The 909,790-nt window shown below is 58.0% G+C and carries 831 protein-coding genes, 7 tRNA genes, 1 other RNA gene, 34 pseudogenes and 1 riboswitch (2 of these 874 only partly in view); of the genes and pseudogenes, 495 read left to right on the top strand and 378 right to left on the bottom strand.

What is annotated here, in order from left to right:
* The 4 genes from AC1MEE_RS17455 to AC1MEE_RS17440 all read left to right on the top strand — a co-directional run.
* Positions 1-955 carry the 3' portion of an ISL3 family transposase gene (locus AC1MEE_RS17455; protein ID WP_480410844.1) on the top strand. Its footprint begins 284 nt before the window's first position, so 955 of the gene's 1,239 nt are visible here — the last part of the coding sequence; its start codon lies off the left edge, out of view; the stop codon is at positions 953-955.
* 229 nt (positions 956-1,184) lie between these two features.
* Positions 1,185-1,619: a MarR family transcriptional regulator gene (locus AC1MEE_RS17450; RefSeq protein ID WP_480410843.1), complete on the top strand. Its 435-nt coding sequence runs from the start codon at positions 1,185-1,187 to the stop codon at positions 1,617-1,619.
* A 152-nt stretch (positions 1,620-1,771) separates the two neighbouring features.
* A complete protein-coding gene (locus tag AC1MEE_RS17445) occupies positions 1,772-3,964 on the top strand; it encodes a FimV/HubP family polar landmark protein (protein WP_480410842.1) in 2,193 nt (730 codons plus the stop codon).
* A 3-nt stretch (positions 3,965-3,967) separates the two neighbouring features.
* Positions 3,968-4,258, top strand: coding sequence for an Rdx family protein (locus AC1MEE_RS17440; RefSeq protein WP_480416260.1), 291 nt, complete (start codon positions 3,968-3,970; stop codon positions 4,256-4,258).
* Between the two features lie 4 nt (positions 4,259-4,262).
* Here AC1MEE_RS17440 and AC1MEE_RS17435 read toward each other — a convergent pair whose 3' ends face one another.
* Positions 4,263-5,153: a DMT family transporter gene (locus AC1MEE_RS17435; protein ID WP_480410841.1), complete on the bottom strand. Its 891-nt coding sequence runs from the start codon at positions 5,151-5,153 to the stop codon at positions 4,263-4,265.
* Between the two features lie 91 nt (positions 5,154-5,244).
* Positions 5,245-6,000 carry an AraC family transcriptional regulator gene (locus AC1MEE_RS17430; RefSeq protein ID WP_480410840.1) on the bottom strand — a complete coding sequence of 252 codons (756 nt, stop codon included), beginning with the start codon at positions 5,998-6,000 and terminating at the stop codon, positions 5,245-5,247.
* Between the two features lie 152 nt (positions 6,001-6,152).
* On the opposite strand from AC1MEE_RS17430, the gene AC1MEE_RS17425 reads away from it, so the two are divergent.
* Positions 6,153-7,007: a UDP-2,3-diacylglucosamine diphosphatase gene (locus tag AC1MEE_RS17425; RefSeq protein WP_480410839.1), complete on the top strand. Its 855-nt coding sequence runs from the start codon at positions 6,153-6,155 to the stop codon at positions 7,005-7,007.
* Here AC1MEE_RS17425 and AC1MEE_RS17420 read toward each other — a convergent pair.
* Positions 6,992-7,585 carry an HD domain-containing protein gene (locus tag AC1MEE_RS17420; protein ID WP_480410838.1) on the bottom strand — a complete coding sequence of 198 codons (594 nt, stop codon included), beginning with the start codon at positions 7,583-7,585 and terminating at the stop codon, positions 6,992-6,994. The genes AC1MEE_RS17425 and AC1MEE_RS17420 overlap by 16 nt on opposite strands.
* Before the next feature lie 132 nt (positions 7,586-7,717).
* On the bottom strand, positions 7,718-8,029 hold the full coding sequence (locus AC1MEE_RS17415) for an Mpo1-like protein (protein WP_480410837.1): 312 nt from the start codon (positions 8,027-8,029) through the stop codon (positions 7,718-7,720).
* 152 nt (positions 8,030-8,181) lie between these two features.
* Between AC1MEE_RS17415 and AC1MEE_RS17410 the strand changes: the two genes are divergently transcribed.
* Positions 8,182-9,183, top strand: a complete 1,002-nt coding sequence (locus AC1MEE_RS17410; protein ID WP_480410836.1) for an AraC family transcriptional regulator — start codon at positions 8,182-8,184, stop codon at positions 9,181-9,183.
* Positions 9,184-9,259: 76 nt separating this feature from the next.
* Complete coding sequence (locus tag AC1MEE_RS17405; protein ID WP_480410835.1) at positions 9,260-9,820, top strand: nitroreductase family protein; 561 nt, start codon at positions 9,260-9,262, stop codon at positions 9,818-9,820.
* 223 nt (positions 9,821-10,043) lie between these two features.
* Here AC1MEE_RS17405 and AC1MEE_RS17400 read toward each other — a convergent pair whose 3' ends face one another.
* The 6 genes from AC1MEE_RS17400 to AC1MEE_RS17375 all read right to left on the bottom strand — a co-directional run bounded on the left by AC1MEE_RS17400 (position 10,044) and on the right by AC1MEE_RS17375 (position 14,236).
* Positions 10,044-11,381: a sensor histidine kinase gene (locus tag AC1MEE_RS17400; protein ID WP_480410834.1), complete on the bottom strand. Its 1,338-nt coding sequence runs from the start codon at positions 11,379-11,381 to the stop codon at positions 10,044-10,046.
* A 69-nt stretch (positions 11,382-11,450) separates the two neighbouring features.
* Positions 11,451-11,888 carry an LTXXQ domain protein gene (locus tag AC1MEE_RS17395; RefSeq protein WP_480410833.1) on the bottom strand — a complete coding sequence of 146 codons (438 nt, stop codon included), beginning with the start codon at positions 11,886-11,888 and terminating at the stop codon, positions 11,451-11,453.
* Between the two features lie 229 nt (positions 11,889-12,117).
* Entirely contained in the window at positions 12,118-12,795 is a 678-nt protein-coding gene (locus tag AC1MEE_RS17390) for a response regulator transcription factor (RefSeq protein WP_480410832.1), read from the bottom strand.
* Between the two features lie 7 nt (positions 12,796-12,802).
* Positions 12,803-13,213 carry an SH3 domain-containing protein gene (locus AC1MEE_RS17385; RefSeq protein WP_480410831.1) on the bottom strand — a complete coding sequence of 137 codons (411 nt, stop codon included), beginning with the start codon at positions 13,211-13,213 and terminating at the stop codon, positions 12,803-12,805.
* A 124-nt stretch (positions 13,214-13,337) separates the two neighbouring features.
* Positions 13,338-13,637 carry a YciI family protein gene (locus tag AC1MEE_RS17380; protein ID WP_480410830.1) on the bottom strand — a complete coding sequence of 100 codons (300 nt, stop codon included), beginning with the start codon at positions 13,635-13,637 and terminating at the stop codon, positions 13,338-13,340.
* Between the two features lie 2 nt (positions 13,638-13,639).
* Positions 13,640-14,236, bottom strand: coding sequence for a septation protein A (locus AC1MEE_RS17375; protein WP_480410829.1), 597 nt, complete (start codon positions 14,234-14,236; stop codon positions 13,640-13,642).
* Between the two features lie 67 nt (positions 14,237-14,303).
* On the opposite strand from AC1MEE_RS17375, the gene AC1MEE_RS17370 reads away from it, so the two are divergent.
* The 8 genes and pseudogenes from AC1MEE_RS17370 (at position 14,304) to AC1MEE_RS17335 (ending at position 22,300) form a co-directional block, all read left to right on the top strand.
* A complete protein-coding gene (locus AC1MEE_RS17370) occupies positions 14,304-15,164 on the top strand; it encodes a PHP domain-containing protein (RefSeq protein ID WP_480410828.1) in 861 nt (286 codons plus the stop codon).
* A gap of 13 nt (positions 15,165-15,177) precedes the next feature.
* A complete protein-coding gene (locus AC1MEE_RS17365) occupies positions 15,178-15,807 on the top strand; it encodes an L-threonylcarbamoyladenylate synthase (RefSeq protein ID WP_480410827.1) in 630 nt (209 codons plus the stop codon).
* Positions 15,808-15,927: 120 nt separating this feature from the next.
* Complete coding sequence (locus AC1MEE_RS17360) at positions 15,928-16,626, top strand: segregation and condensation protein A (protein WP_480416259.1); 699 nt, start codon at positions 15,928-15,930, stop codon at positions 16,624-16,626.
* A 68-nt stretch (positions 16,627-16,694) separates the two neighbouring features.
* Positions 16,695-17,468 carry an SMC-Scp complex subunit ScpB gene (scpB, locus tag AC1MEE_RS17355; RefSeq protein ID WP_480410826.1) on the top strand — a complete coding sequence of 258 codons (774 nt, stop codon included), beginning with the start codon at positions 16,695-16,697 and terminating at the stop codon, positions 17,466-17,468.
* 329 nt (positions 17,469-17,797) lie between these two features.
* Positions 17,798-18,842: pseudogene (gene rluB, locus AC1MEE_RS17350) on the top strand (23S rRNA pseudouridine(2605) synthase RluB); the annotation flags it as partial.
* 86 nt (positions 18,843-18,928) lie between these two features.
* Positions 18,929-19,213: pseudogene (locus AC1MEE_RS17345) on the top strand (23S rRNA pseudouridine(2605) synthase RluB); the annotation flags it as partial.
* A 325-nt stretch (positions 19,214-19,538) separates the two neighbouring features.
* Positions 19,539-20,621, top strand: coding sequence for a 4-hydroxyphenylpyruvate dioxygenase (gene hppD / locus AC1MEE_RS17340; RefSeq protein ID WP_480410825.1), 1,083 nt, complete (start codon positions 19,539-19,541; stop codon positions 20,619-20,621).
* A gap of 257 nt (positions 20,622-20,878) precedes the next feature.
* Positions 20,879-22,300: an amino acid permease gene (locus tag AC1MEE_RS17335; protein ID WP_480410824.1), complete on the top strand. Its 1,422-nt coding sequence runs from the start codon at positions 20,879-20,881 to the stop codon at positions 22,298-22,300.
* Between the two features lie 100 nt (positions 22,301-22,400).
* Here AC1MEE_RS17335 and AC1MEE_RS17330 read toward each other — a convergent pair whose 3' ends face one another.
* Both AC1MEE_RS17330 and AC1MEE_RS17325 read right to left on the bottom strand, forming a co-directional pair.
* Positions 22,401-22,802, bottom strand: coding sequence for a type II toxin-antitoxin system MqsA family antitoxin (locus tag AC1MEE_RS17330; protein ID WP_480410823.1), 402 nt, complete (start codon positions 22,800-22,802; stop codon positions 22,401-22,403).
* 2 nt (positions 22,803-22,804) lie between these two features.
* The gene (locus AC1MEE_RS17325) at positions 22,805-23,101 is read right to left on the bottom strand and encodes a type II toxin-antitoxin system MqsR family toxin (protein ID WP_480410822.1); all 297 of its coding nucleotides are present in this window, start codon (positions 23,099-23,101) and stop codon (positions 22,805-22,807) included.
* A 178-nt stretch (positions 23,102-23,279) separates the two neighbouring features.
* Here AC1MEE_RS17325 and arfB point away from each other — a divergent pair, with 178 nt between their 5' ends.
* Positions 23,280-23,693: an alternative ribosome rescue aminoacyl-tRNA hydrolase ArfB gene (gene arfB, locus AC1MEE_RS17320; protein ID WP_480410821.1), complete on the top strand. Its 414-nt coding sequence runs from the start codon at positions 23,280-23,282 to the stop codon at positions 23,691-23,693.
* 38 nt (positions 23,694-23,731) lie between these two features.
* On the opposite strand, the gene AC1MEE_RS17315 is transcribed toward arfB, so the two are convergent.
* From AC1MEE_RS17315 to phhA, 7 genes are all read right to left on the bottom strand, one after another.
* On the bottom strand, positions 23,732-24,940 hold the full coding sequence (locus AC1MEE_RS17315; RefSeq protein ID WP_480410820.1) for an MFS transporter: 1,209 nt from the start codon (positions 24,938-24,940) through the stop codon (positions 23,732-23,734).
* A 182-nt stretch (positions 24,941-25,122) separates the two neighbouring features.
* Positions 25,123-25,542 (bottom strand): profilin, encoded by a 420-nt coding sequence (locus AC1MEE_RS17310; RefSeq protein ID WP_480410819.1) that lies wholly within the window; start codon positions 25,540-25,542, stop codon positions 25,123-25,125.
* Positions 25,543-25,768: 226 nt separating this feature from the next.
* Entirely contained in the window at positions 25,769-25,948 is a 180-nt protein-coding gene (locus tag AC1MEE_RS17305) for a hypothetical protein (RefSeq protein WP_480410818.1), read from the bottom strand.
* 131 nt (positions 25,949-26,079) lie between these two features.
* On the bottom strand, positions 26,080-26,226 hold the full coding sequence (locus AC1MEE_RS17300) for a hypothetical protein (RefSeq protein ID WP_480410817.1): 147 nt from the start codon (positions 26,224-26,226) through the stop codon (positions 26,080-26,082).
* 214 nt (positions 26,227-26,440) lie between these two features.
* Positions 26,441-27,631, bottom strand: coding sequence for an amino acid aminotransferase (locus tag AC1MEE_RS17295; RefSeq protein ID WP_480410816.1), 1,191 nt, complete (start codon positions 27,629-27,631; stop codon positions 26,441-26,443).
* Positions 27,631-27,987 carry a 4a-hydroxytetrahydrobiopterin dehydratase gene (locus AC1MEE_RS17290; protein ID WP_480410815.1) on the bottom strand — a complete coding sequence of 119 codons (357 nt, stop codon included), beginning with the start codon at positions 27,985-27,987 and terminating at the stop codon, positions 27,631-27,633. Before AC1MEE_RS17290 ends, AC1MEE_RS17295 begins: the two co-directional genes overlap by 1 nt.
* A 14-nt stretch (positions 27,988-28,001) precedes the next feature.
* A complete protein-coding gene (phhA, locus tag AC1MEE_RS17285; RefSeq protein ID WP_480410814.1) occupies positions 28,002-28,793 on the bottom strand; it encodes a phenylalanine 4-monooxygenase in 792 nt (263 codons plus the stop codon).
* Positions 28,794-29,058: 265 nt separating this feature from the next.
* On the opposite strand from phhA, the gene AC1MEE_RS17280 reads away from it, so the two are divergent.
* Entirely contained in the window at positions 29,059-30,666 is a 1,608-nt protein-coding gene (locus tag AC1MEE_RS17280) for a sigma-54-dependent transcriptional regulator (RefSeq protein WP_480410813.1), read from the top strand.
* A gap of 234 nt (positions 30,667-30,900) precedes the next feature.
* Here AC1MEE_RS17280 and AC1MEE_RS17275 read toward each other — a convergent pair whose 3' ends face one another.
* The gene (locus AC1MEE_RS17275) at positions 30,901-31,167 is read right to left on the bottom strand and encodes a DUF2790 domain-containing protein (protein WP_480410812.1); all 267 of its coding nucleotides are present in this window, start codon (positions 31,165-31,167) and stop codon (positions 30,901-30,903) included.
* Positions 31,168-31,573: 406 nt separating this feature from the next.
* Here AC1MEE_RS17275 and acs point away from each other — a divergent pair, with 406 nt between their 5' ends.
* From acs to astE, 13 genes are all read left to right on the top strand, one after another.
* Complete coding sequence (acs, locus tag AC1MEE_RS17270; protein ID WP_480410811.1) at positions 31,574-33,529, top strand: acetate--CoA ligase; 1,956 nt, start codon at positions 31,574-31,576, stop codon at positions 33,527-33,529.
* 686 nt (positions 33,530-34,215) lie between these two features.
* Complete coding sequence (locus AC1MEE_RS17265) at positions 34,216-34,992, top strand: ABC transporter substrate-binding protein (RefSeq protein ID WP_480410810.1); 777 nt, start codon at positions 34,216-34,218, stop codon at positions 34,990-34,992.
* 95 nt (positions 34,993-35,087) lie between these two features.
* Positions 35,088-35,777, top strand: coding sequence for an ABC transporter permease (locus AC1MEE_RS17260; protein ID WP_480410809.1), 690 nt, complete (start codon positions 35,088-35,090; stop codon positions 35,775-35,777).
* Entirely contained in the window at positions 35,774-36,472 is a 699-nt protein-coding gene (locus tag AC1MEE_RS17255) for an ABC transporter permease (RefSeq protein WP_480410808.1), read from the top strand. The genes AC1MEE_RS17260 and AC1MEE_RS17255 overlap by 4 nt, the downstream gene beginning before the upstream one ends.
* Positions 36,473-36,523: 51 nt before the next feature.
* Entirely contained in the window at positions 36,524-37,288 is a 765-nt protein-coding gene (locus AC1MEE_RS17250) for an ABC transporter ATP-binding protein (RefSeq protein WP_480416258.1), read from the top strand.
* A 140-nt stretch (positions 37,289-37,428) separates the two neighbouring features.
* Complete coding sequence (gene argR, locus AC1MEE_RS17245) at positions 37,429-38,409, top strand: transcriptional regulator ArgR (RefSeq protein ID WP_480410807.1); 981 nt, start codon at positions 37,429-37,431, stop codon at positions 38,407-38,409.
* 363 nt (positions 38,410-38,772) lie between these two features.
* On the top strand, positions 38,773-39,993 hold the full coding sequence (locus AC1MEE_RS17240; protein ID WP_480410806.1) for an aspartate aminotransferase family protein: 1,221 nt from the start codon (positions 38,773-38,775) through the stop codon (positions 39,991-39,993).
* 154 nt (positions 39,994-40,147) lie between these two features.
* Positions 40,148-41,164, top strand: coding sequence for an arginine/ornithine succinyltransferase subunit alpha (aruF, locus tag AC1MEE_RS17235; RefSeq protein ID WP_480410805.1), 1,017 nt, complete (start codon positions 40,148-40,150; stop codon positions 41,162-41,164).
* Positions 41,165-41,244: 80 nt separating this feature from the next.
* Entirely contained in the window at positions 41,245-42,270 is a 1,026-nt protein-coding gene (gene astA / locus AC1MEE_RS17230) for an arginine N-succinyltransferase (RefSeq protein WP_480410804.1), read from the top strand.
* Complete coding sequence (gene astD / locus AC1MEE_RS17225) at positions 42,267-43,736, top strand: succinylglutamate-semialdehyde dehydrogenase (RefSeq protein WP_480410803.1); 1,470 nt, start codon at positions 42,267-42,269, stop codon at positions 43,734-43,736. Before astA ends, astD begins: the two co-directional genes overlap by 4 nt.
* A gap of 57 nt (positions 43,737-43,793) precedes the next feature.
* Positions 43,794-45,140 (top strand): N-succinylarginine dihydrolase, encoded by a 1,347-nt coding sequence (astB, locus tag AC1MEE_RS17220; protein ID WP_480410802.1) that lies wholly within the window; start codon positions 43,794-43,796, stop codon positions 45,138-45,140.
* A 90-nt stretch (positions 45,141-45,230) separates the two neighbouring features.
* Positions 45,231-45,521, top strand: coding sequence for a topoisomerase II (locus tag AC1MEE_RS17215; RefSeq protein WP_480410801.1), 291 nt, complete (start codon positions 45,231-45,233; stop codon positions 45,519-45,521).
* A 52-nt stretch (positions 45,522-45,573) separates the two neighbouring features.
* Positions 45,574-46,584 (top strand): succinylglutamate desuccinylase, encoded by a 1,011-nt coding sequence (gene astE / locus AC1MEE_RS17210; RefSeq protein ID WP_480410800.1) that lies wholly within the window; start codon positions 45,574-45,576, stop codon positions 46,582-46,584.
* 131 nt (positions 46,585-46,715) lie between these two features.
* On the opposite strand, the gene AC1MEE_RS17205 is transcribed toward astE, so the two are convergent.
* Positions 46,716-47,228 carry a 6,7-dimethyl-8-ribityllumazine synthase gene (locus tag AC1MEE_RS17205; protein ID WP_480410799.1) on the bottom strand — a complete coding sequence of 171 codons (513 nt, stop codon included), beginning with the start codon at positions 47,226-47,228 and terminating at the stop codon, positions 46,716-46,718.
* A gap of 130 nt (positions 47,229-47,358) precedes the next feature.
* Positions 47,359-47,527: riboswitch (FMN riboswitch) on the bottom strand.
* Between the two features lie 216 nt (positions 47,528-47,743).
* On the opposite strand from AC1MEE_RS17205, the gene ltaE reads away from it, so the two are divergent.
* The 7 genes from ltaE (at position 47,744) to AC1MEE_RS17170 (ending at position 53,702) form a co-directional block, all read left to right on the top strand.
* Positions 47,744-48,748 carry a low-specificity L-threonine aldolase gene (gene ltaE / locus AC1MEE_RS17200; protein ID WP_480410798.1) on the top strand — a complete coding sequence of 335 codons (1,005 nt, stop codon included), beginning with the start codon at positions 47,744-47,746 and terminating at the stop codon, positions 48,746-48,748.
* Between the two features lie 147 nt (positions 48,749-48,895).
* A complete protein-coding gene (alaS, locus tag AC1MEE_RS17195) occupies positions 48,896-51,514 on the top strand; it encodes an alanine--tRNA ligase (RefSeq protein ID WP_480410797.1) in 2,619 nt (872 codons plus the stop codon).
* A gap of 95 nt (positions 51,515-51,609) precedes the next feature.
* Positions 51,610-52,845, top strand: coding sequence for an aspartate kinase (locus AC1MEE_RS17190; protein ID WP_480410796.1), 1,236 nt, complete (start codon positions 51,610-51,612; stop codon positions 52,843-52,845).
* A gap of 183 nt (positions 52,846-53,028) precedes the next feature.
* On the top strand, positions 53,029-53,217 hold the full coding sequence (gene csrA, locus AC1MEE_RS17185; protein ID WP_020290522.1) for a carbon storage regulator CsrA: 189 nt from the start codon (positions 53,029-53,031) through the stop codon (positions 53,215-53,217).
* 60 nt (positions 53,218-53,277) lie between these two features.
* A tRNA-Ser gene (locus AC1MEE_RS17180) sits at positions 53,278-53,368 on the top strand.
* A 107-nt stretch (positions 53,369-53,475) separates the two neighbouring features.
* A tRNA-Arg gene (locus AC1MEE_RS17175) sits at positions 53,476-53,552 on the top strand.
* Positions 53,553-53,625: 73 nt separating this feature from the next.
* Positions 53,626-53,702, top strand: a tRNA-Arg gene (locus AC1MEE_RS17170).
* A gap of 92 nt (positions 53,703-53,794) precedes the next feature.
* On the opposite strand, the gene AC1MEE_RS17165 is transcribed toward AC1MEE_RS17170, so the two are convergent.
* Positions 53,795-54,313, bottom strand: coding sequence for a cell envelope protein SmpA (locus AC1MEE_RS17165; RefSeq protein WP_480410795.1), 519 nt, complete (start codon positions 54,311-54,313; stop codon positions 53,795-53,797).
* Between the two features lie 310 nt (positions 54,314-54,623).
* Between AC1MEE_RS17165 and mgtE the strand changes: the two genes are divergently transcribed.
* Positions 54,624-56,066 (top strand): magnesium transporter, encoded by a 1,443-nt coding sequence (gene mgtE / locus AC1MEE_RS17160; RefSeq protein ID WP_480410794.1) that lies wholly within the window; start codon positions 54,624-54,626, stop codon positions 56,064-56,066.
* Positions 56,067-56,203: 137 nt separating this feature from the next.
* Here the strand turns inward: mgtE and AC1MEE_RS17155 are convergent, their stop codons facing one another.
* The 3 genes from AC1MEE_RS17155 to AC1MEE_RS17145 all read right to left on the bottom strand — a co-directional run bounded on the left by AC1MEE_RS17155 (position 56,204) and on the right by AC1MEE_RS17145 (position 57,370).
* On the bottom strand, positions 56,204-56,533 hold the full coding sequence (locus AC1MEE_RS17155; RefSeq protein ID WP_480410793.1) for an Arc family DNA-binding protein: 330 nt from the start codon (positions 56,531-56,533) through the stop codon (positions 56,204-56,206).
* 363 nt (positions 56,534-56,896) lie between these two features.
* Positions 56,897-57,082, bottom strand: a complete 186-nt coding sequence (locus AC1MEE_RS17150) for a PA3371 family protein (RefSeq protein WP_480410792.1) — start codon at positions 57,080-57,082, stop codon at positions 56,897-56,899.
* Positions 57,083-57,127: 45 nt separating this feature from the next.
* Positions 57,128-57,370, bottom strand: a complete 243-nt coding sequence (locus AC1MEE_RS17145; protein WP_480410791.1) for a hypothetical protein — start codon at positions 57,368-57,370, stop codon at positions 57,128-57,130.
* Between the two features lie 324 nt (positions 57,371-57,694).
* Between AC1MEE_RS17145 and AC1MEE_RS17140 the strand changes: the two genes are divergently transcribed.
* Positions 57,695-57,771: transfer RNA gene (locus tag AC1MEE_RS17140), tRNA-Arg, on the top strand.
* 245 nt (positions 57,772-58,016) lie between these two features.
* On the opposite strand, the gene AC1MEE_RS17135 is transcribed toward AC1MEE_RS17140, so the two are convergent.
* On the bottom strand, positions 58,017-58,481 hold the full coding sequence (locus tag AC1MEE_RS17135) for a hypothetical protein (protein ID WP_480410790.1): 465 nt from the start codon (positions 58,479-58,481) through the stop codon (positions 58,017-58,019).
* A gap of 563 nt (positions 58,482-59,044) precedes the next feature.
* Between AC1MEE_RS17135 and AC1MEE_RS17130 the strand changes: the two genes are divergently transcribed.
* The 7 genes from AC1MEE_RS17130 to AC1MEE_RS17100 all read left to right on the top strand — a co-directional run bounded on the left by AC1MEE_RS17130 (position 59,045) and on the right by AC1MEE_RS17100 (position 66,837).
* Positions 59,045-60,064, top strand: coding sequence for a branched-chain amino acid aminotransferase (locus AC1MEE_RS17130; protein WP_480410789.1), 1,020 nt, complete (start codon positions 59,045-59,047; stop codon positions 60,062-60,064).
* Positions 60,065-60,601: 537 nt separating this feature from the next.
* Positions 60,602-61,366 (top strand): zinc ABC transporter ATP-binding protein AztA, encoded by a 765-nt coding sequence (gene aztA, locus AC1MEE_RS17125; RefSeq protein ID WP_480410788.1) that lies wholly within the window; start codon positions 60,602-60,604, stop codon positions 61,364-61,366.
* On the top strand, positions 61,363-62,232 hold the full coding sequence (locus AC1MEE_RS17120; protein WP_480410787.1) for a metal ABC transporter permease: 870 nt from the start codon (positions 61,363-61,365) through the stop codon (positions 62,230-62,232). Before aztA ends, AC1MEE_RS17120 begins: the two co-directional genes overlap by 4 nt.
* An 18-nt stretch (positions 62,233-62,250) precedes the next feature.
* Positions 62,251-63,162, top strand: a complete 912-nt coding sequence (locus tag AC1MEE_RS17115; RefSeq protein WP_480410786.1) for a metal ABC transporter substrate-binding protein — start codon at positions 62,251-62,253, stop codon at positions 63,160-63,162.
* A 358-nt stretch (positions 63,163-63,520) separates the two neighbouring features.
* Complete coding sequence (locus AC1MEE_RS17110) at positions 63,521-64,384, top strand: hypothetical protein (protein ID WP_480410785.1); 864 nt, start codon at positions 63,521-63,523, stop codon at positions 64,382-64,384.
* Complete coding sequence (locus tag AC1MEE_RS17105; protein WP_480410784.1) at positions 64,384-65,106, top strand: TylF/MycF/NovP-related O-methyltransferase; 723 nt, start codon at positions 64,384-64,386, stop codon at positions 65,104-65,106. The genes AC1MEE_RS17110 and AC1MEE_RS17105 overlap by 1 nt, the downstream gene beginning before the upstream one ends.
* Before the next feature lie 396 nt (positions 65,107-65,502).
* Positions 65,503-66,837 carry an MFS transporter gene (locus AC1MEE_RS17100; RefSeq protein ID WP_480410783.1) on the top strand — a complete coding sequence of 445 codons (1,335 nt, stop codon included), beginning with the start codon at positions 65,503-65,505 and terminating at the stop codon, positions 66,835-66,837.
* Positions 66,838-66,890: 53 nt separating this feature from the next.
* Here AC1MEE_RS17100 and AC1MEE_RS17095 read toward each other — a convergent pair whose 3' ends face one another.
* The 4 genes from AC1MEE_RS17095 to flgA all read right to left on the bottom strand — a co-directional run bounded on the left by AC1MEE_RS17095 (position 66,891) and on the right by flgA (position 69,474).
* Positions 66,891-67,640 carry a flagellar brake protein gene (locus tag AC1MEE_RS17095; protein WP_480410782.1) on the bottom strand — a complete coding sequence of 250 codons (750 nt, stop codon included), beginning with the start codon at positions 67,638-67,640 and terminating at the stop codon, positions 66,891-66,893.
* A gap of 83 nt (positions 67,641-67,723) precedes the next feature.
* Positions 67,724-68,191 carry a flagella synthesis protein FlgN gene (locus AC1MEE_RS17090; RefSeq protein ID WP_480410781.1) on the bottom strand — a complete coding sequence of 156 codons (468 nt, stop codon included), beginning with the start codon at positions 68,189-68,191 and terminating at the stop codon, positions 67,724-67,726.
* A 49-nt stretch (positions 68,192-68,240) separates the two neighbouring features.
* A complete protein-coding gene (gene flgM / locus AC1MEE_RS17085) occupies positions 68,241-68,564 on the bottom strand; it encodes a flagellar biosynthesis anti-sigma factor FlgM (RefSeq protein ID WP_480410780.1) in 324 nt (107 codons plus the stop codon).
* Positions 68,565-68,712: 148 nt separating this feature from the next.
* Positions 68,713-69,474: a flagellar basal body P-ring formation chaperone FlgA gene (flgA, locus tag AC1MEE_RS17080; protein ID WP_480416257.1), complete on the bottom strand. Its 762-nt coding sequence runs from the start codon at positions 69,472-69,474 to the stop codon at positions 68,713-68,715.
* Positions 69,475-69,554: 80 nt separating this feature from the next.
* Between flgA and AC1MEE_RS17075 the strand changes: the two genes are divergently transcribed.
* From AC1MEE_RS17075 to AC1MEE_RS16920, 32 genes and pseudogenes are all read left to right on the top strand, one after another.
* A complete protein-coding gene (locus AC1MEE_RS17075) occupies positions 69,555-70,481 on the top strand; it encodes a chemotaxis protein CheV (protein WP_480410779.1) in 927 nt (308 codons plus the stop codon).
* 54 nt (positions 70,482-70,535) lie between these two features.
* The gene (cheR, locus tag AC1MEE_RS17070) at positions 70,536-71,363 is read left to right on the top strand and encodes a protein-glutamate O-methyltransferase CheR (RefSeq protein ID WP_480410778.1); all 828 of its coding nucleotides are present in this window, start codon (positions 70,536-70,538) and stop codon (positions 71,361-71,363) included.
* Positions 71,364-71,607: 244 nt separating this feature from the next.
* Positions 71,608-72,015, top strand: a complete 408-nt coding sequence (gene flgB, locus AC1MEE_RS17065) for a flagellar basal body rod protein FlgB (protein ID WP_480410777.1) — start codon at positions 71,608-71,610, stop codon at positions 72,013-72,015.
* Between the two features lie 3 nt (positions 72,016-72,018).
* Positions 72,019-72,462: a flagellar basal body rod protein FlgC gene (gene flgC, locus AC1MEE_RS17060; RefSeq protein WP_480410776.1), complete on the top strand. Its 444-nt coding sequence runs from the start codon at positions 72,019-72,021 to the stop codon at positions 72,460-72,462.
* A 15-nt stretch (positions 72,463-72,477) separates the two neighbouring features.
* Positions 72,478-73,176: a flagellar hook assembly protein FlgD gene (locus tag AC1MEE_RS17055; RefSeq protein ID WP_480410775.1), complete on the top strand. Its 699-nt coding sequence runs from the start codon at positions 72,478-72,480 to the stop codon at positions 73,174-73,176.
* Between the two features lie 28 nt (positions 73,177-73,204).
* Positions 73,205-74,524: a flagellar hook protein FlgE gene (flgE, locus tag AC1MEE_RS17050; RefSeq protein ID WP_480410774.1), complete on the top strand. Its 1,320-nt coding sequence runs from the start codon at positions 73,205-73,207 to the stop codon at positions 74,522-74,524.
* Positions 74,525-74,803: 279 nt separating this feature from the next.
* Positions 74,804-76,615, top strand: a pseudogene (locus tag AC1MEE_RS17045) (flagellar hook protein FlgE).
* Between the two features lie 803 nt (positions 76,616-77,418).
* Positions 77,419-78,156, top strand: a complete 738-nt coding sequence (locus AC1MEE_RS17040; RefSeq protein WP_480410773.1) for a flagellar basal body rod protein FlgF — start codon at positions 77,419-77,421, stop codon at positions 78,154-78,156.
* A 46-nt stretch (positions 78,157-78,202) separates the two neighbouring features.
* Positions 78,203-78,991 (top strand): flagellar basal-body rod protein FlgG, encoded by a 789-nt coding sequence (gene flgG, locus AC1MEE_RS17035; RefSeq protein WP_480410772.1) that lies wholly within the window; start codon positions 78,203-78,205, stop codon positions 78,989-78,991.
* Between the two features lie 84 nt (positions 78,992-79,075).
* A complete protein-coding gene (gene flgH, locus AC1MEE_RS17030; protein WP_480410771.1) occupies positions 79,076-79,801 on the top strand; it encodes a flagellar basal body L-ring protein FlgH in 726 nt (241 codons plus the stop codon).
* A gap of 13 nt (positions 79,802-79,814) precedes the next feature.
* Positions 79,815-80,924 (top strand): flagellar basal body P-ring protein FlgI, encoded by a 1,110-nt coding sequence (locus AC1MEE_RS17025; protein ID WP_480410770.1) that lies wholly within the window; start codon positions 79,815-79,817, stop codon positions 80,922-80,924.
* A 10-nt stretch (positions 80,925-80,934) separates the two neighbouring features.
* Positions 80,935-82,275: a flagellar assembly peptidoglycan hydrolase FlgJ gene (gene flgJ, locus AC1MEE_RS17020; protein ID WP_480410769.1), complete on the top strand. Its 1,341-nt coding sequence runs from the start codon at positions 80,935-80,937 to the stop codon at positions 82,273-82,275.
* Positions 82,276-82,285: 10 nt separating this feature from the next.
* Entirely contained in the window at positions 82,286-84,331 is a 2,046-nt protein-coding gene (flgK, locus tag AC1MEE_RS17015; protein WP_480410768.1) for a flagellar hook-associated protein FlgK, read from the top strand.
* Positions 84,332-84,344: 13 nt separating this feature from the next.
* Positions 84,345-85,925: a flagellar hook-associated protein 3 gene (locus AC1MEE_RS17010; protein ID WP_480410767.1), complete on the top strand. Its 1,581-nt coding sequence runs from the start codon at positions 84,345-84,347 to the stop codon at positions 85,923-85,925.
* 131 nt (positions 85,926-86,056) lie between these two features.
* Positions 86,057-89,653, top strand: coding sequence for a glycosyltransferase (locus AC1MEE_RS17005; protein WP_480410766.1), 3,597 nt, complete (start codon positions 86,057-86,059; stop codon positions 89,651-89,653).
* Between the two features lie 329 nt (positions 89,654-89,982).
* Positions 89,983-90,756, top strand: a complete 774-nt coding sequence (rfbF, locus tag AC1MEE_RS17000) for a glucose-1-phosphate cytidylyltransferase (protein ID WP_480410765.1) — start codon at positions 89,983-89,985, stop codon at positions 90,754-90,756.
* Positions 90,738-91,820 (top strand): CDP-glucose 4,6-dehydratase, encoded by a 1,083-nt coding sequence (gene rfbG / locus AC1MEE_RS16995; protein WP_480410764.1) that lies wholly within the window; start codon positions 90,738-90,740, stop codon positions 91,818-91,820. The genes rfbF and rfbG overlap by 19 nt, the downstream gene beginning before the upstream one ends.
* Positions 91,817-92,377 (top strand): dTDP-4-dehydrorhamnose 3,5-epimerase family protein, encoded by a 561-nt coding sequence (locus AC1MEE_RS16990; protein ID WP_480410763.1) that lies wholly within the window; start codon positions 91,817-91,819, stop codon positions 92,375-92,377. The genes rfbG and AC1MEE_RS16990 overlap by 4 nt, the downstream gene beginning before the upstream one ends.
* On the top strand, positions 92,374-93,600 hold the full coding sequence (locus AC1MEE_RS16985) for a methyltransferase domain-containing protein (RefSeq protein ID WP_480410762.1): 1,227 nt from the start codon (positions 92,374-92,376) through the stop codon (positions 93,598-93,600). The genes AC1MEE_RS16990 and AC1MEE_RS16985 overlap by 4 nt, the downstream gene beginning before the upstream one ends.
* A gap of 5 nt (positions 93,601-93,605) precedes the next feature.
* Positions 93,606-94,481 (top strand): NAD-dependent epimerase/dehydratase family protein, encoded by an 876-nt coding sequence (locus AC1MEE_RS16980; RefSeq protein WP_480416256.1) that lies wholly within the window; start codon positions 93,606-93,608, stop codon positions 94,479-94,481.
* On the top strand, positions 94,471-95,541 hold the full coding sequence (locus AC1MEE_RS16975) for a class I SAM-dependent methyltransferase (protein ID WP_480410761.1): 1,071 nt from the start codon (positions 94,471-94,473) through the stop codon (positions 95,539-95,541). The genes AC1MEE_RS16980 and AC1MEE_RS16975 overlap by 11 nt, the downstream gene beginning before the upstream one ends.
* Positions 95,542-95,561: 20 nt before the next feature.
* Positions 95,562-96,296, top strand: coding sequence for a cephalosporin hydroxylase family protein (locus tag AC1MEE_RS16970; RefSeq protein ID WP_480410760.1), 735 nt, complete (start codon positions 95,562-95,564; stop codon positions 96,294-96,296).
* Between the two features lie 56 nt (positions 96,297-96,352).
* A complete protein-coding gene (locus AC1MEE_RS16965; RefSeq protein ID WP_480410759.1) occupies positions 96,353-99,283 on the top strand; it encodes a glycosyltransferase family 2 protein in 2,931 nt (976 codons plus the stop codon).
* 28 nt (positions 99,284-99,311) lie between these two features.
* Entirely contained in the window at positions 99,312-100,361 is a 1,050-nt protein-coding gene (gene pseB / locus AC1MEE_RS16960) for a UDP-N-acetylglucosamine 4,6-dehydratase (inverting) (RefSeq protein WP_480410758.1), read from the top strand.
* On the top strand, positions 100,358-101,515 hold the full coding sequence (gene pseC / locus AC1MEE_RS16955) for a UDP-4-amino-4,6-dideoxy-N-acetyl-beta-L-altrosamine transaminase (protein WP_480410757.1): 1,158 nt from the start codon (positions 100,358-100,360) through the stop codon (positions 101,513-101,515). Before pseB ends, pseC begins: the two co-directional genes overlap by 4 nt.
* Before the next feature lie 34 nt (positions 101,516-101,549).
* Entirely contained in the window at positions 101,550-102,170 is a 621-nt protein-coding gene (locus AC1MEE_RS16950; protein WP_480410756.1) for a pseudaminic acid biosynthesis-associated methylase, read from the top strand.
* Positions 102,167-102,877 carry a pseudaminic acid cytidylyltransferase gene (gene pseF / locus AC1MEE_RS16945; protein ID WP_480410755.1) on the top strand — a complete coding sequence of 237 codons (711 nt, stop codon included), beginning with the start codon at positions 102,167-102,169 and terminating at the stop codon, positions 102,875-102,877. The genes AC1MEE_RS16950 and pseF overlap by 4 nt, the downstream gene beginning before the upstream one ends.
* Positions 102,874-104,379, top strand: a complete 1,506-nt coding sequence (gene pseG, locus AC1MEE_RS16940; RefSeq protein ID WP_480410754.1) for a UDP-2,4-diacetamido-2,4,6-trideoxy-beta-L-altropyranose hydrolase — start codon at positions 102,874-102,876, stop codon at positions 104,377-104,379. The genes pseF and pseG overlap by 4 nt, the downstream gene beginning before the upstream one ends.
* Positions 104,372-105,424: a pseudaminic acid synthase gene (gene pseI, locus AC1MEE_RS16935; protein ID WP_480410753.1), complete on the top strand. Its 1,053-nt coding sequence runs from the start codon at positions 104,372-104,374 to the stop codon at positions 105,422-105,424. The genes pseG and pseI overlap by 8 nt, the downstream gene beginning before the upstream one ends.
* A 464-nt stretch (positions 105,425-105,888) precedes the next feature.
* Complete coding sequence (locus AC1MEE_RS16930) at positions 105,889-106,815, top strand: ketoacyl-ACP synthase III (RefSeq protein ID WP_480410752.1); 927 nt, start codon at positions 105,889-105,891, stop codon at positions 106,813-106,815.
* Positions 106,816-106,896: 81 nt separating this feature from the next.
* The gene (locus tag AC1MEE_RS16925) at positions 106,897-108,189 is read left to right on the top strand and encodes a motility associated factor glycosyltransferase family protein (protein ID WP_480410751.1); all 1,293 of its coding nucleotides are present in this window, start codon (positions 106,897-106,899) and stop codon (positions 108,187-108,189) included.
* On the top strand, positions 108,186-108,449 hold the full coding sequence (locus AC1MEE_RS16920) for a hypothetical protein (protein WP_480410750.1): 264 nt from the start codon (positions 108,186-108,188) through the stop codon (positions 108,447-108,449). Before AC1MEE_RS16925 ends, AC1MEE_RS16920 begins: the two co-directional genes overlap by 4 nt.
* Before the next feature lie 213 nt (positions 108,450-108,662).
* Here the strand turns inward: AC1MEE_RS16920 and AC1MEE_RS16915 are convergent, their stop codons facing one another.
* Positions 108,663-109,094, bottom strand: coding sequence for a hypothetical protein (locus AC1MEE_RS16915; RefSeq protein WP_480410749.1), 432 nt, complete (start codon positions 109,092-109,094; stop codon positions 108,663-108,665).
* Positions 109,095-109,743: 649 nt separating this feature from the next.
* Between AC1MEE_RS16915 and AC1MEE_RS16910 the strand changes: the two genes are divergently transcribed.
* The 27 genes from AC1MEE_RS16910 (at position 109,744) to flhB (ending at position 135,149) form a co-directional block, all read left to right on the top strand.
* On the top strand, positions 109,744-110,898 hold the full coding sequence (locus tag AC1MEE_RS16910) for a flagellin N-terminal helical domain-containing protein (protein ID WP_480410748.1): 1,155 nt from the start codon (positions 109,744-109,746) through the stop codon (positions 110,896-110,898).
* Between the two features lie 276 nt (positions 110,899-111,174).
* Positions 111,175-112,026 carry a flagellin domain-containing protein gene (locus AC1MEE_RS16905; RefSeq protein ID WP_480416255.1) on the top strand — a complete coding sequence of 284 codons (852 nt, stop codon included), beginning with the start codon at positions 111,175-111,177 and terminating at the stop codon, positions 112,024-112,026.
* A gap of 72 nt (positions 112,027-112,098) precedes the next feature.
* Complete coding sequence (locus AC1MEE_RS16900) at positions 112,099-112,461, top strand: flagellar protein FlaG (RefSeq protein ID WP_480416254.1); 363 nt, start codon at positions 112,099-112,101, stop codon at positions 112,459-112,461.
* Positions 112,462-112,542: 81 nt separating this feature from the next.
* Positions 112,543-113,958 carry a flagellar filament capping protein FliD gene (gene fliD / locus AC1MEE_RS16895; protein ID WP_480410747.1) on the top strand — a complete coding sequence of 472 codons (1,416 nt, stop codon included), beginning with the start codon at positions 112,543-112,545 and terminating at the stop codon, positions 113,956-113,958.
* Between the two features lie 130 nt (positions 113,959-114,088).
* Positions 114,089-114,469: a flagellar export chaperone FliS gene (gene fliS, locus AC1MEE_RS16890; protein WP_480410746.1), complete on the top strand. Its 381-nt coding sequence runs from the start codon at positions 114,089-114,091 to the stop codon at positions 114,467-114,469.
* Positions 114,470-114,495: 26 nt separating this feature from the next.
* Entirely contained in the window at positions 114,496-114,792 is a 297-nt protein-coding gene (gene fliT / locus AC1MEE_RS16885) for a flagellar protein FliT (protein WP_480410745.1), read from the top strand.
* A gap of 167 nt (positions 114,793-114,959) precedes the next feature.
* Positions 114,960-116,435 (top strand): sigma-54 dependent transcriptional regulator, encoded by a 1,476-nt coding sequence (locus AC1MEE_RS16880; protein ID WP_480410744.1) that lies wholly within the window; start codon positions 114,960-114,962, stop codon positions 116,433-116,435.
* A gap of 121 nt (positions 116,436-116,556) precedes the next feature.
* Complete coding sequence (locus AC1MEE_RS16875; RefSeq protein ID WP_480416253.1) at positions 116,557-117,771, top strand: sensor histidine kinase; 1,215 nt, start codon at positions 116,557-116,559, stop codon at positions 117,769-117,771.
* Positions 117,771-119,201 carry a sigma-54-dependent transcriptional regulator gene (locus AC1MEE_RS16870; RefSeq protein ID WP_480410743.1) on the top strand — a complete coding sequence of 477 codons (1,431 nt, stop codon included), beginning with the start codon at positions 117,771-117,773 and terminating at the stop codon, positions 119,199-119,201. The genes AC1MEE_RS16875 and AC1MEE_RS16870 overlap by 1 nt, the downstream gene beginning before the upstream one ends.
* Positions 119,202-119,448: 247 nt before the next feature.
* Positions 119,449-119,775: a flagellar hook-basal body complex protein FliE gene (gene fliE, locus AC1MEE_RS16865; RefSeq protein ID WP_480410742.1), complete on the top strand. Its 327-nt coding sequence runs from the start codon at positions 119,449-119,451 to the stop codon at positions 119,773-119,775.
* A 14-nt stretch (positions 119,776-119,789) separates the two neighbouring features.
* Positions 119,790-121,574, top strand: a complete 1,785-nt coding sequence (fliF, locus tag AC1MEE_RS16860) for a flagellar basal-body MS-ring/collar protein FliF (RefSeq protein ID WP_480410741.1) — start codon at positions 119,790-119,792, stop codon at positions 121,572-121,574.
* Positions 121,567-122,586 carry a flagellar motor switch protein FliG gene (fliG, locus tag AC1MEE_RS16855; protein WP_480410740.1) on the top strand — a complete coding sequence of 340 codons (1,020 nt, stop codon included), beginning with the start codon at positions 121,567-121,569 and terminating at the stop codon, positions 122,584-122,586. Before fliF ends, fliG begins: the two co-directional genes overlap by 8 nt.
* 10 nt (positions 122,587-122,596) lie before the next feature.
* Positions 122,597-123,421 carry a flagellar assembly protein FliH gene (gene fliH / locus AC1MEE_RS16850; protein ID WP_480410739.1) on the top strand — a complete coding sequence of 275 codons (825 nt, stop codon included), beginning with the start codon at positions 122,597-122,599 and terminating at the stop codon, positions 123,419-123,421.
* On the top strand, positions 123,411-124,769 hold the full coding sequence (fliI, locus tag AC1MEE_RS16845; RefSeq protein ID WP_480416252.1) for a flagellar protein export ATPase FliI: 1,359 nt from the start codon (positions 123,411-123,413) through the stop codon (positions 124,767-124,769). The genes fliH and fliI overlap by 11 nt, the downstream gene beginning before the upstream one ends.
* 6 nt (positions 124,770-124,775) lie before the next feature.
* The gene (gene fliJ, locus AC1MEE_RS16840; RefSeq protein WP_480410738.1) at positions 124,776-125,225 is read left to right on the top strand and encodes a flagellar export protein FliJ; all 450 of its coding nucleotides are present in this window, start codon (positions 124,776-124,778) and stop codon (positions 125,223-125,225) included.
* A 252-nt stretch (positions 125,226-125,477) separates the two neighbouring features.
* Complete coding sequence (locus AC1MEE_RS16835; protein ID WP_480410737.1) at positions 125,478-125,783, top strand: STAS domain-containing protein; 306 nt, start codon at positions 125,478-125,480, stop codon at positions 125,781-125,783.
* 12 nt (positions 125,784-125,795) lie between these two features.
* On the top strand, positions 125,796-127,493 hold the full coding sequence (locus AC1MEE_RS16830; RefSeq protein ID WP_480410736.1) for a SpoIIE family protein phosphatase: 1,698 nt from the start codon (positions 125,796-125,798) through the stop codon (positions 127,491-127,493).
* Between the two features lie 81 nt (positions 127,494-127,574).
* Positions 127,575-127,883, top strand: coding sequence for an Hpt domain-containing protein (locus AC1MEE_RS16825; protein WP_480416251.1), 309 nt, complete (start codon positions 127,575-127,577; stop codon positions 127,881-127,883).
* Positions 127,884-127,954: 71 nt separating this feature from the next.
* On the top strand, positions 127,955-129,376 hold the full coding sequence (locus AC1MEE_RS16820) for a flagellar hook-length control protein FliK (protein ID WP_480410735.1): 1,422 nt from the start codon (positions 127,955-127,957) through the stop codon (positions 129,374-129,376).
* Between the two features lie 332 nt (positions 129,377-129,708).
* The gene (gene fliL / locus AC1MEE_RS16815; RefSeq protein ID WP_480410734.1) at positions 129,709-130,206 is read left to right on the top strand and encodes a flagellar basal body-associated protein FliL; all 498 of its coding nucleotides are present in this window, start codon (positions 129,709-129,711) and stop codon (positions 130,204-130,206) included.
* A gap of 9 nt (positions 130,207-130,215) precedes the next feature.
* On the top strand, positions 130,216-131,184 hold the full coding sequence (gene fliM / locus AC1MEE_RS16810; protein WP_480410733.1) for a flagellar motor switch protein FliM: 969 nt from the start codon (positions 130,216-130,218) through the stop codon (positions 131,182-131,184).
* A 63-nt stretch (positions 131,185-131,247) separates the two neighbouring features.
* Entirely contained in the window at positions 131,248-131,715 is a 468-nt protein-coding gene (gene fliN / locus AC1MEE_RS16805) for a flagellar motor switch protein FliN (protein WP_480410732.1), read from the top strand.
* Positions 131,716-132,174 carry a flagellar biosynthetic protein FliO gene (gene fliO / locus AC1MEE_RS16800; protein ID WP_480410731.1) on the top strand — a complete coding sequence of 153 codons (459 nt, stop codon included), beginning with the start codon at positions 131,716-131,718 and terminating at the stop codon, positions 132,172-132,174. It abuts the gene before it with no gap.
* Positions 132,174-132,932: a flagellar type III secretion system pore protein FliP gene (fliP, locus tag AC1MEE_RS16795; RefSeq protein ID WP_480410730.1), complete on the top strand. Its 759-nt coding sequence runs from the start codon at positions 132,174-132,176 to the stop codon at positions 132,930-132,932. Before fliO ends, fliP begins: the two co-directional genes overlap by 1 nt.
* A 19-nt stretch (positions 132,933-132,951) precedes the next feature.
* Entirely contained in the window at positions 132,952-133,221 is a 270-nt protein-coding gene (gene fliQ / locus AC1MEE_RS16790) for a flagellar biosynthesis protein FliQ (protein WP_480410729.1), read from the top strand.
* A 4-nt stretch (positions 133,222-133,225) separates the two neighbouring features.
* A complete protein-coding gene (fliR, locus tag AC1MEE_RS16785) occupies positions 133,226-134,011 on the top strand; it encodes a flagellar biosynthetic protein FliR (RefSeq protein WP_480410728.1) in 786 nt (261 codons plus the stop codon).
* Between the two features lies 1 nt (position 134,012).
* Positions 134,013-135,149 (top strand): flagellar biosynthesis protein FlhB, encoded by a 1,137-nt coding sequence (gene flhB / locus AC1MEE_RS16780; RefSeq protein WP_480410727.1) that lies wholly within the window; start codon positions 134,013-134,015, stop codon positions 135,147-135,149.
* Positions 135,150-135,795: 646 nt separating this feature from the next.
* On the opposite strand, the gene AC1MEE_RS16775 is transcribed toward flhB, so the two are convergent.
* From AC1MEE_RS16775 to AC1MEE_RS16760, 4 genes are read right to left on the bottom strand one after another with little or no spacing between them, the layout of a single operon-like run.
* A complete protein-coding gene (locus AC1MEE_RS16775; RefSeq protein ID WP_480410726.1) occupies positions 135,796-136,806 on the bottom strand; it encodes a DUF6708 domain-containing protein in 1,011 nt (336 codons plus the stop codon).
* Positions 136,806-137,324, bottom strand: coding sequence for a hypothetical protein (locus tag AC1MEE_RS16770; RefSeq protein WP_480410725.1), 519 nt, complete (start codon positions 137,322-137,324; stop codon positions 136,806-136,808). Before AC1MEE_RS16770 ends, AC1MEE_RS16775 begins: the two co-directional genes overlap by 1 nt.
* A complete protein-coding gene (locus tag AC1MEE_RS16765) occupies positions 137,303-139,378 on the bottom strand; it encodes a T6SS effector BTH_I2691 family protein (protein WP_480410724.1) in 2,076 nt (691 codons plus the stop codon). Before AC1MEE_RS16765 ends, AC1MEE_RS16770 begins: the two co-directional genes overlap by 22 nt.
* 5 nt (positions 139,379-139,383) lie before the next feature.
* The gene (locus AC1MEE_RS16760; protein ID WP_480410723.1) at positions 139,384-140,286 is read right to left on the bottom strand and encodes a DUF4123 domain-containing protein; all 903 of its coding nucleotides are present in this window, start codon (positions 140,284-140,286) and stop codon (positions 139,384-139,386) included.
* A 356-nt stretch (positions 140,287-140,642) separates the two neighbouring features.
* Here AC1MEE_RS16760 and flhA point away from each other — a divergent pair, with 356 nt between their 5' ends.
* The 14 genes from flhA (at position 140,643) to AC1MEE_RS16690 (ending at position 155,047) form a co-directional block, all read left to right on the top strand.
* Positions 140,643-142,772: a flagellar biosynthesis protein FlhA gene (flhA, locus tag AC1MEE_RS16755; protein ID WP_480410722.1), complete on the top strand. Its 2,130-nt coding sequence runs from the start codon at positions 140,643-140,645 to the stop codon at positions 142,770-142,772.
* Between the two features lie 11 nt (positions 142,773-142,783).
* The gene (gene flhF, locus AC1MEE_RS16750; RefSeq protein WP_480410721.1) at positions 142,784-144,106 is read left to right on the top strand and encodes a flagellar biosynthesis GTPase FlhF; all 1,323 of its coding nucleotides are present in this window, start codon (positions 142,784-142,786) and stop codon (positions 144,104-144,106) included.
* A gap of 112 nt (positions 144,107-144,218) precedes the next feature.
* Positions 144,219-145,052: a flagellar synthesis regulator FleN gene (gene fleN, locus AC1MEE_RS16745; RefSeq protein ID WP_480410720.1), complete on the top strand. Its 834-nt coding sequence runs from the start codon at positions 144,219-144,221 to the stop codon at positions 145,050-145,052.
* Positions 145,049-145,789, top strand: a complete 741-nt coding sequence (gene fliA, locus AC1MEE_RS16740; protein WP_480410719.1) for an RNA polymerase sigma factor FliA — start codon at positions 145,049-145,051, stop codon at positions 145,787-145,789. Before fleN ends, fliA begins: the two co-directional genes overlap by 4 nt.
* A 262-nt stretch (positions 145,790-146,051) precedes the next feature.
* Entirely contained in the window at positions 146,052-146,426 is a 375-nt protein-coding gene (locus AC1MEE_RS16735; protein WP_480410718.1) for a chemotaxis response regulator CheY, read from the top strand.
* A gap of 19 nt (positions 146,427-146,445) precedes the next feature.
* Positions 146,446-147,234, top strand: coding sequence for a protein phosphatase CheZ (locus AC1MEE_RS16730; protein WP_480410717.1), 789 nt, complete (start codon positions 146,446-146,448; stop codon positions 147,232-147,234).
* A 33-nt stretch (positions 147,235-147,267) separates the two neighbouring features.
* The gene (locus AC1MEE_RS16725; RefSeq protein WP_480410716.1) at positions 147,268-149,493 is read left to right on the top strand and encodes a chemotaxis protein CheA; all 2,226 of its coding nucleotides are present in this window, start codon (positions 147,268-147,270) and stop codon (positions 149,491-149,493) included.
* Positions 149,494-149,544: 51 nt separating this feature from the next.
* A complete protein-coding gene (locus tag AC1MEE_RS16720; RefSeq protein ID WP_480410715.1) occupies positions 149,545-150,687 on the top strand; it encodes a protein-glutamate methylesterase/protein-glutamine glutaminase in 1,143 nt (380 codons plus the stop codon).
* The gene (locus AC1MEE_RS16715; RefSeq protein ID WP_480410714.1) at positions 150,687-151,427 is read left to right on the top strand and encodes a flagellar motor protein; all 741 of its coding nucleotides are present in this window, start codon (positions 150,687-150,689) and stop codon (positions 151,425-151,427) included. The genes AC1MEE_RS16720 and AC1MEE_RS16715 overlap by 1 nt, the downstream gene beginning before the upstream one ends.
* A gap of 10 nt (positions 151,428-151,437) precedes the next feature.
* Positions 151,438-152,325 (top strand): flagellar motor protein MotD, encoded by an 888-nt coding sequence (gene motD, locus AC1MEE_RS16710; RefSeq protein WP_480410713.1) that lies wholly within the window; start codon positions 151,438-151,440, stop codon positions 152,323-152,325.
* 45 nt (positions 152,326-152,370) lie between these two features.
* Positions 152,371-153,159, top strand: coding sequence for a ParA family protein (locus AC1MEE_RS16705; protein WP_480410712.1), 789 nt, complete (start codon positions 152,371-152,373; stop codon positions 153,157-153,159).
* Positions 153,160-153,258: 99 nt separating this feature from the next.
* Positions 153,259-154,107: a CheW domain-containing protein gene (locus AC1MEE_RS16700; protein ID WP_480410711.1), complete on the top strand. Its 849-nt coding sequence runs from the start codon at positions 153,259-153,261 to the stop codon at positions 154,105-154,107.
* 55 nt (positions 154,108-154,162) lie between these two features.
* On the top strand, positions 154,163-154,642 hold the full coding sequence (locus AC1MEE_RS16695; protein WP_480410710.1) for a chemotaxis protein CheW: 480 nt from the start codon (positions 154,163-154,165) through the stop codon (positions 154,640-154,642).
* Positions 154,643-155,047, top strand: coding sequence for a DUF2802 domain-containing protein (locus AC1MEE_RS16690; protein WP_480410709.1), 405 nt, complete (start codon positions 154,643-154,645; stop codon positions 155,045-155,047).
* Positions 155,048-156,128: 1,081 nt separating this feature from the next.
* Here AC1MEE_RS16690 and AC1MEE_RS16685 read toward each other — a convergent pair.
* Both AC1MEE_RS16685 and fliK read right to left on the bottom strand, forming a co-directional pair.
* On the bottom strand, positions 156,129-156,452 hold the full coding sequence (locus AC1MEE_RS16685) for an EscU/YscU/HrcU family type III secretion system export apparatus switch protein (RefSeq protein ID WP_480410708.1): 324 nt from the start codon (positions 156,450-156,452) through the stop codon (positions 156,129-156,131).
* On the bottom strand, positions 156,452-158,029 hold the full coding sequence (gene fliK, locus AC1MEE_RS16680; RefSeq protein WP_480410707.1) for a flagellar hook-length control protein FliK: 1,578 nt from the start codon (positions 158,027-158,029) through the stop codon (positions 156,452-156,454). The genes AC1MEE_RS16685 and fliK overlap by 1 nt, the downstream gene beginning before the upstream one ends.
* 199 nt (positions 158,030-158,228) lie before the next feature.
* Between fliK and ccmA the strand changes: the two genes are divergently transcribed.
* From ccmA to AC1MEE_RS16620, 12 genes are all read left to right on the top strand, one after another.
* Entirely contained in the window at positions 158,229-158,864 is a 636-nt protein-coding gene (ccmA, locus tag AC1MEE_RS16675; protein WP_480410706.1) for a cytochrome c biogenesis heme-transporting ATPase CcmA, read from the top strand.
* The gene (gene ccmB, locus AC1MEE_RS16670) at positions 158,861-159,532 is read left to right on the top strand and encodes a heme exporter protein CcmB (protein WP_480410705.1); all 672 of its coding nucleotides are present in this window, start codon (positions 158,861-158,863) and stop codon (positions 159,530-159,532) included. The genes ccmA and ccmB overlap by 4 nt, the downstream gene beginning before the upstream one ends.
* A 77-nt stretch (positions 159,533-159,609) precedes the next feature.
* Positions 159,610-160,395: a heme ABC transporter permease gene (locus AC1MEE_RS16665; RefSeq protein WP_480416250.1), complete on the top strand. Its 786-nt coding sequence runs from the start codon at positions 159,610-159,612 to the stop codon at positions 160,393-160,395.
* Positions 160,392-160,568: a heme exporter protein CcmD gene (ccmD, locus tag AC1MEE_RS16660; RefSeq protein WP_480410704.1), complete on the top strand. Its 177-nt coding sequence runs from the start codon at positions 160,392-160,394 to the stop codon at positions 160,566-160,568. The genes AC1MEE_RS16665 and ccmD overlap by 4 nt, the downstream gene beginning before the upstream one ends.
* Complete coding sequence (ccmE, locus tag AC1MEE_RS16655; protein ID WP_480410703.1) at positions 160,565-161,032, top strand: cytochrome c maturation protein CcmE; 468 nt, start codon at positions 160,565-160,567, stop codon at positions 161,030-161,032. The genes ccmD and ccmE overlap by 4 nt, the downstream gene beginning before the upstream one ends.
* Positions 161,033-161,036: 4 nt before the next feature.
* A complete protein-coding gene (locus AC1MEE_RS16650) occupies positions 161,037-163,010 on the top strand; it encodes a heme lyase CcmF/NrfE family subunit (RefSeq protein WP_480410702.1) in 1,974 nt (657 codons plus the stop codon).
* Entirely contained in the window at positions 163,007-163,543 is a 537-nt protein-coding gene (locus tag AC1MEE_RS16645) for a DsbE family thiol:disulfide interchange protein (protein ID WP_480410701.1), read from the top strand. Before AC1MEE_RS16650 ends, AC1MEE_RS16645 begins: the two co-directional genes overlap by 4 nt.
* A complete protein-coding gene (locus AC1MEE_RS16640) occupies positions 163,540-164,010 on the top strand; it encodes a cytochrome c-type biogenesis protein (RefSeq protein WP_480410700.1) in 471 nt (156 codons plus the stop codon). Before AC1MEE_RS16645 ends, AC1MEE_RS16640 begins: the two co-directional genes overlap by 4 nt.
* Complete coding sequence (gene ccmI / locus AC1MEE_RS16635; RefSeq protein ID WP_480410699.1) at positions 164,007-165,236, top strand: c-type cytochrome biogenesis protein CcmI; 1,230 nt, start codon at positions 164,007-164,009, stop codon at positions 165,234-165,236. Before AC1MEE_RS16640 ends, ccmI begins: the two co-directional genes overlap by 4 nt.
* 10 nt (positions 165,237-165,246) lie before the next feature.
* A complete protein-coding gene (locus AC1MEE_RS16630; protein ID WP_480410698.1) occupies positions 165,247-165,654 on the top strand; it encodes a hypothetical protein in 408 nt (135 codons plus the stop codon).
* Positions 165,655-165,874: 220 nt separating this feature from the next.
* Positions 165,875-166,423, top strand: coding sequence for a hypothetical protein (locus AC1MEE_RS16625; RefSeq protein WP_480410697.1), 549 nt, complete (start codon positions 165,875-165,877; stop codon positions 166,421-166,423).
* A gap of 4 nt (positions 166,424-166,427) precedes the next feature.
* Positions 166,428-166,748 carry a hypothetical protein gene (locus tag AC1MEE_RS16620; RefSeq protein WP_480410696.1) on the top strand — a complete coding sequence of 107 codons (321 nt, stop codon included), beginning with the start codon at positions 166,428-166,430 and terminating at the stop codon, positions 166,746-166,748.
* Positions 166,749-166,809: 61 nt separating this feature from the next.
* On the opposite strand, the gene AC1MEE_RS16615 is transcribed toward AC1MEE_RS16620, so the two are convergent.
* The 6 genes from AC1MEE_RS16615 to gcl all read right to left on the bottom strand — a co-directional run bounded on the left by AC1MEE_RS16615 (position 166,810) and on the right by gcl (position 173,436).
* The gene (locus tag AC1MEE_RS16615) at positions 166,810-167,808 is read right to left on the bottom strand and encodes a sulfate ABC transporter substrate-binding protein (protein WP_480410695.1); all 999 of its coding nucleotides are present in this window, start codon (positions 167,806-167,808) and stop codon (positions 166,810-166,812) included.
* A gap of 93 nt (positions 167,809-167,901) precedes the next feature.
* A complete protein-coding gene (locus AC1MEE_RS16610; protein ID WP_480410694.1) occupies positions 167,902-168,735 on the bottom strand; it encodes an ion transporter in 834 nt (277 codons plus the stop codon).
* 46 nt (positions 168,736-168,781) lie between these two features.
* Positions 168,782-169,648 carry an urea transporter gene (locus tag AC1MEE_RS16605; RefSeq protein WP_480410693.1) on the bottom strand — a complete coding sequence of 289 codons (867 nt, stop codon included), beginning with the start codon at positions 169,646-169,648 and terminating at the stop codon, positions 168,782-168,784.
* A 192-nt stretch (positions 169,649-169,840) separates the two neighbouring features.
* Positions 169,841-170,731 (bottom strand): 2-hydroxy-3-oxopropionate reductase, encoded by an 891-nt coding sequence (locus tag AC1MEE_RS16600; RefSeq protein WP_480410692.1) that lies wholly within the window; start codon positions 170,729-170,731, stop codon positions 169,841-169,843.
* A gap of 119 nt (positions 170,732-170,850) precedes the next feature.
* Entirely contained in the window at positions 170,851-171,633 is a 783-nt protein-coding gene (gene hyi, locus AC1MEE_RS16595; protein ID WP_480410691.1) for a hydroxypyruvate isomerase, read from the bottom strand.
* A 27-nt stretch (positions 171,634-171,660) separates the two neighbouring features.
* On the bottom strand, positions 171,661-173,436 hold the full coding sequence (gene gcl, locus AC1MEE_RS16590; protein WP_480410690.1) for a glyoxylate carboligase: 1,776 nt from the start codon (positions 173,434-173,436) through the stop codon (positions 171,661-171,663).
* Between the two features lie 239 nt (positions 173,437-173,675).
* Between gcl and AC1MEE_RS16585 the strand changes: the two genes are divergently transcribed.
* Entirely contained in the window at positions 173,676-174,116 is a 441-nt protein-coding gene (locus AC1MEE_RS16585; protein WP_480410689.1) for a GlcG/HbpS family heme-binding protein, read from the top strand.
* 133 nt (positions 174,117-174,249) lie between these two features.
* Here the strand turns inward: AC1MEE_RS16585 and AC1MEE_RS16580 are convergent, their stop codons facing one another.
* On the bottom strand, positions 174,250-174,858 hold the full coding sequence (locus AC1MEE_RS16580) for a TetR/AcrR family transcriptional regulator (protein ID WP_480410688.1): 609 nt from the start codon (positions 174,856-174,858) through the stop codon (positions 174,250-174,252).
* Positions 174,859-175,124: 266 nt separating this feature from the next.
* Here AC1MEE_RS16580 and AC1MEE_RS16575 point away from each other — a divergent pair, with 266 nt between their 5' ends.
* Complete coding sequence (locus AC1MEE_RS16575; protein WP_480410687.1) at positions 175,125-175,712, top strand: MdtA/MuxA family multidrug efflux RND transporter periplasmic adaptor subunit; 588 nt, start codon at positions 175,125-175,127, stop codon at positions 175,710-175,712.
* Here the strand turns inward: AC1MEE_RS16575 and AC1MEE_RS16570 are convergent.
* A pseudogene (locus tag AC1MEE_RS16570) lies at positions 175,664-176,095 on the bottom strand (efflux RND transporter permease subunit); the annotation flags it as partial. The gene AC1MEE_RS16575 and the pseudogene AC1MEE_RS16570 overlap by 49 nt on opposite strands.
* Here AC1MEE_RS16570 and AC1MEE_RS16565 point away from each other — a divergent pair.
* Positions 176,095-176,310 carry a hypothetical protein gene (locus AC1MEE_RS16565; RefSeq protein WP_480416390.1) on the top strand — a complete coding sequence of 72 codons (216 nt, stop codon included), beginning with the start codon at positions 176,095-176,097 and terminating at the stop codon, positions 176,308-176,310. The pseudogene AC1MEE_RS16570 and the gene AC1MEE_RS16565 overlap by 1 nt on opposite strands.
* Before the next feature lie 393 nt (positions 176,311-176,703).
* Here the strand turns inward: AC1MEE_RS16565 and AC1MEE_RS16560 are convergent, their stop codons facing one another.
* From AC1MEE_RS16560 to AC1MEE_RS16535, 6 genes are all read right to left on the bottom strand, one after another.
* Positions 176,704-177,213: a hypothetical protein gene (locus AC1MEE_RS16560; RefSeq protein WP_480410686.1), complete on the bottom strand. Its 510-nt coding sequence runs from the start codon at positions 177,211-177,213 to the stop codon at positions 176,704-176,706.
* A 78-nt stretch (positions 177,214-177,291) separates the two neighbouring features.
* Positions 177,292-177,930 (bottom strand): helix-turn-helix domain-containing protein, encoded by a 639-nt coding sequence (locus AC1MEE_RS16555; protein ID WP_480410685.1) that lies wholly within the window; start codon positions 177,928-177,930, stop codon positions 177,292-177,294.
* Positions 177,931-177,934: 4 nt separating this feature from the next.
* Positions 177,935-178,096 (bottom strand): hypothetical protein, encoded by a 162-nt coding sequence (locus tag AC1MEE_RS16550; RefSeq protein ID WP_480410684.1) that lies wholly within the window; start codon positions 178,094-178,096, stop codon positions 177,935-177,937.
* 163 nt (positions 178,097-178,259) lie between these two features.
* On the bottom strand, positions 178,260-179,030 hold the full coding sequence (locus AC1MEE_RS16545) for an ABC transporter substrate-binding protein (protein ID WP_480416249.1): 771 nt from the start codon (positions 179,028-179,030) through the stop codon (positions 178,260-178,262).
* A gap of 62 nt (positions 179,031-179,092) precedes the next feature.
* Positions 179,093-179,947: a PfkB family carbohydrate kinase gene (locus tag AC1MEE_RS16540; protein ID WP_480410683.1), complete on the bottom strand. Its 855-nt coding sequence runs from the start codon at positions 179,945-179,947 to the stop codon at positions 179,093-179,095.
* Positions 179,948-179,949: 2 nt separating this feature from the next.
* The gene (locus tag AC1MEE_RS16535; RefSeq protein WP_480410682.1) at positions 179,950-180,963 is read right to left on the bottom strand and encodes an SIS domain-containing protein; all 1,014 of its coding nucleotides are present in this window, start codon (positions 180,961-180,963) and stop codon (positions 179,950-179,952) included.
* A 258-nt stretch (positions 180,964-181,221) separates the two neighbouring features.
* Here AC1MEE_RS16535 and AC1MEE_RS16530 point away from each other — a divergent pair, with 258 nt between their 5' ends.
* Entirely contained in the window at positions 181,222-182,022 is an 801-nt protein-coding gene (locus AC1MEE_RS16530) for a GntR family transcriptional regulator (RefSeq protein WP_480410681.1), read from the top strand.
* A gap of 33 nt (positions 182,023-182,055) precedes the next feature.
* Here the strand turns inward: AC1MEE_RS16530 and AC1MEE_RS16525 are convergent, their stop codons facing one another.
* Entirely contained in the window at positions 182,056-183,462 is a 1,407-nt protein-coding gene (locus AC1MEE_RS16525) for an aminotransferase-like domain-containing protein (RefSeq protein ID WP_480410680.1), read from the bottom strand.
* 124 nt (positions 183,463-183,586) lie between these two features.
* Between AC1MEE_RS16525 and AC1MEE_RS16520 the strand changes: the two genes are divergently transcribed.
* The 6 genes from AC1MEE_RS16520 to AC1MEE_RS16495 all read left to right on the top strand — a co-directional run bounded on the left by AC1MEE_RS16520 (position 183,587) and on the right by AC1MEE_RS16495 (position 190,241).
* The gene (locus tag AC1MEE_RS16520; RefSeq protein ID WP_480410679.1) at positions 183,587-184,297 is read left to right on the top strand and encodes a hypothetical protein; all 711 of its coding nucleotides are present in this window, start codon (positions 183,587-183,589) and stop codon (positions 184,295-184,297) included.
* 414 nt (positions 184,298-184,711) lie between these two features.
* Positions 184,712-185,635, top strand: a complete 924-nt coding sequence (locus AC1MEE_RS16515; protein ID WP_480410678.1) for a KamA family radical SAM protein — start codon at positions 184,712-184,714, stop codon at positions 185,633-185,635.
* Positions 185,636-185,665: 30 nt separating this feature from the next.
* Positions 185,666-186,622: a C-terminal binding protein gene (locus tag AC1MEE_RS16510; protein WP_480410677.1), complete on the top strand. Its 957-nt coding sequence runs from the start codon at positions 185,666-185,668 to the stop codon at positions 186,620-186,622.
* A gap of 74 nt (positions 186,623-186,696) precedes the next feature.
* A complete protein-coding gene (locus AC1MEE_RS16505; RefSeq protein ID WP_480410676.1) occupies positions 186,697-187,794 on the top strand; it encodes an aminotransferase class I/II-fold pyridoxal phosphate-dependent enzyme in 1,098 nt (365 codons plus the stop codon).
* 2 nt (positions 187,795-187,796) lie between these two features.
* Positions 187,797-189,035, top strand: coding sequence for an ATP-grasp domain-containing protein (locus AC1MEE_RS16500; protein WP_480410675.1), 1,239 nt, complete (start codon positions 187,797-187,799; stop codon positions 189,033-189,035).
* 30 nt (positions 189,036-189,065) lie between these two features.
* A complete protein-coding gene (locus tag AC1MEE_RS16495; protein ID WP_480410674.1) occupies positions 189,066-190,241 on the top strand; it encodes an MFS transporter in 1,176 nt (391 codons plus the stop codon).
* Here the strand turns inward: AC1MEE_RS16495 and AC1MEE_RS16490 are convergent.
* From AC1MEE_RS16490 to AC1MEE_RS16480, 3 genes are all read right to left on the bottom strand, one after another.
* A complete protein-coding gene (locus AC1MEE_RS16490; protein WP_480410673.1) occupies positions 190,228-191,601 on the bottom strand; it encodes an LLM class flavin-dependent oxidoreductase in 1,374 nt (457 codons plus the stop codon). The two genes, AC1MEE_RS16495 and AC1MEE_RS16490, sit on opposite strands and share 14 nt — an antisense overlap.
* A gap of 65 nt (positions 191,602-191,666) precedes the next feature.
* On the bottom strand, positions 191,667-192,506 hold the full coding sequence (locus AC1MEE_RS16485) for an amino acid ABC transporter permease (RefSeq protein WP_480410672.1): 840 nt from the start codon (positions 192,504-192,506) through the stop codon (positions 191,667-191,669).
* Complete coding sequence (locus AC1MEE_RS16480) at positions 192,503-193,324, bottom strand: transporter substrate-binding domain-containing protein (protein ID WP_480410671.1); 822 nt, start codon at positions 193,322-193,324, stop codon at positions 192,503-192,505. Before AC1MEE_RS16480 ends, AC1MEE_RS16485 begins: the two co-directional genes overlap by 4 nt.
* 314 nt (positions 193,325-193,638) lie before the next feature.
* Here AC1MEE_RS16480 and AC1MEE_RS16475 point away from each other — a divergent pair, with 314 nt between their 5' ends.
* From AC1MEE_RS16475 to AC1MEE_RS16455, 5 genes are read left to right on the top strand one after another with little or no spacing between them, the layout of a single operon-like run.
* Entirely contained in the window at positions 193,639-195,216 is a 1,578-nt protein-coding gene (locus AC1MEE_RS16475) for an ABC transporter substrate-binding protein (protein WP_480416248.1), read from the top strand.
* Between the two features lie 20 nt (positions 195,217-195,236).
* Entirely contained in the window at positions 195,237-196,247 is a 1,011-nt protein-coding gene (locus AC1MEE_RS16470; protein ID WP_480416247.1) for an ABC transporter permease, read from the top strand.
* The gene (locus tag AC1MEE_RS16465) at positions 196,244-197,098 is read left to right on the top strand and encodes an ABC transporter permease (protein WP_480410670.1); all 855 of its coding nucleotides are present in this window, start codon (positions 196,244-196,246) and stop codon (positions 197,096-197,098) included. Before AC1MEE_RS16470 ends, AC1MEE_RS16465 begins: the two co-directional genes overlap by 4 nt.
* Positions 197,088-197,936, top strand: coding sequence for an ABC transporter ATP-binding protein (locus AC1MEE_RS16460; RefSeq protein WP_480410669.1), 849 nt, complete (start codon positions 197,088-197,090; stop codon positions 197,934-197,936). Before AC1MEE_RS16465 ends, AC1MEE_RS16460 begins: the two co-directional genes overlap by 11 nt.
* The gene (locus AC1MEE_RS16455; RefSeq protein ID WP_480410668.1) at positions 197,933-198,706 is read left to right on the top strand and encodes an ABC transporter ATP-binding protein; all 774 of its coding nucleotides are present in this window, start codon (positions 197,933-197,935) and stop codon (positions 198,704-198,706) included. The genes AC1MEE_RS16460 and AC1MEE_RS16455 overlap by 4 nt, the downstream gene beginning before the upstream one ends.
* Before the next feature lie 73 nt (positions 198,707-198,779).
* Here AC1MEE_RS16455 and AC1MEE_RS16450 read toward each other — a convergent pair whose 3' ends face one another.
* Positions 198,780-199,556 carry an SDR family NAD(P)-dependent oxidoreductase gene (locus AC1MEE_RS16450; RefSeq protein WP_480410667.1) on the bottom strand — a complete coding sequence of 259 codons (777 nt, stop codon included), beginning with the start codon at positions 199,554-199,556 and terminating at the stop codon, positions 198,780-198,782.
* Positions 199,557-199,727: 171 nt separating this feature from the next.
* Here AC1MEE_RS16450 and AC1MEE_RS16445 point away from each other — a divergent pair, with 171 nt between their 5' ends.
* On the top strand, positions 199,728-200,249 hold the full coding sequence (locus tag AC1MEE_RS16445) for a winged helix-turn-helix transcriptional regulator (RefSeq protein WP_480410666.1): 522 nt from the start codon (positions 199,728-199,730) through the stop codon (positions 200,247-200,249).
* Positions 200,250-200,357: 108 nt separating this feature from the next.
* Here the strand turns inward: AC1MEE_RS16445 and AC1MEE_RS16440 are convergent, their stop codons facing one another.
* From AC1MEE_RS16440 to puuE, 7 genes are all read right to left on the bottom strand, one after another.
* The gene (locus tag AC1MEE_RS16440) at positions 200,358-201,161 is read right to left on the bottom strand and encodes an outer membrane protein OmpK (RefSeq protein WP_480410665.1); all 804 of its coding nucleotides are present in this window, start codon (positions 201,159-201,161) and stop codon (positions 200,358-200,360) included.
* 237 nt (positions 201,162-201,398) lie between these two features.
* Positions 201,399-202,754, bottom strand: coding sequence for a nucleobase:cation symporter-2 family protein (locus AC1MEE_RS16435; RefSeq protein ID WP_480410664.1), 1,356 nt, complete (start codon positions 202,752-202,754; stop codon positions 201,399-201,401).
* Between the two features lie 183 nt (positions 202,755-202,937).
* On the bottom strand, positions 202,938-204,245 hold the full coding sequence (locus tag AC1MEE_RS16430; protein ID WP_480410663.1) for a urate hydroxylase PuuD: 1,308 nt from the start codon (positions 204,243-204,245) through the stop codon (positions 202,938-202,940).
* Positions 204,246-204,292: 47 nt separating this feature from the next.
* Entirely contained in the window at positions 204,293-204,793 is a 501-nt protein-coding gene (locus AC1MEE_RS16425; RefSeq protein WP_480410662.1) for an ureidoglycolate lyase, read from the bottom strand.
* 136 nt (positions 204,794-204,929) lie between these two features.
* Positions 204,930-205,925 carry an allantoicase gene (gene alc / locus AC1MEE_RS16420; protein ID WP_480410661.1) on the bottom strand — a complete coding sequence of 332 codons (996 nt, stop codon included), beginning with the start codon at positions 205,923-205,925 and terminating at the stop codon, positions 204,930-204,932.
* 44 nt (positions 205,926-205,969) lie between these two features.
* On the bottom strand, positions 205,970-206,485 hold the full coding sequence (uraD, locus tag AC1MEE_RS16415) for a 2-oxo-4-hydroxy-4-carboxy-5-ureidoimidazoline decarboxylase (RefSeq protein WP_480410660.1): 516 nt from the start codon (positions 206,483-206,485) through the stop codon (positions 205,970-205,972).
* Positions 206,482-207,414 (bottom strand): allantoinase PuuE, encoded by a 933-nt coding sequence (puuE, locus tag AC1MEE_RS16410; RefSeq protein ID WP_480410659.1) that lies wholly within the window; start codon positions 207,412-207,414, stop codon positions 206,482-206,484. Before puuE ends, uraD begins: the two co-directional genes overlap by 4 nt.
* A gap of 384 nt (positions 207,415-207,798) precedes the next feature.
* Between puuE and uraH the strand changes: the two genes are divergently transcribed.
* Positions 207,799-208,152, top strand: coding sequence for a hydroxyisourate hydrolase (uraH, locus tag AC1MEE_RS16405; RefSeq protein ID WP_480410658.1), 354 nt, complete (start codon positions 207,799-207,801; stop codon positions 208,150-208,152).
* A gap of 613 nt (positions 208,153-208,765) precedes the next feature.
* Complete coding sequence (gene ltrA / locus AC1MEE_RS16400; protein WP_480410657.1) at positions 208,766-210,049, top strand: group II intron reverse transcriptase/maturase; 1,284 nt, start codon at positions 208,766-208,768, stop codon at positions 210,047-210,049.
* A 167-nt stretch (positions 210,050-210,216) separates the two neighbouring features.
* On the opposite strand, the gene AC1MEE_RS16395 is transcribed toward ltrA, so the two are convergent.
* On the bottom strand, positions 210,217-210,843 hold the full coding sequence (locus tag AC1MEE_RS16395; RefSeq protein WP_480410656.1) for a LysE family translocator: 627 nt from the start codon (positions 210,841-210,843) through the stop codon (positions 210,217-210,219).
* 69 nt (positions 210,844-210,912) lie between these two features.
* Positions 210,913-212,259, bottom strand: coding sequence for an NCS2 family permease (locus AC1MEE_RS16390; RefSeq protein WP_480410655.1), 1,347 nt, complete (start codon positions 212,257-212,259; stop codon positions 210,913-210,915).
* A 274-nt stretch (positions 212,260-212,533) separates the two neighbouring features.
* Between AC1MEE_RS16390 and AC1MEE_RS16385 the strand changes: the two genes are divergently transcribed.
* Positions 212,534-213,295, top strand: a complete 762-nt coding sequence (locus AC1MEE_RS16385; protein ID WP_480410654.1) for a GntR family transcriptional regulator — start codon at positions 212,534-212,536, stop codon at positions 213,293-213,295.
* Between the two features lie 180 nt (positions 213,296-213,475).
* Here the strand turns inward: AC1MEE_RS16385 and guaD are convergent, their stop codons facing one another.
* Genes guaD through xdhA form a run of 4 tightly spaced genes read right to left on the bottom strand, consistent with a single transcriptional unit; the run spans position 213,476 to position 219,517 of the window.
* Positions 213,476-214,789 (bottom strand): guanine deaminase, encoded by a 1,314-nt coding sequence (gene guaD / locus AC1MEE_RS16380; RefSeq protein ID WP_480410653.1) that lies wholly within the window; start codon positions 214,787-214,789, stop codon positions 213,476-213,478.
* Positions 214,790-214,796: 7 nt separating this feature from the next.
* A complete protein-coding gene (gene xdhC, locus AC1MEE_RS16375; protein ID WP_480410652.1) occupies positions 214,797-215,636 on the bottom strand; it encodes a xanthine dehydrogenase accessory protein XdhC in 840 nt (279 codons plus the stop codon).
* Between the two features lie 13 nt (positions 215,637-215,649).
* Positions 215,650-218,070 carry a xanthine dehydrogenase molybdopterin binding subunit gene (gene xdhB / locus AC1MEE_RS16370; protein WP_480410651.1) on the bottom strand — a complete coding sequence of 807 codons (2,421 nt, stop codon included), beginning with the start codon at positions 218,068-218,070 and terminating at the stop codon, positions 215,650-215,652.
* On the bottom strand, positions 218,063-219,517 hold the full coding sequence (gene xdhA, locus AC1MEE_RS16365; RefSeq protein WP_480410650.1) for a xanthine dehydrogenase small subunit: 1,455 nt from the start codon (positions 219,515-219,517) through the stop codon (positions 218,063-218,065). Before xdhA ends, xdhB begins: the two co-directional genes overlap by 8 nt.
* Before the next feature lie 266 nt (positions 219,518-219,783).
* Between xdhA and AC1MEE_RS16360 the strand changes: the two genes are divergently transcribed.
* The 5 genes from AC1MEE_RS16360 to AC1MEE_RS16340 all read left to right on the top strand — a co-directional run bounded on the left by AC1MEE_RS16360 (position 219,784) and on the right by AC1MEE_RS16340 (position 228,874).
* Positions 219,784-220,443: a GntR family transcriptional regulator gene (locus tag AC1MEE_RS16360; RefSeq protein WP_480410649.1), complete on the top strand. Its 660-nt coding sequence runs from the start codon at positions 219,784-219,786 to the stop codon at positions 220,441-220,443.
* A 4-nt stretch (positions 220,444-220,447) separates the two neighbouring features.
* Positions 220,448-223,936 (top strand): chromosome segregation protein SMC, encoded by a 3,489-nt coding sequence (gene smc / locus AC1MEE_RS16355; protein ID WP_480410648.1) that lies wholly within the window; start codon positions 220,448-220,450, stop codon positions 223,934-223,936.
* A 239-nt stretch (positions 223,937-224,175) separates the two neighbouring features.
* A complete protein-coding gene (gene zipA, locus AC1MEE_RS16350) occupies positions 224,176-225,030 on the top strand; it encodes a cell division protein ZipA (RefSeq protein WP_480410647.1) in 855 nt (284 codons plus the stop codon).
* A gap of 157 nt (positions 225,031-225,187) precedes the next feature.
* Complete coding sequence (ligA, locus tag AC1MEE_RS16345) at positions 225,188-227,548, top strand: NAD-dependent DNA ligase LigA (protein ID WP_480410646.1); 2,361 nt, start codon at positions 225,188-225,190, stop codon at positions 227,546-227,548.
* Between the two features lie 159 nt (positions 227,549-227,707).
* Positions 227,708-228,874 carry a zinc-binding metallopeptidase family protein gene (locus tag AC1MEE_RS16340; RefSeq protein ID WP_480410645.1) on the top strand — a complete coding sequence of 389 codons (1,167 nt, stop codon included), beginning with the start codon at positions 227,708-227,710 and terminating at the stop codon, positions 228,872-228,874.
* A gap of 7 nt (positions 228,875-228,881) precedes the next feature.
* Here the strand turns inward: AC1MEE_RS16340 and AC1MEE_RS16335 are convergent, their stop codons facing one another.
* Positions 228,882-229,373, bottom strand: coding sequence for a GNAT family N-acetyltransferase (locus AC1MEE_RS16335; protein ID WP_480410644.1), 492 nt, complete (start codon positions 229,371-229,373; stop codon positions 228,882-228,884).
* A gap of 295 nt (positions 229,374-229,668) precedes the next feature.
* Complete coding sequence (locus tag AC1MEE_RS16330; protein ID WP_480410643.1) at positions 229,669-229,944, bottom strand: hypothetical protein; 276 nt, start codon at positions 229,942-229,944, stop codon at positions 229,669-229,671.
* Between the two features lie 490 nt (positions 229,945-230,434).
* Between AC1MEE_RS16330 and ffs the strand changes: the two genes are divergently transcribed.
* Positions 230,435-230,531: signal recognition particle sRNA small type (gene ffs / locus AC1MEE_RS16325), an RNA gene on the top strand.
* 271 nt (positions 230,532-230,802) lie between these two features.
* On the opposite strand, the gene AC1MEE_RS16320 is transcribed toward ffs, so the two are convergent.
* From AC1MEE_RS16320 to AC1MEE_RS16280, 9 genes are all read right to left on the bottom strand, one after another.
* Positions 230,803-231,858 (bottom strand): HoxN/HupN/NixA family nickel/cobalt transporter, encoded by a 1,056-nt coding sequence (locus tag AC1MEE_RS16320; RefSeq protein WP_480410642.1) that lies wholly within the window; start codon positions 231,856-231,858, stop codon positions 230,803-230,805.
* A 178-nt stretch (positions 231,859-232,036) separates the two neighbouring features.
* Positions 232,037-232,540, bottom strand: a complete 504-nt coding sequence (locus AC1MEE_RS16315) for a TlpA disulfide reductase family protein (protein ID WP_480410641.1) — start codon at positions 232,538-232,540, stop codon at positions 232,037-232,039.
* A gap of 106 nt (positions 232,541-232,646) precedes the next feature.
* Positions 232,647-233,021 carry a copper homeostasis periplasmic binding protein CopC gene (gene copC / locus AC1MEE_RS16310; RefSeq protein ID WP_480410640.1) on the bottom strand — a complete coding sequence of 125 codons (375 nt, stop codon included), beginning with the start codon at positions 233,019-233,021 and terminating at the stop codon, positions 232,647-232,649.
* Positions 233,022-233,190: 169 nt separating this feature from the next.
* Positions 233,191-234,201 carry a TonB-dependent receptor gene (locus tag AC1MEE_RS16305; protein WP_480410639.1) on the bottom strand — a complete coding sequence of 337 codons (1,011 nt, stop codon included), beginning with the start codon at positions 234,199-234,201 and terminating at the stop codon, positions 233,191-233,193.
* An 84-nt stretch (positions 234,202-234,285) separates the two neighbouring features.
* On the bottom strand, positions 234,286-234,654 hold the full coding sequence (locus tag AC1MEE_RS16300; RefSeq protein ID WP_480410638.1) for a DUF2946 family protein: 369 nt from the start codon (positions 234,652-234,654) through the stop codon (positions 234,286-234,288).
* 131 nt (positions 234,655-234,785) lie between these two features.
* Positions 234,786-235,919, bottom strand: coding sequence for a J domain-containing protein (locus AC1MEE_RS16295; RefSeq protein ID WP_480410637.1), 1,134 nt, complete (start codon positions 235,917-235,919; stop codon positions 234,786-234,788).
* A gap of 111 nt (positions 235,920-236,030) precedes the next feature.
* Positions 236,031-236,567 carry a hypothetical protein gene (locus tag AC1MEE_RS16290; protein WP_480410636.1) on the bottom strand — a complete coding sequence of 179 codons (537 nt, stop codon included), beginning with the start codon at positions 236,565-236,567 and terminating at the stop codon, positions 236,031-236,033.
* 112 nt (positions 236,568-236,679) lie between these two features.
* Complete coding sequence (locus AC1MEE_RS16285) at positions 236,680-237,621, bottom strand: LysR family transcriptional regulator (RefSeq protein WP_480410635.1); 942 nt, start codon at positions 237,619-237,621, stop codon at positions 236,680-236,682.
* A 150-nt stretch (positions 237,622-237,771) separates the two neighbouring features.
* Complete coding sequence (locus AC1MEE_RS16280; RefSeq protein ID WP_480410634.1) at positions 237,772-238,692, bottom strand: NmrA family NAD(P)-binding protein; 921 nt, start codon at positions 238,690-238,692, stop codon at positions 237,772-237,774.
* Between the two features lie 104 nt (positions 238,693-238,796).
* On the opposite strand from AC1MEE_RS16280, the gene AC1MEE_RS16275 reads away from it, so the two are divergent.
* Complete coding sequence (locus AC1MEE_RS16275) at positions 238,797-239,462, top strand: TetR/AcrR family transcriptional regulator (RefSeq protein WP_480410633.1); 666 nt, start codon at positions 238,797-238,799, stop codon at positions 239,460-239,462.
* Positions 239,463-239,581: 119 nt separating this feature from the next.
* On the opposite strand, the gene AC1MEE_RS16270 is transcribed toward AC1MEE_RS16275, so the two are convergent.
* Together AC1MEE_RS16270 and AC1MEE_RS16265 are read right to left on the bottom strand one after the other, a co-directional pair.
* Complete coding sequence (locus AC1MEE_RS16270) at positions 239,582-240,706, bottom strand: response regulator (protein ID WP_480410632.1); 1,125 nt, start codon at positions 240,704-240,706, stop codon at positions 239,582-239,584.
* 288 nt (positions 240,707-240,994) lie between these two features.
* Positions 240,995-241,882: a LysR family transcriptional regulator gene (locus AC1MEE_RS16265; protein ID WP_480410631.1), complete on the bottom strand. Its 888-nt coding sequence runs from the start codon at positions 241,880-241,882 to the stop codon at positions 240,995-240,997.
* Positions 241,883-242,115: 233 nt separating this feature from the next.
* On the opposite strand from AC1MEE_RS16265, the gene AC1MEE_RS16260 reads away from it, so the two are divergent.
* Positions 242,116-242,907, top strand: a complete 792-nt coding sequence (locus AC1MEE_RS16260) for an SDR family NAD(P)-dependent oxidoreductase (protein WP_480410630.1) — start codon at positions 242,116-242,118, stop codon at positions 242,905-242,907.
* 20 nt (positions 242,908-242,927) lie between these two features.
* Here AC1MEE_RS16260 and AC1MEE_RS16255 read toward each other — a convergent pair whose 3' ends face one another.
* The 3 genes from AC1MEE_RS16255 to AC1MEE_RS16245 form a co-directional block, all read right to left on the bottom strand.
* The gene (locus AC1MEE_RS16255; RefSeq protein WP_480410629.1) at positions 242,928-243,110 is read right to left on the bottom strand and encodes a helix-turn-helix domain-containing protein; all 183 of its coding nucleotides are present in this window, start codon (positions 243,108-243,110) and stop codon (positions 242,928-242,930) included.
* A 424-nt stretch (positions 243,111-243,534) separates the two neighbouring features.
* Entirely contained in the window at positions 243,535-244,047 is a 513-nt protein-coding gene (locus AC1MEE_RS16250; protein WP_480410628.1) for an N-acetylmuramoyl-L-alanine amidase, read from the bottom strand.
* Between the two features lie 136 nt (positions 244,048-244,183).
* The gene (locus AC1MEE_RS16245) at positions 244,184-245,083 is read right to left on the bottom strand and encodes a DUF2167 domain-containing protein (RefSeq protein WP_480410627.1); all 900 of its coding nucleotides are present in this window, start codon (positions 245,081-245,083) and stop codon (positions 244,184-244,186) included.
* A gap of 248 nt (positions 245,084-245,331) precedes the next feature.
* Between AC1MEE_RS16245 and AC1MEE_RS16240 the strand changes: the two genes are divergently transcribed.
* A complete protein-coding gene (locus tag AC1MEE_RS16240; RefSeq protein ID WP_480410626.1) occupies positions 245,332-245,796 on the top strand; it encodes an aminoacyl-tRNA deacylase in 465 nt (154 codons plus the stop codon).
* 60 nt (positions 245,797-245,856) lie between these two features.
* A complete protein-coding gene (locus AC1MEE_RS16235) occupies positions 245,857-246,096 on the top strand; it encodes a DUF2789 domain-containing protein (RefSeq protein ID WP_480410625.1) in 240 nt (79 codons plus the stop codon).
* A 31-nt stretch (positions 246,097-246,127) separates the two neighbouring features.
* Here AC1MEE_RS16235 and AC1MEE_RS16230 read toward each other — a convergent pair whose 3' ends face one another.
* Positions 246,128-247,822 (bottom strand): acid phosphatase, encoded by a 1,695-nt coding sequence (locus tag AC1MEE_RS16230; RefSeq protein WP_480410624.1) that lies wholly within the window; start codon positions 247,820-247,822, stop codon positions 246,128-246,130.
* A gap of 194 nt (positions 247,823-248,016) precedes the next feature.
* Positions 248,017-248,790 carry a substrate-binding periplasmic protein gene (locus tag AC1MEE_RS16225; protein WP_480410623.1) on the bottom strand — a complete coding sequence of 258 codons (774 nt, stop codon included), beginning with the start codon at positions 248,788-248,790 and terminating at the stop codon, positions 248,017-248,019.
* Positions 248,791-248,953: 163 nt separating this feature from the next.
* Here AC1MEE_RS16225 and dnaX point away from each other — a divergent pair, with 163 nt between their 5' ends.
* From dnaX to recR, 3 genes are all read left to right on the top strand, one after another.
* Positions 248,954-251,104, top strand: coding sequence for a DNA polymerase III subunit gamma/tau (gene dnaX / locus AC1MEE_RS16220; protein WP_480410622.1), 2,151 nt, complete (start codon positions 248,954-248,956; stop codon positions 251,102-251,104).
* A 66-nt stretch (positions 251,105-251,170) separates the two neighbouring features.
* Entirely contained in the window at positions 251,171-251,497 is a 327-nt protein-coding gene (locus AC1MEE_RS16215; RefSeq protein ID WP_297832022.1) for a YbaB/EbfC family nucleoid-associated protein, read from the top strand.
* 163 nt (positions 251,498-251,660) lie between these two features.
* Complete coding sequence (gene recR, locus AC1MEE_RS16210) at positions 251,661-252,263, top strand: recombination mediator RecR (protein ID WP_480410621.1); 603 nt, start codon at positions 251,661-251,663, stop codon at positions 252,261-252,263.
* A 245-nt stretch (positions 252,264-252,508) separates the two neighbouring features.
* On the opposite strand, the gene AC1MEE_RS16205 is transcribed toward recR, so the two are convergent.
* Both AC1MEE_RS16205 and fnr read right to left on the bottom strand, forming a co-directional pair.
* Positions 252,509-253,057 (bottom strand): adenine phosphoribosyltransferase, encoded by a 549-nt coding sequence (locus AC1MEE_RS16205; protein WP_480410620.1) that lies wholly within the window; start codon positions 253,055-253,057, stop codon positions 252,509-252,511.
* Positions 253,058-253,122: 65 nt separating this feature from the next.
* Complete coding sequence (gene fnr, locus AC1MEE_RS16200) at positions 253,123-253,857, bottom strand: fumarate/nitrate reduction transcriptional regulator Fnr (RefSeq protein WP_480410619.1); 735 nt, start codon at positions 253,855-253,857, stop codon at positions 253,123-253,125.
* Positions 253,858-253,905: 48 nt separating this feature from the next.
* On the opposite strand from fnr, the gene AC1MEE_RS16195 reads away from it, so the two are divergent.
* Complete coding sequence (locus AC1MEE_RS16195; RefSeq protein WP_480410618.1) at positions 253,906-254,478, top strand: hypothetical protein; 573 nt, start codon at positions 253,906-253,908, stop codon at positions 254,476-254,478.
* Between the two features lie 43 nt (positions 254,479-254,521).
* On the opposite strand, the gene hemN is transcribed toward AC1MEE_RS16195, so the two are convergent.
* The 14 genes from hemN to ccoN (AC1MEE_RS16125) form a co-directional block, all read right to left on the bottom strand.
* Positions 254,522-255,904, bottom strand: coding sequence for an oxygen-independent coproporphyrinogen III oxidase (gene hemN, locus AC1MEE_RS16190; protein ID WP_480410617.1), 1,383 nt, complete (start codon positions 255,902-255,904; stop codon positions 254,522-254,524).
* Positions 255,905-256,046: 142 nt separating this feature from the next.
* On the bottom strand, positions 256,047-256,730 hold the full coding sequence (locus AC1MEE_RS16185) for a sulfite exporter TauE/SafE family protein (protein WP_480410616.1): 684 nt from the start codon (positions 256,728-256,730) through the stop codon (positions 256,047-256,049).
* On the bottom strand, positions 256,723-256,953 hold the full coding sequence (gene ccoS, locus AC1MEE_RS16180; RefSeq protein ID WP_480410615.1) for a cbb3-type cytochrome oxidase assembly protein CcoS: 231 nt from the start codon (positions 256,951-256,953) through the stop codon (positions 256,723-256,725). Before ccoS ends, AC1MEE_RS16185 begins: the two co-directional genes overlap by 8 nt.
* 25 nt (positions 256,954-256,978) lie before the next feature.
* Positions 256,979-259,429, bottom strand: a complete 2,451-nt coding sequence (locus tag AC1MEE_RS16175) for a heavy metal translocating P-type ATPase (RefSeq protein ID WP_480410614.1) — start codon at positions 259,427-259,429, stop codon at positions 256,979-256,981.
* A 229-nt stretch (positions 259,430-259,658) separates the two neighbouring features.
* On the bottom strand, positions 259,659-260,198 hold the full coding sequence (locus AC1MEE_RS16170; protein WP_480410613.1) for a FixH family protein: 540 nt from the start codon (positions 260,196-260,198) through the stop codon (positions 259,659-259,661).
* Between the two features lie 12 nt (positions 260,199-260,210).
* The gene (gene ccoG / locus AC1MEE_RS16165; protein WP_480410612.1) at positions 260,211-261,626 is read right to left on the bottom strand and encodes a cytochrome c oxidase accessory protein CcoG; all 1,416 of its coding nucleotides are present in this window, start codon (positions 261,624-261,626) and stop codon (positions 260,211-260,213) included.
* 442 nt (positions 261,627-262,068) lie between these two features.
* On the bottom strand, positions 262,069-263,040 hold the full coding sequence (gene ccoP / locus AC1MEE_RS16160) for a cytochrome-c oxidase, cbb3-type subunit III (protein WP_480410611.1): 972 nt from the start codon (positions 263,038-263,040) through the stop codon (positions 262,069-262,071).
* Positions 263,037-263,228, bottom strand: coding sequence for a cbb3-type cytochrome oxidase subunit 3 (locus tag AC1MEE_RS16155; RefSeq protein ID WP_480410610.1), 192 nt, complete (start codon positions 263,226-263,228; stop codon positions 263,037-263,039). Before AC1MEE_RS16155 ends, ccoP (AC1MEE_RS16160) begins: the two co-directional genes overlap by 4 nt.
* Before the next feature lie 5 nt (positions 263,229-263,233).
* Complete coding sequence (gene ccoO / locus AC1MEE_RS16150) at positions 263,234-263,842, bottom strand: cytochrome-c oxidase, cbb3-type subunit II (protein ID WP_480410609.1); 609 nt, start codon at positions 263,840-263,842, stop codon at positions 263,234-263,236.
* Positions 263,842-265,284, bottom strand: coding sequence for a cytochrome-c oxidase, cbb3-type subunit I (ccoN, locus tag AC1MEE_RS16145; protein ID WP_480410608.1), 1,443 nt, complete (start codon positions 265,282-265,284; stop codon positions 263,842-263,844). Before ccoN (AC1MEE_RS16145) ends, ccoO (AC1MEE_RS16150) begins: the two co-directional genes overlap by 1 nt.
* A 538-nt stretch (positions 265,285-265,822) precedes the next feature.
* Positions 265,823-266,773, bottom strand: a complete 951-nt coding sequence (gene ccoP, locus AC1MEE_RS16140; RefSeq protein WP_480410607.1) for a cytochrome-c oxidase, cbb3-type subunit III — start codon at positions 266,771-266,773, stop codon at positions 265,823-265,825.
* A complete protein-coding gene (locus tag AC1MEE_RS16135; RefSeq protein WP_480410606.1) occupies positions 266,770-266,973 on the bottom strand; it encodes a cbb3-type cytochrome oxidase subunit 3 in 204 nt (67 codons plus the stop codon). Before AC1MEE_RS16135 ends, ccoP (AC1MEE_RS16140) begins: the two co-directional genes overlap by 4 nt.
* A 3-nt stretch (positions 266,974-266,976) precedes the next feature.
* The gene (gene ccoO, locus AC1MEE_RS16130) at positions 266,977-267,585 is read right to left on the bottom strand and encodes a cytochrome-c oxidase, cbb3-type subunit II (protein WP_480410605.1); all 609 of its coding nucleotides are present in this window, start codon (positions 267,583-267,585) and stop codon (positions 266,977-266,979) included.
* Positions 267,586-267,595: 10 nt separating this feature from the next.
* Positions 267,596-269,020 carry a cytochrome-c oxidase, cbb3-type subunit I gene (gene ccoN, locus AC1MEE_RS16125; protein WP_480410604.1) on the bottom strand — a complete coding sequence of 475 codons (1,425 nt, stop codon included), beginning with the start codon at positions 269,018-269,020 and terminating at the stop codon, positions 267,596-267,598.
* 87 nt (positions 269,021-269,107) lie between these two features.
* On the opposite strand from ccoN (AC1MEE_RS16125), the gene AC1MEE_RS16120 reads away from it, so the two are divergent.
* Positions 269,108-269,794: an alpha/beta family hydrolase gene (locus AC1MEE_RS16120; protein WP_480410603.1), complete on the top strand. Its 687-nt coding sequence runs from the start codon at positions 269,108-269,110 to the stop codon at positions 269,792-269,794.
* Positions 269,795-269,871: 77 nt separating this feature from the next.
* Here the strand turns inward: AC1MEE_RS16120 and AC1MEE_RS16115 are convergent, their stop codons facing one another.
* The gene (locus tag AC1MEE_RS16115; RefSeq protein WP_480410602.1) at positions 269,872-272,871 is read right to left on the bottom strand and encodes a hypothetical protein; all 3,000 of its coding nucleotides are present in this window, start codon (positions 272,869-272,871) and stop codon (positions 269,872-269,874) included.
* 63 nt (positions 272,872-272,934) lie between these two features.
* The gene (locus tag AC1MEE_RS16110; RefSeq protein WP_480410601.1) at positions 272,935-274,800 is read right to left on the bottom strand and encodes a hypothetical protein; all 1,866 of its coding nucleotides are present in this window, start codon (positions 274,798-274,800) and stop codon (positions 272,935-272,937) included.
* 1,111 nt (positions 274,801-275,911) lie between these two features.
* On the opposite strand from AC1MEE_RS16110, the gene AC1MEE_RS16105 reads away from it, so the two are divergent.
* Positions 275,912-277,612: an autotransporter outer membrane beta-barrel domain-containing protein gene (locus tag AC1MEE_RS16105; protein WP_480410600.1), complete on the top strand. Its 1,701-nt coding sequence runs from the start codon at positions 275,912-275,914 to the stop codon at positions 277,610-277,612.
* An 85-nt stretch (positions 277,613-277,697) separates the two neighbouring features.
* Here the strand turns inward: AC1MEE_RS16105 and AC1MEE_RS16100 are convergent, their stop codons facing one another.
* The 7 genes from AC1MEE_RS16100 to acnA form a co-directional block, all read right to left on the bottom strand.
* On the bottom strand, positions 277,698-278,342 hold the full coding sequence (locus tag AC1MEE_RS16100) for a hypothetical protein (protein ID WP_480410599.1): 645 nt from the start codon (positions 278,340-278,342) through the stop codon (positions 277,698-277,700).
* Positions 278,343-278,773: 431 nt separating this feature from the next.
* The gene (locus AC1MEE_RS16095; RefSeq protein ID WP_480410598.1) at positions 278,774-279,439 is read right to left on the bottom strand and encodes a hypothetical protein; all 666 of its coding nucleotides are present in this window, start codon (positions 279,437-279,439) and stop codon (positions 278,774-278,776) included.
* Positions 279,440-279,729: 290 nt separating this feature from the next.
* Positions 279,730-281,295, bottom strand: a complete 1,566-nt coding sequence (locus AC1MEE_RS16090; RefSeq protein WP_480410597.1) for a methyl-accepting chemotaxis protein — start codon at positions 281,293-281,295, stop codon at positions 279,730-279,732.
* 227 nt (positions 281,296-281,522) lie between these two features.
* Complete coding sequence (locus AC1MEE_RS16085; RefSeq protein WP_480410596.1) at positions 281,523-282,761, bottom strand: ISL3 family transposase; 1,239 nt, start codon at positions 282,759-282,761, stop codon at positions 281,523-281,525.
* A gap of 74 nt (positions 282,762-282,835) precedes the next feature.
* The gene (locus tag AC1MEE_RS16080; RefSeq protein ID WP_480410595.1) at positions 282,836-283,666 is read right to left on the bottom strand and encodes an ISL3 family transposase; all 831 of its coding nucleotides are present in this window, start codon (positions 283,664-283,666) and stop codon (positions 282,836-282,838) included.
* Positions 283,667-283,673: 7 nt separating this feature from the next.
* Positions 283,674-284,015 (bottom strand): transposase family protein, encoded by a 342-nt coding sequence (locus AC1MEE_RS16075; protein ID WP_480410594.1) that lies wholly within the window; start codon positions 284,013-284,015, stop codon positions 283,674-283,676.
* Between the two features lie 455 nt (positions 284,016-284,470).
* Complete coding sequence (acnA, locus tag AC1MEE_RS16070) at positions 284,471-287,212, bottom strand: aconitate hydratase AcnA (RefSeq protein ID WP_480410593.1); 2,742 nt, start codon at positions 287,210-287,212, stop codon at positions 284,471-284,473.
* Positions 287,213-287,434: 222 nt separating this feature from the next.
* Between acnA and rlmM the strand changes: the two genes are divergently transcribed.
* Both rlmM and tusA read left to right on the top strand, forming a co-directional pair.
* Complete coding sequence (gene rlmM / locus AC1MEE_RS16065) at positions 287,435-288,499, top strand: 23S rRNA (cytidine(2498)-2'-O)-methyltransferase RlmM (protein WP_480410592.1); 1,065 nt, start codon at positions 287,435-287,437, stop codon at positions 288,497-288,499.
* A 165-nt stretch (positions 288,500-288,664) separates the two neighbouring features.
* Complete coding sequence (gene tusA / locus AC1MEE_RS16060; protein WP_480410591.1) at positions 288,665-288,919, top strand: sulfurtransferase TusA; 255 nt, start codon at positions 288,665-288,667, stop codon at positions 288,917-288,919.
* Positions 288,920-289,315: 396 nt separating this feature from the next.
* Here tusA and AC1MEE_RS16055 read toward each other — a convergent pair whose 3' ends face one another.
* Entirely contained in the window at positions 289,316-290,716 is a 1,401-nt protein-coding gene (locus AC1MEE_RS16055) for an MATE family efflux transporter (protein ID WP_480410590.1), read from the bottom strand.
* A 155-nt stretch (positions 290,717-290,871) separates the two neighbouring features.
* Here AC1MEE_RS16055 and pdxB point away from each other — a divergent pair, with 155 nt between their 5' ends.
* The gene (gene pdxB / locus AC1MEE_RS16050; protein WP_480410589.1) at positions 290,872-292,014 is read left to right on the top strand and encodes a 4-phosphoerythronate dehydrogenase PdxB; all 1,143 of its coding nucleotides are present in this window, start codon (positions 290,872-290,874) and stop codon (positions 292,012-292,014) included.
* Positions 292,015-292,325: 311 nt separating this feature from the next.
* Here pdxB and AC1MEE_RS16045 read toward each other — a convergent pair whose 3' ends face one another.
* Entirely contained in the window at positions 292,326-292,502 is a 177-nt protein-coding gene (locus AC1MEE_RS16045) for a PA1571 family protein (protein ID WP_480410588.1), read from the bottom strand.
* 294 nt (positions 292,503-292,796) lie between these two features.
* On the opposite strand from AC1MEE_RS16045, the gene AC1MEE_RS16040 reads away from it, so the two are divergent.
* Positions 292,797-294,575, top strand: coding sequence for an ABC transporter transmembrane domain-containing protein (locus AC1MEE_RS16040; RefSeq protein WP_480410587.1), 1,779 nt, complete (start codon positions 292,797-292,799; stop codon positions 294,573-294,575).
* A gap of 91 nt (positions 294,576-294,666) precedes the next feature.
* On the opposite strand, the gene ppnP is transcribed toward AC1MEE_RS16040, so the two are convergent.
* Together ppnP and AC1MEE_RS16030 are read right to left on the bottom strand one after the other, a co-directional pair.
* Positions 294,667-294,948, bottom strand: coding sequence for a pyrimidine/purine nucleoside phosphorylase (gene ppnP, locus AC1MEE_RS16035; protein WP_480410586.1), 282 nt, complete (start codon positions 294,946-294,948; stop codon positions 294,667-294,669).
* Between the two features lie 84 nt (positions 294,949-295,032).
* Entirely contained in the window at positions 295,033-295,575 is a 543-nt protein-coding gene (locus tag AC1MEE_RS16030) for a 3'-5' exonuclease (RefSeq protein ID WP_480410585.1), read from the bottom strand.
* 181 nt (positions 295,576-295,756) lie between these two features.
* Between AC1MEE_RS16030 and AC1MEE_RS16025 the strand changes: the two genes are divergently transcribed.
* Positions 295,757-296,380, top strand: a complete 624-nt coding sequence (locus AC1MEE_RS16025; RefSeq protein WP_480410584.1) for a TetR/AcrR family transcriptional regulator — start codon at positions 295,757-295,759, stop codon at positions 296,378-296,380.
* 101 nt (positions 296,381-296,481) lie between these two features.
* Positions 296,482-297,315 carry a substrate-binding periplasmic protein gene (locus AC1MEE_RS16020; protein WP_480410583.1) on the top strand — a complete coding sequence of 278 codons (834 nt, stop codon included), beginning with the start codon at positions 296,482-296,484 and terminating at the stop codon, positions 297,313-297,315.
* 13 nt (positions 297,316-297,328) lie between these two features.
* On the opposite strand, the gene AC1MEE_RS16015 is transcribed toward AC1MEE_RS16020, so the two are convergent.
* Positions 297,329-297,496 carry a DUF2897 family protein gene (locus tag AC1MEE_RS16015; protein WP_480410582.1) on the bottom strand — a complete coding sequence of 56 codons (168 nt, stop codon included), beginning with the start codon at positions 297,494-297,496 and terminating at the stop codon, positions 297,329-297,331.
* Positions 297,497-297,746: 250 nt separating this feature from the next.
* Entirely contained in the window at positions 297,747-299,111 is a 1,365-nt protein-coding gene (gene eat / locus AC1MEE_RS16010) for an ethanolamine permease (protein ID WP_480410581.1), read from the bottom strand.
* 277 nt (positions 299,112-299,388) lie between these two features.
* Between eat and pyrF the strand changes: the two genes are divergently transcribed.
* Entirely contained in the window at positions 299,389-300,087 is a 699-nt protein-coding gene (gene pyrF, locus AC1MEE_RS16005) for an orotidine-5'-phosphate decarboxylase (protein WP_480410580.1), read from the top strand.
* Positions 300,088-300,210: 123 nt separating this feature from the next.
* Here the strand turns inward: pyrF and AC1MEE_RS16000 are convergent, their stop codons facing one another.
* Entirely contained in the window at positions 300,211-301,215 is a 1,005-nt protein-coding gene (locus AC1MEE_RS16000; protein ID WP_480410579.1) for an NADP-dependent oxidoreductase, read from the bottom strand.
* A gap of 226 nt (positions 301,216-301,441) precedes the next feature.
* Between AC1MEE_RS16000 and AC1MEE_RS15995 the strand changes: the two genes are divergently transcribed.
* The 16 genes from AC1MEE_RS15995 (at position 301,442) to AC1MEE_RS15920 (ending at position 317,701) form a co-directional block, all read left to right on the top strand.
* Complete coding sequence (locus tag AC1MEE_RS15995; protein WP_480410578.1) at positions 301,442-302,203, top strand: SDR family oxidoreductase; 762 nt, start codon at positions 301,442-301,444, stop codon at positions 302,201-302,203.
* 181 nt (positions 302,204-302,384) lie between these two features.
* Complete coding sequence (locus AC1MEE_RS15990) at positions 302,385-303,314, top strand: LysR family transcriptional regulator (protein ID WP_480410577.1); 930 nt, start codon at positions 302,385-302,387, stop codon at positions 303,312-303,314.
* Between the two features lie 318 nt (positions 303,315-303,632).
* A complete protein-coding gene (locus AC1MEE_RS15985; RefSeq protein ID WP_480410576.1) occupies positions 303,633-304,982 on the top strand; it encodes an outer membrane beta-barrel protein in 1,350 nt (449 codons plus the stop codon).
* Positions 304,983-305,157: 175 nt separating this feature from the next.
* On the top strand, positions 305,158-306,468 hold the full coding sequence (locus AC1MEE_RS15980) for an ABC transporter substrate-binding protein (protein WP_480410575.1): 1,311 nt from the start codon (positions 305,158-305,160) through the stop codon (positions 306,466-306,468).
* A 174-nt stretch (positions 306,469-306,642) separates the two neighbouring features.
* Positions 306,643-307,368, top strand: coding sequence for an ABC transporter ATP-binding protein (locus AC1MEE_RS15975; protein WP_480410574.1), 726 nt, complete (start codon positions 306,643-306,645; stop codon positions 307,366-307,368).
* 35 nt (positions 307,369-307,403) lie between these two features.
* Positions 307,404-308,096, top strand: a complete 693-nt coding sequence (locus AC1MEE_RS15970) for an ABC transporter ATP-binding protein (protein WP_480416246.1) — start codon at positions 307,404-307,406, stop codon at positions 308,094-308,096.
* 2 nt (positions 308,097-308,098) lie between these two features.
* Positions 308,099-308,974 carry a branched-chain amino acid ABC transporter permease gene (locus tag AC1MEE_RS15965; RefSeq protein WP_480410573.1) on the top strand — a complete coding sequence of 292 codons (876 nt, stop codon included), beginning with the start codon at positions 308,099-308,101 and terminating at the stop codon, positions 308,972-308,974.
* The gene (locus AC1MEE_RS15960; protein WP_480410572.1) at positions 308,974-309,996 is read left to right on the top strand and encodes a branched-chain amino acid ABC transporter permease; all 1,023 of its coding nucleotides are present in this window, start codon (positions 308,974-308,976) and stop codon (positions 309,994-309,996) included. Before AC1MEE_RS15965 ends, AC1MEE_RS15960 begins: the two co-directional genes overlap by 1 nt.
* Positions 309,997-310,230: 234 nt before the next feature.
* Positions 310,231-310,725 (top strand): cupin domain-containing protein, encoded by a 495-nt coding sequence (locus tag AC1MEE_RS15955; RefSeq protein ID WP_480410571.1) that lies wholly within the window; start codon positions 310,231-310,233, stop codon positions 310,723-310,725.
* 51 nt (positions 310,726-310,776) lie between these two features.
* Positions 310,777-311,796, top strand: coding sequence for a hydroxyquinol 1,2-dioxygenase (locus AC1MEE_RS15950; protein WP_480410570.1), 1,020 nt, complete (start codon positions 310,777-310,779; stop codon positions 311,794-311,796).
* A gap of 90 nt (positions 311,797-311,886) precedes the next feature.
* Positions 311,887-313,350, top strand: a complete 1,464-nt coding sequence (locus AC1MEE_RS15945) for an aldehyde dehydrogenase family protein (RefSeq protein WP_480410569.1) — start codon at positions 311,887-311,889, stop codon at positions 313,348-313,350.
* An 8-nt stretch (positions 313,351-313,358) separates the two neighbouring features.
* On the top strand, positions 313,359-314,426 hold the full coding sequence (locus AC1MEE_RS15940) for a maleylacetate reductase (protein WP_480410568.1): 1,068 nt from the start codon (positions 313,359-313,361) through the stop codon (positions 314,424-314,426).
* A gap of 76 nt (positions 314,427-314,502) precedes the next feature.
* The gene (locus AC1MEE_RS15935) at positions 314,503-315,375 is read left to right on the top strand and encodes an intradiol ring-cleavage dioxygenase (protein WP_480410567.1); all 873 of its coding nucleotides are present in this window, start codon (positions 314,503-314,505) and stop codon (positions 315,373-315,375) included.
* Between the two features lie 3 nt (positions 315,376-315,378).
* Entirely contained in the window at positions 315,379-315,690 is a 312-nt protein-coding gene (locus AC1MEE_RS15930) for a YciI family protein (protein ID WP_480410566.1), read from the top strand.
* Between the two features lie 2 nt (positions 315,691-315,692).
* Complete coding sequence (locus tag AC1MEE_RS15925; RefSeq protein WP_480416245.1) at positions 315,693-316,040, top strand: Rieske (2Fe-2S) protein; 348 nt, start codon at positions 315,693-315,695, stop codon at positions 316,038-316,040.
* A gap of 185 nt (positions 316,041-316,225) precedes the next feature.
* Positions 316,226-317,701, top strand: a complete 1,476-nt coding sequence (locus AC1MEE_RS15920; protein ID WP_480410565.1) for a mechanosensitive ion channel domain-containing protein — start codon at positions 316,226-316,228, stop codon at positions 317,699-317,701.
* A 43-nt stretch (positions 317,702-317,744) separates the two neighbouring features.
* On the opposite strand, the gene AC1MEE_RS15915 is transcribed toward AC1MEE_RS15920, so the two are convergent.
* The 8 genes from AC1MEE_RS15915 to AC1MEE_RS15880 form a co-directional block, all read right to left on the bottom strand.
* Complete coding sequence (locus tag AC1MEE_RS15915) at positions 317,745-318,959, bottom strand: pyridoxal-phosphate-dependent aminotransferase family protein (RefSeq protein WP_480410564.1); 1,215 nt, start codon at positions 318,957-318,959, stop codon at positions 317,745-317,747.
* Between the two features lie 39 nt (positions 318,960-318,998).
* Positions 318,999-320,318 (bottom strand): aspartate aminotransferase family protein, encoded by a 1,320-nt coding sequence (locus AC1MEE_RS15910; RefSeq protein ID WP_480410563.1) that lies wholly within the window; start codon positions 320,316-320,318, stop codon positions 318,999-319,001.
* Positions 320,319-320,378: 60 nt separating this feature from the next.
* Positions 320,379-321,572: a benzoate/H(+) symporter BenE family transporter gene (locus AC1MEE_RS15905; RefSeq protein ID WP_480410562.1), complete on the bottom strand. Its 1,194-nt coding sequence runs from the start codon at positions 321,570-321,572 to the stop codon at positions 320,379-320,381.
* 40 nt (positions 321,573-321,612) lie between these two features.
* Positions 321,613-322,773 carry an ATP-grasp domain-containing protein gene (locus AC1MEE_RS15900; protein WP_480410561.1) on the bottom strand — a complete coding sequence of 387 codons (1,161 nt, stop codon included), beginning with the start codon at positions 322,771-322,773 and terminating at the stop codon, positions 321,613-321,615.
* Between the two features lie 49 nt (positions 322,774-322,822).
* Positions 322,823-322,960 carry a hypothetical protein gene (locus tag AC1MEE_RS15895; protein WP_480410560.1) on the bottom strand — a complete coding sequence of 46 codons (138 nt, stop codon included), beginning with the start codon at positions 322,958-322,960 and terminating at the stop codon, positions 322,823-322,825.
* Positions 322,961-323,005: 45 nt separating this feature from the next.
* Positions 323,006-324,088 carry a GDSL-type esterase/lipase family protein gene (locus AC1MEE_RS15890; RefSeq protein WP_480410559.1) on the bottom strand — a complete coding sequence of 361 codons (1,083 nt, stop codon included), beginning with the start codon at positions 324,086-324,088 and terminating at the stop codon, positions 323,006-323,008.
* Between the two features lie 378 nt (positions 324,089-324,466).
* On the bottom strand, positions 324,467-326,308 hold the full coding sequence (locus AC1MEE_RS15885; protein WP_480410558.1) for a carbamoyltransferase family protein: 1,842 nt from the start codon (positions 326,306-326,308) through the stop codon (positions 324,467-324,469).
* 39 nt (positions 326,309-326,347) lie between these two features.
* Positions 326,348-328,630: an iron-containing redox enzyme family protein gene (locus AC1MEE_RS15880; protein WP_480410557.1), complete on the bottom strand. Its 2,283-nt coding sequence runs from the start codon at positions 328,628-328,630 to the stop codon at positions 326,348-326,350.
* Between the two features lie 188 nt (positions 328,631-328,818).
* On the opposite strand from AC1MEE_RS15880, the gene AC1MEE_RS15875 reads away from it, so the two are divergent.
* From AC1MEE_RS15875 to AC1MEE_RS15860, 4 genes and pseudogenes are all read left to right on the top strand, one after another.
* Positions 328,819-330,276, top strand: a complete 1,458-nt coding sequence (locus AC1MEE_RS15875) for an aminotransferase-like domain-containing protein (RefSeq protein ID WP_480410556.1) — start codon at positions 328,819-328,821, stop codon at positions 330,274-330,276.
* An 81-nt stretch (positions 330,277-330,357) separates the two neighbouring features.
* A complete protein-coding gene (locus tag AC1MEE_RS15870) occupies positions 330,358-331,320 on the top strand; it encodes a S66 peptidase family protein (RefSeq protein WP_480410555.1) in 963 nt (320 codons plus the stop codon).
* A gap of 190 nt (positions 331,321-331,510) precedes the next feature.
* A pseudogene (locus AC1MEE_RS15865) lies at positions 331,511-332,620 on the top strand (HAMP domain-containing protein); the annotation flags it as partial.
* Complete coding sequence (locus AC1MEE_RS15860) at positions 332,600-333,481, top strand: methyl-accepting chemotaxis protein (RefSeq protein ID WP_480416244.1); 882 nt, start codon at positions 332,600-332,602, stop codon at positions 333,479-333,481. The pseudogene AC1MEE_RS15865 and the gene AC1MEE_RS15860, both read left to right, overlap by 21 nt.
* Positions 333,482-333,820: 339 nt before the next feature.
* Here AC1MEE_RS15860 and AC1MEE_RS15855 read toward each other — a convergent pair whose 3' ends face one another.
* Together AC1MEE_RS15855 and AC1MEE_RS15850 are read right to left on the bottom strand one after the other, a co-directional pair.
* Complete coding sequence (locus AC1MEE_RS15855) at positions 333,821-335,014, bottom strand: benzoate/H(+) symporter BenE family transporter (protein ID WP_480410554.1); 1,194 nt, start codon at positions 335,012-335,014, stop codon at positions 333,821-333,823.
* Positions 335,015-335,142: 128 nt separating this feature from the next.
* Positions 335,143-335,619: a MarR family winged helix-turn-helix transcriptional regulator gene (locus AC1MEE_RS15850; RefSeq protein WP_480410553.1), complete on the bottom strand. Its 477-nt coding sequence runs from the start codon at positions 335,617-335,619 to the stop codon at positions 335,143-335,145.
* An 82-nt stretch (positions 335,620-335,701) separates the two neighbouring features.
* Here AC1MEE_RS15850 and AC1MEE_RS15845 point away from each other — a divergent pair, with 82 nt between their 5' ends.
* The 3 genes from AC1MEE_RS15845 to AC1MEE_RS15835 all read left to right on the top strand — a co-directional run bounded on the left by AC1MEE_RS15845 (position 335,702) and on the right by AC1MEE_RS15835 (position 338,103).
* Entirely contained in the window at positions 335,702-336,868 is a 1,167-nt protein-coding gene (locus AC1MEE_RS15845) for an aminotransferase-like domain-containing protein (protein WP_480410552.1), read from the top strand.
* 77 nt (positions 336,869-336,945) lie between these two features.
* A complete protein-coding gene (locus tag AC1MEE_RS15840; RefSeq protein ID WP_480410551.1) occupies positions 336,946-337,548 on the top strand; it encodes a glutathione S-transferase family protein in 603 nt (200 codons plus the stop codon).
* A gap of 165 nt (positions 337,549-337,713) precedes the next feature.
* Positions 337,714-338,103 (top strand): lysozyme inhibitor LprI family protein, encoded by a 390-nt coding sequence (locus AC1MEE_RS15835; RefSeq protein ID WP_480410550.1) that lies wholly within the window; start codon positions 337,714-337,716, stop codon positions 338,101-338,103.
* A 215-nt stretch (positions 338,104-338,318) separates the two neighbouring features.
* Here the strand turns inward: AC1MEE_RS15835 and AC1MEE_RS15830 are convergent, their stop codons facing one another.
* The 5 genes from AC1MEE_RS15830 to AC1MEE_RS15810 form a co-directional block, all read right to left on the bottom strand.
* Positions 338,319-338,690, bottom strand: coding sequence for a glutathione S-transferase N-terminal domain-containing protein (locus AC1MEE_RS15830; RefSeq protein WP_480410549.1), 372 nt, complete (start codon positions 338,688-338,690; stop codon positions 338,319-338,321).
* A gap of 85 nt (positions 338,691-338,775) precedes the next feature.
* Positions 338,776-339,321 carry a GTP cyclohydrolase I FolE gene (folE, locus tag AC1MEE_RS15825; RefSeq protein ID WP_480410548.1) on the bottom strand — a complete coding sequence of 182 codons (546 nt, stop codon included), beginning with the start codon at positions 339,319-339,321 and terminating at the stop codon, positions 338,776-338,778.
* A gap of 437 nt (positions 339,322-339,758) precedes the next feature.
* Positions 339,759-340,316 carry a Smr/MutS family protein gene (locus tag AC1MEE_RS15820; protein ID WP_480410547.1) on the bottom strand — a complete coding sequence of 186 codons (558 nt, stop codon included), beginning with the start codon at positions 340,314-340,316 and terminating at the stop codon, positions 339,759-339,761.
* A 117-nt stretch (positions 340,317-340,433) separates the two neighbouring features.
* On the bottom strand, positions 340,434-340,754 hold the full coding sequence (locus tag AC1MEE_RS15815; RefSeq protein ID WP_480410546.1) for a hypothetical protein: 321 nt from the start codon (positions 340,752-340,754) through the stop codon (positions 340,434-340,436).
* A gap of 213 nt (positions 340,755-340,967) precedes the next feature.
* Positions 340,968-341,558 (bottom strand): cysteine hydrolase family protein, encoded by a 591-nt coding sequence (locus tag AC1MEE_RS15810; RefSeq protein WP_480410545.1) that lies wholly within the window; start codon positions 341,556-341,558, stop codon positions 340,968-340,970.
* 268 nt (positions 341,559-341,826) lie between these two features.
* Here AC1MEE_RS15810 and prmB point away from each other — a divergent pair, with 268 nt between their 5' ends.
* Positions 341,827-342,735 carry a 50S ribosomal protein L3 N(5)-glutamine methyltransferase gene (gene prmB / locus AC1MEE_RS15805; RefSeq protein ID WP_480410544.1) on the top strand — a complete coding sequence of 303 codons (909 nt, stop codon included), beginning with the start codon at positions 341,827-341,829 and terminating at the stop codon, positions 342,733-342,735.
* Positions 342,736-343,008: 273 nt separating this feature from the next.
* On the opposite strand, the gene AC1MEE_RS15800 is transcribed toward prmB, so the two are convergent.
* Complete coding sequence (locus AC1MEE_RS15800; protein ID WP_480410543.1) at positions 343,009-343,818, bottom strand: hypothetical protein; 810 nt, start codon at positions 343,816-343,818, stop codon at positions 343,009-343,011.
* A 124-nt stretch (positions 343,819-343,942) separates the two neighbouring features.
* Positions 343,943-344,938 carry an alpha/beta hydrolase gene (locus AC1MEE_RS15795; RefSeq protein WP_480410542.1) on the bottom strand — a complete coding sequence of 332 codons (996 nt, stop codon included), beginning with the start codon at positions 344,936-344,938 and terminating at the stop codon, positions 343,943-343,945.
* Positions 344,939-345,121: 183 nt separating this feature from the next.
* On the opposite strand from AC1MEE_RS15795, the gene aroC reads away from it, so the two are divergent.
* The 7 genes from aroC to AC1MEE_RS15760 all read left to right on the top strand — a co-directional run bounded on the left by aroC (position 345,122) and on the right by AC1MEE_RS15760 (position 351,935).
* Positions 345,122-346,213, top strand: coding sequence for a chorismate synthase (aroC, locus tag AC1MEE_RS15790; RefSeq protein ID WP_480410541.1), 1,092 nt, complete (start codon positions 345,122-345,124; stop codon positions 346,211-346,213).
* Positions 346,214-346,250: 37 nt separating this feature from the next.
* A complete protein-coding gene (locus AC1MEE_RS15785; RefSeq protein ID WP_480410540.1) occupies positions 346,251-347,399 on the top strand; it encodes an MFS transporter in 1,149 nt (382 codons plus the stop codon).
* Positions 347,396-348,010, top strand: coding sequence for a methylthioribulose 1-phosphate dehydratase (locus tag AC1MEE_RS15780; protein ID WP_480410539.1), 615 nt, complete (start codon positions 347,396-347,398; stop codon positions 348,008-348,010). The genes AC1MEE_RS15785 and AC1MEE_RS15780 overlap by 4 nt, the downstream gene beginning before the upstream one ends.
* A 12-nt stretch (positions 348,011-348,022) precedes the next feature.
* Complete coding sequence (locus tag AC1MEE_RS15775; protein WP_480410538.1) at positions 348,023-348,568, top strand: 1,2-dihydroxy-3-keto-5-methylthiopentene dioxygenase; 546 nt, start codon at positions 348,023-348,025, stop codon at positions 348,566-348,568.
* An 18-nt stretch (positions 348,569-348,586) separates the two neighbouring features.
* Entirely contained in the window at positions 348,587-349,270 is a 684-nt protein-coding gene (gene mtnC / locus AC1MEE_RS15770; RefSeq protein WP_480410537.1) for an acireductone synthase, read from the top strand.
* A 289-nt stretch (positions 349,271-349,559) separates the two neighbouring features.
* Positions 349,560-350,282 (top strand): helix-turn-helix transcriptional regulator, encoded by a 723-nt coding sequence (locus AC1MEE_RS15765; protein ID WP_480410536.1) that lies wholly within the window; start codon positions 349,560-349,562, stop codon positions 350,280-350,282.
* Between the two features lie 228 nt (positions 350,283-350,510).
* On the top strand, positions 350,511-351,935 hold the full coding sequence (locus tag AC1MEE_RS15760) for an IS1182 family transposase (protein WP_480410535.1): 1,425 nt from the start codon (positions 350,511-350,513) through the stop codon (positions 351,933-351,935).
* A gap of 178 nt (positions 351,936-352,113) precedes the next feature.
* Here the strand turns inward: AC1MEE_RS15760 and AC1MEE_RS15755 are convergent.
* Positions 352,114-352,755, bottom strand: a pseudogene (locus AC1MEE_RS15755) (response regulator transcription factor); the annotation flags it as partial.
* Positions 352,756-353,541: 786 nt separating this feature from the next.
* Here AC1MEE_RS15755 and AC1MEE_RS15750 point away from each other — a divergent pair.
* From AC1MEE_RS15750 to AC1MEE_RS15730, 5 genes are all read left to right on the top strand, one after another.
* Entirely contained in the window at positions 353,542-354,468 is a 927-nt protein-coding gene (locus tag AC1MEE_RS15750) for a FecR family protein (RefSeq protein WP_480410534.1), read from the top strand.
* A complete protein-coding gene (locus tag AC1MEE_RS15745) occupies positions 354,465-356,771 on the top strand; it encodes a CHASE2 domain-containing protein (RefSeq protein ID WP_480410533.1) in 2,307 nt (768 codons plus the stop codon). The genes AC1MEE_RS15750 and AC1MEE_RS15745 overlap by 4 nt, the downstream gene beginning before the upstream one ends.
* A 209-nt stretch (positions 356,772-356,980) precedes the next feature.
* Entirely contained in the window at positions 356,981-357,631 is a 651-nt protein-coding gene (locus AC1MEE_RS15740) for a hypothetical protein (protein WP_480410532.1), read from the top strand.
* A gap of 604 nt (positions 357,632-358,235) precedes the next feature.
* Positions 358,236-359,978, top strand: a complete 1,743-nt coding sequence (locus AC1MEE_RS15735) for an ABC transporter permease (protein ID WP_480410531.1) — start codon at positions 358,236-358,238, stop codon at positions 359,976-359,978.
* A 13-nt stretch (positions 359,979-359,991) separates the two neighbouring features.
* Complete coding sequence (locus tag AC1MEE_RS15730; protein WP_480410530.1) at positions 359,992-361,314, top strand: ABC transporter ATP-binding protein; 1,323 nt, start codon at positions 359,992-359,994, stop codon at positions 361,312-361,314.
* A 101-nt stretch (positions 361,315-361,415) separates the two neighbouring features.
* Here AC1MEE_RS15730 and AC1MEE_RS15725 read toward each other — a convergent pair whose 3' ends face one another.
* Together AC1MEE_RS15725 and AC1MEE_RS15720 are read right to left on the bottom strand one after the other, a co-directional pair.
* Complete coding sequence (locus tag AC1MEE_RS15725) at positions 361,416-362,348, bottom strand: CgnE/CgnB domain-containing protein (protein WP_480410529.1); 933 nt, start codon at positions 362,346-362,348, stop codon at positions 361,416-361,418.
* Positions 362,349-362,756: 408 nt separating this feature from the next.
* Entirely contained in the window at positions 362,757-363,035 is a 279-nt protein-coding gene (locus AC1MEE_RS15720) for a DUF3509 domain-containing protein (RefSeq protein ID WP_480410528.1), read from the bottom strand.
* Positions 363,036-363,398: 363 nt separating this feature from the next.
* Between AC1MEE_RS15720 and AC1MEE_RS15715 the strand changes: the two genes are divergently transcribed.
* The 12 genes from AC1MEE_RS15715 (at position 363,399) to AC1MEE_RS15660 (ending at position 375,212) form a co-directional block, all read left to right on the top strand.
* Positions 363,399-365,231, top strand: a complete 1,833-nt coding sequence (locus AC1MEE_RS15715; protein ID WP_480410527.1) for a long-chain-acyl-CoA synthetase — start codon at positions 363,399-363,401, stop codon at positions 365,229-365,231.
* Between the two features lie 171 nt (positions 365,232-365,402).
* Positions 365,403-365,939: an ankyrin repeat domain-containing protein gene (locus AC1MEE_RS15710; protein WP_480410526.1), complete on the top strand. Its 537-nt coding sequence runs from the start codon at positions 365,403-365,405 to the stop codon at positions 365,937-365,939.
* A 141-nt stretch (positions 365,940-366,080) separates the two neighbouring features.
* The gene (locus tag AC1MEE_RS15705) at positions 366,081-366,611 is read left to right on the top strand and encodes a hypothetical protein (RefSeq protein WP_480410525.1); all 531 of its coding nucleotides are present in this window, start codon (positions 366,081-366,083) and stop codon (positions 366,609-366,611) included.
* A gap of 121 nt (positions 366,612-366,732) precedes the next feature.
* Positions 366,733-366,924: a PLDc N-terminal domain-containing protein gene (locus AC1MEE_RS15700; protein ID WP_480410524.1), complete on the top strand. Its 192-nt coding sequence runs from the start codon at positions 366,733-366,735 to the stop codon at positions 366,922-366,924.
* Between the two features lie 132 nt (positions 366,925-367,056).
* Positions 367,057-367,917: a polyamine aminopropyltransferase gene (speE, locus tag AC1MEE_RS15695; protein ID WP_480410523.1), complete on the top strand. Its 861-nt coding sequence runs from the start codon at positions 367,057-367,059 to the stop codon at positions 367,915-367,917.
* Positions 367,918-368,068: 151 nt separating this feature from the next.
* Positions 368,069-368,320, top strand: coding sequence for a helix-turn-helix domain-containing protein (locus tag AC1MEE_RS15690; protein ID WP_480410522.1), 252 nt, complete (start codon positions 368,069-368,071; stop codon positions 368,318-368,320).
* Positions 368,321-368,614: 294 nt separating this feature from the next.
* Entirely contained in the window at positions 368,615-370,696 is a 2,082-nt protein-coding gene (locus AC1MEE_RS15685) for an LTA synthase family protein (RefSeq protein ID WP_480410521.1), read from the top strand.
* Positions 370,697-370,840: 144 nt separating this feature from the next.
* Positions 370,841-371,077 carry a hypothetical protein gene (locus AC1MEE_RS15680; RefSeq protein WP_480410520.1) on the top strand — a complete coding sequence of 79 codons (237 nt, stop codon included), beginning with the start codon at positions 370,841-370,843 and terminating at the stop codon, positions 371,075-371,077.
* 251 nt (positions 371,078-371,328) lie between these two features.
* Complete coding sequence (locus tag AC1MEE_RS15675) at positions 371,329-371,670, top strand: ribonuclease E inhibitor RraB (protein WP_480410519.1); 342 nt, start codon at positions 371,329-371,331, stop codon at positions 371,668-371,670.
* A 354-nt stretch (positions 371,671-372,024) separates the two neighbouring features.
* Complete coding sequence (locus tag AC1MEE_RS15670; RefSeq protein ID WP_480410518.1) at positions 372,025-373,434, top strand: circularly permuted type 2 ATP-grasp protein; 1,410 nt, start codon at positions 372,025-372,027, stop codon at positions 373,432-373,434.
* 12 nt (positions 373,435-373,446) lie between these two features.
* A complete protein-coding gene (locus AC1MEE_RS15665) occupies positions 373,447-374,406 on the top strand; it encodes an alpha-E domain-containing protein (protein ID WP_480410517.1) in 960 nt (319 codons plus the stop codon).
* Positions 374,403-375,212 (top strand): transglutaminase family protein, encoded by an 810-nt coding sequence (locus AC1MEE_RS15660; protein WP_480410516.1) that lies wholly within the window; start codon positions 374,403-374,405, stop codon positions 375,210-375,212. The genes AC1MEE_RS15665 and AC1MEE_RS15660 overlap by 4 nt, the downstream gene beginning before the upstream one ends.
* Before the next feature lie 112 nt (positions 375,213-375,324).
* On the opposite strand, the gene AC1MEE_RS15655 is transcribed toward AC1MEE_RS15660, so the two are convergent.
* Positions 375,325-376,152, bottom strand: coding sequence for a c-type cytochrome (locus AC1MEE_RS15655; protein WP_480416243.1), 828 nt, complete (start codon positions 376,150-376,152; stop codon positions 375,325-375,327).
* 637 nt (positions 376,153-376,789) lie between these two features.
* On the opposite strand from AC1MEE_RS15655, the gene AC1MEE_RS15650 reads away from it, so the two are divergent.
* The 3 genes from AC1MEE_RS15650 (at position 376,790) to AC1MEE_RS15640 (ending at position 381,017) form a co-directional block, all read left to right on the top strand.
* On the top strand, positions 376,790-377,995 hold the full coding sequence (locus AC1MEE_RS15650) for an acetyl-CoA C-acetyltransferase (RefSeq protein WP_480410515.1): 1,206 nt from the start codon (positions 376,790-376,792) through the stop codon (positions 377,993-377,995).
* 43 nt (positions 377,996-378,038) lie between these two features.
* Positions 378,039-380,183, top strand: a complete 2,145-nt coding sequence (locus tag AC1MEE_RS15645) for a 3-hydroxyacyl-CoA dehydrogenase NAD-binding domain-containing protein (protein WP_480416242.1) — start codon at positions 378,039-378,041, stop codon at positions 380,181-380,183.
* Between the two features lie 105 nt (positions 380,184-380,288).
* Positions 380,289-381,017, top strand: a complete 729-nt coding sequence (locus AC1MEE_RS15640) for an amidotransferase (protein WP_480410514.1) — start codon at positions 380,289-380,291, stop codon at positions 381,015-381,017.
* A gap of 58 nt (positions 381,018-381,075) precedes the next feature.
* On the opposite strand, the gene AC1MEE_RS15635 is transcribed toward AC1MEE_RS15640, so the two are convergent.
* The 4 genes from AC1MEE_RS15635 to AC1MEE_RS15620 form a co-directional block, all read right to left on the bottom strand.
* Entirely contained in the window at positions 381,076-382,047 is a 972-nt protein-coding gene (locus tag AC1MEE_RS15635) for a magnesium and cobalt transport protein CorA (protein ID WP_480410513.1), read from the bottom strand.
* Positions 382,048-382,194: 147 nt separating this feature from the next.
* The gene (locus AC1MEE_RS15630; RefSeq protein ID WP_480410512.1) at positions 382,195-382,917 is read right to left on the bottom strand and encodes a 1-acylglycerol-3-phosphate O-acyltransferase; all 723 of its coding nucleotides are present in this window, start codon (positions 382,915-382,917) and stop codon (positions 382,195-382,197) included.
* 189 nt (positions 382,918-383,106) lie between these two features.
* Positions 383,107-383,796, bottom strand: a complete 690-nt coding sequence (locus tag AC1MEE_RS15625; RefSeq protein ID WP_480410511.1) for a crotonase/enoyl-CoA hydratase family protein — start codon at positions 383,794-383,796, stop codon at positions 383,107-383,109.
* Between the two features lie 202 nt (positions 383,797-383,998).
* Entirely contained in the window at positions 383,999-384,292 is a 294-nt protein-coding gene (locus AC1MEE_RS15620) for a DUF6388 family protein (RefSeq protein ID WP_480410510.1), read from the bottom strand.
* Positions 384,293-386,100: 1,808 nt separating this feature from the next.
* Here AC1MEE_RS15620 and AC1MEE_RS15615 point away from each other — a divergent pair.
* Together AC1MEE_RS15615 and AC1MEE_RS15610 are read left to right on the top strand one after the other, a co-directional pair.
* Positions 386,101-386,351, top strand: a pseudogene (locus AC1MEE_RS15615) (type II toxin-antitoxin system HicA family toxin).
* The gene (locus tag AC1MEE_RS15610; RefSeq protein ID WP_480410509.1) at positions 386,351-386,692 is read left to right on the top strand and encodes a type II toxin-antitoxin system HicB family antitoxin; all 342 of its coding nucleotides are present in this window, start codon (positions 386,351-386,353) and stop codon (positions 386,690-386,692) included. The pseudogene AC1MEE_RS15615 and the gene AC1MEE_RS15610 overlap by 1 nt, the downstream one beginning before the upstream one ends.
* Positions 386,693-386,914: 222 nt before the next feature.
* Here the strand turns inward: AC1MEE_RS15610 and AC1MEE_RS15605 are convergent, their stop codons facing one another.
* Positions 386,915-387,154: a hypothetical protein gene (locus AC1MEE_RS15605; protein ID WP_480410508.1), complete on the bottom strand. Its 240-nt coding sequence runs from the start codon at positions 387,152-387,154 to the stop codon at positions 386,915-386,917.
* Positions 387,155-387,437: 283 nt separating this feature from the next.
* The gene (locus tag AC1MEE_RS15600) at positions 387,438-387,644 is read right to left on the bottom strand and encodes a hypothetical protein (RefSeq protein WP_480410507.1); all 207 of its coding nucleotides are present in this window, start codon (positions 387,642-387,644) and stop codon (positions 387,438-387,440) included.
* A gap of 874 nt (positions 387,645-388,518) precedes the next feature.
* Between AC1MEE_RS15600 and AC1MEE_RS15595 the strand changes: the two genes are divergently transcribed.
* On the top strand, positions 388,519-389,925 hold the full coding sequence (locus tag AC1MEE_RS15595) for a glycerophosphodiester phosphodiesterase family protein (protein WP_480410506.1): 1,407 nt from the start codon (positions 388,519-388,521) through the stop codon (positions 389,923-389,925).
* A gap of 227 nt (positions 389,926-390,152) precedes the next feature.
* On the opposite strand, the gene AC1MEE_RS15590 is transcribed toward AC1MEE_RS15595, so the two are convergent.
* The 4 genes from AC1MEE_RS15590 to AC1MEE_RS15575 form a co-directional block, all read right to left on the bottom strand.
* A complete protein-coding gene (locus AC1MEE_RS15590) occupies positions 390,153-390,335 on the bottom strand; it encodes a hypothetical protein (RefSeq protein WP_480410505.1) in 183 nt (60 codons plus the stop codon).
* Positions 390,336-390,420: 85 nt separating this feature from the next.
* Entirely contained in the window at positions 390,421-391,089 is a 669-nt protein-coding gene (locus tag AC1MEE_RS15585) for an inovirus Gp2 family protein (RefSeq protein ID WP_480410504.1), read from the bottom strand.
* Positions 391,090-391,425: 336 nt separating this feature from the next.
* Positions 391,426-391,515, bottom strand: a tRNA-Ser gene (locus AC1MEE_RS15580).
* 200 nt (positions 391,516-391,715) lie between these two features.
* Entirely contained in the window at positions 391,716-392,465 is a 750-nt protein-coding gene (locus tag AC1MEE_RS15575) for a 3-oxoacyl-ACP reductase family protein (protein ID WP_480410503.1), read from the bottom strand.
* A gap of 117 nt (positions 392,466-392,582) precedes the next feature.
* On the opposite strand from AC1MEE_RS15575, the gene AC1MEE_RS15570 reads away from it, so the two are divergent.
* Positions 392,583-393,506, top strand: coding sequence for a LysR family transcriptional regulator (locus AC1MEE_RS15570; protein WP_480410502.1), 924 nt, complete (start codon positions 392,583-392,585; stop codon positions 393,504-393,506).
* A 19-nt stretch (positions 393,507-393,525) separates the two neighbouring features.
* On the top strand, positions 393,526-394,086 hold the full coding sequence (locus AC1MEE_RS15565) for a cysteine hydrolase family protein (protein WP_480410501.1): 561 nt from the start codon (positions 393,526-393,528) through the stop codon (positions 394,084-394,086).
* On the opposite strand, the gene AC1MEE_RS15560 is transcribed toward AC1MEE_RS15565, so the two are convergent.
* Both AC1MEE_RS15560 and AC1MEE_RS15555 read right to left on the bottom strand, forming a co-directional pair.
* Entirely contained in the window at positions 394,076-394,804 is a 729-nt protein-coding gene (locus AC1MEE_RS15560) for a methyl-accepting chemotaxis protein (protein ID WP_480416241.1), read from the bottom strand. The genes AC1MEE_RS15565 and AC1MEE_RS15560 overlap by 11 nt on opposite strands.
* A 126-nt stretch (positions 394,805-394,930) precedes the next feature.
* Positions 394,931-395,872 (bottom strand): annotated as a pseudogene (locus AC1MEE_RS15555) (HAMP domain-containing protein); the annotation flags it as partial.
* 519 nt (positions 395,873-396,391) lie between these two features.
* Here AC1MEE_RS15555 and zapE point away from each other — a divergent pair.
* On the top strand, positions 396,392-397,516 hold the full coding sequence (gene zapE, locus AC1MEE_RS15550) for a cell division protein ZapE (protein WP_480410500.1): 1,125 nt from the start codon (positions 396,392-396,394) through the stop codon (positions 397,514-397,516).
* 279 nt (positions 397,517-397,795) lie between these two features.
* Positions 397,796-399,076 carry an OprD family porin gene (locus tag AC1MEE_RS15545; protein ID WP_480410499.1) on the top strand — a complete coding sequence of 427 codons (1,281 nt, stop codon included), beginning with the start codon at positions 397,796-397,798 and terminating at the stop codon, positions 399,074-399,076.
* A 40-nt stretch (positions 399,077-399,116) separates the two neighbouring features.
* Here the strand turns inward: AC1MEE_RS15545 and rarD are convergent, their stop codons facing one another.
* Entirely contained in the window at positions 399,117-400,001 is an 885-nt protein-coding gene (gene rarD, locus AC1MEE_RS15540; RefSeq protein ID WP_480410498.1) for an EamA family transporter RarD, read from the bottom strand.
* 421 nt (positions 400,002-400,422) lie between these two features.
* Here rarD and AC1MEE_RS15535 point away from each other — a divergent pair, with 421 nt between their 5' ends.
* Positions 400,423-401,574 (top strand): MFS transporter, encoded by a 1,152-nt coding sequence (locus AC1MEE_RS15535; protein ID WP_480410497.1) that lies wholly within the window; start codon positions 400,423-400,425, stop codon positions 401,572-401,574.
* An 11-nt stretch (positions 401,575-401,585) separates the two neighbouring features.
* On the opposite strand, the gene AC1MEE_RS15530 is transcribed toward AC1MEE_RS15535, so the two are convergent.
* A complete protein-coding gene (locus AC1MEE_RS15530; protein WP_480416240.1) occupies positions 401,586-402,419 on the bottom strand; it encodes a PhzF family phenazine biosynthesis protein in 834 nt (277 codons plus the stop codon).
* Between the two features lie 203 nt (positions 402,420-402,622).
* Positions 402,623-404,056, bottom strand: a complete 1,434-nt coding sequence (gene pdxR, locus AC1MEE_RS15525) for a MocR-like pyridoxine biosynthesis transcription factor PdxR (RefSeq protein WP_480410496.1) — start codon at positions 404,054-404,056, stop codon at positions 402,623-402,625.
* Between the two features lie 424 nt (positions 404,057-404,480).
* Here pdxR and AC1MEE_RS15520 point away from each other — a divergent pair, with 424 nt between their 5' ends.
* The gene (locus AC1MEE_RS15520) at positions 404,481-404,555 is read left to right on the top strand and encodes a hypothetical protein (protein ID WP_480416239.1); all 75 of its coding nucleotides are present in this window, start codon (positions 404,481-404,483) and stop codon (positions 404,553-404,555) included.
* A 125-nt stretch (positions 404,556-404,680) separates the two neighbouring features.
* Here the strand turns inward: AC1MEE_RS15520 and AC1MEE_RS15515 are convergent, their stop codons facing one another.
* Complete coding sequence (locus AC1MEE_RS15515) at positions 404,681-405,460, bottom strand: DUF899 domain-containing protein (protein ID WP_480410495.1); 780 nt, start codon at positions 405,458-405,460, stop codon at positions 404,681-404,683.
* A 155-nt stretch (positions 405,461-405,615) separates the two neighbouring features.
* Positions 405,616-406,578, bottom strand: a complete 963-nt coding sequence (locus AC1MEE_RS15510) for an alpha/beta hydrolase (protein WP_480410494.1) — start codon at positions 406,576-406,578, stop codon at positions 405,616-405,618.
* 152 nt (positions 406,579-406,730) lie between these two features.
* Here AC1MEE_RS15510 and AC1MEE_RS15505 point away from each other — a divergent pair, with 152 nt between their 5' ends.
* Together AC1MEE_RS15505 and AC1MEE_RS15500 are read left to right on the top strand one after the other, a co-directional pair.
* Complete coding sequence (locus AC1MEE_RS15505; protein WP_480410493.1) at positions 406,731-407,564, top strand: AraC family transcriptional regulator; 834 nt, start codon at positions 406,731-406,733, stop codon at positions 407,562-407,564.
* A gap of 97 nt (positions 407,565-407,661) precedes the next feature.
* Positions 407,662-408,051, top strand: coding sequence for a cupin domain-containing protein (locus tag AC1MEE_RS15500; protein ID WP_480410492.1), 390 nt, complete (start codon positions 407,662-407,664; stop codon positions 408,049-408,051).
* A 207-nt stretch (positions 408,052-408,258) separates the two neighbouring features.
* On the opposite strand, the gene msrA is transcribed toward AC1MEE_RS15500, so the two are convergent.
* Genes msrA through msrB form a run of 3 tightly spaced genes read right to left on the bottom strand, consistent with a single transcriptional unit; the run spans position 408,259 to position 411,349 of the window.
* Entirely contained in the window at positions 408,259-408,975 is a 717-nt protein-coding gene (msrA, locus tag AC1MEE_RS15495) for a peptide-methionine (S)-S-oxide reductase MsrA (protein ID WP_480410491.1), read from the bottom strand.
* 39 nt (positions 408,976-409,014) lie between these two features.
* On the bottom strand, positions 409,015-410,817 hold the full coding sequence (locus AC1MEE_RS15490; RefSeq protein ID WP_480410490.1) for a cytochrome c biogenesis protein DipZ: 1,803 nt from the start codon (positions 410,815-410,817) through the stop codon (positions 409,015-409,017).
* A gap of 16 nt (positions 410,818-410,833) precedes the next feature.
* Positions 410,834-411,349 (bottom strand): peptide-methionine (R)-S-oxide reductase MsrB, encoded by a 516-nt coding sequence (msrB, locus tag AC1MEE_RS15485; RefSeq protein ID WP_480410489.1) that lies wholly within the window; start codon positions 411,347-411,349, stop codon positions 410,834-410,836.
* 170 nt (positions 411,350-411,519) lie between these two features.
* Here msrB and AC1MEE_RS15480 point away from each other — a divergent pair, with 170 nt between their 5' ends.
* Together AC1MEE_RS15480 and AC1MEE_RS15475 are read left to right on the top strand one after the other, a co-directional pair.
* Positions 411,520-412,239, top strand: coding sequence for a response regulator transcription factor (locus AC1MEE_RS15480; protein WP_480410488.1), 720 nt, complete (start codon positions 411,520-411,522; stop codon positions 412,237-412,239).
* On the top strand, positions 412,240-413,709 hold the full coding sequence (locus AC1MEE_RS15475; protein WP_480410487.1) for a sensor histidine kinase: 1,470 nt from the start codon (positions 412,240-412,242) through the stop codon (positions 413,707-413,709).
* 99 nt (positions 413,710-413,808) lie between these two features.
* On the opposite strand, the gene AC1MEE_RS15470 is transcribed toward AC1MEE_RS15475, so the two are convergent.
* On the bottom strand, positions 413,809-414,714 hold the full coding sequence (locus AC1MEE_RS15470; RefSeq protein WP_480410486.1) for a LysR family transcriptional regulator: 906 nt from the start codon (positions 414,712-414,714) through the stop codon (positions 413,809-413,811).
* Between the two features lie 127 nt (positions 414,715-414,841).
* Here AC1MEE_RS15470 and AC1MEE_RS15465 point away from each other — a divergent pair, with 127 nt between their 5' ends.
* The 8 genes from AC1MEE_RS15465 (at position 414,842) to dctM (ending at position 423,687) form a co-directional block, all read left to right on the top strand.
* Entirely contained in the window at positions 414,842-415,669 is an 828-nt protein-coding gene (locus tag AC1MEE_RS15465; protein WP_480410485.1) for an HTD2 family dehydratase, read from the top strand.
* An 85-nt stretch (positions 415,670-415,754) separates the two neighbouring features.
* On the top strand, positions 415,755-416,918 hold the full coding sequence (locus AC1MEE_RS15460) for an acyl-CoA dehydrogenase family protein (RefSeq protein WP_480410484.1): 1,164 nt from the start codon (positions 415,755-415,757) through the stop codon (positions 416,916-416,918).
* 10 nt (positions 416,919-416,928) lie between these two features.
* On the top strand, positions 416,929-418,278 hold the full coding sequence (locus tag AC1MEE_RS15455) for an MmgE/PrpD family protein (protein ID WP_480410483.1): 1,350 nt from the start codon (positions 416,929-416,931) through the stop codon (positions 418,276-418,278).
* Between the two features lie 125 nt (positions 418,279-418,403).
* Positions 418,404-419,606 carry a CaiB/BaiF CoA transferase family protein gene (locus AC1MEE_RS15450; protein WP_480410482.1) on the top strand — a complete coding sequence of 401 codons (1,203 nt, stop codon included), beginning with the start codon at positions 418,404-418,406 and terminating at the stop codon, positions 419,604-419,606.
* 151 nt (positions 419,607-419,757) lie between these two features.
* Complete coding sequence (locus tag AC1MEE_RS15445) at positions 419,758-420,576, top strand: HpcH/HpaI aldolase/citrate lyase family protein (protein WP_480410481.1); 819 nt, start codon at positions 419,758-419,760, stop codon at positions 420,574-420,576.
* Between the two features lie 132 nt (positions 420,577-420,708).
* Complete coding sequence (locus AC1MEE_RS15440) at positions 420,709-421,698, top strand: TRAP transporter substrate-binding protein (RefSeq protein ID WP_480410480.1); 990 nt, start codon at positions 420,709-420,711, stop codon at positions 421,696-421,698.
* Positions 421,699-421,771: 73 nt separating this feature from the next.
* The gene (locus AC1MEE_RS15435) at positions 421,772-422,404 is read left to right on the top strand and encodes a TRAP transporter small permease (RefSeq protein WP_480410479.1); all 633 of its coding nucleotides are present in this window, start codon (positions 421,772-421,774) and stop codon (positions 422,402-422,404) included.
* Entirely contained in the window at positions 422,404-423,687 is a 1,284-nt protein-coding gene (gene dctM, locus AC1MEE_RS15430) for a C4-dicarboxylate TRAP transporter large permease protein DctM (RefSeq protein ID WP_480410478.1), read from the top strand. Before AC1MEE_RS15435 ends, dctM begins: the two co-directional genes overlap by 1 nt.
* Before the next feature lie 188 nt (positions 423,688-423,875).
* Here dctM and AC1MEE_RS15425 read toward each other — a convergent pair whose 3' ends face one another.
* Complete coding sequence (locus AC1MEE_RS15425) at positions 423,876-424,820, bottom strand: hypothetical protein (protein ID WP_480410477.1); 945 nt, start codon at positions 424,818-424,820, stop codon at positions 423,876-423,878.
* A 395-nt stretch (positions 424,821-425,215) separates the two neighbouring features.
* Between AC1MEE_RS15425 and AC1MEE_RS15420 the strand changes: the two genes are divergently transcribed.
* Together AC1MEE_RS15420 and AC1MEE_RS15415 are read left to right on the top strand one after the other, a co-directional pair.
* Positions 425,216-425,707 carry an N-acetyltransferase family protein gene (locus tag AC1MEE_RS15420; RefSeq protein ID WP_480410476.1) on the top strand — a complete coding sequence of 164 codons (492 nt, stop codon included), beginning with the start codon at positions 425,216-425,218 and terminating at the stop codon, positions 425,705-425,707.
* A gap of 337 nt (positions 425,708-426,044) precedes the next feature.
* Positions 426,045-426,317: a DUF1652 domain-containing protein gene (locus tag AC1MEE_RS15415; RefSeq protein WP_480410475.1), complete on the top strand. Its 273-nt coding sequence runs from the start codon at positions 426,045-426,047 to the stop codon at positions 426,315-426,317.
* Positions 426,318-426,717: 400 nt separating this feature from the next.
* Here AC1MEE_RS15415 and AC1MEE_RS15410 read toward each other — a convergent pair whose 3' ends face one another.
* Positions 426,718-427,629: a LysR substrate-binding domain-containing protein gene (locus tag AC1MEE_RS15410; protein WP_480410474.1), complete on the bottom strand. Its 912-nt coding sequence runs from the start codon at positions 427,627-427,629 to the stop codon at positions 426,718-426,720.
* Positions 427,630-427,763: 134 nt separating this feature from the next.
* Here AC1MEE_RS15410 and AC1MEE_RS15405 point away from each other — a divergent pair, with 134 nt between their 5' ends.
* The 4 genes from AC1MEE_RS15405 to AC1MEE_RS15390 all read left to right on the top strand — a co-directional run bounded on the left by AC1MEE_RS15405 (position 427,764) and on the right by AC1MEE_RS15390 (position 433,039).
* A complete protein-coding gene (locus AC1MEE_RS15405) occupies positions 427,764-429,281 on the top strand; it encodes an HAL/PAL/TAL family ammonia-lyase (protein WP_480410473.1) in 1,518 nt (505 codons plus the stop codon).
* Between the two features lie 723 nt (positions 429,282-430,004).
* The gene (locus AC1MEE_RS15400; protein WP_480410472.1) at positions 430,005-431,432 is read left to right on the top strand and encodes a pyridine nucleotide-disulfide oxidoreductase; all 1,428 of its coding nucleotides are present in this window, start codon (positions 430,005-430,007) and stop codon (positions 431,430-431,432) included.
* 222 nt (positions 431,433-431,654) lie between these two features.
* Positions 431,655-432,590, top strand: a complete 936-nt coding sequence (locus AC1MEE_RS15395; RefSeq protein ID WP_480410471.1) for a ketopantoate reductase family protein — start codon at positions 431,655-431,657, stop codon at positions 432,588-432,590.
* A gap of 206 nt (positions 432,591-432,796) precedes the next feature.
* Entirely contained in the window at positions 432,797-433,039 is a 243-nt protein-coding gene (locus AC1MEE_RS15390; protein ID WP_480410470.1) for a DUF465 domain-containing protein, read from the top strand.
* Here the strand turns inward: AC1MEE_RS15390 and AC1MEE_RS15385 are convergent.
* On the bottom strand, positions 433,036-434,049 hold the full coding sequence (locus AC1MEE_RS15385) for a hypothetical protein (protein WP_480410469.1): 1,014 nt from the start codon (positions 434,047-434,049) through the stop codon (positions 433,036-433,038). The two genes, AC1MEE_RS15390 and AC1MEE_RS15385, sit on opposite strands and share 4 nt — an antisense overlap.
* Positions 434,050-434,160: 111 nt before the next feature.
* Between AC1MEE_RS15385 and AC1MEE_RS15380 the strand changes: the two genes are divergently transcribed.
* Positions 434,161-435,066, top strand: a complete 906-nt coding sequence (locus tag AC1MEE_RS15380; protein WP_480410468.1) for a LysR family transcriptional regulator — start codon at positions 434,161-434,163, stop codon at positions 435,064-435,066.
* 143 nt (positions 435,067-435,209) lie between these two features.
* Here the strand turns inward: AC1MEE_RS15380 and csrA (AC1MEE_RS15375) are convergent, their stop codons facing one another.
* The 3 genes from csrA (AC1MEE_RS15375) to AC1MEE_RS15365 all read right to left on the bottom strand — a co-directional run bounded on the left by csrA (AC1MEE_RS15375) (position 435,210) and on the right by AC1MEE_RS15365 (position 437,707).
* Entirely contained in the window at positions 435,210-435,398 is a 189-nt protein-coding gene (gene csrA / locus AC1MEE_RS15375; protein WP_274131873.1) for a carbon storage regulator CsrA, read from the bottom strand.
* Positions 435,399-435,757: 359 nt separating this feature from the next.
* On the bottom strand, positions 435,758-437,110 hold the full coding sequence (locus tag AC1MEE_RS15370) for a GntP family permease (RefSeq protein WP_480410467.1): 1,353 nt from the start codon (positions 437,108-437,110) through the stop codon (positions 435,758-435,760).
* Between the two features lie 105 nt (positions 437,111-437,215).
* A complete protein-coding gene (locus AC1MEE_RS15365) occupies positions 437,216-437,707 on the bottom strand; it encodes a gluconokinase (protein WP_480416238.1) in 492 nt (163 codons plus the stop codon).
* 269 nt (positions 437,708-437,976) lie between these two features.
* Between AC1MEE_RS15365 and gntR the strand changes: the two genes are divergently transcribed.
* Positions 437,977-438,993, top strand: coding sequence for an HTH-type transcriptional regulator GntR (gene gntR, locus AC1MEE_RS15360; RefSeq protein ID WP_480410466.1), 1,017 nt, complete (start codon positions 437,977-437,979; stop codon positions 438,991-438,993).
* A 177-nt stretch (positions 438,994-439,170) separates the two neighbouring features.
* On the opposite strand, the gene AC1MEE_RS15355 is transcribed toward gntR, so the two are convergent.
* The 5 genes from AC1MEE_RS15355 to glcD all read right to left on the bottom strand — a co-directional run bounded on the left by AC1MEE_RS15355 (position 439,171) and on the right by glcD (position 445,755).
* Positions 439,171-441,348 carry a malate synthase G gene (locus AC1MEE_RS15355; RefSeq protein ID WP_480410465.1) on the bottom strand — a complete coding sequence of 726 codons (2,178 nt, stop codon included), beginning with the start codon at positions 441,346-441,348 and terminating at the stop codon, positions 439,171-439,173.
* 191 nt (positions 441,349-441,539) lie between these two features.
* Positions 441,540-441,941, bottom strand: coding sequence for a heme-binding protein (locus tag AC1MEE_RS15350; protein ID WP_480410464.1), 402 nt, complete (start codon positions 441,939-441,941; stop codon positions 441,540-441,542).
* Positions 441,942-441,971: 30 nt separating this feature from the next.
* Entirely contained in the window at positions 441,972-443,189 is a 1,218-nt protein-coding gene (gene glcF / locus AC1MEE_RS15345; protein ID WP_480410463.1) for a glycolate oxidase subunit GlcF, read from the bottom strand.
* Between the two features lie 2 nt (positions 443,190-443,191).
* Positions 443,192-444,256, bottom strand: coding sequence for a glycolate oxidase subunit GlcE (gene glcE, locus AC1MEE_RS15340; protein ID WP_480410462.1), 1,065 nt, complete (start codon positions 444,254-444,256; stop codon positions 443,192-443,194).
* The gene (glcD, locus tag AC1MEE_RS15335; RefSeq protein WP_480410461.1) at positions 444,256-445,755 is read right to left on the bottom strand and encodes a glycolate oxidase subunit GlcD; all 1,500 of its coding nucleotides are present in this window, start codon (positions 445,753-445,755) and stop codon (positions 444,256-444,258) included. The genes glcE and glcD overlap by 1 nt, the downstream gene beginning before the upstream one ends.
* Before the next feature lie 233 nt (positions 445,756-445,988).
* On the opposite strand from glcD, the gene glcC reads away from it, so the two are divergent.
* The 4 genes from glcC to hppD (AC1MEE_RS15315) all read left to right on the top strand — a co-directional run bounded on the left by glcC (position 445,989) and on the right by hppD (AC1MEE_RS15315) (position 450,741).
* Entirely contained in the window at positions 445,989-446,759 is a 771-nt protein-coding gene (gene glcC, locus AC1MEE_RS15330; protein ID WP_480410460.1) for a transcriptional regulator GlcC, read from the top strand.
* A 590-nt stretch (positions 446,760-447,349) separates the two neighbouring features.
* Entirely contained in the window at positions 447,350-448,684 is a 1,335-nt protein-coding gene (locus AC1MEE_RS15325; RefSeq protein WP_480410459.1) for an IS110 family RNA-guided transposase, read from the top strand.
* Positions 448,685-448,886: 202 nt separating this feature from the next.
* Positions 448,887-449,519, top strand: a complete 633-nt coding sequence (maiA, locus tag AC1MEE_RS15320) for a maleylacetoacetate isomerase (RefSeq protein WP_480410458.1) — start codon at positions 448,887-448,889, stop codon at positions 449,517-449,519.
* A 145-nt stretch (positions 449,520-449,664) separates the two neighbouring features.
* Positions 449,665-450,741: a 4-hydroxyphenylpyruvate dioxygenase gene (hppD, locus tag AC1MEE_RS15315; protein ID WP_480410457.1), complete on the top strand. Its 1,077-nt coding sequence runs from the start codon at positions 449,665-449,667 to the stop codon at positions 450,739-450,741.
* Positions 450,742-450,831: 90 nt separating this feature from the next.
* Here hppD (AC1MEE_RS15315) and AC1MEE_RS15310 read toward each other — a convergent pair whose 3' ends face one another.
* Positions 450,832-451,629 carry an IclR family transcriptional regulator gene (locus AC1MEE_RS15310; protein WP_480410456.1) on the bottom strand — a complete coding sequence of 266 codons (798 nt, stop codon included), beginning with the start codon at positions 451,627-451,629 and terminating at the stop codon, positions 450,832-450,834.
* Between the two features lie 122 nt (positions 451,630-451,751).
* Here AC1MEE_RS15310 and hmgA point away from each other — a divergent pair, with 122 nt between their 5' ends.
* Both hmgA and fahA read left to right on the top strand, forming a co-directional pair.
* Positions 451,752-453,059: a homogentisate 1,2-dioxygenase gene (hmgA, locus tag AC1MEE_RS15305; RefSeq protein WP_480410455.1), complete on the top strand. Its 1,308-nt coding sequence runs from the start codon at positions 451,752-451,754 to the stop codon at positions 453,057-453,059.
* Complete coding sequence (fahA, locus tag AC1MEE_RS15300) at positions 453,056-454,357, top strand: fumarylacetoacetase (RefSeq protein ID WP_480410454.1); 1,302 nt, start codon at positions 453,056-453,058, stop codon at positions 454,355-454,357. The genes hmgA and fahA overlap by 4 nt, the downstream gene beginning before the upstream one ends.
* A gap of 148 nt (positions 454,358-454,505) precedes the next feature.
* On the opposite strand, the gene AC1MEE_RS15295 is transcribed toward fahA, so the two are convergent.
* Positions 454,506-455,972 carry an N-acyl-D-amino-acid deacylase family protein gene (locus AC1MEE_RS15295; RefSeq protein ID WP_480410453.1) on the bottom strand — a complete coding sequence of 489 codons (1,467 nt, stop codon included), beginning with the start codon at positions 455,970-455,972 and terminating at the stop codon, positions 454,506-454,508.
* Positions 455,973-456,129: 157 nt separating this feature from the next.
* On the opposite strand from AC1MEE_RS15295, the gene AC1MEE_RS15290 reads away from it, so the two are divergent.
* Entirely contained in the window at positions 456,130-456,933 is an 804-nt protein-coding gene (locus AC1MEE_RS15290) for an AraC family ligand binding domain-containing protein (protein ID WP_480410452.1), read from the top strand.
* Here AC1MEE_RS15290 and AC1MEE_RS15285 read toward each other — a convergent pair whose 3' ends face one another.
* The 5 genes from AC1MEE_RS15285 to AC1MEE_RS15265 all read right to left on the bottom strand — a co-directional run bounded on the left by AC1MEE_RS15285 (position 456,934) and on the right by AC1MEE_RS15265 (position 461,969).
* Positions 456,934-457,992: a threonine aldolase family protein gene (locus AC1MEE_RS15285; RefSeq protein ID WP_480410451.1), complete on the bottom strand. Its 1,059-nt coding sequence runs from the start codon at positions 457,990-457,992 to the stop codon at positions 456,934-456,936. It lies immediately after the preceding gene.
* A 125-nt stretch (positions 457,993-458,117) separates the two neighbouring features.
* Positions 458,118-459,140: a sensor histidine kinase gene (locus AC1MEE_RS15280; protein ID WP_480410450.1), complete on the bottom strand. Its 1,023-nt coding sequence runs from the start codon at positions 459,138-459,140 to the stop codon at positions 458,118-458,120.
* A gap of 9 nt (positions 459,141-459,149) precedes the next feature.
* Positions 459,150-460,634, bottom strand: a complete 1,485-nt coding sequence (locus AC1MEE_RS15275; RefSeq protein ID WP_480410449.1) for an ATPase domain-containing protein — start codon at positions 460,632-460,634, stop codon at positions 459,150-459,152.
* On the bottom strand, positions 460,631-461,065 hold the full coding sequence (locus AC1MEE_RS15270) for a hypothetical protein (protein WP_480410448.1): 435 nt from the start codon (positions 461,063-461,065) through the stop codon (positions 460,631-460,633). Before AC1MEE_RS15270 ends, AC1MEE_RS15275 begins: the two co-directional genes overlap by 4 nt.
* A gap of 145 nt (positions 461,066-461,210) precedes the next feature.
* Positions 461,211-461,969 (bottom strand): SDR family NAD(P)-dependent oxidoreductase, encoded by a 759-nt coding sequence (locus AC1MEE_RS15265; protein ID WP_480416112.1) that lies wholly within the window; start codon positions 461,967-461,969, stop codon positions 461,211-461,213.
* Between the two features lie 122 nt (positions 461,970-462,091).
* On the opposite strand from AC1MEE_RS15265, the gene AC1MEE_RS15260 reads away from it, so the two are divergent.
* A complete protein-coding gene (locus AC1MEE_RS15260) occupies positions 462,092-462,994 on the top strand; it encodes a LysR family transcriptional regulator (protein ID WP_480416111.1) in 903 nt (300 codons plus the stop codon).
* A gap of 127 nt (positions 462,995-463,121) precedes the next feature.
* On the opposite strand, the gene AC1MEE_RS15255 is transcribed toward AC1MEE_RS15260, so the two are convergent.
* A complete protein-coding gene (locus AC1MEE_RS15255; RefSeq protein WP_480416110.1) occupies positions 463,122-463,736 on the bottom strand; it encodes a TetR/AcrR family transcriptional regulator in 615 nt (204 codons plus the stop codon).
* 179 nt (positions 463,737-463,915) lie between these two features.
* On the opposite strand from AC1MEE_RS15255, the gene AC1MEE_RS15250 reads away from it, so the two are divergent.
* Complete coding sequence (locus AC1MEE_RS15250) at positions 463,916-465,001, top strand: MBL fold metallo-hydrolase (RefSeq protein WP_480416109.1); 1,086 nt, start codon at positions 463,916-463,918, stop codon at positions 464,999-465,001.
* Positions 465,002-465,239: 238 nt separating this feature from the next.
* On the opposite strand, the gene AC1MEE_RS15245 is transcribed toward AC1MEE_RS15250, so the two are convergent.
* From AC1MEE_RS15245 to AC1MEE_RS15220, 6 genes are all read right to left on the bottom strand, one after another.
* Complete coding sequence (locus AC1MEE_RS15245; RefSeq protein WP_480416108.1) at positions 465,240-466,787, bottom strand: UxaA family hydrolase; 1,548 nt, start codon at positions 466,785-466,787, stop codon at positions 465,240-465,242.
* 65 nt (positions 466,788-466,852) lie between these two features.
* A complete protein-coding gene (locus AC1MEE_RS15240; RefSeq protein ID WP_480416107.1) occupies positions 466,853-467,935 on the bottom strand; it encodes a mannonate dehydratase in 1,083 nt (360 codons plus the stop codon).
* Between the two features lie 28 nt (positions 467,936-467,963).
* Positions 467,964-469,379: an MFS transporter gene (locus AC1MEE_RS15235; RefSeq protein ID WP_480416106.1), complete on the bottom strand. Its 1,416-nt coding sequence runs from the start codon at positions 469,377-469,379 to the stop codon at positions 467,964-467,966.
* Between the two features lie 89 nt (positions 469,380-469,468).
* Entirely contained in the window at positions 469,469-469,792 is a 324-nt protein-coding gene (locus AC1MEE_RS15230) for a Dabb family protein (protein ID WP_480416105.1), read from the bottom strand.
* 12 nt (positions 469,793-469,804) lie between these two features.
* Entirely contained in the window at positions 469,805-471,211 is a 1,407-nt protein-coding gene (locus AC1MEE_RS15225) for an aldehyde dehydrogenase (NADP(+)) (RefSeq protein WP_480416104.1), read from the bottom strand.
* On the bottom strand, positions 471,208-472,506 hold the full coding sequence (locus tag AC1MEE_RS15220) for an RraA family protein (RefSeq protein ID WP_480416103.1): 1,299 nt from the start codon (positions 472,504-472,506) through the stop codon (positions 471,208-471,210). Before AC1MEE_RS15220 ends, AC1MEE_RS15225 begins: the two co-directional genes overlap by 4 nt.
* 189 nt (positions 472,507-472,695) lie before the next feature.
* Here AC1MEE_RS15220 and AC1MEE_RS15215 point away from each other — a divergent pair, with 189 nt between their 5' ends.
* The 3 genes from AC1MEE_RS15215 to AC1MEE_RS15205 all read left to right on the top strand — a co-directional run bounded on the left by AC1MEE_RS15215 (position 472,696) and on the right by AC1MEE_RS15205 (position 476,394).
* The gene (locus AC1MEE_RS15215) at positions 472,696-474,333 is read left to right on the top strand and encodes an IclR family transcriptional regulator domain-containing protein (RefSeq protein WP_480416102.1); all 1,638 of its coding nucleotides are present in this window, start codon (positions 472,696-472,698) and stop codon (positions 474,331-474,333) included.
* Between the two features lie 116 nt (positions 474,334-474,449).
* On the top strand, positions 474,450-475,382 hold the full coding sequence (locus tag AC1MEE_RS15210; protein ID WP_480416101.1) for a DMT family transporter: 933 nt from the start codon (positions 474,450-474,452) through the stop codon (positions 475,380-475,382).
* A gap of 76 nt (positions 475,383-475,458) precedes the next feature.
* Complete coding sequence (locus AC1MEE_RS15205) at positions 475,459-476,394, top strand: LysR family transcriptional regulator (protein ID WP_480416100.1); 936 nt, start codon at positions 475,459-475,461, stop codon at positions 476,392-476,394.
* Between the two features lie 31 nt (positions 476,395-476,425).
* Here AC1MEE_RS15205 and AC1MEE_RS15200 read toward each other — a convergent pair whose 3' ends face one another.
* Positions 476,426-476,908, bottom strand: coding sequence for a GFA family protein (locus tag AC1MEE_RS15200; protein ID WP_480416099.1), 483 nt, complete (start codon positions 476,906-476,908; stop codon positions 476,426-476,428).
* A gap of 91 nt (positions 476,909-476,999) precedes the next feature.
* Between AC1MEE_RS15200 and AC1MEE_RS15195 the strand changes: the two are divergent.
* From AC1MEE_RS15195 to AC1MEE_RS15180, 4 genes and pseudogenes are all read left to right on the top strand, one after another.
* A pseudogene (locus tag AC1MEE_RS15195) lies at positions 477,000-477,908 on the top strand (MCP four helix bundle domain-containing protein); the annotation flags it as partial.
* A complete protein-coding gene (locus tag AC1MEE_RS15190) occupies positions 477,900-478,763 on the top strand; it encodes a methyl-accepting chemotaxis protein (RefSeq protein ID WP_480416237.1) in 864 nt (287 codons plus the stop codon). The pseudogene AC1MEE_RS15195 and the gene AC1MEE_RS15190, both read left to right, overlap by 9 nt.
* 223 nt (positions 478,764-478,986) lie before the next feature.
* Positions 478,987-480,231 (top strand): D-mannose isomerase, encoded by a 1,245-nt coding sequence (locus AC1MEE_RS15185; protein ID WP_480416098.1) that lies wholly within the window; start codon positions 478,987-478,989, stop codon positions 480,229-480,231.
* A gap of 9 nt (positions 480,232-480,240) precedes the next feature.
* Positions 480,241-480,855, top strand: coding sequence for an LbetaH domain-containing protein (locus AC1MEE_RS15180; protein WP_480416097.1), 615 nt, complete (start codon positions 480,241-480,243; stop codon positions 480,853-480,855).
* 255 nt (positions 480,856-481,110) lie between these two features.
* On the opposite strand, the gene AC1MEE_RS15175 is transcribed toward AC1MEE_RS15180, so the two are convergent.
* Positions 481,111-482,211: an AbrB family transcriptional regulator gene (locus tag AC1MEE_RS15175; protein ID WP_480416096.1), complete on the bottom strand. Its 1,101-nt coding sequence runs from the start codon at positions 482,209-482,211 to the stop codon at positions 481,111-481,113.
* A 126-nt stretch (positions 482,212-482,337) separates the two neighbouring features.
* Here AC1MEE_RS15175 and AC1MEE_RS15170 point away from each other — a divergent pair, with 126 nt between their 5' ends.
* The 3 genes from AC1MEE_RS15170 (at position 482,338) to AC1MEE_RS15160 (ending at position 484,804) form a co-directional block, all read left to right on the top strand.
* Positions 482,338-483,240 carry a LysR substrate-binding domain-containing protein gene (locus tag AC1MEE_RS15170; RefSeq protein ID WP_480416095.1) on the top strand — a complete coding sequence of 301 codons (903 nt, stop codon included), beginning with the start codon at positions 482,338-482,340 and terminating at the stop codon, positions 483,238-483,240.
* A 109-nt stretch (positions 483,241-483,349) separates the two neighbouring features.
* Complete coding sequence (locus AC1MEE_RS15165; protein ID WP_480416094.1) at positions 483,350-483,592, top strand: hypothetical protein; 243 nt, start codon at positions 483,350-483,352, stop codon at positions 483,590-483,592.
* 186 nt (positions 483,593-483,778) lie between these two features.
* Positions 483,779-484,804, top strand: coding sequence for an IS110 family RNA-guided transposase (locus AC1MEE_RS15160; RefSeq protein WP_480412500.1), 1,026 nt, complete (start codon positions 483,779-483,781; stop codon positions 484,802-484,804).
* Positions 484,805-485,217: 413 nt separating this feature from the next.
* Here the strand turns inward: AC1MEE_RS15160 and AC1MEE_RS15155 are convergent, their stop codons facing one another.
* On the bottom strand, positions 485,218-485,733 hold the full coding sequence (locus tag AC1MEE_RS15155) for a nucleoside 2-deoxyribosyltransferase (RefSeq protein ID WP_480416093.1): 516 nt from the start codon (positions 485,731-485,733) through the stop codon (positions 485,218-485,220).
* Positions 485,734-485,845: 112 nt separating this feature from the next.
* Between AC1MEE_RS15155 and AC1MEE_RS15150 the strand changes: the two genes are divergently transcribed.
* Complete coding sequence (locus AC1MEE_RS15150) at positions 485,846-487,483, top strand: VRR-NUC domain-containing protein (RefSeq protein WP_480416092.1); 1,638 nt, start codon at positions 485,846-485,848, stop codon at positions 487,481-487,483.
* A gap of 192 nt (positions 487,484-487,675) precedes the next feature.
* Here AC1MEE_RS15150 and AC1MEE_RS15145 read toward each other — a convergent pair whose 3' ends face one another.
* The 6 genes from AC1MEE_RS15145 to AC1MEE_RS15120 all read right to left on the bottom strand — a co-directional run bounded on the left by AC1MEE_RS15145 (position 487,676) and on the right by AC1MEE_RS15120 (position 493,927).
* Positions 487,676-488,092 carry a cupin domain-containing protein gene (locus AC1MEE_RS15145; RefSeq protein WP_480416091.1) on the bottom strand — a complete coding sequence of 139 codons (417 nt, stop codon included), beginning with the start codon at positions 488,090-488,092 and terminating at the stop codon, positions 487,676-487,678.
* 163 nt (positions 488,093-488,255) lie between these two features.
* A complete protein-coding gene (gene lipA / locus AC1MEE_RS15140; RefSeq protein ID WP_480416090.1) occupies positions 488,256-489,296 on the bottom strand; it encodes a lipoyl synthase in 1,041 nt (346 codons plus the stop codon).
* Between the two features lie 20 nt (positions 489,297-489,316).
* Positions 489,317-490,573, bottom strand: a complete 1,257-nt coding sequence (gene glyA / locus AC1MEE_RS15135) for a serine hydroxymethyltransferase (RefSeq protein ID WP_480416089.1) — start codon at positions 490,571-490,573, stop codon at positions 489,317-489,319.
* Positions 490,574-490,648: 75 nt separating this feature from the next.
* Positions 490,649-491,032 (bottom strand): glycine cleavage system protein GcvH, encoded by a 384-nt coding sequence (gene gcvH, locus AC1MEE_RS15130; protein WP_480416088.1) that lies wholly within the window; start codon positions 491,030-491,032, stop codon positions 490,649-490,651.
* Between the two features lie 315 nt (positions 491,033-491,347).
* Positions 491,348-492,883 (bottom strand): sigma-54-dependent transcriptional regulator, encoded by a 1,536-nt coding sequence (locus tag AC1MEE_RS15125; protein ID WP_480416087.1) that lies wholly within the window; start codon positions 492,881-492,883, stop codon positions 491,348-491,350.
* Between the two features lie 129 nt (positions 492,884-493,012).
* Positions 493,013-493,927, bottom strand: coding sequence for a LysR family transcriptional regulator (locus AC1MEE_RS15120; RefSeq protein ID WP_480416086.1), 915 nt, complete (start codon positions 493,925-493,927; stop codon positions 493,013-493,015).
* 168 nt (positions 493,928-494,095) lie between these two features.
* Here AC1MEE_RS15120 and speB point away from each other — a divergent pair, with 168 nt between their 5' ends.
* The 7 genes from speB to AC1MEE_RS15085 all read left to right on the top strand — a co-directional run bounded on the left by speB (position 494,096) and on the right by AC1MEE_RS15085 (position 504,728).
* Positions 494,096-495,073 (top strand): agmatinase, encoded by a 978-nt coding sequence (speB, locus tag AC1MEE_RS15115; protein ID WP_480416085.1) that lies wholly within the window; start codon positions 494,096-494,098, stop codon positions 495,071-495,073.
* A gap of 95 nt (positions 495,074-495,168) precedes the next feature.
* Entirely contained in the window at positions 495,169-496,677 is a 1,509-nt protein-coding gene (locus AC1MEE_RS15110; RefSeq protein ID WP_480416084.1) for an aldehyde dehydrogenase family protein, read from the top strand.
* Positions 496,678-496,729: 52 nt separating this feature from the next.
* Positions 496,730-498,298 carry a purine-cytosine permease family protein gene (locus AC1MEE_RS15105; protein ID WP_480416083.1) on the top strand — a complete coding sequence of 523 codons (1,569 nt, stop codon included), beginning with the start codon at positions 496,730-496,732 and terminating at the stop codon, positions 498,296-498,298.
* A gap of 2 nt (positions 498,299-498,300) precedes the next feature.
* Positions 498,301-499,989 carry a choline dehydrogenase gene (betA, locus tag AC1MEE_RS15100; RefSeq protein ID WP_480416082.1) on the top strand — a complete coding sequence of 563 codons (1,689 nt, stop codon included), beginning with the start codon at positions 498,301-498,303 and terminating at the stop codon, positions 499,987-499,989.
* Positions 499,990-500,247: 258 nt separating this feature from the next.
* Positions 500,248-501,873: a methyl-accepting chemotaxis protein gene (locus AC1MEE_RS15095; RefSeq protein ID WP_480416236.1), complete on the top strand. Its 1,626-nt coding sequence runs from the start codon at positions 500,248-500,250 to the stop codon at positions 501,871-501,873.
* A 303-nt stretch (positions 501,874-502,176) separates the two neighbouring features.
* Positions 502,177-503,415: an ISL3 family transposase gene (locus AC1MEE_RS15090; RefSeq protein WP_480413562.1), complete on the top strand. Its 1,239-nt coding sequence runs from the start codon at positions 502,177-502,179 to the stop codon at positions 503,413-503,415.
* Between the two features lie 74 nt (positions 503,416-503,489).
* On the top strand, positions 503,490-504,728 hold the full coding sequence (locus AC1MEE_RS15085) for an ISL3 family transposase (RefSeq protein WP_480416081.1): 1,239 nt from the start codon (positions 503,490-503,492) through the stop codon (positions 504,726-504,728).
* 71 nt (positions 504,729-504,799) lie between these two features.
* On the opposite strand, the gene AC1MEE_RS15080 is transcribed toward AC1MEE_RS15085, so the two are convergent.
* On the bottom strand, positions 504,800-505,978 hold the full coding sequence (locus AC1MEE_RS15080) for a fumarylacetoacetate hydrolase family protein (RefSeq protein ID WP_480416080.1): 1,179 nt from the start codon (positions 505,976-505,978) through the stop codon (positions 504,800-504,802).
* Positions 505,979-506,098: 120 nt separating this feature from the next.
* Between AC1MEE_RS15080 and AC1MEE_RS15075 the strand changes: the two genes are divergently transcribed.
* The 5 genes from AC1MEE_RS15075 (at position 506,099) to AC1MEE_RS15055 (ending at position 513,093) form a co-directional block, all read left to right on the top strand.
* Positions 506,099-507,055: a LysR family transcriptional regulator gene (locus tag AC1MEE_RS15075; protein ID WP_480416078.1), complete on the top strand. Its 957-nt coding sequence runs from the start codon at positions 506,099-506,101 to the stop codon at positions 507,053-507,055.
* Between the two features lie 139 nt (positions 507,056-507,194).
* Positions 507,195-508,748, top strand: coding sequence for a UxaA family hydrolase (locus AC1MEE_RS15070; protein WP_480416077.1), 1,554 nt, complete (start codon positions 507,195-507,197; stop codon positions 508,746-508,748).
* 83 nt (positions 508,749-508,831) lie between these two features.
* On the top strand, positions 508,832-510,415 hold the full coding sequence (locus AC1MEE_RS15065) for an aldehyde dehydrogenase (NADP(+)) (protein WP_480416076.1): 1,584 nt from the start codon (positions 508,832-508,834) through the stop codon (positions 510,413-510,415).
* A 299-nt stretch (positions 510,416-510,714) separates the two neighbouring features.
* Positions 510,715-511,794 (top strand): Ldh family oxidoreductase, encoded by a 1,080-nt coding sequence (locus AC1MEE_RS15060; protein WP_480416075.1) that lies wholly within the window; start codon positions 510,715-510,717, stop codon positions 511,792-511,794.
* 15 nt (positions 511,795-511,809) lie between these two features.
* Positions 511,810-513,093, top strand: coding sequence for an MFS transporter (locus tag AC1MEE_RS15055; protein WP_480416074.1), 1,284 nt, complete (start codon positions 511,810-511,812; stop codon positions 513,091-513,093).
* A 3-nt stretch (positions 513,094-513,096) separates the two neighbouring features.
* On the opposite strand, the gene AC1MEE_RS15050 is transcribed toward AC1MEE_RS15055, so the two are convergent.
* From AC1MEE_RS15050 to AC1MEE_RS15040, 3 genes and pseudogenes are all read right to left on the bottom strand, one after another.
* Positions 513,097-514,428, bottom strand: coding sequence for an MFS transporter (locus AC1MEE_RS15050; RefSeq protein ID WP_480416235.1), 1,332 nt, complete (start codon positions 514,426-514,428; stop codon positions 513,097-513,099).
* Between the two features lie 242 nt (positions 514,429-514,670).
* Positions 514,671-515,375, bottom strand: a complete 705-nt coding sequence (locus AC1MEE_RS15045) for a methyl-accepting chemotaxis protein (RefSeq protein ID WP_480416234.1) — start codon at positions 515,373-515,375, stop codon at positions 514,671-514,673.
* A gap of 198 nt (positions 515,376-515,573) precedes the next feature.
* A pseudogene (locus AC1MEE_RS15040) lies at positions 515,574-516,458 on the bottom strand (methyl-accepting chemotaxis protein); the annotation flags it as partial.
* Positions 516,459-516,929: 471 nt separating this feature from the next.
* Here AC1MEE_RS15040 and AC1MEE_RS15035 point away from each other — a divergent pair.
* A complete protein-coding gene (locus tag AC1MEE_RS15035) occupies positions 516,930-517,229 on the top strand; it encodes a DUF4124 domain-containing protein (RefSeq protein WP_480416073.1) in 300 nt (99 codons plus the stop codon).
* Positions 517,230-517,250: 21 nt separating this feature from the next.
* Here the strand turns inward: AC1MEE_RS15035 and AC1MEE_RS15030 are convergent, their stop codons facing one another.
* The gene (locus AC1MEE_RS15030) at positions 517,251-518,156 is read right to left on the bottom strand and encodes a LysR substrate-binding domain-containing protein (RefSeq protein WP_480416072.1); all 906 of its coding nucleotides are present in this window, start codon (positions 518,154-518,156) and stop codon (positions 517,251-517,253) included.
* A 93-nt stretch (positions 518,157-518,249) separates the two neighbouring features.
* Here AC1MEE_RS15030 and AC1MEE_RS15025 point away from each other — a divergent pair, with 93 nt between their 5' ends.
* Entirely contained in the window at positions 518,250-519,167 is a 918-nt protein-coding gene (locus tag AC1MEE_RS15025) for an EamA family transporter (RefSeq protein WP_480416071.1), read from the top strand.
* Positions 519,168-519,344: 177 nt separating this feature from the next.
* Complete coding sequence (locus AC1MEE_RS15020) at positions 519,345-520,043, top strand: glutathione S-transferase N-terminal domain-containing protein (protein WP_480416070.1); 699 nt, start codon at positions 519,345-519,347, stop codon at positions 520,041-520,043.
* Positions 520,044-520,103: 60 nt separating this feature from the next.
* Here the strand turns inward: AC1MEE_RS15020 and AC1MEE_RS15015 are convergent.
* The 3 genes and pseudogenes from AC1MEE_RS15015 to AC1MEE_RS15005 form a co-directional block, all read right to left on the bottom strand.
* Positions 520,104-520,536, bottom strand: a pseudogene (locus AC1MEE_RS15015) (OprD family outer membrane porin); the annotation flags it as partial.
* Between the two features lie 19 nt (positions 520,537-520,555).
* Positions 520,556-521,173: a LysE family translocator gene (locus tag AC1MEE_RS15010; RefSeq protein WP_480416069.1), complete on the bottom strand. Its 618-nt coding sequence runs from the start codon at positions 521,171-521,173 to the stop codon at positions 520,556-520,558.
* 165 nt (positions 521,174-521,338) lie between these two features.
* Positions 521,339-522,688 carry a sodium:solute symporter family protein gene (locus AC1MEE_RS15005; protein WP_480416068.1) on the bottom strand — a complete coding sequence of 450 codons (1,350 nt, stop codon included), beginning with the start codon at positions 522,686-522,688 and terminating at the stop codon, positions 521,339-521,341.
* A gap of 47 nt (positions 522,689-522,735) precedes the next feature.
* Here AC1MEE_RS15005 and AC1MEE_RS15000 point away from each other — a divergent pair, with 47 nt between their 5' ends.
* Positions 522,736-523,974 carry an ISL3 family transposase gene (locus tag AC1MEE_RS15000; protein WP_480416067.1) on the top strand — a complete coding sequence of 413 codons (1,239 nt, stop codon included), beginning with the start codon at positions 522,736-522,738 and terminating at the stop codon, positions 523,972-523,974.
* A 335-nt stretch (positions 523,975-524,309) separates the two neighbouring features.
* On the opposite strand, the gene AC1MEE_RS14995 is transcribed toward AC1MEE_RS15000, so the two are convergent.
* A complete protein-coding gene (locus tag AC1MEE_RS14995; protein ID WP_480416066.1) occupies positions 524,310-524,648 on the bottom strand; it encodes a winged helix-turn-helix transcriptional regulator in 339 nt (112 codons plus the stop codon).
* Positions 524,649-524,746: 98 nt separating this feature from the next.
* Here AC1MEE_RS14995 and AC1MEE_RS14990 point away from each other — a divergent pair, with 98 nt between their 5' ends.
* The 3 genes from AC1MEE_RS14990 to AC1MEE_RS14980 all read left to right on the top strand — a co-directional run bounded on the left by AC1MEE_RS14990 (position 524,747) and on the right by AC1MEE_RS14980 (position 526,957).
* Positions 524,747-525,076 (top strand): nuclear transport factor 2 family protein, encoded by a 330-nt coding sequence (locus AC1MEE_RS14990; RefSeq protein WP_480416065.1) that lies wholly within the window; start codon positions 524,747-524,749, stop codon positions 525,074-525,076.
* Positions 525,073-525,852, top strand: coding sequence for an SDR family oxidoreductase (locus AC1MEE_RS14985; protein WP_480416064.1), 780 nt, complete (start codon positions 525,073-525,075; stop codon positions 525,850-525,852). Before AC1MEE_RS14990 ends, AC1MEE_RS14985 begins: the two co-directional genes overlap by 4 nt.
* Positions 525,853-526,027: 175 nt before the next feature.
* Positions 526,028-526,957 carry a LysR family transcriptional regulator gene (locus AC1MEE_RS14980; RefSeq protein ID WP_480416063.1) on the top strand — a complete coding sequence of 310 codons (930 nt, stop codon included), beginning with the start codon at positions 526,028-526,030 and terminating at the stop codon, positions 526,955-526,957.
* Between the two features lie 12 nt (positions 526,958-526,969).
* On the opposite strand, the gene AC1MEE_RS14975 is transcribed toward AC1MEE_RS14980, so the two are convergent.
* Together AC1MEE_RS14975 and tcuC are read right to left on the bottom strand one after the other, a co-directional pair.
* Entirely contained in the window at positions 526,970-527,764 is a 795-nt protein-coding gene (locus tag AC1MEE_RS14975) for a substrate-binding domain-containing protein (RefSeq protein ID WP_480416062.1), read from the bottom strand.
* Positions 527,765-527,798: 34 nt separating this feature from the next.
* Entirely contained in the window at positions 527,799-529,097 is a 1,299-nt protein-coding gene (tcuC, locus tag AC1MEE_RS14970) for a tricarballylate/proton symporter TcuC (RefSeq protein WP_480416061.1), read from the bottom strand.
* 309 nt (positions 529,098-529,406) lie between these two features.
* On the opposite strand from tcuC, the gene AC1MEE_RS14965 reads away from it, so the two are divergent.
* The 4 genes from AC1MEE_RS14965 to AC1MEE_RS14950 are packed head-to-tail and all read left to right on the top strand — an operon-like array spanning position 529,407 to position 532,909.
* Positions 529,407-530,018, top strand: a complete 612-nt coding sequence (locus AC1MEE_RS14965) for a paraquat-inducible protein A (protein WP_480416060.1) — start codon at positions 529,407-529,409, stop codon at positions 530,016-530,018.
* Positions 530,015-530,629: a paraquat-inducible protein A gene (locus AC1MEE_RS14960; RefSeq protein WP_480416059.1), complete on the top strand. Its 615-nt coding sequence runs from the start codon at positions 530,015-530,017 to the stop codon at positions 530,627-530,629. Before AC1MEE_RS14965 ends, AC1MEE_RS14960 begins: the two co-directional genes overlap by 4 nt.
* Positions 530,622-532,295: a PqiB family protein gene (locus AC1MEE_RS14955; RefSeq protein WP_480416058.1), complete on the top strand. Its 1,674-nt coding sequence runs from the start codon at positions 530,622-530,624 to the stop codon at positions 532,293-532,295. The genes AC1MEE_RS14960 and AC1MEE_RS14955 overlap by 8 nt, the downstream gene beginning before the upstream one ends.
* A gap of 5 nt (positions 532,296-532,300) precedes the next feature.
* Positions 532,301-532,909 carry a PqiC family protein gene (locus tag AC1MEE_RS14950; protein ID WP_480416057.1) on the top strand — a complete coding sequence of 203 codons (609 nt, stop codon included), beginning with the start codon at positions 532,301-532,303 and terminating at the stop codon, positions 532,907-532,909.
* 290 nt (positions 532,910-533,199) lie between these two features.
* On the opposite strand, the gene AC1MEE_RS14945 is transcribed toward AC1MEE_RS14950, so the two are convergent.
* From AC1MEE_RS14945 to pbpG, 4 genes are all read right to left on the bottom strand, one after another.
* Entirely contained in the window at positions 533,200-533,838 is a 639-nt protein-coding gene (locus tag AC1MEE_RS14945; RefSeq protein WP_480416056.1) for a DUF5666 domain-containing protein, read from the bottom strand.
* A gap of 110 nt (positions 533,839-533,948) precedes the next feature.
* Positions 533,949-534,371 (bottom strand): DUF3010 family protein, encoded by a 423-nt coding sequence (locus tag AC1MEE_RS14940; RefSeq protein ID WP_480416233.1) that lies wholly within the window; start codon positions 534,369-534,371, stop codon positions 533,949-533,951.
* Between the two features lie 57 nt (positions 534,372-534,428).
* The gene (locus AC1MEE_RS14935; RefSeq protein ID WP_480416055.1) at positions 534,429-534,887 is read right to left on the bottom strand and encodes a DUF2214 family protein; all 459 of its coding nucleotides are present in this window, start codon (positions 534,885-534,887) and stop codon (positions 534,429-534,431) included.
* 289 nt (positions 534,888-535,176) lie between these two features.
* On the bottom strand, positions 535,177-536,118 hold the full coding sequence (gene pbpG / locus AC1MEE_RS14930; protein WP_480416054.1) for a D-alanyl-D-alanine endopeptidase: 942 nt from the start codon (positions 536,116-536,118) through the stop codon (positions 535,177-535,179).
* 253 nt (positions 536,119-536,371) lie between these two features.
* Here pbpG and AC1MEE_RS14925 point away from each other — a divergent pair, with 253 nt between their 5' ends.
* The gene (locus AC1MEE_RS14925; protein ID WP_480416053.1) at positions 536,372-536,932 is read left to right on the top strand and encodes a hypothetical protein; all 561 of its coding nucleotides are present in this window, start codon (positions 536,372-536,374) and stop codon (positions 536,930-536,932) included.
* 129 nt (positions 536,933-537,061) lie between these two features.
* On the opposite strand, the gene AC1MEE_RS14920 is transcribed toward AC1MEE_RS14925, so the two are convergent.
* From AC1MEE_RS14920 to AC1MEE_RS14905, 4 genes are all read right to left on the bottom strand, one after another.
* On the bottom strand, positions 537,062-537,244 hold the full coding sequence (locus AC1MEE_RS14920; RefSeq protein ID WP_480416052.1) for a hypothetical protein: 183 nt from the start codon (positions 537,242-537,244) through the stop codon (positions 537,062-537,064).
* A gap of 131 nt (positions 537,245-537,375) precedes the next feature.
* Positions 537,376-537,570 (bottom strand): hypothetical protein, encoded by a 195-nt coding sequence (locus AC1MEE_RS14915; RefSeq protein ID WP_480416051.1) that lies wholly within the window; start codon positions 537,568-537,570, stop codon positions 537,376-537,378.
* A 176-nt stretch (positions 537,571-537,746) separates the two neighbouring features.
* Positions 537,747-538,109: a hypothetical protein gene (locus tag AC1MEE_RS14910; RefSeq protein ID WP_480416050.1), complete on the bottom strand. Its 363-nt coding sequence runs from the start codon at positions 538,107-538,109 to the stop codon at positions 537,747-537,749.
* Between the two features lie 196 nt (positions 538,110-538,305).
* Positions 538,306-538,959 (bottom strand): YceH family protein, encoded by a 654-nt coding sequence (locus AC1MEE_RS14905; protein WP_480416049.1) that lies wholly within the window; start codon positions 538,957-538,959, stop codon positions 538,306-538,308.
* Positions 538,960-539,077: 118 nt separating this feature from the next.
* Here AC1MEE_RS14905 and AC1MEE_RS14900 point away from each other — a divergent pair, with 118 nt between their 5' ends.
* Together AC1MEE_RS14900 and AC1MEE_RS14895 are read left to right on the top strand one after the other, a co-directional pair.
* Positions 539,078-539,587 (top strand): DUF1993 domain-containing protein, encoded by a 510-nt coding sequence (locus AC1MEE_RS14900; RefSeq protein WP_480416048.1) that lies wholly within the window; start codon positions 539,078-539,080, stop codon positions 539,585-539,587.
* An 83-nt stretch (positions 539,588-539,670) separates the two neighbouring features.
* Complete coding sequence (locus tag AC1MEE_RS14895; RefSeq protein WP_480416047.1) at positions 539,671-540,825, top strand: MFS transporter; 1,155 nt, start codon at positions 539,671-539,673, stop codon at positions 540,823-540,825.
* Here AC1MEE_RS14895 and nhaR read toward each other — a convergent pair.
* Complete coding sequence (nhaR, locus tag AC1MEE_RS14890) at positions 540,822-541,724, bottom strand: transcriptional activator NhaR (protein WP_480416046.1); 903 nt, start codon at positions 541,722-541,724, stop codon at positions 540,822-540,824. The two genes, AC1MEE_RS14895 and nhaR, sit on opposite strands and share 4 nt — an antisense overlap.
* 143 nt (positions 541,725-541,867) lie before the next feature.
* On the opposite strand from nhaR, the gene AC1MEE_RS14885 reads away from it, so the two are divergent.
* Positions 541,868-542,611, top strand: a complete 744-nt coding sequence (locus AC1MEE_RS14885; protein WP_480416045.1) for a TerC family protein — start codon at positions 541,868-541,870, stop codon at positions 542,609-542,611.
* Between the two features lie 89 nt (positions 542,612-542,700).
* Here the strand turns inward: AC1MEE_RS14885 and AC1MEE_RS14880 are convergent, their stop codons facing one another.
* Positions 542,701-542,871, bottom strand: a complete 171-nt coding sequence (locus AC1MEE_RS14880) for a hypothetical protein (RefSeq protein WP_480416044.1) — start codon at positions 542,869-542,871, stop codon at positions 542,701-542,703.
* Between the two features lie 220 nt (positions 542,872-543,091).
* Here AC1MEE_RS14880 and AC1MEE_RS14875 point away from each other — a divergent pair, with 220 nt between their 5' ends.
* The gene (locus AC1MEE_RS14875; RefSeq protein ID WP_480416043.1) at positions 543,092-543,781 is read left to right on the top strand and encodes a peptidase C39 family protein; all 690 of its coding nucleotides are present in this window, start codon (positions 543,092-543,094) and stop codon (positions 543,779-543,781) included.
* Between the two features lie 56 nt (positions 543,782-543,837).
* Here AC1MEE_RS14875 and AC1MEE_RS14870 read toward each other — a convergent pair whose 3' ends face one another.
* Positions 543,838-545,121 carry an NAD(P)/FAD-dependent oxidoreductase gene (locus AC1MEE_RS14870; protein WP_480416042.1) on the bottom strand — a complete coding sequence of 428 codons (1,284 nt, stop codon included), beginning with the start codon at positions 545,119-545,121 and terminating at the stop codon, positions 543,838-543,840.
* Positions 545,122-545,305: 184 nt separating this feature from the next.
* Here AC1MEE_RS14870 and AC1MEE_RS14865 point away from each other — a divergent pair.
* Positions 545,306-545,382 (top strand) — tRNA-Val (locus AC1MEE_RS14865).
* Between the two features lie 427 nt (positions 545,383-545,809).
* Here the strand turns inward: AC1MEE_RS14865 and AC1MEE_RS14860 are convergent.
* Together AC1MEE_RS14860 and AC1MEE_RS14855 are read right to left on the bottom strand one after the other, a co-directional pair.
* On the bottom strand, positions 545,810-545,971 hold the full coding sequence (locus AC1MEE_RS14860) for a hypothetical protein (protein WP_480416041.1): 162 nt from the start codon (positions 545,969-545,971) through the stop codon (positions 545,810-545,812).
* Between the two features lie 30 nt (positions 545,972-546,001).
* Positions 546,002-546,210: pseudogene (locus AC1MEE_RS14855) on the bottom strand (alpha/beta fold hydrolase); the annotation flags it as partial.
* 163 nt (positions 546,211-546,373) lie between these two features.
* On the opposite strand from AC1MEE_RS14855, the pseudogene AC1MEE_RS14850 reads away from it, so the two are divergent.
* The 4 genes and pseudogenes from AC1MEE_RS14850 to AC1MEE_RS14835 form a co-directional block, all read left to right on the top strand.
* Positions 546,374-546,931, top strand: a pseudogene (locus tag AC1MEE_RS14850) (IS4 family transposase); the annotation flags it as partial.
* A 102-nt stretch (positions 546,932-547,033) separates the two neighbouring features.
* Positions 547,034-547,273 carry a hypothetical protein gene (locus AC1MEE_RS14845; RefSeq protein ID WP_480416040.1) on the top strand — a complete coding sequence of 80 codons (240 nt, stop codon included), beginning with the start codon at positions 547,034-547,036 and terminating at the stop codon, positions 547,271-547,273.
* Positions 547,274-548,169: 896 nt separating this feature from the next.
* Positions 548,170-548,409 (top strand): hypothetical protein, encoded by a 240-nt coding sequence (locus tag AC1MEE_RS14840; protein WP_480416039.1) that lies wholly within the window; start codon positions 548,170-548,172, stop codon positions 548,407-548,409.
* Positions 548,410-548,567: 158 nt separating this feature from the next.
* Positions 548,568-548,792, top strand: a complete 225-nt coding sequence (locus AC1MEE_RS14835; RefSeq protein ID WP_480416038.1) for a hypothetical protein — start codon at positions 548,568-548,570, stop codon at positions 548,790-548,792.
* Positions 548,793-548,887: 95 nt separating this feature from the next.
* Here the strand turns inward: AC1MEE_RS14835 and AC1MEE_RS14830 are convergent, their stop codons facing one another.
* Positions 548,888-549,277 carry a DUF4011 domain-containing protein gene (locus AC1MEE_RS14830; protein WP_480416037.1) on the bottom strand — a complete coding sequence of 130 codons (390 nt, stop codon included), beginning with the start codon at positions 549,275-549,277 and terminating at the stop codon, positions 548,888-548,890.
* 208 nt (positions 549,278-549,485) lie between these two features.
* Between AC1MEE_RS14830 and AC1MEE_RS14825 the strand changes: the two genes are divergently transcribed.
* The gene (locus tag AC1MEE_RS14825; RefSeq protein WP_480416036.1) at positions 549,486-549,698 is read left to right on the top strand and encodes a hypothetical protein; all 213 of its coding nucleotides are present in this window, start codon (positions 549,486-549,488) and stop codon (positions 549,696-549,698) included.
* Positions 549,699-549,913: 215 nt separating this feature from the next.
* Here AC1MEE_RS14825 and AC1MEE_RS14820 read toward each other — a convergent pair.
* The 3 genes and pseudogenes from AC1MEE_RS14820 to AC1MEE_RS14810 form a co-directional block, all read right to left on the bottom strand.
* Positions 549,914-550,117 (bottom strand): annotated as a pseudogene (locus AC1MEE_RS14820) (transposase); the annotation flags it as partial.
* Between the two features lie 29 nt (positions 550,118-550,146).
* The gene (locus AC1MEE_RS14815; protein ID WP_480416035.1) at positions 550,147-551,040 is read right to left on the bottom strand and encodes a transporter substrate-binding domain-containing protein; all 894 of its coding nucleotides are present in this window, start codon (positions 551,038-551,040) and stop codon (positions 550,147-550,149) included.
* Positions 551,041-551,115: 75 nt separating this feature from the next.
* On the bottom strand, positions 551,116-551,904 hold the full coding sequence (locus tag AC1MEE_RS14810; RefSeq protein WP_480416034.1) for a HalD/BesD family halogenase: 789 nt from the start codon (positions 551,902-551,904) through the stop codon (positions 551,116-551,118).
* Positions 551,905-552,010: 106 nt separating this feature from the next.
* Between AC1MEE_RS14810 and AC1MEE_RS14805 the strand changes: the two genes are divergently transcribed.
* Positions 552,011-552,907 (top strand): LysR substrate-binding domain-containing protein, encoded by an 897-nt coding sequence (locus AC1MEE_RS14805; protein WP_480416033.1) that lies wholly within the window; start codon positions 552,011-552,013, stop codon positions 552,905-552,907.
* Between the two features lie 699 nt (positions 552,908-553,606).
* Here AC1MEE_RS14805 and AC1MEE_RS14800 read toward each other — a convergent pair.
* The gene (locus AC1MEE_RS14800) at positions 553,607-553,963 is read right to left on the bottom strand and encodes a hypothetical protein (protein ID WP_480416032.1); all 357 of its coding nucleotides are present in this window, start codon (positions 553,961-553,963) and stop codon (positions 553,607-553,609) included.
* A gap of 223 nt (positions 553,964-554,186) precedes the next feature.
* On the opposite strand from AC1MEE_RS14800, the gene AC1MEE_RS14795 reads away from it, so the two are divergent.
* Positions 554,187-554,423 carry a hypothetical protein gene (locus AC1MEE_RS14795; RefSeq protein ID WP_480416031.1) on the top strand — a complete coding sequence of 79 codons (237 nt, stop codon included), beginning with the start codon at positions 554,187-554,189 and terminating at the stop codon, positions 554,421-554,423.
* 224 nt (positions 554,424-554,647) lie between these two features.
* On the top strand, positions 554,648-554,947 hold the full coding sequence (locus AC1MEE_RS14790; RefSeq protein WP_480416232.1) for a hypothetical protein: 300 nt from the start codon (positions 554,648-554,650) through the stop codon (positions 554,945-554,947).
* Between the two features lie 48 nt (positions 554,948-554,995).
* Here AC1MEE_RS14790 and AC1MEE_RS14785 read toward each other — a convergent pair whose 3' ends face one another.
* The 11 genes and pseudogenes from AC1MEE_RS14785 to AC1MEE_RS14735 all read right to left on the bottom strand — a co-directional run bounded on the left by AC1MEE_RS14785 (position 554,996) and on the right by AC1MEE_RS14735 (position 568,478).
* Positions 554,996-555,781 carry an ABC transporter ATP-binding protein gene (locus AC1MEE_RS14785; protein ID WP_480416030.1) on the bottom strand — a complete coding sequence of 262 codons (786 nt, stop codon included), beginning with the start codon at positions 555,779-555,781 and terminating at the stop codon, positions 554,996-554,998.
* Positions 555,775-556,836, bottom strand: coding sequence for a FecCD family ABC transporter permease (locus AC1MEE_RS14780; protein ID WP_480416029.1), 1,062 nt, complete (start codon positions 556,834-556,836; stop codon positions 555,775-555,777). The genes AC1MEE_RS14785 and AC1MEE_RS14780 overlap by 7 nt, the downstream gene beginning before the upstream one ends.
* Positions 556,833-558,023: an ABC transporter substrate-binding protein gene (locus tag AC1MEE_RS14775; protein WP_480416028.1), complete on the bottom strand. Its 1,191-nt coding sequence runs from the start codon at positions 558,021-558,023 to the stop codon at positions 556,833-556,835. Before AC1MEE_RS14775 ends, AC1MEE_RS14780 begins: the two co-directional genes overlap by 4 nt.
* Before the next feature lie 65 nt (positions 558,024-558,088).
* Positions 558,089-560,521, bottom strand: a complete 2,433-nt coding sequence (locus AC1MEE_RS14770; protein WP_480416027.1) for a TonB-dependent siderophore receptor — start codon at positions 560,519-560,521, stop codon at positions 558,089-558,091.
* Between the two features lie 92 nt (positions 560,522-560,613).
* Positions 560,614-561,021, bottom strand: a pseudogene (locus AC1MEE_RS14765) (DUF4880 domain-containing protein); the annotation flags it as partial.
* Positions 561,021-561,536 (bottom strand): sigma-70 family RNA polymerase sigma factor, encoded by a 516-nt coding sequence (locus AC1MEE_RS14760; RefSeq protein ID WP_480416026.1) that lies wholly within the window; start codon positions 561,534-561,536, stop codon positions 561,021-561,023. The pseudogene AC1MEE_RS14765 and the gene AC1MEE_RS14760, both read right to left, overlap by 1 nt.
* 95 nt (positions 561,537-561,631) lie before the next feature.
* A complete protein-coding gene (locus tag AC1MEE_RS14755; protein ID WP_480416025.1) occupies positions 561,632-562,876 on the bottom strand; it encodes an MFS transporter in 1,245 nt (414 codons plus the stop codon).
* A 15-nt stretch (positions 562,877-562,891) separates the two neighbouring features.
* Positions 562,892-564,742: an IucA/IucC family protein gene (locus AC1MEE_RS14750; protein ID WP_480416024.1), complete on the bottom strand. Its 1,851-nt coding sequence runs from the start codon at positions 564,740-564,742 to the stop codon at positions 562,892-562,894.
* A 47-nt stretch (positions 564,743-564,789) separates the two neighbouring features.
* Positions 564,790-565,938, bottom strand: a complete 1,149-nt coding sequence (locus tag AC1MEE_RS14745; protein WP_480416023.1) for an NAD/NADP octopine/nopaline dehydrogenase family protein — start codon at positions 565,936-565,938, stop codon at positions 564,790-564,792.
* Between the two features lie 29 nt (positions 565,939-565,967).
* On the bottom strand, positions 565,968-567,011 hold the full coding sequence (locus tag AC1MEE_RS14740) for a PLP-dependent cysteine synthase family protein (protein WP_480416022.1): 1,044 nt from the start codon (positions 567,009-567,011) through the stop codon (positions 565,968-565,970).
* 15 nt (positions 567,012-567,026) lie between these two features.
* Entirely contained in the window at positions 567,027-568,478 is a 1,452-nt protein-coding gene (locus AC1MEE_RS14735) for a Y4yA family PLP-dependent enzyme (RefSeq protein ID WP_480416021.1), read from the bottom strand.
* Between the two features lie 522 nt (positions 568,479-569,000).
* On the opposite strand from AC1MEE_RS14735, the gene AC1MEE_RS14730 reads away from it, so the two are divergent.
* Both AC1MEE_RS14730 and AC1MEE_RS14725 read left to right on the top strand, forming a co-directional pair.
* A complete protein-coding gene (locus AC1MEE_RS14730; RefSeq protein ID WP_480416020.1) occupies positions 569,001-569,390 on the top strand; it encodes a hypothetical protein in 390 nt (129 codons plus the stop codon).
* 83 nt (positions 569,391-569,473) lie between these two features.
* Positions 569,474-569,689, top strand: coding sequence for a hypothetical protein (locus AC1MEE_RS14725; RefSeq protein ID WP_480416019.1), 216 nt, complete (start codon positions 569,474-569,476; stop codon positions 569,687-569,689).
* Between the two features lie 441 nt (positions 569,690-570,130).
* Here AC1MEE_RS14725 and AC1MEE_RS14720 read toward each other — a convergent pair whose 3' ends face one another.
* The 4 genes from AC1MEE_RS14720 to AC1MEE_RS14705 are packed head-to-tail and all read right to left on the bottom strand — an operon-like array spanning position 570,131 to position 573,187.
* Positions 570,131-570,895, bottom strand: a complete 765-nt coding sequence (locus AC1MEE_RS14720; protein ID WP_480416018.1) for an ABC transporter ATP-binding protein — start codon at positions 570,893-570,895, stop codon at positions 570,131-570,133.
* A gap of 16 nt (positions 570,896-570,911) precedes the next feature.
* The gene (locus tag AC1MEE_RS14715; protein WP_480416017.1) at positions 570,912-571,622 is read right to left on the bottom strand and encodes an ABC transporter permease; all 711 of its coding nucleotides are present in this window, start codon (positions 571,620-571,622) and stop codon (positions 570,912-570,914) included.
* A complete protein-coding gene (locus AC1MEE_RS14710; protein ID WP_480416016.1) occupies positions 571,619-572,347 on the bottom strand; it encodes an ABC transporter permease in 729 nt (242 codons plus the stop codon). The genes AC1MEE_RS14715 and AC1MEE_RS14710 overlap by 4 nt, the downstream gene beginning before the upstream one ends.
* A gap of 57 nt (positions 572,348-572,404) precedes the next feature.
* Complete coding sequence (locus AC1MEE_RS14705; protein ID WP_480416015.1) at positions 572,405-573,187, bottom strand: transporter substrate-binding domain-containing protein; 783 nt, start codon at positions 573,185-573,187, stop codon at positions 572,405-572,407.
* A 698-nt stretch (positions 573,188-573,885) separates the two neighbouring features.
* Between AC1MEE_RS14705 and AC1MEE_RS14700 the strand changes: the two genes are divergently transcribed.
* On the top strand, positions 573,886-574,020 hold the full coding sequence (locus tag AC1MEE_RS14700; protein WP_480416014.1) for a hypothetical protein: 135 nt from the start codon (positions 573,886-573,888) through the stop codon (positions 574,018-574,020).
* Positions 574,021-574,141: 121 nt separating this feature from the next.
* Here the strand turns inward: AC1MEE_RS14700 and AC1MEE_RS14695 are convergent, their stop codons facing one another.
* Positions 574,142-574,816, bottom strand: coding sequence for a TIGR02466 family protein (locus AC1MEE_RS14695; RefSeq protein WP_480416013.1), 675 nt, complete (start codon positions 574,814-574,816; stop codon positions 574,142-574,144).
* Positions 574,817-574,958: 142 nt separating this feature from the next.
* Positions 574,959-575,342 carry a hypothetical protein gene (locus AC1MEE_RS14690; RefSeq protein WP_480416012.1) on the bottom strand — a complete coding sequence of 128 codons (384 nt, stop codon included), beginning with the start codon at positions 575,340-575,342 and terminating at the stop codon, positions 574,959-574,961.
* Between the two features lie 284 nt (positions 575,343-575,626).
* On the opposite strand from AC1MEE_RS14690, the gene AC1MEE_RS14685 reads away from it, so the two are divergent.
* The 8 genes from AC1MEE_RS14685 to map all read left to right on the top strand — a co-directional run bounded on the left by AC1MEE_RS14685 (position 575,627) and on the right by map (position 580,281).
* Positions 575,627-575,929 (top strand): hypothetical protein, encoded by a 303-nt coding sequence (locus AC1MEE_RS14685; RefSeq protein ID WP_480416011.1) that lies wholly within the window; start codon positions 575,627-575,629, stop codon positions 575,927-575,929.
* A 149-nt stretch (positions 575,930-576,078) separates the two neighbouring features.
* Positions 576,079-576,261, top strand: a complete 183-nt coding sequence (locus tag AC1MEE_RS14680) for a hypothetical protein (protein ID WP_480416010.1) — start codon at positions 576,079-576,081, stop codon at positions 576,259-576,261.
* 166 nt (positions 576,262-576,427) lie between these two features.
* A complete protein-coding gene (locus tag AC1MEE_RS14675) occupies positions 576,428-577,156 on the top strand; it encodes a metallophosphoesterase (protein WP_480416009.1) in 729 nt (242 codons plus the stop codon).
* Positions 577,157-577,221: 65 nt separating this feature from the next.
* A complete protein-coding gene (locus AC1MEE_RS14670; protein WP_480416008.1) occupies positions 577,222-577,464 on the top strand; it encodes a hypothetical protein in 243 nt (80 codons plus the stop codon).
* A gap of 100 nt (positions 577,465-577,564) precedes the next feature.
* Complete coding sequence (locus AC1MEE_RS14665; protein WP_480416007.1) at positions 577,565-578,158, top strand: hypothetical protein; 594 nt, start codon at positions 577,565-577,567, stop codon at positions 578,156-578,158.
* A 620-nt stretch (positions 578,159-578,778) separates the two neighbouring features.
* Entirely contained in the window at positions 578,779-579,108 is a 330-nt protein-coding gene (locus AC1MEE_RS14660) for a helix-turn-helix domain-containing protein (RefSeq protein WP_480416006.1), read from the top strand.
* A gap of 130 nt (positions 579,109-579,238) precedes the next feature.
* Positions 579,239-579,493, top strand: a complete 255-nt coding sequence (locus AC1MEE_RS14655; protein WP_480416005.1) for a ParD-like family protein — start codon at positions 579,239-579,241, stop codon at positions 579,491-579,493.
* Positions 579,490-580,281, top strand: coding sequence for a type I methionyl aminopeptidase (map, locus tag AC1MEE_RS14650; RefSeq protein ID WP_480416004.1), 792 nt, complete (start codon positions 579,490-579,492; stop codon positions 580,279-580,281). The genes AC1MEE_RS14655 and map overlap by 4 nt, the downstream gene beginning before the upstream one ends.
* A 166-nt stretch (positions 580,282-580,447) precedes the next feature.
* Here the strand turns inward: map and AC1MEE_RS14645 are convergent, their stop codons facing one another.
* Positions 580,448-580,675 (bottom strand): DUF6555 family protein, encoded by a 228-nt coding sequence (locus tag AC1MEE_RS14645; protein ID WP_480416231.1) that lies wholly within the window; start codon positions 580,673-580,675, stop codon positions 580,448-580,450.
* Between the two features lie 238 nt (positions 580,676-580,913).
* On the opposite strand from AC1MEE_RS14645, the gene AC1MEE_RS14640 reads away from it, so the two are divergent.
* The gene (locus AC1MEE_RS14640) at positions 580,914-581,102 is read left to right on the top strand and encodes a hypothetical protein (RefSeq protein WP_480416003.1); all 189 of its coding nucleotides are present in this window, start codon (positions 580,914-580,916) and stop codon (positions 581,100-581,102) included.
* A 74-nt stretch (positions 581,103-581,176) separates the two neighbouring features.
* Here AC1MEE_RS14640 and AC1MEE_RS14635 read toward each other — a convergent pair whose 3' ends face one another.
* From AC1MEE_RS14635 to AC1MEE_RS14625, 3 genes are all read right to left on the bottom strand, one after another.
* Positions 581,177-581,866: an endonuclease gene (locus tag AC1MEE_RS14635; protein WP_480416002.1), complete on the bottom strand. Its 690-nt coding sequence runs from the start codon at positions 581,864-581,866 to the stop codon at positions 581,177-581,179.
* Between the two features lie 4 nt (positions 581,867-581,870).
* Positions 581,871-582,146: a DUF1654 domain-containing protein gene (locus tag AC1MEE_RS14630; RefSeq protein WP_480416001.1), complete on the bottom strand. Its 276-nt coding sequence runs from the start codon at positions 582,144-582,146 to the stop codon at positions 581,871-581,873.
* A gap of 91 nt (positions 582,147-582,237) precedes the next feature.
* Positions 582,238-583,326, bottom strand: a complete 1,089-nt coding sequence (locus AC1MEE_RS14625; RefSeq protein ID WP_480416000.1) for an asparaginase — start codon at positions 583,324-583,326, stop codon at positions 582,238-582,240.
* A gap of 437 nt (positions 583,327-583,763) precedes the next feature.
* On the opposite strand from AC1MEE_RS14625, the gene AC1MEE_RS14620 reads away from it, so the two are divergent.
* The 7 genes from AC1MEE_RS14620 (at position 583,764) to AC1MEE_RS14590 (ending at position 590,761) form a co-directional block, all read left to right on the top strand.
* Positions 583,764-584,723: a substrate-binding domain-containing protein gene (locus tag AC1MEE_RS14620; protein ID WP_480415999.1), complete on the top strand. Its 960-nt coding sequence runs from the start codon at positions 583,764-583,766 to the stop codon at positions 584,721-584,723.
* Positions 584,724-584,774: 51 nt separating this feature from the next.
* A complete protein-coding gene (locus AC1MEE_RS14615; protein WP_480415998.1) occupies positions 584,775-586,328 on the top strand; it encodes a sugar ABC transporter ATP-binding protein in 1,554 nt (517 codons plus the stop codon).
* Positions 586,325-587,332: an ABC transporter permease gene (locus tag AC1MEE_RS14610; protein ID WP_480415997.1), complete on the top strand. Its 1,008-nt coding sequence runs from the start codon at positions 586,325-586,327 to the stop codon at positions 587,330-587,332. Before AC1MEE_RS14615 ends, AC1MEE_RS14610 begins: the two co-directional genes overlap by 4 nt.
* Position 587,333: 1 nt before the next feature.
* The gene (locus AC1MEE_RS14605) at positions 587,334-588,356 is read left to right on the top strand and encodes a LacI family DNA-binding transcriptional regulator (protein WP_480415996.1); all 1,023 of its coding nucleotides are present in this window, start codon (positions 587,334-587,336) and stop codon (positions 588,354-588,356) included.
* Between the two features lie 38 nt (positions 588,357-588,394).
* Positions 588,395-589,315: a ribokinase gene (gene rbsK, locus AC1MEE_RS14600; protein WP_480415995.1), complete on the top strand. Its 921-nt coding sequence runs from the start codon at positions 588,395-588,397 to the stop codon at positions 589,313-589,315.
* Positions 589,312-589,716: a D-ribose pyranase gene (gene rbsD / locus AC1MEE_RS14595; protein ID WP_480415994.1), complete on the top strand. Its 405-nt coding sequence runs from the start codon at positions 589,312-589,314 to the stop codon at positions 589,714-589,716. The genes rbsK and rbsD overlap by 4 nt, the downstream gene beginning before the upstream one ends.
* A 61-nt stretch (positions 589,717-589,777) precedes the next feature.
* Complete coding sequence (locus tag AC1MEE_RS14590; protein ID WP_480415993.1) at positions 589,778-590,761, top strand: nucleoside hydrolase; 984 nt, start codon at positions 589,778-589,780, stop codon at positions 590,759-590,761.
* A gap of 13 nt (positions 590,762-590,774) precedes the next feature.
* Here the strand turns inward: AC1MEE_RS14590 and AC1MEE_RS14585 are convergent, their stop codons facing one another.
* Positions 590,775-590,981: a hypothetical protein gene (locus AC1MEE_RS14585; RefSeq protein ID WP_480415992.1), complete on the bottom strand. Its 207-nt coding sequence runs from the start codon at positions 590,979-590,981 to the stop codon at positions 590,775-590,777.
* Between the two features lie 169 nt (positions 590,982-591,150).
* On the opposite strand from AC1MEE_RS14585, the gene AC1MEE_RS14580 reads away from it, so the two are divergent.
* Both AC1MEE_RS14580 and AC1MEE_RS14575 read left to right on the top strand, forming a co-directional pair.
* Positions 591,151-591,456 carry a hypothetical protein gene (locus tag AC1MEE_RS14580; protein ID WP_480415991.1) on the top strand — a complete coding sequence of 102 codons (306 nt, stop codon included), beginning with the start codon at positions 591,151-591,153 and terminating at the stop codon, positions 591,454-591,456.
* 151 nt (positions 591,457-591,607) lie between these two features.
* A complete protein-coding gene (locus AC1MEE_RS14575; RefSeq protein ID WP_480415990.1) occupies positions 591,608-591,919 on the top strand; it encodes an I78 family peptidase inhibitor in 312 nt (103 codons plus the stop codon).
* A 72-nt stretch (positions 591,920-591,991) separates the two neighbouring features.
* On the opposite strand, the gene AC1MEE_RS14570 is transcribed toward AC1MEE_RS14575, so the two are convergent.
* Together AC1MEE_RS14570 and AC1MEE_RS14565 are read right to left on the bottom strand one after the other, a co-directional pair.
* Complete coding sequence (locus AC1MEE_RS14570; RefSeq protein WP_007905882.1) at positions 591,992-592,204, bottom strand: cold-shock protein; 213 nt, start codon at positions 592,202-592,204, stop codon at positions 591,992-591,994.
* Between the two features lie 282 nt (positions 592,205-592,486).
* On the bottom strand, positions 592,487-592,792 hold the full coding sequence (locus AC1MEE_RS14565; protein ID WP_480415989.1) for a hypothetical protein: 306 nt from the start codon (positions 592,790-592,792) through the stop codon (positions 592,487-592,489).
* A 365-nt stretch (positions 592,793-593,157) separates the two neighbouring features.
* Here AC1MEE_RS14565 and thrS point away from each other — a divergent pair, with 365 nt between their 5' ends.
* From thrS to AC1MEE_RS14500, 13 genes are all read left to right on the top strand, one after another.
* Entirely contained in the window at positions 593,158-595,080 is a 1,923-nt protein-coding gene (gene thrS, locus AC1MEE_RS14560) for a threonine--tRNA ligase (RefSeq protein ID WP_480415988.1), read from the top strand.
* Positions 595,080-595,631: a translation initiation factor IF-3 gene (gene infC / locus AC1MEE_RS14555; protein ID WP_169843736.1), complete on the top strand. Its 552-nt coding sequence runs from the start codon at positions 595,080-595,082 to the stop codon at positions 595,629-595,631. The genes thrS and infC overlap by 1 nt, the downstream gene beginning before the upstream one ends.
* A gap of 60 nt (positions 595,632-595,691) precedes the next feature.
* Entirely contained in the window at positions 595,692-595,886 is a 195-nt protein-coding gene (gene rpmI / locus AC1MEE_RS14550) for a 50S ribosomal protein L35 (protein ID WP_008145659.1), read from the top strand.
* A 28-nt stretch (positions 595,887-595,914) separates the two neighbouring features.
* A complete protein-coding gene (gene rplT, locus AC1MEE_RS14545) occupies positions 595,915-596,271 on the top strand; it encodes a 50S ribosomal protein L20 (RefSeq protein ID WP_007905879.1) in 357 nt (118 codons plus the stop codon).
* 109 nt (positions 596,272-596,380) lie between these two features.
* Complete coding sequence (gene pheS / locus AC1MEE_RS14540) at positions 596,381-597,397, top strand: phenylalanine--tRNA ligase subunit alpha (protein ID WP_480415987.1); 1,017 nt, start codon at positions 596,381-596,383, stop codon at positions 597,395-597,397.
* A 35-nt stretch (positions 597,398-597,432) separates the two neighbouring features.
* Entirely contained in the window at positions 597,433-599,811 is a 2,379-nt protein-coding gene (gene pheT / locus AC1MEE_RS14535) for a phenylalanine--tRNA ligase subunit beta (protein WP_480415986.1), read from the top strand.
* A gap of 3 nt (positions 599,812-599,814) precedes the next feature.
* Positions 599,815-600,117 carry an integration host factor subunit alpha gene (ihfA, locus tag AC1MEE_RS14530; RefSeq protein ID WP_002553164.1) on the top strand — a complete coding sequence of 101 codons (303 nt, stop codon included), beginning with the start codon at positions 599,815-599,817 and terminating at the stop codon, positions 600,115-600,117.
* Positions 600,098-600,454 carry a MerR family transcriptional regulator gene (locus AC1MEE_RS14525; protein ID WP_480415985.1) on the top strand — a complete coding sequence of 119 codons (357 nt, stop codon included), beginning with the start codon at positions 600,098-600,100 and terminating at the stop codon, positions 600,452-600,454. Before ihfA ends, AC1MEE_RS14525 begins: the two co-directional genes overlap by 20 nt.
* 91 nt (positions 600,455-600,545) lie before the next feature.
* Positions 600,546-600,622 (top strand) — tRNA-Pro (locus AC1MEE_RS14520).
* A 713-nt stretch (positions 600,623-601,335) separates the two neighbouring features.
* On the top strand, positions 601,336-603,414 hold the full coding sequence (locus AC1MEE_RS14515) for a class I SAM-dependent DNA methyltransferase (protein ID WP_480415984.1): 2,079 nt from the start codon (positions 601,336-601,338) through the stop codon (positions 603,412-603,414).
* Positions 603,411-604,724 (top strand): restriction endonuclease subunit S, encoded by a 1,314-nt coding sequence (locus tag AC1MEE_RS14510; protein WP_480415983.1) that lies wholly within the window; start codon positions 603,411-603,413, stop codon positions 604,722-604,724. The genes AC1MEE_RS14515 and AC1MEE_RS14510 overlap by 4 nt, the downstream gene beginning before the upstream one ends.
* Entirely contained in the window at positions 604,717-607,758 is a 3,042-nt protein-coding gene (locus tag AC1MEE_RS14505; RefSeq protein ID WP_480415982.1) for a DEAD/DEAH box helicase family protein, read from the top strand. The genes AC1MEE_RS14510 and AC1MEE_RS14505 overlap by 8 nt, the downstream gene beginning before the upstream one ends.
* Positions 607,759-608,046: 288 nt before the next feature.
* Positions 608,047-608,412 carry a hypothetical protein gene (locus AC1MEE_RS14500; protein ID WP_480415981.1) on the top strand — a complete coding sequence of 122 codons (366 nt, stop codon included), beginning with the start codon at positions 608,047-608,049 and terminating at the stop codon, positions 608,410-608,412.
* A 675-nt stretch (positions 608,413-609,087) separates the two neighbouring features.
* Here the strand turns inward: AC1MEE_RS14500 and tnpC (AC1MEE_RS14495) are convergent.
* The 3 genes from tnpC (AC1MEE_RS14495) to AC1MEE_RS14485 all read right to left on the bottom strand — a co-directional run bounded on the left by tnpC (AC1MEE_RS14495) (position 609,088) and on the right by AC1MEE_RS14485 (position 612,232).
* The gene (gene tnpC, locus AC1MEE_RS14495; RefSeq protein WP_480415980.1) at positions 609,088-610,644 is read right to left on the bottom strand and encodes an IS66 family transposase; all 1,557 of its coding nucleotides are present in this window, start codon (positions 610,642-610,644) and stop codon (positions 609,088-609,090) included.
* Positions 610,645-610,661: 17 nt separating this feature from the next.
* Complete coding sequence (gene tnpB / locus AC1MEE_RS14490; protein ID WP_240050551.1) at positions 610,662-611,021, bottom strand: IS66 family insertion sequence element accessory protein TnpB; 360 nt, start codon at positions 611,019-611,021, stop codon at positions 610,662-610,664.
* A gap of 80 nt (positions 611,022-611,101) precedes the next feature.
* The gene (locus AC1MEE_RS14485) at positions 611,102-612,232 is read right to left on the bottom strand and encodes an SIR2 family protein (RefSeq protein ID WP_480415979.1); all 1,131 of its coding nucleotides are present in this window, start codon (positions 612,230-612,232) and stop codon (positions 611,102-611,104) included.
* A gap of 445 nt (positions 612,233-612,677) precedes the next feature.
* Between AC1MEE_RS14485 and AC1MEE_RS14480 the strand changes: the two genes are divergently transcribed.
* Positions 612,678-613,289 (top strand): recombinase family protein, encoded by a 612-nt coding sequence (locus AC1MEE_RS14480; protein ID WP_480415978.1) that lies wholly within the window; start codon positions 612,678-612,680, stop codon positions 613,287-613,289.
* Between the two features lie 2 nt (positions 613,290-613,291).
* On the opposite strand, the gene AC1MEE_RS14475 is transcribed toward AC1MEE_RS14480, so the two are convergent.
* Entirely contained in the window at positions 613,292-613,897 is a 606-nt protein-coding gene (locus AC1MEE_RS14475; RefSeq protein WP_480415977.1) for a hypothetical protein, read from the bottom strand.
* Positions 613,898-614,246: 349 nt separating this feature from the next.
* On the opposite strand from AC1MEE_RS14475, the gene AC1MEE_RS14470 reads away from it, so the two are divergent.
* Positions 614,247-614,939: a hypothetical protein gene (locus AC1MEE_RS14470; RefSeq protein ID WP_480415976.1), complete on the top strand. Its 693-nt coding sequence runs from the start codon at positions 614,247-614,249 to the stop codon at positions 614,937-614,939.
* Positions 614,940-614,983: 44 nt separating this feature from the next.
* Positions 614,984-615,763, top strand: a complete 780-nt coding sequence (locus AC1MEE_RS14465; RefSeq protein WP_480415975.1) for a uracil-DNA glycosylase family protein — start codon at positions 614,984-614,986, stop codon at positions 615,761-615,763.
* Positions 615,764-616,231: 468 nt separating this feature from the next.
* Here the strand turns inward: AC1MEE_RS14465 and AC1MEE_RS14460 are convergent, their stop codons facing one another.
* Positions 616,232-616,333: a hypothetical protein gene (locus AC1MEE_RS14460; protein ID WP_480416230.1), complete on the bottom strand. Its 102-nt coding sequence runs from the start codon at positions 616,331-616,333 to the stop codon at positions 616,232-616,234.
* Positions 616,334-616,487: 154 nt separating this feature from the next.
* Here AC1MEE_RS14460 and AC1MEE_RS14455 point away from each other — a divergent pair, with 154 nt between their 5' ends.
* Positions 616,488-616,934 (top strand): hypothetical protein, encoded by a 447-nt coding sequence (locus AC1MEE_RS14455; RefSeq protein WP_480415974.1) that lies wholly within the window; start codon positions 616,488-616,490, stop codon positions 616,932-616,934.
* Here AC1MEE_RS14455 and tnpC (AC1MEE_RS14450) read toward each other — a convergent pair whose 3' ends face one another.
* The 3 genes from tnpC (AC1MEE_RS14450) to tnpA (AC1MEE_RS14440) form a co-directional block, all read right to left on the bottom strand.
* Entirely contained in the window at positions 616,935-618,461 is a 1,527-nt protein-coding gene (tnpC, locus tag AC1MEE_RS14450) for an IS66 family transposase (RefSeq protein ID WP_480411501.1), read from the bottom strand.
* A gap of 61 nt (positions 618,462-618,522) precedes the next feature.
* Positions 618,523-618,858 (bottom strand): IS66 family insertion sequence element accessory protein TnpB, encoded by a 336-nt coding sequence (gene tnpB, locus AC1MEE_RS14445; RefSeq protein ID WP_480411502.1) that lies wholly within the window; start codon positions 618,856-618,858, stop codon positions 618,523-618,525.
* On the bottom strand, positions 618,855-619,172 hold the full coding sequence (tnpA, locus tag AC1MEE_RS14440) for an IS66-like element accessory protein TnpA (RefSeq protein ID WP_480411503.1): 318 nt from the start codon (positions 619,170-619,172) through the stop codon (positions 618,855-618,857). The genes tnpB (AC1MEE_RS14445) and tnpA (AC1MEE_RS14440) overlap by 4 nt, the downstream gene beginning before the upstream one ends.
* Before the next feature lie 197 nt (positions 619,173-619,369).
* On the opposite strand from tnpA (AC1MEE_RS14440), the gene AC1MEE_RS14435 reads away from it, so the two are divergent.
* A complete protein-coding gene (locus tag AC1MEE_RS14435; RefSeq protein ID WP_480415973.1) occupies positions 619,370-619,534 on the top strand; it encodes a hypothetical protein in 165 nt (54 codons plus the stop codon).
* 434 nt (positions 619,535-619,968) lie between these two features.
* Here AC1MEE_RS14435 and AC1MEE_RS14430 read toward each other — a convergent pair whose 3' ends face one another.
* The 5 genes from AC1MEE_RS14430 to AC1MEE_RS14410 form a co-directional block, all read right to left on the bottom strand.
* Positions 619,969-620,382, bottom strand: coding sequence for a hypothetical protein (locus AC1MEE_RS14430; RefSeq protein WP_480415972.1), 414 nt, complete (start codon positions 620,380-620,382; stop codon positions 619,969-619,971).
* A gap of 267 nt (positions 620,383-620,649) precedes the next feature.
* Positions 620,650-621,021, bottom strand: coding sequence for a hypothetical protein (locus AC1MEE_RS14425; protein WP_480415971.1), 372 nt, complete (start codon positions 621,019-621,021; stop codon positions 620,650-620,652).
* Between the two features lie 119 nt (positions 621,022-621,140).
* Positions 621,141-623,123 (bottom strand): hypothetical protein, encoded by a 1,983-nt coding sequence (locus AC1MEE_RS14420; protein WP_480415970.1) that lies wholly within the window; start codon positions 623,121-623,123, stop codon positions 621,141-621,143.
* A complete protein-coding gene (locus AC1MEE_RS14415) occupies positions 623,123-623,455 on the bottom strand; it encodes a hypothetical protein (RefSeq protein ID WP_480415969.1) in 333 nt (110 codons plus the stop codon). The genes AC1MEE_RS14420 and AC1MEE_RS14415 overlap by 1 nt, the downstream gene beginning before the upstream one ends.
* Before the next feature lie 102 nt (positions 623,456-623,557).
* Complete coding sequence (locus AC1MEE_RS14410; RefSeq protein ID WP_480415968.1) at positions 623,558-624,502, bottom strand: phage integrase N-terminal domain-containing protein; 945 nt, start codon at positions 624,500-624,502, stop codon at positions 623,558-623,560.
* A gap of 1,899 nt (positions 624,503-626,401) precedes the next feature.
* Between AC1MEE_RS14410 and AC1MEE_RS14405 the strand changes: the two are divergent.
* Together AC1MEE_RS14405 and AC1MEE_RS14400 are read left to right on the top strand one after the other, a co-directional pair.
* Positions 626,402-627,979: pseudogene (locus AC1MEE_RS14405) on the top strand (AAA family ATPase).
* Positions 627,976-629,268 (top strand): McrC family protein, encoded by a 1,293-nt coding sequence (locus tag AC1MEE_RS14400; RefSeq protein ID WP_480415967.1) that lies wholly within the window; start codon positions 627,976-627,978, stop codon positions 629,266-629,268. Before AC1MEE_RS14405 ends, AC1MEE_RS14400 begins: the two are co-directional and overlap by 4 nt.
* A 73-nt stretch (positions 629,269-629,341) precedes the next feature.
* Here the strand turns inward: AC1MEE_RS14400 and AC1MEE_RS14395 are convergent, their stop codons facing one another.
* Entirely contained in the window at positions 629,342-630,409 is a 1,068-nt protein-coding gene (locus AC1MEE_RS14395; protein WP_480415966.1) for a helix-turn-helix transcriptional regulator, read from the bottom strand.
* Between the two features lie 98 nt (positions 630,410-630,507).
* Between AC1MEE_RS14395 and AC1MEE_RS14390 the strand changes: the two genes are divergently transcribed.
* Both AC1MEE_RS14390 and AC1MEE_RS14385 read left to right on the top strand, forming a co-directional pair.
* Positions 630,508-631,368, top strand: coding sequence for a hypothetical protein (locus AC1MEE_RS14390; protein ID WP_480415965.1), 861 nt, complete (start codon positions 630,508-630,510; stop codon positions 631,366-631,368).
* 83 nt (positions 631,369-631,451) lie between these two features.
* Complete coding sequence (locus AC1MEE_RS14385) at positions 631,452-631,865, top strand: hypothetical protein (RefSeq protein ID WP_480415964.1); 414 nt, start codon at positions 631,452-631,454, stop codon at positions 631,863-631,865.
* Positions 631,866-632,043: 178 nt separating this feature from the next.
* On the opposite strand, the gene AC1MEE_RS14380 is transcribed toward AC1MEE_RS14385, so the two are convergent.
* From AC1MEE_RS14380 to AC1MEE_RS14350, 7 genes are all read right to left on the bottom strand, one after another.
* Positions 632,044-632,970 (bottom strand): replication initiation protein, encoded by a 927-nt coding sequence (locus AC1MEE_RS14380; protein WP_480415963.1) that lies wholly within the window; start codon positions 632,968-632,970, stop codon positions 632,044-632,046.
* Between the two features lie 10 nt (positions 632,971-632,980).
* Positions 632,981-633,181, bottom strand: coding sequence for an AlpA family phage regulatory protein (locus AC1MEE_RS14375; RefSeq protein WP_480415962.1), 201 nt, complete (start codon positions 633,179-633,181; stop codon positions 632,981-632,983).
* Positions 633,182-633,308: 127 nt separating this feature from the next.
* Entirely contained in the window at positions 633,309-634,142 is an 834-nt protein-coding gene (locus AC1MEE_RS14370; protein ID WP_480415961.1) for a hypothetical protein, read from the bottom strand.
* Between the two features lie 47 nt (positions 634,143-634,189).
* Positions 634,190-635,566, bottom strand: coding sequence for a tyrosine-type recombinase/integrase (locus tag AC1MEE_RS14365; protein WP_480415960.1), 1,377 nt, complete (start codon positions 635,564-635,566; stop codon positions 634,190-634,192).
* A gap of 695 nt (positions 635,567-636,261) precedes the next feature.
* The gene (locus AC1MEE_RS14360; protein WP_480415959.1) at positions 636,262-637,536 is read right to left on the bottom strand and encodes an MFS transporter; all 1,275 of its coding nucleotides are present in this window, start codon (positions 637,534-637,536) and stop codon (positions 636,262-636,264) included.
* 54 nt (positions 637,537-637,590) lie between these two features.
* Positions 637,591-638,745: an acyl-CoA dehydrogenase family protein gene (locus AC1MEE_RS14355; RefSeq protein WP_133076208.1), complete on the bottom strand. Its 1,155-nt coding sequence runs from the start codon at positions 638,743-638,745 to the stop codon at positions 637,591-637,593.
* A gap of 60 nt (positions 638,746-638,805) precedes the next feature.
* A complete protein-coding gene (locus AC1MEE_RS14350) occupies positions 638,806-639,672 on the bottom strand; it encodes an IclR family transcriptional regulator (RefSeq protein ID WP_480415958.1) in 867 nt (288 codons plus the stop codon).
* 237 nt (positions 639,673-639,909) lie between these two features.
* On the opposite strand from AC1MEE_RS14350, the gene AC1MEE_RS14345 reads away from it, so the two are divergent.
* Genes AC1MEE_RS14345 through AC1MEE_RS14320 form a run of 6 tightly spaced genes read left to right on the top strand, consistent with a single transcriptional unit; the run spans position 639,910 to position 646,459 of the window.
* The gene (locus AC1MEE_RS14345; RefSeq protein WP_480415957.1) at positions 639,910-640,695 is read left to right on the top strand and encodes an enoyl-CoA hydratase; all 786 of its coding nucleotides are present in this window, start codon (positions 639,910-639,912) and stop codon (positions 640,693-640,695) included.
* Between the two features lie 3 nt (positions 640,696-640,698).
* On the top strand, positions 640,699-642,228 hold the full coding sequence (locus tag AC1MEE_RS14340) for a 3-hydroxyacyl-CoA dehydrogenase (RefSeq protein WP_480415956.1): 1,530 nt from the start codon (positions 640,699-640,701) through the stop codon (positions 642,226-642,228).
* 24 nt (positions 642,229-642,252) lie between these two features.
* Positions 642,253-643,455, top strand: a complete 1,203-nt coding sequence (locus AC1MEE_RS14335) for a 3-oxoadipyl-CoA thiolase (RefSeq protein ID WP_480415955.1) — start codon at positions 642,253-642,255, stop codon at positions 643,453-643,455.
* A gap of 24 nt (positions 643,456-643,479) precedes the next feature.
* The gene (locus AC1MEE_RS14330) at positions 643,480-644,718 is read left to right on the top strand and encodes a CaiB/BaiF CoA transferase family protein (RefSeq protein WP_480415954.1); all 1,239 of its coding nucleotides are present in this window, start codon (positions 643,480-643,482) and stop codon (positions 644,716-644,718) included.
* Positions 644,719-644,777: 59 nt separating this feature from the next.
* The gene (locus tag AC1MEE_RS14325; protein WP_480415953.1) at positions 644,778-645,527 is read left to right on the top strand and encodes an electron transfer flavoprotein subunit beta/FixA family protein; all 750 of its coding nucleotides are present in this window, start codon (positions 644,778-644,780) and stop codon (positions 645,525-645,527) included.
* A 2-nt stretch (positions 645,528-645,529) separates the two neighbouring features.
* Entirely contained in the window at positions 645,530-646,459 is a 930-nt protein-coding gene (locus AC1MEE_RS14320) for an electron transfer flavoprotein subunit alpha/FixB family protein (RefSeq protein ID WP_480415952.1), read from the top strand.
* 38 nt (positions 646,460-646,497) lie between these two features.
* Here the strand turns inward: AC1MEE_RS14320 and AC1MEE_RS14315 are convergent, their stop codons facing one another.
* Positions 646,498-648,366, bottom strand: a complete 1,869-nt coding sequence (locus AC1MEE_RS14315; RefSeq protein WP_480415951.1) for a sigma-54-dependent Fis family transcriptional regulator — start codon at positions 648,364-648,366, stop codon at positions 646,498-646,500.
* Between the two features lie 313 nt (positions 648,367-648,679).
* On the opposite strand from AC1MEE_RS14315, the gene AC1MEE_RS14310 reads away from it, so the two are divergent.
* The 6 genes from AC1MEE_RS14310 to AC1MEE_RS14285 all read left to right on the top strand — a co-directional run bounded on the left by AC1MEE_RS14310 (position 648,680) and on the right by AC1MEE_RS14285 (position 656,248).
* Positions 648,680-649,480 carry an SDR family NAD(P)-dependent oxidoreductase gene (locus tag AC1MEE_RS14310; RefSeq protein WP_201062458.1) on the top strand — a complete coding sequence of 267 codons (801 nt, stop codon included), beginning with the start codon at positions 648,680-648,682 and terminating at the stop codon, positions 649,478-649,480.
* Between the two features lie 141 nt (positions 649,481-649,621).
* Positions 649,622-651,301 carry a flavin-containing monooxygenase gene (locus AC1MEE_RS14305; RefSeq protein WP_480415950.1) on the top strand — a complete coding sequence of 560 codons (1,680 nt, stop codon included), beginning with the start codon at positions 649,622-649,624 and terminating at the stop codon, positions 651,299-651,301.
* Entirely contained in the window at positions 651,298-652,746 is a 1,449-nt protein-coding gene (gabD, locus tag AC1MEE_RS14300) for an NADP-dependent succinate-semialdehyde dehydrogenase (protein WP_480415949.1), read from the top strand. Before AC1MEE_RS14305 ends, gabD begins: the two co-directional genes overlap by 4 nt.
* Positions 652,747-652,862: 116 nt before the next feature.
* Entirely contained in the window at positions 652,863-654,194 is a 1,332-nt protein-coding gene (locus AC1MEE_RS14295; protein WP_480415948.1) for a carbohydrate porin, read from the top strand.
* A 71-nt stretch (positions 654,195-654,265) separates the two neighbouring features.
* On the top strand, positions 654,266-655,048 hold the full coding sequence (locus AC1MEE_RS14290) for a (S)-acetoin forming diacetyl reductase (protein WP_134101500.1): 783 nt from the start codon (positions 654,266-654,268) through the stop codon (positions 655,046-655,048).
* A gap of 75 nt (positions 655,049-655,123) precedes the next feature.
* Entirely contained in the window at positions 655,124-656,248 is a 1,125-nt protein-coding gene (locus AC1MEE_RS14285) for a glycerol dehydrogenase (RefSeq protein ID WP_201021282.1), read from the top strand.
* 118 nt (positions 656,249-656,366) lie between these two features.
* Here AC1MEE_RS14285 and gfa read toward each other — a convergent pair whose 3' ends face one another.
* The 8 genes and pseudogenes from gfa to AC1MEE_RS14245 form a co-directional block, all read right to left on the bottom strand.
* Positions 656,367-656,945 carry an S-(hydroxymethyl)glutathione synthase gene (gene gfa, locus AC1MEE_RS14280; RefSeq protein ID WP_480415947.1) on the bottom strand — a complete coding sequence of 193 codons (579 nt, stop codon included), beginning with the start codon at positions 656,943-656,945 and terminating at the stop codon, positions 656,367-656,369.
* Between the two features lie 65 nt (positions 656,946-657,010).
* Positions 657,011-658,121: pseudogene (locus AC1MEE_RS14275) on the bottom strand (S-(hydroxymethyl)glutathione dehydrogenase/class III alcohol dehydrogenase).
* A 72-nt stretch (positions 658,122-658,193) separates the two neighbouring features.
* Positions 658,194-658,469 carry a formaldehyde-responsive transcriptional repressor FrmR gene (gene frmR / locus AC1MEE_RS14270; protein ID WP_323570261.1) on the bottom strand — a complete coding sequence of 92 codons (276 nt, stop codon included), beginning with the start codon at positions 658,467-658,469 and terminating at the stop codon, positions 658,194-658,196.
* A gap of 186 nt (positions 658,470-658,655) precedes the next feature.
* Positions 658,656-659,024 carry an ArsR/SmtB family transcription factor gene (locus AC1MEE_RS14265; RefSeq protein WP_323570260.1) on the bottom strand — a complete coding sequence of 123 codons (369 nt, stop codon included), beginning with the start codon at positions 659,022-659,024 and terminating at the stop codon, positions 658,656-658,658.
* 86 nt (positions 659,025-659,110) lie between these two features.
* Positions 659,111-660,094 carry an LLM class flavin-dependent oxidoreductase gene (locus AC1MEE_RS14260; RefSeq protein ID WP_322267983.1) on the bottom strand — a complete coding sequence of 328 codons (984 nt, stop codon included), beginning with the start codon at positions 660,092-660,094 and terminating at the stop codon, positions 659,111-659,113.
* 44 nt (positions 660,095-660,138) lie between these two features.
* Positions 660,139-660,945, bottom strand: a complete 807-nt coding sequence (locus tag AC1MEE_RS14255) for a sugar phosphate isomerase/epimerase family protein (RefSeq protein ID WP_322267984.1) — start codon at positions 660,943-660,945, stop codon at positions 660,139-660,141.
* A gap of 15 nt (positions 660,946-660,960) precedes the next feature.
* Positions 660,961-661,761, bottom strand: a complete 801-nt coding sequence (locus AC1MEE_RS14250; RefSeq protein ID WP_480415946.1) for a sugar phosphate isomerase/epimerase family protein — start codon at positions 661,759-661,761, stop codon at positions 660,961-660,963.
* Entirely contained in the window at positions 661,758-662,774 is a 1,017-nt protein-coding gene (locus AC1MEE_RS14245) for an LLM class oxidoreductase (RefSeq protein WP_480415945.1), read from the bottom strand. Before AC1MEE_RS14245 ends, AC1MEE_RS14250 begins: the two co-directional genes overlap by 4 nt.
* Positions 662,775-662,932: 158 nt before the next feature.
* Between AC1MEE_RS14245 and AC1MEE_RS14240 the strand changes: the two genes are divergently transcribed.
* The gene (locus tag AC1MEE_RS14240) at positions 662,933-663,814 is read left to right on the top strand and encodes a LysR family transcriptional regulator (protein ID WP_277588297.1); all 882 of its coding nucleotides are present in this window, start codon (positions 662,933-662,935) and stop codon (positions 663,812-663,814) included.
* Positions 663,815-663,895: 81 nt separating this feature from the next.
* Here AC1MEE_RS14240 and AC1MEE_RS14235 read toward each other — a convergent pair whose 3' ends face one another.
* The 4 genes and pseudogenes from AC1MEE_RS14235 to AC1MEE_RS14220 all read right to left on the bottom strand — a co-directional run bounded on the left by AC1MEE_RS14235 (position 663,896) and on the right by AC1MEE_RS14220 (position 666,472).
* The gene (locus AC1MEE_RS14235; RefSeq protein WP_480415944.1) at positions 663,896-664,297 is read right to left on the bottom strand and encodes a DoxX family protein; all 402 of its coding nucleotides are present in this window, start codon (positions 664,295-664,297) and stop codon (positions 663,896-663,898) included.
* Between the two features lie 17 nt (positions 664,298-664,314).
* Positions 664,315-664,986 carry an alpha/beta hydrolase gene (locus tag AC1MEE_RS14230; RefSeq protein WP_480415943.1) on the bottom strand — a complete coding sequence of 224 codons (672 nt, stop codon included), beginning with the start codon at positions 664,984-664,986 and terminating at the stop codon, positions 664,315-664,317.
* A pseudogene (locus AC1MEE_RS14225) lies at positions 664,979-665,822 on the bottom strand (DODA-type extradiol aromatic ring-opening family dioxygenase). Before AC1MEE_RS14225 ends, AC1MEE_RS14230 begins: the two are co-directional and overlap by 8 nt.
* Before the next feature lie 20 nt (positions 665,823-665,842).
* Positions 665,843-666,472, bottom strand: a complete 630-nt coding sequence (locus tag AC1MEE_RS14220) for an NADPH-dependent F420 reductase (protein ID WP_480415942.1) — start codon at positions 666,470-666,472, stop codon at positions 665,843-665,845.
* 109 nt (positions 666,473-666,581) lie between these two features.
* Here AC1MEE_RS14220 and AC1MEE_RS14215 point away from each other — a divergent pair, with 109 nt between their 5' ends.
* Positions 666,582-667,481 (top strand): LysR family transcriptional regulator, encoded by a 900-nt coding sequence (locus tag AC1MEE_RS14215; protein WP_480415941.1) that lies wholly within the window; start codon positions 666,582-666,584, stop codon positions 667,479-667,481.
* Positions 667,482-667,508: 27 nt separating this feature from the next.
* Here AC1MEE_RS14215 and AC1MEE_RS14210 read toward each other — a convergent pair whose 3' ends face one another.
* The 5 genes from AC1MEE_RS14210 to AC1MEE_RS14190 form a co-directional block, all read right to left on the bottom strand.
* On the bottom strand, positions 667,509-668,462 hold the full coding sequence (locus tag AC1MEE_RS14210) for an alpha/beta fold hydrolase (RefSeq protein WP_480415940.1): 954 nt from the start codon (positions 668,460-668,462) through the stop codon (positions 667,509-667,511).
* Positions 668,463-668,540: 78 nt separating this feature from the next.
* Positions 668,541-669,908, bottom strand: coding sequence for an MFS transporter (locus AC1MEE_RS14205; RefSeq protein ID WP_480415939.1), 1,368 nt, complete (start codon positions 669,906-669,908; stop codon positions 668,541-668,543).
* 91 nt (positions 669,909-669,999) lie between these two features.
* The gene (locus AC1MEE_RS14200) at positions 670,000-670,614 is read right to left on the bottom strand and encodes a nitroreductase family protein (protein ID WP_480415938.1); all 615 of its coding nucleotides are present in this window, start codon (positions 670,612-670,614) and stop codon (positions 670,000-670,002) included.
* Between the two features lie 72 nt (positions 670,615-670,686).
* Positions 670,687-671,040: a putative quinol monooxygenase gene (locus tag AC1MEE_RS14195; RefSeq protein ID WP_322267997.1), complete on the bottom strand. Its 354-nt coding sequence runs from the start codon at positions 671,038-671,040 to the stop codon at positions 670,687-670,689.
* Between the two features lie 85 nt (positions 671,041-671,125).
* Positions 671,126-671,323 carry a tautomerase family protein gene (locus tag AC1MEE_RS14190; protein ID WP_480415937.1) on the bottom strand — a complete coding sequence of 66 codons (198 nt, stop codon included), beginning with the start codon at positions 671,321-671,323 and terminating at the stop codon, positions 671,126-671,128.
* Between the two features lie 151 nt (positions 671,324-671,474).
* On the opposite strand from AC1MEE_RS14190, the gene AC1MEE_RS14185 reads away from it, so the two are divergent.
* A complete protein-coding gene (locus AC1MEE_RS14185) occupies positions 671,475-672,377 on the top strand; it encodes a LysR family transcriptional regulator (RefSeq protein WP_480415936.1) in 903 nt (300 codons plus the stop codon).
* Positions 672,378-672,442: 65 nt separating this feature from the next.
* Here AC1MEE_RS14185 and AC1MEE_RS14180 read toward each other — a convergent pair whose 3' ends face one another.
* Positions 672,443-673,342 (bottom strand): LysR family transcriptional regulator, encoded by a 900-nt coding sequence (locus AC1MEE_RS14180; protein WP_414924994.1) that lies wholly within the window; start codon positions 673,340-673,342, stop codon positions 672,443-672,445.
* A gap of 147 nt (positions 673,343-673,489) precedes the next feature.
* Here AC1MEE_RS14180 and salA point away from each other — a divergent pair, with 147 nt between their 5' ends.
* The 5 genes from salA to AC1MEE_RS14155 all read left to right on the top strand — a co-directional run bounded on the left by salA (position 673,490) and on the right by AC1MEE_RS14155 (position 679,501).
* Complete coding sequence (gene salA / locus AC1MEE_RS14175) at positions 673,490-674,773, top strand: salicylate 1-monooxygenase (RefSeq protein WP_480415935.1); 1,284 nt, start codon at positions 673,490-673,492, stop codon at positions 674,771-674,773.
* 72 nt (positions 674,774-674,845) lie between these two features.
* Positions 674,846-675,784, top strand: a complete 939-nt coding sequence (gene catA, locus AC1MEE_RS14170) for a catechol 1,2-dioxygenase (RefSeq protein WP_480415934.1) — start codon at positions 674,846-674,848, stop codon at positions 675,782-675,784.
* Between the two features lie 45 nt (positions 675,785-675,829).
* Positions 675,830-676,978: an NAD(P)-dependent alcohol dehydrogenase gene (locus AC1MEE_RS14165; protein ID WP_480415933.1), complete on the top strand. Its 1,149-nt coding sequence runs from the start codon at positions 675,830-675,832 to the stop codon at positions 676,976-676,978.
* A gap of 28 nt (positions 676,979-677,006) precedes the next feature.
* Positions 677,007-678,458, top strand: coding sequence for an aldehyde dehydrogenase (locus AC1MEE_RS14160; protein WP_480415932.1), 1,452 nt, complete (start codon positions 677,007-677,009; stop codon positions 678,456-678,458).
* A 119-nt stretch (positions 678,459-678,577) separates the two neighbouring features.
* Entirely contained in the window at positions 678,578-679,501 is a 924-nt protein-coding gene (locus AC1MEE_RS14155) for a SphA family protein (protein ID WP_480415931.1), read from the top strand.
* A 334-nt stretch (positions 679,502-679,835) separates the two neighbouring features.
* Here the strand turns inward: AC1MEE_RS14155 and AC1MEE_RS14150 are convergent, their stop codons facing one another.
* From AC1MEE_RS14150 to AC1MEE_RS14125, 6 genes are all read right to left on the bottom strand, one after another.
* On the bottom strand, positions 679,836-681,356 hold the full coding sequence (locus AC1MEE_RS14150) for an MFS transporter (protein ID WP_480415930.1): 1,521 nt from the start codon (positions 681,354-681,356) through the stop codon (positions 679,836-679,838).
* Between the two features lie 11 nt (positions 681,357-681,367).
* Complete coding sequence (locus tag AC1MEE_RS14145; protein WP_480415929.1) at positions 681,368-682,558, bottom strand: EmrA/EmrK family multidrug efflux transporter periplasmic adaptor subunit; 1,191 nt, start codon at positions 682,556-682,558, stop codon at positions 681,368-681,370.
* On the bottom strand, positions 682,555-684,063 hold the full coding sequence (locus AC1MEE_RS14140) for an efflux transporter outer membrane subunit (RefSeq protein WP_480415928.1): 1,509 nt from the start codon (positions 684,061-684,063) through the stop codon (positions 682,555-682,557). The genes AC1MEE_RS14145 and AC1MEE_RS14140 overlap by 4 nt, the downstream gene beginning before the upstream one ends.
* 124 nt (positions 684,064-684,187) lie before the next feature.
* Positions 684,188-684,808 (bottom strand): TetR/AcrR family transcriptional regulator, encoded by a 621-nt coding sequence (locus tag AC1MEE_RS14135; protein ID WP_219060101.1) that lies wholly within the window; start codon positions 684,806-684,808, stop codon positions 684,188-684,190.
* A 160-nt stretch (positions 684,809-684,968) separates the two neighbouring features.
* Entirely contained in the window at positions 684,969-685,577 is a 609-nt protein-coding gene (locus AC1MEE_RS14130; protein WP_480415927.1) for an alpha-ketoglutarate-dependent dioxygenase AlkB family protein, read from the bottom strand.
* Between the two features lie 169 nt (positions 685,578-685,746).
* Complete coding sequence (locus AC1MEE_RS14125; RefSeq protein ID WP_248691463.1) at positions 685,747-686,082, bottom strand: ArsR/SmtB family transcription factor; 336 nt, start codon at positions 686,080-686,082, stop codon at positions 685,747-685,749.
* A 59-nt stretch (positions 686,083-686,141) separates the two neighbouring features.
* On the opposite strand from AC1MEE_RS14125, the gene AC1MEE_RS14120 reads away from it, so the two are divergent.
* Positions 686,142-687,233, top strand: coding sequence for an NADH:flavin oxidoreductase/NADH oxidase (locus tag AC1MEE_RS14120; RefSeq protein WP_480415926.1), 1,092 nt, complete (start codon positions 686,142-686,144; stop codon positions 687,231-687,233).
* 330 nt (positions 687,234-687,563) lie between these two features.
* Here the strand turns inward: AC1MEE_RS14120 and AC1MEE_RS14115 are convergent, their stop codons facing one another.
* From AC1MEE_RS14115 to galB, 9 genes are all read right to left on the bottom strand, one after another.
* Complete coding sequence (locus AC1MEE_RS14115; RefSeq protein ID WP_480415925.1) at positions 687,564-689,006, bottom strand: tyrosine-type recombinase/integrase; 1,443 nt, start codon at positions 689,004-689,006, stop codon at positions 687,564-687,566.
* 503 nt (positions 689,007-689,509) lie between these two features.
* On the bottom strand, positions 689,510-690,739 hold the full coding sequence (locus AC1MEE_RS14110) for an OprD family porin (RefSeq protein WP_480415924.1): 1,230 nt from the start codon (positions 690,737-690,739) through the stop codon (positions 689,510-689,512).
* A gap of 91 nt (positions 690,740-690,830) precedes the next feature.
* On the bottom strand, positions 690,831-692,144 hold the full coding sequence (locus AC1MEE_RS14105; RefSeq protein WP_480415923.1) for a dicarboxylate/amino acid:cation symporter: 1,314 nt from the start codon (positions 692,142-692,144) through the stop codon (positions 690,831-690,833).
* A 54-nt stretch (positions 692,145-692,198) separates the two neighbouring features.
* Positions 692,199-693,062, bottom strand: coding sequence for an amidohydrolase family protein (locus AC1MEE_RS14100; RefSeq protein ID WP_480415922.1), 864 nt, complete (start codon positions 693,060-693,062; stop codon positions 692,199-692,201).
* A gap of 113 nt (positions 693,063-693,175) precedes the next feature.
* A complete protein-coding gene (locus tag AC1MEE_RS14095) occupies positions 693,176-694,060 on the bottom strand; it encodes a LysR family transcriptional regulator (RefSeq protein WP_480415921.1) in 885 nt (294 codons plus the stop codon).
* 26 nt (positions 694,061-694,086) lie between these two features.
* Positions 694,087-695,010, bottom strand: coding sequence for an NAD(P)-dependent oxidoreductase (locus AC1MEE_RS14090; protein ID WP_480415920.1), 924 nt, complete (start codon positions 695,008-695,010; stop codon positions 694,087-694,089).
* Positions 695,010-696,098: a 4-oxalomesaconate tautomerase gene (locus AC1MEE_RS14085; RefSeq protein WP_480415919.1), complete on the bottom strand. Its 1,089-nt coding sequence runs from the start codon at positions 696,096-696,098 to the stop codon at positions 695,010-695,012. The genes AC1MEE_RS14090 and AC1MEE_RS14085 overlap by 1 nt, the downstream gene beginning before the upstream one ends.
* 5 nt (positions 696,099-696,103) lie before the next feature.
* Complete coding sequence (locus tag AC1MEE_RS14080) at positions 696,104-696,820, bottom strand: 4-carboxy-4-hydroxy-2-oxoadipate aldolase/oxaloacetate decarboxylase (protein WP_480415918.1); 717 nt, start codon at positions 696,818-696,820, stop codon at positions 696,104-696,106.
* A complete protein-coding gene (gene galB, locus AC1MEE_RS14075; protein WP_201181830.1) occupies positions 696,817-697,551 on the bottom strand; it encodes a 4-oxalmesaconate hydratase in 735 nt (244 codons plus the stop codon). Before galB ends, AC1MEE_RS14080 begins: the two co-directional genes overlap by 4 nt.
* 154 nt (positions 697,552-697,705) lie before the next feature.
* Here galB and AC1MEE_RS14070 point away from each other — a divergent pair.
* Positions 697,706-698,909: pseudogene (locus tag AC1MEE_RS14070) on the top strand (LysR family transcriptional regulator).
* A 207-nt stretch (positions 698,910-699,116) separates the two neighbouring features.
* Here AC1MEE_RS14070 and AC1MEE_RS14065 read toward each other — a convergent pair.
* Positions 699,117-699,383: pseudogene (locus AC1MEE_RS14065) on the bottom strand (Arm DNA-binding domain-containing protein); the annotation flags it as partial.
* Between the two features lie 350 nt (positions 699,384-699,733).
* Here AC1MEE_RS14065 and AC1MEE_RS14060 point away from each other — a divergent pair.
* On the top strand, positions 699,734-700,171 hold the full coding sequence (locus AC1MEE_RS14060) for a hypothetical protein (RefSeq protein ID WP_480415917.1): 438 nt from the start codon (positions 699,734-699,736) through the stop codon (positions 700,169-700,171).
* Between the two features lie 90 nt (positions 700,172-700,261).
* Here the strand turns inward: AC1MEE_RS14060 and AC1MEE_RS14055 are convergent.
* A pseudogene (locus AC1MEE_RS14055) lies at positions 700,262-700,480 on the bottom strand (integrase); the annotation flags it as partial.
* A gap of 101 nt (positions 700,481-700,581) precedes the next feature.
* Here AC1MEE_RS14055 and tnpA (AC1MEE_RS14050) point away from each other — a divergent pair.
* The 3 genes from tnpA (AC1MEE_RS14050) to tnpC (AC1MEE_RS14040) all read left to right on the top strand — a co-directional run bounded on the left by tnpA (AC1MEE_RS14050) (position 700,582) and on the right by tnpC (AC1MEE_RS14040) (position 702,819).
* Positions 700,582-700,899, top strand: a complete 318-nt coding sequence (gene tnpA / locus AC1MEE_RS14050) for an IS66-like element accessory protein TnpA (RefSeq protein WP_480411503.1) — start codon at positions 700,582-700,584, stop codon at positions 700,897-700,899.
* On the top strand, positions 700,896-701,231 hold the full coding sequence (tnpB, locus tag AC1MEE_RS14045) for an IS66 family insertion sequence element accessory protein TnpB (RefSeq protein WP_480411502.1): 336 nt from the start codon (positions 700,896-700,898) through the stop codon (positions 701,229-701,231). Before tnpA (AC1MEE_RS14050) ends, tnpB (AC1MEE_RS14045) begins: the two co-directional genes overlap by 4 nt.
* 61 nt (positions 701,232-701,292) lie before the next feature.
* Positions 701,293-702,819: an IS66 family transposase gene (tnpC, locus tag AC1MEE_RS14040; RefSeq protein WP_480411501.1), complete on the top strand. Its 1,527-nt coding sequence runs from the start codon at positions 701,293-701,295 to the stop codon at positions 702,817-702,819.
* A gap of 28 nt (positions 702,820-702,847) precedes the next feature.
* Here the strand turns inward: tnpC (AC1MEE_RS14040) and AC1MEE_RS14035 are convergent.
* Positions 702,848-703,468 (bottom strand): annotated as a pseudogene (locus AC1MEE_RS14035) (site-specific integrase); the annotation flags it as partial.
* A gap of 50 nt (positions 703,469-703,518) precedes the next feature.
* On the opposite strand from AC1MEE_RS14035, the gene AC1MEE_RS14030 reads away from it, so the two are divergent.
* Positions 703,519-704,049 (top strand): gamma carbonic anhydrase family protein, encoded by a 531-nt coding sequence (locus tag AC1MEE_RS14030; RefSeq protein WP_480415916.1) that lies wholly within the window; start codon positions 703,519-703,521, stop codon positions 704,047-704,049.
* Positions 704,050-704,420: 371 nt separating this feature from the next.
* Here the strand turns inward: AC1MEE_RS14030 and AC1MEE_RS14025 are convergent, their stop codons facing one another.
* Together AC1MEE_RS14025 and AC1MEE_RS14020 are read right to left on the bottom strand one after the other, a co-directional pair.
* A complete protein-coding gene (locus AC1MEE_RS14025) occupies positions 704,421-705,419 on the bottom strand; it encodes an NAD(P)H-quinone oxidoreductase (RefSeq protein ID WP_480415915.1) in 999 nt (332 codons plus the stop codon).
* Between the two features lie 57 nt (positions 705,420-705,476).
* A complete protein-coding gene (locus tag AC1MEE_RS14020; protein WP_480415914.1) occupies positions 705,477-706,688 on the bottom strand; it encodes a YbfB/YjiJ family MFS transporter in 1,212 nt (403 codons plus the stop codon).
* 112 nt (positions 706,689-706,800) lie between these two features.
* Here AC1MEE_RS14020 and AC1MEE_RS14015 point away from each other — a divergent pair, with 112 nt between their 5' ends.
* Entirely contained in the window at positions 706,801-707,676 is an 876-nt protein-coding gene (locus tag AC1MEE_RS14015) for a LysR family transcriptional regulator (protein WP_480415913.1), read from the top strand.
* A 285-nt stretch (positions 707,677-707,961) separates the two neighbouring features.
* Here AC1MEE_RS14015 and AC1MEE_RS14010 read toward each other — a convergent pair.
* A pseudogene (locus AC1MEE_RS14010) lies at positions 707,962-708,201 on the bottom strand (carotenoid oxygenase family protein); the annotation flags it as partial.
* 143 nt (positions 708,202-708,344) lie between these two features.
* Positions 708,345-709,094 (bottom strand): annotated as a pseudogene (locus AC1MEE_RS14005) (tyrosine-type recombinase/integrase); the annotation flags it as partial.
* Between AC1MEE_RS14005 and AC1MEE_RS14000 the strand changes: the two are divergent.
* A pseudogene (locus AC1MEE_RS14000) lies at positions 709,082-709,300 on the top strand (hypothetical protein); the annotation flags it as partial. The pseudogenes AC1MEE_RS14005 and AC1MEE_RS14000 overlap by 13 nt on opposite strands.
* Before the next feature lie 388 nt (positions 709,301-709,688).
* Here the strand turns inward: AC1MEE_RS14000 and AC1MEE_RS13995 are convergent.
* On the bottom strand, positions 709,689-710,411 hold the full coding sequence (locus tag AC1MEE_RS13995) for a pirin family protein (protein ID WP_480415912.1): 723 nt from the start codon (positions 710,409-710,411) through the stop codon (positions 709,689-709,691).
* A 221-nt stretch (positions 710,412-710,632) separates the two neighbouring features.
* On the opposite strand from AC1MEE_RS13995, the gene AC1MEE_RS13990 reads away from it, so the two are divergent.
* Entirely contained in the window at positions 710,633-711,583 is a 951-nt protein-coding gene (locus tag AC1MEE_RS13990; protein ID WP_480415911.1) for a GlxA family transcriptional regulator, read from the top strand.
* A gap of 186 nt (positions 711,584-711,769) precedes the next feature.
* On the top strand, positions 711,770-713,266 hold the full coding sequence (locus AC1MEE_RS13985; RefSeq protein WP_480415910.1) for an ATP-binding protein: 1,497 nt from the start codon (positions 711,770-711,772) through the stop codon (positions 713,264-713,266).
* On the opposite strand, the gene AC1MEE_RS13980 is transcribed toward AC1MEE_RS13985, so the two are convergent.
* Positions 713,213-716,011, bottom strand: coding sequence for an ATP-binding protein (locus AC1MEE_RS13980; RefSeq protein ID WP_480415909.1), 2,799 nt, complete (start codon positions 716,009-716,011; stop codon positions 713,213-713,215). The genes AC1MEE_RS13985 and AC1MEE_RS13980 overlap by 54 nt on opposite strands.
* A gap of 331 nt (positions 716,012-716,342) precedes the next feature.
* Between AC1MEE_RS13980 and AC1MEE_RS13975 the strand changes: the two genes are divergently transcribed.
* On the top strand, positions 716,343-716,918 hold the full coding sequence (locus tag AC1MEE_RS13975) for a flavodoxin family protein (protein WP_480415908.1): 576 nt from the start codon (positions 716,343-716,345) through the stop codon (positions 716,916-716,918).
* A gap of 41 nt (positions 716,919-716,959) precedes the next feature.
* Entirely contained in the window at positions 716,960-717,784 is an 825-nt protein-coding gene (locus AC1MEE_RS13970; RefSeq protein WP_480415907.1) for an alpha/beta fold hydrolase, read from the top strand.
* Positions 717,785-717,904: 120 nt separating this feature from the next.
* Here the strand turns inward: AC1MEE_RS13970 and AC1MEE_RS13965 are convergent, their stop codons facing one another.
* Positions 717,905-718,363: a helix-turn-helix domain-containing protein gene (locus AC1MEE_RS13965; RefSeq protein ID WP_480415906.1), complete on the bottom strand. Its 459-nt coding sequence runs from the start codon at positions 718,361-718,363 to the stop codon at positions 717,905-717,907.
* 278 nt (positions 718,364-718,641) lie between these two features.
* Here AC1MEE_RS13965 and AC1MEE_RS13960 point away from each other — a divergent pair, with 278 nt between their 5' ends.
* The 5 genes from AC1MEE_RS13960 to ycaC all read left to right on the top strand — a co-directional run bounded on the left by AC1MEE_RS13960 (position 718,642) and on the right by ycaC (position 724,014).
* Positions 718,642-719,637, top strand: a complete 996-nt coding sequence (locus AC1MEE_RS13960; RefSeq protein ID WP_480415905.1) for an MBL fold metallo-hydrolase — start codon at positions 718,642-718,644, stop codon at positions 719,635-719,637.
* 47 nt (positions 719,638-719,684) lie between these two features.
* Positions 719,685-720,608, top strand: a complete 924-nt coding sequence (locus AC1MEE_RS13955; protein ID WP_480415904.1) for a LysR family transcriptional regulator — start codon at positions 719,685-719,687, stop codon at positions 720,606-720,608.
* Positions 720,609-720,847: 239 nt separating this feature from the next.
* Positions 720,848-721,483, top strand: a complete 636-nt coding sequence (locus AC1MEE_RS13950; protein WP_480415903.1) for an antibiotic biosynthesis monooxygenase — start codon at positions 720,848-720,850, stop codon at positions 721,481-721,483.
* Positions 721,480-723,318 carry an amidohydrolase gene (locus tag AC1MEE_RS13945; RefSeq protein ID WP_480415902.1) on the top strand — a complete coding sequence of 613 codons (1,839 nt, stop codon included), beginning with the start codon at positions 721,480-721,482 and terminating at the stop codon, positions 723,316-723,318. Before AC1MEE_RS13950 ends, AC1MEE_RS13945 begins: the two co-directional genes overlap by 4 nt.
* A gap of 69 nt (positions 723,319-723,387) precedes the next feature.
* Complete coding sequence (gene ycaC / locus AC1MEE_RS13940; protein WP_076030316.1) at positions 723,388-724,014, top strand: isochorismate family cysteine hydrolase YcaC; 627 nt, start codon at positions 723,388-723,390, stop codon at positions 724,012-724,014.
* Positions 724,015-724,079: 65 nt separating this feature from the next.
* On the opposite strand, the gene AC1MEE_RS13935 is transcribed toward ycaC, so the two are convergent.
* Positions 724,080-725,507: a mechanosensitive ion channel domain-containing protein gene (locus tag AC1MEE_RS13935; RefSeq protein ID WP_480415901.1), complete on the bottom strand. Its 1,428-nt coding sequence runs from the start codon at positions 725,505-725,507 to the stop codon at positions 724,080-724,082.
* Positions 725,508-725,578: 71 nt separating this feature from the next.
* A complete protein-coding gene (locus AC1MEE_RS13930; protein ID WP_480415900.1) occupies positions 725,579-726,598 on the bottom strand; it encodes an alpha/beta hydrolase in 1,020 nt (339 codons plus the stop codon).
* A 162-nt stretch (positions 726,599-726,760) separates the two neighbouring features.
* Between AC1MEE_RS13930 and AC1MEE_RS13925 the strand changes: the two genes are divergently transcribed.
* The 7 genes and pseudogenes from AC1MEE_RS13925 to AC1MEE_RS13895 all read left to right on the top strand — a co-directional run.
* Positions 726,761-727,657, top strand: a complete 897-nt coding sequence (locus AC1MEE_RS13925; RefSeq protein WP_480415899.1) for a LysR family transcriptional regulator — start codon at positions 726,761-726,763, stop codon at positions 727,655-727,657.
* Positions 727,658-727,834: 177 nt separating this feature from the next.
* Complete coding sequence (locus AC1MEE_RS13920) at positions 727,835-728,488, top strand: hydrolase (RefSeq protein ID WP_480415898.1); 654 nt, start codon at positions 727,835-727,837, stop codon at positions 728,486-728,488.
* A 62-nt stretch (positions 728,489-728,550) separates the two neighbouring features.
* Positions 728,551-728,979, top strand: a complete 429-nt coding sequence (locus AC1MEE_RS13915) for a DoxX family protein (protein WP_480415897.1) — start codon at positions 728,551-728,553, stop codon at positions 728,977-728,979.
* 7 nt (positions 728,980-728,986) lie between these two features.
* Positions 728,987-730,585: an MFS transporter gene (locus AC1MEE_RS13910; RefSeq protein ID WP_480415896.1), complete on the top strand. Its 1,599-nt coding sequence runs from the start codon at positions 728,987-728,989 to the stop codon at positions 730,583-730,585.
* A gap of 312 nt (positions 730,586-730,897) precedes the next feature.
* The gene (locus tag AC1MEE_RS13905; protein ID WP_480415895.1) at positions 730,898-732,010 is read left to right on the top strand and encodes an alkene reductase; all 1,113 of its coding nucleotides are present in this window, start codon (positions 730,898-730,900) and stop codon (positions 732,008-732,010) included.
* A gap of 27 nt (positions 732,011-732,037) precedes the next feature.
* Positions 732,038-733,267 (top strand): MFS transporter, encoded by a 1,230-nt coding sequence (locus tag AC1MEE_RS13900; RefSeq protein WP_480415894.1) that lies wholly within the window; start codon positions 732,038-732,040, stop codon positions 733,265-733,267.
* Positions 733,268-733,380: 113 nt separating this feature from the next.
* Positions 733,381-733,542 (top strand): annotated as a pseudogene (locus tag AC1MEE_RS13895) (helix-turn-helix domain-containing protein); the annotation flags it as partial.
* Positions 733,543-733,667: 125 nt separating this feature from the next.
* Here AC1MEE_RS13895 and AC1MEE_RS13890 read toward each other — a convergent pair.
* Positions 733,668-733,823, bottom strand: a complete 156-nt coding sequence (locus tag AC1MEE_RS13890; protein WP_480415893.1) for a hypothetical protein — start codon at positions 733,821-733,823, stop codon at positions 733,668-733,670.
* A 217-nt stretch (positions 733,824-734,040) separates the two neighbouring features.
* Entirely contained in the window at positions 734,041-734,997 is a 957-nt protein-coding gene (locus AC1MEE_RS13885) for a DUF932 domain-containing protein (protein ID WP_480415892.1), read from the bottom strand.
* A 185-nt stretch (positions 734,998-735,182) separates the two neighbouring features.
* Here AC1MEE_RS13885 and AC1MEE_RS13880 point away from each other — a divergent pair.
* The 4 genes and pseudogenes from AC1MEE_RS13880 to AC1MEE_RS13865 form a co-directional block, all read left to right on the top strand.
* Positions 735,183-735,512: pseudogene (locus AC1MEE_RS13880) on the top strand (transposase); the annotation flags it as partial.
* 502 nt (positions 735,513-736,014) lie between these two features.
* Positions 736,015-736,722, top strand: a complete 708-nt coding sequence (locus tag AC1MEE_RS13875; RefSeq protein ID WP_480415891.1) for a hypothetical protein — start codon at positions 736,015-736,017, stop codon at positions 736,720-736,722.
* A 9-nt stretch (positions 736,723-736,731) separates the two neighbouring features.
* Positions 736,732-737,583 (top strand): alpha/beta hydrolase, encoded by an 852-nt coding sequence (locus AC1MEE_RS13870; protein ID WP_480415890.1) that lies wholly within the window; start codon positions 736,732-736,734, stop codon positions 737,581-737,583.
* 179 nt (positions 737,584-737,762) lie between these two features.
* Positions 737,763-738,491, top strand: a pseudogene (locus AC1MEE_RS13865) (NAD(P)/FAD-dependent oxidoreductase); the annotation flags it as partial.
* Between the two features lie 290 nt (positions 738,492-738,781).
* Here AC1MEE_RS13865 and AC1MEE_RS13860 read toward each other — a convergent pair.
* From AC1MEE_RS13860 to AC1MEE_RS13850, 3 genes are all read right to left on the bottom strand, one after another.
* Positions 738,782-740,059, bottom strand: a complete 1,278-nt coding sequence (locus tag AC1MEE_RS13860; RefSeq protein WP_480415889.1) for an OprD family porin — start codon at positions 740,057-740,059, stop codon at positions 738,782-738,784.
* A 153-nt stretch (positions 740,060-740,212) separates the two neighbouring features.
* A complete protein-coding gene (gene aroQ / locus AC1MEE_RS13855) occupies positions 740,213-740,656 on the bottom strand; it encodes a type II 3-dehydroquinate dehydratase (protein WP_480415888.1) in 444 nt (147 codons plus the stop codon).
* 79 nt (positions 740,657-740,735) lie between these two features.
* Complete coding sequence (locus tag AC1MEE_RS13850; protein ID WP_480415887.1) at positions 740,736-742,070, bottom strand: MFS transporter; 1,335 nt, start codon at positions 742,068-742,070, stop codon at positions 740,736-740,738.
* A 327-nt stretch (positions 742,071-742,397) separates the two neighbouring features.
* Here AC1MEE_RS13850 and AC1MEE_RS13845 point away from each other — a divergent pair, with 327 nt between their 5' ends.
* From AC1MEE_RS13845 to AC1MEE_RS13790, 12 genes are all read left to right on the top strand, one after another.
* On the top strand, positions 742,398-742,850 hold the full coding sequence (locus tag AC1MEE_RS13845) for a carboxymuconolactone decarboxylase family protein (protein ID WP_480415886.1): 453 nt from the start codon (positions 742,398-742,400) through the stop codon (positions 742,848-742,850).
* A gap of 11 nt (positions 742,851-742,861) precedes the next feature.
* Positions 742,862-743,701, top strand: coding sequence for a 2-keto-4-pentenoate hydratase (locus tag AC1MEE_RS13840; protein ID WP_480415885.1), 840 nt, complete (start codon positions 742,862-742,864; stop codon positions 743,699-743,701).
* Positions 743,698-744,465: a 2-keto-4-pentenoate hydratase gene (locus tag AC1MEE_RS13835; protein WP_480415884.1), complete on the top strand. Its 768-nt coding sequence runs from the start codon at positions 743,698-743,700 to the stop codon at positions 744,463-744,465. The genes AC1MEE_RS13840 and AC1MEE_RS13835 overlap by 4 nt, the downstream gene beginning before the upstream one ends.
* 4 nt (positions 744,466-744,469) lie before the next feature.
* Positions 744,470-744,670 carry a 2-hydroxymuconate tautomerase family protein gene (locus AC1MEE_RS13830; RefSeq protein WP_019362586.1) on the top strand — a complete coding sequence of 67 codons (201 nt, stop codon included), beginning with the start codon at positions 744,470-744,472 and terminating at the stop codon, positions 744,668-744,670.
* Between the two features lie 47 nt (positions 744,671-744,717).
* Positions 744,718-745,659 (top strand): acetaldehyde dehydrogenase (acetylating), encoded by a 942-nt coding sequence (locus tag AC1MEE_RS13825; protein ID WP_480415883.1) that lies wholly within the window; start codon positions 744,718-744,720, stop codon positions 745,657-745,659.
* A gap of 3 nt (positions 745,660-745,662) precedes the next feature.
* Positions 745,663-746,676 carry a 4-hydroxy-2-oxovalerate aldolase gene (gene dmpG, locus AC1MEE_RS13820; protein WP_480415882.1) on the top strand — a complete coding sequence of 338 codons (1,014 nt, stop codon included), beginning with the start codon at positions 745,663-745,665 and terminating at the stop codon, positions 746,674-746,676.
* A 31-nt stretch (positions 746,677-746,707) separates the two neighbouring features.
* A complete protein-coding gene (locus AC1MEE_RS13815; protein ID WP_480415881.1) occupies positions 746,708-747,736 on the top strand; it encodes a catechol 2,3-dioxygenase in 1,029 nt (342 codons plus the stop codon).
* A 130-nt stretch (positions 747,737-747,866) separates the two neighbouring features.
* Positions 747,867-748,577: a GntR family transcriptional regulator gene (locus AC1MEE_RS13810; RefSeq protein WP_480415880.1), complete on the top strand. Its 711-nt coding sequence runs from the start codon at positions 747,867-747,869 to the stop codon at positions 748,575-748,577.
* 114 nt (positions 748,578-748,691) lie between these two features.
* Positions 748,692-750,455: a TIM barrel protein gene (locus tag AC1MEE_RS13805; protein WP_480415879.1), complete on the top strand. Its 1,764-nt coding sequence runs from the start codon at positions 748,692-748,694 to the stop codon at positions 750,453-750,455.
* 2 nt (positions 750,456-750,457) lie between these two features.
* On the top strand, positions 750,458-751,342 hold the full coding sequence (locus AC1MEE_RS13800; RefSeq protein ID WP_480415878.1) for a shikimate dehydrogenase: 885 nt from the start codon (positions 750,458-750,460) through the stop codon (positions 751,340-751,342).
* Positions 751,343-751,364: 22 nt separating this feature from the next.
* The gene (locus tag AC1MEE_RS13795; RefSeq protein WP_480415877.1) at positions 751,365-752,756 is read left to right on the top strand and encodes an MFS transporter; all 1,392 of its coding nucleotides are present in this window, start codon (positions 751,365-751,367) and stop codon (positions 752,754-752,756) included.
* Positions 752,757-752,884: 128 nt separating this feature from the next.
* Positions 752,885-754,522: a methyl-accepting chemotaxis protein gene (locus tag AC1MEE_RS13790; RefSeq protein WP_480415876.1), complete on the top strand. Its 1,638-nt coding sequence runs from the start codon at positions 752,885-752,887 to the stop codon at positions 754,520-754,522.
* 208 nt (positions 754,523-754,730) lie between these two features.
* On the opposite strand, the gene AC1MEE_RS13785 is transcribed toward AC1MEE_RS13790, so the two are convergent.
* Both AC1MEE_RS13785 and AC1MEE_RS13780 read right to left on the bottom strand, forming a co-directional pair.
* Entirely contained in the window at positions 754,731-755,762 is a 1,032-nt protein-coding gene (locus AC1MEE_RS13785) for a zinc-dependent alcohol dehydrogenase (RefSeq protein ID WP_480415875.1), read from the bottom strand.
* Positions 755,763-755,833: 71 nt separating this feature from the next.
* Positions 755,834-756,865 carry an ABC transporter substrate-binding protein gene (locus AC1MEE_RS13780; protein ID WP_480415874.1) on the bottom strand — a complete coding sequence of 344 codons (1,032 nt, stop codon included), beginning with the start codon at positions 756,863-756,865 and terminating at the stop codon, positions 755,834-755,836.
* 324 nt (positions 756,866-757,189) lie between these two features.
* Between AC1MEE_RS13780 and AC1MEE_RS13775 the strand changes: the two genes are divergently transcribed.
* The 11 genes and pseudogenes from AC1MEE_RS13775 (at position 757,190) to AC1MEE_RS13725 (ending at position 769,600) form a co-directional block, all read left to right on the top strand.
* Positions 757,190-758,527, top strand: coding sequence for an NAD(P)/FAD-dependent oxidoreductase (locus tag AC1MEE_RS13775; RefSeq protein ID WP_480415873.1), 1,338 nt, complete (start codon positions 757,190-757,192; stop codon positions 758,525-758,527).
* 29 nt (positions 758,528-758,556) lie between these two features.
* Positions 758,557-759,989: pseudogene (locus AC1MEE_RS13770) on the top strand (gamma-aminobutyraldehyde dehydrogenase).
* A 118-nt stretch (positions 759,990-760,107) separates the two neighbouring features.
* The gene (locus AC1MEE_RS13765; protein ID WP_480415872.1) at positions 760,108-761,139 is read left to right on the top strand and encodes an ABC transporter substrate-binding protein; all 1,032 of its coding nucleotides are present in this window, start codon (positions 760,108-760,110) and stop codon (positions 761,137-761,139) included.
* Positions 761,140-761,238: 99 nt separating this feature from the next.
* The gene (locus tag AC1MEE_RS13760) at positions 761,239-762,321 is read left to right on the top strand and encodes an ABC transporter ATP-binding protein (RefSeq protein WP_480415871.1); all 1,083 of its coding nucleotides are present in this window, start codon (positions 761,239-761,241) and stop codon (positions 762,319-762,321) included.
* Positions 762,318-763,205 (top strand): ABC transporter permease, encoded by an 888-nt coding sequence (locus AC1MEE_RS13755; protein WP_480415870.1) that lies wholly within the window; start codon positions 762,318-762,320, stop codon positions 763,203-763,205. The genes AC1MEE_RS13760 and AC1MEE_RS13755 overlap by 4 nt, the downstream gene beginning before the upstream one ends.
* Before the next feature lie 4 nt (positions 763,206-763,209).
* Positions 763,210-764,028: an ABC transporter permease gene (locus AC1MEE_RS13750; protein WP_480415869.1), complete on the top strand. Its 819-nt coding sequence runs from the start codon at positions 763,210-763,212 to the stop codon at positions 764,026-764,028.
* Complete coding sequence (locus AC1MEE_RS13745) at positions 764,025-765,503, top strand: 2Fe-2S iron-sulfur cluster-binding protein (protein WP_480415868.1); 1,479 nt, start codon at positions 764,025-764,027, stop codon at positions 765,501-765,503. Before AC1MEE_RS13750 ends, AC1MEE_RS13745 begins: the two co-directional genes overlap by 4 nt.
* Positions 765,500-766,669 (top strand): NAD(P)/FAD-dependent oxidoreductase, encoded by a 1,170-nt coding sequence (locus tag AC1MEE_RS13740; protein ID WP_480415867.1) that lies wholly within the window; start codon positions 765,500-765,502, stop codon positions 766,667-766,669. The genes AC1MEE_RS13745 and AC1MEE_RS13740 overlap by 4 nt, the downstream gene beginning before the upstream one ends.
* An 87-nt stretch (positions 766,670-766,756) precedes the next feature.
* On the top strand, positions 766,757-767,551 hold the full coding sequence (locus AC1MEE_RS13735; RefSeq protein ID WP_480415866.1) for an IclR family transcriptional regulator: 795 nt from the start codon (positions 766,757-766,759) through the stop codon (positions 767,549-767,551).
* A 153-nt stretch (positions 767,552-767,704) separates the two neighbouring features.
* The gene (locus tag AC1MEE_RS13730; protein WP_480415865.1) at positions 767,705-768,064 is read left to right on the top strand and encodes a RidA family protein; all 360 of its coding nucleotides are present in this window, start codon (positions 767,705-767,707) and stop codon (positions 768,062-768,064) included.
* Positions 768,065-768,109: 45 nt separating this feature from the next.
* On the top strand, positions 768,110-769,600 hold the full coding sequence (locus tag AC1MEE_RS13725; RefSeq protein WP_480415864.1) for a CoA-acylating methylmalonate-semialdehyde dehydrogenase: 1,491 nt from the start codon (positions 768,110-768,112) through the stop codon (positions 769,598-769,600).
* Positions 769,601-769,916: 316 nt separating this feature from the next.
* On the opposite strand, the pseudogene AC1MEE_RS13720 reads toward AC1MEE_RS13725, so the two are convergent.
* Positions 769,917-770,141: pseudogene (locus AC1MEE_RS13720) on the bottom strand (IS5/IS1182 family transposase); the annotation flags it as partial.
* Positions 770,142-770,713: 572 nt separating this feature from the next.
* Here AC1MEE_RS13720 and AC1MEE_RS13715 point away from each other — a divergent pair.
* The 4 genes and pseudogenes from AC1MEE_RS13715 to AC1MEE_RS13700 form a co-directional block, all read left to right on the top strand.
* Positions 770,714-771,847 (top strand): methyl-accepting chemotaxis protein, encoded by a 1,134-nt coding sequence (locus tag AC1MEE_RS13715; protein ID WP_480415863.1) that lies wholly within the window; start codon positions 770,714-770,716, stop codon positions 771,845-771,847.
* Between the two features lie 5 nt (positions 771,848-771,852).
* Complete coding sequence (locus tag AC1MEE_RS13710) at positions 771,853-772,707, top strand: nitrate- and nitrite sensing domain-containing protein (RefSeq protein ID WP_480415862.1); 855 nt, start codon at positions 771,853-771,855, stop codon at positions 772,705-772,707.
* Between the two features lie 10 nt (positions 772,708-772,717).
* Complete coding sequence (locus tag AC1MEE_RS13705) at positions 772,718-773,995, top strand: EAL domain-containing protein (RefSeq protein WP_480415861.1); 1,278 nt, start codon at positions 772,718-772,720, stop codon at positions 773,993-773,995.
* Positions 773,996-774,113: 118 nt separating this feature from the next.
* A pseudogene (locus tag AC1MEE_RS13700) lies at positions 774,114-774,560 on the top strand (plasmid pRiA4b ORF-3 family protein); the annotation flags it as partial.
* A gap of 361 nt (positions 774,561-774,921) precedes the next feature.
* Here the strand turns inward: AC1MEE_RS13700 and AC1MEE_RS13695 are convergent.
* From AC1MEE_RS13695 to AC1MEE_RS13670, 6 genes are all read right to left on the bottom strand, one after another.
* Positions 774,922-775,335 (bottom strand): VOC family protein, encoded by a 414-nt coding sequence (locus AC1MEE_RS13695; protein WP_480415860.1) that lies wholly within the window; start codon positions 775,333-775,335, stop codon positions 774,922-774,924.
* 168 nt (positions 775,336-775,503) lie between these two features.
* A complete protein-coding gene (locus tag AC1MEE_RS13690; protein ID WP_480415859.1) occupies positions 775,504-775,944 on the bottom strand; it encodes a CBS domain-containing protein in 441 nt (146 codons plus the stop codon).
* Between the two features lie 46 nt (positions 775,945-775,990).
* The gene (nirD, locus tag AC1MEE_RS13685; protein ID WP_480415858.1) at positions 775,991-776,386 is read right to left on the bottom strand and encodes a nitrite reductase small subunit NirD; all 396 of its coding nucleotides are present in this window, start codon (positions 776,384-776,386) and stop codon (positions 775,991-775,993) included.
* On the bottom strand, positions 776,386-778,944 hold the full coding sequence (nirB, locus tag AC1MEE_RS13680) for a nitrite reductase large subunit NirB (RefSeq protein ID WP_480415857.1): 2,559 nt from the start codon (positions 778,942-778,944) through the stop codon (positions 776,386-776,388). The genes nirD and nirB overlap by 1 nt, the downstream gene beginning before the upstream one ends.
* 587 nt (positions 778,945-779,531) lie before the next feature.
* Positions 779,532-780,236 (bottom strand): hypothetical protein, encoded by a 705-nt coding sequence (locus AC1MEE_RS13675; RefSeq protein WP_480415856.1) that lies wholly within the window; start codon positions 780,234-780,236, stop codon positions 779,532-779,534.
* 263 nt (positions 780,237-780,499) lie between these two features.
* Positions 780,500-781,033: an iron transporter gene (locus AC1MEE_RS13670; protein ID WP_480415855.1), complete on the bottom strand. Its 534-nt coding sequence runs from the start codon at positions 781,031-781,033 to the stop codon at positions 780,500-780,502.
* Between the two features lie 584 nt (positions 781,034-781,617).
* Here AC1MEE_RS13670 and AC1MEE_RS13665 point away from each other — a divergent pair.
* From AC1MEE_RS13665 to AC1MEE_RS13655, 3 genes are all read left to right on the top strand, one after another.
* Positions 781,618-781,833, top strand: a complete 216-nt coding sequence (locus tag AC1MEE_RS13665; RefSeq protein ID WP_480415854.1) for a DUF3079 domain-containing protein — start codon at positions 781,618-781,620, stop codon at positions 781,831-781,833.
* A 250-nt stretch (positions 781,834-782,083) separates the two neighbouring features.
* The gene (locus AC1MEE_RS13660; protein WP_480415853.1) at positions 782,084-785,671 is read left to right on the top strand and encodes a response regulator; all 3,588 of its coding nucleotides are present in this window, start codon (positions 782,084-782,086) and stop codon (positions 785,669-785,671) included.
* On the top strand, positions 785,631-785,813 hold the full coding sequence (locus AC1MEE_RS13655; protein ID WP_480415852.1) for a glyoxalase superfamily: 183 nt from the start codon (positions 785,631-785,633) through the stop codon (positions 785,811-785,813). The genes AC1MEE_RS13660 and AC1MEE_RS13655 overlap by 41 nt, the downstream gene beginning before the upstream one ends.
* A 330-nt stretch (positions 785,814-786,143) precedes the next feature.
* Here the strand turns inward: AC1MEE_RS13655 and AC1MEE_RS13650 are convergent, their stop codons facing one another.
* The 5 genes from AC1MEE_RS13650 to AC1MEE_RS13630 form a co-directional block, all read right to left on the bottom strand.
* Positions 786,144-786,923, bottom strand: a complete 780-nt coding sequence (locus AC1MEE_RS13650; protein ID WP_480415851.1) for an enoyl-CoA hydratase — start codon at positions 786,921-786,923, stop codon at positions 786,144-786,146.
* Positions 786,924-786,947: 24 nt separating this feature from the next.
* The gene (locus AC1MEE_RS13645; protein WP_480415850.1) at positions 786,948-788,186 is read right to left on the bottom strand and encodes a cytochrome P450; all 1,239 of its coding nucleotides are present in this window, start codon (positions 788,184-788,186) and stop codon (positions 786,948-786,950) included.
* Positions 788,187-788,271: 85 nt separating this feature from the next.
* Entirely contained in the window at positions 788,272-789,012 is a 741-nt protein-coding gene (locus tag AC1MEE_RS13640) for an SDR family oxidoreductase (protein ID WP_480415849.1), read from the bottom strand.
* Between the two features lie 37 nt (positions 789,013-789,049).
* A complete protein-coding gene (locus AC1MEE_RS13635) occupies positions 789,050-789,373 on the bottom strand; it encodes a 2Fe-2S iron-sulfur cluster-binding protein (protein WP_480415848.1) in 324 nt (107 codons plus the stop codon).
* Between the two features lie 56 nt (positions 789,374-789,429).
* The gene (locus AC1MEE_RS13630) at positions 789,430-790,680 is read right to left on the bottom strand and encodes an NAD(P)/FAD-dependent oxidoreductase (RefSeq protein WP_480415847.1); all 1,251 of its coding nucleotides are present in this window, start codon (positions 790,678-790,680) and stop codon (positions 789,430-789,432) included.
* A 285-nt stretch (positions 790,681-790,965) separates the two neighbouring features.
* Here AC1MEE_RS13630 and AC1MEE_RS13625 point away from each other — a divergent pair, with 285 nt between their 5' ends.
* From AC1MEE_RS13625 to AC1MEE_RS13600, 6 genes are all read left to right on the top strand, one after another.
* A complete protein-coding gene (locus AC1MEE_RS13625; RefSeq protein ID WP_480415846.1) occupies positions 790,966-791,415 on the top strand; it encodes an NUDIX domain-containing protein in 450 nt (149 codons plus the stop codon).
* Between the two features lie 63 nt (positions 791,416-791,478).
* Positions 791,479-792,597 (top strand): NDMA-dependent alcohol dehydrogenase, encoded by a 1,119-nt coding sequence (locus tag AC1MEE_RS13620; RefSeq protein ID WP_480415845.1) that lies wholly within the window; start codon positions 791,479-791,481, stop codon positions 792,595-792,597.
* Positions 792,598-792,666: 69 nt separating this feature from the next.
* Positions 792,667-793,068 carry a nuclear transport factor 2 family protein gene (locus AC1MEE_RS13615; protein ID WP_480415844.1) on the top strand — a complete coding sequence of 134 codons (402 nt, stop codon included), beginning with the start codon at positions 792,667-792,669 and terminating at the stop codon, positions 793,066-793,068.
* Between the two features lie 58 nt (positions 793,069-793,126).
* Entirely contained in the window at positions 793,127-793,876 is a 750-nt protein-coding gene (locus AC1MEE_RS13610; protein WP_480415843.1) for an SDR family NAD(P)-dependent oxidoreductase, read from the top strand.
* A gap of 73 nt (positions 793,877-793,949) precedes the next feature.
* Complete coding sequence (locus AC1MEE_RS13605) at positions 793,950-794,813, top strand: enoyl-CoA hydratase/isomerase family protein (protein WP_480415842.1); 864 nt, start codon at positions 793,950-793,952, stop codon at positions 794,811-794,813.
* A gap of 135 nt (positions 794,814-794,948) precedes the next feature.
* Positions 794,949-795,596, top strand: coding sequence for a TetR/AcrR family transcriptional regulator (locus AC1MEE_RS13600; protein WP_480415841.1), 648 nt, complete (start codon positions 794,949-794,951; stop codon positions 795,594-795,596).
* A 54-nt stretch (positions 795,597-795,650) separates the two neighbouring features.
* On the opposite strand, the gene AC1MEE_RS13595 is transcribed toward AC1MEE_RS13600, so the two are convergent.
* The 3 genes from AC1MEE_RS13595 to AC1MEE_RS13585 all read right to left on the bottom strand — a co-directional run bounded on the left by AC1MEE_RS13595 (position 795,651) and on the right by AC1MEE_RS13585 (position 798,246).
* Positions 795,651-796,433 carry an enoyl-CoA hydratase/isomerase family protein gene (locus tag AC1MEE_RS13595; RefSeq protein WP_480415840.1) on the bottom strand — a complete coding sequence of 261 codons (783 nt, stop codon included), beginning with the start codon at positions 796,431-796,433 and terminating at the stop codon, positions 795,651-795,653.
* Positions 796,434-796,468: 35 nt separating this feature from the next.
* On the bottom strand, positions 796,469-797,020 hold the full coding sequence (locus tag AC1MEE_RS13590; RefSeq protein WP_480415839.1) for a flavin reductase family protein: 552 nt from the start codon (positions 797,018-797,020) through the stop codon (positions 796,469-796,471).
* 71 nt (positions 797,021-797,091) lie between these two features.
* Positions 797,092-798,246 (bottom strand): LLM class flavin-dependent oxidoreductase, encoded by a 1,155-nt coding sequence (locus AC1MEE_RS13585; RefSeq protein WP_480415838.1) that lies wholly within the window; start codon positions 798,244-798,246, stop codon positions 797,092-797,094.
* Positions 798,247-798,428: 182 nt separating this feature from the next.
* Between AC1MEE_RS13585 and AC1MEE_RS13580 the strand changes: the two genes are divergently transcribed.
* The 9 genes from AC1MEE_RS13580 (at position 798,429) to AC1MEE_RS13540 (ending at position 810,877) form a co-directional block, all read left to right on the top strand.
* Entirely contained in the window at positions 798,429-798,911 is a 483-nt protein-coding gene (locus tag AC1MEE_RS13580) for a nuclear transport factor 2 family protein (RefSeq protein WP_480415837.1), read from the top strand.
* 23 nt (positions 798,912-798,934) lie between these two features.
* Positions 798,935-799,705: an enoyl-CoA hydratase-related protein gene (locus AC1MEE_RS13575; protein ID WP_480415836.1), complete on the top strand. Its 771-nt coding sequence runs from the start codon at positions 798,935-798,937 to the stop codon at positions 799,703-799,705.
* Positions 799,706-799,708: 3 nt separating this feature from the next.
* Positions 799,709-800,557, top strand: coding sequence for a 3-hydroxybutyryl-CoA dehydrogenase (locus tag AC1MEE_RS13570; RefSeq protein WP_480415835.1), 849 nt, complete (start codon positions 799,709-799,711; stop codon positions 800,555-800,557).
* A gap of 127 nt (positions 800,558-800,684) precedes the next feature.
* Positions 800,685-802,331: a class I adenylate-forming enzyme family protein gene (locus AC1MEE_RS13565; RefSeq protein WP_480415834.1), complete on the top strand. Its 1,647-nt coding sequence runs from the start codon at positions 800,685-800,687 to the stop codon at positions 802,329-802,331.
* 293 nt (positions 802,332-802,624) lie between these two features.
* Positions 802,625-803,731, top strand: a complete 1,107-nt coding sequence (locus tag AC1MEE_RS13560) for an LLM class flavin-dependent oxidoreductase (RefSeq protein ID WP_480415833.1) — start codon at positions 802,625-802,627, stop codon at positions 803,729-803,731.
* A gap of 367 nt (positions 803,732-804,098) precedes the next feature.
* A complete protein-coding gene (locus AC1MEE_RS13555) occupies positions 804,099-805,799 on the top strand; it encodes a DUF1302 domain-containing protein (protein ID WP_480415832.1) in 1,701 nt (566 codons plus the stop codon).
* A 20-nt stretch (positions 805,800-805,819) separates the two neighbouring features.
* Complete coding sequence (locus AC1MEE_RS13550) at positions 805,820-807,229, top strand: DUF1329 domain-containing protein (protein WP_480415831.1); 1,410 nt, start codon at positions 805,820-805,822, stop codon at positions 807,227-807,229.
* 60 nt (positions 807,230-807,289) lie between these two features.
* Positions 807,290-808,381, top strand: a complete 1,092-nt coding sequence (locus AC1MEE_RS13545; protein ID WP_480415830.1) for a WD40/YVTN/BNR-like repeat-containing protein — start codon at positions 807,290-807,292, stop codon at positions 808,379-808,381.
* Positions 808,382-808,444: 63 nt separating this feature from the next.
* Complete coding sequence (locus tag AC1MEE_RS13540) at positions 808,445-810,877, top strand: efflux RND transporter permease subunit (protein WP_480415829.1); 2,433 nt, start codon at positions 808,445-808,447, stop codon at positions 810,875-810,877.
* Positions 810,878-810,969: 92 nt separating this feature from the next.
* On the opposite strand, the gene AC1MEE_RS13535 is transcribed toward AC1MEE_RS13540, so the two are convergent.
* Entirely contained in the window at positions 810,970-811,593 is a 624-nt protein-coding gene (locus AC1MEE_RS13535) for a 2-phosphosulfolactate phosphatase (RefSeq protein ID WP_480415828.1), read from the bottom strand.
* A 70-nt stretch (positions 811,594-811,663) separates the two neighbouring features.
* The gene (gene ribBA, locus AC1MEE_RS13530) at positions 811,664-812,803 is read right to left on the bottom strand and encodes a bifunctional 3,4-dihydroxy-2-butanone-4-phosphate synthase/GTP cyclohydrolase II (RefSeq protein WP_480416229.1); all 1,140 of its coding nucleotides are present in this window, start codon (positions 812,801-812,803) and stop codon (positions 811,664-811,666) included.
* A 518-nt stretch (positions 812,804-813,321) separates the two neighbouring features.
* Here ribBA and AC1MEE_RS13525 point away from each other — a divergent pair.
* Both AC1MEE_RS13525 and AC1MEE_RS13520 read left to right on the top strand, forming a co-directional pair.
* The gene (locus AC1MEE_RS13525) at positions 813,322-817,245 is read left to right on the top strand and encodes a response regulator (protein WP_480415827.1); all 3,924 of its coding nucleotides are present in this window, start codon (positions 813,322-813,324) and stop codon (positions 817,243-817,245) included.
* Positions 817,246-817,247: 2 nt separating this feature from the next.
* Positions 817,248-818,189 carry a diguanylate cyclase gene (locus AC1MEE_RS13520; RefSeq protein ID WP_480415826.1) on the top strand — a complete coding sequence of 314 codons (942 nt, stop codon included), beginning with the start codon at positions 817,248-817,250 and terminating at the stop codon, positions 818,187-818,189.
* Positions 818,190-818,328: 139 nt separating this feature from the next.
* Here the strand turns inward: AC1MEE_RS13520 and AC1MEE_RS13515 are convergent, their stop codons facing one another.
* Positions 818,329-819,099, bottom strand: coding sequence for a DeoR/GlpR family DNA-binding transcription regulator (locus AC1MEE_RS13515; RefSeq protein ID WP_480415825.1), 771 nt, complete (start codon positions 819,097-819,099; stop codon positions 818,329-818,331).
* A 260-nt stretch (positions 819,100-819,359) separates the two neighbouring features.
* Between AC1MEE_RS13515 and AC1MEE_RS13510 the strand changes: the two genes are divergently transcribed.
* The 4 genes and pseudogenes from AC1MEE_RS13510 to AC1MEE_RS13495 all read left to right on the top strand — a co-directional run bounded on the left by AC1MEE_RS13510 (position 819,360) and on the right by AC1MEE_RS13495 (position 824,335).
* Entirely contained in the window at positions 819,360-820,640 is a 1,281-nt protein-coding gene (locus AC1MEE_RS13510; protein ID WP_480415824.1) for a haloacid dehalogenase-like hydrolase, read from the top strand.
* A gap of 484 nt (positions 820,641-821,124) precedes the next feature.
* Entirely contained in the window at positions 821,125-821,658 is a 534-nt protein-coding gene (locus AC1MEE_RS13505) for a DUF3087 domain-containing protein (protein WP_480416228.1), read from the top strand.
* A gap of 685 nt (positions 821,659-822,343) precedes the next feature.
* Positions 822,344-823,480 (top strand): annotated as a pseudogene (locus AC1MEE_RS13500) (methyl-accepting chemotaxis protein); the annotation flags it as partial.
* Positions 823,463-824,335 carry a methyl-accepting chemotaxis protein gene (locus tag AC1MEE_RS13495; RefSeq protein ID WP_480416227.1) on the top strand — a complete coding sequence of 291 codons (873 nt, stop codon included), beginning with the start codon at positions 823,463-823,465 and terminating at the stop codon, positions 824,333-824,335. The pseudogene AC1MEE_RS13500 and the gene AC1MEE_RS13495, both read left to right, overlap by 18 nt.
* A gap of 244 nt (positions 824,336-824,579) precedes the next feature.
* Here the strand turns inward: AC1MEE_RS13495 and AC1MEE_RS13490 are convergent, their stop codons facing one another.
* On the bottom strand, positions 824,580-825,896 hold the full coding sequence (locus AC1MEE_RS13490) for an ATP-binding protein (protein WP_480415823.1): 1,317 nt from the start codon (positions 825,894-825,896) through the stop codon (positions 824,580-824,582).
* Positions 825,893-826,633, bottom strand: coding sequence for a response regulator (locus tag AC1MEE_RS13485; protein WP_480415822.1), 741 nt, complete (start codon positions 826,631-826,633; stop codon positions 825,893-825,895). Before AC1MEE_RS13485 ends, AC1MEE_RS13490 begins: the two co-directional genes overlap by 4 nt.
* 363 nt (positions 826,634-826,996) lie before the next feature.
* Between AC1MEE_RS13485 and AC1MEE_RS13480 the strand changes: the two genes are divergently transcribed.
* Entirely contained in the window at positions 826,997-828,241 is a 1,245-nt protein-coding gene (locus AC1MEE_RS13480; RefSeq protein ID WP_480415821.1) for a cytochrome c biogenesis protein DipZ, read from the top strand.
* A gap of 35 nt (positions 828,242-828,276) precedes the next feature.
* Entirely contained in the window at positions 828,277-829,329 is a 1,053-nt protein-coding gene (locus tag AC1MEE_RS13475) for an alpha/beta fold hydrolase (protein WP_480415820.1), read from the top strand.
* A gap of 74 nt (positions 829,330-829,403) precedes the next feature.
* Here AC1MEE_RS13475 and AC1MEE_RS13470 read toward each other — a convergent pair whose 3' ends face one another.
* The 3 genes from AC1MEE_RS13470 to potA are packed head-to-tail and all read right to left on the bottom strand — an operon-like array spanning position 829,404 to position 832,338.
* Positions 829,404-830,288 (bottom strand): ABC transporter permease subunit, encoded by an 885-nt coding sequence (locus tag AC1MEE_RS13470; RefSeq protein WP_480415819.1) that lies wholly within the window; start codon positions 830,286-830,288, stop codon positions 829,404-829,406.
* Complete coding sequence (locus tag AC1MEE_RS13465) at positions 830,285-831,166, bottom strand: ABC transporter permease subunit (protein ID WP_480416226.1); 882 nt, start codon at positions 831,164-831,166, stop codon at positions 830,285-830,287. Before AC1MEE_RS13465 ends, AC1MEE_RS13470 begins: the two co-directional genes overlap by 4 nt.
* Before the next feature lie 29 nt (positions 831,167-831,195).
* Complete coding sequence (gene potA, locus AC1MEE_RS13460; protein WP_480415818.1) at positions 831,196-832,338, bottom strand: polyamine ABC transporter ATP-binding protein; 1,143 nt, start codon at positions 832,336-832,338, stop codon at positions 831,196-831,198.
* Between the two features lie 625 nt (positions 832,339-832,963).
* On the opposite strand from potA, the gene AC1MEE_RS13455 reads away from it, so the two are divergent.
* From AC1MEE_RS13455 to AC1MEE_RS13440, 4 genes are all read left to right on the top strand, one after another.
* Positions 832,964-834,340 (top strand): glutamine synthetase family protein, encoded by a 1,377-nt coding sequence (locus tag AC1MEE_RS13455; protein WP_480415817.1) that lies wholly within the window; start codon positions 832,964-832,966, stop codon positions 834,338-834,340.
* A gap of 35 nt (positions 834,341-834,375) precedes the next feature.
* Entirely contained in the window at positions 834,376-835,866 is a 1,491-nt protein-coding gene (locus AC1MEE_RS13450) for an aldehyde dehydrogenase (RefSeq protein WP_480415816.1), read from the top strand.
* A 57-nt stretch (positions 835,867-835,923) separates the two neighbouring features.
* Positions 835,924-837,204, top strand: coding sequence for an NAD(P)/FAD-dependent oxidoreductase (locus AC1MEE_RS13445; RefSeq protein ID WP_480415815.1), 1,281 nt, complete (start codon positions 835,924-835,926; stop codon positions 837,202-837,204).
* Between the two features lie 198 nt (positions 837,205-837,402).
* Positions 837,403-837,951 (top strand): cupin domain-containing protein, encoded by a 549-nt coding sequence (locus AC1MEE_RS13440; RefSeq protein WP_480415814.1) that lies wholly within the window; start codon positions 837,403-837,405, stop codon positions 837,949-837,951.
* A 158-nt stretch (positions 837,952-838,109) separates the two neighbouring features.
* Here AC1MEE_RS13440 and AC1MEE_RS13435 read toward each other — a convergent pair whose 3' ends face one another.
* Together AC1MEE_RS13435 and AC1MEE_RS13430 are read right to left on the bottom strand one after the other, a co-directional pair.
* Positions 838,110-838,925 carry a gamma-glutamyl-gamma-aminobutyrate hydrolase family protein gene (locus tag AC1MEE_RS13435; protein ID WP_480415813.1) on the bottom strand — a complete coding sequence of 272 codons (816 nt, stop codon included), beginning with the start codon at positions 838,923-838,925 and terminating at the stop codon, positions 838,110-838,112.
* A 291-nt stretch (positions 838,926-839,216) separates the two neighbouring features.
* Positions 839,217-839,585: a VOC family protein gene (locus tag AC1MEE_RS13430; RefSeq protein ID WP_480415812.1), complete on the bottom strand. Its 369-nt coding sequence runs from the start codon at positions 839,583-839,585 to the stop codon at positions 839,217-839,219.
* Positions 839,586-839,975: 390 nt separating this feature from the next.
* Between AC1MEE_RS13430 and AC1MEE_RS13425 the strand changes: the two genes are divergently transcribed.
* The 5 genes and pseudogenes from AC1MEE_RS13425 to AC1MEE_RS13405 all read left to right on the top strand — a co-directional run bounded on the left by AC1MEE_RS13425 (position 839,976) and on the right by AC1MEE_RS13405 (position 845,793).
* Complete coding sequence (locus tag AC1MEE_RS13425) at positions 839,976-840,914, top strand: LysR family transcriptional regulator (protein ID WP_480415811.1); 939 nt, start codon at positions 839,976-839,978, stop codon at positions 840,912-840,914.
* Between the two features lie 302 nt (positions 840,915-841,216).
* Entirely contained in the window at positions 841,217-842,527 is a 1,311-nt protein-coding gene (locus AC1MEE_RS13420) for an MFS transporter (protein WP_480415810.1), read from the top strand.
* Between the two features lie 97 nt (positions 842,528-842,624).
* Positions 842,625-843,614, top strand: coding sequence for a M14 family metallopeptidase (locus AC1MEE_RS13415; protein WP_480415809.1), 990 nt, complete (start codon positions 842,625-842,627; stop codon positions 843,612-843,614).
* Position 843,615: 1 nt separating this feature from the next.
* Positions 843,616-843,735: pseudogene (locus AC1MEE_RS13410) on the top strand (OprD family outer membrane porin); the annotation flags it as partial.
* Positions 843,736-843,906: 171 nt separating this feature from the next.
* A complete protein-coding gene (locus tag AC1MEE_RS13405) occupies positions 843,907-845,793 on the top strand; it encodes a methyl-accepting chemotaxis protein (protein WP_480415808.1) in 1,887 nt (628 codons plus the stop codon).
* 176 nt (positions 845,794-845,969) lie between these two features.
* Here the strand turns inward: AC1MEE_RS13405 and AC1MEE_RS13400 are convergent, their stop codons facing one another.
* From AC1MEE_RS13400 to AC1MEE_RS13365, 8 genes are all read right to left on the bottom strand, one after another.
* Positions 845,970-846,542, bottom strand: a complete 573-nt coding sequence (locus tag AC1MEE_RS13400) for a YceI family protein (RefSeq protein ID WP_480415807.1) — start codon at positions 846,540-846,542, stop codon at positions 845,970-845,972.
* 12 nt (positions 846,543-846,554) lie between these two features.
* The gene (locus AC1MEE_RS13395; protein WP_480415806.1) at positions 846,555-847,094 is read right to left on the bottom strand and encodes a cytochrome b; all 540 of its coding nucleotides are present in this window, start codon (positions 847,092-847,094) and stop codon (positions 846,555-846,557) included.
* Positions 847,095-847,227: 133 nt separating this feature from the next.
* The gene (locus AC1MEE_RS13390) at positions 847,228-848,769 is read right to left on the bottom strand and encodes an FAD-dependent oxidoreductase (protein ID WP_480415805.1); all 1,542 of its coding nucleotides are present in this window, start codon (positions 848,767-848,769) and stop codon (positions 847,228-847,230) included.
* Between the two features lie 89 nt (positions 848,770-848,858).
* Positions 848,859-849,293, bottom strand: a complete 435-nt coding sequence (locus tag AC1MEE_RS13385) for a DUF1810 domain-containing protein (protein WP_480415804.1) — start codon at positions 849,291-849,293, stop codon at positions 848,859-848,861.
* Positions 849,294-849,328: 35 nt separating this feature from the next.
* Entirely contained in the window at positions 849,329-850,150 is an 822-nt protein-coding gene (locus AC1MEE_RS13380) for an aldo/keto reductase (protein WP_480415803.1), read from the bottom strand.
* Positions 850,151-850,479: 329 nt separating this feature from the next.
* Positions 850,480-851,130 (bottom strand): TetR/AcrR family transcriptional regulator, encoded by a 651-nt coding sequence (locus AC1MEE_RS13375; RefSeq protein ID WP_480415802.1) that lies wholly within the window; start codon positions 851,128-851,130, stop codon positions 850,480-850,482.
* Positions 851,131-851,139: 9 nt separating this feature from the next.
* Complete coding sequence (locus AC1MEE_RS13370; protein ID WP_480415801.1) at positions 851,140-851,991, bottom strand: 3-hydroxybutyryl-CoA dehydrogenase; 852 nt, start codon at positions 851,989-851,991, stop codon at positions 851,140-851,142.
* Positions 851,992-852,001: 10 nt separating this feature from the next.
* Positions 852,002-853,183 carry an acetyl-CoA C-acyltransferase family protein gene (locus tag AC1MEE_RS13365; RefSeq protein WP_480415800.1) on the bottom strand — a complete coding sequence of 394 codons (1,182 nt, stop codon included), beginning with the start codon at positions 853,181-853,183 and terminating at the stop codon, positions 852,002-852,004.
* A gap of 167 nt (positions 853,184-853,350) precedes the next feature.
* Between AC1MEE_RS13365 and AC1MEE_RS13360 the strand changes: the two genes are divergently transcribed.
* Positions 853,351-854,379: an AraC family transcriptional regulator gene (locus tag AC1MEE_RS13360; protein ID WP_480415799.1), complete on the top strand. Its 1,029-nt coding sequence runs from the start codon at positions 853,351-853,353 to the stop codon at positions 854,377-854,379.
* Positions 854,380-854,381: 2 nt separating this feature from the next.
* On the opposite strand, the gene AC1MEE_RS13355 is transcribed toward AC1MEE_RS13360, so the two are convergent.
* A complete protein-coding gene (locus AC1MEE_RS13355; RefSeq protein ID WP_480415798.1) occupies positions 854,382-855,206 on the bottom strand; it encodes a DNA-binding transcriptional regulator in 825 nt (274 codons plus the stop codon).
* Positions 855,207-855,546: 340 nt separating this feature from the next.
* Between AC1MEE_RS13355 and AC1MEE_RS13350 the strand changes: the two genes are divergently transcribed.
* From AC1MEE_RS13350 to AC1MEE_RS13315, 8 genes are all read left to right on the top strand, one after another.
* The gene (locus tag AC1MEE_RS13350; RefSeq protein ID WP_480415797.1) at positions 855,547-857,226 is read left to right on the top strand and encodes a bifunctional 3-(3-hydroxy-phenyl)propionate/3-hydroxycinnamic acid hydroxylase; all 1,680 of its coding nucleotides are present in this window, start codon (positions 855,547-855,549) and stop codon (positions 857,224-857,226) included.
* A 1-nt stretch (position 857,227) separates the two neighbouring features.
* Positions 857,228-858,172 carry a 3-carboxyethylcatechol 2,3-dioxygenase gene (gene mhpB / locus AC1MEE_RS13345; protein WP_480415796.1) on the top strand — a complete coding sequence of 315 codons (945 nt, stop codon included), beginning with the start codon at positions 857,228-857,230 and terminating at the stop codon, positions 858,170-858,172.
* Positions 858,173-858,255: 83 nt separating this feature from the next.
* The gene (locus AC1MEE_RS13340) at positions 858,256-859,125 is read left to right on the top strand and encodes an alpha/beta fold hydrolase (protein ID WP_480415795.1); all 870 of its coding nucleotides are present in this window, start codon (positions 858,256-858,258) and stop codon (positions 859,123-859,125) included.
* A gap of 87 nt (positions 859,126-859,212) precedes the next feature.
* Positions 859,213-860,007, top strand: a complete 795-nt coding sequence (gene mhpD / locus AC1MEE_RS13335; protein WP_480415794.1) for a 2-keto-4-pentenoate hydratase — start codon at positions 859,213-859,215, stop codon at positions 860,005-860,007.
* Between the two features lie 32 nt (positions 860,008-860,039).
* A complete protein-coding gene (locus AC1MEE_RS13330) occupies positions 860,040-860,975 on the top strand; it encodes an acetaldehyde dehydrogenase (acetylating) (protein ID WP_480415793.1) in 936 nt (311 codons plus the stop codon).
* Positions 860,976-860,986: 11 nt separating this feature from the next.
* Complete coding sequence (dmpG, locus tag AC1MEE_RS13325) at positions 860,987-862,006, top strand: 4-hydroxy-2-oxovalerate aldolase (protein ID WP_480415792.1); 1,020 nt, start codon at positions 860,987-860,989, stop codon at positions 862,004-862,006.
* Between the two features lie 156 nt (positions 862,007-862,162).
* Positions 862,163-863,389 (top strand): 3-(3-hydroxy-phenyl)propionate transporter MhpT, encoded by a 1,227-nt coding sequence (gene mhpT / locus AC1MEE_RS13320; protein ID WP_480415791.1) that lies wholly within the window; start codon positions 862,163-862,165, stop codon positions 863,387-863,389.
* Between the two features lie 161 nt (positions 863,390-863,550).
* Complete coding sequence (locus AC1MEE_RS13315) at positions 863,551-864,465, top strand: SphA family protein (protein ID WP_480415790.1); 915 nt, start codon at positions 863,551-863,553, stop codon at positions 864,463-864,465.
* A 199-nt stretch (positions 864,466-864,664) separates the two neighbouring features.
* Here the strand turns inward: AC1MEE_RS13315 and AC1MEE_RS13310 are convergent.
* Positions 864,665-864,790, bottom strand: a pseudogene (locus AC1MEE_RS13310) (SDR family NAD(P)-dependent oxidoreductase); the annotation flags it as partial.
* Between the two features lie 45 nt (positions 864,791-864,835).
* Between AC1MEE_RS13310 and AC1MEE_RS13305 the strand changes: the two are divergent.
* Positions 864,836-864,976, top strand: coding sequence for a hypothetical protein (locus AC1MEE_RS13305; RefSeq protein WP_480416398.1), 141 nt, complete (start codon positions 864,836-864,838; stop codon positions 864,974-864,976).
* A gap of 10 nt (positions 864,977-864,986) precedes the next feature.
* Here AC1MEE_RS13305 and hpaI read toward each other — a convergent pair whose 3' ends face one another.
* The 7 genes from hpaI to AC1MEE_RS13270 form a co-directional block, all read right to left on the bottom strand.
* The gene (gene hpaI / locus AC1MEE_RS13300) at positions 864,987-865,805 is read right to left on the bottom strand and encodes a 4-hydroxy-2-oxoheptanedioate aldolase (RefSeq protein ID WP_480415789.1); all 819 of its coding nucleotides are present in this window, start codon (positions 865,803-865,805) and stop codon (positions 864,987-864,989) included.
* Between the two features lie 13 nt (positions 865,806-865,818).
* Positions 865,819-866,622, bottom strand: a complete 804-nt coding sequence (hpaH, locus tag AC1MEE_RS13295) for a 2-oxo-hept-4-ene-1,7-dioate hydratase (protein WP_480415788.1) — start codon at positions 866,620-866,622, stop codon at positions 865,819-865,821.
* A 50-nt stretch (positions 866,623-866,672) separates the two neighbouring features.
* On the bottom strand, positions 866,673-867,065 hold the full coding sequence (locus AC1MEE_RS13290) for a tautomerase family protein (RefSeq protein WP_480415787.1): 393 nt from the start codon (positions 867,063-867,065) through the stop codon (positions 866,673-866,675).
* Between the two features lie 89 nt (positions 867,066-867,154).
* Positions 867,155-868,012, bottom strand: a complete 858-nt coding sequence (hpaD, locus tag AC1MEE_RS13285) for a 3,4-dihydroxyphenylacetate 2,3-dioxygenase (RefSeq protein WP_480415786.1) — start codon at positions 868,010-868,012, stop codon at positions 867,155-867,157.
* A 68-nt stretch (positions 868,013-868,080) separates the two neighbouring features.
* Positions 868,081-869,541: a 5-carboxymethyl-2-hydroxymuconate semialdehyde dehydrogenase gene (gene hpaE, locus AC1MEE_RS13280; protein ID WP_480415785.1), complete on the bottom strand. Its 1,461-nt coding sequence runs from the start codon at positions 869,539-869,541 to the stop codon at positions 868,081-868,083.
* Positions 869,542-870,342, bottom strand: a complete 801-nt coding sequence (locus AC1MEE_RS13275; protein WP_480415784.1) for a fumarylacetoacetate hydrolase family protein — start codon at positions 870,340-870,342, stop codon at positions 869,542-869,544.
* Positions 870,343-870,354: 12 nt separating this feature from the next.
* The gene (locus AC1MEE_RS13270; protein WP_480415783.1) at positions 870,355-871,014 is read right to left on the bottom strand and encodes a fumarylacetoacetate hydrolase family protein; all 660 of its coding nucleotides are present in this window, start codon (positions 871,012-871,014) and stop codon (positions 870,355-870,357) included.
* A 189-nt stretch (positions 871,015-871,203) separates the two neighbouring features.
* Between AC1MEE_RS13270 and AC1MEE_RS13265 the strand changes: the two genes are divergently transcribed.
* Together AC1MEE_RS13265 and hpaR are read left to right on the top strand one after the other, a co-directional pair.
* Positions 871,204-871,704 (top strand): helix-turn-helix domain-containing protein, encoded by a 501-nt coding sequence (locus AC1MEE_RS13265; protein WP_480415782.1) that lies wholly within the window; start codon positions 871,204-871,206, stop codon positions 871,702-871,704.
* Positions 871,705-871,808: 104 nt separating this feature from the next.
* On the top strand, positions 871,809-872,231 hold the full coding sequence (gene hpaR / locus AC1MEE_RS13260; RefSeq protein WP_480415781.1) for a homoprotocatechuate degradation operon regulator HpaR: 423 nt from the start codon (positions 871,809-871,811) through the stop codon (positions 872,229-872,231).
* Positions 872,232-872,874: 643 nt separating this feature from the next.
* Here the strand turns inward: hpaR and AC1MEE_RS13255 are convergent.
* Positions 872,875-873,174, bottom strand: coding sequence for a hypothetical protein (locus AC1MEE_RS13255; RefSeq protein ID WP_480416397.1), 300 nt, complete (start codon positions 873,172-873,174; stop codon positions 872,875-872,877).
* Positions 873,175-873,386: 212 nt separating this feature from the next.
* The gene (locus AC1MEE_RS13250) at positions 873,387-874,067 is read right to left on the bottom strand and encodes a glutathione S-transferase family protein (protein ID WP_480415780.1); all 681 of its coding nucleotides are present in this window, start codon (positions 874,065-874,067) and stop codon (positions 873,387-873,389) included.
* A gap of 344 nt (positions 874,068-874,411) precedes the next feature.
* Here AC1MEE_RS13250 and AC1MEE_RS13245 point away from each other — a divergent pair, with 344 nt between their 5' ends.
* Positions 874,412-874,762, top strand: a complete 351-nt coding sequence (locus AC1MEE_RS13245; protein ID WP_480415779.1) for a BON domain-containing protein — start codon at positions 874,412-874,414, stop codon at positions 874,760-874,762.
* Between the two features lie 156 nt (positions 874,763-874,918).
* Here AC1MEE_RS13245 and AC1MEE_RS13240 read toward each other — a convergent pair whose 3' ends face one another.
* From AC1MEE_RS13240 to AC1MEE_RS13230, 3 genes are all read right to left on the bottom strand, one after another.
* Positions 874,919-875,572 carry a peroxiredoxin gene (locus AC1MEE_RS13240; RefSeq protein WP_480415778.1) on the bottom strand — a complete coding sequence of 218 codons (654 nt, stop codon included), beginning with the start codon at positions 875,570-875,572 and terminating at the stop codon, positions 874,919-874,921.
* A 410-nt stretch (positions 875,573-875,982) separates the two neighbouring features.
* Complete coding sequence (gene mqo / locus AC1MEE_RS13235; RefSeq protein WP_480415777.1) at positions 875,983-877,632, bottom strand: malate dehydrogenase (quinone); 1,650 nt, start codon at positions 877,630-877,632, stop codon at positions 875,983-875,985.
* 351 nt (positions 877,633-877,983) lie between these two features.
* Positions 877,984-878,886 (bottom strand): LysR family transcriptional regulator, encoded by a 903-nt coding sequence (locus tag AC1MEE_RS13230; RefSeq protein ID WP_480415776.1) that lies wholly within the window; start codon positions 878,884-878,886, stop codon positions 877,984-877,986.
* A 244-nt stretch (positions 878,887-879,130) separates the two neighbouring features.
* On the opposite strand from AC1MEE_RS13230, the gene AC1MEE_RS13225 reads away from it, so the two are divergent.
* The gene (locus AC1MEE_RS13225; protein ID WP_480415775.1) at positions 879,131-879,928 is read left to right on the top strand and encodes a pirin family protein; all 798 of its coding nucleotides are present in this window, start codon (positions 879,131-879,133) and stop codon (positions 879,926-879,928) included.
* Positions 879,929-879,937: 9 nt separating this feature from the next.
* Here the strand turns inward: AC1MEE_RS13225 and thpR are convergent, their stop codons facing one another.
* The 4 genes from thpR to AC1MEE_RS13205 all read right to left on the bottom strand — a co-directional run bounded on the left by thpR (position 879,938) and on the right by AC1MEE_RS13205 (position 883,626).
* Positions 879,938-880,483 carry an RNA 2',3'-cyclic phosphodiesterase gene (thpR, locus tag AC1MEE_RS13220; RefSeq protein WP_480415774.1) on the bottom strand — a complete coding sequence of 182 codons (546 nt, stop codon included), beginning with the start codon at positions 880,481-880,483 and terminating at the stop codon, positions 879,938-879,940.
* A gap of 311 nt (positions 880,484-880,794) precedes the next feature.
* On the bottom strand, positions 880,795-881,280 hold the full coding sequence (locus tag AC1MEE_RS13215; RefSeq protein WP_480415773.1) for an adenosine-specific kinase: 486 nt from the start codon (positions 881,278-881,280) through the stop codon (positions 880,795-880,797).
* 573 nt (positions 881,281-881,853) lie between these two features.
* Positions 881,854-882,813 (bottom strand): quinone oxidoreductase family protein, encoded by a 960-nt coding sequence (locus tag AC1MEE_RS13210; RefSeq protein WP_480415772.1) that lies wholly within the window; start codon positions 882,811-882,813, stop codon positions 881,854-881,856.
* A gap of 69 nt (positions 882,814-882,882) precedes the next feature.
* Positions 882,883-883,626, bottom strand: coding sequence for a TetR/AcrR family transcriptional regulator (locus AC1MEE_RS13205; protein WP_480415771.1), 744 nt, complete (start codon positions 883,624-883,626; stop codon positions 882,883-882,885).
* Between the two features lie 415 nt (positions 883,627-884,041).
* On the opposite strand from AC1MEE_RS13205, the gene AC1MEE_RS13200 reads away from it, so the two are divergent.
* The 8 genes from AC1MEE_RS13200 (at position 884,042) to AC1MEE_RS13165 (ending at position 893,248) form a co-directional block, all read left to right on the top strand.
* Positions 884,042-885,268 (top strand): acyl-CoA dehydrogenase family protein, encoded by a 1,227-nt coding sequence (locus AC1MEE_RS13200; RefSeq protein WP_480415770.1) that lies wholly within the window; start codon positions 884,042-884,044, stop codon positions 885,266-885,268.
* Positions 885,269-885,296: 28 nt separating this feature from the next.
* Positions 885,297-885,803 (top strand): flavin reductase family protein, encoded by a 507-nt coding sequence (locus AC1MEE_RS13195; protein WP_480415769.1) that lies wholly within the window; start codon positions 885,297-885,299, stop codon positions 885,801-885,803.
* 108 nt (positions 885,804-885,911) lie between these two features.
* Positions 885,912-888,575, top strand: coding sequence for an alpha-ketoglutarate dehydrogenase (gene mdeB, locus AC1MEE_RS13190; protein WP_480415768.1), 2,664 nt, complete (start codon positions 885,912-885,914; stop codon positions 888,573-888,575).
* A 23-nt stretch (positions 888,576-888,598) separates the two neighbouring features.
* A complete protein-coding gene (locus AC1MEE_RS13185) occupies positions 888,599-889,891 on the top strand; it encodes a 2-oxo acid dehydrogenase subunit E2 (protein ID WP_480415767.1) in 1,293 nt (430 codons plus the stop codon).
* A gap of 30 nt (positions 889,892-889,921) precedes the next feature.
* The gene (locus AC1MEE_RS13180) at positions 889,922-890,518 is read left to right on the top strand and encodes a VOC family protein (RefSeq protein WP_480415766.1); all 597 of its coding nucleotides are present in this window, start codon (positions 889,922-889,924) and stop codon (positions 890,516-890,518) included.
* A 5-nt stretch (positions 890,519-890,523) separates the two neighbouring features.
* On the top strand, positions 890,524-891,384 hold the full coding sequence (locus AC1MEE_RS13175) for a fumarylacetoacetate hydrolase family protein (protein ID WP_480415765.1): 861 nt from the start codon (positions 890,524-890,526) through the stop codon (positions 891,382-891,384).
* Positions 891,385-891,453: 69 nt separating this feature from the next.
* Entirely contained in the window at positions 891,454-891,831 is a 378-nt protein-coding gene (locus tag AC1MEE_RS13170) for a nuclear transport factor 2 family protein (RefSeq protein ID WP_480415764.1), read from the top strand.
* Positions 891,832-891,895: 64 nt separating this feature from the next.
* Positions 891,896-893,248, top strand: a complete 1,353-nt coding sequence (locus tag AC1MEE_RS13165) for an outer membrane beta-barrel protein (RefSeq protein ID WP_480415763.1) — start codon at positions 891,896-891,898, stop codon at positions 893,246-893,248.
* A gap of 197 nt (positions 893,249-893,445) precedes the next feature.
* Here the strand turns inward: AC1MEE_RS13165 and AC1MEE_RS13160 are convergent, their stop codons facing one another.
* Positions 893,446-893,937, bottom strand: a complete 492-nt coding sequence (locus tag AC1MEE_RS13160; RefSeq protein WP_480415762.1) for a GNAT family N-acetyltransferase — start codon at positions 893,935-893,937, stop codon at positions 893,446-893,448.
* A gap of 800 nt (positions 893,938-894,737) precedes the next feature.
* On the opposite strand from AC1MEE_RS13160, the gene AC1MEE_RS13155 reads away from it, so the two are divergent.
* The 3 genes from AC1MEE_RS13155 (at position 894,738) to AC1MEE_RS13145 (ending at position 897,897) form a co-directional block, all read left to right on the top strand.
* Positions 894,738-896,114, top strand: a complete 1,377-nt coding sequence (locus tag AC1MEE_RS13155; RefSeq protein ID WP_480415761.1) for a cytochrome ubiquinol oxidase subunit I — start codon at positions 894,738-894,740, stop codon at positions 896,112-896,114.
* Between the two features lie 12 nt (positions 896,115-896,126).
* Positions 896,127-897,128 (top strand): cytochrome d ubiquinol oxidase subunit II, encoded by a 1,002-nt coding sequence (gene cydB / locus AC1MEE_RS13150; RefSeq protein ID WP_480415760.1) that lies wholly within the window; start codon positions 896,127-896,129, stop codon positions 897,126-897,128.
* Between the two features lie 439 nt (positions 897,129-897,567).
* Complete coding sequence (locus AC1MEE_RS13145; RefSeq protein ID WP_480415759.1) at positions 897,568-897,897, top strand: hypothetical protein; 330 nt, start codon at positions 897,568-897,570, stop codon at positions 897,895-897,897.
* Between the two features lie 63 nt (positions 897,898-897,960).
* Here the strand turns inward: AC1MEE_RS13145 and AC1MEE_RS13140 are convergent, their stop codons facing one another.
* A complete protein-coding gene (locus AC1MEE_RS13140) occupies positions 897,961-898,914 on the bottom strand; it encodes a PDR/VanB family oxidoreductase (protein WP_480415758.1) in 954 nt (317 codons plus the stop codon).
* Positions 898,911-899,960 carry an aromatic ring-hydroxylating dioxygenase subunit alpha gene (locus AC1MEE_RS13135; protein ID WP_480415757.1) on the bottom strand — a complete coding sequence of 350 codons (1,050 nt, stop codon included), beginning with the start codon at positions 899,958-899,960 and terminating at the stop codon, positions 898,911-898,913. Before AC1MEE_RS13135 ends, AC1MEE_RS13140 begins: the two co-directional genes overlap by 4 nt.
* Positions 899,961-900,235: 275 nt before the next feature.
* On the opposite strand from AC1MEE_RS13135, the gene AC1MEE_RS13130 reads away from it, so the two are divergent.
* Positions 900,236-901,684, top strand: coding sequence for an aldehyde dehydrogenase (locus tag AC1MEE_RS13130; RefSeq protein WP_480415756.1), 1,449 nt, complete (start codon positions 900,236-900,238; stop codon positions 901,682-901,684).
* A gap of 60 nt (positions 901,685-901,744) precedes the next feature.
* Here AC1MEE_RS13130 and AC1MEE_RS13125 read toward each other — a convergent pair whose 3' ends face one another.
* On the bottom strand, positions 901,745-902,854 hold the full coding sequence (locus tag AC1MEE_RS13125; protein WP_480415755.1) for a Rieske 2Fe-2S domain-containing protein: 1,110 nt from the start codon (positions 902,852-902,854) through the stop codon (positions 901,745-901,747).
* A 28-nt stretch (positions 902,855-902,882) separates the two neighbouring features.
* Positions 902,883-903,851: a PDR/VanB family oxidoreductase gene (locus AC1MEE_RS13120; RefSeq protein ID WP_480415754.1), complete on the bottom strand. Its 969-nt coding sequence runs from the start codon at positions 903,849-903,851 to the stop codon at positions 902,883-902,885.
* Between the two features lie 281 nt (positions 903,852-904,132).
* Between AC1MEE_RS13120 and AC1MEE_RS13115 the strand changes: the two genes are divergently transcribed.
* From AC1MEE_RS13115 to AC1MEE_RS13095, 5 genes are all read left to right on the top strand, one after another.
* Positions 904,133-905,602 (top strand): aldehyde dehydrogenase, encoded by a 1,470-nt coding sequence (locus tag AC1MEE_RS13115; RefSeq protein WP_480415753.1) that lies wholly within the window; start codon positions 904,133-904,135, stop codon positions 905,600-905,602.
* A 101-nt stretch (positions 905,603-905,703) separates the two neighbouring features.
* Complete coding sequence (locus AC1MEE_RS13110; RefSeq protein ID WP_480415752.1) at positions 905,704-907,230, top strand: FAD-binding oxidoreductase; 1,527 nt, start codon at positions 905,704-905,706, stop codon at positions 907,228-907,230.
* Entirely contained in the window at positions 907,227-907,538 is a 312-nt protein-coding gene (locus AC1MEE_RS13105; protein ID WP_480415751.1) for a c-type cytochrome, read from the top strand. Before AC1MEE_RS13110 ends, AC1MEE_RS13105 begins: the two co-directional genes overlap by 4 nt.
* On the top strand, positions 907,535-908,026 hold the full coding sequence (locus AC1MEE_RS13100) for a hypothetical protein (protein ID WP_480415750.1): 492 nt from the start codon (positions 907,535-907,537) through the stop codon (positions 908,024-908,026). The genes AC1MEE_RS13105 and AC1MEE_RS13100 overlap by 4 nt, the downstream gene beginning before the upstream one ends.
* A gap of 14 nt (positions 908,027-908,040) precedes the next feature.
* Positions 908,041-909,790: the 5' portion of a methyl-accepting chemotaxis protein gene (locus AC1MEE_RS13095; protein ID WP_480415749.1), read on the top strand. It continues 209 nt past the right edge of the window; 1,750 of the gene's 1,959 nt are visible here — the first part of the coding sequence; the start codon lies at positions 908,041-908,043; its stop codon lies beyond the right edge, outside the window.

Below are 909,790 nucleotides of genomic sequence, written 5' to 3'. Positions count from 1 at the left end.
GGCAGACGCTGGTTCAGATTTCACCTTGATGTTTGAAGCATTGGTGATCAACTGGATCCAGGAAGCCAGTATTCAGGCGGTCTCGCGTCAACTCCAGACGAGCTGGGGCAGCATTGACCGGATCATGGCTCGCGCCGTCAGACGCGGATTGGCGCGTCGAAAACCGTTATCACCGACCCAGATATGCGTGGACGAGACTTCGTTTCAAAAGCGTCGCGAGTACGTCACCGTGGTGACCGACCCCGCAACGGGTCAGGTCTTGCATGTGGAAGACGGCAACCTCACCCAGAGCCTGGAAGCGTTTTATACGAAGCTCAATAGTGACCAGAAGCAAGCAATTACAGGCGTTTCGATGGACATGTGGCCCGCCTTCATCAGCGCGACCCAACGTCATATTCCTGATGCCATGCACAAAATAGCGTTCGACAAGTTTCATGTGGCCAAGCTGTTGAGTGAGGCGCTGGACAGGGTGCGTCATATGGAGAACCGCGAGTTGCTAAAGGCAGGCTCCACGGTGCTCAAGAACACGAAATACGTCTGGCTTAAGCGGGCCGAAAACATGACCGAGCGGCAACAGGCAACCTTCGAGTCGTTGCGAGAGGGTTCGTTGCGTACAGCCAAAGCTTGGGCGATCAAGGATCTGGCCATGCAGTTGTGGCGAGGTAAGGATCGGGATGAGGTCGAACAACAGTGGAACCACTGGCTGGAATGGGCCTTGAACAGTGGGCTGCCACCGATGTGGAAAGTCGCCAAAACGATCAAGCGACGACTGTGGGGCATCGTCAACGCCATCGTGTTGAACCTGCATAACGGCCATGCAGAAAGCATGAACGCACGCATTCAACGGCTCAAGCAACGCTCTTGCGGGTTTCGAAATCGGGAGCGTTTTCGCAATGCCATTTACTTTCATTTTGGTGGTTTGGATTTATACCCGGAACGTCTCCAAAACTCATAACACCCACTTGATCCGGTGAAGCCCCTTGTTTGATGAGAGCAGGCTTGCCTGCGAATGGCTTGACGCGGTCTATCTGACAGACCGCGTGTACTTCTTCGCAGCGGGACTGCAAGCCTGCTCCCACAAAATGCCCCCTGCGACGATTCGCTACAGGGCGACGCTTGCCTCCGTGCAGGCGTCATGGTTAGCTGGCTAATAATTAGTACAAGCCTTTAATCATGAGTTTCCTATGCCTTTAACTGATCAACACCGCTTCGGTATGCAACTGGCGCACATGTCCCGTGGCTGGCGAGCCGAACTGGACCGGCGCCTGGCTGACCTGGGCCTGTCGCAGGCGCGCTGGCTGGTATTGCTGCACCTGGCCCGCTTCGATGAGCCGCCGACCCAGCGTGAGTTGGCGCAGAGTGTCGGCGTAGAAGGGCCGACACTCGCGCGGTTGCTCGATAGCCTGGAAACACAGGGTCTGGTTCGGCGTCAGGCGGTGGTCGAGGATCGGCGGGCGAAAAAAATTCTGTTGAGTGCTACGGCGCGTCCGCTGATCGACAAGATCGAGACGATCGCCACGGCCTTGCGTCATGAACTGTTCGTCGGCATCGATGAAGAAGAGCTGCGAGTCTGCATGCGGGTTCACGCTCGGATTCTGGCGAACCTGGAAAAATCCTGAGGTACGACGGTCAGCAACGCAGGCGATTTATATAAGCTTGAGCATTGTTGAAAGCAGGCGAGCAACATGCTTGATTTGCACCCATACTGCGCTATCTGTGAGTCGATGTTGAATGTGCTGAGAAGCCTGCTGTGGTTTTCATAAGGATTTTCATGCTGAAGAGTTCTCAGGCCGTGCTAGAGCGCGCCGGTCGCCCCTTGGGGCAGATCGTTCGTCGGTGGTGTGTGGCTGCGGCCGCGACTTCGTTGTTTTATTCGGCGCTGGCCCCGGCATTGGGGCTGGGCGATATCACCCTGCATTCGGCATTGGATCAACCGTTCAATGCCGATATCGAGCTGGTGGATACCGCCGGCCTGAGCGCGGATGACATTCGGCTGAGCCTTGCCTCGCCGGAAGCCTTTAGCCGTGCCGGCATCGACCGCCTGTTTTTTTTCAATGACCTGCGCTTCACCACTGCCATCCATGGCAACAGTGGTGTGGTGCACGTGGTGTCGAGAAAGCCGGTCACTGAGCCTTATCTGAATTTTCTGGTGCGATTGGCTCGCCCTAATGGCGATCTGATGCATGCGTATACGGTGTTGATCGATCCACCGGATTCGGCGATAGGCGCAGCCGCGACGCGTTCCAGATGGGTTGAGCCTGCCGCTCAGCACATCGCTGAATCACAGATGCCGGTCGCGCCGCCGCAAGCGGTGCAGGGTAATCACTACACGGTTGTCAGCGGCGATAACCTGGGCTCGATTGCCAGGCGTCTGCAAGGGCCGGGCAGTAAAACCTCCGCCAGTGAACTGACCCGAGGCATTCAGGCGCTCAATCCCCAGGCTTTTTCCAGCGGTAGCAGCACTCGGTTGAAAGTCGGACAGAGCCTGTTGCTGCCCGACACCGCGGTACTGCCTCGTTCCACGCCAGCTCCTGCGACGGCTGCTGTCCCTCAAGCCACACAGCCGACCTCCAAGGCGGCTGCAATTCCAACTGCAACTACGGTTGCGGCATCACTGAGCGACGAGCAGCAAAACGCCGAGAAACTGGCCGCCAGCGCTATTGAAAATCAGCAGTTGGTCAAAACCGTGGACGATCTGAAAGGGCAGCTGCAAGGCCTTAAGGATCAGGTCTCGGGTAAGGACAAACAAGTCATTGCGCTGCAAACCGCGCTGGCTGAGCTCAAATCATCCACTGGCAAAACCGTTGCACCGGTCGCGCCTGCACCTGTCGTTGTCCCTGCGCTGGCGACTGCGCCGATAACCGGGGCGGAAGAGGAGGATTCGTTCGGCTTCATGACCCTGTTGTTGGGGGCGCTGCTGGTGCTGCTGTTGTTGTTGGCACTGGCTTATTCGGTGCGGCGCAATCGGCTGAAAAACGCGCTGTCAGTGCAGGCTGTCCACGACACGCCAGCGCCCAGAGCCCCGATGGCCAGGGCGGAACCTGGGTTTGAAACCCCGGCGGTTGTGGTTGCCCCCATAGCGGCTGTCGTCGCGGCTTCGCCATCAAATGGGCAGCGTCTTGCCGGTGCCGCCACCGATGCGCTGGATGGTGCAAGCATGTATATCGCCTACGGCCGGTTCGCCGAGGCGCTGGGTATTTTGCGCGCCGCGCTGGAAAAGCAGCCGCAACGTACCGATCTGCGCCTGAGAATTCTCGAATTGCTGGCCGAGCAGGGTGATGCCGACGGTTTTGACCGCGAGGAGCAGGCATTGCTCGATCAAGGCGTGAGTGCGGATGAGTTGCAGGAAATACGCGCCCGTTATCCGCAATTGCTGACGAAGCCGGCGCCAGCACCAACGCGGATGCCATTAGCAGAGTCGGAACCTGAATCTGAATCTCAGCTAGAGCCAACACCTGAGCTGTCTGACGCCCGATTCGATGAGTCGCCTGCGGTGAGCCCACAACCCGCCGACGAGTTCCAGTTGAACCTGGATGACTTGTCGATGGACGCGGATTGGGATCTGGTCGACCCTTTCGAAACCACGCCGGCCAAGCGTAGCAAAGAACAGCCGAAACAACCGCCGACAATGGACCCGGACTTCGCGTCCAACCTGACGGAGTTTCCGGAAGTCTTCGAAATGCCTGATGAGCAGTTCCTCAGCGACTTCGCCGAGCCCGAACCGATGGTTCAATCCGGCAGCGACACCCTGGATGACGCATTTCTCGATGGCTTCATGGATGATTCGGCAGACTTCGATGTGCTCGACCTGACCGATGAGCCATTGGGCAAAATCAACCAGGCTCAGGTGCTGATTGATGAAGGCGAGCTGGATAACGCGCGTGAGCTGCTGCTGGAAGTCATGAAGGAAGCCGATGAAGGCCACCAGCGGACGGCCAGGGATTTGTTGGCGGGGATCAGTTAAATGCTGCCTGTTACCAAACCTGAAATTGTCATCACCTACTGCACGCAATGTCAGTGGCTATTGCGCGCAGCCTGGCTCGCTCAAGAGTTGCTCAGTACGTTTTCCGACGATCTGGGCAAGGTTTCCCTGGAGCCGGCCACCGGCGGGGCGTTTCGCATCACCTGCGATGGCGTGCAGATCTGGGAGCGTAAGGCCGATGGCGGTTTCCCGGAAGCCAAGGTACTCAAGCAACGGGTGCGTGACCAGATCGACCCGCAGCGCGACCTTGGGCATAACGATCGCCCGACGGCGTAAGCATTCAGTGCGCTGAAGCGGCGGAGGTTTTTGGCTTGACCGTTTTAGCGCCCAGTCGGCTCGAGACTACGATAGCGACGACGATCAACGCACCGCCCAGCAACATGCGCATCGTGGGTTGTTCGGCGAACAGCAACCAGGCGAAGGTAATGCCGTACACCGGCTCAAGGGCAAACACCACCGCAGCGGTGCGTGCCTTGATCACCGCCAGGCTGGCGACGAACAGGCTATGCGCCACGCCAGTACAGAACACCCCGAGCAGGCCGATCCACAGCCAATCAATGGTCGCCACGCTGCCCAACGCCGGCGCTGCCGCTGGCAACAGGCACGCTGCGACCACCACGTTCTGACACAGCGCCGCTTGCACGGCCGGTATTCGCCCGGAGCTGGCACGATTGGTCAGTGACAACAGCGAGAACAGCAAGCCGGACAATACCGCCCACAGCAGGCCGCTGGTGGCCTGGCTGGCGAGGTCGAAGTCCGGGGTGACCAACACCAGCCCGACGCTGACCAGCAGCACCAGGATGATTTCATTGCTGCGAATCCGCTCGCGGAAGATCAGCCCTTCGAGGATCACGGTAAAGGCAGGGAAGCTGGCAAAACCCAGGGTCGCTACGGCCACGCCGGCGACTTTCACGGCGATGAAAAAACTCACCCAGTGCCCGGCCAGCAGCAACCCCCCCAGAATCAGTCGGCGCCAATCACTGCCGCGCAGCGATTGCCAGGCGGTGTTGCTGGCGAAACGGGCGAAAAAGGCCAGGGCGATCACTGCAAAGGCCGCACGGCCAAACACGATGATCGACGGCGAGGCGGCGGCCAGTTTACCGAACACTCCGGTCAGGCCGAACATCAGTGCACCAATATGCAGAGCGCCAAGGGCGGAGCGGTGGTTCATTGCAGTCCTTATCAGTCAGGCTTTTACAGCGCGGGAAAAGTCAGCGAAGTGTAGAGCGCCTGTCTGACCGCTGTCTGTCGCGGTTCTTGCGTTATTTGTCGCCAGACTCGCGGCGCAGCGTGCGGGGTGTTGCGCCGAATGAACGCAACATCGCTGCGCTGAACGCGCTTTGCGAGCTATAACCGACACGGCTGGCGACTTCGCCGATGGCCAGCGAGGTTTCGCGCAGCAGGCTCAGGGCCAGTTGCAGGCGTCGATCACGGATGTAATCCATCGGCGTTTGCCCGCACTCGGCGAGGAACCGCGCATGCAGGCGGGCTGTGGATAACCCGGTCAGATGCGCCAGGTCAGCCACTTGTAGCGGATAAGCCGCATATCGGTCGATATGCGCGTCCAGCGCCGCCATCGGTAGACGCCGCATGACCGGGGCTGGAGTCGTGGTATTGAGACTGGCCAGCAGCAGGATCGCGCCTTGTTGAGCGATCAACGGGTCGCTGACCGGGCTGGCGGCCAGCCAGCTCACCAGTTGGCTCTGGGGTGTATTGAGCTGCAGCCGGCCCGGATTGTCGAGCAAACGTCGACTGGCATCAGCATGAGCGCCAAGAGTTTGCCCGAGCCAGTCCTGGTCCGGTACATCGAGCACCAGACAATCGCTGCCCAGCAGACTGCCGCAGGCGTGATGGGCCCCGCTGGGGATCACCACCAGATGCTGTCGCGACACTTGGCTGCCACGCCCATCCACCTCGAAATCCAATTGTCCGGACAGGCCAAACACCAATTGCGGGTGGTCGTGACAGTGGGATATCAGGTCGTGGCTGTAATGGCGCAGGGAGAGAATCGAACTCATCGCAGCCTCCTTAAACGTTTGGAGCAGTCTACACCGACGCCGCCTGTGGGTTTGTGTGACCTTTCATGTCTTGTCACCAAATCGCCACACCGATGTCATGCTCGATTAACCAGACCCGGGCAAGCTCGTCAAAACCCTGCCGGAGGTTGTCCATGAGCAGTGCTCAGCTCGCTAAACCCAGCCGCAAACAACGCGTGCGAACGCTGTGGATTTCTGATGTACATCTGGGGACGCGTGATTGCCAGGCCGAACATCTGTCGAGTTTCCTCAAGCAGTATCACGTCGATAAGGTGTATCTGGTTGGCGACATCATCGATGGCTGGAAACTGCGCAGTGGCATGTACTGGCCCCAGGCGCACACCAATGTGATCCGTCGCCTGCTGACCATGAGCAAGCGCGGCACCGAAGTGATCTATATCACCGGCAACCACGATGAGTTCCTGCGGCGGTACTCGAAGCTGATCCTGGGCAATATCCATCTGGTGGACGAGGCCGAACACGTCACCGCCGACGGTCGGCGTCTGCTGGTGGTGCATGGCGATCAGTTCGATGTGATTACTCGCTATCACCGTTGGCTGGCCTTTCTTGGCGATTCGGCCTACGAGTTCACCTTGACCCTCAATCGTTGGCTGAACCATTGGCGTGCGCGCTATGGCTACGGCTATTGGTCACTGTCTGCGTACCTCAAGCACAAGGTTAAAACAGCGGTCAGTTTCATCAGCGACTTTGAAGAGGCTATTGCTCACGAATGCGTGAAACGTGGCTTTGACGGGGTGGTCTGCGGGCATATCCACCACGCCGAAATTCGCAAGGTTGGCGAGGTGGAATACCTCAATTGCGGCGATTGGGTCGAATCCTGTACCGCACTGATCGAGCATTGGGATGGCTCGATCGAACTGTTCCGGCTGGCCGATGCTCATCTACGCGAGGCGCAGCGCCAGGTTGAGAAAGAACAGGTCGGGGTCAGCGAACCTGTCCTTGGCGCGAGCCATCAAGCCATCGAATAATTCTGCTCGATGGCGTCTTTATAAATGGAGCTTTTCGGGTGGGCGAAAATCCGCTCCAGCATGGGCTCGAAGAAGCTCAGCGGCAGGGTGTTGTAGGCCGGATCGAACGCGGCGGCATCGTACTTGGCGCAGAACTCGATGGTCTGCAGATACTGCGGATGCTCCTGGAATTGCTCACGCAGCAGCCGGTCCATACCCAGGTGATGGAAGAAGTAGTAGCCCTGAAAGATTCCGTGTTTCTCCACCATCCACAGGTTTTCCGCGCTGACGAAAGGCTTGAGGATGGCCGCCGCGATATCCGCGTGGTTATACGAACCCAAGGTGTCGCCGATGTCGTGGAGCAGGGCGCAGACGATATATTCCTCGTCGCGACCGTCGTGATAGGCACGCGTGGCGGTTTGCAGGGAGTGGGTCAGGCGATCTACGGGAAAGCCGCCGAAGTCACCGTCGAGCAGTCGCAGATGGGTCAGAATCCGTCCCGGCAACTGCTTGGCATAGGCGCTGAAGTCTTGGGCAATGAGCGCCCAGTCTTCCTGAGTACCATCTTTCATATGGGTGAAACGGGCTTGGCTGTTCATACACGGTCCTGTCTTTATTGTTTAGATTGTTTAGGGACCGGTCCAGTCTATGCCTTACAGGATTTGGGGCAGTGGCCGTAAAAGACGGCTTACTGACCCAGCGCGCCGTGCGTCGTCTAGAACGGAGATTTTCTAAAAGGGTACCTTGCCTACCAACATGTCGCGGTACATGACGAAATCGCCCAACAGGCTATAAAACGGATGCTTGAACGTGGCGGGGCGATTCTTCTCGAAAAAGAAGTGCCCGACCCAGGCAAAGCCGTACCCGGCGACGGGAACGGCCCATAGCAGCGGCCAATGGGCGCCGCCCACCGCTAAAGCCGCTATAAAGATCACCAGGCTGGTGCCGATGAAATGTAAGCGGCGACAGGTGCTGTTGCTGTGCTCCAGCAAGTAATAGGGGTAAAAGTCAGCGAAGCGCGTGAATGACTTGATGTTGTTCACATTTGGCACCCTTGGTTTTTTATTCCATGAATCCGGTTTCTATGAACTCAGTCTAAAGCGCCCTGCAAATACAGCCAGTGACATTAAGCGCCAGGATAGTATTCTTGGGCCAGTAGCGGCTGGACGCGGCTTATCCTGATTAAGAAAACGCCATGAGCGAAAGAACGACTTCTGCAAGTTGGGCGATGGGGATCGTCAAGTCATTGGAAATGGACGGCCTGGACTGCCGCTCGTTATTCAAGGAGCTGGGGCTTGATTATGCCGATCTGGACAATCCCGATGCGCGCTTCCCACAGGATTGCATGACGCGTCTGTGGCAGCGTGCGGTGGAGATTTCGGGCAATCCCGCGATTGGTTTGAACATGGCCAAGGTCGTGCGCCCGGCGTCTTTCAATGTTGCAGGTTATGCGCTGATGTCCAGCCAGACCCTCAAGGAAGGCTTCATGCGGCTGGTGCGTTATCAGCGGATCATCGCCGAAAGCGCCGACTTGAGTTTTCGTCTGTTGCCTGAAGGCTACGCGCTGATCCTGACTGTGCATGGCGATCATCTGCCACCGACCCGGCAAAGCGCCGAAGCTTCACTGGCTTCGGCTCTGACCTTCTGTGGCTGGTTGACCGGCAGGCCCTTGCAGCCGCGGCAGGTGTTGATCCAGGGCGACCAGCCCAGGGATCTGGAACCCTACAAGAAAGCCTTTCATGCACCGATGACGTTCAACGCGCCGTATGACGCGTTGGTGTTCGAGCGGGCTGATATGGAGGCACCGCTGCCGACTGCCAATGAAGCCATGGCGCAGTTGCACGATCGTTTTGCCGGGGAATACCTGGCGCGCTTCTCGGGAAGCCGCGTGACCCATCAGGCACGTCAGGTGTTGTGCCGGTTACTGCCTCAGGGCGAACCCAAGCGTGAGATGGTCGCGCAAACCCTGCACCTGTCCCAGCGCACCTTGCAGCGACGTTTGCAGGATGAGGGCACCAGTTTCCAGACACTGCTCGACGACACCCGCCGTGAGCTGGCCGAGCAATACCTGGCGCAGCCGCAGATGACCTTGCTGGAAATTGCCTATCTGCTGGGGTTTGCCGACCCCAGCAACTTCTTCCGCGCCTTCCGCCGCTGGTTCGATGAAACGCCGGGGGAATACCGCGCGCGGATGTAATTAAATGGTCGGCGCTCTCGTTATTGATGGCGAACACATCCTAGAATGGCCGACCATTTTTAGAGGAGACAGCCCGATGGAGGCGCTCGACGCTTTGCTCAACCGGGTATCGGTACCACGGTTGATCGACCCTGCACCCAACGCGGCGCAACGGGAAATACTGTTCGGTGCAGCCCTGCGTGCGCCCGATCATGGTCAGTTGCGGCCATTCCGGTTCCTGACTGTCGAAGGCGCGGCCCGCGAGGGGATGGGTGAGTTGCTGGTGCAGGCGCTGCAATTCAGCGACACCGAGGCGACACCGCAAATGTTGGACAAGGCGCGTCTGGGGCCGATGCGCGCACCCTTGGTCGTGGTGGTGATCGCCAAATTGCAGGACCATTTCAAAGTGCCGAAGCAAGAGCAGCGGATCGCCGCCGGTTGCGCCGCCCACGCGATATTGATCGCGGCGTTTGCACAGGGTGTCGGTGCCGTTTGGCGCACGGGTGAGTTGTCGTACTCGGCCCATGTCGCCAAAGGTCTGGGGCTGGCAGCGAACGAAGAGGTCGTCGCTTTCCTCTACCTGGGCACCCCGCAACACGAGCCGCGCACTGCGCCTAAGCTGAACACGGCTGATTTTGTCAGTGAGTGGCAGGGCTGAGTTGGCATAAAAATCTGTAGGAGATCCCGCCCCGTCTTCAATGTCGCGCTGTCGCGCAGCAAACTCGGTCGACTGTAGGAGCTGACTTGTCTGCGATAAGGGCCGGAGGACCTTCATGCGGTGAATTCAGCCATTTTGCGACTGCTTCGCAGCCGATCGCAGACAAGTCAGCTCCTACAGTAGATCTGACTGTGGGAGCCAATTCATTCGCGAAGAGGTCAATTCAAACGCTGGGGATTATCGGCTCCAACGGCAAATCCATACTGGCGACGAAGCCACCCTCTGGATGATTTCCCAGGGTCAGGTTGCCGCCGTGGCGTTCCGCGGCGCGTTTGGCGATCGCCAGGCCCAGGCCGTAGCCCGGTGTAGTCTGGCCGGGCGCGCGGTAGAAGGGCTCGCCTAACTGCGGCAGATGTTCGGGTGCCACGCCGGGGCCATGGTCACGCACCCGGATGAGCAATCGATCACCCTCGCGTTGTGCCTGAAAGTCGATGGTTTGCCCGGCCGGATTGAAGCGCAGGGCATTGCGCAGCAGATTGTCCAGCGCCCGCTCGAGCATGTCTGGCCAGCCTTGCAGGTCGATATCGTCGTGTACCTCGACCCGTACCTGCTGTTCGGCGGCGCCGAGCTGAGCGTCAGCTTGTAAATGATGCAGCATCGCGTTCAGATCCACGGGCTCGGCGCTGCCAAAATCCGCGTCCAGGCGGGCCAGCACGAGAATCTCGCTGATCAACGCTTCCAGCCGGTCACATTCGCGGGCCAGGCGCGGCCACAGCTTTTCGCGTTCAGCGGGTTCGGCTCGTTCGGCCAACGCCAACGCGATACGCAGCCGCGCCAGCGGTGAACGCAGTTCGTGGGACACATCGCGCAGTAGCTGACGCTGGCTGCCAATCAGGCTTTGCAGGCGCGCACCCATGCGGTTGAAATCAGTGGCCAGCACGCCGAACTCGTCACGCCGGTTGGATAGCTGCGCCAGACTGTTCTGTTGATAAGTGGTTTGCCCCAGGTCATGCACGGCACCGCGCAAGCGGCTGAGCGGGCGGGTGATGGACAGCGTCACCAGCAGACTGAATAACGTCAGCACCACCAAGGCAATGCCAAGGGCACTGAGGGGCCAAATCAGACTTTCCCGATGCCAGGCATTCAGCTCCGGGTGTGGAATTCGGTAGATCAGCAAATAGGTTTCGCCCGATTTCGGGCTGGTGTACTCGGTGGTCAGACGACGCCATGGTAATTGGCTTGGGTCGTTGTGTTGGCGCGCTTCAAGCGCCGCCGCGCGGGGCGGAAAGGTGCCGCGCACCAAGGGCTCGCCGCTTTCGTTGAGCACCTGGACGTCAATGTGATAGCGCCGTTTGCGCTGTTGCAGGTATTCCTGTGAGGCGTCTTCACCCTTATCTTCGTAGAGTTCGGTCCAGTCCTGCGCCAGATTGGCCAGGCCTGGATGGCGGCTGAGGATCCAGGCGTCCTGATTGAGCATATGTCCGAGCAAAATCGACAGGCCCGCGACCAGGGCGATGGCTAACCAGAAACTGGCCAGAACTCGCCAGAACAATGAACGCACGTGAATACCTCAAACGATAAAAGCCCGACACACATCAGCGTGTCGGGCGGGTAAGGGGCAGGCTCGCCGTTATTGGGCCGGCTGAGCAGGTTGAGCTGGCTGGTCCTTTTGGGCTTTCCAGGTCTGGAACTCGGCATGCTCGGCGCGACGTTTGGCCTCTTTTTCCTGTATCACGTCGAACTGCTTTTGCTGATCGGGTTTGAGCAGGGCGCGAACGTCGCTCTGAGCTTTCAGGTGTTTGGCTTCGAGCTCGTCCTTCAGGTTTTTCTGGGCCGCTGGCGGCAGCATTTGCAGATAGCGCTGAACGATTTCCTCACGGCTACGCTTTTGCTCAAACATCAGTTTGCCGATCTGTTGACGTTGCTCTTTGGTCAGGTTCAGCTGGCTATATGGGCTATGGTGATGCATCTCAGAACCCCCGTGACCCATGCCTTCTTCTGGTGGCATGGCCATCGCGACGGTAGGCAGCGCAGCAGCGAGCATCAGGGCGATTAAAGTCTTACGCATGGTGTATCTCCTTATCTCGAATCCGGTTCGTTACCGGTTGAGACTAGTGTACGGAGATAAAGGTCAATAGCGGTCAGGTGACAGTAAAGCTTGAGTAAAGAGGCAGAACACTTGTAGGCGCTGCCGCAGGCTGCGATCGCCCCGGGGGCGCGTCCGACGGGACCGGTTTGAAGGCCTACCGGCCTCATCGCAGCCTGCGGCAGCTCCTACAGTCGATCCATGCGCCCACTCAAACACTGTAGTAATAACCGCGACTGCGCAGGGCGACGATCCGCGGACGACCGTCTGGGTGAGGGCCGATTTTCTTGCGCAGGTTGCTGACGTGCATGTCCAGGCTGCGGTCGTAGAGCGTCAATTTGCGACCCAAGGCCAGTTGCGCCAGCTCTTGTTTGTCCAGCGGTTCGCCGGGTTGGCGCAGCAGGGCTTCGAGCAGGCGGCTTTCGGAGACGGTCAAGGTGAACTCATGCTCGTCGACAATCACCACGCCGCGCACCGGGCTGAAGCATAAATCGCCCAGTTCGAGCTGGCTGGACACCGCCGTTGGATGGCTGCGACGCAGGACCGCCCGCAGCCGAGCGGTCAATTCCCGAGGGTCGCAGGGTTTGGCCAGGTAATCGTCGGCGCCCAGTTCCAGGCCGAGAATCCGGTCCAGGGGTTCGCCGCGTGCCGACAGCATCAACACCGGCAGATCAGGGTGATCGGTGCGCAGCTGCTTGAGCAGCTCCAGGCCGCTGCCATCAGGCAGCATTACATCCAGCACCACGGCGGCGGGAGGCGATTGCGCCAATGCGCGCCGGGCGCTGCTGCCATCGTGGCAAGACTGCACCTGAAAGCCTTCCTGGCTCAGCCAACTGCTCAGAAGCTCGCAGAGCTCCTCATCATCATCAATTAATAACAGTTCGCTCATGACTCACTCAATTTAGCCACTGCCGACGTTGTCGACGCCAGCTACTGGCAAAGATACCGCAGAGAAGGGCAATCATCGCAACGCCACCGCCCACGACGAACCATTGTTGCTGCTCCGTCAACATGCGCTGAGGCGAGATAGACTGCGCTTCTTTGAGTTGCAACTTGAGGCGTTGGTTCTCTTGACGCAAGCGACTCAGTTGCGCGCTCTCGCGTTCGGTGTCGCCTCCCTGCACTTGTTTACTCAGCTCTTCGCGTTGGCGCTCGCTTTCTTTGAGGCGCTGTTGCAATTCGGTGATCTGGCTACTGGCACTCAGCGATAACGGCGTAGAGCTACCAGAGCCTGATGACTCTTCGGCCTGGGCGCTGAGCCCAATGGTCAATACAGCCAACAGCAGACACAACGGACCTGAACGCATCTGAACTCCTATATTTTTATTGAGTATTCAGCATGTTGTCGGCAGGTTGACGAGAATAGTGAGCACGCGAAGAGGGCAAGCTGCCAGTGCCGCGGTGATTGACCGCGGCGCCTGCACAAGCCGGTTACGGCAGAACTTGTTTGAACGGCTTGACCAGCACGTTGGCGTACACGCCAGCTTCGATGTACGGATCGGCATCGGCCCAGGCCTGGGCTGCGCCCAAGGACTCGAACTCGGCCACGATCAGGCTGCCAGTGAAACCCGCCGCGCCTGGGTCATTGCTGTCGATGGCGGGGTTCGGCCCTGCCAGCACGATCCGGCCTTGATCCTTGAGTACGACCAGGCGCTCAAGATGTGCAGGCCGCGCAGCCAGGCGTTTTTCCAGCGAATTGGCGACGTCTGTAGCAATGATTGCGTAGAGCATGGTCAGTCCTTGGGTTTGGGAGTGGATGTTTCAGCGTCGTGCAGGTGGCGGGCAAGGAATATCCCTTGGCCGACCAGAAACAGCAGGGTCATGCCCAGGCTGCCGAAGACTTTGAAGTCCACCCAGTAATCCTGATAAGTGAAGGCCACATACAGATTGGCCGCTCCGCAGAACAGGAAAAAGATGATCCAGGCGATGTTCAGTCGGGTCCAGATCGCCTGTGGCAAGGACAATGCGTGGCCCATGATGCGTTGGATCAACGGGCGATCACCGATGAAGTGACTGCCGGCGAAAGCCAGGGCGAACACCCAGTTGACCACCGGCGCCTTCCATTTAAGGACGGCTTCGCTATGGAAGGCCAGGGTCAGGCTGCCGAACACCAGGCAGGCGATCAGGGTCAGCAATTGGCTTTTTTCCAGTTTGCGCTGGGTAATGAACAAAATGCCGTAAACCACCACTGAACTTAGGATCAACATCGCGGTGGCGCTGAAAATTCCGCCTACCATGAAGCTGTGACCCAGAATGTCGACGGCACGAGGTTCGATCTTGTAAACGATGAAAAACAGGAGCAGCGGGATGAAGTCGATGAATTGTTTCACAATGGCAGCCAGAAGCAGGATGTGACGGGCATAATAACAAACATCAATGACAGCGAAAGCGCCACCTATGAATGTTGACTTGCACTGCCACAGCACCGCTTCCGATGGCGCCCTCGCGCCTGCGGTCCTCGTTGCGCGTGCTCATGAAAACGGTGTGAGGGTCCTCGCCCTGACCGATCACGATACCCTCGAAGGCCTCGAAGAGGCCCGTACGGCGGCGCTTGCGCTGGATATGCAACTGGTCAATGGGGTGGAATTATCCTGCACCTGGGGTGGGGCAACCATCCACGTTCTGGGCTACGGTTTCGACGTAAAAGCCCCTGCATTGGTCGATGCCATCGAACGATTGCACCATGGGCGCTGGTTGCGCGCCGAAGAAATAAGTCGAAAATTGGCGATCAAAGGTATGCCGGGTGCTCTGGAAGGTGCCCGCGCGGTCCAGCAAGAGCTGGGTGACAGCGGTAATGCTCCGGCGCGACCGCACTTCGCTGACTTCATGGTGCGTGCAGGTTTTGTCAAAGATCGCGCCGAGGCATTCCGTAAATGGCTGGGTGCTGGCAAGCTTGGCGACGTCAAACAGCATTGGCCAACCCTGGAAGAAACTGTCGCGACCTTACGCGAAGCCGGGGCCTGGGTCAGTCTGGCGCACCCTTGGCACTATGATTTCACCCGCAGTAAACGTCGTAAGCTGATCGCCGACTATATTCAAGCCGGCGGCCACGCTATCGAGGTGGTCAATGGTCTGCAACCTGCCGAGCAGGTGGGCAGCCTGGCTATCCTGGCTCGCGAGTTCGGTCTGCTGGTAACTGCCGGCAGTGACTTTCATGCCCCTGGCGCCTGGTCCGAGATTGGCGTTTATCGCCCGTTACCGGAGGATCTTCCGCCGCTTTGGTGTCGATTCAAACATGATCAGCCTACTGCCGTCTGAACAGGAAGATACAGTGAGTCAATTTTTCCAGGTCCACCCGGAAAACCCGCAGGCGCGCCTGATTAAACAGGCGGCGGAGATCATCAGGGCCGGTGGTCTGGTGGTGTATCCCACGGATTCGTCCTACGCCCTGGGCTGCCAGATCGGCGATAAGAACGCTATCGAGCGTATCCGCCGCTTGCGCCAGCTGGATGACAAGCACAACTTCACCCTGATGTGTTGCGACCTGTCGCAGCTGGGGACCTATGCCAAGGTCGACACCGGTGCGTTCCGTGCGCTCAAGACCTACACGCCGGGGCCTTACACCTTTATTCTCAATGCGACGCGTGAAGTGCCGCGGCTGATCCTGCACCCCAAGCGCCGGACCATCGGCCTGCGGGTGCCCAGCCACCCCATCGCTCAGGCGTTGCTTGAGGAACTCGGCGAGCCGCTGATGAGCGTGAGCCTGATCATGCCAGGCGAAACCATACCCATGAGCGACCCATACGAAATGCGTCAGGTGCTGGAGCATCAGGTCGATCTGATCATCGACGGCGGCATCGGCGGCATCGCGGCCTCCACCGTGATCAATCTGGCCGATGGCGAGGCGCAAGTGATACGGGTAGGTTGCGGCGATCCGCGACCGTTCGGCGTCGAAGCCTAGATGACCATGGTAGAGACGGTCGACAGCCAGGCGGACGCTCAGCAGGAGTTGCCATTCGCCATGGTCTATGGCCAGGCGGTCATGCAGATGCCGCTGGATTTGTACATCCCGCCGGATGCGCTGGAAGTCTTCCTCGAAGCGTTCGAAGGTCCTCTGGACTTGCTGCTGTACCTGATTCGCAAACAGAACATCAACATCCTCGACATTCCAGTGGCGGAAATCACCCGTCAGTACATGGGCTACGTCGAGCTGATGAAAACCGTGCGTCTGGAACTGGCGGCTGAGTATCTGGTGATGGCGGCCATGCTCGCCGAGATCAAATCGCGGATGCTGCTGCCGCGTTCGGCGGAGATCGAACAGGAAGAAGACGATCCGCGCGCCGAGTTGATCCGGCGTCTGCAAGAATACGAACGCTTCAAGGCCGCGGCCGAAGGCATCGATGGACTGAGTCGGGTCGGGCGCGATGTGGTTGTGCCCAGACTGGACGCCCCCGAAGCACGGGCGCGTCGGCTGCTGCCGGATGTCAGTCTCGAAGAGCTGTTGATGTCCATGGCTGAAGTCTTGCATCGGGGCGATATGTTCGAAAGCCATCAGGTCAGTCGTGAAGCGCTGTCGACCCGTGAGCGCATGAGCGATGTGCTTGAACGCCTCAAGGGCGGTGGCTTCGTGCCGTTCTCAGAGCTGTTTACGGCAGAAGAAGGGCGCCTCGGCGTGGTGGTGACATTTATGGCGATTCTGGAGCTGGTCAAGGAATCCTTGGTCGAACTGGTGCAGAACGAGCCCTTTGCGGCGATTCATGTCCGGGCGAGAGCCGAATAAAAGACGCGCACGATTGAAACGCCGCGAGCCTGATAAAGCGCCCCGAGCCAAATAAAGAGTCAAAAAAAATGAATTTGAACGAGCCGCGCGAGCTGGCACCCCTGCTCGAAGCCTTCCTGTTGGCTTCGGGTAAACCGCAATCGCTGGAACGCCTGTTCGAATTGTTCGAGGAGGGCGAACGTCCCGAGCCACCTGTGTTCAAGAAAGCCCTGCAATTGCTGGGCAAGTCTTGCGAAGGTCGCGCCTTCGAACTCAAGGAAGTCGCCTCCGGGTATCGCTTGCAGATCCGCGAACGGTTTGCGCCGTGGGTCGGGCGGTTGTGGGAAGAACGGCCGCAGCGTTATTCCCGGGCGATGCTGGAAACCATGGCGTTGATCGCCTATCGCCAGCCGATCACTCGGGGCGAGATCGAGGATGTGCGCGGCGTGGCGGTCAACAGCCATATCGTCAAAACCCTGTTGGAGCGCGAGTGGATCAGAGTCGTCGGTTACCGTGACGTGCCCGGCAAACCGGCGATGTTCGCCACCACCAAGGCGTTTCTCGATCACTTCAACCTGAAGAACCTCGACGACCTGCCTCCATTGGCGGATCTGCGTGAACTGGAGCCGGAACCGATTCTCGATTTCGATGACGCCCCCGTACCCGCCAGCTTGCAAGCCCTGGCCGACGCCAGCCTCGACCCGGACGCCGAACCGGAGCCACCGCGGGATGAAACCAGCTTCCGTAGTTTGCTGGTCGAGCTGGATTCGATGGAGTTGGGTCTGAAGACTGACTTTGATGATTTGTTGCGGCAGGAAGATGTGGATGAGCCTGAGGAAGATAAGGGCACTGATCCCCTGTAGGAGCTGCCGAAGGCTGCGATTGGCTGCGAAGCAGCCGTGTTTTTGAGGTCGCTGAAAATCGTGCCGATTTTATCGCAGCCTTCGGCAGCTCCTACAGGGATTGCATACACCAGGGCCATCCCCCATGAGTTGCCCAAAGCCCACTGCATCAGCGTCTGCACGTTCGATAAGGCCGACAAACGCAGCCACCGGTCGGCGGAAAAAGAAGTGAGGCGCTGCTTTTGCACTAGTCTCTGATGCGCAGCAAGCGCCTTGAGCGTATCATTCGCGACCTTTTGGCGATTCATCCTCGCCATCAGCTTTAAATCGACACACCGGGAGGTGCCCAGATGAGTGAACAAGACAAGCAAGACAGCCAGGAAGTTGGCCCAGCAGGCGAAAAACTGCAAAAGGTTCTGGCGCGCATTGGCGTAGGTTCTCGCCGTGACGTAGAAGCCTGGATCAGCCAAGGCCGGATCAAGGTCAATGGCAAAGACGCGACCCTCGGTCAACGCGTCGATCTGCACGATGCCATCAGCGTCGATGGTCGTGTGATCAAGCGCGAAGAAGCGGCCGAAACGGTCCGCCGCGTCATCATGTACAACAAACCGGACGGTGAAATCTGCACCCGTGACGACCCTGAAGGTCGCCCGACGGTGTTCGATCGCCTGCCGCGCCCCAAAGAAGGCCGTTGGGTCAACATCGGTCGTCTGGACATCAACACCACCGGCCTGCTGATGTTCACCACTGATGGTGAGCTGGCCAACCGCCTGATGCACCCGTCTTTCGAGATGGACCGTGAATACGCGGTCCGTGTGCGTGGCGAAGTCGATGACGACATGCTGCTGCGCCTCAAGAACGGCGTGCTTCTGGAAGATGGTCCGGCCCGTTTCACCGACATCCAGCAAGCGCCGGGCGGTGAAGGCTTCAACCACTGGTATCACTGCGTGGTGATGGAAGGCCGTAACCGCGAAGTGCGTCGTCTGTGGGAATCCCAGGGTCTGGTGGTCAGCCGTCTGAAGCGCGTGCGTTACGGTCCGGTGTTCCTCAACTCCGACCTGCCGATGGGCCGCTGGCGCGAAATGAGCCAGTACGAAGTCGACGTCCTCAGCGCCGAAGTCGGCCTGACGCCTGTCGCTCAGCCGCAGATGAATGCCAAGACCAAAGACAAACTCGAACGCTTGCAGCGTCAATCGTCCCGCCCACTGGGCAAGGGCGAGCGCGTGCGTACGTTGCGTCCGGCCAATCCGGCTCCGGCGGGCGAGCGTGCGAACCGTCAACCGCAAGTGACCGGCAGCGAGCGTGATCGTCCGCGCTCGGAAGGCAATCGCGATCAGCGTCCTGCAGCACCGCGTTCGGATTCGTCGAGCCGTGGTCCGCGTCCTGCTACCGGGCGTTCCGGCGCTGCTGGCGAGACCAACCGTCCGTTGCGTGGTCGTAGCGAAGGTGCCGATCGTCCAGCGCGCAAGCCGCGTGAAGACGGCGACAGCGCTCCGCGTACCCCGCGCAGTGATTCTGCCGAGCGGTCTCCGCGTGCACCGCGTGGTGATTCTCCACGCACGCCGCGCCCTGCTGCCGGTCGTTCCGACAGCCGTGGCACGCCAGTGGCCGAGCGTCCAAGTGATGTGAGCAAGCGTCCGAACAAGCCTAAGCAGCAGCGTCCGGGCATTGTTCTGGTGGATAACGACAAGCCTTCGGGCAAGCGTAATGGTCCACCGGCAGGCTCTGGCCAGCGTCCTGGCTTTGGTCGTCGCAAGCCGCAGTAATCGTCCGGCTTTCAGCTAGCGGACACTAAAAAAGCGCCAACCGAGAGGTTGGCGCTTTTTTTATGGGCGGCAGAAAACGACTTCAGCCGTTGACTCACCCTCGACACCACCGACTTGCGATGGAAACTTTATGATCCGCCTCGTAAATAAAACGTTACATATTCGACGCGGAAAACCTCGGGAATAGAGCTGCGTGCAGGAGTGTAAGGAAAAGCTGCCGGGTGCGTCGTGTCGGACGAGGTTTTGCCCGAAGCAGCAGCTTGTTCCGCCCGACCGGGAAGGGTGTGATGCACCCAATCGCTGTACCCATAACAAAGGAGGCGCAATGAACGCCGTGATAAAAATAGAGCAGCACAACCCGATTGGAACTGATGGTTTCGAGTTCGTTGAATACACCGCGCCGACAGCCGAGGGTATTCAGCAACTGCGCGAATTGTTCGTCGCCATGGGGTTTACCGAAACCGCCAAGCACCGCAGCAAAGAAGTCTTTCTGTTCCAGCAGAACGACATCAATTTCGTCCTCAATGGCAGCCCTGTCGGCCATGTGCACGAGTTCGGTCTCAAGCACGGGCCAAGCGCCTGTGCCATGGCGTTTAGGGTCAAAAATGCCAGTCAGGCCGCCGCCTACGTCGAGTCCCAGGGCGCGAAACTGGTGGGCAGCCACGCCAACTTCGGTGAGCTGAATATCCCCTGCGTCGAGGGTATCGGCGGCTCGTTGCTGTATCTGGTCGATCGCTATGGCGACAAGAGTATCTACGACGTGGACTTCGAGTTCATCGAAGGTCGTTCGGCCACCGACAACGCCGTCGGCTTGCGTTTTATCGATCACCTGACGCACAACGTTCAGCGCGGCCAGATGGATGTCTGGTCGGGTTTCTATGAGCGTATCGCCAACTTCCGCGAAATCCGGTACTTCGATATCGAAGGCAAACTCACCGGGCTGGTGTCCAGGGCCATGACCGCCCCTTGTGGCAAGATTCGGATTCCGATCAATGAATCGGCCGACGATAAATCGCAGATCGAAGAATTCATCCGTGAATACCATGGCGAAGGCATCCAGCATATTGCCCTGGCCAGCGACGACATCTACGCCACCGTGCGCCAGTTACGGGCCAACGGCGTGGACTTCTTGTCGACGCCCGATACCTATTACGCCAAGGTCGATCAACGGGTTGCCGGCCATGGTGAGCCCACCGCAGTCCTGCAAGAGCTGAAGATTCTGATCGACGGATCGCCGACCGAAGACGGCATTCTGCTGCAGATTTTCACTCACACAGTGATTGGTCCGATTTTCTTCGAAATCATCCAGCGCAAAGGTAATCAAGGTTTCGGTGAGGGCAATTTCAAAGCCTTATTCGAATCCATCGAGGAAGACCAGATCAAGCGTGGCGTGCTGTCAGCCGATTGATTGACCGACGCAGCTGACCGAACGCACAGGTTTGCAGCGAGCCCGGTCGGGCTCACAGGTGTACAATGCGCGGCGTTTTAACTGTGGCTCAACTGCGTACCCGCGCATTCCTGCGGTATCGCGCCTTGCCTGGTTCTACCGGTGCACAGGTGGGGACCCAACAAACTCAGGGCCATACGCCTTGTTAAGCTCCGTTGCGTCACGAGCGCAACGGGTTCGATTTCGTCACAGATAAGAATAACCAGGTGACCTTTCCTATGAGTGGACAAAACTCGCATTCGGGCGAGCTGAAACGCGGCCTGAAAAATCGTCATATCCAGCTGATCGCGCTGGGTGGCGCCATTGGCACAGGCTTGTTCCTGGGTTCGGCAGGCGTGCTTAAATCTGCTGGCCCGTCGATGATTCTCGGCTACGCCATTTGCGGTTTCATCGCCTTCATGATCATGCGCCAGCTCGGCGAAATGATCGTCGAAGAGCCGGTGGCCGGTTCCTTCAGCCACTTCGCTCACAAATACTGGGGCGGCTTTGCGGGCTTCCTTTCCGGTTGGAACTGCTGGGTGCTGTACATCCTGGTGGGGATGTCGGAGCTGACGGCCGTCGGCAAATACGTGCACTACTGGTGGCCGGAGATCCCGACCTGGGCATCGGCAGCCGTGTTCTTCGTGATGATCAATGCGATCAACCTGGCCAACGTCAAAGTGTTCGGTGAGGCGGAATTCTGGTTCGCGATTATCAAGGTGGTGGCGATTGTCGGCATGATCGCCCTGGGTAGCTACCTGCTGGTCAGCGGCCATGGCGGCCCGCAAGCGGCGGTCAGCAACCTGTGGGAACACGGTGGCTTCTTCCCCAATGGCGTCAAAGGTCTGGTGATGGCATTGGCGATCATCATGTTTTCCTTCGGCGGTCTGGAAATGCTCGGTTTCACTGCGGCCGAAGCCGACCAGCCAAAAACCGTGATCCCCAAGGCGATCAATCAGGTGATCTACCGGATCCTGATTTTCTACATCGGCGCTTTGGTGGTGCTGTTGTCGTTGACCCCATGGGACAGCCTGCTCACCAGCCTTAATGCGTCCGGCGATGCCTACAGCGGCAGCCCTTTCGTGCAAGTGTTCTCAATGCTGGGCAGCAACACCGCGGCGCACATCCTCAACTTCGTGGTCCTGACCGCAGCGTTGTCGGTGTACAACAGCGGCACCTACTGCAACAGCCGCATGCTGGTCGGCATGGCCGAGCAGGGCGATGCACCCAAATCGCTGGCGCAGGTTGATAAACGTGGTGTGCCGGTTCGGGCGATCGCGGTCTCGGCACTGGTGACCTTCGTTGCTGTGGTGCTCAACTACCTGGTTCCGCAAAATGCGCTGGAACTGCTGATGTCGCTGGTCGTGGCCACGCTGGTGATCAACTGGGCGATGATCAGTTACTCGCACCTGAAATTCCGTCAGCACATGCTACGTACGAAGCAGACGCCACTGTTCAAGGCGCTGTGGTATCCGTACGGCAACTATCTGTGCCTGGCCTTTGTGGTGTTTATCCTTGGCATCATGTTGCTGATTCCGGGCATTCAGGTGTCGGTCTACGCGATTCCGGTCTGGTTGCTGGTGATGTGGGTCTTCTACAACGTGAAAAACAAACGCAGCGCTGCCGCCAACCTGGGGCAGGCGAGTTCGGTCTTGAAATAAAGGCTGTGGCGTGACGAAAAACCCGGCCCTCACCAAGGCCGGGTTTTTTGTGCGGCAAGCAAAACCCGGTTGGGGGGATGTATCAACCGGGTAAAAGCGCTTATGCCATCCTGACTTCGCTCAACAACTCGGGGTGACGATCAAGCACCTTGAGCAGCTTCACCAGCGCCAATGGCGGCTTGGTCTTGCCATTCTCGTACCGCGAGAACGCATTGACGCCACCGCCGAAAATCTCCGCCGCCTCACGCTGGTCGAGCGCGAGTTTTTTACGGACCGTGGTGATAAAGCCCGGATCGACAATGGAGGCGTTTATCTGCTTGTTGAACGCCAGCATCGCCGTGCTGACTCGGGTCGATTCGACGACATCAAGAACGGTCTCGCCGCAGGCCGGGCAATAGTCGCCGGTGACGGACGGAATCACTGTCGATTCATTTTTGTAGGTGTATGGCATATCGCGGGTGTCATGCACCAGTTCAGCCGCTGCACACGATGGACATTTCATGTTCATAACTCCTTGAAGGACACGATGAGTACATCATCAATGACCGTGAGTTTTAGGTAGACCTCTCCGGCAACGCTGGTGTGCCGGTACACGTCCTGCCAAATCTTATGGTCGGCGTGCGTGGTCATGCTCTTGTAGAAGTCTGCCGGGGCCAGTGCCATGACAACGCCGACAATGCCTTCAAAGTCGAAGCCGAGCGCCGCTCCGCCAGCCAGCGCTGATCCGGTTGACCGTACCTTGCCGGCTTCGATCAAGGCTTTGACAAGGGGTAGCTTGCAGTGAGGTGTTTTTTTCTCCATGGATCGAAACTAACCTACTTGGTTTATTTTGGCAAGTTGGTTAATGGGCTGTTGGGCGATTTGAGCCCGTGGAACAGGCAAAGAAAAGCCGGACAAATAAGGCCGGGTTTTTTGTGCGGCAAGCAAAGGCGAGCCTCAGCGGTTATCCTGAGCGCCTTCGATTGTGTGTAGTGCTTTTATGCTGGTGATTTCCAATAATGTGCATCTGCCCGATGCCGAGATCGAGTTGACCGCCATCCGCGCCCAGGGTGCCGGAGGGCAGAACGTCAACAAGGTCTCGAGTGCGGTGCACCTGCGCTTCGACATCAATGCCTCGTCTTTGCCGCCGTTCTACAAGGAGCGTTTGCTGGCGCTGCGTGACAGCCGTATTACCAGCGACGGCGTGATCGTGATCAAGGCCCAGCAATATCGCACTCAGGAACAGAACCGTGCCGATGCGCTGGAACGCCTGAGCGAACTGATCATCAACGCGGCCAAGGTCGAAAAGAAACGACGCCCGACCAAGCCGACCCTGGGCTCGAAGAAGCGTCGCCTGGAAAGCAAAAGCCAGCGCGGCAGCATCAAGGCCGGGCGCGGGAAGGTGGATTTCTAGTCAGACTGTGGGAGCAGGCTTGCCTGCGAACAGCGATGTCATGTCCTCTGTGCGTGCATATGCCTGGCCTGTCGGTACAGATAAACGCTGAGCACCAACCCTGTCATGGCCGCCAGGGCGGCGAACAGGAAGATCGAGGCAAAGCCGAAGCCGGCAGCAATCGCGCCAGCGACCGGCCCGGTGATGCCAAGGGACAGGTCGATGAACAGCGAATACGCGCCCACTGCTGCTCCACGATTGGAGGCTGGCACCAGATTCACCGCCTCGACACCCAGCGCCGGGAACACCAGCGAGAAGCCGAAACCGGTGAGCGCGGCCCCCGCCAGAGCCAAGGCCGGGGTGGGTGCGAGCCATAACAGCAGCAAGCCCAGGCTTTCCACCGACAGGCAGGCAATCGCCACCCGAAAGCCGCCCAGACGGTTGATCAAGTTGCCGAACAGCAAGCGTGCACCGATAAAACAGGCGCCGAACAGGCTCAGGCACAGCACCGCGTTCGACCAGCTGTGGCTGGCGTAATACAGGGTGATGAAGGTGGCGATGGTGCCAAAACCAATCGAGCCCAGTGCCAGTCCCGTACCGTGCGGCAGCACTCGGCCCAGCACGTGCAGAAAAGGCAGGCGCTCGCCATGGACAATCGGCGCGGCCTGCTTGGGCCAGGCCAGCGCCAGACCCAGGCCGGCCAGCAATATGATGCTTACCCCCATGCTCCATAAACCGAACTGATGCACCAGCAACACGCCCAGCGGTGCGCCAATCGCCAGTGCGCCATAACTGGCGATGCCGTTCCAGGAAATGACTTTGGCGGTGTTTTGCGCGCCGACCCGGCCGATCCCCCAGCCAATCGAGCCGGACCCCACCAGACTTTCCGCGCTGCCCAACACCAGTCGACCGACGAACAGGCAAATCAGGCTAAGCATCGGCAGGCTTTGCAGCCAGGCCGAAATCAGCATGAACACGCCACTGAGTCCGCAACCGGCCAAACCGTACAACACGGCTTTTTTACTGCCGCGGTTATCGATAATGCGGCTCGAATAAGGACGGCTGAGCAGGGTGGCCAGGTATTGCACACTGATCACCAGGCCGGCGGCTACGGCGCCAAATCCCAGGTCGCTGTGCACGTAGCCAGGCAAGACGGCCAGCGGAATGCCGATGTTCAGGTAACCGATAAAGGTGAACAGGACGATAGAAACGACCTGCAGCGTGACCGTCATAGGTCGTTGCAAGTCGTCGCGCTGGGTGTCTGGCATGGGTAAAAGTCCACGGTTGCGGCAGGATTGGGTGATGCGCAAGGTGTTTTGCAAGAGACGTTTCAGCTTGAGGCGCGCTCAAGGCTGCCTATGATAGCGGCGGTTGAAGCAATGCTGTGGGGCGTGATGAAAAAACTCTGCAATAAACGCTCTATGACGTGCTGCTACTGAAAAGTGAGGCGTTATTTTCTGTCGTTCCGGTCAGCTAAGGAGTTGCTCCTTACGGGCGTTGCCGTTGTGCGCTCGATCAACTGAGCAACTTTGATCGCGGCGACTGCCGAATGGATCTTTTCGTCATGGATGGCGATGATCAGCGCCTCGTGGGTGAGGGCCATCAAACAGCCCTTGCGCCCACACTGGCCGTAGATAAAGGTCGAATAACAGCGCTGCACCCGATATTGCTCATCGGCGATGCCGAGGCTGATTTGCGGGCCGGTCTTGATTTGTCTGAAGTGGGTGATGATGCACAACGCCTGTTCGCGGGTGATGGCGAACTCAGGGGTTGCAGCCAGCACTTGGCCATTGAGGTCATGGATCGAGGCTTGTCTGAGGCCTTCGGCCAACAGAGCGTTTCTCAGGTAAGAATCCCATTTATCGAACATTATTCAGCCCTCGCGCAGAGGACGGCTGAACGCTCGACACGGCCGTAGGAGTTGGGGGCAGTCCCTGCCATGGTGAACCCTTGCGAGCATCCCTCTCGGTAAATACAGAGAATAATTCGTCCGGGAAAACAGGCGATGTCATCTGTCGGAATTCATATTCCTGGCTTTTTTTCAGGGGCAATCGAGGGGTGGTTCAAGGGTAAAGCGGACGCGGCTCGGGACAGGTTCAGTCTTTGGCGGGGGCGATCAGTTGGGTGGTGACAAGAGCTGCCAGCGCGTTTTCCTGAGTGCCGAAGCGCTTGAGCAATGCAGCCTGTTTTTCCGGGCTGAGGCGGATCCAGATGTCGATCATTTTCTCAGTGGTGTCCATAACGACGCTGGCTTGGGTGTCGGTGAGGTCGGTCATGGCAGTTTCACTTGTTTTGTTCAGGTGCGCGCTGCAATGCGCAGCCGGGGAGGGGGCGTTGAGTGGGCATAACAGACCGTATGGAAACAGGCGCAGAACACTGGTTTGGCATACGGCCTGAATAGTTGCCGTCAGTCTTGGCGTTTGGCGCTACGTCTGTCTTCGGGCTTGCTGGTGCTGGCCTTCAACTCGGCTTGTTGGCCGCGCTCTTGTTGGGCCGTGGTGGTCTGCTCTGGTTCATGCAGGCTTGGGTAGGGGAAGTTTGGGATTTCATGCATCGTCGTCGCTCCTCGCAAGATCTGATTGAAGGTTGCTGGAAAGATCAGTGCTTTAAAAAAGCTTGGGCAGGATACAGCACTGGAAATGGCAAACAGACTTTTTATAACGTCCATTGGTCATTTAGCGACAACCTGCTATGGGTGGAAAACCCTGATAGCAGAAAGCTATCGCGCCCATTAAGGGCGCGATGCTCGAAGCAGTAAGCGATCAGTTTCAGCAAACGGCGGCGATGGCCTGAGCCAGCAGGTCGAGGCGCGAGGCGTCGATACCGGCGATGTTGGCGCGGCCAGCGCTGACCAGATACACGCTGTGTTCGTGGCGCAGCCGCGCAACTTGATCATCGTTCAAGCCGGTGTAGGAGAACATGCCGCGCTGCACGCCGATATGGGCGAAACGCTGACCCAGACCCAGCGGTGTCAACGCCTCGACCAAGCCGGCGCGCAGTTGCGCAATGCGCCCGCGCATCTCTTCCACTTCGTCGACCCACAGGCTTTTCAGCTCGGGATCACCGAGGATCTCGGCAACGATGGCTGCACCATGATCAGGTGGATTCGACCACAGGTTGCGCGCGGTCGCGGAGAGTTGGCTGCGCACGTCCAGTAGTTTCTCGGCAGTGCTGGCGCACACCAGCAGGGCGCCAGTGCGTTCGCGGTAGAGGCCGAAGTTCTTCGAGCAGGAGCTGGTGATCAGCAGCTCGGGCAATGCATCTGCGAACAGCCGCACTGCCCAGGCGTCCTGTTCCAGGCCGTCGCCAAAACCCTGATACGCGAAATCGATCAATGGCAGCAGATTGCGGCTGCGCACCACGTCCAACACATGCCGCCAATCATCCTTGGACAAGTCGAAGCCGGTGGGGTTATGGCAGCAGGCATGCAACAGCACGACGTCGCCATGGGGCACCTGATTCAAGGTGGCGAGCATGGCGTCGACATTCAGGCGGTTATCGCTACCCACATAAGGGTAGTGACTGACCTTGAGCCCGGCTGCGGCAAAGATGGTTTCATGGATCGGCCAGGTCGGGTCGCTCAGCCAGATGCCGCGCCCAGGCAGGCAGTCAGCAATAAAGTCAGCACACAAACGCAAGGCGCCAGTGCCGCCCGGGGCCTGGGTCGCGCCGACGCGCTGGCTTGCCAGCAACGGCGAATCCTTGCCCAGCACCAGCTCGCTGATCAGCGCGCCGAAGCGAGACTGGCCATGACCGCCGATGTAGGTTTTGGTGGTCTGCTTGTCCACCAGGCGCTGCTCGGCCAGCTTGACCGAGCGCAGGATCGGCGTCAGGCCCAAGGCGTCTTTATAGACGCCCACGCCGAGGTCGAATTTGTTCGGGTTCGGATCAACCGCGTAAGCCTCGATCAACCCGAGAATCGGGTCGCCAGGCACTCGCTGGATGTCGTTGAAATGCATTACTTGCGGCCCTCGGCGCCTTTGGCCACTTCGTCAGTTCGCGCGGCCATAATGAAGTCGTTGCGGTGCAGCCCTTTGATCGAGTGGCTCCACCAGGTCACGGTCACTTTGCCCCATTCGGTGAGCAAGCCAGGGTGATGGCCCTCGGCTTCGGCAATTTCGCCGACAGCGTTGGTGAACGCAAGCGCGAACTTGAAATTCTTGAACAGGAAGACTTTTTCCAGCTGCATCGCGCTGTCGCGTACTTCGATGTTCCAGTCCGGGATCTGCTTGATCAGAACAGGCAATTCTTCATCGCTGACGTGTGGGGCGTCGGCGCGGCAGGCTTCGCAATGGGCTTGGTTAAGAGTGCTCATAAAAGGGTTCCTGATCAGGCAGCTTTGGTTTTCGGTGGGAATTTGGGTGCATGCAGGCCCAGCTGCATACCTTGCTGGACCATGCCCATGATGTCTTCGTGGGCCAGGTCGAATAGCCGTTTCAGGTCCGGCAGGACAAAATACAGCGGTTGCAGAATGTCGATCCGATACGGCGTGCGCATCGCATCCAGCGGGTCGAACGCCTGATGTTCAGGGGCGGACGACAGGCTGTAAACCGTTTCTTTGGGAGAAGAGAGGATGCCGCCGCCGTAGATCCGACGGCCCTGTGGCGTGTCCACCAGGCCGAACTCGATGGTCATCCAATACAGGCGTGCCAGGTAGACCCGCTGTTCCTTGGTCGCGCTCAGGCCGAGCTTGCCGTAGGTGTGGGTGAATTCGGCAAACCACGGGTTGGTCAGCAACGGGCAATGGCCGAAGATCTCGTGAAAGATGTCTGGCTCTTGCAGGTAATCAAGCTCTTCTTCGCTGCGAATAAAGGTCGCTACCGGGAACTGTTTGTTCGCCAGCAATTCGAAAAAGGTCTGGAAGGGAATCAGTGCCGGGACGCGGGCGACTTGCCAGCCAGTGGCCGCCGCGAGCACTTTGTTGACCTCGCCCAGTTGCGGGATGCGGTCATGGGGCAGACCCAACTGCTCGATGCCATCGAGGTATTCCTGACAGGCACGGCCTTCGATCACCTTCAATTGGCGGGTGATCAGAGTATTCCACACCGCATGCTCGGCAGGCGGGTAGTCGATAAAGCCGTTCGCGTCGGGCTCGCGAGCCACGTATTGCGTATGCGACATGCTGCTCTCCTGTGGGATTCGTTGTTTTTATCTAGAGCGGTTATGGCTCTAGAAATAACTCAAACGATCGGTCTCGACAGCAGGTGGAATAGACTGTTTCCTACAGAATAGCTCGTATTTCGTAACGATAACTTTACGAAATGCCGGCAGCGCCGTAATTCTTGAGCCGGGATGATGGGATTTGTTCGCTGGCTGTCACATAATCGTGACGATTAACTGAGGCACACCACAAAAAAACAGCCCGGCAAATAGGATCGAACCGTTCATGCGCATCAAAGTGCACTGCCAAAACCGCATCGGCATCCTTCGCGACATTCTTAATCTGTTGGTCGAATACGGCATCAACGTGGCGCGCGGTGAAGTGGGGGGCGAGCATGGCAACGCGATTTATCTGCATTGCCCGAACCTGATCAATCTGCAGTTTCAGACCATGCGTCCCAAGTTCGAGGCGATTGCCGGGGTGTTTGGGGTCAAGCGGGTAGGGCTGATGCCTAGCGAGCGGCGGCACATGGAGCTCAACGCGCTACTCGGGGCGCTGGAGTTTCCGGTGCTGTCCATCGATATGGGCGGTTCCATCGTCGCGGCCAACCGCGCGGCCGCGCAGCTGCTGGGCGTGCGTGTCGATGAAGTGCCAGGGATTCCGCTGTCGCGTTACGCCGAAGATTTCGACTTGCCGGAGTTGGTCCGCGCCAACAAATCGCGGATCAACGGGCTGCGGGTCAAGGTCAAGGGTGATGTGTTTCTCGCCGATATCGCGCCGTTGCAATCCGAACACGATGACAGCGAAGCCATGGCAGGCGCTGTATTGACCTTGCATCGGGCAGACCGGGTTGGCGAGCGTATCTACCATGTGCGTAAACAGGAATTGCGCGGCTTCGACAGCATCTTCCAGAGCTCGAAAGTCATGGCCGCCGTGGTTCGTGAAGCCCGACGCATGGCGCCGCTGGACGCGCCCTTGCTGATCGAAGGTGAGACCGGCACCGGCAAAGAGCTGCTGGCGCGCGCCTGCCACCTGGCCAGCCCGCGTGGGCAATCGCCGTTGATGGCGCTCAACTGCGCCGGGCTGCCGGAATCCATGGCTGAAACCGAGTTATTCGGCTACGGTCCTGGTGCGTTCGAAGGCGCGAGGGCCGAGGGCAAGCTTGGGTTGCTTGAACTGACCGCAGGCGGCACGTTGTTTCTCGATGGCGTGGGCGAGATGAGCCCGCGCTTGCAGGTGAAATTGCTGCGCTTTCTCCAGGACGGTTGTTTCCGTCGGGTCGGCAGCGACGAAGAGGTTTACCTGGATGTGCGGGTGATCTGTGCCACTCAGGTCGATTTGTCCGAACTGTGCGCCAAGGGCGAATTCCGTCAGGACCTTTACCATCGGCTCAACGTGCTGTCGCTGCATATCCCGCCACTGCGCGAATGCCTGGACGGCTTGCCGCCGCTGGTGGATCACTTCCTCGACCAGGCCAGTCGCCAGATTGGCTGCCCTTTACCGAAACTGGCCCCCGCCGCCATGGAGCGTCTGAGCCACTACCACTGGCCCGGCAACGTGCGGCAACTGGAGAACGTGCTGTTCCAGGCGGTTTCCTTGTGCGAGGGCGGTATCGTCAAAGCCGAACATATTCGCCTGCCTGATTACGGCGTGCGCCAACCGCTGGGCGACTTTTCATTGGAGGGCGGGCTGGATGAGATTGTCGGGCGATTCGAAAAGGCGGTGCTGGAGCAGCTTTATTCGCAGCACCCGAGCAGTCGCCAATTAGGTAAGCGGTTGGGGGTTTCGCATACAACGATTGCGAACAAATTGCGCGATTATCAGGTGGGCAAAAATGAGAAAGATCAGAACGCTTTGTCGCCCGCCGAGTCCATTTCGAGGGGGATGCTTTAAAGGTTGTTAACAGAAAAAATGTTAAACGGCACGTCTCGAAAAAAACGGGTCGATAGTGGAATTGGTTAAAGAATGAATGCGTATAAGAACATGCGCTGAAAGAGGGGGTTGTTCTATTAAGAACAAGGGCTGAGGTGTTCGATTGAATAATCAAGCGTCTATAGCGAAATTCAAAAAAGTTACGCCTCGCTGGAGGGCTCCACGAGGCGTTGGCTTGCTTCGGAGACGGCCTGATCAGCCATCGATGCAACCGTTACCCAAAACGCGATACTCAAGCACATGCTCTTTTCCTTTGGAGTCTTCGTAAGTCATGCGCGCAGGCACCACTTCACACACGTTGGGAATGGTGCTCATCGAAATGACTTTGGCGATATCCAGGTGCATCGAGTAAGTGTATTGCTCTACCGGTAGGTTGGCGTTTGTTACCGCTTCAGGTGTTTCAGCAGCTATGGCCGAGGCGCAAAAACCACTCATGGCCAATATCAAGAGTGCAGCTTTCATGACTCACTTCCTTATTGCAGTCGTGAGGGGAAACCTGGCTCTTGTGAAGCCAGGTGTGTCACGAAGTTTACAAGTGGATTAACAGGCCTTTGTGGGGGCGATTACGTGTTAATCATTTGCCGGTTGGCGAGGTTGATTCTAGGCCGCTTTAGCGGTTTTATATATGAACAGAACGGATAAACACTATTGATGAAACCTGCAACAATCGCAGGGAACAAAAGGGTGTCGTGAGTGCCCTGAGCGGTGTTCATCGCCGCGAGTCTCGGAACCTGCTGTCAGGGAGCGGTTGAAGGCGTATGGTATTGGGTCCCCTTTGACCCGGTAAGACCATCGTCGAATTGTCTGAACGGGGTGGGACCTATACAACTGGACCATAAAACAACAACTGTCCACCGAGGTAACAAAGATGAGTGCGGCTTCCGTATATCCCGTTCGTCCTGAGGTTGCGGCCACAACGCTGACCGATGAGGCGACCTACAAAGCCATGTATCAGCAGTCGGTGGTCAACCCCGATGGTTTCTGGCGCGAGCAAGCCCAGCGTCTGGATTGGATCAAGCCCTTCACCGTGGTCAAGCAGACCTCCTTCGACGATCACCATGTCGATATCAAATGGTTCGCTGACGGCACGTTGAACGTTTCCTACAACTGCCTGGACCGTCATCTGGCCGAGCGCGGTGATCAGATCGCAATTATTTGGGAGGGGGACGATCCTTCCGAGCATCGCAACATCACCTACCGCGAGCTGCATGCAGAAGTCTGCAAGTTCGCCAACGCCCTGCGTGGCCAGGATGTGCACCGCGGTGATGTGGTCACTATCTACATGCCGATGATCCCCGAAGCTGTGGTCGCCATGTTGGCTTGTACCCGGATCGGCGCGATTCATTCGGTGGTGTTCGGTGGCTTCTCTCCCGAAGCGCTGGCCGGGCGGATCATCGATTGCAAATCGAAAATCATCATCACCGCCGACGAAGGTCTGCGTGGTGGCAAGCGCACAGCGTTGAAGGCTAACGTCGACCTTGCGCTGACCAACCCGGAAACCGCCAGCGTGCAGAAGATCATTGTCTGCAAGCGCACGGGCGGCGATATCGCCTGGCACCAGCATCGCGACATCTGGTACGAAGACCTGATGAAGGTCGCGTCCAGCCATTGCGCACCGAAAGAAATGGGCGCCGAAGAAGCGCTGTTCATTCTTTACACCTCCGGCTCTACCGGCAAGCCGAAGGGCGTGCAGCACACCACGGGCGGCTATCTGGTTTACGCCGCTATGACTCACGAGCGCGTGTTCGACTACCGTCCGGGCGAAGTCTACTGGTGCACCGCGGACGTGGGCTGGGTGACCGGTCACAGTTACATCGTCTATGGTCCGCTGGCCAACGGCGCTACCACCTTGTTGTTCGAAGGGGTGCCTAACTATCCGGACATTACCCGCTTGTCGAAGATCATCGACAAGCACAAGGTCAATATCCTCTACACCGCACCGACCGCGATTCGCGCCATGATGGCCGAAGGCACGAAAGCTGTAGAGGGTGCAGACGGTTCGAGCCTGCGTCTGCTGGGTTCGGTCGGCGAGCCGATCAATCCGGAAGCCTGGAACTGGTACTACAAAACGGTTGGCAAAGAGCGCTGCCCGATTGTCGATACCTGGTGGCAAACCGAAACCGGTGGTGTGCTGATCAGCCCATTGCCGGGCGCGACCGCTCTCAAACCCGGTTCGGCGACACGTCCTTTCTTCGGCGTGGTGCCAGCACTTGTGGATAACCTGGGCAACCTGATCGAAGGCGCTGCTGAAGGCAATCTGGTGATTCTCGATTCCTGGCCGGGTCAGGCTCGCACGCTGTTCGGCGACCACGACCGTTTCGTCGACACCTATTTCAAGACCTTCCGTGGCATGTACTTCACGGGCGACGGCGCGCGCCGTGACGAAGATGGCTACTACTGGATCACCGGGCGTGTGGATGACGTGCTTAACGTTTCCGGGCACCGCATGGGCACCGCTGAAATCGAAAGCGCCATGGTCGCCCACCCGAAAGTCGCTGAAGCGGCTGTGGTCGGCGTCCCTCATGACCTCAAGGGCCAGGGCATTTATGTCTACGTTACCCTCAACGGTGGCGAAGAGCCGAGCGAAGCACTGCGTCTGGAATTGAGGAACTGGGTGCGCAAGGAAATCGGCCCGATCGCCTCGCCGGATGTTATCCAGTGGGCGCCGGGGCTGCCGAAAACCCGTTCGGGCAAAATCATGCGTCGTATCCTGCGCAAGATCGCCACCGGCGAATACGGTGCCTTGGGTGATATCTCAACCCTGGCCGATCCGGGAGTGGTGCAACACCTGATCGATACCCACAAGACCATGAACGCCGCCTGACCCCAGGCTGACACACGCCCCGCCCGGTGCATGCCGAGCGGGGCGTTTTTGTATGTGATGTCGTGTGATGTGGATCTACCTTAAACCTGTGGGCAGGCTTGCAACTACGCGTCCCGCTGCGAAAGCGGCGTACCAGACACACCGCGTCAGGCCATTCGCAGGCAAGCCTGCTCCCACAGAGGGTTGGTCAGAATGAGATATATATCGGCTTCGCCGTGAGAACCTTCCCTTTGTTACCGAGGCCCGGTCTGGTAACCAAATGTGTAACCGCCTGCTTTTCTTTCGGGGCCATGAGGAACGTTTTCTCTTGGTTTGGTACTTTTTTTCAACGTCTAAAAACATGCCGACACGCCAGGCTTGCCGGAATAGAGGCCTTTGCCAATAATGGGCCCGTTATTTGCTTTATGGATAGGTTTTATGTCTTTTGGCTCTGCATAGTCTGCAAGGGCTGTCAATATTTCCGGTCAGCTTTCTCGGTGCTTCTGTAACTAGTTGTCGCATTGAAGAAATATCGACTTCGGGCCTCTCGTTAAAATGCCGACCACTCGCTAAAGACTTCTCGTGTGGCTTTTTTGTGTGAAAGGTCCGACACGACCAGCCTGGCGTCGCTACCCTTGTTTACCCTTCGCATATTGGGCCGTTGCTCACTCTGCCATTTGTCGGCCTATACCGATGGAGTCCTAATAATGAAGAAACTCATGCTTCTCGGCGCCCTGGCGCTGTCCGTGTTGGCGCAGCCGACGTTTGCCGATGAAAAGCCAATGAAAATTGGTATCGAGGCTGCTTACCCTCCATTCGCCTCCAAAGCACCGGACGGCAGCATCGTTGGTTTCGACTACGACATCGGCAATGCGCTGTGTGATGAAATGAAGGTCAAGTGCACATGGGTCGAGCAGGAGTTCGATGGTCTGATCCCAGCACTGAAAGTACGCAAGATCGACGCCATCCTGTCTTCGATGTCCATCACGGACGATCGCAAGAAGTCAGTTGATTTCAGCAACAAGTACTACAACACCCCCGCACGTCTGGTCATGAAAGACGGTACGGTCGTCAGCGCCAGTCTTGCTGAGCTCAAAGGCAAGAAGATCGGTGTGCAACGCGGTTCGATCCACGACCGTTTCGCTCAAGAAGTACTGAAGCCGCTGGGCGCTGAAATCAAACCTTATGGCTCGCAGAACGAGATTTACCTGGACGTCGCCGCTGGTCGTCTCGATGGCACCCTGGCTGACGCGACCCTGTTGCAGGACGGTTTCCTCAACACCGACGCGGGCAAAGGGTATGCCTTCGCAGGCCCGGCGTTCACCGATGCCAAATACTTCGGCGACGGCATTGGTATCGCTGTACGCAAAGGCGATAGCGCAGATCTGGACAAGATCAATGCTGCCATCGTTGCCATTCGTGCCAACGGCAAGTACAAGCAGATCCAGGACAAATACTTCAACTTCGATATCTACGGCGAGTAAATACGCCGCGTAACGCCCGCAATGGCGCAAGCAGCAGTGTCTCTGGACTGTCTGATTTGCGCCATTTTTCATTCTCACGCTTGAGGACCTGAATCATGTTGAAAGGCTACGGGGCTGTCATCCTCGATGGCGCATGGCTGACGCTACAGCTCGCCTTGTTGTCCATGGCCCTGGCTATCGTCCTCGGGTTGATTGGTGTGGCATTGCGTATGTCGTCAGTGCGTTGGCTGGCCTGGCTGGGCGATCTGTATTCCACGGTGATTCGCGGGATTCCCGATCTGGTGTTGATCCTGCTGATTTTCTACGGCGGTCAGGACCTGCTCAATCGGGTCGCACCGGTAGTCGGCTACGACGACTACATTGATTTGAATCCGCTGCTGGCGGGTATCGGCACACTGGGTTTCATCTTCGGTGCGTACCTGTCGGAAACCTTTCGCGGGGCGTTCATGGCCATCCCCAAAGGCCAGGCTGAAGCCGGCATGGCGTACGGGATGAGCAGTTTCAAAGTGTTCTTCCGGATTTTGGTGCCGCAGATGATTCGCCTGGCGATCCCCGGGTTTACCAATAACTGGCTGGTATTGACCAAGGCCACCGCGTTGATTTCCGTGGTCGGTCTGCAAGACATGATGTTTAAGGCCAAGCAGGCGGCAGATGCCACCCGCGAGCCATTCACTTTCTTCCTTGCAGTGGCTGCGATGTATCTGGTTATCACCAGCGTGTCGTTGCTCGCTCTGCGTCACCTTGATAAGCGCTACTCCGTAGGCGTAAGGGCGGCTGATCTATGATCTTCGACTACAACGTCATTTGGGCAAGCTTGCCGCTGTACGCGGGTGGTCTGCTGATCACCCTCAAGCTGTTGGCCATCTCGCTGCTGTTCGGTCTGCTCGCCGCCTTGCCGTTGGGCTTGATGCGCGTGTCGCAGAACTCTTGGGTCAATATGCCTGCCTGGCTGTACACCTACGTGATCCGGGGCACACCGATGCTGGTGCAGCTGTTTTTGATCTACTACGGACTGGCCCAGTTCCAGGCGGTGCGCGAGAGCTTCCTTTGGCCATGGCTGTCCAGCGCGACGTTCTGCGCCTGCCTGGCGTTCGCCATCAACACCAGCGCCTACACCGCCGAAATCATTGCCGGTAGCCTCAAGGCGACACCGGCGGGCGAGATCGAAGCGGCCAAGGCCATGGGCATGTCCCGGGCGAAAATGTACCGGCGGATTCTGCTGCCATCGGCCTTGCGCCGGGCGCTGCCGCAATACAGTAACGAAGTGATCATGATGCTGCAGACCACCAGTCTGGCGTCCATCGTGACCTTGATCGATATCACCGGCGCAGCGCGTACGGTCAACGCCCAGTTTTATCTGCCGTTCGAGGCGTATATCACCGCTGGCGTGTTCTATCTGTGCCTGACCTTCATTCTGGTGCGACTGTTCAAGATGGCCGAACTCCGCTGGCTGGGCTACCTCGCCCCGCGCAAGGCTTGAGTCATGAACCGCACCGATCATTTGACTGACTGCTTTGTGAGAACCGAAAGCATGAACAAACTGGAAGTCCAAGACCTGCATAAACGCTATGGCAGTCATGAAGTGCTCAAGGGCGTGTCCCTGACGGCCAAGGCTGGGGATGTGATCAGCATCATCGGCTCTAGCGGCTCAGGCAAAAGCACCTTTTTGCGCTGCATCAACCTACTCGAACAGCCCCACGCAGGCAAAATCCTGCTGAACAACGAAGAGCTGAAGCTGGTGGCAAACAAGGACGGCGGGCTGAAGGCCGCCGACCCGAAACAGCTGCAGCGCATGCGTTCGCGCCTGTCCATGGTGTTCCAGCACTTCAATCTCTGGTCGCACATGACGGCCATGGAAAACATCATCGAAGCGCCAATCCATGTGCTCGGTATGTCGAAAAAAGATGCGCTGGAAAAGGCCGAGCATTACCTGGCCAAAGTCGGCGTGTCGCACCGCAAGGACGCCTATCCTGGGCACATGTCCGGCGGCGAGCAGCAGCGTGTCGCGATTGCCCGCGCGTTGGCGATGGAGCCGGAGGTCATGCTATTCGATGAGCCGACTTCGGCGCTTGACCCGGAACTGGTCGGCGATGTACTCAAGGTGATGCAGGCGCTGGCACAGGAAGGGCGGACCATGGTGGTGGTCACTCACGAAATGGGCTTTGCTCGTGAAGTGTCGAACCAATTGATCTTCTTGCACAAGGGCATGGTCGAAGAGCGCGGCGATCCTCGTGAAGTGTTGGTCAACCCGCAGTCGGAACGCCTTCAGCAGTTCTTGTCCGGCAGCTTGAAGTAATCGAAGCGTTTTTGACGATGCCTTTCGCACCAAAACAGGTCATGCTCCGCGTCGCTTGATGCATGACCTGGTTTCACCTGATACAGATCGAGCACACTGATGCTCGACCCACAACCGCGATACGTTTCGGACTGCACGCTATGACTGCCCATCGAATTGGTTTCCTTATTTGGCCCAGCACCAAAGCCTTGACTCTGGCGCTGGCCGAGGAAGCCTTGCGTGTTGCACAGCGCGTCCATCCAGAAGTGGTTTACGAATTGCTGTTCTTGCACGCCGAAGCGCCAGCTGAAGGCGCCTGGCAGTTGCCCGGCGAACCCTGGGTCGGGCGGCTGGAAGGTTGCCAAAAGCTGTTCCTGGTGGCTGATGAGCCGCCCGCGCAAATGGCCTCGTCGCTAAGCAGTGCGCTCAAGCAGTTGGTGCGCGCCGGTTGTGTGATCGGTGGTTTGTCCGCGGGGGTTTATCCACTGGCCCAGCTCGGCCTGCTCGACGGTTATCGCGCGGCCGTGCACTGGCGTTGGCAGGATGATTTTGCCGAGCGTTTTCCGAAAGTGATCGCCACCAGTCATCTGTTTGATTGGGATCGTGATCGTCTGACCGCGTGCGGCGGCCTGTCGGTACTTGATCTGTTGTTGGCGTTGCTGGCCCGTGATCATGGCGCCGAGCTGGCTGGTGCGGTGTCGGAAGAGCTGGTGGTGGAGCGAATTCGCGAGGGCGGCGAGCGCCAGCGCATTCCGTTGCAAAACCGTTTGGGCTCCAGCCATCCGAAGCTGACTCAAGCTGTACTGCTGATGGAAGCGAACATCGAAGAACCGCTGACCACCGACGAAATTGCCCAGCATGTCTGCGTGTCGCGTCGGCAACTGGAGCGGATTTTCAAGCAATACCTGAATCGAGTGCCAAGCCAGTATTACCTGGAACTGCGCCTGAACAAGGCCCGGCAAATGCTGATGCAGACCAGTAAATCGATCATTCAGATCGGCTTGTCCTGCGGATTTTCATCGGGGCCGCATTTCTCCAGTGCCTACCGCAACTTCTTCGGCGCCACGCCGCGCGAAGACCGCAACCAGCGCCGCAGCAGCAGCCCGTTCGAATTGTCGTCAGTGCCTTCCGAGCGCGGCTGAAGCCGTCATAAAGGCCCCCCCCAGATCCAAATCAACTGTAGGAGCGGGCTTGCAACTACGCGTCCCGCCGATGGCGGCGTGTCTGACACACCGCATCAAGCTGATCGCAGGCAAGCCAGCTCCTATGAATTGAGGTTCGCCGCAGAGTTTGCGCCAGGCGAAAGCTGCCTGTCAGGCACGCCGATAAAAAGTTTAAACTGCTCTTTTCCGACGCTATATGTCGCATTGCCGAAAACCGCGGAAAAACACGGTTTGGCGCTGTAACAAGTTGTCGCTTGGCGGCAAGGCTGGACCGAAATCAGTCCTTACAATCCTCCCATCGCTGGCCAGTTTCAGGCAGGCGTTCCTCTTCAGGAGACTCCGATGTCCGTTGAGCATGCTCAGGTGCAACGCACCGATTTCGACCAGGTAATGGTCCCTAACTACGCCCCTGCAGGTTTTATCCCTGTACGTGGTGCGGGTTCCCGAGTCTGGGATCAATCGGGTCGCGAACTGGTCGACTTTGCCGGCGGGATTGCCGTGAATGTGCTTGGCCACGCCCACCCGGCACTGGTCGGCGCCTTGACCGAGCAAGCCAATAAGCTGTGGCACGTATCCAACGTCTTCACTAACGAGCCGGCCCTGCGTCTGGCGAGGAAGTTGGTCGACGCTACCTTCGCTGACCGTGCGTTCTTCTGTAACTCTGGCGCCGAAGCCAACGAAGCCGCTTTCAAGCTGGCGCGTCGGGTGTCCCATGACCTGTATGGCCCGGAAAAATACGAGATCATCGCCGCGATCAACAGCTTCCACGGTCGCACGCTGTTCACTGTGAACGTAGGCGGCCAGTCCAAGTATTCCGATGGATTCGGTCCGAAAATCACCGGCATCACTCACGTACCGTACAACGATCTGGACGCGCTGAAAGCGGCGATTTCCGACAAGACCTGCGCCGTGGTGCTGGAGCCGGTTCAAGGCGAGAGCGGCGTCATCCCTGCCGAGCTGGCTTACTTGCAAGGCGCTCGCCAACTGTGCGACGAGCACAAGGCACTGTTGGTCTTCGACGAAGTGCAGACCGGCATGGGCCGTACCGGCGAACTGTTTGCCTATATGCATTACGGCGTGATCCCGGACATCCTCACCAGCGCCAAGAGCCTGGGCGGCGGTTTCCCGATCGCAGCAATGATGACCACCGACGCGCTGGCCAAGCACTTGACCGTCGGCACCCACGGCACCACTTACGGCGGTAACCCGCTGGCCTGTGCGGTGGCTGAAGCGGTGATCGATATCGTCAATACCCCGGAAACATTGGCTGGCGTGAAGGCCAGGCACGACCTGTTCAAGACGCGTCTGGAAAAAATCGGTGAGCAATACGGCATATTCACCCAGGTGCGTGGCCTGGGTCTGCTGATCGGTTGCGTACTCAGCGATGCCTGGAAGGGCAAGGCCAAAGACATCTTCAACGCCGCTGAAAAAGAAGGCGTGATGATCCTGCAGGCCGGTCCTGACGTGGTGCGTTTCGCGCCGAGTCTGGTCGTGACCGAGGCTGATATCGAAGAAGGGCTGAACCGTTTCGAACGCGCCATCGCCAAGTTGACTCAGGCTTGATGAGCCTCTGAAACCTAGAGCTGTATCCCTCGGCGTTGGCCATGAAGGCCGGCGCCGGGCTTTTTTCTTGTACTGGGTGGGCTGTAGGCCACGTGGTGCTTTTTTTTTCTGTGTCGGCCGATGCCGGCCTGTATTTTTGGTAAGGAGTGACACCATGCTGGTGATGCGCCCCGCGCAAATGGCTGATCTGGGCGAGGTACAGCGTCTGGCTGCGGATAGCCCGATTGGTGTCACTTCACTGCCGGATGATGTTGGCCGTTTGACTGACAAGATCGCGGCTTCGGAAGCGTCGTTCGCGGCCGAAGTCAGTTTCAACGGCGAAGAGAGCTATTTCTTTGTCCTCGAAGACAGCGAAAGCGGACGTCTGGTCGGCTGTTCCGGAATTGTCGCTTCGGCGGGTTATTCCGAACCCTTCTACAGCTTCCGTAATGAGACCTTCGTTCACGCCTCGCGCGAACTGAAGATCCATAACAAGATTCATGTGCTGTCCCAGTGTCACGACTTGACCGGCAACAGCTTGCTGACCAGCTTCTATGTGGTGCCAGAGCTGGTGGGCACCCACTGGTCGGAACTCAACTCTCGCGGACGCCTGCTGTTCGTTGCCAGCCACCCGGAGCGTTTTGCCGATTCGGTGGTGACGGAAATCGTCGGCTACAGCGATGAGAATGGCGACTCGCCGTTCTGGGATGCCATCGGGCGTAACTTCTTCGACCTGAACTACGCCGAGGCCGAGCGTCTGTGCGGCCTGAAAAGCCGGACCTTCCTCGCTGAACTGATGCCGCATTACCCGATCTACGTGCCGTTGCTGCCCGACGCCGCGCAAGAGGCCATGGGCCAGGTTCATCCGCGTGCGCAGATCACCTTCGACATCCTGATGCGCGAAGGCTTCGAGACCGATCACTACATCGATATTTTCGACGGCGGTCCGACCCTGCATGCGCGGGTGTCCGGGATTCGTTCGATTGCCCAAAGCCGAGTGGCGCCCGTGAAAATGGGTGACATGGGCAAGGGCGGGCGTCTGTATCTGGTCGCCAATGGTCAGTTGCAGGATTACCGCGCCGTCATGCTGGAGCTCGACTGGGTGCCGGGCAAACCGGTCAACCTGAGTCTGGAAGCAGCCGAAGCTCTGGGCGTCGGCGAAGGTGCCAGCGTACGCGTTGTGGCGGTTTAACAGACTCGACCGTTTAGTGTCTGGTTTGCAGGTTTAGCGAGATTCGCGGGCTCCCGAGGGAGTCCGGTTGAGGAGATAGCATGATCGTTCGTCCCGTACGCAGCAGCGACTTACCGAAGCTGATCGAGCTGGCGCGCACCACAGGCCCCGGCCTGACGACGCTGCCGGCCAATGAAGAGCGCCTGGCGCATCGGGTCGGTTGGGCCGAGAAGACCTTTCGTGGCGAAGCCGAGCGCGCCGATGCGGACTATCTGTTCGTTCTCGAAGATGACGACGGTCAGGTGGTGGGGATTTCTGCCATCGCCGGCGCCGTAGGTCTGCGTGAGCCCTGGTACAACTACCGGGTCGGCCTGACGGTCAGCGCCTCTCAGGAGCTGAATATCTATCGTGAGATCCCGACGCTGTTTCTGGCCAACGACCTGACCGGCAATTCGGAGCTGTGCTCACTGTTCTTGCGCAGCGACAGTCGCACCGGTCTTAACGGTCGGTTGCTGGCCAAGGCGCGGATGCTGTTCATTGCCGAGTTCCCGAAACTGTTCGGCAACAAGATCATCGCCGAGATGCGCGGCATGTCCGATGCAGCGGGGCGTTCACCGTTCTGGGAAAGCCTGGGGCGGCACTTCTTCAAAATGGAATTCAGCCAGGCCGATTACCTGACCGGTGTCGGCAACAAGGCGTTCATCGCCGAACTGATGCCCAAGTTCCCGCTGTACAGCTGCTTCCTTTCCGAAGATGCGCGCAACATCATCGGTCGCGTACACACCGACACCGAGCCTGCGCTGGCGATGCTCAAAAGCGAAGGTTTCAGCTATCAGGGTTACGTCGACATCTTCGACGCCGGTCCGGCCGTGGAATGTGAAACCTCGAAAATCCGCGCCGTGCGCGACAGTCAGGCATTGGTTCTGGCAATCGGTACGCCGGGCGATGACGCTACACCGTTCCTGATCCACAACCGCAAGCGCGAAGATTGCCGCATCACCGCCGCACCTGCGCGGCTGGCTGCCGGCACGCTGGTAGTGGACCCCATGACCGCAAAACGTCTGCAACTGAGCGCAGGTGATCAAGTGCGCGCGGTACCTTTATCCGCCGCGAGGGAGGCTGTTTGATGAGCACACTTTATATTGCAGGTGCCTGGCAAGCCGGGCAGGGCGAAGCTCTGGAATCGTTGAATCCGGTCACCCAGCGCGTGCTGTGGACGGGCAAGGGCGCGTCTGCCGCGCAAGTCGAGACCGCCGTGCAAGCGGCGCGTCAGGCATTTCCGGCCTGGGCCAAGCGCTCGCTGGATGATCGCATTGCAGTGCTCGAAGCGTTCGCCGCGAGCCTGAAAAGCCATGCGGACGAACTGTCCCGTTGCATCGGTGAAGAAACCGGCAAGCCGGTCTGGGAGTCGGCCACCGAAGTCACCAGCATGATCAACAAAGTGGCCATTTCGGTGCAAAGCTACCGCGAACGTACCGGCGAGAAGAGCGGCCCACTGGGCGACGCCACCGCTGTGCTGCGCCACAAGCCCCATGGCGTGGTCGCGGTATTTGGCCCCTACAACTTTCCTGGGCATTTGCCGAACGGGCATATCGTCCCGGCACTGCTGGCGGGCAACGCCGTTTTGTTCAAGCCTAGCGAGCTGACGCCGAAAGTCGCCGAGCTGACGGTCAAGTGCTGGATCGAAGCCGGGCTGCCAGCCGGTGTGCTGAACCTGTTGCAAGGTGCTCGCGAAACCGGCATTGCGTTGGCGGCCAATCCTGGGATCGACGGTTTGTTTTTCACCGGCTCCAGCCGCACCGGCAACTTGCTGCATCAACAGTTCTCCGGGCGCCCGGACAAGATCCTTGCGCTGGAAATGGGTGGCAACAACCCGCTGATTGTCGATCAGGTCGAAGATGTCGACGCGGCGGTCTACACCGTAATTCAGTCGGCATTCATCTCCGCCGGGCAGCGTTGCACCTGCGCTCGTCGTTTGCTGGTGCCTGAAGGCGCGTGGGGCGATGCGTTGCTCGCACGTCTGGTGGCAGTCACCGCGACTATCGAGGTCGGCGCGTTCGATCAGCAACCAGCACCGTTCATGGGCTCGGTGATTTCCCTGGGCGCTGCGCGTGCATTGCTCGATGCTCAGGAGCATCTGCTGGCCAATGGCGCCGTGGCGTTGCTGGAAATGACCCAGCCGCAGGCACAGGCGGCCTTGCTGACGCCGGGAATTCTGGATGTCAGCGACGTTGCTGATCGGCCGGATGAAGAGCTATTCGGGCCGCTGCTGCAAGTGATCCGCTATGCTGATTTTGACGCAGCCATCGCTGAAGCCAACGCCACTCAATATGGTCTGGCGGCCGGTTTGCTCTCGGATTCCGAAGAGCGTTATCAGCAGTTCTGGCTGGAAAGCCGTGCCGGTATCGTCAACTGGAACAAACAATTGACCGGTGCCGCCAGCAGCGCGCCGTTTGGTGGCGTGGGTGCTTCGGGCAACCATCGCGCCAGTGCGTATTACGCAGCTGATTACTGCGCCTACCCGGTGGCCTCACTGGAAGCGCCGCGGATCAGTCTGCCGGCTACTTTGACCCCGGGTGTAAAGCTTTCCTGAGCTCCTACAGAAATCCAGGAACCCACGCCATAACAACAGATCCACGGAGCCTCGCCGATGAAATCATATGAAGTCAATTTTGACGGTTTAGTGGGGCCGACCCATAACTACGGCGGTCTGTCTTACGGCAACGTCGCGTCCCAGAGCAACAGTCAGCAGTCTTCCAACCCACGGGAAGCTGCGCTGCAAGGCCTGGCGAAGATGAAATCGCTGATGGAAATGGGCTTCACCCAAGGCGTGCTGGCCCCGCAAGAGCGCCCGGACGTGGCTGCACTGCGTTCTCTGGGTTTCAGTGGCACCGACGCGCAAGTGATCGAGCAAGCCGCGAAAGACGCCATGCCGTTGTTGGTCGCCAGTTGCTCGGCATCGAGTATGTGGGTAGCCAACGCTGCCACGGTCAGCCCGAGCGCCGATACTGCGGATGGCCGCGTGCATTTCACCGCCGCCAACCTCAACTGCAAATACCACCGCAGCATCGAACACCCGACGACCAGTCGCGTGTTGGGTGCGATGTTCGCCAACCAACAGCACTTTGCCCATCACGCGGCGTTGCCGGCGGTGGCGCAGTTTGGTGATGAAGGCGCGGCCAACCACACCCGTTTCTGCCACGACTACGGTCAAGCGGGCGTTGAGTTTTTCGTGTTCGGGCGCAGTGCGTTCGACACGCGTTACCCGGCGCCGCAGAAGTATCCGGCCCGGCAAACCCTCGAAGCTTCGCAGGCCGTTGCCCGCCTGCACGGTCTGAGCGACGACGGTGTGGTCTTTGCCCAGCAAAACCCGGCGGTGATCGATCAAGGGGTGTTCCACAACGACGTGATCGCGGTGGGTAACGGCGAGCTGCTGTTCTATCACGAGGATGCGTTCCTCAATACCGAACACATGCTGGCCGAGTTGCACGACAAGCTGGGCCGCCGTGGCGGACGTTTCCGTGCGATCTGCGTGCCGCGCGCCGAAGTCGCGGTCGAAGACGCCGTGCGTTCCTACCTGTTCAACAGCCAGTTGTTGTCTCGTGCCGATGGTTCGATGCTGCTCATCGTGCCAGAAGAGTGCCGCAGCAACGAGCGCGTCTGGCAGTATTTGCAGCGCCTGATCGCCGACGATGGCCCGGTCGCTGAAGTGAAAGTTTTCGATCTCAAGCAAAGCATGCAGAACGGCGGCGGCCCGGCGTGCCTGCGGTTACGGGTCGCGCTCAATGAAACTGAGCTGGCGGCGGTCAATCAAGGGGTTATCATGACGGCGCCCTTGTACGACACGCTGACCCAATGGGTCGACAAGCACTATCGCGATCGCATGAGCGAAAACGATCTGGCCGATCCAAAATTATTGCTTGAATGCCGTACGGCACTGGATGAACTGACGCAAATCCTTAAACTGGGCTCGGTTTATCCTTTCCAAATCAATTGAAAGTCAGCGCCCTGAAATTCGTCGATGCAGTGGGTAACCCGGCACTCGACATCAGGGCGCGAGATTTTACTCTCTATAGAGCACCCGATTATGAGCGACACCCTGCAGTTGATCCTTGAAGACACCGACGGCACTCAGCTGGAAACCTCTTGCACTCGCGTTGCCGTGATGTGGCAAGGCAAGGAATTGTGGATTCAGCACGATGGCCGTGGCCAGTTGCTGATCGGCGTCGATGTCGAAGAGGGTGACGCCGAATACGCTAATCTGTTGTTACGTCCATTGGCGACCAACCTGGTCAGCCTGCAGCTGGAAATGGAGCTGGCAGAGGTCGGTGACGATGACGAACACGTTCACGGTCCTGACTGCAACCACGATCACTAAGTCCGATCATGGTGCCATTGCTATTTAGCTCGTTCAATTAGGTGCATGACTTATGCTCGCTCTAGGCAAGCTGCTTGAACTGACCCTGGCTGGTCGCGAACCAGCGGAAAAGACTCAACTGACTGTCGAAGGCGTGCGTATGCGCTGGCTGAGCGAAGGGGCGCTTGAAGTCCGTCCGCCTGAAGCGCGCGACAACGGCATGGACCTGCTGTTGTCTGCCGGCATCCACGGCAACGAAACGGCCCCTATCGAGTTGTTGGATCGGTTGATCCACGACATTGCGCGCGGTGATTTGAAGCCGCGTGCACGTATTCTGTTTTTGTTCGGCAACCCTGAGGCCATGCGCCGCGGGGAGCGTTATATCGAGCAGGATGTGAACCGGCTGTTCAACGGCCGTCATGAGCAGACCAGCGGCTTCGAGGCTTTGCGAGCTTGCGAACTGGAGCGTCTGGCGGACAGTTTCTTCAGTCTGCCGGATCGTTATCGGTTGCACTACGACCTGCATACGGCGATCCGTGGCTCGAAGATCGAGCAATTCGCGTTGTACCCCTGGAAGGAAGGTCGCCAGCATTCACGCCGTGAACTGGCGCGCTTGCGTGCGGCGGGCATGGAGGCGGTGCTGCTGCAGAACAAGTCCTCGATTGTCTTCAGCTCGTACACCTACGACAAACTGGGTGCTGAAGCTTTCACCCTGGAGCTGGGCAAGGCGCGGCCGTTCGGGCAGAACCAGGAGGTCAATCTGGAGCTGCTCGAACAGCGCCTCAAGCAAATGATCGAAGGCACCGAGCCACCGCTTGAAGATCAGCCGCTCGATGGTTTGCAGTTATTCAGCGTGGCCCGGGAAATCATCAAGCACAGCGACGCGTTCAAATTGAACCTGCCCGCTGATATCGAGAATTTTTCGGAACTGGACCAGGGCTTTCTGCTGGCCAATGACCTGGCCGATACCCGCTGGATTGTCGAAGAGCAGGGTGCGCGCATTATCTTCCCGAACCCCAAGGTCAAGAATGGCCTGCGCGCCGGTATTCTGATCGTGCCGACCACGGGCGACGAGCTGGCCTGATGTAACGGCCTGAGAGGGGACTGATTTATTTTTCGCGCTCTTTGAAAAATCAATCTGTCCCCGGCCTTGATCAAAAACGGGGACAGATTAATTTTCGATGAAGCGCTGAAAATAAATCAGTCCCCTGGGGATTAAACCGCTACCCGCTGCGGCAGTTCGTTGCGGCGCAGACTGCGGATTTTATTCAGGGTATCCGCGCAGGTTTTCGCCGCTTCCGCGCCTTTGTGCACGAAATGATCGAAGAAGAACTTCTGGTGTTCATCACCCGCGTGGAAGTTATGCGGTGTGAGGACCACGGAAAATACCGGGATTTCCGTTTCCATTTGCACTTGCATCAACGCGCTGATCACCGACTGGGCGACGAACTCATGACGATAAAGACCGCCGTCGACCACCAGGCCGGCTGCGACTACGCCTGCGTAACGACCGGTCTTGGCCAACAGTTTGGCGTGCAGAGGGATTTCAAAAGCACCGCCGACTTCGAAGAAATCGATATCGCTTTCTGCGTAGCCATGGTTGGCCATTTCAGCGACAAAACCTTTACGGCTCTGATCGACGATATCCTTGTGCCAGCAGGCCTGGATAAACGCGATGCGCTCGTTGGGGTGGCTTTTGCTTTTGCTATCGATTGCAGTGGGTTGCATCAGTTCTGACTCCTGTTTATGAAAAAAACAGGGCGTTTTGGATCGAATGGGATGCCAGGGTGCGTCGAGATCACGGCCTGAACGCAACAATGTTCACGGCGATGCGCACGATACGGTCCTGTGGTGCCAATCCCGTTCTCTCTTCATCCGGACTATGACCGTCGGCCCCGGAATCACACCGGGTCTGCTGACCTTGTCAGTGCCAAAACCGAAGCTTCAGCACCACAAGCGCTCGCGGGCTAAACGCATTGCGCGTCATTACCGCCGGTGGGGAATCGCACCCCGCCCTGAGAACGTTGCCGACAGCATTTTCTGCCGGCGCGGAGTTTTTATCATAGTTTTCTCGAATATGCATGGGGACTTTCGTACGGTTGTCCTGACTTTTTCTTATATCGAAGCGCCCGGTTCATGGTTCGGCTGCCTTGAATAAAGCGCTCAACGGCCTCAGTAATGGGCTATTGCAGGACCGTTCCTGCGCTTACTATCGACGTTCAGACTTTTCAGGGAGTTTTACCGTGACGGTTATTGATCTGCGCAGCGACACCGTGACCCAGCCCACGGCAGGGATGCTCCACGCCATGTCCCGCGCGCCATTGGGCGATGATGTGTATGGCGAAGATCCGACGGTGAACCGTCTTGAGGCTTACCTGGCCGAGCGCCTGGGGTTTGCCGCAGGGCTGTTCGTGCCCACTGGCACCATGAGCAACCTGTTGGGGTTGATGGCCCATTGCGCACGCGGCGATGAATATATCGTCGGTCAACAGGCGCACACCTATAAATATGAAGGCGGCGGGGCCGCGGTACTGGGTTCGATCCAGCCACAACCGCTGGAAGTCCAGGCAGATGGTTCGCTGGACTTGAATCAGGTGTTGGCCGCGATCAAACCGGATGACTTTCACTTCGCCCGCACCCGTTTGCTGGCGCTGGAAAACACCATGCAGGGCAAGGTTCTACCTCAGGCGTACCTGGCGGCCGCGCGAAAGCTGTGCGATGAACAGGGACTGGCACTGCATCTGGACGGTGCACGCTTGTACAACGCGGCGGTGAAGCTGGGTGTCGATGCCAAAGACATTACGCAGTACTTTGATTCGGTCTCCGTGTGCCTGTCCAAAGGCTTGGGCGCACCGATCGGTTCAGTGTTGTGCGGCACTGCCGAGTTGATCGGAAAGGCCCGACGTTTGCGCAAAATGGTCGGCGGCGGCATGCGTCAGGCCGGTATTCTCGCCGCTGCCGGGCTGTATGCACTGGAGCATCAAGTCGAGCGACTGGCCGACGATCACGCCAACGCGCAATGTCTGGCCGAAAGCTTGCGCGGGCTGGGTTATCAGGTCGAACCGGTACAGACCAACATGGTGTATGTGCAGGTCGACGAACGGGCCGAAGCACTGAAAAACTTCTGCGCCGAGCGCGGGATCAAGCTCAGCGCTGCCGCCCGCCTGCGGATGGTGACGCATTTGGATGTTTCCCGGGCCCAGATCGAACAGGTCGTGGCGGCTTTTGCCGAATTTGCCCGTCACTGAGAGGTGCCGACAGTCCAAATGCTGGTTTGCAACGTACAAACACACTGTACCGAGAACGCAACGCCTATATAATGCGGCCCTTTGCCGTCGCTACGTCCTTTTGACGTTTTGCACTTGCCTCTGGCCGCCGTCTCCGTGGAAGAACCTATGAAAAGCGCAGAAATCCGTGAAGCCTTCCTTCGCTTCTTCGAAGAGCAAGGTCACACCCGTGTCGCCTCCAGCTCTTTGATTCCGGGCAATGACCCCACCCTGCTGTTTACCAACGCGGGCATGAACCAGTTCAAGGATTGCTTCCTGGGCCAGGAAAAGCGCGCCTACACCCGTGCCGTCAGTAGCCAGAAATGTGTGCGTGCCGGTGGTAAACACAACGACCTGGAAAACGTCGGTTACACCGCGCGTCACCACACTTTCTTCGAAATGCTGGGTAACTTCAGTTTCGGTGATTATTTCAAGCGCGATGCCATCACCTACGCCTGGACCTTCCTGACCTCGGTGTTGAAGCTGCCCGAGGAAAAACTCTGGGTTACGGTCTACGCCAGCGATGACGAAGCCTACGATATCTGGACCAAGGAAATCGGCGTACCGGCCGAGCGTATGGTTCGTATTGGCGACAACAAAGGCGCGCCGTACGCTTCCGACAACTTCTGGACCATGGGCGATACCGGCCCGTGCGGCCCGTGCACCGAGATTTTCTACGATCACGGCGCCGACATCTGGGGCGGCCCACCGGGTTCGCCGGAAGAAGACGGCGATCGTTACATCGAAATCTGGAACAACGTGTTCATGCAGTTCAACCGCACCGCCGATGGCGTGCTGCACCCGCTGCCTGCCCCGTCGGTGGATACCGGCATGGGCCTGGAGCGGGTCAGTGCCGTGCTGCAGCACGTGCATTCGAACTACGAGATCGACCTGTTCCAGAGCCTTCTGGCCGCTTCGGCCAAGGCCATTGGTTGCAGCAACGACGCGCAGCCTTCGCTCAAAGTCGTGGCTGACCACATTCGTTCCTGTGGTTTCCTGATTGCCGACGGCGTACTGCCGTCCAACGAAGGTCGCGGTTATGTACTGCGCCGGATCATTCGTCGCGCCTGCCGCCACGGTAACAAGCTGGGCGCCACGGGCAGCTTCTTCTATCAGATCGTTGCCGCACTGGTTGCGGAAATGGGCAGTGCCTTCCCGGAACTGACTCAACAGCAAGCGCACATTGAGCGCGTGCTGAAGGCCGAAGAAGAGCAATTTGCCAAGACCCTGGAGCAGGGCCTGAAAATCCTCGAGCAGGATCTGGCTGAACTCAAAGGCAGCGTGGTGCCTGGTGACGTGGTGTTCAAGCTGTATGACACCTACGGTTTCCCGATGGACCTGACCGGTGACATCGCCCGCGAACGTAACCTGACCCTCGACGAGGAAGGTTTTGAGCGCGAGATGAATGCCCAGCGTGTGCGTGCCCGTTCGGCCAGTTCGTTCGGCATGGACTACAACAGCCTGGTCAAGGTTGATGTCGCCACGAATTTCATCGGTTACACCGCCTCTCGCGGTGCCGCCAAAGTGGTTGGTCTTTATAAGGACGGCCAGGCGGTCGAGCAGTTGAACGAAGGCGACGAGGGCGTCGTGATCCTTGATCAGACGCCGTTCTATGCCGAGTCCGGTGGTCAGATCGGCGATTGTGGCTATCTGAGTGCGGGGGTTGTGCGTTTCGACGTGCGTGACACTACCAAAACCGGCGGTGCGTTCCTGCACCATGGTGTGCAGGCGTCAGGCAGCCTTAAAGTCGGTGCCGAGCTCAATGCAGAGGTCGATGCCGAGGTTCGCCACGCCACGTCCCTGAACCACTCGGCGACGCACTTGCTGCACGCCGCGTTGCGTCAGGTGCTCGGTGAGCACGTGCAGCAGAAAGGTTCGTTGGTCGACAGTCAGCGCCTGCGCTTTGACTTCAGCCACTTCGAAGCGATCAAACCAGAACAGTTGAAAGCCCTGGAAGACATCGTCAACCGCGAAGTGCGCAAGAACACCCCGGTCGAAACCGAAGAAACCGATATCGAGACCGCCAAGCAGAAAGGCGCCATGGCGCTGTTCGGCGAGAAATACGGCGACAGCGTGCGCGTACTGAGCATGGGCGGCGATTTCTCCGTCGAGTTGTGCGGTGGCATTCATGCCAACCGCACAGGCGACATCGCCTTGCTGAAAATCATCAGTGAAGGTGGCATTGCCTCAGGCGTGCGGCGTATCGAGGCAGTCACTGGCGCTGCGGCGTTGGCCTACCTCAACGCGGCCGAAGAACAACTCAAGGAAGCGGCGGCGCTGGTCAAAGGCAATCGCGACAACGTACTGGACAAGCTCTTTGCTGTTCTGGAGCGTAACCGTCAGTTGGAAAAGCAACTCGAACAATTGCAGGCCAAGGCAGCGAGTGCCGCAGGTGACGATTTGTCCTCTGCCGCGCTGGATGTCAAAGGGGTCAACGTCCTTGCCGTGCGTCTGGATGGTCAGGATGGCAAAGCCCTGTTGGCGCTGGTTGATCAGTTGAAGAACAAGCTCGGCCGCGCAGTGATCCTGCTCGGCAGTGTCCATGAAGATAAGGTCGTACTGGTTGCAGGCGTAACCAAGGACCTGACTGGCCAACTCAAAGCCGGTGATTTGATGAAGCAAGCGGCCGCCGCTGTTGGAGGTAAAGGTGGTGGTCGTCCTGATATGGCTCAGGGTGGTGGTGTGGATGCCGGTGCACTGGATGCAGCGCTGGCGTTGGCCGTGCCTTTTGTCGAGCAGGGTATCTAGTCGACCTCCAGGCCTGCCGTCTGACGGCAGGCTTTGGCGCTTTGCAGGGTTTGAATGTTTAATGGGCGCCCTTCACGGGCTGAGGCGGCTTTGAGATGGCTTTGATCGTACAGAAATTTGGAGGCACCTCCGTGGGCTCTGTCGAGCGCATCGAGCAGGTAGCCGACAAGGTTAAGAAATTCCACGATGCCGGCACCGACCTGGTGGTTGTGCTGTCGGCCATGAGTGGCGAGACCAACCGCCTGATCGCATTGGCCAAGCAGATCAACGATCAGCCGGTTCCTCGCGAGCTGGATGTGATCGTGTCCACGGGCGAGCAGGTGACCATCGCCTTGTTGGCCATGGCCTTGATCAAGCGTGGCGTGCCAGCGGTGTCCTACACTGGTAATCAGGTGCGCATCCTGACCGACAGCGCGCACAACAAGGCGCGTATTCTACAGATCGACGATCAGAAGATTCGTGCCGATCTGAAGGCGGGCAGGGTAGTCGTCGTCGCCGGTTTCCAGGGCGTCGACGAACACGGCAATATCACCACCCTCGGTCGTGGTGGCTCGGACACGACCGGCGTAGCCCTGGCGGCTGCGTTGAAAGCTGACGAGTGCCAGATCTATACCGACGTCGATGGCGTCTACACCACTGACCCGCGTGTGGTGTCGCAAGCTCAACGCCTGGACAAGATCACCTTTGAAGAGATGCTGGAAATGGCCAGCCTCGGTTCCAAGGTGCTGCAAATCCGTGCTGTCGAGTTCGCCGGCAAGTACAACGTCCCGCTGCGCGTATTGCACAGCTTCCAGGAGGGTCCGGGCACCCTCATTACCATTGATGAAGAGGAATCCATGGAACAGCCGATCATTTCCGGCATCGCCTTCAACCGCGACGAAGCCAAGCTGACCATCCGTGGTGTGCCAGACAACCCCGGCGTGGCCTTCAAGATCCTGGGCCCGATCAGTGCCGCGAACATCGAAGTGGACATGATCGTGCAGAACGTTGCGCACGATGACACCACCGATTTCACGTTCACCGTGCATCGCAACGACTACCAGGCGGCCTTGCTGGTGCTGGAAAACACCGCGCGCGAAATTGGCGCTCGGGAAGTCGTCGGCGATACCAAGATTGCTAAGGTGTCGATCGTGGGTGTGGGCATGCGCTCTCATGCCGGTGTTGCCAGCCGCATGTTCGAATCGCTGGCCAAGGAAAGCATCAATATCCAGATGATCTCGACCTCTGAAATCAAGGTTTCAGTGGTCATCGAAGAGAAGTATCTGGAGCTGGCGGTGCGTGCTCTGCACACTGCTTTCGAATTGGACGCACCGGCCCGACAGGGCGAGTAATGCGTTGCCCGAAAGGCGCGGATGATCCGCGCCTTTTGTTTTTTTGATCGGTGTAGGAAGGCTGTTCTTTTCTTTACACTAGTCAATACTCAGGTGTAGGACTTTGGCTCGTCTTGCTGTAGGCCTATGCCCTTTTAGTTTTGCAGACTGTTGTCCCTGAATGTAATGCGTGAGGAGAAAGGTATGCTGATTCTGACTCGTCGGTGCGCAGAAAGCCTAATCATTGGTGATGGCGAAATCACCGTGACCGTGCTCGGCGTTAAAGGTAATCAAGTACGAATTGGTGTCAACGCCCCGAAGGAGGTCGCTGTTCACCGTGAAGAGATTTACCTGCGTATCAAGAAAGAGAAGGACCAAGAACCAAGCCATTAATTTTTATTGAAATTTTGGTTTGCAAACGGGGAAAGAGCTGGTTATTATACGCCCCGTCGCGGAGAGGTGGCCGAGTGGCCGAAGGCGCTCCCCTGCTAAGGGAGTACACCTCAAAAGGGTGTCGGGGGTTCGAATCCCCCCTTCTCCGCCATTATTTATGTAGTGCGTTGAAATCTGGCTTGAGCGGTAAGTGTTTGAAATTACTAGCAAAAGCGCTTTACAAAATGATTTAACGATCTATAATGCGCGGCAACAAATGCACTCGTAGCTCAGCTGGATAGAGTACTCGGCTACGAACCGAGCGGTCACAGGTTCGAATCCTGTCGAGTGCACCATTTCAAAGGTTGTTTGCAGTAATGTAAGCGGCTTGTTTCAACCAGCGGTGGTCTGGTTTATCAAACGCCAATTGCACTCGTAGCTCAGCTGGATAGAGTACTCGGCTACGAACCGAGCGGTCACAGGTTCGAATCCTGTCGAGTGCACCAAACACCAAAAAGCCCGCATCTAATGCGGGCTTTTTGCTTTGTGGCCTGCCCCCACAGGGAATCTGCATATTGGCTCTTTTTATGTGCCTGCCTCAATCCTGGCGTTTGCCCTTTACGCATCCGTTCTCGTCGAAAACAACCTGACTGCTGCGGCCTTTCTTTTCGCTGTAGTGATAACGGGTTTCTCCATTTCTGGTAGTGATCTTGTCCGGCTTGCCCAGTGAGCTTTCCACGTCCCGCAGATTCATGCCGGCCCGGGTTTGCTGATTGATGATTGCCCGGCGGCGTTGCTCGCTACTCACTTGATTGCCGCAACTATCGTCACGCTGGCCGACGACGACCAGCTCTTTGCTCGTTCGGCGATTGTCCGGTGGTGCTGCGGTCTCTCTTCTGAATGGAGCCGCTTGGGGCAGTAGGTTGATCGCACTGCTGCTGCCAGGTGGGGCGTTATAAGCCCTTTGCAATTGCATGCTGTGATCGCTTAGACAGCCCAGGGACGTGAAGGTGATGTTGCCTTGGGCGTCCTCGCAGCGCTGTACGGTCGCTGTGATCGCTGAAACAGGAAAGCAGAACAGGGTGATCAATAAAGTCGTTCGGGCAGTGGCGGGCATTTGGCGTCCTCCATAAAGGGCTGTCTTGAAGCCTAGCCGGTGCCCTTTTTGTAAGGTTCGTGTTTTCTTCGCAGGATGTTACGTCGTAGCGCTATCGATTTGGGTGTGTGCTGCAAGCGCTTGCTCTTGTCGGGATTTTGTAGCGTGCAGTGGTCTGGGGCGGTGTATCATTGCGCCCGTCAGCCCCGCCGGGGCTTGTGGAAAACCTCCATGGACTTACCCAGTAGTAACTCGGAATCTTGTTTTCCCCATCACGGATTGACTGATTGATCTCCCTGGCGTGCTCCGCTGCTGGGGGTGGAGTTCGCCTATGACCGAAATAGAAGTAAAAAAAACGCAAGAAAGCCTGCAGGACCGTCTCGCTCAAGTCGTTGAGCTGCTGCATCGTCAGCGTCTGGTCGAAGACCTGACACATCGTCAGGAAGGTCACCATCATGACCGCGTAGAAAATCTCGTTCACCGGCAGAATCTCGTCGAGTTGCAGCGCAAGCTCGATGACCTGCACTCCGCCGACGTCGCCCATATCCTTGAAGCCTTGCCCCTCGCAGAGCGTCTGACGGTCTGGCAGTTGGTCAAGGTCGAGCGCGACGGCGACATTCTTCTCGAAGTGTCTGACTCTGTCCGTGAAACACTGATCGCCGACATGGATGATCAGGAGCTCCTGGCCGCCGCCAAGGAGATGGACGCCGACGAGTTGGCGGACCTTGCCCCTGAGCTGCCACGTGACGTCGTCCACGAGCTGATGGAGGCTCTCGACAGCCAACAGCGTGAGCGCGTGCGGTCCGCGTTGTCGTACGACGAAGAGCAGGTTGGGGCGCTGATGGACTTCGAGATGGTGACTATCCGTGAGGATGTCAGTCTTGAGGTGGTATTGCGTTACTTGCGCCGGCTCAAAGAGTTGCCAGGGCATACCGATAAACTATTCGTGGTCGATTACGACGGTGTGCTCAAGGGCGTGCTGCCGATCAAGCGTCTGCTGGTCAATGATCCCGATAAGCGAGTAGCGGCGGTCATGGCCAGTGATCCGGTGAGTTTTCACCCGGATGAAGATGGCTACGAGGCCGCTCAGGCGTTCGAGCGATATGACCTTATTTCCGCGCCAGTGGTGGACAGGAACGGCAAGCTGATCGGCCGTCTGACCATCGATGAAATGGTCGACCTGATTCGTGAAGAAAGCGAAAACGAAGTCCTCAACATGGCGGGTCTGCGCGAAGAAGAAGACATCTTCGCCTCCGTCTGGAAATCCTTGCGTAACCGTTGGGCCTGGCTTGCAATCAATTTGATCACCGCGTTTATCGCCTCGCGGGTCATTGGCTTGTTCGAAGGTTCGATTGAGAAGCTGGTAGCGCTGGCAGCCTTGATGCCGATCGTTGCCGGGATCGGCGGCAACTCCGGCAACCAGACCATCACCATGATCGTCCGGGCCATGGCGCTGGACCAGGTCAGTACCGGCAACACATCGCGCCTGATGCGCAAAGAACTGGCCGTTTCGCTGATCAATGGCGTGGTCTGGGGTGGAGTGATTGGTGTGGTGGCCTACATGCTTTATGGCAGTTGGTCGCTGGGCGTGGTCATGACCGCCGCCATGACGCTAAACCTGCTGCTTGCGGCGTTGATGGGCGTGTTGATCCCGATGACGCTGACGCGTCTGGGGCGGGATCCGGCCATGGGCGCCAGCGTGATGATCACCGCCGTGACGGACAGCGGCGGGTTCTTCATCTTCCTGGGACTGGCCACAGTATTCCTGCTTTGAATACGCCTGGATAAAAAAACCGCCTCAAGGGGCGGTTTTTTTAGCTTGAAAAAAGAGTGGTCTTACAGAAATCCGCTACTAAAGCCACGAACAAAAAAAGCCAGCTAAATACTGGCCTGAATAGGTTGGCCTTGCTGTCAGGACTCGTCGTCCGCAGCGTGCTCGGTATCGTGAGCAATCAGCGAAACAAGCGCATTTTGCTGGCGATGAGAGAGTTGACGGAAGCGTTGCAATAATTCGCGTTCGTGCATGGACAGCTCCGGGCTGTCAAGGCGCAGGCTTGGTTCGTCGCCCAAGGCACCCTCTTGAATCAGGCTCTGTTCAAGGCGAGCGATGATCTCGGAATTCATGCTGCGGTGATGATTCTTGGCTACCTCATAGACACGATTGCGCATGCCATCAGGAAGTCGTACGACAAACTTGTCAGCCGTGCGGCTGGAATAAGTAGCCTGTTTCATAGGGCTCATATATTTAACCGGTTAGTTCAGGGGAGCGGTTCTAGCAAGTGGCCGCCAGCATGTCATGCTATGACAGTCATTTTGGCCAAATGTTCAACCTGAATTGTTTAAGAGGCCAGTATCATGCCTCACATTAGCCGGTTCCTTGGCGTCAATTCTGTGACAAATATTGAACCTGGTAAAGGCGATTTGCCAGCAGCAATTATCAGAATTGTGGGCTTTTTTGCAAATTATTCCTATCTCCATCTATCCGAATGTCGCTTTAACGTCGGTCGGGGAGTCAGGCAATGCATAGCAGGCCTGTCTTGAGCGTAGAGTGGTTTGATCGATTTGCTAGCGAGGATTGATAAATGAAGCCGGAGGAGGGTCAGGTTAGCGAAGCACCGGGTCAAATTTGATTTTGCGGCCAACGACCAGCGCCACAACGAACAGGGTGACAAACAACCCTGTGGCGACTTTCAGCGATGAACTCGTGGCGTTTGCGTTCAGAGGAAGCAACATATCGATGACGATTGCCATCAACGCCAGAACCAGAAATGACAGTGCGGATTTTGACATGGCTGTTCTCGTTCTCGTAATAATCAGGTCGGGGGAAATCGAGGGTTAAAACACCCAACGTTCGGAACGATCAATCGGCAATGGCTTGGCTTCGTCGGTGTCCTTGGCGAGTATGGCTTCGTTGAACCGCGGATTAGCCATGATCACGAGTTGCGGAGCCTGACGCAGCAAATGCCGGGGTTGCGCCTGAGCATTGACCTGTTCAGTTTCATTGCCGCCACCCTGAAAGTGAAACGTCACCAGCGCGACCAGAGCTGCGGCATTGAGTAAAGAAAGGGCAATGTTCATATCGAGTACCTGCGCATGGAACTTTTTTGTAGGAGGTTTCTGTACAAGCAGATACTGCACGCCCTATGCCAAGCGAAAATATAGAAAAAAACCATATAAATCAATAGGTTATATCGTTTTGTACAGAGAGTGATCTTGCACTTTGCAATGATGGCCTTTTGGAGTAGTGCAAATTGCACGATGGCAGGTGAGTCAGCCACTCAAAATTGCCTCGCAGGCGCGGTACTACGGCTTAAAAAGCAACGGACGACATGACAAACCCATGCCTTGCCGTTAACATGCTCGCCGTCCTCGCTGACACCTTCTCTGTGTGTCGGCACATGTGTCTCAGTAGCTCAATTGGATAGAGCATCCCCCTCCTAAGGGGAAGGTTGGCAGTTCGAACCTGCCCTGGGACACCAACATAATCAAGCGGTTAGCGTATTTCTGTCTGGCCGTATTGGCCGAGTCTGAGATTAAGTCCCCACGTCTCCAAGTGTTCAAGCGTTGAATACCCTTATAAGGGTTCTCCAGGCAGTCCTCGTGTAGGCAATACATGACTGAGCCATACCATTCGCATAAGGCGTTATGCCCGGTATGTCCCGCGATTAACGCGGGACATAATGTCGGGGACGCTGGATGACGCCCTTGAAATCACCTGCGTTACTTAGCGTACCGGGCCGGGTGGTGTAGCCGGGACCATGTGCCAAGGTTCCGAGCATGAGCGCACGTTAGGGTAGTAGCCCTTGGACGAAGGACAGTAGTACCAATTTGGCGCTGACTGAGCGCTGGGTGGAGGTGCCGCCGCCGTCGGCGCGGGCATCGGCTGCGGGGACGGGGCGTAAGGGTAGCCATAAGCAGGGTAGTAATAAGCAGGGGCAGGGTAGTAGTAGGCCGGATAAGCAGGGTAGTAGTACGGACTGCTAATTACCGCAGCGGTATAGCCCAGGCCTAAACCAAGACCCAGGCCCCACCAGGCGCCACCACCATGCCAACCTCCGCCGCCATGCCAGCCACCACCTCCATGCCATCCTCCGCCTCCGTGTGAGTCGGCGACGGCCGGTAATGAAAGACCCGTGCCGATCAGAAGCGCACCAACAAGAACGCAACGTTTTATCGAGTCAATGTTCATGATATCCACCCGCTATGTTCAATACGGCTTACTGTTCATCTGTCCGGTTCTGGTTCTCTCCCGGCTGGGGTCTGGACATGTGCATGCCGCTCAGTCGCCGTCGTGACCGAGAATTCTGTGGTAGATCCCCTTTAAGAATAGATCGAATAGGGTCTTTTGGTGGCTGCCCCTCCCAACGGTGGTATTGGCATCAGGTATGGTTCTTTGTCAGCAGCACGCTCAGCCCCAGGCTGTGTGAAAACTACTGCGCTCGGCAATACTGCGTTAAAAACAGGCTCGGAATGCTCATTTACAACCCGTAGACTCCGCTTCCTCGCCTGTTTTTGCCTTGTCTTGCCTTCGCTCGCTACGTTTTCACACAGCCTGGCCCGGATCCCGCTGCAGGGATCAATAATCAGCATCCCGTCGGCCTGACGGCCCTATTTCCCTGGCAAGAGGTGAAAATCAGGAAGTGGGTGGTCGTCCAGGCTGCGATTTAGGGCTCGAATAAAGTATTGTTGCTTCCATCAGAACGATACGAAAAGCCTGGAGTGTTCAGGCGGTCTTTAAAGGTAGAGGACGTCATGGGTTACGAAAGCATAAATTGGGACAAGCTGGGTTTCGATTACATCAAGACAGACCTGCGTTATCTGTCCCACTGGCGTGACGGCGCCTGGCAGGAAGGCACGCTGACTGAGGACAACGTCCTGCACATCAGCGAAGGCTCGACAGCGCTTCACTACGGGCAGCAGTGCTTCGAAGGGCTGAAGGCGTATCGCTGCAAGGATGGCTCGATCAACCTGTTCCGCCCTGACCAGAATGCAATGCGCATGCAACGCAGTTGCGCCCGGTTGCTGATGCCACCTGTCCCGGTCGACGATTTCATTGAAGCCTGCAAAAAAGTCGTGCGTGCCAACGAGCGTTTCATTCCGCCTTATGGCACCGGCGGCGCGCTGTACCTGCGTCCATTCATCATCGGGGTTGGCGATAACATTGGGGTGCGCACCGCACCTGAGTTCATTTTCTCGATTTTCTGCATGCCGGTTGGCGCCTATTTCAAAGGTGGCTTGAAGCCGAACAACTTCGTGATTTCCAGCTACGACCGTGCCGCGCCCAACGGTACCGGTGCCGCCAAGGTAGGTGGTAACTATGCAGCCAGCCTGATGCCGGGTTCGGAAGCCAAGAAGCGGAACTTCGCCGACTGCATCTACCTGGATCCGCAAACCCATTCGAAGATTGAAGAGGTGGGCTCTGCCAACTTCTTCGCCATCACTCACAACAATGAGTTCGTGACGCCGAAGTCGCCTTCAGTGTTGCCGGGTATCACGCGTCTGTCGTTGATCGAGCTGGCGCAGTCCCGCTTGAACCTCAAGGTCATCGAAGGCGATGTGTTTATCGACCGTCTGAGTGATTTCAAGGAAGCGGGCGCCTGTGGCACCGCCGCTGTGATCACGCCAATTGGCGGTATCGAATACAACGATCAGCTCCATGTGTTCTACAGCGAGAAAGAAGTAGGGCCGATTACCCAGAAGCTCTACAACGAACTCACTGGCGTGCAATCGGGCGATATCGAAGCGCCCGATGGCTGGATCGTGAAGGTCTGATCTCAAGTCCCCCACCCTCAAGGGATTTGCCGGTTCCGTGTGCAGTTACTCTGCGGAGTGACTGCAGACGCGTCTCCATGTCGGATGGCATGCGCTAGGCTCCGTACGAAAAGTGCCTGCGGGCTTCGCGCGTGATGCTGCGTTAAAAACAGGCTCGTGCGCGAGTCCGATCGGAATGCTCATTTACAACACGTAGACTCGAGTGCGAGCCCAGTCCTCTTCCTCGCCTGTTTTTGCCTTGCCTGACCTTCGCTCGGCGACTTCTCGTACAGAGCCTGGTTTTGATTTCCTGATTCTTTGATTGAGCAAACGGTCGCTGGAGCGCGCTTCGTCGTGTCCTGGAAAAGATGTGGACCCCGAATTGAAAAGTTATGTAATACTATAACAAATCGTTTCAGGTTCTCGTCCTGTGAAAGCTCCCCGCACACCCACTATCGTCAGTTCAGTGCTGGCCCAATCTGCCTGGAAACGGGTTCTTCTGGCTTTGGCGATGCTAGGGCTGTTGTGGCTGGCCATCGTATGGGCGGTGGCCATTCCATGAGTGCAGCCATCGCCCTGGATAATCTCACCGTCGCTTACGAGCGTCGCCCCGCGGTCCACCACATCAGTGGTCGCTTCGAGGCGGGCAGCCTGACGGCTATCGTCGGTCCTAACGGTGCCGGCAAGTCGACCTTGATCAAAACCATTGCCGGCACCATGAAGCCTGCTGCTGGTCGGGTGGATCTCGGCAAGCTGGCGACACGGACGCTGGGTTATTTGCCCCAGGCTGCCGAGATCGACCGCAGTTTTCCGTTAAGTGTCGCTGACACCGTGGCGATGGGCGCCTGGCGCAGCATCGGTGCCTTTCGTGGACTGAGTCGCGATCAGGCCAAACGCACTCACGATGCTCTGTCGGCTGTCGGCCTCGACGGTTTCGAAGGGCGCAGCATTGGTTCGCTGTCGTCGGGGCAGTTTCAGCGCGTGCTGTTCGCCCGTCTCTTGCTGCAGGACGCGGCGGTGATTCTGCTGGACGAACCTTTCACCGCCATCGATGCCCGCACTACCCGGGATCTGCTGGCATTGGTGCGGGTCTGGCACGGGCAAGGCCGCACAGTGATCGCTGTACTGCACGATCTCGAGCAGGTCCGCCAGCACTTCCCGCAAACACTGTTGATGGCTCGCGAGACGATTGCCTGGGGCGAAACCGCTGAGGTGTTGAGCGTCGAAAACCTGCGCCGGGCGCGGAATATGGCCGAGTTCTGGAGTGCCGACGCCGAGTTGTGCGCTGCCAATGGCGACGATATGAATGGGAACAAGTCATGATCCTCTACGACACCATCATCCAGCCCTTCGTCGAGTTCGGCTTCATGCGCCGGGCCTTGGTGGCGTGCCTGGCCTTGGGCATCGGTTCCGGGCCGGTGGGCGTGTTATTGATGCTGCGGCGCATGAGTCTGGTCGGCGACGCCATGAGTCACGCCGTGCTGCCGGGGGCGGCGGTCGGGTTTCTATTCGCCGGTCTGTCGCTGCCGGCAATGGGGTTTGGTGGCCTGATCGCGGGTCTGGCGGTGGCGTTGCTTTCGGGACTGGTCAGCCGACTCACGGCGCTGCGAGAAGACGCGAGCTTTGCCAGCTTTTATCTGACTTCCCTGGCGGCTGGCGTACTGATCGTGTCATTGCACGGTTCAAACGTAGACCTGCTGCATGTGCTGTTTGGCACCATTCTCGCCATCGATGCCAGCGCTATTTACATGGTGGGCGGGATCGCCTCGTTCACCCTGATCTTGCTGGCGCTGATTTATCGACCGCTGGTGTTGGAGTGTTTCGATCCTGGTTTCCTTCGGGCGGTAGGCGGACGCGGCTCGCTGTATCACGTGCTGTTTCTGTTGCTGGTGGTGCTTAACCTGGTCGCGGGTTTCCAGGCTCTGGGCACTTTAATGGCCGTCGGCATGATGATGCTCCCGGCCACGGCAGCACGCTTCTGGGCGACCTCCCTCAGCGCACTGATGCTGATTTCGACGCTGGTGGCCACGCTTTCCGGCCTGATCGGCCTGATCGTTTCCTATCACTTGGGGGTCGCTTCCGGTCCAGCCATCGTCCTGACCGCCAGCGCTTTCTATGGCTTTTCGTTGTTATTCGGACGCACTGGAATTCTCCGTCGACTGTTTCCCAAACCCCACCTGGCCCACTGAAGGCCAACAAGGAAAGTCATGAAACGAACAATGCTATTGGGCACCATGGCGGCTTTCGCGCTGTGCGCGTTTACCACTCTGGCTCAGGCCAAGCCACTGGAAGCCGTGGCCTCGTTCACCGTCATCGCCGACATGGTCCATACCGTGGGCGGCGACCGTGTTCACGTGACCTCGCTGATCGGCCCCAATGGCGACCCCCACGTCTACGAGCCGACGCCGGCCGACGCCCAGGCCTTGAAAAAGGCTGACGTGACGTTCGTCAGTGGTCTGCATCTGGAAGGTTGGCTGGATCGTTTGATCAAGGCCTCCGGTTATCGCGGCGAACCGGTGGTCCTGTCCAATGGCATCAAGGCCCGAAGCATGGAAGAGGATGGCAAACGCATCACCGATCCCCATGCCTGGAACAGCGCCGCCAACGGCGTGATCTACGTGCGCAATATCATCACTGCGTTGAAAAAAGCCGACCCGGAGGGTGCGAGTGTTTATCAGGCCAATGGCGAACGCTATATCGCCCAATTGCAAGCACTCGACAGCTATGCCCGCGCGCAAGTCCAGGCGATCCCCGCTGCGCAGCGTAAAGTCCTCACCTCCCATGATGCATTCGGTTATTTCGGCGATGACTACGGCGTAACCTTTCTGTCACCTTTGGGGTTATCCACCGAATCAGAAGCATCGGCCGCTGATGTATCCACATTGATTCGTCAAATCAAGAATGAACACGTCAGCGCCTACTTCTTCGAAAACTCCGGCGACCCGCGCCTGGTCAAGCAAATCGCCGCCGCCAGCGGTGCGCAACCGGGTGGCGAGTTGTACGTCGAAGCGCTGTCCCCAGCCGATGGCCCGGCTGCGACTTATGCACAGATGTTTCGCTACAACGTCGACAAACTGACGGCGGCGATGCAGGGGAAAGTGCCTGTGGCTGATAAGTAACTCAGGTCCACACGCCCCTGTAGGAGCTGCCGAAGGCTGCGATAAGGCCGGAACGGCCTTCATGAACATCAACCGCGCGACCGGTCCCCGGTCGATCGCAGCCTTCGGCAGCTCCTACAAGGAATTCATTCGCGAATGAATCTCCCACAGGCATATGGGAGCCGTATTTCCCGAGTCAGGTAAAAATCCGCGCCCTCATCAACGATGTGGGTAGAGTCTCGACCCTGCCTTCGTCGGACGAACGTCCTGCAAGCATCAGGAGACGTTTATATTGTCGGCGCTCTGGCGTCGGCGCCCTTCAGTTTGGCTTTTGGCTGCCGACAATTAAACCAGTCAAAGTATTCAAGGGGGGGGAATCGTGGATTTGTATATCAACCAGCTTCAGAAGAAGAATGACTTCAGAAGTGCGATCTATTCAGGCGATATTTTCCTGAACACTGATTTGAATGCCCCCAAGGACCTCTGTGCATTCGCCAAGGAAAGCATCACCGCAGCCTTCGACGGTGAAACCAATCACCAGGCGCTGCATACGATGATGCCGGTGACAGAGTTCGTCGAGCGGGTGACGCGGCTAAAGGGCCAGTTCACCAACTGCCTGCCGGTCAAACAGATGATTCGCGATTTTGTGCTGGAGATCGGCGCCAATCCCGATGAGTTTCTCTTCGATGTGCCACGGATCCGGGTCGTCCCAAACTACAACTACCTGCATGCTGGCGTCAGCTATGCCTACAAGCCACATCGCGATACCTGGTATGGGAGCGTGGATTGTCAGATCAACACCTGGATGCCGGTTTATACGATCCAGCCAGATCAAACGATGATGATCAACCCAGGCTACTTTTCGACTCCGGTGAAAAACTCCTCGGCGGACTGGAGCCTGGACAATTGGATCAATGTGCAGCGTTCGATGGCCAAAGAGAACGTGACCGAAGAAGTGCGCGTTCACCCGGTTCCTCTTGAAGACATTTCGACGGCTTCTGAAATCCGGATTGCCGGCAATGCGGGCGAGATTCTGACATTTTCAGGCGCGCACCTGCATGGCACGGTGGCCAATTTCACCGAGCAAACCCGTTTCAGTATTGATTTCCGGCTGGTGCATATCGCTGATCTGCTGAGCAAGCGCGGCGCTGTCAATGTCGACAGCGGTGTTGCGGATGCCGAAGCCGGGTATAAAGATTTTTTCCATGTCAGCGACTTTTCGCATTTCCAGGGAGCCAAATAATGACCAAGCGCCGCCTTACCGACGCCGAGATCCAGTACAACGAAACGCGTGCCAGCGTCCTCGGGCGCGTTGACTCCACCTATGTCGCTGACGCGCCGTTCGTGTTTGCCAATCGGATTACAGTGACTGCGGCCTTGTCGCGTATCGAACTGTTCAAGATGGTTCAGGATATTCCTGGCGCCATCATTGAATGCGGCGTGTACAAGGGTAACTCCCTGATGTTGTACATGCAGTTGTCGATGATTCTTGAACCGTATGCGATCAATCGTTCGATCATTGGCTTCGATACGTTCTCCGGTTTTACCAGCATTGATGCTAAAGAAGATCCAACCGATATCAATGAGAACATGTTCTCGGACACTGACGAGACATTGATTCAGGACATGATCGATGCCAACGACTTGGTGCGTCCGGTGAATCGCATCCCGCGTTGCGAGATCGTCAAAGGCGATATCCTCGAAACCGTGCCGGCCTTCGTCAAGACTCGGCCGGATCTGGTGGTGGCGATGCTGATTCTGGATACCGACCTGTATTCGTCGACCAAAGTCGCGCTGGAAACCTTTTTACCTTACATGCCTAAAGGCGCAATCGTGGTGTTGGACGAAGTCGCTTACCGCAACTTCCCTGGCGAAACCGCTGCTCTGCGCGACGTGCTGGACCTGAACAAGGTCGAGCTCAAGCGCCTCCCGTTCGATTCAAGCGTGGGTTATTTCCGCGTTTGATTTAGTGCCTCAGACTGTCAAAAAACCCACTGTTGATCGGTGGGTTTTTTCGTTATGGGCACTACGATTTGTAAAGGTGGAAGGGTGTCCACACGCAGCGCTTGAAATGTCGAACGGGTGATGCGTATTTTGTACGGGGCGCGGGGTCCAGCCTCTCGACGCGTGTTCAGCATCTGGCAATTGCCGTGAGCCTTGCAGCGGGTCTTTATGGTAAAGAGTTTATCGAAGGCTACATCGCTTCGAAGGTCATGGAGCTGACCCGCTTTTTTGATGACTTTTTTTGATGAGATTACCCCCTGAGAGAGGCGCGTGTTGGCTGCTCAGGCTTAAATTGTTGTGTTGGAGCGGCCCGTCCGGGTAGCTCCATTTCTTTTATGCGGAATGCCTGGAACGTCGATGCGCCAAATCTGGAAGTCTTTTCGAGCGCTTTATTTCGCTTCGCTGATGATGCTCATCGGCTCGGGTCTGTTAAGTACCTACCTCGGTTTACGTCTGGCGGCCGATCATGTCGACAGCCTGTGGGTCGGCGCGCTGATGGCGGCCAACTACTTCGGTCTGGTACTGGGCGGAAAGATCGGCCACCGTCTGATTGGCCGGGTCGGGCACATTCGTGCCTACGCCACCTGCGCAGGTATTGTTGGTGCAGCGGTGCTGGGGCACGGGTTGATCGATTGGCTGCCGGCGTGGCTGTTCCTGCGGATGATCGTGGGCCTGGGCATGATGTGTCAGTACATGGTGATCGAAAGCTGGCTCAACGAGCAGGCACAGGCCAAGCAGCGCGGCGTGGTGTTCAGCGGTTACATGATCGCGTCTTACCTGGGGCTGGTGCTGGGTCAGTTGATTCTGGTGATCCACCCGTCGCTGGGGCTTGAGCTGCTGATGCTGGTCGCGCTGTGCTTCGCGCTGTGTCTGGTGCCGGTGGCGATGACCCGCAGTATTCACCCGGCGCCCATGCATCCGGCACCACTGGAACCCCGGTTTTTCCTCAAGCGCGTGCCGCAATCGCTCAGTACGGTATTGGCAGCAGGGCTGATTATCGGTTCGTTCTATGGCCTGGCGCCGCTTTATGCCTCCCAGCAGGGCCTGCCCACCGAGGAGGTGGGTTTGTTCATGGGTAGCTGCATTCTCGCCGGGTTGTTGGTGCAGTGGCCGTTGGGGCGCTTGTCGGATCGCTATGATCGGGCCGTCTTGATTCGTGGTTTTGCCGTGGCGCTGGCCTTGATCTCCTTTCCCTTGGCGATCATGCCGCAGGTGCCGCTGGAAGTGTTGTTCGCGGTCGGCTTCTTCGCATCCTTGATGCAATTCTGTCTTTATCCCTTGGCGGTGGCCTTTTCCAACGACCACGTTGAAGGCGAGCGTCGCGTGTCGCTGACCGCCATGCTGCTGATGACCTATGGCATTGGCGCCAGCATCGGCCCGCTCGCAGCGGGCGTGTTGATGAAGATGTTTGGCAGCAACATGCTCTACGCTTTTGTCTGTTCAGCAGCAGTGATTTTGGCCCTGCGAATCCGGCCTAAGGCTGTGACCAATCTGCACCAGGTCGAGGATGCGCCGCTGCACCACGTTGCCATGCCAGACAGCATGTCCAGTTCGCCGTTGGTGGTCGCGCTGGATCCGCGTGTGGATGAGCAGGTGGTCCATGATCAGATGCAGGCGACGGTCGAACCTGAAGTGCAGGGCGAGCCAGACCTGGAAGTCGCTGCGGATGAGAAGGCTGACAAGACTGTTTGAGGAAGGTGGTGTCAGGTGGGCGGTGTGTAGGGCACACCGCCTTTAAGCGATGATCAGAAGTCGTCGTCTTTATCGAATCGCCGCGCTTCACGCTGCAATTGGTACACGAAGCGCTCGACTTGGCGCTGCACCAGCCCGCTCATGTTATGAAAGCGGATACCGGCGAAGGTGGTGTTGATCCTTTCTTCGAAATGCAGATAACGCAGCTCGACCGGCGCGGTCATGTTGCCAAAAGGCAGGGCTGCGATAAAGCGCTCATAGACCTGACCCAATTGCAGCCGCTCGGAAATGTCGCCTTCAAATCGCAATTTGCAACCTGTGGCGGAAATATCCAGCAACTTGCCGTTCAGGGGAGCTTTGAGTTTTTCGCCGCCGATTTCAACACTGACCAGTTGAGCCAGTTTCAGCGCAGCGCGGAAGGCGTTGCGGCGCTGGTGATACACCACTTCCGTAGGCATGGCGCCACGGTAGCAACGGTGACCTTCGGCGTCCTCGATGGTCAGCGTCTCTTCGCATTCCCAGGCGATTCGCACACCGTCATGAAAACCTTCGACGCGAAACGCTTCGCCGCTGGCCAGGAAGCGTTCGCCATCGCGAGGGATCATCTCATCAAGGGCAATTCTGTTGCTGTCGCGATCGACTTCGATCAGATAGCTCTGAAAACGCTGACTGCGCTCATGAAAGGTAATGATCAGAGGGTCATGGCTGTCGAGCAATAGCCGCAGATTGGCGGCAATTTCCAAGGGCGTGGTGAGTACTTTCGGGGGTTGCGGAGCATCTTCCGCGCTTAAGGCATTGAACACGGTTCATCCATCTCCAGGCAAAATACGACAGCACTCAATCTCCGGCATTTTGCCAGCATGTTTGACGCCTTGATACAGGAAATTTACGCCTGGCTCAGTGGGCGTGGCTTGGTAAACCTGGAAGTCGATCCACGATTGTCATACAGCGTCGGCGCATCGCCGCCGGTAAGAATTTTCATCTGATTGGCCGTGGTCGCCTGCTGGAGCTGAATCGAAAGACCATTGAGTTCGTTGGTCGCCCGGCATGCGGTCATCACGGCGGTCAATGCGTCGCCCTGACTGAGCAGCGCTTCACCGATCGACGAATGGCGTGCCAGTTCTTCGAGGCCCTGGCGATCCTGGCTCAAATTGAGGCTGGCAAGAATCTGACTGCGTTTGCGACCGCGCTGCTCAAGCATGATCACCAGCGATTGTTTTTGCGCCAGGATACCCTCGAGCAAGAACATGTCGCGGCCGTGCAAGGCGAGGGATTCGGCTTGCAGTAGCTCCAGCAGCTGTTGTGCCGGGGCGATATCATCGGTGATCAGTTGCAACAGAGTAGTGTCGTGCATGGCTGGCTCTGGGTTTTAGGCGTCCAAAAGCCCGGGCGCAAGCCTACGGCTAGCGCTGGGCTTCGAAATTAAGCAGTTTGCTGGCGACGCGGTTGCTGTCGACTTTATAGCTACCGTCGGCAACGGCCTGCTTCAACTCGGCCACACGGGCATTATTGACAACTGGCTGGTTGCGCACATTGTCGCTGATCGTTTGCAGCCGCTGAGCCTCGTCACTGAGGTGCACTGTATCTCCATTGGATTGGCTGACCGCTTCGGTCGCAGGCTTTGCGCTGGAGGAGGTCGCGGCGCTGCCGGTCTCCTTGATGGCGCTGGTGCGCGAACCGGTCGAGACGGATGTAGAACTGCTTAACCGACTAAAGTCGATAACCATGATTGAAAACCTCTAGGTGTTTGGACGCTTGCCATGTTTTCGGCCAAACACAAAAAAACTTTAGGCGCTTTAATTGAAGTGAAGAAAAAGCCGCCGCAGGCACCTGCCAGTTGCCAGTCTAGGAAACTCTGCGCCATCACGCCAGCGATCACAAGGCTACTTCAACTTGCCCCGGTGCTGTGACGCGAGCTTTGATCACCCGTTGCGAGTTCAGGTTCCGTACTCTGATCTGCTCGCTCAAACCTCCGTCGGACAGCGCTTCGCCGGGCATACGGACCTGCAGTGTACCGCTCTTGGCGGTGATCACGACCTGGTCGCCCTTGCGTACCACTTCTGCCTGCTCCATCTGCAATGGGGAAATGATCTGGCCGTTGATCATTTGTCGGGTCACTTTTTGTCCGACGGCCTCGTCGATCGACGTCAGGTAGCCCTGGGGCATCTGGCTGATGTCGCGCTCGCTGAGGGCAATATCGTCTTCGCCGATGATGCTCGCGTATTTGAGGGGGCGTTTGACAATCACGACCTGGCGAAATAAATGTACCTGGGCGGGCACGTACACCGTCCAGGGTAACGACCCTTCGCAACGAACCTTGACGGTTACGCGGCCGATGGGCTGGGCGGGGCTCTCAAGGCTGGCTGTCAATTCCTTGTCGCATTGTGTCAATGTCATCCGCGGATCAAGCGGGTTGACCTGAATCTGGTAGCGGCCTTCGGTTTGGGTTGTGGTCAGATAGTCTTCTACCGAGAATTCAAGAAACCCCTGGGTCACGCCGATAAGTTGATCAGGCAAGCTTAAAAGCTGGGCCTGTGCGGGTTGGCAGCAACTGAAAAGCCACAAGGCGGCTACCGCGCAGTGTAAGCTGCCGGAAATAGATGCCATGCGTCGGGAAAATGTCGTTTTTGCGTTCATAACCGTTAAAAAGCAAGCCCCGTGCCGCTTCGTGATTTGAGTGAGCATCGGTTCGAAGCTTTTGATTTAGGAGTCATGGCATGGCTGGTGTAATGGATTCGGTGAACCAGCGCACTCAACTGGTAGGGCAGAATCGCCTCGAGTTGTTGTTGTTTCGTCTCAACGGCCGACAACTCTATGGGATCAACGTGTTCAAGGTCAGGGAGGTGCTGCAGTGCCCCAAACTGACCGTGATGCCCAAGTCCAGCCCGGTGGTGCGCGGCGTTGCAAATATTCGTGGGGCGACCATTCCGATCATCGATCTGGCGATGGCCACCGGCGCGCAGGCGCTGCAAGGCGTGAATGACACCTTTGTAATCATCACCGAGTACAACACCAAGATTCAGGGTTTCCTGGTGCATTCGGTGGAGCGCATCGTCAACATGAACTGGGAGGAGATCCATCCGCCACCCAAGGGGACCGGGCGCGATCACTATCTGACGGCAGTGACTCGAGTCGACAATCAACTGGTCGAAATCATCGACGTCGAGAAAATTCTCGCGGAAGTGGCGCCAACCTCGGAGAGCATTTCGGTCGGCGTCGTCGATGTCGAAACTCAGGCCAAAGCGGTGTCACTGCGGGTACTGACGGTCGACGATTCGTCGGTTGCACGCAAGCAGGTATCGCGCTGTCTGCAGACGATCGGGGTCGAAGTGGTGGCCTTGAATGACGGTCGTCAGGCCCTGGACTACTTGCGGCGCATGGTCGAAGAGGGCAAGAAGCCCGAAGAAGAGTTTCTGATGATGATTTCGGACATCGAAATGCCCGAGATGGATGGGTATACCTTGACTGCCGAAATCCGCAGCGACCCGCGCATGCAAAAGTTACATATCATCCTGCATACTTCGTTGTCGGGAGTATTCAATCAGGCGATGGTCAAGAAAGTCGGCGCAGATGATTTTCTCGCCAAGTTTCGACCTGATGACCTGGCATCCCGGGTAGTTGACCGGATCAACGCAGCAGAATAATCGCCGGAGGGCGTTGCCCTCTGGCGGTACACACGATTTAAAGAGGCGGTTTCTTTGTCGACAGGTAATTTGGATTTCGAACAGTTCCGGGTCTTCCTGGAAAAAGCCTGTGGCATTTTGCTCGGTGAGAATAAGCAGTACCTGGTTTCCAGCCGTCTCAACAAGCTTATGGATCAGCAAGGCATCAAGACCCTGGGCGAGCTGATCCAGCGCATCCAGGCGCAGCCACGCAGTGGTTTGCGTGAGCAGGTGGTGGATGCGATGACCACCAACGAAACCCTGTGGTTTCGCGATACCTATCCGTTTGAAGTGCTCAAGAACAAGGTGTTGCCTGAGCAGATCAAGGCAAGCCCGGGTCAGCGTCTGCGGATCTGGTCGGCTGCCTGCTCGTCAGGGCAGGAACCCTATTCGCTGTCGATGTCGATCGATGAGTTCGAGCGGGTCAACATCGGTCAGCTCAAAAGCGGCGCGCAAATCGTTGCCACGGATCTGTCCGGGACCATGCTCACCAACTGCAAGTCTGGCGAGTACGACAGCCTGGCGATCGGTCGTGGTCTTTCGCCTGAGCGCTTGCAACGGTTTTTCGACGTTAAAGCGCCGGGTCGCTGGGCAATCAAGGCACCGATCAAGAGTCGTGTCGAGTTTCGTTCGTTCAACCTGCTCGACAGCTACGCCAGCCTGGGCAAGTTCGACATCGTGTTCTGTCGCAACGTGCTGATCTATTTCTCGGCGGAAGTGAAGAAAGACATTCTGCTGCGTATCCACAGCACGCTGAAGCCGGGTGGCTATCTGTTCCTGGGCGCTTCCGAAGCGCTCAATGGTTTGCCTGACCATTATCAAATGGTTCAGTGCAGTCCGGGGATCATCTATCAGGCGAAGTAAGTTCCACTGCGCGCTAAAAATGCCTCTGTCGAAAGACAGGGGCATTTTTGTTTGACTGATGTGACACCACCGGCAATTCCTATTGCCGCTTTACTGGCGTACAGCGGAAATCCATTGCCGCTATTTTGGCTTGCCGCCCGGCAAACCTCGCCAGAACCCTTGATTTATGGGCCTGGCGAAGCTGGCACGTTGATTGCTATGTCTCAGATACGAAAATCAGGTCAGCCGCTAAAGGTTTCCCGACATGAGCATCAGCTTCGATAAAGCGCTAGGCATTCATGAGCAAGCCCTCGGCTTTCGCGCTCAGCGTGCTGAAGTGCTGGCCAACAACATTGCCAACGCCGACACACCGAACTACAAGGCGCGAGATCTCGATTTCTCTGCCGTGCTTGCCGCGCAAAGCGATAAAACCAAGAACGGTACCTTCGCCCTCAACACGACCAACAGCCGGCATATCGAAGCCGAGGGTCTGGGTGGCACTGACGGGACGCTGCTGTACCGCACGCCGAGCCAGCCATCACTGGACCAGAACACCGTCGATGCGCAGGTCGAGCAGTCCAACTATGCGCAGAACGCCGTGGGCTTCCAGGCCAGCTTTACCCTTCTCAACAACAAATTCAAAGGGCTGGTGTCAGCCCTGCGTGGAGAGTAATCCATGTCTCTTTCCAGTGTTTTCAACATTGCCGGTACCGGCATGAGTGCTCAGACCACTCGCTTGAACACCGTGGCCAGTAACATCGCCAACGCCGAGACCGTCTCGTCGAGCATGGACCAGACCTATCGCGCTCGTCACCCGGTGTTTGCCACCGTACTCCAGGGGCAGGGCAGCGGCGACAGCGGTTCGCTGTTCGGTAGCCAGGACGAAGCGGGCCAGGGTGTTCAGGTCGCCGGTATCGTCCAGGATCAGGGCAACCTTGAAGCGCGCTACGAGCCCAATCATCCGTCGGCTGACAAGAATGGTTACGTCTACTACCCCAACGTCAACGTTGTACAAGAGATGGCCGACATGATCTCTGCCAGTCGCTCGTTTCAGACCAACGCGGACATAATGAACACCGCTAAAACCATGATGCAGAAGGTCCTGACCCTCGGTCAGTGATAAGAGGCGCAGTCGATGACAACCACCAACAACGTCTCCAACACCACCTCGACGGTTCTGAGCCAGCTCTCGCAGCAGGCGGCGTCAGCCAGCACCAATCCAACGGGTACCTCTGCGCTGGGCAAGGATGCATTCCTGCAACTCCTCGTCACGCAGATGAAGAACCAGGATCCCCTGAATCCGCAGGACAATACGCAATTCGTGTCCCAGCTGGCTCAGTTCAGCAGCCTCGAAAGCATGCAGAACCTGAGCACCACGGTCGATACGATTGCCAGCACGTTCCAGTCGTCCCAGGCCTTGCAGGCTTCTTCTCTGGTCGGGCGGTCAGTCATTGTCGCCAGCGGTTCGGCCGTGGTCGATACCACCAAAGGCCTGACCGGTTCCGTGGTCGTGCCAGCCTCGAACACATCGACCACAGTCAAGATCAACGACTCGAACGGGAACCTGGTCGACACCCTCAATCTGGGCGGACAGTCGGCGGGCACTACCAGCTTTACCTGGAACGGCAAGGACAGTAGCGGCAATGTGGCTACCGCCGGCAGCTACAGCTTTGTCGCAACCGGTACCGTCAACGGTACGGGCACTGCACTGACCACCTACCTGCCGGCCACCGTCAACAGTGTGACGATGGGTGTCAGTGGTGCGGAAATGACACTCAACCTGGCAGGCGGTACCACTGTCGGGTTATCCAAAGTACAAACGATCGGATTATAGAGCCGACTAGACGGCAAAGGAGCGGAAGATGTCATTCAATATCGGCCTTAGCGGGCTCTATGCGGCCAACAAAAGTCTCGACGTTACCGGCAACAACATTGCCAACGTTGCGACCACGGGTTTCAAATCCTCCCGTACCGAATTCCAGGACCAGTACTCGGCGTCGATTCGCGGTACGTCCGGGGCGACAAACGTCGGCAGCGGTGTGACGGTTGCCAACGTGTCCCAGCAGTTCACCCAGGGCACGCTGACCACCGGCACCGGTCGCAGCCTCGATTTGGCGATCAACGGCAACGGCTTCTTCTCGGTCAGTAACAACGGCGAAAAACTCTACACCCGTGCCGGTGTGTTCCATACCGATAGTTCAGGCAACGTTATCGATGACAGTGGTAACAACCTGCAAGGTTATAGTGTCAATGCGGCCGGTACGGTCGTCACCGGTGTTCTGACCAACCTGAAAATCGACTCGTCGAACCAGCCGCCGAACCCGACTGGCTTGATCACCATTGCGTCCAACCTGAACTCCACGGCGACCGTTCCGACCGTTACTCCGTTCGATCCGGCCAACGTGAACAGCTACACCACCACCCAAAGCACGCCGATCTATGACAGCCAGGGCAACTCGCACACCATGAGTCAGTACTTCGCCAAGACGGGTACTAACGCCTGGACGATGTACACCCTGGTCGATGGTCGTAATGTATCCAGCCCGGCGACGTCGCCGGTGGTGGCTGACTCAACGAACCTGACCTTCAATTCCGATGGTTCGCTGAACACTGCGGCGCTAGCCACGAGCGGCAACGTGGCGGTTAACGCTGACGGTACCTTTACCCTGAACAACTGGGTACCGGCTGCGCAAGTCGGTACGACCGGCGTCTGGGCGAGCAACGGTGCCTCGGCCAAGGTCGGCGGTATCAAGCTGGACATGCTCGCGACCACCCAGACCAACTCGGTGTCAGGTGTGATCACCCAGAAGCAGGACGGTTTTGCGACCGGTCAGATGGCCAGCATGTCGGTGGATGCTACCGGCAACTTGTTCGCCACCTACACCAATGGCACGTCCAAGACCATCGGCCAGGTGGCTCTGACCAACTTTGCCAACGTGCAGGGATTGATTCCGATTGGTGGTACTAACTGGCAAGAGTCCTACGCATCAGGTGTGCCGGTTACTGGCGTTCCTGAGTCGGGCACCCTGGGCTCCATCACGGGCAATGCTCTGGAAAACTCCAACGTCGACCTGACCGGTGAGCTGGTCAACCTGATCAAGGCGCAGAGTAATTACCAGGCGAATGCGAAAACCATTTCGACTCAAAGTACTATTATGACGACCCTGATTCAGATGGTCTGATAAGCGTGTATTGAACAAGCCTTGAATGAAGCCCCTTTTCGAAGGGGCTTTTTATTAGCTGCGTTTTAGTCTTTATCAAAACCGTGTTGAAAGTTTGGTCATTAAGTTCTAGCCGATTCCTACAATGTATATAGAAAATTCCTACTTTCGTTAATGCGAGAATCAATAACGCAGAAAACAGTCGATATCGGCATCCGAGAGATGCCTTGTCGCACTGTTTGACTGCGAAAAATGAAATGCATTAACGAGAGCGCCGTTCAAGACGGCACAGGAGTTTTTATGTCATTCAGTATTTCCCTGGGTGGGCTGCATGCCGCCCATAAAAGACTTGAGATCGCCGGCAACAATATCGCCAATGTCGGTACTCATGGGTTCAAATCATCTCGCGCGGAATTCGCAGCCCTTTATTCGGGCGCGATGCTCGGTAATAACCGTAATGCCGTCGGTGACGGTGTGCGTCTGGCCAATGTCTCGCAGAACTTCAATCAGGGCGAAGTCAACCCCAACTCCGAGCGGGATCTGGACTTGCGGATACAGGGCAAAGGTTTCTTCGTGGTAAGTGATAACGGTGCCCTCAGCTATACCCGCGCTGGCGCGTTCATAAAAGACAAGAACGATTATATTGTCGACAACGAAGGTAATCGATTGCAGGGTTATGGCGTCAATGGCAAAGGTAACGTCATCAATGGCGTGCGCACGGATCTAAAAATCGACACGAGCAATATGCTGCCCAAAGCCACATCCGAAATCATTGAAACGATTAACCTGGACTCTTCCCAAGCCGCGCTTTCAACGCTTCCGGTTTTTAATCCGGCTGACCCCGGTACCTATACGAAAGTGATCAGTAGAACCATTAAAGATGGCGGGGCTGAGGCTGTCGCGGAGGTCAAAGGCAAAGACTTTAACGGCAATGAGACGATACGGGTCCAGGCCCGGCCTGCCATTCCGCCTGCGGAACATGAACTCAAGCAATATTTCGTTAAAGTCGACGCCCACCAATGAGCGATGTACACGCTGATCGATGGCCGTCATCCGACAGATCACACCACTACAACACCGTTAAAGGCAATGATCACGCAAAAGCCCGACGGTGGCTTTTCATTGGCCGGCGACGGCGAACATATCAAAGTAACATCGGATAAAGAATTTACGCTGAATGGCTGGAAGCCCACCCGGCAAGTCAATGGTCTCTGGGCGGCCAGCCCGGCAGCCAATAACGGGCCGATTGTGCTTTCTTTATATGAGGGGCCAGCCAATGGAGTAGACGAGAGCGACGCGGTCATGGGTCGACGGCTCCCGATCTTCAACTCCTCCGATGTCACAACCTTCAATAGGTCGTTCTCTATCCCGGTATACGACAGCCTGGGTAACCAGCACGAGTTGAATCAATACTTCGTCAAGGACGACACTAACAGCTGGAAGATGCATGTTCTGATCAATGGCCGAAACCCGACGGACCCTGAAAAGACTGATCCAGCTTCCGCGAGCCTAACGTTTGATGCCTATGGCGCTGTGCAGTCAATGGCTGGCAGTGACGGGCTGCTGGTGGCAAACAGAACGCTGACCCTGAAAAACTGGGTACCTGCCAAGGTCATTGATGCGGGCAAGAACAGCGAAAAGTGGATGTCCAACGGTGCTCGGGGCGGTTCAGCCGGTATTGCCATTGACTTGAACAAACTCAGTCAACATAACGCAGTGACTGCTCGAACCGCGGCACAGCAGGACGGGCATACAGCAGGGGAGCTCAATGCTATTTCTATCGACATGAATGGCATCCTGAGGGCGGGGTTCAGTAATGGACTGAACAAAAATATCGGCCAGGTCATGCTCGCCAGCTTTGCCAATGAACAAGGGTTGAAGCCGGGGAGTAATACCCATTGGAAAGAAACGAGTGCCTCGGGCATCGCCAACATGGATGCGCCCAAAGTCGGGACATTGGGCAGCATTGTCTCGGGCTCACTTGAAGGCTCCAATGTGAAGTTGACCGATCAACTTGTGGAGTTAATCCAGGCGCAGACGGCCTATCAGGCCAGCTCTAAAGCCCTGTCCACAGAAGCGACGTTGATGCAGACGTTGATACAGGCGACGTAAGCCGCCGCGCCCACTTTGGGAACTCTAGTGTCTGGACTTGCGCCTTCGCGGACAAGTCCGCTCTTATCAAGCAGCCTGTAAATCGCTGAAAAATAAAATATAAATTTTAAGTCAGGCACCGATCGACTGTAGGAGCTGACTTGTCTGCGAAGGCCATTCAACGCGGTGGGTCTGGCAGATCGCGCCGTATGTTCTTCGCAGACAAGTCAGCTCCTACGCCCTCCGGGCAGAATCGGGACCGTGTTTGCTGCGCGACAGCGCGGCGTCGAAGACGGGGCGGGATCTCCTACGATTCCGGGGGTTTAACCTGGGCGGCCTCGATACTGGCAACCAGCGTCTCTGTAGGGGCCGTCAATCAGCTTGAATGCCCATTTAGGGTTGACATGCTGCAGGCAGACGACCCGTGTCGCGCCTTGCCATGTGTACCAAGGGGCCTGGGAGGCCAGAGCCTGGGTTGGAATGATGATCAGGCCGGCAACAAGCGAAATAAGAAAGCGGGTTCGAAAGGTCATATAAACCTCATTACGTAGTGCGTCGATGTTATCGCGCTCTGTCTTTTTGTCTCTGATATTTATGGCCTCGCCGGCAAACGAAGTTTTTTTGGCGGCAAGGTCTGCGCCGTTTGGCCAAATGCGGCAGTCCGCCGCCGCCTTCCCTCGGTCTGTGTTCTTGGGTGGCCGGCTTTTCCCTGTTAATGCTGGCGAATCAAGGCTTTGTATCAGTCTTGATAAGTTGGTTCGAATATTGCTTCAGCGTGTTTAGAACAGCTACAGGCGGCAAACGTCTGTCAGAGGAGGAAGACTGTGGACAAGTTGCTTTACGTGGCCATGAGCGGTGCGTCTGAGAACGCTATAGCGCAGAAGGCCCATGCCAACAACCTGGCGAACGTCTCTACCAACGGTTTCCAGCGTGACCTCGAACAGGCGCGCTCGATGCCGGTATACGGTGATGTCATGCCTTCGCGTGCCTACGCCATGAGCGAGCGTCCAGGAACTGACTTCTCTGGTGGCGCGATGATCGATACCGGCCGGGATCTGGACGTTGCCGTGAAGGGCGATGGCTGGATCGCGGTGCAGACTGCCAACGGTGGCGAAGCTTATGCGCGTACCGCCAGCATGAATATCGATGCCCTCGGTGTGTTGCGCACTGGCAATGGTTTGCCGGTCATGGGCAATGGTGGGCCGATTGCCGTGCCGCCGCAGCAACAAATCGAGATCGGTGCCGACGGTACCATCAGCGTTCGCTCGATGGGCGAAGGCCCGCAGGTCGTCGCGCAGATCGATCGGATCAAATTGGTCAAGCCGGACTTGAAGAACATGGAGAAGGGCGCTGATGGCCTGATCCACACCAAGGACGGCAAGCCTGCCGCCGCTGATGGCAGCGTACAGGTCGAGTCGGGGTTTCTGCAGGCGAGCAACGTCAGTGCCGTCGAGGAAATGACCTCGGTTCTGACACTGTCCCGTCAATTCGAATTGCACATCAAGATGATGAAAACCGCCGAAGACGACGATGTGTCCATGGCGCGAGTCTTGCAGAGCTAACCATTGATAGCTTGCGCCGATAATCGGGCGCTCGAGGAGAGAAAGAATGCTTCCGGCACTATATGTCAGCAAGACCGGTCTCGCCGCTCAGGACACCAACCTGACGACCATTTCCAACAACCTGGCGAACGTATCGACCACCGGTTTCAAGCGTGATCGCGCCGAGTTTCAAGATTTGCTCTATCAAATCAAGCGTCAACCAGGCGCCCAATCGACCCAGAACAGCGAGCTGCCATCCGGTCTGCAATTGGGTACCGGTGTGCGCATTGTCGGCACCCAGAAAAACTTCACTGCAGGCAGCTTGCAAACCACTGATCAGCCGCTCGATCTGGCAATCAACGGTCGCGGTTTTTTCCAGATCCGACAGCCCGATGGCACGGTGGCTTACAGTCGTGACGGTACGTTCCACCTGGACACCAACGGCCAGATCGTGACCGCCAACGGCTATGCCCTGGATCCGGCGATTGTCGTGCCGGCGCAAGCTCAGACCTTCACGGTCGGCCAGGACGGTACGGTGTCGGTGACCCTGGCAGGCGCCAACGCCACTTCGCAAATTATCGGCAACCTGCAGACCGCCGACTTCATCAACCCGGCCGGTCTGCAGGCTGTGGGCAGTAACCTGTTCCTGGAAACCGCTTCGAGCGGCGCGCCGCAGGTTGGCACGCCGGGGCTGAACGGCTTCGGCACCACACAGCAGAACACCCTGGAAGGCTCCAACGTGAGCACTGTCGAGGAAATGGTCAACATGATCACTACTCAGCGCGCCTACGAGATGAACTCCAAAGTGATTTCGACTGCTGACCAGATGCTGCAGTACGTTACGCAAAATCTGTAAGACCCTGACGGGCCTGTTTGGCCTGTCGATAGACCTGATCAATTTGATGACAAGCTCCTGCTGCACCGCGAGGTTTTAAGTGTCATGAAACGGCTTTCTGTTCTGCGGCTTTCCCTGCTGATCGCTCCGTTGATAGCCCAGTTTTGCGCAATCGCATTACTGGCTGGCTGTGTTGCGCCTTCGGCCAAGCCCAATGACCCTTATTACGCGCCGGTGTTGCCGCGAACGCCGTTGCCCTCCGCAGCGAACAACGGTTCGATCTATCAGGCCGGGTTTGAGCAGAACCTTTACGACGACCGCAAGGCTTATCGGGTTGGCGACATCATCACCATCACGCTTTCCGAGAGAACCGACGCGAGCAAGGCGGCCAGTAACGGGATCACCAAAAACAGTAGCAATAGCATCGGCCTGACCTCGTTTTTCGGTGGCGGCCTGACCACCAGCAATCCGGCGGGTGGCGGTAATCTGAGTTTGAACGCCGGCTACAACGGCGCGCGCACCACCAAGGGTGACGGCAAGGCGGCACAAAGCAACAGCCTGACCGGTTCGGTGACCGTGACGGTGGCTGAAGTGCTGCCCAACGGCATCCTCGCGGTTCGCGGCGAGAAGTGGATGACCCTCAACACCGGTGATGAACTGGTGCGTATCGCCGGCCTGATCCGTGCCGATGACATCGCCACTGACAACACCGTGTCGTCCACTCGGGTTGCCGATGCACGCATTACGTATTCAGGGACCGGTTCGTTCGCCGATTCCAGTCAGCCGGGGTGGTTCGATCGTTTCTTCCTCAGCCCGTTGTTCCCTTTCTGATAGCGGGATAGACATGATCAAGTTCAAGCAACTGATGGCGGCGGTACTGCTGTTGTCCACGGCGCTCGGTGTGCATGCCGAGCGGTTGAAGGACATCGCCAGTATTTCTGGCGTACGGACTAACCAATTGATCGGTTACGGTCTGGTGGTCGGTCTCAACGGGACGGGCGACCAGACCACTCAGACCCCGTTCACGCTGCAGACCTTCAACAACATGCTGGCCCAGTTCGGCATCAAGGTGCCGGCGGGCACGGGCACCGCACAGTTGAAGAACGTCGCGGCGGTGGCGGTGTATACCGATCTGCCTGCGTTCTCCAAGCCGGGGCAGATGGTCGACGTCACCGTGTCGTCCATCGGTAACTCGAAAAGCCTGCGCGGTGGCAGCCTGTTGATGACACCTCTGAAAGGTGTCGACGGCAACGTTTACGCCATTGCTCAAGGCAACCTGGTGGTCGGTGGTTTCGACGCCGAGGGTCGTGACGGCTCGAAGATCACCGTCAACGTTCCGTCGTCCGGGCGCATCCCGGGGGGGGCTTCGGTCGAGCGTTCAGTGCCGAGCGGTTTCAATCAGGGCAACAGCCTGACCCTCAATCTCAACCGCTCCGATTTCACCACTGCCAAGCGTGTGGTCGACAAGATCAACGACATGCTTGGCCCTGGCGTGGCCCAAGCCCTGGACGGCGGGTCGGTACGGGTGACTGCGCCGCTGGATCCGAGTCAGCGGGTCGACTACCTGTCGATTCTCGAGAACCTGGAAATCGATCCGGGTCAGGCGGCCGCCAAAGTCATCATCAACTCGCGCACCGGCACTATCGTGATCGGCCAGAACGTCAAGGTATCGCCAGCCGCCGTGACCCACGGCAGTCTGACCGTGACCATTACCGAAGACCCGATCGTCAGCCAGCCAGGCCCGTTGTCCAACGGCACGACGAAGGTCGTGCCGCGCTCGAAAATCAACGCGGCGCAGGAACTGCACCCGATGTTCAAGTTCGGTCCCGGCACCACGCTGGATGAGATCGTGCGGGCGGTCAATCAGGTGGGCGCTGCGCCCAGTGACTTGATGGCGATTCTCGAAGCGTTGAAGCAGGCCGGCGCGCTGCAAGCCGACCTGATCGTGATCTGAGGACCTGAGCATGGACATGCCCAAGAGCGGAGTTTCCTCGGCTAGCGATTCGGGGGCCTATACCGACCTCAGTCGTCTGAATGCCCTGAAAACGGGGAACAGGGACAGCGATGCCAACCTGAAGAAGGTTGCCCAGGAATTCGAGTCATTGTTCGTCAGTCAGATGCTCAAGTCGGCGCGTTCGGCCAACGAAGTGCTGGCCAAGGACAACCCGATGAACACCTCGGAGACGCGGCAGTATCAGGAAATGTACGACCAGCAACTGGCGGTGACGATGTCCAGGCAGGGTGGTGGTATCGGCCTGCAGGACGTGTTGATGCGACAGTTGTCGAAAATCAAGGGCAACCAGGCGCCTGCGTCCACCACCGGTAACCTGACGGCGGCGTCGACCAGCAAGAACACGGACCTGAAGCGCTCGGGCCTGACGAGCCCGGATTCCAAAGTCGCGGATATGAAAAACACAGGCCTGGCGACCCAAATCGCACAGCGGCCGCTGTGGGCGACGCGTTCGGTTGCTGCGGATCACAGGTTGGCTGCCGCCTCTGGCGCTGGCGGCGTACGCAATGACGTGGCAATGCTCAACCAGCGCCGGCTCTCGCTGCCAAGCAGGCTCGCCGACCGACTGCTCGCCGGCATCGTCCCGGCCACCGCAACCACGCTCAGTCAGGCGGCGAGCGAGAGTGGCGCGAACAACCGTATCACTGTGCCGGGTAATGCCGGTGCTCACAGCGGCGCCACGTTCGCCGGTAATGGCGACTGGACCCAGGCGCCGAATCTTTCCACCTCGAGTGGCTCGACCAGGGTCCAGGGCCGCGGCATGGCTCAGATACCGCTCTCGCCGGGCAACAAAACCTTCAGCAGTGCCGACGATTTCGTCGCGACCATGTTGCCGCTGGCCAAGGATGCCGCCGCGCGCATTGGCGTCGACCCGACCGTGCTGGTGGCTCAGGCGGCCCTGGAAACAGGTTGGGGCAAATCGATCATGCGCCAGCAGGACGGCAGCAACAGTCACAACCTGTTCGGCATCAAGGCTCAGGGTGACTGGCAGGGGCCTGAGGCGCGAGCGATCACTAGCGAATTTCGTGATGGGCAGATGGTCAAGGAGACGGCGAACTTCCGCTCTTACCCTTCCTATTCCGATAGCTTTCATGATTTGGTCACCGTGCTGCAGAACAACAATCGCTATCAAGGTGTGTTGAAGTCGGCCGATAACCCTGAACAGTTTGTGAAAGAGCTGCAGAAGGCCGGTTACGCGACGGACCCGGACTACGCCAGCAAGATTTCGCAAATCGCCAAGCAGATGAAGAGTTACCAGAACTACGCCGCAGTGGGCTCTTCCACGACTTTATAAGGCTTGAACAATGTCACTGATTTCAATTGGGCTTTCGGGGCTGACTGCGAGTTCTGCAGCGCTTAACACCATCGGTAACAACATGGCAAACGTTGATACCGCGGGTTATTCGCGTCAGCAGGTCATGACCACCGCATCGGCGCAGCAGAGCATCGGGGTCGGCTACGTCGGTACCGGTACGACCCTGTCTGACGTGCGACGGATTTATAACAGTTACCTCGACAGCCAATTGCAAAGCAGCACCGCGCTCGATTCCGATACGACGGCCTTCCTGGGCCAGGCCACTTCCACCGATACCCTGCTGTCCGGCAGCACTAGCGGCGTTTCGAGCACGTTGGCAAGCTTTTTCAGCCAGTTGCAGTCGGTCTCGACGACGGCGACGAATTCTAGTACGCGGTCGCAGTTTCTGACGACAGCGAATGGGCTGAGTAGCCGGTTCAATTCGATCTCCTCGCAATTGAGCGACCAAAACACCACCATCAATACCCGACTGAGCAGCCTGTCCAGTCAGGTCAATACGTTGACTTCCTCGATTGCGCAGTTGAACCAGCAGATCACTCAGGCGTCGGCGGGTGGCACGACCCCGAACACCATGCTCGATTCGCGTAACGAAGCGGTGCGCCAACTCAACACGTTGGTCGGTGCCAAGGTGGTGAATAACAACGGCAGTTACGATGTGTACCTCGGTACCGGCCAGCCGCTGGTCAGTGGCACCACCGCCAATACCCTGTCCGCAGGTCCGAGCTCCAGCGACCCTTCGCAGTACAGCTTGCAAGTGAAATATGGGTCGGGCAGCTCGGACGTGACTTCGGTCGTGACCGGCGGGACCATCGGCGGTCTGTTGCGCTTTCGCAGCGACGTGCTGACACCGGCCACCAACGAGTTGGGGCGTGTTGCTCTGGTTGTCTCTGATCAGGTCAACAGCCAGTTGAATCAAGGCATCGACAGCAACGGCCAGTTCGGCAGCAACCTGTTCAACAGTATTAACAGTCCGGCGCAGCTCAGCCAGCGCAGCATTGCCTCGTCGGGCAACAGCGCAGGTTCCGGCAACCTCGATGTGACCATCGCCGATACCAGCAAGCTGACCACCAACGATTATCAGGTCACCTTCAGCAGCGCGACAGCCTACGATGTAAAACGGCTGCCCGATGGTACGGACATGGGGGCCTATGACCTCAGCACCACACCCGCTCCGGTCATCGACGGTTTTTCTCTGGCGCTCAATGGCGGCGGGCTCAGTGCCGGCGACAGTTTCAAGGTCACCCCGACCCGCAATGCGGCGGCGGGTATCGCGACCGTGATGACCGACTCCAACACCATTGCGGCTGCCGCTCCACTGACTGGGGCCGCCGGTTCGAGCAATAGCGGTTCAGGCTCGATCACTCAGCCGGTGCTGACTAGCCAGCTGAATATTTACAACGCGGCCACCAGCGCGGACCTGCGCACCGGCCTGCAGAATTCTACCCCGGTCAAGTTGGTCTTCGGTGCCGTTACGGCGGGCACTCAGGGCTACACAATGTACGACGCCAAGGGTACCTCGATTGGCACGGGCACCATCGTTCCCGGGCAGAGCAACACGCTGAACCTGTCGGTGCCGATGGTCGATGCCAGCGGCAACCCAATCAACGATGCCTCCGGCACGCAAGAGACCTACAGCTTCCAGATGGGGGTTTCCGGCACTCCGAGCCAGAACGACAGCTTCAGCGTTTCATTGACGGGCGCAGGGTCCGCCGACAACCGCAATGCTCTGGCCACGCTGGCGCTACAGACCAAGCAGACGGTGGCTGTGTCGGCCGGCAATAGTGGCGTGAGCATGACCGATGCCTACGGCAAACTAGTGGAGACGGTGGGGGCCCAGGCCAGTCAGGCCAAGAGCGACAGCACCGCAACCACGGCAATCCTGACGCAAGCCAAAAGCGCCCGTGATGCCGTGTCCGGTGTCAACCTCGATGAGGAAACGGCGAACCTGGTCAAGTATCAGCAGTACTACACAGCCTCTTCGCAGATCATCAAGGCTGCGCAGGAAATGTTCACCACTCTGCTCAACTCTCTTTAAGGAGTCGTAAATCATGCGAATTTCTACTTCTCAGTATTACGAAGCCAGTGCCGCGAACTACCAACGTGTCTACAGCAATGTGGTCACGACCGGCCAAGAGGTCAGCAGTGGGGTTCGGGTCAATACCGCAGCCGATGATCCGGTTGGTGCGGCACGCCTGCTTCAGCTTGGGCAACAAAGCTCGATGCTAGGTCAGTACGCGTCCAACATCAGCACGCTGAAAACCACGCTGACGCAATCCGAGACGGCGATGAACAGCATTCAAACCGCATTGACGACTGCCAAGGAGTTGGTGATCCAGGGAAGCAACGGCACCTATACCAATCTCGACCGCCAAGCCAATGCCGCTCAACTGACCCAGATCCAGGGCCAGGTGTTGTCGCTGATGAACAGCCAGGACGCCAACGGTCAATACATTTTCTCCGGTTCGAAGACTTCGACGCCGCCGTACTCGCAGAACGCTGACGGCACCTACAGCTACAACGGTGACCAGAGTTCGATCAGTCTGCCCATCGGCAATTCGCTGTCGGTCGCGAGCAATACCACGGGCTGGGCTGCTTTCGAACAAGCGACCAATACCACGCGGACCTCCAGCACCATGACCTCGCCCGCGGTAGACGATGGGCGGGTGAGCCTGTCCGGCGGCCAGGTGTCGAACAGCGCGACATTCAACAGTACATTCGCCAGCGGTCAGCCGTATACGGTGAGTTTCCTCAGCAGCACGCAGTTCAAGATCACCGATGGTGCGGGCACCGATGTGACGTCTGAGACCAGTCAGAACGGCACCTTCAGCTCGGCCAATGCCGCGTCTCAGAGCATCGCCTTCCGTGGTGTTTCGGTTGGTTTGAATATCAACCTGAGCACAGCCGATCGCACGTCGACAGCCACTGCGGATGCCGCTGTCGCCGGCCACAGTTTCCAACTAAGCGCCACGCCGGATACCTTCTCTACCTCGCGCAGTCCAGGCAACCCGTCGGCGACAGTGATCACCGCTGCTACCGAGAGCAACGCCGCCGCTTATGCCAGCAGCTTTCCACCGGGCGGGGCGGTCCTCAAATTCAGCAGCGCCACCGCGTTTGACCTCTATGCTGCACCGGTCACGGCCAGCAGCCAGCCGGTTTCCAGTGGTGCCCTGGTGGGTTCTACCGCGACTGCGGCCGGGGTCTCTTTCACCCTGAGTGGCGCGCCAGCGACAGGTGACCAGTTCTCGGTTCAGGCCAACACCCACCAGACGCAGAACGTTTTGAATACATTGGCTGCTGCTGCGGCGGCGTTGAATGCGCCAGCCGATGGCAACCCGGTTGCCTTGCAAAAGCTGAACGCCGCGATGGATTCGGCGCTGGGCAATCTGAACAGTGCCTCCGATCAGGTCAGCAGTGCTACCAGTAATTCAGGTGCGCGTGGGGCGATCGTGGACACTCAAAGCGCCAGCAATGACACCCAGGTGGCGGCCAACACCACGGCCCAGGGTGCGATTCGCGACGCCGACCCGGTAGCGTCCTACACCAACCTGACCTTGCAGCAGACCATGTTGCAGGCCGCCCAACTGGCGTTCAGCAAAATCTCCCAACTGGGTCTGTTCAACAAGCTCTAAGCGTCCTCGGTCGGGTGGTTGACCGACCGCTGTAACCGCCGAGTCCAGGTCGAAGCCCAAGCCGTCTTTTTTCAGCGGTTCAGGGCGCTCACTCGCCAGAGGGAGCGCCCGCCGCTCGAGAGTTCCCCGCCGTGAATCCAGTCCCTCTCGTCAGTATCGTCATCCCCGCATTCACCCCGCGCTTTTTTAACCGGGCATTGGCTGGCGCCTTGAGCCAAAGCTACAGCAACCTGGAAATCATTGTCTGCGACGACAGCCGCAGTGATGAGATCAAGGATATCGTCGAGTCATTCGCGGGACGCAGTACTACCCCCTTGCGCTACGTCCGAAATCCGCAGCATTTGGGTTTTGTCGGTAATCTGCAGGCGTGCCTGGACCTGGCAGAAGGCGAGTACATCAAGTTTCTCTGTGATGACGATCAGCTGTTTCCAGCATGTATTACGAAACAGGCGCAAGTGTTGACCGAGCATTCAGATGTCAACCTGGTGACCGGCCAACGGATGTTCTGGGACGCCGACGATTGTCAACTGCCGCCCCGCCTGGAGAACAGCGCGCTGTCGCCCGTGAGTGGGGTGTTCAAAGGCGATGATCTACTGGCGATTTTCGAGAACTTTCCGGTCAATTTCCTCGGCGGACTCAGCAGTGCCCTGTTCCGGCGCGGGGATGTGCAGGCGTTGTTGCCTGCGTTGACCCAGCCAGGGCATTGCTTCGTCGCAACGCTGGATTTCGCCTTGTACATCTGCTTGTTGCGGCGCGGCAATATGGTGGTGTTGAACAATGTGCTGAGTGTCGAGCGCTTGCATCTCGAGCGATTGAGTCGCCAGCAGCCGATGATCGACGCGGCAGTGACGGAAAAACAATGGCTGGTGCAGATGCTCAAGGCCCGCACGGGCGAGTCCGCACCGGCACCCGGTTGGGTTCGCTATTTGCCGTTGACGCAAGCGGACGAGTCGCCGCGAATCTGGTCTGAGCTGCCCCTGAGTCGAACCCTGGGGACCAAGCAGTCCACCCAGAAATGGCGAGTTGGCATCGAGAGTGAGAACTTCTCCGAGCTTTACGTCGAATGGCTGGCTTGCCGCACACTTTCCGAGCCCCAGCGCAAATTGCTGCCGGACACGCTTGCCGGTTGGTCGCGGCAGCCGAAAATTGTTCCGGTCATTATTGATGAACAGGCCAGCAGTGCCGGCTTGCAGGTCACCCTGCAGAGTCTCGCGGGGCAGCTCTATGCGCCTGAGTTGGTGCTGGTATTGTCCTGCGCCTGCACAGAGGCCGCACTGGATGAGCGTGTCTTCAGCCTGCCGCTACAGGAGGACTGGCAACAGCAGCTCAATGAGGTGTTGGCGCAACTCGAAGGGGTGGAGTGGTTCTATTTGTTGCGTGCTGGAGATCGTCTGGTCGAGCCGGCGTTGCTGGTGCTGGCCGAGCGCATCGTCAGCTCTGCGAATGCGCTGTGCATCTACAGCGACGAAGGCGGCTTGTGTGAAGGTGAGTCGGCGGAGCCGGCCTTCAAGCCGGACTTCAACCTGGACCTCATGCGCAGCTACCCCTACGTAGGACGATCACTGGCGTTTCAGCGTGAGCGCTTCCTCGAGTCGGGCGGTTTCAATTCGCGCTATGGCGAACTCGCACCTCACGATGTGCTTTGGCGTCTTGTGGAGAGTGAGGGTACTCAGGTCGTCGAGCATGTCGCCGAAATTCTGCTGGAGTCACAGTTTGCGCTGTCCAAGTGGCTGTCTCTGCCTGATGTGATCGAGCAAAATCCCCTTGTGCTGGAGGCGCATCTGCAGCGCATGGGCATTGCCCACGAGATTCGCTGCGGCAGTTTTGCATTGCTCAATCGTATCGATTATGTGCATGGGGATCGCCCGCTGGTGTCGATCATCATCGCCAGCAAGGATCAGTTGGCGGCCCTGCAACGCTGCGTCGAGAGTGTGTTGGAGAAAACCGCTTACAGCGACTATGAGCTGTTGCTGGTCGACAATGGCAGTGAGGATGCCGACACCCTTGGCTGGCTGGCCGGCATGGCGCAGTTGGGCAGCGACAAATTGCGGGTGCTGGAATATCCGCAGCAGGGCAATGTCGCCGCGATGCGCAACTTCGCAGCGCAGCAGGCGCGCGGAGAATACCTGCTGATGCTCAATCCTTGTACCGTGATCACCAACGCTGACTGGCTGGATGAACTGCTCAACCATGGACAGCGTCCAGAAGTCGGTGTGGTGGGCGCCAAACTGTTCAATCCCAATGGCCAGGTGGTGCATGCAGGTCTGATTCTCGGGCTGCAAGGCCCGGCCGGTGTACCGTTTTCCGGGGAGAGCCTGTACGCCGCGGGCTATATGCATCGGCTGCAGGTGGCCCACGATTTGAGTGCGGTCGGTGGCGATTGCCTGATGGTGCGCAAGCAGGTTTTCGACGATGTGGGAGGCCTGGACGAGTTGGACTTCGCGCAAACCCTCAATGAAGTGGACCTGTGCCTGCGTGTCCAGCAACGCGGGCATCTGGTGGTGTGGACACCTCATGCCCAGCTTGCGCTAGGGAAGCAGCCTGCAGTGAATCAGGACGTCGCTCAGCAGGAGCTTCGGGCCAAGGAACAGGAAACCTTTTACCAGCGTTGGTTGCCGATCATTGCCCGTGATCCGGCCTATAACCCGAACCTGGCACTGAATACCCTGGGTGGCTCCAGTTTCAGTCTGGAATCAGGTTTGCGCACCGGCTGGAGTCCTTTTTCCCATAGCCCGTTACCAAACGTTCTGGCGGTGCCCATCAACGCCTCGGCCGTTGGACATTATCGCGTGACGCAGCCGCTGATCGAGCTGGAAGCGGCGGGCAGGGTGGTCGGGCAGATTTGTTATAACCTGCCGACGATCATTGAGCTCGAGCGCCAGTCTCCCGATGTCATTATTTTGCAGGGGCGTTATAACGAAGGGCCGATCAATGAGATTGTCGGCTTGAAAAACTACTCCAATGCCCGGCGAATTTTCGAGCTGGATGACTATGTCATCAGCGCTCCGATAAAAAATGCGCACACTCGCAATAAGCCGCAAAACTCGGAGATGGAGCGTCAGGTCCGGCGCGGTATCAGCCTGTGTGATCGGGTAGTGGTTTCGACCCAACCCCTGGCTGATGCGTTGTCGAGCATGCATCACGATATTCGTGTGGTGCCGAACATGCTCGCCCCCCATATGTGGAACGGTCTGCGGAGTCAGCGTCGGGCTTCGGGCAAGCCACGGGTGGGTTGGGGCGGCGGTACCAGTCACACTGGGGATCTGGCAATCATTGTCGACGTCGTCCGCGAGTTGGCCAACGAAGTTGAATGGGTGTTTTTCGGCATGTGTCCGGAGGAGTTGCGGCCTTATCTGCACGAGTTCCATGGTGTGATCGACCTCGATATCTACCCGGCCAAGTTGGCCAGCCTGAATCTGGACCTCGCCCTGGCGCCTCTGGAATTCCATATCTTCAACGACTGCAAAAGTAACCTGCGCTTGCTCGAGTACGGCGCTTGCGGCTACCCCGTGATATGTACCGACACTGCTGCCTATCGGGGTTACCTGCCGTGCACTCGGGTCATCAGCAACACGACTGACGAATGGCTACAGGCCATTCGCATGCACCTGGCCGACCCGGAGGCCAGCTACCGCATGGGCGATGACCTGCGCGAAGCGGTGTTGCGCGACTTCATGTTGCAAGGGGATAACTTGCAGTATTGGGAAAATGGCTGGTTGGCGGATTGATGTGAAGGGACTGATTTATTTTCAGCGTTTCATCGAAAATTAATCTGTCCCTGCGTTCAGACCGGGGACAGATTGATTTTTCAAAAAGCGCGAAAAATAAATCAGTCCCCTATGAATACAAATCCTCTATAGGGGCTCAGCTTCCGTAATACCAGCTCGGGCAATCCGAGCTGGCGCGCTTCCTGCAAGTTCCCTGTATATCGCCATAAATCGCGCATTTCCGGCGCGGCTCCAGTGGGTATGAGCCCGATTTCCAGCGATTTATCCAGACGGCCTGCCAAGTTCGACAACGGCTTGGCGCAGCCCTGTGAAGAACAAGAGGGAACAGGATGAAAGCAGTAATTTTGGCGGGTGGTCTGGGCACGCGAATCAGTGAAGAGTCGCACCTCAAGCCCAAGCCGATGATCGAGATTGGCGGCAAGCCAATTCTTTGGCACATCATGAAGCAATACTCGGCACACGGGATTCATGACTTCGTGATTTGCCTCGGCTACAAGGGCTACGCGATCAAGGATTTCTTCGCCAATTACTTCCTGCATACCTCTGACGTCACCTTCGACATGCGCAACAACCGCATGGACGTTCACCAGAATTACAGCGAGCCCTGGCGCGTAACCCTGATCGACACCGGTGAGGACACCATGACCGGTGGCCGCCTGCGTCGCGCGAGCCGTTACGTGGAAGATGAACAAGCGTTCTGCTTCACCTACGGCGACGGTGTCTCCGACCTGAATATTGGCGCGCTGGTGGACTTCCACCTCGGGCACGGCAAGTTGGCCACGGTCACGGCTGTACAACCACCAGGCCGGTACGGTGCGCTGGAGCGCGACGGCGACATGGTCCGCGGCTTCACCGAAAAACCGCGTGGCGACGGTGGCTGGATCAATGGCGGTTTCTTTGTGCTGTCACCCAAGGTCCTGCCGTACATTCAGGATGACGGTGTTTCATGGGAGTCCGAGCCTTTGGGACGCCTGGCTCACGACGAGCAGTTGGCGGCCTATCAGCACGATGGTTTCTGGCACCCGATGGACACCCTGCGCGACAAGAACCATCTGGAAGAACTGTGGCAGAGCGGGGAGGCCCCATGGAAGCAGTGGGACTAAGCCCGGCGTTCTGGCGCGGCAAGCGGGTCCTGCTGACCGGCCATACCGGCTTCAAGGGCAGTTGGCTGGCACTCTGGCTCAAGAGCCTCGGCGCAAACGTCACTGGCTTTGCCCTGGAGCCTTCCACTGAGCCGAGCCTGTTTGAACTGGCTCGTGTCGGCGATGGCATCAACGATCAACGCGGTGATCTGCGAGACCTTGGCGCGTTGCTTGAAGTATTGGCCGACGTTGAACCGGAAATCGTTCTGCACCTGGCCGCTCAACCGCTGGTGCGCGAAGGTTATCGTGATCCGCTGGGCACTTACTCCAGCAACGTCATGGGCACCCTCAATCTGCTCGAAGCGATTCGTCAGGTGGGTTGCGTGCGGGCCTGCGTGTTGGTCACCACCGACAAGGTTTACGCCAATCAGGAATGGTTGTGGCCGTACCGCGAAAACGAACCGTTGGGCGGCCATGACCCCTATAGCAGCAGCAAGGCGTGTTGCGAGTTGCTGGCGCAATCCTATGCCGCGTCGTTCTTTGCTGCCGATCGCTACGACGAGCACGGCCTGGCCCTGGCCACGGCGCGGGCCGGCAATGTCCTCGGTGGCGGTGACTTCGCCCCCGAGCGATTGATTCCCGATGTCCTCAACGCCTGGTCGGCCGAGGAACCGGTGACCTTGCGTTATCCACAGGCCGTGCGGCCTTGGCAGCATGCGCTGGAACCCTTGGCGGGCTATCTGCAACTGGCTGCAGCTTTGTACGAGAAAGGTCCTGATTTTGCCGGCGCCTGGAACTTCGGTCCCGGCGAAGGCGACATGTGCAGCGTCGGCGAAGTGGTGGCGCTGCTTGCCAAACGCTGGCCGCAAGCGCCGGGGTTGCGCGTCGAACCGAGCGATCTGCATGAAGCCGGCTTGTTGCGTCTGGACAGCAGTCGCGCCCGCCAGTTGTTGGCGTGGCAGCCGCGCTGGTCGTTGCAGCAGTGCCTGGAGCACACCCTTGATTGGCACCTGGCCTGGAAGAATGGCGAGGACATGCGTGCCGTGACCCTGGACCAGTTGGCGCTATACCGAGGTCAATTGTGAGCGATTTCCTATTGAATCCGTTGCCGCTGGCCGGGCTGTTCAGCGTGCAGCACAAACGCCACCGAGACCCGCGCGGACACTTTTCCCGGCTGTTCTGTGAGGGCAGCCTGGATGCGTCCGGTCAGCCGTTCCACATCCGCCAGATCAACCATTCCTGCACCCGCGAGCGCGCCAGTGTGCGTGGCCTGCATTACCAGACGGCCCAGGCACCGGAAGCCAAGCTGATCAGTTGCCTGCGCGGTGAAGTCTGGGATGTCGCGGTGGACCTGCGCCCGGATTCGGCGACCTTCCTGTGCTGGCACGCCGAGTACCTGCGCGAAGGCGATGGTCGCAGTGTGTTGATTCCGGCGGGCTTCGCCCATGGTTTCCAGGCACTGACCGAAGATGCCGAATTGCTTTATCTGCACAGCGCCGACTACGCCCCGGATCATGAGGCCGGCTTGTTGGTGCATGACCCGCGACTGGCGATTGCCTGGCCGTTGCCTGTCAAAAATCTGTCGGCACGGGATAGCGCTCATCCCTTGCTCGATCATCAGTTCGCTGGAGTGCGTCTATGAACTGCCGAGGTTGCGGCACCCCACTGGCTTTGCCGTTGATTGACCTGGGCACGGCACCGCCTTCCAATGCGTACTTGCGTGCCGAGCAGTTGGAGCAGGCCGAGCAATGGGTGCCGCTCAAAGTGCTGGTCTGCCAGGAGTGCTGGTTGGTCCAGACCGAGGACTACACCCGTGCCGACAGCCTGTTCGACGCCGACTACGCATACTTCAGTTCCTATTCCAGCACCTGGCTGGCCCATGCCGAGCGTTATGTCGAGGAGATGGTCGAGCGCTTCGGTCTGACCGAAGATAGCCGAGTGGTGGAAATCGCCGCCAACGACGGCTACATGCTGCAATACGTGGCCAAACGTGGCATCGCCTGCCTCGGTGTCGAGCCGACTCGTAGCACGGCCCAGGCTGCGCGTGAGAAAGGTCTGGACATCCGCGAGTTGTTCTTTGGTCGCGATACTGCCTTGCAACTGCTTGAAGAAGGCTGGGCGGCGGATCTGATGACGGCCAACAATGTGTTGGCGCATGTGCCGGACATTAACGATTTTCTTGGCGGTTTTGCCGCGCTGTTGAAGCCGACCGGGGTGGCGACCTTCGAGTTTCCGCACCTGCTGACGCTGATGGCCGAGCATCAGTTCGACACCCTTTACCACGAGCATTATTCCTACCTGTCGCTGACAGCGGTGCAGCGTTTGTGCAAACGCAATGGCCTGGAAATCTTCGACGTCAGCGAACTGCCGACCCATGGTGGTTCGCTACGAGTCTTTGTCCGGCGCGCCGACGGCGTAGGTCGTGTGCGGCAACCGGCTGTGCAGTATCTGCTGGATATCGAGTTGGCCGCCGGGATGGAAACCCCAGCGTTTTATTCCACCCTGGCCCCGGCGGCTGAACAGATCAAACACGAACTGCTGCGCTTTCTATTGCAAGCCAAAGCCAACGGCAAGCGCGTGGTCGGTTACGGCGCCGCGGCCAAAGGCAACACGTTGCTCAACTATGCCGGGGTCAAACCTGACCTGCTGGCCTGGGTCGCGGATGCTAACCCGCACAAGCAAGGCAAGTTCCTGCCTGGTAGTCGCATTCCCGTGGTTTCTCCCGATCGCATCGCGAAAGAAACACCGGATTACGTATTGGTATTGCCATGGAATCTGCTGCACGAAGTCAGCCAGCAGCAAGCACAGGTTCGCGAATGGGGTGGGCGCTTTGTCATCGCCGTACCTGAGTTGACCATCCTGTGAAGGGGTTGCAGGTGCTGGTCACCGGTGCGACAGGCTTTGTCGGTCGTCATCTGGTCAGCGCGTTGCTGGAGCGGGGCTGTCGGGTCCGCGCCGTGGCACGCAATGCCGACGTGGCTCAATGCATGCCGTGGATCAATGCGGTGGAGTTTGTTTGCGCCGATATTCACGCTGCCGACCTGGATGTTGTCGCGTTGACCGAGGGCATCGATGCCTTGGCGCACCTGGCCTGGCCGGGCTTGCCAAACTATCAGGCGCTGTTTCATTTCGAGCGCAACCTGTTTGCCGATTACGCGTTTATCAAGCGAGTGGTCAAGGCGGGTGTGCCTCAGGTGCTGGTCACCGGCACCTGCTTCGAGTACGGCCTGCAAAGCGGTCCGCTCAGTGAAGAGACTGCGCCGCAGCCGAGCAATCCTTACGGGTTGGCGAAAAATACCCTGCGTCTGTTCCTGGAAAGCTTGCAGCGTGAGCAACCATTCACCCTGCAGTGGGCACGCTTGTTTTACCTGCATGGCGCCGGGCAAAACCCCAACAGTTTGTTGGCCAGTCTGGATCGGGCCATCGAAGCGGGTGACAGGTCTTTCAATATGTCGGCGGGCGAACAGCTGCGTGACTATCTGGCCATCGATGTAGCCGCCGGTTATCTCGCGGCGTTGCTGCACCGACGCGATTTTTCCGGGGTGGTCAATTGTTGCAGCGGTCAGCCGATATCGGTAAGAGCGTTGGTCGAGCAGCGACTGCGCGAGCGTGGTGCTCCGATCACATTGAATCTTGGCCATTACGGCTATTCGGTCCATGAACCGATGGCGTTCTGGGGCGTAGCCGATCGACTGCAGCAACTTTTGAGTGTAGAGCCGGGTGAGGGAACTGAGCATGGTGCATGAGTTATATCGGGTCACCGATCTGCCGGTGTTGCAGAATCGCACCTTTGCCGATGCGGCCGCCGCCCGAGCGTCATCCAGCGCTGACATCGTGCTGGTGCAGGACACGGTCAGTGGGTTGATCTTCAATCAGGCGTTCGATGCCGATAAGTTGAGCTACGACAGCGACTATCAAAACGAACAGGCGCACTCGGCCGAGTTCCAGAAGCATCTGGGCGACGTCGAACGCATCATCGCCCGCCACTTCAAGGGCCAGCAACTGATCGAAGTCGGTTGCGGCAAAGGTTACTTTCTCGAACTGTTGAGCAGCCTCGGTTACGCCATCACCGGTATTGACCCGGCTTACGAAGGCGACAACACCGAGGTGATCAAGGCGCCATTCACCCGTGGCCTGGGTCTGGCAGCCGACGCCGTGGTGCTGCGCCATGTGCTGGAACACATTGCTGATCCCGTCGCCTTTCTGGCTGAGATCGCCGAAGCCAATCAGGGTGGGCAGATCTACATCGAGGTGCCGTGTTTCGACTGGATCGTCGATCACCGCGCCTGGTTCGATGTGTTCTATGAGCACGTCAACTATTTCCGTCTTGAAGACCTGCGTCGGTTGTTCGGCACGGTGCATGAGGCCGGGCATTTGTTTGGCGGCCAATACCTGTACATCGTTGCCGACCTTGGCAGCTTGCAACTGACGTCCGCCGACCCCGTGCCACGGCTTGAGATGCCCGCGGATTTCACCCGCAGCATCGAGCGCGCGGTGCAGATTATTCAAGCCACTCCCGAGCAGGGTTCGGCGATCTGGGGCGCGTCTTCCAAAGGGGTGATCTATTCGTTGTTCCTACAACGCGCGGGGGTAGCGGTCGATCAGGTGGTGGATATCAACCCGGCCAAGCAGGGTCGTTATCTGCCCGTGAGCGGTGTGCGTGTGTCCTCGCCACAAGAGGTGCAGGACGCTTTGCCCGAAGGCGCCAATCTGTTTGTGATGAATTCGAATTATCTGGAAGAAATCAAGCGAATGACCGATGGGCGCTACGTCTATCACGCGGTCGACAGCGCTTCGTTCAAATGACTTTTTATTGAGACTGGAAAATGACCAAGACAGTGATGCAAGTGTTCGACGCTGAGTGCCAGGCTGAAATCACCGCCCAGGGCCAGGACGAAAAACTCAAGGGCCTGGCCCGCGACTTTTTCAATGAGTCGGCCAAGCACAAGTACAGCTACCACTTCTCCTGGATGGGCCGGCCGATCATTCAGCTGCCTCAGGACATGATGGCGATGCAGGAAATCATCTGGCAGGTCAAACCCGATTTGGTGATCGAGTGCGGCATCGCCCACGGTGGTTCGATCATTTACTACGCCTCGCTGCTGGAACTGCAAGGCCACGGCGAAGTACTGGGTATCGACCGCGACATTCGTGCGCACAACCGCGAAGCGATCGAAAGCCATCCGATGAGCAAGCGCATCAGCATGATCGAAGGCTCCAGCGTCGATCTGTCGGTGGTCGAGCAGGTGCGTGCTGCTGCGGCGGGCAAGAAAGTCATTCTGGTTCTCGACTCCAACCACACCCACGACCACGTGCTCGAAGAGCTGCGCCTGTATGCACCGTTGGTGTCGGTCGACAGCTACTGCGTGGTGATGGACACCGTGGTCGAGGACATGCCGCCAGAGTTCTTCCCCGAGCGTCCATGGGGCCCGGGCGACAACCCGAAAACTGCGGTCTGGGCGTACCTGGAAGAGAGCAACAGTTTCGAGATCGATTACCAGATGCAGAACAAGCTGCTGGTCACGGTCGCGCCGGATGGTTACTTGCGTCGGGTTCGTTAAGCAGCAACTTCATCGTTGAGTTTTCTTGGGCGATTCGCCGGTTGTGGGGAAAGGTTATGCAAGGCAAGTACGGTTCTGAACACGCGTTACCCCTGAATGAACTATTGACTGTGGTGCTGATTACCCACAACCGGCCGGCTTTTCTGCGCAGAGCGGTGCAGTTCTACAGCACGTTGCCTTGCACGCTTCTGGTACTGGACTCGTCGACTCAACCTATCGAGGGCGTGGACGGTTTTTACCCGTCGGTCGACTATCGGCACCTTCCACAGCTCGGCTACTGGGGGCTTCAGACCAAACTGGCCTATGGCGTGGAGCACGTGACCACACCTTATATGGTGTTCGCCGCCGACGACGACTTCATCGTGCATGAAGCGCTGGCCGAGTCGGTCGGGTTCCTGGAAGCGAACCAGGACTATGGACTGTGTCATGGCTACTGCCTGATGTACCTGACCATGGCCAATAGCGTGAGCTACTACCGACGCGACAAGAAAGTCTGTGAAGACTACTCGTCCGAGCGCGCCCAGGACCGTGTGCTTGATTACATGCACCAGTACATCCCGCCTTTCTACGCCGTTCACCGCACTGCGCTGTTGCGCGACTGGTATGCCGTCATGCCGGAAGACACCCTCTTCCAGTGGCAGGAAATTGGTCATGTGTACTACATGCTGGCCCGCGCCAAGGCGCGGATTCTGCCGATTCCGTATGTGGTACGAGAGATCAACTACATCGCCTCGGAACACAAAACCGAGGTGTACCACTCCCTGACCTTTAGCGATGCCAAATCGGTGGCTGAGCGGGAAGCGTTTGCCGGGTTTTTGGCATCGCTGCCGACCGGCATCACCGGTCTCGACCAGGATCAGACCAAGCAGTTCGTGCTGGAGAGTTTCCAGGCGATGATCGACAGTCTGCAAACAGGTCGGGCGTTGTGTGCCGAGCTGATTTTCGAGTCCGCCTGGAACACGACGCTCATGCAGGCGCAACGTCGGTTCGGGCCTAGGCAATACGTCGAAATGCCGTTCTACAATCAGGCATTCTTCGATCAGCTGAGTCACTTCGAGTTTTTGCTCCACGCCATGCCGGCAGGTCGTGTTCAGCTCGACGGGCTGGAAGGCGCGTGGACTCGGCAGGAAGCCCTTCTGTGTCCGCGCAACAACGATACCGCCGAGAGTGTTGTCGACCGTTTGTGGCAGGCGTACGACTGCAATATGTTCAACCGGGTGGTGGTCGGACGTTTGGCACAACAGCTGGAAGACCTGGGTGAACACGACGAAGCCGAGAAGATGTTCGCCTGGGACCAGCGCCTGAATGCGCTGCCCACGCCGAACAATGGTCAAACATTCGAGGCCATGCTGTCCGGTCGTTTGCTCAAATGGCTGGAGGCGCGCGGTCCGAAGGCTGAAGAGCTTGAGACGATTGCCCGGCATCTTGAGGCCCATGAGGATGGACCGCAGTTTGGTCTTCTGGTGCTGGATCTGGACGATGATCTGGACAAGTTGCAGATCACCCTCGACAGTCTGCTTGAAGGGCACTGCAAGGCATTCAAGATCGTGGTGTTTACCACTGGCGAGCCACCAGCGGCGACCTTGGCGAGTAACACTCTGCACTTCGTCAAAGTCACCCAAAGCAACTATATCGACAAGCTGAATCAGATCGTGCGTCAGTCGACCTGCGACTGGATGCTGCTGGCTGAGGCGGGGGACCAGTTCACCGCCAGCGGCTTGTTGCGCGCCAGCCTGGAGTTGTTGGCGGCTCCCGAATGCCGCGCCGTGACGACGGATGAGATCCAGCGTCAGGCCAATGGCGCCCTGGTCGATGTTTTCCGTCCGGGCTTCAACCTCGACCTGTTGCAAAGCCTGCCGACGTTGATGGCACGGCATTGGTTGATCCGTCGCGATGTGCTCGTCGACGCGGGTGGTTACTCCGCTGACTTCAGCAAGGCACTTGAATTCGATTTGCTGCTGCGGGTTATCGAGCAGGGCGGTATGGCCTGGCTGGCTCATCTGGATGAGCCGTTGCTGATCTGCCAGGCGCCGGTGCTGGCGGAAAATCCCCATGAGCGTCTGGCATTGATCCGACACCTTGCGACCCGTGGTTACAAGGCGCAAATCAATTCGGCGGCGCCGGGTACCTGGCAGATCGATTATCGCCATACCGAGCGCCCGCTGGTGTCGATCATTGTGCCGAGTCAGGACAACCTGCCATTGCTGGAGCGTTGCCTGGACAGCGTCCTGCAAAGAACACGCTACCTGCGCTACGAAGTGTTGGTCATCGACAATCAGAGTCAGTCGTCCGCGGTCGCGGCCTGGCTGGACGACAGGGAACACAAGGCCGGTAAAGTACGGGTGCTGAGGTCCGGGCAGCGCCTCAGCTCTTCCGCGCTGTACAACGCGGCCTGTCAGCAAGCGCAGGGTGAATACCTGATCCTGCTGGCGGCCGACAGTGAAATCGTCAACCCGAACTGGATCGAGAGCCTGCTCAACCAGGCACAGCGTCCGGAAGTCGGGGTAGTTGGGCCCAAATTGGTCAAGCGCGATGGCAGCATCACTCAGGCCGGCCTGATTCTTGGCTTGAATGAGGGGGTTGGCTCGGCCTTTGTCGGTGAGCCCGCAGAGACGAAAGGCTACCTTCAGCGTTTGGCGGTGGAGCAAAACTATTCGGCAGTCTCCGCTGCGTGCCTGATGGTCCGCAAGGTGCTGTTTGACACGGTCGGTGGGCTCGACGAAGGCGCTTTCGCCGAGGCGTATAGCGATGTCGATCTGTGTCTGAAAGTGGCCGGTGCCGGCTACCTGACGGTCTGGACGCCGCAGGTGCAGGTCATTCATCCGGGCAGCCTGCCTGAGTCGTTGCCAGCCCTTGAGGCGTTGCGCGACAAGTGGAGCGGGCCGTTCCAGCACGATCTGGCTTACAACAAGAACCTCGCTTTGACCGGCAAGGGCTTTACCCTCGGCAGCCCGTCCAGTGTGAACTGGGCGCAGTTGCTCGCTTAAACCTGACGCAGGTCAAAGGACTCACGGCATGTTCAACGGCAAATCGATTTTCATCTCAGGCGGCACCGGTTCGTTCGGTCGCAACTTTATCCGCCGTTTGCTGGAGCAGTACCAGCCCAAACGGGTGGTGGTGTTTTCCCGCGATGAGCTCAAGCAGTACGAGATGCAGCAGACCTTCAACGCGCCGTGCATGCGCTACTTCCTTGGCGACGTACGCGATGCCGAGCGCTTGCGTGTGGCCATGCGCGGGATCGATTACGTGGTGCATGCCGCTGCCTTGAAGCAGGTGCCAGCGGCGGAATACAACCCGACGGAATTCATCCGTACCAACGTCAACGGCGCGGAAAACATCATTGCCGCCGCCATCGACAACGGGGTGAAGAAGGTCATTGCCTTGTCCACCGACAAGGCCGCCAGCCCGATCAATTTGTACGGTGCGACCAAGCTGCTGTCGGACAAGCTGTTCGTTGCCGCGAACAACATCGCCGGTGACCAGCAGACGCGTTTCTCCGTGGTGCGCTATGGCAACGTCGCTGGCTCGCGGGGCTCGGTGGTGCCGTTCTTCAGCAAGCTGATCAGCGAAGGCGCGCGGGAGTTGCCGATTACCGACGCACGTATGACGCGCTTCTGGATCACCCTCGATCACGGTGTGCAGTTCGTGCTCGACAGTTTTGCGCGCATGCACGGCGGTGAAGTGTTCGTGCCGAAAATTCCTTCGGTGCGGATTGTCGATCTGGCCAAGGGTATGGCCAGGGATCTGCCGCATAAACATGTCGGCATTCGTCCGGGTGAAAAACTCCACGAATTGATGGTGCCGCTGGACGATGCGCGGATGACCATCGAATTCAAGGACCACTACACCATTCAGCCGTCGATCCGTTTTACCAGCGTTGACCTCGATTTTTCGGTCGATGGGCTGGGCGAGCGGGGCGAAGCGGTGGACGAAGCCTTCGAGTACCGCTCCGACAACAACCCCGCGTTTTTGAGCGTGAGCCAGATCGCTGACCTACATGAAGAACAGCGTGAAGAGCAGCATAAAGAGCAGCATAAAGAGCAGCGCGCCGAGCTGTCGACATGATCCCCTACGGTCGGCAGAGCGTGAACCAGGCGGATATCGATGCGGTGGTGGAGGTGCTCAAGTCGCGGATGCTGACTCAAGGGCCCACCATCGAACGCTTCGAAGCCGCCATGGCCGAACGCTGTCAGGCCGGTTTTGCCGTCGCGGTGTGCAACGCCACGGCGGCTTTGCACATTGCCTGCCTGGCGGCTGACCTGGGACCGGGTGACCGGTTGTGGACCAGCCCGAATACCTTTGTCGCGTCCGCCAACTGCGGGCGCTACTGCGGCGCCGAAGTGGACTTCGTCGACATTGACCCGCTGACCTGGAACCTCGACGCCGGGTTGCTGGCGCAAAAACTCGAAGCGGCCGAACGCGTTGGGCAACTGCCTAAAGTGGTGGTGGCAGTGGCATTCTCTGGTCAGAGCTGTGACATGGAAGCCATCGCCGGGCTCGCCGAGCGTTACGGATTTACCTTGATCGAAGACGCGGCTCACGCTGTCGGCGCGTCCTATGACGGGCGTCCGGTGGGGTGTGGCCAATACGCGGCGATGACGGTGTTCAGCTTTCATCCGGTCAAGATCATTACCTCGGCCGAAGGCGGCATGGTCCTGACCAACCGCCCTGAGTTGGCGGCGCGTTTGCGCCGCTTGCGCAGCCATGGCATTACCAACGACCCGGAGCAGATGACCGAACCCAGTCATGGCCCTTGGTATTACCAGCAGCAGGCGTTGGGCTTCAATTACCGGATGACCGACCTGCAAGCCGCATTGGGCCTGTCGCAGATGACCAGGCTCGATGAGTTCATCGCCCGTCGGCGCGAACTCGCGGCCCGTTATGACCGACTGCTGGCAGACCTGCCGCTGACCTTGCCGACTGCCCAGCCAGGTGCCGAGTCGGCCTTGCATCTGTACGTCATTCGTTTGCAGCTGACGAAGATTGCCAGAAGCCACCGCGAGGTGTTCGAAGGGTTGCGTGACGCCGGACTGGGGGTGAATCTGCACTACATTCCGGTCCACCTGCAGCCCTATTACCAGCAGCAGGGTTTTGCTGTTGGCGACTTCCCTCAGGCAGAAGCCTATTACGGCGAAGCGTTCAGCTTGCCGTTGTACCCGGACCTGACTGAAGAACAACAGGATTATGTGATCGCGCAATTGCGACGACTGGTTGCCTGAGCGATCGCTTACTAACCGCTGACGAGAGTGATAGATGCGTGAATTGAGCGAGCAGGAAACGTTCTGGAGCGGTGAGTTTGGCGACCAGTACGTAGCCCGCAATCAGGGCAGTGAATTGATTGCCACTAACCTGGCTCTGTTCGGCAAGGCGTTGGCGCGCACTGGGCGGATCGATAGCCTGCTGGAGCTTGGCACCAATACCGGCAACAACTTGCGTGCTTTGCATCAGCTGTTGCCAGGCTGTGCCTTGTACGGCGTCGAAATCAATGCCAAGGCCCATGGCGAGGCACAAGCCCTGGGTATCGCCAAGGTCTGGCACGGCTCGTTGTTCGATTACCCGAGCGAGCAGACGTTCCAACTGACCTTGAGCAAAGGGGTACTGATTCATCTGGCACCTGAGTTGTTGCCAGCCGCCTATGCTCAGCTCTATGAATTAAGCCAGCGCTATATCCTGATTTGCGAGTACTACAACCCGGTGCCGGTTGAGGTGTCCTATCGTGGCAACAGCGGCAAGTTGTTCAAGCGCGATTTTGCCGGGGAAATGCTTGAGCGTTTTAGCGATCTGGAGTTGCTTGATTACGGCTTCTGCTATCACCGTGACCGGCAGTTTCCCGCTGACGATATCAACTGGTTTCTGTTGGAAAAGCGTCCTTGAAGGCTATCGCGATCATTCCGGCGCGGGGTGGCAGCAAACGTATCCCGCGCAAGAACCTCAAGCTGTTCAACGGCGAGCCAATGATCGTCGGTACGATTCGTACGGCGCTGAAGTCGGGTGTGTTCGATCAGGTACTGGTCAGTACCGATGATGATGAGATTGCTGCGGTCGCTCGGGCCCACGGCGCGCAGGTCCCCTTTATGCGCCCGGCGGCATTGGCGGATGACTTCACCGGCACGGCGGCGGTCATCGAACATGCCCTGCGCGCCGTGCAGGCAAGTGGGCAGCATTACGACTTCGCCTGTTGCCTCTATGCGACGGCGCCTTTGCTGCAAGTGCGCTATTTGCGTGAAGGGTTGCAGGTCCTTGAGCAACATCCCGCCAAGTCGTTCGCCTTTTCAGTGTGCGGCTTTGCCTTCCCCGTACAGCGCGCCTTGACCCTCGACGGCCAGGGCGCATTGACGCCGCTGTATCCGCAATTCCGCGAAACCCGCTCTCAGGACTTGCCCGCTGCCTATCAGGATGCCGGGCAGTTTTACTGGGGACGAAGTGACGCGTGGCTGCGGGGTGATGTGCTGTTCTCCGAGCGGAGCTTGCCGGTGATCCTGCCCCGGCATCTGGTACAGGATATCGACACCGAGGAGGACTGGATTCGTGCCGGGTTTCTCTATGCGGCCCTGAAAGCCGCAGGGGAGTTGGAGTCGTGAGAGTCCTGATTCGCGCCGATGCCTCTTTGGCGATAGGCAGCGGCCATATAGCCCGATGCCTGACCCTGGCCAAGGTGTTGCGCGATGGCGGGGCCGACGTGGTCTTTGCCTGCCACTTATTGCCGGGACATTTGCTGGCCAGCCTCGAGGCTCAGGGGTGGCGGACTTACCGGTTACCTGCCACCTATGGTGAGGAAAAAGCAGTTCAGGACATCGAAGCCGCCTTGCCCTGGCAGGTGGACATCGCCGCTCTGCAGGTGCTGTTGACGGCAGAGGAGGCGTTCGACTGGATCATCGTCGATCACTATGGCCTCGACCACCACTGGCAGACCGCCGCTCGGCAATGGGCACCACGGATCGCCGCGATCGACGATCTGGCCAACCGTCGCCACGCCGTCGATCTGTTGCTCGACCAGAATTTGAGTGGCACCCCAAGCGCCTACGCACCCTGGGTCGAACCGGAGTGCCAGACCTTGCTCGGTCCACGCTTCGCCCTGATTCGCGATGAGTTCAAGCGCGACCCAGTGCCCATTCAGGCGCAGGCGCGTCGGGTGCTGGTGAATTTCGGCGGCTTCGATGCCGCTGGTGAAACGTATAAAGCCATGTTGGCGCTGGCCGGGTTCGAGGGGTTGGAGGTCGATTTCATTGCTGGCACCGGCAATCCTGAGTGGGAACGGATGCAGGCGATGGTAGTCAGTCGTCCCACCTGGCGGTTGCAAACCCACACTGACCAATTCGCCCGCTTGATGGCTCAAGCGGACCTGTTCGTCGGTGCCGGCGGTGGCACCAGTTGGGAGCGTGCCGCGTTGGGGCTGCCGACCCTCTGCATCGCGGTTGCGGCGAATCAACAGGCCAACGCCGAACACCTGGCAGCGGCTGGCGCGCACCTGTATCTGGGCCCCCGCGAGACGGTTTCTGTCGCGTCGTTGCGCCAAGCCATCAGCGTGTTGCTGGCGAACCAAGGGCTGCGCCAGAGCTTCGCCGAGCGCTCTCGTCAGTTGGTCGACGGCCAAGGCGCCCGGCGCGTGGCGGTGGCATTGGCAGGGGCGGCTCTGCAACTGCGCAAGGCGACGATGGCCGATGCACGCCTGCTGTTCGAGGGGCGCAACGCTGCGGCGGTCCGGCGCTGGTCCGTGCAGCCGGAAGCAATCGATTGGGCCAGCCACCTGACCTGGTTGGCTGCCACATTGGCCAACGCGCAGCGCCTGCTGTTGATTGCCGAAGCGGTCGACGGGCCGATCGGTGTGCTGCGCTATGACCGGGTGGAAACGCGGGCCGAGGTTTCGATCTACCTGTTCGAAGGACGCTTCGGTCTGGGCTGGGGCAAGGCGCTGCTGGCCAGGGGCGAGAGCCTCGTCCGGGATTACTGGCCAACGCTACGACTGATCGATGCTCAGGTACTGCCGGCAAACCAGGCGTCGATCAACCTGTTTCGAGAGGCGGGATACGTTCAAGCCGACTGCCGGTTCGAACGCGCACTAAAGGATCATGCGAATGACTAGTTTCAAGATTGGCGACCGCTCGATTGGTGCGGGTTCACCGCCTTTTATCATTGCCGAGATGAGCGGTAACCATAACCAGTCCCTGGACGTCGCCTTGCAGATCGTCGAGGCGGCTGCGCGGGCTGGCGCTCATGCGCTCAAGCTGCAGACCTATACCGCGGACACCATGACCCTGAACCTGGATCACGGGGCGTTCTTCATCAAGGACCCGAAAAGTCTGTGGGCGGGCTCTTCGCTGTACGCGCTCTACGAAAAAGCCCATACCCCATGGGAGTGGCACGCACCAATCTTCGAACGCGCCAGAGAGTTGGGCATGCTGGCGTTCTCAACGCCCTTCGATGAGAGCTCGGTGGATTTTCTCGAAAGCCTGAATGTGCCGGCCTACAAAATCGCCAGCTTCGAAAACACCGATTTGCCGTTGATTCGTCGGGTGGCTGCCACCGGAAAACCGCTGATCATTTCCACCGGCATGGCCAGCGTCGCAGAGCTGGATGAAACTGTGCGCGCGGCTCGGGCTGCCGGCTGCAAGGACCTGGTGCTGCTAAAGTGCACCAGCACCTACCCGGCCTCGCCGGAAAACAGTCATCTGCGAACCATTCCCCATCTGCGCGAGATGTTCGGCTGTGAAGTCGGTTTGTCCGATCATTCCATGGGCGTGGGTGTTTCAGTGGCAGCGGTGGTGCTTGGCGCCAGTGTCGTGGAGAAGCATTTCACCCTGGATCGGGCCGCTGGAGGGGTGGATGCAAGTTTCTCGCTGGAGCCTTCCGAACTGGCCAGTCTGGTGGTCGAGACCGAGCGCGCCTGGCAAGCCCTTGGTCAGGTTCACTACGGCCCTACCGAAGCCGAGCAGAAGTCGTTGGTCTATCGCCGTTCGTTGTACGTCGTGCGCGACATGGCGGCTGGCGAGGCATTCAGCGCCGAGAACGTCCGCGCCATCCGCCCCGGTCTGGGCCTCGCGCCCAAACACATCGATGCACTTTTGGGCCGCAAAGCCCGCCAGGCACTGACGCGGGGTACTGCGCTGGATTGGGCGTTGGTCGAGTAGCATCAGACACATCGCATCGGCCCCCCCGCCAACAAGTTGGCTCCACAGAGAGTATGCGATCCTTTGTGGGAGCGAATTCATTCGCGAAGGCAGTGGCGACACCGAGGTGTTTTGGCCAAACCACGTCCGCTTTCGCGCGAACCCATTGGCTCTCGCACGGTCTGATTACGTCGGTGTTAGATACAAGGTCGCTACGTGAGTGCGGGTTTTGCTGGCTCGTTCAGGAAGGTGACGGGCAAAACACGCGACAAAAGCGTATAAAACTTAGTGACCTGTGAGTCATAACGCGCATCTTCACTGTATCGTATTGAGCGGGAATGATGGCGCCAAGCCTCTAATAGGCCTTGTGATAGCCTCTGACATCTCCCGCTGTCGCCCTGTATGGCGACGGAAAATTCCTGTTTGTCGGCGCCCCTCGATCCAGCGAGCGGTGATATTCAGCTGTCTATTATTGGGAAGCCATGATGATTGGCATCAAAAGCATAGCGAGTTACGTGCCCGCAGCCGGCGTAGACAATTACGCGCAGGGTGTCAAATTCGGCAAGGATGACGAGTTCATTCTTGGCAAGATCGGTTCTGCTTTTCTGCCGCGTAAAGATGATGGCCAAGAAACTTCCGATTTGTGCGTCGAGGCCGTCAATGCCTTGTTTGCAAAGAATCCTCACCTCACGCGCGAGTCCATCGACGCGCTGATCGTCGTCACACAGAACGGCGACGACGACGGGCTGCCCCACACCGCCGCCATCGTGCAGGACAAGCTCGGCCTGTCGACTCACGTGGCCGCGTTCGACATTTCCCTCGGTTGCTCGGGCTACGTCTATGGCATCTATGCGCTCAAGGGCTTCATGGAAGCCACAGGGCTGAAGAATGGCCTGTTGGTGACCGCCGACCCATACTCGAAAATCGTCGACCCCGAAGATCGCAACACCACCATGCTGTTCGGCGATGCCGCAACCGCCACGTGGATGGGTGAAGACGCGACCTGGCAGTTGGGCAAGGCCAAGTTCGGCACCGACGGTTCCGGTGCGCCGCATTTGAAGGTCAACGACGGCGTGTTCTACATGAATGGCCGTCAGGTCTTCAACTTCGCTCTGATCAAAGTACCTGCACACCTGCACGAGTTGCTGGATGAGTCCGGCTTGCAGTCGGCCGATATCGACGCCTTCTGCATCCACCAGGGCAGCGCGGCGATTGTCGACGCGGTCGCCCGGCGTTTCGAAGGCGAGCCGGAGAAGTTCCTCAAGGACATGCTGGAAACCGGTAACACCGTGTCTTCAAGCATCCCCTTGCTGCTGGAAAAGCACGTGATGGACACCACCTGGAAACGGGTGGCCCTGAGCGGTTTTGGCGTCGGCTTGTCCTGGGGCTCGGCGATCCTCCACCGACCGTGATTGTATAAAGCATCCAAAATAGCGCTTCAGGTGAGTTAACCTTGAGCGCTATTTTTTTGCGTACGTTTTGAGCGAGGCAGCATGAGCGAAAGCTTTCAGCGAAATGCCGAGGTGCTACAGAGCCGCTGGCCGGAGTTGCTCTCACGGTTGCTGGCTGAAGACAGCGAATCAGTGCAGGCCGAACTGGTGGAAGGGCTGGGCTCGACCCTGAGTGTCGCCGGCATTCAGCTGACCAGTCGCCATGACCGCACCGCCGAAGCGCGCCTGCAAGCGGCCAGTCTGCCACCTGAAAGCCCGACTCTGCATGTCTACGGCACCGGTCTGGGCGATTTGCAGCAGGTGTTGCTGGAAAGCCCCGTGCTTCAGCGTTTACAGGTACACATCCTCAATGGCGGGTTGTTTGCGTTAGTCCTCAAACTGCTCGATCAAACGCCCTGGCTCAGCGATCCACGGGTCGAACTGCGCTATGCCGCCGACTACCGGGACATCCAGTTGCCGTTCTTTGCACTGCCGTCCGAGCTGGAGCTGGCGGATGAGTTGAATGCCAGGATCCGTGATCGACTGGTCAGTGAAGTGCACCTGAACTTCAACAATCGCGAATTCGATACGCAGTCCCCGGAGATTGTCCAGCGCTTGCAGGACAGTCTTGAGCTGGTGCGCAGTGATCGCGATGTCGCCGAGCTGTTCGGCTCGCAGGCAGGCCAGGACATCTACGTAATCGGTACCGGGCCGAGTCTGGAACAGCACTTCGACAAACTGCTGGCCATTCGCGCGCAGGCACAGCGGCCGCTGTTCATCAGTGTCGACACCGCCTACCGGCCTTTGACTGAACACGGCATCAAGCCGGACCTGGTGGTGAGTATCGATCAGCGGATCACCGCCCGGCACTTGCCGCCGTTGGACTCCGACAATATCCCCTTGGTGTATATGCCGCTGAGTGACCCGCAGGTGCTACTGGCCTGGAAGGGCGTGCGCTACGGCGGGTACTCAGCCAGCCCGATCTATGCCGCGCTGCGCCAGCAGATCGCCAGAGGGCAGCTGTACGTCGGCGGCAGTGTGATTCATCCGGCGGTGGATTTGGCAGTGAAGATGGGCGCGGCGCGGATCACCTTGTTCGGTGCCGACTTTGCCTTTCCGATGAACAAGACCCACGCCAGTTGGAAGGATGGCGATCTAGGGCCTGGCGTTAACCTTGCCCGACACTGGGTGCTCGATGGTCATGGGCAGCGGGTCAAGACCCAGCTCAACTTCCGTCGCTACCTGAGCGAACTGGAGCGTTACATTGCCAGGCATCCGCAGGTGCGTTTTTTCAACAGCAGCCGGGCAGGCGCAATCATCGCCGGTACGGCGTTTAACCCGGATTTCAGCCAATGAGCAGCGCAATCGAACTGACGCAAGCCGCACGCCATTGCGCCGGTCTGTTCCGACTGGGACGCGACGTCGAAGGGGCCTTGGACATGGTTGAACTGTTCACCGCTCTCATGCCGCTGTTTGCCGAAGGACCCGCAGCGAAACAGCAGCAGTGGCTATTGTTGTTGCAGGCCATGCTGAGCTGTCAGGAAGCGCGGGACGGGTTGGGATTGGCGGATTATCTGGAGTATGAGTTGGTGGAGTTGTTGGGGAGCGAGGCCTAGTTCGAGCAAATTCAGGGTGCCTGGCCTGGGCTCTGTGGGAGCGAATTCATTCGCGAATAGGCCATCAGCGACATGCATCAACGCCTGATACAACCCGTCGCGGGAAAGATCTGGACATCCTCGTCTTCAACGCCGCTCTGCAAGCGAGAGAGCTCCAAATCAGGAGCTCTATTCTGGTCAGATATTTCATCTCGCTTTAGTCGTCAATAATAATCAGCCGCCGCCCATATGGAGGGTCAATTTGTAATTGTAGGGAGCGGAATATTTTTCTATGACTTGCATCGCTGCGCAATAAGCATTTACCGGCCCCGTGCTAGTGGCGGATTTTGTCCACTCTCCTGCCGTTTGATACGATCTTGGTTTGACTGTATGTGACCCTTGGAATCTGCATGTTTTTCCCGAAGCAGTGCGATAGGTAACATCTATTTCACTGCCATTGTCGCCGTTAAAGTTGACGGTAAAGTCCCTTGCTTCTCCGGGGCGAAGCGTGCTTGGGAATTCATAAGTTCCGGTAAAAAAGGTGAAGGGTTCAGCAGAAAAGTTTTGAATTTGTATAGTTACGACGGTAGCGCTGGCCGCATTCGCATAAGCTGCTAGCGATACTATTGCTAAGGTAGGAAGTGCTTTCTTGATAGTCCATTTCATGATGGTCACCAAATTTTTAGCTTTAGATATGATCCAAGGCGAAGTTGTTTTGATGGTTCTATTTTCGATGTTGTCTGCTCTAGATCATTGCCGTTCTCCAGATAAATAAAGTTTGCGGGAGCGGTAACAGTAGGGGGCCGAATTCCTGAGCACAACTATCCGGTCGGGTAGTTGACAAGATTTAAGCTTGGCAGGCTTGGATCGTTTTGGACGAGGTGAGGAGGGGCTCGCAGCTTTGATAAGCCATAAATCTCATGGAGGAACTGCCGAAGGCTGCGATTCATTGAGCCCGCGATGCAGGTCGGGCAAGCCTCGCCCTATCACAGCCTTCAGCAGCTCCTATATGCAGTCGTATTGGTCTTTGCTGTCAGCTGTCAGGTTCATTGAGTTGTGTCCTGGATGTTTGAGAAGTGGTTGGATTTTTTTACCTTTTTTTAAAAAAAATTCCGAAAAAAATAATTCTTTTAATAATCACCGCTTACAATCGAAATACCCTACAAGTGTCGGGTATTAATATCCCGATATCCCTGTTGGGCACGTTAAAGCCACTTCTAATCTCTCCGATAAACATTGTGTAGGTTTTCAAGGTGTGCGGGATTGTCGCCTGTTTTTGAAAGCCAGCAGTTTTTATTTTGCGAGGAATTTCATTATGGCTTTAACCGTAAATACCAACGTCGCTTCGCTGTCGGTTCAGAATAATTTGAATCGTGCTTCCGAGTCTGTGAGTACTACTATGTCGCGTTTGTCCTCGGGCTTGAGGATTAACAGTGCCAAGGACGATGCTGCCGGTATGCAGATTGCGAGTCGTCTGACTACGCAAATCAAGGGGATGACAGTGGCAGCCAGAAATGCCAATGACGGAATATCCATTATTCAAACGGCCGAAGGTGCTTTAAAAGAGTCTGCTAGTATCTTGCAGCGTATGCGCGAAATTGCCGTTCAGGCGAAAAGCAGCAGTAACAGCCAAGATGACCGTGACGCACTCAACTCTGAATTTCAGGAATTGACTGACGAACTGACCCGTAAAGCTCAAAGCACAACCTTTGGTACGGGCCTCAAGTTGCTGGATGGTAGTGCGGGTATTCTGACATTTCACGTAGGTGCGAATACGGGGCCGGCGGAGCAAATCGATGTGTCGCTTTCGGGGGATTTCACTGCGAACTCATTGTTCAAAGCGACGAAGGCAGTTCCTGCGGTAGCGGCGGATGCTACAACCACTGGCTTGCAGGAAACCAAGGTCGGCGAGTACTCCCGCCTCACGATTGACGGCACCGGTAAGCGGAATATTTTGGTACTGGCGGACACCAAGCAAGAAGCGAAGGTGATGAAGGACGCTGATGCGAAATTGAAAGTGGCTCAGGCGGCTCTTAAAAATGTCGATAAAAACGATGGTGTCGCCGTTACGGCCGCAGCAGATGCAGTCGCAAAGGCTCGATCCGACTTTGACACCGCAACTGCCGCCTACAGCACCAAAATCGACGCCAACGCCGCTACCAAAGCCCTGAACGATACCGCGATGGGTGACAACATCGGGGCATCGATGGACGCCATCGACAAAGCATTGCAAACCATCAACTCTGCCGTCGCCGATCTGGGCGCCAAGCAAAACCGGTTGGCGAGCACGGTTTCCAATCTGAGAAATACCATCCAGAACGCAATCGCCTCCCGCGGCCAAATCCAGGACGTTGATTACGCCGCTGAAACCTCCGAGCTCACCAAAAACCAAACCCTGCAACAAGCCTCAACAGCCATCCTGGCCCAAGCCAACCAACTACCAGCTGCCATCCTCAAGCTGCTGCAATAAAGAAGACGCCCTCGGGCGAATGTCGAAACCTGACGTCCCGACAAAGGACGTCATTCCTCAAAAGGTTGGAAATGAAGGTGTTAACCAGACGTTACAGGTGAAGCGAGATGCTCTGCAGCCCCCGACATCTGTAGGGATGTCAGAGTAGTGGCAATTTTTTTATAAAAAGCCCTCAAGCTCCTTGCACTCTCGACGATAACCATTACGAAGGTTCTCTAGGCCATACCCGGCGGTTGCCAGGGCCGGAAGCCGCAGTACCCAACCAGTGAGGAATTCATCATGTTAGGCGTAAACACAAATATTGCATCCCTGGCCGTTCAGGCAAACCTGAACAGAGCGTCTGATGCTCTGACCACATCGATGACTCGTCTTTCTTCCGGCCTGAAAATCAACAGCGCTAAAGACGACGCCGCTGGCCTGCAGATCGCTACTCGCGAAAGCAGCCAGATCCGTGGACAGACCGTGGCCGTGAAAAACGCCAACGACGGTATCTCGATGGCGCAGACCGCTGAAGGCGCGCTGCAAGAATCGACCAACATTCTGCAACGTATGCGTGAACTGGCTGTTCAGGCACGTAACGGCACCAACGGCACCGCTGACCAGACTGCAACCAACTCTGAATTCAGCCAGATGTCCGACGAACTGACCCGTATCTCGGCTGCGACCAACTTGAACGGCAAGGTCCTGCTGGACGGTTCTGCGGGCATCATGACCCTGCAAGTGGGTTCCAACACCGGTACTGCTAACCAAATCGACTTGACGCTGAGCGGCAAGTTCGACGCCGTCAGCCTCTCGGTAGACAGCGGTACCGTTGCACTGACCGGCGCCACCAGCGCTGCCGCAGCTTCCGCAATCGATAACGCAATCACTGCAATCGACGCGGCTCTGGCAGCCATCGGCAGCACTCGTGCAAACCTGGGTGCGTCGCAAAACCGTCTGTCCAGCACCATAAGCAACCTGCAAAACGTTACCCAGAACGCCACTGCGGCAATGGGTCGCATTCAAGATACCGACTTCGCTGCTGAAACGGCTAACATGACCAAACAGCAAACTCTGCAACAAGCTTCCACCGCTGTTCTGGCTCAAGCTAACCAACTGCCTTCCGCTGTACTGAAGCTGATTCAGTAATTTCGGAATGAGTTTTAGCGGGGGAGTGCGTTTATCGTGCTCTCTCGCTTTTTTAGTTTAGAGGTGATGGACATGGATATGAGCGTCAAGCTGAACTTGTCTTACCCAGCTCCGGCACCGGTAAGCACTGCTGCTGATAAAACGGCTGCGGCGCCTCAGGTTCAAAGCACTGCGCCGACGACCGGAAGTAAGGACACGGACAAGGATGCGGATTCGAGCAAGCTGAAAGCCGCCGTGCAAGATATCGAGAAGTTCGTCCAATCGGTCAAGCGCAACCTGGCGTTCTCGATTGATGAGGCGTCCGGCAAGGTGGTGGTAAAAGTGATCGCCAGCGAAACAGGTGAGGTGATCCGGCAGATCCCATCGGAAGAAGCGCTGAAGCTGGCGGACAGCTTGAGCACTGCAGGCAGTGTGTTGTTCAACGCAAAAGCCTGAAGCTGGCATGGATTGTGTTGTTGAGTTCTTTTGGCAGCATTGTGGGTCAAAAGACTGTCGTAAAACTGAAAGGAGATGCACATGGCAAGTCCAATAAGCACGAGTACGGGGCTCGGCTCGGGCCTTGATATCGGTGCGATCGTCAGCGCGCTGGTCGGCTCTGACACGGCGGCCGAAAAGTCCCAAATCAGCAAACAGAACACCGCTGTCGCGACCAAGCTTTCTGGCGTTAGTCAATTGCAAAGCGCGATGGCGACCTACCAGGCGGCCCTGACCACTCTGGGCAGTACCACCAGTCCGGCGTTTGCGGGCTTCGCTGCAACCTCGTCCACCCCGGCGACCTTGACCACGACCTCTGATAACACGGCGGTTCCTGGTACCTACAGCATTGTCGTGCAAAACCTGGCCACTTCGTCCAAGGTCGCCAGTGCTTCGTTTGCTGGCGGTGCGAGCAGTGCCATTCCGACTGGTACTTTGACCATCAGTCAAAATGGCACTGCGTACCCTGTTTCTATCCCGAGCGGCTCGACGTTGCAGACGGTGCGTGATGCGATCAACACCTCGCTGAGCGGCAACGGCATCACGGCCAACATTGTCACTGACAGCAACGGCTCCCGCCTGGTGTTGGGGTCGACCACCACGGGTGCTGGTTCGGACATCAGCGCCAGTGGTATTGCGGGTCTGGCAATCAGCGGCAGCACCCTGATGGATGGAACAGCGGGCAGTGCTGGTTATATCGGCGCTCAGGCCCAAAATGCCAATTTCACGGTCGATGGCCTGGCGATAAGTAGCAAGACCAATACCGTCAATCCTATCGGCGGAATAAGCATGACGCTGTTGGCGGGCGCCAACGCCACCTCGACGGTAACGGTCGCGCAAAATACCAGCGGTCTGCAAACGTCGTTGCAAACGTTCGTAACGGCCTTCAACTCGTTGATGAAGACGATGAACACCCTGACCGCGCCAGGTACCCAGGACCCGACTACCAAAAATATAAGCGGGGGCGGCGCGATGTCCGGTGATTCACTGCCGCGTACGTTGATCTCATCCTTGCGTGCACAATTGGTGACCCCGGGTCCTGGCAGCCAGTTGTCGGTGTTGTCACAGTTGGGCATCCAGACGGCGCAGGTGGACGGGACGCTTAGTTTCGACAGCACCAAGTTCACCGCGGCGATGGCCAAACCGGCGTTGGGCAGTCAGGTGCAGACTCTGTTTTCCGGCACCAATAGTACCAATGGTTTGTTGGCGCGCATGGGTGCGGTCCTCACGCCTTACACTCAGACCGGTGGGATTCTCGCCGCGCGCACCTCCAATTTGACCAAGCAGCAAAGTGATCTTACCAATCAGCAGGCTGCTCTGGATCTGCGGACCACCAACCTGACGGCGCAGCTGACAGCCAAGTACAACGCCATGGACCTGGTGGTCGGCCAGTTGAAGGCGACCTCCACCAGTATCACAGCCTTCTTCACCTCGTTGTCCGCGTCGAAGACCGGCTAATCACCGAGTCAGCGCCAAAAGCCCGGCTGCGTTTCACTGCATGCCGGGTTTTTGGCTTTTTAGCTAAAGCTTTTTGACTCTGCGTCGATACCTTGGTTATACGAACTCTTGAGTTGTGATGAGGTAGAACATGAACCCGATGTTAGCTCTACGGCAGTATCAGAAGGTTGGAGCGCAGGCTCAGACGTCTGAAGCCAGCCCCCATCGTCTGGTGCAGATGCTGATGGAAGGCGGCCTGGATCGCATCGCCCAGGCCAAAGGTGCCATGGAGCGCAAGGACATCCCCAGTAAGGGCATTTTGATCGGCAAGGCTATCGAGATTGTGGGTGGCCTGCGCGAAGGTCTGGATATGCAAAACCCGGCCCACCCTCTGGGCGATCTGGACAATCTCTACGTCTATATGATGAAACGCCTGGCTGAGGCCAACATCAAAAGCGATCCGAAAATTCTCGACGAAGTCAGCGGCTTGTTGAGCACGGTCAAAGAAGGCTGGGATGCCATTGCTGTTTAATAGCCCGCAGGTTTGAGGAATTCATCATGAGTCTTGTGCTGCAGCGTATCGAACAAACCCGTGAAGCTCTGGTAGGTGCATTGGCCGAGCGTGACTGGGAGGCTATCAGCCAGCTGGATCTGGCTTGTCGCGCCTGTGTCGACGACGTTATCAGCGAGACTCCCCTCGACGAAACGGCAGTTCGCAGTAATCTGGAGGAGTTGTTGGGGGTCTACCGCCAGCTACTTGATGTTGCGATGGGCGAGCGTCAGGCGATAGTCGATGAGATGACGCAGATCCAGCATGCCAAAAACGCAGCAAAGGTTTACCATCTGTTCGGTTAAAAACGTGGTTGATCGAAAAGTAGTGCGCCATAAATTTGACTGTGTACGGTTTTTTGACTTAACTAGTGTTGTTTACTATTTTCTGGCGTCTAAAAAGTCGTATTGGCCATAGACGCCAAGCTTGCCCCATTCATGGGCATTGAGTTGACTAGGGAAGTTGCTATTGCATGTGGCGTGAAATCAAGATTCTGCTGATCGATGACGATAGCCAGCGCCGCCGGGATATGGCGGTCATTCTGAATTTTCTTGGCGAAGAAAATTTGTCCTGCTCGAGCCTGGACTGGCAGCAGGTGGTCGCTCCATTGGGGTCTACCCGTGAAGTGCTTTGTGTGCTGGTTGGCACCGTGAGCGCTCCGGGCAGTGTCCAAGGACTGCTTAAGACCATCGCTGCATGGGATGAGTTCCTTCCGGTCATGTTAATGGGCGATTTTTCTTCCGTTGACCTGCCGGATGACCTGCGCCGGCGTGTGCTGTCTTCCCTGGAAATGCCGCCGAGCTACAGCAAATTGCTCGACTCCCTGCACCGTGCCCAGGTCTATCGTGAAATGTACGATCAGGCCCGCGAGCGTGGTCGTCATCGTGAGCCGAACCTGTTTCGCAGTCTGGTGGGTACCAGTCGGGCGATTCAGCATGTCCGGCAAATGATGCAGCAGGTCGCCGACACCGATGCCAGCGTGCTGATCCTCGGTGAGTCCGGTACCGGCAAGGAGGTGGTTGCGCGCAATCTGCACTACCACTCCAAGCGTCGGGACGCGCCGTTCGTGCCCGTCAACTGCGGCGCAATACCCGCCGAGTTGCTGGAAAGCGAATTGTTCGGTCATGAAAAGGGCGCGTTCACCGGGGCGATCACCAGCCGTGCCGGGCGCTTCGAACTGGCCAACGGTGGCACGCTGTTCCTCGACGAAATCGGCGACATGCCGTTGCCCATGCAGGTCAAGCTGTTGCGCGTACTGCAGGAGCGAACCTTCGAGCGCGTCGGCAGCAACAAGACCCAGAGTGTCGACGTGCGGATCATCGCTGCGACGCACAAGAATCTCGAGAGCATGATCGAGGTTGGCACGTTCCGTGAAGACCTGTACTACCGCCTGAACGTATTCCCGATCGAAATGGCCCCGCTGCGCGAGCGTGTGGAAGACATTCCGCTGTTGATGAACGAATTGATTTCGCGCATGGAGCATGAGAAGCGTGGCTCGATCCGCTTCAATTCGGCGGCCATCATGTCGCTTTGCCGCCACGGCTGGCCGGGCAACGTCCGCGAACTGGCCAACCTGGTCGAGCGCATGGCGATCATGCATCCCTATGGGGTGATCGGCGTCGTCGAGTTGCCGAAGAAATTCCGCTACGTCGATGACGAAGATGAGCAACTGGTCGACAGCTTGCGCAGCGATCTGGAAGAGCGCGTGGCCATCAACGGTCACACCACCAGCTTCGGCTCCGGCGCCCTGTTGCCACCTGAAGGTCTCGACCTCAAGGACTATCTGGGCGGGCTCGAACAGGGCTTGATCCAGCAGGCTTTGGACGATGCCAATGGTATCGTGGCTCGCGCCGCCGAACGGCTGCGCATCCGTCGTACCACGCTGGTGGAAAAAATGCGTAAGTACGGCATGAGCCGTCGTGATGGCGATGAGCAGGCGGAGGATTGACGCCTGTTTTTTTGCCAGATAACTAAACCCCTGAAAATTCAGGGGTTTTTTTTAGGCACGGGTATTGCTATGTCTCTTGCTACATACCGTTTAATGACGGTTCGCCATGCGAGAGATCACTATGCCCCAGGCTGCCCAGATGTCTTCTGCCCTTCCTGTCGAAGCGCAGCTGTCCCTCGAGCAAGAGAGTCGGGCAGGGCTTGAGCAGGCGTTCGCGCTGTTCAATCAGATGTCGAACCAGTTGAGCGACTCCTACAGCTTGCTCGAAGCGCGGGTGACAGAGCTCAAGGGTGAGTTGGCTGTTGTCAGCGCCCAGCGTATGCAAGAGCTGGCTGAAAAAGAGCTTCTGGCTAATCGCCTGCAAAACCTGTTGGCCCTGTTGCCCGGCGGCGTCATTGTCATCGATGGCCACGGCGTGGTGCGTGAGGCCAACCCGGCGGCGTGCGATCTGTTGGGAGAGCCGTTGCTGGGCATGCTGTGGCGGCATGTGATCAGTCGTTGTTTCGCTCCGCGCGAAGATGATGGTCACGAGGTCTCCCTTAAAGATGGGCGGCGCCTGTCGATCGCCACCCGCTCGCTGGATGCCGAACCCGGTCAATTGGTACTGCTCACCGACTTGACCGAAACCCGCCATTTACAGGATCAACTGGCCCGTCACGAGCGCTTGTCTTCCCTGGGGCGAATGGTCGCTTCCCTGGCGCATCAGATTCGTACCCCGCTGTCTGCTGCGTTGATTTACGCCAGCCATTTGACCGAGCAGGAACTGCCGGTGGCGACACAGCAGCGTTTCGCCGGACGCTTGAAAGAGCGTTTGCACGAGCTGGAACATCAAGTGCGCGACATGCTGGTGTTTGCCCGCGGCGAGTTGCCGTTGACCGATCGCCTTGCGCCAGACCTATTGTTCCAGGCGTTGCAGGCGGCGGCGCAAACCCATGTGCAGGAAATACCGGTGCGTTGGCAGTGCGACAGTCACGACGGCGAGTTGTTGTGCAATCGCGACACGCTGGTCGGTGCGCTGCTCAATCTGGTTGAAAACGCCGTGCAAGCCAGTGCGGGTAAAGCGCGCCTGAAAATCCATCTCTACAGCCGCGGTAACGACCTTCGCTTGTGCATCAGCGATAACGGCAGTGGGATCGACGCTGCGGCGTTGGCGAGAATCGGCGAGCCCTTTTTTACCACCAGGGCCACCGGCACCGGGTTGGGGCTGGCGGTGGTCAATGCCGTGACGCGCGCGCACCAGGGGCGGTTGCAGTTTCGTTCCCGTCCCGGTCGCGGTACCTGCGCGATCGTCACCTTGCCATTGATTCCAGCCGCCAGTCGCGCAGGTATGAACTGATGGCGATCAAGGTTTTGCTGGTCGAGGATGACCCATCGTTGCGTGAGGCGCTGGGTGAAACCTTGTTATTGGCCGGTCACGACTACCGTGCCGTCGGCTCTGCCGAAGAGGCGCTTGAGGCTGCGGCCGAAGAGCCTTTCAGTCTGGTGATCAGTGACGTCAACATGCCGGGCATGGACGGCCATCAATTATTGAGTGTACTGCGCAGCCGTCATGCGCACTTGCCGGTGCTGCTGATGACCGCGCACGGGGCGGTGGAGCGCGCGGTGGATGCGATGCGTCAGGGTGCGGCGGATTATCTGGTCAAACCTTTCGAGCCCAAGGCGCTGATGGCGCTGGTGGCGCGACACGCGCTGGGTCGTCTCGGGCCTGCCGACAGTGAAGGGCCAGTGGCTTTCGAGCCGGCCAGTGCCCAATTGCTGGACCTGGCCAGTCGAGTTGCCCGAAGCGATTCGACCGTGCTGATTTCCGGTGAGTCGGGCACGGGCAAAGAGGTGCTCGCACGTTTCATTCACCAGCAGTCGACTCGGGCCAGCAAGCCGTTTATTGCCATCAATTGCGCGGCGATCCCGGACAACATGCTCGAAGCGACATTGTTCGGCCATGAAAAAGGTTCTTTCACCGGCGCTATCGCGGCGCAGGCGGGCAAGTTCGAGCAGGCGGATGGCGGCACCATTCTGCTCGATGAAATTTCGGAAATGCCTTTAGGTCTGCAAGCCAAATTGCTGCGGGTGCTTCAGGAAAGGGAGGTAGAGCGCGTCGGTGCGCGCAAACCCATCGCCCTGGATATCCGTGTGCTGGCGACCACCAACCGCGATCTGGCCGGTGAAGTGGCGGCAGGGCGTTTTCGCGAAGACCTTTATTACCGTATTTCGGTGTTCCCGCTGGCTTGGCGGCCGTTACGCGAGCGTACTGCCGATATTCTGCCGTTGGCCGAGCGATTGCTGTCCAAACACGTCAATAAAATGAAGCACGCTGCCGTTCATTTGTCGGCGGATGCACAGGCCTGTTTGGTGGGTTATCCATGGCCGGGCAATGTGCGCGAGCTGGATAACGCGATTCAGCGGGCATTGATCCTGCAGCAGGGTGGCGTGATTCAGGCGCAGGATTTCTGTCTGGCGGGCCCGGTGGCGGCCTCGCCATTGCCAGCGCTCGGCGTGCCGACGCAGCCGCGGATCGTCGTGCCCGTTCGGGCTTCTTCGGTGGAAGTTGCCGTGCCTGAGACCCAGGCCAGTGAATCCGCCGGGGCCTTGGGCGACGATCTGCGGCGCCGCGAATTCCAGATGATTATCGACACCCTGCGTGCCGAGCGCGGTCGCCGTAAAGAAGCGGCAGAGCGCTTGGGTATCAGCCCCAGAACCCTGCGTTACAAACTGGCGCAGATGCGCGACGCGGGGATGGATGTCGAGGCGTACCTGTTCGCAACGTAAATTGATGCGATGCCCCTTTGTAGGAGCGCGCTTGCCCGCGATAAGGGCCGAAGGACCTTCCGACGATGGTGGATTCACCATTTTTGCCAGCGCTTCGCACTCGATCGCAGCCTTCGGCAGCTCCTACAGGTCATCATTGCCTGAAAGAAGGCTAAGTGCCACTACTTTGCTGGCACTCTTGTTGCTACGACATCCGTAACCGCTTAACGAGCGTCAAAAAACTGCGGCCCCTAGTGAGAGAGATGTCATGAGCCAAGGTGTTGAATTTAATCGCTTGATATTGGACATGCGCTCCATGCAAATGGACGCCATGGCCAAGCCCAAGGCTATCGGCACCCCGGAAGTTGGCACCAGCAGCTTTTCCGACATGCTGGGTCAGGCGGTCAACAAGGTCAACGATACCCAGCAGGCTTCCAATCAGTTGTCGAACGCGTTCGAAATCGGCAAAAGCGGCGTTGATCTCACCGACGTGATGATTTCCTCGCAGAAAGCCAGCGTTTCGTTCCAGGCCTTGACCCAGGTTCGCAATAAACTGGTTCAGGCTTATCAAGACATCATGCAGATGCCGGTTTAAGGACGATTTGAGTCATGGCTGAAGCAGTCGCCGATAACTTGCCGGCCAAGGCGGGTGCCGCCCCAGGCAAACCGCCGTTGTTCGGTTTGTCCTTTCTGGAAAACCTCTCCGAGATGACCATGCTGCGTCAGGTTGGCCTCATGGTCGGTCTGGCGGCGAGCGTGGCGATTGGTTTTGCCGTGGTGCTCTGGTCCCAGCAGCCCGATTACAAGCCGCTGTACGGCAGCCTTGCGGGTATGGACACCAAGCAGGTCATGGAAACGCTGGCGTCAGCGGACATCCCTTATACCGTCGAGCCAAGCTCCGGTGCCTTGCTGGTCAAGTCCGAGGATTTGCAGCGCGCCCGGATCAAATTGGCGGGCGCGGGTGTGGCGCCAAGCGACGGCAATGTCGGCTTCGAAATTCTCGACAAGGACCAGGGTCTGGGGACTAGCCAGTTCATGGAGGCCACGCGCTATCGTCGCGGCCTGGAAGGTGAACTGGCGCGGACCATCTCCAGCCTCAACAACGTCAAGGGTGCGCGGGTGCATCTGGCGATTCCGAAAAGTTCGGTGTTCGTGCGTGATGAACGCAAGCCAAGCGCTTCGGTACTGATCGAGTTGTATGCTGGCCGTTCATTGGAGCCGGGTCAGGTTCTGGCGATCATCAACCTGGTCGCCACCGCCGTTCCCGAACTGAGCAAGTCGCAGATTACCGTGGTCGATCAGAAGGGCGCTCTGCTGTCCGACCAGCATGAAAATTCCGAATTGACCATGGCCGGCAAGCAGTTCGATTACAGCCGACGCATGGAAGGCATGCTGACCCAGCGTGTGCAGAACATCTTGCAACCGATCCTGGGTAATGATCGCTACAAGGCTGAAGTGTCGGCCGATGTGGATTTCAGCGCCGTTGAATCGACTGCCGAAAGCTTCAACCCTGATCAGCCTGCGCTACGCAGCGAACAGTCGGTCAACGAACAGCGTTCGTCCGGTTCTGGCCCGTCGGGCGTTCCAGGCGCGTTGAGCAATCAACCACCAGGGCCGGCCACCGCGCCGCAGCAACCCGCTCAGGCCGGTGCCGCCTCAGGCTCCGTGCAGCCGGGTCAACCGCTGCTTGATGCCAACGGTCAGCAGATCATGGATTCGGCGACCGGTCAGCCGATGCTGGCACCTTATCCGGCGGACAAGCGCCAACAGTCGACCAAGAATTTCGAGCTGGATCGTTCCATCAGTCACACCAAGCAGCAGCAAGGTCGTGTGACCCGGTTGTCTGTGGCCGTGGTCGTGGATGATAAGGCCAAAGTCGATGCCAAGACGGGCGAGACCACTCGCTCGCCATGGAATGCCGATGAACTGGCGCGCTTCACTCGTCTGGTGCAGGACGCCGTCGGTTTCGACGCCAGCCGTGGCGACAGCGTCAGCGTGGTCAACGTGCCATTCGCTGCCGATCGCGGTGAAGTGATCCCTGAGATCCCGTTCTATTCCCAGCCATGGTTCTGGGACATCGTCAAACAAGCACTGGGAGTGTTGTTCATTCTGGTGCTGGTCTTCGGTGTTCTGCGGCCGGTACTGAACAACATCACCAGCGGCAAGAGCCGGCAGCTGGCCGGTATCGATGGCGATGTCGAACTCGGCGGCATGGGCGGTCTGGATGGCGAACTGGCCAACGATCGCGTCAGCCTTGGCGGTCCGCAAAGCATTCTGCTGCCAAGCCCGACCGAGGGTTATGACGCACAGTTGAACGCAATCAAGAGTCTGGTGGCTGAAGACCCGGGTCGTGTGGCCCAGGTCGTAAAAGAGTGGATCAACGCAGATGAGTGATAATCGGGCTCTTGCCGCCAAAATGACCAAGGTCGATAAGGCCGCCATTCTCCTGCTCTCCCTCGGTGAAACCGATGCGGCACAGGTGCTTCGACACATGGGCCCCAAAGAGGTCCAGCGGGTGGGTGTTGCCATGGCGCAGATGCGCAATGTGCACCGTGAGGAAGTCGAGCGGGTGATGAGCGAGTTCGTCGAGATCGTCGGCGACCAGACCAGTCTCGGCGTCGGCTCCGATGGGTACATTCGCAAAATGCTCACGCAGGCATTGGGCGAAGACAAAGCCAACGGCCTCATCGACCGGATTCTGCTGGGGGGTAACACCAGCGGTCTGGACAGCCTGAAATGGATGGAACCGCGTGCAGTCGCTGATGTGATCCGCTATGAGCACCCACAGATCCAGGCGATCGTGGTGGCTTATCTGGACCCTGACCAGGCCGGTGAGGTGCTGGGGCATTTCGATCACAAGGTACGTCTGGACATCATTCTGCGTGTCTCTTCGCTCAACACCGTGCAGCCGGCGGCGTTGAAAGAGTTGAACCAGATTCTGGAAAAGCAGTTCTCCGGCAACTCCAATACGTCGCGCACCACCCTGGGTGGTATCAAGCGCGCAGCCGATATCATGAACTTCCTCGACAGCTCCATCGAAGGCCAGTTGATGGATTCGATCCGCGAAGTCGACGAAGACCTGTCCGGTCAGATCGAAGACCTGATGTTCGTCTTCAACAACCTGTCCGATGTCGACGACCGTGGCATCCAGGCGTTGCTGCGCGAAGTGTCTTCCGACGTGCTGGTGTTGGCGCTCAAGGGCTCCGACGAAGCGATCAAGGAAAAGATCTTCAAGAACATGTCCAAGCGTGCTGCCGAGTTGTTGCGCGACGATCTCGAGGCCAAAGGCCCGGTGCGCGTCAGCGATGTGGAAACCGCGCAGAAAGAAATCCTCACTATTGCTCGCCGTATGGCCGAAGCCGGAGAAATCGTTCTCGGTGGCAAGGGCGGCGAAGAGATGATCTGAGGATCCATACATGTTTAGCTCCAACAAAGAGCCGCCCAGCGAGCTGATCCGCGCCAAGGATGTCGGCGGCTTCGATGTCTGGTCGTTGCCCAGTTTCGACCCGCATCACGACGAACCGCCAGAACCGGAGCCGGAGCCAGTAGAAGAACCGGCCGAGATGGAAGAAGTGCCGTTGGACGAAGTCCAGCCGCTGACCCTCGAAGAGCTGGAGAGCATTCGTCAGGAAGCCTACAACGAAGGGTTTGCCACTGGCGAGAGAGAGGGCTTCCACAGTACTCAGCTCAAAGTCCGGCAAGAGGCTGAAGTGGCCTTGAACGCCAGGCTCGCCAACCTCGAACAATTGATGAGTCATCTGTTCGAGCCTATCGCCGAGCAAGACACGCAGATTGAAAAGTCATTGATCGAACTGGTCGGGCATATCACCCGGCAAGTCATCCAGCGTGACCTGATCACCGACTCCAGCCTCATCGGCCGTGTATTGCGTGACGCGTTGAAGTTGCTGCCGATGGGCGCGCAGAACGTGCGCATCTTCATCAATCCTCAGGATTTTGCCCAGGTCAAAGCCTTGCGCGAACGCCATGAGGAAACCTGGCGCATTGTTGAGGACGATGCCTTGCAGGCCGGTGGCTGCCGAGTCGAAACCGAACACAGTCGGATCGACGCGACCATCGAAACCCGTATCTCCCAAGCGCTGGCGAAAATGTTCGATCAGTTGCACGAGCAGGCTCTGCATCCTGCCCCTGCGGATTTGAGCCTTGATCTTGGTGCTGAGGCTGTTGAAAAAGCGACTGCTGAAAAAGCGACTGTTGAAAAAGCGCTCCCCGATGCGCCTTGACCGGACCAGCTTCGGCAAGCGCCTGGGCTCTTACGCCGAAGCCATCGAGCTTGCCGGGCAACCGGTGGTGGAAGGGCGCCTGTTGCGTATGGTCGGTTTGACCCTGGAAGCCGAAGGCCTGCGTGCGGCGATGGGCAGCCGCTGCGTAGTGATCAACGATGACAGCCACCATCCGGTGCAGGTCGAAGCTGAAGTCATGGGCTTCTCCGGCTCCAGGGTATTTCTGATGCCGGTGGGCAGCGTTGCCGGTATCGCGCCGGGCGCGCGGGTCGTGCCGTTGGCCGATACCGGTCGTTTGCCGATGGGCATGAGCATGCTGGGTCGAGTGCTTGACGGTGCCGGGCGCGCGCTCGATGGCAAAGGCGGAATGAAGGCCGAAGACTGGGTGCCCATGGATGGCCCGACCATCAACCCGCTCAAACGCAACCCCATCAGCCAGCCGCTGGACGTGGGCATTCGCAGCATCAATGGATTATTGACGGTTGGCCGTGGCCAGCGTCTGGGCCTGTTCGCCGGTACCGGCGTGGGCAAGAGCGTGTTGCTGGGGATGATGACGCGCTTCACCGAAGCCGACATCATTGTGGTCGGCCTGATCGGCGAGCGGGGGCGGGAGGTCAAGGAATTCATCGAGCATATCCTCGGTGAAGAGGGTCTCAAGCGCTCGGTGGTGGTCGCCTCGCCAGCCGATGACGCGCCCTTGATGCGTCTGCGGGCCGCCATGTATTGCACGCGCATCGCCGAATACTTCCGCGACAAGGGCAAGAATGTCCTGTTGCTGATGGACTCGTTGACTCGATTCGCTCAGGCCCAGCGGGAAATCGCTCTGGCCATCGGCGAGCCACCCGCCACCAAAGGCTATCCGCCGTCGGTCTTTGCCAAGCTGCCCAAACTGGTGGAGCGCGCCGGCAATGCCGAGGCCGGTGGCGGCTCGATTACCGCGTTCTACACCGTGTTATCCGAAGGCGACGATCAACAGGACCCGATTGCCGATGCGGCGCGGGGTGTGCTCGATGGGCATATCGTATTGTCCCGCCGTCTGGCCGAGGAGGGGCATTACCCGGCCATCGACATCGAGGCCTCCATCAGCCGGGTCATGCCTTCGGTGGTCAGTCCCGAACACATGGGCCAGGCGCAGCATTTCAAGCAGCTGTGGTCGCGCTACCAGCAGAGCCGCGATCTGATCAGCGTCGGCGCCTATGTGGCCGGTGGCGATCGGGAAACCGACATGGCGATCTCCTTGCAGCCCACGCTGGTGCGCTACTTGCGCCAAGGGCTCAATGACAACGAAAGCCTGCAAGAGAGCGGTGCGCGCCTGGCTGCGGTGTTCAACCCGATAGCGAGCGGCTGATAAGCCATGGCCCAGAATCGTGCGGCGCGCTTGACGCCAGTGGTAGACATGGCGGAAAGCGCCGAGCGTGCAGCGGCTCAGCGCCTTGGCCACTTCCAGGGGCAGGTCAGGCTGGCTGAAAGCAAACTCGGCGAACTCGAACGTTTTCGCCATGATTACCAGCAGCAGTGGATCGAAAAGGGCGGGCGCGGGGTATCCGGGCAGTGGCTGATGAACTATCAGAGCTTCCTCAATCAACTGGAAACCGCCGTTTCCCAGCAGCGGCAGAGCCTGGTTTGGCATAAGGAAAACCTCAACAAGGCCCAGGGTGTCTGGCAGCAGTGTTACGCGCGGGTCGAAGGCTTGCGCAAGCTGGTGCAGCGTTACATCGATGAGGCGCGGCAGCTGGAAGACAAGCGCGAACAGAAACTGCTGGATGAACTTTCCCAGCGCTTGCCGCGACATGATTATTTTTGAGGTAGCTGAACCTGTAGGAGCGCGCTTGCCCGCGATGGACCGCGAAGCGGTCCCGAAAATGCTGAATACCGTTCTATTGCCAGGTTCGAGTTCGCTGATTTTGCGACTGCTGCGCAGCCGATCGCGGGCAAGCGCGCTCCTACAGTGGAATGGCGTTCGGTAATGTCCGACCAAAGCCGGGTTTGCTGCTGAGCCCGTAGAGTGCTAAACCTTGTTGCATTGTGCTTGTGGCTAACCCAAGGAACTTCAAACATGACCGTAAATGCCGAGCTCTCCCATGACGGGCAAGAACTGACCATCTTCATCAAGGGGCGCTTTGATTTCGCGGCACATCAAGATTTTCGCGATGCCTATGAGAGCGCTGACGGCACTCCCCAACGCTTCGTCGTCGATCTCAAAGGCACGAGTTATCTGGACAGCTCCGCGCTAGGTATGTTGCTGTTGCTGCGCGATCATGCTGGCGGTGAAAATGCGAAGATCCGACTGATCAACTGCAATACCGACGTCCACACCATCCTGACCATCTCCAATTTCTCGAAACTGTTCCGGATCGGCTGACCGGTGCCGGCCATGCCTGAAAGCCTGTGTGTGCTTATTGCCGACGATAACGCCAGCGATCGCCTGTTGCTCACCACTATCGTCCGACGTCAGGGCCATACAGTGCTCAGTGCCAGTAATGGTCTGGAGGCGGTGGCTCTCTTCGAAAAAGAGCGTCCGCAACTGGTGCTGATGGACGCCCTGATGCCGGTCATGGACGGTTTTGAAGCGGCGCGCCGGATCAAGCAGATAGCTGGCGAAGCGCTGGTGCCCATCATTTTCCTGACCTCGCTGAGCGAAAACGAAGCGCTGGTTCGTTGTCTGGACGCCGGTGGCGACGACTTTATCGCCAAGCCGTACAACCAGGTGATCCTGGCGGCAAAGATCAAGGCCATGGATCGCTTGCGGCGGTTGCAGGAAACCGTCTTGCAGCAACGTGATCAGATCGCGCAGCACCACGGCTACCTGCTCAACGAGCAGCGGGTGGCTAAAGCAGTGTTCGATCAGGTTGCCCATTCCGGTTGCCTGAGCGCGCCGAACATCCGTTACCTGCAATCGCCCTACGCTTTGTTCAACGGTGATCTGTTGTTGGCGGCTTACACGCCTGCCGGCAACATGCATATTCTGTTGGGCGATTTTACCGGTCACGGCTTGCCGGCTGCAGTGGGCGCCATGCCCCTGGCTGAGGTGTTCTATGGCATGACCGCCAAGGGCTACGCTCTGGCCGAAATCCTGCGGGAAATGAACGCCAAGCTCAAACGCATTTTGCCGGTGGACATGTTCTGCTGTGCGACGCTGATGTGTGTCAATTTCAATGTGCGGCAAGTGGAAGTGTGGAACGGTGGCTTGCCTGACGGCTATCTGCATCATGTCGCTACGGGTGAGCGTACGCCGCTGGTGTCGCGGCATTTGCCGTTGGGTGTACTGGACCCGAGCCGTTTCGATGACAAGACCGAAGTGCATCCCCTGGCCTTGGGTGACCGGATCTTCCTGCTGTCGGACGGTGTGCTCGACACTAGTGACAATGAGGATCAGTTGTTCGGCGTCGCGCGATTGCACGCTGTATTTGCTGCCAATCGTCAGCCCGACGCGCTGATCGATGAGATCCAGCGCGCCTTGAACGACTTCCGCGGTCAGGCCCGGGATGATGTGAGCATGGTCGAGGTCAGTCTGGTCGAACCGTCCCTGCTGGGCTCGCCGACGGTGACTTACTCGGACAGTGGCGAATCCAGCCCGCTGGACTGGTCGGTGAGTTTCGAGTTCCGCGCCGCAACGCTAAAGCGCTTCAATCCACTGCCGTATCTGTTGCAACTGCTGTTGGAAGTTCATGGTTTGCGCAGTCAGGGCGGGGCGCTCTACAGCGTGCTCGCCGAGTTGTATAGCAACGCCCTGGAGCATGGTGTTCTGGGTCTCGACTCACGGCTCAAGCGCGATGCTCTGGGTTTTGCCCAGTATTACCGGGAGCGCAGTGCTCGCCTGGCAGGCCTTGAAGACGGTTATGTGCGCCTGCATTTGCAGATTGTGCCGCGCGGCAAGGGCGGTCATTTGACGATACGCGTCGAAGACAGTGGTGCCGGGTTTGACGTCGACCGTGCTCTGGCGCTGCCGACGGCGGCCAATGAACTATCGGGTCGCGGCCTCAGTCTGATACGCGAATTGAGCCAGCATTGCCATTGGTCGCAGGGCGGGCGTACAGCGTGCGTGGAATTTTCCTGGGGGGCTCTGGCATAATCCCGAGATTCTTGATCAAGGAGCGAACAAGTGTCAGTGATTCATCTGGACTACGGCGTGTTGAGTGCCCTGCGGGAAGTAATGGAGGATGAATATCCCACCTTGCTCGATACGTTCCTGAAAGACTCTGAGCAACGTTTGGCGCAACTGCACCATGCGCTCGCTACGCAGGTCCTCGACCTGCAAGAGTTAGGCATGGCTGCTCACAGCTTCAAGGGCAGCAGTGGCAACATGGGAGCCATTCGTCTGGCTGATCTGTGTCGGCAGCTCGAAGAGCGCGCTCAGCGCAATGAGTTCGCTGGTATTGATGAGTTGCTCTGGAAGATTGACGTTGAGTTCGCAACGGTCCACCGTTTATTCAGCGCCGAACGTCAGCGTTTCAACGGATAGGGCTCAGGCATGCAGAAGCTGGCCCGTCCTTTGCTACAGGTCTTTGTAATTGTGCCCGTACGGAGACTGACATGCCCCTTGCCCCCACCCCTCTTCTTCAGGCTACTTCCGTAGCCAAGACCCAGTCAGCGGTCGCCAGCAATCCGGCGAAACCTGCGGAGACCGGCAAGGACAACGCTCCCAGCTTCGCTCGTGTGTATTCCAGACAGGCTGAATCCAAGCCTGCGGTGAGCCATGACAAGCGCGCAAAAACGGTTAACGACAAATCCGTGGCCGTCAGTGGCAAGCCTGCTGCGGACAACAAAGCTGCCGCCTCCAAGCCAGCGGTTGCCGATAGCGGCAAATCCTTGCCTGCCGACACGGTCAGCAAAAAAAGTGATGATGCCGATGGTAATGCTGCCGATGATGCTGCAACGGACGGCAAGGCGACCGATCCGACAGTCAGCGCCGCTGCGCCTGTCGATCCGACCCTCGACCCGGCGGCGTTGCAGGCATTGGCTCCGCAGCAGACTCCCGAACCTCCGGCACCTGTCGCTGCTGCTCCTGTGCCGCCCGTCGATGTACCGGTGGCCGTGGCTGCCGCAGTGGCCCCGCAACAACCGGTGGCCCCTGCGACTGACACGGCTTTCGATCCTGCGTCTGACCCGCTGGCAGGCTTGTCCGCGGTGCAGGTGGCACTGGAGCAAAACGCCAAGGGCTCAGCGCCTGGCTCTGCGTCACAGGCATCGTCACAGACGTCGGCATCCGCATCGGGTGACTCGAAAGCGTCAACGGCTCAGTCTGATGTCGATCCCTTGCTGACGGTCGTCAATAACCTGACAGTGCCTGTCGATCAGCCGCCGACTGACAATGCAAGCGCCGGTGGTGGCGACAAAGCCTTCAAGGGCCTTATCGAAGAGGGTTTGAAGGACACCAAAAGCGTGGCCGCCGATACCCGAATCGATGATTTCGCCAATCGCCTCGCGGCAATGAGCGAGGCGGTACAGCCCAAAGCGGCAGCAGTCACGACGGCCTCGCCGTTGACCCAGCCACTGGCCATGCACCAGAGCGGATGGAGCGAAGGGGTGGTGGATCGGGTCATGTATTTATCCAGTCAGAACCTGAAATCGGCGGACATCCAGTTGGAGCCGGTCGAATTGGGTCGTCTGGATATTCGCGTCAACATGGCGGCTGATCAGCAGACACAGGTCACTTTCATGAGCGCCCATCCCGGTGTGCGTGAAGCGCTGGAAGGGCAGATGTCCAAGTTGCGCGACTCGTTCACTCAGCAGGGCCTGGGTCAGGTCGATGTCAGCGTGTCCGACCAGTCCCGAGGCTGGCAGGGGCAAGGGCAGAATCAGCAACAGGCTAATCAGGGTCAGCGAAGTGGCGGCGCGACGGGGGGTGGTTCAGGTCAGGTCGATGGCCTTGACGACGGGTCCATCCGTGAAGTGGCACAGGTCAGCCAGCCAATGACAGTCATCGGCTCCAGCCAGGTCGATTATTACGCCTGATAGTGAGCACTCCCTGTAGGAGCTGACTTGTCTGCGATCCAGTGCGAAGCGCTGGCAAAAATGGTGAATTCACCACCGCAGGAAGGTCCTTCGGCCCTTATCGCAGACAAGTCAGCTCCTACAGACCGAGTTTGCTGCGCGACAGCGTGGCGTCGAAGATTGGGGCGGGATCTCCTGTAGGGGATTCGTGTTTTGCCATGCGGCACAGAATTCCCCAGTTGATTGGCATTTGGCCTCACCCCTTCCTGAAAATTTTCTTACCTATCTGGCATAACACTTGCTCTGCCTCTGTCACTCATTGATGAACCCCCGAATAGTGACGGATTATTGGCATGGCGACGAGTGATGCAGTGAAAGACCCCGCCGGGAAAGGCAAACTCAAGCTCATTCTTTTGGTGGTTTTGGTGCTGTTGCTGGCGATCGGTCTGTCGGTCGGTGCCACCTGGTTCTTCTTGCACAAATCTCAAAACAAGCCTGAGGAAGCGGCTCAGACGACCAGCAACGTCAAGGCTCCAGCCATTTTCGAGCCGATGGCACCGGCGTTCGTTGTCAACTTCAACCAGAACGGTCGTCAGCGTTATATGCAGGTCAGCATTACTTTGCTGGCGCGTAACCAGGGTGATCTGGATGCATTGAAAGTCCATATGCCGGTTATTCGCAACAACCTGGTAATGCTCTTCTCCGGACAGACGTTCGACTCTCTGGCGACTCCGATCGGTCAAGAAATGCTGCGTCAGAAGGCTACCGCCAGCGTGCAGGAAGTCGCGCAGAAAGAGGTCGGTAAAGTGGTGGTCGAACAGTTGCTCTTCACTAATTTCGTATTGCAGTAGGACCACGACATGGCCGTGCAAGACCTGCTGTCCCAGGATGAGATCGATGCGCTGTTGCATGGCGTCGATGATGGTCTGGTCCAGACCGAAAGCGCTGCCGAACCCGGCAGTGTCAAAAGTTATGACCTGACCAGTCAGGATCGCATCGTCCGTGGACGGATGCCGACCCTGGAAATGATCAACGAACGTTTCGCCCGTTATACCCGCATCAGCATGTTCAACATGCTGCGCCGTTCCGCAGATGTGGCGGTGGGCGGTGTACAGGTCATGAAGTTCGGTGAGTACGTGCACTCGCTGTACGTACCGACCAGCCTCAATCTGGTCAAGATCAAGCCGTTGCGCGGCACTGCGTTGTTCATTCTGGACGCCAAGCTGGTGTTCAAGCTGGTGGACAACTTTTTCGGTGGCGACGGGCGACACGCCAAGATCGAAGGTCGTGAGTTCACGCCGACCGAATTGCGCGTCGTACGTATGGTGCTCGAGCAAGCGTTTATCGACTTGAAAGAAGCCTGGCAGGCGATCATGGAAGTGAACTTCGAGTACATCAACTCCGAAGTGAACCCGGCCATGGCCAACATCGTCGGCCCCAGCGAAGCGATTGTGGTCTCGACCTTCCATATCGAACTTGATGGCGGCGGCGGCGATCTGCACGTGACCATGCCTTACTCGATGATCGAGCCGGTGCGCGAAATGCTTGATGCCGGCTTCCAGTCCGACCTGGATGATCAGGACGAACGCTGGAGCAAGGCCCTGCGCGAAGACCTGCTGGACGTCTCCGTGCCACTGACTGCTGTCGTCGCCCGCCGTCAATTGCGTCTGCGCGACATCCTGCACATGCAGCCCGGTGATGTTATTCCCGTGGACTTGCCTGAAGAGCTGATCATGCGTGCCAATGGCGTGCCTTCGTTCAAGGTCAAGCTCGGCTCGCACAAGGGGCATCTGGCTCTGCAAGTCGTCGAACCGATCGAACGTCGCTGACCTCAACCGTCAGCTTGAAAAAAATTGCTGTGTTAACGAATCAATGCCCGCCGAGGACAACCGATGGCCAATGAAAACGAAATTACTTCTGCCGAAGATCAGGCATTGGCCGATGAATGGGCAGCGGCGCTGGGTGAATCCGGCGATGCCAGCCAGGACGACATCGATGCCTTGCTCGCAGCCGATACCGGTCATTCGTCAGCGTCCAATCGCTTGCCGATGGAAGAGTTCGGCAGCGTGCCGAAGAACAACTCGCCTGTAACCCTGGACGGTCCGAACCTGGACGTGATTCTGGATATTCCCGTATCAATCTCCATGGAAGTGGGCAGCACCGATATCAACATTCGTAACCTGTTGCAGCTCAACCAGGGCTCGGTGATCGAACTCGACCGATTGGCCGGTGAGCCACTGGACGTGTTGGTCAACGGCACTCTGATCGCTCACGGTGAAGTGGTGGTGGTCAACGAGAAGTTCGGCATCCGCCTGACCGACGTGATCAGCCCTAGCGAACGCATCAAGAAGTTGCGCTGAGTGAACAAGCTTCTCGGTGTGATCCTCACTTTGCCGCTAGCTGTGACGGCGTTGGGCGTGATGGCTGCGGAGCCTGCCGTACAGGCTGCCGCGCCGCCAGTCAGCAGTGCACTGGGCAGTGGGGTGGGTGGCCAACTGACGCAGTTGGTCCTCGGTCTGTTGCTGGTGATTGGCCTGATCTTCGCGTTGGCCTGGTTGTTGCGCCGGGTCCAGAGTGCAGGTCCGCGTAATGGTCAGCTCATCGAGTTGCTGGGTTCCCGCGCACTGGGTCCGCGTGATCGGCTGGTGCTGGTGCAGGTCGGCAATGAGCAGATTCTGCTCGGGATCACGCCGGGGCGGATCACGCCCTTGCATGTACTCAAAGAGCCGCTGCAGGTGCCGGCCACCGAGCAGGCTACGCCGGAGTTTGCCCAGCGCCTGATGGAGCTGTTGGGCAAGGACCATAAGGATAAGAAGTGATGGGCGCGTTGCGCATAGTGTTGACGCTGCTGCTGGTGCTGGCAGCGCCTGTGGCGTTCGCTGCCGATCCGCTGTCGATTCCGGCGATCACCTTGTCCAGCGGTGCCAACGGTCAGCAGGAGTATTCGGTCAGCCTGCAGATTCTGCTGATCATGACGGCGCTGAGTTTTATCCCGGCGTTCGTCATGCTGATGACCAGCTTTACCCGGATCATCATCGTCTTCTCGATTCTGCGTCAGGCCCTTGGCTTGCAGCAGACGCCTTCGAACCAGATTCTCACCGGCATGGCGCTGTTCCTGACCATGTTCATCATGGCGCCGGTGTTCGACCGGGTGAATCAGGATGCGTTGCAGCCTTACCTGAGTGAAAAACTCACCGCGCAGGACGCAGTGCTCAAGGCCGAAGTGCCGATCAAGGATTTCATGCTGGCGCAGACTCGCCAGAGCGATCTGGATCTGTTCATGCGCCTGTCCAAGCGCACCGATATCGCCGGCCCGGATCAGGCGCCATTGACCATTCTGGTCCCGGCGTTCGTGACCTCGGAGCTTAAAACCGCGTTTCAGATTGGCTTCATGATCTTCATCCCGTTCCTGATCATCGACCTAGTGGTGGCCAGTGTGCTGATGGCCATGGGTATGATGATGCTGTCGCCGCTGATTATTTCCCTGCCGTTCAAGATCATGCTGTTCGTGCTGGTGGATGGTTGGGCCTTGATCATCGGCACACTGGCCAGCAGTTTCGGTGGGGTATCACCATGATTGACGGAGCGCGCGCGCAATGACGCCAGAAGTTGCCGTTGACCTGTTTCGCGAAGCGTTATGGCTGACCACGATGATGGTCGCCGTGCTGGTGGTGCCGAGCCTGATCGTGGGGTTGCTGGTGGCCATGTTTCAGGCTGCGACCCAGATCAACGAACAGACCTTGGGCTTTCTGCCGCGCCTGCTGGTGATGTTGATCACCCTGATTGTCGCCGGGCCGTGGCTGGTTCGAGTGTTCATGGAGTACATCACGTCGCTGTACAGCAGCATTCCGCAGTTGATCGGTTAGCGTCATGCCCTCCGTGCTAGCCCTGACTGACGCGCAGATCGGGACCTGGGTAGCGAGTTTCATGCTGCCGCTGTTCCGGGTTGCGGCGGTGCTGATGACCATGCCGATCTTCGGCACGACGCTGGTGCCGGCGCGTGTGCGCCTGTATTTCTCGCTGGCGATCACGGTGGTGATTGCGCCCAGCCTGCCGCCGATGCCGGAAGTCCACGCGCTGGATCTGAGCGCACTGTTACTGATCGCCGAGCAAATTGTCATCGGTGCCATGCTCGGCTTATCCCTGCAATTGTTTTTTCAGTCCTTCGTCATCGCCGGGCAGATTATCTCGACGCAGATGGGTATGGGCTTCGCCTCGATGGTCGATCCCACCAATGGCGTCTCGGTGGCGGTGATCGGGCAGTTTTTCACCATGTTGGTGACCTTGCTGTTCCTGGGTATGAACGGCCATCTGGTGGTGTTCGAAGTGCTGGTGGAAAGCTTTACCACGCTACCGGTCGGCAGTGGCCTGAACCTGACGCACGTATGGGAGCTGGTCGGTCGTATGGGCTGGGTGCTAGGTGCTGGCTTGTTGCTGGTGTTACCGGCTATCACGGCGTTGCTGGTGGTCAACATTGCCTTTGGTGTCATGACCCGCGCGGCACCGCAGTTGAACATGTTTTCTATCGGCTTTCCGCTGACGCTGGTGCTGGGCATGGTCATTTTGTGGCTCACCATGGGCGATATTCTCAATCAGTACCAGCCGCTGGCCGTGCAGGCCTTGGAGCTGTTACGCGGTCTGGTAAAGGCGACCTGATATGGCCGAGAACGAGAATGGTCAGGACAAAACAGAAGACCCCACGGACAAACGGGTCAGGGACTCCCGGGAAAAGGGCGAGACGGCCCGCTCCAAAGAACTCAATACCCTGGTCGTGACGATGGCGGGCGCTGGCGGCTTGCTGATATTTGGCGGCCAGTTGGCGCAAATGATGCTCGACCTGATGCGCGTCAACTTCACGCTCTCGCGGGAAGTGATCATGGATGATCATTACATGGGCCTGTATTTCCTCAACGCAGGCAAGGCAGCGCTGATAGCGATTCAGCCGATGTTGATCACCATGGTATTGGCAGCCGTCATCGGTCCTATCTCGCTGGGGGGGTGGATATTCTCCGCCAGTAGCATGGCGCCCAAGTTCAGTCGGATGAACCCGACGGGGGGGCTCAAACGCATGTTTTCCACGCATGCGCTGGTTGAGCTGCTCAAGGCCCTGGCCAAGTTTTCCATCATTCTGCTGGTGGCGTTGGTGGTGCTGTCCAAGGACAAGGGGGCTCTGGTCGCCATCGCCCACGAACCGTTGGAGCTGGCTATCCTTCACAGCGTGCAGGTGGTGGGCTGGAGTGCGTGGTGGATGGCCTGCGGACTGATCATCATTGCTGCGGTGGATGTGCCGTTCCAGCTATGGGAAGCCCATAAAAAGCTGTTGATGACCAAGCAGGAAGTGCGTGACGAGCACAAGGACAACGACGGACGTCCCGAGGTCAAACAGCGGATTCGCCAGTTGCAGCGCGAGATGTCCCAGCGACGTATGTTGTCGTCGATTCCCAAAGCTGACGTGATCATCACCAACCCGACGCACTTCGCCGTCGCGCTCAAATACGATCCCGAGCAGGGTGGGGCGCCGATGTTGGTGGCCAAGGGGACTGACTTCCTGGCGCTGAAAATTCGCGAAATCGCCGCTGAACACAAAATTCTCCTGTTGGAGTCGCCAGCCTTGGCGCGTTCGATCTATTACTCCACCGAGCTGGATCAGGAAATTCCCGCCGGGCTGTACCTGGCAGTGGCTCAGGTGCTGGCGTACGTCTATCAGATCCGCCAGCACCGCGCAGGCAGGGGCAAGCGCCCGGATCCGCTGGGCGACCTGCCGATCCCGAACGACTTGCGGCGCGATTCGTAGAGGCTCGGTCTTACAGAGAACGCACGATCCCTGTAGGAAATGCCCCGTCTTCGACGCCGCGCTGTCGAGCAGCAAACACGGTGCTGGCTTCACCCCGAATCTGTGGGAGCAGGCTTGCCTGCGAAGAGGCCAGTCGTGCAAAAAGGGGCGTTTTGACTTGCGAAATATTGTGGCTGATCCAAGGCTTTCGCAGGCAAGCCTGCTCCCACAGTGGGTAATCGTTGACCCTGCGCCGTGCACAAACTCTGGGGGAGCGGGCTTGTCCGCGAAGGATGCGACGCGGTGTACCTGACGCACCGCCTTCGCGAACACGTTCGGCCCCGCTGATCAATAATTATCCCCCCGGGGACTCTGTTCATCCTGTTCGGCTTCGTCGTCTTTCAAGCCTTCACCGACTCCAGACTCGTAAAAACAACCGGCGTACTTATCGTGCTGCATGGCGTGGGAAGCCTGTGTCAGGTGAGGGGTTTGGGCTTTATCAGCATTTGAACTACGGGGCTTCGGTGATTTGGGTTACAGGGCTGGCATGAGTGCTTGGCATCGAAACAAGGTCTGAAAGGTACGAGCAAGCTTTCCTTTTCTATCCCAGGCCCACCGCCGAGAGGGGGATCACGGCGGCGGCAGGTTCGGGGTGTTCGCGCGCGCCTTAGCGCTGTTCTTCTTCAAGCCGACCCGCCTGCTCGATGGCACGGGGAAACCTCGGCTCGTAGCACAGCAGCAGAGAGATCCAGTGACCGGTGGCATGGATCAGGATCACTGGTAGCAACATCAGGTTGATCAGCACGAACACCCACAGGGCGGGGTTGTGTAGAAAGCTGCTGTCCAGCCGCCAGGCGGCCTTGAGCGAGTGCCAGGGCCAGGGGAATTTGCTGATCAGCCGGGCAGGCCGTGGCGCGGCTTCGGGACCTACTTCCATATAGCGCCGGATGTATTCCCAGAAGGCCAACAGTTCACTGGCGTTGCGGGTGGGTTTGCCGACGAAGATCAGCTCTACATCTTCGGTGGGACGACCTTGCAAGTCCGTCCCACCTGCCTTGTCCCAGCCAAGGATGACGAAACCGCCAGTACCGTCCAGCTCGCTCATGCCCTTGTCGATGACGATCTGGATCTTGTCCCAGTCCATGATCAAGGTGCCGCCGATATGCCGGGGACGCAGCAGGTAGACTTTTCGCGTGATGCGGTTGAAGCGGATGATCAGACGACGGGCGGTGAAGGCTTCCAGACGGAGGTGGGGGAAGACATGTTTGAAGTAAAGCCACAGCGATAGGGTTGAAACAGGAGGTACTACTAGAAAATAGAAGTAGGCATCCCATGGCAATGGATTGGTTTCGGTTCTGACCTCAATGAAAAACGTATTTATAAAATCAAAAACCATGAATAAAAACATGAAAGTAAGTAGCGCTCCTCCGCTACCCGCAATCAACGTGATCAGTCCGCGCTTTTCATCATTGGGTGTGCGCAAGTCAATGTAGGTTGCGTTGTGCCGATAGAGCGAGTGGTTGTCGCTCACCCTTGAAGACACCGATTCTTTTACGCTGCTTGGGTTGTCCAGAATCTCCTGACCCGGTTTGCGTTGTCGGTTGCGTGCCCGCTCCGCTCTTTCTTCGTAGCTGGATTGACCCTTGCCCCAGTGCATGCCCCATTCGAAGAGATACATCAGAAGGTCCCCTCGATGGCCTTGCGCAGGTTCTTCAGCTCTTGTTCTTCAGATTCGGGGGTACCGGTCTCCCGGTTTTTCCGAAAGGTGCTGTGCTCCAGATACTGTTGCAGCGCGTTGGGCAGCAATAACTCCAGGGCCACGGTCAGCACAAAAATCGACACGTTGATGCGGATGCACCAGCGCAACATAAAGGCCATGCGCAGGGACAATGCTGTGGATACGGAAAGTGCTGGTTCCAATAGTTTGATCAGGATGACATTGCTGGCGTGTTTCTTGATCAAGTATTCAAGGAAAGGACCAGCAACGGCCAAGCCGATGGCTGCGGAGAAATATGCCGATCCGACTTGGGCAGAAGCGCGGAGGGAATAGATCGCAGCAAGCGAGCGTTTATCGGTCTTGACCGCTTCGACCGCATCCTTAACATCCAACACCGCCCCCACCAGCGCCACCCCACCGGCCAGCACCCCCGCACTCAACCGCAACCCACTCCCCATCACCCGCCCGGCTTGTTGCACGGCCTGAGTCTTATTGCTCTCGGCCCGGCTGACCGCCACCGTACCCAGTTCCAGGACTGCCGCGATGACGGCGACCAGGGCGGCGCCGAGTTCGAGTTTTTCGCGCCCGCCTTGTCGGCTTTTTCGTACTTGACCTTGAGGTTCCACAGTTGCAGCAAGCCCAGGGTGGCGCCGAGGCGGAGTTCCAGCCGGTGAGCGTTGGCCCCCGGGCCGATCCCGACGGTGAAGCTCTTGGCGACAGACGCGTCGATCTTGGCTTTGACGCCGCGGCTCAGGGGGATGCCGCCACGAGACTCCAGATGAAACTGCTGGCCCATCTTGCCCAGGCGCGCCTTGAACAGCCACGCCAGCAGGTTGTTGATCGGTGCGTCGACCAGCGGGACCTTGTCGCTTTGCAGCAGGCGGCTGCCGAAGGTGTTGATCAGCATGGCCGCGCCGCTGAGGTGGAAGACCGTGGGCGGCGCGTCGAAGTGGGTCTCGGTGACCAGTGCATGGCTTTTGTCGAAGATGTCGGTCAGGCCCTGGGTCAGGCCCAGCAGGGCTTCGCGGCTGAGGGTGGGCAGCCGGTTGTGTTGGGCCAGCAACGCGTCGACCTCCTTCTGCGTTTCGCTTTGGTTCTGCGTCAGGCCTCGCCAGAACAGGTTGCTCAGGTCGACGTTGTCGGCCGCGCTCCAGGTGGCGAGCAGCGTGTCTCCGGCCTGGGTGGCGTTCATGCCGCTCACGGCGCCGCCGAGCTGCGCTTCGAACAGCAAGCCGTTGGCGCTGTCGCGGCGGTCGTAGTGGGCGAAGGCGTCGAGCAGGGCCGGGCTTTTGAGCCAGAGCAGGTGGTCGGCGGCGCGGGCGTCCTTGAGTGCATCGGCGTGGGCCACGACCGCCTGGTATTTGTCGAGGAAGGCCTGGCGTCGGGATTCGTCGAGGTATTTGCCGTATTTACCGTCCCAGCTGTGCTGGTGGGCCTGTTCGATGGCGAGTTGTTCCTGGCGTTGCTGGTCGGCGGGGTTGCGGTAGCTGCGATAGTTGCCGGCTGAGGCGCTGACCATATGGGCATTGTGGGCCGCATATTCGGGATCGGTGTAGCGCACGCCGACGCTGTTGTTGTGGGCGATGTAGTGCTGCTGTGTCTGCTCGGCCAGGGTGGTCTTGAGGTTGTCGATGGCGAAGGCGATGGTGTGTTTGCGCTGGTTGTCGACCCCTTCGCTGTCTATTTGCTGCATGAAATCGACGAGCACGGTGGCGCTTTGGTTGCGCCAGGCATTGAGTTCCTGGGTGATGCCAATCGGATCGTCGAGCACCACGGCAAAACCCTGCGCGTGGCTCTGGCTGAGGGCCAGACGGCGGGTGCTGCCGGCCAGTGCGTCGTAACCCCTGGGCGCCGCAAAGAGCTGCTCGGCGAGTACCGCGTCCAGTTCGGGGTCGGTCCGGGCGATGGCTTCGGCGATGACGCTGTCGAACCGCTCGGGGTCAATGACGTGTTCGCTGTGGGTGCAGGCTTGCAGCAGTCGGCGGATGTCCAGGCGTCGCAGGGTGTTGCGCAGCCGGCTGTCGCTGCGGATTTTCTCCAGCATGCGCGGGGTCAGCTGGTCGGGGGTGAACAGCAGACGGGCTTCGCTGACGTCTTCGGGGTCGGTGATCTCGATCACCCGCTCGCCGAAGCCGAGGCGTGCGCGGTAACTCGCGGCGAAGTCCGGGTCCAGCGGCGGCGCGAGCGGTTTGCACAGACCGCTGTCATAGGTGCGGTAGGCCCCTTCGCAGCGCCACTCATCCTCCAAGCGTTGCGTCCACAGGTACAGATAGCCTTCGCGCAAGGTGCGCACGGCGTAGCGCGCGTCGCTCAGGGGCAGGTGGGCGTCTTGCAGGCGCAGGCCGAGGTTGTCGGACCAGTCCGGCGCCAACTGACTCGCGGCCTCCGGGTTGGTGCTGCCGATCACGCCGTAGCGCAACGGCAGGATGGCGACAGCGCGCTTGCAGGTGACGCAGGCGCCTGTGCCCTCGTTGTTGCGGATCTGGTTGGCGATGCGATCGTACAGCTCGAAGGGGTTGGATGAGGTCGTCATGGGGTTCAACTCCGGGTGGGCGTGTGGGGCTGAGGGGCGCCGAGATAGAGCCGGGTCAGTCGCCCCCGACCTGAGGCGGCTTGTTGCACGGCGGCCTGCCATCGCCGGTCATTGGCCAGGCGAGCCAGCGAATGTTGCAGGCCCAGCAACACGTAGGCGGACAGGTCGTGATGATCGGTCAGACCGCTGGCACGCGCGGTCTTGAGCAGTGCCTCGACCTGAGCCAGGCGTACGCCATGGCAGTCGTTGTTGAACAAGGAGGGGGTTTGCTGGCTCAGGCTCTGCACCAGTTGCTGGGGCAAGGGATCATTGCCCAGCGCTCGTTCAAGGGGTTCGTGCAGGATCAGCGGCGGGGCCGTACGGGGCGGGCGGTCAAGCGCAAGGCCGGGCAGACGGTGCCATTGTTCCTGCGCGGTCGTGGCCCTGGGGCACCACCAGGAAACCACCGGCGCGAAGAACCACTGACGCCATGCCTCTGCGGCCTGACGATGGAGGATCGGCATCACCCGAGGGTCGTAGTAACGCAACAGGTAGCGCTCACCCGCGAGGCCGGTGGCAAAAGTGGCCTGGGCGAAATGCTGTGCTAACGCGGCGGGGGGCAAGGTACTGGTGATCCAGGCGCTGATGATCGAGCTGTCGTAAGAGTGGAAGCGGCTGAGCAGCGAGTCATGCCCCCTGAAATCTGCCGTGAGGGCCGCCAGCAGCATGGCCCCCAGGGGTTGCAGGACGGCAAAGGCCGGGTCTAGCAACAGCGGATGCAACCGGTCACTGAATTGGCTCGTCAGCTCGGTACGGGTCTGCGCAGGCAGGGCGGCCATGTCGATCAGGGCCATCAAGTGGCGTGGCGCGTGGCCACGGGGTGGGTGCAGGTCTTCGGACAGGGTCTGGACCATTGAGCTGGAGATCATGGGTTCACCTAAGTGAAAGGGAGCCCCTACCGTATGCAAATATCAAATCGCCGGTAAATCAGATGAATCTCTGAGTTGTGTCGGATTATTCTCTGCGTCCCTCCAGTCGATAGTGAGCGCCGCCGAATTCGCTTCCTGTCTTCGGCGTCAGAAGCTTGATTTAGCGTGCAGGTAAGGCGTTGGTGGATCGTTCTTAATTAATCAATGCGGCGCGCGAAGACAGGGTGGAATCTCCTGCGCCGAGTATTTTCTGCTTGTTTGCAACGACTGCATCAGAGTTGGAAAGCTTCTTGCAATGCCCTCGCTACGTCACTTATGGCGTCAAAAGTTTGATTTAGCGTGCAGGTAAAGAATCGGTGGACCGCTCTCAATTAATCAACGCGGCGCGCAGCAATCTGGTTGGCCTGGGTCGTGGCCATTTGGGTGTGCCGTTGCTGCTGTTGGTCATGCTGGCAATGATGATGTTGCCAATGCCGCCGTTCCTGCTGGACGTGTTCTTCACGTTCAATATTGCGCTGTCGATCGTTGTCCTGCTGGTCTGTGTGTACGCCCTGCGGCCGCTGGATTTTTCGGTATTCCCGACCATTTTGCTGGTCGCCACGTTGCTGCGCCTGGCGCTGAACGTCGCGTCCACGCGAGTGGTCATGCTCCACGGTCAAGACGGCCACGCCTCTGCCGGTAAGGTGATTCAGGCCTTCGGTGAGGTGGTGATCGGCGGTAACTACGTGGTCGGTATCGTGGTCTTCGCGATTTTGATGATCATCAACTTCGTCGTAGTGACCAAAGGTGCCGGGCGGATTTCCGAGGTGAGCGCGCGGTTCACCCTCGACGCGATGCCCGGTAAACAGATGGCCATCGACGCCGACCTCAACGCCGGTTTGATCGATCAGCCTCAGGCCAAGCATCGTCGTCTGGAAGTGGCCCAGGAGGCCGAGTTCTACGGTTCGATGGACGGTGCCAGCAAATTCGTGCGCGGTGACGCCATCGCCGGTCTGTTGATTCTGTTCATCAACCTGATTGGCGGCATGGCCGTCGGTATCTTCCAGCACGGCATGTCCTTCGCCGATGCCGGCAAGGTTTACGCGCTGTTGACCATCGGTGACGGTTTGGTGGCGCAATTGCCATCACTGCTGTTGTCCACCGCTGCGGCAATCATGGTGACCCGTGCTTCCGGTTCGGAAGAAATGGGCAAGCTGATCAACCGGCAGATGTTCACCTCGCCCAAGGCGCTGGCAGTGGCAGCGGGCTTGATGGTGGTCATGGGCCTGGTGCCGGGCATGCCGCACATCTCCTTTATCAGCCTGGGGGCTATGGCCGCCGGTTTTGCTTATCTGGTCTGGAAGAAGCAGAACATGGTCAAGGTGCATGCGTTGCAAGAGGTCCAGCGCCAGCAGGAGTTGTTGCCTTCGCCATCGCGTGCGCAAGACTCAAAGGAATTGGGTTGGGATGACGTCACACCGATCGACATGATCGGTCTGGAAGTGGGTTACCGCCTGATCCCGCTGGTGGACCGCAATCAGGGTGGTCAATTGCTGGCGCGGATCAAGGGGGTGCGCAAGAAGCTCTCTCAGGAACTGGGCTTTTTGATGCCGACCGTGCATATCCGCGACAACCTCGATCTGGCGCCCAGCGCTTATCGCCTGACGTTGATGGGTGTCACGCTTGCCGAGGCCGAGATTTATCCGGATCGCGAGCTGGCGATCAACCCAGGGCAAGTCTTCGGTACGCTCAATGGCATCACTGCCAAGGACCCGGCGTTTGGTCTGGAGGCAGTGTGGATCGAAGTCAGCCAGCGTAGCCAGGCACAGTCCCTCGGTTACACGGTGGTGGACGCCAGCACGGTGGTCGCGACCCACCTCAACCAGATCCTGCACAAACACTCCCATGAGCTGATCGGTCATGAAGAAGTGCAGCAACTGATGCAGTTGCTGGCCAAAGGCTCGCCAAAACTGGCCGAAGAGCTGGTGCCCGGCATCCTGTCACTCTCGGCACTGCTCAAAGTATTGCAGGCATTGCTGGCCGAACAGGTTCCGGTCAGGGATATCCGCAGCATCGCCGAGGCGATCGCCAACGCGGCACCTCGGAGTCAAGATACCGCCGCGTTGGTCGCTGCGGTGCGGATCGGATTGTGCCGCGCTATTGTCCAAAGCATTGTGGGGGTTGAGTCGGAGCTGCCTGTTATCACTCTTGAGCCAAGGTTGGAACAGATATTGCTCAATAGTCTTCAGAAGGCGGGTCAGGGACAGGAAGAGGGCGTTCTTCTTGAGCCAAGCATGGCTGAAAAGCTCCAGCGTTCGTTGATTGATGCTGCCCAGCGCCAGGAAATGCAGGGTCAGCCAGTGATTTTGTTGGTCGCAGGACCGGTTCGCGCCATGCTGTCACGATTTGGACGGTTGGCTGTACCGAACATGCATGTTCTGGCGTATCAGGAAATTCCCGACACCAAACAGGTCACGATCGTCGCGACTGTCGGGCCCAACGGCTGAGGTAGTGAGTCATGCAAGTTAAGCGTTTTTTCGCCGCCGACATGCGTCAAGCCATGAAACTGGTTCGTGATGAGTTGGGCGCCGATGCAGCCATCATTGGTAACCGGCGGATTGCCGGCGGCGTAGAGCTGACTGCTGCTCTGGATTACAAGCTTTCCGCGCTGGCGCCGCGGGTGCCGAACATCGAACTCGAAGACGAGCTGCGCAAGACGCAATCGCGCATTGTCTCTGCACAGGCCGAACTCGGCACCCGTGGCGACAGCGACTCATCGATCAATCGCCAATTGTTCTCTGGCATGCCGCTGAGCGCTGCCGATACGCACATCGAGCCGACGTTCGATGAGCCGCCACGACCTGTCGCTCCGGCCCCTGCCGTTGAGCCAGTCGCCGGGCAGCGCGCTTACGAGTCCATGCGTTTCGAATTGAACGGCCTGCGCGAACTGCTCGAAGTGCAGCTCGGCTCTCTGGCCTGGAATCAACTGCAAGGTAGCCGTCCGCAGCAGGCCAACCTGTGGCGCCGCTTGCAACGCATCGGCCTGTCGGGTCCGCTGTCGCGGGACCTGCTGGCGATGATCACCGATATTGAAGAGCCCCGTCAGGCGTGGCGTATGTTGTTGGCCCACCTGGCGCGGATGATCGCGACCCCCGACGTCGAGCCTCTGGAAGAGGGTGGCGTGATCGCCATGGTCGGCCCGGCTGGCATGGGCAAAACCACGACCCTGGCAAAACTGGCGGCGCGGTATGTATTGAAATATGGTCCGCAAAACATCGCGCTGGTGAGCATGGACAGCTATCGGATCGGCGCCCAGGAACAGCTTAGAACGCTGGGTCGCATCCTCAATGTGTCCGTCACCCACGTTGATCCGGGTCAGTCATTGGCGCAGGCGCTGGAGCCGTTGCTGCGCAAGCGAGTGGTCTTGATCGACACCGCCGGCCTGCAAGCCAGCGATCCGGCATTGCGTATGCAGTTGGAAAGCCTTGCCGGTCGCGGAATCAAGGCGCGTAATTATCTGGTGTTGGCAACTACCAGCCAGAAACAGGTTCTAACCGCTGCATACCACAGCTACAAACGCTGCGGTCTGGCGGGCTGCATTCTCACCAAGCTGGATGAAACCGCCAGCCTGGGCGAGGTATTGAGCCTGGCAATCAGTCATGAGTTACCGGTGGCTTACCTCACGGATGGGCCGCGAATACCGGACGATTTGCATTTGCCGCGTCGGCACCAATTGGTGAGTCGTGCGGTCAGTGTGCAAATGCAGGAAGAGCCAAGCGAGGAAGCTATGGCGGATATGTTCGCGGATCTTTATCACAGCCCGAACAAGCGGGTTGGGTAAGGCATGACATTGGAATGTACCTACATACAGGGTCTGCCGAGCATTGTTCATTCAACGTACGCGCAGCCAGTAATGTGGCCTCGGTCTAAGCAAGACAAGGTAAAGAACTAACATGGGCAGCATGCATCCCGTACAGGTTATCGCGGTGACTGGCGGCAAAGGTGGCGTCGGTAAGACTAACGTGTCAGTGAATTTGTCACTGGCTCTGGCTGAGCTCGGCCGGCGGGTCATGCTGCTGGATGCCGACCTGGGTCTGGCAAATGTCGATGTCTTACTCGGCCTGACCCCCAAACGCACCCTCGCCGATGTGATTGAAGGACGTTGTGAGCTGCGCGACGTGCTGCTTCAGGGGCCGGGCGGGATTCGTATCGTACCGGCCGCCTCTGGCACCCAGAGCATGGTCCATCTGACACCTGCGCAACATTCCGGGCTGATCCAGGCCTTCAGCGACATTGGTGACAACCTCGATGTGCTGGTGATCGACACGGCTGCCGGTATTGGCGACTCGGTCGTCAGCTTCGTGCGCGCCGCCCAGGAAGTGTTGTTGGTGGTGTGCGATGAACCGACCTCGATCACTGACGCCTACGCGCTGATCAAACTGCTCAACCGCGATTACGGCATGAACCGCTTCCGGGTGCTTGCCAACATGGCGCAAAGCCCGCAGGAAGGCCGCAATCTGTTCGCCAAGTTGACCAAGGTCACGGATCGCTTCCTGGATGTCGCCTTACAATACGTCGGCGCCGTGCCTTACGACGAATGCGTGCGCAAGGCTGTACAGAAGCAGCGCGCCGTGTACGAAGCGTTCCCGCGCTCCAAATGCGCCCTGGCCTTCAAGGCCATCGCGCAGAAAGTCGACACCTGGCCGTTGCCGGCCAACCCGCGTGGGCATCTGGAGTTTTTCGTCGAGCGGCTCGTACATCAGACGAGTGCGGGACCGGTGCTATGACAGCCAGCGGCTATCGCATGTACAGCAAGGCGTCCAAGGACTCCCAGTACGAGCTGATCGAGCGCTATGCGCCGCTGGTCAAACGCATCGCCTATCACCTGCTGGCGCGTTTGCCGGCCAGTGTACAGGTCGAGGATCTGATTCAGGCGGGCATGATTGGTCTGCTCGAAGTCTCGACCAAATACGACGCCACCAAAGGCGCGAGTTTCGAGACCTACGCCGGGATCCGCATTCGTGGCGCCATGCTCGATGAAGTGCGCAAGGGCGATTGGGCCCCGCGTTCGGTGCATCGAAATACGCGCATGGTCAGTGACGCAATTCGGGCAATTGAAGCTAAAACCGGTCGTGACGCTAAAGATCACGAGGTTGCGGCCGAACTCCAATTGAGTCTCGATGATTATTACGGGATTTTGAACGATACCTTGGGCAGTCGGTTGTTCAGTTTCGACGATCTGTTGCAGGACGGCGAACATGAGGGACTGCATGAGGATGGCGCAAGCGCTCAGCTTGAGCCATCGCGCGACCTGGAGGATGAACGCTTCCAGGCAGCGCTAGCGGATGCGATTGCCAATTTGCCAGAGCGTGAGCGACTGGTCTTGGCGCTGTACTACGACGAGGAGCTGAACCTCAAGGAAATTGGTGAGGTGTTGGGGGTCAGCGAATCACGGGTCAGCCAGTTACACAGCCAGTGCGCAGCTCGTTTGCGAGGGCGTTTGGGGGAATGGCGAGCGCGTTGACAGGCAGTGCGCGACCCTTGGTGGTTTCGCGCTGACTGTAAGCCGGCTGTGCAAAGCGTTGCGTGCGAAGAAGATAAGACTAGGCAGGAGCCGGTCAGTCAAGGTCCTTCAGGGCCTGCTGTGCCAGTTTCCCGACCTGTTGATTTACCAAGCCCGTCGTCGTTTTCGTGCAGCCGTTGTGTGCTGTGCCGGTTTTGATTGAACAGCGTATTCAGGTGCTGAGTGCGTTAAAGACTGCTTGGAGGTCGAATTGGACAAGAACATGAAAATCCTCATCGTTGATGACTTCTCAACGATGCGGCGGATCATAAAAAACCTGTTGCGTGATCTGGGGTTCACCAACACGGCTGAAGCGGATGACGGGACGACCGCGCTGCCGATGCTGCAAAGCGGTAGCTTCGACTTTCTGGTGACTGACTGGAACATGCCTGGCATGTCCGGCATCGATCTGTTGCGCCACGTGCGTGCCGATGATCGCCTCAAGCACCTGCCAGTGTTGATGGTAACGGCTGAAGCCAAGCGTGATCAGATCATCGAAGCCGCTCAGGCCGGTGTGAACGGTTATGTGGTCAAGCCCTTCACGGCCCAAGTGCTGAAAGAAAAGATCGAAAAGATCTTCGAGCGCGTCAATAGCTGATGTTCGCCGCGAGGGCTCTATGGAGCAGACAGAATCATCAATGGGAGACTTCGAGTCGACCCTGAAGCAACACGCACACGAGTTGGTCAAAAGCCTTGAAAATGGCCGGTTTGGCGACGCTGTGCAAATGATCCACGAGCTGAACCAGACCCGCGACCGTGGCCTGTATCAGGAAGTCGGCAAACTGACTCGCGAACTGCACAGTGCGATCGTCAATTTTCAAATTGACCCGAACATGCCGCAAGCCAAGGAAGTCTCGCAGATCACCGATGCCACCGAGCGCCTGTCTTATGTGGTCAGGCTGACCGAGAACGCGGCCAATCGGACCATGGATCTGGTGGAGCAAAGCACGCCTTTGATGGGTGGGCTCAGCACCGATGCTGCTGCCTTGAGTGCCGATTGGGCGCGCTTCATGCGTCGCGAAATCGGTGCCGAAGAGTTTCGTGAGCTGGCTCGGCGTGTCGAAGGTTTCCTGTCGCGCAGCGAAAAGGAAACCCGGGAAGTGTCCGGCCATCTCAACGATATTCTGCTGGCTCAGGATTACCAGGACCTTACCGGTCAGGTGATCAAGCGCGTGACCCAACTGGTCACGGAAGTGGAAAGCAACCTGCTCAAACTGGTGCTGATGGCCAGCCAGGTCGATCGCTTTGCCGGGATCGAACATGACCATCAATCGATCCGAACAGAAAAAGATCAAGAAAAACATCTGTCTCAGGGTGAAGGTCCGCAGATTCATGCCGATAAGCGTGAAGACGTCGTATCCGGTCAGGATGATGTTGACGATCTGCTATCCAGCCTGGGCTTCTAGGTCGGTTGACGGTTAATTTTAGGGAGCACCCCAATGAGCTTCGGCGCCGATGAAGAAATCCTTCAGGATTTCCTGGTAGAGGCCGGCGAGATTCTCGAGCAATTGTCCGAGCAGCTGGTCGAGCTGGAAAGCCGACCTGATGATGCGGACTTGCTCAATGCAATTTTTCGCGGTTTTCACACTGTAAAAGGGGGCGCCGGCTTCCTCCAGCTCCATGAGCTGGTGGAGTGCTGTCACATCGCCGAGAACGTCTTCGACATCCTGCGCAAGGGTGAGCGTCGCGTCGACTCGGAATTGATGGACGTGGTCCTGGAAGCATTGGATGCGGTCAACGGCATGTTCTCTGAAGTGCGTGAGCGCACCGACGTGACCCCGGCCACGCCAGAGCTGCTTGCAGCATTGGCGCGTCTGGCCGAGCCGGCGTCTGCTGTTGAGATCGCTGCGGCTGCGCCGGTCAGCGTTGAGCCGGAGCCGGTGTCCGAAGACATTACCGATAACGAATTCGAACAATTGCTGGACTCGCTCAACGCGGTCAAGGCGCAGGCTGCGGCCTCCGCGGTAACGCCAGCCTCGGCTGCGCCGGTTTCGGCGTATGCCGGAGGCCCTGACACCGGTGACGAGATCAGCGATGCCGAGTTCGAATCGCTGCTCGATCAACTGCACGGCAAAGGCCAGTTCGCCGTTGAGGCAGCACCTGCTGCGCCGGTCGCGGCCGCCGCAGCTCCTGCCAGCAATGAAATTACCGACGATGAATTCGAAGCACTGCTCGATCAGTTGCACGGCAAAGGCACGTTCGCCGCTGAGACTGTCGCGCCAGTAGCCGCTGTCGCTGCTGTGCCGCAAGGTGCTGCGGTTGCCGCGAATGGCGATCACATCTCCGACAACGAATTTGAAGCGCTGCTCGACGAGCTGCACGGCAAAGGCAAGTTCGAGCCCGAAGCTATTGCAGCTGTTGCAGCACCTGCACCCGTGGCCGCCAAGGCTGCTGTGGTGAAAGCGCCTGAACCGGCGCGGGCTGCTGCAGCCCCGGCCCCGGCTCCGGCCAGAGCGCCAGCACCGGATAAACCGGATAAACCAGCGGCGTCGGAAGCTGAAACCACCGTACGGGTCGATACCGCACGCCTCGACGAAATCATGAACATGGTCGGCGAGTTGGTGTTGGTGCGTAACCGCCTGGTCCGCCTGGGCCTCAACAGCGGCGATGAAGCCATGTCCAAGGCGGTGTCGAACCTTGACGTGGTGACAGCTGATCTGCAGACCGCGGTGATGAAAACCCGCATGCAGCCGATCAAGAAAGTCTTCGGCCGCTTCCCGCGTCTGGTCCGCGACCTTGCGCGTCAGTTGAAGAAAGAGATCAATCTGGAACTGGTCGGCGAAGAAACCGACCTGGACAAGAACCTGGTCGAGGCGCTGGCCGATCCGCTGGTCCACTTGGTGCGCAACGCGGTGGACCACGGGATCGAATCCCCGGAAGAACGCGAAGCGTCAGGCAAGTCCCGTGGCGGTCGAGTGATTCTTTCGGCGGAACAGGAAGGTGACCACATCCTGCTGTCGATTTCCGATGACGGCAAAGGCATGGACCCTAACGTCCTGCGTGCCATCGCCGTGAAACGAGGCGTGATGGACAAGGATGCCGCCGACCGCCTGAGCGACACCGACTGCTACAACCTGATCTTCGCCCCAGGGTTCTCGACCAAAACCGAGATCTCCGATGTGTCCGGGCGTGGCGTGGGCATGGACGTGGTGAAAACCAAGATTGCCCAGCTCAACGGTTCGATCAACATCCACTCGACCAAGGGCCTGGGCTCGAAAATCATCATCAAGGTGCCGTTGACCCTGGCGATCATGCCGACCCTGATGGTGATGCTCGGCAATCAGGCGTTTGCCTTCCCGCTGGTCAACGTCAACGAGATCTTCCACCTTGACCTGTCGCGGACCAACGTCGTCGATGGCCAGGAAGTGGTCATCGTGCGCGACAAGGCCTTGCCACTGTTCTATCTCAAGCGTTGGCTGGTCGCATCGGCTGCTCACGAGGAACAGCGTGAGGGTCATGTGGTGATCCTGTCGGTCGGCACCCAGCGCATCGGCTTCGTTGTCGATCAACTGGTGGGTCAGGAAGAAGTGGTCATCAAGCCGCTGGGCAAAATGCTGCAGGGAACGCCGGGTATGTCGGGCGCCACCATTACCGGTGACGGTCGGATTGCCTTGATTCTCGATGTACCGAGCATGCTCAAGCGTTACGCCGCGCGGCGTATTTGATTCCGGTGCTGCGGGTCGCGCCAAGCGTCCGCAGCGCCTATTGGAGTGTTTATGGTAGTTAAGGTCCTGGTGGTGGACGATTCAGGTTTCTTCCGCCGCCGCGTCTCTGAAATTCTTTCTGCGGACCCGAATATCCAGGTAGTCGGCACGGCGACTAACGGCAAGGAAGCCATAGAACAAGCGCTGGCGCTCAAGCCTGACGTGATTACCATGGACTATGAGATGCCGATGATGGACGGCATCACGGCGGTGCGGCACATCATGCAGCGCATCCCGACACCGGTCCTGATGTTCTCCTCACTGACCCATGAAGGCGCCCGTGTCACGCTGGACGCGCTGGATGCCGGTGCAGTCGATTTCCTGCCGAAAAACTTCGAAGATATCTCGCGTAACCCGGAGAAGGTCAAGCAACTGCTGTGCGAAAAGATCCACACCATCTCGCGCAGCAATCGTCGTTTCAGCGGCTATACCGCTTCGGCGCCGCAAGTCGCGGCGCCGTCTGTAACCAGCGCTGCGCCGTCTGCCACCAGCACCTTCAGTACCGGATCGACGATTCCCCGCAGCCTGCCGGTCCGTCCGGCGTCCGCGCCTGTACCGGCGGCCTCGACCTACTCACCGGCACCCAAGCGCAAAGCCTATAAGCTGGTGGCGATTGGTACGTCAACCGGTGGCCCGGTGGCGCTGCAGCGAGTGCTGACGCAGCTGCCGGCCAACTTTCCGGCGCCTATCGTGCTGATCCAGCACATGCCGGCGGCGTTCACCAAGGCGTTTGCCGAGCGTCTGGACAAGCTGTGCCAGATCAGCGTCAAAGAAGCCGAAGACGGTGATATTTTGCGTCCGGGTCTGGCATTGCTGGCCCCTGGCGGTAAACAAATGATGATCGACGGTCGCGGCGCGGTGAAAATCCTGCCCGGCGACGAGCGTCTGAATTACAAGCCTTGCGTGGACATCACCTTCGGTTCGGCGGCCAAGTCCTACGGCGACAAGGTTTTGGCGGTGGTGCTCACCGGCATGGGCGCCGATGGTCGCGAAGGCGCGCGTCTGCTCAAGCAGGGCGGCAGCCATATCTGGGCGCAGGACGAGGCGAGCTGTGTGATTTACGGCATGCCCATGGCGATCGTCAAAGCCAACCTCGCTGATGCGGTATACGGCCTGGACGAGATCGGCAAGCATTTGGTCGAGGCCTGTCTCTGATGGATGTACTGAGCCTGATCGGGATCATCCTGGCTTTTGTCGCCATCATTGGCGGCAACTTCCTGGAAGGCGGACACCTGACTGCGCTGCTCAACGGTCCGGCGGCGTTGATCGTATTGGGCGGCACCCTGGCGGCTTCGCTGTTGCAGGCACCGATGAGTGCCTTCATGCGCGCCATGCAGATCGTGGGATGGATTCTGTTCCCGCCGCGCATCGATCTGGCTGGCGGCATCGACCGCGTCGTCAACTGGAGCCTGACCGCGCGCAAGGAAGGCTTGCTCGGGCTTGAATCGATAGCGGACGCGGAGAGCGATAGCTACTCCCGAAAAGGCTTGCAACTGTTGGTCGACGGCGCTGAGCCCGAGGCCATTCGGAGCATTCTGGAAGTGGATTTCATCACCCAGGAAACCCGCGACATCCAGGCCGCCAAGGTGTTCGAAAGCATGGGCGGCTACGCGCCGACCATCGGCATTATCGGTGCGGTCATGGGCCTGATCCATGTGATGGGCAACCTGGCAGACCCGAGCCAGTTGGGTAACGGGATTGCCGTGGCATTCGTCGCCACCATCTACGGTGTGGCGTCGGCCAACCTGATACTGCTGCCGATCGCCAACAAGCTCAAAGCCGTTGCCATGCGTCAGTCGCGTTACCGCGAGATGCTGCTCGAAGGCATTTTGTCCATCGCAGAAGGCGAGAACCCGCGCTCGATCGAATTGAAGCTGCAAGGCTTTATGGAGTGATGCACTAGCCATGGCCCGTCGTCGCCCGCCCGAAGAGCATGAAAATCACGAACGTTGGCTGGTGTCCTACGCCGACTTCATCACCTTGCTGTTCGCTTTTTTTGTGGTGATGTATTCGATTTCATCGCTCAACGAGGGCAAGTACAAGGTGCTCTCGCAGGCCTTGATCGGTGCTTTCAACGAGCCTGACCGCAGCCTCAGGCCGATCCCTATCGGTGACGAAAAGCCGCTGACGGTCAAGCCAGCCGAGCCGTTGATCAAGGACAGCGAGCAGGTCGACGCAGGTCTCGCACAGAACTCGGTCAATCCTTTGCAGGCGATTGCCGATGACGTGCGCGATGCCTTTGGCGATTTGATCAAATCCAATCAATTGACGGTCCGTGGCAACGAACTGTGGATTGAAATCGAACTCAACTCCAGCCTGTTGTTCGGCAGCGGCGACGCCATGCCCAGCGACATCGCATTCAACATCATCGAGAAGGTCGCGAAGATTCTGCATCCCTTCGACAACCCGGTGCATGTCGAAGGCTTCACCGATGACCAGCCGATCCGCACGGCGCAGTACCCAACCAATTGGGAATTGTCCTCGGCACGGGCTGCGAGCATCGTGCGCATGCTGGCTATCGACGGAATCAACCCGGCACGCATGGCGTCGGTCGGCTACGGCGAGTTCCAGCCGGTCGCCTCCAACACGACTGCCGAGGGCCGTGCCCACAACCGTCGCGTGGTGCTGGTGATTTCACGCAATCTGGAAGTGCGCCGCAGCATCACGGGCGCGGGCAGTGCCAATGTAAAACCCGATGCCGCGTTGAGGCGTGCTGGCACACAAACTGCACCGACCCATGTTACACAGCCGGTACGCGGGAACGCCGTCAATTCTCCGTCACCTGCCTTATAGTCAATTCTCGGTTAGGCCAACGCCTTGCCGGGAGGAAAAAGCACAATGAGAGTCTGGGCAGTAGCCAACCAAAAAGGTGGTGTCGGTAAGACCACTTCTTCCATCGCTCTAGCCGGTCTGCTGGCAGAGGCGGGCAAGCGCGTGGTCGTTGTCGACCTCGACCCCCACGGCTCCATGACCAGCTACTTCGGGCACAACCCCGACACGCTTGAGCACAGCTGCTACGACCTGTTCCTGCACAAGGGCGTGGTGCCTGAAGGCCTGCCGGGTCAGTTGCTGTTGCCCACCAGTGATGAGCATATTTCCCTGCTGCCATCGAGCACGGCGCTGGCGGTGCTGGAGCGTCAATCGCCGGGACAAAGCGGCCTGGGCCTGGTGATTGCCAAAAGCCTGGCGCAGCTCTGGCAGGACTTCGATTACGCGATCATCGACAGTCCGCCGTTGCTCGGCGTGTTGATGGTCAATGCCTTGGCGGCCAGCCAGCAGTTGGTGATCCCGGTGCAAACCGAATTCCTCGCGGTCAAGGGCCTGGAACGTATGGTCAGTACGCTGGCGATGATCAATCGTTCACGAAAAGTGGCGCTGCCGTACACCATCGTCCCGACCTTGTTCGACCGCCGCACGCAGGCGTCCATGGGCACCTTGAAGGTATTGCGCGACAGCTACCCGGACAACATCTGGAAGGCTTATGTGCCGGTGGATACGCGTCTGCGCGATGCCAGCAGGGTAGGGTTGACGCCTTCGCAGTTCGACAACAAAAGCCGGGGTGTGCTGGCCTATCGAGCGTTGCTCAAAGACCTGCTTTCCCAGCAACTCGTTGCACAGGTCGCTTGAGGTGTTTGCGCATGACTCGCCGACAGGTTCAAGTCGGGCGCCAGTGCAGCCGATAACCAGTGAAGGCTATTTCTACGGATCTCATGTATGGGCACCTTTATGAGCCGCCCTGTCGATATCGCAACACGGCCACAATTGGCGCTGCAGTCTTATCTGGATGCCTTGCTTCAGGACGCCACTGAAGAGCTGGACATCAACTCCAGCCTGGACGAATTCCAGGCCGCGGTGCTTGAAGAGCAGGCGCGTGATGCTGTGGTTCGCGTGGCGCTGGCTTCGTTGCCGGTTGTCGCGCCTGAACCGGTGGTGGTGCCGGTTGCCGTGATCGCTGAAGTGGTTGTGCCGGTACCTGTCGCGCTGGCACCCACAGTGGTTGAAGCGCAACCGGTTGCAACGCCGACCATGGCGCTGGTCGAACCGGTGGTGGACGTGCACCTTCCGGGCAACCGCGGTACGCCACCGCCGTTGTCCACGGATGGCAGACCGGCGTGGGCCGCCGAGCCGTTCGAGTGCCTGCTGTTCGATGTCGCGGGGCTGACGCTGGCCGTACCGCTGGTTTGCCTGGGGTCGATCTATTCATTGGCCGGGCATGAATTGACACCGCTGTTCGGTCAGCCGGACTGGTTTCTCGGCATTTTGCCCAGCCAGGGCGGCAACCTGAAGGTGCTCGATACTGCGCGCTGGGTCATGCCGGACCGCTACCGCGACGATTTCCGTCAGGGCCTGCAATACGTGATCTCGGTTCAGGGCTATGAGTGGGGGCTGGCTGTGCATCACGTCAGCCGCTCGTTGCGCCTGGACCCGAACGAAATCAAATGGCGCACCCAGCGCGGCCAGCGTCCCTGGCTCGCGGGCACAGTGATCGAACACATGTGCGCGCTGCTGGATGTTTCCGAATTGGCCGAGCTGATAGCCAGTGGCGCGGTCAAGCAGATGGGCATCATCAAATAATCATAGGGCGGCATCCAGTGCCGTCTGTACAGCACACACTTGAGGGGTTAGGGGTATGAATAAGTCGTCTGCACAAGGTTCCGAAGATCCTATCCTGCAGTGGGTTACCTTCCGCCTGGACAACGAGTCTTACGGCATCAACGTGATGCAGGTTCAGGAAGTGCTGCGCTACACAGAAATCGCGCCAGTGCCGGGTGCGCCGAGCTACGTGCTGGGCATCATCAACCTGCGCGGTAACGTCGTGACCGTGATCGACACCCGCCAGCGCTTTGGCCTGGCCCCGGTTGAAGTCAGCGACAACACGCGAGTCGTGATCATCGAAGCCGACAAGCAAGTGGTCGGGATTCTGGTCGATAGCGTGGCTGAAGTGGTTTACCTGCGTCAGTCGGAAGTCGAAACCGCGCCGAACGTGGGCAATGACGAATCGGCCAAGTTCATCCAGGGCGTGTGCAATAAGAACGGTGAATTGCTGATCCTCGTCGAGCTGGACAAGATGATGTCCGAAGAAGAGTGGTCCGAGCTGGAGAATATCTGATTGATCGTTGAGGCTGCTGTCGTTTTTTTGGGCATTCTTTGGGTGCTGTCGCTGGCGTTGTTCCTGTCATACAGCAAGCGCCAGCGGCTGTTGGTTGCGCAGCAGGCCGAAGGCAATGCGCTGCGCGATCAACGGCTCAAGGAGCTGGCCAAACGTCTGGACGACTACCAGAGCGGCACCATTCGCATGGGCGAAGACCTGCACGAACTGCGCGCGGTGGTCGGGCCTTTGCCTGACAAACTGACTCAGCTCGAACAGCGCGACCCTACCAGCCTGTCCTTCGCCCAGGCTGCCCGCTTGGTCGGCATGGGCGCCACTGCCGATGAACTGACCCAATCCTGCGGCCTGACCCAGGCAGAAGCTCAGTTGATGAGCAAAATGCATGAGTCGCCACGGCGGGGGTAAGCCTCTGGAACTGGCGTGTATATCCGGCATTTGTGTGTACCGGGATTATGGTTCCGCTCTTACAGCGGGTCACTTTTGGCAAAACGCCCCAAAAGTAACCAAAAACGCTTGCCCCTTCATACGGCGCGTCGCCTAGGCTCCGCGTACCCTCACTCCGGTCCTGTTCCGGGGGCCCGCCACGACCCGCCATCCATGGCGGGAGTCGTGGCTGGCTCGGCGTCCTGCCTCGCCACCCCCGGAACAGGACCTGCGTTCGGCCTGCTGTCACGGGGCCTGTCCCAGCCTGTGACATTGGATCTTGTCAGATAGATTTTAGAGGTGGGTGCGAGAGAGATTGTGTTGGATTCTTCGCAGGCAAGCCTGCTTCCATCAAACAACGCATAACCAATTGAAATAAAAAGATTATTTTGTAGGAGCGCGCTTGCCCGCGATGGACCGCGAAGCGGTCCCGAAAATATGGAGCACAGTTCTATTGCCAGAATCGAGTTCGCCGATTTTGCGACTGCTCCGCAGCCGATCGCGGGCAAGCGCGCTCCTACAATTGACCGTGTTTGCTGCGCGACAGCGCGGCGTCGAAGACGGGGCGGGCCCTCCCACAGGATTTGTGATTGACGCAAAATCTTGGACTTCCCTCGATCTGTGAGAGCAGGCTTGCCTGCGAAGACTGAATGTCAGGTGCAACAGTTTTTCCAGTCGATAGCCATTCTCAAAGCCCTGTTTTTTTGCTTTTGCCATTGTCTTGCTTTTTACATCAGCACTGCCCAAAACCCAATCTCACAGGCCAGGACCAGGCCCCGTTTTCAGAAGGCTGAACGCAGGCGCTGTTCCGGGGGAGGCGAGGCATGGACGCCGAGCCAGCCACGACTCCCGCCATGGATGGCGGGTCGTGGCGGCCCCCGGAACGGTGCCGGAGTGAAGGCACCCGGAGCCTAGGCGACGGGCCGTATGAAGGGGCAAAGCGTTTTGGTTACTTTTTGGCGTTTGAAAAAGTGACCCGCTGTAAGAGCGGAACCGTAATTCCAGCACACACAAATGCCGGATATACACCCAATCCAAGAGTACAAAGCGGAGTTACTGCCACTCAGGCCGTCGGCGTTATATCCCGCTCCACCGGCTCTGCATCCGGATCCCTTCCCTCGGGAAATTTCCCCTTCAGGTGCCAGGCAAACGCGATGATTTCTGCGATGGTGCGGTACAGCGCCTCGGGAATACTGTCGCCCAGTTCCATGCGCGCCAGCAATTTGACCAGCTCGGCATTCTCGTAGATCGGTACTTCGTATTCCCGAGCAATGGCCAGAATCGCTTCAGCCAGTTGGTCGTCGCCTTTGGCAGTGAGCGTGGGGGCCTGTTGGCCGTCGTAGGTAAGGGCGATGGCCTGGCGCGGGGTGTGTTCGGGATGGGTCATCAGGCGGTCTCGTCGATCCAGCGTTGTTCGAGGGCCGTGCGCTGGCCTTGTGGTGGGGTGCCCCGGTGGCAGGCCAGTTCGTTGACGGTAATGCCCGAAGCAATCAATCGTTCGCGCAGGTGCCCCAATTCGTTGGCGATCAGGCTGGCGCTTTCCGGCCGTTCAGCCCACAGCTGGCCGGACAAGGCGCCGCGAATCAATTGCGCCTGAACCTGCAACGGCCCCAGCGGCTCCAGATTGAATGCCAGTTCAACCCGCCACAGTTTTTCCTTCGCCGGTTTGACCAGGTCGTCGTCCTTTCCGGCGTCGTCGTCCTTGTTCGGCGTGTCTTCGCGCTGCACTTTGACCTGCAAGGGCACGATGTCCTGCAGGTTGCGCATGGGGATTTCCAGCTGCCAGGTGGTCAACTGAGTGCCGTCAGCAGCCGTGCGCGTCTGTTCCAGCCCCGAGAGTTGATGGCTTTGCAGGCGTGAGACGGCGGCGGCGGCAAGTTTCAGCAGCGTCTCCAGGTCCTCGGCGTTTTCCGCATTCAGGTTGCGCGACATCAGCGGGAAGCTGCTGGGTTGCGTCTTGGCGCTCACCAGGCCCAGGGTGCCCAAGGCGCTGCGGATGACACTGGGCATCATCCGGGCCATGGTATTGGCGGCAGCCGCAGCGTTGTAAGTACTGTCGGGCAGGCCAGGGAGGATTTGTGCGATCAGCCGCAGCAAGTTGGCTTTCATGTCCGGGGCGGCGACGGGGTTCTGACCGCTTAACAGCTTGGCTTCAAGGAACGGCCCGCTGCTGTTCAGTGCCAGTGCCAGCGCCTTGGGATCGGCCATTTGCCGGATGTCCGGCAGGTCGTCCAGCAACGTATCAATGCTGGCGCGCAGGGCCGGCGGCAGGCTGTCGTCTTGCTGAACGTTTTGCAGCACCTTGATCAGCCCCTCCAGCGAGCCCTGGCGGCTCTGTTGAGTGTTGAGTTGCTGGGTCACCACCAGTTGGTCGAGCCGGTTGCTCAGTTGCACGAAGCTCAACGACTGGGAGCCTTGCACCTGCGCACTCAGCAGGCTACCCACGGTCAACGGTTGTGGGCTATCAACGGTCAGGCTAGTGCCGGCGAGCAGGGTGTTGAGCAGCGTGATCACGCTGCGATACAGCGTCGGCTGGCCCGCGGCTTGGGCGAGCGGCAGGCTGGTCTGCACCGTGCCCTGCAGCAACGTGCCCACCGGCAATTGTTTGGTGTCGATGCTCAGCAGGCTGGCGACCGCGTTGCTCAAGGCTTGCTGCACGGTAATGGCCAGGCTGCCCGGCGTTGGCTGGCTGACGAGCAGGTTGGTGCCCACAGGCAACGACTGCTGGCTACTGGTCTGCACCAAGGGTTGTTGACCGTTACCCAGGTTCAGTCGCAGCAGCAACTGAAACGCCTGGTCCGTCGGTTTCTGTTCGACGACCTGAGCCGTAGCGATACCGCCCGCAGGGATCAGGTCTTGGGCCGGTTGCAGCAGTTTGAGGATATCGTTTGGGGTCACGCCCGCCTTGACCAACACAGCGGCGGCGGAGGAGAGCGGAGCAAGGCTGCTGATGTCGCCTGTCATGGGGGTTACAACCTGTCGAAATTGCCCTCTTGGTATCAGGACATGACATGTATAATGCCGCCCCGTCTTCGATGGCACGCATAAAAGTATCTGCGACCCACCGTTTCAGGCCGGATGTTCATTCAATCGTCGTCAGTATAACGGCCGCTGTTTAACCGACTTGAACCGCTCCGCTCTTGATCAAAAGAAAAGGTCAGCCATGCCCAGCCCTGTTCTAGAAGCCGTGGCGCTTGCTTGCGAGCGTGACTGGCGGATGCTCTTCGAGAATCTCGAACTGCGTCTGGCCGCCGGCGACATGCTGCAAATCAGCGGCCCGAACGGGAGCGGCAAGACCAGCCTGCTGCGCTTGCTGGCCGGGCTGATGCAGCCGACCGCGGGTCAGGTGCGGCTCAACGGTCACCCCCTGGCGGAGCAACGGACCGAGCTGGTACGCAATCTGTTGTGGATCGGGCATGCTGCGGGTATCAAGGATCTGTTGAGCGCTGAAGAAAACCTGGCCTGGCTCTGTGCCTTGCACCGTCCCGCCGAGCGCGACAAGATCCGGCAGGCGCTGGAATCGGTGGGCTTGCGTGGTTTTGAAGACGTGCCGTGTCACACCTTGTCGGCCGGGCAGCAGCGACGGGTAGCGCTGGCGCGTCTGTATCTCGAAGGTCCGCCTTTGTGGATTCTCGATGAACCGTTCACGGCCCTCGACAAACAAGGAGTGGCCCAGCTCGAAGAGCACTTGGCCGTACATTGCGAGCAGGGCGGGATGGTCGTGTTGACTACCCACCACACACTGACCCGCATTCCTGCCGGTTATCGGGATCTTGATCTGGGGCATTGGGTTGTATGAGTCATGTCTTTACCCTGTTGGTTGCCCGTGAAGCGCGTTTGTTGTTTCGCCGTCCGGCAGAATTGATCAACCCGCTGGTGTTTTTTTCGATCGTGATTGCTTTGTTTCCGCTGGCCGTCGGCCCGGAGACTCAATTGTTGCAAACCTTGTCGCCGGGATTAGTCTGGGTGGCGGCGTTATTGTCAGTCCTGCTCTCGCTTGACGGGCTGTTTCGCAGTGATTTTGAAGACGGCTCACTGGAGCAGTGGGTCCTTTCGCCGCACCCCCTGGCCCTTCTTGTTCTGGCCAAGGTGCTGGCACACTGGGCGTTTTCCGGACTGGCTCTGGTGCTGTTGGCGCCGTTGCTGGCGCTGATGCTGGGTTTGCCCGGTAACTGCCTGCCGGTGCTGCTGATCTCGCTGCTGCTGGGCACGCCGATCCTGAGCCTGCTCGGCGCGGTAGGCGCGGCCCTGACGGTGGGTTTGAAGCGCGGCGGATTGTTGTTGGCGTTGTTGATTCTGCCGTTGTACATCCCGGTATTGATCCTCGGCAGTGGCGCGTTGCAAGCGGCCCTGCAAGGCATGCCGGCAACCGGTTACCTGCTCTGGCTTGGCAGCCTGACCGCCCTGGCGGTAACCCTGACACCTTTTGCAATAGCGGCTGGCCTGAAGATCAGCGTCGGCGAATAATTGAGGTTCCGATACGCCAGTGTGTAAAGGCTGCGATCGGCAAAAACCCAGGATGCACCGTGATGAAAGGCAACGTGATGAAAGGCAGCATCAGTTGGACCTGGTTCCACAAACTGGGCTCACCTAAATGGTTTTATGGTATCAGCGGGCGCATGCTGCCCTGGCTGAGCATCGCCGCCGTGCTGCTGATCGCCATCGGCCTGGTCTGGGGCCTGGCCTTCGCGCCGCCGGACTATCAACAGGGCAACAGCTTTCGCATCATCTATATCCACGTCCCGGCGGCCATGCTCGCCCAGTCCTGCTACATCATGCTGGCAGTGGCCGGTGTGGTCGGGCTGGTCTGGAAGATGAAGGTTGCCGACATCGCGCTGCAATGCGCCGCGCCCATTGGCGCCTGGATGACCGCCGTAGCGCTGGTCACTGGCGCGATCTGGGGTAAACCGACCTGGGGCTCGTGGTGGGTCTGGGATGCGCGACTAACGTCGATGCTGATCCTGCTGTTCCTGTACTTCGGTCTTATTGCGCTCGGCAACGCTATCAGCAATCGTGAGAGTGCCGCCAAGGCCTGCGCGGTACTGGCCATTGTCGGGGTGATCAATATCCCGATCATCAAGTATTCGGTGGAGTGGTGGAACACCCTGCACCAGGGCGCGACCTTCAGCCTCACCGAGAAACCGGCGATGCCTGCCGAAATGTGGCTGCCGTTGCTGTTCATGGTGCTGGGTTTCTACTGTTTCTTTGGCGCGGTGCTGTTGCTGCGCATGCGCCTTGAAGTGCTCAAACGCGAAGCGCGCAGCAGTTGGGTCAAGGACGAGGTCCTGAAAAGCCTGGGCCTGGTGCCCGTGAAAGGAGCCGTGTTGTGAATTTTGCCTCCTTCAGTGAATTTCTGGCCATGGGTCACCATGGCTTATATGTCTGGTCGGCCTATGGCATCTGCCTGTCGGTCCTGGCCCTCAACGTGGCGGTGCCGGTGCTGGCGCGTCGGCGTTACCTGCAACAAGAGGCGCGACGTTTGCGCTGGGAGAGTCAGAAGTGAATCCGCTGCGTAAAAAGCGTCTGTTGATCATCGTGGGGATTCTGGCGGGAGTCGGTGTTGCCGTGGCTCTGGCCTTGAGCGCCTTGCAGCAGAACATCAACCTGTTCTACACCCCGAGCCAGATCGCTAATGGCGAAGCGCCGCATGACACCCGCATTCGCGCCGGTGGCATGGTCGAGAAGGGCTCGCTGCAACGCTCCAACGATTCGCTGGACGTCAAATTTATCGTCACCGATTTCAACAAGTCGGTCACCATCACCTATCGCGGGATTCTCCCGGACCTGTTCCGGGAAGGGCAGGGCATCGTCGCGCTGGGCAAGCTCAATGCCGATGGCGTGGTCGTCGCCGATGAAGTGCTGGCCAAGCACGACGAGAAATACATGCCGCCGGAAGTCACCAAAGCGCTGAAAGACAGCGGCCAGTTGGCACCGATGCAGTCCTCCACACCATCGAAGCAGGGGTGAAACCATGATTCCCGAACTCGGCCATCTGGCCATGATTCTGGCGCTGTGCTTTGCCATCGTCCAGGCCAGCGTGCCGTTGATCGGTGCCTGGCGTGGCGATCGCCTGTGGATGAGCCTGGCCCAGCCGGCCGCCTGGGGGCAATTTGCCTTCCTCGTGTTCGCCTTTGGCAGCCTGACCTACTCGTTCATGACCGATGATTTCTCGGTCGGTTACGTGGCCAACAACTCCAACAGCTCCTTGCCCTGGTACTTCAAGTTCAGTGCGGTGTGGGGCGCTCACGAAGGCTCGTTGTTGCTGTGGGCACTGATTCTCGGTGGCTGGACCTTCGCCGTGTCGATCTTCTCCCGACAATTGCCGCAAGTGATGCTGGCGCGTGTACTGGCCGTGATGGGCATGATCAGCGTTGGCTTCCTGCTGTTCCTGACCCTTACGTCCAACCCGTTTTCGCGCATCCTGCCGCAGATCCCGGCCGATGGTCACGACCTTAATCCCTTGCTGCAGGACATCGGCCTGATCGTGCATCCGCCGATGCTGTACATGGGCTATGTCGGTTTCTCGGTGGCCTTCGCCTTTGCCATTGCGGCCTTGCTCGGCGGACGTCTGGACGCCGCCTGGGCGCGCTGGTCGCGGCCATGGACCATCGTCGCCTGGGCTTTCCTCGGCATCGGCATCACCCTCGGCTCCTGGTGGGCTTACTACGAACTCGGCTGGGGCGGCTGGTGGTTCTGGGACCCGGTGGAAAACGCCTCCTTCATGCCATGGCTGGTCGGCACCGCGCTGATTCACTCCCTGGCAGTCACCGAAAAACGTGGCGTGTTCAAAAGCTGGACCGTGTTGCTGGCGATTGCCGCATTCTCGCTGAGCTTGCTGGGCACCTTCCTGGTTCGTTCCGGCGTGCTGACGTCAGTGCATGCGTTTGCGTCCGACCCGGCCCGTGGCGTGTTCATCCTGATCTTCCTGCTGCTGGTGGTCGGTGGCTCGCTGACGTTGTTCGCGTTCCGCGCGCCGGTGGTGAAAAGCCACGTTGGCTTCGCCTTGTGGTCGCGTGAAACCCTGTTGCTGGGCAATAACCTGGTGCTGGTGGTCGCCGCGTCGATGATTCTGTTGGGCACCCTGTATCCGTTAGTGGTCGATGCGCTGAGCGGCGCGAAAATGTCGGTCGGCCCGCCTTACTTCAATGCGTTGTTCGTGCCATTGATGGCGCTGCTGATGATCGTGATGGCGGTCGGTGTGCTGGTGCGCTGGAAAGACACGCCGGTCAAATGGCTGGTGAGCATGCTGGCGCCGGTGTTGGTCGGCAGTGCGCTGTTGGCAGTGGTTGCCGGCTTCGTCCTCGGCGATTTCCAATGGGCGGTGCTGGCGACCTTCATGCTCGCGGCCTGGGTGCTCCTGGCTGGCGTACGCGACCTGTTGGACAAGACCCGCCACAAAGGTCTGGTCAAAGGCGCTCGCGGCTTGACCCGCAGCTACTGGGGCATGCAAATCGCGCACATCGGCATCGCCATCTGCGCTTTGGGTGTGGTCCTGTCCAGCCAGAACAGCGCTGAGCGTGACCTGCGCATGGCGCCGGGCGAATCCATGGAACTGGGCGGCTATATGTTCGTCTTTGACGGTGCCAAGCACTTCCAGGGCCCGAACTTCACCTCCGATAAAGGCACCATCCGTGTGCTGGTAGACGGCAAGGAGGTCACCGTTCTGCACCCGGAAAAACGTCTGTACACCGTGCAGCAGTCGATGATGACTGAAGCCGGTATCGACGCCGGTTTCAGCCGCGATCTGTACGTTGCGCTCGGCGAACCGCTGGGTGATGGCGCCTGGGCGGTACGGGTTCACGTCAAGCCGTTCGTGCGCTGGATCTGGTTTGGCGGTTTGTTCACCGGCCTGGGCGGATTGTTGGCAGCAATGGACAGACGTTACCGGGTCAAGGTCAAAAGCAAAGTACGTGATGCATTGGGCCTGTCGGGAGCCGCGGTATGAAGCGTTGGATTCTGTTAGTACCGCTGGTGTTGTTTCTGGGCGTGGCGGCGTTTCTCTACCGTGGTCTGTACCTTGACCCGGCCGAGCTGCCGTCAGCGATGATCGGCAAACAGTTTCCGGCGTTTTCCCTGCCGGATGTGCAAGGCGGCAAGGTCATCACCCAGGCCGATCTGCTGGGCAAACCGGCATTGGTCAACGTCTGGGGCACCTGGTGCATTTCCTGCCGCGTAGAACATCCGGTGCTAAACAAGCTGGCTCAGCAAGGCGTGGTGATCTACGGCATCAACTACAAGGACGTGAACGCCGACGCGCTGAAATGGCTGAAGGAGTTCCACAACCCTTATCAGATGACCATCAACGATGAGGCCGGCAACCTCGGTCTGAACCTGGGGGTGTACGGCGCGCCGGAAACCTTCCTGATCGACGGCAAAGGCGTGATTCGTTACAAGCACGTGGGTGTGATCGACGAGACCGTCTGGCGTGAACAACTGGCGGGCTTGTATCAAGGACTGGTCGACGAGGCCAAGCCATGAAGCGTTGGTTAGCCGCGGCTGTATTGAGCCTTGGCCTGGCCGGCGTGGCTCAGGCGGCCATTGATTCCTACGAGTTTCGGGATGAAGCCGAGCGCGCGCGTTACGCCGAATTGACCAAGGAACTGCGCTGCCCAAAATGCCAGAACCAGGACATCGCCGACTCCAATGCACCGATTGCCGCCGACCTGCGCAAAGAGATCTACCGCATGCTCGGCGAAGGCCAGAGTAATCAACAGATCATCGACTTCATGGTCGATCGCTACGGCGAATTCGTGCGCTACAAACCGGCACTCAATTCGCGCACCTGGCTGCTCTGGTTCGGCCCGGCAGGCTTGCTGATCGGTGGCGTGCTGGTGATGGGTGTGATTGTGTCGCGTCGGCGCGGCAAGCGTACCGAGGATGCGGACGTTCTTTCCGACGAGGAGCGTCAGCGCCTCGCCCAACTGTTGGATAAAAACCACGAATGATTGATTTCTGGCTAGCTGCCGGCCTGCTGTTGCTGGTGGCCCTGAGTTTCTTGTTGATCCCTGTTCTGCGTGGCCGTCGCGCCCAAAGCGAAGAGGATCGTACCGCGCTCAATGTTGCCCTGTATCAGGAGCGTCTGGCCGAACTGCAAGGCCAGCTGGAGGAGGGCGTACTCTCTTCGGCGCAGATGGACGCCGGCCGTGCCGAAGCTGCTCGTGAACTGCTGGCTGACACTGAGGGCGCCGACACCCTGCGTACTTCGCGTCTGGGCAAGCCGTTGCCATTGCTGGCGGCGCTGTTGGTGCCGGTGTTGGGTCTGGCGCTGTACCTGCATTATGGCGCCAGCGACAAAGTCGAACTGAGCCGCGAATTCGCTCAGGCACCGAAATCCCTGGATGAAATGTCCAGCCGCCTGGAGCGTGCGGTAAAAGCCCAGCCGGACTCGGCGGAAGGTCTGTACTTCCTCGCCCGCACCTACATGGCTCAAGACCGCCCGGCCGATGCGGCGAGGATGTTCGAACGCTCCGTGGTCTTGGCTGGACGTCAGCCGGAACTACTTGGGCAGTGGGCGCAGGCGCTGTATTTCGCGGGCGACAAGAAGTTTACACCGCAGGTTCAGGCGTTGACCGATGAAGCCCTCAAGGCCGACCCGAACGAAGTCACCAGCCTGGGTCTGTTGGGGATCGCGGCCTTCGAAAGCGAGCGTTATCAACAGGCTATGGATTACTGGAAACGCTTGTTGGCGGTACTGCCTCCCGAAGACCCTTCCCGCTCCGCACTCGAAGGTGGTATCGCCCGTGCTGGCGAGAAGCTGGTAGCGGGCGGTGGCAAGGTGACTGAGGCGCCAGTGGCTGCTGCCAGGCCGCCTGCGGTTGAGAACAAGGTGGCGGCTTTGCTCAAGGTCCGTGTCGATCTGGCTGATTCGCTCAAAGCCAGTGTCAAACCGGGCGACAGCGTGTTCATCTTTGCCCGCGCCACCTCAGGTCCGCCGATGCCGTTGGCGGTCAAACGCCTGACTGTGGCCGACCTGCCGGCTGAAGTCGAACTGGCCGATGCCGACGCAATGATGCCGCAACTGAAACTGTCGAACTTTCCTGAAGTCCAATTGGTTGCGCGCATCTCCCGTGCCGGCCAGCCGACTGCCGGCGAATGGGTAGGCCGCAGCCAGCCGCTGGCCAGCAGCACTACGGCGCAGCAGGCACTGACCATCGACAGTCCGGATCACTAGAGAGCACGCTATGAGTATCGTCGCACGCATCACCTTGTTGAGTCTGGTCCTGGGCTTGAGTGCGTGTGCGGTCCAGCACCCCACGGGACCGCAAAGCAGCGAGCCGATTCCGACGTTGCCCAACAAACCGCAACACGCAACGCCACACGCCGCGCCGCAGACCTCTCCACAACGTCCGGCGCCAGCAACCGGACCGCAAACCTCCGCCCACTTCGCCCCGCCGCCGGGTGGCAACTGCCACTGGGATTCAAAACTTGGCGTGTATGCACTGGACGACGAACCCAACACCTTCTACCGCCAGCGCACCTACTACCGCTGGAACAACGGCTGGAGCTGGTCGACAGCACGCAGCGGGCCTTGGCAAGAGACCGACGCCACCGGTGTACCACCGGGGTTGAGCCGGCATTTTGGCAACTGAGTAAACGAAAAAACGGCGACCCTGGGTTCGCCGTTTTTTATTACCTAAATTTCAGTCTTTTCCTACATTTTTTTTCTGTACTTATAAGCAAGCCTATAGGAAATTATTGCTGATTAATTTTCGGTATGAATATATGTCCAGGCGTCTTGTATGTTGGCAGCGAGCGGGTCTGCAGCTGGAGAGAACAGTGAGATGTTGGATTGTAATGGGGCTTCTGCTAGTGACTGCAACTCATGCTTTTGCTGAGTCCTGCGATTATACATGGCCGCCTACGGTTGACTTGCCCTATCAGGAGGGTGCCTACACACCTGTCTATTTTTCAAGGTATCAATTTAATCTGCCCAGCAAACCTGATGTATTGTTGAGTGGAGACGGATTTATCGCAAGTTATCCGAATCGAGATTATATAGGTCAGCAGTATGTAGAGCCGCAACCATGGGTCGATCAACTCAACAAGTTTACGTCTCGGCCAGTCAGTGTGGTGGAGTTTTATCGTTTGATATATGGCGTCTCGTCTACTGGGAATCTAAATGTGGATGAGCTGAAAGAAATACAGTTCCAACGTTCACTGCTGAAACTGGATTGCAATGCGAACGTTACAGTGTACCGAGTGGGGGGGGCCGTTGACGTCGTTTTTCAGGCCATGCAGCCAAGGACTAGCTTCCATAAGATTTTGATTTTAAGTGACGAGGGCGTTGAACTTATTACATTGCGGCTCCCCATGGAAGAAGTTATGCACGTGATTGCCAGTATCAAGAGAAGGAGGTAATTAAATGATGGACCTTCAGGATGAAGACGCGCTTCGCGATATATTGATAAGTTGGTACGGTCCTCAGGCGCAGCGTTGGCCGATGAGCGAGTCAATGTTGGATATCGTGATGAAAATTATTGATGAAATACATAATTGTACTGCTACGATGCATTTTGTACCTCACCCAGTCGGGCCGGGGAGTGCAATATCTCAATTGACTAAGTCATACGTCAAAAAGTTCCTGGCAGACGCAAGAGATAATTCGAAGGTTTATCTTATCTGTGCTGGATCAACCATTCTTGATTATAAAACCGTCGTGCATATGGCTGCGGAGGGGTTGTGACTGCGTAAGTAAATGAAAAACGGCGATCCGAAGGTCGCCGTTGTTGTTTGCACGAACTGGCTTATTTCACCTGATAAATCTGATCAAAAACCCCACCGTCACTGAAGTGGGTTTTTTGCACAGTGCGCCAGTCGCCGAAAGTTTTCTCTACCGAGAGGAAGTCGACTTTCGGGAAGCGGTCGGTGTATTTGGCCAATATGGCCGGGTCACGCGGGCGCAGGTAGTTGGCGGCTGCGATTTCCTGACCTTCCGGGGACCACAGGTATTTCAGGTATTCCTCGGCGAGGGCCCGGCTGCCTTTCTTGTCGACCACTTTATCCACCACGCTCACCGGCGGCTCGGCTTCGGCCGACACACTCGGGTAGATCACTTCGAACTGATCGCGGCCAAACTCGCGGGCGATCATTTCGGCTTCGTTTTCGAAGGTCACCAGCACGTCGCCCATCTGGTTGGTCATGAAGGTGGTCGTGGCGGCACGGCCACCCGTGTCTAGCAAAGGAACATGGCTGAACAGTTCACCGACGAATTTTTTCGCCGCGGCTTCATCGCCGCCGTTCTTCAGCGTATAGCCCCAGGCTGAGAGGTAGGTGTAGCGGCCGTTGCCCGAGGTTTTCGGGTTGGGGACGATCACTTCGACGCCAGGCTTGACCAGGTCCGGCCAGTCTTTCAGCGCTTTTGGATTGCCTTTGCGCACGATGAAAACGGTGGCCGAGGTGAATGGCGCGCTGTTGTCCGGCAAACGGGTGACCCAGTTATCGGGCACCAGCTTGCCGTTATCGGCCAGGGCGTTGATGTCGGTGGCCATGTTCATGGTGATCACGTCAGCGGGCAGGCCATCGATCACTGAGCGGGCTTGTTTGCTCGAACCGCCGAAGGACATCTGCAGGGTGAGGTTTTCACTGTGCTCGGCTTGCCAGTGTTTCTGGAAAGCCACGTTGTAGTCTTTGTAGAAATCGCGCATCACGTCGTAGGAAACGTTGAGCAAGGTCGGGGCGGCATGGGCCGCGCTGCCGAAAGCCAGGCCCAAGGCCAGAAGTGAGGCGCCAAAGAGTTTGTTCACTGCGCATTCCCTGTTCGAGTGGTGTAAGGCTGCTATTTGCCGGCGACTATAGCCGGATGCCTATAGTCATTTAAATACTTAAAAGGGATTTGCTTATGCCTTGTCTTCGAATTTGGGAAACAAGGCATTACCGCAGCGCGAGCAGAAAGACGCGTCGGTTTCATGGTCGTTTTTCGTGCACACCGGGCACTCGTGCTCCAGTTGCCCGCTGCGCATGGCGTTGGCCAACTCAGCGGTGAAGATGCCGGTGGGCACGGCGATGATCGAGTAACCGGTAATCATCACCAGCGCCGAGAGGATCTGCCCCAGCGCGGTCTTGGGCACAATGTCGCCGTAACCCACGGTGGTCAGGGTGACGATCGCCCAGTAGATCCCTTTGGGGATGCTGGTGAAGCCGTGTTCCGGCCCTTCGATCACATACATCAGCGTGCCGAACACAATCACCAGGGTCGAGACAGTGGCGAGGAAGACGATGATCTTCTGCTTGCTACCCTGCAACGCCGAGAGCAGGTAGTTGGCTTGCTTTAGGTAAGGGCTGAGCTTGAGCACCCGGAAGATCCGCAGCATCCGAATGATACGAATGATCAGCAGGTACTGAGCATCGGCGTAATACAGCGCGAGGACGCCGGGCACGATTGCCAGCAGGTCGACCAGACCGTAAAAGCTGAAGGCGTAGCGTAGGGGCCTGGGTGAGCAGTACAGACGCAGGGCGTATTCGACGGCAAACACCAGGGTGAAACCCCATTCGATATACGCCAGCATGTCGACATAGTTACTGTGAATGCTTTCGATGCTGTCGATGATGACTACAAACAGGCTGCTCAAAATGATCAGCAGTAAAATTGTGTCGAAGCGCCGGCCCGCTACCGTATCGGTCTGGAAAATGATGATGCGTAGCTGTTCCCGCCAGCTTGTGTTGCTGTCCATGGGCGATTTCCGAATTGAAGATCCGGAGAGCCTAGAAGTTTTCCGGTCACCAGCGCAACCGGTGATCGAGCGCGGACTGGCGCAGCAGGCGGGCACTGGCGTGAACCAGCCAGCAGGCGAGGATAAAAGGCGCGGTTAAAGTGGGTAGGCCCAGCTCGGCAAAACCCGGTTGCAAGACAATGGCCAGCGCAATGGCGAGCAACGGAAGCCAGGGTTTGTTGTGCTGTTGGCTGAACGCCAGACCGGCCAGTGCCGGGTTATAACCGGCCAGCCCGAACAGCGCGGTGGCGGGTTCATGCTGCAGCAGAGCCATCGCGATCCCGCCGGAGCAACCCAGCATGGCCCAACAGACGGCTCGGCAATTGGCGATGAGCAGACCGGCACCGATCATCATCCCGGCCAAGGGGTTATCGAGAAAAAACACTTGGCCCAAACCCTGGGGCAGGGCGTTCAGCAATGTGTTGCCAGCGATGTCAGGGACCGCAGTGTGAGGCTTGGCGAAGATGAGCAACAGCCAGCTGAATAGTACGAAGGGCGCGGTGTAGGCTTTCAGGCAATGGGCCTGACGGGTGCGTTCCAGCCAACCGTGCATCAGCATCGCGCTCAAGCCACCGCTGGCGATGATCAACAACGGCAGCATCGGTGACCAGGGAAACTGACGGCACAGCAGCAAGCCCAGCAGCACGCCGTTGTAGCTGTAAAGCCCGGCCTGGCGATCGGTCTTGTCGTAACCGCGTCGCTGGGCGGTGAGCAAACCCGCCAGCGCGCCCAGTAGTGCGCCGCCGAGCAGGGAAGGTGCGCTCAGCAGAATCGCCAGCAGGCACAACAATCCGCAGAGTGGGTGGCGTTGCAACAGGACTTGGCTGAAGCCGTTGAGCATGGCTTCGGCCCAGTCGGGGCAATTGGGGTGCATGGTGGGTCTCTAGTGCAGCGGAAGGCCGATTCGCAGGCAAGCCTGTTCCCACAGTGGATCTGTGTCTGGCACAGAACTGTAGGAGCTGCCGAAGGCTGCGATTGGCCAGAGAGATCGCAGCCTTCGGCAGCTCCTACAGGTGTTCTATGTATCGCCCACCTACCTGTGAGCAGGCTTGCCTGCGAAGCTTTTTTACTTATCGCGAATCGAGAAATTCGCCATGTGTTCAAGGCCCTTGATCAGCGCCGAGTGGTCCCAATTGCTGCCGCCGATGGCCGCACAGGTGCTGAACACTTGTTGGGCGTTGGCGGTGTTGGGCAGGTTGATACCCAGTTCGCGCGCGCCATTGAGGGCCAGGTTGAGGTCCTTTTGGTGCAGGCTGATGCGGAAGCCTGGATCGAAGGTGCCCTTGATCATGCGATCGCCATGCACTTCCAGAATCTTCGACGACGCAAAGCCACCCATCAGCGCTTCACGGACCTTGGCTGGATCGGCACCGTTCTTCGCGGCGAACAGCAATGCCTCGGCCACGGCCTGAATGTTCAGGGCCACGATGATCTGGTTCGCGACCTTGGCGGTCTGGCCATCGCCATTGCCGCCGACCAGCGTGATGTTCTTGCCCATGCTCTGGAACAGCGGCAGTGCGCGCTGGAACGTCGCTTCTTCACCACCGACCATGATGCTCAAACTCGCGGCCTTGGCCCCAACTTCACCACCGGAAACCGGTGCATCCAGGTATTGCGCACCTGTGGCGTTGACCTTGGCGGCGAAACCCTTGGTGGCGGTCGGCGAGATCGAACTCATGTCGATCACCACCTTGTTCGGGCCCAGGCCTGCGGCAACACCGTCGGCGCGGAACAGCACGTCGTCGACCTGCGGGGTATCGGGCACCATGACGATGATGAATTCTACTTCCTGAGCCACTTCTTTCGGGTTGGCCAGCGCAATTGCGCCCGCAGCGATCAACTCAGGCGGGGCCGGGTCGTGGTGTGCGGAAAGGAACAGACTGTGACCGGCTTTTTGCAGGTTCTGCGCCATTGGCAGGCCCATGATGCCAGTGCCGATAAATCCGATTTTTGCCATGAAGAAAATCCTCTTGTTGTCAGGTATTTCTGTAGGAGCGCGCTTGCCCGCGATAGCGGTATACCTGACACACCGCGTCAAACTGATCGCGGGCAAGCGCGCTCCTACAAGGTTTTGTGTCAAATCACGTTATGGGTTTTCAGCCAGCCAAGACCCGCTTCGGTAGTGGTCAGCGGCTTGTATTCACAGCCGACCCAGCCCTGATAGCCGATGCGGTCCAGGTGTTCGAACAAAAAGCGGTAGTTGATCTCGCCAGTGCCCGGTTCGTTACGCCCAGGGTTGTCGGCCAACTGGATGTGGTTGATCACCGGCAGGTTGCTGGCCATGGTCCGGGCCAGATCGCCTTCCATGATTTGCATGTGATAGATGTCGTATTGCAGGAACAGGTTGCTGCTGGCGACTTTGTCGCGGATCGCCAGGGCCTGAGCGGTGGTGTTCAGGTAGAAGCCGGGGATGTCGCGGGTGTTGATCATTTCCATGACCAGCTTGATACCCGCGGCTTGCAGCTTGTCGGCGGCGTATTTGAGGTTGTCGACAAACGTCGCTTCCACGGTGGCGTCATCGACGCCTTGCGGACGAATCCCCGCCAGGCAGTTGATCTGGGTATTGCCCAGTACCTGTGCGTAAGCGATGGCTAGATTGACCCCGGCGCGGAACTCCTCGACTCGATCAGGGTGGCAAGCCAGACCGCGCTCACCTTTGCCCCAATCGCCGGCCGGCAGGTTGAACAACACCTGAGTCAGGCGATGGGCATCGAGCTGCGCCTTGATCTCGGCGGAGCTGAACTCATAAGGGAACAGGTACTCGACACCGCTGAAACCTGCATCGGCGGCTGCCTTGAAGCGGGCAAGAAAGTCCTGCTCGGTAAACAGCATGGACAGGTTGGCTGCGAAACGCGGCATGGTGGTCTCCGGTAAAAATAGTGGCGGTCAGTCCAACAACGAAATGGCGGTGGGTGCGTCGTCGCCGACCAGGGCCAGGTCTTCGAATTCGTTGATCGCATTGATCTCGGTGCCCATGGAAATATTGGTCACGCGCTCGAGAATGATCTCGACGATCACCGGCACCTTGAACTCTTCGAGCATTTTTTCGGCCTGACGCAGGGCGTCCTGAATCTTGCCCGGCTCGAACACCCGCAGCGCTTTGCATCCCAGACCCTCGGCCACCGCTACATGGTCAACGCCATAGCCTTTGAGCTCTGGCGCGTTGATGTTTTCAAAGGCCAGTTGCACGCAGTAATCCATCTCGAAGCCACGCTGGGACTGACGAATCAGCCCCAGGTACGAGTTGTTCACCACCACATGGATGTACGGCAGATTGAACTGCGCGCCGACCGCCAGCTCTTCGATCATGAACTGGAAATCGTAATCGCCGGACAGGGCCACGACCTTGCGCGTCGGATCAGCTTTGACCACACCCAGCGCAGCCGGGATGGTCCAGCCCAAGGGGCCCGCCTGACCGCAGTTGATCCAGTGCCGCGGTTTGTACACATGCAGGAACTGTGCGCCGGCAATCTGCGACAGACCGATGGTGCTGACGTAGCAAGTGTCCTTACCGAACACCTGATTCATCTCCTCGTACACCCGTTGCGGCTTGACCGGCACGTTGTCGAAGTGGGTCTTGCGTTGCAGGGTGCGCTTGCGTTCCTGGCAGTCTGCAAGCCAGGCGCTGCGGTCTTTGAGTTTGCCGGCGGCTTTCCATTCGCGGGCGACCTCAAGGAACATTTTCAGCGCTAAACCAGCATCGGAAACGATGCCCAGATCCGGGTTGAATACGCGGCCGATCTGGGTCGGTTCGATGTCCACATGAATGAAGCGTCGACCTTCGGTGTAGACCTCAACCGAACCGGTGTGGCGGTTGGCCCAGCGGTTGCCGACGCCCAGTACCACATCGGACTTGAGCATTGTCGCGTTGCCATAGCGGTGGGACGTTTGCAGGCCGACCATGCCAACCATCAACGGGTGATCATCGGCAATGCAGCCCCAGCCCATCAGGGTCGGGATGACCGGGATACCGGTCAGTTCGGCGAACTCCACCAACAGCTCGCTGGCATCGGCGTTGATTACGCCACCGCCGCACACCAGCAATGGGCGTTCAGCCTGATCGAGCAGGGCCAGGGCCTTCTCGATCTGCACCCGGTTGGCCGCCGGTTTGTTGACCGGCAACGGTTGGTAGGCTTCGATATCGAATTCGATTTCAGCCATCTGCACATCGAACGGCAGGTCGATCAGCACCGGGCCGGGGCGGCCGGAGCGCATTTCGTAGAAGGCTTTCTGGAAGGCGTAGGGCACCTGACCCGGTTCGAGCACGGTGGTCGCCCATTTGGTCACGGGCTTGACGATGCTGGTGATGTCCACCGCCTGGAAGTCTTCTTTGTGCATCCGCGCCCGTGGTGCCTGGCCGGTGATGCAGAGAATCGGGATCGAGTCGGCCGAGGCGCTGTAGAGGCCGGTGACCATGTCCGTGCCGGCCGGGCCGGAGGTGCCGATGCACACGCCAATGTTGCCGGCTTTGGTGCGGGTGTAGCCCTCGGCCATGTGCGAGGCGCCTTCGACGTGACGGGCGAGGACGTGATCAATGCCACCGATTTTATTCAGGGCGGCGTAGAGCGGGTTGATCGCTGCACCCGGAATGCCAAACGCGGTTTCGACACCTTCGCGGCGCATCACCAGAACGGCGGCTTCGATTGCTCTCATTTTGCTCATGGTTTTGTGCCTCTTTGTTTTTGTAATTGTATACAAGTTGCTTTCGGCGAAGTGTATTCACGGTAAGGTGGATCGGTCAATCCATTTTTTTGGCGGATTTTTCTTGGCTTGAATCGCTCGTAAGCAGGAGGAATGTGGTGCTTTGGTGGTGATGATCGAATTTATTGTATACAAAAATATTTTGTATTGTGTTCTATTGTTCCTCGTTCGATATTCTCCATCACCTCAGGACGGCACACATGAACGCTTTAACCTTGAAGGTCGCAGTCAATCTGGTTAACCGGGCCATGGCGGCAGGGCGGGAGATTTCCGCTGCACCGCTGACCATTGCGGTACTCGATAGCGGCGGTCACTTGATTACGTTGCAACGCGAGGACGGCGCCAGCCTGCTGCGCCCACAGATTGCCATCGGCAAGGCCTGGGGCGCGGTGGCACTGGGCAAGGGCTCGCGCTTATTGGCGCTGGATGCTCAGACACGACCGAGCTTCATTGCCTCGCTCAATGGTCTGGGGCAGGGCGCATTGGTCCCGGTGCCGGGTGGCGTGTTGATTCGCGATAAACAGGGGGCCGTGATCGGCGCCATCGGCATCAGCGGTGATACCTCGGACATCGACGAGCAATGCGCGATCAGTGCGATAGAGGCATTGGGGTTGGCGGCGGATGCGGGGGTGAGTGCTTGATAGATATCTGAGGGGCACAAAGACCAACTGTAGGAGCTGCCGAAGGCTGCGATCGCCTGCGGAGCGGGCGCTGTGATCCCCCGGGCCTATCGCAGCCTTCGGCAGCTCCTACAGGGTGTGTATGTCGCTGGTGTCACTGATCCAGCTCACACCCTTTGAGCACCAGCCGGATGATGGTCTGCGCGGCGGCTTCGTAGTCGCTGTCGTCGAGTTTGGCTTTGCCAGTGACCGTGGAGATCTGCCAGTCGAAGTCGGCGTAGGTCTGGGTCGCGGCCCAGATGGTGAACATCAAGTGATGCGGGTCGAGCGGTGCGATTTTCCCGTTGTCGATCCAGCCCTGGATACAGTCGATGTTGTGCCGGGCCTGTTCGTTGAGCTGCTCGACCTGCTCGGCGGTCAGGTGCGGTGCGCCGTGCATGATCTCGCTGGCGAACACTTTCGAGGCGAAGGGCAAGTCGCGGGAGATGCGGATTTTCGAGCGAATGTAGCCACTCAGCACGTCAGCCGGCACGCCGTCGCGATTGAAGGGTGTCGACGCCTGCAGGATCGGCTCGATGATGCTTTCGAGCACCTCGCGGTAGAGGTTTTCCTTGGACTTGAAGTAGTAGTAGACGTTGGGTTTGGGCAGCCCGGCCTTGGCGGCGATATCGCTGGTTTTGCTGGCTGCGAAACCCTTGTCGGCAAACTCTTCACTGGCTGCGCGCAGGATCAGTTCTTTGTTGCGCTCGCGGATACTGCTCATAAACCAGAGAATTCCTTGCCTGTGCTGGCGGTTGCGCATGGTAGCACCGGCCTTGCGACAGGCTCAAGAATGCCCGGTAGTACCCTTGGCGCTTGATGCCGGCCAGCCGAGCTGAACAAACACGCCGATGAACCGGTGTCTGACGGTAGCACTGCTAAAGTTCTAGTCAGTATTTCGGCCATTGGCCATTTCCGATGTTCACGCAGCCTGACGTTCGCCCACCGTTGCGGGATGTCGATGTTGACCTGTTGTGAGTGAAAGCATTGATGGAAAACAGACGAAGGAAATTCGGTCTGGTAGTCGGTGTTTTATTGTTTTTGCTATTGGCTATCGCGCTGTTTTTCTACCTGTTCGCCGCCAGGCCCAAACCAAAACCTCCCGTCGCGGGCGAGCCGGTGGCTGCGGTGGCGGTCAAGTTGCAGGACGTACCGGTGTACATCGATGCCTTGGGTACGGTGACGCCGACTCGCAGCGTCACGGTGATCACGCAGGTCAACGGGATTCTCGCCTCAGTCGAGTTCAAGGAAGGCCAGCGCGTCAACAAAGGCCAGGTCATCGCCCGCATCGATGACCGCGCACTCAAGGCCCAACTGGCACAAGCCAAGGGCGTCCTGGCCCACGATCAGGCGGTGCTGACCAATGCTCAGCATGATCTGGCGCGTTTTCGCCAACTGGTCAAGATCGGCTCCACCAGCCAACAGACGCTGGATACTCAGGCTTCTCTGGTGCAGCAACAACAGGGCACCGTCGCCGCGGATTTGGGTAGCGTGCAAAACCTCGAGGTTCAGCTCAGCTATTGCACCATCAGGCTGATGATCAGAATCGGCGCATCCGCCGGGTTGACCTTGCGATAGGTCGGATTACCCGCCAGGTCGCTTGGCAGGTTGGTCCGTGCCGCGTTGATGGCCGCCTGAACATCGCGAGCCGCGCCGTCGATATTGCGATCCAGCTCGAATTGCAGGGTGATCCGGGTCGAGCCCAGGGTGCTGACCGAGGTCATCTGCGTGACCCCGGCGATCTGTCCGAACTGGCGTTCCAGCGGCGTCGCCACTGAGGTGGCCACGGTGTTTGGGTCGGCACCGGGCAACGAGGCGCGGACACTAATGGACGGGAAGTCCACCTCAGGTAAAGGCGCCACCGGCAGCAACAGGAACGCCAGCGTGCCAAACAGCGCCAACCCTACCGCCAGCAGCGTGGTGGCGATGGGACGCTGGATAAACGGCGCGCTGAGGTTCATTGCCGCTCGTCCGTCGCAACAGGACGCCTACTGAAGCGCTGTTCCAATTGATGCATGGCGAGAAAGATCACCGGCGTGGAAAACAACGTCAGCAACTGGCTCAGCAACAGACCGCCGATGATACCCAAGGGTTGCTCAGCCAGGGCAGCGTGGCGCTGGTGCAAAGCCTGGGCGGTGGTTGGCAGGTGGATGAGAAGTCTTTGTCGGATCGCTGAAGGTCCTGCCGGTCGCCCGCGCGCCCCGTCTCGACGCCGCGCTGTCGCGCAGCAAACTCGGTCTTGATTCTGCCCGGAGGGCGGAGCTGACTTTGCTTACATGCTGTTTGGGGCTACCTCGTCGTTGGGGAGTGCTGTCTACCATCAGCCATTTAGAACGTTTATGTATTTCAGTTATTTATATAGACCCGTTCCGCATATCTATAGCGCCCTATAAGTGGCGATGTCATCCAGAAAATATTGGATAGCGTAATTTATGGCGTTATCACAGAAATAGGTTCTGTGTTGACTCCTGTGTGGCGTGGTTTAGCGCTCGCCAGCACTGCTCGACTGACATCTTGTCGGTCCATGTCATCTGGATAGAATCGGCCCATGAGTTTTAAACATCCCTTTCTATTTCGGAGCTTTGACCATGATGAACGCTATGCAGATGCCAATGAACACCGCCATGCCGATGATGCCAATGATGGGCATGCCGATGATGATGGCGACCATGACCTGCGACATGCAGAGCGACAGCATGATGTGCACCATGATGCCCGCTGCCGGCATGGACATGGCGATGTTCAAGAACAGCGCTGAAATGATGTCGATGATGATGACCTGCGGCATGCCGATGATGATGCATTGCAGCAACATGTCGATGATGTGCATGTCGGAAGCTGGCATGGAAATGATGCCGACCATGAACATGATGATGCCGATGGGCATGCCCATGCCGGTCATGAAGTGCGTGATGGAGTGCACCGTTGAAGCCGATTGCATGAAGTGCACACTCATGCCGATGCCGGGGATGAGCATGGACATGATGAAAAACTGCTGTGCCTTGCTGATGAAAATGATGAACGAGTGCAGCATGCCGATGATGATGAGCTGCAATGGCATGCCGGTTATGTGCTGCACCTGCTGATACATCAGTAGCGGTATCAAACACAAAAGCCCGACAGATATCCCTGCCGGGCTTTTGTATTTTGCGTTCTATCAATCCAGCCGTTCGGGATAGATCGTCACCAGAAAGGCGATGGCCTCGCGGTCGGCGGGGTTACGGTAGCGGTGCGGCTGGTCGGCGTAGAACAGAATTGAATCCCCTGTCGACAGCAGGTAGCGCTCATCGTTGACGCTGATCTCCAGTACGCCTTGAGACACCACCAGATTTTCTTGTACCCCCGGCCCGTGACCGTCCGATGCCTCTTCACCCAAGGCGCTCAGGCGGATCTCATAAAACTCTACCTGGCGGGTCCTGTCGTAAGGGAACAGCGCACGACTGACGAACACACCGCTGGCGCTGACCAGACGTTTACTCTGTTGCGCCGGAAGCAGTTCGACACCTTCGCAAGCGCGGTCTTCCAAAAAAGCCGCGACTGAAACCTTCAAGCCCTTGGCAATCTTGCACAGTACTTTGATCGACGGCACGCTGCGGCCGGACTCAATTTGCGCGAGCATGGCGCGACTTACACCGCAGAGCCGCGCCAAGGCGTCCAGAGACAAGTACCGCTTGCTGCGCAACCGTTGCAGGTTTTGAGCGACTTGCTGACCGATCAGATCATCGTCGAACGTTCCGCTATCGTTCGTTTGTGCCGATGACACTTCCTTGTTTATCACGGTATGCAAAGCGCTCATGACCTCAAGCCTGCCGGGTATCACTGGACTTGACCGCCTGCACACTTTGAGCTGCGGCATAGCTGGCTCTGACGGCGTACATCGTCCACATCAGCTCTGCCAAGCGGCGCGCCTGACGGCGTTTACGGTAGCTGGTGAAGTCGATGACGTTATCAGATGGGCTCATGGGGCTGCTCTCAGAAGGGTGAATAGCTAACTGAGGCCCACAGTACTGCGTGGCGACTTAGATCTATAAATACTTAATTTTTATTTGTTAATGCTATTTAGTAATTAACGGGTTCGACGCCTAACGCAACCGTTGATAGGCCAATAAATGATGCGACGGTGATTTATTTAGGCGAGATATCGAAGTCGAAATATTTTTTGGCGATGCGTTCATACGTGCCGTTTTGGTGAATTCGCTGCAGCGCCTGGTTGATCTCGCCAGCCAAGGCGGTATCGCTTTTGCGTAAGCCGACCCCCGTACCGGGGCCGAATATTTCAGGTGATTTGACGACGCTCCCTGCATAACCAAAACCTTTTCCGATCGGCTTTTTGAGCAGACCTTCGGAGATGGCTATCGCATCGTCGAACGCGGCGTCCAACCGACCATTGATCAAGTCCGAATAGGTCAAGTCACTGCTTTGATAAGGCACGATCTCCACACCTTTCGAGCCCCACATCCGCTTGGCGTAGACTTCGAACACACTGCCTTGCTGCACACCGATGCGCTTGCCGCGCAAGGATTCGGCGGTGGGTTGCAAGACACTCCCTTCAAGTGCCACCAGGCGCGCCGGTGTGTCGTACAAGGTGTCGGAAAAGGCTATTACCGTTTTGCGCTCTTCAGTGATCGACAGGGCAGAAAGAATCCCGTCGAACTTCTTGCCTTCAAGCGCGGAGACCATGCCATCGAAGGCGTTTTCCACCCACACGCAATGACGCTTCAACTCGCTGCAGAGGCTTTCACCCAATTCAATGTCGAAACCCGTCAGCGAGCCATCCGCTCGCTTGGACTCGAAGGGTGGATAGGTGGGGTCAACGCCAAAGCGCAGATCCTCACTGGCTCCCCACGTCACAAGTGGAACAGCCACCAGCAGCAAACCGACCAGACATTTTTTCATCGACAGGGTATCCACGACAGGTTGATAGAACAGCCCCGGGCTTTTGCCAAAGGCACCACGCATCAGCCTTGAGTTTTCAAGGCCAGTTTCAATTGACGAGAACGTGCAGCGTCTACTGCTTGACCATGGCCAAAACCACCCTCCCAGGCACACACCCGGGCAGCAAATTCGACACCGTGCAGCAGACAATTCGCAAGGCTGTGCCCGGCTTGCCACTCCAGCAGGAACGCAGCGATGAAGCCATCGCCGGCGCCCATGCTGTCGACGAAGGTGCAGGGCATGCTCGGCTGCTGATGGACGCCATCAGCAGCGAATGCCAGCGCTCCCTGAGCGCCGCGAGTGATCACCACGATCGCGGGCCCCATGTCGCGCATCGATGCCGCAAGCGCATAGGCCTCATTTGAGTCCAGATTGGCGGCAGAGAAGAACGCGATATCGACATGCTTGATCAGGGCGGCCCAATCGAACTCGGTCCAGTTGTCGGAGAAGTCGAAGGACAGATAACCGCTGGACTGGCGAATCTGCGCCAGTTGGTCTTCGAGACCGCTGTAGAGACTGCTGTGCGCCAATGGGTAGTTCGCGATATGCGCCAGATCATCGGCATCCAGGCGCAGTTGGCGACAAACACCAGGATCGCTGCCGAGAAATACTCGCTCGCCGTCGAGACTGTCGACACACGCCCAACCATTGGCACCCGGCAGCGTTCGGCAGCGCGATGACTCAACCTCCTCCTGTTGCAGGCAATCGAGCAAGCGTTGGCCGTAACGGTCATCACCGACGCAGCCCAGGTAAGCGCTGCGAGCGCCCAAGCGGGAAGCGAAGACCGCAACATTGAGGGCATTCCCGCCCGGATATTCAACGTTCCGGTCCAGGTACACATCGATGGTGTTGTCCCCAATCGCGATCATGCCGGCCATGCTCAATACTCCGTTTTCCACATGTAACGGCGAGTCGTCAGCGGCTGCTGATGCCAGACGGCCAGATGCGCGGCGATGCGTTCAGCGGCAATACCGACGATGTAGGGGGCGACAAGAGGGCGGATTTCCGGGTCGATACCGACCATGGGAAAATCTTTGGAGTCGTAGACCATGACCCGTTCGGTATACCGCTGGCAGAAACTCACGACCCGTTCCATCTGGGCTCTGCTCGGGTCTTCTCCGACCAGCAGAAGCAGCGGGGTGGTGGCATCGATGGCCTCGAATGGACCATGGAAAAACTCGGCGGCCTCCACCGGCAGGCAATGCAGCCATTGGCTTTCCATGACCACACAGACGCCGAACACATAAGCTGTGGTGAACATCGGGCCCGACGCCAGGAAGTACATGACGCGGTCATCTTTGTAGAGCCGGGCTTCTTCGGTGGCGCGCTGGTTATTGTTGATCGCCGCATCGGCCAGTGCCTGCGGCAAGGCTTTGAGCGAGCGCGTGAGCTTGTCGAGAAGCGGCCAGTCTTCACGCTCGGCCAGAATCCCGCCGATCAGCGCCTGAAGGATCATGAAGCAGCCGAAGTACGCCTCATCTGTGCGCCCCAGCAGAAAACAGTGTTGAACGGCCTGCGCCAACGGCAGTTCGGCGGTCTGGGTAACCCCCACGGTGAGGCATGGTTTGTCTTGCAGAAAACGTGCGGCGGCGATGGTTTCCTGGGTCGTTCCGGACTTGGAGGCGAGGATGACCAAGGTGCGCTCATCCAGACGCGGCGGATCGATATCCATGAAATCGGCGGGGAAGTAGCGGCGAACTTCCAGTGAGTGGCTGTAACGCTCCAGCCAGTATTGCAGGCCGAGCATGATGCGGTTGGGTGCTCCGCAGCTGACGAAATAGATGCGGTCAATCCGCGTCGCCAACTGCCGGCCAAACTGCTGGGCATCGTCCACGGTTTGAACTGATTGTTTCAAGGAGGAGATGAAGCCTTCCCGGTTGAACTCGATCGCCATGTTGACTCCTTCAGGTCTTGTTGCGGCGGTGCATGTTGCGCTTGTTTACCACCAGTTAGACCAAAATCTATACCATGAAAAATACCATTACAAGGGTTTTGTCCCGTGGTCTAATACGGTTAATAAGCGGTTTCGAGGGGTTTTCTGAGCCAGGTGCGCTTGATAGTTCTCAAGTCAGCGGATTTTCTTCAGTTTTTCTTGTTTATTAGCGCAATAAATCCCAACGGATCGCCGAAAAAATAAACCAGGATGTAGACCATGAAAACTGTCAATCCAAAACCGTCTGAGGCGGCATACCCAACGCCTCAACGCAAGCAGGTCGCCTGGCAGGCCGTACAAACGCTGCTTGAGATGTTGGAGCGTCCTGAGTTCGGACCGACTGAACGTATCCCGGCAGAAAGGGATCTGGCTGAGCATCTGGGCATTAGCCGAATGACCTTGCGCAAGGCACTTCAAACGCTGATCGGGCGGGGGATTCTGGAGCGCAGGGGGAATCGAGGGACGTTCGTGACCGCCCCGGGGGTCGAGAGACCCCTCAATACCGTGGCGCGCAAAGGCATCGCTGAAGTGATCGAGCAGGCAGGCTCCCGGCCGGGCAGCAAGTTGTTGTATTTCGAGCAAACCCAAGCCAGTGGCCGAGTCGCCAAATTATTGAAGATAAGTGAAGGCGATGCATTGTTGACGATTCGCCGTCTGCGCACGGTCGATCAAAAGCCGTTTTGTATCGAGACCAGTTATATCCCGGCCGCGCGTGCTCCTGACCTGGTGGCGGGGGATCTGATCGAGGGTGCATCGCTCTATGCATTGCTGCTGACGCGGTATCAGATCGAAATCGAAAGCGACGAGGGCACGTTGAGCATTGCCAGCATCAACGATCAGGAGGCGCGCTTGCTGGAAGTCGAACCAGGCACCTCAGCGCTGGTTTACCGGGGCGTGATCTACGATACGCAAGGTCAGCCCCTGGAATACCTCGTGTCGATCAACCACCCTCAGCGTGTCGTGTTCAAGTTGGAAAACAGCCGAGTTGACGCCTTCAATTCAAGTGAGTCTCACGCCTGATCAATTGAACCTGAACGACGCTCCATAGGCTGATTAGACTTGTTCGGGAAGTTGAAAAAGCGACTGTGCTTGTTCAATATCGAGGTGTGCAACATTGATGCGCAACCACGGACTAGACTGGCCGTCGGCACTGAAGAGAGTGCTAGGCGCAAGCAGAATATCGCGCTGAAAGGCGGCTTTGATAAATGCATCTAGACTATTGAGCCGAGGGTGACGAATCCAGACAAACATGCCCTCTTTTACTGGATGGAATAGTTCCCAGCCCCATCTCAGGAAACTGGCTTGAGCGACTGCTTGGGCAGTCTGTAAGTTTCGCCGCACTGCCTGCAGGTGCCTGTCATAACTGCCCTCAACTAGAATAGCGCTCAGGAAACGTTCGCAGAAGCTGGGCAATGATACGCTGGTCAGAAGTTTGAGGTCAGCCAGTTCGGCAATCAGCGTTGGTTGCGCGGCAATGTAGCCGACCCTCAGGTTGGCTGACAGGGTCTTGGAAAAACTGCCTACATAAACCACTTTACGCAAACCATCCAGCGTGACTAGACGATTGTCCTGTTCGGAGCAGAAGTCACCATAGACATCATCTTCAATAATCACAACGTCATGTTCGTACGCCAGTTGCAGCAGTTTGAAGGCATTGTGCGGACTCAGGGAGGTCCCCGTAGGATTGTGCAGTCGCGAGTTTATAAAGAACGCCTTGACCTTGCGAGTATCTAGCACCGAGGCAAGGATCTCGATGTCCGGTCCGTCGCAGCGACGGGGGATACCAGTCACCCTGGCGCCTCGCAAGCGCAGCAATTGCACCAGGTTGCTGTTGCAGGGATCATCGATCAGCACTTCATCGCCCGGCTCTATGAGCTGTCGAATGACTAAATCCAAGGCCTGCGTGGCGCCTAGGGTCGTTAGTAAGTGGTCGGTGTCAAGTGCCACGCCGAGCTTGGGCGAAAGGTGCTCTACCAGGTTATGCCGTAGCGGCAGATAGCCGGCAGGGTCACCATACTCGACCAGCGAACTGTGAGCGAAATTAGCGGTACGCCGAATCACCCGTGCCAGCGCCTGTGTGTCACGCCAGTCTGCTGGGAGCCAGCCGCAGCCCAGTTTCATGCACTGGTCATTGCCGTGGAACATCTGCCAGAAAGCCTTGAGCCCATGGGGGTCGTGGGTGCGTATCTGCGGTTGTCGGTCGCTGGGTAACTGTGCGCCGGCCCGGGCCATGACGAAGTAGCCGCGTCCTGGTTGGGCACTGATCAAACCGTTGGCGCCAAGGCGCTCGTAAGCGCTGACCACGGTATGGAAACTGAGTCCCTGAATCGCCGCCATCCGGCGTATCGATGCAAGCCTCTGACCAGACTTGAGCTGACCATGCTCTATCGCGCGCTTGATTGCCGCGACCAACTGCTCCGTTGCAGGCAGCTGCTGACTATCATCTAGGGTGAATTCCATGTCATTCCCGGGCAACTGTTAGAAAAACTGTATGACAGTTAGTCGTAACAGCTAGCCACTGTTTTTGCAAACTATTGGATCCAGCCGTAGCGTGCTTTCCATTCACCACGCCGGAATGATACGGATGCTGGACACTGCAAACTCAGAGCTTTTGATGGACTATTACGCCTCTTACTCAAGTCAGTGGGTCGAGCTGGGAGCCTGTGTAACAGCGGCACAAACACACGGACAATGCCTGTGGGTCGGCAGTTACCTGAGCCTTGTGCATTCGCTGCGCACTCCCCCGACTGTCATTGTTGACCTCGATGCCGGTGTCCTTTCTCACGTCCTCCAAGATTTCAAGGGCATTTTCGCGGTACAGGGCGATATCCGCAGCTTACCGTTTAAAAATTGCTTCGAGCGGGTATTGGTGCCCGGTTGCGTTAGTGCCTACCTGCTTGATGATGTCGACATCGAGCGTACGGCAGCGTCCATCGCCAGCGTCCTCGACAGGCGTTGTGCCGCCACGTTATGGCTGGACGCCTACGACAGCGAACGCATCCTTGAGACTGATTATTTTAATGGCGAACGCGAGGTGATGCTGCTTGGTCAACCTTGGAGGTTGAGCGCCCGAAGCACACGGGTGAGGGTGCAACCATTCCTCTTCGACGTGCACTTGTGCTTTACCCCCCGCCATGCAACTGGCACGTCGGTCAGGCTTAAGTTCCGTCAACGGGCGTTTCGCATATCCGAGCTGCAGGACATCTTCCAGGCCCGAGGTTTCGAGTGCCGTAGCCACGAAACTCATTTCGCCACGGGCCGACATGGTCTGAGATTTTCTCTGAAAGCGACATAAACGCTTTGTCCCACAATGCTCAACTGTTAGATCGCAGCGTCTAACAGTTATTTGGTTTGCACCTGTCCTGTTAGGTAATTGGCAAGGTGATTCGTTTTATGATCCTGCATGCACTTTGGTTTCTAAAATTACCACGCGCCGATTATCGGCTTACTCCTCGGAATTGACGGAATGGGAATGGTCTTATGTATGGTCGGAACATTGTAACTGATGCACATTTGCTGGAAAGCGATTGGAAGTGGCAGCAGAAGAATCTCATCAACTCCATCGATGAACTTCTTCTTTTTTTTCCGGGGCTGTCGGGTACAGCACAATATTTCAATATTCTAAATAATATCACCACTCGCAAGTTGGGTCTGACCCCCTATCTGGCCAGTCTGATAAAGACCAACGAACAACAATGCCCGGTTTCCAATGATCCTATGGCTGCAAGTGGCGCCGGTATGGTCGACCAACGAGAAAAGCCAGTTCGAATACGATGGTGAATCTGAAAACTGGGAGCTGCCCCATGAGATGGTGACGGATATTTGCCAACACAAGTATGATAACCGGGTGATTATCAGGACCGCCAATGTCTGCCATGCTTATTGTCAATTCTGTTATGAGGCGTTACGAACACTGGAACAGGACACGCAGAAAAAAGCCTTCAAGAAAAGTGAATGGCAACAGACGATCGAATATATCGCAGTCCGTCCTGAGGTCGAGGAAGTGATCCTTAGCGGTGGCGAACCCTTCATGCTTTCGGACGAACGCATCGACACGCTACTATCTTCCCTGCGAGCGGCGCGCCCCGACATTATCATTCGCATTCATACTCGCGCACTGACGTTCAACCCATTCCGAATTACCGAAGACCTCGTCAATATATTACGGAAGTGGAAGGTTAATGCCGTTGGGATTCATATCAGCCACCAGCAGGAAATCAGCGCGGACTTTCTTGACGCAGTACTGAAGTTGCAAGCTGCCGTGCCGCTACTATTTGCAAACATCCCTCTTCTGGCGGGGATCAACGATAGCTACGGTGAAATGAAGGCGTTGTGCCTGAAAATGTATTCGATCGGTGTGCTACCGCATTACCTGTATCAATTCATGCCGTTCTCACCCGGCAGCGAGCAATATCGTGCGCACATCAGTACTGGTATTGCAATTATTTCACACATGAAACGTCGCATTTCGAATATGGCTGTTCCAGAGTTCGTGCTGCCTCATCGCACAGGTAAATACACCGTACCCCTGGATATTCAAAAGTCCCCGGCACAACTGCAAGTGGATCTCTCCGGCGTCGAGTCAATGTCCTTCATTAACTGGCAAGGCGAGTCCTGCGTTTTCCCTCAGTAACAACCCTTCACTGGCATCAAGGTTTTTACGATGAAAATTATTATCTTGGACTCACGAAAAAACTCCTATGTCAGCACGCCTGACATTGAACTGGCCTGCCTTGCCGAATACGCACAAGTCCAACTTTATCATGTCGATTGTGTGGAACAGTTACCCATAGAGGCCCTCGATTGCGACGGCATCATCTCTTGGCATCTGGTACCACTGGGCAAAGAGTCACTGGAGCGTTTTACTCAGTGCAAGGCAATCGTTCGGTCGGCTGTCGGTTTTGACAACATCGACCTGGAATTTGCCCGCAGCCGCGACATTCATGTCGCGAACGTACCGGATTATGGCACTGAGGAAGTGGCAGACCATACCTTGGCGCTTTCATTGGCATTGGTGCGAAAGCTTAAAGGCTCCGACCGCATTGTCCGCCATGGCAGTTGGGATTGGCGCGAAGTCGGCGCCATCCCGAGGATGAGCGACATGCAAATTGGCATCATCGGCATGGGGCGAATCGGTTCTGCCGCTGCTCTGCGATTCAAAGCGTTCGGTTGCCGGGTGGGTTTCTACGACCCTGTTCGGGCCAGTGGTTGGGAAAAGGCTGTTGGTGTCGAACGCTTTGAAACACTCAACGAACTGCTGGCGTTTGGCGAGCTGATTTCCATCCATGCTCCGCTCAACGCCGATACTCGCCACATGATCAGCCATGACAGCTTCAGCAGGATGCGGGGCAAGTTTTTGGTCAATACCGCGCGAGGCGCGATCATCGACTCAGATGCACTGGTGAACGCAATGGAACAGGGCACCCTACGCGGCCTGGGACTGGACGTGTATGAAGACGAAGCCCGCCTTCCCTCCTCACTGCTGATGGGCGAGGAAGTGATCTGGACCCCTCATGTTGCCTTTTACTCGGACAGTGCCCTCAGCGAACTCAGAACCAAGGCCGCCCAGTGCATGCTCCGGATCCTGCAAAGTGGCTGGCACAGAAACGTCGTCAATTGACCAATAGGCATGCACTTTCGGGCGCCTGGTCGCACGACCTAGCGTCCGACTTGTAGCCCCTGAAGAGAAGCGCCATGCTCACGCCCGCCAAACAATTCATCGACCACCGCTTCGAAAACCCGTTTCCCGGAATGCCTGCTCTTGAGCGAACGCTCGGCTATCCGATTCAAAGCCGTCTCAGCGGTAACGAGGCCTTGGAACTGTACCCAGCCCAATGGGTTCGTACCTATGGCGAGGACTTCCTGACCCTATGCAGGCAATATCAGGATCCTTCGGCCCACTCATTACGCATCGCACTTGCTCAACGACACGGTCTGGACCTGCAAGACCTGCTAGTGGACGCAGGGGCCGATAGCCTTATCTGCTTGGTTCTCAGAACTTTTACCAACCTAGGCGACAAAGTACTGAGCGCTTCGGGTACTTACCCAACCTTCGAGTACTTTTCCAGGTCATTGGGCCTGGATATCTCCCACGTGCCCTACGCCGGTGAGGGTGCCGACATCAAGGTCGATCTTGAGGGCCTGCTGGCTGCTGCTTCAATCCTGAAACCAAAGGTCCTATATCTGGCCAACCCGGACAATCCTACCGGCAGTTTCCACGACTTGGTGACTGTGCGGGATTTTGCCCGAGCCCTGCCTGACGAAACACTGTTGCTGCTGGACGAGGCCTATCTGGAATATGCCGTTCATGAAAGTGCCCCCGGTCTTTTGCCAAACACAGTCAGAGTCCGCAGCTTTTCCAAGGCCTACGGCTTGGCGGGCTTGCGCATCGGTTATGCCATGGCGCCGCAGACGCTGCTCGCGTACGCCCAACAGGCGCGTATTCATTACGCGGTCTCGTCCATCGCGCAAATGCTGGCCGAACAAGCCCTTGCTGACCACGACCACGCTGCGACGTTGCGACGCGAAACCCTGAAATTGCGTCGGCTCTTCTATCAGGTCGCCGAGAAAAATGACGTCGTGTTTATCCCATCCTCGACCAATTTCGTTTCACTACCGTTCGATGATCCGCAGGCCATCGTCAACTTGCACAAGGATCTGCTTGCGCTTGGAGCCTGCGTCAGCAAACCCGCGCCGCTGGATGGCCGTCACCTGTTGCGAGTGACCTTACATCCAGATGTATTCAAACCAGAAATCGCTTCTTTGATCTTCGCCTCTGGAAGACGGACTTGATAATGAAAAAACTACTGATCATCGGCATTGGCAGCGTTCCGCTCAAATACTTGGTCCAGGCGCTCGGGCAATTTGGCTACAGCCCCTTGTTGCTGGGACGCAGGAACTCATTCTCGGAACAAATACAGAGCTGCCTCCAAGACCTGGAGTTTCATGAGTTGGATACCTCATCCGCCCAGTCTGTCATCGCGTTTGTGCATCAGCATCCAGAGGATTTTGGGGAGATCTTCGCCATCACCAGCCTGTTCGACGAAATGTTTCCGTTGATCGAAACGGTTGCCCAGCACTTCGGTTGGCTCTCCCCTGGATCGGTAGTGGCCTCGCTGAGCGACAAGAAAACCGTACTGTCATTGGTCCCGGAATTCAGCCCGCCGAGTCTGTGCTTCACTGCCGATCAATTGGCCGCCATGGATGTCGATGCATTGAGTCAATTGGGTGACCGGCTCGTGATCAAGCCTGTGCTGTCTTCCGGGGGGCTGGGCCTCAAGCACTTGAGTTGGCACAAGGACCTTGCAGGTTGCCTCGCGGAACATATCGAGCGGAGCGGCTTTGCTGCTGCCACCGAATGGGTGTTGCAGCAGGAACTGACTGGCCGCCTGCTGAGTTTCGAGGGCTATGTCGAGGCCGGCATCGTGCGTCGTCTTGGGGTTTCGAGCCGTTCGAGAATCGGCTTCACCGAAGTCGCCAATAAATACCCGGCAGGCGACGACCTTGATCGAACCGTCACAGAAAGGGGCTGGGATTGCATCGAGTCACTGGTGCACCGCTCCAGCTACAAATATGGCTATTACCATTGCGAATTTATTCAAACCCCCGCCGGCGTTTATCTGGTGGATGCCAATGTTGGCCGTATAGGCGGTGCAACCATCGTGGAGCAGATCGCCTTGGCCCATGACATCAACATCACAGACTTGCTGGCCCACGTCCTGTTGATGCCCTTGCTTAAGAACCTCACCCCTATCGAAATTTTTACCAGTGTACGGTTGGTGCCCCACAAGACCTTGGGCATTTGGTATGGCATCCCGGTGTCGGGCAGGCTCGAGCACTTGCAGTTAGGGCCTATCCGGGGTCGCCATACACAGTTCGCCGCGAACGGGACGGAGGTGCCATGCATCGGCGAGTCGGACTATGCGTGGGTAGGCATGCTCAGCGGTCATGAGGACGAGGTGCTGTCCGATATCCATAGCATCACGCTACTGACCGACAAAGGCACGTTCGAACCGGCCTTCTCCCTGGACTGATCGAGAACCCACTCTGCTCAGGATTTCACGATGATCATCTACATCATAAGATTTTTCAGTTGGGGTGCCTGGAGCATCTTGTTTTCATTCTTCGCGGTATGGATGGCGTCATCAGCCAACTTCAGCGCTGCCGATATCAGCCTTATCGCAGGCACCTTGGCGCTGACTAACCGGGCAGGTTCACTGTTGTTCACGCACTGGATAGCGATCATCAACTTCAAGAAACTGATGATCGCCATGCAGTTGCTTATCGCGACGGCGATCGTGGCGCTGCAGTGCCTGTATCGACTAGAGATCCATGACCTGATTCCATGGATGGCGAGTGTGGCACTTTTCGGAGTCGCTAATTCAGTGTCTACCCTGGCGCAATTGACCTTTATTGCCAGCGGTAACACCCGTGCCAGCCAAGTGTCGGCCTTCTCCAAGGAAAACGTTGCACTAAACCTGAGTGCGGGGATCACCCCCTATGCCTCCGCCTTGGTGCTGACGCACTTCCCCCAATGGTACCTGTCATTTTCCCTGCTCTATTGCCTACCCACCATGGTGCTGTGCCTGCTTATCGAACCGGCGTCCCATCCAGCCGCAGCCAGACAGGTTGTGACCACCGCTGACACCGCCGCTTCGGACACATACAGCCGACTGTCTTTCCTTGCCATCAACTTTCTGTCGTTCTTTGCCTTTAGCCAGTTTTATAACGTCTTTCCCTTCTATGCCGAAACTGCCATGGGGGCGGAGAATATCGGGCTGCTCTTCGCCTCTAGCAGCCTGTTAATCGTTCTACTGCAGCTTCCCCTTACCAAACTCTGCACACGGCTCAGGCGCCAGGAACTAATTATTGGTGCAAACGTCTTCATGGCGGTAGGGGTGTATGCCCTGTTCCATGCCACCAACAACCTGAGCGCAATGGTCGCTGCTGTCTTGTTCCTGACTCTAGCTGAAATGATATTCGGACCAATTTACCAGTCCATGTCGATTAAGATTTTCCCAGGCAATCCAGCTTTTGCAATGGCCATACTGACTTTCACGTGGGCTTTGGCAGAAACCATTGCCACGGTCGTCGGCTTGTTTCTTGTTGGTCGAGGACATGCATGGGCAGTGTTCGCTATAGCTGCGGTGACTGGCCTGGTAGCTTCTGCAATCACCCTTGGTAGACGACCCGCGAAGTCCAAAAATCTCCTTCGACAGCTTCTTTTCAAAACGCCCTGAACGACGCCCCATAGGCTGATTCAGGCAACTGGTCGGCACCGTCGGAGCGAAGGCGTGACCTGAACGTGCCGCTTTGCGGTTCGGTACGGTAGAGGCCTCTTTTCTGCAACGCTGGAACGATCAGTTCGACAAAATCATTGAGCGTTCCGGGGCTGATCAGCGGGTTAAGCATGTAGCCGCTGGTGCCGGAAATTTTTGCGTGCTCTTCAATCTTCTCGGCGACCTGCTCCGGGGTGCCGACCAGGATCAGGTCACTGCCTCGGGTGACCTTGGCAAATCGCTGCTTCACGTCCCCTGCGGTCAACGGCTTGCCACTGCCATCGGGCTTCATTACGTAAGAGGTCAGTCCCTCGGTGTGGGTCGAAAGCGCCTCGCTGTCAGCGTAACGGCTGATATCGATCCCCGTGTCACCGGCGTAACTGACCAGCTGTGCTTGCAGGTGATAGTTGCTTTGCAGTTCTTCGTATTTTTTCTGCGCTTCGATGGCGGTAGGCGCGGTGACGATGCGCAAGACGGTCAGAGACTTCACATCCTCGCGCTGACGACCCCGCGCCAGGGCCTGGCCCCAAATGTCCTCAAGACCCTCGCGAATCTCATGCGGGTTCGACTTGGCGATGAAAATCAGCTCGGCGTGCTTGGCCGCGAATTGCCGACCTCGGGCTGACCAACCGGCCTGAATCAACAGCGGTGTTCGTTGCGGCGAAGGTGAGCTCAGGTGCGGGCCGGCAACGCGATAGTGCTGACCGGCATGATTGATCGGCCTGACCCGATCACCTCGGGCATACCGTTGCCGAGCCTTGTCGCCGACCACCGCATCGTCAGCCCAGCTGCCTTCCCACAGCTTGTAGACCACATCGAGAAACTCTTCGGCGCGCTCATAACGATCATCATGCTTGATCATTTCCTCAAGCCCGAAGTTGCGCGCTGCGCTGGACAAATACGAGGTCACGATATTCCAGCCCACCCGTCCATTGGTGAGGTGGTCGAGGGTGCTGAAGCGACGGGCATGGGTGAACGGATGCTCGTAGGTCGTGGTCACAGTGACGCCGAATGCCAGACGCTCAGTCATGGCCGCCAATGCCGGAATAATCATCAGCGGATCATTCGCAGGGGCTTCGACTGCCCATTTCAGGGCCGCCGCTTCGGAGCCGCCATAGACATCGTAGAAACCCAGAACGTCGCCGAAAAACAGCATGTCGAGGTTCGCTTGATCGGCGGTGCGGGCCAGGTCCGACCAATAATTCAGTGTGTTGATTCCCAGTCGTTTATCAGAAGGGTGAGTCCACAGGCTCGGCGCACCGCCGCAGCCGACGCTGGCTTGCTCATAGAGGGCGAACAACAGGGGTTTTGGATCGGACATCGTGGTTCCTGCTTGAAGTGATTAGACACGTGATTTCGAGGCGTCAGCCATGGACATAAAGTCGCTTAGCGTTGGTTCTTGAAGGCTTTGCCATAGTGCCGTTCCAGTCGCGCCTGGATCAGTTCCAGGCCGATGGAGAGCAACCAGTAAATGACGGCGGCCGTGGTCAACATCTCGATGTAACGGTAGGACGATCGCCCGTAGGATTGCGCCAGGAACATCACTTCCCAGACGCCCATCACAGACACCAGCGATGAGTCCTTGAGCATCGAGATGAACTGGCTGGTGGTCGGCGGGATGATCGTGCGCATGGCTTGCGGCAGGATGATGTGCCAGAAGGTGGCGGCCGGTCTGAGGCCCAGCGCGGCAGCCGCTTCACGCTGGCCAGGTGCGACGCCGATGATCCCGGCGCGAAAAATCTCGCTCAGGTAGGCACCGTAGTTCAGTGACAGGGCGATGATGCCGGCACTGATCGCACCGGGCACCACCCCGAGTTGTGGCAGCCCCAGGTAGATCAACAAGATCTGGATCAACAGTGGGGTGCCACGGAAAAACGAGGCGTAGAAACTGGCGATACCAAAGGCGACCGCGCTCTTGGACAAGCGCGCCAGCGCTGTGATGAAGCCCAGCGCCAGCGACAGCCAGATCGAGCAAAAGCACAGAAACAACGTCAGTGCCGCGCCTTGAAGAAAACCATCGGGCCCCAGGTGCAAGCCAACCAGGTTTTGCCATTTGTCCTGGACGATCGAGAACTTCAGATCGAAGCTCATGAAGAACGCCGCGCACAGGCCGAGCATCACCGCCCAGGTCAGATACAGACGGGTGCGGAAGCCGAACAGACGGTCCCGAAGTGATTCAGGCGTTGCGGCTTCTGCGCGGCGTGGAGGTTGTTGGAAAGCACTCATTTGCTGATGTCAGCGCCGATCCATTTCCGCGAAATCTTGCCCAGTGTCCCGTCGGTCTTGAGCTGGGCAAGCACCTGAGTGACCTTGGCATCCCACTCGGGATCGCCTTTTTCAGTCGCCACGACGTTGGGCTCAGCGTACAGCGCCTCACCGGCAATCTTGAATCTCGGATCCTGTGCAATACGTTCGCGAGCGGTAATCAGGTTGGTCACCATCGCATTCAGGCGCACGCCGCTGCCCAAGGCAAGATCCTGAAAGGCCACGGTCTCGTTGTCGTAAGGCGCGACCTGCACCTGATCAAAGGGGTAGCTCAGGGGTTTGTTTTCCGCGCCTTCAATGACCAGATCCTTGTTCAGGTAACTTTCGTAGGTAGAGGCACTGATCACCCCGACTTTTTTGCCTGACAGATCTTTGCCAGACGTGATGCTGTTGTCCTTGGCGTTGACCACGATTACCGCCGGCGACTCGTAGTACTCAACCGGGAAATTGAACACCTGCGCGCGGGCCTGACTTGGGGTCATCGAGCAGACGCAAATGTCATAGCGACCACTCCAATGGCCTGCGGCGATCACATCCCAGGACGGCGTTTCCAGGTGCAGCTTCACCCCAAGACGGTCAGCGACGGCCTTTGCGACGTCAACGTCGAAACCATCCAGTTGATTCTGTGCATTGAGGAACGAGAACGGAGGGTAGTTTTCCATCAACACCCCCACCAGCTCACCCTTTTTGTTGACGCGGTCCAGAGTGGGCCCGGCCAGGGCGGCAGAGCAGGCGGTTAGCAGGGCGAGGCCAAGCGGCAAGAGGGCAGTTTTTTTCAATCGAATCACCAGTGGGTAGAGAGGGTTTTATAGGGGACTGAGTATATTCAAACGCAATATAAAACTTATTGGTAATTCTTTTTATGAATAACAAAAGCTTGAATCGCTATATGATTCGGACTGCACGCGTAGCTGTTTGCCTGGCAACAGACGATGAACACCTATGACTAATCTCAGCCGTGCTCCCAGGTTTCCCTCCGAGTTGCGGTCGGAAAAAAAGCTCTAAGGTAATGACTAAAAATTATTTTTTTAATTCCTAAATGGAATATATCGTCGGCTTCCAGGAACGGTGACTCTACCTTGAGGGCTTCATGATGCGGCGTCTTACGACTTTGGCAATGGCTATGGCAATCAGCGGTTCGGCATGGGCGCTGACTCCGCCGGATACGCTGGTGGTGGCGCGTTCGATTGACGATATCGTCAGTCTCGATCCCGCCGAGAGTTTCGAAATTACCGCGACCAACACCTTGGTCAACGTATACCAGCGTTTGCTTGAGCCTGATCGACACGAGCCGTCCAGGCTGGTCCCGGCATTGGCGACGGGGTGGCAGGCCGGTAGCGACGACAAAAGCCTGACGTTCGAGTTACGCGCCGGGGCCACTTTTGCCTCGGGTGACCCGGTGCGTCCAGAGGACGTGATCTATTCGTTGAACCGCGTCGTCAAGCTGAACAAAACCCCTGCATTCATCCTCGGTGAGCTGGGCTGGACGGCGGAAAATATCGATGGTTTGCTGACCAAGGTGGATGAGCATCACGTCCGAATCGCCTGGCCAGCAGCGGTGGGTAGCGTCTTCGCCTTGAGTATCCTGTCGGCCACGCCCGTCGGTTTCATTGTCGATGCCGTGGAAGTCGAAAAACACACCCAGGGCGGCGACCTCGGCAATGGCTGGTTGAAAAATCACTCGGCCGGCACCGGGGCTTATGCCTTGCGCACCTATACACCGCATGAGGCCGTGGTGCTGCAGGCCAATCCACATGCCGCCACAGCGCCGAAGTTGAAGACCGTGGTGATCAAGAACGTCACCGACCCGGCGACTCGCCGGTTGCTGGTGGTGCAGGGTGACGCGGACCTCGCGTTTGATTTGGGTGCCGATCAGTTCAGTGCCCTGGAGCAGCAAAAGGGTCTGAAGGTCCAGCGTTTCCCTTCGTCGATGATCTACTACCTGGGTATCAACAGTGGCAACACGCAGGTGCCCGCCTTGAAGAACCCGGCGTTCTGGGAGGCCGCACGCTGGCTGGTGGATTATCAGAGCATTTCCAAAGATCTGCTCAAGGGCCAGTACAGCGTTCACCAGGCGTTCCTGCCCACGGGACTGGCCGGCTCACTGAGCAATACACCGTTCAAGCTGGATGTGGACAAAGCCAAGGCCATCCTGAAAAAAGCCGGTATTGCCGAAGGAACGAAGGTCGAGCTGAGTGTGTTCAACCAACCGCCTTACACCGATATCGCCCAGGCACTGCAAGCCAGTTTCGCCAAAGCCGGCATCGACATCGCGGTACGTCCGCTGGTGGAAAGCGAACTGTGGGCGAAAATGCGCAGCCGTGACTATCAACTGATCTTTACCTATTGGGGCACCGATTACCTGGACCCTAACTCCAATGCCAGCACCTTCACTTACAACGTCCCTAATGGGCCGAAAACCCTGGCCTGGCGTACCCAGTGGGACATCCCGCAGCTGAGCGAAGAGACCCGCGCCGCAGCGGCTGAACGTGATCCGCAGAAACGCAGCATCTTGTATGGCCAGTTGCAGCAGGCGGTGCAAAAGAGCTCGCCGTTCGTCGTGGCCTTGCAAGGGCAGAATCAGGTCGCCGTGCGCGATGGGGTTCAGGGCGTGCTGCAGAACATCGCCGTTTCGCTGCCGTATTTCGATCTGGTGAGCAAGGCTAAGTGAGGGTAGGCGCCTCACGCCGGGTGCAGGTAGCGGGCACGGGATTGTTGACCTTGTTGGTCACGCTGATCGGCCTGCTGTTCTTTACCTTTATGTTGACCACGCTGTCGCCGGTCGATCCGGCGTTACGGATTGCCGGGGATCGTGCCAGCGAGTCGTCGCTGGCTCAGGTACGCACCGAACTGGGGCTCGACCAGCCTTGGCCGGTGCGTTTCGGCCGCTACCTTAACGGCTTGGCACAAGGTGATTTGGGCATTTCCAATACCTCCAGCCAGCCGGTGCTTGAAGATCTGCAGCGTGCGTTGCCGGCCACTCTGGAACTCGCCACCCTGGCGATTTTGCTGGGGGCCGGTCTCGGCTTGTCCTTGGGCCTGCTCGCCGCTTGGCGACCGGGTGGCTGGGTGGATGCCTTGGTACGGTTGTTCTCGCTGATCGGTTATTCGGTGCCGGTGTTCTGGCTCGGCCTGCTGATGTTGTTGCTGTTCTACGCGAAATTGCAGTGGGCGGGTGGGCCGGGGCGCCTGGACGATTCGTTGCTATACAGCATCGAGCTGCCCAGCGGCTGGATGCTGTGGGACACCTGGCGCTCCGGCGAGGTGGGTGCTTTGGCCAATGCCTTCGCGCACTTGGTGTTGCCGGTGCTGGTGCTGGCGTTTTATGCCATGGCCGGGATCTGCCGACTCACCCGTTCCGCCTTGCTCGGCGAGATGGGCAAAGAGTATGTGGTCACCGCGCTGGCCAAAGGTGCCGGGCGCGGTCGTGTGCTTTTGCGGCACGTCTTGCCGAACGTCGCGGGCACGCTAGTGGTTGTGGTTGCCCTGGCTTATGCCAGCTTGCTGGAAGGTTCGATTCTCACCGAAACCGTCTTCGCCTGGCCGGGCATCGGCCGTTATCTGACCACCGCTTTATTTGCCGGCGATGTCCCGGCGATCCTCGGTAGCACCTTGCTGATCGGACTTTGTTTCGTGGTGATCAATGGTGTCGCCGATGTGCTCGCCGGCATCATCGACCCGCGTACCCGGGAGTTGTTATGAGCCTTTCTGTGACCTTCGACAGTGTGTCCGCGCGACGACTGTGGCGTCGCTCGCCGGCATTGACCCTGGGCGTATCATTGATCGCGCTGTTGGTGCTGGTGGCGGTGTTCGCACCCTGGTTGAGCGGTTTCAATCCGAATCTACAAAACATTCCTCAGCGCCTGTTGCCACCGTCGGCCAGTCATTGGCTGGGCACCGACGGTTTTGGCCGAGACCTGTTCACACGGCTGCTCTTTGGGGCGCGCCCGACCTTGCTGTTGGTGTTGCTGGTATTGCTGCTGACCTTGCCCATCGGTGTGTTGGTCGGTGTCACCGCTGGCTTCTATGGCGGTTGGCCCGAGCGGATCCTGATGCGTTTGACCGATGTGGTCATGGCGTTCCCGCAATTGGTGTTGGCGCTGGCGTTCGTCGCCATCCTCGGCCCCGGTCTGCTCAACGGCGCGCTGGCGCTTTCCCTCACCGCGTGGCCGGCGTATGCCCGTCAGGCGCGGGCCGAGACCAGTGTGCTGCGTGACAGCGACTACCTCGCCGCCGCTCATCTGCAAGGTATACGCGGCGCGCGGCTGCTACTCGGCCATGTGTTGCCGCTGTGCCTGCCGTCAGTGATTGTGCGGGTGGCGTTGAATCTGGGCGGCATCATTCTGGCCGCTGCCGGGCTCGGTTTCCTCGGGCTTGGCGTGCAGCCGCCAACGGCCGAATGGGGCTCGATGGTCGCCGATGGCAGCCGTGTCATCTTCGATCAATGGTGGGTCGCCGCTGCACCGGGTATCGCTATTCTGCTGGCGAGCCTGTCCTTCAATCTGCTGGGCGACGGCCTGCGCGATGTTCTGGATCCCCGCCATGGCGCTTGATGATTCCCTGCTTGATGTACGCGGCCTGCGGGTGCGGTTTCCGGGGCGAGACGCTGAACCGATCGAGGTGGTCAAGGGTATCGACTTCCGTGTCGGTACCGAAAAGGTTGCCTTGGTCGGTGAGTCCGGCTCAGGCAAGTCACTGACCGCGCGAGCGTTGCTCGGTCTTATTCCGCACCCTGGTCAGGTCACAGCCGAGCATCTGCGCCTGGGGGGCAACGAGCTGCTCGGGCTGAGCGCCAGGCAGTGGCAGGCCCTGCGCGGTACGCGGCTGTCGCTGGTGCTGCAAGATCCTAAATATTCCCTCAATCCGGTGCTCAAGGTCGGCACCCAGGTCGAGGAGGTGCTGGTATTGCACACACGGCTGGGGCGTCGCGAGCGCCGCGAGAAGGTGTTGGACATGCTCGAAGCGGTGGGTTTGCCTGACCCGACGGCACTCTTTGACCGCTACCCCCACGAACTGTCCGGCGGCATGGGCCAACGCGTGATGCTGGCGGCGATGCTGATCAACGACCCTCGCTTGTTAATCGCCGACGAACCCACCTCGGCGCTGGACAGCGAACTGCGGGAGCAGATGCTCGAACTGATCATGGGGCTGGTGGAACAGCGGGGCATGGGTCTGTTGCTGATCAGCCATGACTTGCCCTTGGTGGCGAAGTACTGCGACCGGGTGCTGGTGATGTACCGCGGGCAGATTATCGATCAATGTCGCGCAGCCGAACTGGCTGCTGCCAGCCATCCCTACACGCGCACCTTGTGGAGTTGCCGGCCCTCGGCGCTGAGTTATGGCCACGCGTTGCCGACCCTGAACCGAAGCGTGCTTGAGGAGCGGCCATGAGCCTGGTGGACATCAGCACCTTGACGGTGAACTTCAAGCACGGTTTGAGTCATTTCACCGCGCTGCAGGTGGAAGACCTGCATATCGAGGCCGGCGAATGCTTTGGCTTGATTGGCGGCTCCGGTTCCGGCAAGTCGACTTTGTTGCGGGTACTCGCAGGACTGCACCGCGATTGGCAGGGCGGGATACAGTTGCTCGGCCGGTCACTTAAGGCGCAACACGCTTTCACTGGCAGCTTGCGGCGGGATGTACAGATGGTCTTCCAGGATCCTTACGCCTCGTTGCACCCTTTGCACCGAATCCGTCGTAGCCTGCGCGAGCCTCGGCAGATCAATCGCCTGCCTTTCGATGAGGCCAGTCTGGTGGCGTCATTGGAGCAAGTGGGACTGCCCGGCGAGGTCCTGGAGCGTTACCCGCATCAATTGTCCGGTGGCCAGCGCCAGCGTGTCGCCATCGTCCGCGCGTTGCAATTGCAACCCAGGTTGCTGTTGCTCGACGAACCCACCTCGGCGCTGGACATGACTGTCCAGGCGGAAATCCTCAACCTTCTCCAGGCGCTGCGCCGAGATACCGGCATGACCATGATCCTGGTCAGTCACGACATCAACACCGTCGCGCACCTCTGCGACAGGGCCTTGCTGATCAAGCGGGGATGTATTGAGCAACGCCTTGATCGCGCCGCGTTGATTGAACGGGCGGGTGCCTCGGCTGAGGCTTTCGGGCAAGTATGGCGGGCGGTGAGGGGGACGGCTGATAGACAAAAGGCCTGAATTTCAGGCCTTTTCTCCGTCGTTCGCTCCCACCGATCGAGGGCAGTCATTGACCCTGCGCCGTGCAGCGATCTCAGCCCTTACGGAAAATCGGCGCCCCAAAGGGTGCCCCGGTCGTGCCGCCATCCACGACGATTTCCGCCGCGGTAATGCCTGAAGACAAGTCCGACGCAAAGAACAACACCGCATTGGCCAGTTCTTCGGCCTCGGCGATCCGGCCCAGCGGCGCACGCGGGGCGAACACGGCTTCGGCGGCATCGATGGTCGCGCCTTCGCGGGCGCCGCGGGTCCAGATCGGTGTGCGGGTTGCGCCAGGGATCACGGTGTTCACCCGAATGTTACGCGGTGCCAGCTCCGAAGCCATGACCTTCGCCATCCCGGTGATACCGGCTTTGGTGGCCGAATACGCGGACGACCCCGGCGAACCCAACTCACGCATGACCGAACCATTGAGCACGATGGAGCTGCCGTCTTTGAGCAGCGGCAGTACCCCTTGCACGGTGAAGAACACCGAGGTCAGGTTGGTGCGCAGAATCAGTTCGAACGCTTGCAGGGTGGTACCGCCCAACGGTGTCGGACCTGATACGCCGGCATTGGCGAACACGATATCCAGGCTGCCGAACGCGTCACTCAATTGCTTGACCATCGCCTCGATGTCGGCCACTTCATTCAAATCAGCCTTGATCGCCAGCACATCGTCGCCCAACTCGGCGACTGCTGCATCCAGTTTGACCTGGTCCCGGCCAGTGATCGCAACGCGTGCACCATGGGCCAATAACACGCGCGCGGTAGCCAGGCCTATGCCACTGTTGCCGCCGGTGATCAGTGCGGTTTTGTCTTTCAGGTTCATGATGCATTCCTCTCAATCGGGGTGACTCAATCGGCATTGTGTTTGTAACTTCAAAATATGAAGCCTATCGTGCTCTTGGTCAAGGCGACTTCAAAAAAAGAAGCTTTTGGTGCTATAAATGCGCCGGACAGTCACAAAGTGTGGCTCAGCTTTTTCAGGCAGGAGATTTTTATGAGTTGGGACGACGTCTGCGACAGCGTGTGCCCTATAGCGCGAGCGCTTTCGGTCGTGGGTGATCGCTGGACGCTGCTGATCCTGCGCGAACTGTCCATGGGGTCGCGGCGCTTTGACGAGATGCAGGCGCAGACCGGCATGTCCTCGCACCTGCTTTCCACCCGGCTCAAGCGTCTGGAAAAAGACCAGGTGGTCGAACGCCGCCTCTACAGCGAACGGCCGCCTCGGTATGAGTATTACGTCACGCCCAAGGGCAAGGAACTCGATCCGCTGCTGCTAATGCTGCGGTCTTGGGGCATGAAATGGGGAGGGTACGAGGTGAATGGGGAGCCGGCGGTCAAACTCGTCTACCGGCCCACGGGCGAGATTGCCGATGCTGCCTGGCGCCCGCCGGTCAGCGACAAGCCCATTACCCTGGATGATTTCGATGGCACCTTGGGCGCTGCTTTCCGGGCGGAGCGCGAGGCCAACCGTGCCGCTTTCCATGCAGCGAAAAAGCCGGCCAAGGAAGAACACTAACCCCTGTAGGAGCCGGCTTGCCCGCGATAGCGGTATAGCTGACACACCGCGTCAAGCTGATCGCAGACAAGTCAGCTCCTACATGGGTTGCCGGATATAGGCGTTGAATCAGAACATCACTTTGACCAACAAGCTGGCGGTGTTCTGGTCGGTATCGAAACCGGTGGTGCTTTCGATGCCGTATTTGTTTTTCCAGTAGTCGTATTCGACACCCACGTAGAGCTGCTTCTCACCCATGTTCATCGCTTTGCCCAGGTCGTATTTGATCTGCGGGTTGAAGTGGAGGTTGGCATGGTAGGTGCCTTGCGCGTTTTTAGCGTTGTCCACTACCCAGTCCATGTAGCCGTCGATCAGGATGTCCGAGCCGCGCACGGGGATGGTGTAAGACCAGACCGGCGTGATCTGCCAGACGTTATTACCCGGGCGACTGCCGTCGGGATGGCGCTGGTAGAAGTTCAGCTGGAAGTAGTCGAAACCGGGGATCGCCAGGTCGAAGCCCGGACCGATCAGGTAAGACTCGACATCGCCCTTGCCGAACTCATAGGTCAACGCCAGCAGCACATCTTTGACCGGGCCGAACTCGAACTTGCGATCAAGGATTTTGCCCATCGAGAGGCGGGGGCTGAACTCCCCGTAAACGCCGTATTTACCATTTTGCGGGTCGCCCTTGCCGCTGTAGTAGGTGTTGTCGACAAACAGGAAGTTGTCACCGTACTTCCAGCCATCGGCGTGCTCGAAGGTAATGGTCTGTTGTATTTGCGGGTTGACGGTGTAGTTCTGGCCATAGAGATACGTCAGGCTGTTGCTCTGCCATTGCACAAGGTCGCCGGCCATGGTTGGGCCGGCTGCCAGCAGACTGCTAGCGGCTATCAGGCTGCCAGCGGCTAACAGGCTAGAAAAAGTACGGGTCATGCGGGTTGCTCCCAGGGTTGAATTGCTTTGTTTTTTTGGAGGATGGGCGCTCTGTCATGGCGCCTTTTGGGTAAATTTTTGGCATGGCGAAGCCGTCGACCGATGGACAGACAACTGTCTATTCGGTCAGGCGGATCTGGCGAGTGGAGTGACCCCTGATTCGAGCGGCGGCGGAGGTTACTGACTCGCGCCGCGCTGTTTCAGTGCCGTGGGGCTTGCAAGGTGAAGTGCAGCTGATCAGTGCAGATGCGCGGCCCTGGTCATGGCCTCGCGCTCGGCACCCCCCAATACGTTGAACAACAGGTTCAACAGCAGCGCACTGAGCGTGGCCAGGGCAATCCCGCTATGGGTGATCGGCCCCATCCATTGCGGCAAATGGGCGAAGAACTCCGGACGCACCACCGGGATCAATCCCATGCCGATGCTGACCGCCACCAGCAGCTGATTGCGCCGGTCACCGATGTCGGCTTCTTGCAGGATCTTGATCCCGGTCGCGGCGACCATGCCGAACATGGCGATGGCCGCGCCGCCGAGGACTGCGGGCGGGATCGATGCGACCAGAAAGGCCGCTTTGGGCAGCAGGCTCAAGCTGATCAGGAAGCCCCCGGCGACCACCGTGACGTAACGGCAGCGCACGCCGGTCATCTGTACCAGACCGATGTTCTGCGCGAAGGAGGAGTGGGTGAAGGTGTTGAGGAACCCGGCGAGGAATGACGCGGCCGCATCGCACAACAGACCGCGTCGCAGCATGCCCGGCGTGACTTCGCGGTCAGTGATCTTGCCCAGGGCGAGGAACATGCCGGTGGACTCGACGAAGATGATCACCACCACCAGACACATGGACAGGATCGGCGCGAGTTGAAACTGCGGCATGCCGAAGTGCAGCGGCGTGACCACTCTGACCCACGGCGCCTGAGCCAGGCCGCTGAGATCGACCATGCCGATCAGGCCCGAGAGCACGTACCCCAGGCCCATGCCGATCAGCACTGAGATGTTGACCCAGAAACCGCGCATGAAGCGGTTGATCAGCAGGATGGTTGCCAGCACCAGCGCCGCCACCGCGAGATAGATCGGGTCACCGAAACTGACCGCTTTGCTGCCGCCGCCGGCCCAGTTCACCGCGACCGGGAACAACGACAAACCGATGGAGGTGATCACTGTGCCGGTCACCAGAGGCGGGAAGAAGCGCACGATTTTCGACATGAACGGCGCGATCAGCATGCCGAAGAATCCGGCGGCGATGGTCGCGCCGAAAATCCCGGTCATACCGACGCCAGGCATGCCGGCCATCGCCACCATGCTGCCAACCGCGGCGAAGCTGGCGCCCATCATGATCGGCATACGGATGCCCAAGGGGCCGATGCCCAGCGATTGCACGACAGTGGCAATGCCGGCGACCAGCAGGTCGGCGTTGATCAAAAAGGCGATTTCTTCACGGGACAATCCAGCGGCCTGACCGATGATCAGGGGTACCGCAACGGCACCACCGTACATCAGCAAGACGTGTTGCAGGCCCACCAGAATCATTTGCAGCAGTGGCAGGGGCTGTCGTGGCGGCGCAGCAGGGATGCGCGCTTGAGTTGACTCGGACATGCAACACCTCGGATTTTGTTTTTATTTTTGGGTTGGAGCAATGCAGCTAAAACCTGGCGCCGATCCCCTGTAGGAGCTGCCGAAGGCTGCGATAAGGTCCGAAGGACCTTCATCAATTAAGATCCTGTGACCGCTTCGCAGTCGATCGCAGCCTTCGGCAGCTCCTACAGGGAATGTGTTTCTTCAGTTGGTCTGCGCCCCCTTGTCGATCCAGGCGCCGATCAGGTCACGTTCCTGTTGGGTCATCTGGGTGATGTTGCCCAGCGGCATAATCTGCGACGCCACGGCCTGGGCCTGGATGCGCGGTGCCAGTTGCTGGATCTGTTGCGGGGTATCGAACATCACACCGGCAGGCGCGACGCTGAACAATGGGCTGGTCGGTTTGGCCGAGTGACACACGGCACAACGTTCCTGGATCACGCTGTGAACCTTGCTGAAATCGGGTCCGCCGGCCTGGGCAACAGCGGGCGCTGCTGGAGCGGTGGCAGGCGCCGTTTCCGTCGCTGCAGGCAGCGCCTTGTGACCACCCAATGCCGTTTCTGGAAGCGGCTGGTATTCGATTTTTGCCGGGCCGGCAACGTCAGGCGCTTTCGATACTTGTGTGGGGCCAGTGACGTAGGCCAGGCAGATCATGCCCAGTGCGGCGACGGGCAGGGTCCAGGCGAACTTGTTGCTGCTGTGGCGCGTGTTGAAGTAGTGACGAACCAACACCGCCAGCACCGCGATCCCGGCCAGGATCAGCCAGTTGTACTGGCTGCCATAGGTGCTCGGGAAGTGGTTGCTGATCATGATGAACAACACTGGCAGGGTGAAGTAGTTGTTGTGCCGTGAACGCAGCAAGCCTTTGGCGGGCAGGCTCGGGTCTGGCGTGCGGTTTGCAGCGATGGCTGCGACCAGTGCACGTTGCGCCGGCATGATGATGCGGAACACGTTACCGACCATGATCGTGCCGATGATGGCGCCGACATGCAGGTACGCGCCGCGACCGCTGAACACTTTGCTGAAACCGAACGCGGCGGCAATCAGCAACACGAACAGAATCAGGCCAAGCAGGGCAGGGCGTTTGCCCAGTGGCGAGTCGCACAGCAGGTCATAGATGAACCAGCCAGCGATCAGCGAACCGATACCTATGGCCACGCCTTCTGCGCCGGTGAGGCCGCTGCCGGGGGCGATCAGGTACAGCGTCGGGTTGGAGTAGAACACCACGCACAGCAGCGCGATCCCGGACATCCAAGTGAAGTACGCCTCCCATTTGAACCAGTGTAGGTTGTCCGGCATGGTCGGCGGTGCGAGTTTGTATTTTTCCAGGTGGTAGATACCGCCACCATGGATTGCCCATAAATCGCCCGCCAGCCCGTCACGCGGGTTGACCCGGTTGAGGTTGTTTTCCAGCCAGACGAAATAGAACGAAGCCCCGATCCAGGCCACGCCCGTAATCATATGAACCCAGCGCACGCTCAGGTTCAGCCATTCCATCAGATGTGCTTCCACAGTCTTTACCTCTCACCTGTCACCACTTGCGGGTGTTCAGGCCTCTCTTATTGGTGGGCGAGGATCAGCTTCTGATCCTCCTCGAAAAAATGCTCGTCGCAGTTATTGCCAGTTCCACTGCGATCAACCACCAGGAAGTCATCCCGCTTTTCGATCGTCAGCACCGGATGGTGCCAAACGCCGCGATGGTAATTAACGCCCTGCCTGCCATTGGAAATGAAGGCACGGGCCAACTCTGATTCAGGTACATCGCCAAGTGGCGCGACCACGATCAGAAAAGGGTTGCCGAGCAGCGGTATGAAGGCCTGGCTGCCCAACGGATGTCGTTCCAGCATGCGCAAGGTCAACGGCATCGGCAGCGCTTCGGCGCGAAAGATGCTGATGATCGCTTTGTCATCCGGCGTGGCGGTTTCAACCTCGGCCAGACGATGGAAGCGCATGGTCGAGCCGTTGTTGATCATGAAGTGGTCGCTGCCATCGGTTTCGATCACGTCACCGAAGGGGGCGAAGGCTTCTTTGGTCAGGGGCTCGATCACTAGTGTGCGCATGGTGGTTCTTCTGTTCTCAAATTCAATGATGACCTGTAGGAGCTGCCGAAGGCTGCGATCGAGCGCGAAGCGGTCGCAAAATCTGAAGGCCGTTCCGGCCTTATCGCAGCCTGCGGCAGCTCCTACAGGAATTGCATTACTTCGCGACCTTACCCAACACCCGCAACCGACTCACGCCACCATCCGGGAACACATTCAAACGGATGTGGGTGATCGGGCCGAGGGCTTTGATCTGCTCGGCGAAGCTGTGTTCGGCGTGCATTTCCAGTTTCTGCGCCGGCAGCAGTTCGCGCCAGAACAAGCTCTGGGTTTCGATCTGGCTGTCAGTGCCGCCTTTGACGAACGCGCCCTGAATCGAGCAAGTGTCCGGGTAGTTGCCCTTGAAGTGCAGGGTGTCGACGATGACTTTTTCGATCTCGCCGGCATGGCCCAACGCGACGATCACCCAGTCATTGCCCGGTGTCCGCCGACGCGCGGTTTCCCAGCCGTCGCCCATGTTGACGCCACGGCCCGGGTTGAGGATGTTGCTCATGCGCCCGAAGTGTTCGTCGGAACAGGCCAGTGCCCGACCGCCATTCAGTGCGGCAGCGAGGTCGATCTGCTCGTTGTCGCCCACTGCCGACCAGTCGCGGAACGGCACGCCATACACCCGCAGACGCGCGACGCCGCCGTCCGGGTAGATGTTGAAGCGCAGGTGGCTGAACGCCTGACCGTTGCTGATCTCGTGGAAGTGGTGGCTGTTGCCTTGCAACTCGACGGCCGACAGCACTTCAGTCCACGGGGTGTTTTCGTCCGGCTCGCCCGACGTCAGGAAGCAGGCTTCCAGCGAGGCCGATGGCGGAAAGTTGCCGGTGAAGAATGAGGTGTCGATGTCCACGCCCTTGATCGAGCCGGGCACACCCAGGCGAATCACTGCGCTGTCGTAACCTTCGAAGCGCTTGCGACGTGATTCCCAACCGTCCATCCACTTGCCGTTGTCATCGAACACGCCTTCCTTCCACACCGCAGGGGTAGGCTGGAACAGGCGGTTGGCGTCGGCGAACCAATCATCGGTGACCGAGATGATTTTGGTGCCCAGACGGGCGTCGGCCAGGTTGACGAACTTCTCGAACGGTGCGGCGTAAGCTTTCATTGATCTTGTCTGCCTTATCAAAAATTGGCGTGGGAGATGGACGATTAGAGAGTCTGTAACCGGAACATCGCGATCTTGTTGATCTCGGCCAGTGCGCAGTCGAACTCGGTGTCCACCGGGTTGTGAATACGTGTTTCGAAGGCGGCGAGGATCTGATGCCGGTCGCTGCCTTTCACCGCCATGATGAAGGGGAATGCGAACTTGGCTTTATAAGCGTCGTTCAGCTCGGTGAAGCGCTGGAACTCTTCGGCCGTGCATTGGTGGATACCGGCGCCTGCTTGCTCGTTAGTGCTGGCTTCGGTCAGTTGGCCTTGCACGGCGGCTTTGCCGGCAAGGTCCGGGTGGGCGTTGATCAAGGCCAGTTGCCGGGCATGATCAGCGCTCAACAGAATGTCGCTCATGCGCGCATGCAGGGTCTCGATCCGGTCCAGATCGGCAGCCGTGCCGAGGTCGTAGGCTATTTCGGCGACCCATGGCGAGTGCTCGTAGATGTCGGCGAAGGCTGCAACGAAAGCTTCTCGGCTCAGGCATGAGGGCGTCAGTGTCTGAAAGCGGCTCATTTCGTGTTCCCCGCTTTCTGCTCAGGATGTTCGGCGTGCCAGTGGCGGGCGATATCGACACGACGGCTGAACCAGACCTGCTCATGACCTTTGGCGTATTCGATAAAACGCTTGAGCGCCGCCAGCCGCGCCGGACGACCGATCAACCGGCAGTGCAGGCCGATGGAGAGCATTTTCGGCGCCTCGGCACCTTCGGCGTACAGCACGTCGAACGCATCTTTGAGGTACTGGAAAAACTGCTCGCCGTTGTTGAAGCCCTGCACCTGGGTGAAGCGCATGTCGTTGGTGTCCAGGGTATACGGGATCACCAGATGTGGCTTGCCGGTGGGGTTGTTCGGTTCCCAGTAGGGCAGGTCGTCGTCGTAGGTGTCCGAGTCATACAGAAAGCCGCCTTCCTCCATTACCAACCGTCGGGTGTTCGGCCCGGTGCGACCGGTGTACCAGCCCAGCGGACGTTCGCCGCTGATCTCGGTGAGGATGCGAATGGCCTCGAGCATGTGTTCGCGCTCTTGGGCTTCATCCATGTACTGGTAGTCGATCCAGCGATAACCGTGGCTGCAGATCTCATGACCGGCATCGACCATGGCGCGGATCAGCTCGGGGTTACGCTGGGCGGCCATGGCCACGGCGAAGACCGTCAGCGGAATATCGAATTGCTTGAACAGCTTGAGCACGCGCCACACGCCGGCGCGGCTGCCGTATTCGTAAAGCGATTCCATGCTCATGTTGCGCTCGCCCTGCAGCGGCTGGGCAGAGACCATTTCTGACAGGAAGGCTTCGGATTCTTTATCGCCGTGCAGAATGTTGCGCTCGCCGCCTTCTTCGTAATTGAGTACGAAAGACAAAGCGATGCGGGCATTTCCCGGCCAATGGGGGTGGGGCGGATTGCTGCCGTAACCGATCAGGTCGCGTGGATAGTCAGCACTCACTACGGTCTTCCTTCTGTGCTTGTTGTCAGTGGCAGTGGTGGCCGGGTCGATCCAGGCTGGCGCCACTGCGATGGATCGATTGTATACAACTTTGCAATCACTTTGTAAGCCTGTTTTTTCGCCTTTTTCAGGATATTGCTCCTGCAAGAAACTTGCCCGAGTGATCAGCTTATAACCGTAAGAAGGCTTTATCACCTGATTGATAGACGAAATGGCTGCTTTGACTGAGCCACTACCGTGCTGCCCTGAAAAGCGATTTTTATTGTGTACAATTTTTTTGAAAAGTGTCTTAATCGCTTATCGCCGCGCTCCTTCGCTGCACTGAAAGGGGGCGGCCTGACCTTTCAACTGGCTTTTTCAACTTGCGCGAGGCGCTGACGAGCAATGGGACGATTGACGACGCATGTATTGGACGCCGCACATGGCTGCCCTGGCAGTGGAATCAGGATCGAGCTGTACCGGGTCGAAGGCGAACGCCTGGAGCGGGTCGCCAGCGCGGTGACCAACAGCGACGGCCGCTGCGAGGCACCCTTGCTACAGGGTGATGATTACCGGTCGGGTGTCTATCAATTGCAATTCCATGCCGGTGACTACTACCGCGCACGGGGTGTGGAACTGCCGCAACAGGCGTTCCTCGACGTGGTAGTGCTGCGTTTTGGCATCGATGCCGGGCAGGATCATTACCATGTGCCGCTGTTGATTTCGCCGTACAGCTACTCGACGTATCGCGGTAGTTAAATCGATTGCCGACGCAGATCTACTGTGGGAGCGAATTCATTCGCGAAAGCGGTGTGTCAGGCACTGATGATGTTGGATGTGCCGACGTCTTCGCGAATGAATTCGCTCCCAGTGTGCCCGTCATGGGCCAAAACCAGCCATCTGAAAGCGATGGCCAGAGTAAGTGACGACAACTGTAGTGAAACGCAAGGTGGACGCCGTGAGGCCAAGCTGAAAGAAGCGCGTAGCAAAGGCACGACCGTAGGAACACGAACAGGCAGCGAGGCTGGATGCGGGCGATTAGTGTGCTGGGAACCACGAAATCCGACTGTCACCGAAAGACGCATCCAGTAGAGCCTGGCGGCACGGGCCGATGGTTTTGGCACCTTACCCGGGGAGATCTCAGGCACGTAAGTGAATGAGAAGTCAGCAGAGGCCGTAGTAGCGAAGATGGGCGGTAATGCGCTCGGAGCAAAGGGCCGAAGGACAAACAACACCCATGATGGACTTCTGTACATTGAGCCAGAGCTCTTTGAAACTGAACCCTGAAAAAAAATGCTGCGGCATCAAAGGGTTGGCCGGACATGAATGCCCGGGTGGATCCCGGAGAACTAATGAAAGGAAAGAGCGAGTGATGTGTCAGACGGAACAGGAAACTGGAGACGTGTTGAGCGAAATCAGCGTGGAGCAGGTTGTCGAGGCTGACAACATGCGCCGTGCGTTCAAGAAAGTCCGGGCCAACAAAGGTGCGCCCGGGGTTGACGGTATTAGCACTGAAGACCTCGAAGCGCACTTGGTCAAGCATTGGCCGGGCATCAAGGAAAAGCTTCTGGCCGGGAGCTACCAGCCCGGTCCGATCAGGGGTAAAACGATCGGCAAACCCCAAGGCGGAGAACGGCTGCTGGGGATTCCCAACACGCAGGATCGAGTGATCCAGCAAGCGGTAAGCCAGCAACTGACGAAGCTTTGGGACGGTGGTTTCAGTGAGCACAGCTACGGGTTTAGGCCCGGGCGCAGCAACCTTGACGCGATCAGGGCGGCGAAAGACTTCGTGCTCAGCGGCAAGACCTGGGTTGTCGATGTGGACATTGAAGCGTTCTTTGACGAGGTCAATCACGACCGACTCATGACGCGCATCACCCGCGACATCCGGGACAAGCGGCTGAACAAGTATCTGGCGTCGAACCTGCGCGCGGACATGGTCCTGAACGGCCAGCGGCACAAACGCACGGCGGGCGTACCGCAAGGTGGTCCGCTGAGTCCGCTGCTGGCCAATCTGTATCTGGACCCGCTGGACAAGGAGCTGGAAACTCGAGGGCTGAGCTTCTGTCGCTATGCAGACGACCTGATGATCTTTGTCGAAAGCGAGCGCAGCGCAGAGCGAATACTGGAAAGCATCGTGGCGTGGATCGAGAAACACCTGAAGCTGAAGGTCAATGCCAGCAAGAGCGGCACGGGTCGTCCTTGGGAACGCGATTTTCTGGGTTATCTGATCGACGAGGAAGGCAACAATCACCTGTCGGGCAGGACGGTCAAGCGATACCGCAAACGCGTTCGTGAATGTTGGTCAGCCAGACAGGGACTCACCTCCCGGGAACTGGTTGAGCAATGGAGAGGTTATCTTCTTGGCTGGTTTGGTTATTTCCGGCTGGCCACGGAGCGAAACTTCACGCAGCTCTCACAATGGACGCGGCGCCACATGCGCAAGTGCTTTTGGCAGCGGTGGCATAACCGCAAGGGTCGTATGGCCCAACTGCTGAAGATGGGCATCTCGAAACGAGGGCTTGCGCGAGTGAGTTTTCACGACGGAGCTTGGAAAGCGGCGGCACATCCGGCCATGCACCAAGCCTTGAACAACAAACGCTTGAAGCAATATGGCCTGATCACCGCGCAGGATCTCGCCTCAGCGCAATGCTGAGCAGTCCAACCGCCGGATGCGGAAAACCGCACGTCCGGTGGTGTGGGAGGGGTAACGGGCTAGTCCCGTTACCTCGACCCGATCAGGATTGCGGTCTATCTGACAGACCGCCCCGAACCCTCCCGCTTTCCTCCTCCTTGCCCGCCCCACACTGCGGGCTTTTTTCGTTAGCGGCTCAGCAATGACGCCGCGCCTGCCGCACCGAACAACCCGGCACTGACCCGATTGAACCAGCTCTGGCCCTTGCCGCTGCGCAGGTAGCGGGCGGCGCCATGGGCACTGAGGCCGTAGGTCACTTTGCACAGCAGGTCGAGCAAGGTCCAAGTGGCGATCATGATCAGCAACTGGCTAAGGAATGGTTGTTGGGCGTTGAGAAACTGCGGCAGGAAAGCGGCGAAAAACAGGATGTCCTTCGGGTTGCTCGCGCCCAATGCAAAAGCCCGCCAGAACAGTGCGCTGAAGCGTGGCTGACGGGCGGCAACGGGTACTTCGGCTGCGATGGCCGGTTGCCGGGATTGCTGCCAGCTTTGCCAGGCGAGATAAAACAGGTACAGCGCGCCGACGATCTTCAGTGCGCTGAACACCTGTTCCGAGGCCAGCAACAAGGCGCCAAGGCCCAATGCCGACGCACTGAGCAAACACACCGAAGCGACCACGCCGCCAAGGAACGCCGGATAAGAACGCAATAGGCCGACATTCAAACTGTTGCTGATCATCAGCAGGGACAAAGGCCCCGGTATCACAATCACCACCAACGCCGCGCCGCTGAACAGCAGCCAGGTTTCCAATGTCATTGATTTTCTCCTTCATAGGAAACGCCCCAATAAAGGGGCGCAGTTTGTTTTGTTTTTGTTGGAGCAGGCTTACAGGAAGATAAACTTGGCGATGAAAATCACGCACAACGCATACACGCTGACCGAGATTTCCTTGTACTTGCCGGTACCCGCCTTGAGCACCACGTAGGTGATGAAGCCCAGGGCAATCCCATCGGCGACCGAGAAGGTCAGCGGCATCATGATCGCGGTGATGATCGCCGGAATGCTGTCGGTAGCTTCATCCCAGTTGATATGGGCCATGCCGCCCATCATCAGCATCGCCACGTAAATCAGCGCACCTGCCGTGGCATAAGCGGGGATCATGCCAGCCAGCGGGGCGAAAAACATCGCCGCGATAAACAGCACGCCCACCGTTACCGCCGTCAGCCCGGTACGACCGCCCGCAGCGACACCTGCGGCACTTTCTACGTAGCTGGTCACCGGAGGCACGCCGAGCATCGCGCCGAACACGCTGGACGCGCTGTCGGCCTTCAAGGCTTTGGAGAGGTTTTCAATCTTGCCATCGGCCTTCACCAGGCCGGCGCGCTGGGCGACGCCCATCAAGGTGCCGGCGGTGTCGAACATGTGCACGAACAGGAAGGCCAGCACCACGCTGATCATGCTGACGTTGAACACGCCCTTGATGTCCATCGCCATCCAGGTCGGTGCCAGGCTTGGCGGGGTGGAGAAGATGCCGTTGTATTGCACCAGGCCCAGACCCCAACCGGCCAGGGTCACGGTGATGATGCTGATCAGAATCGCGCCGAACACCTTGTGATAGCTGAGCACGGCAATCATCAGGAAGCAGACGGCGGCCAGCAATGGGCCGGGTTCGCGCAACGAGCCGAGCTTGATCAGAGTGGACGGGCTGGCGACCACGATGCCTGCTGTCTTGAGGCCGATGATCCCGAGGAACAATCCCACCCCGGCGCCCATGGCAAAACGCAGGCTGACCGGGATGCTGTTGAGCAGCCATTCACGGATGCGTGACAGGGTCAGCACCATGAAAATCAGCCCGGAAATGAACACCGCGCCCAGCGCGGTCTGCCAGCTGTAGCCCATGGTGCCGACCACGGTGTAGGTGAAGAAGGCGTTCAGGCCCATGCCCGGCGCCAGACCCACCGGCCAGTTGGCGTACAGCCCCATCAACAGGCAACCGAGTGCGGCGGCGATGCAGGTGGCGACGAAGGCCGCACCGTGATCGATGCCGGCGTCGGCCATGATGTTCGGGTTGACGAAAATGATGTACGCCATGGTGATGAACGTAGTCAGTCCGGCCAGTACTTCTGTTTTCACGGTCGTGCGGTGCAGGCTGAGCTTGAACACGCGTTCGAGCAGGCCTATTCGCGGCGGTGTGAGATCCAGCAACGTTGCTTCGGATTTGCGACTTTCCACAGCGGGTACTCCTCAAGACTTTTATTGTTTTTTCCCGCGCCAGTGTTGGCGCAGTGAGGCGGTGCGAGGAAATGTCTTTTCTGACCATTAAGTCAGGAACTCGCACGCAACGGATTATGCTTTTGTATACAAAAAAAGCAAATAATGTTTTTTAATTTGTTTTGTAAATAAGCGTAATTGTGTGCATAACGCCGCAGTCAAGGTTCCACCTATTCACAACCCATGCACTGTGTACAATGTGTCAGTACTTTTCTGTGACATCCCACGAGCGCCCATGAACGAACAGTTGCCCCTCAAGAAACAGCCGCGAACCGTCAAGGCCGGCCGCATCGGAACGCAGGACGATATTGTCTACGCGCATATTTTCGAGGCGATTCTCGAACAGCGTCTGGCGCCCGGTACCAAACTGAGCGAGGAAGCCCTGGGGGAAATTTTCGGGGTCAGTCGCACGATCATTCGCCGAGCCTTGTCACGCCTGGCCCATGAAGGGGTCGTGCTGCTGCGGCCCAACCGTGGCGCGGTGGTTGCCAGCCCAAGTGTCGAGGAAGCCCGTCAGGTGTTCTTTGCGCGACGCATGGTGGAGAAAGCCATTACCGAACTGGCGGTCGAACACGCCACGCCTGAGCAGCTCGCCGAGCTGCGCCAAATGGTCAGCGACGAGCGCGACAGTTTTTCTCATGGGGATCGGGGGGCCGGGATTCGCTTGTCGGGCGAGTTTCACCTCAAGCTGGCGGTGGCCGCGAAGAACGCGCCGCTGATCAGCTTCCAGCGCAGCCTGGTGTCGCAGACTTCATTGATCATCGCCCAGTACGAAAGCGGCAATCGCTCGCACTGTTCCTACGATGAGCACACCCAGCTGATCGACGCCATCGAAGCCCGTGACGCCGAGCTGGCGGTGAGCCTGATGATGCACCACATGGACCACATCGACAGCAAACTCAACCTCGACGAAGACAGCGCGTCGGATGACTTGCACGCGGTGTTCTCGCACCTGCTGCACACCAAGAAAAAGCCGGGGCGCAGTCCGGCGGTTTGAACCGTAGACACAAAATTCCTGTAGGAGCGCGCTTGCCCGCGATGGACCGCGAAGCGGTCCCAAATCAGCAAACTCGGTTCCGTCAGTAAAACTGTGCTCAGCCTTTGTGGGACTGCTGCGCAGTCCATCGCGGGCAAGCGCGCTCCTACATTTGACCGAGGTTGCTGCGTGCCGGCCTTATCACCCGCGCCGATGCACCAACTGCCCCGCCGAATACGTCTCCAGCACGGTCCGGTCATCCCCTAGCGTGGTCAATACGAACAACGTCTCTTCGATGTCTTTGGCCTGTTTCAGGCGATAGGCGAGGAGCGGGGTGGCGTTGTAGTCGAGGACCAGGAAGTCCGCCTCGTTGCCGGGGTGCAGGCTGCCGATTTTTTCTTCCAGACGCAATGCCCGCGCGCCACCCAATGTCGCCAGGTACAGCGACTTGAACGGACTCAGCTTCGCCCCCTGCAACTGCATCACTTTGTACGCTTCGTTCAGCGTGTGCAGGATCGAAAAACTGGTGCCAGCCCCGACGTCGGTGCCCAAACCGATATTGAGTTTGTGTTTCTCGGCCATCGGCAGATTGAACAGCCCGCTGCCCAGAAACAGGTTCGACGTCGGGCAGAACGCCACAGCTGAACCGGTCTCTGCCAATCGCGCACATTCGGCGTCGCACAGGTGCACACCATGGGCGAAGACCGAGCGCTCGCCGAGCAACTTGAAGTGATCGTAAACGTCGAGGTAATTGCTGCGATCCGGGAACAGTTCCTTGACCCATTCGACTTCTTTCAGGTTCTCGCTGATGTGGGTCTGCATATACACATCGGGGTACTCGCTCAGCAATTGCCCGGCCAATGTCAGCTGTTCCGGGGTACTGGTCGGGGCGAAGCGTGGCGTCACCGCATAGTGCAGGCGACCCTTGCCATGCCAGCGTTCGATCAGCGCCTTGCTGTCGACATAACTGGATTCAGCGGTGTCGGTCAGGTAATCCGGCGCGTGGCGATCCATCATCACCTTGCCGGCGATCATGCGCAGGTCGAGCTTCTCGGCCGCGGCGAAAAACGCCTCCACCGATTCCTTGTGCACGCTGCCAAATACCAGCGCCGTGGTGGTGCCGTTACGCAGCAATTCCTTGAGGAAAATGTCCGCGACTTCAGCCGAATGGGCCGGATCGGCAAACTGCTTTTCGCAGGGGAACACGTAGGTGTTCAGCCAATCCAGCAACTGCTCGCCGTAGGAGCCCACCATGCCGGTCTGCGGCAAATGGATATGGGTGTCGATGAAACCGGGAGTGATCAGCGCGTCAGGGTATTCGGTCACCTCGACATCGCTGCCGAGCTTGCCCAGCAAGTCGGCAGCATGGCCGAGCGCCGTGATTTTGCCGTCTTCGACCACCAGCAAACCGTCCGGGAAATACTCGTACGAGGCTTCGATCACCACTTCAGCAGGATCGGCGATGCTGTGCAGGATGGCGGCGCGGTAGGCTTTCTTGTTACTGGAAAACGTCATAAAAATCTCATTGTGCTTGGCTGCGGCGCGAGACCGGCAGCAGTTGGGCGATAGGTTCAGCGTTACTGCTGTGCTGGCCGAAGTTGGCGTTGTAGGTGGCGATCACTTCGGCGGCGATGGACACAGCGATCTCGATGGGCAATTTGCCTTTGACTTCGGCCAGGCCCATGGGGCAGCGCATGCGTTGCACCAGCGCGGCGTCGAAGCCGCGTTCACGCAGGCGATGCTCGAATTTGACCCGTTTGGTCTTCGAGCCGATCAAGCCGAAGTAGGTGAACTCGTTGCGTTTGAGAATCGCCGCCGTCAGCTCCAGGTCCAACTGATGGTTGTGGGTCATGACGATGCAATAACTGCCCTTGGGTAATTCCTCGACTTCATCGACTGGTTCTTCGTTGACGATCCGCGTGACGCCGTCGGGGATCAGCGCGGGGAATTCCTGTTCGCGCGAATCGATCCAGCGCACCCGGCAGGGCAGGCTGGCGAGCAGCGGCACCAGTGCGCGGCCGACATGGCCCGCACCGAACACCGCAATCTGCGCCTGAGGCTGGCCCATGGGTTCGAACAACAGCACGTTAACGCCGCCGCAGCACTGGCCGAGGCTGGCACCCAGGGTGAAGCGCTCCAGACGTGTGTCCTGACTGCCGCTGGCGAGCATTTCGCGAGCGATTTCCATGGCTTTGTATTCCAGATGTCCGCCACCGACGGTGTCGAAGATACGCTCGGCACAGACCACCATCTTCGAACCGGCATTGCGCGGCGTCGAACCGCGCTCGTCGATGATGGTCACCAGCACGCAGGGTTCGCCTCGGTTTTGCAGCTCGGCGAGAGCGCTGATCCAGTTGTTCATGTGCGATCCTCCGCTAAACCACTGTGGGAGCAGGCTTGCCTGCGAACGATTCGGCGTCGAGCCCGACCGCAGCAGTCGCACTGTTCAACTTACGCATCTGCTCACAGCCCCACAGCACCCGTTCCGGAGTCGCAGGCGCATCGATCTTCGGCTGATGTTTGTAATCACCGACACTGGCCACCGCGTCCTTGATCGCGCACCAGGCAGCGATGCCGAGCATGAACGGCGGTTCGCCCACGGCCTTGGAATGGAACACCGTGTCTTCCGGGTTCTTGCGGTTCTCCACCAGCTTGACCCGCAGGTCCAGCGGCATGTCGCAGACCGCCGGGATCTTGTAGCTGGCCGGGCCGTTGGTCATCAATTTGCCTTTGGCGTTCCACACCAGCTCTTCCATGGTCAACCAGCCCATGCCCTGAATGAAGCCGCCTTCGACCTGGCCCATATCGATGGCCGGGTTCAGCGAGGCACCGACGTCATGCAGGATGTCGGTGCGCAGCATCTTGTATTCGCCGGTCAGGGTATCGACGATCACTTCGACGCAGGCCGCGCCGTAAGCGAAGTAGTAGAAGGGGTGGCCGCGCGCCTGGCTGCGGTCGTAGTAGATCTTCGGTGTCTTGTAATAGCCGGTACTCGACAGCGACACCTGACCGACCCACGCCTGTTGCGCCAGGGATTCGAACGACAGGACCAACTCGCCCACCCGCACATGGCCGTTGCGGAACTGCACCTGGTCTTCGCTGACCTTGTAGTGTTTGGCGGCGAACTCCACCAAACGCTGCTTGAGGATTTCAGCAGCATTCTGTGCCGCCTTGCCGTTCAGGTCGGCACCGCTGGAAGCTGCGGTCGGCGACGTGTTCGGCACTTTGTCGGTATTGGTCGCGGTGATCTGGATCCGGTCGATATCGACCTGGAACACCTCGGCCACCACCTGCGCGACCTTGATGTTCAGGCCCTGGCCCATCTCGGTGCCGCCATGGTTCAGGTGGATGCTGCCATCGGTGTAGATATGAATCAGCGCACCGGCCTGATTGAGGAAGCTGGCGGTGAAGGAAATGCCGAACTTCACCGGGGTCAGCGCCAGGCCTTTTTTCAGCACCGGACTGTGGGCGTTGTAGGCGCGAATCGATTTACGCCGTTCGGCGTATTGGCTGCTTTCTTCCAGTTCGGCAGTCATTTCCTCGAGCATGTTGTGCTCGACGGTCTGGTAGTAGTGGGTGACGTTGCGCTCGGTCTTGCCGTAGTAGTTGACCTTGCGCACGTCCAGCGGATCTTTGCCGAGGTAGCGGGCGATGTTGTCCATCACTTCTTCGATGGCGACCATGCCTTGCGGGCCGCCGAAGCCGCGATAGGCGGTGTTCGAGGCGGTGTTGGTCTTGCAGCGATGGCCATTGATGGTGGCATCGCCGAGGTAGTACGAGTTGTCGGCATGGAACATCGCTCGGTCGACGATGGAGTTGGACAAGTCCGGCGAGCAGCCGCAGTTACCGGCCAGCTCCAGCTGAATCCCGTGCAGACGGCCGGTGTTATCGAAGCCGACGTCGTACTCGATATAGAAGGGATGGCGCTTGCCGGTCATCAGCATGTCTTCGACCCGTGGCAGACGCATCTTGGTCGGCTGTCCGGTCAGGTGCGCCACCACCGCGCACAGGCACGCAGGGCTGGCCGCCTGGGTTTCCTTGCCGCCAAAACCGCCGCCCATCCGGCGCATGTCGACCACGATCTTGTTCATCGATACGCCGAGCACTTCGGCCACCAGCTTTTGCACTTCGGTGGGGTTCTGCGTCGAGCAGTAAACAATCATGCCGCCGTCTTCGGTGGGCATCACCGACGAAATCTGGGTTTCCAGATAAAAGTGTTCCTGCCCGCCGATGTGCAAATTGCCTTGCAGACGATGTTCGGCACTGGCCAACGCACCGACGGAATCACCGCGTTTGTGGGTGTGGCTGTCGAGCACAAAGTGCTTGTTGCGGAAGGCTTCGACGACATCCAATACCGGTTCCAGATCCTCGTATTCGATGATCGCGGCCATCGCTGCCTGGCGCGCGGTTTCCAGATCCCGTGCGGCGACAGCGACCACGGGTTGGCCAACAAATTCGACCTTGTCGATGGCCAACAATGGGTCGCCAGGCATCAGCGGGCCAATGTCCTTGAGACCGGGAATATCTTCATGGGTGATCGCGATACGCACGCCCTCGAAGGCGTAGCACGGTGCGGTGTCGACACTGATGATCCGCGCGTGGGCGCGGTCGGACAGGCGTGCATACACATGCAGCTGATTAGGGAATTCCAGGCGGTCATCGATATACACCGCTTCGCCGGACACATGCTTGTCGGCGCTGTCGTGTTTGACGCTGCGACCTACACCCGTGGTCAGATCCTGCTGAAACAGCACGGTCATCTCGGCTTGGGTTTTTTCGGGAGCATGATTAGACATAAGAGGTCACCCGCGTTTCGATGTGTGGCGTTTGCAGCTCGATGAAGTATTTACGCAGCAGGTTCTGTGCGCTGAGTAGGCGGTATTCCTTACTTGCGCGGAAGTCCGACAGCGGGGTGAAGTCGTCAGCCAGCGCAGCGCAGGCGCGCTCCATCGTGGCCGAGGTCCAGGGGGCACCGATTAGCGCTTGTTCGCAGGCAGCAGCCCGTTTCGGGATCGCCGCCATGCCGCCAAAGGCGACACGCGCTTCGACGATGGCGCCGTTTTCGACCTGCAGCCGGAACGCTGCACACACCGCAGAAATATCGTCATCCAGGCGTTTCGACACTTTGTAGGCGCGGAACACCTGCCGGGCGTTGGCCCGAGGCACGATGATTTTCTCGATGAATTCGCTTTCCTGGCGGGCCGTCACCCGGTAATCGATGAAGTAATCCTCAAGCGCCAGGGTGCGGCGAGTCTCGCCTTTGCGCAGCACGATCTGCGCGCCGAGGGCGATCAGCAGGGGCGGCGAGTCACCGATGGGCGAGGCGTTGCCGATATTGCCACCGAGGGTGCCCTGATTACGGATCTGCAACGAGGCGAAACGCTGCAACAGTTCGCCGAAGTCCGGGTATTCAGCGGTCAATGCCGCGTAGCAATCGGTCAGCGAGGTCGCGGCGCCGATTTCCAGACGGTCGTCGAAGACCTCGACGCGTTTCATTTCAGCGACATTGCCGACGTAGATCATCACCGGCAGCGGGCGATGGAACTGGGTGACTTCCAACGCCAGATCGGTACCGCCCGCCAGCAAGCGCGCTTGCGGATACGCGTCATACAGTTCAGCCAGATCGCTTACGGTCAGCGGCACCAGGCAGCGTTTGTCGCCGCTGTTGAGTTCGCCGGTTTCTTTCGGGGCGATGGCGCGCAAGCGCGTGATGGTTTCGGCCTGACGTTGATCGAATTGATCCGGCTGGCGTTGAGTGCAGGCTTGTTCGGCGGCGGCAAGGATCGGGCGATAGCCGGTGCAGCGGCACAGGTTGCCGGCCAGCGCTTCGTGGGCTTGATGGGCATTCGCTTCGCTGCTGTTCTTCTGCAAGGCGAACAGCGACATGACGAAGCCGGGGGTGCAGAAGCCGCATTGCGAACCGTGACACTCGACCATGGCCTTTTGCACGCTGTGCAGTTGGCCCTGGTGCTTGAGGTCTTCGACACTGATCAATTGTTTGCCGTGCAGTGAGGCGACGAAGGTCAGGCAGGAATTGAGGCTGCGATAGCGCAATTGCTCGCGGCCTTCGCTGTCGATGTTCAATTCGCCGACCACCACGGTGCAGGCGCCACAATCGCCGCTGGCACAGCCTTCTTTAGTACCGGGTTTGCCCAGATGCTCGCGTAGATAATTGAGCACGGTCAGATTCGGGTCCAGGGCGTGCTCGGTTCGCAGCTCCTGGTTGAGTAAGAATTGGATCACGGAAGGCCTCTCTGCACGTTATTTTTGTAATCGACTATGAGCTAAATTTATCAGCTCTGACTTTTCGGTCAATAAATATCTGACCTTTAAGTCAGGAAAATTAACTTTTCCCGGTTTTGCCGATTAACGGTGTGCCGGATCAGCAACAAAATCACTGACCATTACTCAAAGAATTGCTTATTTCGTGCCAGATTCCACTCCGATGGCCCCGCGCCGTGCGATACACTGCGCGGCTTGTATGATTTAGCTGAAGTTGAAGGAAAACCATGACGTTCAAGGCGCCGGATAGCCTCGCCGAGCAAATCGCTCACCACCTCGCAGAACGGATCATCCGTGGCGAACTCAAGCCCGGGGAGCGCATTCAAGAGCAAAAAGTCACTACATCACTGAACGTCAGCCGCGGTTCGGTGCGTGAAGCCTTGTTGATTCTTGAACGCCGCCACCTGGTCGTCATCCTGCCGCGCCGTGGTGCCCAGGTCACCGAACTCACCGCGCACAACGTCGAAAGCCTGTGCACGCTGATGAGCGAGCTGTACATCCTGCTCGCCATTTCCGTGGCCAATCGTTGGGAAGCTCAGACTGATCTTGCGCCGTTTGTGCAGATTCAGCAGCGCCTGCTCGTTAGTTACAACGGTCAGGACGTGAAGACCTTCGTTGAAGACAGCTTCAACGTGATGCGTGCCGCTTATCCGTTCGCCAACAACCCGTACCTGCAAGAAACCGTCGAAAACCTGCAACCGTCCATGAGCCGTGCCTATTACCTGGCACTGGACCAACGCAAGGCGGAAATGAGCGAATACCTGACCCTGTTCGAGCAATTGCTCGACGCAGTGAAGGCGCGCGACCCTGTGCAGATTCGTGTCGTACTGAACCGCTACACCGAGCGCAGTTGCCAGTTGGTATTGTCTGCCCTGGCGGCAGGCTAAGCCCATGCGGCTCAAGTGCATCAGGCTGGCCGGGTTCAAGTCGTTCGTCGACCCGACCACCGTCAACTTCCCGAGCAACATGGCGGCGGTCGTGGGCCCTAACGGCTGCGGCAAGTCCAACATCATCGACGCCGTGCGTTGGGTGATGGGCGAAAGCTCGGCGAAGAACCTGCGCGGCGAGTCGATGACCGACGTCATCTTCAACGGCTCCACCAGCCGCAAGCCGGTCAGTCAGGCCAGCATCGAGCTGGTGTTCGACAACTCTGATGGCACCCTGCTCGGCGAATACGCCAGTTACGCGGAAATTTCCATTCGCCGCAAAGTGACCCGCGACAGCCAGACCAGCTATTACCTCAACGGCACCAAATGCCGTCGTCGTGACATCACCGACATCTTCCTCGGCACCGGCCTGGGCCCGCGCAGCTACTCGATCATCGAGCAGGGGATGATCTCCAAGCTGATCGAATCCAAGCCCGAAGACCTGCGCAACTTTATCGAAGAAGCCGCGGGTATCTCCAAGTACAAAGAACGTCGGCGCGAGACCGAAAACCGCATCCGTCGCACCCATGAAAACCTTGCCCGACTGACTGACCTGCGCGACGAACTGGAGCGCCAGCTCGACCGTCTGCATCGTCAGGCTCAGGCCGCCGAGAAGTATCAGGAATACAAAGGCGAAGAGCGTCAGCTCAAGGCGCAACTGTCGGCCCTGCGCTGGCAGGCGTTGAATGAGCAAGTCGGCCAGCGCGAAGCAGTGATCGGCACTCAGGAGGTCGGTTTCGAAGCGCTGGTGGCTGAGCAACGCAACGCCGACGCCGGTATCGAACGCCTGCGCGACGGTCATCACGACCTGTCCGAGCGCTTCAACCTGGTGCAGGGGCGTTTCTACTCCGTGGGCGGCGACATCGCCCGTATCGAGCAAAGCATCCAGCACGGTCAGCAACGTCTGCGCCAGTTGCAGGACGACCTGCGTGAAGCCGAACGTTCGCGGCAGGAAACCGAATCGCATCTGGGTCACGACCGCACCTTGCTCGCGACCCTCGGCGAAGAGCTGGAAATGCTCGGGCCGGAACAGGAAATCACCAGCGCCGCCGCCGAAGAGTCCGCCGCCGCGCTGGAAGACTCTGAAAGCACCATGCACGGCTGGCAGGAAAAATGGGACGCCTTCAACCTGCAATCCGCCGAGCCGCGCCGTCAGTCTGAAGTGCAGCAGTCGCGGATCCAGCAGCTGGAAAGCAGCATGGAGCGTCTGGGCGAACGGCAACGGCGTCTGGGCGAGGAGCGCCAACTGCTCGCCGCCGACCCGGAAGACGCCGCGATCCTGGAACTCAGCGAAGAACTCGCCACCCGCGAAATGACCCTGGAAGAACTGCACGCCAGTGAAGAACAGTTGGTCGAGCGCCTGGAGCAACTGCGCAGCGAGCTGCATCAGGCCAATCAGGCGCAGCAACAGGCCCAGGGCGAGCTGCAACGCTTGAACGGTCGACTGGCCTCGCTGGAAGCCCTGCAACAAGCGGCACTCGATCCCGGCACCGGCACCGCGGAGTGGCTGCGTGAGCAACAACTGGCCGAGCGCCCGCGTCTGGCTGAAGGGCTGCGGGTCGAATCGGGTTGGGAGCTGGCGGTGGAAACCGTCCTCGGCGCCGACCTGCAAGCGGTGCTGGTGGATGACTTCGCCGGGTTGGATCTGGCCGGTTTCGCGCAGGGCGATCTGCGCTTGATCAGCCCGTCGGCCGAGGCCGCGCGCATTCCCGGCAGCTTGCTGGACAAGGTTGAGGCGTCGGTCGATCTGTCGGCCTGGCTGGGTCAGGTCAGGCCGGTAGAGACCCTTGAAGACGCCCTGGCCTTGCGCGGTCAGCTGGGGGCAGGGCAGAGCCTGATCAGCCGCGACGGTTATTGGGTCGGTAGGCACTTTTTACGCGTGCGCCGTGCCAGTGCAGCGGAAAGCGGTGTGCTGGCCCGTGGTCAGGAATTGCAGCGTCTGGGCCTGGAGCGCGACGAGCGCGAAGCCACCCTGGCTGCCCTTGAAGAGCAACTCATCACCCTGCGCGAACAACAACTGCAACAGGAAGACGCCCGCGAGCAACTGCGTCGCCGCTTGCAAGACGAAGCGCGCCAGCAAGGCGAACTCAAGGCCCAGCTGTCTGCCAGCAAAGCCAAGGTCGAGCAACTGACCTTGCGCCGCAAGCGTCTGGACGAAGAGCTGGGTGAGTTGGGCGAGCAGCGTGCCATCGAACACGAACAGCTTGGCGAGTCCCGCCTGCAATTGCAGGACGCGCTGGACAGCATGGCCATCGACACCGAACAACGCGAATTGCTCCTGGCCCAACGCGACAGCCTGCGCGAACGCCTCGACCGGGTGCGCCAGGAAGCCCGTCAGCACAAGGACCATGCGCATCAATTGGCGGTGCGTCTGGGCTCGCTCAAGGCGCAGCACGATTCCACCCGTCAGGCCCTTGAGCGGCTGGAACTGCAGTCCGAGCGCCTCAACGAAAAACGCGAACAGCTGAACCTCAATCTGGAAGAGGGCGAAGCGCCGCTGGAAGAACTGCGTCTCAAGCTCGAAGAATTGCTGGAAAAACGCATGGCGGTCGATGACGAGATGCGTCAGGCCAAGATGGCGCTGGAAGACGCTGACCGCGAATTGCGCGATGTCGAGAAACGCCGGAGCCAGGCCGAGCAGCAATCGCAACTGCTGCGCGGCCAGCTTGAGCAACAACGCATGGAATGGCAGTCGCTCACCGTGCGGCGCAAAACCTTGCAGGACCAGCTACTTGAAGACGGCTACGACCTGCACGGCGTGCTCGCTACGCTGACCAGCGAAGCCAACGAAAAGGACGCTGAAGAAGAGTTGGAGCGCATTGCCGGGCGTATTCAACGCCTCGGCGCGATCAACCTCGCGGCCATCGACGAATATCAGCAGCAATCCGAACGCAAACGCTATCTGGATGCGCAGAATGCCGATCTGGTGGAAGCGCTGGACACCCTGGAAAACGTTATCCGCAAGATCGACAAAGAAACCCGCAATCGTTTCAAAGAGACCTTCGATCAGATAAATAGCGGTTTACAGGCTCTTTTCCCAAAAGTTTTCGGTGGCGGCAGCGCTTATTTGGAACTGACGGGCGAAGATCTACTCGATACAGGGGTGACAATCATGGCGCGTCCACCGGGCAAGAAGAACAGCACCATCCATTTGCTCTCCGGTGGCGAAAAAGCCCTGACGGCTTTGGCACTGGTGTTTGCCATTTTCAAATTGAACCCGGCGCCGTTTTGCATGCTCGACGAAGTTGACGCACCGCTGGATGACGCTAACGTAGGACGCTACGCCCGACTCGTGAAGGAGATGTCGCAGACGGTGCAATTTATCTACATCACCCACAATAAAATTGCCATGGAGATGGCTGACCAATTGATGGGTGTGACCATGCACGAGCCAGGATGCTCGCGACTGGTTGCCGTAGACGTGGAGGAAGCGATGGCGATGGTGGATGCCTAGTGCAGGCCTTGTGCCGCACGGGAAATGGCTTTTTGATGGCTACTGTTGCGCGCTGAGCCCTTTGCGACGGTCAACCCGATGCAACAGACGGTGTAAAGTTAGCTATGGTCGTGCTAGTTTAATGACCACTTTTTCTTTTCGCGTGGGTAAAACGCCTGTCAGAACATAGAGTTGGCGCCACGTTTTAAAGGGGTTTCGGCCCTTATTTTTCAGCATTTTTATTAGAGGCACTGGATTACATGGAAATCGGTCTGCGCGAGTGGCTGATCGTCATCGGCATTATTGTCATTGCCGGTATTCTTTTTGATGGCTGGCGCCGGATGCGCGGCGGCAAAGGAAAATTGAAATTCAGGCTGGACCGAAGTTTCTCAAACGTGCCGGATGACGAGGAGCACACCTCCGCCGAAGTGCTGGGGCCGCCGCGCGTGCTGGATAACCAGAAAGAGCCGCAACTGGACGAGCACGACCTGCCGTCGGTGAACATTGCCCCGCGTGATGCCAAGCGCAAACGCAAGGACGAGCCGCATCAGGGCGATCTTAATCTCAGCCTCGATCTGGACGGGCCAAGCCTGTTCACCGGTCGTGATGACGATTTCCCGGACGAGAACAAGGCAGGTCGACGTTCAGACGATACGGCGCGCCGTACCGAAGATCTGCCACCGGTTGAAGAAGTGCTGGTGATCAGCGTGATCTGCCGTGACGAAAGCGGCTTCAAAGGCCCGGCGTTGTTGCAGAACATTTTGGAAAGCGGTTTGCGTTTCGGCGAGATGGACATTTTCCATCGCCACGAAAGCATGGCAGGCAACGGTGAAGTACTGTTCTCCATGGCCAACGCGGTCAAGCCGGGTGTGTTCGATCTCGATGACATCGACCACTTCAGCACCCGCGCCGTGAGCTTCTTCCTCGGCTTGCCGGGCCCGCGTCATCCGAAACAAGCGTTCGACGTCATGGTGGCTGCAGCTCGCAAACTGGCCCACGAACTCAACGGCGAATTGAAAGATGACCAGCGCAGCGTCATGACCGCGCAAACCATCGAGCACTACCGCCAGCGTATCGTCGAATTCGAACGTCGCGCATTGACCCAGCGCCGCTAAGCGCTTCGCGCATCGCAGCCTTCGGCAGCTCCTACAATGGGGCTGCGATTTTCCTGTAGGAGCTGCCGAAGGCTGCGATGGGCCTGAAAGGCCCCACCAAGCCGAACCAACATTGAGCAGCTTCGGCTGCTCTTTTGCTTTTCGAGAGAACACACGTATGACCGCCGCCGACACCCGCATCCTGGAACTGCGTGCAGAACTGGATCAGCACAACTACCGCTACCACGTCCTCGATGAGCCGAGTATCCCAGACGTCGAGTACGATCGCCTGTTCCACGAACTCAAAGCGCTGGAAGCCGAGAACCCGCATCTGGTGACCCCGGACTCGCCGACTCAGCGGGTCGGTAGCGCAGCGCTGTCGGCGTTCACCCAGGTGCGTCACGAAATCCCCATGCTCAGCCTCGGCAACGCCTTCGAAGAAAACGACATGCGCGAATTCGATCGCCGTGTCGTCGAAGGTCTGGACCTGCCAGTGGGCGACCTGTTCGGCGACGGCGCACAGGTGCAGTACAGCTGCGAACCGAAACTCGATGGCCTGGCGGTCAGCCTGTTGTACCGCGACGGCGCGCTGGTCCGTGGTGCCACCCGTGGCGATGGCACCACCGGCGAAGACATCAGCGTCAACGTGCGTACCGTGCGTAACATCCCGCTCAAGCTCCACGGCAGCGGCTGGCCGCAAGTGCTGGAGGTGCGTGGCGAAGTGTTCATGTCCAAAGCCGGCTTCGAACGGCTCAATGCCAGCCAACTGGAAGTCGGCGGCAAAACCTTCGCCAACCCACGCAACGCGGCGGCCGGCAGCCTGCGTCAGCTGGATTCGAAGATCACCGCCAACCGTCCGCTGGAATTCTGCTGCTATGGCCTGGGCCAGGTCTCGGAAGAGTTCGCCGACACCCATATTGGCAACCTGCAACAGCTCAAGCAGTGGGGCATGCCGGTCAGCCGCGAGCTGAAACTGGCCAACGGCATCGGCGAATGCCTGGAGTACTACCGCGACATTGGCGAGCGGCGCCTGTCGCTGCCTTATGAAATCGACGGCGTGGTGTTCAAGGTCAACAACCTGGCGTCCCAGCGCGAACTGGGTTTTCGCGCCCGCGAACCGCGCTGGGCCATCGCCCACAAATTCCCGGCCATGGAAGAACTCACCGAACTGCTGGACGTGGAATTCCAGGTCGGCCGCACGGGCGCGGTCACTCCGGTCGCGCGTCTGAAGCCGGTCAAGGTCGCAGGCGTCACCGTAGCCAATGCCACCCTGCACAACATGGACGAAGTTGCGCGGCTGGGCTTGATGATCGGCGATACCGTGATCATCCGCCGTGCCGGTGACGTTATTCCACAAGTGGTGCAGGTCGTCAGCGAACGCCGCCCGGAAAATGCCCGCCCGGTGCAGATCCCGGAAAACTGCCCGGTCTGCGGTTCCCACGTCGAGCGCACGCAACTGATCAAGCGCAGCAAGGGCAAGGAAACCATCAGCGAAGGCGCGGTGTACCGCTGCGTCGGACGGCTGGCCTGTGGCGCCCAGCTCAAGCAGGCGATCATCCACTACGTGTCCCGTCGTGCCATGGACATCGAAGGGCTGGGCGACAAGAGCGTCGAGCAGCTGGTGGATGAAGGGCTGGTGGCGTCCCCGGCGGACCTCTACACCCTCAAGTTCGAGCAAATCGTCGACCTTGAAGGGTTTGCCGAGGTCTCCAGCAACAAACTGCTCAAGGCCATCCTCGACAGCAAGCGACCGACCCTGGCGCGCTTTATCTATGCCTTGGGCATTCCCGATGTCGGCGAAGAGACGGCCAAGGTGCTGGCGCGTTCGCTGGCCTCGCTTGAGCGCGTCAAGCAGGCGCTGCCGGAAGTGCTGACGTATTTGCCGGATGTCGGCCTGGAAGTCGCCTACGAGATCCACAGCTTCTTCAAGGATGACCACAACATCACGGTCATCGAACAACTGCTGGAACGCGGTCTGGAATTGCAGGATCAGGGCGATCTGGGCGCGGAGTTCGCCGCCAGCGCCACCCTGGGCGGCATGATCGATAAACTGCACATTCCTGCGGTCGGGCCGGGTGCGGCGCAGAAGCTGGCCGATAAGTTCGGTTCGCTGCAAGGCATCATCGATGCCGACTGGCTGGACATGCGTCAGGCGCTGGCCGAGAAACAGGCCAAAGCCGTGCGTGACTTCTTCGACATCAAGGAACACGCCGAGCGCGCGCTGCAGATCGAAGCGCAGCTGAAAGACTTCGGCATGCATTGGCAGAGCGAGAAAAAAGTCGTCGAAGGCCTGCCACTGGCCGGGCAAACCTGGGTCCTGACCGGCTCGCTGGAACTGATGAGCCGCGACATCGCCAAGGAAAAACTCGAAAGCCTCGGCGCCAAAGTCTCCGGCTCCGTATCAGCGAAAACCCACACCATCGTCGCCGGCCCCGGCGCAGGGTCGAAACTGACCAAAGCCAACGAACTGGGCCTGAAAGTGCTGGATGAAGAAGCGTTTGTGGTGTTTTTGAAGAAGCACAATATTGAAGTGAACTGATTTCGATCTTGTAGGAGCTGCCGAAGGCTGCGATCGAGCGGGAACCGGTCGCCGCTGTCGAATCGAATGAAGGTCGTCCCTGTCGAGCGCGACCCCGGCCTATCGCAGCCTTTGGCAGCTCCTACATTTGTCTTGCAAGCACGCCACAAGGAGATCGTCATGTACCGCTTCTTCGAACAACTCAGCTCCCGCATCGCCGCGCCGTTCGTGGGGGAGGCCAAGCGCAACAGCAAGGTCTGGCAGTGCCACTGCGGACAGTCGATCTTCTTCGCCAACACCCAATGCCTGGCCTGCTCGGCCGCATTGGGCTACCTGCCGCAGCAGGGCGGGCTGGCCGCTCTGGAGCCGGGGCCGCAGGCCGACCTCTGGCGCCTGACCGACAAGCCCGAGGCGGGGCTTTACCGGCGCTGCGCCAACCTCGACACACCCGCCGCCTGCAACTGGCTGTTCCCGGCGCTCAACACCGGCGAGTTCTGCGTTGCGTGCAGCCTTAACCGAACCATCCCCGACCTCTCGATCCCGGAAAACGCCGCCCGCTGGTGCAAGGTCGAAACCGCCAAACGGCGCCTGGTTGCGCAATTGATAGCGCTGGGTTTGCAGGTCATTGCGAAAGACCAGGACGAAGACACCGGCCTGGCCTTCGATTTCGTCGGCATCGACCTGAAAGGCAAGCTGCCCACCACCGGCCACGCCAACGGCCTGATCACCCTCGACATCGCAGAAGCCGACGACGCCCACCGCGAAACCATTCGGGTGCAGATGCACGAACCGTATCGCACCTTGCTCGGGCATTTTCGCCATGAAGTGGGCCACTATTATTGGGATCGCCTGATCGCCAACAGCGACTGGCAGGATGGTTTTCGCGACCTGTTCGGCGACGAGCGCGCCAGTTACGCCGATGCTCTTGAGCACCACTATCAGAACGGCGCCCCGGCCGACTGGCAACAAGGCTTCGTCAGCGCCTACGCCACCATGCACCCGTGGGAAGACTGGGCCGAAACCTGGGCCCACTACCTGCACATGATGGACGCGGTCGACACCGCGCTGGGCTTCGGCATGAGCGCCCGGGACATGGACCTCGACTACCAGCCATTCCCCTTCGAAACCCTCTACGACCCGCAACACCCCGGCGCCCCGGCTTTCCTCTCATTCGTCAATGCCTGGATCGAACTGGCCGGCATGCTCAACGAACTGTCCCGGAGCATGGGCCAACCGGACTTCTACCCCTTCGTCCTGTCACCGGCGGTCATCACCAAATTGCACTTCATCCACCTCGTCATCCAACAGGCTGGCGGCAAGGCAGACGAGGTGTTGCAGGCGCAGTAGGCGAGCCTCACCCCCTCAAATCCAACACCAACCGCCGCTCATAGCCAATCCGCCCACGATACGCTTCACCTGTATCTACCCAGCCCTGAGCAATATAAAGCCCCCGCGCCGCCTGATTATCCGCATCAACCGACAACATCAACTGCGCGATATCAGGCCACACCAAACGCACCATGGCCGGAAGAGCCTGCAAACAGTCTTTCCCCAAACCACGCCCCTGCACCCGATGATCGATCTGCAACGAATGCAACGTCGCGGTATCCTTATCCGCCCACGGAGGCAAAACCAGCCCACGCTTGAGCAGCAAAAAGCCCACCGGCTCACCACCGGCAAGCAAGGCAAATCCTTTGATATCAGGGGTAGGTCTATCCAACAGCGTACTCAGCGCACTGTGGATATCCCCGGAAAACACCTTCTGCGCGGTCAGCACTTCAATGTGCTCCACCTGCTGGCGTTGATCGTCCGTCAGGTCTTCATAACAGACCAATTCAGTTCGCATGATTGAACCCTCCAAGGACGCGTCACGTCACGGCAGGGTACACGTCTGTCTCCAGCTGACCAACATCCCGTGCAGCCTCTATGTCTTGGGACACATACCCCCTGTAGGAGCTGCCGAAGGCTGCGATCGACTGGGAACCGGTCGTCGTGGTTGAGCGCCATGAAGGTCGTCCCGACCTTATCGCAGCCTTCGGCAGCTCCTACAAGTGATCGGCGGTCGGCTCACAATCTTCGGCTAGCTCCAATTTCGGTGGGAGCGAACTTGTTCGCGAAGGCGGCAGACCTGACACGCCGCATCAACCGCCAGGAACGCCTCCCGACTGCACCCGCCGAAACACATGCTTCTCCACCACGCTCAACGCATCACAGCCGTCCACCAACAACAGCCGGGCGACATTGGTCATATGACGAAGATCGCCGTCATCCACCGTCTCGGTGCATTCCAAAAGACAACGCGCCATCCTGATCTTGCGATCAGCACAGGCGAACAGATAATCCAGCGGCGCCTCGGTATCGATGTGCAGCACAGGCTGGTCAGAATTGTTACTGGTTAAAGGCAGAAACCGATCCATGCTTCACCTCCCGCACGCATGAGTGAGGAGAGAAAGACGGGCAGGGGGGTTAGGTGTGATTTTGAACATGTTGAAGCTCCCTAGAATTGATGGAGCTGCCAAATTTCACTTCCACATGAAAGGGTGGCAGCTGTGCGAAGGTGTGGAAGACCGGGGATCTAGGAACCCGGCGCACCCGAAAGTGCCCCGCGCACAGCCACCATAACGTCAATGCACGGACGCAAGAACACGTCGGCATTCGTATATAGAGCTGGTGCATCTAGATTTGTCCCGGGCTTCCACACCCCATCGCTGATGTGCAGCGACGGGCGGGACTATAAACGCCACACAGGAATCCATGCAACCCGGACAACCCCATCCACCCGCCAGCCCCCGCCACACAAGTGCTTGAGCCTCCTCGGATTTTTAATCCAAACCAACGGTTGTAACTTATCGCCAGACCGGTACAATGGCGCCGTTCGCCGTCAGGTGAACGTCGTTATGGTGACCCCATCGGTCCCCCCGCAACGATCAACCGTGAACCCGGTCAGGCCTGGAAGGGAGCAGCCGCAGCGGTGACATTGTGTGCCGGGGTGTGGCTGGTGGGGTTGCCTCCATAACGCAACTCATTGGTCCTCAGTGAGTTTTTCTGAAAAACCCAAAATTGTTTGCTGTGCTGGATTGCCTGTGAAGGTTATGGCGCGGTTTCGTGTGCGTTCGTTTTTGTCCTCTACAAAACTGCGGTGTTTCCGGAAAACATTTTGGAAATGTTCCGTCTTTTTTGCCTCAAGCCCCGCATAAAGTGGCTTGCTTTGGGTCTTGACGTAGGACCGGCTAATGGGGGTCCCTTATTTCTAAGGCATTACTTACTGTTCGAACTCAACGCTTTACTTCCAACGCATCAAACCCTTGTATACGGTAGAACATCACCGAAATGGCCCAACTGGCGATAAAGATACCGATGATGATGTAGCCGAGCATGCCAAAGTTATCGTTGAGCTTGCCGATCACATCCCATACCGGGCCCTGCATGGCCAGCTTGTTCGAGATCAGACCCAGCGCTTCAATACTTCCGATCACCACGGCGACCACAACCGATACCAGAGTGATCGTCATGTTGTAGTAGATCTTGCGAATCGGCTTCATATAAGCCCAGCCGTACGCGCCCAACATCAGATGACCGTCCAGCGTGTCAACCAGCGACATGCCCGCGCTGAAAAGAACCGGGAACACCATGATTGCCCATGGCGACAATCCTTGGGAGGCCTGGCTAGCGGAGATTCCCAACAGAGCTATTTCAGTGGCGGTATCGAACCCCAATCCGAACAGGAAGCCCAAGGGAAACATGTGCCAGCTGCGGGTAATCAAGCGAAACAATGGCCGAAAAATCCTTGCGAGAAAACCACGGTCCGCCAACAGCATGTCAAAGTCGTCCTCGACATAAGCTCCACCCTGCCTGACGTGGCGCCACGCCTTATAAATCGACCTCAAAATAATCAGGTTCATCAGCGCGATGACGAAAAGAAACAAGGCGGAAACCGAGGTACTGATAACGCCCCCCATCGCCCTATAGCCCTCAAAGTTGTCTTCCATCGCTGAGGTGGCAAGGGCGACACCAATGGAGGCGAGCACAACAACGGCAGAGTGGCCGAGGGAGAAGTAAAAACCCAAGGTGACCGGACGTTTCTTTTCCTGCATCAGCTTGCGAGTGACGTTGTCGATAGCGGCAATATGGTCAGCATCTACCGCATGCCTGAGCCCGAAGCCATAGGCCAGCAGAGCGGTGCCGAGCAATATCGGGTGGTCGTGGAAAGCCACTAGCGCCCACACCCAGGCAAGAACGTTAATACCGATCAATACGCCGTAGATACCAAAAAGCCTGGCTCGTACCTGGTTGTTGGAGTCGCTGAAAATCTGAGCGAGACGAAGAATCATCAGACATTACCTTTAGGGAACACGCGCCCCGTTTGGAGTGAGGAAAGCACAAAGCGAGGTCTGACTCCTGGACTCATTCGGCTCAAAGCCTGCGATCCAGATACAGTGGCGCGACCGTGCCGGGATTGAACCGGCTTCTCGCTTTGTAACGTACAGATGCGTTTACCTGAGCAGAGACTCAATGCGCTGTCAGTAATGGCGTCACGAGTTTATCCAGCAAAGGCAGATCGATTTTCGGTTCTCCTACGCTGCCGTCCTTGCGCACCACACCTTGTCTGTCGATGACGTAAGTCATCGGCATGCGCCAGATTCGGCCAAACCCCTTGAAGTCTGCGTCGCGCTGGAACACCGCAGGATAGCTGTAGTGGGCCATGACTTTGTGCACCATAGCGTCGTCTTCTGGCTCATCCATGCTGATCGCAATGATCTTTAGCCCTTCGCTTTTGTGCTGCTGGTAATAGGTTTCCATAGCTGGCATTTCTTCACGACACGGCTCGCACCAAGACGCCCAGAAATTCACGATCACCACCTGACCAGCCTGTTTCTGCAAATCAAACGTCTCTCCATTTAGCGTTTTTGCCGTCAGGTTCGGAGCGTGCTCGCCTACATCAATAGCCCATGCGGGCAGACAAACCAGGCTGCAACAGAACGCGAACAATGGCAGTAGTCTTTTTGCGGACATCAGGTTTTCCTCGGCTTCATTGGCTCAGCACAACAGGCTCAGTCGGTTTCCGATAATCAAAATACAGTGACGAGGCGTCGGGGAATGTCACCGACGCCCGACATCATCAGTCCGTGATCTTGAACGTGTAGCTGCCTTCGCTCTTGTGGGTGTCGACTGAAACGGCATGCCACTCGACTTTGTACGATCCTGGCTTCAATGGCTGTTCTGGGGTAACGATCAACAGTTTCTTGTCGTTCGGATCCGTGTCGATACCTTTGATGGCAACCGGTTTCCCGTCGTCAGTGATGGTCACTTTCGTGAACTTTGCTTCGACGCCTTCGGAGAAGTTCAAACGCAGCTCTTTGGGCCCGGTAACGCTGCTGTCGGCGGCAGGTATTTCGCTTTTCAGGTGAGCATGGGCAAAGGCATTGCTGATCGACGCGAGAGAGGCAATCAGGGCTACAGCAGTCAAGGCTTTCTTGGTGAAATGAGCAGACATCTTCAAGTACCTTCGGCAGTGGGATATGTGGTGTACCAACTCGGCATTTTCGAGACCGTTCACGGCTGTATGCGCCTTGTCTCGAATCAGAAGCTCAGGGTAGTACCGGGAGGGTGTGTTCACCCGTCACCCGGTGAAAGTCGGCGGCGAACCGCCGACAGCCTGCGAACTAGAACGCGTAGCGAGCCCCCATGGTTGCCGTATAGCGCGGAGCAAGCTGCACGCCGTTGACGTTTTGATACACCGGCACCTGCACGAAACTGTACAGCGAGACCTTTTTACCGAGCGGTACCGTCACGCCTGGACTGAGGTAGGCCAGCGTTCCACCGGTACTGATGGTGTCAGCATTGGCGCCTTCATCGCGTTCAACGTGTCGCACGTTCAACTGGATTTGCGGCATGACGTAGGCGTTGCTCATATAACGCAGGCCCACATTCAGATTGACGCCGTCGCCGGGGCGATAGTGATCGCTTGAATTCAGAGCTTTCTGCACCAAGCCCTGGGCGAAGTAATCCCAGTTCTTGTTGAGCGTATCCATGTAATAGACACCGAGGATGCCATCGGTGGTGCCGGAGCCGGGTTGCAGACCGCGATCGATCGCCACCGGGCCTGGGGCGGTAGGGTCGGTGGACTGTGCGGTATCGTCGTGGCTGCCGGTGGGCAGTTTGACGCCAAACAAGACGCCGAAGTTATGTTGTGGCGTAAACCCCTGGTAACGGCCGATGATCTTGACATCGCCCAGGCTGGACGTCCTGGAGCCATACTGACCGCCGCCATCGCCCGGCGTGACGCCGTCCGACGCCGTTCCCAGCGTGCTATGGCTGCGAAAAATATAAGGCACTTGCAGATCCACGCCCCAGCTCGGATTGAAGCTGTAATCCAGACCTAGTGTCAGATAATCATTGCGCGTGTACTTCTCCACTTCCTGCGCATTGCCGTTGTTGGAAATCTGACTGGCAGCGGCGGGGGAAATGGTACTGGTGCCGCTCCGGAGCTGATTCTGATTCAGGTAGTCGTAGCGCAGATCCAGCTTCAGACCGGATGAGCTGCTGATGCCAAGGTTATCCCAGTCGGAACTGAGGGTGCAGCCGCAGCTGGCGCAAGCCAATGCAAGGTGCGGAAACAAAGCCGCGAGCGGCAATACGGTACGCAGGGTACGGCGACGTGATGGCATGACCATGGGGCTGGCATTCCTGGTTTCGGTTGCAACGGATAAAGGCAAACATCCCGAGAAGACTGGGGATGATGAGTCATCGCAAAAAAATCAAGAAAGGGCAGGTGGGCCGCGTGGCTCCGCGACCAGCCAGACTGCACTGGCGTAGGGTTTGTATACCGGTTGCGCAAGGGTTATGTCTGCGCGGCCGGATAGCTGCCACTGGATGATGCTGGGCGGTAAGCCGATGTCTACCGCATGCACGACGCACAGCAGGCAATGACATTCGTGATACTGATCCGGCGCGGCGGGGTTGCCGGTGCCGGGGGGCTGGACGTGTCCGGCCATGTTGCAGTGTTCGCCCATCTCCATCGGCTGCCCATGGGCAGCAGGTAGCGACAGCATCACGCTTGGCAGCAGGGCTGCGAACATGGCCAGGCAAATGGCAAGCTGACGCAATGAGCGGGGCAGGCGGTACATGGATACGGGCAGGCATCGCGAGTTGGCGTTTCGCCGACATGGCAAAAGCGGCCGGATGGTAGCGCTTCAACAGTAAGGCGGCAATACACTGCGCCACACGGAGGGCGCAGTGGGTGTCATCCCCGTTCGCGCTATCGCATAAAGCTTTCCGGCATGTCCATGTCCATGTCCATATCCATATCCATATCCAGCCAGTCGCTAAAGTCCGCTATTTCCTGTTGTTCTTTGAGCCATCTTTTCAAGGTTTTCGTGTCTGAGAGACTCATGAGTTGTTCTTTCATATCCAAGAGATCGTCACGTAGCCCACGGAGCTTTTGTTTGCATTTACGTGCCATGTTGGTGGGCTTGACGTCCTCAAACGGCTCCAGCAGGAACTGTGTATTGAACGATATCTTCAGGTCCTGGATTTCATTCTGTAACTCCTGCAACTGGTTCGCCAATACCCGGTTGTAATGTTTAAGGCGTTCTTCTGGCAGGCTGTTGATGTGGCTTTGGTCGATCTGCTCGACTTCGAGCTGCAGATGCAAAAGAGCGAGCAGGTCGCTGTCGGCATACGCCTGGTTGGCTCGTTGCATCAGTGCCGTTTTACGGTCGCGTTCGGTGATGTCGGTTTCGCGGTCAGGGTGTAGTGCGCTGGCGAGCTTGCGATATATATCGCGTACGGACTGACTGCCTTTTGCGTGCTCCTCTTCCTGGCGGATTTCTTGTGCTGATTTTTTTTGAGGCTTGCGGCTCTGTTTCAATTTTTCAGCGGCATCGACCAGCTTTTCGCGGATTCGTTGAGAGATCTCCTCGGTAGAGTCCAGGTCAACGTCATCGCCGACCTCAACGCCGTATGCTTTCTCCAGCGACGTCCTGAAAAGCTCTTTCTCCTGACGCAGAACGGTGTCGAAATCGCTGCCTGATTGCTTGGCGTAGATAAGCTTCAGAGCCGCGTCCTGCTCGCCCCCCATCAAGGACATCACCAGTTCGCAAATGATCTCTTGTAGGGTCTGGCGGTCTTTTTTGCTGAACTTGATTCGATCGCTGGCATCGTCGAGAAAATGCAGCAGGTCCATATCGTGTTGGCGGCATTCATCCAGTAGCGGTTTGAAATCTGTGCTCCAGAGTTGCTGGTAGGCAGGAAGGGCGGTTTGCCAGGCTTCGAGTAATTGCCGCTGTGTCTCGATTTTTTTGAGCAGGCTGTTGAATTTCTTTTGTCCGGCGCTTGGTGGCGCTTTGTCGGGCTGTGCAGAAATACTCAGCAGGGGAGATTTATTCGCCATGAAGTCCTCTCAGGGAAAAGTAAGGACGCCATATTAACGGAGGCGAATGGTATTTTTATAGGCCGCGGAAGCGATTCGGAACCCCCTTACGTCAGCTCAGTTGCCCCCCCATCATTTGTAGTCTCCTTGAGCCTTCCAGTGGATCGAATCCGACGGCCCGCTGGCATCGAATTCGGCCAGCCCCTGCGCGCCGGCCCGCAACTGCTCTATTCGAGACTTCGAGTGCAGATCGCCGAATGCTTGCAGCGAATCGCCAACTAACGATGGGTATTCATCTTCCAGCGTGGGGTGTGTGGCGAGGTACCAGCGTTGATAGAGCTGTTCTTCCAAAGACAGAGGCCCCAATTCGCTGGCATTGGTGACCGCCCAAAATGCCAGCGACTCGGTGTCGCTGGGGTCGAGTTCGAACAGTGTGTGGTCGATGCCGGCCTGTTTGAACAGGTTGTGCGCCTTGTGCATCATCCGAAAGTACTCGGGAGGCGCGAGGGTGTTGTCTCCTTGGGCCAAGGTGTTCTTGAGAATAGTCGCCGCTGCACCCACGAGGGTGTGCACCGCAACCGGATCGGCACCGGCGAACAGCAAGCGAATGGCAAGGTTCAGTTGCCTGTGCGCAGCCTCAAGTGTTGATACGCGTAGCGGGTCGGTCATGGCGGTAGTGACTTCTCATGGGTAAGCGAGCCGGCCATCGGCGCTTGATCACATCAGTCTAGGCGAGGCCTTGTGTGGCGAAGGTCTTATTCGACTTATGGTGGGTGCGCTGTCAGGTCCGCGGATCGCTCCCGGGTACGTTCCATTGCGCCCGGAACTCCATCAGGAAGTCGACAAAGGCCCTGAGTCGCAAAGGGGTATGGCGTCCGCCAGGGTAGAGCAAGGTAAACGGCCGGGACCTTCCGTTGAAGGCTTCAAGGACTTCGATCAAAGAGCCTTCTGCCAACTCCTTTTCAACGATGAATTTATAGGTTTGAAAGAGGCCTGCGCTGTGCTTGGCCAGCGTTACGCCACCCAGGACATCGTCCGAACAGCTATAGCCTCCTTCGGTAAGAATCTCTTTGTCCTTGGCGTTTTCCTTGAACAACCAAGCGATGTGTCTACCGCTGCTGGGCAGCACGAATTGAATGCACTCATGGTTGTGCAAGTCATCCAGCGTGTGCGGCGTACCCGCGCGCTGCAAGTATTCAGGACTTGCTACCGTGACCAGTTGCGCGTCTTCCAGGTGCCGGGCGATCAACCCGGAGTCGGGCAAGACCCGAACCCTGATCGCCATGTCGTAGCCTTCTTCAATGAAGTCGACGTTACGATTGCTGATGTGTACCTCGACCTTTACCGCCGGGAAACGCGCTCGAAAGGCGGGCAACAACGGCAAAATGCGGTGATGGCCGTAGGTAGTGGGCACGCTGATCCGCAAGGTCCCGGAGGGCGTTTGCTGCTTACCCATCACTTCACGTTGAGCTTCGACCAACTGGGCCAAGGCTTGGCGGCACTGTTCGAAATACGCTCGACCACTTTCCGTCAGTTTGACGCTGCGGGTGGTTCGGGTGAAAAGGCGCACGCCCATGCGCTCCTCCATACGCGACACGGAGCGACTGACGGCTGCGGGCGTTACACCGGCTACCGCTGCCGCTGTGGTGAAGCTTCCTGATTCCGCCGCCAGGCAAAACAACTCGATGCTGCCCAGCAGAATATCGTCGAACTGTCGCTTCATGATTTATTACGCCATGGATAAAATGAAGTGCTGTTGGCTGTATTTATCAAGCAAAGGTAAAGAAATACGATAAGGGGGACTGATTTATTTCTTTTGTAGAAATTAAATCAGTCCCTTTTTCGACAGGTGCTGTTGCGATGGTAAGGATGGTTAGCTACTGGCCGCAGCCAGCAGTGCCTCGGAGTGTCGCTGCGTCCACTCCCGTAGTGTCAGCCCCGGTCGACCCAACAGGTCCTGCACGGTTGACGTCGTAACGGCGGAATAGTCCATCCGGCCATCAAAATTCTGCTGCACCCATTCGAGCGTGCTCTTCGCATAGTTCTCTTCCATTCCGGCGGGGGGCTTGACTGCTCCCGAAGCGAACGCCGCGATCACGTCGCTCGGCGTCATCACGATGGGCGCAATATGGCGCCCTAGGGCATCGGACAGAATGGTGGCCGCTTCTACCCCATTGAGCACTTCGGTCGAGAGGAAGTAATTCTTGCTGGCATGCGCTGCCGGGCCTTCGGCGAGCACCGCTGCGGCAACGGCCGCCAAATCCTCCCCAGCGATCCATCCGACCCGTTTATCGCCGATGGGCCAACGCAATTGACCGTTCGGGAGCCCCAGGTTGGTGAGGATGTTCTGCATGAAGAAATGCGGATGCAGGTGCGACCATGCGACGCCGCTGCCTTCGATATAGCGTTCCACCATCTCGTGCCAGGCAAAGTGTGGATCGGTCGACCGCCCGTTGCCGAAAATCCCTTGATGAACGATGAAGCTCACGCCTGAATCCGCAGCTGCGTCCACGAGCGTTTTGCTCTGATGAAGCATGGCGACCGTGTACCCGGTCAGCAGGAACAGTCGATCGATACCCTGCAGTGCAGCGGGAAAGGTTCGTGGATCGTCCAGATCGAGATAGACCGCCTGCTTGCCTTCGCGTTTCCACGCTTCGACTTGTTCCTTGCTTCGGGCCGCGCGCACGACCTCGATGTCTGCCGTCCTGTTGTCCAGATCCGCCGCGATGGCGCCGCCCGTCAGCCCGGTCGCACCTAGCACCAGCACCCGATACTTTCTATTGCCCTTAACCATTTGGATCACCTTTATGCATACGACAGCGGTCGCTGTCGTTTTATGCGACAGTGATCGCTGTCGTGTAAGATGTCAAGTCAGACAATTTGTGGAAATGAACGACAATGGCGAAAACCTGGCTGGACGACGATCCAAAAGCTGCGCTGATGACCCGCAAACGTGCGGTCATCGTCGAGGCGGCGCGACGGGCTTTCCTCAACACCGGGTATGGCGAAAGTTCGGTCAATCGCATCGCAGCCGATGCGGGTGTGTCGATCAAGACGCTCTATCGTCATTTCGAGAACAAGGACGATCTTTTCACCGCAGTGATGAAAGCGGCGTGCTCCCCCTCGGGGCAGGAGCCGGCCGACCTCGCGCAACAGGATTCCCTTGAAGAGCCGGGCTGGTTCGCCGAGCCTCCGCCTATTGGACTACCCCTCGCGGGGCAGGAATACCTGCAACACGCCCTTTCCGAGGAGCAGCTGGCGCTCTATCGCGTGGTGGCTCGTGATGGTCTTCGTTTTCCTGAGCTCGGGCATAGGTACCAAGAGGAGGTAATCGGGCAGCAAAAGGCCTTGTTCGTTCGCTACCTCGACCGTTGGCTGCCAACCTTGACGTGGAACGTCGACGACAAGGACGGCGCAGCGGCGACTTTCATGGCTCTTCTGCGGGCGGGTGTGTTCGACGATGCCCTGCACGGTTGTCGTCTGCCGGACGAGGAAGAAATCTCTCGCCGGGCTGAGGAGGCCGCCGCCAGGATGTTGATCCTGCTCAAGGCTGGGAGCTTCTAGAGCGTGGTCACGAGTCCACCCTCAACGACGAAATCCAGGTTGGGAACGTGCAGGAGGAAATGGCAAGTCCGGCCAGAACAGATGACGCTTACATTGGGGCGGTCAGGATGCATAGGCTCTCACGCCAAGCCTGCTAATCGTCTAAGTCTTTCCAGATTTGCGGCAGGCTCACCATTGTTGGTCGCTGCGGCAAGTCGCATGACCAACTGTTCGCGTCGTACCCGCACGGCAGGCAATATATAGGCGGCACCGATCACTTCGCGCAACGCCATGGGTAGCCCCAACGTTGCTTTCAAAGAAATCGCAAAAGGCCCCGAGAAATCATGTATGACATGCATTAAGGCCTCATCCTCGATGATGTTTCCTTGGTTCTCCCACCCCTGTACGTGGTAGAGCACGCATAGCTCGCCTATCCGGTGCAGTAGCGCGGCGCTATGTAGCGAGGCAGGCTCCAGGCCGCATTGCCGGGCCAGGGAAACTGCTCTTTTAGATAAACGCTCAGCTTCATCTAAAAGAGTCTGCGCGTAGATCAGTAGCAACGTGTTGGTGAGGTCATAGGCCTGCCGCAGGGCCAAGGTCGTGGCCAGGTTCACACTCGTAGGGCCTCCCAATCTGTTCAGGGCCTCATTCAGGCTGGAACAAGGCGGGCCATTCAAGAGATAGGCTGAGCTGTTTGCTGCCGCAATCAGTTGCAAACAGAGCGCCGGGTCGTGCTGCCAATCACCGGCGAGTTCACGGAAGTCCAGCTGACTCCCCTCATAACCTAGATGGAGTTTTTCTTTTACCTCAGCGAGCAAGGGCAACGTCAGCTCACTCGCTGCCAGGCCATTGAGGTACGTAACCAAATCCTGATTAAGGGTGGTGGCGGTTCGATAGGGCTGCTCAGTGGGGAGGAGCGTCTCCAGGCATTGCACAACGCGCGGTATTTGAAACGGCTTAGAGAAAAACGCAGAGACACCCAATGACCGTACGGCCAGTACGCTTTCACGGTCAGCGCGGCCGGTGATCATCACCAGAGGGATGTTGTGGTCCGTCTTGCGAATGATCTGCAACAAACTCACACCGGAAGCATCGGGTAGATTCCAGTCGGCCACGACTAGCCGATAGGTGTTTTTTTGCCAGGCTTCGAGAGCGCTATATACCTCGCCAAAGCAATCAACCTGAGCCGTCGGGCGGATGCTTAACACGAGTTGTTTCAAAAGATCCGCTATCCACGGATCATCATCCAGAATCATCACTCTCATACGGCAACCTTCACTGGTTGGATGCTCAACTTCGCAACGTAACTACTTGTAAGAGCTGGTGTAAGAACCGGTGTGAGAGCCAGGCCATACAGTACCGACGTAGCATTTCCTTATAGGGAGCAAAGAGAAAGGTGATCGGAGTCGTCCCGATAGAGCCCTATTTGCTGCTGGAAACAGTGTAGCCAAAAAAAATCGAAGCCCAGAAATCAAATCAACCCAATCAACGGCAGGCTCTCGACTCGAAGCCGCGGCAGAACTAGCGGTGGCAACAGGGGCGTCACTCCGCGATCAAAGGTCTGCGAGTCGGGTGCTGATCGCTTCGAGAAAGGTCCTGGTCTTGGTCGGAATATGGCGTCTGGAAGGGAGCAGTGCGTAGATGGGGGCGGGCGCACTGTGCCAGTCGCGCAGGATATGTATCAGGCGGCCAGCGGCAAGATCGGCCGCAACGTCGACCCTGGATTTGAGCATCACGCCGTGGCCGCCGATCGCCCAGTCCCGCACGGCATCGCCGCTATTGGCCTGAAGCCGGGAGCGCGGCTGAAAATCGATGGCCTCGTTTTGCGGACCCTCCAGGTGCCATGGCAGGGAGCGATCGTCGTAGCGCAGACACCAATGACGATCAAGGTCGCGGACGCATTCGGGCTCGCCGTGACGTTCGAGATACGCGGGTGCGGCAAGCAGGATTCGGTGATTGTCAGCAAGCTTGCGCAGGATGGCGCTGCTGTCTCGCGGTTGGCCAATGCGCACCGCGACATCAATCCGCTCATGGGTCAAATCGACAAGCCGGTCGTCGAGTCTGAGTTCGATATCAAGCTTCGGATAGCGCTCGACCAGTTCAGTCACCAGCGGTACCAGGTGAATGCCCCCGAACGAAACGGGCGAGCTGACCCGCAGCAGGCCGAACGGCTCTTCACCGCCTACGCTCATTCGTGACTCCGCAGCGTCCAACTCCTCAAGTATGCGATCGACATGAGCAGCGAGGGCAAGTCCCTCGTCGGTCGCGGACAGTGTGCGCGTGGTCCGATTGATCAGCCGCTGTCCGGCCCGCCGTTCCAGGGCCATGAGCCGCTTGCTGACCACGGCGAGTCCCACGCCTAAATCGCGCGCGGCCGCTGACAGGCTGCCGCACACCAGAATCCGCTGAAAGGTGCGAAGCTCGTTGAGATCGTTCAGCATATTATCAACCCCAATTAGATAATCTATCTACTGACAGCCATATTCTCACGTCAAAGGCAATAGGCAACACTGTCCGCGTCCGATCAGTAAACCTCTGATCGATTACGCCGAGCCTCGTAGTCCTCGCGTGCATCGTTCACCTTGAGTCGAGGTTGGATAACGCACTGACACTCGGCCAAATCACCTGGATTTGACCGGCTCGTCCGCACACATCTACTACAAAGGTCTGCATCATGTTTACCTATTGCAATGCCTTTGCTCTCGTCACTGGAGCGTCCATGGGGCTTGGCGAAGCCTTCGCCGAAGCGCTCGCCGCACGGGGTACCAACCTCGTTCTCGTAGCACGTTCATTCGATGCGTTGAATGCTCTGGCGAAACGACTTAACGATCAGTATGGCGTCCAGGCCATCGTGTTGGCGGCCGATCTGGCCGAGCGCGATGCCGCGACGCGTATCAGCGAAGAGCTTCAGCGGCAGCACATCGAGGTGGACCTGCTTGTCAACAACGCCGGGTTCGGACTCACCGGCGACTTTCTATCGCACCCACTGGCCCGGGAGGAGGACCAGGTCCAGGTGAATATCCAGGCCTTGGTGGGTCTCTCGCACACGCTGGGTGCGGCGATGGTTGCTCGGAGAAAGGGCGGCATTATCAACGTGGCCTCGAATGCGTCCTTTCAGCCCATTCCGTACATGGCAACCTACGCAGCGAGCAAGGCATTCGTGCTGCATTTCACCGAGGCACTGGGCTATGAACTGTCGCCGAGCAATGTCCATGTGATGGCGACCTGTCCCGGGCCCACGACGACCCAATTCTTCGCTGCAACATCGGCCAGCCAGCCATCGATTAAAATGGACACGGCAGAGGTCGTCGTCAGCAGGACACTTGAAGCTTTTGACCGCCAGCAGCGTGTGGTGTATCCGGGGCGGTCCAGAGTGCGCATCACCTCATGGCTGCCCCGTATCATTTCGCGCGGGCTTGCGGTTCGCGCCGCCGCCGCTGCGTCGCGTGGCATGGGTCTTCATTGAGTTGTTTCTTTACTGGCCGTTCACAATTGCGATTCCATCGCCTTTAATTTCGGCAGCGATTCGATCTGCACTTGCCCATATCGTAATTTCAATACACCGGAAGCCGCCATTGCCTTGAGTTCCAGCGCAAGTGTTTGCCGGGTGATACCCAGCATCATGGCCAGGTCATCCTGAGTGACGTTGAGTTGGCATCGCTCGTTCAACGATTGGGTCGCGTCGCCTCCTATCAAACAACCTTTAAAGTATTGGTTTTAAATGATTATTTTCGATAATTCCGAATCAACTGTGGGAGAACCCGCCCTGTCTTCGACGCCGCGCTGTCGCGCAGCAAACACGGTGCTGGGTTCACCCTGAATCCCCGTGGGAGCGAATTCATTCGCGAAGGCGTCGGCACATCCAGCATCGTGGGCGCCTGACAGACCGTATTCGCGAATAAATTCGCTCCCACAGTTGATCCCGGATTCCAAAAAATAATCTTTTAAACCCAATGGTTTACAGGTTGTTTGATGAGAGCAGGCTTGCCTGCGAAGAGGCCCGTCGTGCAAAGAAGAGCGTCATGACTTGCGGAATATTTGAGCCTGATCCAACGCTTTCGCAGCGGGACGCGTAGCTGGCTGAACAGCGCCATCAGTTGTCCCCCAACGAACGCTTTGAAAGCCAATCGGCCACATCGAACGACGGACACGCCTTGATGAATTCGTTGGACGTGATTTTTCCATCGCCGTTGCGGTCCGGTGAAAGATCGCGATGGCCGAGAATTCGGGCGTTCGGGTAGCGTGCCTTGAGCTGACTCAACACCGTTGCAAGCGTCGCGAACTGTTGCGTGCTGAAGTTGTTTTCGGGTTTGCCCTTGGCGTCCACGCCACCGACCATGCACACCCCAATCGAATTGAGGTTATGCCCGGCAACATGGGCGCCGATCTCGGTTTCACGGCGGCCGGTTTCAACATTGCCATTCCTGCGAATGACATAGTGATAGCCGATGGTGTCGAAACCGCGCTGGCGGTGCCATTGGGTGATTTCGCGTGTACCGATGTCGGCCTGGGGGCCGGTGGCGGAACAATGCACCACGATCAGTTCGGTGCGGTCCCGGTCTTTGAGGTGTGGAGAGGAGGTTTCTGTCGATTGTTTTTCGGTCATCGATCTTGCTTCCTTGCAAGGTGTAGGAGCCTTGCAAGAAATACCAGGACGCCTCTCGCGTCAACGTCGTGACCGTTACAGAACATCTTCCCGATGCTCTGCAACGGACGGCAAGTTACCGCTACTTCATCACGTTCTACGACTTGCGGTTGAACAGCTTCCGGAAGAAGCTCGCCACCACCAGCAATCCAACGACGATGAATTTTTTAGCCGCGAGCAACAGCAAACCCAGTTTGGCGAACAGACCGGCCTTACTGGCAATCCCGCCGGCAACCAAAGCAGCAAGCCCGTATTTGGCCAGTTTGTCGGTGCCTGGCTCGTAATCGGCATAGCGGTTGCCGTCGGTGAAGTTAGTGAACTCCAGTACGTTGGGCAGTTCCCTCTGGATGGTCGGCAGGTCGCTCATCGACGCCACGGCATTGAGTTCCAGTACGCCCTGACGACCGAGTACGCGGATGCTGTAGTTGAGGGTGTTTTCTTCCGCGTTGTCGGCTTTCAGTTCCCGCGCCCAGTACATTTTGTGGGTCTGTTCGTCGTAGCGTGGCGGTTCGGCCCAACCCAGCAATTGCAGGCCTGCATAGCCCTGTTTACGGCGCTCTTTATTGTTTTCCGCGTCTTCGTCCTGCATTTGTTTCAGCAGTTCGGTGTAGTCGATTTTGGCCGCATCCTCGTCCGAGATGTGGCCGTCGTCCTTGTAGCTCACAAGCACGCCCCAGCCCCCGCGTGACATGGGGCTGGTCGCTTGCGGAATGATCATGCCCAGGGTCTTGTGGCCTGGAGGATTGCCCCAACCATCGACGATCAAACGCTCGGTATCGCTCGGCGTCAGGTAATAGAAGTCGTCGTTGAGGTTGAGGCTGGCAATGCCGCCGGGCAGGTCGATGTTGCCGTGTTGCGGCTTCAAGGTCGCCAGAAACTGTTCGGCGGTCTGCCGGGGCGTATCGGCATCGCTGGGCGCGGGGGTGGTTGCAGCATCGGCATGAGTGTTTGCGGCACACAGCACGATGGCCGCCAGTAAGAAGCGTAGGCGTTTCATCGTAGTCCCTTACATTTTGAATTAATTTGGCTGGCAGCTTATCCGAAGCGGCCAGGGGATCACTAGTAGTCGCCATGACCGAGCACAAGACCGTGGTTAGGTTATTCTCGACTATCTACGCCGCTGCATAGCTGTAACTGTTACAGCGGCCCGCCCCCTGCCACGCTGTGCGCTGCCTAAACTTCAGTTGAGTATTGGAATTTGAACGCGTTTGCCCTGTTGCTCTGAGCAGGGCGTGGAGGTGCATCATGCGTATGGCAAAAACAGTACAACGTAGCCTTGAGCAGGCGCATTGCGATTACGATATCGTGGCCCACCCGCATTCCTCGACGAGCCTGGAGTCCGCTCGGGTGGCCAGCGTTCCGGCAGAGCGCCTGGCCAAATCGGTGATCCTCGATGACCGGCACGGGCATTACATGATGGCCGTGCTCCCCGCCAATCGGCATCTGGACATGAGTAAAATACCAACCGACGGGAATTGGCAACTCACCCGCGAAAGTGGCTTGCCGCACTTGTTCGGCGACTGTGAGCGGGGCGCCATTCCAGCTTTGGGTGACGCATACGGAATGAAAATGCTCATCGATCCGATGCTGACCCGCCAAAGCGAAGTTTATCTGGAAGCCGGTAATCATCACTATCTGGTCCACATGAGCATGGACCAATACCTGAAGCTGGTGCCGCACGCCGAAGTGCGTGAGGTCAGTCATTCATAAGCGTCAATCACTGCACCAGGTTGTGGCCGCTTGCGCCCAACCTGGGCCAAGGAGTAACCCATGGAATCACCTGTGCATAGCCTGCCGTCTCTGTTCCGACAACTGGGGCTTGCGGCAGACCCGGCCGGCATCGAGGCCTTCATATCCACCCACTCACCGCTCAGGTCAAGCATGCCATTAGCGGACGCCTTTTTCTGGACGCCCGCACAGGCCGCGTTCCTGCGCGAGGAAATTCTCGAAGACGCCGACTGGGCCGAGGTGATCGATCAACTCAGCCTGATGCTGCGAACGAAGCGCTAAACACTGCCGTTCGTTCGTCTCAAGCGTTGCCCTATAAAAACCGCAACGCCTTGGTCAAATCCCCCATCGGCTCCTGCCCTCGGGTCAGCATTTCTTCATCCCGTTCTTTCAACCCATCCAGCTTCTCCAGCCCAAATACCCTCGTAATCAAGCGCAATATCGACGCCGTGTCATACGTGGTGTGGTCAACAGTCCCTTTGCGCGCGAAGGGCGAGACGACCAGTGCCGGGATGCGTGTACCGGGACCCCAGCGGTCGCCTTTGGGCGGGGCGACGTGGTCCCACCAGCCGCCGTTTTCGTCGACGGCGATGACGATGACCATGTTTTCCCATTGCGGACTGTTGCGCAGGACTTTGATGGCGCGGGTGATGTGGCGATCGCCTGAGGCAACGTCGGCGTAACCGGCGTGCATGTTCAAGTTGCCTTGGGGTTTGTAGAACGTGACGGCGGGTAGCTTTCCGGCTTCGGCGTCGGCGAAGAATTTGTTGGTGCTGGACTCATCACCCAAACCACCGTCGCGCAGGCGTTTGCTGCGTTCGGCGGGGTTTTCCGGGCCTAGTTTTTTGAAGTAGTTGAACGGCTGGTGGTGGTATTGAAAATTGGGGATTTTCGGGATGCCGGCGGAGTCTTTGAATTGGTCGATGGTGGCCTGCCACCCGCCGGCGTACCACGCCCAATCGATGTTCTTCTTCGACAGCTTGTCGCCGATGTGGTCGTGGGTCTGCGGCACCAGCACGTTGGGCAGATCCGGTTTCGAATAGTCCGGGCGGGCAGGGTCGCGCAGCCAGGTCGGCCAGTATGGCGGGGCCATGGTGTTGACGGCATAACCGTCAGGCGTCAAGGCGCTGGGGCCGAATTGCGGTGGGCCGGTCATGGCGCTGGCGGGGGATTTTTCCAGGGGCTTGAGCCGCGTATCGTGCGGGTTGTCGCTCTGGAGCGTGGCGATTTGCTGTTTGGCCGGTGAGTTGGCGGCGTCCGGGTAAAACGGCACAGTGGCGGACACCAGATATTGGTGATTGAGGAACGAGCCGCCGAAAGCGCCCTGAAAGAAGTTGTCACACAGCACGAAGTCGGTCGCCACATCCCACAGGCGCAAAGAGTATTGGGTTTGCGGGTAGTGGCCCATGGTCAGGCCGCCCGAATCCGCCCAGGCGACGAAGCTGTCGTTTTTACCGCCGTTGATCTGCATCTGGTTTTGATAAAACACGTGCCACAGATCGCGGGTGACCAGTCCCAGAGGCAGGTCTTCGCCATTGGGGCCTTCGAGGGCGTAAGGCGCGTTGATCAGGTGTTCTTGAAATTGGGTTTCGGCGGGGTAGGTCACGCCGTCCACGGTTTGCGGCCCTGTCTGCAATACACCGCCCCACACCGGAGGCAGGGTTTCCAGCAGGCTGCCGTCGCGGTCGCGCTGTTGATAGTGTTCCGAAGTGAGCGCCGCCAGCGGTTTTTCGACACCGGGGAAGTTGCCGAACAAGTTGTTGAAACTACGGTTTTCGGCGTAGATCACCACCACCGTTTTCACCTTGTCGCGCAGGGCCTGATCCAGCGCGGCACCGGTTAAAGGCTTGTCGTCGGGCGTCGACGGCAGTTCGTCACCGGACACGTAAGCGCTGAGGGTTGCACCCACGCCAAGCGCCGCGATGCCGCCGAGGAAGTGTCGTCTGCCAGCATCGGGAAGATTATCGTCAGCAAGTGGGTGCGATGCGTCGTCTTCTTTGTCACTCATGGCGGTTCCTTGCTTGCGTGGCTGAAGTCGTAACAAATGATTTTGGAGGAGGGTAGCCAGTGAATGTGACGGTAATGCTACAGCTTGGTTGTGAGGTTTTTAAGCGGTGAAAGGGCGGGAGGCCTTGCTCAAAACCACTAGGGTCTGTTGACGTTTGGTGGCGGTCGTCACCAAACGTCAACAGACCCTAGGCATTAGCGGCCCGCAGGCGAACTCTGCCCGCTGGGCAACTGCGCCTCTGCGCCATAGCGCTCAATGATTTGCTCAATCTCCCCCGACATTTTCATGTTCAGCAAGGTGCGCAGAATCTTCTGCACCGGCAGGTTTGGGTCATTGCGCACGACGCAGCCCACCGCTTGTTCTTCGATCACGGAGACGCCGCGCAATTGTTTATCCGGAGGAAGATGGCGGTTGAACCAGCTCAGTGCCCATTGGTTGGTCACCACGTAGTGGTAGCGACCGGCAACCAGCTTTTGCAGGACTTGCTCCTGGCTGCGGGCGTCTTCGCGTTGCAATTGGTGGTTGTCAAACAGGTTTTGCAGGTGCGGGTAGGTATACCCCAACACGGTGCCGATGCTCTGATTATTGAGCTGATCGGCGCGGATCGGGATGGCGTTATCGGCGGTGCTGATCAGTAGATCGCGTTGGGTCATCAGTGGCAGGCTCCAGAGATAGTCGCCGGAGAGGTTGGCCATCCAGGGCTGCGCGGCGTAGCAGCGAACGTCGACTTCACCGCGTTCCAGGGCGGACTGCACGCGCATGCGGGCCAGCACATGGTATTCAGCCGGGCGGCCGACTTGGCGGGCCAGGCTTTGCATAATGTCGAACAGAAAGCCGTCAGTGGGCTTTTCGCCGTCGGTCTGTATCAAGGGCATTGACCAGCTGTCGGCGACCGAAAAGCGCAATGGCGCCTCAGCAGCGAAGCTGGAACAGGTCAGTAGCAACAAAGCGCTCAGTAGCAGCCGCATTCGGTACCTCGCCATGAGCAAGACGATGCCATTCAGGTTGGATCCAATATAAAGATTCATCCATTTGAGGAGCGTAGCCACATTAGAGCAGGACATCGGATGCAATTTTGCCCTTGCTCCGCTAGCATTGGCGGTCTTCCGCTTTCAGTTGCGACGGTTTTCGATGAGTTATCAGGTTCTTGCACGTAAATGGCGTCCGCGCTCGTTCCGCGAAATGGTCGGCCAGACCCATGTGCTCAAGGCTCTGATCAATGCGCTGGACAGTCAACGGCTGCACCATGCCTATTTATTCACGGGCACCCGTGGTGTGGGTAAAACCACGATTGCGCGGATTATTGCCAAGTGCCTGAACTGTGAAACAGGCATCACGTCGACGCCTTGCGGGACCTGTTCGGTCTGCCGCGAGATCGATGAAGGGCGTTTCGTCGACCTGATCGAGATCGACGCCGCGAGCCGGACCAAGGTCGAAGATACCCGCGAGTTGCTCGATAACGTGCAGTACGCACCGAGCCGCGGGCGCTTCAAGGTCTACCTGATCGACGAAGTGCATATGCTGTCCACTCACTCGTTCAACGCTCTGTTGAAGACCCTGGAAGAGCCGCCGCCCTACGTCAAATTCATCCTGGCGACTACTGATCCGCAGAAATTGCCGGCGACCATTCTGTCACGCTGCTTGCAGTTCTCCCTGAAAAACATGACGCCGGAGCGGGTGGTCGAGCATTTGACCCACGTGCTGGGGGTCGAGAATGTGCCGTTCGAAGACGACGCCCTGTGGCTGTTGGGCCGCGCGGCCGATGGTTCGATGCGCGATGCCATGAGCCTGACTGATCAGGCGATTGCGTTCGGCGAAGGCAAGGTCATGGCCGCGGATGTCCGCGCGATGCTGGGCACGCTGGATCACGGTCAGGTGTATGACGTGCTGCACGCGTTGCTCGACGGCGATGCGCGCGGGTTGCTTGAAGCGGTGCGTCATCTGGCCGAGCAAGGGCCGGACTGGAGTGGCGTGCTCTCGGAAATTCTCAATGTGTTGCATCGCGTGGCGATCGCCCAGGCGCTGCCAGAAGGCGTCGATAACGGTCATGGCGACCGGGAGCGCGTTCTGGCGCTGGCCCAGGCGTTGCCTGCCGAAGACGTACAGTTTTACTACCAGATGGGCCTGATCGGCCGCCGCGATTTGCCGCTGGCGCCAGACCCGCGTGGTGGCTTCGAGATGGTCCTGTTGCGAATGCTGGCCTTCCGCCCCGCTGACAGCAGTGATGCACCGAGGCAGTCGCTAAAGCCAGTGGGGATCAATCAAGCCACAATTGATTCCAGACAACCAGTGGCCGGCACGACCTCCATTGCGCCGGTAGTGGCAGCCGCTTCAGTTGCAGCCGTTGCGCCTGTGGAACCCGTTGCTCAAGGTCCGGCGCCGGTTTCAATGCCTGTTGAGCTGCCAGTCGTTCCTGAGCCTGCTCCGGTGCAAGAAGTCGATCTGCCCTGGAACGAACCCAAGGCTGCGCGGCCGACGACCGAGTCTGCGCCCGTTCTTGAGCCAGCCCCTGAGCCGCAGGCCGAAGCCGAGCTGACGACCGAATTTGAATCTGAGCTTGAGCCTGTCGCCGAATCCGTTCCCGAGCCCATGCTCGATACCGTCGCCGAACAGCCTGACCTGACGCCAATGCCGACACCGGCGCCGGCCAGCCCGGTTCCGGATGCGCCCGAGGCCATGCTTGAACCGACTCCAGACGCGATGGCGTTCGTGCCCGCACCTATGGAGCGCGACGACGAACCGCCTGACGACGACGAGTTCTTCGATGTGGATGTGGACATCGATCCCGCGTCTTACAGCTATCTGGATGAACTGGCCCACGACAGTGTGACCGAGACCGTTGCGCCTGAACCGTTGCCGGCCTTGAAGCCTGCGACCGGGCTCGCGTTGGAGTGGCTGGATCTGTTTTTGAAACTGCCGGTGTCGGGCATGACCGGCAGCATCGCCGCCAACTGCACATTGATGGCCGTGGACGGCGATGACTGGCTGTTGCACCTGGACCCGGCCCACAGCGCGCTGTTCAATGCGACGCAGCAACGCCGACTCAACGATGCCCTGAATCAATACCACGGGCGGACCCTGAACCTGAGCATCGAGCTGATCAAGCCCGAGCAGGAAACCCCGGCTCAGGCTGCCTCGCGCCGCCGTGCCGATCGCCAGAGCGAAGCAGAAGCGTCGATCCATGCCGATCCGTTCATCCAACAAATGCTGCAACAGTTTGGCGCGGTGATCCGAGAGGATACGATTGAACCTGTGGATGCCCCGGTGGCTCAGACTCTTTAACTAACGTGCGGGGCGTCTGTGTGGCGCTGCGCAATAAAGACCCATCAACGTTCGAGGTGAATTCCCATGATGAAAGGTGGCATGGCCGGCCTGATGAAGCAGGCACAGCAGATGCAAGAAAAAATGGCCAAGGCGCAGGAAGAACTGGCCAACGCCGAAGTCACTGGCCAATCGGGCGCAGGCCTGGTCAGCGTGGTGATGACTGGTCGTCACGACGTCAAGCGCATCAGCCTGGATGACAGCCTGATGCAGGAAGACAAAGAAGTCCTCGAAGACTTGATCGCCGCAGCGGTGAACGATGCCGTGCGCAAGATCGAGCAGAACAGCCAGGAAAAAATGTCTGGCATGACCGCGGGCATGCAATTGCCACCGGGTATGAAGCTGCCGTTCTAAATCGCGTCAGCGGTACAAAAAGCCAGGCCCGGAGCCTGGCTTTTTGGTCTCTGCAAGAGGTGCTATGCGCCAACTCGCTGATCGTGCCCATGCTCCGCATGAATTGACGCTGACCGGAGGCGCGGGTATAAACCGCGTCTCGTTGTTTTGTCGGACCTTTCTCATGAGCTTCAGCCCCCTGATTCGCCAATTGATCGATGCCTTGCGCATATTGCCCGGCGTTGGTCAAAAAACCGCCCAGCGCATGGCGCTGCAATTGCTTGAGCGCGATCGCAGTGGCGGCTCGCGTCTGGCGCTGGCATTGAGTCAGGCGATGGACGGCGTTGGCCATTGCCGGCTCTGTCGCACCCTCACCGAAGACGACCTGTGCCCGCAATGCTCTGATGTCCGTCGCGACGACACGCTGCTGTGCGTGGTCGAAGGGCCGATGGATGTCTATGCGGTAGAGCAAACCGGCTACCGTGGCCGTTACTTCGTACTCAAGGGGCACCTGTCGCCGCTGGACGGTCTCGGTCCGGAAGCCATCGGCATCCCGCAACTGGTCACGCGTATCGAAGAGCAAGGCACGTTCACCGAAATCATCCTCGCCACCAACCCCACGGTCGAAGGCGAAGCCACCGCGCACTACATCGCCCAGTTGCTCAGCAACAAGGGCCTGATCACCTCCCGCATCGCCCACGGCGTCCCGCTGGGTGGCGAGCTTGAGTTGGTAGACGGCGGCACCCTGGCGCATTCGTTTGCCGGGCGTAAGCCGATTGCGTTGTAGCTGATGGTTCCTCAAGCACCTGTAAGTAATTGATAAATAATATTTTTAATTTCTTATATTTTCGACCAGACGCCGATCTACTGTAGGAGCTGACTTGTCTGCGATCGGTCCGGGGTCGCGTCCGACCGAAGCGCTCGTAAAAGTAGTGAATTCACTATCGCAGGAAGGTCCTTCGTGTCGGACGCGACCCCGGCCTATCGCAGACAAGTCAGCTCCTACACGGGGACCGAGTTTGGATGTCAGCCCTATTTATCCGTCAACGCAAAGCTGGTCAGGCAGAAGGTCGGGATGGACATGTCTTCCAGGCGCTGTGAGCCGCCGAGTTCGGGCAGGTCGATGATCGCCGCGGCTTCGTAGACATGGGCGCCCATGCGGCGCACCAGATTGGCCGCAGCGATCAACGTACCACCGGTGGCAATCAGGTCATCGAACATCACGATGGAGTCGCCGTCACACAGGCTGTCGGCGTGCACTTCCAGCCAGGCTTCGCCGTACTCGGTCTGGTAGGCCTCGGACAGCACGTCCGCCGGCAGCTTGCCTTGCTTGCGGAACAGAATCAGCGGCTTGTTCAGCTCATAAGCGACTATCGAGCCAATCAAAAAGCCGCGCGCGTCCATCGCACCGATATGGTTGAATTCGGCTTCTATATAGCGCTGCACGAAGCTGTCGATCACCAGGCGCAGAGCCTTGGGCGACTGAAACAGGGGCGTGATATCGCGAAAGATAACGCCCGGCTTGGGGAAGTCCACCACCGGCCGAATAAGGGATTTGAAGCTGAATTCGTCGAAAGTCATCAAGAAAATCCTGAGGCATGTTGGCTGGCGCTAGTCTACAGCTCAGCCGCCATGGATCGCACGTTTCAGCCGTCGAGTGAGCCACCGGCCAGGGCGCATAACTGGATCGGATCGAGGATCTGGATTTCCTTGCCTTCGGCTGCGATCAGTTCGCTGGTCTGGAAGCGTGTGAATACCCGCGACACGGTTTCCACCGCAAGGCCCAGATAGTTGCCGATTTCGTTGCGCGACATGCTCAGGCGAAACTGATTGGCCGAGAACCCGCGAGCGCGGAAACGGGCCGACAGGTTGACCAGGAAGGTGGCGATGCGTTCGTCAGCGGTCTTTTTCGAGAGCAACAGCATCATTTGCTGATCGTCGCGAATTTCTCGGCTCATGGCGCGCATCAGTTGCCGACGCAGCTGTGGCAGTTGCACCGACAGGTCATCAAGGCGTTCGAAAGGGATTTCACACACTGACGTGGTTTCCAGCGCTTGAGCGGACACCGGATAGGCTTCGGTGTCCATGCCGGACAGGCCGACCAGCTCGCTCGGCAGGTGGAAACCGGTGAGCTGTTCTTCGCCGCCATCGCTCAGGCTAAAGGTTTTCAGCGCACCGGAGCGCACGGCATAGACCGAACCAAATACGTCGCCCTGTCGAAACAGAAATTCGCCTTTCTTCAGCGGACGGCCGCGTTTGACGATTTCATCGAGCGCATCCATGTCTTCCAGATTCAAAGAAAGTGGCAAGCACAGGGGGGCCAGGCTGCAATCCTTGCAATGGGCCTGGTTAGGGGCGCGCAGTTTGACTGGCTCGGACATGGCTTCAATCCTTGTGGGAAAACACACATAAGTTGTGAGGGTAACTCAGTGCAAGTAGTTCCGGCCAGCGCCGTCGGTGTCAGCGGCCAACGCAGTAAAAAACAGACATTTTCCCTGAATGCCTTCAAGTTCTTCGTGAAATGGTCGATAGCCAGTGATCGCACACCTCACTTCGGAGCGTCGCCCATGTTGTCTGTAAGTCTTAATTCCGCCAACACTACTGGTCTGCAAGCCACCACGTCGGCGACCAAGGCCGCCGCTTCCACTGCTTCCACCGACGCAAGCACTACTGGCACCGCACCGGAAGGCGTAAAGGTCAGTCTGTCCAGCGCTGGCGTGGCGAAGTCTGCCCAAGCTTCTGGCACTAGCAGCTCCGATAGCACCACAACCCTGCAAAAGCAGATCAAAGACCTGCAAAAACAGATCGCCAAGAAACAGGCAGAGTTGCAGCAAGTGATGGCGAGCAAGACCCTGACCGCGGATCAGAAGCGGGCACGGGCGAGCTCTGTCCAGTCGCAACTGGCGCAATTGACCTCCGCGCTGTCTACTGCCAATGCCAGCCTGGCAAAACTCACCAAGACCTCAACCAGCTCGTCGAGCAGCACCACTACCGCGGGCTAAGATCCTGCGTGATGCGTAGCACTGCCCCCGTCAAGCGGGGGCATCAAATTACCCGTGAAAACCGTTGGCGATTGTGCTGGTTCAAGTAGGCATCGAACACCATGCACACCGAGCGCACCAGCAGGCGACCCGCAGGCAGCACCGTTATTCCCGCCTCATCGATTTCGATCAGACCATCCCCGATCATCGCCACCAGCTGCGGCCATACATCCTTGAAATAGCCCCTGAAGTCGATATTGAACGCGTATTCGATACCGGCGAAGTTCAGGCTGAAATGGCAGATCAATTGCTGGATCACCGCCCGGCGCAGGCGATCATCGGCATTGCACAGCAGGCCGCGCTTGGTCGCCAGTTGGTCGCTCGACAGTAGCGTCTGGTAGTCATTCAGGTCATTGCTGTTCTGACTGTACAGGTCGCCAATCTGACTGATGGCTGAGACGCCAAGACCGATCAGGTCGCAGTGACCATGGGTGGTGTAGCCCTGGAAGTTGCGTTGCAGTGTTGATTCTTCCTGAGCGATGGCCAATTCGTCGTCGGGCATGGCGAAGTGGTCCATGCCGATGTAGCGATAGCCGGCACCCGTCAGTTGTTCAATCGTGCGCTGGAGCATCTCCAGCTTTTGCCCGGCTGCTGGCAGGTCCGCACTGTTGATCCGCCGCTGGGGCATGAAGCGCTCCGGCAGGTGGGCATAGTTGAACACGGAAAGCCGATCCGGTTGCAGTGCGATGATCTCGTCGACGGTGTGGGCGAAGGACTCGGGCGTCTGTTTGGGCAGGCCGTAGATCAGATCGATGTTCACTGAGCGAAACTGCAGGGTGCGCGCCGCTTCGACGATGGCGCGGGTTTCTTCCAGGCTTTGCAGGCGATTGACCGCACGCTGGACCTGCGGGTCGAGATCCTGCACGCCGAGGCTGACCCGATTGAAGCCCAGCTCGCGCAGCAGGCCCATGGTCGCCCAGTCGGCTTCGCGCGGGTCGATTTCGATGCCGTAGTCACCGGAATCGTCATCGAGCAGATTGAAATGCTTGCGCAGGTGCGCCATCAGCTGGCGTAACTCGTCATGACTGAGGAACGTCGGGGTGCCGCCGCCAAGGTGCAGCTGTTCGACCTTTTGCCGGGGGTCGAGGTGGCAGGCAATCATCTGGATTTCCTGTTCCAGGCGTTGCAGATAGGGCAGGGCGCGTCCGCGATCCTTGGTGATGACTTTGTTACAGGCGCAGTAATAGCAGACGTTGGCGCAGAACGGCACGTGCACATACAGCGACAGAGGGCGCAGGGCCTTGCGGCTGTCGCGCAGGGCGTGCAGCAGATCGAAGGCCCCGATCCGGGTGTGGAATTGCACCGCAGTGGGGTATGAGGTGTAGCGTGGACCCGCCAGGTCATAACGGCGGATCAGATCGGAATCCCAACGAATGGCGTCGAGCATGCGGGCATCTCCCCGAATTGGACTGGCAAGTCCTTGAGTCTAGGGAGATGTGGCTCAGGCGATGTTGATTTGCATCAAGGGCTCGCGCTCTGGAGGCAAGTCCTTGAGGACGCGTCAGCTTTTTCTGTGCTGTGCGGAGCGCTTAATGGCCCATCAACCAGTGCTGGTGTGGCCCAGGCAGGGTCCAGACTCCGAACAGGATAACCAGCAGACCGCCCGCCATGCGCACGCCGCGTTTGCGCAGCAGGGCAGTGGTGCGTTCGGCAGCCAGCCCGGTGGCGAGCAGCACGGGCCAGGTGCCCAGGCCGAAGGCGAGCATCAGCAGTGCGCTGTCGAGGGCGTTGCCTTGGCTGGCCGACCACAGCAGGGTGCTGTAGACCAGGCCACACGGCAACCAACCCCAGAGCGCGCCCAGCAGCAAGGCGCGTGGCAGGCTGGACACCGGCAGTAAACGGCTGGCGACGGGCTGGATATGCCGCCAGAGGCCGCGTCCGAGGCTTTCGATACGGGTCAGGCCGCTCCACCACCCGGCGAGGTACAGGCCCATGGCGATCAACAGCAAGGCGGCGATCACGCGCATGATCATCGCGCCCGGGCTGTTGGCCACTGCCCAGCCGGCGAGGCCGATCAGCAATCCGGCCGTGGCATAGCTGAGAATTCGCCCCAGGTTGTACGCAAGCAGCAGACGAAAGCGTCGGCTGCGTTGTTCTTTGGGGATCGCCAGGGTCAGTGCGCCCATCAGGCCACCACACATGCCCAGGCAATGACCGCCGCCGAGCAGGCCGAGGATCAGCGCCGACACCAGCAGGGGTGCCAGCTCAAACATGGGGCGGCGCCTGGTCTTTCTTTTCCGCCTGAGGTGCGGATTGGTGGCCGGGGGCTTCTTCCATAGCGGCCAGGTGCTGCGGGTCCTGATCGTCGAACAGGACGCTGTGCGCCGGGCCGTCGAGGTCGTCGTACTGGCCGCTGTCCACCGCCCAGAAGAAGATGTAAATGGCGACAGCGACGATCAGCAGCGCCGCTGGGATCATCACGTATAGAGCCGGCATGGAGCCTCCGAAGCCGGTTGCCGAATCATGTCGGCAGCGGGCGGGTGTGGAGAGGGGTGGTCTGGTCTTGCAAGCCTTTCATGCGCGTCAGGCGCAAGGCATTCAGCACCACCGTCAACGAACTGATGGACATGCCGATCGCCGCCCAGATGGGGGTGATCCAGCCGAGGGCGGCAAACGGCAACATGAGGCCATTGTACAGGCCTGCCCACAGCAGGTTCTCAATGATTACCCGACGGGTGCGCCGCGCCAGGCTGAACGCCTGCACCAACGCTTGCAGGCGGTTGGATAGCAGCACCGCATCGGCGCTGGTCTTGGCCAGATCGGTGGCCGAGCCCATGGCAACACTGATGTCCGCTGCAGCCAGCACCGGCACGTCGTTGACCCCGTCACCGAGCATCAGCACTTTGCGACCTTGTTGATGCAGCGCTTGCAGCACCTGCAATTTGTCGTCCGGGCGCAGACCGCCGTGGGCTTCGTCGATTCCCAGCTCGGCGGCGACGCTGGCCACCATCGGCGAGCTGTCGCCGGACAGTAGCAAGGTCTTCCAGCCGCGTGCCTTGCAGGCTTGCAGCAAGGCGAAGGCATCGGCGCGCAGGCGATCATCGAGGACGAACCACGCCAGTGCGCCTTGGGTGTCACCGAGCAGCAGCCATTGACCGGCTTCATCGGGCATCGGCGGAATGGCGCAGGCGCTGAGTTCGCAGACGAACGCCGGCTGTCCGATGCGCAAGCGCTGTTCGCCTACGACGCCTTCCAGACCCAGGCCAGGGGTGCTGTGCACGTCTTCAGCAGCCACAGGCGCGCGGCCGAATGCTCGGGCAATCGGGTGTTCGGAGCGGTTTTCCAGCGCGGCGGCCAGGCTCAGGCAACTATCGGCATCCAGCCCTCCGAGCGGACGGATGGTGCGCAGGGCCAATCGACCCTCGGTGAGGGTGCCGGTCTTGTCGAAAATGACCGTGTCGATCTGATTCAAGCCTTCCAGCACATGGCCGCGGGTTAACAAAAGACCTAGCTTGTGCAGGGTGCCGGTGGCGGCCGTCAGGGCGGTGGGCGTGGCCAGTGACAAGGCGCAGGGGCAGGTCGCGACCAGCATCGCCAGCACGATCCAGAACGCCCGCGACGGGTCGAGCTGCCACCAGACCAGGCCGATGACTGCAGCGAAGATCAGCGACAACAGCAGGAACCATTGCGCCGCGCGGTCGGCGATCTCTGCCAGACGCGGTTTTTCGGCCTGGGCGCGCTCCAGCAGACGGACGATGGCCGACAGACGGGTGTCGTGGCCCAGAGCCAGAACCTGCACGGTCAACGCACCTTCGACGTTGAGTGTGCCGGCGGTGACTGCATCGCCCGCGCTACGCGGCTGCGGCAGGTATTCGCCGGTCAGCAGTGACTCATCGATGCTGGACTGACCTTCGAGAATTTTGCCATCGGCTGGCAACACCGCGCCGGGATGCACCAGCACCCGGTCGCCCAGGCGCAGCTCGCTGAGCAGGATGCGCTCGCTTTGACCGTCGGCGCTGAGCCTCAAGCAAGACGCGGGCAGCAGGTTGACCAACTGTGCCGTGGCCGCCGCAGTGCGCTCGCGCGCGCGACGCTCCAGATAGCGGCCAGCCAGCAGAAACAGGGCGAACATACCGACTGCATCGAAGTACAGCTCGCCAACACCCGTGATCGCGGTCCAGATCCCGGCGACGTAGGCGCTGCCGATGGCCAGCGACACCGAGACGTCCATGGTCAGGTGGCGCGTGCGCAAATCGCGCATGGCGCCGCGAAAGAACGGTGTGCAGCTGTAAAACACGATAGGCGTGGTGAGAAACAGCGCGACCCAGCGCAGGATGGTGTGCATCTGTGGGCTGAGGTCGATATTGAATTCCGGCCAGGTGGCCATGGTCGCCATCATCGCCTGGAACCACAACAGCCCGGCCACGCCGAGTTGGCGCAAGGCCAGGCGGTTTTCGCTGGCCAGTTGCTCGGCCGCACGGTCGGACTGATAGGGGTGCGCGGCATAACCGATGCTGCGCAGTTCGCTGAGTACCTGGCTCAGCGCCAACTGGCTGTCGGTCCAACGCACGTGCAGGCGGTGGTTGGACAGGTTCAGTCGGGCTTCGGCCACGGCGGGCAAGCTGCGCAGATGACGCTCGATCAACCAGCCGCACGCGGCGCAGCTGATGCCTTCCATGAGCAGGGTTGCTTCAGCCAGTTCGCCTTCATGACGCACGAACGGCGCCTGTACGTCGGCGCGGTCATACAGGGCCAACTCGTCGACCAATTGCACCGGCAGTGCTTGCGGGTTGGCCGAGGCTTCACTGCGATGGCTGTAATAGCTTTCCAGACCACCGGCGACGATGGCCTCTGCCACCGCCTGACACCCCGGGCAGCACAGTTCGCGGGTTTCCCCGAGCACAACGGCGGTGAAGCGATTGCCGGCAGGAACCGGCAGGGCGCAGTGGTAGCAGGGGATTGGTGAGGTCATGGGGTCTTAATTCAGGTGTACGCGTTTCCTGTAGGAGATCCCGCCCCGTTTTCGACGCCGCGCTGTCGCGCAGTAAACTCGGTCGAGTGTAGGAGCTGACTTGTCTGCGATAGGCCGGGGTCGCGTCCGACACGGAGGACCTTCATTCGGTGGTGAGTCCAGCCATTTTGCGACTGCTTCGCAGCCGATCGCAGACAAGTCAGCTCCTACAGGGGGGGGCGGGTGCCAATCAGTTTTTCATGTCTTCCGCGCCTTGCAGCGGCTCGTCGCCCAGTTTCAGGTCTTTGTCGTGGCTGATTTGCTCTTCTTCGAACAGGCGCCAGGTCTGGCCATTCTGCTCGCCGAGCACTTCGACGAAACGCCGGCCTTCGATCTTGTCGGCCAACTGACCGATGTAGCGGCCCGGTTCGGATGCGCTGCGGGTCAGGGCGATCTTGCGATCCTTTTGCGGCTGGGTCGGCGAAATCAGGTTCAGCTCCAGGGTTTCCGGTTGGCTGTCGCCCGTCAGTCGCAGCTCGGTTTCGCCGGTCAGCTCATCCAGATGCACCGTGGCGTGCATTTTCAGGCCCTGCGCCAACAGCTCACGGTCCAGCGAGCGGTTGATGCCTTTGCCGGCCTCGTAATAGTTGTCGTTGACCAGGTTGTCCGGGTTTTTGACGGCGATGGTCACCATCGACAAGGTCAGCGTCACCGAACAGGCGAGGATGCCAATGATGATCCACGGCCAGAGGTGCTTGTACCAAGGGCTGGAGGAAGTTGCTACGGGCATGGCTAACGTCTCTTAACGAATTTGTGGGCCGATGAAGCGGCTCTTGGCTTGAACCTGGGTGCCAACGTTATCGGCATCCTTGAGCGTGAAAGTCACCTCGTTGGTGCTCGATGGCAGTTGCTCTGGCGCGCTCGACAACTCGACCGGCATGGTGAAGATCTCACCCGCCTGCACCTTGAACTCGCGACGACCCTGCAGTTTCAGGTCAGGCAAACCGGAGGCATCGAGGACATAACTGTGATCGACCTGGTCCTTGTTCATGACCTTGAGGCTGTAGACGTTTTCGATCCGTCCCTCGGCGTTTTCACGATACAGCACGCGGTCCTTGCTGACGTCGAAACCCACCAGCGAACGCATGAAGAAGGCGGTGGTCAGTAGCCCCATCATCACCAGCAGCACCAGTGCATAACCGATCAGACGTGGACGCAGTTTGTTGGTCTTCTGCCCCGACAGGTTGTGTTCGGTGGTGTAGCTGATCAATCCGCGTGGGTAATTCATCTTGTCCATGATGGTGTCGCAGGCATCGATGCAGGCCGCGCAACCAATGCATTCGACTTGCAGGCCGTCGCGGATATCGATGCCGGTCGGGCAGACTTGTACGCACATCGTACATTCGATGCAATCACCCAGGCCCAGAGCCTTGTAATCGACGTCCTTTTTCCGCGTGCCGCGTTTTTCGCCGCGACGGGGGTCATAGGAAACGATCAGGGTGTCTTTGTCGAACATCACGCTCTGGAAGCGCGCGTATGGGCACATATAGATGCACACTTGCTCGCGCAGCCAGCCGGCGTTGCCGTACGTGGCAAGGGTAAAGAAACCCGCCCAGAAATACGCCCAGCCCTCGGCTTGTCCGGTGAAGAACTCGATGGTCAGGTCGCGGATCGGGGAGAAGTAGCCGACGAAGGTCAGGCCGGTGACGAATCCGATGATCAGCCACAGGCTGTGCTTGCTCAGTTTGCGCAGGAACTTGTTGGCGGTCATCGGCGCTTTATCGAGCTTGATGCGCTGGTTGCGATCGCCTTCGGTGACCTTCTCGCACCACATGAATATCCAGGTCCAGACGCTTTGCGGGCAGGTGTACCCGCACCAGACGCGCCCGGCGAACACGGTGATGAAGAACAGGCCAAAAGCGCTGACGATCAAAATGCCCGAGAGCAGGATGAAATCCTGCGGCCAGAAGGTCGCGCCGAAGATGTAAAACTTGCGCTCCGGCAGGTTCCACCAGACAGCCTGATGGCCACCCCAGTTCAGCCAGACCGTGCCGAAATACAGCAGAAACAAACCAGCGCCGCCAGCCATCCGCAAGTTGCGAAATATGCCGGTGAAAGCACGGGTGTAGATTTTTTCACGTGACGCGTAGAGATCGACAGTGTTGTTATCGTTTTTAGGGGGCGGGGTGATGTTGTGTACCGGAATCTGATTGCTCATTAGTGCATCCCACGGCAGTGGAAAAATGCCTCAGCCAGTACGTGCCGACTGCGGTCAAAAGAGTGTCATCAAGGCGCCAATGATACGCCTGTCGCTCTAGTCCAAGGGTGCGACCTTTGGTCGCGTTGGGCTCAAGCGAATGTTGGTGTAGTGATCTTGTCGGTGTAGTGATCTGGATCAATTGACTTATGAATTATGGACGGTTTTGGTGGGGGTGGTAACCATCGATGTAGGAGCTGCCGAAGGCTGCGATCACCCCGGGGTCGCGTCCGACTGAAGCGGTCGCTTTCTTGAAATCGCTGAAGGTCCTGCGGACCTTATCGCAGCCTTCGGCAGCTCCTACAGGATCAGGTAGCACAATTGAGGTGGCAGCCCCAAAACCAAAACGGCCCCGCCAATTCTCACTGGCGGGGCCGTTGTGTGTTGCGTTCACGCGTTCCTTTTACTCAGCAGCCTTGTTTCCGTGGGAGAGGCTGTAGACGTAAGCGGCCAGCAGGTGAACCTTGTCGTTGCCTTGCAGCAATTCCTGAGCAGGCATCTGGCCCTGACGGCCGTAACGGATGGTCTGCTGCAGTTGCGCGAAGCTCGAACCGTAGATGAATGCCGCCGGGTGAGTCAGGTTAGGTGCGCCCATTGCAGCGGTACCCTTGCCTTCCGGACCGTGACACGCCACGCAGTTGGCAGCGAAGATTTTCTGGCCGGCAACCGGGTCGGCGTTAGCATCTGCAGGCAGTTTGCGGCCGTCCAGTTGCGTCGTTACGAATGCCGCGACGTCACGTACGCCTTGATCGCCAATCACAGGGCCCCATGCTGGCATGACCGCATGGCGGCCACCCATGATGGTGGTCTTGATGGTTTGTGGCTCGCCGCCCCAACGCCAGTCTTGGTCGGTCAGGTCAGGGAAGCCGTAGGCGCCCTTGGCATCGGAACCGTGGCAGACCGAGCAGTTGGAGGCGAACAGGCGGCCACCCATCTTCAAGGCTTGCGGGTCTTTGGCGACTTCTTCAATCGGCATGGACGCGAATTTGGCGAAGATCGGACCGAATCGGGCGTCCGATTTAGCCATTTCCTTTTCCCATTCGTGAACGCCAGTCCAACCGGTTTGGCCATTGGCGAATTCGGTTTTCTTGTCGTTGTCCAGGTAACCGTAGCCCGGCAGCAGGCCTTTCCAGTTGCCCAGGCCCGGGTACAGCGCCAGATAGCCCAGCGCGAAGATGATGGTGCCCACGAACAGCATGAACCACCATTTTGGCAGTGGGTTGTCGTATTCCTCGATACCGTCGAAGGAATGGCCCACTGTTTCTTCCGTTGATTCGCTACGCTGGCCCTTGCGGGTGGACAGCAGCAGCCAGGTCAGGGTGAAGATGGTACCCAAGCTGAGGACTGTGACGTACAGACTCCAGAAAGTAGTCATTCTTTGTTACTCCTAGAAGCTTGCGCTTGCTCGACGTGCTTGATGGCTTCGGGATCATCCGCGAAGGGCAACAAGGTCGCCTCGTCGAACTCTGCCTTGCGTCTTCCGCTGAATACCCACAGTGCCAGACCGATAAAGGCGACCATCACAACGACAGTGCCCAGGCCTCGAATCATCCCGATATCCATCAATATCACCGTTTGCTTTTGATGATGGTGCCCAGACCCTGAAGGTAGGCAACCAACGCATCCATTTCAGTTTTGCCTTTCACGGCAGCGCTTGCACCGGCGATGTCTTCGTCGGTGTAAGGGACGCCGAGAGTGCGCAAGACTTCCATTTTTTTCGCGGTGTCCTTGCCGTCGAGCTTGTTTTCCACCAAGAACGGGTAGGCCGGCATTTTCGACTCAGGCACTACGTTGCGCGGGTTGTACAAGTGCGCGCGGTGCCAGTCATCGGAGTAACGATTGCCAACGCGGGCCAGGTCAGGACCGGTACGCTTGGAACCCCACAGGAACGGGTGGTCCCAGACGCTTTCACCCGCGACCGAGTAGTGGCCGTAGCGTTCGGTTTCAGCACGGAACGGACGAATCATCTGCGAGTGGCAGCCGACACAGCCGTTGGCGATGAAAACATCGCGGCCTTCGAGTTCCAGCGCCGGGCGTGGCTTCATGCCCTCGACCGGCTTGTTGGTCACGTCCTGGAAGAACAGTGGAACGATCTGGGTCAGGCCGCCGACACTGACGGCGATGACCATGAAGAAGGCCAGCAGGCCGATATTCTTCTCGAGTACTTCGTGTCTCATCAGTGAGCTCCAACTACAGCGATCTGAGCGGCGGCTTCAGCTTGAGCCGGGTCCGAGGCGCGTACGGTGCGGAACACGTTGTAAGCCATGAACAGCATGCCGCTGGCGAAGAACGCACCGCCAATGGCGCGGACGATGTAGCCCGGGTGGCTGGCTTGCAGCGCTTCGACGAAGGAGTAGGTGAGGGTGCCGTCATCGTTGATCGCACGCCACATCAGGCCCTGGGTGATGCCGTTGACCCACATCGAAGCGATGTACAGAACGGTACCGATGGTAGCCAGCCAGAAGTGGGTGTTGATCAGGCCGACACTGTGCATCTGAGGACGACCGAAGATTTTCGGGATCATGTGGTACAGCGCGCCGATCGAGATCATCGCTACCCAGCCAAGAGCGCCGGCGTGTACGTGGCCGATGGTCCAGTCCGTGTAGTGAGACAGCGAGTTGACGGTCTTGATGGCCATCATCGGGCCTTCGAACGTCGACATGCCGTAGAACGCCAGGGACACGACCAGGAAGCGCAGGATCGGGTCGGTACGCAGTTTGTGCCATGCACCCGACAGGGTCATCATGCCGTTGATCATGCCGCCCCAGCTTGGCGCCAGCAGGATGATCGACATCGCCATGCCCAGCGACTGAGCCCAGTCCGGCAATGCGGTGTAGTGCAAGTGGTGCGGGCCGGCCCAGATGTACAGGGTGATCAGTGCCCAGAAGTGCACGATCGACAGGCGATAGGAGTAGATCGGACGCTCGGCCTGCTTCGGCACGAAGTAGTACATCATCCCCAGGAAGCCGGTGGTCAGGAAGAAACCTACCGCGTTGTGGCCGTACCACCACTGGATCATGGCGTCAGTCGCACCGGCGTAGGCCGAGTAGGACTTGAAGAGGGACACAGGCAAGGACGCGTGGTTGACGATATGCAGCATCGCCGTCACGACGATGAAGGCACCGTAGAACCAGTTACCGACATAGATGTGCTTGGTTTTGCGCTTGACGATGGTGCCAAAGAACACCGCACCGTAGGTTATCCAGACGATGGCCAGCAAAATGGCGAGAGGCCATTCCAGTTCGGCGTATTCCTTGGTTGTTGTGTAGCCCAGCGGCAATGTGATGATTGCGCCGACGATCACTGCTTGCCATCCCCAGAAGTGGAAGGCAGCCATCTTGTCGGAGATCAGTCGCGTTTGGCAGGTACGCTGTACGACGTAGTAGGAAGTGGCAAACAACGCACAACCACCAAAGGCGAAAATCACCAGGTTTGTGTGCAATGGGCGTAAGCGTCCAAAAGTCGTCCACGGCAGGCCAAGGTTCAGATCGGGCCATACAAGCTGTGAGGCGATAAAGACACCAAGCCCCATGCCAAGGATCCCCCAGACCACCGTCATGATGGCGAACTGGCGGACTACCTTATAGTTATAAGCAGTCGGACTGATTGCTGTGCTCATTCTAAGGTTCCACGGTTTGGGTGTTTTTTAGGAATAAAAAAGCGGCCGCAAGTATGGAGAAAGCGGGTAGCCATTGCAACGCGATCAACGCCTTGCAACTGCTTCCTGAAGCTGATTCTGCGGCGGTTTCAGCATGGTCAGGGGCAGTTACGCCTTGTGACAAAATGCTGCGGCGGACGAAAAAAGTAAGGCTTTCAGGCAAGTGAAATGTAGCGGGCAAAAGACAGGACTACATGCAAAATCGAAAGGCAGCGGGCGTGAGCCGTTGTAAATGAGCCTTTTGCGCAAATTGTCGAGCACAATTGCCGAACACATCCCTATCCATTTACCTGTGGCCCACTGTCGCCAGTCCACTAAGCGAGGAAGCTTAGTCCCGAATGTCTGGAGTGGGAAGCCGTACCAAGGGCGGGTGCGACACTTGGTCGCGGAAAAGAAGGGAACTGCCGCTCCCGTAGCGGAAGTGGCAGTCAAGCAGCGTTTGAGGAGAATTCAAGGGGTAGCCAAGGGGCAGCCAAGCTGTAGCCATGTTGCTGAATCGTTATTGCACTTTGACGACTTGTCCCTCAGGTTGAGCATTGTCCTGTGACAGGCTGTAAACATACGCGGCCAACAACTGCACCTTGTCATTGCCCAGCAGGTCGGTCTGCGCCGGCATATGGCCCTGGCGACCATAGCGGATGGTTTGCTGCAATTGGGCCAGGCTGCTGCCGTAGATGAAGCCGCTCGGTTGTGTCAGGTCCGGCGCACCCATCGCTTGCGTGCCATGACCTGCTGCGCCGTGACAGGCTATGCACGTGGTGCTGAACACTTGCTGTCCGGCCTCTATATTGGCGCTGTCATCGGCTGGCAGTGGCAGTCCGGCGAGGGAGTGACGCACATACGCGGCGACATTCTTCACTCCGTCCTCCCCGAGAATCGGGCCCCAGGCTGGCATTGCCGCTATACGGCCGCCCATGATGGTGGTCTTGATGGTGTCGGGGCTGCCGCCCCAGCGCCAGATAGTGTCCGTCAAATTGGGGAAGCCATAGGCGCCCCTGGCATCCGAGCCGTGGCAGACTGCGCAGTTGGAGGCGAACAAACGTCCGCCCATTTTCAGCGCCTGCGGATCTTTGGCGACGTCTTCCAGCGGCATGGCGGCGAATTTGGCGAAAATCGGCCCGAACTTGGCATTGGCCTTGTCCATTTCCTTCTGCCATTCATTGACCCCGGTCCAGCCGTTTTCATAACCCGGGAGGATGCCTTTCCAGTTGCCCAGGCCCGGATACAGGATCAGATAGCCGACCGCGAACACCAGGGTCCCGGCAAACAGCATGAACCACCACTGGGGTAGAGGGTTGTCGTACTCCTCGATGCCGTCGAAGCTGTGGCCCATGGTCTGGTCCGTGCTGCCTTTGGTTTCACCCTTGCGAGTGCTGATCAGCAGCCAGGTCAGGCCGATCAGGGTGCCAATGGTCAGTACGCAGATGTAGGTACTCCAAAACGTGGTCATGGTTGGGTGCTCCGCTCGACAGGTTGTTCTACGACACGTTGTTCTTCAGCGGGGCATGGCAGCGGTTCGTCCGCGAACGGCGCCATGCTTGCTTCGGCGAAGTCCGGGTTGCGTCTGCTGCTGAAGACCCAAAAGGCCAGCCCGATAAATGCGATCGCCACCAACAGCGTGCCAAGACCGCGCAAATCTCCGATATCCATGGCTTACCTCTTATTCTTGATCGCGGTGCCGAGTACCTGCAGGTAGGCAATCAGTGCATCCATCTGGGTTTTGCCCTTGACCGATGCAACTGCCCCGGCGATGTCGTCGTCGGTGTAAGGCACGCCGAGGGTGCGCATGGTTCTGAGCTTGATTTCGGTGTGGCTGCTGTCGACCGGCTCCGTCACCAGCCACGGGTAGCCCGGCATCTTCGATTCCGGCACCACGTTGCGCGGGTTGTACAAATGCGCGCGGTGCCAGTCATCCGAGTAACGCGTGCCGACCCGCGCCAGATCCGGTCCGGTGCGCTTGGAACCCCACAGGAACGGGTGATCCCAGACGCTTTCACCCGCAACCGAGTAGTGGCCGTAGCGCTCGGTTTCAGCACGGAACGGACGGATCATCTGCGAGTGACAGCCGACACATCCGTTGGCGATATAGATGTCGCGGCCTTCGAGTTGCAGCGCGGTGTAGGGCTTCATGCCTTCGACCGGTTTGTTGGTCACGTCCTGAAAGAACAGCGGCACGATTTGCGTCAGACCACCGACGCTCACGGCCAGGACCATCAACAGCATCAGTAGGCCGACGTTTTTTTCGATCACTTCATGTTTCATGGCGAACTCCTCAGGCCATCTGCGCAGCGGCGGCGGCTTCGGCAGGCTCGGAGGCCAGCACGGTACGCCAGGTGTTGTAGGCCATCAGCAACATGCCGCTGAAGAAGATCGCGCCGCCTATCAACCGCACGACATAGCCGGGATGGCTGGCCACCAGGGTTTCGACGAACGAGTAAGTCAGCGTGCCGTCCTCGTTGATTGCGCGCCACATCAGGCCCTGGGCAATGCCGTTGACCCACATCGAGGCGATGTACAACACGGTGCCAATCGTCGCCAGCCAAAAGTGCGCGTTGATCAGGCCCATGCTGTGCATCTGCAGACGACCGAAGATTCTCGGGATCATGTGGTACAGCGCGCCGATGGAAATCATCGCCACCCAGCCAAGCGCGCCGGCGTGGACATGGCCGATGGTCCAATCGGTGTAGTGGGAGAGGGCGTTGACGGTCTTGATCGCCATCATCGGACCTTCGAAGGTCGACATGCCGTAGAACGCCAGGGACACCACCAGGAATCGCAGGATCGGATCGCTGCGCAACTTATGCCAGGCCCCCGAGAGGGTCATCATGCCGTTGATCATGCCGCCCCAGCTCGGTGCCAGCAGAATCAGTGACATCACCATGCCCAGCGACTGCGCCCAGTCCGGCAGCGCGGTGTAGTGCAAGTGGTGCGGGCCGGCCCAGATATACAGGGTAATCAGTGCCCAGAAGTGCACGATCGACAGCCGATAGGAATACACCGGACGTTCGGCTTGCTTGGGCACGAAGTAGTACATCATCCCCAGGAACCCCGCCGTGAGGAAAAAGCCCACCGCGTTGTGCCCATACCACCACTGCACCATGGCGTCGGTCGCCCCGGAATACACCGAGTAGGACTTGGTCAGACTGATCGGGATTTCGAGGTTGTTGACGATATGCAGAACCGCCACGGTGAGGATGAAGGCACCGAAGAACCAGTTGCCGACGTAGATATGCTTGGTGGTGCGCTTCTTCAGCGTGCCGAAGAACACCACGGCGTAAGCGACCCAGACAATGGTGATCAGAATGTCGATCGGCCATTCCAGCTCGGCGTATTCCTTGGAACTGGTGTAGCCCAGCGGCAAGGTGATGGCAGCCAACACAATCACCAATTGCCAGGCCCAGAAGGTGAAGGCCGCCAGTCTTGGCGCGAACAACCGGGTCTGGCAGGTGCGCTGCACCGAGTAGTAGGAGGCGGCGAACAGCGCGCAGCCGCCGAAAGCGAAGATCACCGCATTGGTGTGCAGTGGACGCAAACGACCGAACGAGGTCCAGGGTAAGTTGAAGTTGAGTTCAGGCCAAACCAATTGCGCGGCGATGAAAACACCGAGCCCCATTCCGACGATGCCCCACACCACCGTCATAATGGCGAATTGGCGGACCACCTTATAGTTGTAGGCGGTACTGTTTGTTGAGTTCATTTAAGTGTGTTCCCATCTTGCCTGGCCCGGATGAGCTCCGGGTCATAGCGCCGAGTTATAGGCAGACTGATCAAAAGCGAGGCAAGCATGAGCAAAGGGCAAGGGGCCGGTATTGACGGGGATCAATGTGCGCAATTGGCACACACCCACGGCTGGATATGGAATCCGACGCAGAAACGGGGTGAAGGCACTCCGCCGACTCTGATTCTGGCCCATGGCGCGGGCGCCCCCATGGACAGCGACTTCATGAACGACATGGCTGCACGCCTTACCGCACGGGGTGTCAACATCCTGCGCTTCGAATTCCCCTACATGGCCCAACGCCGCATCGACGGCACCAGACGTCCGCCCAATCCGCAAGCTCAACTGCTTGACTGCTGGCGGCAGGTCTACGCCCAGGTGCGACCACAGGTCGCTGGGCGCCTGGCCATCGGCGGAAAATCCATGGGTGGGCGGATGGCCAGTCAGTTAGCCGATGAGTTGGAAGTGGATGCGCTGGTCTGCCTCGGCTATCCGTTCTATGCCATCGGCAAACCGCATAAGGCACGGGTGGCGCATCTGGTTGAGTTGAAGACGCCGACGTTGATCGTGCAGGGGGAATGGGATCCGATGGGGAATCGCCTGACGGTGGACGGTTACACGCTATCTGCGGCGATAGAGGTGTGTTGGCTGGCGTCGGGTAACCATGATTTGAAGCCGCTGAAAGCGTCTGGGTTGACCCATGCGCAGCATCTGGATACTGCGGTGGAAAAGATAATTGAGTTTGTTTCCTGAATGAGGAGCGTCGATATTTGAAAGAAGTAGGACATTACCCTTATGGGTAATGTCCTACCAAACGGGTTTATGAAGTTTTACTTCCGGATGCCCAGGCAGTGGTGATGCATGGTTTTGAGGTTGATGACGTCTCCTCCGTTATGCATGACAAACACGTAGGCATTACCGAATGAGTCGCTGTTGCCGGGTTTGACCTCTCGATTCGTCCAGAAGCTGGAGTTCCAGCCCAATACCGCATCGACAGCAGGGTTTTCACCCGCGTAAGTGTTGTAGACAGTGCGCATGTCCTCAGGGCTTACGGAGTGGGCATTGCTGGCGTTGCAAAAGTTTATGTAGCCTCTGTAGTTCCGAGGCGAGTTATCCAATTGGAAAAACACCCGCGCGCCAGAAGTAACAAGTGTATAGCTGGCTGTCGCCCCCTTCGAATCCGTGACGCTGATGGTCGTGGTGCCATTGCCCGCCATAGTCACCTGGCCGCTGGCTTCCTCAACCACTGCACAAGCCTTGTTGCTGGAACTGTAGGTATAAGGCGGAACACCCCCCGTCGCCACACGGGTATACACCGCATTGGCAGGTGGTGACTTCGGTGGTCGCCCTTCAGCAACCACATAACCCGGCACTGCAAGCGAATGATCGCCGCCAAAATCCAACGGTGGGGTGAGTGCTTGCACGTTGAACCTGTTCGCAGCGGATTCGACAGGCGCAGCGTTCCCACGTGTGACCGCATAAGTGACCGCAGCCGAGCCGCCAGCGCTGCCCACTGCGACTGAATTGGGCACCGTGAAGTCGATAGGCTCGGCGGCGCTGACCACCTGCGGCGCTGTGGTATGCGCCTGTCCGCCCGCCCATTTCACGATAATGCTGTCCTTGCCAGCCATGCCGGTGTAACGCGGGACGGTGACGGTTACGCCGGTTTCGGGGACGGTTTCAGGGACTAAAACGTCGTCGATAACACCCAGGACTAGCGGCTTTTCCAGATTGGATAGACCGGCGGTGACCAGGAGTTCGAGTACGCCTGAACTTTGATCGCCGCCCGTGGCGCGTTTTACGTCATAGGAGATGCTGACCTTATTCCCGACATTCGCAGTGACCAATGCGCTGGCAAAGATCACCGTCAGCTCTTTACCCGCTTGGTCGCCAGCGATGTTTTTCTCTTTGGTATCGCTCCCGCCTGCGCCCTTCCAGAAAACAGAAACGACATCGCTTGCTTTCAAGTTGGCGCTGGCACCGATCACCACTGTTGCGCCATTTGTGGTGTCGGCAGGGTCAAGTGTGCCGTCGGGCTTGGCTTCCTTGACGGTGGGGTCGGGTAGGGGAGTGATCACCGACTCTCCGATCTTGAGCGGCAATTTGTTCGAAGTGAACGTGCGATTTCCCCGTTCGACTTCGTACCAAACATCGACGCTGCCATTGAGGTTAGCGTCGACGTATTGCTTTTTGACTCGGAAGACTACTTCTTTGTCTACGTTGCCGCTGTTGAGCGTGGTGTGTGTGCTGTACACCCCGTCAGGTGCTCGGCCATCCCAGTGCAGCGTCACTTTATCCAGCGGAGCCATACCGGTATAAGGCTGGATGCGAACCACCGCTTCAAGCACGATATCGGCTGGGTCGAGGACACCATCGGCGTTCGCATGATCGACAGCGGGCGCGGGCAACAAGGTTCCGCCGCCAGTGCTCACCGGCACATGCAAAGAAGGTGATTTGAAGAACGCCCGGGCAAAAGTAGTGACCGTGTAATACAGCTCAAGTGAGCCGCCAGCCAGGGCGCTGACTTTATCGTCCGGGATCAAGAACTCCAGCGTTTGCCCAACGTCATCATGGTTGAGATTCTTCACCTCCTCATGAATCACGTTGGCGCCGCCGGCTGTTTTGCCCATCCACACAAGTGTTACGTCGTTGCCGTCTGCCATGAAGTAATAGGCTGGCACCTGCGCAACGACATTGTGCGAGGCTGGGTCGAGCACGCCGTTGTTCTGCTCGGCGGCAGGCAGTTTCGGTGGCGCAAGGACTTGGGCTTCACCCACGATTTTCAGAGGCAGGCTCTTGGAACGTTGCTCTTCACCGGATGCTTTTTTTACGGTGTATTTGAGCCGCGCCCGGCCTTGAGCAATCGGCTCGAATTGCTCGTTGGGAATCAAGAACTCCACAAATCCAATCGATGTGCCTACTGGTTTCGTAGTGACATAGGGTTCCAGCCCCATCCCTTCAGCAGTATTGCGCTCTACGGTGAGGGTGATGTCGTCGGTGGAGTCAATATCCGTGTACGACAGCACCAGTGCCTGAACATCTGCGCCGGCGAGCGTTTCCAGATTCAGCTCCATATTGGCGGCTTGGGGTACGACGGGAGCGGGCAGGGTCGAGTTACCGGCTTCGACTTCGACATAGGTCGGGAGAGACCAACGTGACCAATTGTTGACGACGTCGCGGATCTCATAGCGTACTTCCAGCATATCGGAGTCGCCAGCGGCGTCGATCACTTCTTTAGGCACAGGCAGTACGACCGGGTGGCCAACTTCATCTTGCGTTTTTAATTCGTACCGGATGAATTCACCGTGCCACGAGAGGGTGATCTTGTCGCCGACTTCCATGTTTTTATAAGGATCGATGGTGACGCTGACACCTTCAGGGGAACTGATAATGCCTGGAGGCATGATGGTGGCGTTGGCCAACGCTTCGTTTTCCCACGGCGTTGAAGGGTTGGTGTCCGTTCCGCCTGGGAGTGTCAGTTTGACCCTGATCGTTGCCAGCGACGATTCATTTTGTCCACCACCAATAGGTTCGGTGACTTTATAAAACAGCGTTATCTGTTCGGGATGAATGTATTGTTGATCCAGTGCCAGCACGATGTATGACGGCGTTTCGGGGGGTAAGTCATCTTCTTTAATCGTGTAGCTGACGACACGAATATCATCGCAATACAAATCGATAATATCGCCCACGGCCATGAGGGTATATGGGCCAACTCGGACGGATAATGGGACTTTAGGGTCCAGTGTGTCTGCATAGCCAATACCGCTGGGGTCATGCAGGTTTTGCATGGCGGGTGCGGGAAGAAGTGCCTTAGTGAGATTGTTCATGTTGGATGTCCTGTTTGTTATTGTCTGGATGGCGAGCCTATAAAGACTCGCCTGTTTCATTTATTAACAACCTTCGCCGGGAATGGCCATGCGAATAAGAACGTCGGTGGTTCGAGAGTTAACCGGGCCCTGCGGACCGTCTACTTTGTAATAGGCTTCAGCACGACCCGTACAAATAAGGCGCAACTTATTGTTTGGAACACGGAAGCTATAGCCGTTAACCATTTCGCCCTCATCCAACGTATGGGTTTCTTCAATGCTGGCTCCCGGTACGGGAGTGCTGCCGTTGGCCGCGTTATAGCCATGGAAGACCACTGTGACTCGCGGGTATTTATCGATATTTTCATAAGGGGCAATGAAAATAGGCGTGCCATCCGGGTTCTGAATGGGACCAATGGCGTTGTATTCATTTGCGTTGGTAAATACTGGCCCGGTCAATCCATCCTCGCCACCGGGTAAGTCACCTTCAGATCTGACGGCAACGGACTGCGAAAACGACTTCGAGGTATTGGGATTACCCGCGTGGGTAACGGTGTAGTAAACCTTGATGTCTTCACCCGATCCTTCGTCTTTCATCAAATCATTGGGAATCGTCAGTATCAGGTCTTTATCCAAGTCAACGGATCTGATCGAGAAATCGATCGGTGTGGGTTGAGAACCCCAAAACAAATGAATCTCATCACTGATAACGAACTCATCTTTCCAGCCAATAATGGCCTTGGCCTCAAGCAGGAAGTCATCTTCATCAATGACGTTATCGTCGTTATTTGGATTGCCGCTGGTGCCGCGGATAATAGGTAGATCAAGGCCCTCGTTTTCTGGAGTTTCCGGATCAGGATCCTGTGGCCCCGGCAATTTCAGGTTGACGTTGACGGAAAGCTCCAGTGAACTGCCGATCAACACATTATTGCGTCGTACTTCATAGCGTAGCGCCACTTCACCATCCTCAGACAGTGCAATAGTCGAGTAACGGACGTTGATACTGAAAATCGGATTCTCGGTTTCATCCCCGTCCTTGACCTCCGCCTCGGGCAGCGCAATGGCGCCCCAATACAACGTGATTTTGTCCCCCACCTGCACATCATTGGAGTACTGCGGGATATCCACGGCAACGGAGGCGCGCGCATCGGCATCATCAATGAGCCCGTCATCGGCTTGAGCGCAGATCGGTGCCGGGAAGTCTTCTGGAATGGGCTGCAAGAACAGACGGAAAGTCTTCGTTTGCGACTTGATCGATATGTTGCCAGCACGGTCGGTAACAATGAAGTGAACAGGTTCGGTGACATCGCCGACCTCTTCCAGAAAGGCACGGGTAAAGTCGATCATTACTCGATCCAGGGTCACTTCGGTTTCAACGACTGTATGTTCCGGCCCTGTTTTGGTACCCCAGAATGTCTGGATATGATCGCCCCACGCCATACCGGCATAGCCAGGAACTTCAGCGGTGAGCACATCACCCAGTTCGGTCAGCTCGGCCGAGGTCAGTACGCCGTCGTTAACGACAGACGGGAAAATCATCGCGGCCAAGAGGCTTCCACCGGGAGGTGTTCTATCAACGATAAGAGGGTTGCTGTCCGATTTATTACCTGCGCCACCACTGACGTTGGTGGCCAGATAAGCGACTTTATAGGTGCCATCGTTTAGCAACAGAGCCGCAGGGATGTCGAGGGTCAGTGGAGTGCCTGGTCCATCGTCGGTGCCAATGGTTTTTTCTGTTCCGACAAGCACGTCATTCCAGAGCAATTGGTAGGTATCGCCCGGCAAGGCTTCGTCCCACGCCACCAAAGTGGCAATGATCGGTTGTTCAAGGTCTTCGAGTGTCAGCAATCCATCGATTGGATCGGCCAAGGGCATTACCGGTGCAGCCAGGGCGCGAGGGCCACTTCCTTTACGACGAGTGACCAATGAGCGTTTGCGTGAATTACACATAAGGTGATTCTCCATAATGAAGGCGACATGAACGGTCTATGTGTCTGCCGCCTTTGTAAAAGGCAATAAGAAGCCGGCAACTTTTTTGACTGAAAAAGTTGATGTATTGGCTGCAAATGCCGTGTGTGGGTGCAATGTGGATAGGGCGTTAGCTCTATCTTTTATCGAACTAATCGCAAACGCGATTGGGTGTCAATAGGGTGGTAGATAAATATTTTGTTTGTGGGAAACGTATTACAAGAGTGGCGCCTCGATAGGAATTATTTCGTTTCAAGAAATAATAGGTGTCAGCAATAGAACCTGAAAGGGACGTTGCTGACGCTGATTACTCGACAGAGCATTTGCCCCATCTGCAAACGACCTAATCGTGGTGCAGATGCGGTGTCAAGGGTGGTGGTTAATAAATATTGTTTTTTACATGTCCGCCGTTAGATGGTCCGTGCCATGTAAAGCGTCTGTAGGAAAAGAAGTCATTTTATTGGGAAATTGCCTACGCCACGAAAGGAGCGTGGGGGATAGGACGAGGAAAGCGGTTTTGGAGAATAGCCATTCTGATTTTCAGCATGGAGTATGGATATTGAAAGCTAAGAGTAATACGCCCCGAAATCGCCTCGCTTTAAACGTAATAGGGGTTTCGGTTGGAATATCGTTGAGCGGGGTAGCAAGTGCGGATCTTGTAACGATTATTGGTGGGGTAACGGATGTAAATGAATCGACCGGCCATAATTATGAGGTGAGTGGTAACGCTACGTTAAATATCAATAATGCTGATGTTGGAAGGATCGTCGCACGTGAATCTACGATCAATATTGATGGTGGATCTGTAAGTGCTGGTATATCGGGTGAGACTGGACTCAATCTATCTGCTAGCGTGCTAAAGGCGGATAGAATAATCATCAGTTCGGCGGGTACCGGATTGGCTCTTCAGTCAAGTGGAGTGGGACCGACTATTGCCGGGTCTGCCGCTGAACTCAGCAATAGCAAAATTTTTGGCGTTGGCATCGGAGTGTTGGTTGGTAATTCAAGTACCGCGATGATGAGCAATACCGAAGTTGTAAGTGAGTCTAATGCCAATGGTAAAGGCATTGGGCTTGATATAAGGGAGGCAGATGTGATTGTCACGAACGGCAGTGTTGTCCGCGGCGATAGTGTGGGTGTATCGATCTCATCGACTGGATATATTCCACGGAGCGTTGGTGAGTTTGATGCAAGCACATTCATACTTGATGGCTCTACTGTTGAGAGTGTCAACGGGCCGGCTATTCAGGTCGTTCCTTATTCGAAGTGGGACGACGCCATCGCCAATATCACCGTACAAAACAACTCAACCCTCCTGACCGGTAACGGCAACTTGCTGGAGGTCCAAGGGCATAGCATCGCCAACTTCACCGTCGACCACAGCACCCTCAACGGCAACCTCGTCGCCGATGACACCAGCACGATGAATGTCACGCTGCAGAACGGCGCGCAGCTGACTGGCAACATCGTCAATGGAAACAATCTGACGATCAACTCCGGCGCGCAGTGGCAGATGGTTGGTGATAGCGCGGTCAAGACGCTGAACCTCAACGGCGGCGGGGTGAGCTTTGGTGCGGACGGGTTTCATACGTTGTCGCTGGGGGAGTTGTCCGGTCGCGGTACATTTGCCATGAACATCGATCTGGACGTCGGTGCCGGCGACCTGCTGGAGGTCAACGGGCAGGCCAATGGTGACTTCACGCTGGATATTCAAAACACGGGCGTTGAGACCGTGTCGCCGGATATTCAGCCATTACAGGTGGTGCATACCGAGGGCGGGGATGCGCAGTTCAGTCTGCTGGGTAGCCGGGTGGATTTGGGGGCGTACTCCTATCTGCTGGAACAGCAGGGCAATGACTGGTTCATCGTCGGCGATGGCAAAACCACCAGCCCCTCGACGAACAGTGCGCTGGCCTTGTTCAACGCAGCGCCGAATATCTGGATGAGCGAGCTGTCGACCCTGCGCAGTCGTATGGGCGAAGTGCGTGGTAGCGGTCAGGGCGGGGGCTGGATTCGTGCTTATGGCAATCGCTTCAATGCGACCACGGGGGCGGGAATCGATTACAAGCAGCGGCAAAACGGCTTTTCGTTCGGTGCGGATGCTCCGGTTCCGGTGAGTAACGGTCAGTTGCTGGTCGGTATGCTCGGCGGCTATAGCAAGTCTGATCTGGATTTGAGTCGCGGTACGTCGGGCGACGTTGACAGTTACTACGTTGGTTTGTACAGCACCTGGTTGTCAGAGGAGGGTTACTACCTCGATGGTGTGCTCAAGCTCAACAAGTTCCACAACGAGTCCAAGGTGGCCATGAGCGACGACACCAAGGCCAAGGGAAATTACAAAAATACCGGGGTCGGTGGTTCGGTGGAGTTCGGCAAACACATCAAACTGGCCGATGACTACTTCGTCGAGCCCTTCGCGCAGATGGCCGCCGTGCTGGTTCAGGGCGACCATTACACCCTGGACAACGGGCTGGAGGCGAAGAACGACCGTACTCAGTCAGTACTGGGCAAGGTCGGTACTTCGGTCGGCCGCAATATCGCGCTCAAGGACGGCGGAGTGCTCCAGCCTTACCTGCGTGCGGCAGTTGCTCACGAGTTCGCCCGCAGCAACGAGGTGAGGGTTAACGACACTCGTTTCAATAACGACCTGTTCGGGTCGCGTGCCGAGTTGGGGGCTGGTGTGGCGGTGTCGCTGTCGAAGAACCTGCAGGTTCACGCCGACTTCGATTACATGAAGGGTGATAACGTCGAGCAGCCGTGGGGGGCGAATGTTGGCGTGCGGTTTGCGTTTTGATGGGTTGAAACCAACCGCTTCGCTGTTCTGAAGCCGCACCCTAAAAACCCCCGGTGATCGCTCGCCGGGGGCTTTCCTTATGTCGTCAAAGTGGCGCGCGCCGCTGCTGCTTGCGCCTGATGGATCGTCTCCGCTTACGCTGTTTTTCACTGGAGGTGTAACAGTTAGGTACATTGGCATGTAGGATCGCTGAAGTACCGATCCGTTGACCATTGCGATACACGTCGTAACACACTTTGACGTTGCCTTGCGGAAGATGTGCTTCAGGGGTGTGTACGGCCCATTCTGTCCCGATTATCGGCTGGTTGATATTTTCCTCATTCACGGTTTGGGCTGGATAGACTCTGCTGCCCCAAAGCAGTTTGAATTCATCGCCGAGATTCAACTGGGAAGAGCCAGGTATCAGTACCTTCATGCCGGCGATCACCTGCTCCCGGGTAATCGACGCAGGATCGACCGCTTCTAATGAGGGCGCTTCCAGAGGATCAGAAATCAGGGCCGGGAGCGTGCCCTCGACGAGATTTTCAGCCGGGAAGGGGTGGGCGTACTTAAGCGCCAGCTCCTCGGTTGATGAGTTCTCTTTGGCGCAACCCGGAGGCTCTGCCGGTAACTGGGGGCCAGTGGGTGCGCCGGGTTTGCTTGGACTGTCTCGCCGAGCCGGACGATTACCCTTCGTCGTAAGCTTTTTCGGCTTGAAGGGAGGAGAGCCAGGCGGATGCTGATCATCCATATTCAATACTCCTTACTGTTCGGACGTAAATGTTGATAGTGCTGCAACATCAAATTTATAAGCTGCAATGGTGATTTATGCCTGAAAAATTACATTGCTGTGTGTGACCGGGCGATGGCCCTTGCTGTAAGGTTACACTGTTGTTGCGGGATTTTCGCCATGGATATTGTAGTAAGAAAAATTGATGCGGTTTGTGAGTAGTTGGTTTTAGGTGGAGGCGAGGTTACGTAATAGTATGTGCGTGGGCTTGTCAAGGCTGACTGTTTCGTTGGGTAGGTCGCTAAGGTGTGAGTGTAAGTGTTGTAGGAGTTAACTTACAAATATTGGTTAATTCCTACGAGCATAAAGGAAGGTGCTTATGGCAGGTGAAAAACAAAGCCCCGGCGAGTGAGTCGCCAGGGCTTTGTTAGGTGGGGTTACAAGGAGCTGTCTTATAGTTGCAGTGTTAAGTTCACGCGCTGCGATGGGATCGATGTGTTGCCTGCACGGTCGGTGACCAAGTAACCAATTGTTACTTCATCGCTATCCAGCGTTTGCAGGAATGAGCGCTCGAACTGGATGTGTACGGGTGAGGTCGTCAGGTTCTCCGCTTGTACGGTGAGGGTTGGGCCCTGAGTGTCGTTGCACAGGGTTTGGATGATGTCGCCTGCTTGCATGCCGGCGTAGCCAGGAACCATGCCCGTCAGGGTTTCGCCCAAGGTGACGTTCGGGAACATCATGGGGGCGAGCAGGGTTGCGCCGGGTGGGGTGCGGTCTACGTGGATTGTCGTCATCGCGGAGTCAGTTGGCATGTTACCGGGAAAGGTCGTCGTACGATAACCGACAGTGTAAGCGCCATCCACTTTGAGCTGAGTGGCCACGGAAATTACCAAACTTAGTTCGGTCCCTTCTTCAGGCACTGGATTCGGCAAGCTTTCCAAGTTGCCAACGAGTTGGCCGTTCAGTAGCAATTGATAAGTGTCGCGTTCTTTTGCCCCATACCAGACAGGAAGGTGGATGACGACATCGCTCTCAAGGTCTACGGTTTTAATAAGACCGTCGGCATCTGCGATGGGTACGGTGGGTGCAATCAATCCGAATTGACGTTCATTGTTCATTTTTCGATTTCCTTCTGACATAGGTAAGCCAATTTCATGTGGCGTGGGTCCTAGGTCGTTAATGGTTGATTTTGTCAGGCAGAAGAATCTGATAGCCACTGTTGAGGTGGCTGTCAGGTATTTCCCTACCTTTAAATCAACTAATAGAATCGAGAGAAAACCGTCAACTATCCGAAAGTGACTATCCGTTTGTGTAGGCGGTCGGCGCCTGCTCGAATGTTACAAAACTTATCCAATAAAAAACCCCAACAAACCAAGTCTGTCGGGGTCTCTTTTAAAACTAACACCTGTTACCGATTAAACCGCTCCACCAACGAGTACTGAGTATGCGCAGTGCTGGTCAGTTCTTCGCTCAGCAGCGCCGAGCGGCGGGCTTCGTCGGAGGTTTTATCGGCCAGTTGAGCGATGGTGCTGATGTTGCGGCTGATTTCCTCGGCGACGGCGCTTTGCTCTTCGGTGGCGGCGGCGATTTGGGTGGTCATGTCGGTGATGTTGGCTACCGCTTCGCTGATGCCCACCAGTGCTTTGTCAGCCTCCAGAACCCGGGCGACGCCTTCTTCTGCCTGGCGGTGGCCGGCGTCCATGGTTTGCACGGCGCTGTTGGCGGTTTGTTGCAGTTTGGCGATCAGGCCGTGGATCTGCCCGGTGGATTCAGTGGTGCGTTGCGCCAGTTGGCGAACTTCATCGGCAACCACCGCAAAGCCCCGGCCCATTTCCCCGGCGCGTGCCGCTTCGATGGCGGCATTGAGCGCCAGCAGGTTGGTCTGGTCGGCGATGCCCTTGATCACGTCGACCACGCTACCGATTTCGTTGCTGTCCTTGGCCAGTTGGGTCACGGTCAGGCCGGTTTCGCCAACGGCGGCGGACAGGCGCTGAATTGCTTCGCGGGTTTCGCCGGCGATATCACGACCGCGACGGGTCAATTGGTTGGCTTGTTGGGTGGCATCGGCGGTGCGCTGCACGTGGCTGGCGACTTCCTGAGTGGTGGCGGCCATTTGATTGACGGCGGTGGCCACTTGCTCGGTCTCGACGCGCTGACGCTCAAGCCCGGAGGAGCTGGCGTGGGCGAGGGTGTCGGATTGCCGGGCCTGATCGTTCAGGTGTTCGGCGGTGTCCTGCAAGCGAGTCAGGCAGGTTTTCAGGCGTGCTTCCTGGCTGAGGATCGACATCTCCAGACGCGCTTGCGGCCCGCGGCTGTCGGTGTACATCTGGGCGATCAGTGGGTCCGAGGTGGTTTGCCCGGCCAACTGCAATAGGCGCTTGGTGCCGCGCTGCTGCCAGCTCAAACCGAGCAGCCCCAGTGGCACCGACAGTGCGGCGGCCAGGGCGAAACCCCAGTTGGAGTTCAACCAGGCACCGATCATGAAGCTCAATTGGCTGACCATGATGAACGGCAGCCAATCCTGCAGCACCGGCAACCACTGGTTCCGACGAGGAACCGCTGATTTGCCTTGGTTCACGCGCAGGTACAAGGCTTCCGCGCGACGGATCTGTTCGGTGGTGGGTTTGACCCGCACCGATTCATAGCCCACCACCTGATTCTTCTCGAACATCGGCGTTACATAGGCGTTGACCCAGTAGTGGTCGCCGTTTTTGCAACGATTCTTGACGATCCCCATCCATGGCTGACCCTGCTTGAGGGTGTTCCACATGTGCTCGAAAACCGCTGAGGGCACATCCGGGTGACGGACTGTATTGTGCGGTGCTCGAACCAGTTCCTCCTTGGAGAACCCACAGATCTCGGCGAAGGCCTCGTTGCAATAGGTGATTACACCTTTGGCGTCAGTGGTGGAGATCAACCGCTGATGCGCGGGAAACGTCCGTTCGCGTTGGGTGACAGGCTGGTTATTACGCATGGGCTTTTCGATCCGCAGGAGGCTTTTGCAGGTTATCGGCCGCAAGGTCGATAGGTTGAGCGGGTTTTAAAAATGACTGATGAGTCGATTCATTCGCAGCGGGACGCGTAGTTGCAAGCCTGATCCCACAGATTGCGCTGCTGTCTGATAATTTCTGCGCCTGATTTAGCGTCTCGCCAACAAGTTGGCTTCTGTCAAAAAAGGGGCTTCACCGGATCAAGTGGGTGTTATGAGTTTTGGAGACGTTCCGGGTATAAATCCAAACCACCAAAATGAAAGTAAATGGCATTGCGAAAACGCTCCCGATTTCGAAACCCGCAAGAGCGTTGCTTGAGCCGTTGAATGCGTGCGTTCATGCTTTCTGCATGGCCGTTATGCAGGTTCAACACGATGGCGTTGACGATGCCCCACAGTCGTCGCTTGATCGTTTTGGCGACTTTCCACATCGGTGGCAGCCCACTGTTCAAGGCCCATTCCAGCCAGTGGTTCCACTGTTGTTCGACCTCATCCCGATCCTTACCTCGCCACAACTGCATGGCCAGATCCTTGATCGCCCAAGCTTTGGCTGTACGCAACGAACCCTCTCGCAACGACTCGAAGGTTGCCTGTTGCCGCTCGGTCATGTTTTCGGCCCGCTTAAGCCAGACGTATTTCGTGTTCTTGAGCACCGTGGAGCCTGCCTTTAGCAACTCGCGGTTCTCCATATGACGCACCCTGTCCAGCGCCTCACTCAACAGCTTGGCCACATGAAACTTGTCGAACGCTATTTTGTGCATGGCATCCGGAATATGACGTTGGGTCGCGCTGATGAAGGCGGGCCACATGTCCATCGAAACGCCTGTAATTGCTTGCTTCTGGTCACTATTGAGCTTCGTATAAAACGCTTCCAGGCTCTGGGTGAGGTTGCCGTCTTCCACATGCAAGACCTGACCCGTTGCGGGGTCGGTCACCACGGTGACGTACTCGCGACGCTTTTGAAACGAAGTCTCGTCCACGCATATCTGGGTCGGTGATAACGGTTTTCGACGCGCCAATCCGCGTCTGACGGCGCGAGCCATGATCCGGTCAATGCTGCCCCAGCTCGTCTGGAGTTGACGCGAGACCGCCTGAATACTGGCTTCCTGGATCCAGTTGATCACCAATGCTTCAAACATCAAGGTGAAACCTGAACCAGCGTCTGCCCACGGGACCTCGACAGTCACCACGCCATGCTCGGCGCAATGAACTCTGGGCACCTCAGCCTCTAGAATGGTCACGAACTGACACGTATCAAGATGCCGCCAACGACGTTTGCGTTTGTCATAACGCGAAGCGTGCAGGCCACATTGCGGACAGGTGAACGCAGCAGCATCAGATACTCCAACGCCGACAACGACTTGCCCCAACGCACGGTCAAGGTTAACTGCGACCACTTTCCACGGAGCCTGGAGCCCAAGAATTTGGGCATATAAATCAATATCTCTCATGGGGAGGAGAATAGATTACCCACTCAAAACGGTGAAGCCCCTCAAAAAAGGGGCTTCACCGGATCAAGTGGGTGTTATGAGTTTTGGAGACGTTCCGGGTATAAATCCAAACCACCAAAATGAAAGTAAATGGCATTGCGAAAACGCTCCCGATTTCGAAACCCGCAAGAGCGTTGCTTGAGCCGTTGAATGCGTGCGTTCATGCTTTCTGCATGACCGTTATGCAGGTTCAACACGATGGCGTTGACGATGCCCCACAGTCGTCGCTTGATCGTTTTGGCGACTTTCCACATCGGTGGCAGCCCACTGTTCAAGGCCCATTCCAGCCAGTGGTTCCACTGTTGTTCGACCTCATCCCGATCCTTACCTCGCCACAACTGCATGGCCAGATCCTTGATCGCCCACGCTTTGGCTGTACGCAACGAACCCTCTCGCAACGACTCGAAGGTTGCCTGTTGTCGCTCAGTCATGTTCTCAGCCCGCTTGAGCCAGACGTATTTCGTGTTCTTGAGCACCGTGGAGCCGGCCTTTAGCAACTCGCGGTTCTCCATATGACGCACTCTGTCCAACGCCTCACTCAACAGCTTGGCCACATGGAACTTGTCGAACGCTATTTTGTGCATGGCATCCGGAATATGACGCTGGGTCGCGCTGATAAAGGCGGGCCACATATCCATCGAAACGCCCGTAATAGCTTGCTTCTGGTCGCTATTGAGCTTCGTATAAAACGCTTCCAGGCTCTGGGTGAGATTGCCGTCTTCCACATGCAAGACCTGACCCGTTGCGGGGTCGGTCACCACGGTGACGTACTCGCGACGCTTTTGAAACGAAGTCTCGTCCACACATATCTGGGTCGGTGATAACGGTTTTCGACGCGCCAATCCGCGTCTGACGGCGCGAGCCATGATCCGGTCAATGCTGCCCCAGCTTGTCTGGAAACATCAAGGTGAAACCTGAACCAGCGTCTGCCCACGGGACCTCGACAGTCACCACGCCATGCTCGGCGCAATGAACTCTGGGCACCTCAGCCTCTAGAATGGTCACGAACTGACACGTATCAAGATGCCGCCAACGACGTTTGCGTTTGTCATAACGCGAAGCGTGCAGGCCACATTGCGGACAGGTGAACGCAGCAGCATCAGATACTCCAACGCCGACAACGACTTGCCCCAACGCACGGTCAAGGTTAACTGCGACCACTTTCCACGGTGCCTGGAGCCCAAGAATTTGGGCATATAAATCAATATCTCTCATGGGGAGGAGAATAGATTACCCACTCAAAACGGTGAAGCCCCTCAAAAAACCTGTAAGTGATTGAAATATATGAAGTGAATATTTTTAAATTTGTAGGAGCTGACTTGTCTGCGATCGGCTGCGAAGCAGTCGCAAAATGGCTGGACACGATATCGCTGGAAGGTCCTGCGGCCCTTATCGCAGACAAGTCAGCTCCTACGCCCTCCGGGCAGAATCGAGCCCCAGTTTGCTGCGCGACAGCGCGGCGTCGAAGACGCGGCGGGATCTCCCACAGGATTGCGGTGTGTCAGACATACCTCGCCGCATGGCCTTCGCAGACAAGTCAGCTCCTACGCCCTCCGGGCAGAATCGAGCCCCAGTTTGCTGCGCAACAGCGCGGCGTCGAAGACGGGGCGGGCCCTCCTACCGATAATCGCATTCCACTGAGCCAACGTGTTGGCGAAGGGCCTTTTCAGCTACGACGCAATCAACTGCCGCAGCACGTAGTGCAGAATCCCGCCCGCCTTGAAGTACTCGACTTCATTGAGGGTATCGATCCGGCACAGCACATCAAGGGTCTCCTGGCTGCCGTCTTTACGGGTGATGTTCAGTTTCAGCGTCATTCCCGGCTGCAGTTCGGCGTGGGTGAGGCCGGTGATGTCGATTTTTTCGCTGCCGGTCAGCTTCAGGGTCTTGCGGTTCTGACCACCCTTGAACTGCAGCGGCAACACGCCCATGCCCACCAGATTGGAGCGGTGAATCCGCTCGAAACTTTCGGCGATCACCGCTTTGACCCCCAGCAGGTTGGTGCCCTTGGCGGCCCAGTCACGGCTTGAACCAGTGCCGTATTCCTGACCGGCGATCACCACCAGGGGCGTGCCTTCTTTTTGATAACGCATGGCGGCATCGTAAATCGCCAACTTCGTGCCGCTCGGTACATGAAGGGTGTTACCGCCTTCTTCACCCCCGAGCATTTCGTTGCGGATGCGGATGTTGGCGAAGGTGCCACGCATCATCACCTCATGGTTGCCGCGACGCGAGCCATAGGAGTTGAAGTCCCGTGGCTCTACGCCTTTTTCGCTCAGGTAATGGCCCGCCGGGCTGTCGACCTTGATATTGCCGGCGGGGGAGATGTGGTCGGTGGTCACCGAGTCGCCCAATAACGCCAGGATGTGGGCGCCAGATACATTCTCGACCACAGGCGGAGGGCCGCCTATGCCGTCAAAAAATGGCGGGTGCTTGATGTAGGTGGAGTCGTCCTGCCAGACATAGGTCGCCGCCTGCGGCACTTCAATGGCTTGCCATTGCGCGTCACCGGCGAATACCTCGGCGTACTCTTTATGGAACATGCTGGTGTTGACGCTTTCCACCGACTCGGCGATTTCCTTCTGGCTTGGCCAGATATCGCGCAAGTACACCGGCTTGCCGTCCGCGCCTTCACCCAGCGGTTCGCTGCTGATATCGATGCGCACGGTGCCGGCCAAGGCGTAAGCCACTACCAGCGGCGGCGAGGCCAGCCAGTTGGTCTTGACCAGTGGATGCACGCGGCCTTCGAAGTTGCGGTTGCCGGACAGCACTGACGCGACGGTCAGGTCCGATTGTTGAATGGCTTTTTCAATCGGCGCCTGCAGCGGTCCCGAGTTACCGATACAGGTGGTGCAGCCGTAACCCACCAGATCAAAGCCCAGCGCGTCGAGGTACTGGGTCAGGCCGGCGGCTTTGTAGTAGTCAGTGACCACTTTCGAGCCGGGTGCCAGTGAACTCTTGACCCAGGGTTTGCGTTTCAACCCGCGCTCGACCGCCTTTTTCGCCACCAGCCCGGCGGCCATCATCACGCTAGGGTTGGAGGTGTTGGTGCAGGAGGTGATCGCGGCGATCACCACGGCGCCGTTTTTCAGGCGATAGGTCTGGCCTTCGTACTCGTAGTCCGCTTCGCCGATCAGGTCCGCGTTGCCCACGGCGACACCGCCGCCGCCTTCGCTTTCCAGACGACTTTCTTCCTTGCTGGAGGGTTTGAATTGCTGGCCCAGGAAATCGCTGAATGCCTGAGCGACATTCGGCAGCGAGACGCGATCCTGCGGGCGTTTCGGTCCGGCGAGGCTAGCTTCGACGCTGCTCATGTTCAGTTCCAGGCTGTCGGTGAACACCGGTTCCTGACCGGCCAGGCGCCACAACCCCTGGGCTTTGCAGTAGGCCTCCACCAGTTTCACGGTCTCGGCCGGGCGCCCGGACAGGCGCAGGTAATCCAGGGTTACGTCGTCAACCGGGAAGAAGCCGCAGGTGGCGCCATATTCCGGGGCCATGTTGGCGATGGTGGCGCGGTCCGCCAGTGGCAGGTCCGCCAGTCCGTCGCCATAAAACTCGACGAATTTGCCGACCACGCCTTTTTTGCGCAGCATTTGCGTGACGGTCAGCACCAGATCGGTGGCGGTGATGCCTTCCTTGAGTTTGCCGCTCAGCTTGAAGCCGATCACTTCAGGAATCAGCATCGACACCGGTTGGCCGAGCATCGCGGCTTCCGCCTCGATCCCGCCGACGCCCCAGCCGAGTACGCCCAGGCCGTTGATCATGGTGGTGTGGGAGTCGGTGCCGACCAGGGTGTCTGGGAAGGCGTAGGTGCGACCATCTTCCTCCTTGGTCCAGACCGTGCGCCCCAGGTATTCGAGGTTGACCTGGTGACAGATCCCGGTGCCCGGCGGCACCACGCTGAAGTTGTCGAAGGCGCTCTGGCCCCAGCGCAGAAAGGCATAGCGCTCGCCGTTGCGCTGCATTTCGATGTCGACGTTCTGGCTGAATGCGCTGGCATTACCGGATTTGTCGACCATCACCGAGTGGTCGATCACCAGGTCCACCGGGGACAGTGGGTTGATGCGCTGTGGGTCGCCGCCCGCTTTGGCGACGGCCGCGCGCATGGCGGCCAGATCGACCACCGCAGGCACACCGGTAAAGTCTTGCATCAGCACCCGCGCCGGGCGGTATTGAATTTCGCGGTCCGAGCGTCGCTGGGTGAGCCACGCGGCCATGGCCTTGAGGTCGGTGCCGGTGACGGTCTTGTTGTCTTCCCAGCGCAGCAGGTTCTCCAGCAGCACCTTGAGCGACATTGGCAGCTTGTTCAGGTCGCCCAGTGATTTGGCGGCTTCCGGCAGGCTGAAGTAGTGGTAGGTCTTATTGTCGATTTCTAATGTTTTGAGGCTTTTCAGGCTATCGAGGGAGGGCATGAAATAACTCCTTGGCGAGTCCGCACGGCACGGACCAGGGAATCGAACAGAGTCTTAAACTAGCTCTGATTGGTGAATCTGGCGAATGACATGAGTATTACTGGACCGCCGAGCGGAGCCAGTGGTTCCTGATTCCGTTATCATGCGCCGGTTTTAAGCCTTGGGGCTGACCCCAAGCGCCGCGCAGCGGCTGAATGTCTCGCCGCTGCCCAGGAGAAATGAATGAACACCCTGTTTATGCACTGCCGGCCTGGCTTCGAAGGCGAAGTCTGTTCTGAAATCGCCGAGCACGCAGCTCGTCTGAACGTGGCGGGTTACGCCAAAGCCAAAACCAATGCCGCCTGTGCCGAGTTCGTCTGCACCGAAGAGGATGGCGCCGAGCGCTTGATGCACGGGCAGCGCTTTGCTCAGTTGATTTTCCCTCGGCAATGGGCGCGCGGGGTTTTTCTCGATTTGCCGGAAACTGACCGTATCAGCGTGATCCTGGCTCAGCTCGCAGGTTTCCCGACCTGCGGCAGTCTGTGGCTGGAAGTGGTCGATACCAACGACGGCAAAGAGTTGTCGAACTTCTGTCGCAAATTCGAAGCACCGTTGCGCAAGGCGTTGACCCAGGCCGGCAAGTTGGTGGAGGACGCAAACAAACCGCGTCTGCTGCTGACTTTTAAAAGCGGGCGCGAAGTGTTTCTCGGGCTGGCTGAAGCCGATAATTCGGCCATGTGGCCCATGGGCATTCCCCGCTTGAAGTTCCCCCGCGAGGCGCCAAGCCGTTCGACCTTGAAGCTGGAAGAGGCCTGGCACCACTTCATCCCCCGCGATCAATGGGATGAGCGCTTGTCTGGCGAGATGACCGGGGTCGATCTCGGTGCTGCGCCGGGTGGCTGGACTTACCAGTTGGTCAAACGCGGCATGCTGGTGACCGCCATCGACAACGGTCCCATGGCCGAAAGCTTGATGGACACCGGACTGGTGCAGCACTTGATGGCCGACGGTTTTACCTACAAACCGCGTCAGCCGGTGGACTGGATGGTCTGCGATATCGTCGAAAAGCCCGCACGCAACGCTGCGTTGCTGGAAACCTGGCTGGGCGAAGGGTTGTGTCGCGAGGCGGTGGTCAACCTGAAGTTGCCGATGAAACAGCGTTATGCCGAAGTGCGTCGTCTGTTGCTGCGCATCGAAGAAGGCTTTATCGACCGGGGGATCAAGGTCAGCATCGGCTGCAAGCAGCTGTATCACGATCGCGAAGAAGTGACCTGCCATCTGCGGCGGCTGGATGCCAAGCGGCGTTGAACCCGTAAAACGGTGCTGACTTCTTCGCAGGCAAGCCTGCTCCCACAGGCATTTGGACCTGTGGGAGCAGGCTTGCCTGCGAATGGCGTACGATCAAACTCAAATGCAGGCTTCAACTTATCCACCGCTTTGAGCGACAATGCCCGCCAGTTTTTGGAGTGTCTTATGTCTGAACTCATCGATACCTTGCCTGTTGACGCCATCCTCGACGCCAGCGGCCTTAACTGCCCTGAACCGGTGATGATGTTGCACCAGAAGGTTCGGGACCTGCATGCGGGCGGTTTGCTCAAGGTCATTGCCACGGATCCTTCGACCCGTCGCGATATCCCCAAGTTTTGCGTGTTCCTTGGGCATGAACTGGTCGAACAGCAGGCAGACGGTGGTACTTACCTGTACTGGATTCGCAAAAAGCTCGATTGACCCGGTCTACTAATGTAGGAGCGGGGGGACGCCTAGTTCTTGCCCGCGATCCGTTTGATACGGTGTGTCACACCGCTATCGCAGGCAAGCCAGCTCCTATTAAACAGCCTATAACTCGTTGAAAAACAAAGAATAAAAATTATGCAATTTTCAGCCAAACGCTGATCCCTGTAGGAGCTGACTTGTCTGCGATCGGTCCGGGGTCGCGTCCGACCGAAGCAGTCGCAAAATGGCTGGACACGATATCGCTGGAAGGTCCTTCGTGTCGGACGCGACCCCGGCCTTTCGCAGACAAGTCAGCTCCTACGCCCTCCGGGCAGAATCGAGCCCCAGTTTGCTGCGCGACAGCGCGGCGTCGAAGACGGGGCGGGATCTCCTACAAATATCGGTCGGCCGCTAGGCTTGTGAACTGACCCGAATTCGCCTGCGCGCGCTGCGGGTCAAGCGAATCGAGAGCATCAGTGCCGCGCTGGTCAGGCCGACGATCAGCCCTTGCCACAGCCCGGCGGGTCCGTTGGCGGGGCCGAGCAGGTCGGTCAGACCGAGGGCATAACCGACCGGTAAACCAATGCCCCAGTAGGCGAACAAGGTCAGGATCATCGTCACGCGCGTATCCTGATAACCGCGCAGGGCGCCGGCAGCGGTGACCTGGATCGCATCTGAAAACTGGAACAATGCCGCAAACACGATCAGCGAAGCGGCCATCTTGATCACCGCCGGGTCAGTGGTATAGATAGTCGCGATGTGTTCACGCAGCAGCATCATCAGACTGGCCGAAAAGCACGCATACGCCAAGGCTGTCGCCATCCCGACCCCCGCAGTAAAACGCGCTTCCCGTGGTGCATTGCGCCCCAGTGCCTGACCGACGCGCACGGTCACGGCCATGCCCAGCGAGAAGGGGATCATGAACACCAGCGAGCTGAAATTCAGGGCGATTTGATGTCCGGCCACCACGTTGGAGCCGAGGCTGCCGATCAGCAGGGCAATCACCGCAAAGATGCTCGACTCGGCGAACACGGCAATGCCGATGGGCAGGCCAATATTGATCAGACGCTTGATCACCGCCCATTGCGGCCACTCGAAGTGGCTGAGCACCTCGCTTGCTTTATAAACTGTCGCGCGCCGCACCCAACCGGTCATGCCCAGCAAAATCGCCCACATCACGATGGCGGTGGCCCAACCGCAGCCGACGCCGCCCATGGCCGGCATGCCGAAATGGCCGTAGATGAAGATGTAATTGAGCGGAATATTCAGCGCCAGACCACACAAACCCAGCACCATGCTCGGCCGGGTACGGCCCAGACCGTCGCTGAAGCAGCGCAGCACATAGAACAGCGCCGTGGCCGGCAGGCCGCAGGCAATCCCGCGCAGGTATTGCATGCAGGGCTCGATCAACACCGGGTCGACCTTCATCAGGTGCAGTACGGGTTCGGCGTTCAACAGCAAGGTGGCCGCGATCAGCCCGACAGCCAGTGCCAGCCACAATGCCTGACGCACCAACGTGCCGATTTCCGAGGTCTGTCCGGCGCCATAGCGTTGCGCGACTTTGGGCGTGGTCGCCAGCAGAATCCCGGTCATTAACAGGTAAATCGGCACCCAGATCGAGTTGCCCAGCGCCACGGCTGCCAGGTCCCGTGGGCCGACACTGCCAGCCATCACTGCGTCGACAAAACCCATGGCGGTGTAGGCCAACTGCCCGATCATGATCGGCAGCGCCAACGCCAGCAGGGTGCGCAGTTCGAGGCGCACGCGTGCAGGGCGGGTCAGGGCGGTTGAAAGCGTTGTTGCAAAATTCACAGTAAGTCCAAAAGCGGGCGCAGAAAGCCGACTATTCTACGCTCTTGACACAAGAGTCAGGAATCGAAGTTGTGCAAGTGGTTGATCCCATGCACGATGGCTGGCTCAGTCAGAGGCTTGCGCCTACACTGCCGCCGAGCCCATGGAGCCCCATCATGCGAATTGTTGCTGACGAAAATATACCGCTGCTCGATGCTTTTTTTGCCCATTTCGGTGAAATCCGCCGTCTGCCTGGACGCTCCATCGACCGCGCCGCCGTGGCGGATGCCGATGTGTTGCTGGTGCGCTCGGTGACCCGGGTCGATCGGAAGCTGCTCGACGGCAGCCCGGTGCGTTTCGTCGGGACGTGCACCATTGGTACCGATCACCTGGATCTGGATTACTTTCAGCAGACCGGTATTCAATGGTCCAGCGCCCCCGGCTGCAATGCGCGTGGGGTGGTGGATTACGTGTTGGGCAGCCTGCTGACACTGGCGGAGATCGAAGGGGTTGATCTGGCTCAGCGTACCTATGGCGTGGTCGGCGCTGGTGAGGTCGGTGGGCGGCTGGTCAAGGTGTTGCGCGGGTTGGGCTGGAACGTGCTGGTCTGTGATCCGCCACGGCAGGCGGCGCAAGGCGGTGATTTCGTCAGCCTGGACGTGATTCTGCAACAGTGCGATGTCATCAGCCTGCACACACCGCTGAGCAAGACCGGTGACCAGCCGACCTGGCATCTGTTCGACGACTCGCGCTTGCGGCAGCTAAAACGTGGCAGTTGGTTGATCAACGCCAGCCGCGGCGCAGTGGTGGACAATGCCGCGTTGCATGGCGTGCTGCTGGATCGCGAAGACCTGCAAGCGGTGCTCGACGTGTGGGAAGGCGAGCCGCAAGTGAATGTGCCGCTGGCGGAGTTGTGCGTGATTGCCACACCGCATATTGCCGGCTACAGCCTGGATGGCAGGCAGCGCGGCACGGCGCAAATCTATCAGGCGTTGTGTGCGTATCTCGATCAGCCGCCGCAGATCAGTCTCGCCGACTTGCTGCCCAAGCCCTGGCTGGCTGAAGTCAGTCTCGATGCGCAAACCGATCCGACCTGGGCACTGAACATGCTGTGTCGCGGCGTGTACGACCCGCGTCGGGATGACGCGGATTTCCGTCGCAGTCTGGTCGGCGACACCGCCAGCCAGCGCCTGGCCTTCGATGCTCTGCGCAAGCATTACCCGCCACGTCGTGAGATCGAAGGGTTGGCGGTGCGTATCCAGGGTGAGTCGGCGGCGTTGCGGCAACTGGTCCTCGCATTAGGCGCCGCAGTGATCTGAATACAAGCCTGCTCTCAGCAAACAATGCATAACTAGCTGAAGTAAAGAGATTATTTTGTAGGAGCGGGCTTGCCCGCGATGGACCGCGAAGCGGTCCCAAAAATGCTGGGCACAGTTCTACTGCCAGAATCGAGTTCGCTGATTTTGCGACTGCTCCGCAGCCGATCGCGGGCAAGCCCGCTCCTACACTTGACCCAGGTTGCTGCGCGACAGCGCAGCGTCGAAGGCGCGGCGAGGCCTCCCACGGTTGGTGCTGCGCTTAAAAGAAAAAACCCGGCATCAAGGCCGGGTTCGAAAGATTCTGTGCAGCATCAATCTTGTTTTTCGGGTTTGACCCAGTTTTTATCGCATTCCTGACACGCGCTCTGAACCATCTCTTCAGTGATCAGAGTCTCGCGTCCGTCCTTGTCGAGAATGGCGCCACCGACAGGTAAGGCCGGGGTGGTTCGAACGACCTCTACGTGATTGGTGCTGTTTTGCAAGCTCATGGCCTGGCTCCTCATCAGGTTGTGCGCTTAAAGGTAATCCCGCTTGATGACCGCGCTGTGACATCCCCTCAGCGCCATCCAAACGGCAACCCAAGTCCACCAGAAACGTTGCAAAACCGCCAGCAGAACGTTAGACCAATACTCTCTAACACTCATTCAGTGCGGTCATATCAAAGCTGTCTAAGACTTATAGCCATCGTTCATTTCGCCTGGTGTAACGTTAACGGGCGATTCGGCCGTGTCAGAGGTGTAGGCTCTCTGGCTCAAGTCTTTCCCGGCAGGCAGGTCACCTTCATGGTTTCAGTGTTTTCCAGTCGTCAGCGCCAGGCCGTTCGTCTGGCCTTGCGTTTTATCGCGCCTTATCGCTGGCAGTCGTTAGGTGCTTTGCTGGCCTTGATCATTACCGCAGGTATCACCTTGTCCATGGGGCAGGGCATTCGCTTGATGGTGGACCAGGGGTTCATGACCCAGTCGCCGCAGCTGCTCAACCGCTCGATCGGCTTGTTCCTGATATTGGTGGTCGGACTCGCCATGGGCACCTTTGCGCGGTTTTATCTGGTGTCGTGGATTGGCGAGCGGGTGGTCGCCGATATTCGCAAGCAGGTGTTCAACCATTTGATCAACCTGCATCCGGGCTTTTATGAAAACAACCGCAGCTCGGAAATCCAGTCGCGGCTGACCGCTGACACCACGTTATTGCAGTCGGTGATCGGTTCGTCGTTATCGCTGTTCTTGCGCAACCTGCTGATGGTCATCGGCGGTATTGTCTTGCTGTTTTTCACCAACCCCAAGCTCACCAGCATCGTGGTCGTGGCCTTGCCGTTGGTGGTCGCGCCGATTCTGATTTTCGGTCGTCGGGTGCGCAGCCTGTCGCGCCTTAGCCAGGACCGGATTGCCGATATTGGCAGTTATGTCGCCGAGGCCTTGGGCCAGATCAAAACCGTGCAGGCCTACAACCACCAGCAACAGGACAAACAACGCTTTGCGGTGACCGCCGAAGAGGCGTTCGACACCGCCCGCAAACGTATTTTGCAGCGCTCATGGCTGATCACCCTGGTCATCGTGCTGGTACTCGGTGCCGTGGGGGTGATGCTCTGGGTGGGCGGCATGGACGTGATCGCCGGGCGTATTTCCGCAGGGGAACTGGCGGCATTCGTGTTCTATAGCCTGATCGTCGGCAGCGCCTTCGGCACCCTGAGCGAAGTCATTGGCGAGTTGCAGCGCGCGGCCGGCGCGGCAGAACGGATTGGCGAACTGCTTCAGGCCCCCAGCGAAATCGAGCCTCCGGTCAGTGATTTGCTGCGCCTGCCTGAGCGGGTCAGTGGGCGCCTGACCCTGGAAGACGTGAGTTTTGCGTACCCGTCACGGCCTGAACGTAACGCCATCGACGGTTTTAGCCTGAACATCGAAGCCGGTGAAACCCTGGCGCTGGTCGGGCCTTCCGGTGCGGGCAAGTCGACATTATTCGATCTGCTGCTGCGCTTTTACGACCCGCAGCAGGGGCGCGTTCTGGTGGAAGGGCTGCCGATTACCCAGCTTGATCCGCTGGACCTGCGGCGCTGTTTCGCCATGGTTTCGCAGTCGCCAGCGCTGTTTTTTGGCAGCGTCGAAGAGAACATCCGCTACGGAAATCCCGACGCGACCATCGAGCAAGTCGAGGCTGCGGCACGGATCGCCCATGCCCATGAGTTCATTTTGCAGATGCCTGACGGCTATCAGACCCATCTGGGTGATGGCGGCCTTGGGTTGTCCGGTGGTCAACGTCAGCGTCTGGCAATTGCCCGGGCGTTATTGGTCGATGCGCCGATACTGTTGCTGGATGAGGCGACCAGCGCGCTGGATGCCCAGAGCGAACACCTGATTCAACAGGCCCTGCCGAGCTTGATGAAAGGCCGCACAACGCTGGTGATCGCCCATCGCCTGGCCACGGTGCAGAACGCCGACCGGATTGCCGTGATCGATCAGGGACGTTTGATTGCAGTGGGCACCCATCAACAACTGATCGCCAGCAACCCGCTGTATGCGCGGCTGGCGGCGTTGCAGTTCAATATGCATCAGGGAGAGGTGGTTTAGGGGGGCTTCTTCGCAGGCAAGCCTGCTCCCACAGTGTGGGAGCAGGCTTGCCTGCGAAGACGATGCGGAGCATCACTCGATCAGCAGTGACTCAGCGGTACTCACACAGATAAGCAGTATCCACAGCCACTTTCAGTTGGAACTTGCTGTTGGCCGGTACGTTGAACTGGCTGCCCGTGGCAAAGTTTTCCCAGTCGGTGCTGTCCGGCAGTTTGACGCTCAGGGCGCCGGAGATGACGTGCATGATTTCGCGTTGGCTGGTGCCGAATTCGTATTCGCCCTTTGCCATGACGCCGATAGTGGCCTGACCCTCGGCTTGGCCGAAGGCAATCGATTTGACGGTGCCGTCGAAGTATTCGTTGACTTTAAACATGGGCGATTCCTTGAAAAAAGGGCTGAAAAAGGTCGCTCAGTATGCCGAACGTATAAAAGGCCGTCATCCGCTTTAAAAACTGCGTCACGTCGGCAGTATCAGCGGCAGCAGTCGCGCGGTATTGCGCGCATCCACCAGCGCCCGGTGCTGTTGCCCGTTGAATTGCATGCCCGCCAGTTGCAGGGCGCCGTTCAAACCCAGTGGGCGTTGCAGTTGGCGGGCCTCGATGAAGCGCTGTTTGAGGTTAACGTGGGGCAGGGTACTCAAGGCGCTGGTCAGTTGCTGTTGCTGCCATTCCTGCTCCAGCTGCCGCCGATCATATTCACCCCAACTGGCCCAGCCTGCCAGTCGTGGGAGGTGGTGGCTGAGCCAGCGTTCGAACTGCGGCCAGACGGTGGTCAAGGGCGCGGCGTTGTCGATATTGGCCTGAGTGATATGCGTCAGCTCACGGCAAAAATTGGTCAATAGCGGCCGGCGCAAAGGCCGTACGAATCGTTCGAAGTGATCCAGTTCGCGGCCGTCCTGATTGACCAGGGTTACACCGATCTCGATGATCTCCATCTCGGCCAATGGCCAGCCGCCTTCCTCTGTTGTGGCTTCCAGATCAATCACCAGCCAGTGCGGCATATCAAACTCCGATTAAACAGCGGTAAGGTGAATTGAGGGTAGACACAATCAACCTGATACGTCCAATGGTGCAACCTCCAGCAATACCTATTGCTTTGCGTACCACCCGAGCGCTTGCCTGGTAAACCGCACAGGCATAAATTGCGCGCGCTATCTGCCTATTTCCAAGAGGAATCTCACCGTGGACGAGCAAAAAGCCCTGAGGGTGATGCGCGAGTTGGTGGACGGTGGACACATCACCGATCCTGACAGCGCCCGCGGCAAGCTGTTGCAGGTGGCTGCTCACTTGTTTCGCCACAAAGGCTACGAACGCACCACGGTGCGGGACTTGGCCGGCGCGGTGGGGATTCAGTCCGGGAGTATTTTTCATCACTTCAAAAGCAAGGACGAAATCCTGCGTTCGGTGATGGAGGAAACCATCCGCTACAACACGGCATTGATGTACGCAGCGCTCGTTGACGCCGACAGTGTGCGCGAGCGGGTATTGGCGCTTATTCGCTGTGAGCTGCAATCGATCATGGGTGGCAGCGGCGAGGCCATGGCGGTGCTGGTCTACGAGTGGCGGTCGCTGTCGGCAGAGGGGCAGCTTCAGGTGCTGGCCTTGCGCGATATCTACGAGCAGTTGTGGTTGCAGGTGCTGGGAGAGGCGAAAGAGGCGGGCTACATCAAGGGCGATGTGTTCATCACGCGACGCTTTTTGACGGGCGCCTTATCATGGACCACCACCTGGTTCCGCGACCAAGGCAGCATGACCCCGGACCAATTGGCGGACGAAGCGTTGATGATGGTTTTAAAAGAAATTTGAAACCGGCTAATTAGTACGAATTGACATCGTTTTGACATTGTCTAACGGATCGAAAACGCATAGCTTAGCGGGATCCAGTTATGCAGAGGTGTGCTGTCTTGATGTCTTCGCCTTTACGGACGGCTTCCCGAATTTTGCTGTTGGTTTCCTGCACGTTTTGGGCGTGCCAGGCCAGTGCTGCGCAGGTGGTTCGCGTTGGCGCTGCGCACTTTCCGCCGTACACCATCCGCCCGGAAAAAGGCGAAGACACCGGCTTACTGCCGCAGTTGGTCGAGGCCTTGAATGCCGTGCAAAGCGACTTTCAGTTTTTGCTCGTACCGACCTCCATTCCGCGTCGCTTTCGTGATTTCCAGCAGGGCCGGATCGACATGGCGATCTTCGAAAACCCGGACTGGGGCTGGAAGGACATCCCGCATGTCAACGTCGACATGGGCCTTGAAGACGCCGAAATTTTCGTCGCCCAGCGCGCCGAGGGCCGCACTCAAGCGTATTTCGATGACCTGCAAGGCAAGCGCCTGGCCTTGTTCAGCGGTTATCACTATGAGTTTGCCAACTTCAATGCCGACCCTAAATACCTGGCCGAGCACTACAACGCCACGCTGACCTACTCCCATGACTCCAACCTGCTGATGATATTGCGCGGGCGAGCCGACATTGCCTTGGTCACGCGCTCGTACCTGAGCGATTTCATGGCACGCAACCGTGAGGAGGCCAGTCAGTTGTTGGTGTCCGAGCGCATCGATCAGATTTATCGGCATTTCGCCTTGCTGAGTCCACAGGCGGCCATCACGGGCGAGCAGTTCAGTCAGTTGCTGCAGAAGCTTCGTGATAACGGGCAGATGTTCAAGATCTTCCAGCCGTATCGAATTGCGATCACGCCGATACAGACTCGTCGTGCGGTGGCAGCGGACGGGACGGATCAGGCAGGGTTTTGAGGTCTGCCTTGGTTCAACGATCCTTCGCCTCTTTGGCATCCATTTCTGCGTTGCGCTCATGGACGCGTTTGAGTTGCTCCTCGGTCAAGTCCACCTTTGTCGCGGTATCGCGCAACATCAACAGACCGCCGACGATCGAGCCAATTGCAACGACCAGAATTAACCAGGCATACCAGGGCATGGGGCTCTCCTTGTAGTGATACCACTTCAGACTGTGTGAAAACTACTGCGCTCGGCAATACTGCGTTAAAAACAGGCTCGGAATGCTCATTTACAACCCGTAGACTCCGCTTCCTCGCCTGTTTTTGCCTTGTCTTGCCTTCGCTCGCTACGTTTTCACACAGTCTGATTTAGAGCAATCTGCATTGCCAGTGGTTCAATTCTAGGCGCCCTGTGCCCTGTTTGTTAGCGATATGTTCTTTGTTAATAACTTATGAGCCGGTCAACATTGCATCTGCCGGCGCATCGGCACGCAGCTTCCCGGTGAGCAGGAAGTAGATGAAGCCTACAACCATGAAGCCAAGGAAGATCAAGCCGATCAGCGCGTTGAACCAGGCCATCGCCACCAGGCACACCACTGCCAGAAACAGGGCGATACCGGGCACGATGGGGTAGCCGGGCGCGCGGAAGGTGCGTTCCAGCAGCGGTTCGGTTTTGCGCAGTTTGAACAGGCTGAGCATGCTGATGATGTACATCACGATGGCGCCGAACACCGACATGGTGATCATGGCCGCCGTCAGGGTCATGCCTTGCAGATTGACCAGACTGTCGCTGTAGATCGCCGCGATGCCGATCACACCGCCGGCCAGGATGGCCCGGTGCGGTGTCTGGAAACGCGAAAGCTTGGCCAGGCTTTTTGGCAGGTAACCGGCGCGAGCCAGGGCGAAGAACTGCCGCGAGTAGCCGAGAATGATGCCGTGGAAGCTCGCCACCAGACCGAACAGCCCGATCCACACCAGCATGTGCATCCAGCTGGAGTTAGTGCCGACCACGGCTTTCATCGCCTGTGGCAGCGGATCGTTGATGTTCGACAGTTGCCGCCAGTCGCCCACCCCGCCGGCCATCACCATCACACCGATCGCCAGAACCACCAGGGTCAGAATGCCGCTGACGTAGGCTTTAGGGATGGTGCGTTTCGGGTCTTTGGCTTCTTCAGCAGCCATGGCTGCGCCTTCGATGGCGAGGAAGAACCAGATGGCAAACGGGATGGCGGCGAAGATTCCGGGCACCGAGGCGATGCTGAAGGTTTCGGCGCCGGACCAGCCGTTCAGTGCGAAGTTACTGAAGCTGAAGCCGGGCGCGACCACACCCATGAACACCAGCAACTCGATGACCGCCAGCACGGTCACCACCAGTTCGAAGGTGGCCGCGATGCTGACGCCGAGGATATTCAGGCCCATGAACACGAAATAGGCGGCCACCGCCGCATGCCTCGGATCCAGCTCCGGGAACTGAACGTTGAGGTACGCGCCGATGGCCATGGCAATGGCAGGGGGCGCGAAGACGAACTCGATCAGTGTGGCGATCCCGGCGATCAAGCCGGCCTTTTCACCAAATGCCCGTCGACTATAGGCAAAAGGCCCGCCGGCGTGAGGAATGGCGGTGGTCAGCTCGGTAAAACTGAAGATGAAACAGGTGTACATCGTCGCCACGATCAACGTGGTGATCAGGAAGCCCAGCGTACCCGCCGCGCCCCAGCCGTAACTCCAGCCGAAGTATTCGCCGGAAATCACCAAGCCAACCGCGATACCCCATAAGTGCAGCGTGCCCAATGTGGGCTTGAGTTGCGTATTCATTTGCCTTCTCCCTAAACCCATAAGAACCAACGGACTGGCGATTGCAGCGGTCATGCCAGTGCTGCCGGGGCAGGTCGTAAAGGCCGGAAAGATGTCGTGCAGAGGATGTTTGTCGTTGCTTGGGGCGGATATGCGGGTGGATTTGGTGCGCAGACTGCTCGGGGTGGGTGCAATACGCTACGATCATGTCTGAGATCAATTACCGATCACCGGGTCCCGATATTCGACCGGTTCGGCTACAATGCGCGCCGATTTCGACTTGCCTGAGAGCCTCCCCATGTCCGTCTGCCAGACTCCTATCATCGTCGCCCTGGATTTCCCCACCCGTGAAGCCGCGTTGAAACTGGCCGATCAGTTGGACCCGAAGCTGTGCCGGGTCAAAGTCGGTAAGGAATTGTTCACCAGCTGTGCCGCGGACATCGTCGGAACCTTGCGTGACAAGGGCTTCGAGGTGTTTCTCGATCTGAAATTCCACGACATTCCCAACACCACGGCGATGGCTGTGAAGGCGGCGGCGGAAATGGGCGTGTGGATGGTCAACGTCCATTGCTCCGGTGGCTTGCGCATGATGGCCGCTTGCCGTGAAGTACTCGACCAGCGCAGCGGCCCCAAGCCCTTGCTGATCGGCGTCACTGTACTGACCAGCATGGAACGTGAGGACCTGGCGGGTATCGGCCTGGACATCGAACCGCAGGTACAGGTACTGCGTCTGGCAGCCCTGGCCGAAAAAGCCGGTATGGACGGTTTGGTCTGCTCAGCGCTGGAAGCCCCGGCCCTGAAGGCAGCCCATCCATCCCTGCAACTGGTCACGCCCGGCATCCGCCCGGCAGGCAGCGCCCAGGACGACCAACGTCGCATCCTGACCCCGCGTCAGGCGCTGGAGGCCGGTTCCGATTATCTGGTCATCGGCCGCCCAATCAGCCAGGCCGCCGACCCGGCAAAAGCGCTGGCAGCGGTGGTGGCTGAGTTGGTGTAAATCTTCTTCGCCTGAAAAATTGTTTTCGCCAATGAATTCGCTCCCACAGGGTTTGTGACCCTCCAAAGATCACCAAGCGAATTCATTCGCGAAGGCGTCAGCCCTGACGCCGACGCTGCTGGATCAAACCTTCAACACCAGCTTCCCAAAATTCTCGCCATTGAACAGTTTCATCAGGGTTTCAGGGAAGGTCTCCAGACCCTCGACGACATCTTCCTTGCTTTTGAGTTGGCCTGTGGCCAGCCAGCCGGCCATTTCCTGACCCGCTGCGGCAAATTTCGGGGCGTGGTCCATGACCACGAAACCTTCCATCCGCGCGCGGTTGACCAGCAGCGACATGTAGTTGGCCGGGCCTTTGATCGCGTCCTTGTTGTTGTACTGGCTGATGGCGCCGCAGATGATCACCCTGGCTTTGGGTGCCAACCGGGAAAGAACGGCATCAAGGATATCGCCGCCGACGTTGTCGAAATACACGTCGACGCCTTTCGGACATTCGCGTTTGAGGCCGGCGTGGACGTCTTCACTCTTGTAATCGATGGCGCCGTCGAACCCCAACTCATCGATCAGCAGTTGGCATTTTTCCTTGCCGCCCGCGATACCGACCACGCGGCAGCCCTTGATTTTGGCGATTTGCCCGGCAACGCTGCCTACCGCACCCGCCGCCCCGGAAATCACCACGGTCTCGCCGCTTTTCGGCGCGCCGATATCCAACAGGGCGAAGTAAGCGGTCATGCCGGTCATGCCCAGTGCTGACAGATAGCGCGGCAGCGGCGCCAGCTCAGGATCGATCTTGTAGAAGCCCGTTGGCGTACCCAGGAAATAGTCCTGCACACCCACTGCGCCTTGCACGTAATCGCCCACGGCAAATGTCGGGTCCTGCGAGGCGATCACTTTGCCCACGCCCAAGGCACGCATCACATCACCCAGCTTGACGGGCGCGATGTAGGATTTGCCCTCGTTCATCCAGCCGCGCATGGCCGGGTCCAGTGATAGGTATTGGTTCTTGACCAGGATTTGACCCGCCGCTACTTCGCCGACAGGCACTTGCTGGAAGATGAAGTCATCTCGGCTCGCCGCGCCGGTCGGGCGTTTGGCGAGCAGGAATTGGCGATTGGTCTGGGCGGTCATGGCAGGTACTCATCAATGAGAAGAAGCCTACGTGATAGCCCTTGACCGGCGTTCCGGCAAGTTTTGTCCGTCTGGCGAATGCAGGCTGATCCATCGGAATGATGAACCTCCCACCGGCTTAATCACTCGCACGCATAAGCCCATAACCGGGCCTCTGATAGTGCTGACGCGCGCCCTCGGGCACTGGCTAGACTGCTGCACTATTCAACCGTCAGAGGACAATGACATGAGCATGACTTTTTCCGGCCAGGTGGCGATGGTCACAGGCGCTGCGGCAGGCATCGGTCGCGCGACCGCTCTGGCGTTCGCCAACGAAGGCCTGAAAGTGGTGGTGGCGGACCTCGACAGCGAGGGCGGCGAAGGTACGGTGGAATTGATTCGTGCCGCAGGCGGTGACGCGGTGTTCGTGCGCTGCAATGTCACTAAAGACGCTGAAGTCCAGCACTTGATGCAGCAAGCGATCAGCACCTACGGCCGTCTCGACTATGCCTTCAACAACGCTGGCATCGAGATCGAGAAGGGCCGGTTGCCCGAGGGCAGCGAAGCCGAGTTCGATGCGATCATGGGCGTCAACGTCAAAGGTGTCTGGTTGTGCATGAAGTACCAATTGCCGTTGATGCTGGCGCAGGGTGGCGGTGCCATCGTCAACACCGCATCAGTGGCCGGCCTTGGCGCAGCGCCTAAGATGAGCATCTACAGCGCCTCGAAACATGCGGTGATCGGCCTCACCAAATCCGCCGCTATCGAATATGCGAAAAAGAAAATCCGCGTCAACGCTGTCTGCCCGGCAGTGATCGATACCGACATGTACCGCCGCGCGTATGAGGCCGACCCGAAAAAAGCCGAATTCGTTGCCGTCATGCACCCGGTTGGACGCATCGGCACCGTCAATGAAATCGCCAGCGCCGTGCTTTACCTGTGCAGCGATGGCGCCAGCTTCACCACCGGCCACTCGCTGGCCGTGGACGGCGGCGTAACGGCAATGTGATGCTATTCGCAGGCAAGCCTGCTCCCACAAAAGGCGTGATCCTCTGTGGGAGCAGGCTTGCCTGCGAAGCTTTTGATATTGCCCGCGAAGATAAAACCCTCCCGGACTATGATGGTGGCGAAGCAGGGCTCCAGGCCTGCCTGCTGTCTCCCCATAATAAAAACTGTCCAGAGAACCCGTTATGGATCGCCTGCTGTGTATCGAAGCGTTTGTTCGCGTTGCCGAAACCGGTAACTTTGCGAAGGCGGCTCTTCAGTTAAGTGTCACCCGCTCGGTAATCACCCATCGAATTCAGCAACTGGAGCAGTTCATCAATGCCCCGTTGTTCCATCGAAGCACCCGCCATGTAAGACTTTCGGACGTCGGCGAAACCTATTTCAAAGAATGCGTGGACATGGTCGCCAGTTTCAACTCGTTGACCGAACACATGCGCGAGTTGCGCGCCAAACCGACCGGCAAGTTGCGCATTCAGATGCTGCCGGGGTTCGCCATCGGTCATTTCGGCATTCTGCTGGGGGAATTCAACCGGTTATACCCGGACATCGAGGTCGATATTATCGTCAACGATCGAGTGGTGGATCCGATTGAAGAGGGCTTTGACGTGGCCTTTCAGATGTTCCCGCCGCTGGCCGAAACCCTGATCGAACGCAAACTGTTCAGCGTCCGACGATTGTTCTGCCTGTCCCCCGATTACGCCGCCGAGTTCGGCGTGCCGCAGCATCCGGACGAATTGCTCAACCACAAAATCGCCTTGTATCAGGGTTATCCGTCGCGCAATCGCTGGATTTTCAATAATGGCGGCGAGCAGTTGGAGTTGAGTCTGCCGGGGCAGATTCGATCCAACTCCGTGCATTTACTGCGTGACTACGCGGTGTCTGGTGTGGGGATTGTTTGCCTGCCGACGCTGGTGGCGTCTGACGATTTGCTCGCCGGCAAACTGATTCCGGTCCTCACCGATTTCCCGCTGTCGTCGTTCAACTTCTCGGCGGTGTTCCCGGCCACCCAGCGGCGGGCGTTGAAGGTTCGCAGCCTGATCGACTTCCTCAGCGAACGCATCGGCGAGATTCCCGCGTGGGATGAGCCGTTGCTGGAGCGCGGTTGGGTGGTTTGAGGGGACTGATTTGTTTTTCGCGCTCTTTGAAAAACCAATCTGTCCCCGGCCTCAACACTGGGGACAGATTGATTTTCGATGAAGCGCTGAAAATAAAATCAGTCCCCTGCGCACCCTTTGTTCTGAATTCACAAACACTGTAATCGCCGAGAATGGAATTGTTGGTGCAGGGGCAGGCTTGTAGCCTCCCTTACGCCGAACACGACGATCCAATCAGGATTGCGTGGGGTCCAGGCCAGGACCCGTCAAGTCATACCTTGCTTTCGGACTTTGCCCTTTCGGGGGTGTGGCTCGCAAATAACAATAAGGAAGGCAGGTATGAATCTCCGTGCATGGGCATGTGCAGCAACCCTGTTCGCCCCCATTTTGGGTGGCAACATGTTATTCCCTTCGGTGGCTTCGGCTGCGGATGATCCCCTCGGTTCGTTGGCCCGCAGCGTATTCGGCGACAGCCTGGAGCGCGACCACGGGATCAAGATCTATGGCTGGGCCCAGGCCGGTCTGATCTACAACGACAACAGCAGCCACGACGTCAGCAAACAATCGTTCTTCAACACCGAAGAAGGTTTCAATCTCAATCAATTCGCCCTGGCCGTGGAAAAAGCGCCCAAGAGCAACGTGATTGGACGGGTAGGGCCGTTCCCCGGTCCGATGCCGCAGGAAGCCGATTGGGGCTTCAACGTGACCACGGTGTATGGCAAGGACGCGCGCTTCTTCAAGACCTACGGTTGGGATGAAGACCTCAGCATCAACCGCCACAAGGACCCCGAAGCCAAAGCCTTCACCGTCGCTCAGGCGTACCTGGATTTCTATTTTCCGGTGCTCGGCGGCTCCGACCTGATGATCGGGATTTTCCACACGCCGCTGGAAAACGAGATCGGCTTTGCCTTGCCGTCGCCGGCACCGACCGACTTCTACTCGCACACCTATTCCTTCATGCACGGCCCGGCCAAGCACGCGGGGGTGCTGTATTCCTTCAAGCTGCCGTCGGCGCCGGGGGAAAGCATGCTCGGCTTCGAGCTGGGCCTGGTGCAAGGCTGGAACAACCTGGAAAACCCCAACCACGACCCGCACCTGATCGCCAACGTGCGTTGGCGTTCGGCGGACTTCGGGACCTGGGTCGACTGGGAAAACATCGTCGGCAACGGCGCCGGCGACAGCATCGCCGATTGCGCCTGCGGGACGCCGATTGCTGCCGCCGGGACCAAGCAGGATCACGACAAAGTCTACTCGTCGTACCTGACCATCTCCCATGTGCTCGACCCTAATAATCGGGTGGCGCTGGAGATGAACTACGGCAAGCAGGACAACGGCGCCTTCGCCGCATTCGCCAACAAGACCGATGCGACCTGGTACGGCGCGGACTTCAACCTGTACCACCGGCTCACTGAAAAGTTGATGTGGAACAGCCGCGCCGAGTGGTTCTACACCGATGCGCCGGCCCATGTGTTGATGGCGAACATCGACTCCAGCACCGGGATTCCCGATCCGACCTGGGGCAGTTTCTACGCCGTGACCACCAACCTGGCCTGGTCACCGAAACCCAACGTGCGCCTGCGTCCCGAGTTGCGTTACGACATCCATAGCGGCCCCGGTCGCGATGCCTACGCCGACGGCGAGAAAGACAAACAACTGGTTGCCTCGTTCGACGTCAGTTTCTTTTTCTAAGCGATCAATGCACTTCCCGCTGTAGGTAATCCCCACTGTGGGAGCGAATTCATTCGCGAATGCGGTGGGTCAGGCACTGATGCTGCTGGATGTGCCGGCCCCTTCGCGAATGAATTCGCTCCCACAGGATTGCGGTGTATCAGGCAGGCCGCGCTCATTTTTTGGAGTTACACCCATGACAGATAACAACGACAAAACACTGTTCACCACCGGCTTTTCCCGCCGTGATTTCCTGCGCACCACCGGTGTTGCCGCCGGCGGGGCGATGCTGGCCAGCCTGCCGTTTGCCCCGGCGTTCGGTAAGGAACGGGTGATCAAGCTCGGTTACGTCAGCCCGCAGACCGGGCCCTTGGCGCTGTTCGCGGCCGCTGACAACTACATCATCGAATCGCTGCAAAGCGTGCTCAAACATTCGATCACCATCGGCGGCACGGCGTATCGACTGGAGGTGATCGTCAAGGACAGCCAGTCCAACCCCAACCGTGCAGCGGAGGTGGCGAGCGAGCTGATTCTGTCCGATCAGGTGGACTTGATGCTGGTGTCCTCGACGCCGGAAACCACCAACCCGGTCTCGGACCAATGCGAAATCAACGAGGTGCCGTGTATCTCCACCGTCGCACCGTGGCAGCCGTGGTTCTTCACCCGTGGCGGCAAACCGGATCAAGGTTTCGAGTGGACGTACCATTTCTTCTGGGGCCTGGAAGACGTCATCGGCACTTACACCTCGATGTGGGGCGCGATGCAGACCAACAAAGTGGTCGGCGGTCTGTTTCCCAACGACGGCGACGGCAACGCCTGGGGCGATCCGAAGCTCGGCTTCCCGCCAGTGCTGGCGCAGAAGGGCTTCAAACTGGTCGATCCGGGGCGTTTCCAAAGCCTGACCGATGACTTCTCGGCGCAGATCGCCGCGTTCAAAAAGGCCGAGGCGGAGATCGTCACCGGCGTGGTGATTCCGCCCGACCTGACCACCTTCTGGACCCAAGCCCGGCAGCAAGGCTTCAAGCCCAAAGCAGTGTCGGTGGGCAAGGCGCTGCTGTTCCCGACGGCAGTGGAAGCGCTGGGCAAGGCTGGGCACAACCTGTCGACCGAGATCTGGTGGAGCCCGACGCACCCGTTCAATTCGTCGTTGACCGGCGACAGCGCCGGCCAGTTGGCCAAAGGTTTCACCCAGGCCACCGGCAAGCAATGGACTCAGCCGCTGGGCTTCGTCCACGCGTTGTTCGAGTTGGCGATAGACATCCTCAAACGCACCGAAGAAATCGGCAACTCGCACGCAGTCCGTGATGCGCTGCTGAAAACCAACCTGAACACCGTCGTCGGCCCGATCAACTGGAACCACGGCCCAGTCAAGAACGTCGCCAAGACTCCGCTGGTCAGCGGCCAATGGCGCCTGGGCAACAACGGCAAGTACGACCTGGTGATCACCAGCAACGCCACCGCGCCGCAGATTCCGTTGGGTGGCGAGATGCAGGCCATTACGTATTGATCGCATATCCCTGTAGGAGCTGCCGAAGGCTGCGATAAGGCCGGGACGGCCTTCATGGATATCAATCGCGGCGACCGGTTCCGTCGGACGCGACCCCGGGGTGATCGCAGCCTTCGGCAGCTCCTACAGGGGTTCGGCGTTCCTTTCATGTTTCGCGACTTAAGCAGGTGCACCATGCAACAACCCCTTCTGGTCATGAACGATGTGCACAAAAGCTACGGCTCGGTGAAGGTCACGGACGCCATGAGCCTGACCCTGGAACCGGGTGAGGCCTTGGGCATCATTGGCCCCAACGGCGCGGGCAAAAGCACGCTGTTCAACCTGATCGCCGGCGGCGTGGCGGCGGACAGCGGCAGCATCCATTTCGAAGGCCGCAACGTCACCCGCGAGCCGGTGTTCAAGCGCTGTCAGCAAGGCATCGGCCGCTCCCATCAGATCCCGCACCCGTTCGTGAAAATGACCGTGTTCGAGAACCTGTTGGTCGGTGCGACTTTCGGTGCGCGCTTGCGTGACAAGGAGGCCAACGAATGGTGCGCGCAGACCCTGGAACTGACTGGCTTGATGCGCAAAGCCAACGTCCTCGCCGGCTCGCTGACCTTGCTCGATCGCAAGCGCCTCGAGATGGCTCGTGCCTTATCGACCCAGCCACGCCTGTTACTGCTCGACGAAATTGCTGGCGGCCTGACCGAGCCGGAATGCCTGGCCCTGGTGGAAACCATTCAGGGCATCCACAAGGCGGGCACCGCGATCATCTGGATCGAACACATCGTGCACGCCTTGCTGGCGGTGGTCAGCCGCCTGACGGTGATCAACTTCGGCGCCAAATTGGCTGAAGGCGAGCCGCGCAGCGTGATGGCCGACCCTCGGGTGCAAGCCATTTATATGGGCATCGGGAGCTGAACATGCCAAACGACCACCTGTTATCCATCGACCAATTGTTATCTATCGACAAGCTGTGCGCCGGCTACGGCGATTTTCAGGCGCTGTTCGATATCAGCCTGACCTTATCGAAGGGCGAAACCGTGGCGATCATCGGCTCCAACGGCGCCGGGAAATCGACCTTTTTGCGCTCGCTCGCGGGGTTGATCAAGAACCAGCCGGGCGCTATCACCTTCAAGGGCCAGGCGATTGGCGACCTGGCGGCGAATCAGGTGTTGGAGCGCGGCATCGCCTTGGTCCCCGAAGGCAGAAAGCTGTTTCCGTCGCTGAGCGTCGAGGAAAACCTGCTGATCGGCGCCTACAGCAAACGCCCCGGCCCCTGGAGCCTGGAACGGATCTACCAGCTGTTTCCGGTGCTGGAAAAACTGCGCAAGCGACCGGGCACCGCGCTGTCCGGCGGCCAGCAGCAAATGGTCGCGATAGGCCGCGGGCTGATGGCCAATCCGCAGTTGCTGCTGTGCGATGAAATCAGCCTCGGGCTGGCGCCGACGACGATCAAGGACATCTATGCGGCGTTGCCTTCGATCAAGGCTGACGGCACCACGGTGATTCTCGTCGAGCAAGACATCAACCAGGCCCTGAGTGTCTGCGACCGTTTCTACTGCTTTCAGGAAGGGCGCGTGTCCCTGACCGGTCGGCCAGGCGAAGCGGACAAAGCGCAAATCAAAGCCGCGTACTTCGGAATCTAGTTATGGAATGGGTCAATACTCTGCTGCAAGGCATGTTGCTCGGTGGCCTCTATGCGATGTTCGCGGTGGGGCTGTCGCTGATGTTCGGCATCATGCGCCTGGTCAACATCGCTCACGGCGACTTTATCGTGCTGGCGTCGTACCTGGCACTGATGGTGGTCAATCATCTGGGGTTCAGCCCGCTCGCCAGTCTGTTGCTGGTGGTGCCAGTGATGTTCGCTTTCGGCTACCTGCTGCAACGCCATCTGCTGAACCGAACCTTGGGTCAGGACATCCTGCCGCCGCTGCTGGTGACCTTCGGCCTGTCGATCATTGTGCAAAACGTGCTGCTGGAATTCTTCAGCGCTGACAGCCAAAAACTGTCGCAGGGCGATCTGGAAGTGGCGAGCGTCGGCGCCACTGTTGGCAGCCTCAGCCTGAGCGTCGGCGTCATGCCCTTGATCGTGTTTGGCAGCGCGCTGTTGATCATCGGTGGCCTGCAACTGCTGTTCTACAAGACCTCGTTGGGCCGGGCGTTTCGCGCCACGTCTGACGACCAGCACACCGCACGCCTGATGGGCGTCAACAACGCGCACATCTTTGGTCTGGCGATGGCGTTGGCCATGGCGGTGGTGTCGATTGCCGGGGTGTTTCTGGCGATTCGCACCAGCTTCGACCCCACCGTCGGCCCGGCACGGCTGTTGTACGGTTTCGAGGCGGTGATCATCGGCGGTCTCGGCAGCCTGTGGGGCACGCTGGCGGGCGGGGTGATTCTTGGCATCGCCCAGGCGGTGGGCGCGAAGATTGATCCCGGCTGGCAGATCCTCGCCGGCCACCTTGTGTTTCTGCTGATCCTGGTCGTGCGCCCGCGTGGCCTGTTTCCCCGGAGTGTCGACTGATGAATGCCATGAATAATCCCGCGCCGACCTATCGGGTGCAGCGGACCACTACCAGCAGCCTGATCGGCCTGTCGGTACTGGGTGTTTGCGTATTGCTGCTGATCAGCGCGCCGTTCTGGGCTGACCGCGCTAACTTGCGGCTGGTGGTGGAGTTCGCTTACTACCTGGCGTTGGCGCAGATGTGGAACCTGCTGGCTGGTTACGCGGGCATGGTCTCGGTAGGGCAGCAGGCGTTCGTCGGGTTGGGCGGCTATCTGTTGTTCATGCTGGCGACTAAATTCGGCATTCCGCCGTTGTTCGCAGTCTTGCTCTCGGGCGTGTTGGTGGCGCTGTTGGCGATCCCTGTGGCGTTGATCGTCTTTCGTTTGCGCGGCGCGTATTTCGCGATTGGCACCTGGGTGGTCGCCGAGGTGTTCCGCCTCGGCTTGGCGCAGATGAGCAGTCTGGGCGGTGGCTCGGGGCAGAGCTTGCCAGCGGCGATTGTTCGGCAGATCGGCACGGACCGTGACGAGCGGGAGATGCTGATCTATTTCACCGCGCTGGCGATTGCGATTGCGGCGGTGGCGGTGGTGTTCTTTGTACTGCGTTCGCGGCAGGGATTGGCACTCGCCTCGATTCGCGATTCGGAACCGGCGTCGGGCAGTCTGGGGGTGAACACCTTCCGCACCAAGTTGATGGTCTACGTGCTGGCAGCCGGTTGCACCGGCGTGGTGGGCGCGCTGATCTTCCTGCAGAAACTGCGGATCTCGCCGGATGCGGCGTTCAACCTGCAGGACTGGACGGCGGTGGTGATCTTCATCGTGATCATCGGCGGCATCGGCACCCTGGAAGGACCATTGATTGGCACCCTGATCTACTTCGTGCTGCGCGGCTGCCTCGCCCAATACGGCGCGGTGTACATGATCATCCTCGGCGTGGTCGCGGTAGTGATGATGCTCAAGGCACCTCAGGGTGTGTGGGGATTGATCAGCGAACGCTTGGGCTGGCAGGTGTTCCCGATGCAAAGGCGGTTGGTCCGTTAATGATGAGGGGACTGATTTTATTTTTCGCGCTCTTTGAAAAATCAATCTGTCCCCGGTCCTGAGTCAAGCCGGGGACAGATTGGTTTTCGGTGAAGCGTTGAAAACAAATCAGTCCCCTCGCCAGTCAATGTTCGCGTTTCACAAACACTGTTGTCGCCCGCTCTGTAATTGTTCCGGGGCGCTTCGGGACGTAACTTGAACTCACTGCATCACAACAATAAAACGGTGAAAACCATGAGTAACGCTGCAATCGAAACTGTCTTCGGCTCGCTGGACAACTACAGCAAAGGGTCGGTCGAAATCATCAGCGGCGAAGCCCGCCATTACGCCTTCTCGAATATTTTCGAAGTGGCGGAAAAATCTCTCCCTTACGAAAAAGTCATCGTCGGCCTGAACCTGGGTTACGTCATCGAAACCCTGCGTGCCGAAGGTCAGTCACCTTGGTATACCGCAGCCCACGATGAGTTCGCGATTGTGATGGACGGCGAAGTGCGCGTGGACTTCCTCAAGCTCGACGCGCCATTGAAAGACGGCGAGGGCACTCAGTTGGCCGGTGAAATGCCTGCGGGAAAACCGATGGGTTACGTGCTGCTCAAGCGCGGTCACCAATGCCTGCTGCCAACCGGCAGCGCTTATCGCTTCGAAGCCAGCCGTCCTGGCGTACTGCTGCAGCAGACCATCAAAGGTCCGCTGTCGGTGGAGAAGTGGGCAGACATCTGCCTCAAGTGATCAGCCCCGTCCTTCACAACAGTCCTTCCCAAGAATAAGAGGAATTCTGACATGGCCATGCTTGAAACCGCTGCCGACACCGCATCGTTCGCTGACGAAGACGTGCAAGCCAGCGCCCCCCATGCCGTCACCGGCTACCGCTCATTCAAACTCGGCGCCTTCGAACTGATGCGCGATGAGTATTTCGCCCGTATCACCTGGCCCGCCAAAGGCGACACCCGTTCGCACCTGATTCCGGTCGATGCCTTTCTGCGCGCCATGATGCGCGATGTGGCCTGGGGCTTCTTCTACGGCTGGGTCAACTTCGACCAGGTGATCGGTACCCGCAACTACTACGGCAAGGTCGACCTGTACGCCGGCACCTTCAACGGTGTTCTCAAGGCCGCAGGCGTCAACTACACCGAAAACTTCGAAACACCGCTGATCATGGCGACCTTCAAAGCCATCCTGCGTGATTGGACGAACGCCACCTTTGACCCGTTCGCAGCCCCGGAAGAAACCGGCTCGGCGTTCGGTCGTAAAAATGGCGACAACATCGAGGCCATCGAGCGCTTCCGCATCGCCACCAAGCGCATGCCGGGCCTTAAGGGCGATTCACCCTTGCGTGACGAATTGCCGATCAACCGCCAGTTCGTCGACGTTGTCCAGGATGAGCCAGAGGTTCACGCCGCCGAAGGCTTCGAAGGTGAGTTGCATGCCTTCAGCCTGTTCAAGTACCTGTCGCGCTCCGACGTGACCTGGAACCCCTCGGTGACTTCGGTGTGCAAGGCCAGCCTGTTCTGCCCGACCACTGAAGAGTTCATCCTGCCGGTGTTCCATGGCAACGACCGGGTTGAGTGGTTCTTGCAGCTGTCCGATGAAATCCTCTGGGATGTCGGCGACAAGGACGACGGCAACCCGCGTGCGCGTATCACCATGCGTGCCGGTGACATTTGCGCCATGCCCGCCGATATCCGCCATCAAGGCTACTCGACCAAACGCTCGATGCTGCTGGTCTGGGAAAACGCCACGCCGAACCTGCCACAACGTTATGAAAGCGGTGAGCTCAAGCCTTACCCGATCGAGTTCTAAGACCTGTGTCTTGCCCGGCATTGCTCCGGGCCGTGCTCTCCAGTCAAGTCGTCAGACGCTGTGCCTTTGGCGCGGCGCGAGGAAAATATCATGCAAAATCAGCTTTATATCGATGGCCGCTTCGTGGATGCGGTAGCCGGTGGCACCATCGATGTCGTCTCGCCCCATGACGGCTCGTTGATCACCCGGATCGCCGCGGCAGAAGCGGCTGACATTGACCTGGCTGTCGCCGCAGCCAAACGTGCGTTCCCTGCCTGGGCCGCGCTGGGCGCTGCCGAGCGTGGCCGCTTGTTGCTCAAACTGGCAGACAAGATCGAAGAATGCGGCGAAGAACTGGCGCAACTCGAATCCCTTGACACCGGGCATCCGATCCGTGATTCCCGCGGCCTCGACGTACCTCGCACGGCGGCCTGCTTTCGTTATTTCGGCGGCATGGCCGACAAGATCGAAGGCTCGGTGATCCCCGTCGATGTCGGTTTCCTCAACTACGTACAGCGCAAACCGATTGGTGTGGTCGGGCAGATCGTGCCCTGGAACTTCCCCCTGATGTTCACCAGCTGGAAAATGGGCCCGGCGCTCGCGGCGGGTAACACCGTGGTCCTCAAGCCCTCGGAAATCACGCCGCTGTCGACCCTGCGCATCGTTGAGCTGATGACTGAAGTTGGCTTCCCCGCCGGCGTGGTCAACGTCGTCCCTGGCTATGGTCATACCGCAGGCCAGCGCCTGGCCGAACACCTCGACGTCGGCAAGATCGCTTTCACCGGTTCGACCGCGACCGGTCGGCGGATCGTCGAAGCGTCCCAGGGCAATCTCAAGCGCATTCAGCTGGAACTGGGCGGCAAGGGCGCCAATATTGTTTTCGCCGATGCCAATATCGAGGCCGCCGTTAACGGTGCAGCCTGGGCCATTTTCCACAACCAGGGCCAGGCGTGTATCGCCGGCTCGCGGTTGATTCTGCATAGAGACATCGCAGATGAGTTCCTCGAGCGCTTTATCACGCTGGCCAAATCCATTCGCCTCGGCGATCCGATGGACCCGCAGACCGAAATGGGGCCGCTGACCTCAGCGCTGCACCGCGACCGCGTGCTGGCGTATGTCGATATCTGCCGGGAGCAGGGCGGTAAAGTCCTCACTGGCGGTAAAGCGCCAAGCGACAAGGCGTTGGCCAACGGTTTTTATGTCGAGCCTACGATTGTCGAAGCGTCGCCCGGTGATCGCGTTTCCCAGGAAGAAGTCTTCGGTCCGTTCGTTACTGTGCTGCGCTTCAGCACTGATGAAGAAGCCCTGGCTATCGCCAACGGCAGCCAATACGGACTGGGCAGCGGCCTGTGGACGCAGAACCTGACACGCGCACATAAAATGGCCGATGCCATTCATGCTGGCATGTGCTGGGTCAACTGCTACAAACGCGTCAGTCCTGGCAGCCCGTTCGGCGGCGTCGGTCAGTCGGGCTATGGCCGGGAAATGGGCTTTGAAGCGATCCATGACTACACCGAAGCCCGTTCGGTCTGGCTCAATGTGGACGCCAACATCGCTCCGCACTTCAAGCGCTGAGGTCAGCCATGAACCCTTTTGTTTATCAGAGTCTGCCGACCCGTGTGGTGTTCGGCTGGGGCAAACTGTCAGCGCTGGCTGAAGAGATCGAGCGCCTGGGCGCCCAGCGTGCGTTGATTCTCACCACGCCTGAGCAACAGGCGTTGGGCGAGCAGGTTGCGTCCTTGCTGGGCGAGCGTGCGGCCGGTGTCTACCCCCACGCGGTGATGCATGTTCCGCTGGAAGTGGCTCAGGCCGCCCGCATCGAAGCGGCGCGGCTGAATGCTGATTGCTGTGTGGCTATCGGTGGTGGCTCGACCATCGGTCTGGGCAAGGCAATTGCCATGGATTCGGGCTTGCCGATTGTGGCGATCCCGACTACCTACGCCGGTTCGGAAATGACCCCGATTTATGGGTTGACCGAAAACCGCCTGAAGAAAACTGGACGTGATATTCGGGTGCTGCCCAAAACCGTGATCTACGATCCGCAGTTGACGCTGACCTTGCCGGCGCAGATTTCCGCCTGTTCGGGGATGAACGCCATGGCGCATGCGGTCGAAGCGCTGTATGCCCAGGACGCCAACCCGATCATCGGTTTCATGGCCGAAGACTCGATTCGCTCCCTGGCGCAGGCGCTTCCGGGTGTGGTCAATGATCCCAATGACCCTGAAGCGCGCAGCCAGGCGCTGTACGGCGCGTGGCTGGCGGGTATCTGCCTGGGTTCGGTGGGCATGGCGTTGCACCACAAGCTTTGCCACACCCTGGGCGGCACGTTCAACCTGCCTCATGCCCAGGCCCACGCCATCGTTCTGCCTCACGCGGCGCATTACAACCGCGAGGCCGCCGCAGGCCCTCTGCAACGCGCCGCGCGTGCGTTGGGTGGTCGCGAAGCGGGGGAGGTCGGTGCACTGTTGTATGCGCTGAACCAGAAACTGGGCATCCCGTTGGCATTGGCGGATATTGGCTTGCCTGAACACGGACCGGCCGAAGCGGCGCAAATTGCCTGCTCCAGCCCGTACTACAACCCACGGCCTTTTGAACAAGCGCCGATCGAGGCCCTATTGACCCGCGCCTGGAGAGGCCTGGCGCCAGCCTGACAAGCAGCGCCGGGGCGCCCGTCGCCCCGGCCTCAGACGTTAATCAGCGAGACTCCCCATCATCGGAATAACAACAATGACCGATCAAGACAAAGCCATCGAAGCGCTCATTTCCGAGCAGGCGGTGAACAGTTTCAGCGCCAGCCCCAATCCGCGTTACAAACAGATCATGCAGAGCCTGGTTCGCCACCTGCATGCGTTCGTCAGTGACGTCGAGTTGACGGAGCAGGAGTGGTTTGAAGGTATCCGCTTTCTCACCGACACCGGGCACACCTGCGATGGACTGGTACGCCAGGAATTCATCCTGCTGTCGGACACACTCGGCGTCTCGATGCTGGTCGATGCGATCAATCATCGGCACAGCGCAAGCGCCACTGAAACCACCGTATTCGGGCCGTTTTATATCGACGGTATGCCGGATCGCGGCTACGGCGAAAACATGGCGCTGACCGACGGTGTTCCGGCGCTGGTGCGTGGTCGTGTGCTGGATACCCAAGGCGGCCCACTGGCCGGTGCAGTACTGGATGTTTGGCAAACCGCTGAGAACGGCATGTACTCCGGTCAAGATACCGAGCAACCTTTGGGCAACCTGCGTGGTCGTTATCGCACCGATGCCGACGGCTATTTTGCGATCCGTACGATTGTGCCAGTGTGCTATCCGATCCCCACCGATGGCCCGGTCGGGCGCATGTTAAATGCTGCCAATCGCCATCCCTGGCGCCCGGCGCACCTGCATTTCATGATCGAAGTGCCGGGGTACCGCAAGTTGGTGACGCATCTGTTCAACAGTGATGACCCGTACCTGGATTCCGATGCTGTATTCGGCGTCAAACAATCGCTGCAAGTGACCTACGAAGATCGGCCTGCCCACGATGAGCTGGCCGGGGGCGTGGATATCGAGGTGCCGTTCAAAAGCGCGTATTACGAATTTGTCATGGAAACTGAGTGAAGCATGGGACAGTTTTTTGCGGTTTTCGCGACGGATCACCCTGACTCGCTGGCGTTGCGCCAGCGTTTGCGGCCCACTCATCAGGCTCACTTGCGAGCGTCCGAGGCACATCGGGTGGTGGTCCGGCTCGGCGGCCCGACCCTGGATGATGCAGGCGCTACGATGAATGGCACCTTGCTGGTCATCGAGGCGGCCAGCTTGCTTGAGGTGGAGGCGTTCATGCAGGACGACCCCTACGTTCAAGCGGGTCTGTTTGCCACCCTCGAGATCCGGCCGTGGAACTGGAGCCTCGGCAACCCGGCGCTGCGCGGTTAGTCATGGCCACCATCACCTTATGCCAACTGGACGACATCGCCGACGGCGGCGCCCTGGGCCTGCCCGAACACCGGCAGCTGCATCCTGCCGGGTTGCTCGCAGTGCGTCGGGGGGAGCAAGCCTGGGTCTACGTCAATCGTTGCCCGCACTTTTCCGTGCCCCTGAACTACCAGCCACAAACGTTCTGTACCTATCGCGGTAAGGTGTTGATGTGTGCCCATCACAGCGCGATGTTTCGTTTTGAGGATGGGTATTGCATTGATGGGCCGTGTAAGGGGGCGGGGTTGGAACAGGTCCCGGTGCGGGTTGCCGATGGGTATCTGCTGATGGACGAACCCAATTCCCAGTAGGAGCTGACTTGTCTGCGAAGGCCATTCAACGCGGTGGGTCTGCCAGATCGCGCCGTATGGTCTTCGCAGACAAGTCAGCTCCTACTGGGGACCGTGTTTGCTACACGACAGCGCGGTGCTCCTACAGATGACCCCAATCGGCTAAGCTCGCGTCTTGTAGCTGCCGATGTGTCTGGAGTGTGTCGATGGATTTCCCGTGGTTCGCTTATCCGCTGGCCAGTGCTGCGCTATTTTTGATTGCCGATCTGACTCTTTGGCAGTGGATCGATCCACGGCATTTGCGTTGGAAGATGGTGGTTCGGCTCGGCCTGTTTCTGCTGTTCAGCGTGGCGTTGCTGGATGCTGGCTTGAGTCCGCTGTTTCCCGTGCCGGATAGCTTCCCGGCGCCGCGACACACCTTGGCGACCGTGCTGGCCATTACCTGGTGGCTGTTCGGCGCACGCGCTCTGACCGCGCTGGCGGTGGTGGTGCTGGAGCCGCGCATCGGCGGCAAAGGCCATCTGCTGCAGGACCTGATGGGCGCTGTCATCTTTCTGGTCGCGACGGTCGGCGCTGCGGCCTACATCCTCGATATTCCGGTCAAAGGCCTGCTCGCGACCTCGGGCGCGGTAGCGATCATCCTCGGTCTGGCGGTGCAGAGCACCCTGGGCGATGTGTTTTCCGGGATCGTGCTTAACGCGACCAAACCCTTTCGCGTCGATGACGTGATTCGGGTCGACGACATCGAGGGCAAGGTGATCGAAATTGATTGGCGCTCGACCTATCTGCTCACCTCTGACGGCAGCATGGTGGTGATCCCCAATGCGATGGCGGCCAAGACCCGGATCGTCAATCTCAGCCGCCCTGATCATTTCCATTCCGTCGTCTTGACCGTCGAGCTGCCTGTGCGCTTGCGTCCCAGCCAGGTATTGGACTCGCTGGAGAAAGCCTTGCAGGGCTGCCGCGAACTGTTGTCGAAGCCCAAGGCCGGGGCCGTGGTCAAGAGATCTGGCTTGCGCTCCGTGGAATATGAGATCACCGGCTACGTTAAATCCCGAGACCGCCGCGGCGCTGTGCGCAATCAGCTGCATGACTTGATCTATCGCCAACTGGCGGCATCCGAAACCCGGCGTCAGGATCAGGTCAGACCCGCGACACGGCAGTCGGCAGTGCTTAATACCGTGGGCGCGCTGCACATGCTCAGCGATGACGACCGTGCCGAGCTTGAGCGCCACATGCACTTGAGTCTGTTTCCTCCCGGTGGGGAAATTCTCGCTCAGGGAGTGGTCCCCGATGCGCTGTTTATCATCGAGTCGGGGGTGGTGACGGCGGCTGTCGAGCGGCCGGACGGCTGGCTTGAAATCGGGCGCATGGGGCCGGGCGAACTGATGGGTGAAACCGGGATTGTCGATCAGTCGCCTAGCCTGGCACGTTTCAGTGCGATGACCGATTGCATGGTCTATCGCATCGACCGCAAAGACCTCGAACCCTGGCTCGACGAGCATGGCGAGTTGCGCGGTGCACTGGCGGGGTTGGTACGTTATCGCACCCAGGCGCGGGCGACGATGATGCAGCAAAAACCGGTCGATCTCGCACAGAACGGCTTCCTGCACTGGTTGCGCAAGCGCGTGACCCGGTTACAACCCCGCAGTGAACGCGGGCCGACTGACAAACTCAGCTGAATCGAAAAGCTCAGTTGTCGGCCCGCTCTTAGGTGCCCCGTCTTCAGTTGGCAGCGGCCGACGCCGAATCGCGAGACAAATAGCGTTCCAGCTCGGAGATCCCGGTTGGCAGGTCCAGAACAGCGCCGGCATGACGCATGCTCGACCCCAGGGCGTGCAAGGTCCGGAACAGGTTGTGGACCCGGCTTTGCTCGCCCATCTGACCGATACGCACGATGTTCAGACCGAACGACCCAGAGATTTCGACGCGGTGTACCGAGGACATATGGTGTCTGACCTGGTCGGCGGAAACGCCTTTTGGAACGTTGATCCCGATCACTGAGTTCAGACGCACTTCCTCCGGAACCAGCAGTTCCAGGCCCATGGCTTCCATCCCGGCTTGCAACGCTTTCGAGCACAACTCGTGACGACGGAAGCGGCGGGGCAGGGTTTCTTCGCACACCAGGTGCAGCGCTTCATGCAAGGCCAGAATCCCGGAGACCGGCGCGGTGTAGTGATACGAGCGCTTATTCCAGAACTTGTCCGCCAGCACTGCGTCCAGGCACCAGTGGGCGATGGGCTGTTTACGCGCTTCGATGCGCGCCCATGCGTAATCGGAGAAGGCCAGTAGCGAGACGCCGGGGATCGACGACAAGCCCTTTTGTCCGCCAGTGATGACCGCGTCGACTTGCCACTCATCCATGTCGAACGGCATGGTGCTCAAGGTGCAAACCGCATCGACAATCACTGCGCAGTCGTAGGAGTGCGCCAGTCGGGAAATCGTTTCCAGTTCGCGGTTGTAGACGGTATTCGACGTTTCACCCTGAACAATGGTCAGCGTCCGAAAGTCGCCCTGCTTCAGGTACTGTTCAACCACATTCGGGTCGGCGGCTTGATTGTCCGGGACCTCGAGGATGGTCACTGCACCGCCAACACGGGACGCCATCTCGGCCATGCGCCGACTGAAGTAACCGTTGCAGATCGACAGCACCTTGCTGTCGGGCGTCACCAGGTTGACGATCGCCATTTCCATCGCCGCTGAACCGGGGCCGGCCACACCCAGTACATGTTTGGACGCAGTCTGAAAGACATAGGCGCCCATGTCCTTGACCTGGTCGATGACCTGGTTCATGACATCGCCCAGGTGATTGATGACGATCGAGTTCGCGTAGGCAACTTTGTGCGGCAGGGGCACGGGGCCCGCGCCCATCATCAACAACGGTTCCTGAGGCAAAATCTGATCGAGCGCGATGATAGAAGCCGGGATTTTAATGTTCATGAACGTTCTTTTATTGATCGACGAAAGAGGATGAGCCACTCAACCGAGCGCTTTATTCAGCACTCCTGAGAATATCGTAACCATCTGCTCAATTTCACTTTCTGTCACGATAAAGGGTGGCGCGAATAAAACATGATCGCCGTGCTTGCCGTCAATGGTGCCGCCAAGGGGATAGGTCATCATGCCCGCTTCCATCGCCAATGGCCTGATCCGGGCGGCGATGTTGTGGGTCTGGGGAAGCGGTTGTTTAGTCACGCGATCGGCCACCAACTCCACGCCAACGAACAAACCACGGCCACGGATATCACCGACATTGGGATGCTCGGCGAAGGTTTCGCGCAGCAGGGTCCGCAGTTGCTCACCGCGTCGCTGGACGTTGGCCAGCAGGTTTTCCTCTTCAAGAATGCGCTGTACCGCCAACGCCGTCGCACAGGCGGTGGCGTGAAAGGCGAAGGTTTGCCCGTTTCTGAGCATCCCCGAGCCGGATGCAATGGCCTCGTGAATATGCGCGCCGACCAACATGGCCGAGATCGGCTGATAGCCCGCGGCCAACCCTTTACCTATGGTGAGGATATCCGGCACTACCTGATCTTCTGAGCAGGCGAACAAATGCCCGGTGCGGCCCATGCCGCACATGACTTCGTCGAGGATCAGCAACACGCCGTACTTGTCGCAGACTTTGCGAATGCACTGGAAATAACCCTTCACCGGCGGTACCGCGCCTGACGTCGAGCCGACCACGGTCTCGGCGACAAACGCAGCCACATTGTCCGCGCCCAGTTCGAGAATCTTGGCTTCCAGTTCATCCGCCAGACGCTGCGCGTACTCGGCTTCCGTTTCATTGGCGGCCTGATTGCGATAGGCGTAGCAGGGCGATACATACTGCGGGCTGGCCAGCACCGGGTCGAAGATATCGCGGCGTTGAATATTCCCGGACACGGCCAGTACCCCGAGGGTACTGCCGTGATAGTTCTGGCGCCGGGAGATGACGAAGCGGCGCTCGGGTTTGCCGCTTTCGACGAAATACTGGAAGGCCGTTTTCAAGGCGATTTCCATGATCTCCGAGCCACTGGACAGAAAATAGGCGTGGCTCATCTGCGGCGACCGTGCGATCAGGAAGTCAGCCAGGTCTTCGGCCGCCTGATTCCTGAAAACGCCACCGTACGCGTACGCCAGGGTCGACGCTTGCTGCGTCAGGGCGGCGATGGCGCCTCGATGGTTGTAACCGAGGCTGGAAACGGCAACGCCGCTGCAAGAGTCCAGATAGCGGCGTCCCGTTTCATCAATCACATAAATCCCTTCGCCACCCACGGCCAAGGGCATCTTTACATTCGGCGCACGATAAAAAACATGGGTCATGAAACAGTCCTTTTAAAATGAACGTCGGTGTGGCGAGCGAAGGGCAGCCACGCCTTACTGTCAGTTGGCGATCTTGGCTTCCACGCTTTTCACAGCCCAGGGTTTGTGCAAAACCAGATAGGCCACACCGCCGATCACCAGACTCCAGAACGCCGCGCCCAATCCCAGGAAGCTCAAGCCGGACGCTGCAACCAGAAAGGTGACGACGCTGGCGTCGCGATGACCTTCATGGGTGACCAGACCCACCAGACCGTTGGTGATCGAACCGATCAACGCCAGGCCGGCCAACGCTACGATCAACTCTTTGGGCCAGGCACCCAGCAGCTGTGCCAGGGCGCCGCCGAACAGGCCGACCACGATGTAAATGATCCCCGCCGCGATGCCGGCGACATAACGTTTGCTCGGGTCTTCGTTGGACTCGCTGCCGGTGCAGATGGAAGCGGCTACCACCGACGGGTTGATGGCGTGGGCACCGAACGGGGCAAAAATCAGCGAGATCAAGCCATTCAGCGAAACGATGGGGTTGGCCGAGGGGTTGAATCCCGACGTCTTCAGGACCGCCAGCCCCGGCACATGTTGGCCGGTGAGGGTGACTAGCGCCAACGGGAAGCCCAGGCTCAATACCGAATACCAGGACCACTCGGGCATGATGAACACCGGCTTGGCCAGGCTCAGGGACACGGTATCGAGGTGCGAATCACCAGTGACCAACACGTAGGCCATCCCGACCACCATGGCGATGGCGGTGGAATAGCGTGGGGCAAGACGTTTGGCCACGAAGAAGGCCAGGATCATGCCGAGGACCAGCACCGGGCTGCCATGAATCGAGGCAAAGGCCTCGATGCCGAAGTTGAACAGAATCCCGGCCAGCATCGCGGCGATGATTCCTTTGGGGATACGCCCGATCAACGCGTTGAACGCACCGGACAGCCCCAGGCCCAGGACCAGCAAGCCGGAGATGATATAGGCGCCGACCGCCTGATTGATGCCGACCACCGGCAAGGAAACCACCAGCAGCGCGGCCCCCGGCGTCGACCAGGCGGAAATGATCGGCATTTTCAGGCGGTAGCTCAGCACCAGCCCGGAAATCCCGCTGCCGAATGAAATCGCCCAAATCCACGACGACGTCAGTTCGCTCGAAAGACCGGCCAGATTGGCGGCCTGGAAGACGATCGCTAATGGACCTGCAAAGCCGACAAACACCGCTAGAAAGCCGGCGATGACGGCTGACAGGGAAAAATCCTTCATTCTCATGTTCTTATTCCTTTGCTTGTAAACATTCCTGGACGCGACATCACGCTGCTACCGTTGCCACTTTGAAAAAATCGTCGTATTCCAGATCGATGACGGAACGAAACAGTCGTTCATCCGCGGTTTTGACAAACGCGATGCCAAACAACGGTGAGGTGGTGTGATCCAGCGCTTGGTAATGCAGTAACTCAGACGCCAGAAACGCTTGAAACTTCGCATGGTCCGGCACGGCTTTATTCAAGTCGGTGGTTTGCCCGTTATAACCAACGATGCAGCCGTAATTGTCTGATTTGCTTTTCCAGATAGACGCCCAGTCGGGCCGTTCATTATTGAAATAGACCTGATAGGGATTGATCCCGCCCACGTAATGCATGAGGTCGGCCAGGCCATAACCGCCAAAACGGTAAGGGTTGACCTCAATCGGAATCAGCGCGCCGTTGTGTACCTTGAATTCGGCATGTACCGGAAAGGAGCGAAGGTTCATGCCCAGCGTTTGCAGGTCATTGAAGAACTGCAGAACCCGCTCCGAGAACAGCTCGAAAATCTTCGCGTTGGTGTAATACAGCGTATGGAAGTAACGGTCGTGTGTCGGGTGCGGGTGGTGATACAGCCCGACGATTACCGGCACACCGGTGTTGTCGTAAAACAGGTCGACCGCCAGTTCCGCGCCTTCCAGCGACATGGAGTTTTTAATATTGGTGCCGATGAATTCTTCAACGATGACTTCGTCTTCGGAGAGCATGCCGCCCGGATAGAACTTCGCCCGCTCGGCCAGTTCAGCCTTGATGTCCCGTTGTACGGCGGCCAGATTGCTGTGGGCATCAAGGGTCTTGACCGCCGTTGCGTAATAACCACGCTTTGGTTTGATCACGTATTTTTTGCCGTGAGAGAAATCCAGTGTCAACGTGCCAATGTCGTCGGTTCTGCATTCCTCGAAATAAAACGTCGGGAACAACGCTGAAATCTTCTTGCGAAAGGCGCACTTGTCCTTGAACAAATGAATGGCCTGGGTGATGTCTTTATTCCGGGTGCGCTGTGCGACCAGATTCAGGCCGTCCTCTGACGGCACGTACAAGACATCGTCTTCAGCGAACTCCAGACCGCTGTCGATGACGGTTTCGATCTGGAGGTGTGTGGCGATATCAGCAACGGAATGCAGAAGCGAACTGGCATAACCGTTACTCAGGATGGCGTATTTTTTCATAATGAATGCATCACTGTCAGGAAGAGAAAAGGGCGGAAATCGATAACACTCATCGCAGCGGATAAATGGAGCTGGCTTTCTTTTTCTTCTTGCCGAAAATCCGTTTCAGCAGCAGTGCAAACAGGCTGGCCTGTTTGGCAGGCGGCGGGGTGATCAGGTGTTGATGGGCGCTGTTGTTCCGGTTCATTGGTCTATCCCTTAGTCAATGATGTGAGCTCACGGGGGTGAAAGATCACGCAAGCACTTTTTCAGAAATGATTCGGGCGATTTCGGCGTAGCCTGCGTCGTTGCAATGAACACGATCGACAAACAAATCCTGGTCTTGCAGTGGTGATTCGCGCAGCAGCACATTCATGTCTTGAAAGGGAATGCCATGTTTCGTGCAGCCTTGCTTCACGGCGTGGGCAAAGGGGGCATGGACTTCTGTGGCCAATATTTTTGCGAACAAACGCCAGAAGTTGTTTGGGCAACTGTCGATGGCGTTGAATATTTCCTGCTCGGCGAGGGTCAGCGAAGGTTTGGCCCAGTAGGACAGGGGCTGCAGTACGAACGTGAGCCGGGCGTTGAACGGCTGTAACAACTGCTGCCACAAACGCAGCGCGTTGACGATTTCATCGGCTGCTCGACCTACCCGCTCATGGGTCTGGACGCTGTCATCGGTGATGATTTTGGCTGTCGGGTTTACCTCTTCGTCAGCGTCGGTCAACAGTTCGCGAAGACGATTCAAGGGGCCGGTTTTTTTCGCTTTTGCATCGCTGGAGCGTGCTCGCAAATCATCCGAGTACTTGCTCATGTAGTGATCGTATTCATAGGAGTAGTAATAACGACCATGGTCAGTCGCCATGCTGTCCGGCAGGCCCTCCAGCGTGAGGGTGTTCATGCCGCTGAGTACGACGACGTTGTTGATGCGATGGAGCTTGTCCTGGTGCATCAAAAACAATAAAGCTTCCTGCAATGAGTTGTAGCCACGGCTGCCGAAGTTCAGCCAGGGCTCGCCGGTAATGCTCGAAAGGTACGCAGAGGTGGTGTGCGCATCGGTGGTGGCGCCGGTACCCACCACATTGGAGCCACCGACCAACAGGTTGATCGGGCCATCATTGGGCAGTTCACCAACGCTTGCATTGACGCCATTGCGCGAGCTTTTGCGAAAACCATAGCGGTCGGTGTTGACCACGTCGGAACGGTAGTCCTTCGGATGGAAGAACATGGTGTAGGGCAGCCACCTCAGTTCAGAGATGAACTTGTCGTACTCGGCCATTTGCGGCGTAAGACGATAAACTTCCTGTAGTGCTTCGTCGGCTGTGAGTATTTTCACGTCACTCATCCTCTATTGCTTGTTTTACGCGTTGGCATTGTTATTGGGTGTATTACTGTACTAAGCACGGTACTAAGCGCTGTACTAAGCACTGTACCAAGCGCTGTACCAAGCGCTTTACTGAGCACTTTCACTGAAGCTTTCAGTGACGGTGCGCTGCGACCTTGCAGGTGTTGGCAGCCTATTGAAGTAACTGGCCGACGCTTTCTGGCGTGCCAGGCGGTGGGGGTCTGCCACTGTGCGCAGTAAATATCCAAGGGGCAGGACCACACAAAAAAACAGCACAGTGAACAGGACCCACTCAAGGGGCTTGCTGATGAATCTCATGCGGCGCTCCGGGTATTGATGAAACCTGAGGGTTATGCGTGGCAACTTGAGTTAATCGAGAGCGAACTCCTCGCGCCAATTGGCATCTTTCAACAGCGCGGGCTGGTCGGTTTTACGCAAGGTGTAGGCGCCAAGAATCAGGTAATCCATTTCCGTGCGCATGAAACACAAGTAAGCGTTGTGTGGACTTTCCACGATGGGTTCGCCCCTGACGTTGAACGAGGTGTTCACCAGCACGGGGCAACCGGTCTTTCTATGGAACGCTTCAAGTAACCTGCGAAAGCGGGGATTGGCGTCCTGGCCGACCGTCTGGACGCGAGCCGAGAAGTCCACATGCGTCACGGCGGGGATCGAGGACCGTACGCATTTAAGCAAGTCGATGCCCTCCAGTACCGTTTCCGTGGGGAGCACGGGGGTCCGTTGATCATCCTGCACGCCAACCACGAACAGCATGTAGGGGCTCGGCTTGTCGAGTTTGAACCAGTGCTGGGCATGTTCTTCCAGCACTGCGGGGGCAAACGGGCGGAACGACTCCCGGTTCTTGATCTTGAGGTTCATCGCGCTCTGCATCGTTTCGCTGCGCGCGTCACCCAGGATCGATCGGGCGCCCAGGGAACGGGGGCCGAACTCCATGCGGCCCTGGAACCAGCCGACCACATTGCCTTGCGCCAGCAGATCGGCCACTTCGTCGCTCAGTGCGGTGTCGTCGGTGCGGGTGAACACGGCACCGAGTGTCTTCAATGCTGCTTCGATCTCGGCATCGCTGTACGAAGAGCCCAACAACGTCGAGCACATGTCATCGCCCTTGCGCGGTTGCCTGGAGGCTTGTTTGCGCAGATGCCAACCGGCCAACGCCGCCCCCAGCGCGGCGCCGCTGTCTCCGGCAGCGGGCTGAACCCAGATATCGTCGAAGATCCCTGCCTCCATCAGTTTGCCGTTGGCGACACAGTTGAGTGCCACGCCCCCGGCCAGGCACAGATTCTTCTGCCCGGTTTCACGCCGCAGGCTTTTTCCCAGACGCAACAGTGTTTCTTCGAGCACCTGTTGAATCGACGCCGCCAGATCGAACTCGCGCTGGGTGATCAGGCTTTCCGGCGCCCGTCGCGGCCCTCCGAACAGTTGCTCGAAGCGTTCGTTGATCATGCTGTCGCCTACCGCATAATCGAAATAATCCATGTTTAGCCAGAAGCTGCCGTCAGGCTTTACATCGATCAGATGGTCAACAATGGTCTGGTAGTAGGTGGGGTTGCCATAGGGTGCCAGCCCCATCACCTTGTATTCACCGGAATCGACTTTAAAGCCACAGAACCAGGTAATGGCCGAATACAACAAACCCAGGGAGTGGGGGAAGCGGATATCCCACACGGGCGTTAGCGTGTTGCTGTCTCCGACCCACGCCGAGGTGGTGGCCCATTCGCCCACACCGTCCAGGCACAGCACGGCCGCCTGGGAGAACGGGCTGGGGAAAAAAGCCGAGGCGGCATGGGATTCATGGTGGTCGATGTATTCAATGGGCGGCAGTTGCGCACGTTTCCCGAACAGCCGGCGCAATTCCTGGGTCAGGTTTTTTTTAACCCCTACTTTCCGGGTCAACCAGTCCGGCATATCGCTGACAAACGACTGATAACCGCGCAGGCCAAAGTTCAGATAAGTGGAGGCAATGCGTTGCAACTTCTTGCGGGGATTTTCGTAATAATAAAACGCCTCTACCTCATCGATAGTGATACCGGCCTTGTTCAGGCAGAACATCAGCGCTTGTGCAGGGAAACGTTTGTCTTGCTTGACTCGACTAAAGCGCTCTTCCTGAACAGCGGCAATAATTTTACCGTCGGCCAGCAGGGCAACAGCGCTGTCGTGATAATACGCGGATAAACCCACAATATAGGACGTCATGGACTCTCATCTAACAGTAATGGGTGAGGAAGTAACGGTTCAGTAAGGATACGCAAGGCGTTTGAATCGCTCGCGCCAACGCTTGGGCCGAGGTGACAAAGAGCGGAAGCCGATCCATATGCGCTTCCATCTTTCTGCGATACGAGTGACGTCGCCGCTTTGCACGACCTCATCCATATACTGTTCGATGGCGTCGAGTGCGAGGGCACAGTGGCCCGTCGAGGCGTTATCAATGGTGTTGTGCAGGTCGACAAATAAGGTGCTGAAACCGTAATGGCGTAGTTCGTCGTGTGCTGTTCTGTAAGCGCCTCCCACACCGGAAAGTTCCATGGCCAGATTAAGCCCCAATGTTTCGGGTAAAAAACGACGCGGAAATTGCGACAGGCTTAGCCAGAAGGCCGGGACGTCAAAGGCTTCGTCCGCGAAACCGTCCCATTGGGAAAACTCGCGAGAGCGGAACTCAGGCAGCTCCACACCCATTTGGGCCATGAGTTTTCGATAGATATTGGGGTGATTAAGCTGCGGGTCACCATTGCCCAGCTCATCGGAAAAGATCTTGAACAGCAGCGTTCCCAGGCGGGTCTCGACTAAACCGGCATTGCCCCACTTTTGCAGCCAGGCGCCATCCACCAGAATCATCGGGCACAACTGGACCGCTTCGGCGATTACTTCTTCGCGGGTCTTTTCGACGTTCTCTTCGGGCCCGACATAGGCGCGGGCCTGATTCCGTGCCTTCTCGTCAAACCAGTGCCGCAGTTGCTGGTGTGAATAGTGGGTGAACGCAATGGCTTGATCGCCCTTGTGCAACCCGATGGCGCTGCGGGCCAGCCAGATCTCGGCGAACTCGCTGGCGTCATGGCGTGCATCGGGGTAACGCTCGCTGTTCAGCAGCTTGAAATACAAGGTGCGGGCAGCGATCGGTTCTCTGCGTTGGCGGATGTTTTGTGCCGTGATGCTTTTGTTGGCGGTGACGCCTTCGGGCGAAAAAGACATCGCGGCAGGTTGCGTCGGGGCGCTGATGTCCTGAAGGGGGGCCGAAGTGCCGGCGCTTACTCTATTTGCAGTTGGGGTTGTAGTTGGGTTTGTGGTCGGCAAAGAGGCGATCCAGTTGCGGATAACCGTAATTTCAGAATCGGAAAAAATCCTGAACATCGGGCCGCCAAAGGCAATCAGTTTCGACAACAGCAGACTGGTATCCGGGCTGCCCGGTGTGACCCAGCGCGACTGGGCCAAATGTTCTACGAAGGTATGAGCGTCGCCGACAATCGCTTCATCGAAAGGCTGCTGAGCCAAGGTGAGCCGTGGGTGATAACCGACGGCGTATTGCCCCTTGCGTCTGACCAGCCGCACCATTTCGTTGACCGGGTCCAGGTAACCTTGGGCGATCAATGCACTTAACTCGGTGGACCACTGCAGGTGCAGGCGGGCCGAGGTCATGAAACCGTCGAGTACCCGCGAATAAGCAATGGAAATATCCGCGCGATTTATCAATGAGCTGGACATGCTGGCTTCGTGCAGGTAAGCCACAATCGCCAGACCCGCTTTTTCGATCAGGGCGTTTTGGCTCGAAGCCTGCTCTTTGAAAAACTTTGTTGTTCCACCGCTGGCAGCAATATGCGCTTGAGTGGCGCGAACCGCGAAGGGGAGCCCGGCAGCCACCTCAAACAGCATGGCACCTAATATTTCCGCGTCGAATTGCTGGGCAAACAACGACAGGCTCAGGCGAAACGCCGTCAGGTTGTATGACGAGGCGAGAAGGTCCGGGTGTCGCGAAAACTGTTCAGAGCCGATGCTTGGAAAGCGCAATCCCATGCTCTCGGCCAACTGCCTGAACAGCCGGCTGTGGTTGTGCTCGAGATCGCCATTGCCAACTTGGGTCGCGTGAATGGTGTGCACGATGCCGGCAACTTTTTCGTGGGCATTCGACGGATTGCAGAAGTTTTGCAGGAGTGAACCGATCAACAGCCCCTGTGGCGCGTATTGGGTCAAAATCAATTTGGCGACGGCAGCGTCGTTGATCTCGATGGCCGCCCGACGTTCACTGTCAAAAGCGTCGATCTGGTCCAGCAGACTGGCGACAAAACCCTCGGGCCGGAAAATAAAGAAATCAAAATCGCTGACTTGGTAAAACGAACTCGCTCGCGTTTCACAGTGCTGTTGCAGGGCGTAGTGTTTTGCCTGCTCTATGCTGGTAAAAAAATCATGTTCGATATTTAACAGGCGCCAGCACAGGTCGTGAGACGAGGTTGCCAGGTGGGCATGTTCTGTTCTTCTCGCAGGGCATGATGAAAACTGTTTGGGTTCTGCCAGATGAATGTTCATAGAGTCCGACTGCGCTAGCTGTTTCTCAGGAAGTTCTACATCAGCCCCGACGTTCTCAGCCAAGTCACCATTGCCCTTCTGAGGGAGGCAGCTTGACTATCTATCGACGGGCATCGGCCCACAAGGAACAGCTGTTCGATTTTGTGGTTAACTGTTTCATTGAAATCAGCGAACAGTGAGTGTTGGTCGTGAGGGACTTGAGAATTGATCGCCAGGTGCCGGAGCCGGTGGCACAGCAGATCGTCAATGGCGTTCTTGACTGGATTCGGCAAAGCCGGATTCGACCCGGGACCCGACTGCCTTCTATCCGACAACTAGCGCGTGACAACCAGGTCAGCCACTCAAGAGTGATAGAGGCCTATGACCGTCTGGTGGCGGTCGGCATATTGGAGTCGCGTCCCGGCTCGGGCTTTTTCGTCGCGGAACAGTCAGTGACGGACCCGACGGCGGTGGACAAGGAATGGTTCGACGGCGCGCAAAGCGGCTGGGAGCAGTTCACCGACAAAAGCTCGAGTGAACTCAATCTGGGCTGCGGCTGGATTCCGGAAAGCTGGCGGGAGGCTGAAGACATCGGTTTTGCGATTCGCCAGGTGACCCGCACCGAGATGAACAGCCTGTTCAGCTACAGCACGCCGTTGGGCTTGCCGCTGTTGCGCCAACATATTCAGAAGCGTCTGGAGCTGATTGATATCCACGCCGATCAGGGCCAGATATTGACCACCCAAGGCGCGAGCCATGCCATTGATCTGCTGGTGCGGACCCTGCTCAAACCCGGTGACTCGGTGCTGGTCGAGTCGCCAGGTTATTACAACCTGTTCAACTTGCTAAGGTTCCACGGCGTGAAGATGCTCGCCGTGCCCAGGACCCGCAGCGGCCCGGACATTAATGCCCTCGAGCAGTTGCTGGGCGAGCACAAGCCTGTGTGTCTGTTCATCAACAGCATGTATCACAATCCAACGGGGACCAGCCTGAAGCCGACGGTCGCTCATCGTTTGCTGCAATTGGCAGAGATTCATGATTTCCAGATCGTCGAGGACGACACCTATGCTGACCTGCAAAACGGTCCCAGCACCCGGCTCGCGACGCTGGATTCGCGCAATCGCGTGATCTACATTGCCAGCTTTTCGAAAACCCTCAGTTGTTCGCTGCGGGTGGGTTATATCGTTGCCAGCGCAAAGGTCATTGGCCAACTGGCTGAGGTGAAAATGATCACCAGTATGGGGGCGTCGCGATTTGGCGAAAGTGTGGTCGCTTCGTTGTTGGCCAATGGTGCCTACCGCAAGTTGATTCAACGGTTGCGTGAACGCCTGAGCAAACACATGGCCAGTACCCTGCGTTTATTGGAGCAAGTGGGCTGGGAAGTGTTCGCCGAACCTACGGGTGGCATGTTCATCTGGGCGCGCAGCGGTCGACACAGTTTTGAACAGATGCAGGAAGTGGCGGTCAAGTCAGGTGTGCTGTTATCGCCGGGTTCGGGCTATAACCCTGGTCGGGAGGACAGTGACTGGTTGCGCATCAATGTCGCTTACGCCAGTGACCAGCGTGCTTCTGCGTTTTTCAATGCGCTGGCCCTGAAGCCTCAGGGGGTGAGCCTGGCTCTGCCCGAGGTCATCAACCTGCAACCCAGTGCAGCATCGCGCATCTGAAAGGATTCTTTGTCTCGCGTTGAGCTTAAGTTATTGCAGCGTCTGGCTGAGGTCCAACAACGGAATCTGCATGAGGTAATGATGGATTTTTATCACACTCAAGAACGCAGTGGCTTACCGGCGCTGCATCCGACACTGCACCCCAGGCGGCTACAGGTCGGGGACGCGGTCGCGCTGGTATCGCCTGCCGGCCCGGTGGCCCAGACGCGTGTCGAAGCCGCAGTCAAGGTGCTGACCGATTGGGGCCTGCGACCGCGCGTCTATCCCCATGCGCTGGGTAAATATTCGTTTTACGCGGGCAGCGACGAGCAGCGTACGGCGGACCTGAACGACGCCTTGGCCGATCCCGAGATTCGTGCGGTGATCTGCAACCGCGGTGGCTACGGCGTGCAACGCATCATCGAACACCTGGACTTCGAAGCCGTAAGGCGCGATCCCAAGCTGGTGCTGGGCTTTTCCGACATCACGGCCCTGCATGCGGCGTTGTGGCGTAATGCGCGCCTGGCCAGCATCCATGGCCCGGTGGGCGCGCAACTTGAGCGTGGCGGCCTGACCAACAGCAGCGTGAAGCACACATTGATGAGCACTGAACCGGTGCTGGTCAAGCCCGATCCCGCTGAGGCCACGGTGAGTGTGCGCAGCAAAGGCGTTGCCCAAGGCATTCTGTTGGGCGGCAACTTGAGCATGCTTAGTACCTCCATCGGCACGCCATTCATGCCTGACTTGAGCGGCGCAATTCTGCTGATTGAGGACGTGGCCGAATCGGCGTACCGGGTCGATCGAATGCTCACCCATCTGCGTAATTGCGGGATCCTCCAGGGTCTGGCCGGCGTGGCGGTGGGGCAGTTCAGCGAACCGGCGGGCGCGGTCGGGCAGGTCAGTCTGGTGGACGTGCTTAACGAACGCCTGGGCGATCTCGGGATTCCGTTGCTGGGTGGCTTGTCCATTGGCCATGGCGACCCCAATATCGCGGTGCCGCTGGGCACGCTGGCCACTTTAGATGCGGATGCGGGCACCTTGCTGGTAGCTCCGGCCTGTTGTTGATCTATCGGCCGACAACGTTCAATTCCCAGCCGACATTTAGCATTCTAAAAACGACCTCGGCGTAGCTTTTTGCCATTATTCCGGCGCCAGAGGCTTGTGCTGGATCGGGCCCGTTGCGAATCTGCATGCCTATAGAATGGCTTGATGAATGGCCTGAGCACCTTTGGTATTCGAACGGGGATTGAGCGCAATGATTTGGGCCGTGCAAGGACGTTTCGCCAACCTCGGGATGGCGAAGAAATTAGGGGTGGGCTTCACCCTCGTGTTGCTGCTGACCGTTCTGGTTGCAGCGATTGGCGTCTGGTCGTTGCAGACCATCAGCCTGCGTTTCAACGGCCTCAAGCAAATGTCGACGCTCAATAGCGACCTGCTCAAGGTACGCTTGCAAGAGCAGGACTACGCCCTGCACAGCGACCCGAAAGTGGTCGAGAGCCTGCACGCGGGGGTCGATGCACTGCAGGCCCTGGCTGAACAGCTCAAGGGCCAGTCGGCGGCTAAGCAGGCCATGATGGGTCAGGTGCAGAGCGCGCTCACGGCGTACCGCAAATCCTTCGATCAATTCGTCGAGATCAGCCAGAGCAAGGACCTTGCCCTGGACATGGCCAGTTGGTCGGTGTCCAGCGTGGCCAATAACCTCGACGTACTGCAAGCCGGGCTGGCCGACGACGGCGCCTATGCCCTGAAAGACTCCCAGGGCCAGCAGGGGTCTGAGTTCATCACACAAGCCAATCAGGTCAGCCAGGTATCGCGTCTGATGCTGCAGGCGATGGATGAAGCGCGCATACGTCTGGACCAGAGCCGCAAACAAGGCTCGGGCGAGGCGCCCAAAGAAGGCAAAATCGAACAGGCGGCTCAGGCCCTGGCGTTGGCCGAGCAGCTGAAAAGCACCGTCAAGGATGCCGGTTACCTGACTGTGCTGGGTGAAGTCGGTACCCATATCAGCAACTTCACCGACAAACTCACTGAATACACCGGACTGCTCGCCAGTGAAGCGCAGGTCAATCAGCAGCTCGCCGACAATGCCAGGCAGGTGGTTCAGCGGGTCAACGAGGCCTACGACGCCGACGATCAGGCGATGCAGGCAGAGCTCAAAGCCAACTCGCTGCAAATTATCGGCTCTTCGGTACTGGCGTTATTGGTCGGCCTGATCGCGGCCTGGGTCATCACGCGGCTGATCGTGGCCCCGCTGCGCAGCGTAATCAGTGTTGCGCAACAGATTGCTTCCGGCGATTTGAGCGCCACGGTGGAGGTCACGCGTCGCGATGAAATCGGCCAGTTGATGCTGGCCATGCAGCAGATGGGCGCCGGTCTGAGTAGTATTGTCAGCGGTCTGCAAGCGGGTATCGAGCAGCTTGCGACGTCGGCGCATTCGCTGTCGGCAGTTACCGAACAGACCAATCTGGAGGTCAATAGCCAGCGGGAAGAAACCGAGCAAGTCGCCACGGCCATGAACCAGATGACTGCGACCGTGCATGACGTGGCCCGCAACGCCGAAGAAGCCGCACAGGCCGCGCAGACCGCTGACGACAAGGTAGAGAGTGGTCAGCAGGTGGTCCGGCAGAGCATGCAGCGAATCGAAGCGCTCGCCAGTTCAGCCAGCTCCGCCAGCCAGAGCATCGAGAACCTCAGCGCCGAGATCCAGAACATCGGCAAGGTGCTGGGGGTGATCAAGAGCGTCGCCGAGCAAACCAACTTGTTGGCGCTCAATGCCGCCATTGAGGCAGCGCGTGCCGGTGAGCAGGGACGCGGTTTTGCGGTGGTTGCCGATGAAGTGCGGGCCCTGGCCAAGCGAACTCAGCAATCGACCGAAGAAATCGAACGGCTGGTCGGCCGCCTGCAAAGCGGGGCGCAGTCGTCCGTAACGCAGATTCAGAGCAGCGGCGAACTGGTGAAAATGGCCGTCAGCGATGCGTTGCAGACTGAAAGCGCGCTGGGCAGCATCGCCGCGGCGGTGTCCTTGATCCAGCAGATGAACCAGCAGATTGCCGCTGCCGCCGAACAGCAAAGCTCGGTCGCCGAAGAGATCAACCGCAGCGTTACCAGCATCCGCGCCAGCGCCGATCAATCAGCCCTGGCGATGCAGGGTAACGCGGCGTCGAGTATCGAACTGGCGCAGTTGGGGACTGAACTCAAAGGCATGGTCGGGCATTTCAGGCTCTAAAAGCTTCGCAGGCATGCTCCCACTGGTCGCCCTTGTAGGAGCGCGCTTGCCCGCGACCGGCCGGGGTCGCGTCCGACACGCAGGACCTTCCTGCGATGGTGAATTCACTATTTTTGCTGGCGCTACGCACCAGATCGCGGGCAAGCGCGCTCCTACACAGGCTGTGTGAAAACCCCAACAGAAAACTGAACTGCATGTTCGTACGTCAATTCTGAAATATATCGGCTGTTGGACAGACCTGAATTTCACGTAGGAACGCGATTTTCAGGTCAGTTTTTAATCAGTTAATCGGTCGCGGAGGTTTTCACACAGCCTGCACAGATGACTGTGTGTGCTCTGTCAGTCCCTACGACTATTCAGAATCATCAACGTCAGCACCCCGGCCACAATCCCCCAGAACGCCGAACCAATCGAGAACAGCGTCAAGCCTGACGCGGTGACCATGAAGGTGATCAATGCCGCCTCACGCTCTTTGGGTTGGTTCATGGCCACGGTCAGGCCATTGATGATCGAGCCGAACAGCGCCAGCGCGGCAATCGACAACACCAGTTCCTTGGGCAAGGCTGCAAACAACGCGGCCAGGGTTGCGCCGAAGACGCCAGCGACGCCGTAGAAAATTCCGCACCAGACCGCAGCGGTGTAGCGTTTGTCACGGTCTTCGTGGGCATGCGGGCCGGTGCAGATCGCCGCACTGATCGCAGCCAGGTTGATGCCGTGAGAACCGAATGGCGCCAGCAGCAGTGAAGCAATGCCGGTGGCCGAGATCAGCGGGGAGGCCGGTACGGTGTAGCCATCGGCGCGAAGAACGGCGATGCCGGGCATGTTCTGCGAGGTCATCGCCACCACGAACAGCGGGATGCCAATGCTGATGGTCGCCGCCAGCGAGAACGACGGGGTGGTCCACACAGGCGTCGCCACTTCCAGGGCAAAGCCGCTGAAATCCAGTAGCCCGAGCAAGCCCGAGACCACTGTGCCGACAATCAGGGCTGCCAGAACTGCATAGCGCGGTGACAGGCGTTTGATCAGCAGATAGCTGAAAAACATGCACAGCACCAGGCCGGTGCGATGCTGCGCCGCGACGAAAATTTCGCTGCCGATCTTGAACAGAATCCCCGCCAGCAACGCCGCCGCCAGCGAGGCCGGTATGCGCTTGACCAGCCGCTCGAAACTGCCAGTGACGCCGCACAGGGTGATCAGCACGGCGCAGGTGATGAAGGCGCCAATTGCTTCGCCATACGACACACCGCCAAGGCTGGTGATCAACAGCGCAGCCCCGGGCGTTGACCAGGCGACGGTGATGGGGGTGCGATAACGCAGAGACAGGCCGATGCTGCAAATCGCCATGCCGATGAACAGGGCCCAGATCCATGACGAAATCTGCGCGCTGGTCAAACCGGCAGCTTGCCCTGCCTGAAACATCAGCACCAATGAACTGGTGCAGCCGGTCATCATCGCGATAAAGCCGGCGACCACCGCAGAAGGGGAGGTGTCGGCCAATGGCTTCAAGCGGGGGTGGGTGGTGGCGTCGGTCATGCGAATTTCCTTAACAACATCCGGTCAAGCCCTAAGACTAAACGTAGTCGCTACAGGGTGTTGCAATACAGCGATCCACACAATGAGCCGTACAGTCGTAATCAATAGTGCTCGACGCGTCAGCTGTGTCAGTCGGCTGGTCGTGGCTCGACAGGGGGAGCCGAGCCTGGTTGACGAGTTTTCCCCAGCGCCTGATTCACCGCCAGCCAGCCATTCACGGCCGCTTCGCCGGCTTCGGCGAATACCCGTTGCAGCAGTTTTACCTGTTCATGGCGCAAGGCCTGTTCGAAGGTAATGCCTTCAGCCGTCAGACCCAACAGGCGTTTGCGCTTATCGGCATCAGGCGCGACGCTGTGGACCAGGTTCATTTCCATCAATTGGCGCAACGGCGTATTAAGCGCCTGCTTGCTGACGCCGAGCACGGTGAGCAGCTCTTTCACGCTCAACTCCGGATAACGGGCGATGAAAAATACGATGCGCTGATGCACACGGCTGAGGCCGCGACGCGCGAGCATTTCGTCGGCTTTGGCGGTGAACGCCTGGTAGCCGAAGAAGAAGGCTTCCATCGCCGCCTGCTGAGTGATTTTATTTTTAAGGTCAATCATATTGACGTATCTAGGTTCGGCATCGTAATTTCGGTCAAGCAGTTTGACTTATTTCCATTTATTTCTGCTACGGGTGATCTCCATGGCCTTCTCCGAACGTGTCTCGCGCCTTAAAAGTTCTTTGATTCGTGAAATCCTGGCAGCGGCGCAGCGGCCGGAGGTGATGTCGTTCGCTGGCGGGCTGCCCGCAGAAGCCATGCTGCCGCGCGTCGAATGGGCCGACATGCCGCTGGCCATGGGTCAGTACGGGATGAGCGAAGGTGAGCCGGCCCTGCGTGAAGCGCTGGCCGCTGAAGCTCGCGCCTTGGGCGTACCTTGCGAGGCCAGCCAGGTGCTGATCGTCAGCGGCTCGCAACAAACCCTCGACCTGGCGTCCAAGCTGTATATCGACAAGGGCACCGAGATCCTGCTCGAAGCGCCAACCTATCTGGCTGCACTGCAAATTTTCCAACTGTTCGGTGCCGATTGCGTCACCGTGCCGTTGCAGGCCGATGGCCCTGACCTGATTGCCCTGCGCCAGCGTCTGGAGCAGCACACGCCGGCATTCGCCTATTTGATCCCGACTTTCCAGAACCCGTCGGCTGTACGCTACAGCGAAGCCCATCGTGATGCCGTGGCCGCCTTGCTCGATGAATTCGGCGTGACCCTGATCGAAGACGAACCCTATCGCGAACTGAATTTCGACGGTGGCAGCGCGACGCCTATCGTCAGTCGCTTGAAAAAGGCCAGTTGGATCTATACTGGCACGGTGTCCAAAACCTTGCTGCCGGGGCTGCGCGTGGGTTACCTGATCGCCACGCCGGACCTGTTTCCGCACCTGCTGCGGCTGAAGCAATCGGCAGACCTGCACACTAACCGGGTTGGCCAATGGCAGGCCCTGCAATGGATTGGCACCGAGCATTACCGTCAGCATCTGCTGGAGTTGCGCGATTTTTATCGTCTGCGCCGTGATGCTTTCGAGGCCGCTTTGCAAGAGCACTTCAGTGACCTGGCCGAGTGGAACTGTCCGCAAGGGGGGCTGTTTTTCTGGCTGACCCTCAAGCAGCCGCTGGACACTCGCACCCTGCTTAAGTCGGCGTTGGAGCAGAACGTCGCTTTCATGCCGGGTGAGCCGTTCTTCGCCGATCCGGATGCCAACCCTGGTTATCTGCGACTGAACTTCAGCCACATCGACCCGCTGCGTCTGGGCGAAGGTCTCAAGCGACTGGCCGCTGTGGTTCGCCAGGCACAGATCGCCCAGGCGGCGTGATGCTGGTTTTAAATAATAAGGGCTGAATATTTAGGCATGAATACTCAGGCATGAATACGTAGTGGGGGAGAAGGGTGATGTACAAGGTTTACGGCGACTACAACTCAGGCAACTGCTACAAGATCAAATTGATGCTCAATCTGTTGGGCATCGAGTATCAATGGGTGGCTGTGGATATCCTCGGCGGTGAAACCGAGACCCCCGAGTTTCTGGCGAAGAATCCCAACGGCAAGATCCCGGTGCTGGAGCTTGAAGACGGCACCTTCCTGTGGGAATCCAATGCCATCCTGAACTTCCTGGCCGACGGCAGCCAATACCTGCCCGGCGAACCGCGCCTGCGCACGCAGGTATTGCAGTGGCAGTTCTTCGAACAGTACAGCCACGAGCCTTACATCGCAGTTGCCCGGTTTATCCAGTTCTACCTCGGGATGCCAGAAGAGCGGATGAAGGAATACCGCACCCTGCACAAAGCCGGTTACCGGGCGCTTAAGGTCATGGAGCAACAACTCCAGCGTACGCCGTTCCTGGTGGGGGATACGTGCTCCATCGCCGACATCGCGCTCTACGCCTATACCCATGTCGCCCATCAAGGCGGCTTCGATCTTGAGTCCTACCCTGCGATCCAGCAGTGGCTGGAACGGGTGACGCAGCAGCCGGGGTATGTCGGGATGCTGGACTGATCCAGGGCGCACAAAAAAAACCGGTCTGGCACGAACAGACCGGTTTTTTTATGTCTGGAATTTTCTGTAACGAGATAGGCCTTTGTTGGCGCATAGAGGTTGTTTTAGTCTGCGCGCCCGTTTGGCCTGGGCTGAATGTTATTTCTGGAGGAAGGAGTATCCACCATGCGTTATTTGATGATGGTCTTGATCGCGATGGGCATTGGTTGGGCGGACATGCAAGTCGCCCTGGCTGACGACTGCGACGCTGACCAGACGGCCATGAACGCCTGTGCAGGCGGTGATCTGTCCAAGCTGGATGCTGACCTGAACAAGCAATATCAGACGCAGATGACCTATCTGAAGAACCCCGATCAAAAGCAGGCATTGAAAAATGCGCAGCTCAAGTGGATCGCGTTTCGTGACGCCGATTGTTTGTATCAGGTGGGCAAGCCAGAGGAATCCGGTTCGATCTGGCCGTTGCTGCATGCCCAGTGCCTGGCTTCACTCACCCAGCAGCGGGTGGAGCAGTTGAAAGCCTACGTAGCCTGTCGGGCGGAGGGATGTCCGAACTGAGTCTTCGTAGGCAAACCCCATGTAGGAGCTGACTTGTCTGCGAAAAGGGCCGAAGGACCTTCATACGGTGGTGAATCCAGCCATTTTACGACTGCTTCGCAGCCGATCGCAGACAAGTCAGCTCCTACGCCCTCCGGGCAGAATCGGGCTCCAGTTTGCTGCGCGACAGCGCCGCGTCGAAGACGGGGCGGAATCTCCTACAGGTGATTTATGATTCAGACCGCCGCGAAGCGCTGTTGCAGGTAGTCGATGATGACCTTGGATTCATACATCCATACGGTCTTCCCGGCTTCTTCGATGCGCAGGCAAGGTACTTTGATCTTGCCGCCTTCGCTGAGCAGGGTCTGGCGATCCAGCTCATTGTTTTTCGCATCACGCAAAGCCACGGGAACGTTCAGGCGGCGCAGGGCGCGACGGGTCTTCACGCAGAACGGGCAGGCGTGGAACTGGTACAGCGTCAGGTCTTTGGCCGATCGCTCGACGCCGGCCTGGGCCGCGGGTGCACGCTGTTTCTTGCCCGGACGGGTGATGAAATCGATAAAGAGGACGAGCTGGCCCAGGCCAACCCTTAATGCCTTCATGAACACAATAAAGCCTCGCGGTAGGGGGTAAACGGGCGTGAAATCGTTCAGGCGCAGCAGACAGGCGTCTGGGTCGCGCCTGAACCGCGGATCACTTGATCAGGCTGAGGAATTCACTGCGGGTTGCGGCGTTTTCGCGGAATTCACCGAGCATCACCGACGTGATCATCGACGAGTTCTGCTTCTCGACGCCACGCATCATCATGCACATGTGCTGGGCTTCGATGACCACGGCCACACCCAGTGCACCGGTGACCTGCTGGATCGCTTCGGCGATCTGGCGGCTGAGGTTTTCCTGGATTTGCAGGCGGCGGGCGTACATATCGACGATCCGCGCGACTTTCGACAGGCCGAGCACTTTACCGTTTGGAATGTAGGCGACGTGAGCCTTGCCGATAAATGGCAGCAAATGGTGTTCGCACAACGAGTACAACTCGATGTGCTTGACCAGCACCATCTCGCTATTGTCGGAGCTGAAGAGGGCGCCGTTGGTGACTTCTTCCAGGGATTGTTCATAGCCGCGACAGAGATACTGCATGGCTTTGGCTGCACGCTTTGGCGTGTCGAGCAGGCCTTCCCGGGAGACGTCCTCGCCGAGTTTGCCCAGTATCGCGGTGTAATTCTGTTCCAGTGTCACAGGGCTGTGTTCCGTGTGGGTTTCAATAATGGGGCACATAGTAGCGTACGCGTGCGGGCAGGTGTATGGCTGCGGGCCTACAAACAGATCAGTGACGGCAACGAGAGGGAATTATGTGCAACGAATTCATATCTTTACCCAACCTTTACAGTCGTCGGTTGGCGATACGCACGCATTCGATGTCTGAAGTATCAGGTAACAAATACCTGTCGTGAAGAGAGTGAATCTGATGAGTCGAATAGTAAAAGTGGCGATTGTGGTTGCGATATTGTCGTCCATGTCGGGCTGTTTCTTTGGACCTTGGCATGATGGTGGTCGTTGGCACGATCATCGTTACTTTGACGGCCCTCGGCGCTGAGTGCAGTTGATTCAGTCAGGCTTGGACGCTCGAAGAGCCTGACTGACCCGAAACCATAGAAGGCCGCGACCTGGAGGGACTACTCGTCGCGGCCTTCCATCATTGTCCGTTTGAGGATGACGTAGACCGCGCCGGCGCCACCGTGTTTAGCCAGGCATGAGGTAAAACCCAGTACTTGCGGGTGCTGGCGCAGCCAGGTGTTGACGTGGCTTTTGATCATCGGACGTTTACCATCCAGGCGCACAGCCTTGCCATGAGTTACCCGCACGCAGCGGATTTCCAGCCTGGTCGCTTCGGCCAGGAACTCCCACAGCGTTTCCCGCGCCATCTCGACGCTCATACCGTGCAAATCCAGGCTGCCTTCGAAGCTGATCTGACCCAGCTTGAGCTTGCGCATCTGACCTTCCTGAACCCCGTCACGGGCCCAGCTCAAATCATCTTCCGGGCCGACATCAATCACGAACTGATCTGACAGGCCATCGACCGTCACCGAATCGGTGCGCACGGTTGCGGCCTGGCGCAATTTGGCCAGGTGTTTACGGTCGGTTTTGGGTTTACCGATATCGGCGTGATCGTGCTTGATCGGCTTTACGCCGCGGATCTCGTTCTTGAACAGGGAAAAATCGTCGTCTTGCATGTGAGCCTCCGCGCAGGAGGGCTAGTTTACCCAAGTCACGCCTTGCTCGGCGCGACTAAAACGTTATTGATCTGCCGCGCGGTGGTTTGACGCTGCGGTCCGAAGAGGGAGGCGGGCTCAGTCGTGCTTTTTCATCAGGTGCGGGGCCATGTTCAGTGCGCTGGGTTGACGCATGCGACGACGGCAGCGACGCCACATCCAGACACCGATATATACCAGGAATAATCCGACCACCACGACCAGGCTGGCACCGGCCGGGCTGGCGTTGAGTTCGCCCAGTGCTGGCGGGTGGCCAATCAGACTGGCAATACCGGCCATCACCAGCAAGACGCCGAAGGTGGCTAACAGTGCAGCAAATGCAGCGCCGAAGCGCATCCGCCAGTTGCTTGGGCCTTTTGGGCGCAGGCGACGAGCATCGAAACCACCGGATTTCTTCATTCCGATTTCCTCTCAGGGTATCGGCGCTCTGACCAGTATATGACCGGCTGGTTCCCGCTTTAGGGAATTCAAAGGCAAATGCGAGGGATTAATGGATGGGCGGCTATATGGACGCAGTCATCTGCGGATGGTCAGCCTCGATGTCTTTTGCAGGAACTGCCGGAGCGGTGAGGGTCCACACGGCTGGTCAGCTCCTGATGAATCTGGCTGGACTCAGATCAAATCTTCGGTCAACGCGAGCGTGGCAAAGTTGTCGGCCATGATCGCCATCTCGGTCTGGTGAACCACTTCGGCCCTGATCACGCCGCGCTTGCTGGGCAGGTCGCGGGTCGCGCAGGCGTCTTCCACCAGTGTGCAGCGATAGCCATAGTCTTTGGCCGCGCGCACGGTGGTGCTGATGCTCGAATGGCTCATGAAGCCACACACGATCAGGTCCAGATGGCCGAGGCCTTGCAGCAGGTTATCCAGCCCCGTGCCGTTGAAGGCGTTTGGCAGGCGCTTCTCGATCACAGGCTCTGCGCCCTGAGGCAAGAGTTGCGGGAGGAACTCACCGCGCTCACCTTGCGGATCGAACAGGCCGCCCACGGTGCCAAGATGGCGAATATGAACAATGGGTCGATTCGCCGCACGGGCAGCCTCTACCAGTTTGCCGATATTGGCGACGGCCTCATCGATGCCGGAGAGCGCCAGCGGACCACTGACGTACTCCTTTTGCGCATCGATAATGATCAGGGTGGCATGGCTCAAATTGGCCGGTGCATAACCACGGCCACTGAGTTGAAACATCGTTTTTGGATCGGACATCTGGGGCTCCTTTGTGTGGGGCTATTGCGGCATTGTCCCCCGCCTGAGCGGTTCTGTGAATGGCAATACTTGCAAGCGGCGTGGTTGCTGGTCTGCGAGCGGATCATCGAAGCGCGGCAAGCGGCATTTTGCGGGTAAAACGGCTGCGTCGGGCAAAAAAACGTCAACGCGGCGTGTCAGTTCAATCGCCCCTCAATCTCGGCTTCAACCATCGTTTGTTCGGGCCATGGCTGTTAGAATCGCCCGTCGTTTTTTAAGGAGTCTGCCTGTGATCACTTCCCGCCTGCGCACCCTGCGCGACCACATCCGTTGGGCCGTCAGCCGTTTCCACGGGGAGGATCTGTTTTTCGGCCACGGCGCCGACAATGCCTGGGATGAAGCTCGGCAACTGGTGCTCGGTGCTGTGCATCTGCCCTGGGAAATTGCCGACAGCTACCTGGATTGCCGTCTGGAAGACGACGAGCTGGTCAATTTGCAACGCTTGCTCAAGCGTCGCATCGACGACCGCATTCCGACCGCCTATCTGCTGGGCGAGGCGTGGTTTTGTGGCTTGTCGTTCATCGTTGACGAGCGGGTGCTGATCCCTCGTTCGCCGATTGGCGAGCAGATCGACAAACACTTCGAGCCGTGGCTGGCAGCAGACCCGGCACGGATTCTCGACCTGTGTACGGGCTCCGGTTGTATCGGTATTGCCTGTGCGTTCGAGTTCCCCGACGCTGAAGTGGTACTGGCCGACCTTTCCTTCGAAGCGCTGGAAGTGGCCAACCAGAACATCGAACGCCATGGTCTGGATGAGCGCGTCTATACCGTGCAGGGCGATGGTTTCGACGGTTTGCCGGGGCAGCGATTCGACCTGATCGTGTCCAACCCACCGTATGTCGATGCTGAAGATTTCGCCGACATGCCTGACGAATATCAGCATGAGCCGGAACTGGCGCTGGCCTGCGGCGATGACGGTCTGAATCTGGTGCGGCGCATGCTCAGTCAGGCGGCGGAGCATTTGACCGAGAAGGGGTTGTTGATCGTCGAAGTCGGCAACAGCCAGATTCACGTCGAGGCGCTGTACCCGGAAGTCGACTTCGCCTGGCTGGAGTTCGAGCGTGGCGGCCACGGCGTGTTCATGCTGACGGCCGAGCAGTGCCGCCAGCATCAAGCGTTGTTTGCGTCGCGGGTCTGACCGTCTGATGCACGATCACCTGTAGGAGAACCCGCCCCGTCTTCGACGCTGCGCTGTCGCGCAGCAAACTTGGTCTGTAGGAGCTGACTTGTCTGCGATCCAGTGCGAAGCGCTGGCAAAAATGGTGAATCCACCATCGTCGGAAGGTCCTTCGGCCCTTATTCGCAGACAAGTCAGCTCCTACGCCCTCCGGGCAGAATCGAGACCCAGTTTGCTGCGCGACAGCGCAGCGTCGAAGACGGGCGGCATCTCCTACAGAGGATCTGCGAAGCTTCAGCGGTGGGTAGCAATCCAGATCAATAGCCCGGCCTGGAACACCGCGAAAGCCACCAGGCAGGCGATGGTGAAGCGCAAACCGGTGTCTTCGCGTTTGAACCGGGTGACTTTCTCATCCTGCGCGCGCAATTTGACTTCTTGTTCCAGCAAGTTCTGTTCGGCCTGCTGGAGCATGTTGGCGGCGTCGAGAATCTCCACCTTCTGGACCTTTTCACTGTTCCAGGTGCTGTGCAGTTCGGCGACCCGCACCTCTTTGACGGTGCCCTTCATGTGCTGGGCATCGGCGTAGGCAACGTCGAAACCCTGGCTGCGCAAGAAATGATCGCGACGCAGGCGAGTGTCTTCGTTAAGCGCATCTTTGCTGGCAAGTGCGACCTCGTCGACCTGGTAATTCGCCCACTTTTTCTGCGCCCAGTGAATGCCCTGGGCCATCAGATAACGCCCGATCCCACGATTCCATGGCTCGATCTGCAACCCCGATTCAGGGCCGAACCTGACCTGGTGGGTGCTGTGGTCGACCCATACGTCAAGATGGTTCTGCTCCTTGCGCACCCGTTGCCCAGGCAATTGGATGTCCATGCGCAACAGGCTGTGTTCTTTACTGTGGCGCTCGACGCGACCGAATTGCACGAAGCGCAACGGGCGCGCGCCGGTGGCCCGGTCAGTCTGGAGTGGCGCAAGACGCAGCATTTGAAAATGCTCCGGCTGAACGTCCGCCCAGGGCAAGCTGGCTGGATCCGGTGCAACGGCTTCCGTTTCCGTTTCCGTTTTCGTTTCGGCGTCGGGTGAGGCTTGAATGTCGGTCATGGCGGCAATCCTGTGGCCAGGCATTAGTTAGCACACGGAGCAAACTCGGTGCCAGCATTGCGCTATCGGCCGTTTCTTTCAGGACTGAAGGGTGTTGGCCGGTTTGTGCACCGGCCAATGCCTGTTACGCGGCGGGCAAGGCGTCAATAAAGCGCAGGATGCGGGTTGAAAGCTCACTGGCGAGCGGGAGTTGCGGGTCTTTGTAGGACGCCAACTGGCGCTTGATGTCATTGGGTACGATGCGCATAACGTGGTTCATGCCGTCGATCAGCGCCATTTCTGCGTCAGGTTTGGCCGCGTGGAGCAGCTCGGCGTCGCCGACACCCACCTGAATGTCATGACTGCCTTGAATGATCAGGGCCGGGACTTGCAGTTTGCCAAAGGCGGCGGCCGGGTCCTGACGGAACAGCGAAATCAGATACGGCTGCACGCTTGGACGGAACACCACTGTCAGGGCGGGTGGCACGTTGTCGTCGGTGTGGCCAGCCTTGAGCGACTCGATCAACTGTTCGCTACGCAGAAGCAGGGGTGGCGGCAGACGGTATTGCAGCTGCTCGCGCAAAATCTGATCGACCGGGCGCCCGGTGCCCGCGATGGAAATCACCGCCGCAGCCCCGGCTTGCTTGGCGGCGAGGGAGGCGACCAGCGCGCCTTCGCTGTGCCCCAGCAGAATCAGTTGCCCCAAGCGTGGGTCGGTCTTGAGCTTCTGTCCCCAGGCCGCCGCGTCGGCCACATAGGCTTCGATGCTCAGGTTGCGCTCATCGGGCGTCGCCGCTGTACTCGCGGCCACGCCGCGTTTGTCATAGCGGACGCTGGCGATGTTGTGCTTGGCGAGGATTTTCGCCAGACGCTTCATGCTGTCGTTTCGACCGCCGTCGACGTTGTTGCCATCGCGGTCAGTGGGGCCGGAGCCGGCGATGATCAATACCACGGGCACCGGGACGTCGGACTTGGGCAGCACCAGCGTGCCAAACAGCTCACCGGTTCCGGTGTCCAGACTGATGGGGCGTTGCAACACGACCGTCGGAGGGGCGGCGGCCTGTGGGGCGGCCTGTGCCAGGCCGGTCAGCAGCGGAAGGATCACGATAGCAGCTCGGATTAAGGCGGTGACTCGTAACATCTAGAAGGCCACGTTCAGTAGAAGTGCCGATTGGACGCGTCCATACGCATAAGGTTCGGTAATACGCTTGAAGGATGAACTACTCAGGCAGCCTGCGTATACTGGCGCACTTGCGATTTTGCTTTATAGCTTGATTGATAACTTGACTGATTGTTTTGGCTGATTTTTCGCGGAGCGCCCTGCATGTCCGGCAATACCTACGGCAAGCTGTTCACTGTAACCACTGCTGGCGAAAGCCACGGTCCAGCACTGGTTGCTATCGTTGACGGCTGCCCGCCCGGGCTTGAACTGTCGCTGGAAGACTTGCAGCGCGATCTGGATCGTCGCAAACCCGGCACCAGCCGCCACACCACTCAACGCCAGGAAGCCGATGAAGTCGAGATTCTTTCGGGTGTCTTCGAAGGCAAGACCACCGGTTGCCCCATCGGCCTGCTGATTCGCAATACCGATCAGAAGTCCAAGGATTACTCGGCGATTCAGGACCTGTTCCGTCCGGCCCACGCCGATTACACCTACCACCACAAATACGGCCTGCGCGATTACCGCGGCGGCGGTCGCAGCTCGGCTCGTGAAACGGCCATGCGCGTAGCGGCCGGTGCCATCGCCAAGAAGTACCTGGCCAGCCAGGGCATCCAGATTCGCGGTTACATGAGCCAGTTGGGGCCGATCGAAATCCCGTTCAAGACCTGGGCGTCGGTGGAGCAGAACGCTTTCTTCTGCCCGGACCCGGACAAAGTGCCGGAGCTTGAGGCCTACATGGATCAATTGCGTCGGGATCAGGACTCGGTCGGGGCCAAGATCACCGTGGTGGCCGAAGGCGTCAAGCCGGGGCTGGGCGAGCCGATCTTCGACCGTCTGGATGCCGAACTGGCTCACGCGCTGATGAGCATCAACGCGGTCAAGGGCGTGGAGATCGGTGCCGGTTTCGCCAGCGTCGCCCAGCGTGGCACCGAACATCGCGACGAGATGACGCCGCAGGGTTTCCTGTCGAACAACTCGGGCGGCATTCTGGGCGGGATTTCTTCGGGGCAGCCGATTGTCGCTCATCTGGCGCTCAAGCCGACCTCAAGCATCACGACGTCGGGGCGTTCCATCGACGTCCATGGCAACCCGGTCGAGGTCATTACCAAAGGCCGCCACGATCCGTGCGTCGGCATTCGTGCCACGCCGATTGCCGAGGCGATGATGGCCATCGTGTTGATGGATCATTTTCTGCGCAATCGCGGGCAGAACGCCGATGTGCAGGTGTCGACTCCCGTTCTGGACCAACTGTAATGCCCGATGGCGGTGACGCTGCCACGGCGCTTTAGTCGTGGCTTCGATCCCTTACTGGCGGCTGTCCAGCTTCTATCTGTTCTACTTTGCTTTGCTCGGTTCGACGGCACCGTTTCTGGCGCTGTACTTCGATCACCTGGGGTTTTCCAGCGCGCGCATTGGTGAACTGGTGGCCATCCCCATGTTGATGCGCTGTGTCGCACCCAATATCTGGGGCTGGCTGGGGGACTACACCGGGCGCCGTCTGGCGATCGTGCGTTTTGGGGCGATCTGCACGCTGCTGACCTTTTCCCTGATCCTGTTCAGCAAGAGTTACGCCTGGCTGGCGATGGTCATGGCTTTGCACGCCTTCTTCTGGCATGCCGTGTTGCCACAATTCGAAGTCATTACCCTCGCGCATCTGCAAGGGCAGACCGCCCGCTATAGTCAGGTTCGGCTCTGGGGTTCCATCGGCTTCATCCTCACCGTCGTGGCGCTGGGGCGGCTGTTCGAGTGGTTCAGCCTGGACATATATCCGCAGGCGCTGCTGTTGATCATGGCCGGCATCGTCGCCAGCAGTTGGTGGGTGCCCAATGCGCAACCTGCACCCTCGGTGCAGCCATTGACTGCTGGCGGATTTCTCAAGCAGCTTGCCCGCCCCGGCGTTCTGGCGTTTTATGCCAGCGTTGCGCTGATGCAACTGAGCCACGGCCCTTATTACACCTTCCTGACCCTGCATCTTGAGCATTTGGGCTACAGTCGAAGTGTCATCGGTCTGCTCTGGGCGTTGGGCGTGGTGGCCGAAGTACTGATGTTCCTGTCGATGAGCCGTATTTTGCAGCGGTTTCCCGTGCGCCATGTGCTGCTGGCGAGCTTTTTGTTGGCGGCGTTGCGTTGGTTGTTGTTGGGCAGTTTCGCCGAATATTTTCCCGTATTGATAGTTGCCCAGATCCTGCACGCCGCCACGTTTGGCAGTTTTCACGCGTCTGCCATCCATTTCGTGCAGCGTAGCTTTGGCCCTCGGCAGCAAGGTCAGGGCCAGGCCCTATATGCCGCGCTGGCCGGGACGGGCGGTGCCTTGGGTGCGTTGTATTCCGGTTACAGCTGGAATGTACTGGGACCGAACTGGACGTTCAGTATTGCCAGCCTTGCGGCGTTGGCCGCTGCCGCCATGATTGCTACACGAATGAAAGAGGACAGGGCATGACCCACGAACAACTCGCCCAGGAAATCATCGACGCCGGACGCTTTTTATATGGCCGTGGCTGGTCGCCGGCCACCAGCAGCAATTACTCGACCCGCTTGTCGGCGACCGCGGCATTGTTAACGGTGTCGGGCAAACATAAAGGTCAGTTGGGCCTTGATGATGTGCTGGTCACCGACCTGTCCGGGAACAGCCTGGAACCGGGTAAAAAACCGTCGGCCGAGACCTTGCTGCACACCCAGCTGTACCGCTGCAAACCGCAGGTCGGCGCCGTGCTGCACACCCACTCGGTCAACGCTACGGTGTTGTCACGCCTGACACCGGCCGATCATCTGGTGTTCGAGGGTTACGAGCTGCAGAAAGCGTTTACTGATGTGGTGACCCATGAGTCCCGGGTCGTTGTGCCGATTTTCGACAATGACCAGGACATTGCCCGCCTGGCGGCAAAGGTGCAGCCTTGGCTTGACGCCCATCCCGAATGCCCTGGGTACCTGATTCGCGGTCATGGCCTTTACACCTGGGGCGCGCGAATGAGCGACGCCTTGCGCCAGATCGAAGCGTTCGAATTTTTGTTCGAGTGTGAGCTCAAGACCCGCTCGCTACTGAACCGTTGAGGAATTGCCGCTATGAGCAGCCTGTCCGTTTATCACGTTTCCACCCCTGATTTGCCGAACAAGGTGTTGACCCACCTGGACGACATCGCCTCGACCCTGGCCGAACACGGCGTCGGCTTCGACCGTTGGCAAGCCGCGGCACCAATCACCCCGGGCGCGTCCCAGGAAGAAGTGATCGCTGCCTATCAAGTGCAGATCGATAAGTTGATGACCGAGCGTGGTTACATCACGGTAGATGTGATCAGCCTTGACCGCGACCACCCGCAGAAAGCCGAATTGCGCGCCAAGTTTCTGGATGAACACCAGCATGGCGAAGACGAAGTCCGTTTTTTCGTGGCCGGTCGTGGTTTGTTCACGCTGCACATCGACGATTACGTGTATGCCGTGCTGTGCGAAAAAAATGACCTGATCTCGGTCCCGGCCGGCACTCGTCACTGGTTCGACATGGGCGAAAACCCGCATTTTGTGGCGATCAGGTTGTTCAACAACCCTGAAGGTTGGGTGGCAAAGTTCACCGGCGAAGAAATCGCCAGTTATTTTCCAAGGCTTGAAGACTAAAAAGACGCGGGGGTTTACATGTCCATCACAGCTGTCCTTACCGACATTGAAGGCACCACCAGCGCGGTGAGTTTCGTGTTCGAGGTGTTGTTCCCTTACGCGGCACAGCATCTGCCGGACTTTGTTCGCCAGGAAGCCACGCAACCTGCGGTGGCCTTGCAGCTGCAGGCGGTGCGCCAGGACGCCGCCGAGCCCCATGCTGACATCGATCGAGTGATCGAAATCCTGATCGAGTGGATTGCCGAAGACCGCAAGGCCACGCCGCTCAAGGCCCTGCAAGGTATGGTCTGGGAGCAGGGCTATCGCGCAGGTCAATTGAGGGGACATGTCTACCCGGATGCGGTCGAGGCGCTCAAGCGCTGGCATCTGGAAGGCTATGAGCTGTATGTCTACTCTTCGGGTTCGATTCAAGCCCAACAGCTGATTTTTGGCTGCTCCGTGGCGGGAGATCTATCGCCCTTGTTCAGCGGTTACTTCGATACCACCTCGGGCCCCAAGCGCGAGCCGCAGTCGTATCGCAGCATTACCGCAGCGATAGGTTGTCCGGCAGAGCAGATCCTGTTTCTGTCCGATATCGTCGAAGAGCTCGATGCTGCGCAACAAGCGGGCATGGCTACCTGTGGATTGGTGCGCAACGGCGGCGAGTTGGTTGGGCACGCCAATGTCGCCAGTTTTGCGGTGATTGACCTGTCGGCGTTCTAGAAGCTTTTGCGCTTCACATCTTGAAGGCAGCACCTTGACGGCAGCCACCCTTGATAGACGGGGGTTGCCGTGGGTCATTGCTCACGTATCAAACCTCCAATATGCGAACTGTACGTAGGTTTTGTTTTGTTGTTTTGTAGGAAAAGGCTTGTTAGTAAGTAAGTAATGCCTGTTTATTATTTATTTTATTCGTTAGGCGCTTTTACTGTGCAACTCTTCGTGGGTCGATGATTTATTTATCGAGACAGATTAGAGCGACATATGTCGGGGGTAAAAGGGAGCTATATAGATGGGAAGTGTCGAAACATTGAACGCCGATCTGACCCAGCTTGTTCAACAGATGGTGGTCAGCATCACCGAACGCAACGGCGACAAGGCCATTGAAAATGCGCTGGATTGGCTAAGGTACCAATGCTGTTGTGAGCGGGCCATGTTTTATCAGTACAAGGGCGCGGTATTGCTGACCTGCATTACCTCGAATGTGGACAGTATCTGGAGTGATATCTACCGGCATCGGCGATTGATGATGGACGATCCGGTTGTCCGCAGTTACCGCGAGCAATTGGGTTTTCTGGACTGGGACATTGCTTTCGCGTGTCATCCACCCACACCGACCTACAAAGAGGTGGTCGAGGATTATCACCTGATGCCGGGCGCGTCCTACGGCTACTCCAATGAAAAACGCGCCCATCAAGGGGTGATTACCGTCTGTTCACTCAACTCGATGAGACGTGCGCTCAACGACGAAGACAAGTACCTGTTGAGCAACCTTGTGCCCATCCTGCATATGGCCGGCAAAGGTCGAAAACTTCATGCCAAGGCGCTGACCGAAAAAGAGCTGGAAGTCCTCAAGTGGGCCCGCGCGGGAAAGACGGCATGGGAAATCGGCATCATCCGCAATATTTCGGAAGCGACGGTCAAGTATCACTTTAAAAGTATCTATTCCAAGCTCGGCGTTTCCAATCGAGCGCAGGCGGTGGGTGAGGCGCTTTGCCAAGGCATTATCAAATGACTTGGCGTAGCGGCAGGGTTCCAAAATAAATAGGTTTCACCGCTATTTGAGTACTTCTGAAACGATCAAGTGTATCGGGCTTATACCGCTAAATGTTCGAGGCGATACCCGTAGCCGTAGATCGTCATGAGCTGCCAGCCTCGCTCAGCTGTGCAGACTGTGTGAAAACCTGGCAATTCTTGCAACGGTCTAAGAAAATGCCTTCATCGGAAGATTGGGGGCATTTTTGTGGCATACATCCAAGGCATAGCGCGCGATCAGAGCAGTCTTTTTCCGGTGTCGCTGGAAGAATCCATTCCGGTAGACCACTTGGTCAGAGTCATTGATGCCTATGTCACCCAGCTCAATCTGCGGGAGCTGGGATTCGACAAGGCTGTCCTCAAGGGCAACGGGCGCCCGCCCTATGATCCGGCAGACCTGCTCAAACTTTATCTCTACGGCTATTTCCTCAGCATCCGTTCGTCACGCCGCCTCGAAGCCGAATGCCTGCGCAACATCGAAGTCATGTGGCTGCTCAATCAGCTCGCACCTGACTTCAAAACCATCGCCGATTTCCGCAGAGACAACGGTGCCGCATTCGCCGCCATCTGCCGACTCTTCATTCTTTTTTGCCGTGAAGTGGGGCTAATCGCCGGCAAGCTGGTTGCTATCGACGGCAGCAAATTCAAAGCCGTGGCCTCCAAGCGCCGTCATATGAGCCTCAAGCACCTTAAGCGCGATGAGGAAATACTGAACAAGAAGATTACCCAGTACCTGGCGGAGCTTGATCGGGCGGACAAAGACGACGCCGATCAGCCTGTGGATAAGCAGAAAGTCAAAGCCGCTTTGGCCCGTCTGAGCAACAAACGAGACAACAACCTGACCCGTCAGCAGGTGATGAAGGCGCTGGAAGTCGAGCAGTTCATCAGCACCGAAAGCGAGGCGCGGATGATGCGGGCGCCGCAAGGCATGGCCGTGGCGTACAACGTGCAGACGGCGGTGGATGCCGAGAACGGCTTGATCCTGCACCACGAAGTGACTCAGGACGGCGATGACCGCAAACAGCTTGAACCCATGGCCAAAGCGGCTAAAGAAGTACTGCAACAGTCAGAGCTGACGGTAGTGGCCGATGCCGGATATTCCCACGGCAAACAATTCCAGGCCTGTGAAGACGCGGGTATCACGGCGTATGTGCCGCTGAATCGAACGATCAACACGCGGGGCGGGGACGTAAAATTCTTTGACCGCACCCAGTTTACGTATGAGGCCCTGGACGATCAGTACCGGTGCCCGAATGGCAAGCTACTGACGCTGACGCAACTGAATCGCGGCACGCGTATTTACCACGCACTGCCCAGTGACTGCGCCCACTGCCCGCTGAAAAGTCAGTGCACCAAGACCTCCCGCCGGAAAGTAACGCGGCATGCGCATGAGGCCGCTTTTGAGCGAATGGAGCAGCGCATGCAGGCGCATCCGGAGAAGATGGTTGAACGAAGGTCCATCGTTGAACACCCCTTCGGCAACCTCAAGCAATGGATCATGGGCAATGGACGGTTCTTGCTACGCCAACTGAAAGGCGCGCGAATAGAGATGTCGCTGGCGGTGCTTGCCTATAACTTTAAAAGGGCGATCAATGTGCTGGGTGCGCGTGAAATGATGGCGAAGATGGGCTAAGCAGCCTTTTTTTGCGCCTGACAAACGTCCCAGGACTGGCCATGGAGCGCTCAAAACGCTTTGTCCCGGCGACGTGAAAACGAACAGCGATGATTTCGGGATCAAAGGCCAAAAACCAACGCCCCGACAAGTCGGGGCGTTGGTTTGAAACATGATCGTCAGGTTTTCACACAGCCTGTGTGAGTCCGAGTTTGTTGCGCAGTCGATAGATGTGAGTATCAAGGGGGCGCGATGACTGCACTTCTTCATGGGGCCAAAAACGCTCGTACAGGTATTCGCGAGATAATGGCCGTCCCAGATTGCTGAACAGACAGCGTGCCAGACGGTACTCTCGCTCGGTCAGGCTGATCGGTAAACCGGAACGGGTGACGGTCAGTTCCGAATCATCGAAACAAAGGTCGTTGAAACTCAATAACTCTGAGGCTGTAGCGCGAGTGATGACATGGCGACGCAATACCGCAATGACCCTGGCCTTGAGCTCATTGGCGCGGAAGGGCTTGCTCACGTAGTCGTCGGCACCACAGTTCAAGGCCTGGACGATATCGCTTTCGGTATCACGACTCGTCAGCATGATTGCCGCCGGAGGGACCTCCATGTGCTCGCGGCTCCAACGCAAGAGTGCCAGCCCGCTCATGTCGGGCAGCTGCCAATCAATAATCATCAGATCAAAGGTTTCGCGCTTGAGTTGCCGTAACAAGTCTTCGCCACGCTCAAAAAAATGCAAGGCCCACGGTGGTTCATTTGATCCGGGGATCCCTTGCAGTGCCTGCTCGACCCGGCGTAACTCAGCAGGTTCGTCGTCCAATATCGCAATACGCATGCGTTAGTCCTTTGCCCTCACGGAGGTATAGCGCTTCGCGGCTGACCCAAGAGGCCACATGGTCAGCCCTGACACATTATTTAATATTTGAACAATTGTGGCGATTTTCTATGTAAGCAAGTCGCGCCGAACAGGCTGAATTCAAATAATTATTAGGTGGGCAGGTGGGTAGGTGGGCAGGTAGGGTTGGTCAGCGACTCAATGCGGCAGGGTAACGCTTCGCACATTCAAGGAAAAGAGCCATGGCGATGACCGTGTGAAAAGACAATCTGAACAAATATGACAAATCAGTCAGCGACGTGGGTGCAGCTGGTAAATTTCCACCCGTTGAGAAAGATAGGGGCGCTGGAGCAACACTGACGCAAGGATGTGTCCACCTGCCTGACTCAAGGCGGGAGACGGAGGGGCGAGTTCCTGGCCGTCGTCGGGACATGGTCAGGATGATTTTTTCTCGATAGACAAGGCGGACATATCCTATGAACCGGCTTGGACACAGGGATGTGTCATCCCTTGCCTGGCGGCCATATCTGGAGCCTATAGGTGTGTGACACTAACAGTCCGATCATCCACTCGGTTATGTTGCGCATAGTGCAAGATGCGCACTCGATTGATTAGAGGCGCTGAACGTTGTTCTCCTGACACGTACGACAAGCGAATCCAATGAGTGAACTGCCTCGTTCTTTTTTTGCAAACTTCCTCCGTCCGCAAATTCTGCCAGCGTTTTCTCTTGCTCATTTACAGCCGTCAGGGCGGTACCTGAGTACCCGGCTATTATGGCTTGGTGGTTTGTTTTGTCTGTCTGTTCAGGCGACTCTGGCGGCGCCGGGCAATCAACCCGCGGACTTTATAGATCGCGAGCAGCAGTGTCGGGCGCAACCGCTGCCGGCGATTGTCATGCACCTGACCGGCGAAGCCTGGAAGCTGGACAGTAAAGGTAACCAGACGCCATTGGAGGAGGGTATGACGCTTGACGAGCAGGAAGGCGTGAGGACTTTGCCTGATGCATTCGTCAGTCTGTCACTGGGGGATGGATCCCGGATTGTCCTGCCCTCCAGCTCACAGGTCAGACTGCATCTGGTTGATGACCTGAAAATTCCACAAGTCATCCTTGAGCAAGGGCAGGTCGAGTCATACGTGATCAAGCGCTGGAGCGATCGCGACCGCTTCCAGATTGTTACGCCGGTGGGCGTGCTGGGTGTGCGCGGGACGCACTTTCGCGTGCGCAGTGAAAGTGCGCAGGCATTGGTCGAAGTGCTCAATGGCCAGGTAGCGGTCAACCGTGACCAGGTCGATCACCCTGCGGTCGAGTCTGCCGGGACTCGCGACAGTGATGTTCGTGTCGGCGCCCGGCAAGGCATGCGGGTGCAGAAACAAGGTGAGCTGAAGGCGGTGGAGTTGTTGCCGGCGCCGCTGTTGCTGGGGCAAGGCGGCCAGAAGGGCCCGTCGCCGGTCTGGCAGCTGTTCCTCAAGCCCCTGACCGGCGCCTCACGCTATCGCGCACAGGTCGCCATTGACCGGGACTTCATGGATATCAAACAGGAGCGTTTCTCCAGTACGCCGACGTTCAATTTCAGTGGCCTGAAAGCGGCGTTCTACCATGTGCGCTTATCCGCCTTTGACGCGCAAGGGTTGGAGGGTGAGACCAGCGGATATGACATTTTCTATTATCCGGCGCGCGCCATGGCAAACAGTGCTTCAGTGTCTAACCCATGACTTTTTGGCGGCGTGCCGAAGGTCGTGAGCCGAGTCAGGCACAGCGGCTGTTTCGCGGATTAGTGCGCGAATGGTTGTGGGTGATCCTGACGCTGCTGCCTTTGACTGCTGCCTTGTCGTTCAGCCATGGATTGGCCTTGGACAATCTTCTTTATGATCGCCTGCGTAGCCTGAGCCCGTTGCCTGTTGACCCACGGATTCTCATTGTCACTATCGATGACTTGAGCTTGCAGAGTCTTGGTCGCTGGCCCTGGCCTCGAAACCTGCATGCGCAATTGCTCGACAGGCTGGCTGACGCGGGTGCCAAGGCGGTGCTGTTCGATGTGATTTTCAGCGAGCCGGAGCCTGTGCCCGCCAATGATCAGTTGCTCGCCCAAGCCCTCTGCCGTTCAGGCAATGTGGTGCTGCCGTTGTTGCGCGAAGGGCTGCCACGCTATGGCAAGAGCCTGGTAGAAATAGAACCGGTAGAGCCGTTGCGCAGCTGCGCCAGGGCCATTGGTCACATCAACATGCAAGCCGATACTGACGGCGTTGTGCGCAACATCTATCTGAGCGAAGGGCCTGTGCAACATCTGCGACCACAGCTGGCCTGGCAGGTCTACGCGCTGACCCAGGCGGGCAAGGCGCTGCAAATGCCAGGTAGCCCGGACGCGTTGCAGATGGCCGGTTGGCAACGTGAGCACGCGATCCTCGTGCCTTTTATCGCAGCCGACTCAGGCTTTCCCAGTGTGCCCTACCTCAGTGTATTGCGCGGTGAAGTCCCGCCGGAGTTGTTGCGCGATCGAATTATTTTGATCGGTGCCACGGCCCCTGGCCTGGGTGACCGCTATGTCACATCACTGTCGGTGCAAACCGGTACCACCTCAGGGGTCGAGATTCAGGCGAATATTCTCAATGGCCTGCTGCAACAGCGCAGCATTGTGACGCTTGCTCAATGGCTTTCGACCTGGCTATCCATGGCCGTGGTGACGGTATTGCTGGGTTTACTGCTGCTGCGGGCACGCTACGCCTTGTTGCTGACCCTGGCCTGCGTGACGGTCACCCTACTCGGCACATGGGGGTTATTGCGCGCTGGTTGGTGGTGGCCTCCTGGCGCAAGTCTCGCCGGGCTACTGCTGGCCTATCTGATCTGGAGCTGGCGCCGCTTGAGTGTGGTACTGGCGTATTTCGGCTGGGAGCTGGCGCGCCTGGACAGCGAGCCCAAGGTTTTGCCTGAGCGCCGCAGTGCCATCGTCCCGCGGGGTGATGTCTTGCAGGGGCGGATAGCGGCCTTGGAGCAGGCCGTGAGCCGCACCCGCGACACTCGCCGTTTTATGGCCGACGGCCTTGAATGCCTGCCGATTGCGACGCTGATCAGTGATCCAGGCGGGTGCATTCTGCTGGCCAACAGCAGGGCGCGCGCACTGCTGGGTAGTGAACTGGTCGGTGAAACGCTGCTCGGTTGTCTGACCCGTCTCGGTTACCCCGGCTTGCTTGACGGTGTCCCGACCCAGCTTGCGGCACTTGAGAGCCTTGAATTTCGTGATCACCGCGATCGCAGTCTGCGCCTGGATCTGGCGCCGTTGCTGCCGGTGGAGGGTGAGGTTGCCTTGGGCTGGTTATTCAGCTTCACCGACTTAAGTATCGAGCGCGATGCCGAACAGCAGAGGGCAACCTTGCTGCGCTTTTTATCCCATGATTTGCGCGCACCGCATTCGGCGATTCTGGCGTTGCTCGATCTACAGCGTCATCAGCGTGCAGGCAACACCCAGGTCTTCCAGCAGATAGAGCAGCAGGTGCGCAAGGCCCTGGGGCTGACCGACGCTTTCGTGCTGTTGGCCAGGGCCGAGTCAGAGATGTATCAGTTCCAGCCGTGTCTGTTCGCGATGCTGGTCCTTGACGCCTTCGATCAGGCCATGACCCACGCACAACTGAAAAACATCCATCTGCTGCATGACCTGGATGAAGATGAAAGCATCGTCTCGGCTGACCCGGCGTTGCTGACGCGTGCGTTGTTCAACCTGCTGGAAAACGCCATCAAATACAGCCCGTCAGGGTCGACCGTAAGGGTCCGCGTCAGGGGCGACGAGGACGCGCTGACCTGCCTGATCATCGACCAGGGCAAAGGGATCGCCGCCGACGAATTGCCCGAGTTGTTCAGCCAATATCGCCGCTTCGCTTCGGCCGAACTCAGCGACGGACTCGGCCTTGGCCTGGCGATGGTCAAGGCGGTGGTTGATCGACATCACGGTCGCATCGATTGTGAGAGTGTCGTCGACCAAGGCACGACCTTCGCCCTTCGCATGCCTCTCATGAAGGATTGACGCCTGCGCAACAGCGGGGAAGGGCGGCGCCCTGTGCGGGTCTGGCTTCGCTGGACCACTACAGGTTCACTCGAATCGGAAGGCCCTCTCACTTCAATTCTGAAGAAATATGGCGATTTGCCTTATCGCTGCAAATTCCATGGAAAACTCGCTGTCTAGATCAGGACTGGCGTGTGTTCACGGGCCAAATGAAGAGAAGATTTTCCCCTATGCGTGATCTGGATCAAATTGCAAACAATGCCACCCACCGCACGCTCTTCAGCCTCCCACCGATCCGCAAGAACGCCAACACAATCCCTGGCATTCAGGTCCTGCCGTCATGGCAGGTTGTCACGGGGGACACAGACATCGATATGTTGCTTTGGCTGCATAGCGTGATTGCCACCGGACAACCGGACTCAATCGCAACGGCGAAAAAAGCAGCGAAAAAGATGCGGATACCGGTCGACGTGCTGGAGGAGCGCTCCGGTGAATTTAATTGCGAAGAAACACCGGCTGAGCTGTTTTGCGCCAAGATGCTGCACCGAGTAAAGGGTGGCAGCCGTTCAATCCTCAATTACGACAGACAAGCTGCTGCAAAGCGCTTCAAGGCCAAACCGGGCTTGATGCCTAATACCTTGGCAGACTGCCTGCATGAACTGAATTACTGGAATGAGCTTTACCTGCTGCGCAAGGCCTGCGGGGAATGTGGGGAGAGCCGCCCTGTCGCGACGATCCGCGATTGGTTTGTATTCACAATGATGGCTGAAATCAAGCCGCGCAGCCGAGAGGAAGCGCTGGCGGTCTATCAATACATGATTGATCACGACATGGAAGACCAAAGCGATAGCCAAGCCATCATCAAAAACCTGATCGGGTGATCTTACGTAGCTCGTTCTTGCTGTTCGTCAAGCGCACCGGGGAAAAAATATGTGATCTCCACCCGCGAACGACGGGTCGAATTGGGTCTCCGCACCAAACACTGCGCTGAGCGGTGATCCTTAGCGTTCAAAAAATTACGCGAAATTCATGCCGCTGTAACATTTTGATAAGTATAATCCGCCCCGGAAAAGCTATGCATTTGCGTCTGGTTCGATAGTACCTGCCGCCATACGCTGATGGCGTGATGGCATTACCGCTAGGGTTTCATTCCGCTTTTCCAGCCCGAATTCCAATTTCAACCCCACCAACGGAGACTTCAGCCATGGATCCTGCCCATTCTCGGTGGGTCATGCATTGGGATGCCAAACGGGATGTAGTCGGTGCGCGGTATTATTCAGCAGTCTGCATCTCTGAGTAACTCGGCCGTTTCCCCTGCATTTATCCTGTAGCGTTCGTTTGCGTGGCCTCCCTCCGTCGTTTTACCGCCCCACTAGAGTGTGCTTTGCTTTGACTGCCTGCTGCGCAGTATCGTGCGCTGGCGCTCTAGACGGTGTAGACCCGTGGTCAGGGACCACACTCAGAAAGCTGCTGGAATCACTGAACATGAATAAAGTATTCCGTCATTACATCCCGGCGACGGCAAGACGGCTGCTTCCCAATCGCTGGGATCTGGTAGCCATGCCGTTGGTTATCGGGTTTTTGCTGTTTTTCTCAATTGGCGCAGAGCAGACATGGGCGCCGATTTCAACCTTGCAGACCCAGGCTATTTCGCTCGATCCGGCCAATCTGCCTGAATATGCAGTACGCACCACATTGCGCATGCTCGCGGCGATGGTTGCATCCCTGATATTCACCCTGGTTTACGGTACGTTGGCTGCCAAAAGCCGACGGGCAGAGAAATTGCTGGTGCCGGTTCTGGATATCCTGCAATCGGTGCCCGTTTTGGGATACATCTCGTTTACGGTGACGTTTTTTCTGTTGCTGTTTCCAGGGCGTGTACTGGGTGCGGAATGCGCCGCCATTTTCGCCATCTTCACCGCCCAGGCCTGGAACATGACCTTCAGCTTCTATCAGTCACTGCGTATGCTGCCCCGTGACCTGGAAGAAGTGGCCAGTAACCTTCAGCTTTCCGGCTGGCAAAAATTCTGGAAGCTGGACGTTCCGTTTGCCATGCCAGGGCTGATCTGGAACATGATGATGAGCATGTCCGGGGGCTGGTTCTTTGTGGTTGCCTCTGAAGCCATCACCGTGGGTGACAAGACCATCACCTTGCCAGGCGTGGGCTCCTATCTGGCGCTCGCCATTGAGCAACGCGACCTGCACGCCGTGGGCTACGTTATTCTGGCGATGATCGCGGTCATTCTTATCTATGACCAGTTCCTGTTCCGGCCGTTGGTGGCATGGGCGGATAAATTCCGCATGGAAGACACTGCCTCCCAAGCCCGCGCGCCTGAGTCTTGGGTGCTGAACCTGATCCAGCGGACCAGGGTTATTCAGCGTCTGTTGCGGCCTTTTGCCCGGGCCATTACCCGCATCGGCCATATGCGCCTGAGCTTGCCGCGATCAAAAGCGGTGGCGTTAAAAGAGACCCGCACCGTTTCACGCGTTATCGATTGGGTCTGGGGCGCGTTGATTGCAGGGCTCACCCTTTACATCCTGTACCGCGTAACGCACTACATCGGTAGCGAGGTGACGCTCTCAGAGCTCTGGCATGTGCTCGGTTTGGGTTTAATTACCCTGTTGCGTGTGGTTCTGTTGATTGTGGTCGCGTCAGTGATTTGGGTACCGCTTGGAGTGCTGATTGGTTTGCGTCCGCACCTTGCGGAGAAAATCCAGCCGTTGGCCCAGTTCCTTGCTGCCTTCCCCGCCAATTTGTTGTTTCCGGTGTTTGTCATCGTGATTCTGCGCTATCAGTTGAACCCGGATATCTGGCTGAGCCCGCTGATCGTGCTGGGTACACAGTGGTACATCCTGTTCAACGTAATTGCCGGCGCCAGCGCGTTCCCGAATGACTTCAGGGAGGCTGCTGCCAATTTCCGCATCCGCGGCTGGCAGTGGTGGCGCAAGATAATGCTACCCGGCATCTTCCCGTATTACGTGACAGGGGCGATTACAGCCTCTGGCGGGGCCTGGAATGCCAGTATCGTTTCCGAATTTGTCTCATGGGGACAAGACAAGGTAGTGGCGCACGGTTTGGGTGCCTATATCGCCCAGACCACTGCTGCCGGCGACTTTCCGAAAATCACGCTGGGCGTGGTGGTGATGTCGCTCTTTGTCGTGGCCTTCAATCGCTTGGTGTGGCGGCCGATGTACGCCATTGCTGAAAACAAACTCCGCCTGAATTAATTGGAGTCGATGCATGAATACCTATACCGAACGCACAAGCGTATCACCCGAAATCTACTCACTTAGTAAGGTGAGCCGGGCTTTTGGCAAGGGCAAGGATGAGTTGCAGGTTCTCAGCGATGTTGATCTGTCGCTGCGCGAAGGCGAAATTGTTGGCCTGTTGGGCCGCTCCGGATCGGGCAAGTCGACACTGCTGCGCATCATCGCCGGCCTGATAGAGCCCTCTTCTGGCGAGGTCCGATACAACGGCTCATTGTTGAACGGGCCCGCCGAAGGTGTGGCCATGGTCTTTCAGACCTTTGCGCTGTTTCCTTGGCTGACCGTGCTCGAAAACGTGGAGGCGGGTCTTCAAGCGCTGCAGGTAGAGCCAAAAGCGGCGCGTAAGCGCGCGCTGGCCGCGATCGACCTGATCGGCCTCGATGGATTCGAAAACGCCTATCCGCGTGAATTGTCTGGCGGGATGCGTCAACGCGTGGGCTTTGCCCGAGGCTTGGTGGTCAACCCAACCTTGTTATTGATGGACGAGCCTTTCTCTGCCCTGGATGTCTTGACGGCAGAAACACTGCGATCCGATTTGCTGGATTTGTGGAGTGGAGAGCAGCTACCGATCAAATCCATCTTGATCGTGACTCACAATATCGAAGAAGCGATATTGATGTGCGACCGCGTTCTGGTCTTGTCGTCAAATCCCGGGCGGGTTGTGGCGGAAATCAAGGTGCCATTTGCTCATCCGCGCAACAGGCTGGATCCGACCTTTCGCAAGATGGTTGATGACACTTATGCATTGATGACCAACCGACGCAGTGCTGACGCCAGCACCGGCAAGGCCGAACTGCAGATGGGCAGTCCGCTGCCACAGGTCTCCACCAACCTGATGGCTGGTCTGATCGAGGCGCTGGCGGCCGAGCCCTATCACGGGCATGCCGGCTTGTCGAAAGTCTCGGAGCGACTGTTGCTGGAAGTCGACGATTTGTTCCCGGTGGCGGAGATGCTGGAGCACTTGGGCTTCGCTGAGCTCAAGGGGGCCGATATCACGCTCACCGAGGCGGGCAAGTTGTTCGCCGATTACGGCACTCAGGAACGCAAAGCCATTTTTGCCGAGCGCCTGGTCAGATATGTGCCATTGGCCGCCCGTATCCGCCAGGTGTTGCAGGAGCGGAACGGGCACTGGGCGCCGCGTGTGCGCTTCGAGCAGGAATTGGAAGACTCGCTCACCGAAGCTTTCGTGGAGAAAACCCTGGAGAGCGTGATCAGTTGGGGGCGATACGCTGAAATCTTCTCCTACAACGACCATACCGAGACGTTCAGCCTGGAAGATGTCGAAGGCAGCCAATAGCACTCCCGGCGTCATGGGGTGGCAGTCCAGAGCCGGGCACGATCCTGTGCCGTGCTGATGGCGTGTAGGGGCGAGGAGTCGAGTGAGCTACATCAAATTACTCAACGCAGCGGTGCAGCGACCACGCCCGGCATCAGCATGTCGAGGTGATAGCCGCGACGACCGTCACCTACCGCAACATGCAGGCCCTCGATGCCTTCGTTGAGTTGGGAATTGATGCGGTAATCGATCTTGTCGGCAATGCTGGCGTTGACCCCGAAAGCGCACTCGGTCAAGTGCAGGCCGCGCGGTCCGGTGGCTTCGTTCAGCAGCGCGCAATAGTCGCGGTCGCCCACCTTGAACGATCGGACCTGGCTGTCCTTGATGATCGCCGTGGCGCCGTGAGTCGCGACATCATGGGACAAGCTGGCCAATGACTCGATCAGCCGGGGTGGAATGGATGGATCATGGTAACCACGCGCGGACAGGATGCCGGCGACCTTGAACTCGCCGTTCAGAGTGAAGGATCGCGGTTCGTCAGGGTTCATGTGGGTGTAATGGACTTCCAGCAATTCAGCCAGCGGGAATATATAAGTACCTTCCGACGCCTGGATATCCTCCTCAATCATGGCGTAAGGCGCCACCTCCTCGCGGATGTCCAGGCAGCCCCGGCTGTTCGGTCCGGTGAGCAGCAACTGGTTGTGGTCATCGAGCAATGTCAGCAATTGCTCCTGTTTGCGCATGGCCAGGCGATAGTCGCTGGCGCAGATCAGGTCCAGGGCGTAGATCGCACTTTTCAGCGTCGGGTCGAATGCATGGGCCTGGGTGTAGAGGGCGCGTCCCGATTTGCAGCGGGCTGAGAGGCGCAGCAATGACTCGGTGGCCTCTCTGCTGAGGGTGATGCACACACTGTTGGCCGGCATGCTGCTCAGCTCATTGATCAATAGCGCATCGATTGCCCTGTTGCGGGCATGGGTAACCAGTTCTTTGGAGTCGGTCAGCAAACTGATGTCGCTTGAGCCGAAAAAGCTTTCGAGGTGTTTCAAGTTGTTCATTGGCATGTTCTCGATGTTTAGAACATGCCACCGCATAGAACAGTGGCATGCCTAACCAGGTTAATCGGATATAACACTCACCATTTGGTCAGAGGGTAAAAACCAAAGGTGTGTTGTTGGCTGGGTTTGACTCGATTGAGGGTTGGCTTATTCATCGTGTTCGTTCTCCGTTGATGTTGATCAGACGGTGTGTCTGACGGGAAAACGTTATGACGAACTCGGTCCGAATAAAACTATCCGGTCGGGTAGGTGTGGATAGTCGAGGACGGGTATTAACTGTTGCGGTGGGTATTCAACGGGCTGTCTATTAAAAAGCAGGATGTAAGAAGGCCGTAGATGCTGAGTCAGCGTCTACGGCCTTTTTGATGCTGCTGATGTTTAATACTAAGGGTGCGGTTCGAAATCGACTCAACGCGTGTGGTAGGTTGGCAAATCGAAGCGATGCTGGCTTTGCAGCATGGAGATTGCCGGCAATTCGCTGGCCTGAGCTGCCAGGTCGCGGCGAATGGCGCTGATCACCCAGTCCAGTTGCACCGGCGTGTGCAGTTGGGCGTAGGTCACCGAGCGGCGAATCTGTTTGCCTTCGCTATTGCGCAAACTCAGCAACACACTGCCATCCGGACGGAGTTGAGTCGTGACTTCAAATTCGGAAAATACGGACGAAAATTTTTCTTGGATGAAAGTCATATCTGGCGGCTCCATTGCTCATGGGATAACAAGCGTGGAGTAACTGCTGCAGTGTCTGTGCCAGTACGGATATTTTAATAATTCAAAGTAAAATCAATAACTTATAAGAATTGTATTTTTTTGGTTTCGTGCAAAATGCATGAATTGCCATCGGGCATCCTGCATTTTGCGGGGCGCGAACAGGTTATTTGAGCCGCGCTATTGAGCTCCGCGCCGTGCAGGGGGAGATACAAAACTTTTCAAATCGCTCGTGTACAGCTGTTGAACGGCTGACGTACTTTCCTTGCAGCGGCGGCAAGGACTGCACCGCGACCGTAGCGCCTAAAACAAGAACCAGAATCAAGTGGCCACGAGGGAGCAACCATGAGTCATAGCGACATGATCACCTGGGCCGTGATGGCCCGTAAGCTTCCTTCCATCGCCAGGGCGCTGCCGCGGGTGATCAAAGGAATGAAGCTTTCCAACGTCACCAAGGCTGATCAGCCCTGCGGTCTGGGCTGGACCTTCGAGCAGGCGGTGCTGCGCAACCCGCAGGGCCCGGCACTGCTTTATAAGGACTGCGTGTTCACCTACGAGCAGGTCAACCAGTGGGCCAACCGCATCGCGCATTATCTGATTGCTCAGGGCATCAACAAGGGTGATGTGGTCGGGATCTTCGTCGAGAACCGCCCCGAACTGTTGGTGCATGTGCTGGCCGTGGCAAAAATCGGCGGGGTCTGTGCGATGCTCAATACCTCGCAAACCCAAGGCGTGCTGGTGCACAGCCTGAATCTGGTGAAGCCGGTGGCGATTATCGTCGGCGAGGAGTTGGTCAGCGTTTTCAGCGCCGTGCGTGGCGAGGTTGCCATCGACGCAAGCAAAACGTTCTTTGTCGCCGATCAGGACACCAGCAAAGATGCGGGGCAAGCCCCCGAAGGCTATATCAATCTGGCTCTTTCCAGCGCTGACGGCTCCTCGAAAAACCCGATCACTACGCAGCGCATTCACTTCGATGATGCGTGCTTCTATATCTACACCTCAGGCACCACCGGTTTGCCCAAGGCTGGCGTTTTCAAGCATGGCCGCTGGATGAAAACTTACAGCGGTTTCGGCATGATCGCTCTGGATATGCGCCCTGAGGATGTCGTCTATTGCACCTTGCCGCTGTATCACGGTACGGGCCTGAGCGTGTGCTGGGGCTCGGCGGTGTGCGGTGCGTCGGGCTTTGCGATTCGGCGCAAGTTCAGTGCCAGCCAATTCTGGAGCGATACCCGCAAATTCAAGGCGACCACCGTTGGCTATGTCGGCGAGCTGTGCCGCTATCTGATCGATCAGCCGGTGCAGGGCGACGACGCCGACAATCCGGTGCGCAAGATGATCGGCAACGGTCTGCGTCCGGGTGTCTGGATGGACTTCAAAAAGCGCTTCGCTGTCGACCATGTCTGCGAGTTGTACGCTGCCAGCGACGGCAATATCGGCTTCACCAATGTCCTCAACTTCGACAACACGGTCGGCTTTTCCCTGCAGGCCTGGTCGCTGGTGGCATACGCCCCCGATACCGGCGCGCCGATCCGCAACCCGAATGGTTTCATGCAGAAGGTCGAGAAGGGCGGGCAGGGCCTGTTGCTGGCGAAAATCGATGAAAAAGCGCCACTCGATGGCTACACCGAGCCTGATAAAAATCAGAAAGTGATTCTCTGCGACGTGTTCGAAAAGGGCGATCGGTACTTCAATACCGGGGATTTGCTGCGCGATATCGGCTTTGGTCATGCGCAGTTCGTCGACCGATTGGGCGACACCTATCGCTGGAAGGGCGAAAACGTATCGACCACCGAAGTCGAGAACATCATGCTGCAGCACCCGAAAATCTCGGAAGCGGTGGCGTACGGCGTCGAGATCAGAAACACCAACGGCCGCGCCGGCATGGCAGCGATTACCCCGGCCGAGTCGCTGGCGACCCTGGATTTCAAAGAGTTGCTGCAGTTCGCGAAAAATCAGATGCCCTCATACGCAGTGCCCGTGTTTCTGCGAGTGAAGGTCAAGATGGAGACCACCGGAACCTTCAAATACCAGAAGACCCGGCTCAAGGACGAGGCCTTTGACCCCAGCAAAACCGGGGATGATCCGGTCTATGCTTGGCTGCCGGGTTCAGATACGTATGTGCCGGTCACTCCTGATGTGCTGTTGGATATCCATGCCGGCAAGTTTCGGTATTGAGAGCCTAGATATTAAGAGCTCCGGTATTAAGAGCCCAGCTATTAAGAGCGCCGTTATTGAGTTTTCCTATGGACCACATACCTTGACCCTGGACGGGCTGCTCTGGAAACTGCTGGGCAACCCGTTCATTCCAACTGGCTGTTTTTGCCTGCGGCGCTCAAGGAGTAATACATGTCAGACGATTCCAAACCGACCACCGATGCCAAGCTAATGACTGATGACGAGGCGCTGGAGTTTGCCGAGCAGGTTTTTGATCTCGCGCGTAAAGGCGATGCACAGATGCTCGGCCGTCTGCTGGAAAAAGGCCTGACGCCCAATTTGCGCAACCACAAGGGTGACACCTTGTTGATGCTGGCCAGCTATCACGGCCATCTGGACGCCGTGCAGGTGTTGCTGGACTTCAAGGCTGATCCTGAAATCCGCAACGACAACGGCCAGAGCCCGATTGCCGGCGCGGCGTTCAAGGGCGATCTGCCAGTGGTCAAACTGCTGGTGGAAAAGGGTGCTGAAGTTGAGGGTGCCTCAGCGGACGGGCGTACGGCATTAATGATGGCAGCCATGTTCAACCGTACCGAAATCGTGGATTACCTGCTGTCCAAAGGCGCCAATCCCCACGTCAGGGATGCCAAGGGCGTTACCCCGTTGGCGGCCGCGCAGACCATGGGCGCTGTGGACACCGCCGAGCAACTGAGCAAGCTCAACGGTTGAGCGTTTTCGCCAGTCGTTTTGCCAGGTGGTGGGGCGTTGGTAGCTTGCATCGAAACTCTGCATTGAAAATCTCTGCCAATAGAGCCTCGGTTGATTTCCAGCTATCCTTCGCGCCTCTATTGGCACCTGTCAGGACAACCCATGAAAAACCAACTCATAGAGTTAATCAGCAAAATCAGTTCGGGTTGCATGGGCGAGGAAGAAATCGCACACATCGCCGACGAGGCCGCTCAAGCCTACGCCGATCCGCAGGCGTTTCTCGCGGCCAATCCAGACATCAACTACGACGACAGCTTTCCGATTCCGCTGGGTGAATGGGTGGTGCTCGGCAGCTTGCCAGAGACGGTGTTGTTCCAGGCCGATAGCTACATGGACCTGTTCGCGCAGATCGTCGATTCCTTCGGCAGGGAGGTGGCCTTCAACATCAAACCCAAGCAATTGGCCAAGGTCGAGGCACTGACTGCCCTCAACCGGATTCAGATCCAGCTGAGCAGCATGCATAAGGAAATGGGCGGTTATGTGCTGATGAACCTCAGCCAGCCGCTGGACGACGAACTGCAAGCAGTGCTGGTCTACGGTAATGATCAGGACCGCGTGCTGGAACTGTGTGCCGCCGTGGGCATCGCAGCAGCGCCTTCACTGGAAGCGCTGCGGTTGGCGTTGTATCAGTAGTTATGGATTTGCGCTGCTCCCCCGGAGATAGATCCGGCGCTGAAATAAGATGCTGGCGAAATGGAACCCTCGATGCGCGCAACTATCCTAAGCAGGCAAGCATTCAATCAGGAGCATTACCATGGGTTCTACCTTTAATGGTCTGGTCGGGCTGATCATCCTTGCCCTGGATATCTGGGCAATCATCAATGTGTTGAAAAGCGGCGTCGAAACCGGGATGAAGATCCTCTGGGTATTGCTGATTGTGCTGTTGCCGGTATTGGGCCTCGTCATCTGGGCGATTGCCGGGCCGCGCGGCAACCTGCGAGTCTGAGCGCACGGCTGACCAATAGAGGTTCGACCTGTCATCGTCTGCGACGTAGAATGCGCGACTTTCTTAGGGGCGGCGCTTTTTCTAAAAGCGACGCGCTGTCCGTTGCCACCAGCATTCACCGGGGACTTACCCATGAGCGATTATCAAGAAACGTTGTACGAAGGCTACGGCCAGCGCTTTCGCATGGAAAAACTGCTGCACGAAGTGCGCACCGAGCATCAACATCTGGTGATCTTCGAGAACCCGCGCATGGGCCGCGTCATGGCACTCGACGGCGTGATCCAGACCACCGAAGCCGACGAGTTCATCTACCACGAGATGCTCACTCACGTACCGATCCTCGCCCACGGCAGCGCCAGGCGCGTGCTGATCATCGGCGGCGGCGACGGCGGCATGCTGCGCGAAGTCGCCAAGCATCGCAGCATCGAACACATCACCATGGTCGAGATCGACGGCACCGTGGTCGAGATGTGCAAGCAGTTTTTGCCGGACCACTCCAAAGGTGCCTTCGACGATTCGCGGCTGAATCTGGTGATCGACGACGGCATGCGCTTCGTCTCCACCACCGAAGAAAAATTCGACATCATCATTTCCGACTCCACCGACCCGATCGGTCCGGGCGAAGTGCTGTTCTCCGAAAACTTCTATCAGGCTTGCCGTCGCTGCCTGAACGAAGGCGGCATCCTGGTCACGCAGAACGGTACGCCCTTCATGCAGTTGACCGAAGTGCAGACCACTGCCGGCCGCCTGCGCAGCCTGTTCCCGGACTGGCACTTCTATCAGGCCGCGATCCCGACTTATATCGGCGGTGCCATGACCTTCGCTTGGGGCGCGACCAACACTGCCTACCGCAAACTGCCATTGGAGACCCTGCGTCAGCGCTTCGCCGGCAGCGGTATCGTTACGCGCTACTACAATCCTGAGATCCATATCGGCGCGTTTGCATTGCCGCAGTATGTTTTGCAGGCGGTGAACAAGCCGAGTAACGACTGATTGGTGATCCAAAGGCCACTTTTACCGGTGGCTAATGTTTCGTATGGGTAACATTTAAATCAAAATGTTATCTTTGCGTAACATTGTCTTGCTCGGGCGATTTGTTACGTATACATTCCATGTTTACGGTCATGTCATGCAGGCGTAACAAATGGACGCTCTTTTGTTAATCGAACGGCTCGGTGACCAGATCGAAGCCATGCGCAAAGCCCGAGGAATGACATTGATCGAGTTGGCAGCTCGCGCAGGGGTGACCCGACAAAAGCTGGCAGAAATTGAAAAGGGCAGACCGACTGTATCGATCCTGCTTTATGCCAAGGTGCTCGCCTCGTTGAGTGCTGAACTCAGTGTCATACCTGCGCGCCGCCCCACCTTTGAAGAGCTACATCAGACTTTCCAGTAGGCAAACTCCCGACATAGCGCCTTACATTTCAGGGGCCGTGCGAGACGAAATTTTCACAGCCCATTCCAGAAAATCATGCGCGGTTATTTCGCCCTGTGGTGGCTTCGACCCTTGCTCTAGAGCAGCGGGCCGCCTTGTTTTAGCTACACCGTCATTGACGATTTGGCGCGCATCCTTGGTAAACGCCGCGCGATCATGAAAAAATTGCCCTCCGCGCCGACCTCGCTGTCTCGAACAGTGCAGGGCGCACATGCATTTGAACTTCAACCTGAATCCAACGGATCCTAGAACACCATGGCCCAAACGGACGCCCTGAGTCATCAGCACGCCTCGTCGCGCTCGCTGCAACCCACCGTCAAATCGCATCTGGCTTACACGCTGCTGAGCGGTCTGGTCTTGATGGTGATGTACTCCCTGCTGCGAGTCGCGCTGCTGGTCTATAACCGCGAAATGATTGGCAGCACTCCGGCGTCGACCTTTTTCGAGGCGATGGGCAATGGCCTGCGTTTCGACTTGCGCCTGACGGTCTACCTGATCATTCCTCTGCTGCTGGCGCTGTTCAGCGCCCGAGCCATGGCTGCGCGTGGGTTTTTCCGGTTTTGGTTGACGCTTGTCGCCAGCATCACGCTGTTCCTCGGCCTGATGGAGATGGACTTTTACCGCGAGTTCCATCAACGCTTGAACGGGCTGGTGTTCCAGTACGTCAAGGAGGACCCGAAAACCGTGCTGAGCATGCTCTGGTACGGCTTCCCGGTGGCGCGCTATCTGCTGGCCTGGGCGGCGGTTACCTGGATCCTGAGCCTGCTCTTCAAGGGCGTGGACCGTCTGACCCGGCCGCGTCGCGGATTTGGCACCACCAGCAACCGTTCGGTCGCCCCGTGGTACCTGCGCATCGGCGTGTTTGTGGTCTGTCTGATGATTGCCGTCGTCGCCGCTCGTGGCACCCTGCGTCAGGGCCCGCCGCTGCGTTGGGGGGATGCTTACACCACCGATTCGAACTTCGCCAACCAGTTGGGCCTCAATGGCACTTTATCGCTGATCTCTGCAGCCGAAAACCTGACCTCCGACCAGCGCGCCAACATCTGGAAGGCCACGCTGCCGCAACCTGAGGCGCAACAAATCGTGCGCGACATGTTATTGACCGCCAACGACAAGCTGGTCGATCCCGACACCGCTGCCGTGCGTCGTGACTCCTTCCCGCCTGCGGAAAAAACGCTGCCGATTCGCAACGTGGTTGTGATCCTGATGGAAAGCTTCGCCGGTCATTCGGTGGGGGCCCTGGGCAGCGATGCCAACATCACGCCTTACTTCGACAAGCTGTCCAAAGAAGGTCTGCTGTTCGACCGCTTCTTCTCCAACGGTACTCATACCCACCAGGGTATGTTCGCCACCATGGGCTGTTTCCCTAACTTGCCAGGTTTCGAATACCTGATGCAGACACCGGAAGGCAGTAACAAACTGTCCGGTCTGCCGCAGCTGCTCGACGCCCGCGGCTATGATGATGTCTACGTCTACAACGGCGACTTCGCCTGGGACAACCAGTCAGGTTTCTTCAGCAACCAGGGGATGACCACCTTCATCGGCCGCAATGACTTCGTCAATCCGGTGTTCTCCGACCCGACCTGGGGTGTCTCCGACCAGGACATGTTCGACCGTGGCGCTCAAGAACTGAAAGCCCGCGAAGGCAAAAAGCCGTTCTATGCGCTGCTGCAGACCCTGTCCAACCACACGCCGTATGCGCTGCCGGCAAACTTGCCGGTCGAGCGCGTCACCGGGCACGGTGCGCTGGATGAGCATTTGACCGCCATGCGGTATGCCGACTGGGCGTTGGGGCAGTTCTTCGAGAAGGCGCGTAAAGAACCTTACTTCAAGGAAACCCTGTTCATCGTCGTCGGTGATCATGGCTTCGGCAACGATCAGCAAATCACCGAGATGGACCTTGGGCGCTTTAACGTGCCGATGCTGATGATCGGCCCTGGTATCCAGGAAAAATTCGGTAAGCGCAGCAGTATTGTCGGCACCCAGATCGATATCGTGCCGACCATCATGGGTCGTCTGGGCGGTGAATCGCGTAACCAATGCTGGGGTCGTGACTTGCTGAACCTGCCTGAAGGCGATAAGGGTTTTGGCGTGATCAAGCCATCCGGGGGCGAGCTGACCGTCGCCCTGGTGACCGGTGACCGCATCCTGATCGAGCCCAAGGATATGGAGCCCCGCGTGTACCAATATGAGTTGGGCGCCAAACCCCACGCAGAGCTGATGCCTGATCAACCGGATCTGGCACAACTAAGGCAGAAGCTGGAAAGCTTTCTGCAAACCGCGACCACGAGCCTGATGGATAACACCGCGGGTGTGACCGAGGGCAAGCATCGCTGATCGGGGACAATGCACTGAAAAAAAGGCCTTTATCGGCCTCTTTTTTTTGCGCGCCCGGCAGCGGAAACCTGGTGGAACGAATGGCTGATTTTCAGGGTCCAGATTAAGTAAGCCGCTTTCTTCGGCTTCGCTGAGGAGACATTGATGAAACAGTGGATCATTACTTACCTCGATAAAGACGGTGTGCAGCAACGCCTTGAGTTTGCGAGCGAGCAGCGCCCGAGTAATGAGGACGCAGCGGATCACCTGCGTGAGGTTTTGTATCCTGTCGCCGATAAGCTTGATTTGAACGATCTTGACGGTCGGGCGCCCGAGCCAACCGTAAAATCCCTGAAGGCACTGTACAGCGTGCAAATCATCTCCGTCACCGAGACCCCTTGAATCAGACCTTCGGCTAATACCTGTTCTGCCATTTGGCACAGGCGGTCGATAGGGTTACTCTGCAAATGAGGCCGGTGCAGCATTGCTCTGGCCTCTCCATGTCGATGCCCGGTCTGGCTGCATAGACCTGGCCTTGTCAGCTACATGCTTGACTCCCTGGCGGCAGATTATCTGTCGCCGAGCGGCCACTGTTCGGTGGGTCGCGTTGGGAGTGTTGAAACTCTATCTATCGTTGCATAGGAGGACGTTTCATGAGCACAGCCTATCAAGAGGACATCAGCAGTAACGTACTGCGCCGCATGAAAGAGGGCGGTTTTGATTTCGCGCGTATCCATCCCATCGAGTTTTATGCCGTTTTCCCGGATGAGGAACGGGCGCGGCAGGCTGCAGGGCAGTTCCGTGGAGAGTCCTTGAACGCACAGGTCAGCGCCCGCGACGACGGGGCTTGGGATCTGCTGTTGAGCAAGGTGATGTACGCGACTTATGACGGTATCGATGATTTCGAGCAGGACTTTCAAACGGTGATCACGCCGCTGGACGGTGAGGTCGAGGGTTGGGGTGTCACTCAAGAGGTCAAGCGCTTTCACGCCTGACCTGATAGCACGTTGAACAGCTCCGTTTATTAATCGCCCAGCGTTTTAAACCCCGTGCCGGCTGACCTTGCGTCAGCCGGCTTTAGTTTGTGCGTTCTAAATGTTGCGGGGACTATCAGGCTTGTCGTGAAACAAAATCCACCCTTGAAATCAACTCTGGCTATGCTGGTGATAGATATTGAGTTTGAAGGACGCTTCCCAATGGAGCGTAGGAGATTCAGTTGGGGCGGTTACTGCACAGGAATGGTGCGGGTAGCGTCAAGGATTTACCTAACTTATTGATAGTTAAGCGTTTATGCCGATGGCACGGGCCTTGCGAAGGCCCTTGGTGTCCGTGGTGACAAGGAGTACGGCATGATCCGCACCTTTTATGATGAGATGTACGATGCTGGCGGTCTGGTCCGTCCGCATTATCGGGAGTTCGCTCGTTGGCTGGGCGAAACACCGCCCGAGCTGTTGGCTCAGCGCAGGCGTGAAGCCGATCTTTTGTTTCATCGCGCCGGGATCACTTTCACGTTGTACGGGGACGAGCAGGGCACCGAGCGGCTGATCCCCTTCGATACGATCCCGCGCAGTATCCCGGCCAGCGAATGGCGGGTTGTCGAGCGCGGCTGCATTCAGCGGGTCAAGGCGCTGAACATGTTTCTCGCCGACCTTTATCACGATCAGCGGATTATCAAGGCCGGGATCATCCCTGCCGAACAGGTGCTGGCCAACGAGCAATATCAGTTGGCGATGCAGGGCCTGAATCTGCACCGTGATCTGTATTCGCACGTTTCCGGTGTTGACCTGGTGCGTGACGGTGACGGCACCTACTACGTGCTCGAAGACAATCTGCGCACGCCCAGCGGCGTCAGTTACATGCTCGAAGATCGCAAGATGATGATGCGCCTGTTCCCGGAGTTGTTCGCCGCTCAGCGCATTGCCCCCATCGATCATTACCCGAACATGCTCCTCGATACCCTGAAAAGCTCCAGCCCCATCGACAACCCTAGCGTGGTGGTTCTAACCCCCGGTCGCTTCAACAGTGCCTTTTTCGAACACGCCTTTCTGGCGCGGGAAATGGGTGTCGAACTGGTGGAAGGGGCGGATCTGTTCGTGCGTGACGATCGCGTTTTCATGCGCACCACCGACGGTCCCAAAGCCGTCGATGTGATCTACCGCCGCCTGGACGACGCGTTCCTCGATCCGTTGGCGTTCAACCCCGATTCGATGCTCGGTGTGCCTGGCCTGCTATCGGCCTATCGCTCCGGTAACGTCGTGTTGGCCAATGCCGTCGGGACCGGCGTGGCAGACGACAAATCGATCTACCCCTATGTGACGGACATGATTCGTTTCTATCTGGACGAAGAGCCGATCCTGCAAAACGTACCGACCTGGCAGTGCCGCAAACCGGAAGAGTTGTCCCACGTACTGGCGCATCTGCCGGAGCTGGTGGTCAAGGAAACCCAAGGTTCGGGCGGCTACGGCATGTTGGTCGGCCCGGCCGCTACGGCCGCGGAAATCGAATCGTTTCGCGCCCGACTCAAAGCCAAGCCCCACGCGTACATCGCGCAACCCACTTTATGCCTGTCGACCTGTCCGACGTTTGTCGAGAACGGCATCGCCCCGCGCCATATCGACTTGCGCCCGTTTGTTCTTTCCGGCCGTGAAACCCGGGTAGTACCCGGCGGCCTTACCCGAGTGGCGCTGCGCGAAGGCTCCCTCGTGGTGAACTCGTCCCAGGGCGGTGGAACCAAGGACACCTGGGTGGTTGAGGATTAAGGATGCCTGCCAATGCTAAGTAGAACTGCCTCGGATCTATATTGGATGTCGCGTTATCTGGAGCGAGCGGAAAACCTCGCGCGGATGCTCGACGTCAGTTATTCGCTGTCATTGATGCCCCAGGATGGACGCGGCGACGGCCTGGATGAAATCGCCATGCCGCTGCTGATCACCGGAACCCTGGACGACTATGTCGAGCGTCATGGCGAGCTGCATGCCGAACGTTTGCTGCACTTCTTTGCCCTGGACGCGACCAACCCCGCCAGTATCTATAGCTGCCTGGGTGCAGCGCGGGCCAGTGCCCATGCGGTACGTGGGCGGATCACCGCTGACATGTGGGAAAACATCAACGCCACGTGGCTGGAGATTCGCGGCATCGCCGATCAGGGCGTGAGCCGTTATGGCATAAGCCGGTTCTGCGAGTGGGTCAAGGAGCGTTCGCACCTGTTTCGGGGAGCCACCTACGGCACCATCATGCGCCATGACGCCTTTCGCTTCATTCGTCTTGGGACCTTCATCGAACGCGCCGACAATACGCTGCGCCTGCTCGATGCTCGTTACGAGATGCTTGAATTGCGTGGCAAAGACACCGAAGTGGTCGCCGACACATCGGCGCGCGGCTACTACCAGTGGAGTGCGTTGTTGCGCGCGCTGTCGTCGTTCGAGGCTTACACCGAGTTGTACCGGGATGCGCCGGGTGCGCGCCAGGTCGCCGAATTACTGCTGTTGCGTGCCGACATCCCGCGTTCGTTGCGTGCCTGTCTGGAGGAACTCGATCAGATCCTCGCCAGCCTGCCCGGCGCCAACGGTCGCCCGGCACAACGTCTGGCCGCCGAACTGGACGCACGCCTGCGCTACACCGGCATCGATGAAATCCTCGATGAAGGTCTGCATGAATGGTTGAACGAATTCATACCGTTAGTCGCCCAATTGGGTAACGCTATCCACACTTCATACCTGGAGGCTGCATGAGACTCTCAATTAGCCACGAGACCACTTATCACTATGAAGATCAGGTCCGCGCGAGCATCCAGTATCTGCGTCTGACGCCCCATGACAGCGAACGCCAGCATGTTCTCAGCTGGCAGCTCACCTTGCCGCGCCCGGTACGTGCGCAGGTCGATCCGTTCGGCAATATCCTTCACGTCCTGACCCTCGATGAGCCTCACGAGGCGATCATTATCGGCGCGCGTGGCCAGGTCGAGATCGATGAGAAGACCGAGTCCGAGCATGAAAGTCAGTCAGCATTGCCGTTCTTGCGCTTTACCCGCCTGACCGAAGCCGACGAAGCGATACGTGCTTTCGCGGCGCAACAGTGCCAGGCGCGCAAAAACCGCACGGCGTTGATCGACTTGATGCACGGCCTGAACCAATACATGACCTATACGCCGGGCTCGACGGAAGTCGACACCAGTGCTGCCGAAGCGTTTGCCGGTCGCGCCGGGGTGTGTCAGGACCATACCCATGCGTTCCTGGCCTGTGCCCGTAGCCTGGGTGTGCCAGCGCGTTATGTGTCGGGTTATCTCTACAGCGAAGACAGCGAACACCTGGCCAGTCATGCCTGGGCGGAAGCCTGGATCGATGACGCCTGGTACAGCTTCGATGTGACCAATCAACTGTCCCGGCCTGAGCGTCACCTCAAGCTGGCGGTCGGCCTGGATTACCTCGACGCCTGCCCGGTGCGAGGCATGCGTCGTGGCGGTGGCTGCGAACAGATGCACGCCAAAGTGCTGGTCTCGCCGATGCGGGCTGTGCAGGTTCAGTCGCAGTCGCAGTAGTCCTGAGGGGACTGATTTATTTTCAGCGCTTCACCGAAAATCAATCTGTCCCCGCTGTCGAGTCCAGGGACAGATTGATTTTTCAAAGAGCGCGAAAAATAAATCAGTCCCTTCATTCCGCCGATCTGCGCTGCGCCATATGCTTCAAATACCCAATCACCAACTCCATATCTCCGTCGGACAGCACGGCTGCCGAGAGGGCGGGCATTTTTGCCTGTGGCCATTGGCGCAGGCTTTGCGGATCGCGGATGTAGCGCTTGAGATAATCGCCTGCAAAATACTCGGTGGGGCTGCGGGGCTGATTCAGGTCCGGCCCCAACTGTGAGTCACCGGCACCGTTGAGGCGATGACACGCCAGGCAGCTCTTCTGGAACACCGCAAATCCCTGATTGACTGGATCATCGGCCGCCAGTTTTGGGTCCGGGCGCATGGCCGGGAAGCGTTCTGCAACGGACGCCAATACCTTCACGCTCGCCATTGCGTACGGCCATTCTTCCGGGCCGATATTGCTCGCCTGGGGGTTGGTCCAGACCAGATAAAAAGGCCCAGCGCTGTGATCGCCGTTGCCGAGCATCGGCCATGGATCAGCCGGGTCCTCGACCGCCAACCAGGCTTGCGCTCCCGTACGTTGAAGCAAGGGGGCGGCCGGAATTTCGGCGGCAAAGCCATCCGTTGCCACCGCCTGCACGTGCTGCTCGGCCGTCACGCCATTGAGCAGCGCAGCCATCGGTACCGCGCGATACGTCATGGGGCGCTTATAGGAAACGTCCTCGGCGATTTGAATCTGCTGCGCCTGCGGATGCGCGAGCAATTGCGCGGTGTTCCAGATGTGGACACCGTCGGGCAGTTCGAGCGTCAATTGCGCGGCGGTATGATCCACTGCTCCGGCGCTGACCGTCAGGCAGCAGACCAGAGGTATCCATGCTAACCACTGACGCATAAGACGCATAAGCCTGTCTCCATCAATTCAAGCTGGAAGACTGGCATAGTTGCGCTTCGCTCGATAGCGTATCGAGCGCCTTGCTCTGGCGTGGCGAACACGATCAACCGAACAAACGCGTCATATTCGGCAAAATCAATATAAGGGTAGTGGCGAATACAATAAGTCCCGCCTGACGAATTTTCGAATGCTTGAACATGGCTGATTGCCTTTTGTTGTTATTCCTGAGCGACTAAAGCTCACCGATTTCGTGCGACATCAATCGGGCAGCTGGCAAAGGTGGTGCAACCGAACAGGTGTCCCGGAAAACCCGGCAACTCAGACGCCTTAGCTGTATTTTTTTGGTGTCTGCCTGCTACATAAGTAACCTTAGAGCCCGCGTCACACTTGGTTTAGATCCATTTCGTATGAATTAATTAATAAAAACGCTAAAAAAGGCATGAGGCTCATCGCCACCTTACTAGTACTGCCCTTGCTAGACACGTTGGACGCTTCCGGTTCCGGATTAGTTCATCGGCTACCGTCCGTCTGAGTGAGGCAGTCAAGGCTAATGAGCGCTTCGGTCATTGAATCAGGTGGGGTGACGTCTAAGGTATCGGCATAGGGAATCCACTTTCCATCGCGTTCCGAGGACGTCATGACTGAAGCTTTGATTTTCGATGCGGTGCGCACGCCCCGTGGCAAAGGCAAGCCTGATGGCGCGCTGTACAGCGTCAAACCGGTAAATCTGATGGCCGGGTTGCTGGGCGCTTTGCAGCAGCGCAACCACTTGGACACGCGTCAGGTCGATGACATTGTCCTGGGTTGCGTGACACCCGTGGGCGATCAGGGCGCGGATATCGCCAAAACTGCGGCGCTGGTCGCCGAGTGGGACGTCAGTGTGGCTGGGGTGCAAATCAACCGTTTTTGTGCGTCAGGCCTGGAAGCGGTCAACCTGGGGGCGATGAAAATTCGCTCTGGCTTCGAAGATCTGGTGGTGGTGGGCGGGGTCGAGTCGATGTCACGCGTGCCCATGGGCAGCGACGGTGGCGCCTGGGTGCTGGACCCGCAGACCAACATGCACTGCCATTTCACTCCGCAAGGGATCGGCGCCGACTTGATCGCCACACTGGAGGGCTTCAGCCGCAGCGACGTCGATGCCTATGCCTTGTACTCACAGCAAAAAGCCGCGCGCGCCCGCGCCGATGGTTCGTTCAGCAAATCGCTGGTGCCGGTAAAAGACCAGAACGGCACGCTGCTGCTTGATCACGATGAGTTCATTCGCAGCGACTCGACCCTGGAGGGGTTGGGCAAACTCAGACCCAGTTTCGAAATGATCGGCCAGATGGGTTTCGACGCCACTGCGCTGCGGGTCTACAGCCATGTCGAACGCATCGATCATGTGCACACCCCCGGCAACAGCTCGGGGATCGTCGATGGTGCGGCGGCCATGCTCATTGGTTCGGCGGCCAAGGGGGCGGCGCTGGGCCTGCGCCCACGCGCGCGCATCGTCGCAACGGCGGTCACCAGTACCGATCCGACCATCATGCTCACCGGTCCGGCGCCGGCCACCCGCAAGGCGTTGAGTCGCGCCGGGTTGAAGGTGGAAGACATCGACCTGTTCGAAGTCAACGAAGCGTTCGCCTCGGTGGTGCTCAAGTTCATCAAGGACATGGGCATCAGTGTCGACAAGGTCAACGTCAACGGCGGCTCCATTGCCATGGGTCACCCGTTGGGCGCGACCGGGTGCGCGATCCTCGGCACCTTGCTCGATGAGCTGGAAACTCGCCAATTGCGCTATGGCCTGGCGACGTTATGCGTCGGTGGTGGCATGGGCATTGCCACCATCATTGAACGTTACTGAGCCTGTCTCCCGACTTCACCAGGATCTCTCTATGACCTCCGCCATGACCGACGCCATCCACTATGAAAAGGGCCAGGACCAGATAGTCGTCCTGACCATCGACATGCCCGGCCAGACCGCCAACACCATGAATGCGGTGTACCGCGATGCCATGGTCGACATCGTTACCCGACTGAAAACCGAAAAAGACACGATTGCCGGCGTGATCATCACCTCGGCGAAGAAAACCTTCTTCGCAGGCGGCGATCTCAACGAATTGATCCAGGTCGACAAAGCCCGTGCCCAGTGGTTCTACGAAATGGTGCTGAACCTCAAAGCCCAGCTGCGCGCCCTCGAAACCCTGGGCAAACCGGTGGTGGCCGCCATCAATGGTGCGGCGCTGGGCGGCGGTTGGGAGATTTGCCTGGCGTGCCATCATCGCATCGCGCTTGATAGCAACACTGTGCAAATTGGCTTGCCCGAAGTCACCCTCGGCTTGCTGCCGGGCGGCGGTGGAGTGGTGCGGATGGTACGCATGCTTGGCCTGGAGAAGGCCTTGCCGTATTTGCTCGAAGGCAAGAAGGTGAATCCACAGCAGGCGTTGCAAGCCGGTTTGATCGACCAGATCGCCAGCGATCGCGACGACATGCTCGCCAAGGCCCGTGCCTGGATTGTCGCCAACCCGGCTGCCAAACAGCGTTGGGATGTGGCCGGATACCAAATTCCCGGCGGCACGCCGTCGCAGCCAAAGGTCGCGCAAATGCTCGCCATTGCGCCATCGATCCTGCGTGCTCGAACCCAGGGTTGTTTCCCGGCACCGGAGAAAATTCTTTGCGCGGCGGTGGAAGGTGCGCAAGTGGATTTCGACACCGCGCAGATCATTGAAACGCGCTACTTCACCGAACTCACCACCGGCCAGGTGGCGAAAAACATGATTGGTACCTTCTGGTTCCAGCTCAATGAAATCAACGCCGGTGGCTCACGGCCCAAGGGTATTGCGCTCTATCAGACGAAAAAAGTCGGAGTGCTTGGTGCCGGCATGATGGGCGCCGGCATTGCTTTTGCGAGCGCTTCGGCGGGCATCGAGGTAGTGCTCAAAGACGTCAATCAGGCCGCGGCCGAGAAGGGCAAAAACCACTCCGCCAAACTGCTGGACAAGAAGGTCTCCAGTGGACGGATGAGCGCCGAACAGCGCGAGGCGATTCTGGCGCGGATCAGGCCCAGCGAGCAGGATGCCGATCTGCAAGGCTGCGATCTGATCATCGAAGCCGTGTTCGAAGACCGTGAACTCAAAGGCAAGGTCACTGCGGCGGCGGAACGGGTTGCCTTGCCTGACGCAGTGATCGCGTCCAACACCTCGACCTTGCCCATCGGCGGCCTGGCCACGGCGATTGCGCAGCAGGACCGGTTCATCGGCCTGCATTTTTTTAGTCCGGTTGACAAGATGCAGCTGGTGGAAATCATCAAAGGCGCCAATACCAGCGACGAAACCCTGGCCCGTGGTTTCGATTTCGTTCTGCAAATCAAGAAAACCCCGATTGTGGTCAATGACCGCCGTGGCTTCTTTACTTCGCGGGTGTTCGGTACCTTTACCAACGAAGGTATCGCCATGCTCGGCGAAGGCGTCAATGCGGCCATGATCGAAACCGAAGCGCGCAAGGCCGGTATGCCCGTCGGGCCGCTGGCGGTTTCCGACGAAGTGTCCCTGAGCCTGATGAGCCAGATCCGCCTGCAGGCACGCAAGGATCTGGAGACCGAGGGCAAACCTGCGCCGCAGCACCCGTCGTTTGCGGTGGTCGACGTGCTGCTCAATGAATACAAACGCCCCGGCAAGGCCGCTGGGGGCGGGTTCTATGAATACCCGGAAGGTGCGCCCAAGCATTTGTGGCCAGAACTGAAATCGCGTTTCGAAAAAGTCGATGGGCAGATTGCCGCGCAGGATGTGCGTGACCGCTTGTTGTTCATTCAGGCCATCGAAACCGTCCGCTGTCTGGAGGAGGGCGTGCTGTTGTCCACCGCCGACGCCAACATCGGTTCGATCTTCGGCATTGGCTTTGCCGCCTGGAGCGGTGGTGCGCTGCAATTCATCAATCAATATGGGCTCAAGGACTTCATCGCTCGCGCGCAATACCTGGCCGAGCAATACGGCGAGCGCTTCGACCCGCCAGCGCTGTTGCTGGATAAAGCGTCCAGGTGCCAATCGTTTTAAGGGGGGGCTTTAGGTATCGGGTGCGCTTGGATACTTGCCTTGAGGTGGTTATTCAAGGCAGGCTCTGTCTGTGCGCTATTGCCTTTACCGTTTCAGGTACTTTTTATGTCGTTACGCATCTGCATTCTGGAAACCGATGTCCTGCGTCCAGAATTGGTTGGTCAATATCAGGGTTATGGGCAGATGTTCGAGCGGTTGTTTTCGCGTCAGCCGATTCCCGCAGAGTTCAGTGTCTACAACGTGATGCAAGGTGTTTACCCGGCCGATGACGAGCCTTTCGACGCGTATCTGGTCACCGGCAGCAAGGCCGATTCATTCGGCAGCGATCCGTGGATTCAAACCCTGAAAACCTACTTGCTGCAACGTTTCGAGCGCGGCGACAAGCTGCTCGGCATCTGCTTCGGCCATCAACTGCTGGCGTTGCTGCTCGGCGGCAAAAGTGAACGTGCCCATCAGGGTTGGGGTGTCGGTACGCACCGCTACAAACTGGCCCAGGCGACGCCGTGGATGAGCCCGGTCATGGATGAACTGACGTTGCTGATCAGCCATCAGGATCAGGTTACCGCGCTCCCGGAAAACGCCACTGTGATCGCCTCCAGCGATTTTTGCCCGTTTGCTGCGTTCCACATCAACCATCAAGTGTTGTGCTTCCAGGGTCATCCCGAATTCATCCATGACTACTCCCGCGCCTTGCTGGATATCCGCCAGCAGACCCTTGGCGAGCAGATCTACAACAGCGGCATCGCGAGTCTGGAACATGAGCACCACGGCGCTACCGTTGCCGAATGGATGATGCGTTTTGTGTCGCACAAGCCTGACGCTGAAGTGCTCTGAGCATAAACCTGATTGATCGTTCCCCCGCTGGAGCATGGGAACGATCTGTAGATGGGGGCTACAACCACCCAGACCGTTTGAAACTCCAATACAACCCGGCGCAACCCACCATGATGAGCCCGATTACCGTGAAGTAGCCGTACTTCCAGCTCAGTTCCGGCATGTTCTGGAAGTTCATCCCGTAGATCCCCGCAATCGCCGTCGGCAACGCCAGAATCGCCGCCCAGGCGGCGAACTTGCGCTGCACGATGCTTTGTCTCGACGATTCCAGCAGCAGGCCGATTTCGATGGTCTGGCTCGCGATATCACGCAGGGTGGCCAAATCTTCCATTTGCCGGGTGACATGGATTTCCACGTCGCGGAAGTACGGACGCATGTTCTTGTCGATGAAGGGGAAACTCAGCTTTTGCAGCTCTTCGCCAATCTCCACCATTGGCGCTACGTACCGGCGTAAGCGCAGCAGATCGCGGCGCAAACTGTGGATGAGCAGGATATCGGATTCGTTCAGCACGCCCCCCAGTACGCGGGCCTCAAGGTCGTCGAGTTCGCCGTGAATGGCTTCGGTGACCGGTTGATAGGACTCGGTGACGAAGTCGAGCAGCGCGTACAGCACGAAATCCTCGCCATGCTCCAGCAACAACGGCCGCGCTTCGCAGCGCTGACGGACCTGTCCATACGATTTCGAATGGCCGTGGCGCGATGTGATGATATAGCCCTTGCCGGCGAAGATATGCGTCTCGACGAATTCGATTTTGCCGTTTTCGCGAATCGGTGAGTACGTGACGATGAACAACGCGTCGCCAAAGGTTTCGAGCTTTGGTCGACTGTGTTTCTCAAGGGCGTCTTCGATGGCCAATTCATGCAGGTGGAACTGGGTTTGCAGGTTGGCCAGTTCCTGGGCATTGGGTTGCTCCAGGCCAATCCAGACGAAATGTCCAGGTTTTGCAGCCCATGCGGCGCCTTCGTCGAGGGTGATATTGGTAACTTTTTTTCCGGCGCTGTAAACCGCGGCAGCAACGACTCGGCCCATAGTGGTATCGCTTCTTTTTTTAGGTAGCAGTGGCACGTAGCACGTAGCTTAACGTGGTCTGCCTGATCAGAGTCAGCAAAGTTTTGCGAGTTCACAGGCATTAAAAAGCCCGATTCAACGGGCTTCGGAGACGGGTGGCACGCGCCGTCAAGCGGCCAGTAATTGCTTGTCCATTGTATGGATACATGTTTGCATCTGCTCACGACACAGGGCGATCAGCATTGGCATGTCATCCAGGCTCAGGCCTGCGGTGGGGATGGCGGGCAATGAACGGATCATAATCCTGGCGCCGCGCCAGCGATTGAGATTCAGGTGTTTGATGTAGCTGCTGACGCACACCGGCACGATCGGCACCCCGGCGGCGATGGCCATTTGGAACGCGCCCTTTTTGAACGGCAACAGGTCTTCGCCAAGGTTACGCGTGCCCTCAGGGAAGACCCAGATCGAGGTGTCCCGGTGCTGCAAGGTATCAGTGGTGGTCAGCATCGATTGCCGAGCCTTGTGGCCGTTGCCCCGATCGATCAGGACGTTGCCTGCCAACCAGAACAGCTGGCCAAACAGGGGTACCCATCTCAGACTTTTCTTGCCGATACAAACAGTGCGAGGGGGGACCACATTGCCGAGGACGAACAAGTCGTAGTTGGACTGATGATTGGCAATGATCACGCACGGTTGGGATTGCTTGAACAGCGGCCCCATCTCAGCCTTCAGACGCAGACGTAAAATACACATCGCCGGCCAGGCGTAAAGACGCGCGCATAGACGGCTGTTGTCCGGATTAAACGGGCGGCATAGCCCCAACAATACGCCAAGCACACCCGCAACAATAAAATGCAGGCCCATCAGCAACATACGAAACACAAAGAGCATCAACCGGCCCGCCAGGATAAAAGGTCGCGCAGTGTAAAGATGCACACTGACGACAGCAATTGCCGGGTGGGTCTGTTTAATAGCGATTATTTAAGGGGATATTTCTTACAAGCGAAGAGACTTGCGCTAGAGCGGCTGGTAAAGAAGCCCGACAGAGAGTCAGGTTTCTTTACCCACAGTGAAAATGGCTCAGAGCGAGTGTTGCTGGTCCAGCACGATGGACTGATCGAGCGCGTCCAGCAGCGCCTTGCGCACTTTCAGCTTGGTGTTCCTGTGCGCAACCATGTTGATCTTTTTCAGCTGCACGGCAACCGTGCGCGCTGCGCTTTGCAGTTCTTCGGCGCTGACCACTTTATCGAGGAAACCCGCATCCACAGCACTTTTCGGGTCGAACATCTCACCATTGATCACCGAGCGATGGAAAGCGGATTTGCGCAGACGGTCGCGCGCCAATTCGATCCCGGCATGGTGCATGGTCATGCCGATTTGTACTTCGTTCAAGCCGATGCTGAACGGGCCTTCCACGCCAATACGGTAATCCACTGACAGCAGCAAAAACGCCCCCTTGGCCACCGCATGCCCAGGGCAGGCAACCACCACCGGGAAGGGATGTGCCAACAGTCGCCGCGCCAGGGTCGACCCGGCCGTGACCAGATTGATTGCATTCTGCGGGCCGGACGTCATCACCTTGAGGTCATAACCGCCCGAAAGAATCCCCGGCTGCCCGGTAATGATCACCACTGCGCGATCCTGTTCGGCCTGATCCAGCGCGGTGTTGAACGCAGCGATCACCTCCGGGGAAATAGCATTGACCTTGCCATTGCTCAAGGTCAGGGTGGCTATACCGTCTTCGAGGTGGTACGAGATTAGCTCACTCATGGCGCGATTCCTTGTGTTGAAGTGGGGCAGACGTTACCCACCCGCAACACCAAGGTAAAGCGCTATGAATGACTGGTGAGTCAGGGTTTGGACTGGTATCGGCTTCAAATCATTGGACAAATCGGGCTGCCGCAAGGCAAGTCCTGCAAGGGCAAGACAGGCACCGATTTTCCAAACGGGTAGCGCGCGCCAATCTGCTCGATCACTCCTGAATATCGTTGAGCTCGCAGTACTCCGCCCAATCCATCCCGAGTGCCTCGGCGACTTGTTTATGAGCTTCAAGGCGCATCGCTTTCAGTTCTTCAGGCGATTCGGCAACCAATTGCACTGCCAACTCCCAAGGCTCGATACCTTGAGATTCTGCCTCGTCCTCGAAGGCCCATTGAATCTGCTTTTTTTGTTCCTCCTGACTCAGATTCTGGATCTCTGCCTGCAGGGAAGGGTTGCTCGCGATGTATTTCGCCAGCGCGACTTCGTTCCACTCTAATGCGTTCATGCTTCATCACCTCCTGGATATTAACGTCGGGCTATGCGACAACCGGCGCTAGGTTACACCTGAAACCAAACCCCAGAAACGCAAAAACACCGACATCGGTTATGGGCTGGCGAACTGCTGCTCTGGCGTTCTGTTTTGGTCACGCTAGTTTATTAGTTAACCTGGCTTGCCGGTCGGCAGGACGCCGGGGCGAGAGTAAAGGAGTTTTCGGTTAATAGCCCCCTGAGGCCGGCACCGCGATAACATGCCGCCGTTCAAGGCTGCGCTGAGGACGCTAAATTCTATGACACCCCGGCCGATAGAGGTGTAGTCAGCGACGTGTGCGCCTTTTACCTGGTTAGCGGGAGGCCAGTCTGGCGAGCCGAGACGATATTTTGAGGGGCTGTAGAGATGGTATTTATTGGTTTCTTTGTCTTGCTGCTATCGGGAATCCTGATAACCCTCGCTGGATTGGTCAGTGTGCGGCGGACCGCTGCGACAGGTGTGGGAACTGATGAAAAAATATACGCATTCATAGTCCTCGGCCTGGGGCTGGGGCTGATCTATCTCGCCTGCAGGTTTTTCCCTCTATCTGCGTGAGTGAACTAAATGGCCTCCTGCATGTTCAGCGCCGATTCTTGTGGCGGATCGTAGACATTTGCAGTAATAGTCGGTTCTGGAACGCGGCTGAAGTCGGTGAAAATAAGAATCATTACATTCTGTAGGTCAAGTGTTTTATATGTCGAGCAGTCTGGCGACGTAAGAAGGCTGTTGGATCATTCCGTATGTAGCTTCCAGCCAAAGGAGACTGAAAAATGAAGTTGAGTTATGTCAAAGTTTTTTTAGTGGTAAGCACCTTGTTGTTGAGCGCCTGCTCTGGCATGACGACAGACACCTGCTTTTCAGAGAATTGCGGTCAACTTGACGCCCATAGCTCTAAACTGAATGGCTTTGGGTCTACGCCGCTGAGTAGAAGCTTTGGTGAATACAGTTCGGGACTTTTGCATGAGTGAAACGACTCTGCGGAGTGCCGATCAACAGGGCTTTATGAACTGTATCGGCGAAGCGCGGACAAGTGTCTGGCAATGGGCGCTTGATATCGAGTTCGTCTAATGCAAGGAAGGCATCGGCTGGGGCTGAACATAAAAAGGGCCTGAATTTGATTCCTGAAACACAAAATCCCTGACATTCGCCAGGAATATCAGGGGTTTTGCGTGTATCGAATAGGGCGGTGAGGGTGGGATTAGTTGACCACTACACGCGAGCAAAGAGAACGACCCAGCTAAACGACAAAGCCCGGCCCAGCGCCGGGCTTTGTATTTCTGGGAGGGGACCTTCTCACAGGTTTAAGGGCTGACTGCGGACACCGGATTTTTCGGCTGATACGGACCGGTTGAGTAGTACTCCCGAAGTTGGGTCTCAAGGCTGCGAAGGATCTCTATGTCAAGCCGAAGGCCGGTCTCCCCAGGTCGATTCTGAGTTAACCCCTGAGCGTAGCCCCCGGCTATGAGCGCATTAAGCGTTTCCCGAGCGTACTCGGCAGATTTATCAGTCATGTCCGGCCTCCAAAGCCTTTTCGGGGAGAACCAAAAAGTTACCACGGAAGCGTCGGACACTCACGGTCATTGAGTGACACAACGGCCGCTAGTCCGGGATCTGGTTAGAGGAAGCGCGCACCGATCACAGGGGGCAGCTTGATCAATCACTCAACCCCTGGCACCCCATGCTAGTGCGCTACCTGGGAGATGTCGGTGGGCAGGGGATGGGTCTGTGCGGGATTGACCGGCTAGTCCTGAGCAACTAAAATTAGTTGCAAATAAGGAGGCTCAATGTCAAGACATGAGAAGCTGCTCTCGCCAAACTGCTCAATAAGCAAGCCGGATTCGCTTGGCAGGAATTGGTAGCGCTGCTCAGCAGCATGGGATACCGCCAGTTGCAGGGCGATGGCAGTCGAGTGAAATTCGACAACGGCAATCCACAGGCGATGATCAACCTTCACAAGCCGCATCCAGGCAACGAACTGAAGGCCTATGTCAAACGCCAGGTAATCGAACACCTCAAGGCAGGAGGATTGATCTGATGAGAACAATGCTGCAACACCGGGGCTACTACGGCTCCATAGAAGCCAGTCCCGAGGACAACTGCCTGTTTGGCAAGCTTCAGTTCATTCGCGCGCTGGTCAGCTATGAGGGGGATACGGTTGCCGAGCTGAGCCAGGCATTCCGTGAAGCGGTTGATGATTACCTGAACACCTGTGGTTCGCTTGGCCAGGAGGCGGAGATTCCATGCAAGGGATCGTTCAACGTGAGGGTGGGGCACGATCTGCATCTGGCCGCCAGCGTGGCGGCTACCCGGCAAAGCATTTCCCTAAATGATCTGACCCGCAAGGCGCTGAGCGAGTATCTGGAGCATCACGCTTAAGACCAGCGGCAGAGACGAAAAGCCCGGCGCTGGGCCGGGCTAAACAGGCTGATGGAAACGTACAAATCCATGCCGCGCCAGACACTCAAGCCTTCAGTCCGTGGATCTAGCGAAGGGTAGGGCACTCGGCGATATCCCCGAGGTCGTGTTTCAAGATCTTGGTAGGGTTGTTGAGTTTCATGTTCGCTCTTGCAAATCCCTGGCTGGCCACCTGCTCGGCATTTACTCAGCATTCCCCCGACGGATAACCCGAGCCTTCACTTCATCGGCGTACGCAATCAGCCGATCCTCGCCGGCCTGGAATACCTGGCACATTCTCAGCACCGCCTGAGCGTCGGCTTCATTGCCGACCTCGCTCAATCGTTCGGCGATCTGCAGCAGCTCCACCGCCGACCACCTCAAATCAGACGCAACCTCCTGGAGATCGCGCCTTAGATCCTGCTCAGGTTTGTTGAGCCACATGATGACCTCCTATAAATCCCTGCGTGCGCCCAGAGGGTTCGATCTGAGCGTTCATGCTGCAATCGAGCCAAGTGTAGATCCACTATTGAGCATTCAGCTTTATCTACAGCTTGATCAAGGTCCGGATGACGCTCTGAAGATAGGCAACAGGTTCCGTTGTGTCACTCCTGTCAGCTCGCTACGGTCGGTCTGAAGAAAGGTAATTCGCTCAAGGTGAAGATGAAGGCGCTGTTGGCTGATCTCCGCCAGAGAATCGGCTATGAACGGGAGTTGAACGCAGCAGTTACGGCTTGTCGTTATCAGCCGGTCCAGCGTTACGCCGATCCGCACCAGAAGGGTTGCCGGTGTTCAGAAGCCTTCTCTCTACCAGCACATTTTGTAGTGCCTGGCGGGATGTGGGATCTAGCTGATGTTCTCTCTCCTTCAGCGCAAGCAGGATTGGGCTAGACCACCTGCGATAGGTCTGCTCGGCAATACTAATCGGGGTCATTTATCTCTACCTGACTTAGGTGCCAGCTAATAAATTGGCACGGTTCCATGTGGCGGAAATCCTAGTAGGGAAACTTGATTGTCGCCATTCGTCCGCACCGCAATGGTGCTTGCAGACGTGCTCAAGCGCGCTGACCAAAGAGCGGGAGAACCTGGCTACCGCTGCTGAATCCAGAATAAGGGGGCTGGCTTGCGAGGTGGCTTACGATGCTTTGCTGGCTGAACGTTGTCAGCGGATCGGCTATGAAGTTGGTGGCGGCGGTAACCAAGTCATTTAACACATGCTCAATTCGCAAACGTGGACGAGCGATGGCTCGATAATGCAGATCCACACGAACGACCACTGTACGGGAGTAACGATCGAGCACCCGACTGACGTACTCAGTGAGCGTGGCTTGCTTCTGGCTAGCTTCGTAGCGACGGTCATCCTCCTTGCGCTTGTACCGCTTGCTGCGGTTTGACTGGCTGCTTTCGGCTTACATCCACGACGGGCAGCTTCTGGCCGGTTCCGCCAATCGCATCGCGGGCCGATCCAGATTTGACGTGACACTTCATGTCAGGTCTAGTTTTAGATAGTACATATAAAATGTGATTTGATATGACATGATTTGTCCGAGAGTTACCCTCATGTTTCAACCTCAGTTTCTTCGTTAGGTTTAAGCAGCACTGGTGGCACAGGGAAAACCACCCGATCGTTGGTGGAAAGGATTACTTGCCTGCACATATGTGCATATTTTTCATCTGAGTTGGAGGTTAGATACTGCACTGGCTTAAGCAGGTCAGACTCGACGGCCGTACTTGCATCGCCATGATTTTGTCATGTGTTTAGACTACTATCGGTTGATAGCCGTTCCTACCATCTTGAAGGATTACACATGTACACTCGCCTAGGTCCGCCCCTTGTCACAAAATTCCTTGCACGCTTTATCGTTCTCGGATGCAGCCTGCTAGTGACCGCTTGTGACAGTATGAACGGGAGTTTACCTGGCGCCGGTTCAACCGCATCTGCTTCGTTCAAAACCCTTGACGGTGCGCCTCCCTTAATTATCGGGCATCGCGGCCTGCCGGGATTGTATCCAGAAGAAACCCGGGCTTCTTACGAGAATGCAGCCGATGCTGGCGCAGATTCGCTCGAACTGGATCTGCACATGACCAAAGACTGCGTGTTGGTGGCTCGACACAATCCTTGGTTGAGCGACAACACCAACATCAGCGAAGTCGCGAAGACGAACGCCAAAGTTGCAAGCCGTAAGCGCACTTCTCCAGGCGTATTAATCAATGTCAGATATTCCGCCACAACAGAAAATGGTCCAACACAGTACCTGAGTGACTTGACCGACCCCAACGATCCAAAATCAGTATTGAAATCATTGGTCGTTGATGGCGAAGACCATACCAACGACTGGTCAATAAGCGATTTCACAATGGCCGAACTTAGGCAATGGATAGGCGGCACCACTTACGATGCCCGCGACCAGCGCCCAACCGAACTTAACGGCAAGTTGCCGATTTTGAGTTTTCAGGAAGTGATCGACATTGCAAAAGCTAAAAGCGCAGCTACAGGCCGCGTCATTACGACCTATCCAGAAAGCAAAAATTCGATCTGGAACAATGCCCAAGCCATTGCCAATGGTTGCGGCGCACCGGGCAGTCATCCGTTTGAGGAGGCTTTCCTCAAAACCCTCAAAGACAACGATCTCAATCGCAAGGACGCCCCGGTCTTTGTGCAAAGCTTTGACCCAGCCAGCTTGAAATACCTGCGCTCTATCGGCCTGAAATCCAAAGCGGTTCAGTTAGTCGATGGAAACGGCATGAACTTCAAGACCGGCGAAACCATTTTCATCACTGACAAACCCAACACTTTCGTCAGCGGCCGCCCATATAGCTGGACCGTAGCGGGCGACCCACGCTCCTTCGGTGCGATGCTTACGCCGGCAGGATTGGCCGAGGTCAAAACCTACGCCGACGGCATCGGTCCGTGGAAGCCGCAGGCAATGTCGCTCACCGTCGCTCCAGCCCAAGATTCGTCGTCCCAAGCTAGCTTGGCCGAGGTCGACACCATCAAGCCAACCAGCCTGATTAGCGACGCCCACAAGGCCGGTTTGTTCGTTCATATATTCACCTTCCGCAACGAAGCGAAATACCTGGCAGGTGCCTATAAGGGGGATCCAACGGCAGAATACATGGCCTTTTACCGAGCCGGTGTTGACGGTGTATTTACAGATTTCACGCCTACCGCATTTGCTGCCCGCAATACCTATCTTAAAGAAGTAGCGCGCTAAACGACGGAATCCATACTCTGTTGATTTGTGCTCATTCTTGTCCCGTCTTCAAGGGGGCGTTTGGCGAAAGGGAAATTAAAGTACGCTAAGCCGGTTACAGCGGCCGTAGCAGCCTGAACTTTCCCGTCGCAATTCATGACGAGGCTTGGCTGCTGCCCGCGCTGCTCAGTCGCGGGCCTCACGCCTTCGCCCTAGTCAACTCCATCGCCTGATCTACGTTGTGTCCATCAAAGGCTGTATGTCTGAGCGTGAAGTCCCTTTGCTTTGACCTGCTCATCGCCCAGAGCATCCAGGGTGACTCGATAGGCCGGCCCGTTCGTGCGAGCGACGGTCTGCACCAGCCGACCGATGACGATTGCAGCGTGTAACTCAGATAAAGGAAATCGTGGATCGATGAAAGGAACGATCATGACAATGCCTGCTGAATAATGGATTGATTGAGTACAGGAGGGAGCTCAACAGCTCCTCCCTGGCGCGAAGCCCTGTAGAGCTGGTTCAACCTCTGCTGCAACCAAATGCCCGACATCGACTGCCGTAGTCCTTGGTAGCGGCCTTGCAGAGGTAGCTCACCCGATGGAAGTACCGATCCATCTCCGCTGAATCATCCTGAGAGAGGTGGAATGTGGCGTTATCAGGGATATGCACCAAGCCATCTGCCTCCTCGACAGGAATCCTCAGCGCACTGGCCCATGCGGCCTGAATGCGGCTGTATAGATTCTCCCTTTCAGATTGAAAGCGTCCCACCGTGTGGAACGCATCCCTGTTGACCAGTAGTACGCAGTGCCAGTGCGGCCTGCCTTCTTGCCCGAGCTCCCTAGCCCAGCACCAGCGCACCCGTGTTTGATGGGCAAAGCCATTCAGGCGCCTGGAGCGCTCACGTACTATTTGAATCCGCATCCTTTCCTTCAAGGAATCGACAAACCTGGAGATGACGGCGTTGCCTGATGCAGGTGGCAGATAGTCATCTGGAAAGCGCAGATCGAAACGTACCGCGAACACCTGGCGGTGATCGCTCAGCGCTAACTGAGTCGTTTCGTACAGTCGTTCGAGGTATTCGGTAATGAAGGGGGCGTGGGACGTCATTACGGGTAGACCGCGAAAGGTGTCCTCGTAATGCAGGTGAAGATTGCTGTTGCCGGCGTGACGCTTGGACTGGTGTGCCATGGGGGGGGTGATCCGCTGAGTGAATTCATAAACTCAGTGGGTTGAGTATTTATTTACGGCTCGATCTGCATGTGAGGACAGACCTCGGCTCAGCCTCTGGCGCTGATCCTGTTACTGGTTGCAATGGGGATGGGTGACTGAGCTCGTAGCGCTTAGGCCGCGCACGTCATGCACCTTGATGAGTTTTTCTTTGCCTGGCGATCACACTGCTACATCCATAACCCTTAACAGGCAGCAGAGTAAAATCACACAAAGAGAGAGTGGGGGAACAGATGGGGGAACAGAAACCGCAGAATGCAAAAAGGCCCCATAAAATGGGGCCTTTAGGTGTAAATGTGGCGGTGAGGGAGGGATTCGAACCCTCGATACAATTTCTTGTATACACACTTTCCAGGCGTGCTCCTTAAGCCTCTCGGACACCTCACCGTATCTCGTCAAACTTATTCAGTCTGTCGAGGCGCGCTAATGTAGTCGAAACCTTTGACGAAGGCAAAAGTTTTTTTCAGAATTTTCATGCGCTTAAGCAAATTACCCGGCCATGCGTGTCGTCATGGACATGGATACGACTCGGCCCCGGCTTCTGTTGGAAGTCCGGGGCCGAGTCAGTGGGGGATCCGCAGGTGGGATCAGGCGCCGAAGCCGCCGTCGATAGTCAGGCTTGCTCCAGTGATGTAACCGGCTTCCGGGCCTGCGAGGTAGGCGACGAAGCCGGCGATTTCTTCAGCCTTGCCGTAACGACCGACCGCGATCATTGGGATCAGGGTGTCGGCGAAGCCACCTTCGGCCGGGTTCATGTCGGTGTCGACCGGGCCGGGCTGGACGTTGTTGATGGTGATGCCGCGAGGGCCGAGGTCGCGGGCCAGGCCTTTGGTCAGGCCGACCAGTGCCGCTTTGCTCATGGCATAAGGGCCGCCACCGCCGAAGGGCATGCGGTCGGCGTTGGTGCTGCCGATGTTGATGATGCGACCGCCTTGCGTCATGTGCCGTGCTGCTTCCTGGGAGGCGATGAACACGCTGCGCACGTTGATGCTCAGGGTTCTGTCGAAGTCTTCGAGGCTGAAGTCTTCCAGCGGCGCAATGGCCAGGACGCCAGCGTTGTTGACCAGAATGTCCAGCCGGCCAAAGGTTTCGACGGTGGTGTTCACCGCATGGCGAATCGCTTCGGCATCAGCGCTGTCGGCATGGATGGCCAGCGCCTCGCCGCCGCTGGCAATAATGCTGTCTTGCAGCGCCTGGGCTTTGGCTTGCGAGCTGACGTAGGTAAACGCTACGGCTGCGCCTTGTGCGGCCAGGCGTTTGACGATGGCTGCGCCGATGCCGCGGGAGCCCCCTTGAATAAGGGCCACTTTGTTGGTGAGGGTCGCTTGAATGGTCATGCTGTTCTCCAAAGCTTGAGGGGTTAAGTGCTTGGTGGCCAGTATTGACGGCTGATTGCATTCTGAGTAGAGGGTAATTGCGATAGTCTGTGTAAACCAAAAGTTTAGAGTGCGGGTATGGAACACTTCAGCAGCATCGAATGCTTCGTCCGCAGTGCGGAGGTGGGAAGCTTCGCCGAGGCCGCGCGTCGTCTGAGTCTGACGCCAGCGGCGGTGGGCAAGAGTGTCGCCAAGCTGGAGGCCCGGCTCGGTGTGCGGCTGTTCCAGCGTAGCACCCGTAGTCTGACCCTGACCGAGGCCGGTCAGCGCTTCCTTGGTGAGGTCAGTGCGAGCCTCAATACCATCCAGAATGCCGTCGCCAACCTGGCCAGCGCCGAAGGTCAGCCGGCCGGTACGCTCAAGGTCAGCATGGGTACGGTCTTCGGCCGCCTTTATATCGTGCCGTTGCTGGGTGAGTTCTTGCGGCGCTTCCCGGCGATCACCCCCGACTGGCACTTCGATAATCGTCAGGTGGACCTGATTGGCCAAGGCTTCGACGCCGCTATCGGAGGCGGGTTCGAACTCCCTCAAGGTGTGGTCGCACGCAAACTGACACCCGCGCATCGGGTGCTGGTCGCGTCGCCGGCTTATCTGGCCGAACATCCGGCCTTGGTCAATCCACAAGACTTGGGGGGTTGCGCGGGGATTTTGATTCGTTCGCCGCAGACCGGGCGTGTGCGTTCCTGGCCGTTGACCAATGGTGCGCAGGAACACAGCCCGCTGAACTTGAAAATGCGGATGACCATGAGCGATTCGGAAGCCGCCTGCGCTGCCGCCGAACAAGGTCTGGGCATCGCCCTGGTCAGCATGCCGTTCGCCGCGCCGTACTTGCGCGACGGCACCTTGCTGCGGGTATTGCCGGAGTGGTACGTCGACGATGGCAATATCTCGCTGTACTACAGCGAACATAAACTGCTGCCGGGAAAGACCCGGGCGTTCGTCGATTTTGTGATCGAGCAGTTTGCCGAACAGAAACTGGCGCAGGTTTTTAGTGCGATCTAAAACGGAACCGGGAGCAACGATGAACATTCACGCCAACGCAGCGCTTGTCTTGATCGATATGCAGAAGGGCATCAACCACCCGAAGTTAGGCCGACGCAATAACCTGCAGGCGGAAGAGCAGATGTTGAATCTGTTGGATGCCTGGCGCACAACGGGGCGTCCAGTCATTCATGTGCGGCATTTTTCCCGCTCGCCCGATTCAGTGTTCTGGCCGGAGCAGTCCGGTGTCGAATTTCAACCGGCATTTTTGCCCCTTGAAGGAGAACGCCAGCTGGAAAAACAGGTACCCGATGCTTTTTGCGCGACCGCACTGGAACGCTGGCTGCGTGTGGAGTCGATTACCCAGATGGTGATCGTTGGGGTAGTCACTAACAATTCGGTGGAGTCGACGGCGCGCAGTGGCGGCAATCTGGGGTTCGAGGTGCTGGTGCCCCACGATGGCTGTTTCACCTTCGATCAGGCCGACTTCTTCGGCAATCCGCATACGGCAGAGGAGGTACACGCCATGTCGTTGGGAAACCTGCATGGCGAGTACGCAACGGTGCTATCGACCGCCGAAATTCTGGCGCTTACAACCTGAACCGCGCCATCTGCGAAGCGAGATGCTCGGCCTTGTCCGAGAGTTTCAGGCAATCTTCGCGGCAGGTTTGCACGTCTCTGGCGGTGGATTGAGCGAGGTCGGCGATGCCTTGTACATTGCGGTTGATCTCTTCGGTGACCGAACTTTGCTCTTCGGTGGCGGCGGCGACCTGCTGATTGCGGTCGGTGAGCTCTTCGACGTGGCCAGCAATCGTGTCGAGAGAGTCACCGGTACGGCGGCTGGCTTCGACCCCGGTGCCGGTGGCGGCCTGTCCGGCACGCATCGAGGCGACGGCCCGGTCGGCACCGCCTTTGAGTTCGCCGATCATCTGCTGGATCTCGCTGGTCGCGCTTTGGGTGCGGCCGGCGAGGGTGCGCACTTCATCGGCCACCACCGCAAAGCCACGGCCCAATTCGCCGGCGCGGGCTGCTTCGATGGCGGCGTTCAGGGCCAGCAAGTTGGTTTGTTCAGAGATACTGCGAATCACCGTCAGCACCTGATCGATGGTTGCGATCTTCGTGGCCAGTACTTCAACCGCACCCGCCGCACTGCTGACGCCATCGGACATCGTCTGAATGTGTGCAATGGACTGGCCGACGATGCGCTTGGCTGACACCGCTTCGTCCTGTGTACTGCGCGAGACTTCGGCGGCGGCTCCAGCGTTGCGGGCGATTTCCTGCACGGTCAGGCCCATTTCGTGAACCGCGGTGGCGACCATGTCGGTCATCTGTTGTTGCTGCACTGCCCGCGCCGAGGTGCTGTCCACCACCCGTGCGACATCCCCCACGCTGTGCCGCAGTTGTTCGCTGGTATGCAAGGCGTCGCCGATCAACTGGCGCAAGCTTTCGATGAAGCGGTTGAACCCTCGGGCCAAATCGCCCAGTTCGTTTTCCCGGTGATCATCCAGACGGCGAGTCAGGTCACCATCGCCGCCACCGATATCGATCAGCGCCGTGGTCACCTGACGAATCGGCCGCACGATGCCCCGTGCGATCCAGACCACAAAGCCGAGGAAGCACAGCACCACCGCCAGGCTGATGGCAGAAATGATGGTCAGCGCTTCCTTGGCCGGTCCATAGACTTCCGTGAGCGGTACTTCACTGACCAGGGTCCAGCCCAGCGAACTGACCGGCTCGGCCAGGGCGACATACGCCTGGCCATTGCGCTCGAACTCCACCGGGGTAGTGCCGGCGTCGAGGCTTAGCAGTGACTTGGCGGGCGCGGCACCGACCAATTGTTCCAGGGACTGTCGATCATTGAATTCGGCGTTGGGATGGACCTTGACCTTGCCGTCAGGGCTGACCAGATACACCTGACCTTGCTTGCCGAAATGGAAGTCGCGGACCATCTCCGACAAGGCACTCATGCTGAAGCCCAGGCCTGCCACGCCGACGACCTTGCCGTTGCTTTCAATGCGCTGGTTGATGAACAGCGTCGGCACCCGGGTACTGCTGTCGATGTCGATGTCCAGTGAGCGTTGTTTGCCGCTGTCGAGAAAGCTATAGAACCAGCCGTTCTCCGCCACGCCGCGTTGCAAGGTCCGATCGACACCCTTGTTGGTGAAGTAATGGCCGCTGTCCTTGGCGACGATAAAGGTGATCAGTGCCTTATGTTGCTGCTGGATGTTAGCCAGGTAGCGCACAAAGGATCCTTGCTGGGCGGGATCTTCGCCGGCGCTCAGCCAATCGGCGACCAGAGTGTTGTCGGCGATGTCACTGGCGGCGGTCAGGGGGGACGCGAGTAGCCGCTCCAGATCATTGCGGATCGCCTCGACGCTGGCGGGCATAGCCTGTTGCAGTAAATAACGATCGGTCAGCCGGTTCAAGGCGAAGGCGTAAATGGCGATCACGATCAGGCTACTGATCACCAACGCTGCGCCCATGCTCAAAGTGAGCTGCCACTGAATACTTTTTCGCCAGAACGGCATAGAAAACTCCACGTAAAACAAGCGGGCGCACAACCGCGATGGGCAAGTGCTTTGGGGGGACGCGTCCATAAGGCAATAACTGCGCCATAAAGTTGATTCATTGGTCAGCTTTATAGGTGGGGTGGTGCGTTAAGTGCCGAGTTAGAGACGTGCGGTGAGGGATGGCCGTGCTTTGGTTTCGCGCCTAGGAAGGGTAAGGCCGCGCCAACATTGTGTCGTTTTGGAGCAATTCGACAGGGGGTGGGTGGTTACGTGGCAGTCGGCCGAGGTACGTTTCGCCTTCATGTTCTATATGCTGGCAGCCTTTAACGGCGGCTGCGTTTTCAATCTGACGCCTGCCAGCAACCCAACTTGACCCAACGAGCGTAACTTTTCCTGATGAATGTCGTGTCCCCACTGGAGGCCTATCAACAGGCTATTGATGAGCAAGGATTCAAACCCGATGCCGCAGAGTTGAATGCCGCGCGGATGTTGCAGGAGTGCTTCGTGGCGCTGCATGAAGGCAAGGGCCGGCTACCGGTCAAGGGTGTTTATCTGTGGGGGCCAGTGGGGCGGGGCAAGACCTGGTTGATGGATCGCTTTTACGAGAGCTTGAACCTGCCGGCCCGGCGTCAGCATTTCCACCACTTCATGCGTTGGGTGCATGTTCGCCTGTTCCATCTGACCGGCACTGCCAATCCGTTAAGAGCGCTGGCCCGCGAGCTGAGTCAGGAAGTGCGGGTGTTGTGTTTCGATGAGCTGTTCGTCACTGACATTGGCGACGCGATCATTCTGGGCGGCTTGCTGCAGGTGATGTTCGAGGAGGGCATGGTGCTGGTGTCCACTTCCAATCAGCCGCCGGAGCAGCTATATGCCGATGGTTACAATCGCCAGCGTTTCGTTCCGGCTATTGCCGCCATCAACCGCTACATGGAGGTGGTGACGGTCGATGGCGGCGAGGATCATCGCCTGCATCCGGGGCAGTTGCATCAGCGTTATTGGGTCAATCAGCCGGATCGCCCCAGTGTTCTGGGCGACGTATTCAAGCACCTGAGCGAGGGCCAAACCGTGTCGAGCGAGCCGGTCGCTTTCGGCCATCGCAGCGTGAACGTGGTGCAGCAAAGCGAAAAGGTGCTTTGGTGCCGCTATGCCGATGTGTGCGAGCAACCGCTGGCGGCGATGGACTTCATTGATTTGTGCGATCGCTTCTCGGTGATCCTGATCAGCGAAGTGCCGGCGCTGAGCGCCAAACAGCGCGAAGGCAAGATCGCTCGCGGCACTGAAGACGCGGCCGAGCAGGTCGCCGCCGGTGATCGCGAGCTGCCGCAGCTGTCGGTGCATGACGATGGCGTGCGGCGCTTCATCGCGCTGGTGGACGAATGCTACGACCGTCACGTGCCGCTGTATGTGGAGGCGCAGGTGCCGCTTGATCAGTTGTACAACGAAGGCTATCTGGCCTTCGCCTTCCGCCGCACGCTGAGCCGTCTTCAGGAGATGCAGCTGGAGCGGTTCGCACCTCTCTAATCGGTGCAGCGCTATCCATATCTGGCATAAGTTGGCCGTTTCGCATGAAACGGATAGAGGTCTGCACTAAACGGATATTGCGTTGACCGCTGCGTTCCTACCCTTGGCAGGCCTTGATAACAACAATAAAAGAGTCCTGCCATGCGCAAAATAGACGTCCACACCCTGGTCGACGAGGCCAGGTAACACCCCATTGATTTCAGACTGACCGCTGCGGCGTTTTCAAACGCACGCCGCGGCATGGGGATCGTTTGTTCTAATAAAAACAAGAGTGACAGCATGAAAAATAATAAGAGTGTCATCGGCGTGATGGTTTCAGCCGCGGTGGGCGGTGGTTTTTACGATGTGGCCCATGCAGACGAAAGCGCATTCTTCAAGGACTCGACCGCAACCCTGCAAGCGCGCAACTATTACTTCAGCCGCGACTACTCCGGCATCATCGGCCCCAACAAACAGTCCAAGGCCGAGGAGTGGGCGCAGGGTTTCATTCTCACCATGAAGTCCGGATACACCGAGGGACCAGTGGGTTTCGGTGTCGATGCCCAGGGCGTGATGGGGATCAAACTCGACAGCAGTCCGGATCGGGTCAAGACTGGCTTGCTGCCCCTGCACAGCGACGGCAGTTCTGCCGACGAATACAGTCAGCTGGGTGGCACGTTGAAGATGAAAGTGGCCAAGACCGAGCTGCGGGTCGGCGAGCTGCAACCCAATCTGCCGGTGCTGACGTTCAGCGATATTCGCTTGCTGCCGCCGAGCTATCAGGGCGCTAGTGTGGTCTCCACCGACATTGATGGCTTGACCCTGAATGCCGGTCAGTTGCGCTCCACCAACCTGCGCGATTCCAGCAACGACCAGCCGATGTACGCGCTGATCAACGACCCGATCAACCCGCGGCGCATCGCCAATATCACGTCTGACCGCTTCAACTATGCCGGCGCCGATTACACCTTCAACGACAAGCGCACCACGGTCGGTATCTGGCAGGCGCAACTCAAGGACATCTACCAGCAGCGTTTCTACAACCTCAAGCACGTCGAGCCGTTCGGCAGCTGGAACCTGGGAGTGAACCTGGGGTTCTATGATTCGCAGGATGATGGTCAGAGCAAGGCCGGCAGCCTCGACAACCGCGCGTTCTACTCGTTGATGTCCGCCGCCCATGGGGGTAATACCCTTTACCTTGGCTATCAGGCGATCAATGGCAAAGACGGCTTTCTGCGCGTCGGCGACAACATCTCGCCGCTGGGTAACGAAGTACCGACTTACGAGTTCGCGGCCCCCAAGGAGCATTCCTGGCAATTGCGCGACGACTACAACTTCGCCGCCATCGGCCTGCCGGGTCTGGTCACGGGCGTGCGCTATATCAGGGGCGATAACGTCAACACCGGGCAGGGCTTCGAAGGCAAGGACTGGGAACGTGATCTCGATATCGGCTACGTCATCCAGAGCGGCCCGTTCAGAGATGTTGGCGTGCGCATCCGCAACGTCACCGCGCGCTCCAACTATCGCACGGACATCGACGAAAATCGTTTGATCCTGAGCTACACCATCAAGCTGTTCTGACGCGGATGCCGGAGCCGATCAGCGCTCCGGCAGTTACCCGTTACGAGACGTTCCTGCGGCGATGGGCCAACAGGTGCTTGCTGCCTTCAAACACCAGCACCAGCACTGCGGTCCAGATCGGCAGGTACGTCAGCCATTCATCGCGGCCGATGCTTTCCCCCAGCAGCAAGGCGACGCCGACCAGCAGCACCGGTTCGACGTAACTGAGCAGGCCGAACAGGCTGAAGGGCAGCAGGCGGCTGGCGAGGATGTAACTGACCAGTGCTGAAGCGCTGATCACGCCCAGCAGCGGAATCAACAGGTACAACCGTGGATGTTCGGCGACGGCGCTGGGGTCGCCGTTCTGGATGAACCAGATCGCGGCGGGCAGCAGCAGGGCCATGTCAAACCAGAGCCCGCCGAGGTTATCGTTGCCCAGCCTGCGCCGCAGTACGAAATAGATCGGATAACCGAGGGCCACCACCAGGGTTTCCCATGAAAAACTGCCGACCCGATACAGCTCGTTGGCGACCCCGATCAGGGCGCAAAAGGCGGCGATCTTTTGCAGGCGTGACAGGTGTTCGCCATAGGCGATGCGGCCAGTGATGACCATCGTCAGCGGCAACAGAAAGTACCCCAGCGACACTTCCAGGCTACGGCCATGCAGGGGCGCCCACATGAACAGCAAGAGCTGCGCGCCCAGCAGCACCGAAGACAGCAGCATGCCGATCAGCAGGGCCGGTTTTTGCCGCAGGCGTCGGCCGATCTGGCGAGTCAGTTGCCAATCGCCGCTGCTGAGCATGAACAGCGTCGCGCATGGCACGGTCAGGAGCATCCGCCAGCCGAAGATCTCCTCACCGCTCAAGGGCGTCAGCAGCGAGGTATAGAAATACATGACCCCGAACAGGATCGAGGCCAGAACCGACAGTACAACGCCTTTTGCCACAACACCCTCGCGTGGTTTCAAGTTTTTATAGGGAGCTTGTTGTATGAAGAGGCTCTCCGGTTTTGACCCTGAGAGAAGCGGCGCACAGTCTAGCCGATCCGTCATGGCAGGATATGACGGACGTTTGGCAGATAACGTGACACCGCGACGATTGCCAGGCTTCAAGCCGCTGAACTTTGTCGACATCATCCGCAAGTCGCCTTGGGTGGCTTGAATCTGCTCTGATGGCAGTCAGACCGCATCAAGCCATTCGCAGGCAAGCCTGCTCCCACAGAAGGTATGCGGTCCTCTGTGGGACCAGTTCAGCTTGCCTGCGAAAACGGTAGTTGATCCGACGCGAAACATTTGGTTAAGCCGCGAGCTTTGTTAGGCTACGTCGATTGCCAGGTCGGACCCGCCTGACGTTTTCGAAGGACGCTGCATGACTTCCATCAACATCGCTGCGCCGGTTATCCCTGGACGGCTGGAGCAGCTTTCCACGCGTATCGCGTTTTTTATCGCCGGTTTCGGCGTCGCCGCGTGGGCACCGTTGGTGCCTTATGCCAAGGCCCGTGTCGGGCTGGATGACGGCACCCTCGGTCTGTTGCTGCTGTGTCTTGGTGTTGGCTCGATCATCGCCATGCCGCTGGCGGGGGTACTCGCTGCCCGGTTCGGTTGTCGCCGTGTATTGGTCGTATCGAGCGTATTGGTCTGTCTGTGCCTGCCGTTGCTGGCGGCGGTCTCCAGCCTGCCGTTGCTGGTGGCGACGCTGTTTCTGTTTGGTGCAAGCATGGGCGCACTGGACTGCACGGTGAATATTCAGGCGATCATCGTTGAGCGGGCCAGCGGCAAGACCATGATGTCGGGCTTTCATGGCCTGTTCAGCCTGGGTGGAATCATCGGCGCAGGGGGCGTCAGCGGTTTGCTCAGTGCGGGCGCTTCGCCGTTGATCGCGATGTGGGTGGTGGTTGCGTTTATCGTCATTGCCCTGCTCAGGGCCTCGCCGCACTTCCTCACCTACGGCAGCGAAAGCGATGGCCCGGCGTTTGCCGTACCCCATGGCGTGGTGCTGTTTATCGGTCTGCTGTGCTTTACCGTGTTCCTGACTGAAGGCGCGATGCTCGACTGGAGCGCGGTGTTCCTCAGCTCCATGCGCGACGTCGATCCTTCTTATGCTGGTTTGGGCTATGCGCTGTTCGCCCTGACCATGACCCTCGGCCGGTTTTTTGGCGATGCCATCGTTCGCCGGGTCGGGGCCAATCGCGTGATCATTCTCGGTGGCCTGTGCGCCGCGGCGGGGCTGGCACTGGCCACGCTGGTCCCTGCCTGGGAAGCGGCGTTGCTGGGTTATGCGCTGGTCGGTGCCGGGTGTTCCAACATTGTTCCGGTGCTTTACAGTGCCGTCGGACGACAAAAGGTCATGCCAGAAAACGTTGCCGTCCCGGCCATCACCACGCTGGGTTACGCCGGTATCCTTGCCGGTCCGGCGCTCATTGGCTTCATCGCTCACGCCAGCAGCCTGAACCTGGCCTTCCTGATCGTTGCCGTGTTGCTGCTGGGTGTGGCGGTGAGTGGTCGCATCTTGAAGGTCTGAGCCTGTACAGCTTAAAGCGTGCGCGCCGTGCCAGAGACCCGGATCGAACTGCCGATGGTCGGCGAGATTTCAGCCCGCAGGCGTGAGCGACTGCCCATGTCTTCGCCCTGCACGATGTCGATAACGCCCGAGTGGGGCCAGCCGATATCCCTGAGATAACCGCCCAACGCTGCCGTTGCCGCGCCGGTGGCCGGGTCTTCGTAGATGCCGCCGAAGGCAAAGGGGTTGCGGGTATGGAAGCGTTGCTCGGTCTCGGCGTAAACCAGCAGGATCGTTACCAGACCGGCCCGAACCATCAATTCGCGACCGGTGTTGAAGTCGTAACGCATGTCGCGCAGTTTTTCCCGACTGTCGAGCGCGAGCACCAGGTGCTGCGCGCCGCCATTGATCAGCGCTGGTGGAATGCGCAGGTCAAGATCAGCCTCACTGTAGCCGAATAGCGCCAGCACCTCGTTCAGCAACGCCGGATTGACCGCTGCGCTGTGGGTCGGAGGGGATTGCAAGGCGGCTGAAACCAATGAACCCTGCTGGTGGCCTTCTACCGTGATCTGCGCGTCGTTGAGCGTCAGGTTGAACACGCCATCGCCCTGGATTCCGGCCAATGCTGCACCGAGGGCGATGGTGGCGTGACCGCAAAAGGCGACCTCCGCCTGTGGCGAGAAATAACGCACACGCCAACCGTTATCGATGGGTGCGGCGAATACCGTTTCGGAGAAGCCGACCTCGGCAGCGACCCGTTGCATGGTCGCTTCGTCCGGTAGCTCCGCGCCGATCCAGACACCGGCAGGGTTGCCGCCCTGATCGCCATCCGAAAAAGCCGCCAGTTTGAGAATGTCCGCTGTCATGTTCACTCGACCCTGTCCTTTGAGATGATGCGGACAGTGCCTGAAACAGTGACGGTCCGCGGAGGAGGGCAGTGTCATCGATTCTCGAGTCTGCCCGCCAACCAATAGTGCTTATGCGATACATCTGGGGAATTGATCAGTGATCGGCTTCCATCAAACACGAATTTCGGGGAAATTACCGGGTCCAATGCGCCGAAGACCATTCAATTCATCTGTATGAGAATGTCGCGCACGCCGTCCAGCGCCGGGTCGATGTCCAGCGTTTCAATGGCGCCGTAGCCAATCAGCAGGCCCTGAATCGGGTCGCTGTTGTGATAGCAGGGTGCGAGTGAATAGAGACCGATCCCGGCCCGTCGGGCGCGCTCCACCAGCAACGGAATATCGACGGTCACTTTACAACTCACGGCCAGATGAATCCCGGCGTTCGACGGCAACGGTTCGAACCACGGGCTCAAGTCGCCATTGAGGCGCGCCAGAATCCGCTCGCGTCGGTTGGCATAGACCTCATGGCAGCGGCGGATATGTTTGAGCAAATAGCCCTCGTTGATGAACTTGGCCAGCGCCCATTGGGTGAAGGTCGCGGTATGCCAGTCGGAAAGGCGCTTGGCAATGCTGACCGCTTTCAGGATCGCGGGGGGTAACACGGCGTAGCCCAGGCGCAACTCGGGCAGCAGCGATTTTGAAAAGGTCCCGATGTAGGCGACCACGCCTTGGCTGTCCATGCTTTGCAGGGAGTCGGTAGGGCGACCTTCATAGCGGAATTCGCTGTCGTAATCGTCTTCGATGATGATCGCACCCAGTTCCCGAGCCCGGGCCAGCAAGGCCTTGCGACGAGCAACGCTCATGGGCATGCCGAGCGGAAACTGATGAGACGGGGTGACATAAATCAACCGCGTGCCATCGGGGATAAGCTCACTGCGAATGCCTTGCTCGTCCACGGGCACCCCGGTGACCCGGGCGCCTTGAGCGGAGAACAACAGGCGTGCGGGTGGGTAGCCGGGTTCTTCCATGGCCACCAGGCAACCCGGTTCGATCAACACTCGCGAGATCAGGTCCAGCGCCTGCTGGGCACCGCTGGTGATCACCACATCGTCCTCCACACAACGCACACCCCGTGAGAACGCTACATGCCGGGCGATTCCTCTACGCAGTTCGAGCAAGCCTTCCGGCTGGTTGTACAGCCCGCGCGAACGGCTGGTCTGGCGCAGCGCAAACAGAATGCAGCGCCGCCATTCATCATGGGGAAACAGGTTGCTGGCGGGCGTACCGCCGAGGAACTCGAAACGCAGGGCGGGTTGCTCGCCGTGGTGAGTCAATGGCGAATACCGGCCGCGCCACTGTTCGACCACCGTTGCACTGGCCAGCTCCGACTCGCTCAGACCGGGTTGCTGCCGGGGGATCCTGGTGTTGATGAAGGTGCCGACGCCAACCCGGCCGGACAACAGATTGTCGTAGGTCAGGCGGTTGTACGCCTCGGCAACGGTCTTGCGCGAGACCCCCAATTGCTCGGCCAGCAGCCGTGTTGGCGGCAGTTGTATGCCAGGGCCCAGTTGTCCACTTTCAATCCCTTCACGCAGTTGCTGATAAAGCTGCTGGGCCAGCGCTTTCTTTCCCTCGATGACGATGTGTAGTTCCATGTGGGGCTCAGGCCTGCGATGAATGGCAGCTTATGTTCGGCAGAGTCGATCACCCTGATGTGGCTGACGAGCGTATTCGCCTGCTTGAGTGAAGTAGAGCCCATCGCATCATGTATCGCCTGCCGATAGGCGGTAATGCAGCCGGGGTTGCTGCTGGCCGAGGTTTTGCCTTTCCTGAGCTGAACCTGCGCGCCTATTTATCCTTTTTGACCTTGCCGGTACGGAGGAAATCAAAATAGAAATTGACGGCCCCGAGCACGGCAATGGAGATCAAGGCAAACATGCAGATTTGAATGTTGCTCATGATGAATCCCCACGCTATCTGAATGCGATTAATAATAATTAATCCAAAAAGCCGCAGAAGGGAACGAGCTTTACCCGAGCTTTACAGAGCCGATCGAGGTATTTATCCAGGTGTTACGCGGTGATCAAAGCCCAGATACCCACGGCACTGGCGATGCTGGTGGTCAATATCGTGCTGTTGTATGTATTGATGTGATGTTCTAAATCCCCTGCAGGAGCTGCCGAAGGCTGCGATCAACCGCGACGCGGTGCCGGAACCTTATCGCAGCCTTCGGCAGCTCCTGCAAATCGAGGCGGCTGTTGAGCCTGGTCCATAAAGCGTTAGGGCGCAGGTGCATCGGCTCCGCAGCAACCGGAATCGCTGTCGGCCGCTACGCCTTCATAGCGGTCGTGATGCCGCACCCAGTCCATGTTGCCTTCCTCGTTGCGACCTTTGGGCGTGAGGTCGAGGAAGTTGTAAGCGCCGACCAGCATGTCCAGGCCCCGGGCATAGGTTGAATAGGTGTGGAAAATCTCACCGGAGGCATCCTTGTAGAACACGCTCAGGCCGGGCATTTCCTCGCCGGGATCCTTGCTGGTCTCGTAGTTGTAGATGACGTTGCCAGCGTCGATCTGCTCGCGCGTGGGCGAGACCTGGAAGTCGTCATTGAAATCGCTACCTGCCGACGACACCCAGTTGAACGTCCAGCCCATGCGGCGTTTGAACGCCAGGAATTCAGGCCATGGTGCATGGGAAACTGCCACCAGCGAGACGTCGTGATGGGCCAGGTGCAGGTTGGCACCATCGAAGTGGTCGGCCAGGAATGAGCAGCCATGGCAACCTTCCTTCCAGCCAGGACCGAACATAAAGTGGTAGATGACCAGTTGGCTGTTGTGGCCAAACAGTTCGGCAAGGGGCTGTTTGCCATTCGGGCCTTCGAACCGATACACCTTGTCGACCTTGACCCAGGGCAGGGCGCGACGCTCGGCGCTGAGTTGGTCGCGCTGATGAGTGAAGGCTTTTTCGTGGAGCAGGTGCTGTTTGCGCGCCGCCAGCCATTCTTCGCGCGACACGACGTTAGGCTGTTCCACGTTCGCTTGTCTGACAGAACTGGTACTCATAAGGTGTTCTCCTTCTGCTTGACGTTGCCTTGTCGAGGGTGCGCGGGCGGTTGCCTGCGCCACGGCGGCAGTCATGTATCTACCTTGTAGTCGTTTGACCGACGTGTAGATCGACAGGTTGTGGTGACAAAGACAAGGAGTCGACGAGCGGTGCGCTACCCAGCCGCAGTGTTCTGGCTGGGCACTGAAGGTTTCGATATCGGGAGCGCAGCATTGACCGACGGGCTACCGGACTTCAGCAGCGCTTCAATCGCCTGGCTATACGCTTCGCGGCCGAGATTCATGCTGTTGTTATGCGTGCCGCCTGGGACCAGCAGCAAGCGTTTTGGCTCTTGCGCCGCCTGATACAGCTCTTCACTGAAGCGAGAGGGCACATAGGGATCGTCCGTGCCGTGCACGATCAGCAGCGGCATGTGAATGTCGGCGATTTTGTCGATGGAGTCGAACTTCTGCGACAACAGCCAGCGCACCGGCAACGACGTTTTGGCGACAGCCGTCGCCACATCGGCCAGGGTGGTGAAGGTCGATTCGATAATCAGGCCCCGCGCCTGCTTTTTGCCGCCATCACGTTCAGCGTCGCGACCCAGTTCGGCGGCGAGATCAATCGCCACTGCGCCGCCCAGCGAATGGCCATAGATCAGGCGTTTATTGGCCTCGGGTTGCAGGACCTTCAGGCGCGCCCAGGCGATGCGCGCATCTTCGTACACTGTGGTCTCCGACGGCAGCGGCCCCTGGCTCTGACCGAAGCCCCTGTAGTCGATGGCCAGCACCGAAAAGCCCATTGCGCGCAATTGCTCGATGCGGAAAAACTGGCCGGTCAGGTTCCAGCGTGTCCCGTGCAGGTACAACACCGCTGGCGCATCGGCTTGAGCCGCCGGCCACCACCAGGCATGAATGTTTTGCGAATCGCCGAACGTCGGCGCCTTGAGTTCGAACTCTTGAACGTCGGCGGGCAAGCCGTGGTACCAACTGGCGATGCCTGGCTCGATCTGGAACAGTAGCGTGCGTTCTTCGTGCTTGAGCGCTGCGCAGCTCACCGGTAGACCGACGATTACCAGCGCCATAAGCAGCAGGATTAACCGTCGGGCTTTGAGGCGCGAGAAAAGTAACGTCGGCATGGCAGTTCCGCGCCGGGGGGCGTCAGTCGATGGGTTGGTATTTTGCGCAAGCAGCTGTTCGACGTAAATCACAAAAACGCGAGCTTTGGCAAAGTAAATCAAGAACGTGTTATCAGTAGTGCCATTCGTACCTTCGATCCTGAGTCTTCACCATGGGTAAACACACAATCGGCGATTCATCCGTAGTGGCGGGAAAAGACTGGGTGCTGCGCGCCACACAGTCGCCAAAGCTGGAGCGGATTGAAGCTTTCTTTCACGGCCATGGCTATGAGATGCATCGGCACGATACCTACGCCATCGGCCGGACCTTGTCCGGTGTGCAAAGCTTCAATTACGGCAAAAGCCTGCAGCACAGCTTGCCTGGCCGGACCATGGTGTTGCATCCCGATGAGCCCCATGACGGACACGCCGGCACCAAGGATGGTTTTCACTACCGGATGTTTTATCTCGAGCCGGCCCACCTGCAGCAGGTGCTGGGGGGCAAACCGTTGCCCTTTATCAAGGGCGGGATCAGCGGCGATCCGGGTCTTTTCGCGGCGACTCAGGTCTTGCTTCAGGACATGGCCAGCGCGATCGATCCGCTGGAAATGGACGATGCCTTGTTCGACCTGGCCACGGCGCTGCAAGCCGCGTCGGGCGTGCGCACGGCCAGGCAAATCGCGGATTATCCGGCCGCGCAAAAGGCGCGTGAATTTCTTCTGGCTTCATGGCAACACAACGTCACCCTCAGCGAGTTGGAGGCAGTGAGCGGGCGGGATCGCTGGCGCCTGTCGCGGGATTTTCGTGCGCTGTTTGGCACCAGTCCCTACCGTTACCTGACCCTGCGCCGTCTCGATCAGGTTCGGCGCGTGATGACTCAGGGCCATTCGCTGACCGATGCAGCGGCGATAGCCGGGTTCTCCGATCAAAGCCATATGACTCGGCATTTCGTCAGGGCCTACGGCATTTCACCGGGGCGCTGGTTGAAGATGCTTGGTGCTCGATAGCGGGCGTCGCAATCGGCTCAAGGCTGCAAGATCGTACAAGACGAGGCCAATCTCGACCTCTTAGGCTCAGGGTTCATTGACCTTGGGAAGCATCGCCATGCACACGGAACCCTCCAGCCAGACCCCGTATAAAGCCATCAATCTTGCTGAAAAGCTCAGTCTGTTCAGTGAGCACTGGACGCCCAAAGTCGTTGCGCATATGAACGATTACCAATTCAAGGTGGTGAAAATTCAGGGCGATTTTGTTTGGCATTCTCACGCCGATACCGATGAGACATTCATCGTCCTGGACGGCCAGTTGCGTATCGATTTTCGTGATGGCGCGGTGCTGCTGTCGGCTGGCGAACTGTATGTCGTGCGCAAGGGTGTCGAGCACAAACCCTACGCCGAACATGAAGTGAAACTGATGCTGATCGAGCCAACCGGCGTGCTCAATACCGGGGCCGAGGGCGGCGACAGGACGGCGCAGAATGATGTGTGGATCTGAGGGTTGGTTGTGTCAGGCCGTTCGCAAAACAAATTCGCTCTCATCAAGAAGCCTGTAAATCATTGAAAAATAAGATATAAATTTTAAGTCGGGCACCGATCCCCTGTAGGAGCTGACTTGTCTGCGAAGGCCATTCAACGCGGTGTGCCTGACAGATCGCGCCGTATGGTCTTCGCAGACAAGTCAGCTCCTACAGACTCTGAGTGATCATTTACCCACAAGCACCGGATCAGCGCGATAAAGGGCTGGTTCCATCTGCTTGAGGTTCTCCACTTTCGGCAGGTCGTTGATGGCGATGTAGGGGCTGCTCGGGTGCAGGGTCAAGTAGTTCTGGTGGTAGTCCTCGGCGGGGTAGAAGCGCTTGTTGTCTTCAATCCGGGTGACAATCGGTGCGTTGAATACCTTGGACCCGTCGAGTTGCGCGATGTACGCCTTGGCGATTTTTTCCTGCAGTGGGTTCTGCGGGAAAATCGCCGACCGATATTGTGTGCCGCTGTCAGGTCCTTGCCTGTTCAGTTCGGTCGGGTTGTGGGCCACCGAGAAGAAGACTTGCAGCAGACGCCCGTAGCTGACTGTCGTCGGGTCGTAGGTGATCTGTACCGACTCCGCGTGCCCGGTGTCGCCAGATCCGACCTGTTCGTATTCTGCCGTGTTCGCCGCGCCGCCCGCGTAACCGGACACCGCGTTCTCTACGCCGCGCACATGCTGGAACACACCTTGAACCCCCCAGAAACACCCACCGGCGAATACGGCCACCTCGCTATGGGCGGTGCCGGCGGGCTCATCCAGGGTGGGCGGGGCGATGGCGACGGCCTTTTCGGCCGAGCACGCTGATTGGAGCGATAACCCCACCATCAACGCGACTGCGCCCGCGCAACTCAGCGCCAAGCTCAATTTAGGTTTACCAAATCTGTAGGTACTCATGTCTTTCATCCTCACTTTCAACTGCCTGAAGTGTCGTGATCAACCGAACGTGAACGCATAGGCCTGTACGCCGGGGTCCAGGAATTCAATATCAAAGGTGCGATCGGTAACGGGACCGGTCTGGCGCACCAACTGGTAAAGGCGCTGCGCTGTCACCGTACCGTCACCATTGGGGGATATGTCGGTGCCATGATCTTTGCCGGGTGCGGCGCCATCGATGCTGACCCGAAAGCGTACGGGTTTGCCGTTCGGTCCGGGGCCGAGGACCAGATGCAGGTCCCGCGCATGAAAGCGATAGACGATACGGCCGGGCGCATGTTCAAGGATCACCTGCTCGGGTTTGGCGGTCCATTGGCCGGCCAGGCCCCATTGGTTCAGGGTTGGTTGCACCGGGGCGGCGTAGGTGTGGGCCTTGTCGGTCACCTGATCGCCAGCCGACGCGAAGTTCTCCGCACGTTGGTAACCCAGATAGGTTTCAGGCGAGCCCACCTCGGCAGCATCCGCACTTTGCTGGACGCCTTGAGCGTCGGCGATGACCACGTCTTTGGAAACGTTGTTGTGGCCGGCTTCGCTCAGTAATTGCTGGATCACTTGCTCTGATTGCGCGTAATCGCCCTCGCCAAAGTGGTGGTAGCGAATCTGTCCCTGCGCGTCGATGAAGTAGTGCGCAGGCCAATATTGATTGTTGAAGGCGCGCCAGATGGCGAAGTCGTTGTCGAGGGCAACCGGGTAGTTGATGCCCAGATCATGTACCGCCTTGCGCACATTGTCGAAGTCCCGCTCAAAGGCAAACTCAGGCGCATGCACGCCGATCACCACCAGACCCTGATCATGGTATTTCTTCGCCCAGGCGTTGACGTAAGGCAGGCTGCGCAGGCAGTTGATGCATGAGTAGGTCCAGAAATCGACGAGCACGACCTTGCCCTTCAGGTCTGCGGCGGTCAGCGGTGCAGAGTTCAGCCATTTGACCGCGCCGGAGAGGTCGGGCAACGCGCCTTCGACGGGCAAGTTCAGCGGTGAACGGGCGACGTTGTTCAGGCCCACCTTCATCATGCTGTCGCTCGTTTCATGAGAGGGGGCTTGAGCCTCAGGCGCGACGACGGCGACTGGTGGTGCGGCGGGCGAGAACCTATCCAGCAGCCTTTGTTCAAGCCCGGCGGTTGCCACGGTGGAGACTTTGGTCAGCAGGCCCGTATCGAGGCCCAGTGCGATCGCCGCGACACCGCAGAGCATCGCCGCGCCCAGACCGCGACGCAGCCATTCGCCAGCGCCTAGCGAACGCTTCATCGCCGTGAACAATTTGCCGCCAATCAGCAGGGCAAGCGCCAGCGACGTAGCAGCCCCGGCGGCGTAGGCCAGCAGCAGCAAGGTCGTGCCGACACTGGCACCGTGCAAGGCCGCGCCGGTCAGCACCAGACCGAGGATCGGCCCGGCGCAGGGCGCCCACAACAGCCCCGTGGCAACCCCCAGCAAAAACGAGGACTTGACGCTGGACGTACCCTGCGCGGTGCGTGCCGAGTTGGACAGACGATCACCCATCGACACCAGCGGACGGGTCAAGCGATCAGCCAAATGCGGGAACAGCAGGGTCACGCCAAAGAACGCCATCAGCGCAATGGCCAGCCAGCGTCCATATTGGTTGGCCTGCACCACCCAGCCACCCCCGATGGCCGCCAGGGTGGCGACCGCAGCGAAGGTCAACGCCATGCCACACAACAGTGGCAACCCACTGCGCCGGAACGGTTCACCGGAGCGGGCGAAAACGAACGGCAGCACGGGCAGAATGCAGGGGCTGAGAATGGTCAGCACACCCCCCAGGTACGACAAAATGATCAATAACATGGCGGAGAATCCTTTTTCAGGCCTGACCTGGAGTGAACGTCAAGGCGACGCCGTTCATGCAGTAGCGCAGTCCGGTCGGTGCGGGACCGTCATCGAATACGTGGCCGAGATGGCCACCGCAACGCCGGCAGTGCACTTCGGTGCGGTCAACCCCAAGCGAAGTGTCACGGCTTTCCGCGACGGCATGCTCGAGCGGGGCGGTGAAGCTTGGCCAGCCCGTGTGACTGTCGAACTTGGTGCTGGAAGAAAACAACGGGAGCTGGCAACCGGCACAGGCAAAACGACCTGTGCGATGTTCATTGTTGAGCGGGCTGCTGCCGGGGCGTTCGGTACCACTTTCACGCAGCACCTCGAATTGGCTGGGCGTGAGCAGTACGCGCCACTCAGCTTCGGTGTGGGTCACCTCGAAGACTTCACCAGAGCCGGTCGGCATGGCAGGTGTCGCGGCCAGGGCGCGCCAGTTGAGCAGTCCTGTTGCCGCCAGGGCGGTGCAAGCACTGCCGTAAAAAACAAACCACCGTCTGGTTATCATAGTGTTCACTTGGAGGGAGTTAGCGTGCCGTCATTGTTTTGCGCAGACAGTCGCCAAGTCCTCACGCAAAGTTAAATTAATTGTGATGAATGGACTCGCTGGAATCTTGCACAATGAGCGTCCTGGTGCATCTTCCGTGCGCCGGAGCAACTCACTGCAGAAGGCTGATAATGGATGTGCCCAAGCGCGTATTGATCGTCGAAGATGACATGAACCTCGCGGGCTTGCTGCGCCTGCATCTGCAGGACGAGGGCTATGCCGTGACCCATTGCGCCGACGGCAATACGGGGCTGGCACAACTTGAGCAGGGCGGCTGGGATGCCCTGATTCTGGACTTGATGCTGCCGGGCGTGGACGGTCTGGAAATCTGCCGACAGGCGCGTGCCATGGCGCGCTACACGCCGATCATCATCACCAGCGCCCGTTCCAGCGAGATGCATCGAGTACTCGGGCTCGAACTTGGCGCCGACGATTATCTGGCCAAGCCGTTTTCGATGCTGGAGCTGGTGGCGCGGGTCAAGGCGCTGTTGCGCAGGGTGGATGCCCTGGAAAAAAACCTGAGAGCCGTCGCCGGCAAGATCGAGCTTAACGGGCTGTCCCTCGACCCGGTGACGCGCCAGGCAGAGGTCGATGGCAAATACCTCGAACTCACCCCGCGTGAGTTCGACCTGTTGTATTTCTTTGTCAAAAACCCCGGGAAGGTCTTTTCCCGCATGGATTTGCTCAACCAGGTGTGGGGCTACAAGCACGATGGCTATGAGCATACCGTCAACACCCACATCAATCGCCTGCGGGCCAAAGTCGAAGTCGATCCGGCGGAGCCGAGCCGCATCCTGACCGTTTGGGGGCTGGGCTATCGGTTTTCGCCGGGACCGCGTGAGGCACCCTGAATGAACCTGACGCTGTTACAGCGCCTGTCCGTGGCGTTCGCGATCTTGTTGCTCGCGTGTTGCGGGGCTTCGGCCTGGCTGCAGATCCGCGCTAACGACCTGCATGAAAAAGAGGTGGTGCAAGGCTTGTCGCTTGGGTTGGCCGAGAGTATCGCCCGGGATAACAACATGATCGGCGCCGGCAATCTCAAGATTGAGGACATCCGCGTGCTGTTCAGCAAGCTGATGAACGTCAACCCCAGCGTCGAAGTTTATCTGCTCGATAGCGCCGGGCACATCACCGGTGATGATGCGCCGGCCGGTCACTTGAAGCGCGATCGCGTCGACCTCAAACCCCTTCATAGCCTGCTGGAAGGACAGCCGCTGCCGATCCTCGGCGACGATCCGCGCAGTGTCGACGGGCAAAAGGTCTTCAGCGTCGCCGCGTTGCATGTTGGCGACCATGATCTCGGCTACATCTACGTGGTGCTGTTGGGCGAGGCGCACGACCGACTTGCTGCTCAGGTAGCCGCCAGTTCGGTGTTGCGCACGACGTTGTGGTCCATGGCGCTGGTCGCGCTGCTTGGCCTGGTGGCCGGGTTGATGGCTTTCCGGCTGATTACCCGGCCATTGCGGCGGCTGACCGACACCATGCGCGACTTCGATACCGAAGCCGAGCCGGTTACCTTGCCGCTGGTGCCGACAGCCGAGGCCAGTCGGCGCGACGAGATCGCCGTGCTGGAGGCCAGCTTTGCCCAGATGGCGGCCCGGATTGCCGAGCAATGGCGCACCCTGACGCAACTGGACCAGGACCGGCGCGAACTGGTGGCGAATATCTCCCATGACTTGCGCACGCCTCTGGCATCGCTGCATGGTTATCTGGAAACACTGTCGTTCAAGGGCGCGGCGCTCAGCGAAACCGAACGTCAGCGCTATCTCGCCGTGGCGCTGGCGCAGAGCAACACCGTGCGCCAACTGGCGCAGGCCTTGTTCGAGTTGGCCAGGCTTGAGCATGGCGCTGTTCAGTTGCTCATCGAAGACTTTTCGCTCACCGACCTGATACAGGACGTCTTTCAGAAGTTCGAACTGATGGCCGAGGAAAAACAGTCGCGGCTGGTGGCGGTATTGCCGCGCTCGTCGTCCATGGTCTCGGCCGACCTGGGCTTGATCGAGCGGGTGCTGACGAACCTGATCGACAATGCGATCCGGCATACGCCATCGGGCGGCACCATTGAGGTGGCGCTCAAGTATGAGGCTGACAAGGTGATCGTCACAGTGAGCGATACCGGGCCGGGTATTCCCGAGCAACTGTTGGAAAGCCTGTTCCGGCGTCCATTCAGCCAGGCGGGTGACCGTCGCTCCGGGGGGCTGGGTCTGCTGATCGTGCGCCGCATTCTGCAGCTGCATGGCTGCGAGATTCAGCTGGTATCAGCACCGGGTAAAGGCGCGACGTTCTGCTTCGAATTGCCGACGAGCCCCAGAACCCTGTAGGAGCTGACTTGTCTGCGATAAGGGCCGAAGGACCTTCCAGCGATATCGTGTCCAGCCCATTTACGACTGCTTCGCAGCCGATCGCAGACAAGTCAGCTCCTACAGAATGTGCTCCTCGGCCGTCTTCGGCATCAAGGTCGCAATCAATGCGCGCACGGTGCCCGGCAGAGCGTCCAGTTCGCGAACCAGAATACTGCGCTCGCGAATTGCCCAGGGTTCGTCAAGTTCGACGATTGCCAGCTCCATGGTGCGGCGGTGCCGAACGGCGGCAGACTCCGGGATGATGCCGATGCCCACGCCGGCTTCGACCATCCGGCAGATGGCCTCGAAGCTGGACATCTGAATCCGCAACGACAGGTTCAGCCCCAGCCGCTCCACATGATCACGAAGAAAACTCAGCAGCGTGCTGCCTTCGTGCAGGCCGATATGCTGGAAGGCCAGGGTCTGTTTGAGGGTCACCGGTTTCGGCCCGGCAAGTGCGTGCCCCACCGGTACAGCCAATACCAGACGGTCGGTGCTGAAGTGCATCACCTGCAAACCGGCGGCTTCCACCGGGCCGGCAATGATGCCCATATCGGTACTGCCATCGAGCACGCCCCGCACGATATCCCGCGACAGGCGCTCTTGCAGATCGACGGTCACCCCAGGCCGTTTCGCCAGAAAGCCTGCCAGCACTTCCGGCAGAAACTCGGTCACCGCCGTGGTGTTGGCGAAGATCCGGATGTGCCCGGCCGAATCGGTGCCGTAACTGGTGAATTCAGACTTCAGGTAATCCACCTGGCGCATGATCAGCCGCGCGTGCTTGAGCAAGCGCTGACCCGCAGGCGTCAACTCCACGCCACGGCTGTCGCGGTACAGCAGGCGGGTATCGAGTTGGCTTTCCAGGGCCTTGATCCGGGCGCTGGCGGCCGCCGGTGACAGAAACGCACGTCGGGCGCCCTGGGTCAGGCTCGGCGATTCGCCAATGTGGATGAACAGGCGCAAGTCGGCCAGATCGAAGTGCATAGTCGTCTCCAGAGATGCCGTGAGCGTTCAGCATATATGAACGCGGGCTTACGAAAATGCAAATTCTCAGAATGCCGAGCGCCTTGCATGATCCCCCCATAACAACAACTGGCAAGGGGGAACCCGCATGAGTGCTTCAGATTTCAGTGCCTGGCTTGGACGCACCGAAGAGGCCCAGGATCAACTGAGTCGTAACTTGATCAAGCGCATCGCTGCGACCTTCGGCGAAGAGGCTCCTGCTCACGGCGCGGCCCTGCCGCCGCTCTGGCAATGGTGCTTCTTTCAGGAGCCGCTGGCTGAATCCCTGCTTGGTACTGACGGTCATCCGGCACGCGGTGGCTTCTTGCCCCCGGCCGATAACCGCAACCGCATGTGGGCCGGTGGTCGTATCGAGTTCCTTGAACCGCTACGGGTCGGCGCCGATGCCCACCGGCTTTCGACCATCACCCATATAGAAGAAAAGATCGGCCGCACCGGCGCGTTGTTGTTCGTCACCGTGCGCCACGACTATTCCCAGGACGGTCGCCTGGCGATCCGCGAAGAGCAGGACATCGTTTACCGCGAGCCCAATCCACCCAAGCACAGCAGTGGCCAGGCGCTGGAGGAGGGCGAATGGAGCGAAACCATCGCACCGACGTCGACCCTGTTGTTCCGTTACTCCGCCGTGACCTTCAACGGCCACCGCATTCACTACGACTACCCCTACGTCACCGGCACCGAAGGCTATGCCGGGCTGGTGGTGCACGGCCCGATGATCGCCACGCTGAGCCTGCGCGCTTTTTGCCGGGCCAATCCGCAAGCGCGCCTGCGGCATTTCGCCTACCGCGGCGTACGACCGTTGATTGCCCCGCAACCGTTCAGCGTCGGTGGCCGCATTCTGCAACCGGGCAAAGCGCAATTGTGGGCTGGCAATGACGCCGGTATCGCCCAGAGCGCTGAAGTCCTGTTCGACTGAAAGCAGCGCCTCCCATCCTTGAGCAAACCATTTGCTAGACCCGCTGGCCGATTAAATCTGCTGGCGGACCCATGAGAGCCGATCGATGAACCCCAACGACAACGAAGAACTCAATGCCATCCGCGAAGGCGTGCGTGCCCTGTGCGCCGAATTCGATGCCGCTTACTGGCGCCAGATCGATGAACAAAAGGGTTTTCCTGAGGCCTTCGTCAAGGCCCTGACCGATGCCGGCTGGCTGGCGGCGATGATCCCCACTGAATACGGCGGCTCCGGCCTGGGTCTGGCCGAAGCGTCAGTAATCCTTGAAGAAGTGAACCGCTGTGGCGGCAACTCCGGCACCGTGCACGGCCAGATGTACAACATGTTCACCCTGCTGCGGCACGGCAGTGAAGCGCAGAAAAGCTATTACCTGCCGAAGATCGCCGCGGGCGAATTGCGCCTGCAATCGATGGCTGTGACCGAGCCCACCACCGGCACCGACACCACCAAGATCAAGACCACGGCGGTGAAGCAGGGCGACAAGTACGTGATCAATGGGCAGAAGGTGTGGATCTCGCGGATTCAGCATTCCGACCTGATGATCCTGCTGGCGCGCACCACACCATTGGCTGAGGTGCAGAAAAAATCCGAAGGCATGTCGATCTTCCTGGTCGACCTGCGCGAGGCCATCGGCAACGGCCTGACGGTCCAGCCCATCGCCAATATGGTCAATCACGAGACCAACGAGCTGTTCTTCGACAACCTGGAGCTGCCCGCCAGCAGCCTGATCGGTGAAGAGGGTAAAGGCTTCAAATACATCCTCGACGGCCTCAATGCCGAGCGCACGCTGATCGCCGCCGAATGCATCGGCGACGGCCGTTGGTTCATCGAAAAAGCCAGTGCCTACGCCCGTGATCGGGTGGTGTTCGGCCGGCCCATCGGGCAGAACCAGGGCGTGCAGTTCCCCATCGCCGAAGCCCATATCGAAATCGAGGCTGCTGACCTGATGCGCTGGCGCGCCTGCGAGGAATACGACAGCGGCAAGAACGCCGGGGCCAGCGCCAATATGGCGAAATACCTGGCGGCCAAGGCGTCCTGGGAAGCAGCCAATGCCTGCCTGCAAACCCATGGCGGTTTTGGCTTCGCCTGCGAATACGACATCGAGCGCAAGTTCCGCGAAACCCGTCTGTACCAGGTCGCGCCGATCTCCACCAACCTGATTCTTTCGTACGTCGCCGAGCACTTGCTCGAACTGCCACGCAGTTTCTGAGGAGCCGATCATGAGCCATACCCAAGCACTGGCCGGTTTCCTGGCCGACCTGAACTACGAACAGGTGCCGGACGCCGTTCTCGACCGCACTGAAGACCTGTTCCTCGACTGGCTCGGCTCGGCGCTGGCCAGCCAGGGGTCACATCCGATCCCGCTGTTCGAGCGTTATGCGCTGCGCATGGGGCCAGGTAATGGCCCGGCGAAGATCCTGGTCAATGGCCGTGGCACCTCGGCGTACTTCGCCGCGCTGGTCAACGCCGCGTCCTCGCATCTGGTGGAGCAGGATGACCTGCACAACAGCTCGGTGCTGCACCCGGCCACGGTGGTGTTTCCCGCCGTGCTGGCGGCGGCTCAGGATCTGGGAAAATCCGGTCGCGATCTGCTGCTGGCGTCGGTGGCGGGCTATGAAGCCGGGATTCGCATCGGCGAATTCATGGGCCGTTCTCACTATCGGATTTTCCATACCACGGCCACGGTCGGCACCCTCGCGGCAGCCGTCGCGGTCGGCAAATTGCTGGGCTTCGACAAAGAGCAATTCATCAACCTGCTCGGCAATGCCGGCACCCAGGCCGCCGGGCTCTGGGAGTTTTTGCGCGACGCGGCCGACTCGAAACAACTGCACACCGCCAAAGCCGCTGCCGATGGCCTGCTCGCGGCCTACATGACCCTCGACGGCCTGACCGGTGCACGCAATATCCTTGAAGGCGACCAAGGCATGGCCGCGGGCATGTCCAGCGATGCCGACCCGAGCAAGTTGTCCGACCGTTTGGGCAGCCGCTGGGCGCTGATCGAAACCTCGTTCAAGTTCCACGCTTCGTGCCGCCACACCCACCCGGCCGCCGATGCTTTGCTGCACCTGATGCAGCGCGAAGGCTTGACCCATGATCAGATCGCGCAGGTCACTACCCACGTGCATCAGGCGGCTATCGACGTTCTCGGTCGGGTCGTGGTGCCGCAGACCGTACATCAAGCCAAGTTTTCCATGGGCGCGGTGCTCGGTTTGATTGCGGTGCACGGCAGCGCGCAGTTGATCGAATTTCAGGAACTGGCCCTGACCGATCCGGCGGTGGCGGCGTTCCGCGAGAAAGTCAGCATGGTACTGGACAGCGAAGTCGACAGCGCTTATCCCGCGCGCTGGCTGGGCCGCGTGGTGGTCACCACCACCGACGGCCGCACGCTGACAGGGGCCATCGACGAACCCAAGGGCGATCCGGGCAACACCCTGTCGCGCCCTGAACTGGAAGACAAATTCCAGCGCCTGTTGGCGTTCTCCGGCGCACGCACGCCGGAACAGGGCAACGCGCTGATCGAAAAGGTCTGGCAACTGCGGGATGCCAGAGAACTGAACGATTTGATCTAGATCCTTGTAGGAGCGCGCTTGCCCGCGATAACGGCCGGAGGACGTTCATTCCGTCCCAACGATTACGACCGGTTCCCGGCCGATCGCGGGCAAGCGCGCTCCTACAGAACTGAGGTACACCGAACATGACAACCCGACAAAACCCACGTCCCCTGGACGGGATTACCGTGATCAGTCTCGAACACGCGATTGCCGCGCCTTTCTGCACCCGGCAACTGGCGGATCTGGGGGCACGGGTGGTGAAGATCGAGCGCCCTGGCAGCGGCGATTTCGCTCGCGGTTACGACGAGCGCGTGCGTGGCCTGGCCTCGCACTTCGTCTGGACCAATCGCTCCAAGGAAAGCCTGACCCTGGACCTCAAGCAGGACCAGGCAGGCGATATTCTTCTGGCCCTGCTCGGCAAGGCCGACGTCTTGGTGCAAAACCTCGCGCCCGGCGCTGCGGCGCGCATGGGCTTGTCCTTCGAAGCACTGCATGAGCGCTTCCCGCGGCTGATCATCTGCGACATCTCCGGTTATGGCGAGGGCGGTCCTTATGAAAAGAAAAAAGCCTACGACCTGCTGATCCAGAGCGAGGGCGGTTTTCTGTCGGTGACCGGTGGGCCGGATGAGGATCAGATGGCCAAGGCCGGCTGCTCCATCGCCGACATCTCGGCAGGCATGTACGCCTACAGCGGGATTTTGTCGGCGCTGATGCTGCGCGACAAAACCGGTGTGGGCAGTCGCATCGACGTGAGCATGCTGGAAAGTCTGGTGGAGTGGATGGGCTACCCGATGTACTACGCCTTCGACGGCGCCCAGCCGCCACCGCGCGCCGGGGCGTCGCACTCGACGATCTATCCCTACGGCCCGTTCCCGACCAAAGGCGGCGGCACGGTGATGCTGGGTTTGCAGAACGAACGCGAGTGGGCGTTGTTCTGCGAGAAGGTCCTGCTCGATGCGGCGCTGGCCACCGATGAGCGTTTTTCAGCGAACTTCAAGCGTTCGGAAAACCGCGACGTGCTGCGCCAGATCATTGTCGACGGCTTTGCGCAACTGACGGTGGAGGAGGTTGTCGCCCGGCTGGAAGTGGCGCAGATCGCCAACGCCCGGGTCAACGACATGCAAGGTGTCTGGGATCACCCGCAACTCAAGGCGCGCGACAGCTGGCGCGAAGTGGACAGCCCGTCCGGCAAGCTGCCGTCATTGCTGCCACCGGGGCGCAACGCCGCGTTCACCCCGCGCATGGACCCGGTGCCGGGCCTGGGTGAACACACCAACGGCATTCTCGGCGAGCTGGGATTTTCGGCTGAGGATCAGGCGCGGTTACAGGCGGCTGGGGTGGTTTGACGATCTCCTGTAGGAGCGGGCTTGCCCGCGATCAGCCTGATGAGGTGTGTCTGACACGCCGCCATCGCGGGCAAGCCCGCTCCTACAGATGACTGCGTCCCACTGCGAACACGGTATCTCAGCCCTCACAAATAAGAAGAGGAAATCAACCATGTCCGGTTCCATCGTCCGCTCCGCACTGTTTGTGCCCGGCAGCCGACCCGAGCGTTTCGCCAAGGCCATGGCCGCTGGCGCCGACGCAGTGATCGTCGATTTTGAAGATGCAGTAGAAGAGCCGCTCAAACGCCAGGCGCGAGAAAACCTGTCGGCCTTTTTCAACAGCACGCCACAGGCGTCGGTGTGGGTTCGGGTCAACGCCCCGGAACATGCCGAACACCTCGCCGATCTGGCGTTCTGCCAAAGCCATGCAGGGGTTGCCGGAGTGCTGCTGCCCAAGGTGGAAAGTGCTGCGCAGGTCGCTGCGGTGGCGGCCACCGGCAAGCCGATCTGGCCGATCATCGAGAGCGCTCGTGGCTTGTTGGCGCTGGCCGAAATTGCCGGCGCCACCGGTGTCGAGCGCTTGTCGTTCGGTGGTCTGGACCTGGCACTGGACCTGAACCTGAGCAACGGCTCTCAGGCGGCGCAGTGTGTGCTCGATCAGGCGCGTATATCGCTGATGCTCCATTCGCGTGGCGCTGGTCTGCTGCCGCCACTGGACGGCGTGCATCCTGCCATTGGCGATCCTGAAGGTTTGCATCGCTCCATCCGTCACGCCTATGAGATGGGCTTCGCGGGCGCCTTGTGTATCCACCCGAAACAGATTGCGGTGATCCACGAAGCGCTGGCGCCAAGCGCTGCAGACCTTGCCTGGGCGCAACGTGTGGTCGATGCCAGTGCCAGCGGCGCGGGTGCGTTCCAGATGGATGGGCAGATGGTGGACGCGCCGGTGTTGCTGCGCGCACAACGACTATTGGCACTGGCATTCAGCTAGGCCGAACGCTGGCTTACAAAAATGCAAATTCTCTAAACGCTTGGTCTTGTGCATCTTGAGTACACAGGCTTCGAACGCTCCAGATAGTTCTCTCCAGATAAAAGCAATCACAACAATAACAAGGTGAAATCGATGTTGAAGGTGACCCGGGCGCTCCTATGCGCCGCCGCAATGACCATGGCCAGCCTGGCTCAGGCAGCCGATCCGATTGTCATCAAATTCGCTCATGTCGTCGCTGAAAACACCCCTAAAGGGCAGGGCGCGCTGCTGTTCAAGAAACTCGCCGAAGAACGTCTGCCGGGCAAAGTGAAGGTCGAGGTTTACGCAAACTCGTCGCTGTTCGGTGACGGCAAGGAAATGGAAGCGCTGTTGTTGGGTGATGTTCAGATGTTGGCGCCGTCGTTGGCCAAATTCGAGCAGTACACCAAGCAGACTCAAATCTATGACCTGCCATTCCTGTTCAACGACATGGCCGCTGTCGATCGCTTCCAGGACGGTCCCGGTAAAGCGCTGCTGAGCTCCATGGACAGCAAGGGCATCCATGGTCTGGCTTACTGGCACAACGGTCTTAAAGAAATTTCGGCAAACAAACCACTGCGCGATCCGAAAGACGCTCGCGGCCTGAAGTTCCGTGTGCAGGCTTCCAGCGTACTGGAAGAGCAGTTCAAGGCCCTGCACGCCAACCCGCGCAAGATGAGCTTCGCCGAGGTCTATCAGGGCTTGCAGACCGGCACCGTCAACGGCACCGAGAACACCTGGTCCAACTATGAAAGCCAAAAGGTCAATGAAGTGCAGAAGTACTTCACTGAATCCAACCACGGCTTGATCGACTACATGGTGATCACCAACGCCAAATTCTGGAGCGGCCTGCCACCGGATATCCGTACCGAGCTGGAAAAGATCATGGTTGAAGTGACGGTCGAAGTGAACAAACAGGCCGAAGCGCTGAACCAGACAGCCAAGCAGAAAATCATTAACGCCAAAACCAGCGAAATCATCGAGCTGACGCCTGAACAGCGTGAAGCCTGGCGCGAAACCATGCGTCCGGTGTGGGCCAAGTTCTCGGATGAAATCGGTGCCGACCTGATCAAGGCCGCCGACGACGCCAACAAGCCGTCTTGATCTGTACAGACAGTGATGTCTGCGCGGCCGCTCTGATCTGAGCGGCCGTTCTCTCTACGTTCGGAGCACTTTTATGCAATCGCTGATGCGACTCTGGGAGCATCTGGAGGAGGCCTTTATTGCCTTCCTGCTGGCCGCCATGACGCTGGTGACATTCGTCTACGTGATGCTTAACAACATCTACACGCTGTTTTACACGTTGAGCGACAAGTGGGCGTTCAGCCGCGAGTTTTTCGCAGGCATTGGCGATCACCTGATGGGCTATGCCCAGGAAATGACCTGGAGCGTGGCACTGACCAAGGCGTTGTTTGGTTGGTTGATCTTCTTCGGCATGTCCTACGGTGTGCGCACCGCCGGCCACCTGGGGGTGGACGCGTTGGTCAAGCTGACGCCACGTCGGGTCCAGCGTCTGCTGGCAATGGTCGCGTGTGCGTGCTGCCTGGCGTATGCCGGGTTGTTCATGGTCGCCAGTTTCAAATGGCTGTTGGCCTTGTTCACGGCGCAGATCGGTGCCGAAGACCTCGATCAATTCGGCGTCAAGCTCTCCGACATCGCGCTGATCGTCCCCATCGGTTTCGCCATGGTGCTGATCCGCTATCTGGAAATCCTCTGGCGGCTATTCACCCATCGCCAGGTCGGCCTCGGGCTGGCCGATGAAGCGGCAGAAGCGAGCAAGCTGGCCAGTCATGACAAGGAGCAACACTGATGGCCGTTCTTTGTCTGTTCCTGCTGCTGTTCGTGTTCATGTTCCTGGGCGTGCCCATCGCGATTTCTCTGGGTTTGTCCGGTGCGTTATCGATTTTGATGTTCAGCCAGGACTCGCTGAGTTCGCTGGCGATCAAGCTGTTCGAAACCTCTGACGCCTATACCTTGCTGGCGATCCCGTTCTTCCTGCTCTCCGGTGCGTTCATGACCACTGGCGGCGTGGCGCAGCGGCTGATCGACTTCGCCAACGCCTGCGTCGGGCATATTCGCGGCGGCCTGGCGATCGCGGCGGTGCTGGCCTGCATGCTGTTCGCCGCCTTGTCCGGTTCGTCGCCAGCGACCGTGGCGGCCGTGGGGTCGATTGCAGTGGCAGGCATGGTGCGTTCCGGTTATCCGAAGGAGTTTGGCGCAGGGATCATCTGCAACGCCGGGACCCTGGGCATTCTGGTGCCGCCCTCGATCGTGATGGTGGTGTACGCGTCCGCGACCGAAACCTCGGTGGGCAAGCTGTTCATTGCCGGTATCGTCCCGGGCATCGTGCTGGGCCTGAGCCTGATGGTGGTGATCTACATCGTCGCCCGGATCAAGAAACTGCCAGCCCAGCCACGGGTCACCTTCCGCCAGTGGCTGCACACCGCGCAACGGGCGTTCTGGGGATTGCTGTTGCTGGTGATCATCCTCGGCGGGATCTACAGCGGCATGTTCACCCCGACCGAAGCGGCGGCGGTGGCGGCGGTGTACTCAGCCTTTGTCGCGCTGTTCATCTACAAGGACATGAAGATTCGGGACTGTCCCCGGGTGTTGATGGACTCAGGGCGCCTGTCGCTGATGCTGATGTTCATCATCGCCAATGCCATGCTCTTTGCCCACGTGCTGACCACCGAACAAATTCCCCAGCAAATCACCAACTGGGTGGTGTCTGAGGGGCTGACGCCGATCGGTTTCCTGATCATGGTCAACATCGTGTTGCTGGTAGCCGGCAGCTTCATGGAACCGTCGGCCATCGTGCTGATCCTGGCGCCGATCTTCTTCCCGATTGCGATGAAACTGGGCATCGATCCGATCCATCTGGGCATCGTCATGGTGGTGAACATGGAGATCGGCCTGGTGCACCCACCGGTGGGGCTCAACCTGTTCGTCACCTCGGCAGTGACCGGTCTGACCCTGGGGCAGACCATCCGTGCAGCCTTGCCGTGGCTATCGATCTTGCTGGTGTTTCTGATTCTGGTGACCTACGTGCCGTTCATCTCGCTGGCCCTGCCGAACTGGTTGGGTATGCCTTGAGGTTAAAGGAGTCAGCAAAAAGGCCGCTCCTGCGATGAGCAGAAGCGGCCTCGATCAACAGCCTTAACCTATCAGTGCACGAACAGGGCGATCAAAATGATGATCGGGATCGGTACACCGAGAAACAATAGAAGTAATGAGCGCATTGTTTTTCTCCTGGGTTATCAATAGTGCCCGGAACCGGCGGGTTAACGAACCGGTGGCAGGGTGGTGGAAGGGATGTAGGCGTCGTGCTCCAAAGATGAATCGCTCAGGTACACCACCGCATCCCGACGACGACCGCCAAAGGTAGCGGCCAGGCTGGCGATGAAGGCACCGCAGAGCAGGGCGACGAACATCCAGATAGACGCCCATGCCGCTAATTTACGGGCGGTGTCAGCGGCGTTTTTCGCAGCGACCTTGGCTTCGTCCACTGCCTGGTGAGCCTGACCGTACACCTGATCGATGCGACGTTCGGCATCGGCCTGGCTCAGGTTGGTGCGCTGGGCAACTATTTGCGCCAGGTAAGTACGGTCTTCAGCACTCAGCTGACCGTCTTTACTCAGGGTTCTGGTGAAGATCCTGAAGACCACGCCATGAGCCGCATCATCGCTGACGGCTGCCGGGCTCTCACCGCGGAACAGTGAGTCGACGAAGTAACCGAGGTCTTCACCGCTGGTGTTGCTGGCTGCCTGGGTCATTGCCCCGGCTGCACCAGACGTCATGCTCGCACCGGCTTGCACGCCACCACTGACTACGCTGCTGGCCGAGCTGACCACCAACGTCGCAGTGACTAATGTAGCCACCGCCCATGCCAGAAAACCGTGGGCCGTATCGCGAAAATACACTTCATCGCCATGCATGTTTGCCCACTTCACTCGCAGGCGCCCGGCGATATATCCGCCCAGGCCTGAAGCGACAACTTGGGTGAAGGCCAGCCAGACAATCGTCGAGATGCCCAGTCCTTTGGCACTGATGCCACTGTCTGACCATGGCGAGACGACCGAGAAGCCGAGACCGAAGCCCAGTACCACAAGAATCAGCGACAGCGCCGCCGCGCCCGCCGCCCCGGCAAATATTGCTCCCCAAGAGACTCCCGAGGCAGTTACCGACTCTTGTAAAACAGTTGAATAGTTACCCGAGGAAGAAGTCATTATTGTTCTGCTCCTTGTTTGAATAAGGGTGTTGCACGCGTTCATTCAAAACAGTGCAGTGGGCGTGCCACAGAGGTAGTTATATAAAGTCATTGTTTATCAATTACTTAAGGTTCATGCAGAACTTCAGGTCGTGCAATTTGCAATGGGTCGTGCCGTTACTACGGGCTTTATGCATTGCTCTGCATGAGCATTTCTTTATAGGGGGCACGGTTATCGATTGGACCTGCCTTGAATTCGTCGCCCTGAATCTTGTCCGATTTCAAGCGATGGACACGGGGCGGTTCCGATGGCGAGGCTTGCGCGTGCTGCTGTTTAGGGCTCTGCGCCGGCCAATCCTTCGCATATAGTGTCTTTACGCATCTGCTCCTGATTCTTCGAGAGGTTATCCGCACATGTTCCTTCATCGCCCCCTGGAAGAAAAAGACATCCCCGTTGTATGCGGCTTCCCCCAAAGCGCCGACGAACTGTTCTATATGTTTCCCAAAGCCACTTATCCCTTGACGCCGCCTCAGCTGCGCGACGCCATTGCCCAGCGCTCCGACTCCACCGTGATCGAAATGGATGGCGTGGTAGTGGGGTTCGCGAATTTTTATCGTTGGGTGTTTCGGGGTCGCTGCACGCTGGGCAATGTGATCATTTCCCCGAGCGCGCGCTCCAGGGGCGTAGGCCGTTATCTGATCGCCTACATGATTGACATCGCCTTTGACAAGCATGAAGCCAATGAAGTGACCGCGTCGTGCTTCAACCACAATGTCGCTGGCCTGTTGTTCTATCCCAAGCTCGGCTTTCAGCCTTACGCAGTCGAAGAGCGTCAGGACAAGCACGGGGCGCGGGTAGCGCTGATTCATTTGCGCCTGGCAAAAGATGAATCAAACCAGGCGTGAGCAACTGGCCGACGAGCGGCGATGGAAACGTTGAGAGACTTTTCCATCTTCCGTGAGCAAAACAGGGTCAGAAAGAGAGTTATCGTCGCTTTTATGCCCGGTCAGGGGCGATGAAACGTTTCTTCCATCAATTTTATGAATGACGGCGTTGGGCGTGATTAATAAAAGCCGTTATTAGCCGCCCGTTGCTACAACGTGGGGCGTGGGGTATAAAGTTTAAGATAACTCAAGTAAACGACGTCGTTTATTTGACGAATCACGACTGCGATCCTTATGCCTAATAATAGTTGTAGCAAGCGTCTGAAAATTGACCCGACTTGCTTCAAGGAGACTGTAAATGATTGCGTACAGGCTTTCCACATTGGAGTTACGCGGCATTATTGAGCGCGCTTTTCTGCCGATGCGCTGCAAGTGTACAGTGGCGCCTGATTATTCAATGACAGTTCAAATCTCTGACCCGCAATCCGATCGGGTTGATTTACTGGTGACGGGTATCTCTTTGGAAAGGCTCAATAACAGCAGAGATATATGCGATTTGGTGACTGAACTGCGTTATGACATGGTCAATAACAGCCAGCTGCACAGCCATCTCCATGCCAAGGCTGGCTGATGAGCGTGTTCCTGTTCTTGTGCTGGTGAAGGGAGCTGCGGTTGCTGGAAGAAAAGGGAGAAGGGGCGCTAAACGACTATTGTCGTGGTTGACCTTCCTCCGTTCTCCAGAGTCCGCAGCTTTTTTTATTCCGGCTTTTCACTCGCCACCCACCTCCAGCACCCAGCACTTCCGGGGATAGGCGCTGACGGCTGTGCATGATGCCTTTACTGTTTAAGACGATTTCAACAGGGTGTTTATAGCCTTTCGTTGTATCGCGTTAACACGGTGTGTTCGGCGCGAGCCTGTGACGGTTTTTCGGTGAGGTCATCGTCCTTTATTGTTATAACTTTAGAAGTACTGCGTAGACTAAGCACCGCCGCCTGCGTGAATACCTGACACTTCTTTATGCCGATACGGCCTATTCAACCGCCGCCAACAACCACTCGCGCAAGGCGCGAATTTTCGGTAGTTGTGCGCGTGGCGTGGGGTAGATCAAGTAGTAGGCTATGCCTTGATTGAGTTCTGTTTCGAACGGCGCCACCAGCACGCCGTCGTTCAGGCTTTCGCGCACCAGATTCAGATCGCCCAGGGCTACGCCTTGCCCACGGGTGGCTGCCGAGAGGGCGAGGTCCAGGGTGTCGAACGTTTGTCCGCGATGGAAGGCGACGCCACCGACCCCGGCGACCTCCAACCAGCGACTCCAGCCCTGTACCGGAATACAGTGCAGCAACGGCATCGCCTTCAAGTCAGCCGGTTTCGTCAGGCGTTTGGCCAACTCCGGTGAGCACACTGGCGTCAGCCGTTCCGCCATCAGTCGAATGGCCTCGACATCCTTCCAGTCACCGCGCCCATAAATGATCGCGGCATCCACATCGCTGTCCTCGAAGCGCGGTTCCCAGGCGTCGTAGGTGGTCACCCGCACGTCCACATCCGGCATGACCACCCGCAGGCTTGGCAGCAATGGCAAAAACCAGCGCGTCGCCAACGTAGGCGGCATGCGCAAGGTCAGCACCTGGCCGGCATTGCGCAGGCTGTTGCACATGTTGGTCAGTCGCGCGAAAGCATCCTCGACCACCGGCAGCAGCGCCTCGGCTTCGGGTGTCAGGCGCAGGCCGGTTTTATGGCGGATGAACAGGATCACGCCCAAGTGTTCTTCGAGCTGCTGAATTTGCCGGCTGATGGCGCTTTGGGTGACGAACAATTCCTTGGCCGCGCGACTGAACGTGCCACAACGGGCGGCCGTGGCGAACACCTCCAGTGCGCGTAACGGCGGTAAGCGTTGCAGGAAGCTCGGGCTGGTCAATACATGATCTGAAGGCATGGATGGCATGAGAATTTACCGCGTTTACGACTGGGTTCAGAGAGCTTAACGTAGTTCTGCCTGCTCGGATAAGTCCGTCTCATGCATGGATAGGTACTTGCTCGCAGCGGACGCAGAACCCCGAATTTACCTGGAGAAGCTGGATGAAGCGCGTAACCCTGGATCAACCGTTGGTGTGGTCGCAAGTCGTAGACGTGGCGGCGCAGGAGACGTTTCTCGATCTGTCGAGCGCCGCCAAAGCACGCATCGAGGCGGCCAACACCATTGTGCGCACGGTGGTGCAAAAGAACATCCGCGCCTATGGGGTCAATACCGGCGTTGGTGCGCTGTCCGACAGCGTGGTGCCGCCCGCGCAACAGAGCGCCTTGTCGCGCAATATTTTGATGAGCCACGCGGTGGGTGTCGGCAGACCGTTGGGAGTGACTGAGACGCGGGCGATCATGACCTGTGCAATCAACAATTTTGCTCACGGTTATTCCGGGCTGCGGCTGCGGGTGGTGGAGAGCCTGGTTGAGTTGCTCAATGCTCGCTGCACGCCTGAGGTTCCACGTCAGGGGTCGGTGGGCTATATCAGCCACATGGCGCACATTGGTCTGGTGCTGATTGGGCAGGGCTACTGTCGGCTCGATGGCGAGCGCCTGCCAGCCGCCGCAGCGCTTGAGCGCCTGGGCCTGGCGCCGCTATTGCTGGAAGCCAAAGAGGGCCTGTGCCTGGTCAACGGTTCGCCTTGCGTGACCGGCCTGGGTTGCCTGTTATTGGAGCGGGCCCGACGGTTGATGGACTGGGCGGATGCTATTTCGGCGATGAGTTTCGAAACCCAGCGTTGCCAGATCCGGGCGGTGAATGCGTCGGCCATGGCCTTGCGCGCGTCACCGGGATTGATGCAAGTCGCCGAGCGCTTGAGCGACCTGCTCGCCGGTTCGGGAATCCTCGCTGCCGCCACCGGGCGCCAGACTCAGGACGCCTTGAGTCTGCGCAGTATTCCCCATGTTCACGGGGCGGTGCGTGATGCCTGGGCGCAGGTGGCGTTGGTGGTCGACCGGGAGCTGGCAAGCGTCACCGATAACCCGGTGGTGTGCGGCACTCCCGAGGCGCCGGAAATTTATTCCCAGGCCCATGCAGTGGGAGCGGGTATCGGTCTGGCGATGGATCAGATTGGCATCGCCATGGCAGAGCTGGGCGCCATCTCCGAACGCAGAATCGATCGGATGGTCAATCCGCTGGTCAACGGGCTGCCGGCATTCCTGGCGGGCGAGAGCGGCGTTGAGTCAGGTTTCATGATCGCCCAGTACGCGGCGGTTTCTCTGGTGGCCCACAACCGGCGTCTGGCCGCCCCCGCCAGCCTCGACGGTGGTGTGACCTCGGGATTGCAGGAAGACATCCTCTGTCATGCGACACCTGCCGCACTCAAGGCGCAGGTGATTTTCGACAATCTGGAAAACATCTTCGCCATCGAACTGCTGGCGGCCAGCCAGAGCTACGACCTGTTGGACAAAGACCTGACCCCCGCACCGCGTACCGCGACACTGCACAGGGCCTTGCGCGAAGAGATCGCGGTATACGCCGATGACCGACCGTTGGGTGAAGACATTGCCTTGGCGGCGCGGTTCATTCAGCGCGAAAGTCCCAATGAGTTGTTGTCTCGTTCAGGCCTGGGTTGAAAACGCAGTGGCAACCGTAACTTTCGAGGGGATGAAAGTGATGAATAAGTGTGAGCATTTAAAGCAGAAGTACTTGCGTTAAAAGGTCTTTTCCCCGGTTTGGAGTTCATGGGCATTGCAATCCATTCCAGTGAATGAGTTGTTTAAGTCGATTGTTAAAAATAAACCCTTTCGTCATAAGTGCTGGAGTTTCGGCGTCAAAAAAACAATTTGATATTAATCAATGGTTTACAGTGTATATATGGCTTGGTGTGCTTATTCTCAAAAATTTGACACTGTGTGAAATTTTTGAAATTATCAAGTCAAGCCGTACGGTCGATAAGTCCAACACTTACACCGGGCTTGTTGTCTAGAAACCTGAGCCAGAGACCTTCACCAGGTCCGGCGGGGAGAGACCAGCACATTCATTGCTGGTGCCGCTCAGGTCGCGAACCGCTGAACGGGGCAGCGGTTCGTTTTTTTGCACGACCCCGGAATGTTTACTTAAAAGGGCATCCACAGTGGGTCGGAGCGGTAGCTTCGCCTGCGATAGGCAAGTGTCGGACAACGTTCTTAGCGACACTTCTGTTTGATGCCGCGCGCCTCTTCCTGTCTGCGTCTCGCTGTCCACAACTTCCAATAAGCCAAGGACTTCCCCAGCATTTCTGGGTGTGCCTCATCGCGCGCCCTCCCGAGAACAAGAAGTAGAAGTAACAGCCTCTATCCAAATACGGAGTCAACATCATGCATGGAGATCAACTGGAAGCCGTTTGTGGTTGTGTGGTAGGTGGTGCCGGCCCTGCGGGCATGGGGTTGATATTCAACGCCTTGAAGAGCGGTGCCTTGTCCGAAATGACACGCGATGGGCTGATCATCGTCGATGCCAGTCCTCAACCCGGGACCGGTCGGCTGGCGGAATATCAGATCACCGCCAACTCTGTCGGGGATGTATTTCTTGATTGCCTGCGCGATCCGGCGTTGCGCGAAGTGTTCGCGCCGCTGGAGCGAAGCGCGGCGTATTGGCGCATCCGTCATCAGGCTTTTGTCGCGCCGCCGTTGGCAGAGGTGGGGGAGCTGCTGGCGCAAGCGTCGAAGCTGGTGCTGGCTTATATCGTTCAGCACTATGACGTGCAGGTGTGGAGCCACACGACGATTACCGAAGTGGTCAGCGCCGATGATCAGTTTCAGGTCTGGGTCGAGCACGAGGGACGCCCTCAGGCGATTCGCTGCCGCACACTGGTGCTCAACCTCGGCGGCCATCAAGACCCTCGGCACCTGCTCAACGGGCTGGCTGATCAGGGGTTGTCATTGCCTCTGTCGGCCAGCATCCAGAGCGCCGATACCTTGCTGCGGATGAGTGCGGTCGAGCTGCGCGAACATTTTGCGCCGACCCTCGCCAAAGGTGGGCGGTTCACGGTGGTCGGCGGTTCGCACAGTGCCTTCTCGATCCTGGAAAACCTTGCCAGGGCGCTGCAAAGCGTCGGTCTGGAAGAGATGACATTGGTGCACCGTTCGCAGATCCGTTTGTTCTATGAAAGTGCCGAACAGGCATTGGCGAACGGTTATGTGTTTGATCCCATCGATGACGTTTGCCCGGTCTCGGGTCGGGTCAACCGTTCAGGGGGCTTGCGTTATAGCGCTCTGGAGGTGGGGCGGGGGATTCTCGAACATGGCCGGATCGGCAGTGACGGGGTTCGCGTCCATCTGCTGCAAACCAAAAATGGACCGGCGCAGCAGTATGAGCGCGCCAGCCGAGCCTTGGCAGAGTCGAGCGTGGTGGTGCAATGCACGGGTTATCAGCCTCGGTTGCCTGCGCTGAAATATGCCGACGGTAGCTCGATCACCCTGCGCGAGGTGAAGGGCGGTCTTGATTCCGATCCATCGGGCTGCCCTCTGGATCTGGCGGGCCAACGCGTGCACGGTCTGCATTTGTTCGGTCTGGGGTCAGGGCTTGGCGTTGACCCACGTCTGGGCAGTGAGCCCTCGTTCGATGGGCGAATCTACGGCGTCTGGCAATTTCATCACGACGCCAGTCGACCTGTGATCGAGGCGGTGTCGGCGCGGTTGAGAGCTCCTGTCTCCGAGAGGGCGGTATTCAGCCGTAGCCTGACTGAACGCCTTGAGGGCGGACGGCCATTTTTCTGGCCTGGCGTTGCCTCCATCGAAATTTGAGCAACTTCCAGCGTTGAGCTGATCCTCGTCCCGAGTGGCCTTTGGCTGCTCGGGATTTTTTTTGCCCGCGATTCGAGGCGTCGACTCTATGGATGATGGTACTCATCTATTATTGAATAGAGTGTGCGTGCCATCTATTTTCGGCGCTCATGCAAACGTCATAGGTAGGTAACGCGTCTGGTCTGTGAAGCATGTCAACGGCTCAACAGAGGTTCGACAGCAATGCACATTTTGATCGTTGGAGCGGGTGCGATAGGCGGTTATTTCGGCGGAAGGCTGTTGGAAGCTGCGCGAGATGTGACGTTTCTGGTCAGGCCCGGCCGAGCGCAGGAACTCGAACGTGACGGGCTGATCGTGCGAAGCCCGCTGGGCAACATCGATTATCCGGCGCCGCCGCATGTGCCGAGCCAGGAGCTGAGCACTCCCTACGACCTGATCATCCTGAGCTGCAAGGCCTACGATCTCGATGCGGCTATGGAATCCTTCGCCGCTGCGGTCGGCCCTGAAACGCTGATTCTGCCATTACTCAATGGCATGGCGCATCTCGACCGCCTGGCCGCACGCTTTGGCAGTGCCAATGTACTGGGTGGCCAGTGCCTGATTTCTCTGGATCGCGATGCTACGGGCACCATCGTGCATCTGAACGATACCAACCAACTGACCTTCGGCGAACTCGACGGACAAGCGACCGCGCGTATCCAGCGTGTGGCGAACGCCTTGGCCGGTGCGGGTTTCGAGGCCAATCTCAGTTCAAACATCCTTCAGGAAATGTGGGAGAAATGGTGCTTTATCGCCACGGGCGCCGGCATTACCGGTGCCATGCGCTCGGCAATCGGTGATGTGCTGGCCGCCGGTGGCGAATCGCTGGTGCTGAAATTGCTGGAGGAGTGCGCCGAGGTCGCGGCCAAAGCCGGTTACCCGCTACGTCCGAACGTCTACCAGCGCTTCGTGGAGATACTGACCCTGCCCGGCTCGACGATGACTGCCTCCATGTTGCGCGATATCGAGCGTGGTGCCGCCATCGAAGTCGAGCATGTGCTCGGTGATCTGGTCGCACGGCGCGACGCTGCTGGACTCGCTTCGGCGGATCCGTCGGTGCTTGGTTTTGTCTACACCCACCTTAAAGCCTACGAAGCGCGCCGCCTGCGCGAACAGTGATTTGCAACTTGGCGGTTTTTATGGTCATCGCGTCAGCCATTAACAGCCCCCTTCCATCGCGAATCGATCTGCTGGAGTATGTGAGTTGTGATCTGGTTGTAATGGCGTCGGGAAAGTGCTGTCTGGCTGGGCAAATAAGCCGAACCTTTTCCAGCAACCAGTACCATAATCTTACGACTTGCCGCAGGTTCAAGAGAGGTGACGACATGCCGGTCAAACATGATTTGTTCAAGGATTTGAATATTCCCAAGGAAGAAATCACCAAGCGCAGAGGCACCGACCCCAGGCTCAGCCAACTGCTCGACTCCTACGACTCGATCGACGCCAATGTGGTGGTTGCCGAATCCGGGTCCGCCGGAAACGTCACCGATGAAGAGCTCAGGAAACTCAAAGGAAAGCGCCTGAAAGTGAAGGACAAGATTGTCCGGCATCTGACTTCGGCGGGCTAAGCCTGCGTATCCGTCGTTCCAGGCTTGACGGCAGTGCGCTCCCAGCTCCCGGTCATCAGTGAGTAGGGGGAGTTGCCGTCAGGCTTGAGTGTCCAACGCAACGCCAATGCGTTCAAGCGCCTGATGATGCGCCGAGGGCTGAAATGCCATAGCCGCTCGGCACCTTCGAAGGCGACGCTGTTGAGTGAACCGAGAACAGCTGAGTCGAGAGTAATCTCCACATCGCCGGCCATTTGCAGCAGGTCGCCGGTGGCGAAATCGACGAACACCAGGCCTGCTTTTGGATTGAGGACAAAGTTGCCCAAGGTGTTGAAGAACAGATTGCCGGCGAAGTCCGGAATCGTCAGCGTTCCGTCCTCATTCAGTCGTACGAAACCCGGTTTTCCTCCGCGGTGGGACACATCGACCTGGCGCCCGCTCGCCGTATCGTTGACGTAAGACGCGACAAAAAACGAATCCGCGCCGCTGATCAGCTTGCGCGCGTCAGTATCCAGCTGCTCCATCCAATAAACTGCCGTTGAGCGTGAGTCACGGCTAAAGCTGAATTGCCGCTGTTGAATGTAGCGCGGGCAATTGCCGTAACTCTGCTCGACGGCAATATCGAAGCCGTGATCGTCGCTGCGCTCAAGGGTGCCATTGAGCCGGTTGCGGCGACGGGTCAGCAAATCGATCCCCAGCAGACCAATGGCCTGGCCGTGATCCATGCCGCCGTCCGCCGGGTCGCGGGCATCGCGTGGTAACTGCAAGTGCAGGCGGTAGGGGTCGACCGCCCGCATAAAACCTGGCTCACCGTCTCGAACGGTGGCCCATACATCACCCTCGGCATCGACCGCGCCCAGTACGACGAATGGCAACTGAGGATAGAACGTGCGGTGCTGCTCGATCAGTTGATCACGGATGACTCGGCTGCCTAGTTCAGCCATCCGTTCGGCCACGCCAGCGCTCTGCTGCAAGGCACGTTCACCGGCGTGCCAGGGTGAACCCGGGCCTTGGGATTGTTCGGTATTCATGGCTGATTACCTCCCGCCAAATAGATGATGCTAGTGATCGCTGTCGCTTGAATAAATGCTGGAAAAGGAAGATCTTTACTCCGAAATACGGAGTAGTAAGCGAGGTGAGCGATGGACACGGTTCAAGCGATGCGGGTGGTGTTGGCGATCATCGAACATGGCAGCCTCACCGCCGCCTCGGAAAAACTCGATGTTTCACTGCCGACCGTGGTCAGGGTGCTGGCGTCTACGGAGCAACATCTGGGGGTGCGCTTGTTCGAGCGCACCACGCGCCAAGTGCGCATCACTGAGGAGGGTAGACTCTATGCCGACGTCTGTCGCACGGTGATTCGGGAAATCGACGACATCGAGGATGTGTTCCGCGACAAGGCGAGTGAGCCCAGCGGTGCATTGTCGATCACGGCCCCCGTGCTGTTCGGCCGCCATCACGTCGCCCCGGTGCTCAACGGATTCATGACTCGTCACCCCAAGGTTACGGTGAACTTGAGCCTGATTGATCGGGTGATCGATCTGCTGGAGGAGGGGATCGACATTGCGGTGCGGATCGGTCATGTCACGGCGCCAGATCTGGTGGTGTCCCGTGTGGGTCAGGTACGCCGTTATCTGTGTGCCAGCCCGGCGCTGCTGGCTGAGATACGGACCATCAAGACTCCGGATGATCTCCGCGAGGCCCCCTTCATTCGCCTTGCCGGGGTGGTGACGGGGGCCCAGGTGATGTTGCAGGAGAACGGTAAACCGCTGTCGGTGAAAATGACCAACATCCGCATGACCACCAATAACGGTGACGCGGCCATTTCTGCCTGCCTTAGTGGCGTGGGGATCGGCTTTTTCCTGTCCTATCAGGTTCAGGAACTGCTCGACGAGGGCAAGCTGGAAAGGGTACTTGTCGCTCACCAGCCCGACCCTCTGCCGGTTTCATTGGTCTACCTGCCATCGCGTCGGGTGTCGATTCGTTCGCGAGCATTCATCGCCTGGGCAAAAGAAAAACTCGGCGAGCGTCTGCTTCGGTTTGCATGAAAAGCTCGCTCGGGTTAGCTGATATACCGGCGAAAGTGATGGGCGAGGCTATTTTTCAGCGCAAAAAAACGGCGTCATAAAGACGCCGGGCAGTTGATCTGACACAGAGACAGATTGCTCAGTGGGGGTGTGCAGTTACGAATTCATTGCGGGTCTTGATTAGGAGCAATCTCGGCCTGGATGCGTTTGTAAATTTCTTCACGATGTACAGAAACATTTTTCGGAGCGTTAATCCCTAGCCGGACCTGAAGGCCCTGAACGCCAAGAATCGTAACGGTGATCTCGTCACCAATGTTTATGCTTTCGCCTACTTTTCGGGTGAGTATCAACATAATCTTTTCCTTGATGGCCTCTTGAAGCGCCTCTATCAAGAGGCTGGCGTGTGCCGTGCGTGGTGATTGTTGCCGAGTACATCCAAACGCGTCCATCAATAAGACGTCACAAGTGCAAATTTAATTCCCTTGAAACGCTCATCTGTCATCAAATGGCGCCATATACGCTGAATGGCGCAATAATATCGTGCTTTTGGGCCATTCTGGATCCAAAGTACGGCGTTTGAGAGACTTGGTTCGCGGACTAGGCTATGTATAGTTTAGTCGCGATGGCGTCAGAACCGCAGCACAGAATCTGCGGTGAACGCTGGAGAGTTGGAGGCTGCATGCCCACGCCTGGCGTGGGCATGAGAGAGGAGTCAGACCAGCAGCGACAACAACAGGATAAACAGCAGACCTACCACAGACAGGATGGTTTCCATCGCCGTCCAGGTCTTGAAGGTTTCGGCGACGGTCATGTTGAAGTACTGCTTCACCAGCCAGAAGCCTGCATCGTTTACGTGCGACAGGATCAACGAACCGGCACCCGTTGCGAGCACCAGCAGTTCACGGTTCACTCCGGGGATCATGCCCACCACGGGTGCAACGATACCGGCACCGGTGATGGTCGCGACCGTTGCTGAACCCGTAGCAATGCGGACCACCGCAGCGACCAGCCAGGCCAGCAGGATCGGCGAAATTTCCGCTCTCACAGCCATGTGGCCGATCACATCGCCCACGCCGCTGGCGACCAGCATTTGTTTGAAACCACCGCCGGCGCCGACAATCATGACGATCGCCGCGACCGGTGCAAGGCTCTGATCGAGCAGCTTCATTATCTGTTGCCGGGAAAAACCGCGAGCTGCGCCAAAGGTGTAGAACGCCAGCAACAAGGCAGCGAGCAGGGCTGTGATCGGGTGACCGATCAAGTCCATCCAGACCCGGATTACGCTGCCGTCCGGCAGCGTAATGTCAGCCAGGGTTTTGAGCAGCATCAGGAACACCGGCAGCAGGATCGTCACCAGCGTGATGGCAAAGCCCGGCAGGTTTTCGGTGCTGGACTCATGAGCGATCTGGTCCATTAGCTCTTTCGACGGCGTGCCGGGAATGTAGCGTGAGATCCACTTGCCGTAGATCGGCCCGGCGATCATCGCCGTGGGCAACGCAACGATCAGACCGTAGAAAATGGTTTTGCCGATGTCGGCACCGAACACGCCAATCGCCAGCAGCGGACCCGGATGCGGCGGAACCAGTCCGTGTACCGCCGAAAGCCCGGCCAGCAGGGGAATACCGATCTTGACGATCGATAAACCCGTGCGTCGAGCCACGATGAACACCAGCGGGATCAGCAGGACGAAGCCGATCTCGAAAAACAGCGGGATGCCCACCAGGAACGCAGCAAACATCATCGCCCAGTGCACACGATCCTTGCCGAACACGCGGACCAGGGTACGAGCGATCTGATCGGCACCGCCGGAGTCCGCCATCAACTTGCCGAGCATGGTGCCCAGGGCCAAGAGGATGCCGACGAAGCCGAGGACGCCGCCGAAGCCGTCCTGAAACGACTTCATGACCTTATCCACCGGCATGCCGGACGTCAGGCCAAGAAAACCCGATGCCAGGGTCAGCGCGACAAAGGGGTGGACTTTAAAACGGGTGATCAGCAGCACAAGGCCGATGATGGTCACCAGTGCGTCGACGAGCAGGTACGTCTCTTGGGTCATACCAAACATGGGGTATCTCTCCAGTTGTCTTTGTTTTTTTGGAGCTACTGCTCAGGGAAGTATTCAATCTTCAGTGTAGATTGGAAGACAGCGCTATCTTTGGCGTTCACGGCTTTACTGCGGCCGTGAGGCTTTCCACCAGGCTGCGGCTTTTTCCCCCAGCGTGTCGATGGGCAGAGTCGCGTCGACCACCAGGGTCAAGGTTTCGCCGTACGGCGGTTCAAGAGTCGCGAACTGGCTGTCCACCAGACTGGCAGGCATGAAATGATCGGGACGATGTTGCATGCGTTCGAAGGCCACTTCCTTGGTCAACTCAAGAAAGACGAAGCCAAGCCCGGGCACGGCTTTTCGCAGTGTTTCGCGGTAGCGCAGTTTGAGGGCCGAGCAGGTCAGGACCGGGCGTTCCCCTTTTTGCAACGCGCTGGCCAGCTCTTCGCCCAAACGGGTAAGCCAACCGGCACGGTCGTCGTCATTGAGGGGGGTGCCGGCGCTCATCTTTTCGATGTTGGCGGCAGAGTGGAAGGCGTCACCTTCGATCAGGCGTCCACCAATGCGTTGGGCGATGGCAGCGCCGACAACACTTTTGCCGCAGCCGGCGACACCCATTACCACGAGGGCGGAAATAGCAGTATTCATAATCACCTCAGCTGGAGACAGCGCTGTCTTTGGCGGCTTGAACAAATGGCCAGCCAGGCTGTTTCCAGTTCTTGTCATTGTTATGGGCAAATCGGTCGATCATCAGACCCTGCATACAGTGCTCGTAACCATTAAGGCGCGAATAAGTAGCGAGGAAAGCATTGCGAGGGTCAGTGAGACAGCGCTACCTTAGAGCCCATTCGCCATCTTTGGCAACCCCTTTGAGTTATTGGCAGCACATGACACGCATTGGTTCCCGCTCCACTGGTCGTCCCACCCTCAATGAAGTTGCGCGACTTGCCGCGGTTTCACCGATCACTGCGTCGCGGGCGTTACGCGGTATTGCCACCGTCGCGCCGGAGCTGGTGGAAAAGGTCCGTGCCGCCGCGCAAAGCCTGGGTTATGTCGCCAACCCGGCCGCCCGCGCGTTGGCTTCATCGCAGAGCCAGACGGTGGTGGTATTGGTTCCGTCATTGTCCAACCAATTGTTCATCGAAACCCTGGAAGCGATTCAAGGCGTGTTGCGTACGCGCGGCCTGGAAGTGGTGATCGGCAACTATCACTACTCGCCCGTTGAGGAAGAAAATCTGTTGCGCAGCTATCTGGCCAATCGCCCGCGTGGCCTGCTGTTGACCGGTTTTGATCACACTCCTGCAGTGCGCCAGTTGCTCACCGCCAGCGGCGTACCCTGTGTGCACATGATGGAGCTGGACCCGGCGCGGGGTGCCTATTGCGTGGGGTTTTCCCAAGAGCAGGCCGGTGCCGAAGCGGCCAGGCATCTGCTGGGGCGCGGCCGGCGACGCCTGGGCTATATCGCGGCGCAACTCGATCCACGGGTGTTGCGGCGCGGCGAAGGCTTTCGTCGTGTTCTGCGCGAAGCCGGGCTGCATGATCCGGCGCTGGAGGTGATGTCGCCGCTGCCGTCGTCCATCGGCCTGGGCGGTGAATTGTTCGCGCAACTGCTGGAAACTCACCCGGACGTCGACGCCGTGTTTTTCTGCAACGACGACCTCGCTCAGGGCGCGACGCTTGAAGCGTTGCGACGTGGCATCGCCATCCCCGAACGCGTGGCGCTGATTGGCTTCAACGATCTGCCCGGTTCCGCACACATGGTGCCGCGCCTGACCTCGATCCGCACCCCGAGGGAAGCGGTCGGTCAGCGGGCCGCGCAGTTGTTGCTCGGGCTGATCGACGGGATTGCGCAGGTGCCGCAGGTAGACCTGGGCTTTGAATTGGTGGTGCGGGAAAGCACTTGAATGGACGTCTGCCGCGACCGGGAAATGTAGGAGCGCGCTTGCCCGCGATCGCTTCGGAGTCGCGCTCGACCGCAGCAGTCGAAAAATCAGCGAACTCGACTCTGGCAATAGAACTGAGCTCAGCATTTTTGGGACCGCTACGCGGTCCATCGCGGGCAAGCGCGCTCCTACAAAAGATTAACTCCGCTGTTTAAACGCCAAGCGGAACTCATGCAGCAACGGTTCGGTATAACCGCTCGGTTGCGCACAGCCCTTGAAGACCAGCGCGCACGCAGCCTGGAAGGCGACCGACGCGTTGAAGTCCGCTGCCATCGGCTGATACAGCGGGTCGCCGGCATTTTGCTGATCGACGACGGCGGCCATGCGCTTGAGGGTTTCCAGGGTCTGCTCTTCAGTGATCACGCCGTGGCGCAGCCAGTTGGCGATGTGTTGGCTGGAAATCCGCAGCGTTGCCCGGTCCTCCATCAGGCCGACGTTATGAATGTCCGGCACCTTGGAGCAGCCCACGCCCTGTTCGACCCAACGCACCACATATCCCAGCAGGCCTTGGGCGTTGTTTTCGATTTCCTCACGAATCTGCTCGGCAGACCACTTGGCATCCGGCGAGACCGGAATCGTTAGCAGGTCATCAAGGATTTGCTCGCTGACGCTGGCCAGATCGACCTTTTCAAGCGCCTCCTGAATCGCCCGCACCTCGACTTTGTGATAATGCAGCGCATGCAGCGTGGCAGCCGTCGGTGAGGGGACCCAGGCGGTGTTGGCGCCCGCTTGCGGATGGCCGATTTTCTGTTCGAGCATGTCGGCCATCAGGTCCGGCATCGCCCACATACCCTTGCCGATCTGTGCCCGGCCGCGCAAACCACACGACAGACCCACCAGCACGTTGCTGCGTTCATAGGCCTTGATCCATGGCGTGTTTTTCATCTCGCCCTTGCGCAGCATCGCGCCGGCTTCCATCGAACTGTGCATCTCGTCGCCGGTGCGATCGAGGAAGCCGGTGTTGATGAAGGCTACCCGCGCCGCCGCTGCGCCGATGCAGGCTTTGAGGTTGACGCTGGTGCGCCGCTCTTCGTCCATGATGCCCATTTTCAGGGTGTTGCGCGGCAGCTTGAGCAGGTCCTCGATACGGCTGAACAGCTGCTCGGCGAAGGCGACCTCGGCCGGGCCGTGCATTTTCGGTTTGACGATGTAAACGCTACCGGTGCGCGAGTTGCCGCGACGGGGCAGGTCATGCAAGGCGATCAGGCTGGTCATCACACCATCGAGAATACCTTCGGGAATTTGCTGGCCTTCACCATCGACAATCGCCGGGTTGGTCATCAGATGGCCAACGTTGCGCACAAACAGTAACGAACGGCCGTGAAGCTTGAGCCGGCTGCCATCGGCGGCGGTGTACTCACGGTCGGCGTTGAGGCGGCGGGTGATGGTTTTGCCGCCTTTCTCCAGGTCTTCAGTCAGGTTGCCCTTCATCAGGCCGAGCCAGTTGCGGTAGACCGAGACCTTGTCAGCCGCGTCGACAGCGGCCACTGAGTCCTCGCAGTCGATGATGGTCGAGAGTGCCGCTTCCAGCAGCAAATCTTTCACGCCGGCGGTATCGGTGCGGCCGATGGGGCTGTTGGCGTCGATCTGGATTTCGACGTGCAGGCCGTTGTTCTTCAGCAGAATGGCAGTCGGTTGCAGTGCCTGGCCCTGATAGCCGATGTATTTTTCCGGCTGTTTGAGTCGGGTCTGGCTACCGTCGGTCAGCGTGACCACGAGTTGGCCGGCGTCGACGCGGTAGCTCTGCGCATCGACATGCGAGCCGCTGGCCAGCGGCGCAGCTTCGTCGAGAAAGGCGCGGGCGAAGGCGACGACTCTGGCGCCGCGCACCGGGTTGTAACCACGGCCTTTTTCCGCGCCCTCGGTTTCAGCGATGGCATCGGTGCCGTACAGCGCGTCATACAGCGACCCCCAGCGGGCATTGGCGGCGTTCAGCGCGTAGCGAGCGTTCACCGCCGGCACCACCAATTGCGGTCCGGCCTGGCTGCTGATCTCGATATCGACGTTGGCGGTGCTGGCCTGTACCTGGGCCGGTTGCGGTTGCAGGTAACCGATCGATTTCAGGAATGTGCGGTAAGCCGGCATGTCGCTGATCGGACCGGGATGGGCCCGGTGCCAGGTGTCCAGTTCGGTCTGCAAACGATCGCGTTCGGCAAGCAGGGCACGGTTCAGCGGTGCCAGTTCATGCACCAGGGCATCGAAGCCGACCCAGAAGGCGTCACGGTCCAGACCGGTACCCGGCAGCACGTCTTCATCGACGAAACGTTGCAGGTTGGCCGCCACTTTCAGGCGCTGGCAGTTGACGAAATCGGTCATCACAGTTCTCCATTCAGTTCGTTAAGCGATCCCTATAGGAGCCAGACACAGATCCACTGTGGGAGCGAATTCATTCGCGAATGCGTTGGATCAGGCACGGATGATGTTGGATGTGCCGACGTCTTCGCGAATGAATTCGCTCCCACAGGATTGCGGTTTACCGGCTGCTCTCCTACAGTTTTTTGCGGCAATCAGTTCAAACAATCAGCCCCGGCCTTGGCCACCTGCGCATCCTGTTCAGCCTTCACCCCGGACACGCCCACCGCGCCAATCACTTGCCCGTCGACGATCACCGGTACGCCACCTTCGAGCGACGTCAGCAGAGGTGCGGACAGGAAGGCGGTGCGCCCGCCGTTGACCATTTCTTCGTAGCCCTTGGATTCGCGGCGACCCAGCGCCGAGGTGCGGGCTTTTTCGGTAGCGATGTAGGCGCTGGCGGCCGCGCAACCGTCCAGACGCTCAAGGGCCAGTGGATGGCCGCCGTCGTCAACGATGGCGATGGTCACGGCCCAGTTGTTCTTCTGCGCTTCAGCGCGGGCGGCGGCGAGGATCTGGGTGACTTCGGTCTGGCTCAATACGGATTTGGTTTTCATGCAACTCTCCAATAAGAAGGTGTGAATCAATTAGTGCAGCGCTTCTTCGACCAGTTCGATCCAGTGCCTGACCGGGGTTCGACCAGCGCTGTCCAGGTGGGTCTGGCAACCGATGTTGGCGGTGACGATCACCTGCGGCTTGCCGCTCTCCAGTGCGTTCATCTTGTTGTCGCGCAGTTGCAGCGATAGCTCGGGTTGGGTCAGTGAATAGGTGCCCGCCGAGCCGCAGCATAAATGAGCGTCGGGGACTGCGGTGAGGTTGAAGCCCAGGCGGCCCAGCACGCTTTCCACCGCGCCGCCGAGCTTTTGTGCGTGTTGCAGGGTGCAAGGGCAATGGAACGCCAGGCGCAGATCAGTGTCGATGCCCAGTTTCTCCAGCGGCTCATCGCGCAGCACTTCCACCAGATCGCGGGCCAAGGCGCTGACCCGTTGTGCCTTGACGGCATAGGCCGGATCGTCCTTGAGCAGATGCCCGTAATCCTTGACGAAAGCGCCGCACCCGCTGGCGGTCTGGACGATGGCTTCGGCACCGTTTTCAACGCTCGGCCACCAGGCATCGATATTGCGTCGGGCACGGTTCAGGCCGGCTTCCTGTGCGTTCAAGTGGTAATCCACCGCGCCGCAGCAACCGGCCTGACTGATCGGCGTGACGCTGATCCCCAGGCGATCCAGAACTCGCGCCGTGGCGGCATTGGTATTGGGTGACAGACTCGGCTGCACGCAGCCTTCGAGCATCAGCACGCGTCTGGCATGCAGCTGCGTCGGTCGCGCCTTGGCCGGGTGTATCACACGGGGCAGCTTGATCTTGAGGGTGTCCGGCAGCAATGGACGAAAGGCCTGGCCGAGCTGAATCAGCGACTTGAACAGCGCCGGGTTCGGCACCACCGTGCGTAAACCCTGGCGCATCAGGCGCTGCCCCAGCGGCCGTGGCACGGCGTCGTCGACCACGGCGCGACCGATATCCAGCAGGTTGTGGTAGTCGACGCCGGACGGGCAGGTGGTCTCGCAGTTGCGGCAGGACAGGCAGCGGTCCAGATGCAGTTGGGTCTTTTCGGTGACGGGGTTGCCTTCGAGTACTTGCTTGATCAGGTAGATGCGCCCGCGCGGGCCATCCAACTCATCACCCAGCAGTTGATAGGTCGGGCAGGTGGCGTTGCAGAAGCCGCAATGCACGCAGGTGCGCAGGATGCTCTCGGCCTCTTCGGCGCGCGGCAGGCGTTTGGCGTGTTCACTCAAGGTGGTCTGCATGGCTAGATCTCTGCGTACATTCGGCCCGGGTTGAATATCCCTTGCGGGTCGAGTTGTGCTTTCAATTGGCGGTGGTAGCGCAGCAGCGGGGTCGCCAGCGGATGGAAAGGGCTGTCGCTGACGCCGTGGCTGTAGCAGGTCGCGTGGCCGCCGACTTCGCTGACAATCGCACGAATGGTCTTGGCATCAGCATCGGATTTCAGCCAGCGCTGGGCGCCGCCCCAGTCGATCAATTGTTCGCCGGGCAGGACCAGGATGCCGGTGTTGTTGGGCAGCGACAGGCGCCACAGCGGTTGGCCCTCGTCGAAAAATCCCAGCTGTTGTTCATTCAATTCGCGCCAGTAAACGGGGTCGAGCAGTTCACCGCCGAGGCGATCATGGGCTGCGGTCACTGAACCTTCGCCGCCCTCCAGGCGCAGCCGCAGCACTCGGCCGTCATGGCTGGCGGCGCTGATCGGTATGGGTTGCTGGCCCCATTCGGCGAGTTTTTGCAGCGCCCGCTCAGTGTCCATCTCCAGGGCGATGCTGATGCATTGACGCGGTTTTGGCAGGACTTTGAGCGACACTTCAGTGAGCAGGCCGAGGCAACCGTAACTGCCGACCAACAACCGTGAAAGGTCGTAGCCCGCCACGTTCTTCATCACCTCGCCGCCGAAGCGCAGGTGCTTGCCCAGACCGGTGATGACCCGTGTGCCGAGGACGAAGTCACGCACCGAGCCAGACCAGGGCCGACGTGGCCCGGACAACCCGGCCGCAACCATGCCGCCGACGGTGGCGTCCTCTCCGAATGAGGGTGGCTCGCAGGCCAGCATTTGCCCGGCCGCTTCCAGCGCAGCGCACAGCTCACTGAGTGGCGTGCCGGCGCGGGCGGTGATCACCAGTTCGGTCGGGTCATAGGTGACGATACCGCGATGAGCGCGGGTATCGATGATTTCGCCAGCGACCTCGCGGCCCAGAAAAGCCTTGCTGTTACCGCCCTGAATCCGCAGCGGGGTGGCGTTTTGCAGCGCCTGATTGACCTGCTCCAGCAACGCGGCGCTGGCGTCGACATTCGGTTGGGCAAGCATCAGAAACGCTCCAGTTCAGGGAAGGGCAACTGCCCCAGGTGCACATGCATGGCACCGAATTCGGCGCAGCGATGCAGGGTAGGGATGTTCTTGCCGGGGTTGAGCAGGCCACGTGGATCGAAGGCCGCTTTCACCGCATGGAACAGGGTCAACTCATCGCTGTTGAACTGGGCGCACATCTGGTTGATTTTCTCGCGGCCGACACCGTGTTCGCCGGTGATGCTGCCACCCACCTTGACGCACAGTTCGAGGATTTTTCCGCCCAATGCTTCGGCGCGATCCAGTTCGCCGGGCTGATTGGCATCGAACAGAATCAGCGGGTGCATATTGCCGTCACCGGCATGGAACACGTTGGCCACCCGCAGCCCGTATTCCTCGGACAGGGCCGTGATGCTCTTGAGCACGCCTGGCAGTTCGCGGCGCGGGATGGTGCCGTCCATGCAGTAATAATCCGGCGACAGGCGCCCGACCGCCGGGAACGCGTTCTTGCGTCCGGCCCAGAACCTGACTCGCTCGGCTTCATCACGGGCCTGACGCACTTCGGTGGCGCCGGCTTTTTCCAGCACCGCGCGGACCCGGTCGCAATCGTCGTGGACATCGGCTTCGACGCCGTCCAGCTCGCACAGCAGGATGGCTTCGGCGTCCACCGGGTAACCGGCGTGAATGAAATCTTCGGCCGCGCGAATGGCCAGGTTATCCATCATCTCCAGACCACCGGGGATGATGCCTTCAGCAATGATGTCGCCCACTGCGCGTCCGGCTTTTTCCACCGAATCGAAAGCGGCCAACAGCACTTTGGCGACCTGCGGTTTGGGCAGCAGTTTGACCGTGACTTCAGTGATGATGCCAAGCATGCCTTCGGAACCGGTGAACAGCGCCAGCAAGTCAAAGCCAGGCGAGTCCAATGCGTCGGAGCCGAGGGTCATGCGCTCGCCTTCGACGGTGAGAATTTCCACCTTGAGCAGGTTGTGCACGGTCAGGCCGTATTTCAGGCAATGCACGCCACCTGCGTTTTCGGCAACGTTGCCGCCGATGGAGCAGGCAATCTGCGAGGACGGGTCCGGTGCGTAATAAAGGTCATACGGCGCGGCGGCCTGGGAAATCGCCAGATTGCGCACGCCGGGTTGCACACGGGCCAAGCGCGCGGCGGGGTCGATTTGCAGAATCTGGTTGAAACGCGCCATCACCAGCAGCACGCCTTTTTCCAGCGGCAGTGCGCCACCGGACAGGCCAGTGCCGGCGCCGCGGGCGACCACCGGTACCTGACGTTGGTGGCACAACTTGAGCAGGATCTCCACCTGCTCGATGTGCTCGGGCAACACCACCAGCATCGGGGTGGTGCGATAGGCGGAAAGGCCATCGCACTCGTAAGGCTTGAGTTCTTCCTCGCGATGGAGGATGTCCAGGTCAGGCAGGCGCTCGCGCAGGGTCAGGTAAAGATCGGCCTTATCAATGGCAGGCAATACACCGTCGACGCGCTCGTCGTAAAGAATGTTCATGGTGGGCTGACAACCCTGAGCTGTTTTTATAGGAGGCCGCTTCACGGGATCGGCTGACTTGCATGATTGGCCGCAAGGGCATTACTGTCCATGATTTATAAGTATGGTCGAACCAGTTTTTTTGAGGCGATAATCAAATAAAATTTAAAAAGTTGTTATTTATCAATTTGTTAAATATTTAGTTTGGTTTTCTTGTTTTGGCTTTCATAACTGGTCATACCAGTGGAGCGTGCATGAGTAACCCTTCTTCTTCGCCGCGTGCGCCGCAGGTCGCCGATGTGGTGTGTGAACGCATCGAGCGCTTGATCGTCGATGGCGTGTTGAAAACCGGACAGATTTTGCCGTCCGAGCGACGTCTCACGGAAAAACTCGGCGTGTCTCGTACTGCCTTGCGTGAAGGCCTGAAACTGCTGCGTGCCAGAGGCATCATCGAGACCGAACAAGGCAAGGGCTCGTTCGTCGCGCAACTGTCGAGCCACACCGCCACGTCGCCGTTGATGCACCTGTTTGGCTCACAACCGCGCACCCTTTACGATCTGTTCGAGGTGCGCAGCCTGCTGGAAGGGGAGTCCGCGCGACTGGCGGCATTGCGTGGCACCGATGCCGACTTTGTGTTGATCACGCGCAGCTATGAAGCGCTGATCGCCGCGCACGACCAACCGCTTGATGCGTCAGGCCATGCGCGACTGGACCATGCTTTTCACCTGGCGATCTGCGAGGCGTCGCACAACCCGGTGCTGGTGCAGACCCTGCGCTCGTTGACCGATCTGCTGCTCAATACGGTGTTCGCCTCGGTCAATAACCTGTATCACCGCGAGCCGCAAAAACGCCAGATCGACCGGCAACATGCCCGCCTGTACAACGCAGTCACCGGCCGCCTGCCTGAACAGGCGCGCAAGGCCGCCATCGCCCATATCCAGAGCATCAGCGAGAACCTCAAGGAAATCGAAAACGAAGAGCAGCGGCTGGTGAGATCGACGTTGCGGCTGGAGGGGTGGACTTGATTTGCGTTGTGTCAGTCAGGCCTCTTCGCAGGCAAGCCTGCCCACAGTTAATCTGCTTCGGGCACATAATTTGTGACTGGCTCCAATCCTGTGGGAGGGCCCGCCCCGTCTTCGACGCCGCGCTGTCGCGCAGCAAACACGGGCTCGATTCTGCCCGGAGGGCGTAGGAGCTGACTTGTCTGCGATAAGGGCCGAAGGACCTTCCAGCGGTGGTGAATTCACTATTTTTGCCAGCGCTTCGCACTGGATCGCAGACAAGTCAGCTCCTACAGGGGGTCAGCGTTAGGCTGAAAATTGCATAAAAATTATGCTTTATTTTCAATGATTTATGCGTTGTTTGATGGGAGGCCTCGCCGCGTCTTCGACGCCGCGCTGTCGCGCAGCAAACAGGGGCACGTCGTAGAATCGAAGTGCGCGCGGGGACCAAGACCGTAGCCATCACTGGTGTGTACGCACCCGCATGGGAGAGTGGTCCGCACGGTATCGGCGTGGAGTCGTTGTCGGCACAGCAAGCTGTGACCACGTATGAGAGAGTGAATCCATTCGCCACCGTGCTCCCCGCGCGCCCCTCAATCCTGCGAGGAATTGTCATGGCGCGCAAGAACCAGCAGAAACGTTTTGAAGTGGTTCACCCTCATTGTGCGGGTATCGATATTGGCAGTCGCGAGCATTGGGTGGGGGTCAACCCCGACCAGAGCGACACCCCTGTCCGCTCGTTTAAAACGTTCACCGACGAGTTGCTCGCATTAGCCGATTGGCTCGAAGCGTTGAAGATCAATGTCGTGGCCATGGAGGCAACCGGGGTCTACTGGATACCGCTGTTTGAAATCCTCGATGCACGGGGCTTCGAGGTGTATTTGGTGAACTCCCGCGCCACCCGCCAGACCTCCGGGCGCAAATCCGATGTGCTGGACTGCCAGTGGATTTGGCAGCTCATGACCCACGGCTTGCTCAGAGGCGCCTTTCGGCCCGCCGACGACATTTGCTCGATGCGCTCTCTGGTTCGCCAGCGCGCAATGAAAGTTCGCGATCAGGCCAAGAGCGTCAATCGCATGCAGAAAGCCTTGACCCAGATGAACATCCAGCTAGCCACTGTCATCAGTGACATCACCGGCCTGACGGGCAAGAAAATCCTCAACGCGATCATCGGCGGCGAGCGTGATCCGTACGTATTGGCCGGTTTTCGAAACGGTCACATCAAGGCCGATCATGAAACCATTGCCCGCAGCCTGCGCGGTAACTGGCGAACCGAGCATCTGCATGCCCTGGCTCAGGAAATGGCGACGCATGATTTTCTGGAACAGCAAATTGCCGAATGCGATCAGGCCATCGCTCACGCCATTGATCGACTGCCGGTATTGAACGATGAACCTATGCCGCCGGCCAAGACACTGCGCAGCCCGCACCGCTCGTCAGCCGAGCAAGCCCGTTTGCACCGTGCGCTGGGAAAAATAATGGGCGTTGATTTGACCGCTATTCCCACCATCGGCGTCGAAACCGCTTTGGCACTGGCGAGCGAAATCGGGCCTGATTTATCGCGATTTCCCACGCAACAACACTTCTGTTCCTGGCTCGGCCTGGCACCTGCGACCCGGATATCCGGCGGCAGGCAGCTGCCTGGTAGTCCGCCAAAGGTCTCGAATCGAGCCGCGCAGGCCTTGAAGCAGGCCGCGTCCAACGCGCGCAACGACAAGAGCTTCATCGGCGCCAGCCATCGAGCCCGGTTGGCGCGCATGGATACCGCGTGCGCCATCAAAGCCACCGCGCATCAACTGGCCCGCCTGATCTACGTCATGTTGACCAAAGGCCAACCCTACGTGGAGCGAGGTATGGAAGCCTATGAAGCCGAGAGTCGACACCGTCAACTGCGTGCCCTGGAACGCAAGGCACACAAGCTTGGGATGCAGTTAGTTATGGCCAAATAAAAGGCATAAAAAACAATGCGTTATTTTTTGTTTGATGAGAGCAGGCTTGCCTGCGAAGAGGCCTGTCCACGCAGCGCAAACTTGACATCCCACCTTATCTCCCGCAATTTACGCATTGCGTAACACGATTACGAACATAGTAAGCAGGCACGTCTCCCGTAGCTATCATTGATAGAGAACGTGCAACACAGCAGGCAGCCCCGTGGATCTATTTACCTATTACCGCTCGACCTCGAGTTACCGGGTACGCATCGCGCTGGCCTTGAAGGGGCTGGCGTTCAATGCGATCCCGGTGAACCTGATTCGCGACGGCGGCGAACAGCTCAAGCCCGAATACAAAGCCATCGATCCTCAGGGCAGGGTACCTGCGCTGCGACTCGAAACGGGTGAGGTGATCATCCAGTCGTCGGCGATCATCGAGTACCTGGAAGAGCGCTATCCGCAGCCGCCACTATTGCCTGCGGACCTGATCGAGCGGGCGCAGCAGCGTTCGGTGGCCGCGTTGATCGGTTGCGATATTCATCCGCTGCACAATGTGTCCGTGCTGAACCGGCTGCGTGGCCTCAACGTTGAAGAAACTGAAGTCGTTGCCTGGGTCGGCCACTGGATCACTGAAGGCTTCACTGCGGTCGAAGCGTTGATCGGCGATCAGGACTTCTGTTTCGGCCAGCCAGGCCTGGCGGATGTGTTCCTGTTGCCGCAAATCTACGCGGCCCGTCGCTTCAACGTCGACCTGACCGCCTATCCGAAGATTTGCCGGGTCGAGCACCTGGCGCTGCAACATCAGGCTTTCAAATGCGCGCATCCCGATGCGCAACCCGACAAGCCAGAGTGATCCATTCAACATGAAAATCCTGGGCTTACAACTGATCTTCGGAGACTTCCTGGCGCGCAGTGTGCGAGGGATTTCCTGTGCTCCGCCCGCTGGAGAGTGAACCCGGCAGTTGGTTTTTTCACTCTCTATTGCAAGGAGCCAGACCATGGCTGATCTCTACGAAAACCCGATGGGCCTGATGGGCTTTGAATTCATCGAATTCGCCTCGCCGATCCCGAACACCCTGGAACCTGTGTTCCAGATCATGGGTTTCACCAAAGTCGCTAATCACCGCTCCAAGAACGTATCGCTCTATCGTCAGGGTGATATCAATATCATCCTCAACAACGAACCCCACAGTGTTGCCTCCTACTTTGCCGCCGAGCACGGTCCTTCGGTGTGCGGCATGGCGTTCCGGGTCAAGGATGCGCAAAAAGCCTACAACCGCGCACTGGAACTGGGTGCGCAACCGGTTGAAATCGCCACCGGACCAATGGAGCTGCGTCTGCCTGCCATCAAAGGCATTGGCGGCGCGCCGTTGTACCTGATCGACCGATTTGGCGAAGGCACGTCGATTTATGACATCGACTTCAATTTCATCGAAGGCGTGGACCGTCACCCGGAAGGCGCGGGCCTGAAGTTCATCGACCATCTGACCCACAACGTCTATCGCGGTCGCATGGCGTATTGGGCGAACTTCTACGAGAAGCTGTTCAACTTCCGTGAAATCCGTTATTTCGACATCAAGGGCGAATACACCGGCCTGACCTCGAAAGCCATGACCGCGCCGGATGGCATGATCCGTATCCCGCTGAACGAGGAATCGTCCAAAGGCGCGGGTCAGATCGAAGAGTTCCTGATGCAGTTCAACGGCGAAGGCATCCAGCACGTCGCGTTCTTCACCGACGACCTGATCAAGACCTGGGATGCGTTGAAAGCCATCGGCATGCGCTTCATGACCGCGCCACCGGCGACTTATTACGAGATGCTCGAAGGGCGCCTGCCGAACCATGGCGAGCCGCAGGACGAATTGCAGGCTCGGGGTATTCTGCTGGACGGTTCATCGGATGGCGGCGAGCGTCGGCTGTTGCTGCAGATCTTCTCGGAAACCCTGATGGGGCCGGTGTTCTTCGAATTCATCCAGCGCAAGGGCGATGACGGCTTCGGCGAAGGCAACTTCAAGGCCCTGTTCGAATCCATCGAGCGCGATCAGGTTCGGCGTGGGGTGTTGAAGGCGGATTGATAGACCGCGTGATGCGGATCGCGGGCAAGCCCGCTCCTACAAGGGAATGCGATTAATTGTAGGAGCGGGCTTGCCCGCGATGGCGTCAGATCAGGCGCCCGAGATCGGCTGACTGCCCCCCATCCGCTCACTAATCGCCTGTGCCGTTTTCACCAACCGCTGCGCCGCCGAATTCTGCACCTCAGCCGTAAACACCGACGCCGAGCCCACCACCGTCAGCACGCCCGCCAGTTTGTTGCCCATGGCGAACACCGGTGACGACACGGCATTCACGCCCGCCATCAACATCCCGTGAATCTGATGCACACCGGTGCTGCGGATTTCCTTGAGGTGCCTGTCGATTTCTTTCAGTTGCCGGGCGTTCAACTGTGCGGACTCAAGCCCGCGCAGCTCGGCGGTTTCGCTGGCCGCAAGAAAGGCATTGAACACCAGTCCGGTGGATGAACTGAGCAGCGGCAACACCGAGCCGATCTGCGTCACCAGCGTCACTGCACCGATGGATTGCTCGACATACACCACGGTCGGCCCTTTATTGCCCCACACCGCGAGAAAGCAGGTTTCGTTGAGTTCATCGCGTAGCGTGACCAGATGTGGGGCGGCGATTTTCAACACGTCCAGTTGCCCCAGCGCGGCCAGGCCAACCTGCAGCGCCTCGCGTCCAAGACCATAATGATTGGTGGCGACGTTCTGTTCGGCGAACCCACTGGCGACCAGTGCTTGCAGATAGCGATGGACCTTGCTCGCGGGCATGCCCACGTGTTCGGCCAGTTTCGACAAGGAGGTAGCAGGGGCCAGCTCGGCCAGCGCCTTGAGAATGCCCACGCCGACCTCGGCCGCCTGAACTTTTTGCTGCCGTCCGCCTGCTGGGCTTTCGATTTCCGCTGTCATGAAGAGGTGTGCGCCGGTCTGAGAAGGCTGCTTTATAGCTTGACCTCATCACAAACTCAAATTACGTTATGCGTAATATGATTACGAAAATAAAACCTTCAGCGTCATAACAAGAGGTCGAGATGTTCACAGCCCATTCTCCTGAAGCCCTGGCCTATCAAAGTGGCTTTGGTAACGAGTTCAGCAGCGAGGCATTGCCTGGGGCATTGCCGGTCGGGCAGAACTCCCCGCAAAAACACCCACATGGCCTGTATACCGAACTGCTTTCGGGCACGGCCTTTACCGTGCCGCGCTCGGAAGCCCGCCGTACCTGGTTGTACCGGATCAAACCCTCGGCCACGCATCCTCGTTACGAGCGCCTGGCACGGCAGATCGTCGGTCAGGCTTCTGGCCCGATCACCCCGAACCGCCTGCGCTGGAACGCGTTCGATATCCCCGCTGAACGCACCGACTTCCTCGACGGTTTGATCTGCCTCGCCAGTACTTCTGCGGCGGATCAGGCTGAAGGCGTCAGCGTTTACGTCTACTGCGCCAACGCTTCCATGGACCGGGCTTTTTTCAATGCCGATGGCGAGTGGTTGATCGTGCCGCAGGCGGGTCGCTTGCGGATCGTCAGTGAGCTGGGTGTGCTGGACATCGAGCCACAGGAAATCGCCGTGTTGCCGCGCGGGCTCAAATTCAGCATCCAGCTGCTCGATGCCAGCGCTCGCGGCTATGTCTGCGAAAACCATGGCTGTGCCTTGCGCCTGCCGGAGCTGGGGCCGATTGGCAGCAACGGGCTGGCCAATCCGCGGGACTTCCTGGCGCCGGTGGCGCAGTTCGAAGACCGGGATGAGCCGGTGGTGCTGGTGCAGAAGTTCCTCGGTGAACTCTGGGCCACGCAACTCGATCATTCACCCTTCGATGTGGTCGCCTGGCATGGCAACAATGTCCCGTACAAATACGATCTGCGCCGTTTCAATACTATTGGCACCGTGAGTTTCGACCACCCGGACCCCTCGATTTTCACCGTGCTGACCGCGCCCAGCCCGGTACCGGGTCAGGCCAACGTCGATTTCGTGATTTTCCCGCCACGCTGGATGGTGGCCGAAAAGACCTTCCGGCCGCCGTGGTTCCATCGCAACCTGATGAACGAATTCATGGGCCTGATCGATGGCGTCTACGATGCCAAGGCGGAAGGCTTTGCCCCCGGCGGCGTTTCCCTGCATAACTGCATGAGCGCTCACGGGCCGGACAACACCACGGCAGAGAACGCTATCGCCGCCGACCTCAAACCGCACAAGATCGACAACACCATGGCGTTCATGTTCGAGACTGGCAAAGTGCTGCGCGTCAGCCGCCATGCCCTCGACTGCCCACAACTACAGACTGATTACGATGCCTGCTGGTCAGGCATGGCCAAGACCTTCGACTCGGGAACCCAAGAATGAGCACTTCATCGAACCCTCTTAGCTGGGTGACGTCCGCCAACGGCCACGCTGATTTTCCCTTGCAGAACCTGCCACTGGGGGTTTTCAGCCGTCCTGGCTTGAGCAAGCGCGGTGGCGTTGCCATTGGCGAGATGATTTTCGACCTGCGTGCTGCGCTGGATGTCGGCTTTTTCAACGGTGCAGCGCGTGATGCTGCCGAAGCGGCCAGCCGCGATCAGCTCAACGACTTTTTCGCCTTGGGCGCATCAGCCCGACAAGCCCTGCGCAACGAACTGCTGCACTTGCTCGATGAAAACAGCCCACAGCTGTCGCGCTTGCGACCATTGGCTGAAACCCTGTTGCAGCCAATGGCTGATTGCGAGATGCACGTGCCGGCGCGTATCGGTGACTACACCGACTTTTACGTCGGCATTCATCACGCGCTGAATGTCGGCAAACTGTTCCGCCCGGACAACCCCCTGTTGCCCAACTACAAATACGTACCGATCGGTTATCACGGTCGCGCCTCGACTATTTGCATTTCCGATACGCCGGTCAAACGCCCCAATGGCCAGACCTTGGCGCCGGGCGCGACCGTCCCGGAATTCGGCCCCAGCAAACGCCTCGATTACGAGTTGGAGATGGGCGTATGGATCGGTCCGGGGAATGCCATCGGCGACGCAATTGCCATTGGTGACGCGGCTGAGCATATCGCCGGCTTCTGCCTGCTCAATGACTGGTCGGCGCGGGATCTGCAAGCGTGGGAATACCAGCCGCTGGGGCCGTTTCTGTCGAAAAGCTTCGCCACCAGCATTTCTGCGTGGGTGGTGACGGCCGAGGCGCTGGCGCCATTCCGTACCGCGCAACCGGCCCGGCCAGAAGGTGATCCGCAGCCACTGGCGTATTTGTTCGATGCCGCCGATCAGCAGGGCGGGGCGCTGGATATCGAACTCGAAGTGTTGCTGCTCACCGAGCAAATGAAAGAGCAGGGCATGGCCCCCCATCGCCTGGCGTTGAGCAACACCCAGAACATGTACTGGACCGTCGCGCAAATGGTCGCGCACCACAGCGTCAATGGCTGCAAGCTGCAACCGGGTGACCTGTTCGGAACCGGCACCTTGTCCGGGCCGCAAGCCGGGCAGTTCGGCAGCCTGCTGGAAATCAGCGAAGGCGGCAAACAGGCCCTGACGTTGCCAAGCGGTGAAAGCCGGCGCTTCCTGGAAAATGGCGACGAAGTCATCTTCCGCGCGCGTTGCCATCGAGAGGGTTACGCCTCCATTGGCTTTGGTGAGTGCCGGGGCAAGTTACTCGGGAGTTGATATGGAACCTGTAGGAGCTGCCGAAGGCTGCGATCGACCGGGAACCGGTCGCTTTCTTGAGACCGCTGAAGGTCGTGCCGGTCGAGCGCGACCCCGGCCTTTCGCAGCCTTCGGCAGCTCCTACAGTTAATTCGTACCAGCCGCCCACTCAGGAGTAGGCATTGAAACCCTCAGCCAATCCACCACTACGCGGCAAAAAACGCCCCTTCCGCTGCCCTTGGGCCCGTCCTTCGGCGTAGCTCAGACGACCATTGACCCAGACGCCGTCGATCCCTTCGGCGGCGCGCTGGGGATTGCTGAAGTCGGCGACATCGCGGACCCGTTCCGGGTCGAATAACACCAGATCGGCCCAATACCCTTCGCGGATTTCCCCTCGTTCATGCAGGGCAAAACGTGCGGCGGACAGGCCCGTCATCTTGTGCACGGCGGTGTGCAGCGGGAACAAACCAAGGTCGCGGCTGAAATGCCCCAGCACCCGTGGAAACGCGCCCCATAAGCGCGGATGCGGGAAGGGATCTTCCGGCAAACCGTCGGAACCGATCATTGATAACGGGTGCGCCAGAATCCGCTGCACGTCCGTTTCGTCCATGCCGTAATACACCGCACCGGCCGGTTGTAGTGCGCGCGCGGTTTCCAGCAACGGCAGACCCCACTGCGCAGCGATGTCCATCAAGTCGCGTCCGCCTTGTTCTGGATGTGGCGTCGACCAGGTGATGGTGATGCGAAAGGCGTCGGTGACTTGCTTGAGGTCCAGCGTCGAGGAGCTGGCGGCATAGGGATAGCAATCGCAACCCACTGGATGGTTGAGCGCAGCCTGCTCCAGCGCGACGAGCAACTGCGGACTACGCCCCCAATTGCCGGCACCGGCGCATTTCAGATGGGAAATCACCACCGGCGCTTTGGCGTGGCGACCGATGCGAAACGCCTCGTCCATGGCTTCCAGCACCGGTTCGAACTCGCTGCGCAAATGCGTGGTATACACCGCGCCGAACGCTGTCAGCTCTTCGGTCAGTTGCAGCACTTCATCGGTGTCCGCCGAGAACGCCGAGGCGTAGGCCAGACCTGTGGACAGGCCCAGCGCACCGGCTTCGAGGCTGTCGCGCAGTTGGGCGCGCATGGCGGCGATTTCTGCCGGTTTGGCCGTGCGGTACAGGTCATCCAGATGATTGTTGCGCAGGGCGGTGTGGCCGATCAGCGCGGCGACATTCACTGCGGGGCGGGCGGCATCCACGGCAGCACGGTAATCGCTGAAGCGTGGATAAACGAAGGCGGCGGCAGAGCCCAGCAGGTTCATCGGGTCCGGCGGGTCACCCAGCAGACGTACGGGGGAGGCGCTGATTCCGCAATTACCGACAATCACCGTGGTCACGCCCTGGCTGAGCTTGGGCAACATTTCGGGCTGGCGGATCACCACGGTGTCATCGTGGGTGTGCACATCGATAAAGCCTGGCGCCAATACCCGGCCTCTGGCGTCGATTTCTTCGGTTGCCGATAAACCATCGATATCGCCGATACGCTGGATACGCCCATCCCGAACGGCCACGTCAGCGGGGTAGCCCGGGGTGTTGGTGCCGTCGATGATCAGGGCGTTGCGGATCAGTAAGTCATAGTTCATGTCAGTCTCCCGAGGGGGCAGCCGTGCCTGCGAATGGACCTGGGTCGCGTCCGACTGACGCAGTGTATCTGCCAGCGCGCAATAAAATACAAGACGCCCTCAGGCATCCGGGCTATATCTGAGGCGCCCTTCGTCCGCTGTTCTCAGGTCATGAGTCATGAAAGAGCTGGTCCATTACCATCGCGCGCCCAACATGCCAAGGCTGGTGCTGAGTGAGGCGCGATTCTCCGAGTTTCGGTTCGAGCCGCATTACCACCTTGATTACCACATTGGCCTGGTGCCGGATGGCGTTCAGCGCCAAAGGTTTAACGGTACGTCGGTGTTGCTCGGGCCAGGACGTATCTCGGTGATGCCGCCGGGGCAGATCCATGACGGTGCTGGCGCCGACGGCGAGTCTTACACCATGACCACCTTTCGTCTGTCGTCGAAACTGGTGGATCGCTTCAGCGAAGAAATCACGGGTATTCGGGGCGAAGCGCAATGGGCGGGTTCGATGATCGAGAACCCGCGCCTTTCCCAAGATTTGATGTGGCTACACCGGGCCATGCAGCAAGATTGCGCGCCACTGGCAGTCGATGAGCACTGGTTGCAGTTGCTTGAGCGTTTGCTCCGGCAGACGTCCGCGGCCCGACCGCAAGTTATCGAAGGTGGGCTTTCATCGCTGCACTGGTTACGCGTGCGTGATTACTGTCATGCGCACAGTCACGAGAGCATCACCCTGGAGCAATTGGCGCAGCTGTGTGATTTAAGCCGCTTTCAGTTTTTGCGCCGGTTCAAGCAAACCGTCGGCATGACCCCCCATGCCTGGCTGGTGCGGCTGCGGCTGGAGCGCGCCTGTTCGCTGCTGGCACAATCGGACGCCTCCATCGTTCAAGTGGCGCTGGAGGTGGGCTTCTACGACCAGAGCCACTTCAATCGCGCGTTCCGCCAAGCGTATGGCGTCGCCCCTTCGTCCTACTGATCAGACCGACATCCGTTTCACCGCCGCGATGAAATGATCCACATCGGCTGCAGTGGTGGCGAAGGAGGTGACCAGACGGACCACGCCTTGGCCCCAGCGGTCGTGATAAAAGCGAAAGCCCTGGGCGAGCAAACCGCCGATCACCGGCTGCGGCAATTGGCAGAAGAGGATGTTTGCCTGGGCAACCCCTTGCAGCGTGATGCCGTCGATCGCGCCGAGACCGGTCTCAAGGCGTTTGGCCATGGCGTTGGCCTGACGGGCGTTGTTCAGCCACAGTTCGTCGTCCAGATAGGCTTCTATTTGTGCCGACAACAGGCGCATTTTCGAGAACAGGTGGCCGCCGCGCTTGCGCCGGTAACCCATTTGCGTCGCCAGATCGCGGTCGAACAGGATGATCGCTTCGGCGGCCAGCACACCGTTCTTGGTGGCGCCGAACGAGAGGGCTTCGACCCCGGCTTTCCAGGTCATTTCTGCGGGGGAGCAACCCAGCGATACCAGTGCATTGGCAAACCGTGAGCCGTCCATGTGCAAGCGCAGCCCCGCATCCCGGCAGACCTGGCCAATGGCGGAGATTTCCGCGACCGAGTAGACGCTGCCGACTTCGGTGGCCTGAGTGATGCTGACGCACGCCGGCTGGGTCGAGTGAACGTCACCGACTTTGCGCCGCGCCTGTTGCGCCAGCAGTGAGGGATCGATCTTCGCTGAGTCGCCGTCGATCGTGACCAATTTCGCGCCATTGCTGAAAAATTCAGGGGCGCCACATTCGTCATTGTTGATGTGGCTGTCGGGGTGGCAGAACACGTGGCCCCAGGTTGGCGTCAGCACGCTCAGGCACAGGGCGTTGGCGGCGGAACCGGTGGGTACCAGAAATACACTCAGCTCTTTTTCGAAGAGGGCACTGAGTTTTTCTTCGACCCGCCGCGTCGTGTCATCCGCGCCATAGGGTTGCGCCTGACCGCTACCGCACGCGGCAATGGCGGCGATGACCTCAGGCGAAGCGCCAGCGATGTTGTCGCTGGTAAAGCCCAGTTGAAGGGGCGAGTGCTGTGCTGTATTCACAAAATGTCCTCCGTAAATGCGAAGCGGAGCGCTTGTGCAGAGGACTATGGCGAATCGGAAAGTGTGTGCCTTGTAGAAAATTGCAGCGCCCGGTTTCACGCCGGGTTGGATAAAACCTGGGGGGGTTAGCTCTGGAGCAGCGGCAGGATGACGATAAACTCACTGCCCTTGCCGTCGCCATCACTGGCACCGGTTACAGTGCCGCCATGGGCTTCGACCAGTTCGCGGACCACGGTCAGGCCGATACCCAGGCCTGCGCCGTTGAAGCCGACGGCGTGTACGTCCTGGACAAAGGGTTCAAAAATGAACGGCAGCGCTTTGGCGGTAATGCCGATGCCGTTGTCGGAAACACTCATCACCAACACATCGTCCTCGACGTTGACGGACAGTTCGACGATGCCGCCAGGTGGTGTGTACTTGGCCGCGTTGGCCAGCAGGTTACCGAGGATTTGGGTGAGGCGTACCGGGTCGCCGTTCACCGCCAGCGTGCAGCTGGGGAGGTGAGCGGCGAAATGCAGCAGACGCGTGTTCATCACCGGCGTGCACACGTCAATCGCCTCCTTGATGATCTGCACCATGTCCACTTCGCCGCAATCCAGGCGCAACTTGCCGGTGCTGGCGCGGGAGACGTCCAGCAGGTCGTCGACCAGACGTGACATGTGCTGCACCTGAGCTTCGATCAGGGCCTGCATGCGCGGCAATTCCTCACTGGGCACCCGCGCCAGACGTCCGGCGATCATGCTGATCGGCGTCAACGGGTTACGCAGTTCATGGGCGACCAGCGCGAGGATGTTCCTTTGTTGCCCCAGCGCGTGCTCGGCTGACGCCTGAAGACTTTGCGCGGTGAGCACCGCCGTGACCAGTCGCTTGTTGGCTTCACGCAGCTCCAGGTACAGACGTTGTTGTTCGACGCGATGGGGCGTCTTGGCGTCCGACTGAGCCAGCAGTATCGCCAACACCAATTGTTGATTGGCTTCGATCAGTTGCTCGACCTGCTGACTGTCGCCTAGACGATTGTTGGTCTCGATCAGGTCTTGTTGCAGCTCGGCCAGCACGCTACGCGCTTCCACGGTTTTTTGACCCAGCAGGAAAAGTTCGCGAGTGGCAGTGGCCTTCGCTTCATCATTCTTGCCAGTACTCTCGCTCATGAGGTTGACTCAATCATCTTCATCTCCAGGACGCGCCACACCTGAACTCCGTTGTGTGGGTCGGCCACCCAGCAAGCCTTCCTTGTCAGGCAGCATTTCGCCGATCTGCAGGCCTTTATCGTCGATGCGGTACAAGCGCAGCTCATCCGAATGGGCGCTGGCCCGAACCTTGACCACGGCCATGATGCGCAGCAAGCGGCTTTCTACTTCAATATAGCGCTGAACGATGATGGCGTCGGTCAGGAAGGCCGTGCCGTAAGGGCTGAAACGCAGATCGGTGTAACGGTCTTCAAGTTCGGAGGTCATCAACACGCTGACACCGGCGCTGGTCAGCGCGTTGACCATGCATGACAGCGATTCACGAAAGTCGTCGCGGAAGGTGGGCGCCAGCGCCAACTCGAAGCCTGACAGCGAATCGATGACCACCCGCGTGGCCTTCAGGCGATTGATCTCGCTCAACAGCAACTGGACGATTTCGTCGATGGACAGGTCTGGCGCACGACTGTCCACCAGGCCGACCTGGCCGCTCTGGATCAGGTTGGCCAGCGTGGCGTTTTGCGAATGATTGGGGCGTTGCTCGAACACCGCGATCACGCCGGTCTCGCCGTTGCGGGCGCCTTCGGCAAGGAAGGTCGACGCCAGAATGCTTTTCCCGGAACCGGAGGGCCCGGCAACCAGCAAGGAATACCCTCGCGGAAGACCGCCACCGAGCATCTCGTCCAGCCGCGGCACCCCCATCTTCAGGCGCGAACGCAGGGCACCCTTGGAGGGTTCGGACTGAATCCCGGTTTTCACCGCAGCAGGCGCGAAGACTTTGATGCCCGAAGTGCTGATGCGGAAGGTGTGCAGGCCGGGCAGGGTTGGCTGGCCGCGCATCTTCATGATTTCCATTTTGCGCACCATGGAATTGCGCTGCACACTCTGCCGCAGCCAGATCAAACCGTCGGCCACGGTGAAGATCGGGTTGGTGTCGGTCTCGGTGAAATATTCGCCAATCAGGAAGGTAGTGGCCTGCCAGGTGGTCATCAACATACCCAGTTGTTGAACGAACTGCGGCAGGTTGTTATTCGGATTGTCCTGGGTTCGGCTCGCCAGCACCACAGAACGGAAAGAATCGACAAACACCAGCGCCGGGCCATGGGTTTCGACTGCGGTCACGATACGCCGTAACACCTCATCCAGATCGCCCGCCAACGTGTCGTCGGCCAGATTGATGTAGCGGATCGAATGATTGATCGCTTCGCTGTCGAAAAAGTCGAACTGCTGCTGGTAACGCAGCATCTTCAGCGGCGGTTCGCCAAGCACGGTGAAAAAGAGGGCCGGGCGTTCGGGCGTTGCCAGGGCAAACATCATCTGATGGGCCAGCGTGGTCTTGCCGCAACCGGGCGGCCCGGCGATCAGGTTGAACGAAAACTCCGGCAATCCTCCGCCAAGCACCTCGTCCAGTCCTGGCACGCCGGTGGCCAGGCGGTTGATTGTCACTTTGGTGGTCATGGCGAAGTATCCTGCGCGGGGGTGCCGCTCAAAGAGTTTTCCCACACGGAACGAAGCAAGCGTGCGGTAAGCGAGGGCCCGACCAGCGTGGTCAGCAATTCGTAGAACGTCTTCAGCAGCTCTTCGCCGAACAGACTGGCGTCGGTGCTGCTTTGCAGGACGAGTACGGATTTGAGTTCAATCAGATCCATGGCGGTCTGCACGCTTGCATGCGTGCCGGCCAGGCGTGGATGGGTGGAGGTGGACAGGTAGAGACTGCGACGATAAAGCGCGGCAACTCCTTGCTGTCCGATGATGGGGGTCAGGGCGGCGTCCATTTCTTGCAATGTGGCAACGATCGCATCGGCGATGTGCGCCGCGTCGGCATCATTACCAGCTCGGTGCGCCAGAGAAGCTACGATCTGACGGCTCTCTTCGCTTTCCGTAGACATGGCTCACTGATTCTTAATGCAGAGTGGGTGATGGTACACCCTAATGGGTGGCATCCATTGGAATGATTGTGAAGTCTAGCAGGGCCGCGGTCTCCAGCAGCCACAGCCGTGTTTTGTGCGAAAGCGAAGGCCTGTCCAGCCTGTATCAGAGATGAATGCCGCCCGACGCCTCGATACGTTGGCCGTTGATCCAGCCGCTGCCCTCGGCCAACAGCATCGAGATGGCGCCGCCGATATCGTCCGGCAGACCCGCACGGCCCAGGGCGGTGTCGGCTGCGATGTATTGATTGATCTGTGGGTTGTCACGCACTACGCCGCCGCCGAAGTCGGTTTCGATCGCGCCCGGTGCCAAGGTGTTGACGCGGATGCCGCGCGGGCCCAACTCCTGAGCCTGATAACGGGTCAGGACTTCGAGGCCGCCTTTCATCATGGCGTAAGCACCGTGACCGCCCAGGGTGAAACGCGTCAGGCCAGTGGAAATATTGATGATCCGGCCTTGGTCGGCGATCAGCGGCAGCAGCCCTTGGGTCAAGAAGAAGGGGCCTTTGAGGTGGATGTTCATCAGTTGATCGAACAGCTCTTCGCTGGTGTCGGCGAAGCTGGCATAGAGGCCGATACCGGCGTTGTTGATCAGAAAGTCGAACGATTTTCGGGAAAAGCTCGTGCTCAAGGTTCTACTGACCTCAGCGCTAAACGCGGCGAACGTGCTGCTCTTGCCGACGTCCAGTTGCAGCATCACGGCGCGACTGCCGAGTTGTTCGATCTCGTGGGCAACGGCCTGTGATTCGGCGGCATTGCTGTGATAAGTACCGATGATATCGATCCCTTGTGCGGCAAGGTGCAGCGCTGCACTTTTGCCGAGACCCCGGCTGGCGCCGGTGATGAGTGCGATTTTACGGGTCATTGCCTGTTCCTCATGCTGGAGAGTGAAGCTGTTGAGGAGAGTTTATTTGTACGGTATTGCATGATAAACAGGAGTAATTCGGAATCACTGATCGGATAAGTCGAACAATAAAAGGCATGAAGATGAATAAGCTGGAGCTGCTGAAGACCTTTATCCGTGTCACCGAGCTGTCGAGTTTTACTCAGGCCGGGGAGAGTCTGGGTCTGCCTCGGTCGAGTGTTTCCGAGCATATTCAGGCGCTAGAGGCACTGCTGGGCACCCGATTGCTGCATCGCACCACGCGCAAGGTGCAAGTTACTCAGGACGGGCTGGTGCTGTATGAGCGCAGCAAGAATCTGCTGTCGCACATGGATGAGCTCGAAGGCTTGTTTCGTCACGATGGCGCCGTGCTGACCGGGCGTTTGCGGGTCGATATGCCCAGCGTGCTGGCGCGCACAGTGTTTATGCCTCGCTTGCCCGAATTCATTGCGCGCCATCCGCAGATAGAACTGGAGATCAGCAGCACCGACCGCCGAGTGGACCTGGTGCGCGAGGGATTTGATTGTGTGTTGAGAGTCGGTGCGCAGCCTGATCAGTCCATCGTCGCGCGGCTGATTGGTCGGGTGAGCATGATCAATTGCGTGAGCGCGGGCTATTTGCGCACGTATGGGGTGCCGCAGACCCTGGAGGACCTTGCCGGGCATCGGCTGATTCATTACGTCAGCGTGTTGGGCGCACGCTCCAATGGCTTTGAATTCATGCAAAACGGCAAGCTGCGCCAGGTACCGATGGCGGGCAGTGTCACGGTCAATAACACCGATACCTACGAGTCAGCCTGCCGCGCCGGACTCGGTCTGGTGCAGGTGCCGTATATGGGAGTGCGTGAGCTTCTGGCCAGCGGCGAGCTGGTGTCGGTGTTGCCCGACTACGTGCCCGCGCCGATGGAAGTGTTCTTGCTGTATGCCCAACAACAGCATGTGCCGGAGCGTTTGAGGGCCTTGATGCAATGGTTGGAGGAATTGTTTCAGCAGCATGCGCAGGAGTGATGTGCTGGCAGCGCTGGCCTCTTCGCGAATGAATTCGCTCCCACAGTTAGATCGTATTTCCCCTGTGGGAGCGAATTCATTCGCGAAAGCTGAGTGTCAGGCGCGGAAACTTTTCCAGACACACCTGCTAAACAGGAATTTCATACCAGCCCAGAAACAGGTCCAGTGTGGATTCGATCACCGACGCCTGGGCAGCTGGGGTCAGGGGCGGAGCGCCCTGGGTTATCTGCGGCCAGAAAGCAAAAGCCTTGAGCAATGCATGAATCTGGCTGGCGGCGAAACTCGGGTCGACCACCTTGAAACGACCGTCTGCCTGAGCGGCGCGGATCCAGGTGGTAAAGCCTTCTTCGCGCTCATTGAGGCGGGCGACCATGTTTTGCGCGCGCTCGGGAGAGTGAATCGCCGCGGCAATGGCCACTCGCGCCAGGTCGAGAAAGTTGCTGTCAGCCAGCGTCGTCATTTTCGACAGCAGCAGAGCTTGAAGCTGATCGCGCAGCGGGCGCTCAGGGTGATAGGTCAAGTCCAGCAGCTCGCTGCTGCTGGCCCATAATCGCTGGAGGATCTCGGAGAACAGCTCTTCTTTGCTCGGAAAGTGGTTGTACACCGTGCGCTTGGACACTTCAGCCAGGGCTGCGATTTTGTCCATGCTGGTGACTTCGAACCCATTGACGCGAAACTCGGCAATGGCCGCCTGAACAATGGCTTCGCGTTTACGGTCGGTCAGGCGTAGAGGAGCTTTCATGGGTTCGCTTCAGACAGGCGGATGGGGAAAATTTACACTCGGTAGTTTACTTGTCATCTGATGTGTTGCAAGCTTAAAACTACACTGTGTAGTGTAGTTGCTTCTCGCTCTTCGCTTTAGCTGTCATCCCCATTCGTCAAGACGCAGGAACCCGACCTGTTCCTTGGAGTCAGCCTTTCATGACCAAGACCACACGAAATTCAGACGACGCAACCCAACCACTGACTTCGCTGCAGCATGAAGGGCGGTATCGCAACCATGCCCCCATGAAGCGGATGGGCTTGCGGAAAACGTTGCGCATTTTCTGGAATGCCTTATTCAACAAGCCGACACATACCCGGCCAGTGGGCGCGATTCCGGTGCAGCCGCTGTCGCGTCAGCAATTGTTGGCGGCGCCCAATAACAGCGTGTTCCGTTTGGGGCATTCCACCGTGCTGCTCAAACTACGCAATCAGTTCTGGCTGACTGACCCGGTGTTCGCCGAGCGTGCCTCGCCGGTGCAATGGGCCGGGCCGCAGCGCTTCCATCAGCCGCCGATCAGTCTCGAGGACTTGCCGCCGATCAAGGCAGTGATTCTTTCGCACAACCATTACGACCACCTCGATCACATGGCGATCAAGGCACTGGTGCACAAGGCCGAGCACTTCCTCGCGCCCATCGGGGTGGGAGACACCTTGATTGAGTGGGGCGTACCTGCGGGAAAAGTGCGGCAGTTGGACTGGTGGCAATCCACCGAGATCGACGGCATGCGCTTTGTCGCGACGCCGTCGCAGCACTTCTCGGGTCGCACGCTGCTCGATGGCAATCGTTCGTTGTGGGCGTCGTGGGTAATGATCGACAACGACCAACGGATCTTTTTCAGCGGCGATACCGGCTACTTCAACGGCTTCAAACGGATTGGCGAGCAATACGGACCTTTCGACCTGACGTTGATGGAAACCGGTGCCTATAACGTCGATTGGCCGGACGTGCACATGCAACCCGAGCAAACCCTGCAGGCCCACATCGACTTGCGTGGTCGCTGGTTGTTGCCGATCCACAACGGCACGTTCGACCTGGCGATGCATGCCTGGCACGAACCCTTCGACCGGATTCTGGCCTTGGCCTGGGAAAAGAACATCGCTATCAGCACGCCGCAAATGGGGCAGCCGTTCTACCTGCAATACCCCAGTCGTGGAAGTGCCTGGTGGTTGGGCGTGGAGGGTGTGATTGAGACGCACGCTTCAGAAGTTGTCGAGCCTCAGGGGAGGCATCGGCATGTCTGAATGTTTGTCGGGTAAGGCATAGCGGTGTTTTTGCCTTGCCTGACCTTCGCTCGGCAACTTTTCCTACCGACCCTAGAACAGCGGTAAGGTGTAGCTGATGATCAAGCGATTTTCGTCGATATCGCGCTGGTAGTCTAAGGATCAAGAGGTGACCCGCTTGTGACCGGTCACCGATGTGCATTCATCGCATGAGAGGGACCCTGTCGCTGGGTGAGCAACAGGGCTTTCAGCGGTTGTCTCAGGCCAGCACACCGATCTGCCAGGGGCAGAATTCGTCCTCGCCCAGGCCATTCAATTCGCTTTTGGTTTTTTCACCGGACGCGTGGATCAGCAAGCGCTCGAAGATTTCCTGCCCCATCTGCTTGATGCTCTTGTCGCCATCGATGATCTGTCCGCAGTTGATGTCCATGTCATCGCTCATGCGCTTGAACATAGGCGAGTTGCTGGCCAGTTTGAAGGTGGGTGCCGGAACCGAGCCGAAGCACGAGCCACGTCCCGTGGTAAAGGCAATCATGTTGGCGCCACCGGCGATCTGCCCTGTGGCGGAAACCGGGTCATAGCCGGGGGTGTCCATGAACACCAGGCCATGAGTGGTGACCGGATAGGCGTACTCATAGACATCCATCAGTGGCGCGTTGCCGCCTTTCTTGGCGCCGCCCAGGGATTTCTCCAGCACATTGGCGAGGCCGCCGGCATTGTTGCCGGGGCTGACCCGGCCGTTGATCTGAGTGTCGCGGCCTTCGTTGTACTTGAGCCACCATTCGATGCGGTCGATCAGCTTGCGTCCGACTTCCGGGGTCACTGCTCGCGCGGTCAAAGTGTGCTCGACGCCAAAGATTTCCGAGGTCTCGGAGAGAATCGCCGTGCCGCCATGCCGCACCAATATGTCCACCGCAGCACCCAGGGCCGGGTTGGCCGACAGGCCGGAAAATCCATCCGAACCGCCGCATTGCATGCCGATGGTCAAATGCTCCGCCGACACCGGCTCGCGCTTGATCCGATTGGCCTGAGGCAACATGGCCTGAATGATCTTGATCCCCTGGTCCACCGCGCTTTTCACGCCGCCGACGTCCTGGATCACCAAGGTCTTGAGCATGTCGCCGAGCACCAGCTTTTCCTGCTCGATGAAGCCATAGATGTTGTTGCGCTCACAGCCCAGAGCGATCAGCAACCCGCCAGCGGTGTTGGCATGGCGAATGTGTCCAGCGATGGTACGACGCAGCAAGTCCATGGGTTCGCCGGTCATTTCCATGCCGCAGCCGATCTCATGCACGAACGGCACAACCCCGTCGATATTGGGAAAGTCGGCCAGACGTTGCTCATCAAAATAATTGGCGATTTTGCGTGCCACGGTGGCACCGCAGTTACCGACGACGAATACGCCCAGGTAATTGCGCGTTGCGACACGACCGTCGTCGCGCACGATGCCCTGGAAGGTGGCGCGTTGTTCTGCCGGCAACAGATCGGTGGGTACGTAGTCCAGGCCATAGCGATAGTCGCGGTCGGTTTCGCCGAAAGCGATGTTGTGGCTGTGCATCCAGGTGCCGGGCGGCAGGTCTTCGCTGGCGTAACCGATGACGGTGTTGTACTTGAGCACCGGCTGGCCTTTTTCGATCAGGCGCGCGGCGACCTTGTGGCCCAGCGGTACGTCTTGCAAGGTGGTCACGGCTTCGCTGGCAATCAACGTACCGGCGGATATTTCGACCCTGGCGACCACCACGTTATCGGCGGGATCGAGGCGGATCACAGGGCTGACTTCACGGGCAGTCTTGTTTGCAACAGGCATAGCGCCTCCTTCTTTTGTTATTCAACTGCCCGCCGCAGATAAACCACCGCGGGCCAACAGATCGGTCAGGCGACGACGGTCAGGCCGGGCCGTTGCACGCTGCGCGCCTTCTGTTTGGCGATGCCTTCCCACAAGCCTTGCAGGTACATGATGCCCAGCGCGCGGTCGTACAGGCCGTAACCCGGTACGCCGGTTTCGCCCCAGATCATCCGGCCGTGGTCCGGCCGGGCATAACCGGTGAAGTTGGCGTCATGCAGGGCTTTCATGATCTCGGCCATGTCCAGAGAACCGCATTCAGTAGGGTGTGCGCTTTCATAGAAGTCACCGTTTTCAGCGACTTTCACGTTGCGCAGGTGCACGTAATGCACGCGCTGGCGAGCTGCGAATTCATTGATGAACGCAGGCACGTCGTTGTTCAGGTCCGAACCGATGGTGCCGCTGCACAAGGTCAGGCCGTTGGCCGGTGAGTCGACGATGCTCAGCACGCGACGGTGATCGTCGATGTTCTTGATGATGCGCGGCAGACCGAACACCGACCGGGGTGGATCATCGGCGTGCAAGGCCAGTTTCAGGCCCAGTTGCTCGGCGACCGGCACCAGTTTGCCGAGGAAGTATTCCAGGTTGCTCCACATCTGTTCGGTGCTGATGTCTTTGTATTCCTCCAGCATCGCCTGGAGTTTTTCCGGCGGGTATTTGGTACCGATGCCCGGCAGCGGAATCACACCCTTGGACACGTCCAGCCGGTCAACCAGCGCCGCCTCGAAAGACAGGGTGTTGGAGCCGTCCGGCAATTGATATTCCATTTGCGTACGGGTCCAGTCGAACACCGGCATGAAGTTGTAGCAGACGATCTTGATGCCGCTGGCAGCCAGGTTTTTCAGGGTTTCGATGTACTGCGGAATCAACGCTTCACGGCCTGGTTTGCCGAGTTTGATTTCCTCGTGGACGCGAAAACTGTCGACCACCTCCATCTTCAAGTTGTGCACGGCGGCGGCGTCGCGCAGGCTTTTGATGCGGTCAACGGGCCAGACTTCGCCCAGTGGCATGTCGTACAGCGAAGAAACGATGCCGTACAGGCCTGGGATCTGGTTGATGTATTGCAGGCTGATGGGGTCTTTCGGACCGTGCCAGCGGAAGATCATTTTCATCAGGAGAGACCTCGTATACGTCTGGTTGTCAGGATGCGCTTTTGAGTTCGAAGCGCTGAATCTTGCCGACGATCAGCCAGTAGCTGAGCACCGCGATCAGGCCGTGGGCGCCGACGTAGATCAGGGCGCCATCGAACGAGCCAGTGGTTTGCAGGATGTAGCCGATCACTACAGGGGTGATGATCCCGGCCGTGTTGCCAAACGCGTTGAACACGCCGCCTGTGGTGCCGATCAATTCTCTGGGGGCGGTATCGGCCACAATCGTCCAGCCCATTGAGCCGAAACCCTTGCCGAAGAACGCCAGACTCATCAGCGCCACGACCATGGTTGCGCTGCTGGCGTAGTTGCAGAGGATGATGCTTGCGCTGAGCAGCAGGCCGATGGTGATCGGGGTTTTACGGGCAATGCTCAAGGAACCGGTCTTTTTCAGGATCAGGTCAGAAATGAACCCGCTGGACACCCCGCCTACCAGCCCGCACAGGGCCGGAATTGCCGCGACGAAGCCCGCCTGGAGAATGTCGAAACCACGCTCCTTGACCAGATAGATCGGAAACCAGGTCATGAAGAACCAGGTGATCGACGTGATGCAGTACTGCGCGAGGAAGATTCCCACCAGCATGCGGCTGCGGAACAATTGGCCGATTTCACCCAGACGCATGCCTTTGCCAGCCTGGGCGGCCTTGGTCTTGAGGCCTTCGAGATCGACCAGGCCGTCGCCGGCGCGGATGTACTCCAGTTCCTGGGCATTCATTTTCGGGTGGTCGACAGGCAGGTAATAGAGCTTCCACCAGACCGCGGCAATCACCAGGCCGATAACGCCCATGATGATGAACACGTATTCCCAACCGTAGGTGTAGCAAAGCCAGCCCATGATCGGCGTGAACAGCGCCAGTGACAGGTACTGCGCACTGTTGAAAATCGCTCCGGCCACGCCCCGTTCCGAAGACGGAAACCATGCCGCGATGATCCTCCCTGAAGCGGGTCCCACGGGTGACTCGGCAGCGCCGAGCAAAAACCGCAAGGCCAGCAACAGCGGGACAATCATGCCAATGAAGTGGACCATGCCCATCATCACGGTGAAGCAGGACCAGACTGCAACGGCCAGCATCATCGAGCGCTTGGAGCCGATCCAGTCCGTGAGCCAGCCGGACGGAATCAGGAAAATCACATACGCCCAGCTGAATGCCGAGAATAGATAGCCCATTTCCACCGAGCTGATGCCCAGTTCCTTGCCCATGTCGGTTCCGGCGACTGACAGTGCCGCGCGGTCGCCGGTGCTCAGTGCCAGCACAATCGTGATCAGGGCAAGAATCAGGAACCGATAGCGGGTCTTTTTTGCCACGGCAGGGCTCGCAGAGGCAGCGGTGCCGACGCTTGCGTCAGCGATGGCAGCAGCAGGCTGACCCGCCGCGCCAGCAAGCGCGTAACGCTCGTTGTTGTTCATCTTAGGCCTCATATAGTTATTGTTGTGACGAGTACGTCCCTGGCGACGGGAAATAAGCATCGTCGCCAGGTTTTCGGACTTTTGGGCTTTCAGGCGGCCTGGACGCTGCCCTCTGTGCGGCCTTCGGTGTAGTCCACGGCGACCCATTCGAAGTACTTCTTCAATTCGGTGACCAGCGCGACATGGGCGGGGTGTGGCAGGTAGCGATTCACCGCCTCGGCATCGTCGAACGTGGTTTCCAGCACGTAATCCCAGCAGATCGGTCGGTCCAGCTCATTGGCCGACATCTTCCAGCTACGGGCGAAGTCGATGTCCTTGTGCAGATCACGCATCCACTGCACCAGATGGCTTTCCAGCTCGGGTTGTTTGTCCACGCCAGGCAGGCGGCGGAACATCACGATGTGTTTCATCATGGCTCAGACTCCTTATTCGCCGAGCGCCCAGGCAGGCGCATCCTGCAAGGCCAGTGGGCGGAGGAAGCGTTGCAGTGCGGCGTAGCCGACGGAGGTTGATTGCGGCTGCGTCGAGGCGGGCCAAGGGCCGCCGTGTTGTTGCGCGTGGGTCACCGCGACACCGGTCGGCACGCCGCTGAACAGCACGCGCCCGGCAATGTTTCGGGCGGCGCGCAACAACGCGCGCGTGTCGTCGGTGGCCTGTTCGAATCCCCATAAGGTCGCGGTCAAGGTTCCGCCGATAGCGTCGAACACCGAAACGGCTTGCTCTACCGATTTCACCTTCAGCACCACGGCCGCAGGCCCGAAAATTTCTTCGCGCAACTCGGCGTTGTCGATAAACGCCTGAGCATCGATCTCGAACAGGTGCGGTGCCGGGCCATCGCTATCGGTATGGGATTGGAACAGTGGACGGGTTGCACTGGAGCGAGAGAGGCGGGTGACGCCGTCATCGAAACCGCGACGCATACTTGGTGTGAGCATCCTGTGGGTATTCAACGGTTGCAGGGTGTTGCTCAGCAAGTCGATGAAGCGCTCGCTGGCCGGGTGATCGAACAGCATGATCACCCCAGGGCTGGTGCAGAACTGACCACAGCCCATGGTGATGGACGCGGCCAAGGTCTTTGCCAGACTTTCACCGTCGCGTTCAAGGATTTCTGGGAGCGCCAGCAACGGGTTGATCGAGCCCAGCTCGCCGAAAAACGGAATGGGGCGAGCGCGCTCGTTGGCTACTTTCCACAACGCCGTACCGCCTTGAAAGGAGCCGGTGAAGGCCACCGCTGCAATCTGCGGATGGGCCACCAGATGCACGCCAGCCGCGCGGGAAGCGCCTTCGACCAGACCCAGTAACGCGGCAGGCAGGCCTTGTTCGGCCAATACGCCCTGCGCCACTTCGTGCACGGCGCGGGACAACTGCGGATGGCCGGAATGCGCCTTGACCACCACCGGGCAACCGGCGGCCAGGGCCGAAGCGGTATCGCCACCGAGTACCGAAAACGCGAACGGAAAGTTGCTGGCCGAAAACATGGCCACCGGCCCCAGCGGTTGGGATACCCGGGTCAAGCGCGGCCGGCCGGCAGGGGGAGCACCGGCGATGGCTGGGTCATCGACACGGAAAAAAGGTACGCCGGCTTCAACTTCCTCGGCAAAACCGCGCAGCTGGAACGCCGTGCGCGCCACTTCGCCAGTCAGGCGCACAACGCCCAGACCGGTTTCCTGATCGGCCAACGCGATCAAAGGTTGTTGCTGGTGTTCCAGCGCATCGGCCAGACCGCGCAGCAGGCCGGCTCGCACCGAGGCCGACGACTCGGCCCAGGCGCTGGCCGCTGCTGCGGCTTGGTCGACGGCCTGGTCGATCAACAAGGTATCGAGCGTACTCATTTCAAGCCTCCGTTCTTGGGTTCCAGGTCTTTCGGTTCCAGGTTGTAACCACGTCCGCTGTAATCGAAATCCACCAGTTCATTGATCGCCACGTCCTTATCCGCCGGCGAGGCGTAGTAGGCGCGGATCTCCTTGATCAGACCGCTTTGCTCGTCGAACACGTACCATTCGTCCCCGCGCAGGGCGGTGCCGAGTTTGCCTTTCCAGTGAGTCCACTCGATCACTGCTTCATGGCTGTCGTGGCTGACCAGGATTTTTTCGATGGTCCACCGCGAACCCAGGTTCTCCACGCACCAGACCCATTTGCTCGCGATAGTGTCGGCACTGCGCCATGGAATTTCAGGCAGACCAGCCGGGAAATAATGCACCGCATCCGGGGTGAAACAGGACACCAGCGCAGCATGGTCAGCCGCGTTGCAGGCGGCAAAGTAGCGGCGAATCAGGGCGGCGTATTGCTCTTGCTTGATCACGCTCATCAGTTCGTCTCCTTGCCGATAATGCTCGGGATGCGCGGGCGACCCGAAGCGACCCGAAGCGACCCACGCGTGATAGTCGGAAACCGCCGCCGGGCTGGGCGGGTACACACCCCACAAGGCCTCGCCAGAGGCAATGCGCATGGCCAGATAGTCTTCCAGGTCGTCCTGGATCGTGCAGGTATCGGCCAGCTCTTCGGCCAAGTGCGCCGGGACCACGGTCAGGCCATCGGCATCACCCACGATCACATCGCCCGGGTACACCGCCACACCGGCACAGCCGATCGGCACTTGCAAGTCGGCGACGTGGTGATAGGAAATTCGCGTGGTGGCGGTGATTTCCCGGGCATAGGCGGGCAGGGACAACGCAGCGATCTCACTGCCATCGCGCAGCGCACCGTCAGTGACGATAGCGCGGGCACCACGGGCCAGCAGACGGGTCACCAGAATGTTGCCGGCCGAGGCAGCACGCGGATCGTTCTGGCTGTCGATCACCAGCACATCACCGGGCTGAACCTGTTCGACGCCTTGCCATTGCAAGTTGTCGTGGTTCGGCTTGGTGGTCATGGTGCCGTAGGTGTCGATGTCTTCCCGGGCCGGGATGAAGCGCATGGTGAAGGCACGACCGGCGAACGGCTTGATGTTGCGGCTCATGGCGCGCAGGCCGACCAGTGCCGGTTGGCGGAAACCCAGCTTGAACAATTGGGTGGTCAACGAACCGCTGCTGCACAGGGCAAGCTTGGCTAATACTTCATCGCTGACGGTCACATGACGGTTGGCCGTGTTGTCGTAAGCATCAGTGTACTGGTGGATCTTCGTCATTGTTGTTCTCCTGGTCGTCGCGGCCCGGTGTAAAGCGGGTGTCTATTCAATTGAGCGGTTATTCCCGTAATGTGGGCCAAAAAACATAACTCGCTTGCTGGTATGGACTGATCCTAAGTCCCGATTGACGCAGAGGAAACAAGGTTTATGCTGCGGACTGAGTGATGTTCCAAATTATGGGAATTGGTGATGACTGCATCAGACGGTACCGGCGCACTGGAAAAAGCCATGGACGTACTCGAGGCCATAGGCTCAGCGCCCCAGGGGCTCAATCAGGCCGAATTGGCGAGCAAGGTCGGGCTACCGCGCACGACGCTATACCGGATCATTGCGAGTCTGGTGGAGCGCGGGATGATTCGTCGCGATCCGCTGCGCAAGGTCTACCGACTCGGCTTTCGTTATCTGGAGCTGGTGCGCAACGCTTACCTGATGCCGGACCTGGTGGCGGCCGCCAGTTTTGAACTGCGTGCCCTGCGTGACCTGACTGGCGAGACCTCCTATCTGGCCGTGCTCGATGGCAATCAGGTGATGTCGCTGGAGCGTTGCGACGGTGCCCATACCACGCGTTCCGCTGCCGCTTTGGGGCGGAGCAAACCGGTGTATTGCACAGGACAGGGCAAGGCGATTCTGGCGGCGATGGATGAAGCCAGCCGCGAGGAAATCATCAAGGGCCTGACCTTCACCCCGTTGACCCCGCTGACCATCACCGATCGACGCCGACTGCACACTGAATTGCAGATCACCCGGGCGCGGGGCTATGCCATCGACGATGAGGAAATCGTTATGGGCGTGCGCTGCGTAGCGGCCGCTATTCGCGACAACGCGGGGAAGGTCCGGGGTGCCCTGAGTGTCGCCGGCCCGGCCTATCGACTGACCCTGGAGCGCCTGGAGCTGCTGGGCCCGGAACTGACCGACGCCGCCCGCCGGGTCGGCGCGCAGTTGAGCGAGTCGCAAGTGCGGGTGGCCGACAGTGAAGTGGAACTGGTGGCGTGTCCGTGGGCCTTCAACGGTGCTTTTCCGCGGTGGTCCGATGACCGGCAATGCCTCTACTGGGTCGATACACTGGCCCCGGCGATTCGCGTGTTGGACGCTCAGGGCGAGCGGATTTTCGCCCGGCTCGATTCACCGGTCTGTGCGATGGAACTGCATCACGAGGGGCTGCTGATCTGCCACACCCAGGGTTGGTTGCTGCTGGATCGCGATGGCCAGGAGCACCCGCTGGGCGGTTGGCCGGGCAAGCATTTGCTGGGGTTGTGCAGCCATCCTGGCGGCAGTCTCTGGGCCTGCCTGGCCACGTCGAGCGGCTGCAAACTGGGCGAGCTCAGCGCCCAGGGCGAACTGCGCGCACCCTGGACCTTTCAGGAGCGCATCAGCGCGTTTTGCTGGGATGAAAAAGGCGACGCGTTGTACGCCATCGGCCCGGATTCCGGCAGCCTGTTCCTGCTGCATCCGGGCAGCAGCGCAGTGCGTCGTTTGGCGACCTTGCCCAAGGGTTCCGGCCGCCTCAGCGGCCTGGCCCTGGACCGCGAGGGCGGGGTCTGGACCACCCTGCGCGACGGTTGGAGTCTGGTGCGCTTCGGCGAAGATGGCAGCCTCGACCGTATGATCGGGCTGCCGATTCCCAGCCCGACCGACCTGGCATTTGGCGGCCAGAACAAGGACATCCTGTACATCACCAGCGCCCGCCATGACGTCCCCATGGAAGCCTTGGCCAACGCCCCGGCTTCGGGACATCTGTTCCGGACTCATCCGCAAATAGTCGGATTGACGGCCCATCGCAATGGGTGGGGGTTGGCATTTAATAGCGACGAAGCCAACGCCTCTTGAGCGTTCGCTAACGGATACTGAGGCACTTTGATTTTTCAATAAGCCGAACGAGTTTTTCATTTGCCCGGTCGGGCGGATGTCGGCCTAATCGGGCCCTGAAAATTCGAGGTTTGAATATGAAAAATCTTTGTCCGTCGAGCACCCGGGCCGGTTTTGCCGTAGCCCATTGGAGCATGTTGGTCTGGGCGATATTGCTCGCGTCATCCTTCCTGGCCGCCGGAGAGGTCAGCCCGTCGATCGATCCGATGTTGTTGACCGGGTTGCGTCTGTTTTTTTCTGCGCTGATGTTTTTGCCGATGCTGGTGCTGAACAACACCTCGCCGATCTCTGCCAGGGGGCTGCTGGCGCACGCGGGTCTGGGGTTGCTGTTGGCGGTGTACTTTGGGTCGTTGTTCGAAGCGTTGCGGTATACCTCGGCGGTCACCACCGCCACGCTCTATACCCTGGTGCCACTGATGACCTTGTTCTTTGAAGTGTTCCTGCTGCCGGGCAGCGCGCAGAAAAAACGACTCCTGCCCATGCTGGTGGCCGCGTTGGGTGCTTTGTTGCTGATCCTCAAAGGCGCCTCGGTCAACGAGTTGCCGTCACTCTACGCAGTGTCGATATACGGCACCGGGTGTCTGGCCATGGCCTTCTATTCGCCTTTGAGCCAACGCTTTAAGGCCAATGTCTTGAAGGGCCGCGATCCAGTAGCGATGACGTTCTGGAACATGCTGTTCGGCGCGCTGTTTCTGTTTACGGTCTGTGGGTTCAGCGGCGGCTGGCGCAGCGCTGCCGAACTGTCGAGACTCGATCTGGGCTGGCTGATGTATCTGGCAGTATTTGGCACCCTCGGCACATTCTGGTTGTTGCACCGAGCCATCGGTGTCCTTGCGCCGTCGACGGTGATTTCCTATGTGTACCTGAGCACGCTGTTTGTCACGCTGTTCCAGTGGTTCTGGCTGCGGCAGGCACCGCTGTCGCTGCAAATCGCCGGTGCGCTCCTGGTGGGCGTCGGTATGCTGGCGCTAGTCATCACCAGTCGTCACTACCAGGCCGCGACGGCGTGAGGTATCGGGGCGTCGTTGATGATATCGTCCTCGGGCACTGACCCCCCTGGGTTGCAGCGTCGATGAGATGGATTTCATGCTTAACAGTAATGGGCTTAGAAAGCTCGATATGCAGGATCTGATGGTGTTCGTGGCGGTGTACGAGCAGAGCAGCGCCACCGCGGTGGCCGAGGCCTTGAGTATCAGCCAGTCGACGGTCAGTTACAGCCTGAAGAAGCTGCGCACCAGCTTTGAAGACGAGCTGTTCATCAATACCCGCAACGGCATGCGCCCGACCAGCAAGTCAGTGGCCATGTACGGCCATGTGTTGCAGATTCTGCAGAGCATCAATCTGTGCCATTCAGGGCTTGAGCTGTTTGACCCGAGTCGGCGGCAAACCACCTTCAATGTCTGCGCCCCGGAATACTTCGAGCTGTTGCTGCTTCCCGCGTTATCGAGACGTTTCATCGCGAGTGGTTTTGCGGTGACGGTCAATGTGCGCAAGTTCGATAAACAGGTGCCGGTCGAGGAACTCAAGGATGGCAGCCTCGATCTGGTCATCTGTTTCGGCCCGGACTTCCATCGCCGCCCCATCGGTTTGAACTCACAGGTGCTGCTGGACGACGATCTGGTCTGCGTGATGGACAGGCATTCCGCGCCGCCGATTGCCGCCATCGACATCGATGCGTTCATCGACCGGCGCCATGTCTACCCGACACCCTGGACCTCCGACACCAATATGGTGGATGGCTGGCTGGGCCAACAGGGTCGCAACCGGCAGATCGTTGCCCGGACCAACACCTATGTCGCGGCGCTGAAGATGATCGCCGGAACGGATTTTGTCCTGACCTTGCCCCGGCGTATTCAACGCCTGATAGGCAATGAAACCTGGCTCGCCTGCTGCGAAGCGCCACCTGGCTTGCCGGGCTTTACGCTGGACATGCTGTGGAGCGAGCAGGCAGAGACGGATCAGGCCAATGTCTGGTTTCGCGAGCAAGTGATCAAGGTCTGCGCCGAACCGGATCTGCGCTGACGCCGGTCAATCTGCAGGTGCCCGGCGATCCTTAACGGCTCAAGTCGAGTCGCTTGTGCCATTGCTCGATGGATTCTTCCGGGTAGCCGTCAAACTGCTTGTCGTTGGGCTGCACGTCGACTTTGATCCACGAGGCTTTCGAATCGAGCATCATGTGAGTGTGCTCCGGCGGCCGCGGCAGTGGGGTGTCGATGGCCGATGCGAAAGGGTGAATCAGCTCCGGCCAGTCGGGGCTGAACAACCATAGCGCACTGCCACAGCGTTTGCAGAAATGCCGCTCGGCATTGCTGATATGCACCTCATGGCCATTTCTCATCCGCGCGTAGTAAATGCCGATAGGTTTACGGTTGTTGACCTTCAGGCTGCGCGCGTCGCCGCTCAGGTTGATCGAGTATCCGCCTCCGCCTTGGGTCTTGCGGCAGATCGAGCAGTAACAGCGTTGGTAGGGGTAGGGATAAGTGCTGTCGAGACTGAACTCGACCGCCCCGCAATGGCACGAACCTTCGAGATGCATGACAAGACCCTCTTGGCAACCGCGTTCTCAGACAATGAACCTCTAGACAAGGTTGCAGGGCTACGTTCGTCGGCTGGAAGCGTTTCTAGTGATGAAACCTCCTACAGCTAATGTTGGCATTTCGCTCAAAGTCGCCTCAAGAAGCCTCGGTGTCAGTCGATATCTCCTAATGTCGTACGACGACTTATCTCTTGTGCGTCCTGCCCCCATAAAAAAAGAGCCTACGGTCATGAACCTACGAAATTTGACCATCGCCCGCCGCGCGGGCCTTGGTTTTGCCTTGATTTCCCTGTTGGTCGCTCTGCTAGGCTGGTTCGCGTTGATACAGATGTCGACGATTCGCCAGAGCGAGGTGGCGGTCGAAAGCAAATGGATGCCAAGCATGCGCGTGGTCAACGATATTCGTGAACTGATGCTGCGCATCCGCACCATTTCCCTGCGTATGGCGCTGGACCCGGACCTGAGTCATCTCCACGAGTACCGAAGTCAGATGGACGTGCGGAATCAGGATCTGGCGAAAAAGCTCGAGACCTTCTCCACGTTCGTCAACACCCCTGAAGAGCGGCAGATGAATGATCAGTTCAAGGTGTCGCTGGCGGATTATCAGCGGGGCGTGACGCAGTCCTTCACCCTGGCCGAACAGAATAATCAGGCAGCCTTGATCAAATTGCTGCTGGTCGACATGAAACAGATTGTCGACGGCTCCGGCAAACAGCTCGGCGACATGGGCGACTTCTATGCCAGGCACGTCGATCAGGAAGGGACGAACGCCGAGGTGCAGTACGATCATTCGCGCAATATCGTGCTGGTGTTTGTAATCGTCGCCGCCCTGGGCACCGTCGCATTGGCGCTGTTGCTGACCAAAAGCATCGTCGGGCCTCTGGAAGATGCGGTCAACGCCGCCGAACACGTGGCCAAGGGTGATCTGACCCAGAACATCCGCATCGCCGGCAATGACGAAGTGACGCGCCTGCTGCGAGCACTGGAGCAGATGCAGGGCAATTTGCGCACGACCCTGCGCCAGATCGGCAGCTCGGCAACGCAACTGGCGTCGGCAGCCACCGAACTCAATGCAGTGACAGAAAACAGCAACCGCGGACTGCAGCAGCAAAACGCCGAGATCGAACAGGCGGCCACGGCGGTCAATGAAATGACCTCGGCCGTGGAGGAGGTGGCACGCAACGCGGTGTCGACGTCCGAAGCGTCCACCCAATCCAACAATTCCGCCAGGGCAGGGCAGGCACGCGTGGTCGACACGGTGCAGGCGATCGAGTCCCTGTCGGCGAATGTGCAGACCACCTCGACGCTGGTGCAGAACCTGGCCGATCAGTCCCAGGACATCGGCAAGGTGCTCGACGTGATCCGCTCGATTGCCGATCAGACGAACTTGTTGGCCCTGAACGCCGCCATCGAAGCGGCGCGCGCCGGTGAGTCCGGTCGTGGTTTCGCGGTGGTGGCCGATGAAGTGCGGGCACTGGCTCATCGCACTCAACAGTCGACCCTGGAAATCGACAAAATGGTCTCGGCCATGCGCAGCGGTTCCGCAGAAGCTCTGGAGTCAATGCACACCAGCCGCGACCGTGCCAGTTCAACCCTGCAACTGGCCCAGGGCGCAGGCGAATCGCTGACCGATATCACCGAGTCGATCAACCAGATATCCCAACGCAACATGGTGATCGCCAGTGCCGCCGAAGAACAGGCGCAGGTCGCCCGCGAAGTGGATCGCAACATCGTCAACATTCGTGACCTGTCGATGCAGTCCGCGTCGGGCGCGCAGCAAATCAGCGCGTCCAGCCATGAGCTTTCGCGCCTGGCCGCAGAGTTGAACCAGGTGGTGACGCGGTTTCGCGTTTGAGACGCTGATCCCGTAGGAGCTGCCGAAGGCTGCGATAAGGTCGGAACGACCTTCAGCGATATCAAGAAAACAACCGCTCTGCGGTTGATCGCAGCCTTCGGCAGCTCCTACAGGGATTAATGGTATGTGACGTTGCGTGACATTGCGCCCCTTGCCCCCGGCCAATGTCGGCAAGCATGATCTGGCCTCTAGATCCTGCTCATCGACAGAGGTAAAACAACAAATGGATGAGGTCAATCGCGGTTTCAGCAGTTGGTTACAGGCGCCGGGGCACGCGGCCTGGTTGTCGCTGGAAGGCAATCGGTTGCTGGCTTTCGCCAAGGCGGCGCAACTGCCGCAAGGCTTTGGCAATCTGGATGATCGGGGGCGTCTGCCTGAGCACGCCCGGGCCGAAACCATGAACACCGCGCGCATGACCCACAGCTTTGCCCTGGCGCATATTCGCGGCATCCCCGGCTGCGCTGCGCGGGTCGATCATGGCATTGCGGCGTTGAGCGGCCCATTGCGCGATGCCGAGCACGGTGGCTGGTTCGCGGCACCTTTGGGCGAAGGTGCCGACAGCGGTAAAGCGGCTTACCTGCATGCGTTCGTCGCGCTGGCAGCCAGTTCGGCGGTGGTGGCGGGGCGCCCTGGAGCGACCGAGTTGCTGGCCGACGCAATAGCGGTGCTGGAAACGCATTTCTGGAGCGTTGACGAAGGCGCGTTGCGCGAATCCTTCACCCGCGACTGGAGCGACGAGGAAGCCTATCGCGGCGCCAACAGCAACATGCACGGCACCGAAGCGTTTCTGGCGCTGGCCGATGTCACCGGCGACAGCAAATGGCTGGACCGCGCCCTGAGTATCGTCGAGCGGGTGATTCACACCCACGCGGCCGCCAATGGCTTTCAGGTGGTCGAGCATTTCAGCCTGCAATGGCAGGCGTTACCCGATTACAACCAGGACAACCCGGCAGACGGTTTCCGGCCATTCGGCACTACACCGGGCCACGCGTTTGAGTGGTCGCGCTTGCTGCTGCACCTTGAGGCGGCCCGCCAACGCGCGAAGCTGCCGACGCCATCCTGGCTGCTGGAGGATGCCAAGCATCTGTTCGACGGCGCCTGTCGCCATGGCTGGGACGTCGATGGCGAACCGGGCATCGTCTACACCCTGGACTGGGAAAACCGCCCGGTGGTGCGTCATCGTCTGCACTGGACCCACGCCGAGGCTTGCGCATCGGCCGCAGCGTTGCTGCGACGCACCGGTGAAAAGCAGTATGAAGACTGGTATCGACTCTTTTGGGAGTTCAACGAAACCTTTTTCATCGACCGCGAACACGGCAGCTGGCGCCACGAACTGAACCCACACAACCAGCCCAGCGCCGACATCTGGCCCGGCAAACCGGACCTGTATCACGCGTACCAAGCGACCTTGCTGCCAATGCTGGCCCTGGCGCCAAGCCTGGCCACTGCCCTTGCGCGCTTGGGTTAAGGAGCTCACATGATCAAGATTTCGGATTACATCAGTGCCTTTTCCGGCTCGGTGCTGTCGCGCTGGAGCGATCTGACGCCGTGGGAATTGGTGACCCGCGCCCCGGAAATCGTCCTCGAATTGCTGGCTGAACTGCCGGCTGACGAATACGAGATCCACGGCGACATCGCGGTGCATCGAACCACCATCGTCGAGCAGGGCGCCGTGCTCAAGGGGCCGCTGATTCTCGGGCCGCATGGTTTTGTCGCGGCCGGGGCGTATCTGCGCGGCGGTTGCTGGGTCGATGAACACTGCATTTTCGGGCCAGGTGCCGAGCTGAAGACCTCGTTCATGTTCAGCGGTAGCAAGCTGGCGCATTTCAACTTTGTCGGTGATTCGATCCTCGGCACGGGTGTGAACCTGGAGGCGGGCAGCGTCGTCTGCAACTACCGTAACGAGCGCGACGACAAGGAAATCATTGTGCGCATTGGCACTGAGTTGCAGCGTACGGGGTGCGACAAGTTCGGTGCGCTGCTTGGCGATCGGTCGCGGGTGGGAGGTAATGGCGTGGTGGCGCCGGGTGCGTTGCTGATGCCAGGGTCGATTGTGCGGCGGGGGCAGTTGTACGACGGCGAGATGCAGTAGGCGCCGCCATTCGCAGGCAAGCCTGCTCCTATCAAATAACCTATAAGTCGTTGAAAAATAAATAATAAAAGTTATGAAATTTTCAGCCAAACGCTGATTCCCTGTAGGAGCTGCCGAAGGCTGCGATCGACCGGGAACCGGTCGCTTTCTTGAGACCGCTGAAGGTCGTGCCGACCTTATCGCAGCCTTCGGCAGCTCCTACCGGGCCCCAGTTTGCTGCGCGACAGCGCGGCGTCGAAGACGGGGCGACATCTCCTACAGAGTGCTGCTGACGACCGATGCTTTTTTCTCGGTCAACCGAATGATCTGTCGGGCGAAGAAGCTGCCGGTGACGATCACCGCAAGCATACGCAGGGTCTGCATGGCGAGCACGAAGCCGATGTCCGAGTGAGTGTCGATGGCGATGATCGCCATGGCATCCAGGCCGCCAGGGCTGGTGGCGAGGTAGACCGAGAGGAAGTCCTTGCCCATCAGCTCGGCGATGAGCCAGGCGGACAGCGAACACAATAAGATCAGCAGCAGCGAGCCGCAGATCATTGCCGGCAAGCGTCGCCACACATAGCGGATGGTGGGGCGATCGAAGCGCAGGCCGATGTAGCAACCAATGGCGCCGTAGGCGACGGCCAACATCCAGTGCGGCAGGGTGATTTGCAGCAACCCGCTCAGTTGCAGAACGCCGCCAATCAGCAACGGCAGCAGCAACGCGCCCGCCGGGATCTTCGCGCTCAGCCAGACACCGATTACGATCGCCGCGACGCTCAGAGCAATGTTGAGCGCGTCCGAACCGTGTAACACCACGGCGCTGGCGTGCACCTCGGGGCCGCCGTTTTCCACGCCGAACAGGCGACTGACCAGCGCACCGATCATCACCACGCACACCACGCGCACGTACTGCATGGTCGCCACTACTCGCGAATCCGCACCGTAGTCTTCGGACATGCCCACCATCGCCGAGGCCGCGCCGGGGAGAGTGCCCCATGCGGCGGTACTGCCTTTTATGCCGGCGTAGCGCACCAGCCCAAGCCCGACCGCCGCACTGAGCAGGACGGTCAGCACTGTGGCGAACAGCATGACGTGCCAGGACTGAGCGACGGTGGCCAGCACCGAGATCGTCATGGCGTGCGCCACCAGCATTCCGACGAAGCCCTGACTCAGGCGAAAGGCCTGCTTGTGAATGCGGATCGATGCGCCGGACACGCCAAACAGGATCGCCACCAGCATCGGCCCGAGAAACAGTGCGGCCGGGATTTCCCAGTACGTGAGCCATTGGCCGAAGGTGCCAGCCAGCAGCATCAAACAGCACCATTGGGCGAGCGGGGGCAGGCTGTGCAGCGATAGACCTGAAGCGCGTGACAAAGAATTTCTCCAAAGCATCGGCGTTCCTCGTGGAATGTTTACCAACGCAACGCATGCAGTATCGACAGCCCAATCAATCAAGTCTATTTTCTAATAGTCATGAATCGATAACTTTGGTTGATCAATATGGATCTTCGCGATCTCACTTATTTCGAAACGATTGCCGAGCTCGGGCATCTGGGGCGTGCCGCGCAAAAGCTCAATCGCAGCCAGCCGGCATTGACCAAGAGCATTCAGCGGCTCGAAGAATCCTTCGGCACCAAACTGTTCCAGCGCGAGGGGCGGCGGATCAAGCTGACCCCGGTCGGGGAGTTGCTGCAGGCGCGGGGCAAGCAGCTGCAACAGAGCATCGCCGAGACCCAACGCGAAGTGCGCGACTTTGCCAGCGGGGTCGTGGGCAATATCCGACTGGGTTGTGCGGCGACCATGGCCGAATACCTGTTGCCGGAATTGACCACAGCGCTGCTGCAACGCGCGCCCGATATCACCCTGAAGCTGGTGATCGGTCAGGACGACCTGCTGCGGGAATTGCTCAGGTCTGGGCAACTGGACATGATCATTTGCCCGCTGATCACCAGCGACGAACAATTAATCAGTTACCCGGTGCTGGACGATGAAGCTGTGGTGGTCGCCAGCCACAATCACCCGATCTTCGCGTCACCTTTTCAAATGAGCGACCTGTGCAACTATCGCTGGATCTTGCCGCCGATCAGCGTGTCCTCGCGCCAATGGATGGACGAAGCCTTTCGTTCGAATCAGTTGCCGCTGCCGTCGGTGCAAATTGAAACCAACTCGATTTCGTTGCTGCCCCGGTTGATCGCCCAGACCAGCCTGCTGAGTTTCATTGCCCGGGAGACGCTGGAGTTCGGCGCGGGCATGAAGCACTTGCGCGAGGTGCCGTTGGAGCAAACCACAATGAAACGCACCATCGGCCTGACCCTGCGGATCGGCGGTTACCTGTCGCCTGCGGCGCAGGCGATGGTGCAGATGCTCAGGGACAGTGGCGGGCGTTTCTTCAGTGCAACCTGAGCCGATATCGATTGAGCCCTTCATTTTCGAAGTGCGAGTGAGTTAGCCTGTCATTCAGGCGTGGGCAGGCCACGCGAACCATTTGGATGCTGAACGGGAGATAGATTCGATGAATGTTTACACAGACGCTGCGCTGCTCACTTCTGTGCAATCAACCCCCATTGCGTTTTTCATGGTCGCTGACCACCACTATGGCGGTGATCAGTCGCCTTTGAACGACGCCGACGCCGATGATGACCTCGGCTCGATAGGTGAACTCGACCTTGACGACTTGGGGCTGGAAGAATTCATTGACTCGGACAAGCTCGACTCCACCATCAGTGGTGATGTGGGGTCTTCGTCGTTGAGTTGAGCGACCGAGTCGCCCCATTCGCCAATAAATTCGCTCCCACCGAAGATTGCGTATCCCTGTGGGAGATTCTATGTTTTCAGGCAAGTTGGTTGTGTCGTGACTGGATTCTAATGAAATGGTTACCCCCCGTCCCGCCCGGTGAAACGCCACTAAGCTTTCATCGGGCACCTAACGGAGACCATTGCCATGAATCGTGTAGAAGTCGTGAGTGTTGATCTGGGAAAACAGTGCTTCCACGCTATTGAGTTTGATAGTCGCGAGAAGGAGATTCTTCGCAAGAAGCTCACTCGCGTGACGCTGTTGCCATTCTTTGCCAACCTCGACCCTTGCACCGTGGTGATGGAGGCCTGTGGCGGTGCCCATTTTCTAGCGCGTGAGCTGATCAAACTCGGGCATACGCCCAAGCTGATTGCCGCCAAGCACGTGAAGCCAATGCTCAAAAGCAACAAAAATGACTTTGCCGATGCCGAAGCGATTTACGAAGCACGCAAGCGTCCGAATATTCATTTTGTCTCGCCAAAAACCGAAGTCCGGCAAGCGCAGGGCCTGTTGATTACGGTGCGCGATGCTTTCGTCAGAGACCGCATAGCGACGTCAAATCGGATTCACTGCATCCTTCTGGAGATCGGTATTGCGTTGAGTGCCAGCCACAAATCAATCAGAGAGCTCCCCGTCCTGCTTGATCAAAAGAGCATCCCGCCTGCTTTCAAAGCGCTGCTGTTAGAGCTGCATAGCCACTTCAATTACCTCGAGGTGAAGATCAAGGACATGGACCGGCAAATCAAACGCCAAGCCGCTGAAGATGATCTGGCTCGCCGTTTGATGACAATTCCGGGCGTCGGCCCGATCACCTCCAGCGTCCTGGCCTCGGAGCTGGGCGATGGCGAGCAGTACAAGTGTGGTCGCGACTACTCGGCGTCGATCGGGTTGGTGCCCAAGCAGTACACGACAGGCGGCAAGCCGAGACTTTTGGGGATCAGCAAGCGCGGCGATCCCAACCAGAGAAGGTTGTTAATCCAGTGTGCGCGGGTCTATTTGATCGCTCTGGATCGACAGAAAGGCGCGTTGGCAGACTGGGTCCGCCAACTGCTGAGCCGACACCACAGCAATCATGTGGTCTGCGCCCTGGCCAACAAATTAGGCCGCATTGCCTGGGCAATCGCGGCCAATCACAGCGAATTCGATGCAGGGCCAAGCGCGATGAGCGCCTGACCCTGCTGTCACCCGAGCACCACCCACCTGGTTTTGCGATGCTGGATAACAGATGACGTGAACGGCATACCGGCCTGACGAATACCCTGGGCTCCCACACGGCTGAAAAAGCCGTCATTCTATCAAGGGTCGTCGGGCGCGATTTTCATCGAGGCGCGGGGTGCGATATTCCCCAGACGCCGGATAGATTAAAGCAAGCCAAACACGCATCAAAAACAGTATTGCAGAAAAGGGGGTAACCATAGATGTGGGAGCAGGCTTGCCTGCGAAAGCCTTGGATCAGGCACAATATTTCGCAAGCCATAACGCTCTTCTTTGCCCGACTGGCCTCTTCGCAGGCAAGCCTGCTCCCACAGTTTTTGTGCCCGACACAGATCCTCTGTGGGAGCGAATTCATTCGCGAATACGGTCTATCAGGCGCCGCTGTCTACCGCCAGATACCGCGCCAGCCCCGCCACGCCTTCTTCAGCCGTGGCACTGAACCCCGCCCACGTACACGCCAGCATCAAATTGCGCGGCAGGCCGAAGTCTTCCACGACAAACCCCTGAGCATCGAACCCCTGAGCATCGTGGGCCACCAGTTCGCGCAGCGAGCCGACCGGGTCGAAATAGGCCCACACCGGTTTGCCCAGCGCCACCGCCATCCCGACTTCGAACGCGGTGCCGGAATCCGGCTCCAGGCCGCGAAACACATTCAGGTTGGCGAGTACCGCCGTGCAGCGCCGGAGCATGTCGATATTCATTGAACAGATCAGGCGTGCGGTGGCTTCGGGTGCAAGACCGGGCGTGGCCTCGTTATCGAACGGGTACAGACCCTCCATTGCGTGCGCCGTACACAACGCCTTGAGGTAGCGACCATATTCGATGGCGTCGGGCCTGAAGACATCGAAGCCGGCAAGGTAGATGAGAGGGGTAGGTTTTTCGCTCATGTCGACGTCCTGTGTTTTGCCATGCGTCGATTCTAGCTTGCCTGTGTGAGCGTGCGCTGGTATCTGTACGGATAACCAGTGTCCGATAACGTATTTTCAAGTAAGCCCTCCTGTGAACAGTGCTCCCCTCGACAATCCTTTTTATTACCTAGACAACTTTCAGCATGTACTGGAGTGGATCGTTGAGCGTTATGACGATCTGCTCGACACGTCTGAGCGGCAGTTCATCACCGACTTCATCAGCCTGCCGAAGGCTGCTCAAGGCTTGCTGGTGCGCATGGTCATGCGCAAGGGCACCTTGTTCCGTGAGAGCAAGCTGAGCTATGACGAAATTGGCGCGGTGCAGTCAGCGGTCAGGCCCTTGCTGGAAAAAGGCTGGGTCGATCCCCGGCCAGTCCTGAGCCTGGACGAACTGTTCGCGCTGCTGCGCAAGTCCGAACTACTGACCTGCTTCAAGGCCCATGGGCTAAAAGGCGCTGCAAAGAAAACCGAGATGCTGCTGAGCCTGCAAGAGCATTACCCGGAGCCTCGCTGTATTGATCAGTGGTATGGCGCCTTCGATGAGGCGGTGTATGGCCTGACGGTCATGCCGATCTGCGAGCGGCTGCGGCTGTTGTATTTCGGCAATCTGCATCAGGAATGGTCCGAGTTCGTGCTGGCCGATCTGGGTGTCTATCGCTACGAAAAGGTCGAGTTCTCTCGTGATTCCCGTGGCATCAGCGAGCGCGCGGACATTGATACCTGTTTACAACTGCATGCTTGTCGACAGGCGCTGGAGGTGGGTGAGCCACTGGAGGATCTGGCGCAGCAGGCCGTCGCTATCGAGAGTCGCAACCCTTGGCTGCACATGCGCCGGGCCAGGCTGTTGTTTCAGATCGGCCAGCAGGCCGAACGGGTGCAGGATTGGCCGCTGGCGTTGGCCGTGTATGGTCAAGGCGACTATCCGGGTGCCCGACTGCGACGGATTCGGGTCCTGGAGCGCAGCGCTCAATACCCGCAGGCCATGGCCTTGCTCGAAGCGGCGCAAGCGGCGCCTGAAAATGACGCCGAAGCGCAAAACCTGCTGCGGATCCTGCCGCGCTTGCAACGCAGGTTGGGTTTGCCCTCCGAGCGTCGTCGTAGCGCCGCCGCCTTGAGTCGCCTGGATGTAACGGTGAGCCAAGCGGCGGATTTCAGTGTTGAACAAATGATTCAAATGCATTTGGCCGATGACGCCGGGCCGGTGCATTACGTCGAGAACGCACTGATCAACTCATTGTTCGGCTTGCTGTGTTGGCCGGCGATTTTTGCGCCGCTGCCGGGGGCGTTTTTTCACCCGTTCCACACGGGCCCCAGCGATTTGTACAGCCCGGATTTCTATCAGCGGCGTGTCGGGTTGTTCGACGATTGCCTGAAACAACTGGATTCCGATGCGTACCAGACCACCATCCGCCAGCACTTCAGGATCAAGCACGGGCTGCAATCGCCCTTCGTGTTCTGGGGCAGCCTGTCAGAGGAACTGCTGGAACAAGCGCTGCATTGCTTGCCCGCCGAGCATCTGCGGCATTGGTTTCGACGCCTGCTGCTGGACATCAAGGCCAACCGCAGCGGGATGCCGGACCTGATCCAGTTTTACCCGGCTGAGCAGCGCTATCGCATGATCGAAGTCAAAGGGCCGGGCGACCGTCTACAGGACAACCAACTGCGCTGGCTGGACTTCTGCGCCGAGCATGGGATGCCGGTGGTGGTCTGTTATGTGCAATGGGCATAGGTGTCTGTAGGAGGGCCCGCCCCGTCTTCGACGCCGCGCTGTCGCGCAGCAAACACGGTCCCGCTTCTGCCCGGAGGGCGTAGGAGCTGACTTGTCTGCGATAAGGGCCGAAGGACCTTCCGGCGGCGGTGAATCCACCATTTTTGCCAGCGCTTCGCACTGGATCGCAGACAAGTCAGCTCCTACAGGGCCTCATAACTTCGGCAACGGAGTGAGGACCGGGTCTTTTTCGTCCAGCATCATGTACACCAACAGCTTGGCGGGTTTGGTCGCGCTGGCGTTTTTGGACACGTAGTGTTTCGAGCCAGCCGGTTCATACCAGGTCTGACCAGGCTTATAGGTGATTTCCTCACCGTCGTTGACCCTGGAAGTAATCTCGCCGTCGAGCACATAGGCGACGGTGGTGCCGGCGTGCGAATGCGGGATGGACTCCTGGCCGGGGAGGTAGTCGACGGTCAACACCAGGACCTTTTTGCCCGGTGCATTGAGCGCCGGGTGGTCTTCAAGGATGGTGATTTTTTCGTGAACAGCGTCATGCGCGAACGCGCCGAGGGAAACTGACAGGACCAGGCCAGCAAAGGTCGAAGCGATGAGGTTGAGTGTTTTCATGAGGGTTGTCCTTGTGAGTGTCAGTGCCTGACAAAACTAAGTCAGGCGTTGATCCGATGACACTCCCAATTCCGGGGAAGATCAGGGGGCCAATTCCACGGAGTACACATAATCTGTAGGAGATCCCACCCCGTCTTCGACGCGGGATCTCCTTTCGAGCGGGTCAGGCAGGAGGGTTTAATGTCGGCGTGAGGACCGCCATATCAGCTTTGTGCGCCTGTTGATCGGCATGGTACGACGAACGCACCAGTGGACCCGAAGCGACGTTCCTGAAGCCCATTCTGCTGCCTTCTTCGGCAAACCAGGCAAAGGTGTCCGGGTGGGCGAAACGTTGTACTGGCAGGTGGCTGCGTGAGGGTTGCAGGTACTGGCCGAGGGTGAGCATGTCGATGTCATGCTCACGCATGCGCTGCATGACTTCGAGTACTTCTTTGTCGGTTTCGCCAAGGCCGAGCATCAAGCCGGACTTGGTCGGTACGTGCGGGACCCTCTGTTTGAATTTCTGCAGCGAGTCCAGCGACCATTCGAAATCCGAGCCGGGACGCGCGGCTTTGTACAGGCGCGGTACGGTCTCCAGGTTGTGGTTGAACACATCGGGCGGCTCATTGGCGGTGATCGCCAAGGCGACGTCCATGCGCCCGCGGTAATCCGGCACCAGGGTTTCCAACTGCACCCCGGGTGAGAGCTTGCGAATCTGCCGCAGGCAGTCGACGAAATGTTGAGCGCCACCGTCGCGCAGGTCGTCGCGGTCAACGGAGGTAATCACCACGTATTTCAAACGCAGATCGGCGATAGCCACCGCCAGGTTCATGGGCTCGTCGACGTCCAACGGTTTCGGCCGGCCGTGGCCGACATCGCAGAACGGGCAACGGCGGGTGCAGATGTCGCCCATGATCATGAAGGTCGCAGTGCCAGCGGAAAAGCATTCGCCCAGGTTCGGGCAGGAGGCTTCTTCGCAGACACTGTGCAGCTTGTGCTTGCGCAGCAGTTGCTTGATGCGATCGACTTCCGGGGAGATCGGCAGACGCACGCGAATCCAGTCGGGTTTGCGTGGCAGCTCATCGCTTGGAATGATTTTCACCGGAATCCGCGCGACTTTTTCCGCACCGCGCAACTTGATGCCAGCTTCCATTTTCAACGGGCCTGGTTTCACTGGGTCTTGTTTTACTGGGTCTAAGCCAGCCGACTGCACAAGCGTGTCCATGGGATTTCCTTACGGGCGGATCAGTCGCGGTAGACGGGGAAATCAGCGCACAACGCCGCCGCTTGCGTGGCGACTCGTGCCTCGACATCGGCATCGCCGAGGTGATCGAGGATGTCGCAGATCCAGCCGGTGAGCTCGATGCTCTGAGCTTCCTTGAAACCGCGGCTGGTGATCGCTGGCGTGCCGATCCGCAGGCCAGAGGTCACGAACGGCGATTGCGGGTCGTTGGGTACCGCGTTCTTGTTCACGGTGATACCGGCACGCCCCAGGGCGGCATCGGCTTCTTTGCCGGTCAGGCCCTGGCGGATCAGGCTGACCAGGAACAGGTGATTGTCGGTACCGCCGGAGACCACATCGTAACCACGCTCGATAAAGACCTTGGCCATCGCCTGGGCGTTGCGGATCACTTGTGCCTGATACGCCTTGAACCCAGGCTCCAGTGCTTCCTTGAAACACACGGCCTTGGCGGCGATCACGTGCATCAGCGGGCCGCCCTGACCGCCAGGGAATACTGCCGCCTGGAGTTTTTTCTCCAGATCCGGATTGGCCTTGGCCAGAATCAAACCACCCCGTGGACCGCGCAAGGTTTTGTGCGTGGTGGTGGTGACCACATCGGCGTAGGGCAGCGGGTTCGGGTACAGGCCTGCTGCGACCAGACCGGCAACGTGGGCCATGTCGACAAAGAGGTACGCGCCCACCTTGTCGGCAATGGCACGGAAGCGTGGGAAGTCCAGGGTCTTGGAGTAGGCGGAGAAGCCCGCGATGAGCATTTTGGGTTTGTGCTCGACGGCCAGACGTTCGACTTCGTCGTAATCGATCAGCCCGGTGGCGGTGTCGATACCGTATTGCACGGCGTTATACAGCTTGCCGGAAAAACTGACTTTGGCGCCGTGGGTCAGGTGACCGCCGTGAGCCAGGCTCATGCCCAACACGGTGTCGCCGGCTTGCAGCAGGGCCAGATAGACCGCTGCGTTGGCCTGGCTACCGGAGTGCGGCTGAACGTTGGCGTAGTCGGCGCCGAACAGCTGTTTGGCGCGATCGATGGCCAACTGCTCGACTACATCGACGTGTTCGCAACCGCCGTAATAGCGCTTGCCCGGATAACCTTCAGCGTACTTGTTGGTCAGGCCACTGCCTTGGGCTTCCATCACCCGCTTGCTGGTGTAGTTCTCCGAAGCGATCAGCTCGATGTGATGCTCTTGCCGGGCTTCCTCGGCGTTCATCGCTGCCAGCAGTGAGTCGTCGTAACCTTTGATTTGGTCGTGCTTGCTGAACATGGCGCAATCCTCTGTGGTTTTGTTAGAGACCGCCGCCGTTGATGACGGAGGCGGGGGCATTGGGGAACCTATTGCTCAGGCTTCGGCGCTGTCTGTGGTCAGGCGCTGGTAAGCGGCTTGGTCGAGCAGATTGGCGATTGCGCCCGGGTCGCTGGGACGCAAACGGAAGAACCAGCCGCTGCCAAAAGCGTCTTCGTTGACCTGCTCGGGGGCGTCTTGCAGTGCGGCGTTCACATCGACCACTTCACCCGCCACCGGCATGCTGATGTTGCTGGCGGCTTTTACCGATTCCAGCACGGCAACTTCTTCGCCAGCGCTGTAGGTGCGTAGCTCGGGTAGCTGCACAAACACCACGTCACCCAGCGCCGACTGCGCGTATTCGGTGATGCCAACCGTGACCAGGCCATCACTGTCCAGACGCAACCATTCGTGGTCGGCAGTAAAACGCAATTCGCTCATGTGAACTCCTCAGTGGTCAGACTCATCCGCTGCGGGTGGCGGATGACGATGTTCAGGCTCGTGCGAGCAGCGAGCTGTACTGAGAGAGTTCTTTAGCAAGCCAAGTGCCAGTTATGTTTAATTGTTTTAAATCAATGATTTGTGGTTTTCATGGAGAAGATGCTCGCGTTCTTGTGTAGCGAATTCAATACGGTTTTTTTAGTCAAAGAGGGTTTGACGAGGGCAGGGTGGCGAAGGGGAAGCGCGACGCGGGACTGTCTTGAATTCCATACGCTGTCGCGATTTCGCTACAGCGTATGGGGCATCGCCAAAAGCTCAGGCTTTGCCGGGAATGCCGTACTTACGCAACCGATGGGCGATGGCGCTGTGGGAGGCCTGTAGCCGTGCGGCCAACAAACGGCAGGAGGGGTGACTGCTGTAGAGCTGTTGCAGCAGGTTCTTTTCGAAACCTTCGACGGCCTGTTCCAGGCTGCCAACTTCGCCGTCGTGTTGCCACGCCACCGCCGTACCGGCGATGTCCAGATCGTCGAGACCCACCAGTGGGCTTTCGCACATCGCCGCAGCGCGGAAAATGATGTTCTGCAATTGGCGCACATTGCCTGGCCAGCGGTTGCCGAGCAGCGCGGGGTATGTGCCGGGAGCCAGCCGACAGGTGGGGCGTTGAATCTGGGTACAGGCTTGCTCCAGGAAGTGCCGGGCCAACAACAGGATGTCGTGGCCGCGTTCGCGTAGCGGTGGCACCTCCAGGTTGAGCACATTCAGCCGGTAGAACAGGTCCTCACGAAAGCTGCCTTCGCTGACCATGTTTTCCAGATCGCGGTGAGTGGCGCTGAGGATGCGCACGTTGACCTGCACTTCGCGATCACCGCCGACCCGGCGAAAGCAGCCATCGCTCAAAAAACGCAGGAGCTTGGCTTGCAGGTAAGGCGACATTTCACCGATTTCGTCGAGGAACACCGTGCCGTGGTTGGCCAGTTCGAGCAGGCCGAGTTTGCCGCCGCGTTGGGCGCCAGTGAAGGCACCGGGGGCATAGCCGAACAGTTCACTTTCGGCCAGGCTCTCCGGGAGGGCCGCGCAGTTCAGGGCCAGGAACGGCGCGTCACACCGGGTGCTGATGGCGTGACAGGCACGAGCCACCAGCTCTTTGCCGGTGCCGGTTTCGCCCTGGATCAGCAGCGGTGCGTCGAGCGCGGCCACCCGCTGGGCGCGGGTTTTCAGGGCTTGCACCGGCAGCGAGTCGCCGAGTAACGCATCGAAGCCTTCGGCGTGGTCGTGATGCAGCGCGGCCAGGCGTTCACCGATACGGTTTGGCAAGTACAACGTCAGCAAGCCCCCCGCCAGCGGCTGACTGCTCGGGTCGCCGGCTTCGCTGATCGGCATCGCATCGAGGAGTAAGGTCTGGCCGTTGAGGGTCACTTCACGCATCGGCATGCGATAACCGTGCTCGATCAGTGTGGGTTGCAGGGTTTGATCGTCGAACAGCGCCGTCAGCGGCTCGCCGGTGGGTTCGCGGCCGCACAGGGCAATCAATGCCGGGTTCGCCAGCAGCACGTGGCCGCGGCCATCCACGGCCAATACCGGGTCGGCCATGGCCGCCAGCAAGGCGTCCAGTTGCAGGCGTCGACGTTGGCCGGGGAGGATGTCGACCACGGTTACGGTTTGCACGCCCTGCACCCGCAGAAAGGCATCGCGCAGCTCTTCCAGCACGTCGGCGTCGAGGGTCGGGGCGTCGATGTACACGTTCGGCGGCACCATCTCGACCGCATCCAGATTGAGGCTGCGCCCGCCGAGCAGAGCGAGCACTTCCTGGGTGATGCCGACGCGGTCGATGAAGGTGACGTGGATGCGCATAGAGGGCCTGAAAGAGTGCGAACGGGATCAATGAGGCGAACGAGTATGCCGGGCCTTGTTCGATTGTGGCGAGGGGGTTGTCACTGGGTTGTCGGAGGTTAGTTGCATGAACCGATAACTCGCCGATGCTCAGGCATGAGCCTCGTTTCGTGCAGTGGCCGCCAGGTCTTCGAGGAAGACCCGCAGAATCGGCGGCGGGGCCACGCCACGCCGAGTGATCAGATCGAACGGCGACAGCAGACGCATGCTCACCGGCGCCAGTTGCTGCATTTCGCCGGTTTTGACCCACTGGGCGGCGAAGTGCATGGGCAGAAAGCCGAGATAGGCTCCGGAGATGATGAGAATGGCCAGTGCCTCGATGTTGTCCACGGTGGCCGCGGCTTTGCTGACGCCCAGATGCTCAAGATCGTATTGCTGCATGTAGCCCCGAACGACGATACGGCTCTCGCCGATCTCCTCAAGCAGCTCGGCATTCTCGGCTTTGCAGCCGAATAGCGGATGGCGCCGACCGCAGTAAAGTCCGAGAGGCTCCTGGTAAAGCGATAAATATTCCAGGCCGGGGACGCGGTTTGGAAAGTGCCCGATGGCCAGATGCAGGCGGCTGTCGAGTACGCGTTCTTCCAGCTCGGCGGGGGCGCCGACATACACGCTGAGGTGGACATCGTGGCCTCTGGAAACGAAGCGCTGGGTGGTTTTCGGCAGGGGTGAGTCAGGGTCGGTGATGGTCGAATCGATGATGCCCAGGTTGAGCTTGCCGGTGATGTGCTGCTTGAGCACATCGGCATCCAGGCAGAAGTTGTCCACGGCCGATAGCAGGCGCTGGGTGGACTCGAAAATCGCCACGCCTTGCTCGGTCAGGCGAAAGCCACTGCGGCCACGCTGGCAGAGCTTCACGCCGAGCCGGGTTTCCAGGTGAGTCATCTGTTCGCTGATGGTCGACTGGCCGACATTCAAGGCCGCTTGCGCGGCGGAAAAGCCTCCACATTTGACGATGGCGGCGAAGACCCTGAGCAGTTTCAGGTCCACATCGTGCAGCTGGTTCACCCAAACCTCCTACCTGTCGATGCATCGGAAATGCCGATGTGAGTATCTGATGTTTAGCATTTTTTATATGAAATCCCGCGCTCATAGTCACTCCAACGGCGGTGACTTACCAGCTCCGCCCTCGCTAAAAAACAACCTCTTTAATAATAAAAACGGAGATGCAGCACCATGTCTAAACACGGTTATGAATCCGGTCGCTTGAACCTGCCATTCGTAGGTCACTGCACCTTTGCCAAGTCCCCGATCTGCACCGATTGGGATGCGCTGGATGCAGACGTGGCCATCCTCGGTGCCCCCAACGACATGGGGACTCAGTGGCGCTCTGGCGCTCGCTTTGGCCCGCGCGGAATTCGTGAGGCATCGACCTTGTTCTCCTTCGGTCATGCCGGTGCCTACGACCATGAAGATGACGTGCTCTACCTGACCGCGGATGACGTGCGCATGGTCGATGTGGGCGATGCCGATATCGTCCATACGGACATGAACGCGAGTAACGACAACATCGAATATGCGGTGCGCAAGACTCTCGATGCCGGTGCGATGCCGGTTGTTCTGGGTGGCGACCACTCGGTTCATGCGCCGGTGATCAAGGCGTTCGAGGGCCGTGGACCGATCCATATCGTGCACTTCGATGCCCACCTGGATTTCGTCGATGAGCGCCATGGCGTTCGTTATGGGCATGGCAACCCGCTGCGTCGGGCTTCGGAAATGGAGCACATCGTCGGCATGACGCAGATGGGCATTCGCAACGTATCGTCGTCCAATCGCGATGACTATGAAGCTGCCCACGCCGCCGGTTCGAAAATCCTCTCGGTGCGCGATGTGCGTCGCCTCGGCACCGAGGGCGTGATGGAACTGATCCCGCAAGGCGTCAACTACTACATCACGATCGACATCGACGGCTTCGACCCGTCGATCGCACCTGGTACGGGCACGCCCAGTCATGGCGGCTTCTTGTATTACGAAGTGCTGGAAATCATCCAGGCCCTGGCCAAGCGCAGCAAAGGCAACATCATCGGCATGGATCTGGTCGAGGTTGCGCCCGTCTATGACCCTGCCGGGGTCACCTCGATTCTCGCCGCGCAACTGCTGCTGAACAGCATCGGCTTCATCTACCACGAGCGGGCTAAAGCACGCGCCATGTGACTGAAGAGTCATCCCCGGGTTCAGTGCGCGCTCGGGTCGATCATCGAACCACAGTGGCTCGGCGTGACCGCAACCGTCGGCCAGAGAGAATAATAATGGACACGATCGTTAAGCATTACCTGCAGAAATTCGGCGTCTCAGAAGCCACCCAAACCTTCCTCGGCAAGGCTCAGAAGATGTTCATCGGTGGCGCCTGGGTCGAGGCCAGTGACGGACAGACTTCCGATGTCATCGAACCGTCGACCGAGGGGCTGATCACCCGTATTCCCATGGGCACTACCGACGATCTGGATCGCGCCGTGCAAGCCGCCCGCGCGCAGTTTGACGGCGGCGCCTGGCGTCTGGCCAAACCGCTCGAGCGTGAACGGATGATGCATCGACTGGCCGACCTGATTGAAAGCAACGCCGCTGAACTGGCCGAAATCGAATCCATTGATATGGGCAAGTCAGTCGCCAATGCTCGCGACGTCGATATTCAGGGCACGGTCGACACCCTGCGCTATTTCGCCGGTTGGGCGACGAAGATCCACGGGCGCACGGTCGAACCGTCCTTACCGGGCAACTATCTGGCCTATACCCGCAAGGAACCCGTGGGCGTGGTCGGCGCCATCGTGCCGTGGAATTTTCCGCTGCAGACCATGGCCTGGAAACTCGGCGCCGCACTGGCAACCGGTTGTACGGTGGTGGTCAAGCCTGCGGAGCTGACCTCGCTGTCGGCCTTGCGTTTCGCCGAACTGGTGCAGCAAGCGGGCATCCCCGACGGCGTGATCAACATCGTGACCGGGCGCGGTAGCGTGGTCGGCGCGGCGATGGCGACGCACCCCGGCATCGACAAGCTGACCTTCACCGGTTCGACGCCGGTCGGCCGTACTGTCGGGCGGGCCGCGCTGGACGATATGAAGCGACTCACCCTCGAACTTGGAGGAAAATCCCCGGTTATCGTGCTCGCCGATGCTGACGTACCCGCCGCGGCCAAAGCGGTCGCCAACGGGGTATTCTTCAACTCCGGCCAGGTCTGCGATGCCGGCACCCGCGCCTACATCCACCGCAGCATTTACGACGCGTTTCTGGGTGAACTGATCGCCTACACCCGGACGTTGAAGATCGCGCCGGGACTGGATCCCGACTGCTTCATCAGCCCATTGGTGTCGGCGTTGCAGAAGGAACGGGTGACGGACTACATCGAAATCGGTAAGCGCGAAGGTGCCGAATTGGTTTACGGTGGCCAGCCTGTCGCGGGCCCCGGCTACTTCGTCGAGCCTACGATCTTTGCCCATTGCCGTAACGACATGCGGATCGTCCAGGAAGAGATTTTCGGCCCGGTGCTGGTCACCGCGCCCTTCGACGATGAAGAGGAGGCCCTGGCCCTGGCCAACGACTCGCCCTATGGGTTGGCCGCTGCCCTCTACTCCAACGATCTCGGTCGCGTACACAGCCTGATTCCACGATTGCGGGCTGGCTCGGTGTACGTCAATGCCCACAGCACCATCGACCCTTCGATGCCGTTCGGTGGCTACAAACAGTCCGGGTTCGGCAAGGATCTGGGGTCTGAGCAGCTCGAATTCCTGCTGGAGACCAAGGCCGTGTGGATCACATTGCCCTGAGTATCGACTGAAGTTACCTCGTCATGATTTTCAATAACAATAAGAGTACATCATGAACACACAATCCAAGGTCGCCGTCAGTGCTCCTCCTCGCGATGACAAGCTGGCGGTCGAAGGGCATTCGATCGATTTCATCCCCGAAAACGAACGCACCGACAAACTGGCGAGCCAGGGGCCGTTCTGGTTCCTCGGCAACTTCACTTTCTTTACCATGACCATCGGCTTCGTCGGCCCCAGCGTTGGTTTGAGCGCGTTATGGACCACTCTGGCCGGCACGCTGGGCATCATGTTCGGCACGTTGTTCATGGCGTTCCACGGCTCACAGGGTCCACACCTGGGGCTGCCGCAGATGATCCAGTCGCGGGCGCAGTTCGGCTATCGCGGGGTGATTCTGGTACTGCTGGCGACACTGTTTGTGTTCGCCGGTTTCAACATCGTCAACCTGGTGTTGATGATGCAGGGGCTGAAAACACTCTTCGGTTTCAATCCGATAGTGGTGGCGGTGGCCGTGACGGTGCCGGCGACGGTACTGGCGATCCTCGGCCATGACTGGATGCACCGCAGCTTCAAGTGGGCGTTGTTCCTGTCGATTCCGCTTTACGGTCTGGTGACGTTGGCGGTGCTGATGCACTGGGTGCCCGATGCACCGATGCCGCTACTCGCCGCCGGCGAGGTCGCCCCGGCCCCTCTAGGGTTCAACTGGACCGGCTTTATCACCCAATTCGCCGCCGCAGCGAGTTACAACATTGCCTACGCGCCCTATGTTTCCGACTATTCGCGCTACCTGCCGAAGAACACCCCGAGCGGTAGATTGATCGCCGTGGTCTTTCTCGGTGCCTCACTGTCCGGCGCCTGGATGATCTCCGTAGGTGGCTGGTTGGCTGATCACCTGCATGCAACTGATGTATTGGTCGCCTTGGGGCAAGTGGGCAACACCGTGTCGCCGATCGTTGGTACCGCCGTGGTGGTCGTGACGATCCTCGCATTCCTGCCGGTCATCGCCATGAACATCTACAGCGCGAAGCTGACTACCCTGACCTGCGTCGATTCGATCAAGCACATCGAGCCGACACGCAAGGCGCGGATCCTCGCGATTGGTTTCGTGATCCTGCTGCAGCTTGGCGTGGCACTGAGCATTCAAGGTTCGGACACAGGCCTGTCGGTATTGGGCATCTACCTGGTGGTGATGCTGTACTTCCTGGTGCCCTGGACCGCGGTCAACCTGACCGACTACTTCTTCGTCCGCAAGGGCCGCTACGCCATCCCGCACTTCTTCACACCGCACAACACCATTTATGGCAGCTGGGGCGTGCGCGGTATCGCCTCGTATGCGATCGGCTTCGTCGCGATGATCCCGTTCTTTTACATCATCGACGGCGTGACGCAGAAGGAATTCTATGTCGGCCCGCTCGCCAGGGCACTTGGCAACATCGACGTCGCCTGGTTGGTCGGCTTGATTGTGTCGGGAGTCGCGTACTACTGGCTCAGTCGCTCAATCGACTTGAAACGCGAAGAAACCGTAATTCAGAGCATCGAGAAAACGAGCCCGCAATACACCACCGGGGACACCAAGACCTCGCGTGCTGCGCCGGTTCTCAGCGAAACGACGTTCGGGAGATAACCATGGCTATCCAACAATTCGACTACATCATCATCGGTGCGGGCTCTGCCGGATGCGTGCTGGCCAACCGTCTGACGGAAGATCCCGACACCAGCGTTCTGGTTCTGGAATACGGCGGCAGCGATCGCAGCGTGGTGATCCAGATGCCCAGTGCTTTTTCGATCCCGATGAACACCACGAAATACAACTGGCGTTACGAGACCGAGCCGGAGCCCTACCTCAACGGACGTCGCATCCACTGCCCGCGGGGCAAGGTCCTGGGTGGCTCGTCGTCGATCAATGGCCTGGTCTACATCCGTGGTCATGCCTTCGACTTTGACGAGTGGGAGTCGCTGGGTGCCAGTGGTTGGGGTTACCGCAATTGCCTGCCGTACTTCAAACGCGCCGAGAGCTGCGAGGCGGGCGGTGACGATTACCGAGGCGGCTCCGGCCCCTTGCACACCAGCAACGGCAACCACATGAAAAACCCGTTGTACGGGGCGTGGGTCGATGCAGGCGCCGAGGCGGGCTACATCAAGACCGACGACTGCAATGGTTTTATGCAGGAAGGCTTCGGCGCCATGCACATGACGGTAAAGAACGGCGTCCGTTGTTCTACCGCCAACGCCTATCTGCGACCTGCCATGACGAGACCCAATCTGACGGTCATCACCAAGGCGATGACACGTCAGGTCATTCTCGACGGCAAGCGGGCAGTGGGGATCATCTATGACCGCGACGGCCAAACCCATACCGTCCATTGCACCCGGGAAGTATTGATCTCGGCGGGCCCTATCGGCTCACCTCATTTGCTGCAACGCTCCGGTATCGGGCCGGCAGCGGTGCTCAAGAAAGCCGGAGTAGCAGTCAGGCATGACCTCCCGGGCGTAGGGGAAAACCTCCAGGATCACTCAGAGATCTACATCCAGTTCGCCTGCAAGGAGCCGGTGACGCTCAACAATAAAATGGACCCGCTGAGCAAGCTGTTGATCGGTCTGCGCTGGCTGCTGTGCAAGGACGGGCTCGGTGCAACCAATCACTTCGAGGCCGGGGGCTTCATCCGTTCCGAACAGGGGCTGCGCTGGCCCGACATCCAGTTTCACTTTCTACCGGCAGCGATGCGCTACGACGGCAAAAAGCCGACCAAGGGGCACGGCTTCATGGTGCTCACGGGGCCGAACAAACCGAAGAGCCGAGGCTATGTGCGGCTTCGCTCGGCAGACCCGTACGAATATCCGGAAATTCTCTTCAACTACCTGCAACGAGAAGAGGACCGCGAGGGCTTCCGCCGTTGTGTGCGCCTCACCCGGGAAATTATCGGTCAGCCGGCGATGGATCGCTTCCGTGAGTTCGAGATTGCGCCGGGGCCGCAGGTGACCAGCGACGAGGAGATCGATGCCTTCGTCCGCGAAAATCTGGAGAGCACCTATCACCCCTGCGGCTCGTGCCGCATGGGCGAGGACGACATGGCGGTGGTCGACTCGCAACTGCGCGTACGGGGTATCGAAGGGTTACGGGTGATCGACTCATCAGTGTTTCCGACCGAGCCCAACGGCAATCTCAACGCCCCGACCATCATGCTCGCCGAACGCGCTGCCGATCTGGTTCGCGGCCGCAAAATGTTGCCCGCATCCGATGCAGTCGTCGGCCTGGCCCACGCGTGGGAAACCCGTCAGCGCTCATCGTCGCCGGTACGCAAGGTCGCGGTTTGAATCGACCAAGCGTTGCGCCGTAAGAGATAACTGCACTTGATTGGATCGCTGCCCGCAATGGGCAGCGATATACCGGCATGCCCTTGCAGAGCAGGGGCATGATCGGCTTGAAAAAAATAAAAATACTTTTCTCACTAATGTCATAAAGACATCACGTAACAGCCTTATAACCGTCTCTCCGGTGTACCCGTTGATGAGGCTTTATTAGCCGTGAACAAGTTCTTGCCTCGATTTTTCCGTCAGCAATCCCAGACGACTGTGCTGCGCCGTTTCAAGATCACCCAGCGCTTGGTCGGCTGTTTCGGCATCACGGCGGTGCTGTTGGTGGCCGTAGGGGCGTTTTGTCTGTGGCAGATGCAGGGCATTCGCAGTCAGGGCGAAGCGGTTGAAAGTGGGGCGCTGCCGAGCATCGCCATGGCCGACGCCATCGCCATCGATCTGGTCAAGCTGCGCAGTGAGACCTCACACCTGATCGCCAATGCGGACGATCCCAGCGCGGTGGTTACCAGCAAGATCAACGTCGAACAATTGAAGAACGAAGTCGAAAAGGGTTTCAGCGATTACATCGCCCGCGTGACCGACAGCACCGAGCGCGATTCCATCACCGTCTTGCAGGACGCCTACAAGGCCTTCGCCCCCGGTTTGCAGGATGAAATAGTCCTGGTTGAACAACGAAAAATGGACGAGGCACGGGTCCTGGTCAACAGCACCTTGTCGATGCAGGGCGACCTGATGGACATGCAGGTGCAACTGCTGCGCGAACTCAATAAACAAAGCGCGGCAACGGCGGTCGAGGCGGCAGGCAACAGTTATCGTCAGGCGCGGATCATCGCCATGAGCGCAATCATTCTGGCGCTGGTACTCACCCTGCTTTTAGCCTGGCGCCTGAGCGTGAGCATCATCCGACCGGTACGCCACGCCCTGCACATCGCCAGCACCATTGCCGATGGCGACCTCAGCCCGCAACCCATCCCCGACGGCAAAGATGAAACCGCACAACTGCTCAGCATGCTGGGGCGGATGCGCGGCAACCTTCACGGTACCATCGGCCAGATAGGCGCAGCGGCGACGCAACTCGCACAGTCGGTGCAGGAGATGGGGTCCATCGCCCAAGCCAGTGCGCAGAACCTGCAACTGCAAAACGATGAAATCGAACAGGCAGCGGTGGCCGTCAACCAGATGAGTCAGGCCGCCGTGGAAGTGGCGGGCAACGCCAGCAACACCTCAGTCGAATCCCAGGCATCCAACCAGGCAGCGGCCCAGGGCCAGCTGCGACTGTCCGATACCATCGCCTCGATCAAGCAACTGACCGGCAACGTGCTGGATTCATCGCAGCAGGCCGAAGGGTTGGCTGAGCGCACCCTGAGTATCGGCAAGATCCTCGACGTGATCCGGGCGATCGCCAACCAGACCAACTTGCTGGCGCTCAACGCGGCCATCGAAGCGGCGAGGGCAGGTGAAGCAGGTCGTGGTTTTGCCGTCGTGGCCGACGAAGTGCGCTCCCTGGCGCAACGCACCAGCGCCTCCACCACCGAAATCGAAGGCCTGATCAACGGCGTACAAAAAAGCACCCAGGAAACCGCCGAAGCACTGCGCCTCACCGCCACCCAAGCCAACCTGACCCTGGAACAAGCGGCCGCCACCGGCGAAGCGCTGGCAGTGATCATCACTTCGACCTCGACCATCAGCGACCGCAACCTGCTCATCGCCAGCGCCGCCGAACAGCAAGCGCAAGTGGCTCATGAAGTGGATCGGAATTTGAGCAGCATTCGTGACCTGTCGACGCAAACGGCTTCAGGGGCGCAGCAGACGACCGTCGCCAGTGATGCATTGTCGATGTTGGCGACGGATTTGAATGCGATGGTGCAGCGGTTTGTGTTGTAGGGGATTGCGCCCCGTCTTCGACGCCGCGCTGTCGCGCAGCAAACGGGGTCTCGATTCTGCCCGGAGGGCGTAGGAGAGACCGGGACGCGTAGTTTTGTCTGCGAAAAGGGCCGAAGGACCTTCCAGCGATATAGTGTCCAGCCCATTTACGACTGCTTCGCAGCCGATCGCAGACAAGTCAGCTCCTACGGGGGGATCAGCGTTTTGCTGAAAATTTAATGACATTTATTCTTTATTTTTCAACGATTTATGCGTTGTTTGAGGGGCTTCACCGTTTTGAGTGGGTAATCTATTCTCCTCCCCATGAGAGATATCGATTTATACACCCAAATCCTTGGGCTCCAGGCACCGTGGAAAGTGGTCGCAGTTAACCTTGACCATGCGTTGGGGCAAGTCGTTGTCGGCGTTGGAGTATCTGATGCTGCTGCGTTCACCTGTCCGCAATGTGGCCTGCACGCTTCGCGTTATGACAAACGCAAACGTCGTTGGCGGCATCTTGATACGTGTCAGTTCGTGACCATTCTAGAGGCTGAGGTGCCCAGAGTTCATTGCGCCGAGCATGGCGTGGTGACTGTCGAGGTCCCGTGGGCAGACGCGGGTTCAGGTTTCACCTTGATGTTTGAAGCATTGGTGATCAACTGGATCCAGGAAGCCAGTATTCAGGCGGTCTCGCGTCAACTCCAGACGAGCTGGGGCAGCATTGACCGGATCATGGCTCGCGCCGTCAGACGCGGATTGGCGCGTCGAAAACCGTTATCGCCGACCCAGATATGTGTGGACGAGACTTCGTTTCAAAAGCGTCGCGAGTACGTCACCGTGGTGACCGACCCCGCAACGGGTCAGGTCTTGCATGTGGAAGACGGCAACCTCACCCAGAGCCTGGAAGCGTTTTATACGAAGCTCAATAGCGACCAGAAGCAAGCTATTACGGGCGTTTCGATGGACATGTGGCCCGCCTTTATCAGCGCGACCCAACGTCATATTCCGGATGCCATGCACAAAATAGCGTTCGACAAGTTTCATGTGGCCAAGCTGTTGAGTGAGGCGCTGGACAGGGTGCGTCATATGGAGAACCGCGAGTTGCTAAAGGCAGGCTCCACGGTGCTCAAGAACACGAAATACGTCTGGCTTAAGCGGGCCGAAAACATGACCGAGCGGCAACAGGCAACCTTCGAGTCGTTGCGAGAGGGTTCGTTGCGTACAGCCAAAGCGTGGGCGATCAAGGATCTGGCCATGCAGTTGTGGCGAGGTAAGGATCGGGATGAGGTCGAACAACAGTGGAACCACTGGCTGGAATGGGCCTTGAACAGTGGGCTGCCACCGATGTGGAAAGTCGCCAAAACGATCAAGCGACGACTGTGGGGCATCGTCAACGCCATCGTGTTGAACCTGCATAACGGTCATGCAGAAAGCATGAACGCACGCATTCAACGGCTCAAGCAACGCTCTTGCGGGTTTCGAAATCGGGAGCGTTTTCGCAATGCCATTTACTTTCATTTTGGTGGTTTGGATTTATACCCGGAACGTCTCCAAAACTCATAACACCCACTTGATCCGGTGAAGCCCCTTTTTTGAGGGGCTTCACCGTTTTGAGTGGGTAATCTATTCTCCTCCCCATGAGAGATATTGATTTATATGCCCAAATTCTTGGGCTCCAGGCACCGTGGAAAGTGGTCGCAGTTAACCTTGACCGTGCGTTGGGGCAAGTCGTTGTCGGCGTTGGAGTATCTGATGCTGCTGCGTTCACCTGTCCGCAATGTGGCCTGCACGCTTCGCGTTATGACAAACGCAAACGTCGTTGGCGGCATCTTGATACGTGTCAGTTCGTGACCATTCTAGAGGCTGAGGTGCCCAGAGTTCATTGCGCCGAGCATGGCGTGGTGACTGTCGAGGTCCCGTGGGCAGACGCTGGTTCAGGTTTCACCTTGATGTTTGAAGCATTGGTGATCAACTGGGTCCAGGAAGCCAGTATTCAGGCGGTCTCGCGTCAACTCCAGACGAGCTGGGGCAGCATTGACCGGATCATGGCTCGCGCCGTCAGACGCGGATTGGCGCGTCGAAAACTGTTATCACCGACCCAGATATGTGTGGACGAGACTTCGTTTCAAAAGCGTCGCGAGTACGTCACGGTGGTGACCGACCCCGCAACGGGTCAGGTCTTGCATGTGGAAGACGGCAACCTCACCCAGAGCCTGGAAGCGTTTTATACGAAGCTCAATAGCGACCAGAAGCAAGCTATTACGGGCGTTTCGATGGATATGTGGCCCGCCTTTATCAGCGCGACCCAGCGTCATATTCCGGATGCCATGCACAAAATAGCGTTCGACAAGTTCCATGTGGCCAAGCTGTTAAGTGAGGCGTTGGACAGAGTGCGTCATATGGAGAACCGCGAGTTGCTAAAGGCCGGCTCCACGGTGCTCAAGAACACGAAATACGTCTGGCTCAAGCGGGCTGAGAACATGACTGAGCGACAACAGGCAACCTTCGAGTCGTTGCGAGAGGGTTCGTTGCGTACAGCCAAAGCGTGGGCGATCAAGGATCTGGCCATGCAGTTGTGGCGAGGTAAGGATCGGGATGAGGTCGAACAACAGTGGAACCACTGGCTGGAATGGGCCTTGAACAGTGGGCTGCCACCGATGTGGAAAGTCGCCAAAACGATCAAGCGACGACTGTGGGGCATCGTCAACGCCATCGTGTTGAACCTGCATAACGGTCATGCAGAAAGCATGAACGCACGCATTCAACGGCTCAAACAACGCTCTTGCGGGTTTCGAAATCGGGAGCGTTTTCGCAATGCCATTTACTTTCATTTTGGTGGTTTGGATTTATACCCGGAACGTCTCCAAAACTCATAACACCCACTTGATCCGGTGAAGCCCCTTGTTTGATAGGAGGGGGGTGGCTTCGCTTTATACACCCCAATCCCCTACAACAACCCCCTCTCAGCCAAATTCCCAATCAACGCCCGAACCCCAAACACCCACGGCTTCGCCTCACTGCTATGCACCACCTGATTGTGCAACCCGCCCAACAACCCACTGCTGATACTCACTCGATCCCCCAGCTTGTGCGTAAACCCACCCCCCACATGATCCCGATCCGCCGTGGGCGCAAACAGTGTCCCGAGGAACAGTAAAAACCCATCCGGATATTGATGGTTGGCGTTCAGGGTCTGGGCCACCAGATCCTCGGGATCGCGGCTGATTTGGGCCATGGAGCTGGACCCGCGCATGACGTAGCCATCTTCACCCTGGACTTCCAGATCGACGACGCAGTTGCGCACGTCGTCGAGGGTGAAGTGTTCGTCGAACAGGCGGATGAAGGGGCCGATGGCGCAGGAGGCGTTGTTGTCTTTGGCTTTGCTCAGGAGTAAGGCGCTGCGCCCTTCGAAGTCGCGCAGGTTGACGTCGTTACCGAGGGTGACGCCGTGGATCTGGCCGCGGCTGTTGACCGCCAGGACTATTTCGGGCTCGGGGTTGTTCCATTCGGAATGCGGGTGGATGCCGATCTGGCTGCCGCTGCCGACCGAGGCCATGACCGGGGCTTTGGTGAAGATTTCGGCGTCGGGGCCGATGCCGACTTCCAGGTATTGCGACCACATGCCTTGCTTTATCAGTAGCGCTTTCAAGCGGGCGGCTTCTGGTGAGCCGGGTTTGATGCTGCGCAAGTTATCGCCGATGGCTTGCTGGACGATGCCGCGAATGCTGTCGGCTTTGGCCGCGTCGCCGCCGGCCTGCTCTTCGATGACGCGCTCGATCATGCTGGCGGCGAAGGTCACGCCAGCGGCTTTGATCACTTGCAGGTCGGCGGGCGGCAGCAGGTAGGGTTTGCTCGGATCGGCATGCGGGCCGGAGTTGGCCAGCAGTGCTTCAAGGCTGCCGATGGCGCGGCCTAGGGTCTGGCGCACGGCCTGCAGCGGCGACTGGTTTTCCAGCAGGTCGCTCAGGGTGGCGAAGTGCTCGGACAGGTCGAACACCCCGTCGCTACGCAATACAACCGGCGAAGGCCCGGCGATGTCGCCGGGAATCCAGGCGCGGCCGATCAAGGTGCCGGCCAGCCCATCGGAGGGCAGGGTGTTGGCTGGAGTGAGTTCCAGTGGGTTCATAAGGAAGGTACCTGGCGGTTCGACAAAGAAGCCACGCTAGAGTGGTGCCTTGATAAACTCCAATGACATATTCTCAATCTTCGATAACACTGGGTTATTGGTTCAGCGGGATGCGCATCGATGACGACGGACATTTCCTTCCCCACTTTTTGCAACTGGCTCCGGTTCAAGCATCTGGTGCTGATCGACACCCTGGCGCGCACGCGCAATATGCACGTCACTGCGCAGGAGATGAGCCTCAGTCAACCGGCAGTCAGCAAAATGCTCCGTGATATCGAGGAGATGCTCGGTTTTCCGCTGTTTCAGCGTTTGTCACGGAGCATGCCGCCGACGGAACTGGGCGAGTTTGTGGCCCGCTATGCGCAGATCGCGTTGAACGACGCGAGCAAGTTCGTCGAGCAGGTGAATCGCTTGCGTGTGGGCGGCCACGGTTTCCTCAAGGTCGGCGCTATCTTTGCCGCGACCTCGGTGGTGCTGCCCGAGGCCATCGTCAAGATCAAGACGCGTTGGCCGTTGTTGTCTATCGAAGTGGTGGAGCAGACCAGCGATCACCTGTTGGAAATGCTCGAACAGAAGAAGCTGGACCTGATCATCGGGCGCTTCACCGACGAACGTTATCAGCAGTTGTTCAACTTCCAGGCGCTGGGGCCGGAGCCGTTCTGTCTGGTGGTCAACAGTCAGCATCCTTTATGTGTGCAGGAGCAGACGCCGCTCTCGACGCTGGGCGATTGGCCGTGGGTGCTATACCCGGTGGGTACGCCGATTCGTCAACGCATGGAGAACGCCTTCGGCAAGGCGGGCATCCCGACGCCGGCCAATACCGTGGAAACCTTCTCGATGCAGATCTTTTTGCAGTTGCTGCAATCGGGTCCGATGATCGCCATGTTGCCCGAGACCATGGTCCGGCAGCAGGTGCAGAGCGGCTTGCTCAAGGTACTCGACACGCCGTTGCAGTTGACGCCGCAGGACTATGGAATTCTGACGCGCAAGCACGAACCGCTGATGGGACCGGCAGAGGAATTCGCCGACATTTTGCTGGAGGGTGCGCGGCTGCGTCAGGAAGGTCTGAGCGGGTAACGCCCACGGTATTTTGATAGCCACAGGTTATCGGTTAATCGAAACTTATCATTGGGCAAGTATCGGTTGCCTCTCTAAAGTGGTTGCCAGTTGCGCTGGCCCGGCCTCTCGCTTGTGGCAGCGCCCTCGAGAGGTAGGTATGGAACTCATCAGCAAAACGCAGGGCGTCGACAGTCGCGCCGCCGTTATCCGTCTGAACCTTCAGGACGATGTGCTGATTGCCCGCCAGGCGTTACCCGCAGGGCTGCGTCTGGAGCATGAGCAGCTCACGGTTGGTCAGCCGATTCCCGCAGGGCACAAGGTCGCGACTCGGTATATCGAGCAGGGTCAGCCAGTGCGCCGTTACGGGCAGATTATCGGTTTTGCGTCGCGCCCGATCGAGGCCGGCGAACATGTGCACGTGCATAACCTGGAGATGGGCGAGTTCCTGCGCGATTACGCCTTCGGTGTGGACGTGCACCCTACGCCCAAGACCGAGGCGACTTTCGCGGGTATCGTCCGTGCGGATGGGCGGGTCGCCACGCGCAATTACATTGGCATCCTCACGTCGGTTAACTGCTCGGCGACCGTGGCCCGAGCCATCGCCGATTACTTTCGCCGCGACATTCATCCCGAGGCGTTGCTGGCGTATCCGAACGTGGATGGCGTGGTGGCGCTGACCCACGGCCAGGGTTGCGCGGTGGACCCGAGCGGCGAGGGCTTGGCTTTATTGCGCCGCACCCTCGGTGGCTATGCGATCCATCCCAACTTCGCGGCGGTGTTGATGATCGGTCTTGGTTGCGAGACCAATCAGATCGATGGGTTGCTGGAAGCCCAGGGACTGCAGCGCAGCGACACACTGCGCACCTTCACCATTCAGGACAGCGGCGGTACGTCGAAAACCATCGCCAGCGGCATCGCTCAGGTCAAGTCGCTGCTGGCCGAGGCCAACACCATCGAGCGGGTGCCGGTCAGTGCCCGTCATCTGATCATCGGCTTGCAGTGCGGTGGCTCCGATGGCTACTCAGGCATCACCGCCAACCCGGCACTGGGTAATGCCGTGGATCGTTTGGTGGCTGCCGGGGGCACGGCAATCCTGTCTGAAACACCGGAAATCTACGGCGCCGAACACTTGCTGACCCGCCGAGCGGTGAGCCAGGTGGTGGGTGAGAAGCTGATTGCCCGGATTCATTGGTGGGAGGCGTATTGCGAGCGGATGAACGCCGCGCTGAATAACAATCCTTCGGCGGGCAACAAGGCGGGCGGCCTGACCACCATCCTCGAAAAATCCCTTGGCGCGGTGGCCAAGGCCGGCTCCAGCAATCTGGTGGATGTGTATGAATACGCCGAAACGGTGCGCGCCCAGGGGCTGGTGTTCATGGATACGCCCGGTTACGACCCGGTGTCTGCCACTGGCCAGGTCGCTGGGGGGGCCAACCTGATTGCCTTCACCACGGGCCGGGGTTCGGCCTACGGTTGTGCTCCGGCGCCGTCGATCAAGTTGGCGACCAACAACTGGCTGTTCGAGCATCAGGAGGAGGACATGGATGTGAACTGTGGCGGCATCGCCGAGGGCACGACCACTATCGAAGAGCGTGGCGAATACATCTTTCGCATGATGCTGCGTATCGCGTCCGGCGAACGCAGCAAGAGCGAGCAGCACGGCTATGGGCAGAACGAGTTCGTGCCTTGGCAGATTGGCGCAGTGACCTGAAACGGCGCATCGCCAGCCCCATTTTTCGGACGCCACGGTAAGTCCGCTGCGCGTCCCACAACTGAACACTCAAGGAGTACCGCATGTCCACGTTACTGGGTCACAACTATATCGGCGGCCGTCGCAGTGCCGCGGGCACGGTTGCGCTGCACACCCTGGATGCCACCACCGGTGAGGCGCTGCCCCATCGTTTCATCCAGGCCACGGTGGAGGAGGTGGACGCCGCTGCCCGTGCCGCCGCTCAGGCGTATACCGCTTACCGGGTGTTGTCTGCTGCCCGGCGTGCTGAGTTTCTCGAGGCGATTGCTGACGAACTGGATGCGCTGGATGACGATTTTGTAGCCTTGGTCACCCGCGAGACCGCGTTGCCTGCCGGTCGCATTCAGGGTGAGCGCGGCCGTACCAGTGGGCAGATGCGTCTGTTCGCTAAAGTGCTGCGTCGCGGTGATTTCTACGGTGCGCGGATTGATCGCGCGTTGCCGGATCGCAAGCCGTTGCCGCGAGTGGATCTGCGCCAGTGCAAAGTGGGCGTCGGCCCGGTGGCGGTGTTTGGTGCGAGCAATTTCCCGTTGGCGTTCTCCACCGCAGGAGGCGATACCGCTGCGGCGCTGGCGGCGGGCTGTCCGGTGGTGTTCAAGGCCCACAGCGGCCATATGGCCACCGCCGAATGCGTCGCCGATGCGATCATCCGTGCCGCCGAGAAAACCGGTATGCCAGCGGGTGTGTTCAACATGATCTTCGGTGCCGGCGTCGGTGAAGCGCTGGTCAAGCATCCGGCGATACAAGCCGTCGGCTTCACTGGTTCGCTCAAGGGCGGTCGCGCCCTGTGCGACATGGCCGCCGCACGTCCGCAGCCGATTCCGGTGTTTGCCGAAATGAGCAGCATCAACCCGGTCCTGCTGCTGCCCGAAGCCCTGAAGGCACGTGGCGAGACGATAGCGGCCGAACTGACCGCGTCGGTGGTGCTTGGCGCCGGGCAGTTCTGTACCAATCCCGGTCTGGTGATCGGCATTCGCTCGCCTGCGTTTTCGGGGTTTCTCCAGCACTTCGCCGCGCTGATGGACGATCAGCCGGCGCAGACCATGCTCAATGCCGGTGGCCTGAAGAGCTACTGCCATGGGCTCAATAACTTGCAGGCGCATCCGGGCATCACCCATTTGGCGGGGGCCACGCAGGCGGGGCATCAGGCTCGGCCGCAGTTGTTCAAGGCAGATGTGCGCTTGCTGCTCGACGGTGACGCACTGCTGCAAGAAGAAGTCTTCGGCCCGACCACCCTGGTGGTAGAGGTCGCCGACAAGGCTGAGCTGGTGCAGGCGCTGCACGGTTTGCACGGTCAGCTGACGGCGACCTTGATCGCCGAACCGGCTGATCTGGATCTGCACGCCGATCTGCTTGGCCTGCTGGAGCAGAAGGTCGGCCGCCTGCTGCTCAATGGCTACCCGACCGGTGTCGAGGTGTGCGAGGCGATGGTCCATGGCGGGCCTTACCCGGCGACCTCGGATCCACGCGGTACTTCGGTCGGCAGTCTGGCCATCGAGCGTTTCTTGCGTCCGCTGTGCTACCAGAACTACCCCGATGCGCTGCTGCCTGATGCGCTGAAAAATGCCAACCCGCTGGGCCTCACCCGCTTGGTGGATGGGGTGAACACGGGTGAATCGCTGGGCTGATTCGCCAGTCTTTATTTATAGGAGATCCCGCCCCGTCTTCGACGCCGCGCTGTCGCGCAGCAAACGCGGTCTGGTGTAGGAGCTGACTTGTCTGCGAAGGCCATGCGGCGCGGTGTGTCTGGTAGACCGTGTTGTAGGGTCTTCGCAGACAAGTCAGCTCCTACAGGGGGTCAGCGTTTGGTTGAGAATTTCATAAAATATATGATTTTTTTCAATGACTTACAGGTTTTATAGGTGCAAGCCTGCTTGCCGATGTTCTTCGTCGGCAGGCCAATCACCCCATAAGAAAAAGGTCCGGTATGAACAGCACATCCCCCGCAAGAAGATTCCATTACGCCGAGCTGCTGTCTTTCGTCCAGCTCCTGTTCAAGACGGCGGGCGCCGATGACGAGCTTGCAGAGATCGTCAGTACAACCCTGATCGAAGGTGATCTGCTGGGCCATTCCACCCATGGCGTCAATCTGGTGGATGGCTACGTTTCCAGCATCCTCGACGGTCACGCCAAGGTCGACACCCGCCTGTTCAAGACCCTGTCGAGCAGTGGAGTGTCGGCCCTGTACGACGGCAACTATGTACTCGGCCCGTATTGCGTGACCAAGGCGCTGGCGTTCGCCACAAAAGCCGCCGTCGAGCAGGGCATCGGTATTGCCGTGGTCCGTCGCTCGCACCATATCGGTTGCCTGGCCGCTTACCTGAAAGTCATCACCGACAAGGGCTTGGTACCTTTTATTTACTCTTCCGATCCCTCGGTGTCCTCGGTCTCGGCCCATGGCGGCATCGACCCGATGTTCACCCCCAATCCGATAGCGGTGGGCATACCGACTGAGGATGCGCCGATTCTGATCGACGTCAGCATGTCCACGCTCACCAACGGCTTCGTGGCCAAGTCCCGCAGCCTGGGGGAAAAGCTGCCGAACCCTGCGCTGATGTCCAACGAAGGAACAATCACGGACGATCCCGAAGCGTTTTTCTCGACGCCACCGGGCAGCATTCTGCCGTTGGGCGGCCTTGAGTTCGGCCATAAAGGCTTTGCGTTGGGCTTGATGGTCGAAGCGCTGACGTCAGCCTTGGGCGGGCATGGCCGCAAGGATTCGCCCACCGCGTGGGGCGCCTCGGTCTGCGTGATGGCGATCAACCCCGAGTTTTTTGCCGGGATCGACAGCTTCAAGCAAGAAACCTCCTTTCTGGCGGACAAGGTACTGCACAGCAAACCGGTGGATGCAGATCGTCCTGTACGGCTGCCCGGCGCCTCGGGCCTGTCCCGCAGAGAGGACAATGTGCGCAACGGCGTCGCCTTGCCCGAGTTCGTGATCGCGCAATTGAGCAAGGCTGCCGAGAAACTGGATGTCGGCAGTTTTCCCAAGAGTTTCAGTCTTTAAGCGAGTAGAGATCCCATGATAAAAATAAAAAAATACCAAACCGTTGCGGTGATCTTTTTGTTCCTGATAGGCGTCGTCAACTATCTGGACCGAAGCGCGCTGTCGATTGCCAACACCTCGATTCAAAAGGACCTGTTGATCAGCCCGTCGCAGATGGGTGTGTTGCTGTCGGCCTTCTCGATTGCCTACGCGTTTTCCCAACTGCCGATGGGGATCCTGATCGACCGCTTGGGCAGCAAGCTCGCCTTGGGCGGTTCGCTGATCGTCTGGTCCATTGCCCAGTCATTGTGCGGCATGGTGAGCAGTTTCTCTGGCTTCATGGGCCTCAGGGTTGTGCTGGGCATGGGTGAGGCGCCGATGTTTCCTTCGGCGGCCAAGGCATTGGCCGAGTGGTTCGATGCCGAGGAAAGAGGCACGCCGACCGGGCTAGTCTGGTCTTCGACCTGTATCGGACCTTGCCTGGCGCCGCCGTTGCTGACCTTGTTCATGGTCAATTTCGGCTGGCGGGGGATGTTTATCGTCACCGGTGCCCTCGGCCTCACGCTGGCCCTGTGCTGGTTTGCATTCTACAAAAGCAAAGCCCAGTACATGGCCCAGACAGGTCGCCGCGAACCGGTCAGAGCCGCGCCTGTTCAAGCGCCGGCGCGGGTAAGGATTTCGATGTTCTCGGAGTGGGCCGCGCTGTTCAAAAGTCGCAGCACCTGGGGCGCGTTTCTGGGCTTCATGGGAGTGATTTACATGCTCTGGTTGCACCTGACCTGGCTGCCTGGTTATTTCGAGCGCGAACACGGTCTGGACCTGTATAAAACCGCGTGGGTGGTGTCGCTGGCCTACCTGTTCGGGGCCGTGGGCACCATCGTCGCCGGCAGGATCTGCGACGCACTGGTGAAAAAAGGCATGAGTATCCTGGGCAGCAGAAAGGCCACGGTGATCACAGGCCTTCTACTGGCAGCGGCTTTTACGGTGATGGTGGCGTTTGTCAGCAACATCTATGGCTGCGTCATCCTGCTCTGTCTGACGTTGTTCTCGATCAATATGTCGAGCGCAACGGCCTGGATGATCGTCAATACCATCGTCTCTCCGGGGCGGGTCGCCTCCTTTGGTTCGATCCAGAACTTCGGTGGCTACCTGGCCGGTTCCGTCGCGCCGATCGTCACCGGGTTCAGCGTGCAGTACAGCGGATCGTTTTCCTCGGCCTTCCTGATCAGCGCGGGCGTAGCGGTGCTTTCCGCGCTGGCGTATTACTCCCTGCTGAGGGCGCCGATTGAGGATGCGGTTCCGGTGATGGCCTCGGTCTAACCCTCAGCGCTCGATGTTATGGCTGACGGTGTTGGGTGTTATCAGGCGTAGACCGCTGGCGACACTCCCCACCGCCGCAAAGCCGGCGCCGATGGTCAACGCGAGCACCGGCCCGTGCTCGCCGGATATCCCGTAACTCAGGGCGACCAGCGCCGCCCCGGTCGCCTGGCCGATCAACCTTGCCGTGGCAATGGTGCCGCTGGCGCCGCTGCTGCGTTCAGGCGGGGCGCTGGTGAGCAGGGCTTTTTGGTTTGGCGCCTGGAAGAAGCCGAACCCCAGGCCGCAGATCATCATGCGCACACCGATGTCCCAGGCGTCGGGATGGGTGGGCAGCATCGTCAGCGAAATCATTCCCCCACACAGTACGGCCAGACCGATGCCACCGAGCAGGCCGGGCGGATAGCGGTCAGAAAGCCTGCCGGCGAACGGCGCGATCAGCGCGACCACCACTGACCAGGGCGTCATCAGGAAACCCGTCTGCACCGGATCGCGGCCAAGGACGTTTTCAAAGAAGAACGGCAACGACACGAACGCCAACCCTTGGGTCGCGAACGAGCAGACCGCCGTGAGCGCGGACAGGGCGAACAGCGGGCGCTTGAGCAGGTCGAGGGGAAACATCGGTGCCGGATGGCCGGCCTCGCGACGCAGCATCAGGGCGCCGCCGACGATAAAGAGACACAGGGCGATCAGCACGCTGCTCATCGACCCGAGTTGCGCCGCCTGGCTGAGGGCGAAGATCAAGGCACCGAAGGTGATGACGTTCAACATCGCGGTCACCCGGTCGAATGGCTGGGCGCTGAGCCGAGTCGCTGGCAGGGAAGACCAGGCGAAAAACAACGCGAACAGACCGATCGGCAAGTTGATCGCAAACAACCAGGGCCAGTTGGCGACTGATAGCACCATGGAGGCCACCGTAGGGCCCGCGGCGAATGACACGCCCACCACCAGTGCGTTCATGCCCAGGCCTCGGCCCAAGCGTTGCGGCGAAAAAATCGAACTGATCAGCGCGGCATTGACGCTCATGATCGCACTGGCGCCAAGGCCCTGGAAAACCCGGGCGATGGTCAGGGTCGGCAATGACCAGGACAAGGTGCACAGCGCCGATGCGACGATGAACAGCATCAACCCGCCGAGAAAGACCCGGCGGTGCCCGATAATTCCGCCGAGCGCGGCAAACGGCAGCAGTGTTGCAACGGCGGCGAGTTGGTAGGCGTTGATCACCCACACGGACGCTGCCGGCGAGGCGTTCAGGTCGGCGGCGATGGCGGGCAGGGCGGTATTGGCGATGGCGGTATCGAGGGTAGCCAGTGCGATGGCAAGCAGGATGGCGGCCATGCCGCGCAGTTCGAGGGACGACAATTTAGTGCTGGCGCGGGGGGATTGCAGGGGGCTGGGGTGGTTCATTACCGACGACGCTCCGGGTACGACTGATCGGATCAAGCATTCGGGTTTACCTGTCAGGCAAACGGTCGAGTGATCCTGCCGGTTTATGGCCGCTCTGTGCAATGGTGTTTCAGTGTTCTTTTAGTCAGAGCAGCGCTGCAGTTGATCACCCGCGCGCTGCTCTGGCCTGCGGGTTACATGCGGAAGTGACTGACCAGCGTTTGCAACTGATTGCCCAGGCGCGCCAGCTCGACGCTGGAGGCTGCGGTTTCATCGCTGGCCGCAGCGGTCTGCTCGGAGACATCGCGAACATTGAGGATGCTGCGGCTGATCTCTTCGGCCACCGCGCTTTGCTGCTCGGCAGCGGCAGCGATCTGCTGGTTCATCGCCTGAATGTTCGACACCGTCTGGGTGATACTTTCCAGTGAGGTGCCGGCCTTGCGCGTCAGGGCCACGCTGCTGTCGGTCAGGTTGCGGCTGCTGAGCATGATGCTCGACACCTGTTGCGTACCGCTTTGCAGGCTGGCGACCAACCCTTCGATTTCCTCGGTGGACTTCTGCGTGCGTTGCGCCAGACCACGGACCTCGTCAGCGACCACGGCAAACCCACGACCGGCTTCACCGGCACGCGCGGCCTCGATGGCGGCGTTGAGCGCCAGCAGGTTGGTTTGTTCGGCCACGGCTTTGATCACGTCCATGACTTTGCCGATCTTGTCGCTTTCCTGTTGCAGCCCGTTCATGGCATCGCTCGAACGAACCACTTCTGCGGCCAGACGCTCGATCTGCACAATCGCTTCGCCCACCACTTTGTCGCCTTCGCGGGCTTCCTTGTCGGCGGTCGATGCTGCTCGCGAAGCCTCCTCGGCATTGCGCGCCACTTCCTGAACCGTGGCCGACATTTCGTGCATGGCGGTGGCGACCTGATCGGTTTCGACTTTTTGGCTGTTGACCCCAGCACTGGTTTGTTGGGTGACCGCGGAAAGCTCCTCGGCGGCGCTGGCGATTTGCGTCACACCATCGCGAATCCCGCTGATCAGCTCGCGCAAGGTTGTACCCATGCGCTGAATGCCTTGTTGCAAGACGCCCAGTTCGTCGCGGCGGGTGACGGTCATGGTGTGCGAAAGATCGCCGGAAGCGATGCGGTCGACCACCGCCAGTGTCTGTTGCAACGGACGGGTGATTTGACGGGTGATAATCACGGCAGCCAACACCCCGAAAATCAGTGCCAGCAGCGTGCTGCCTATTTGCAGCGTACGTGCCTGAGCGCTTTCCTGGTCACGGTGGGTGATCTGACGCGTGTATAGCTCTTCGTTCAGGTTGACGATCAGCGCGCCCAACTCGCCCAACGACTTGCGCGCGGCTGCGATGTCGCTGGCCGCCACCTTGAATGCCTGCACCGAACTCTGGTAGTTGAGCAACGCGGTTTCCAGTTGCTTGAGCTTATCGGCCTGGGTAGCGCCGAACACAACGGCGAGCGGTTTCAGGTCGCTGATGGCGCTTTCAAGCTGACTCATCGCCTTCTGCTCAGTCTCGGCAGTGACGTTGGCGGTGTAACCGCGGACTTCATAACGCACCAGCATCAAGTCTTCCTTGGCCTTGATAATGGCCTGGTATTGCTCGAAGCGGCCCTCGTCGGTCGGTGCCATCTGCAGCACCGTGGCCGTGATCGATCCGATCAGCTCAGCGCCTTTTACCGCATTGGTGCCCATGTCCGCGCGCACGGTGTTGGACACCTTGTAGGCATTGCGCATCTTGGCCAACGATTTCTCGTAGTCGGCGCTGGCGTCACTCAATTGGGTGAGCAGTTTCAGGTTCTCGGGGTTTTGCAGCGTCGTCCGCAGTTTCTGCTGTTGGGCTTTGTAGCCATCGAGCGCAACCTGCACGGTCTGACCCACGGTGTCATCACCGTTGGCCAACATGTACTGCAAGCGCGACACCCGTAGCGTGGTCAACTGATTGTTGAGCTCGGAGATATTGCTCATCCAGTTGCTGCGCTCGATCAGGCTGCCCAGACCGGTCCAGCCGACCAGTGCCAAGACCGCAGTCAGGACCAGAACCAGGCCGAAGCCCAGCGCCAGCTTAATGTTGACGCTGATATCTGCGAACCAGCTATTCATCAAATTTCTCCAGAAGTGTCGATCTTTCAAATGCGCGTGCAGCCGAGAATGAATGCGCTCAGGCAAGCAACCTGCGCGCAGAGACGCTATCGGCCAGAAAACGGATAGCTGAACGTCAATCTGCAGGCATTTGATGAGAGGTGTTTTTTGATCGGAACTGAGGATTCAGCGGCATCTGCGCAGGCGGACGAGCACTTGTCTGAAGGGCCTGGACGCAGGTATTGTCCGGCAGCTTGCAATCGCTTTAAAATCAACGGCCGGCGTACGGTCTTGAGCGTTGAAGGCTTGTGCATGCGGATTGGCCGCTATACCCGCAACCCCAAGGATCTTTTTTTTATGGATAAATTGCTGGTTTTCGCTGTGCTTCTTGCGGGGCCTTTTTCAGTCGCAAGTGCTGACGTTTATAAGTGCATGGGAACAGATGGCAGGGTCAGTTTTGCATCCATACCCTGCATGCCCGCTAAAGGTCTCTCGACCCGGGAAGCTGCCACCAAGCGCACGGTACTCACGAGCGTCTCGGCGGAAGATGCCAAGCCAGAGAACATCAATCAACGAGCCACTGACATACTGCGCTCCGGGTATCACACCCATTACCATTACAAGGTCGTCTATCTCCCCGCCGCCGACCATCGATGACGCACACCGAGTCTCCGGGCTTTAGCTGATGGGCATGCTTTTCAAAAGAATTAGGTCCTCACGCTGCTCAAAGCGCATCTCCTCTGACAAAAATGTCTGAAGCGCCTGGACCGCGTGGGAGTGCGCGTGTCGCTTCTGATCCATGAACAGGCCAAACTTCGCAACGGGCGGACTCGGTAGTCCATCGCTATCCCCAAGCACGCGCATCGCGTCATGTCGGATGTTGCCCCCCAGCAGTACTGCGACGCCCAAGCCTGCCTCGACGGCCGATTGAACCGCGCAAAGACTGGTGCTGGTACAGATGATCCGCCACGGTATGTTGGCTTCCTCCAGGATTTCTGTGACTTGTCGCTGCCACTGGCATGTGCCGCCGAAGGCTACCAGCGGCAACAACGCCCCATGGTCCAGGGTGAAGCCCCGTGACGCCGTCCAGTGAAGCGACTGAGTCCAGGTTGCCAGGGGCGGCGCTTTGACGAATGCAGGATCGCCGATGACCACGTCCAGCCCGCCTGCATTCAGCTTGTCAGAAAGCACGCCGCTCGCGTCGACATCGATCTCAAGGCTGATGTGCGGATAGTCGGAAGAAAAACGGCGCAATGCTTTCGGCAGACGTCCCACGGCGACATCTTCAAGCAGACCGAGCCGGACTGTTCCAGACAACTGACTTGCGCTCAATACTCTCTGAGCATCGGTGCCCGCGCTCAAGATGGTGTGGGCGTAGGGCAACAGCAGATACCCGGCCTCGGTCAGTTGCACACCGCGTGGCGAACGATCAAGCAAGCGGCGGCCCACAGCTTCTTCAAGTCTTTGCAGTTGCATACTGACCGCGGCCTGCGTTCGCGCCAGGCGGGTGGCTGCGTGACCGACGGCGCCTGTCTCAGCGACGGTAACGAACGCACGAAGTAGATTGCTGTCGAGATCCCGCATTATCAATTTCTCTGATGTGGCGATAAGAAATATTAGCTTACTTGATGGAAGGAGGGGCAACTACGATAGCTTCGGTTAAATCGGAGGCCCGTCATGCAGAAAAACTCGTCACACAACGCCCAACTCACAGCGTCGGCTGCGAACCCAACAACCTTGCGTCGCGCCTTGAGTTGGCGGAGCCAGACCCGGATGCTTACGGGCGCCGTGCTGTGCATGCTCTCGATGATCAGCATCCAATTTGGCGCGGCCATGTCGGCGTCGACGATGGACAGTTTCGGCTCTTTAAGCACGACGTGGCTGCGTCTCTGCTGGGCGGCCGTGCTTCTCGCGGTCATCGTTCGCCCCAAACTTCGTTCGTACTCCCGTTCCGAGTGGCTGGCTGCTGGCTGGCTTGGCGTTTCAATGGCGACGATGACGGTGTGTCTCTTTGCGTCCATCCAACGCATCCCTTTAGGTCTCGCGGTTGCGATCGACTTCCTGGGTCCGCTGATTGTCAGCACGATGGGCGCGCGTCGTGGGTGGGCCTATGTCTGGCCGACAGTGGCGGTCGTTGGGGTGCTACTGCTCGCACGTGATAACACAGGCGCGGTCGGGAGTCCGCTTGGGCTCTTGCTTGCATTCGGAGCGGCGGCCGGCTGGGGAAGTTATATTGTGTTGATGAAGAAGATTGGCAATACCTTCAACGGGTTCGAGGGATTGTCGGTGTCTCTGATAGTGGCGGCGGTGGTCACGACACCTTTAGGTTTACTCGACAGCAGTGCGCACGTTTCGCTCGCTCAGCTAACCGCGACGGCAGGGCTGGCATTATTAGTTCCGCTTTTACCTTACGGGCTCGAGTTGATCGCATTGCGGCGTATGCCGGCGGCATCGTTCGCTGTGTTGATGAGCGTGGAACCTGCCATCGGTGTACTTGCAGGGGCGATGATTCTGCATCAGGGAGCAACGTTGCTGCAGATATTCGGCACAGTACTGGTCATCGGCGCGAGCCTGGGGGCGTTGCTTTTAGGGTAGAAGAGCCACTTCAGTCGCAATGATGGAGATCTCCGTCAGCCCCCCGTATCCAGCCATTTGCGAATGAATTTCCCCCACAGAAAACTCAAGAACGGCTACCTTTATCCAACCTGAAAAAAGGCCGCCATTGCGATACCGGCCCTATCACGAATGCCTGTCATTAATCTGGAAACCACCATGACTGAACTTGATGCCTTCCCCATCACCGAAAAGTGGCCAGCGCAGCATCCCGACCGAATCCAGCTTTATTCATTACCGACCCCCAATGGGGTCAAGGTCTCGATCATGCTCGAAGAGACCGGCCTGCCTTACGAGCCCCATCGCGTCGGCTTCGACACCCATGACCAGATGTCCCCGGCGTTCTTGTCGCTGAGCCCCAACAACAAAATCCCGGCGATCATCGACCCCAATGGCCCAGGGGGAAAGCCACTGCCGTTGTTCGAATCCGGTGCGATTCTGATTTATCTCGCGGAGAAAAGCGGGCAGTTCATGTCTCAGGATCCCGCCCCTCGGTACCAGACGATCCAGTGGCTGATGTTCCAGATGGGGGGCATCGGTCCGATGTTTGGCCAGCTCGGTTTTTTCAATAAGTTCGCCGGCAAAGACTACGAAGACAAACGCCCGCGTGATCGCTACGTCGCAGAAGCGAAGCGTCTGTTGGCTGTACTGGATAAGCAACTCACTGACCGCCGCTGGATCATGGGCGAGGACTACAGCATCGCCGATATCGCCACGTTCCCTTGGGTGCGTAACTTGATCGGTTTTTACGAGGCCGGAGATATCGTCGGTATCGCGGACTTTCCGAATGTCTTGCGCACGCTGGATCTGTTTTTGCAGCGACCGGCGGTTGAGCGGGGGCTTACGATTCCCCAGTAAACACTCGGCCTGCTTTTACGCATGACGACTGCTTGAATCAAACAGTCGTCATGCATCGAATCACAGGACGGTGAAGGGGTATTCGGCGATCACACGTAATTCGCTCAGATCACCCTCGCCCTGAGCGGTGTTGGCAGTGTGGAACGCCTGGCGTACGCGCAAGGACAAGTTTTTGGCGGGACCTTCCTGAACAACGTATTTGGCTTCGACATCGGTTTCATGATGCTTTCCGTCTTTGCCATACATGCCCATGTAGGCGCTGTTGACAGGGGTGTGAGTGCCGTCGATATCGGAACCATTTATGTACCGAGTCATGAAACTCAGGCCAGGTACGCCGTAGGGGGTCATATCGAACCCCCCATGACTGCTCACCTGGGCCGTTGAAGTCGGAATATTGAACGGAGTTGGCCAGGAAAATCGAATCACCACCTTCGCCCGGGCCATTGTCGCCAGTGCCCACGTAATCGAACGGCGTATTGCCATGGTTTTTCTTCATCCAATGGCCATCCGCGTCACCGGATTAATTGCCGGATCCCCAATAACAGAATCACACTGCCGCACAGTCGATCGATCAATTTCTTTCCGCGGCGGTAAGCCGAGGCCACCCTTGGTTGCGAAAGAGCGATGGCGACAATCCCGTACCAGCCCATTGCGACTAACCCCACTACCGCCAGCATCGACACAAAGGTGCCTTGCGACATGTGGGCGGGTGCCGCCGAAGAAAAAATGGCCGCGAAGAACGCCATTGATTTTGGATTGCCGATGTTGGTAATCACACCTTGCATGAAGGGTTGCCGAAAGCTTCCATCACTACTCTCGGTATTGGGCAGAATCGGGCGGTTTCCTGCCTTGGCCAGCAATCGCAGGCCAAACCAGATCAGGTAGGCGGCCCCCAGAACCTTGACGACGAGCGCGGCCCAGGGAAACGCTGCAAACACGACACCGATGCCCAAAATGGCACAGGTGGCCCAGAAAAGATTGACCAATACAATTCCGGCTACCAGCGCCATGGCCTCTGATCGCGTGGAGGCTACTGCTTTGTGCACGACCGCGACGAAGTTAGGCCCCGGTATTACGACGCCCGGCACGTACACAAGGAAAACAGTCAGAACGGCCGGTCCATCGATCATGTTGGTTTTCCTGTTTGCGAGCTAAAGGGCTGTTGGGAATCATGCCGAGATGTCCACCGTGACGCTACTCTAAATGCCCTCAGAGTCTGGAGGTCTTCGAAGCTCGGTCCATTTCAATAACCCATCAAGAACCGTGGCTCTACGACCACCGTAGAGCCGGCGCTTTCAGTTTGACTGCGTGACGGACGATGCCGCCTGCGGTTGTACTGCCTTGAACAACTGGCTGACGCTCATGGTGAGCAAAGGGCTGAGCAGGGCGAAGTAGGAGCTGTCGATGCCGTAGGGGTTGCCTGCCAAAAACCATGAGATTGTCGAGATGACCGACAGAATCACGCCCGCCAGTGCGCCTCTTGGGGTGCCGAATTTCGGTGCGTAAAAACACATCAGGACGATGACGGCCAGCGTTGCGCGCAATGCTTTGCCCAGGAATGCGATCAGCAGGATTTTGTCGGCATACAGCGCCAATACCAAGGGCAGGAAGCCGATGACCACGATAGCGATCTTGATGAAAATCACCGATTTACGGTCGTTCTTTTCCTTGTTGAAGAAGGGATCGTAAAAATCCTTCATCGCCAGGGTGGCCGAGGCCAGGGTATTCGCGGAAATACCGCCGAACAGAGCGCCTGCCAAGCCGATCACCACCAGACTGGCGGAGAAGGTCGGCATATGCGCGATCAGGTTCGGGAAGGCATCGATAGACTTGATCCCGGGGTACAGCATCGCACTGCACATGCCGATGAGTGCCGCCATGATGCCAAACGGGATCATCAGGGACGAAACGTAAAAGCAGGATCGTTTGGCGGTTTTATTGTCTTTGGTACTGACGATGGCCTGAATCACGTATTGGGTCGCGAAGATTGAGCCGATACCGCCAATCATCCAGGCGAAGATCTGGCCCCAACCCACACCTGTCCAATCGAACATGTTGGTCGGCAATTGCGCCTGGAGAGCACCGATTCCACCGGTTGCGCTCAGGGCATACGCCAAGGCCAGGATGATGCCCACGTATTTAACAGTGGCGTGTACGAAGTTCGTGTAAACGACCGAACGCATACCTCCCAGGCTGACATAAAAGACCGTGACCACGCCGACGAGAAGTATGGCCAGGGTTCTGTCGATCTTTAATACCGCAGCCAGGACTGCGCCACCGCTGGCATACAGGGCGACGGAAACAATACTCAACGCGCAAATGGAAAGGATCGAGGCCGCGTAGCGAACACTTTCGCCATAGTTCTGTGCCAGGATGCCGGAGATGGTGTTGAGGCCGGTAGCCCGGTATTTCTTGACCAGTACCAGGGCCAATAGAAGGAAACCCATCGACAATGCAACAAGGTTCCACGCCGCGGAAATACCTGATTCGAACCCTTTTTGAGCGGTGCCGATGCTGACGGAACTGCCGATGAACTCAGACAGCAGCAGTGCGGCAATTAAAAAGGGAGGGAAGCTTCTACCTACACCGGTGAAACCATCACTGCTTTTGGCATGTTTTCGAACGCTGTATCCGATGTAGGACATAACAATGGGGCTTCACCGTTTTGAGTGGGTAATCTATTCTCCTCCCCATGAGAGATATTGATTTATATGCCCAAATTCTTGGGCTCCAGGCACCGTGGAAAGTGGTCGCAGTTAACCTTGACCGTGCGTTGGGGCAAGTCGTTGTCGGCGTTGGAGTATCTGATGCTGCTGCGTTCACCTGTCCGCAATGTGGCCTGCACGCTTCGCGTTATGACAAACGCAAACGTCGTTGGCGGCATCTTGATACGTGTCAGTTCGTGACCATTCTAGAGGCTGAGGTGCCCAGAGTTCATTGCGCCGAGCATGGCGTGGTGACTGTCGAGGTCCCGTGGGCAGACGCTGGTTCAGGTTTCACCTTGATGTTTGAAGCATTGGTGATCAACTGGATCCAGGAAGCCAGTATTCAGGCGGTCTCGCGTCAACTCCAGACAAGCTGGGGCAGCATTGACCGGATCATGGCTCGCGCCGTCAGACGCGGATTGGCGCGTCGAAAACTGTTATCACCGACCCAGATATGTGTGGACGAGACTTCGTTTCAAAAGCGTCGCGAGTACGTCACGGTGGTGACCGACCCCGCAACGGGTCAGGTCTTGCATGTGGAAGACGGCAACCTCACCCAGAGCCTGGAAGCGTTTTATACGAAGCTCAATAGCGACCAGAAGCAAGCTATTACGGGCGTTTCGATGGATATGTGGCCCGCCTTTATCAGCGCGACCCAGCGTCATATTCCGGATGCCATGCACAAAATAGCGTTCGACAAGTTCCATGTGGCCAAGCTGTTAAGTGAGGCGTTGGACAGAGTGCGTCATATGGAGAACCGCGAGTTGCTAAAGGCCGGCTCCACGGTGCTCAAGAACACGAAATACGTCTGGCTCAAGCGGGCTGAGAACATGACTGAGCGACAACAGGCAACCTTCGAGTCGTTGCGAGAGGGTTCGTTGCGTACAGCCAAAGCGTGGGCGATCAAGGATCTGGCCATGCAGTTGTGGCGAGGTAAGGATCGGGATGAGGTCGAACAACAGTGGAACCACTGGCTGGAATGGGCCTTGAACAGTGGGCTGCCACCGATGTGGAAAGTCGCCAAAACGATCAAGCGACGACTGTGGGGCATCGTCAACGCCATCGTGTTGAACCTGCATAACGGTCATGCAGAAAGCATGAACGCACGCATTCAACGGCTCAAGCAACGCTCTTGCGGGTTTCGAAATCGGGAGCGTTTTCGCAATGCCATTTACTTTCATTTTGGTGGTTTGGATTTATACCCGGAACGTCTCCAAAACTCATAACACCCACTTGATCCGGTGAAGCCCCATAACAATGAAGTAAGCGATTGTTATGCCAAGGATAATTATTATTCGGGTGTCCATATTTTCTCCGCAACCAGTTAATTGTAATTGTTTGGTTTTTTGGGGGGACTACGGGTGTCGTCCAAAGGCAGGTTGATGAAGTCACTCAACATGAAGCCTTAGTCATACGTTGTCGTACAACTGTGACGCCATCATAGCCTGATGAGACGATCATTCAAGCGTCATCGGTCAAGATCGTGAGGATTCTTGATCGTGCGAGGACAGAAGCGCTGGAGCGACCGATCAGGGCTGTACTTGGAAATGGCTATCGAGGATCACGACGAAATGTCCTCTCGCCGCAGCTCGGTCCACTTCAATAACCCATCAAGAACCGGACACAGGGCCTGACCCCACTCGGTCATCCGGTATTCCACTTTCGGCGGGACTTGCGGGTAAACGGTACGCTGAACGATGCCGTCGGCTTCCAGTTGACGTAACTGCTGAGCGAGCATCTTTTGCGATATCTCGGGGATCAGCTTTTCCAACCCGGAAAAGCGCTGCACTTGACCGCCGAACAGGTGGAAGAGGATCAATAGCTTCCAGCGTCCTTCAAGCAGTTTCAGCACGGCCTCCACCTCGCGCGCGGCAGTAGCGGGGGTATAAGACTTACTCATGGGTACTTGACTTACCTTTTCGTGCGTTCTTGTCATGTGTTAACCCTATAGCGCACATTCAGGTACACAACCACCCACGAATTATCGAGGATAGCCCCATGGATATCGTGCTGCCTGAACCCCTTGCCGACTATTTTCTGGGCGAAAAAACATCGGACTCTACAGTGATAGAGCGTTGCTTCGCCTCCGATGCCACGGTGCGCGATGAGGGCAAGGTGCACAAGGGACTGGAGGCTATCGGTGCCTGGAAACGAGCCGCGCAGGCCAAGTACCAGTACAGCGTCGAGCCGCTGAGCGTCACGCAACAAGGTGACTCCACACATCTGCGTGCCCGGCTCAGCGGAAATTTCCCTGGTAGTCCGATTGAGGTCACCTACGACTTCACTCTGCGCGATGGCAAGATCGCTTCGATGGGGATTGGTTCATGAGCCGTGAACTGGAATTGAACGGCCTGCGGGCGTTGGTCACAGGCGGGACCAAAGGTATCGGCGAAGCGGTTGTCAATCGTCTGCGAGAGGAGGGTGCAACCGTGCTGACGACAGCGCGCTCACGTCCTGAAAACCTTGCGGATGACACTTTCGTCACCGCCGATGTTTCCACCGCCGAAGGTTGCGCTACCGTCGCTGACGCGGTCCGCAATCAGCTCGGTGGGCTCGACATCATTGTCCATGTGGTTGGCGGTTCCTCTGCTCCGGCGGGTGGTTTCGAAGTGCTGGATGACCTGCAATGGCAGCGGGCGCTGAATCAGAATCTATTGCCGGCGGTTCGTCTTGACCGAGCACTGCTTCCCGGGATGCTGGCCCAGGGCTCCGGGGTCATCGTGCATGTTACGTCGATCCAGCATCAGCTTCCGCTGCCGGAGGCAACGACGGCGTATGCCGCCGCCAAAGCCGCGCTCAACACCTACAGTAAAAGCCTTTCCAAGGAAGTCAGTCCCAAGGGTGTTCGCGTTGTCAGGGTCGCGCCCGGATGGGTAGAGACGGATGCCGCCGTGGGGCTGGCCGAGGAGGTCGCACGCAAGAATGGCACCGATTATGAGGGTGGCCGTCAGATCATCATGAATTCGTTGGGAGGTATTCCTTTAGGTCGCCCGGCGAAACCGGCGGAAGTCGCAGACCTCATTGCATTCCTCGTCTCGCCGCGTGCCGCGTCCATTACCGGCACTGAATATGTGATCGATGGCGGCACCGTCCCCACGGCATAGGCCGAGCATTTCCTTGCAGGCAGCGGCGCCATGGAATGGTGCTGTATCCTTGATACCTTGTTTCGACGATGCACCGTCGTCAAAAGCTGAGGGGTGGGTTTGCCCACCCATCCCGGACCGGGCGACGTGCAACGCTGTATTCAACCTATCAATTGCCCCTCGGCGTGCGTCTTCCATGGCTATCAACTTCGACCTGAACGACCTCCAGGCCTTCCGCGCCGTGGTGGAGAAAGGCAGCTTCGGCAAGGCAGCCGAAGCAATCCATATTTCTCAGCCCGCCCTGAGCCGACGCATTGAAAAGCTCGAGGAGGCCTTGGGCGTCAAGCTGTTCGAGCGCACCACTCGCCGCGTCAGTCTGACCATGGTGGGACGGGCTTTCGCGCCGCGTGCCGAACGTCTGCTCGACGATCTCGACGATGCGCTATTGGGCATCAGCGATGTCGCTTCGACGCGGCTGGGTCATGTCACGATCGCTTGCGTGCCGTCGGCCGCCTATTACTTCATGCCGCGGGTGGTCGCTCGCTATCACCAGCTTTATCCGAAGATCAGAGTGAAGGTGTTGGACGCCAGCGCCCACGATGTACACGGCGCGGTGGTCAGTGGCGAAGCCGATCTGGGCCTCAGTTTCATGGGCAATCTGGATGCCGGGCTTGAGTTCGAGTTGCTGGTTCAGGAGGCGTACGTGCTGGCCTGCCGTCGCGACCACGCATTGGCAAGCCGGCAGAGTGTGACCTGGCGCGAGTTTTTCGAGCAGGACTATATTGCGGTGGACAAGACCTCAGGCAATCGTTTTCTGTTGGATCAGGCACTGATTCACATCACTCCCGCGCGGCCGAGCATCTGCGACACCCGGCATGTGGTGACGATGTTGGGTCTGGTCGAGGCCGGCCTGGGTGTTGCTGCTGCGCCAGCGATGGCAATGCCCACCGCTGGGCATCCGATTTTGATCAGCGTGCCGCTGACCGATCCGCAGGTGATACGCAGCGTTGGTTTGATCAAGCGCCGGGGGCGTACGTTGACCCCGGCGGCGTTGGAACTGGAGCGACTGATTGTCGAGATGAAAACCCAGCCACCGTCAGGCGAGGAGCCGACGGTTGTGCACTAAAACTCCGTGCCGTCAGTGAGGGCCGACTGAATCAAGCCCGGTTGCATTCACCTCTGCCTGGACCGCAGGCGATGCGAGGTAGTCGAGCAATGCTCTGGCTTCCTGTGGATGCTGGGCGCCCACCGGGATTCCGGCAGCGTAGCGCGTTACCGACTGTACCGACTCCGGAATTTTGCCGACGAAGGTTACGCCAGGAACCGGCAGCAGCTCGCTGACCTGCTGGAAGCCCAACTCGTAGTCGCCCGTTGCGACCACGGAGGCCACCGGGATCTTCGGAATCATCCTGGCCTTGGCCTGCAACTGGCTTTTGATTCCCAGACGCTGGAACAGTTGATCCTGGATGTATACGCCGCTGGCGCTGTCGGAGTAAGCGACTGATCGGGCCTTGAGCAAGGTCGCCTTGAGGTCGTCGACAGAAGCGATTTTTGGCTTGTCCGCTCCGGCGCGTACGACCATTCCGATGCGCGAATCAGCGAGCTCGACCCGCGAGCCGGGGATCACTTTGCCTTGCTTGATCAACTCGTCGAGTGCATACCCGACCATGATCAGCACGTCTGCCTGTTCGCCGCGCTCCAGCCGGTTGGGGATCGCTTCAGGCGCCTTGCCCATGGAGGGACCAAGAATAGTGTCCAGTGTATTGCCGGTGTCTGCGGCGAACCTGGGGCTGAGCGTCTTGTAGGCAGCGGTGAAGCCGCCGGACGTCATTACCCGGAGTTCGGCGGCTTGCACGGCTGCCGGTACCAAAGGGCTCAGACCCAGGCCGCCGATCAATACGAATGCGGTGAGTTTCCTCCACAGTGCTTTCATCGAACCTCTCTCCTGCTGCGGGGCGCAATGGTTATCACACTGCATGACGCAGCTGCACGGCCTTGCTACGGTACAGAAACAGGGTCGCACCCAGCGCGCAGACCGCCGCGAAACTCATCCAGTAACCGGGCGCGGCCTTGTCACCGGTGAGGTGAATGAGTGCCGTGGAAATGGCTGGGGTGAAACCGCCAAACACCGCAGTGGCGAGGCTATAGGCCAGAGAAAAGCCGGCGACGCGGACTTCGACGGGCATGATTTCGGTCAGGGCTGCGACCATCGCGCCGTTGTACATGCCATACAGGAACGACAGCCACAACAGGGTTTCCAGCATGTGGCCGAAGCTGGGCGCCTGGGCCAGTAGCGACAGGGCAGGGTAGGACGTTGCAATGGCCAGCGCGGTCATGGTCACCAACACCGGCCGACGACCGATGCGGTCGGACAGGGCGCCACCAATAGGCAACCAGATGAAATTGGATACCCCCACCAGCAAGGTGACCATCAGGGCGTCGGCGGTGCTCAGGTTGAGCACGGTCTTGCCGAAGGTCGGCGCATAGACGGTGATCAGGTAAAAAGCCGTTGTGGTCATCGCGACCATCAACATGCCCGCGACCACGATCACCCAGTTCTGCAGCAAGGTATTGAACACTTCACGCATGTTCGGGCGGTGCTTGCGTGCGGCGAACTCTTCGGTTTCCTCAAGCTTGCGACGCAGGAGGAAGATGAACGGGACGATGAGACAACCTATGAGGAAAGGCATGCGCCAGCCCCAATCGGCGATCATCGATGAAGGCATCCACTGATTCAACGCGAAACCCAGTCCTGCCGCGATGATGATTGCGACCTGCTGACTGGCCGACTGCCAACTGGTGAAGAAGCCTTTTTTGCCGGGAGTCGCCATCTCGGCCAGATAGACCGAAACGCCCCCCAGTTCCGCCCCTGCGGAAAATCCCTGGAGCAACCGCCCGATCAACACCAGGGCCGGTGCCAGCAGGCCGATGCTTTCGTAGCTGGGCACCAACACGATCAGGATGGTGCCGCTGGCCATGATCGCGAGGGTCACGATCAGCCCCTTGCGGCGGCCGACGTCATCGATGTAGGCGCCGAGAATGACCGCGCCCAACGGGCGCATGAGAAAGCCCGCGCCGAACACGGCAAAGGTCATCATCAATGAGGCGAATTCGCTGCTCGCCGGGAAAAATGCCGCGGCGATGTAGGTGGCATAAAACCCAAAGAGAAAGAAATCGAACTGTTCGAGAAAGTTTCCCGAAGTCACCCGGAAAACCGCACTTGCCTTGGAGCGGGCGGACGTCGCCACGCGTTGAGTTGAGCTCATCTGCTTATCTCCGACACTGTTATGGCATGCACTGGGCGGCATGATTTTTATAGGATCGGATAGTGGATGAGCGCGACTGAGTTGATAAGTGCATAGTTCGCATCCATTGATGCGTTATGATTATTAATCTGCGGTCAGATCAATGCTCAGGTTGTTGTTGAGGGCGTGGGCATTGTGTATTGGTCATGGCAATCGATTTCGATCTGGGTTTCTATTATGATTTGGCCCCCCCAAAGAAACTCGCCCCTTAAACCAGACGATACTGCCCGGTTCACAGGAGTTGATCTTCAATAAAGCTTATTCGAGCCTATGACCTCTTCCCCAGCCTGGATCATCTGTGAGCACTGCGACTCGGTGTACGAGTCGGTACCGCTGACCAAAGGTCAGACCGCAAGGTGTGTTCGTTGCGCGGCGATCCTGGGGCGTGGGGGTCAGCTCAGCCTTCAACAACTCCTGGCGCTGTCGATCGGCGCGGCGCTGCTGTTTGTGTTCGCCAACGCGTTTCCGGTCATTTCCATCAGCATGCAAGGCCTGAGTAATCAAGCGACGTTGTGGCAGTCCGTGCAAGCTCTGGCGCACGGGCAAATCAGTCCGATAGCGGCGGTGGCGGGTCTGGCGATCATCCTCGCACCGTTCCTGCAAATTACCTTGCTGTGCTGGGTGCTCAGCTTTGCCTTGGCCGGGCGGGCGGCTCCTGGCTTCAAGGCCTGTATGCGTGCCCTGGAACACCTGCGGCCCTGGAGCATGCTCGAAGTGTGTTTGCTGGGGATTCTGGTGGCCATCGTCAAATTGGCCGGCATGCTCGATGTGCATCCGGGTCTTGGACTGTGGGCGCTGGCCATGCTCACTGTGTTGATCGTCCTGATTTCGGGCAAAGGCATCCGCAGGCTGTGGACAGACCTGGAGGGCGTTATTTCATGACCATGCCGCCCTATGCCAGCGAAATGAATCTGACCTTGTGTCATACCTGCGGTCAGGTCTGCCCATCGGCGGATTCGCGCTGCTCTCGCTGCGACTCCACCCTGCATCGACGCAAACCCAATAGCCTGGCTCGTACCTGGGCACTTTTGCTGGCCAGCATGATCTGCTACATCCCGGCCAATGTGATGCCGGTGATGCACACCAACATCTTTGGCAGCGGCAGTGAAAACACCATTTTCAGCGGGATCATGGAGTTCTGGCACGGAGGAGAGTGGGACCTCGCTCTACTTATTTTCATTGCCAGCGTGGCGGTGCCGTGCATGAAATTTCTGGTGCTGGGTACGCTACTGATCACCTGTCAGCGTCGCAGTCGCTGGGCCATGCGTGAGCGGGCCAGGCTCTATCGGCTGATCGAAGTGGTCGGTTATTGGTCCATGCTCGACGTGCTGGTGGTGGCCCTGATAGCCGCCCTGGTGCAGTTCCGCTCGCTCAGTAGCATCGACCCACGGATGGGCATTCTTTTTTTTGGTTTGGTTGTGGTACTGACAATGTTCGCTGCCATGAGTTTTGATCCCCGGCTTATCTGGGACGCAGAGGTTGAAAATGCCTGATCACCCAAGTTCTGCCGTCACGCCGGTTCCAGGCAACCCTGAGGTCAAGCGCCGACGCTTCAACGTTTCTCTGGTGTGGCTGGTGCCGATTGTGGCGGCGCTGGTCGGGTTGTCGATGGTGGTGCATAACGCGAGGATGGCGGGCCCGCAGATTACCGTGAGCTTCTTGACTGCCGAAGGGCTGGAGGCGAACAAGACCCAGGTCAAATACAAGAACGTGGTGATCGGCAAGGTCACCTCGATTGCCTTGACAGAGGACCGCAGCCACGTCGATGCCACTATCGAACTGGACGCGTCCGCCAAGTCGTTTGCTTCTGAAGACTCGCGTTTCTGGGTCGTGCGGCCGCGCATCGGTGCCAATGGTATTTCGGGGATCGATACGCTGTTGTCCGGTGCCTTTATCGGTGCCGATGCCGGCGAATCGGATAACACCAAAGATGACTTTGTCGGCCTGGAAACCCCGCCGCCCATTACCTACGGTGAGAAGGGCAAGCGTTACACCCTGCACACCGATAACCTCGGCTCGCTGGATATTGGATCGAGCGTCTACTACCGCCGCATCCCGGTTGGCCAAGTGGTGTCCTATCAACTGTCCGACGATGGTAAAGGCGTCGACGTGCAGATATTTGTCCACGCCCCGAACGACAAGTTCGTGACTAGCGATACGCGCTTCTGGAACGCCAGTGGATTCGATGTCAGCCTGGGCGCCGAGGGCCTGAAGGTGAACACCGAGTCGGTGTCATCAATTCTGGCCGGGGGTATCGCTTTCCTTGAACCGAAGTACAGTCCCAATCCCCAGCAGGCTGAAGAAAAAGCTCAGTTTACGCTCTTTGCTGATCAGGAAACCGCCATGGCGCCGGCCGATGGCGAGCCACGCTATATCCGCATGCGCTTCAGTCAGCCGTTGCGTGGCCTGGTGGTCAATGCGCCGGTGGAATTTCACGGGGTGAACCTCGGCCGGGTGGTATCGATCGACCTGGACTATGACGAGGTCAAGAAAGACTTCCCGACCATAGTAGGCGCCGTCATCTACCCCAATAGACTGGGTAGGGCCCATGAAAAGCTGGTGAAGGAGCCGGGTAAGGAGGATGCAGCCAGGTCCGCACAAGTGATGGGCCAGTTAGTCGGGCAGGGGCTTAGGGCGCAGGCCCGAAACGGCAATCTGCTCACGGGACAACTCTACATCGCTCTGGATTTCATCCCTGGGGCAACATCGGTGAACTTCGACGCGGCGGCAAGCCCCCCGGAAATTCCGACGGTACCGGGCAGCCTGGACAAGCTTCAGGAGCAACTGCAAAGCGTAGTCGACAAGATCAGCAAACTGCCGATCGACCAGATTGCCAACAACCTCAATGGCAGCCTGGGCGAGTTGCAGAAAACCCTGAAGCAGGTCAATGGTGACGTGCTGCCGCAGATGCGCGACACCCTGGCGGAGACCAGGAAGACGCTGGCCTCGGCCAATAGTAGCTTTGCCGAGGACTCACCGCAGCGCCAGCAGTTGGGGCAGGCGATGGAGGAGGTCCAGCGTACCGCTCGTTCGGTACGGGTGCTGACAGATTTCCTCGGCCGGCATCCCGAGGCGCTGATTCGCGGGCGCCTCAAGGACAACCAGCCCGATGGCTATAAATCGACGCCCTCGTCTTCTCGAGACATTGACCAGGAATGACCGCCATGAATATTCGCTCCCTGGCCATTTTCGCGACACTGGGTCTGGCCGCGTGCAGCTCGGCGCCTACCCATTACTACACCCTGGTTCCGACGGCGGCTGACGTGGGTGTGCGTGCTAACGTAACCGCGCCGGCCTTCCAGTTCGAGATGCAGCCCGTTCGCATACCGGTTCAAGTCGACCAGCCGCAAGTGGTCGTCCGGCAGAGTAACGGAGCCTTGGCAATTCTCGAAACCGAACGCTGGAGTGCTCCGCTGGCCGACGAGTTCCATGACGCCTTGAGTAACCAGATGGAGCTTAAACTGGGCACTCGCGATCTGGCGGGCTTACCCAAAATCCCGGGCCGTCAGATACTCTCGCTGCAAACCGACGTCAGACGTTTCGACTCGCTGCCGGGCCATTACGCATTGATTGATGTGGTGTGGAGCATCAGCCAGCGCGCTGATGGCGAACAGCGTCGCAGCCTGACGTGCAGCAGCGTCATCCGCCAGCCTGCCGGGACACAGGTGCAGGATATGGTGTTGGCCCATCAACAGGCTATCGGGCAGTTGGCGACGATCATTGCGGGGACGGCGCGTCGCTGGTCACAACAACCGGGGATGGGGTGTCCTTAGGGTCTGTTGCCGTTTGGTGGCGAACCGCGTTGCGATGCCAACGTGTGCGAGGCAAGGCGCGGGATGCCGCTAATGGTTGTTCCCTTGGCAAATCCCGCAACGCAGCCTCGCGCACGTTGGCGCGCAACCCGAAGGGACGGGGCCCATTTGGCGCAGGGCTGCGTTGCTTGGAACTTATTTGGAACAACCAAACCGCGTTCCTCGCGCCTTGCCCTGCGCCAAATGGGCCTCCGTCGCGGTCGTCACCAAACGGCAACAGACCCTAGTCCGCCCAAAGTGAAGCACACTCCTCACATCGGTGGGGTGATGCCATTTTCGCCCGCCGAAATGGATAACGCGGTCAGGCTGTCATCGGCACCTTTCTGCGCGAACAACACGACTTTGACCCCGGGCTTGAGCAGACTGCGATCACCGGCTACCAGGTTGACGATGGGCACGTCGTCAGGCACGACAATGGTCTTTTCGCCGCCTTTGTATTTCACGGTCATGGTGCGCCCATTGCTGGTGACCAGATCACCGACGCTGCCATTGGTCATGGTGCTGTCTTTGGTCAGGTCGAAGGCGCGGTGGCCGTCACCCGTCCCGGCCATCGAGGGAGGGAATACGTGCACTTCCAGCGCCTTCAAGGTGCCGTCCGGCAGCGGTACCGCGGCAGTGCCAATGTAGCTTCCCGGCTTGATGTCTGAGATCTGCGCCAGGGTCACGCCGCGAACCTGGGTGTCTTTGGTCAGGTTGACGGTCAGGTCCTCGCCGCGGGTGGTGTGCACCTTCATCGAGTCACCCTCGAGGGTGGTGATCGCGCCGCGCACGCCGATACGCTGCGTAGGCGTTTCCTGCGCTTGAGCGGAGCCGATGGTCATAAGCGTCGCCGCGACGATCGCCGAAGCCAGTACGCCATTGCGTAACCGTTTGCCGAAAATAAACGCCATGTGAGTATTTTCCTGTGCTGGGGATCGGCGCTCGCTAACTCAGCGCTTCTGAACAGCGAGCTTATACCGATTGTTCGTCAGGCTCATGAGTCAACGCGCTTGTGATTTGCTCAAGCCGTCGCTTTCATCAGCGCCGAACACGCGGTTTTATAAGCCTCGTGCTGATATTTGTTGAGCGAGGCGGCGAATCCAAAGTCGTGTTTTTTATGCTGGGCGCTGACGGTCTGTGGTGACACCAGAGACACCTCGCACGGACTCAACAGCTGTAAAATCCCTTCGATTTTGAACGTGGTCGGCCCGCCGGCGAATTCGCCTTTTTTGCTGCGCTTCTTGATGACGATGTGCTCGATGCCGTTATCACGCACAAACGCTTTGACGAGGATCGCGAACGCTTTGACGTTCGACGACTCGTCATCATCCTCGAGGGCGATTTTTTTGGTGGTCAGAGGCAGGTGTTCAAGCACGTTATTGTGGAACGTGGCGACAGCGAAAATGGCTTCGCTGCCTTTGATTTCGATACCACAGATTTTCATGTGAGGGCCGTGCATAAAGAGAAAGGCGGTCATTTTCTTCTCTTTTACGGTTAATGGCTAACTGATAAAAAGTCCGCGCGCCATACCTGAGGCCGCGACGAGTATGACGATGATCAGTCCCACTTCGATATGGCTGATTGTGGAGTAGAGCTGGGCGCGGTGGGTATCGATCGAGGCGCCAATTTTAAATGCGTTGCGCCACTTGATCAGGGCAACCATGGGTGCGATCTCAAGCAACAGGATCGCCACGAACGCCGCCATCTTCAGATGGAACAGCGGTTGGTGCAGGTAATAAAACGTGCCCTTTTCAAACCCGCCAAATGCACGCAATGCCCCCGTGACCAGAAGTACCGCCGCGGCGATGCCCCAGAAGTTGTCCGCGACAAATACATCCCGAAGTTTGGAGGGGTTGGTTCTGTTCAGTCGCCGCAGAGAGCGCCCACGGCTTAATACCGCCCCCAGTGCAACGCCGTATGCCAAGAGATGCAGTGTGGCCAGGAACCATTTGAAGAGCATGGTTTTTAATCTCCAGTCTTGAACGAGAAGAACATCACCCATCGAAGAACGGGTAAATGAGTATTAGCTCACTGTGCCAGTTTTTGCTCGAACCCTGCAAAAGATCACGGGTAAATTTTTTGATACGATCCGATGACCGTTTATACGCGTCACTTGAAGTTTTGGGTAATCAAGCGAGCATAAGTGGTGTGTTTAAAAGTATGGATTTAATCGACAAAAGCCCTGAATGGCGGGGGAGGTGTTGGCTGGGTTGATCGTGCCCACGCTCTGCGTCGGCACGATCTGAGGCTTACTCTTTCGCTTGAACCCCGACCTGCTTCATGGTCAGGTTTTTCTGGTTTCTGTACGCCACGGCGGCTTCTGGGGCGGGGCCGCTTTTGCCGGATTCCATCCAGTTGCGCAAACGACCAGCGTCGGCGAAGTGTGTGTATTTACCGAAAGCATCGAGGATCACCACTGCTACCTGGCGATTGGCCATGGTGGTGAGCAACACCAGGCAGTGGCCCGCCTGGTTGGTGAAGCCGGTTTTGGTCAGTTTGATGTCCCAATTGGATTTTCTGATCAGGTGATCAGTATTATTGAAAACCAGGCTGTAGGTGGGTTTGCGGAAGGTCACGGTTTTTTCGGGGGTGGTGCTCAATTCGCTCAACATCGGGTATTGGCGCGCAGCGAGTACCAGCTTGGTCAGGTCGCGGGCGGTAGAAACGTTGAAGATGGACAAGCCCGTAGGCTCGACATAAACCGTGTGCTTCATGCCCAGCGACTTGGCCTTGGCGTTCATCGCCCTGATGAACGCGTTATAGCCACCTGGATAACTGTGGGCGAGGCTCGCCGCGGCACGGTTTTCCGAGGACATCAGGGCGATCAACATCATGTTCTTGCGGTCCAGTTCGCTGCCGAGCTTGACCCGGGAAAACACGCCTTTCATTTCCTTGGTGTCGGTAATCGATACCGGAATCATTTCATTCATTGGCAGTTTCGCGTCGAGCACCACCATGGCCGTCATCAGTTTGGTGACCGAGGCGATGGGAACGACGATATCCGGATTGTGGGCGTACAGCACTTTGTCGGTTTTCAGGTCGACGACCATGGCGCTGCCCGAGGCCAGGTGAAGGTGTGAAGGGTCGCGATTAAGAGGGTCAGGTTCAACTGCTGAGGCACTTTGTGAGAGTACGGCGCCTGTACATACAAATAATAGGCTCAGGATGGAATGACGAATTTTCACGACCATGGCTCACTAAGAATGGAATATGCCGTTTAGCACGGGGTTTCTGCGAAAAAAGCGCTGTATTTTATGAGGATGCTCCTCGCTCTGTCGATGGGTGTTGTCAGTTGAGTTTAGGTTAAGAGTAGCGGTGCGCTTTTACGGGCAAAAAAATAATTGCCGGCTAAAACCAGCAATAGCCATGGTGTCTATCGAGCACACCGATTAGCATCCTACGCAATTAATACCAAGTGCTCTCAAACGACTCAGGAGTCGCGCAATGCTCAAGGGTTTCATCAGCAAGGATTACGTCGCACTGGTGACAGTGGCAGCTGTTGTTGCGGCGCTCCTGCTTGGGGTTGGTTTGTTTCAGAAGCCCGCTGATTGGGCAGGCTGGATCCAGGCAATCGGCTTGATCGTCGGCTTGATGGTGGCGATCGCTGTTCCGGGCATCCAGAAAAAGCAGGACGCGGCGAGCCAACACAAGCAACTGCGTGAGCGGGAGGTGGGTTACGCTCGCCGGCTGCAGTACTTGTGCAGCGAACTCAATGAGCTGCTGACAAAAATCAGCGTGAACCTGATTCACCTTCGCGCAACCGATCGGCATCGATTGCAGCACACCCTTCAGGATTTCCTGCATCGTTTGTTCGAGTCGCATAAGCGTGATCTGAACGATGACCGCGTGGTGATCGCTCATGAACTGCGTCAGGCGGTTAACGAACTGGTCGATGAGCTGGAAAGCGGCCGTGCGGATCGGGTGGTGTTGATGAGTCTGGAAAAACGCCTGCAAAAACTGGCGCACCGAACTCAGGTCAACGCCGCGATGGCTGAGCGCCTCTGATCAACCCTGCTTTTTGCTGGGCAAAAAAAGCCCGCATCAAGGACGCGGGCAAGGGGGTGTGCGGAGCAACGCACGATGTCAGGGTGAAACTTGGTTGTAAAAAAACGGTGTTAAAACTGTTGAGCAGTATCAGGCACTCAGTTGACGGGTTTCGAACTTCTCGGACAGGGCCTGGGCCGCTGGCAGAGAGGCTAAAGGGCCGGAGACGGGCTCGCCGTTCTGTACCAGGTACCAGCAGGCCAACAGACCGAGCTCTCTGAGCTGGGCTGGGACTGCGCTACCGATTACCGACATGATTTGAACCTGGTTCATAAGTACCTCCATCAATCTATGAGGCTACTCTACGGCGCCATCCGAGCGAGCGATAATCACTGCTCTCGATAGTGGTCATTGACGGTAACGAGGTTTTTTCGTGTGCAGCCGGGGAGCTTATCGAGAGCGGATCAGTCGACGACCTGGTCGAGCATGGCCACCACTTCGTGATCGCTCAGAAGGCCTTTTTCAACCAGGTTCTGTGCCAGCAGGGACAAGAATTTTGCGCTGCGATGGCCTTCCAGACTTTTGAGTTCGGTCAGTGCGCAATACACTTTGTCCGATGTGCACAGACCCGCTGTTCGATAGGGATGCTGGGTTGGCATAGAGGCGTCCTTATTTTTATGGGTGTGAGGTTCTATCAAACGATAGCGGTCGGTCATTCATATCCAATGATGAAGGATGCAAACAAACACGCTGTCTTGCCAGCGACCTCCACCGAACTAATGTAACCGCCAAAAAAATAGCCCCGCCTTTTCGGGGCGGGGCTGTTTTCAAGCTGTTACCAGCGGCCGTCACCGCGACCATCGCGACCATAATAACCATGCTGATGACCGTAGTAGCCTGGTGGTGGGCCGTAATACCCCGGACGATAATAAACAGGGGCCGGAGCCACTACGACCGGTTGGTAGTAGACCGGTGGTGGCGGTGCCTGATAGTAGACCGGTTGTGGCGCATAGACCGGTTGCGGTTCGACATAAACTGTCCGGGGTTGGCTAGAGGCCACGGCGCTGCCCACAACGGCTCCGACCACGGCTCCTATCGCAAGACCTGGACCCCAACCGCCGCCGCCATGGGCCGACGCCTGCGTCGCGATAGCTAGGGCGCCTATCAACAAGGCAACCTTGGGGATTTGACGAATCATGACTATTCCTCGGCGTTCAATCCCGTTGTCGCGAGCCTGCATTACTCTCAAGCACTGCCACGGGATACTTCTAAGACAGCGGTTTCGGAGAAATCTGCGAAGCGCGTGAGTAAAGATTGTGTAAGTGTTTCTGACACCTATTATCGCGGCCCTATCGGCATTGGCAACGGAAAGCCGATAAGGCGCTTATTATGGCTCATTCCAGCTTCGCCAGTCGCTCTTCCAACGCAATTATCCGCGCTTCAAGTTCATCCATGCGTTCTGTCGAGGCCGATCCGCCTCCAGAGCGTTCCGGCTGGTTTTGTCGGGCCGCAAGAATTGCCTCGATATCGTCCGGGTCACCCAATGAGTGCATATAGCGATCTTCGCGTTGACCGGATTGGCGCGGTAGTAACATCGCCAGACCACGGGCGATCAGGCGTTCCAGTTGGTGGACGACCTGTTCGACGTCTTCGAAGTCATGCATGCGGTTGCTGCGGGTGAGCAGTTCGTTGACAGTTTGCGGACCACGCAGAAACAACAAACCGCTCAGAATGACCTGCGCGGGCACCAGTTCCAGGGTTTTATCAACGCGATGTTCCCAGCGATCAGCGCGACTGCCCATCACCAGACGCGTCAAGCCACGGCCTTCAAGGGCGCGCAGACTTTGGCCGACCAGGCCCGGAGTCAGGTTCATCACCGGTTCACGGCTGGTTTTTTGATTACAGGCGGTGACCAGCGCATTGAGGGTCAACGGATAGGTTTCGGGGCTGGTGGCCTTTTTTTCGATCAGGCAGCCAAGGATGCGAAGCTCTGCACTGGTCAGATGAAGCTTATCGGCAGAGTCAGTAGATACGGGCTCGGTAGACATTGGCGCTTTCCCTAAGCGTTCGAAGGCCAATAGCCTAGGGGTTCAGCGATATAAAAGACAAGCCGCTTTCGTTGGCCGCCATGGCTATAATCACGCCACCTTAAACCCAGGATCTGCCATGACTATTTCTCTGTATGCCACTTCTGTTCCGGTTTTCAAGCAAATGCTCTCTGCCTTGAGCGACGTGTTGACCAAGGCCGAAGCCCACGCCACCGCTAAAACCATCGAGCCTGACGCTTTGCTGCAAGCGCGTCTGTTCCCGGACATGTTTCAGCTGGTTCGTCAGGTGCAAATCGCTGTCGATTTCGCCAAAGGTGTATCGGCTCGTCTGGCCGGCATCACGCCACCCAGCTACGACGATTCCGAAAAAACCTTCGCCGACCTGCAAGCTCTGATCGCCAAGACCCTGGCCTTCATCGGCAGCATCAGCCCTGAACTGATCAACGGCCAGGAAGATCGCGAGATCATCACGCGTCCGGGCACGCCGAAAGAGAAGCGCTTCGACGCTCAGACCTACCTGTTGGGCTATGGCCTGCCGCAGTTCTTCTTCCACGTCACCACTACCTACGCGATCCTGCGTCACAACGGTGTTGACGTCGGCAAGCGTGACTACATGGGCGCGTATTGATTCGCTGAGCAACCTGTCTGATTGACATCCGGCCGCTGCATGAGAGGTTTCATGCGGCGGTTTTTCGTTGTTCTGGAGTTTTCATGTTGTTTCCCATTTTGCTGTTGTCGGCTGCCGGTTTCACGGTACTGACCACAGAGTTCGTCATCGTCGGTCTGTTACCCGCGATAGCCCGTGATCTGGATATCACGGTGTCGCAAGCGGGCCTGCTGGTGACGTTGTTCGCGTTCACCGTGGCCGCTTTCGGGCCGTTTCTGACGGCGTATTTTTCGCGTTTTGAACGCAAGCGGCTGTTTATCACTATTTTGCTCATGTTTGGCCTGTCCAACGTGCTAGCGGCCCTGGCGCCGAACATTGTCGTGATGGCGGTGGCACGACTGATTCCTGCCTTGGGACTACCGGTGTTTTGGGCGTTGGCCAGTGAAACGGCAGTGGACATCGTCGGTCCTGAATATGCCGGACGCGCTATTGCCAAGATTGGTTTCGGTATCGTCTGCGCGACGGTGTTCGGCATCCCGGTCGGCACGTTGATTTCCGATGCGTTGGGCTGGCGCAGTGCGTTTGCCATCCTGGCCGTTGTGGCGTTTGCCAAGGCGTTGCTGTTGTGGATCTACCTGCCTGCGACGCACAAGCATAAAGAGCCGGTTTCATTGCTGGGGCAGTTCAAGATTTTGCGCAGCCCATTGATGCTCGGTCATGTGTTGCTATCGGTGTTGGTGTTCAGCGGCATGTTCACGGCCTATACCTACCTTGCGGACATGCTCGAACGTCTGGCCGGTTTCAACGGTACGGTGGTGGGGTGGTGCCTGATGGGTTTTGGCGCGGTCGGCTTGCTCGGTAACTCGTTGGGCGGGCGTATGGTTGACCACCATCCACTGATTGCCAGTCTGGTCTTCAGCGCGTTCATGATTACCGGCATGGTGGCCGTGGTGCCAAGCATGCATTCGATGCCGGGTCTGGCATTGGCCCTGGCCGTCTGGGGGATTACTCAGGCGGCGTTGTTTCTGGTCAGCCACGTGCGGCTGATGAAGGCCGCTCCCCATGCGCCCGCCTTTGCCGCCTCTCTGAACATCGCCGGGGCCAATCTGGGCATCGGCATTGGCGCGATCATTGGTGGCCGGGTCATCGACAACCTTGGCCTGGGCAGCCTGGGGTTCGCGGCGGCGGGGATTATCTTGCTATCGATCCTGCTGGCGCTGCTGCTGATGTCCGTCAGGCCCGCACCGGTCTGCGCTTAATCGGGTGCGGTGAATAGCTCGCGTCGAGCGCCTTCGGTAATGGCGACAATACCGGGGTGCTTGACCTTGCGTTCGACGGAAATCGCGTAGAAAGACTCGGTAACGGCGTTAGTCTGGCCGATCATTTTCACCTTGTATTGCGCTTGAACCTCGTCGGCAATCACGCTCGGGGCGATGAAAATCCCACTACCGGACTTACCGAAAGCCTTCATCAATGCACTGTCGTCGAACTCGCCAACAATGCGCGGCTGAATTTTTTGCTCGGCGAACCAGCGCATCAGGCGGCTGCGGACCACAGTTTCCTGCCCTGGAACCAACAGTGGCGCACCTTGCAGGCCCAGAGGGAAGTCCGCTCCATAACGCTCGGCCAACGACTGGGTCGCGAAAAAACTGATACCGCATTCACCAAGCTTCTGGCTGTAGCCTTTGATGTCCAGATGCGAGGGCATCGGGCTGTCGGAAATCACCAGGTCCAGACGCTGGATTGCCAGATCGGCAAGCAACCGCTCCAGTTTGTCTTCACGGCAGGTGATGCGAATCGGCTCAGCCAGCTCCATGGTCGGCGCAATCAGCCGATACACAATCGACTTGGGCACCACATCCGCGACGCCGATGCGAAACAGAATTTGCTGTTCGTTGGGCTGGGTGCGAAGCAAGGCTTCCAGCTCGCCTCCGAGCTGAAACATTTGCTCGGCGTAAGGCAGGGCGAGCCGCCCCACTTCAGTCAATTCCAACTGTCGACCAACACGACGAAACAAATCCATGCCATAGGTTTGCTCCAGCAGGCTAATCTGCCCGCTGATGGTCTGCGCCGTCAGGTTCAACTGCTCAGAAGCCCGCACGATGCTGCCGGTTTTGGCCACGACCCAGAAGTAATGCAGCTGTCGATAATTGAGCATGGCGGTGCCGATTCGTAAAACCCGAAGTATACATGGCAAAAATACGAATTTTTCTGATGTATCTCTCTCCCTAGAATGCAACGCTATCGCCGGGGCTATTCGTGTTTCGGGCAATTTCAGGCTGAATCAGGGTTCAAACACACATGGAATATCTTTTACAACTGGCTGCAAGCCCCACCGCCTGGATCGCTCTGGCAACGTTGGTGGTGATGGAAATCGTGCTGGGCATCGATAACCTGATCTTTATCTCGATCCTGACCAATAAACTGCCGGAGCATCAACGCGCCAAGGCACGCCGTCTCGGGATCAGCATGGCGCTTCTGCTGCGTCTGGGCTTACTCAGCACCGTTGCTTATATCGTGCAATTGACTGAGCCGGTGATCGAGCTGTTCGACCAGATGTTTTCGTGGAAAGACATGATCCTGATTGCCGGTGGTCTGTTCCTGTTGTGGAAAGCCACCACGGAAATTCACCACAACGTCAATGCCAAAAACGAGGACGAGAAGGTGACGTCGTCGGGTGTAACGCTGGGATTCGCTGCCGCCATCGGGCAGATTTTGATGCTCGACATGGTGTTCTCTATCGATAGCATCATCACCGCTGTGGGTATGACCGAACACTTACCGATCATGGTCATTGCGGTGATCGCCGCCGTTGTCGTGATGCTGGTAGCGGCAGAACCGCTGGCGAAATTCATCAATGACAACCCGACCGTGGTCATGCTGGCGCTGGGCTTTTTGATCATGATCGGCATGACGCTGATCGCTGAAGGGTTTGGGGGGCATGTACCGAAGGGCTATATCTATGCGGCTATGACCTTTTCGGCAGTAATCGAAGGCTTGAACATGCTGTCGCGCAGGGCAAAGCAGGAGAAAGTGGCTGCCTGAGTGTGAGGGTAGGCAATCCGTGAAAATCCAACGGTCGGCGTGGAGTCATCCATTGCCGGCCCTTTTTCGGGATGGGCTAACAGGATGAGCTAGTGAGATGAGGCTGGGCGAATGTGCCGGGTTTTGGTTTTTGCAGGCTTGTCGTGCTCGGCTTCACGGTGATGATGCCCACGAGAAATGCGCATCACCCCCCAGAGCATGGCCGAAGCGACGGCCAGCCAGGCGGCGATCAGCATCACGATTGTCATTGCCAGGCTCATACGTGCCTCCATGGTTCTCACTGTCTTTGTCCATCTAATCGACAGTCTAGTTCAGCCCATGTTTCCGTCCGTTGACTAACGGTTAGCAGTGCATGATCGATTTGATCTATCCAGAGTAAGAAACTGCGCTAAATGAGGCTATACCGCAGGCTTGAGCCGTCCTATGATCAGGGTCCGAGCCGGGTCGCAGGTCGCCCGGTGCTTGTTGAAGTGAGTGAAAATGCTGCTGGAATTACCTCGATTGTGTGCCGCTCAATCAAAGCGGATAGGCCTGGCTCTGGCTTTCTTATTGACCCTGACGGCCTGCGCCAGTGGTGTTACGCCGGCAATGCAGCGCTTGCCGGACCGAGTGGAGCTCAATTCGGTACGGTTCTTCAAGGGCAACATCTATCAAAGCGGGCCGGGCACCCTGGCCAGCATGTTGTCGCAACAGGGCGTGATCATCACTCCGGGCTTGCTGGACAAACCCCTGCACTTGCCCGGCGGCGAAGCCCAGCTCGAGCAGAACATGCAAACCCTGGCGCGTGAGTACGGCTTTGTGGTCTACCCGCTGGACGGGGAGCTGGACGCACTATTGACCCAGGTTTCTGCGGGATACCCCGTCATGTTGCGCTTCACCGAAGGCTCAGCCTGGTGGGCGGAACCTCGTTATGCCGTGCTGGTGGGCTACAACCGCAACAAACAGACTGTCTTGTTGCATGCGGGCATGAATCATCATCTATCGATGAGTTTCAGCAGTTTCGCCTCCGCATGGAAAGACGCGGGCAGTTGGGCCGTGCTAGTACAGGGCGCGCGACAGATTCCAGCGCAAGTCGATCAGCAACGCTGGTTGAACGCGGTGAAGGATCTGGCCCAGGCAGGCCAGGAACAAGCGGCAGCCGAGGCGACCAAGGCACTGAACGCGCATTGAGCGCTTTAAACTGAAATGAAAACGGCGCTCTCGGCGCCGTTTTTATTGGCCTGCCATTAGACGCCAAACTTGTCCCGCAGTGTGTAGTACCACGCACCCAGAGCAGTGAACGGAGTGCGCAACAGTTGGCCACCCGGGAAGGGGTAGTGGGGGAGGTCGGCAAACGCATCAAAACGCTCAGCTTGCCCGCGCAACGCTTCGGCCAAGACTTTGCCGGCCAGATGCGTGTAGGTCACGCCATGCCCGCTACAGCCTTGCGAATAATAGATGTTGTTCCCCAAGCGCCCGACTTGTGGCAAGCGAGACAGGGTCAGCAGGAAGTTTCCGGTCCACGCGTAATCAATCTTCACGTCTTTGAGTTGCGGGAACGCCTTCAGCATCTTCGGACGGATGATCGCTTCGATGTTTGCCGGATCCCGCGCGCCATACACTACGCCACCGCCGAAAATCAGGCGCTTGTCAGCGGAGAGGCGGTAGTAGTCCAGCAGATAGTTACAGTCTTCGACGCAGTAGTCCTGCGGAAACAGGGAGTGCGCCAACTCGTCGCTCAGCGGCTCGGTGGTGATGACCTGAGTGCCGCACGGCATCGACTTGGCTGCCAGTTCCGGCACCAGATTACCCAGGTAAGCATTGCCGGCAACGATGACAAACCGGGCCCGGACTTTACCGCGTTCAGTGTGCACGACCGGATTGGCGCCGCGCTCGATTCGTACCGCAGCAGACTGTTCGTGAATCACACCGCCCAATGACTCCACCGCAGCAGCCTCACCCAGTGCCAGATTCAGCGGATGGATATGGCCACCACTCATGTCGAGCATGCCGCCGACGTATTCATCGCAGGCCACCACCTCACGGATACGGCGTTTATCCATCAACTCCAGCTGAGTGTGCCCGTATCGTTCCCAAAGTTTCTTCTGCGCTTCCAGGTGGCCCATCTGCTTACTGGTGATCGCCGCGAATACGCCACCATCCTTCAGATCGCATTGAATCTGATACTTGGCCACGCGCTCACGAATGATCGCGGCACCTTCGAATGCCATTTGCCCGAGCAACTGCGCCTGCTTCGGCCCGACGGTGCGTTCGATCACATCGATATCGCGGCTATAGCTGTTGACGATCTGCCCGCCATTTCGGCCCGACGCGCCAAAGCCAACCTTGGCCGCTTCAAGCACCGTCACACGAAATCCGTGCTCCAACAAAAACAGCGCACTGGAAAGCCCTGTATAGCCAGCGCCAATCACGCAGACATCGGTTTCCACCTCACCCTCCAACCGAGGGCGCTCGGGTACAGCGTTCGCGGATGCAGCGTAATAAGACTGTGGGTAAGGAGTGTTCGCCATCCTGTAACCTCTGTTTAATATTCTTTACGGATGCCCAGATCCTACCTGAGAAAAAAAACCTCCACCAGTGCGCCGTGAAAACAGGGCTGCGGAACAATTTTAAAAAAATACGCATATTCATGGAGTTAGCGCGAAAAAAGGTATTGACACACATCCAGATATCCGTAGAATGCCGACCCACAGCAGGCACGTAGCTCAGTTGGTTAGAGCACCACCTTGACATGGTGGGGGTCGTTGGTTCGAGTCCAATCGCGCCTACCAAACAAAATCCGCTCTGCTGGGCGGTCTAGAAGGGTCAACCGAAAGGTTGGCCCTTTTTTGTACTTGTCGTTTGGAAAAACTTTGGAAACGGTTTGGAAAAACGAACCACCGCACTACATCTTCAGGTCGGCTTTCACCTTCATATATACCACCGCATCTTCCCCGTGTAGATGAGCCAGGGCGTGTAGGCGAGGGCGGGGAGGATCATGGCGTCACCGGACGCCCCCACCAGCAGACCGGGCCGTCGTCGGTGTCGTGGATCGACAGGCAGAACCAGCCATCGCCATCCGGTTGACCTGATTGACATGCTCGGTGCGCTGCTGCTTCGTGGTGATTTGGTTTTCTTTGGGCATGGGGCGTCCTATGCCAGGTCATGCCTGGGCTGTTGATTCTTTGAAGTGGGGTTATTCCTTCGGGTAGGACGCGGCTAGAGAGTCTCGCTGATCCGCTCATATTCGGATTCCAGCCAGGCCGCGCAGTCCCGAGCCTCCTTGATGGTCGAGAATGAATCCACGTTCTTTCCGCACTCGGTATCGACCGAGAACTTCGCGGTGCCATTGATAGAGCGATCGACGACTTGGAATTTCATGATGGGACCCTCGGGGTTGGAGCCGGATGGTTAGATAGCGCAATGGTCGTTCGAGTCAGTGAGCGCAGAAAGCGGCTCTTCGACGTGCGCGACGCCGGACAGAAACGACATGATGATGGGGGCGATGGTTTCGGCCTGGGTGACCAGGAGCAGGTGCCCGTCGTGGATGACGTGCAATTCACCGTTAGGGATCCGCCTGGCCAGCTGGTGATGTTGACCAGCGGGATCAGTGGATCGTTCAAATGCGCTGATTATTCCGTCGAGTCCGGCGAACAAATCAATTGCAGTGGTCATGAGGATCCTCGCCGGCTGGCGTGATTCGTTGAAGTGGGGTATTTGAGTGCGCCCGGTAAATGGGCCATCAAAAAGGGAAGTCTTATGGTCAACGCAGGCGAATGTCGGGCTGCCATCAGCCCTTATCGCAAAGGAGAAATCCCACTGGCCCGTGATTTTGTCGACGTTATTCCTGGCAACTCGGTGACGTTGTTGGACAAAGGGTTTTTCAGTGCTGATTTGTTGTTGAGCATTCAAGACGAGCCGGACAATCGGCATTGGCTGATCCCTGAGCGTAAGGGGACGGTTCGTACGGAGCTTGAGTGCTACGGCGATGGTGACTGCCTGGTACAGATGAAAGTCTCGCCGCAGGCACGAAAAAAGAACCCACTACTGCCTGAACGCTGGCAAGTACGGGCCGTGACCTACGAAGTCGAAGGGAAAGAAAAGATCGTCTTCACTTCACTACCCGCCTCACAATTTAGCGCCGAACAGGTCGCCACCCTCTATCACGAGCGATGGGAAATCGAGCTGGGTTTCAGGGACATCAAAAGCTCAATGCAAGACAATGCCTTGACCCTTCGCAGCAAGACAGTTGATCTGGTTTATCAAAAACTGTGGGGGCTGTTGCTGGCTTATAACGTGGTCCGCCGAGAAGCCAGTCAAGCTGCTGTTGCGCATAAGCGGGTTTTTTATTGCGTTACCGATCGTCTCCAGCGTCGAACGAACACACAACCACCAACTCGAAATATCAGGACCTGCCTGTATTGGGTCCATTGAGAGGTGCCTATGAATGCTGATCCAAAACTCCAAGGCGGTATAAATCCGGACGATCCAAAGCCGACTGTGCCCGACCCCCTCGACCGTAGTCGCACCGACCTCTATCCGAGTTATGAGAATGGCATTGAAGAACTGCCGGACACTGAAGGTGAGCACCCGATCGAGTCCGAGGAAGAAGGTCTAGATCCGGATCGAATCCGAGAGAAAGTAGACAACCCGCTTGGTGATAGCCCCCTCGGTTCAAGATGAACAAGCAGCTCGGACCTTGTGCTGGGTTTTTACGTCAAACGGAAAACCACTGGAGCCAGGGTCGCCTCCTGGAAGGCTTGGATACTGATAAACCGGTAGTGCAGTTACGACACAAACACCGGCAGCACGCATTCTCTCACCTCTGATCCTTCAGGGTGGCGTGAGGCCAATAGGTGAGACTGCTGCAGATGAGTGCCGGCGCTGAAAAAGGCCTATAGCGGCCGGCGAGAGAAACCGTAAACCTATGCCCGGTTCCGGATCGGTGGTGCTGCCGTGGTATTTGAGGATGCGTTTTTGCAGCCGCTCCACGAGTGGGCGGTTAGCTGTAGCTCTGGGCATAGGGAAGTCTAGCATGCCATTCATCGGCAGGCGGCATAGGGAAGAGGTTAACCTGAGCGTGCCAGGGCGCCGCCCAAGTCGCTGGAACGGACGTAGGTTATGCATCTGTTTTCACGCATGATTCCGGTGTGGCGCTGTACTTCTTCCATGGCACCTTGATCCCGTCTACCAGAAATCCCCATGTGCCTTGGTACGGCCCGCTGATAAACAAGGTGAACACTCCGCCGTTACTGACCGAGTCGATTCTGTGGTATTCGCCGAAGCTCAAGCGTGCGGTGTCGCCTGGTCTGCGGTCGATGTATACAGTCGTCAGAGCGTTGGTTGGCACGGCCCCCGCTGAGTACGGAGTCGCCGTGTCCCAGTAGACGCTGCTCGGTGTAGCTGCCGCGAAGAGTGATCGTGATAATTCAGCCCCGGAGTATGGCGCAGAAGCTCAGGCTGTTCGGGCGTGATGTTGTTTTCTGTGGGCATGGGGATACCTCGCCGACTGGCGTGAATTGAAGTTGTGGGCTATTGATTGATGTCCCGGCGTGGAGCCGGATCAAGGAGAGAAAGTTATGTTCAGCAGACCAAGAGGTCCTTATTTGGAGCTGGATAATGGCCGAAAAATTCTCGCTGACTATCACTGGGATAAGCACGTTCCTGGTTACCCCGACAGGATTGACGTTTTGATTGATGAAGAATCAAACGAAAAGTACCTGACGCCGATAGCCAGCATCACTGGGCCATTCGAAAGCTGGGAAGAGATTCACAATCTCGCAGTACGATCCGGAAATAACCACTTCGGTAGAATCTAGGGGAGAGGTATGGCTGCGCCCACTGGCTTAGTGGGCGTGCAAGTCCGTCCGGATAGTCTTCTCCAGTCAGGCGCCGCCCTCCGTCATCGGTCGGGGTGGCATGATTCGTTGAAGTTGGGATTGGTCTACGCTTAACGCTCCACAGAGAGGCATGCGTCATGAGCGAAGATCGAGTGGTTGCGCTTGAGATAGCGCTGAAAACGGTAATGGCTATCGCCAGGAGTCAAGGCTTGGACGCCGATGAACTATGCAGGAAGTCAATTGGCGCAATAATTGGCGACCCCCAATTTAATTGGGTCAAGGCTGACCATGTTCAAGACGCCATCGCCGAGATTGAAATGGCCCAAGCTGCCATTGCGCGCCTGCCTCTGCCCTCAGCGTGATAGGTGAGGGTGCAGCGGACGGCGGTCATGCTGGCTCCTGATAATCGACAAGGATTAAGGCGTAAACGACGTTCATGCCCGGGTGTAACGCCAACTCAGAAAGGTCCTGCAAGGAGCGGCGAAAACTCTGACAGAAAGGATCGATTGCAACCTTGGCTCCGCGAATTACGAGTGGCCATCTTCGCCACTCGCCCCGGGGTGCAACCGCCTCCCGCATCAGGCAGAAACAGAAACAGGGTGTTCACCCCTTGCTCCTCGACAAAGGCCCGCGCCTCAGTGTGAATCCTCAACAACTGCAGGAACAGGCGCTCTTCATCCAGCGCAGTCTGCAGCCGCGTATCCGTATGCCGCCGCGCCCGACCCGACTCGTCCACCTCATCGTCGACAGCACTCAACTCGCCCAAGCTATCGAGTTCATGCAGCAGCAACTCATCAGTCGCTGCGTCCTGAGCCTCCGCGCCCTCTGGCTGCGCGGCCTTCGCCAATGCAGCCGACTTCTGCCCGTCACTTTATGGATAGACGTAATCGCCGAGAGAGCCTGATCCCCAGGGCCTAAACTTTGGGTGTTTAGTGGCTTATCGCCGTCTTGGTTACCTTGAAATCGCCCAACCTGACGAGCCACCTTCTAAGCTTTCATTGATGGTGATCGAAGGATATGGCGCATATCTCAGCCCATGGAAAAAGGAGCTTCCTATGTTCCCTGATAAACGGTTGACTGCCTGGAGTTCTCGCTGGATGCTCTTGGGCAATCACGTTGTATGCGGTGAATGCATGGCATCGCAAGCCGCCCGCGATGCAGGCCAGCCGTTTGTGCACATTGATTGCGACCTGGACAGTGGCTCTAGCGAATACCCGTGGCAGGATCTGCGTGAGATTTTGAACGAACTGCCGACGGTGCCGAATTGATAGAGGGGGATTGTGTTCGTTCGACAGGACGCCCGATAGGGTTATTTCTGTATGAAAGCACAGGGGCTAAGGAAGGTCTGAAGTAAGCAGCAGTTTTTAACGGCCTCGCTGTTTGAGGTTCAAAAAACGCCGACTTAATCGAAAATCAGACCTTTCCTCCTCTCCGTTCGCTGTTTTTTTGCGGAATAGCACCTTTTCAGGGCTCATTGTCCGCATCACAGGCGCACCTCGCCTGCATTCAACAGCCGTTTTCGCATCATCCACAGGTTCGACAACGCAAACAGTGTGGTCTGCTGCGCGGTGTTTTTAACCAACCCCCGGAAGCGGACTTTCGTATAACCAAACTGGCGCTTGATCACCCGAAATGGATGCTCAACCTTGGCTCGTACTTGTGCTTTCGCGTATTCGATTTTGCGGCGTATACGACCGATCAGGCTCTTTTTTGCATTCAAGGCGTAATATCAGATTTAAACCATTTTTCGGACAAGATTTTCACTGTCCCGTCCGCTAACGCAGCGCTCAGCGCACTGTTGAATTTCGCCTTGAGCTCAGGATCGCGGGTACGAAACGCAAACGCTTCACCCGGTCCCCAAATAGGACCACCAATCTTCGGGCCGACCATAGACAGCGATTTATTCTCAGGCTTGTCGAGTATTGAGTTGAAAAAAGTTACGTCGTCGAAGGAGTAATCGATACGGCCCGCCAGCAAGTCAAGAGCGTGCTCGCCGGACTTCTTGTACTCACGAATAGTCGCGATGTCTTTGAAATTGGTTTCGATAAACGCGGTGTATGCTGTACCTGAAGCGATGCCGATGGTCTTGCCGTTAACGAGTGCGCGGAGTCTGTCGATATAATGCTTGTCCGTTGCAGCATCGCCGGTAAGTTTGATCACTTCGTTAGACACACCTGCGCTCGCAATTAACTTAGGGTCTCCTGTAGCAAGCACGCCCGGGGTAGTCGCGTAAGGGATGGAGAAATCGATAACCTTCTGGCGTTCCGGGGTGATTACGATGGCGTCCATGAGCACGTCATACTTGTTGGTATTAAGGCCCTCAATCATTCCGTCCCAGTCCTGCGCTTGTAATTTGCATTCAAGCTTCATGCGGGCGCAAAGGTCTTTCATTAACTCCGGTTCAAATCCGGCGATTGCGCCGCCGGGGAGTGTCATGTTCCACGGCTCATAAGCAGCTTCTGTGGCGATGACCACCGAAGTCCATTCTTTAGCTTGAGAGGTTGATGCGAAGAATGAAACCGCGCCGATGAGCGCAAACGTTGCCAATTTAAACGATGCCTTACTTTTTATGACCATGGTTTTTTCCAATGTGTGAAGGGTGGATGGCATAGTAAGAACCTACGGCGGCGGCCCGAATAGATTATATAAAGCTGTTATTGTTTTGATGTGCGTCGCTCATGCGCGTCAGGAAGCGCGCCCATAAAATCCGATTTTCTCCTCGTCACTGAACATCACACCGGGTTTTTCATAGTAAGAGAACACAGCGATCATGCGCTCTTGTTGACCTTGCACGGGAGTGACACGATGCGCCGTATTTTTGCCGCGAAATACGTTCAGGGTACCCGCTTCAAGTTCCAGGGTTTGAACCTGTGGATCCCGTCCTTTGAGCAACTCAACCACACCGGCATAGTTTGGATCATTATCCGAGCGCAAGTTGCTGCGGTATTGGAAACTACCACCCGATTCCGGTGCTTGCAAAAGCAAAGTTGTCGTGAATTCTGCACGGTCAAAATGCCAATTGAGTTCTTCCCCTTCGCGATAACTCATTACATTGGCCCGCGCCAAGGGATCCTGCATCACGTGAAGGGCAGGCTTGCCCATGGTCGCCGCAAGGAACCGGACCAAGGGTTCATATTCGTAGATCGCCAACACTGTGCTATGCGGTATCTGGTCTGCGCATAGGGTGTGGCTGACGGTCTCGACCTTGCGCAAGGCAGGATGAGACGGGGCAAGTTCAGGAATATCCGGTTTAAAATAAATATTGTGTAAACGCTTATGGACGTGCGACTGAGTGTCCATGATGGGGCTGACTTCGGCCACTGCCTTTTGGGCGGCAGCTGGTTTGACCAGCTGATTCAGATTGAACATACCAGTAGTGTTCAACTCTAGGATTGCACGGTCAACCAAGGCTTGCCATTCAGGGCTTCCTTCCCGATCAAGCGGGTAGCGCTCCAGATCCAGAATGTTTCGCATGGGGGGCTCTCTGTTTTGGTGAAGCCAAAAAGTAACCCTAAAAAAACTGTGCAACAACGGCACAAATTGTTAGCCTCCCATAAGAAAATCTTTCGGACAAACCCTGATGAATAGACTTCCGCCGCTCAATGCAGTAAAGGCGTTCGAAGTGGCGGCTCGCTTGAACAGCTTCGTATTGGCAGCCAAGGAGCTGAACGTGTCATCTGCCGCTATCAGTCAACAGGTAAAGCACCTTGAAGATTTTCTGGGTCGACAGCTCTTTGTGCGGACAGGCAACCGCCTCACACTGACGGACGCTGGGCATGCCATTTATCCGCAGTCTTCTCGGGCATTAAATGACCTCTCTGCGATGACCGTGCGGATACTAGAAGGGGATTTAAATGCTCGTAGACTGATTATAAGTGTGCCGTATTCTCTTGCTGAAGCCTGGCTCGCGCCGAAGTTGAGTGTGTTGTTGCAATATTACCCGCAGTTATCGATCGAGATTCGCGTAGAGGACGATCCCGTGGATCTCATGCGTCATGATATCGATGTGCGAATCAGTTACGGCGCTTATCACTACCCGGGGCTCGAGGTGATACAGCTTGTACATGACGAGGTAACCCCAGTCTGCGCTCCCGAATTTTGGTACACCCATGGTAATGATGAGTTTAATCTCGCCAAAGTACCGCAGAATCTATTCATCCATACCCATTGGGGCGCCAGCTACGCATCGCATCCTACGTGGAGCGATTGGTTTACTCATATTGCCAGTCAATATCACCCCGACCCCACGCAAGGGCAGCGAGCCGGAGTGTCCACTCTTTCGATTTCACTAGCCCGTCTCGGTCTAGGCATAGCACTGGGCCAAAGAATCACCGCAAAAGCAGACCTGGAGGCGGGACGTCTGATTGCACTGTCACCGATATCGCTACAACTTGGGCATCCCTACTGCGCGTTTGTACCCACTCTGAAAACCGATCGTAAAGATATTAAACGGATGGTATCGCTGCTAAGGCAATAGCGCTAAAAATATGATTATTATCTAAATCTCCTGGTAGCAGCACTGGGTAACGTAGAACATGGGCGGTCTAGAAGGGCGATCCGAAAAGGTCGCCTTTTTTGCGTCTGCGGTTTGGGAAAACCTTGGGTAAATGACCAGCGAGGATGCCTTGGTCAGGTAATCCGGCGTGTGGGCCGACGGGGTTGTAGTAGCGGTAGTGGTCCTGGTCCTTTCTTTGGGATTTCCACGTGTGTACCTCGCCATACCGCTATAGCGGCTGACGTAGTACAGGGGGAGGGGTATATCACCTAAGCTAATTAGAGTTAGGACGAAACGTTACTAGACCCGTAAAACGTGCTTTGTTAGAAATATAACTGCTCGGCCTCCACCTTAAACTTGCAGGCAGGGAGCAGGGTGGTAGGCGGGCACCACAACTCCATTTGCCTAAATGGAAACAATCCAACATTGAGTTGGGTGATGATCAATGAGCCCGATTGCCAACCTTCGGGTATATCGCTGCGCATCTGGCCAACTGCTCGCGCACCTGTGCATAGGGCTCATTGATCTCTTTTTATTTCCTGCTGCGGGCGCTGTGCAGAAAGCGTCGAACGCTTCGGTAGCGTCTTCCTTTCGTAATATGCGTGCTTGAGTTCGTCCCGAATGGCCAACCTCTTTGGATCATCCACCGCAACCGGGGCAGCCTGCTCGGCGAACGTTCCGTTAGCCATGGGCGGCGGCCTCGCTAGCGTGATTTAGGTAGTAGGCCATCTCGCTTTCTACGACGTCGAGTTCATTTATCCCCCAGTTTGTAAGGGGTGTAGAAGCTTTACCACCCGACGCATGGCTCGCCGCCAACAGACGAATCATAAGCGTTCTCGCAAAGTCCAACTGCGCCTGTAGCTCATCCATCCCTCGATCGGCCTCGTTTAGGCGCTGGTGCAGGGCGTCGCGTTCGGCTGTGATCTGTCGGATATGCCTAAGTGCTCGGATGTAAGCGCTGCCATCGCTGGGCTCGCCCATCTCTTCATGCAAGTCGGCCATAAATGCCAACTTTTCTTCCAAAGGTTTATTACTCATTGTTGTACTCCCACGCATAGGTTGAAGGCCTAGCACGCACAAGCCCTGTTCACCTGATCTCTATCGGCACGAGAGCTGATTTCTACAATCTGCCATCGCCGCGCGGCGCTCATCAGGATGTAGGTGTCGCTGCCGCCCATGGCCAAGGCGTCAGCAAGTGGCGTGATTTAATTTCATGATCTATTTGTGTATCTCGGCGCGGGGCCGGAGCGAGGAGAAAACCATGCATTTGGTTGTGGAGAGAGCTTATCCCGTGGATTACGTCCATCCAAACGGAGAGCAAGCAGAAATCGATTTCATCTGGGGTGATTCGAAAAGCATGGCGCCTATCGGAATTACTATCTGGCTAAAGGCTGGCAATGAAAGGGTCAAGCTCGGCGAAGAAATAGGCGAATGGCGCACCTTTGGCGATGCCTTGCGGCGGGGTATTGATCTCGCCTTCAAATGGCTAAGTCGCTGAAGCTGAATGCCGATTTAGGGGGGCGCGATACCGCTCATAGCGGCTGACGTGTTCAATAGAGGAAAGGATGGAAGTGGCTCAAATGAGCCTGCGACGTGGCGTCAAACGCTGATCGCGCCGAAGTTGCTGCATTGCGAGATTCAATTTCTCTTATTCCATCGCTTGATATTAATGTGAGATCAAAACGCCCACATCAGCAACCAACGGAGTTCTGGGAGGGGGAAATGCATCACAGAGGAAATCAATATTGGGCATGGGCTGACTGCCAGCTTCACAGCCGGTCACATGACGAAGAGTTGAGCGACGGAACCCAGATCGATGTTCAGGTCAGGGTATCGCGTAACGACGTTACGCAAGTCTTCATCGGCGTCTATGGGAGCACGGGGAGCATGTTGTTCGAGGAATACCATGATTCTCTTTTGAGCGAGGCTACGAGCTGTGCGCTGGTATGGGGAGTTGATCGAGCGCGAGCACTTGCTACCGGCGCGATTGTTGGAGAACAGAGCCAAAGAGCGTCTTCCTGACTGAATGGGCACGGTCTGTTCTCCACGTTCAGGCTGGTCCCTCTCTTCTCAGGCGATTGCCGGTCTTTTGTTCGCCGCGGCGACAATGTCGTCAATGATGATATGGCTATCCCCTCTGGAGCATTTTTCGATCCGTGCGTTGACCTTGTACACCTCTTTCAGCATTTGCTCGGTGATCACCTCTTCGCTGGGCCCGCTGCCTTGCGTCGTGCCATCGGCGATGACCAGCACCTGATCGGCGAAGCGCAGTGCCTGGTTCAGATCGTGGATCGCGATGAACACGATGACCTCGCGGGTACGGGCCAGTGAGCGCATGAAGTCCAGCACCTGAACTTGCCGATGCATGTCCAGGGCGCTGGTCGGTTCGTCCATCAGCAGGATCTCCGGCTCGCGAACCAGGGTTTGCGCAATGGACACTAACTGCTGTTGACCTCCGCTGAGTTCACCGAGGTTGCGGAAGGACAGCTCGGTGATGCCCAGCGCACCGAGGATCTGTTCCACCCGTTTCAATTCATCGTCATGCACTACCCAGCCCGGGGCCAGTTGCTTGCGCGCCAACAGCACAGACTCGAAGACCGTCAACCGGGCACTGGCATTCATTCCCTGGGGCATGTAACAGATTCCCTGGAGTCCTTTCCTGGAGTTCTGCAAGATGACCTGGCCCGGCCCGTCGATCAGCCCGGCCATACGCTTGAATAAGGTAGATTTTCCGGCCGCATTGGGCCCGACCACGGCGACCACCTGGCCGCCGAAGAATGTCGCAGTGCTGACACCTGAAATGATCGGGCGCTGGCCATAGCGAGCGCCCAGGTTCTCCAACTGAATCTTCACCATGAGTTCTTTTTCCCGCTGAGGATCAGAGATATGAAGAACGGCACGCCGATCAGTGAGGTGACCACCCCGATCGGAAAAATAGCGCCTGGGATCAGGGTTTTGCTGACCACGGAACTGATCGAGAGAATCAGCGCGCCGGTGAGCAAAGAGGCGGGCAGGAAGAAACGTTGATCTTCACCGATCAGCATCCGGGCGATGTGCGGCCCAACCAGCCCGATAAAACCGATGGTCCCGACGAACGCCACCGGGAACGACGCCAGCAAGCTGACCATGATCAATGTTTGAAAGCGCAAACGCCGTACGTTGATGCCGAAGCTGGCGGCCTTGTCATCGCCCATGCGCAGGGCGGTCATGGCCCATGCGCGTTTGGCGAAGATTGGCAGGGTGATCAGAATCACCAGGCAGATGACCCCCAGTTTTGGCCAGGTGGCTTTGGTCAGGCTGCCCATGGTCCAGAACACCACGGCGGCGACGGCCTGTTCGGTGGCGAAGAATTGCACCAGTGCCAGCAGGGCATTGAAGGTGAACACCAGGGCAATGCCCAGCAGCACGATGGTTTCCGCGGTCACCCCACGGCGCATGCTGAGGACGTGAATCAACATCGCCGAGAGCATCGCCATGATGAAGGCATTGATGGGCACCATGTACTGTCCTATCAGCGGAAACAGCGCCACCCCAAAGGCCAGCCCAATGGCCGCGCCGAAACTCGCGGCGGCGGAGATGCCGAGGGTAAACGGGCTGGCCAATGGGTTGTTGAGGATGGTCTGCATCTGCGCGCCGGCCAGCGATAACGCGGCGCCGACCGCCACCGCCATCAGCGCCACCGGCAGACGAATGTCCCACATCACGACGCGCACCTGGGCCGGGGCGGTCTCCGGCGAAAACAATGCCGTGAGTACTTCGCCCACACTGTAATTGGCCGGCCCCAAGGCCAGGTCCAGTAGCACGCTGAGGATCAGCAGAAACGCGAGAACGCCCAGAATCAGGCGTTTACGAACGACGAGTGCGCGGTAGGTATTGCGCTGGGCGACCGGTGCGGCTTCCAGCGAACTCATGGCTTGGCCTCAGGTGTTTTCAGGCTGACGAAGTAACCGGGCTCGTACGGCACCGGTAAAAAGCGTTCATGCAGTTCACGGAGCGAGGCTTCAGGGTCGAGATCGGCAAACAGCGTCGGGTGAAACCATTTGGCCAATTGTTGAATCGCCACGAATTGGTAGGGGCTGTTATAGAACTGATGCCAAATGGCATGAAATGCCTGGCTGCGCTGAGCCTTTATGCCGGCATACGCCGGGCGCTGCGTGTACCAATTCAACTTGGCGCGAGCCTCGTTCAGGTCGGCCCCGGGTCCGACGCCGACCCAATGGCCTTTGGGCGCAAAGGCTTCCCAGTTGGCGCTGGTGACGACCACCTGATCGGGGTCGGCGACGATGACCTGTTCCTGGTTCAACTGACCGAACGTGCCGGGAATGATGGCTTTGGCAATGTTGTCGCCACCGGCCATTTCGACAAATCGACCAAAGTTCTCGTTGCCGAAACTAAGGCAGCAATCGTCGGTGTAACCGCCGATACGTTCGATGAACACTTTGGGTCGTGGTGGCTGGGCGGCGCCGATGACATCGGTGACGCGGCGGATCTGTAGCTTGCGAAAGTCGATGAATTCCTCGGCTCGCGCTTCTTTGCCAAAAAGTTTGCCGAACAGGCGCATGGTCGGTTCGGTGTTGTCCATCGGGTTGTTGCGAAAGTCGACGTAGACCACGGGAATCCCCAGCGCATCGAGCTTCTGGATGTACTGCGCGTCTTCGGTGGCGTGCTGGGCCTCGATGTTCAGGATGATCACATCTGGCTGTTGCGAGATCGCCTGCTCAATGTCGAACGTCCCCTCCTCGAAGCCGCCGAAGGTGGGAATTTTGGCGATTTGCGGGAATTTGTGCAGATAAGCGTTGTAGGTATCCGGATCGGACTGGATCAGATCCTTGCGCCAGCCGACGATGCGCTGCAGCGGATTTTTCGTATCCAGGGCGGCCACCAGATATAACTGGCGACCCTCGCCGAGGATGACCCGCCTGACAGGAACGTGGACCTTGACCTGACGCCCGAGCAGATCGGTCACCGTTATCGCGGCGGGATCCTGGTTTGCAGCGACAGCGGGTTGCGGATTGATCAAGGAGACGAGCGTGGCGCCAAGAAGCCCTGCGAATAGCAGTGCCGTCGCTGTGCGGCCGAGTCGACGTTGAGATGCCATGGTTCAAGCCTTAGCGTGGGTCATGCGCGTGCATCGGCTCAGGCCGCTGCACGCGCATGAGCGTTTCAGAAATCGACAGTGGCCGACAGTTGCAAGGTGCGCGGCGAGCCTTGGGAGAAGGCGCCGTAAGACGCTACGCCCGACCAGTATTCACGGTCGAAGACGTTCTGCACGGTGGCCCGGAACGTGGTCGGCCGACCTTCGATATGGGTGCTATATCGAGCGCCGACATCGACGCGGGTCCAGGGATCAAGCGCTTGCTGGTTGGACTGATTCACGTACTGTTTGCCGGTATAGATCAGGCCGCTGGTCAGGGTTACGCCCTGTATCCACGGGGTATCCCACTCGCCCCAGAGATTGGCCTGGACCTCAGGCACACCCACCGGTTTGTTGCCACGGTTGGCCGGCGTGCCGGACTTGGTCAGCTCGGCATCGAGGAGCGTCACACCACCCAACAGCCGCGTACCCTCGGCGATTTCGCCAAACATATTCAGCTCCACACCGCGGTTGCGTTGCTCACCCTGTACCGAGAACAGGCCTGCGGCCAATTCGCCGGTAGGCTTCTTGATTTGGAACAGACTCAGGGTCGAGGTGAAGGTGCCGTAGTCGACCTTGACTCCGACTTCCTGCTGCCGGGAAATGTAAGGCGCGAAGATCTCACCCGAGTTCGAAGCTGTGGCGGGCGCGATATCACCTTTGCTCAGGCCTTCGATGTAGTTGTAGTAGAGGGAAACGTGGTCCCAAGGTTTGACCACGACCCCAAAGAGTGGCGTGGTGGCGCTTTTATCGTAGGAAGAAGTCACCGCGCCTGTGGAGTTGTAGTTGTTGGATTCGACGTTCTGCTTGCGCACGCCGAGGGTCACATGCACGCGATCGTCGAGGACCGACAGCGTGTCGGCCAACGCCACGCCGGTGAGCTCGGTTTGGGAAACCTTCAACACATCCGGGGTCGCGATGGACGGTTCAGGGCGGTCCACGGGATGGTAGATGTTGGATAGCACCGCCGGACCGGAATTGATGCCTCTGGACAACTCGTCGCGGTACCGGGTGACTTGCAACGTGGTGGCGTGGCTGATCGGGCCGGTGTCGAAGCGGGCTCTCGCGCCGGCATCGACCGTGTAACGTTCCACCTCGAACTTGTAGTAGCCCGGAATCGAGGAGGTATCCCCTGCGTCATTCAGAATGGTCGGGGTCTGGTCGGACATTCGGTCGACATTTGACTTGCCGCCACCGGCATGGGCAAACACGGTCAGCGCGTCGCTCAGGTCGTATTCGCCGCTGAGTAATGCGGATTTGTCGCGAGTTTCTGACCAACCCCACTCCTGGGTCACATTCGTCCTGCCATTGGCCGCAGAGGGAATATCGACACCCGTGGCGATCAGGAATGGTCGGGATGGCGCATCGAATTTTTCTTTCTGGCTGATCAGGTCCAGTGAGGTTCTGAGTCGTTCCCCTCGGTAGTCCAGGGAGATCGCACCGATGTCGACATCACGCGATTGCTTGTCGATCGCTGTATCGCCTTGCTGGGTGCTGCCGTTGATGCGCACGCCAAACTGGCGTTCGTCACCGAAGCGGCGACTCAGGTCCATATGTCCACCGACCTGTGAATCCATCGCGTAACTGGCCGTGAACCGGGTCAGGTCTTCGTCGAGCGAACGCTTGGGGACCACATTGATGACACCCCCAACGCCACTGTTGGGTGACATGCCGTACAGCAGGGCGCCGGGCCCCTTGATCACTTCAATGCGCTCGGCATATTCGGTGAAGACGCGGTAGTTGGGTGCAACACCGTAGACACCATCGAACGCCAGTTCGCCGAGGTTACCTTCGCCTACCGGAAAGCCGCGGATAAAGAACGAATCGACGACGCCACCGGTCTGGCCAGTGGAACGTACTGACGAGTCGCGCTCAAGCACGTCGGCCACGGTCACGGCCTGCTGATCTTTGATCAGCGTTGAGGTGTAGTTACTGACGCTGAACGGTACATCCATCACGTCCTTGTTGCCCAACATACCCAGGCGTCCCCCGCGGGCAACCTGACCGCCAGCGTAGGCTTCTGGCAGCTCATCCGGATGACCTTTGGTGGCGCTGATGGTGGTCTCGGAAAGGGTCAAGCCGCTGGCGTTGTCGGCTGCACGTTTAGTCAGCGTATAACTGCCGTCGCCTCGTACGACCATCTCCAGACCGCTACCCGCAAGCAGGCGGGTGACGGCCTCCTGCGTCGGGTAGGTGCCCGATAGTCCCGGGCTGGTCAGGCCGTCGGTCATCGCGGGTTGAAACGACAGTGCAATCCCGACATCGACGGCAAAGCGTGACAGCGTCGCGCCCAAGGGGCCTGGCGCGATATCGTAGGTCCTGACGGCCACTGTATCCGCGGGCGCAGCCGTGGCGGCCCAGGCAGTGGGCGTGGTGGCGGTGGTCAGGGCAAGGCTTAGGATTGCGCTATGGATAGCCCGTTTCAATGAGCGATCCGAACGCAGAGGTCGTGCAACGAACATGGAGTGATGACCCTTTCGACGAGATTGAGAAGTTCTGTCTTCTTTGCCAGTCGAGATCAAAAAAAGTATCAGCCCTCCGGGATTTTTTTCTGGGAGATGTTCACGTGCGAACCATCGGCCAGGGTCAACTCACGACGCTCGCCAACGGCCGATCGGTAATCGGCGGTCCATTGTTGTGACTCGATCACATTCCAGCTCCCCCAGCCGACGGGAAGCACGGTCAGGATCATCGCCAGTTTGCCCAGCACGGTGCGGCGATCTTTGTTGGCGGGACGGTCCAGCGCAGGCATGGCCAAGGCGGGCGGCAGTCCGCCGAGTTTGCTCAGCAGCACTTGCGCCCGAGCCCAGGCGCGCTGACGCTCGTGGCTGCTGGCGCGCCAGCACTCCCATTCGGCACGCTGGGTCTCGGTGACGTCGCACTCGTTCAAGCGCATCAGCCATTCGGCCGCTTCATCGAGGGCCTGGGGGTCGAGGGTTGAATCACTGCGGTGGGCAGACATTAATCCACCAATGCCAGGCATTGCAGGAATGCCTGCTTCATGTAGCGTTTGATGGTAATCAGCGATACCCCGAGTTGTTCGGCAATATCTCCGTACTTCATGCCGCCGATCTGTGACAGCAGGAACGTACGTTTTACCAGGGAGGGCAGGGCATCCAGCATGGCGTCGATTTCATGCAGCGTTTCCATAATCATGAAACGCAGTTCGGGAGATGGGACTTCGGGTTCGGGCAGGACCGCCAAGGCATCCAGATAGGCGCGCTCGAGGGCCTTTCGCTGATACCAGTTAACGAGGATGCCTCTGGCCACGCAGCTCAGGTAAGCGCGCGGTTCATCGATGACCGCTACCTTGGACGCCAGAATGCGAGTGAAAGTATCTTGAGCCAGGTCAGCCGCATCCAGTGCATTACCCAATTTCTTGCGCAATCTGGCGTACAACCAATGATGGTGGCCGCTGTAAAGGGTCTCGATCATCCGCAGATAATTGTCGTTGGCCAGCGGCAGGGTAGTGCTCATGGATAGTTATTTGTTTGCGATTGAGAAGTATTAACAATACTAATTGAGTCAACGCTCGCCGTGCAAGGGGCGAGCGGAACACCCTTGTTGCCGGATCAATCGGCAGGCGGCACCTGATTGGGCTGCATGACCACCGGCCAAAAACGCAGGAGGACAATAGGAATCAGCGCAATGGCATAGGCCACGCACACAAACAGGTAGGTGTATTGCAAGCCGTACACCTGGGTTAGCAGCCCCCCCGCCGAGATCCCGGCGATGGACGCGAACTGCGCGGTGCTTTGGGCAACCCCCAGTACATAGCCTTGCTGTGAGTTGTCGGCGGTTTTCGAAATCAAGGCCATGAGCACCGGCGTCGTCGCGCCCAACAGCACACCCCAGATGAAATAGGCACTGACGAACACCGCCGGGTTATGGGTGATGCCCGCCACAGCGGTCAGGCCGACGCAGCCAATGACGATGTAGGTGATGCGGTTCAGGGTGTCCTGCTGCGTGCGGTGCTCGAAGTATCTGGACCAAGGGGCGGCGGAAATGATGAAGCCCAACGCCAGCAAGCCATAGCACAGACCCACGACCGAATTGCTGACCTTGAATACGGAGCTGACATACAGCGAGAACGAGGTCTGCGGCAGCATTCGCGCCAGCAACAGAATGCCCATGACACCCAGTAACGACAGCAGTGGCGAACGCTGCCAGACGCCTTGCGAACGGCTGGCCTTGGCCGTCGAGTCCACTGCGGAGGTTTTTTTCACGGGGGGCACATCCGGCAACGTCAACGCAGCCACCACGGTGCACACGGCGCACAGGGCCGAGGCGATGATGTTGATCCAAAAGAAGGTCGCGTAGTCGAGAATCAGGCCCCCGACCACCGCGCCCAGCAATGACCCGACATTGGTCGAGATTTGCAGTACGGCGAACAGGCGGGCTCGCCGTGACGGGGCCTCAATACTGACCCCGTAGGCCTGCGCCGGCGCGATATAGCCGGCAAAGGCCCCTTGAAGAAAGCGCAACACCAGGATCATCCAGATGTCGGTGCACAGTGCCAACCCAAGCTGGGTCAGTGATAAACCGGCCAGGGCGCGGATCATCATCAACTTATGACCGTATTGGTCGCCGATACGGCCCCAGAATGCGCTGGTCAGAATAATGCCGAGCATCGGACCGACGTAGACGGCGATGCTGGCGAAGCTGAACAGTGATTCGGAGGAGGTCAGCCCACGCAGGTGGACAGGCCAGAACGGCCCGCTCATTTCCATCGCGCCCATGGAAATGAGCTGGATCGCGAACAGAAGATAAATCAGGATTCTCACTCGCGAACCCTGGACGGCACCTGCATGGGACATGAGTCAGCCTCGGTTTTATGCTGCGTTAAGCGGATTGGTCAGAGTGTGCTGCAGGCGGTAATTGGAGTACTGCAACAAGTGCATGCGCAGTATCGACCGAGTGGGCCATGGGTCCTGAACAAAGGCTTTGCGTTCGATCGCCCAGAGCGTTGGAGAAACACGATCCTGGACGGCGGCAAACGCGCTTTCGGTTTCTTCGCGCAACACTTCCCACATCCGCGTGTTGTTGAGTTGGTACTCCTTCGTCAGCCACAGTGCCATCTCGTGCAGGTGAGTGATGAAGGCCGCATCGAGCACGAACATCCGCACCGGCTCGATATCGTCAACGAAGACCGTGGGCAGGATGCCTTTTTGTACGTGGGGTTGTAATTCATAACGACGCGCTTGCAGCAGCGGGGCATAGGTTCGTCCATCGCCGAAGTCGCGGATCAACAGGCTACGTGCTTTGCCGTCGGGGGAAAACAGCACCATGGTGTTCTGCTGATGGGCCTCGAGTCCGATGCCGTACAACAGATAGATCGCGACCACCGGATGAGTCACTACTTTGGCGTACTGTCTGAACCAGGTTTCGACGGTGGCCGCACTGGCGCGCACGCCAGCGCGCTCGATCAGATCGGTGAACAGCGGCCGGTCGCTGCCGGGCAATTGGGTGAACAAGGACGCGACCGTAATGGGTAGGCATTCGTCGTTGCGGTCGAACGCTTGCTGGCTGGCGCGATAGACCACTGACAAGTGCCGACCTGGTGCATCGTCCTCGGTGATGGCGTTTCTGTAGCGTACGCCGATCTCTTCCGGGAATATTTCCAGGCGCTGATCAAAGCCGTTTTCGGCGGCGAGAATCTGTGTGATCACCGTGCTGATTCGCGGCCCCATGTGAATTGACTTGGCTTGCAGGCTGCGCAGTTCGCTGGTCATCCACAAGGCAATCGGCAGTTTGATCAACGGTGCCGTTTCGCTCTGCGCCGGCATCATCGTTCGATAGGACATGGTCGGCAGCGTCTCGATATCCGGGCCGTCGGTAATCAGGATGCCTTCTTCGATCTCCGCGGCGAAGGTCTCGAGCACATAGGCCTGCAGATGCCAGGCGTGGATCGGCAACGGCAACCAGTTTTTTTCATCCAGGCCCTTGGCGTTGAGCGAGTCCTTCCATTGCTCCCATTGGGTGGCGAAGTGGCTGGCGAACCAGCTGTGATAACTCTTCACATGCGGCATGCTTTCGCTCTTGGCCATATCCGCACGCAGGGACGCGATCCGCAGCGGTACCTGAGCGTTGAACTCGGGCGACAATTGCGCGACCTCGGCGTCAGTCAGGCCAGGCCTGGATTTCCAGGTCGGGTAGTACGGATGGCCTTCGAGCGAACCCCATTGGTCCAGCAGGATGGCCGCGTCCTTGGTACGGGTGTGTTGGCGCAAGTAGTCGGTGAGGCTAATGAGCCCGGCGCTTTTGGTCTGGTCGGCCAGGCGCGCGTTCCAATCCTGGCGGAACAGGCGAGCACGGGCGTCATTGTTGATGCTGTTTTCAATGTCCGACTTGAGCCCCGCGACGCCCTCGTCACTGGGTTCGAAGTCGAAATTTTCCCGCAGCACATCGATCAAGTCCTGATGGCTGTGGATGACGCGATGCACGCCCTCCTCGGTGTGCAGCACCACGTCGCCGTCGTTCACCAGCGTGTCGGCCGGGGCAAGCTCGATATCCGAGAAGGACAGCCGGGCGCGGGAATTCTTCAGGGGCAGGGTGGCCTGTTTACCGTCAGTGGAAAAACTCAGCGTCGACCGGTCCAGAATGCTTTCGGCAAACAGGCAGCGAATCAGGCGGCGCATGGCGTTTTTGCGGGAAAAGGCGAACAGCGTGTTCAGGTCTTCCATATCAAATAAAGGCTCGTCGAGAAGTAAAAGAGAAGGTCAGTTGCCGTTCACGCATTGCGTGGCCAGGTGCTGGGAAAATAATCCAGCGCCGAATCGCGCAAGCCCTGCATATAGGAAACGCTCCAGCGCAGGACTTCCTCGATGTACGGGACTTTCAACTCGAAGCGTTTGGCCATTTCCACCAGCAACACCAGGCCATAGGCAACGTCTTCGTTGAAGGCGCGGCTTTCGCGCTCGATCACGTACCCAGGGCGGTTGCCGCCGGCCGGAACCATAGGCGCGAGGATGGCGTTGTAAGCCTGATTGGTGCGCAGGATCGACAGCATGCTGCTCTGATCGCGGATCTGTTCGCCGTAGGCTTCAACAATTTCCTGCTTCAGGGATTTCACCGAGGAAAGGTCCACCCCCAATTGCAGACTGATCACCGCGCACAGTTCCTGGCTCTCCTGATCCATGCGTTCAAGAAAGTAAGCGCCGAGTTCCGAACATTCGGTCCACCAGCACATGGGCTGCGGGAAAATCTTCTGATGCCACTGCCCGTAGGGCCCGATCAGCCCGTAGATGACCGAGCTGTGCATGATCGGGTTGCCTGGCGTCAGGGTGATTTCCAGGTAGTTATCCAGCAGCGTCACGCAGGGGCCGTACAGGGTCGTGAGGATGTCCAGCAGTTGCTGGCGAGAGGGGGCCGACTCTCTGGCGTGAGTCGCTACATACAGTTGGCTTTTACCCCCGCCCATCTTCACCGAGACTCCCGGTTGCAGATCAAACGCCGTGTGTGGGACATCTTTCATGCCCCAGATCACCAGATTAGGACGCTCGGCCAGCAGGGCCTGTGCCAGCCAGTCGAACCCGCAGAAACCGGGTATGGCGCCGATGTACACCGGTTTGCTGGTGCTCAAATAGGGCGCGATAGCACGCAGTGTTTGCGGCCGCCCATGGGCGGGCACGGTGATGATCACGATGTCCGCGTCCTCGACGGCGGCTTTGGCATCGGTCGTCACTCGATCCAGACGCGCGCTTTTTTGCGTGCCGTCGGGCAGCAATACGCTCATCGGGTTGTTGCGGGTATGTTGATCGACGACCTCCAGGTTGCTGGTGAGCAACGAGACCTGGACGTTGTCGAGCTGCTTGAACAGGATGGCGTTGAGATGCCCGGTCCTGCCACCGCCGCAGATAGCGATTTTCAACGGATCCATAGGGTGCCTGCTCCTTAGCTCGATGGGTTTCATGCGACGCTCAGTTGCAGAGCGGTCATCGGGGTGTCCAGCCACTGGGCTTTACCCAGCCAGATGTCCAGTTGCGGACCTACGCCTGGGCCGAGCAGGTTTCGCTCATCCAGCCATTTTTCGTTGAAGACGGTGTGCAGGTACTTCTCCCCGCCATCGGCAATCGGTACCACGACGTTGCCGCCGATGGTCCCGTTGTGGATCAGTTCCAGTGCCTTGAAGATCGTGCCCCCGGTCGATCCGCCCACCAGCAGCGCCATGTGGCGAGCGATGTACCTGGCCGTTTCGAACGCTTGGGAATCGGTCACCTGCAACCCCAGGTCGATGCAGCTGTAATCGAGCACCAATCCCACCGTGTCACCTTCAGGGGTGCCAGTGCCGGATTGGTAGTACGGATAACCGGGGTGACCGAAGACAATCGAGCCCGCTGGTTCGACGGCCACCGTCACGGTATTCGGGTTATGCAGCTTCAAGCCCCGGGCGATGCCAGTCATCGAGCCGCCAGTGCCGACGCAGCCGACGTAGGCATCCACGTGACCCTCGGCCTGGGCGATGGTTTCGCGGACAAACTCGGAGTAACCGCCGGCGTTGGCGGCGTTGTCCGATTGATTCATGAACACCGCCCCCGGGATCTGCTCGGCCAGTTTGGCGGCCAGACGCTGACGCTCGACGACCGCGACTTCGTCCTCTCGATAGGTTCCGGCGACATAGCGGATTTCGGCGCCAAAGGCCTTCATGACGGCGATCTTATCCTGGGCCGCGTGGTGATCCACCACCGCGATGAAGTGCAGGCCAAACTCAATGGCGGCCATGGCCAGACCGATGCCGGTGTTGCCGGAAGAGGATTCGACGACCACGCCACCGGGCTTCAGCCGCCCGGATTTGAGTGCGGCCAGCACCATGTTTCTCGCCATTCGGTCCTTCATGCTGCCGCCCGGATTGTTCTTTTCAATCTTGAGCAACAGCCTGGCGTTGGTGCCCGGAACCTCGATACCCAGCATGGGTGTATTGCCAATAAGGTCCGAAACTTTATTCAGTATCATCGTTGAAGTACTCCCTTAGTCGTCAGGTGAAAACGCGTAGTTACCTTCCTTACAACAGGTCGCCATCAACCGCTGTGGCAGGGGATGGCGATGAAACTGGTTTTCCAGCAAGTCCATCTGATAGCCAGCGGTATTGACATAAACCAGCAAGTCACCGGGCTTGGGTGCAACATGGAAATTAATCAGGCGGTGGGTAATGACATCGTCATCCAGGCAACTATGGCCTGCGATATAGGCTTGCGTTGGCATTGACGGCGCGGCGTCATCCGTTTTGCTGCTGATCAAAATCGGATCGACAAGGTATTCGGAAGAAAACCATGTTTCGCAGGCGCTGAAACTGCTGCCCTCGACAAACAGGACTGTCTTGCCCGCGTCCAGCTGTTTGGATCGGGTGACACGAAACAGTGATATCGCTGCCTGATCTACCAAACTACGGCCAGGCTCCAGAGCCAAGGTAATATGCTGGGTCTTCAAATACTGCGCGATGGTCAATCCCGCGACACAATCCGACTCAAGAAACTGCTGCAACCATTGGCAGGCGGTGAGGGCGGTGCCGTAGGGATAAAAAGAACCTGGCACTTTTTTAGCGTGGTAATCGCTGGGTTTATTGTTGTTTTGCAAGAAGGATTCATAGTCTTGCGGGTCGACGTAGCGCATCGGCAGCCCGCCACCGATATCTATCATTCTTGGGTTCAGTCCCATCTCCCGCGCCGCCTCGACGAAGCCTGTGAGTTCGCGGAAGGCTTGCACTCGGGTTTCGAATGCATAACCGCCGAGGTGGAAATGAAACCCCTCGAAAAGGATCAGAGGCTTGAGTTCGACCAAGCGCCGCAAGCAGCCGAGCACATCTGCAGCGCCCATCCCGAAGCGGCTGGCGGCGCAATTCCGGGGGCGATAACGCAACAGCACCCTGGCGTTTACCTTGGGTCCCGGCCGGTTGGCCAGCGCCAGCAAGTGCTCGAATTCTTCCACGGAATCGACACAGACCAGTGAGCCGCTACGCAGCAGCGCCTGATGAAACTCGACGGTCTTGGCTGGTCCCGTCGCACAAATTTGCTCCGGACGGACTCCGGCATGCAGGGCATCGTGCAGCTCATAAAGACTGGATACATCGACACCGACATTGGCCGTTGTAGTTGCGCTGATCAGGGCCCTGGATTTGTTGGCCTTGGCCCCGTAGAAGATTTCGTACTGAATTCCGTATCGATTCAATAATTGCTGCATGGCCGCCGCATTGGCCTGTAAAGCGTGGGGCCAGACCAGGTTGAGGGGTGAGCCATGTTCAGCCACCAGTGCCACTAGTTGCTCGGGTAATTGATAAATAAGTTGCTCGACAACAGCGTCAAGAAGCGGTTTCAGCAGTGCTGGAGCATGAGCACTCATCTGATGGCGCATGGGGGCTGCAATAACAGTAGGCATAGTTAACCCTTGGCATCGGATGGCTGCCATTCCGCAGGTTGGCAACATCAGGCGTTGCCGATTAATGTGATCGAGTTTTCGTGAGTGACGAAACTTCAGCACCGTGGAGGGGGGCGGCAGCCGACACTCAAAGGAATATCAATAGTGTGGGCAGTAATAAAACCGTCAAAAAAACGGTACATGAGGACCCAATCCTTGTGGTTCGCAGGGTTATGGCGATCCGCCATAAATCAATGCCATTAGATAGTTAAAGTGCCACCACACGAAACTCAAGTGACATCACTGTCAAGGCACTCATCTTCAGAGATACCAAACTCCGGGAAATTGTGACAATCCGCCTCGAACGGAGAGAACGATATTGCTAATGCAAATGATTATCAAGTAAGGCTTTCAAATATTTTGAAATATAGACCGGCGCAAGGATCAGTGAAACCCAGTCTCTGCCGCTGAATGTAAGGGTTGAGGCTCGATGAGCGTCCGCGAAAGCCGCCGATGTGGGCATGGGGATGGCCTCCCATTGGTATGGAGGGTGCTAGATTGGAAGAGGGCACAACCTCAGGGGAAAATAAGATGATCACTGACGCTCGGGATGCAGCAAAGTACGTTGAGTGCTATTCGTCCATCGAAAGCCCGCAAGTGCGGGAGGCGTTTTGCATGCTGGTTGGCGCGATTTCCGCAATGAAAGGGCATAACTGCGCCCCCAAGCCCCAGGGTGACCTGACGAGGTCCATTGGGATTTTTTCGGTATCGGGTGGCGATTGGCCCTTCAGCTTTGTGTCCTATCACAATTGGCTTCTCTTTTACTTCCGGCTGCCAGCTTTCAAGACTGAACACCATTCGGTAAAAACCCTGTCTGCAGAGTTTGGCGAGGTCAATGACAAGACTGATGGGGAGTGGACCATCAAGTTACGGTCAGTTGACGATGTTCGTCGCTTGCTGCGGATAATCAATATTTCCTAGCCGCCCATCCGATGGCAAGCAGCTGAAGTTAAAAGGAAACATTGTTGTAATAAGGTGCTCATCCGATTCATGAGGACACTCAAATGAGCCGACCAGTACGAAACCTGCGAAAAACCATGGACTCCGTGGCAGCCAACAACGAGGCCGCTGCCATTGATGTGATGCGCGCCATTGATCAACTGGGCGATGAGGTGCTGCGCCAGCGACTGCTGAGCGTCGTCCATCGTCTGAATCAGGATGCCACCGAGTTACGACATTCCAGGGATGAGGTCTCAGGAGCGTCGATCAAGCTGGCTTGATTCACGTGTGGGCGTCACCGTCGACCATGCCGTCGAGCTCGGTGATTTCCTGCCTGGTCAGGTTCTTCCATTTTGCGATCTACCAACTGCCTTGCGAAAGTGAACTACATTCACGGAATTGCTCAGTGAGGTGGTCGCTATGACAGTGAGAACGAGTTACGGCGTTGAGTGCATATGCGGACATCGCGGTTATATCCACAAGGCTGAAGACGATCAGTCGCATGGGAAGCCGTATGAGCATTATTGGCTGGAAGATCTTCGCGGTACCGGTTTCAATCTGGACGGCGCATCCAAGGGATGGGACGAGGTATTTGCAAAGCTTAAGCTTCGGTGCCCTGAATGCGACTCAGAGCTGACGCCCAAAAACCTCTCCAAATAATTTCAGTCAGCGCCGTTGAGCGACGGGTCAGTCGCTCAACGGCGTTACACGGATGATGGGACTTACTTCAGGTTGCCACTGAGGAACTGCTGCAGCCGCTCGCTCTGGGGGTTGCCCAGTACGTCCTCGGGTGCGCCTTGTTCTTCGACCAGTCCCTGATGCAGGAACAGCACCTGGTTTGACACTTTGCGAGCGAAGCTCATTTCGTGGGTGACCATGATCATAGTGCGGCCTTCTTCGGCCAGCCCCTGAATGACCTTGAGCACTTCGCCCACCAGTTCCGGGTCGAGTGCCGAGGTCGGTTCGTCGAACAGCATGACCTCCGGTTCCATGGTCAAGGCTCGGGCGATGGCGACGCGCTGTTGCTGACCGCCAGAGAGAAACGCCGGATATTGATCGGCGACGCGGGACGGCAGACCCACCTTGTCGAGATAGCGTCGAGCACGATCCTCTGCATCCTTCTTGCTGACACCCAGCACCCGGCGTGGGGCCATGGTGATGTTCTCCAGCACGGTCATGTGGCTCCACAGGTTGAAGTGCTGGAACACCATCGCCAGACGGGTGCGGATTCGTTGCAGTTCAGCGTCGTCGGCCACGCGCATGCCGTGCCGATCGTTGACCATGCGAATCTGTTGGTCATCGAGGCTCATGGCGCCGCTATTGGGTGTCTCGAGAAAGTTGATGCAGCGCAGAAAGGTACTCTTGCCCGAACCGCTGGCGCCGATCAGGCTGATCACATCACCGGTTTTGGCTTTCAGCGAGACGCCTTTGAGTACTTCGTGGCTGCCGTAACTTTTATGTAGATTTTCAATGGTCAGTTTGTACATGTGTGCAAATCCTGAATTAGTGAGCCGGGCCAAGAAAGGCCAGCCATCGGCGTTCGGCCAGGCGGAACAAACCGACCAGGCTGAAGGTGACTGCCAGGTAGATCACTGCGGCGATGCCGAACGACTGGAAGGTGAGGAACGTCGCCGAGTTGGCATCGCGAGCGACTTTCAGCACATCCGGAATCGTTGCGGTAAAGGCCACGGTGGTCGAATGCAGCATCAGGATCACTTCGTTGCTGTAGTAAGGTAGCGAACGACGCAGGGCCGACGGCATGATCACGTAGGCATAGAGTTTCCAGCCGGTCAGACCATAGGCCTTGGCCGCCTCGACTTCACCATGGGCCATGCTGCGGATTGCCCCAGCGAAAATCTCCGTGGTGTAGGCGCAGGTGTTCAGGGCAAAGGCGAGAATCGTGCAGTTCATCGCATCGCGAAAGAACGCGTCCAGTACTGGCTGCGCGCGAACTGCGGCGATGCCGTAGATCCCCGTGTAGCAAATCAGCAACTGGATATACAGCGGCGTACCGCGAAACAGATAGGTGTAAAACTGTACCGGCCAGCGTACCCATGCATTGGGTGAAACCCGGGCAATCGACAGTGGGATCGACATCAGGAAACCGATGAAGATCGAGGCGCTGAGCAGCCAGAGGGTCATGGCCAGCCCGGTGATGTGATAACCGTCGTTGTAAAGGAAAGGTTTCCAGTATTCCTGCAGAAGTTCGATCATCGTACGGCCTCCCTGGAGCCTGCGGCATAACGGCATTCCAGCCTGCGCAGGATGTAGTTCGAAGCGCTGGTAATCAGCAGATAGATCAAGGCGGCGAGTACCAGAAAGTAGAACAGTTGATAGGTGCTTTTACCGGCATCCTGAGCAGCCTTGACCAGATCGGCCAGGCCGATGATCGAGACCAGTGCGGTGGCCTTGAGGATCACCATCCAGTTATTGCCGATGCCTGGCAGGGCGAAGCGCATCATTTGCGGGAACACCACGAAGCGAAAACGCTGGCTGCGGCTCAAGCCGTAGGCTGTTGCGGCTTCCATCTGTCCGCGAGGCACGGCGAGGATCGCGCCGCGAAAGGTCTCGGTGAAATACGCGCCGTAGATGAACCCCAGGGTAATGATGCCGGCGCTGAACGGGTCGATCTCGATATAGTCCCAGTCCAGCGCCACGGTGAGATTGGTCAGCCAGGTTTGCAGGCTGTAGAAAATCAGCAGCATCAGCACCAGATCCGGTACCCCGCGAATCAACGTGGTGTAGACCTGCGCCGGAATGCGCAGCAGGGACGAGCTGGACAGCTTGGCACTGGCGCCGATCAGGCCGAGCACAATGCTCAACAACAGCGACAGTATCGATAATTTGACGGTCATCCAGCTGCCTTCCAGCAGCAGCGGGCCAAAGCCCTTCAGGCCGAAGGCGGAAAGCCCCAGAGTCTGTAACAGGTTTTCGAACATTGGTAAGGCCCTTGGCAATCAAAAAAAGCGCCCATCTTGAGGATGGGCGCCGGGGCGTTATTTGCCGCTGTACAGGTTCAGATCGTCAAAGTGCTTTTTCTGGAGGGTGGCGTAGGTACCGTCGTCGTGTAACGCTTTGATACCTTTATCCAGCAGTGCCTTGAGGTCGTTGTTACCTTTCACGATACCCACTGCGGTTTTTGCCGGCAGCAGCGGATCGATGATTGGCTTGCTGACTTCGTAATCAGCACCTTGTGGCGACTTCAAGAAGCTCAGTTGAGCTTGCAGCATGTCTTGTACGGAAGCATCAAGACGGCCGGAAGTCAGGTCAGCGTAAACCTGATCCTGGTTGGCGTAGGCTTTGGTAGTGACACCAGCCTTGTCCAGAATAGCTTTAGCGTAGGCTTCCTGAATGGTGCCTTGCTCATAGCCAACGGTTTTACCTTTGAGCGAAGCGGTGTCGGCGGAGATGCCCGAACCTTTCTTGAACACCAGCGCAGTCGGGCCGGAGAACAGTTCGCTGGAGAAGTCGATAACCTTCTCACGGGCCTCTGTTACGGTCATCGACGAGATAACACCGTCGAATTTGTTGGCTTTCAGGCCAGGAATCGTGCCGTCGAAATCGCTTTCGACCCATTTGCACTTGACCTTCAGTTCGGCGCAGATCGCATTGCCCAGATCGATATCGAAGCCCACCAGGCTGCCATCAGCGGCTTTGGACTCGAACGGTGCGTAGGACGGATCGACGCCGAAGCGCAATTCCTTGTACTCCTTGGCCAGCGCGGAACCGGCAGCCATGCATAAAGTCAGTGCGGAAAGGGTCAGTAATGTTTTTTTCATTATTCAATTCCTAAAACCAATATGAGCGCTTGTGGCGCATGAGTACTGTTACTGGAACGCGTATGACGCTATGAAAGTAGAAGCTTCCGAACCAAAGTCCCGAACAGGTGTTTTAAAAAGTCTGTGCGTCGACATGTCCTGTTGACGCTTACGCATATGCACACGAACTTACTTGTACGTACAGGCATATGCAACAAGGCGGCCAACTCGTTGATTGGGCGTTCAAGAAGGTTTTGAGAATGGCTGGAAGCCGTCTGGAACGAGGCTTGCGAGACGATAAAAAAATTATCGAGGGTGCTTGAGACGCGCTCGCGGCTGTTACCGGAGCAGGGTTCTACGCCACGCTGGGGCGTCTAGTAACAATTTGAGAGCGGGAAGACCCCTTGGTTGACAGCGCCTCTACTCGCTCGTCGGAAGCTTGTCGTCCAATTGTTGCCGCTGCCTGTCAGGGGTTGGGAGCCGTCTTCAGGCTTGCTGCGCCACGCCAGTGAATCATTGATCTGATTCATGGTCGTATCTACTGTTGATCGCTCACTGGACTAAAGTTCACGAGCAGCGACAACCCTTCGCAAGGGCTCTGTTCCTTGCTCCTCAGGACGATAAAATGAAACGAACAGCGATATTTATCTTGGTGATTTCAGGCTCCCTCTTGCTGGGAGGCTGCTGGCCGTACTGGGATGATGGTGGAGGTCGCGGTCATGGTCGCAATCATGATCGTGGCCACGAAGATCGCGGCAATGATCGTGGATACGATCGTGGAGATGACCGGGGACGTGATCACGAAGGCGGAGACCAGGAGTATCGCCGGTAAGCTGTTCCAACAGCGCGGGTAAAGGCCTTGTTCTGCTGTCCATTCCAAGGCACAGCAGAGTTCGCTAACGGCGCCTGGTCAGGTAACGCTAGCCAAGTTGCTGACATCGCTGGCGAAGGCCTGTCGGGCGGTTAGCGCTATCCTCAAATGGCAAAGTTGAACGCCACGGAAATCCTCGGTCGATCACCTTCGTAGCGACGTACTGAGTGCATCAGCCAGGAGGGGAACATCAGCAGAGTACCGCTTGAGGGCGTGACCGCACTGACGTGACCCGCAGTCAGGCAACCCTCGATACGCATGCGCAAGGCGGGATTGAGCAGCGTCGGAGTGATCCCGCGCGGGTCGATGAATTCCAGTTCACCACCGACTCCCGGGCTGTGTTCGCGGTCACCACTGTCCACCCAATAAACCGCCGACCAGAATGACCCAGGGTGCCCATGCACTGTATTGGAGTGACCCTTGCGGTTGATATTGGCCCATGCACTGTAGTGCCACTGCAAATGGGCTTCTATAAGGCCGTGTTCGGGTGAGCTGACGGCCGATAGCTGGTTGGCGAGCTCCTGAGCGAAGGCGATCAGTCTGGTGCCAGGCTCACCTGCCCAAGTGGCGAAATCATCCTGTGACTGCCAGCCGCCGTCGTTACTGTGGAGAACGCCGAGGTCGTCACTTGAGCGGTCCAGGATGATCGAGCGCAATTGCTCATTGAGTAGCTCGTACTCTGGGTAGACCAAGCTGGCGATAGGTGTGGCGAATAGGCGAGTGATCTTGATCAGGTTGGTGTCGACCTGATGTGGGCACGCGCTGCTGGCGTCCGGCATGGCGCGGATATCCTGGTTCAAGTGGGAATTTTATACACTGGGCGGCGCGGCCATCTCAATGTGCTTCGGGTAACGGCGCAGAGACTTAATCGTACATGGACCAGCCCTATCTAGATAGCCGGTGATCCCTACAGCAACACCGCTATAGCGGCTGATTTTGAATGGGGGGTTGCTGAGGGAATCCAGCAGAAATTTCTGAGAACGTATCGCTATCGGTCACGGCGAGAAGGCTGCGGCCATCCTTGAATTTTGCATAGAAGGTAACTTCTTTTTCTTTGTTGCATAGCAGCAAGCCCGCAATCAGCCCCGCCGGCCCTAAAAGCAAGGCGCCGGCCAATCCCCACCGGATGGCGCTGCCGCTGTTTTTTACCGACTGCTCAGACTCGAACTCCAGGGTTTCCAGTTGTGAAATCGGAACCTTCAAGCTGCGAGAAGGGTTGAGCACGGCTTTTAAGGTGAACGATCTGTCGCTACATTCGGCATCACCTGTCAGAAAGTCACCGGAGATCACTGTAATTTTCGACATGATTTTTCCTCATTAAAGAGGAACGGTTGATAAAAGAGGAATGGCGCACATTCGTGTCACTGAGCTCTGTCCATCCATGTTGCGTCAACAGTATTGCGACAGAGGGTCAGTTGGACGATCACCGGCTGTATGCAGGTCGACAACTTTTGCGGTGATTATGGTTTTTTGTGGGCATGGGGATGCCTTCGGACGCAGTTCGTCATGCTGAAAGTAAAGTGGCGAGGGTATGGGGGTATGCTGAGGCTTGATCAGATCCCGAAGGCAAAAGCCCTCAAGGTGGAATCATGACTCTTTATGTTGTAAGTGCAGTTCGCACGAACGCGGATGGTGATGTCGAGTTCCTCAAGTGGGCGCCATACACTGGAGATGAAACCCACGCCACTGGCGAGCAAGAGGTTGTGCCAATTTCGGCGGTTGTTGCATCCATCGATGACGGCGACATTATCGACACACTCTTTCCTTCCGAAGGACGACCGGTTCTCGGAGGGAGGCTATTGCTTAAGCCCCTTGCTGATGGCCACGTGACGGTCGAGATAGAAGTGCGTGACGGTCCGGTCAGAACCATCAAGGACCTGCCGAGCTTCTAGCCTCGGTCTGCCGAGGCGTTCAGCCCAGCCAGGCGCTGGCTTTTTCTTCCTGCCAGTCGTCTGCTGGATTGAACGAGCAAATATGCATACTCTCCAACTATCAGGATCATTACTTTTACGATCCATAGATCACAGATAGAGAGGTGCGTATGGGTACCGATCCAAAAAACCAGGGCGGCGCTCAATCTCCTGATCCATCGAGTCCGGTCCCCGACCCTGACGTTGAAGACTCAGCTACCGAAGGCGAAAATCCTCCTCCGCAAGACTGGAAGCATCCAGATGACGGGAAAAGCCTGTCAGAGCTGGATGAAGAGTTCCCGCTCAAGCCCTGAACGGCGGTCATCCAGGCCACATCATTGGACCCATGTTCAGCCTGGGAATCCTCGGTCATTCTCGGATGACCGGAGCCTGCGGCATCCACATTAAGCCTTACGATTTCAGCACGCCCGGGCCTGTCTGTGCCACGATGAAGTTGATCGGCGAAGGGAGGAGAGCGGCGTGAGCAAGTTCAAGCATTTTGAAAGAAACACGGACGGCTGCGACTTCGCCGTGGGTGATATCCATGGGCATTTCACTCGGCTGCAAGCTGCATTGGACAGTGCCGACTTTGATCCGACGGTCGATCGCCTGTTCAGCGTCGGTGACTTGGTTGATCGCGGGCCGGAAAGTAAGCTGTCACTCGATTGGCTGGCTAAACCGTGGTTTTTTGCGGTCCAGGGCAATCATGAGGCTTTGGCTATTCAGCATGTCCAGTACCAGAATCTTGATTATCAGATGTATAGGGCCAGCGGCGGCACCTGGTTTCTCAGGCTTGCCCCCAGTGATCAGCAGAGGTTCGCAGCTCATTTTGCGGAGATGCCCATAGCGATCGAGGTCGACACACTGCCTGGGCTGATCGGCATAGTGCATGCCGACTGTCCTCTACCCACCTGGGAATTGCTTCGTGAAACCTTGCTCGGGGATTTTCCGGGTTTGGAGGCGGTCAAGGAATATTGCCAATGGTCGCGTGAGCGCCTTCAGACCAGCGATTTCAGCGGTATCCCTGATGTGCGCGCCATGGTTGTTGGCCACACCCCTTTGCGCGAGCCTGCGCGGTTGGGCAATGTTTTTCACATCGATACCGGTGGCTGGCGCTCGGATGGCAGGGGGTATTTCACGCTGCTGAATCTGACAACGCTCGAAGCTATTGCACCAGTGGTGTCGAACCTTGACGGGGAAGGGGTATGAACTGCAGATCCCTCCCCGGCAAATTGCAGGCTACAGTTTAGAAGTTACGAATGAAGGGATGGGGTATGAACTGCTTGATTTGTAATGCCGGAGCGCAGCGCATCAAGACCATGGGTGATTGGGTGGAATTGCACTGCCCTGATTGCGGCCACTACCGGGTAAGCGGTGCGTTGTTCGCTGAAATGAAAACCAAAAGTCTGTCCTTTGATATCGAGAAAGCGCGGGCCTGGATTCGTGGGCAGCGGCAGACCGAACCTCATGAGGCACCGCTGATTGGCTGTCCTGATAGTGGTCTGGTCGTGTCTTGATGCCCACGTTCTGGGCATGAAAATGCCTTAGGACACCCTTTTTTGGGCGGCCGGGTCATGCCTCAAGGGCGGTGTTGCTGGGTAGTCAGGAGCTCTGTGAATGCCCGATGTCATGAATACGATGACGTCGCTGTTTCCCCTAACAGCGACGATTGCGATTTGTATTTTTATCGCCAAAGAGCTTATTGAGTTTGGCAAGCGTCGAAATGAAAAAATCCGCAAGATTGCCGCTTACAAGATGCTGGTGGCCGAGGAGATGCTGAAGAACGCATGGTCGATCAGATCGATGCGCGATGTGCTGGGGGCTCTGCAGGACCAATTCGAGAAGATTCTGCTAGAAAAATCCTTTAGTGGCTCGAGCTACATCGTGGTTGAGAGGATGAATGGAAAGCAAAGCACGCCGCTTTGGCCTTTTCATTTTTCGGTTTTTGACAGGGCGGTTATCGATCTGGCGGTGCTCGACAAGGACTTGTTCAACTCTGTGAAAGAGGCGTATCAGGCGCTGGCAAATGTTAAACATGCGCGTACTGTTTTAATGGATATGTGTAACGACGACTCGCTTTACGACCATATAAAGACATTTGTCGGCTACGCAATGGGCCAAATGGATGTGGCGGAAGAGAAGATCAACATCACGTACAGAGATTGCACCGGCAAGGCGCTTGATAAGCAGAAGCTGGTTTCATTTCTGTAGGTTCAACAGAAGCTGGCAGAGCAAGAACTGTCCGGGCTGAAGAACCTGCTGGGGGATCGAGAGCCAAAATTTGCCGTGATAGATGCCGAACGCAAGGGCAGATCTCGTTGTCCTAACACTACAGATAGCGGCCGATTTGGTCATTGATGCCACTATCGGTGGCAAGTGAAATTCTTCTACAAGGACGGCAGGTCAATATTGAGAACGATGCGTCGCAGAGAATGACTCTTCGCTCGGACTCGGCCCGTTGGTTTGGAGAGCGATCAAATGAAACGCACTGCGTTATTGCTTCTGGTCCTGTCAGGTTTGCTTTTATTGGGTGGTTGTTGGCCGTATTGGCATGACCACCATGAGCACGGCCGTTCCTTCGCCGGTGATCCTGGAGGCCAGGAATATCACCGCTGAGGTTTGTCTGGCGGGGCGGTCAGGTATTCCGTTCCGCTGCTTACCCTCTGAATGGGCTCAAGTGATGCCTCAGTTATGAAGAAGAATTCGCAGCTTTCGAGTCGGTTTGGTTGGCCAGAGGCTCTCCAGAAACGTGCCGACCACCCTGATTATTCAACGACGGAAGCAAAGTGAGCGTATGGTTATGAGTGACATTCCTCTTTAGGTGAATCCAAATGAATCATCTTGGTTCGCGGTTGAAAGAAGAGCGGAAGACCCTAGGGCTTTCTCAACAGGAATTTGCTGCCATTGGCGGTGTAGAGGCCAACGCGCAGGGTAAATACGAAAGCGGTGAGCGTACCCCGCGATCAGATTATCTGGCGGCACTGGGCTTCAAGGGGGTGGATGTGCTTTATCTTCTTTCCGGCCACCGCACACCGTTACGAATCGAAAGCCTCACTGACGCGGAAAGAACTGTCATCACTCATTACCGTGCTCTGACGGAAGTGGACCAGGAAGCGATCAGCCAGTTAGCACTCTCGTTGTCGGAATGCCTGACTGAATAACAGCATAACGGCGTGCTCTGTTTGCGGTCACCCTCGATTACCTCGCGATTCCTTTTCTCATCCCCCCCTCATTCTTGATCGCTGATATATGAAGCGTATATGCTTCGTATATCAATTGTGAGGTGAAATCGTGGGTCTGGTGAAAATTTCGGAACACATGCACGCCAATGCCCGGTCCGCCAGTGCAGCGCTGAGCCGCTCCATCAATGCTCAAGCCGAGCATTGGATGAAGGTTGGCATGCTGGCTGAGCTGCATCCGGCGCTGAATTACAGTGAAATCTGCCAATTGCTCATTCGTGCCGAGCATGCAGGTGGTACTGTTTTGACAGTGACTTCATTCGATATTTCACCCGCGACGGGTGATACGCAGGAGGCGTTGCAATGAGTGCGGGTGTCAGCATCAAGACTGAAGAGGATCTGGTCCAGCTGCGGATCGCCGGAAGGTTGGCCGCGGATGTGCTGGCCATGATCGGCAGCCATGTCAGCGCCGGGGTCAGCACCGAGGCTCTGGATGATATTTGTAACGCCTATATCGTTAATGAGTTGAAGGTCATTCCGGCGAACGTCGGCTACCACGGCTTCACCAAAACCACCTGTATTTCACCGAACACCGTGGTCTGTCACGGGATTCCGTCGTCATCGGACATTCTCAAGGACGGGGACATCGTCAATATTGATGTGGCCGTGATCAAAGATGGCTGGTTTGGTGATACCAGCAGGATGTATTTCGTGGGTGATGTCAGCCCTACCGCGAAGCGCCTGGTGCATACCACTTACGAGGCAACTCGTGCCGGTATTCATGCGGTTCGGCCCGGAGCGACCTTGGGCGATATCGGTCATGCCATTCAGACAGTGGCGCACAGGGAGGGCTTCAGTGTCGTGCGTGATTACTGCGGACACGGCATTGGCCGCAACTACCATGAAGAACCGCAGGTACTGCATTACGGTAGTCCACGGCAAGGGTTGAAGCTTCAGCCGGGCATGGTCTTCACCATTGAGCCGATGATCAATGCCGGCAAGCCTGGGACTAAAGTGTTGCCCGATGGCTGGACTGTGCTGACGCGCGATCAATCTCTTTCCGCGCAATGGGAGCACATGGTCGCGGTAACGTCGACCGGGTTTGAACTGCTGACGCCATGGCCTGACGGCACAGGCGAATACGCGCCCATCTGATCTGTCGTACGACGTCAGGCGCGGCGGCAGACTAATCAAGTCACAATTTCGGGGTGACGACGGTTCGACAGGGTCTGTAGTCTGCCGCACGTTCCCCTGATGCGATGCAGTCTTGACTGGCTCAAGGATGATCAAGGCGCGCATCGCGCAGGGAGAACACTATTATCTAGCTGGATTGTTTCCACTGAACTTTGGTGACGCCGAGTCCTTCGGCATGCTGAATTGCCAGTCGAACCGGGCCGGCGGCAACATGCCCGCTGATGCTGCCCACTCCAGCGTGCAGAGTCGCGAAGAGCAATGCATCGCTCTCACACAGATGCAGAGCCTGATGACAAAAGTGCCGATGCTCTCCCTTGAAGTGATAGTGGATCTCAAATGCTTTCAGATGACTCATCATTGCCCCTCCGCTCGCTGGATGTATTCCCGATGCCTTGGTTGGGACTTCTTGCCGCCAGAAGAATTGCACCGTTTTAAACTATTTTGGACACCTCTCCGATGAGTGGCCTTTTGCCTTCGACGTGCGGAAACGGGTGAGGTGCCTGGCGCTTTTGGCGTGACCGGAGCGTAAGTCAGACGGTGAAGCATGGCGTCTGGTGTTACAGTGCCGTCTCCATTCATACGAGGAAGTACGCATGTCACTGCTTGATGATGAACAAGACATTTGGGATATGTTTGCCGCCTCTGCTCTGACCGGGTTGATCAGTCGTGGCGCTATCGAGCCGCTTGATGCTGCCGAGCTGGCGGCCGATTACGCGTCTGAGTTGATGATCCAGCGTTCCTTGCGCATCCAGGCAGAAGAGGATGCGGCTGACGCGTCATAAGACGTTGTCTGGCCCAACAAAAAGCCCGTCACTTTTTCAAGTGCCGGGCTTTTTGTTTTTTGCGTCATCCAACGTTATGTACAGGTTTTCAAGTTCACGGCGCCGACGAAGTCATTGCCTCGACCCATCACGCACGCCACGCGTTGGTTGCGCTGACTCTCCCAGTTCTCGACCGGGTAAGTTTTGTTCCAGGCTTCATAGAGCTGACGATCCTGTTTCGACAAAGGCAGGCCGTATTGCTTGCTCATATAGAAATAGGTCCGGGCGATCATTCCTCGAATTGACGGACGCGGCATGACCTTCTTTGCCTTGAAGTCCACCTGGGTCAGGCAAGCGCCATATTGGCCCGTCTGAACCGGAAGCCAGCCAAAGCTGAAGTTATTCCGGTCACCATTCACCTCACCAATGCTTGGCACCAGATTATGCAGATCAGCTTCGGCGCGTTGGTAGATCGGGTCTTTTTTCGTGCAATTCTTTCGCCCGCCGTTTTGCCAACATTGGCGTAAATGGCCGATTTGCCAGGCAGGCACAATGTGCTCCCACTCAATGCGTTGGGCACGTTTGGCATTTTTACGCGGAACATAACCGCACGCGGAAAGATTGACCCGGTTGCCGCTGTATTTACAGCCGCAATAGAACTCCGTTGACTGTGGCGCATACAGGCCCCAGGCAACTTTTTTCGCTTCACTGAAGGTGCGGGGCGCATCGGCGTGTGCAGTGATCGAGAAGCTCAGGATCAGCAGGGCAATTATTCGAACAATCATGCCGTCAATCTTCCTTCGGCACGGTCCAGAATATTTGCACGCCACCGTCATCACGGTAGGCGAGGGTGACGTTGTCGTTCTCGGCTATTTCTTCGAGCAGTTGATTCCACTCATCTTCCAGCTCATCGGCCAAGCGAAGGATCAGTGCGGTCCTGGCCTTTTGCGCGGTAGGTGAATTGATTATTTTCTGAATTCGTACGCCGAGTCGTTCGTAGGAACTGGGGGCTGATGCTGCTGTAGTGTTTGCCACGGAGAAATCCTTGATTAGCTGTACGTGCATACAGTATTTCAAGGTGGGATTTTTCGCAACTGCCTGTTCGATTGCTGAGTTGCACCTACCCACCCGCTGGAGCGGGCAGGTGCTCGGACAATTAATATTCCCAGAAGATCCGCTGCAGCTCTTTGCTGTCGTTAGTCTTGGTCAGTGCGACCATCGTCAGAATGCGGGCTTTCTGTGGGTTCAGGTCATGGGCGACCACCCAATCGTATTTGTCGTCAGGTTGTTCTGCGTTGCGCAGTACGAAACCGCCGCCATTGACGTGGGATGAACGAATGATCTGCACGCCGTCCTTGTGCAAGGCCTGCAGGGTCGGTACGAGGTTGGACGATACCGAACCGTTGCCAGTGCCAGCGTGAATGATCGCCTTGGCGCCTGCCTGAGCCAGTGCTTTATAAGCAGTGTCCGAGACATTGCCATAGGAGTAGGCAATATCGACCTTAGGCAGGGTATTGATCTGCTTGATGTCGAACTCCGAATCCATGGTGTGACGCTTGGCGGGCAAGCGGAACCAGTAGGACTTGCCTTCGACCACCATACCTAGAGGGCCCCAGGGGCTTTTAAAGGCTTCGGTCTTGAGATTGACCATCTTGCTCACATCGCGGCCGGACTGGATTTCGTCGTTCATGGTGACCAGTACACCTTTACCACGAGACTCTTTGCTGCTCGCAACGGCAACGGCGTTGTACAGGTTCAGCATGCCATCGGCAGACATCGCTGTGCCTGGGCGCATGGAGCCTACGACGACGATGGGTTTGTCGGTTTTCTCTACCAGATCGAGGAAGTAGGCCGTTTCTTCCAGGGTGTCGGTACCGTGGGTGATCACGATGCCGTCCACGTCTTTGCTGTCGGCCAGTTCAGCGACGCGCTTGCCCAGTTGCAGCAGGTTTTCGTTAGTGATGCTTTCCGAGGCGATTTGCATGACTTGTTCGCCGCGGACGTTGGCCAGTGTGGCCAATTCCGGCACGCTGGCGATCAGCTGTTCAACGCCGACCTTGGCCGCCTTGTAAGTCGCGCTGTTGGCAGTGCTCGCGCCAGCACCTGCGATAGTGCCGCCCGTGGCGAGGATGACGACATTGGCGAGCTTTTGTTGTTGCTCGACTTCTTTGGCTGAAACGCCAGCAGGTAACAGAAGCAGTAGCGCAAGAGCGCAGGGTACGAAGGTGTGTAATGCAGTTTTCAATATTTTTATCTCTCTTGTTATGAGGGTGCTGATACACCTTGGAAAGACCAGTGACAGGCTCGCCTGCCCCTGGCCACGCTAAAGAAGTGCATGATCTATACCATTCAGAGTGCGTACTCTTTTTTTGCTTAAGTTATTGATTTGAAACTATTTAAGTTGAGAGTGAGAATTGCTGGTGTCCGGTTTTCCGAACATTGGGGGGATTTCCTGTTCGGGTATCCGAAAAATGCACAAGGGCGTTCCAGGGCGAGGGCCGTGGCTATTTGGCAACCTCTGGTATTTATTGATTCGAGACGGCTGTTCGCTGCCTCATTCCCTCGTATGATGACGCCAAGTCCAGTTGACAAATGTCATGGCCGTTCTCATAGTTCATTCACGCAAACGTTTGCGTCCGCCGCATTCTGTGCCAAAAATAATCATAAGATCGGAGTGAACTCATGAAGCTGCCATTCGCTGCTCGTCTTCTAGCTGTCGCTATGCTCACCGTTGCCTCTGCGGTCCTGCCGCTTTCTGCTGCGCACGCTCAAACCCCTGACAAACCCAAAGTCGCTCTGGTGATGAAGTCATTGGCCAATGAATTCTTCCTGACCATGGAAGATGGCGCCAAGGCCTACCAGAAAGACCACGCGGCTGACTTCGATCTGATCTCCAATGGCATCAAGGATGAATCGGACACCAGCGCCCAGATCCGTATCGTCGAGCAAATGATCGCCAGCAAGGTCAATGCACTGGTGATTGCCCCGGCCGATTCCAAAGCATTGGTACCGGTGATCAAGAAGGCCATGGATGCGGGTATCACGGTGATCAACATTGATAACCAGCTCGACGTCGATGTGCTGAAAAGCAAAAATATCAGCGTGCCGTTCGTAGGTCCGGACAACCGCAAAGGTTCGCGTCTGGTGGGTGAGTACCTGGCCAAACAACTGAAGGCGGGCGATGAGGTCGGCATCATTGAAGGTGTCTCGACCACCACCAATGCTCAGCAACGCACAGCGGGCTTCAAAGATGCCATGGACGCTGCGCAGATGAAGATCGTCTCCACGCAGTCCGGTAACTGGGAGATCGACAAAGGCAACGCCGTAGCGTCAGCCATGCTCAACGAATACCCGAACCTCAAGGCATTGCTGGCCGGCAACGACAGCATGGCGTTGGGCGCCGTGTCGGCAGTCCGCGCTGCGGGTAAAGCCGGCAAGGTGAAAGTGGTTGGCTACGACAACATCAACGCCATCAAGCCAATGCTGCAGGACGGTCGTGTACTGGCCACCGCAGACCAGTTCGCCGCCAAACAGGCAGTGTTCGGTATCCAGGCCGCGCTGAAAATGATCAAGGGTGAGAAAATCGATGGCGCCACCAACGGTGTGATCGAAACCCCGGTTGAACTGGTCATCAAGAAGTAGTTTTTCGGCATAACAGCGCCCGCTCATAGCGGCGGGCGCCTGGAGATTTCTATGTCAGCGTCTGCTCAGGCGGCTGTTCTATCTGTCAGCGGCATCGGTAAAACCTACGCCCAGCCTGTTCTCGGCAACATCGATCTGACGCTGCTGCGGGGCGAAGTACTGGCCCTGACCGGCGAAAATGGCGCCGGTAAAAGCACACTGTCGAAAATCATCGGCGGCCTGGTGTCGCCGACTACCGGACAGATGCAATTTCAGGGGCAGGCCTACGAGCCCGCCAGCAGAACCCAGGCGGAACAGCTCGGCATTCGCATGGTCATGCAGGAGTTGAACCTGCTGCCCACGCTGTCGGTGGCGGAAAACCTGTTCCTGGATAATCTGCCGAGTCGCGCAGGCTGGATCAATCGCAAGCAACTGCGCGCCGATGCTATTAAGGCCATGGCTCAGGTCGGTCTGGATGCCATCGACCCGGACACGCTGGTCAGCGAGCTGGGGATCGGCCATCAACAGATGGTCGAGATCGCCCGCAACCTGATAGGCGACTGCCATGTACTGATTCTCGACGAGCCGACCGCGATGTTGACGTCGCGCGAAGTCGAGATGCTGTTTGAACAGATCACTCGTCTGCAGGCACGGGGCGTCTCGATCATTTACATCTCCCATCGGCTGGAAGAGCTGGCGCGGGTCGCGCAGCGCATTGCGGTGCTGCGCGACGGCCAGTTGGTGTGCGTCGAGCCGATGGCCAATTACAGCAGCCAACAATTAGTCACGTTGATGGTCGGGCGTGAATTGGGCGAGCAGATCGACCTTGGTCCGCGTCAGATTGGCGACGTTGCCCTGTCGGTCAAAGGGCTGGGGCGTGCGGATAAGGTCTGTGATGTGTCGTTCGAAGTACGCAGTGGCGAGATTTTCGGTATTTCCGGATTGATCGGCGCCGGGCGCACCGAGCTTTTGCGCCTGATCTATGGTGCCGACATGGCCGATACGGGCAGCATCGAGATTGGCCATCCGCTGCGACCGGTGACCATTCGCTCGCCAGTCGATGCCGTCAATCAAGGCATTGCGTTGATTACCGAGGATCGCAAGGGCGAAGGTTTGCTGCTGACGCAATCGATCAGCGCCAATATCGCGCTGGGCAATATGCAGGTGATCTCCAAAGGCGGTGTGGTCAATAGTCGCGACGAAATGCGCCTGGCTCAGCGTCAGGTCGATGCCATGCGGATTCGCAGCTCAAGCCCGACTCAGTTGGTGTCCGAGTTGTCCGGTGGCAATCAGCAAAAAGTCGTGATCGGCCGTTGGCTGGAGCGTGACTGCACGGTGATGCTGTTCGACGAGCCGACCCGAGGCATCGATGTCGGTGCCAAATTCGATATTTACGCACTGCTGGGTGAATTGACGCGCCAGGGCAGGGCGCTGGTGGTGGTGTCCAGTGATCTGCGTGAACTGATGCTGATCTGTGATCGCATCGGCGTGCTGTCTGCCGGGCGTTTGATCGACACCTTCGAGCGCGAAACCTGGACTCAGGATGAATTGCTTGCCGCCGCGTTTGCCGGCTATCAAAAACGTGATGCGCTGCTGACCGAAGCCGCGCCCAGGAACGACTCATGAAAACCTCCATCACCACGACTAACACCAGCAAGGCCCTGCCTTCGGCGGGTAAGCGCAGCGGCAATTATTACGGTCTCGGCACTTACCTCGGGCTGGCTGGCGCGTTACTCGCCATGATTGTGCTGTTCTCCGCGCTCAGTGATCATTTTCTGTCTTACGAGACGTTCAGCACGCTGGCCAACCAGATTCCGGATTTGATGGTGCTGGCGGTGGGCATGACCTTCGTGCTGATCATCGGCGGCATCGACTTGTCGGTCGGTTCGGTTCTGGCGCTGGCAGCGTCGACCGTCAGCGTGGCGATCCTCGGCTGGGGTTGGGGCGTTATGCCGGCAGCGTTACTCGGGATGTTCTGCGCGGCTGTCGCGGGCACCATTACGGGGTCGATCACGGTGGCCTGGCGCATCCCATCGTTCATCGTCTCCCTCGGCGTCCTGGAAATGGCCCGAGGTGTTGCGTATCAGATGACGGGATCGCGAACCGCTTATATCGGTGACGCCTTCGCCTGGTTATCGAACCCGATCGCTTTTGGAATTTCGCCATCGTTCATCATTGCGCTGCTGATCATATTCGTCGCCCAGGCGGTGCTGACCCGTACCGTATTCGGCCGTTATCTGATCGGTATCGGCACCAATGAAGAAGCGGTTCGTTTGGCCGGTATCAATCCCAAACCCTACAAGATTCTGGTGTTTTCACTGATGGGGTTGTTGGCCGGGGTCGCTGCGCTGTTTCAGATTTCGCGTCTGGAAGCGGCAGACCCTAACGCTGGCTCCGGTCTGGAATTGCAGGTGATTGCCGCAGTGGTCATCGGTGGTACCAGCCTGATGGGCGGCCGTGGTTCGGTGATCAGCACGTTCTTCGGCGTGTTGATTATCTCGGTGCTTGCGGCCGGCTTGGCGCAGATCGGAGCGACCGAGCCGACCAAACGCATCATCACGGGCGCGGTGATCGTCGTCGCGGTGGTGCTCGATACTTACCGCAGCAACCGCGCGCGTCGGCAGGCTTGATATGTCCACAATCAAGGATGTAGCCGCGCTGGCAGGTATCTCCTACACGACGGTGTCCCATGTGCTGAACAAGACGCGTCCGGTCAGCGATGAAGTCCGCTTGAAGGTTGAAGCAGCAATCGTTGCGCTTGATTACGTGCCCAGCGCCGTCGCCCGATCACTGAAGGCCAGGGCGACCTTGACTATCGGTCTGCTGATTCCTAACGGCATCAACCCGTATTTTGCCGAACTGGCGCGGGGCATCGAAGACTGTTGCGAGCGCAATGGGTTTTGCGTGATTTTGTGCAACTCCGACGATAACCCGGAAAAACAGCGCAGTTACCTGCGTGTGCTGTTGGAGAAGCGCGTCGATGGCCTGATCGTCTCCTCAGTGGGCGGCGACGCCTGTCTGGCCGAGGGACTGGCTGCCGTGCGCACGCCGATGGTGATCGTCGACCGCGATCTGGAAGGCATTGTCGCCGATCTGGTGCGCATCGATCATGAGCTGGGGGCGTACCTGGCGACCTGTCATTTGTTGGAGCTGGGTCATCGCCATATCGCCTGCATCTGTGGGCCGGCGCAAACCAGTGTGGCGCAAATGCGCCTGGCAGGTTATCGCCGCGCCATGCGTGAGGCGCAAGTGCCGGTGCCGGAGGAGTGGGTGGTGGAAAGCGATTTCACCAGCCCCGGGGGATATCAGGCGGCGGTCGGGCTTCTGGAGCGGAACCGGCCCACGGCGATATTTGCCGGCAACGACATGATTGGCATCGGCGTGCTGCGTGCCGCCGCCGAGCGCAACATCCGTGTGCCCAGCGATTTGTCGGTCATTGGCTTTGACGATATCCAGATGAGTCGCTACGTGTATCCGGCACTGACCACTGTCGGTCAGTCGATCCTGCAATTGGGTGAAATGGCCGCCGAGATGCTGTTGCGGCGCATCGCTGCGCCGGCCGCCATGGCTGTCGAGCAGCGGATAGTGACGCCCAGTATTGTCCTGCGCGAGTCCACGGCGCCGCCGACCAGTGTTTTCAACGCCTTTCGCTGAAACAGATAACGCTGAAACAGATTAAAGAGTGCTGACGCATGCAAGCAAAAGTAGTGGTAGTGGGCAGCTTGAATATGGACCTGGTCACCCGTGCCGAGCGCCTGCCTCGCGCTGGGGAAACCCTGGCGGGCGAGTCGTTCACCACCGTGCCGGGAGGCAAGGGCGCCAATCAGGCCGTGGCCGCCGCACGTCTGGGCGCGAGGGTCGCGATGGTTGGCTGCGTGGGTGATGACGCCTACGGCGAGCAATTGCGTGCGGCCTTGGTGGCCGAGCAAGTCGATTGCCAGGCCGTGACGTCGGTTGCCGGTGTCTCCAGTGGCGTCGCGCTGATCGTGGTCGATGCCAGCAGTCAGAACGCGATTGTCATTGTTGCCGGGGGTAACGGTCGGCTGATGCCCGACGTCGTTGCAACCTTTGATGCGAAGCTGGCTGAAGCCGATGTGATCATCTGTCAGCTTGAAGTGCCGATGGAAACCGTCGCTTACACCCTCAAACGCGGTCGTGAACTGGGCAGGACTGTCATCCTCAACCCAGCGCCGGCCAGTGCGCCGTTGCCAGCCGCCTGGTATCCGATGATCGATTATCTGATTCCCAACGAAAGCGAAGCGGCCATGCTGAGCGGCCTGCCCGTAGATTCGCTGGTGTCAGCCGAAGCGGCAGCGACGAAGTTGCTAGAGGCGGGCGCCGCGAAAGTCATCATTACCTTGGGCGCCCTGGGCTCGCTGTTCGCTGACGGCCAGCGCTTAGAGCATTTTCCGGCGCCGCGGGTTCAACCAGTGGACACCACTGCTGCGGGCGACACTTTTGTCGGTGGCTTCGCTGCTGCGTTGGCGCAGGGCAAGAGTGAGACTGAGGCGATCAGGTTTGGTCAGATTGCAGCCGCGCTGTCGGTCACTCGTGCAGGAGCCCAGCCCTCTATTCCGAGCCTTAACGACGTACAGGATTTCCATCAGCCATGAAAAAGACACCGCTACTCAATATTGCCCTGTCGCGAGTGATTGCCTCGCTGGGGCATGGCGATATCGTGATGATCGTCGATGCCGGGATGCCCGTGCCGCCCGGCGTCGAGCTGATCGATCTGGCGTTGACGCAAGGTATGCCCGACTTTGCCAGCGTACTGCGGGTCGTCCTCACGGAAATGCAAGTCGAGAGCCATGTGCTGGCTGAAGAAATGTTGCTCAAACAGCCGCCGGCGTTGGTGATCGTCGAAGGTTTGAACTTGCAAGGCGAGTTGGGCCAGCAGCGTCTTGTCAGTCATGACGAACTGAAAGGCCTGAGTCGTAAGGCTCGGGCCATTGTGCGGACGGGCGAATATCAGCCTTACACCAATATTGCTCTGATCGCTGGCGTTACTTTCTAGGAGCCTGCGTTTCGCAGAGCCACGCTATACCTCCTACCTGCAACAACTACTACGAAGGGTGATGTTTGTGTCCTTACTCAGCGCTACTGCCGTTCAGGCCACCGAAAAGCGCGACCTGATCATCGACACCGATCCGGGAGCCGACGACGTTGTGGCGTTACTGCTGGCCCTTGCATCACCTGAAGAGTTGAACGTGCTGGCGATCACCACTGTGGCTGGCAATGTGCGTCTGGACAAAACTTCACGCAATGCCCGACTGGCACGCGAGTGGGCCGGGCGTGAAGAAGTACCGGTCTACGCCGGGGCGCCAAAACCTTTAGTGCGCGCGCCGATCTATGCCGAGAACGTGCACGGTCAGGAAGGTTTGCCGGGTGTTGCCGTGCACGAGCCGAAGGTGGGGCTGGCCAAGGGCAATGCGGTGGATTACCTGATTGAAACCTTGAGTAAAGCCGCGTCGCACAGCATTACCCTGGCGTTGCTCGGGCCGCAGACCAACCTGGCGCTGGCGTTGGTGCAGGCGCCGGAAATCACTCAGGGCATCAACGAAGTGGTGGTCATGGGCGGTGCGCACTTCAACGGCGGCAATATGACCCCGGTGGCCGAGTTCAACATTTTTGCAGATCCTCATGCTGCGCAAATCGTGCTCGCCAGCGGCGTCAAGCTGACCTACGTCCCGCTGGATGTAACCCATAAAATCCTCACCAGCGAGCAACGGCTCAAGCAGATCGCGGCCTTGAACAATCAGGCGGGCAAGCTGGTCGGCGACATTCTTAATGAGTACGTCAAAGCAGACATGGTGCATTACGGATTGCCAGGCGGGCCGGTGCATGACGCCAGTGTGATCGCTTACCTGCTCAAGCCTGAGCTGTTTAGCGGCAAGCAGATCAATATGGCCATCGATACTCGCGAAGGCATTACATTCGGTCAGACCCTTGCCGATTGGTACGACACGCTCAAGCAAGACAAGAACGTGTTCTGGATCGAAAACGGCGATGCTCAAGGCTTCTTCGCTCTGCTGACTGCGCGTTTGGGTCGCTTGAAGTAGGCGCTTTCAGACCTCACTCGCGACTATTGGCGCCTTGATGGTCGGTCGGGTATTTTTCGAGAATCTGGCTGATGAATGCCTGAGCGCCTGTCGTGCCCAGTTCCTTGACTAGCAGGTCTATCCCAATGATCGCCAGTTCTTCCGGGCTACCCGGGCTGTAAGAGCATTGTCCCTGAGACCATTTGGCCTTGATGTCAGCATCGATGGATACGATTGCCATTTATGTCTCGTCTTGTCCGAAGAAAAAGCCAAAGTGTACGTGTAGCCGCCGTCGAGCGGTTGCGCCAAGGCGGGCCAGTAAACCATTTTGACCATCATTTGGCACTGCGACTTAGGAATGAAGTGACGCTCATGTCAAACTTGCCGGCAATTTTTCCGAGGGCACCGATGTGCAAATCGATCTGAACAACCCCGTTAGCTTCACGCTTGATGCTGTGCGCCAACTGATTGCCTCGGCCAATGATGATGTCCATAACCAGCTGCGCGTGACCAAAGCCGGTGTCGCCTATATTTCTTCGGGGGCCGTGGGTGGGGTTGCCGTAGACGGGCTGCTATTTCGCCTGGAGACTTGGTCGGCAGGCTCTGGCTGCGTTGGGCCGGTGGCGGCCAGTGATGGGGTGTGGGTCATGCAGATATTCAATGCGCTCAAGGATAACTGGGCTAACCCGCGCTTTGATTATGTGGATGTGTATTGAAAACGTTTTGACACGATTTGGCTGCGCGTCTTTTGGTCGACTGGGGCAGACTCCCGCTGCTCTGGCAGGTGTTGGGCAGCGGTTGCAACGAAAGCGTCGAACAGCTGTCGCACAAGTACTGGCTAACGTTTATTTGGAAAGGAGGTTGTATATGCCCTGGAAGTTTGCATCGTTGGGTTTCGTCATCGCGGCAGTCGTGCTGGCTGGGTGCAGCAGTAAGTCTGAGCCCCCTCAAGCCCCGGCGGCCGAAACAGGGCATAGCAGCTGCAATGCAGCCGCAGCGGAATTTGTCGTGGGCAAAAAGGCATCGGCAGAGCTGGTGGAGCAGGCTCGGGTCAAGGCGGGTGCACGGGATGTAAGGTTACTTAAACCCACTGATATGGTGACCCTTGAGTACCGTTCGGATCGCTTGAATCTGAATGCAGATGACAGCTCAACCATCACTCGCGTCAACTGTGGCTGAAGGCATTGACGCTTTTCTCTTGTCCATAAAAAACCCCGTCACATGGACGGGGTTTTTTTAGTTCGGGGAGAATTACTCCGCGCGAACCTGAGCAGCTTGCATGCCCTTCTGGCCTTTCTCAGCCACGAAGGAAACGGTCTGGCCTTCTTTCAGGCTTTTGAAACCGTCGCTTTCGATAGCTTTGAAGTGTACGAACAGGTCGTCACCGCCACCCTGAGGAGTGATAAAGCCGAAGCCTTTTTCATCGTTGAACCATTTTACGGTGCCGGTTTGGCGATTAGACATGGTGTATCTCCAAGAACATAATTTTTTCAGTAGTACTGTGCTGCTCAGGCCAACTGGGCACACCGAGCTATCATAGTCGAAATGTTTGGATGTAGAACGCTTTCGCAAGACTGTTTACGAAAGCAATACGCTCCGGTCGTCCGTTAAAGTGCCTGAAAGCCCCGATTTATATGGCTTTCAGCCAATTTCCGTCGCCCTTAAAAAAATCCATTTTTGCTGGATAAATTGTGGGAAAAGGCTGGAAATTGGCTGGTTTTTTAGAAATTTGCTCGGGTGTCGAATCTATTTTCTGGGGCACGCCGCATCGACGGCCTTCAGTAATTTCGCCCGTGCCGCACTGCCTTCAGGGGTCTGGCTGTCGAGTACCTTCATTTCTGCCGGCTTGAGTGTTCTCTCGGCAGTATCTGCGCCGCAGTTGCAATGAGCCTGGGCAGCGGCCTTGCCGAGATCCTTGCTGGCCATGGCAGTGCAATCGCTCGTGAATTTAGTGCGTCCTCCACCGGGCCAAGCGACCTGGGCGGCTTGTGCACCCAAAGGCAGCAGCAGTGCAAAGGGGGCGACGAGAGTGAGTAAGCGATAAAGACGCATGCTTGAATACTCCTTGGATGAGGGGGCTGTATCACAACGTCCACTCTGCATCTGAGGGGCTTTTGACGCGTCTAGTTCACTGGCGCTATTCATTTCCCTCATTGCCGCTGATTTAGCTCAAGTCGAGGCATCGTTGTCGAACATCTGTGCTAGCATGCGCGCCTGAATATCTGCGAGTGATCGAGCGATTCTCGTTCAGTCGTGCCAAAAGCTGTTTTTTGTTTCACTCCAGTCACTCTGGTTCGGTTAAACGGTTGGCCCTAGGGCTCCTGCCACTGTGAGGCAGGCATACCACCGGATCTTGTACTGGCTCATCCCAACCCACGTGACCTTTGGTAGGGGTCACCACTAGGAGAGGAGGCGCCATGCCCACCATTACTCTTCCCGACGGCAGTCAGCGTTCATTCGATCACCCGGTTTCCGTAGCCGATGTTGCACTATCCATTGGTGCAGGTCTGGCGAAAGCCACCGTGGCCGGCAAGGTCAACGGTCAGTTGGTCGACGCCAGCGACCTCATCGAAGGCGATGTCAGCCTGCAGATCATCACGCCCAAGGATCAAGAGGGGCTGGAGATCATTCGCCACTCTTGCGCTCACTTGGTCGGTCATGCCGTCAAGCAGTTGTATCCGACTGCAAAAATGGTTATCGGACCCGTGATCGACGATGGCTTCTATTACGATATCGCGTACGAGCGTCCGTTCACGCCTGACGACATGTCAGCGATCGAACAGCGCATGCAGCAGTTGATCGAAAAAGATTACGACGTCATCAAGAAGGTCACCCCGCGTGCTGAAGTGATCGACGTGTTCACTGCGCGTCAAGAAGATTACAAGCTGCGCCTGGTCGAAGACATGCCCGATCAACAGACCATGGGCCTGTACTACCACGAAGAATACGTCGACATGTGCCGCGGTCCGCACGTGCCGAATACACGCTTTCTCAAGTCGTTCAAGCTGACCAAGCTGTCTGGCGCTTACTGGCGCGGTGATGCCAAGAACGAGCAGCTGCAGCGGATCTACGGCACGGCCTGGGCAGACAAAAAGCAACTGGCGGCCTACATCCAGCGAATCGAAGAAGCCGAGAAGCGCGATCACCGCAAGATCGGCAAGCGTCTGGGCCTGTTCCACACCCAGGAAGAAGCGCCGGGCATGGTCTTCTGGCACCCGAACGGCTGGACGCTGTATCAGGTGCTTGAGCAGTACATGCGCAAGGTTCAGCGTGAAAACGGTTATCTGGAGATCAAAACTCCACAAGTGGTCGATCGTTCCCTGTGGGAAAAGTCCGGTCACTGGGCCAACTACGCCGAAAACATGTTCACCACCCAGTCCGAGAACCGCGACTACGCCATCAAGCCGATGAACTGCCCGTGCCACGTGCAGGTGTTCAATCAGGGCCTGAAAAGCTACCGCGAGTTGCCGATGCGTCTGGCGGAATTCGGTGCTTGCCACCGTAATGAGCCATCGGGTGCTTTGCACGGGATCATGCGCGTGCGTGGCTTCACCCAGGACGATGCGCACATTTTCTGCACTGAAGAGCAGATGCAGGCTGAATCCGCCGCGTTCATCAAGTTGACGCTGGATGTGTACGCAGACTTCGGCTTCAAGGACATCGAGCTGAAGCTGTCGACTCGTCCCGAGAAGCGTGTAGGTTCCGACGATTTGTGGGATCGCGCAGAAAGCGCATTGGCGGCCGCACTCGACAGCGCCGGATTGCCGTATGATCTGCAGCCGGGCGAGGGTGCCTTCTACGGTCCCAAGATCGAATTTTCGTTGAAAGATTGTCTGGGGCGAGTATGGCAATGCGGTACATTGCAGCTCGATTTCAACCTGCCAATCCGCTTGGGCGCCGAGTACGTCTCGGAAGATAACAGCCGCAAGCACCCGGTCATGCTGCACCGTGCAATTCTCGGTTCCTTCGAGCGTTTCATCGGTATTTTGATCGAGCATTACGAAGGCGCTTTCCCGGCCTGGCTGGCACCCACTCAGGCAGTGATCCTCAATATCACTGATAAACAGGCAGATTTTGCCCTTGACGTGGAAAAAACTCTGTCTGAAAGCGGGTTTCGTGCCAAGTCTGACTTGAGAAATGAAAAGATCGGCTTTAAAATCCGCGAGCATACTTTGCTCAAGGTTCCTTATCTCTTGGTTATTGGAGATCGGGAAGTCGAAATGCAAACTGTCGCTGTGCGGACACGTGAAGGTGCAGACTTGGGCTCGATGCCGGTCGCACAATTCGCTGAATTTCTCGCTCAAGCGGTTTCCCGGCGTGGTCGCCATGATTCGGAGTAATTATTATTAAGCGTGAAATGAGACAAGATAAACGAGCTGCACCGAAGGCCCCGATCAACGAGAATATCTCGGCACGCGAGGTTCGGTTAATTGGCGCTGACGGCGAGCAGATTGGCATCGTCTCGATTGATGAAGCGCTTCGTATTGCTGAGGAAGCCAAGCTCGATCTGGTAGAGATTTCTGCCGACGCAGTACCACCGGTCTGTCGTGTGATGGACTACGGTAAATCGATCTTCGAGAAGAAGAAGCAGATTGCTGCGGCGAAGAAGAACCAGAAGCAGATTCAGGTTAAAGAAATCAAGTTTCGTCCAGGGACGGAGGAAGGGGATTACCAGGTAAAACTGCGCAACCTGGTACGTTTCCTGAGTGATGGGGACAGGGCCAAGGTATCGTTAAGATTCCGCGGTCGTGAGATGGCCCACCAGGAGCTGGGGATGGAACTGTTGAAGCGGGTTGAAGGTGACCTGCTCGAATACGGTTCGGTCGAACAGCATCCTAAGATGGAAGGACGCCAGCTGATTATGGTCATCGCCCCGAAAAAGAAGAAGTAATCACCAGGGCACGGCAGGCCTTGTGGTTATGTTTATCAACTGAATGCGGAGTATCCGAACATGCCAAAGATGAAGACTAAAAGTGGTGCTGCTAAGCGGTTTCTGAAAACTGCTAACGGTATTAAGCACAAGCACGCTTTCAAGAGCCACATCCTGACCAAAATGTCGACCAAGCGTAAGCGTCAACTACGCGGGAGCAGCTTGCTGGCTCCGTGTGACGTGGCAAAAGTCGAGCGCATGCTGCGCCTTCGTTAATTTTGATCAAGACTAGAGGAAGTAACTCATGGCTCGTGTAAAGCGTGGCGTCATTGCCCGTAAGCGTCACAAAAAAATTCTGAAACTTGCTAAAGGCTACTACGGCGCGCGTTCACGCGTATTCCGTGTTGCTAAACAAGCGGTAATCAAGGCAGGCCAATACGCCTACCGTGACCGTCGTCAGAAAAAACGTCAGTTCCGCGCTCTGTGGATCGCTCGTATCAACGCTGGTGCTCGTATCAACGGTCTGTCCTACAGCCGTTTCATCGCCGGCCTGAAAAAAGCGTCCATCGAGATCGACCGTAAGGTTCTGGCTGATCTGGCAGTGAACGAAAAAGCGGCGTTTGCTGCGATTGTCGAGAAAGCTAAAGCCACCTTGGCTTAAGTACCCCCGACAGTCACCCGGCCTCACCTCTGTGGGGCCAGGTGTTAAACGTCATAAATAGGGGAAGAGCCTTTAAGCTCTTCCCCTATTTTGTATCTGGAGTCTGTACATGGAAAACCTGGATGCGCTGGTCTCTCAAGCACTAGAGGCTGTGCAAAGCGCTGAAGATATCAATGCCCTGGAGCAAATCCGGGTTCACTACCTTGGCAAGAAGGGCGAACTGACTCAGGTGATGAAGACCCTGGGGAGTTTGCCGGCTGAAGAGCGCCCGCAGGTCGGTGCGCTGATCAACGTCGCCAAGGAGCGTGTCACAGAGGTTCTCAATGCGCGCAAGGCGTTGTTTGAAGAGGCGGATCTTGCCGCCAAACTTTCCGCCGAGTCCATTGACGTGACCCTGCCTGGCCGTGGCCAGACCTCGGGTGGTCTGCATCCGGTTACCCGTACTCTGGAACGTATCGAACAGTTCTTCACCCACATTGGCTACGGCATCGCCGAAGGCCCTGAGGTCGAAGACGATTACCACAACTTTGAAGCGCTCAACATCCCAGGTCATCACCCGGCCCGTGCGATGCATGACACCTTCTATTTCAATGCGAACATGTTGTTGCGCACCCATACCTCGCCGGTACAGGTCCGCACCATGGAATCGAAACAGCCGCCGATCCGCATCGTCTGCCCAGGCCGTGTGTATCGTTGCGACTCGGATATCACCCATTCCCCGATGTTCCACCAGGTCGAAGGCCTGTTGGTCGACCGCGATATCAACTTCGCCGACCTGAAAGGAACCATCGAGGAATTCCTGCGCGTGTTCTTCGAAAAAGAACTGGCAGTGCGTTTCCGTCCTTCGTTCTTCCCGTTCACCGAGCCATCCGCTGAAGTCGACATGGAATGCGTGATGTGCAGCGGTAAAGGCTGCCGAGTCTGCAAGCAGACTGGCTGGCTGGAAGTCATGGGCTGCGGCATGGTTCACCCGAATGTGCTGCGTATGTCCGGGATCGACCCGGAAGAGTTCTCGGGCTTTGCCTTCGGCATGGGCGTTGAGCGTCTGGCCATGCTGCGTTACGGCGTGAATGACTTGCGCCTGTTCTTCGACAACGACTTGCGGTTCCTTGCGCAATTTCGCTAGGTCGCACGCCCGTAACGAATCTTTAGGAGAGCAGGATGAAATTCAGTGAACAATGGCTGCGCGGCTGGGTAAGCCCGCAGGTAAGTCGCGACGAGCTGGTTGCTCGTCTGTCGATGGCCGGTCTTGAGGTCGATAGCGTTACCCTGGCCGCCGGTGAATTCAGTGGCGTGGTCGTCGGCGAAGTGCTGAGCACCGAGCAGCACCCGGACGCTGACAAGCTGCGCGTTTGCCAGGTCAGCAATGGCTCGGAGACCTTCCAGGTAGTTTGCGGAGCGCCAAACGTACGCCCGGGCCTGAAGATTCCGTTCGCCATGATCGGTGCCGAACTGCCAGGCGACTTCAAAATCAAGAAAGCCAAACTGCGTGGCGTTGAGTCCAACGGCATGCTGTGCTCGCAAGCCGAGCTGCAAATCGGTGAAGGCAACGATGGCTTGATGGAATTGCCGGCCGATGCGCCGGTGGGTCAGGACATTCGTGAGTACCTGAGCCTGGACGACGCCAGCATCGAGGTCGACCTGACCCCGAACCGCGGCGACTGCCTGTCCCTGGCTGGCCTGGCCCGTGAAGTCGGCGCGCTGTACGCCGTCGAAGTGACGCGTCCAGTCGTTGCTGCCGTGCCAGCCGTGCACGATGAAGTGCGTTCGGTTGAAGTGCTGGTGCCGGCCGCTTGCCCGCGTTACCTGGGTCGCGTGATCCGTAACGTCGACCTGTCCAGGCCTACGCCGCTGTGGATGGTAGAACGTCTGCGTCGTGCCGACGTGCGCAGCATCGACGCTGCGGTCGACATCACTAACTACGTGATGCTGGAACTGGGGCAGCCGCTGCACGCGTTCGATCTCGCCGAAATCAATGGTGGCATCCGGGTACGGATGGCGGAAGAGGGCGAGAAGCTGGTGCTGCTCGACGGTCAGGAAGTCAGCCTGCGTAGCGATACGCTGGTGATTGCCGACCACTCCCGTGCCCTGGCCATTGCTGGCGTAATGGGTGGCGAGCACAGTGGTGTTTCCGCGACCACCCGTGATGTGTTCCTGGAAAGCGCGTTTTTCGACCAGATTGTGGTCGCTGGCAAGGCTCGTTCCTACGGCCTGCACACTGATGCCTCGCACCGCTACGAGCGTGGCGTGGACTGGCAACTGGCCCGTGAAGCCATGGAGCGCGCCACTGGCCTGCTGCTGGAAATCACTGGCGGCGAAGCCGGCCCGATCATCGAAACCGTCAGCGAGCAGCACCTGCCGAAGATTGCGCCGGTCACCCTGCGTGCCCAACGCATCACTCAGATGCTGGGTATGGAAATGGATTCGGCCGAAGTCGAGCGTCTGCTCAGCACTTTGGGTCTGACAATTTCTGCCGATGGGGCAGGGCAGTGGCGTGTAGAAGTGCCAAGCCATCGCTTCGATATCAGTCTGGAAGTCGATCTGATCGAAGAGCTGGCCCGTCTGTACGGTTACAACCGTCTGCCGGTTCGCTACCCGCAAGCCCGCCTGGCACCGCAAGCCAAGGCTGAAGCCCGTAGCGATCTGCCTGAACTGCGCCGTCTGCTGGTGGCCCGGGGTTACCAGGAAGCGATCACCTACAGCTTCATCGATCCGAAACAATTCGAGCTGTTTAGTCCAGGTGTGGAACCGCTGCTGCTGGCCAACCCGATTTCGAACGACATGGCCGCCATGCGTTCGTCCCTGTGGCCAGGTCTGGTCAAGGCGCTTCAGCACAACCTGAACCGTCAACAGGATCGCGTCCGTCTGTTCGAAAGCGGCCTGCGTTTCGTCGGTCAGCTGGAAGGCCTGAAGCAAGAGCCGATGCTCGCTGGTGTGGTGTGCGGTAGCCGTCTGCCGGAAGGCTGGGCACAAGGTCGCGATGTCGTGGACTTCTTCGACGTCAAGGCCGACGTGGAAGCGGTGCTGGGCTTTGCCGGTGCACTGGATTCGTTCACGTTCGTGCCGGGCAAACACCCTGCGTTGCACCCGGGCCAAACCGCGCGCATCGAGCGTGAAGGTCGCCTGGTTGGTTACGTCGGTGCCATCCACCCTGAATTGTCGAAAACCCTCGGTCTCGACCGTCCGGTCTTCGTCTTCGAGCTGGTTTTGGCCGAAGTGGCGTTGGGCAAAATGCCTAAATTCCACGAGTTATCGCGCTTTCCTGAAGTGCGTCGTGACCTTGCGCTGCTGGCCGACAAAGACGTTGCAGCCACCGCCGTACTGGATGTTATTCGTGAAAATGCAGGCGAATGGCTCACAGACCTCAGGCTATTTGACGTGTATCAGGGTAAAGGTATTGATCCACATAGAAAAAGCCTTGCAGTCGGCTTGACCTGGCAGCATCCATCGCGCACTCTTAATGACGATGAGGTGAATGCGACGACGCATAAAATCCTCACCTCGCTCGAGGAAAGGTTAAACGCCACGTTAAGGAAGTAGCGTATGGGGGCTCTGACGAAAGCTGAGATGGCCGAACGGCTGTATGAAGAGCTGGGCCTGAATAAACGAGAAGCCAAGGAACTGGTAGAGCTTTTCTTTGAGGAAATCAGGCACGCTCTGGAAGATAACGAGCAGGTCAAATTGTCCGGTTTTGGCAATTTCGATCTGCGCGATAAACGCCAGCGGCCTGGTCGAAATCCAAAGACGGGAGAAGAAATCCCGATTACGGCTCGCCGTGTGGTCACCTTTCGTCCAGGGCAGAAGTTGAAGGCCCGAGTTGAGGCTTATGCTGGAACCAAGTCATAACGACGAGCTACCGCCCATTCCAGGCAAACGCTACTTCACCATTGGTGAAGTCAGCGAGCTCTGCGCGGTGAAACCGCACGTTTTGCGTTATTGGGAGCAGGAGTTCCCTCAACTCAATCCGGTCAAGCGACGCGGGAATCGCCGGTATTATCAGCGCCAGGACGTGCTGATGATCCGACAGATCCGCGCGTTGCTCTACGATCAGGGGTTCACCATTGGCGGTGCGCGTTTGCGTATGTCCAGTGATGAGGCCAAGGACGACACAACGCAATACAAACAAATGATCCGCCAGATGATTTCAGAGCTGGAGGATGTATTGGTGGTACTGCGCAAGTGAATCGGCCGGTTCAGATACTTCCATAATTCAAACGCTTAGGGTATATTCCTAATCGCTTTTCGCAGGTTGCGAGAACAGATTCACGCCTAGTCGGGGCGTAGCGCAGTCCGGTAGCGCACTAGCATGGGGTGCTAGGGGTCGAGTGTTCGAATCACTCCGTCCCGACCATATTTTTCAATGACTTAGCCCAGATCGGAAACGACTGGGCTTTTTCATTTGTAGGTTTCGGCTGTTCCGGTTGCCAATTGGTTGCCAATTAAGATTGGTTTCGCGGTTTGAGCAATTTATGGCGAATGAGCGAAAAGGGGGTAAAACCCAAAACGGCCGGTAACGATCTGGCTCGCATCGGCGCCGTGCTTTTGATTGCACGTCCGCTTGAGTGGGGGGTGAAGTGGATCTGCGAGCTTGATGGCCGAGGACGATCTGCACCATGCCACAGGCCGGGACTTGAACTTGGTCGTGTGGGGCGGACGCGACAGTGGGTGCGATCTGCAGGACTTGAACTGCGACCAAGGGATTATGAGTCGCTGACTGATACACCGAGGTCAGTAAAATCTAGGCTAGGCAGGGCAAGGGTACAATAGCTTAACCAGTTGATTATATGTAGGTTTGGCTAGTTTTCGTTAGTTGGATAAAGCTGAACACTGTACTGCTGCTGTACCTTTTCATCGCACTACTAAATTGAACCTAAAGAGTCGGCGCGGTCTGTGGCTAGACTACCGAGTTCTTGCGTTCGGCACCTATAGGGCGCGGCTGCGAAGCATGGAAAGCTGCTACGATTGAGTCCTGCAATTGACTCTCCTAACACACCATTACTCGCACCCCATGAGTGGGGCGTGGAGCTGTTGGGCCAAAGAAACTACTGAGAAATCGATTAATAAATGAGTCAACCCAGCTCCCATCTTGATAAAGACCGCCTAAACAACCTCTCCGACGAAATTTGGAAATCGGCAGAGCGTTTGCGGGGCAAATTCAAGGCCCACGAATACCAAGTCGTCGTCCTGCCCATCATTACAATCCGCCGTCTTGAATGCGTGTTGATCAAGTGGCGCGAACTGAAGGCGGAAGAAATTCGGTCAAAGCGAAAGACAATTTCTGATGAGGGGTTGGATATACTCGTCAAAGCCCTTGAGCTGAACCACAAGCAGTCTCGCGGTTTCTCGAACTCCACTACCTGGACGCTGCGAAAGGTATACGAGGAAGACCACACCCTGCTCGAAAAGAACTTCCGGGCTTACCTGAACGGCTTCTCGGAGACCGTTCAGGACATCCTCGAAAGCTTCGACTATCGCGCAGTCATCGGCAAGATGGTGAAAAACGCCCGGCTCGCGCCGATCCTGAACCAGTATTCCACCCTCGATCTCGGTCCAGATAAGCTCTCTAGCCTGGAAATGGGCTACATCTATGAGGAATTACTAAGGCGCTTTTCGGAGGCTCACGCCGAGGCCGCGGGGGATCACTTCACCCCACGTGAGGTCATTAGACTCATGGTCGAGTTGCTGGAAATACCGATTCCCGACCGTCACACCTCCATATACGATCCTGCCTGCGGCACTGGCGGCATGCTCTACGTGGCCAAGGAGCACTTGCTCGACAAAGCCAGAACTGACAAAGAACGCTCCTGCGTGGACCGCTTCATTACGCTTCATGGCACCGAGCTGATGGCAGAGACTTACGCAATCGCCCGTTCCGAGGCCCTCATCCGAGGTGAGGCGCAAGCCACTATTTACTGGGGAAACTCCCTAATCCCTCACGATCCGTTAAGCAAAGAGCCGGGTGACCAATTCCCCGAGACCGACGAATCGAACCAATTCGACTATATGCTCAGTAATCCACCATTCGGCGTCACGTGGGGTGGTAAGGATGGCTATCAGGACCAGGCCGAAAAATTCCAGAAAACTCGTTACAGTGCCGGCATGCCCGCAGTGAACGATGGCTCGCTCCTCTTCCTTCAAACCATCCTCGCCAAACAAAAGAAGCCCGAGCAAGGGGGCAGCAAGACCGCCATCATCTTCAATGGTTCCCCGTTAAGCAATGGCGACTGCGGCGAGGGTGAGAGCGAGATTCGTCGTTGGATTCTCGAAAACGACTGGCTCGACGCAATCGTCATGCTACCCAGCGAATTGTTCTACAACACCGGCATCTACACCTACATCTGGCTCTTGCGTAATGACCGAGACACCATCGGGCGTGATGGCCGAATTATGATCATTGACGGTCGCCAGCAGTATGAGAAGGAACCCAAATCCTTCGGCAGTAAACGCAACCGTATCGTCGAGCGTCATCGCCAGTGGATCGAGCAGCGCTATCACGGTGGTTGGAAAAAGGGATTCCAGGACAACGACACGCGTTTCTTCACCAAAGCGGACTTCGCGTTCCACAAAGTGGAGGTTGTCTTCTGGCAAACCGATGTAAACGACCAGCCTGCCATCATCACTGAGCCTTTCCCTGTGCAGTTCAAGGCCGCCAATGTGAGGTCGAAACAGGATTTTTACGACAGCGAGATGACGCTCCATATCCGTGTCACTAGCCCAGAAAGCCAGACGCTCCATGAGTTCGATCTCACCCTCGGTCCAGACGAAAGTTTCGTGGACCTATACAAAGTCGAAATCGCTGTGCGCTTCGGGAAGGAAATGGGAAAAGTCACTGCGGCTACCTTGGACAGGCTGGAAACGGAGGTAAGCTACACTCACCGCCATTACGTCAAGGACGACGAATACATTCCCTTCGATGCTAAAGGAAAGCCGGACGCTTATATTCCCGCATTCCTCGAGCGTGAGATAGAGAAAAACATCATCCGTTGGCAGGACCGCTCGCAGCTTGGCTACGAGATCCTGCCCAATAAGTATTTTTACCGCTATACCCCACCCCCCCTTGCCGATGACCTGCTTAAGCAGTTCTGGAGGCTGGAGGAAGAGGCGGAAGGTCTATTGAAAGGATTGGCGAAGGAATCAGTATGAGGGAGTCTGAATCAACTTTTCTTGGGAGTGTGGCCGCTGATTGGCGGACCAAGCATCTCAAACGAATTGGTCGACTCAAAGGCGGAGCGGGGTTTCCCCACGACGAACAAGGCGTAACCAATGAGGCAATTCCTTTTTTCAAGGTAAAGCACCTTCGTTCGCCAAGGTTTTTAACGGATTCTGAACATACGGTTAGCCAGCACACTGCGAAACGGCTCAATGCTGAAGTCTTTCCAACCAATACTATTGTTTTTGCAAAGGTTGGTGCGGCTTTGCTGTTGAACAGATTCAGAATCTTGGCGCAACCGAGCTGCATAGATAACAACATGATCGGGTTAGTGTTCGATCATCAATGCGAACGAGATTTTCTCTTCTACCTTTTTAACCGAATTGAGTTTTCTGAACTATTTAATCAAGGCCCGGTTCCTTCGGTAAATGGTAAGCAAGTTGGATATATCACGATTCCTCTTCCCCTCCTTCCCGAACAAAAGCGCATTGCGGCATATTTGAACGCGAGTTGCGCGGCGCTTGACCGGGCGATTGAGGCGAAGCAAAAGCAGCTCAAGACGCTCAGTGCCCTCCGCAAAACCATTATCCAGCGCGCGGTCACTCAAGGCCTAAACCCGGGCACTAAGGTAAGAGATTCAGGGGTAGAGTGGCTTGGGCCGATTCCAATCCATTGGAAGGTTCAGAAGTTAAAGCGCGTTTTTTCGAAAGTTGACTATGGCATTTCGCAGAGCACCGAACAGGAAGGGACTTATGCAGTTCTTAAGATGGGAAACATCGTTAGGAGCGAGATCGAATTTACCAAAATTGAATTTGTCCCTGATGTGCTGCCTGACCTGATTCTTGAGAAAAACGACCTTCTTTTCAATCGAACGAACAGCTTGGATCAGGTTGCGAAAGTCGGAATCTTTCGGGGCGATAGCTCCGAAAATATCACCTACGCCTCGTATTTGGTGCGGCTGCGCGCGAACCACAAAAACCATCCGAATTATTTGAATCACCTGCTGAACGCTGAAGTTTTTCTCGGCTTGGCCCGCAAGATGGCAATTCCTTCCGTGCAGCAGGCAAACCTCAATCCGACGCGTTACTGCCGTTTAGAAATTCCGGTTCCTCCACTTCCCGAGCAAATTGAAATTGCCTCATACCTTGATACAAGGTCTGAGCAGATACGGGAGATTGAGCAGCGACTCAACGATCAACTCGCTTGCCTCAATACTTACCGGAAATCCCTGATCCACGAATGCGTCACCGGCAAACGGCGCATTTTCGACGCGGATGTTGCCAAGGCGGAATATCATGTTTGAAGGCCCTGAGAAGAAGTTTCAGAAGCACATCGCAGACTTCCTCGTTCGCGAGCATCACTTCTCCGTCCTCACTAAAGATGAAATCACCGACACTGGCTTCTACTTTGCGGAGGATCACTTCTACGCTTTCCTCAAAGCAACGCAGAGGGAGACCCTCGAGCTGTTAGAGGTGGACTATGGCAGTGACTCCCGCAATGAGATCTTCAATGCGCTGCGAGAGGAGATCGGGCGCCGCCCGTTGTGGACGATCATACGTTCCGGCCTGAGCGTTCGTGGGAAAGATTTCAAACTCTATTTTCCAAAACCCCGCTCCAGCGATAGCGTCGCCAATCAGCTTTACGGCAAGAACAGGATCACTTTCATCCCCGAACTCATTATCAAGGGTGCGAAGCGCCTGGACTTCGGCTTCTTCCTCAATGGCCTGCCTATCGTCACGATGGAACTGAAGCACGAGGCTAACCAGAACGTTCACGATGCCGTTGCACAATACTTCGCCCGCGATCATGGCGACCGGATCTTCCAATTGCCCTTTCTCCACATCGCCGCCGATACCAGCGATGTGCAGGTTGCAACCGATCCACGGTCGGAAAAAAACTTTCGCTGGTTCAATACTGGTCTGACCAACCAGCCGCAGACAGAAGGCGAATACCCGGTGGAGTTCCTCTACCGTGAGGTGCTATCGAAGGACAGTCTGCTGGAAGCTGTTTCCTTTTATCTCGTCCAAGCCCCAAAGCAGGAAGCCGCCGAAGACCTCCCCGAACGTCCGGCATTTACGCTCTTTCCCCGCTACCACCAACGGCGCTGTGTGGAGAAGACTGCGCTGGAGACCCAGGGTCATTTCGCCGAACATGGAAACGTGGGCCGCAAGTTTTTAGTCAATCACTCCGCTGGTTCCGGTAAGACATTGACCATGTGCTGGCTGGCCGATCGCTTGCACAGCATCTACAAACCGGGCACATCAGAAAAGATGGTAAACATGGTCTTTCTGCTCACTGACCGGAAGTCCCTCGATAAGAACATCCGCGAGGACATCGAGAAGTTTTCCCAACTTAAAAACGTGGTGCGTTATGCCAAGAGGTCGGGCGACCTTGGCCGTTTCCTCAAGGGGCGCGAACAGATTATCGTCACTACTCAGCAGAAGTTTCACTACATTCTCGGCAAGATCGAAAATGACGAAGGCTTGAAAAATCTGCGTGTGGCGTTTCTCATCGACGAGGCCCACCGTTCGCAGGAGGGGCGGATGGCAACGGCGATCCGCACGCCGTTTCGTGTTAAGCAGCAAACTGAGGTTCTGCAGGATCTCGCCATGGCTGCCGAATATCCCGCTCCATATAACTTAGGCGATGCAGAGGGGGCGGCGGAACCCCCGACCCTCGCTGAGACCCATGACGAGGAGACACCTGACGCAGAAGACGTGCAGGAGTATTGGGACCCGCAGGACCAAATCGCCAAAGTCATCCGCGAGCACGACCTTAATCAGCTCTTCGTGGCGTTTACCGCGACACCGTCAGCGGCGACGGTGCAGCTCTTTGGTGAGCCCTTCGACACTTACACTGAAGCCGAGGCCATCCAGGAGGGTTACATTGTGGATGTGGCCCAGAGCATCATTTCTTACAAGACGCTTTACCATTTGCATTGCCCAATCATTCCGCTCCCGGAAGAGGAGAGGCTGTACCCACCGGGTGTGGTGTCAAAGGCTTTGAAAAACGTAGCTTTTCAGGATTCCGAGTTGATCCAATACAAGGCGGAAGTCATGTTGCGGATCTTCGAGGAGCAGGTGAAGCCACTAATCGACGGCCGGGCCAAGGCAATGATCGTGACCACTTCGCGCATTGCGGGGCTGGAGTATTTTCGCGTGATTCAGCGCAAACTGAAGGAGCGAGGAGCCGCCTACAAGGCACTCTACGCTTTCAGCGATTTCGTGCATCCCAACAACCACGATGTGTTCACGGAGCACTCAGTAAATGGGTTGAATGAAGGCGAGCTGATCGAGGATCGCTTCGAGGAGGAGAGTTACCGACTCATGATCGTGGCGAGCAAGTTCCAGACAGGCTTTGATCAGCCGTTGCTCGCAGGGATGTTCCTTGATAAAGCCGTGGCCGACCGGAGCGCCGTGCAGACAATTTCCCGACTTAACCGTTGCCATCCGGACAAAGACGGCGTCGTGGTCGTGGACTTCACTAACAACGCTAAGGTAATCCTCAAAGCGTTCAACAAGTATCGGCACGGCTCACCATACGAACCTGATGAACCGGACCCGCAAAAATGCCGTGATCTATACGCGGAGATTCTCGCATTCGGTCTCTTCTCCCAAGACGACGCACCACCGATAGTGGCGTTGATCAAGGCCAACAACGACCCCGCTTTGCAAAATTGCGCCAGTGAGCTACGCAAGCAATTCCAAGCTCACATCACGGACCCCGAAGAACGGAAAAGCTTCGTCTACCTCCTCGCCAAGTTTGTGAGGACCTACCATTTTCTCAGCAGCTTCTTCAGCTACGAAGAGCCCGTGCGTGTATTCGTAGCGTTCTGCGAGTTCGTAGGCCCGCAGCTCATCAAAGCGGGATCTGTGTCCGAGCTTATGAAACTCGTACGCGCTACAGTCGTCGAGAAGGCGGCTGTCACTTACGAAGGCGAAGTCGAAATGCCCGGCAGCCTCAAAAAGCCCAAGGCAAAGAAGGGCGGTGCTGGCGGAGCTCCTTTGATCAAGAAGATCTCAGTGCAGGAAATGATCGGGAAGATTCGCGAGAACTTCGATATCAGCGACGAAGAGGCGCTGCACATACGTGAGGTGTCCGAGGAGAAGCTTGAGGACGAGTCTATTCGCCAAACTGTGGTCATCCACAAGGCCAACATTACATTCTTGGAAACTGTCTACAAGGGCCAAATCAACGAAAGCATTCAAGACTCCTACGCTTTGCGTGAGCTCTACGAGCAACTGGCCGACCCGAAGTATACCGACAAGGGCGCCATCTTCGACATTATGGCGTTCACGGTGATCCAGAAAGGCTTGGAGCTCGCTGTCGCATGTTAAATATATTGGAATCGAAGAAGAATACCCTTAGTAACGTCAGGATAGCTGCTGCCGTCGCAATGAGTCTTTAGCGAGGCTTTCTTGCCTGCCGCTGCCACACTCTTTTCTGACGTCCCGAGCGGCGTGGCCGGAGGCTTTTTTAATTCATATGGTGTCCCAGGCGGGGTTCGAACCAGCAGCCTTCCCTTTAGGATGTACCCGTTTTTACTCATTACGCGCTTCGCGACCTTGCGTTTTTTTTGTGCGATAAAATACTTTATCGTTAGTTTTTATACAGGAGTAGTGACAATGCTGACCCAGGCGTGGGACAAGGGGTATGAATGCCCGCAATGCGAAAAAAACCTTACTTTTGATGAGGATTTTTCGAACAGAACCTGGCTTTGCGCTGAGTGCAGTAATCCGATCCACATCCATGTTGCCGATGACCAAAGAAATGCCTACACCCTGGTACGGAAACCCGCCAAATTGCTTCAGGTAAAGGACATGGTGTTGTTGGGGGCAAAACTGGACAAGGATTATCCGGTTTTAAGCTCCCAATCTGCGGGTAAGGGCCAATGGCGCCTCGCGCTCAAGGAGTATCGGGCAATTACCGTGGATGCTGACCAGCATTACTCGGTGATCATCGGCGGCTGGTCCGGAAGCCCCACTTACTGAGCCTGGCAATCCAATAAGCTGGCCGCTGGCGGAGTCGTGACAGTAGGGATTCAATCTACACGGAGTTTCCCTATGTACGACCCCAGCACTTGCCTGAACTGCGGCCTGCCGTATCTATGCAGTAAACCCAACATGTGATGGATTTACCGAATCGTTTGGGTTTTAATAATGTTGTAGTGTTCAATATCGATTGCTATTTTTTACCAGGTCATAAAAGCAAACTAGCCTAACAAAGCCGCTATTTTTATAAGAGGTGTCCACGTGTTTTTTCAGGATCTCGCATAAATCACCTAAACCTTCCTTTATAAGGGATGGCTCCATGTAAGGAACCATTCTCACGAAAAGGTCGAATCCCTGCCGTTGATATAATTCATTAATCCCTATAAGGACTTCCGGGATGGTTTTGGATTTTTTTAGTTCGGTGTCTCTGTTCGTGTCTGTAAAAAGATTTCCTTCGAATCTCAATTTTGCACCAGGGCAAAGTTGAGGCGAGACGGCGCTCAGGCTCCCATCAGGAAGAAGGTATCCGGCCTTGTTTAAGTAATGGAAAATAGGTAGCTTTGGATTTCCTTTTGCGAGCTTTGGAAATACAGTCGCAACTATATCAGTTGCCTCAAATTTTTCTGTTTCGTATCCGATCCATAAAGTACACCTACCGATAGATGCGCTTTGTGTTTACCGTGGCATATCTGGCGAGCAGTTCCATGGCAATAGCGCTTCGTAGTCGGCCACCGACTGCGCATGCGGCAGTCGTTCCAGTACGTGGCGCAGCCACGTATAGGGCTCCTGGCCGTTGACCTTGGCGGTCTCGACCAGGCTGTAGATCTGGGCACTGGCGGTCGCGCCTTTGGGCGTATCGCTGAACAACCAAGCCTTGCGCCCGATCACAAACGGTTTTATTGCACGCTCCGCCGGGTTGTTGTCGATCGGTAAAAAACCAGCCTCCACGTAGCGCTCCAGCCGGCTCCAGTTGTTGGCCAGATAATTCACGGCCTTGCCCAGCACGCTTTGTGGCGTCACCTGCGACTGCGTTTTTTCCAGCCAGCCTTTCAACTGGGCCAGGATCGGTAGGCTCTTTTCCTGACGACCGATAAAACGTTGCTCATCACTGCTGTCCTTGAGTTCACGCTCGATGCCGTACAGCTTGTTGATCATCGTCAGTGCTATATCGGCGCGGCCCGTCTTGCCTTTGGGCTGTACTTTTTGTGCGTCGACGAACTTGCGTCGCACATGGGCCATGCACGCCAGCCGTTCAACACCCGGTTGCAACGCCAGTGCGTTATAACCTGCATAATCGTCGGTCATTAGGTAGCCACGATAACTTTCCAGCAGGCGCAGTGGCACCTCCTGCGCACGACTGGAGGTGTAGTCGAACAGCACGACTTTTCGATCCGGCGGCCCACTGGCCTGCACCCACATCCAGGATTGGCTGGTCGGGTCTCGATCAGGTTCTTTAAGTACCTGGACGCGGGTTTCATCACAGTGGATGAGCGGGCTTTCCAGCAACCGGTCGCGCATCAGATTCAGCAGCGGTTGTAAGTGTTCGCCGCACTGGATAATCCAGCGAGCGAGGGTCTGACGCGGGATATCGATACCGTGTCGATTCAACACCGTTTCAAAACGATGCAGCGGTAATCCGTCGACATACTTGGTGGTCAACAGCATCGCCAGTACGCTCGGACTGGCCATGCTCTTTTCGATCAATTGAGCAGGTTTGTCAGCGGTGACCGGAGCCGTTTCGCAACCACGGCAACCGTAGACTTTGCGGATATGTTTGATGACGCGGATCTGCATCGGCACGATGTCCAACTGCTCGCTGGTTTCTTCGCCAATGGTGTGTTTGCGGCAACCGCAGGCACAGGTCAGTTCGTGTTCGGGCAGTTCGTGGATGACTTCGATACGCGGCAGATCAGCCGATAGTGGCTTGCGTTTGCCACGGCGCTTAGTCGGTGCAACGACTTCTTCTTCCTCGGCGTCATCGACGACAGGCATCGGCTCGCTTTCGGGTTCGTTGAACAAGGCCAATTGCGGTGTGTTGGGCTCAACCGTTTGCTCGGACTTACGACCAAATATACGGTCACGCAGCAACTTGATCTGTTCTTTCAGATCAACGATATGAGTCTCGTAAGCCTCTTTGACTTCTTGATCACGCGCGCGCGCTTCGTACGTATCAAGCAGCATCTGCTTGAGAAGCACTGGGTCATCAGGAAGGTTGTCGGGCATGGATGGCATGCCCTGGATTATACCCGTCAGGCGACAAATCTTGGAGTCAAAACCTGATGTGGACGATTACGCCACAGGTCAAAACCGTCGAGTAACCAGTTCAGCTCCTGGACGGTCAATACGATGGCCTCGTCGGTGGCATCAGGCGATGTTTTAAATCGTTCGGACTCCAGGCGCTTGAGCCATAGGCAAAAGCCGTTGCGCTCCCAGTAGAGTATTTTCACTCGGTTACGATGGCGATTCAGAAAGACAAAAAGCACCGGGTCGAACACGGCCACCTTGATATCTAGTTCAACTAGAGCGGCGAGGCCATCGATGGACTTTCGGAAGTCCACGGCCTTGGGGTAGAGGTACACTTTTTCGACTTTGGCGTCGGGGCGCATCATTGTGGCTGGCTCCAGAGATGAATCGGGAGCACAGCATTCGGGATCCGATGGCAGCTTTGAATGTGGGGTTCATGGATCCCTTACTCTGTTTCGAATATAATGTCTCGAATAAGGTCTGAACGCTCAAGGCCAATTAAACCTTGTTTTGACACCGCCTCGCCTTTCTTGACAGTAGAAATGGCCCCGTAGCCAACAACGAATTCTGTTAGAGAATCGCCTTTTGCAAGATCGCTTTCATTTCTAACGTAAAGCTGACCTTTAGGGTCGTCAGTTATAACTAGCTCATACAATTGATCTTTGATTCTTCTGAAAATGTGAGCTGGGATGCGTTTCTTAGTCTCGGCTAGAACCTCATAAAGCTCGATAAAATTTTTAACTCTTACAAGCTTTACGGGTATCCGTTTGTGGATGATTGAGTCGGTAATTGTAGGGGTTTCTAGGTCGCCGTGCCACTCTACAAATATTAACTTGTCTCTCAGAAAGTCTAGGCTTTTTTCAGGGAAGCATCCAATTATATCTTCCAGAATTTCGGCGATATGTGGGTCGGCAAGTGAATAGCCCAAGAAAATTACCGGACGCTCAATGAAAATTGTAAGTAACTTTGAAGATAGATATGGGTTTTTTCTTCTGTACTCTGCATAATCCCCCTCAGTTAGGATTAGTGAGTTTGGTTTGCTAGAGCATCCATGGATTTTGTATATCTCAGCAATGCCATGGCTTCTTCCGGCAATGAGTCCGTCTTGACCTATAAATGTAGTAAATTTAGGAAAGGTACTTTCAAGTAGGCAGTCCCAATTTGTTGTAATTACGCCATCGATATTTGCTTTCTCCAGTAAAGATATTTCTTCAAGCGTTTCGGGGTTGATATTTTTATGCACTTCCTGCAGGTAGCGAGAGATCGCTATTTTTAGAATGGAGCTCTCATTAATGAAGTGTTCACCAAACTTTTCCGATATATCTTTCGCTTCTGGCTGGGACCACCACCGCTCTTCATAGCTTTTGGCCAGCAAATGCGCATATTTTGTGAGGTCGCCACCTGAACTTGTTCTGAGCTTGAGTGGGTTTTCACCTATCTCATTACAGAATTTAAGTAGTAGCTGTTCCCAGTTTTCCGTACCGAGGTAGCGCCTAGACATTCCCGATCCGATAAACAACATAGGAGACGCTTCAAACTTTTTAAAATGTTCCTTAAGAGATGTCTTAAATTCCATGTACTTCTAACCTTTTTTATGCCGGCGGATTGCAGTAAGTATAGAGCTTTCAGCCACCTAAGAAGCAATCGAAATGAAAAATTCGAGACGACAAAAAAATTCTAAAGCGCACTTACCCATCCTGCCGAGGCTTTAATCTGACTCCTTGAACGACCATGTATTGTGTTCTCTCAACGCTGTTGAGATCGACTCGCTTTCTGTGAGCTGCGCCCCAAAGGCAAGAGCTCCAAAAGTCTGGTCGTCTGATGAAGATTGCAGTAGGTAGTCGTCGACCCCACCCATAATAGATCGCCATTCTGCGCATCTTTGGGCAGGCGTTGCATCTAAGGTATGCCTGAGCTGATACAGGCAGATTCGACCAGATTCTATCAAATCGCTTGTTTAGTAACACCCAAAGTGCAACAGTATTAGTAGGACACCCTAACTGATACGGAAGGCACCAATCATGTTCATCCGCGCATACCTCCGAGCATCGACCGAAGAGCAGGACGCCGGCCGCGCCCGTGAATCGCTCGAGCAGTTCGCCAGCGACCACGACAAGGCGATCGCTAGCGTTTACCTGGAGAACGCCAGCGGCGCAACAGCTGACCGGCCTGAACTGCTGCGCCTGCTCAAGGATGCGCGCAAGGGTGACGTGCTGTTGGTTGAGTCGATAGACCGGCTCTCACGCCTTCCTGTTGAGGACTGGCAGAAGCTCAAGGCCGCGATTGACTCCAAAGGGCTGCGTATCGTCGCGCTCGACCTGCCGACAAGTCACCAGGGGATGCAGGACACCAAAGGCGACGAGTTCACGGGCCGGATGCTGGGCGCTATCAACTCGATGCTGGTGGAAATGATGGCCGCGATTGCTCGGAAGGATTACGAGCAGCGGCGTGACCGTCAGGCGCAGGGTATCGAGAAGGCAAAGGCAGAGGGTAAGTACCAGGGGCGTCCGGTGGATACCGACCTGCACAAGCGGGTTAAGGAGCTGCTGCAGGCCGGCCTGGGCATCCGCGCCACGGCCAGGCACGCCAGTTGCTCAACGACAACTGTTCTCAGGATCCGAGACGCAACATAAGCCTATTCCGCCTCTTCAAGCTCGATGCCATATAGGCTGATGCCCCAGCCACTGAGAACCTTGTTGACAACAGACGTTGATGTTTCTGGATCAGCAATCTTGAAGCGCTCTTTTTGCTCGATAAGCATTGCCGTGAGAAACACAAAAGTTGCCAGGGTCACCACCGGTTTAGCAGCGAAATCCCATTCAAACTTCGAGAACATCTCGCCATGCAGGGCATCGAGCTCGGCGAGAATAGAATTGTACCGATCAGCAAATTCAAAAACTTGCGAAATCGCGCGCCTTTGATCGACGGTAAAGCCCTCGTAATGGCGTTCGTAAATTCCCCTGATGGTGAAGAATTCTAGGCGAGATGCTGAGCTGATCGGCCCATAGCTATCCCATCGGCGGCCTGCGCGCTCGGCTGGATCATTACGCCGGTTGTGCTCGCAGGCTAGCAATCGCATGGAGTCAAGAGCTCGATCCCTTGCGTCGCCCAGCTCAATATAAAAACGATCTAGTGAGGTTCGCCTTTCGCTCGCCGTCTTATGACGGCCGGCAATGAAATCCCATAGCGGTTTGAACAGCATTTTTCCCATGCCCAAGAGCCAAGAAACAGGTTCAGCCATAATGGTTCCTTACCTGCCGCACCCGCTATGCACCCATGAGCATTTTGCACTGTTTGCATAAACCGCTGTAAGCATTGATTTATATGGTGTCCCAGGGCAGATTCGAACTGCCAACCTTCCCCTTAGGAGGGATGGTGCGGTGATCGCTCGCTTCACAACCTGCCGTAGTTACGCGTGATAAAGGACATTATCACATATAAAAAGCTCCAAAAGGCTCTGCGCCAAGCAGGTATGGCAGCGTCCACGTCAGCTCAACAAATAATCACTGTAAATATCATAAATTAATCATTGATTATGTCATATCGGTTCGCTAGTCTCTGCTTACACCTTCTAGCCGAGAGCCGCGACGATGAGCACCTACTGGCGTGAACAGTTCGAAAACAACTTCATCCCCACCGAAACAAAGCTCGGTCTGGACGAGATCCTTCAAGAAGCGCAGGACGCCTACCTGGGCTGGCTAGGGGCTTCGCTGATGGCATTTAAGGGCGAAATTGAGCCGGTCAAGCTGGAGAGTCTGGATCAGCTCTACAACGGCGAAATTCCGATGCGGATCGCGGCCAGTGATTGCTACGACTACGCGATCAATGGGCGACTCAAGCTCGTCAAGGATGGGGCAGAGCAAACCCAGATGAATGACAACTGGGGTCGTCTGGCCACCGTGGTGCTCTCCGCCAGACCGGCTATTGAGGTGTTTTCGCCACGCGTCAGAGGCCGCGAAATGATGTTGCCGAAAGGACTCGAACACATCCTGTTCCATGCGCTGGTCAGAGCCCGCCTCGATCTGGATACCCATCCGAAATTTGCGAATGAAGAAGCGCTGCCCATGTTCTTGTCCGGAGAGGACAACACTGGCTACCTGACACTGAAAGAGATCGCGGTGTTGGGACAAATGTCGGAGCGGGCCGTGCGCAATGCCGCCCAACCTGCGGCGGCGGATCGGTTGTACACCCGCAAGGAAAAGAACCAGACGGTGGTCGATGCCGACGAGGCGTTGCGCTGGTTGAAAGGTCGCCGGGGGTTCGTCGTCACCCGCGCGGATTAACGCTCCCCCCAACTATCAATCGCCCATCGTCAAAGGACATCACCATGAGCCTCGAACAGTTCAGCCACCTGCTTTCCGCCTCCACGCATAATTTCGCCACGCTGCCGGCCGAGCTCTTGCTCGCCTCAGAAGGCAATCTACAGACCTTTTATGCGCCCTTTGATCACGTCAATACCGGTGCGCGAGTGGTGCTGTGCGGCATCACGCCGGGCTTGCAGCAGGCCAGTCGGGCCCTGGATGAAGCGCGTAAACAGCTGCGCCAAGGCGCCTCCATCGACCACGCCAAACAAGCAGCCAAGGAAACGGCCAGTTTTGCCGGGCCCATGCGTAACAACCTGACCAGCCTGCTGGATCACATCGGGCTGCAGACGCTGCTGGGCATCGATAGCTGTGCACTGCTGTTCGATACGCACCGTCACCTGGTGCACTACACCTCGGCCCTGCGCTACCCGGTCTTTGTGGACGGTCAGAATTACAGCGGCAGCCCTGCCATGCTCAGTCGCGCCAGTCTGCGTCACCAGGTGGAAACGCACCTAGAGGAAGAAATCCGGACACTGGGGCCGCAGTGCCTTTATGTCCCGCTGGGGCCGAAAGTCACGGAGGTCTTTCAACACCTGCAAGCCAAAGGCCTGTTGAAAGCCGAGCAGCTGCTGGACGGACTGCCACATCCCTCGGGTGCCAACGCGGAGCGGATCAGCTATTTCCTGGGCGGCAAGCCTCGGGAAAAACTGTCGAGCAAAACCAATGCGGCGGTACTGGACGCAGCCAAAGCCCGGCTCCTGGCTAAATTGGCCTCGCTGCGCAGCGAAAGTCGTCTGGGGTAAAGACTAGGAGAGCGCTTGCCGCTCTAGCGCCATGAGCGTGTCTCGTTAAGCGTTGTGTTGTAGTCACCGCCTGGGGTGGGGCGGAAATACCCCCTCTCTCGTATAGTTGGGTTCGCCCAGCTTGACTGCCTGACAGTCATAGCGGTCCTGGTCTTCAGTGACCGCTTTTTTTTTAGCTGCGACTGAGCATCTCACCACCGTGCCTCCATCTCCTTTTAAGCGTCGTCGAACCGCTCGCGGCCGACTTCCTGCAGATTGAGCCAGTCCTCTGCGTGCTGATTTTTAAATCACTTACTGAGTTAGGAACCCATTGCCGATAAGCGCGGTAGAGCGCCGCAGTGCCCCCAAGGTTAGCTGCCAAAGTCGCCAGTCATAGCGTTCGAACCAGAAAAATACGCGTACCCGATCCGGGTGAGGCCTGAAAGCTGCTTAAGAGCACTGATCTCCAAGTACCGTTTCAACTCCTCGTCATCGGTAGAAAAGGTGATGGGGGAAATCGTCGGTTAACGTCAGTTCATTGCCATTTTCTGTGTGCCGGATGGTAGCGCAGATCAGCGTGGTCAAGTCGATCGCCCAATGCAGGGGTAGTTCTTCAGGCTGACGGGACTACTCTTCGCCGGTGTTTCGCCAAAACTTGGCGGAGATAATTTTGGGTGGGCTTCTGCCACCGATTTAGCGCCGTACGATGGACGCCGCAGTCTCCACTATGGAAAAGGAAAAGCGGATGAAATCGGGTTTGAGAAGCATTGGTGTCGTGATTGCGCTGGGCCTTGCGCTCAGTGGTTGCAAGGATGACAGCCAACTGAATGGTTACTACTACAGCAAGTTAAAAACAGCTCAGGGTGAGCGATACGGGACATCGCTATTGCTCTACATCAAGGATGGCAAGGCCATCACTGGAAGGACGCTCAGGTACCCATTGAGTTTTGCTCCAGAGGAGCTGATAAAAATGGGTGAGAATGCCGATACCGATGGAAAATTCGAGATTGATGGCGAAGTCCTGACGGTGAATGAGGCATTCTCGGATAGGAAGGTGGATTGGATCTTCAAACGAATCGGAGGAGGCAAGGACTTGATCTGTACCAATTGCGACGGTCACACACGCTACGGAGACCTGACCTACCTGGGCGACCAGTTAGACGTATGCGTCCGGGCATCACGCCTTGCGTAATTAGACCGGCTGCCACTTATGCGGCAGCAACTCGTCAATCTCACTCGCCCGCTGCGTCGGCAGTCGCGTGAGAACGTCCTTCAGATAGGCATACGGATCATGGCCATTCAGCCGCGCAGACTGGATCAAGCTCATGATCGCTGCCGCCCGCTTGCCGCTGCGTAACGACCCTGCGAAGAGCCAATTCTTGCGTCCAAGAGCCCATGGTCGGATCTGGTTCTCGGCCCAATTGTTGTCTATGGGTACGGCCCCGTCATCGAGGTAGCGCGACAGAGCTGCCCAGCGTTTCAGGCTGTAATCCAGTGCTCTGCTGATAGCTGAACCTTCGGGCACGAGATCGCGCTGGGCGATCATCCAGGCATGCAGTGCATCCATCACAGGCACAGCCTTTTCTTGCCGTATTCGACGGCGTAAATCCGGTTCCAGGTCGCGGACTTCACTTTCGATTTCGTAAAGCAACTGGATGTAGCGCAGGGCTTGCTCGGCGAGCATGCTCTTGTTGGTGGCATGCAGTTCGAAGAACTTGCGCCGCGCATGGGCCATGCAGCCGATCTCGGTCACACCGAGTTCGAAGCTGGCCTTGTAACCACCAAAATCATCGCAGACCAGCTTGCCCTTCCAGCCTTGCAGGAAGTTGCGAGCATGCTCACCGGCGCGGCTGGGGCTGAAGTCGTAAACGACTGCCGCTGTTTCGCAGAATTGGCTGGTGGCGTAGGCCCAGACATAAGAGCGATGGGTTTTCTTTGAGCCCGGAGCGAGCATCTGAACCGGTGTTTCATCGGCGTGGATGACCAGCTGCCCGAGCACTACGTCGCGCAGCGCATCGACCAGAGGCTGCAACTGCACGCCAGTAACGCCAACCCATTGAGCCAAGGTTGAACGCGGAATTGCCAAGCCAGCCCGACCGAAAATCGATTCCTGGCGGTAAAGAGGCAGATGGTCAGCAAACTTGGCGATCATGACATGGGCCAGCAACCCGGCGGTCGGGATGCCCTTGTCGATGACCTGCGCCGGAACGGGGGCCTGGATCAGCGTTTCGCAGTCATCGCACACCCACTTGCCACGGACATGGCGTTCAACGGTAAACACGCCGGGCGTGTAGTCCAGCTTCTCGCTGACGTCTTCACCGATGCGTTTCAGTGCGCAGCCACATGGGCAGTGAGTATTGTCGGGCTCGTGATGGATCAACGTGCGTGGAAACTCTGCCGGCAACGCAGTGCGCTTAGGTTTTTGCTTTTTTTCGGTCGCCGCTGGCACTGCTTGCAAGGCCTGAAGCTCTGCTTCAATCGCCGCGATATCGGTATCGATCAAGTCATCGAGCAAGCTGGCCTGCTGCGGATTCAACTGCTCGCTGCGCTTGGCAAACTTCAAGCGCTTGAGTTGTGCGATCTCGTGGGTCAGCTTCTCGATCACCGTTTGGTCGCGGTTGATCTTCTTGCCCATAGTGTCGACCTGCGACAGCAACTGCGCTGCCAAGGCACGCAGTTGGTCGGGAGACATTTGGTCGAGATTGGGCGAAGAAGTCATGCTGCGGATTTTGCCAGAGCGGGCAATTCACAGCGATAGACCGATAGGCTAATGGTGGCCTTTAAAGCAGTGTGATCGCGCTGCCGGAACCCACGCGTTGCCATGGCAGGCCCAGCACCAAGGCTTGAAGTTGCTCGGCATCCAACTCCATCTCAGAGCCATGGCGAATGCCTGGCCAGTGAAACTTGCCTTGGTTCAACCGGCGAGCAGCCAGCCAGATTCCGAAGCCGTCATGCACCAGCACTTTCATGCGAGTGGCGCGGCGATTGGCGAACAGATAAGCACAGTGCGGCTTCGCCGCACCAAACACCGCGATCACTCTGGCCAGCGCAGTCTCGGTACCCGCTCGCATATCCATCGGTTCGGTGGCGAGCCAGATGGCATCGATGCGGATCACAGGGCAAGCCCCCGGATGAAGCGGGCGCACCCTTCGGGATCGCAAGTTGGCCATTTCACTGTGAGCGTTTGCTGACCGAGCGGTAATTCAATGATCGCCGACGCTTCGGTCTTTCGTTTTGGTTCGACTTTCAAAGCAATGAAGGCTGGCAGCGCGACTGCCTGTTGATCACGATAAAGCGGTATCCACCGGCGAACGACATTGGCGTTGATACCGTGCCTCATCGCAATAGCCGCCACGGAAACACCGGGTTGTTCGCACTCTTGGACGACTTGGGTTTTGAAGGATTTCGGGTAGGACTTACGTTGGCGCATGGCGATCCTGGCGTTAAGGGTAATTGCGTCCGCTTAAAAATACGCGGACACAATCGCCCTTATCGGCCGGGCTCGGAAGGTGTGTTCGCCGGCCCCTTACAGTTAGACCTCTCTAAAACCGTCTTCCGAACCTTTGCGTTGAACCAGGACAATCCCCAAGCGTTCGATGCAAAAATGACGAAAAAATAGGAGGGTTTATGCGAGAAAGTTCGATGGGCGGCAAACCTGCCTCAGTGGGGCAATTGCAGGTGAACGCTGAACGCGGTTTGACGCTTATCGAGTTTCATCAACTGGCCGAAGTCCCTGCCGCCGCCGAGTGCTGGCAAGATCGACAAACGAAGCGATCAGGGCAGTGGGCTTGAGGGGGCCGCTTGGATGAGCGGATTTGTCCGCGCTGACGCCCGTATGTCGGACATAAGGTGGGACAAGTCAGCTTCGATCCATCAGGAGGGCGTTCCGAGTCGGCACACTACATTGGCCGCGAATCAACGTTGTGGCTCGCCTCCGGAACCACCAAAGCGGCTGCTCGAATGCTAAAGCCAGAAAAGGCGAGGGGAGGCACGTCCGTAGATCCGCCTCCCCTTCATCCAACAGCAGGGCACCCCAGTGTTGTGACTACAAACGCTCCTTCTCAGCGCCCTGTTTAAGCTGCATCGTGCCACTATATTAGAGTTTTGGTACGTGTCAATAAGCCATTATCCCGGTAAACGATGGGGCTTTTTTGATTGGTCACTTCACTCATATCCGATAGCCTGACGCGCAAAAAAGAACGATTGATGAGCGTTTGTGAAACTCTTCACATCACCGCCGACAGGCCAAACTCGCGAGCTAAATTTGCGCGCTTTAAGGCCACGTCAGATGACAGGCATTCACTCCAGCAGCTGTCAGCGAGCTGTTGCCGAGCCACTTCTGGCGTCTCTGCCAAGATGTACAGCAGGCAAGCCCGAACGGGCTCATGATTCGTCATCAGGGCCACGGCGCGGATCGCAAAATTCTCAACGGCGTCGCGATCAACCCAGCTCGTGCTGGTCATCAACGCCATTTCTAATTGAAGAAAACCTGACTCGAATGCGGTATTCCAGCTTGAGCATGTCATAGCTTCACGCGCCTCCTCTGGGATCTCACCTATGGCCAGCAATAAGGCTTCTTGAGCCATTTTATCGGGGGAGAGCAGGGCTACTGCTCGAATTGCACTATCGGCGCGCCTCATGTCGATTGCTCCTATGACTGAATGAAAAACTGCGATGCGATCAAGCCGATACCGAGGCCTATCAGGACGCTGAAAAGCTCTCTAGCTAAACGCTTTTCTTGCCGGCCTCGCAGGACATAAATGGCAGTCGCGGTTGCCAGTAGTGCCGAAGCACCCCATACCAGCTGGCCCGTTAGGAACCCTGGCCAAACCGGCACCGCAGCTATCAGCGGAATGCTCAGGAGCAAGGTGGCCAGCCATCCGAATCGGATTTGAGTCGAGTTCACATCAGGCCCTCCCGCAGTAAGGAACGTTCGCCGGTGGAAGCTTTTCCAGCAAGCTTTGAAACCAGCACAAATGGATTTCCTCGAGACGGGCGTCCAGTCGATTACGCTTGTTCAGCTCAGCCAACACCAGATCAAAGGTGAACACATCAATGTTCGGTGTTTCCATCAGCCGGATTTCAATGGGCGTTTCCTGTTCCCAGTCAAATGTTGGCAATCCACTGAGCTGGGGACGCAAATGCTGAGGGTCTCCTCGTAGTACCCAACACAATCCTGGCCAAGGAGCGAGAGCATCGAATAAATATCGAAGGTCTAACGGACTGTCCCATGTTTTGTTCCAGTCTGCGGTCAAGTAGTCCTCAAACGTCAGGCTCATAATCGGTTCCCAATAGGTCGCGGAAGGCCACATGGTTCCTGAACTTCTTGCGTGCCAGAAGCACTTTCGCATTCCCGATCTTAGGATTTGAAATCGACTCGGCATCAGCACGAACGAAATTATTTCTGTTCATCGTGATCCGATAATGACTTCGGTTTCTGACTCCGAGGAGTCCGCCCCTGGGCGAATTTTTCGTTATTGCTAGCTGGGCGGGAGCTGTCAATGTTGGGCCGAGTGGGGTTTAGGCTTGGACCACTGTAGCTGCCACGGCCTGAGCCTCGAGCGGTATGCTGAACCGCACGCCCACCAGCAACAGATACCGTGGGACGAACACTAGGTTTACTGTTTCCGCCACCGCCACCGCCATTATTTTTCCCGGACTGAGTCGACTGAGTAGCAAACTTAAGTGCGGTTTTTTTAAATCCGGCAACCGACGCTGCCAGATCCGCCGTCGCTTTTATAGCCTGCGGTCCGGTGATCGCCTGCGAGCGAGCAGCGCCAAGAATGGCTGTGACGCTGACTCCGGTGAGTTTGGTGGCAATCCAGGTCGAGGCCACTAGCAGCACGCCAAAAACCATCTGAATCATGCCGTACACCATATCGATGTCAGCTCCACCCCCCTGCCAACCTGCGGCGGATGCAGCTTGGGCAAGCGCAGCACTGCTCATTACCACCGACGAACTCACTGCAATGAGGTGTGCGAACAGAATGCATAACACTGGAAAGACTAGCATCGAGATCCATCCCGTCAGGCTTTGAACGCCTCGTAATGGGGAGAGTAGAAACGCAATCGGTCCGGCAATGAAAACCAGCCAAAATATGCCAGCCATTGCTCCCACAAACAGAGGAAGCAGTGTTTGTAGCTCGAACCATGAAAGCGCGTTTTTTCCCAATTGCCAGGTCGAAATCGTTCCTGAAACGATGGAGTTGAGGCCGCTGGAGGCTGCTTCTTCCCCGCCGGCAAAAGTCGCTTGTTGGACACGCATCCAGGCTTTTTGAGCGGCTAATACACCCGTATCACTATCGGTGCTTTGCCCGCCTGATGCTTTCATGCTGCCGGTCTCTACTAACCCGTTGTAGGCTTGCTCGGCGGCAAATTGGGCAACCTGATAAGCTTCGACGCAGCTTTTTGGGACGTAGCCCAATGCTGCGTCCTTGCCGCCTTCTTCAGGCTGCCAAACGGTGACATTTTGAGCCATCGTCGCCGCTAGCTCGCCGGGTGCATCACTCACCTTCAAATAGCTGGGCTTGGATTCCGGGTTGCCAGAGACGATCCCCGTCCAGTATTCCCTAGTGGGTAGTGCATAGGCTCTGGAGGTTACAAAAGGTTTCGCGTCTTTCTCTAAGGCGCTTATCCCCTCTGCTCGGCGTTCTCGAATCGAGCCGGCATCGAGGATGCTGCTAGCCATGTTTTGCATTGTCTGCATCTGCGACCACGGCATGCTACCGATGATCTCTTTCGCACCTTGGCCAACGATTTTCATCTGCGCGATCCGACTGACCTTTTCATCCGGTATGCCCAGTCCACCACCACCCAATAGGCCAACGGCATGGTAGGCCTCTATTGAGGTGCCGTCGGCAGAGTCTTTAAATGCACGCATGGATGGCGAACATTGCTCGTTGTAGTCCCGAATCAGCCGTGCCAAATCGCTGTTGGCATACTGATTAGCCGTGCGCTCGACGCTGTATTGGATCAGCGCGGAGGTCGGGATGAAGGCCCCGTCGACGTGCAGCTCATCCATGGTCTTGCTGAGCGCTGTATTCAGGGTTTTGTTGAACGACATCACCAATGAATAAGCAATCCGTTGGCCATGGGTTGCCTCGATCGTAGAGCCGCCCGTCAACGTCATGGTGGTTGGGCTCAAGCCATAGGTGATGAAGAGAAAAATCGCCGTCGACCTGAAAATCGCTTTGAAAGGCCCATCGGCTGGCAGGCGAATAAGCGCGATCATCAGAGCGATGAAACCGACGGCTGGCAGCCAGCCGTTGATTGATTTGCCGATCGCTGAAAAAAACGGTGCAGTCGCTACGATCAAAAAATTGAGAGCGCCGTCAAACAACGTGAATAGCCATTCAAGGCCTGCCAGAGAGTCGGCCCCCATTATTGTTTCCCGTTGTCAGTGGTGTTTGTCTTGGGCGCAAGCCACACGAGCAAAAGAGTGCCTAAAATTATTCCTGGCGCATGCCCAATGTAGGGCACTTGATCAATGCCATACCGGGCCAGCCAACCGAAAAGTCCAACCACCACGATCATTCCCACAATTCGAAGAACTTTCATTCGCTTCGATTCTTCTTGGGTGTTGCGGTTGTTCATATTTGAGGCATTGCCTCCGTTATCATTGAGCCGTTTGAACAGCTGGGCGATCGTTTGTCTCAGTGTGCTGCCGCCTCTTTTCTTGCGTGCAGACTGCTTCGGAATTTCGTGATTACGCATGTCCAGGTCTCCTTTTAGATGTTCTGCCAAGCAGTTAATCTCTTCAGAAATGTCGGCGCCAGCCAAAACAGGGTCTGGAAATTCACCCATGTTGGGGCCGATTTATTTGCTTGATCCGAGGTACACGCTGGTGATTGACGTTCGTTCGTGACCGAGTTCCAACGATATGAGCTGCCGCGCTTCGCGATCGCTCAAACCCGCGTGAGTTGGGGTAGTGAGTGAAGGTATTGCTCCGACCTGACCAAGCCAACCAGGCTCGGCCCCTCCGATCAGTTGGCCTTGTTCGACACGCTCCAGAGAGGCCCTTACCGCGGGGGCTTGTTTGCCGGTGAGATCCAAATAACGCTGTTGTGCGTAGAGATGGCGCAGGCCGTGCATACGAGTCAGCCCCGCTGCACGAATCTGATCTTCGTAGCGCCTCATTTGCTCGCGGTAGCTCAGGTGAGCAGGAATTAGACTGGCATTCCCGGCAAACGCGCTGACCTCATCCAATACCATCCGTTGGAGCAGGGTCCGAACGGGAATTGATCGAGCCTTGCCGCCTTTTGTCCAAGACGCCCTCAGTTCGATTCGGTCGCCTTTGTCGGCGATCGAAGCAATAAATTTAATCGCTTCTTCTCGGCGCAGGCCGAACGCAGCCTGCAGCCGCAAACTGTGACGCACATGCTGATCAGTAATTCTTTCGAGATTGGCCGTCGGCAAATCGCGGGCCTTGCTTTCCTTGGCGACGTAGGTTCGTCGAGCGATGCCCAACGCGTCGTTAGTGATTCGCGCGACGCCAGCACGTCCTGCTTTTTCGAGCGCCCAGCGCAGATGACTCATCCGGTTTTTTAAAACACCGTCGCTGATTCCGCACCCTTGCCAGTGCGCTACGAGTGCCCGCAAATGTCGCTGGCCAAACGTTTCGGAACGTAAATTCCGATACCCCAATTCACGCAAGTGTTTCGCACTTAATCTCAGCGTCGCTGCACGCGCCGCTTGAGTTGAATAAGACCCGTCGCGGTTGTGCCGTTGCTGTTGGGAGAAGTCCCACGCCAGTTTGTTCATTAGTCCATCCCATCCGATGCCGGAAATCCACAAGTTGTTCGTCGAGTTCGAAACGCCACAATTTCGGTAAGTGTTGGTTCCTGTCCCGGCCGAAGAATCGGGGGGAGCTGAGCTTTCGCTCAGGAGCGGAACGGCGTTTCCACAGGAAGCCCAAAGGGGCATCGGTTACGGCATATCCCGGGGGAACTGCGGTAACGATAGGCAGGCGCTTGGTCCCATAGGATTAGCTGCAGCCGCCATCAGCTGTGTGCGGTTTAAGACCGCAATCTCGTCGAGCATGGATCGACAACCCAACCAAGTCTGGTTGGTTAATGGGAGGCCCGTACGCCATGCTGCGCCGGGAGGACTTGCTCCGAGGAGTGCGCCCATTACTGATTAAATCCCTAGTCTAATCAGGCCTATTGTCGCGGTGGGCACGACTCAGTTTTTCGTCCGGAGCTGGACGTTTGCTCTACCTCCCAAACCAGTAGTTGAGCGATCTACTGGCTGGTCCAGGTTTACGACTTGGTTGTCGGGTGGTTAATCGCATCAGGTCGGTTACCAATCCGATCGATGTTGCCGCGCCGTGCACCTGCAGTAGCGGGTGAACGGCTCGGCGACGGCATGTAATCAGAAAGACTGACTGACATGCCATCTCTCATCAGCGGGGCCTCGAGAAATAACAGGAGACCGTGGGTGCTGATGATGAGAATTCGTAGGCCATCACTAGGCTGTCACTGAGCAAATTAACTCAGAAGCTCGCACCGAGAAAGTCAAAATGAGGGCTAGAAATTCAGCAGGCGTACTGGTCATTTGAGGGAGCAATGTTTGTGGTGGAAATCTACACTAACGCAGGCCTGCCTCGTCGCGGTGAGAGAACCGACGCACTGAATAACTCCCACTCCCAGCCTAAATCGCAGCGCTTTTGTCTTAATTGAAAAGGCTTCTGTCGGCTCGCATCGCGAACCGTTTGGGGCCGCTTTGCGGCCCTACGCTTCGCGTCACTACCGAGCTGTAGTGACGCGAAGCTAAAAGCTGCGTGTGCCCATCCCCGAAACAACACCGTTAATCCCCGAAATGCCCTGAGTGTCCCCGGCGCACACCTCATTACCCACTCATTTACCCCCAATTTGTTCAGCGTGGGAAACCACGGTTACTACCTAATTTCCCTCAAAAATGCCCCATTCTCCCCGTAATGGCCGAACGCTCCCCGAAGGTCCGCTTGTTTCCCTGATCAAAACGAAACGTCCGAGCTGTAATCGACACAGCCGTAATAGAACTCCGCAAACTCTTGGGCGATATAAGACAATTTGCGAAATCCGGAAGTCCTGCTTGTTTTTGACATTGCTCATTGTCATCATTTTGCCATCGCGTATGCTTCAGAACCGTTGATAACAGGGTCAAGACGACAAAGTAAGCCTCTCTCATCTCGCTATTCCGCTTCGAAGCAGCTAATCCCCATTATCAAAATTTTGGTTTTTCTTTTGGTGCCTCCTTAGACACCACTCGGCTTGTCTACCAACCGGAAGAGCGCCAACCTAATATTCACACAAAAAACGCGGTTTTTTCTGCCGTGCTTGATCTCCGGTAGCTGCTCTCGCAGGAACCGATAAAATTCTGGAGTATTCGTAGTTGCCAAAACAAGAATTCAAGAACTGGCTGCGTGCAACGGGCAAGACGCCGAACACCGCCAGTTCCTATCTATCCGGTGTTAACACGGTTTCAAAGCACTTAAACAAGGATGTATTTGAGATTCGCGACAGCGATGAGCTCGCCGGGATTTACCAGTTGTACGGTCCCCAGGGTAAGCACGCGCAGATTGGCGCCAGTAATAGCAATAACGTACAGAATGGCCTTAAGCAGTGGTTGGTTTACCAGAAGCAGTTAGCCCTGCCGGGTGGTGTTGAAGCAGTTAAAGGGTTGGTCGCTCGATCGTACTCTCCAGCATTGAACCAGATTTTTTATGGTCCCCCTGGCACCGGTAAAACGTACGCGACCATTGATGCCGCGCTGGAAGTTCTCGATCCGGACTATTTGATTGCCAACATTGAGAATCGTGAAAAACTCAAGAATCGATTCGATGAGCTTTCAACTGATGGTCAGATACGTTTCGTGACGTTCCATCAGAGTTTCAGCTATGAGGATTTCGTTGAAGGTCTGCGCGCCGTCAGCGACGACGAGGACAAGCAGCTTCAGTACAAGGTCGAGCCAGGAGTGTTCAAGCGCCTGTGCGATGATGCGCGCACTCAAGGGGGCCAGTCCGAAACCGGCATTCGCAGCAATCCGCGTATCTGGAAAATTTCCATCAATGGCTCGGGCAACTCCCAGACCAAATCCTATTGCCTGGAGAATGGTGAGGCGCGAATTGGTTGGGGTAAAACAGGCGACCTCCGACAGGATCCGGAGCAGAACTCGTACTACCAAAAGCTGGGTTCGGGCGATAAAGGCACGCTGAGTTACTTCGCCGAGGAAATGGTCGTAGGCGACATTTTGCTTTGCATCCACTCGGCTGACCAGATTGGTGCCGTGGGCGTGGTCACCAGTGACTATCGCTACGAGGAGAGCGCCCCGGCAAGCGTCTTTCACGATTATCAGCACGTCCGCTCAGTGAACTGGTTGTACCGGGATGTTAAACAGTCAATTTTGCCGCTCAATGACAACCGACAGTTCACACTCAAGACGGTCTATCCGATGGGGCGCTTCGGGTGGGCTGACCTGTTGAGCTATCTCGAAAAGCAGGGGGTGAAGCCGCGGGAACCATCGATCGCCACCCGTATCGAGCGAAAGCCTCATGTGCTGATTATTGACGAGATCAACCGTGGCAATGTCTCGCGTATTTTTGGCGAGTTAATTACGTTGATTGAACCCTCCAAGCGCGAAGGTGCAGCAGAGGCGCTGAGCGTTGAGCTGCCGTATTCGAAGAGGCCATTCAATGTGCCGGCCAATGTCTATCTTATCGGTACGATGAATACGGCAGACCGCTCGCTGTCCGGGCTGGATATTGCCCTGCGTCGACGCTTCAACTTTCGTGAAATGCCCCCACAACCGGAGCTGTTGGATGAGCTGACAGTCTAGGGTGTGAATATCGGCCAACTGCTGCGAGTGATGAACCAGCGTATCGAGGTATTGCTGGACCGCGATCATTGCCTGGGACATGCCTACTTTATGTCGCTGAAGGCCGACGATCCCCTGGACAGACTGGAGCTGATCTTTCGCAACCAGATTCTGCCGCTGCTGCAGGAATACTTCTTCGAGGACTGGCAGCGCATCCAGTGGGTGCTTAACGACCATCGTAAGATCGCGACCGATCGCTTCGTTTACCAGCGTCAGCGGGATGTACAGTCGTTGTTCGGTCCCAATGTGAATGTGTCGACGCACAACCTGCCATGGACCATCAACGAAGCAGCTTTCGATAGAGCTTCGGCCTATGCCGGCATCATCAAGGTGCAGGCAAAGGTGGAAGACCCTATAGAAACGCGCGTGGGTGAAGAGGCGTGATCACACGGGTCACCGTTCGTGAATACGCTCGGCTGACGACCGAGCCGGTCGAGAGTTCGCTGGACTGTGCTCAGGTATCGGTCAGTGCCTTCGATTGGCTTTGCGAGTTGAGCGCTTCGTTCAGCAAGTCTGGAGCAACCTTGTTGCTGGTCGAGGGGAGGCGCTCGCTCAAGCTGGATAGCTACGTTGGGGTAATAGAAACACCCTGCGGCACACAATTGGAAATCCTGCCCAAGCATACCGTGCGTCTTGATTGCCTGGAGGACAGTCGGGATCTTTTGCAGCGGATGATCCAGACGGCTTTGAAGCTGCCTACGCGAGAGGTGGGTGCGGCGAATTTGAAGCTGTTCAACGCACCCTTGTCGGAATGGGTGATGCGTCAGTTTCTGGAGGGGCTGGACTATTTGATCAAACGCGGCATACGTTTCGATTACCAGCGTGTCGAGGAGGAGCAGCGCTTTTTGCGGGGGCAGCTCAATGTAACGGCGCAGATGCGTCAGCCACCGGGACGCCAGCATCGTTTCCAGATCCGTCATGATGTATTTCTACCGAACCGCCCAGAAAACCGCTTGCTGAAACTGGCATTGGAGCGGGTGTGCAAGAGCACACAGGAGCCGGGAAACTGGAGGTTGGCTCACGAACTCCGCGGTCTGCTGACGGAAGTGCCACCCAGCACCAACAAGCGCGAAGACTTCAAGTTGTGGCGCAACGAACAACTCATGGCACATTACCAGCCGATCAAACCCTGGTGTGAGCTGATCCTGGGTGAGCAGTCGCCGTTATCGGTGAGCGGGGACTGGCGCGGTATCAGCATGCTGTTTCCGATGGAGAAATTGTTCGAGCAATACGTTGAGGTGTTGCTGCGCGAGCAGTTGATCGGGGGAGCGCGTTTGCTGCCTCAACGCGCCAGTTATTCGTTATGCACACATCACGACAAGCCTATGTTCAAGCTCAAGCCAGATCTTCTGCTTGAGCATGACAATCAAACCTGGGTGATGGATGCCAAGTGGAAGCTGATCGATACCTCTGACCACTCAAATAAGTACGGGTTGAGCCAGGCTGATTTCTACCAGCTGTTTGCCTACGGGCAAACCTATCTGAAAGGCGTTGGCGAGATGGTGCTGATTTATCCAAAGACCGAACGTTTTCCTGAAGCGGTGGATGAACCTTTCATCTTTTCAGACAAGCTGAAGCTTTGGGTTCTGCCGTTCGATCTGAAGCGGGGCAGGTTGGCAGGAGGCACGTTCGCGAGTTTGCCGTTAACAGAGCGATTCGCGGGGACTGTCTGATGGAGACAGCTTTTTTGTAGAGCTGAGTTGTCTGGTCGGCTATCAAGGATAAAGAGTGCAACCGTTGCACTCTTTATCCTCCATACAGTGAAAGTGCGCGTTGAAGTGTGTCATGCACATGAGCTCGGAGATTGGTCGGTTTTTTTACCTCAATGTCGGCAGCATTGCTCAGCAGAAATAACCGCAACCCTTGGGAGTCCTGAATGCTGCAGGTGAGCTTCCACCAGCCATCACTATCCTGCTGCAGTTCCTGGCCATCAGTCAGAGGGTTCTCCCAGAGCCTGTTATACAAGTTGGCACTCAAGCGCAGAACCAGATCTACTGGTTCCTCATCATGAATCGTCATGAGATGGCGCTGAGCTTCGAACGAATGAATGTCGTAGTCATCCGGATCCTCAATGAGGCGCTTGCCAGGTTCGATCTTCACGATCCGGTGCAGCATGAGTGCGCACATCGATTTCGGTCCGTTGCTACTGTATTTACCTCGCGGTTTTCCCGGCTCGGGCACGTAGCCGTCAGCCCATTCCTCCTCCAGCACATAGGCGGAAAGGTAGGTGTTGGAATCCTGATGCGAGAGCCCTAGAGGTTTGAGTTGGTAAACGCACTGGGTCCCATCGGCATCCCTGGGGAGGTAGGTGACCTCAAGTGGCTCGTCGTAGCAAATAGCCTGCTGGAGTCTTTTAAGGTGGCCGAGATCGGTTTTGCCAGGCGCAAGTACAAGAAATCGGGTCCCTGTCGTTATGCGCTTTTCTACATCAATCTGGCGTTTTTCAACCCGTTTCATGGCTCTGTTGGCGTAGGCTTTCAGGCCCTTGAGTTGGTCGGTATGTGTGTGAAGTCCAAACCGATTGGCATGGTCAAAGATCGCGGCAAGGGTCATGGCTTCGGTTGGAAGCAATGTCAGGGCGTGGCGGTATTTTTCCAGGCACCACAATCGTGCTAGGCCCTTTCCTTTGTCTTCGCAGGAGGCATAGCCTTCATCGAACAGGTAATCGAGATCGCGCTTGGTGGTTTTCAGCGAGCCTACCGGTTCGCGGCTTGAATCTTTAAGCAGGTCGTGAAGAGTTCTTGCTGAAAGCGGTTCCGTTTGCCAGGTCAAAACCTCCAATAAACGTTCACGGCGATAATTAAGTAATGACATTGGGTTTCACCTGGACAAATTCTGGGTAGGGTATCTGGTTTCATGCTTCTGCTGGCAAGCAATTCTGCATATCCAGCCCACAGGAGCATAAACATCCCATGAAGCGTCGTTCCTATCTCTGCGTTGCGCATGTTGCTGGCTTCGTCACGTGGCTGGCCACTGAACTCGAGTCGCACTCTCTTTTTCAGCACTGCTACACCAACCGCCGCAGCGACGTGCAATGGGCTTGTACCAGCCTGTTCAACGCATTCCAGACCTACAGCTGGAATCACCCGGGCAACGTACGCCTAGGCTACAGCGCGGGCGCTTGCACCACGAGCAACGCTATTGCGCTGGATGCGCTTCGTCGGGACCTGCTGGCCGCTGTCGGCAATGATGCCCTTTGTTTGCAGGCGTCGGCGGACGTGATGGCTTGGGGAGGTGTAACCGCGCGCAATACTGATTGGCTGAAGGCCAACGAGCGTGGTTTGGCGAGCACGCTGCAAAGCGTAAAAATGGCGATCGATGCGCAAGATCCTGAACTGCCGGCGTTGAGTGCTGCCGATCTGCGCTTCAACTCAGGGATGACAAAAATCTATTCCCTGATCTGCGACAACTTCGTGATCTACGACAGTCGCGTCGCGGCTGCGATGGGTTGGCTGGTCGCGAAATACTGTAAAGCCATGGGCTTGACCCAGGTCCCCAAAGAACTGTGCTTCCCATGGTCAGCAGCCAAGGAAAGTGAAACCACATTGATTCCCAAACGCCGTAACCCAGCGGTCGGCAGTCTCTACTTCAAACGCCTTCGTGCCGGACGTCATCACGCGTTGTGGAATCTGCGTGCGAGCTGGGTATTGAGCGCTGTACTTGATCACCCAGCGGCACAGGCCAGTCGCTTCAACACCTACGTCGCTGCCCCGACCAATGCACTTCGCGCGCTGGAAGCGGCCCTGTTCATGATCGGCTATGACTTGGCTTGATCATCGGATGCTTGGACTTGGCAACTCATTCCCACTCGGTGATCACGAGTGGAAAATTTTGAACGACGATAAGGCCACTGGCAATGGAAACGCACTCACTTCGCATGTTGATCATTCATCTCAGCACTCCAGGTTTGAGCCTCACCGACCTGCGGGAAGCGGTAGAACGCGAGTGCCCTCAATTTGATGAAATCCAGCTCAAGGCTGCGCTGTATGACCTTCAGCATGAAGGGTTGTTAGTCGATCACAAAGCGGCAGGGGAGTGGATGCTCACTGCTGTCGAGAGTGAGGCGAAGAACAGCGAATGGCCGGAATACAGCCAGGAGTTTGCCAATCGTATTCTTGCAATCGAGCAGGAGGAGTTCGTAGAGATCGACGTTGATGTTCTGCTTGCCCAACTCGATGTCATGATTCAAAAGGCTCGAGCAAGAAAATCGCGAATTCGCAAGCGGGTCAGCCGCGTGATCAAGGATGCTTGGCGACCCGATCAGTCGTAACGCCACGGCTCTGGCCGATGTTCGACGGTTATAAATGACTGCTTTTGGCCGCATTTCTGCCTGTCAAGACTGACCGATATCGGGCCGATAGCTGCCGGTCATAAATGGCGGTTGGTCAAAGTCAAACTGCGCGAAAGTCGATGGCAGCTGCTCTATATCTGATATGGCTTTTATCCACCTATTTGTTGAGCCAGCTTTTGATTGTTAGGTGGTGAACCCCTAGAGTGCGTCCAATTTCCCGTAGGCTTTTACCTTCGACCGCCATTGATTTAGCCATTGGTAGCAACTGCGCGCGCATAACGGAGCCTTTCCGTCTCCCTCTTGCGGACTGTATCGCTCGGAATTCAGTAGGGGTGAACCGCTCCCATGTCCATTTGCTGATGCTCCGCGCGATCGTTCGGCACTCGCTCAACTGCATCGGATTGCCTATTTCGGTGTGATTTGCAACCAACACTAAATTTAGTACGGAGGCTGCAAAGGCGGGGCCTCCACCTGGCCGCCAATAGTCGCGAACGGCACTGTAGGCCTGTTTGCGTACGATATCAAAAACGGTGCAATTGCGGCCAAGACCTGCATAGTCGACCTGCCGACTGCGACACTTCATCTCCGCTGGCGAGGGCAGGTCGAAGTATTCCGCCAGATCGTCAAGCTGGTAGGGCATATCAGCCCATTGCCGGGTAATCCAATGGTGATGTATTGGGTTCTTCACAATCAAGCCGGCATAACATCTGTCTGCGTCTAGGGTGCGGCGTAGGCCCTCCTGAATAGCAGCCAGATAATTCGCGGGCTTGACTCGTGCAAAGACCGATACCGGTACGGGTGCGGCCAGCAGGTAGATTAGGTGTGCGTGACCATTGGAAGGGTTCATCATCGACATGCTAGGCGGGGGGGCATTGCGATCGCTCCAGTCCAGAGCCCCGCCAAGTCTATCGATGTCGAATACAAGATTTGAAATTAGACCAGATGAATTAGGTTGAATTAGCTTGCGTGACAGTGCCCTCGAAAGGGGAAGTCGATAGAGTCCCTCAATAGTGAGATCGTTACTGCAATATGGACGTCTACTAAGACGCTTTTGAAATAGTCCTGCTGCATCGAGCGTTTGCATAAGACGCTGCTCATTGAGCTGCGTCGAGACGTTCAGTTACCCAGTCATAAATTTCTTGGCTGTCCCATCCAACTGCCCTCGCACCAATGCTTCGGGCGCGTGGAAATTTTCCGGTCTTCATTAGGTTGTAAATAGAGGCGCGGCGATAGCCCGTGGTTTCAATTACTTCGGGTAAACGCATAATGCGTCGACAGTTGTTGGTATTTGCCATTAGCTAAGCTCCGTAGCGCTAGATAGCGCGTAGTGGATTCGTAGCTAGGCAAAATATGTATGAATTCAGTTCTCCAACAGATCAGTGTGCGTGCAGCATGTACACTCTGCGCGCAGAGTGTACGGTTCTAACGAGATAGTCGTTGCTTGTTGTCCTCTGAAATCCATTTCCTTAGAGTGCGCTGGTCAAGTTGGATTCCATCTCTAGCGCTGATAATGCGTGCGAAGTCAGATATTCCCTTGTATTCTTGGCCAGTCAAACGCCATTCGTTTAAAAAACACTCTTTGAGTGCATTTGTGGGCGCGTTTTTTGCCGTGGCACCCCGTCTATTTGTAGCGCTTACTGCTGCACGGCTTGACTCTATCGCTTCCCGGAAAATCCTCGCTGAGGCTGCTGACCGTTGAACGCAATCTAGTGCTGTACTGTCTATCACCCCGCGCTGGAAATCGTTAAGAGCATCGTCAATCCAAAGGAGGCTTAATCCCCACAGAAATCCCTCAATATCGGGGAAGGTATTGGGGTCTATGTTGCGATTTACAACGAGAGGCTTCAGGATTTCCATTGTTGCATGTATAAGCAGTCCCTCGTAATAATTCGGTGCATTAACTAAAGCTCTAATGTCTTTTATTTGAGGGGAGTCCCTGTCGAACTGGAGGGTGATGCTGTCATTAGCTATTAGGTAATTAAAAGTATCTAGGCACTTTTCATCTTTTTCAAAATCTATAATTGTGTCGGCTAACTCATAAAGGTCATTTTCAGTCGGTGGAATGCCAAAGCGTTGGGTTATAAAAAAATATGCCTCGCGTCCTAGCCTCCAAAGGTTTGGATGCTCAGTGTTGCTTTCACCGGTCTTATTTATGAAGGATCTATTTTTTACCCCGGGCTGTCCTTCGGAGAAAGACAAGAAGGGGTCGAAATTTGTGAATAAATTTTTATTAGGGTCATCTTTGAAACCGCGCATTTCTACCTCTTCTGGATTGGCTGCTGCTGTCGCATAAAGTTTCCGGATTAGTGTTTCTCCACTTTGGACTCAATACTTTCGGCATCTGAGCCTGTCATCAAGTCAAGGTGCTCGCCGAGAAGGAGCCAAGCCTCTGTCATCTCCTTGGCATAGCTGTGTCGTTGGTATATGCGCTTAACCTTTTTTTCTTCAGTGTGATTTAGACAGCGCTCTGCCACCTCGGGTAGTACCCCCAGAGCGGTCATCATTGTGGCTCCAGTGCGGCGCAGATCATGAGGAGTCCACTTACCGCCCGCTAGGATGAGCGCATGAGGTTTGGCGCTGCGGCGGCTCATGACGCCTTGATCGGGCTGTCGCTGTCGATCGCCAAGTTGTTTGGTCACTGTCTTACTAGATACAGGGCCACTATTGTCTGTGTTGGGGTAGCACCACGTAGATTTGCCGCTGACGATTTTCACTCGTTCGAATTGGCGAACAGCGAAGTCGGAGAGATAAATCAGGTGTGGCTTATTATTTTTGCTGTTCTGGGCGGGGATCACCCAAGTCTTGGCTTCCAGGTTGATATCTTCCCAGCGCGCTCCTAGGAGTTCACCAATGCGACAACAGGTGGCAAGGGCGATCCATATTGCAACCTCGGTAGTAATCAGAAGTCTGGCATCGCGGACTTTTTTGGCGAGTAGCTTAATTTCCTCGTCGCTCAGTACGCGATCACGCTCGGTATCCCTTTGCCCAATCTTCGCCTTTCGAATGCTAGCGGTGGGGTCGTGCTCGATCAGGTCGCGGTCAACTGCAAATCGGAACATCTGGGGCATTAGGGAAAAGGCTATCTTCGCTGCTCGGTTGACCCCCCGTGCTAACATCGCGTCCGTTACTTCGGTGATGTGGCCCTTTTTTACGTCGGCAACAAAACGCTTTCCTATAAAAGGAAGCACGTCTTTCTCAAACATTCGACGTACCTCGGCTCCCCCGTCTTTACGATTGGCGATATCGATCTTCATCCAACGTTCAAACACGGCAGTGACGGTCTGGCGGGCCGCAAGGGCGGCAGCGGCGGCTTCAGCTCCAGCCCTTTCATGTTCCAACCGTGCTAATTCGGCATTGCGAGCTGCTACAGCTGTTGTCTGCTCGGCTTCTATGTATTCGCGGATGTCTCTTGTGCCGTTCTTGTGCAATGTTGCAAGTTCTGCGGTCCGTTTTCTAGCATCTGCCAGGGTCATCATGCAGCCTCCATCCCGGCTATAGCTGCCTATCGGGTAGGTAGCTCTTTTGCCCTGGCTGTCCATATAGCGAAAATAAAAAAGCCGCTCACCTGATGGCGTGATCCTTGCGACAAGGCTGCCATGGCCCCATATGATCGTTTCACTAAGCCAGAGATCGGAAGATCCTGGCTTGGCAGACATTTGTCGGTCGGTGATATTCGCCATTGTAATACTCCGCAAATGGAGAACCATTTCTATGGTTACCATTCAGTTGCCAATTGGTTGCCAATTAGGACTGGATTTCGGAGGATATTACTGGACAGTAATAGACGATTGGAAGGGGTCTTGCAGCCTTTTATAGCCTATTCCATTGGTCTCAGTGGATTTTTTGAGACGTTACTGGAAGTTCGTTCACCTTTATGGGGTGCTAGGGGTCGAGTGTTCGAATCACTCCGTCCCGACCATATAATTCAAAGGGTTGCGAGATTTTATCTCGCGACCCTTTTTTATTTTTAAGTGTTTTTACCCCCACAAAACGGCTGGCTCTGGGTGGAATCTTCAGCGGATACCGAGCTCGGAACCCGTCCGGTGGGTGTTGTCCTAACTAAATAACTGAGTTGATGACGGTTTTTTCGGGGTTCATTCCTGTCGAACGTTATCGGCGGTATTGGCCGATAGCTGTCGGTCGCGACAGGCTTCTTCAAGGCGTTTTTTTTCTCCCTAGTCAAAGCGAGCAGGAAGGATAAGTTTTCGAAAATGCCAGAAAGATCCGGGTCAAATGGTCGAAGTTTGTTGCGGGGAATATGGCGGTTCAAACAGATTTGAACAAAAAATTGACGTCTCTTGAGCATGTTCAATAGCAGCGGTCAGTCGGATAAGGAGCTCCGACAGACTGCTACTGAATTGTTGAATTACCGGTTCTATTGCTTTTGCGGATCGAATTGTTTGTCCCTGATAAACAGTGCTGGAATCACGCCACAGATGAAGTAGGCCGCGCCCATGACCAGAAAACCTACGCCAATCGAGCCATGGGAGGCCAAAAAGCCAATTGCCGCAGGTGCTACTGCGGCACCCAAACGGCCAATGTTATAAGCACCACCGACCGCAGAGCCGCGTAACTTCGCCTCGAAACTTTCGGTCATGTAGGTCGCATTGACGCCATACGGAATGCCATACAAAAAGCCGAACACGACCAGCATCCACAGAATGTTGTCCTGGCTTTGAAACAGCACGATCACCGGTAGAAACACCGCCGTGCCGAGGGCGCCAAAGGCGAATACGGTTCTGCGCCCGATACGATCGGCGGCCATGCCTGCGAGGATTTTGCCAAGGATCATCGCGGTATAGGTGCCCACCATGTAGCCCGTCATGGACTTGAGGTCCATGCCCAGTTCGCTTTCCAGGTAGGTCGGCATCCAGTTGTTTACACCGTAGTAGCCGAACTGCAAGAAACCGGCAGTAAGAGCCCAGCAGATGAACATCCGACTTGCCTGCGGGTCGCTGAAAATTTGTTTGTACATGCTTTCGCGCTTTACAACTGATCCGCTGCGTATGCCGGCTATTTTTTGCTTGGCGCGTTCGGTTTGGGCGTTGATCCAAGCCTGGGGCTCGGGCACGAAGCGTTGCATCACCAACGCAAGAATCACCGGAATAATCGCGATATAGAACAGCCAGCGCCAGCCATGAATAGGCAATATCCAACCGGCCAGCAGCGTCGCGACGATGTAACCTACGGACCAACCTGCCTGCAGGGTGCCGAGTACCGTGGTGCGGTAGCGAGTGGGGACATACTCGGACATCAGGGTGTTGCACGCCACGTACAGCGCGCCGATGCCCAGCGAGGCCAGGAATCGGATAAGCGCGAACTGCCAGTAACTATGGGTCAGACCTAAGGCGGCGGTGCCTACGGAGAACAGCAAAATACTCCAGACCACGGTTTTTACCCGACCGAACCGATCACAGGCCCAGCCGCCGTAGATACCGCCGATTGCCATCCCTGCCAGGGTAAAGCTGCCCAGGCTGCCGGCCTCGACGTTAGTCAGGCCGAATTCAGTCTTGAGGCTGTTGAGGCTGTAGGACAGCAGCATCAAATCGGCACCGTCGATCAATAATCCGAGAAAGCAAAAAATGAAGACCAGCACCCAAGTGCTGGATTGGGCGTGCGCAGTCGCACTTGCCTGAGCAGTAGCGTCCATGGAGTTACCTTATTGTATTTATGGGGTGGAACTGGACCTGGGGGAGCTTGCGCCTTAGCCTTGCGCGTCGCGGATCATGTTTCGCGCGATGACGATCTGCTGGATCTGGGTGGTGCCTTCATAGATGCGGAACAGGCGCACATCCCGGTAGAAGCGCTCGATGGCGTACTCGCTGACATAACCGGCGCCGCCGTGGATCTGCACGCAACGGTCGGCGACGCGGCCGCACATTTCGGTGGAGAACATTTTGGCGCAGGAGGCTTCAGTGCTGACGTTATGGCCGTCGTCGCGCTTGCGTGCGGCATCCAGCACCATGCAGCGGCTGGCGTAGATTTCTGCCTTGCTGTCGGCCAACATCGCCTGGATCAGTTGGAATTCGGCGATGGGCTTGCCGAACTGTTTGCGTTCCAGTGCATAGCGCAAGGCGTCGTCCAGCATCCGCTCCGCAGCGCCCACGCTCAACGCGGCGATATGCAGGCGACCCTTGTCGAGGACTTTCATCGCGGTCTTGAACCCAACACCTTCGATACCCCCAATCAGTTGGCTGGCGGGCACGCGGGCATTCTCGAAGATCACATCACAGGTATGGGCGCCTTTGTGGCCCATTTTGTGGTCAGGTTTGCCCAGGGAAACGCCTGGCGTGCCTCGTTCGACAATGAATGCGCTGATGCCGCCCGCGCCCTTGATTTCAGTGCTGGTTCTGGCCATCACTGTGTAGATACCGGCATGCGGGGCATTGGTGATGAAACGCTTGGTACCGTTGAGGATGTAGCTATCGCCATCGCGCACGGCAGTGGTCTTTAGCGAGGCGGCGTCTGAGCCGGCGTCGGGCTCGGTCAGGCAGAAGGAGCTGAGCAGTTCACCGCTGGCGAGCTTGGGCAGGTAGTGGTGTTTTTGCGCTTCGGTGCCATCGAGTAGGATGCCGATGGAGCCGATTCCGTTGTTGGTGCCGATGTAGGAGCGAAACGCCGGGGAGGTGCGCCCCAGTTCGAAGGCGATATTCACCTCTTCCTCCATGGTGACGCCCAGCCCTCCAAACTCTTCCGGCAGTGTCAGACCAAACAGACCCATGGCCTGCATCTGTTCGACGATGTCCTGGGGGATTGCGTCGGTGTCGGCCACCTCGTTTTCCCGAGGAATCAGCACTTCGCCGACAAACTGACGAAGTGAATCCAGAAGAATCTGCAGGGTTTCGGTATCACGGATCATGTGCGCTCCTAACGCTCGCAGGCGAGCGGTTCTTTATTGGGGCGCCGTTACTCCGTTGCGTCAGCGAGCAGCGGCACCGATGTTATTAACCATGTTGATCAGGCGAGGCCCGATGTCGTCCATGAGCTGTTCGCGGGGCAGTTGAAAACTCGGCCCACCGCAGTTGAACGTCAGCAACCCGTATTGCGGGTGCACCAACGGCACGGCCACGGAATTGACGTCGCGATGCCACTCACCGATCGACAGACAGAAGCCGTAGTCGGCGTAATCTCTGAATGCCCGGTCCAGCCCTTTTCGGATGGCCGGCCACTGCTCCGATTCGCGCTGGCGAATGTGATCGAGCAAAAACTCCCGCTCGGTTTCCGGCATGGCCGCCAGGCATGCACGGCCTACTGAACTCTGTGCCAGGGGCAAGTAGCTGCCGATCTGACGACGCATGGTCATGTTGCCCTGGCCCTGGACCACATCCAGGTACACCATTTGGAGGCGGTCACGAGAGGCCATGGCGACGGCGGCCTGGGCGTGGTTCGCCAGCTCCTCCATCAACGGATGGGCCACCGTGCGAATCGCCAGGTTCGACAACATGGCGTAGCCAAAACCCAACACCCCGACATCCAGCTGATACTTGCCCGAATGCACTTCTCGTTTGAGGCAGCCCAGACGCATCAGCGTATTGGTCAGTCGCGTCACGGTCGGTTTGGGCAGGCCGGTCATGCGCGCCAGGTCCTGATTGCCCAGCACGTTGTCGCGCGGGGTGAAACACCTCATCAGTTCCAGGCCGCGTGCCAATGCCGTCACGAATTGGCCGCTGTTTTCGTCGTCGCTCAGTGCGCTGGCGGGGTCGAGCATGCCCATCCTCAGTAACCCGATTTCATCCGCTCCCTTGGTCGTGTCAGCGGCCTGCTGATCTGCCTTGATGCGAGCCATGGTAGAACCTCACTTTAAAAAAATGCAAGAAAATAAAATACAGTTTCGCCTGGCGAAATTGTATTCGCTTGCGTTAAAAAAACCAATGGTTTTGTTGTTGGTGGATAAAAACCAGTAATCATTGGGATTTGTTAGATTTTTTGTGTTTTATGTTTACAGAGAATTGGAAGCCTCCCTATGATGGATTGTAATTACGGTACTCAGTTTCGCTTGGCGAAACAATAATAAGAGGTCGCTATGAACTCCCAACCAGAACCGGTCGTGCATGTACAGATTCGCGAGGATGGCGTCGCTGTCGTACGTATTGAACGGCCCGAAGTAAAGAACGCCCTTAACAGCGCAGTGCGCGAACAACTGGCCGAGAGCTTTCGTGCGCTATCCGTTGATGCGCGGGTGCGTTCGATCGTCCTCACCGGCGGCGAACAGTGTTTCGTCGCCGGCGCCGACATCCGCGAGTTCGCCCAGGCCAGCCCGATCGAGATGTACCGTCGTCACACGGAATACCTGTGGGATGCCATCGCTCGTTGCCCTAAACCGGTGATCGCCGCGGTCAACGGTTTTGCCTTGGGTGGCGGCTGCGAGCTGGCGATGCACTGCGACATTATTGTTGCCGGACACTCGGCGCGCTTCGGCCAGCCTGAGGTCAAGCTAGGCCTGATGCCGGGGGCGGGGGGCACGCAACGGCTGATCCGTGCGGTCGGTAAGTTCCAGGCCATGCGTATCGCGCTGACGGGCTGCCTGGTGCCCGCGCCCGAGGCGCTTGCAATGGGCATGGTCAGCGAGGTGGTGAGTGATGAGCGCACGTTGCCGCGCGCGCTTGAGCTCGCATCAGAGATTGCAGCATTGCCACCGTTGGCGGTTGCGCAGATCAAGGAAGTGATGTTGCTCGGTGCCGACTTACCCCTGGACAGTGCGCTGGCCTTGGAACGTAAGGCGTTCCAGTTGCTGTTTGACTCGCAGGATCAAAAGGAGGGCGCCAGCGCCTTCCTGGAAAAACGCAAAGCCAGCTTTTCGGGGGAATGACCCATGACACGTGAAATCAAGCGCATGGCGGTGGTGGGTGCCGGCGTCATGGGCACCGGCATTGCCCAGATTGCAGCCCAGGCAGGTGTTGAAGTCTTGCTGTTTGACAACCGCGAGGGCGCCGCCGAGGCCGCTCGCGCAAACCTGGGGCAGACCCTGGATAAGCTGGTTGCCAAGGGCAAGGTTCCCGGCAGCGATGCCCAGGCAACACTTGAGCGTTTGCGGGTGGCGACGGCTTTAACCGAGCTCAGCGATGTTGACCTGGTGGTGGAAGCCATTATTGAGCGCCTGGATGCCAAACAGGCCTTGCTGGCCCAACTTGAAGCGGTGGTGCGCGATGACTGCATATTGGCCACCAACACCTCATCGCTATCCGTGACCAGCATCGCGCGTGAGTGCAAGCACCCGGAACGTGTGGCGGGCTTTCACTTCTTCAACCCGGTACCGCTGATGAAGGTGGTGGAGGTCATCGATGGCTTGGCCAGCGATCCGCGCGTCGGCGACAGCTTGCAAGCGCTGGCTACGCGGATGGGACATCGCGGGATCCGGGCCAAGGACACCCCCGGTTTTATCATCAACCACGCCGGGCGTGCCTACAGCACCGAAGCCCTGCAGATACTCAAGGAATGCGTAACGGAACCCGCAGAGATTGACCGCATCCTGCGTGAAGGCTTGGGGTTCCGCATGGGGCCGCTGGAGTTGTTCGACCTTACGGCGCTGGATGTGTCCCACCCGGTGATCGAGTCAATCTACAACCAGTTCTACCAGGAACCGCGTTATCGTCCGGCCGCGCTGACCCGCCAGATGCTCGAGGCGGGGTATGTCGGGCGTAAGGTCGGGCGTGGTTTCTATCGGTATGTCGATGGCCAGAGGGTGGATGCGCCCGAGCCGCAGGTCGTACCTACTGTGGAGGCGTTTCCGCCCGTCTGGCTGGGTACCGAAAACGACAATGACCGCGCCAGCTTGAGCGTGTTGCTGGAGCAACTCGGCGCGCAGGTAGAGCAGGGGGCCACACCGTCGGATGATGCGTTGTGCCTGCTGGCACCGTATGGGGATGACGCCACTCGCGCGGCGCAACGCTTTGCCACCGACCCGACCCGTACCGTTTGCATCGACCCGCTGCTCGACTGCACTCGTTACCGCACGCTGATGCTTACCCCCACCACCCGCGTCGACCTGCGCAATGCCGCACACACATTGCTGGCACGCGATGGTGTGGGTGTCAGCGTGATCAATGACAGTGTCGGCTTTGTGGCCCAGCGGGTGCTGGCGATGATCGTCAACCTGGCGGGCGACATCGTGCAACAACGCATTGCCAGCGTCGAAGACCTGGACGAAGGAGTGCGCCGGGGGCTGGGTTACCCGCAAGGGCCATTGGCCTGGGGGGACAGCGTCGGGCCCCGGCGTTTGCTGACTATCCTGGAGCGCATGACGGAACTGACCGGTGACCCTCGTTACCGACCTGGCCCGTGGCTGCGCCGTCGTGCGGCACTCGGCCTGTCGCTGTGCCATCCCGAACCGACCCTGACTTGATCCCTTAACGCTTAGGAAACTGCCATGCTCGACGCTTATATTTTTGCAGGGTTGCGCACGCCTTTCGGTCGCCACGCTGGCGCGCTGGCGCCCGTGCGGCCCGATGATCTTGCGGCCCATGTGATCCGGGAATTGCTGGCTCGCTATGCCATCCCTGGCGATGCCATCGAAGACGTGATCCTTGGTAATACCAACCAGGCCGGTGAAGACAGCCGCAATATTGCGCGTCACGCTGCGCTGCTCGCCGGTTTGCCTGTGACGGTGCCGGGGCAGACTATCAATCGGCTGTGCGCCAGTGGGCTGGCCGCCGTAATCGATGCCGCCCGGGCCGTTACCTGTCAGGAAGGCGAACTGTTCGTTGCCGGCGGGGTGGAGAGCATGTCCCGTGCTCCCTTCGTGATGGCCAAAGCAGATGCGGCCTACAGCCGCGATTTCACCGTGTTCGACAGCACCATCGGCGCACGCTTTCCCAACCCGAGGATTGTGTCCGAGTTCGGTAACGACAGCATGCCGCAGACCGGCGACAACGTGGCCCAGGAGTACGGCATTGACCGGACCCAGGCTGATGTTTTCGCTGCGCGTTCCCAGGCGAATTACCACGCCGCACGCCAGCGCGGTTTCTTCAACGACGAACTCCTCGGTGTCAGTGTCCCCACTGGTCGGAAGACGCTGCCCAACCTGGTCGAGCAAGACGAGCACCCACGCCCACAATCCGACCTTGCAGCCCTCACGCGCCTAAGCCCTTTGCACGAAGGTGGCGTGGTCACCGCCGGCAACGCTTCAGGTGTAAACGATGGGGCGGCGGCACTGCTGATCGGTACTGCCGCCGCCGGTGAGCGCCACGGGTTAGTGCCTATGGCGCGAATTCTGTCGAGCGCCGCCGCAGGTGTTGCGCCGCGCATCATGGGCGTCGGTCCGGTGGAGGCGATCAACAAAGCCTTGGCCCGCGCCCGCCTGACGCTGGCGGACATGGATATCATCGAAATCAACGAAGCGTTTGCCAGCCAGGTGCTGGGTTGTCTAAAGGGGCTGGGCCTTGCGCTTGACGATCCTCGGGTCAACCCCAACGGTGGCGCGATCGCGGTGGGCCACCCACTGGGTGCCTCAGGCGCGCGCTTGGCGCTGAGTACCGCGCGGGCGTTGCAGGAAAGCGGAAAACGCTTCGCCGTGGTCAGTCTGTGTATCGGTGTCGGCCAAGGGCTGGCAATGGTTATCGAGCGCGCGTGAACGCTCAAGTAAAGGTGAAATGACATGGGTGCTTTGACTGGATACCGCGTGCTCGACTTGAGCCGTGTACTTGCCGGGCCCTGGTGCGGGCAAACCCTCGCCGACCTCGGCGCGGAAGTGATCAAGGTGGAACGGCCAGGCGTCGGTGACGACACCCGCGGCTGGGGGCCGCCCTGGATGAAAGGCCAGAGCGACGAGCTGACCTCTGAGGCCTCCTATTATCAGTCGACCAATCGCGGCAAGTTATCGGTGGCGCTCAACTTGGCCAGCCCGGAAGGGCAGGCGTTGGTACGTGCCCTGGCGACCGATTGCGACGTGCTGATCGAAAACTACAAGGCCGGTTCCCTGGCCAAGTATGGGTTGGATTACGCGTCGCTGTCGGAGTTGAACCCACGCTTGGTGTACTGCTCCGTCACCGGTTTCGGGCAGACCGGCCCGCGTGCTGCCGAGCCCGGTTACGACTTTATCGTGCAGGGCATCGGCGGGCTGATGAGCATCACCGGGGAACGCGATGACTTGCCCGGTGGCGGACCGCAAAAGGTCGGCGTGGCTTTTTCCGACCTGATGACCGGGTTGTATTCCACGGTGGCGATCCAGGCGGCGCTGCTTAGCCGGGAAAAGACCGGGCTCGGTCAGCATATCGATATGGCGTTGCTGGATGTGCAGGTTGCCACCCTGTGCAACCAGAGTCAGAACTACCTGGCCTCCGGCAAGCCGCCTGGGCGATATGGCAATGCTCACGCCAATATTGTGCCGTATCAGGTATTCCGCGCCAGTGACCAGGACTTCATCATCGCCTGCGGCAACGACTCGCAATTCGTCGCGTTGTGCGAGGCCATTGACCTCGCACACCTGCCTGAAGATCCACGTTTCACGCGTAACGCCGACCGGGTGGCCAATCGCGAAGCGATTATCGAAATCTTGTCTCGGCATTTCCTTGAGGGGCGCGCGCAGGCATGGATCGACCGTATTCACCCTCGGGGTGTGCCAATAGGCGCGATCAACAGCATCGCCCAGGCGCTGGATGAGCCTCAGGTCAAGGCGCGCAATATGCTGGTGACGATACCCCATCCGCTGAAGGCCGATTTCGTGACCGTTGGCAGCCCGATCAAGCTGTCGGGTACGCCGGTGGAATACCTGCGCCCGGCGCCGATGCTCGGTGAGCATACGGATGAAGTGCTTAAGCGTCAGTTGGGGTTGGACGACGAGCGCCTGGCGCAACTGAAGGCCAGCGGCGTGATTGAGCAGTTGGGCGAGCGCTGATTCGCTTTCCCGGCGCGCCGAACGCGAGCCGGGCTCTTTTTTTTGCAATGGAGTTTTCCATGAAAGTCCTCGTAGCCATCAAGCGGGTGGTCGACTACAACGTCAAGGTCCGGGTTAAAGCGGACAACTCAGGCGTTGATCTTGCGAATGTAAAAATGTCGATGAACCCATTCTGTGAAATCGCAGTGGAAGAAGCCGTACGCCTGAAAGAGAAAGGTGTTGCGACTGAAATCGTCGTCGTCTCCATTGGCCCGTCCACCGCTCAAGAGCAACTGCGCACCGCGCTGGCTCTGGGTGCCGACCGCGCCATCCTCGTCGAATCCGCTGAAGATCTGACGTCCCTGGCCGTTGCCAAACTGTTGAAAGCCGTTGTCGACAAGGAACAGCCTCAACTGGTGATCCTCGGCAAACAAGCGATCGACAGCGACAACAACCAGACTGGCCAGATGCTCGCTGCACTGAGCGGCTACGGTCAGGGCACCTTCGCTTCGAAAGTTGAAGTGTCCGGCGACACCGTTGCCGTGACCCGCGAAATCGACGGCGGCGCGCAGACAGTTTCCCTGAAACTGCCGGCCATCGTCACCACCGACCTGCGTTTGAACGAGCCGCGCTACGCGTCCCTGCCAAACATCATGAAAGCCAAGAAGAAGCCTCTCGAAGTGCTGACTCCGGACGCTTTGGGCGTTTCCACCGCCTCCACCAACAAGACCGTAAAAGTCGAAGCGCCAGCAGCACGCAGCGCGGGTATCAAGGTCAAGTCGGTGGCTGAACTGGTCGAGAAACTGAAAAACGAAGCGAAGGTAATCTAATCATGACTATCTTGGTAATCGCAGAGCACGACAACAAGGTAGTGGCCCCGGCCACCCTGAACACCGTGGCTGCCGCTGCGAAAATCGGTGGCGACATCCACGTATTGGTCGCTGGCCAGAACGTTGGCGCCGTGGCTGAAGCCGCCGCGAAAATCGCAGGCGTAGCTAAAGTGCTGGTGGCCGACAACGGCGCCTACGCTCACCAACTGCCGGAAAACGTCGCTCCTCTGGTTGCAGAGTTGGGCGCTGGTTACAGCCACATCCTGGCTGCCGCGACTTCCAACGGCAAAAACATCCTGCCGCGCGTTGCCGCGTCGCTGGACGTTGACCAGATCTCCGAGATCATCTCGGTCGAAAGCGCTGATACCTTCAAACGCCCGATCTATGCCGGTAACGCCATCGCTACCGTTCAGTCCAACGCGTCGGTGAAAGTCATCACCGTGCGTGCTACCGGTTTCGACCCGGTTGCCGCTGAAGGTGGTTCGGCTTCGGTTGAAGCGGTTGCTGCTGCTCACGACGCTGGCACTTCCAGCTTCGTTGGCGAAGAACTGGCCAAGTCCGATCGTCCGGAACTGACCGCTGCCAAGATCGTCGTTTCCGGCGGCCGCGGCATGCAGAACGGTGACAACTTCAAACACCTGTACGCCCTGGCTGACAAGCTGGGTGCTGCTGTCGGCGCTTCCCGCGCTGCGGTTGACGCAGGTTTCGTACCTAACGACATGCAGGTCGGTCAGACCGGCAAGATCGTTGCTCCACAGCTGTACATCGCGGTCGGTATCTCCGGCGCGATCCAGCACCTGGCCGGCATGAAAGACTCCAAAGTGATCGTTGCGATCAACAAGGACGAAGAAGCGCCGATCTTCCAGGTGGCCGATTACGGCCTGGTGGCGGACTTGTTCGAAGCAGTGCCAGCACTTCAGCAAGCCCTTTAAGGATGAACCAGGCGCCGGTACGCGGCGCCTGGCGAGTCTCAGTCGTATGAGCCTTTGCCCGGCATCTTGATGCCGTGCAGGTTGACCTTGCGATACAGCGTTGCACGCGAAATCCCCAGCTCCTGCGCGGCCAACAGCGGCTTCCAGCGATTGCGCACCAGCGTATCAATCAAAGCTTGGCGTTCTGGACTCCCAGAGACAGTGTTCAAACCTTTCGCAGGTGCGCTCACGCTCAGTGTCACCGGTAGATCCTCCACCCCAATCACCTGGCTTTTGCATATAGCACAGGCGTAGCGCAGCACGTGGTGCAATTGCCGCATATTGCCGGGCCAGCTGTAATTCAGCAGCATTTCCAGTGCCGCTTCGCTTAACTCCAAGCGTTCCCCCGAGCGTGCGCATTCTTCTTCCAGCAGTTTAGTGATCAGCGCCAGCTTGTCCTTACGCTCGCGCAGCGGCGGGATATCGAAGCGCGCGCCGCTCAAGCGGAAGAACAGGTCCTCGCGGAAGTGCCCGGTTTCAACCAGAGTGGCGATATCGCGGTGGCTGGCGCAGATGATCTGGATGTCGATCGACTGTGCGCGCGCTGCACCCAATGGCGCTACCTCACCCTCGCTTAACACCCGCAGCAGGCGCGTTTGCAAGGACAGCGGCATGTCGCCGATTTCATCCAGGAACAGGGTGCCGCCGTCCGCCTGCTGCAACAGACCGAGCATGCCTTTGCTGGAGGCGCCGGTGAAGGCACCGGCGGCATAGCCGAACAGCTCGCTCTCAATCAAGCTCTCGGGTATCGCCGCACAGTTGATCGCCACGAAGGCCTTGTCGCGGCGTTTACTGGCTGCGTGCAGTTGCAGAGCAAAGTGCTCCTTGCCGGCGCCGGTCTCACCATGAATCAGCACAGGCAGCCCGCGATCCTTGACGCGCACCGCCAGCTCCAGCGCTTGGACGACCTTAGGGTCGACGGCTGACGCCAGTGTGCTGGCCGCGGGCGCACTGATAGGCCGGCGCGGCACCTTGAGGCGTACATGCAGGCCCATCGTCGGCAGGTAGTGGATGTTGTCATCCCCGGCGGCAGGCAGTTGCGCTGAGGCGAAGGCTTCGTCGACATGTGTGGGGATCCGGCCACAGCGCTGCAACAGCAGGCGTCGCGCGGCAGGGTTGAGCGCTTCGATGCGGCCATCACGGTCCCAGGCGAACAGGCACTGAGGCTGGCTGTCGACGTAGCCGGGCAGGGGATGGGCGCGTAACACCCACAGGTCTTGGGTGCTGTACATGAAGTAGGCATTTTCAAGGTCGATGGCACTTTGGATAACCATCTGCCGGATCAGATGCTGGCTGCGTCGGTCGTCCGGTGCGCGCACTGAAGAGACGTCCAATACCGCCAGGATCTCGCCGTTGGGTGAAAATATCGGCGCCGCCGAGCAGGTATTGCCAATAAACGCCGCGCGGAAATGATCATGCTTGTGCACGGTGACCGGCAGTTTGTCGATCAACACCGCGCTGACAGCGGTCGTACCTTCTTCCTTTTCCGACCAGCAGGTGCCGACATCCATGCCGGAACGGCGGTACTCGCCGCGCAGGGTCGATTCGATCCGATAGTCGACGGTGCAACCCAGCGTATCGGTGAGCATCACACAGTAGTCGGCGTCTCGTACGCGGCTATGCAGCCGCGACATCTCATCACCGGCCAGGTGCAGGAAATCGTCGACACGCTGGCGGTGCTCATTGATCTGGTGTGCCTCCAGAACCCTCGGGCCCTGTAACGAACCCGGGTCGAGCTTGTAGTGCTGTGCCGAGCGGCGCCAGGAATCGAGGATGGCATTCGGCACCGGCAGGGTCGGGGCATTCTGGGCAGTGCGCAACACGCGACTCACGTGTTCCACATGAGTCTTCGAAAAACCAGAGGACATGGTACCTCCGAGGGTTGGATCTTATTTTTCTGTAGATGGCCATTAAAGGCGGCTTGGCCGATCCCTTCAAGCTGATTCCGTCAGCCGGTGCCGGTGAGACATAACCGCTCAGTATTCGCAACGTCCCACGGCAGACACGAGCGGTTATGTCTTGCTGTGGCGGTGGTGTCGTGGACTGCTATTGTTCTCTCGAATCGTCTATTCCGGGCTTTACAGTCATTTATTTCGGTGTTGGCATTCGACTTGCTCTGTCAGTCTCAGCAGGCCGCGTCGAACGGTCGTATCTCAACAACAATAATGACAGAGGCAGTACATGAGCGAATTCAACGCTGTGAATTTCTCCCTGAACGGCAAGGTCGCCCTGGTGACGGGTGCGGGCCGTGGGATTGGTCAGGGCATTGCGCTGAGCCTGGCCCAGGCAGGTGCAGACCTGGTGCTCGCTGATTATGACTTGGGTATCGCCGAAGAGGCCGCCGCCCTCGTACGGGCCTTGGGTCGCAGGGCCGTGGCCCTGCACGTTGACGTCAGCAAACCCGAGAGCGTCGCCAGCCTGATCGAGCAGGTCAGGGAGCAATTTGGCCGTCTTGATGTGGCCGTCAACAATGCTGGCGTGGTAAGCCTCGGCCGGGTTGACGAACTGGCTGTCAGCGAGTGGGACCGCATCATGAATATCAACGCGCGCGGTGTATTCCTGTGCTGTCAGGCTGAGCTCAAGCTGATGCGCGAGCATAACTTCGGCCGCATCATCAACCTGGCTTCAATTGCCGGCAAAGTCGGCTTCCCGGATCTCTCTCACTACAGCGCCTCCAAGTTCGCGGTGATCGGTTTTACCAATGCCTTCGCCAAGGAAGTTGCCCGCGAAGGTATCACCGTCAATGCCCTCTGCCCGGGTGTAGTTGGCACCGGCATGTGGCGCGGTGATGAAGGGCTTTCCGCCCGTTGGGCCCAGCCTGGCGAGTCCGAAGTGCAATCCTGGGAACGGCATCAGTCCAGCCTGCTGCCTCAAGGGGAGGCGCAAACCGTGGAAGACATGGGCCAACTGGCGGTTTACCTGGCCTGCGCACCCCATGTCACCGGCCAGGCTATCGCCGTCGACGGCGGCTTCTCGCTTTAGTTAAACCCACGGGCCGGTCTTGGCCCGCTACGCACACATTGACGATGACTTTTCCTGGGCGCCCGGCTCAGGGAAACGGATACGGCTTGCCTGTCACTTTGTTCAAGTCGGCGAGCGAACTGATCGAAATAGGAGAACACAATGACAACTACAGTTCTGGCCAAACGTTCTGTTGGCACCGACATCATCCACTACGACGCCATTGTGATCGGCGCAGGCTTCGGTGGCATTTACATGCTCAAGAAGTTGCGCGATGAACTGGGTTTGAAGGTGCGTGCCTTCGATAAGGCCGGCGGTATTGGCGGCACCTGGTTCTGGAACCGCTACCCCGGCGCGTTATCCGACAGTGAATCGTTCGTCTATTGCTTCTCTTGGGATCGCGAGTTGTGCCAGGAGTGGGATATCACCACGCGCTACCTGACCCAGCCACAGATTCTGTCTTACCTGAACCATGCGGTAGATCGGCATGACCTGCGCCGTGATATCCAGCTGGAAACCGGTATCACCGCCGCGGTGTTCGACGAGCAGAGTAGCCGCTGGTTGGTCACTGCTGACGACGGTCACCAATACAGCGCCAAGTACCTGGTGACTGCGCTGGGCCTGTTGTCTGCGACGAACGTGCCGAAGATCAACGGCCTGGACCAATTCAAGGGGCATATGTACCACACGGCCAACTGGCCTGCCGATGCTGTGCTGGAGGGCAAGCGGGTGGGCGTCATCGGCACCGGCTCGACCGGTTGCCAGGTCATCACTGCGATCGCGCCAACGGTCGGCCACCTCACGGTGTTCCAGCGTTCCGCGCAGTACACCGTGCCAGTGGGTAATGGCCCGGTCAGTCGCGAATACGTCGACGACATCAAGCGCAACTATGATGCCATCTGGAAGGAAGTGCGTTCCTCGCGGCTAGCGTTCGGCTTCCCGGAGAGCGACATCCCCACCATGAGCGTGGACGCTGCCGAACGCAAAGCCATCTTCCAGCGTGCCTGGGACGGTGGTGGCGGTTTCCGCTACATGTTCCAGACCTTCAACGATATCGCCACCAGCGAAGATGCCAACATTGAGGCCCAGAACTTCGTCCGCGAGAAAATCACCGAGCTGGTCAAGGACCCGGAAACGGCGCGCAAGTTGATGCCAACTGATCTCTACGCCAAGCGACCGCTGTGCGACAGCGGCTACTACGCCACGTTCAACCGCACCAATGTGTCGCTGGTGGACGTCAAGGCTAACCCGATTGAAGCGATCACCGCCAAGGGCATTCGCACGGCAGACGGTGTAGAGCACGAGCTGGATGTGTTGGTGTTCGCCACCGGTTTCGATGCCGTGGACGGTAACTACAAGCGCATTGATATCCGCGGGCGCGACAACGTCTCGATGAAGGATCACTGGGCTGACGGGCCGTCGAGCTACCTGTCGGTGGCCACTGCCAAGTTCCCCAATATGTTCATGATCCTGGGGCCCAATGGTCCGTTTACCAATCTTCCACCGACCATTGAAACCGAAGTGGAGTGGGTGTCCGAGCTGATCGACTTTATGGAGCAGAACGAGCTGGCGTGCGTGGAACCGTCTGCGCTAAGCGAACAGGAATGGGGCAAGACCTGCCAGGACATTGCCGACCAGACGCTGTTCGCCAAGACCGACTCGTGGATCTTCGGCGCCAATATCCCCGGCAAGAGCAACAAGGTTTATTTCTACATGGGTGGCTTGGGCGCGTTCAGCGAACAGCTGGCAGCCGTCAGGAACGACGACTACCGGGGCTTCAAATTCAAGGCCGTGAGTGTTGATGGGGCGAAGTCGCGCCGCGTAACGGAGAACCTGCAATGAAGTTGAACAACCCCCAACTGATGCGTCATCAAGCGTTTATCGACGGTGAGTGGCTGGCTGCCGACAACGAAGCCACGATCACCGTGGTCAACCCGTCGACCGGGACGACCATCGGCCAGGTCCCGCGCATGGGTAAGGCAGAAACACGCCGTGCAATCGAAGCCTCCGAGCGTGCGTTGCCCGCCTGGCGTGAGCTTTCTGCCAAGGCCCGGGCCAATGCGCTGCGCCGCTGGTACGAGCTGATCATCGACAACCAGCACGACCTGGCCCACATCATGACGCTGGAGCAGGGCAAGCCTTTGCCTGAGGCATTGGGCGAAATTGTCTTTGGTGCGTCGTACATCGAGTGGTACGCGGAGGAGGCCAAGCGTGTCTACGGGGATCTGATCCCCGGCGCGACCGACAAGCGCCTGTTGGTGATCAAACAACCGGTGGGTGTTTGTGCCGCTATTACGCCCTGGAACTTCCCCAGTGCAATGATCACCCGCAAAGCCGGCCCGGCCTTGGCCGCTGGCTGCACCATGGTGATCAAACCGGCCTCGCAGACGCCGTTCTCGGCACTGGCATTGGTCTATTTGGCTGAGCAGGCGGGCATTCCCAAGGGCGTGTTGTCGGTGGTCACGGGCGCGGCGGCGGAGATTGCCGAAGAGCTGACCAGCAACCCGGTGGTGCGCAAGATTTCCTTTACAGGCTCCACCGAGATCGGGCGCCAGATCATGGAGAAATGTGCCCACGACATCAAAAAGGTCTCTCTGGAACTGGGCGGCAACGCTCCATTTATCGTGTTCGACGATGCTGACCTCGACGCCGCCGTGGAGGGGGCACTGGCCTCAAAATTCCGTAACGCCGGGCAGACCTGTGTGTGCGCCAACCGCCTGTACGTGCACGACAAGGTGTATGACGCCTTCGTCGACAAACTCGCCTCGGCAGTTGGCGCTCTGAAGATAGGCGACGGGTTTACCGAGGGCGTCACCCTCGGCCCGCTGATCGACGGTAAGGCCGTTGCCAAGGTGCGCGAGCATATCGAGGATGCGCTGGCCAAGGGCGCCAAGGTTGTTCAGGGGGGTGGCGCGCATGCCCAGGGTGAGAATTTCTTCGAACCCACCATCCTGGTGGACGTACCTGACAACGCCCGGGTCGCCAAGGAAGAAACCTTCGGCCCCTTGGCGCCGGTGTTCCGCTTCTTTGATGACGCCGAAGTCATCGCCAAAGCCAACGACACCGAGTTCGGCCTGGCGGCGTATTTCTATACCGCCAACCTGAGTCGCGTGTTTCGAGTGGGGGAGGCTCTGGAGTACGGCATCGTCGGGGTCAACACCGGCATCATCAGTTCCGAGGCCGCGCCGTTTGGTGGGGTCAAGGCGTCGGGTGTCGGCCGTGAAGGGTCCAAGTACGGGCTTGAGGATTACCTCGAGATCAAATACCTGTGTCTGGCCGGCATCTGAGCTGATCCATCACTGTCCACTTTTCAATTGATCGCTTGCTTCATGGCCGTCAGGGCATTGCCCTGCGGTCCGGTTAACGCTGTGTCGTAAAACATAAAAACAATAGGAAAATCGACATGAACATCGCTTGGAAACTGCCGCTGGGGCTTGGGCTCCTGTCGTGCATCGCCGTACCTGCGTCCGCCGCTGACCCTTCATCGCAATGGGGAACGGGTGATTGGGGAGGGGTACGCAGCGAACTGCTGGAGCAGGGCGTTGACGTGATCGTCGGTTACGTCGGCGAAGCAGCCACCAATGTCCACGGTGGCTACAACCATGATCGTACCGCACGCTATACCGCGCAGTGGGCGCTCGGCACACACCTGGACCTGCAGAAGCTGCTGGGCTGGGACGCCGCCGAGTTCCAGCTGCTGGTGACGGAACGCAATGGCAATAACCTTTCCAACGAACGCATCTCTGACCCGCGCGCCCCGCAGCTCAGCTCGGTGCAGGAAGTGTGGGGCAGGGGGCAAACCTGGCGCCTGACCCAGATGTGGTATCGCCAGAAGTTTTTCGACAGCGCCCTGGATCTCAAACTGGGCCGCCTGGGTGTCAATGAAGACTTTGCCAGTTTTCCGTGCGACTTCCAGAGCCTGTCGTTCTGCAGTGCGCCCATCGGCAACGTGGCTGGGGATGTCTGGTACAGCGGCCCCGTCAGCCAGTGGGGCTTGCGCGTTCGCTACAACCTCGACGAGCAGTGGGCGCTGCAGGTCGGGGTGTACGAGCAGAACCCGTCGAATCTCAGTACCGGCAATGGCTTCAAACTCAGCGGCAGTGGTACTAAAGGTGCGCTGGTGCCGGTGGAGATTGTCTGGAAGCCAACATTGGGCAAGGAAGCGTTACCGGGTGAATACCGTCTGGGTTACTACCACAGCAGTGCCAGCGCCAATGACGTATATGACGATGTCAACGGTGCTCCGCAGGCGCTGACTGGCCAAGCCCCCAAATCACGCAGCAGCAAGCATGGTGCGTGGATCATGGGCCAGCAGCAATTGACCACTCATCACGGCGATGCCTCGCGCGGCCTGAGCGTCTTTGCCAGCCTGACCGTTCATGACAAGGCTACCAGCGGCATCGAGAGTTTCCAGAACATTGGTGCGGTCTACAAAGGCCCTTTTGATGCCCGGCCCAAGGACGACATCGGGCTGGGTGTCGCACGCCTGAAGGTCAACGACGACGTGACCAAACGGCAGCGCCTGATCAATGACAGTACGGGCATCACCGACTACGACGACCCGCTCTATGTCCCTGTGCAGCACAGTGAATACAACATCGAACTCAACTACGGCGTGCACGTTACCGACTGGCTGACCGTACGCCCGAACGTGCAGTACGTGCGTAATCCAGGCGGTGTCTACGAGGTGGACAACGCTTGGGTTGCCGGTCTGAAACTTCAGGCGAGTTTTTGAGCGTAGGCACGTACGTGAGCAGTCAGTAGTCGCTATCTAATTCTTCATCACGATTGAGAAGGAAAACTGAAATGAGCAAATCTTTAGGAAAAGTCGCTTTTGTAACCGGTGCAGGTCAAGGGATCGGTGAGGCCATCGCGTTGCGATTGGCGGCAGATGGCTTTGCCGTAGCCTGTGCTGATATGAACATTGATACAGCCAGTCACGTGGCTGAAAGAATCAAAAAAGAGGGGGGTAAAGCTCTGGCCATAAAGGTTGATGTGGCCGATCGCGAGGATGTTTTCAAGGCCGTGCAGGCAGCGGTGGATGGCTTGGGTGATCTACATGTGGTCATTAATAATGCGGGTATCGCGCCTATTGCTCCCATTGAAGCAATTACACCAGAGATCTATAGGAGAACTTTCGATATCAACGTAGGTGGTGTTCTCTGGGGCATACAGGCCGCGGTAAAGGCGTTTAAAGCGCTGGGGCATGGCGGGAAAATCATCAGCGCTTCCTCTCAGGCAGGTCATATCGGTAACCCCGACCTGGCTGTTTATGGGGGGACCAAGTTCGCAGTGCGGGGCATTACGCAAACAGCGGCCCGTGAGTTGGCCCATCTCGGTATTACGGTGAACGCATATTGCCCGGGCATTGTGAACACTCCAATGATGCGCAAGGTTGCCCAGGATGTGGCGGACAATGCCAACCAGAGTATTGAATGGGGGATGGAACAATTTGCACAACACATCACCTTGAAGCGGCTTTCCCAGCCTGAGGATGTGGCAGCCTGCGTTTCGTTCTTGTCCGGTCCTGACTCTGACTACATGACAGGTCAGGCGGTCATTATTGATGGCGGGATGGTATTTAACTGATTCGTCATCAGCGCTGGAGAACGTTCAAGTTTATGGGTGTTGAGCGTTTTCGCGCATGCGACGTGAGGGATTGAGATGACTATTACTAAAGGCATTGCATCGCCGGCCAAGTTTCTGGTTCAGGCTGATGCGCTGGTTGATTTATCGATGCATGGTAAAGCCTATGGGGCCAATGCCTATCTGATCTGCGATCAATTTATTGTGGGCCGGGTTCATGAAAAAGCGATGCCAGGATTCAAGCATGAACAGCGTGCTGAGTTGGCCGTATTCGGTGGGCAGTGCTCCGACAGCGAAATCAACAAGCATGTCCAAGCCGCGCGTGAGGCTGACTATATTGTCGGTATTGGTGGCGGAAAAACATTGGATACCGCCAAGGCAGCCGCACATTTCCTGGAAAAGCCAGTATTGATTCTGCCCACATTGGCTTCGACGGATGCGCCCTGTACCGCGATTTCAGTGATTTACAATGACGACGATACGTTTAATCGCTACCTGTTTTTATCAAAGAATCCGGACGTTGTTTTAGCGGATACGCGCATTTTGGCGGAACAACCGCCCAGGTTTTTTGCGGCAGGCGTGGGTGATGGTCTGGCAACTTATTTTGAGGCGAGAGCGTGCTTTGCTGCGCAACGCGACAACCTGATCCTGGGCAATGACGGAAAAATGCTCAAGCCTACGTTGATCGGTTTTGCTATTGCCCAAACGTGCTATGCAACCATCAAGAAGTATTCAGCGCAGGCGGCTTTTGCGGTGGAGAAGAAAGTCATCACTGCTGCATTGGAGAACGCCATTGAAGCCACCATTTACATGTCAGCTGTCGGAGCTGAATCGGGTGGTTGTGCTGCGGCGCATGCGATCCATAACGGAATGACCATAGTGCATGATCTACACGGAGCACAGCATGGTGAAAAGGTGGTTTTCGGCTTGTTCACTCAATTAGTGATGGAGGCCGCACCGATGGAGGAGATTGAAGAGGTTGTTGATATTGCGATCGCCGTCGGTCTCCCGTTGACGCTTGAGGATTTAGGGCTCAAAAGCTTTAAGGAAGCGGAGTGGAGAAAGGTCGCCGAACTGGCATGCGACAAAAACGACACGATTCACAACATGCCTTTTACGGTGACGCCTGACTTGGTGTATGACGCGATCGTGGCGGCTGACGCACTGTTGCATGCGTTTAAAAAGAAAAAATCTCTGCACTAGTGTATTGATTGGGAACCGGTTAATCGGGAGCCAATAGCGCTCAATCGGTCAGGCGCCGTCAATCGTTCAAATGATTGACGGCGCCTGGTGCTGAGGTGAGGCCTGACAGTTATCAGTATTATTTGGGCTGAACTACGCCCCTCAACTTGGCGACTTGCGTAGCCAGCACATCCATCAAGTCAGGGGACAGGCAGTCATAGGGTTCAAGGCCGATTGAACGAAGACGTGCACGGATTGCCTTCATCTCTTGAGGTGGCGTCCCTGTTTCGATTATCGATGAAACGAAAGCAGCGAACCCTGGAGCAGACCATCCGGCTTGGGATGAAAGCTCTGTGTGTACGAAGTCCAACCCGTAGAACGCGTGATCCTTGTTCTCGATACGCCCGTACAAATGCGCGCCGCACTCGGTGCAAGCATGGCGCTGAATGGCCGCGTGCTCGTCCACAATGGCGAGTTTATCCGCGTGCGCGGTGACGCTGACTTTTTCCCGTGGGACGACAGCAATAACAGCGAATGTCGCACCTGCCGGTTTCCAGCATTTGCTGCAGCCACAGGCGTGGTTGTGCAAAGTCTGAGTTGAGATCGTGACCTCGACCTTATTGGCGGTACACAGGCACTGCAGTGTCCCGCCGGTGAAGCTCGAGGCAGCAGGGGATAGACCGTTATCCAGTGATGGATGAAGTTTTATGTCGCTCACTGTGTATCTCCAGATCGGTAGGGAACTCGGACTGGCGCCAGGGGCTTGCACCCCTGGGCCATGCATCAGTACTTGATGACGGTACGGATCGACTTGCCTGCATGCATCAGGTCGAACGCTTCATTGATGCGTTCCAGTGGCATGGTGTGCGTCACAAAAGGCGCCAGCTCAATCTCGCCCTTCATCGCGTCCTCAACCATCTTCGGCAGTTGGGTACGGCCTTTTACACCACCGAAGGCGGAGCCTTTCCAGGTACGACCCGTTACGAGTTGGAAAGGGCGTGTAGAAATTTCCTGACCGGCCCCAGCCACGCCAATGACGATCGACTGTCCCCCAACCACGGTGTGCACTTTCCAGCGCTGCACGCATGACGTTCACGTTACCGATACACTCGAACGAGTGGTCGACGCCCCAGCCTGTTGCGTCGATGATCACCTGCTGAATTGGCTTTTCATGATCTTTCGGGTTGATGCAATCAGTGGCACCAAAAGACTTGGCGAGTTCGAATTTTCCAGGGTTGGTATCCACGGCAATGATGCGTCCTGCCTTGGCCTGGCGCGCGCCTTGAATCACCGCAAGCCCGATACCGCCGAGCCCGAACACCGCAACGGTGTCCCCTGGCTGTACCTTGGCGGTGTTATGCACTGCGCCGATCCCGGTGGTGACGCCACAGCCGAGCAAGCACACATGTTCGTGATTTGCGTCTGGATTGATCTTCGCGACGGAGACTTCAGCCACCACGGTGTACTCGCTGAACGTGGAGCACCCCATATAGTGGTAGAGCGGCTGGCCGTTGTAGGAAAAGCGGGTGGTGCCGTCTGGCATCACACCTTTGCCCTGGGTTTCACGGACAGCGATGCAAAGATTGGTCTTGCCGGATTTGCAAAACAGGCATTCGCCGCACTCAGCGGTGTAGAGGGGGATGACATGGTCACCGGGCTTGAGGCTTGTGACCCCCTCACCCACTTCCACCACTATGCCGGCGCCTTCATGGCCCAAGACCACGGGGAACAGACCCTCAGGATCATCACCCGATAACGTGAACGCGTCGGTATGGCACACGCCGGTGTCGGTGATCTTGATCAGTACCTCGCCTGCGCGTGGCGGTGCAACATCGACCTCGATGATTTGAAGCGGCTTGCCTGGTTCAAATGCAACTGCAGCACGGGATTTCATAAAGGTCTTTCTCCAAGTAGTAGTGCTTGTCTGACCGAGGCAAATCGTCGGGATCGGTAGGTGTACCGGTAGTTACTTGAGGTAGGTACGCACCAACGAAACCACTTCGTCGATTGAGGAACGCTGCGTCTCGGACGTGTCGGTTAAATTTGAAAATTCCTCCCTGAGATGGCTTTCAAGAACGCCGGCCATCAAGCCATTTACTGCGCCGCGCAGTGCAGCAATCTGCTGCAATACAGGGCCGCACTCGGCGCCCTGCTCAAGCGCAGTCTGCAGCGCGTCCAGCTGGCCTCTGACCCGATTGACTCTTCCCAATACACGTTTTTTTTCAGCGGGCGAATGTGGCATCGAACGACTCCAGTTATAGGCGTGGCGGCCATAGTACATCGGTACTGGGTGGGAGTATTTAAAGTACTGGTGGGGAGTATATTCGTATGCCGAAGAAACAAACACGACCATTCTGTTTGGGGACTTCCATCAATTTGTTTCTAATGAACAACCGATGGTGAAAGGGCGTTGTTTTGCCCTGCCTTTCTACTCCGCCTCGTGGATGGCGGGTAAGCGTCTGTTTTCCAGCAAATCACTCAGGCAGCCAGTGAGGTGCTGAATAGCCGCCTCGTTACGCTTCAAGAAATGAAAAGGGCCGGTTTTGTGTACATCGACCAATGCCACCCCTTTGAGCACCGCCAAGTGTTGGGAGACTGTCGATTGGGACAGGCCGCAACGTTGTGTGATCTGGCCAACGCTCACCCCGAACTCAAAACCGCATGGTTGCGGGGGGAAATGCAGAGTCGGCGCCTTGAGCCACTCGAGGATTTTTCGTCTCACTGGGTGTGCAATCGCGCGCATGGTTGCGTCGAAGTGGGGCGAGGTGGACGTCGATTTTTGATCTGTATCGAGCATATCGGATACCTCGGGTTCATAGCCTTCGCTGGCCTCGTGTCGAGGTCAGCGATAGAGGGACCGCAGCAACACCGTTCCCCTTGGTATCAGTCGAGCAGGTCGGAAATGGATTCGGCGGCGAGTTGATAGGAGCGGCGGCGTGCATCAGGGTCGTAAATCCTCGCATCGATTATCACCTCGTCCACCTCCGTGGTCGCGATGAACTGGCGCAGCCAACGTCCTACATCGTCTTTGTTGCCAATTGCAGTGCACGACATGGCTTCAGCCAAATTCTGCCGATCATAGTTGGACAGCCGTTCCATAAAGCCCTCTTCCGGACGCGGCAGAGCGCCTGCTTTGCCCGTGTACAAGTTGCTGACCCACTGACGGTGTGAGCTCGCCAGGTAGTCGGCTTCGGCTCGAGTCGGGGCAGCGAAAACATTCGCGCCTGCGATGACATAAGGACTCTCCAGCACTGCTGACGGCCGGAATGTGGCGCGGTAATGCGTAATGGCTTCCATCAAAAATCGAGGTGCGAAATGTGAAGCGAATGCATAGGGCAGCCCCAGTTTCGCGGCGAGATCAGCACTGTTCATGCTCGAACCCAATAGCCATAGTGGAACGTCATGTTTTCCAGGGATCGCGCGAACCGGCTGATTTCCATCGTCCGCTAGATAGTCGGTCAATTGTTGGATGTCTTGCGTGAAGTCTCGCTCGGAGGCATCGCCGCGTATGGCGCGGATAGCGGGCCCGGCGGATCCAGGTGCTCTGCCAATACCTAAATCGATGCGGCCTGGAAACAAGGTGTCCAATGTCCCGAACTGCTCCGCCACCAACAGAGGAGAGTGGTTGGGGATCATGATGCCGCCAGAGCCCACTCGCAGGGTGCTCGTTGCCGCAGCCAGATGCTGAATGAGCAGGGTTGTAGCCGAAGACGCGATCCCTGGCAGGTCGTGGTGCTCGGCGATCCAGTAGCGCTTGTAGCCGTGTGCTTCCACGTGTCGCGCCAGAGAGACTGCGTCTTCTAGCGTGTGGACGAAGGTTTTTTCTTCGCCGATCATCATGAGGTCAAGTACAGAGAGGGCTGTCATCACAGGCTCCATTTTTCAAATTAGGTTCGTGAGGCAGCGATGCGTTACTTCAATGGGAAGTCCGACCAGTGCGGATAACGTTCCAGGCGTCGATCGATATCGCGAAGCGTAGCCAGGCATCGCTGGAGTTTGAGGTAGATATCCCCACCATAATCCCAGCCAAGTACGCCAATACTGCCCGTGTAACCGACGCGGTTCAGCGCTGCGATCAAAGCAAAATTGTCGAGCTCTCCGCGGTCGACCGGCTCCATGGTGGCCGCGCCACCCCAGCCGAGTTGCGAAAGTGCGCTGCCAGAAGTCACCACTTGCATGAGCCAGGGTTTCATCGCAGCGAGGCGCTGTTCAAGTTCGCCTTCCTGGCTCGCGTACCAGTGATAGCCATTGAACGAGGCCCCCAGGCGAGGGTGAGCAAAGTGCTCGCAAATCTGCACCACCTGCGCGGTGGTCTGGGTGACATGGTGAAGATGTGGATACAGCGCAATCCGTAATCCGCGTCGTTCGGCAATCGGCAACAGCGATTCGATGAAACGCATGATCGCGTGGTTGCCATTGACGGAGGTCTGCACAGCCAGTTCGATCAGCTCTACGCCCTCGACCGTTTCGACGATGCGCCGGATCAGCGTGTCGTTGCGTCCCTCATGCAGCACTAGGTATAGCCCTTCAATCCGCAGGCCATGTTGTTTCGGTACGCCCGGCAGCAGCGAGAGGTCGGTCAGTGGTGTGCCACCCCAGGCGGCGACAGTCATGCCGTCGTAACCGAGTTCAGCCAACATTTCGCACTGTGTTTGAAAGGCGTATACGCCCATCGACGAGTAGAAAAAGGAATCGAGTGCATGGATGCGATGAGCCATGGTTTATCTCCTGGCTCAGTGAGGCGAGTCGGTCAGGACAGCCCATTCAGGGTGGGCGGCCAACCGTTGCTCTATGGAACGGAACGCAGTGACCGAGCGGCGCAGGTTGCCGTATACGTCACCGCCCATGCTTTCCCAGCCGAGCACGCCAAATCGTCCGTCAAAGCCGCGCCGTTCGAGGGCGCCCAACAGCGCAAAGTTGTCCATTTCACCTTCATCGAGCGGTTCGATTGTTGCCAGTCCGCCCCATCCGAGCGGGGAGCGCCGAGTGCCGGCAATATTTACCTGTTTGAGCCAAGACCACATCGCGTCAAGACGCTGCTCTAAAGCATGCTCCTCAGTCGCGTACCAGTGATAACCGTTGAACACGATGTTAAGGCGCGGATGGTTGAACTCTCTGCATAGGGCAACCGCCTCGGTGGTCGTCTGCATGCCGTAGCGTGCGTGCGGATACAGGCTGATCTCCAGGCCACGGCGCTCGCAGATCGGCAGCAGGCGCTCGAGCATTCGGCGGTCAAAGTTCGTGACTTCGTCGCCGGAATGCAAGGCCAGTTCGATTGTGGTGCAGCCCTCGATGGTCTCGAAAATGTTGGTCACAAACGATTCCAGGCCCTTGCGATAGATCAGGTAGACCGCGCCCACGTCCAGGCCCCAGGTGGGTTTAACCTGGGCGATCGACTTCAGGTCTTTGCTCCAGGCGGACATCGTCAGCCCCTGGTAGCCGAGTTCGGCGAGCATCTCGCACTGCGCTGCCAAGGGATAGGTCCCCAGGGTCGTCTGAAAAATGAAATCCATATGATGCAGAGGACGATTCATGAGTGGGCCTGCGCTGGCGATGGATCGACGGGTAAGGAAGCACTTGGGAAGTGCGGCAAGAGGTATTCGCCCAGTTCGTCGATGACTTCCGAGACGTGGCGTCGCTGGGGTTTGAAGTGCAGGGCAACGTGACCGACGCCCTGATCCTGTTGGCGTTTCCAATGTTCAATCAGCGCATTTCGCCCAGCACGCAGCACGCGGCCCGCTTGGACGGGATGGTTTGGATCACGGTCCAGGTCAAACAGGGTGCCGTAGCCATATGCCTTGTAAACGTTGGCGCCACAGGCGGCGCGCCAACGCTCTATGATTTGCGGGATCAGCGCCGAATTGGATATGTAGGAAAGAATGCCGTCCGTATTTTCTCCAATCCACTCCAGCGACTGGCCGGCCTGGCCAACGATAATGGTCGGCATGCGTGAACCTACCGGTTTGGGAACTAGGTCGATCTCTCCATTCAACTGGCCATAAAACCGCGACGGGTGCACGGCCCAGTGTGTTTCCGTCGTGGAGCGAATGATTGCCAGCGCGTCACGGAACCGCTCGGCACGGTTGTCGAAGTCGAGCCCGAAGGCGGGGTATTCCACCGGCCGATCACCGGTGGCCAGCCCAAGGATAAAACGTCCCCCAAGCAACTGATCGATGCTCGCAGCCTGCTTGGCAACGATCAATGGATCGCGCAAGGGGAGGACGATGCCGGCGGTGCCGATGGCAATCTGCTTGGTCACGGCAGCGAGGAAGCCGGCATAGACCAGCGGATCAAGGATTTGCCCTACGTCACCGAAGTTCGGATCGTAAAACGGCACGTCCCGTAGCCAAATCGCGGAAAAGCCCGCTTCGTCAACCCGCTGAGCCAGCTGTGCGTGATCCTGCAGAGTCGGGCCTGGGCTATTAGGATAGCTTTCCAACGGCGCGATAAAGCCGAAGGTCAAATGGCCGGGTTGGAAAACGCGTGCGTAGCCGGGGTGCTGTTTGAGCTCAGGCGCAAGTTCGTAGGTGGAAGGCATCGAAGTCATTCGAGGGCTCTCGTGTAGTCAGATGACGGTGACTTCGCAGTGCGATATAGCGGGGTGAAGTCACAATGGCGGTGACTATAGGTTGTATGATGTAAAAGAAAAACAGGATGAAGTTCCGAACATTTACGAATAAAACGCTCAAGTAGACAGGGGTGGTCATGGATCATTTTGGAGCGCTCAGCGCGTTCGTGCATGCCGCGCAAACGCGCAGCTTTACCGAAGCTGGGCGCAGAACCGGCGTGTCTTCATCGGCCATTGGTAAGGCGGTTGCGCGGCTGGAGGAAGAGCTTGGTGTAAGGCTGTTTCACCGGTCCACGCGCGCCATAACCCTAACGTCCGAGGGCAGCCTTTTCCTGGAACGCTGCCATCGAATTTTCGCGGAGTACGAGGTTGCCAAACGAGAGCTCACCCAGGCTGCTGGCAAGCCCCAGGGGAAGTTGCGTCTCGGTTTGCCACAACTGGGCATGAGGTTGATGCCTCACTTGATTGCGTTTCAGCAGGCGTATCCCGAAGTGGAGTTGGAACTGGAGTTCAGTGATCGGTTGGTTAACGTGATCGAGGAGGGTTTTGATGCCGTGATGCGTATCGGTGAGGTTGAAGACTCGCGGCTGATGATGCGCAAGCTCAACGGTTACAGTCATCGTCTGGTCGCGTCTCCACACTATCTTTCAAGCCGGGGTGTTCCATCACGGCCATCGGAACTGTCCAGCCATTCATGCCTGCGTTACCGATACCCCACCAGCGGTAAACTCGACCCTTGGCCTCTGGTGTCAAAAAAGGGACAGGACAGTGTTGAACTGGGACAGTCGGCTACCGCCAACGCGATTGAACCGTTGTTGGCAATGGCTGAGGCGGGACAAGGTATAGCGTGCCTCCCTGACTTTTTTGTCGAGGACGCCATTGCAGACGGACGATTGGTGCCTGTATTGGATCGCTACGTTCGCGACCACCGTACCTTCAGCATTCTCTGGCCATCGAGTCGTCATCCGTTACCCAAGATAAAGGCCTTTGTAAGCTTTATGACATCGCGTCTGACGTGAGGCGGTATGGTTGACCCGAGCGAAAACTGCCGATGCTCCGGAGATTTCCGCAGCGTCGGCAGGTTTTGAATCCGCAGTGACTTACGCTTTGTTGGAGGCCTTTGCCGCAAAGACGCCGTCGCCCAACAAGGCTACGACCAGGGCGGTGACGCTCAGGTAAATCGGGTATTCCCAGCCGCCATTGGCGTTGGTGAAGCTCCAGCCATTGCCGAAGTGGACGGTCGCGGCCACGAACAGCTGAACCACTGCCAGAGCCGCTACCCAGCGCGAATAAACTCCCAGCACCAGCATCAAACCGCCGATCACTTCAAAGGCCATCACCGGGTAGGCCAGGAAGCCCGGAAAACCGATGGATTCAAAAAAGCCTGCGGTACCTGCCGGGGTGAAGACAAAGACTTTGGTCAGGCCGTGGGCCATGAACATAATGCCCAGTGCCAGGCGCATAACGAGTGCGGCATATGGAGCGGTGCGTGTGTCGATCATGTGCAGTTCCTTTTTGTTTACTTGGAGAGTGACAGCGTGTTGGTCAGCCATTGCGAGAAATCCGCCAGTTCTTCGGCGACGATCTCGTGGGCCATATCGTAGAAATGCGTTTCGTGGGCGACGCCGATTCGATCCAGCCAATCGTCCGCTTCTTTCGCCCAAGCCACTGGTAGAACGTTGTCCTGATGACCATGGGCGATAAAAGCGCTGACGGACTTGAGCCGATCGGCTGAAGCGATCCGAGGATCAAGTTCCCGCAGCATCCGACCGCTCAATATTGCGAAACCGGCAACCAGCTCGGGCTCGGTGACTCCAAGGCTCGCGCTCATGATGCCGCCCTGGCTGAAGCCGGCGATCACGGTCGGCAGCTTGGGCAGCGCTTCGATGAAGTGGTGCAACAGTTGCCGGCTGGACTCTGCCTGTTCTTGATTGAACGAAGGGCCGTTGCTGGTGAAGTTCACCTGATACCAGGCGAAGCCTTGTGGGCCAACCTGCAGCGGACCGCGGAGCAGAATCACTTCCAGCTCCTCGGGTAGCGATGCGGCTAATGATGCGAGATTCGCTTCATTTGAACCGACGCCATGCAGCAGAAGCAGGCGGCCCTTGGGCGCCGAAGTACTGCTCCCTTTGCGGAAAAACAGGCCGGTTTGCGGCTCACGGGCCGCTTCGGAAAAAGTCGTGTCACGCATGGTCGGTAACGCCTCGGCTGGGTTGAGTGGAATCGAATCCATCAGGGGGTGTTCGAGGAAAACAGGTAGCTGTCCATCGCCAGTACCCCGTAGCTCACGCCACCTTCCAGCACACGCGTGTCGTAGTGTTCGCCGGCCGCGCCGAGGGCGATAAGCAAGGGTAGAAAATGCTCGTCGGTCGGGTGGGCACGTTCAGCTGACGGTGCGTGTTGCTTGAAGTCCAACAGGAATTGGGTGTTGCCTGCGTGCAGGGTTTGGGCGGTCCAGGCGGCAAACGCTTTTACGTAGTCGGCACCGTGGCTGGCCGTACCCCGAAACTCATACAAGTTATGGGTCAGGCTTCCGGAAGCCACGATCAGCACATTCATATCCCGCAGTGGCTTGAGGGCCTGGCCCAATTTCCAGGCCTGGTGGGTATCCAGGCTGGCAGGCATCGATACCTGAACGACTGGAACGTCTGCCTCAGGCGCCAGATACAGCAGAGGCACCCAAGCGCCGTGGTCCAGACCGCGGCGGGCGTCCAGCCGGGACTTCCATCCCGCACTCTGCAGCAGCTCCACGATATGAGCGGCGAGGGCTGGAGCACCCGGTGCGGGGTAGCGCAACTGGTACAACGCGTCGGGAAAACCACCGAAGTCGTGAATGGTTTCAGGGGCGGTGCTCGCCGTAACGCTGACTTCGCCACGCGTCATCCAATGCGGGGAGAGGATGACGATGGCATCAGGTCGCGGCAGTTCGCGACCGAGCTCAGCCAGCCGCTGACCAGCCAGACCGGGCTCGATGGCAAACATTGGAGCACCATGAGACACAAACAACAGGGGGAACGAAGTGTTCATGGTGAAGTGCTCCGAAGTGATTACTTGTTAAGCCAGACCGGGGCGATGGAAGTGCCCAGGCCGGCGCCGTAGCCGAGGTAGATATTCAGACCTGCCAATGGCTCCAGGTAACGGGCATTGATCAGTGCGCCCGTATCAACCGTGTTCCAACCCAGGCTGTGTGCCAAGGCGGTCGCGGTCTGTTTGGCCCGCTCGCTGTCGCTGGCGACAAACACGCTGCCACGCTGGTCATTGGCGAATGTCGGGCCGTCGGCAAGCACCTGGGCGAACAGCGTGTTGAACGCTTTAACCACGTGGGCTTGAGGCACTGCTTTGGCAATTTCCTCGCCAGCGCTTGTCACGTGACCGATGGTCAGCGACACGTAGTCGGCGCTCAGTGGGTTGGTGATGTCGATAACCACCTTGCCCGTCAGGTCGCCCAGGCTTTGCAGGGCTTTGGCGGCATCTTCGTAGGCGGTTGCAACGACAACAACATCGCTGTCACCCAGTGCCTCGGCAGCCGGATAAGCGCTGACATTGTCAAACTGAGCGGCCAGGGTTTTGGCCTTGTCGATGTCGCGGCCCGTGATACGAACAATATGGCCGACACTGGACAGTTGTTTTGCGAACGCCGAACCCATGTTGCCGGTACCCACTACTGTAATTTTCATCGCGACCTCATTTGCGTTGATGTGCGTTTCGATGGGCTCAGTTTATAGATTGTGATATTGAGATAAATAAGGCCAAATGCGACTAACCGTTCCACTTACTGAGACAATGATGGACAGAGCGTTGGAGATGCAGGTCTTCTGCACCGTGGTCGATAAAGGCAGTTTTGTCGGTGCGGCCGCCCCCCTTGGAATGTCCAAGGCGGCCATCTCGCGCTACGTGAGCGGCCTTGAAGAACGACTCGGTGCGCGGCTTCTGCACCGCACGACCCGACGGCTTTCATTGACGGAGGAGGGGCGCCAGTTTTACCACCAGGCGCGTGAGGTCCTGGCGCTCATGGATCAGGCCGAGGAGGCGGTTTCGTCCACCGCGCCGGAACCCAGTGGCGTGTTGCGGGTGAATGCACCGGTCAGTTTCGGAGTGCTGCACTTGGCGCCGCTATGGGGCGACTTCATGAAGGCCTACCCCAATATCGAGTTGGACATCAGCTTGAACGACCGACTGGTTGACCTGGTAGAGGAGGGATTCGATGCGGCTGTTCGCATTGCCCGCATGGAAAACTCTTCGCTGGTCGGGCGTCGTCTGGCGGGCACGCGGATGTGCTTGTGCGCTTCACCCGAATACCTGGCAAGTCACCCAGAGGTGCGCACTTTGTCTGACCTGACAGAACACGGCGTGATTGCCTATACCAACTTCGCCAGCGGCAATGAATGGCAGTTCCAGGGCCCTGACGGCAGCGAAAGTGTGCGCACCCGCTCGATTGTTCGCTGCAACAATGGCGATACCTGTCGCAGTATCGCCTTGGCGGGGGGCGGCATTGCCTTGCAGCCCAGCTTCATGGTGGCCGAGGATTTGCGAGCGGGTGATCTGGTTGAGATCCTGCCTGAGTACCAGTCGGTCGAACTGGGCATCTACGTGGTCTATCCCACCCGCAAGCACTTGGCGACCAAGGTCCGGGTGCTGATCAATTTTCTGGCTGAGCGATTTGCCCACCCTCAATGGGAGCAGTAGAGGGGATTTCGCCGAATAGAGTCTGACTTAGCACTTATCCAGAAAACCTCGCAGGTCGGTCGCGAATTTTTCCGGATTCTTCAACGCCAGGAAGTGGTCGCCCTGTTCGGCCTTGGTGTACACCTGCAGCACAGAGCCCGCAACCACCGAATTCATCCAGCGTTGGCTGTCCAGCCAGTCGCTGTATTCGCCGGTGAAAATGGCGGTTGGAACATCAATCTTTGTTTGGATGACATCCCGCCAATCGTTAGTGACGTGATCGAACAGCACGCGTTCCAGGAACGCCATGTCATCCTTCACAACAGCCTGTGCCAGGCTGAAGACGTTGTGAAAGTAGGGCGACTCCAGGGCCATGGCCCGTTCTAAAACCCGAGTCGCGCTGATCAGTTGGTTGGTGGGCGCCCCTTTGGCGTAGGACGCAATCATGCGCTCTGGTGAGGTAGTGAACGCCCCGGCTTGCAGTCGCTCCTGTTCCGTCCAGTCTGCGTGACAATAAATCGAGGGTGCCTGGTCGATGACGCTCAGCGTGCGTATGCCTTGTGTACCGAACAGGTCGATATAGGCCCAGAGGATTGACGCGCCCATCGACCAACCGCAGTAATCGGCTTGGGACACCCCCAGGTGATCTGCAAACTCTTTCACGTCCATGGCATATCGGGAAATACGGTTACCAAAGGCTACCTTTTCGGAAAGCCCCTGGTTTCTGACATCCGGGACGTACACGTGGTAATGCTGGCTGAGGATGTGCATGAGGTGAAAGTACAGCGCGCCGTTGGCTGACCAACCCGGGATGAAAATCAGCGGCCTGCCTGCACCGGCTTCCCAATAGGCAAGGTTGACCTGGTCGCTGGTGACAAAGCTGTTGAGTTTCAGGCCTTCAAAGTCAGAAACCCGAAACGCTTGGCCAGGGATTTCATGGGGAAAGTGAAAGTCTTCGCCGAGCAGCGAGAGAAGCGATTGATTGTTCAGTGGGTATTTCAAAGTGCAATCCCATTCAGTTGAAGAAATGGCGCAGTTGATTCAGGGCGCGAGGGGGCGGCTCTTCATCCATGCCGGCATTTATTGACGCCGAGCGGAGGCTGCGTACAGGTTTACGGCGATGCAGAGCGCCAAGACCAGCGCGGAAAACAGCATCGCGGTGGATAGTCCAGCCGAAAAAGCGGCCTTGTCCGAATGGGCGATCATCGTGCCGAAGACCGCGACGCCGATCACGCCGCCCAGTTGCCGAGCGGAGGCCATCAGGCCGGAGGCGATGCCAGCGTCATGCTGTGTGACCGAGGACAGCATCGAGTTGGTGATGGACGGTACCGACATGGCGCTGCCAATACCTACCAGCATCAGCGCACCATTGAGCAACCACAGCGAGGTGTTGGACGTGGTTTGCGACAGCGCGATGAACCCGACGATCTGAATGGTGAAACCCGTCGTGATAATACGAGTGGCACTGAACCGCTTGGCGAACCTTGACGAGAGCATCGTAGAAAGTGTCAGCACCGCCGTCAGCGGGATAAACGACAACCCCGTTTTGAACGCGTCGTAGTGCAGGAATGTTTGAAAGTAAATGCTGAAAACAAAGACCGTTCCATAGAATGTCAAATTGATCGCAGCGCCTGCGAGCGCCATGCTCCCCAACACTTTGTTTTTGGCCAGGTGAGCGGGCAGCATCGGATGTTTTACCCGACGCTCGATCAGAACAAATGCCACCGCACAGATCATGGCAATTGCCAACGCGGTGAGTGTTTCGATTACCCAACCTTTCTCACTGGATTCGGTTAAGCCATAGGTCAGCGAAGCAAGGCAAATCGCAATACTGATCTGGCCTGGAATATCGACCTGCTTATCAACCCGAGGGGAGGCGGGGGCGTAGCGCAGGATCAGCCCGATAGCCAGCAGGCCGATCGGAATATTCAGCAGAAATACGCTTCGCCAGCCGAAGTACTCGATCATCAGGCCACCGACCACCGGGCCGGCTGCCAGTGCGATACCCCCACAGGCACCCCAGAGCGCCACAGCGGCACGGCGTGCATCGGGGTCATGAAATGACACGCGAATCAGGGTAAGTGATGTCGGTATCAGGAAGGCCGCGCCGATGCCCTGCACGACCCGCATCGTGATCAGCATGGTCATGCTGTCGGCGAGACCACAGCCAATAGAGGCGAGGGTAAAGATAGCGAAACCCGCAGCGAAGACGGATTTTGCACCCCACTTGTCGCCCCATGCGCCTCCCAGGATAAGCAAGGCAGAAAAGGGTAGCGCGTAGCTGTTGATGACCCACTGCAGGCCTGTAAGGTCGGTACCGAACGCGCTCTTAAGGGCGCCAAGGCCGACGTTCACGACGCTGACGTCAAGTTGAACGACAAGAAATCCCAAACAGGCGGCGGTCAGAATCGCGCGTAACGAAGAGGGTGATTTGGATTCAGCGGTCACTGGTTCACAGCCCCAGGCATGTCGTGGTTGCGAGTCGATCAGCAGACGCCAGCGGAGTCAGGGCATGCCTGGCTATCGCTGGCAGCACTACTTACACGAACTGCAGAACGTCTTTAACGGCTTTACGCGGCTTTTGCGGCCAGTTGGCCGAGCCAGGATAGCCAACGGTAATCAGCATGACTGGAATCTCAGTCGCGGAGAGACCAAATGCCTGCGCTACTGCCGACTGGTCGAACCCGATCATGGGCGTCGAAACAAGGCCTTGGCCCTTGGCGGCGAGCATCAGGGTCATGGCGGCTAGCGAGCCTGAGCGGATCGCTTCGTCGCGTTGTAACTGCGGGTTTTCCTGGTACATACCTTCAGCGGCGCCCACCCACATGTCGTAGATCGCCTGATCAATGATGCCTGCATCCAGGGTCGGTTTCAGGGCCGCAGGCAGGGTTTCATGGGGATTCAGCGTGCCACAGACAATAAAGGTCACGGCTGCATCCATGACTTTTTGTTGACCGTAGGCCAATGGCAGCAACCGCGCCTTTGCTTCGGTGCTGTGCACCGCCAGGAACTTCCAGTTTTGAAGGTTGAAGGCGGAGGGCGCGTGCGTAGCCAGATCGATCAGGTCGGTGACCTGTTGCTCCGTCAGCTGACGTTCAGTGTCGTAGCTGTTGGCGGAAATTCGGGACTTAATTACTTCAGCAATAACAGACATGGTGATCTCTGTGCGGGAAAGGGGATGCGCGCAGTCCCGGTTGTTACCGTCGAGCCTGCGCCGTCATAGAACTTAGCGGCTGAAACCGTCGAAAGGGGTCATATACACCGCCCCGAACGGGTCAAGACGTTTGCGGATTTCTGCGTCCGGTGTGCCGTAGACCACCAGACTGGTAACGGTGCACAGTTCGAGGAAACGCTTGCCGAACGGTGCGAAGGTGGTGTCTACGTGACTGACAACGGCATCGGCGTTATAGCGTTCAAGGATGTGAACGGTGTTGTTGTCTTCGTTGGCGCTGTATTCGTAAACCAGCGTGCCAGGCTCGGCGCGGGTGGCTGCCACGATGTTCGCGATCAGCGCCTTGAACTCTGGAAACTCTTCGGGTTTTACAGCGAGGGAGAACAGGCAGGAGACATGTGGGTGCATGGATAGCTCTTCCGTCAGAGGCTTCATCAGAAGCCTGTTGAGGATGCATCGCTGGCCAAGCCTCTGCATTCGGCGTTGATGGCGGTCAGGGTTTCTCGGGCGCGTCCCCGAACAGTTTGCCGGCGCCAGCCCAATCCGAAGGCGCGACGTCTTCAAAAATGACGTAGATGTAGTTGGCATCGGTACCGGTGTGCTTCACGATGCTTTCGGTGATGTCTGCGGCAACAGCGGCTTTTTGTGCGTGTTCTTTACCTTCGAACCAGCTCACACGTACGACGGGCATGATGGTGTCCTCTTGGGGCATTGATCTGGAGAGAGGTGCGTGATGTGCACCGTTGTCTTTCTAGAACCCATCCTACTGTTGAGTGTGCTGGCGATAAACGGCCTCAAGCTATAATCTGGGTAGACTAAAACTCTACAATCGGCGAGCCGGCATGGTACCTATCGATTCGTTTCAGGGCGTCATCACGTTCGTCGTGGCCGCGCGCTCGAGCAGCTTCACCCAGGCTGCCGAGCGCCTGGGGCTGTCAAAATCCGCCGTAGGCAAAGCCATTGCGCGTCTGGAAGAGCGCTTGGGTACACAGTTGTTTCATCGCACCACTCGCCGGATTTCCCTGACCGCGGATGGTGAGGCTTATTTCGTGGCGTGCTCTACCGCCCTTGAGGAAATTGGTGCTGCAGAGAGCGGATTGGGGCCCGGCGCTGGTGAGCCTTCCGGACGTCTGCGAGTAGACATACCTGTGGCATTCGGGCGTCGGGTCGTCGCCCCGTTGCTGTTTGAGATCGCCAACAAGTACCCGGCTTTGCAACTGAACTTGACGTTTTCCGACCACCTGGTTGATCCCTTTGAGGAGGGGATCGATTTGTTGGTCCGCTTTGGAGAGCTGCAGGACACCAGCGGTCTGGTGGCGCGGCGGCTGACCCGACAACGCTGGGTCATTTGTGCCGCCCCCGACTACCTGACACGCTTTGGTGTTCCGCAGACCCTGGAAGATCTGAGCCATCACCGTTGCATTGTCGGGCATCGACGCGGCCAGCCGTTGTCGTGGCGGGTCATGCAAGCGGGGCAGACCGTACGATACGCGCCACCCTCGACCCATCAGATTGGTGACGGGGAAGCCATGATTCTCGCAGCAGTCGCTGGCACGGGCTTGTGCCAGATGCCACGCAGCCTGTTCCAGGACGATATCGAAGCGGGCAGGCTGGTGGAGGTTCTGCAAGTGTATGAACCAGAAGCTGTCGATGTGCATGCCGTCTGGCCAAAGGTGTCCCATCTGCGGCCGAAGGTGAGGTATGTGGTCGATGAGCTGGTCAAACTATGTGAGCACTGGCGGTGATGCAGGCTGCCGTCAGGTGAGTTCCATCGCTGGATGAGTACCGCCGCTCCATCAGCCTTCATCGCTCAATCGCTGAACAGATCAAACATCAGTTGCCGGAACCATTTGTTGGCCGGGTCTCGATTGTATTTACCGTGCCAGAACAAGTTGATGGCGATCTCGGGAAGCGGCAAAGGCAACGGCAGACTCGTCAGCCCGAAGGGGCCGGCGCAGCTGTTGGCGAAACGCTCAGGTACCGTGGCGATCAGGTCGGTGTTCTGCAGGATATGACCGACAGCGACGAAGTGTGGCACCTCCAGTCGAATGTCTCGTTGCAGACCGGCCCGCTGCATATGTGTATCTATCTCTCCATGCCCCGTGCTGGCGGCAATGATCCTGACATGCCCGAACTCGCAAAAGCGCTCCCGTGTCATGGGCTGTTCAGTGAGAGGGTGGTCCTTGCGGCATAAGCACACGTAGCGATGGTGGAACAGGCGCCTCTGGTAGAAGCCCGCTTGTAGATCCGGCAGCAATCCGACGGCCAGATCCACCTCGCCATTGGCCAGACTCTCGGAAAGTTCGGCATTGCTGCGCAATGTGCTGACCGATATCCCGGGGGCCTGTTTGAGCAGGGCGTCGATCAACCGTGGCACAAAGTAAATCTCCCCGATGTCGGTCATTGCCACGACAAAGCGCTTCTGGCTGGTCGTCGGATCGAACTCGTCATGGCGATTGATCGCGCCGTGCAGCAGGTTGATTGCCTGGGAGACTGGTTCAGCCAGTTGAGCGGCATAGGGCGTCGGCTGCATCCCCTGATGGGTGCGCACAAACAATTCGTCGTTGAACGTGTTCCGCAAACGCTTCAGCGCATTGCTGACGGCGGGTTGAGTCAGCCCAAGGCTCTCGGCCGCAGCTGAAACACTTCGATCCACCAGCAATTGGTGAAAGATCACCAGCAGATTTAGATCCAGTTCACGCAGGTTCATCGCAAATTTTCTCGGCTTTGAGGCGGCTCTTGAAAGTTAATGAGTATTCAGGATGGTGATAGTTTGTATGGGGTTGAGGGCATTTATCAATGGTTTGTGAATAGTCATGATCGGGCTATTCCAAAAACAACACATAAGGTTTCCCCCATGAGTAGCCCTCATTCTGTCTTGCAAGTGGGCATTGTTGGCGGTGGTATCGCTGGCGTTGCCTTGGCACTGGATCTTTGCCGTCATCAACATCTTGATGTGAAATTATTTGAAGCTGCTCCCGCCTTTGGCGAGGTCGGCGCAGGCGTGTCCTTTGGTGCGAACGCCGTCCGCGCCATCGAAGGACTGGGTATTGGCAAACCCTACGAACTCATCGCTGACCGCACCCCGCAACCGTGGCAAGACATCTGGTTTGAATGGCGTCGAGGCGTCGATGCCGGTTATCTCGGTGCCAGCGTTGCCCAAGGCGTCGGTCAGTCTTCCGTTCACCGCGCAGATTTCCTCGACGCCTTGGCCAAGCAATTGCCAGAAGGTATCGCCTGCTTCGACAAGCGTGCGGTTGGTGTCCATGAGACGGGGGACAGGGTCAGCGTTCAGTTCACTGATGGCACGGACTATCAGTGCGACCTTTTGATCGCCGCCGACGGTATCAAATCCTCGATTCGCGACTATGTACTCCAGGGGCTGGGTCAGCCTTTGGTCGCGCCCCGATTCAGCGGGACCTGCGCCTATCGTGGAATGATCGACAGTGAGCAACTGCGCGCCGCCTATCGCGCTGCGGGTGTTGATGAACACCTGATCAACGTCCCGCAAATGTACCTGGGGCTCGACGCCCACATCCTGACGTTCCCGGTCAAGCAGGGCCGATTGATCAACGTGGTTGCATTCGTTTCTGATCGCTCTGAGCCCAACGCGGTATGGCCACAAGACACACCTTGGGTCAAAAGCACCAGCCAGGCCCAGATGCTGGAAGCCTTCGCTGAGTGGGGGGATGCCGTTCGCGTGCTGCTCGAGTGCATCCCCGCGCCTACCCTCTGGGCACTTCACGAACTGGAAGAGCTTACGGGCTACACACATGGTCGCGTAGCGCTGATCGGTGACGCCGCCCACGCCATGCTCCCCCACCAAGGGGCCGGGGCGGGGCAGGGGCTGGAGGATGCCTGGCTGCTCGCGCGCCTGCTGGGAGACTCTCGGGTGCTTCAAAGTGACGCCCAAAGCGTGCTTGAGGTGTACGACGCTATCCGCAGACCTCGCGCCTGCCGTGTGCAGCGAACGTCCTGGGAAGCTGGCGAACTCTACGAGTTTCGAGACCGTCAGGTCGAAGACCAAGAACCCCTTCTGTCGACAACCTTGGCCAGTCGTTTCGACTGGCTGTGGAACCACGACATGCAATCGGACCTGGCAGAGGCTCGCACCCGACTCGGGTGGGCAGAGGCCATTTGATTGCGTTCCTGCAATGCGCCGGTTTCCTTAGGCAGGTGCGCTACACCCACAATAAAAACAGGTGAAACCTTGATGGCCGTCAGCATTTCCAATACCGCACAAATGCTTGAACTGTTCCAAGACGCAGCAGGGCTGAAGAATGCCGCTGGCAACCCGCGAAACAAGCAAATCGTGTTACGTATCCTGCAAGAGACCGCCAGGCTCATTGAAGAGCTGGACATAAGTGACGATGAATTCTGGGCTGGTGTTGAATACATCAACCGTCTCGGCAAAAGCAACGAAGCGGGGCTCCTGGCTGCGGGCCTGGGGGTGGAGCACTTTCTGGATCTGCTCAACGATGCCAAGCAAGCCGAAGCCGGGCGCACCGGAGGAACACCGCGCACGATTGAAGGGCCTTTGTACGTAGCCGGCGCGCCGCTCAGTCAGGGCTATGCCCGTATGGATGATGGTGCCGAAGATGATGTCGCGACGCCTATGTTTGTCGAGGGTCAGATTTTGGATCTGCAAGGGCAGCCGATCGCTGGTGCCCTGGTAGACCTGTGGCAAGCCGACAGCCAGGGCAACTATTCCCACTTCGATAAAAGCCAATCCGAATTCAACTTGCGTCGTCGCATTGTGACCGACGCCGAAGGGCGTTATCGCGCCAGAAGTATCGTGCCGTCGGGCTACGGCTGTAACCCTCAGGGCCCGACCCAGGAGTGCCTCAACCAATTGGGCAGGCATGGTCAGCGTCCGGCGCATATCCACTTTTTCGTATCCGCCCCGGGTTACGAACACTTGACCACGCAGATCAACCTATCCAACGACGCATACCTCTGGGATGACTTCGCTTACGCCACGCGGGATGGATTGATCGGTGAGGTGCAATTCATCGATGACCAAGCCTTGGCTGCGGCCCATCAAGTGCCAGGACGTTTTGCACAAATGAAATTCGATTTTCAGCTGCGCCCGGCAGCCAACCTTGAGGCGGAGCAACGGAGCAATCGCCCGCGTGTTCTTCAAGAGGCGTAAGTCAAAGCTGCATACCCAGAAAAACTTATTAAAGAGGATAAAAGCATGTCCCAAACCACTCTCACCCCCATCGAAGTAAAAGTCGCCGTGTTGCGTGAGGCCGGCGGCAAGCTCCAGTTCGAGCGCGCAGAGCTGGCTGTTCCGCGTGCCGACGAGGTCCGCGTGCGTGTCGTGGCTACAGGTGTTTGCCACACCGATATGGTCGTTCGCGATCAGCTCTTTCCAACGCCGATGCCAATCATTTTGGGCCACGAAGGTGCGGGCGTGGTGGAGGCGGTAGGCGCTGCGGTAACGACCATCGCTCCTGGCGATCATGTGGTCATGACCTACATGTCCTGTGGCTTGTGCCTGCCCTGCGAAACAGGACACCCCGCGCATTGCTCGCATATGCACCCGCTGAACTTCGGCGGCGGGCGCCTCGACGGCAGTACGTCCACCTGCAGCTGTGCGACCGATGCACCGATACATGACCATTTTTTTGGCCAATCCTCCTTTTCGACCTACGTCGTCGCGAACGAGCGCAATGTCGTGAAAGTCTCCAAACAGGCTCCACTCGAACTGCTCGGCCCGCTGGGATGCGGCATTCAGACGGGCGCGGGTTCGGTACTCAAGGCCTTGCAGGTAGAGGCTGGGGCCAGCTTCGCCGCCTTCGGTGCTGGCGCAGTGGGCCTGGCCGCGGTGATGGCAGCCAAGGTTGCCGGTGCGACCACCATTATCGCCGTCGACGTCACGCCGAGTCGCTTGAGCCTGGCCCTCGAAGTGGGGGCTACCCACGTGATCAATAGCCGGGAAGAGGACCCTGTTCAGCGCATCCGCGAGATCACCGGCGGCGGCGTGAACTACAGCCTGGAATGCTCCGGGCGGGCGGAAGTGTTGCGTCAAGCGATCGACGCGCTCACCACGCTGGGCACATGCGGGATTGTAGGGGCGACCAAGATGGGCACGGAGGTGGCGTTCAACATCAACGACGTAATGATTCCCGGCAAGCGAATCATGGGCATTGTCCAGGGTGACGTGGTCGCTAACGCCTTCATTCCCATCCTCGTAGACCTGCACCTGCAAGGCCGCTTCCCGTTTGACAAGCTGTGCCGGTTCTACGCGTTTGACCAGGTCAATGAAGCGATGGCCGACAGCGAAAGCGGTATCACGATCAAACCGATTCTACGCATGCCGGCCCAGACCGACTTGTCGTGATTGTTCAGGCTCATTTAAGGACCCCAAGATGAATGTTCAGCTCGTAATCGACAATATCCCGCAAGATGCTTCGGATGGTAAAACCTACCAGCGGATCGACCCTGTCAGCGGCAAGGTCGTCACCACTGGCGCCGCCTGCAGCGTCGATGATGCCCGGCGTGTTGCGGCTTCTTCGCAGCAGGCGTTCAAAACATGGTCGAAGGTCGGCCCTACCGAGCGCCGTCGTCTGCTGCTGGCGGCAGCCGACGCCCTGGAAAGCAAGATGGAGCTTTTCTGCAGAGTCATGGCAGAAGAGATCGGTGCTTCGCAGCTGTGGTCACAGTTCAATGTGGGGGCTTCGGCCAACCTGCTCCGTGAAGCCGCCGCACTCACAACGCAAATCAAGGGTGAAACCCTTGCCACCGACAAGCCCGGTACCTTATCGGTAACACTGCGCCAACCCGCCGGTACGGTATTGAGCATCGCGCCGTGGAACGGTCCGGTCATCCTTGGCACTCGGTCGATCGCTTACCCATTGGCGTGTGGCAATACCGTCATTTTCAAAGGCTCGGAAAATAGCCCGCGCACCCATGAGCTACTGGCGCAGGCCTTCTATGAAGCGGGCTTTCCGCCCGGCGTGTTGAATTTCATCATCTCTGCGCCCGAAGATGCTGGCGCCGTGACGGAAGTGCTGATTGCCCACGATACGGTTCGCCGAGTGAATTTCACCGGTTCGACCAAAGTCGGCCGGATGATTGCCCAGACCAGTGCGAAACACCTCAAGCGCTGTCTTTTGGAACTGGGCGGCAAGGCGCCGTTTATCGTGCTCGATGATGCCGACCTGGATGGCGCAGTCAATGCCGCAGTGTTTGGCGCCTTTCTGTACCAGGGGCAAATTTGCATGTCGACCGAACGGTTTGTCGTCGACGAAGCCGTGGCGGACGTGTTCGTTGCGAAGTTTGCGCAGCGTATCCGTGGTCTTGAGCAAGGTAACCCCGTGACCAACCCAGCCAGCGTAGTCGGCCCGATGATTTCCCAGGGCTCCGTGCAGCGCATCAACCAGTTGCTCGACGATGCCATCGGCAAGGGCGCCACGCTTGTTGTCGGCGGGCTGGCGGATCAGGCGCAAATGGCGCCGACGCTGGTGGACAGTGTGTCCTCGGCGATGGAGATCTACGATGAGGAAACTTTCGGCCCGGTCACCACGGTGGTGCGTGTCAAAGGCGCCGAGCAGGCGCTGGAAGTCGCTAACGACACAGCGTTCGGCCTCTCATCGGCGATTTTCAGCCGCAATGTCAGCCTTGCCCTGGACCTGGCCAGCCGGCTGGATGCCGGTTGCGTGCATATCAACGGTGCCACCGTGCAAAACGAGCCTCAGGCACCCTACGGCGGCATGAAGAACAGTGGCTATGGCCGGTTCGACGGGAGCGCCGTTATCGAAGAGTTCACCGAAGTGAAGTGGGTCACGGTCGAGCCCTCCGACCAACCTTATCCATTCTGACGTCAGGCCACGGTGACCGGCTCTTAGGAGTCGGTTACCGACACTCTTTGCTTCACGACGACACCTTGTGTTGCGGTAAGCGGTGCCTGCGTATCTTCAACAAATCCATGGTTGCGACAATGAATAATAAAAATACCTATGCAGCTGTAAGCCTCCTTAGAAATGTTCCTTGTGCGATGGCTGGATCCGCGTTGGCAATTTTTTTGCCCGCGGTGCAAGCCACCGAAGGAGGAGGGTCGTCGTACCCTATGGGGGCGGAAAACTATATGACCGGCGCCATGCCGCCGCCTGGTTTTTATGGGCAAATTTTTGCTGAAAGTTATCGCGCTGATCGTCTTCTCGATAATCGAGGGCAGCGGGCGGTTGACGACTTTCATTTGAGTGCAGATGTGATTGCGCCAAGGCTGATTTGGGTCACGGAGCAAAAAATTCTCGACGGGGCGCTGGCATTTCACGTCAACGTTCCATTGGTTGATCTAAGGGTGGAGGTCAACGACCAGCATCAAAACAAAACGGGGCTTGGGGACATCATCTTTGGTCCGGCTCTGGGGTATCACTACAGCGAAAAATTTCACGCGATTTATGCAGTTGACGTCTTCGCCCCAACCGGGCGTTACGATCGCGGTGACCTGGCCAATATTGGCCGCAACTACTGGGCGTTTGAACCCATCGCGGCGTTTTCGTATGTCGATCCTGCGGGGGTGAACGCCGACATAAAGATGATGTATGACTTCAATCTGCGTAATGCCGCTACTGACTATCGCTCTGGCCAGGAGTTGCATGCCGACTACTCCCTGGGTTGGGGCTTCGGCAATGGCTGGGTGGTTGGGGTAGGCGGTTACGTCTACCGCCAGACCACCGACGATCATCAAGACGGTGACCGTGTTGAGGACAACAAGGGGCGCGCGTTTGCCATCGGCCCTTCAATCAAGTACAGCAGTGCTTCTGGCTGGTTCGTGACCGCAAAGTGGCAGAAGGAGAGCGAGGTGCGCAATCGTCCGGAAGGGGAGGCTTACTGGGTCAAACTGACCGTTCCCCTTTAGCGATGGTTCGCGCATCGGCCCCAATGCCGTTGACTAAGCAGTAGAGATTTTCTCTACATAGCGGCGATTTTCGCGGCGTTTATCCCTGCTGGAAAGCCCTATAGGATCGCGGTGCGCGCGCCTGTGGCGAAACGCATCAGGTACTTTGAAAGCAGGGATAAATCGATGACGGTATCAAAAACTGACGGCTACACCGGCACTGCCAAGTGGTTGCACTGGGGCATGACCTTGTGTGCTGGTGTAGCTCAAGCACCACTTTGTCGATAAAGACGACATCATTAGGGAATGCTGCCCAAGTCGAGACGCTGAGCCAACGGCGTCCTCCCCGCGAGTGTCATTTGAAGGTTTTCTGCATCAAGGAAATGACCAGTGCAGCAGTGGCGACTACGATAACCGCCCAGAAATACTCCATGCTTGCAACCAGGGTGGATTGTTGGTGTAGGGATTGTGCAAGCGTCGACACCGAAATCTGACTGGCTGGGCCCGCACCTACGGCAGGTGTGAGTGCCTGAGCCAGAATTTGAGTCTGTTCCAGATAGAGCGGATCGCCTGAGCTGAAATGCCCGTTGAGATTGTTGTATTGCAGGGTGGTGCGCCATTGCAGGAACAAGGTGGCAACGGTTGTGCCAAGTGCCATGGCAATCTGCGCCAGCATACTTTTGATCTGATAGGCGTGGGCGAACAGCGTGTCATGGTGTGTCACATCGCGAAATGTCTGCATGGCCGCCGTGGCGAGCACCAGCATCACGAAACAGCCGTTAAGCACCAGCGCAGGCAAGATGTTTGACCACATATTGGCGTCGGGGGTCAGGGATGACAACAACACGCCAAAGCAGATCAGGGCACTGAAGCCCGCTACGAAAAATTTCTTCGGAGCCGGGTACTTTGGAATGACGATGGCCATGACGATCCATGTCAATAGTGCGCCGGCCAAGCCGAAGGCCTGGAACGTACCGATGGTGTCCCAGGAGTAGCCCAGCGCCGTCTGCAGGAAATACGGCAAGATGTAGTTGTTGCTGCCCAGCACAATGTAGGTGAAACAAAACAACGCAACCCCGAGGATGTAGCGAGACTGCATTAAGTCTCTGACCTTGAGGAAAGGCGCCTCTTTACCGTGTTCGGCGTGGAAGAAGATATACACGCCCAGGGCGGCCAGCAGCGCGAAGGCTAGGAGGATGAACGTCTCGTTGTAAAAGTCGTAGTAGGAGCGCTGCAGCACATACAGCAGGAAGAAAGTGCTGACGGATAACAACAGGATGTTAGCCGGGCTGGAGGGCGTCCGGTCATCTTCGTGAATCGGTGTGTTGGGTAAGAAACGTGTGCAGAGTACGGCCGCCGCCGACGCACCGGCGATCAGTAGCCAGAAGATCGCGTGCCATGTGTCCTCGACCACTACAAGTGATGAAAGAAAGGGCGCCGCTGCCGTGCCGCTGGCCAGCCCCGTGGCGAATACTTTCACCCCGATGAATCGCCCGGGACCCGGCGGGAGCAGGTTGACCATAAGGCGTGCTGAGGTCATGAACGATGCGCCTCCCAGCGCCATGACCACGCGGCCGGCGGTGAAGGTGGTGAGGTCACTGCTGACGCCGCACACAAAGGCCCCCAACACGTAAATACTGATGGAGCCAAGCATGAAGTTGCGCCAGCCGAGCCGTTCCACCAACCAGCGTTGTTTTGAGATAACCACCACTGCGATACACGCATAGAGCGCCGCAATCAGCGTGAACTCTTCAGGGCTGGCGTCGATCTCACCGCGGATGGGGGCCGAGGCAAAGGCGATCATGCCGGCCTGTAGATACTCCAATGCGCACAGCAGCCCTACGGTGATCAACAAGGCGGCGTTTTTCCGGTACATGAAATACCCCGTCAAGGTTTCAGATGCTTGGCATATTGGCCACGGTCATCGTTGGCGCTGATCACTTGCTCTACGACGTCATTGGCGTCCTTAAGCTCGTTTTCAAAAACGTTGGTGCTGTAGGCCGGTTGCGCGGGTGTCTTCTTGTTAAGCACCTGCCCACTGGTGTCGGTGGTGTCAACGGACACACGCATGGATAGGCCAAGACGCAGCGGGTTGTCGGCGACTTCCTGCGGTTGCAGGGCGATTCGCACAGGCACGCGCTGGGTCACCTTGATCCAGTTACCTGTCGCGTTCTGGGCCGGCATCAACGAAAACGCGCTTCCGGTGCCAGCATCCAGACCTACGATGGAACCGTGAAATATCACCTTGCGGCTGTAGGCATCGGCACGCAGAACCACAGGTTGACCGATGCGCAAATCCTGGATCTGCGATTCCTTGAAGTTGGCGTTCACCCACACCTGGTCGATTGGCACCACCGACATCAGGGCCACGCCTGGATTGATTCGCTGACCAACCTGCACACTGCGTTTTGTGATTACACCGGTAACCGGCGAGTAGATTTGGTTTCGATGTAGAGAAATACAGGCATCGCGTAAATTGGCGGCAGCCACCAGCACATCGGGGTGGGTACGTAGGGTCGTGTTATCGACCATGGCCAGGCGAACCGCCAGTGCATGCCGGGTACCGTCCAGGCCCGCCAAGGCGTTTTTAAGCACCTCTTCGGCATGGCTGATCTCTTCGCGCGAAACAGCGCCGCTGACGGCAAGCTGACTGCGTCGGCGCACATCATCCTGGGCCTTGTTTACGTCGTTTTGTCGTTGGCTGACTTCAGCCTCTAGTTGTTGCACCTGGTAATACTGGGTGCGGGCCTGGCGCACGGTGCGGGCAAGGTTGGATTTAGCGCGCTCGAATTGGATCTCGGCATCCACAGCATTGAGCGTGACCAGCGGCGAATGGGCATCGACATGGTCGGTGTTGTCGCCACTGATCACCGTCACGGTGCCGCTGACCTGGGAGGTCACCTGAACGATGTTGCCGTCCACGTAGGCATCGTCGGTAGATTCGGTACCAAGTCCCAACAAGTACCAGATGCCCAAGGTCGCCATTAACAGCACAATGCCCAGGATTAGCAGCAACTGAGGGCGATAGGAGGGTTTGGGTTGAGCGGGATCGACGGGGGAGGACGTTTGGGTGGTCATGATTTATCAGCTACGGTTGGGAGTGCAGGGGGATTGCTGGAGAACTCGGGGCGATAGCCACCGCCCAGCGCCCGGCTCAAGTTGGCTTGCAGAGAAAGCGCACGGGACTGCAACGCGACCAATTGACTTTTTTGGGTCAGTGTCGCGTTCTCGGTTGCCAGCACTTGCAGGTACGTGGCCAGCCCCGCGCCATAGCGCAGGTTGACCAGATCGGACGCGGCCTGGGCTGTGTTGACCGCCTCGAGTTGTTGGGCCAGTCGCTCTTTTAACCAACGCAGCGAAGACAGTTGATCGGCGATGTCACGTAGTGCGTCGATGACGGTCTGGTTGTAGTTTTCAACGGCGAGGTCGTAAGCCGCATCCTGAGCATCCAAATTGCCGCGCAAGCGTCCACCCTCGAAGATGGGCAGGCTGATCGCCGGCGAAAAGCCCAAAATTCGACTGCTGTGGTCGTTGAAGGTGTCGAACGCGAGGCTTTGCAGGCCAATAAAGGACGTGAGATTCACGTTTGGGTAAAACCGGGCTTTGGCCACATCAATCTCATGCCCCGATGCCTCTACGCGCCAGCGTTGAGCGACCACGTCGGGACGGTGCCCGACCAACTCAGCGGGAATATTACTGGGTAGCGCGATGGTGCTGCTTGCCAGCATGTGGGGACGGGCGATCGAGCGCCCACGGTCAGGTCCTTTGCCCAATAAAGAGGCGAGCTTGTTCTGGTTCAGCTCAATTGCTTCCTTGAGGCCAGCAATGTTGGCCCGGCTGGCGGGCAGCGAGGCTTGGGATTGCTTGATATCAATTTGCGTGCCCAATTCGGCGGTAAAACGTTGCTGCGTCAGCTGTTCAATGTGGACTTGCTGGTCGAGTAAAGCTTGAGCAACGTCAAGTTGCTCATAAGTGTCCTGCAAGGCGATGTAGGTTTGTACGATGGACGCCGATAGCATCAGTGCAGCCGCGTGGCTGTCGATCTCGAGCGCATGTCGACGTCCCACGGCGGCTTCAACGGCAGAACGATTTTTACCCCAGAAATCCAGTTCGTACCCGACATTCAGCGTCGCTTGGTCGACATTTTGCCAGGTGCCTTTGACAGGCGCAGGCGTGGTTCCGTTAGCGCTGAAGCGTTCGCGGGTGGTGCTTGCCGCTGCATCAATACGTGGCAACAGCGAGGCGCTTTCGACGGCCTCCAGTGCGCCGGCCTGGTGCACACGAGCGGCGGCGGAGCGCAGTGTCGGACTATCCGCGAGCGCCTCTTCAACCAAAGTGTTGAGCTGCGGATCGTTGAAACTGGTCCACCAGGTTTCGGTTGGCCAAGCGGCAGGCGATAACGTGATGCCGCTATTGGCCAGGGTTTCACCGGTATCCCCGGGTGAGAGCATTCTGGACTGGGGCTTCAAGTCGCTGAAAGAGCAACCGGCAAGCAGGATCAGCAAGACAGCGGCTGACGCTTGGGCGGCAAAGGGGCGTCTGGACCGTACGTCCGTCAATTCCTCATTTTTTCGACTGTTCATGAACGGTATCTCTGGCGTGAAGACTCGCAGGCAGCGATGAAAGGTGATGGTGTTCGAGCGCGGTGGCGCTAATAAAAACTGTCAGTGTCGTTATGGGTAAAAAAAAGCCCGGAGGGCGAATCGATTATCGAACTCTCAAGCCTTTGACGATCAACGCCACCGAATGGTCGATGTCGTCAAGATTCTCCAGGTTCGCGGTGACCAGATGCAGCCAGGACATGCCGGTGAGCATCGACACGGCAACCTCCACCGCAGGACCGTCGACAATTTCCCCTGTGCTCACTGCTCTAGCGAATATCTTGCGCAAAGTCCGTTCGCGGCGCGGTAGAAATTCTTCTCGGAATTCTGCAATGGCCTTTGAATCCAGCTGAATTTCAATGAAGACACTGCGAAGGGTTTCCCCGGCGCTTGAAGACCGCCACCAACTCCAAAGCGAGCGCAAATGCTCAATCAGATCTTGTTCCAGATTCCCGGTGTCAGGGGAGGTGACGAATGTCAACGCTGCGCGCTCGTAAACATCCCTCAACAAAGCGCCTTTGCTGCGCCACCACCGATAGATGGTCGGCTTGCTAGACCCGGCGCGCTCGACAAGTGCGTCCATGGTAAACGCCCGATACCCTTGCTCTTCAAGAATAGCGGCGGCCGCTTCCAGGATGGCCTCAGTGCTTTGTGGGCTGCGCACCGCGCCAATCGAGGATCGGCTACGTGGTTTGGCAGGCGTGGACTTGGTGGTCTTTTGGGTCATGGGCTGGGCGATGCTCGGAATCGGCTGTTTAGTGCCTTGCGGATTCTATAGAAACTGGCAGTGTTTATACAATAGCGTTTTTCCAGGGGCAACGTAGCTAGCTGATGGTCTGAGGGGCTGCTTGCCGGTGGGGCGCGACGATGAGTTGAAAACGTGCAGGCTACGGGAACCGTCTGAACGTCAGGCTGATACGCGGGGCGACCGCAGCGTTGGTCTTCATCAGTGCATGAAGCCAATATTGTTGCGTGTCCCCTCGCATCACGATCAGTTGTCCATGGTGCAAAGCCATTTCCCTACGTTCACCAGAGCTCTTGTGTTTGAAGGCAAACTTTCGAGTTCCCCCCAGACTCAATGACGCGATCACAGCGTGCTCACCTGTAGCCTCACTGTCGCTGTGCCATCCCATTCCTTGGGTGCCATCCTCGTAACGATTGAGCAAGCACGAGTTGAACGTCGTTGCGGTCAAGCGCTCAACCTGGGCTCTGAGCGAGTCGAGGATTTCGACATCCCATGGCAACGATTGTCTCAGGACGCCGGAATGGATGTAGCGCGATGGGGCGTCTGCATACCACGCCACTTGGCGCCTGGTTTCGATGACGTTGCCATTCATGAGCGCGGTATCGGCCTGCCAGGCAATCTCTGATATCAGGCGTGAGAAAGTAACATCAGCTTCTATCATGCTCAGGACAATGCCGAAATCGTTCACGACACCATTCGAAGGGAGCAGATTTAGATCCTCGGGTCGAGCCAGAAATAGGTCTGCTTGCATGGAGGCGTCCATTCGACGATCAAGAAATTTAAAGCGTGGCTGAGAGAGCGTACGTCGGACCGGCCATTAATTTAATGGGCAAGGAATAAGCTTCATTGCCGCCCGCCACCGACGACGATGCAATCGTCGGGTTACTTTCGGTGGCTTGGGCATTTGCCGGAGGTCCGGCTTAGTGCTGAGAAAGAATGGTCTCGAGCAATCCGGGGAACCGACAGCCAAGCACGTCGGCACGCAACGAATTCATATGCGTAGTTCCCACGCTACGGGTGTGTACAAGCCCTGCATCCCGTAATACCCGAAAGTGATGAGACATGCTGGATTTCGGACGTCCCCCGTCCAGCTCGCCGCAACTGGCCTCGAGAACCCCTGCGAGGCACCGAACGATTTCCAGGCGAACAGGGTCACTCAAAGCGTACAGCACGCGTTCGAGAATCAGGTCTTCGGTATTGGGGTGTTTGAAGGCTCGCATGACTCGAATAATAACAGGGCTATCGCTCATTACCATAGTTCGATTAACATCGAACAATCGAATGAAATTGTCTCTTCGTTTCCTGGAGCTCTCCCATGTCTGCATTGTTCGAACCCTTCAAACTGAAAGACGTTACGTTGCGCAACCGGATAGCCATCCCACCGATGTGCCAGTACATGGCTAACGACGGCATCGTCAACGACTGGCATCACGTCCACCTCGCAAGTTTGGCCCGCGGTGGCGCTGGCTTGCTGGTTGTCGAGGCTACCGCTGTCGCGCCTGAAGGCCGTATCACGCCAGGTTGCGCGGGGATCTGGAGTGATGAGCATGCGCAAGCCTTCGTCCCTATGGTGCAAGCTATCAAGGCCGCAGGCTCCGTACCCGGTATCCAGATTGCCCATGCCGGTCGTAAGGCCAGCGCCAATCGTCCGTGGGAAGGCGACGACCATATCCCCGCTTCCGACGCTCGCGCTTGGCAAACCATCGCACCATCGGCCATCGCTTTCGGCGCTCATCTGCCGAACGTGCCGCGCGCCATGACCCTGGAAGACATCGCCCGTGTTCGCCAGAACTTCGTCGATGCCGCCCGGCGTGCCCGTGACGCAGGTTTTGAATGGATCGAACTGCATTTCGCTCACGGTTACCTGGGCCAGAGCTTTTTCTCCGAGCATTCCAACCAACGTACTGATGCCTACGGCGGCAGCTTCGATAACCGTAGCCGTTTCCTGCTGGAAACCCTCGCCGCGGTTCGCGAAGTCTGGCCAGAAAACCTGCCGCTAACCGCGCGTTTCGGCGTGATCGAATATGACGGACGTGACGAGCAGACCCTGAGCGAATCCATCGAGCTTGCCCGACGTTTCAAGGCCGCTGGGTTGGACTTGCTGAGCGTCAGCGTTGGCTTCACCACGCCCGACGTCAATATCCCCTGGGGCCCGGCGTTCATGGGACCAATCGCCGAGCGCGTGCGTCGCGAAGCCGGTTTGCCAGTGACATCGGCCTGGGGCTTTGGTACGCCGCAACTGGCCGAAGGGGCATTGCAGGCCGGGCAACTCGATCTGGTGTCAGTGGGGCGTGCGCACCTGGCCGATCCACACTGGGCGTACTTTGCGGCTAAAGATTTGGGTGTCGAAAAGGCGTCCTGGACGTTGCCTGCACCCTACGCTCACTGGCTTGAGCGCTATCGTTAAGGTGTAACAGCGCGTGGGGCGGCGGCATCGGCAGTTTGATGCTGTCCCCAAAGGGGTAGTTTTTTTGGTCCTTGTTCCGCCCCCCGAAATCAAGTCTTACCGCTTAGGAAAAAAGAATCCCTCTGGATTTCATCGAGTAAGACCCTCTACGCGAGTCTCGCTTCCCGTCCCATAGGCATACGCAAAAAACGCCACTCATTTGAGCGGCTATTTCGTGTGTGCGTAATTTGTTGGGCATCGCTGAGGGGAGATCAAAGTCGATATTTTTGTATCTGCGCTCCTACAGAAGTTGCATCTTTTTTAGGGTGGGGGCGCAGACAATAAGGGTTGTCACGTCTCTGTAATTAAGTACGCTGGAAAGGACATCATCGACTCGACCGGCGGGTGCTCGTAGGTTGAGGACAGTACGGCACTGAGTCGATCGCCCAGCAGATTCCACGCACGTCTCTTTTCTTCTGCGTAATCGTGATGCAGGTAGTGGCGTCTCACCCGAGAACCCGCCAGCACATGGTTTTGGCAGCGATCGATGACATCAAGGCTGACACCTAAGGCCTGCATCATGGTCGCGCCCGTGCGGCGTAGGTCATGCGGCGTCCAGTCACCGTTCTGGCCGTCGGCCAGCACCAGCGTATCGTCATGGCGCCGTCGTGAGAGGGCCTTTCGGTTTTTGAACCGAGCCTGGCGGTCACCTACCTGCTTGCTCACCACTTTCACATCTACATGCCCATCATCTTGCTTGTTCGGAAAGCACCACTGAGAGTCTCCCGTGAGGGTCTTGAGTTCCTGGAAGAAATGCAGGGCAAAGGGCGACAGGAAGACATGGTGGTCCTGTTTCTTGCCCCGGGTGCCTTTGACGTTTTCGCTGGGGAGAAACCAGGTCTGCTGTTCCAAGTCGACATTTTTCCATTCGGCCTGCAGCAACTCGCCAATCCGGCACAAGGTGCCCAGGCTGATCCAGAGTGCAAGTTGGGTCTCCTTCTTCAGCGGCCGAATGCCCTCATATTTTTGGCCGGCGGGTAGGGCGTTGTAATCGGTCGTCATTTGTTGGAAGCGCTTGTGCAGTTCCAGCAGCTCAGTTGGCGAAAGAATCCGGCTTCTTTCTGCCTCGTAGTCGGCAGGAGTCAGGGGGGTGATGTCGACCAGCTCAGTCGGATCGCCCTCAACCAATAAGGCCCGCCAAGGTTGGCGCTTTCTGGCCCAGCTGAACATCTGGCTGAGGTCGGCGAAGAAACTGATCGCTTGTCGGTGAGCACCGCGGCTGACGACTGTCCGGATCAATGCCCGAACATCGTGCTCGGACACACTGCTGACTGACGTCTTGCCGAGTGCCGGGTAAAGGTCCTTATTAAAACGCCGTTGCAACTCGGCATTGCCGTCTTTTCGTGCGACACCATCCAACAGCCAGGCCTTGGCCAGATCTTGGACAGTCAGTGTTTGCACCTTTGTCGTCTTTACCTGTTCGGCTGCAGCATTCGTCGCGGCGTGAGCCTGTGACTTGGCGGTTTTCTTTTGCTCGTTGGGATTGATCTGCTCATCGATGAACGCTCTGGCCTGGTTACGTGCCTTGCGGATGTCAGTCAGGGATTTGCGCGGCCAGGAGCCGCAGGAGTACTCTTTGTTCTGGTCGCCCCACCGATATCGATAGAAGAAACTCACCGACACACCGTCCTTACGCACTGAGATTCGACCGGCCAAATTGCCATCCTCCCTGAGGATACGGCCGGCATCGTTGGCGGTCAGCGACTCGAGTTCTGTGATGGTGATTTTGGCCATGAAATGGGTTTCCCCTACTTTTCCCCCCACAAAAACGTCGGCTCTTGATGGACGTTTCTGGACTTTCGTAGAGCAGAACACCGCTGGAGCTCAAGCAAATACTGGCTTAGAAAAATCCAGAGTAAAATTTTGGAAGCTTTCAAGAAGTATGAAAAAGGAGATGGGGTGCTAGGGGTCGAGTGTTCGAATCACTCCGTCCCGACCATATAATTCAAGGGGTTGCGAGATTTTATCTCGCGACCCCTTTTTATTTTTTTGCGGTTTTCCCCCTACAAACCGGCTGGCTCTAAGTGGAATCTACAGCGGATAACCGACGCTGGCAGGTTTGACGTAGCAACGCAGACTTCAAAACGGCCCATGCGTTTTCACGCAGTCTGGACCCAAAGATGCCAGTCGTCGGTCACAGCATTCTGCCCGCTCCGGTCTTGGCGTTGCTGGCGGCCGTCCGTGAAACGCTTTTACGCAGCGTAACTGACTTCTCTCCAACGGCACTCAATTGCTGTTTAAAAGGATGTGAACAAGTAGCTTGCGATCAAGCGTGTCTCGTCAATATCTCTAGCGGCGTCACTTCGATAGGTTGCGTTCCGTAATCGCACAGAGAACCCCTTCAACGACCCCTGGAAGGCGTAGTTTACATCCACATCACGCTCCCACTCTTTCTCGGCACCGACGGTCTTCAGACCATCTCCCCGGATATATGCAGTGAAAAAGCTCAACCCTGGAATACCCATGGCTGCGAAGTCGTAACCATACCGCAGCTGCCAGCTACGTTCGCCTGCGCTTCCGAAGTCGTGGTATTGAACGTAGTTGGGTAGGTAGGGATTATTGATGTAAGGAAAGCCCGTAGCACCGCCCATGACCTGATAGGTCGCCATGACGCTATGCCCATTATCCAGGGTGTAGCCGAGCGCGGCAGCGTATGCGCGGTTATCAACCTCTCCCGCTTTAGCTGCGCCAACATCACGACTTGAGAAGGCACGCAGGTCAGTGGTCAACATGCCTTTCCCGAGGCGCGTGTTGTGTATCAATCCAGCGAACTGCTGACGGTACACGTCATCAAGCTCGCCATAGAAGTACGTTGCACTCAGTTCGGGCGTCAGCTTGTATGTACCGCCGCCATATCGGTAGTTGTCGCCGACACCTGTTGCACGATAACGACCGTCCTTCACAGCAAGGCTGATGTCCTGAAGATCGGTAGAATCAGGAGTAATCGTCTTATCGAATTGAGCCAGGTTTATGGTCAGGCGATCCACGTCAGTAGAGTTAATCTGCCAGCCTTGGAACGTCTGAGGAAGCAGTCGGCTGTTGTTGTACTGAAGCACCGGAACCTTTGGCAATGACATCCCGTAGCGCAGTGATGTCTGAGATATCTTGAGTTTGGCGCCATATCCTGCTTTTGAGTATTCATCAGCGGCCTCACCGGAAGCTCGCATGGGGAGGAGTCCGCTGCCAGAGCGATCTGGACTCGAATCCAGTTTGTATCCTGCGAACACCAGTGCGTCGGCGCCAAAGCCGATGATTCCTGGTGTGTACCCCGACTCATAGTTGAGCAAAAAGCCTTGAGCCCATTCTTCTCTTTTGGATACGCCCGTTCCTTGACGGAAATCCCCGTTGTAGTAGAAGTTTCGTGCTTCCAGGCGAATCTTGCTGTCCGCGATAAAGCCATCGGCCATAGAGGTGTCGATGGAGCAAAACACAGGTGCGAGTAGAGCAATATATAGGGCGCGGTTCATTTTTATTATTTTCCTGACGCAGGGAGTCGCTGCTCGGTACTAGACCGAACAGAGACTGTTTAGAGATGTAGTGATCGATAGAGCTGAAGTTTTACGGCTTAGTGCCAAGTTCCTGGGCGAGCTTGTCGCGATCCAGTTCTTTTTCCCACGCTGAGACAACCAGCGCGGCGACACCGTTACCAACCAAGTTAGTCATGGCAAGTCCGGTGCCCATGAAGCGGTGGATACCCAGAATCAATACCATGCCCGCCACCGGTACAAGCGGCACCACCATCAAGGTGCTGGTCAACATGACAAATGCTGCACCTGACACACCGCTGGCACCTTTAGAGGTGAGCATGGCCACGATGACTAATGTGAGTTGCTGCGAAAGTGACAGATCGATGTTCAGCGCTTGAGCGATGAAGAGCACCGACATCGTCAGATAGATGTTGGTACCGTCGAGGTTGAAGGAATAGCCCGTGGGAATAACAAGCCCGACGACGGGTTTGGAGCAGCCCAGTCGTTCCATTTTTTCCATGATCTGAGGCAGTACCACTTCCGACGAACTGGTGCCGAGTACGACCAATAACTCCTCTTTGATGTAAGAGATAAAGCGCAGGATGCTGAACCCGCAGACTTTCGCGACCCCACCCAATACCACAATCACGAACAACGCACACAGGATGTAGAAGCTGCCTACCAGTTTCATGAGAGGGAGAAGTGCGCCGACGCCGTAAGTACCGACGGTGAACGCGATGGCGCCGAATGCACCGATGGCGGAAAGCTTGGCGATGATGTGCACGATGCGAAAGAACACGCCGGACAGACCTTCGATCATGTCGTAAACCGGTTTGCCTTTCTCTCCCATCGCTGACAAAGCGCACCCGAAGAGCACGGAGACCAGCAATATGCAAAGCACATTACCTTCGGCAAAGGCCTGCACAAACGTCGAGGGAATGATCCCCATCAGAAATTCGACCATGTGCATGTGCTGAGCCTTCTCGGCGAAACCGGTGACCGCAGACGCGTCCAGCGAATTCACGTCCACGTTGAAACCTGCACCTGGACTAAACAGGTGACCACCGATAAGGCCGATCAGCAGTGAAACAGTCGAAATAACTTCAAAGTAGAGCAGTGCTTTCCCTCCGACTCGACCCACTTTTTTCAGATCGCGCATACCGGCGATGCCGGTAACGACTGTGCAGAAAACCACGGGGCCGATGATCATCTTGATCAGCTTGATGAACGCATCGCCCAGCGGCTTGAGGTCGGCAGCAAAGGTTGGCCAGAAATGGCCGACGGCGACTCCCGCGATAATTCCCAACAGGACTTGAAAGTACATCGCGCGATAGAAGGGCGGCTTAGTCTTCACCTTGATGGGGATGGTTACGTCTACCTGAGCAGATGCAGGACTGGGGTTCATGGCGTTCACTCACTGTAAGTCTTATTTTTGGAGGTGCAGCAAAGCTTGGTGCGCTTAGCGTCCGTATAGCTTCATCGGGTTATCGATCAGCAGTTTTTGACGCAGCAGAGGATCGGTGCAAAAGTTGAACATCAGATCTACCAATTCACCGTCGTTGGGCATGTCTTTGCTAATGTTTGGGTGCGGCCAATCAGTGCCCCACAGGACGCGATCTGGTGCCATCTCAATCAGTCGCTCTGCGAACGGAACAGCGTCATCGAATGGTCGCCGGCCCACTGATACACGCTCTGCGCCACATACCTTGACCCACGCCAGCGGATTTTCCATCAGTTGCTGCAATGCAAGGAAGGACTGCTGCTCAGTGCCATCCTGGGCTTTGACCCTACCCATGTGATCGATGATGAAAGGTACCGGTATCCGCGCCAATCTGTCCGCATAGGTCAGGATGTCTTGTGCATCAAGGTGCAGGACGACATGCCATCCCAAATCTGCAAGGCGATCCACAGTGCTGTCAAAGACGTCCAGGTCTGGCGCGCCACCGAGGTGTGCTACGAAGTTGAACCGCACGCCGCGAACACCGCCAGCGTCCATCTCGGCAAGCTGTTCATCGGTTTCACGGCCGTCAACGATTGCTACGCCTCGATACCGTCCTTCACTCCGTGCGATAGCGTCCAGCATTGCGCGATTGTCACTGCCGTGACAGCTGGCCTGGACAATCACACCGCGCGTGAATCCCAAGTGGTCGTGCAATGCCCGCAATGTTTCAAATGGGGCGTCTGGCGGGGTATAGCTACGATCTTCGGCATAAGGGAAATCAGCCGCAGGGCCGAATACATGGCAGTGAGCATCCCACGCGCCGACAGGAAGCGGCTGCATTGGTTTTGTTGGGTTGGCGTCAGGGGCGAGGCAGGTTTTCATCTCGTGTCCTTTAGTTATCGTTAGCGGAAGAGATAGCCGATGGTGGCCGTCTCGACGCCTTACAACAACAAGACACAGGCTCTAGCAGTTATGCGGATTTTGCATGCGTCTATTCAGTCTATGCAGATCTCACGAACCAATGACATTGTCTGTTCTGCCAGGCGAGATAGAGGGCGCTGCTCAAACGTGGCGATAAATAAGTGTGTTTGAATGGATGGATCAACGATCTGCGCAGCTTTCAGGCCCTCCAGTTTCCCGTCGCTATTGGCCAGGGCCGAGCGAAACAGTACGCCGTAGCCCATGTTGAGATTGATCAGTTCCAATAGCGATGGGATGCTATCGACCTCCAGGCAAACGTTCAGATGCACCTCATGCCTCGACGCTTCATTCTCGATGAGGCGGCGTATGGAGTGAGGTTCGCTGGGAGTGATTAAAGGGTATTGGCCCAAGTCTTTCATCGATACCTGGGAAGGGAAGTTCGAGTGCTGGCTACCTATGAGCATTAATGGCTCTGAGTGGATGTGCTCATATTGCAGTTGTGCGCTGTGGCCAGGATTGAAGAGTAGTGCGAAATCCAGGCGACCCAGAAGCAGCCACTCGCGCATCGAATGAGTCAGGCCTTCTTTGATCCCCAATATGCAGTCAGGAAAGCGCTCACGAAAGGCAGAGACCACTGCCACGGTGTGGCGTCGGGAAATACTTGGAGGAAGCCCGACGACCACTTTGCCAGACAACGTATCGCGTTGTTCGCGCAGGTCTTCACGAGCCACCTGCACCTGCCGCAAGATGCCTTTGCCGTGATCGAACAAGCGTTGCCCGGAAGCGGTCAGTAAAACACCTCGACCATTTCGCAAGAGCAGATGCTCCTGCAGCTCGACCTCAAGCTGCCTGACCTGACGGCTGACGACCGACTGAGAAATGTTCAGTACGGCAGCGGCCTTGGTGAAACTTCCGAACTCGGCCACCCTTACGAAACATTCGAGCTGTTTTAGATCCATGGGCGCGACTCTGGGAAACGGCTATGTTACCGCTTTTCCTCTATAGCGCTTTCACGAGCGATTGGACTGCCGTACATCGTGTCGATCAAGTTTATCCAGTCGAATGGCTCAAGGTTTGGGTAATCAATATCCGCATCAAGCATGGCATCGACCAGCCCTAATTGAGCGTTGACGATGGCTTGGCTCATGTTCGGAACCACGTCTACGTCGCGAGCGGTTTTTGCGACCTCTTCCATTTCCTCTGCGCGACGCCGACCGTGCTCTGCCACGCGGCTGATCAAGTAGTGGGGTAGGGCGCCGTCCCAGCCCATTTGCGGAAAACTCTGGTGCAATGACGCCAGCACCTCATCCTCGGCATGGTACTGGCGAGCGGTACTCAGACATTCGGTGGTGAGTGCTTCCAGGCCTTTGATCATGATGCTTCGACACATCTTTATCGCCGAAGCTACGCCAATCACGTCAGCCACTACTCGCACGTTCATGCCTAGTCCGCCCAATCGTTCAGCAACCAGGCCTGCCTGTTCGCCGCCTAGCAGAATGGGTGTTTTCAAGCGTTGGGGTGGAACCGGCGCCATGACCGCCGCATCGATGTAATCGACGCCATGATGCTGCATCATAGTGGCTGCCGTGCGCTTCGTAGAGGGCGCCACCGAATTGATGTCGATGAACAGTTGTCCAGGCCTCATCAGCGGCGCCGCATTCAGTGCGACTTCAAGTGCGTTATCCGCTGTGACGGCTGAAATGATCCACTCGCCAAGTGATATCGCTTGAGCCGCACTCTCACAAAGTTGAACGCCACACCGCTGAGCCTTTTCATGCAGCGCGGCTCGTTTGGTGGGGTCGTCAAGGAGTCGATCATAGGCGTAGATCTTCACGTCCAGCGCGGCAAGATCCTGGCCCAGAATGGCACCCGCTTCGCCGAATCCGATCAGAGATAAGGTAGTGCTCATTATGATTTCACCGTGTTTTGCCAGACATCGCCAGGAATGAGCACGTTGCCTTCGAACAACAACCGTGCCGTGCGCACCAGCCCGCAACCGGCTAACTGACCGTCAATCAAACGCAGCTCGACCGTAAACTCCCCGGTTGGATGCTCGACAGACAATTGCATTCGATCACCCGTTTCCACTTGGGCCAAACTGCTCGCGACTGTCCCTTGAACCTGGCAGGCAGAGGCGACACTGACAGCGCCGAACACCCCGATCGATGCGTGACAGCGGTGAGGAATGAAGGTGCGGCTGCAAATGGCGCCTCCATTGCGGGGGGCTGCTATCAGAGACATTTTCGGTACTGTGCGCTCGCGGACATCCCCCAGATTCATCAAGGGGCCCGTCTGCAGCCGGATCGATTCGAGCAACGCTTTGAGCTCGATGTTGGCGTCCAGTTGCTCGGGGTTTTCATAGCCCGTGCAGCCCACATCATTGGCCCTGATCAGCACAACAGGCATTCCATTGTCGATACACGTCACTTCAATGCCATCGAAGCGGTCAATGGCATTTCCGGTAGGCAAGAGCGCTCCGCAACTGGAGCCGGCAATGTCTTCGAACTCGACAATCAGTGGAGCACTGGTGCCAGGAACGCCGTCGATGCGGGTATCACCTGCGTACTCGATGATGCGACCTGGAGTGGGAACATTAGCCACGGCGATCTGGCCGGTGTTTACCATGAAAATCCGCACGGTTGTCAGCGATTCGTCCGCGCTGATCAGCTCCCGCTCGATTGAAAAGGGGCCGACGCCGGCAAGGATGTTTCCGCAATTTTGGCCGTAATCAACTTGAGCGTGCTCGACTGAAACCTGAGCAAAAAGATAATCGACATCAGCATCCGGGCGATCTGAACGACTGATAATGGCGACCTTGCTGGTCAGCGAATTTGCACCCCCAATGCCATCTATCTGGCGTGCATCGGGCGATCCCATGACGGCCAGTAATACTTGATCGCGCAGCTTACCTTCAGGCGGCAGGTCGTCGGCCAGAAAGTAAGCGCCCTTGGATGTTCCTCCACGCATCATGAGGCATGGAATTCGGGTCTGGCGCATGAAAGTCATCCTTGCACGTCAGTGAGGCTGTCGTAATAAGTCAGGCCCCGATCGATGAGCTTCTGACGCATCTCGTAGATATCCAGGCCCAACTCCCCAGCCGCGAGGCGTAGCCGTTTCTCCTCTTCGATTCGAGCGCGTTTTCGGCTGGTTTCGAATACCTCGGGCAACTCTTCGCGTCGGACAATGACCACGCCGTCATCGTCAGCCACTACGACATCCCCGGGCTCGACCAACTGGCCGGCGCAGATGATGGGCACGTTGACTGAACCCAGGGTTTCCTTGACGGTGCCTTGGGCATGAACCGCCCGCGACCATACCTTGAAGCCCATGTCCCGCAGCGTTCGGGTATCGCGTACCCCGGCGTCAATGATCAGGGCGCGTACCCCTCGGGCCATCAACGATGTGGCGAGCAAGTCGCCGAAGTAGCCATCGGTGCAGGGCGACGATGTCGCGACCACCAGAATATCGTCGGGTTGGCATTGTTCGACCGCCACGTGAAACATCCAGTTGTCACCCGGCGCGACCAACACGGTCACCGCCGTTCCGCTGATGCTCTGGTTCTGCTGGATGGGGCGAATGGCAGAATCCAAAAGACCTTTGCGTCCCTGGGCTTCATGCACGGTGGCAACGCCAAAGCGATCCAGTTCGTTGATCAACGCCGCGTCAGCACGGGGAATGTTGCGCACAACAATGCCGGTTTTTCCGATCAGTGTGCTCATGCCAGGTTCTCCGTCACCCGTGGGAAGATGCTTTGGTAGCCCTCGGCGTAAACGATGTTGCGGGTAGAGGCGATGCCCACATTGCGCTTGGCCTGCACACCGCGTTGCAGAGCGACACGTGTGTAGTATTCCCAGAGATGTTCCTGGCCTGCCATGCACTGGATGGCGGCGTATTTCTTGTCCCAGACCTCGGTAATATCCAACAGGACATCCGGGCGCCATTCGCATTGCTCAGGCTGATGGGGTTCGAAGCTGTAAACGGGCGGAGCCCCCACAATTTTTTCGCCAGGCTTGTAGCCTTCAGCCTGAGCGATGATGCGCGCTTCCTGCGTCAGGTTCATCGCCAGCGGGTGATCGTAGTTGTAGGGGTCTTTGATCGAGTGACTGAGGACGAACTCCGGTTGCACGCGACGAAACACATCGGCCAAACGAAACAGCGTCTCTTTGTCGGCGCGCATCGGGTAGTCGCCGATGTCGAAGAATTCCACGCTCGCGCCAAGGATCTGCGCTGCGGCTTCAGCCTCGCTGCGACGCGCGGTTTTGACCTTGTCTTCAGACATCTCGCCTTTGCGCCAGAGCTTGGCCGACTCACCTCTTTCTCCATAGGAAAGGCACACGATGTGAACGGCGTGACCTTGTTGGGCGTGCAGGGCGATGGCGCCACCTGCGCGCCAGACGAAATCGGCAGAGTGGGCGCTGACGACCAGTGCAGTTTTTGTTTTATTGATCATTGGAGGGCTCTTTTTTTGCTGTTTGATAGAGCCCACATTCGCATTTGAGGTGGTTGGTGAATAATGCGTTCGGCGGTAGGAGATATGCGTTTTACTTATCGGACTGAGTTCCGCATGCTATCCGACCCCTTTCTCGAAAACTCGGCAGGTAGACATGCGCAGTCTTGAATTGCCCAATCTGATGCAGATTCGAGCGTTCCTTCGTGTTGTCGAATACGGCAGTGTATCCAAGGCATCCGCCGTGCTTTTTCGTGCTCAGCCCGTCGTGACTCGCGCCATCCTTGCCTTGGAGAAACGCCGCGGCGTTTCGTTGTTTGAGCGCAACGTCAGTGGTATGCGTCTGACCGATTATGGTGAGCGTGCAGTGCCTCGGGCTCGGCGGGCCATGGATGAGTTGCTCGCCGTACCGCTTTTATTGGGGCAGGCGCTGGGTCACGCCGCTGAGCCGCTTTTTCTATTTCAGACCAGGCGCCTGGAAGCGTTCGCCAAGCTCTGTGAAACCCACCATATGCAAACGACCGCCAGCATCCTGGGGGTGTCCCAACCAGCGATCAGCGCAGCTATCAAAATACTTGAGCAAGGCAGCGGCTGTAGCCTGTTTGAACGCACCCCCCACGGCTTACTGCCGACTCGGCCGTGCCTGGCGATGTTGCTGCGGGTGCGCCGAGCCCTGAATGAGCTGCGTCACATCGATGCGGAAATCGCTGCGTTGAGTGGCTCCCTTCAAGGCGTCGTGCACGTAGGGGCCCTGCCTCTTGGGCGCACGGGGATATTGCCGGAAAATAGTCCGCCTGACCCTGGAACACCCTCATGTACGAATCGTCACCAACGAAAGTCCGTTCGACTTGTTGGCCAGCGAGCTGCGCGCAGGCGATGTGGATTTTGTGCTGGGGGCTCTACGCCCGTCGGCCTATGCCAACGACCTGCATAGCGAGGCCTTGCTGCAAGAAGAAATGGTGATTCTGGTACGCCGCGACCATCCCTGGTTGAAACGCAAGCAAGTCTATGAAGACTTGAGTGCCGCCCGCTGGATACTGCCTCGCGCCGGTTCCCCAGCGCGACAACTACTGGACGCGTTTTTTGCCCACATCGGCATTGCCGCACCCAGCCCTGTGATTGAAACCGGCGACCTGGCGATTTTGCGTGGCGTGTTGCTGCGCTCAGACATGCTCGCCGCCGTTTCGGCACATCAACTGGAACACGAAATGGCCAGCGGTGATCTGGTGCGACTGCCGCTCTCCCTTATCCACACCACGCGGCCGATTGGCCTGATCTCCAGAGCGGGGGCGCTTCAATCACCTGCGGCGCAGGCGTTGATGGACAAGATTCGGGAGGTGGTAGGGGAGTCGGCGATGTAACCATCAGGAATTATTTCGAGGGTTCGCAGAAGGGGTTGTACACATTAGGGAGCCAGGGTGTGTAAAAACACAGGCACCGTTTGAAGTCCGCGTTGCTATGTAAAATCTTCCAGCACTTGGTTAATCACCAGACATGGAATTTGCGTGCGATCGCGATTTTCGTTCTGGTTTTGGCCGTTAAACCTCCTCTAAAACGTTTTTACACAACCTCTGCTCGTTGAGATTGATGTGCTCATCAATGAGCGCGCGGGCCTGGTTGCGTGCCTTACGGGTGTCCGTCAGGGATTTGCACGGTCAGGATCCGCAGGAGTACTCTTTGTTCTGCTCTCCCCACCGATACCGATAGTAAAAACTGACCGACACACCGTCCTTACGCACTGAGATTCGACCGGCGAGATTGCCATCCTCCCTGAGGATCCGGCCGGCATCGTTGGCGGTCAGCGACTCGAGTTCTTTGATGGTGATTTTGGCCATGAAATGGACTCCCCCTACTTTTTCCCCCACAAAAACGCCGGCTGTTGATGGGCGTCCCTGGACTCTCGTAGAGCAGAACACCGCTGGAACCCAAGTAAATACTGGCTTGGAAAAATCCAGAGTAAAATTTTGGAAGCTTTCAAGAAGTATGAAAAAGGAGATGGGGTGCTAGGGGTCGAGTGTTCGAATCACCCCGTCCCGACCATATAATTCAAGGGGTTGCGAGATTTTATCGGGGCTTGGAGTAAGAACGACGCGGTGGTTGCATGAGATACCCTCTTAAAAGGCTAGAACTGGTGTCCACTTAAATTTAAGTGCACACCATGTCTTGGCTTTGCGGGGCTGGGTAGATGACTTGGCCGGACGGATACCGACCAGTCTCTTTCCGCCCCCGATATGCTTTTTTAGGAAAAACCGGAGAGGCGACAACTATCCTGACACCGGGGGTGGACGACATAACGCTCATCCTAAAATGCCACTTGATGCTTGAGGAAATGCTGCGTGAGTTTTGTGAGGAAATGGTTCCCCAGCCTCAGCATCTCGCCGACTCACGCTTCACGTTTGCCCAGACACTTGACTTGTCGAAAGCCTTATATCCGGCTGATGTCAAAATTGGACGTCTAGCCGATTTGTGGTCCTTGGTAGAGAAAATAAATCGCATCAGGAACTTGATGGCGCACTCCCTTGATCCGGACTCAGCCAAACTCGAAGGCCATAAAGTAGCAATCATGAACACCATCCGGTCCCGCGGTGAGGATACAAAACAATTGGGTTTGTGGGATGCCTGACATATGTTTTGGGAGCTTTCAGCGCTGTGTTGCAGGTAGGTGTTACGCCGTAACAGCGGCGAAGATATACTGAAAATTCCAAACAAATAGCTACCCACCTGCAATTTCACTGATGTCCAGATCGGGTATTGCCTCTGACCAGACAATTTCCTCGTGATCCCTCTGGTAATTTTTGGTCATGTTCTCGCTCGAATGGCCTGCGATTTTCTGCCCATCCTTTCCGGCTTTCTTGTACAGGTGCAGTGATAGCGCGCGCACTTCATGAAAGCCCGGCATCTCTTCTCCCTTCCAGCTCGCGTAGCACCTAGCTGTAAGGGGCCGGCGAACACACCTTCCGAGCCCGGCCGATAAGGGCGATTGTGTCCGCGTATTTTTAAGCGGACGCAATTACCCTTAACGCCAGGATCGCCATGCGCCAACGTAAGTCCTACCCGAAATCCTTCAAAACCCAAGTCGTCCAAGAGTGCGAACAACCCGGTGTTTCCGTGGCGGCTATTGCGATGAGGCACGGTATCAACGCCAATGTCGTTCGCCGGTGGATACCGCTTTATCGTGATCAACAGGCAGTCGCGCTGCCAGCCTTCATTGCTTTGAAAGTCGAACCAAAACGAAAGACCGAAGCGTCGGCGATCATTGAATTACCGCTCGGTCAGCAAACGCTCACAGTGAAATGGCCAACTTGCGATCCCGAAGGGTGCGCCCGCTTCATCCGGGGGCTTGCCCTGTGATCCGCATCGATGCCATCTGGCTCGCCACCGAACCGATGGATATGCGAGCGGGTACCGAGACTGCGCTGGCCAGAGTGATCGCGGTGTTTGGTGCGGCGAAGCCGCACTGTGCTTATCTGTTCGCCAATCGCCGCGCCACTCGCATGAAAGTGCTGGTGCATGACGGCTTCGGAATCTGGCTGGCTGCTCGCCGGTTGAACCAAGGCAAGTTTCACTGGCCAGGCATTCGCCATGGCTCTGAGATGGAGTTGGATGCCGAGCAACTTCAAGCCTTGGTGCTGGGCCTGCCATGGCAACGCGTGGGTTCCGGCAGCGCGATCACACTGCTTTAAAGGCCACCATTAGCCTATCGGTCTATCGCTGTGAATTGCCCGCTCTGGCAAAATCCGCAGCATGACTTCTTCGCCCAATCTCGACCAAATGTCTCCCGACCAACTGCGTGCCTTGGCAGCGCAGTTGCTGTCGCAGGTCGACACTATGGGCAAGAAGATCAACCGCGACCAAACGGTGATCGAGAAGCTGACCCACGAGATCGCACAACTCAAGCGCTTGAAGTTTGCCAAGCGCAGCGAGCAGTTGAATCCGCAGCAGGCCAGCTTGCTCGATGACTTGATCGATACCGATATCGCGGCGATTGAAGCAGAGCTTCAGGCCTTGCAAGCAGTGCCAGCGGCGACCGAAAAAAAGCAAAAACCTAAGCGCACTGCGTTGCCGGCAGAGTTTCCACGCACGTTGATCCATCACGAGCCCGACAATACTCACTGCCCATGTGGCTGCGCACTGAAACGCATCGGTGAAGACGTCAGCGAGAAGCTGGACTACACGCCCGGCGTGTTTACCGTTGAACGCCATGTCCGTGGCAAGTGGGTGTGCGATGACTGCGAAACGCTGATCCAGGCCCCCGTTCCGGCGCAGGTCATCGACAAGGGCATCCCGACCGCCGGGTTGCTGGCCCATGTCATGATCGCCAAGTTTGCTGACCATCTGCCTCTTTACCGCCAGGAATCGATTTTCGGTCGGGCTGGCTTGGCAATTCCGCGTTCAACCTTGGCTCAATGGGTTGGCGTTACTGGCGTGCAGTTGCAGCCTCTGGTCGATGCGCTGCGCGACGTAGTGCTCGGGCAGCTGGTCATCCACGCCGATGAAACACCGGTTCAGATGCTCGCTCCGGGCTCAAAGAAAACCCATCGCTCTTATGTCTGGGCCTACGCCACCAGCCAATTCTGCGAAACAGCGGCAGTCGTTTACGACTTCAGCCCCAGCCGCGCCGGTGAGCATGCTCGCAACTTCCTGCAAGGCTGGAAGGGCAAGCTGGTCTGCGATGATTTTGGTGGTTACAAGGCCAGCTTCGAACTCGGTGTGACCGAGATCGGCTGCATGGCCCATGCGCGGCGCAAGTTCTTCGAACTGCATGCCACCAACAAGAGCATGCTCGCCGAGCAAGCCCTGCGCTACATCCAGTTGCTTTACGAAATCGAAAGTGAAGTCCGCGACCTGGAACCGGATTTACGCCGTCGAATACGGCAAGAAAAGGCTGTGCCTGTGATGGATGCACTGCATGCCTGGATGATCGCCCAGCGCGATCTCGTGCCCGAAGGTTCAGCTATCAGCAGAGCACTGGATTACAGCCTGAAACGCTGGGCAGCTCTGTCGCGCTACCTCGATGACGGGGCCGTACCCATAGACAACAATTGGGCCGAGAACCAGATCCGACCATGGGCTCTTGGACGCAAGAATTGGCTCTTCGCAGGGTCGTTACGCAGCGGCAAGCGGGCGGCAGCGATCATGAGCTTGATCCAGTCTGCGCGGCTGAATGGCCATGATCCGTATGCCTATCTGAAGGACGTTCTCACGCGACTGCCGACGCAGCGGGCGAGTGAGATTGACGAGTTGCTGCCGCATAAGTGGCAGCCGGTCTAATTACGCAAGGCGTGATGCCCGGACGCATACACCTAGCTGCCTCACGCGCCTTCTTAAAAGCTCGCGTCAAATACCGCTCTTCAACCTTCGTCCAATGGTCCTTGGTCTGCGCCTGTTTCTGTTTCAGGCGATCAGGTTTCCGGTGCACCAGGTATGGCGAAGCGATGTTGTCGCGGCAGCGGGTGATTACAGCCTGCAACTCAGCCGTCACGCGAAAGCGAATCCATGCCGCGTCAGTGGCTTTGGCCGTCTTCTTCTGCACCAGGTACAGGTGACCCTCCCGAACGCCGTCGAATCGCATGTCGAGAATGTCGGAGCGCCGCTGCGCAGTAATCAGTGCCAGGTCGATTGCATTCTGTAGCCAAGCCGGCGCCTTTTCTCTGATGGCCTTCAGGCCTTCGATGGTATGGCGCTTGCGCTGCTTCTTCTCGATCCGGTTGATCGTGCTCGCCGCAGGGTTGTCCGGGCACAGGCCTTTCGCAGCAGCATGGTTGAAGATGTCGATCAGTAGCGCGCGGCATTGGTTCGCCGTCCGCGGAGTGAGAGCGTCCAGCATCTCCGCAACCATTCGGATCGATATCTGGTCGATTGCCTTGCCTTCGAACTGCTTCCGAAAGCGCCTGAAGTGCACTACGTACAGCCCAAGCGTGTGTAGTGGTCAACTAATCCCGAACACACCAACATAGAAAGGAATTTTCGATGAAATATCGCTTGGGAGACCAACGTGTCGAAGCCCATCCGCACAGTTGGATCGCCCCTACAGCCGTTGTCATCGGCAGGGTGCGTCTAGAGGAAGGATCCAGTGTCTGGTTTGGCGCGGTGATTCGCGGCGACAACGAGCAGATCTCGATTGGGCCAGGAACCAATGTCCAGGACGGAGCCGTTCTGCATTCCGACCCAGGCTTTCCGTTGACGTTGGGAAAGGACGTGACCATCGGCCATCAAGCCATGCTCCATGGTTGTCACGTTGGCGATGGCAGCTTGATAGGCATTCAGGCAGTCGTACTGAACGGCGCTCGAATTGGTACGAATTGTCTGATCGGTGCCAAGGCGCTAGTGACCGAGAACATGGTGATTCCTGACGGCTCGTTAGTGCTGGGGGCTCCCGCCAAGGTCGTTCGCACGCTCACTGAAGAGCAGCAGGCAGGGTTACAAGCCAATGCCAAAGGCTACGTAATCAACGCCAATCGTTTTTTAAAAGGGCTTTCTGAAGAACCAGGCGATTTGTGAAAAAGATACCGTCAACATCGCGATTGTCAGTGAGCGGTATGAAGTGACATTTCTTATCAACGAAAGGAAGGGACTAACAAGGTATGCCTCTCCGCAGATGCGGGCTTGGACGGAATCGTCCATGACAACATGTCTAGCCATGGGGGCTTCGGCCTCTGTGGAATTCCAGAGGCTCTCATTTCCGTTCTGCGCGCCACTGGGGCCACCCTTAGCCTGGTGCCTCCGCGAAAGACCTCTACGGAGCGTCGCGCGCTGTACATACTCTTTGCTACATCATGCACTCGACATACCCCAAAATCAGCCTCGGAGTAGCTTTGTGTGCGACGCGTACACCCGGCCATTGCATGCACGGTGTCGATTATCGATTTAGCTCAATTTAAGCTTAAGACGATCTTACCGATATGATCGCCACCTTCCATCCGTACATGAGCCTGCGCCGCATCGGCCAACGAAAAGACTTTGTCGATCATCGGCAAGCAACGTCCGGCAGCAAGTACCGGCCAGACATATTCACGCAACTGTTCGGCGATCGAGGCTTTTTCTTCGCGGGTGCGTGAACGCATCAGCGAGCCGGTGATCGTCGCGCGTTTGCCCAGGATCGCCATCAGATCGACGTCCTTGGCGTGGGCGCCGCCGAGAAAGCCCAGCATCACCAACCGACCTTCCATGCCCAGCGTCGCGATGTTCGAGTTCAGGTACGAACCGCCCATGATGTCGAGGATCACATTGACGCCCTTGCCGGCGGTTTTTTCCTGGATGACCTGAGCAAAGTCCTGATCACGGTAGTTGATCGCCTCGGCCCCCAACGAGCGGATCGCCGCGCACTTTTCCTCACTGCCTGCCGTGGCGAAGGCCTTGACGCCGAATTCGCGGCACAACATCAGGGCAGTCGTGCCGATGCCGCTGGTGCCGCCGTGAATCAGCGCGCGCTGGCCTTTGCTGGCTCCACCGATGTCGAATAGATTAGCCCATACCGTAAAGAACGTTTCCGGGATCGCCGCCGCTTGCACCCAATCCATGCCTTGAGGAATCGGCAGGGTCTGGCTGGCCGGGGCGACACAGTATTGTGCGTAGCCGCCGCCGTTGGTCAAGGCGCAGACGTTGTCGCCGACGATGAATTTGCTGACGTCTTTACCGACCGCCACCACTTCACCGGCCACTTCCAGACCGGGAATCGGGCTCATACCGGGTTTCATCGGATACTTGCCGGCCCGCTGAATCACGTCGGGGCGATTGACCCCAGCGGCGTGCACGCGAATCAGCACTTCGCCCACACCGGCGATGGGCACCGGTTCCTGGTGCGGCTTCAACACCTCGGGGCCGCCGGGTTCGGTGATTTCAATCAGGGTCATGGTTTGGGGCAGATTCATGTGAGCGTCCTGTCTGGAAGTGTTCAGTAAGTGGGACCACGTCAAGGTGTCAGTGACTCAGTTCAATGCCGGTTGCAGCCGATCACGACGGTTCAGCAAGCGCATGCCCTGTTCCAGCAACAGTGCCACGACAATGGCACCCGCCGCGATGATGAACAACAACTCATGATGCCCGCCGCTGGCGTTGAACAATGCCGAATAGGCAAACCCGGCGATCGCCTGGAACGTGGCGAACGACACCGTGGCGCGGCTCCAGGCAATCTGCTGCTGGTGATGCTGTGGGATCAGTTCGTGAACCCGGGCCAGCGCCAGCGGCACGATACCCGGCGGGAATGAGCCGAGGATCACCGCCAGCAACGCCAGCGCGGTGAATGAGCTGGAAATCGACAGCAAACCGACGGCAATCGCCTGTACCACCAGCACTAGGCGAATGCTCAACCGTGCGCCCAGTTTGTCAGCCAGAAAGCCGTAACTCACCGGCCCGATAATCGCGCCGAGGCCATACATCACCCAAATGAGCGCGCCAACATGCGGCCCGGCACCGAGCCCGCGGGCGACGTAATCCACCAGAAACACCATGGCGGGCACGAGCCCCGCGGCCATGAACGCGTATTGGGCGAAGAGCAGATAAACCCGTGGATCGGTCGGAGTCTTCAATTCATTGACCGATGACGTGACGGTTGCAGCGTGCGCGGTTGACGGCCAGCCGAACCAGCTAGCGGCGGTCAGCACCATTGCCAGCACACCCAGACCGAACCAGGTGTCCTGCAAACCGAGGCTCAACAGCGGCGGAACAATCGTCCCCGATCCGGCAATACCCAAACCGATGCCCAGAAAAATCGCTCCGCTGGCCAGCCCTCGACGGGAGGCCGGGACATGTGGCAGCACGGTCGCGGCCACCAGCACCATGATCGCGCCGCCGGCGATGCCCGACAGCAAACGCCAGCCGAAGAACCAGCTCACCGACAACGGAAAGCCACAGGCGAAAAACGACAACGTCACCGCCAGCATCATCAGGCGCAGGGTGCGTTTGTTGGACGTGCGACGGGCCAGCGGATGACCGATCAGAGCCCCGATCAGGTAACCCACCAGATTGGCGGCGCCGAGGTAGACCACGTCGCCGGCGGAAAACCACTGAGCCTGGATCAACGAGGGAATCAACGGCGTGTAGGCGAACCGCGCCAGGCCAATGCTGACCAGGCTGGCGCAGAGGCCGGCGAAAATCGGCAGCCAGATTACGCTGCGTGGAGTAGTTGATGTACTGAGCATGGGCGCTGTCCTGTGGATTTTTCTCTGGTGCCCAGCTTATCCAGATTTTTTGATGCAATAACGCAGCGAATTTGCGTTATGGTGATGCGTATATGCATCGGTGGAAAACGGTATGAATTGGGATGACGCACGGGTATTTCTCGCGGTTTGCCGGGAGTCGACGTTACGCGGCGCAGCGCGGGTGCTGAGTGTCGATCAGGCCACCGTCGGCCGGCGAATTACGGCGCTGGAAAGGTCCTTGAGTGCGACGCTGTTCCTGCGCACCTCAGAAGGCTACGCGCTGACCGCTGTCGGCGAAGCGGCGTTGAAAGCCGTTGAAAAAATGGAGCATTCCGCGCTGGAACTGGAGCGACAGATCCAAGGCCTGGACGACCGTTTGACGGGCATCGTCAGGGTCAGCACTACGGACTCCATGGCCATCGACTTCCTGATCCCGGCCATTGCTCGCTTGCATGAGCAGCACCCCAACGTGCGGGTGCAACTCGACGCCTCGACGCAAATTCTCAGCCTGGCGAAACGCGAAGCCGACATTGCCGTGCGCAACACCCGGCCAGACAACCCGGACCTGATCGCCCGGCGCATCGCGCGCTGGCCGGTGGGCCTGTTTGCATCGCAAGCCTACGTAGACGCTTACGGCGTGCCGGAGCCGGGCTCGGCGTTCGAGGGGCATGATCTGGTGGTGTATCAGCCGTACTTGCAGGGCAACAAGGACATGACGCTGGTCTCGGAGCCCTTGGGTCGCGGGCGGATCGTGTCGAGCCTGAGTTCAAGCCTGCTGGTGCGCCGATCCATTGCCGCCGGGATCGGGCTGGGGGAAATTCCGGTGTACATGGGGGAGAGGGACGGGCTGGTCAGGCTGTGGCCTGAGCGCACGCGACCGTTGCCGTATGACGTGTGGCTAGTGACTCACGCGGACTTGCGGCATACCGCCAGGGTTCGTGCAGTGATTGATGAAATTGTCGAAGTGTTTTCCCGCACAGGGCCGTGATGTCTAGATAGTGAGCGCCCGTCCGCTAGGCGCTCTTGGTCGATGAGCATGGAAGCCATTGAATGGCTAATGGGACTGCAGTCCGCAATAGTTTTATCTGGATGCCACGCTAGCTCGGTCGCGTTCCGCACAAGAGTGACATTTGAGCTCGTGCGCATGCCCGTAAATTGAGTGGTTTTCCAGCTAGTGATTAAGGGCTGGAGCAACCGTCGACTCCGCATGCCATACCGTCTTCCGCTGATTCCTGATCACGTGCTTCCTGCTCGGCCCAAAGTTCTCTCATAGTCGCATCGAGACCCTGCCGTCGGCGAAGTAGAAGCCGCTGACCATTCCGTCACCGTTGAAAAAGATATCGCTGCCCAGCATGGGCGGGTACTGCGGGTCTGGCGCGACCTGATAAAAGGTCCCGCGGATCGAGGCGGGTAGGGTGCCTTCAATCTCGAGGTCGAACACCTCTGCTTCTACGCGGCTGGGCGTATAGAGAGCGCCGGAAAATTCAGGGGTTTGAGGGAATGGAATGGTCATAAGGCAATCTCATTAATGTACAGTTTCGTTTATTTGTAGGGTGGGAATCATTGAGCGCCAGTTGTGGGGCCTGGATCCAGCGCCACAGCCCGACCAGATCAATCATGCTGTGGAGCCCGCAGTTACCATTTTCTTAAGTGCGGATCGTGGGGCGTCCAATCACCGTTCTGGCCTTCGGCAAGGACCAGCGTGTCGTCGTGGCATCGTTGCGAGAGAACCTTACGATTTTTGAACCTGGCCTGACGATCCCCCACTTGTTTACTCACGACTTTCACATCGACATGCCCATCATTTTGCTTGTTGGGAAAGCACCATTGAGTATGCCCCGTCAGTGTTTTCAGTTCCTGAAAGAAATGCAGAGCGAAGGGGGAGAGGAAGACATGGCGGTCTTGCTTCTTGCCGCGAGTGCCTTTGACGTTTTCGCTGGAGATAAACCAGGTCTGCTGTTCCAGATCGACATTTTTCCATTCGGCCTGCAGCAATTCGCCAATCCGGCACAAGGTGCCCAGGCTGATCCAGAGCGCGAGTTGGGTTTCTTTTTTTAACGGCCGAATGCCCTCGTATTTTTGGCCGGCGGGGAGGGCGCTGTAATCGGCTGTCATTTGCTGGAAGCGGTTATGCAGTTCCAACAGCTCAGCAGGAGAAAGGATTCGGCTTCTTTCCTCCTCGTAGTCGGCAGGGATCAGGGGGGAGATGTCGACCAGCTCAGTCGGATCGCCCTCGACCAGTAACGCCCGCCAGGGCTGTCGTTTTCTGGCCCAGCTGAACATCTGGGTGAGGTCGGCGAAGAAACTGATGGCTTGCCGGTGAGCACCGCGGCTGACGACGGTGCGGATCAGTGCCCGAATATCGTGCTCGGAAACACTACTGACTGACGTCTTGCCGAGTGCCGGGTACCTATGGGCATGAGACCCGAAATGTTGAAACGGCCAATAAGATATACAGCCAGTCTTGGCAGCGTTTAGTTGCGCGGCATGGTGAAGAGGGGCGCTTGGTGGCGGATGGTTATTCCTGTAGGAGCCAAGTCAAGCGACAGGGTGGGCGGACAATACCGCATCCACTTCAGATTCTTCTTGCTCGTTTGCGGGAGGGACAATGAATAGGCTTGAGTCAAGGTTATTTGGCCTGATGGTAGCTTGTCCGATTAGCCGTAGAGAGTACTCGGTAGTGCAGCGTGGAATGATGTTTTTCCCGGTTCTTGACATGCCCGCGAACAAGTCCAAAAATAAGTCCATTCCTGCTGAGGGAATATTTAAAAACCTTTATATTTCAATAGGTCGGACGCTAGACGCGAGTCTCGTTTCCCGCTCCAGGCATTAAAAAATGGATCTCTGAAAAGAGGTCCATTTTTTTCGGCCAAAGAAAAGTCTTTCTTTGGCTCTTCCCGCGATCTTTTGAGAACACTCAAAATTGTGGCAGTGCCACAGCCTCCCGTTTATTCCATTGAGTGAAGCCCGGGGGCACAGAGCCCCCCAGGCAAGTTACGGTCATGGCATTTCCGGCAGCTCTTGAGGACGCAGATCAAACACCAGCACTTCGGCATCCACACCATTGCTCAAGGTCAGCGCCTGTTCATCCCGAACCCGCACACCATCGCCTTCCTGCAACTGCACGCCGTTGAGTTCGACATTGCCCCGGGCCACGTGCACATAAGCGTAGCGATTGGCGGCAAGCGTGAGGGTGGCGGTTTCCTTACCGTCGATGAGGCTGGAATAGACCCGGGCATCCTGACGCACCCGCAGCGAACCGTTGGCCCCATCGGGGGAGATGATCAGTTGCAGGCGACCGCGTTTCTTCTGCGTGCTGAAGTGCTCTTGCTGATAACGCGGTTTGGCGCCGCTGACGTCCGGCACGATCCAGATTTGCAGGAAGTGCACCGGCCGGGTCGCCGAGTGATTGTATTCACTGTGGGCCACGCCGCTGCCGGCGCTCATCAACTGCACATCGCCGGGGCGGATCACCGAACCGGTACCCAGGGTGTCCTTGTGTTCCAGGGCACCTTCGAGCACATAGGAGAAAATCTCCATGTCCCGGTGCGGGTGTTGGCCGAAGCCTTTACCGGCTGCCACGCGGTCATCGTTGATCACCAGCAGGTCGGAAAAACCCTGCTCCCGCGGATTGCGGTAGTTGGCAAAGGAAAAGGTATGGAACGACTTCAACCAACCGTGATTGGCCGCGCCGCGATCAGAGGCTTTGCGAAGGGTCAGCATGATGAAATCTCCTGTGGGGACGAGATTCGTCCGAGTGAGGAGAAGGTTAATATTTACTGGTGAGTGCAATAAGTAGATAGAAATTGAAATACTGTCTCGTTCAGGTTGACAGTTATGTGTGCGCAATCACGTATTCTTATCCGCCGTTCGCGCCACACCTGGCCATAATGTTCAGCGTTATCGGTACATTCCTATTTCTTTGCTATCAGTGATTTGAACTCATGAAAACCGTGGCAATGGTGTTGTTTCCGGACTTTTTGCTGCTCGACATGGCCGGTCCCATGGAGGTGTTCTCCATCGCCAATCGTTATCTGGAACCGGGCGACGGCTATGAGCTGTCGACTATCGGCACCGAACACGGCGCGCTGCGTGCCTCCAATGGCGTCAGAGTCCAGGCCGATCTGCATATTGATCAGGCATGCGAGGGCTATGACCTGTTGCTGGTACCGGGCGGCCCGGGGGCCTACAACGAAAAACATCCGCCATTGCTCGACTGGCTGCAGGGCGCCGTTAGCCGGGCGACCTGTTATGGCTCGATCTGCACGGGTGCTTTCGTGCTGGGGCATGCCGGTTTGCTGGACGGTTATCGCGTGACGACTCACTGGCATTACACGGAACGGTTGATCAGGGGCTTCCCCAAGGCGACGGTTGAGACCGATCAGATTTACGTTCAGGACCGCAACCTGATCACCTCTGGCGGCGTCACCGCCGGCATCGACCTGGCACTGGCGGTGGTCGCTCAGGATCATGGCAAGAAAATCGCCCAGGACGTGGCCAAGGTGTTGCTGGTGGTGATGAAACGCCAGGGTGGACAGGCGCAGTTCAGTCCGTTGATGGCGGCAGTGGCGCCCCACGAAACCGCCATCACTCGAGTGCAGAGCTATGTGCTCGAACACCTTGATGAAGCCTTCAGCATCGAATGCATGGCCAGTCTGGCCAACATGAGTGCGCGTCATTTCGCCAGGGTGTTTGCCCGGGAAGTGAACATGACGCCAATGGGGTTTCTTCAGAGCGCGCGCATCGACTGCGCCAGAAGTCTGTTGGAAACCAGCGACTTGCCGCTCAAGACCGTGGCCTACAAAAGCGGCTTCGGCAGCGTGCGGCACATGCGTTTTCTGTTCAGTGAAAAGCTTGGCTTGACCCCGACCCAGTACCGCGAGCAGTTTAGCTGACGGCTGTTTGTCCGTTCCGCGCACCGCGATGGCCGTAATGCTCCTTCTGTGGCAGTTGTGCCATCATCCATGCCTGCCAAGATACCCGTGAACTCTTGACAATGGAGGTGCGGGAACCTGGGCGAACTCGCGCAATGGACGTTGCAGTACCTTGAGCCGGGCCAGGTTTTCAGCACGTGAACGTGTATGAACAGCTTCAGAGATTTAAACAGTGATGCGGTGCTGCGGTTCGGCCCCTACGCGTTCCACCTGCGTCAACGGCTGATCCTGGAAGGTGATCGGCCGCTGCGCATGGGTGGGCGGGCACTGGATATCCTCCAAGTGCTGGTCGAGCGCGCCGGCAACGTGGTCAGCAAGGACGAACTGATCGCCCACGTCTGGCCGACTTCGGTGGTCGAGGAAATCAACCTGCGTGTGCACATTGCTGCCCTGCGTCGGGCCCTCGGCGATGGCCAGAACGGGCAGTGCTACATCGTTAATATTCCCCAGCGCGGTTATAGCTTCATCGCCCCAGTGCAGCGCGAGTTGGAAGGGACGCCGGTTTCGATCGAAACCGTTCAGAAGCACCAGCACAACCTGCCTGCGCGGCTCACGCCAGTGATCGGCCGAGATTCGGTCGTTGGCAGTGTGGTCCGGCAGTTACCGGTTCGCCGTTTCATGACCCTGGTCGGCCCCGCCGGCATTGGCAAGACCACGGTGGCCTTGCGCGTGGCCGAGCTGCTGTTGCAGCACTATCGCGATGGCGTCTGGATCGTTGATCTGGCGGCAATCGATGACCCGGCGCGGCTCATCGAGCATCTGAGTCACACCCTTGAGCTGAACGTTGGCGTGGAAGCACTGGCGCAACGACATGCATTGCTGGTGCTCGACAATTGCGAGCACCTGCTCGAACGTTGCCGATTGGTGGTGGAGGGCCTAATGGTTTCGGCGCCACGGCTATCGATCCTGGCCACCAGCCGCGAACCGCTGCAGGTGGCGGGGGAAACGGTCCAGCGTTTGCTAGCCCTGGTGGTGCCGCCGATGACGGCGCTGCATTGTGTTACCGAGGCTATGGGCTATTCGGCGGTGCAGCTGTTTGTCAGCCGTGCCCGCGCCCGTCAACAAGGGTTTGCTCTGCGCGAACAGGACCTCAAGGCGGTGCGTGAAATCTGTCGGCGCCTCGACGGTTTGCCCCTGGCCATCGAACTGGCGGCGGCGCAGATCGATGCGCTGGCGCTGGTGGGGCTGCAGGCACAACTGGACAACTGTTTTCAGCTGCTGACCCAAGGCCGGCGCACAGCCGTGCCACGGCATCAGACGCTCAAGGCCGCGCTGGACTGGAGCTATGAGCGGCTGAGCCTGCTGGAGCAAACCGTGCTGCAGCGTTTGGCGGTGTTCAAAATGGCTTTCACCCTGGACGCGGCCATTAGCGTGATCAGTTGCGCCGTGCTGCGGCCCACCAGCCTGGTGGAAGTGGTGGAGCGACTGGCGGCGAAATCGCTGCTGTCGGTGGAGCAGGGCAGTGGCGTGGCGCGTTACCGCTTTCTCATCACCACCCGCACCTACGCGCTGGAGAAGCTCGAACACAATGGTGACTTGCAGGTCTTCGAAATGCGTTACGCCCGCTACATCAGCCGGGCACGCTGGATTTCAGGCGGACCGGTGTCGTTGCAGCTCATCGAGCAGCTGACGGACTTTGGTTAGGTCTGGCGTGGCAAAGCCTTCGGTGAACCGGTTGTAGATCGGCGCCAGCAGGTCATAGGCTTGTTGGAAGTGGCCTTGACGCTGCCAAAGCTGGGCCAGTGACGTGGCAGTGCGCAGTTCCCAGGCTAGAGCACCTTGGGCTTTTGCCACCGCCAGCGCTTTGAGCAGAACGGTCTCGGCTGCGCTCTGGCAGTTTTCTGCAAGCAGAGCATCCGCTCTGGCCCGAAGGATTTCCGCCGTGCTCCAGCCCGCCGCACCGTTTTCGGCCCGTGCCAGCAAGGCGTCATCGACGAAACCGGTATCCAGGGTGACCATGATTTCCTTGATCAGCCCGGCACCGGGTTGCGGGTTCGAATGTGCATCATCGCCATCGATCACCTGCGCATAGTGCCGGGCCCAGTTGTAGAACAGCAGCACCGAATGTTTTTGTGCTTGTTCGAGCAGCAGGCGCAAGAGTTCATGGGCAGTTTGAGTGTCACCGTTGTAGTGGGCGATCAGGCAACCGGACAGTGCCAGGGTGTAGCAGATGGACGTGCCATGGTTGATCTGGATCGCAATGTCCAGCGCCTGACGGGCGGTGCGCCAGGCCCTTTCGGGATGGCCTTGCAACCAGAGGATCCGCGCCAGAATGGTCAGGGCGGCGACGCTCTGGTCGTACTGGACGCCAAAGCCGTGGGTGAAGCGATTGAGGTGTCCGCTCTGGGCCATGCGCTGAATGACCTGTTCAGCATTCTCCCGTGCCAGTTGCTGATCCCCGGCAAAGTGCAGGGCCAGCACCTGCAAACGGTGAGTACTCAGGGACACAGTTGCGTCGCCTTGCAAACCCAGCCGATCGAATTGCAGGCTCTGTTCCAGGGCCGTTTGGTAGTTGCCGCAACTGAGATTGACGGCCATGTGCCCGGACACTGCTCTGAGCTGACCGGCCACGTCGTTGCAGTGTTCGGCCAGAATTCTGGCGGTCACAAAGGCTTCGACGGTTTCGGCGGTGCCGCCCTGGGTGTGGTAGCAGGAGCTGCCGAGGGCGAGCTTGAGGGTCATTTTCAGACGAGGGCAGGGCTCGGGCGTCAATTCGAGCAGTGCCAGGGCCTTGCGCACGTACACGCCGTGTTCCTTGAGCAGCGACAGTTCCTGCCAGAGTGGCGTCGAAACCGAAGCCAGTCGGATCGCCAGTGCCTGCGGCCCTTGAGCGTTCAAGCCCCAGTCGAGGGCCGAGCGAATGTCTTCCAGACTGCGGGCGTAACGCTCGATCCATACACCGGTCTGGATGTGCTCCCAGTCGTTCTGGGCCTGATGCATCAATGCCAGGCAGCGCTCGGCGTGGCGTTCCAGGGTGTCTGGCAGATCAGTTGTCTGGTCGAGTTTTTCCAAGGCATAGCTGCGGGTGGTGTCGAGCAGACGGTAGAACACCTCTTCGTCGCCCACCTCCACGTTCAGCAGTGACTTGGCCACCAGTTGCGTGATCGAGGCAAACACCTCGCGGGGCTCGATGTGTTCGCCGACAATCACTGCGGCCGCCGATTCCAGCGTGAAACCTCCCCTGAACACACCCAGTCGGCGCAGGCAGGTTTGTTCGCACGGGCTGAGCAGCTCGAAGCTCCAGTCCAGCGTTGCGCGCAGGGTTTGATGGCGCCCTAACGTCGTCTGACAGCTTTGGGTGAGCAGGCGAAAACTGCCTTGCAGTTGCGTCAGGAGCCCACTCAAGCCAAGGCTGCTCACCTGCGCTGCGGCCAGTTCGATCGCTAAAGGAATGCCGTCCAGGCGTCGGCAGATCTCGATCGCCAGAGGCAGCTCGTCATCGCTCAGTTCGAAACTGTCGTGGCTGGCCATTGCCCGTTCGACGAACAATTGCAGAGCCGAAAAGGTCAAGGCTTGGGTGCGGTCCAGCACGGCTATGGGGGGTGGGCAGTCCAGAGACTCCAAGCGTTGAACGAATTCGCCTTCGGCCCGCAGGCTCTCGCGGCTGGTGGCCAGAATGTGCACATCGGGCGCGCCGCGAAGTATGCTTTCGCTGAGCAGCGCAATGGCGTCGATCAGGTGTTCGCAGTTGTCGATGACCAGCAGCATCTGCCGCTCGCGCAGGAAGGTCGCGAGACAGCTCATCGGTTCGGCGTCGTGCAAGGACAGGTTGAGCAGCGTCGCCAGGTGGGTGGTGATCATCGAAGGGTCGTTGATCGGGGCCAAGTCTAGCAGGCGAATGCCGTTCCGGTAGCGACCGATCAGTTGTTCGGCGACGCGCAGCGCCACGGTGGTCTTGCCGATACCGCCAGGGCCGACGAGGGTGATGAAGCGCTGGCGTGACAGCTGCGCCACAAGACTGTCGACCAAGGCCTGGCGACCAATCATGCGAGTCCGACGAATGGGCAGGTTATGGTCGCTCGGCCCGTGCCCCCCGCTCGCGGGACGTTGCTCGACGTGTTCCAGGGAGTACGGCGCGACAAAGCTGTAACCACGCTGGGCCACGGTGACGATGTAGCGCTGGCCGGCTTGACCGTCGCCGAGGGCTTTGCGCAGCGCCGCGATGTGCACTCGCAAATTGATGTCTTCGACTACGCTTTTGGGCCAGACCCGCGCGATCAATTGCTGCTTGCTGACTACATTCCCGGCGTGCTCCAGCAGGATCAACAGAATGTCCATGGCGCGCCGACCCAGGCGCAGGGGCTGGTCGTCGACCTCCAACACCAGACGTTGTCCGGGGTAGATCCGGTAAGGGCCGAAATGCACAGCCTGTTCGGGGGAAAGGGTCAACGGGCCACTCCTGCTTGCATTCGTCTATCACGCGGTATCCGAGCATGTTCCTCAGATTTTTTCGTCAGCGCAACGCGGTGGCCGAGCGACTATCCGGTGTGCGCATCGGCTGCAGCGTTACCGGTACCGTTCGCAGCTCCGTATTTACTGGGTGCGGCGGTGGCAAAGGGGTGAGTCGGGTCTTTGATGCACCGTTGAAAATTAACAACGTTTAACTCGTCCTGGATCCGGTCTACGCCCAAAAATCCAATACTTCAAGTCCATCGACCGAAGGCACCGATCTTTGTGCTTCGTGCAGCAAAAAGGATGAACACTTCTGGAGGATGCCGGAATGAGCAACGTGGTGGTGGTCTATCACAGTGGCTACGGGCACACCCGGGTCATGGCCGAAGCCGTGGCCCAAGGCGTGGAACGGCACCTGGGCAGTACCTGCCGACTGATTCCGGTCGAGGAAGTGGACGAGCACTGGGACTGCTTGCACCGCGCCGACGCGATCATCTTCGGCGCCCCGACTTACATGGGCAGCGCCTCGGCGCCGTTCAAAGGCTTCATGGAGGCTACTGCGTCGTTCTACCTGGCCCAGCCCTGGCGCGACAAATTGGCCGCCGGGTTCACCAACTCCGGCTGCCTGTGCGGCGACAAGCTCAACACCTTGCTGCAGATGGCGGTGTTCGCCGCTCAGCACTCGATGATCTGGGTCGGTCTCGACCTGCTGCCGGCGCGCTCCAGCGCTGGCGTGTTCGATGGGCAATTGAATCGCCTGGGCAGTTCCCTGGGGGCCATGGCCCAGTCGAATGTCGAACAGTCCCCGGACCATGCGCCACCTCCCGAAGATCGCTGCACCGCCGCGCACCTGGGCGAGCGGGTAGCGCGCCTGGCCGAACGAATGGGCCATTCATCGGTTTGATTCACCCAAACACCCCAACCCTTAGTTAAGGAGCAATCGCCATGAGCACATTCACCACCCGCGACGGTACCGAGATTTACTACAAGGACTGGGGCACTGGCCAGCCTATCGTCTTCAGCCACGGTTGGCCGTTGAATGCCGACAGCTGGGAATCGCAGATGATCTTCCTGGCGTCCAAGGGCTACCGGGTCATCGCCCATGACCGCCGTGGTCACGGCCGCTCTAGCCAGCCCTGGTTCGGCAATGAAATGGACACCTACGCCGACGACCTCGCGCAGTTGATCGAGCTGCTGGATCTGCAAAACGCAGTACTGTTCGGTTTCTCCACCGGCGGCGGTGAAGTGGCGCGCTACATCGGTCGACACGGCACCGGACGGGTCGCCAAGGCCGGGCTAATTTCCTCGGTGCCGCCGCTGATGCTCAAGACCGAAGCCAATCCAGGCGGCCTGCCGATGGAAGTGTTCGACGGTCTGCGTCAGGCGTCCCTAGCGGACCGTTCGCAGCTGTACAAAGACGTCGCCAGCGGGCCGTTCTTTGGTTTCAACAAACCTGACGCCAAGCCTTCTCAGGGCATGATCGACTGGTTCTGGATGCAGGGCATGACCGCCGGCCACAAGAGCGCCTATGACTGCATCAAGGCGTTCTCCGAAACCGACTTCACCGAAGACCTGCTCAAGTTCGACGTGCCGACTCTGGTGGTGCATGGCGACGCTGACCAGATCGTACCGATCGAAGCCTCCGGCATCGCCTCGGCCAAACTGGTCAAGGGCTCGAAACTGCTCGTCTACCCCGGCGCGCCCCATGGGCTGACTGATACTCACAAGGATCAGCTCAACGCCGACCTGCTGGCGTTCCTCAAGGCCTGATTGGCCCCGGCGCGGGCGTTCGGCCCGCGCCGGTTTTTGCTCTTTGCGTGAGAGGCATTCCACCGTTGGGGTGATTCTTAGTCGTCATCCCTGAAAGCCGAGCGGTCATGCCGCTCGGCTTTATCTTTGGGCGTGAATTTGAGCGGTATATGAGGGGGCGGCTTGTGCTGCGGTGGGCGGGGCGGATCGCACTGCCTGACAGCGCCAGGCGAAAGGCGTGATGCCTTCGCTGCGGGTGAAAATGTGGCAGAAGTGCGCCTGATCGCAGAAGCCGCATTCCAGACTGATTTGCGTCAGGGTCAGGTCCGTATTCTGGATCAACTGCTTGGCCCGGACGATGCGTTGCTGACGAATCCAGTCTTGCGGCGAGTGGCCGGTGTTGCACTTGAACGCACGGGAAAAATGACTGCGTGACAAGGCGCAGGCCCGTGCCAGTTCGGTCACTTCCAGGGTTTCACCGAGGTGGTCGAGGATCAGCTGTTTGACCAGGGTTTCGCGCCAGGGGCTGAGGCCGACAGTGGTTTTTTTTCGCGTTTCAGTGGCGCACCCGTGGGCGGCGTTTTGCTGAAAGTGAGCCATGGCAAATGTCCGTGTCGGTGGGCGCACGCGGGAGCGCTGCACGGTGGGTCAGCTCGTCCCCTTTTCTAAAAAAACAGGTCTGCGCAGAGGGCTTCATTATTGGTCGCGCAAGTTCTGGCTTGCGAGTTAAACGTTGTTAATTCCGCGGTCAGGCTAAGGGTGAAAAAGCTCAACTGAGCACATCGCTACAATTCGCGCCGACGCAGGGCCGTGCAAGATTGACGACTTGTAGCGGCCTGGGCAGAGCCGCTTTTTCTGGCTCGATCAAGGGTGATCTCATGAAGCATTCCCGCGTTTGCATGCTTGGCGGACTCGGCCTGGCATTGGCGCTGATGTCCGGCACCGGCCTGGCGCAGGCACCGGCTCAGGTGAACACTCAGGTTCCCGGTTATTACCGGCTCGCGGTGGGTGACTATGAGGTGACGGCGTTGTTTGATGGCTACAACGACCTGTCGCCCAAACTGCTCGACGGTCTGACCCAAAACCAGATCCGCGCGTTGCTGGCTCGTCGCTCGATTGAAACACCGGGGGTGCAAACCGCGTTCAATGCGTTTCTGGTGAACACCGGCAAACGATTGATTCTGGTGGATACCGGGGCGGGGCAGTGCATCGGTGCCACGGCGGGTCAGCTGTCGGCGAACATGAAAGCCGCCGGTTATCAGCCAGAACAGGTCGATACCATCCTGCTCACCCACTTGCATCTGGATCATGTGTGCGGGTTGGTGGACGGGCAGCAGAAGCCAGTGTTCGCCAACGCAACGGTCTACGCGGCCAAGGCAGAAGCCGATTACTGGCTTGACCCTCAGGCCATGGACAAGGCACCGGCCGGTGCCAAGGAGTTTTTCAAGATCGCCCAGGACTCCACCGCGCCGTACATTGCGGCGGGCCGCTTCAAGACCTTTACTGCCGGGCAGTCGCCAGTGCCGGGCGTTGTCGATGCCGAGCTGGAAGCCGGGCACACACCGGGCAGTACCACGTATCGGTTCAACTCCCAAGGCCAGAGTATTCTGTTTATGGGCGATCTGGTGCATAACCTGGCGGTGCAGTTCGAGCATCCCGAGGTATCGATTCGTTTCGACGTCGACAGTCAGCAAGCGATCAAGAGCCGCGCCAAGGTTTTCAGCGATGCGGCGGCCAGCAAGATCTGGGTCACAGCGGCGCATTTGCCGTTTCCGGGTGTCGGCCATATCACCGCAGTGGACAAGCATTTCCAGTGGGTACCAATCGAGTACGGGCCTTACAAACGAGCGGCGAAAGTGCCGATGATCGAGTAAAGTCCGACAGACTCGCGCCTGGCTGAACACAAAAGGGAACCGTGCCCATGAACCGTAACGATCTGCGCCGCGTCGACATGAACCTGCTGGTAATTTTTGAGGCTCTGATGTTCGAAAGGAACCTGACCCGGGTCGCCGAAAAACTCTTCATGGGGCAGCCGGCCGTGAGCGCTGCGTTGGGGCGGTTGCGTGATCTGTTCGACGATCCGTTGCTGCTGCGCAACGGTCGCGGCATGGAGCCGACGGCGCGGGCGCTGGCGATTCTCAAGGAGCTGCAACCGGCGATGGACACCATCTCCGGGGCGGTCAGCCGGGCCAAGGAGTTTGATCCGGCTACCAGTTGTGATGTGTTTCGCATTGGTCTATCGGACGACGCCGAGTTTGGCTTGTTTCCGTCGCTGTTGAGCCATCTGCGGGAGGAGGCGCCGGGGATCATTGTGGTGGTGCGCCGGGTCAATTATTTGCTGATGCCGGCATTGTTGGCGTCCGGGGAGATTTCAGTCGGGGTCAGTTACACCACCGAACTGCCGGCCAATGCCAAACGCAAGAAACTGCGGGATATCCCCTGCAAAGTGCTGCGCGCAGACAACCGGCCTGGAGAGCTGACACTGGATGAGTACTGTGAGCGGCCTCATGCGATGGTGTCGTTTTCGGGGGATTTGAGTGGCAACATTGATCTTGATCTGGCCAAGATTGGTCGCACCCGGCGGGTGGTGTTGGGGGTGCCGCAGTTCAGTGGGTTGCGGGCGTTGCTCGCCGGGACTGAAATGATCGCCACCGTTCCCGACTACGCCGCATGCGCGCTGGTCGAAGGCTGTGCCTTGAGAGCCGAAGATCCGCCGTTTCCCATCGATGAGGCGCAGTTGTCGATGGCCTGGAGCGGGGTAAGTGATAATGATCCAGCGGAGCGATGGTTGCGGTCGCGGATTAGTCAGTTCATGTCTGAGCCTCTGAATATTCTGGCTTCGTAACCCAGCGAATGCAGTCCGTCTGAGGAACCGCGATTGCAGGTTTTGGGGCTGCTTCGCGTACCGGCGCGAGCAGGCGCGCTCGCCACCGGAAAGTGTTCGGTTCAAAATGCCATGACCGACTGGCAATAGCCTATCCGCACCTTGAGAATACGCTCGTAAAGAGAGCACATACGTTCAATTTTTCCCTCCCCCACACCGGCATTATCGGCTCAATTTCCGTTTCGCCGGAGCCTTCCGTTATGCCTGATTCCAATCGCCTCGACCCTGCAACCACCCGCCCGGTGCGGGGCTTCGAAGAAGTCGTGACCCTGGTCGTCAAACACCGGGTCAAGGCCGGTTTTGAAGTGCCCTATGAAGCCTGGCTGCGGCGGATTGTCAGTATTGCCGGAAAGAGCGAGGGGCATTTGGGGGTGGATGTTATTCGCGGCAAGAACGCCGGCCTGGACATGTTCACCTGCGTGCTGCGTTTCTGCTCAACTGAGGCGATGCAGCGCTGGCTCGATTCGCCGCAACGGCTGGAGCTGATCAACGAAGCCGCGCCGATGCTGGCGGATGGAGACCAGACCGAGGTTAATCCGGTCAAAGAATTCTGGTTCGCACCGCAGGCCGATGCCGGTTCGCCACCGCCGCGCTGGAAGCAGTCCGTGGTGACGTTGCTGGTGATCCTGCCGCATACCTTGCTGGTGCCGCTGATCTGGGGCCCGCTGCTCAAGCTCAACGCCTTTCTGTCCAATTACGTGGTCGCCACTTTTCTGATCACCGTGACCATCGTGGTTTCGGTGGTGTACCTGTTCATGCCCAGGGCGACGCGACTGTTCGCGCCGTGGCTGGAAGCCGGACAGTCTCATTCCACTCTGCCTGAGGAAACGCGATGAACGCCGATCTGATTCTGTTCAATGGCCAATTTCATACCGTTGACCGTGAAAAACCCCTCGCCAGTGCGGTGGCGATCACCGACGGTCGCTTCGTCGCGGTTGGCACCGAGGCCGAGGCCATGGCCCTGCGCGGTTCGGGCACCCAGGTCATTGACCTCAAGGGCCGCTGCGTCATCCCCGGGCTCAACGACTCGCACTTGCACCTGATTCGTGGCGGCTTGAACTACAACCTCGAACTGCGCTGGGAAGGCGTGCCGTCCCTGGCCGATGCCTTGCGCATGCTCAAGGACCAGGCCGATCGCACGCCAACGCCGCAATGGGTGCGGGTGGTCGGTGGCTGGAACGAATTCCAGTTCGCTGAAAAGCGCATGCCGACGATTGAAGAACTCAACCAGGCCGCGCCGGATACGCCGGTGTTCGTTTTGCACTTGTACGACCGCGCCTTGCTCAACCGCGCCGCGTTGCGGGTTGTTGGCTACACCCGCAACACGCCGAACCCGCCGGGGGGCGAGATTGTGCGCGACGCCAACGGCGATCCGACCGGCATGCTGGTGGCGCGTCCCAACGCGATGATTCTCTACTCGACCTTGGCCAAAGGGCCGAAGTTGCCGCTGGAATATCAGATCAACTCGACGCGTCAGTTCATGCGCGAGCTCAACCGTCTCGGCCTGACCAGCGCCATCGACGCTGGCGGTGGTTTCCAGAATTATCCGGACGATTACCAAGTCATCGAGCAGTTGGCCAGGGACCAGCAACTGACGATTCGCATTGCTTATAACCTGTTCACCCAGAAGCCGAAGGAAGAGCTGACCGACTTCAAGAACTGGACCAGTAGCGTCACCCTGCACCAGGGCGACGATTACCTGCGACACAACGGCGCCGGTGAAATGCTGGTGTTCTCGGCAGCGGATTTCGAAGACTTCCTCGAGCCGCGTCCGGACCTGCCGCAAACCATGGAAGACGAGCTGGAACCGGTGGTCCGCCACCTCGTCGAGCAGCGCTGGCCGTTCCGTTTGCACGCGACGTACAACGAATCCATCAGCCGCATGCTCGACGTGTTCGAGAAGGTCAATCGAGACATCCCGTTCAATGGCTTGCCGTGGTTTTTCGACCACGCCGAAACCATTACCCCGCAGAACATCGAGCGGGTGAGGGCGTTGGGCGGTGGCATTGCGATTCAGGATCGCATGGCATTCCAGGGCGAGTACTTCGTCGAGCGTTACGGCGCCAAGGCGGCCGAAGCGACGCCGCCGATCAAGCGCATGCTGGCCGAAGGCGTACCGGTCGGCGCCGGCACCGATGCCACGCGGGTTTCCAGTTACAACCCCTGGACCTCGCTGTATTGGATGGTCAGCGGGCGCACCGTCGGTGGCCTGGAACTGCACAGCGAAGGCCTGTCCCGGCAGACCGCGCTGGAGCTGTTCACCCATGGCAGTGCTTGGTTCTCGTCCGAACAGGGCAAGAAAGGCCAGATCAAGGTCGGCCAACTGGCGGACGTCGTGGCCCTGACCGCAGACTTTTTCAGCGTCGAAGAAGAGGCCATCAAGTGGATCGAGTCGGTGCTGACCGTGGTCGGTGGCAAGGTGGTGTACGCCGCCGGTGACTTCGAAAAACTCGGGCCGACCAGCGTGCCGGTGCTGCCGGACTGGTCGCCGGTGGTCAAGGTGCCGGGCCACTGGCGTCCGACTTCGCCGATGCAGGCTCAGGTTCACCATTGCAGCGGGCCGTGCGCGGTGCATTCCCATAGCCATGAGCGGGCGCGCCTGTCGAATGCGCCAGTCAGTGATTTCCAGGGTTTCTGGGGCGCCTTTGGCTGCTCGTGTTTTGCTTTCTAACGATCACGAAAGAACGCCGGCCAACTGTGTCGGCGCCATAAGCGACCTCCATCCACCGAGGAGTTTCACATGAGCAACGTTCCGTACAAACGTCTGAACAAAGACGACGCAGTTGTGCTGTTGGTCGACCACCAGACCGGCCTGATCTCGCTGGTCCAGGATTTCTCGCCCAACGAATTCAAGAACAACGTGCTGGCTCTCGCGGACCTGGCCAAGTTCTTCAAACTGCCGACCATCCTTACCACCAGCTTTGAAAACGGTCCGAATGGCCCGATGGTGCCTGAGTTGAAAGAGCTGTTTCCGGATGCGCCATACATTCCGCGTCCAGGCCAGATCAACGCCTGGGACAACGAAGACTTCGTCAAAGCCGTGAAGGCCACCGGCCGCAAGCAGTTGATCATCGCCGGTGTGGTGACCGACGTTTGCGTGACGTTCCCGACCTTGTCGGCGCTGGCTGAAGGCTTTGAAGTGTTTGTAGTTACCGACGCCTCGGGCACCTTCAACGAAACCGTGCAACAGGCTGCCTGGGCGCGCATGGCCACGGCCGGTGCGCAACTGGTGAACTGGTTCTCGGTGGCGTGCGAGCTGCAAGGCGACTGGCGCAACGACATGGAAGGCCTGGCGAACCTGCTGTCGCCGCGCATTCCGAACTATCGCAACTTGATGAACAGCTACTCGGCGCTGACGGCCAAGTAAGTCCCGCCGCAACGCTGATTCGAATGAATGCCCGCCATTGTGCGGGCATTTTTATGGGTCATTGCTCAACGCTTCTGCAACCACCCAAGCAAACCTCCTTTTTTGATCGGCGCCGGTTTGGCCATCAACGCCAGTCGACTGTTCTGTTGCCGAACCGCTTGCAGCTTGTTCAATGCCTGGCCGACTTCGCTGCGTTGTTCCATGCAGCTACGTGTCAGGGACTTGTCGATGCGGTAAATGATGCAGGAGGTCAGTGTGGTGAAAGTGGCCTGGGACGGTGTGTCGGTGAGGATGCTCTGTTCGCCCATGACTTCGCTCGGTCCCATGCGACCCGCTTCAATTTGCCCGGTGTCGTCGGGCACTGTGGCGCTGATCACCCCGGTGGCGATCACGAACAGACTGTCAGGCACCTCACCCAATGCCAGCACCACTTGGCCCGCCGCGTATTGCTGCGGGGTCATAGCCTGAGCCAGCTGATCGCGCTCGTCCTCGCCCAAGGAACGGAAGATTTTCACCTCGTCCAGCAACGCTCGCGCTCGGGTCGTGGGTTCAATCACACCATCCAGTTGCCGGGAAATACCCGCCGCTTCCAGGTGCCGATGGGCCAGGTCGAACAGTTGATTGCGCACTTCACTTTTTTTGCCCAGCTCGGCGATAAAACCGCTGGCCACGTATTCGGACATGGTTTCACCGGCCTCCTTGAGCAGCGCTTTAGGCGCCGGGGAAAGCAGCAGGCTGCTGCTGCCTTGCAAGGTGCGATCCAGTGCGTCCAGCACCCGACGCGGGCGGATGTGGTTGGGCACCTGAATGCTGATGGATACTCCGTGCATGTTGCTCGGCCGACTCAGGTTGACGATCTTCGCCTTGGCCGCCACCGAGTTCGGTACCACCGCGGTACTGCCGGCGCTGGTGAGCAGGTGGGTGGCACGCCAGTCGATGTCCAGCACCTTGCCTTCGGTGCCGTCGATCATGATCCAGTCATCCACCTGATAGGGTTTGGTGGTGTTGAGCACGATGCCGGAAAACACGTCGCTCAAAGTGCTCTGCAACGCCAGACCGACGACGATCGCCACGACCCCGGAGGTCGCCAGCAGGCCTTTGACTGGCAGCTCCAGCACATAGCCGGCCGCGGCGACGATCGCGATCAAAAACACCAGCGCGCCGATGACATCCTGCAGCAACCGGCCACTGTGGCCAATGCGTCGCATCAGCACCAGACCGATGACTTCGGTGAGCACCCGCGCGGCATACAGCCACCAGAGAATCCCCAGGGCAGTTGCCCCCAGTTGCGCAACGCGGTCGTCGGCAAACACCGGAGCCTGCAACGGGCTGACGCCGGCATTGATGATGATCGCACTGAAGATCAGGAATAGACCCAGGCGCAACCCGACCCGGGTGACGCGGTGCTTGAACGGCGCAAGATGCCAGATCAGCGCATCGATCACCAGCAGCAGGGCACTCCACGACAAGGGATGACCGTAGACAATGGGCATGAAGAACTCTGGGCGAAAAAGGGACGGCAGACAGGAAAAAGCCTGCCAGAGGGCAGGCTTCTTTGCGGGACTTAGTTCAAGTGAGTCTTGAGTTCCGCGGCGGCCTGACGAACCGCAGCCTTCACTTCGGGGATCTGGCTCAGAGGGTTGAGCAGGCCGAAATCGTGAATCATGCCGTTGTAGCGCACGGCGGTGACTGGCACACCGGCGGCGTCCAGGTGGCGGGCATAGGCTTCGCCTTCGTCACGCAGCACGTCGAACTCGGCGGTCTGCACCAGGGCGGCGGGCAAGCCGCGAAGTTGTTCGGTGCTGGCCTGCAACGGTGAGGCATGGATCTGCGCTCGCTGGCCGGCGTCGGTTGTGTAGCTGTCCCAGAACCAGTTCATCATGCCCTTGGTCAGGAAGTGGCCTTCGGCAAATTGCTGATAGGACGGGGTGTCAAACTGTGCGTTGGTCACCGGCCACATCAGCAACTGAAAGCGCAGCGCCGGGGTTTTCTGTTCCTTGGCCATCAAGGCCACCACTGCAGCCATGTTGCCGCCGACGCTGTTGCCGGCTACCGCCAGACGTTTGCCATCGACGCCGATGTCCTTGCCATGCTCGGCGACCCAGCGGGTAGCGGCGTAGGCCTGGTTGATTGCGGTGGGGTAGTGTGTTTCCGGCGACGGGGTGTAATCGACATACACCGCCACTGTGCCGGAGCCGACCACCAGGTCATGGATCAGTCGTTGGTGAGTCGGGTAATCACCCAAAACCCAGCCGCCACCGTGGAAAAACATGAACACCGGCAGCTCACCTTTGACCTTGGCGGGACGTACGATCTTCAGCATGACGTTCTGCTCGCCAACTTTGATCGAGCGCTCAGTGACTTCCACCCCCGACAGATCCACCTCCACCGACGATTGCGCACCGGTCAGTACTGCACGGGCATCCTTGGGGCTCAGTTGTTCCAGCGGTTTGCCGCCGCCTGCCGCGAGGGCTTCGAGGAAGGCCTGGGTGTTGTGTTCGACACCCTTACTGCCAGCCGCAAACGCGCTGCCGAAGGAGAGGGCAAGGAGGCTGGTGGTCAGCGTTTTCTGGACGATGTTCATGGGTAAGTCCTTTTTTAGTCGTTGGAAGTTGGGTACTAAGAGTCGAGTAGCGTGCCCGGCCCCTTGAATCAAGGCTTGGCAGCACCGTGAACACAGATTAATAGGGTGCCGAAAAGGGAAAAAGCGGCTATAAAGTGTTTGACTGTCAACCAGGTCGTGACAATGAACCCGTTTGAAGATATGCGTATTTTTTGCCAGGTCATGGACTCCGGCAGTTTCACCGCGGCGGCCGATCAGTTGGGGCTGTCCAAGCAATTCGTCAGCCGACGCTTGATGCAACTGGAAGAGCGCCTCGGTGTGCGGCTGCTCAATCGCTCGACCCGGCGGCTGGACGTCACGCCCCTGGGGCAGAGTTATTACGAGTCGGCCTTGCGCCTGCTCAGCGAAGTCGAGCAAGTGGAGCAGGGCATCGCCGGCCAGACCAGCGAGCCTCGCGGCACCATTCGCTTGAGCGCGCCGCTGTCGTTCGCGGTGGCGCACTTGGGTTGTCTGCTGCCGGTGTTTTTGCAGCGCTATCGCGACGTCACGGTGGAAGTGGACTTGAGTGATCGTCCGGTGGACTTGCTCAATGAGGGCTACGACCTGGCATTGCGCATCGGCGTGCTGGAAGACTCGACGCTGATCGCCCGACGCCTCGCCTCCATCCAGCGGGTGTACTGCGCCAGCCCGGCCTACCTGGCCGAGCGCGGTACGCCGGTCAACCCTGAAGACTTGCACAGTCATGACTGTCTGCCTTACGGCCACGGTCGTCAGGTGCAATGGCGTTTCGAAGGGCAGGGCAAACCATTGACCGAGAACGTCACCGGAAGGATGCGGGTCAACAACGGTGAATTGCTCAAGGACGCGGCCATCGCCGGCATGGGCATTACTTATTTGCCGACCTTCATTGTCGGTTCGGCCTTGAAGGACGGGCGGCTGGTGTCGGTGCTGGACGACTTCCACGCTGAGCCGTTGACGTTATCGGCGGTCTATCCGCAGCATCGTCAGGGCTCGCGACCGGTGCAGGCGCTGATCGAATTCTTGGGTGAACGGCTGGATCGGACCGAGGACGGGCTTTAAATACAGCAGCGCCCCGCAGTCGAAGCGGGAGTCTGATGCTGGTAGGTGGTTAAGCCTCCAGATTCTTGGCGAAAGAAATTTTCTCAGCACAAACTTTTCAGATTCGCACATCCATACAATTGCTCTGCTCCAACGAAGCCGAAAATAGCGCCTCTCAAACGTATCCGGAGAAGTGTTATGGCAACCGCAAAAGCAGCACCAGGTAAAGGCCTGATTGATCCGAGCAACCACGCTCTGATCTTGATCGACTTTCAGTCACAGATGGCATTTGCGACTAAATCCATCGACGCTGTCTCACTCCGTAATAACGCTGCACTGATCTCGAAAGCAGCGAAGGAGTTTGGCGTTCCTTCCATTCTTACCACCGTCGCCGAAAAAAGTTTTTCGGGCCCCATGTTTGAAGAGATTACCTCAGTCTTCGCCGGCCAGGAGCTGATTGACCGGACCAGCATGAATACCTGGGAGGACGAGCGTATAGCCGTCGCCGTGAATAAGATCGGTCGCAGCAGAATCGTTCTTGCCGGTCTCTGGACCTCGGTCTGCATTGTTGGACCCGCGATCTCGGCTCTTGACCAAGGGTTTGAGGTATACGTCATTTGCGATGCGTGTGGCGACGTTTCAGATGAGGCTCATGAGCGCGCTATCGAGCGTATGATTCAAGCAGGTGCGCGTCCAATGACCTCGCTTCAATACCTCCTGGAACTGCAGCGTGACTGGGCTCGCGGCGACACCTACAACGAGACGGTGAAAACCTCTATCGCTCACGGTGGTGCTTATGGTCTTGGTTTGATTTATGCCAAAACCATGTTTAACGCATCGGAAGGTCACTGATCTGTTTGCGCCTCTTCCCTGATGGGGGATGAGGCGCACTCCTTGAGAGGAAGCAATGGAGCATGTCTACATCTGATGTGAATACGACGACTGCACCGGATGTGGCGCTGTGTTGGCTACGAATCACAGGTGTACTGATGCTGTTGCTGGTGCACGGATTGCCTAAGCTTTTCAATTTTGAGCACGAACTGGCGTTGATCGAAGACCCGTTTGGCATGGGGGCTCGGTTGACCTTGTCTCTGGCAATTTTCTCGGAAGTGTTTTGTCCGATATTCATCGCATTGGGACTTCTGACGCGCCTTGCGACACTGCCTGTTCTATTTTTGCTGGTTGTATCGGTTATCTGGGTTCATCCCGAGTGGAGCCTGGCCGAGGGCCAGTTCGCCTGGCTGCTGCTGATCATCTTCTCGACGATTCTTGTCGGAGGATCTGGAAAATTGGCATTGGGTACGAGTCTGTCGCATCGCTGGCCACTCCTGAGCAAACTGTAGGGAGAGAATGGTGAATACGATGACTAATGGGCAGACACCGACAACTTCGGCTTGGCAACCGCTTCGTCATGGATTGTTTCGCAGTCTGTGGCTCGCCAGCATTGCATCCAGCATAGGGACGTGGATGCATGAAGTCGGTGCTGGCTGGCTGATGACCTCCTTGTCGGCCAGTCCTTTTATGGTGTCTCTGGTACAAGTAGCGGGTGCCGCTCCGATGTTCCTTCTAGCGCTACCCGCTGGCGCGCTGGCCGACATCGTCGACAAACGACGTTACCTGTTGGCTGTCCAGGCAGGGATGGCCGTCATTGCACTTGCGCTCGCCGTGATCACCTTTGCGGACCTGATGAGCGCTACGCTTTTACTCCTGTTTACGCTGGCCATGGGAGTTGGAACAGCGCTGACCATGCCAGCATGGTCAGCGTTGACACCTGAGTTGGTTCCAGCCAGTGATCTGCCCGCCGCGATATCGCTTAGCAGCGTGGGAGTCAACGTTGCCCGAGCACTCGGACCGGCCATCGCTGGCATCATCATCAGCTTGGTAGGGCCATGGGCGACATTTGCCGTCAACGCCCTGTCCTTCTTTGGTGTTATCGCGGTGCTCGCCCTGTGGCATCGTACGCCACAACAGACCGTATTGCCGGCAGAACGCCTGTTTGGCGCTATACGTGTGGGTTGGCGCTATGCCCGTAGTTCACGGCACCTGCAGCGAGTTCTGGTGCGCGCCCTGGCTTTCTTTCTGGGCGCAAGCGCCGGTATGTCCTTGCTTCCACTGATCGTGCGAAATGAGCTGAAGGGCAACGCTGAGCAATTTGGGATCTTGCTCGGTTGCATCGGGATCGGGGCGGTCGCGGGCGCAATGTTTCTGCCCGGAATTCGTCGTCATATTGCTGTCAATCTGCTGGTGGCATCGGCCAGCCTTATCTATGCGGCAGTATTGCTGGCTTTGGCATGGATTCAGGATTTCTATCTGCTTATCCCTGTGATGCTCATCAGTGGTGCTGCCTGGATCGCGGTATTGTCCAGCCTTCAGGTATCTGCGCAAACATCGGTACCTGCGTGGGTAAGGGCCAGGGCGTTGGCGGTCTACATTCTGACTTTCTTTGGCAGCATGGCCATGGGCGGTGTGATGTGGGGGCTGATCGCCAGCTGGCTTTCGATCTCGATATCTCTGAGTTTTGCCGCCGTAATCATGGTGGTGGGAGTAGGGTTGGGCTGGTGGGTCAAACTGCCTGCGCTGAGCGCAGAAGACCTGGCCCCTTCGCTGCATTGGCCTCAACCGTTGATTAGTGTCGACGTTGATGGTGAACGTGGGCCAGTCATGATCACGGTCGAGTATGAGATTGACACGGCGGATGCCGATGCCTTCAAAGAGGCCATGGAAGAGGTGCGCAGAATGCGGCAGCGCAATGGTTCTTTTTCCTGGCAATTGATGCAGGACACCGAAAATCCGCAACTGTGGATAGAGCTGTTTTTTGACGAGTCCTGGCACGATCATCTACGTCATCACAATAGAGTCACTCGCGCAGAGTTGAAAATCGAATCAGCCGCTCGACACTTTCATATCGCTGGAAAGCCTGTACGTATTCGGCACCTGCTCAAAGGCTGACGAGTTAGTCTCACTTCAGTTTTACGCCATGCAGGTGATAATTCGGCCCTTTATCTGCTGTGACAGCGAAACCTTGCAGGCAGTGGGACACGCAGCTGGCGGTGCTCATCCGTCGCTGCTGACCTCACGCAGCGATGGGCCTGTGCGACGCCGGCGCTGTTTAACTCCGAGTAACGGCCACACCTTTGCTCGCGGCGCAACGCTACGTTGCGCCGCCGGTGGATTCTCCCAATGCTCACCAGCGCCTACCGTGCAGGGCATGGGCCGATTGGGCCCGGAGCTTCTACCCTACGTATGTAAAGGTAATCGATCATGACTCAGCACCTGTTCAGCGCCATCACCGTCGGCCCGCTCCATCTCAAGCATCGCGTCGCTATGGCGCCCCTGACTCGCTCGCGTGCCGGCCAGCCGGGCAACGTGCCGACGCCAATGAACGTCGAGTATTACCGGCAGCGGGCGAGTGCGGCGCTGATCGTCAGCGAGGCCACGCAAATATCCCAGCAGGGCCAGGGCTACGCCTGGACGCCGGGTATACACACGCCGGAGCAGGTGCGCGGTTGGAAAGCGGTCAGCGATGCGGTGCATGCCGAAGGTGGGCACATGTTTTTGCAGCTCTGGCACGTTGGGCGGGTTTCTCATCCGGTGTTTCAGCCCAACGGTGGCCTGCCGGTAGCGCCGACCGCGCAGTCGGTACCGGGCAAGACCTTTATCATCAACGAGCAAGGCGAGGGGGGCTGGGGCGATGTGCCAGTGCCGCAGGCACTGAATATCGCTGGCATCGAGGCGATTCTGCTCGATTACCGCCACGCGGCTCGCAATGCCATGCTAGCCGGCATGGATGGCGTGGAAATTCATGCCGGCAACGGTTATCTGTTGGACCAGTTCATCAACAGCGCCAGCAACGAACGCACTGACCGATACGGTGGCAGCATCGAAAACCGTGGGCGGTTGTTGCTGGAAGTGGTTGCGGCAGTGATCGAGGAAGTGGGCGCTGAGCGTGTTGCAGTTCGCCTGACGCCGATGGGTCGCTTCATGGGCATGGGCGATGACACCCCGGAGGAGACTTTCAGCTACCTCGTCCGTGCGTTGAACGACTCGAATCTGGCCTACCTGCATCTGGTAGAGCCGATGATGGTTGGCACCGTGCGGGATGACAACCATGACCCGCGCTGGGACGCCATCATCAAACGCCTGCGCAGCGAATATGACGGCGTGCTGATGCTCGCGGGTGGCTATGACCGCAATACTGCCGAGCAGGCTCTAGCCGAGGGTAGGGCCGACATTATCGCCTTCGGCCGCCCCTTTATCGCCAATCCTGACTTACCTCGCCGACTGCAAGGCGCCTTAGCGTTGAATCCGGCCGACGGTAGCACTTTTTTCGGTGGCAACGCAGCCGGCTACATTGACTATCCAACCCTGGCCTGATCCCTGATGCATCGAGGAGTTGATGACATGACTGCTTTCAATACATCTTTAGATCAGGCGCCTGTACACCTGACGCGCGGCCTGGTGCTGCTGTTCGCGTTCTGCTGCGGCGCGATTGTCGCCAATATTTACTACGCACAACCGATCATCGAAATGATTGCGCCTGATATCGGCCTGTCAGGCGGTACCGCCAGCCTGATCGTTTCGCTGACTCAGTTGGGTTATGCGCTCGGGCTGTTTCTGCTGGTACCCCTGGCCGATCTACTGGAAAACCGCCGCTTGATGATCGCGACCCTACTGGTCAGCAGCATCAGCCTGTTCGCCGCGGGGATGGTGCAGCACCCTAGTAGCTTTTTCATCGTTTCGGCGCTGATCGGTTTCAGTTCGGTGTCGGTGCAAATGTTGATCCCGCTGGCGGCGCATTTGGCCCCTGAAGAAAGCCGAGGGCGTGTGGTCGGCACGATTATGGGAGGGCTGTTGTTGGGTATTCTGCTGGCCCGCCCACTGGCCAGCCTGGTTGCCGATCACTTCGGCTGGCGCGTGGTGTTCATGGGCGCGGCGCTGTTGATGTTGTTCATTACGGTCGTGGTGGCCTTCACACTGCCCAGTCGTGAGCCGACGCATCGTGCTTCCTACGGCCAATTGCTGCTGTCCTTGGAAAAGCTTCTGCGCCGTGAGCCGGTATTGCGTCAGCGGGCGCTGTACCAGGGCCTGATGTTCGCCGCGTTCAGCCTGTTCTGGACCGCCGTGCCGTTGGAACTGGTGGGGCGTCATGGCCTGTCGCAGAGTCAGATTGCGCTGTTCGCGCTGGTCGGTGCCATCGGCGCGGTGGCGGCGCCAATCGCCGGCCGCCTGGCCGATGCTGGCCACACCCGGCCGGCTTCATGGCTGGCGATGAGCCTGGCGATTGTCAGCTTCGGTACGCTCTGGCTGGCGCCGGACTGGAGCCTTATCGGCCTGGCCGTCACTGGCATCCTCCTGGATTTCGCGGTTCAGATGAACATGGTCCTTGGTCAACGTGCCGTTTACGCACTGGACGCCGCCAGCCGGGGGCGACTGAACGCGCTGTACATGACCAGCATCTTCATCGGCGGCGCAGCCGGATCTTCAGGTGCCAGCTGGTTGTATGGGCATGGCGGCTGGAGCGCGGTCGCCTTGGCGGGCAGTGGCTTGTCGCTGGTCGCGTTGCTGGCATTCTGCAAGGATTCGATCAGTGCGGCACGTTTGGTGCCGTCAGGGCGCAGGGTTCACCGTTAAAAGCCTTGCTCGTCGGGTTTGATACTCGAACCACTGAACCTTTGGTTTGCCAGACAGAGCGCGTTACGCTGGGCGAAGAATTTTTCAGCCCGTCAATTTTCAAGGAGGCTCAATTGGACAAGTTGCTCGCCCTGCAGATGTTCGTCCAGACCGTGGACGCCAAAGGCTTTTCTGCGGCAGCGCGGCAGCTTGGGTTAGCGACGTCCACGGTGACAAGAATGCTCGATGGGCTGGAGACCGAGGCCAGTTCGCGCCCGGATGACCAGGCCACCCGGATCAGTCGGTTATTGATGCTGTTGGAGCATGGGGACCGACAGCTGGTCGTGGATCTGGTTGAGCGCTTAGTTGAACGGCTAAGAAAGGCCTGATCCTAGGATTGCCCTGGTGGGATTTGGCGCTTTCAGGTATCGGCGTTCTGATCGAACTTGGCACCACAGCGTAAGCAGAGATAGTCATAGTGGCCGAACTGATATTTCTGCACGTCCCTGGCAAAGGCCGTCATGGCGGTGTAGCCCGATGTCGCACTGGAAACGCTTTCGCCGATCAGGTCGAGCAAAACTGCACGAGCAGGCTTTCAGGTCGGGTTTCCGGGTCAGCTACGAGGGCTTGGGTATGGGCCTGGCGAACACTGAGTAGAAAGCTATCAATGGTCCCAATGAGCATGACGGCCGTGTTAGCAACCTCCTTGGACAGTACAGCCTTTGAATCGCAGATCAGGCAGCGTGGGGTCATGTTGAGCCTCCGGTGAAAGGGTTAAATCACAGAGAGAAAACCTATGGATGAGGGAGGCGCAGGCCTCCCTTTATGCGGCGGGCTTTCCAAGCCACCAATTGCAGGGCGGTGTTGAGCGCTCGTTGTTTGATGACCGCGCCTTGGCCAAACCATGCGGTGTCCATGCGGTACTCGTTGCTGCGAGCGCGACGCTCGTGGTCGACATACTCGGTGACCGCGTTGAGCAGGCCCCAGGCCGTGCCCTTGGCCGCTTCCAGCTCCGCCCCTCGGCCATGGCCGTCATACAGACTCAGCACCTTGGTTAAGGCCCGCTCATTCGACAGACCGGTCAGCTCGGGGCCACCGGTCCGGACTTCGCACAGCACGCTCCGCAGAAAATCTTTGGCTTCATGGTCTTGCACTCTGCGTTCGGCGAGCATTCGCATGCGGTACATAAAGTCGTCCCATTGCGATACGGCGATACCCAGTTGCTGCTTCACGGCTTGTGGATTGAAACGGGTGCTGTGCGGGACCTTGATCGCCTGGCTGGCGCCATTGACCGCAATACTCAGGGTGTTATTGCAGACCACGCGAATGGTGGTCGGGGTCGCCGTGGTGGCCAGCGTGCCATCACAGGAGGTGGCCAGCAGCAAATAGCCATTCACCACGTCATTACCTTTGAGTGCGGTTGACTGTCCGGTCCGCGCCAGCGCCCAGAGCTTGCGCCCGCCCTTCAGGACGCCAGCGGTTTCCAGTTCATAGCCAGAGCGCTCGGTCAGATCACGGTAAAACTCCAGGACCTCACGGGGCTGGAGCACCTGGTAGCGTTGTGAGACGACGGACAGGGCTTCCTTGCTGTCCGAACGGTAGAGGACCTTCTGTTCGGGAAATGAGTGGATGGTGCAGAGATGACCGACGGCGTCAGCCATGAAGCGTACGGGCGACTCCTGGATCTGCCAGTTCATTCCGGCTTCTTCTTGCCAGACTTCCAGCGGTTGCGTTGATGCAGCGAAAGACACCTGTCAGCAAAATCCAGTCAAGATTGAAGCGATGGGTACGCAGACGACTGAGTGTTGGAGCTGGGACCAAGGCATGCTTGATCATAAGCCTTTAATCTGAGGCGCCTGCGATTCGATGTGGCACGCACGGATCTGAAGCCGGCCGATGTCGACCTGGCCGAACTTTACAACGGTTTCATCTTCAACGCGCTGTGCAGCTGCATTTGATCGTCGACAACTATGCCACGCACAAGCATCCGAAAGTGAAGGCGTGGCTTGAGAAGCACAAACGCTTCCACATGCATTTCACCCCGACCTCCAGTTCGTGGATGAACAGGGTTGAGCGCTTTTTTCGCGACATCACGGTGTACCTGCGTGACGGAAGTTTCAGTTCGGTTCGCGAACTGGAAAGCTCGATCACCACGTTCCTGGCACTGCGAAATGCGCAGCCGACTCGCTACGTCTGGAACGCCAAGGGGGAAGATATTTTGAACAAGATACAGCGAGCCCGTCAGGCAATGGCCTCACAGGCATGAGGATCTTTATTTGTGAGACAGAACACTAGGAGCCTCCGGTAATGTGAGTCATGTCCACGTAGTTCGGCAATTTTCGGTGCCTTACACTCGGCCGTTTCCGATATTGGCGGCATGATTTGCGCGACATCCTAGGTCTTGCCCGATGCCGAAAAGCTGGCGTGTCGCGTAAATTCCCACTACGACTGATCGGCTGCTTTTGGGCGATTCTGTTGAAAAAGTCGCCGGTAGTATCGGCTACAAAAAATGCTCGTCCGAGATTGAAATCTGCACTTGGGTATTAGAGGAGAACCGGCTCGGATTTTACGTAGCAACGCAGGCATGCGTTTTTACACAGCCTGGACCCAATGCGGACGTTCGTTACTGGTTGCGAAACCGGGGGCGATTCATGTGGCCGTTTGATGGCTTGATCATCTCAGGCTAGTCTCAATAATCCACCTACCTGGACTCTTCCGTTGCGCTCGAGTCGATGGGTATTCGTCTGGATTGGCTAAGGAGAGACGCTATGGCATTGTCTGACCCGAATACTACAACGACGCTGATCGACTCACTGAGCCAATGCATAGCCGCCGCCGCGGGACTAGGCACGGCGTCATTCGCTTTGGTAGACGCCACCAAAGCCTTTTGGGGAGGTGTCTCCAATTTCGGCTTTGGAAGAGTCGATCAGGTGGTGAAGCTGTTCTTTGACGACACAGCGGAGGACCGCCAGTCCCCGCTGGGATCTAAAGAGTTGAAGCGGGTACTGCAATCAAACTGGTTGAACGGTACCGCACTTGGCGAACAGAAGGCGATCGCCAAGGCGCAGATCAAGCTCAGACTCAGCAGCGCGACAGCGAAGAAATTTGCTGCGGTGACAGGGCTAAGTGAGCGCGAGGCTGACTTGATTTCGATCGCCGCGAAGCTTGGTACCGCTACGACGCTCACGCCACCAGAAAGTGACCTCTGGGCCCGCTTTGATCTGATCCTTACAACCACCCTGGACCAGGCCTATGAGCGCGCCGATCAGATCTACCGGAACGCTACCAAGGCCGTGTCGGTTGTTGTGTCGGTCGGCTTGTCCGTTGCGGGATTCTATATCTACGACATGGCGTTCAAGAGCCTGCCCATGGCCATCTTGGTCGGGTTGGCTGCTACGCCAATCGCACCGATCGCGAAGGATCTGACCAGTGCCTTGGCAGCGAGTGTCAAAGTCGTCGAGACATTCCGGAAATAGGGCGCCGCCATGACCTGGTTCTTGGATTTACGTGCAGACAGTGCCGGCGGCATCCCGGCCAAGCAGGTGATGCTTCGGCAAGATGGAGGACATTACCCCAACCTCCAGGGTTTTCTTGAGGCGGTACGAGGATGCAATGTCCTGTTTGGCACCCATGGTTTCAACGTTAATCGGTACGACGGGATTACATCGCTCTCTGGTTGGGAGTCATTGCTGGATCTTGGGGATGGTGCTTTGTTCATTGGTATCCTGTGGCCGGGGGATTCCCGCTGGATCCCAGTGCTGGACTATCCATTTGAAGACCGTGAGGCGATTGATAGCGCAAAGCTGCTGGCCGAGTTCATAAATCGGAACTTTGGAGGGGCCGCGAGCTTGTCGTTTGTATCCCACAGCCTGGGTGCGCGTGTAATTTTGGAGACGATCATCAAACTGAATCGAAACGTGGCGCAACTGACCCTAATGGCAGGCGCAATCGATGCTGACTGCCTCAACACTACCTATCGGGCTACCGTGAGCAAAGTTGCTGATGTGTCTGTGCTTGCCTCACTAGAGGATGTAGTGCTCGAGTATGCCTATCCACTGGGAAATCCGCTGGCCGGCATCATCTCAGTGGGCGATCCCTACTGGCGGGGGGCGCTGGGTCGGTACGGCCCCCAAGCTCCCGTCTCTGATAATTTAAAATCGGCCTGGCACATTCCTAATGCCTGGGATTGTGGGCACGGTGACTACTTGGGTGGCATCCAACCAAAGCGCCCCTTGCCGGTCGCTTTGCCTGCCCCAGACAATCCAATCCCAGGTTCGCTACCAGCCTGGTCAGCCGGCTTTGTCTCGACGCGCTTCCGTGCGGTGCATGGTCGCTAAACTGCGTTGCCAAAACCGCTCCGGGAAAATCGAAGGAAGTCTCGTCAAAGCCATTGATCTGCCGGGCAGATTCGAACCGGTGCCGCGAGAGGCTCCCCTGCCAGGCGAGCAACCTCTTCAGGACGGAAAAAGTGGCCGATATGTGAGGAGGTTCTAGGTTTGGCACTGGGGGGAAGTCAGCCCACGCCTCCAACGATGCGCAGCCTTTGCGTGTTGCCGTCGTAGGCGCTGGTGCGACGGGTGTTGAGCTCTGTGCCGAGCTGCACCACGCCGTACGCCTGATGCAAGGTTATGGCGTGCGACAGGCGTGCCCGGAGAGTCTGCGTATTACTCTAATCGAAGCGGGGCCGCGAATTTTACCGGTACTACCGGAGCGAATCAGCCAGGCTGTTCATCGCGAACTGCAAAAGCTCGGCGTGGAAGTGTTGAGGAACTCTGCCGTCAGTGAAGTCACTGGAGAAGGGTTAACTATCAGTGGCGACGAATTTATTCAGGCAGATGTCCGGATCTGGGCGGCGGGGATTCGAGCACCAGCCTTTCTGCAAGACCTTGATGGTCTTGAAACCAACCGAATCAATCAATTGGTGGTCCGAAGTACTTTGCAGACAACACGCGATGAGTCGATTTCCGCACTGGGCGATTGTGCCGCTTGCCCGATCCCGGAGACTGAAGGTCGTATTGTGCCGCCTCGCGCCCAAGCGGCTCACCAGCAAGCAGAATTGATGGCACGAAACATAGTCCTACGCATCGATGGTAAATCCATGCAGAAGTTTCATTACAAAGACTACGGGACACTGGTTTCCCTGGCCTCGTTCAGTGCTGTGGGTACCTTGATGGGCAACCTGACCGGTAGCAGATTTGTCGAGGGCTTCCTGGCCAGGGCGTTTTACCTCTCCCTGCGGTTACATTGATCCAACGTATTAGGGCTGCCGTGACCGGCCGAAGCGGACATTATAAATGGCCGCTTTCGACCGATTCTGTTGAAAAAGTCGCTCCCGACAGTTTTGGGGCATTTTCAGCGGGTACTTGACCCCTTACCCAAGATGAGTGACTGCGTCTACGCGATTCCAGGAGGTTGGTTTTGGCATAAATTTTCTTCCTCCCCAGCGTCCTCCAGGCCAGATCCCCACGCACTTAATAAGGGCTGGGGTCTCATGCTTTACCACTTTCATCCAATGCGGCATTCCCTTTGTGCTTTCTAAAGCAGAGAGAATGGATAGTTGATGATCAGCCGGTTCTCATCGAACTCATTGGTGCTGAAGTCTTTGCGGATGCTCGAATTGCGCCAGCGCACGTTGAGGTTCTTGAAGGTGCCGCTTTGCACGGTGTAGCCCAGTTCGCTTTCGCGACCCCATTCCTTGCCGTCGGTGATGGTTCCGGTATGGACATTGTCGCCGCTGATGTAGCGGTTCATCAAAGTAAGACCGGGCACGCCGAGGGCTGCGAAGTTGTAGTCATGGCGCACTTGCCAGGACTTTTCCTTGGCGTTGTCGTAGCTAGAGTTGTAGCTGTCGTTGGCCAGGGTGCCACCGCTGGTGCCGTTGACGCGCATCCAGGCGCTGTTGCCGGTGACTCGCTGCAAACCAACGTAGAAGGTGTTGCCACCATATTTGGCGGAGAACAGCCCGGACCAGGTCTTGTTGTCCAGATCGCCGGCCAGGGCGCTGCCGTCGTCCTTGCCATAAAAGAAGCCCAGGTTGGCGCCAAGGGTCCAGTTACCCAAGGGTTGAGTGTGGACCAGATTGATGAACTGCTGGCTGTAGATGTCTTTGAGCTCGGCGTTCCAGACGCCAATCATGGTGCGCTTGTCGTTGAAGGTGTATTCGCCGCCTTCAAAGTTGAAGCGGTCTGACGTGAACGCCGCTTTGCCGTTCATCGACATGTCGCTCATGCTCGAATCGTTGCGCGGACTGTTGGCTCGGAACTGGCCGCCGTAAAGGGTCAAACCGTCGATTTCCCTGGAGGTGATCTGGCCGCCACGGAAGGTCTGTGGCAAGGAGCGACCGTCATCGGAGCGCAGGATTGGCAGTACTGGCATCCATTCGCCGACTTTCAATTCGGTTTTTGAAATCCTGGATTTGAAGGCCACGCCCAGGCGACCGAAGTTGTCGGCTGGGCGACCATCGCTGTCCAAAGGCAGGAGCTGTGTCCCGCCGGTGCCGCGTCCGCCGTCGAGCTTTTGCGAGTACATACCGAGTATGTCTACGCCGAAACCGACAGTGCCCTGAGTAAAGCCGGATCGTGCATCGAGGATGAAGCTCTGCGTCCATTCCTGCGCTTTCGCCTGCGGATACGCCGGATCGACGAAATTACGATTGATATAGAAGTTGCGGGCGGTGAGGGTCGCGGTGCTGTCTTCGACGAAGCCTGACTCTGCAGCGAACACTGGCGTTCCGGCCGCCAGACTCAGTGCCAGGGTTGTCAGGGCATAACGAGGTGAGTTGTTCAGTGCCGAGCGATTGACCTTGAGCATCATTGTTTTTGTTCCCAAGTACTTATGTTGGTTTGCACGAATCCGTCCGGCTGCGCCAGGCACAGACGGCGGATCAATGAATTCGGTTTGGATCGACCACCCACCGACTGGCAGGTGGAGATGAAGTTTCAGGCTAGAGCCAGTTGCTTGCGGTCATCACGTCAGGCTGCGTGCCGCTGATACGGCCGCACGTAGCCCCAGCAAATAACTGTCCACGCCAAAACCGCAGATCTGGCCTTTGACGATCTCAGCAAACACCGACTGATGGCGGAACGCTTCGCGCGCATGGATGTTGGACATGTGCAGCTCGACCACGGGCACCGTGAGTATCGCCAGTGCATCGCGGATGCCGTAGCTGTAATGAGTCCAGGCCCCGGCGTTGATCAGTACGGCGTCCACGTTATCGAAGTAGCCCTGGTGGATGCGCTCGCACATTTCACCTTCGCTGTTGGTCTGGAAGCTCTCGACCTGGACACCGAGCTCCTCGCCGAGGGCGCGCAGGCTGGCGTCGATTTCGGCCAGGGTTACCGTTCCGTATTGAGCCGGGTCGCGCTTGCCGAACATGTTGTGGTTGATGCCGTGCAGCATGAGGACATTCATGATGTTCGTTCCTTAAGTTCAGTTAGTTGATCCGTTTGATCACACGGCCGATTTTCGTCATCTGGCCGGTGAACAGGGATCAGTCTTTGAGCTCGATACGGTGTACGTCGCCGACGATCAAGGCATAGGCGATCACACCCAGGAGCGCAGCGGCACCGACGTAGATCAGCGCGTAAAAGAACGAGCCGGTGCCAGCGATGATGAAACCGATGACCAGCGGGGTGCTGATGCCGGACAGGTTGGAGCAGAAGTTGAACAGGCCGCCGGTCAGGCCCATGAGTTTTTTCGGCGCGACGTCAGAGATCAGCGTCCAGCCCAGACCCACCATGCCTTGACCGAAAAAGGCAAAGGACAGGATCGAGATGACCAGCACATCGGTTTCTACATAGTTGGCGCCGATGATGGTGCTGGCCATCAACAGCCCGGCGATGATCGGCAGCTTGCGGGCGATGTTGGCCGAGCCGGTGCGTTTGAGCAGTTGGTCGGACAGCCAGCCACCGAACATCACGCCAGCAGCGGCCGCCAGGAACGGCATGATCGAAAAGAAACCGACCTTGATCCAGCCCATGTGGCGTTCAGTGGCCAGGTACGTCGGGAACCAGGTGAGGAAAAACACCAGAACAGTGTTGCCGGCGAACTGGCCGATGGAGGCACCGATGATCTGGCGGTACGAGAGCAATTGACGCACGTTGGACCAGGAGAACGGTGTCGATTGTTCGTCGGCTTTCGCCAGGCCGCCGCCGGCAGCGATGTAATCCAGCTCAGCCTGATTGACGCTGGTGGACTCGTGGGGTTCGCGATACATGCGCCACCAGACCAGTCCGAAGAGGATGCCGATCACACCGACGATGACGAAGATCGCTCGCCAGCCGTAAGCCCCCATGATCCAGAACAAGGCCGGCGCAAAGCAGGCCAGACCCAGGTATTCACCGACGGTATAGATGGCTGTGGCCCGGGCGCGCTCCTGTTGTGGAAACCAGGTGCCGACCACCCGACTGTTGGTCGGGAAGCACGGCGCTTCGCTGATCCCCAGCCCGAAACGACACAGCAGAAGCGTCTTGATGCCGACGGTGAAGCCCTGCAGCAGGGTAAATGCCGACCAGAAGGTAAGCGCCAGAAAGTAGGTGACCTTACTGCCGAAACGATCCAGGAACAGCCCGCCAGGAATTTGCGCCAAGGCGTAAGTCCAGGCGAACGCCGAGAACACGAAGCCCATGGTCACTGCGGTGATGCCCAGATCTTTGGTGAGTTCAGGCGCAGCGATACCCAGGATCGTTCGATCCAGGTAATTGATCATGGTGCCAATGGCGAGCAGGGCAAGGATGACAAAGCGAGCGCGGGTGCGCTTGATGCTTGTCGCGGGGGCATAGGCCAGCGGAGCCGCGGATGCGGTTTCTCCAGTTTTAATGGACATGTCTTGAGTACCCATATTGTTGTTGTCGGGACTTTGTGATGATGCTCAAGCTGCGTTGTGATGTTTTGCATGCAGTTGATGAGTGCTCAGGCTAGTGAGAGACAGATCATGATGTCAAGCGCATATTTTTATTTTTGCATGCAAAATAAGGGCGTATAGCCCTTTTAATCTCTGATTTACGCCGTTTTACATGCGATTAAGTCGATTTTGGTTGATTTATTTGCCGTCTCTGCGCGGTTTTTATCTCTTGACTTGGCTTTTAAGGACGATTACTTTTTGAATCAAGTTGCATTTTGCATGCAAAATAAGAGATCCAAGGAGATCGCAATGTCAGCAACGAGGGTCAATCTCGACGCTATTTCCCAGTCCGCCAAACTGGATAGCGCCACCCAGGCAAGTACTCTGGAAACCTACGGAGGGGCCTACCGCGATCTGCTGGGTTACGTCCCGCCCCGCATCCAGTCGCGTTTCGGCATTACCGGCGTGCTCGACCCGGAACTGGTCCAGATGCAAGAAGCCATGCGCAGCCACGCCATGGATACCCCACATCTGGATCCGAAGATGGTGCAGATCATCCTGTTCGGCATGCTGCTGATGGATGGCAACGACGCTGCCGAAACCCATTGCCTGGCCGCTCGCCGTTGTGGCGCCAGCTGGGAAGAGCTGCAGGCAACTATCAGTCTGTGTTTCCTGTTTCGGGGGCTGCCGGCGGCAAACCGGGGGGCCGATTTGCTGGCACGGGTCGCGGCTCGTGAAGAGCCAGTCGTCTACCCAACCTGAGGAGCACCGCGATGAACGATACAAGTTTGCAGTGCGCGGCTGACTGGCTGGACCAGGCTGCCCGGAGCCATGAATGGATTGCGCCTCTGCGCGAGGTCCAGCCTTCATTCGGCATTGATGACGCCTACGCGATTCAGCAGATCAATACCGAACGCCAATTGGCCAAAGGGCGGCGCATTGTTGGTCGCAAGATCGGCCTCACGTCCAAAGCTGTGCAAAAACAGTTGGGTGTCGACCAGCCTGATTTCGGCGCGCTGTTCGATGACATGGGCTACGGCAGCGGTGAAGTGATTGCCTGGCAGTCACTGCATCAACCCAAGGTCGAGGCTGAGATCGCGTTCGTTCTCAAACGTGATCTGGACCTGCCCAATCCGGGCCTGGTCGACGTGCTCAATGCCATTGACTACGCCTTGCCAGCGATAGAAATCGTCGGCAGCCGGATTGCCAACTGGAACATCCGCATCGTTGACACCATCGCCGACAACGCGTCGTCAGGTGCCTATGTGCTGGGCAGCTCACCGCGGGACATCAAGGATCTGGACCTGAGCCTGTGCGGGATGGTCATGGAGCGTAGAGGCGAGCCTGTGTCGGTGGGTGTCGGTCAGGCGTGCCTGGGCAATCCCTTGAACGCCGTGGTCTGGCTGGCCCGCAAAATGGTCGAAGTCGGGCAGCCGCTGCGTGCTGGAGACCTGGTGCTTTCCGGGGCATTGGGGCCGATGGTCGAAGTGCGTCCGGGTGATGTTGTCGAGGCGCGTATCGCTGGCCTTGGTTCGGTTGTCGCTGTCTTCGGTGATGCCGATGCCGCCCCGCAACAGTCGGTCGAAGCAAACAGCAAGAAGGTGCAAGCATGAGCATGATCGCAGAATACGCGGCCCGTCTGGACGAAGCGGCCCGTACCGCCGTCGCCATCAATCAGATCGACCCGGAATCGAAAATGAGCCTGGACGATGCCTACCGCATTCAGGCCGCATCCATAGCTCGTCGTCTGGGTCGCGGTGAACGGCACGTCGGCATGAAGATGGGCTTTACCAGCCGTGCGAAAATGCTGCAGATGGGCATTGATGACCTGATCTGGGGTCGTTTGACCAGCGGCATGCGCGTGGAGGAGGGCAGTACCGTCAAACTCTCCAATTATGTGCATCCACGTGTCGAGCCTGAGATCGCTTTCCTGCTCAAGCGTCCACTGGCAGGCGATGTCACGGCCAGCGAAGCGTTGGCGGCGGTGGAAGCCATCGCTCCGGCGCTGGAAATCATCGATTCGCGCTACCAGAACTTCAAGTTTTCCCTGCCGGATGTGATCGCCGATAACGCCTCTTCCTCGGGTTTTGTCATAGGTGCCTGGAATGCACCAGACAGCGACATCGGCAATCTGGGCATGGTCATGAGCTTCGACGGCAAGGCCCAGCACATGGGCTCCAGCGCTGCGATTCTCGGCAACCCGTTACGCGCTCTGGTCGCCGCTGCGCGTCTGGCCGCTCAGGCGGGCGAGCCCCTGCAGGCCGGTGCCATTGTCATGGCCGGTGCCGCAACACCGGCCGAGTGGCTGGTGCCGGGTACCTATGTGCGGCTCGACGTGCAGCACCTCGGCAGTATCGGTTTTCACGTTCAGGACTAAATCCATGCCTATCGCCATCATCAACATCATCGAAGGCCGCAGTGACGAGAAGAAGCAGGCGTTGATCGTCAGCGTGTCCAGGGCCATTGCCGAAAGTCTGGATGCTCCGCTGGAAAGCATTCGCGTCCTGGTTCAGGAGTATCCGGACAACCTTTGGGCGGCTGGCGGCGAAACCATCCGTGAGCGACGCAGCAAGGCTGTTTAGCCAATCGATCCCGCCCCGGCAACGCACAGCACAAGAAGGACAACAAGATGAGCAAGCCTGTAAAAGTCGCCATCATCGGTTCCGGCAACATCGGTACCGATTTGATGATCAAGATCCTGCGTCACGGCAAGCACCTGGCAATGGGCGCCATGGTCGGTATCGATCCGGCCTCCGACGGCCTGGCTCGCGCCGAGCGCATGGGCGTCGCCACCACTGCCGGGGGCATTGAAGGCCTGTTGGCGATGGAAGGCTTCAAGGACATCAAGATCGTGTTCGACGCCACCTCCGCCAGCGCCCACGCCCACCACAATGCCTTGCTTCAGCCCCATGGCATCAAGGTCATCGACCTGACCCCGGCGGCCATCGGTCCGTATGTGATCCCGGCGATCAATCTTGATTCCGAACTCGATGCCAGTAACCTGAACATGGTCACCTGCGGCGGCCAGGCCACTATCCCGATCGTCGCGGCCGTGTCCCGGGTGGCCAAGGTTCACTACGGAGAAATCGTCGCCTCGATTTCCAGTAAATCGGCAGGTCCTGGTACCCGAGCCAACATCGACGAGTTCACCGAGACGACCACGGCGGCCATCGAGAAACTCGGTGGTGCGACCCGTGGCAAAGCGATCATCGTGCTCAATCCGGCCGAGCCGCCACTGATCATGCGCGACACCGTGTTCGTGCTGTCCGAACTGGCTGACCAGGATGAAATCGAGCGTTCGATCCTCGACATGGTTTCAAGCGTGCAGAGCTATGTGCCGGGCTATCGCTTGAAACAGAAGGTCCAGTTCGAGGTCATTGCGCCTGAAGCGCCGGTCAATGTTCCGGGTCTGGGCTATTTGAGCGGTTTGAAGACGTCGGTGTTCCTTGAAGTCGAAGGCGCGGCGCACTACCTGCCAGCCTACGCTGGCAACCTGGACATCATGACCTCGGCGGCAATGGCCTGTGCCGAACGTATCGCCGCCACTCGCTTGAACTCGGTCGAGGCCTGAAACATGGACATCAAGAAAAAGCTGTATATCTCCGACGTGACCCTGCGCGACGGAAGCCATGCCATCCGTCATCAGTACTCGATCAAGAATGTCCAGGACATCGCCCGTGCACTGGACAAGGCGAAAGTCGACGCCATCGAAGTGGCCCACGGCGACGGCCTGCAAGGTTCGAGCTTCAACTATGGCTTCGCGGCCCATTCGGACCTGGAATATATCGAAGCCGTGGCGGACGTCATCAGCCACGCCAAAATCACCACCTTGCTGCTACCCGGTATCGGTACGGTCCATGACCTCAAGGCTGCCTACAATGCCGGCGCCCGTGTGGTCCGCATTGCCACTCACTGCACCGAAGCGGACGTGTCGCGCCAGCACATCGAATACGCTCGCGAGCTGGGCATGGATACCGTCGGCTTCCTGATGATGAGCCACATGCTCGCCCCGGAAGAACTGGCCAGGCAGGCCCAACTGATGGAAAGCTACGGCGCGACCTGCGTGTATATGGCCGACTCCGGCGGCGCGATGAACATGCAGGACATTCGCGAGCGCTTCCGTGCTTTCAAGGCGGTGCTCAAGCCTGAAACCGAAACCGGCATGCACGCCCACCACAACCTGTCACTGGGTGTGGCCAACTCGATCACGGCGGTGGAAGAAGGTTGCGACCGCATTGATGCCAGCCTCGCGGGCATGGGCGCCGGCGCGGGCAATGCGCCACTGGAAGTGTTTATCGCCGCCGCCGAACGTCTCGGCTGGAATCACGGCACTGACCTGTACACCCTGATGGACGCGGCCGATGACATTGTCCGCCCCTTGCAGGATCGTCCAGTGCGGGTTGATCGCGAGAGTCTGGCGCTGGGTTATGCGGGGGTCTATTCGAGCTTCCTGCGTCACGCTGAAGTTGCTGCGGCCAAGTATGGATTGAAGACCGTCGATATCCTCGTTGAATTGGGCAAGCGCCGCATGGTCGGGGGCCAGGAAGACATGATCGTCGACGTGGCTCTGGACCTGCTTCGTCGTTGAACCCTGAACAACAAAAACAAGAGCTGAACTCATGAACAAAACCAGCAAGTTTCACCCAGAACCGCTGTATGACGTCTCGAACCTCGGCCATGTGGAACTCAACACCCCTGACCTGGACGCCAGCGTGCGTTTCTTCACCGAAGTCTACGGCCTGGATCTGGTCACTACCCAAGGCGACTCGGCTTACCTGCGCGCCTGGGGCGACCACGACCTGAGTTCATTGAAACTGACCGCTGCCAAGCAGGCAGGCGCCGCCCACATTGGCTGGCGAGTCATGAGTCCTCAGGCACTGGAGCGTCGAGTTACCGCGCTCAAGGCCTATGGCGTCGAAGGCCGATGGATCGATGGTGATGTGGGCCACGGCGCGGCCTACAGCTTCATTGCACCGAGCGGGCACCGTATGGAGGTCTACTACGAGGCCGAAAAATACGTGCCCACGGCGGACAAGAAACCGTACCTGCCCAACCAGCCGCAAAAATTCAGCGGACGTGGCGTCGCGGCCGCGCGCATTGATCACATCAACATCCTGACCCAGGACGTGGTCAAGACCCGTGAATTCGCCGATCAGACCATGGGCTTCAAACTGCGCGAGCATCTGATCCCGGGCGGTCAGGGCGAAGAGGTTGGCGCCTGGATGAGTCTGATGAACAAGGCTCATGACCTGGCCATCACCAAGGAGCCAAGTCCGACAGCCAACGGTCGACTGCATCACCTGGCCTATGCGGTGGAAAACCGTGAAGACGTGTTGCGCGCTGCCGATATCTTCATGGAAAACGATGTATTCATCGAATTCGGTCCGGCCAAGCATTCACGTACTCAGGGTTTCTTTCTGTACGTGTACGAACCGGGCGGCAACCGCATCGAAGTGTTCTCCGGCGGCATTCATATCTTTGTTCCGGACTGGGAACCCGTGCAGTGGGGCACGGAAGTAAAAGGCCGCTCAACGGCGTGGGGCCTGGGCGTGCCGGAAAGTTTCCACAAGTACGCTACACCGGATGTGCAGGTGCCCGAGCCTACGGCGGTCGCCAAGGCTGCTGCATTGGCCGCGTTGAGCGAATGATGCTCCGTGGCTTGTCGGCGTGTAGCTGACAGGTCGCCGGACATCGCGGATGATAGGGCGTGTCGAGACGGTAGTGTTTGCCGTCTCTCGAGTGATCAGGTCAGAGGCCTTTGCAGTGAACGAGATGTTGATGGACGAGAACCTGTCCGCGCAGGAAGACAGCACTACCACCCATGCCACCTCCCTGGTGAAGCGTCTGCGTATGGCGATCATGACCGGCGAGTTGGCACCGGGTAGCAAGTTGCGTCTGGAAGCGTTGCGCGAAAAACTGGGTCTGACCATCAGCCGCAGTCCATTGCGCGAGGCACTTTCCCGGCTTGGCGCCGAAGGCCTGGTGTTGATCGAGGACAAAAGGGGATACCGCGTTATTCCAGTGTCCGAGAAAAATCTTCAGGAAATCGCCAAACTGCGGGTCCACTCCGAGGGACTGGCGCTACGCGAATCCATCACCAAAGGCGATCAGGCCTGGGCTGATTCGGTCCGGGCCGCCGAGGAAAAGCTTCGCAGCATCAAGCGCACGGACAACATGAGCGCGACGCAGCAGGAGCAATGGGAGCAGACTCACCGTGACTTTCACCTGAAGTTGCTGGAAGCCTGCGACATGCCGCTATTGCTCAATCACTGCAATACCCTGCATGACTTGAATGACCGCTACCGCCGACTGTTCCTGGCGAAGAACCCGTTTGACCGGGACGTGAATTCCGAGCATGGCGCGATTGTCGCGGCCACCCTGGAACGCAATGCCGACCTGGCGTGCGCGCTGCTTGCTCAGCATATCCAGCGCACCACGCACAACATCTGTATCAGTCTTCGCCGACAAGAAACCGGCTCCGATGCTTGATTGACGGCTGATGCCGGCACCTTTGCGGGGCCAGGCGTGCACATCACAACAACAATAATCCCCTGCGGCAGATAGCGGGCTCGGTGCCCGGCTGCCTGCGAAAAGGAGCAACTCATGCGCCATTCCATAGCGACCATGGCCCTGTCGGGCACCTTGCCGGAGAAGCTTGCTGCTGCGGCTCAGGCGGGCTTCGATGCGGTCGAGATTTTCGAAAACGATCTGCTGGCCTGCCGCCTGACTCCCCGAGAAATACGCCACATGGCCGCAGACCTTGATCTGGGTCTGGATATCTATCAACCGCTGCGTGATTTCGAGGGTGTGGACCCTGCGCAGTTCCAGCGCAATCTGCAGCGCGCCGAACGCAAGTTCGATCTCATGCAAGAGCTGGGGATCGGGCTGCTGCTGGTCTGTTCCAACGCTCAGCCGACGGCGCTGGGCGACCCGGACTTGATTGCTGGCCAGCTCAACGAACTGGCGAGCCGCGCCGCCAAGCGCAACCTGCGGGTGGGGTTTGAAGCCTTGTCCTGGGGCACCCATACGAGCCGTTTCGCTCAGGCCTATGCCGCAGTTGAACGCGCCCATCATCAAAACCTCGGGCTGGTGCTGGACAGTTATCACACGCTGGCGCTGCGGGACGATTTCAGTGCGATCAAGGATCTGCCGGGAGAGAAGATCTTCTTCCTGCAACTGTCCGATGCCCCTTGGGATATCACTCAACCTCCGCTGCACACGCGTCCCCTGCGCAGTTTTCCGGGACTGGGCCAGTTCGACATGGTGGGTTTCGTCGATGCCGTGCTGCAAACGGGTTATGACGGGCCGTTGTCGCTGGAGATCTTCAGCGACGAGTACCGCGCAACGCCGGCGCAACTGACGGCCAATGCCGGTCGTGCCTCGTTGATCTGGCTGGAAGAGCAATTGAGTCAACGCGCAGGTTGTGAGGCTGGGCAACAACTGGCGGTCCCACCAGCGGTTTCGCCGCATGCCCGCTGCAGCTATCTGGAGCTGACCACTGATGCAGCGAGCCGGAGCCTGCTGGACAAGCAACTGAGCGCGCTGGGGCTGACGTCGGTCGATGCGCCACTGACCGTCAAGTTGCTCCCGAGCATGGCCCCGGGCGTCAATGTTCAAGGGGTTGGGGTGAGCGTTGCTGATCCCCAGACAGCACAGCAACGAAGCGAGGCCTTCGGCTATCCAGTCGGTGCTGGCGAACACGCCGGAACCACAGCGCTCGATGGCAGCGTTTTACGCTTCATGCCGCAGCGCGATCAAGACACGCCGGAGGTTCACGGCACTCGACTGGAAACCATTATCCGCGCAGTACCCTTGGGTATGCTCGACAGTTGGGCCACGTTCTATCACCTGACCCTTGGGCTCAAGCCCGTGTCGTCACTGCTCAAGCACGATCCTTATGGCGTGGTACGCGGGCGCCTGCTGCAAGGCAATGAGTTGGCTATCGAGCTGGAAACCTCAACCCATGAGCGGACTCTGGCCGCTCAAGCCAGTGCCGAACAGCGCATCAGCCGATTGGTATTTGCCGTCCCGGATCTGGCGGCTTGCCTGCACACACTGCTGGCGCAGTGCATCGATACGCTGCCGGTGCCGGCCAATTACTACGACGATCTGGCCGCACGCTTTCCTCTGGAGCAGGGGGAAGTGGATGAGCTGCGCCGATTGAACATGCTTTATGACCGTCAGCCTCAAGGTGAATACCGCCGCGCTTGTCTGCCACCTTTTACCAGCGGTCTGTGCTTCGAACTGATCGAGCGTCGAGGCGGCTATGCCGGAACCGATATGGCCAACGCTTATGTATTGAACGCCGCCTTGAACGACTGGAAAAACACTGCCTCATCCACCACCGCTGATTCGCAAGGACAATAACAATGACCACTTCCTCGTCAGTTCAACATCCTGTCGCGCCGAACGTGTTGATCGGCCTGATCGGTGCCGGGCTCCAGTCATCCATGAGCCCGGCTCTGCACATGCGGGAGGGCACGGCACAGCATCTGGTTTACCTGTACAAATTGATTGATCTCGACCAGATGGGCCTTGACGCCAATGCGTTGCCCGCGTTGATGAATTCCGCCAGGCAAATGGGCTACAACGGCCTGAACATTACCTTCCCTTGCAAGCAGAGCGTATTGCCGTTACTCGACGAATTATCCGATGAGGCCAGTAGCATCGGCGCGGTAAACACAGTGGTGATCAAAGACGGGCGAACCATTGGTTACAACACCGATTGCCTGGGCTTTGCCGAAGGTTTCAAGCGAGGCTTGTCAGATGCCCGACGTGAGCGGGTAGTACAAATGGGCGCTGGCGGCGCTGGTTCGGCGGTGGCCTACGCTTTACTGCAGCAGGGCGTGCAGCAATTGAGCATTTTCGATATCGAGGCAGAGCGGGGGATGGCGCTGGTCAACAACCTCAACGCGCGTTTCGGCAATGGCCGCGCCGTGTTGGGTAGCGATCTGGAGAGTGCCTTGAGTTCTGCCGATGGCTTGGTCAACACCACGCCTGTGGGTATGGCGAAGCTCCCGGGTATGCCGGTTCCAGCGGAGCTCTTGCGTGCCGATCTATGGGTGGCCGACGTGGTGTATTTCCCTATCGAAACCCAGTTGTTGCGCAGTGCACGAGCATTGGGTTGTCGCACATTGGGCGGCGGAACGATGAACGTGTTCCAGGCAGCGAAATGCTTTGAGCTATTTACTGGCATCACTCCTGATGCTGCTCGTATGGAGCAGCACTTTCTCGATACGGTAGGTCAACTCTAAACGCCGGCCAGGAACCACGCCTATGTCTCAACGCCGCTCAACCTTGATTGCCCTGCTGGTGGCTGTCACTTTCTTCATGGAAAACCTCGACGCCACGGTGATTGCCACGGCGTTACCTGACATGGCCCGCACTTTTGGTGTGGCGGCGGTGGATCTGAACATCGGCATGAGCGCCTACATGCTGGCAATAGCGGTGTTCATTCCTATCAGCGGGTGGTTGGCTGATCGCTTCGGTTCGCGCCTGGTGTTCGGCTCGGCGATTGTGCTGTTCAGCGTGTCTTCGTTGTTGTGCGGGTTGAGCGACAGCCTGGAGACCTTTGTCGCTGCCCGTGTGCTGCAAGGCATCAGCGGCGCGATGATGGTGCCGGTCGGAAGGCTGGCGGTGTTGCGGGCGACGGAGAAGAAGGATCTGGTACGGGCGATTTCCTTCATCACCTGGCCCGGGCTGGTGGCGCCGATTCTAGGGCCGCCGCTCGGTGGGTTCATTGTCACCCATGCCTCCTGGCCGTGGATTTTCTATCTCAATTTGCCTCTTGGGCTGGTGGCGCTGATCGCGAACCTGATCCTGATTCCCAAACGTAATGAGGTCGGTACCAGAGCCTTCGATCTCGGTGGATTTGTGCTGGTGGGTGGTGCCTGCGCTGCGTTGTTGTACGGCGTCGAGATGCTGGGGCAAAGTCGCGCCAATCTGTGGCCGGGACTAACGCTTGCCATTGTCGGGACGATTCTTGCGGTTCTGGCGTGGGCGCATATGCGTCGGCGCGTCGATCCTTTGCTGGCCTTGGGGGTGATGGGTGTTCGCACGTTCAGTGTCAGCCTGTTTGGCGGCTCGCTGTTTCGCATCGCCATCAGCACGTTGCCGTTCCTTCTGCCGCTGATGTTCCAGCTGGGCTTCGGCCTGTCGGCATTCGATGCCGGGTTGCTGGTGCTGGCAGTGTTCGCGGGCAATCTGTCAATGAAACCCTTCACCAGCGCGGTAATGCAACGCTGGGGATTTCGCCCGGTGTTGCTGGTTAACGGCATTCTCGGCGTGTTGGCAATCGCCGCCTGCGCGCTGCTCGAACCACGCATGGGGTGGCCGTTGATTCTGTTCATCCTGTTCGTCGGCGGTCTATCTCGATCCATGCAGTTCACCGCCTTCAATACCCTGGGTTTCGCCGACGTACCCCAGGAACAAATGAGCGACGCCTCGACCCTGTTCAGCATGTTCTTCCAGCTCAGCATGGGGTTGGGTGTGGCCGTTGGCGCGTTACTGCTGCGTCTTGCAATGAACGTTCACGGCAACACCGAACAAGCGCTGACCGCTGACTTTCAGCTGACGTTCCTTTGGGTCGCAGTGATTGCGGGCGTTGCGTTGCTGGACAACCTGCGTTTGCTGCCGCAGGCCGGGGAGGCGGTGCTGCAGCGAAAGTAAATGTTGTCTGGGTCCTTGAAATGCTACTGACAAATAACCGAGAACGCTTGTCCCTGAAAGGGGGCCGTTCAAGTTTTTAATGACCCCCGGCCTGTTCACGTTGCTATCAGCTCGCAGGAGAGCGCTTTATGTTCACCCATATGAAAGTCCGTACCGGGATGCTTGGCGTACTGGTCGCGTTTGTCATCAGCTTGTTGATTGCCAGTCTGAACGGTTGGTACAGCGCCAGGGTCAGTGACAGTCAGATCAAGGCACTGAACCTGCTGACCGCGGTGCAACTGGACAAGCTCAACAATGCGGCGATCTGGACTGTTCGTGCCAGTGCCACCAGCCACAGCGCGATGCTCGACAGACTTTCGGGCAAAGCCGAGTCTGCCGATCAGGGCATACTGGCGGCCAAGGAGCGCTTGGCCAATGGTCAGAAGCTGGTCGATGAAATCCTGCCGACGGTCCAGAATGCGCAACTGCGTACGGCGGCTCAAGAACTGCAAACAGCCTTTGCTGCTTACGGCCGGGCCGTTCTCCGGCAGATCGACAGTACCCGTGCGGGGGATCTGAGCGAGTATGTCCGGATCAACGATGAGGCGAAGTCCACCAGCCTGACCTATGCCAAGGCGCGTGAGACGTTTACCAACCTGATTACCCGTTACGCACAAGCCACCATGGTCGAATCGGAGCAGCGACTCTATTACGCGCAGGCCAGCGCGGTGGCGCTGATTGCACTTACGGTGCTGCTTGCAGCGGGCTGTTGGTGGTTCATCGCCCGTCGCGTCCTGGCACCCCTGCGTGAGGCGGGTAAGCACTTCGATGTCATGGCCAGTGGAGACCTCAGCCGGTCTATTCAGGTCAGCAGCCGTAACGAGATCGGGCAATTATTCAGTTCACTGGCGCATATGCAGCAAAGCCAGTGCGATACGCTGGCACACCTCGGCCGGACGGCTGCGTTGTTGTCCAGCGCTGCGCAGGAGCTCAGTGCAGTCACTCAGGGCAGTACCCACAGCCTGCAGCAGCAAAACGCCGAGTTGGAGCAAGCGGTTACCGCGGTGACGGAAATGACCGTGGCGGTTGAGGAGGTGGCGCGTAACGCAGTTTCAACCTCCGAAGCGGCCAGTGCTTCCAATCGCTTGGCACACGCTAGCCGCGAACAGGTGCGCAAGGTGCTCGATGAAATCGGCGCCATGAGCAGCGATGTGCAAAATACCGGCTCTGTGATCCAACGCCTCGCCGGCCAAGCCGATGATATTGGCAAAGTGCTGGATGTGATCCGCTCGGTTTCCGAACAAACTAACCTGCTTGCACTTAATGCGGCCATTGAAGCAGCGCGCGCCGGAGAGGCAGGTCGTGGCTTTGCAGTGGTTGCCGATGAGGTGCGAACACTGGCCCATCGTACTCGACAGTCGACGCTGGAAATTGAACGGATGATTGCCAATATCCAGAGCAGCACCGGCATCGCGGTCGATTCGATTCAACTCAACAGCGAACGGGCATTGAGCACTCTTGAGGTGACTCGAACCAGCGGCACTATGCTCGAGGAAATTTTCGCAGCCATCAGTGAAATCGACGAGCGTAATCTGGTGATCGCCAGCGCGGCGGAAGAGCAAGCCCAGGTGGCCCGAGAAGTGGACCGCAATCTGCTCAATATTCGCGAGCTGGCCGATCAATCGGGTCAGGGCGCGGATCAGACTCGAAGGGCCAGTGAAGAACTTACCCGTCTGGCGCGGGAAATGGGTGCATTGGTGGCGCGCTTCAAGGTTCGGGCTGCCTGAGGCCGAGTAGTGGACAGGGTTGATCGCATGAGCCCTTGGACGAACATAGTCGTTGTCGAGTTCGCTGCTTTAAAGCTAAAGCCACTCCCATAGAGAGCGTCGGGCATGAGTGTTGGAAAAGATTTTTACAACAACAGTGCCAAAAAAAGAAGCGCGCAGGGCTCGCCGAACCAAGCAGCGGGGGTTCCGCTTCCTGGTCTGTGCGAGGTCAGGCGATCTTCAGCACCGTGCGCCCGACCAACTGGCCTTTGCGCATGCGCTCGAACACCTGGTTGATGCCATCCAGGGGCTCGGTGACGATCTGCGCCGCGACCTGGCCGCGGGCGGCGAAGGCCACTGCTTCGTTGAGGTCCTGGCGGGTGCCGATATTGGAGCCGGTGATGGTCAACTCCCATCCGCTGATGGCCGAGATCGAGGCGCGAACGGTGTCGGCGTCGCCACCGGGCAAGCCGATGAAGACCGCTGTGCCTCCTGGACGCAGCATGCCCACCGCCTGTTCGAACGCCGCATTGGCCACCGCGGTGACCAGTGCCGCATGCACGCCGCCGAGCTGCTCCTTGATGGCTTGCACCGGTTCTTCGCGGGCGTTGATCAGGCATTCCGCGCCAAGGCTGCGGGCCAGTTCGAGCTTGTCCTGGGAAACATCAACCGCCACCACGCGAAAACCCATGGCCCGGGCGTATTGCACCGCGACATGGCCGAGGCCGCCGATACCCAGCACCGCGACCCACTGGCCCGGGCGCGCCCGCGAGCGCATCAGACCGCGGTAGGTGGTGACGCCGGCGCAGAGTATCGGGGCCAGGGCATAGAGGTCGGCACCCGCTGGAATCCGCGCGACAAAGCCGGCCGGGGCGACCATGTATTCGGCATAGCCACCGGGTTTGCTGTAGCCGGTGGATTCGCGGTTGGCGCATATGGTTTCCATGCCGCCCAGACAGTATTCGCAGGTGCCGCAGGCGCTGTACATCCAAGGCACTCCGACCGCTTCGCCGATCGCCGGCTCCTGCACGCCTTCGCCCAGCGCCACTACATGGCCGGTGATTTCATGACCGGGAATCAGCGGCAGCAATGGCAACGCCGACCAATCGCCGTCGATGGCGTGCAAGTCGCTGTGACACACCCCGCAGGCGACGACCTTGATCAGCACTTCGCCGCGCCCAGGCACTGGAATCGGCACCTGTTCGATACTCAATGGTTCGCCGACGCGGTGCAGTACGGCGGCCTTCATGGTGTTGCTCATGGTCTTCCCCTTGTGTGCGAAAGGCAGCCTGCCTGAGGCTGCCGGGCCATTCGATACGGTGCTTGAGGTGTTTACTGGACGACGAACAGCGCGAAGCGTTTCTGCATGGCTTCCTGGTTTTCGACCCACCACTCGGGGTTTACCATCACCACGTGCGAAGCGTTCTGCGGCGAGGTCGGCAGGCGCTTGGAGAGTTCTTCGCTGATCAGCCCGGTCTTGTAGGCGTGGCTGTTGACCGGCGCGTAAGGAATAAAGGTCGCCAGCATGGCCTGGCTTTTCGCGCTCATGATCTGGTTGATCACCTGCATGGCCAGGGCCTTGTTCGGTGCGCCCTTGGGCACGATCAGGCAGTCGTGGCTGAGCAGGGCGCCGTCGAAGCTGTAGTCGACGTTGGCATCGTCATGCTTGACGTCGTTGACCCGGCCATTCCAGATCGCCAGGAAATCCACCTCGCGGCTGCGCAGTAATTGCGCGGAGTCGGCGCCGGCGCTCCACCAGTTGCTGACCTGGGGCTTGATCCGCTCCAGGGCGCGGAACGCCCGCTCGACGTCCAGCGGGTAGAGTTTGTCCGGGGCCACGCCGTCGCCTAGCAGTGCGGCTTCCATGGTCAGCCAGGGTTGCCGGTACAAGGCCCGGGCGCCCTTGACCGAAGGATCGAAGAACTGGCCCCAGTTTTGTGCCACCGGCTTGCCGGTGTCCTTGGCCCAGGCCACCACGGTGGCGTAGGCGTGGGTGCCGATCCAGTGCTTACCGATGACGTTTTTGTCCACGCCATCGGTCTTGATTACGCTGTAGTCCAGGGGTTCGGAGAGGCCTTCGCGCTGGGCCTGGGCACATTCCATGCTGCCGAGTTCGACGATGTCCCACTTGGGTTTGCCTGACAGCACTTGGGCACGCACCGCGGCCAGGCCATCCATGCTGTCTTCCTTGATGGTGATTCCGAGTGCCTGCGCGGCCGGCTCCAGGTAGGCCTTGCGCTCGGCATCCTGCAAGGCGCCGCCCCAGCCGGAGAAGGTCAGGGTCGCGGCGCCGGCGCTCAAGTGGGCACTTAACAGCAGGCAGCCGGCGATGCAGGCGGGGAGGGAGCGGGGGGACAGTTTCATATCGATTTTCCTTTGAAGTTCGTTTCGGGCAGCCGTCAGCCCAGGTGCAAGGGGTGGTTGGCAGGCTGTCGCAAGGTTGGCGAAACGTGGATTTATTGTTTTCAGGCGTCATCGAGGTCGCTGATTCGCTTTTAAATATCGCATTGCGATAATTAAAAATCGAATAATGTCAAGTCTTATGGTTATTTTCTTGGGTGTCAATACGATTTTCGAATTCAGTTATGGAGAATATTATTGCAAATAATCGTTGACCGATATCGACACTCGCTCGTAGTCTGGTAAAAACCGATTAGTTGATATCGCACAGCGATAACGTGAGGCCAGATGTACGATCCTTTGGTGCATTCCAATCCCGGCACGGGCAAAGTCCACACACCGTCCTATTGGGTCGATACCGCCGGTGAGGCGCCGGTCGATGACGGTCCGGTCAGCGGCCCCCTGGAAGTCGAAGTGGCGGTGATCGGCGCCGGCTACACGGGCCTCAGCTGTGCCCTGCATCTGGCCCGGGATCACCAGGCCCAGGTGCTGGTGCTGGAAGCCAACACCAGCGCCTGGGGCTGCAGCGGTCGTAACGGCAGCTTTGCGCGGATTTCCGGTGGCCGGGTGCCGCTGGCCGAGTTGATCGCCCGTCATGGCAAGGACACCGCCAAGGCTTACTTCGGCGAGATGCAAGCGGCCCTCGGGACGGTCAAGACCCTGATCACCGAAGGCGGTATCCAGTGCGATGCCCAGCCCGACGGTGTGTACAAGGTCGCGACCAAGGCCCAGCACACCGAGGCACTCAAGCGCGAAGCCGGTTTGTACAACGAGGTGTTGGGTTACCCGGCGCATTTTGTCGGCGCCGAGCAGTTGCAGAGCGCCCATGCCGGGGCGGAATCCTTCGGCGCCTTGCGCATGCCCGACGGCTTTGCCATGCACCCGCTGAAGTTGGCCTGGGGCGTGCAGCGCATGGCCCGGGCGGCCGGGGTCAAGGTCCATGTGGCCTCGCCGGTGACCGGCTGGACCAGCGATGCCAAGGGCCATCTATTGGTGACCCCGGGTGGCGTGGTGCGGGCCCGCAGCGTGGTGGTGGCGACCAATGGCTACACCTCGCCGGACCTGCATCCGCAACTGGCCGGCCGGGTGTTGCCGGTGCATTCGCAGATTATCGTCACCGCGCCGTTGTCGGCCGAGCAAGTGCGCAACAGCCTGCCGTCCAGCGATTGCATGTTCGATACGCGCAACCTGTTGTTCTACTACCGCCGCCTGCCGGACAACCGCCTGCTGTTCGGCGGTCGCAGCGCGGTGACCGGGCGCGAGGCGGAGAACCCGGTGCATCGGCAGTATCTCCTCGACTCTCTGCGGCGCAAGTTTCCGGTGTTGAGCCAGGTGCCGGCCGACTATGGCTGGGGCGGCTGGGTCGCGGTCAGCCAGAACTCGCTGCCTTATATCTACCAGGTGCCGGACTTGCACAACGTGTTCAGCGCCGGTGGCTATGCCGGCAGCGGGGTGTCGTTCTCGCTGCATGCCGGCAAGCGCTTGGCGGACATGGTCATGGGCGTCGGCAAACCCAGTGCTGCGAGCTTTCTGCATCAGCAACCCCAGCGTTTTCCCTTCCAGCCGTTCCTGCGCCTGGGCCAACGCCTGGCCTACAGCTGGTATCGCTTTCAAGACGCCCGCTGAGGCGGGTCATTTTTCTGGAGCTAGTCATGATCTACAGCAAATTTCTTATCGACGGTCAGTTGGTCAAAGGCCTGGGAGCCGAGGACTTGATCATCGCCCCGGCTGATGAGCGCCAGTTGGCGGTGATCGCCGAAGCCACGCCGGCGCAGTTGGACCAGGCGGTGGACGCCGCCGAGCGCGCATTCCCCGGCTGGGCCGCGACGCCACCGCGCCAGCGCGCCTCGTTACTGCTGAAACTGGCCGACGCCATCGAACGGGATGCCGAGGCCCTGGGGGCGCTGGAAAGCCAGAACTGCGGCAAGCCCCTGCAAAAAGCCATTGGCGACGAAGTGCCAATGGTGGTCGATGTGTTCCGCTTCTTCGCCGGGGCCAGCCGCTGCCTGTCGGGCAGTGCTGCCGGTGAGTATGTGGCCGGTCGTACCAGCATGATCCGCCGTGACCCTTTGGGCGTGGTGGGGTTGATCGCGCCCTGGAACTACCCGCTGCTGATGGCCGCCTGGAAGCTCGCGCCGGCCCTGGCCGCCGGCAATACCGTGGTGTTCAAACCCTCCGAGCTGACGCCCCTGAGCGCCCTGTACCTGGCCAAACTGTGCGCCGATATCTTCCCGCGCGGAGTGGTCAATATTCTCTCCGGGCGCGGTGCGACCCTGGGTGAGCAGCTCTCCAGCCATCCGAAAATCCGCATGGTTTCGGTCACCGGCGATATCGCCACCGGGCAAGCGGTGGTGCGGGCGGCCGCCAGCAACCTCAAGCGCACCCACCTGGAACTGGGTGGCAAGGCGCCGGTGCTGGTGTTCGCCGATGCCGATATCGACGCCGCGGTGAACATGCTGCGCACCGGCGGTTACTACAACGCCGGCCAGGACTGCACCGCCGCCTGCCGGGTGTGTATGTGGCCGATGAAATTCACGACCGCTTTATCGAAGCCCTGAGCGCCAATGTGGCGACCCTCAAGACTGGCGTCCCCACCGATCCGGCCAGCGATTTCGGGCCCTTGATCAGCCGTCGCCAGCAACAGCGGGTCGCTGGCTTTGTCGACCGCGCACGCGGCCTGGCCCACGCCGAAGTGCTGGTGGGCGGTGCGGTGCTGGAGGCTCCGGGGTTCTTCTATGCGCCGACGGTGATCGCTGGGGTGCGCCAGGAAGACGAAATCGTCCAGAAGGAGGTCTTCGGTCCGGTGGTCAGCGTGACCCGTTTCGACGACGAGGAACAGGTCATGGCCTGGGCCAACCAGAGCGAATACGGTCTATCGGCCTCGGTCTGGACCCGCGACGTGAAGCGCGCGCTGCGCACCTCCAGCCAATTGCAGTACGGTTGCGTCTGGGTCAACGACCACATGACCCTGGCCACGGAAATGCCCCACGGCGGCCTGCGCCAGTCCGGCTATGGCAAGGACCTCAGCGTCTACGGCCTGGAGGACTACACCTGCGTGCGCCATGTGATGATGAATTTCAATGATTGAGAGACCGCTGCACCCGGCGTTACCACAATAAGAATCAGGATCGAGTTCGATTGGAGGGCAGGACGCCCGTGTTTCAGCTGTTGCCTGTCCTTTGACAACGACCCAGGGAATACAACCAATGCAGATCACCACCAGCACCAAAACCATCAGCGCCTTGACGCTTTCACTGCTGTGCCTCGGCACGGCCCACGCGGCCCCGAGCGTGACCTTCGCTGGCTGGGGAGGAGCCCTGCAGGATGCCGAGCGCAAGGCCTACCTGGAACCCGCGGCCAAGGCCCTGGGTGTGACCATCAAGGAGGACAACATGGACGGCCTGGCCGCCGTGCGCGCCCAGGTCCTGTCCGGCAAGCCACAGTGGGATGTGGTGGAGCTGGCGTCCAACGATTGCGTGCTGGCCGAGCGTCAGGGCCTGACCGAACCCCTGGATTTCTCGGTGATCGACACCCATGGCGTGGCCCAGTCGCTGTATGGCAAGAACTGGATCGCCAGCAATGCCTATTCAACGGTCATGGCCTGGGCCACCGATACCGGCAAGGCGGTGCCGAAGAACTGGAAGGAGTTTTTCGATCCCAACCTCAAGGGTTCCCGCTCCCTCTATCGGCAGCCTTTCACCACCCTCGAACTGGCGCTGATGGCCGATGGCGTGGCGCCGAAGAATCTCTACCCGCTGGATGTGGAGCGGGCGTTCAAGGTCCTGGGAAAAATCAAGCCGCAAGTGGTCAACTGGTGGGCCAGCGGCAGTGACTCGGCGCAGCTGTTACGCAGCCGTGAAGTGGACTTCCTGTCGATCTGGGCCTCGCGGGTCAATGAGCTGAAGCAGGGCGGCGACGCGGTCGATTACACCTATAACCAGGCGCTGCTGGACTACGATTGCGTAGTGGTGCCCAAGGGCGCGCCGAACAAGGCGCTGGCGATGAAGTTGATCGGCCAGATCATGTCCGCCGAAAGCCAGGCGCGGCTGGTCATGCTGATCCCCAACCCGCCGATCAACAGCAAGGCCTACGACACCGGGATCATCCCGCCGGAGATGGCCGCCAAGCTGCCCACGGCCCCGGCCAATATCGACAAGGTGGCCATGTTCAACCCGGTCTGGTGGGTGGACAATCAGGCCGAGCTGCAACGCCGTTTCGACCTGTTCATCCAGAACTGATTCATGCTCGACTCCCTGGCGGCTTAGGCATCCAGGGAGGCTGCGGGCCGCCCCTGGGGTGGCCCTGGAGTTGAGCCTTTACCTTGCGCTGAGTTGACTATGTCCCTAGAAAAAAGCCAGTCGATCGCCATCGACATCGAGCGATTGACCAAGACCTACGGTGCGTTCGCCGCCCTGGACGATGTGTCGTTGAACATCCGCAGCGGTGAGTTCATTTCTCTGCTGGGCTCCTCCGGGTCGGGCAAGACCACCTTGCTCATGGCTCTGGCGGGGTTTGTCCAGCCCGACAGCGGCAGCATCCGTTTCGGCGGCCGCGAGATGGTCTTCGAGCCGCCGCACAAGCGCGACGTGGGCATGATGTTCCAGAACTACGCGCTGTTCCCCCACATGAACGTGTTCCAAAACGTGGCCTATCCGCTGAAACTGCGCGGCTATAAACGGGAGGAAATCCGCCGCCGGGTGCATGAGGTCCTGGCCACCGTAGAGCTGGATCACCTGGTGGAACGACGCATCGACGAGATGTCCGGCGGCCAGCGCCAGCGCATCGCCCTGGCCCGGGCGATTGTCTTCGAACCGAAGATCCTGCTGATGGACGAACCGCTGTCGGCCCTGGACAAGCGCTTGCGGGAAACCATGCAACTGGAGATTCGCCGTCTGCACGAGCGCCTGGGCATGACCGTGGTCTATGTGACCCACGATCAGCGCGAAGCCCTGACCCTGTCCGACCGTATTGCGGTGATGACCAAGGGGCGGATCCAGCAGATCGACACACCGCAGAATCTCTATGAGCGTCCGGCCAACCGCTTTATCGCCGAGTTTGTCGGTGAGTCCTCCTGCCTGCCGGTGCAGATCCGCGACGGTGCGGTCTGGCTCGGCGAGGTGGCCCTGCAATGTCCGCCGCCCCGTGGCGCGCTGTGCAACCCGAACCTGGTGGTGCGCCCGGAGAAGCTGCAATTCATCGGCGCCGATAGCGAAGGCTTCAACGGTTTGCAGGGCCGGGTCCGGGATGTGATTTACCAGGGCGACAGCCAGCTGATCCAGATCACCCTGGAGCAGGGCGCGGAAGTGTCGATCCGCCGGCCGACCCGCAGTTCGGATGTGGAGCGCCTGCCGCTGCGCGGTGAAAGCGTGCGCCTGGGCCTGCACCCGATGGATACCCTGGTGGTGGGGGACGCGCCATGAACCTTGCCCTGAGCCCAACCGAGGCGCCCCATCGCCAGCAGTTGCAGCGCGCCAGCCGGCGCCATGGCTGGTGGCTGCTGAGCCCGGGCCTGCCGGCTTTGCTCCTGGTGCTGGTGACCTTCGTGCTGCCGATCGGCTGGCTGTTCGGCTTGTCGCTGTTCGATGCCGAAGGCCAGTGGACCACCGAGAACTACAGCCGTTTGCTGCAGCCGATCTATACCCTGGCGTTCAGCCAGACCTTCAGCGTGAGTTTTATCGTCACCGCGATCTGCGTGGTGATTGGCTACCCTTACGCCTATTGCATGGTGCATGGCCCGCGAATGCTCGCCAACCTGGCCATGGCGCTGTTGCTGGTGTCCCTGTGGACGTCGCTGCTGGTGCGCACCTATGCCTGGCTGGTGATCCTGCAACGGCGTGGACTGGTCAATGAAATGCTAGCCGGCCTTGGACTGATCGACACGCCCCTGGCCCTGGTGCACAACCTCACCGGCACGGTGATCGGTATGACCCACATCATGCTGCCGTACATGATCCTGCCGCTTTACGCAGCGATGAAGAGCATCAACCCGATCTACCAGCAGGCCGCCGCGACCTTCGGCGCCTCGCCGGCCCGGGCCTTTCGTGATGTGTTCCTGCCGTTATCGCTGCCGGGCCTGACTGCCGGCGCGACCCTGGTGTTCGTCCTCAGTCTGGGCTTCTACGTGACCCCGGCACTGTTGGGTGGCGGCAAGGTGCAGATGCTGTCGATGCGCATCGAAAGCGATGTGTCGATGTACGCCAACTGGGGCGCGGCCTCGTCCCTGGGGGTGATTCTGTTGCTGGCGACCCTGGCCCTGATGTACCTGGTCAAGAAGGTCGCCGGCCTTCGTCAGCGGAGTGAGTGAAGCCATGTCCCGTTTAACCCGAAACCTGGTCCGCGAAGCCAAGCGCAGCTGGCTCTACTTGTTCATGTTGCTGGCGATGGTGTTCCTGATCGCGCCGACCCTGATCGTGCTGCCGATGTCGCTGTCGGATGCGCGCTACCTGAGCTTCCCGCCCAAGTCCCTGGGCTGGCAGTCGTACCTCAACTACTTCGGCTCCCTGGAGTGGCAGAGCGCGACCCGTGTCTCGCTGTTCACCGCGACTCTGACCATGCTCATCGCCACCAGCCTGGGCACGGCGGCGGCCTACGCGCTGCATGTCAGCGGCAAGCGCTTCACCGCAGTGCTGCGCGGGTTGATGCTGGCGCCGATGATCGTGCCGGTGATTTTCACCGCAATCGGCCTGTTCTTCGTCTATGCGCGGCTGGAGCTGAACAACACCATCCCCGGCCTGGTGCTGGCCCACACCCTGGTGGCGTTGCCCTACGTGATCATCAACGTCGAGGCTGGCCTGCGTTCCTATGACATGACGCAGGAGCACGCGGCGTGCATTCTCGGCGCCACCCGGTTACGGGCGTTCTTTGACGTGACCTTGCCGCAGATCCGCTTCTCGGTGATCGGCGCGGCGATGTTCGCCTTCGCCGTGTCCCTGGATGAGGCGGTGATCTCGCTGTTTATCAGCGGCGGCGACACCTCGACCCTGACCCGCAAGATGTTCAGCTCGCTGCGTTCGGAAATCGATCCGGTGATCGCCGTGGTGGCGACGCTGATGACCTTGCTGTCGATCATCATGTTGGCCATCAGCCTGACCGCCCAGAGCCGGGCGAAAAAGAGGGCGCTGCAATGAGTCGTCCGGGGTTGCGCCTGGCCCATGGCGCGCAGCAGAAGGTGGAGTTCTTCTGGAACGGTCGCGCGCTGCAAGGTCGCGTGGGCGAGCATGTGGCGGCGGCGCTGCTGGCCAACGGCATTCGCACCCTGGCCTGGAGCCGCAAGTCCCACCGGCCCATGGGCCTGTCGGGCAACTATGTGAACGGCGTGCTGGCACGGGTCGACGGTCTGCCCAACGTGCGCCTGGACCAGGTCCAGGTGCGGGCGGGCATGCAGGTTGAAATGCAGAACTGCTGGCCCAGCGCCGGCTTCGATGTGCTGCGTCTGGCGCGCTGGATTCCCTCGGGCTGGATTCAAGGCGGCTTCGAACACACCAATCTGATTCCCAGCGGCAACCGGCTGTTCCAGTACTGGGAAGCATTACTGGCCTTTCTTGCGGGTGTGGCGCGGCCGGCTGATCGGGATCGGGTGGCCGCGCTGGCGCTGCCCGAAGGCCAGGCCCTGAGTTGTGAACTACTGGTGATCGGCGCTGGCCCCGCCGGTTGCGCGGCGGCCAATGCGGCGGCGGAGCAGGGGCGGGATGTGCTGCTGGTGTCTCGCGGGGATCGCCCGGCGCGTTTGCTGCAGGCGGCCGGACATCGGGCACCGCAGGTCTCGGCCAAGGTTCGCACGCTGTATGGCGTGGAGATCTTCGGCGCCTATCGTGACGGCGACTTGCTGCTGGGCGCGCCCCAGAATCCGACCCAGGGCGCCGTGGCCCTGAGCGCCGAGCAGGTGCTGCTGGCCACTGGCAGCCGCAGCTGCCCGCCGCTGGTGCCCGGCGCCTGGCTGCCCGGGGTGATGGACGCCCGTTGCGCCCTGGCCCTGGCCCATGACTGCGCAGTGGCGCCCGGTAGCGCGGTGGTGGTGGCGGGCAATGGCGAAGAGACCCAGGTTGCCGAGCGGTTGCGGCAGCTCGGGGTGACCGTGGCGGCGGTCAAGAGCCTGAGCGGCTTGCGGCGCATCGACGGGCAGCAGCGGGTGGAACGTGTGGAGTTCGCCGAGTCGATCGTCTGTGATGCGCTGGTGCATGTCGGCCCCTGGTTGCAGGAGGCCAGCCTGGCGTTTCAGAGCGCGGCCCACGGCCTAGGCCAGTTGCGTGCCGGCCGCAGTCGCTTTGAGTCTGTCGGCACCGCCGCTCGCGAGGACCAGGCGCTGCCGGTCAGCGACCTTGAACCGCTGTTGCTATGCCCGTGCATGGACGTGTCCGGCGCGGAAGTCGCGGCCCTGATCGACGAAGGCATTGTCGACCTGGAAGTGATCAAGCGCCTGACCTCCTGTGGCATGGGACCGTGTCAGGGACAACCCTGCTGGGATGCCTTGCGTGCTTTTGTCAGCGCCCGCAGCGGTCTACCTTTGCGGGAACTGGCGCGACCAACCCTGCGTCCCCCCCGGCGCAGCCTGACCGTGGCCCAGGCTGCGGGGTTGGTGGACGTAGTGGAGCCATTGCAATGAACGGATCAATGGAGTTACCACGCCAGGCAGCGGTGGTAATTGTCGGCGGCGGCATTCAGGGCCTGGCGCTGGCGTTCAACCTTGCCGAGCTCAAGGTCAGGGACATCCTGGTGCTGGATGCCGGCTACTGGCAGGGCGGTGCTTCCGGGCGCAACGGCACGCTGATTCGCGGCGCCTTCAGCTCCCCGGAGTGGACGCGCTTTTTCGCCCACTCCAACCGCCTGTGGCTGGGGCTGTCCAGGCGCCTGGGGCAGAACGTGATGTTCTCCCGGCGCGGCTACACCATGGTCGGCGAGCGTGAAGTCACCGCGCAGTTGTTGCAGCGTACCTTGCAGGTGCACCGCGACTGCGGCATCGACTCGGAAATGCTCAGCCCGAGCCGCTTGCGCAAAGTGCTGCCGGCCCTGGCCCACGAGCGGGTCAGTGCGGCGTTGCACCTGCCCGACAGCGGCGTGGCGCCCCATCACGCAGCAATGCACGCTTACCTCAAGGCCTGCCAGGCCCGGGGTGTGGATGTGCGCTATCGCACCGAGGTTACCGCCATTGACCAGCGCGACGGCCAGGTCGACGGGGTCTGGGTCGGCCAGCAGCGGATTGCCTGCGATACCCTGATCCTGGCCGGCGGCGCTCAGAGCAATGCCCTGGCGGACATGGCCGGCGTGCCGCTGGAGGGCTACCCCATGCGTCTGGAAGCCATGGCCCTGGAACCGACCCGGGCGCTGATCGGCCCGGCCGTGGCCTTGCTTGATCGTCTTTGCTACCTGCACCAGACCGCCCGTGGCGAAGTTGTGGGCGGCGCCGAAGTCGCCGAGCGCCCGCAAGTAAGCCTTGGCGCCGATGTTCCGGTGATGGCTGCCACGGCCAAGGCCTACGCCGAGATGTTCCCCCAACTGGGGGCGGCGCGGATCCTCCGCCAATGGGCCGGGTTGGTGCATATCTCCAAGGACTTCGGGCCCTTGCTCGGCGCCCATCCGCAGCTGCGCGGCCTGCATTTGAGCGCCGGCTGGTGCTACGGCCACGCCGGTGCGCCGGCGGCGGGGGAGTTATTGGCCAAGGCCCTGGTCAGTGGCGTGGTGGACGAGCGCATGCGGCCGTTTGCGGTCGACCGTTTTCAACGCAATTGCCCGGTGCTGGAGCCGGGAATTGTCCTGAGCCACTTCGAATGAACACCGACAGCCAGTATCCTGCACACTGTCCGGCTTTTGCCTGTGCTCCAGGCGCGGCAGTCACACTCAATAAGGATTTGTTGTCCGATGACCACACCTGAAGAATCCCCGCTGTTCGTCACTGCGCTGTCCAAGGGGCTGGCCATTATCGCGATCTTTCGTGCCGGGCAGCCGAGCATGAGCCCGGCGGAAATCGCCGAAGCCACGGGGCTCAACAAGAGCACGGTGCAGCGCTCGCTGTTTACCCTTGAAACCCTGGGCTACCTGTGCAAGGAACCGGACACCAAGCGCTACCGCTTGACCCCCATGTCCCTGGACCTGGGCACCGGCTACTTGCAGACCAGTGACCTGATCGAGCGTGCCAACCCCTATCTGCATGAGCTCAACCGCGACATCGAGGAGAGCTGCAACCTTCTGGAACCCTGCGGCCTGGACATGCTCTACGTGGCGCGCTTTCCCAGCCACAAGCAGATATCCCTGCATATTCCCCTGGGCCGGCGTTTGCCCATGTACTGCACCGCGGCCGGGCGCGCCTACCTGTCGGCGCTGCCGGCGGCGGAGTCCAGCGCGATTCTCGAACAGTCCAACCGCCAGGCCTACACCGCCAACACTGTCACCGACCTTGAGCAACTGCGCGGGGTGATCGAGCAGGCCCGCAACGATGGCTACGCCTACGCCAACGAGGAGTACTACGCCGGCGATATCAGCGTCGCGGCGGCGGTGGTGAATGCCGCCGGTTACCCCTTGGGCTCGGTCAACGTGGCGGTGCCGTTCAGTCGCTGGAGCCTGGAGGATGCCCGCCGTGAACTGGCGCCCAAGGTGATCAATGCCGCCCGGGCGATTTCCAGCGCGGCCCGCAGCCTGCGCCGCATACCCGGTTGAACCCGCGGCCCGCCCGGGGCCGCGTTGCATGAACCTGTGATTTGAGTTTGGCGAGCGGGGGCGATTTTTCGCCTCCACGGGCTTCGTTTGCCCGCGATTCCTTGAAACCGGCCGAATGCCTCGGCCTGCACTGTCCCTTGAAGAGAGGTTTACATGACCATCAAACGCTACCAGCCCAACGGCAAACGCCTCAGCCACGCGGTGGAATACAACGGCATTGTCTACGTCACTGGCCAGGTCGCCAGCGACCGCAGCCAGGACGTTCACGGTCAGACCCAGCAGGTACTGGCGCGCATCGACGAACTGCTGGCCGAGGCCGGCAGCGACAAGAGTCGGATCCTCTTTGCCCAGGTCTGGCTCAAGCACGCGGTCAAGGATTTTGCCCAGATGAACAGCGCCTGGGACGCCTGGGTGCCGGAAGACGCGCTGCCGGCCCGGGCCACGGTGGAGTCGAGCCTGGCCGCCGAGAACATCCTGGTCGAGATCGCCGTTCAGGCAGCTCTCAGCCGTTAATTTTCCGGGCGCCACGGCGCCCGCGCCACCGAGGTTGCAAGCAGCATGAGCATCGAACATTTGATCAATGGCCAATTTCAGGCCGGGGGCACGCGCCAGGTTGCGGTCTTCAATCCGTCCACGGGTGCCACCATCGCCCAATTGACCCTGGCCGACAGTGCCACCGTGCAGCTGGCCATCGACGCCGCCACTGCGGCTTTTCCTGCGTGGCGCAATACGCCGCCGGCCAAGCGCGCCCAGGTGCTGTTCCGCTTCAAGCAGTTGCTGGAAGAGAACCAGGAGCGCATCGCCCAATTGATCAGTCTGGAACACGGCAAGACCCTGGAGGACGCCCTGGGCGAACTCAAACGCGGTATCGAGAACGTCGAATACGCTTGCGCCGCGCCGGAGCTGCTCAAGGGCGAGTACAGCCGCAATGCCGGCCCGGCCATCGATTGCTGGTCGGACTTCCAGCCCCTGGGTGTAGTGGCCGGGATCACCCCGTTCAATTTTCCCGCCATGGTGCCGTTGTGGATGTATCCGCTGGCGATCGCCTGCGGCAACTGCTTCATCCTCAAGCCCTCGGAGCGCGACCCCAGCTCGACCCTGCTGATTGCCCGGTTGTTCAACGAGGCCGGGCTGCCCAAGGGTGTGCTCAACGTGGTGCACGGTGACAAGGAGGCGGTGGACGCGCTGATTCAGGCACCGGAAGTCAAAGCCCTGAGCTTTGTCGGCTCGACACCGGTCGCCGAGTACATCTATGCCGAATGCAGCAAGCGCGGCAAGCGTGTGCAAGCCCTGGGCGGGGCCAAGAACCATGCCGTGGTGATGCCTGATGCGGACCTGGACAACGCGGTCAACGCCCTGATGGGCGCGGCGTTCGGTTCATGTGGCGAGCGCTGCATGGCGATCTCGGTGGCGGTGTGTGTCGGTGATCAAGTCGCCGATGCTCTGGTCCAGCGCCTGCTGCCGCAGATCGCCGCGCTCAAGGTCGGGCCAGGAACTTCGGCCGGGCTGGACATGGGGCCGCTGGTGACCGCCGCGCACCTGACAAAGGTCAGCGGCTACGTGGCGGAAGGGGTGACGGCGGGCGCCGAGTTGCTGGCCGATGGTCGCAGGCTGCAAGTCCCGGGGCATGAACAGGGCTTCTTTATCGGTGGCTGCCTGTTCGACCGGGTCACGCCGCAGATGAGCATCTACACCGACGAGATCTTCGGCCCGGTGTTGTGCGTGATGCGGGTTGACAGCCTGGAGCAGGGTATCGCTCTGATCAATGCTCACGAGTATGGCAATGGCACCTGTATCTTCACCCGTGACGGTGAGTCGGCGCGGCTGTTCGCCGATCAGATCGAGGTGGGCATGGTCGGCATCAACGTGGCCCTGCCGGTGCCGGTGGCGTATCACAGCTTTGGCGGCTGGAAGCGTTCACTGTTCGGTGACTTGCATGCCTACGGCCCCGATGGCGTGCGCTTTTATACCCGCCGCAAGGCCATCACCCAACGCTGGCCAAAAGGCTCGAGCCGTGAAGCTACGCAGTTTGCTTTTCCAAGTTTGTAACTTCTGAACCAGAAAATAAGGAGATCCTGGAGGCCCTATGTCGGGGCGTCTGGGACGACCTGAGTCTAACTGCCCTCGAATTGTTAGAGCAATGCTAACGAAAATGTAACTTTAGAATGGTTATAGGTGGGGCGTTTCAAGGCCAATAAAGGGCGATTTTCGGCCAAGCGTCCGCCCGTACAAGACCTGCTCGTACTTGACCAAAAAGTGATTGAATCTGGCTAAAAACGATGCTTTATAAACTTGATGTGAACGAGCGTCGGTGCCATCGTTGTGTATCAAGCGCCACCAGATGGATGGCGCCCTCAACCACGAGGATGGCGCTATACAGGGGGCGCAAGTCCTGCCGCTCCACGTAACCCCACACCAGCCACGCCGGGTGATCTTCCGCGAGCAGGCTCTCCAGATCGCAGGGGTGTAGCTCCAACTGGTCCCGGCTCGGACGCAGTACGCGCGAGCTGGCGTTGGGCGACTCCATCGGTGCCGATACCACGACCGGAACCGTAAGATCCTCGAACAATTCTCCATTGCTTGCCGACATCGTCACCCCCAAAAAACCGAGGTGGCTCTTTTCGCCTGACTGCGAGAGAAATTGGTTTTTTCACAGCATCTCCGGCCTGGAAGCGGTGATGGAAAATCCCCAAGCCCGCGAGCTGGGCGCACGGTAACCAACGAACTGTCGGGTTTTCGAAGCCGCCTTGTCACTCGCAAGCACGGCGAGTGATCTGTTGCCTTCATGGTGCGCCGACAGCCACTTTGAAAAGAGCATGTCCCGGTTATGGGTTGAAACGTGCAGGTCAGCCAGGTGATGCCTGGGACGCGATAATGCGCAGGGTGGGTCGGGCCGCGCAGGTTAGTGGTGCAGAGCAAGGTCTGAAAATCAACTGCGGAATTGCTGCGCCGCGTAACCCACCGCTACAAAAGCTGCGCGCAACACGACAGTGGGTCAGATCCTTTGAAAACCGCCGAGAACCTATGGCATCACTCTTGCTATCTAACAAATCACATCAGCAGGATTCGCTCCTGCAAGGCAATGGCGCCTGAACCCGCTGCAGATATTTTGCAGAGGCTTCAGGCGTTTTTTTTTGGCTACCGCATTGGAGATTCAGACACATGAAGTGGCTCACTTACCCTGCGTTCTTGCTGCTGCGCGAACTGGGCATCGTCGGCATGATCCGCACGCTGTTGGCGATTAGCCTGGCGGGCGGCGCCACCACCCTGGCCGCTGCGACGCTGCCAACAGGGCTGCTGTGGGCGGTACTGGCCTACCTGGCCATTGCCAGCCTGTGGCTGCTGTTGCAGGAGATCGGGCAGTTGCAACGCTACTGTGAAGACTCCGCCCAGCATGGCGCCCAGGAGCCAGTCAGCGCTGCCGAGTGGCTGCTGCTGCAGCCGATCAGACGAAGCTTTCAGCAGTGGCTGAACCGCGAACAACGCCAACAACAACTGTTACAGCAGCGTCTGGATGAAATATCCCACTCCTCACACGAACTCGAACAAAGCGCGGCGCTGGTGACCAGCAATGCCGAAGGGCAAAGCGAATCGGCCACTGTCGCCGCAGCGGCGGTAGAACAACTGAATGTGAGCATTTTGCAGGTGGCGGCGCTGGCCGATGAGTCGCGTCAGACCAGCGTCGTGGCCAGCGAACAGTTGGCCGACGGGATCGACCAGCTCACCAATTTGGTGCGGCAGGTGTCCGAGATGGCGCAGCAAGCCATCACCACCAACGAACTGATCCTGCAGCTGAACACCAACTCGCGCACCATCAATGAAATGTCCGGCACCATCCGCGGGATTGCTTCGCAAACCAACCTGCTCGCCCTGAATGCCGCCATCGAAGCGGCCCGCGCAGGTGAGAGCGGCCGTGGCTTCGCCGTGGTGGCCGATGAAGTTCGCCGTTTGGCCTTACACAGCCAGGAGTCGGCGGCAGAAATCAGTCGCAACATCGAATCGGTGCAACAGCACATCAAGGATGCCACGGTGCAGGTGTCCGACTTGACCAATCTGGCGCATCGCAGCGCCGCCAGTTCCGAAACGGTGCGCGCTCTGCTCAATCAGGTGCAACAGCGCACCCTGCAATTGACCGGGCAGGTCGACCAAGTGGCGGTCAGTACCGAACAACAGGGCAAGGCCGTTGCGGAAATCGCCGAACTGGCCGACCGCGTCCGCCAAGGCAATGCCGACAACCTGCAGGCCGCCGATCAGGCGCGATCAATCGCCCACCATCTGGCTCATCTGACGGGGTAATCAGCATGAATGGATTGCACGGACTACCGCTCTTGCTCGCCGCTGCCACCGCCCTGGCCACCCTGATCCTGCTGTTCTATGGCTTGCACCGGCGCCTGCAGCGGCAAAAGCGCCAACATATCCAGTTGAACATTCGCCAGCTGGCCTTGTTGCGTGCACTGATATCCGGGTTTCAGCGCCATCGCGGCCTGAGCAATGGCGTGCTCTGTGGCGATGCCAGCCTGAGTCAGGATCTTGCCACCGCACGCCAGGGGCTGGACCAGCATATCCGTGCGGTCCAGGAGTTCGACAGCACGCACCGGGACGCCTGGAACAGCTTGATCGATCACTGGTCGCGCATGCGCGAAGGGCGCAGTAGCGACCGGGCGAACAATCTGGTGCAGCATCACCTGGTCATTCGCAACAGCATCTTTCTGATGGAGGATGTGGCGAGCGAAATCGATCTGACCGAGGGCCGTGCCGAGCTGGGCTACCTGCCCTGCATCTGGCGCGAGGTAGTCCAGGCAGCAGAATGGGCCGGCCAGGCGCGCGCCCTGGGCACCGGCATCGCGGCGGCCGGTCAGAGCAGCGCCGAGCAGCGCGTGAGGATGCGTTTTCTCTACCAGAAGATCGAGCTGCTGGCCGGCACGGCCTTCGCCACTCTGCAACGCCACGCCACCGATCACCCGCAGGCTGACGTGTTCCGCCTGCAGCATCGCGAACAGGTGGTGGAGGATTTTCTACGCTGCACAAAAGAGGAGCTGCTCGACCAGGAACAACCCGTGATTGCCGCCAAGACCTACTTCCAACGCGCCACCCAAGCCATTGATGAACTGCTGGCCCTGGTGGATGCGGCGCTGGCTCAGCTACACCCCCGCTAAGGAACTGCAGATGCTAAATACCGTCCAGCCGCTGCGCTACGACCACCAGACGCCCGCCTGCCCGCCAGTCCACGGCCTGCCGAGCGACCCCATAGTCGCCACCCGCTATCGTGGCCTGTCACTGACCAGCCATTTCCAGCCGATTTTCAGTATCGCGCATGGCCGGGCGGTGGGCTACGAAGGGCTGATTCGCGCACACCATGCCGATGGCACGGCAGAGCCGCCGGCAACCCTGCTGGCCATGCCGAGTGATAGCAGGGAAAGCCTGGAGCTGGACCGCACCTGCCGGACCTTGCATGTGCATAACTTTGCGCGGCAGGCCACGGGTCAAGCCTGGCTGTTTCTCAATTTGAACTCGCAGCACCTGGTCAGCGTACAACCGGACATTGGTTTTACCCACAACCTGCTGCAGACCACTGGCATTGCGGCGCATCGACTGGTGATAGAGATCATTGAAAGCGAGGTCAGCGATCATGAGCAGTTGAAGCGCTTCATCAGCCATTTCCGCCAGCTGGGCTGCCTGATCGCCATCGATGACTTCGGCGCGGGGCACTCCAACTTCGACCGCATCTGGGATCTGCAACCCGACATCGTCAAGATCGACCGCCGCCTGATCCAGGATGCCGGTCATTCGCGCCGGGTGGAACGGATTCTCACCGGCATCGTCAGCTTGCTGCACGAGGCTGGCAGCCTGGTAGTGGTGGAAGGCGTGGAAACCGAACACGAGGCACTGGTGGCCATTGCGGCCAACGCCGACATGGTTCAGGGCTTCTACTTTGCCAAACCACAGGCCCGCATCGACGCCGAGCAGGGTTTGGCCACTACCTTCGACAGCCTGCTGCGCGGCCAGCAGTGGCAAAGCGTCAAACGCAACGCCGACTTGCAGCACTATGTGCGTGAAATAGAAGGCTTGTTTCAACAGGCCGTGGCGCACTTTGCCGCCAACCAGCAGTTTGACCTGAGCAGCGCTTTGCTCTTCAGCGACCCGCGCACGGTGCGCTGCTATCTGCTCAATGAAGCGGGGTATCAGGTGTCGCGCAATGTCTATGCCCCGCACTACCAACAGCAGCTGAATGCGCGCTTTGCGCCCCTGCTGTGTGGCGACAACGCCAACTGGTCGCACAAGCACTACCACTACCGGGCACTGAAGCAACCAGGGGTCATCCAGATCAGTCGGCCCTATCTGTCGGTGGCGGATTCGCGCATGTGCATCACGCTGTCGCAGACCGTCAAGGTTGGCGGCACGCTCTATGTCTTCTGCTGTGACCTGGATTGGCAGGAACAGTGATGCGCCCGCCCAGAGGGCGAAGCTGGCCGGATGATCTGCGCCTTAATTTCTGTGTAGCGCAACGCCGCAGCGGGCGTTTGGAGGCTGCCGCAGTAGGCGAGAGTCTTTTCACAACGTCTCAGTGATTCAGATCGTAATGGGCTGGGAGGGAGGGCATATGCATGAGTTTGAAATTGCCGGTGAGAATTACGGCATACCCGACCCCGACGGGTGGGGCCCACCCGTGAACTCGGAGGCCCGCAAGACCCTGATCAAAGCGTTGTACGGGAAAAAGACGTTTCGCTACCTCTATGACTTTGGCGATGGTTGGGATCACCGGATCAAAGTCGAAAAGAAACTGCCTGTTGTGGCATGTCCCCGGGTGCCGTATTGCATCGACGGTGCCAATGCTTGCCCACCGGAGGACGTGGGCGGTTGGCCGGGTAATGCCGAATTCCTTGAAACGATGGGAGATCCCAGCCATCCAGAGCATGAAGACATGTTGGAGTGGCACGGCAGTACCTTCGATCCAACGGTTTTTGAATGGGAGCGCGTTAATCAGTGGTTAAAGGAGATTAAGGTCTGAGATGCAAGGCGGTGTAGTTCGGACGGTTACGATGGATGATTATCCGCTAGTGATTGCTCCCTTCTGAACCATCGATCGGTAGTTTGCGCGAACTAATTTTTGCGAAATACGGTTTGCATCGATGATGAAGATCGAAGGGGGGTAACTCAGCTTTTTGCTGATCTCTGGATTGGGATGTTATTCGTTGGAGCTTATTTTTAAAGTACTCTGACGGCGCAAGTTTGAAAGTTGATAGCATCCCGGATCGTTTCCAGCAGGAGGCAGGTCCCAGGAAAGGCCAACCAGCCTTGGTTTCAGCGGTCTGATCCAAAACCTTTTACCGCGGGCCGGTTGGTGCCAAAACCGCTGCTAACTCACAGGTTCACTGATCCGTTTCACAATTGACCATCCACGACACACCGAAGCGATCAACCAGCATCCCGAAGCGTGCCGCCCAGAAGGTGGCTTCCAGTGGCATTTGAATGCTGGCCTGGTCGGCCAAGGCAGCGAAGATGCGCTCTGCCTCAGCAACGCTGTCGACATTCAGCGAGACCGAACAACCGCTCATGCCGTTGTAGGGGCGGTCGGGCGTGGTATCCGAGCCCATGATTACCTGATCGCCGACCAGCAGGCGGGTATGGATGATCAGGTTGTGACAGTTCGCCGGAACATGCTCGCGAGCCGGGGTTTCGCCAAAGGTCATCATGACTTCGATCTTGCCTGGCAGGCATTGGGCGTAGAAGGTGAAGGCGGCTTTGCAGTCGCCGTTGAAGATCAGGTAGGGATTGATTTTCATGTTTTGCTCCCGGCAATGGTGGGTGCATCGGCTGGAGGTTGGGTTTGTCCTCGAGTTCCGATGGGCGTTGACCCCAAGAAGCAAAGCGCTAAAACGCGGTGTGCGGTTGTATTTTTTTAGATGTTTTTTCTATGGATGAGGCGAAGCTTATCGCCTTATCTGCATGCTTTAATCTCCGCGAATATACTGTTCCAGTTGCCGAATCAGATCAGCCTGCTCAACGATGGCTTCTTTAACCAGGTCACCAATAGATAGCAGGCCAATCAGTTGGCCGCTCTCCACAACCGGCAGATGGCGCAGGTGACTGTCGGTCATGACCTCCATGCAACTCTCGATACTTTGAAGACTGTCTACCGTCACGACGGGCGCGCTCATGATCGCTCGGACGGAGGTGCCGATCGAAGAGCGGCCCTTCAGAACTATCTTGCGCGCATAGTCGCGCTCGCTGATAACACCTACCACCTGGCCGTTTTCCATCACGGGTAGGGCACCGACATTTTTCTCAGCCATCACCTTGAGTGCTTCCAGCACCATCTGATCTGGCCCGATGGTGTGGACGTGCTGGTTCTGCTGGACCTTTGACTTCAGTAGCTGGGCAACATTCTTCATGGGGAAATCTCCAGGGAATATCTACTTGCGGGCCGATTCTTGTCACTCAAGCGCCCGTGCTCACTCCGATCTCCACGACGTCCCCGTTCAGCCGCACCGGCCAGACGCGCAGGCTTTGTTCCGGATACTCAAGGCAGCTGCCGTCTTCCAGACGAAAATGCTGTTTGTACAGGGGCGAGGCGATTACCAGGTCACCCTTGAGGCTACCGACGATGCCACGGCCGATGACATTGGCGCCTGACTTCGGGTCGCGGTTGTCGATCGCGTAGAGGGTCTTGCCTTGGGTATCAGGCAGATGAAACAACGCCACTTGTGCCCCATCTAGCCAGGCGACGACGCCGGAATTGGCCACCAAATCTTGACGGCGGCACAGCGTCTGCCATTGCGCAGGGCTTTCAACAGCGCGGCGGGATTCGATGCGGACAACGTTTGACTGGCTCATCAGAGCACCTCCTCGGTAACGGGAATCAGGTGAAGTTCGGTGGCGTGTACCGGGCGGCGCTGGCCTCGTTCCTTGACGAAGTGGATATCCGGGTCGCCGCGCTGGTCGTTGACGAAGGTGCGGAAGCGCTTGAGTTTTTCCGGGTCATTGATGGCGTTGGCCCATTCGCATTCGTAACGGTTGACCACCAACTGCATCTGCGACTCCAGCTCCGCACAAAGCCCCAGGCTGTCCTTGATGATGACGTCCTTGAGAAAGTCCAGACCGCCTTCCAGGCTCTCGCGCCAGACCGAGGTGCGCTGCAATTTGTCGGCGGTGCGAATGTAGAACATCAGGAACCGGTCGATGTAACGCAGCAGGGTTTCGTCATCCAGGTCGGTGGCGAACAGCTCGGCGTGGCGCGGGCGCATGCCGCCGTTGCCACAGACATAAAGGTTCCAGCCTTTCTCGGTGGCGATCACGCCGATGTCCTTGCTTTGCGCCTCGGCGCATTCGCGAGTGCAGCCGGAAACCGCGAGCTTGAATTTATGCGGTGCACGCAGGCCCTTGTAGCGGTTCTCCAGAATCAGCGCCATGCCGACGCTGTCCTGCACGCCGTAGCGGCACCAGGTGCTGCCGACGCAGGACTTCACCGTGCGCAGCGACTTGCCGTAACCGTGACCGGTCTCGAAGCCGGCATCGACCAGTTCGCCCCAGATGTCCGGCAACTGATGCAGCTGGGCACCGAACAGATCGATGCGTTGGCCGCCAGTGATCTTGGTATAGAGGTCATATTTTTTTGCAACGGCGCCCAGGGCGATCAGCTTGTCCGGGGTGATTTCGCCAGCGGCGATGCGCGGGATGATTGAGTAGGTGCCGTTCTTTTGCATGTTGGCCATGAAGGTGTCGTTGGTGTCCTGCAGCGGCACTAACGAAGGATCCATGATCGGCTGGTTCCAGCACGAGGCGAGAATCGAGCCCACAGCGGGCTTGCAGATATCGCAACCGGTGTGGCCGCGGCCGTGCTTGGCCAGTATCTCGTCGAAGGTGATGATGCCTTCAACACGCACCAGGGCGTACAGCTCCTGACGGGTGTGGGCGAAGTGTTCGCAGAGGCTCTTGTCGACAGCCACACCTCGGACGCTGAGTTCGTGCTCGAAGACCTGCTTGAGCAGCGCGCTGCAACCGCCGCAGCCGGTGGCAGCCTTGGTGATGCCCTTGAGTTCGCCCAGATCGGTGCAGCCGGCGTCGACAGCGCAACATACCGCGCCCTTGGTGACGTTATGGCAGGAGCAAATAGTGGCCGTCTCTGGCAGCGCATCGGCGCCGAGTGTCGGAGCGCCGCTCGACAGCGGCAGGATCAGGCTGGACGGATCCAGGGGCAGTTTGATGCCGTTCTGGGCGTATTGCAGCAGGGTGTCGTAATAGCTGTTATCGCCAATCAGCACGGCACCGAGCACGTGCTTGCCATCGGCGGAGACCACCAGACGACGATAGCTGGCGTTGGCTTCATCGATGAAGCGGTAGCTTTTGGCTCCAGGCGTTGCCGCGTGAGCGTCGCCGATCGAACCGACATCGACGCCCAGCAGCTTGAGCTTGGTCGACATGTCCGCGCCGGTAAAGGGCTGGCAGTCCTGACCGGCCAGTTGCGCGGCAACGTTGCGCGCCATGCTGTAGCCCGGTGCGACCAGACCAAAGATGCTGCCGTTCCAGGAAGCACACTCGCCGATGGCGAAGATGTCGGGGTCGTTGGTGCGGCACAGGTTATCGACCACCAGACCGCCACGCGGTGCCACGTCCAGCCCGGCGCTGCGGCCGACGGCGTCCTGCGGGCGGATGCCTGCGGAGAAGACGATCAAGTCGGTTTCAAGAAACTCGCCACCGTTGAAGTTCATGCGGTAGGCATACTCTTCACCGATGACGATCTCCTGGGTCGCTCGCGAAAGGTGCACGCCGACACCCAGCGCCTCGATCCGCGCCCGCAACGCCTCACCGCCTTGGCTGTCGAGTTGCACCGGCATCAATTGTGGAGCGAATTCGACGACATGAGCTTCCAGCCCCAGGGACTTCAACGCGTTGGCGGCTTCAAGTCCGAGCAGACCGCCGCCTACCACCACGCCGCGTCGGGCATTGACGGCGGCCTCGCGGATCGCATCAAGGTCGTCCAGGGTACGGTAGACCAACCGGGAGCGGCCCTCGGCACCGGGAATCGGCGGCACGAAGGGATAGGAGCCGGTGGCCAGCACCAGGCGGTCGTAAGCCTGACGTCCAATGCTGGTGACCACTTCCTTGCGCTCGCGGTCGATTTCAAGCACCTGCACGCCGAGGTGCAAATGCACGCCGTGGCGGGCATAGAGATCGGCCTCGCCCAGTGCCAGCGACTCGGCATCACGGCCACCGAAGTATTCGGAAAGGTGTACGCGGTCGTAGGCACGCTGGCGTTCTTCGCCGAATACGTGCACATGATAATGAGCGAGTGCACCGTGTTCGATCAGCTGCTCGACGCAATGATGGCCAACCATGCCGTTGCCGATGACGACTAATGTTTCGCTCTTGATCGGGGTGACGATAGCGTTCATAGCCTTTCCTCAGTCGAAGCCGCTGCCGGGGCATGGCCAAAAAAAACGCAAAAAAACGCCTGGAGCCGTCTAGCAGCTCCAGGCGTCTTTGCCTGGTATTCATGGGTATGTGAGGGGTGATCGCCGAGGCCGCGCTGCCTGGTTCACCTGTCCTGGTGCATGGTCGCCGGTGACCACTCAGGACGCTCTGTCGGAGAGATCGACAGACTTACCAGAGCATAAGCAGATTCCATGCCAGTCTCGGCGAGGCGCGTTTAGATTCGGGAAACTGTTATTGGCGGGGCGATCAAAGCGTTACAAATCAGGCCATTCGGATGTTCTCGACATCACTCATCCGCTTTGTCCTGGCAGTGACTGCTGATGCGTATTGAACCAGAAGGGTGCGGATATATTCCGCGATGCCTTTTTTGGGGCGATTGTTGAATGTTTGAGAGGTCCGCGCGCGTATGGCGCTGTCCGCCCCGGAGGGTGTCCAGGGAGAGACGGAAAAAGGGGCAGATTCATTTTTGAGCAGAAGGCGATGGCCTCTACCTGAAAAATAACGCTGCCCCTTCGGGACGCTGCAGCCCTAAAGACTCCGCGAGCGATTACTGCTGAGCGATGTCATACCCTTCAAATGCCGTCTGCTGCTGAATGGCAGTAACGATGTTCTTACGAGTGGCGGCTTGCTCGGTCCCTTCATTATCCACAAAGATTTCGCTTTGCAGTTCGGCCAGGTCACCGTGACCCATGAAGGCAAAGCCAAGGAACTCATACGCTTCACGGTCCATATTCGGCTTCGAGCGCGGCGTGCGCATTGGCAAAATGACGCTCACGCCGTCCTTGCTAATGGTGAACACTTCGACCTCTTTCTTGGCGCGAGGGGCTTTGCCCTTGCCGGCGCCAGGGTTGCTGACGGCTTGATGGGTGTGGTTTAGCACTTTGAGCGCCAGACCGTAGACCAACTCGTGGAAGGTTGGGTCGTCCTTGTAGCTCGACAGAATCCGGCTGATAGGAAATTTCGTGCTCAGGTCTTCCAGAGCCGCGATATCGGCGGCTTCCTCGTCCTTGAGGCGCTTGAGCTCTCCCATCAGTTCGTAGGCTTTGTTGTCGTCAAAACTGTCATGTGCCTGGCGAATTGCCGCGCGCAGCTCGCAAATCTGGTTGCTTTCTTTCGAGGTGTGAAAGGCGTCGAGGACCATCTCGCTGATAGTTTTAGCCTGGGGCAAATGCTGTGAAAGATTGATGGCTTTTTCGTATTCGGCCTTGGAGGACGAGGAGATTACGGCTTCATCGGTATGGGAATCAGGCATTGAAATTTCACTATTTCATTAACTAGGTTTGAGGCGCGAAAAGCGTTGAGCCTTTTCGGGCCGTCTAATCTATGGGACGCGCGCGACGTTGTCACGGGGGAACCGGCGAGTGGGGAGAATTACTGTAACTCGACCCTGAGCTCGCTTCGCACTGTCAGGACCTGTTCTCAGCTGTCGTCGGGCAAGCGACAGGAAGAAACACACAAAGCGTGACATAACGGACCTCGACTGGGACTCGACCGCTGACATCGCGTCCGACGGTTTCAATAGCCGCCTTTCTTGCCGATGCCGGCATACGTGAACTCGTAGTGCAGCTCACAGCGTTCGAACCAAGGGGCTACGCCGGTTTCCTTGTCCGTGTGTCGCCCAAACATGGAATGGCCGTCGGGCGGTAGAACGGTGAGCGTCAGTCGATATTTGCCAGGGCCAAGCAGTTTGACGTTGTTCCCGTAGTGCGGCCCGTCGTTGGCGACCATGGCGTGAAAATCGCCCTTGATGGCCTCGTCACTGCCTTGCTTGCCTAACTCGAAGGAAACATTCAGGTAGGGCATGAAACTGCCCTCCTGAAAGCCTTGGCGATTATCGGCGAGGGCCCGGACATCAGATTCAAGGTGGACATCGGAGGTGGCTACGGAGCGCATCATGCCTGCCGGCTCCATCTCGATCGGTTGCAGGTAGACAGCGCTTATTTCCAGGCCCTCACAGTGCTGCGGTGCACCGATGGGGTACTCCTTGGCCTGGACGGCAGTGGCGGTGAGCAGCAGCAGGCCTAGTGAAAATGGAAAGATTGCTCGCATTGACGTCTTCCTCTGAGCGGTAAAACCGGTTGAGCCCGAGTTTAGAAAGTTTTCTTGCGAACAATAATAATTAGCGTCAACTTTTAGAGTGATTGCGCCCCGTCTTCGACGCCGCGCTGTCGCGCAGCAAACTGGGCTCGATTCTGCCCGGAGGGCGTAGGAGAGACCGGGACGCGTAGTTTTGTCTGCGAAGACCCTACAACACGGTCTACCAGACACACCGCGCCGCATGGCCTTCGCAGACAAGTCAGCTCCTACAGACTGTAGAAAACCCACCTTTATATTTCAATCAGTTACATCTTGTTTTAATAGGAGAGCAGAACTGTTCGCCTGGCGGACATCAACACGCCGCGTTCCTCCTTCACTTGTCCACAGAAACCGTGGGTATCTCTGTGGATAAAGGTGCAAGCGTCAACTCAGTAACGGGTTCCCGAGGACCGAACAATAAATCACCAATGTTCGCGAATTAACTCGGCATTCGTGATGCACACGAATGAATGCGTGGTTCTTGATCCGTATCAAGCGCATTTCCGTGCAGGCCCTGTAGGCTGGGGGTACTCCTGTACATCACTTGAGGACTGAGCATGGCCAAGAATTTTCCCATACATCCGAAGCACCCCGAGCGCATCTGCTGGGGCTGCGACAGGTACTGTCCGGCGAATTCTCTGGCGTGTGGAAATGGCGCCGGTCGCACGATGCATCCGGCCGAGATGATCGGAGATGATTGGTACTTGCACGGGGACTGGGGCATCGACCCGTTGACCGTGACGGATAAGCCGTCGGACGACTCTCGGGGTTGAGCGGCAATGCCAGCATGCTTGCCCAAGGTAACCACGAAGGGCCAACCTGGTTCATGTTCACCATTCCTGTGATGATCCACTGCGCGCCTCTTCAGGCATGCGCGCAGTGGATCATCAACGCGCTTTTTCTGTACTAGACTGGCTGCTGCAACAAACAGGGCTATGGATCTGGAGTGTCCTCGAGCAGTCTGCTTACCAGGAAACACGCTGACGGGTGGGACGCATCGAAGGTTGACCAGGGAGCAGCAGCTTGCAGACCGAGAAGAAAACGTCCAGATCTTTTGCAAACGTGCGGTTTGTATGGCCTTGCCTTTTACTCGTGCTATGCCTGACAACCGTGTTGGTGGTGCTGGTTTCTGATTATCGGACTCGGCAAAGCGCTACGTCGGAACTCGATGGGGAACTGGTTAGAATCTCCAAGGTGCGCTTCAAGCAGTTGCAGTGGCGGATTGCGGACTTGCACGGCGATGTCTTGTTTCTGTCCCGGGTTCCTCCCGTGTCGGGAATAGCTCGTGCTTACCTGAGCGGTGGTTTTGGCGCCAAGGGGAGCGACAGCTATGAGGATTGGAAACGCCAGCTGGAGCAAATCTACAGCGCCTATCTGGAGGCCAACCCGCACTACTTGCAGGCAAGGCTGATTGGCGTAGCGAATAATGGCAAGGAGTTGGTGCGTGTTGAGCGCAAGGCCGGGGCTGTGGCGGTGACTCCCTCTGACCAGTTGCAGTTCAAGGGCGACCGCGATTATTTCCAGGCGAGCCGTAAACTGCGTCAAGGGCAGGTTTATACCTCCGAGTTCAACCTCAATCGCGAGTTTGGCAAGGTGGAACTGCCTGTAGTACCTACCGTGCGGGTGACCACACCTATCTATGCCGACGATGGCAGTCTATTCGGCATGGTGGTACTCAAAATCGACAGCACTGCCATATTGTCGCCGGTGGGGGAGCGGTTACCTGATAACTATTCTGCTTACGTCATCAACCAGGAAGGAGATTATCTGCTGCACCCGAATTCGGATCGCACCTATAGCTTCGATCTGGGCAAGCTCTATCGCTGGCAGGATGAGTTCAAGGCCGTGACCCCGTCTGGTCCTGGTGAGGAAGGTCCAGTCCAACGCTGGATTAGCCAGGAGGGTAACTTGCTGCATGTGGTGCACCACGACGAGGTTCTGGGCGGGGACGATTCAGAGCACCATCTGATTGTCCTCACTGCTGTCAGCGACATGGCGATCACCGAGAGTGTGGCCCGTTCGAGACAGATTACCCTGTTTACCATGCTGATCATCTCCAGCATCGCCGCCGGTTTTCTTTACCTGTATGGACTGAGTACCCGACGTCAGTTGCAAATAATGATGGAGCAAAGTCGTCTGGCTGCCATCGTCGCCAGCTCTAGCGATGCCATCGTGGGCACAACATCGCACGGCTATGTGCTCAGTTGGAACGAGGCCTCACAGCGCATGTTTGGCTACAGTGAAGATGAAGCAGTGGGCAGCCCGATAGCCGCGTTGATGGGTTCCCCGGAGCTATTGACGGAACAGTTGCGCCTGACGACGGCCATTGAGCAGGGTGAGGCGGTACCCCACTTCGCCACAACGCGACGTCGCCGCGATGGCTCGATCGTGGATGTCTCTATCGCCGTTTCGCCCATCCGTGAGGCTGGCGGTAAAGTGACGGCGGTAGCGCAAACGATTCGTGACATCAGCCAGCAAAAGGCCAACGAGTCTCGGATACTGTCGCTGAACGCCAGCCTGGAACTGCAGGTCGCCGAGCGTACTGCCCAGCTACTGATTGCCAAGGATCGCGCCGAGGTTGCCAGTCAGGCGAAGAGTGAGTTTGTTGCCAACATGAGCCATGAAATTCGCACGCCGATGAATGCCGTGTTGGGCATAACGCATCTGCTGGCCAACACGTCTTTATCCATCGATCAGAGCAAATACCTGCAGATGTTGCAGGCCGCTGGAGAGTCCTTGCTTGATATTTTGAATGACATTCTGGATTTTTCCAAAATAGAGGCCGGGCACATAGAGATTACCCCCGTCCCGTTCCAGTTGAGTGATGTGCTCAATGCGCTGGCGACCATTATGTCTATCAATGCAGTCAACAAAGATCTGGAGTTGGTGATCGGCGTCGAGCCTGATGTGCCGCACGCTTTCATCGGAGATGCACAGCGGTTGCAGCAAGTGTTGGTCAACCTGGTGGGCAATGCCATTAAGTTCACCGAGCGTGGGGAAGTTGTTGTGCTCGTGCAGCGGAAGGGGACCGAGGAGGAGATCGTCCACTTGTGCTTTCGGGTGCGCGATACCGGTATTGGTATGACGGACGAACAACAAGCTTGTTTGTTTTCACCGTTTTCCCAGGCAGACACCTCCATCACCCGTCGTTTTGGTGGTACCGGCCTTGGGCTGACCATTTCGAAGCGTTTGGTTTCTCTAATGGGGGGAGCGATCACCATGGAGAGTTCAGTCGGCATCGGTAGTGAGTTCCAGGTGACTATTCCACTTCGGCAAAGCAACTCAATTGAAAGCACCGAACGATCACAAAACACCTTGGGCGATCTACGCATTTTGGTTGTAGACGACAACGCGACCAGCCGCGAGTACTTGTGCAAAACGATTGTTGGCTGGAACTGGCAAGCTGATGGTGTGGAGTCAGGCGAGCGGGCTGTCGAACAGGTGCGTACGCTTGAACGCCGCGGCGAGTTCTACGACGCAGTTTTGGTGGACTGGCAGATGCCGGGCCTGGATGGACTCGACACTCTTCAGGGGATCCGGGAGGTACTACCTACGTACACGCTGCCCGTTATTATCATGGTGAATGCCTTTGAACAGGGCAAGCTCATGCAGGAGCCTGGGTCGGCAGAAATCGATGCAATCCTGCTCAAGCCCGTCACCAGTTCAAATCTGTTCGATACGCTGCATGAAGCGCTGACAGTGGGAATACATCCGCAGATGTCCGTCCCATTCGATCGCGAGAACTTACCATCACGTCAGCTGGATGGCGTGCTCTTGCTGCTGGTGGAAGACAATGCCCTGAATCGGTTCGTGGCCACGCGCATGCTGGAACAAGCCGGCGCGGTCGTGGAGGTCGCCGACAATGGCCAGCAGGCTGTCGACAAGTTGCGTGCCGATCCGCAGCGTTATCAGGTCGTGCTAATGGATGTGCAAATGCCGGTTATGGATGGTTTTACCACCACCCGTGTTATCCGTAATGAATTGCACTTGGCAGTGCCAATATTAGCCATGACTGCCGGGGTGTTGGAGTCGGAACGTGAGCAGTGCGTAACGGCCGGTATGGATGGTTTTATCGCCAAACCCATGGATGTCCAGCAGATGCTGGCCATCATCCGTCAGCATGTGCCGACTGTCACCGATGCATCAAATGCGCTAACGGCAACCGCTTCGACGTCTTTGGTTGACGATCTTACGAGCTTTGAAATTGGACCGTTGCTCGCCCTCGCCAAGAACAACCCAGCCTTTTTTGACACCCTGGTTACCTTGATCAAGACGATTGTAGATAACGGAATCGCACCCATCACCGACGCACAGACTGCATGGCAAGAAGGGCGGAGCCGTGATGCGGCGAGTCAATTCCATACGCTGCGGGGAACCCTTGGTACGTTAGGCGCCAGGCGCTTTGCCGAAACAGCTCTGCAAATCGAATTGGCCATTAACGATAACAACAGTGCACATGTCGACGTATTGTTTGCTGTGGTCAAACAGGACCTGGAGGCCACGCTGACGGCTGCGAAACAATGGCTTGCCCAACAAGGTCCCCATGCCCCACCTGGGGGTGATCCTGGCAATGCCGGATTGGCTGGCTTTGAAAGAGCGTTTAATCGATAGCGAACTTCAGTTTGTACTTGCGCCGACTATTCGTTTTTCCGGAGAGCCTGGTGAACAGGCGACGATGTTTTTCCTCGATCCCTCGGGCAATCCTATCGAGATCAAAGGCTTTGCTGATTTGAAGTCGGTGTATGCGGTATGAAGTCGGCCATTCCGTATATGAGCACCCCGCCCTGTATTCGACGCTGCGCTGTCGCACAGCAAACTCGGTCCCGATTCTGCCCGGAGGGCGTAGGAGAGACCGGGACGCGTAGTTTTGTCTGCGATAAGGGCCGAAGGACCTTCCAGCGATATCGTGTCCAGCCCATTTACGACTGCTTCGCAGCCGATCGCAGACAAGTCAGCTCCTACAGATTTTCGAAAATCAACTTATTATATTTCAACAAGTTACTGGCTGTTTGATGAGAGGCATCTGGACAACGCAGATGCCACCCCCATTTCTGAACGGGTCGAGCCAATAGAATCGCGTGAATCAAGCATTGAGCCAGTCTGGGCGTCGTTTTTCCAGGAATGCAGTGACACCCTCCTTTTGATCATGTGTATCAAAGAGCTCAAGGAACAATTGTCGTTCCTTGTTCCAGCCATCTGATTGCGGCGACACCCGTGCGTTCATCACCAGGCGTTTGCAACGGCTGACAGAGGAGGGGCTTTGCTCGCCAACTTTTTCGGCCAGGCTCAAGGCGAAAGCAAGTGACTCGCCTCGTGGAACCACTTCTTCAACCAAACCAATTTTCTCGGCTTTCTGTGCGCTAATTCGTTCGCCACAAAGGATCATGCGTTTAGCCCAACCTTCGCCCACCAGCCATGGCAAGTTTTGTGTCCCGCCAGCACAAGGCAGCAGCCCGACTTTCGCTTCCGGTAACGCCATCTGGGCATGTTCTTCCGCGATACGGATATCGCAGGCCAGTGCGCACTCCAGACCGCCGCCCATGGCATAGCCGTTGATGGCCGCTATAGAAACACCGCGAAACGTCGACAAGGCTTCAAACGCCCGGCCAAACACGTAACTGATCTCTTTAGCTGCGTGTTTATCGCCGTCGGCAAATTGGTTCAGGTCTGCACCTGCCGAAAAGAATTTTTCGCCCTGGCCAGTAATGACCAATGCGTAAATGTTCTTATCTTGATTGAGTTGCTTGATGAGTGTCTCAAGTCGGGACAGGGATTGAATATCCCATGTGTTAGCCGGCGGGTTGGCGATCGTCAGCAGGGCAGTATGCCCGCGAAGTTCCACCAGGATTTTGTCAATACTCATGGGATGGGCTCCAGCCTCGGGATTTTATTTCCACGTCAAAGGAAGGGTAGTCATGGCGCCGACAATTCCAGCTTGATAGCCAATCGTTGCATCCGCGGCGATCTCGAACTCGGGAATGCGCGACAGCCATTCTCGTAGTGTCGTTTGTACTTCCAGTCGTGCCAGATGCGCGCCGGCGCAATGGTGAACGCCATGGCCAAACGTAATGTGATTAATCTCTTTGCGGGCGAAGTCCACGTGCATCGGGCAAGCATGTTCGCGATCGTCGAGACCGAATAGCATGGTCGGCAGCGCTACCATGTCGCCCACGTTCAGCTGAACACCGTCAATGATGATCTCGCGTTTGATCAGTCGTGCGTCGGCAACGAGCCCGAAACGGCGCAGAAGCTCTTCGGTTGCCACAGGGATCAATTCAGGGTCATCAATGAGCAATTGCCGTTGTGCCGGATTTTGCGCCAGGAAATGCATGCTGAAACTTAAAAAGTTGACCACAGTGTCGAGCCCGGCGAGCAGCACCAGGCCACATATTTTTAGTGCCTCGTCCTTGCTCAAGTCGCGCCCGTTCACCTTGCTTTGAACAATCGCGCTGATAGCGTCATCGCCAGGCTCAAGCATGCGCTTGTCGATAAAGGGTGAGAGGTAATCAAAGAACTGCTGTATCGCTTCGCCCATCCCCATGGTTCCGTCGGGCCGGGTCATTTGGTCGCCGATATATTTAAGTCGGGGGGCGTCTGCGAGGGGAAGATCCACCAGCATCAGAAAGATGTGGATCGGAAAAATCTCTGCGTACTCCTTCGTGAAGTCGCAGTGGCCTCGGAGTTTGATGTCATCGATCAGCTGACAGGCGAGATTCTTGATAGAGCCTTCGATACGACTGATGACCTTTGGCCCAATCCCTTCATTGAGTACACGACGGTAGGGACGTTGTTCAGGCGGGTCCATCGAAGTGGGAATGAAGCTGTACTGTTCGCCCGCTTCCTTGGGTAGAAAAGGACATTCGCTTGAGAAGTGCTCATGGTCGAGGAACATCTCCTTGATCAATTTCCCACGCGTGGCGATCCAGTGTCCGCCATTGAAGGGTGTCCATACCAAATCTGCCATTCCCGGAGCTTGTAGCCCTTTCCACGCGGTGTGCAGTCCCTCATCAATGCCCGGTGGATCGAACATGTCAAAGTCCACCACTCGATCGGCCGGAACGTTAGCGGGTAATGGCACCTTCAACTTGGTGCTCGCGGTAGGGATAGGTGTTTCAACAGTTGCCATACGTAACCTCGAGAGTCGCTATTTTTATTGTTGGTAAGGTGTCGTGCCCCAGAGATGCCGAATGTCTGGCACGACCGTCGTGGCACTATTTGCTCTTGAGTGGACCTGTACCCGCGAGCTCGCCGCCATCGATAACAAACTCTGTGCCGGTCACGAAGCTTGACTCGTCGCTGGCCAGGTAAATGATGAGTTTGGACACTTCCGCACACTCGCCCATTCTTCCCATAGGGTTGAAATCGGCGACATCCAGACCTGCATTCATGGGTGTGGCAATGGTTCCGGGGTGAACCGAATTAACCCTGACATTGCGACTGGCCAGCTCCAGCGCTACCGACTTGGTCAGGCCGCGGACACCGAACTTGGACGCTGTATAGCCATGCAGTTCGGCAATCCCTTGCATGCCTGCGGTAGATGAGATGTTGATGATTGACGAAGGGGCTGACGCTAGAAGCAGCGGTGTGGCTGCTTTTATCCCCAGAAATTGCCCGGTCAGATTGACCCCGATGATCAAGTTCCAGTCCTCAAGGCTGTAATCGATCACGCTACCGAAGTTAACGATTCCGGCGTTATTGATCAGCACGTTCAGCTTGCCGAACTGTTCTCGGGCCAGCGTCACCGCAGCTTCCCAACTGGCCAAGTCAGTGACATCAAGGTGCACATAGACGGCGTTCTCCACACCCAACTCTTTTGCCAGCGCCTTACCGGGTTCGTCCAATAGATCGCCGATCACTACCTTGCCACCTGCAGCAACGATTGCTTGTGCGTGGGCTGCGCCCATGCCCCGGGCACCGCCTGATATCAGTGCAACCTTTCCTGTCATTCTCATGCCGGACTCCTCGCCTCTAGTTCACAGCGTTCGCAACTCACCACTGGGTTTCCGCGATTTCGATGCTGATTCCGTCCAGTTCTGGACTCATCAGGATCTGGCAGCTCAACCGGCTATTTTCCAGGCGTGGCGAGGACGTTGATTCCAATAGTTGATCTTCGGTAGCGCTGATCGGTGGCAGACGATCCAGGAACGGCGTCTGCACATAAACATGGCAGGTAGCACATGCCGCGCTTCCGCCACAGTCACCGACAATTGCGTGGATACCGTTGGCAACGGCCGCTCGCATGAGGTTTGTTCCGTTGGCAATATCAAGCTCGTCGCAGGAGCCATCGGGTGAAATGAATGTTGCCTTGGGCATTATTATTGTTCTCCATACAGGTGGGTCTGGCCGGCTTATTGGCTAAGCGTCGGTAATCATTTCATGAGGCTGACAAGCTGCTTCAACGGGATATCGTCATTGGCCAGCTGTAGGGGGTCTACCGGTTGGCGGCCGCTGATAAGTTGTTTGGATAAGTTGAATTCGAGCGGTCGGTTGACGGTGTCGACCGCCAGCACACGATTTCCCGATAAATAAAAGGCACTGAAGGATCGTTGTGATGGAGAGCCGCGCATCACCAACTGATCGTAATTCTGGGAGAGGCCAACCATTTTCAGGTTCAGGTCATATTGATCTGACCAGAACCATGGCGCAGCGTCGACGCGTGGCGGCTTGCCGCACAAAATGGCTGCCGCCTTGCGGGCTTGCTCCAGCGCGTTGGGTACCGACTCGATACGCACGCTGCGCTCATAGATCAGACTGTAATAGCGCGCGCAGTCGCCAATGGCCATGATGGCTTCATCGCTGGTGCGTAGCTCTGCGTCAACCACGATGCCGTCTTCGACCAGCAGACCGGCATCGCTGGCCAGTTGGCTATTGGGCAGTAAACCAATACCGGCGACTACCAGATCGGTCGGCAGACGAACACCGTTGGTACACAACACTGCGATGATGCGTCGCCCGTCTGCCGAGCACTCAAGTCGCTCCACCTGTTCGCCTGTGCGGATATCCACACCCGCCTGCCGATGAATGGTTTCGTAAAAAGCCGCAACCGGCGGCGCTGTCACTCGTGCCAGAACCCGGGGGGCTGCTTCGAGAACAATGACGTTCATGGAGGACTTTATCGCCGCCGCTGCCACCTCCAGGCCTATATAGCCACCACCGATGATGACCAGGTTGCGACCGACCCCGAAGTTGCCCCGGATCGCATCGGCATCGGCATGCGTGCGCAAATAATGAAAGTTACCGACCTGTCCGTGAAATTCTTCAGCTGCTGGGAGTGGCCGGGGCCGCCCGCCCATGGCCAGGACCAGCCTGTCGTAGCTCAGCACGCTGCCATCGGATAGCGCCACGCTGCGATTTTTTCGATCGAGGTGCATGGCACGGCGGCCGCTCAGCAACGTTATGCGTTCCTTGTCGTACGTCATCGCCCCGCGCAGGCTGAGTGATTCGGCACTGGTTTCGCCCATTAAATAAGCTTTGGAAAGAGGCGGGCGGTGGTAGGGAGACAGCGGTTCGTCACCCACCAGACTGATGGGACCGCTCCAGCCATTCAAGCGCGCCGCGAACGCAGTTTCAGTGCCTGCACAGCCATTTCCAATGATGAGCAGGTGTTGGCTTGGGTTCATTTTTATTATCTCCAAATGCCATGAGGCCGGCCGCTACTGCTCTTCATCCTGGTGTGCTGCGTGATGATCAGCGAAGAGCAGGCGCGTGGTCACTATCGTCCGACACGTATTGCCGGACATCAGATTGTCATGGCTTGGATTCTTGGTCAACACAATGGTTGACTGTTTGTTGAATAATCATCGGCACAAGAAACGGACTATCAACTTTGTCGTTGACAGGTCTGTTTCTGCGTAGCATCGTGGTTGCCAGGTGATCATTCGTGGTGCCGAAAGGGGAGAAGCGTCATGCACAACGAAAATAAATCTGCCGCCACGGTGCGGCCCGATGCGGGCTTTGAAGTGATCGCAGCCGTATTGACCCATCGTGGGCGGCTTGGCTTGTTTCGGCGCAGTGCGCTGGTCCGCGGAGATGTGGGGCAGTGGCATTGTGTGACTGGCTTCTTGCCCGCGGGGGCCGATCCCCTGGGCCATGCATTACTGGAAATTCAGGAAGAGCTGGGGATCAGTGCAACCAGCTTGCGTCAGGGCAGCGCGGCCGTTGTGAATATGCACGACGGCGATGGCAATTGCTGGTGCGTACATGCCTTTCATTTCGAAAGCTTGACCGAGAATGTTCAACTGAACTGGGAAAATGATGAGGCCTGTTGGGTCTACGAAGATCAGCTTGAGTCGCTGCCGACGGTCACCTGGCTTAGCAAAGTGGTCTGCGAACTGCCGAGCGCAGCCTGCCGTTGAGACCCGGTTCAGGGGCATGCACAAACCGAGTTCAACCCTAAAAATAAAAACCGAGGAAGTGCAATGAAAACGCGTGCCGCGATCATTCAACAGGTGCCTGGAGCGTACGACGTTGTCGAAGTGGATCTCGAACCGCCCCGTAGCGGCGAAATCACCCTGAAAATGGTGGCCAGTGGTCTGTGTCTTTCTGATGAGCATTTGACTTCCGGCGACCTTCCAGCCGGCATGCTGCCAATGTGTGGCGGGCACGAAGGCGCGGGCGTTGTCGTCGAGGTCGGGCCTGATACCGCGGGTTGGGAAGTCGGCGATCACGCGGTGCTTTCCTGTCTTCCCGGGTGTGGGCGATGCCGCTATTGCGCGACCGGGCACCAGAACCTGTGTGTGCTGACCGATAACTTCAGCATGGGGTCCCGCTTCGAGGATTCGAGCAGTTTCCGTCTCTCCTACGAAGGCAGACCCGTCGGCCAGTGGTGCGGCATTGGAACCTTCAGTGAGTATTCAACTGTATCGGTAACGTCAGCAGTAAAAATTCCCAAAGACGTACCTCTGGAAAAAGCCTGCTTGATCGGCTGTGGGGTCAACACAGGCTGGGGGGCGACCGTCAACTCGGCTCAAGTCAAGCCTGGCCAGACGGTGATCGTGATGGGCTGCGGGGGTGTCGGCAACTTCGCCGTGCAGGGCGCGGCGCATGCAGGAGCCTTGTACATCATTGCAGTGGACCCGGTACACACCAAGCGCGACCAGGCCATGCGAGTAGGCGCAACTCATGGCGTTGCCAGTATCGAAGAAGCGACAGAGCTGGCAAAACAATTAACCGATGGTCACGGTGCCGATTCCACCGCCATTACCTTGGGCACACTTAGGCCGCAACATTTGCAGCAGGCTTTGGAGTCGGTAGGCAAGAATGGCATCGTCGTTTGCACGTCGCTGGGCCGCGCCACCGATGTCGATTTTAAACTTTCCATTTTTGATCTGACACTCAAGCAAAAGAGAATTCAGGGGTCAATGTTCGGTGCTGTCTCACCCAGTTGGGACATTTTGAAGATGGTGCGCATGTACATGGGCGGGCGTCTCAACCTGGACGAGGTGATTTCTCGAACCTACACCCTCGATCAGGTCAACCAAGGTTATGACGATCTGCGAGCGGGTAGAAACCTCCGTGGCGTGATTGTTTATAACTGACTGAATAAACCTCGATGGGTGCCCGTTTTAGTGTGGTCACGATAGATAGATAACGAGAGTAGAGCGTCTATGAGCCCTGAAGACTGCAAAAAGCTAGTGAGTGATTTTCTGGAAGTTTTCTCCACCGGAAACGTGGCGGACATTTCCGCTTTTTTTCATGAGGATTTTAGCTGGTGGGTCGCGGGTAGCCTGGAAGGTTTGTCGGGTACTTATGATCGTCAGCAAATGTGCGCGCTGCTTGCAGGTATTACTGCTGTTTATAAAGGGGGAGCGTTGCCTGCCAGACCCATTAGCATGATTGCCGAAAATGATCGCGTCGCTGTGGAAGTCGAGTGTCGCGCTGAACTGGTCAATGGCCGCGTGTATGACAATAAGCTGCACATGGCCATTGAATTGGCCGACGGCAAAATCAAACGAATCCGCGAATACATGGACACGGTCCATGCCTATGAAACCTTCCTCGCTCCCTGATGGGGGCTGTGGAAGCGCGGGCGGCATGTCAATCACACGATAATAAAAAGGAAGTCCAATGAGCAGGCTAGTCAATAAAGTTGCGTTAATAACGGGTGCAGCTCGTGGCATGGGAACCTCTCATGCTCAACGATTTGTTCGTGAGGGTGCAAAGGTCATCATTACTGATCTTAACGAAGAGCGCGGTTTGGCCTTGATGAACGAACTGGGTGCCGACAATGCGTTGTTCGTTCGTCAGGACGTCTCCAATGTCCATGAGTGGGCCAGTGTCGTGGCTCAGGGCGTATCGCGATTTGGTCCGATTACGGTTCTAGTCAACAACGCTGGCATTCTTGGACCCGTTGCACGGACCGTGGAACTGACGGCGGAAGATTACCAAAAAGTCTGTGCGGTCAACCAACATGCGGTGTTCTACGGCATGCAAGCGGTCATCCCTTCGATGTTGGAAGCAGGGGTGGGCTCCATCGTGAATATTTCCTCGATTGCCGGTATGGCCGCTAATTACGGCTTTCCCAGTCTGGCTTACGTGGCCAGCAAATTTGCCGTTCGGGGCATGACCAAGGCTGCTGCGATTGAGTACGGCCCGCGCAACATCCGGGTGAACTCTGTGCATCCTGGTTTCATCCAGACCCCGATGATGGTTGAAGCGACCGATGATCAGGGGGGCGACGCGTTGGCGCAGATACCGTTGGGACGCATTGCCAAGCCTGAGGAAGTCAGCAATCTGGTGCTGTTTCTGGCCTCGGATGAGGCTTCATATATCACCGGCAGTGAGTACCTGGTCGACGCCGGTATGTTGGCTCAATGACGCTTTGCCTTCAGTAATGAAGGTTAGGGTTGATAGGCGAGGCACGTTTGAACGGCATGGATGAGAAACAGAAATGACTGAACCGACTGACGTAAAATTTCCTGATTACCGGACTATTCGATTAGAGCAAAAAGGTCCACTGACCTGGCTGATTCTGAATCGGCCCGACAAGGCCAATGCGTTGTCCAACGAGTTACTTGACGAGTTTTCCGATGCCCTGCGTTTACTTGAGACCATTGGTGGTCCGGTGATCGCCATTCGAGGGGAAGGTCGCGGGTTTTCCTCCGGCTATGATCTGAATCAAGTCGGCAAGCTCACCAGTGCCAAGGATGCCGTCAGCGACCGAGAGCGCTTACAGCGCAACCTGAACCGCTTTCTGGCTATGTGGGACCATCCTAAACCTATCATTGCTGCAGTGCATGGTTACTGCGCTGCCGGCGCAACACAAATGTGTGTTTATGCGGATATCACCATCGTTGCTGATAATGCGCGCATCAGTGAGCCGACGGTGCCTATCGGCGGTGGCTATATCGCGCCACTTTGGGTGCCATTGGTAGGGCCGAAGCGGGCCAAGGAGTTCGCATTTGTACCGGGTAATAGCATTGATGGTCCCACCGCGGTGGAATGGGGCTGGGCCAATCATTGCGTGCCGGCAAGCGATTTGATTGCTGTTGTCGAGGACCTGGCGGGTCGGATTGCAATGATCGCGCCGGAGGTTTTGCGGATCAAAAAGCTGTCGATCAATCGGGCAGCCGATGCGATGGGCTTTCGCGCTGCAAGTGCCGGCGTGGCTGAAATGGATACCTTGCTGCACTTCTCTGTCCCGGTGCTTGAACTCAAACAATGGATTCAGGAGGTCGGACTTAAACAGGCCATGCAGCATTATCGAGTGGAACCCACGACGCCGCTGACCACGACACAGCGTTCGGATCAGTAGACGTACCTTGAATGCCACGCTGAAGAGGCTGAGCCATCGGTGCTAAAATAATCGCCATGTGCCAGATAGTGGCGCACCGAAATAACAAGTCACCTCGTCACTGCGATGGGTCACACCACAGGAGCAACTGGTTTTATGGGCGATACAAGTAACATTTCTCGCCGTCGCAAGGCTGCCTTGGCCGACGGCAGCGTCGAATACAAGCTCAAGCGCGACGAGTTGGTGCGAGTGGCCGCCATGTTGTTCAAGGACAAAGGCTATAAAGCCACCACACTGAACGACATTGCCAAAAGCGCAAATCTGGACCGTGCGAGCGTCTACTACTACATCGGTAGCAAAGATGAGTTCTTCAAGGAAGTCATAAAAAGTTCGGTCGACAAGAATATTGCCGAAGTCGAGAGTTTGCTGCGGATGCGCTCGCTCGACCCCGTCCAGAAGCTCGAGAAGCTCATCGAGCTGCTGATGACGTCCTACGACGAATGCTACCCGTACATGTACGTCTACATTCAAGAGCAAATGCATATTGTCGCGGAAGAGGGGAGTAATTGGGCCCAGGACATGGCACAGCAAACCCATCGTTTCGAGAAAGCAGCGATGAGTTTGATTACACAGGGGATCGCCAAAGGATTGCTGCGCGACGACATCGTGCCTGTGCTCGCGGCGAATGCCATATTCGGCATGCTCAACTGGACTCATCGGTGGCACAAGCCAGACGGCAAATATGGCGCAGCAGAGATCGCACGCACTTTTTCACGGATTTTCTTCGATGGCATGCGCGTCTGAGGCGGCTCGTACCCCCACCCCTGACCGGCTCGCAGCGAGCCGGTGGTTCATTGATCAACCCTTGCGCTTTTGCCGCAGGTGCTGCAGCCGGCTTCTGAAAGTTTCCACTTTCATGCAATCGACCACTGCCTTTAACTCCTCCCCGAGCTGAGCTTGCAACCCTGTGTTGGCTGATTGCCCTATCAGCCGTTTGGTTGCGACCGCTGCTGTGGGTTCCCACTGTGCAAGATGCAGGGCAAAGGCGCGGGTCTGCTGCTCCAGTTCCAGGGTCGGCACTACTTTGGCGACCAGACCCCACTGCATCGCTTGTTGTGCACCGATCTCTTGTTCGCCAAGGAACAACTGCATGGCTCGCCTTGGACCCACGGCCCGAACCACACCGGCGGTACCGCCAGCATCGGGTGACAAACCGATTTGAATATAGGCCGGGCGCAGTCTCGCGTTATCGGCAGCGACACAAAAATCCCCCATGAATGCCAGCGAGAATCCTGCGCCTGCGGCCACCCCCTGAACACTGGTCAGTACAAGTTTTGGCATCCTGTGCAGCACCAGCAGAAAAGCATTCAAGTCGCTGAGCAGTTGTGTAATGGGCGGTGCGAGATCATCGACATGACGCACGAAGAAATCCAGATCACCGCCTGCGCAAAATGACTTGCCTGCGCCGCCTATCACCAGGACCCGAATGTCTTCGCGCGATTCAACCTCCAGTGCCAGATGTTTCAACCTGAGGGCCATATCGATGTCGATCGCGTTATAGGCAGTCGGCCTGGTCAGCGTGATCGTTGCGATCACGCCGCTAATACTCAAGGATGCACGAGCCTCTTGCTCATCGGACATTTCAATACCTCAACCATGAATTGCCAGGTTTCGCCTTAGACGCGGGTTGCGCTGCGCTCTTGCACCGTCGCGAGCCCCAATGGAGAAAACTGCCCGTAGCTGCCTTGGAAAAAAACCAGCGGCAGGCCGCCCTGTTCGATCTGCAAGTCGTGGACCCGGCCGATGACAATGTAGTGATCGCCCGCCTCGTGAATCGCTTGCAGATCGCAATCTATCCAGGCGACGCTCTGCTCAATGATCGGAGAGCCCAGCGGGGAAAGTCGATAAAGGGTCCCGATGAATTTGTCCGCAGCCTTGGAAGCCAGGCGTCGGCAAACGTCCTCTTGGTCAGCACCCAGGATGTTCACGCAGAATTTACCCGCGCCCTGGATCTTGGGCCAACTTGAAGAGGTGCGGTCGGGCAGGAAGGCTACCAGTGGCGGATCCAGTGAGACCGAGGTGAAGGAGCCGACAACCATGGCGGCAGGTTCCTTGTCTTCCTGGATCGCGGTAATCACACAGACCCCGGTGGGGTATTGGCCAAGTACCTGGCGAAAACGCTTCGGGTCCATTTGTTCACTGGGTTCATGTTGTGTATTCGTTGTCATGGCTGATCCTCGAAACGGCAAAATGTGTAAAGGCCCGGGCGCCGGTCAGGCGCCGGGTAAAGAACGAAGACTCAGGCAAGTATTCCGTCCGCGCCCTTGGTCGCGAAGCGGGGGGCCACCAGACTCGCGAATTTTTCAAGCTCCTCGTTATTCTGGTCAGGGTTGAGGTGACCCTGTCCGAACATAAGGAACAATTCGTTGAAACCTAATCGGTCATGGGCTTCGCCGATGCGATCTGCAATTTCATCTGCTGAACCGATCAGGACGTTGGGCATGCGCTGACCAAACGGAATGAACCACTTGTCCCAAAACCATTGGTGCTCGGCCATCAGATCACGAGCCTTGGCTTTGTCATTGGTCAACATCAAGAAGCCGCCCCAGGCAGCGACTTCTTCGCGTGCAACTTCGTTGCCCGCTTGCTTGGCGCTTTCTGCGTAGCGTTTCCAGAGTGCTTCACAGAAGTCCAGATCGCCCGACAGCACAATGGGTTTGCCGCCTTCGCGGGCCCAGAAGTCGACAGTTTTCATGCTGCCGGCAAAACCTCCGTAAATGCGCGGGTGTGGCTTTTGATAGCACAGAGGCGCAATCCCGATCTGACGAACAATGCCATCCTTGTCCATACCTTTACCGAATTCGGCATACGCAGGATGACCGGCAGAGCCGCCATTAGGCGGGAACTCCCAGTGCTTGCCCTTGTGGCTGAACACGTCGTTAGTCCAGGCTTTTTTAATGATTTGCAGCGACTCTTCGAAAATCTCGCGGTTGAGCTCGTCCATGGCGTCCTTGGACTTGACCATGTCGACGGTGGTGGCCGAGACACCTCGAATGGCGGCGTAGGAATCCACCCAACGAGCGTGATAACCGCGGGTAAAACCGACGAATAGGCGGCCCTGCAACATGTGATCGAGGGTGGCTATTTCTTCGGCGATACGCACCGGGTTATGAGTAGGCAGCGTGTAGCCCATGATTCCCGCTTTGAGACGTTTCGAGTGCATGCCGACAAACAGGCTGAACATGCCAGGGTGATTGTTAATCTCGAACCCTTCGATCTGCAGGTGATGTTCCGGCTGGCAATAGCCGGCAAAGCCAAGGTCGTCCGCAAGGCGAACGTAATCCTTCACTTCTGAAAGGAATCGCTGGTAAAGCTCGGGGCGCTGTCCGGCCATGCCTGCTTCTATCTCATAGCGGCGGCCAATAACGCCGGTCTGCATCAAGTTGAATTTCATTATTGTTCTCCTGGGAAAGCGGCTTGTGAAAACAAGCATGCGATCTCGTTTTCGATATGTCAACGCAGATGTTGATTTGTTGAAGGGCAATCAACTCGTTTGTTGAAAACAGGCTGTCTGGCTGTTGACGCTGGTGTTGACTGATCCTATCATCAACTCTAGTGTTGACTACAAGAGCCTGAATGATGAACGAGCCTGTTGATGTGCAAGAGATCTACGCTGAAGTGCGCCGCCTCCGGGCGGCCGATGACATCAAGACTTTGATTTACGACTATGCCTTTCACCTGGACATGAATCATCCCCAGGCGCTGTGCGAGCTGTTCATCGACGATTGCGAAGTCAGCTACGCCCCCAATTTCGGTGCGGTAGGGCGGCAGGCCTATGCCAAAACGCTGGAAGGCATCGGTACCTACTTTGTTGGCACCAGCCATCATGTCTCGAATATCAAAATCGAATTCATCGACGAAACCTCTGCCCGCGTGCGTTCGATTGTGTATGCGTGGCACCGCTACAGCCGCGAACGCCCAGACAGCCATGTCTGGGGGCAATATCGCGATGAGGTGGTAAAAGTCGATGGCGAATGGCGCTTCAAAAAGCGGGTTTTATGCAACGCCGGATCGAAAGATTTCCACGTTAAAGAAGCGAATCCGATCGGACGCGCTTGACCCCCATCTATAGAGAAGCACTCATGTCAGATATCGAATTTTTTTGTGAGGGGCATGTTGCCCATGTTCGGCTCAACCGCCCCAAGTCGCTAAACGCAATCAACAGCGAGATGGACCAGGCGCTGAACGACGCCTGGAACGAGATCAACCGGGATCCTGAAATATGGGTGGCAGTACTTTCCGCTGAAGGTGAAAAAGCCTTTTGCGTGGGAGCTGATGTCAGTGGCGGTGCCGAGAGGCCTTCGCGCATGGCACTTGGCGGGGGGCTGACCGGTGTCGGCGGGCCGCTAGTGAAGCTGAATAAACCACTGATCGCGGCTGTTCAGGGCTATGTCCTGGGGGGCGGTTTTGAGTTGGCGTTGTGTGCGGATATTATTGTCGCGGCGCAATCAGCGCTCTTTGCTGTACCGGAAACCAAGGCTGGAATTATTGGCGAGTGTGGTGTTCTTCATCGGACCATGCGTCAACTTCCACCGCGTGTCGCGATGGCAATGATCCTCACGGGTGAGCGTATGCCAGCTGGCGAAGCGCTTCAGCACGGGTTGATCAATGAAGTGGTCCCGTTCGAGGAGCTGCAATCTGCGGCGGCGCGTTGGGCCGAGAAAATCGTTCTGGCCTCTCCGTTGGCTAATCAGGCGGCCAAGGTTGCGGCTTGGCAAGGGCTTGAGTCGTCATTGGAAACGGCGTTGAGCACGCGTTACGAACCGATTGAGGCTTACGCATTCAGCGAAGACCGTCTGGAAGGACGTAACGCCTTTGTTGAAAAGCGTAAACCCGTCTGGCGTGGACTCTGACTCATGGCAATCAACACGGTTGGCATCATTGGCGCCGGTATCATGGGCTGCGGCATTGCCCAGGTCAGTGCTGCAGCGGGCTTGTCGGTGGTTCTGGTGGATGTATCCGAAGACGCTCTGTCGGGCGCCAAAATGAGTATTTGCTCCAGCCTGGACCGCCAGATAAAGAAAGGCTTGATCGATGAGTCCGGTAAACAGCAGATCCTTGGCAGAATCAGTACCAGTCTGGACTATCAGGCGCTCGGAGCTGTCGATCTGGTTATCGAAGCGGCAACCGAAAATCTCGGCTTGAAGCTTCGTATCCTCAAGCAGATCGATATGCACATCAGCGCCGACTGCCTGGTTGCCAGTAATACCTCGTCGCTGTCGATCACGGAGCTGGCGGCAGTGATGCGCCAGCCAGCTCGTTTCATTGGCCTGCATTTTTTCAATCCTGTCCCGGTCATGACCTTGCTCGAAGTCGTCAAAGGGCTGCAGACTTCCGCAGAGACTTATGCCCAGATACTGGTTTTTGCCGAGCGTATAGGCAAGGTCGCCATTTCAGCGGAAAACAGCCCTGGCTTTGCGGTAAATCGTATTTTGTGCCCCATGATCAATGAGGCTATTTTTGTTCTGCAGGAAGGAGTGGCGTCGGCACAAGATATCGATACCGGCATGCAACTAGGCTGCAATCAGCCATTAGGCCCGTTGGCCCTGGCTGACCTGATTGGTCTCGACACCCTGCTGGCTGTGCTCGAAGCGTTTTATCACGGGTTCAATGACTCCAAGTATCGGCCTTCCCCTTTGCTCAAGGAGATGGTCGCTGCCGGGTATCTGGGCCGAAAAAGTGGGCGCGGTTTCCATGTCTATTAGATGACGTTTTATGCATAGTGCTTTGTCAATAAAACAAGCGGTGCCTGTTTTTCAACCTTCATAAAACAAAAAATCGGAAAACCTCGCAAGCTCGACACGCGGGGTGACTTCGAAAGGGGAGAGAGCAATGGAGCTTTTCAACGGCTGGTGTGAGGTGTCCCCGATCGGGGATTTATTGGTGCGTGCAGCCCATCTCCACCCAAACAGGTCCGCGTTGGTTTTACCTGGCCACCGATGCACCTACGCGCAGCTGATGCAGGGGGCGGTGAGAACGGCTCAGGGGCTTTTGGCACTGGGAATCAAGCCGGGTGATAACGTCGGGCTGATGTCGACCAACAGCATAGAATTCGCCGAAGGTTTTTTCGCCACGACGATGCTCGGCTGCGTTGCTGTACCGTTGAATGCTCGCCATAAGGCCGCTGAAATCGGCTTTATCATCCGCAATGCCCGCCTGACTGCAATACTGACTACGGCCGACGCCCAAGAGTATGTCGATTTCACCGAGCTCTTTTGTGCGGCACTTCCTTCTCTGGCGACAGCGCCCGACGCCACGTGTTTGTCTTTGCCCGAGGCTCCGGATCTCCGTTGTGCGGTGTTGTTGCGTGGCACCGACCGACCCGGGTTCGTGGGTCGTGATCAGTTCGATACGCTGATCGAAAATGTGTCGCCTGGACATGTGAATGACTTACGCAGGCGAGTGCGCATCTGTGACATCGCGCTGACGGTCTACACCTCGGGTACTACCGCCAATCCCAAAGGCTGCATGTTGACTCACGAAGCCATTACCCGAGGTTCTGTGGAGCGTGCGCGCACCCGGTTTGCGGCGAGCGAGGGGAACGTCGTATGGGGTGGGGGGCCTTTGTTTCATATCGGATCGCTTGCTCCCTTCATCGGCACCATTGGCGCCGCTGGCACTTATCTGACTGATGCGTTTTTTGAGCCGGGGCGCGCGCTCAAAATGATGATGGACGAGCATGTCACGACAATCTGGCCGTGGTTTCCAGCGGTTGTTCAGGCCTTGCTGGACCATCCTTCGTTCGACCCCAAGCAATTGCAGATGCTGCGCACCGTCATTCTTATTACGGCTCCAACCTTGGTAGAGCGAGTGCAGAGATTGTTGCCACAGGCTGAGACTATCCAGGCCTGTGGGATGACTGAAACCGCTGGAATCTTCGCGTTGAGTTCTCCCGACGAATCACTTGCCCAGCGTGCCAACAGCCATGGCAAGCCAGCAGACGGCATCGAGGTGCGCATCGTCGACCCCTCCACCGGCAACGATGTGTTGCCGGGCAAGGTAGGGGAGATCCTGGTGCGGGGTTATTGCGTTATGTCCGGGTATTACCGTGATGAAGAAAAAACCGCTCAGGCCATCGACGGACAAGGTTGGCTGCACACGGGCGATCTTTACCGGTTTAACGAGGAGGGCGGGCTGGTATTCAATGGCCGGCTCAAGGACATGCTTAAGGTCGGCGGCGAGAACGTCGCAGCAATCGAGGTGGAGGCTTTTCTCTGCAGTCATTCAGCGGTGAAGCACGCGGAGGTGGTGGGCCGATCCGATCCGCGCCTGGATGAAGTGCCGGTGGCGTTTGTCGAACTGCAGCCTGGGTGCACCGCGACGTCAGAAGAGTTGATCGCGTTCTGCAAAGGACAGATAGCCAATTACAAGGTGCCTCGAGCAGTCTATTTCGTAGAGCCCGGAAGCTGGCCAATGTCTGCCACCAAGGTCAACAAGCAGGCGCTCAGACAGAGAGTCCGCGATGTTTCGGCAGCGTAGCCGACTGCTCGTTCAGGTTTGTTCAACGTCTATGTTGATTTGAGAAAGTCGACCAGGATTCCTCGTGCTTGCGCTCGGCATGGAAGCGACCAATCATCGCTTTTTCCTGAGCCATCAGGGCCTGCCGATGAGGTTTTTTGAGTTGTTCAACGTTGCTGTTGACTTGGCAATATTTGTATAGGATATTCATTGTGAGTCGCGTTTTTTGCGCGGCAACCGTCAGCGATATACGCATTCCTGTATGACTGTTTTACCTTAAGAATAGCGATAAGAAGAGAGAGGAGAGAAACACCATGCCTATGGAAACCGGTCTTATTTTCCATCCATATATGAAGCCGGAGCGCACCGCTCGGCAAACATTCGATTGGGGTGTGCAGAGCGCTATAGCAGCTGATAAAGCAGGTTTTAGCTCAATGATGATTTCCGAGCATGCCTCGCAACGTTGGGAAAATATTCCCAACCCGGAGCTGATCATCGCGGCTGCTGCACTACAAACAAGCAGGATCAAATTCGCCCCCATGGCGCATATCCTCCCGCATCAGCATCCTGCAAAACTGGCCATCATGATCGGATGGTTGTCGCAGATTCTGGAAGGTCGCTATTTCCTCGGTATCGGTGCCGGCGCCTATCCTCAATCCTCGTATATTCATGGCATCAGAGGTGGCGAGGACACAAAGTTTCTGAACGATATGGTTCGCGAATCACTGGATATCATGGAGAAAATCTGGAAGCGTGAGCCGTTTTTCCATGAGGGAAAATATTGGAACGCTGGCTATCCGGAAGAAGCTCATGCCGACAACGTTGAGGACCAACAACATATGTTGGCTGACTTCAGCCCGTGGGGTGGAAAGCCTGATATCGCCGTGACCGGTTTCAGTTTCAATTCACCGTCAATGCGCCTTGCGGGTGAGCGCGGATTTAAGCCGGTGTCTATTTATTCAGGCCTCGATGCGCTGAAAAGCCATTGGGATATGTATTCCGAAGCGGCATACAAGGCCGGGTACACCCCCCATCGGGCCAATCATGCCGTGTCTCAAACGGTATTCGTAGCCGATACCGATAAAGAAGCGAAGCGCTTGGTGATGGAGGGGCCGATTGGCTATTGCTTCGAGCGGTATCTGATACCGATATGGTGGCGTTTCGGGATGATGGATGGCTTTATCAAAGACAAGGGAGCGAACCCGGCGGATGTGAATCTCGAGTGGTTGGTTGATAACGTGTTTGTCGTGGGTTCTCCCGATACCGTTGCTGACAAGATCAACACCTTGTTTGAGGCCGCGGGTGGCTGGGGGACGATGCAGGTCGAGTCCCACGATTATTTTGATGATCCATCACCTTGGTTCAATTCACTGGAGCTGATTGCGAAAGAAGTAGCGCCGAAGATCAAGTTGCCGTCCTGAACCCGCGTAGGTGGGACGAGACGCAAAGGGTGAGCGCTTGCTTCGCGCTCTTTCTAAATGTGTAGTGGTTGAAGCGGCTAAGCGGCCTGTTCCGACGTTATATCAGTAAGCGAATCAAGTGATACGGGCGTCAACCGACAGATCAAGTTGAGTGACTTCATTCCGCTAGTCAACATTAACGTTAACGTTAATTATGTAAGGGTCGGAGTCTGCTCTCCGGCTGTTCGGTCTCAGCCCGAAAATTACGGAAACGGTCAGCGGTGTGAGTGTTGACCGTCATCGTCAGAATTCAGCGACGAGTGACGAACATCCGGAGGCGCCATCTGCCCGCAACACCCTACTGCCTATGCGCCATTGGAGAGGAATGATGAAAACAAAAATTAAAGAAAACATCACCGCCAGACCGAAGAAACTCACTACCGCAATCGCCTTGATTGCTACCTCGGGGTGTTTTGCCACGCAGGTTCAGGCTTACACCTTTGACCCTGGCGACAGCGATTGGAGAGTGAACTTCGATACGACGTTGCAGTACACGATGGGGTGGCGCGCGTCAGGGCGCGATAACAACATAGGTAACTCCATTCCTAACGCGCAAAGTGATTACAAGTTCGATCGCGGCGACATGGTCACCAATCGTCTGCAAACGCTCCTGGAATTTCAGGCTGTTTACCAGGACAGAATGGGCTTTCGCCTATCGGGCTCGGCCTGGAAAGACTTTGCCTATGATGACAAAGTTGAAACTAACCCTGCACCTGGCTACGGTGTCGGATACACCGACGATCGGTACTCGGCCTACACCAAAAAATACCATCTGCGTGGTGCAGAACTGCTGGATGCGTTTGTATTCAAAAACTTCCAAGTGAGCGATGTTCCGGTCTATGCCAAATTGGGTCGCTTTACCCAGCAGTGGGGCAACGCGCTGTTCTTTGGTTTCAGCAGCATTTCATATGGGCAACACGCCGTTGACTATATCAAAGGCTTCACACAGCCAGGCTCTGAGGTCAAGGAGCTGTTCTTGCCGCGGGCGCAGGCCAACCTCGTCGCAGAGTTAACGCCGACTTTAACCGTGAGTGGGCAGTACTTTCTGGAAAATGCCGAAAACCGCTACCCGGAAGGGGGTACTTACCTGGCGCCCTCGGATTTGCTTTATAAAGGCCCTAATACATCGGCGTTTGAGTTTGGTCCGGGGTTTTCAGCGGGCGAAAGTCATGACCTGAAGAATATCAATAACAACTTCGGCGTCAAAGCGGCGTGGACCCCTGAATGGGCGCACGGTACGATCGGGTTTTACTATCGGCGTCTGGATGAAACCCAGCCTTGGGCACTTGCCGAAGGGCAGCCTGGTGTCGGCGGAGACGTTCATCTTTCCTATGGTGAAAACGTAAAGCTTTATGGTTTGTCGTACGAAACCACCGTAGGCAATACCAGTTTTGGTCTGGAAGCAAACTACCGCAAGAATACCGCTCTGGCCAGTTCGTTTACCCTTCCTGGTTTCGGTCTTGGCCCCGCGCAGCCATACAGGGAAGGCGCTCGCGGCGACATCGTCAACGTGATTGCCAACAGCTTGACACAATTGGGCACCACCCCGTTGTGGGACGCGGGCATTCTTCTTGCGGAAGTCAGCTACACCCATCTCGATAGCGTGACCAAAAACAAGGAATTGTTTATGGGTAAGGGCTATTCGGCATGTAACGGTGGCGGGGTCGCACAGGGCTGTGCAACTAAAGATGCTGTGGCAGTCGCTTTCTTGTTCGAGCCACAGTGGCTCCAGGTATTACCGTCGATTGACCTGAGTTTGCCGATCTCGGCGACGTATGGTGTCGATGGCAACCCGGCGTATGCCGCGGGCTCATTTTATGCGAAGGACTCGCTCGTTTACTCGGTGGGTATTCGTGCCAACTATAAGCAAGTTCACCAGGTGACGTTGCAGTACCAAGACTATTACTGGAGTCACCTGGGCACCGGTGCCATTGGACCTAATGGCGAAACAGGTTATGTAGGCGGCAATGGCCCTTACGCACTGGATGATAAAGGCTGGATTTCGTTGTCGTACAAAACCTCGTTCTAATAATAAAGAAGGTGACGAAAATGTCTAATCGCAAAGTCCTTGGTAATCTGCTGGCGGGTACGTTTATTTTGGCGTGTGTGTGCCCCAGCGTGTTTGCAAAAGTAACACCCGAAGAAGCAAAAGCGCTGGGGACTACCTTGACCGCTTTCGGCGCTGAAGCCGGTGCCAACGCGGATGGCTCGATCCCGGCCTATACCGGCGGGCTTAAATCTGTCCCGGGTTATGATCGTGAAAAGAACAAAACCTATATTGATCCCTACAAGGATGAAAAGCCGCTGTATTCAATTACTTCAAAAAACATGGCGCAATACGATGCCGTGTTGACTGAGGGCAGCAAGGCGTTGTTGAAGAAATACCCTGATACTTATCGCATGGATGTTTTTCCCACCCATCGCACCATGCGAATTCCTGACTGGATGGTTGAAAACACAAAGAAAAATGCGACCACGGCGGAAATGACCGGACAGGAAACAGGCGATAGCCTCAAAGGGGGGGCTGCGGATGGGCTGCCATTTCAGGGCATTCCTTTCCCCATTCCAAAGAACGGCTATGAAGTCATGTGGAACCACAAAATGGTGGTGGGTCCGGCTGTCCTGCACCAGCAGAACAAGGCGTTCCTGGTTGACAGTAACGGTAGCGTGACCGACATCCCTTCTACGCATCAGATGTTCACCCGGCCTTGGTCGGAACAAAGCGGTGAATTACGCAAAAAGACTTACGACGCTACGTATGGGGTGTCGTCCAACTTGATTTCACCTCCGTCAGCGGCGGGAACATTCTTTTTAAACTTCTATTTACCAACGGCTGATAACGGCGGCCAGCGCGTGTGGTTCTACACCCCAGGCCAGCGTCGAGTGCGTACGGCTCCCGACTTCGCCTACGACTTGCCTATCGCCGCTTATGGCGGAGCCTTGTTCTGGGATGAGTTGACGGGGTTTGTCGGGAGGATGGACCGTTTCGACTTCAAGCTGATTGGCAAGAAGGAAATGATCATTCCCTATAACTCCTTCCCGCTGACTCAGGATATGCAGGCCAAGGACGCGCTGGGTAAGCATCACCTTAATCCTGTCGCGGTGCGCTTTGAGAAGCACCGTGTGTGGGTGGTTGAGGCCGATCGTAAGGCGGGCGCACGCCATGCTTACAAAGAGCGCCGCTTTTTCGTTGAAGAAGATTGTAATTGTGTGGTGGCCAATGATTCTTACGATGACGCAGGCAATCTGTGGCGTGTAGGTGCCATTTACACGTTCCCCACCTATGACACAGGTGGCATCAATAACATGAGCGTTGGTTTTAACGACTTGCTGAAAGGTAATTATTTCATCATGAACTTTGGTGCGGCCGATGAAGGCTATTTCAATCGCAGCTACACCAGCACCGATGGTCTTCAGATCAAGCTGACGCCGGCATCGCTCGCCGGCAGCGTCAGATAACTAAAGAAAAAAGAAGCAGAGACCTTATGTCGCTGCTTCTTTTCCAGGAGTGCGAGCACCATGAATGATTGGCGCGGTATCAATGCAAGACCGTGTAAACGATCCGCTGTCCTGTTGTTGCTATGGTTTTTAACCATTTTTGTTGGACAAGCATGGGCGTTCGATGACCCTCTGGGAACGCCTGCGATCGTTCAATCGAATCCTTCTCAGCGTCCGCTGATCGGCATCACTCATGCGGGTAGCCGCCTGATTGCAGTCGGGCTTCGAGGATTGATCATCTATTCCGATGATCGAGGCGAAAGCTGGAAGCAAGCAAAAGTACCGGTGCAGAGCGATTTGCTTGCGGTGCAGTTTCCCTCGCCGACCCAGGGCTGGGCGGTGGGTCACGACGGCATCATTCTGCACAGCGCTGATGGCGGTGAAACCTGGATCAAACAATCGGATGGCCGCCTGGCCGAGGCATCGGCCAGGGACTATTACAAAAAGTTGGCGGACACCGGTGACATGTCGGCCGCCAATGCCTTACAGACGGTAGATCTGAATTATCGTTCAGGGCCTGCTCTTCCTTATCTGGATGTATGGTTCGAAAACGAATTGGAAGGTTTTGTCGTGGGGTCGTTCGGTAATCTGGCGGCAACGACCGATGGCGGTAAAACCTGGGTGCCTTGGTTCGATCGCATCGACAACCCTAACGGGGCGCACTTGAATAGTATACGTGGCGTCAACGGGAATATTTATATCGCCGCTGAGCAAGGCTATGTGTTCAAGCTCAATCCGGCCAAGGAGCGTTTCGAACAGTTTCAGACGGGTTACGCAGGCAGTTTTTTCGGAGTGATTGGCAACGATAACGTCCTCCTGGCTTTTGGATTGCGAGGCACTATTTACCGTAGCCAGGACGCTGGGCAACACTGGCAGCCGGTAAAAAACCCTTCGCAATCCACGCTCACTGCGGGCGTCGTCGACAACAACGGTGATTTCACCCTTGTTAACAGTGACGGGCAATTAGTGTTGGCTAATAAACAGGGCCGGTCCTTCACGCTGGTCACGCCCGATAACTATATGCGCCTCACGTCAATCGTATCCAACGATGATCAGTCAGTCATCACAACAGGCTTGGGCGGCATAGCGCATGACGCAACGGTGCCTCATTGATTACGTATAACTCTAAAAACAGGTAAGTCGACGATGTCAGTCTCCAGCGTTCAAAGTGGTTCGATGCCGGTGATCCGCAAGGCGGAAGATTTTGATTCGCTTTCCGGTAGTCAATTCGAGCGCTTGATTTTCAATAACCGCTTGATCATTACGGTAGTAAGTCTCGTTTTGACGGTCGGTCTGATTTTTTCTGCCGTTCGCCTAGAGGTCAATGCAAGCTTCGACAAGATGATGCCGCAGTCTCACGAGTACATAAAAAACTACAAGGACAATGCGGCTTCGCTGCGTGGCTTGGGAAACTCTTTGCGGTTGGTGGTCGAAAACCCCACAGGCGACATTTACGATGCCCATTACATCGATACATTGCGCGATATCAATGACAAGCTGTTTCTGATTCCCGGTGTCGATCGATCATTCATGAAATCTCTGTGGATGCCAGTGGTGCGTTGGACAGAAATTACAGAACAGGGTTTTGATGGTGGGCCGGTCATGCCGGAGACGTATAACGGTTCTGCCGACAGTTTGAGCGGCCTGCGCCAAAATATTTATCGGTCAGGCATCATCGGATCACTGGTCGCCAATGATCAGCGTTCAAGCATGGTCTTCATTCCTCTTCTCGAACGTGATGGTGCAACAGGCGAACCACTCGACTATAAAGCTTTGCGCACCCAGCTGGAGTCGTTAAAGCACGAATTCGAAGCCAAGGGTGTCAAGGTCTATATCATCGGCTTTGCCAAACTGGCCGGTGATTTAATTCATGGTCTGATGCAGGTAATGGGGTATTTCCTGATTGCAGCCTTGCTGGTATCCGCGATTATCTATTGCTATACCCGCTGTATTCGCAGCAGCGCGCTTGTCATCTCCTGCTCGTTGGTGGCAGTGATCTGGCAGTTGGGAATCATGCAAATGCTGGGGTTCGTTCTTGATCCCTTTTCAATGCTTGTGCCGTTTATGATCTTTGCTATCGGGGTGTCCCACGGGGCACAAAAAATGAACGGCATCATGCTCGATGTCGGCCGTGGTACGCACCGCTATGTCGCCGCACGCTATACCTTCCGCCGATTGTTTCTCGCGGGTGTAACGGCCTTGATGGCCGATGCGGTGGGGTTTGCGGTGTTGTCGATTATCGATATTCCCGCCATCCGCGACCTGGCACTTCAAGCCAGTATTGGCGTGGCGGTATTGACCCTGACTAATTTGCTGCTCTTGCCCATTCTGCTGTCCTACACGGGCGTCAGTCCGAAGGCTGCCGCCCGTGCGGTCGGGCGCAAGCAGGGTGAGCATCCGGTGGTTGGGTTGTTGCTCAAGTTCACCGAGCCACGAGTGGCGCGTTTGGTTTTGCTTGGCACGGCTGTATTGACCGTCGGCGGCATGCTGTTGGCTCACCAGTTGAAAATCGGCGATCTCGATGCCGGCGCGCCTGAATTGCGAGCCGATTCTGAATACAACCAGGACAACGGTTACATCACCCGTCACTATGAACTCTCCAGCGATCAGTTCGCGGTCATTGTCACCAGTCCGAAAGGGCGCCTGGACAACTTTGAAGATGTTGTAGAAATAGACCGCCTCGAGCAGCAGCTCCGAGAGTTGCCCGGCGTTCAGACCACCAGTTCGATTGCCAGTCTTGGCAGGCCTTTGACTTCAGCCGGATTTGAAGGCTCGCCGAAGTGGATCACCCTTAACCGCGATCCATCGGTGGTCAACGAATCAATCAATAACGTGACGGCAGCCAGCCCTGAAATGGTCAACGACTCACGCAATGTCGCGCCGATCATCGCCTTTTTGACTGATCACAAAGCACAAACGCTTGCCAGCGTGGTGGATTTGGTTAAAACCTTCGCCGCGAAGCACAACACCGATCAACGACAGTTTCTGCTGGCTGCTGGCAACGCAGGCATCGAGGCCGCGACCAATCAAACGGTCGCAAAAGCTAACTATCAGATGCTCGGCCTGGTTTACGCCGTTGTTATCCTGTTGTGTCTCATTACCTTCCGCAGTTGGCGAGCCGTATTGGTGGCTGTCATTCCGTTGGCGGTCACCTCGGTGCTGGCTGAGGCGCTTATGGTGATGATGGGTATCGGCGTGAAAGTTGCGACGTTACCTGTCATCGCCCTGGGCGTCGGGATCGGTATCGACTATTCGCTCTATCTTCTGACCGTCTACCTGTCGCACATACGACAGGGGCACTCGGTACGCGAGTCCTACCAGCGAGCGTTGTTGTTCACGGGCAAGGTTGTTGCTTTGATCGGCGTGACTCTTTGCGTCGCGGTCGCTACGTGGATCTGGTCACCCATCAAGTTCCAGGCCGACATGGGCGTTCTGCTGGCATTTATGTTTTTGTGGAACATGATCGGCGCGCTAGTGGTGGTCCCCAGCCTGGCGACCTTCTTACTAAAGCCGATCAAGGGCCTGTCAGCGCCTGATGAAATAGCTGAGCCGGAAGAAAAACAAGTGGCCGTCGAGATGGAAAAGCCACGCAGGAATGTATCGGTGTGAAGAGCGTCCGGATCTAGATGCGAGGCCGTGGAGGCCTCGTTATCGACGACTGGGTCTGACTGTCAGTGGTCAGGTACGTTGGAAAATGGCGGCTATCCCCTCAGGCAGTTGCCAACTAATGTTGGAACGACATCGAGGGTGCCTACCTGTGTAAACATCCTTGCCGACGTCAGCGCTTGAGCGTCATTCAATGTCCTTCCCGTCTGGCTCGACAACAAGCATTCCCACGCAGAGTTGCGGAATTGGTTATGAACAGATTGTGCAACGATTGCGCTGTCCGACCATTGCCACCGGTAGGGTGTCAGCGCGGACAGTTCACTGCAGATAAAACCAGCGGTGAATATGTCCAGCAGGTTTGTTTGTCCATCACTTCCGGCGCATACCAGCACGATCGACGAGTCTTGTCCTGCAGCGATGCGCCGGACGACAGCCGGGGCGTTCACAAGCGCTGCGGTATAGACATGACGTGCTTCAGAGGACTTGCGCAAGGCAGTGCCGCAAGCCCCGCCTGGTATTAAGTTCGACGTTTCGGCACTGTCTACCCAGGGCCCGGGTAGTTGATGCGGGCGAAGCAGGTAAACCTCGCTCGCGCCGTTGGCCAGCTGTTGTGCAATCAAAGAGGTGGTGGAAAGAACATTGATAATGACGACAATCTTCTCGGCAAGATTAAGAGCGTCGAGGTCCTCCTGGCGGAGCACTACATTTACTTTAGGCATGATTTTCGACCCGTCGATTTTTTACGGTCAGGTAAACGTGCGTCTAAATCTCTAAAGATTGATGATTCAGTCAGGCGGTAGCGAGGGCATAAGGTGTTGAGGTTCCTGACGGGCTTACATAGTCAAAAACTTCGAGGTTAAAACCTGAAATGGCATGATATTTACGTGGACTGCCCATCAGTCGCATTTTGCCAAGTCCCAGTAAACGCAGGATTTGCGAGCCCACCCCAATCATCAGGGAGTTGTGGTGATTGGGGACTTTTCGTTGCTGTACCTTAGTGTCCGCATTACCCAGGCTTTGTAGCAAATCGTCCGCCGATTCCGACGCAGCGAGCAAAACCAGCACGCCAACCCCTTCTTCTGCGATGCGTTTAAGGCAGCGATTGATGTTCCAGCCGCTGCTGCCGTTAGCTTGAATACCCAACAGGTCGCGCGCCGAGAGCCCTTGCTGAACTCGCGTCAGTACCGGTTGGTCCTTGGAAATCTGCCCACGCACTAAAGCAAAATGAACATTTCCATTTATGCGATCACGAAAGGTATGGAGTGAGAACTCGCCGTCGTCGGTGTTGACGACACGCATGCCCATATCATCAACGGTGCTTTCGTTGACCACTCTGAAGTGAATGAGATCGGCGATGGTGCCAATCTTCAAATCATGGTTTTTGGCGAAGATTTCAAGCTCTGGTCGACGCGCCATGCTGCCATCGTCATTCATGATTTCACAAATGACTGCGCTTTCTTCGAAGCCGGCGAGACGAGCAAGATCACAGGCAGCTTCCGTGTGTCCTGCACGCACAAGTACGCCGCCGGATTCGGCTATCAGCGGGAAGATATGCCCTGGCTGGACGAGATCGCTCGGTAGCGCATGTGACTGGGCCGCTATTTGAATGGTATGTGCCCGGTCTGCAGCCGAGATTCCGGTGGTAACACCACTCGCGGCTTCGATCGAATTGGTGAATTTGGTTCCGTGACTCGACCCGTTGTGCTTGACCATGAGGCCTAGGCCCAATCGCTCGCTCTTGGACTGACTGATCGGCATGCAAATCAAGCCTCGTGCATGCCTGGCCATAAAATTAATGTGCTCATGAATCACACATTTGGCTGCCATGACAAGGTCACCCTCGTTTTCGCGGTCCTCGTCATCAATCAACACGACCATTTTTCCATCGTGAATGTCCTGGATGATTTCTTCGCTGCTGTTTAATTGCATGGCAATACACTCAACGTGGGCAGGGCTTGTCATGGCGGCACCTCGAGAAAACAAAAGATTCCCAAGAGACCGCTACGGCGTTTTTTATTTTTTAAGGTCCAGTTGCTGGTGGGTCGTTCAGACCGGCCGGTGATCAACCCGTACAGAAACAGCTAAATGATTTCATTCGTAGTGACGGTTTTGGAATATCTCTCCTCCACGTACTGCATCGGGCGCTTGTCAGCAGGGACTGGCGGCCACGAGGCGTAGACCCTCTGCGCTTGATGATAGGGATTATGTTGATTGCAATAGCGGCTGTCAACGTTATGGTTGATTGATGTTGTCGTGTGCTAAAAGTTGCCCGGCGAGTAGCGGTCGTAGGGAGATGTTGCGAAGGTCCGCAGGGTGCCTGGGACAGCTGGAAAGATTTCTCCCGACAAAAAGTTGCTGCACTACTACGATTAATACTGTTTAAATCAATGATTGACCCACCTATCGGGAACGCAAACGTGGCACACCGGTTTTCGCTGACTTCCCGAATGACGCTGTTCATTTTCATCATGTGCGCGATTCTCGTTGGCACCGACATTTGGCTTAGTTTGGCCGCTCGCACGGTTCAACTGAACGAGATGACGACAGCCACCTCGAATCTCGCGCGCGCAATGTCTCAACACGCGAACGACACGATCAAGGAAGCCGACACTGTACTGAGCGGAGTTGTTGAGCGCGTCGAACACGATGGCACCGCCCCGGCAGCACTGGAGCGGCTACACCTGGCCTTCATCTCGCGGCTCGCTGAACTTGCGCAACTGAATGGCATCTTTTTGTTCGACCGCAATGGCGTGTTGATCACCAATGCATTACCTGGACCTTTGAAGAGCTATAGCAACGCAGATCGCGAATATTTCATTTTCCATCGAGATCACTCGGATCGAGGAGTCCATATAACGTCTCCGCTCCGGAGTCGGGCTACGGGGAAATGGGTTATTCCGGTGTCGCGTCGGATCGACAACCCGGACGGCACCTTTGCCGGTGTCGCCTCCGCCACTATCGACATCGATTTTTTCTCGCAATTTTATAATGGCCTCGACATCGGGCGAGAAGGTGCCGTTGCACTGGCTTTTGACAACGGAGTAATGGCGGTACGGCGCCCATTCGAAAGTCGTTTCATCGGAGCAAGCCTTTTAGGCACCGCGCTCTACCATGCACACACCACACAGGGGCCGTCTGGTACATTTTCTACTGTGTCTTCTCAGGACGGTGTGCTTCGCCTTAATAGTTTCCGAAATCTGCATGACTATCCGCTGTTCGTCGCAGCAGCGCTGTCGCGAGATGAAAACCTGGCCGCCTGGTGGTCGGATACGCTGTGGCATGCCGCCGGTATTGGTTTACTGGTGTGCGTGTTGGCAGTATTCGGTTTTCGTCTCATTCGCCAAATTACCCTGCAAACCGATACGAAGAAAGAACTAGCTGCCAGTCTGGAAACGATGCGGGCTATCCTGGACACAGCGGTCAACCCAATTATCACGGTCGATGGCGAAGGCAAGGTGCGCTCGTTCAACCGTGCGGGCCAAAGGGAATTTGGCTATAGCCCGCAAGAGATAATCGGGCGGAGTGTAAGGGAGCTTGTTCCAGAGTCTCACCTGATTGTCTATAACGATTACACCGCACAGTTCGCGCAGGAGAGTTTCACTGAAACCGGCAGCGGGGTGGAGTTGGCCGGATTGCGTAAGGATGGATCTGTTTTTCCAGTCCAAGTTTCCACGGGATCAATGGGTGTCGCGGACGAACGTTGCTTCGTTTGCGTCATTACCGATATTACTGAGCAAAAAAAGTCCCGCAGCGATCTTGCAGCCACGCGTGACCAGCTGCTATTGGCGGCCGATACAGCTGAACTCGGCATTTGGTCGTGGAACCTTTGCGACGATACGCTGCATTGGAATGAACGTATGTTCGATATCTATGGGCAGTCGCAGGCGTTGCTCAACAATGGCCTGAACTTCGAGCATTGGCGCTCGCGGGTGCATTTGGATGACATCGCTCTCTTAATGACTGCGCTCAAGGCCGTTATAGATGATCGCGAAAAAGGCCTGCCATCGTTCCGAGTCGTACTTCCCGACGGACGGATACGTCACTTGGAAACGCGGGTCCGAGTCGAGCGCGATGCAAGTGGTACGCCAGTCCTGATGACGGGAATCAACCATGATGTTACAACCCAGCATGAGATGGAATTGCGCCTGCGTCATGCCAAGGAACAAGCCGATGCGGCGAATGCTGCCAAATCATCGTTTCTTGCAAACATGAGCCATGAAATCCGAACGCCAATGAACGCGGTGCTGGGGATGCTGCATCTCGTGCAGCTCACCCCTCTTAATTTGCGTCAGCGGGACTATGCGAGCAAGGCCCAAACGGCTGCTAAATCGCTGCTCGGTCTGCTCAATGACATTCTCGACTATTCAAAGATCGAGGCCGGCAAGCTACAACTGGAGCTGCATTCATTCGACCTCGAAACGGTGATGCAAGACCTCGGTGTCGTATTGGCCGGCAATCAGGGTCAGAAAGAGATCGAAGTGTTGTTTGACCTCGATCCAGCCTTGCCCCGTGGCCTGATTGGCGACAGCCTGCGATTGCAACAGGTGTTGATCAATCTCGCCGGCAATGCCCTCAAATTCACGTTGAAAGGGCAGGTGATAGTGAGCCTTGAGCTCTTGGAGCGTACTGATTCTGCGGTCCGTGTCCGGATCGCTGTGACGGACAGCGGCATCGGGATTAGCGCCGGGCAAGTAGAGCGCATCTTTGAGGGCTTTAATCAGGCCGAAGCCTCGACCTCACGTCGCTTTGGCGGCTCGGGCCTCGGACTGGTCATCTGTAAGCGCCTCGTTAGCCTGATGGGTGGGGAGCTGCAGGTGGAAAGCAGTCCTGATGTGGGGAGTCGATTTTGGTTCGAAGTTTTGCTTGATGTGGACAAGTCGGCACCTGCGGAGGAAGCCCCTCCTTGCGCTGATCGGTCGATGCGTCTGTTGGTGGTCGATGACAACCCGATTGCTGCTGAGTTGCTGATGCGAACGGTGGCTGCGCTAGGCTGGCAGGCTGACCTCGTACGCTGTGGCGTTGACGCCGTGAGTCGGATAAGCGAGGCCGTCCACGAGGGGGAACGCTATGACGCGGTCTTGATGGATTGGCAAATGCCGGACTTGAGTGGAATGAACGCGGCGAAGTTGATTCGCGGGGTGAAAGGACGGATTCCTCCCCCCGTCGTCGTCATGATCACGGCTTACGGGCGGGAAATACTGGCCGAGGCCTATGAAAGGGGCGATGCGCCTTTTGCCGGGTTTATCACCAAGCCCGTTACGCCCAGGCAGCTGACCGAGGTGATTTTACGAGCTTTGCACGGCAGCGCCGCTCAGACCGAGACTCAAACGCTTGGGCAGAAGCCATCAGGGCGCCTTAAGGGCCTCAGCTTGCTGGTGGTTGAAGATAACGCCTTGAACCGTCAGGTGGTCGAGGAGTTACTCAGAGCAGAGGGTGCGAATGTCCAATTGGCCGAAGGCGGTCTCGAAGGCGTGAAACGCGTGATAACGGCAACAAAACCGTTCGATGCCGTTCTGATGGATGTTCAAATGCCAGACATTGATGGCTACGAAGCTACCCGCAGAATTCGCGCATACCCTCGCTTTGCGGCCCTTCCGATTATTGCGATTACAGCAAATGCGTCCGATGCCGACCGGCACGCCTGTTTGCAGGCGGGCATGAACGGGCATGTAGGCAAACCCATCGACCTGGAGTCGCTGGTTTCGGTGCTACGTGCACAAATCGATGGAAAAGTGGCCCCGGTCTTCATCGCAAATGATCAAGTCACTGCCCATGATGAACTGATTGAAGCGCGCGCCTCGATAATCGAGCGGTTAGATGGGAATCTGAACGTGATACGCAATGTACTGAAGATCTTCGGTACAGAGACAGAAAAACAACTTGTGAGCCTGGACGAGCAAATAGCAAAGAAAAACATCACTGGCGCCGCCAACGTGTTGCATGCAATCAAAGGAAGTGCTGGAACAATTGGCGCTATAGCGCTCTCAAGAAAAGCCGCTCTGTTCGAGCAAGCGCTGAACTACGGCGATGTTTCGACGACAGCAGGTATTCTTGCCAATGACCGCGCTGCTGAGCTGAGGCAACTGCTGCAGGCTAGCGTTCAGCAATTGATGAGCGCGTTCGCAGAGCCTGATAGCCCGGTTGCGTCGGCTGTAGATACTCTGCCTTTGGCAGAATGGCGATTCCATTTAAACGAAATATTGACGCTGATAAACGCTTCGAACCTAAAGGCAATTGCGGCCGCGGAAGCGTTATCTGTCCGGACGCAATTGGAACGATCTGCCAGATTTGATCTGTTCGTCAACCAGCTAAGGGCATTAGACTTTGCGACCGCGGCACTCAGCGCACGCGATATGCTGGAGCAACCGTAGCGGTGGAGAAAACTCTCGAAAGTTGGTTACTTCAAACAAACCGACGTCCAAAAATTCTGATTGCTGACGATCAGCCGACCAATATTCTGGTGTTGCATGAGCTCTTTTCCGCTCAGTGTGACGTGTTCATGGCTATCAACGGCGTGCAGGCAATCGAGGTATGCCAAGCCGAGCTGCCGGACCTGATCTTGCTGGACGTAGTCATGGACGACATTGATGGACATGAGGTGTGCCGCCGCCTCAAGGCTGATCCGTCGACGAGCACGATTCCGATTATCTTCATCACCTCGCAGAATCAAGAAGCAGATGAGGTATTCGCGCTCGGGCTCGGCGCGGTTGATTTTATTATGAAACCCATTAACTCCGTTATCGTACGAGCCCGGGTCCGAACGCACCTTACCCTGAAGTTGCAGGGTGATCTGCTGCGTGCGAGCGCTTTTCTGGATGGATTGACAGGCGTCTGCAATCGACGCAAGTTCGATGACGATCTGCTGACCAATTGGCGCCAATGCTTGAGAGAGAAGGCGCCAATGTCCCTCATTTTGCTGGATATCGATTACTTCAAGCGTTACAACGACCGCTATGGCCATCAAAGCGGGGACAGTTGCCTGAAGTTGGTGGCTAAAGTGCTTTCTGAGACGCTCAGACGCCCATATGACAGGGTGGCGAGGTATGGCGGTGAGGAGTTCGCCTGCATTTTGCCGAATACGGAACTTGAAGGCGCCGTCTGGATGGCCGAGGCAATGCTGGCTCGCATCCGGGAGTTGGGCATAGAACATCTCGGATCGGACGTTGATCGCGTTGTCACAGCCTCCGTGGGCGTCGCGACCCTGGTACCCACATACACGCTCGGTTCTGAAGCGCTGTTAGCGGCTGCGGACACACAACTTTATGAAGCAAAGCGCGCTGGGCGTGCGCAGGTTTGTGCAGCCAGAAAGGGGTAATGGCCGGAGATACTTCCCCGCGATTGTTTAACTCAATTATTGGCGTTTCGGCGGCGAACTCGGCAAGTATACGGCTCCTATTCCGCCGCATCTTGGGCATCACGCTGCCCCGATTCCCGTCGGAGCGGGCAGGGCACCACTACACCAGGACAATGCGCTTCAGCTTGGCGTTCAGTGCGGTGAATGCCGCTTCGGTACTGGCCTTGTGATTGGTGATGAGCAGGTCGATGCGTTCTGGCGGGCAGAAGGCGACGCGGCTCTCCACACCGATCTTGCTGTAATCGGCCAGGATGAACACGCGTTCGGCATGGTCGGCCATGGCACGCGCTACTTCGGCTTCACGGTGGTCGTAGTTGCTGGCGCCGCGCTGGGCGTCGATGCCGACCGGCGACAGCAGCGCGAGGTCGGCCCGATAGCGGCCGATTTCCGCCACTGTGGTGCTGCCGACCGTGGCCGGCGCCCGGTCGCCGAGCGAGCCGCCCAGCACGATCACCTCGTTGTGCTGGCTGCCCGGCGCAGAGTGTTTGCGCAACTGCAACGCCACATTGAACGAGTTGGTAATCACGGTTAGCCCGCCCAGCCTGGCCAGTTCCTCGGCGAGGATGGCGGTGGTGGTGCCGGCGTCGACAAACACGGTCTGTCCGTGCGCCAGCAGGCTGACCGCGGCGCGTGCGATGTCGCGCTTGAACTTGACGTTGCTGTGCGCCCGCTCGGCGATGGGCGCTTCGTCCTCGACGCGGATGGCGCCGCCGTGTATCCGCTTCAATTCCCCCAGTTCTTCCAGAGCCACCAGATCGCGCCGCACGGTCTCGCGCGAAACATTCAGTTCCGTGACGATGTGGTCGGTGGTGACGCGCTGCAAGGTCGATAGCAGTGTGCGGATCCGCTGGTAACGCTCTTCTTGCCACATGACGGGTGTTCCTGCTGTTTGAGCCGCTGTCCGAGCACGCATTGTGGAAGGCCGTCGGTCGCTGTCAAGTTTGGCGCGGCGCCATCACCATGGGCGGGCCATCCTGCGCGTCACGATTGTGTAATATTGTGGTGATATTGTTTTTTTGTGTATTTGGCGATAGCCTCGTGGCCGGAGGGTTCATCCACCGTCCTTATCTCGAAACACACTCTCGCCGTCGCCTCTGTTGCGACTTGTCTTTCCGTAGTAGGAGCTATGCCATGCAGCGTCGCCAGTTTCTGAACGCCCTTGCCGCCGTTTCCGTTACAAGCCCATTGTTGTTGGCCTCCCGCATGACGCAGGCCGCCACGGCCCCCGCCACGCCGAGCGATCTGGACCCGGCGCGCTGGTCGCCGCTCAACGTCGAGCGCCTACAGGCGGTGATCGACCAGCACGGCATCAAGAGCGCGTCCTACCGGCCTGACCAGCGCCCGTACGCGGTGTTCGACTGGGACAACACCTGCATCATGAACGACTGTGAAGAAGCGCTGCTGGTCTATCAGATCAACCATCTGCAGTACAAGCTGACGCCCGATGAGTTCGCCGCCGTGCTGCGCCAGGACGTGCCAAACGGCCCGTTCATGAAGGACTACGTCACAGTCGACGGCAAGCCGGTCAACATGGAAGACATCGCAAGCGACGTGGAAGCTGATTACCGCTGGTTGCATGCCAACTACAAGGGACTCGCCGGCGATAAGAGCCTGGAGGAGATCCAGGCCAGCGAGCAGTACAAGGATTTTCTCGCCAAGCTCTACTTCATGTACGACGCGATCTGCGACAGCTACCCGGTGGATATCGGCTACAAGTGGATTCTGTACTTCTACAAGAACATGACCACGGCCGAGTTGCAGGCGATGGCCGAGGCCTCCAACAACTACGCCATCGGCGACGCGCTGCGCAAGGTCAAGTACGAGAGTTCACGCACGTTGCCGGGCAAGGCAGGGGTGGTAGCGGACACCCACTTCCATGGCATCCGCATTCATGAGGAGATCCGCGGCCTGATGCACGCGCTGCGCGCCAACGGCATCGATGTGTATGTCAGCACCGCCTCGATCGACGACGTGGTGCGCGTGTTCGCCGGCCATTCCAATTACGGCTACGGTGTGCCGCCTGAAAACGTGATCGGCCTGCGCATGGAGATGGAGGACGGCAAGTACACCAGTCGCTATCTGCCGGGCTGGCACTTCAACTACGGGCCGGGCAAGACCGTCGGCATCAAGAACGTGCTGGTGAAACAAAAGGGCTACGGGCCGGTGCTGGTGGCCGGCGACAGCGACGGCGATGCCTGGATGCTGCGCGACTTCAACGACACGGCGGTGGGGGTGATCGTCAACCGCATGAAGAAAGGCGAAATCGGCGCCGACAGCCAGCAGGCCGCCGACCAGCTGGGCAAGCCGAACGCCCGCTTTATCTTGCAGGGGCGCGATGAGCAGACCGGCCTGATGATTCCGGACGAAAAATCGATCAAGTACGGCAAAAGCGAGCGCAAGCTGCTGGCTTGATGGTACTGGCTCGCGGCTGGTCGGTAGCCATCCGCGAGTTCAAGCAGAAAGGTCGACACCGCGCTGTCGCGCAGCAAACACGGGCTCGATTCTGCCCGGAGGGCGTAGGAGAGACCGGGACGCGCAGTCTTGTCTGCGAAAGCCGTGACTCGGTATGCCTGAAAGACCGCAGCGTATGGTCTTCGCAGACAAGTCAGCTCCTACATTGAATCGGTGTCGGACTTAAGATTTATATTTTATTTATCAATGGGTTATAGCTTATTTGATAGGAGAAACAGCTAAAGATGATTTCGGCGTAACAGTCACGACAAAGAGGGGCCGTCCGGCAAAAGCATCTGTTTGGCTCCGGGAAGCCGCTCCATGGTGTGTTGAGCAGCATCTACGAAACGTGGGCCGATTTATTAAGCGTATCTGTGCGCCTCTCTACAGGCGATAATGCCGCGCAATCTAATGATCAATTCAACAAAGGAATCCTGCAGTGGTTATGTTCGAGATCAAGCAGTTGAGTCCTGAAACATATCGACGGCAAACGCGACGCAGCACGCTGATCGTTGCGCTGATCTTCGCGCTGCTGGCCGTGGTGCTGTCTAGCCTTGCCGTGATGCTATTCGGCGAACCCGATGGCGATAATTTTCGCTTGAATCTGGGCGGCGTTATTGCCGGGCTGGTGCTGACCGTGGCGCTGGTGCGGTTCAAATTCTGGTCGCAGCCATGGATGGCGCCTGCCGTCTACGGCTGGCAACTCAAACGTAGCCTGATGAGCATTACCAACGTCATGCATGACGTCACTGTCGGCGTGCTGGCCCGTGATCCGGCGGCCATGAAACTGCTGCGCTTTTATCATCTGGGACTCACGCAGATGCACCAGTTGGATGGCAACTCCAGCGCTCTCAGCCAGATGGTGCGAGATATCGACCAACACAAAGAGTGCATGGCGGCCCTGGCAATCGATACCGACCAGTATCAATTGAATCCCGCCTGGCTTGAGTCGGTGAAGAAGACCGGTGCGACGAAGTAAACGTCGCGATACCGCGTGCCCGTAAGGCGATGGCCTTACAGGCTGGCGGATAAATTATTTCCAGAACAGCACACTAGAGTGCTATTTCCGCTCGGCTGGATAGCGCTGACTGACCCGAAGAGCACCGGGGTGTTGAATAGGATTGGGCACGTACCAGATCGGTATGAGTGGTCTGCTGCCAGAGATATATTGATTCGTCGGACGATCACAACCCAATAGAACTAACGCCACCAAGGCGCGCGCTGAATCACAACGGTGTGGTGTCATGGAATTGCCCCTTCCAAGCGTGACTAGGTGGTGGAGAGCGTAGACCATCTGCAGAAAGCCATCTGCGCTACTTATTTTCCAGCCGAAAGGCAAATTTCAATATTTATTCCAATAGTAATTATTTTAGAGTGAATATTGATTTTTTGTGACAGGCCTTCTAGCCTCATTTCGTCGCGAAGAACGCCGGGTTCAGCATGTCTACAGCCACATAAAAGCCTCGCCAGCCTTGAGTGGTCGCAGCGTTTCTGCGCATATCGATCGTGCCCCCAGTCGTCCCGACAGCGAAGAAAAAACTGCCGACAATGCCCGAGAAACTCCATCCCTTCATGGAGCGACAAACGTGCACCTTGAACACTTTTAGTACTGACTTGCCAACATTTGTCTCGACGTTAGTGTGTGGGGGCTGGATGAACAGCCTATGGAATTACAACCTCTACCTCTAGTAGAGGTCTTCTTGGAGAAACCCCCAATGTTTGGATCAATCGCACAGGCGCTGGGCAATATCAGTGTCAATCTTAAACTTGCGCTGGGTTTTGGCCTGGTCTTGCTGTTGACGCTGATGATCACCCTTACCGGTTGGTTTGGACTGAATTCGCTGGTCGAACGCGGTGACAAACTGGCGTCGATTTCCAAGCTGGGTGACATTACCCGGGACCTGCGCATAGCACGCCTGCTCTATACCATCAGTTACGATGGCGAGCAGGCGGCCGTCGTGCTCAAGACCCTGGATAATCTCGATCAACATCTACAGCGTGCCCACACCTTGCATAAGACGACTCGCGATATCCAGGCGATAGAGGAGGGTATCGAAGACGTGGGCAAATACCGCGAGGTGTTCAACCAATTTACCCAGGCCATCACGGCTCGCGAAGCCACCCGCAGTGTATTTGGCAAGTATGCCGACGTCGCCGTGAGTGAGCTCGACAAGGTTGGCGACGAACTGCACAAGGTTGTGGTTCCTGAGGAGGATATGCAGAAGCAAGAAAAGCTGCTTGATGCGATTGTCGATCAGAAGATGCTGATTCAGAAGGCGCGGTTCGAATTGCGCGGTTATACCTACAGCGGCAAAGCCGAGCTGGAGCAGCCCGCACTGGAGGCCATCGACCAGGCGCGGAATGCTATCAAACAGGTGGCCGAAAAAATGCCTTCCGAGCAAGCTGCTGGCATGCAGCGGGTCAGCCAGGCGCTGCTGGGCTACCGCAGCACCGTAGGTCAATTCCATGACGCGCAACTGACCGCTGAACACGCGCAGAAGGTTCTGAACGACCAAGTGATCCGGCTGCTTGAATTGTGTGAGCAGATGTCTGCCGACCAAACGGTGAAGCGTGACAAGGACTCCGAGCAAGCCAAGATCCTGCTTGGCAGTGCTGCCGTCGCCGCCTTGCTACTGGGCATCATCGCTGCCTGGGTCATCACCCGGCAGATCGTCGGGCCACTGCAGGAGACGCTGCGCGTCGCCGAGCGTGTGGCCTCGGGCGATCTTGGCGAGAATCTCAAGGTCAACCGTCGTGACGAGTTGGGCAAGCTGCAGGCCAGCATGCAACGCATGACGGTCAATCTGCGCGAGCTGATCGGCGGCATCCGCGACGGCGTCACCCAGATCGCCAGCGCCGCCGAACAGCTCTCGGCAGTGACCGAGCAGACCAGTGCCGGAGTCAACAATCAGAAAGTCGAGACCGATCAGGTCGCCACCGCCATGCATGAAATGACCGCGACGGTTCAGGAGGTCGCACGCAGCGCCGAACAAGCCTCTGAAGCGGCGACAGGCGCTGATCGTGAGGCTCGCGAAGGCGACAAGGTAGTGAGCGAAGTGATGCAGCAGATTGGCCGTCTGGCCACCGAAGTGGGCAACTCCACCGCCGCCATGAACGACCTCAAGCGTGAAAGCGACAAGATCGGCAGCGTCCTCGACGTGATCAAATCCGTGGCGCAGCAAACCAACCTGCTGGCACTCAACGCGGCGATCGAAGCGGCGCGTGCCGGTGAGGCCGGGCGCGGTTTCGCGGTGGTCGCCGATGAAGTACGTCGCCTGGCCCGGCGCACGCAGAACTCGACCGAGGAAATCGAAGCGCTGATCAGCGGCCTGCAGAGCGGTACCCAACAGGTAGCCAGCATCCTGGAAAACAGCCGCGGCCTGACCGACAGCAGTGTGGAGCTGACCCGCAGAGCCGGGACGTCGCTGGAAAGCATCACCCGCACCGTGTCGACGATCCAATCGATGAACCAGCAAATCGCCGCCGCCGCCGAACAGCAAAGCGCAGTCGCTGAAGGGATCAACCGCAGTGTACTCAACGTGCGCGATGTGTCCGAACAGACCGCCGCCGCTAGCGAAGAGACTGCGGCGTCAAGCATCGAGCTGGCACGCCTGGGCACTCATCTGCAGGCCTTGGTCGGACGCTTCCGCACCTAGGGTCTGTTGACGTTTGGTGGTGTATGCAATTTTTAGCCAAACGCTGATACCCGGCAGGAGCTGACTTGTCTGCGATCGGTCCCGGGTCGCGTCCGACCGAAGCAGTCGAAAAATGGCTGGACACGATATTGCTGGAAGGTCCTTCGTGTCGGACGCGACCCCGGCCTATCGCAGCCTCCGGCAGCTCCTACAGAGACCGAGTTTGCTGCGCGACAGCGCGGCGTCGAAGACGGGGCGACATATCCTATCCACCTGTCCTGACGCCCAATTTAAGCTCTGCACACAGGCCGCCACCTTCGCGGTTGCTCAGGGTCAATGAGCCGCCGATGGCCAAGGCCAATTGCTGGGCGATGGCCAAGCCCAACCCCGTGCCGCCGGTACTCCGATTGCGCGAGCTTTCCACGCGATAGAAAGGCTTCATCACCTCTGCCAACTCGTCCTCGGCGATCCCCGGGCCGCGATCCAGTACCTTGATCGACAGGTTGCCGTCGGTCTTTGAGTTCACCACCAGTTCCGCCGCGCCAGCGAATTTCAACGCGTTGTCCACCAGGTTGACCAGTACTCGCCGCAGGGCATGCGGTCTGGTATCGATTATCGCGCCGTTTTTCCCGGCGAGCTGCACCTGTTTGCCCATGTCCTGATAGTCGAAGACCAGGCTATCGAGAAAGGAATCCAGGTCGATGCGACAGCTGCTCTCGGTAGAGCCGTGGACACTACGTGCATAGGCAACGCCTTCGCGAACCAGATGCTCCATTTCATCCAGGTCGTTCCAGAGCTTGCCCTTCTCGGTGGAGTCGTCCATGAATTCGGCCCGCAGCTTCATGCGAGTGATGGGCGTTTGCAGGTCATGGGAAATAGCGGCGAGTAACTGCATCCGCTCCTTCAGATAGGAAGCGATACGGTCCTGCATCGCGTTGAAGGCGGCTGCGGCGTAGGCGACCTCGGTAGGACCACTCTCATCCAGGTGCGAGGCGTGGGTATTGGGATCCAGGGTTTCCACGGCCCGTGCCAGCCGCGTCAGTGGGCGGATGGCGATTCTCACGGCCAGCCAGGTGCAGCCAATCAATAATCCAAGCTGTAGCAGCAAAACCACAGGCAACCAGAGCGCGTAGGGCATGCCGGTAGGGAGGACATCTATCGTGACCGGGGCTCCATCGCTGAGATTCAGGTGTGTCTGGAAATGCTTCTGTTTTCCTGGGATGTTGGAGTACGTCAATGAATAGTCCTGGCCGATGGCGCCCTCAATCGAGCGCACCGCGACAGGCGCATCACTCATGTCCATGGGGACACGGGCCTCGCCTTTATCCAGCAGGTAGCGATAATTCTGCCGCTCCAGGCGCGGTAGCCAGGCTGCGCGCTCGGCGGCCGGTAAGCGGTCGAGTATGGCAATCGACGTCGACACATCGCTTTCCAGATTGCCCAGCATCGTCGATTTCGCGCTCTGGTAGCGTTCGTAGAATTGCAGGCTGAAGGAGAGGCCGTGGGCGAGGATCAGACTCACCAGAAAGATCAGCGACAGCTGGGACACCAGCGTGCGCGGCCAGCGCAACGAGAAGGTCAAGGTTGCGCACCCAGAATTTCCACTGGGAGGGAAAACACGTACCCCTCACTGCGCACGGTCTTGATGTAGGCCGGTTCGCGGGCGTCATCCAGCAGGCGTTGGCGCAGGCGGCTCACCAGCAGATCGATGGAACGGTCGAACAGATCGGCGTCGCGGCCCTGGGTCAAGTTGAGCAATTGGTCGCGATTGAGCACCCGCTGCGGATGATCGAGGAATACCCGCAACAGACGATACTCGGCGCCACTCAGGGCGACCATGGTGCCGTCCTTGTCCAGCAGATGACGGGCAGAGGTGTCCAGGCGCCATCGACCGAAGCCGAGCAGGCGGCCGCTTTCGGTGACCACCAGGTTCGGTGGCAGCATTCGGGTGCGCCTGAGCACGGCATTGATCCGGGCCAGCAACTCGCGGGCGGCGAATGGCTTGACCAGGTAATCGTCGGCGCCCATCTCCAGGCCGATGATGCGGTCGGTTTCATCGTTGCGGGCGGTGAGCATCAGTACCGGGGTGGCTTTGTGTTTCCCGGCGCGCAGCTCGCGACACAGCAGCAGGCCGTCGTCGCCCGGAAGCATGATGTCGAGCACGATCAGATCGACCGGTGTGGACTCAAGGAAGCTACGCATCTGACGACCATCGGCCACCACCGTCGTGCGCAGGCCGTTCTTCTTCAGGTAGTTGCCCACCAGTTCTCTGATCTCGCGATCATCATCCACTATCAAAATATGATCGACATGATCCATTCGCTCAGCCTCTGTCAACGTTTGCTCTGTGCGCATTCTAGCGAGCCGCTATGGGCTTGCCCGCAACCCTTTGTATTGCAGTGTATCTGGCGCGCACTGGATACACGCAGACGCAAAAAAGCGGTTTTTTCGGTGACATGTATCGCTGTGTATCCAGGTGCCACTTTGATACTTGCCGATTTAACCGGCGCTGTTTCCGACACAGACGAGATACCTCAAGGGCATTCAATAGGCTCCGTCCAGTCCACCCCGCAGGGTCAGCGCCAAGAGCGTCTGCGCGAGGCCTGAAACGCCTGACTTGGTCGCGAGCGAAAAGGTCGCTCGCTTAACCCACCCTAGCCCCACACTCAGCAGGTGATCCGCATGCTACTCATCGCTTTTCTGGGCGGGATATTGACTGTCCTCAGCCCCTGCATTCTTCCGGTCGTTCCGTTCCTGTTCGCCCGTTCGGACCGGTCACGTTCCTCGATCTTTTTAACCTTGAGCGGCATGGTGTTGACCTTCGCGCTGGTGTCGAGCCTCGCGGTGGTGAGCAGCGATTGGGTGGTACAGGCCAATAACACCGGGCGGCATTTGGCGCTGATCGTCATGGTGCTGTTCGCCCTGTCGCTGATTTCGGCCAGGGTCGGCACCTGGCTGGCACGCCCCTTGGTCATGCTCGGCAACCGTATCGATCCCGCCGCCCGCAAGATGTCTGGCCCGGTGGCCTCGGTGCTGGCAGGCGTCGCAACGGGGTTGCTCTGGGCGCCTTGTGCCGGGCCGATCCTCGGGGTAATCCTCACGGGGGCCATGCTCCAGGGCGCGAGCGCAGAAACCAGCCTGTTGCTGCTGGCCTATGGCCTGGGTAGCGCATTGTCCCTGGGCACGCTGATCTTCGCCGGCCGAGGCCTGGTCAACCGATTGAAACCCTCGATACCGGTCATCGGCTGGCTGAGACGCGGCGCGGGTTGCGCGATGTTGCTGGCGGCTGTGGTCATTGCCACCGGAGCCGATAACACACTGCTCGCCGGCACCTCTTCCCAGGGCGCCAATGCCGTCGAGCAAAGCCTTCTGGAAACGGTCCCCAAGGCGGTCGACTATATCGTCAGCAAAGTCAGCGCGGAGTCATCAACGGAATTGGCAGCGAATGGCCGCATGCCGTCACTGTCTGGCGCGGTCGAGTGGCTGAATTCTGCGCCTCTCAGCAGCGAGTCACTGCATGGCAAAGTGGTCCTGGTGGACTTCTGGACCTACGATTGCATCAACTGCCAACACACGCTGCCCTATGTGAACGGGTGGGCGAAGAAGTACGAGAAAGATGGACTGGTGGTGATTGGCGTCCATACGCCTGAGTACGGCTACGAGAAAATCCTCGACAATGTCCGTCAGCAGGTCAAGCAGCTCGGCATCGGCTACCCGGTCGCCATCGATAATAACTACGCGATCTGGCGCGCATTCGACAATCAGTACTGGCCCGCCCACTATTTCATCGATGCCAAGGGCCAGATTCGCTATAGCCATTTCGGCGAAGGCCGGTACGACACTCAGGAGAAGGTGATTCAGACGTTGTTGGAGGAGGCGAAGGCTGACGGTAAAGCCACTAACGACACCCGTGGAACAGCGAAGTAAAAGCACGGGCTGGCAATCCAATTGGAGAGAGACAAATGTCCGAAGAAATCAACCATGATCGCCGCCGCCTGATTGGCACCGCGGCCGTAACCCTCGCTGCCGCCCAGCTCGGCCTGATCGGGTCTGCGAATGCGCAGTCCAGTACGGCAAAATCGGCAGCTCTGCCCACGATCAAGCCGGGGACGAACACCTCGTTCGGCTCACTGAAGCAGATCGATGCCGGCCTCCTGAATGTCGGATACGCTGAAGCGGGCCCTGCCGATGGTCCTGTGGTCATTCTTCTGCACGGTTGGCCCTACGACATTCACAGCTTTGTCGATGTCAGCCCTTTGCTGGCGTCGGCAGGTTACCGGGTGATCGTCCCGCATCTGCGCGGTCACGGCACGACGCGCTTTCTTTCAAGCGAAACATTCCGCAATGCCCAGCAGTCGGTGGTCGCTCTCGATATCATCGCGTTGATGGATGCTCTGAAGATCCAGACGGCGATCCTCGCCGGTTATGATTGGGGCGCGCGGACGGCCAATATCATCGCGGCGCTCTGGCCGGAGCGCTGCAAGGCCATGGTCTCGGTGAATGGTTATCTGATCAACAACCTTGAACGCAACAAGCTACCGTTGCCGCCAAAGGCTGAGTACGGATGGTGGTACCAGTTTTACTTCGCCACAGAACGCGGTCGGATGGGCTACGAGACAAACCGGCGCGAATTTGCCCATATCATCTGGAAGTCCAACTCGCCGAAGTGGGACTTCGACGATGCCACGTTCAATCGCACCGCAGCCTCCTTCGATAACCCGGATTACATCGCTATCGTGATCCACAACTACCGCTGGCGGCTGAGCCTGGCTGCAGGCGAACCGCAATACGACGAGCTGGAAAAGCGCCTTGCGGAAGGCCCCGTCATCGCTGTGCCCACGATCACCCTCGATGGTGATTCCGATGGTGTCGCACCGGCCACGGACGGCACGTCCTATGCCAGGAAATTCTCCGGCAAGCGGACGCACCGGATCATCAAGGGCGTTGGCCATAACCTGCCGCAGGAAGCACCTCAAGCGTTCGCCGAAGCAGTCGTTGAAGTCGACGGATACTGATTGAGTGCCGGGGCGTCGCCTCTACACTCAATCAGCGAACGCTTGCCGTCTGCTGGTCGGTGAAACGCGGCTGCCTAGGCAACCGCACCTGCCATGCGTGGCTCAGGTTGTTTCCACGATTCGTTCGCGGTGTACTCCATGGCTTCTTGGACAGCGCGTTTGCGATTGGCCTCTGCCCGACGACCGAAGTACCAGATCAGGAAGGTGATGAAGGACACAGACAGCAGGATCAGGCTCGCAATGGCGTTGATCTCTGGTTTGACCCCCAGACGTACTGCGGAGAACACCTCCATTGGCAAGGTCGTCGAACCCGGTCCCGAAACGAAGCTGGCGAGCACCAGGTCGTCGAGGGACAAGGCGAAGGACATCATGCCGCCCGCTGCCAGTGACGGAGCGATCATTGGGATGGTGATCAGCGCAAATACCTTCCACGGGCGTGCCCCCAGGTCCATGGCCGCTTCCTCGATGGACAGATCCAGTTCACGCAAGCGTGACGAAACCACCACTGCGACATAGGCGGAACAGAAGGTGGTGTGAGCGATCCAGATCGTCATCAGGCCACGCTCTTGAGGCCAGCCCAGAATCTGCGCCATGGCGATGAACAGCAGCAACAAGGACAGGCCGGTGATGACCTCCGGCATGACCAGCGGCGCGGTCACCAGACCACCAAACAGCGTGCGGCCTTTGAAGCGGGTGACGCGGGTCAGCACGAACGCCGCCAATGTGCCGAGGATCACGGCGGAGATTGCGGTGTTGCAGGCCACTTCAAGGGACCTGCCCACAGAGCCCATCAGTTGCTTGTTGTCGAGCAGGCCGGCGTACCAGTGAGTGGACCAGCCGCCCCACACCGTCACCAGCTTGGAGGCGTTGAAGGAGTAGATCACCAAAATCACCATCGGCATGTAGATAAACAACAGGCCGAGGATCAGCATCAATCTTGAAAACCCGAAACGGTTCATGCCCGTCCCTCCATCTCTTTGGCTTGGCTGCGGTTGAAGAGCAAAATGGGCACGATCAGGATCGCCAGCATGATCACCGCCAATGCCGAGGCGACAGGCCAGTCGCGGTTGTTGAAGAACTCCTGCCACAGCACTCGGCCGATCATCAGGGTTTCCGGTCCACCGAGCAGCTCGGGGATGACGAACTCACCGACAACCGGAATGAACACCAGCATGCAGCCGGCGACGATGCCGTTCCTGGCCATGGGCACGGTGATTTTCCAGAAGCTGTTGAAGGTGCTCGACCCCAGGTCTGATGCGGCCTCAAGCAGGCTCTGGTCGTGCTTGACCAGGTTGGCGAACAGCGGCAACACCATGAATGGCAGGTAGGCATACACGACGCCGATATACACCGCGGTGTTGGTGTTCAATATCTCTATCGGTTGGTCAATCAGGCCGGTCCACAGCAAAAATGCATTCAGCAGCCCGTTGTTGCTCAGGATGCCCATCCAGGCGTAAACCCTGATCAGGATGGCCGTCCAGGTCGGCATCATGATCAACAGCAGCAATACGGTCTGCGCCTCCTTGCGGGCCTTGGAGATGGCATAGGCCATCGGGAAGCCAATCACCAGACACATCAGCGTACTGAAGAAGGCCACTTTCAAGGAGCCCAGGTACGCGGAGATGTACAGGCCATCGTCCGCCAGCATCCCGTAGTTGCTGAGGTTCAGGAGCAGTTGAAACTTCTGTTCGGCGAAGCTGTAAATCTCTGTGTAGGGTGGAATGGCCAGCGCTGCTTCAGAAAAGCTGATCTTCGTCACAATGAAGAACGGCAGCATGAAAAACAGGCATAGCCAGATGAAGGGAATACCGATGACCAGTTGCCGGCCGCTCGGTATCAACTGCTGAATCCGCTTGTTAATAGTGCTCATGAGCGCAGTACCACGCCGCTGTCATCCTCCCACCAGACATAGACGGTGTCGTCCCAGGTAGGGCGCGTGCCACGGCGTTCGGCGTTGGCCATGAACGACTGGACGATCTTGCCGCTTGGCAGTTGCACGTAAAACACCGAGTGCCCACCCAGGTAGGCAATGTCGTGCACCTTGCCCTTGGCCCAGTTGTAGCGGGAGTCAGGCTGCAACGTTGTCACCAGCATTTTTTCCGGGCGAATGGCGTAGGTGACCGCCTTGTCTTCTACCGAGGTGCTGACGCCGTGGCCGACGTAGATGTTCTGCGCAAGGTCCGGACTTTTGATGATCGCGTAGCCTTCCTCATCTTCGGTCACGATGCCGTCGAAGGCGTTCACGTTGCCGATGAATTCGCACACCAGGCGGCTCACAGGGGCTTCGTAGATGTCCACCGGGCTACCGGTCTGGGCGATCCAGCCCAGGTGCATGATGGAGATGCGCTGGGCCATGGTCATGGCCTCTTCCTGATCGTGGGTCACCATGATGCAGGTCACGCCGACCCGCTCGATGATCTCCACCAACTCAAGTTGCATCTGTTGGCGCAGTTTCTTGTCCAGCGCACCCATGGGCTCGTCCAGCAACAACAGCTTCGGCTTTTTCGCCAGCGAGCGCGCCAGGGCGACCCGTTGACGCTGACCGCCGGATAGCTGATGCGGCTTGCGCCTGGCGTATTGGCTCATCTGCACCAGCTTGAGCATTTCTTCTACGCGGGCTTCGATTTCGGCGGTAGGAAGTCGATCCTGCTTCAGTCCAAAGGCGATGTTCTGGGCCACGGTCATGTGCGGGAACAGCGCGTAGGACTGGAACATCATGTTGATCGGCCGCTCGTAGGGCGGCATGTCGGTGATGTCCACGCCGTCGAGGAGGATACGTCCCTCGGTCGGGCGCTCGAAGCCGGCGAGCATGCGCAGCAGCGTTGATTTGCCTGAGCCGGAACCACCCAGTAAGGCGAAGATTTCGCCCTGGCGGATTTCCAGGGACACATCGTCCACGGCAATCGTCTCGTCAAACTTCTTGGTTACGCGGTCGATTTTAACCAGCACCTTCTTGGGGTGCGGATTGCCTTCGAGGGCCTTCCTGTAAATGCTGGAGGCGTTTGCCATGTGAAACTCCCAACGGGTGTTAGCAGTCGGGCCAATACGGCCGGACTTAATAGAGTGATTTCAAACCCATCCGAGCGGTCCGTGGTTTTACACAGCCTGCTCGGTGGGTTCATCCATGCGGCTGTCCTGGCCGCCCAACGCTGCTTCTTGTTTTCGTGATAACTGTCTGGCCACCGCGTGGCGCGCGCACTGACGCACGGGCCACTGCGCAGTGGCGTCGGGATGATTGAGTGGTGTCTTGGGTGGTCGCTCAGGCGGGCGCGGTGGCCTCGGCCCGTAGAGGGGGCGACAGATTGCTGGATTGAGCATTCACGGCATGGGCGGCCTGTAGGCAGGCGCTGACGTCGACCAATGGCTTGATTGCCATTTTTATTCACCTCGGGAAACACATTGAGCGAGTTTTTTCGGAGCTTAGCCTCGTTGATTTTAATTAACAACTCCTCCGTAAAAAATTCCACACGAAACGGCAAGGATGTTCGGAATATAAAGTCGTCCGCCGTACGACTGGCGAATTATTGCCCTGTTTTGGTGCAAAATAGGTCTATTGACTTCCTTTGGCCTTTCGGATTGACTGAAATAGTGAAAGGGCGGTGAATATTATTATTAACATCATAGGTGTTTCATTATGTCGGTACCTCTGCGTGCCGTTCAGCTCAACGAAGCGAACGCATTCCTTAAGAAACATCCTGAGGTTTTGTACGTCGACCTTCTGATTGCAGATATGAACGGTGTAGTGCGTGGCAAACGTATCGAGCGCACCAGTCTCCACAAGGTCTACGAGAACGGCATCAACCTGCCTGCCTCGCTGTTTGCCCTGGATATCAATGGCTCGACGGTGGAAAGCACCGGTCTGGGTCTGGATATCGGCGATTCGGACCGGATTTGTTATCCCATCCCCGATACCCTGTGTGTCGAGCCTTGGCAAAAACGCCCGACCGCGCAATTGCTGATGACCATGCATGAGCTTGAAGGTCAGCCGTTTTTCGCCGACCCCAGGGAAGTGCTGCGTCAAGTCGTCAGCAAGTTCGATGAAATGGGTCTGACCATTTGCGCCGCGTTCGAACTGGAGTTCTACCTGATCGATCAGGACAACTTGAACGGTCGTCCGCAGTCGCCACGCTCGCCAATCTCCGGCAAACGCCCGCATTCGACCCAGGTCTATCTGATCGATGACCTGGACGAGTACGTCGACTGCCTTCAGGACATTCTGGAAGGCGCGAAAGAGCAGGGCATCCCGGCTGACGCCATTGTCAAGGAAAGTGCCCCGGCGCAGTTCGAAGTGAACCTGCACCATGTTGCCGACCCGATCAAGGCCTGCGACTACGCGGTGTTGCTCAAGCGTCTGGTCAAGAACATCGCCTACGACCATGAGATGGACACCACGTTCATGGCCAAGCCTTACCCAGGCCAGGCAGGTAACGGGCTGCACGTCCATATCTCGATTCTCGACAAGGAAGGCAAGAACATCTTCACCAGTGAGGATCCCGAGCAGAACGCCGCATTGCGTCACGCGATCGGCGGTGTGCTCGAGACCCTGCCGGCGCAGATGGCTTTCCTCTGCCCGAACGTCAACTCCTACCGTCGTTTTGGCGCGCAGTTCTATGTGCCCAACTCGCCAAGCTGGGGGATCGACAACCGTACTGTTGCAGTACGGGTGCCGACCGGCTCGCCTGACGCTGTTCGTATCGAACACCGTGTCGCGGGTGCCGATGCCAACCCGTATTTGCTGATGGCATCGGTCCTCGCCGGGATCCATCACGGTCTGACCAACAAGATCGAGCCTGGCCCACCGGTCGAAGGCAACTCCTACGAGCAGAACGAACAAAGCCTGCCCAACAATCTGCGCGATGCGCTGCGTGAGCTGGACGACAGTGAAGTCATGGCGCGTTATATCGATCCCCTCTACATCGATGTATTTGTCGCCTGCAAGGAAAGCGAGCTGGCCGAGTTTGAAAACACCATTTCAGACCTTGAGTACAACTGGTACTTGCACACCGTCTGACGCTCGCCAAAATTACCTGTGTTGAGTTTATAAAAATGATCAAGAATCGCAGCGATTGGGAGCAACACTTCCAGTCACTCACACTTGAAGGTCGTGCATTCATTGATGGCCAATACTGCTGGGCCGCCAGCGGCGAAACATTCGACAGCACCAGCCCGGTCGACGGTCGCTTACTCGCGACCGTTGCCAGCACCGACGCAGCCGATGTCGATGCGGCCGTTCAGGTCGCTCGCCGGGCGTTCGATTCGGGTGTGTGGTCACGGCTTGCCCCGACAGAACGCAAACGGATTCTCATTCGTTTCGCCGACCTGATCCTCGCCCACCAAGAGGAGCTGGCGTTGCTGGAAACGCTCGATATGGGCAAACCCATCAGCGACTCCCTGGCCATCGACGTGCCGGCGACCGCCAATGCGATCCGTTGGAATGCCGAGGCGATCGACAAGATCTACGATGAAGTCGCGCCGACGCCGGTGGACCAGCTTGGGCTGGTTATGCGTGAGCCGGTGGGCGTGGTGGCGGCGATCGTGCCGTGGAACTTCCCGCTGATCATGGCCAGCTGGAAGTTCGCCCCAGCCCTGGCAGCCGGTAACTCGTTCATCCTCAAACCTTCGGAGAAGTCACCACTGACGGCCATTCGTATCGCCCAGTTGGCGTTGGACGCGGGGATTCCCAAAGGCGTGTTCAACGTCCTGCCAGGTTTCGGTCACACCGTGGGCAAGGCGCTGGCGTTGCATATGGACGTCGATACGCTGGCGTTTACCGGTTCCACGGCAGTCGCCAAGCAACTGCTGATCTATGCCGGGCAAAGCAACCTCAAGCGTGTGTGGCTGGAGGCGGGCGGCAAAAGCCCCAACGTGGTGTTTGCCGACGCGCCGGACCTGCAGGTCGCGGCGCAGGCGGCGGCCAGTGCGATTGCCTTCAACCAGGGTGAAGTCTGCACCGCCGGTTCACGGTTGTTAGTCGAGCGCTCGATCAAGGATCGCTTTATCCCGATGGTGGTCGAGGCGCTGAAGGCGTGGAAGCCCGGCCATGCGCTGGACCCGGCGGCGACGGTCGGCGCCGTGGTTGATTCGCGCCAGCTGGAGAACGTGCTTCGGTACATCGAAATCGGCAAGCAGGAGGGCGGACAACTGATCGCCGGTGGCAATCGAACCCTTGAGGAAACCGGTGGCCTGTACCTCGAACCGACGATCTTCGATGGCGTGACCAATGCCATGACGATTGCCCGGGAAGAGATCTTCGGCCCGGTGCTTTCGGTCATTACCTTCGACACCGCTGAAGAAGCGTTGAACATCGCCAACGACAGCGTGTTTGGTCTGGCCGCTGGCGTCTGGACGCGGGACTTGAGCAAGGCTCACACCTTCGCCAGAGGTCTGCGGGCGGGGAGTGTCTGGGTCAATCAGTACGACGGCGGCGACATGACTGCGCCTTTTGGCGGCTTCAAGCAATCCGGTAATGGACGCGACAAATCCCTGCATGCGTTCGATAAATACACCGAACTCAAAGCCACCTGGATCAAGCTCTAACCCTATTAAAAAAGGCGGGCACCTGCGTCAGTGGGTGACCCGTCGAGGAGTTCAACGATGCAACCTTATGTAAACAGCTACTACGCCGCGACCCGTAACAAGACCGGTGATTACCCGGTGCTTGAAGAGGTTGTCGAGTGCGATGTCTGCGTGATCGGCGCGGGCTACACCGGCCTGTCATCGGCGCTGTTTCTCGCTGAGGCGGGCTACAGCGTGACGGTGCTGGAGGCTGCCAAAGTCGGCTTCGGGGCGAGTGGTCGCAATGGCGGGCAGTTGGTCAACTCGTACAGCCGTGACGTCGACGTCATCGAGCAGCGCTATGGCGACAAGTCTGCAGAAGTGCTGGGGAGCATGATCTTCGAAGGCGGCAACATCATCCGCCAACGAATCAAGCAATACGACATTCAGTGTGATTACCGTCAGGGCGGCATTTTTGCTGCGTTGAACAAGAAGCAGCTCAATGGCCTCGCTGAACAGAAGAGCAGCTGGGAGCGTTATGGCAACAAGCAACTGCGGATGCTCGACTCGGCCGATATCGCCAGGGAAGTGGGTTCGGAAAGCTACGTTGGCGGCCTGTTGGACATGTCAGGTGGGCATATCCACCCTCTGAACCTGGCATTGGGCGAAGCGGCCGCCTTCGTTGGGCTCGGTGGCAGGATTTTCGAACAGTCGGCAGCGGTCGATATCAAGTATGGCGAGCCGCACGTCATCAGCACGGCCAAAGGCCGGGTCAGGGCGAAGTACCTGCTGATCGCCGGCAACGCTTACCTGAGCCAGGACCTGGACCCACGGGTGACGCGCAAGAGCATGCCCTGTGGTTCGCAAATCGTCGTGACCAAGCCGCTGTCGGAACGGGTGGCCAAAAGCCTGATCACCAACAACTACTGCGTCGAAGACTGTAACTACCTGCTCGACTACTTCCGGATTACCGGCGACAACCGACTGCTGTATGGCGGCGGTGTGGTCTACGGTGCCCGTGAGCCGAAAGACATCGAACAGATGATCCTGCCGAAGATCCTCAAGACCTTCCCGCAGCTCAAAGGGGTGGAGATCGACTACCGCTGGACCGGTAACTTCCTGCTCACCATGTCGCGCATGCCGCAGTTCGGTCGCGTCGAGAAGAATGCGTACTTCATGCAGGGTTACAGCGGCCATGGAGTGACCTGTTCGCACCTGGCCGGGAAATTGATCTCGGAGATGATCCGGGGTGACGCGGAGCGCTTCAATGCCTTCGCATCGCTGCCGCACATGCCGATGATCGGCGGCCGGGCGTTCCAGGTGCCGCTCACCGCAATGGGTGCCGCCTATTACGCAATGCGTGATCGATTCGGTATCTAAAGCACTGATCAAGGCGGGCCAGTACAGTGCTGGCCCGCCTTTTTTGCGGTCATTTCTGCAATCGGCTGAGCTCTGGGGCCAAACATGATTTAATACTCGACGCCCAATCCTCTGGGCCAGGGAAATGGCGAGTGTTCCGACATAATCGTCAACGATTACTCCCGCAATATCCTTGAGTATTTTTCATATAAGGCTGCCATGGACACGGGGACTCGACTCAAACTAGTGCGCGAAAGCCACAAGCTGTCTCAGCGCGAGCTGGCCAGACGCAGCGGCGTCACCAATGCTTCGATCTCCTTGATTGAACAGAATCGTGTAAGCCCTTCAGTCAGTTCGCTGAAGAAGCTGCTCGAAGGCATACCAATGTCTTTGGCGGACTTCTTCACCTTTGACCAACCCCCTCGGGAGGACCTGTACGTCTTCCGCGCCAATGAACAGCCCGACCTGGGCCGCGATGGCCTGCGCCTGCTGCTCGTCGGGGCGACCGTGGCGAGCCGTCAGATGCGTTTTCTGCGAGAGCAGTACGCGCCAGGGGCGAGTTCCGGCGAGGAGCCCATTGTGCATGTCGAGGGTGAAGAGTGCGGGCTGGTGACACGCGGTACCATCCAGCTGACGGTTGATGGTCAGATCAGCGTGCTCAATGCTGGCGACGGCTACTACTTCTCCACCACCTTGCCTCACCGCTTTCAAAACATCGGGCAGGACGAAGCCGAGATCATCAGCGCGAACACCCCTGCGAACTTCTGACGCATCGTGTCAAGCTGATCGCCGCCTCAGGATTTGCGAACGCCGAACTCCTACAGGGAATTGCGATCCGCTGTGGGAGGCTTGCCTGCGAAGGGGACGGCAGTACAACCCAAAAAAGCCCGGCATATGCCGGGCTTTTTCGTGGGTGCATCAATACATCATGCCGCCGTATCGAGTCGTCCCTTTACCGTTTTTTCCAGCACCCGTTGACGGCAAGCATCACCAAATGTCTGGAAGATTTTCACCGAGTCGGGATTCTTCGCTGCTTGCCATTCAGGGTGCCATTGCACCGCGAACAGGAACGACGAAAGGCCAGGTGCGTGAATGGCCTCGACCAGCCCGTCTTCTGCATGCGCCACTGCCTCAAGGCCTTTGCCGAGGGTTTTCAGGCCCTGACCATGAAGGGAGTTGACGCGAATTTCGTCGGTTTGCATGAGCTTGTGCAGCCAGCTGTCGGGTACCAGGCGGACCCCATGCACTGCTTCGTATTGCACGTCCACCGGATCGTCAGGATTCTCGCGGTGGTCGTTGAAGCCGGGCTCGGCGTAAAGCTTCTGGTACATGTCGCCGCCCAGCGCCACGTTGATCTCCTGCATTCCGCGGCAGACGCCGAAGATCGGCAGGCCGCGGGCGATCGCCGCGCGGATCAAGGGCAGGTCAAACGTGTCGCGATCCCTGTCCTGCGCCTTGCCGGGAGTCTGATTGTCCTGACCGTATAGCGCCGGGTCCATGTTGCTGCCCGCACCGGTCAGATACACACCGTCGACCATATCCAGATACTGCTCGAGGTCATCAGTGCCGCAGCAGGTCGGCACCAACATCGGCACGCATCCGGCCAGATCAACCAGCGGCACGATGTATTTGTGGGTCATCACTTGATAGTCATGGCCCTTGCGTTCCTGAGCGCCCATGGACATCAGGACGACGGGTTTGCGAAGGTTTTGATTCTTATTGCCAATGTTGCTGTTGGACATATGTCACCTTGGGACAGGCGTGGCCTATCATTTTTGTGCGGGCGCGGCGGTGAAGACTGACGCTACCCGAGGTTTCGAGCACTGCCGAGAATGCGTAGCGAATGCTGATTCACGGTCGAAAACCTGTTTCATAGACTGCCAGATCCGTTGGTTATGTCAAACAATAAGGCTGTTTTCGTCAACAATAATGATCATGTTTTTGCGGTTTATATCATATATTATTGATTTATAAGGATTTATTCTAGATTCATAGATTGATTGGTTAATTATAGTTATCAGTTGTTCGCAATCCTAAGTCCGGGTGAGGACCTCCATAAGATGGCCGTCGGGATCATCGAAATACACCCTGCGACCCCCGTCATGCCGGTTGATTTCTCCCGGATGGTGCTTACCAGGGTCGGACCAGTATTGGAGCCCCTGACCCCGTATGCGGGCGAAGATCCGATCGAAGTCGTCTTCACCTATCAGGAAGGCATAGTGCTGGGAGAAAATCTCGCCGTCGTTGTCGTAAAAATCGAGTGAGACACCGTTATCGAGTTGGACTACCAGCATCGGGCCGAATGGGGAAGGGCTTGGCAGGCCCAAGACTTCAGCGAGGAACGGCGCTGACTTCTGCTTATCGCGGCACCAGACGATAGTGTGGTTTAGCTGCACGCTCACGGTACGATCCTCCTTTCCTGACCACCAGCGCGTTCTGATCTTGCAACGCACGATTAGTATTCAGGTTAGGCGACATCGCGTGTTCTCACGACATAGATCGGGGTGGGGCCGCCAAATGGAGGGATTGCCAGGGCAAACCCGGCACTCAGGTTTGACTTCGACAGTCGACAGATTTTCTGCCAGTACTACCCGACAACCCTAGGTGTGTGTTTTAGCATCGGAAGAGTCGTGGCTACCGTATTCGTCCCCCGTTAGCGGGTAATCCTTGAAAAATCTCTACAAAATTTCTCGGAATTGGCCTAATTACTGCCTCCCCTGATAAGTAGTTGCACACCAAATCCGCTAATATTTCTATGAACTCGTCTTATCGCTTCCAAGCAGGAAATTACGATGCAACTCGAATGGCTCGAAGACTTTATCGAACTGGCCCGCACTCGCAGCCTGTCTCGTGCCGCAGAGATCCGTTGCGTGACACATCCCGCATTTGGTCGGCGTATTCGGGCGTTGGAGGAGTGGGTCGGCACTTCGCTGATCGAGCGCAAGCAACCGCTGTCTTTGACGCCCAGCGGTCTGCTGTTTCTAGACGCTGCAACGCAATCGGTGGAGTTGCTGGCAGCGGTGCGGGCGCAGTTTCAGGGGGGAGGATTGAGCCGTGACGAGCCGGTGCGCATTGCTACGGGACGAACCCTGGCAAGTGATTTTTTCCCCGACTGGTACGAGTCTCTGAACCAACAGTTCGGCTGCTTCCCAGTGTCACTGGTTACCAGTGGTGCGCAGGAGGCGATCATGAAGTTGTCCGCCGGTGACGTGGACTTGCTGTTGAGTTTTTCCAGTCCGCTGACCCAGGTCCTGATTGATCCAAAGCGTTTCGACTCGTTGGTGCTCGTCAATGAAGAGTTGCTGCCGGTCAGTGCACCGGACGATCATGGCCAACCTATGTTCCATATTTCCGCCAGCAGCAGCGCGTTGACAATCCCCTGGCTGGCGTTCTCGCCGACACTCGCACTGCGCGGAGTGCTAGCTCAGCACTTGGCACGACTGCCTCAGCGGTTGGCGTTGCGCATGATTTATCAAGCGGACTCCTACGACGCTATTCTGGAAATGGCCAAGCGAGGCAATGGCCTCGCCTGGCTGCCACGAATGGTCGCCAAAGGTGCCCTGGCGTCGAGCGAGTTGTTGATTGCGGGCGGTCCAGAGTTTCGGATTAGCTTCGACGTGTCCTTGCATCGCCTGCGTTCCAATCAGAGCGAACTGGTGATGAAAATATGGCAGGGTCTGCTCTTACGTCATGCGGAGCACGGATCAAATCGCGACAAAAGTCTGGCATGACAGCCTGCTCAAAAGTGCACCAATTACGGGCGCGCGAAAAAAAATCAGCGTTTTGGTCGTGCTGAAAAGGCTGTGCTGATGGGCGTGTGCTGAATCAGCCCAAGAATGTGCCCAAACAGCAATTGCCATTACACAAGGCTTGATTCAATTTTGACTCCGAGCCGGACAGCCATGAAGACGCAGATCTTCACTAGGTACTCGGTTGTTTTCACCCATAACAATTACTGCCATTGATGTCATCGAACCGCGTTTCGGCTCGGTGAATACGATCGCCAACTGTGAAACAGACCCGGGACTAACTCATGACAGTTCAATCATCAATCGTGCATTCCGCACAGGCTTCCACCCAGCGAGGTCCTTGGAAGGAGATCATCGCCGCCAGTATCGGCAACGCTCTGGAATTCTATGACTTGCTGATCTATGGCTATTTCGCGGTGGTGATCGGGAAGCTGTTTTTCCCGTCTGACAACGAAACTACTTCACTACTGCTCAGCGTCGGCTCCTTCGGCATTTCCTTTTTGATGCGTCCACTGGGCGCCATCGTGCTGGGCTCATACGCCGACCGGGCGGGGCGCAAGGCCTCGCTGACGATGTCGATCATGATCATGATGCTCGGCACCGCGCTGATCACCTTCGCTCCATCCTATGACCAGATCGGCCTGGCCGCGCCGCTTCTGATTATTGTTGCTCGCATGCTGCAAGGCTTTTCCACGGGTGGGGAGTTCGGCGCCGCGACCGCATTCATGGTCGAGCACGCTGATGCCAAACGACGTGGTTTCTTCGCCAGTTGGCAGTTGTCGACCCAGGGCCTGGCGACTGTATTAGCGGCCGGGGTAAGTGCTTTGCTCAGCTATGGGTTGTCGGATGTGCAGTTGAATGATTGGGGCTGGCGTGTCGCTTTCGGCGTGGGCCTACTGATCGGGCCGGTGGGTTTTTACATCCGCAGCCAGATCGATGAAACCCCGGATTTCCAGAAGACCGTCGCGAACGTGCAGAATAAAACCCCACTGCGTGATGTGTTGATCAAAGGTCATGTCAGCCTGCTGCTGGCCATCGGGGTGGTCGCTGGTGCGACGGCGTTCAACTATGTGCACAAGCTTTACATGCCGATCTATGCCTTAAAGCAGTTGCACATCGCGGCCACGTCCTCGTACCTTGGAGCGCTGGTGACCGGAGCTACCTTGATGATCATGGCGCCGGTGTTCGGTGGCCTCTCGGATCGCCATGGTCGGTTTCAGGTGCTGACCATCGCGCTGCTGATTACAGGTTTGTCGTCCTATCCGATGTTTCTGCTGCTCAACACCTTTCCCAGCGTATTGGTCTTGCTGTTGGTGCAAGCCATCGTTGGCATCTTGATCGCCGCGTGCCTGGGGCCGATCCCGGCGATGCTGGCCGACATATTCCCCACCAGCATTCGTGGTACCGGCCTGGCGCTCAGCTACAACTTTTCGGTCACCCTGTTTGGCGGTTTTGCCCCGCTGATCGTGACCTGGATGATTGATGCCACCGGCAACAAGCTGGCACCCAGCTTCTACGTCATGGCGACTGCACTGATCAGTGTCATCGCCGTGGTCTGCCTTGGCCGTCGTATGCGTCATAACACCCCGAGCTGACCTTAAGCCGCTCCATTCCTTTCCAGTAAAACCCACCGTATATGCCGCGCCTACAGATTGCTCGGCAAGCGGGAGCTATTGTCTGTCGGAGACCGAAATGAAGACCCTTGAACAAGTTCGTGCGTCCCTGAAACCGTACCCGGTGGAGGTTGAGTTCCCCGATATCCGCCAATGGAAAACCGGTAACTGCGGGGTCGACTACGTCCACAGCTTCGACAGTGGGATGCCAGGGCCGCATGTGATGATCATGGCTCTGACCCATGGCAACGAAGTCAGCGGTGCCATTGCGGTGGACGCGTTCCTGCGAAGTGGCGTGCGCCCTCGTCAGGGCCGTTTGAGCCTGGGCTTCGGCAACGTCGAGGCATACCACCGCTTCGATCCACAGAACATCGACGCGACCCGTTACCTGGACGAAGACATGAACCGGGTCTGGCTACCATCGAAGCTCGACAGTGAGCAGAACTCTATCGAACTGCGCCGGGCCCGCGAGTTGCGCCCCGTCATTGACAGCGTCGACCTGCTGCTTGACATCCACTCGATGCATGAAGAATCCGCGCCGCTGATGATGTGTGGTGCACGCACCAAGGGCCTGGAGTTCGCCGCAACCCTAGGTGTGCCGGCAACGGTAATCGTCGATGCCGGTCACGCCAACGGTCGTCGCATGCGTGATTACGATGAATTCAACGATGCCGCCAGCAAGAAGAACGCGTTGCTGATCGAGACCGGTCAACATTTTTCGCAACACAGCCAGCAGGTCGCACTGGATGTGGCAGCGCGCTTTCTGATCACCACCCAAGCGGTGTGTGAAGAAGACGTCGCACAGTTTCTAAGCACCGGCAAACCCGGGCCTCAACGTTTCCTCCAAGTTACTGAGTCGGTTGTCGCCAACAGTATGGATTTCAACTTTGTCGAGGACTTTCGCGGACTGGAGCTGATCGCGCGTTCTGGAACTGTCATCGCTCGGGATGGCGATCAGGAAGTCGTCACACCTTATGACAACTGCGTGTTGGTCCAGCCGTCGCTCAGGCATCTCGGTCCAGGCGTCACCGTCGTACGACTGGCCAGGGTGCTCGATGTCTCGCACTGACACCGATCGCCTGGTAGGCAACTTCACTCGTGCTGGCGAACGAACCTGGATCGGCCAGTATGCTTACGACTTTGCCGGCCTCGGAGTGCCGGGGCTGACCAGTACTGTGTCCTACTACAAGCCAGGCGGCGACCGGCACCGCCGATGCCGACCATAACCGACTGATGCTCAGCGATAGCTTGCCACTGTTCTGATTCCTCTGATTTAAAACACCAAATGCCTGCGGGAGCACTCGGCTGCCCGCAGGTTTTACTCGGCTCGTTCGCAGCCGACTTATCGAGGAGGTGTGCCGATGAAAGGCCTTGGTTTCAGTCGCAAAATATTGATCGCCGCCGCCCTGATAGTCATCCTGGCGTTCAGCGCTTTCATCTACGTCAGCGACTATCGGCAGCGGCAAACCTTGCGCGGCGATGTTGACGCGAAGTTACAGCAGTTGGGCACGCTGACCGCCCACGATATTCAGACATGGCTGGAAAGTCGCACGCAGTTGATCCAGACGCTGGGTCAACGGCTCAATGTTGAGGGGACCGATAAGGCCAGCCTCCTCAAGGCCATCGACTTGCCGGTATATGCAGAAAATTTTCAGCTGATTTCATACGGTGGCAGCGACGGCTCGATGTTCTCACTGCCGGAAAGCGTGCGCGCTGCCGACTACGACCCCAGGGTGCGTAGTTGGTACAAGGCGGCGCAAGACAGCCAACAAACAGTGTTTACTGAACCCTACGTCGCGGCGTCTTCGGGAAAACTGGTGATGACCGTGGCGACGCCTGTGAAGTATCAAGACCGTTCCGGTGTGGCCTGTGCCAACCTGTCCCTCGACGCCTTGAGCAAGATGATCAACACCCTGGATTTTGGGGGGCATGGTTACGCCTTCATCGTCAGCGCCGACGGCAAGGTGCTGGTCCATCCAGATAGCCAGTTCATCCTCAAAGACCTCAAGGAGGTCTTCCCACAAAGCACACTTGCGCCCGCTCCGGGCGTCCGTGAAATCCGGACCGGCGGCGGCTCGCAGTTCATCTCCTTCACCCATGTCGATGGAGTGCCTTCGGCCGATTGGTACGTGGTGATGGTCATCGACCAGCAGGCTGCGTTCTCGATGCTGGGTGAGTTGCGTACCCTGGCGATCACCGCCACGTTAATAGCGGTCGCCATCATCATCCTGTTGCTCGGAGTGTTGATCCGTTGGCTGATGCGGCCGTTGCACACAATGGGACGAGCATTGGAAGACATCGCAAATGGCGAAGGCGACCTCACTCAGCGCCTGCCGATCAATTCTCGTGATGAATTCGGTGCACTGGCACAGTCGTTCAACCGTTTTTTAGAATTCATTCAAGGATCAATTCGCGACGTGGCGGGCACCAGTGCTCGTCTCAATCAAGTCGCGACGTTGGTGACCAGGGTGTCGAGCACTTCGATGAGCAATTCAGATGAGCAGGCGGCACGCACCGAGAGCGTGGTATCAGCCATCCATCAACTGGGCGCGGCGTCTTCTGAAATCGCCCGCAATGCCGCGCTGGCGTCGCAGAGCTCCAGCGACGCTCGGCAGCTGGCCGATGACGGTCAAAACGTCGTCGAAATGACCATCGAGGCGATCAATCGGCTGTCGAGAAATATCGACAAGTCGCGTATCACCATCGAGAACCTCGCAACCCAGACTGCCGACATCGGGCAGATTCTTGAGGTAATTACCAGCATATCGCAGCAAACCAATCTGCTGGCGTTGAACGCCGCCATTGAGGCTGCACGCGCAGGAGAGGCAGGCAGAGGCTTTGCCGTGGTTGCCGATGAAGTGCGCAACCTGGCGCATCGCACTCAGGACTCGGCGCAACAAGTGCAAACCATGATTGAGCAGCTGCAAGTCGGCGCGCAAGCCGCCGTGGTGACCATGACCGAGAGCCAGCGCGAGAGCGAAACCAGCGTTACGGTAGCCAACCAAGCGGGGGAGCGTTTGGGCCGGGTTGCCCAGCGCATCGGAGAAATAGACGCGATGAACCAGTCTGTCGCGGCTGCCACAGAGGAGCAAACGGCGGTGGTGATTTCGATCAATGACGACATAGCGCAGATAGATGCTTTGAACCGTCACGGCGTGGCGAACTTGCATTCGACGTTCGAGGCCTGCGCTGATCTTGAGCGTGAGGCAGTCAGGCTGCAGCACTTAGTGACGCATTTCAAAATATGACGGTTTGCTGTGGTGGTGCCAAGTGAATGTTTGGTAAACGACGATCTGATTCGCAATGGTAGTTCTGCGTTCTGCGTTCTGCGTACTCGTATCTCGCAGATGAAGAGCTATCGAGCGAGAGCAAGTCACCGAAACCGTACGCAAAACCTATCTGATTCTGGGGTGAGTCAGGGGCGTTATTGCGCGGGAGCGACCACGCGGAATTTGATGTGGATATCGTTGGAAATGATGCCGATATCGGCCCACTCGCCTTCACCGATGCTGAAGTCGGCGCGATTGAGGATGAATTCGCCATCGAATACGCCGATGGCGTTCTGCGGCTTCAAAATGACCTGGGCATTGACGTCGCGGGTGCGGCCCTTGATCGCGAGCTTGCCGGTGATCTCGTAGCGGTTGTTGTCGAGCGCCTTCACGCTGCTCGATTCAAACTTCGCCACCGGATACACCGCCGTGTTGAACCAGGCGGGCTTTTGCAGTTCGATGTTGGCATCGCTGGTGCCAGCGTCGATGCTGTCGAGCTGGATGGTGAGCTCGGCGTGGGCTGCTGCGGGGTTCGCCGAGTCAAAATCGATCTTGGCATCGAACTTGCCGAAACTGCCGTACACCCTCGCGCCCATCTGGGTGTAGGTGAAGGCAATTTGGCTGGCCGCCGCGTTCACTCGCTTGTATTCAACGGCGTGGGCGCAGGTCAAGGCGCCGAGCGTGAGTGCGGCGGCCAACGCGGCAGAACGCAGGTATCGAAAATTCATAGAACTCTCCGGTCAGCCCTTGCTTTTCAGCGGCAGTATGCGCGTAAGCACATCGTTGCGATCGATGAAATGGTGCTTCAGTGCGGCGCCCGTATGGACGATCACCAGGCCAAGCAAGGTGAAGTTGAGCGCCTCATGCAGGTCCTTCAGGCGGTCACCCAGCGCGGCGTCCTTGGCCAGCAGGTCCGGTAGCGGTAGGACACCAAACCACACGGTCTGGAAGCCTTTCGCCGAGCCCATCAGCCAGCCGCTGATCGGAATCGCGATCATCAGTGCATACAGCAACCAATGCATGACATGGGACGTGAGACGCAACACCGCCGGTATGGTCGTCGGCAGCGGCGGTACCGGATGGGTCAGGCGCCAGACGAGTCGTATCAGTACCAGGAGGAACAGGGTCACGCCTGCCCACTTATGCCATGAGAACAGTTTCAGCTTGGTCGGCGAAATCGGCAGTCCGAGCATGTAGAAGCCGAGCGCGAAGGTGCCGATCAGCCCCAGAGCCACTAGCCAGTGAAGGGAAATCGCCGTGCGGGTGTAACGCTGATTCATGAGTGCTGCGCCTCGACCGGCTGGCGTGCCTGAGCTTCTGCAAATACCTTGGCCGAGGCTTCCGTTCCCATGGGTTTTTAAGTGTAGATGAATTCGATGTCGGTCATGCCCAGGATGCGGGCGCCAAGGACGCTCAACCTTCTTGCGTGGCCATCTGTCGAATCATCTGCAGCGCCTCTTCACGTTGCAAGGGCTGTTTCATGCGTTCGGCCAGGTAAGCCATCTGCCGCGAATACTCGCAGGCAACCACTGCCTCGACCTGCTCCCCTTTGCAGAGCAGGGCGATGAAAGCGTATTGCTCGGGGTTGCCTTCGAAGACGATCCGCTCCCATTGGTCGGCATGACCGAGCATTTCGAAGGTCTTGTCGAAGTGATACGTCCAAAAGAACGGTACATCGGCGTAGTGCGCCGCTTCGCCCATCATGTTCAGCGCGGCGATCCGCGCCTGCTGCTGGGCCACGCGCCAATGCTCGATACGTGTGGGCACGTCTTCCCGCGGGAAAGAGACAATATCGCCGGCTGCCCACAGGCCTTCTGCCGCGCGCATGCCGTCGCTCACCGGCAGCGCACCGTCGTCGTCGAGCTCAACGCCTTCGAGCAGGTCGGTGGCGGGGCTGACGCCAACGCCGATCAATACCAGATCGGCGGGAAGTCTTTCGCCATTGTTCAGCAGCACGGCCTCGACCTTGTCCGCGCCTTCGAACTGTTTCGCTTCGGTGCCTGCGTGAAAAACCACGCCGTGGTCTTCGTGCAGCGACCGAATGGTCATGCCGATGCGCTCACCGAACTGTTTGCTGAACGGCGTTTCGTGGCGGGCGACCACGCTGACCTCCAGGCCATGCTGACGCAAGGCCGATGCCGATTCCAGACCGATGAAGCTGTCACCGATGATGACCACGCGGGTACCGGGCTTTGCCGTCTCGAGAATGCGCTCGGCGTCCTGTCGGGATCGCAACGTCAGGATGTTCTGCAGATGCGCACCGGGGACTGACAGCGGCTTCGGTTCGCCGCCGCTGGCGAGAAGGGCAGCGTCGTAGTCGAAGGTGCGCCCGTCAGCCAGGGAAACCCTTTTCGCCGCCGCATCGAGACGAATGACATCGCCTGTAACACGCTCGATCCTCTGTTCGCCGTAGAAGGACTCGTCCAGGAGCGGCGGTGTCTCCTGAGGCGACATGTCGCCAGCGAGGACGAATTTGCTCAGTACGGTCCGGTCATAGCCTGCAGCGGCTTCACGATCAATCAACACCAGGCGGCCGGCATAACCTTTTTCACGCAGGGCGGCCACTGCCGCTGTTCCCGCAGCACCGGCACCGATGATCACGAAGCAGCGCGAATCAGGGGGCTGCGCCGTTTCGATGCGGGGAAGGGGCTGATCGTCCACCTGCACGTCGCCATCGACCACCTTTGCCGGATAGCGGGTGAGGCTGCTCAGCGCTGGTGGCTCGCACAACTGACCGTCCTCGACCGTGAAAGTCGCCTTGTGCCAGGGGCAGATCAACCGGCCATTGCAGATTGCTCCCTCTTCCAGAGGAGCCTGGGCGTGCGGGCATTCGGCCTGGTAGGCATAGACGCGTTCACCGGCCCGCAGCAGCAGTATCTTTAACGGGCCGATATCGATGCGTGTTCCACGGTCTTCACGAAGGTCGGTGAAACGGGCGACGGTGTGCAAGGACATGACGACTCTCCGAGCGGGTGTTCTTCTTTGGAGTCGGTGGGGTGGGGGAGGTTCAGCAAAACTGTAGACGTTTGGGGGGCGTCGATTTTTTAGACTAAGGACAGCGTGCGCGCATCGAACTGGCCATCGAAATATTGCTCCAGCGCGGTGCAGAAGATATTGCCGTCGGGAGCGACGAGGCCGAACAGGCTCATCGAAGAATGGAATTTCAGGTCGTCCGGAGTCCCGAATATCGACTGGATCGAGCGGCCCTGGAGTTGCGTCACCATGCGGGTGCAGTCCTCCAGGCGCGGGCCAAGCAAGGGATGATGCAGGTACGCCACTGCCTCCTCACGGGAAGCAATGGCGAAATGGCGGGACATCTCGCTGTAACCCAGCCCGGCGAATTGCGGGAAGATAAACCAGATCCAGTGGCTGCGTTTGTGCCCGCTGCGCAGCTCTTCTTGTACCCGGTCAAAAACCGGATCCTGCGCTTGAACGAAGCGTTGCAAATCAAAGGGGTCACGCGGGTCGGTGCTTTTCATTTCAGGACACTCTAATCAAGAGTCAATCAATGGGCTCATACTATGGCCAGCGGATGCTTGCGTCTGGGGGCACTGAACACCCGATCGATCGCATTCAGATCCTCAACGTCCAGCTTCAATTCGGCAGATGCGGCATTGCGTTGGACATGCTCGGGCTGGACAGCTTTCGGGATGGCGATGACCCCGTCTTGGCGCAGGACCCAGGCCAGCGACACTTGGGCCGGCGTCACGCCATGGCGGGCGGCGATGTGCTTGAGCGTCGGGCTGGCCAGAAGTTCCCCGGCCTGGGCGATCGGGCAGTACGCCATCAGCGGCAGGTAGTGCCGCTGACACCAGGGCAACAGGTCAAATTCGATGCCGCGCTCTTCAATGTTGTAGAGCACCTGATTGGTCGCGCAGACGGGGGAGGCCAGCTCTTGCAGATCCGCCACGTCGAAATTGGAGACGCCCCAACGCCCGATCTTGCCGTCTTCGCGCAAGCGCTCGAAGGCCTCGACCGTTTCTTCAAGCGAGTATTCTCCACGCCAGTGCAGCAGGTACAGATCGATATAGTCGGTGCCCAAACGGCTCAGACTGCGCTCGCACGCTTGGGGGATACCTCTGCGACTGGCATTGTGCGGGTAAACCTTACTGACGAGAAACACCCGATCACGCTGGCCGCAGATCGCTTCGCCGACCACTTCCTCTGCACCGCCCTCACCATACATTTCTGCGGTGTCGATCAGCGTCATGCCCAGCTCAATGCCTGATTGCAGCGCTGCCACTTCCTTGGCACGCTGGTGCGGATCTTCACCCATGTGCCAGGTTCCCTGGCCTATGACAGGGACGGACACGCCGGCCAGATCGAGCGTTCGCATAGCAACCTCCTGGTGAATATCGAAGATTACAAGGACGAATTATCCGCTTCTACGTGATTTTTACATTAGCTAATTGCGAAAACGGGCGTGCTCACTTGCTCCGTTCCGTTGAGTGTTAGCCGACGTGGCATCGGAGATCCCGCCCGTCTTCGACGCCGCGCTGTCGCGCAGCAAACACGGTCTCGATTCTGCCCGGAGGGCGTAGGAGAGACCGGGACGCGTAGTTTTGTCTGCGAAAGCCGTGACTCGGTATGCCTGAAAGACCGCAGCGTATGGTCTTCGCAGACAAGTCAGCTCCTACATTATTGGATCGGTGTCTGACTTAAAATTTATATTTTATTTGATAGGAACGGTGTCGACATAGCCCCTCCCACGGCTCCCAGGACGATGTTGCGCATCAGCGCTCGATAGGTTTTTGCGTCCAGATCAGCATCGGCAGTCCAGGAGGGAAGGTTGTTCAGCAAGCGCACAAAGGTCCGGGCTGTGGTGATGGCCACGGTGTTATCCGGCGATATGCCCAGGGGTGTCAGCAGATCGATCAGATGGTTTTCATAGCGCTGGCGCAGCGCCAGGATGGAGGCCTGGTGAGGGGCGTCCAGGCAATGAAGTTCGTACTCGGCAACCCGAAAGAAATCGCCTTTTTTCTCGTGCAGGTCCAGGTGCGCCATGATCAGGTCGTTCAGGCGTTTTTCTGGCGAAATGCGGGTGCTTACAGGCCGCGTCACGATCCTCAGAAGGTCGTCGTACAGCGTTTCGATCAGCTCGAATAACAGTGCTTCCTTGCTTTCGATATGGTTGTAGATCGAACCGGCATTGATGCCCAGGTGCGTGGCCAGCTCGCGCAGGCCGACCTGGGCAAATCCACGTCGAGCAAATAGCACTACCGCTTTCTCGCGGGTTTCCAGTTGCCGCGAATATCGGATCTGAGCGTTCCGATCTGGATCAGGCAAATGGGGTGCGGTATTGCAGCGACTGGACATGGCAATGGATCACTCGTACGAATAAAACCCACGACCGCTTTTGCGGCCCAGGTAGCCGGCAGCGACCATTTCCTTGAGCAACTGCGGCGGGCGATATTTAGGATCGTTGAAGCCCTGCTGGAAGCTCTCCATGATCGCCAGCAGGGTGTCCAGGCCGATCAGATCGGCCAGGGCCAAGGGGCCGATGGGGTGGTTGCAGCCCAGTTGCATGCCGGTGTCGATGTCCTTGGCGCTGGCCAGGCCTTCCTGCAGGGCAAAGATCGCTTCGTTGATCATCGGGCACAGGATGCGGTTGACCACGAAGCCCGGGCTGTTGCGAGCTGTCACCGCGCTTTTACCGATCTGTCCGGCCAGCTCCAGCGCCACGGCGTGGGTCGCGTCTGACGTTTGCAAGCCGCGGATGACTTCAACCAAGGCCATGAGCGGAACCGGGTTGAAGAAGTGCAAGCCGATAAAACGCTCGGGCTGCCCGACGACGGCGGCCAGTTCGGTGATCGACAGGGACGAGGTGTTGGTGGCGATAACGCAGTTGGTGCCGACCACTGCGTCGATCTGCTTGAGAATGCGTTTTTTCAGATCGAGATTTTCGGTTGCGGCTTCGATCACCATCTCGGCCTGAGCCAGGATGGCGTAATCGGTACTCAGTGAAATGTGGCCCAGCGCGCTTTGTTTGTCGGCGGGCGAGATGACCTCTTTGCGGACCTGACGGTCCAGATTGCCGGTCAATGTCGCCAGGCCTTTTTCCAGGGCCTGGTCGGAGATGTCGATCAGCGTGACGTTGATGCCCGCCAGCGCGCAGACCTGGGCGATGCCGTTGCCCATGGTGCCTGCGCCAATGATGGCGATGTGTTGAATGCTCACGTACGACTCCTCAAACACGCTCGAAAATGACCGCGATGCCTTGACCACCGCCAATGCACATGGTCGCCAGCGCATAGCGCCCACCGGTGCGATGCAGCTCATGAATGGCTTTGGTGGCAATGATCGCGCCGGTGGCACCGACCGGATGGCCGAGGGCGATGCCGGATCCGTTCGGGTTGACCTTGCTTGGGTCCAGGCCCAGTTCTTGAGTCACAGCACAGGCTTGGGCGGCGAAAGCCACGTTAGCTTCGATGACGTCCATATCGGCCACGGTCAAACCGGCGCGTTTGAGCGCAAGACGCGTGGCGGGGATCGGCCCGAGGCCCATCAGTTCAGGCTCGACACCGGCATGGGCGTAGGCCACCAGACGGGCGAGAGGGCGCAGGTTATTGGCCTGAACCGCAGCGCCGGTGGCCAACACCAGAGCCGCCGCACCGTCATTGAGGCCAGAGGCATTGCCCGCCGTGACTGAGCCGTCCTTCTTGAAGGCGGGCTTCATTTGCGCGAGCTGTTCAAGCGTGGTGGCGCGCGGGTGTTCGTCGACGCTGAACAGTTGCGTGCCCTTGCGGCTGCGGATTTCTACCGGGGCGATCTGCTCGACAAAGCGACCTTCCTCGATGGCGCGGGTCGCGCGGATTTGGTCTTCCATGGCCAGGGCGTCCTGCATCTCGCGGCTGATGCTATTGCGCTCGGCGATGTTCTCGGCGGTGATGCCCATGTGGATGCCATGGAAGGGGTCATGCAGGATGCCGAGCATGTAGTCGATGGCCTGGGTGTTGCCCATCCGTGCACCCCAGCGCGCGGCGGGGAGGATGTACGGACCGCGGCTCATGGACTCGACACCAGCACCGATGGCTATTTCGCTATCGCCCAGCAGCAGGGTCTGTGCCGCCGAAATGATCGCTTGCAAGCCGGAACCGCACAGGCGATTGACGTTGTAGGCCGGGGTTTCCTTGGGGATGCCGGCATTCATCGCCGCGACCCGGGAGACGTAGGCATCCTGAGGTTCGGTGGGGATGACATTACCCATCACCACATGCCCGATCAGCGCCGGGTCGACGCCACTGCGCAGCAGGGCGGCCTTGACCGCCGTGGTGGCCAGTTCGGCCATTGGCACGTCTTTGAGTGCGCCGCCAAAAGTGCCGATGGCAGTACGTGCAGCGCTGACGATAAAGACTTCGGGGCTGTTCATGATGGGTACCTTATTATGTGGGCTCGCGGGTCGAGTGCTGTAGAGGACACCGTCAGGCATCTGCAGACTATTGATCCGTCAGGTAGTCTAGGCTCGATCAGGCACCAGGCCTATGCCATAACTGCTCAGCGAAACTGCTCTTTTTCGCCATACGCATCGCAGGCCCCATGAAAGAAAAACATTCGGTTTCATCCTTCTTCGTCAAGGCGCTGCTGGTTCGGTTTCATCATCAACCAGAGCGCATTGCCCGGTTCCTGCAGGAAGCCGGCTTCGCCGCGCAGTCATTCGATGAACTGGGCGACAGGGTGCCGGCAGACGCGTTTGCCAGGCTGTGGCTGGCGGTGGTGCGCGAGCTCGACGATGAGTTCTTCGGTTTCGACTCTCACGGCATGCCGCTGGGCAGTTTCGCCCTGATCTGCCGGGGTTTGATTCAGGCGCCGACGGTGGAAAAGGCGTTGCGCCAGTCCCTGGACTATTTCGCCTTGTTCCTGCGTGATATTCACAGCGAGGTTCAGGTACGGGGCAAGCGGGTGGTCGTGGTCATGCGCTGTCACTGCGAAGATGACTATCTAAGAGCGGTCGTCACTGAAACCTTCATGATTCTGATCGTTGGCTTGATGTGCTGGTTGGCGGGCAGGCGCATACCCATCAGCCGCGCGCAGTTTGATCATTCGCGACCGCTTCACGGTGATGAGCATTTGCTGTGGGGGGACTACGTCGAGTTTGACGCGACCGTCACGGAGATTGAGTTCGACCGAGAATACCTGCGGCTTCCGGTGGTTCAGGATCGCAAGACCTTGTACAGCTTCTTGCGCAATGCACCGCAATCGGTGTTTATCCGCTTTCGCAATCGTGAGGGACTCAGCGCAAGGGTGCATCAGCGCTTGAGGTCCTGCGGCTATGACCATTGGCCTACCCTCGAGCAGCTTGCGACAGAGTTCGGGATCAATCTGGTCAGCTTGCGCCGGGCATTGCTGCGTGAAGGTTTTTCCTATCAGGAGCTCAAAGACGAGGTGCGCCGTTCAATTGCCTTCGAGTGTTTGCGAACAACCCCGATGAGCGTTGCCGACATCGCTCAGAAAGTCGGTTTTCGAGAGCCCAGTGCCTTTCATCGCGCGTTCAAGCAATGGACAGGTGAGAGCCCGGGAAGCTTTCGCCGACGAGGGCAGCGCGATGAGTTTTCGTCCATTGAATAACATCATGGGTGAGTGGCAGCGCTGACCTCATCAAGGCGTCGTTGCAGAACTTCACGTTCAATCTTTTCAGCTGTCCGGCGCAATGCTGGCAAATAGCGCGCAACCGCTTGCTCGATGCTCATCGCCTTCGCCACGTACACCAGATTGAGGCAACCGAGTATTCGTTGTTCTCCGCGAATGGGAACAGCGATCGAGGCGATCTTTTCTTCCTTATTCCATCCCATGAAGTTTTCGCCATAGCCACGATGGCGGGTTTTACGCAGCAGGTTGTCGAGCGCTTCGGCGTCGCGTGCCAAGCGGCTTTCTTCATCCTCACGGCTGGCGAGTAATTCAATGATCCGCTCGCGCTCTGCGTCGGGGCAGAACGCCAGGTAGGCGAGCCCCGTGGCCGTCAGCAGCACGGGCAGTCGGCGGCCGACCATGGAGCGGTGAAATGACAAGCGACTGAAGCGGTGAGTGGTTTCGCGTACCACCATGGCGTCCACGTCCAGGGTGCACAAGTCAGTCGGCCAAACCACTTCCTGCATGAGTTCAGCGAGCAACGGGGCGGCCAGCGAGGAGATCCATTGTTCATCGCGAAAACCTTCGCTCAGCTCGCGCACTTTCAGGCTAAGGCGATAGCTATCGTCCGATTCGCTACGGCGCACGTACCCCTCGTCTTGCAGTGTTTCGAGCAGGCGCCGGACGGTGGTGCGATGCAGGCCAGTGAGTTCGGCCAGCCTGGCTGTACTGGCGCCACCATCGAGGCGATTCAGCGTATTGAGCAACTGCAGACCTCTGGTCAGGCCACGCACGGTTTTATATTCAGTGTCGGATGTAGACGTCATAAATTTAAAATAAACCTATATAAATCAATCATGTGCACTAAGTGCCCAAGCGAGCTGTTTTTCATTGTAGGACGAGAATGGGCGTTCCTATACTAGTCCCAACAATTACAAGTGCCCTTAAATCGGGAGATCAACAATGAGCCAAGCCTACACCTCTACCGCGCTCAAAAGCATGTCGGCCGAACGGGATCACAACCTCTGGCGCAGCTAGGCGGGTCAACCAAGCCCTCTAAAAAAACCAAACGATACCCCACGTGCATTGCGCACTGAGGGGCTAGCCCCGGCTTGCCTGAAAACGGCTAGACCGGGAGTTGCAACACTGTTTCAAGCGGTGAGAACAATGAAAATATCGGATTCCAAGCCTTTTAAAAATGCCTCGCAAACCGACCACTCTGCCCAGGTTGTCGTGATCGGTTCCGGCCCCGTCGGTTTGGCGATTGCCAACTATCTCGGCCAGGTCGGCGTCGATGTGCTGGTGATAGAAAAGCTCGACAAACTGATCGACTACCCTCGTGCAATCGGCATCGATGACGAATCGCTGCGCACCGTCCAGGCCCTCGGCCTGGTGGACAAGGTGTTGCCACACACCACACCTTGGCACGCCATGCGGTTCCTCACGCCCAAGGGTCGCTGCTTCGCTGATATCCAACCCATGACCGATGAATTCGGCTGGTCGCGGCGCAATGCGTTTATCCAGCCGCAGGTCGATGCCGTGCTGTTCGAAGGGCTCAAGCGCTTCGACAACGTGCGGACCTTGTTCTCCCGCGACGTCAATGATTTCAGTCAGGACGCCAGCGGCGTGACCTTGCACATGGAGGCGCCCAGTGGCGTCAAAGAAACCGTTCGCGCCGATTACCTGATCGCCTGTGACGGCGGTAATAGCTATATACGCCGCGCTCTAGGCGTGTCGTTCGACGGTAAGACCGCGCCGAACCAATGGATCGTTGTCGACATCGCCAACGACCCGTTGGGCACGCCGAACGTCTACCTCTGCTGCGACCCGGTTCGCCCCTATGTCTCCGCTGCATTACCCCACGGCGTGCGTCGCTTCGAGTTCATGGTCATGCCCGGTGAGACTGAAGCCGAACTGAGCAAACCGGAAAACATGCGCCGCCTGCTGGCTAAAGTGCTGCCGGACCCGGATCGGGTTGAGCTGATCCGTAGCCGGGTATACACCCATAACGCGCGCCTGGCCGGCAAGTTCCGCGTCGAGCGTGTGGTGCTGGCCGGAGACGCCGCGCACATCATGCCGGTATGGCAAGGCCAGGGTTACAACAGTGGCATGCGTGACGCCTGCAACCTGGCCTGGAAAATGGCTCTGGTGGTCAAAGGCCTGGCCGGTGCTGCGCTGCTCGACACCTATGAACAGGAACGCCGTGATCACGCCAAAGCAATGATCGACCTGTCGGTGTTGGCCGGTCACGTGCTCGCGCCACCCAAGCGTTGGCAGGGCACCCTGCGCGATGGCATTTCCTGGTTGCTGAACTACCTGCCGCCGGTCAAACGCTACTTTCTGGAAATGCGTTTTAAACCCATGCCGCAATACTCCACTGGCGTATTGGTCGCCACTGGCCCCGGCGTGAAGAACTCGCCGGTCGGACGTATGTTCATTCAGCCCAAAGTGCTGACCGATGCCGGTCAAGAAGTGCTGCTGGACGATGTCATCGGCAGCAACTTTGCCATCATCGCCTGGGGCAGCGACCCCACATGGGGTCTGAGCCCTGCGCAGGTCGCATTCTGGCGCAATCTGGGTACCCGTTTCATTCAGGTACTGCCGAGCGTCCAGCTACAAGCCAAGCGCGAAGTCAGCGAAGGCGTGATCCGTATCGGTGACAGCAGCGGGCGCCTCAAGGAATGGTTCGGTCGTTATCCGGCGTCTATCGCCGTGGTGCGTCCGGATCGCTTCCTGGCTGGCTTGGCTATCCCGCAAACACTGGGTGGTGTTTGTGACTCGCTGGCCAAAGCACTGTCGGCCAAGCCGCTAGTGCTCGAAATCTCCGCCGCGAACAAGGTGGCTTGAGATGAGTGCCTACCTGCATTGCATGTCGCATAGCCCGCTGGTCGGCTTTGTCGACCCGGCGCCTGCGGTACTGGCCGAGGTCGATTGTACGGTCGATGACGCCCGTGCACGGATTGTCAGATTCGATCCTGAGTTGGTCATTCTGTTCGCGCCAGATCATTACAACGGCTTTTTCTATGACGTGATGCCGTCGTTCTGCATCGGCATGGCGGCACAGGCCATCGGCGACTTCGGCACCGCTGCCGGTACGCTCGCAGTGCCCAAGGCGCTGGCTGAGGCCTGCGCTACAGCGGTACTTGAGGCGGGCGTCGATGTCGCCGTTTCTTACTGCATGCAGGTAGACCACGGCTTTGCCCAGCCGCTTGAATTGCTGCTGGGTGGTCTCGATCGATGCCCGGTGATTCCGGTGTTCATCAACTCCGTAGCCATCCCGCTGCCGACCTTCCAGCGTGCCCGTTTGCTCGGCGAGGCCATCGGCCGTTTTGCCAGAACGCTGGACAAACGGGTCCTGTTTCTTGGCTCTGGTGGCTTGTCGCACCAGCCGCCGGTACCGGAACTGGCCAAAGTAGACGCGCGCATGGCCGACCGGATGATGGGCAGCGGTCGCAACCTGCCGGCCGACGAGCGTGAAGCGCGCCAGCAGCGGGTCATTCAGGCGGCCGAGCGCTTCATCGAGGACCAGAACTCCCTACACCCACTTAACCCTGAGTGGGATCAGCGGTTCCTCGACATTCTGGCCGAAGGCCGTATCGCCGAGCTCGATAACGTGGGCAACGCCGAGCTGTCCGAGCTGGCCGGCAAATCCACCCATGAGGTGAAAACCTGGGTGGCGGCCTTTGCTGCGCTCTCGGCTTTTGGCCCCTATCAGGCCAGTGACCGCTATTACCGCCCGATACCCGAGTGGATCGCCGGTTTTGGTGCGCTCAGTGCCCAGCCGTCGAACTGAGTCTTGGGGGCACACAACGGCTCGCTGCGCAGGGCCAAGGCCTGGCCGCAGCGCTCTATAACCTGAATTAAAGGAAGCATGAGATGACCGCAACGACTCACGTACTGACCGAGGCATCCACCAGCAAGTTCGCCCGCATCAAAGAGGGCGAGCTTGACCTTCAGCTGCATTACAACGATGCCGGGCAGGGCGCCGAGACGGTGGTGATGCTGCACGGTTCCGGACCGGGCGCCAGCGGCTGGGCAAACTTCAACCGCAACATCGAACCGCTGATTGACGCCGGCTACCGGGTGATCCTGATGGACTGCCCGGGCTGGAGCAAGAGTGACCCGATTGTCTGTTCAGGCTCGCGTTCGGATCTCAACGCCCGCGCCCTGAAGGGCTTGCTCGACGTGCTCGGTCTGGAGCGCGTCCATATCCTCGGCAACTCGATGGGTGGGCACAGCGCAGTCGCCTTTGCCCTGGCCAATCCGCAACGCGTTGGCAAGCTGGTGCTGATGGGTGGCGGTACGGGCGGCCCAAGCTCGTTCACACCGATGCCGACCGAGGGCATCAAGCTGCTGCAAGGTCTGTATCGCGAGCCAACCATTGAAAACCTGAAGAAGATGATGAACGTCTTCATCTATGACGCCAGCAGCTTGACCGAGGAGCTGTTCCAGACCCGCCTCGACAACATGCTGTCGCGTCGCGATCACCTGGAAAACTTTGTCGCGAGCCTGAAAGCCAATCCCAAGCAGTTTCCCGACTTCAGCCCGCGCCTCGGCGAAATCTCTGCGCAGACCCTGGTGGTTTGGGGCCGTGACGACCGCTTCGTGCCGATGGACACCGGCCTGCGCCTGATTGCCGGACTGCCGAACGCTGAACTGCACGTGTTCAACCGCTGCGGCCATTGGGCCCAGTGGGAACACGCCGACAGGTTCAACCGCATGGTGCTGGATTTCCTGAGCCATTAAACACGCCGCTGCCGCCAGCCATTCCCAATGCCCCGCTGACAGGGTGCTGGTTTACGCGAGAGCAGTGTGCAACCCCTGAGGTGAGTGATGAGTGTGACCCAAGAGTCTCTTGAACAACTGGCCCGCGCCTTGCGTCAGGCCGAGGCGAGCGGTGAAGCGATCGAACCGCTGCGTGAACAGATCGGTGAAGACAACGGCGAAGCCGCTTACGCCATCCAACGCCTCAACGTCGCCCATGCCGTTGCCGGTGGGCGCCGTGTGGTCGGCCGCAAAATTGGCCTGACCAACCCCAAGGTTCAGCGTCAGCTGGGCGTGGATCAGCCGGACTTCGGCACCTTGTTTGCCGACATGTGCTACGGCGACAACCAAGTGGTACCGGTGAACAGCGTACTGCAGCCGAAGATCGAGGCCGAAATTGCCTTGATCCTCGAACATGACCTGCCGCGTGTCGACACCAGCTTTGCCGATGTACTGGCGGCCACCGGGTGGGTACTGCCAGCGCTGGAAATCGTCGGCAGCCGCGTGCAGGGCTGGAACATTCGCTTCGTCGATACCGTCGCCGACAACGCCTCCAGCGGTTGTTTCGTGCTCGGCGGCCCAGCCCGTCGCCTGGACGGCCTTGACCTGCGTCTGGCGAGTATGCGCATGACCCGTAACGGTGAAGAGGTTTCCAGCGGCAGCGGCGCCGAATGCCTGGGTCATCCGCTCAATGCGGCGGTTTGGCTGGCTCGCACCATGGCGCGGCTCGGTGAGCCGCTCAAGGCTGGCGACATCATCCTGACCGGCGCGCTGGGGCCGATGGCAGCAGTCGCGGCCGGTGATCGGTTTGAGGCCGTGATCGATGGCATCGGCCAGGTGGCTGTGGAGTTCAGTGCCGAGTGATCGGCGACTTGCGTGCACAAAAGGTAAATACCATGAAAAAACTGAAAGTCGCCATCATCGGCTCCGGCAACATCGGCACCGACCTGATGATCAAGATCCTACGCAACGCCAAACACCTGGAAATGGCGGTCATGGTCGGTATCGACCCGGCCTCCGATGGCCTGGCTCGTGCGCAGCGCATGGGCGTGGCCATTACTCATGAAGGCGTCGAAGGGCTGGCCCGCATGGACCTGTTCAAGGACATCGACTTCGTGTTCGATGCGACCTCCGCCAGTGCCCACGTGAAGAACGACGCGTTCCTGCGTTCGATCAAACCCGGCATTCGCCTGATCGACCTGACCCCGGCCGCCATCGGTCCGTACTGCGTGCCGGTAGTCAACCTGGAGCAGAACCTCCACTCGTTGAACGTGAACATGGTCACTTGCGGTGGCCAGGCCACCATTCCGATGGTCGCCGCTGTGTCGCGGGTGGCCAAGGTGCATTACGCCGAGATCGTCGCCTCGATCGCCAGCAAATCCGCCGGCCCCGGCACCCGTGCCAACATCGATGAGTTCACCGAAACCACCTCCAAGGCCATCGAAGTGATCGGCGGCGCGAGCAAGGGCAAGGCAATCATCGTGATGAACCCGGCCGAGCCGCCGCTGATGATGCGCGACACCGTGTTCGTGCTGTCCGAAGCCGCAGATCAGGCCAAAGTCGAAGCCTCCATAGAAGAGATGGCCGCTGCGGTGAACGCCTACGTGCCGGGCTATCGCCTGAAACAAAAAGTGCAGTTCGACGTGATCCCTGAATCAGCACCGCTGAAGATTCCCGGCCTGGGCACGTTCTCCGGCCTGAAAACTTCGGTATTCCTCGAAGTCGAAGGCGCCGCCCACTACCTGCCAGCCTATGCCGGCAATCTCGACATCATGACCTCCGCGGCCTTGGCTACCGCCGAGCGCATGGCGCAGTCGATGCAGAACGCCTGAGGAGAATCGCCATGAGTTTTAATCCCGGTAAAAAGTTGTACATCTCCGACGTCACCCTGCGCGACGGCAGCCACGCGGTCCGTCACCAGTACTCGATCCAGAACGTGCAGGACATTGCACGGGCTTTGGACAAGGCCAAGGTTGACTCGATTGAAGTGGCCCACGGCGACGGCCTGCAAGGCTCCAGCTTCAACTACGGCTTCGCCTCGCACACTGATCTGGAATGGATCGAAGCCGCCGCCGATGTGATCAGTCACGCCAAAATCACCACCCTGTTGCTGCCTGGCATCGGCACCGTGCATGACCTCAAGGCGGCCTACAGCGCCGGTGCCCGCGTGGTGCGTATCGCCACCCACTGCACCGAAGCGGACGTGTCGAAACAGCACATCGAGTACGCTCGTGAACTGGGGATGGACACCGTCGGCTTCCTGATGATGAGCCACATGATCGCCCCTGAGCACCTGGCCCAACAGGCCAAGCTGATGGAAAGCTACGGCGCCACTTGCGTGTACATGGCCGACTCCGGTGGGGCGATGAACATGCAAGACATCCGCGATCGCTTCCGTGCGTTCAAGGCCGTGCTCAAACCGGAAACTGAAACCGGGATGCACGCCCACCATAACCTGTCACTGGGGGTGGCCAACTCGATCACTGCGGTCGAGGAGGGCTGTGACCGGATCGACGCCAGCCTTGCCGGCATGGGCGCGGGCGCGGGCAATGCGCCGCTGGAAGTGTTCATCGCCGCCGCCGAGCGCCTGGGCTGGAACCACGGTACCGACCTCTACACCTTGATGGACGCGGCCGATGACATCGTCCGTCCGTTGCAGGACCGTCCGGTGCGGGTCGACCGCGAGACCCTCGCGTTGGGTTATGCGGGCGTGTACTCGAGCTTCCTGCGCCACGCGGAAATCGCTGCGGCCAAATACGGCCTGAAGACCCTCGACATCCTCGTCGAGCTGGGCAAACGGCGGATGGTCGGTGGTCAGGAAGACATGATCGTCGATGTGGCGTTGGACCTGCTTAACCGTTGAAAAAAAACTGGCGGGCCCGCCCATGCAGCGGGTCAGCCAGTCCATACCCCTACAACAATAAAACGGGTAATAGATGTATGAGACGTTATCTAGCACAGTGCTTTTTACAGAGTTTCCATTCCCCCTCTGCGTTGCAACTCGCAGAGGTGTTTACCCATGAATAAGCATCGTACGAAGGGCCAGCTTGGGCTGGTATTGACCGTTGCCTTGTGCTTTTTGGTGGCCTTGATGGAAGGCCTGGACCTACAGGCCTCTGGCATCGCCGCTCAAGGCATGGCGGCCGCGTTTAGCCTGGATAAAATGCACATGGGCTGGGTCTTCAGCGCTGGCATCCTTGGACTGCTACCGGGTGCCTTTATCGGCGGCTGGCTGGCCGACCGCGTCGGCCGCAAGCGAGTGTTGATGGGGTCTGTCGCACTGTTCGGGCTGTTCTCTCTGGCGACGGCTGCGGCCTGGGATTTCAGCAGCCTGATGGCGGCCCGCTGCCTGACCGGCGTCGGCCTCGGTGCCGCGCTACCGAACCTGATCGCACTGACATCCGAGGTCGCCGGTCTACGCTTGCGTGGCCGTGCGGTCAGCATGATGTACTGCGGTGTACCGCTGGGCGCGGCGCTGGCTGCGACCATTGGCATCGCCGGTTTCTCGGGCGGCTGGCAGGTGGTGTTCTATGTCGGCGGTCTGGTGCCACTGGTGATCGTGCCATTACTCGGGCTGTATTTGCCGGAATCAGCGGTGTTCCGCCTACGTCAGAGTCAGGCCGGGCAGCCGGGGCACGGGGCACGGGTGACCGTCTTGCAGGGGCTGTTTGGCAACGGTTCGGTGATCGCCACACTGCTGCTCTGGGTCAGCTATTTCTTCACCCTCATGGTGGTCTACATCCTGATCAACTGGCTGCCGAGCTTACTGGTCGGTCAGGGCTTCACCGGTAAGCAGGCCAGTTGGGTGATGTTCGCCCTGCAGATTGGCGCAGCGGTCGGCACCTTGTTACTCGGCGTGTTGATGGACCGCCTGCCTGCCTGGGCACTGGCGACGCTGATCTACCTGGGGATCCTCGCTTCGCTGACCGCTCTGGGCTTGTCCAGCCAGATCGAAAGCATGCTGATAGCGGGTTTTGTCGCCGGCTTTTTCGCCACCGGTGGGCAATGCGTGCTTTACGCCCTTGCACCTCAGTTCTACCGCACTGAAGTACGCGCCACCGGGGTGGGCAGTGCCGTGGCGGTGGGTCGTCTGGGGGCAATGAGCGGCCCCTTGGTCGCTGGCCAGATGCTCGCACTGGGCACCGGCACTGCCGGCGTGATGCTCGCCTCTGCACCGGGCATCGTCATTGCTGCGCTGGCGATGTTCTGGCTGTCAGTTCGGCGCAAAAACCTGCTGCCTGACTGAATCACTGAACGCCACTACTGCGCTGCGTACGGCACGACGCAGAGCACGCGTTCGCCCTTTTTAAACCTGTCCAACCCGACTGGTGACTGCTTTGCCGTGCCCGTTTTCGGGGGGAATTGCAGTGCCGGATTCAATTATAAAAAAGAGAAAGGTCGTCAGTAATGAAGAGAACAACACGAATCAACACACAGGGTCTTTTTTACTGCGCAAGCCTGAGCCTGCTGGCGGCGGGACTTACAGGCAACGTACAGGCGACTGAGGGCGGAGGGTCCAGCTACCCAATGGGGGCTGAAAACTACCTGACCGGGGCCCTGCCGCCGCCAGGGTTTTACGGTATGGCTTATGCCAGCCATTACGATGCGGATTCACTGCGTGGCAACGATGGGAAAAAGCTGCCGGTGGATTTCCGGGTGCAGGCCAGTTCAATTGACCCGCGTTTTATCTGGGTGACCGATCAACACATCCTGGGCGGCACCCTGGCGTTCCATGCCGTCATGCCGTTGGTTGACCTCAAGGTAGACCTCAATGGCCAGTCGCAACGCAAGCAAGGGTTGGGCGATATGACGTTCGGGTCGGGGGTGGGCTATCGGTTGACCGATAAACTGCATGCCATCGTGGCCCTCGATGTCATTGCGCCGACCGGTGAATATGATCGCCACGATCTGGCCAATATCGGTCGCAACTACTGGGACTTCCAACCTGTCTTGGCGTTTTCGTATATCGACCCAGTGGGTTTGAATGCCGATGCGAAAATCATGTATGACTTCAACACGAAAAATAACGCGACCGATTACACCTCAGGCCAAGAGTTCCATGTGGACTATTCGGTGGGTTGGGGACTGGGCAATGGTTGGGTCGTGGGTTTGGGTGGCTACGTCTATCAGCAGACTACGGATGATCGGCAGTACGGTGAGCGCATCGAAGACAACAAAGGGCACGCGTTTGCCATAGGTCCATCGATCAAATACGCCAGCAACAAAGGTTGGTTCCTGACCGCAAAATGGGAGCAGGAATCCGACGTGCGAAATCGTGCGCAAGGCGATGCGTACTGGTTGAAGCTGGCGGTACCGTTCTGAGGTAGGGCTATCTAAAAATCTCTGCAGGAGTTCACCTTGTTCGCGAGGCGATATATCTGACGTGCCGCCCTAATCGCTTCGCCAACAAATTGGCCCCTATCAATTATTTTTTGGAGTACCGGATCCACTGTGGGAGCAGGCTTGCCTGCGATATAGGTGCTCCGTTCCTTTATCTCTTCGATACTGGCATAGCCGGAAGTCTGTTGTCGGCGATCAGAACCCGTGCTCCGCTGGCGGCGAAGCGCTCGACAATGGCACGTCCGATGCCTTGGGCGCCGCCCGTCACCAGGACGGTCTGACCGGCGAAATCGAAGACACTGGCCATCAAACACCTTCCATGCGGGCATAGGCGAGGGTGGGTACATCGACGATGCTCGAACCACCATCGGCAACGATTTACCGCCTGCAAGCCCAACTGGGCGAAGAGAAACTGCAAACGCTACTGGGGCTGCTGAACGAACTGAAGACCGTCAAGCGCCAGGATCGCGGGTTGGCCCGCGATCCGCCGTAGTACTCAACGATCAATACGCGCCGCCACCGACGCTGACGGGCGCTGGGGCATCCTTGAACGTCGCCGCCAGGGACTGCAGCCCGCGCATCAACACCGTCGTATCGACGCCCACTGCGACAAACGCTGCGCCGAATTCGATGTAGCGGCGGGCGAGTTTTTCGTCGGCGCTGAGAATCCCGGCGGCCTTGCCGGCCTGCTGAATACGCACGATGGCATCTTCAATCGCTGCCTGAACTTCCGGGTGGCCGGGGTTACCGCGATAGCCCATGGAGGCACTCAGATCTGCGGGGCCGATAAAGACGCCATCGACCCCTTCGACGGCGGCGATTTCATCCAGATTGGCCAGGCCTTCGCGGTTCTCGATTTGCACCAGCAGGCACATTTGCTCATCGGCTTGATCCAGGTAGCCGGGAATGCTGTTCCAGCGCGAAGCCCGCGCCAGTGCACTGCCCACGCCGCGTATGCCTTGTGGTGGATAGTGCATGGCGCGCACCAGTTGCCGCGCCTGTTCGGCGCTTTCGACCATGGGCACCAGCAGCGTTTGAGCGCCAATGTCGAGCATTTGCTTGATCAGCGCGGTATCGCCGATCACCGGGCGGATCACCGGTTGGCTGCCCCCGGCCTCTCTAGAGTACGGGGCCAGCGCCTGCAATTGGCCAAGCATCCCGCGCAAGTCATTGGGTGCGTGTTCGCCGTCGATCAGCAGCCAGTCGAAACCGGCGTTGGCTGCCAGTTCGGCGCAGTAAGGGTTGGCCAGACCGAGCCAGAGACCGATTTGTGCTTTGCCACTTTTCAGTCGTTGCTTGAAGGTATTGATAGGCATGTCCATGGGTTTTCTCCGACTAAACGAAACGACAGGCGATGGAACCGAGCATGTCGTAGTCGATGTGGAAGGTATCGCCCGGGTTGGCCGCTACTGGACGAGTGAAAGAACCGCCGAGGATGATTTGCCCTGCTTCCAGGGTGACGTCGTAGGCCGCCAGCTTGTTCGCCAGCCAGGCCACGCCTTTGGCCGGATGATTGAGCACCGCCGCCGACACGCCGGACTCTTCAATCACTCCGTTGCGGTACAGCACTGCCGGGATCTTGCGCAGGTCGACCTCGGTCGGCCGCACGGGGCGGCCGCCCATGACTACTCCTGCGTTGGCGGCGTTGTCGGAGATGGTGTCGAAGACCTTGCGGGTGGCTTTGGTCTGCGGGTCGATCTGCTGGATGCGGGCGTCGATGATTTCCAGCGCTGGAACCACCCACTCGGTGGCGTCGAGCACATCGAAAATCGTGCAGTTCGGCCCTTTGAGTGGCTTGCCGAGGATGAATGCCAGTTCCACTTCTACACGCGGCACGATGAAGCGCTCGAAGGGAATGTCAGTGCCTTCGTCGAAGAACATGTCATCGAGCAGGGCACCGAAGTCGGGTTCGGTAATGTTCGAAGACACCTGCATGGCGCGAGAGGTCAGGCCAATTTTGTGCCCGACCAGCTTGCGCCCGTCTTTGATCTTCTGGGCGACCCAGGCGCGCTGAATGGCGTAAGCATCCTCGAGGGTGATCTCGGGATGGTCGAGGGAGAACTGCCGCACCTGTTCGCGGGAACGTTCGGCCCGGTCGAGTCGCGCGGCGGCTTGCTGGATAAGGCTTTGATCGAGCATGACGAAGATCTCTGACTGAGGATGGACGATGGCACCTATGCTGGCAACGATCAGCCCGCCTGGTTTTTCAGGAACGCGTGCACATTGTTTTCTTTGAAGTTCAGTTGCGGATGCAGCTCGATCATCTCGAACGACAGCGCCAGCAGACGCTCTGCCTGAAGCGCGGCGAAGTGCGTCTTGATGATGTCGAACAGGGCTTCGGCGACCTGTTGCCGGGTCGCCAGATCACGTCCGCTGCCGACCTTGAGGGTCATGTGGACGAAGGCGTAATCGTGTTTGCCGTCGGCCATACGCCAGCTGTCCAGGCGTACGCCGCGGCTGCGGATGCCGCCGAGAGGGAACACGCCGCTGTCACCGAGGGCGGCGTGAGCTTTTTCGAACAGGCCGGGCAGGTCGGCTGCTTGCTCGATGTTGTCGGTGTATTCAACGATGAAATGGGGCATGTGAGGCCTCCTTTGTCGGCAGATGCAAGCGGCAAGCGGCAAGCCTCAAGACGTCATCTTGTGGCTTGTAGCTTGTAGCTGACTCTCCCTCAGAGTGGGAAGATAGCGTTGATCTGGCCGGTGCCGGAGCTGCCGAAAGGTTCGGTCAGCACTTCCACCGGCTTGTTGTACTCAGGCCCGCCGAGCAGGCCCAGCAGCATGGCGGTGTCGTGCATCTTGCCTTCGCCGAAGCAGTGGTCGGCGTAGTCCGGCAGCATCGCGCAGAACTCTTTGAAGCGACCTTGCTTCCACAGCTCGACCACGCGCATGTCCACCTGCTTATCGAATTCGCGGGTCCAATTGTTGATGTTGGCTTCTGCGTTGCGATCGTCGGAGAAACGGTGGGAGAGGGAGCCCGAGGCCAACACCAGCACCTTGCGATCACTCTTTTCGATGGCTCGACGCACCGCTGCACCGAAGGCGAAGCTGTCTTCCAGGCGATGCCAGGCACACCAGGCGGCAATCGAAATGACCTTGAGTTTCTGATCGTCCGGCACACCCATGTGCATGTAGCGCATCGGTACCAGGGTGCCGTATTCCAACTCCAGGCTTGGGATGTTGTGGGCCAGTGTGCGTACGCCGGCCGCGTTGGCCTCGGCCGCGATCAACTCACCCAGTTCCGGGCAGCCCGGATACTCGTACTCCATGTTTTTGATGAAGTGCGGCAACTCGTTGCTGGTGTAGATACCTTTGAAGTGCTCGCCGCCGTTGACGTGGTACGCGCTATTGACCAACCAATGCACGTCGAACACCACTGCGGTGTCCGCACCCAGCTCACGGGCGCGGCGGCCGATTTCCTTGTGCCCGGCGATGGCCGCTTCACGGCAGCCGTGGTGCTTGCCCGGCAGTTCGGACAGATACATCGATGGAACGTGGCAGACTTTCGCAGCGAGGACGACTTCGCCCATGATAATTCTCCTGATAGTTATTTTTTTCAGGGAGGGGCCGCGTACGGCGCCTCATGCAGATTTCGCGATCACACCCCCCAGCGCGGGATGTGATGGCTGCCCATGGAGATGCAGACGTTCTTGATTTCGGCAAACACCTCAAAGCTGTACTGACCCCCTTCGCGCCCCGTGCCCGAGCCTTTCACCCCACCGAACGGCTGACGCAGGTCGCGCACGTTCTGGCTGTTGATGAAGACCATGCCGGCCTCGATGCCATGGGCCAGACGATGAGCCTTGCCGATGTCCTGTGTCCAGATGTAGGACGCCAGACCGTATTCGGTGTCGTTGGCCAGTTGCAGCGCTTCGGCTTCGTCCTTGAACGGGATCAGGCAGACCACCGGGCCGAAGATTTCTTCCTGGGCGATGCGCATCTTGTTATTCACGTCAGCAAATACGGTTGGCTGGATGAACTGACCGTTGCTCAGGTGCGCCGGCAGGTTGGCAGGACGTTCCAGGCCACCCGCCAGCAGGGTAGCGCCTTCTTCGAGACCGATGCGGATGTAGCCCGTCACTTTATCGTAGTGGGCCTGGGTGATCATCGAGCCGACCTGGGTCTTCGGATCCTGCGGATCACCGACGATCAGGCGCTTGGCGCGGGCGGCGAATTCGGCAACGAATTGCGGATAAACGCTTTCCTGAATGAAGATCCGGCTACCGGCAGTGCAGCGCTCGCCGTTCAACGAGAAGATGGTGAACAGCGCGGCATCGAGGGCGCGGTCCAGATCGGCGTCTTCGAAGATCAGCACGGGCGACTTGCCGCCCAGCTCCATGGAGTACTTCTTCAGGCCAGCGGTCTGCATGATCTTCTTGCCAGTGGCGGTGCCACCGGTGAAGGAAATCGCCCGCACGTCCGGGTGCCGAACCAAGGCGTCACCGGCCGTAGCACCGTAGCCTTGAATCACGTTCAGCACGCCCGCCGGAATCCCGGCTTCGACCGCCAGACGACCCAGCTCGTTGGCGGTCAGCGGTGACAGCTCGGACATTTTCAACACGGCAGTGTTGCCCAGCGCCAAGCAGGGTGCGGTCTTCCAGGTTGCCGTCATGAACGGCACGTTCCACGGCGAAACCAGCGCGCAGACACCCACCGGTTGATACAGCGTGTAGTTGAGCATCTGGTCGTCGACCGGATAGCTGTGGCCGTCCATGCGGGTGCAGACTTCGGCAAAAAAATCGAAGTTGTGCGATGCGCGGGGAATCAGCACGTTCTTGGTCTGATGGATCGGCAGGCCGGTGTCCAGGGTTTCCAGTTCGGCCAGGTGTGGCACATTCTGCTCGATCAGCTCACCGAGCTTGCGCATCAGGCGGGCGCGTTCCTTGGCCGGGGTGTTGGCCCACTTCGGGAAGGCTTCCTTGGCGGCGGCGACAGCTTGGGCGACTTCTTCGGCGCCACCGCTGGCGACTTCACCAATGGCTTCGCCGGTGGCCGGGTTGTAGTTGACGAAAACATCTTTGCTTTCGACCTCGCGGCCGTTGATCCAATGCTTGATCATTTATGCGTGCTCCTTGGCCGCGCGGTTTTTGTCGGAGAAAAATGCGGTTTCGCTGACGATGCGGTTCACCAGGCGACCGACGCCTTCGACTTCCACGATCACCTCATCACCGGGGACGACGTCGGAGAGGCCTTCGGGTGTGCCGGTGGCGATCATGTCGCCCGGTTGCAGGGTCATGAAGCTGGAGAGGTATTCGATCAGGAAAGGGATGTCGAAGATCATGTCCTTGGTGCTGCCTTCCTGACGCAACTCACCGTTGACCCAGGTGCGCAGTTTCAGGTTGCCCGGATCGGGCACATCAGTGACGTCGACGATCCAGGGGCCGACCGGGGTGGTAGCGTCACGGTTCTTCACTCGCAGGTTCGGACGGTAGTAGTTCTCGAGATAATCGCGAATCGCGTAGTCGTTGCACACCGTGTAGCCGGCCAGATACTCCAACGCGTCTTCACGCTTGACGTTGCGCGCGGTCTTGCCGATCACCGCCACCAGTTCGCACTCGTAGTGCATGTAGGCGACGTTGTCCGGGCGCCAGGTAGCCTGATCATGGCCGGTGTAAGTGCCGGCCGATTTGATGAAGACCAGCGGTTCGGTCGGCGGCGTGAACGCCAGCTCTGCCGCGTGATCGGCGTAGTTCAGTCCTAAAGCGAACATGTTGCCGGTAGCCGGTGGCAGCCACTCGACCTGATCTTCGGCCAGCAGTCGGCCGTCGGCGAGGCGTACGGCATGGCTGTTATCGGTATGGTTGTCTTCGACATGGGCGAGGTGAACTTCGCCTTCAAACTGGATACGGGCATGTTTCATGGGGGGCTCCTCTTACTCGGCCACGATGTGGTTGGCGAGGCGGCCCAGGCCGCTGATTTCGACTTCGACAGTGTCGCCGGGGTGAACATCAACCCGGCCTTCGGGCGTGCCGGTGATCAACACATCGCCTTCGTGCAGGGTCATGAATTCGCTGATCTCGGCGATCAGCTGCGGGATGCTGCGGACGAAATGGGCGGTGGAGTTTTCCTGGCGCAACTCACCGTTTACGAACAGTTTCAGCGTCAGTTGATGCGGGTCCGTGACCTGATCCACAGGCACCAATTCCGGGCCAAGCGAACAGAAGCCGTCGCGGCATTTGGCTTTGACGGCCGGGCGGTAGTAGCTGTCTTCCGGCAGGCTGAATTCATTGACGATGGTATAACCGGCAACGTGATCCAGCGCGTTCTCGACACTGACCCGGCTGGCGCGCTTGCCGATCACCACACCCAGGGCGGGGCCCGGTTGCAGGTGGTCGATGCCGTTGGGGTAGACCACCGCGCGGTCATGGCTATTGCGGGTGTTCGGCGTCTTGATGAACAGCACCGGTTTTACCGGCGGCTTCTGGTAAGGCGGTTGCTCGAATTCGGTGAGGCGCTGTTTCAGCAACCCTTGGTAGTTCAGCGCTACGCCGAACAGGGTGCCGGTCGCAACGTCATGCAAGGCGCGGCTCATGCTCTTCTCCTGGCAAGGGCAGGACAGTAGGTGCCCTGCGGAATAATTGTTAATATGTTAACGTTATAATTAATATGTTAACAATCGTCAAGCGTGGAAAAATCGTCGAGCAGTGGTCGCTGCGCCAAAACGCGTGCAGGATGAGAGCGGCTGCACAGCCACGGTAAAAACAAGCAAGAGAACCCAGTGATGACTGATCGCCAGCCGATCCCCCATATCAACATCGGCCAGGTCTACGACCAGCGCTACAGCGACGCCGAAGTGCACTACGACAAGCTGAGCAACCTGGCGGGCTTCTTCGGCAGGAACATGCCGGTGCATCGCCATGACCGGTTTTTCCAGGTTCATTACGTCAAAAGCGGCGCGGTGCGGGTCTACCTCGATGACCGGCAATACCTGGAATCCGGGCCGATGTTTTTCCTCACGCCACCGACCATTCCCCACTCGTTTGTCACTGAAGCGCGGCTCAACGATGTTTGTCGGCGCATCGCCGACCTGCCGTCCAAACGGTTGATCCTGGAGCGGCTGATGCAGGAGGCCAAGCGGCTGCTGCTGTTCACCGGCAGCTCGGCCAACGAAATCTGCTATCAGTTGGGCTTCAAGGACCCGGCCTATTTCAGTTGTTTTTTCCAGCGTTATGCCCGGATAACCCCAGGGGAATATCGCCAGCGGCAATCGGGCTTGCGGTAGCGTGGGCAACGCCGCTCTCGACGCGTACTTCAGCACGTTGACCTTGCAGGGCCTGGTCTGCGCCCATAAGCTGACGGCCTTTATCTCGTTCTTCAGCGTGAACCATGCCAATCCCAAGCCCCTCTTTGACGCTCACTCTGTTGCAAGCTCGCGAAGCGGCCATGGGCTTTTTTCGCCCGCTGCTCAATGAGCATGATTTGACCGAACAGCAGTGGCGAGTCATCCGCATCCTGCGCCAGCAGGGCGAGTTGGAAAGTCACCAACTGGCTCATCAGGCTTGCATCCTCAAGCCGAGCATGACCGGTGTTCTGGCTCGGCTGGAACGCGATGGCATCGTCCGTCGCAGGAAGTCTGCGGAGGATCAGCGGCGGGTCTTCGTTGCGCTGACGGAGCAGGGCCAGCAGTGTTTCGTTTCCATGAGTGAGGGGATGGAAAGCAACTACCTCAAGATTCAGGCCCAGTTTGGCAAAGAGAAATTGCAGCAGTTGCTGGGGCTGCTCAATGAGTTGAAGAACATCAAGCCTTGAGGACTTTCATCGTCTGAGTGACGCTGCTCGCCGTGTCGAACGGCGATTCATAAGCGGTCATTCGCCAAGATAATGCCGCTGCCTGTACGTGTTTTTTCCATTTGTCAAGTTTTTGGTTGTTGGCACTGGAGGAGGACGGTCTCAGTTCTGAAACATAAAGTGCCAACGGGACGACATTGTTTCAAATTCGGACGATTTACTGTTTTACAAGCGGGTTGAACAATAACCAATATTTCCAATAACCAACGACGGTAGCGCTTGGGCTGTTGCAGTATTGAAACACCCCTGTTGGTCTCGGCGCGTAAAGTATTTTTGTCTTCTATACGAGCGCTCTCAGCGTCACTCTTCAGGCGTGAGGTACACCTTGGTCGCATTACCCATAAGCGCAGTATCGACATGATTTATAAAGAGATTTCATAAAAATAAATGCATTACTTAAATTAAAAATTAAATAACAGAATGGAAATAAATGCTTAAGGCACGCCTCTTGCTGAGTAAACGTGCCCAACCATAATAAGTAAAAAAGTGTGGCCAGGGCAAACACGCCAACAGGGTAAAAAAGGCCTTCCATCGTGAAAAAGATAGAGGCTGAGACGTGCCCTACTTAATGAGCCTGGAGAACAACATGAATATAAAAGCGCTGTTAGTGGTTATGGCAATGTTTTTGACTGGTTACGCCTATGCGGGAGAGGAGGCCCACGACCATGACAAGAGCAAAGGGGAGCATAGCCAGAAAGCCGATGACCATGGTCGCCATGACCGTGACGCTAGCCGCAATGACCATGATCGGAGCCATGATCGTGATGGCAAAAAGGGCCATGACCATGATCGGGACCATGACCGTGATGGTGGCAAAAAGGGCCATGACCATGATCGGGACCATGACCGTGACGCTGGCCGTCATGACCATGATCGTGATGGTGGCAAAAAGGGCCATGAGCATGACCATGACCGTCGCTGATTAAAGAGCCGTACCCTCCCGGCGAGGCGCCCTTCCACAGACCGTACATAGCGTACGAGGTTGGTTGGGCAACGGCGCCGGGATCCCCCTCCGCTTGGCCTTGCAACTACCCTCATCCCACTGCGCACCACATCTCGTGGGCGATCATCTCAATATTAGAAAAATCGTGAACAGGTTCTCAGAGCTACGCCCCGTCATGTGATGTCAGATTCCTGGCGAAACCGCTTCGGGATGGCGTCCGCAAATGGATAGAGTGAAAAGTAGGGCTTGGCTTCGTCGATTACCCGTTGGAATGACGGTCTCTGCGTCAACCTGTCGAAATAGGCTCTCAAGTGGCAGAGCTCGTCCGGGAACGGTTGGAGGGTGCTGGCATAGAAAAGCGCTGGGGCAGCGGCGCAATCGGCCATGCTGAAGTCTTGACTGGCAACCCAGGTCCTGGACGCCATCTGGCGATCGAGCATGCCGTACGCCGTTTCCAGCATGGATCGTTCTCTCGTCAAATCGCCGTTAGCGCTGCGTATGCGATCACCGACAATCTGTTGTATCGGCTGTTGGAGATAGTTGTCGAAAAAGCGGTCCCATAGACGCACATCCAACGCGGCCTCCCAATCGCTTGGAATCAAAGGGTGCGCACCTGCATAGAAGTGATCCAGATACTCGATGATGACTGTGGACTCTGGCAGATCGCGCCTGTGAGCATGGTCACGGATGACCGGGAATTTGCCGATTGGCCATATGGCTTGCAGCTCGGCTCTGTCTGCATCGTCCGCGAGATCGATGACCCGCCTTTCGAATTCGATACCGTTTTCGTAGAGCGCGATGAGGACTTTGTGGCAGTAGGACGCCAGTGGGTGGTAGTACAGAGTCAGCGACAACTTTCAGCTCCTTGGAGGAAGTGTGGGACGCACTACTTGCAAGCGGGGGGAGAGCATTCGATAGCGCTTATGCAGGCTGCAGTTCCAATTCCGTTGCCCCCATCATCATAGTCGCTGGATTGGCTGCCCGAAGAGGTCGAGGGGGCTGAGCAACCAAGGCGGACGTTCGCGGGGACAGCGGTCCGACCGCAGGCAACAGCCGCACTATAATTAATCTGTGTCCATGTTTGCGTGGCGAGCACGCGAAAACGAATCGGGTATCCATAACGCTCGCCTGATAGGCAGAGGGCAACACGGCAAATGGAATGGAAAGTACGTCTGATTACGCGAGAGAGGATCCTGCCATGAAACTTCACTCCTTCCAGCATTACTCTCATGATCTGGAAATGACCGTTCACGACGCATGGATTACCACCAAAGTGAAGTCGGCCCTGGCATTTTCAGAACCGACCCGCAGCCTGCATATCAATGTCAAAACCCATGCGGGTACGGTGACGTTGAGCGGCCGCGTTAAGACCCATAAACAGTGTGAACAGGCCATAGTTCTGGCTCGTGCGGTTCATGGCGTCCTCGAAATCGACGCCAGCGACTTGCAGACCCATATGTTCACGCCGGGGAGTTTCCCCGAAGCTCCCAACGCTGAAGAGAGCACTGAGTATCGGCCGCCATCGTCAGCAAAGACGGACGACAAATGACGACCTTGTGTGCCCCAGAGTAACGCCTTCGACGAAATGGACGAGGATGCGGGGCGCGAGTTGGCTATGGCTTCTTGATGGGGCACGCTTGAGTGATCGCTTCTGGCCGTTTTCTGCCGGCCGCGGCAGGCAGAAAACGGCCAAAAACGGTTATTGTTACTTCGGTTGCGCCACGGTGCGCAAATAGGGCTTCAACGTCTTGAAGCCCTGCGGGTATTTCTTCCTGGCCTCCTCGTCGGATACCGAAGTGGGAATGATGACGTCGTCACCCGGACGCCAGTTCACTGGGGTGGCGACTGTGTGCTTGGCGTTTAATTGCAGAGAATCGAGCAGGCGCAACACTTCATCGAAGTTACGCCCGGCACTCATTGGGTAGATGAGCATGGCCTTGACCTTCTTGTCCGGGCCGACGATGAATACCGAACGCACCGTGGCGTTGTCTGCGGCGGTGCGTGAGCCGCCACTGGCATTCGGGTGAATCATGTCGTAGAGCTTCGCCACCACCAGGTTATCGTCGCCGATCATGGGATAGTTGACCGCATGACCCTGGGTCTCTTCGATGTCACCGACCCAGGCCCGGTGGTCACTGACCGGGTCGACGCTGAGCCCGACTATCTTGGTGTTGCGTTTGTCGAACTCTGGCTTAAGTCCGGCCATATAACCGAGTTCAGTGGTACAAACGGGGGTGAAGTCCTTCGGATGCGAGAACAGGATGGCCCACTTGTCGCCAATCCACTCGTGGAAGTGGAGCGGACCTTCGGTGCTTTCAGCGGTGAAATCCGGTGCTTCGTCGCCAATACGGATTGCCATGTTCGATCTCCTTACAGTGACGGGTAGGGAAGTAGTCAGAACTCTGACGGCTGTTCCAACGGCATTCGGTGTCTGCGTTGAGCTTGTCAACGCGAGTCAGTATAGGAGACGCACCAAGATAAGGCGGAAACTAGGGTGTTTACTCTGTAAGTCATTGAATTAGCACGTCTTACGGTGTGATCAGCATTGAGCGGGTGACTCAGCAAACCTGGAGTTTGCTTCGTTTGAATAAGCGGGGAAGGGGTGCATACCCCCCGAAGTGAAGGCGTTTTTACACACTCTCGGCCGGTTGCTGCCGCATCGCGAAACAGGCCTCAAAAAGGAATGATGCCCAGACGCTTACCTACAACCAGTCTTTGAATAGTCCCAGCGCAGTCGCCCCACCAAACTGTGTTTGGTGGGGCTTCGTTTTATAGGGCCATATCAGCCGATGGATTACTCGCGTGCTGTGGTTTCGCCTGACCTGCAGCCGGGGTTTGGGGAGCAACTGCCTGGTCAATCACGGGTGGGGGATTAAGTTGCAGGACTTGACTGGTATACGCCCACTCTTGATGAACACGATCGGGAGAATCGTTGAGCTTGGTACCGTAACTCGGAACGATCTGATGGAGCTTTTCCTGCCAAGCGGGGGTGGCGACCTTGTCCTTGAACACTGTCTCAAGCACATTCAGCATGATCGGAGCCGCGGTGGACGCGCCTGGCGATGCACCCAGCAAGCCTGCAATGCTGCCGTCCTGGGAGCTGACGACCTCGGTTCCCAGTTTCAGTACGCCGCCCTTTTCCTCATCGCGTTTGATGATCTGGACACGTTGGCCTGCTTGCCACAGACGCCAGTCTTCCTTCTTGGCGTTGGGGAAGTACTCCTTCAGGGCATTGAAGCGGTCATCATCCGACAGCATGAGCTGGCCGGCCAGGTATTCAACCAGTGGATACTGTTCGATGCCGACCTTTGTCATCGGCCAGATGTTGTGTGTGGTCGTGCTCGTCAGCAAATCGAAGTAGGAGCCTTCTTTAAGGAACTTCGTGGAGAAGGTCGCGAAGGGGCCAAACAGGATCACGCGTTTGCCATCCAGCATGCGGGTATCCAGGTGAGGGACCGACATGGGAGGTGCGCCGACCGAAGCCTTGCCATAAGCCTTGGCCATATGCTGTTCAGCGATCGTTGGATTGTCGGTCACCAGGAAGGACCCGCCTACAGGGAAACCTGCATATTCTTTTGCTTCGGGGATGCCCGACTTCTGCAGCAGATGCAGTGCACCACCGCCCGCGCCAATGAATACGAACTTGGCGTCGGTTTCGGTTTTCGTACCGTCTTTCAGGTTCTTGTAGGCGATATGCCAAGAGCCATCTTTGTTTCGCGTAATGTCTTGCACTTCACTCGACAGCTTCAGGTCGAAGTTTGGCTTGGTTTGAAGATACCCGACGAACTGGCGCGTGATCTCGCCGAAATTGACATCCGTACCGATCGGGGTCCAGGTAGCCGCGACCTTTTGCTTCGGGTCACGTCCTTCCATCATGAGCGGAACCCACTTCTTGATTTGTTGCGGGTCTTCTGAATACTGCATGCCCCCGAACAGAGGACTCGCCTTGAGAGCGTCGTAGCGCTTCTTCAAGAACTGAATATTGTCATCCCCCCACAAAAAGCTCATGTGCGGTGTGGAGTTAATGAATGAATGGGGATTTTTCAAAACGTTGTTCTTGACTTGCCATGCCCAGAATTGACGCGAGATCTGGAAGGACTCATTGATTTCAATGGCCTTGGAGATATCGATCTTGCCATTCTTGTCTTCTGGCGTGTAGTTCAACTCAGCCAGGGCAGAATGGCCGGTACCGGCATTGTTCCAGCCGTTCGAGCTTTCCTCGGCGACGCCATCGAGGCGTTCAACCATCTCCATCGACCAGCCGGGTTCGAGCTCATTGAGCCAAACCCCCAAGGTCGAACTCATGATGCCCCCGCCGATCAGTAGCACATCCACTTTTTTTGTCTCAGCTGCGTGCAAGGGCATGAGTCCCACCGACATGGCCAAGCCCAGTAGCGTCGTGTTCATTTTTTTCAACATACAGTAATACCTAGGATAGAACGCCATCCACCCGCCATTCTTGATCATGAGGTGCCCTGGCTCACTGCATGCAATGCCGCATGCCGTCGAACCCCGCACTCAGAAGGACTGATGGGTGGACATATAAGACCGATAGCCACTATCGGCCTCACTTTTATGTCCCTCCTGCGCTGACTTCTTGTTAGTCATTGGCTTCAGCTGCTTGGGTGACACTAATTCAGTTTGTAAGTCATTGGACGCAGGGAATGAACAGGTTCGACCCGCTCACTAAAATTACGCCCGTCAAATGCTGCGACATTCTACCTCAGGTCCCCAAATCGACGAAGACGCATCGTTTTCGCGTCCTTCGGGTCAGTGGTCTGACAGAACATCCTCCTGCAAATGCTTGACGATCTGCTCAACGAACGCGCTGACCGCGCGCGGCACCTGTCGACGGCTGGGGTAGACGATGTACAAACCGTTGTTAAATCGCCCATGATCGGGCAAAACCTGAATCAGCCGCCCGGTATGCAGGCTCTCGCGCAAGATCGTCATCGGCAGCAGGCAAATACCCAAGCCCGCTAGGGACGCTTTCAATTGTGCCTGGGCGGTGTTGGCACATAACCGGCCCGTCACCTCGACGTGTACAGGCCCTTGCGGCCCATCGAGATGCCAGGGCGTACGCGGTGCCTGGCTGGACGGTCGAATACACTCATGCATCGAGAGTGCCTGCACCGTATCCGGCGTACCGTGAGCCTGCAAATAACCGGGGCTGGCCGCCAACACCTGGCTTCCTGTGCCGACTCTGCGCGCTACCAGGCTTGAGTCCGGGAGATCACCGCCGCGGAACGCAACATCTATCCCCTCGTCGATCAGGTCGACTCGCTCGTCACTCAGTACAAAGTCCAACTGGACACTAGGGTGGCTTTGAAGGAATTCGGCTACCCAGGCCATCAGATACACATCAAAAAAATCGGCAGGTGCCGCCACCCGCACAGTGCCGGTAGGCTCTTGGCTTTCCCCTGCCAGTTGGCGGGCCGCCTCTATCAGGTCATCGACCTGGGGTGCACTGCGATCGTGCAAGGATCGTCCCGCTTCGGTAAGCATCAATTTGCGTGTCGAGCGCTGTAATAAACGCACCCCCAAATGTTCTTCCAGCTGCCGCACGCGCCGGCTCAGGGTGTTGGGCGGCATTCCCATGCGCCGCGCCGCGCCAGCAAAACTGCCTGCCTGCACCACCTGAACAAACATCAAGATTTCATTGAGATCCAGCACCGCATTACTTCCAAAAATGGATGGGTTAAAGTCAATTATACCCACTACTCAATCAATAAGCGTCTGGATACGCTGGGCTCGACTTCGTAAACCCATTCAGAAAAGGCGCTACATGACACTTTCAACAACGACTTTGAACCGCGAGGACATGAACATGATTCCCTCCACCTCTTTCCAAAACGATACCTCCCGCAGCGTCAGCCACCGCACCCGCGGTCATGGGCACGGACCCATTGTCAGGCTCATGAGCCCCTCGGACCTGGGTCAGTTACTTAAGCCGTTTGTGTTTCTCGACCTGATCGACGCTGATACGTCGCTCCTTGGCAATATGCCGCTGCATCCCCATTCGGGGATCGCGACCATTACCGTGATCACTGAAGGCAACCTTCGCTTTGACGATCCGGACGCAGGTTCTGGACTCATTGACTACGGCGGAGTCGAATGGATGCGCGCGGGGGCGGGTGTCTGGCATGGTAAAGAAATGTCTGCCGGCACCTCGGCGCGGATCCAGGGGTTTCAGCTCTGGATCGCGCTGCCCGCTGAGGTGGAAAGCGCACCTGTCGACAGCCAATATCTGGAAGCAGATGCCATCCCACAGGTAGGGCCGGCGCGCGTAATCGTCGGCGCCTACCAGGGCATTCGCAGCCCCGTGCGTGCCCCCTCGGGCCTGAACTATCTATTGGTGACACTGGCCGCGGGCCAACACTGGGAGTACCAGCCACCGTCTGGGCATGAGGTTCTTTGGCTCAGTGTCAGTCGGGGAACGGTTCATTCGCCGGAGCGTATCCAGGCGGGAGAACTCGTCGCGTTCGAGTCAGGTAACGGTACGTTGAGACTCGAGGCTGAAGATAAGGAAGACGCTGTGTTTGTGCTTGGGTCGGCTATTCCTCACCCGCACGACCTGAAGATGGGTAGCTATTCCGTGCACACCAGCCTGGAAGCGTTGAAAGCCGGAGAGGCAAAGATTGCCGAGTTGGGCAAACGTCTACGGGCAGAGGCCGGGCAGAGGTCCGGATCGGGTTCAGTACCGATCTACAAATGACCCCACTGTCTACGGAACAAGGGGCCATTCGGCCAGCGGCCGATAGCGGCCTTTATGCGACTCGAACAGGGTGAAGTGTCTGGCACTCAGGTGAAAGTTTGGCGGAGTACTGGATTCAGGGACAGGGGCTCGATAGTTCCGCATCAAGGTCAAGTGAGGGCGAAATTCCCAGGGCGCGTCCTCAAACCCAAGAGGTAGCAATGCCTGTTGTAAGGCATAGACCAACTGGCGCAAAACCAGTGACGGCTGCGCTGGAGCGAGAAACAAAATGCCGGTTCGGTGCCATGCATCCAGACGGTCGAGAGGTACAGTCAAATGCTCGCCTGATGTTCGAACACCTGCGACGGCAGCGCAGATGCCCGGAATCTGCGTCATGGCTACAGATCCCAGAAACATCAGAGTCAAATGAAAGTTTTCCGCGGGCACCGGGCGTCCACTGCTTAGCTCAAGAGCGCTGCGCCATTGGGCTATGGCCCGGCGTTGTGCATATGCGCAGGGCAGGGCGAAAAATAAGCGCTTGAGCGGCTCACCCTGCTCACGAGATTCATAACCCATTCCTTGTACCTCTAGGGTCTGTTGCCGTTTGGTGACGACCGCGACGGAGGCCCATTTGGCGCAGGGCAAGGCGCGAGGAACGCAGTTTGGTTGTTCCAAATAAGTTCCGAGCAACGCAGCCCTGCGCCAAATGGGCCCCGTCCCTTCGGGTTGCGCGCCAACGTGCGCGAGGCTGCGTTGCGGGATTTGCCAAGGGAACAACCATTACCGGCATCCCGCGCCTTGCCTCGCACACGTTGGCATCGCAACGCGGTTCGCCACCAAACGGCAACAGACCCTAGCGTGTGATGAGCGCAGCGCCTGCTCCTCACTCACAGCTTGTAGCCGATCTGGCGCAACAAGTTCTTGCGCCACAGGATGTCTTCGTCGTCTTCAATGTCCTTGGCACAGAAGCCATCCACTACGCCCAGGATCGCTCGCCCTTGTTCCGTCTCAGCGAGAATCACTTCAGTGGGATTGGCTGTTGCGCAAAAAATGCGGCAGACCTCTGGAACCATTTTGACGGTGTTCAACACGTTCAGCGGATAGAAACCGTCCCCGAGAAAAATGATGAAGCTATGGCCTGCGGCGATGGCTTTCGCATTCTTCCGGGCAAGTTCGATCATGGCGGTATCGGTGCCAGACCATCGCACCAGGCATTTGCCAGAGGCTTCACAAAAAGCCACGCCAAACGTGATACCCGGCACGGCACCTGCCAACGCTTCGTGGAGGTCCTCGACGGACTTGATGAAGTGCGTCTGACCAAGAATAAAGTTCGTCGCTTCCGGCTTATCGATTTTCAACGTGATGAGTTGCATCTCAAACGTCTCCTTGCACGATGTTGCTTAACCGTACGGAAATCATGAAGGGCTATCACAGGGTCTGAATCAGACCCTTGGATGTTCTCTGTTGCCTGAGGGTGATCACTGCGAACACGACACCGGTCGAGAAACAACACGACATGGACTGCAATCCCTGGTTGCACAATCAATTCCGGTAACAGACCAAGCATAGCTACTCATCTGCTATCGCTCCGTCCACTGGCTGGTTTTGGCCAATTCTGTTGAAAAAGTCGGTTTGCCTGAACTACACGCATATTGATCGGTGAAAACGCCCTTTCTGCATGCTGCTACGTGAGATCTGAACCCGGAAGCCTCTGCCGAAGGTAAAGATTTCAATCTCAGACGCGTACTTTTCTGCCGCGAAAACCACGGCGGACTTTTTCAACAGAATCGGCCGATAGCTGCCTGTCATGGGTGGATCGCTGTCGGGTGATTGTTGCCTGTCACTTCGCGCCCCATAGAACAGCGCGCCGACTATTGATATGAAGTGATTCAACGTCACGCAAACGCTATTACGCGTACGCGACGCCAAAACCGGGAGAGTTAGTATTACACCGTGAATACCAATCGCGATGCACCCTCCCGCTGCCAGGCACTTTCCACATCCTTTAATGGCACCGCTTCAGCGGCAATCGAAAGCCCTGCAGTGCTGATTGCACGTAAAACTCCGCCCACTGCTTGGACTAGACCTGCGTTGGAAACGCTACCCAGGCCGCTGCCTATCAGCTCCAGGCCGGAACTGCGCAGCAGTGAGCCCGGCAGACTGATGTTATTGCCGGTCAGCGAGCCTATCTGCACGAATTGAATCCGCGGTTCGCCTAAATGATTACCTTGTCCGGCAGCCGCATTCAGCAAACATTCGGCCGAAGATCCCCACAGGTAGTCGAGTACTACGTTTACTTTATGCGTATGCAATGCTTCGCGAAACGAGTCCTTCAACTCATCTGCGGGTACGTCGAGAGGGATCAATATGTCGGCGCCCAGTGCAGCTAATCCCTTTACGCTTTGAGCATTGCGGCCGGTGACGATGACCTTTGCGGCGCCAAGGTGTTTTGCAATTTGAACTGCCAAACGTCCAGAAGCGCCGGTTGCGCCGTTAATCAATACATTTTCGCCTGGGAGAAATTTTGCCCGGTCCAGTAGGGCGGTCCATGACGACATGCCGGGGTTGCCGATAGCCGCTGCTGTTACATCATCCACATCATCGGGAATGTCTACGCAGTTCGACAATGGCACAACACTGGTCTCAGCCATCGAGCCAAACAGTTTTCGCGGGAAGGCGAAGTACACCCGACGCCCATCGGGTAGCAGGCCTACGCCATCCACGCCTGGAACCAAGGGTAATGTCTTGCCGCTGCTGTAATGACGACCCGATGCTTGGGCCTTGACCAATTGACTGAGGGCTGCGGCTCGAACCTGAATCGTAGTTTCGCCGGCTTCGGCCGCCGGAGAGGTGAAGTCGTCGTAACCTGGCGGCGTGTTGAAATCGTGGACTACGGCAGCTTTCATGAGGCAGTTCCTAAAGTATTGGGTGCAAGATGTTCGAGCGCACAGGCTCCGCTGAAGCCGAGCTGCAATTTAATCTGGTGAGTAGGCGAGAAATTGCTGAGCTGATTCGGAGTCCATGTTGACTGCCCATTGAGGCATGGTGGCAGTCAGCTCTCCGTTCATCCATGACTTTAAATACGACACGGAAAATGCCACGCCTGCTTCACACATTTCACTATTGCAACCCACGCTTGCCAGGGTCAGGCGCACGCACGAGTCCATGTAGTTATTGGGGCGCTCAACGCCTTGTTTAATGGCCTGTATGCCATGCGCTGAAGCGCCCATGAGGAAGTCCGTTGCAGCGTCGATGCGGTCGAACGTAAAGTCACCTGAGGCCTTACCGTTCTCAAGGTCCTTGGCCATGTACTCCGCGACGAGAGTGTTGTGCTGCCACGCATCAGCACGCGTGACAAAACCCGCCCATTTTGGATCGAGCAGGGCACGCAACAGGAAAAGCCTGGACGCAACGGCCGCGCGCTGCCAAGGCTCGGTCAGGACGTCATAGACCGGAAGGATGTCGGTGGTCATCTGATTGTTAAGCTCTTGGCCGATAGCCACGAGCACCTGATCCAGCGAATCGAAATAGTTGTAGAACGTGCCTCGCGATACATCCGCTTCACGGATCACATCATCAATGACGGGAGTCGACCCGCCCGTTGCTGCGAAAACACGCATCGCCGCATCAAGCAATTTACTGCGCATGACTTGACGCTTTTTCTTGGCGACTTTTGGACGATGGTCGTATACGGCTGTGGCTGTTTCTGGTGTTTTCACTATCTAGCCCCAAACAATGACATAGCGTCAGAATGACAATACATCACTTATTTTTCAGAATGACAAATATGTCTAAAAATCGCTTGCGCGGTTAAAAACCTTGTTCTACATTGAATACCATTGTCGTAATGACAATATCGTCATAAAAATAATAGGAGACGAAAATGTTCAACCCCTCACTTCCCGCCGCCCGACCTCATCCTACGTCCCCTTGTGCTCGTTCGAACTGGCACGTCACGGTTTTCAAAAGTCATCGAGTCACGGCCTTTCGCCAGCGTTGATGTTTTGACCGTGTAACGAGACCAAACCTGGTTGTGTGATCCGCATTCGGCACTGTAGCTACTGCTCGCCGAGGGATTCGCTTACCCAGAATATTTAAATGACATTTTAGTTCATTATGACATTCGAGGTCGGTATGAGAACAGAAGTGATTTTCCAGGACGTCAGTACTCTCACTGCAATTGCGCCTGCGCCGAGCATCCCGGAGCTGATCAAACGTGCAGAAGCGCTCCAGCCTCTACTACGCAAAAATACCGTCGAAGCAGAAAAAAACCGTCGCACCTGCGATGAAAATATTGAAGCCATTCGCGAAGCAGGCTTGTTCCGGTTGATGGTTCCGAAGCGTTATGGCGGTTATGAAGGCTCACTGCGTGCACATCTGGAAGTGTCGGCAGCGCTGGGCGAAGCCTGCGGTGGTACCGCTTGGGTGGTTGCATTGACCAACGTGTGTGCCTGGTTCACTTCTCTGTTCTCGGAGCGAGCCCAAGACGAAGTATTCGGCGCAAATCCGGATGCTCGGGTCGCCGGGGTGTTTAACGCTTCGCCGACAACTCGGCGTGTAGACGGTGGGCTGATCGTCTCTGGAAAGTGGTATTCGTCGTCGGGCAGCCTTCACTCCGATTGGGCCGCTGTCGGTGCCGAAGAGCGCGATACCAACGGCGCTGTCGTCGCACAGTATCTCGCGCTTATGCCTAAATCCGACTACAGCATCGAAGACACCTGGTTCACCGCCGGCATGCGCGCTTCAGGCAGCAACTGCATTGTTGCCGATGAAATATTCGTGCCCGATCATCGTCTGCTGAACCTCGGCGATGCGATCGAGGGCAAATACGCCACCGAATTCAAAGACGAAGTGGCTTACCGCGCGTTGTTCGTCCCGTTTGCTTCGCTGATTCTCAATGGCCCGCAACTCGGCTTGGGCCGCGCTGCGTTGAAATACGTGATCGACAATGCGCCGCGTCGAGCCGTGGCTTACACCTCGTTCGAAAAGCAGACGGACTCGGTCGTGTTTCAGACCCAGATCGCAGAGGCTGCCCTCAAGATTGACACCGCTCACCTGCGTGCTTTCCGCGCCACCGATGAGATTGACGAAGCCTCGCGCCAGGGCATCAAGCTGGATGCTTTGACGCGGGCGCGAATTCGCGCTGACGTAGGCCTGATCAACACCCTGATCACTGACGCGATTAACATTCTGTTGTCCGCTCATGGCGCCGGGAGCTTTTCCGAGGCCAGTCCGATGCAACGCTGGTGGCGCGATTCGAACACTGCAGCACGGCACGCCGTGGCGTTGCCTGCGATAGGGAGCGAGCTATATGGCAAGGCGCTACTGGGCGTGGAAAACACCGTCACGCCGCTGATCTAAGCGCCGCCACGAACCTGAGGATTCTCCTATGGACGCCAAACTTCTGCGCTCAGTAATGGGCCAATTCGCCACCGGGGTGACCGTCGTCACCTTCGTCGCCAACGGCCAGCCAGCCGGCATGACCGCCAACGCTTTCATGTCGGTCTCGTTGGAACCCCCGCTAATCCTGATTTCAATCCGCAATGCCTCGAGCTTCAACCAGTTTGTTGGTGAGGGCGTGCATTTTGGGGTCAATTTTCTTGCCGAAAGTCAGCGTTGGCTGAGCGGTCATTTCGGTGGGCGGCTGGAGGAGGGGGCTGTGCTGCCTTTCACCTACCACGGAGAAACGCCATTGCTGGACGGCAGTCTCGTGCACCTCGTCGCACGTACGGTCGACGTGCACCCGGCCGGTGACCACCTGCTCTACATCGGCGAGATCGAACATGTTCGCATCGGCGCACAACGCAAGCCGCTGCTTTTTTATAGTGGCCGCTACCACCAGATGCACGCCCGCGCGCCAAGCGCCGAGTGGAGCGGTTGCGTCGACGTCTGGTGACGTCCGTCCGTAGCAATAGATAGGCGCCTGAAACAGCCCAATGGGGTATTCCGCGAGGAGTGCCCAGGGGCAGCTCATGCCGATTAAAAGTAAACCGAGTGATTTGCCATGACCGCTAACATCCGCGAATTGCCTGTGAAAACAGACAACGACATCGATAAGCAGGAAACCCTCGAGTGGCTCGACGCGCTGGAAAGCATCGCCCTCAATGTAGGTTCCGAACGTGTGGATTTCCTTCTGCAACGTCTCGATGAACATGCCAGCCACTTGGGTGTGCGGCGCTCCGCTCACCCGTATTCGCAGTATCAAAACAGCATCACCCTGGAAAAGCAGCCAGCCTATCCGGGCGATCTGGCGATGGAAGAACGCATCACCTCGATCATCCGCTGGAACGCTCTGGCCATGGTGGCTAGGGCCAACAAGGCTTATGGCGAGTTAGGCGGTCACATCGCGAGCTATGCATCGGCCGCGGAGATTTTCGAAGTCGGTTTTAACCATTTTTTTCGCGCCGACAATGCCGAATCAAAGGGAGACCTGGTCTACTTTCAGCCGCACTCGGCACCTGGAGTTTATGCGCGCGCATTTCTCGAAGGGCACCTTGATGAGGCGCAACTGGCGCGATATCGCCAGGAAGTGGATGGAGGCGGTTTATGCTCTTACCCACACCCTTGGCTGATGCCTGATTTTTGGCAGTTTCCGACCGGCTCAATGGGCATCGGGCCAATCAGCTCGATCTATCAGGCGCGCTTTCTGCGCTACCTGGAACATCGCGGTATCGCTGATACCTCGAAGCGTCATGTCTGGGGTGTATTCGGCGATGGCGAGATGGACGAGCCGGAATCCATTGCTGCGCTCTCCCTCGCGGCGCGAGAGAACCTCGACAACCTGACGTTTATCGTCAACTGCAACCTGCAACGTCTGGACGGGCCAGTGCGCGGCAACGGTCAGATTATCCAAGATCTGGAGTCGCTGTTCAGTGGCGCCGGCTGGAACGTGATCAAGGTGGTCTGGGGATCGGATTGGGATGCGTTGTTCGCGCGTGATCGAAACAACGTTTTGCTACGCCGCTTCGCCCACACCGTTGATGGCCAGTACCAAACCCTGGGTGCCAATGACGGCGCTTACAACCTCGAGCATTTCTTCGATCTCGATCCAGAGTTGCAGGCGTTGGTGTCGCACATGACGCCGCAAGAAATCGACGGACTGCGCCGTGGCGGTCACGATTTCCGCAAGCTTTACGCCGCGTTTGCGGCCGCCAAACAGCATAACGGTCAGCCCACGGTGATCCTCGCCAAGACCAAAAAAGGCTATGGCATGGGACTGGCTGGCGAGTCGCGTAACACGTCGCACATGCAAAAAAAGCTCGACGTCGAGGCACTCAAGGCGTTTCGTGACCGCTTTGCGCTTCCGATGGACGACGAAGCGCTGGAGGAAATGCGCTTCTACAAACCCGCTGAAGACAGTGCAGAAATGCGCTACCTGCATGCCCGGCGCACTGAGCAGGGTGGTTACATGCCGCGTCGCAAGACCCAGGCTGACGCTCTGTCGGTGCCGGCGCTGGCCAGTTATGCGCAGTTCGCGCTGACCCCGGACGAGCGTGAAACGTCGACGACGACAGCGGTCGTCCGGTTGTTCACCAACCTGCTCAAAGACAAGCAATTGGGCCCGCGCATCGTGCCCATCGTCGCGGATGAGGCCCGCACCTTCGGTATGGCCAACCTGTTCCGTCAGATCGGTATCTACTCACCCGTCGGGCAGCTGTATGAACCGGAAGATGCCGGGGCGATGCTCTACTACAAAGAGTCCAAGGACGGTCAGCTGTTGGAAGAGGGCATCACCGAGGCCGGCGCTATCTCCTCCTGGGTGGCGGCGGCGACGTCCTACAGCGTGAATGGCATCAGCATGTTGCCGTTTTACATCTACTACTCGATGTTTGGCTTTCAGCGCGTCGGCGACCTGATCTGGGCTGCAGCGGATCAGCGTGCGCGCGGTTTCCTGATCGGCGCTACGGCCGGCCGCACCACGTTGTCCGGTGAAGGTTTGCAGCACCAGGACGGCACCAGTCAGCTGATTGCTTCCACTGTCCCGAACTGCCGCGCCTATGACCCGGCGTTCGCCAGTGAGGTCGCAGTGATCATCGATCACGGCAGCCGGCGCATGCTCGAAGAGCAGCACGACGAGTTCTACTACCTGACGGTCACCAACGAGAACTACGCCCAGGCGCCACTGACCGAAGTGGAATACGACGCCGTGATCAAAGGCATGCGCCGTTTCGGCGGCCGGGGCGACGCGGGCGTTGCACCCGCAGTGCGACTGCTCGGCTCGGGTTCGATCCTGCGCGAGGTGATCGCTGCCGCCGAACTCCTCGCCGAGGATTGGGGCGTGTCCAGCGAAATCTGGAGCGTCACCAGCTTCAGTGAACTGGCTCGGGAAGCCCGCGAGGTTGAGCGCAGCGCATTGTTTGGCGGCGAACTCAAGACTCAAAGCTATGTACAGCAATGCCTGTCCGGCGACATGCCGGTCGTGGCCGCCACCGACTATGTCCGCGGTTATGCGCAACTGATCGCCCCTTACATCCATGCGCCCTACATTGCCCTCGGCACCGATGGCTTCGGCCGCAGTGATACCCGCTCTGCATTGCGTCGTTTCTTCGAGATGGATCGCCAGCACATCGCGGTCGCCGCATTGGCTGCCATTGATCCACAAAAAGCGGCACAGGCCCGTGAGCGCTACGGCATTGACGTCGCCCTCGACGCCCCGTGGAACCGCTGAATCGAGAACAAGGAGACTGACTTATGCAACAACTCATGGTTCCCGATATTGGTGATTTTCAGGACCTGCCGGTGATCGATGTACTGATCAAGCCCGGTGACAAGGTCTCGGTCGAGCAGGCATTGATCACCCTTGAATCCGACAAGGCGGTGATGGATGTGCCCAGCACCCGTGATTGCACGATTCGTGAGGTACTGATCAAACCCGGCGACATCGTTTCCAGGGGCAGTGTGATTGCCCATGTCGATTTTGCCGATATCACCGAGGTCCAGCCAGCGATAGCGGCAGCACTCGTGACCACCTCGGCGCCCGTTGCGGTGGCTCCAGTGGCTGCTCCGATGGTTGACCCGGTGCCATCAGCAGTCGCACCGATGGAAGAGGTCGTTGCCAACGCCGAAAAGCCGCGCACTGCGTCGATGGCCCTAGCCGGTCCCGCCGTCCGCAAGCTGGCCCGTGAACTGGGTGTTGATCTGGATGAAGTAAAGGCCAGCGATCCCAGCGGTCGAATCCAGCGTGACGATGTCAAGGCTTTCGTCAAAGCCCAGCGAGCCATGCCCCCACCGGCGGCTGACACAGGCTCTGGCCTTAGTGTGCTGCCGTGGCCGGTGGTCGACTTCGCCAAATTCGGCCCGATCGAGCGCCGTTCGATGTCGCGTCTTAAGCGCATCTCTGCGGCCAACCTGCACCGCAATTGGGTGAGCATTCCGCACGTCACCAATCACAGTCAAACCGATATCAGCGATCTCGAATCGTTGCGTGTCCAGCTCAACCAGGAGGCGAGGGAAGGACAGGCCAAGATCACTTTGCTGGCGTTTCTGATCAAGGCGAGTGTGGCGGCGTTGCAGCGGTTCCCGCAGTTCAACGTGAGCTTGGAAGGCGAGGAAGTGGTGCACAAGCAGTACTTCCACATCGGCTTCGCTGCCGATACGCCCAATGGCCTGGTGGTCCCGGTGATTCGCGATGCGGATCGCAAAGGTATCGCTGAGCTCGCCGCTGAAATGGCCGAGCTCTCGCAATTGGCACGAAACAGCAAGCTTTCCGGAGATCAAATGCGCGGCGGCTGCTTCACCGTTTCGTCGTTGGGCGGTATTGGCGGGGGGCATTTCACCCCGATCATCAACGCACCAGAAGTGGCGATTCTCGGCGTCGGCAAGGCATCCATGCAGCCCACTTGGGACGGCTCTACTTTCCAGCCGCGCCTGCAACTGCCGTTGTCGCTGTCGTGGGATCACCGCGCAGTAGACGGCGCTGAAGCCGGACGATTCCTCGCTTACCTGGCAACCCTACTGGCGGACTTCCGCCGTCTCTCGATCTGACTCGTCACAACAAAAACAAGGAGAACGAACATGACTGCACTGCAATCAACCAGCCTCGATACCGGCAACCAACGCATCGCGCCGTTCAAGATGGCTCACCTGGTGTACCGCTGCGCCGATCGCAAATCCATGGTCGAGTGGTATCGAAAAATATTCCAGGCCGACCTGGTGTTCGAGGACGACATTCTGACCTTCATCACCTACGACGATGAGCACCATCGCCTGGCCTTTTTCAACATGCCGGATCTGCCGGAAAAAACCGACAACATGGTCGGTGTTCATCACATTGCTTACAGCTATCAGAGCATTGGTGAGGTGCTGGCTACCTATGAACGGCTCAAGGGGCTCGGCATCTTGCCTGTCTGGACCATCAACCACGGGCCAACCACGTCGGTGTACTACCGAGACCCGGAAGGTAACGACATCGAGTTGCAGGTCGACAACTTCGTCGAGGCCGCTGATGCCGCCGCTTTCTTTCATACCGTGACGTTCGCCAACAACCCGATCGGCACCGAATTCAATGCGGATGAACTGGTCGCGATGTGGCGCGCAGGCGCTAGCGATGAACAGCTTTGCACATTAGGCGCCGCATCTACGGGCGTAAATCTTGGTCCTCAATACAGGTAAACAACATGAAACTCTGTACGTTCCAGATTCAGGATGGCGCTCCTGCGGTCGGGTTGGTGGTGGGAGAGAAGGTCATTCGCATTAGTGACCACCTCAGTGCTGCACCGCGCAACATGATTGAGTTGATCACCGCCTGGGCCGATTGGCGCGAACCTCTGCAACAGCTGGCTGCAAGCGGTGCGAGCGGCATTGCGCTGGATCAGATCACCCTGCTGGCACCTGTGCCGCGTCCGGGCAAGATCCTCGGTATTGGCCTCAACTACGCCGACCATGTCGAGGAGTCGGGCATGGAAATGCCGGCCGACCAATTGTGGTTCGCCATGATGACCACGTCTGCCAACGGCCCGTTCGCCCCTGTCGATTTGCCAAAAGTGTCCGAGACCCTCGATTACGAAGCTGAAATGGTCTTTATCGTTGGCAAGCGCTGTCGCCACCTGACACCGGAGACCGCAAAAGAGGCGATCTTTGGCTATTGCGTTGGTAATGACGTCAGCGTGCGTGACTGGCAATTGCGTACATCGCAATTCACCTTGGGCAAGTCGTTTGATACCCATGCGCCATTCGGCCCGTGGATTGTCACCGCTGATGACGTCGAAGATCCGCATAAGTTAGGCATTAAATGCTTCATTAATGATGAGAAGCGGCAAGACTCGAACACCAATCAATTGATTTTCGACTGTTTTCAGCAAATCGTGCACCTCTCTAAGGTCATGACGCTTGAGCCTGGCGACGTCATTTTTACTGGAACGCCGGGGGGTATAGGCGCGGCAACAAAACCACCGCGCTGGCTGCGAAAGGGCGATCGGGTTCGCGTCGAAATCGAAGGGCTTGGCGCTATCGAAAACGTGGTGCGCGCCGAAGTCTGACGTGCGCAGGGCATGGGCCGCGGGCACACAATTGGTAGCCTTTAAATTTTTCCATCAGGGGGAACACGTATGAACGAGCAAACGATCGTTAACACCATTAAAGAGCTAGAAAATGCGCGCTGCCGGGCGCTGGTGGAAGGCGACCTCGGCGCGTTGGGCGAACTCGTTGATGACCAGTTGGTGCACATCCACGCCACCGGCCAGGTCGATGATAAGCCTGGCTATCTGCGGATGGTCGAGACGGCCATCCGATTCCTGCAGGTCGAACGGCAAGACCTTCAGGTGCGCGTTTACGGCAACGTGGCGATTGCCACCGGGCGCCTATTGCAGAACATCGAATTCCGTGGGACTGGCGAGCATCGCGAGATGAATGCAATCGCCACGCAGATCTGGTTGCGTCGTGATAACACCTGGCGCCAGATCAGTTTCCAAGCCACCAACCTATAACGCCAACGAAGCGCCAACCCACCTGCAGAGGTGGGTTTCTGACAATAAAAACAAGAGACAGAAGATGAAGAACATCAAGGTGAAAGCGCTTGGTGCGGTTCTGGCCGCCCTTGCGATTGTGAACTGCTATGCGGATGAATCCGAAAAACCGGGCGAAGGTACGTTGTTTCGCAGCGTGTTCGGCGATGGCCTGGAACGCGACTACGGCATTACCGTATCCAATCTTTTGGATATCGGGTACTCGCGCAACAACCGTTCCACCCATGAGGAGCGTGAGGACGGCCTGAGCAATCTGCCTCTTACCGGCATGTCCGATGAAGGACTGGAATTGGGCAGCCTGCACCTCTTCGTCGACAAACAACTCAAAGGCACCTTTATCCCTCGTATTACTCCGTTGCCAGGCCCTAAACCCGAGGAGGCTTCCGCCGGTTTTACCCTGGAGTTCAACTATGGCCGAAACGCCCAGTTCGCGCGGACTTACGGCTGGGATCAGACCCTGCATATGAACGAGCAATCGAACCCGAAGGCGCAGCATGACAAGGATTACTTCCTGGCCATCCCGAACGCAGCGGCCACGGTTTATTTGCCTTACGGACCGGGTTTCAGTTTCATGGCGGGCGTATTCGGCCCGGCCATGGGTTATGAAATCCCACCCAATGTGCGCTTCGCCCGTAACCCGTTTGCCAGTAAAACGTACGCCTTCGTCAGCGAACCTGGCACCGTGGCCGGCGTACTGGCAAGCACCCGCGCCTACAATGGGGATTCGGGGATACTAGGCGTTGAGTTGGGCGTGGTGCAGGGTTGGAACAACCTGCGCGATAACAACAATAACAAGTCGCTGACCGGTGCGCTGCGCTGGCGCACGCCGGATATGAATACCTGGATCGATTACGAGTTCATCGTTGGCAACGAGCAGAATGACGACTTTTCCGACGTACAAGCTCCGCCTTCGCGTGTGATCTCGCCATCGGGTCAACTCAAGCAGCAGCACTCCTTGAACGGATGGCACAAATTTGACTCTCGCTGGTCGATGGGCGCCGAGCTGGTCTATGGTCGTCAGGACGGTGATGGCAAGGCGTCAACAATCGATGTCGTTAAGGGTCCAGGTTTTAACGGTGCAGATTGGTGGGGCGCTAACGCGGTAGTCACTTACCAGGTTCGACAGGATCTGACGTGGTCCCTGCGTGGCGAGCATTTCAGTGATCCGGATGGTTTTATCCTTTTTCCCACAACCACTTCACGCGGCGATTTCAATGCGGTCACTACCGGGTTTCGTTATGAGGTCAACAAGAACCTGTCATTGCGTCCGGAGTTGCGCTACGACTGGTTCGATGCTCGCGAACACGACAGGCCTTACGGCAATGGTCGCGATCGCTCCCAATTGAGCACCATGATCGAGGCTCTTTACTACTTCTGAACCGGCGTTGATGCCATCGCCCGTTGGTAGAGGGCGATAGTTTTCATGAGGGGCATTTAGCTATCAGGGCATGTCTTTGATCTCGGACCGTCCGCTCTTGGCCGATAGCGGTCTGCCAGGAAGGGCCGCAATCGACCCGAAGCAGCCTTTCATCAAGGCTGGAAGCGGCGACCATGCTCCTGAGATAGGCAGTCAAATCACGAAACGGTTTTCGCCATCTCAGAGGTAGCCGCCCAGCCCAGTCCTTCATACACCGGCTTGCCGGCCTTGGTCGCGTGTAGTACGGCAAAACTCATTCCGCGTTGGGCAAACTCGGCTTCAGCCAACATCATCAGGGTTGAAGCCAGGCCCCGGCGCCGGTAAGAGGGTTCGACGAAAACGTTTAGCACATAGCCGCGCTGGTCTAAGGTCGGATGGGACGGATGAGGTGGCCAGTCGATATTCATCAGACCTATCGCCGCCACAGGCTGCTCTGTGTCCATCAGCGCAAAACCGTAGTAGCGGCCATCGAATAGGCGCTGGTGCAACCAGGGCCGGAAGTGCTCAGTCATCACCCGCAACTCCGATGGGTCTCCTCCCGCCTCAAGGAACATCGTTTCGCGGTGCACACAAATGATCTCACAGTCATTTGGCCCTAGCCGACGGGCCGTCAAGCCTGAAAAATCGATGTTGCCGGGAATCTCTTTCATCGTATGCACCTGGACGGAGCGGCCGATGCTAGGGCGGTCAAGAGGAGAATGTTAGACACAGATTGAATAAAAGCGCGCCATACAGCGACCGCGGTGCATGCATCCGCTCTTCAACGGATACGCTACGACTTCAACGCTGGTCATGGCATTTACGCCCTAGAGCGCAGCTAAGCACTCCGAACCTGTTGACCGGGACGACATTGTTGGATGATTGTTTTTGCCCGTTTTTGGCCGATTCTGCTGAAAAACTCGCCGGTGGTCTCGACTACAAGAAAATGCCCGTCCGAGATTGAAATCTGCACTTTGATGTAGAGGAGAACCGGCTCAGATTTTACGTAGCAACGTGTATCTCTGACGTTTTCCAAGCTCAGTGCAGGTTGAGTCAGACCGCTCGGACTTTTTCAACAGAATCGGCCGTTGGTAGCCTGTCACGAGGGGCAGTCATTTATTTACTGAATCGAGGACTCATGTCTGCTCACTGGATGAGTAGCTTGACAATATACATTCAGAATCAGGTTGCCTGGTTGTAACCAAGCTATCCTAGTGGGACGTTGCCGCTAAACGTTCTGGTAACTTTTATCCGGAACTATTAGCTCGATTCCGCTTGTCCCGAGAGGAATATCTTTGTTCAAACTTTTGATCTTCGGAATCATTGGCACTGAGGAGAGTCAACCGACAAATACTGCATCGGACAGGTGTCATGCCTATTCCCGCCAACACCTTTGGCTATCTGCGCAACCATCGCTTGCTGCTGCCAACAGCTGATTCCTGCATGCGTTGGCTAACGGTGAGTGGACGGCATGGACGCGGTTGATTCGGCGCTGATTGCGGCGCGTGCCCAGTTTGCGATCACCATCAGCTTTCATATTGTGCTGGCGGCACTCACCCTCGGTTTGTCCAACTTTCTGATGGTGCTCGAAGCTCTTTGGCTGTGGCGTGGGCAAAAGATCTACCTGGACGTCTATCTTTACTGGCTAAAAGTGTTTGCCCTCAACGTGGCGGTGGGCACCGCCTCGGGTCTGATATTGGAGTACCAATTCGGGCTCAATTGGTCGCGGCTTTCGACTCAGGCGGGAGATATCCTCGGCCCATTGATGTTCTACGAAGTGCTTGCCGCATTTTTTCTGGAGTCTGGCTTCCTTGGCATCATGTTATTCGGATTAAAGAAGGTAGGCCCTCGTCTGCATTTTTTCGCCACCTGCGCGGTAGCCCTCGGATCGCTGATCAGCGCATTCTGGATCCTGTCGGCCAATTCCTGGATGCATACACCAGCCGGTTACTCCATTGGCACAGATGGCCGCTTCGTTGCCGAGGATTGGTGGGCGATCATTTTCAATCCGTCCTTTCCTTATCGGCTTGTGCATATGACGTTGGCCGCTTTGCTCGGCACCGCCACACTGGTGGCCGGTGTCAGCGCTTGGCAACTGTTACATGTGCCGAAGAACCCGCGAGTTCGCCTTCAATACTCCATGGCGCTGTGGACGATTGTCGTTCTGTCACCCGTACAAATCGTGGCTGGAGACCTTCATGGTCAGCACAGCCTCAAAGTTCAGCCGCAGAAGGTCGCTGCCATCGAAGGCTCCTGGACTCGCCCGGCCGAAGGTGCAGGCGAGCCACTGCGCCTGTTTGCCCTGCCAGACATGACTGAGCGGCGCAACCATTGGGAAGTGGCGATTCCGCGCATAGGTTCACTGTACCTGCGGCATGACCTGAGTGGCACCATCGCCGCGCTGGATGAATTCCCGCCACAGAACATCCCCCCGGTGCCAATGGTGTTCTTCGCTTTTCGCTTCATGGTCGGTCTGGGCCTATTGATGGTGGGGCAGGGCCTGACCAGTTTGATATTACGATGGCGACAACGGTTATACGCAACGCGTTGGATGCTCCGAGGGTGTGCGCTGATGGCCCCGGCTGGATTTCTGGCGATGTTGAGTGGCTGGGTAGTTGCCGAGGTTGGCCGCCAACCCTTCACCGTCTACGGTCTGCTGCGCACGGCTGACAGTCTGTCATCGATTTCTCGGCGACAGGTGATCGGGTCAACATGGTTCATCCTGTCGTTTTACCTGCTGATATTCGGAATTGGCCTCTGGGTGCTCCTGCGACTCTTGCGTGAGCCACCGCACAGGGACGAGACCGGGCCGCAGCCAACCTTGGCTGACGAGACAGGTGAATCCTGAGGGCATAAATCCATGTTGGACAATGACTGGATAACACTACTTTCCGCTGCGGCCTTGGCGTTCTCGGTGTTGAACTATGTGCTACTGGATGGCACCGATCTTGGCGTTGGCGTACTGCTGGGCCTTACCCGTAGTAGTAAGCAGCGACGTGCCATGGCAGTGACCATCTTGCCGATTTGGGATGCTAATGAAACATGGCTCGTGCTAGGTGGCGGCGGGCTGCTGGCGTTATTTCCGCTGGCCTACGCCATCTTGCTGCCGGCGCTTTATCTACCCTTTATCCTGATGTTCTTGGCTTTAATTCTTCGAGCGGTAGCGCTGGAATTTCGTGACTACGCGCCCAGCGACAGAATCAAGCGCGGTGTCGACGGCTTGCTGTTGGGCGGTTCACTGCTCGCCGGTGGATCTCAGGGGTTGGTCTTGGGTACGCTTGTTCAAGGCATACCTAATCATGGCGGGCAGTACAGTGGTGACGGCTGGGAGTGGCTGGGTATGTTTCCGCTATATTGTGGCGCAGTGCTCGTGTTGGGCTACACGTGGCTGGGCGCCTGCTGGCTTTATTGGCGTACTGAAGGAGAACTCCAGCGACGATCAGGTCATCAGGCGAGGGCGCTGGCAATCGTAACCTTAGTGCTATTGACCGTGTTGGTTGCCTGGACAACGACACTGGACACTCGATATGCGCATCGGCTTTCAGATCGTCTTGTCTGGCAACCGGCCGCAACACTGCTCATTGCACTGCTGATCGGCTTTACTCTTGGGTTTCGAAGCCGCCGGCAGTATCTGCCACTGTTCGCTGCATTGGGAATCTTCATTTTGGCGTTCGCATTGATGATCGCAGCGCTATACCCACTGATTATCCCGCCGCATCTGACCTTGCAAGCTGCAGCCTCCAATCCAGCCAGCCAGATTTTCATATTGGTCGGTTTCGCCGTGCTGATACCGGTGACTCTCATATACAACACCTACGGCTTTAGAGTCTTTAGCGGGAAGGTTCGTGCCGCTCGTGATTGACTGCAACCATCAACAACAAGCAAACACGGACGTCATTGAAGGCTCACAGACCTAACCCTGAGGCATGCACCTTAGACGCCGTTGCGGCGTTATTCTTCAAATGGTTTTTCCAAAGTGCACTCCATCAATAAGGGGTGATTTGCACATTGCAAATCGGATGCGTGAACGGCCGAACAGGCATTCGAACATCGCGAGCGTGCAGCCGATTTTCGGTCTGCGTTCAACCATTAGGCTTATGACCGCTTTCTATCCAGGCTGTGTGAAAACGATTTAGAGCAGGTTTGACGCTCAGAACCGGAACGAAAATCGTGCGCCTACGCAAATTTCAGGTCTGCTGAATTCCCGGAAAAACAGCCATAAAAGCAGGCACATTGCTGGCCCCTTCACCTCAGGCTTGTTGTCAAACTGGCTTTCTTTTCAGCAGGTTAGGCGTGACGGCATGCGGATTTTTGTATTTACCCTGGCAGCATGCGTCTTGGCGAGTATCGCGATTTCGGCACAGGCAAAGGAGTTGAGTAAAAACGATTGGTTCGTGTGTAGCTGGGGTTCCGGAATCGCTGGAGCTGCGCAGGAAACGAAGCTTTCCGGAGTGAGCCTTTACGGAGCGCGACGAAAGCTCCAGGCACGCAAGTTTACTCAGCCCTGGATGCGAATGATGGCGATGGGCATCACAGAGCAAACCTATAACAGCAGTTCCCGCATGAAGCCTGCCAGCGTCAAGCATGCGTACTATGAGGGCTGCATCAAGCATGAGTTAGCGCGCCGTTAGATCGCAATTTTGCCGACAACTGGATAGGCAACCGTGCCCCGAGACTCGTTGCTGAGGGTGCCCTCAGAGATCAAGCACCAGTACTGCACTTTTCGAGCGTGAGCAGCACGGGGTGAATTGGTCATTGAGGGCGTGTTCCTCCTCGGTCATGAACAGGTCGCGATGATCCGGTTCGCCGGCCAGCACGGGGATCAGGCAGGTGCCGCAGATGCCTTGTTCGCACGACATGGGAATGTCGAAGCCCTTGTCGAGCAGCACATCGATCACCCGGGTATCGCCGGGTATCTGATACACCTCGCCGGTGCTGTTGATTTTCACCGAGAAAGCTCCGTCTGCCGAATGATCTATCGGTGCGGCGCTGAAGTATTCACGGTGCAAGCGCTCCTCCGGCCAACCCTGGGCGCGTGCGCTCGCCAGAATGTACTCCATGAATCCGCCCGGCCCGCAGACGTACAGGTGGGTATCCGGCTCTGGGTTTGCCAGGACTTCGTCAGCCTGCAACTTCTGTGCATCGTCACCGCTATCGTAATGAATATGTACCTGCCCGGTAAAAGCCGAGTCCTTGAGGCGATCACCGAAGGCGGTGCGATCTGCCGAGCGCGTGCAGTAGTGCAGGGTAAAGTCGGCGCCGACAGCGGCCAGTCTCTCGGCCATGCAGAGAATCGGCGTGACCCCGATTCCGCCCGCGAACAGCAGGCTGCGACCGGCGTCGAGGGTTAGCGGGAACAGGTTGCGCGGTTCACTGATCTGCAAGGCGTCGCCCACCCTGACCTGTTCGTGGATATGGCGTGAGCCGCCCCGTGAGTCGGCATCCTTGAGCACCGCGATCTGGTAGCGATGCTGCTCGCCGGGTGGGTTGCACAAGGAGTACTGGCGGATCAGCCCATCCTTCAAATGCACATCGATATGCGCCCCGGCACTGAAGGCGGGCAGAGCGGAACCGTCGGCCAGCGCCAGTTCGAAGCTGCAGATATCCAGGGCTTCTGTGTGTTTCGCTATGACGTTTACTTCGATCATGATTGCACCTGCGCCAAGGCCGCTGTTTCCTGCGCAATGTGCCGTTCGAGGACGCGCCGCGCCTGCACGCCACCTGCATCGATATTGAGTTTGAGCAGGTTGCGCTCGGGATGCGCCAGCAAGTTCAGCTGTTGGCGTTCGAGCATTTCCAGGTCTTCGGAGAAGATCTTGCCCTGGCCTTCGCGGATGCTCTCGGTAAGCGCTTGATCCTGCGGATTGAAGTTGCGTGCCATGCCCCAGAAGTACCAGATCGAGGTGGCGCTTTCCGGCGTGATGAAGTCGACCACGATGCTCGCAGCCTTGTAGGCGGGATCGGCGTCATAGCCGCCTTTACCAGCGTGAGCCACACCGACCTCGATCATCACGTGACTGGGCGCAGTGAAGCGGCAGATCTGCCAACGGTCTATCGGGACGTCATCAGCCAGGCCATTACCCCGCAGGGCCATGCGCCAGAAGGGCGGGGCACTGATATTTTCCATATGGCGGCTAGTGACCACCTGATCGCCTTCGACGGTGGTCTTCGGGGGGGCCTCGTCGATTTCCTTCTGACCGATGCTGCTGGCATGGACGTAGGTTTCATGGGTCAGGTCCATGAGGTTGTCGATCATCAGCCGGTAGTCGCAGTTGATGTGAAACAGGCCGCCACCGTAGGCCCAATCCGGGTGATCGGCCCATTCCAGATGATGGATCGATGCAGGGTCGGCGAGGGCGGGGTCGCCGGTCCAGACCCAGATGAAGCCGTAACGCTCTTCCACCGCAAAGGCGCGGATGGCGGGAAAGCCACGGACGCGTTGTCCAGGCATCTCGAGCGTCTTGCCTTCGCAGCCCATGGTCAGGCCGTGGTAGCCACAGATCAGCTTGCCATCTTCGACGAAGCCCAGGGACAGCGGTGCGCCACGGTGTGGGCAGAAGTCTTCGAGCGCCGCGACCTTACCCTCGGGGCCCCGGTAAAAAACAATTTTCTCACCGCAGATCTGTCGGCCTAGCGGTTTGTCCTGGATTTCATCGGGAGTGCAGGCAACGTACCAGGCATTTTTCGGGAACATGATGAAGGCCTCCTCAGGGGGTGTTTGTTTTTATTGGGCTAATAGTTATCAATAGTAACTAATTAAGTCAACCGGAAAATTATCGAAAATCAGTCCAGGCCCTGAGGCACTTGTTTATGAGGGGCAGCATGAGGAGCGGCATAGGGAGCAGCAGGCAGGTAATGAAAATGCTCGATTGACATGATTATGTCGATAAATTAGTTTCTCTCTAGTACTCAACCTGAATGGGTTTTACCGATACGTTTCCTGACAATCACAATAAGAGGATCACCCCTATGTTCGATGTGCCCTTGCTGATAGGTGGGCAAGCGCGCCCGGCCAGTGACGGAAAGACGTTCGAGCGCTGTCACCCGCTGACTGGCGAGGTGGTTTCCCGCGTTGCTGCCGCGACCCTGGAAGACGCCGATGCCGCAGTGGCGGCCGCCCATGCCGCGTTTCCCGTGTGGGCGGCGCTGGGGCCCAACGAGCGTCGTACCCGCTTGCTCAAGGCGGCCGAGTTGTTGGCGGCGCGTGCGCCGGAGTTCATGTCCATGGCCTGCGAAACCGGGGCGGCCGGCAACTGGTACGGTTTCAACGTGCAGTTGGCAGCCGGTCTCTTGCGCGAGGCAGCAGCTGCGACTACCCGAATCAATGGCGAAGTGATTCCGTCGGATGTGCCCGGCAGTTTTGCCATGGCCTTGCGTCAGCCCTGTGGCGTAGTGCTCGGTATCGCCCCCTGGAACGCCCCGATTATTCTCGCGACCCGCGCCATCGCCATGCCGCTGGCCTGTGGTAATACCGTGGTGCTCAAGGCCTCTGAACTGAGTCCGGCGACCCATCGGTTGATTGCTCAGGTGTTGCATGAGGCGGGGCTCGGTGATGGGGTGGTCAATGTGATCAGCAACGCACCGAGCGATGCGCCCGCCATTGTCGAGCGCTTGATCGCCAACCCGTTGGTGCGCCGGGTCAATTTCACCGGTTCTTCGCATGTCGGACGCATCGTCGGGGAGTTGTCGGCGCGTCATCTCAAGCCGGCACTGCTGGAGCTGGGCGGCAAGGCGCCGCTGCTGGTGCTCGACGACGCGGATCTGGATGCGGCGGTCGAGGCGGCGGCCTTTGGTGCCTACTTCAACCAGGGGCAGATCTGCATGTCCACCGAGCGTCTGATCGTGGACAGCAAAGTCGCCGATGCCTTCGTCGAGAAGTTGGTGAAGAAGACCGCAAGCCTGCGCGCAGGCGACCCCGACGACCCGACTTCGGTACTCGGTTCGCTGGTCGACAGTGGCGCAGCGCAGCGTATCAAGGCCCTGGTCGACGATGCGTTGGATAAAGGCGCGGTCCTGGCGGCGGGTGGTCAGGTCGACGGCAGCATCATGCAGCCAACGTTGTTGGATCGGGTCGGGTCCCACATGCGCTTGTATCGCGAGGAGTCTTTCGGGCCGGTTGCCGTGGTGCTGCGTGGCGAAGGTGATGAGACGCTGCTGGCGTTGGCCAACGATTCGGAGTTCGGCCTGTCGGCGGCGATCTTCAGCCGGGATGTGTCCCGGGCGCTGGCTCTGGCCCAGCGGGTCGAATCGGGGATCTGCCATATCAATGGTCCCACTGTGCACGATGAAGCGCAGATGCCGTTTGGCGGCGTCAAATCCAGCGGCTACGGCAGTTTCGGCACGGCTGCCGCGATAGAGAGCTTCACCCAGTTACGCTGGATCACTATTCAGAACGGACCGCGCCACTACCCGATCTGAATACGGATCCCTGCGCAGGCCATTCAAGTGCCTGCGCAGGGATCACGTCCTGGACTGTACTCAGGCGCTACGGCTGAGCGCGATACTGGCCTCTTCATCTGCACGCTTCTTCAGGTAACGACGCATCGCCACTGCCGGCGCATCACTGGCCACCGATATTTCATAGGTGTGCTCGTCCACATCGCCGAGCACCGCCTCCAGAGCGCCCAGCCCCTCAACATCCTCATTGAACGCGGCGAACAGTTGCTCATGCATGAACTCGCCAATGACTTCGTCGTCCTGGGCGAAGTCACGTCCGTGGACAATGAAGTAGTGCATGGTGCCGCGGGTTTCCGGGGTCAGGATATGGGCGGTGCGGATATGAAACTCAGGACGAAGCTGGGGCGTTAACGCCGAGTCGTAGAAGGTGACGCTGACCTGATGCAACCCCGGCGAGAGAAACTCGGAGGTGGCGATGCGTGCGGCTGTATCGCAGCCGTCCAGACCGGTGGTTTTGCCCCACACTGGTGACAAGGTAGTGGGGACGACATTGCGCATCAGTTTGTAGTGTCCGTCCTTGAGGTCGAGCTCATACGGGGCGCTGGCGTAATCCGGCGTGCCGATGGTGTTGGCGTGGAGGAAGGTAAGATGGGTCAGATCCATCAGATTCTCGTGCATGCTCACGTAGTTGCCCGGGTGATGGAAATAGCCCGACGAACACTCCCAATCAGGCGCTTCGATCCAGGATTGCTGAGGCGGTTGCCGGGTGCTGGCCAATGCTGGATCGCCCATCCAGATCCACAGCAACGGGCCTTGCTCAAGCAGCGGGTATTCGCGCACACCGATCCCGCGCGGACAGTTCTTCTGCGAAGGCACGTTGACCAGATCGCCTTGTGCGTCGTAACGAAAACCGTGATAGCCGCAGACCAGCACGTCGCCTTCCAGATGCCCGCGGGACAGTGGATAGGAGCGGTGGGCGCAACGGTCTTCGAGGGCGATGGCCTTGCCCGCTTCGCTGCGGTAGAACACCAAGGGTTTGCCCAGCAAGGTACGCGGCAGCAGTTCACGCTTCACTTCGCTGCCGAAGGCGGCCACGTACCATTCGTTAAAGATGAAGGGGGTGTCGCGGGTGGCAAGTGGGCTCATGGCCTTGCGTGAGTTGGCGATAAGGTTCTGGGTGGGTAGGCTCATGGGTTAACTCCTTTTTTTGTTCTGGGCTTTACAGATCCAGCACCAGCGATTCGCTCAGTGAGCGCGAAACACAAATCATCAGGGTGTTGCCTGCCGCGTGTTCGGCATTGGATAACACATGGTCTCGATGGTCTGGCACGCCGCTACACAGGGTGGTTTCGCAGGTCCCGCAGATACCGGAACGGCACGAGAAGGGCACGTCGATGCCATGGGCTTCGAGCGCTTCGAGAATGCTTTGGTCGGGGCCGACCTCGATGCTCAGGCCGCTGCGTTGCAGGGTTACGCTGAAGCGTTCGAGGGCCTGCGGGTTTACCTCGCTGGCAGGTTCGGGGGCCGAGAACCATTCGAAATGAATACGTGGGGCCGGGATGTCGAAAGTGGCGGCCTTGACCGCTTGCATCAATGGGTCAGGGCCACAGCAGTACAGGTGCTCGCCGTTTCGCAACGAGGCCGCGAGTGAGTTGACGTCGAGGAATCGGCCCGCGCATTCATCGTTGAAGTGAAAGCTCACTCGCTCCGGGTCGAGGTCCAGCAGGGTTTCGTAAAAGGCTGCGCGTTGGCGGTTGCGCACGCTGTAGATCAGGCGCCAATCCTTATCCTGGGCAATGCACCAGCGAATCATCGCCAGGATCGGTGTGATGCCAATCCCGCCGGCCACGAAGCAGTAACGCTCTGCGCGGGTGTCCAGGGGGAAGTTGTTGCGCGGCGCGCTGACTTGCAGCAGGTCACCCTGACGCAATGTTGCATGGATGAAACGCGAGCCGCCGCGGCTGCCAGGAGCCAGGCCGACCGCGATGACATAGCGATGGCGCTCGTTGGCATCGTTGAGCAGTGAATAATGCCGAATCAGGCCATTGTCCAGGCGCACTTCAAGGTGTGCGCCCGGAGTGAAGGCCGGTAGCTCGCGAGCATCCGGTGCTTGCAGTTCTACCAGGGCCACGTCCTTGGCTTCCGCCGTGAACTGGGTGACACGTAGTTTCAAGCTGGGTATGGTCATTTTTATGGGTCCTGCGGGGCATGGCCGCGAGCGCAACGGGTGCGCCGCAAGCCGACGGTCTGACCCGAGTCAGCCTACGTGCCTTGGGTGTGACTCGCGGTCCTCCCAGAGGAGGACAGCCTGGCAATGTCCTCCCCGCAGAGGACAGACGCTGGACGCCTCAAGGTTTTCACTGGCACCTGTCAATATCCGGCTTCATTCCGTGTGACGCAGCGTTCGTTACTGGCTCGTTGTGTCGCCCTGGTATGTCCGCCGCACACTAGGTTCGAACAGGAGAGACCATGACCACTACTGCCAGCCTCGCGCCGCCACGCCTTGTGCACCCTGACAAGCTGTTCATCGATGGCCAATGGGTCGATCCGCAGCACGGAAGACGGATTGATGTTGTTTCGGCGCACTCCGAACAGGTCATCGCCACTGTCGCTGAAGCCACTGAGGAAGATGTCGATCGCGCGGTCCTGGCGGCACGTCGAGCCTTCGACTCGGGCCCCTGGCCGCGGCTGAGTCCGACCGAGCGTGCCGATTACCTGCGCAAACTGTCGGCGGCACTGGCACCGCGACTACCTGAACTGGCCCAGGCCTGGACCGATCAGATTGGTGCTCTGGCGTCGGTCTCGCCGTTTGTGATCGGTGCCGGGCATTACTGGTTCGACTACTACGCTGAGCTGGCCGAGCGGTTTCCTTTCGAGGAAGTGCGCACGCCGGCGGATGGCCGGGGCCGAGCACTGGTCGTGCGTGAGGCGGTCGGTGTGGTGGCGGCTATCGCACCCTGGAACAACCCGTTCGGGATCATGACCGGCAAGCTCGCGCCCGCCTTGCTGGCCGGTTGCACGCTGATTATGAAGCCTGCGCCGGAGACGCCGATCGAGGCCTACATCATCGCCGAGGCGGCAGAGCAGATCGGCTTGCCAGCCGGGGTACTCAATCTTGTTACGACCCATCGTGAAGCGGCCGACCATCTGGTGTGCAACCCCGGCGTGGACAAGGTCAGCTTTACCGGTTCAGTAGTGGCCGGACAGCGCATCGGCTCGGTCTGCGGCAGCCGCATTGCCCGATACACCCTGGAGCTGGGCGGAAAGTCCGCGGCCATCGTGCTTGACGATTACGACATCGGTCAGGCTGCCAAGGTGTTGGCCTCGACCATCGCGATGTCCTGCGGTCAGGTCTGTGCGAGCCTGAGCCGGGTCATCGTCTCGCGCCGCCGGCATGACGAGTTGGTGGAAGCCCTGAAGGCGGAAATGCAGGCGATCCGTGTCGGCGATCCTTTCGATGCGCAGGCGCAGATGGGCCCGTTGGCCATGGGGCGCCAGCGCTCCCGGGTCGAGGAGTACATCGCCATCGGCAAGGCCGAAGGTGCCCGATTGGCCAGTGGCGGTGGACGTCCGACGGACCTGCCGCGCGGCTACTACATCGAGCCGACGCTGTTCGCCGGGGTCGAACGCAACATGCGCATCGCCCAGGAAGAGATCTTCGGTCCGGTGCTCAGCGTGTTGCCCTGCGATGACGAGGACGATGCCATCCAAATGGCCAACGATTCGCCGTTCGGCCTGTACGGTGCGGTGTTCACCGACGATGCCGAGCGTGCCTACCGGGTTGCTCGCGGGGTCCGCACCGGCACTTTCAGCCAGAACGCTTTTCGTTTTGATCCTTCGCTGCCTTTCGGCGGCTTCAAACTGTCCGGAGTCGGACGCGAGGGCGGGGCGGAAGGGCTGGCGGGTTACACCGAGTTGAAGTCGATCCTGTTGGTCTGAACCAACCGATCGGTGCACTACGATTCGGGGCGACTTGCACGGTGTGGAGGTCGTTTGTCCCCCGCGGATCAAGAACAACAATAAGAAAGCGAGAGACGCTGATGAATACTGTTTCAGTGCTGCCTCCTGGGGTTTCTGCCGAGGATTTCCAGCGAGCGTTGCAGGCCTTCAGGCAGGTACTGGGAAACGCCCAGGTGCTCGATGACCCGCAGCAGCTGGTCCCTTATCGCAAGATCATGCTGCCCCACGAAATCGATGATTACGCGCCCTCGGCAGTATTGCTCCCTGACTCGGCGGAGCAGGTCCAGGGCGTGCTCAAGGTTTGCAATCAGTTCCGCGTGCCGGTCTGGCCGATCTCCACCGGTCGTAACTTCGGTTATGGCTCGGCATCGCCGGGTAGTCGTGGTCAGGTAGTCCTTGATCTCAAGCGCATGAACCGCATCCTCGCGGTGGATGCCGAGTTGTGCACCGCACTGGTGGAACCTGGCGTCACCTACAAGCAGTTGCAGGATTATCTCAAGGCCCACGATTTCCCGTTGTGGCTGTCGTTTCCGGCTCCGGGGCCGATTGCCGGTCCGGTCGGCAACACCCTGGAACGCGGGGAGGGCTACACTCCCTATGGCGACCACTTCGCCAATGCCTGTGGCATGGAGGTGGTACTGGCCAACGGAGACGTGCTGCGGACCGGCATGGGCGGCCTGGCCAACTCTAATTCCTGGCAAGCCTTCAAGTACGGTTACGGTCCCTACCTGGACGGCATCTTTTCGCAGTCCAACTTCGGCGTGGTGACCAAGATGGGGCTCTGGCTGATGCCGGCACCTGCCGGGCATCGCACATTGCTGGTGCAGTACGATCGCGACGAAGACGTGGTTACCGCTGTCGATACCCTGCGTCCACTGCGGATCAGCGGCACCATCCAGAACATCGGCGTGCTTGGTAATGCGACCATCGCGCTGACCTCCTTCAAACGTCGGGCCGAAGTTTATCAGGGCCCAGGCTCGATTCCCGAGGAGGTGGTCTGGAAGGCAGCCCAGGAATTCGGCCTGGCTCCCTGGAACCTGCTGTTCACCCTCTATGGCAGCGACGAGCAGATCGCGCCGAACCTGAAGATCGTCAAACAAGCATTCGAGAAGTCCGGTGCGCGTGTGACCCTTGATGCCTATGACCCAGCCCAAGTGAATGTCCTGACCCTGGAATCCTTCCGGCTTTACAACTGGACCGGGGGCGGTGGATCAATGTGGTTTGCACCGATTTGTCCGGCGCGGGGCAAGGATCTGTGGGCGCAAAAGCAACTGGCCAAGTCCATCCATGACGAATTCGGTTTCGATTACATGGCGGGTATCGCCACCAGCGGGCGGGCTTTGCATCACGTGATGGCGCTGGAATACGACCGCAGTGACGCTGAACAAACCCGCAAGGCGAACCTCTGCTTCGAGAAGCTGATGGACGAGTTCACTCGCCGAGGACACGGCATCTACCGTACCGGCATCGGCTACATGGACCGGCTCGCCGACAGTTACGGACCGGTGAAAAAGGAGGTCAACCGCGCGATCAAGCGGGCTCTTGATCCGAACGGCATCATTGCGCCGGGCAAGTCCGGTATCTGGCTCCAGGAGCCCGGTCGATGAGAGCGCTCTATTGCTGTCTGGCCGGACTGTCAATGCTGTCCGGGGTGGTCTGTGCCGAGGATCGGCCTGCCTCGCGCAGTGCCGGGCAAGTCTGGGCCGATACCTGCCATTACTGCCATGACAACGGCATCGGGCCGCAACTGTTGGGGCGCGGACTGCCGGTAGAAATGAGCAGGGTTCTGGTGCGCAACGGCCTGCGGCAGATGCCGGCGTTTCGCGTCAGCGAGATTGACGATGGCGAATTGGACACGCTGGCCAAGTGGATCAGCCAACAACCGGCGCCACCGAGCAAACAGGTGAAACCATGACTCGCCGTGAACTGTTGATCCGCTCGCTGATCCTGGGCGCTACATCACTGATCGCCAGCCCGGTCGGACTGGCGAAAGAGCGTGGGCGGGTGATCGCGCTGCTCGGGCCGCCAACGCCGACCTCGTTGGTGAGTGCCGTGCGCGAGCCTTTGAGGGCGCGGGGACTGGATCTGGATATCTGGTTGCAAGCAGAGGATCGTTTGCTGGATGTATCCGGGTTGGCTGAACGGCTGGCCGGGCAGGGTGCGGTTCGATTGTGCGGTCTGCTCACGCCCGGCAACCATGCGTTGCTGTTGGAGGTGGTGCGGCACAGCAGCGGCCGGGTCTTGCTGGAGCAACGCATCGATGCCGATCTCGGCGACCTTGAGGCAGGGGGGCATCTGGGGTTTGAGTTGTCGCAAGCCTTGCTGGATCAGCCTCGGAGCAGTAAGCGGTCGGCCAGCGTGCGTGCGGATAACCCGCTCTATGTGTTGGTTGCGCAACTCTGAGCGGGAGCGGTCCGATGTTGAGACATATTTCTCGACTGTTCGCCGACCGTTCGGTGGGACAGAAACTGTTGATAGGCTTCGGTCTGGTCTCGTCGCTCGCGGTACTGGCCACAGCGTTGGGCTTCTATTCCACCGAGGTCTTGCTCGAACACAGTCGTCAGGTGCGCGAGATGGTTGCGATCAATCAACTCACTTTGCAGATGCGCAACGCCGAAAAAGACTATGCCTTATATCAAAGCCTCCAGAGCATCGAGAATCTGCAGCGACTGACCGCCGCGATCGAACCTCATCTGCAAACGTTGCAGGTGCAGGCTGATGCGCAGGATATGACGCTGCTGACCGCTATCCGCCAGTCGGTCAGCGATTACCGGGAGCAGTTCGACCGTTCTGTTGCCAACAACCATCAGGCGAGTGCGGCCCTGGAGCGTATGCAGGTTCAGGCCGATCAGGCACGGCAGCAATTGGAGACTGTCGAACTGGATATGTACGACCAGGTGCGCGGCGTGTTGAGCAGTGGTCAGAGCCTCAGCGGTGACCCGCTGGGATTGGCCGAGCAGGCCTCGTCGCTGATTCGTAAATTGATGGCCGCGCGCAACAGCGAATACCGCTATGTCCTGAACGGCAAGCAAGATGACTTTGCTCAATGGAGCGCTTTGCTGGACGACATGGGTACGGCTCTGGAGCAGCTTAAAGGACGCATCAATGAGGACTATGCCGAGACTGTGAAAGCGGCCATGAGTGCCTTGGGTGAGTACCAGGAAGCGTTTACCCGTTACCGCGAAGGCTGCAGGGTGAGCCAGCAGACGGCCGCCCAGATGGATGCGCAGGCGCAGGCGGTGTTGACCCGGGTTGAACGTAGCACCGCCGACCAGCAACAGCGGATGGCTGAGCGCGGCCGCTTGCTCATGACCGTACAGGGCGTCGCGGCACTGGTCATCATCAGCCTGGCGTTGCTCGCGTCCTTGACCATCCGCCACCTGATCGTCAGCCCGTTGCGTGGCACCCTGCAACTGGCCCGGCGCATCGCCCAGGGCGATCTGAGCGGGGGCGCCGGTTCGCCGGTCGTGCGGCGGGACGAGTTGGGTCAGCTGACCCTGGCGATGGGGGAAATGACCGCAAATCTGCGCCATCTGGTAGAGCGCATTGGCCTCAGCGTCGGCCGCCTGGGGTTAGCGACGCTGACCTTGGGCGAAGCCAGCACGCAAACCCATGCGGGTACGCAGAATCAGAAACTCGAGACCGATCAGGCCGCCACTGCCATGCAGCAGATGGTGGTCACCGTCCAGGAAGTGGCCCGCCATGCTGAACAGGCTTCGCAGGCGGCGGCTGAGGCAGATCGGCAAGCGCGCGATGGCGAACATTTAGTGCTGCGGGCCGGCGAACAGATTCAGCACCTGGCGGGGGAAATGCACCTCTGCGCACAAGCCGTCCAGTCTCTGCAGCAGCAGAGCCTGCGGATCGGCACGGTGCTCGACGTGATCAAGTCGGTGGCTGGACAAACCAACCTGCTGGCGCTCAATGCGGCGATCGAGGCTGCCCGGGCGGGCGAGCAGGGTCGCGGTTTCGCCGTGGTCGCCGATGAGGTCCGAAGTCTGGCCCGGCGGACCCAGGTTTCTTCCGGCGAGATCGAGACGTTGATCGCCAGTTTGCAGGGACACTCGCTACAGGCCGTCGGACAACTCCAGGCGTGCGGGCAACTGATGAGCGAGACGCTGACCCTCGCAGGTCAAGCCGGCCTGGCGCTGGGTGGCATCACCGCGGCGG

It is taken from the genome of Pseudomonas sp. ASL3, assembly GCF_056680425.1.
The sequence above is the reverse complement of the archived record's forward strand: the minus strand, read 5'-3'. Positions and strand labels throughout refer to the sequence as shown.

Excerpts from the sequence above, each read along its gene's own strand:
- AC1MEE_RS17450 (WP_480410843.1), top strand. The coding sequence starts at position 1,185 with ATGCCTTTAACTGATCAACACCGCTTCGGTATGCAACTGGCGCACATG.
- AC1MEE_RS17445 (WP_480410842.1), top strand. The coding sequence starts at position 1,772 with ATGCTGAAGAGTTCTCAGGCCGTGCTAGAGCGCGCCGGTCGCCCCTTG.
- AC1MEE_RS17435 (WP_480410841.1), bottom strand. The coding sequence starts at position 5,153 with ATGAACCACCGCTCCGCCCTTGGCGCTCTGCATATTGGTGCACTGATG.
- AC1MEE_RS17430 (WP_480410840.1), bottom strand. The coding sequence starts at position 6,000 with ATGAGTTCGATTCTCTCCCTGCGCCATTACAGCCACGACCTGATATCC.
- AC1MEE_RS17425 (WP_480410839.1), top strand. The coding sequence starts at position 6,153 with ATGAGCAGTGCTCAGCTCGCTAAACCCAGCCGCAAACAACGCGTGCGA.
- AC1MEE_RS17420 (WP_480410838.1), bottom strand. The coding sequence starts at position 7,585 with ATGAACAGCCAAGCCCGTTTCACCCATATGAAAGATGGTACTCAGGAA.
- AC1MEE_RS17410 (WP_480410836.1), top strand. The coding sequence starts at position 8,182 with ATGAGCGAAAGAACGACTTCTGCAAGTTGGGCGATGGGGATCGTCAAG.
- AC1MEE_RS17405 (WP_480410835.1), top strand. The coding sequence starts at position 9,260 with ATGGAGGCGCTCGACGCTTTGCTCAACCGGGTATCGGTACCACGGTTG.
- AC1MEE_RS17395 (WP_480410833.1), bottom strand. The coding sequence starts at position 11,888 with ATGCGTAAGACTTTAATCGCCCTGATGCTCGCTGCTGCGCTGCCTACC.
- AC1MEE_RS17390 (WP_480410832.1), bottom strand. The coding sequence starts at position 12,795 with ATGAGCGAACTGTTATTAATTGATGATGATGAGGAGCTCTGCGAGCTT.
- AC1MEE_RS17385 (WP_480410831.1), bottom strand. The coding sequence starts at position 13,213 with ATGCGTTCAGGTCCGTTGTGTCTGCTGTTGGCTGTATTGACCATTGGG.
- AC1MEE_RS17380 (WP_480410830.1), bottom strand. The coding sequence starts at position 13,637 with ATGCTCTACGCAATCATTGCTACAGACGTCGCCAATTCGCTGGAAAAA.
- AC1MEE_RS17370 (WP_480410828.1), top strand. The coding sequence starts at position 14,304 with ATGAATGTTGACTTGCACTGCCACAGCACCGCTTCCGATGGCGCCCTC.
- scpB (WP_480410826.1), top strand. The coding sequence starts at position 16,695 with ATGAATTTGAACGAGCCGCGCGAGCTGGCACCCCTGCTCGAAGCCTTC.
- hppD (WP_480410825.1), top strand. The coding sequence starts at position 19,539 with ATGAACGCCGTGATAAAAATAGAGCAGCACAACCCGATTGGAACTGAT.
- AC1MEE_RS17335 (WP_480410824.1), top strand. The coding sequence starts at position 20,879 with ATGAGTGGACAAAACTCGCATTCGGGCGAGCTGAAACGCGGCCTGAAA.
- AC1MEE_RS17330 (WP_480410823.1), bottom strand. The coding sequence starts at position 22,802 with ATGAAATGTCCATCGTGTGCAGCGGCTGAACTGGTGCATGACACCCGC.
- AC1MEE_RS17325 (WP_480410822.1), bottom strand. The coding sequence starts at position 23,101 with ATGGAGAAAAAAACACCTCACTGCAAGCTACCCCTTGTCAAAGCCTTG.
- arfB (WP_480410821.1), top strand. The coding sequence starts at position 23,280 with ATGCTGGTGATTTCCAATAATGTGCATCTGCCCGATGCCGAGATCGAG.
- AC1MEE_RS17315 (WP_480410820.1), bottom strand. The coding sequence starts at position 24,940 with ATGCCAGACACCCAGCGCGACGACTTGCAACGACCTATGACGGTCACG.
- AC1MEE_RS17310 (WP_480410819.1), bottom strand. The coding sequence starts at position 25,542 with ATGTTCGATAAATGGGATTCTTACCTGAGAAACGCTCTGTTGGCCGAA.
- AC1MEE_RS17305 (WP_480410818.1), bottom strand. The coding sequence starts at position 25,948 with ATGACCGACCTCACCGACACCCAAGCCAGCGTCGTTATGGACACCACT.
- AC1MEE_RS17300 (WP_480410817.1), bottom strand. The coding sequence starts at position 26,226 with ATGCATGAAATCCCAAACTTCCCCTACCCAAGCCTGCATGAACCAGAG.
- AC1MEE_RS17295 (WP_480410816.1), bottom strand. The coding sequence starts at position 27,631 with ATGCATTTCAACGACATCCAGCGAGTGCCTGGCGACCCGATTCTCGGG.
- AC1MEE_RS17290 (WP_480410815.1), bottom strand. The coding sequence starts at position 27,987 with ATGAGCACTCTTAACCAAGCCCATTGCGAAGCCTGCCGCGCCGACGCC.
- phhA (WP_480410814.1), bottom strand. The coding sequence starts at position 28,793 with ATGTCGCATACGCAATACGTGGCTCGCGAGCCCGACGCGAACGGCTTT.
- AC1MEE_RS17280 (WP_480410813.1), top strand. The coding sequence starts at position 29,059 with ATGCGCATCAAAGTGCACTGCCAAAACCGCATCGGCATCCTTCGCGAC.
- AC1MEE_RS17275 (WP_480410812.1), bottom strand. The coding sequence starts at position 31,167 with ATGAAAGCTGCACTCTTGATATTGGCCATGAGTGGTTTTTGCGCCTCG.
- acs (WP_480410811.1), top strand. The coding sequence starts at position 31,574 with ATGAGTGCGGCTTCCGTATATCCCGTTCGTCCTGAGGTTGCGGCCACA.
- AC1MEE_RS17265 (WP_480410810.1), top strand. The coding sequence starts at position 34,216 with ATGAAGAAACTCATGCTTCTCGGCGCCCTGGCGCTGTCCGTGTTGGCG.
- AC1MEE_RS17260 (WP_480410809.1), top strand. The coding sequence starts at position 35,088 with ATGTTGAAAGGCTACGGGGCTGTCATCCTCGATGGCGCATGGCTGACG.
- AC1MEE_RS17255 (WP_480410808.1), top strand. The coding sequence starts at position 35,774 with ATGATCTTCGACTACAACGTCATTTGGGCAAGCTTGCCGCTGTACGCG.
- AC1MEE_RS17250 (WP_480416258.1), top strand. The coding sequence starts at position 36,524 with ATGAACAAACTGGAAGTCCAAGACCTGCATAAACGCTATGGCAGTCAT.
- argR (WP_480410807.1), top strand. The coding sequence starts at position 37,429 with ATGACTGCCCATCGAATTGGTTTCCTTATTTGGCCCAGCACCAAAGCC.
- AC1MEE_RS17240 (WP_480410806.1), top strand. The coding sequence starts at position 38,773 with ATGTCCGTTGAGCATGCTCAGGTGCAACGCACCGATTTCGACCAGGTA.
- aruF (WP_480410805.1), top strand. The coding sequence starts at position 40,148 with ATGCTGGTGATGCGCCCCGCGCAAATGGCTGATCTGGGCGAGGTACAG.
- astA (WP_480410804.1), top strand. The coding sequence starts at position 41,245 with ATGATCGTTCGTCCCGTACGCAGCAGCGACTTACCGAAGCTGATCGAG.
- astB (WP_480410802.1), top strand. The coding sequence starts at position 43,794 with ATGAAATCATATGAAGTCAATTTTGACGGTTTAGTGGGGCCGACCCAT.
- AC1MEE_RS17215 (WP_480410801.1), top strand. The coding sequence starts at position 45,231 with ATGAGCGACACCCTGCAGTTGATCCTTGAAGACACCGACGGCACTCAG.
- astE (WP_480410800.1), top strand. The coding sequence starts at position 45,574 with ATGCTCGCTCTAGGCAAGCTGCTTGAACTGACCCTGGCTGGTCGCGAA.
- AC1MEE_RS17205 (WP_480410799.1), bottom strand. The coding sequence starts at position 47,228 with ATGCAACCCACTGCAATCGATAGCAAAAGCAAAAGCCACCCCAACGAG.
- alaS (WP_480410797.1), top strand. The coding sequence starts at position 48,896 with ATGAAAAGCGCAGAAATCCGTGAAGCCTTCCTTCGCTTCTTCGAAGAG.
- AC1MEE_RS17190 (WP_480410796.1), top strand. The coding sequence starts at position 51,610 with ATGGCTTTGATCGTACAGAAATTTGGAGGCACCTCCGTGGGCTCTGTC.
- csrA (WP_020290522.1), top strand. The coding sequence starts at position 53,029 with ATGCTGATTCTGACTCGTCGGTGCGCAGAAAGCCTAATCATTGGTGAT.
- AC1MEE_RS17165 (WP_480410795.1), bottom strand. The coding sequence starts at position 54,313 with ATGCCCGCCACTGCCCGAACGACTTTATTGATCACCCTGTTCTGCTTT.
- mgtE (WP_480410794.1), top strand. The coding sequence starts at position 54,624 with ATGACCGAAATAGAAGTAAAAAAAACGCAAGAAAGCCTGCAGGACCGT.
- AC1MEE_RS17155 (WP_480410793.1), bottom strand. The coding sequence starts at position 56,533 with ATGAGCCCTATGAAACAGGCTACTTATTCCAGCCGCACGGCTGACAAG.
- AC1MEE_RS17150 (WP_480410792.1), bottom strand. The coding sequence starts at position 57,082 with ATGTCAAAATCCGCACTGTCATTTCTGGTTCTGGCGTTGATGGCAATC.
- AC1MEE_RS17145 (WP_480410791.1), bottom strand. The coding sequence starts at position 57,370 with ATGAACATTGCCCTTTCTTTACTCAATGCCGCAGCTCTGGTCGCGCTG.
- AC1MEE_RS17135 (WP_480410790.1), bottom strand. The coding sequence starts at position 58,481 with ATGAACATTGACTCGATAAAACGTTGCGTTCTTGTTGGTGCGCTTCTG.
- AC1MEE_RS17130 (WP_480410789.1), top strand. The coding sequence starts at position 59,045 with ATGGGTTACGAAAGCATAAATTGGGACAAGCTGGGTTTCGATTACATC.
- aztA (WP_480410788.1), top strand. The coding sequence starts at position 60,602 with ATGAGTGCAGCCATCGCCCTGGATAATCTCACCGTCGCTTACGAGCGT.
- AC1MEE_RS17120 (WP_480410787.1), top strand. The coding sequence starts at position 61,363 with ATGATCCTCTACGACACCATCATCCAGCCCTTCGTCGAGTTCGGCTTC.
- AC1MEE_RS17115 (WP_480410786.1), top strand. The coding sequence starts at position 62,251 with ATGAAACGAACAATGCTATTGGGCACCATGGCGGCTTTCGCGCTGTGC.
- AC1MEE_RS17105 (WP_480410784.1), top strand. The coding sequence starts at position 64,384 with ATGACCAAGCGCCGCCTTACCGACGCCGAGATCCAGTACAACGAAACG.
- AC1MEE_RS17100 (WP_480410783.1), top strand. The coding sequence starts at position 65,503 with ATGCGCCAAATCTGGAAGTCTTTTCGAGCGCTTTATTTCGCTTCGCTG.
- AC1MEE_RS17090 (WP_480410781.1), bottom strand. The coding sequence starts at position 68,191 with ATGCACGACACTACTCTGTTGCAACTGATCACCGATGATATCGCCCCG.
- flgM (WP_480410780.1), bottom strand. The coding sequence starts at position 68,564 with ATGGTTATCGACTTTAGTCGGTTAAGCAGTTCTACATCCGTCTCGACC.
- flgA (WP_480416257.1), bottom strand. The coding sequence starts at position 69,474 with ATGAACGCAAAAACGACATTTTCCCGACGCATGGCATCTATTTCCGGC.
- AC1MEE_RS17075 (WP_480410779.1), top strand. The coding sequence starts at position 69,555 with ATGGCTGGTGTAATGGATTCGGTGAACCAGCGCACTCAACTGGTAGGG.
- flgB (WP_480410777.1), top strand. The coding sequence starts at position 71,608 with ATGAGCATCAGCTTCGATAAAGCGCTAGGCATTCATGAGCAAGCCCTC.
- flgC (WP_480410776.1), top strand. The coding sequence starts at position 72,019 with ATGTCTCTTTCCAGTGTTTTCAACATTGCCGGTACCGGCATGAGTGCT.
- AC1MEE_RS17055 (WP_480410775.1), top strand. The coding sequence starts at position 72,478 with ATGACAACCACCAACAACGTCTCCAACACCACCTCGACGGTTCTGAGC.
- flgE (WP_480410774.1), top strand. The coding sequence starts at position 73,205 with ATGTCATTCAATATCGGCCTTAGCGGGCTCTATGCGGCCAACAAAAGT.
- flgG (WP_480410772.1), top strand. The coding sequence starts at position 78,203 with ATGCTTCCGGCACTATATGTCAGCAAGACCGGTCTCGCCGCTCAGGAC.
- flgH (WP_480410771.1), top strand. The coding sequence starts at position 79,076 with ATGAAACGGCTTTCTGTTCTGCGGCTTTCCCTGCTGATCGCTCCGTTG.
- AC1MEE_RS17025 (WP_480410770.1), top strand. The coding sequence starts at position 79,815 with ATGATCAAGTTCAAGCAACTGATGGCGGCGGTACTGCTGTTGTCCACG.
- flgJ (WP_480410769.1), top strand. The coding sequence starts at position 80,935 with ATGGACATGCCCAAGAGCGGAGTTTCCTCGGCTAGCGATTCGGGGGCC.
- flgK (WP_480410768.1), top strand. The coding sequence starts at position 82,286 with ATGTCACTGATTTCAATTGGGCTTTCGGGGCTGACTGCGAGTTCTGCA.
- AC1MEE_RS17010 (WP_480410767.1), top strand. The coding sequence starts at position 84,345 with ATGCGAATTTCTACTTCTCAGTATTACGAAGCCAGTGCCGCGAACTAC.
- rfbF (WP_480410765.1), top strand. The coding sequence starts at position 89,983 with ATGAAAGCAGTAATTTTGGCGGGTGGTCTGGGCACGCGAATCAGTGAA.
- rfbG (WP_480410764.1), top strand. The coding sequence starts at position 90,738 with ATGGAAGCAGTGGGACTAAGCCCGGCGTTCTGGCGCGGCAAGCGGGTC.
- AC1MEE_RS16985 (WP_480410762.1), top strand. The coding sequence starts at position 92,374 with ATGAACTGCCGAGGTTGCGGCACCCCACTGGCTTTGCCGTTGATTGAC.
- AC1MEE_RS16975 (WP_480410761.1), top strand. The coding sequence starts at position 94,471 with ATGGTGCATGAGTTATATCGGGTCACCGATCTGCCGGTGTTGCAGAAT.
- AC1MEE_RS16970 (WP_480410760.1), top strand. The coding sequence starts at position 95,562 with ATGACCAAGACAGTGATGCAAGTGTTCGACGCTGAGTGCCAGGCTGAA.
- AC1MEE_RS16965 (WP_480410759.1), top strand. The coding sequence starts at position 96,353 with ATGCAAGGCAAGTACGGTTCTGAACACGCGTTACCCCTGAATGAACTA.
- pseB (WP_480410758.1), top strand. The coding sequence starts at position 99,312 with ATGTTCAACGGCAAATCGATTTTCATCTCAGGCGGCACCGGTTCGTTC.
- pseC (WP_480410757.1), top strand. The coding sequence starts at position 100,358 with ATGATCCCCTACGGTCGGCAGAGCGTGAACCAGGCGGATATCGATGCG.
- AC1MEE_RS16950 (WP_480410756.1), top strand. The coding sequence starts at position 101,550 with ATGCGTGAATTGAGCGAGCAGGAAACGTTCTGGAGCGGTGAGTTTGGC.
- pseI (WP_480410753.1), top strand. The coding sequence starts at position 104,372 with ATGACTAGTTTCAAGATTGGCGACCGCTCGATTGGTGCGGGTTCACCG.
- AC1MEE_RS16930 (WP_480410752.1), top strand. The coding sequence starts at position 105,889 with ATGATTGGCATCAAAAGCATAGCGAGTTACGTGCCCGCAGCCGGCGTA.
- AC1MEE_RS16925 (WP_480410751.1), top strand. The coding sequence starts at position 106,897 with ATGAGCGAAAGCTTTCAGCGAAATGCCGAGGTGCTACAGAGCCGCTGG.
- AC1MEE_RS16920 (WP_480410750.1), top strand. The coding sequence starts at position 108,186 with ATGAGCAGCGCAATCGAACTGACGCAAGCCGCACGCCATTGCGCCGGT.
- AC1MEE_RS16915 (WP_480410749.1), bottom strand. The coding sequence starts at position 109,094 with ATGAAATGGACTATCAAGAAAGCACTTCCTACCTTAGCAATAGTATCG.
- AC1MEE_RS16910 (WP_480410748.1), top strand. The coding sequence starts at position 109,744 with ATGGCTTTAACCGTAAATACCAACGTCGCTTCGCTGTCGGTTCAGAAT.
- AC1MEE_RS16900 (WP_480416254.1), top strand. The coding sequence starts at position 112,099 with ATGGATATGAGCGTCAAGCTGAACTTGTCTTACCCAGCTCCGGCACCG.
- fliD (WP_480410747.1), top strand. The coding sequence starts at position 112,543 with ATGGCAAGTCCAATAAGCACGAGTACGGGGCTCGGCTCGGGCCTTGAT.
- fliS (WP_480410746.1), top strand. The coding sequence starts at position 114,089 with ATGAACCCGATGTTAGCTCTACGGCAGTATCAGAAGGTTGGAGCGCAG.
- fliT (WP_480410745.1), top strand. The coding sequence starts at position 114,496 with ATGAGTCTTGTGCTGCAGCGTATCGAACAAACCCGTGAAGCTCTGGTA.
- AC1MEE_RS16880 (WP_480410744.1), top strand. The coding sequence starts at position 114,960 with ATGTGGCGTGAAATCAAGATTCTGCTGATCGATGACGATAGCCAGCGC.
- AC1MEE_RS16875 (WP_480416253.1), top strand. The coding sequence starts at position 116,557 with ATGCCCCAGGCTGCCCAGATGTCTTCTGCCCTTCCTGTCGAAGCGCAG.
- AC1MEE_RS16870 (WP_480410743.1), top strand. The coding sequence starts at position 117,771 with ATGGCGATCAAGGTTTTGCTGGTCGAGGATGACCCATCGTTGCGTGAG.
- fliE (WP_480410742.1), top strand. The coding sequence starts at position 119,449 with ATGAGCCAAGGTGTTGAATTTAATCGCTTGATATTGGACATGCGCTCC.
- fliF (WP_480410741.1), top strand. The coding sequence starts at position 119,790 with ATGGCTGAAGCAGTCGCCGATAACTTGCCGGCCAAGGCGGGTGCCGCC.
- fliG (WP_480410740.1), top strand. The coding sequence starts at position 121,567 with ATGAGTGATAATCGGGCTCTTGCCGCCAAAATGACCAAGGTCGATAAG.
- fliH (WP_480410739.1), top strand. The coding sequence starts at position 122,597 with ATGTTTAGCTCCAACAAAGAGCCGCCCAGCGAGCTGATCCGCGCCAAG.
- fliI (WP_480416252.1), top strand. The coding sequence starts at position 123,411 with ATGCGCCTTGACCGGACCAGCTTCGGCAAGCGCCTGGGCTCTTACGCC.
- fliJ (WP_480410738.1), top strand. The coding sequence starts at position 124,776 with ATGGCCCAGAATCGTGCGGCGCGCTTGACGCCAGTGGTAGACATGGCG.
- AC1MEE_RS16835 (WP_480410737.1), top strand. The coding sequence starts at position 125,478 with ATGACCGTAAATGCCGAGCTCTCCCATGACGGGCAAGAACTGACCATC.
- AC1MEE_RS16830 (WP_480410736.1), top strand. The coding sequence starts at position 125,796 with ATGCCTGAAAGCCTGTGTGTGCTTATTGCCGACGATAACGCCAGCGAT.
- AC1MEE_RS16825 (WP_480416251.1), top strand. The coding sequence starts at position 127,575 with ATGGAGGATGAATATCCCACCTTGCTCGATACGTTCCTGAAAGACTCT.
- AC1MEE_RS16820 (WP_480410735.1), top strand. The coding sequence starts at position 127,955 with ATGCCCCTTGCCCCCACCCCTCTTCTTCAGGCTACTTCCGTAGCCAAG.
- fliL (WP_480410734.1), top strand. The coding sequence starts at position 129,709 with ATGGCGACGAGTGATGCAGTGAAAGACCCCGCCGGGAAAGGCAAACTC.
- fliM (WP_480410733.1), top strand. The coding sequence starts at position 130,216 with ATGGCCGTGCAAGACCTGCTGTCCCAGGATGAGATCGATGCGCTGTTG.
- fliN (WP_480410732.1), top strand. The coding sequence starts at position 131,248 with ATGGCCAATGAAAACGAAATTACTTCTGCCGAAGATCAGGCATTGGCC.
- fliP (WP_480410730.1), top strand. The coding sequence starts at position 132,174 with ATGGGCGCGTTGCGCATAGTGTTGACGCTGCTGCTGGTGCTGGCAGCG.
- fliQ (WP_480410729.1), top strand. The coding sequence starts at position 132,952 with ATGACGCCAGAAGTTGCCGTTGACCTGTTTCGCGAAGCGTTATGGCTG.
- fliR (WP_480410728.1), top strand. The coding sequence starts at position 133,226 with ATGCCCTCCGTGCTAGCCCTGACTGACGCGCAGATCGGGACCTGGGTA.
- flhB (WP_480410727.1), top strand. The coding sequence starts at position 134,013 with ATGGCCGAGAACGAGAATGGTCAGGACAAAACAGAAGACCCCACGGAC.
- AC1MEE_RS16775 (WP_480410726.1), bottom strand. The coding sequence starts at position 136,806 with ATGTATCTCTTCGAATGGGGCATGCACTGGGGCAAGGGTCAATCCAGC.
- AC1MEE_RS16765 (WP_480410724.1), bottom strand. The coding sequence starts at position 139,378 with ATGACGACCTCATCCAACCCCTTCGAGCTGTACGATCGCATCGCCAAC.
- AC1MEE_RS16760 (WP_480410723.1), bottom strand. The coding sequence starts at position 140,286 with ATGATCTCCAGCTCAATGGTCCAGACCCTGTCCGAAGACCTGCACCCA.
- flhF (WP_480410721.1), top strand. The coding sequence starts at position 142,784 with ATGCAAGTTAAGCGTTTTTTCGCCGCCGACATGCGTCAAGCCATGAAA.
- fleN (WP_480410720.1), top strand. The coding sequence starts at position 144,219 with ATGGGCAGCATGCATCCCGTACAGGTTATCGCGGTGACTGGCGGCAAA.
- fliA (WP_480410719.1), top strand. The coding sequence starts at position 145,049 with ATGACAGCCAGCGGCTATCGCATGTACAGCAAGGCGTCCAAGGACTCC.
- AC1MEE_RS16735 (WP_480410718.1), top strand. The coding sequence starts at position 146,052 with ATGAAAATCCTCATCGTTGATGACTTCTCAACGATGCGGCGGATCATA.
- AC1MEE_RS16730 (WP_480410717.1), top strand. The coding sequence starts at position 146,446 with ATGGAGCAGACAGAATCATCAATGGGAGACTTCGAGTCGACCCTGAAG.
- AC1MEE_RS16725 (WP_480410716.1), top strand. The coding sequence starts at position 147,268 with ATGAGCTTCGGCGCCGATGAAGAAATCCTTCAGGATTTCCTGGTAGAG.
- AC1MEE_RS16720 (WP_480410715.1), top strand. The coding sequence starts at position 149,545 with ATGGTAGTTAAGGTCCTGGTGGTGGACGATTCAGGTTTCTTCCGCCGC.
- AC1MEE_RS16715 (WP_480410714.1), top strand. The coding sequence starts at position 150,687 with ATGGATGTACTGAGCCTGATCGGGATCATCCTGGCTTTTGTCGCCATC.
- motD (WP_480410713.1), top strand. The coding sequence starts at position 151,438 with ATGGCCCGTCGTCGCCCGCCCGAAGAGCATGAAAATCACGAACGTTGG.
- AC1MEE_RS16705 (WP_480410712.1), top strand. The coding sequence starts at position 152,371 with ATGAGAGTCTGGGCAGTAGCCAACCAAAAAGGTGGTGTCGGTAAGACC.
- AC1MEE_RS16700 (WP_480410711.1), top strand. The coding sequence starts at position 153,259 with ATGAGCCGCCCTGTCGATATCGCAACACGGCCACAATTGGCGCTGCAG.
- AC1MEE_RS16695 (WP_480410710.1), top strand. The coding sequence starts at position 154,163 with ATGAATAAGTCGTCTGCACAAGGTTCCGAAGATCCTATCCTGCAGTGG.
- AC1MEE_RS16685 (WP_480410708.1), bottom strand. The coding sequence starts at position 156,452 with ATGACCCATCCCGAACACACCCCGCGCCAGGCCATCGCCCTTACCTAC.
- fliK (WP_480410707.1), bottom strand. The coding sequence starts at position 158,029 with ATGACAGGCGACATCAGCAGCCTTGCTCCGCTCTCCTCCGCCGCCGCT.
- ccmA (WP_480410706.1), top strand. The coding sequence starts at position 158,229 with ATGCCCAGCCCTGTTCTAGAAGCCGTGGCGCTTGCTTGCGAGCGTGAC.
- ccmB (WP_480410705.1), top strand. The coding sequence starts at position 158,861 with ATGAGTCATGTCTTTACCCTGTTGGTTGCCCGTGAAGCGCGTTTGTTG.
- AC1MEE_RS16665 (WP_480416250.1), top strand. The coding sequence starts at position 159,610 with ATGAAAGGCAGCATCAGTTGGACCTGGTTCCACAAACTGGGCTCACCT.
- AC1MEE_RS16650 (WP_480410702.1), top strand. The coding sequence starts at position 161,037 with ATGATTCCCGAACTCGGCCATCTGGCCATGATTCTGGCGCTGTGCTTT.
- AC1MEE_RS16645 (WP_480410701.1), top strand. The coding sequence starts at position 163,007 with ATGAAGCGTTGGATTCTGTTAGTACCGCTGGTGTTGTTTCTGGGCGTG.
- AC1MEE_RS16640 (WP_480410700.1), top strand. The coding sequence starts at position 163,540 with ATGAAGCGTTGGTTAGCCGCGGCTGTATTGAGCCTTGGCCTGGCCGGC.
- ccmI (WP_480410699.1), top strand. The coding sequence starts at position 164,007 with ATGATTGATTTCTGGCTAGCTGCCGGCCTGCTGTTGCTGGTGGCCCTG.
- AC1MEE_RS16630 (WP_480410698.1), top strand. The coding sequence starts at position 165,247 with ATGAGTATCGTCGCACGCATCACCTTGTTGAGTCTGGTCCTGGGCTTG.
- AC1MEE_RS16620 (WP_480410696.1), top strand. The coding sequence starts at position 166,428 with ATGATGGACCTTCAGGATGAAGACGCGCTTCGCGATATATTGATAAGT.
- AC1MEE_RS16610 (WP_480410694.1), bottom strand. The coding sequence starts at position 168,735 with ATGGACAGCAACACAAGCTGGCGGGAACAGCTACGCATCATCATTTTC.
- AC1MEE_RS16605 (WP_480410693.1), bottom strand. The coding sequence starts at position 169,648 with ATGCACCCCAATTGCCCCGACTGGGCCGAAGCCATGCTCAACGGCTTC.
- AC1MEE_RS16600 (WP_480410692.1), bottom strand. The coding sequence starts at position 170,731 with ATGGCAAAAATCGGATTTATCGGCACTGGCATCATGGGCCTGCCAATG.
- hyi (WP_480410691.1), bottom strand. The coding sequence starts at position 171,633 with ATGCCGCGTTTCGCAGCCAACCTGTCCATGCTGTTTACCGAGCAGGAC.
- gcl (WP_480410690.1), bottom strand. The coding sequence starts at position 173,436 with ATGAGCAAAATGAGAGCAATCGAAGCCGCCGTTCTGGTGATGCGCCGC.
- AC1MEE_RS16585 (WP_480410689.1), top strand. The coding sequence starts at position 173,676 with ATGAACGCTTTAACCTTGAAGGTCGCAGTCAATCTGGTTAACCGGGCC.
- AC1MEE_RS16580 (WP_480410688.1), bottom strand. The coding sequence starts at position 174,858 with ATGAGCAGTATCCGCGAGCGCAACAAAGAACTGATCCTGCGCGCAGCC.
- AC1MEE_RS16575 (WP_480410687.1), top strand. The coding sequence starts at position 175,125 with ATGGAAAACAGACGAAGGAAATTCGGTCTGGTAGTCGGTGTTTTATTG.
- AC1MEE_RS16555 (WP_480410685.1), bottom strand. The coding sequence starts at position 177,930 with ATGAGCGCTTTGCATACCGTGATAAACAAGGAAGTGTCATCGGCACAA.
- AC1MEE_RS16550 (WP_480410684.1), bottom strand. The coding sequence starts at position 178,096 with ATGAGCCCATCTGATAACGTCATCGACTTCACCAGCTACCGTAAACGC.
- AC1MEE_RS16545 (WP_480416249.1), bottom strand. The coding sequence starts at position 179,030 with ATGAAAAAATGTCTGGTCGGTTTGCTGCTGGTGGCTGTTCCACTTGTG.
- AC1MEE_RS16540 (WP_480410683.1), bottom strand. The coding sequence starts at position 179,947 with ATGGCCGGCATGATCGCGATTGGGGACAACACCATCGATGTGTACCTG.
- AC1MEE_RS16535 (WP_480410682.1), bottom strand. The coding sequence starts at position 180,963 with ATGGCGATCGAGTTCAACCGGGAAGGCTTCATCTCCTCCTTGAAACAA.
- AC1MEE_RS16530 (WP_480410681.1), top strand. The coding sequence starts at position 181,222 with ATGAAAACTGTCAATCCAAAACCGTCTGAGGCGGCATACCCAACGCCT.
- AC1MEE_RS16525 (WP_480410680.1), bottom strand. The coding sequence starts at position 183,462 with ATGGAATTCACCCTAGATGATAGTCAGCAGCTGCCTGCAACGGAGCAG.
- AC1MEE_RS16520 (WP_480410679.1), top strand. The coding sequence starts at position 183,587 with ATGCTGGACACTGCAAACTCAGAGCTTTTGATGGACTATTACGCCTCT.
- AC1MEE_RS16515 (WP_480410678.1), top strand. The coding sequence starts at position 184,712 with ATGATCCTATGGCTGCAAGTGGCGCCGGTATGGTCGACCAACGAGAAA.
- AC1MEE_RS16510 (WP_480410677.1), top strand. The coding sequence starts at position 185,666 with ATGAAAATTATTATCTTGGACTCACGAAAAAACTCCTATGTCAGCACG.
- AC1MEE_RS16505 (WP_480410676.1), top strand. The coding sequence starts at position 186,697 with ATGCTCACGCCCGCCAAACAATTCATCGACCACCGCTTCGAAAACCCG.
- AC1MEE_RS16500 (WP_480410675.1), top strand. The coding sequence starts at position 187,797 with ATGAAAAAACTACTGATCATCGGCATTGGCAGCGTTCCGCTCAAATAC.
- AC1MEE_RS16495 (WP_480410674.1), top strand. The coding sequence starts at position 189,066 with ATGATCATCTACATCATAAGATTTTTCAGTTGGGGTGCCTGGAGCATC.
- AC1MEE_RS16490 (WP_480410673.1), bottom strand. The coding sequence starts at position 191,601 with ATGTCCGATCCAAAACCCCTGTTGTTCGCCCTCTATGAGCAAGCCAGC.
- AC1MEE_RS16485 (WP_480410672.1), bottom strand. The coding sequence starts at position 192,506 with ATGAGTGCTTTCCAACAACCTCCACGCCGCGCAGAAGCCGCAACGCCT.
- AC1MEE_RS16475 (WP_480416248.1), top strand. The coding sequence starts at position 193,639 with ATGCGGCGTCTTACGACTTTGGCAATGGCTATGGCAATCAGCGGTTCG.
- AC1MEE_RS16465 (WP_480410670.1), top strand. The coding sequence starts at position 196,244 with ATGAGCCTTTCTGTGACCTTCGACAGTGTGTCCGCGCGACGACTGTGG.
- AC1MEE_RS16460 (WP_480410669.1), top strand. The coding sequence starts at position 197,088 with ATGGCGCTTGATGATTCCCTGCTTGATGTACGCGGCCTGCGGGTGCGG.
- AC1MEE_RS16455 (WP_480410668.1), top strand. The coding sequence starts at position 197,933 with ATGAGCCTGGTGGACATCAGCACCTTGACGGTGAACTTCAAGCACGGT.
- AC1MEE_RS16450 (WP_480410667.1), bottom strand. The coding sequence starts at position 199,556 with ATGAACCTGAAAGACAAAACCGCACTGATCACCGGCGGCAACAGTGGC.
- AC1MEE_RS16445 (WP_480410666.1), top strand. The coding sequence starts at position 199,728 with ATGAGTTGGGACGACGTCTGCGACAGCGTGTGCCCTATAGCGCGAGCG.
- AC1MEE_RS16440 (WP_480410665.1), bottom strand. The coding sequence starts at position 201,161 with ATGACCCGTACTTTTTCTAGCCTGTTAGCCGCTGGCAGCCTGATAGCC.
- AC1MEE_RS16435 (WP_480410664.1), bottom strand. The coding sequence starts at position 202,754 with ATGTCCGAGTCAACTCAAGCGCGCATCCCTGCTGCGCCGCCACGACAG.
- AC1MEE_RS16425 (WP_480410662.1), bottom strand. The coding sequence starts at position 204,793 with ATGCGCACACTAGTGATCGAGCCCCTGACCAAAGAAGCCTTCGCCCCC.
- alc (WP_480410661.1), bottom strand. The coding sequence starts at position 205,925 with ATGAAAGCTTACGCCGCACCGTTCGAGAAGTTCGTCAACCTGGCCGAC.
- uraD (WP_480410660.1), bottom strand. The coding sequence starts at position 206,485 with ATGAGCCGCTTTCAGACACTGACGCCCTCATGCCTGAGCCGAGAAGCT.
- uraH (WP_480410658.1), top strand. The coding sequence starts at position 207,799 with ATGGGACGATTGACGACGCATGTATTGGACGCCGCACATGGCTGCCCT.
- ltrA (WP_480410657.1), top strand. The coding sequence starts at position 208,766 with ATGTGTCAGACGGAACAGGAAACTGGAGACGTGTTGAGCGAAATCAGC.
- AC1MEE_RS16395 (WP_480410656.1), bottom strand. The coding sequence starts at position 210,843 with ATGACATTGGAAACCTGGCTGCTGTTCAGCGGCGCGGCGTTGGTGGTG.
- AC1MEE_RS16385 (WP_480410654.1), top strand. The coding sequence starts at position 212,534 with ATGAACGAACAGTTGCCCCTCAAGAAACAGCCGCGAACCGTCAAGGCC.
- guaD (WP_480410653.1), bottom strand. The coding sequence starts at position 214,789 with ATGACGTTTTCCAGTAACAAGAAAGCCTACCGCGCCGCCATCCTGCAC.
- xdhC (WP_480410652.1), bottom strand. The coding sequence starts at position 215,636 with ATGAACAACTGGATCAGCGCTCTCGCCGAGCTGCAAAACCGAGGCGAA.
- xdhB (WP_480410651.1), bottom strand. The coding sequence starts at position 218,070 with ATGTCTAATCATGCTCCCGAAAAAACCCAAGCCGAGATGACCGTGCTG.
- AC1MEE_RS16360 (WP_480410649.1), top strand. The coding sequence starts at position 219,784 with ATGACGTTCAAGGCGCCGGATAGCCTCGCCGAGCAAATCGCTCACCAC.
- smc (WP_480410648.1), top strand. The coding sequence starts at position 220,448 with ATGCGGCTCAAGTGCATCAGGCTGGCCGGGTTCAAGTCGTTCGTCGAC.
- zipA (WP_480410647.1), top strand. The coding sequence starts at position 224,176 with ATGGAAATCGGTCTGCGCGAGTGGCTGATCGTCATCGGCATTATTGTC.
- ligA (WP_480410646.1), top strand. The coding sequence starts at position 225,188 with ATGACCGCCGCCGACACCCGCATCCTGGAACTGCGTGCAGAACTGGAT.
- AC1MEE_RS16340 (WP_480410645.1), top strand. The coding sequence starts at position 227,708 with ATGTACCGCTTCTTCGAACAACTCAGCTCCCGCATCGCCGCGCCGTTC.
- AC1MEE_RS16335 (WP_480410644.1), bottom strand. The coding sequence starts at position 229,373 with ATGCGAACTGAATTGGTCTGTTATGAAGACCTGACGGACGATCAACGC.
- AC1MEE_RS16330 (WP_480410643.1), bottom strand. The coding sequence starts at position 229,944 with ATGGATCGGTTTCTGCCTTTAACCAGTAACAATTCTGACCAGCCTGTG.
- AC1MEE_RS16320 (WP_480410642.1), bottom strand. The coding sequence starts at position 231,858 with ATGATTCTTCGTCTCGCTCAGATTTTCAGCGACTCCAACAACCAGGTA.
- AC1MEE_RS16315 (WP_480410641.1), bottom strand. The coding sequence starts at position 232,540 with ATGTCCGCAAAAAGACTACTGCCATTGTTCGCGTTCTGTTGCAGCCTG.
- copC (WP_480410640.1), bottom strand. The coding sequence starts at position 233,021 with ATGTCTGCTCATTTCACCAAGAAAGCCTTGACTGCTGTAGCCCTGATT.
- AC1MEE_RS16305 (WP_480410639.1), bottom strand. The coding sequence starts at position 234,201 with ATGGTCATGCCATCACGTCGCCGTACCCTGCGTACCGTATTGCCGCTC.
- AC1MEE_RS16300 (WP_480410638.1), bottom strand. The coding sequence starts at position 234,654 with ATGTACCGCCTGCCCCGCTCATTGCGTCAGCTTGCCATTTGCCTGGCC.
- AC1MEE_RS16295 (WP_480410637.1), bottom strand. The coding sequence starts at position 235,919 with ATGGCGAATAAATCTCCCCTGCTGAGTATTTCTGCACAGCCCGACAAA.
- AC1MEE_RS16290 (WP_480410636.1), bottom strand. The coding sequence starts at position 236,567 with ATGACCGACCCGCTACGCGTATCAACACTTGAGGCTGCGCACAGGCAA.
- AC1MEE_RS16285 (WP_480410635.1), bottom strand. The coding sequence starts at position 237,621 with ATGAAGCGACAGTTCGACGATATTCTGCTGGGCAGCATCGAGTTGTTT.
- AC1MEE_RS16280 (WP_480410634.1), bottom strand. The coding sequence starts at position 238,692 with ATGGTTAAGGGCAATAGAAAGTATCGGGTGCTGGTGCTAGGTGCGACC.
- AC1MEE_RS16275 (WP_480410633.1), top strand. The coding sequence starts at position 238,797 with ATGGCGAAAACCTGGCTGGACGACGATCCAAAAGCTGCGCTGATGACC.
- AC1MEE_RS16270 (WP_480410632.1), bottom strand. The coding sequence starts at position 240,706 with ATGAGAGTGATGATTCTGGATGATGATCCGTGGATAGCGGATCTTTTG.
- AC1MEE_RS16265 (WP_480410631.1), bottom strand. The coding sequence starts at position 241,882 with ATGCTGAACGATCTCAACGAGCTTCGCACCTTTCAGCGGATTCTGGTG.
- AC1MEE_RS16260 (WP_480410630.1), top strand. The coding sequence starts at position 242,116 with ATGTTTACCTATTGCAATGCCTTTGCTCTCGTCACTGGAGCGTCCATG.
- AC1MEE_RS16250 (WP_480410628.1), bottom strand. The coding sequence starts at position 244,047 with ATGACCGAAAAACAATCGACAGAAACCTCCTCTCCACACCTCAAAGAC.
- AC1MEE_RS16245 (WP_480410627.1), bottom strand. The coding sequence starts at position 245,083 with ATGAAACGCCTACGCTTCTTACTGGCGGCCATCGTGCTGTGTGCCGCA.
- AC1MEE_RS16240 (WP_480410626.1), top strand. The coding sequence starts at position 245,332 with ATGCGTATGGCAAAAACAGTACAACGTAGCCTTGAGCAGGCGCATTGC.
- AC1MEE_RS16235 (WP_480410625.1), top strand. The coding sequence starts at position 245,857 with ATGGAATCACCTGTGCATAGCCTGCCGTCTCTGTTCCGACAACTGGGG.
- AC1MEE_RS16230 (WP_480410624.1), bottom strand. The coding sequence starts at position 247,822 with ATGAGTGACAAAGAAGACGACGCATCGCACCCACTTGCTGACGATAAT.
- AC1MEE_RS16225 (WP_480410623.1), bottom strand. The coding sequence starts at position 248,790 with ATGCGGCTGCTACTGAGCGCTTTGTTGCTACTGACCTGTTCCAGCTTC.
- dnaX (WP_480410622.1), top strand. The coding sequence starts at position 248,954 with ATGAGTTATCAGGTTCTTGCACGTAAATGGCGTCCGCGCTCGTTCCGC.
- AC1MEE_RS16215 (WP_297832022.1), top strand. The coding sequence starts at position 251,171 with ATGATGAAAGGTGGCATGGCCGGCCTGATGAAGCAGGCACAGCAGATG.
- recR (WP_480410621.1), top strand. The coding sequence starts at position 251,661 with ATGAGCTTCAGCCCCCTGATTCGCCAATTGATCGATGCCTTGCGCATA.
- AC1MEE_RS16205 (WP_480410620.1), bottom strand. The coding sequence starts at position 253,057 with ATGACTTTCGACGAATTCAGCTTCAAATCCCTTATTCGGCCGGTGGTG.
- fnr (WP_480410619.1), bottom strand. The coding sequence starts at position 253,857 with ATGTCCGAGCCAGTCAAACTGCGCGCCCCTAACCAGGCCCATTGCAAG.
- hemN (WP_480410617.1), bottom strand. The coding sequence starts at position 255,904 with ATGCTCGACGCCATTCGTTGGGATTCCGATCTGATCCGCCGTTATGAC.
- AC1MEE_RS16185 (WP_480410616.1), bottom strand. The coding sequence starts at position 256,730 with ATGTTTGAGCTGGCACCCCTGCTGGTGTCGGCGCTGATCCTCGGCCTG.
- ccoS (WP_480410615.1), bottom strand. The coding sequence starts at position 256,953 with ATGCCGGCTCTATACGTGATGATCCCAGCGGCGCTGCTGATCGTCGCT.
- AC1MEE_RS16175 (WP_480410614.1), bottom strand. The coding sequence starts at position 259,429 with ATGACCTCACCAATCCCCTGCTACCACTGCGCCCTGCCGGTTCCTGCC.
- AC1MEE_RS16170 (WP_480410613.1), bottom strand. The coding sequence starts at position 260,198 with ATGCCCGTAGCAACTTCCTCCAGCCCTTGGTACAAGCACCTCTGGCCG.
- ccoG (WP_480410612.1), bottom strand. The coding sequence starts at position 261,626 with ATGAGCAATCAGATTCCGGTACACAACATCACCCCGCCCCCTAAAAAC.
- ccoP (WP_480410611.1), bottom strand. The coding sequence starts at position 263,040 with ATGACTACTTTCTGGAGTCTGTACGTCACAGTCCTCAGCTTGGGTACC.
- AC1MEE_RS16155 (WP_480410610.1), bottom strand. The coding sequence starts at position 263,228 with ATGGATATCGGGATGATTCGAGGCCTGGGCACTGTCGTTGTGATGGTC.
- ccoO (WP_480410609.1), bottom strand. The coding sequence starts at position 263,842 with ATGAGACACGAAGTACTCGAGAAGAATATCGGCCTGCTGGCCTTCTTC.
- ccoN (WP_480410608.1), bottom strand. The coding sequence starts at position 265,284 with ATGAGCACAGCAATCAGTCCGACTGCTTATAACTATAAGGTAGTCCGC.
- ccoP (WP_480410607.1), bottom strand. The coding sequence starts at position 266,773 with ATGACCACGTTTTGGAGTACCTACATCTGCGTACTGACCATTGGCACC.
- AC1MEE_RS16135 (WP_480410606.1), bottom strand. The coding sequence starts at position 266,973 with ATGGATATCGGAGATTTGCGCGGTCTTGGCACGCTGTTGGTGGCGATC.
- ccoO (WP_480410605.1), bottom strand. The coding sequence starts at position 267,585 with ATGAAACATGAAGTGATCGAAAAAAACGTCGGCCTACTGATGCTGTTG.
- ccoN (WP_480410604.1), bottom strand. The coding sequence starts at position 269,020 with ATGAACTCAACAAACAGTACCGCCTACAACTATAAGGTGGTCCGCCAA.
- AC1MEE_RS16120 (WP_480410603.1), top strand. The coding sequence starts at position 269,108 with ATGAGCAAAGGGCAAGGGGCCGGTATTGACGGGGATCAATGTGCGCAA.
- AC1MEE_RS16115 (WP_480410602.1), bottom strand. The coding sequence starts at position 272,871 with ATGAACAATCTCACTAAGGCACTTCTTCCCGCACCCGCCATGCAAAAC.
- AC1MEE_RS16110 (WP_480410601.1), bottom strand. The coding sequence starts at position 274,800 with ATGTGTAATTCACGCAAACGCTCATTGGTCACTCGTCGTAAAGGAAGT.
- AC1MEE_RS16100 (WP_480410599.1), bottom strand. The coding sequence starts at position 278,342 with ATGGATGATCAGCATCCGCCTGGCTCTCCTCCCTTCAAGCCGAAAAAG.
- AC1MEE_RS16095 (WP_480410598.1), bottom strand. The coding sequence starts at position 279,439 with ATGAACAATGAACGTCAATTCGGATTGATTGCACCCACCGTACCCATC.
- AC1MEE_RS16090 (WP_480410597.1), bottom strand. The coding sequence starts at position 281,295 with ATGCGTAATAACCAGCCTGTCACCCAACGCGAACGGACGTTTCCCGCG.
- AC1MEE_RS16085 (WP_480410596.1), bottom strand. The coding sequence starts at position 282,761 with ATGAGAGATATTGATTTATATGCCCAAATTCTTGGGCTCCAGGCTCCG.
- AC1MEE_RS16080 (WP_480410595.1), bottom strand. The coding sequence starts at position 283,666 with ATGGCTCGCGCCGTCAGACGCGGATTGGCGCGTCGAAAACCGTTATCA.
- AC1MEE_RS16075 (WP_480410594.1), bottom strand. The coding sequence starts at position 284,015 with ATGAGAGATATTGATTTATATGCCCAAATTCTTGGGCTCCAGGCACCG.
- acnA (WP_480410593.1), bottom strand. The coding sequence starts at position 287,212 with ATGCCCTCCCTCGATAGCCTGAAAAGCCTCAAAACATTAGAAATCGAC.
- rlmM (WP_480410592.1), top strand. The coding sequence starts at position 287,435 with ATGAACACCCTGTTTATGCACTGCCGGCCTGGCTTCGAAGGCGAAGTC.
- tusA (WP_480410591.1), top strand. The coding sequence starts at position 288,665 with ATGTCTGAACTCATCGATACCTTGCCTGTTGACGCCATCCTCGACGCC.
- pdxB (WP_480410589.1), top strand. The coding sequence starts at position 290,872 with ATGCGAATTGTTGCTGACGAAAATATACCGCTGCTCGATGCTTTTTTT.
- AC1MEE_RS16045 (WP_480410588.1), bottom strand. The coding sequence starts at position 292,502 with ATGAGCTTGCAAAACAGCACCAATCACGTAGAGGTCGTTCGAACCACC.
- AC1MEE_RS16040 (WP_480410587.1), top strand. The coding sequence starts at position 292,797 with ATGGTTTCAGTGTTTTCCAGTCGTCAGCGCCAGGCCGTTCGTCTGGCC.
- ppnP (WP_480410586.1), bottom strand. The coding sequence starts at position 294,948 with ATGTTTAAAGTCAACGAATACTTCGACGGCACCGTCAAATCGATTGCC.
- AC1MEE_RS16030 (WP_480410585.1), bottom strand. The coding sequence starts at position 295,575 with ATGCCGCACTGGCTGGTGATTGATCTGGAAGCCACAACAGAGGAAGGC.
- AC1MEE_RS16020 (WP_480410583.1), top strand. The coding sequence starts at position 296,482 with ATGTCTTCGCCTTTACGGACGGCTTCCCGAATTTTGCTGTTGGTTTCC.
- AC1MEE_RS16015 (WP_480410582.1), bottom strand. The coding sequence starts at position 297,496 with ATGCCCTGGTATGCCTGGTTAATTCTGGTCGTTGCAATTGGCTCGATC.
- eat (WP_480410581.1), bottom strand. The coding sequence starts at position 299,111 with ATGAATACGCAACTCAAGCCCACATTGGGCACGCTGCACTTATGGGGT.
- pyrF (WP_480410580.1), top strand. The coding sequence starts at position 299,389 with ATGTCCGTCTGCCAGACTCCTATCATCGTCGCCCTGGATTTCCCCACC.
- AC1MEE_RS16000 (WP_480410579.1), bottom strand. The coding sequence starts at position 301,215 with ATGACCGCCCAGACCAATCGCCAATTCCTGCTCGCCAAACGCCCGACC.
- AC1MEE_RS15995 (WP_480410578.1), top strand. The coding sequence starts at position 301,442 with ATGAGCATGACTTTTTCCGGCCAGGTGGCGATGGTCACAGGCGCTGCG.
- AC1MEE_RS15990 (WP_480410577.1), top strand. The coding sequence starts at position 302,385 with ATGGATCGCCTGCTGTGTATCGAAGCGTTTGTTCGCGTTGCCGAAACC.
- AC1MEE_RS15985 (WP_480410576.1), top strand. The coding sequence starts at position 303,633 with ATGAATCTCCGTGCATGGGCATGTGCAGCAACCCTGTTCGCCCCCATT.
- AC1MEE_RS15980 (WP_480410575.1), top strand. The coding sequence starts at position 305,158 with ATGACAGATAACAACGACAAAACACTGTTCACCACCGGCTTTTCCCGC.
- AC1MEE_RS15975 (WP_480410574.1), top strand. The coding sequence starts at position 306,643 with ATGCAACAACCCCTTCTGGTCATGAACGATGTGCACAAAAGCTACGGC.
- AC1MEE_RS15965 (WP_480410573.1), top strand. The coding sequence starts at position 308,099 with ATGGAATGGGTCAATACTCTGCTGCAAGGCATGTTGCTCGGTGGCCTC.
- AC1MEE_RS15960 (WP_480410572.1), top strand. The coding sequence starts at position 308,974 with ATGAATGCCATGAATAATCCCGCGCCGACCTATCGGGTGCAGCGGACC.
- AC1MEE_RS15955 (WP_480410571.1), top strand. The coding sequence starts at position 310,231 with ATGAGTAACGCTGCAATCGAAACTGTCTTCGGCTCGCTGGACAACTAC.
- AC1MEE_RS15950 (WP_480410570.1), top strand. The coding sequence starts at position 310,777 with ATGGCCATGCTTGAAACCGCTGCCGACACCGCATCGTTCGCTGACGAA.
- AC1MEE_RS15945 (WP_480410569.1), top strand. The coding sequence starts at position 311,887 with ATGCAAAATCAGCTTTATATCGATGGCCGCTTCGTGGATGCGGTAGCC.
- AC1MEE_RS15940 (WP_480410568.1), top strand. The coding sequence starts at position 313,359 with ATGAACCCTTTTGTTTATCAGAGTCTGCCGACCCGTGTGGTGTTCGGC.
- AC1MEE_RS15935 (WP_480410567.1), top strand. The coding sequence starts at position 314,503 with ATGACCGATCAAGACAAAGCCATCGAAGCGCTCATTTCCGAGCAGGCG.
- AC1MEE_RS15930 (WP_480410566.1), top strand. The coding sequence starts at position 315,379 with ATGGGACAGTTTTTTGCGGTTTTCGCGACGGATCACCCTGACTCGCTG.
- AC1MEE_RS15925 (WP_480416245.1), top strand. The coding sequence starts at position 315,693 with ATGGCCACCATCACCTTATGCCAACTGGACGACATCGCCGACGGCGGC.
- AC1MEE_RS15920 (WP_480410565.1), top strand. The coding sequence starts at position 316,226 with ATGGATTTCCCGTGGTTCGCTTATCCGCTGGCCAGTGCTGCGCTATTT.
- AC1MEE_RS15915 (WP_480410564.1), bottom strand. The coding sequence starts at position 318,959 with ATGAACATTAAAATCCCGGCTTCTATCATCGCGCTCGATCAGATTTTG.
- AC1MEE_RS15910 (WP_480410563.1), bottom strand. The coding sequence starts at position 320,318 with ATGACCCATGTTTTTTATCGTGCGCCGAATGTAAAGATGCCCTTGGCC.
- AC1MEE_RS15905 (WP_480410562.1), bottom strand. The coding sequence starts at position 321,572 with ATGAGAATGAAGGATTTTTCCCTGTCAGCCGTCATCGCCGGCTTTCTA.
- AC1MEE_RS15900 (WP_480410561.1), bottom strand. The coding sequence starts at position 322,773 with ATGAAAAAATACGCCATCCTGAGTAACGGTTATGCCAGTTCGCTTCTG.
- AC1MEE_RS15895 (WP_480410560.1), bottom strand. The coding sequence starts at position 322,960 with ATGAACCGGAACAACAGCGCCCATCAACACCTGATCACCCCGCCGCCT.
- AC1MEE_RS15885 (WP_480410558.1), bottom strand. The coding sequence starts at position 326,308 with ATGACGTCCTATATTGTGGGTTTATCCGCGTATTATCACGACAGCGCT.
- AC1MEE_RS15880 (WP_480410557.1), bottom strand. The coding sequence starts at position 328,630 with ATGAACATTCATCTGGCAGAACCCAAACAGTTTTCATCATGCCCTGCG.
- AC1MEE_RS15870 (WP_480410555.1), top strand. The coding sequence starts at position 330,358 with ATGGATTTTTATCACACTCAAGAACGCAGTGGCTTACCGGCGCTGCAT.
- AC1MEE_RS15860 (WP_480416244.1), top strand. The coding sequence starts at position 332,600 with ATGCTGGCCATGCAGCAGATGGGCGCCGGTCTGAGTAGTATTGTCAGC.
- AC1MEE_RS15855 (WP_480410554.1), bottom strand. The coding sequence starts at position 335,014 with ATGACCGACGCCACCACCCACCCCCGCTTGAAGCCATTGGCCGACACC.
- AC1MEE_RS15850 (WP_480410553.1), bottom strand. The coding sequence starts at position 335,619 with ATGATTGACCTTAAAAATAAAATCACTCAGCAGGCGGCGATGGAAGCC.
- AC1MEE_RS15845 (WP_480410552.1), top strand. The coding sequence starts at position 335,702 with ATGGCCTTCTCCGAACGTGTCTCGCGCCTTAAAAGTTCTTTGATTCGT.
- AC1MEE_RS15840 (WP_480410551.1), top strand. The coding sequence starts at position 336,946 with ATGTACAAGGTTTACGGCGACTACAACTCAGGCAACTGCTACAAGATC.
- AC1MEE_RS15835 (WP_480410550.1), top strand. The coding sequence starts at position 337,714 with ATGCGTTATTTGATGATGGTCTTGATCGCGATGGGCATTGGTTGGGCG.
- AC1MEE_RS15820 (WP_480410547.1), bottom strand. The coding sequence starts at position 340,316 with ATGCAAGACGACGATTTTTCCCTGTTCAAGAACGAGATCCGCGGCGTA.
- AC1MEE_RS15815 (WP_480410546.1), bottom strand. The coding sequence starts at position 340,754 with ATGAAGAAATCCGGTGGTTTCGATGCTCGTCGCCTGCGCCCAAAAGGC.
- AC1MEE_RS15810 (WP_480410545.1), bottom strand. The coding sequence starts at position 341,558 with ATGTCCGATCCAAAAACGATGTTTCAACTCAGTGGCCGTGGTTATGCA.
- AC1MEE_RS15800 (WP_480410543.1), bottom strand. The coding sequence starts at position 343,818 with ATGACCGACATTCAAGCCTCACCCGACGCCGAAACGAAAACGGAAACG.
- AC1MEE_RS15795 (WP_480410542.1), bottom strand. The coding sequence starts at position 344,938 with ATGTTACGAGTCACCGCCTTAATCCGAGCTGCTATCGTGATCCTTCCG.
- aroC (WP_480410541.1), top strand. The coding sequence starts at position 345,122 with ATGTCCGGCAATACCTACGGCAAGCTGTTCACTGTAACCACTGCTGGC.
- AC1MEE_RS15780 (WP_480410539.1), top strand. The coding sequence starts at position 347,396 with ATGACCCACGAACAACTCGCCCAGGAAATCATCGACGCCGGACGCTTT.
- AC1MEE_RS15775 (WP_480410538.1), top strand. The coding sequence starts at position 348,023 with ATGAGCAGCCTGTCCGTTTATCACGTTTCCACCCCTGATTTGCCGAAC.
- mtnC (WP_480410537.1), top strand. The coding sequence starts at position 348,587 with ATGTCCATCACAGCTGTCCTTACCGACATTGAAGGCACCACCAGCGCG.
- AC1MEE_RS15765 (WP_480410536.1), top strand. The coding sequence starts at position 349,560 with ATGGGAAGTGTCGAAACATTGAACGCCGATCTGACCCAGCTTGTTCAA.
- AC1MEE_RS15745 (WP_480410533.1), top strand. The coding sequence starts at position 354,465 with ATGACTTTTTGGCGGCGTGCCGAAGGTCGTGAGCCGAGTCAGGCACAG.
- AC1MEE_RS15740 (WP_480410532.1), top strand. The coding sequence starts at position 356,981 with ATGCGTGATCTGGATCAAATTGCAAACAATGCCACCCACCGCACGCTC.
- AC1MEE_RS15735 (WP_480410531.1), top strand. The coding sequence starts at position 358,236 with ATGAATAAAGTATTCCGTCATTACATCCCGGCGACGGCAAGACGGCTG.
- AC1MEE_RS15730 (WP_480410530.1), top strand. The coding sequence starts at position 359,992 with ATGAATACCTATACCGAACGCACAAGCGTATCACCCGAAATCTACTCA.
- AC1MEE_RS15725 (WP_480410529.1), bottom strand. The coding sequence starts at position 362,348 with ATGAACAACTTGAAACACCTCGAAAGCTTTTTCGGCTCAAGCGACATC.
- AC1MEE_RS15720 (WP_480410528.1), bottom strand. The coding sequence starts at position 363,035 with ATGACTTTCATCCAAGAAAAATTTTCGTCCGTATTTTCCGAATTTGAA.
- AC1MEE_RS15715 (WP_480410527.1), top strand. The coding sequence starts at position 363,399 with ATGAGTCATAGCGACATGATCACCTGGGCCGTGATGGCCCGTAAGCTT.
- AC1MEE_RS15710 (WP_480410526.1), top strand. The coding sequence starts at position 365,403 with ATGTCAGACGATTCCAAACCGACCACCGATGCCAAGCTAATGACTGAT.
- AC1MEE_RS15705 (WP_480410525.1), top strand. The coding sequence starts at position 366,081 with ATGAAAAACCAACTCATAGAGTTAATCAGCAAAATCAGTTCGGGTTGC.
- AC1MEE_RS15700 (WP_480410524.1), top strand. The coding sequence starts at position 366,733 with ATGGGTTCTACCTTTAATGGTCTGGTCGGGCTGATCATCCTTGCCCTG.
- speE (WP_480410523.1), top strand. The coding sequence starts at position 367,057 with ATGAGCGATTATCAAGAAACGTTGTACGAAGGCTACGGCCAGCGCTTT.
- AC1MEE_RS15690 (WP_480410522.1), top strand. The coding sequence starts at position 368,069 with ATGGACGCTCTTTTGTTAATCGAACGGCTCGGTGACCAGATCGAAGCC.
- AC1MEE_RS15685 (WP_480410521.1), top strand. The coding sequence starts at position 368,615 with ATGGCCCAAACGGACGCCCTGAGTCATCAGCACGCCTCGTCGCGCTCG.
- AC1MEE_RS15680 (WP_480410520.1), top strand. The coding sequence starts at position 370,841 with ATGAAACAGTGGATCATTACTTACCTCGATAAAGACGGTGTGCAGCAA.
- AC1MEE_RS15675 (WP_480410519.1), top strand. The coding sequence starts at position 371,329 with ATGAGCACAGCCTATCAAGAGGACATCAGCAGTAACGTACTGCGCCGC.
- AC1MEE_RS15670 (WP_480410518.1), top strand. The coding sequence starts at position 372,025 with ATGATCCGCACCTTTTATGATGAGATGTACGATGCTGGCGGTCTGGTC.
- AC1MEE_RS15665 (WP_480410517.1), top strand. The coding sequence starts at position 373,447 with ATGCTAAGTAGAACTGCCTCGGATCTATATTGGATGTCGCGTTATCTG.
- AC1MEE_RS15660 (WP_480410516.1), top strand. The coding sequence starts at position 374,403 with ATGAGACTCTCAATTAGCCACGAGACCACTTATCACTATGAAGATCAG.
- AC1MEE_RS15655 (WP_480416243.1), bottom strand. The coding sequence starts at position 376,152 with ATGCGTCAGTGGTTAGCATGGATACCTCTGGTCTGCTGCCTGACGGTC.
- AC1MEE_RS15650 (WP_480410515.1), top strand. The coding sequence starts at position 376,790 with ATGACTGAAGCTTTGATTTTCGATGCGGTGCGCACGCCCCGTGGCAAA.
- AC1MEE_RS15645 (WP_480416242.1), top strand. The coding sequence starts at position 378,039 with ATGACCGACGCCATCCACTATGAAAAGGGCCAGGACCAGATAGTCGTC.
- AC1MEE_RS15640 (WP_480410514.1), top strand. The coding sequence starts at position 380,289 with ATGTCGTTACGCATCTGCATTCTGGAAACCGATGTCCTGCGTCCAGAA.
- AC1MEE_RS15635 (WP_480410513.1), bottom strand. The coding sequence starts at position 382,047 with ATGGGCCGAGTCGTTGCTGCCGCGGTTTACAGCGCCGGAAAAAAAGTT.
- AC1MEE_RS15630 (WP_480410512.1), bottom strand. The coding sequence starts at position 382,917 with ATGCTCTTTGTGTTTCGTATGTTGCTGATGGGCCTGCATTTTATTGTT.
- AC1MEE_RS15625 (WP_480410511.1), bottom strand. The coding sequence starts at position 383,796 with ATGAGTGAGCTAATCTCGTACCACCTCGAAGACGGTATAGCCACCCTG.
- AC1MEE_RS15620 (WP_480410510.1), bottom strand. The coding sequence starts at position 384,292 with ATGAACGCATTAGAGTGGAACGAAGTCGCGCTGGCGAAATACATCGCG.
- AC1MEE_RS15610 (WP_480410509.1), top strand. The coding sequence starts at position 386,351 with ATGAGAACAATGCTGCAACACCGGGGCTACTACGGCTCCATAGAAGCC.
- AC1MEE_RS15605 (WP_480410508.1), bottom strand. The coding sequence starts at position 387,154 with ATGTGGCTCAACAAACCTGAGCAGGATCTAAGGCGCGATCTCCAGGAG.
- AC1MEE_RS15600 (WP_480410507.1), bottom strand. The coding sequence starts at position 387,644 with ATGACCCCGATTAGTATTGCCGAGCAGACCTATCGCAGGTGGTCTAGC.
- AC1MEE_RS15595 (WP_480410506.1), top strand. The coding sequence starts at position 388,519 with ATGTACACTCGCCTAGGTCCGCCCCTTGTCACAAAATTCCTTGCACGC.
- AC1MEE_RS15590 (WP_480410505.1), bottom strand. The coding sequence starts at position 390,335 with ATGATCGTTCCTTTCATCGATCCACGATTTCCTTTATCTGAGTTACAC.
- AC1MEE_RS15585 (WP_480410504.1), bottom strand. The coding sequence starts at position 391,089 with ATGGCACACCAGTCCAAGCGTCACGCCGGCAACAGCAATCTTCACCTG.
- AC1MEE_RS15575 (WP_480410503.1), bottom strand. The coding sequence starts at position 392,465 with ATGACCATTCAAGCGACCCTCACCAACAAAGTGGCCCTTATTCAAGGG.
- AC1MEE_RS15570 (WP_480410502.1), top strand. The coding sequence starts at position 392,583 with ATGGAACACTTCAGCAGCATCGAATGCTTCGTCCGCAGTGCGGAGGTG.
- AC1MEE_RS15565 (WP_480410501.1), top strand. The coding sequence starts at position 393,526 with ATGAACATTCACGCCAACGCAGCGCTTGTCTTGATCGATATGCAGAAG.
- AC1MEE_RS15560 (WP_480416241.1), bottom strand. The coding sequence starts at position 394,804 with ATGGTCGCCACCGCGGTTCACGAAATGGGCCTGACCGTGCAGGAAATC.
- zapE (WP_480410500.1), top strand. The coding sequence starts at position 396,392 with ATGAATGTCGTGTCCCCACTGGAGGCCTATCAACAGGCTATTGATGAG.
- AC1MEE_RS15545 (WP_480410499.1), top strand. The coding sequence starts at position 397,796 with ATGAAAAATAATAAGAGTGTCATCGGCGTGATGGTTTCAGCCGCGGTG.
- AC1MEE_RS15535 (WP_480410497.1), top strand. The coding sequence starts at position 400,423 with ATGACTTCCATCAACATCGCTGCGCCGGTTATCCCTGGACGGCTGGAG.
- AC1MEE_RS15530 (WP_480416240.1), bottom strand. The coding sequence starts at position 402,419 with ATGACAGCGGACATTCTCAAACTGGCGGCTTTTTCGGATGGCGATCAG.
- pdxR (WP_480410496.1), bottom strand. The coding sequence starts at position 404,056 with ATGGAACTACACATCGTCATCGAGGGAAAGAAAGCGCTGGCCCAGCAG.
- AC1MEE_RS15515 (WP_480410495.1), bottom strand. The coding sequence starts at position 405,460 with ATGAGTACCAGTTCTGTCAGACAAGCGAACGTGGAACAGCCTAACGTC.
- AC1MEE_RS15510 (WP_480410494.1), bottom strand. The coding sequence starts at position 406,578 with ATGCCGACGTTACTTTTCTCGCGCCTCAAAGCCCGACGGTTAATCCTG.
- AC1MEE_RS15505 (WP_480410493.1), top strand. The coding sequence starts at position 406,731 with ATGGGTAAACACACAATCGGCGATTCATCCGTAGTGGCGGGAAAAGAC.
- AC1MEE_RS15500 (WP_480410492.1), top strand. The coding sequence starts at position 407,662 with ATGCACACGGAACCCTCCAGCCAGACCCCGTATAAAGCCATCAATCTT.
- msrA (WP_480410491.1), bottom strand. The coding sequence starts at position 408,975 with ATGAGTACCTACAGATTTGGTAAACCTAAATTGAGCTTGGCGCTGAGT.
- AC1MEE_RS15490 (WP_480410490.1), bottom strand. The coding sequence starts at position 410,817 with ATGTTATTGATCATTTTGTCGTACCTGGGGGGTGTGCTGACCATTCTC.
- msrB (WP_480410489.1), bottom strand. The coding sequence starts at position 411,349 with ATGATAACCAGACGGTGGTTTGTTTTTTACGGCAGTGCTTGCACCGCC.
- AC1MEE_RS15480 (WP_480410488.1), top strand. The coding sequence starts at position 411,520 with ATGGATGTGCCCAAGCGCGTATTGATCGTCGAAGATGACATGAACCTC.
- AC1MEE_RS15475 (WP_480410487.1), top strand. The coding sequence starts at position 412,240 with ATGAACCTGACGCTGTTACAGCGCCTGTCCGTGGCGTTCGCGATCTTG.
- AC1MEE_RS15470 (WP_480410486.1), bottom strand. The coding sequence starts at position 414,714 with ATGCACTTCGATCTGGCCGACTTGCGCCTGTTCATCCACATTGGCGAA.
- AC1MEE_RS15465 (WP_480410485.1), top strand. The coding sequence starts at position 414,842 with ATGAGTGCTTCAGATTTCAGTGCCTGGCTTGGACGCACCGAAGAGGCC.
- AC1MEE_RS15460 (WP_480410484.1), top strand. The coding sequence starts at position 415,755 with ATGAACCCCAACGACAACGAAGAACTCAATGCCATCCGCGAAGGCGTG.
- AC1MEE_RS15455 (WP_480410483.1), top strand. The coding sequence starts at position 416,929 with ATGAGCCATACCCAAGCACTGGCCGGTTTCCTGGCCGACCTGAACTAC.
- AC1MEE_RS15450 (WP_480410482.1), top strand. The coding sequence starts at position 418,404 with ATGACAACCCGACAAAACCCACGTCCCCTGGACGGGATTACCGTGATC.
- AC1MEE_RS15445 (WP_480410481.1), top strand. The coding sequence starts at position 419,758 with ATGTCCGGTTCCATCGTCCGCTCCGCACTGTTTGTGCCCGGCAGCCGA.
- AC1MEE_RS15440 (WP_480410480.1), top strand. The coding sequence starts at position 420,709 with ATGTTGAAGGTGACCCGGGCGCTCCTATGCGCCGCCGCAATGACCATG.
- AC1MEE_RS15435 (WP_480410479.1), top strand. The coding sequence starts at position 421,772 with ATGCAATCGCTGATGCGACTCTGGGAGCATCTGGAGGAGGCCTTTATT.
- dctM (WP_480410478.1), top strand. The coding sequence starts at position 422,404 with ATGGCCGTTCTTTGTCTGTTCCTGCTGCTGTTCGTGTTCATGTTCCTG.
- AC1MEE_RS15425 (WP_480410477.1), bottom strand. The coding sequence starts at position 424,820 with ATGACTTCTTCCTCGGGTAACTATTCAACTGTTTTACAAGAGTCGGTA.
- AC1MEE_RS15420 (WP_480410476.1), top strand. The coding sequence starts at position 425,216 with ATGTTCCTTCATCGCCCCCTGGAAGAAAAAGACATCCCCGTTGTATGC.
- AC1MEE_RS15415 (WP_480410475.1), top strand. The coding sequence starts at position 426,045 with ATGATTGCGTACAGGCTTTCCACATTGGAGTTACGCGGCATTATTGAG.
- AC1MEE_RS15410 (WP_480410474.1), bottom strand. The coding sequence starts at position 427,629 with ATGCCATCCATGCCTTCAGATCATGTATTGACCAGCCCGAGCTTCCTG.
- AC1MEE_RS15405 (WP_480410473.1), top strand. The coding sequence starts at position 427,764 with ATGAAGCGCGTAACCCTGGATCAACCGTTGGTGTGGTCGCAAGTCGTA.
- AC1MEE_RS15400 (WP_480410472.1), top strand. The coding sequence starts at position 430,005 with ATGCATGGAGATCAACTGGAAGCCGTTTGTGGTTGTGTGGTAGGTGGT.
- AC1MEE_RS15395 (WP_480410471.1), top strand. The coding sequence starts at position 431,655 with ATGCACATTTTGATCGTTGGAGCGGGTGCGATAGGCGGTTATTTCGGC.
- AC1MEE_RS15390 (WP_480410470.1), top strand. The coding sequence starts at position 432,797 with ATGCCGGTCAAACATGATTTGTTCAAGGATTTGAATATTCCCAAGGAA.
- AC1MEE_RS15385 (WP_480410469.1), bottom strand. The coding sequence starts at position 434,049 with ATGAATACCGAACAATCCCAAGGCCCGGGTTCACCCTGGCACGCCGGT.
- AC1MEE_RS15380 (WP_480410468.1), top strand. The coding sequence starts at position 434,161 with ATGGACACGGTTCAAGCGATGCGGGTGGTGTTGGCGATCATCGAACAT.
- csrA (WP_274131873.1), bottom strand. The coding sequence starts at position 435,398 with ATGTTGATACTCACCCGAAAAGTAGGCGAAAGCATAAACATTGGTGAC.
- AC1MEE_RS15370 (WP_480410467.1), bottom strand. The coding sequence starts at position 437,110 with ATGTTTGGTATGACCCAAGAGACGTACCTGCTCGTCGACGCACTGGTG.
- AC1MEE_RS15365 (WP_480416238.1), bottom strand. The coding sequence starts at position 437,707 with ATGGGTGTCGCCGGCTGCGGCAAAAGTGTTGTCGGCGCTGCCATCGCC.
- gntR (WP_480410466.1), top strand. The coding sequence starts at position 437,977 with ATGACACGCATTGGTTCCCGCTCCACTGGTCGTCCCACCCTCAATGAA.
- AC1MEE_RS15355 (WP_480410465.1), bottom strand. The coding sequence starts at position 441,348 with ATGACCGATTTCGTCAACTGCCAGCGCCTGAAAGTGGCGGCCAACCTG.
- AC1MEE_RS15350 (WP_480410464.1), bottom strand. The coding sequence starts at position 441,941 with ATGAAAACCAAATCCGTATTGAGCCAGACCGAAGTCACCCAGATCCTC.
- glcF (WP_480410463.1), bottom strand. The coding sequence starts at position 443,189 with ATGCAGACCACCTTGAGTGAACACGCCAAACGCCTGCCGCGCGCCGAA.
- glcE (WP_480410462.1), bottom strand. The coding sequence starts at position 444,256 with ATGCTTGCCCAACCGAATGTCGACGCCAGCGCCGCGTTGCTGGAGCAG.
- glcD (WP_480410461.1), bottom strand. The coding sequence starts at position 445,755 with ATGAACATTCTTTACGACGAGCGCGTCGACGGTGTATTGCCTGCCATT.
- glcC (WP_480410460.1), top strand. The coding sequence starts at position 445,989 with ATGAGTAACCCTTCTTCTTCGCCGCGTGCGCCGCAGGTCGCCGATGTG.
- AC1MEE_RS15325 (WP_480410459.1), top strand. The coding sequence starts at position 447,350 with ATGGCGCGCAAGAACCAGCAGAAACGTTTTGAAGTGGTTCACCCTCAT.
- hppD (WP_480410457.1), top strand. The coding sequence starts at position 449,665 with ATGGCTGATCTCTACGAAAACCCGATGGGCCTGATGGGCTTTGAATTC.
- AC1MEE_RS15310 (WP_480410456.1), bottom strand. The coding sequence starts at position 451,629 with ATGACAGCGGAAATCGAAAGCCCAGCAGGCGGACGGCAGCAAAAAGTT.
- hmgA (WP_480410455.1), top strand. The coding sequence starts at position 451,752 with ATGTTCACAGCCCATTCTCCTGAAGCCCTGGCCTATCAAAGTGGCTTT.
- fahA (WP_480410454.1), top strand. The coding sequence starts at position 453,056 with ATGAGCACTTCATCGAACCCTCTTAGCTGGGTGACGTCCGCCAACGGC.
- AC1MEE_RS15295 (WP_480410453.1), bottom strand. The coding sequence starts at position 455,972 with ATGAACTATGACTTACTGATCCGCAACGCCCTGATCATCGACGGCACC.
- AC1MEE_RS15290 (WP_480410452.1), top strand. The coding sequence starts at position 456,130 with ATGAAAGAGCTGGTCCATTACCATCGCGCGCCCAACATGCCAAGGCTG.
- AC1MEE_RS15280 (WP_480410450.1), bottom strand. The coding sequence starts at position 459,140 with ATGAGCGAGAGTACTGGCAAGAATGATGAAGCGAAGGCCACTGCCACT.
- AC1MEE_RS15275 (WP_480410449.1), bottom strand. The coding sequence starts at position 460,634 with ATGACCACCAAAGTGACAATCAACCGCCTGGCCACCGGCGTGCCAGGA.
- AC1MEE_RS15270 (WP_480410448.1), bottom strand. The coding sequence starts at position 461,065 with ATGTCTACGGAAAGCGAAGAGAGCCGTCAGATCGTAGCTTCTCTGGCG.
- AC1MEE_RS15265 (WP_480416112.1), bottom strand. The coding sequence starts at position 461,969 with ATGACCCGTAAAATCGCACTCATCACCGGCGCCAGCCGGGGTCTCGGC.
- AC1MEE_RS15260 (WP_480416111.1), top strand. The coding sequence starts at position 462,092 with ATGAATAAGCTGGAGCTGCTGAAGACCTTTATCCGTGTCACCGAGCTG.
- AC1MEE_RS15255 (WP_480416110.1), bottom strand. The coding sequence starts at position 463,736 with ATGAAAGCTCCTCTACGCCTGACCGACCGTAAACGCGAAGCCATTGTT.
- AC1MEE_RS15250 (WP_480416109.1), top strand. The coding sequence starts at position 463,916 with ATGACCAAGACCACACGAAATTCAGACGACGCAACCCAACCACTGACT.
- AC1MEE_RS15245 (WP_480416108.1), bottom strand. The coding sequence starts at position 466,787 with ATGCCTGTTGCAAACAAGACTGCCCGTGAAGTCAGCCCTGTGATCCGC.
- AC1MEE_RS15240 (WP_480416107.1), bottom strand. The coding sequence starts at position 467,935 with ATGAAAATGATCTTCCGCTGGCACGGTCCGAAAGACCCCATCAGCCTG.
- AC1MEE_RS15235 (WP_480416106.1), bottom strand. The coding sequence starts at position 469,379 with ATGAACAACAACGAGCGTTACGCGCTTGCTGGCGCGGCGGGTCAGCCT.
- AC1MEE_RS15230 (WP_480416105.1), bottom strand. The coding sequence starts at position 469,792 with ATGATGAAACACATCGTGATGTTCCGCCGCCTGCCTGGCGTGGACAAA.
- AC1MEE_RS15225 (WP_480416104.1), bottom strand. The coding sequence starts at position 471,211 with ATGAGTACGCTCGATACCTTGTTGATCGACCAGGCCGTCGACCAAGCC.
- AC1MEE_RS15220 (WP_480416103.1), bottom strand. The coding sequence starts at position 472,506 with ATGACGAAGATCCACCAGTACACTGATGCTTACGACAACACGGCCAAC.
- AC1MEE_RS15215 (WP_480416102.1), top strand. The coding sequence starts at position 472,696 with ATGACTGCATCAGACGGTACCGGCGCACTGGAAAAAGCCATGGACGTA.
- AC1MEE_RS15210 (WP_480416101.1), top strand. The coding sequence starts at position 474,450 with ATGAAAAATCTTTGTCCGTCGAGCACCCGGGCCGGTTTTGCCGTAGCC.
- AC1MEE_RS15205 (WP_480416100.1), top strand. The coding sequence starts at position 475,459 with ATGCTTAACAGTAATGGGCTTAGAAAGCTCGATATGCAGGATCTGATG.
- AC1MEE_RS15200 (WP_480416099.1), bottom strand. The coding sequence starts at position 476,908 with ATGCATCTCGAAGGTTCGTGCCATTGCGGGGCGGTCGAGTTCAGTCTC.
- AC1MEE_RS15190 (WP_480416237.1), top strand. The coding sequence starts at position 477,900 with ATGCAGGGCAATTTGCGCACGACCCTGCGCCAGATCGGCAGCTCGGCA.
- AC1MEE_RS15185 (WP_480416098.1), top strand. The coding sequence starts at position 478,987 with ATGGATGAGGTCAATCGCGGTTTCAGCAGTTGGTTACAGGCGCCGGGG.
- AC1MEE_RS15180 (WP_480416097.1), top strand. The coding sequence starts at position 480,241 with ATGATCAAGATTTCGGATTACATCAGTGCCTTTTCCGGCTCGGTGCTG.
- AC1MEE_RS15170 (WP_480416095.1), top strand. The coding sequence starts at position 482,338 with ATGGATCTTCGCGATCTCACTTATTTCGAAACGATTGCCGAGCTCGGG.
- AC1MEE_RS15165 (WP_480416094.1), top strand. The coding sequence starts at position 483,350 with ATGAATGTTTACACAGACGCTGCGCTGCTCACTTCTGTGCAATCAACC.
- AC1MEE_RS15160 (WP_480412500.1), top strand. The coding sequence starts at position 483,779 with ATGAATCGTGTAGAAGTCGTGAGTGTTGATCTGGGAAAACAGTGCTTC.
- AC1MEE_RS15155 (WP_480416093.1), bottom strand. The coding sequence starts at position 485,733 with ATGAGCGAAAAACCTACCCCTCTCATCTACCTTGCCGGCTTCGATGTC.
- AC1MEE_RS15145 (WP_480416091.1), bottom strand. The coding sequence starts at position 488,092 with ATGAAAACACTCAACCTCATCGCTTCGACCTTTGCTGGCCTGGTCCTG.
- lipA (WP_480416090.1), bottom strand. The coding sequence starts at position 489,296 with ATGGACACGCTTGTGCAGTCGGCTGGCTTAGACCCAGTAAAACAAGAC.
- glyA (WP_480416089.1), bottom strand. The coding sequence starts at position 490,573 with ATGTTCAGCAAGCACGACCAAATCAAAGGTTACGACGACTCACTGCTG.
- gcvH (WP_480416088.1), bottom strand. The coding sequence starts at position 491,032 with ATGAGCGAATTGCGTTTTACTGCCGACCACGAATGGTTGCGTCTGGAC.
- AC1MEE_RS15125 (WP_480416087.1), bottom strand. The coding sequence starts at position 492,883 with ATGCGCATCCACGTCACCTTCATCGACCGCGTCGGCATCACCCAGGAA.
- speB (WP_480416085.1), top strand. The coding sequence starts at position 494,096 with ATGTCTAAACACGGTTATGAATCCGGTCGCTTGAACCTGCCATTCGTA.
- AC1MEE_RS15110 (WP_480416084.1), top strand. The coding sequence starts at position 495,169 with ATGGACACGATCGTTAAGCATTACCTGCAGAAATTCGGCGTCTCAGAA.
- AC1MEE_RS15105 (WP_480416083.1), top strand. The coding sequence starts at position 496,730 with ATGAACACACAATCCAAGGTCGCCGTCAGTGCTCCTCCTCGCGATGAC.
- betA (WP_480416082.1), top strand. The coding sequence starts at position 498,301 with ATGGCTATCCAACAATTCGACTACATCATCATCGGTGCGGGCTCTGCC.
- AC1MEE_RS15090 (WP_480413562.1), top strand. The coding sequence starts at position 502,177 with ATGAGAGATATCGATTTATACACCCAAATCCTTGGGCTCCAGGCACCG.
- AC1MEE_RS15085 (WP_480416081.1), top strand. The coding sequence starts at position 503,490 with ATGAGAGATATTGATTTATATGCCCAAATTCTTGGGCTCCAGGCACCG.
- AC1MEE_RS15080 (WP_480416080.1), bottom strand. The coding sequence starts at position 505,978 with ATGAACCCACTGGAACTCACTCCAGCCAACACCCTGCCCTCCGATGGG.
- AC1MEE_RS15075 (WP_480416078.1), top strand. The coding sequence starts at position 506,099 with ATGACGACGGACATTTCCTTCCCCACTTTTTGCAACTGGCTCCGGTTC.
- AC1MEE_RS15070 (WP_480416077.1), top strand. The coding sequence starts at position 507,195 with ATGGAACTCATCAGCAAAACGCAGGGCGTCGACAGTCGCGCCGCCGTT.
- AC1MEE_RS15065 (WP_480416076.1), top strand. The coding sequence starts at position 508,832 with ATGTCCACGTTACTGGGTCACAACTATATCGGCGGCCGTCGCAGTGCC.
- AC1MEE_RS15060 (WP_480416075.1), top strand. The coding sequence starts at position 510,715 with ATGAACAGCACATCCCCCGCAAGAAGATTCCATTACGCCGAGCTGCTG.
- AC1MEE_RS15055 (WP_480416074.1), top strand. The coding sequence starts at position 511,810 with ATGATAAAAATAAAAAAATACCAAACCGTTGCGGTGATCTTTTTGTTC.
- AC1MEE_RS15050 (WP_480416235.1), bottom strand. The coding sequence starts at position 514,428 with ATGGCCGCCATCCTGCTTGCCATCGCACTGGCTACCCTCGATACCGCC.
- AC1MEE_RS15045 (WP_480416234.1), bottom strand. The coding sequence starts at position 515,375 with ATGTCGGCCACGGTTCAGGAAGTGGCGCGCAATGCCGAGGAGGCTTCG.
- AC1MEE_RS15035 (WP_480416073.1), top strand. The coding sequence starts at position 516,930 with ATGGATAAATTGCTGGTTTTCGCTGTGCTTCTTGCGGGGCCTTTTTCA.
- AC1MEE_RS15030 (WP_480416072.1), bottom strand. The coding sequence starts at position 518,156 with ATGCGGGATCTCGACAGCAATCTACTTCGTGCGTTCGTTACCGTCGCT.
- AC1MEE_RS15025 (WP_480416071.1), top strand. The coding sequence starts at position 518,250 with ATGCAGAAAAACTCGTCACACAACGCCCAACTCACAGCGTCGGCTGCG.
- AC1MEE_RS15020 (WP_480416070.1), top strand. The coding sequence starts at position 519,345 with ATGACTGAACTTGATGCCTTCCCCATCACCGAAAAGTGGCCAGCGCAG.
- AC1MEE_RS15010 (WP_480416069.1), bottom strand. The coding sequence starts at position 521,173 with ATGATCGATGGACCGGCCGTTCTGACTGTTTTCCTTGTGTACGTGCCG.
- AC1MEE_RS15005 (WP_480416068.1), bottom strand. The coding sequence starts at position 522,688 with ATGTCCTACATCGGATACAGCGTTCGAAAACATGCCAAAAGCAGTGAT.
- AC1MEE_RS15000 (WP_480416067.1), top strand. The coding sequence starts at position 522,736 with ATGAGAGATATTGATTTATATGCCCAAATTCTTGGGCTCCAGGCACCG.
- AC1MEE_RS14995 (WP_480416066.1), bottom strand. The coding sequence starts at position 524,648 with ATGAGTAAGTCTTATACCCCCGCTACTGCCGCGCGCGAGGTGGAGGCC.
- AC1MEE_RS14990 (WP_480416065.1), top strand. The coding sequence starts at position 524,747 with ATGGATATCGTGCTGCCTGAACCCCTTGCCGACTATTTTCTGGGCGAA.
- AC1MEE_RS14985 (WP_480416064.1), top strand. The coding sequence starts at position 525,073 with ATGAGCCGTGAACTGGAATTGAACGGCCTGCGGGCGTTGGTCACAGGC.
- AC1MEE_RS14980 (WP_480416063.1), top strand. The coding sequence starts at position 526,028 with ATGGCTATCAACTTCGACCTGAACGACCTCCAGGCCTTCCGCGCCGTG.
- AC1MEE_RS14975 (WP_480416062.1), bottom strand. The coding sequence starts at position 527,764 with ATGAAAGCACTGTGGAGGAAACTCACCGCATTCGTATTGATCGGCGGC.
- tcuC (WP_480416061.1), bottom strand. The coding sequence starts at position 529,097 with ATGAGCTCAACTCAACGCGTGGCGACGTCCGCCCGCTCCAAGGCAAGT.
- AC1MEE_RS14965 (WP_480416060.1), top strand. The coding sequence starts at position 529,407 with ATGACCTCTTCCCCAGCCTGGATCATCTGTGAGCACTGCGACTCGGTG.
- AC1MEE_RS14960 (WP_480416059.1), top strand. The coding sequence starts at position 530,015 with ATGACCATGCCGCCCTATGCCAGCGAAATGAATCTGACCTTGTGTCAT.
- AC1MEE_RS14955 (WP_480416058.1), top strand. The coding sequence starts at position 530,622 with ATGCCTGATCACCCAAGTTCTGCCGTCACGCCGGTTCCAGGCAACCCT.
- AC1MEE_RS14950 (WP_480416057.1), top strand. The coding sequence starts at position 532,301 with ATGAATATTCGCTCCCTGGCCATTTTCGCGACACTGGGTCTGGCCGCG.
- AC1MEE_RS14945 (WP_480416056.1), bottom strand. The coding sequence starts at position 533,838 with ATGGCGTTTATTTTCGGCAAACGGTTACGCAATGGCGTACTGGCTTCG.
- AC1MEE_RS14940 (WP_480416233.1), bottom strand. The coding sequence starts at position 534,371 with ATGAAAATCTGTGGTATCGAAATCAAAGGCAGCGAAGCCATTTTCGCT.
- AC1MEE_RS14935 (WP_480416055.1), bottom strand. The coding sequence starts at position 534,887 with ATGCTCTTCAAATGGTTCCTGGCCACACTGCATCTCTTGGCATACGGC.
- pbpG (WP_480416054.1), bottom strand. The coding sequence starts at position 536,118 with ATGGTCGTGAAAATTCGTCATTCCATCCTGAGCCTATTATTTGTATGT.
- AC1MEE_RS14925 (WP_480416053.1), top strand. The coding sequence starts at position 536,372 with ATGCTCAAGGGTTTCATCAGCAAGGATTACGTCGCACTGGTGACAGTG.
- AC1MEE_RS14920 (WP_480416052.1), bottom strand. The coding sequence starts at position 537,244 with ATGAACCAGGTTCAAATCATGTCGGTAATCGGTAGCGCAGTCCCAGCC.
- AC1MEE_RS14915 (WP_480416051.1), bottom strand. The coding sequence starts at position 537,570 with ATGCCAACCCAGCATCCCTATCGAACAGCGGGTCTGTGCACATCGGAC.
- AC1MEE_RS14910 (WP_480416050.1), bottom strand. The coding sequence starts at position 538,109 with ATGATTCGTCAAATCCCCAAGGTTGCCTTGTTGATAGGCGCCCTAGCT.
- AC1MEE_RS14905 (WP_480416049.1), bottom strand. The coding sequence starts at position 538,959 with ATGTCTACCGAGCCCGTATCTACTGACTCTGCCGATAAGCTTCATCTG.
- AC1MEE_RS14900 (WP_480416048.1), top strand. The coding sequence starts at position 539,078 with ATGACTATTTCTCTGTATGCCACTTCTGTTCCGGTTTTCAAGCAAATG.
- AC1MEE_RS14895 (WP_480416047.1), top strand. The coding sequence starts at position 539,671 with ATGTTGTTTCCCATTTTGCTGTTGTCGGCTGCCGGTTTCACGGTACTG.
- nhaR (WP_480416046.1), bottom strand. The coding sequence starts at position 541,724 with ATGCTCAATTATCGACAGCTGCATTACTTCTGGGTCGTGGCCAAAACC.
- AC1MEE_RS14885 (WP_480416045.1), top strand. The coding sequence starts at position 541,868 with ATGGAATATCTTTTACAACTGGCTGCAAGCCCCACCGCCTGGATCGCT.
- AC1MEE_RS14880 (WP_480416044.1), bottom strand. The coding sequence starts at position 542,871 with ATGAGCCTGGCAATGACAATCGTGATGCTGATCGCCGCCTGGCTGGCC.
- AC1MEE_RS14875 (WP_480416043.1), top strand. The coding sequence starts at position 543,092 with ATGCTGCTGGAATTACCTCGATTGTGTGCCGCTCAATCAAAGCGGATA.
- AC1MEE_RS14870 (WP_480416042.1), bottom strand. The coding sequence starts at position 545,121 with ATGGCGAACACTCCTTACCCACAGTCTTATTACGCTGCATCCGCGAAC.
- AC1MEE_RS14860 (WP_480416041.1), bottom strand. The coding sequence starts at position 545,971 with ATGAAATTCCAAGTCGTCGATCGCTCTATCAATGGCACCGCGAAGTTC.
- AC1MEE_RS14845 (WP_480416040.1), top strand. The coding sequence starts at position 547,034 with ATGAATGCTGATCCAAAACTCCAAGGCGGTATAAATCCGGACGATCCA.
- AC1MEE_RS14840 (WP_480416039.1), top strand. The coding sequence starts at position 548,170 with ATGTTCAGCAGACCAAGAGGTCCTTATTTGGAGCTGGATAATGGCCGA.
- AC1MEE_RS14835 (WP_480416038.1), top strand. The coding sequence starts at position 548,568 with ATGAGCGAAGATCGAGTGGTTGCGCTTGAGATAGCGCTGAAAACGGTA.
- AC1MEE_RS14825 (WP_480416036.1), top strand. The coding sequence starts at position 549,486 with ATGTTCCCTGATAAACGGTTGACTGCCTGGAGTTCTCGCTGGATGCTC.
- AC1MEE_RS14815 (WP_480416035.1), bottom strand. The coding sequence starts at position 551,040 with ATGCCATCCACCCTTCACACATTGGAAAAAACCATGGTCATAAAAAGT.
- AC1MEE_RS14810 (WP_480416034.1), bottom strand. The coding sequence starts at position 551,904 with ATGCGAAACATTCTGGATCTGGAGCGCTACCCGCTTGATCGGGAAGGA.
- AC1MEE_RS14805 (WP_480416033.1), top strand. The coding sequence starts at position 552,011 with ATGAATAGACTTCCGCCGCTCAATGCAGTAAAGGCGTTCGAAGTGGCG.
- AC1MEE_RS14800 (WP_480416032.1), bottom strand. The coding sequence starts at position 553,963 with ATGAGTAATAAACCTTTGGAAGAAAAGTTGGCATTTATGGCCGACTTG.
- AC1MEE_RS14795 (WP_480416031.1), top strand. The coding sequence starts at position 554,187 with ATGCATTTGGTTGTGGAGAGAGCTTATCCCGTGGATTACGTCCATCCA.
- AC1MEE_RS14790 (WP_480416232.1), top strand. The coding sequence starts at position 554,648 with ATGCATCACAGAGGAAATCAATATTGGGCATGGGCTGACTGCCAGCTT.
- AC1MEE_RS14785 (WP_480416030.1), bottom strand. The coding sequence starts at position 555,781 with ATGGTGAAGATTCAGTTGGAGAACCTGGGCGCTCGCTATGGCCAGCGC.
- AC1MEE_RS14780 (WP_480416029.1), bottom strand. The coding sequence starts at position 556,836 with ATGAGTTCGCTGGAAGCCGCACCGGTCGCCCAGCGCAATACCTACCGC.
- AC1MEE_RS14775 (WP_480416028.1), bottom strand. The coding sequence starts at position 558,023 with ATGGCATCTCAACGTCGACTCGGCCGCACAGCGACGGCACTGCTATTC.
- AC1MEE_RS14770 (WP_480416027.1), bottom strand. The coding sequence starts at position 560,521 with ATGTTCGTTGCACGACCTCTGCGTTCGGATCGCTCATTGAAACGGGCT.
- AC1MEE_RS14760 (WP_480416026.1), bottom strand. The coding sequence starts at position 561,536 with ATGAGCACTACCCTGCCGCTGGCCAACGACAATTATCTGCGGATGATC.
- AC1MEE_RS14755 (WP_480416025.1), bottom strand. The coding sequence starts at position 562,876 with ATGTCCCATGCAGGTGCCGTCCAGGGTTCGCGAGTGAGAATCCTGATT.
- AC1MEE_RS14750 (WP_480416024.1), bottom strand. The coding sequence starts at position 564,742 with ATGGAAGACCTGAACACGCTGTTCGCCTTTTCCCGCAAAAACGCCATG.
- AC1MEE_RS14745 (WP_480416023.1), bottom strand. The coding sequence starts at position 565,938 with ATGGATCCGTTGAAAATCGCTATCTGCGGCGGTGGCAGGACCGGGCAT.
- AC1MEE_RS14740 (WP_480416022.1), bottom strand. The coding sequence starts at position 567,011 with ATGATACTGAATAAAGTTTCGGACCTTATTGGCAATACACCCATGCTG.
- AC1MEE_RS14735 (WP_480416021.1), bottom strand. The coding sequence starts at position 568,478 with ATGTTGCCAACCTGCGGAATGGCAGCCATCCGATGCCAAGGGTTAACT.
- AC1MEE_RS14730 (WP_480416020.1), top strand. The coding sequence starts at position 569,001 with ATGATCACTGACGCTCGGGATGCAGCAAAGTACGTTGAGTGCTATTCG.
- AC1MEE_RS14725 (WP_480416019.1), top strand. The coding sequence starts at position 569,474 with ATGAGCCGACCAGTACGAAACCTGCGAAAAACCATGGACTCCGTGGCA.
- AC1MEE_RS14720 (WP_480416018.1), bottom strand. The coding sequence starts at position 570,895 with ATGTACAAACTGACCATTGAAAATCTACATAAAAGTTACGGCAGCCAC.
- AC1MEE_RS14715 (WP_480416017.1), bottom strand. The coding sequence starts at position 571,622 with ATGATCGAACTTCTGCAGGAATACTGGAAACCTTTCCTTTACAACGAC.
- AC1MEE_RS14710 (WP_480416016.1), bottom strand. The coding sequence starts at position 572,347 with ATGTTCGAAAACCTGTTACAGACTCTGGGGCTTTCCGCCTTCGGCCTG.
- AC1MEE_RS14705 (WP_480416015.1), bottom strand. The coding sequence starts at position 573,187 with ATGAAAAAAACATTACTGACCCTTTCCGCACTGACTTTATGCATGGCT.
- AC1MEE_RS14700 (WP_480416014.1), top strand. The coding sequence starts at position 573,886 with ATGGTCGCAATCATGATCGTGGCCACGAAGATCGCGGCAATGATCGTG.
- AC1MEE_RS14695 (WP_480416013.1), bottom strand. The coding sequence starts at position 574,816 with ATGCCGGACGCCAGCAGCGCGTGCCCACATCAGGTCGACACCAACCTG.
- AC1MEE_RS14690 (WP_480416012.1), bottom strand. The coding sequence starts at position 575,342 with ATGTCGAAAATTACAGTGATCTCCGGTGACTTTCTGACAGGTGATGCC.
- AC1MEE_RS14685 (WP_480416011.1), top strand. The coding sequence starts at position 575,627 with ATGACTCTTTATGTTGTAAGTGCAGTTCGCACGAACGCGGATGGTGAT.
- AC1MEE_RS14680 (WP_480416010.1), top strand. The coding sequence starts at position 576,079 with ATGGGTACCGATCCAAAAAACCAGGGCGGCGCTCAATCTCCTGATCCA.
- AC1MEE_RS14670 (WP_480416008.1), top strand. The coding sequence starts at position 577,222 with ATGAACTGCTTGATTTGTAATGCCGGAGCGCAGCGCATCAAGACCATG.
- AC1MEE_RS14665 (WP_480416007.1), top strand. The coding sequence starts at position 577,565 with ATGCCCGATGTCATGAATACGATGACGTCGCTGTTTCCCCTAACAGCG.
- AC1MEE_RS14660 (WP_480416006.1), top strand. The coding sequence starts at position 578,779 with ATGAATCATCTTGGTTCGCGGTTGAAAGAAGAGCGGAAGACCCTAGGG.
- map (WP_480416004.1), top strand. The coding sequence starts at position 579,490 with ATGAGTGCGGGTGTCAGCATCAAGACTGAAGAGGATCTGGTCCAGCTG.
- AC1MEE_RS14645 (WP_480416231.1), bottom strand. The coding sequence starts at position 580,675 with ATGAGTCATCTGAAAGCATTTGAGATCCACTATCACTTCAAGGGAGAG.
- AC1MEE_RS14640 (WP_480416003.1), top strand. The coding sequence starts at position 580,914 with ATGTCACTGCTTGATGATGAACAAGACATTTGGGATATGTTTGCCGCC.
- AC1MEE_RS14635 (WP_480416002.1), bottom strand. The coding sequence starts at position 581,866 with ATGATTGTTCGAATAATTGCCCTGCTGATCCTGAGCTTCTCGATCACT.
- AC1MEE_RS14630 (WP_480416001.1), bottom strand. The coding sequence starts at position 582,146 with ATGCACGTACAGCTAATCAAGGATTTCTCCGTGGCAAACACTACAGCA.
- AC1MEE_RS14620 (WP_480415999.1), top strand. The coding sequence starts at position 583,764 with ATGAAGCTGCCATTCGCTGCTCGTCTTCTAGCTGTCGCTATGCTCACC.
- AC1MEE_RS14615 (WP_480415998.1), top strand. The coding sequence starts at position 584,775 with ATGTCAGCGTCTGCTCAGGCGGCTGTTCTATCTGTCAGCGGCATCGGT.
- AC1MEE_RS14610 (WP_480415997.1), top strand. The coding sequence starts at position 586,325 with ATGAAAACCTCCATCACCACGACTAACACCAGCAAGGCCCTGCCTTCG.
- AC1MEE_RS14605 (WP_480415996.1), top strand. The coding sequence starts at position 587,334 with ATGTCCACAATCAAGGATGTAGCCGCGCTGGCAGGTATCTCCTACACG.
- rbsK (WP_480415995.1), top strand. The coding sequence starts at position 588,395 with ATGCAAGCAAAAGTAGTGGTAGTGGGCAGCTTGAATATGGACCTGGTC.
- rbsD (WP_480415994.1), top strand. The coding sequence starts at position 589,312 with ATGAAAAAGACACCGCTACTCAATATTGCCCTGTCGCGAGTGATTGCC.
- AC1MEE_RS14590 (WP_480415993.1), top strand. The coding sequence starts at position 589,778 with ATGTTTGTGTCCTTACTCAGCGCTACTGCCGTTCAGGCCACCGAAAAG.
- AC1MEE_RS14585 (WP_480415992.1), bottom strand. The coding sequence starts at position 590,981 with ATGGCAATCGTATCCATCGATGCTGACATCAAGGCCAAATGGTCTCAG.
- AC1MEE_RS14575 (WP_480415990.1), top strand. The coding sequence starts at position 591,608 with ATGCCCTGGAAGTTTGCATCGTTGGGTTTCGTCATCGCGGCAGTCGTG.
- AC1MEE_RS14570 (WP_007905882.1), bottom strand. The coding sequence starts at position 592,204 with ATGTCTAATCGCCAAACCGGCACCGTAAAATGGTTCAACGATGAAAAA.
- AC1MEE_RS14565 (WP_480415989.1), bottom strand. The coding sequence starts at position 592,792 with ATGCGTCTTTATCGCTTACTCACTCTCGTCGCCCCCTTTGCACTGCTG.
- thrS (WP_480415988.1), top strand. The coding sequence starts at position 593,158 with ATGCCCACCATTACTCTTCCCGACGGCAGTCAGCGTTCATTCGATCAC.
- rpmI (WP_008145659.1), top strand. The coding sequence starts at position 595,692 with ATGCCAAAGATGAAGACTAAAAGTGGTGCTGCTAAGCGGTTTCTGAAA.
- rplT (WP_007905879.1), top strand. The coding sequence starts at position 595,915 with ATGGCTCGTGTAAAGCGTGGCGTCATTGCCCGTAAGCGTCACAAAAAA.
- pheS (WP_480415987.1), top strand. The coding sequence starts at position 596,381 with ATGGAAAACCTGGATGCGCTGGTCTCTCAAGCACTAGAGGCTGTGCAA.
- pheT (WP_480415986.1), top strand. The coding sequence starts at position 597,433 with ATGAAATTCAGTGAACAATGGCTGCGCGGCTGGGTAAGCCCGCAGGTA.
- ihfA (WP_002553164.1), top strand. The coding sequence starts at position 599,815 with ATGGGGGCTCTGACGAAAGCTGAGATGGCCGAACGGCTGTATGAAGAG.
- AC1MEE_RS14525 (WP_480415985.1), top strand. The coding sequence starts at position 600,098 with ATGCTGGAACCAAGTCATAACGACGAGCTACCGCCCATTCCAGGCAAA.
- AC1MEE_RS14515 (WP_480415984.1), top strand. The coding sequence starts at position 601,336 with ATGAGTCAACCCAGCTCCCATCTTGATAAAGACCGCCTAAACAACCTC.
- AC1MEE_RS14510 (WP_480415983.1), top strand. The coding sequence starts at position 603,411 with ATGAGGGAGTCTGAATCAACTTTTCTTGGGAGTGTGGCCGCTGATTGG.
- AC1MEE_RS14505 (WP_480415982.1), top strand. The coding sequence starts at position 604,717 with ATGTTTGAAGGCCCTGAGAAGAAGTTTCAGAAGCACATCGCAGACTTC.
- AC1MEE_RS14500 (WP_480415981.1), top strand. The coding sequence starts at position 608,047 with ATGCTGACCCAGGCGTGGGACAAGGGGTATGAATGCCCGCAATGCGAA.
- tnpC (WP_480415980.1), bottom strand. The coding sequence starts at position 610,644 with ATGCCATCCATGCCCGACAACCTTCCTGATGACCCAGTGCTTCTCAAG.
- tnpB (WP_240050551.1), bottom strand. The coding sequence starts at position 611,021 with ATGATGCGCCCCGACGCCAAAGTCGAAAAAGTGTACCTCTACCCCAAG.
- AC1MEE_RS14485 (WP_480415979.1), bottom strand. The coding sequence starts at position 612,232 with ATGGAATTTAAGACATCTCTTAAGGAACATTTTAAAAAGTTTGAAGCG.
- AC1MEE_RS14480 (WP_480415978.1), top strand. The coding sequence starts at position 612,678 with ATGTTCATCCGCGCATACCTCCGAGCATCGACCGAAGAGCAGGACGCC.
- AC1MEE_RS14475 (WP_480415977.1), bottom strand. The coding sequence starts at position 613,897 with ATGGCTGAACCTGTTTCTTGGCTCTTGGGCATGGGAAAAATGCTGTTC.
- AC1MEE_RS14470 (WP_480415976.1), top strand. The coding sequence starts at position 614,247 with ATGAGCACCTACTGGCGTGAACAGTTCGAAAACAACTTCATCCCCACC.
- AC1MEE_RS14465 (WP_480415975.1), top strand. The coding sequence starts at position 614,984 with ATGAGCCTCGAACAGTTCAGCCACCTGCTTTCCGCCTCCACGCATAAT.
- AC1MEE_RS14455 (WP_480415974.1), top strand. The coding sequence starts at position 616,488 with ATGAAATCGGGTTTGAGAAGCATTGGTGTCGTGATTGCGCTGGGCCTT.
- tnpC (WP_480411501.1), bottom strand. The coding sequence starts at position 618,461 with ATGACTTCTTCGCCCAATCTCGACCAAATGTCTCCCGACCAACTGCGT.
- tnpA (WP_480411503.1), bottom strand. The coding sequence starts at position 619,172 with ATGCGCCAACGTAAGTCCTACCCGAAATCCTTCAAAACCCAAGTCGTC.
- AC1MEE_RS14435 (WP_480415973.1), top strand. The coding sequence starts at position 619,370 with ATGCGAGAAAGTTCGATGGGCGGCAAACCTGCCTCAGTGGGGCAATTG.
- AC1MEE_RS14430 (WP_480415972.1), bottom strand. The coding sequence starts at position 620,382 with ATGAGGCGCGCCGATAGTGCAATTCGAGCAGTAGCCCTGCTCTCCCCC.
- AC1MEE_RS14425 (WP_480415971.1), bottom strand. The coding sequence starts at position 621,021 with ATGAGCCTGACGTTTGAGGACTACTTGACCGCAGACTGGAACAAAACA.
- AC1MEE_RS14420 (WP_480415970.1), bottom strand. The coding sequence starts at position 623,123 with ATGGGGGCCGACTCTCTGGCAGGCCTTGAATGGCTATTCACGTTGTTT.
- AC1MEE_RS14415 (WP_480415969.1), bottom strand. The coding sequence starts at position 623,455 with ATGCGTAATCACGAAATTCCGAAGCAGTCTGCACGCAAGAAAAGAGGC.
- AC1MEE_RS14410 (WP_480415968.1), bottom strand. The coding sequence starts at position 624,502 with ATGAACAAACTGGCGTGGGACTTCTCCCAACAGCAACGGCACAACCGC.
- AC1MEE_RS14395 (WP_480415966.1), bottom strand. The coding sequence starts at position 630,409 with ATGTCATTACTTAATTATCGCCGTGAACGTTTATTGGAGGTTTTGACC.
- AC1MEE_RS14390 (WP_480415965.1), top strand. The coding sequence starts at position 630,508 with ATGAAGCGTCGTTCCTATCTCTGCGTTGCGCATGTTGCTGGCTTCGTC.
- AC1MEE_RS14385 (WP_480415964.1), top strand. The coding sequence starts at position 631,452 with ATGGAAACGCACTCACTTCGCATGTTGATCATTCATCTCAGCACTCCA.
- AC1MEE_RS14380 (WP_480415963.1), bottom strand. The coding sequence starts at position 632,970 with ATGCAAACGCTCGATGCAGCAGGACTATTTCAAAAGCGTCTTAGTAGA.
- AC1MEE_RS14375 (WP_480415962.1), bottom strand. The coding sequence starts at position 633,181 with ATGGCAAATACCAACAACTGTCGACGCATTATGCGTTTACCCGAAGTA.
- AC1MEE_RS14370 (WP_480415961.1), bottom strand. The coding sequence starts at position 634,142 with ATGCGCGGTTTCAAAGATGACCCTAATAAAAATTTATTCACAAATTTC.
- AC1MEE_RS14365 (WP_480415960.1), bottom strand. The coding sequence starts at position 635,566 with ATGGCGAATATCACCGACCGACAAATGTCTGCCAAGCCAGGATCTTCC.
- AC1MEE_RS14360 (WP_480415959.1), bottom strand. The coding sequence starts at position 637,536 with ATGGACGCTACTGCTCAGGCAAGTGCGACTGCGCACGCCCAATCCAGC.
- AC1MEE_RS14355 (WP_133076208.1), bottom strand. The coding sequence starts at position 638,745 with ATGATCCGTGATACCGAAACCCTGCAGATTCTTCTGGATTCACTTCGT.
- AC1MEE_RS14350 (WP_480415958.1), bottom strand. The coding sequence starts at position 639,672 with ATGGCTCGCATCAAGGCAGATCAGCAGGCCGCTGACACGACCAAGGGA.
- AC1MEE_RS14345 (WP_480415957.1), top strand. The coding sequence starts at position 639,910 with ATGAACTCCCAACCAGAACCGGTCGTGCATGTACAGATTCGCGAGGAT.
- AC1MEE_RS14340 (WP_480415956.1), top strand. The coding sequence starts at position 640,699 with ATGACACGTGAAATCAAGCGCATGGCGGTGGTGGGTGCCGGCGTCATG.
- AC1MEE_RS14335 (WP_480415955.1), top strand. The coding sequence starts at position 642,253 with ATGCTCGACGCTTATATTTTTGCAGGGTTGCGCACGCCTTTCGGTCGC.
- AC1MEE_RS14330 (WP_480415954.1), top strand. The coding sequence starts at position 643,480 with ATGGGTGCTTTGACTGGATACCGCGTGCTCGACTTGAGCCGTGTACTT.
- AC1MEE_RS14325 (WP_480415953.1), top strand. The coding sequence starts at position 644,778 with ATGAAAGTCCTCGTAGCCATCAAGCGGGTGGTCGACTACAACGTCAAG.
- AC1MEE_RS14320 (WP_480415952.1), top strand. The coding sequence starts at position 645,530 with ATGACTATCTTGGTAATCGCAGAGCACGACAACAAGGTAGTGGCCCCG.
- AC1MEE_RS14315 (WP_480415951.1), bottom strand. The coding sequence starts at position 648,366 with ATGTCCTCTGGTTTTTCGAAGACTCATGTGGAACACGTGAGTCGCGTG.
- AC1MEE_RS14310 (WP_201062458.1), top strand. The coding sequence starts at position 648,680 with ATGAGCGAATTCAACGCTGTGAATTTCTCCCTGAACGGCAAGGTCGCC.
- AC1MEE_RS14305 (WP_480415950.1), top strand. The coding sequence starts at position 649,622 with ATGACAACTACAGTTCTGGCCAAACGTTCTGTTGGCACCGACATCATC.
- gabD (WP_480415949.1), top strand. The coding sequence starts at position 651,298 with ATGAAGTTGAACAACCCCCAACTGATGCGTCATCAAGCGTTTATCGAC.
- AC1MEE_RS14295 (WP_480415948.1), top strand. The coding sequence starts at position 652,863 with ATGAACATCGCTTGGAAACTGCCGCTGGGGCTTGGGCTCCTGTCGTGC.
- AC1MEE_RS14290 (WP_134101500.1), top strand. The coding sequence starts at position 654,266 with ATGAGCAAATCTTTAGGAAAAGTCGCTTTTGTAACCGGTGCAGGTCAA.
- AC1MEE_RS14285 (WP_201021282.1), top strand. The coding sequence starts at position 655,124 with ATGACTATTACTAAAGGCATTGCATCGCCGGCCAAGTTTCTGGTTCAG.
- frmR (WP_323570261.1), bottom strand. The coding sequence starts at position 658,469 with ATGCCACATTCGCCCGCTGAAAAAAAACGTGTATTGGGAAGAGTCAAT.
- AC1MEE_RS14265 (WP_323570260.1), bottom strand. The coding sequence starts at position 659,024 with ATGCTCGATACAGATCAAAAATCGACGTCCACCTCGCCCCACTTCGAC.
- AC1MEE_RS14260 (WP_322267983.1), bottom strand. The coding sequence starts at position 660,094 with ATGACAGCCCTCTCTGTACTTGACCTCATGATGATCGGCGAAGAAAAA.
- AC1MEE_RS14255 (WP_322267984.1), bottom strand. The coding sequence starts at position 660,945 with ATGGCTCATCGCATCCATGCACTCGATTCCTTTTTCTACTCGTCGATG.
- AC1MEE_RS14250 (WP_480415946.1), bottom strand. The coding sequence starts at position 661,761 with ATGAATCGTCCTCTGCATCATATGGATTTCATTTTTCAGACGACCCTG.
- AC1MEE_RS14245 (WP_480415945.1), bottom strand. The coding sequence starts at position 662,774 with ATGACTTCGATGCCTTCCACCTACGAACTTGCGCCTGAGCTCAAACAG.
- AC1MEE_RS14240 (WP_277588297.1), top strand. The coding sequence starts at position 662,933 with ATGGATCATTTTGGAGCGCTCAGCGCGTTCGTGCATGCCGCGCAAACG.
- AC1MEE_RS14235 (WP_480415944.1), bottom strand. The coding sequence starts at position 664,297 with ATGATCGACACACGCACCGCTCCATATGCCGCACTCGTTATGCGCCTG.
- AC1MEE_RS14230 (WP_480415943.1), bottom strand. The coding sequence starts at position 664,986 with ATGCGTGACACGACTTTTTCCGAAGCGGCCCGTGAGCCGCAAACCGGC.
- AC1MEE_RS14220 (WP_480415942.1), bottom strand. The coding sequence starts at position 666,472 with ATGAAAATTACAGTAGTGGGTACCGGCAACATGGGTTCGGCGTTCGCA.
- AC1MEE_RS14215 (WP_480415941.1), top strand. The coding sequence starts at position 666,582 with ATGGACAGAGCGTTGGAGATGCAGGTCTTCTGCACCGTGGTCGATAAA.
- AC1MEE_RS14200 (WP_480415938.1), bottom strand. The coding sequence starts at position 670,614 with ATGTCTGTTATTGCTGAAGTAATTAAGTCCCGAATTTCCGCCAACAGC.
- AC1MEE_RS14195 (WP_322267997.1), bottom strand. The coding sequence starts at position 671,040 with ATGCACCCACATGTCTCCTGCCTGTTCTCCCTCGCTGTAAAACCCGAA.
- AC1MEE_RS14190 (WP_480415937.1), bottom strand. The coding sequence starts at position 671,323 with ATGCCCGTCGTACGTGTGAGCTGGTTCGAAGGTAAAGAACACGCACAA.
- AC1MEE_RS14185 (WP_480415936.1), top strand. The coding sequence starts at position 671,475 with ATGGTACCTATCGATTCGTTTCAGGGCGTCATCACGTTCGTCGTGGCC.
- AC1MEE_RS14180 (WP_414924994.1), bottom strand. The coding sequence starts at position 673,342 with ATGAACCTGCGTGAACTGGATCTAAATCTGCTGGTGATCTTTCACCAA.
- salA (WP_480415935.1), top strand. The coding sequence starts at position 673,490 with ATGAGTAGCCCTCATTCTGTCTTGCAAGTGGGCATTGTTGGCGGTGGT.
- catA (WP_480415934.1), top strand. The coding sequence starts at position 674,846 with ATGGCCGTCAGCATTTCCAATACCGCACAAATGCTTGAACTGTTCCAA.
- AC1MEE_RS14165 (WP_480415933.1), top strand. The coding sequence starts at position 675,830 with ATGTCCCAAACCACTCTCACCCCCATCGAAGTAAAAGTCGCCGTGTTG.
- AC1MEE_RS14160 (WP_480415932.1), top strand. The coding sequence starts at position 677,007 with ATGAATGTTCAGCTCGTAATCGACAATATCCCGCAAGATGCTTCGGAT.
- AC1MEE_RS14155 (WP_480415931.1), top strand. The coding sequence starts at position 678,578 with ATGAATAATAAAAATACCTATGCAGCTGTAAGCCTCCTTAGAAATGTT.
- AC1MEE_RS14150 (WP_480415930.1), bottom strand. The coding sequence starts at position 681,356 with ATGTACCGGAAAAACGCCGCCTTGTTGATCACCGTAGGGCTGCTGTGC.
- AC1MEE_RS14145 (WP_480415929.1), bottom strand. The coding sequence starts at position 682,558 with ATGACCACCCAAACGTCCTCCCCCGTCGATCCCGCTCAACCCAAACCC.
- AC1MEE_RS14140 (WP_480415928.1), bottom strand. The coding sequence starts at position 684,063 with ATGAACAGTCGAAAAAATGAGGAATTGACGGACGTACGGTCCAGACGC.
- AC1MEE_RS14135 (WP_219060101.1), bottom strand. The coding sequence starts at position 684,808 with ATGACCCAAAAGACCACCAAGTCCACGCCTGCCAAACCACGTAGCCGA.
- AC1MEE_RS14130 (WP_480415927.1), bottom strand. The coding sequence starts at position 685,577 with ATGCAAGCAGACCTATTTCTGGCTCGACCCGAGGATCTAAATCTGCTC.
- AC1MEE_RS14125 (WP_248691463.1), bottom strand. The coding sequence starts at position 686,082 with ATGGTAATGAGCGATAGCCCTGTTATTATTCGAGTCATGCGAGCCTTC.
- AC1MEE_RS14120 (WP_480415926.1), top strand. The coding sequence starts at position 686,142 with ATGTCTGCATTGTTCGAACCCTTCAAACTGAAAGACGTTACGTTGCGC.
- AC1MEE_RS14115 (WP_480415925.1), bottom strand. The coding sequence starts at position 689,006 with ATGGCCAAAATCACCATCACAGAACTCGAGTCGCTGACCGCCAACGAT.
- AC1MEE_RS14110 (WP_480415924.1), bottom strand. The coding sequence starts at position 690,739 with ATGAACCGCGCCCTATATATTGCTCTACTCGCACCTGTGTTTTGCTCC.
- AC1MEE_RS14105 (WP_480415923.1), bottom strand. The coding sequence starts at position 692,144 with ATGAACCCCAGTCCTGCATCTGCTCAGGTAGACGTAACCATCCCCATC.
- AC1MEE_RS14100 (WP_480415922.1), bottom strand. The coding sequence starts at position 693,062 with ATGAAAACCTGCCTCGCCCCTGACGCCAACCCAACAAAACCAATGCAG.
- AC1MEE_RS14095 (WP_480415921.1), bottom strand. The coding sequence starts at position 694,060 with ATGGATCTAAAACAGCTCGAATGTTTCGTAAGGGTGGCCGAGTTCGGA.
- AC1MEE_RS14090 (WP_480415920.1), bottom strand. The coding sequence starts at position 695,010 with ATGAGCACTACCTTATCTCTGATCGGATTCGGCGAAGCGGGTGCCATT.
- AC1MEE_RS14085 (WP_480415919.1), bottom strand. The coding sequence starts at position 696,098 with ATGCGCCAGACCCGAATTCCATGCCTCATGATGCGTGGAGGAACATCC.
- AC1MEE_RS14080 (WP_480415918.1), bottom strand. The coding sequence starts at position 696,820 with ATGAGCACACTGATCGGAAAAACCGGCATTGTTGTGCGCAACATTCCC.
- galB (WP_201181830.1), bottom strand. The coding sequence starts at position 697,551 with ATGATCAATAAAACAAAAACTGCACTGGTCGTCAGCGCCCACTCTGCC.
- AC1MEE_RS14060 (WP_480415917.1), top strand. The coding sequence starts at position 699,734 with ATGACTTGGCCGGACGGATACCGACCAGTCTCTTTCCGCCCCCGATAT.
- tnpA (WP_480411503.1), top strand. The coding sequence starts at position 700,582 with ATGCGCCAACGTAAGTCCTACCCGAAATCCTTCAAAACCCAAGTCGTC.
- tnpC (WP_480411501.1), top strand. The coding sequence starts at position 701,293 with ATGACTTCTTCGCCCAATCTCGACCAAATGTCTCCCGACCAACTGCGT.
- AC1MEE_RS14030 (WP_480415916.1), top strand. The coding sequence starts at position 703,519 with ATGAAATATCGCTTGGGAGACCAACGTGTCGAAGCCCATCCGCACAGT.
- AC1MEE_RS14025 (WP_480415915.1), bottom strand. The coding sequence starts at position 705,419 with ATGAATCTGCCCCAAACCATGACCCTGATTGAAATCACCGAACCCGGC.
- AC1MEE_RS14020 (WP_480415914.1), bottom strand. The coding sequence starts at position 706,688 with ATGCTCAGTACATCAACTACTCCACGCAGCGTAATCTGGCTGCCGATT.
- AC1MEE_RS14015 (WP_480415913.1), top strand. The coding sequence starts at position 706,801 with ATGAATTGGGATGACGCACGGGTATTTCTCGCGGTTTGCCGGGAGTCG.
- AC1MEE_RS13995 (WP_480415912.1), bottom strand. The coding sequence starts at position 710,411 with ATGCTGACCCTTCGCAAAGCCTCTGATCGCGGCGCGGCCAATCACGGT.
- AC1MEE_RS13990 (WP_480415911.1), top strand. The coding sequence starts at position 710,633 with ATGAAAACCGTGGCAATGGTGTTGTTTCCGGACTTTTTGCTGCTCGAC.
- AC1MEE_RS13985 (WP_480415910.1), top strand. The coding sequence starts at position 711,770 with ATGAACAGCTTCAGAGATTTAAACAGTGATGCGGTGCTGCGGTTCGGC.
- AC1MEE_RS13975 (WP_480415908.1), top strand. The coding sequence starts at position 716,343 with ATGAGCAACGTGGTGGTGGTCTATCACAGTGGCTACGGGCACACCCGG.
- AC1MEE_RS13970 (WP_480415907.1), top strand. The coding sequence starts at position 716,960 with ATGAGCACATTCACCACCCGCGACGGTACCGAGATTTACTACAAGGAC.
- AC1MEE_RS13965 (WP_480415906.1), bottom strand. The coding sequence starts at position 718,363 with ATGGCTCACTTTCAGCAAAACGCCGCCCACGGGTGCGCCACTGAAACG.
- AC1MEE_RS13960 (WP_480415905.1), top strand. The coding sequence starts at position 718,642 with ATGAAGCATTCCCGCGTTTGCATGCTTGGCGGACTCGGCCTGGCATTG.
- AC1MEE_RS13955 (WP_480415904.1), top strand. The coding sequence starts at position 719,685 with ATGAACCGTAACGATCTGCGCCGCGTCGACATGAACCTGCTGGTAATT.
- AC1MEE_RS13950 (WP_480415903.1), top strand. The coding sequence starts at position 720,848 with ATGCCTGATTCCAATCGCCTCGACCCTGCAACCACCCGCCCGGTGCGG.
- AC1MEE_RS13945 (WP_480415902.1), top strand. The coding sequence starts at position 721,480 with ATGAACGCCGATCTGATTCTGTTCAATGGCCAATTTCATACCGTTGAC.
- ycaC (WP_076030316.1), top strand. The coding sequence starts at position 723,388 with ATGAGCAACGTTCCGTACAAACGTCTGAACAAAGACGACGCAGTTGTG.
- AC1MEE_RS13935 (WP_480415901.1), bottom strand. The coding sequence starts at position 725,507 with ATGCCCATTGTCTACGGTCATCCCTTGTCGTGGAGTGCCCTGCTGCTG.
- AC1MEE_RS13930 (WP_480415900.1), bottom strand. The coding sequence starts at position 726,598 with ATGAACATCGTCCAGAAAACGCTGACCACCAGCCTCCTTGCCCTCTCC.
- AC1MEE_RS13925 (WP_480415899.1), top strand. The coding sequence starts at position 726,761 with ATGAACCCGTTTGAAGATATGCGTATTTTTTGCCAGGTCATGGACTCC.
- AC1MEE_RS13920 (WP_480415898.1), top strand. The coding sequence starts at position 727,835 with ATGGCAACCGCAAAAGCAGCACCAGGTAAAGGCCTGATTGATCCGAGC.
- AC1MEE_RS13915 (WP_480415897.1), top strand. The coding sequence starts at position 728,551 with ATGTCTACATCTGATGTGAATACGACGACTGCACCGGATGTGGCGCTG.
- AC1MEE_RS13910 (WP_480415896.1), top strand. The coding sequence starts at position 728,987 with ATGGTGAATACGATGACTAATGGGCAGACACCGACAACTTCGGCTTGG.
- AC1MEE_RS13905 (WP_480415895.1), top strand. The coding sequence starts at position 730,898 with ATGACTCAGCACCTGTTCAGCGCCATCACCGTCGGCCCGCTCCATCTC.
- AC1MEE_RS13900 (WP_480415894.1), top strand. The coding sequence starts at position 732,038 with ATGACTGCTTTCAATACATCTTTAGATCAGGCGCCTGTACACCTGACG.
- AC1MEE_RS13875 (WP_480415891.1), top strand. The coding sequence starts at position 736,015 with ATGGCATTGTCTGACCCGAATACTACAACGACGCTGATCGACTCACTG.
- AC1MEE_RS13870 (WP_480415890.1), top strand. The coding sequence starts at position 736,732 with ATGACCTGGTTCTTGGATTTACGTGCAGACAGTGCCGGCGGCATCCCG.
- AC1MEE_RS13860 (WP_480415889.1), bottom strand. The coding sequence starts at position 740,059 with ATGATGCTCAAGGTCAATCGCTCGGCACTGAACAACTCACCTCGTTAT.
- aroQ (WP_480415888.1), bottom strand. The coding sequence starts at position 740,656 with ATGAATGTCCTCATGCTGCACGGCATCAACCACAACATGTTCGGCAAG.
- AC1MEE_RS13850 (WP_480415887.1), bottom strand. The coding sequence starts at position 742,070 with ATGTCCATTAAAACTGGAGAAACCGCATCCGCGGCTCCGCTGGCCTAT.
- AC1MEE_RS13845 (WP_480415886.1), top strand. The coding sequence starts at position 742,398 with ATGTCAGCAACGAGGGTCAATCTCGACGCTATTTCCCAGTCCGCCAAA.
- AC1MEE_RS13840 (WP_480415885.1), top strand. The coding sequence starts at position 742,862 with ATGAACGATACAAGTTTGCAGTGCGCGGCTGACTGGCTGGACCAGGCT.
- AC1MEE_RS13835 (WP_480415884.1), top strand. The coding sequence starts at position 743,698 with ATGAGCATGATCGCAGAATACGCGGCCCGTCTGGACGAAGCGGCCCGT.
- AC1MEE_RS13830 (WP_019362586.1), top strand. The coding sequence starts at position 744,470 with ATGCCTATCGCCATCATCAACATCATCGAAGGCCGCAGTGACGAGAAG.
- AC1MEE_RS13825 (WP_480415883.1), top strand. The coding sequence starts at position 744,718 with ATGAGCAAGCCTGTAAAAGTCGCCATCATCGGTTCCGGCAACATCGGT.
- dmpG (WP_480415882.1), top strand. The coding sequence starts at position 745,663 with ATGGACATCAAGAAAAAGCTGTATATCTCCGACGTGACCCTGCGCGAC.
- AC1MEE_RS13815 (WP_480415881.1), top strand. The coding sequence starts at position 746,708 with ATGAACAAAACCAGCAAGTTTCACCCAGAACCGCTGTATGACGTCTCG.
- AC1MEE_RS13810 (WP_480415880.1), top strand. The coding sequence starts at position 747,867 with ATGGACGAGAACCTGTCCGCGCAGGAAGACAGCACTACCACCCATGCC.
- AC1MEE_RS13805 (WP_480415879.1), top strand. The coding sequence starts at position 748,692 with ATGCGCCATTCCATAGCGACCATGGCCCTGTCGGGCACCTTGCCGGAG.
- AC1MEE_RS13800 (WP_480415878.1), top strand. The coding sequence starts at position 750,458 with ATGACCACTTCCTCGTCAGTTCAACATCCTGTCGCGCCGAACGTGTTG.
- AC1MEE_RS13795 (WP_480415877.1), top strand. The coding sequence starts at position 751,365 with ATGTCTCAACGCCGCTCAACCTTGATTGCCCTGCTGGTGGCTGTCACT.
- AC1MEE_RS13790 (WP_480415876.1), top strand. The coding sequence starts at position 752,885 with ATGTTCACCCATATGAAAGTCCGTACCGGGATGCTTGGCGTACTGGTC.
- AC1MEE_RS13785 (WP_480415875.1), bottom strand. The coding sequence starts at position 755,762 with ATGAGCAACACCATGAAGGCCGCCGTACTGCACCGCGTCGGCGAACCA.
- AC1MEE_RS13780 (WP_480415874.1), bottom strand. The coding sequence starts at position 756,865 with ATGAAACTGTCCCCCCGCTCCCTCCCCGCCTGCATCGCCGGCTGCCTG.
- AC1MEE_RS13775 (WP_480415873.1), top strand. The coding sequence starts at position 757,190 with ATGTACGATCCTTTGGTGCATTCCAATCCCGGCACGGGCAAAGTCCAC.
- AC1MEE_RS13765 (WP_480415872.1), top strand. The coding sequence starts at position 760,108 with ATGCAGATCACCACCAGCACCAAAACCATCAGCGCCTTGACGCTTTCA.
- AC1MEE_RS13760 (WP_480415871.1), top strand. The coding sequence starts at position 761,239 with ATGTCCCTAGAAAAAAGCCAGTCGATCGCCATCGACATCGAGCGATTG.
- AC1MEE_RS13755 (WP_480415870.1), top strand. The coding sequence starts at position 762,318 with ATGAACCTTGCCCTGAGCCCAACCGAGGCGCCCCATCGCCAGCAGTTG.
- AC1MEE_RS13750 (WP_480415869.1), top strand. The coding sequence starts at position 763,210 with ATGTCCCGTTTAACCCGAAACCTGGTCCGCGAAGCCAAGCGCAGCTGG.
- AC1MEE_RS13745 (WP_480415868.1), top strand. The coding sequence starts at position 764,025 with ATGAGTCGTCCGGGGTTGCGCCTGGCCCATGGCGCGCAGCAGAAGGTG.
- AC1MEE_RS13740 (WP_480415867.1), top strand. The coding sequence starts at position 765,500 with ATGAACGGATCAATGGAGTTACCACGCCAGGCAGCGGTGGTAATTGTC.
- AC1MEE_RS13735 (WP_480415866.1), top strand. The coding sequence starts at position 766,757 with ATGACCACACCTGAAGAATCCCCGCTGTTCGTCACTGCGCTGTCCAAG.
- AC1MEE_RS13730 (WP_480415865.1), top strand. The coding sequence starts at position 767,705 with ATGACCATCAAACGCTACCAGCCCAACGGCAAACGCCTCAGCCACGCG.
- AC1MEE_RS13725 (WP_480415864.1), top strand. The coding sequence starts at position 768,110 with ATGAGCATCGAACATTTGATCAATGGCCAATTTCAGGCCGGGGGCACG.
- AC1MEE_RS13715 (WP_480415863.1), top strand. The coding sequence starts at position 770,714 with ATGAAGTGGCTCACTTACCCTGCGTTCTTGCTGCTGCGCGAACTGGGC.
- AC1MEE_RS13710 (WP_480415862.1), top strand. The coding sequence starts at position 771,853 with ATGAATGGATTGCACGGACTACCGCTCTTGCTCGCCGCTGCCACCGCC.
- AC1MEE_RS13705 (WP_480415861.1), top strand. The coding sequence starts at position 772,718 with ATGCTAAATACCGTCCAGCCGCTGCGCTACGACCACCAGACGCCCGCC.
- AC1MEE_RS13695 (WP_480415860.1), bottom strand. The coding sequence starts at position 775,335 with ATGAAAATCAATCCCTACCTGATCTTCAACGGCGACTGCAAAGCCGCC.
- AC1MEE_RS13690 (WP_480415859.1), bottom strand. The coding sequence starts at position 775,944 with ATGAAGAATGTTGCCCAGCTACTGAAGTCAAAGGTCCAGCAGAACCAG.
- nirD (WP_480415858.1), bottom strand. The coding sequence starts at position 776,386 with ATGAGCCAGTCAAACGTTGTCCGCATCGAATCCCGCCGCGCTGTTGAA.
- nirB (WP_480415857.1), bottom strand. The coding sequence starts at position 778,944 with ATGAACGCTATCGTCACCCCGATCAAGAGCGAAACATTAGTCGTCATC.
- AC1MEE_RS13675 (WP_480415856.1), bottom strand. The coding sequence starts at position 780,236 with ATGCCTGATTCCCATACCGATGAAGCCGTAATCTCCTCGTCCTCCAAG.
- AC1MEE_RS13670 (WP_480415855.1), bottom strand. The coding sequence starts at position 781,033 with ATGCGAGCAATCTTTCCATTTTCACTAGGCCTGCTGCTGCTCACCGCC.
- AC1MEE_RS13665 (WP_480415854.1), top strand. The coding sequence starts at position 781,618 with ATGGCCAAGAATTTTCCCATACATCCGAAGCACCCCGAGCGCATCTGC.
- AC1MEE_RS13655 (WP_480415852.1), top strand. The coding sequence starts at position 785,631 with ATGCCGGATTGGCTGGCTTTGAAAGAGCGTTTAATCGATAGCGAACTT.
- AC1MEE_RS13650 (WP_480415851.1), bottom strand. The coding sequence starts at position 786,923 with ATGAGTATTGACAAAATCCTGGTGGAACTTCGCGGGCATACTGCCCTG.
- AC1MEE_RS13645 (WP_480415850.1), bottom strand. The coding sequence starts at position 788,186 with ATGGCAACTGTTGAAACACCTATCCCTACCGCGAGCACCAAGTTGAAG.
- AC1MEE_RS13640 (WP_480415849.1), bottom strand. The coding sequence starts at position 789,012 with ATGAGAATGACAGGAAAGGTTGCACTGATATCAGGCGGTGCCCGGGGC.
- AC1MEE_RS13635 (WP_480415848.1), bottom strand. The coding sequence starts at position 789,373 with ATGCCCAAGGCAACATTCATTTCACCCGATGGCTCCTGCGACGAGCTT.
- AC1MEE_RS13630 (WP_480415847.1), bottom strand. The coding sequence starts at position 790,680 with ATGAACCCAAGCCAACACCTGCTCATCATTGGAAATGGCTGTGCAGGC.
- AC1MEE_RS13625 (WP_480415846.1), top strand. The coding sequence starts at position 790,966 with ATGCACAACGAAAATAAATCTGCCGCCACGGTGCGGCCCGATGCGGGC.
- AC1MEE_RS13620 (WP_480415845.1), top strand. The coding sequence starts at position 791,479 with ATGAAAACGCGTGCCGCGATCATTCAACAGGTGCCTGGAGCGTACGAC.
- AC1MEE_RS13615 (WP_480415844.1), top strand. The coding sequence starts at position 792,667 with ATGAGCCCTGAAGACTGCAAAAAGCTAGTGAGTGATTTTCTGGAAGTT.
- AC1MEE_RS13610 (WP_480415843.1), top strand. The coding sequence starts at position 793,127 with ATGAGCAGGCTAGTCAATAAAGTTGCGTTAATAACGGGTGCAGCTCGT.
- AC1MEE_RS13605 (WP_480415842.1), top strand. The coding sequence starts at position 793,950 with ATGACTGAACCGACTGACGTAAAATTTCCTGATTACCGGACTATTCGA.
- AC1MEE_RS13600 (WP_480415841.1), top strand. The coding sequence starts at position 794,949 with ATGGGCGATACAAGTAACATTTCTCGCCGTCGCAAGGCTGCCTTGGCC.
- AC1MEE_RS13595 (WP_480415840.1), bottom strand. The coding sequence starts at position 796,433 with ATGTCCGATGAGCAAGAGGCTCGTGCATCCTTGAGTATTAGCGGCGTG.
- AC1MEE_RS13590 (WP_480415839.1), bottom strand. The coding sequence starts at position 797,020 with ATGACAACGAATACACAACATGAACCCAGTGAACAAATGGACCCGAAG.
- AC1MEE_RS13585 (WP_480415838.1), bottom strand. The coding sequence starts at position 798,246 with ATGAAATTCAACTTGATGCAGACCGGCGTTATTGGCCGCCGCTATGAG.
- AC1MEE_RS13580 (WP_480415837.1), top strand. The coding sequence starts at position 798,429 with ATGATGAACGAGCCTGTTGATGTGCAAGAGATCTACGCTGAAGTGCGC.
- AC1MEE_RS13575 (WP_480415836.1), top strand. The coding sequence starts at position 798,935 with ATGTCAGATATCGAATTTTTTTGTGAGGGGCATGTTGCCCATGTTCGG.
- AC1MEE_RS13570 (WP_480415835.1), top strand. The coding sequence starts at position 799,709 with ATGGCAATCAACACGGTTGGCATCATTGGCGCCGGTATCATGGGCTGC.
- AC1MEE_RS13565 (WP_480415834.1), top strand. The coding sequence starts at position 800,685 with ATGGAGCTTTTCAACGGCTGGTGTGAGGTGTCCCCGATCGGGGATTTA.
- AC1MEE_RS13560 (WP_480415833.1), top strand. The coding sequence starts at position 802,625 with ATGCCTATGGAAACCGGTCTTATTTTCCATCCATATATGAAGCCGGAG.
- AC1MEE_RS13555 (WP_480415832.1), top strand. The coding sequence starts at position 804,099 with ATGAAAACAAAAATTAAAGAAAACATCACCGCCAGACCGAAGAAACTC.
- AC1MEE_RS13550 (WP_480415831.1), top strand. The coding sequence starts at position 805,820 with ATGTCTAATCGCAAAGTCCTTGGTAATCTGCTGGCGGGTACGTTTATT.
- AC1MEE_RS13545 (WP_480415830.1), top strand. The coding sequence starts at position 807,290 with ATGAATGATTGGCGCGGTATCAATGCAAGACCGTGTAAACGATCCGCT.
- AC1MEE_RS13540 (WP_480415829.1), top strand. The coding sequence starts at position 808,445 with ATGCCGGTGATCCGCAAGGCGGAAGATTTTGATTCGCTTTCCGGTAGT.
- AC1MEE_RS13535 (WP_480415828.1), bottom strand. The coding sequence starts at position 811,593 with ATGCCTAAAGTAAATGTAGTGCTCCGCCAGGAGGACCTCGACGCTCTT.
- ribBA (WP_480416229.1), bottom strand. The coding sequence starts at position 812,803 with ATGCAATTAAACAGCAGCGAAGAAATCATCCAGGACATTCACGATGGA.
- AC1MEE_RS13525 (WP_480415827.1), top strand. The coding sequence starts at position 813,322 with ATGACGCTGTTCATTTTCATCATGTGCGCGATTCTCGTTGGCACCGAC.
- AC1MEE_RS13515 (WP_480415825.1), bottom strand. The coding sequence starts at position 819,099 with ATGTGGCAAGAAGAGCGTTACCAGCGGATCCGCACACTGCTATCGACC.
- AC1MEE_RS13510 (WP_480415824.1), top strand. The coding sequence starts at position 819,360 with ATGCAGCGTCGCCAGTTTCTGAACGCCCTTGCCGCCGTTTCCGTTACA.
- AC1MEE_RS13505 (WP_480416228.1), top strand. The coding sequence starts at position 821,125 with ATGTTCGAGATCAAGCAGTTGAGTCCTGAAACATATCGACGGCAAACG.
- AC1MEE_RS13495 (WP_480416227.1), top strand. The coding sequence starts at position 823,463 with ATGCAACGCATGACGGTCAATCTGCGCGAGCTGATCGGCGGCATCCGC.
- AC1MEE_RS13485 (WP_480415822.1), bottom strand. The coding sequence starts at position 826,633 with ATGGATCATGTCGATCATATTTTGATAGTGGATGATGATCGCGAGATC.
- AC1MEE_RS13480 (WP_480415821.1), top strand. The coding sequence starts at position 826,997 with ATGCTACTCATCGCTTTTCTGGGCGGGATATTGACTGTCCTCAGCCCC.
- AC1MEE_RS13475 (WP_480415820.1), top strand. The coding sequence starts at position 828,277 with ATGTCCGAAGAAATCAACCATGATCGCCGCCGCCTGATTGGCACCGCG.
- AC1MEE_RS13470 (WP_480415819.1), bottom strand. The coding sequence starts at position 830,288 with ATGAACCGTTTCGGGTTTTCAAGATTGATGCTGATCCTCGGCCTGTTG.
- potA (WP_480415818.1), bottom strand. The coding sequence starts at position 832,338 with ATGGCAAACGCCTCCAGCATTTACAGGAAGGCCCTCGAAGGCAATCCG.
- AC1MEE_RS13455 (WP_480415817.1), top strand. The coding sequence starts at position 832,964 with ATGTCGGTACCTCTGCGTGCCGTTCAGCTCAACGAAGCGAACGCATTC.
- AC1MEE_RS13450 (WP_480415816.1), top strand. The coding sequence starts at position 834,376 with ATGATCAAGAATCGCAGCGATTGGGAGCAACACTTCCAGTCACTCACA.
- AC1MEE_RS13445 (WP_480415815.1), top strand. The coding sequence starts at position 835,924 with ATGCAACCTTATGTAAACAGCTACTACGCCGCGACCCGTAACAAGACC.
- AC1MEE_RS13440 (WP_480415814.1), top strand. The coding sequence starts at position 837,403 with ATGGACACGGGGACTCGACTCAAACTAGTGCGCGAAAGCCACAAGCTG.
- AC1MEE_RS13435 (WP_480415813.1), bottom strand. The coding sequence starts at position 838,925 with ATGTCCAACAGCAACATTGGCAATAAGAATCAAAACCTTCGCAAACCC.
- AC1MEE_RS13425 (WP_480415811.1), top strand. The coding sequence starts at position 839,976 with ATGCAACTCGAATGGCTCGAAGACTTTATCGAACTGGCCCGCACTCGC.
- AC1MEE_RS13420 (WP_480415810.1), top strand. The coding sequence starts at position 841,217 with ATGACAGTTCAATCATCAATCGTGCATTCCGCACAGGCTTCCACCCAG.
- AC1MEE_RS13415 (WP_480415809.1), top strand. The coding sequence starts at position 842,625 with ATGAAGACCCTTGAACAAGTTCGTGCGTCCCTGAAACCGTACCCGGTG.
- AC1MEE_RS13405 (WP_480415808.1), top strand. The coding sequence starts at position 843,907 with ATGAAAGGCCTTGGTTTCAGTCGCAAAATATTGATCGCCGCCGCCCTG.
- AC1MEE_RS13400 (WP_480415807.1), bottom strand. The coding sequence starts at position 846,542 with ATGAATTTTCGATACCTGCGTTCTGCCGCGTTGGCCGCCGCACTCACG.
- AC1MEE_RS13395 (WP_480415806.1), bottom strand. The coding sequence starts at position 847,094 with ATGAATCAGCGTTACACCCGCACGGCGATTTCCCTTCACTGGCTAGTG.
- AC1MEE_RS13390 (WP_480415805.1), bottom strand. The coding sequence starts at position 848,769 with ATGTCCTTGCACACCGTCGCCCGTTTCACCGACCTTCGTGAAGACCGT.
- AC1MEE_RS13385 (WP_480415804.1), bottom strand. The coding sequence starts at position 849,293 with ATGAAAAGCACCGACCCGCGTGACCCCTTTGATTTGCAACGCTTCGTT.
- AC1MEE_RS13380 (WP_480415803.1), bottom strand. The coding sequence starts at position 850,150 with ATGCGAACGCTCGATCTGGCCGGCGTGTCCGTCCCTGTCATAGGCCAG.
- AC1MEE_RS13375 (WP_480415802.1), bottom strand. The coding sequence starts at position 851,130 with ATGTCCAGTCGCTGCAATACCGCACCCCATTTGCCTGATCCAGATCGG.
- AC1MEE_RS13365 (WP_480415800.1), bottom strand. The coding sequence starts at position 853,183 with ATGAACAGCCCCGAAGTCTTTATCGTCAGCGCTGCACGTACTGCCATC.
- AC1MEE_RS13360 (WP_480415799.1), top strand. The coding sequence starts at position 853,351 with ATGAAAGAAAAACATTCGGTTTCATCCTTCTTCGTCAAGGCGCTGCTG.
- AC1MEE_RS13355 (WP_480415798.1), bottom strand. The coding sequence starts at position 855,206 with ATGACGTCTACATCCGACACTGAATATAAAACCGTGCGTGGCCTGACC.
- AC1MEE_RS13350 (WP_480415797.1), top strand. The coding sequence starts at position 855,547 with ATGAAAATATCGGATTCCAAGCCTTTTAAAAATGCCTCGCAAACCGAC.
- mhpB (WP_480415796.1), top strand. The coding sequence starts at position 857,228 with ATGAGTGCCTACCTGCATTGCATGTCGCATAGCCCGCTGGTCGGCTTT.
- AC1MEE_RS13340 (WP_480415795.1), top strand. The coding sequence starts at position 858,256 with ATGACCGCAACGACTCACGTACTGACCGAGGCATCCACCAGCAAGTTC.
- mhpD (WP_480415794.1), top strand. The coding sequence starts at position 859,213 with ATGAGTGTGACCCAAGAGTCTCTTGAACAACTGGCCCGCGCCTTGCGT.
- AC1MEE_RS13330 (WP_480415793.1), top strand. The coding sequence starts at position 860,040 with ATGAAAAAACTGAAAGTCGCCATCATCGGCTCCGGCAACATCGGCACC.
- dmpG (WP_480415792.1), top strand. The coding sequence starts at position 860,987 with ATGAGTTTTAATCCCGGTAAAAAGTTGTACATCTCCGACGTCACCCTG.
- mhpT (WP_480415791.1), top strand. The coding sequence starts at position 862,163 with ATGAATAAGCATCGTACGAAGGGCCAGCTTGGGCTGGTATTGACCGTT.
- AC1MEE_RS13315 (WP_480415790.1), top strand. The coding sequence starts at position 863,551 with ATGAAGAGAACAACACGAATCAACACACAGGGTCTTTTTTACTGCGCA.
- AC1MEE_RS13305 (WP_480416398.1), top strand. The coding sequence starts at position 864,836 with ATGCTCGAACCACCATCGGCAACGATTTACCGCCTGCAAGCCCAACTG.
- hpaI (WP_480415789.1), bottom strand. The coding sequence starts at position 865,805 with ATGGACATGCCTATCAATACCTTCAAGCAACGACTGAAAAGTGGCAAA.
- hpaH (WP_480415788.1), bottom strand. The coding sequence starts at position 866,622 with ATGCTCGATCAAAGCCTTATCCAGCAAGCCGCCGCGCGACTCGACCGG.
- AC1MEE_RS13290 (WP_480415787.1), bottom strand. The coding sequence starts at position 867,065 with ATGCCCCATTTCATCGTTGAATACACCGACAACATCGAGCAAGCAGCC.
- hpaD (WP_480415786.1), bottom strand. The coding sequence starts at position 868,012 with ATGGGCGAAGTCGTCCTCGCTGCGAAAGTCTGCCACGTTCCATCGATG.
- hpaE (WP_480415785.1), bottom strand. The coding sequence starts at position 869,541 with ATGATCAAGCATTGGATCAACGGCCGCGAGGTCGAAAGCAAAGATGTT.
- AC1MEE_RS13275 (WP_480415784.1), bottom strand. The coding sequence starts at position 870,342 with ATGAAACATGCCCGTATCCAGTTTGAAGGCGAAGTTCACCTCGCCCAT.
- AC1MEE_RS13270 (WP_480415783.1), bottom strand. The coding sequence starts at position 871,014 with ATGAGCCGCGCCTTGCATGACGTTGCGACCGGCACCCTGTTCGGCGTA.
- AC1MEE_RS13265 (WP_480415782.1), top strand. The coding sequence starts at position 871,204 with ATGACTGATCGCCAGCCGATCCCCCATATCAACATCGGCCAGGTCTAC.
- hpaR (WP_480415781.1), top strand. The coding sequence starts at position 871,809 with ATGCCAATCCCAAGCCCCTCTTTGACGCTCACTCTGTTGCAAGCTCGC.
- AC1MEE_RS13255 (WP_480416397.1), bottom strand. The coding sequence starts at position 873,174 with ATGCTCATGGCCCTTTTTGCCACCATCACGATCATGGTCATGACGGCC.
- AC1MEE_RS13245 (WP_480415779.1), top strand. The coding sequence starts at position 874,412 with ATGAAACTTCACTCCTTCCAGCATTACTCTCATGATCTGGAAATGACC.
- AC1MEE_RS13240 (WP_480415778.1), bottom strand. The coding sequence starts at position 875,572 with ATGGCAATCCGTATTGGCGACGAAGCACCGGATTTCACCGCTGAAAGC.
- mqo (WP_480415777.1), bottom strand. The coding sequence starts at position 877,632 with ATGTTGAAAAAAATGAACACGACGCTACTGGGCTTGGCCATGTCGGTG.
- AC1MEE_RS13225 (WP_480415775.1), top strand. The coding sequence starts at position 879,131 with ATGAGCCCCTCGGACCTGGGTCAGTTACTTAAGCCGTTTGTGTTTCTC.
- thpR (WP_480415774.1), bottom strand. The coding sequence starts at position 880,483 with ATGGGTTATGAATCTCGTGAGCAGGGTGAGCCGCTCAAGCGCTTATTT.
- AC1MEE_RS13215 (WP_480415773.1), bottom strand. The coding sequence starts at position 881,280 with ATGCAACTCATCACGTTGAAAATCGATAAGCCGGAAGCGACGAACTTT.
- AC1MEE_RS13210 (WP_480415772.1), bottom strand. The coding sequence starts at position 882,813 with ATGAAAGCTGCCGTAGTCCACGATTTCAACACGCCGCCAGGTTACGAC.
- AC1MEE_RS13200 (WP_480415770.1), top strand. The coding sequence starts at position 884,042 with ATGAGAACAGAAGTGATTTTCCAGGACGTCAGTACTCTCACTGCAATT.
- AC1MEE_RS13195 (WP_480415769.1), top strand. The coding sequence starts at position 885,297 with ATGGACGCCAAACTTCTGCGCTCAGTAATGGGCCAATTCGCCACCGGG.
- mdeB (WP_480415768.1), top strand. The coding sequence starts at position 885,912 with ATGACCGCTAACATCCGCGAATTGCCTGTGAAAACAGACAACGACATC.
- AC1MEE_RS13185 (WP_480415767.1), top strand. The coding sequence starts at position 888,599 with ATGCAACAACTCATGGTTCCCGATATTGGTGATTTTCAGGACCTGCCG.
- AC1MEE_RS13180 (WP_480415766.1), top strand. The coding sequence starts at position 889,922 with ATGACTGCACTGCAATCAACCAGCCTCGATACCGGCAACCAACGCATC.
- AC1MEE_RS13175 (WP_480415765.1), top strand. The coding sequence starts at position 890,524 with ATGAAACTCTGTACGTTCCAGATTCAGGATGGCGCTCCTGCGGTCGGG.
- AC1MEE_RS13170 (WP_480415764.1), top strand. The coding sequence starts at position 891,454 with ATGAACGAGCAAACGATCGTTAACACCATTAAAGAGCTAGAAAATGCG.
- AC1MEE_RS13165 (WP_480415763.1), top strand. The coding sequence starts at position 891,896 with ATGAAGAACATCAAGGTGAAAGCGCTTGGTGCGGTTCTGGCCGCCCTT.
- AC1MEE_RS13160 (WP_480415762.1), bottom strand. The coding sequence starts at position 893,937 with ATGAAAGAGATTCCCGGCAACATCGATTTTTCAGGCTTGACGGCCCGT.
- AC1MEE_RS13155 (WP_480415761.1), top strand. The coding sequence starts at position 894,738 with ATGGACGCGGTTGATTCGGCGCTGATTGCGGCGCGTGCCCAGTTTGCG.
- cydB (WP_480415760.1), top strand. The coding sequence starts at position 896,127 with ATGTTGGACAATGACTGGATAACACTACTTTCCGCTGCGGCCTTGGCG.
- AC1MEE_RS13145 (WP_480415759.1), top strand. The coding sequence starts at position 897,568 with ATGCGGATTTTTGTATTTACCCTGGCAGCATGCGTCTTGGCGAGTATC.
- AC1MEE_RS13140 (WP_480415758.1), bottom strand. The coding sequence starts at position 898,914 with ATGATCGAAGTAAACGTCATAGCGAAACACACAGAAGCCCTGGATATC.
- AC1MEE_RS13135 (WP_480415757.1), bottom strand. The coding sequence starts at position 899,960 with ATGTTCCCGAAAAATGCCTGGTACGTTGCCTGCACTCCCGATGAAATC.
- AC1MEE_RS13130 (WP_480415756.1), top strand. The coding sequence starts at position 900,236 with ATGTTCGATGTGCCCTTGCTGATAGGTGGGCAAGCGCGCCCGGCCAGT.
- AC1MEE_RS13125 (WP_480415755.1), bottom strand. The coding sequence starts at position 902,854 with ATGAGCCTACCCACCCAGAACCTTATCGCCAACTCACGCAAGGCCATG.
- AC1MEE_RS13120 (WP_480415754.1), bottom strand. The coding sequence starts at position 903,851 with ATGACCATACCCAGCTTGAAACTACGTGTCACCCAGTTCACGGCGGAA.
- AC1MEE_RS13115 (WP_480415753.1), top strand. The coding sequence starts at position 904,133 with ATGACCACTACTGCCAGCCTCGCGCCGCCACGCCTTGTGCACCCTGAC.
- AC1MEE_RS13110 (WP_480415752.1), top strand. The coding sequence starts at position 905,704 with ATGAATACTGTTTCAGTGCTGCCTCCTGGGGTTTCTGCCGAGGATTTC.
- AC1MEE_RS13105 (WP_480415751.1), top strand. The coding sequence starts at position 907,227 with ATGAGAGCGCTCTATTGCTGTCTGGCCGGACTGTCAATGCTGTCCGGG.
- AC1MEE_RS13100 (WP_480415750.1), top strand. The coding sequence starts at position 907,535 with ATGACTCGCCGTGAACTGTTGATCCGCTCGCTGATCCTGGGCGCTACA.